This window comes from Actinoplanes sp. CA-142083, from assembly GCF_050942195.1.
GTDB lineage: Bacteria > Actinomycetota > Actinomycetes > Mycobacteriales > Micromonosporaceae > Actinoplanes.
The window spans coordinates 3,833,182-4,736,628 of record NZ_CP192076.1 but is presented as its reverse complement, the minus strand read 5'-3'; the positions used below and the strand labels follow the sequence as shown (position 1 = coordinate 4,736,628).

Below are 903,447 nucleotides of genomic sequence, written 5' to 3'. Positions count from 1 at the left end.
ATGAGGGTCATCAAGCCCTCCTGGGTGGCCTCGGCCCGGGGCACCTCACCGGTGATCCGGCCGGCCGAGAGGGTGTAGATACGGTCGCACAGCCCGAGCAGCTCGGGCAGCTCGCTGGAGATGACCAGCACCGCCTTGCCCTGGTCGGCGAGCCGGTTGATGATCGTGTAGATCTCGTACTTGGCGCCGACGTCGATGCCGCGGGTGGGCTCGTCGAGGATCAGCACGTCCGGATCGGTGAAGATCCACTTGGAGAGGACGACCTTCTGCTGGTTACCGCCGGAGAGCTTGCCGGTGATGCTCGAGACGCTGGGCGCCTTGATGTTCATCGACGTGCGGTAACCGTCGGCGACCTTGTATTCCTCGTTGTCGTCGACCCAGCCGCGGTGCGCCAGGCGGCCGAGGGCGGCGGCCGAGATGTTCCGCTTGATGTCCTCGATGAGGTTCAGTCCATAACGTTTGCGGTCCTCCGTGGCGTACGCGATGCCGTGTTTGATCGCGTCACGCACCGACCGCAAGCGGATCTCCTTGCCGTCCTTGAAGATCTTCCCGCTGATGTTCGCGCCGTAGGCGCGGCCGAACACGCTCATCGCCAGTTCGGTCCGACCCGCACCCATAAGTCCGGCAAGTCCGACAATTTCGCCACGTCGCAGCGTCAGCGAGGCGCGATCCACCAGCAGCCGCCCGTGCTGAGTCGGCGAATGGACGGTCCAGTCCTCGATACGGAAGATTTCCGAACCGACGGTAGAGACATGCGGCGGGAACCGATGATCAAGATCCCGGCCGACCATGCCGGAGATGATCTTGTCTTCGGTCAGGTCCGAGACCGGCGTGGTCGAGATCGTGCGACCGTCGCGCAGGATCGTCACGGTGTCGGCGATCGCGAGGACCTCGTTGAGCTTGTGCGAGATGATCACGCAGGTGATCCCCTCGTCGCGCAGCCCGCGCAGCAGCTCCAGCAGATGCGCCGAGTCCTCGTCGTTGAGAGCCGCGGTGGGCTCGTCCAAGATGAGCAGCCGCACCTCTTTGGACAGGGCTTTGGCGATCTCGACGAGTTGCTGTTTGCCGACGCCGAGGTCGAGGACCTGGGTGACCGGGTTCTCGTTCAACCCGACGCGGCGCAGCAGCTCGGCGGCGGCGTGGTTGGTTTTGTTCCAGTCGATGAAGCCCCTGGTGGCCTGTTCGTTGCCGAGGAAGATGTTCTCGGCGATCGACAGGTTGGAGGCGAGTGCGAGCTCCTGGTGGATGATCACGATGCCGCGGTGCTCGCTGTCGCGAATGCCGCCGAACCGGCAGGGCTCACCCTCGAAGGTGATCTCACCTTCGTAGTCGCCGTACGGGTAGACGCCGGAAAGCACCTTCATCAAGGTGGACTTCCCGGCGCCGTTCTCCCCGCAGATCGCGTGGATCTCGCCGCGGAGCACCTCCAAGTTCACGTCCGTCAGGGCCTTGACCCCGGGGAACGTCTTGGTGATGCCCCGCATCGAGAGGATGGTGTCGCTCATTACCCGAGCTGCGCCTGGGTGTAGTAGCCGCCGTCCACGAGGACCTTCTGGTAGTTGGTCTTGTCGACGATCACCGACTGCAGCAGCTGCGACGGGACGACCTTGTTGCCGTTGTCGTAGTCCGTGGTGTTGTTGACCTCGGGCTTCTGGCCCTTGAGCACGGCGTCGGCCATCGAGACGGTGGTCTTGGCCAGCTCGCGGGTGTCCTTGTAGATCGTGGAGTACTGCTCACCGCCGATGATGGACTTGACCGAGGCGAGCTCGGCGTCCTGGCCGGTGACGACCGGGTACTTCTGCGCGGCCGTACCGTAACCGTTGCTCTTGAGCGCGGAGAGGATGCCGATCGAAAGGCCGTCGTAGGGCGACAGAACGCCGTCGACCTTCGCGCCACCCTTGTAGGTGGAGGTCAGCAGGTCCTCCATCCGCTTCTGCGCGGTGGCCGGGTCCCAGCGCAGGATCGCGACGGTCTTGAAGTCGGTCTGCCCGCTCTTCACCGTGATCGTCTTGTCGTCGATGAACGGCTTGAGGATGCTCATCGCGCCGTTGAAGAAGAACGTCGCGTTGTTGTCATCCGGCGAGCCGGCGAACAGCTCGACGTTGAACGGGCCCTTCGCGGTGCCCTTCGACCCGTCCGCGTTGAGCACCTTCAGGCCGGTCAGCAGCGAGGTCGCCTGCTGCACGCCCACCTTGAAGTTGTCGAACGTGGCGTAGTAGTCCACGTTCGGGCTGTTGCGGATCAGGCGGTCGTAGGCGATGACCGGGATGTTGTTGGCCTTCGCGTTCTCCAACTGCGTGGTGATCGCGGTGCCGTCGATCGAGGCGATGATCAGCAGCTTGGCGCCCTTGGTGATCTGGTTGTCCAGCTGCTGGGTCTGGGTGGGGATGTCGTTCTCGGCGTACTGGAGGTCGACCTGGTAGCCGAGGGCCTCGAGCTGCTTCTTCAGGTTGTCACCGTCCGAGATCCACCGCTCGGAGGACTTGGTCGGCATGGTGACACCAATTAGAGCGCCCTTGGTGTCGCCACCCGAGGCCGCCTTGTCGGCGGTCTTCTCGCTCGAGCCACAGGCGGCGAGGGCGGCACTAAGGACGACGGCGGAGGCCACGGCCCCCATCCGGGAAAATCTCATTGCGCTTAACTCCTTCATCGGGGGCAGCGGCGTGGCGTCGAGTGTGAACGCTAACAATGACCGTGTCAACAGTTCCGGCAACGTCGGCGACATGTTGACGAAACTTCGTTGGCGGGTCGTTACACAGCCTTCAGAGGCCGAATTGTTATCGATAACAGACGGTGTTCGTCAGTCCAGCCAACCGAGACGGGCGACGTGGAACCCGAGCTGCATACGGGTGCGCCCGCCGGTCACTTCCATCAGATGTCGCACCCTGCGCTGGACCGTGCGTAACGACGTCCCTAGATGCGTCGCGACGGCCTCGTCGGTCAGCCCGGTCATCAGCAGGCTCACGATCCGAGCGTCCAGCGCGTCCAGCGCCGGTGTCCCCGCAACCGCGCTCGCCGTTCGCCATTCCGCTTCGAAAAGGGCGACAAGAGCAAGGAGCAGACCTCTTTCCCGTACGAGGAGAGCACCGGCCCCCGCCGTTTCGGGCACCTGGGCCAACGGCATCAGCGCGTGCTCCCGGTCGACGACGAGCAGTTTCACCGGCAACGAGTCCGCAATGCGGATCTGTTCGCCGGCCGCCCGCGCCGCCACGATCCGCTCGAAGGCGTCCGGTTCCTCGTCGAGCATCGCCCGCTCGAAGAGCACCCGATAGCGCACCCCGCGCGCGACCGCCGAGTCCTCCTCGACGTTCTCGGCGGCGGTGATGACCGCGATCGGCGCCTTCACCAGCGAGAGCACCTCCTCGCGCGCGCCCAGCTGCAGCCGCCCGAACATCTCCCGCACGGCCGCCGCGCCCTGGATCACGTCGACGACGCCGGGCGCCCCGCGGCGTAAAGCCGCCGCCCGGTACACCTCGTCGAGCACCCCGAGCTCGGCCTCGGCCCGCTGCAGCTCCTCGCGCCGCCGTCGCAGCGACTCCCGCAGCGTCGTGGCCGGTGGCGCCGCCACGAACCGGTCCGGATCGCCGAGGCTGCGCACGGCGAGACCGGCGCCCTCGAGCCCCGACAGAAGCAGTGAGGCGTGGCCGGCCGAGACCCGCAGCAGCGCCGCGAACTCGTCGGCGCCGGCCGACGGGACGGTGATCAGCGCGCGGTAGGCCGCCGATTCCTCGGCCCGCAGACCCAGCACATCCGGCTGCATCCCCGCCCCCGTCCCGCGTCGCGCCGCCACGAATGTCGAGGCAGTGTGGCGGATTTACGCCACGAACGGAAGCCGCCGTATCCGATCCGTTGCCGGGGAACGCGCCCGTGCCGGATTGTCGGTACCCCGCCCACGTCGAAGGATGCACATGCGACGATCCACGGCCCGCCTCGCCGTCCTCGCCGTCACCGCCGGCGTGGCCCTGACCGCCTCCGGCGGCACCCCCATCTGGGCCGCGCCGGCCACCGCCGCGACAGCCACCGCGGCCACGGCCACGGTCACGCTGATCACCGGTGACCGGGTGCGTGTCGAGGGCAACCGGGTCGCCACCGTCGAGCGCGGCCGGGCCTCCATCGGCGGCTTCCGGCAGGAGATGGTCGGCAGCCACCTGTATGTCATCCCCGACGAGGCCCTCCCCCTGCTGGCCGCCAACCGCCTCGACCGCCGGCTCTTCGACGTGACCGGCCTGATCGACCAGGGCTACAGCGACGCCAGCACCGCCACCGTCCCCGTCATCGCCGACCGTCCGCAGGCCGCCAATGCTCTGGCCGGAGTCCGCAAGGTCCGCGACCTCCCCAGCATCGGCGCGACCGCCCTGACCGTCGGAAAACGCGACGCCGCCACCTTCTGGTCAGATTTCGCCCGACGCCCCACCGCCAAGCTCTGGCTGGACGGCAAGGCTAGAGCGTCATTGGCCGACAGCACCGCCCAGATCGGCGCGCCCGAGGCGTGGGCCCGGGGCCTCACCGGCGATGGCGCGACCGTCGCCGTCCTCGACACCGGCGCCGACACCACCCACCCCGACCTGGCGGACCGCGTCAAGGAGGCCGTCTCCTTCGTTCCCGGCGAGGACGCCGGCGACCGTAACGGCCACGGCACCCACACCGCCTCGACCGTCGGCGGCAGCGGCGCCGCCTCCGACGGGCAGGAGAAGGGCGTGGCCCCCGGCGCCACCCTGCTCGTCGGCAAGGTGCTCGGCGACGACGGCTACGGCCAGGACTCCTGGATCATCGCCGGCATGGAGTGGGCCGCCGCGCACGCCGACGTCGTCAGCATGAGCCTCGGCAGCGCCGAGCCGTCCGACGGCACCGATCCCATGGCCGAGGCCGTCAACCGGCTCTCCGCCGACACCGGCGCCCTGTTCGTCGTGGCGGCCGGCAACAGCTACGCCGAACAGACCATCGGCAGCCCCGGCTCGGCCGACGCCGCGCTGACCGTCGCCGCGGTCGACGGGCAGGACCAGCGGGCCGACTTCTCCAGCCAGGGCCCGCGCTCCGGCGACGCCGCCCTCAAGCCCGACATCGCCGCGCCCGGCGTCGGCATCCTCGCCGCCCGCTCGCAGGCCACCCCGGGCGAGGGCTGGTACATCCCGATGGACGGCACCTCGATGGCCACCCCGCACGTGGCCGGCGCCGCCGCGATCCTGGCCGCTGCCCACCCGGCGTGGCGCGGCGACCAGATCAAGGACGCCCTGATGTCCTCGGCGAAGGCCCTGCCCGAGACGACCCCGTTCCAGGTCGGTACCGGCCGGCTCGACGTTCCGGCCGCGCTGGGCACGCTGCACGCCACCGGCAGCGCCTATCTCGGCTTCTTCGACTGGCCGCACGACGGCGACGACCCGGTGAGCAAGCCCATCACGTACGCGAATGACGGCGGGACGGCCGTGACGCTGCACCTCCAAGCGCAAGCACCCGCCCAGCTGAGCAGCCCGATTCTGATCGTGCCCGCCCAGGGCACGGCGAGCGTCACCGTGACCGCCGACCCCGACGACATCGACGGCGCGGGCCGCTTCACCGGCTTCGTGACGGCGACCGACGACGCCGGCGCGGTCCGGGCGCGCACCGCCATCGGCCTGGTCAAGGAGGACGAGCGGTACAACCTGCGGGTGACCGCCAAGGACCGTAAAGGCAAGGCCGCGGGCGGCTTCCTGACGCTTTACCGGTACGGGGACGAGTTCGCCCGCACCGTCGCCATCGACCCCGCCACCGGCGAATCGGCCGCGCTGCGCCTGCCGCCCGGCGACTACGACGCGACCTCGTGGCTGCCCGTCGACGACGGCGCCGGGGTGGCCCTGCTCGGCACGCCGCACCTGGTGCTCGACCGGAATCGCACACTGGCGCTGGACGCGCGGGCGGCCAACCCGATCACCGTGCGCACGCCGCGGCCGAGCGAGGACGCCTACCGCCGCGTGCAGTACTTCCGCGACTCGGGCATCGGCGGCATCTACGCGACTTTCCTCAACGCGTACACCGTGCCGTCCGATGTGGACCGTCTATATGCCGCTCCTACTGCCACGATTCCCGGCACCTACGAACTGCTTTCGCGCTGGAGCCGCCCCACCCCGGCGCTCGAGATCGGCGGCCTCGACCCGCTCTACCTGACCGGTTCGCCGAAGCTGGACGGGAAGTTCGCGCTGCGCGGTATCTACGCCGGCGACGGCGCCTCTTACCCAGCGGACGCGGCCGGCAAGGTGGCCGTGGTCCGGTGGAGCGCATCGGTGACCGCCGATCAGCGCGCGGCCGCGGCAACGGCCGCCCGGGTGGCGCTGCTCGTAGTGGTCAATGACGGTCCGGGGCGGCGGGCCGAGTGGGCCGGTCCGGTTCCGTCGGTGTCGGTCTCCGCGACCCAGGGACGCGGGTTGATCGCGGCGGCGCGGACCGGCCGGCTCACGCTGCGCGGCATCGGGCACGCCGCCCCCGCGTACGCCTATGAGCTTGTCTCCTCGTGGCCCGGGCGCGTGCCCACCCGGCTTTCCTACACACCGACCCGGCTCGCCCAGGTCGACCAGCGCTTCGTGCGCACCGGCGCCGCCACGACCGGCTACGACCTGCGCGCCGACTGCCGCTCCTACCAATGGCCGCCGTGCCTCGGCATCCCGCAGGAGCAACCGCTCGGCACCGCCCGCACCGACTATTACTCCACTCAGGACAGCACCGCCTGGTATCAGGGCGCCTTCCTCCCCGAGGGTCCCGAGCAGCGGCACGACCAGGTCACCTATCGTCCCGGCGCGCGCAGCGAGCGGGTCTGGTTCGGCCCGGTCACGCATCCCAAGCTCGGTCCCGGGTATTGGGGCCCGAACCGCCAGGGCGACTTCATGGCGGTGAGCGTGCCGGAGGCCGGCGGCCCCGCCGACATCACCGGCTCGATGAACGGGTCCGGCACCGTCACCTCCCGCCTGTACCAGAACGGGACCCTGGTAGGGCGGGAGGTGCCGGACTTCGCCATCCAGACCGAGGTGCCGCACGTCGACGGGCCGGCCGTCTACCGCTTCGAGCAGGACACCAGCCGGGACGAGACGTGGGGCACCTCGATCCGCACTCGTACACAATGGACGTTCCGCTCGTCCGACACCGACGAGCAGCTTTCGCTGCAACAGCTCGGCTTCGCCGTCGCCACCGATCTCACCGGCGCGCTGCCGGCTTGGCGACCTCAGACCATCGGCGTCGCGGCGCCGGGTGGGCGGGTCGTCTCTTTCCAGATCTCGTACGACGACGGAGCGTCCTGGCAATCGGCGCCGCTGGCCGCGGGCCGGGCGCTGCTGTCCCCGCATCGGCCCGGCTGGGTCTCGCTGCGCGCCACGGCGACGAACGCGAGCGGCGGCCAGGTCGTCCAGGAGGTGATCCGCGCCTACCGGCTGCGGTGACCCGGGGCGGCCGCGTCACGCGGGCGGCCGCCCCTCCCGGCACGCCTGAGCCCCGGCCCGGCCGTCCCATCCGGGTGCCGGGTCAGTCCCGCGGCCGCCCCTCCCCCGCTGCCATGTACCGGCCCGGGGTGGTGCCGAAGGCGGCGCGGAACGCCTCGATGAACGCGCTCGGGCTGCGATACCCGCAGTCGGCCGCGACCCGGGTGACGGGCAGCCCGGTGGCGAGCAGCTTGAGCGCGTGATGCAGGCGGAGCTGCCCCCGCCACTGCGGAAACGTGATCCCGGTCTGCTCGCGGAACAGCCGCGACAGCGTACGATCGGCGGCCCCCACCTGCCGGCCCAACTCCCCCAGCGTGCGCGGATCGGCCGGATCGCCGGCCAGGATCTCGCAGAGCCGCACCAGCCGCGGGTCGGTCGGCGTCGGCAGCCACAGCGGCAGCGCCTCGACCTCGCGCAGCTGCCACAGCGCCACCGCCTCGAGGTGATCGCGGTGCTCCGGTTCGAGCCCGTCGTTGTCGGTGAGCGCCCGGATCACCTCGCGCAGCAGCGGGCTCACCGCCAGCACCGTCGGCACGTCGACGGCGAGGGGGTTCACCGGCACGTCGAAGATCAGCGACCGCAGCTCGGTGGGCCCGTGCGCCCGATGCGAGTGCGCCACCCCGGCCGGGATCCAGACCGCCCGGTTCGGCGGCACCACCCACGCGCCGCGGCTGGTCGAGACCTGCAGGACGCCGCGAATCGGATACGCCAGCTGATGCACCGCGTGGTCGTGCCACTCGATCCGCTCCCGGTGGATCAGCCGCACCGTCGTGGGGCTGACCAGCGTCCGGCGGGTTACCGACATAACTCGGCAGAATATCGGAAGCCCGCATCCCGGATTGTCGCGAGGCTGGCGGCATGACCCGCAGAATCTGGCTCTGGGCCGGCGCGCACGCCGTCGACGACCTCTATCAGGGCCTCGTTCCCGCCACCCTGCCGTACTTCGTCCTCGACCACCGGTACAGCTACGTCGCCGCCTCCGGCCTCACCCTCGCGGCGGCGCTGGGCAGCTCGGTGCCGCAGCCGTTCATCGGCATGCTCGCCGACCGCTACCGCCTCGGCTGGCTGGCCGCGGCCGGGGTCGCGCTGGCCGGCCTCGGGCTCGGGCTGTCCGGCCTGGCCGGCGGCTATCCGGCGGTCTGGTCGCTGATCCTGCTCTCCGGCCTGGGCGTGGCGATGTTCCATCCCGCGGCCGGCAAGGCGGCCCGCGAGGTGGCCGGCGACAGCACCACCGCGATGAGCGTCTTCGCGGCCGGCGGCAGCGTCGGCTTCTTCCTCGCCCCGGTGCTGGCCACCCCCGCCCTGGTCGCCTGGGGAGTCCCGGCCACCGCGCTGTTCATCCCGCCGGCCGTCCTCATCGCCTTCGTCCTGCTGCGCGGGCACCGCCGCCACCTCGCCGCCACCGCCGGCAAGGCGCTTCGTCGAGGCGCCGACCAGTGGCGGCCGTTCTTCGCCCTGACCGGCATCGAGGTGGTCCGCTCGGCCGCGTTCTTCGGCGTGAACACGTTCATCGAGCTCTACTGGATCCGTCACCTGCACGCCTCCCGCGGCCTGGCCGGCGCCGCCCTGGCCGTCTTCCTGGTCGGCGGCGTGCTCGGCACCCTGGCCGGCGGCCGCATCGCCGACCGCATCGGCGCCGTCCGCACCGTGCAGCTGGGCGCGCTGGCCGCGGTCCCGATGCTGATCGCCCTGCGCCTCTCCGGCGGCACGATCGCGCCGCTGCTCTTCGCCGCGCTGGTCGGCGTGGCCCTGAACATCCCGTTCGCGGTCCTGGTCAAGCTCGGCCAGGACTACCTGCCCGGCCGCCCCGGCACCGCGGCGGGCGTCACGCTCGGCCTGGGCGTGAGCATCGGCGGTCTCTTCGCCCCGCTGCTGGGTTTGGCCGCCCAGCACTACGGTCCACAGGGCGTCTTCGCCATCCTGTGCGCCGCGCCACTGGCCGCCTGGGCGCTCGGCCTGCTGCTCACCGAGCCCCGCGCGATCCTCACCGCAGCCGCCCTCCCCGCCACCACGGACTGACCCGAGCCAGGGAACGCACCGCACGCGATGCCCGGCTCACCCCGGCGCCCCGCGCGATGCCCGGCGCCCCGCGCGATGCCCGGCGCGGCCGCGCGCTAGCTCGCCGCCATCTGCACCCGGATCGTCGTGCCGGACGGGCTGGTGTGCATGCGCACCAGGTCGCACAGCTGGTTGACCAGCAGCAATCCCCGGCCGCACGGGCTCAGCGGCGGCGGCAGCCGTCGTCCCGCGAGCGGGTCGGTGATGTGGCCCCGGTCCTCGACCTGGCAGACGATGCGGCCGGGCTCGTTCCAGACCGTGATGCGGCCCGGCCCGCCGGCGTGCTTGATGGTGTTTGTCGCCAGCTCGTGCATCGCCAGCACCATGCCCTGCGTGCGGTCGGCGTCGAGCACCGAGGCCGCGCGCCGGCGCACGAACGAGCGCACCGCCGACAGGTCGGGCAGGCCCTCGTAGCCGACCGACTCGGCCTCGTCCGGCGGCGGCGCCAGCGGCGCGTTGACCGCCTCGGCCGTGGCGACCGGGTCGCCGTCGTACGAGGGGCTCGGCATCCGCTCGCCCTCCGAGATCATCACCGGATGGGTGCGCCAGGCGTCGTGGATCGTCGCCGGGTCGAGGGCCACCTCGTCGTACGTGCACAGGATGCTCGCGTCGGCGCCCGCGAACGCCGCGTTGATCAGCGCCTCGTGCTGGGCGCAGGCGGGCCGCTCGTCCTCGGTGCGCCCGGCCCAGACCGGCTCGCCGACGATCGACACCCGGCGGCCGGCGTGCGCGGCGGCGAACGGCAACAGCATCGACGGCAGGATCCGTCCCGGGTTGCGGCCGGCCGTCTCCATGTCGGCGAACACCACCTGGTCGCCGATCCCGTCGAGCGCGTCGCGCAGCATGTCGAGGCGGTCGCCCGGAACAGCGACCAGCACCGGGTCGCCGGCCTCGACCGCGGCGCGGACGAACGACACGGTGCCGGCGAGGAAGCCGCCGGACTCGCGGTAGAGCAGCCCGGGATGCTCGAACGGGGTCATCCGGGCACCACCGTCAGGCCGGCCACACTGTCGGCGCCGTGGAACGCGAGCAGCTTGCGCAGCGGCGGGGAGCAGCCGACCAGCCGCAGCGGCCCTTCCGCCGCCGCGTCGACCAGGATGCGGGCCGCGGCAGTGTCGGCGAAGGTCAGGCCGGAGACGTCGACGGTGGCGGCCGGCGCGCCGTCGAAGAGGTGCCCGATCACCGCCCGCAGCGCATCGCGGTTGGACAGGTCGACCTCGCCGGCCAGGCGCACGCCGTACGGGTCCCGGGTGCGCCTCGCCCGCAGCGACGACTCCGGCTCGAAGGGGGCGCGCATGCCCGCCGCCCCCGGATGGGCGAAGCCGAGCCGCCGCAGCTGCAGCGGATCGAAGCGACGCCGGTCGTACGCGCATACCCCCGCCACGTACCCCTCCATGAAGACCGTGTTGACCTCCGCCTCGTACCAGGGGAGGTGCTCGGCGCCGGGAATCCGCCGGCTGGCCCAGGTCATGTCGCCGACGACGCGGATGCCCGGGTATCCCTCGGCGCGCGCCCGCGCCACCTCGGCGTGCCACAGCTTGATCGAGACCGCGGGGTCGAAGACGCCGCCGGCCAGGTAGCTCGACTCGGCGGTCACCGCGCGCAGCAGGCCCTCGTCGAGGGCGACCCGGGTGCCGACGCCGTGGCGCTCCAGCCCCTCGAGGACCGCCTCGGGATCGTCGCCGCTGTAGATGACGCGGTGGCGGGCGAGCAGACCGGCGCGGACGAAGGCGGCGATCGCCTCCAGCCGGGTGGCGTCGTCGTCGACTGTCCAGCAGACGTGATCGCCGAGGGCAACCTTGTCGAGGAGCGGTAACCCGCCCACGAGTCTCCCCATTCTGATGGTGATGGGTGGCGGGGTGCGGATTCACGGTACCCACAACACTGTGCGACGGCGCTACCCCGCGAGGGTGACATCCTTGCCCAGCAGCACGCGATCCCGGCCGGCCGCCTTCGCCTGGTACAGCGCCTCGTCGGCCCGGCGGACCAGCTCGTCGGCGCTCTCGTGCCCGTCCCACTCGGCGAGCCCGGCCGAGAACGTCTGCCCGCGCGGGGTGACCGGCCGCAGGCGGGACACGATGGCGAGGGCCTCCTCGGCGGGCAGGCCGCAGATGATCACGCCGAACTCCTCGCCCCCGTAGCGGGCCAGCACGTCGACTTCGCGGAGCTCCGCGCGCCAGGTCGCCGCCGCCTCCTTGAGCAGCAGGTCACCCGCCTGATGCCCGTACGCGTCATTGAATCGCTTGAAAAAATCGAGATCGATCAGGCCGGCCACGACGGGCTCGCCCGAACGCCGGGCCCGCGCGAGGGTCCGGGTCAGCGCCTCGTCCCACGACCGGCGGTTGGGCACGCCGGTGAGGCCGTCGAGACTGGCGAGCGCCTCGAGCAGCCGCGCCTGCCGGTGCACCCGGTTCAGCAGGAGCTTCATCCGGGCCACCACCAGCAGGAACAGAATCGTGCTGCCGACCGCCACGGCCAGCCAGTCGATCCGGGTGCGGTCGATCAGGCCCTGGATCGCGAGCACGACCGGCGCGAGCAGCGAGGCCGCCGCGAGCAGGGTGAGCCGTGGCGTGGAGAGCGCGCCGACCTCTCGCGGCGCGGCCGGCTCGTCGACGCGCGCGGCCGAGGGATGCAGCAGCGCCGCCGTCGTGAGGAGGTAGGTGAGGATCCAGCCGGAGTCCAGCCACGGGAAGTCGGCGCCGGTGATCGAGGTCGCGCTGAACGAGACGTCGGAGACCAGGCGGGTGCCCTGCGCGATGATCAACATCAGGTGGGCGGCGGGCAGCCGCCGCGATCCGGGCGTCGTGACCAGCCGCGCGGTCATCACGATCAAGAGCACATCGAAGATCGGGTACGCGAGCGAGACGAGCTGATCGCCGAGCCCGGCGTGATCGAGCCCACTGACCGGCCTGACCACGAACGTCCACGCGGGCAGGGCCAGAGCCGTCGAGACGATCGCCGCGTCGATCAGGCCCACGCGGTCCCGCCCGCGGGTGCGCCCGCGCACCAGCATCGCCAGCCCGGCCACGGTCAGCGGGTAGGAGAGCAGGTAGAAGACGTCGGCAACGCTCGGATACGCGTCGACGTGCATCACGTTGGTGAGCACGTCGTAGATCAGGTCGCCGAGGACCGACGCGCCGGTGCCGGCGGCCAGAAACAGCCACATGCGCGACTGTGGGGGCCGCCGGCGGCGGATCGCCACCAGCATCACCAGGAAGGTGAGCGCGCCGACGCCCTCGAAGCCGATGCCCGCGACGAGCGACCCGCCGGGCAGCCAGGGGTAGCACAGCGCCACCGGCACGCCCAGCACGAGCCACCAGAGCCAGGCGCGCCGCGACATGCCGGTGTGATCGGCACGGTTTGTGCAGATCTAAGGGATCAGGTGCTGGACACCCAGGTCGGGTGCTCGGCGGCGAACTGGGCGACCGTGTCGTCCTTGGCCGCCTCGAGCAGCTGCATGCTGTCGGGGCTGAGGATCTCGACCTCGCCGATGCCCGCGATCTTCTCCGGGTTGAACTTGCCCTCGTTCGTCTTGATCGTGATCAGGTCGTTGGGGTTGATCCCCTTCATCGCGAAGACCCAGTCCTCCAGCGAGATGCCGCCGGTGTCGACGGTCATCGTCGAGCCGATCGCCTTGATCAGGCCGGGCAGCTTGGTCGGCGAGGACAGGCCGTCCTTCACCGCCTGGTTGACGATCGCCTTGAAGAACTGCTGCTGGTGCCGCTGCCGGCCGTAGTCGAAGTCGTTGTTGGCGAGCAGGTCGCGCTGGCGGACGAAGTCGAGCGCCTCGGACGGGGTGAAGCAGTGGTTGCCCTTGGCGTAGAAGTTCGGCGTGACGCCTTTGATCTTGGACTTCAGCGTGCCGTCCTTGTTGATCACGTACGGCTTCGCGAACTTCCCGGTCTTGTTGTCCTTGCCGATGTGGATCGAGGTGGTGTCCTCGTCCACATACATGCAGACCTTGCCCAGCACGTTCACCACGTTGCGGAAGCCCTCGAAGTCGATGATCGCGCCGGCGTCCGGGGTGATGCCGGTCAGCTCCTTGATCGTCAGCGAGAGCAGCTCGAAGCCGTGCGACAGCGCGTCCGGCCCGGTCAGTCCCCGGCTGCCGAAGAAGAACGCCGAGTTGATCTTGTTTTTGCCGCCGGCGAACTTCTGCACGCCGTTGTCGTACGCCGGGATCGGCACGTAGCTGTCGCGCGGCAGCGAAATCATGTAGCCGGTGTCGTGATCGGCCGCGACGTGCAGCAGGATGATCGAGTCGGACCGGGTGCCCGCGGTCGGCAGCGCGTCCTTCCGGGCGTCGATGCCGACCAGCAGGATGTTCTTGGCGCCCTTCACGTCCGCGTGCTTGACCTGCGAGTTCGCGGCCGAGCCGATCAGGCTCTGCTGGGCCACCGACCGGGTCGCCGCGCCCACGGTCGCCTGGATCGCCACCACCGAGCCGCCGCCCACGACGGTCAGCAACGCGCCGAGGGTGATGCACCAGCGGGCCCAGCGTGGCCCGCGCCGGCGGCGGGCTACGGCTTTCCTCTTCAAGATCATCTCCTCGTCGCGACGTCTTCCCCATGTAAGACGGAGCGCGCAGCCTAAAAGATTGCTCTTGGGCGGTAAGAGTTGAGTGAGAAATATCTGGCAAGATCCTGAGCATCGCGGCCGCTTCGTCCCTCCGCAGCCCGCCGTTAACCCTGCGTCCTCCTGACCGCCCTAGCGTGCGAGCGGCCCGCCCTCCCCCTCGCGTTAGCAGGTCACCCCATGCCCTCATCGCCGGACGTCAGCGTCGTCATACCGACGCTCAACCGCCCGGATCTGGCCGTTCGTGCCGTCCGCAGCGCCCTTGGGCAGACGTTCGAGGCCCTTGAGGTGATCGTGGTGGTCGATGGCCCCGACCCCGGCTCGGAAGCCGCGCTGGCTGAGATCGACGACCCCCGCCTGCGCGTGCTGGTGCTCCCCTCCCGGGGAAAAGCGCCGAATGCCCGCAATCAGGGCGCGCTGGCCGCGAAGGGTCACTGGACCGCCCTGCTCGACGACGACGACGAGTGGCTGCCGACGAAGGTCGAATCGCAACTCGCGCTGGCGGCCACCTCCGGCAAGCCGTCCCCGGTGATCGCGACCCGCATGATCAGCCGCTCGCCGCGCGCCGACAACGTCATGCCGCGCCGCCTGCCCGCCCCCGGCGAGCCGCTCAGCGAGTACTTCACCGTCCGCCGCGGCCTCTTCTACGGCGACGGCTTCATCCAGACCTCCACGATCATGGCGCCCACGGCGCTGATGCGCCGCGTCCCGTTCACCGTCGGCCTGCGGCGGCAGCAAGAGCTCGACTGGGCGTTGCGGGCCGTCCGTGAGGACGACGTCGAGCTTCTGTACGCCGATGAGCCGCTCGTGGTGTGGCACCAGGACGAGGACCGTGACCGGATCAGCCTGGAGAACCCGTGGGAGGAGCAGCTCGCCTGGCTGCGCGCCAACCGCGAGCTGTTCACGCCCCGGGCGTACGCTGCCTTCACGATGAGCGTGCTGAGCTCCATGGCCGCGCCGACCCGCAGCCGCAAGGTCTTTCGCGAGCTGCTGTCGGAGGCGCGCACCCACGGCCGCCCCGGCGCGATCGACTACGTCACGTTCCTGCAGATCTGGTCGCTGCCGCCCACGCTGCGCGCCCGCCTGCGCGACCTGATCGTGGGCCGCCGCTCCGGCGCCGCCGCTTCGCCCGCCTCGCCTGCCCCCGCCTCGCCTGCCCCCGCCTCGCCTGCCCCCGCCCCGCCTGCCCCCGCCCCGCCTGCCCCCGCCTCGGCCGTCGACGGCTCTCCCTCCGCCGAGGGCCGTTCTTTCGAGGGCGGCTCCTCCCCCGCCGGCAGCTCTTCCCACGCCGGCAACGCCGAGGCAGCGGCCGCCGAGGCCGCGGGCGCCGAGGCCGCGGGCGCCGAGGCCGCGGGCGCCGATGTCCGCTGAGCCGCGCGTCGCCGTCTGGCGCAGCGCGATGCTCGGCGGGTCCGAGACGTTCGTGCGCAACCAGGCCGACGCCCTGAGCCGCTGGCGTCCCGTCTACATCGGCGCCACCAAGGTCGAGTCGGCCCTGGCCCGGGACACCGACCTCATCGCGTACCCGTCTGCCGCCGACCGCAACGCCTTCCTCCGCCTGCGCCTGACCGGGACCTCGCCCCGCCTGCGCGACCTGCTCACCGAGGTCTCCCCGCGCCTGGTCCACGCCCACTTCGGCGGCGACGGCTGGCTGATCAGCGGCGAGGCCCGCCGGCTGGGCATCCCCTTGATCGTCACCACCCACGGCCACGACGTGACCCGCCAGCCCGCCAGCGGCGGCGCCCACGGCGTCCGCTACCGCCGCAACCTGCGCACCGTCTTCGCGAGGGCCACGCTGATCCTGGCCGTCTCCGAGGTGATCCGCGCCAAGGCCATCTTCTGGGGCGCCGACCCCGCCAAGGTCAAAGTCCACTACATGGGCGTCCCCATCCCACCTTCGCCGCAGCCAGTAGCCAAGCAGTGGGATGTTGCCTTCGTCGGCCGCTTCGTCGAGAAGAAGGGCGCCGACGACCTCCTCGCCGCCGTAGCCGCCCAGCGCACCACCCGCCCCCGCGTCGTCCTCATCGGCGCCGGCCCGCTGCTGCCGGGCATGCGCGCCTACGCCCGCGAGCTGGGTGTGGACGCCACTTTCCTGGGCGTGCAGACCCCCGCCGAGGTCCGCCAGGTCCTGCTGGCCTCCCGCATCCTGGCCGCACCGTCCCGCACAGCCAAGGACGGCGACACCGAAGGCCTGCCCACCACCGTGATGGAAGCCGCCGCTCTGGCCCTGCCCGTCCTGGCCACCCGCCACAGCGGCATCCCCGAGGCGGTAGCGGACGGCGAGACCGGCTTGCTCTCCCCCGAGGGCGACCGCCCCGCCCTGGCCGCCAACCTGTCCCGCCTGCTGGCCGACGAGTCCCTGCGCGACCGCCTGGGACGCCAGGGCCGGGCGCTGATGACCGCCAAGTTCGACGTGGTCGCGCAGACCGCTCGCCTGGAGCAGATCTACGACGAGGTCGCGGCCGCCCACCCGGCCCGCTGACATTTCACGAGAAGGCGGCCCACCGGGGCCCCCGCTGACACCTCACGAGCCGGCCGCCTGTGCCCGCTGACACCTCACGAGAACGCAGCGCCGTAGGACCCGGCGCCGATCACCCACAGCGTGAAGAGCACCGTAGGCACCAGGCAGATGTAGCCCATGACCAGGCCCGCGACGGCGAGGCCCTTGCCCGACTTGAGCCCGCGCTTGGTCTCGTGGTAGCCGACGTGGCCAAGGATCACGGCAAGCAGGCACGGGATCCCGAAGGCGCACCAGCCACCCAGCAGCCCGACGATGCCGAGCACGAGCGAGGCCACCGCCCAGCCCGAGGTCGGCGCCGCGACAGCCATGACAACCTGCGGATACGCCTGCGGCGGCGGGTAGGCGGCCGGCGGGGCATAGGCAGGTGGCGGCGCATAGGCCGGCGGTGGCGCATAGGCCGAGGGCGGCGCGGAGGTCGGCGGTGGCGCATAAGCCGAGGCCGGCGCGGAGGGCGGCGGCGGAAGGGCTGCGGGAGGCGAGTAAGCCTGCACCGGCGGCGCGTAGGGATCGGCCGGCGGCGCGTACGCGGAGGGCGGCGAATAGTTCGGCTGCGGCGGCGCGGGAGGCGAATAGACCGGCGGCAAAGGGCTGGGTTGAGCCGACACGGGCGGCGCGGGAGGCGCATACGCCGGCGGCAAAGGGCTCGGCTGAGCCGACACGGGCGGCGCGGGAGGCGCATACGCCGGCGGCAAAGGGCTCGGCTGAGCCGACACAGGCGGCGAGGCCGGTTGAGCTGACACGGGCGGTGTGGCGGGCGGCGCGGACGCCGGCTTTGCCCACACGGGTGGGGCGGGAGGCGCGGGCGGCAGGTCCACCGACGTGGGCGGGAGCGACGAAGCGTCCTCGAAGCGCCGCGTGGGATCGACCGGCGGTGTGCCGTCACCCTGGCCGAAGGGCCGGGTCGGGTCGAGCGTTTCGCCTCGTCCGAGCTGCTCGGTCGGGTCGGCCGGAGGTGTCTGGGCCGGCACCACCCCGGGCGTGAAACGGCGAACGGTCCGGTCGTCCGGCTCGGAACCGCCGGGCGGGGGTGCGGGGTGGGACATGTGACTCCGTGTCTCGAGGCCGGCTGTCGGTCGGGGGACGGCCGCGACCAGGCCTCCCCCGAGCCCGTCCGGTGATGGTTTCGCACCGCGCCCGGTCCTGGCCAGTCCCCCGATGCGCAAATCGGCCGAACGTGGCCGAAGACCGACCGGACGAACGCCTACCCCCGGGTGCGCCTCACCACCGCGCGCACCGCCTGGCGGCCGGCCTTCAGCCCGCCCAGCACGGCCTTTCCGGGCGCGGTCGCCGACAGCAGGGCGTTGATCTGGCGCACGCGCTTGAGCTCGGTGTCGCGGTAGGCGATCGCTCGCTCGTAGAACTCCTGCTTGGCCCGCGCGTCGGCCAGTTCCTGCTCGAGCCGGTCGCGGGTGGCGGTCAGCTCCCTGAGAGTCCCGAGGTCGGGTCTTGGGATGGCGGGTGGCACCTCGTGCGGCTCGATCTCCCGCCCGGTCATGCCGGCTAGCAGGGCGGTCAGCGAGGCCTCGTCGGCCGGCGACGGCCACAGGTAGGCGTAGCCGCCCCCGATCATCGTTGCCGCCAGGCCGCGCAGGGCCACCAACGGAATCCCGGGTCCTGTCAGCCCGTGGCACACGCCCTCGGCGTCTACGACGACCTGACCGGCAGGCACCCCGGCGGCCGGGCCCCCCTGCCACGCGGTGAGCAGCTCACGCACTGCGGGCATAGCGCGCTGCCGGCAGGCTGCCAGCACCAGGTCTTCGAGGGTCCGGCCTAGTGGCACAGCAGTCCCGTCGTCCAGCGCCCAGTGCCCGGCCGCGTCGCGTCCCAGCTTCGATCCACTCAGGACAGCCGCAGGTCCGGCCGGGATGTCCCCGGCCAGCAGGATCCAGCCGGGGGCGAGCGAGGCGGCCAGCCCGTGCCGCAATGCCCCTGTCACCAAGGTTCCCGGGTCGGCGAGCAAGGCATCTGACGGACGCGGGGCCGCCGTCAGCGTGGCCGACAGATAGCCGCGCAACGAGGGGTCGGAAAGCACCTCCGCGCCCAGCAACGCCGACGGATACGCCGCATACTCCCGGACCACCGGGAAGCCTGCCGAGGCGAGCCTCTCGTGCAGGTCCGCGGGGCCGGCGGGCCGGCCCTCGGCCTCCGCCCAGTCGGTGTCGGCCGGCATCGGCGGGAGCGCCAGGATCCGGTGCAGACCAAACGCATTCTCCACGCCCAGCAGCAGCCGGCCTTGCGGGCGCAGCAGCGCGAGCAGCAGGCCGAGCGTCTCGTCCCAGGTCAGGTCGGGCGCCTCCGGTGTGCACAAGCGCTCGACGCCGTCGAGGGCCACCACCGTGTCGTACGCGGGTGACGTCCCCAGCTTCTCCAAGCTCCCGCACAGCACCGTCACGCCGGGGCGGGACGCGTAGCGCTCAGCGTCCTCGGCCCCCCGCACCAGGACCGTCACCTCGGCGACGGGCAGGGCGTCGAGCAGCGCGGGGTCGTGCGGCCCGGCGATCAGCGTGCGCCCGGCGACCGCGGCCAGCAGCGGCACGAACGACGGCCCGCCCGCCGGCGCCGGGCCGTGCGCGCCCGACAGGTCGGACCACTGCATCATCTCGCCGCCGATCAGCTCCGTCATCGGATCAGCACTCCGGTCAGTTCGGCGTCGTCGACGCTGGTCGGAAGCGGCCAGCCGAGCAGCCGCCGCAGCTCGGCCGGTGACAGCAGCCGGTCGGCGCCGAGCTCGTCGACGGCGATGTGCCGTGCCACGTCGACGTCGACTGCCGGCCCGTGCAACGAAGCCCACTCGCGCAGGATCCGCGCCTGCCCGCCGAACGCCGACGTCTCGCCCTGAAGCTGCATCGGATCGCCGTAGACGGCCGGCTCACAACCGGCGAGCGCGCCGTAGAACACCGCGCTGCACAGCCGGTTGGAGGCAACACGCTTGTGTTTGCGCAGCTCGCCCAGCTGACGGTAGAGGAATCCGGGGTCGAGGTCTTTCCACCAGCCGCCGCGGAACCCGTGGCAGATCACCCGGAAGCCGGCCCGCTCGTAGCGCGCCCGCAGGCGGGCGTTGCGGTACTCCTGCCAGTAGAGGCAGACCGTGACCGGCCCCTCCTCGACCCGCCGGATCTCGGCCATCAGGCCGTCGTGGTCGCCGAGGACGTGCTGGCCCTCCCAGCCGTGAAAGGGGTACCAGATCGTGCCTTCCCTCTGCTCATCGGGAGAGAGAGGCTCCATCGAGAGCAGGTACGCGAACGGCGCCCCGACGACATACCCCTGCCGGCGGCCGAGCGACCAAGCCCGCCGCCGGGTGCGTTCGGACCACAGGAACGAGGGCGCCCCGGGCACGTACTCGTGGTCGGGCGCCAGCCCATCACCGATGTTCCACCCGTGCTGGAGATAGCCGTGCAGACGTGGTGGGTCGGTGTCGTCCAGCCCGCAGTAGCGGGCGAGCACGTGGGAGTGCCCGTAGTAGTGGTTCGCGTGATGCACAGCCCATCCCACATCATCGGGGCGAAGCGCCGGGTAACTCCACGTTTCCGGGACCTGAACGCTCAGGCCGCCGGGTCGTACATGTGCACGCCGACCAGCACGCCGGCCGGGTCGATGAGATAAGCGCCACGCCCTACTCCGCCGATCGTGAACGGCGGCACCACGACTGTCCCGCCGTGCTCGGGAACCGTGGCCAGCACGGCGTCGAGATCGGGCACGCGGATCACCGGGATCGCGCGCGCCTGCCCGTCCCGCGCCGGCAGCAGGGCGGTGTCGATCCCGGGCGCGTCACCGTGCGGCGCGACCAGATAGTCGGGCGCTGCGAACGGCTGCGGCTCCCACCCGAACACCGCGGCGAAGAACCCCGTGCTCGCCTCCAGGTCGGGCGACTGCACTTCCACATAACTAACGGGCCTGCTCACGCCGGTCCTCCTTCAAAGACGTCGTGGTCAAGGTGGGTGCGGAGGTCCAGGTTTCCATGATCGTACGGATCCAGCGCTCGACCTCCACGAACGGCGCGGCGGCCAGCGAGTGCCAGTGCTGCCGGCCCCGCACCGTGGTCGTGACCAGCCCGGCCGCCACCAGCACGCCGAGGTGCTGCGACGTCGCGGGCCTGCTGATCGGCAGCAGGTCGGCGAGCTGGCCGCTGGTGGCGGGCCCGTGGGCGAGCCGCTGCAGCAGCGCCCGCCGGGACGGGTCGGCCAGGGCGGCCAGCACGGGGCTCAGGTCGGTCACCGCGAAAGTGTAAGCCAGAGCTTACACATTTCCAACGCCCGGGACGGTGTGCTACGTTTGCCGCAGTCGAACAGCGGATGCTGGCTTACGCCCCCGCCGTTCCGGCCGAGGAAGCAACAAGACCCGGCCACGTTTCTTTTCCACACGCCGCGAGCGTGCGCGTCGCCGTACGCGAAAAGCGGTGTTGTTCTTCTGAGGAGTCCCTCGATGACAGATCTCGCTACCCGTGTACCAAAATCCCGCCCCGCCGAGACCGCCGATGTCGCCATCGACGCGCTCCTCGACATCGTCGACGACCGCGCCTGGCTGCGCGCCGACGGTTATCTGCCCGGCAAGGACGACATCCCCGTCGCCCTGCAGCAGGTCCGCCAGCTCGGGCTGCGCCGCGGCGACCGGGTCACCGGATTCGCCCGGATGCCGGGCAACCGGGCCGCGGGCAACCGCAAGCCGGCGACCCTGCAGGTGGAGGCCGTCAACGGCAAGCCGCCGCAGAAACGCCGGCCCGACTTCTACGAGCTGACCGCTCTGTATCCGCAGGAGCGGCTGCGCCTCGAAACCGACTCGCAGGTGCTGACCACCCGGGTCATCGACCTGGTCATGCCGATCGGCAAGGGGCAGCGGGCGCTGATCGTCGCGCCGCCCAAGGCCGGCAAGACCATCATCCTGCAGCAGATGGCCAACGCGATCGCCCGCAACAACCCCGAGTGCCACATCATGGTCGTGCTCGTCGACGAGCGGCCCGAGGAGGTCACCGACATGCAGCGGTCGGTCGACGGCGAGATCGTCGCCGCGACCTTCGACCGGCCGCCGCAGGAGCACACCGCCCTCGCCGAGCTCGCGATCGAGCGGGCCAAGCGCCTGGTCGAGCAGGGCCAGGACGTGGTCGTGCTGCTCGACTCGATCACCCGGCTGGGCCGCGCGTACAACCTGATCGCTCCCGGACGCGGCCGCACCCTGACCGGCGGCCTCGACACCACCGCGCTGTACCCGGTCAAGCGCTTCCTCGGCGCGGCCCGCAACATCGACGGCGGCGGCTCGCTGACGATCATCGCGAGCGCCCTGGTCGAGACCGGCTCGGCGATGGACAACTTCCTCTTCGAGGAGTTCAAGAGCACCGGGAACGCCGAGCTGCGGCTGGACCGATCGCTCGCCGAGGGCCGCGTCTACCCGGCGATCGACATCGCCGCCAGCGGCACCCGCCACGACGAGACGGTCGTGGGACGCACCGAGCTCGCCGTGATCGCCCAGCTCCGCCGGGCGCTGACCGGCCAGGACCGGCGCGACGCCATGCGCCAGCTTCTCGATCAGCTGAAGAGCACCGCGGGCAACACCGAGTTCCTGCGCCGGGTGGCCCTTACCCTGGCCCAGTGATCCTCGAGGACGTCGTCGCCGCGACCCCGCACGTCAACTGGTCGATCTCCGTCGACGGCGTGACGCACCAACCCGATCTCCAGCTCCGCACCGCCAGCGTCGGCAAGCTGCTCCTGCTTTTCGAGACCGCCCGGCGCATCACCGGCGGCGAGTTGGATCCGTCCGAGCCGCTCCCGCGGAATCCCGCACTCGCCGTGGCCGACTCCGGCCTCTGGCAACACCTCATCTCGCCTGCGCTGCCCGTTGCCGACGTAGCCACGCTGATTGCCGCGGTCAGCGACAACTACGCCACGAACGTGCTGCTCGAACGGATCGGCCTGGCAAGTGTCACCGCCATGGCCGAGCGCCTGGGCCTGCGGCACACCGCACTGCACGACCGCGTACGCAATGGTCGCGGCCCGGATCACCCGGCGACCCTCTCCACGGGCACCGCCGCCGAGCTGCATGCGGTGATGCGGCGACTCGCCCGGCGCGAGCTGCTCGACCCCGCGTCCGACGCGCTGGTCGACGGGTGGCTGGCGATCAGCACCGACCTGTCGATGGTCGCGAGCGCCTTCCACGACGACCCGTTGGCGCATGCTCACGGCGTACGAAATAAAACCGGAACCGACGACGGCGTCCGTGCCGATGTCGGCTATCGCGGGGACCTGACCTACGCGGTGCTGGCGAACTGGGATCCGGCCGCGGGCGACGCGACCGCCGAGGTGATGGACGGGATGCGCGCCATCGGTCAGTGGGCGATGCGCAGCCGGCCCGCCTGATAGGTGACGATGCCCTCGGGGTCAAGGTCGTAGGAGACCGCCGGGCCATCGCCGCTGACCCGCAGCTTGATGTCGCTGACCCGGTGGAACGTCGCCTCGCCGGGCGCCACCGTCAGCCACGGCATACGCACCCGGATCGCCGGGGTGCTTTTGGGGACCTCGCCCGGGTTCAACTGCAGCGAGCGCATCGCCCAGGTCTGGAAGATGGGCGAGTCGGCGAGCAGCACCACCGCGTCGTTGTCGAGCCGCGACACATCCTCGATGCCTGCGGGCGGCGCGTCGACCGTGCCCGACTCCTCGACGCCACAGCTCCACGCACCCTTCGCCGTGCGCGACAGGGCCAGGTTGCGCCGCCAGCCGTTGCCCTCGGTGGTCACGGTCAGCGCGCGCACCCGCCAGTTCCCGTCGAGATCGGCGTGCCAGCGGGACGTGTACGGCTGCCGGCCGCCCACCACGATCGCGCCGGTCACCACGCCGGCTGCCAGGCCGTCGCGCAGAACCAGCTCGGTGCCGACCGTGCCGGTCCGCTGCCAGAGGAGCGGGCCGTGCGTGCGCGCCTCCGCCACCCGGCGCTGGGTGGCGGCAGTTCCCGTGATCATTTCCAGATCCGCCTCGGAGTTGGGGTGCATCTCATAACCATTGCACCATGCAACCTTTGCCGCCAGGTTGCCGCACCTCAAACTTCGTCCGCACTCCCGGACCACCCGAGCCACCAGTCCTGCTCGGGCATCTCCCCCGCCGCCTCGGCGAATGCGGTCAGCGCCTCGGTCACCGCCGGCTGCCAGACGCCGGCGGTCTCCCCCACGATCTGCTCCAGGGACTGGCGGCGCTTCTCCATGACCCGCTCGACGATCTCCTGCCCGGCCCGGGTCAGCCGCAGCCGCACCACCCGCCGGTCGTCGGTCGAGCGCACCCGCCTGACCAGGCCCTTCGCCACCAGCCGGTCGGTCATCCGGGTGCCGGTGGACGGATTGACCTGCAACTCGTCGGCGACGTCGACGCTGCGCAGCGAGCCCCGGTTGGCCAGCACCACCAGCGCCCGGAACTGCGGCAGCGTCACATCCGTCTCGACCTGGCCGAGCGCGCGCACGGTCAGCCCGACGAAGGCCCGGCTGGCCCGCATCAGCGCCTGAACGGTGGCCTCGGGAGCGGACTGCAAAGGTTGCACTAGGCCATTATTTCAAGAAGCTCGGCATTGCAGCAGGGCCGGGACCTCTTCCAAGGTCCCGGCCCCGCGTTCCTACCGTGCTGTCTGCGCTGTCAGGACGCCGGGTAGTCGGTCACGAAGACCGGGGCGCCCACATTGCTGGTGTCGGCCGGACCTCCGACGCCGTTGACCACGTGGTCGATCGTGCCGGCGCTGAGGTTGACGGTCATGATGTGATGCAGTTTCACGCCGGGACGGCTCGGAACCTCGAAGCCGTTCTCGGTGTGGATGGACGGGTTGTTCTGGTTGAACACGTACACGCCCGCCCCGTACAGCTTGTGGTTCTTGACCTTGTCGCCCACCTTGTACCCGGCGTAGCCCTCGACGTCGCCGTTCATCCAGTCGGCCTGGGTCGGCGGGTCGTACGGGAGCTCGTTCTGGTACAGGACGGTCGTGCCGTTGTCGCCGTTCCAGGTGGTGTTGTACTTCTGGAAGTGCTCGACGAACAGGCCGGTCGCGGTCACGTTGTCGCCGTTGATCACGGCGCCCTGGCGGCCGGTGTTGGTGTTCCACCGCTCGGTGTCGCCACCGGTGAAGCCCTCGACGCCGTGGTCCGCGCGCCACACCCAGGTGTGGTCGATGAGCACGTTGTCGCTGTTGACCTCGAGAGCGGTGTCGGTCTTGCCGATGTGCGGGCCGCCGACGCGGAAGTACACGTCGGACAGCGTGGTCGGGTTGGACGAGGAGCTGAAGTTCGGGCCGTACTTGGTGCCGACCTGAAGCAGCGTCTTCGACTCCTTGGTGCCGGCGTCGATGGTGACGCCCGCGACGATCGCGCCGGGGACGTCGGCCACCTTCAGCGGCGTGGCGCCGTTGACCGCGGTCAGGGTGGCGTGCCCGATGCCGAGCACGACCTGGTTGGGCCAGAACACCTGCAGGCTCTGGTCGATGTTGTAGACACCGGGGGTGAGCAGCAGGTTCTTACCGAGCAGAAGCTGGGTGTTGATCTTCCACTCGGGGTCGGACGGCTTGGCGATGTAGAAGTCGCTCAGCGGCACCGTGCGGCCGGGAGTGATCCCGTTCGCCCAGCTGACGCCGCTGCTGTTCTTCTGCGCCGACGGCACGCGGACGTTCCACTTGCCCTTGTCGTCGACGAACAGGTACGGCTTCTCCCGGCTGACCGGGGTGGTCGCCAGGGTGGTGTACGGCGGGTTCGGGAACGCCGACTCGTCGGGTGCGCCCTCGACGCCGGAGAACACCTGGTTCCACACCGCGTTCGTCCAGTTGTCCACCTTGCTGTTGCGGGTCAGCCACTGCTGCTGCGACCCGTTGAGCACGGTCGGGAAACGGGAGTCGGCGATGTAGCCGCCGCTGGCGTACTGCGGGCCCGCGGTGCAGTAGTCCATCAGCGAGAACGTGCCGCCGGTGACGTCGAGCCGGCGAAGCGACACGGCCTGCGAGACCGCCCAGAAGTTGGTGTTACCGGCGCGGCAGCCTTCCTGCCCGGTCCCGTTGATGTGCAGGGACAGGTTGGAAAGTGTGCGCCAGAAGTTCACCAGCGCCAGGCAGTTGCTGGTGCCGTTGTTCTCGAGACAGCGGTTGTAAACCTCGATCTTGCCGTTGATCACGACGTCGTCCGGGTTCGCGCCGAGGCCGGCGACCTCGGTGTAGTAACCCACTTTGAACTGCAACGGCTTGGCATCGGTGCCATAGGTGCCGGGCTTGAACAGGAACGCGTACCGGTCGGTGCTCATCTCGGCGTCGGTCTGCTTGACCGCCGCCGCGTCGAGCGCCGCCTGGATCTGCTCCACCGGCATGCTCGGGTCGAAGATGGTGACATTGCCACCCAGGGCCGGCGCGGCCGGCTTGCTGGGGTGCGCTTGCGCGGCGGTGCCGCTCAGAGTGCTGACCGTAACCACCGCCAGCCCAATCGCGAAGAGCCGCCCGAACTGCCGGCGGACCTGCCGCCCGGCGCGTGTCGTCATGCTGGAGGGGTCCTTCCCGTCATGTGCTTGCAACAGACTGGACACAGATGGCTACATACGGCCGCGACTGTCAAGGCAACGAAGATCGGCAATAACGCAGGCTTCGGACATCTCGTACCGGTTCCGGAACCACCTCTGCCCGAAAGGCCGCCGGAACCGGTACCGGCGCACCTCAGGCGCCGTACTCCCGGAACGATGAGGCCCCGCTGGACGAGGGCTGCCTCCGCGACTCCGGGTGCAAGCTATAGCGAAAAGTGACGGGCCCGCCCTCCGGCACCCGGCAAGCCGGGCCGGTGCTGCGATGCAGCACGTTGCCGCGACTCTTCAAGGTCGCGCGGGGCAAGCGAAGCGGCTAGCCGGTACCGGGCGTAGTCGTCGCCTGGCTGCGGCCGTTCCGGGCTCGACACCGCCCCTCGCCCGGTACGACACTCGGGTTGTGCCGGCTGGGATGGTCGGACGAGCCGACGAGACCTCATGGCTGCTGACCGCCGCAGCGGACGCGGAGAACGGCCGGCAGACCACCCTGCTGCTTGGCGGCGAGGCCGGGATCGGCAAGACGTCGCTGGTCCGGGCGGCGACTGACCAGGTCGCGGACCGTCTCGAAGTGATCTGGGCGGCGTGTCTCCCATTGGCCTCGCTCGCGGTCCCACTTTTGCCATTGCGGACCGCCGTGCGAGACGCCGACCTGGGCACCGGCGGCGACGCGCTGCTGCGCTTCGACGCGTGGCTGGACCGTTCCGCCGCACGCCGGCCGGTGTTGCTCGTGGTCGACGACCTGCAATGGGCCGACCAGAGCACGTTGGACGTAGTGATGTACATCATCGCCGGTCGCGAGGGCCGCCGGCTCGCGATCGTCCTCACGATGCGCACCGGCGACCGGCTTGCCGGCTGGCTGGCCGATGTGCGGCGGCTGCCCAGGGTCGGCGAGGTGGTGCTCGGCCACCTCGACCGGGCCGACACCAGCGAGCAGATCGCCGGCCTGTTCGGCCGGCCGCCGGACGAAGGGCTGGTCGACGCGGTTTACGCCCGCACCCGGGGCAACCCCTACCTGACCAGACTGCTCGTGCGGGACCTGGACCCACGGGCCGCCGCGCTGCCGGCCGGCATGCCGACGCAATTACGCGACGGGCTGACCCGGGCCTGGCGCGGGCTGCCCGGTCCGGCGCAGCAGTTGACCCAGGTACTCAGCGTCGCCGGTCGGCCGCAGCTCGCCGGCCAGATCGAGCCGATGTCCGCTGGGCCCGCGGTGCCCTTGCTGCGCGCGGCGGTGGACGCCGGCGTACTGGTCATCGACGTGGCGCACCGCTACTGGTTCGCGCACCCGTTGCTGGCCGAGATTCTGTACGAAGACCTGCTCCCCGAGGAACGGCGCGCGCTGCACGTCGCATTTGCCGAGGCCCTGGCCGGCTCGCCAGAGCGGGACACCGCCGTTGAGCTGGCCGATCACTACGACAGAGCGGGACTCACCGAGCCCGCGTATGAATGGGCGCTGCGTGCCGCCGAGGCCACCGACGGGCCGGCCGAGCGGGTGCGGCTGCTGCGGCGCGCGCTGCGGCTGTCCGAGTCGATGCCCGATCCGGACGCCCGGCGCACCGACCTATGGCAGCGGTTGCGGATCGCGGCCGAAACGGCCGGCCTTCAGGACGACGAGTTCGGGGCCGTCGAGACGCTGCTCACCCTGGTCGACGACCCCGCGGTGAGAGCACGCCTGCACCTTCGGCGGGCTGCCCTGCGGGCCTCCCTGGGCACTGAAGCGGACGACGCCGGCGACCGCTGGGCGGCGATGACACTCACTGCAGCCGCGCCTCAGAGCGTCGATCACGCGCTGGCGTGCGCCGGGCTTGCGCTCTACCTGCTGATGGTGCGCGGCGACCGCACCGGGTTGATCCTCGCGGACAAGGCCATGGCCGTTGCCAGCGCCAGCGGTTCCGATTTGGCCGTCGCCAACGCGCTCATCAGCCAGTCGTACGCGCTGTCCCACCGTGCACGCCCCGGAGCCCACCGAGCCGCGCTGCGCGCCTGGGCGATCGCGCTCCGGACCGGCGACTTAGCCACCGTCAAAACGGCCGTCTACGTCGCGGCCAACTCGTACGACGGGGACGCGACGGACGGAACCGCGCGGATCTACCACCGCGCGGTCGAAGACTTCACCCGGCTGGGCGCACCACACCTCCACATCTCCGAAATGTGCGCCTGGGAAGCGGCCCAACTGCTCGAACTCGGCCGGTGGCGCGAATGCCTCGACCGCCTCCGGATGGCACTGGGCGCCCGGCCCGGCCGGCGCGCCGACGCGGTGGCCCGGCTGGTCGCCGCCCAACTGGCCGTTTGGCAGGGCCGGCAGGCGGAAGCCGAGGCGCACCTGGCGCGCGCCGAGGAGATCCTTCCCGGCGGGTCCGACCGGTACCTCGACTTCTCTGTCGTGCGCGCCCTCGTCGCGTTCGGTGCCGGCGACACCGAACGGGCATTGTCTGTCACTCTGGCCGGGCTCGGCCACGACGCCGGTGACGAAGCGGGCATCGACATGCTGCCACTGGCCGCGCGGGCCCTGGCCGACCAGGCACAAGCATGTCGCGACAGCGGCCGCGACCCGGCGCAGGTGCTGGCCCGCCTTATCCGGCTACGCCAGCGGCACCCCTTCGTCCTCGCACCGCTGACCGCCGCTGCCCAGGATCTCCGGGCGCGGGCATTGCAGAAGGTCACCGAGGCCGAGACCGCCCGGGCATGGCAGAGTTCCGCGGAATTTGAATCCTGGCGACGCGCCGCTGACGCTTGCCAGGCCATCGACGGCCTTTGGGAGGAGACGTACTGCCGCTGGCGCCAAGCACAAGCCGCCCTCCGCGACCGGACCACCCGCCGCGACGCGGTCGAGCCGCTGCGCCACGCCCATCATCTGGCCACCGAGCTCGCAGCCCATCCGCTGACCGAGCAGGTCGAACGCCTGGCGCAGGCGGCGCGCATCCCGCTGGCCGACCCGATTCTGCACGACCTCCCCAAGGAAGGCGGTCTGACCACCCGGGAGCGAGAGATCCTCGGCCACGTCCTGGCCGGACGCACTTACGCCGAGATCGCCGCGGCGCTCGTGATCAGCCAGAAGACGGTAGGCGTCCACATCTCCAACATGCTGCGCAAAACCGGCGCTGCCAACCGGGTCGAGCTCGCCGAGTGGGCCAACCGGATCTCCTAGGGAGAGCGGACCAGCACTTCACAAGAGAGCTCGAGGTTCGCGGGGGCGACGCCGACGCGACGAATCGACACCGAGGTGGGTGCCGACCCGTCGCTGTAACTGCCTCTGGTGCGGACGTCGGTCGGTTCAATAGGCGCAGATCGCCTGCGCAACTATGAAGTCCCAATCCGCGCTCGTGGCAGTGTTCTCCACCGCAAACGCTTCGACCGTCTTGAGGTCTTCGAATGGATAGATGACCTGCAGCGAGACGTTTCCCGGCGCTGTGTTCGCGATGGCTGCCCCGGCACCGTGCACTCGCTTGGTTCCGGGGCAGTCGGCATATGCCAATTTCTCGGACTCAGAAGCCGTCTGCGGAGAGGCGGCCTGCACCACCTCGTAGCCCGAAGGCGGATTCACGCAGACGGCATAGCTCTGCACAAACCAGGTGCCGTTGTAGCCGTCAGCATCCTCGTGGGCCTGTACGCGGGCGATGTCGCCGGTGGCAGAGGCTCGTGCCACTTGCAGTACGACCTGACCCGCGGGGTTTTGGTTACTGGCGGTGGCAATTTTCCCGCCCGTGCCGAGAACGCGCGTTCCACCAAGACATACAGCCTGCGCGGCTTGCACCGAGTTTGAGGACGGTTGAGTCGCGGCGTAACGAATCTCGTATCCGGGTAGCCCGCTGGCATCGGCGCAGATGGCGTACACCTGCAGCGACCAATTGGTGACAATGCCGGCGCCAGTTTCTGCACCGGTCGCCTCATAGCGGTCATCGAGACCCGCGACAATTGGGTGAATCGGCTGCAGGCCGGTCAGGGCGACTTTGTTGCCGTCGGCGGCATTGACAGCGAAGACCCATCCGCCGCCACCGATGACACGTTTGCCAGTTGGGCAGAAGGCCGTCGCCGTCTTTGGTGATTGTGAGTCGGTCGGTGATGCCACGGTTATCTTCTTGATGCCAGTCACCGCTGAGGCTGGTGTGATCCCGATGAGCTGTAGCGCGACCGCCGAACTGACCACCAGGACCATGGCCCCGACCCACGCCACCCAGCGATGTGCCCTGCTGCAACCGTCGTACATGAGATCCCCTTCGATGGGCTTGGTTCCGTTGAGACGGCATCTCAACGTCGGCTCGCCCTTCACGCTGTCCCTCCGGCCCGGGTCGCACATCGGGATGTGCTACTTAGAAAAGCCGATGGGGATCCCTAGATCTGGCGTAGGCCCTCGCAGGTCGCTGGAGCGTAGCGGGCGGTAGGGGCCAGGATTCCGGGCCTGGCCCCTACCGCTCGAAGGGTGATCCGTCAGCTCGCGGCGCGCACCGGCACCTGCCCGGCTCGCAGAACGTTGGCCGGGTCGTACTGCTCGGCCAGCGCGAGCAGCCGGGCGAGTGTCTCCGGATCGTAGGAGCGGGCGATCCGCTCCTCGCCCACGCCGGCCGCCAGGTTGGGCAGCACACCGCCGGTGGTCCACGGGGCCATGGCCTCGCTGACCCGGCCGGCGTGGGAGGCGACCGCGTCCGCGATGGGCGGGGCGAGGACGCCGATCGTGATGAGGCTGAACGCCGCGTCGCGGTGGCAGAGCGCGCTCGGGTACGTGGGCGGCTCGGCCAGGGCGCCGCCCAGGTGGCGGAGCTCGACGATGACCTGGGGCGAGCCGGCGGCGGGTCCGGCGACGGCCAGCAGGGCGTCCACGGCCTCGGTGGGCAGGTCGTGCAGGAGCTCGGCGCCCTCGTGCACGGGCATCGGGTCGGTGGGGTCGTTGTGGATCATGCCGATGGCCGCGTACGGGATGGTCTGCACGGCGTCGATGACCGGCTTGGCGATCTCGCGCATGGGTGCCAGGGCCGACTCCCCGTCGGGGAGAGCGCCGGTCCACGCGAAGCGGACGGCTACCGAGAACTTGCCGGCCAGAGGCTCGGGGATGCCGGGGAGGGCGGGGAGCTGCAGCAGGGCGAGCGAAGTGGTGGCCTCGATCGGGAGCGTGGCACTCCAGTCGCGCCAGGCGTGGACGACGGCGGCGGTGTCGGCGCCGTCGAAGTAGAGCGCGCCGGCGTACAGGGTGGGCTGCGCGATCAGGTCGAACTCGAGCGCGGTGACGATGCCCAGGGCGCCCTTGCCGCCGCGGACAGCCCAGAACAGGTCGGGCTCGTCCTGGGCGGTGACCCGCCGGAGGACGCCGTCGCCGGTGACGAGTTCGATCGCCCGTACGCGATCGGATGCCCACCCGAAGGACCGGCCCACCGGGCCCAACCCACCGCCGGTGGTGTAGCCCACCACACCGACGCCCGGCGCCGAACCGCTGAGCGCGGCCAGTCCGTGCGGCGCGGCCGCGTCGAGCACCTGCTGCCAGCGCACGCCGGCGCCGACCCGGGCCCAGCGCTCCTCCGGGTGCACGACGCATTCGTCGAGGCGTCCGGTGTGGACCAGCAGTGCGCCGTCGAGCGATTCGGCGAGCCCGTGGCCGGTGGCCTGCACGGCGACCGCCAGCCCTTCCGCCGACGCGAAACGGACCGCCTCGGCGACGTCCTGCGCGTCCCGGGCCTCGACGATCACCGCGGGCGACGCGGTGACGGCCAGGTTGAAGGCGGCGGTCAGGCCGGCGTACGCGTCATCGCCCTTGATCGTGATCTTGCCGGTCAGCCGGCGGCGCAGCGCGTCGATCTCCATGATGTTTCCTTCCGCGTTTGTTGCCGCCACCGTGCCGCGCGGCGCTTGCGGACGGCTGTAGGCCGGCCTTGCGGAATGCTTGAGTTCACCCGGTGCGCGCTACAAGCTCGTCGAGCTCATCGGCCCTGACCTGGTGTTTCGCGGCCCTCTCCGGCTCGCCGGCGGCCTCCGCGAGGTCGGCGAGCAGCCGGTCGTAGGGGCCCCACCAGGCCGTCGCGGTGCCCACGACGATCTGACGACCTTCAAAGATCAAGAGTTTCTCGTACGCCTCCGTGAGGTCATCGCCGAGCGCGAGGGCGGCCCAGGCGAGAACTACGGGGTACGTGTCGCTGGTCCAGTCGGCCACGTAGCGCGACGGCAGGCGGCGCAGCATCCTCCTCGCCTCCGCCGGGTCGCCGGCCTCGGCCGCCGCTACCGCCGCCAGCCCGTGCAGCATCGGCACGTTCAGCTCGCGCGCCGCGTCCGCGATCGTCGGCACCGCCTCGCCGATCCGGCCATCGCGGCGCCGGAACGTGAACGCGTGCAGCGCCCGGCACATCTGCGCGCCCCACAGGTTGGTGCCCCGGTAGCGCTCGTCGGCCTGCGTCGCCAGCCGCTCGGCCTCGTCCCAGCGGCCGGCCAGCATGTGCACCGCGGCCTGCTGGTAGAACACGTGCGGCTGCACGTCCGGCCCGGTCAGCCGCGCGGCGAGCCGGGTGGCGGCGGTCAGGTCCTCGACGAAGCCGGCCGGGTCGCCGAGGTGCAACCGCAGCGGCCCGCGGTGCATCCGGGCGAAGAACTCGTGCCGCACCGGCAGCCCGCGCCCGGCCAACGACAGCGACTCGGCCAGCGACTCCAGCCAGCGCTCCGGCTTGTCCGGGAGGCCCCAGGTGGCCGCCTGGTAGTTGTTGAGCGTGCGGCCCAGCAGCGCGGGGTCGCCGATCTCGCGGGCGAGCGCGACGGCCCGCTCGGCGTAGGCGACCCGGTCGGCGTGGCGGTCGCTGTAGGCGAGCTCGGCGCCGAGGGTGCCCAGCAGCTTCGCCTGCAGCGCGGGGTCGCCGCCCTCGGCCAGTTCCTCGAGCAGCGCCACCATCGGCTCGTCGACTTCGCCGTAGCTGCGCCAGTTCCACAGCGTCACCCCGCCCCAGACGCTGGCCGCCTCGGCCAGCCTCTCCGGGTCGCCCAGCCGCCGCGCCACCGCGATCGCCTCGGCCACCACTTCGCGGGTCTCGTCGAGGCGCCCGGTACGCAGCAGGTCGTCGCCGAGCGCGACCAGCAGGCGATGCCGCTCCCCCGCGTCGGCTGCGCCGGTCAGCGCCAGCGCCCGGCGGGTGTGCGCGGCCGCCTCCGCGTGCGCGTGCTGCTCGCGGGCGGCCGCGGCGGCATCCTTCGCATAGCGCACGGCCGGCTCCGCGCCAGTGATCGGCACCGCGTGGAAATAGTGATGGGCCAGGCGGTCGACGTCGGTCACCACCCGCGCTATCCGCGCGTGGAGCCGGGCCGCGTCCAACCGCCCGAGCCCGGCGAGCAGCGTCTCCTGGATGAGCGCGTGGCTGAACCGCCAGCTCCACGCGGTCTCGTCGAAGCGCAGCACGCGGGCCGCCACGGCCGGTTCCAGGTGGGTGAGCACCTCCTCGGCGCTCTTGTCCACGGCGGCCTGCAGCAGCGCGAGCCCGGCATCGCGGCCGATCACCGCGGCGGCGTCGAGCAGAGCCCGCGTCTCCTGCGGCAGTCTCGCCAGCCGCCGGTCGAGGACGTCGCGCACGCTCGGCGGCAACGCGTCGTCGCCCGCCCGCATCAGCTCGACCAGCTCGCCCGCGAAGAACGGGTTGCCGTCGGTGCGCTCGTGCACGACCCGGGCCACCTCGTCGTCGCCGACCAGCTCGCGCAGGTCGGCCTCGGTGAGACCGGTCAGGGTCAGGCGCTGGGCCCGGGGTTCGCGGGCGAGGGCGGCCAGGCAGTCGACGACCTCGGGTGGGAGCTGCTCGCCCAGCGTGCGGACGGTGATGACCAGCAGCAGGCGCAAGCCGTCGAGGTGGCGGGCCAGGAGGGTGAGCAGGCTCAGCGAGGTGGCGTCGGCGGCCTGGACGTCGTCGAGGACGACCAGCAGCGGCGCCGCGCTGGCGGACAGGCGACGGCGCAGCTCCTGGAACAGGGCGAAGGTGGTGAGCTCGGGGTCGTCGCCCTCGGCCGAGCGCAGGCCGCCGCCGTCGAGCCGCTCCAGCACCTGCAGCCAGGGCCACAGCGGCGGGACGCCGGGGGCGTCGGCGCAGCGGCTCCACAGTGGGCGCCAGCCTTGCGCGCCCGCCATGGTCGCCGCCGCCTCGGCCAGGGTGGTCTTGCCGATCCCGGCCTCGCCCTCGAGGACTATCACCCCGCCGTTCCCTCTCGTGGCGTCGCCCAGTGCCGCCCGGATGCGGTCGACTTCGGGCTGCCGTCCGAGGAGGGCTTTATCCGGTTCTATGCCGTCTTCCTGGCGCAAGATGGACATTTCTAGCTTGCGCAGCTCCGGCCCGGGGTCGATGCCCAACTCGTCGGCGAGGATCCGGCGGCAGCGCTGGAAGGCCGCCAGCGCGTCAGCCTGCCGGCCGGCCGCGAACAGCGCCTCGATCAGGGCCGCCCACAGGCCCTCGCGCAGCGGGTGCTCGGCGACCAGCCGTTCCAGCTCGGCCACCGCCTCGGCGGCGCGGCCCATCCGGGTCCAGGCGGCGGCGCGGCGCTGGCGGGCCAGCAGGTGCAGCTCGGTCAGGCGGGTGCGCTCGGCCGTCACCCGGGCGTCGTCCTCGGGCAGGTCGGTCAGCGGGTCGCCGCGCCACAGCTCCACCGCCTCGGTGAGCAGGCGGGCGGCGGTGAGCGGCTCGGCCTCCGCGGCCTCGTCGACCAGGGCGGGCAGGCGGGTCAGGTCCAGGTCGGTTGCCTCGACCACTGCCAGATAGCCGGGCGAGCGGGTGACGATCAGATCCGCGCCGAGGGCACGGCGAAGCTGAGAGATGTACGACTGAATGGTCGCCGTTGCGGCCGGCGGCGGCGCATCGCCCCACAGGGTGGCCGCCACGCGGTCGACGCTCACCACGCGACCGGCCTCGCTCAGCAGCAGCGCGAGCAGGGCGCGCGGCTTGGCCCCGCCTATCTCGACCACCGCGCCGCCGGGATCGCGGCACTCGAGCGGGCCGAGCAGGCGAAATCGCATACCGCCAGCGTAGAGGGGTGCGGCCGGCGGCCAGGAAGCCCATTCCCGGGTGCTGGACGCGCGACGGGCGTGATGAATCGGGGCTCGCTGCGCGCGCGAACTCATCATGATCGCGTCGGCGATGGCGTCGGCGGCGGGGGTGCGGGTGGCGGGCGGTGAAGTTGGTGGATGGGTCCGCTACACTCCCCGGACCATGTCGACGTATGCGCTGGTGACGAAGGCCGCGGCGGGGTCGGTGACCGACGCCGTCAGTGCCGGGCGCACGGGTGGTTACGTCGTTGCCGACCCGCTCGGGGTCATCGTGCTGTTCGATCCGCCGGGGCGCGCGTACTCGTCGACCAGCCGGCTCGCCAAGCCCGCTCGCGCCCTGGTTCGGCACACCGGGACGCCGGCGTGGCTGCTGCTCTGCGACGAGGAGCTCGCGGAGGCGGTGCTCCTCGACGACGAAGGAGAGCTGTCCCTGCAATGGGCGGCCGGCTGGGAACCGGCTTCGGAGCCGGCGCGCTACCTCGCCGAACGGCAGGAGTGGGACGCCTACTGCAACGAGCTTGCCGCCCGCTACGGGCAGGCCGAAGCGGGGCCGGCGCTGGCGATGGTCCGCAACGACCCGGTGCCGGGCGAGCAGCGGATCCCGCTGCCCGACCTGCTGCGCCGGCTGTGCGGGGTCTTCGACCTGCCCGACATCGCGGTCGGGAGGTCCCTGCTCGACAACGACGAGCCCGGCCTGCACGACGCCCATCGCGTCGACGCCGCCACGCACGGCGGCGTGTGGCACCGGCTGTTCGCCCGGGCCTGACCGTGACTGACTCTCCGCCAGCGACCGCGAGCTCGGATCTGACGTGATCGACTCCTTCTTCGCGGTGCGCGCCACCCCGCACCGGATCGCCCGGCTCTGCGGCCCTGCCGCCGCGTCGGCCGTCATCGCGTCCTACGACGGGTGGTCGCGCCTCGACCGCGACCCGGGCGAGATCGGCGGACCGGCCCGCGCCTTCGCGTGCGCGCTGAGCTTCGAGCCCGACCTGCGCGTCGTGACCTACTCGCCGGACGGCTCGTCGGCGTCGGGTTTCGAGGCGGCCACGCTGCCGAACGGTGCGGGGCTGTTGCGGCAGGCGCTCACCCACTCGGATCCGCGCTACACCGAGCGGACCCGGCTCGCCGACGCCTGCCGCGCGCTCGGCGTGCCGATCGGCCTCTTGGCCGCGCCTACGAAGGCGGCCCCTGCGACGCCGACCTCCACGACGCCAGACCTCGCGGCGCCGTCAGGCCTGACGGCGCCGTCTCCTGTGCCCGCGCCACCGGGCTCTGCTGTGCCGTCGCCTGGGGGCTCGTTGTGGCCGGTGCCGTCGCCGAGCACGGGCGTTGTGCTGGCCGGGCCGTCAGCGCGGGCCGATGCTGGGTTGACCGGGCAGTCCGCCTGGACCGTTCCGGTCTCGCCACAGTGGACGTTGTATTTCTGGGACGGCGAAGGGCGTCAGACGCCGCCGGCCAATGCGGCGCTTGCGCTGGCGGGGCGGCATCCGGCGGTGGCGTGCTGGTGGTCCGCCGAGGTGGCCGGGTTCGTGGTGGTGCACGGGTCCAAGCGGATCGCCGGGCACCAGTGGGGTGGCGGGCCGGCGCCGATCACGCCCGAGTCGACGGCGGCGGCGGGGCGTGCTCTGGCGGCTGACTTCGGCGTACCGGATCAGGCTCTTGCGGTGATCGGCCTGCTGCGCCGCACGGACCTCGCGCCCCCGGACGCGCTCGCGTCGCTTCTCGGCCTGCTCGGGCTGCCGGAGGTGGGAGTCGGACGTGCCACCACCGCCTCGCTCGTCGCGTGGGCGGCGACCCTCCCGGCGGCTGCGCACACACCGCAGATGACAACGATGGCGGCGATCCGGTCGGAGTTCGCCGGTGCCCGGACGCTGTGGCAGCGGCTGCTCAACGGGGCGATCGCGGTGGTGATGTTCCTGGCCACGGCCACGCTCGCGCTCGTGTGGCAAGGCGGCGGCATCAGTGGCTGGTGGGTGCTGCTCGGCGCGCTCACGACGCTCAGCTACACGTGGGGCCTGCGACCGCGACGTCCCTGACCCAAGTGCTTTCCTAAACCAGCGCTTCCCGGACGCGTTCCAGGAAAGCGCCGCGCAGCTCGTCGAGCTCCACGGCGGCGACGACCTCCCCAGCCATGGCGGCCAATGTATCGTGCGGCCGGGACGGAACCCTTCGGGCGGCCGATGTCTTTGGGAGGGCATGGAACGCATCAGGGAGTTGCTGGACGACGCCGTGGCGGGCATCGAGCCGAGCATCGGGGATCCGGTCGGGGCGGTGGTGCGGCGCGGCCGGGCGCGGCGCCGGCGGCAGGTGCTGGCGACGACGCTGGCCGTCGTGCTGGCCGGGGGCGGGCTGGTGGCGGCGCAGCGGCTGGTGGGGCACGGCACGCCGGCGCCGACCGCCGAGGAGCAGGCCACCGAGCCGCCGACGCCGTACGTGGACGGCGACGTGGTGGTGGCGGGCTCGATGCGGATACCGATCCCGGCGGGCTGGCGGGTGATCACCCCGGATTCGGGTAAGCCGTGCGGTCCCGAGGCCCGGACGATCGTGATCTTCAAGGTCGACTCGAACGAGCCGAACTGCATCGGGGCATTGGAGGTGCACCCCACCCGGAACCGCAACCCGAGCGGGTATCTGGTGCAGTTCCCGTCGGCGGCGACGGGCGGCATGGACGTGCTCACGACGCCGGTGTCGTTCACGCTGCCGGGTGGGGAGCCGGCCTGGCTGATAGAGGGCCTCGACAGCGAGGGCATGCAGCCGCTGCCGACGGCACCCGGTCGGTCCTTCTACGAGACCATCTCCGTTCCCTGGTCGATGATGACCCTCGTGCTGCGGGAAGAGGGCAAGGTGGCACGGCAGAGACTCGAGTCCATCCGGACCGGGCCGGCCAGCGGTGGCGCCCTCGTGCTGCCCCGGACCGCCGTGGTGGCGGAAATGACCGTGCAGGGCGCCACGACGGCGGAGTCGCGGGCCAACTTCGGCTTCACCAAGGAACCGAAGAAGATCGGTGACGCGTTGAAGCTGCTGCGCCGCCAGCAGAGGGTGGTGGACGACGACGCGGCATGCGCGAACGGCGCGCAGCGGACTGTGCGGCTCGAGTTCAGCCCTTCGGCACCGCCGTCGATTGTCGTCTCGTCGCCGCCGCCGAAAGAGGAACTCCAGGAGTGGCGCGCGAAGATGGAGATCGAGGCGGGCAAGCGGACGACCGTGGTCATCTCCCTCGGCGGCGACTGCCAGGAGGCGGTCTCCTCGTTCGGCGGGCGGGTACGGCTCAGCGACGGCGCCGTGAACGACCTGAAGCGCCTGTTCGGGCTGAGCCGGTGAACGATCGGGAGCCGATGAAGGATCGGGAGCCGGTGAAGGATCGGGAGCCGGTGAACGAATTCGGGGACTTCGTGACGGCGCGCTATCCCGCGCTGGTCCGCTACGGCACGCTGCTCACCGGCGACCGGGGCAACGGCGAGGACCTGACGCAGGAGGCGCTGGTCAAGACGTACCGGGCGTGGCGGCGGCTGCACCCGCACGGCGATCCGGAGGCGTACACCCGGCAGGTGATGGTGCGCGCGGCGTGGCGCGCCGGCCGGCGGCTGTGGCGGCGGGAGGTGCCGGCGGCGGTGCTGCCCGACCGGGCGGCCGGCGGTGACGCGTACGCGCACAGCGACACCGCCGAGCTGGTGCTGGCCGCGCTGCGCGCGCTGCCCGCCGGTCAGCGGATCGTGCTGGTGCTGCGCTACTGGGCGGGGCTCTCCGAGCAGGAGATCGCGGCCCAGCTGAGCTGCTCCACGGGCACGGTCAAGAGCCGCGCCAGCCGGGCGATCGCCAGCCTGCGCCGCTCCGATGGACCGCTCGCGGACCTGCTCGAGGACCATATGCTGACCGGGTGACGGTTGACTGGGGCCCGCTGATCGTCGGGCAGCTCGAGTTCTACTGGGACGCCCACCTGCGCCCGCGGCTCGACGGGCTCACCGATGAGGAGTACCTCTGGGAGCCCGTCGAGGGGTGCTGGAGCGTCCACCCCGACGGCAAGGGCGGCTTCACGTACGACGGCTACCAGCAGCACCCGACGCCGGCGCCGTTCACGACGATCGCCTGGCGGATCGTGCACACCGCGACCGCCATGTCGACGCGCACCAGCACGTTCTTCCGCACCCCCGGAAGCGACGCCGACATGTTCGATCTCGTGCACTGGCCCGCCGAGATCCCCGGCACCGCGGCCGACGGCGTCCGCTTCCTCGAGGACAGCTACCGCGAATGGCACGACAACATCGCCGCGCTCGACGACCAGGGCCTGGCCCGCCCGCTGGGTCCCAAGGGCGGCTTCTTCGCCAAGGATCCGATGGCCGCGCTGATCGTCCACATAAACCGGGAGGTCATGCACCACGGCGGCGAGATCGGAGTTCTGCGCGACCTCTACGGCCACTCAAGCCACTAGCGCCGGAGTCAGCGCGCGGCCAGGGCGTCGGCGAGCGCCCGGGCCAGCCACTGCTCGTACTCGTCGGGTGACCAGCCCCGCTCCCCCACCAGCAGCTCGTAGACCTCGGGCGCGATGAGCGTCCAGACGATGTCGCGGGCCCGGCCGGGCTCGACGCCGGCGCGCAGGCCGCCCGTTTCCGCCAGGTGGCCCACGATGGCGCCGGCGCCGATCAGGCGCTCCTGGTTGGTGGTCTCGCGGAAGCCAGCGAGGTCGGGGTCGCCGCCGTGGAGCTTGGCGAGCAATGGGCCGACGCGCTCGCCCACCCGGCGGGCGGCGGAGGCGTAGCTGGCGAGCTTGCCGGCGGGCGTGGAAGCGGCGAAGACCGCCTGGATCTCGGGACGGTCGATCATCGGGATGGGCTCGTCGTCGCCGGCGAGGGTGACGTCGTACACGTCTTTGATCAGGGCCGCCTTGGTGCCGAACGTCTTGTAGACGGTCTCGACCGAGACGCCCGCGTGCGTGGCCACGTCGCGCACGGTGACCGCCGCGGAGCCGTGCTCGACCAGCAGCGCACGGGCCGCCTCCAGGACGCGGCGGCGGGTGAGGCGCGCCTGCTCGGCGCGGCGGGTGTTGTCGTAAACGCGACGAGCCATTGAGTACCGTCCCACCGTATTGAATACTTCTCGACTGTACCTGAAAACTCTCGAGGAGGCACCCATGCGAACCATCGACAGCGACGTCTGCGTCCGCTCCATGACGATCATGGCTTCCGGTGACCTGGACGAACTCAAGGAGATCGTGCACCCGGAGGCGACCAACCGGGAGGCGAAGGACGAGCCGCCGGCCTGCCGAGGCCAGGGTCCGGAGGCGTTCGTGGCCACCGCCCACTGGCTGCGGGCCGCCTTCGCGGACCTGCGCTTCGACGTCCACGACACGGTGGCCGACGGCGACGTGATCGCCGTGCACTGCACCATGTCGGGGCGCCAGGTCGGGCCGTTCGTGTCCTACGACGAGCGCGGCGAGGTGGCCCAGGCGTTCCCGCCGACCGGGCGCACGTTCGCGATCACCCAGAGCCATTGGTTCCGGATGGCGGACGGGCAGGTCGTCGAGCACTGGGCCAACCGGGACGACCTCGGCCTGGCCACCCAGCTGGGCTGGGTGCCGCCCTCCCCGGCGTTCCTGTGGCGGATGGCCCGGGCCAAGAGGCAGGCCCGCCGCGCGAGAGCGTAGGACTAGAGCGTAGGACTAGAGAGTCACGACGATGCCGACGGCGTCCGGGCGGCGGATGTGGAGCGTCCGCACGAACCATCCGCCGATGCGCGCGGTCACGTAGCGGCTCTCCATCAGCCGCCGCGCGCTCTCGGTCTCGGAGGGCGGCAGCACCACGGCCGTGCCCTTCACCGCCTGGGCGCCCGGCCGGACCCGGCCGCGGAGGTCGCAGGCCACGACCTCGACGTGGGGATTGCGGCGGAGGCGCTTGACCTTCCAGGCGTCCGCCACCGAGACGGTCGTCAGCTTGTCGCCCTCGGCGACGTGCCAGACGGGCGTGGCGACCGGCGTGCCGTCCTTGCGGTAGGTGGTCAGGCTGATCTGCTTGCTGGCGGCGATCTCCGCGGGCACGGTCATGCTGCGACTTTAGATGCTGCGACCTGGGATCAGGCTGTGGAGACCAGGTTCCGCAACGGACGGCCGTCCCGGAGCGCGGCCAGGTTCGACAGGATCAGCGAAGGAGCGCCGAGCGGCCGCCCGCCCGCCGCGTGGGGCGAGATGATGATGTTCGGCTCGTCCCACAGCGGCGACGAGGCCGGCAGCGGCTCGACCTCGGTGACGTCGAGGGCCGCGCCCGCCAGCGAACCCGACCGGATCGCGTTCACGAGCGCGGTCTCGTCCACCGTGGCGCCCCGCCCGACGTTGACGAACCAGGCGTGCCGGGGCAGCAGCGCGGCCAGCGACGAGTTGAAGGCGTGCCGCGTCGAAGGGGTGGCCGGCAGGATCGAGATGAGGACGTCGGCGGTGGGCAGCAGCGTGGGGAAGTCGGCCTCGGTGACCACCTCCACGCCGTTGCGGGTGCCGGCCGTCCGCGCGACCCCGGTCACCCGGGCGCCGAGGGCGATGAGCAGGGGCGACACCGCGGCCGCGATGCTCCCGAACCCCCAGATCACGATGTGCGCGTCCCGGACCGTACGGAAATTGTCGCGATCACGCAGCGGTTGGTTCCCACCCAGCTCGCCCGCCCACCGATGCCCGATCTGCGCCCGCGCCATCAGGTTGAGACGCCGCGCGGCCGCCAGCACCAGCGCGAGCGTGTGCTCGGCGACCGTGCGATCGTGCAGGCCACGGCCCGAGGTCACCAGAACGCCGGGCGCGAAACCGGCGGCGAGCACCACGTCGGGACCGGCCGCGAGCGTCTGCACCCACCGCAACCGCTTCATCCGGGCGGCGGCGTCGCGCAGCTGCGATTCCGGGTTGCCCCACACGACCAGCACCTCGGCGTCGGTGTGCTCCTCGGGGATCGGTTCGTCGACCGCGTAGACGACGCCCTCGGGCAGGGTCAGATCCGAGAGATCGACGTTGTCCGGCAGCAGAACCTTCATGCCTGCCCACCCTGCCATGCCTCGAGCAGCCCGTCGATCTTGGCGCGGTGGGCCTGCTCCCACTCGTCCAGCGTCAGCGCCGCGTCCGCCTGGAGTTTCGCCTCGGCGGCCGCCAAAGCCTCCGGCACCGAAGCCGAAGGCACCACGACGACGCCGTCCCCGTCGGCGACCACGAAGTCGCCCGCCTGCACCGCCACCCCGCCGCAGCGGATCGGCACGTTGAGCGGAAGCGCCGCCGCCTTTCCGCCCGGGATGGGAATGACGCCGCGCCCCCACACCGGGAAACCCATCTCCCGGATCTCGTCGATGTCACGGATCAACCCGTCCAGCACGAACCCGGCGACGCCGTTGCGCTGCGCCACCGCGCACACGTTGCCGCCCGCGAGCGCGTAATCCAGGTCGCCCGACTCCACCACGATCACCGAGCCCGGCTCGGCCCGGTAGATGGCCGCGTGCAGCATCAGGTTGTCGCCCGGCGGGCAGCGCACCGTGAACGCCGGCCCGGCGATCCGGGGCGTGGGCGACCAGAGCGGCCGGATCGCGGCCTCCATCACCTGCCGCCGGTCGAGCACGTCGGCGAGCGTGGTCGTGGGTAGATCGGCCATGCGGCCAACCTACCGGTCAACCACGGACCTCGCGCCCGTGCACCACGAGGGCGTAGATCACCAGCACGTCGACGGCGATCAGGATGGTGGACCATACCGGGTACGCCGGCAGGAAGAGCATGCTGGAGAACGCGCTGACCACGCAGATCAGCACGCCCGTGACCCGCGCCCACATCATGCCCAGGAAGATCCCGGTGCCGGCGGCGACGGCGATCACCCCGACCACGACGTGGATCCAGCCCCACGCCGTGTAACTGATCCCGAGGGCCAGCTCGGCCGCCCGCTCCTTGTAGAAACTGTCGTCGGCGAGGGACACGATCCCCTCGATGACGTGGAAGAGCCCGAGCAGGACCATCATGATCCCGGCGAACGCGAGGATGCCCACCCATCCGGTCATCCCCGGCGCGGAGCCCGGGCGCCCCGGCCGTTCGGTGGCGTAGCTGCTCTGCGTGGACATGGTGCCATCGTGCGGCGCCGCCGCGTGCGGGCGCGCCATCCGCGGCGGATGATGCCGGTATGGCGGAGCGGGGGTCAGGCTGCGGTGATGGTTGACCTCGGCTCCGTGCCCGCCGGGCGGCGCTGGCTCGCCCGTCTCACGTTCATCGCCGCCCTGGCGGCTGTCCTGCTGGCGCTGGCCGGCGCCGGCATCCGGGCCAGCATCGGGTTGCTGCTGGTCTCGGTGATCGGCATGTCGGTCATGCTGGCGGCGGGATGGTGGTTCCTCACCCACCGCGGGGTGATGCGATGGCTGAGCGCGGTGGTTGCGGTCGCTGCTCCGGTCACGGTGCTCATCTCGTACGCGAGAGCGTCCTTGATCTGGCTTGTCGTGCTCTTCGTCCTGATCCTGGCCGGGATGGTCGCCGCCGGACGGGCGGCGCTGAGGCACGCGCACCACCACAAGCCGGAGGAGTTCGACACCCCACCGCCGTCGCGGCCCTTCCTGATCATGAACCCGCGCTCCGGCGGCGGGAAGGTCGCTCGCTTCGAGCTCGATTCGCGGGCCCGCAAGCTCGGCGCCACGGTGTTCCTGCTGGACGGCAGCGGCGGCGAGGTGGACGTGGCCGCCGTGGCCCGCCAGGCCGTGGCCGACGGCGCCGACCTGCTGGGCGTGGCGGGCGGCGACGGCACCCAGGCCCTGGTCGCCGCGGTGGCCGCGGAGAGCGGCGTGCCCTTCATGGTCATCTCCGCCGGCACCCGCAACCACTTCGCCATGGATCTGGGCCTGGACCGCGCCGACCCGTCCACCGGCCTGGACGCCCTCGACAACGGCGTGGAACTGCGCATCGACCTGGGCCGCGTAGGCGATCGCGTCTTCGTGAACAACGCGTCGTTCGGCGCCTACGCCACCATCGTGCAGAGCCCCGCCTACCGCGACGACAAGACCGGCACCACCCTCGAGCTGCTGCCCGACCTGCTCACCGGCCACCAGGGCCCGGTGCTGCGGGTGACCGCCGGCTCGCTCGCCCTGCTGGGCCCGCAGGCCGTCCTGGTCAGCAACAATCCGTACGGCCTGGACGACGTGGCCGGGCTGGGCCGCCGCTACAGCATGGACGGCGGCGAGCTGGGCCTGCTGGCCGTCCACGTGCGCGGCGCGGCCGACGCGGCCAGCCTGCTCTTCGGCGGCCGGCCCGGCACCATCACCCGCACGAGCAGCAGCACCATCGAGATCGACTCCGACACCGGCTCGCTGCCGGTGGGCGTCGACGGCGAGGCACTGATCATGCCCACGCCGATCCGCTGCACCATCTCGCCCGGCGCCCTGCGCGTCCGCGTCCCCCGCCGCCGCCCCGGCGTGCCCGCCCCGCCCCCCGAGCTCGACTGGACGCGCCTGCGCCACCTGGCCCTGGGCCGCGGATGAGCGCACCCCTGATCATCGCCCACCTGTCGGACCTGCACCTGGGAGCCCACGTCCCCGAGTCCGTCGCGTCCATCGCCGACGAGGTGGCGGCGTTCCACCCCGACCTGACGATCGTCACCGGCGACCACACCATGCGGGCGCGTCCGCGCGAGTTCCTCGAGGCCGCCGAGCTCCTCGACAAGCTGCCGCTCCCCCGCCTGGTCGTCCCCGGCAACCACGACGTGCCCCTGTTCAGCCCGCTGCGCGTGACGGCGCCCTACGCCCGGTACCGCCGCTGGATCGGCGACGACACCCCGGTCGCCCGGTTGCCGGGCCTGACGGCCCTGGGCATCAACAGCATGCCGTGGTGGCGGTGGAAGAGCGGCCGCGTGACTCGCGCCCAGACGGTGACGTTGCGGCACGTGATGGGTTCGGCTTCGCCCCATTCCGTACGGGTGCTCGCACTGCACCACCCACCGTTCGCGGGCGGCCTCGCGCGCCTGGTGGGACGGGCGCGGCTGGCGCGGGCTGTGCACGCGGCGCGGGTCGATCTCGTGCTGGCCGGCCATACGCACGTCCCGTCGGTGCGCCGGTCCCGGCACGGGCCGCTGGTCGTGATCGCGGGCACCGCCACCAGTTACCGGGTGCGCGACATTCCCCGCTCCTGGACGATGTTGCGCATCACCCGGGACGCGATCGAGGTGCACGAACGGTTCGAGGGCGAGCCGGGCACGTGGCATACGGGCCGGGTCGTCCGCCACCCGCGTCACGTCGGCTGAAAGCCATCCCGCGTTTTCCGCTCTATCGCACACGAACGGGCCGTCTGGCCGATTCATCCCGTCGGCGTCGCCCATTCTTAGCACCTCGAAGAGCCCGCACGCGTCCACCATACGGGCGACGCCCGGCATCGCCGTTTGCGTTAGCGTGGCTCCCCGGCAGAAACGGGGAAGGCTTCCAAATGAATCGAACTTGGCGGGCCGCGGGTATCGCGGTTCTGACGACCGTCGCGACCGCCGGGGCACTGGCCACGGCCACGCCCGCGAGCGCCGATTCGACCGACGTGACCCAGGCGTGGAACCCCGGGCCGCCGGCCTGCCTCACCACCGACTACGTGCACGCGAACCTGAAGACCGGCAAGACGGAAGTTCAGCACTACGTGGGTGAGCTGCGGTTCGGCGACCACGTGTACCGGCGCTACGTCCGGTTCACCACCACCCGCGTACAGGACCCGTCGCCGCCCGGATTCCCGCGGAATTGGATGAACACCTGCGGCGGGCAGCCCACCCAACAGGTGCTCGCGCTCGGCAAATACACGACGGCGTACATCGTCAACGGCGACTACGCGGAATTCGCCAACGCGACGGTGGCGAAAAAGAGCGGCGATCCCAACTGGCACGAGATCCGCGGATCCATCAACGCCAAATATCACTCGAACGGCGGATTCTTCGAATTCGGATTCCCGCTGACCAGCGAATCGCCGACACCGAAGAAGGTCGGCGCCTTCAATCACTTCGAGCGCAACAACTCCTCCATCTACTGGTCGCCGTCCACCGGGGCACACCAGACCAGCGGCGTCATCAAGGACAAATGGGCGAGCCTGGGCTGGGAGAACAGCGCCGACGGCTTCCCCACCAGCGACGTCTTCTACCTGGGCACCGGCCGCTACGGCGAGCACTTCCAGAACGGCTCCATCTACTACTCGGGCGCCACCGGCGTCCACGAGATCCACGGCGCGATCCGCGACGCCTGGGCCCGGATGGGCTGGCAGAACAGCGTGATAGGCATGCCGACCTCGGAAGAGTTCTCCGCGGGCGGCGGCAAGGGCCGGGGCCAGCACTTCGCCAACGGCGACATCTACTGGTCCGCCGCCACCGGCGCTCACGAGGTACACGGCTCGATCCGCGACAAGTACGCCTCGTTCGGCTGGGAAAACGGTTTCCTGCGCTTCCCGACCTCCGACGAGTACTCGGCCGGCGGTGGCATCGGCCGCGGCGCCCACTTCCAGGGCGGCGACATCTACTGGACGCCACGAACCGGCGCCCACGAGGTGCACGGCGAGATCCGCGCCGCGTGGGCAAAGTGGGGCTTCGAGAACAAGTCCGTCGGCTTCCCCACCTCCGACGAGTACGCCGACCCGTCCGTGGCCGGCGGCCGCCAGCAGGACTTCATGCCGATAGCCACGATCACCAATACGTCGTCGCCGACCTACGTGCTCGCAAAGATCAAGTGGAGTCCGCGCAAGGGCGCGACCCTGTACCTCAACACAGTGCCCCGCTTCTGACGCTCGCACTCTCAGGCTGCGATGGCGGCCGAGTCGCCGTAGACCGAGTAAGCGAGCCACGTCGGGTCCCCCGCGTTCTCGGTTTCCACCCGCGCTCGCATCGCTGCCCGGCCCAGCGGTGCGCCCGCGGCGAGTTCCGCGTAAAAGACTTCGGCGAAGGCGGCTGCCCGGTCACTGTTCACCGGCCAAAGCGTGCCGACGAACGCGCCGGCTCCGGCATTCATGAACTCGCTTGCCCAGCCCATCATCCGGGTGTACTGGGGCGCCGAACCCGCACTGCGGCACGCGTTGACGAACACCAGTGGACGGTGGCCGCGCAGCGACCCGCGTGTCCGAGCCCGGCCCAGGAACTCCGGGACGAATGGTCCGCCTTCCATCGCGATCGCCGAACCGCCGTTCTCCACTGAGAACGTGTTGTGGCAGACGAAGTGCAGCATACCGGCGGCCGCGCCGCTGTCGATCAATCCGAGTAGCTCGTCCAGCCGGCTTATCACGCCGGCGGACGGGTGACGCAGGATCTCCCGGAGCCGGGCGACCTCCGCGTCGGCGTTGCCAGGTGACCGCGGCGGTACGACGAACTGGGGGTTGCGGAGCGAGAACCACGGCGAGGAGTACTGCCCGAAGACCCGGCGGATGACCGGAAACTGCTGGGCAAGGAAGCCGTGGTCTTCGGTACGTGACAACGGGTACAACAACTCCCATGGCACTCGATCGTCGGCGCAGGCGATGGTGAACGTATCGATTTCCTGGCGGAGGTCCCAGAACGCATCCTTGATCGGACCGGGCACGAGATCCCGCCACAGCCCGATGCCGGTCTCTTCCACCCATCGGTGAGCGTTCGCCGGACTGTACGGGCTCGCGGCCCCATAACCCGCGCCCGACGCGGCGAAGCGGCGAAGCATCTCGACGGTGCGCTCGACCGCCACGCCGGGCGACTCCGTAAGTGCGTGAGCCACTTCGGGCTTGGAGACAAAGCTGCGTGAAATGATCTGAAACGAATAGCGGGCGCCGTCGAAGTCCACCTGCATCGTGAGCTCGCCGGGTTCGCCGTGCAGGTGGTCGATCGGCGTGGTCCGGCGCTGGCTCCTCCCGTCGACGAGCCGACTCCCCACCGATATCTCCAGTTCGAGCTCGGCAAGAAGGGTTCCCCCGGCCCACGCGGAGAGCCGAATGCTCGAGAGCCCTTCCCGAACCGCCCGCAGCGGGAACCGCACCGGCTCGGACCCACCCCGGTACGGCACCCTGACGGTCTCCTGCAGCTTCTCCGGCGCGGCTAGACCGGAATCCACCCACACCAGCAGGACAACGTCAACGCCATCCGGTCCGACGGTCAGCGCCCTCGTAGGCACCGCCACTACCTCGCGGTCAGGCCGATCCACCACAATCCGCGCCACCAGGCTGAACTCGCCGCCCACCCGGACCCACGTGGGCGCCTCGCCGATCAGGTACCGCCTCAAGCCGTCGTCCCCGGCGTCGCTGTCGTTGTCACTGTGTGCCTGAGGGCTGCCGCGTTCGGCTGTCAGCTCGCCGCCGGAGGACTCCGGCGCTGACGCGACTTCGCTTGTCGACGAGCCCTCCGCGACCTCCGCACGAGCCAGGCCGTTGGCCGGGCGTTCCAGCCGGCGCAGGTTCGCGTCCAGCAGCGCCTGCACGTCGGTGTGGGTGAGGTGCCCGGCCGCGGCGAGGCCGTTGATCAGCTCCTGCGCCTGCTCGTCCTTGCGAACCCGCTCGGCGCGTTCCGCCTCCTCCAGCTCGGCCGCCATCTTCGCCGCGCCCAGCGTGTCCCCCGGATTGCGCTCCAGATGCAGCGCGATCATCGTCGCGGTGTCCATCGCCCGGCCGGCCAGCCGCAGCCGCTCCCGGTCCTGCCGGGTGTGCTCGCCACCCTGGCGCAGCAGGCTGATCTCGTTCTCCCGGTTGACGTCGCGCACGCTGCTCTGGTGCTTGACGGTCTTGACCTGCTCGTCCCGGTCGACCTGCTGGATCTCCTGCAGCCACGCCCGGCCGGCCTCGTCCAGCGACAGCCGCGCGTTCACCGCGTGGATGGTGATCCCGCCGTAGATCAGCGCGTCGTTGCGGAACCGCTCGTGGACCGCGGCCTCGGCCTCCTCGGCCTCCTGGATCGAGTACATCCGGGTGATCGGCCGGCACGCGGTCAGCAGATGCCCGCGGACCAGCGCGGCCGCGTCGGTGACGTTGCGCCGCACCACCTCGGCCGGATTCGTCACCCGGAACGCCACGCTGATCTCGGCGTGGAAGTGGTAGATGTCGTCCTGCGTGGGCAACGGCTGCTCGTCGAACCGCACGGTCAGGTGGTGGTCGCTGATGTCCACCTCGTAGCGCCGCCGGTACTTCGTGAACATGCTGTCCGACCAGCGCATCGGCTTGCCGCCGTCGAGCACCTCGAGGTCACCGTCGCGGGTCGAGTAGACCACCGCGACCGACGGCGAGCGCCCCTTGCTCACGATCGCCACCCGCTTCACCGGCTCGGACCCGACGATCAACGGAATCACCTCGGCCAACGCGGTCAACTCCTTCGGCAGTCGAGCTGGGCGAGCGTCTCCGCGGACTCACGAGTTCGCGTCAGGACGGTGTCCGAAACATAAACCCTTCGGACACTCCATCGCACAGTCCTCTTGAATCGCAAGGCATATGACAGTTGAACGCGTGGATGATCGGATGGTCCAAGCCGGACCAACGGCGGATGGCCGGTATTGCGCGGGCGATGTCGTATAACACGTCAAACGTTCCCGATTTCTTTTGCGCCGCTTTACCGACACCCGGGAACCCGGCAGGCGACGGGAGCCAAAAAATGCTGCAAGCGATCTTGTTGGCGTCCGGCGAATCGCAGCGCGCGACGGGCGTCGTCGTGGTTGTTGGCCTCGTGGTGGGCTTCCTCGCGTTCGGCCTGGTGCTGACGTGGGCTCAAGAGCAGTCGGGGCGGCTGTATGCCAGGTTGTGGTACCGCCACAAAGGCACGCTGCTTCTTTGGGGTGCCACATCGACCTTGTTGCTCATCCTGGCCTTTGTCTTCTGGTCGTACGAGCTGGCGATTGTCGGCGCGGTCTCCTGGCTGATTCAGGGGATATTGTGGAACGCGGCCAATTCGACGGCCGCCTTCGACGATTATCGGCTGACGGGTGGCGGTAACCTCGGCCGGCCTGCCGCTCCGGAGGTCGATCTTCCGCCCTGGATCGGGCAAAGCACGAGATCCCCAAGTTACCCGAAAGCAATTGATCCCGAACCACGCGCCGATCCCCACGACACGAGCTGGCAGGACTGGTAAAGCGTCATCCTCTGGGGGTACGCCGGACGGGCATGGTTGGATGTGGCTGGTGAGCAATCCCTGGGATGAGGATTTCGCCCCTTCCGCCGCCGCCCTGAACACGCTGCGCTGGGCGTACGAGATGGGTGCGTCGACTCTCGGCGAGGCCTACGACATGCTCGACCAGTTCGAGAACAGCAACGATGTCCCCGAGGTGCTCGGCCACGACGACACCGTCGAGGGCGTGCGCGAGGAGCTCGAAGCCGGCCTCGAAACCGTGGGGCCGGACGTGCCCCTGTCGGACCTGACGTAGGTCAGGCGCGGCGCGGGTTCTCGCCGGCCGGCTTCACGAGGCGGTCGCCGACCTCGAGCTCCTTCCACAGATCACGCTCGACCTTCACGTCCCGCTGGGTTCCGTCGTCAAGTTTGACCTTGAGGCGGCGGTAGAGGTTCGAGCCGTCGAGCAATGCACGGGACTTCTTCACGACCGTCCCGCTCCAGGCCTCACCAGGTGTTGTCGTCATATCCCCACGGTACGAAGCGGTGGCGCCGGGAGCGTCGGAAACAAGGCGGATCCTTGGCCTACGACTTTAGGAGGAGGCGGCCGGGTCCTGGCCGGTTTCCGCGGCCCAGAGCAGCGCGATCAGGCTGTCGACCGCCTTGGCCAGGTGCCGCCGATAAGTGCTGAACGGTAGTCCGAGCACCGAAGCCGCCGCCTCCTGACTCGGTGCGCCCTTCAGGTAGGTGCGGTTGAGGACGGCTTGCAGCGGCCCGCCCTTGGGCGAAGCTCCGAGCGTCCCGATGGCCGAAATGATCGCCGCGCGCGGGTCGGGACCGAGCGCGGTGCCCGCGAGCGGTCCGGCGGAGGCGCGCGGGAGGTCGTGCAACGCGTTCCGTACGGCGGTGGCGAAGGCCGCCTGGTCGAGCGGCGGCGGCCGGAGCAGCGACGCCGGCGGCGGCCCGGTCCCGCCGGAGTGCTCGCGCTCGTTCATCAGGTCGAGCCAGTCGTCGACCCGCAGGCGGCGCCAGTCCATCCCGAACCCGATGTGCGACACGCCGTCGACGGTCACCTCGAAGTCCCGGGTGAAGGCCAGATAGTCGAACATCGGCTGCCAGAACACCGGATCGGTCACGGTCACGTAGGAGCAGGCCTTGCCGGGCACCACCCACTCGATGATCGAGGACACCGAGCCGGCCAGCACCGCGTACAGATCGCTCTGGCTGCCGTCCCGGCCGGCCAGGAACCGGGCGACCCCGATCCGCTCCCCCGGCCGCAGCGACGCGTGCGCGAGCGCGGTGCGGGTAACCGGATCCCGCTCGGCGAGGGACCCTTCAAAGGGCAAGAGCAGATGCATGATGTACGCGAGCAGCCCGCTCTCGCCACGCACGACGCTCAAGGCGGACGGCTGCACGGCCAGCCACTCCGCCGCGAACGGTTCCGACGAAGCGACGACCGCCGCGTGATCGTCAGGTGTGCCGGGCACCAGCGCGACCGGCACATTCGACGAGCGCAGCTGGTGATAGGCGGTCGTCATCGGGCTGCGCCGATGCAGGTAGAGCAGGTGCTGCGCGCGCAGCTGCCGATCCGGCCCGGTCGCGGCCCGGATCCCGGCGACCGTGTGGTCGTGGATGATCCGGTGCAGCTCGCGGTAGCGGTCCGGCGAGCGCCGCTCGAACGACGCGTCGAGCACGTCCCGGGCCAGCTCGTGCGGCCGCAGCCCGCGCGGCCCGCAGGTGATGAAGGGCCGCCGGCACAGCCACTCCCACACCGCCGGCGCGTCCGGTCCGACGGTGTCGCGCAGCAGGTCCTCGGTGGTCAGCCAGGCCGTGGCGCAGGTGGCGAGGCCGGTCGCGTGCGCGTCGGTGGGTGGCTCGCGCACGAGGCATTCGAGCAGCTCGGTGATGAGTTCGGGCACGTCGGCGAGCGAGCGGGGCACCGTGCCGGTCAGCGCGGCGTCGGCGAGCAGCGCCATCGCGAGGGGATGCCCGCGGCCGAGCTCGACCAGGCTCTCCCGCAGCGGAACCGGCACTCCGGCGCGGGCGAGCAGCTCGACACTCTCGCCGGGCCCGAGCGGGTCGAGCCGCCGGATCGTGGTGAGACTGCGCCAGCCGGGGTCGGTGCGCCAGGCCGCGGCGGGCGCCGTCCGTCCGGCGAGGACCACCACGTCGGTCTCGGCGCGCGAGGGCAGGAACTCGCGCCGCAGCCAGTCGTCGAGCGTCGCGAGGTGCTCATATCCGTCGATCAGCAGGACCGAGGCCGGCCCGAGGGCCGAACGGAAGGCTTCCGGTGAGGGATCGATCTCGCGGCCGTCGAGGGCGTCTATCGTACGGCCGGAGCTGCGCGCCCGCCGCTGGAACTGGTGCAGCGTGCTCGATTTTCCGATGCCACCCGGCCCGTACAGGAAAAGCACGCCACCGGTCCCGAGCAGCTCGCCGAACGTGGCCAGCTCGGACTCTCGCCCGACGAAGGAGCGAGCGCGGGCGAGGTCGAGAAGGTCAGCGACCCGGGTCGGCGGCATTCATAGTCCCCGCCCGCATTCTAGGGCCTCGTCTACAACACCGAGGAGGCGAGCCGATCGGGGTTGCCGAAGCGGTGCGCGGTGATGCTGACCGCCTGCTCGTGCAGGAACGGCAGCAGCTCGACCCGGCCGGCCTCGGTGACCGGGTGCGACCACACGGTGAGATCCGGATTGGACGGGATCACCGTGGAGCCGCCGATGAGGCGTACGCGTGAAGAAGTCAGACCGGACGCCCAGGTCGTGTCGCCCTCCACGCGGATCTCCGCGGGAATCGCGGCGGCCAGCGACTCGGGCAGCGGCGTGCCGGTCGAGACGCGCAGCGGCGCGCCGGCCAGGATGCCGGCGGCGAGGACCCGGACCAGCGAGGCCACCGGCGCGCCCGCAGCCAGCCGGACCTCGACGGGCTGCGGCAGGTAGCGCAGCACGTTTCGCTCGGCCCACAGCCCGGACACGTCGGACGCCTGGAAGTGGTCACGCCACGCGGCCGCGTCGCTCGCGGCGGCCCGCTCGACGCCGGACATCTCCGAGTCGACCAGGACCGACCGGGCGGCGGCGAGCAGCGACCGGACGGCCGTGGAGTCGATCTCCGCGCCGGCGGCGGCCGTCGAGGGCTGCCAGCCGGTCAGGCCGGCCAGGTAGTTGGGGCCGCCGGCCTTGGTGCCGGGCCCGACGGCCGAGCGCTTCCACCCGCCGAACGGCTGCCGCCGCACGATGGCGCCGGTGATGCCGCGGTTCACGTACAGGTTGCCGGCCTGCACCCGGTCGAGCCAGCGCCGCACCTCGGCCGGGTCGAGCGAGTGCAGCCCCGAGGTGAGGCCGTAGTCGACCTCGTTGACCAGGTCGATCGCCTCGTCCAGGGTGCTCGCGGTCATCACGCCGAGGATCGGGCCGAAGTACTCGGTGCGGTGGTACTCGGATCCGCGCCGGACGCCGTCGCGGATGCCGGGGGTCCACAGGCGGCCCTCGTCGTCGAGCTTGCGCGGCTCGAGCAGCCAGCTCTCGCCCTCGCCGAGTGAAGTGAGCCCGGTGAGCAGCTTGCCGGCGGCGGGCTCGATGACCGGGCCGACCTGGGTGCGCGGGTCGCCGGGGTAGCCCACGGTCAGCGACGACGCCGCGTCGAGCAGCTGGGTCCGGAACCGCGAAGACTTGGCCACCGAGCCGACCAGCACGACCAGCGAGGCGGCCGAGCACTTCTGGCCGGCGTGGCCGAACGCCGACGCGACGACGTCCTTGACGGCCAGGTCGAGGTCGGCGCTGGGGGTGACGATGATGGCGTTCTTGCCGCTGGTCTCGGCGAGCAGCGGCAGGTCGGGGCGGAACGAGCGGAACAGCTCGGCCGTCTCGTAGGCGCCGGTGAGGATGACCCGCTCGACCAGCGGGTGGCTGATCAGCTCGCGGCCCAGCTTCTGCTCCTCGACCTGCACGAGCGTGAGCAGGCGCGGGTCGGGCAGCACCGGGCGGATGATGTCGGCGAGGACCGCGCCGCAGCGCTCGGCCGGGCCGGCCGGCTTGATCACGACGGGCGAGCCGGCGGCGAGCGCCGCGAGCACCGAGCCGGCAGGGATGGCGACCGGGAAGTTCCACGGCGGGGTGACCAGGGTGAGCCGGGCGGGGACGGGCGTGGCGCCGTCGGTCCGGTCGAGGCCGAAGGCGAGCTCGCCGTAGTAGTGGGCGAAGTCGGCGGCCTCGGAGACCTCGGGGTCGGCCTGGTCGGCGGTCTTGCCGGCCTCCGCCGCCATCACCTCGATGAGCTCGGCGCGGCGGGCCTCGATCGCCTCGCCGGCCCGGTGCAGGATCGCCCCGCGCTCGGCGCCGCTCAGCGCGTGCCATGCTTCGGCGGCCGCGACCGCGCCCTCCAGCAAGGCGTCGAGCTCGGCGGGGTCGTCCACGCGCGCGGCCTCGATGGTGGCGACGCCGATCGTCGACGAGGGCGCCCGGGTGAGCAGGTCCCGCATCCAGGCCCGGTTGGCGGAGACGGCGGGATCCGTGTCAGGCGTGTTCTCGAAACGCCCAGGTCCGGGTTGGGAGACGGCCGCGAAACGGTCGATGACACGGTTCGAGGCGGGCACCTCGGCGTCGAGATCGCGCAGGGAGGCCAGGAACCGCTCCTGCTCCCGCGCGAAGAGCCCGGCGTCGGAGTCGAGCTCGAAGACGGCGGACATGAAGTTGTCCTGGCTCGCGCCCTCCTCGAGGCGCCGGATCAGGTACGCGATCGCGACATCGAACTGCTCCGGGCGTACGACAGGCGTGTAAAGCAACAACCCACCCACCTCGCGCCGGACCACCTCGGCCTGGCCTTCGGCCATGCCGAGAAGCATCTCGAACTCGATGCCCTCGCGCACGCCGCGACGGCCCGCGAGCAGCCAGGCGTAGGCGATGTCGAAGAGGTTGTGACCGGCGACCCCGATGCGCACGTTCTCCACCCGCTCGGGCTGCAGCGCGTAGTCGAGGACCCGCTTGTAGTTGGTGTCGGTGGCCTGCTTGCTCTCCCAGGTCGCCAGGGGCCAGCCGTGCACGGCCGACTCGACCCGCTCCATCGGCAGGTTGGCGCCCTTGACCAGGCGCACCTTGATGCCGGCGCCGCCGCGGGCGCGCCGGCGGGCGGCCCACTCCTGCAGGCGGATCATCGCGGCGAGGGCGTCCGGCAGGTACGCCTGCAGCACGATCCCGGCTTCCAGGCCGGTCAGCGAGGGGTCGTCGAGGAGGCGGGTGAAGACCGCGATGGTGAGGTCGAGGTCCTTGTACTCCTCCATGTCCAGGTTGACGAACTTGCCGCCTTTGTCGGCGGCCAGGCGGAAGAGCGGGGTGAGCCGGTCGACGATATCGTCCACAGCTTCGTCGAAGGCCCACGGATTGTGCGGCTCGACGGCGGCCGACACCTTGATCGAAACGTAGTCGACGTCGTCGCGGGAGAGCAGCCGCTCGGTCTCGCGCAGCCGCCGCGCGGCCTCCCCGCGGCCGAGCACCGCCTCGCCCAGCAGGTTGACGTTGAGCCGCACGTCGCGGCGGCGGATCCGGGCGATGGCCTTGCCGAGGCGCGCGTCGGTGGCGTCGACGACCAGGTGACCGACCATGTGGCGGAGCACGCGGCGGGCGACCGGGACGACCACGCCGGGCATGACCGGGGCCATGGCGCCGCCGACGCGTACGGCCGCGCGCAGCGGCGCGGGCAGGAAGCGCGGCACGTCGGGGGCGAGGGCGTGCAGCGCGCGGGCGCTGACCTTGAGGTCCTCGGGCCGCACGACGCCGTCCACGAAGCCGACCGCGAACGCCAGGCCCTTGGGGTCGCGCAGCAGGCCGGCGAGTTGCGCGGCCGAACCGGTCACCTTCACGCCGGAGGCCTCGTGCAGCCAGCGGCGGACGAGGGCGACCGCCTCCTGGGCGAGGTCGGTGTCGGCGGGCATCGCGAGATCGGTCATGGCGCCAGTGTCCGTCCGTGTCTGGTTAAGGAAAAGCGATGGTTCTTGACGAGTACCGTTCAGATCTACTTAATAGTTGTCTCGGAGGTCGGGAAATGCTGGAAATCCGGCGCTTGGTGCTCCTGCGCGAGCTGGCGATCCGCGGCACGATCGCGGCCGTCGCCGAGGCGCTCAACTTCTCCCCGTCGGCGGTGTCGCAGCAGCTCAGCCTCCTGGAGAAGGAGACCGGCATGACGCTGCTGCGCAAGGCCGGGCGCCGGGTGCAGCTCACCCCGCAGGCCGAGGTGCTGGTCGCGTCGGCCGGCGAGGTGCTCGACACGGTCGAGCGGGCCGAGGCCCGGCTGCAGGCCTCGCTGAGCGTGGTGAGCGGCCGCGTGCGGGTCGCCGTCTTCCAGTCGGCGGCCCTCGCCCTGATGCCGGCCACGTTGCGCGCCATGGCCGCGCGCTATCCCGACGTACGGGTCGAAATGGTCCAGCGGGAGCCGGAGGAGGCGCTCCGCGAGACCTGGGCCCGCGACTTCGACATGGTCATTGCCGAGCAGTACCCGGCGCACGCCGCCCCACACCATCCCGGCCTCGACCGGCGGCCCCTCACCGAGGACGCGATCCGCCTGGCCCTGCCCGCGGTGGAGGCCGCCCTGCACCCGGTCGCCTCGCTGTCGGAGGCCCGCGGCATGCCGTGGGTGATGGAGCCGCGCGGGGCCGCGTCCCGGCACTTCGCCGAGCAGCTGTGCCGGAGCACCGGCTTCGAGCCCGACGTCCGCTACGAGACCGCCGACCTGCAGGCGCACATCCGGCTGGTCGAGTCGGGCAACGCGGTGGCGCTGATCCCCGACCTGGTCTGGGCCGGGCGCGACACCTCCTGCCGGCTGCTCGGCCTGCCCGGACTCCCCCGCCGCACGATCTTCACGGCGCAGCGGCTCGCCGGCGCGGCCTCGCCGGCCGCCCGGGCATTCCGGGACACATTGGAGGAAGCCGCCGCAACTCGGGCCTAGTACTTTTCGATATGGGGTAGACGTCACATGCCCCGAACGACGGATGGTTGCTTGCCCATCCGGACGGTGGGTGGGGAACGTACATACAGGTGACGATCAGTCCGGCCCGTGGAAGGCCCTAAAAGGAAGGCAACCGATGGCGGACTGGGTGCTCATACCCTGCCTGAAGGCGCTCTTCGCCGATTTCGACCGGGTCGCACCGGCACGCGACCGCGCCTCGGACGGCTCGATCGGCGACACCGCGCATCAGAACACGGTCTCCGACCACAACCCCGACGAGACCGGCTCGGTGCCGATCCACGACGCGGACCACATCAACGAGGTCCACGCGATCGACGTCGACAACAACCTGCGCGAGAGCGACCTGACCATGGAGAAGGTCGTGCAGTTCCTGCTCGGACGGTGCCGGTCCGGCGCCGAGAAACGGCTGCGCTACATCATCTACAACCGGCGCATCTGGTCGGCCAGTTCGGACTGGGTGCAGAAGACCTACACCGGAGCGTCGCCGCACACCGAGCACGCGCACTTCTCCGCTTCGTACACGACATCGCTCGAGGCCTCGACGGCCTCCTGGCACCTGGAGGACATCCCCGTGGCACTGACCGCAGCCGACAAGGCCTGGATCACCAGCACGATCGCGGCGCAGACCAAGGCAGCCATCGACGCGAAGCTCGGCGAGATCGCCAAGGAGGTCCTGATCGACTACAGGCTTCCGGGGACGCAGACCGCGGATGCCCCCACCTACCTGCGCAACCTAGCCGACGTCACGGCCGACATGTGGGCGCTGGGCATGCGCGGGAACACGCGGGGCGGCGACCCCGTGCCGCCGAAGGGGGTCTACGGCCAGATCCTCGAGGACCTGGCCGAGCTCCAGGCGAAGGTGGACGCGCTCAAACAGTGAGCCGGCGCTCCGGCGCCCGTCGTGGCGCGATGCCGCGGCGGGCGTCGGGGTAGACCTCGTCCAGCTTGGTCAGCCAGCGGATCTGCTCGCGCGGCGGCACGCCGCAGCCGCGCAGGAACCCGAGCAGAGTTTCCCGGCGTGGAACACCGCCGCCGGTGATCAAATTGTGCACGGTCGCGCGGGAGATAGGCGTCCCCGCGTCCTTGCTCCGTCGTGCCACACTGTCCAAGGAGCGACGGCGAGCGAGCATCAATGCCCGTAACCGTCGTGCGAATTCGGTAGGCGTTGCGGCGCCGGCGGGATCAGGCGGAACCGCCACCAACGTCGTAGCTACGCTCATCACTCTCACCCTCAGTTTGCGATCAACCCATGTCGATCTTTCTGCTCCCTTCTTCGCGGAACAAGTACGCAGGTGCGCGGAAGTTCACCCAAGAGTGACGGTCAAAGCTGACATTCCGGCCACGGCCGTGAGATCGATGCCGCTACCGCCCCGATTCCAGCCATAGGCGGTGAATTCCTTTCCGGGCGCGATCCCCCGATGGGTGGCGCCCGCGAGGGTGACCTGACCGGCGCCCGACTGCACCAGAACCCGCATCGGCGTCTCGCCCCGCAGACGCACCCGGAACTGGTCGACACCACCGCTCATCCGCACCGGCATCAGCCCGTCCGGGGCCGGCAGGGCCAGATCGATACGGGTCGCGCCGCCCTGCAGATCGACACCGTCGACCCTTGCGTTCGACAGATCGATATCGGTCGTCGCGGCCCCGCCGTGCAACTTCAAGGTCCACCGGACGCGCGTATTGAGAACGATCTCGACGGATTTCGGGCCGCCGTTCGCGCCGGCCGGCAGAAGCAGTTTCAATGCGCCGCCATCGTCCTCGATCTTCGGCGCGACATCGCTGGAAATGCGATAGAGATCGTCGCCGAGATCCGCCGCCCGGACCCGCACGGCGCCCGCCCCATCGACAATTTCAAATGCCGCCGACGTACGGCCATTGGTCTCCCCGATGCGCGCCGCCGCCTGATTCGATCCGCCGTCCGGGCCGGACGCGAGCAGAATGATCCCCACCATTCCGGCCAGGAACACGAACAGCCCGCCCACGACCAGCAACCGCCGGCGGCTCCCCGCGAGCGACCGCGGTTCCGGCGGGCTGTTCCACCCCGGCAGCGGGGCCGGATCCTCCTCGTCCTCGTCCACGAACGGGTCGCTGGGCGGCCCGTAGATCGGCGCGAACCCCTTCGGATCCGTGTCCTCGTCGAGCACCGGCCACTCCGCCGTCGGTTCGTCGAACTCGTCCCCAGGCATCGCACCTCCCACGTCGTCCTCGAACTTCAATACGGACGACAGGCGCGCCTGGATGGGGCCTACTTCACCTCGCGGAGTTTGCCGGTCTCCACCTCGTACACGAAGCCTCGGATGTTGTCCTTGTGCGGCAGGAACGGGTCGGCTTGCAGGCGGCGGATCGACTGGCGGACGTCCTCGTCGAGGTCGGCGAAGGTCTCGGCCGCCCACGGCGGGCGCAGGCCGGTCTCGCGCTCGATCGCGGCCTTGAAGTCGTCGTCGGTGAAGGTGAGCATGCCGCAGCCGGTGTGGTGGATCAGGATGATCTCGGTGGTGCCCAGCAGGCGCTGGCTGATCGCGAGGCTGCGCAGCTCGTCGGCGGTGATCACCCCGCCGGCGTTGCGGATGACGTGGGCGTCACCCTCGGCGAGACCGAGCAGACCGTACGGGTTGAGGCGGGCATCCATGCAGGCCACCACCGCGACGTGCTTGGCGGGCGGCAACGGCAGCGATCCCTTGTCGAAGCCGGCGGCGTAACGCTCGGCGTTGGCCAGCAACTCATCGGTGACGGACATGGGGGCCTTCCCTTCATCGGATCCCCATATCCTATAGATCCACTAGGTTCTGCGGGCAAGGGTCTCGTACAGATAGCGCAGCTGTCGGCCTCTCGGACTTGACCGTCAAGGTCTCGCCCTCGGGCGCTATGTCGGCGCCGTGCTGACGGACTATGGCTCGCTCGGCGGAGTCGGCGCGGGTCACCGGGTTGGTGTTGTTGAGGTGGGTGTAGAGGTAGCGGACTCCGGGCGCCAGCAGGGGCAGCGACTCCTCGATCGGGAGGTGCCCCATCTGGCGGGCGGTGCGGCGGACGCCTGTGCTGCGCAGCATCTCGTCGTCGGTGAAGAAGGTGCCGTCCAGGAGGACCAGATCGGCGTCGGCGAGTTCGGCGGACCAGGCGGGGAGGCAGGGGGCGTATACGAAGGTGGAACGGCCGCTGGTGAGCCGCAGGCCGACGACCCAGTCGTTCGCGGATTGGCTTTCGGCTTGGCTTGCCGCGTAGCGCGGGCGCTTGGCGCCTAGTGGGAACGGGGTCACGGTGAGGCCGCCGTCGAGGGCAGCGGGCACGCCGCAGGTGAGTTGGCGGCGGGTGACGGCGGTGTAGTGGTCGAGCAGCGGCAGCGCGGGGACGGTGGCCAGGACGGGCGCGGTCGCCAGCACCGTCAGGGACATGGCTTCGCGGAGTCCGATCAGGCCGGTGGTGTGGTCCAGCTCGGCGCTGGTCAGAATGACGCCGCGCAAGGGAGTCTCGCGCAGGCCGGGACCAGGGCGCAGCTCTGGGGCGTCGAGGTGGAGGTCGGGGGCGGCGTTCAGCAGGTACCAGCTGTGGCCGTCGCCGCTCACCGCCAGCGTGTCCTGCCGCAAGGAACGGCCGTCGGCGCGGGCCGTCCGGCAGCCGGGGCAGGCGCAGTTCCACTGTGGGAGGCCGCCGCCGGCCGCGGTTCCGAGGACTCGGATCTTCACGGGAAGCGCCTGGGGACCGGGACGGGACGCGGGGCGACGGGGATGCGCAGCGAGGTCACCAAATCGTGCGCCGGGGAAAGGTGGCAGGCGGGATCCGTGGCCGCGGCGTCGCCGGTCAGTTGGAAGGCCTGGCACCGGCAACCGCCGAAGTCGAGCTCACGCCGGTCGCACGAGCGGCACGGGGACGGCATCCAGGCGGTGCCGCGGAAGCGGTTGAACAGCTCCGACTCGTGCCAGATGGTGGCCAGGCCGGTGGTCCGGACGTTCGGGGGTGGCGGGCCGGGGAGCTGGGCCGCCGCCAGGCATGGAAGGACGTCGCCGGCGGGGGTGATGACCAACTGGCGGGCGCCCCAGCCCTGCATACAGGGCTTCGGGGTGCCGGTGAGGTAGTCGGGGCGGACGTAGGTGATCTGTATACGGTCGCCGTAGCGGGAAACGGCGTCGGCGGCGGCGCGATCGGCGGCGGCCACCTGGTCGGGGGTGGGGATCAGGGCGGCGCGGTTGCGGAGCGCCCAGCCGTAGAACTGGGTGTGCGCGAGCTCCAGGCGGGTCGCGCCGAGCGAGACGGCCAGCTCGGCGATCTCGGGGACCCGGCCGACGTTGGCGGCGTGCAGGACGACGTTGACGGTGAGCGGCAGGCCGGAGGCGATCACCGCGGCGGCCGCGGCGCGCTTGCGGTCGGTGGCGGGCAGGCCGGCGATGCGGTGGGCCGAGGCGGGGTCGCTGTCCTGCACGGAGAGCTGGACGTGCCGCAGGCCGGCGTCGACCAGCGCGGTGAGGCGGGCCGTGGACAGGCCCAGGCCGCTGGTGATCAGGTTCGAATAGAGGCCGTATGCCGTGGCGTATGCGACCAGCTCCGGCAGGTCGCGGCGTAGGAGGGGCTCGCCGCCGGTGAGGTGCAATTGCCGTACGCCCAAGTCGCTTGCCTGTTGGAAAATCGCGTCCCAGGTGGCCTGGTCGAGCTCGGTGCGGGAGAGCGAGACCGGATTGGAGCAGTAGGTGCACTGCAGGGGGCACCGATGGGTCAGCTCGGCGACCAGCCCGATCGGCGCCCCGGCCGGCAGCGAGGACGGCCCGCCGAGAGAGCGCGGCGCGACCGGGGTGCCGCCGTCGGCGACGATGTGCTGGGCCGTAAGCGAATCGAGGAGGCGGCCGACCGAGGCCTCGTCGACGCCGTCGTATTCGAGGGCCAGCGAGGCCACGATCTCGTCGACCGGGCGGCCGTCGCAGCGGGTCAGCACCGCGGCGGCCGGCTCGTCCAGGACTAGCACGCCCTCCGGGTAGAGGACGAGCCAGGCGTCGCGTCCACGGTCGTAGACGAGGTCGCATCCGGTATGCAGCCCGGGATTCATCGCGCCGTCCCGGCATAATCGACCGCATCCAGGATCGCGTTCAGCACGTCGCACTTGTAGGCGAGCGCGGCGATCGCCGCCTCCTGCTGCTCGCGCGTGACCGCGTGGGTGAGCACCAGGTCGAGCGTGAACGAGCTGTCCTGCTCGACGACGGGGATGCGGTTGTCGAAGTACGCCATGCCGGCCGGCTCGATCCAGTCGTAGTGGGTGCGCCACGCGTGGACGCGATCGGTCATGTGCTTCGGGGAGAACAGCTCGGTGAGCGCGGCCGCGGCGCCCTCCAGCCAGGGGCGGGTGCGGCAGAAGGACACGTACGCGTCGACCGCGAACCGCGTCCCCCGCAGCACGTGCCGTTCGTCGAGCACCTCGCCGGCCGTCAGGCCGACCGCGGCGGCCAGCGCAAGCCAGTCGTCGAGGCCGCCGTCGTCCTGGAACGCGATGCGGTCGAGCCAGCGCAGGCGCACGGCCGGCAGCGGGCAGGCCGACACGATCGCGGCGTTCTTGGCGGAGAGGTGGCGCTGGTAGTACCAGCGGTTCGCGACCCAGGACCGGATCTCGCCGGGCGTGCACCCGCCGGCATGCAGCCGGACGTGGAACGGGTGCTTGTCCCAGTACCGCGAGGCCTGCGCGTGCAGCGCCCCGGCGAGCTCCGCTCGGGTCAGCGTTGGTCGCGGCGCGGCCACGGGCCGCCGGTCCCGGCATAGGCCGAGATCTCGGCCGCGGTCTCGATGCGGGTCGTCTTCGGTTCGGTCCACTTCTTCTTCAACTCGAGCTCCTTAGTAGACAACGATTTTCCCGGTGTTCTGCGGATAGATGGCGTCGTTGTAGAAGTAGGTTCCCGGCGTGGCGAACGTGTGTGTGGCGGATTGACCGGGCATCAGCGTGCCGGTGTCGAATTCGTTGTCGAAGAACGCGACGGCCGCGTGGGCGCTGGCGTTCGAGGCGGGGTTGACGAAGGTGACCGTCGTGCCGACCGGAATGCGCAGGTGCTGCGGCGCCATCGCGTTCTGCGCCACGAGATTCTCGGTCGTTCCGGGAGCGCCGCCCGACCAGACGCGCCCGAGCGTCACGGTGGTGACTCCGGTGACCGCCGCGGTGCGAATGTCGTTGCGTTTCGACGGCGGCACCGGGGTCGGCGCGGGCGCGACGGTTCCGCCGAGCTTGAAGGCCCAGAGGTGGTCGCCGCGCGGGATGTCGGGATACGGCAGGCCGTTGCCGCCCGCGAGCACCGCGATGTATTGGACGCCGTCGATCTCGTACGCGATCGGGCTGGTGTGCACCCCGGCGCCGGTCTGGAAACTCCAGAGCACCTCGCCGGTCTCGTCGTTCATCGCGTGCAGCAGCCCGTCCGGCCCGCCCTGGAACATCACGCGGCCGGCCGTGGTGAGAATGCCGTTGCCGTGCGCGAGCGACCATTCCCCGTCCTTGCGCCAGACGGGTTTGTTGGTGCGCGGGTCGACGGCCGCGAGTCCCCCGGCGAAGTATTCGCCGAGCGGCCGCGACGTGTTGACCCGGCCGTCCCGGGCGTTCGAATAGCCCGAGTTGATCAGCCCATAACCCACATAGATCCAGCCGGTGTACGGGTTGAAGGACAGTTGCGTCCAATCCGCTCCGCCGCCGGCCCCGGGGAAGATGATGGTGGCCCGATCCCAGTGCGGCGTGTAGAGGCCGCCGAACTCGTAGAACGGCACCGGGCGGGTCGCGTTGTCGAATCGGGGCTCCTGCGGGCAGAACGGCTCCCCACCCGGGAAAGGCTGGGTCGGCGCCGTTTTCTGCCGCACATCCTGCGCGACGGGCCGTTCCTCCATGCCGTGGACGGCCTCGCCGGTGCGCCGGTCGAGGATGTAATACATGCCGACCTTGCTGCCGTAGACGACGACTTTGCGCAGCCGCCCGCCGATCCGCAGGTCGATCAGCACCGGGGCCATCACGTTGTCCATGTCCCAGATGTCGTGGTGCACCGACTGGAAATGCCAGCGGCGCTTACCGGTTTTCGCGTCGAGCGCCACGATGGAATTGGCGAACAGGTTGTCGCCGCCGCGCGACGAGCCGTCCGTGCGCGGATACGGACCGCTGAAGGTCCAGTAGACCAGCCCGAGCTCCGGGTCGACGGCCGGATGGATCCACGGAACCGCGCCGCCGGTCTTCCACGAGTCGCCCTCCCAGGTGTCGTTGCCGAACTCGCCCGGGCCGGGCGCCGACCAGAAAATCCAGGTGATCTCGCCGGTTGCGGCATTCAGCGCGTACGCCCGGCCGCGCGCGCCGCCGGTGCTGCCCTGCATCCCGACATAGATCAGGCCGTCGTGGTAGACGACCGCTCCGGCCAGCGTGCCGGTGAGGCCGCCGCATTGGCCGTTCTGCGGATCGCAGCCGCTGTCGGCGCCGCCCTCGTCCGCCGTGATCAGCTGCTTCTGCCAGACGATCGCCCCGGTGCTCTGCTCCAAGGCGTACACAATGTTGGATCCTGAAGTTGAATAGACCTTGCCCTCGCCCAGGGCCACGCCACGCATGTTGGTGCCGCGGGTGCCCACGGTGGTCTTCCACTTGACCGCGCCGGTGCGGCCGTCGACGGCGAAGACGTTCTGCTGGCTGGTCTGGACGTACAGGATGCCGTCCTGCACGACCGCGGTGCTCTGCTGGCCCTGGGCGCTGCTGCCGCCCTCGAGGTTGATGTGCCAGGCGCCGCCGAGGCGATCCACGGTGCGGCGCGAGACCTGCTTGAGCGGCGAATGGTTCTGGTTGCCGAGGTCGCCGCAGACCTTGGGGAAGTCGCGTCCGGGCGGGCGGAACGCCCGGGGCTGGGCGGGCGCCGGCGTCGCCTTCGCGGGCTCGGCGGCCTCCGCGACACCGGGCACGGCCAGTGTCCCCGCGGCCCCCGCGCCGGCCGCTAGAAACTTTCGTCGATCCATGCTCACTCCTTGGTCCGCTGTGTGGACCTGTCGAGCCGCTAGATGGACGAACCATAAGCCCGTTCATCGATCCGCAACAAGAGCCGGATCGATGATTGCGATTTACAGGGACCCGGGCCTACGGTGAGCGAGCTTGAGAATGGATCGATAGGTCCGTCTAGTGGACCCCTTCCGAAATCGGAGCTCCGTCCATGATCGAATCCGTCCGCCGTCATCGCGGCCTGGCCGCCTTCCTTGCCGTCGCCCTCGCGCTCTTCGCCGTCGTCTCCCTTCGCAGCCGGCCCGCCGAGGGCCACGGCGAGGTCAAGGGCGCGCAACAGCTCGGCGATCCCGACTACGGCGTCTGCCGGGGCGTCGACCCGCGCTGCTACCACGACTGGGGCAACTTCGATCCCGCCACCGACGGCTGGCGGGTGCTGCTGTTCACGCGTACGGCCGGCCCGCGGCACGCCAACCTCGGCCCGGCCCTCGCGGCCGGCCTCAACCCGCCGCTCACCGCCGCGAACGTCGTGCAGAACGGGGTGGCCGCGCTCGGCAAGGCGAACGGCTTCACCGTCGACTGGACCGAGGACCTCGCCCAGGTGTCCTCGCCGAACCAGCTGTTCCGCTACAACGCCGTCATCTTCTTCAGCACCTCACGGGACACCTTGGACGACGCGGCCCAGACCGCGCTGCGCCAGTACATCCGCGGCGGCGGCGGCTTCGTGGGCGCGCACAACGCCTTCGGCACCGAGTACAACTGGCCGTGGTACGAGGGCCTGCTGGGCGGCGCGAACTACTACGACCACGGCCCCGAGCAGACCGGCACGGTGCGAACGGTCGACCGCCGCGACGCATCGACTTCGTCGCTGCCGTCCCGATGGGGCTTCGAGGACGAGTGGTACAACCTCGTGCCGTTCCCGTCGAAGGTCCGGATCCTGGCCACCGTCGACGAGTCCACGCTGACCCGCGGCGTCGCCGGAAGCATGGGCCACCCCGGCCACGGCGACACGCACCCGGTGGCGTGGTGCCAGTACTACGACGGCGGCCGCGCCTGGCTGACGACGCTGGGGCACGACGCGGCGCTGTTCGACCTGAACGCGACGTTCCCGGGCGCCGCCGAGTACCGCAGCCTGCTGCTGGGCGGCATCGAATCGGCGATGGGCAAGAAGCCCTTCTGCCGCTGACCCCGCGCGGATCCGCCGGTCGTGGATGGCGCACGACCGGCGGTCCAACGACTCCGCCTCGCCGCGGCGACCGGGCCCAGGCCTTCGGCGCTCAACCGGGCCGCGACGCCGGGCCAGGAGCGCGCGGGCGTCATCGCCTCACGCCCCGTCCAGGAAGCGCCCCAGATCGGTGTCGCTCAGGTCGGCGAGCGACATGTACCCGGCGGCCTTCCAGTGTCCGGCCTTGGGCCAGTCGTTCTCCTTGCCCTTCTTCTCGTACGGCGCGAGCGTGCGCACCCGGCTCCCGAAAGCCTTGGTGAGCGCGTGCTCGGGCAGGTAATTCTCCAGGGCGCGCCGCTCGAGCACGTGGCCGGGGATGTCGAGGGACCCGCACAGGTCCACGAAGGCCTGACGGTTGCGGGACAGCGCGGCGTCCTTGTCCTCACGCTCGCTGTCGATCAGGTACTGCAGGTTCGGGGTGAGGCGTTTGAGATCCGACAGCTCCCGCTCGACGTCACCGCGAATCATTTCGTCGCCATGAAGCGGGAGCAGCATGATCTGGTGCTCCTTGCCGTAGAGGCGGAGCATTTGCGCGATCGCCCTCAGCTCGGTCTTGCCCTCGACCAGGAGCACGCGGTCGAAACCGAGCTCCGGCGTCTTGTCGAACGACAGTTGCCCGAGCATGGTGACCAGCTCGGGCTCGGAGTCGTATTCGCGAACCCGGCTGGTTCCGCCGGGCGTCTTGGTCAGGGTGTAGATGCGATCCGCGGCGGTACGCGCCAGTCCGAGGCTGTGGGTGGCGAAGATGACGCCGTTTCGCGCGTATTTTCCCAGCAGCGAAAGGAAGTCCAGCTGGAGCGAGGCATGGAGATTGAGCTCGGGCTCGTCGATGAGAATGAACGAGGGCTGCTTGAAGATCGCGTTCATGACCACCATCACGAAGTGCGACAGCCCCGAACCGTGCTCCGAAATGCGATAGCTGCGCCCGTCGACGGCGATTTGCAGCCCGCCATGGGGTGACACGTTGATGTCCAGGGACCGGTACCCGAAGATCCGCCGCAGCTCCTCGAGCGCCTCGACGATCATGTCGTTCTTGACGGGATCGAGGCCGGCCTTGAACTCGACGAACTTCTCCCCGAAGCGACCGGCCGTCAGCAGATCGAAGTAGTCGTGCTCGGTGGCTTGCGAGACCCCGCGGAACGGCCCGATGTATTGGGTTCGAGTCAGTGCCTGGAATGCGAGATCGAGATGATCGCGATCAAAAGCCTGACGAAGTAAATGTCGCAAATCTTCCCCGTCGGCAGCCCTGTTCAAACTGAAATACCCGCCGATAGCCACCTCCAGGGCTCCCGTCCGGTCGTAGTTGACCTGAACATCACTGCCTTCGGAGAGTCCGATCCGGATCAAGGGATCGAAAACAGTGTCACCCCCGATCTTCAGGAGAATCGGCCTGTCGTTGCCGACGTGGAAAACACGCTCGCCTTCGGCGACATTTGGACGCGTCGTCAAGCGCGGGCTGGGCAACGTGCCCTTCATGAAGTCAGCAGTCGCGGCGATTACTGGGCGCAGTTCATAGAGCATGCGCAGCAGGGAGCTCTTGCCCGAGTTGTTGGTGCCGACCAGCGCGGCGAAGCCATCCTTGATCGAAATGCGGGCAGGTTCGTCGCCGAAGCAGCGGTAGTTGCTGACCGTCAATTCGAGATCAACCATGCCACGTCCTCGATCATCGAAAGCGCGGCCACGTCGCCTCGCGGACCTGTCATGATGCCAGGTGGTCCGCCGGGGAGGATTTGCGCGTGGACTCGCTGATCGCCGTAGGGGCGTGGCCCGGCGGCCAGGGGGCGGGCCGCCGGGCCACTCCCTACAGTCCCAGGTAGATCTGGCGCACCCGGGGATCGTGGCGGAGCTTGTCGGACGTGCCGGTCATCGCGGCCGAGCCGTTCTCCACCACCAGGCAGTGGCTGGTGGCCTCGAAGGTCAGCTTGGCGTTCTGCTCGACCAGCAGCATCGACAGGCCGTCGGAGCGGAGCCGGCGCAGGACCGCCAGGATGTCCTCCACCAGTTTGGGTGACAGGCCCATCGACGGCTCGTCCAGCAGCAGGACGCGCGGCTTGCACATCAGGGCGCGCCCGATCGCGAGCATCTGCTGCTGGCCGCCGGAGAGGGCGCCGGCCAGGCGCTCGCGCATCTCCCCCAGCACGGGAAAGAGCGCATACACCTGGTCGAGGGTCTCGCGGGTCTCCTTCTTCCACGGTTTGGAGTAGGCGCCCAGCAGCAAGTTCTTCTCGACCGACAAGCCGGCGAAGACGTGGCGGCCCTCCGGGACGTACCCGATGCCATGCCGGACCATGTCCCGAGCCGGCACCTTGGTCAGGTCTATATCGCCGAGGCGAAGCGAGGCGACCCGCCGGGGGATGAGGCCCATGATGGCCTTGAGGGTGCTGGTCTTGCCGGCGCCGTTCGCGCCGATCACGCCGACCGCGTCGCCGGGCGGGACCTCGAAGCTGAGCTCGTTCACAGCCCGGACGCCGCCGTAATGCACGGTCAGCCCTTCGACGGTGAGGGCGGTCATGGGGTCACCTCCGAAGGAATGTCCATCGAGTCGCCCAGGTAGGCCTCGATCACGGCGGGAGTGGCGGCCACCGCGGCGGGGGTGCCCTCGGCGATGACGCGGCCGCTGGCCAGGACGGTGATGCGCTCGCAGAGGTTCATGACCAGGCCCATGTTGTGCTCGATGATGACGACCGTGATGCCGGTGTCGCGGATGGAGCGGACCATCTCGCCGAGCTTGCGCACCTCGTCGCCGTTGAGGCCGGCGGCGGGCTCGTCCAGCAGGAGCAGCTTCGGGCGGCAGGCGACGGCCCGGGCGATCTCCACGCGGCGTTGCGTGCCGTAGGGCAGGGACTTCGGCGGCAGCGCGGCGAAGGCGGTCAGGCCGTAACGGTCGAGGACCTCGTCGGCGCGGCGGCGCAGGTCCCGGTCGCGGCGGACGATCGAGAACGGGGCCGCGAGGTAACGCCAGCTCGACATCGTGCGGGTGCGGTCGAGCGCCACGAGGACGTTCTCCCGGACGGTCAGGTCGCCGAACAGGCGCAGGTTCTGGAAGGTGCGGCTCATCCCGGCCCGGGACAGGCGGTAAGGCGGCTGGTTGGTGACGTCGCCGCCGGCGAACCGGACGCGGCCGGCGTCCGGGCGGTAGAGGCCGCTGATCACGTTGAACAGCGTCGTCTTGCCGGAACCGTTGGGGCCGACGATGCCGCGGATCTGCCCGGCCGGCACGGTCAGCGACACGTCGTCGAGCGCCTTGAGCCCACGGAATTGCTTGCTCACGCTGTCAACAATCAAGACCGGCGCCGCACCACCGGATATTTCCGAAATGTCCGGCGAGCCCGTGGAGGAGGCGGGCGCGACAGCGTCATAGGGCCGGAACTCTCCCAGGCGTGCGGCCTCCAAACCAGCGCGACCTCGCCGGTGGGAGATCCAATGCCGCAGTCGCGGTGGCAGTCCGGCAAGGCCCGTCGGAGCAAAGACCACCACGAGTACGACCACAGAGCCGTACCCGATCTGCGCGAACGTCGGGTGGTCCACCAGCAGCTCGCGTACCAGATAGAGCCCGATCGCCCCGGCCACGCACCCGATGAGGCTCTGCCTCCCGCCGATGATGACCATGCCGAGCAGCAGGAACATGTTGGCGATCGAGAACGACTCGGGCGCCACGTACCGGATCAGCCCGGCGTACAGCACCCCGCCCACTCCCCCGTACACGGAGGCCAGCAGGAACGCCGTCATCCGGAGCACCGGCACGTCCGCGCCCAGCGCGCCGGCGGCGAGGGCGTCGTCGCGCATCGCCCGCATCCGCCGGCCCAGCGCGGTGCGGACGACGAACAGTCCGAACACCAGCATGAACGCGAAGACGATCAGGATCAGGTAGTAATACAGGTACTCGCTGGACAGGTCGACGCCCGGCAGCGTGGGCACGGGAATGTTGGAGATGCCCTCGGCGCCGCCGGCGATCTGGGCGTTGGTCACCCAGTTGGTGAAGGCGAGCGCCAGCCCCAGCGTGACGATGCCCAGGTAGTGCGACTGGACTCGCAGCGCGGGCGTGCCGACCAGCAGCCCGGTGGCGGCGGTGGCCAGCACCGCGATCACCCCGGAGACCCAGAAGCCGAGGCCGGCGTGGGTGGTGAGGATGGCGGTGGCGTACGCGCCGACGCCGAAGAACGCGATCTGCGCCAGGTTCACCTGACCGCCCACGCCCATGCAGAGCCCGAGCCCGACCGCGAGCAACGCGAAGACCAGCATCACGTTGACCACGTGGATGGCGTACGAATCAAGCGTGTATGGCAGCAACCACGCAGCCACCGCAACGATCAATGCGGAGCCTATGCCCCATCTCATACGGGATCTCATGCCCGGTTCACCGTCCGCTCGCCGAAGACGCCGGTCGGCCGGATCATGATGATGACCGTGAAGACCAGGAAGGTGACCAGCTCCGAATAGCCTTGGAAATGCCCGGCGGTGAACGAGTCGAGCACGCCGATGGCCAGGCCGCCGACGATGGCGCCGGGGATCGAGCCGAACCCGCCGAGGATCGCGGCCGCGAAGCCCTTGATGCCGAGCGTGCCGCCGAGCGCGGGGTTGACGTAGAGCAGCGGCCCGACCAGCCCGCCGGCCAGCGCCGCGAGCCCCGCCCCGATCATGAAGGCGACGGCGTTGCTGCGCCCGACGTGGATGCCGACCGCGGTGGCCGCCTCGTGGTCCATGGCGACCGCCTGCATCGCCGCGCCGCGCTTGGTGCGCGACAGGAACAAGACCAGGAGGACGGTTGCGGCCGCGGCGATCGCCAGGACCACGAGATCGTACGTGCGGACGCGCAACCCGAAGATCTCGATGGGCGCCCCGGCGACGGGGCTGGGCACGGCCCGCCCGGTGGCGCCCCAGATCATGATGACCAGGGCGTCGAGGACGATGCCGAAGCCGATGGTGCCGATCAGCATGAGGTCGAAGTCGCGGTTCTCGAGGGGCCGCAGCACCCGCTCGATGACCAGGCCGATCACGCCGGTGACCGCGATCGCGACGATCATCGCGAGGGCGAACGGCAGCTTCGCGGTGAGGTAGAAGGTGGAGGCGAGGTACGCGCCGACGGTGACGACGTTGCCGTGCGCGAAGTTGACCAGCCCCATGGTGCGGTAGACGAGGGAGAAGCCGAGGGCGACCAGCGCGTAGATGGCGCCCAGGCTGACCCCGCCGATGATCGTCTGGAAAAAGACCTGCATGGCACTCCTGGATGACCGGCGATCCCGGCGCCGGGGGGCGGCGCCGGGATCCGGGGACGGGTACGTCAGCTGGAGGCGGCGGTGAGCTTGCCGCCCTGGATCTTGCCGATCGAGGTGGCGAAGATGCCGACGCCGGTCTGGTCGTAGGCGAAGTCGCCGAGCAGACCCTTGTACTTGGTGCCGCGGATGGCGTCGGCCAGGCCCTTGCCGGTCGCGACGTTGCTGCTCTTGAGCGCGGTCAGCAGGATCTGCGCCCCGTCGTACGCCTTGGCGCCGTGCAGCTCGGCCTCCTCGTTGTAGGCCGCCTTGTACGCGTCGGCGAACTTCTTGGACTCCGGGCTGATGTCGTTGCTCAGGTACGGCGAGCTGACGATCGTGCCCTCGACGTTCTTGGCGCCGGCCGTGTCCAGGAAGACCGGGGTGCCCTGCGGCGCGGCCCCGGCGAACGGCACGGTGATGCCGAGGTCGCGGGCCTGCTTGACGATCAGGCCGGACTCGACCTCCTCGGCGCCCAGGAAGATCAGCTTCGGGTTCTTCTGCCGGATCGTGGTGAGCGCGGCGCTGAAGTCCTTCTGGTCGGTGGTGACGACCTGGTCGGCGACCGGGGTGACGTTGCGGGACTTCAGGGCCTTGGTGAACGCGTCGTGCTCGCCCTTGCCGTACGACCCGTTGTTGGTGATCATCGCGATGCTCTTGATGCCCTGCTGGTCGACGATGTACTTCGCCAGGGTCTCGTCGTACGTCGTCGAGGTCGGCCCGTTGAGGAAGAGGAACTCGCTGCCGACCCCGACCAGCCCCGGGGACTGGCCGGAGGTGATGTTGGGGATCTCGGCGGTCTTGAGCGTCGGCGCCATCGCGATGGTCACGGCGCTCTCGGCCGTGCCGAGCATCGCGATGTAGCCCTCGCTGTCGATCTTGCGGGCGAGGTTGGTGCCGATGGTCGGGTCGCCCTGGTCGTCGAAGACGTCCAGCTGGATCTGCCGGCCGTTGACGCCGCCCTGGGCGTTCCACTCGGTGACGGCCAGCTTGGCGCCCTTGAGCTCCCAGGCGCCGAGCGAGCTCAGCTGGCCGCTCTGGGCGTCGACCAGGGCGATCTTGATGGGTCCGGTGTCGCTGCCGGAGTCCTTGTTGCCTTCGCCGGGGGCACTGCATCCGGCAACAACGAGGGCCAGGACGGCGAGGGCGGTAAGGGGACGGTATCGCGCCACGTGCGTCTCACCTCAATCTCGGAATCATTTATTCGAAAACGCCCTGATAGATGTCCGTGATGTTCCAGTGCCCGGGCGTCGGCACCGGTTCGTTGACCATCGGCACGTCGAGCACCGCCGGGCGGCGACGCTCGATTGCCTGCCGCAGCGCCTCGCCGAGCCCTTCCGGGGATGCGACAAGGTAGCCGTCGGCGCCGCAGGCTCGCCCGAAAGCCGCGAAATCCGGGCTGTAGGGCTGTCCCTGCGGGTCGGTGAAGTCGCAGCCGTAGCTGCGGCCGAAGAACTTCGACTGGAGGTCGGAGATGGTGCCGTGGGCACGGTTGTTCATCACCAGGAAGATCACCGGCAGGCCGCGCTCGACGGCCATCGGCACTGCCGGCAGCTGGGCGCTCATGCCACCGTCGCCGATCAACGCGACGACAACCTTGCCGGGCTGGGCGATCTGGACGCCGAGCGCGGCGGCCGGGCCGAAGCCCATGGTCGACGCGCCTCCTGGCGTGATAAATCGGCCTTTTTCCGGCAGCGGGTAGCACTGCGCGACGCCGTTCTTGTTCCACCCGACGTCGGTGACCAGCACGGCGTCGTCGGGCAGCGCTTCGCGCACGTCGGCCAGAATCCGCTCGGGCCGGAGGGGGAAGTCCTCGCTGCGACCACGCTCGGCACTCGCCGCGAACAGCGTATTTCGGGCTTGTCCGATTTGTTCTTTCAGGGTCGGCCGGCTCGCCGCCGGCTTCGCGAGCACCGCATCCCGGATGGCTACCACCGCGAGCCCGGCATCGGCCACGACGCCCAGCTCGACGGGGTAGTTGCGGCCGATCTCCGCCGGGTCGATGTCGATCTGGATCAGCTTCGAGGGCGGAAAACTCCAGGTGTACGCCGGATTCCAGGAGCTCGCGTCGGTCTCGGCGAACCGCGTCGCGATCGCCAGCACCACGTCGGCCTTGCGCGCGTAGTCGTTGGTGAGCTCGAGGCCCCAGAACCCGGTCATCCCGAGCACCAGCGGATGCCGATCGGGCAGCGCGCCCTTGGCCATCAGCGAGTGGGCGACCGGAATGTCCAAGTGCTCCGCCAGCTCCGTCAACGCCTGCCGGCCGTCGGAGCCGCCGAGGCCGCCGCCGATGTAAATGAGCGGCCGCTCGGCCTCGGCCAGCATCGCCGCGATCCTCTCCGCGTCGGCCGCGTCCAGGCCGGGCTTGGTCACCTGCACCGGCAGCGGGGCGCTTTGTTCCGGCAGCGTCCGGGAGAACACGTCCATCGGCACGTTGAGCAGCACGGCGCCCGGCCGCCCCGACGTCGCCGTCCAGAAGGCCCGCTCGGTGAACCGGGCCAGGTCCTCGGCCCGGTGCACCTGCCAGGCCCGCTTCACGAACGGCCGGTAGATGGCCGCCTGGTCGGCGTCGTTGTGCAGGTTCACCTCTTGGTGCGGGTGCCGCCCGTACAGGTAGGAGGGAATGTCGCCGGAGATCGCGACCAGCGGCACCGAGTCGAGCGCGGCGGTCGCCACGCCGGTGACCGCGTTCATCATGCCGGGGCCGACGTGCATGAGCAGGACGCCGGGCTTGCCGGTCGCGCGGGCGTACCCGTCGGCGGCGTGCGCGGCGGTCTGCTCGTGCCGGGCGATGACGAACTCGATCGAGCTGCGGCCGATCGCGTCGAGCAGGGCGATGTTGGTGTGGCCGCAGGTGCCGAAGACAAACTCCACGCCGTACGACTCGAGCTGTGCCACCAGGTTGTCGGCGACGGTCACTGTTCCCCCCAGATGGACATGCCTCGCAGGATCAGCGTCTTGACGACCGTGTAGTCGTCGACCATGAAGCGCGGCGACTCGCGGCCGAAGCCGGAGTCCTTCACCCCGCCGAACGGCACGTGGTCGAGCCGGAAGTTCGAGGTGCCGTTGACGATCAGGCCGCCGACCTCGAGCTCGCGCCAGGCGGTCATGATTTTCCGTACGTCGTGGGTGAAGATCCCGGCCTGCAGCCCGAAGCGGCTGGTGTTGCACTCACGCAGGACCTCGTCGAAGTCGTCGTAGGGCAGGACGGCGACCAGCGCGCCGAAGACCTCCTGCGTGACCACCGCGGCGTCGGCCGGCGGCCCGGCCACGACGGTGGGCTTCAGCGTTGCCCCATCGCGCGTGCCCCCGGTCGTGATCCGCGCCCCCGCCTCGCCCGCGTCCGCCGCCCACGCCGCCACCCTCGCCGCGGCCTGGTCGTCCACCATGGAGCCGACATCGGTCGACGGATCGAGAGGATCGCCGACCTTGAGCGCGGCCACTTCACCGGTGACTTGCCGGACAAATCCGTCAAATCCGGATTTGTGGACGTAGACCCGCTGGACCGAGATGCAGCTCTGGCCCGAGTTGGTATAGCCCGTGCGGGCACACATCCGGGCGGCGGCCGCGAGGTCGGCGTCCTCACAGATGATCGTCGCCGCGTTGCCGCCCAGTTCGAGGACCAGGCGTTTGGCGCCGGCGGCCCGTGCTACCGCCGCCCCCGTGGCGGCGCTGCCGGTGAAGCTGACGACCGCGACCTCGGGCGCGGCGCACAGGGCGGCGCCAACCTCTCCCCCGCCGTGCAGCAGCTGGACCGCTTCGACGGGCGCGCCCGCCGCGAGCAGCAGCGCGACGATCGCCGCCGAGACCGCGGGCGCCTGCGGCGGCGCCTTGACGATCGTGGTGTTGCCGGCCGCGAAGGACGCGCCGAGCTTGTGCGCGAGCAGGTTGGCCGGCGCGTTGAACGGGGTGATCGCGAGCGCCACCCCCGCGGGCGCCCGGTAGGTCAGCGCCGTGTTGCCGATCCCGCGCTCCCAGCCCGCGACCGGCAGGTTGTCGCCGCCGATCTGCCGCGCCTCGGCCGCGCAGACCGCGAACGTGTCGGCCACCCGGTCCATCTCGCCGAGGCCGTCCTTCACCGGCTTGCCGAGCTCCAGAGCGATCAGGCGCGCGACTTCGGACCGGTGCTCGGTGGCGAGGCGGGACGCGGTCTCGAGGACCGAGGCCCGGGTGGCGGGCGCGAGGCGGGCCATCTGTTTCGCGTACGCGGCGGCATGCCGGACCGCGGCGTGGACGTCGCCCTCGCCGGCCACCCGCGCACGACTCACCACGGACCGGGTGTATGGCCCTACCCGTTCGGCCGTCGGGCCCTCCACCAACCAGACGCCGCCCAGCAATGCCGGCGCGTCGGCCGATTTCAGGATCGTGTCGAGCATCAGACCTCCTTGGTCCGCTAGATGGACCGTCGAGGGGGATTCTGGACCGCTGTGCGGACTAGGTGTAACGTACGGGCGACCGCCGGTTCCTCGCAATAGGACGGGCCGAGAAAGTTACGGTCCGATGAACCAGCGCCGTGAGCGGCAGAATCAGTGCCGCCCGGCAGGAGTGCCGGCGGAGGGAAAGGGGCACCGTGGAAGACCGCGAAGCAAGTGGGGTGCGCAGCGTCCAGCGCGCGCTGGACATCCTGTCGCTGCTCACCGAGGAGCGGCCGTCGATCACCGTCCGGGAGGTGGTCGAGGCCACCGGCCTGGCCAAGACCACGGTGATCCGGCTGATCCAGACGCTCGAGCAGATGGGCCTGCTCTGGGCCACGACCAGCGGCTACATGGCGGGCCCCGGGCTGTGGCGCTGGGCGCACCTGGCCCGCAGCAGCTGGGAGCTGCCGCCCGAGACCAAGCGGATGATGCGCGACCTGGCCGCCAAGGACCGCGAGACGGTCAACGTCTACGTGGCCCGCGACATCGTCCGGGTGTGCATCGCCCAGCAGGAGAGCCCGCAGCCGCTGCGGCACGTCGTGCACGTCGGCGACGAGCTGCCGATGTGGGCCGGCGCGTCGGCCAAGGTGCTGCTGCGCAACGCCACGCCCGGGCTGCTCGCCCGGGTCGCCCGCTCCTCGCCGTACGGGGAGCAGCACGTCCGCCGCATGCAGGAGTGGATCGACGAGGCCGCCCACCAGGGCTTCGCGGTCAGTCACGGCGAGCGCGAGGAGGGCCTGACCGCGGTCGCCGTCCCCGTGCTCGGCCGCTCCGGCACGGTGGTCGCCGCGCTCACGCTGAGCGGGCCGACCATGCGCTTCACCGACGAGCGGATCGACACCTTCGTCAAGGACCTGACCGAGGTGGCGAACCGGATGGCCGAGCGCGGCTTCGACCATCCCCTGGGCTCTTCGTTCTAGTTGAAGGGAGTCCCCTGCATGCCCCCTCTCTCCGGAGTCCGGGTCCTCGATCTCACCAACGTGCTCGCCGGCCCGTACTGCAGTTACCACTTGATGCTGCTCGGCGCCGAGGTCGTGAAGATCGAGGTACCGGGCGTGGGTGACCTCGCCCGCCGGCTCGGGCCCGACCCCGCGCTCAACCGGGACGGGATGGGCTCCTCCTTCCTCGCGCAGAACGCCGGCAAGAAGTCGGTCGAGCTGAACCTGAAGGAGTCCGCGGACCGCGAGACCTTCGAGCAGCTCGCGTCCTCGGCGGACGTGCTCCTCGAAAACTTCCGGGCCGGAGTGCTGGCCCGGCTCGGCTACGGCTGGGACCGGCTGCGCGAGCTCAACCCGGGGCTGGTCTATTGCGCGATCAGCGGCTTCGGCCAGGACGGCCCGCTGAGCCAGGGCCCGGCGTACGACCAGGTCGTGCAGGGTCTCTCCGGGATGATGAGCATCACGGGCACACCCGAGACGGCCCCGCTGCGGGTCGGTTTCCCGGTCTGCGACACGGTCGGCGGGCTTTCGGCCGCGCTCGCGATCGTCGCGGCGCTGCACGGCCGGCAGCGCGACGGCGAGGGCCGGTTCCTCGACGTCTCCATGCTGGAGACCTCGATCTCGGCGATGGGCTGGCCGGTCTCCAACTATCTCGTCTGCGGCGTGCCGCCCGAGCCGATGGGCGATCAAAACGCCACCGCCGCGCCGTCGGGGACGTTCGAGGCCGCAGACGGCCCGCTGAACATCTCGGCCAACCGCCAGGAGCAGTTCGTGACCCTGTGCGGGCTGCTCGACCGGGCCGATCTGCTGGACGATCCGCGCTTCGCCGAGCGCGAGGCCCGCAAGGAGCACCGCGCCGAGCTGAACCGCGAGCTCAACAAGTCGCTCGGCTCCCGCACCGCGGCCGAGTGGGAGGCGATGCTCTCCGCCGCCGGGGTGCCGGCCGCGCGGATCCTCACCGTGCCGGAGGCGATCGACCTGCCGCAGCTCGACGAGCGGGGTTTCCTGACGCCGCTCGGCGATTTCCGGGTCACGGGCAGCGGCGTGCTGGTCGACGGCGAGCCGCTGCGCCCGCCGGCGCCACCGCCCACCTTGGGCCAGCACAACGACGAGGTCCCGGCGCTGATCGCGCGGTGGCAGTCGTGACCTCCACCGCGGACGAGGTCGCCGCCTGGTGGGCCACCTCGGTCAGCCGGATCGAGCCCGGGGTGATCGAGTACCGCGGTCGCCCGATCCAGGAGCTGATCGGCGCCATCACCCTTCCCGAGCTGATCTACCTGATGCTGCGCGGATCGATGCCGCCGGCCGGGCACGCCGCCCTCCTCGAGGCGGCCATGGTCAGCGGCGCCGACCACGGTCCGCACGCGCCCTCGATCGCGATCGCGCGGATGACCGCCACCTGCGGCGTCGGCCTCAACAGCGCGATCGCCAACGGCGTCAACACGCTCGGCGACGTGCACGGCGGCGCCGGCCAGCAGTGCCTGGAGTTGCTCGACGACATCGTGTCCGGCGCCGACCCGGCCTCCGTCGTGGCGACCGTGCGGTACTTCCCCGGCTTCGGCCACCGCTTCCACCCGGTCGACCCGCGCCGCGAGCCGATGCTGCGCCTGATCCGGCAAGCCGTCGACGACGGGGTCATCCCCGGCCGGCATCTCGCGGCCGCGCTCGCCGTGGAGGAGATCCTCGGTCCGCGCGTGCCGATGAACGTCGACTGCCTGACCGCGATCATCTACGGCGAGCTGGGCTTCGCGGCGCCGCTCGCGCGCGGGATCTTCGCGCTCAGCCGCAGCATCGGCATCCTGGCGCACGCGTGGGAGGAGACCCAGCAGGGCCGCCGGATCAAGGGCCCGATCCCGCCGTCGATCCTCCCAGAATACCGCGGCTGACCCGGTACTGGGCCGCCATCCGGACCGGTGTGTTCGGCGTTCCGTACCCGTCATAGTCCTTCACCCGCTGCACCAACTCGAAGAACACCCGGCGGCCGAGCATGGCCGTGTAGAAGTGGAAGAGCTCCCCGTCGTCCGTGCGGTCGTACAGGATCCCGTGCGACCGCATGACCTCGATCCGGTCCGCGTCGAGGTCCACCCGCGCGGCCAGATCGGCGTAGTAGTTGTCCGGAATGGCCAGGAGCGGCACGCCGGCGTCGCGCATCGCCGCCGCCGCGGCGAAGACATCACCGCAGGCGAACGCGACGTGCTGGAAATCGGCGGTCTCCGGGAGGCGGCTTCCGCCTAGCGCGGGCACATGCAGCAGCATCCGTACGCGCCGGCCGGCGCTCGTCATCGCGCGGGCCCGCACGAGTCCCCGCGGGTCCGGGATGTCCTCCGGATCGTGCCGCCGCAGTCCCAGCACCGACCGGTAGAAGAGCACCGCCTCGTCGAAGTAGTGCAGCGGCTGCGACAACGACACCTGGTCGACCCCGGTGATCCCCATGCCGGCTTGCCGATCGGGCAGCGGATCGAAATCGCCCAGCCAGTCCACGTTGCCGCCGCCGCAGAAAAATACCTGCGTGCCGTCCGGGGCGGCAACCGCGGTCAGGTCGGCCTCGCCCGGCCCGTAGCGGCGCGGGACCGCCGGGGCGAGCAGCTTCTCCGCCCGGCGGGCCGAGGCGGCCGGGTCCTCGCTCTCCACCCCGATCGCGATGATCGCCGCCTCGTCGCCGGTGGACCGCGCGCGGTTCAGCAGGATCCGCGCTTCGCCCTGCTGCCACAGGTGGACGGGCTTGGAGCGGTGGCGCGCGACCCGCGCGAAGCCCAAGCCGCGCAGCATGCGCTCGGCGACCTCGCCGCCGAGCGCGTCGACGCCGAGCTCGACGAACGCGTAGCCGTCGAGTTTGGCCGGCGGCGCGACATCGTCATGCAAAGCGATCAGGGAACGCAGGGCATCGGTGGCGGTCCGCTCGGCGTCGGCCTGACGGAAGACATCGTTGAAGACCTCCAGCGACAGCGGACCGTCGTAGCCGGCCGCGAGGACGTGGCCGACGAAGGCGGTGAGGTCGAAGTCGCCCTGGCCGGGGAAGCAGCGGTAGTGGCGGCTCCACTGCAGGACGTCCATGCCGAGCTTCGGGGCGTCGGCCAGCTGCAGGAAGAAGATCTTGTCGCCCGGGATGGCGCGGATGCCTTCCGGGTCGTCGCCGCGGGACAGGATGTGGAAGCTGTCCAGGCAGACGCCGAGCGCGGGGTGATCGGCCGCCGCGACGATCTCCCAGGCGTGCCGGTAGTCGTTGACGTGCCGGCCCCAGGCGAGCGCCTCGTAGGCGACCCGCATCCCCCTGCTCCGCGCCAGCTCGGCGAGCTCGCGGAGCTGGGCGGCGGCCAGCTTGTCGTCGCCGTCGGTGCCGGGGGCGACCGAGGAGCAGACCAGCATCGTACGGACGCCGAGGTCGGCCATGACGTCGAACTTCCGGGCCGCGCGGCGCAGGTTGGCGGCGAGCCGCTCGGGCGGGACCCCTTCGAAGTCCCGGAACGGCTGGTAGAGATCGATCGACAGGCCCAGGCCGGCGCAGCGGCGGCGGATGTCGGCCGGGCTCAGCGGGCTGGTCAACAGGTCGGCCTCGAAGATCTCCACGCCGTCGAAGCCGACCTGCGCCGCGGCGGCCAGTTTCTCCTCGAGGGTGCCGCTCAGCGAGACGGTGGCGATCGACCTACGCATGGCGGGCCGTCGCCGTGCGCTCTGCGAAATCCGCCAGCATCCGGCCGGCATCCGGTTCGTGGCCGGTGAACAGGCGCAGCGCCTCGACCGCCTGGTGGACCACCATGCCGCCGCCGTCGAGGGTGCGGCAGCCGCGCTCGCGGGCGGCGCGCAGCAGGTCGGTCTCGAGGGGGCGGTAGACGATGTCGGCGACCCAGAGCTCCGCGCGCAGCAGGGCCGGGTCCAGCGGCAGGCCGGGGCGGCCCTCCATGCCGACCGGGGTGGCGTTCACCAGGCCGTCGGCCTGCGCCACCAGCTCCGGGACGCGGTCGCGCTCCGCGGCCGAAACGTTCGCGCCGCGGGACGACAGGCGGTCGGCCAGCCTCCGGGCCCGGTCACTGTCCGCGTCCACGATGGTCAGGTGGCCTGCTCCCAGCCGTACGATCGCATGAGCGACGGCAGCGCCCGCACCCCCGGCACCCAGCTGAAGCACCGACCGGATCGGGGCATCCGGCAGCCCTTGGCGGAAACTTTCCGCGAAACCCGAGTGGTCGGTGTTGTGCCCGATCGCGCGACCGTTCGCGAAAACCACCGTGTTGACCGCGTCGAGGTCGGCCGCCTCCGGCGACAGCTCGTCGAGGTGCTTGACCACTTCCTGCTTGCACGGGTGTGTGATGTTGAGGCCGCGGAAGCCGAGCTTGCCGGCCGCCTTCACCAGATCGCCGACGTCGGCCGCGGGCACGCCCAGCGCGGCGATGTCGATCAGGTGGTACCAGTAGCGCAGTCCGAGGCGGGCCGCCTCGTCCTCGTGCAGGGGCGGGCTGAGCGACGTCTGGATGTCCGCGCCGATCAGGCCGACCAGAAAGGTGCCCGGCATCGAGCCTCCACGCTAATGTACGAACCGGTACGTTAGTTATCGGCGTCACATCGACTAAAGTCAAGGCCTGATCTCAGACGCCTCTTCGAGGAGCCCGATGACCGCCAGCCCGCCCGTGGAACGCCGCCGCGACGCCGAGCGCACCCGCGCCGAGATCCTCACCGTGGCGACCGCGGAGTTCGCCGACCGCGGCTACGACGGCGCCCGGGTCGACGAGATCGCCGCCCGCACCAGCACCACCAAGCGGATGATCTACTACTACTTCGGCGGCAAGCGGCAGTTGTACGTGGCGGCCCTGGAGTCCGCCTACGCCCGCATCCGCGAGGCCGAGCAGCAGGTCAGCGTCGACCACCTGTCGCCGGCCGACGCGATCCGGCGCATTGCCGAGGTGACCTTCGACCACCACGAGGCCAACCCCGACTTCATCCGCCTGGTCAGCATCGAGAACATCCACCGCGCCGAGCACATCGCCCGGCTCCCCGAGATCGTGCGGATCAACACCCCCGCCGTGCTGCTGCTCGACCGCATCCTTTCCCGCGGCCGCGAGACGGGCGAGTTCCGCACCGATGTGGACGCCATAGACGTGCACCTGATGATCAGCGCGTTCTGCTTCTTCCGCGTGGCCAACCAGCACACTTTCGGCGCCATTTTCGGCCGCGACCTGCTCGACCCGGCCCGCCGCGACCATTACCGCCAGATGCTCAGCGACATGGTCGTCGCCCACCTCACAACCCCGTAACCGCGCCGCCCGGTGTTGATGACTTCCCGCGCGCTCCGAGCACCAAGTCACCAAGGTCGCGACCGCGGGGGCGGCTCCCCGGCTTCCGCCGCCCGGCCCTGATGAATTCCCGCGCACTCCGAGCACCAAGTCACCAAGGTCGCGACCGCGGGGGCGGCTCCCCGGCTTCCGCCGCCCGGCCCTGATGAATTCCCGCGCACTCCGAGCACCAAGTCACCAAGGTCGCGACCGCGGGGGCGGCTCCCCGGCTTCCGCCGCCCGGCCCTGATGAATTCCCGCGCGCTCCGAGCACCAAGTCATCAAGGTCGCGACCGCGGGGGCGGCTCCCCGGCTTCCGCCGCCCGGCCCTGATGAATTCCCGCGCGCTCCGAGCACCAAGACGCTCCTATAGATGTCAAGCGGCGGGTTCGTGGGTGTTGGTGGTGATGAGTTGGTAGAGCTCGCGGGCTATGTAGCGTTTGAGGCAGCGGATGATTTCTTTTTTGGACAGGCCGTCTTTGGTGCGGCGTTGCGCGTAGGCGCGGGTGTTGGGGTCGCTGCGGAGCCGGACGATGGCGACGCGGTGGAGGGCGGCGTTGGCTTGGCGGTCGCCGCCGCGGTTGAGCCGGTGCCGGCGGGTTTTGCCGGACGAGGCGGGGATCGGCGCGACGCCGCAGAGCATGGCGAACGCGGCTTCGCTGGTGAGTCGCTGGTGGTTCTGGCCGACGGTGACCAGTAGTTGACCGGCGATGTCGGTGCCGACGCCGTGGGCGGCGGTCAGGGCCGGGTTGATCGCGGCCACCAGGGGTTTGAGCAGGCTGTCCAGGTCGGTGATCTCGGCCGTCAGGTGCTGGTGGCGGCGGGCCAGCGAGCGCAGGGCGATTTTGGTGGCGGTGGCCGGGCTGGCGGCGTCGGCTCGGTCCGGCCGCAGGTTCGCGCAGGTGCCGATCAGTTCTTTGACGCTCAGCTCGCGGAGCCGGGCGCGCAGCTGGTCGTCGGCGGTGACGATCAGGGCTTTGATCTGGCGTTGGGTGTCGGCGCGCTGGTCGATGGCGCTGCGCCGGGCCAGCCGCAGGTGGCGCAGGGCCTCGACCTGGCCGTCGCGTTGTTTCGGCAGGCCGGTGCGTTCGCCGGCCAGGGCGGTCTTGGCCGCGGCGATGGCGTCGATCGGGTCGGACTTGCCCTGTGACCGGCGGGTCTTGCGGTCCGGGCGGTCGACCTCGATCACCTCAACGGCCGCGGCGCGCAGCCGGCGGGCCAGCCCGGCACCGTAGACGCCGGTGCCCTCGACGCCGACCCGCCACAGCCGGCCGTGCCCGCGCATCCAGGCCAGCAACGCCTGATAGCCGGCCGCCGTGGCCGGGAACTGCTCGGTGCCCAGGACCCGCCCGACCAGGTCGATGACCGCCGCGGTGTGAGTGTCCAGGTGGGTGTCGACGCCGCCGACGACATCGAAAAGGGCCGGGTCAGGTGTAATGGAGGGCATCGTCGTCCTGTCGTTCGTGACTGTGGGCAGGGCGGCACGCACCGGCCGGGCAACGATGGACAAGACAGAGATGGGGCCTCTGGCCAGGCTCCTATGAAGTCACAACGCCACGACCCGGCACGTGCACGAGCACCTCCCGACCGGAGCCGACAAGTCTTACGAAGGACCCGAAGTCAGTCATCAAGCGGGTCAGACCCCGGCGGGAGGTGCTCACCCACCATCATCTCTGTCATCAAGGTCGCGACCGCGGTGATTCCAGGCCGGGCGGGCGAGCCCGGTTCAGCCGGTCAGCACTAGAAATCGCGCGCATTTTGTGGTATATTGTGGACATTCCCGCGCTACCTTGGCCGGCATGACTGCTGCCGATTTCCGCGTGCGCGAGTTCTTCGAGATTTTCGCCGAGGCCAGTGGCGAACTACAGCTCGATCTTCTCGACTACTGCTTCGCCGACCCGTTCCTGTCCGCCGGCCCGGGCGGCACCCAGGCCGTACCCAAGGATGTCTTTCTCGCGGCGCTCCCCCGCCGCGCCCGTGCGTTCGCCGACGCCGGTGTCGGGCCCGCCGCGCTGACCTCGCTCGACGAGACCCGCCTCGACGAGCACTACCTGATGGTCCGCACCGGCTGGGACGCCCCGCGATGGGACGGCGGCGCGCCCGTACACCTGGAATCGTCGTTTCTCCTGCACGACGACGGCGACCGCCTGCGCATCGTGCTCTACCTGAATCACCAGGGACTTTGAGTATCGGCACTCATCCGCCGCGGCGCGCGGGCGGAAAGGATGACCGCCATGGACGTCAATTCACAGCCGAAGGTCACCTCCGCCTTCTACGCCCAGGCGGCCGCCTCGTTCGCCATCTCGCTGGTGTCGGTCGCGGTCGGTATTTATTACCTGCCGGTCGGCGGGTGGGTCCGCGCTTTCCTGGCGATCGGTCTCCTGTACGTGGTGACCTCCGCCTTCACCCTCGCGAAATGTGTCCGCGATGCCCAGGAAGTCGGCACCGTCGTGCGCCGCGTCGACCAGGCCCGCATCGACAAGCTTCTCAACGAGCACGACCCTTTCAAGCAGCCCACCGGCGTTTAGCCACCCCGAGAGCGTGATGATTTGCTGTTCGTCCTGAACAGCAAATCATCATCACCGGGAAGCGACGGACCACCCCGCGAGTTCCGTTGCCGCGCGCTGCCCGGGTCCGACGTAATCCGCCGACGGCCGGATGATTTTGCCGAGCCGTTTCTGCTCGAGAATGTGCGCGCTCCACCCCGCCGTCCGCGCGCAGGTGAACATCGCCGCGAGCATCTCCGACGGCACCTGCGCGAAATCGAGCACGACCGCCGCCCAGTATTCGACGTTCGTCTCCAGCACCCGGTCGGGTTTGCGCTCGCGCAACTCGGCGAGGGCCGCCCTTTCCAGCTCGAGAGCCACCTCGTACCGCGGCGCACCGAGCTCCCGCGCCGCCTCCCGCAGGATCGTCGCGCGCGGGTCCTCCGCCCGATAGACGGCATGGCCGAAACCCATCAGGCGCTTTCCCGAATCCAAAACACTCTTCACGTACGCGCGCGGCTCAGCGCCCCGCTCGACATCCTCGATCATGCCGAGCGCCCGGGCCGGCGCGCCCCCGTGCAGCGGCCCCGACAGCGCCGCCACCGCCGCGGACAGGCACGCCGGCACGTCCGCGCCCGTGCTGGCGACCACGCGCGCGGTGAACGTAGACGCGTTCATCCCGTGCTCCGCCGCGCAGACCCAGTAGCGATCGATGGCGGCCACGTGACGCGGGTCAGGCTCGCCCTGCCACCGGATCATGAACTGCTCGGTCGTGCCGTTCCCCGCGTCGACGAGCCGCTGCGGCACGGCCGGCAAGCGATCGCCGCGGGCCGCCTGCGCGACATACGACAGCATCGTCACCGACACCCGCGCGAGATCGTCGCGCGCCTGCCGGTCGTCGATGTCGATCAGCGGCCGCAGCCCCCAGTGCGGCGCCAGCAACGACACCGCCGCCTGCACATCGACGCGGATGTCGCCGGAGCGCACCGGAACCGGATGCGGCTCGGCGGCCGGCAGCCCCTGGGCGAAGTCGCCGTCCGCGAGCAGCCCCCACACGCCGGCGAAGCCGACCTGGCCCGCCAGCTCACGAATGTCCACGCCGCGGTAGCGCAGCGACCCGCCGTCCCGATCGGGTTCGGCGATCTCGGTGTCGAACGCGACGACACCGGCCAGTCCTGGGTTGACAGTCAACATGAAATCAACATGTATGTTGTCAACGTTGACGTCAACATTGATCCAGTCAATATGAGAGCATCTCCACATGCCCCTCCAGCCCCACCTACTGACCACCGAAGAGGTCGCCATGCGTCTCGGCGTCAAGCCCACCACCGTCTACGCCTACGTCAGCCGCGGCATGCTGCCGAGCATCCGCAACGCCGGCGGCAAGGGCAGCCTCTTCGCCAAGTCGGACATCGACGCCTTCGTGGCCCGGCGGACACGCCCGACCACGCCGGCGATCTCGACCGGCATCACCCTGATCAAGGACGGTGCTCTGTATTACCGGGGTCAGGACGCGACCCTGCTGGCGCGCACCGCCAGCTTCGAATCGGTGGCGACCCTACTCTGGACCGGTGAGCGGGAGCACGTTGATCTCGTGCCGAGCAAAGAGCTCAAGACGCTTGCCGCCGCGACCATCGTTCCGCTGCCCCGCAGCGGCCGCATCACCGACCGCCTGCGCGTGATCGTCGCCGCCGCCGCGGCGGCCGACCCGCTGCGCTTCGACACCTCGCCCGCGGCCGTGCTCACCACCGCCCGCACGATGCTGGCCACCATGGTCGCCGCCCTGCCCTACTCCCAGGGCGTCACCACCGCCGAGGTTCTCCGGCGCGAGCAGGGCACCATCCCCCTGGCCGAGCTGCTCTGGCCGCGCCTGACGCTGCGCGATCCCACACCCGCCAGGCAGGAGACACTGAACGCCGCAATGATCCTGCTGGCCGACCACGACATCGCCGCCTCGACCCTCGCCGCACGCGTCGCCGCCTCGACCCGCGCCCACCCCTACGCGGTGGTCAGCGCCGGCCTGGCCGCGCTCGACGGCCCCTACCACGGCGCCGCCAGCGGCCTCGCCTACGCCCTGCTCAAGGACGCCATGGACGCCGATCCGGTCACCACGATCGCCGCCCGCCTGCGCGACGAGGGACTGATCCCGGGCTTCGGTCACCCGCTCTACCCCGACGGTGACCCGAGGGCGACCACCCTGATGGCGATGCTCGACGACGGCCCGGTCCGCGACACGGCCGTCCAGGTGGCCGAGGCCATGCTGGACCGCTCCGGCACCCACCCCAACATCGATTTCGCGCTGGCCGCCCTGACCCTGCAGAACGACATGCCCGCCGACGCCGGGGAGGCCATCTTCGCCGTCGCCCGCACCGCCGGCTGGCTGGCTCACGCCCTCGAGGAGTACGCCGACCGCCCGAGCCGCTTCCGGCCGGTGGGCCAGTATTCGGGGCGGAACCCGGGCGCCTGACTTACAGCGGCCGATGCCCCGTGCCCACGACGCGGAAGGGCACAGTCTGCTCGAGGAGGCGCGGGGCCTCGGTCTCCGAGCCGCACAGCAGCACCACCGGCTGCCGCGGCAACCCCGAGGCCTGGTCCGGCACCCAGCCGATCACCAGCCACGTCTGGTTGCCCGGCTCCGTGATGTAGAGCGGGTAGTTCTGCGGAATCACCGGCGGCACCTCCAGCGCCGACGCTACGCGCCGCCCATGCCGCGCACGCCCGTTTTGCCGTTCCGGCAACGAACCTCGGCGAATCGCCGCCGCTGCCGGATCCTGGGGGCATGAGCGACGAGAAAGCCTGGGACACCCGATACCAGGAGAGCACCCGCATCTGGAGCGGCAACCCGAACGTGGTCCTGGTCGCCGAGGTCGCCGATCTCCCGCCCGGCCGCGCCCTGGACCTGGGTTGCGGCGAGGGGGCCGACGCCGTCTGGCTGGCCAAGCGGGGCTGGCAGGTGACCGCCGCCGACATCTCCACGGTGGCGCTGACCCGGGCCGCCCAGCACGCCGCCGAGGCCGGCGTGACGATCGACTGGCAGCACCACAACCTCGAGAAGACCTTCCCCGAGGGCGAGTTCGACCTGGTCTCGGCGCAGTTCCTGCACAGCTGGGACGAGTTCGACCGCGAGCAGATCCTCCGGCGAGCGGCCGCCGCCGTCGCCCCGGGCGGGATCCTGCTGATCGAGGGCCACATGGATCACGGGCCGTTCCCGCACGAAGGGGGCCACGAGGTCCGGTTCCCCAAGCCGGACGAGGTGATCCGGTCGTTGGAGCTGGACGGGTGGGAGACCCTCAAAGCCGACGTTCACCCGCGAGAGCAGACCGGCCCCGACGGGAACCCGGCCATCCGCACGGACAGCACGGTGAAGCTGAGACGTGCCTAGCCGGCTCGGCGCCGGGCCCGGCGCGCCGCCAGCTCATCGCCTTCCACCGGCGAGGTGGCCTCCCCCACCGGCTGCGGCACGGCGGGCTCGGCCGGCAGGTGCGACAACGATCCCTGGATCTCCTTGAACGCGCCGCCGATGGCGATCCCGAAGACGCCCTGACCGCCCTGCAGGAGATCGACGACCTCCTCCGGGGACCGGCACTCGTACACGGTCGTCCCGTCCGAGATCAGGGTGATCTCCGCCAGGTCGTCGACGCCGCGCGAGCGCAGCGTCTCGATGGCCCGCCGGATGTTCTGCAGCGACACTCCCGCGTCCAGCAGCCGCTTGACCACCTTCAACACGACCAGGTCGCGGAACGAGTACAGCCGCTGGGTCCCGGAGCCGGAGGCGTCGCGGATGCTCGGCACCACCAGCGACGTACGAGCCCAGTAGTCGAGCTGGCGGTAGCTGATGCCGACCGCCTGGCAGGCCGTCACCCCGCGGTAACCGACCGAACCGTCCTCGCCGACGAGTGGGCCCTCTAACGGCTGCTCGTGCACGCGACTACCTCCCCGCTGCGCGGTGCCGCTTCACCTGGACTTCACGAGCGTATATCTCAGCGAGCCAGGAAACAGCGAGGTAACCGGGCGACACGCCGCGTATGGAGGAAGACGATCTATCCCGCGAAATCTTCGGGACGGACCTGGTCGAGGAACTCGCGGAACTTCTCGACCTCGTCCTCCTGCTCGTCCGGGATGACGATGCCGGCCTCGGTCAGCACCTGGTCGGCGCAGCGGATCGGGGCGCCGACCCGCAGGGCCAGGGCGATCGAGTCGCTGGGCCGCGCCGAGACGCGGATGTCCTCGCCGATCAGCAGGTCGGCGTAGAAGACGTTGTCCTTGAGCTCCGTGATCTCCACGGCGCGCAGCGGCGCCTTCAGGGCCGCCAGGATGTCCCGCAGCAGATCGTGGGTCAGCGGCCGCGCCGGTTTGACACCCTGCTGCTCGTACGCGATGGCCGTCGCCTCCACGGCGCCGATCCAGATCGGAAGATACCGATCACCGTCGACCTCCCGCAGCAGGACGATCGGCTGGTTGCTCGGCAGCTCCACCCGAACCCCGACCACGCTCAGCTCGCGCACCGCCCGCCTCCGTGTCGTTGTCCATGCCGCTTCGCACGGCCCCCCTTAACCTGCACGGTACACGCCTCTCGTCCGGATCCCACGGGTGCCGAACCGCTCAGCGACCGAGCTCCCCGCGCAATCCGGCACGCACCAGCGCGGCGTGCAGCTTCTGCGAAAGCGCCTGCAGTTCCCTCGCCGTCTCGTTGGCCCGGGCGCGCGCGGCCGGGTCGCTCTGCCGCACCAGCGGCGCCAAAAGCTGCGTGAACAGGCCGACTTCCCGGTCCGCAGCGGCACGAAACGCCCGAAGATGACGAACTTCCAACCCGTACCGGGTGAGACCCACCACGGCCTCGACGATGAGCACGGCGTCGCCGTCGTACCAGCCCGGCGGCTTCGCGGTGACAAGCCCGATCTTCTCCAGCTCGTCGAGCAGCTCACCGGTGATACCGGTGCGTTCGATCACATCCTCGCGCGGGGTGCGCGCGTCGGCGGGATCGGCGACTTTGTCGGAGTTGTCCCCCACGGCCACGAGCGTGGGCCGGGACGAGACGGGCGGCGCGGTGTCGAGCTGGTCGAGTTGCTCGCGGATCACCCGCAAGGGGAGGTACTGATCGCGCTGGGCGGTCAGCACGAACCGCAGGCGCGCCACGTCGTTCCACGAGTACTTGCGGTACCCGGAGGCGGTGCGCTGGGGATCGACCAGCCCTTCCGCCTCCAGGAACCGAAGCTTGGAGATCGTGGTGTCGGGGAACTCGGTGCGCAGATGGGCGAGCACTTCCCCGATGCTCATCAGCGCAGCCTCACGGCCGGCCGCGGGGCGATGCCCCGGGTCGCGTGCGGCAGCCCCCGTCGGATTCACGATCAGGCCTCGCCCTCCGGCCGGGGGCCGGCGATGAACACGAGGCGGAACTTGCCGATCTGCACCTCGTCCCCGTTGCTGAGGGTCGCCGCCTCGACGCGCTCACGGTTCACGTACGTGCCGTTGAGCGAGCCGACGTCGCGCACGGTGAACGTGCCCCCGTCGCGGTGGAACTCGGCGTGCCGGCGGGACACCGTCACGTCGTCGAGGAAGATGTCGCTGTCGGGGTGCCGCCCGCTGGTGGTGACGTCGTGGTCGAGCAGGAACCGGGCCCCCGCGTTCGGGCCGCGTCGCACGACCAGCAGCGCCATACCCGGCGGGAGCGAGCCGGACATGCGGCTCGGCACCACGTCGGTGTCGGGACCCTCCAGCACCTCATCGAGCGCACCGAGGTTCAGCGTGGACGTGACGTCGAGCGGGGGGAACTCGTCGTCTGGGCGCGTCATCGGACCACCTCACGGATCAGTTGGTCGTCGCCAGGCGGCCCGGACGCACGACTATCGGTTTTCAGTTTCGCCAATTGCATTTCGAAGTTGCCCCGCGAGCCTAGTCAGGGCCAATATCGCGGGGCAACCGGACGCGCGGGGAAAAAGGTCAGCTCTCGGTCAATGCCTGATATCCGGCAGCATCGAGAAGGCCCGCAACCGCAGATGGGTCGTCCGGCGCGATCTCGACGAGCCAGCCGGCCGCATAGGGCTCGGCGTTGATGAGCTCGGGCTCGTCCACGAGCGACGCATTCTTCGACACCACCGTGCCGGAGATCGGCGCGTAGATCTCCGAAACGCTCTTGGTCGACTCGATCTCACCGAGCGAGTCGCCCGCGGCGACCTTGGCGCCCTCGTCGGGCAGCTGCACGAAGACGATGTCGCCGAGCGCGTCCTGCGCGAAGTGGGTGATACCCACGCGCACGGGCCCGCTGCCGTCACCGGACACCCACTCGTGTTCCGCCGTGTACCGCAGGTCCTCAGGAATCACTCGTTCTCTCCCGTTGTCACGTAACCGCTTCGGTCAGGAAGCCGGCCGGGCGTACTGCAATGTCGTCGCCTTGCGCACCGCGGTCACCTCGACCGTGCCGCGCTGTTCCATCGTCACGCTACCGCCGCCGCTGTTCACCGACGCGACCACCCCGCCGGGGATCTGCAGAGCGGTTTGCATCGTCTGCGGCTGACCGATCACCGAGAGCAGGTAGGGACCGGTGAGACGGGCGCCGTCGGCGATGATTCCGCCACCCTCGGCGTCCACGAAATAGCTGGACGCCACGACCCGCACGGTCTGCCCGTTCGCCCCGGCGATCTGCATCACCTCGCCGCCGGCGCCGCGCAATTCCTGCACGGCGTTCAGGATCGCGGACGCCTTCACCTTCTCCAGCGTGATCACCAGGCCCGGCCCGACGCCCGGTTTGGTCCCGGCCAGCAGCCCGAGCTCGTCGGCGCGCTTCTCGGCCTCGGCGAGCGCCGCCTGCCGGCCCGCCACACCCGAGGTGAGCTGCCGCTGGCTGGTCTCGAGGGCGCTGATCTCGCTCTGCAGCCGGCTGTCGCGGGCCTCCAGGTCGGAGAGGATCCGCACCAGGTCCTCCTGCCGCGCGGTCGCGAGCCCCTGGTCACCGTCGTTGCTGCGCAGCTGCACCACCAGCGTGAAGCCGAACAGCGCGAGCAGAACGGCGATCAGGGCGCCTGCCGACGAGAGCCGCTGCCAAGGTGGCGGCTTCGTGGGTGGTTCAGCTTCCTTTTCCCGTACGTCTGCAGCACCGGTTTTCTCGGTCACCCGATCGAGCGCGTCCCCGCCGGCGTCGAGCTCCCTCGTCGGCCCGTCGAGATCGTCCGCAACGGGCGCGGGGCGGTCGAGCCTGGTCGTCTCCTCGTCTTCCAGCCGGGGAGCTTCGCTGGGCGTCAGGGCGGCTCCCGGTGCAGGGCGCACATACTCCATAGAGTCCGGTGTGATCGTCTTCTCAGGATCCGGCGACCGGCCCGCGGTGGGCAGGTCCGGGCCGGTGGCCTCGTGCTCGGTCATCCGCGTCACGCCCGGAAGAGGTGCCGTCGGATGGCCGCCACGTTGCCGAAGATCCGCACCCCCAGGACGACCACCACGCCGGTGGACAGCTGACCGCCCACGCCGAGCTGGTCGCCGAGGTAGACGATCAGCGCGGCCACCAGGACGTTGGAGATGAACGAGACGACGAACTGCTTGTCGTCGAAGATCCCGTCGAGCTTCGCGCGCACCCCGCCGAACACCGCGTCGAGCGCCGCGACCACGGCGATCGGCAGGTACGGCTGGAGCGCGGCCGGCACGGTCGGGTGGAACACGATGCCCAGGGCGACACCGGCGACGAGGGCAAGTACGGCGATCATCGGCCGCCTTCCGAGGGAGAGCTGCTTACCGAGCCACTGATCGAGGGAGACGAGGTCGAGGGGGACGGGGAGGGCGACGGGGATGCCACCCGGAGTTTCAGCTCCGTCGCGGCCGGCAGCGTCACATCGCGCACGCCGGTGGCCTCGAACGACATGCCGTACTGCCGCACCAGCTCCTTGAAGAACTGGCCGGCGTAGCCGTCGCGGAAGTCGTCGGCCAGGTCGTCCGGCCCGATCGCGATCACCTCGTACGGCGTGGTCACCGGCTGGAAGTCGACCAGGATCGCCTCGCCGGCCTGCCGGATCGTCGACGTCGCGGTCAGCCGCTGCCCGTTGATGGTGATCGCCTCGGCGCCGAGCGACCAGAGCGCGTTGGTGGCCAGCTGCAGGTCGGTGTCCTTGACCCGGGCCGTGGTGTTGCGCTCGCCGGTCACCGCGTTGATCGGGGTCGGCCCGTCGGCGAGCCGGATCTTGGCGCCCGAGCCCTTCACCGGCGCCAGCCCCGTCGCCGCCTCCAGGTCGCGCAGCCGGGCCGCGGTCGCCCCGCCCAGCTCCCGTTCCCGCAGGCCGGCCACCTCGTCGCCGAGCTGGTCGGCCTTGGCCTGCAGCTCCACGGTCTCGTCGCGGCGGTTCTGCACCTGTTCGACGAGCTCGGCGCGGGCCTTGGTGCGGGCCGGCTCGTCCGCGACCGTCTGCCGGTACGCGACGACGAACAGGAAACCCAGCGCGACCAGGGTGATCATGGCGGCGCTGCTGAAGACCCACTTGCGCGGGCCGGTCGGGTCGCCCTCGACGGCCTTGCGCGCGGCGGCGTCGGCGTATCCGGGGTCGAGCGGATTGCGGAACAGCTCGGTGAGGAAGTCCGGGGCGAAAACCCGTTTGGGCTGCTCTTCCGTCATCCCGCTGCCTTCAGGGCGGCGGCTCTGTCCGCGCGCAGCAGCTGCGCCGTCTGCGCCAGATAGAGGGCCGCGGCCGCCCAGTACAGGCCGAGCGCCCACCAGGCCAGACCCCAGCCGATCGGGGTGAGCCACGACGAGGCGGAGTCGACCGCCTGCGCCAGCAGGATCACCGGGAACGCCGCGAGCAGCACGAACGTGCCGGTCTTGCCGACGTAGTGCACCGGCGGCGGCCCGTACCCGTGGCGGCGCAGCACCAGCAGCGCGACGCCCAGCACCGCCTCGCGCAGCAGCAGCGCCCCGGTCAGCCACCACGGCACCACGCCGCGGATGGTGAAGCCGATCAGCGTGGCCAGGATGTACAGGCGGTCGGCGAACGGGTCGAGCAGCTCACCGAGCCGGCTCACCGAGTTCATCCGGCGGGCCACGAAGCCGTCCACCCAGTCGGTCGTGCCGCCGATGGCCAGCACGATCACGGCGGCGACGTCGTTCTCCGGCCCGAGCAGCAGGTAAAGGAAGAGCGGGACGCCGAGCAGCCGGATGAAGCTGATCACATTGGGGATCGTCCAGATCCGGTTGGAGGCGGCGATGGACGGCGCAGGCTGCTGCGACATCGCGACTTCCTCTCCCCCTCCGGCGCCGGCCGACTTATCCGGACCTGGCCCGGGCAAACAGCCCGGGCGTCATCGACACCCGGACAGCGGTCCCCCGACCGGCCGTGACCGGTCACTCGCCGAGCAACTATAACCAGCCTCGAGGTTCGATCCCGTCACCCGTCGCACGACGCACATCGTGTCCGCCATCCTAGGACAGATCTGGCCGGCCTCGCGGTCGAGGCCGGCCAGTTCCGTGGATCGCGTCTTTCCGGCTGGGGCTAGCTCCCGTGGATCGCGTCTTTCCGGCTGGACCTTGCTACCGCGGATCGATCAGCGACGGCCGCGGCGGGCCCGCACGTAGTCGTCGACGACGTATCGGCCCAGCTCGTCGGCGTCCGGGCTGAAGACCCGGCCGCCGTTGCGCTCGGCGACCTTGGCCACGAAGCGCTGCAGGCCCGGGTCCTCGCCGAGCATGAAGAAATTCAGCGTGGCGCCGAACTTCGTCAGGTGGTCGACCTCCTGCACCGTCGCCCGCACGGTCTCCGGCAGCGGCGGCCACCAGAAGACCCCCTCGCCGTTCTCCAGGTGCGCGGTCGGCTCGCCGTCCGTAACGATCATCACGACCGGCTCGGCGCCCGGGTGCCGCCGCAGGTGCCGGCCGGCCAGGTTGAGGGCGTGCTGCAGGTTGGTGCCCTTCTCCATGGTGGGGTCGATCGCGGCGAGCTGACCCTGCGACAGCACCGACGCGTGCAGCCCGAACCCGATGATCTGCAGCGAGTCCTGCGGGAACTGGGTGGCGACCAGGTGCGACAGCGCGAGCGCGGTCTGCTTCATCGGCCCCCACCGGCCGTCGGCGAACATCGAGTACGACAGGTCGACGCAGAGCGCCACCGCCGCCGACGCCCGCCGCTCGGTCTCGGCGACCTCGAAGTCCTCCGGCTCGAGCCGCACCGGCAGCCCCGGCCGGCCCTGCCCGCCTTGAACCGCCCCGCCTTGAACCGCCCCGCCCTGGACCATCCCGCCCTGGACCGCCCCGCCCTGGACCGCCCCGCCCTGGACCGCCCCGCCGTCAGACGCCCCGGGCCGCGGCCGCACCACCGTGATGCCCGAGCCGGCGCGGCGGCGCACCGCGTTGCCGATCGTGCGCACCACGTCGAGCGGCTGCTCGTCGCCGAACTCCCAGCGCCGCGACGACCCGATCAGGTCGCCGGCCGCGCCCGCGTCGCGCAGGTCGTGCTGGCCCTGCCGTTTGCTCTTGAGCTCGTCGAAGACCTGCGCCAGGGCGGTGCGGCCGAGCCGGCGCAGCGCCTTGGGCGAGAGCGTCAGGCCCTCCTCGTCGCGCTCCACCCAGCCCTGCCGGGTCAGCTCCCGCTCGAGCTCGCGCAGCCGCCGCACGTCGTCGGCCGCCGACCGGCCCAGCTGCCGCTCGACCAGCTCGACGTCGATGTCGTCGAGAGTGGCGCCCGGATGCTCCTGGCCCAGCTGGTCGAGCAGCTCGTCCAGGTCGCCGATCTCGCCGAGGGCGCCCGCCGCCTCGCCGTACCCGAGGTCGCCGGGCCCGCGCACCCGCTCGCCGCGGCCCCAGTTGAGCTGGGGGCGCAGCGCCCGCAGGTTGTCGGTGAGCTCGGCCAGCTGCCCCCGCAGCGGGCCCTCGCCGAGCGCCTGGTCCATCAGGCGCGACAGCTCTTCCTGCTGCTGCGGGCTGAGCGAGCGCATGAGCCGCTCGGCCGCCGCGGCCCGCCGGGCGAGCGAGTCGATCAGCTCGTCGATGTTCTCCGGGTTTTCCGGGAAGAACTGGCCGTGCTTCTCCATGAACCGCCGGAACGCGTCGTCGGTGTTCTCGCCCCGGGCGTGTCGTGCCAGCAGGTCGTTGAGGTCGGAGACCATCTCGGACACGCCCTGGAAGTCGCCGTTCTCCAGGGCCTGCTTCATCCCGGCGAACCGCTGCTCGACCACCTCGCGCCGCAGCCCGTCGAGGATCTGCTGGTAGAGGCCGCGGGCCTCGTCGGAGGCCCAGTCGTACTCCGCCAGCTCCTCCACGGCCCGCGACGTCGACCGGGGCAGGTTGTCGAGGACGGCCTCGTTGAACCGCGCGTCCATGTCGTCGCGGCGGCCCAGCTCGTCGCGCTCGGCCGCGATGGCCTGGTCGAGCAGCTGCTGCGCCCGCGTCACGGCGCCGTCGAGGTTGCCGCGGCGCAGCGCGTCCCGCCGCATGCGCCGGGCCCGGGCGCGCAGCTCGTCGAGCCCGCGCCCCTGCCTTGGGCCCTGCCGCAGCAGGTCGCGCAGCACGTCGCGCAGGGAGTCGCCGGCGAGGACCCGCTCGCCCACCTCGTCGACCGCGGCCCGCACGTCGTAGGGCGGGGCGAGGGGGTCGGGCCCGTCCCGCCAGGCCCCGTACCGGAACCTATTTCCCGCCACTGTCAGCTCCCGTAAAGCGTGCGTCCGTCGTCGGTCAGCTCCTTGGCCAGCCGGCGGGTCAGGTGCAGCCCCTCGAGCACGAACTCGATGCCCGAGGCGGCCTGCCCCGGCGAGGGCGCGTCGCCCAGCCCGAGCCGGTCGAGCACCTTGGCCAGGCCCGGCACCGTCCCGATCTGGCCCAGCAGCTCCTCGGCCGAGACCAGGTCGCCGGTCTCGACGATCGCACCCTCGGCGACCAGGTCGGTGAAGCCGGACAGGTCGAGCCCGCCCAGCCGGTCGCGGAACGTCTCGGCCGTGGCGACCCGCAGCAGGTGCGCGAGCACCTCGGTCTCCCGGCCCTCCTCGCCGCTCTCGAACTCGACCTTGCCGCGCAGCGTCGAGGTGACCGAGGTGGCGTCGCCGATGCGGGCCACCGCCTCGCGCTCGCCGCGCAGGCCCGCCCGGCGCAGCGCCGACGCCGCCAGGGTCTCGGCGGCCGCGATCGCGAACCGCGCCGAGATGCCCGAGCGCGCGTCCACGGCCGGCGACTCGCGCACCGCCCGCGTGTATCGCGCGATCACGTCGATCAGGTGGTCGGGAACGGACGCGACCAGCGCCGCCTCCTGCCGCACCAGCGCCGTCTCGAGCGCCAGGTCGACCGGGTAGTGCGTGCGGATCTCGGCGCCGAACCGGTCTTTCAGCGGCGTGATGATGCGGCCGCGGTTGGTGTAGTCCTCCGGGTTGGCCGACGCCACCAGCAGCAGGTCGAGCGGCAGCCGCAACTGGTAGCCGCGAACCTGGATGTCGCGCTCCTCCAGCACGTTGAGCAGCGACACCTGGATGCGCTCGGCCAGGTCGGGCAACTCGTTCACCGCGAAGATGCCCCGGTTGGTGCGCGGCACCAGCCCGAAGTGGATGGTCTCCGGGTCGCCCAGCGCCCGCCCCTCGGCCACCTTGATCGGGTCGACGTCGCCGATCAGGTCACCGACACTCGTGTCCGGGGTCGCGAGCTTCTCGCCGTACCTCTCGGATCGGTGCAGCCAGGAGATCGGCAGCAAGTCGCCCGTCTCGGCCGCAAGCCGTCGCGAAGCCGGCGTCAACGGCTGATAGGGGTGCTCGTGCAGCTCGGAGCCGGCGATGAAGGGCGTCCACTCGTCGAGCAGGCCCACCAGACCGCGGATCAGCCGCGTCTTGCCCTGCCCGCGCTCGCCGAGCAGCACCATGTCGTGGCCCGCGAGCAGCGCCCGCTCGACCTCGGGCAGAACGGTGTCGTCATAGCCCACGATCCCCGGGAACCGGGGCGCCCCACTACGCAGCCGATCAAGCAGGTTGTCGCGAAGCTCCTCCTTGACGGTCCGAAACTCATGCCCGGAAGCTCGCAGCTCACCGAGGGTACGCGGAAGATCCGCCGGCGGCGCGGGCGTGATAGCGATCGCTGCGTCTGTCACGGACGGAACGCTACTCCGCGGGTGTGACGAAAACCGTGTGAGCGAGATGGCATCGATTCCGGGAATAGGCCGGGAGACGCAGGCCACAGAATGCGAATTGCCCCTGGCCCCCGGCCCGGCCCGGGCGCAGGCTGGCGGCATGACGGAGATCCTGCGATTCGCGGCGTTCAGTGACGACCCCAAGGGCGGCAACCCCGCCGGTGTCGTGCTCGACGCGGGCGGACTCGACGACGAGCGGATGCTGGCCATCGCGGCCGAGGTGGGCTACTCGGAGACGGCGTTCATCACGTCGCGCGAGGACGGCCGCTACCGGGTGCGGTATTTCGCGCCGCTGGCCGAGGTGCCGTTCTGCGGCCACGCCACCGTCGCCACCGCCGTCGCCCTGGGTTCCGGCGACCACCTCTTCGTGACCAACGCCGGCGAGGTGCCCGTCTCCGTCGACGACACCGGCGTCGCCACCCTGACCAGCGTCCCCACGTCGGTCGGCGAGCTGACCGAGGACGACCTGGCCGCGCTGCTGGCGGCCCTGCGCTGGAACAGCTTCGACCTGGACGAGTCGCTGCCGGCCAAGGTCGCCTACGCCGGGGCGTACCACCCGATCCTGGCCGTCGGGAGCCGCCGCCGGCTCGCCGACCTCGACTACGACGAGCCCGCCCTCAAGGCCCTCATGGAGTCCCGCGGCTGGACCACGATCCAGCTCGTCCACCGCGCCACCGACGACACCTTCGACGTGCGCGACCCGTTCCCGGTCGGCGGCGTCTACGAGGACCCCGCAACCGGTGCGGCCGCAGCGGCCCTCGGCGGCTACCTGCGCGAGCTGTGGATCGTCCCCGACGACGCCAACCTGCACCTGCGCCAGGGCGACGATCTCGGGCGGCCCAGCCGCATCACCGTCCGGCTGGTTCCCGGCGAGGCCGGCGTGCGCGTCAGCGGCAGCGCGGTCCCCATCCCCGGCTGAGGCAGTCCCCATCCCCGGCTGAAAATGGGGGCGGCCCTAGGATGGGGCCGATATGAGCGCCACGATGATCGGCCGGGGACTTGCCGCCGGCCACGGTGACCGCATGCTGTTCTCGGGGCTCGATCTCGTGGTGACGCCCGGCGATGTGATCGGGCTCGTCGGGGTCAACGGCGCCGGGAAGACGACGCTCCTGCGTACGCTGGCCGGTCTCGTACCCATGGAAAGCGGCACCGTCACGCTGAGCCCGCCCACCGCCAATGTCGGATATCTCCCGCAGGAGCGGGAGCGGCGGCCCGGCGAGACGGTGCGCGACTTCCTCGCCCGCCGCACCGGCGTCGGCCCGGCCCAGGTCCGGATGGACGCGGCGGCGGAAGATCTCGCCGGCGGCAAGCCGGGCGCCGACGACGAGTACGCCGTCGCGCTGGAGAAATGGCTCGACCTGGGCGGCGCCGATCTCGACGAGCGAGCGGAGCAGGTCGCCGGCGAGCTCGGGCTCGGCGTGGCGCTGGGCCATCCGATGACCGGGCTCTCCGGCGGGCAGGCGGCCCGGGCGGGCATGGCGTCGCTGCTGCTCAGCCGCTACGACATCGTCCTGCTCGACGAGCCGACCAACGACCTCGACCTGGACGGGCTGCGGCGGATCGAGGAGTTCGTGACCGGGCTGCGCGCCGGGACCGTGCTGGTCAGCCACGACCGCGAGTTCCTCACCCGCACGGTCACCAAGGTGCTCGAGCTCGACCTGGCTCAGCAGCAGGTCAACCTGTACGGCGGCGGCTACGAGGCCTACCTCGAGGAGCGCGAGCGGGGCCGGCGGCACGCGCGCGAGCAGTTCGAGGAGTACGCCGAGAAGAAGGACGACCTGCTCGAGCGGGCCCGGATGCAGCGCGCCTGGATGGAGAAGGGCGTCAAGAACGCCCGCCGGAAAGCCCCCGACAACGACAAGAACGCCAAAGCGGCCCGGGTGGAGTCGACCGAGAAGCAGGCGGCGAAGGCGCGGCAGACCGAGCGTCTGATCGAGCGTCTCGAAGTGGTCGAGGAGCCCCGCAAGGAGTGGGAGCTGCGGATGGAGATCGCCGTCGCCCCGCGCAGCGGGGCCGTCGTGGCCACCCTGCGCGACGCGGTGGTGCGGCGCGGCGACTTCACGCTTGGCCCGGTCACCCTGCAGATCGACTGGGCCGACCGGGTGGCGATCACCGGCGCCAACGGCTCGGGCAAGTCCACGCTGCTCGGCGCCCTGCTGGGGCGGATCCCGCTGGAGTCGGGCAGCGCCCACCTCGGGCCGGGCGTGGTGGTCGGCGAGGTCGATCAGGCGCGCGGGCTGTTCCTGGGTGACGACCCGCTGATGCGGGCGTTCGGCGACGCCGTGCCGACGTGGTCCGACGCGGAGGTGCGGACGTTGCTGGCGAAGTTCGGCCTGCGGGCGGCGCACGTGCTGCGGCCGGCCGCGACCCTGTCGCCGGGCGAGCGGACCCGGGCGGCGCTGGCGCTGCTGCAGGCGCGCGGGGTCAACCTGCTGGTGCTGGACGAGCCGACCAACCATCTCGACCTGGCCGCGATCGAGCAGCTGGAGTCGGCGCTGGCCAGCTACACCGGGACGTTGCTGCTGGTGACCCACGACCGCCGCATGCTGGACGCGGTCCACACCACCCGCTACCTGGAGGTCGCCGACGGCAAGGTCGCCGCCTGACCCGCCTGTGGACACCGCCGGAAAGTTGTCATACCCGCATGCTTTCCTGGCCCCGCCCTACCGGGTGGGGGCGGTCCGTGGCGCGCCGGGGTGGCGGTAATTTCGGGGCGATGAGCCGGTGACACGCTTGAAGGCCGTGCTCAGCGCGCTCTCCGAGCCGTACCCGACCGCGTGCGCGATCGCGGCGACCGTGCCGTCGTCGCGGCGCAGGCGGTCGGCGGCCAGCTCGATCCGCCAGCCGGTCAGGTAGTCGAGCGGGCCCTGCCCGACCGCCTGCTTGAAGCGGGCCGCGAGCGTCGACCGGGACACCGCCGCCACGCGGGCCAGGTCGGCGACCGTCCACTGCCGGGCCGGGTCGGCGTGGAGGGCGCGCAGCGCCGGCGCGACCACCGGGTCGGCGAGGCCGCCGAGCCAGCCGGGGCCGGCCGCGGGCGCGGTCGCCAGGTGCAGCCGCAGCATGTGGATGAGCATGACCAGCGCGAGGTGCTCGGCGACCAGGGTGGACGCGATCGGCCTCTCCCGCAGCTCGGCGTCGACCTGGGCGAGCGCCCAGCGCAGGGTGGCCGCGGCGTCGCTGCCGCCGGGCACGTGCAGCACCGGCGGCAGCGCGTCGAGCAGCAGCTCCCGGGCCCGGGAGCCGAAGTCGAAGCGGCCGCCGAGCAGGAACACGTCGTCACCGGTGCCGGTGCGGGCGATCCCGCCGACCGCCGCGGCGAAGACCGGCCCGGCCGGCGTGGGGCGGACGCCGGGGCCGCTGGCCAGCACGAACCGCCGCGGCCGGGTGAGCAGGAAGCAGTCTCCCTCGGCCAGCGGGATCGGGTCGGCGCCCTCGACGGTGAGCAGGCACGACCCGCGCCGGATGGCGTTGAACTTCACGTACGGCGGCGGGTCGAAGTCGAGGGCCCACCCGCCGCCCGCGACCAGGCCCACCGAGAGGTGGCTGGTGGTGCCGACGAGCGCGAGGACGTCCTCGAGGGGATCGGCTTGCTGGACGCTCACGAAACTATCCTGGACCTTGAGCCATTCTGCGTCCAGGTGATCGCGCGCACGATCGACTCATGACACTGATCACCACGCCGTTCACCGCGCTCAGCACCGCCGACGACGTTCTGAAGGGCGTCGACCTGACCGGCAAGCGCGTCATCGTCACCGGCGGCGGGTCGGGGCTGGGCGCCGCGGCCGCGAGGGCACTCGCGAAGGCGGGCGCCGAGGTGACGATCGCCGTCCGCAAGCCGTCGGCGGGCGCCCTCCCCCTCGACCTGGCCGACCTCGACTCGGTCCGCCGCTTCACCGACGCCTGGGACGGCCCGGTCGACGCCGTGATCGCCAACGCCGGCATCATGGCCCTCCCCCACCGCACGCCGGCCCCGAACGGCTGGGAGCTCCAGCTCGCCACGAACTACCTCGGTCACTTCGCCCTGATCAACGGCCTGCGACCGCATCTGCAGGGCGGCCGCGTCGTCATGGTCAGCTCGGGCGCGCAGCTACGCTCGCCGGTCGATTTCGACGACCCGCATTTCGAGCGCCGCCCCTACGACCCGTGGACCGCCTACGCCCAGTCCAAGACCGCCGACGTCCTGCTGGCGATCGGAATCGGCCGCCGCTGGGCCGCCGACGGGATCACCGCGAACGCGATGAGCCCCGGATACATCCACACCAACCTGCAGCGCCACCTCGACGACGCCACGATGCGCTCGTTCGGCGCCATGGACGACGACGGCAACCTGGTCACGCCCGGCCACTTCAAGACCCCGGAACAGGGCGCCTCGACCGAGGTCCTGCTGGCCGCCTCGCCGCTGCTGGCCGGCGTGACCGGCCGCTACTTCACCGACGACAACCAGGAGGCCCCGACCGTCCCCGGCGGCTCCGACCAGAGCGGCGTGGCCGACTGGGCGGTGGACCCGGCCGCCGCAGATCGTCTGTGGGACCTCGGGCTCACGGGCTTGCGGTGAACGGCGCGCCGATCGCCCCCTCGTTGCCGGACCGGTCGAGCCCGCTCAGGCAGTAGGTCGCCGGTCCGGCCGGCGGCGCCGGGTCGGCCACCTGCTGACCCGTACGCCCGGTGGCCACCAGCTTGGCCTGGGTGCCGTCGACCCGGTACAGCGCCCAACTGGCCGCCGCCGGCCCCGCACCGGCCTGGGCGTCGAAGTGCCGCGTTGCCCCGGCCCGCCACACCTTCGTCAACGCGGGCGCGGCCGGCGGGCTGGCCGGGAGCTGCTTCATGACCGGCACCAGAGCCGGCGTCGCGTAGTGGTTCTTGCTGTACAGCGCGACCGACCCCAGCTTGTCGGCCCGGATCATCTTGGCGCTGTAGTGCACCTCGCCCTGCACGCCGTACTTCTCGTCCAGCGCCAGGTGCCGGTCGATCTCGGCCGGGTTGCTCCACGCGCCCTTCTCGCCGACCCGGTAGTCGCCCTGCCCGATCCACAACTGCACGCCGGTGCCCTTGACCAGCGCCGCCCACCACGGCAGCAGCTTGGCGTAGTCAGCCTTGGCGAAGCCGATGTTCCAGTACAGCTGGGGCACGATGTAGTCGACCCAGCCCTGCTGCACCCACTTGCGCGTGTCGGCATAGATCGCGTCGTACGCCTCGAGGCCGTTGGACGCCGAGCCGGCCGGGTCGGACGACTTGTTGCGCCAGATGCCGAACGGGCTGATCCCGAATTTCACCCACGGCTTGAGCTGCTTGATGCGCTCGTTCATCTCGCGGACCAGGGTGTCCACGTTGTCGCGCCGCCACTGCGCGCGCGACTTGCCCTGGCCGTACTTCGCGTAGCTCGCGTCGTCGGGAAAGTCCTGGCCGCTCTGCGGGTAGGGGTAGAAGAAGTCGTCGAAGTGGACGCCGTCGATGTCGTACTTCTGCACCGCCTCCAGCATCGAGTCCTCGACGAATTTGCGGGCGGCCGGGATGCCCGGGTCGAAGTAGAGGCGAGCGTTCTTACCGGTGGGATAGGAGATCGCCCAGTCGCGGTGGGCGAGCAGCGGATGGTTGGGCGCGAGCTTCGCGAAATCGGCGCCGGGCCCGTCGGGGGCGGGCTGCGTTCCCCGGTACGGGTTGAACCACGCGTGGAACTCCAGATTCCGCGCGTGTGCCTCGCTCACCATGAACGCCAGCGGGTCCCATCCGGGTGACTTTCCGTCACGCTTTCCGGTGAGCCACTCCGACCACGGTGCGTAGTCGGACGGCCAGAAGGCGTCACCGCTCGGACGCACGTGCACGAAGATCGCGTTGTGGTGCTGCGCCACGGCGAGGTCGAGCCACTTGTCGTACTCGGCCTTGATCTGGGCCTCGCCGAGGCCGGGCTTGCTCGGGAAGTCGATGTTGAGCACCGTCGTGAGCCACATGCCGCGCACCTCGCGGGTGGCGGTGACCGGCACGTTTCCGCACTTCCCCGCCGTTCCCGCCGGGACCTCGGAGCCCGGCGACGGCGACCACACTCCCCCGGCCGTGGCGGGTGGCTCGTAGACCGCGGCGCGCAGCAGACCGACGCCGAGGACGGCCATCGCGAACAGCAGCGAGACGAGCGGGAGGACGAGCCGGAGGGAGGGACGGCGGCGGTGCATGCCCAACAGTCTGCCTCGCGGGTCGGACAGTTCGCGTCCGGCCGTAGGGTTTCGGCATGGCCGTGGTCGTCGTGGGAGCCGGGATAGCCGGGCTGGCGTGTGCTCGTGAGCTGGTGGACGGCGGGGTGCCGGCCCGCGTGCTGGAACGGGACGCCCGGGTGGGCGGCCGGTTGGCGAGCGAGCGGATAGGCGGCCGCTGGGTGGACACCGGCGCGGCCTATCTCACGGCGGACGACCCGTCGTTCCTCGGCCGGCTGCAGACCTGGCGGATCGACGGGCTGGCCCGGCCGTGGACGGACACGCTGCGGGGCCAGGCGGGTCCGCCGGCGACGCGCTGGGCGGCGCCGGGCGGGCTGAACAGTCTCGCCGCCGATCTCGCGCGCGGCCTGGAGGTCACGCTCGGTGTGGACGTGACGTCCCTGCCGGCCGCCGACGCGGTGGTGCTGGCGATGCCGGGACCGCAGGCCCGGGCGATCGCAGACCTGCCTCTGACCCGGGAACAGTCCTGGTCTCCGGTGGTGACGGCGATTTTGACGTACGGGGAAAGGTCGTGGAGCGATTTTGCCGGGACCTTTGTGAACGACCATCCGATCCTGGCCACCGTGTGTGACGACGGTGATCGGCGGGGGGATCGGGCGCCGGTCCTGGTGGCGCACTCGACCTCGTCCTTCGCCGTCGGCCGCAGCGATCCCGGACCGCTGATGGCCAAGGCGGTCAGCGAGATCCTCGACGTCGGTGACCCGGTGTCAGTGGAGACCCGTTACTGGCCGTATGCGTCGCCTCGCCCCGGTCACGGAGGGTTCGCGCGGGACGGCGATGTCTACCTGTGCGGGGACGCCTTCGGACGCCCCCGTGTGCAGACCGCGTGGCTGAGCGGCAGACTGGCCGCCCGGGCGATTCTTCAGAGGACCGTGCGGTAGACCGCGAGGGTGTCCTCGGCGATGCGTGACCAGCTGAAATGCTCGACCGCGCGACGCCGCCCGGCCAGCCCCATCTCCTTGGCGCGCGACGGGTCCTCGATGAGCTCGGTCATCGCGGCGGTGAGGTCGGCGACGAAGCGGTCGGGGTGCACGGGCGTGCCGGTGCCGTCGGTGACCTGCTCGATCGGCACCAGCAGGCCGGTCTCGCCGTCGGCGACCACCTCGGGGATGCCGCCGGTCGCGGTCGCCACCACGGCGGTCTCGCAGGCCATCGCCTCGAGGTTGACGATGCCCATCGGCTCGTAGATCGACGGGCAGACGAAGACGGTCGCGTGCGTGAGGATCTGGATGACCTCGGTCTTGGGCAGCATCTCCTGCACCCAGATCACGCCGTGCTCGTCGCGGGCCCCGCGCAGCTCGACGGCGAGCGCCTCGACCTCGTCGGCGATCTCCCGCGTGTCGGGGGCGCCCGCGAGCAGGATGATCTGGGTCTGCGGCGGCAGGTCGCGGCAGGCGCGCATGAGGTACGGAAGGCCCTTCTGCCGGGTGATGCGGCCGACGAAGACCACGCTGGGCCGGCTCAGGTCGATGCCGAGCCGCTCGATCACGCCGGTGCCGTGGTCGGGCTTGTACTGATCGGTGTCGATCCCGTTGTAGACCACCTGGATCTTGCCGGGGTCCACCGACGGGTACGCCGTGAGCACGTCGCGCTTCATGCCGCCGGACACCGCGATGATGGCGTCCGCGTTCTCGATCGCCACCCGCTCGCAGAAGCTGGACAGCGCGTAGCCCCCGCCGAGCTGCTCGGCCTTCCACGGGCGCAGCGGCTCGAGGCTGTGCGTGGTGACCACGTGCGGAACGCCGTGCAAAAGTTTCGCGATGTGCCCGGCGAAATTCGCGTACCAGGTGTGGCTGTGCACGATGTCGGTGCCGGCGCAGCCGTTCGCGATCTCCAGGTCCACGCCCATCGTGCGCAAGGCCGCGTTCGCGTCCTTGAGCTCCGCGGGCTCCGGGTAGGCGGTCACCCCCGGCTCGCTGCGGGGCAGGCCAAAACAATGCACACGTACGTCTGCCAGGCGCCGGAGGTCACGGGACAGGTACTCGAGGTGGACGCCGGCCCCGCCGTACACCTCCGGCGGGTACTCCCGCGAGATCAGGTCGACACGCAGCTCGCTCACGCTTGGGAGCCTAGTGCCTGGGGCTGTTCACGGCGCGCCGCCGCCCAAGATCGGGTAACCTGTCGTTCGCTTCTGCAAGGCCCGCATCCGTCTTCGGCTGGCGCTCACGCTGGCGGAAAGTTAGCGTCCTTCCATGGCTGTCAAGGTGCTTGCGATCGTTCTGGCCGGTGGCGAAGGTAAGCGCCTGATGCCCCTGACCGCCGACCGGGCGAAGCCCGGTGTGCCGTTCGGTGGCATCTACCGCATGATCGACTTCGTGCTGTCCAACCTGGCGAACGGCGGCTTCCTCAAGATCGTCGTCCTGACCCAGTACAAGTCGCACTCCCTCGACCGGCACATCACCAAGACCTGGCGCATGTCGACGCTGCTGGGCAACTACGTGACCCCGGTTCCCGCGCAACAGCGGCTCGGCCCGCGCTGGTTCGCCGGCTCGGCGGATGCCATCTACCAGAGCCTGAACCTCATCAACGACGAGAACCCCGACTACGTCATCGTCTTCGGGGCCGACCACATCTACCGCATGGACCCGAAGCAGATGGTCGACGACCACATCGCCTCGGGCGCGGCCGTGACGGTGGCCGGCATCCGCCAGCCCAAGTCCCTGGCCGACCAGTTCGGCGTCATCGACGTGGGCCCCGACGGCAAGAAGATCCGCGCGTTCCGCGAGAAGCCGAGGGACGCCGAGGGCCTGCCCGACTCCCCCGACGAGGTGTACGCCTCGATGGGCAACTACGTCTTCACCGCCCGGGCGCTGATGGAGGCGGTCACCAAAGACGCCCAGAACCCCGACAGCAAGCACGACATGGGCGGCAACATCATCCCCATGCTGGTGGAGCACGGCGAGGCCAACGTCTACGACTTCCGCGACAACGAGGTCCCCGGCGCCACGGACCGGGACCGCGGCTACTGGCGCGACGTGGGAACGCTCGACAGCTTCTACGAGGCCCACATGGACCTGATCGCCACGCTGCCCATCTTCAACCTGTACAACCACGACTGGCCCATCTTCACGAACTACGGCTCCTGGCCCCCGGCGAAGTTCGTCCACGACTACTTCGACCGCCAGGGCCGGGCCATCGAGTCGATGATCTCCCCCGGCGTCGTGGTGTCGGGCTCGCTGGTGGAACGCTCGGTGATCTCCCCGAACGTACGGGTCAATTCGTGGGCCCACGTGGAGGGCTCGGTCCTGATGGAGGGCGTCTCGGTGGGCCGCCGGGCGATCGTCAAGAACGCCATCATCGACAAGAACGTGAGCATTCCCGAGGGCGCCCAGATCGGCGTCGACCTCGACCGCGACCGCAAGCTCTACACAGTGTCCGACAACGGCATCGTCGTCATCGGCAAGGGCCAGCGGGTCGAGCTCTGAGCAACCCGGTGGCGCCGTCCCACGACGGCGCCGCCGGTTGTTCTCCGCTATAGGGTGGTAACGGCCATCACTCTGGCGGCGGAGGAATCCATGGCGGTGCCGGTCGAGAAGGCCCTGGGCGCAGCGGTCGGGCCAATTGTCCGTCGACTGTGGCAAGACATGGTGAAGGTGCCTTCCGGCGCCGGCCTTGCCGGTGAACCGATGCGCCTCGACCCGCGCGTGCCGTTCAGCCAGCCTCGCAAGGAGCTCGGCGATGCGGAGATCAGCCGTCTCGCCGCGAAGCTGGCCAAGCGCCTGGGCGAGCTGAGGCGAGTCGAGTTCCCCTCGGCAACCGACGGGGATATGACGGCGGCCGCGGACGCTGCCGGCAAGGCCCTCGCCCGGGCGGCGCCGATCGACATCGCCCTGATGTTCGAGCTCGACCTCGACCCGGTTCGCCTCGTGGACCGGGTCGCCGCGGTCCCCTTCACGGCGGCGCGGCGAGACCGGATGGGCGAGGTGGAGGGCCGGATCTACGAGGTCGTCCTCCACCAGGCGGCCGTCCACATAGTCGACTTCTTCACGTCGCGGCCCGAGTTCCTGCTCCGCGCCCAGGTCGAGCAGCTTCGACGGGCGGGACGGCAGGAGGACCTCCTCCACGCGATCGCCGCCGCGCAGGTCGCACCCACGGCCGACTACGTACGGTTCGAACGGGAATACCGCGAGGCCATGGCTCGCAGCATGAATCGGATCCGGACGTACGGCTTGCGCCCGGAGCGGTTCCGCGGAGAGCTGCGCAAAGAGCACGCCCTGGACACCGCGTACATCCCGTTGCGAATGTCGCCGGCCGACCGGACCACCGATCCCGACACGCCGGTAGCAGTGGGCGGCAGACCGGCCGGCGAAGTCCTGTCCGGCTGCCCACGACTCATCCTGACCGGGTCGGCCGGCTCCGGGAAGACGACCGCGCTGCAGTGGCTTGCGTTGACCGCGGCGGACGCGCTCGAGCATCCGGCCGGCCTGCAGCCCGGCCTTGTCCCGTTCTTCCTGCCCATGCGCGAGTTCAGCAAGGACGCGCGGTTCCCCCGGCCGGAGGAATTCCTCGACGCGGTTGCGCCGTTGCTGGCGGGTGACAAGCCACCGGGCTGGGTCCACGACTGCTTACGCACCGGTCGTGCCGTGGTTCTTGTCGACGGCATCGACGAGGTGCCGCGGGCCCGGCGAGGCGAGGCACTCGAGTGGGTGCGGCAACTGGTCGAGCAATGGGATCGTGCCCGGTACGTCATCACGTCCCGGCCGGCCGCGCTCGAGGAGGCGTGGCAGGAACTGGACGGTTTCGCCTCCTACGAGATCCAGCCGTTGTCGCCGGCCGAGGCCGCCACGCTGATTCGTCGCTGGCAGGAAACTGTTGGGCTTGACGACTGGGAGGCAGAAAGCCTCGACGATTTCGTCGGACAGCTGCCGTACGTGTCAAGACTCGCCATGCTGCTTCGCAATCCCGCCATGTGCGTGCTTGCCGCGCGAGTCGCCACGGAGAGACATCGCCTCTTTGCCGGCGTTCTCGGCCTCTGCGAGGAAAGTATCCAGTTGCTCGTCGAAACCCGTGATGTCGAACGCGGTCTGGGTTCAATCGAGCGCGTGTTCGTCAATTATCGCCAACGTGTCCATATCCTGGGCCATCTGGCTTGGTGGATGACCCGAAACAACCTGTACAGCGTTCGGCTGGACGAACTGACGAATAAGGTGCGCGATATCGCCGCCATGTTCGACGCAGGGCCCATCGATGTGGGCCTGTCCTCTGAGCAGGTCCAGGCCGAGCGCGTCCAGGGCATCGTTCAATATCTGTTGGTTCGATCGGGCCTGATCACCCTGACCGCTCCGGACGAGGTTTCCTTCACCAACGACGTCCTTCGCCACTACCTCAGCGCAAGGAGCGCTCTGGACAGCAATGACGAACCCCTTCTCATGAAGTACGCCGAGGAGGGGGCGTGGAACGAGGTTGTCGTTTTCGCGATCGCCCTTCAACTCGAGCGCGGCGAGGGCTCGTCGCTGGCGGAGGCGCTGATCGAGCGAGCCGGATCCCACCCACGGGTGGCCCGGGACCTGTACCAGCTGGTGTGCGCCGGTATCGCCGAGGCAGCGACACAGCAGGATGCGCACCGGATCCTGCGGCTCATGCTGCCGGTGCAAGGGGTTGAGCAGGCCGGCGACCTGGCAGTCTGCGGGCCTGCCTTGCTGCCGCTGCTCGCTGAGCAGGACGCATCCGACGAGAACGCGGCTGCGGGCATCGTCCGGACCGCCACTCTGATCGGCGGCGACGCGGCACTCGACGTCATCGAGCGATTCCGCGACGACAGCCGACCGGCCGTCGTCACCGAGCTCGTTCGCGGCTGGAACCGCTTCGATCCCGAGCCGTACGCACGGCAGATCCTGGCCGGGGCGTCGGTCGGGAACCTCACCGTCTCCATCGACGACAACGCCTACCTCGGGCCGCTTTCCCATCTCCGGCGGCTGCGGCAACTCCGCTGCACAGGATCGTTCGACGACGTGGCGGCGTTGAGCACCGTTCTCGGCCGGCTCGGCGAGCTGACGTTCGAGCGTTGCCCCGGGCTGCACGACCTCAGTGCGCTGCGCGCGGCAGGTCTGCACCGGCTGGCGGTACGCGACTGCCCAGTCGACCTGTCCACCATCGATCCCTCGGCCGCGGCGGAATTGAGCCTCTCCTACTCGGTCTCCACTCCCGAGCTCGACACCCTCGATCCGGCGGTCGCCCTGACGGATCTGGTGGTGCGACCCACGGCGGCCAGGCTCGACCTGACGGCACTCAAGCCCCATCAGCGGCTGCGCCGCCTGTCGGCCCCCGGGTGGCCGTCGAGCGCCGAGTTCGCCGTCCTGGCCGGGTTGCCGGATCTGCGCGAGCTCCACCTGACCGCGGCGGTCATCGACGACTTCGGGCAGCTCGAAGGGCTGGCCGCGCTTGAGGAGCTGCACATCTCGTTCTATACGGCGCCGGCCGACGCCACCCCTTTGGAGCGGCTGCCCGCGCTGTCGCGACTCCGCCTGGAGCACCTCGGCTTCGGTCCCCTGCCGTTCCGGTCGCCCAGCATCTCCGGCGACGTGGAAATCAGTCAGCCCGGCCCTGCTCGTCCGGATTAACGACGCTCGCGGAGGGTCTGGGACGGTGACATGCCGAAGCGGGCCCGATAAGCGCCCGCGAAGCGCCCCAAGTGCGTGAAGCCCCACCGGTACGCCACCTCGGACACGTTGACCTGCCACGGGTCCGATTTCGACAGCTCCGCGTGCACGCCGTCCAGCCGCAGACGCCGCAGGTAGGCCAGCGGCGATATGCCCACGTGCTGGCGGAACGACTCCTGCAACACGCGCACCCCGACGCCCGCGACCGCGGCCAGGTCGGTCGCCGTGAACTGGCGCCATGGCTCGGCGTGCATCGCGTCCAGGGTGCGCTTCACCGTGCGGGGGCGTCGCGGCCCCAGCATGCCGGCCGGCTCGTCGCCGTACGGGTGCTCGACCGTCAGGGCCAGGCCGCTGACCACCATGTCGCGCCAGCGGGCCGCCATCCGCGGTGAGGTGGCCAGGCCGTCCTCGCTGCACAGCTCGGCGTGCAGCAGGCGTACCAGCGCCGACCACGTACGGCCGGGGCCGTCGACCAGGTTGAAGCTCTCGCCCAGCAGCAGCGGCGACACGATCTGCTGGTCGAGGGCCGCGTCCAGCTCGCGCTCGAGCGCGGCCCGCTCGACCTTCACGCTCAGCAGGCGGGTGTCGCCGGGCCACTCCAGGTCGATGTCGCCGACCGGGCGGTAGACCGCGGCCCTGGTCGGGTCGGCCAGCACGATCGCGCCGCGATGCCGGGATCGCAGCGAACCGGTCAGCGGGGCCAGGACGTGGTAGGACGTTTCCAGGTCGGCGATGTTCACCCGCACGTCAGCGCCGTACGTGATCTCACCGACCGTGATCGGCCCGAGCATGACCACGTCGCCGGCGAAGGCGAAGCCGCCGCCGTTGCCGACCGGATTGACCTGCAGCGGACCGTAGAAGAGCTTGCGGCAGAACGCCCTGGCCTCGTCCACGTCGCTCGTCCGCAGAGCGACGTGGACCGGGGAGTCCCCCGGGTGGACAGCCATGCCGTCCACCCTAGACCCGAACCGTCACCCACCGCTCATCGGAAACTACCCATACGTTCGGCGTTACGCCACGGTGAACGCCCGAACGGTCAGGCGACGCCCACCGCGGCGGCCGGCCAGTCGAATTCGGCCACGCCGCCGTCGGGGACTTCCACCTCCGCGAGCGGCGTCACCGGGTCCTGCCAGACGGTGTACCGACCGGCGGGCAGGCTGTCGATGACGACGGCGAAGGAGACGCCGCTGCGGACGTAACGGGCCCGGACAGCGGCATGCGTACGCCGTGCCGGATCCGTGACCGGGCTGACCTCGATCTCGTGACCGTGCAGCCGGCCGGGGGTGTGGATGACCATCGCCCCGATGCCGGCGCCGATGTTGAGGACGACGGTGCCCTGCCCGGAGGGCGCCATGGTGTGGTGATCGTGGCTCATGGGTTGTTGAATCCATCGAACGGAGTACCGAGGAACGGGAACTTCTTGAGCAGGCCCGAGCTGACGTTCTTGATCGACAGCCCTTGCTCGACCAGGCCGGCCGCCGCGTCGGGCTTGAAGGTCTCGTCGACCAGGGCGAACGTGACGCCCGCGATGGCCCGGATCGAGATCGAGACGACGTCGTCCTCGATGCGCCGGCCGTTGGGGAAGCCGGCGAGATCGCCCGCGAGCACGCCGAACGCCTTCGGCTCCTTCGCCGGCGGCACCGCGGTGTTGAGCCGCAGCATGTCCGACTTGGTGTCGCCGGTGGCGTTCTGGAAGTTGTCGATCAGCCCGTCCGGGATGCCGGTGAGCAGGATCGCTACCAGGTCGGCGCGGGCGGTGCCGGCCTTGTTCAGCTTGTCCAGGTTGTCGAACAGGCCTGGGTACAGAACCGGCAGCAGCCCGGCCAGCTCCGGCTTCTCGACGAACTGGGCGAACCGCTTGTCCTCCGAGGGCGGCAGCGCGTTCCACGTGTCCTTCTGCGCCATCGGCACGATGACCTCGTTGAACAGCGGGTTGCCGAGTCGCGAGACCTGCACCTGCGGGCCGACCTCGACGTCGGTGTTCTTCTTGTCGCCCTGGCGCACCTGCACCTGCCGGCGCGACGCCGACGTCCAGACGCCGATCACGGCGCCCGGGTCGCGGCCGCGGACCTTCTTCTTGCCGTCGCGGCGCACCATGTGCAGCGGCACCTGGATGGCGATCGAGTGCACGTTCAGCTTGTCGGTCGCGTTGACGGCCTTGCCGGCGTAGTTGAACAGCGCCTGCCCGACGAGGTGCTTGTCCTGGAACGGCCGCAGCGTGCCCAGGTCGAAGATCGAGCCGAGGTCGACGAAGAACGCGTCGGCGCGCTGCCCGGCGAAGACCTTCTCGCCGGTCTTGAGCTTCTTCACCGCGTCGGTGGCGAGCTTGTCGTAGTCGGGGATGGAGAGCTTGCCGACGTTGCACGGCGGGCACGGCAGTTTCTGCGCGAGCACCGTGCTCTTGCCGTGCGAATCCACCTTGGTGACCGAGTAGAACTGCCGGCGATTCCAGTTCTCGTCGTCCAGCGACTTGATCTGGCCGGTGTTGTACAGGAACGTCTTGTCGTTGCGCAATTCAGTGCGGAACCGGAACTGGTACGTGAGATCGGGCCGCGCGTCGCCGTTCGAGTCGATGTGAATCTCGTACAGGACGTCATCGCCGAACTCGAAGAAGTTCGGTCCGCTCGCCGGAAGCTGCAGCGGGACATAGTTCGCGATGATTGTCACGGTGTCCGGATCGTCGGGGCTGACGAACGCGTACAGGTCGGACGAGTCCGCCACCGGGTCCTTGCTGATCTCCGGGGCTTCGCGGTGTGAAGACATCAGCGCTTCACCGCTTTCAGCAGGCGGGCGGCGAGTTTCTTGTCGGTGAGCGTCGTTTTCGACCCACCCGAGAAAATGTCGAACGTGCCCTTCGAGGCGTCCCGCAGCGAGATGACCAGCGGCTGGCCGTCGTCCTTCGCGGAGGTCTCGCCGGCGAGGCTCAGCCCGGTGACACCGGCGACGGAAACTCCGACCCCCGCGGTAGCGGCAATCGCGAGAACCCTGCGGCGTGACAGGCGGTTGACCGCCCGGCTGCCGTAACGAACACGACTCATGCTCGGCCTTTCGTCATTTCTTTCGGAAGGACTGGGATGGGCTAACTCTGTCGACGCCCATCAGTACGAGGGCCGAACCGTTGTGGTTCAACGGTTTTCGCGACGTTTCCGAAGAAGGCCGTTAATCAGCGCGTACGCCAGAACGCCGCCGCCCAGCAGGAGCGCGCCGGCAACGATGCCGTGACCGAGCGTGACCTGGCTTTGCTCACCGACCGGAGTGATGGCCTGCGTCTGCTGCGGCGCTTCGCTGGTTTCCTCGGCAGCGGCGGGGGCCGGCGCCGCTTCTTCCGTGGCGGATGGCGAGGGAGAGGCCGAAGGCTTCTTGGTCGCGACCGATTTCTTGGTGGCGACCGGCGCCGCGGAGGCGGGTGTGGAAGCTTTCTTGAAGACGACGTCCGAGCACGAGTAGTAGGTGTCGGGCGTGCTGGATGTCTGCCACACGATGTAGAGGATGTGCCGCCCGGTCCGGTCCGACGGCAGCTTGACGCTCATCTGGTACGCGCCGTCCCGCAGCGGAGGGTCCTTGATCTCCGCAAGCTTCGACCCGAGATCCGCCCAGGCCAGCTTCTTCGACGGGTCGAACCCCTGCTTGGTCAGATAGATCCGGAAACTTCCCGCGTGCGGCAGCGTCGCCCGGTACTTGATCGCGAGGGACTTTCCGCCGGTAACCGTGGTCGAAGGAAAGTCGTCGCGCGCCAGATCCAGACCCTTGAAGGCGTCCAGCCCGCCGCTGCACAACTTTCCGTCCGGCACGAACTTCTTGTCGTTGCCGTTGACGTTCGGCACGCGCAGGTTGTCGAACGTCCCGAACGGGCCTCCGTTGGCGGCGCGGGCCGCCTTGCAGGCCGCCGTGCCGGTGGCGGTCCCGCCACCGGCGGCGCAGGCGGCGGTCCGGCTGATCGGCGTGGTCGGTGCCCCGTGCGCGAATGCCGGCGCGCCCGCTAGCAGCGGCAACACCCCCGCGACAGCGGCAGCGGCGGCCAATCGGCGGATCATGACGGTCTCCCCAGGTATCTCGAGCAGTGTTGCCGGGAAGAGATACGGAGAAGCGTGGTCAGCCGTTCACCTTTGCGGCCGGTGTGATTGCATGGCGGGGTTACCACCCGAACCGGAGGACAATCATGGACAAGCCCGAGATCGGCCCGATCCAGGGCGACCCGCCCGCCGACCTGGTGATCGAGGACATCACCGTCGGTGACGGCCCCGAGGCGAGTGCCGGGCAGCACGTGACCGTGCACTATGTCGGCGTCTCGCACTCGAGCGGGGCGCAGTTCGACGCTTCCTGGGACCGGGGCGAGCCATTCGCGTTCCCGCTCGGCGGCGGGCAGGTCATCGCCGGCTGGGATCAGGGCGTGCAGGGAATGAAGGTCGGCGGCCGCCGCAAGCTCACGATTCCGCCGCACCTGGGTTACGGCGCGCGCGGCGCCGGCGGCGTCATCAAGCCGAACGAGACCCTGATCTTCGTGGTCGACCTGCTCGGCGTTCAGTAGTCGTGGCGTTCCGGGAGGCGGGCCACTCACGGCTCGCCTCCCGTTCCATTTTTCCAGGCCTACCGGAACAGCGTGAGGTCGATGGATTCGGCCATGGCTCGCTGGCCCGCGATGTTCGGGTGCAGATGGTCCGCCTGGTAGGCCGGCAGCACCTGGCTCGGCAGTTCCGGATCGCGAATGGCCGCGTCGAAATCGGCGACGCCGTCGAAAACGTGGCTCGTCCGCACCCAGGCGTTCACTTCCTGCCGGACGGCCTCCTGCCCGGGTGAGAAGCAGCCCACGTCGCACCCGAACGGCGTAATCGTTGCCCCGATGACCCGGATGCCGGCCCGGTGCGCGCGCGTCGCGATCGTCTGCAATCCCGCGATCAGGTCCGGCGCCTTCGCGTTGTATCCGATGTCGTTGATGCCGTCCGCGAGGATCAGATAGCGCGCGCCGGTCTGCTCGCGCACATCGGCCTTTTCGCGTTCGATTCCGGAGATGCTGGTGCCCGCGCCGCAACAGTCGGTCCGGTCGGTGAGCACCTGGTTGCCGCCGATGCCCTGGTTGAGCACCCCGTAGCGCCCGCCGAGCCGCGCGGCCAGCACGTCGGTCCAGCGATCGTTGCCGTTCCAGGTCGTGTAGGCGCCGTCGGTGATCGAGTCCCCGAGCGCGACGATGCTTCCCCTGACCCCGTGCCCGGGCCGGACGTCCACGCCGTCCAGCCAGAACCACGAGTTGACCGTCTCCGTGAAGGCCGCCCCGCCCTTTCCGGCCTGGTTTCCGTCCGCGACGAACTGCGTTCCCTGCGCCGCGTCGTGTCCGGTGATCGCCGCCGCGTTCCCGCCACTCGTCACGTACACGTCAATCGCCAGATCTTGACCTGAGGCGACGCTCAGCGGAACCGGATCGCTGACGACCGTGCTTCCCTTCTTGACCGTCACCGCGCCGCGCCCGCGGAAAGTTACCCGCCGTTCGCTCCCCGGCGCGAGCTCGGCCGCCCCCGAGGCCACCGCGCGCGCCACCCCCACCGCCCCGAACGTCACGTCGGCCTCGCCAAACGTGTTCGAGAGCCGCAGCCGCAGCGATGACCCGCCGATCGTCGGGTGAACCAGCATTCGCAGCGTCTGCGCCGCGAAGACCGGCCCCGCCTCCCGCTGTGGACTCGTGGACCAGGCCCCGGTCCACCCCGGCGCCGCCGACGCGGCGCCCGGTATCGCGAGGGCCACGAGCAGCGCGACCGCTAAATACATGAGTCTCGATGTCTTGAGCATGGCATCGATCGTCGTCGAACCGCTTCGATACGGCAAGCAATCGTCCACTCACCGGATGCGCACGCCCGCCGGAAAAGGCAGACTGCCGGGGATGGACGTCGATCTCGCCGGACTCGCCCGGCCCGGCCTCTGCCTGGGCGGCCGATACCGCCTGGTCGAGGCGATCGGGGCAGGCGGGATGGCCGTGGTCTGGCGCTCGTGGGACACCGTGCTGACCCGTACGGTCGCGGTGAAGCTCTTGGCCACCCACCAGCGCGACCCACGCCTGGCGCAGATCCGTCGCGAAGCGCGGATCGCCGCCCAGCTCTCCCACCCGAACATCGCCCAGGTCTACGACTACGGCGAGTCGGTCGTGTCCGGCGAGCTCGTGCCCTGCGTGGTGCTGGAGCTGATCACCGGCGGCACCCTGCTCGACCGCCTTCGCGACGGCGACCTCCCGGCCGCGCGGTCGCTGCGCATCTGCGCCGAGGTCGCCTCCGCCCTGGCCGCCGCCCACGCCGCCGGCCTGGTTCACCGCGACATCAAGCCCGCCAACATCATGCTCGCCCCCACCGGCGCCAAGGTCGTCGACTTCGGCATAGCCGCCACCCGCGGCCCCGGCGCCGACGGCAACGCCATCTTCGGCACTCCCACCTACACGGCCCCCGAACGCCTGACCGGCGACGAGGTCCTCCCCGCATCCGATGTGTACGCCCTGGGGATGCTGCTCTACCGCCTGCTCTCCGGCCAAGCGCCCTGGGCCGGCTCCCCGCCCCAGCGAGTCCTCGCCAACCACTTGCACGCCGAGCCGCCGCCGCTCGTGCCGCTCGCTCCGGTGCCCGACGAGGTGCTCGAACTGTGCGCCCGCTGCCTGCGCAAGGACCCGAACGAGCGGCCGACGGCCCACGAGGCCGCCCAGCTGCTGTCCGCCGCCGCAGACGCTGGTGCCGCAGACGTCGACGCCGCGGGCGTTGGGGCCGCTGGGGGTGCCCTCCCGTCAGGTCCCGGCGCGGCCGAGCCGTCCACGGACATTCAGGAGCCGGCGCGGAAGGCATCCCGCGTCGTTCTCTACCTCATCGCCGCCGGCATCGTGCTGGCGATCGCGACAACGGCCGGTTGGCTCGTCACCCGCGGCGCCCCCGCCGAGCCGGCCCCGCCCCCTGCGGCCGTCGCCAGGCCGCCAACCGCCGGCGCGACCAGCCCGCCAGCCGCCCGCGGGTCGAGCCCTCCGCCCGCCGCCACGGCACCCCCGGCGCTCGGCCCCACGCTCGCGACGACCCCGCGCCCGGCCGGCACCCAAGGCACGATCGCCGGCCTGCCCGCACCAACCACCACCCCGCCGGCCGCCCCGACCACGACGTCCGTTCCCGCATCGACGACCCCGCCACTACCAGAGCCCGTGGAACGCACGCTCACCTCGCGAGGCGGCACCGTCACCGCCGACTGCCCCTCCCCGGCCACCGCGCGGATCCTGTCCTGGACCCCGGCCCGCTCCTACCGCATGGAGGAGGTCGACACGACGCCCGGTCCGTCGCCGGCGGCCACCTTCCGCCACGGCGCCGACGTCGTCACCATGACCGTGACCTGCGAGGCCGGCGTGCCCCGCTCCGAAATCACCTGACCGGTCGCCACAGGCTCTGGTCCTGGACGGTCCGGACCCGCCGGTCGACGCGCTGCTCTCATCCGCCGTTCCCCGCGACGGCCGTGACCCGCTCAGATCCGCGTTCTCGCCTGCTCGATGTGGTGGACGATGGCGTGCGCACCATGCGCGCTCGCCAGGGCGTGCGCCTCGTCGAGTATCGCCAGCGCGTCCGGGCGGCGATCCTGGGCGGCGGCGATGTAGGCCAGCCCGATCATGTTGGACGCCACGCCCGGCATCGCTCCGGCCTCGCGGCGCAGCCGGGACGATTCCTCCAGCAGGTCGCGGGCCTCGTCGAGCCGGCCGGCCGCGTGGGCCGCGATGCCCAGGTGCCGCAGCGCCTCGGAGCGGGTTGCCTGGTCGCCGGCCTGAGCGGCCTTTTCCAGGTACGGAAGCGCCGTTTCATTGTCACGCCGGATGAACTGGTGCAGGCAACCGATCCAGAACAGCGCCTCGGCCTCGCCGCGCGTGTCGCCGAGTGCGCGGTAGAGCTCGAGGGCCCGCTCGAACGACGGCAGCTCGGCGGGATCCTCCACGGGCGACGAACCGGGCGACGAACCGGGCGACGAACCGGGCGCGCTTTGGAACCGTGCGTGGGCGATCAGCCCGCGCGCCAGCGCCACATCCGCCTCGACCGCGTCCAGGCCCCGCCAGGCGTCGTCCAGCCCGCCGGGATCGCCGCCGAACACCGCCCGTTCATAGGCCTGCCGAGCGCGTTCGATCCGCCCGTCGCTGCTCATCGCCGCCCCCAAAAGCCCGCCGCCAAACCCCGACGGCCAAAAGGGCCGCCGCCAAAAGCACGCAGTCTAGTCAGGCGATCCGCGGGGCCGGAACGGATTCCGGCCCCGCTGCCGACGTCGACGCTCAGGCGACCGCGACGTCGAAGACGTGCATGATGCCCTTGTCGGTGGATGGGGGCAGGAGCACGGCGTCGACCTTCTTGGTGCTGTCCAGGGCGACCGGGTCGGTGGCGAACACGCGGAACGTGCCGGTGCCGGCGGTGCCGTTGGCGTTGTTGCGCCCGGAAAGGGTGATCACGGCGGTGTTGCCGGCCGGCGCCGTGGCGGCCCAGTCGGCCAAGGAGACCGGCACCGGCTGGGTGGTGCCGTCGGTGTAGACGACCGTGGCCGTGCCGGCGGCCGGGCCGTTGGTGGACAAGCCCAGGAACGAGACGCTGGAAGCGGCGGCATCGGGCAGGTCGACCCGCTGGCCGTGCGGGATCCAGTTGTCGGGAGTGCCCGGAGCCGCGGACGGCCACGTAAAGATGATGCCGGTGGAGCCGAGCGGCAGCGAAGCGCCGGGCGCCAGCGCGGTGCGGGAGAGGGACCAGTCGCTCAGGTCCATCGAGCCCAGGTTGCCCTGGCCGTCCGGCGTGGTGCCGATGTTGTTGCGGGCGTCGGCGCCATCCGTGTACGAGGGCGGGACGTCCCGGGCGCCCGTCCCCCACGTGCCGGGCGTGGCCGACATCGTGAAGTCCAAGCGGCCGCCGGTGCGGACGAAGCGGGCGTCCAGCCAGTTCGCGGTCTGGCGAGAGCCGTTGACCCGCAGGCCGGCCACGTACTTGTTGCCGGAGGCGACGCCGGGGGCGGTGATGCGAATCGTACGGTGGCTGCCGACCGGGTCGATGGTGATGCCGCGGAACATCGGCGCGCTGATCACCAGGTCGCCGGTGCCGTAGATGGCGGGGTAGACGCCCAGGTTGGCGAAGACGTACCAGGCGCTCAGCGAACCCTGGTCGTCGTTGCCGGGCAGGCCCGACGGGGACACGTCGTACATTTCCGAGACGGCCCGGTAGAGGACGTCGACGGAGGATGACGGCGACTGCAGCCAGTTGTAGACCCACGGGGTGTTGAAGGCGGGCTGGTTGGAGAGGTAGTTGCCGGTCTGGGTGTAGGCGCCGGCGTCGAGCTGGGCCATCAGCGCGTCCAGCTGGGCCTTCGCCGCGGCCATGCCACCGCGGGCGGCGATGAGCGTGGACATGTTCTGCGGCACGAGCCAGCCGTACTGGTAGCCGGTCGACTGGTTGAACTGGCCCCGGCCCGAGCCGTCCTCACGCACCCGCAGGTCGAAGGAGCGGTCGAAGCCGGTGCGCTCGCGGGGCCGGATGTGCTGGGTGACCGGGTCGAAGACGTTCATCCAGTTCTGCGCGCGAGCCATGAAGAATTGCTGTGATTCGACGTCCCCCAAACGAGACGCTAGTTGGGCGATCGCGAAGTCGTCGATGGAATATTCCAGGACGCGGGAGGTGGCGAAGTCGCCCTTCCGGTTCTCGATCAGGCCGGTCGCGAAGTACTGGTAGCCGTCCGAACGGGAGGTCGAGGTGGCGGGCAGCTTCTGGGTGGCGACCATCGAGGCCAGCGCGGCCTTCCGGTCATAGGAAACCGCGCCCATGTCGTCGAGGGTCGCGAGGATGACCTGGTAGTTGTCGCCCTGCATGCGGGCATTGCCGGGCGCCCACGAGCCACGCTGCGCCACCATGTCGACGATCGACTGCTGCATGTCGTTGGCGACGGACGGGAAGGTCAGCGCGATGAGCTGGGCCTGGCTGCGGTACATGTCCCAGCCGGATCCGGCGAAGTTCAGGTTCTCGTAGAAGTGCCGGCCCCGCGACACGACGTGCACCTGGTTGTCGTAGCCGAGGTACTGCCCGTTCACGTCGTCGCGCACGTTCGGGTGCAGCAGCGCGTGGTAGAGAGCGGTGTAGAAGGCGGTCCGCTGGGCGTCGGTCCCGCCGGCGATGTCGATCGTGCCGAGGGCCTGCTCCCAGAGGCAGCGCGCCTGCGCCCGCACCTTCTCGAACGACGAGCGTCCCACTTCACGCGAGCGGTTCGCCGCGGCGTTGTCCACGCTCACGTAGCTGAAGCCGGTCTGGGCGGTGACCCGGGCGCCGGAGGCGAAGGTGATCCAGGCCCCGGTGTCGTGCCGGTAGTCCACGCTGGTGTCCGTCCCGCTCTTGAGAGCGTGCGCCGACCCCGCGGTCATGACCCCGTCGTTCCACGTCCCGTAAGAAACAATAGGCTGATCATATTTCGTAGAAAAATAGGCCTTGTAGAAATTTCCGACATCGCACACGTCGGTGCCATACATCCAGCCCGACACTGTACGCGCGACGGGGTCAATGGTGACCGAGCTCCCCAATGTCCGGTTGTTTGGTCCGGACACGTCCAGGATCAGCGAAGCGGCGCCCGGGAAAGCAAACCGCGAAACCGCCGTACGAGTGGAGGCAGTCAGCTCAGCCGTGACGCCATTGTCGAGCCCTACCTTGTAATACCCCGGCGACGACTGCTCGTTGGCGTGACTGAAGCCGAGGTAATACCCCTTCACATCCACCGAAGGATTCACCGGCAGCACACCGTCGGGCAGCGCGCCCGCGTACGGGATGGTCGGGAATTCATATCCCCCGTAGCGGCCCGTGCATCCGGTGCCCGAGTACCGCGTCATCCCGAACCCGCGGATCAGCGAGGCGGTGTACTCGTATCCGCCCTTCTCCCCCACGAGCGCGTTGCCGGCCTTGTAGGTGGTGGGCGAGGGCTGCACCATGCCGAACGGCACCGCCGCGCCGGGGAACGTGTTGCCGTACGCGTCATTGCTCTTGTTCTGCGTGGTGTCCATCTCGGTGCCGATGAACTGATCGACCGCGTCGAACGGCGAGAGGGTCGGATGGGCGGCCGCCGGCGTTGCCAGAGCCGCGGATGCCAGGAGGGGCGCGAGGAACCAGGCGAGGGCCCGCATGCACACGATCCTTCGTGAGGGGACAGAAGCGCACACCAGCATTCTGTCCCCAGAGGACTCACGGGTGACGAAAGATCAACATCTGCCCAAAAAGTCGTCCGGCGTGGGCGATGGGACAGGCGCGGGCGGGAAGGGCTCTCCGATCGGCGTCACCGAGCCCCCTTGAGCGCGAGGCAGCCGGTCTCCTCCGGCAGCAGCGGCCGGAACGTCACGCCCCACTTGGCGCCGCCGCTGGTCCACGGCGTGATCTGGGTGGCCGACTCCGCCGCCTTCCACACGGTGTCCTTCTCGGCGCCCGTGACCGCGACGCAGCCGATGCCGAGGTTCTGGTTAAGCGTGTCGCCGGGCAGCGCCGGACCGGGCCACGCCTTCTCGGGGCCGGCCAGATTGGCCTCCTGCGGCGCCACGTACTTGCGGGCCAGGGCGGCGAGCGTCTCGGGCTGGTACTGCACCGGCTTCGCCACGCCTTCGGCCGAGGACAAAGACTGCAATTCCGTCACGTACGACGAGAGCTTGGTCCTCGCGTCACGCTGGGCGGCGGTGAGCCGCGGATCGTTGGCCTGGGCCTCACCGAGGGCCATCACGTTGACCGACTGATCGCCGACGACCACCCGGGTGTAGGGGGCGTCGGCGATGTTGGGGCTGCCGAAGTCGGCGCCGTTGCGCACTCCGGCGGCGGCGCCCTTGCGTACGAGATCCTGCACGACCTCGGGCGTGAGCATCTGCTCCTGGATGTTGGGCAGCGCCTTGCCCGGATAGATCATGGTGGTCGGGCCCTGCGTGATGAGCCGGCCGTCGGCGTAGACGCTGACGGCGGGGATCCGGCCGATGTTCTGCTCGGCGGGCACGAACCCGCCGAACGACTCGACGCGCAGGACGAGGTCGTCGGCGCCCGATGGGGAGGCGCCGGCGCTCGCGGCCGAGTCCGACGCGCCCGCGGCCTGGTTGCCGGCGGCCGAGTTACCAGCTGTCTGGGCGCAAGCGGTGATCAGGAAGAGGGGAACGGCTGCGGCGGCGATGAGGGTGCCGCGGAGACGAGTCATGACCTCTAGGACGAACCGGACCCATGATCGGTTCCGGCCCGCCGGGAAATTTCGGCGGAAAGGTGGCCGACCCCGGGCATCGGGACCGGCCACCACTTTCCGGGGGCGGGGTGGAAAGCTACTTGACCGAGCCCAGCGACAGGCCTTGCACGAGCTTGTCCTGGGCGGCGAAACCGGCCACCAGCACCGGCAGTGAGACCACGAAGGCGGCGGCGCACAGCTGGGCGAGGAACAGGCCCTGGCTGGTGACGAAGCCGGTCAGGAAGACGGGCGCGGTCTCGGCCACCGTGGCGGTCAGGACCCGGGCGAACAGCAGCTCGTTCCAGCTGAAGATGAAGCAGATCAGCGCGGTGGCGGCGATGCCCGGCATCACGACCGGCGCGATCACCGACCGCAGCGTCCTGGAGAGATTGGCGCCGTCGACCGAGGCGGCCTCCAGCATCTCGACCGGCACCTCGGAGAGGAACGAGCGCATCATCCACACCGCGATCGGCAGGTTCATCGAGGTGTAGAAGACGATCAGCAGCCAGATGTTGTCGAGCAGCCCGGTCTGCTGGGCGAACAGGTAGAGCGGCAGGAGGCCGGCCACGATCGGCAACATCTTGGTGCTGAGGAAGAAGAACAGCACGTCGGTCCACTTACGCACGGGTTTGATGCTCAGCGCGTACGCCGCGGGGAAGCACAGCAGGAGCACGAGGATCGTCGACACGATGCTGGCGGTCAGGCTGTTGAGCAGCGGCGGCCACGGCGAGGCGCCGCCGGAGAAGAACTCCCGGTACCCATCGAGGGTGAGCGGCGCGAAGACGGCGGGCGGGTTGGTCGCCGCGTCCTCCTCGGAGTAGAAGGAGGTGAGCACCATCCACAGCACCGGCAGCACGAAGAGGATCCCGATCACCCAGGCGAGCAGGGACAGCCACGGGCCACCCCGGTCCTTGGGCTTCTTGTTGAGCGCCCCAGCGGTCCCAGCGGTCCCAGCGGTCGCGGCGGTCATCGGTTCGCCTCCTGCTTGAAGAGAGAAGAGACCGTTCGGAGCGCGAACGTCGCGATGATGATCGTGCCGAGGACGACGATGACCGCCGCCGCGGAGGCCCGGCCGTAGTCGTGGGCCTGGTAGAAGATCTGATAAATCGTGTACGGCAGGTTCGCCGTACCCAATCCGCCTGAAGTAATGGTGAAAACCGCGTCGAAGTTCTGCACGATGTAGATCGAGCCCAGCAGCGCACCCAGTTCCAGGTACTGCCGCAGGTGCGGGAGCGTCATGCTGCGGAAGATCTGCCAGCCGTTGGCGCCGTCGATGCGCGCCGCCTCGATCACGTCGAGCGGGCGCCCCTGCAGGCCGGCGAGCAGGATCAGCATCATGAACGGCGTCCATTGCCAGACCAGCGCGAAGATGACCGCCCACAGCGGCATGTTGCTGATCCAGTCGGGCTGCGGCGGGTTGTCCGAGCCGAACAGCTTCCACACCCAGGTGATCGCGCCGTTGAACAGGCCGTACTCGGGGTTGTAGAGCGCGTGCTTCCAGAGCAGCGCCGCCGCGACCGGCACCACCAGGAACGGCGCGATCATCATGGTGCGGACCGCGCCGCGCCCGCGGAACTTGCGGTCCAGCAAAAGCGCGATTCCCAAACCCAGAAGCAGGCTGATGAGTACGACGCCGGCGGTGAGCCAGATCGTCGTGAGCACCGCATCGCGCATGTTGACGTCGGTGAAGACCCGCTTGAAATTGTCGACGCCCGCGAACCCGATCTCCGCGGGGTAGTAGGCGTTCCAGTCCATGAACGAGATGACCAGCGTGGCGACGAACGGCAGCTGGGTCACGATGATCATGAAAATCAGCGCGGGCATCAGCGGCGCGCGGCGCGCCCAGGCGATGCTCCGGGCCGTGCGGGCCGGTCGCTGCGGGGTCTCGACCTGTGGGCTGGTCTCCTCGGCGACGGATGTCATCTGGCGCTCACCCCTCCTGCCGGGACTGGTACCGCTCGGCCACGTCCTCGGCCAGCCGCTGGCCGCGGTCCAGGGCCTCGTCGACCGACATCTGGCCGGCGATCGCCGAGCTCACGTACTGCGAGACCTGGGTGCCGAGGTCGGTGAACTCGGGGATGTCGACGAACTGGATGCCGATCGCGGGCCGCGGCTGGACGCCCGGGTTGCGCGGGTCGGCGCTGGAGATGGCCTTCTCGGTCGGCTCGGCGAAGGCGGCCGCTACCCCGAGATACTGCTGATTCTTGTACGTGGAGGCGCGCTTGCCGGCCGGGACGCTGGACCAGCCGACCTGCTGGCCGACCAGCTCCTCGTACTGGCGGCTGGACGCCCAGGAGATGAACTTCCAGGCGTTGTCCTTCTTGTCGCTGGCCTGCTGGATGCTCCACGACCAGGCGTAGAGCCAGCCGGAGCTCTTGGTCTTGTCGACCGGCGCCGCGACGTAGCCGATCTTGCCCTTGACCGGCGAGGAGTCCGCCTCGAGCGAACCGGCGGCGCTGGTGGCGTCGTACCACATCGCGACGTTGCCCTGGACCAGGTTGTTCAGGCACTCGGTGAAGCCGGCCTGCGGCGCGCCGTTCTCGCCGTGCTTCTGGACCAGGTCCACATAGAACTTGGTGGCGGCGGTGAACTCGGGCGCGTCCACCTTGGGCGTCCAGTCCTTCTCGAACCAGGTGCCGCCGAACGTGTTCACGACCGTGGTGAGCGGCGCGAAGATCTGGCCCCAGCCGGGCTGGCCGCGCAGGCAGATGCCGCGCATGCCGGGCTGCTTGTTGTCGACCTGCGCGGCGAGATCGGCGACCTGCTGCCAGGTCGGGTTCTCCGGCATCGTCAGGCCGGCCTGGGCGAAGACGTCCTTGCGGTACATCAGGAACGAGGACTCGCCGTAGAACGGCTCGCCGTAGACCTTGCCGTCGTCGGCGGTCAGCGACTGGGTCATCGGCGGCAGGATGTCGGCCTGGTCGAACTGGCTGTCGGCCGCGATGTAGTCGTCGAGCGGCGCGATCCACTTCGACTTCGCGTAGATCGGGATCTCGAAGTTGCTCAGGCTCGCCACGTCGTACTGGCCGGCCTGGCTCGAGAACTCCTGGCTGATCTTGTCGCGGACGTCGTTCTCGGGCAGCACGGTGAAGTTCACGTGGATGCCGGTGACCTTGGTGAAGTTGTCCTCGGTGAGCCGCTGCAGGTCGATCATCTGCGGGTTGTTGACCATCAGGACGTTGATCGTGTCCGGGCCGCCGCCGCCCGGTCCGCCGCCCCATCCCGCGCATCCGGAAACCGTCAGAACGACGGCGGTGACGGCCACACCGAGCCTGGAACGCATGCGGGCCTCCCCATCGAGGCGTGTGACGCCGGTTACACAAGGGACCCCAGTACATGCCTGAGATCACACGATGTCAACCGTTCGTCACTTTCCGCTGGCCCTTCCTACGATGCCACCCTGGCGCTTCGGCCGAGCACCTCCACCACGTCGCCGCGGTGCAACTGACGGCCACGGCGCGTGTCGATCTCACCATTCACTGTCACATCGCCCGAGGCGATCAGGACCTTGCCCTCTCCCCCGGTCTCGATGAGATCCGCCAGCTTGAGGAACTGTCCGAGTCTGATCATGTCGCCGTCGATCGCCACGTCACGCATCAGATCATCATCCTCGGCCACCTCGAAAAAGTTCTCGCGGGGCGTTGAACCATTCACGCGCCGGATACGAACTACCGGTCGTGAGGCACTTCCACCTTGCCCGCCGAGCGGGCGTACCCGCCCTGGCCGCGGTCTTCGGCGCGCTCGTCGCCGGCCCGGCCCTCGCCGATGCCACGGTCTCCCCCACGACGGCCGTCCAGGGCAGCGGCGAGAACCTGACCTTCCACGTGACCAACACCGGCGCCGCGCCGATCCGGACGGTCACCCTGAACATCCCGGCCGACACGCCGGTGGCGGAGGTCTATCCGCTGTCGGTGGACGACTGGGCGCCCAAGATCCAGATGAGGACGCTCGCGACCCCACTCGCGACCATCCACGGCGGCACCCCGGCGACCGAGTCGGCCGGCGCGATCACCTGGCTCGCGGTGCAGGGCCGCGACCTCGCTCCCGGCAAGTCCGCCGACCTGTCGGTGGCGATCGGGCCGCTGCCCTCGCTGAGCACCATGCAGTTCACCATCACCAGCACGTACGCGAACGGCTCGGCCGGACCCACGATGCCGCCCGTCTCGCTGGCGCTCGCCCCCGGCACCGGCCTCCCGGCCACCGGCCACGACCACGGCGGCACCGCGACCGACCCCAATGCGGCCGCGGACGGCACGTCGTCCGACGACGCCCTGTTCTCCAAGGCCGTCGCCGACGCCACCCGCGGCCCGTCGATCTGGTCGATCGGCGGCTGGGTGGTCGCCGCCCTCGCGCTGCTGGCCGCCGGGTTCTACTTCGTGCGCGGCCGGCACCGGGCGAACGAGGACGACGAGCCCGACGAGGAGCCGGAGACTACGGCCACCGCGTCCGAGGACAAGCAGGACGAGAAGGAGCCGGTGACGGCCGGCAAGTGGAGTTTGCGGTAAGGCTCCCGCGCTGGTGGACGCGGGATTGTGTCGTGATGATGCGCGTGGGGCGCGGAACACGACCAGCGGGTGGGGCCAATTGGGCATGGCCCGCGACCCGTGGACGCCGGGGTGGAGGGGGTTCGGCCCCTCCGCCCCGGCGCACACCCGGCTCTAGCTGACCGAAACCGTTCGCGGTGTCCGGAGCGCGTCGACGATCTCGCGCTCGACCCGCTCGGAGTCCTCGTGCGGGACCTGGCACGTGCCGGCCGCGAGGTGACCGCCGCCGCCGTAGCGCAGCATCACCTCGCCCACGTCGACCGGGGACGTGCGGTCGAGGATCGACTTGCCGCAGGCGAAGACCGTGTTCAGCTTCTGGCGCCCCCAGATCACGTGCACGCTCACCCTCGACTCGGGGAACAGCGCGTAGACCATGAACCGGTTCCCGGCGTGGATCACCTCCTCGTCGCGCAGGTCGACCACGACGACGTCGCCGTCCAGGTGGCTGACCCGCTTGAGCTGCTCCACGAACAGGTCGTACTGGGAGCGGAACAGGTCGGCGCGCTCGGCGACGTCCGGGAGCCGGAGGATCTCGCCGACGTCCTGGATCTCCAGGCACGCGTCGATCAGCTGCATCATCAGCTGGTAGTTGGAGATCCGGAACTCGCGGAAGCGGCCGAGGCCGGTGCGGCTGTCCATCAGGAAGTTCAGCAGCGTCCAGCCCTCGGGGTGCAGGACGTCGTCGAGCGAGTACTGCGCCGAGTCGGCCTGGTCGACGGCGCGCATCAGGTCGTCGGAGACCTTCGGGAACTTCGCCCGGCCGCCGAAGTGCTCGTAGATCACCCGGGCGGCCGAGGGCGCGTCGGCGTCGATGACGTGGTTGTCGAGGTTCCCCTCGTTCCGCAGCGTCTCCGAATGGTGGTGATCGAAGACCATGTGCGCGCCCGGCGCGTACGGAAGGTTCGTCAGAATGTCATTGTCGGTGACCTCGACCTCGCCGTCCTGCACGTCCTTGGGGTGCACGAACTTGATCTCGTCGATCATGTCCAAGTGGCGCAGCAGCACGGCGCAGACGAGCCCGTCGAAGTCGCTCCGGGTCACGAGTCGGTACTTCATATCACCCAGTTTGCCACTTTTGTCGCTGAGGCCCTGGTCGCATCGAGGGATGGATCTGAACGTTGGAAGCATCACCTGCGTAGGGTTTGGCTGGATGGTCCCAACGGTCGGAGGACTCGCAGACGATGGACAACGTTCCCCAGCTCATCCAGGAGCGCAGCGCCCCGCCAGCCACGCTGGTGATCTTCGGCGCCTCGGGTGACCTGACCCGCCGCAAGCTGCTGCCGGCGGTGGAGAGCCTCGCCCGGCACAACCGCCTGCCCGGCGAGTTCGCGCTCGTGGGCGTGGCCCGCACCCCGATCACCGACGAGGACTTCGCGAACAGCGCGCTGGGCGGCCGCAGCCTCGCGGACAAACGCCAGCTCCAGGGCGGAATCAGGTACGTTTCGGGCGGCTACGACGACCCCGACACGTACAAGCGCCTCGGCGAGACCCTCGACGAGCTGGACGCCCAGCGGGGGACGTCCGGCAACCGGATCTTCTACCTCTCCACCCCGGCCGAGGCCTTCGAGCCGGTGATCAACGGGCTGGCCGGCGCCGGGCTCAACCACGCCCGCGAGGGCTCGTTCTCCCGGCTGGTCATCGAGAAGCCGTACGGTCACGACCTGCCCAGCGCCCGCGCGCTCGACGGCATCGTGCACGCCGCCTTCGACGAGCACAACGTCTTCCGGATCGACCACTACCTGGGCAAGGACACCGTGCAGAACGTCCTGGCCCTGCGCTTCGCCAACTCGATCTTCCAGCCGATCTGGGACCGCTCGTGGGTCGACCACGTGCAGATCACCGTGGCCGAGACGCTCGGCGTCGGCACCCGCGGCGGCTTCTATGAGCACGCCGGCGCGATGCGCGACATCGTGCAGAACCACGTGCTGCAGGTCCTCGCGCTCGCCCTGATGGAGCCGCCGGCGTCCTTCGACGCCGAGGGCCTGCGGAACGAGAAGGTGAAGCTGCTGCAGGCGATCCGGTTGCCGACCCACCGGGACATCGCCGACCTGTCGGTGCGCGGCCAGTACACCCGCGGCGGCACCCGCGAGGACCTGATGGCCGGCTACCGCGAGGAGGTCGGCGTCGACCCGCTGTCGCGGACCGAGACGTACGCGGCGATGCGGCTGAACGTCGACAACTGGCGCTGGGCGGGCGTGCCGTTCTACGTGCGCACCGGCAAGCGGCTGCCGGCCCGGGTCACCGAGGTGGCGCTGCAGTTCCAGCGGCCGCCGCACCTGCCGATCCCGCAGGACCAGCTGACCGGCCTCGAGGCCGACGCCCTGATCCTGCGGATCCAGCCGAACGAGGGCATCTCGCTGCGCTTCGGCGCCAAGGTCCCCGGACACTCGTTCCGGGTGCGCACGGCCAGCATGGATTTCTCGTACGAGCAGACGTTCGCCGAGGAGTCGCCGGAGGCCTACGAGCGTCTCCTGCTCGACGCGCTGCTGGGCGACCCGACGCTGTTCATCCGCACCGACGAGGTCGAGCAGTGCTGGCGCATCGTCGACCCGATCATCGAGCACTGGGCCAACGATCCGTCCCCGATCCCGACCTATGAGGCCGCTTCCTGGGGCCCCACCGACGCCGACCGCCTGATCGGCCGCAGCGGCCGCCACTGGCGCAACAGCGTCTGATCAGTCCTGCTGGGCGAGCGTCTCCGCCGCGATTTCCATCAAGGCGGAGACGTTCCCGGTGGGGGCTACCGGGAACGGCTCCGGGTCCTCGCAGCGGTCCAGTAGGAGCTCGACCAAGGCGGCGCGGTTGACAATGCTCTCGGCGTCTATGGCGCCGGGGAGGATGCGGATCTCTAGGGTGTCGCGCAGCGGGCGGTCCTTCAGGAGCTGCGTCAGGTTCACGTCGAAGTACTTTGTCAGGTCGCCCTCGTCGGCGGCCTGGCGCAGCGCGTCGATGTCCGGCTTGTCGGCGGTCGCGGCGGCCACCAGCTGGGCGGGCAGCGGGGCCAGGCGGCGGCACGCTGGGTTGGTTTGCAGGAGCTCGCGCAGGCCGTCGCGGTAGTGGGCGAACAGCAGCACGACGTTGGCTAGCGTGCGCGGGTCGCGGAAGGGCCTGCCGTCCAGGTGCAGGTGTACGGCGGCCTCGTTCGGGATGGTGAAGCCCAGCTCGCGGGCCGGCTCGAGGAGCTCTTCGAGGGCCTCGGCGTGGCGCTCGGTCAAGGGTGGGGTGACGATCTCGCAGGGGCGCTCGCGCTCGGCGCCCTGGGGGGCTACCAGTGCGACGGTGGCACCCTCGGGGTCGTCCAGGCGGCAGACGTCGCCGACCATCTCGGGGGCGGTGCCCCACAGGTCGGCCACCGGGTCCAGGACCCGCTCCAGCGGGGCGCCGGGGTCGCAGCGCGCGGCGAGCAGGGTCAGCAGGCGGGAGTCGTCGCTCAAGACGCGGTACCAACCCGGTGGAGCGGGCGTGGCCGGCTGCAGGCCGTCCCGCAGGGTGATGTCGTCGACCAGGGTGCACACCTGCGAGCCGTCGGCCCGCAGCACCTCGAAGCCCTGGGTCAGATGCAGGAACCGCCCCAGGCCCGGGACCAGGGACGGTTCGCTGTCGTGGTGCCATACCGGCCGGATGCGTCCCCCGATGCGTCCGGCCAGGTCGTAGGCGAGGCTGCGCCGGCTGCGGCCCTGCGGGGCCATCAACTCGATCTCGAAGCCGATACGCCGGCGCAGACTCGGGGTCACGGCTGGAAGGGCATGCTCTGACCGGCCAGGATGCGCTTACCGCCCGCGACCTTGGCGTCGTACGCGGTCTTCAGGTGCCAGGTCTTGGCCAGCTTGGCAGCGTCGGCAATGTCGTAGCCCTTCTTGAAGAAGGCCTCGACCTGCTTCTGCTCCTTGGCCGCCTGGACGTTGGCCGCGGTCGGCTTGACCGGGAGCGTCTGGTGGGCGAGCAGCTTCTTGCCGGCCATGATCTTGGCGTCCGACGGGTCCTGCAGGTGCCAGATCTTGGCGAGCTTCTCGGCCTCGGTCCACGTGTACCCGGCTCCGAAGAAGGCGTCCAGCTGTGCCTGGGCGGCCTTGATCGCCGGGTCGTCGGGGTCCGCGGGCGGGATGATCGGGTTCGGCGTCCCCTTGAAGGGCAGCGTCTCACCGGCCAGCAGGCGACGGCCGGCCTCGGCCTTCACGTTGCCGATGTCGGCCTTGACGTTCCACAGCGCGGCGAGCTTGACCGCGTCGTCGTAGCCGTAGTTGGCGCCGAAGTAGGCCTTCCAGTACTTCTCCAGCTCAGCCTGGGTGAACTTCGGGATCGTCACCGGCGCGGCCGACGACGGCACCGCCCCCGCCGGAAAACTGACGCTGGAGGTGTTGCGGGCGTTACCGGGGAGCAGGTTGGGCAGGGTGACCACCCCGGCCACCGCGATCGCGGCGAGCGCGGTGCCACCCGCGACCTGGAGGCCCCGGCGGCGGCGCTTGTATTTTGTCGACAGCTCCTGCACCCGGGCGTAGACAGCCGCCGGGTCGGGAGCCTGGTTCTCGTGGGTTTCGAAGGCCTCGCGCAGCTGATCTGCGTGCTCGGTCACGACTTCTCCTCGGCATGGATGCGTTCCCGCTCCGTGAGGCGGAGCGTTTTGAGAGCCCTCGAGGCATGGCTGCGCACCGTCGCGGGAGCGCAGCCGAGGAGATCCGCGATCTGTTCGTCGTCCAGCTGCTCGTAGTAGCGCAGGACGAGAACGGCTCGTTGCTTGCGGCCCAGCGTCGACAACCGGGCCCACAACGCGTCGGCCTCGACCACGCCGTCGGCATGATCGAGCACCCCGCCCCGGGCGTCGTCCAGGTCGGTCAGGCGCTCACCCACGGCGTGCACATTCCGAAACTGCCAGCTGCGCCGCCACGACAGGTACTCGTTGAGCACCATGCGCCGGACGTACGCCTCCGGCGAATCGGACTGGCTGATCCGCCGCCACTTGGTCTGTGCCCGCGCGAGCACTTCCTGGACGACATCCTGCGCCAGATCCCGGTCGCCGGTGAGGACGACCGCGTAACGCAGAAGACTGGACAGCCGGGCCATCGCGAATTCCTCGAAGGTCACGCCCCCTAAGACGGTCGCGGCGTGCCGGTTGTGCAGTCTCATACGAAGAAATTCGCCTTCAGTCCGGTCGTGGGTGGTGGGCGGGGCGGTTGGATGGCTTACTCGGTCAGCGGCTTTCGAGCGGCGAGCGTCTCGAGGGCCTTGGCGGCGTGCTCCTGCATGTTGGTCTCGGAGTGGATGACCTCGAGGATCGACCGGTCGGCGTCGATGACAAAGGTGATGCGCTTGGTGCTCAGCGGCCCCAGCGGCAGCTTGCGCTTCACGCCGAGCGCGGCGGCGACGGTGCTGTCCGGGTCGCTGAGCAGCGGGTAGTCGAAGCTGTTCAGCTCGGCCCACTTCTTCTGCTTCTCGGGCTTGTCGCGGCTGATCCCGATCCGCTGGGCGCCGGCCTCGCGGAACTCGGCGGCCAGGTCGCGGAAGGTGCACGCCTCGGCGGTGCAGCCGCTGCTCATCGCGGCCGGGTAGAAGAACAGCACGACCGGGCCGCCGGCCAGGTAGTCGCTCAGGCGGCGCGGCACGCCGTCCTGGTCGGGCAGCTCGAAGTCGTCGATCACGTCACCCTTGTTTGCCATGACAAACAAATTACCCGCTCGTACCGGCGGGTAACAGAGGCGGCAGTCACCCGTCGCGGATGATCCGAGGTTTCCCGGCACCCGAGAGGCTGACTGCGGGGAGGCGATGGCGATGGCGGACACCGGCGCGGCCACCGAGGTCCACGACCCTGGACTGGATCCCGATCCGAACTCTTTAAGGACGGTGCGATGAACGGCCACGGCGTGTACTCCGAAGTCGGCGTCCTGCGCAAGGTCCTGGTCTGCGCGCCGGGCCTGGCCCACCGGCGGCTCACCCCCTCCAACGCCGACGACCTGCTCTTCGACGACGTCATGTGGGTGGAGAACGCGCAGCGCGACCACCTCGACTTCGTCAACAAGCTGCGCCAGCGCAACGTCGAGGTGGTGGAGCTGCACGACCTGCTCGAGCAGACCATGGCGATCCCGGACGCGAAGGCGTGGCTGCTCGACCGCAAGATCGTGCCGAACGAGGTGGGCGTCGGCCTGGTCGACGACACCCGCGGGTTCCTCGAGACGCTGACGCCGCGCCAGCTCGCCGAGTACCTGATCGGCGGCCTGGCCACCTCCGATCTGCCCGACGACTTCCGCTCCGGCTACGTGACGCTCGCCCGGGAGTCGACCGGCGTGCGCGAGTACCTGATGCCGCCGCTGCCGAACACGCTCTACACCCGCGACACCACGTGCTGGCTCTACGGCGGGGTCACGCTGAACCCGCTGTACTGGCCGGCCCGGCACGACGAGACGCTGCTGATGAAGGCGATCTACGAGTTCCACCCGTCGTTCGTCGGCACGTCCGTGTGGTGGGGCGACCCGGAGAAGGACTGGGGCCAGGCCACGTTCGAGGGCGGCGACATCATGCCGGTGGGCAACGGCGTGGTGCTCATGGGGATGAGCGAGCGGACCTCCCGGCAGGCGATCACCCAGGTCGCGGCCTCGCTGTTCGAGAACGGCGCGGCCGACCACGTCGTGGTGGCCGGGATGCCGAAGCTGCGCGCCGCCATGCACCTGGACACGGTGTTCACCTTCGCGGACATCGACATCGTGACGCTGTACCCGACAATCGTCGACGCGGTCCACACGTTCTCGCTGCGGCCGGGCACGGGCGGCAACGTCGATGTGACGGATCACGGGTCGAAGCCGTTCGTCGAGGTGGTCGCCGCGTCGCTCGGCTTGCCGTCGCTGCGGGTGATCGAGACCGGCGGCGACGTGTACGCGTCGGAGCGGCAGCAATGGGACAGCGGTAACAACGCGGTCGCCCTCTCCCCCGGCACGGTCTTCACGTACGACCGCAACACGAAGACCAACACCCTGCTGCGCAAGGCGGGCGTCGAAGTGATCACCATCGTGGGCGCCGAGCTCGGGCGCGGCCGCGGCGGCGGGCATTGCATGACGTGCCCGCTCAGCCGGGACGCCGTGAAGTTCTAGCGCGGTGATGGCCCGAATCGGAAGGGGCTGACACATGACGGCTTCCACCACCCCGCCCGGTGGGCCGCCCCCGGCTCAGGCACCTTCGGCCACGGCGCCGTCGCCGGGCGTTCCCGACGCCGTAGGCGTGCCCCCACGCCGGCGGCCCTCGACCGGGCTGCTGATCGCGGTGGCCGCGGTGATCGCCCTGGTCGCGGGAGTCATAGGCGGACTTGTCGGGCGCGCCTCCCGTGATCCGGCCGCGACCACCGCCGCCTGCGCCGCCACCACCATTGCCGACGAAGTGCTGCCCTCGGTGGTGACCTTGGCCGTCTCGAGCGGCGCCAGCGCCGGCAACGGCAGCGGCGAGGTGATCCGCGACGGCGGCTACATCCTCACCAACGACCACGTCATCTCCCCCGCTGGCTCGTCCGGCTCGATCGAGGCCCTGTTCAGCGGCGGCCAGACTCTGCCCGCCACCATCGTCGGCCGGGCGCCCCGCGTCGACCTGGCCGTGGTCAAGGTCAACCCGCCGCAGGGCCTGCCCACCATCGGCGTCGGCAAGTCGTCCACGCTGCAAGTCGGCCAGCCGGTGGTCGCGCTCGGCGCGCCGCTCGGTCTCTCCGGCACGGTGACCGCCGGCATCGTCAGCGCGCTCGGCCGCGACGTGCCGGTGCCGGCCGACAACGGCGTCACCGCGGTGCTGCCCGGCGCGGTGCAGACCGACGCCGCGATCAACCCCGGCAACTCCGGCGGTGCGCTCGTGGACTGCGAAGGCGACCTGGTCGGCGTCAACACCGCGATCGCGACCGTGCCGAACGCGTCGGGCGAGGCCGGCGGCGGCAGCGTGGGCATCGGCTTCGCCATCCCGGTCGACGTGGCGATGGTCGTCGCCGACCAGCTGATCGAGAGCGGCTCGTACGACCCGCCCTCGCTCGGCGTCGAGTCGGTGCCGGTGCCGCAGGCGGTCGCCGAGCAGTTCGGCGTCCCGGTCGGCATGTACCTGCGCGTCGTCGCCCCCGGCGGCCCGGCCGACAAGGGCGGGCTGAAGGAGGGCGACATCGTGACCGCCATCGACGGCCGGCCGATGAACGCGCCGGAGAGCCTGTTCCTGGCCACCGTCGGCAAGAAGCCGGGCGACCAGGTCAGGGTGCAGTACAGCCGCGGGGGGAACTCGGGACAGGCCACGGTGACACTGGCCTGAAGATCCACCGGGGGCGGCCGGCGGCCGGGGTCGATAGGCTGTTCGCCACCGCCCCCGTTCCCACCGAAAGCGACACCACCATGCAGGTCTCGGTCGCGCACCATCCGCCGAACACGGCCGTCCTGGTGCTGCGTGGATCCCTCGACATCGACACGGCGCCCGCCCTGAAGGCCAATCTCAACCGGCTCGTCGAACGGCCCGCCCCCCGGGTCGTGGTGGACGTGTCCGGGCTGGACTTCTGCGACTCGATGGGGGTCGGCGTTCTGGTCACCGCGAGTGGCCGGGCCACCGAGCGGGGCGGCTGGGTCCGCCTGGCCGCCCCTTCGGGCTTCCTGAGGCGGCTCTTCGACACGCTGGGCCTCACCGATTACCTGGCGCTGTTCCCCGACGTGGCGGCCGCTCTCAAGGAGTAGGGGCACCGGAGCCTATGGCATCGCGGTTCTCGAGCCGCACACACCGATCAGGGCGCGTCTCGTTCGCTCACCGGGCCGCCATCCTGCTGGCCGGTCTCGGTGCCGCTGTCGCCCTGGCCGGGCCGGCCCACAGCGCGCGAGCCTCCGATCCGTCGGCACCCGGACCGGCTGAGACGGCCACGACCGAGGCCGGTCAGCCTTCGCCGGCTCCGGAGCCGGACGGGTCATCGTCATCGGACCCACTTCCCAGCGACAGTCCCTCCGCCTCCGTCGCCGTTCCAGTTCCGGTTCCGACGGGTTCGCCGCCGAGCCCGACGCCGCCGGCGACCACGACCCCGGCATCGGTCTCCCCGGCGCCGGAGTCGACAGCATCACCGTCCATCCCGACGCCGGACACCGCGGGCTCCCCTGCGGCATCGCGGTCCGGAATCGCGGTGTCCACGCTGTTCGCTGCGCTGGCTGCCCTGCTGGTCGCAGGCGCGGTCACGCTGGTGATCGCCCGCCGATCAGCGCGCGTCGCCCGCCGTGAGGCCGGCCCGCCCCCGCCGCACCCGGACGTCTCACTGTCGCTCGTGCCGTTCCTTGTGGCTCTGGGGCAGGCGTTGATCGACGGCGGCGAGCCGGTGTCCTCGGTCCAGCAGACTTTGGGCAAGGTGGCCGCGGTCAACGGCGTTCCGGACGCCGAGGTCGTGGTGCTGGCGACGGCATTGTTCGTGACCGCGCCGACGCTGGGCACGGTGCAGACCGCGGTTGCACGAGCAGGCATCGAGCAGCTTCGTCTGGAGCAGATGGACGACCTGCACCGGCTGGTCCGGTCGGCCGAACGCGGTCAGGTCGGTCCGGCCGACGGGCTGGGTGAGCTCAACCGGATCCGCCGGATGCCGCCGGCGTTCGGGCCGGCGCTCCGGGTGGCCGGCTACGTGCTGCTGTCGACGGGGCTCGCTCTGGTCCTCCGCGCGGACTGGATCGGGCTGTGGACGGCCGCACTGCTCGGGGCGGGAGTCGGCCTGCTGCAACTGGCGACGGAGCGAGCGCCGATGCGCTGGCAGCCGTTTCTCCCGCCGTTGTGCGCCTTCGGCGTGGCAGCCGGGGCGTTCTTGCTCGCCCGGCTCGCCCCGGGCACCGGAGTGCTGGCGCCGCTGGCCGCGCCCCTGGTGACCTTCCTCCCGGGCGCCCTGCTGACGACCGCGGCGATCGAGCTGGCCACCGGCCAGATGCTCTCCGGAGCGGGGCGGCTCGCGTCCGGCAGCATGCGCTTGTTCCTGCTGGCGCTCGGCATCATCGGCGCGGCCGAACTGGTCGGCGCCCCGGTCGATACCGTCATCGGGGTCAGCTCGCAGCCGTTGCCGGTCTGGACGACCTGGTTCGGTGTCGCACTTTTCGGTACGGGTGTCGTGCTGCACCACTGCGCCCGCTTCGTCTCGCTCGGGTGGCTGCTGCTGGTGCTCTACATCGCGTACGCGGGGCAGGTCGTCGGGGGTTTCTTCCTCGGCGGGGTGCTGTCGGCGTTCGTCGGGGCGGTGCTCATGACGCCGGTGGCCCGGTTGGTCGCGCGTGCGCCGAACGGGCCACCGGCGCCGGTCAGTGTCCTGCCCGCCTTCTGGTTGCTGGTACCGGGGGCGCTCGGCCTGCTCGGGGTAACCAAGTACCTGGGTACCGACCCGTTGGACGGGCTCGACACCTTGCTGTCCACGGCGGTGACGATGGTCGCCGTCGCGCTCGGCGTGCTGCTCGGCAGCGAGATCCGCTGGGCGCACCGCGGCGCTGCCGGCGAGCGGGACGGCTCGGGCGCCCGACCCGCACGGCGGCAGCAGGACGGGTAGGGCGTGCGCGCCGCCGTACGCGGTCAGATTTTGATGAAGCCGGCCCACAGGCCGACGATGCCGGTGATGCCGGCGGCCACGATCAGCACGCAGAGGACGATCTCGGTGGGTGTGAACAGCCGCCGGCCTCGTTCGCTGCGCGCCTTGACGTACAGCAGGGTGGCGGGGGCGAGGAGCACCGAGGACAGCAGCAGGAACTTCAAGCCGGCGGCCTCGAACAGGAACAGCGTGTACGCGGTCGCGATGCCCGCGATGATCGTCTCCTTGCGGCGCGTGCCGGCCGGCACCTGCTCGTAGGACTCGCCGGTGAGGCCGAGCTTCAACCCGTACGCGGCGGCGAGGAAGTACGGGATCAGCGCCAGGCTGGTGCACAGGTCGAGCATGAAGTTCAGCGCGTCGGTCAGGACGAGTGTTACGGCGAGCAGCGCCTGAACCGCCAAGGAGCTGACCACAAGAGCGGTGATCGGCGTCGCCTTGTCGTTCTCCTTGCCGAGGAAGGCCGGGAAGTCCTCATTGTGCGCCGGTATGTACATCACCTCGGCGGCCATCAGGGTCCAGGCGAGGTACGCGCCCAGAACGGAGATGATGACGCCGGCGCTGATGAACCAGCGGCCCCAGTCCCCGACGACGTGCTCGAACAGCCCGATCATCGACGGCTGGCGGGTCGCGGCGATCTCCGGCTGGGTCATCACCGCGTAGCTCGACAGCGTCACCAGAGCGAAGATCGACAGCACGGTCAGGAAGCCGAGGACAGTGGCCCGGCCGACATCCTGGCGTCGCTTCGCGTAGCGCGAGTAGACGGTCGCGCCCTCGATGCCGAGGAACACGAACGTCGTGATGATCATCGTGCTGCGGATCTGTTCGTTGATCGAGCCGAGGTCGCCGTAGCCGGTGGCGATCCAGTTGTCGGCGAAGACACCGGCGTCGAAGGCGACGAACAGCACGACGATGAAGACGAGGATCGGAATGATTTTGAGAATCGTCACGATCCGATTGATGACTGCCGCGTCGCGGACTCCGCGCGCGATGAGGATATGGAAGAGCCAGACGCCGACCGAGCCCAGCGCCATCGCGAGGACGGTGTCGCCGTCGCCGAAGGCGGGGAAGAACGCACCGAGGGTGGCGCTGATGAACACCCAGTAGAAGGTGTTGCCGGCGATCGCGCTGGCCCAGAACCCGATCGCGGAGTTGAAGCCGGCGTAGTCGCCGAATCCGGCCTTGGCGTAGATGAAGACGCCGGAGTCCAGGTGGGGTTTGCGGATGGCCAGGTTCTGGAAGACGAAGGCGAGCATCAGCATCCCGGCGCCGGCGATCGCCCAGGCGATCAGCGATCCGAGGATGCCGGTGGCCACGCCGAAGCGGGCCGGCAGCGAGAACACGCCCGCGCCGACCATGCTGCCGACCACCATCGCGGTGAGGGTGGGCACGCTCATCTTGCCGGGGGTCACGACCGGTGGATCGGCGCCGGCTGCGCCGGTCACCGGGGTGCCGGCCGCCGAGGTGACAGGAGCTGATGTGTCAGCGGAGGGGATGCCGGCGTTCGAGGTGTGGGCGCCCGTGTGGCCGGGGACCGTGTCTGCCATGGTCAGTCACTCCGTCCTGGTGACGGGTCGAGCGCGGCCGGCTCGACTTTCTCGATCTTGAAGCCGGTGATGCCGTACAGCACGCTCAGTGCGGGGCTCGCGTAGCAGAAGATGGCGTACGGCAGATAGAGCAGTGTGGAGACGCCGAGCGTGGCACCCATGAACGCCCCGCACGAGTTCCACGGCACCAACGGGGAGGTGACGGTGCCGCTGTCGGCGGTCAGCCGGGACAGGTTCGTCGGGGCGAGACCGCGGCGGGCGAACTCGACGCGGAAGACGCGCGCGGGAAGGACCAGGGCGATGTACTGGTCGCCGGCGACAATGTTCAGGCCGAAGGCGCAGGCGAACACGGTGAAGAACAGCCGTCCGGTGCTCTTCGCGGACGCGATCATCGGGTCGACCAGCCGGGAGATCAGCCCGAACTTCTCCAGGAGAACGCCGAAGGTCACTGCTCCGAAGATCAGCCACAGGGTGTAGAGCATGCTCGCCATGCCACCGCGCGAGACGAGCCGGTCGACCTCCGCGAGGCCGGTGTCAGCATGGAATCCCGTCGCCATGGTCAGCCAGGTCGCTTTGATCGACTCCACGACGACGTTGCCTTGTCCGGCGATGAAGTCGGCGATGACCTGGCGCTGGGTGAACGCGGCGAGCAGGCCGGCGAACAGCGCCGAGGCGAGTAGCGACAGCGACGCCGGCGCCTTGCGCACCGACAGCACGACCAGCAGCAGCAACGGCAGCAGGTTGACCGGGCTGATCCAGAACAGCTTGTCGAGGTCGGCCAGCTCGGTGGCCGTGGATACGGTGTCGTGCACGTCCGGGGCCTGGACCAGGCCCACGACGAAGAAGACGACCAGGGCGATCAGGAAAGCCGGCCCGGAGGTCCACACCTGGCGTTTGATGTGCTCGCGCGGGTCGACCCCGACCATCTGGGCGGTCAGGATGGTGGTCTCCGACAGCGGCGAGGTCTTGTCGCCGAGGTAGGCGCCGGAGATCACCGCGCCCGCCGTGATCGCCGGGGAGACGCCGAGCAGGGTGGCGATGCCGACCAGCCCGACGCCGATGGTTGCCGCGGTGGTCCAGGAGCTGCCGATACTCAGCGCGGTGATCGCGCAGATGACCGCTGTGGCCGCGTAGAACCACGACGGCGACAGCACCTGGATCCCGTAGTAGACGAGCGTCGGGATCGTGCCCGAGAGATTCCAGGTGCCGATCAGCGCGCCGACGGCCAGCAGGATGAACAACGCGCTGGTCACCGAGGCGATCGCCTCCTGCCCAGCACTCTGGACTTCCTCCCAGGTGTGCCCGTTCTTCAGCGCGATCAACGCGGCGATCGCGGCGCACACCACCAGAGCCACCTGCAGCGGCCCGTCCAGGGCGTCAAGACCGAACAGCGCCAGGGAACCGGCGATCAGCACCGCCAGCGCTATCAGCGGGACGACGGCATCGATCAGCGACGGTCGTCTGACCGCTGTGACCTCGCGTTCCGCCATGGTGCACCTCTCCACGCACGCGACGAGCGATCAAAGATCGACGGCGTCGCGGATCAGCGGGGCACGTCGTGCAGTGGCGCCGCCCTGGCGGCGACCGGGCAAGGGCGGATCAACCGCCGGTATCACTCGCACATTAGGCAGCGGCCGGGACCAAGGTCTCATCCGCGACGGATGATCCCGGCACGCCGGTCAAGATCCCGATTGGCCGGAAGCCAGAGACGGCCGCCCCCGAGACCTCCGGGAGCGGCCGTCATCGCGTACGGGAATGGGTCTTCAGCTGGTGACGCCGAAGACGATCCGGCCCAGCGTGTCCTCGGTGCCGACGAAGCCCTCGGACGGCAGGAAAGCGCTGTCGCCGAAGTCGACGTCCACGTCGTCCGCCGTGCCGCCCACGCCGTCGGGACCGACGCCGAAGAGGGTGGCGAAGCCGGTGCCGCCCGCGTCCATGAGGTTGGGCAGCGCGTCCTCGTTGTCGGTGTGGAAGTCGCCGAAGAAGTGCCCGGCCTCGTGCGAGATCACGTTGCTGAGCGCCTGGCCGAGGAACGCGATCCGGTTGCTCGCCGGCGTCAGGTACGTGTTCAGCGACGCCTCCGAGTCACCGGCCGGGGCGCTGAGCACGTCCAGCAGCACCAGCGCGGTCTCCTCGGTCTCGAAGTTGCCCGGGTCGATGCTCTGCGCGATGCCGATCGTGTCGACCCCGGACTCGTCGATGGTGCCGCCCACGACGATCCGGCTGACGTTGGCCTGGCCCCACGGGTCCGCGTCGTCCTTGCTGTTCTTGATCTTCAGCTTGAACTTGGCGTTGAGGCCGCTGGCCTGCAGGTCCTTCTTGATGTTCTCGGTGACGCCGGCGGTCACGGCGTCGATCAGCGCGTCCTCGTCGGCGCGGGTCAGGCCCCAGCTGGCGAGGAACGCGGCGAACGGGCTCAGGTCGCGCTGACCGGCCCCGCCGAAGATGCCGGTGTTCACGCGTTCGCCGTCGAAGTCCAGGTACAGGGTCTGCACCGGGGTCGCGCCCTGCAGCGGCGGCCGGTACGCCTCGACGGTGATGTCGTAGGCGCCGGCGCCGGAGGACACGCCGACGTAGTGCCAGCCGGCCTTGGTCGCGACGTAGTCGGTGACCGCGTTGCCGCCGCCGGGCAGCGGCGAGGCCAGCGGGTAGATGAACGACGCGTCCTGCTCGGAGCCGTGCACCTCGCGCGGCACGGTGTCGTAGACGGTGAGATAGGTGGGCGAGCCCTTCACCGACGCGCCGAGGACGTCGCCGGGCCTGAGCTTGATCGCGAAGAAGTCCTTGTCCACGGAGAACGAGGTCAGCGTCAGCGTGTAAGGACCCTCGGTGGGCGGCGACGTGTCGCCGATCCCGCCGCCGGAACCGGAGTCGAACGGGTCGGCCGGCAGTCCGCTGTAGGCGGCGACGGCCAGGTAGAACGTGCCCGCGGCGGTGACGTCGTAGGTGATCTGGCTGTCCAGGGCGGTGCCGAAGTCGTCGTTGGCGGCCAGCAGCGTGCCGTCCGGGGCGAACAGCAGCAGCACGGTGTCGAGCGGGCCGGTCGGGGTGGCGGTCTTGAACTGGAGCGTCTTGCCGGCCGGGGCGGTCACCTTGTAGAAGTCGAAGTCGTTGCTGCCGTCGCCGGTCTGGCGACCGTGCGGGCCGTCGCCGATCTGCGAGTCGATCACGGCGCCGTTGCGGATCGCGCCGATCCCGGTGTCGCCGGCCAGCGGGATCGAGCCGTTGTCCTCGGCCGGGGACGGCACGGCGGGCGTGCTGATCGCCTCGTTGTCGAGGCTGCCGAGGACGCGGATCTTCGAGAACTGGGCGGCGCCGGTGCCGAAGCCGGTGACGCGCTGCGCGTTGGCCGGGGTGTCGTTGCCGCCGTAGGTGCCGTCGATCTCGTCCTCGTCGACGACCACGGCGGGGGCTGCGGCTTTGGTGGTGACGCCTTGCGCTTTCAGCCTGGACGCGGCTTTGGCCTTGGCCTGGGCCTTCATGTAGTTGGACCAGCCCGAGAAGTCCACCTTGGAAGCGTCGGCGACTTCGGCGAGGAACGGGTTGGGGCCCTTGGGCTTCGCGCCGTACGGCGCCTTGGGCGCGACGCCTATTCCCGCGGCCAGCGACGCCTGGTCGGCGGGGCTTAGCGGGGTGTCCTGCGTCGGTGTTGTCGGAGCGGCGTGGGCGGCGGCCGGCGTGATCAACGCCAGGCCCAGCACGGCCGCGGAGATGGTTGCGATGCTCCGTCGCATCAGCGTCCCCCTTCTGCCATCCGAACCCCCCGGTCGCGGATGGTAGGGGCGACGTTACCGATCACGAACGTCGATATCTAGAGCTGTCAATGCACTGTAACAACCGGATGTCAGCCCAGGCGGCCGTCCGACGTGAACGGGCCGACCTTGGTCGGCAGGACCAGGCCGGCGGCGGAGAGGGCGCGCAGCAGGGCGACGAGCTCGTCGCGGCGGAGGGCGCCGGGACGCTCGGGCTCGCGGTGCGGGATGTCCAGGGCACGGGCCGCCTCGGTGGCGCGCACGGCGATCGCGGCCTCGACCGCCCACAAGCGATGCGCGCGCATCGCGACGGCGGCACTCGCGGTCAGAGATCCGTGCAGGCGGAGCAGGCGGCGCAGGTCGGCGGAGAGCTGCTCGATGGGCGGGCCGATCGGTTGCGGGGGTTTCGGGCGGCGGGCCTCGAAGTACTCCGCCGCGGCGCCCCACCAGCGCGGGGCGCAGACCAGCGCCGCGCCTAGCAGGGTGGGCGTGGCCACGATCAGAACGAGTTTCCCCACATCCCAGACGTTCACGAGAGGCTCCTCCATCCCCTCGACGATCCGCCCGCTCCGTCGAGCGCGTCAAGCGGGATTGCACCCACCGCTTGACTCTCCCCTTGGGGGAGACACCAGGCTGGCGCCTGTCAGCGAACGCGACCTCGAGGGACAAGGCGGGTGAGGGGCATCGGAGGAGCGGGCAGCGGCGGTCCGTCGTATCCGTGGACCTCGCCGAAACGCGGGGTGTGCGACTCCCAGTCGAGGCGCATCCCGACGATCTCGTCGTGGTCGCGCGCCACGAAGTTCCACCACATGACCAGGCGTTCCTCGAAAGGTTCGCCGCCCAGCAGCAGCACGCGAGACTCGGAGGAGGTGGTCAGGTTGAGTTCGGTGCGGCCGGCGCCGAGGTAGAGCAGCGGGCCGGGCTTGAGGGTGGCGTCGTCCACATTCGGCGCGCCGTCCAGGGCCAGGACCGCGTACTCGAAATCGGGTCTCAGCGGCACGGCGGCCGACGCGCCGGCAGCCAGCGCGAGCTCGGCGCCCACCAGGGGCGTGTGGGTGCGCGCGGGTGACGTGGCGCCGCCGAGCGTGCCCATCAGGACCGTGGCGGCGATGCCGCCGAAGGCGACGACCGGAAGATCGGCGTGGTGCGAGAACTCCGGGGCCATGTCACGCGCGGCGTGCGGCAGGGCAACCCACAGCTGTACGCCTTGGAGCACCGGCGAATGGTCGCCCGGGGTCTCCTCCGCGTGGGAGATGCCGCGGCCGGCCGTCATGAGGTTGAGCTGGCCGGGGCGGATCTCCTGGAGGTTGCCGAGGCTGTCGCGGTGCAGCACCTCGCCAGCGACCAGCCAGGTCACGGTCTGCAGGCCGGTGTGCGGGTGGGGGCCGACCCGCATGCCCGCCGAGTCGCCCAGGTCGTGCGGCCCGTACGCGTCGAGGAAGCACCACGCGCCCACCATGCGCCGCTGCCGGTTGGGCAGGGTCCGGGTGACGGCGAAGCCGCGCGGGCCGCCGAGCGCGACCGGCGCGCCCTCCAACAACTCCATAGTGACCGGAAGCTCCGGCCCGACCTCGGGATCCGCCTCGAAGCTGCTCACGAACTCGACGCTACTTCGCGAAGGCGCTCGAGCCGAGGACCTTCGTCACGCTGATCTCGATGACGACCCGCAGCGGGTTGGGTCTCGGTGTCCGGTAGCGCGCGGCGTAGAGTCTTTCGCCGGACAAGACAGACATTTCGTCTTCCCGGACGATGGCGAGGCCTTCGACGGTTGTCCACCGTGCGCCGTCGATCTGGCAGACCGCCACCCTCGGGTTGCTTCGGACATGTCTGACATGTGCCGATGTTGCCGAAGAGATCACGCGACACAGGTTTTCTTCGAGGGTCGCGCCGACGGCCACGACGTGCGGGGAGCCGTCCTTGCGCAGGGTGGTGAGAGTGCACAAGTGGCGCTCGGTCCAGAAGGCGCGCAGCGCGGGATTCGCGAGGTCGACGACGCCGCTCACGCGGGCTCCGCCGGCAGCACGCCCTGGCGGACCGCGGCCCTGAGCGCGGCGTGGTCGGATTCCACCTGGTCGGCGTAGGTGCGGGCGAACCGGCTCAGCGAGTCGGCGAGCTTGTCGCTGCTCCCGATGTACCCGGCGATCATCGACGCGCCGCTGGTGCGGGCGTGCGACTTGGCCAGGAGGTAACCGCAGATGCCGGCGTAGTCGCCCAGCGCGGGGGCGTCGATGCCCTCGACGACGATCGCGCCCTTCATGTCGCGGAACTGCCGCACGTAGAACTGCATGTCGCCGACCGTCGTCCAGCCGAGCAGCGGGTCGCTGACGGTCTGCAGGGCCTGCTGGTACTCCACCACCCGCTGACCCTGGTGCCGGTGCCAGGCCGACTCGCCGTGCTGGTGCTTCGCGATCACCGAGCGGCGGGCCTGCTTGAGCTGCAGGAACACCACGTCGTCGGGGCTGCTGCCCTCGCACAGGGCGACGTAGGCGCGCAAGCCGACCGATCCGACGCCGACCACCTTGTGCGCGATGTCGACGATCCTGTAGCCGGCGAGGATGCGGGCCCAGTGCGGCGGAAGCGTGTTGAGGTAACCGTCGAGCGCCTCGGCCAAGGCATCCCGCTCCCCCTCGGACGGGCGGGTGATCAGCGGCGGCTCCTGGACCAGCCGGAGCGTGCCGTCGCTGCGGTCGGTGAAACGGGGCAGCGCGCGGTCGCTGGTGCGGCGGCGGGCGCGGCGGGCGGCGCGCTCGATCTCGTCGCGGAAGCTGGCCCGCGACGCCGCCGAGCGCAGCCGGTCGACGTCGAGCCGGTCGAACGACCGCCCGAGCAGCGGGCGCTCGGCGAGGTGGGACAGCTGCTCGCGGTACTCCTCGACGCAGTGGTGCACGGCCTCGGCGCAGTCGGCCTCGCGGAAGCCGTTCTGCCGGCCTGCCACGTGCACGCTGACCGCGAGCCGGCGCAGGTCCCACTCCCACGCGCCGGGGTGTGCCTCGTCGAAGTCGTTGAGGTCGAAGACCAGCTCACGCTCGGGCGAGGCGTAGAAGCCGAAGTTGCCCAGGTGGGCGTCGCCGCAGATGACCGGCGTGATGCCGGTGGCGGGCAGCGCCGCGAAGTCGTCGGCCATGATGTTCGCCGAGCCGCGCAGGAACGCGTACGGCGAGGAGATCATGCGGCCGACCCGGATCGGGATCAGCCAGGGCTGACGGCCCCGATTCTGCTCGATCACCTGCTGCACCGGGTCGGCACGGCCGGCCGGCGCCGTCCAGTACGCCATGTCGGAGCGGTGAGCGCGCTCGCGCAGCGACCGGCCCAGGCCGTACCTCTCGGCGCGCGGCCGAGCCGGCCGGCGCAGCGACGTGAATCCGTCGTTCTGAGCTGTGTCGAGCACGACGTGCCCGTTTGCTGGTTCCATGTTGCTACCAGCCTAAACGTTGATCATGAACGCAAGGTGGCCAGCCCGAACGAGGACGGCTTGACGCCCGGGAAGACGGCGTCGAGCGCGCCGAACCCGCACCTGGACCGGAGGATCTCGCCGATCACCGAGCGGTAGTCGGTGGTGACCGCGAGATCCCCGGCGACCAGCGCGCCGGGCGAGAGGCCGGGCCAGTTCGCGTACACCTTGCCGCCCCGCACCCCGCCGCCCAGCAGCAGCATCGCGTTGCCGTGGCCGTGGTCGGCGCCCCGGGAGCCGTTCTCCTCGACCCGGCGGCCGAACTCGCTGATGGTGAGCAGGGTGACCCCGGCCATGCCGTCGGGGCCGAGATCGGCGGTGAAGGCGGCGAGCGCGGTGGCCAGCTCGGTGAGGTTGTCGTACATGCGCTGGCCCTTGACCGCGGTGCCGAGCGCGTCGTGCATGTCCCAGTCGCCGCAGTCCACGGCCGCCGTGACCAGGCCGGACTTGGCCTTGATCAGGCGGGCCACGTCGCGCAGGGCGGCGCCCAGCTCGGTGGCGGGATACGTGGTCGCGGAGCGTGCTGCCGGCAGAGTGCGCAACGCGGTCACGGCCTTGTCGGCGGCGATGGCCGGGCCGTCCGCGTACATCTGCCGCAGCGCCGCCGCGATGGGCCGCTTGTCGGAATCACCCGCCAGGGTGAACTTGTCGATCGAGGACATCGACACCGCCGGAGCAGGCCCGGCGAACAGGCGGGCCGGCATGGCGTGGCCCACCGAGACGCCGGCAAGAGGGCCGCTCGCGCCGGTGGCGCCGAGCATCCGGTCGAGCCAGCCGGTGCGGATCGAGGTGCCGGGGGCCGCGTTCTCCATGGCCTCCATGGCGGCGAAGTGCGAGCGGGTCGGGTTGCCCTGGCCGACCGCGTGCACGGCGGCGAGCTGGCCGGCCTTCCACGCGGGCAGCAGCGGCGCGAGGGCCGGGTGCAGGCCGAACGTGCCGTCGCCGGCGATGACCTGACTTTTCGGCAGGCCGATCGTGGGGCGGGCCTTGTAGTAGTCGGGATCGCCGATCGGGGCGATCGCGGACAGGCCGTCGAAGCCGCCGCGCAGCGACAGCACGACCAGCGTGTCGCCGCGGTAGCCGGGCTCGGCCGCGAAGGCGAGACTCGTCGACAGCCCGGCACTGGCCAGGCCGCTCAGGGCGGCAGCGCCCAGGAGACCGCGGCGGGTCATGCTCACGTTCTCGGCGCATCCGGCAAGCTTCATGATCACCTCTGCTGGAAGGTCGGCGAGTTCAGGACGAGCGCGATCAGGTACGGCGCGTGCCCGGCCAGGGACTTGTCGGCGGAGCTCAGAGAACTCGTCGGCAGCTTCCCGGCGACGCTGAGCACGGCGGCGGTGTGCGCGGGCGGCAGCTTGACCCCGGTCAGCCGCACGGCGAGCGCGTCGACCAGTGCCCCGTACGTGCCCGGCAGCGCCGGAACCAGCGACTTGAGCAGGTCCGTGGGGCGGGTGAGCTGGGTGGGGTACCAGCCGGCGGCCAGGTTGAGGTGCAGGTTGCAGCGCAGCAGGAAGCTGGACGGCGACGCCCAGATCGCGGCCACGTCCGGGAAGCCGTTCGGCGGGTTCCACCGGAATGGCGCGTTCCCGGCGTCGACCATGGCGTTGTAGAGGGCGTCGAGCGCCTTGATGCCGCTCGCCTCCGGGCCGAGGCCGAGCGCGCGGATCGTGGCGATCATGTCCTCGAACGGGGTGCGGACCTTCTGCCCGGCCGAGGCGGCGAACTCGGCCGACGTGAACAGCGCGCGCAGCACCGGCACGATCGCGGTGTCGTTGTCGAGGTAGACCTTGGCCAGCTTGGTCACCAGCGACGCCGGCGCCTCGTCGGCGACGAACCGCACGCACAGCTTGGTGGCGATGCGCTGGGCGGTCGCCGGGTGCCGGGCCAGGTAGTCGGCGAGCGCCATCGGGCCGGCCTCGCCGGTCGCGCCGGCGTTCGCGAAGCCGAGGACCTTGACGGCGCCGGTCGCGTGCCGGGCCGCGTCGTACGTGTAGAGGCCGTCCTTGCCGACGGTCATGCCGGTGAGCAGCCGCGCCGCCTGGGCCACGTCCTGCTCGCTGTAGATCAGCCCGACGGTGTGCAGCTCCATCAGCTCGCGCGCGTAGTTCTCGTTGGGGTGCGCCTTGGTCGACGAGCGATTGTCCAGGTAGGTGAGCATCGCCGGGTGCTTCATCGAGGCCTTGAGCATGTCGGCGAACCTGCCGAACGTGAACTTGCGGATCACCTGGGTCTCGTAGTCGCTGCGGCTGTCCCACACGCCGCTGGACGGGGCCGCGATGTGCAGGTGATTGGCCCAGAACTGGGCGACCACCTCGAACAGCTGCCGGTTGCTCCACGCGGCCCGGGCCACCGCCGCGCGGCCGAGCTGCCCGAATGCCTCGTACGAATGCTGCTTGATCTTTGATCGGACGGCGGCGATGCTCGCGCCGGCCAGCGGCAGGCGGGTGAGCAGCGACTCGACCTGCGCGTCGTCGATCTTCGCGGGGCTGAGCTGCCGATCGAGCCACCCCGGGACGCCGAGCTTGGTGACCTCGGCGAGCGAGGCGGGCGTCGGGCCGAAGGTGGCGCGGCGGAGCAGGTGCGCGATCGGGCCGGCCTTCTCCGCGGCCTGCGCCGCGTCGTTCAGACCGAGAACGGTCACGGCGGTGGCGGCACCGGCGGCAGCGATGAGCGTACGGCGGGTCGTCATGCAGGACCCTTCGACGCGTACGCGGTACGGCGTCGCCGCTGCAACCGTGACTTACCGAGCCGCAATCCGCCTGCACCCGTATCCCGCGGGCGGAAACGGACGTACGCTCACGCTTGTGGATCAGGCAGAACCCGTACGCACCCCAGCCTCCTGGGTCGTTGTCGGCCTCGACAACGGTGGCACCTGCAACAACGCCACCGTCCTCGACGCGACGGGCCAGTTCCTCGTCGACCACCTGGTGGAAAATCCGAGCCTCGTGCAGGACGGGCCCGAGTCGGCGGTGGAGGCGCTCGCCGAGGCGTTCCTGAACATCATCGAGCTGACCAGCACCCCGCGGACGCTGGTGCGCGCGGTCGGCCTCGACACCCCCGGCCCGGCCAGCGCCACCGGCGTGATCTCGTCGAAGGGATCCACCAACTTCAACCAGGTCTCCTGGCACGGGTACGACATCCGGGGTGCGCTCGAGGCCCGCATCGGGCTGCCCGTGATCTACAACAACGACGCGAACGCGGCCGCGCTCTACGCCCACCACCGGCATTTCGGCCAGGAGGCGATGAACCGGTCGTCGGTCGCCGCGATCGTCGGCACCGGGCTCGGCGGCGGCGTGGTCGAGAAGGGCAAGGTCGTCAGCGGCGCCGCCGGGATGGCGGGCGAGCTCGGGCACGTGCAGATCCCGCTGCACGGCGTCCTCGAGAACGACCAGCCGGTGCCGGCCTGCAACTGTGGGTTCGAAGGCGACGTCGAGAGCATCGCGTCGCTGACCGGGATCAAGAACAACCTGCTGCCGTACTGGCTCTCGAAATTCCCCGACCACCCGCTGGCGGCCGAGCCGATCGGCAAGGCGGCCAAGCTGCTGCGCGGGTACGGCGAGAAGGAAGACGCGCTGGCGCTGGCGGTTTTCGGGCAGCAGGCGAAGGCGATCGGGAAGCTCTTCACCATCGCGGCCAACTTCACCGACCCCGACGCGTACCTGCTGGGCGGCGGTGTCGTCGAGGCGGCGCCCCGGTTCCGGCAGTGGTTCCTCAACTCGGTGCGCGAGGCCACCCAGCTGCGGCAGGAGCAGCAGGCGGCGGCCTCGTTCGCGCTGGTCGCCGACCTCGACATGGCCGGCGCGCGCGGGGCGGCCGTGGCCGCGCTCGAACGGGTCTCCTGATCCTGCTGTGTTACGTCGGAACGACGGCGGTGTGCACCCCGCCGCCGTTCCTTTTCCCGGTTCGCGCCGCCTTGGACTCACACACGCATGGGGGGCAAGCGGTGTGAGCGTCCGTTGGGTGTGGCGCGACGGTGGCCGCGTATTACGGGGGCGGCAGCCACCGGCCGGGGGATCGGGGTTCGCTCAACAACCGTGACATCCCCTAGCACCTTGATCCGCATGAAGCGAGAGTGGCGTTCGCCACCCTGCGGCAACCTGTGAGACACCGGGAGGTTACCGATCTTCGCCCGATCAGGGTCGTCCGGAAATCCGTGGGGATCCTCAAAAAGAGTTTAAGAATTCTTTAAGTGGACTTCTCGGCACACGGTGACGTGGCGTCAATTCCCGCCGACGATCCGTGCTCGCCCCGGTCGAGTTTGAACTGTTCGGCGGGGCCACACGTACTCTCCCGCGAACAACAGCACGCGGCCCGCGCGACCGCCGCGCCAACTCTCGGTCACCACACGGCCACGCGGCCCGGTGACGCGCTCACGAGGGTGCTGGCGCACGTCGCAAAAGCGTGGTTAACCTTCCACATCCACCGGATGGGAGGGGTCACCATCCGGGCCGGAAGGGGGAGGACGACGTTGGCGAGACCGGGGGGCATCATGCGGCACAGGGGCGAAGGACGGGCCCTCGATCGCCGCCTGCCCGCCCGCGGGGCCGCCGCATGAGCTTCGAGGACGACGAATACTGGGATGACGAATACTCCGAGTATTCCATCATGCCGAATACGGCGGTCGTTCAAGAACGCCAATACACGAAGCGGTCCGCGCCCGACCCGGTGATCCCCACCCGGCGCGGTGCGAATCCGCCGTCGGAAGAGAACCCCCCGGTCGACGAGCTGGCCGCCCGCCGGCAGCGACGTGCCGCAGGTAACAGCGCCCCGCCGCGCAAACCGCAGGGCCCGTTCGACTCGCAGCGCCCGAGCTGGCTGGACGATCCCGACTTCTCCCCTGTGGACACGTCTGTTCCGAATTTGGCGGGTTCGGGCTTCGAGGACGTCGACTTCAACCGCCCTGAGCTGGGCGCCGACTTCGACGCCCCCGACTTCCCGATCAGCAGCACCGGCGAGCCCGGCCGCCGCGACGACCGCTTCGGCGACTTCCAGGACGACATCGACGAGCCGTTCGACCACCGGGACCTCGAGGCGTACGGGCACGGGCCGCAGACCGAGACGCGCGTCGCGCCCGCCGAGGAGGCGACGCCCTCGAAGCCGGCCCGCAAGGGTTGGCTGCGGCGCAAGCAGGCCCAGGAGGACGAGGACCGCAAGCGCGACGCCGACAAGCGCGGCAAGAAGGGCCGCGGCGCCAAGGCCGACCCTCGCGCCGCCGATCCCCGCGCCGCCGACCCTCGCGCCGCCGACCCTCGCGCCGCCGACCCTCGCGCCGCCGACCCTCGCGCCGCCGACCCTCGCGCCGCCGACCCTCGCGCCGCCGACCCTCGCGCCGCCGACCCTCGCGCTACCGACCCCCGCGCTGCTGATCCTCGCCAGGCCCAGACCGATCCTCGCCTTGCCCCGCCGGGACGGGACCCCCGGGGTGGCCCGGGCACGGATCCTCGGGCGGCGCAGGCCGGACGGGTTGCCGATCCCCGCGCCGCGCAGGCCGGACGGGTTGCCGACCCGCGCGCGGCGCAGCCAGGGCAGGTCGCGGATCCTCGGAACGCTCCGCCCGGGCGTGGGACCGACCCGCGCGAGCGAGGCGCGGACCCGCGCGACGGCCGGGTGGCACGCGATGGTGACCCGCGTCGGGGACAGCCCGACGTGGAGCCGCGCGGGCGTGGCGCCGGGCGCGGACCCCGGGTGGCCGCGATGGTGCCCGACGAGCCCGGCAACCGGCCGGGACGTGGGACGGAGCCGCGCGATGGTGGGCCGGGACGTGGAGGTCCGGCCGACCAGTCCGGGTGGCGTGACGCGGAGCCCGCAGCCAGCGGGCGCGCGCGGGTGCCGGAGGCAAGGCCCGAGGATCCGATGGATCTGTACCGGCGCCCCGACGGAGGCCGCCGCGACGAACGGTGGGCTTCGGACGGCGACCAGCGCCGCGGACCCGACAGCGACCCGCGTCGGGCCTCTGATGGCGACCCGCGCCGGGGCATTGATGGCGACCCGCGTCGGGCGCCTGACGGCGACCAGCGATGGGCTTCGGACGGGGACCGCCGTCGTGGCCCCGGCGGCGACCAGAGGTGGGCCGCCCAGGGTGACCCGCGCTGGGCTCCCGACGGCGACCAGGGCTGGGCCTCCGACGGCGGCCAGCAGCGGTGGGACGACCAGGACCGCCGCCGCTCCGCCGACGAGCGTTCCCGTGGGGACGGTCGCGGCCCCGCCCGCGGCCGGCGCCCCATCGACGCCGAGCTCGACATCACCGACACCCGCATGCGGCGCCCCGGCGAGGGCCCCGACCCGCGCGGCCGCCGTTCCCGCGACGAGCTGGACACCACGGACCCGCGCATCCAGCGCCCGGTCGGCGACCCGCGCACCCGCCGCGGGGAGCCCGCGGCCTGGTCGGACACCCCCGACCAGCGCCGCCGCCCCGGCCGCATGGGCGAGCGCACCGCCTTCTGGGACCCGGACTCCCAGGACGACCTGGCCCCACGGCGCCCCTACCGCGGCGAGGAGTACGACCAGCGCCCCGAGCCCGACACCCGCCACCGCGGCCGCCCGCCGGTCCCCGCCACCGGCGAGCACGACCAGGGCTACCACCCGGTCGGCGGCACCGGCTGGAACGAGGACGACCCACGCGCCCGCCGCGACGCCCACGGCACCGAGGTGGCCTGGTCGGACAACTCCGGCTGGGACGACGACCGCGAGCGCGTCACCTCATGGGACATCGAGGGCGAGGCAACCTGGAACGACGAGCCCGCCGCCGAGCTCACCGACGGCCGCCCCGACCCCCGCCGTGCCGCAGCCGAGCAGGAGTCCGACCGCGCACGCCGGGCCACAGCCGATCGCGACGCCGACCCCGCGCGTCAGCGCACGGCCGATCTCTCCGATCAGCCCGCCGCCGAACTCTCGCGCCCGCCCACGGCCGACCCTTCGCGCCGGCCCGCCACCGAGCCGCAGCAGGACAACCAGCCGGACCGCGCCACTCCCCCGGTCGACCAGCCACGTCAGCCGGCGGCCGCCCAGCAGGACGCGCGCCCGGCCGGCGCGGAGCCCGAGCCGGACGACCGCGACGAGGACGGCAACGCCCCGCGGGTCATCAGCAAGGCCCCTCCGCCCACCCCGGCCCGGGTGATCAGCCGCGAGGAGCCACCACCGCCTCCGCGCGTCGTCAAGAAGGCCGAGCCCACCGCCACCCCCCGCGTGGTCGGCACGAACCCGGCCACCCCCGCCGCGCGCGTGGTCACCCCACCGCCAACCCCGGTCACCCCGGCCGCATCAGGCCCGCAGGCCCCACCGGCCCAGCACCCCGACCGCCTCGACCCGGCCGCGCTCCAACGCCGGCCCGGTTCGCCTTCGGAGACCGGCACCCGCTTGGGCGCGCCCCAGCAGCCCGGCTCCCCCGCCGCCACCGGCACCCGCCTCGGCGCGCCCCAGCAGCCCGGCTCCCCCGCCGCCACCGGCACCCGCCTCGGCGCGCCCCAGCAGCCCGGCTCCCCCACGGACACCGGCACCCGCCTCGGCGGCTCGCCCGGCGAATCGGACACGCGGCTCGGCATGCCGCAGCACGGCGGTTCACCTGCCGACACCGGCACCCGCCTCGGCGCGCGTAGGAGCCCCCGCACAGCGCACGTCATGCTCACCGAGGGCGACGGCCCGTGGTCGATGGTCCCGGACGACGCGCCACCCGCCGCCGAGCCGGTCACCGGCCTGTCGCGGCCGATGTCCCCCAATTTGCCGCGCCCCGGCATCGACCCGAACCGTCCCGTTAGCCCGGCCGCCGCTCCGCCGCACACCGCACCGGTCCCCCCTGCGGACATCCGGCCCCCGGTCCCCAGTGCGATCCCGCCCGGCGTCACGCAACCCGGCGCGATGCCCCCCGCCGCCATGCAACCCGGCGCGATGCCACCCGCCGCCCTGCAACCCGGCGCGATGCCACCCGCCGCCACACCGCCTGCCGCCATGCCGCCCGCAGCTTTCCATGGGCCAGGTCAGCAGCCCGCTCAGCAGGGCGGACATGCAGCCCCGCAGCAGCCGACGTGGCCCGCGGCCGTTCCGCCGGCGCCCGCTTACGGTCCGGGGCAGGCTGGCGTTCCGGCTACGCCGCCCGGTGCGGCGACTCCCGCGCCGCCTGCTTCTGCTGGGCAGGCTGCTTCCCCTGAGCAGGTTCCCGGAGCGTGGCCGGCGCCGCCGCAGGTGCCCGGCGCAGCCCAGCCGGGCCAGCCTGGCCACGACGCTGCCGCATCCGGCGCGAACGTGCCCGCTCCTCGCGGCGGGGTGCCCGCCGTGGGTGTCCCCGTCGTGCCGGCCGTACCCCGGCCGGGCGAACAGGCGCCGCCAATCGGCCGGCCGACATCGCTGGCGTCCGCTCCGGTCAGCGCGCCGTCCGGAGCTCGGCGGCCGCAGCCTCCGACGCCGCAGCAGCCCGCTGGACCTCCGCCCTATCCGCCACAGCAGGCCGTGCCGCCACAGCAGGGTGCGCCCACCCAACACGGCGCGCCCACCCAACACGGCGCGCCCACCCAACACGGCGCGCCCACCCAACACGGCGCGCCCACCCAACACGGCGCGCCCACCCAGCACGGTGCACCGACCCAGCCGCTCGCTCCGCCGCGGCAGGAGTGGCCGCCCCCGCAGGCTGCGCAGGCACCGGTTGTTGAGCAGCCGCCTTCGGGTGCGCCCGTTCGGCCTGTCAGCCCGGCGGCTCAGCGTGGTGCGCCGGTTGACCCTGGGATGCCTGTTGCCGGCCGTGGGCCTGGAGCGGCTGGTGGGGACGGGCGGAGCGTCGGAGTTCCGATGCAGCGGCCGTCCTCGGAGGGGCAGTCGGCCTCGCGCGCTGGGCAACAACCGCCGACCCAGCACGGCGACCCGACGCACCAAAGCGCGCCGACCCAGCAGAGCGGGCCGACTCGCCAGAGCGCGCCGACACACCAGGCCGAGCCGGCGCAGCACGGCAGGCCGACAGACCAGAGCGGGCCGGCGCAGCAAAACGGGCCGGCGGAGCAAAGGGAAACGGCGGAGCAAGCCGGACAGCCGACGCCCGCCGCGCAGCCGGCCGGGCAAAGCCGGCCGCCGACGCATGTCGCGCAGCTGGCGGCACGAAGCGGGCAATCCGCGACGGCCGCGCAGCCGGTGGAACAAGCCGGCCAGTCGGCTCAGGCCGCGCAGAACGGCGCGCAGGCGCCCACACAGGGCGCGGAGCGTCAAGGGCGACACGGTGCGCCGGAAGCGTCCGAAGGTGCCGCGCAGGCGGCCGCGGGTGAGGATCAGCGGCGTCGGGGAGCGCACGCGGCGCCGTACATGGATTCGGACGGCACGCTGCACAACCTCAAGCCGATCGCTCGTCTCACGGTGACCGGGCCGGATCAGGAGCCCCGGCGGTCGGGCGACACCGAGTTCGGTGGCATGTGGTTCGTCGCGCCCCAGAAGGACGATGAACCCGAGGGGGAAAGCGCGGAGGACCCGAACGCCGGGGACTCACTGGACGACGGCGTGGTGCTGGACCTCGACCTCTCGGGGCTGCTCAACGGGGCGGCAATCGGCACGGAAGACGCGAACAGGGCAAACAAGGCGAACGGCGAACCCGCCGACGCGGACGACGCGGCCGGTCCGGAGGCGAAGGCCGGGAACGTCGCCGGCAGCCGTACGGAAGAAGCAAAGCCGGACGCGGCGTCGGTGCGGGCCGAAATGGCCGAGCGGATGTCGGCGCAGGTCCCGGAGCAGGAACACGTCTACGAGGAGCCGCAGAAGCCGCCGGCGGTGCTGGCGGCGGCCGACCTCGACGCGATCCGGTGGCGGCTCGACGGCGGGACGCTACGCGAAGTCGTCGACAACAAGGACGCGCTTCGTGAGCTGGGCGAACGCCTCGACGGGCCGCTCGCCGACGAAGTCGACAACGTGGCCAAGGCAGGGCTGCTGAGCGTCCGGGCGGAGGTCTACCGCCTGCTCGGCGAGCTGGGCATGGCGGCCGCGGCCAGCCGGCTGGCGCTGGCGCACGCGGAGTCGGCGCGGGACGTGCAGTCGATGGTGATCGCGCAGGCCGAGCTGGCGCACATCCTCCGGTTGCGCGGGGACTTCACCGAGGCGGACCGGCTGTTCGCGAAGGCGGCCTCGGCCCGCGTGCCGGACGCGCTGCGCAGCGTGGTGCACGAGAACGCCGGGCGCTGCTGCTTCGACCAGGGGCGGCACATGGAGGCGCTCGACCACTTCGCGAAGGCGGTGCGGCTCGGGCGGCCGGACGACCAGGAGCTGGCCGAGCGGATCGGGGTCTGTCTCGAGGCCGTCTACATCCACGTGCTGCGCGACGGCTGGGGGCCTTACCCGCGTGAGCTGCCGGCCGAGAAGCCGGCGAAGCAGAACGACGCCTTCGACGAGGACACGGCAGAGCAGCGGGTCGTCAAGCCCCGGTGACGGTGACCGACGGGACCTGGTCGACGTTGTGGCGCGCGCCCGGCGGGTGGGCGATCGCCGTACGCCCCCGGCCGCCTTCCTTGGCCTCGTAGAGCGCCGCGTCGGACGCCGCGCCGAGCTCGACCGCGGTGCCGGCGTGGTCGGGCAGCACCGCGATGCCGATGCTCAGGCCGGGCGGCCCGCCGGGGAGCGTCGCGACCTCGGCGACCGCGGCGCGCACGTCGTCGGCGGCGCGGCGGGCGCCCATCCGGTCGGTGCGCATGAGCACCACGAACTCGTCGCCGCCAAGCCGGCCGACCACGTCGTCGCGGCCGGACGCCACCCGGCGCAGGGCGTCGGCGACCAGCCGAAGGGCCTGGTCGCCGACGCCGTGGCCCCACGTGTCGTTGATCTTCTTGAAGTGGTCGATGTCGAGGGTCATCAGGGCGATCGGCTCGCCGGTGCGGTGCGCCGACTCGACGGCCCGGGCGAGCTCGCCGTCGAAGCTGCGCCGGTTGGCCACGCCGGTGAGCGGATCCGCGTACGCCTGCGTCTCCAGCACCTCGCGCAGGCGCTCGTTGCGGCCCCGCAGGGAGGCGACGACTACCGCGGTCAGCATCATCGCGACGGTGAGCGACGCCCAGTCGGACAGGCCCACGGTGGCTCCGAGGATCGAGAACACAACCGCCGCGTTGCCGGCCGAGACCAGCGTGATCGTCAGGTAGTTGACGGCGCGGCTGAGGAAGTTCGCCGCGTACAGCACCGGCCACAGGTAGAAGAGCTGCGCGCCGGTGCTGGCGTCATGGGTCGCGAGGTTGAGCCCGGTGATCACGGCGATGCCGAAGAACGGCGCGAACAGCCAGGCCAGGTGCGGCACCCGCTCGGGACGCCAGCGGCAGAGCGCACCGGCGCCGAGGAACAGGAAGGTGAGCAGCACGAACACGGCGACGCTGCCGGGTGTCGGATGGTCGGGCAGGATCACGCCCGTGACCAGCATGAACGGCCCCGCACCCATCAACAGGTACGCGACCGAGCGAGATGCGCCCGCTTCGTCGCGTAGCTGATAGTGCACCCTGCCGCCTCCTCGTGTCGGTTAGACCTTCGGTTGCGGCGGCAAGCATCTGAGCAATTCAGACGTGCTCCGGCTCCTTCCTTTCCGAACGTTTCGGCGCGGCCATGGTCACGCCGAAACTGGCGAGCATGACCAGCAGCAGCGCCAGCACCTCGATGCCGGTCAGGCGCTGGCCGAGCAGCAGCAGGCCGGCGATCGCCGCGGCGGCCGGCTCGAGGCTCATCAGGATGCCGAAGACGCGGGTCGGGATGCGGCGCAGGGCGTTGATCTCGAGGCCGTAGGAGAGGACCGAGGAGAGCAGGGCCACGGCCGTGGCGCCGATCAGCAGGGCGGGGTCGACGATCACCGCGGAAGCGCCCTCGACGCCGAACGGAAGCACCAGCACGGCGGCGACCGCCAGCGAGATGGTCAGGCCGCCGGTGCCGGGCACGAGCCCGCCCAGCTTGGCGCTGAACACGATGTAGCCCGCCCAGCAGAGGCCGGCGACGAACGCGAGGATCAGGCCGCCGATCGGGGCGGCACCGCTGTTGGTCGTGCCGAGCAGCACGACGCCGGCCGCGGCGAGCAGCGCCCAGAACAGGTCGAGCAGGCGGCGGGTCTGCACGAGCGTGAGCAGCAGCGGGCCGAGGAACTCCACGGTGACCGCGATGCCCAGCGGGACGGTGCGCAGGGCGAGGTAGAAGATCAGATTCATCCCGGCCATGACGACGCCGAGCAGGGCGGCCGACCGCCAGGCGGCGGCCGACCAGCCCCGCAGGCGCGGCCGGGTGATGACCGCGATCACCAGGGCGGCGATCGCGAGCCGGAGCAGGGTCACCCCGGCCGCGCCCAGGTCGTCGAAGAGCGTGCGCGCGATGGCGCTGCCGAACTGCACCGAGGTGATCGAGAGCAGCACGAGCAGTGGCGCTGGCACTTCAGGCCGTTTCATGTCCCCGAGTTTTCTGGTCGGTCCGTGGATGGCTTCCACGGACCTTCCTACTCGTGGGGTCCGACACTCTTTTGGTACCGGCGCCTGGTCCTACGGACGGCGCGGAGAACCCGAGCCCCTCCGGGCTATCCCTCGATACCGTTCACCGGCGGAACTTCCAGGGTGCGCTCCGAAGCCGTACCCCCGATGATGATCTTGCGTAGTGACGAGTTGTTGGTGGTGCTCAGCTCGGCCAGCCTGTTGGCCGGGTTGGCGAGCACCTGGACGTAGTACGTTCCGTTGGGCAGGTCGGTGATCTCGAACGACTGGCCCGGCCGATCCTGGCTGTAGGTGTCGCCGTTGCCGATGTCGAGCACCTCACGCACGGCCACGACGGTGTTCGCGCCGCACGAGGTCTCCAGCGAGGTGTTGTCCGGGCGCCACTTCGCGTTCGGCACGGTCAGGTCGACCGTGTCGGTGTTCGCGAGGCAGAACGCCTCCTTGCCGCTGCGCACGGCCAGCTTCTGGGTGGAGTCGAGCAGGTTGTACTGCGCGAAGTCGGTGAAGTGCCAATGCTTGTGGCCGACCCGATCGTCCCACTCCATGGTCCCGGCCTGCTTCGAACCGACCTGGTTGCCCTTGGCGTCGAAGAAGTACTGGTAGGCGTCCATCAGCTCGGTGCCGGAGCGGCGGAAGCCGTCGACCAGCAGCGGAGACGTGCCGCCGTTCCAGACGGTGGCGCCGAAGTTCACGTACCACTTGCTGTCCTCCTGCGACAGCGAGATGCCCCAGGCGGGCAGGGAACGCAGGTCCGGCTTGGGTCCGGCCGCCGGGGCGGCCTTCAGCGTCGCGGCCGGCCGTTTGGCCGGAGCACGCAGCGAGGGTACGTAGTCAGAAACCTGCTCCCCGTCCCGAGCGCTCCGTTTGACCGATTTGTCCGCCGACTTCAAGCCCATGTCGGCGTCGACCACGTCCACCGCGACGTGCACGGTGGCCTGGTCGGCCGGGATCCCGAACAACTGCTGATACCGGGAGCTCACCGTAGCGGTGGCCGTGTACTTGCCGGGCGCGAGATCGAACGACTCCCCGTCGCGGAAGTACGGCTGATCCGGCACGGCCGAGTCCCACCCCGCCTGGATACCCCATACCGCCCCGAGCGTGAACGGGTTGTACTCGCCGCCGCACTGCGTCGGGTACGGCGTCGTCGCCGGCGCGTCCGGCCGGGTCCGGGCCGAGCTCCACGAGTTGCCGCAGAACGACGTCGAGTACTGCTTGACCACGGCCCCCGAGGCGTCAGCGATGCTGATCGTGGTGAAGTCCTTGAGCCCGGTGAAGTCGGTGACCGTGCCCGCCGGCAGCGCCACCTTCTTCTTCTTGCCGTTCTGGGTGACGACCCGCTGGGCGGCGATCGGCTTGTCGTACCCGGTGCGGTTCGCCCAGATCTCGAACGGGTCCTTGCCGGCGATCACGTGCAGACCCAGGTCGAACGAGAGCCAGACCTCGCCGTCGTAGACGTATCGCTCCGCCGTGACCGCGTTGGTGGCGGCCACGAACGAGAGCGGCGGAGGGTTGGCGGCCGCCTGGGCGACTCCCACCCCGGTCGCGGTGACCACCAGCACGGCCACCGCCGCACCGCGGGCGAGCAGGCGTTTCTTCCGGTCCGTCATGAGTACCTTCCGGTCGGGCGACCGGATCGACACCGGTCGCTGCCGGACCATCCAATGCGGACACTTGTGAGATTCCTGTGAGGACTGCCCGCGTTGGCACGAAATCGGGACCATTTATTCGGATGAAGTGCGGACCGGCCGGGCATACGATGCGAGGCGCGGTGGGCGGCTCCCCGCGGTGCTTCCTTCTCACCCTCTTCCGGAAACTTAGCGTCGCCACTTCCCGCCCACCGCATCTCACGGGGAGGTTCCTTCGGCGTGGACACGCTGGCTGCTGTGCTGTTCCGGTGCACGGGCCGGGTCACGGTGGTGGGCACGGGCTCGCCACCGCCGGACGGGCCGGCGTGGGTTGCGGCGCTCGAGGCCGACCTCGCCGAGCGCGGCTGGCTCATGCGGTCCGACCTGCGGGCGGCCGCGGCGCGCCTGTCCCCCGCGGTGCGGGTGCGCTGGGCCGACTGGCTGCTGGCCACCGTCGACGAGCTTTCCGGCGCCGACCGGCCCATGCTTCCGCTCTACCGCGCGTTCCCCGATACGCCCCGCGACGTCGAAGCGGTCTACGTGCGGCGCCTGCTCGCCCATCTCTTCGCCGTGCCCGGCGCGCCGTGCGTGCTGTGCGGGCGCGAGGAGGGCGGCGAGCCTCTCGATCCCTGCGGCCACGTGGTCTGCCCGGCCTGCTTCCCGCCGGAGCAGTTCACCGGCTGCCCGGTCTGCGGCCGCCGGCTGAGCGCCGCGAACACGTACCTCACGATCGTCGAGCCGCCCGCCCGCGGTCCCCTGCGCACCGACCCGCCCGAGGTGCCGATGCGGCTGGCCGGCCTGGAGACGGCCCCGGTCACGGCCGGCGCCCAGCTGCGCGATCAGCTGGTCGCCCGTCCGCACGCGCTCAGCGAGACCGATCGCGACAACCTGCGTGCCCTGGTCGCCGCGACCGCACCGGGCCGGCTCGACTGGCTGCCACCGGTGGTGCCCGCCCGCGAGACCCTCGCGCTGCTCATCGCCGACGCGCTGCACGCCGCCGCGCTCACCCCGAGCTATCCGCAGGTCGTCGATTCCGCCCGCGCCCACTGGTCGACGGTGACCGACGCGGCGCGCACGCTGTGGTCCTACTCCGGCGGCGATCCGGGCCTGGTGCTGCCGCGCCGCGAGAGCGACGATCCGGCGCCGGGCGATCAGTGGCGTCCGCACGAGGAGCCGCGCGTGACGGTTCCGGTGCCGCGGGTCCGGGCCTTGCCGCGCCCGTTGCGGCGCGCGGTGCTCGCGCACATCGACGCCTGCGGCGCCGCACTGGCGGCGGAAGAGCTGCGTCGTCACGTCACGGTGTGGAAGCGATTGGGAGAGCGCCTTCATCCGTACGAGTGGACGCACACGTTCCCGGAGGCGGCGGTCGCTTTCGCGGCCCTTCGCGGGACACGCACGGCTCGCTCCGGGCCGCTGGGGGCCGCGATGGTGGCCGCGTGCGCACGGTCGCCACGCCACCTGCTCGTCGAGTCCTGCCCCGGCGACCGGATCGGCGTCCGCCTGCGCACCCACGCGTCGCTGGTGGAGCACGCCTTCGAACAGCGCGACGCGGCCGGCGCGGCCCAGCTGCTCACCGAACGCCCCGGCGACTTCTGGCGCCGCCTCGACCACCTGCTGCGCGCGGCCGGCGACGACCCCGAGGCACTGTCGGCGATCGCCGCGGCCGCCCGGCAGTCCGCGGCCCGGGTCGCCCCTGGCGTGCTCGCCGCGGCTTCCGCCGAGCTGGCCGGCCGTGCCGAGACGGCACAAGCGACGCCGGCCCAGCTGGCCGCCACGGCCCGCGCCCGCGCCGCCGCCCAGGCGCGCAAGAGCGGCCCGTTCGAGCCCGCCGCCTTCACCAGCTCCCTCGGCGCGGCCCTCGAGCGCGTGCGCGGCATCGCTTCCCCGCCCGCGCGGGAGGGCCACCCGCCCGCGCCCACTCCGCCCGCGCGCCTGGAGCCCTCCCGCGAGGGGCACGCGCATGCTTCCGATGAGCCGGGCGACGGCGGTCACGGGATCGTTGGCGGGCGGCCCGGGCCGGGTATGCCGCGGCGGGTGTTCTTCCCGCGCGGGAGCGTCGTCACCACCTGGACCGAGCCCGAGCGGCGCTCGCCCCTGCCGCCCGAGGCGATCCGGGAGATGCGGGAGCTCGTCGACCACGAGCTGAGCGGGCGGGCCGGGCGGCTCGAGCGCTTCGATGTGGCCGTCATCGACGCCGCGCTCGCGGAGGCACCCGCGCCGATGCGGGAGCGGGCCGGGTCGGCGCAGCTGGCCGGGTGGCCGCGCGGGAGCGTCCGGCGGCTGCCCGAGGTCGAGGTGCTGCGGCTCTTCCTGCACTGGGAGGAGCCGGCCAAGACGCGGGTCGACCTCGATCTGTCGTGCGCGTTCTTCGGCGAGCAGTGGGAGCGGGCCGGGCACTGCGACTACACGCAGCTGCGGTTCGCGGGCGACGCCGCCGTGCACTCGGGCGACTTCACGTCGGCGCCGGCGCCGCTGGGCGCCACCGAGTTCCTCGATCTCGACCTCGGGCTGCTCGCGGCCGAGGGCGTGCGCTTCCTGGTGCCGATGGTGCTCAGCTTCAACGCGGTGCCGTTCGAGCTGCTCACCGAGGCGTTCGCGGGGCTGATGCTGCCGTCGCGCCACGACGGGCGGTTCGATGCCGATCGCGTGGCGCAGCGCTACGACCTGCACGGCAACGCCCGCATGCACCTGCCGATGGTCATCGACCTGCGGACGCGCCGCCTGCTGTGGACCGACCTGATGCTGAACGGCCGCGGCTACGGCCACAGCGTCGACCGCCACGGCGACCAGCTGGCCCGCGCCGCCGCCGACCAGTGGGAGCACTTCCTCGGCGGTCACCGCCCCACCCTGTTCGACCTGATGGCCTGGCACGCGGCCGGCCGCGCCGACCGCGTCCTGATCGCCCACCCGGACGGCGCCTACACCGAGGTTGCCCCCGACGTATCCGCCATCCGCGCCGCCGCGTCAGCCCCCGAAGCCCCGCGAGCGGCGGGCGCCGCGGACGACCGCCCGACGGCTCCCGATCTCGCCGACCTGCGCGTCCTGGCCGGCGCGGCCGACGTCGGGCGCCTCGACGGCCTGAAGCCCGCTCCCGGCTCGGTCGCCCTGACCGTCACCGGCCTCCCTGGCGACCCTTGGACCCCGATGCACCCCTCCGACCTGCTTGGCTACCTCGCGCCGTAACGACCCCGGCGCACTGCCGAGCCGCCCTGCGCGCCACGACCCGGCGCACCTGCCGGGCGCGGTCGACCATCAGGGGTGGGGGCGGAACCATTCCGGCATCTCGCCCCGCCCGTCGACGACCTCGCCGACCAGCGGCTCCGGTCTGTCGGGAGCCGCGTGCCGACCGGCGGCCGGGTCGGGAGCGTTGCGCGGCCCAGGGGGCGGCCACGAACCTGGCTGCCGGTTCATGGCGGCGGCCGCGCTGTAGTTCCGGGCGTCCGCCCGCCGCAACGGGACCGGCACCGGCTCCGGAGGCGGCGGTGCGGCTTCCGGCTGCAGCGCCCGCGACCCCGACGGCCACAACCGTGGCGCCCGGCGGGCGGCCAGGTCCTCCGCCCATCCGAACAGCACCATCGCCAGCAGCGTCAGCGCCAGGGCCGTCCCGAGGTCGACCGCTCCCCCGGCGTCGCCGGCCAGGTCGTCCAGCGCCACGACCGTCAGCACCGGCCACACCGCCGCGATCGCGATGTTGTGCCACAGGTAGACCGTCACGGCGCGGGCGTTGAGCACGGTGACCAGGCTGTCCAGCGGCCGCACCCGGCCCAGCCACTCCATGCCGGGCTGCCAGCGCAGCGCCAGCAGGACGAACGCCAGCGACCACAGCGCCTGCGACTCGGACACGTCGTTGAGGTCCCAGGCGTCCTCGCCCTGGTGCCCGCCGAGCCAGTAGAGGGCCGCCGCCCCCATCGCCACCGCCAGCGGCACCACCACCCACGGCCGGAGCCGTTGCAGGCGGCCGTCGCGGTGGGCGAACCCGGCGATCCAGCACGCGCCGTAGGTGACGAAGTCCCACAGCGCCGCGTCGGCCGTGTCCGGCAGGGTCAGGCCTGTCACGTCGAGCACGGCCATCAGGGCCAGCGGCGCGGCCACGGCCGCCCACCCGACCCGCTTGTACAGGGCGTACAGGATCGGCGAGAGCAGGATGAACCACAGGTACGCCCGGATGTACCAGAGCGGCTCCCAGGCGTCGATCCCCGCGTCGCTGCCGGGCGGGTCGCCGACCGGCAGGATCCAGAACGCCAGCCTCGTGACGCTGAACGGGTGCTCGCCGTCGACCTCCTGCCGCCACCCGGCGACCAGCATGACCGGCACCACGACCAGGCCCAGCAGCCACAGCGGGGGCAGCAGCCGCCGCATGCGGGACGCGACCACCCGGCCGGCCGCGCGCTTCTCCAGCGACGCCGCGGTGAGCGAGCCGGCCAGCGCGAACATGACGCCCATGGCGGGCAGCAGGATCGACAGCCAGGGCCAGCCGAAGAGGTGGTAGACGATCACCCGGACGATCGCCGCGGCACGGAGCAGGTCCAGGTAGCGGTTGCGCACCGGGGAAACGTAGCGGCGGTGATCGGCGTGGCGGGACCGTCCGGGCGGTCGGCAAACAAGCCTCGCAGGCCTACCCCGAAGGGGTGAACTGTCCGGTTTGTCTGTGCGGCTGTGCGACGTTCGTGCTCCGCGCCGGTGACCTTGGCCGGGTTGTGACGTTGACCCCTGGCATAGCGGCGAACCGGAGCGGCCGGGCGCCCAGGGATCGACAGGGATGATTCGGTATGCGGAGGAAACGTCTGGCGGTGGTCGGGGTCGCGGCGTCGGCGCTGCTGCTCACCGGCGGCATCGCGGCCACGAGCGCCGGCGCCGAGGAGACGCCGGACGTGCCGGGCTGGCCGGGGTTCACGATGCCGAACTTCTTCGCCTGGCCCGGCTTCAGCGCAAGCGATGACGCCGGCGATGACACAAGCGACGACACGAGCGACGACACGAGCGACGACACGGGCAGCGATGACGACAGCTGGTCGGGCCCTGACGACTCGGCGTCTGACGACGCCGTCGACAGCGATGACCAAGCGGCCGACGACGACAACGACACCATTTCCCGTACGCATGAAGCGCCCGCCGCCGGAGTGAGGGCCGCACCTCAGAAAGCACGACCGAAGCCCGCGGCCGTGGCTCAGAGGCCGGCGCCGGTCCGCCGGCCCGCCCACGTCGACGCCCCCCGCGCGACCGGCGGCGGCCTGATCACCGCCGCGAAGCAGGACGTCAGCACGGCCGACGTCTCGGACAGCCCGAACGCGCCGGTGCAGCAGCAGATCCTCGCCCTGATCAACCAGAACCGCCGGCGGAGCGGCTGCGGTTCCCTCACGCTCGACCGGCGGCTCATCGACGCGGCCAACGAGCACGCCGCCGACATGGCCCGCCGCCGTTACTTCGCGCACGAGTCGCCGAACGGCGACGGCGCGGGCGACCGGGTGCGCGAGACCGGCTACCGGTGGAAGCGGTACGGCGAGAACATCGCGCGCGGCGTCGACAGCCCGTACGAGGTGGTCGACGGCTGGATGCACAGCCCCTCGCACCGGGAGAACATCCTGGACTGCCGGCTGCACCAGATGGGCATCGGCCTGGCCATCGCCCGTGATGACACGGCGTACTGGGTCCAGGACTTCGCGACACCCGCTACCTGATTTGTAACGAAGGTCCTCCTCAACTCGGCTGGGCGCGAACCGATTCTCATCCCGGATTCGCGCCACGGTCCTTCCCCGAGCACCGCGGCGAGCACGGTTGTGCTTCGATGTGCGAACACATGTCCTGGGGAGGACCAAGTTGCGAGTGAGACGGGTTTCCGCCCGCCTTGCCGGGGCCGCTTTGGCGACCCTGGTCGGCGGCGGTCTCGGCGCCATGGCGCTGTCGCCTTCCGGCGCCGGCGCCGCGGTGCGCACCGCCCCGGCGGCCAAGGTCGTGAGCACCACGGTGGTCACGAAGGCGGCGGCCGCGGGCTGTGCGACCGGTAAGTACCAGAAGCAGGTCGAGGGTTACCTCAAGAAGATCGGCGGCTACGGCGCCGTCACCGTCGACGGCAAGCAGTCCGCCGCCGACTGTGCGGCGATCAAGAAGTTCCAGGCCCGGTTCGGCATCAAGCCGGCCCAGGGCCTGGCCGGCCCGACGACGTACGACGTGGCCAAGCGGCTCGCGTCGACGAACACGGCGGCCTGCAAGGCCTCCAAGTCGGGTCTCACCTTCTGTGTCGACCTCACCCACCAGACCACGTGGGTGATGAAGAACGGCAAGGTGTACCTGAAGCCGACGGTCACCCGCACCGGGATGAAGGGCTACCGCACGCCGGCCGGCACCTTCAAGATCAACAAGCGGACCAAGAAGGAGTGGTCGGACCCGTACAAGGTCTGGCTGCCGTACTGGCAGAGGTTCATCGGTGGGCGCGGTTTCCACCAGACCACCACGTACATCCACGACAAGTGGCGCGGTTCGCACGGCTGTGTCAACCTGCTGCCGCAGGACGCCAAGGCGTACTACGGCCTCGGGAAGATCGGTTCCACGGTGAAGGTGTTCGGGCGCCGCCCGGGGACCTGATCCTGAAATGTTACTTGGCAGCGCCCGGGTCGTTCAGGCCCGGGCGTTGCTGTGTGCGTGCGTCGTCAGCACCTCGTGGCTGGGAAAATGGCGCTCGCTGCCGTCGCCGGTGATCAGGCGTAACCCGTCCCGGCCGAGCGTGTAGATCACGTCCCGGAACCGGCTGACGGTGTCGTCGTGGTGCACCACGGTCAGCTCGTCGGCTCGCTGCATTGCTACTCACGTCCTTCACGGTTCACTTGCCGATAGGGGTACGTGGGGGCCGCGGGGACGGTTCACTCAGCGTGTGCCAGGTCGTCAAGGGCCGAATCGGGATTTGACCGTTTTGTCCGGCCAGGTGTCAGGCGAACGACCCGATACATCGAGGCATAGAGTGGCGTGCGTGCTTCGCGAACCTCCGCGCACCACCGTCCGGCCCGCCCGCGCCCGGCTCCGGCCGGGCGTTCTCGCGCTCGGGATCGTTGCGCTGGTCTCGCTCACCGCGGCCTCCTGCGACGGCGACGACAAGAACATCACCACCGGTACGGCGAGCCGCGGCACCGTCGACGAGATCGTCGAGGCGCCGGGGTCGGTGACCGCCCGGGCCGCCGCCACGCTCAGCGCTCCCGCCGCCGGCACGCTGGCCTCCCTGCGCGTCGCGTCCGGCGACAAGGTGACCAAGGGTGACGTGGTGGCGGTGATCGACTCGCCGGCGCTCGAAGCGCGCCTGGATTCGGCCGCCAAAGCCCTCGACGCGTCGGAATCGGGCGGCACACCGTCCTTGAGCCTCGCCGGGTATACGTCCGTCCGGAAAGATACGGACAAGAAGGCGGCGGATGCCTTCGACGATGCCCGCGCCGCGGCCGGCAAGGTCACCGACCCCACCACCAAGGCGGTGCTGCTCAAGCAGGTCGACGCGGCCGAGAAGCAGTACGAGGCGGCCTCGACGGCGGCCGCTGCGGCCCTGCGCTCGGTGCAGCGCGGGGTGGCGTCGCTGGGCGAGGCGGTCGAGTCGCTCTCCACGGCACAACGGCTGCAGGCGAAACAGGCGTACGATCTCGCCGAATCGGCCGTGGACGCACTCACCTTGAGAGCGCCGATCGCCGGAACCGTGCAGCTGGGCGGGCCCGCCGCAGGCGGAAGCACGTCGTCGCTCAGCGACCTTCTCTCCTCCGGGAGCGCACCGGCCGCCGCCGCCGGACCATCCCTCCCGGGCGTCGACGAGGCCATCCCGCAGGGCGGCTACGTCGCGGCCGGCACCCCGGTCGCCACCATCGTCGACGTGAGCCGGCTCGGGCTGGTCGCCGAGGTCGACGAGACCGACGTGCTGCTGGTCGAGCCCGGGGTCGCCGCGACCGTCGAGCTGGACGCGGCGACCGGCGTCACCTACGACGCCACCGTACGGGCCGTCGACCTGCTGCCCACCACCTCGGCCCGCGGCGGCGTCTCCTACCGGGTGCGGCTCGATCTCGCCGGCGGCTCCCCCACCCCGCGCCCCGGCATGAGCGCGGTCGTGCGCCTGCAGGTCCGGCAGGCGGAGGACGCGGTGACCGTGCCGGCGTCCGCGATCGTCAACGCCGACGGGCAGGACACGGTGTGGGCGGTGCGCGACGGCCGGTACGAGCGCGTGCCGGTCAAGCTCGGCGTGCAGGGCGAGGACGTCGTGCAGGTGACCTCGGGCCTGCAGCCCGGCCAGCAGATCGTCGTCGGCGGCGCCGACCAGGTCAACGCCGGCGACAAGGCGTCATGACCTCCGCTGATGCGATCGTCGCCGTCGAGGTGACCCGCACCTACGAGCTCGACGGCGTCTCGGTGGAGGCGTTGCGCGGCGTGTCGCTGACCGTCTCGGCCGGCGACTACGTGGCCATCGTCGGCACCTCGGGCTCCGGGAAGTCGACGCTGATGCACCTGATGGGCGCGCTGGACCGCCCGACCAGCGGCCGGCTGCTCATCGGCGGCCGGGACGTGTCCACTCTGGGCGCCTCCGAGATGGCGCACCTGCGCAACACGACGATCGGGTTCGTGTTCCAGTCGTTCCACCTGCTGGCGCGGACGACGGCCCGGGACAACGTGGCGCTGCCGCTGGTCTATCGCGGGGTGGGCCGCCGGGAGCGCCGCGCCCGGGCCACGGCGATGCTGTCCCGGGTCGGCCTGGGACACCGCCTCGACCACCGTCCCAACCAGATGTCCGGCGGCGAGCAGCAGCGGGTCGCCATCGCCCGCGCGCTCGTCACCGACCCGACGGTGCTGCTGGCCGACGAGCCCACCGGCAACCTCGACTCGGCCACCGGCGAGTCGGTGCTGAGTCTGCTCGAGTCCCTCGAGGGCGTCGCCGTCGTCCTGGTGACCCACGACCGGGATGTGGCGGCCCGGGCGCGCCGCCAGATCACCATGCGAGACGGGCTGATCGTCGCATGAGGGTCGCCTCGTGAGGGTCGCCGAGGCGTGGCGGGTCGCCATCGACGCGCTGCGCGCCAACCGGCTGCGCAGCATCCTCACCATGCTCGGCGTCGTCATCGGCGTGGGCGCGGTCGTCGCGCTGGTCTCGATCGGCACCGGCACCAAGCGCCAGATCGAGCAGCAGGTCGAGGGCCTCGGCTCCAACCTGCTCATCGTCGTGCCCGGCCGCCTCGACCCCGGCGCCGCGCCCACCGCCTCCACGCTGACCATGGACGACGTGGACGCCGTCACCCGCGTGGTCGGCGACCGCTCCCGGGTGGCGGTCACCATCAGCTCCGGGGAGACCGTCCGCTCCGGGTCGCGTTCCGCCTACGCCAGCATGCAGGGCGTCCTCGAGACCACTCCGACGGTCTTCGTCCGGCACCTCGACCGCGGCCAGTACCTGACCCGCACCGACGTCACCACCGGCCGCCGCGTGGCCGTCCTCGGCGCCGGGATCGCCACCCAGCTCTTCGGCGACCGTGACCCGATCGGCCGCCAGATCACCATCGGCGGCGTCCGCTTCCGGGTGATCGGCACCTTCGAGAAGCTAGGGCAGAGCCTGGGCGTCGACCGGGACAGCGAGGTGCACGTCCCGGTCACCGCCGCCCAGCGCCTGCTCGGCACCGATCGCATCGACGGGCTGGCGATCCGCGCCCCCGACCGGGACACCATCGACGACCTGGGCGCCTCGGTGGTGGCGGCGCTGGTGAAACGCCACCCCGACACCGACTTCAGCGCCGTGACCCAGGAGCAGATCCTGGGCGTCCTGGGCGACATCCTGGGCGTGCTGACCGGGGTGCTGGCCGCGATCGCCGGCATCAGCCTGCTGGTCGGCGGCGTCGGCGTCTCCAACATCATGCTGGTGTCGGTCCGCGAGCGGACGAAGGAGATCGGCCTGCGCAAGGCGGTCGGCGCCCGCCCGCGCGACATCGGCATCCAGTTCCTGCTGGAAGCGGTGCTGCTGACGACGATCGGCGGCGTGCTGGGCATGGCCCTGGGCGTCACCGCCGCCCTGCTCGTCGATCGCCTGACCCCGGTGCCGGCCGCGATCACGTGGTGGTCGCTGGCGCTGGCCTTCGGCGTCTCCGCCGCCGTCGGCATCATCTTCGGCGTCGTCCCCGCCCAGCGCGCGGGCCGGCTCGATCCGGTCGTCGCCCTGCGCACCGAGTGATCCGGCTCAGCGGACCACCTCGAACACCTCGTCGAAGGTGACCCCGGCCCCCGTCGTGACACGCATCGTCGCGCGCGCGAAGACGCCGTTGCTCGGTGGATCGACCCGCTGCCAGCCGGTGATCTCGACTCTGGTCCCGAGCCCGACGGTGTGGTGGGCGTCCTGGTACGCGCCGAGGAAGTGGTGGTCCTCGGAGGTCGACGGCTCACCGCTCGGGCAGGGGCCGGCGGTGTTCACGTACTGCCCGGTCATCGTCTCGCTCAGGCCGCCGAGCTCCACCGTGAGCGACTCCGGGAACGGAAGCCCGTTCGCATCGTCGGTGAAGTAGAACGGCTCGGCCCTGATCCAGCCCGCCGTGGTGCCGGTGAGCTGATCGGCCAATCGCCCCTCGCACCAGGCGCCGCCCAGGGCGATGCCGCCGCCGACGTCGGTGAACTCGGCCTCCGCCTTCGTGTACGCGATGTCGCCTTCCCCGGCCATGGTCCCGTCGCCGCGGAACGGCTGGAGTTGCACCTCGCCCGACCCGCTCACGAGCACATGCTGCGTGACGGTGCCGTTCCGAGTGGGCTCGGAGTACGGATACGACCGGTCCAGGGACGCGGTGGCCCGGTAACGCAGCCGCGCCTCCGACCAGTCGGTCAGGTCGAACGTCCACTCACCAAGGTCCCAGTCGAATTGCTTGAGGACATCCACGATCGCGTCGGCGCAGGTGAGCGGACTCGCGCCGAGGAACACCCCGCCGCACAGGATGCTGTCCAGGAAGGTCTTGACGACGGTGCTCCCGTTCCGGGGATCGGCCGTGGCCTCGACGTTCACCGAGAACTCCTTCTCGACCGGATGCGCCCGGTCGCTGAGCTCGAAGCGCTGCATCCGGCCGCTTACCGGGAAGCTCGCCGTCCCGTCGTCGCCGGCGACCCGCTCGGTGGCCGGTGGGCATGTGTCCTGCGGGTCGATCTCGGTCGTGCCGCAATCGAAGAGCACGAGGGCGTCCTTCTCGATCAGACGGTCCGCGAAACCCCGCCGGCCCTGGATGCTGACCGCGACCCCGCCGGCCGCACCCGGGTTCGGCATGGTGGTGTTGTTGCCGGCCACCACGCCGAGCAGCGCCAGAAGACAGTTGAGCCCCTTGACGACCTCGGGGTCCAGGTCTCCGTAGTCGTAGCTGACCGTGACCACGACGCGCACGGTCTCGCCGTTGCGCCGCGAGCTCTTGGTGCGAACCAGCGGGCCGCCGCCGAGCAACTCCGCCTTCCCGGTGTGCGTCGCCATCGCGACGAACAGGCTGAGGATGGTGAGATTGCCGGTGGCGTACCCGGCGACGGTGCTGACCGTTCCGAAGTTGTCACGCAGGGCGATGACGTCCTCCACCAGCCCGGCGTTGCGGTAGTGACTGCTCAGGTGGTCGAGGAGGGTCTGGAACGGCCCCCGCCACTCGGCGACCCCGGGGATCCCCACGCCGGCCGCCAGCTTGCTGACGATCCAGATCGCCCACTGGCCGGCGTCGTCCTCGGCGCAGCCACCCGGTGGGTTCTGCAGCGCGGCGGCGAGCCGCCGCACGCCGGTCGGTCCGGCGGAGCGGCCGGCCGGCGGAAGCGGCGCGACGGCGAGGGAGGTGAGCGTGCCCGCCGAGACGAGCAGGACGGCGGTCGGAACCGTGATCGTGACGTCGGCGGCGGTGACGGCCGGGTCCACGAGGTCCGGGCGACCGGCCCGGCGACTCTCCTCCCGCACCAGGAGGGCGACCTGCCGCACCTCGCCGGAACCCTTGGTCAGGGCGTTGCGCAAAGAGCAGAGCAACAGGTCGCCGGCTGCGGCCGGGTCCAGGCCGTCGGTGCCGTCGGCGGTGAAGAACGTCATGATCTCGGACAGCTGGACCCGCGCGCGGGGGTCGGCGGCGGTCGCGGCCGTCCAGAGCTGCGCCCACGGCACCCCGACAGTGTCGTGCGGAGTGGTGATCGAGTGTTCCGTGCCGTTGACGACCGGGATCCCGGCCAGGGTGAACGCCCCGAGCAGTGCCGCCGCCCGCTGCGAATTCCGCACCTCGAAGGCATCGGCCAGGAGGACGGCGCGTTCCTCGGCCGTTCCCTCGGGGACCACCGGCGGCGGTGGATCGGGCAGCGCCGGCGGCGGAACCGGGAAGCTGTCGATCGTGGCCGGCTGGGCCGCCAGGTCCGGGCGCGGGCCGCGGGCTTCGCACCCGGCCAGGCCGGTGACCACGAGGAGGAGCGCGACAGCGCACCGCAGGAATCGCGACATGGCGCACCTACGAGCCGGGCTCGCTGGGCGTCGGCTCCGTCGTCTCCTCCGGCGGCGGCGTCGGCTCCGTCGTCTCCTCCGGCGGCGGCGTCGGCATCGAGGTCGTCGTCGGAGGCGGCGTGCAGACCTGCGGCGGCGGCGTGGTGGCATCGCACGCGTCCGGGCACGGCGGCGGCGTGGTGGCATCGCATGCGTCCGGGCACGGCGGCGGCGTGGACGGGGTCGGCGTAGCGCAGGTCTCCGGGCAGGACGAGCCGTCCCGCGTCACCGTCAGCTCGGCCACGGCGCTCTCCCCGCCCGGGCAGTGCAGGGTCAGTTGATAGGTCCCGGCCGCGGCCTCAGCGGGAACGCCGATCGTGGCGGTGAGCAGCCCGTACTGCGGATTCACCGGGACCGACCCGGTCAGCTCGGAGTCCACGGTGGCGACTTTCAGGTTGTCGTCGCAGGAGGCGCGCAGGCCCACCTGCTTGCCGGGCGCCGCCGCGCTGGGATTGACCTGAAGGTAGATGGCGGCCGCGCGGGTGGCCGGCAGCCCGGCCTCCGCGCCGCTGGTCGTCATGGCGAACAGGACCGCGCACGCCACCGCGAGCGGCAGGACGACGTACAGGGCCCGCGGGGCGCGCCACACGGACGGGGCACGGTGGTGGCCGGCCCGCCCATCGGCACGGTGTCTAGCTGTCATGGCGCTCTGCCTCACTTGTGGTCGCTGCCCGCATCGCTTCGACCAGTCCGGCCGGCGTGACGTCGGTGACCGGGATCCGGACGAGCCGGAGGTATTGAAGCGTCGCCCGGTCCGCCGCGACGCTGAGCAGCTTGATGTCGGGATACTCCGCGAGGAGATGGCTGGCGACACCCGCGGGCTCGCCGGCGCCGTACGCGGCCAGCACGACGAAGTCCGCGCCGAGATCGCGTACGGCCAGGAGCGTTTCGAGCGGCGAGCCGGCGGTGCCGGCGACCAGGTCGCCCGCAGCCTCGATCGCCTCCCGCAATGCGTCTCGCAGCGGCGGAGGGACGGCGAGGAGAACGCGGATCGTCATGATCACCGACCTGGGGAGCACTGCGAACGCCCACCACGCTAGGCAACCGTCCGGGTGTCCGGACCGACCCCGGGGATCCATCAGGGATACGCGGCGGGTACCGGTACCTCGGGGTCAGGGGATACCGGCGCGGTACCGGTCGGCGGCCTCGGCCCGCCGGTGCACCTGGTACTTCTCCAGGATGTGATGGACGTGGTTCTTGACCGTCCGCAGCTCGATGACGAGCCGGCGGGCGATCTGCTTGTTCGACAGGCCTTGGTCGACGAGCTCGAGCACCTCGCGCTCGCGCGGGGTCAGCGGGACGGCCGGTTCCGCCGGGCGTACCACCGGCCGCGATCGGGCGACGTGCCGCAGCAGTGACGCCGCTATGCACGGGGCATGCCGGGGCTCGCCCCAGGCCACCGTCTGGAGCAGCACGATCAGCTCGGCCAGCGGCTGCTCCCGGAACAGGAACCCGGAGGCGCCGGCCTCGGCACACGCGATGATCACTTCGTCGGCGTCGGTCATCGCCGTCACGACGACGGGCGCGACGGCGCTGAGCCGGCGTATGACCGGCAGGCTGTGGTGCATCGCCAGGTCGACCAGCACGGCCGTGGGCGCACCGTCAGCAGCCCGGCGCAGGGCGGTCTCCGGGTCGGACGCCGTGGACACGGCCTCGCACTCCGCGCGGCGGGCGAGCGCCTCGGCCAGCGCGGCCACGTGGATCGCGACGTCGCCAACCACGAGCACCCGCATGACGCCACCTTGCCTCACCGAGTCCGAAGGAGGTAATGATCCTACCTTCGGTGACCGCTCGGTTACACGGCGCTGTCGTTGATCGGCCCGAAAAGAAAAGCCCGAAGAGAAGTGGGAACCTGGAGCCGGGCCGCGGACATAACAGGGTATGGAGCCGGCGATGGACGAGAGCCTCCGGGACGTCGATTTGATGGCGCTCGCGGTGGAGGGGCGCGGGGACGCGTTCGGGCAGATCTTTCGCCGGCACGGGACCGTGGTCTACAACTACTGCTTTCGCCGGCTGGGCTCGTGGAGCGCGGCCGAGGACGCCACCTCGCTGGTGTTCCTCGAGATGTGGCGGCGGCGGGATCGGGCGGTCCACTTCGAGGGGTCGCTGGTGCCGTGGCTCCTCGGGGTGGCAAACAACGTGGTGCGTAACCTGCACCGCGCGCGGCGCCGCTACGACGCGGCGCTGTTCCGGATCCCGTCGCCCTCCTTCGAGCCGGATCCGGCCGACGACATCGCGCAGCGGCTCGACGACGAGAGCCGGATGCGTGAGGTCCTGCGCGAGCTGTCCCGGCTCAACCGCGGCGAGCAGGACGTAGTGGCCATGGTTCTGATGTCCGGCCTGTCGTACGCGGAAGCGGCGACCGCGCTGGACATCCCGATCGGCACGGTCCGGTCCCGGCTGGCCCGCGCCCGCAAGCGACTCGAGAACGCCTTCCCCTCGGGGCCGGCGCCGGTGCGGCTCTCCCCCGCGACGACGAAGGAGTGACCACGATGATCGATCTGGCCAAGCTCCCGCCGGAGCGGAAGATCCCGGCCGCGCACGCGCAGCTGCGCCGCGAAGTTCTCGAGCGGCATGTGACCGAGTCCCTCGCGCCTCGGTCCCGGCGGGTGACGTACCGGCTGGTGGTGGTAGCAGCGGGCGCCTCCGTGCTGATGTTCGGCGGGGCGGCGGCGGCCTATGTGGCGCTCAGGCCGGCCACGGTCCCGGTGGCCGACCAGACCCGCTGCTACACCAGGGCGTCGCTGAAGGGCGGCGACCACGACTTCTACGGCACGACGGTCGGGCAGGCGGTGCCGGCGGCCGGGCAGCGCAAGGCGGAGGCCGCGGTCGACGCCTGCGCGGCGCTGTGGCGCCAGGGGCTGCTGACGCTGGACTCCAAGGAGGTCGGCATGCCGGCCGAGAAGCGCGACGACTTCCCGGTGCCGGCGCTGATCGCCTGCACGCTGGACAACGGGATCGCGGCGGTGATGCCGGGCGACGAGCAGACGTGCGCCCGGCTGGGACTGCCCCGCCTTCAGGAGTGAGTTAGCGCCACTCGATGAAGGTGGCGTGGTCGTTCATCGCGCCGCCCGACCAGTCGGCCGCGACCGAGGCGCCCGAGCCGTACGTGCCGTGCCCGTTGTCCCAGTACGTGGCGTCGCACAGGCCGTACTCGCGGCCGGAGCCCGCCTTGTCGTTCCAGGCCGTGGGGAACTGGAAGTAGAAGTCGATGTCGCTGCTGGTGTCGCACCCGCTCGAGCCGGTGTGGGTGTAACTGGAGCCGCTGTAACCGGTGTTCCAGTACGAGACGCCGAGCACGGTGGTGGCCAGGGCCGCCGTCTTGAGCTGGCTCGTGCTCAGCGTGGTGGCGCCGGCCGGCAGCTTGATCAGGCCGTGGGTGGCGAAGGAGATCGCCTCGGGGAAGGTGGCGAAGCAGGTCGGCGCGCCGGGCGCGGTGGTGGGCGTGCCGGCCTCGGCGACGCAGTGCTGGGCCACGGGCGCGGCGTGGGCCGGGGTGGACGCGAAGAAGATGGTGGCGAGCAACAGCGCGGACGACAGCGCGAAGACCTTCCGGAGCAATGACATCGTTCCCCCGCTTCCGATTCACGTAGATCGATCCGTCGTCCACTGTGTCCCATGCACGTGCGGTAGTCAACCCGTTACAGAAATGTCAGGTCGTGAGTGGGAAGCGCCCGGCCGGGCCGTTTGGGTGGATTCCGGACCGTCATCTCGGAAAGCGAGAGAACCTTGCCTTAGCCGGATGGAAGGCACGAACTCTCGCTAATCTGGGCTAGTGCGGCAATACGGACAAGCGCCGGAAATCGAGGCCGTCATCACGGCGCTCGTGTTTCGTGCCGGGCCGCTGCTGTGCGCGCTGCGGCTCGACGAGGTCATCGAGACCATGCGGCCGATGGAGACCCTGCCGCTGGCCGGGACCCCGACGTTCGTGCTGGGCATCAGCATCCTGCGCGGGGTGCCCACGCCGGTGATCGACGTGTCCCGCCTGCTCGGCGGCGGCGCCTGCGACAACCCGCAGCGCTACGTCACCGTGCGGACCGAGCGGGGCGCGGTCGCCCTGGCCACCGGCCCGGTGCTCGGCATCCGGACCGTCGACACCGACGAGGCCGGCGGCCACCCGGCGCTGCTCGGCGGCGCCTCCAGCCGCCTCGTGGCCGGAGTGGGCACGGTCGGCGCCGAGCCGCTGATGCTGCTGCAGAGCATGCGCACGGTGCCCGACGAGGTGTGGGAAGCGGCGGCGGCCGCGGGCGTGCCGTGACCGCCACCGGCGCGGAGATCACCCGGTTCCGTGAGTTGCTCGCCCGGCGCCTCGGCTGGACGTTCACCGACCGCGACGCCGGGCAGCTGGCGCCGCTGCTCGACGAGCGGGCACGGGCTGCCCGGATGGGCCGCGACGACTACCTCAACCGGCTGGCCGCGCGGCCGTGGGGCGACGAGCTCACCGAGCTGGTCGAGCGGCTCAGCATCACCGAGACCTACTTCTTCCGGCACGGCGAGCAGTTCCAGGCGCTGCGCGAGGAGGCGCTGCCGAACCGCATCGCGGCGCGGGCGGCCGAGCGCGCGCTGCGGCTGCTGTCGGTGGCCTGCTCGTCGGGCGAGGAGGCGTACAGCCTCGCGATAAGCGCCCGGGCCGCGCTGCCGGGCGAGGACTGGCTGCTGAGCGTCGTCGGCGTCGACGCCAATCCGGTGATGCTGGGGCTGGCCGCGGCGAACCGCTATTCCGCGTGGTCGCTGAGGGAGACCCCCGACGACGTACGCGCCCGCTGGTTCCACCAGGACGGGGCCGGCTACCGCGTGGCCGACGACGCCGCGCGGATCACCCAGTTCCGCCGCTACAACGTCGCCGACCCCGACGACGAGCTGTGGCGCCCCGACCAGTACGACGTGATCTTCTGCCGCAACCTGCTCATGTACCTCACCCCGGACGTCGCGTCCTCGCTGGTGGACCGGATGGCCGCGGCGCTCGCCCCGGGCGGCTACCTGTTCCTCGGCCACACCGACTCGCTCGGCTCCGGCCCGGCCGGGCTGGAGCTGCGCCACACCCACCATGCGTTCTACTACCGCCGGCCGGCCGCCGTCACGGCCGGCGCTCCCCCGGCGCAGCGGCCCGCGACCGCCTGGGCCGAGCCTGTCCCGCCGTCCGACGAGGTCTACAACAAGGCGGTCGTCCTGCTCGGCGAGGAGCGGTTCGCCGAGGCCCTCGCACTGCTCGACCAGCGGCCGCCCGAGCCGGAGCGGTCCCGCGACCGGCTGCTGCGCGGCGTGCTGCTCGCCCTCTCCGGACGCCTCGACGAGGCCGGCGAGGCGGCCCGGCGGCTCACCGAGGACGACGGCCTCAACGCGGACGCACATCAGCTGTACGGGCTCTGCCGGGAGGGCCTGGGCGAGGTCGAGGAGGCGATCGGGCAGTACCGCCTCGCGGCGTACCTCGACCCGGTCTTCGCTCTGCCCCGGCTGCGACTCGGGCAGCTGGCCCGGCGGCGGGGCGACGAGCGGATCGCGGCCGGTGAGCTGGAGCGCGCGCAGACCCTGCTGGCGGGCGAGGACGACCTGCGCATCCTGCTGTTCGGCGGCGGGTTCGGGCGGATCGCCCTGACCGTGCTGAGCCGCGCCGAGCTGGACGCGTGCGAGGTGAGGCGATGACACCCCCTGTGTCCACCTGTAGATCGGAATTAGGCCGCGAGCTGTTGTTCGGTGCTGTGCCGTGCGTTCCCGTGCAGGGCCGGGTCGTAGGTGGTGTTGTTCTGCCAGCAGCGCCAGATGATGCGGACCCAAGCTCGGGCGAGGATGCGGGTGGCGTGCGGGTGGTCTTTGCCGCTGGCGCGGGCCCGGTCATAGATGTCGGCGGCCCAGGGGCTGGCGTGGCGGCTGTTGTCGGCGAACGTGGTGATGGCCTGGCGGAGCCGTTTGTTGCAGGCCCAGCGGAACGACACGCCGCGTTGTTTGCCGGATGCCTTGGTGACGGGGGTGATCCCGGCCAGCGCGGCGATGGCGTCGGGATGCTCGAACGCGGCCCTTGCGTCACCCCATTCGGCCAGGATCTGGGCGGCGTTGACGGTCCCGGCGCGGGGGAAGGACTGGAAGATTTTCCCGTCGGGGTGGGTGTCCATCTTCTCGGCGATGGCCCGGTCGAGGTCCTTGATCGCGGTGTTGAGCGCCTTGATCACGCTGACCTGGGCCAGCACCGCCGCACGGACTCCCGTGCACAGGTCAGGATCGGTGGTGCCGGCCGGCGCCGAGCGCAGGCGGGTCAGGAGAACCGCCGCGGGCCTTTTGCCGGAGTAACTCTGCTTGGTGCAGAACGCGGCGAGCCGGGCCTCGGTCAAGGGGGCTGCCGACACGGCGGTCGGGTATTTCGTGAGGAAAGCCAGCGCAATCGCCGAGGACAGGCTGGCGAAGATCGCCTTGCCTCCGGGCCAGTGCGCGTCCAGCAGCGCGGCGAGCTGGTTGACCGCGGCCACCCGGGCCTCGACCAGGTCACCGCGGCTGCGGGTCACCGTCCGCAAAGCCTTGGTAGGCCCCGAATACGGGACCGCCGGCCGCAGCCGGTGGATCCGCACGCGCAGGTAATCAGCGATCACCTGTGCGTCACCTGGGTCGGATTTGGCGCCGGAGAGAACCTCGGCCTCACGCCAGGCCTTGATCGCGTTCGGCTTGACCGGCATCACCGGATGCCCAGCCTCCAGCAGAGCGTCCACCAGACGCCCATCCGGACGCTCGATCGCCACCGGCGTCAACTCGGTGTCGCCGAGCTTGCCCAGCCGCACGACCAGCCTGGCGAACCCGGCAGCGGTGTGCTCGACGGTGAACGCCGCGACCTTGCGGCCACCCTGGTCCAGCACACACACGGCATGCTCGGTGGTCGCCCAGTCGATCCCGACGAAGAACAACGGCCCCTCTTGCAGCGACAACCTCGTCGCCTTCCCGTTCGCAGCAACAGGCAGGAGCCAGGCGGAGGCGAAGGAACCGATTGTCGAGCGGTCACTAACCGGCGCTCTGCGGCGCGTCCCTCTGTCATCGATCAGCGGTTCCGGGGAAGCCGGGGGCGGCAGTGTCATCGAAGCCCACAAGGGGCAACCATCAAAGGCCGTCACCCCGACTTCCGCCTAGTTCCTACCACAAGCCCCATCCAGGGGCCCGCACGGAAGAGGGTGCACTAGTGACCGTCACGCCCGTCGACCCGGCGACCCGGATCGCGAGCCTGCGCGAGGAGTTCGACCGCTCGTTCGCCGAGCCGGTGCGCCGTCACGACGAGGAGCACGTCGAGCTGCTGGCGATCCGGGCCGGCGGCCGCCCGTACGCCCTGCGTCTCGCCCAGACCCAGGGCCTGCACCCGGACCGCCCGGTCACGCCGCTGCCCGGCCCCCTGCCGTCACTGCTCGGCCTGGCCGGCTTCGCCGGCACCGTCGTCCCGGTCTACGACCTCGCCGCCCTGCTCGGCCACCCGGTCGCCGACCGCCCGCGCTGGCTGGTCCTCCCGCTCGGCACGCCGCAGCTGGGCCTCGCCTTCCACGAGCTGGACGGGCACGTGCGGGTGGTGGCCGACGCGATCGTCGCGGAGGACGCCGCCGAGGGCAGGCGGGGCTGCCTGCGCGGCATGGTCGACCTGGACGGTTTCTCCCGCCCGCTCATCGACGTCCCGGCGACCCGCGCCGTGGTGCACGCGCTGGCCGGGCACACCACTGAGGAGGTCGCACGATGATGTCCGGACGCACCTTCGGCGCCAAGCTCGCGGCCGGGTTCGGCCTGACCCTGGCGCTGACCTTGATCATGACCGCGACCTCGGGCTTCGCGTTGCGCTACGTGCTGGTCACCAAGGACAAGGTGATCCGGATCGCATCCACCAGCCTGGTCGAGACGCAGGCGCTGAACGCGATGATGGAGCGCCGGATCGCCGACTACCGCTCCTACCTGCTGGCCGGCACCCCGGAGGTGCTGACCACGGTCAACCAGGACCGGGCGAACTTCCTGCAGCAGGTAACCCGGGTGCGTGCCGCGCTGCAGAACGCGGACGCGATCCGGCTGCTGGACGTGGTCATCACCACCGAGGCCGCGCACGCCAAGATGATCGACGACGTGATGGACCAGCGCGCGAAGCTCCCCAAGGCCATCGACGTGCGCGACCTGAACACCGACGGGGTCAAGCAGTCCCGGGAGGCGGTCCAGAACGCGATCAACAATCTGATCACCCGGATCAAGAAGATCGTCGACGACACCCGCGCGGAGTCGTCGACCCGGGCCATGTGGGCGATCATCTGCATCATCGGGATCGGCGCGCTGCTGGTCGCCAGCGCGGCCGGGGTGGCCTGGCGGCTCAGCCGCGACCTGCGCCGCGAGGTGGGCGCCGCGGTCGGGCACATCCAGAGCTCGTCGGCGGAGCTCGAGGCGGCCGCGGCCCAGCAGGCCTCGGGCGGGCGCGACCAGTCCAGCGCGATGAACGAGATCACCACGACGATCAGCGAGCTGCTGATCACCTCGCGGCAGATCGCGGACAGCGCCCAGCGGGTCTCGAAGGTCGCCGAGGACACCGCCGACGCGGCCCGCAACGGCGACGCCACCATCGACCAGACCCGGGCCTCGATCAACGCGATCCGCGCCCAGGTCGATCAGATCGTGCAGCACATGCTCTCGCTCGGCGAGAAGTCGCAGCAGATCGGGACGGTCGTCGACCTGGTATCGGAGCTGGCCGAGCAGACCAACATCCTGGCGATCAACGCGACCATCGAGGCGAGCGGCGCCGGCGAGTGGGGCCGGCGCTTCGCGGTGGTGGCCGAGGAGATCCGCAAGCTCGCCGACCGCACGGCCGGGTCGGCCAAGGAGATCCGGGCGCTGATCGAGGACGTCCGCGGCGCGGTGAACACCACCGTGATGGCGACCGAGATCGGCGCCAAGGCGGTCGACACCGGCTCGCGGCAGTTCGACGACGCGACCAGCTCGTTCCGGCGCATCGCCCAGCTGGTGGCGACCACCAGCGACGCGACCCGGGAGATCGAGCTGTCCACCAAACAGCAGACCACGGCGGTCGAGCAGGTCAACTCGGCGGCCTCGGACACGGCCCGGGCGAGCCGCGAGACCGAGGCGAGCGCGGTGCAGACCAAGCAGACCGCGGCGCATCTGAGCACGCTCTCCGGCGACCTGCTCGACCTGGTCGGCACCGGGCGGCATTGAGATGGCCGAGGCCCGGGATCCGCTGCGCTACTTCCGGATCGAGGCGCGGGAGCTGGTCGACCAGATCAGCGCGGCCGTCCTCGACCTGGACCAGCAGCCCGGCCCGGACCTGGTGGCGCGGCTGCTGCGGTTCGCGCACACGCTCAAGGGCGCGGCCCGGGTGGTGAAGCAGTCCGCGATCGCCGACCGGGCGCATGAGTTCGAGGAGGTCCTCGTCCCGCACCGCGGCGACGCGACGCCGATCGCCGCCGACGAGGTGCGCGAGCTGCTGCGGCTCAACGACGAGATCGCCCGGTACGTCGCCGAGCTCGAGCAACCCCAGGCCCCGGTGCCGGCGCAGCCCTCCGAACCGGCCCACCCGGCGGCTCCCGCACAGGCGGCGCCACCCGCCGCCGGGGGGCCGGCCGACAAGCACGAGGACGACGCGCCCGCGCCCCGAGCGGTCACCGCCGACCTCGACGAGCTGCTCGACGCGATCGGCGAGGCCAACGCCCGCATCGCCCCGCTGCGCGACGGCCGGGACAATCTGGCACGGCTGCACCGCGGCGTCGAAGCCCTCGGCGAGCGGCTGCGCACCGGCCGCCAGATCGCCGAGGCCGAGTCCGCCGACGCCCGCGCCGCCGTCCAGCGCCTCGCCTCCGAGCTGGGCGCGCTCGGCCGCCGCTGGACCGACGCGGTCGACCAGGTGGAGCGCGAGCTCGACGAGGTGCGCGGCCGCGCCGAGGGCCTGCGCCTGGTCGCGGCCGGCACCATCTTCACGGCCCTGCACCGCGCGGTGCACGACGCCGCCGAGGCCGAGGGCAAGCGGGTGCGCTTCGTCGTGCACGGCGCCGAGACCCGGATGGGCCCGCACCTGCTCAACCAGGTCAACGGCGCCTTCCTGCACGTGGTCCGCAACGCGGTGGTGCACGGCATCGAGTCCGAACAGGGCCGGCAGGCGGCCGGCAAACCGGCCGAGGGGACGGTCACCGTCGAGGTGCAGCGTCGCGGCCGGTGGGCGCATTTCCGGTGTACGGACGACGGCCGCGGATTCGACCTGACCGCGCTCCGCCGTATCGCCGAGGCCCGTGGCCTGCTCCCGGCCGGCGTCGAGCCGGAGCCGCAGGAGCTGGTGGACCTCGTGCTGCACGGCGGGATAAGCACGTCGGACACGGTGACCGAGGTCGCCGGCCGGGGCATCGGCATGGACGTGGCCCGCGACGTGGCCGCCCAGCTCAACGGGACGGTGTCGATCGTCAACCGGCCGGGAGCGGGCGCGACCGTCGAGATCGTGGTGCCGCTGACCCTGCTGAGCATGAACGGGCTGATCGTCGAGGCGAGCGGCACGGTCGCGACGATGCCGATGGACGCCGTGCGGCGCTGCGTGCGGCTGCCCCGCGACGAGGCGGCCACCGCGCTCGCGAGCGGCCGGATCGCGCACGAGGGCCAGGTCGTGCCGTTCCTGCCGCTGGCCCGCACGCTCACCTACGCCCGCGACAACCAGGCCGGCTCGGGCGCGAGCGTCGCGGTGGTGCTCTCCGCGGACGAGCAGACCGTCGCCGTCGGCGTGGACCGGCTGGCCGGCACCACCACGCTGGTCGCCCGGCCGCTGCCCGACCTCGCCCCGGCCACGCCGGTGATCGGCAGCGTCTGCATCGACCTGGACGGCAATCCGCGGCTCGTGCTGGACCCGCACGGCCTGGTCGCGGCGGCCCGCGCCGACCCCGAGAGCGGCGGCCTGCCGCCCGAGGTGTTCGCGCCGCAGCGGCCGATCCTGGTGGTCGACGACTCGCTGACCACCCGGATGCTCGAGCGCAGCATCCTCGAGTCGGCCGGCTACGAGGTCGACCTGGCCGCCTCGGCCGAGGAGGGGCTCGACGTCGCGCACGCCCGCGACTACGGCCTGTTCCTCACCGACATCGACATGCCGGGCATGAACGGATTCGAGTTCGTCGAGCGCACCCGGGCCGACCCGGAGCTCGCCGCGGTGCCCGCCATCCTGGTCAGCTCCCGGTCCTCCGCCGAGGACCGGCGGCGCGGCGAGGAGGCGGGCGCCGCCGCGTACGTGGTGAAGGGCGAGTTCAACCAGGAGGAGTTGCTCGCGCACATCCGGAGGCTGATCCTTTGATGATCCGCGTCCTGCTGGTCGAGGACTCCGCGACCATGCGCGGTCACCTGCGCGAGTCCCTGGCCGCCGACCCCGATCTGCAGATCGTCGGCGAGGCGGCCGACGGCGACCAGGCGGTCGCGATGGTCGGCCGGCTGCGCCCGGACGTCGTGACCATGGACATGATGCTGCCGACCATGAGCGGGCTGGTCGCCACCGAGCACATCATGGCCGAGCACCCGACGCCGATCTTGGTGGTCTCCTCGGCCGACCGGCAGGAGCTGTTCAGCACGTACAACGCGCTCGCCGCCGGGGCGGTCGACGTGCTGGAGAAGCCGCGGGGCGACGCGAGCGACGCGGACTGGGGGCGGCGGCTCTGCGCGGCCGTACGCCTGGTGTCCCGGATCCGGGTGATCACCCACCCGCGCGCCCGGCTCGACGGCCGGCGCACCGCGCCGGACCCGCCCGCCGCCCTCCCGGTCACCGACACCCTGCGCCTCGTGACGGTCGGCGCCTCCACCGGCGGGCCGCGCGCGCTCACCGACCTGCTGCGCACGCTGCCGCTGGGCTTCCGCCCGCCGGTGCTGTGCGTGCAGCACATCGCGGCCAGCGAGCCGTTCGCGGTGGCGTTCTCCGACTGGCTGGCGGGGCAGACCGGGCGGGACGTCAGCTATGCCCGGGACTGGACGCCGATCGAGGCCGTCGCCGGCCGGGTGGTGCTCGCCCCGCCCGACCGGCACCTGCTGGTCCGCGACGGCCTGCTGCGGCTGAGCGACCTGCCGCCCCGGCACTCCTGCCGGCCCTCGGTGGACGTGCTCTTCGAGTCGGTGGCCGCTGAGCTCGGCCCGGCGGCGGCCGGCTGCCTGCTCACCGGGATGGGCCGGGACGGCGCCGAGGGGCTGCTGGCGATGCGCTCGCGCGGGGCGGCCACGTTCGCCCAGGACGAGGCGAGCTGCGTGGTGTACGGCATGCCCCGCGAGGCCGCGCTGCTCGGCGCCGCCTCGTACGTGCTGCCGCCGGCCCGGATGGCCACCCGGCTCGCCGAGCTCCAGCCGGTCGGGGGCCGCCGATGAGCCACCGGGTGCTGATCGTCGACGACAGCCTGACCGTGCGGATGGACCTGCACGACGCGTTCACCGCGGCCGGCTTCGCCACGATGCTCTGCGCCAGCGGCGAGGAGGCCCGGACCGCCTTCGTGGGCGACGGCTTCGACGCGGCGGTCCTGGACGTGCTGCTGCCCGACGCGGACGGGCTCGAGCTGCTCACCGAGCTGCGCCGCATGCCGGACCGGGCCGGTGTGGTCACGGTGCTGCTGTCCACCGAGGACGAGGTGGCGTCACGGCTCGCGGGGCTGCGCGTCGGCGCCGACGAGTACGTGGGCAAGCCGTACGACGCCGCGTACGTGGTGGCCCGGGTACGGCAGCTGCTCGGCGAGATGCCCACGGTCGCCGAGGACCGGATCACGGTGCTGGTGATCGACGACAGCATGACCTTCCGCGAGCAGCTGCGCGACCTGCTGGAGCCGGAGGGCTACTCGGTGGTGACCGCGCCCTCGGGCGAGGAGGGGCTGCGGATCGCCGCCGACCGACGACCGCAGGCGATCATCGTGGACGGGGTGATGCCCGGCATCGACGGCGCCACGGTGATCCGGCGGGTGCGGCTCGACCCGGCGCTGCGCGACATCCCGTGCATCCTGATGACCGCGGCCGACGACTACGCCACCGAGCTGCAGATGCTCGACGCCGGCGCGGACGCGTTCGTCCGCAAGCAGCAGAACCTGGCGATCGTGCCGGCCAAGCTCAACGCGGTGCTGCGGCAGAGCGCGGACCAGCTGCCGATCGAGGTCACCGGCAGCCTGCACGGGCCGAGCAAGGTGCTGGCCCTGACCCCGGACCGGGAAGGGCTGGCCGAGCTCGCCGAGTCGCTGCGCGCCGAGGGATACGACGTGGTGCCGGTGGCGCGCACCCAGGACGCGCTGGACCTGCTCGCCGCGCAGCCGGTCGACTGCATCGTGCTCGGGCTGGGGCTCGACGGCGACCTGGGACGCGACGCGTGCCGCCGGATCAAGGACGTGCCGGTGATTGGCGAGACGCCGGTGGTGATGACCGGCGAGAACGACGACGACATGCTCGCCTGCCTGGCGGCCGGCGCCGACGACTACGTGCGCTCGGGTTCCGGGTCCGAGGCGTTGCGCGCGCACGTCCGTACGCAGATCCGCCGTAAGCAATCGCACGACGAGAGCCGGCGGATCCGCGAGGAGCTGATGCGCCGCGAACTGGACGCGGCCGAGGAGCGCTCGGCGCGGCAGCTGGCCGAGACCCGGGCGGCGCTGGTCGAGGAGCTGGAGTGGCGCAACCGGGAGCTGGAGGCGTTCTCCGGCTCGGTCTCGCACGACCTGCGCGGGCCGCTGCAAGTGATCAGCAGCTTCGCCGAGCACATGCTCGACGACGAGGACGACCCGCTCAGCCCCGAGGCGCGCCGCCGGCTCGGCCGGATCCAGGCGGCCGCGGGCCGGATGGCCGATCTGGTGGAGTCGCTGCTGATCCTGGCCCGGGCCAGCCGCGGGCAGCTGCGCCGGGAGTCGTTCGACCTGACGGCGACCGCGTGGCAGGTGGTCGGCGAGGTGGAGGCGCGGGACCAGTCGCGCAAGGTGGCGTTCACCGTGCAGGACGGTATGACCGCGGACGCCGACGAGGGCCTGGTCCGGGTGATCCTGGAGAACCTGGTCAACAACGCGGTCAAGTTCACCGGCAAGGTCGCGACGCCGGCGGTGGAGATCGGGGTGTCGGGCGACCGGTTCTTCGTCCGGGACAACGGCGCCGGCTTCCCGGCCGGGAAGTCGGGCGAGCTGTTCCGGCCGTTCGCGCGGCTGCACAGCGCCGACGAGTTCCCGGGCACGGGGATCGGGTTGACCACCGTGCACCGGGCGGTCGAGCGGCACGGCGGCGAGATCTGGGCGGAGGGCGAGAACGGGAGCGGGGCGACGTTCTGGTTCACCCTGCCGCAGGCGGCGACCACCGCCGCCACCTCCACCGCGACGCCGCCTACGGATCGACGCGGGCAGGCCCGCCGCCACGGCTGACTGCCGGCATCAGGGGATGTAGGCGAGTCCGTCCGAGACCACGGTGGGGCGGCCGCTGGTGCCGGCCACCACGACCATGACGGTGTGCTTGCCCGGGGTCAGCGTGCGTGTCCACAGTGCCTGCCGGTAGGCCGTCGCCGACTGTCTGGTGTCGATCGTGGCGATCTTCTTGCCGTCCAGGTAGACGTAGGCTTTTCCGGTCTTGGCGCCCCGCGAGAACAACAGGGCCACGGAACGCCCGCTGAAGGCGTACGAGAGCTTGGTGTTGGCCTTTGTCGCCGCCAGCGCCTTGCCGCTCAAGTAAGCCGAGCCCGTGCGCGTGCTCCACGTGCCGGTGCGCTTGGCCGAGGTCTCGCCGATCAGCATGGTCTTGCGCTGAACGGTGGCCGTGCGCGCGTTGCCCGAGTAATCCTTCGCGGTCACCGTGAAGTTGGTCGCGGCGCCCGGACGCATGCCCGTGTTCCACGCGGTCGACGTCGGCGAGACGGTGGCTTTCGCGGGTGCGGTGAAGGCGAGCGACGAGACCTTGACGTTGTCGGTGGCGCGATAGGTGACGGTCACGGGCGCGTAGGTGGTGCTGTAGGTGCCGCCGCGCAGGGTGACGGCGGGAGCGCTCAAGGCCGGAGCGGTGGCGTCGGCGATCATCTTGGTCGCGCTGGTCGTCGCGGTCGCTCCCGAGATGTGTACGGCCCGGATCGCGACCGCATGCGTGCCCGCCGTCAGCGTGACCGGGGCGCTGCGGGCGCTCGCCGGTGCGGTCTTGGCCACCTTGCCGTCGACGAGCACCTCGAATCGCGCCAGGTACTCCGACGGGGTTCCGACCTGCCAGTTCACGGTCACCGCCGTACGGGCGTAAAAGACGCCGCTGACCACCGTGCCGCCGCCGAAAGTCGTGGCCGTCAGGCCGGAAACCATGTTGAGGGCGAGCGCGCGGATCGACGGGAGACGGGCGTAGAGGTTGTTGCCCGGGCATTCGGTGGCGACGCCGTCGCGGTGCCCGGAGATCCGCTGGAAGGTGACGACCTCGCCGGGCTTGAACTTGCCGTCCGGCGCGCCCTCGGTGAGCTGCGCGGTCGTGTTCGGGTTGTGGCCGTAGGCGCCCAGCCGGGCCGCGGCGACCTGCGCGATCGTCAGCTCGGCGGGGCCGGGCGACGCCGCGGTGCTGTAGTTGCCCAGGACCGCGATGCCCGCCGAGTTGGTGTTGAAGCCGTAGGTGTGCGCGCCGATGACCGCCTTGGTGACGCCGCCCTTGCGGCCCTCGAAGAGCGTGCCGCACTTGTCGACCAGGAAGTTGTAGCCGATGTCGGACCAGCCGTTGCTCTTCACGTGGTAGCTCTGGATCGCCCGGACGATGCTCGGCGAGTCCGCGCACGAGTAGTTGTTGGTCTCGGCGGTGTGGTGGACGAAGAGCACGCGCACCTCGGAGGCGACGCTGATCGGGTCGGTGACCAGGCGCTCGTCGGCGGACCACTGGGCGCGGCCGACGTAACTCGGCAGCGGGGTGGCCAGCGGCGTCGTCGAGGTCGGGGTGGGCAGCGCCGTGGTCGGTGCTGTCGTCGGCGCCGTAGTCGCGGGTGTCGTCGCCGCCGTCGTCGCGGGTGTCGTTGCCGGAGTCGTGGCCGGGTCGGCGGCCGGGGTGGTGGTCGCCGCGGTGGTCGTGGGCGTGTCGGTCGGCTCGGTTGTCTCCGGGCTCGTGGTTTCCGGGCTGGGCGTCTCCTCGCCGGCCGACGCGCTCGGCTCCGGCTCGCCGCCGCCGCGGCCGCCCTTCTGACCCGGGTCGACCAGGTCCAGCCGCAGCCCCTTGGGGAGGCCGCCGCCGGCGATCCGGGCCGCGACCCCGTCCGAGGGACCGACCCACAGCGGCTCGGTGGCGCCCCGGCCGGTCTCGGTTCCGTCGGCGCCGCCCTCGCCCGCCTCCAAGGTCTGCCACGCGGTCCACTTGCCGGTGGCGACGCTGTGGGTGCGGATCTCCACGGCCCCGCGCGGCGCGGCCTTGGGGTCGGTCCAGCTGATCCCGAGCAGGCTGAAGCGCTTGGTCGTCCGCTGCGGGACGTCGACGGACTCGGCCTTGTCGTCGGCGGGCGCGATGTCGAGCGTGTCGACCTTCGCCTCGATCTCGGGGGCCGGCGGGTTCGGGTCGGGCGCCAGCGCGATCACCCCCGCCACGGCCTCCGGGGTCCCCGATGGCCAAGCCATCACCACCGTGGCGCCACCCGCGGCGACCACCGCCACGCTCGCGCCTACACCGATTGCCCAACGCCGATTCACGCCGTCCCCCTCCGCAGCCGGGCGAAGAGTAGCGGGAAGTGGATCTATGGGCCACCCCGGGTGGTTTATCGCAAAATCAAGGACAGCGCGACGGCCGGGCGAGCGGTGGACTGGACGGCATGTTCGAAGTGCGGTTCTTCACCGAGCTCCACCCGCCGGACGAGTCCGTGGTTCTGCGCGCCGCCGCCGACGGGTGGCAGGACCGGGCCGGCGCGTACACCGGCGGGGCGTGGCTCTTCGCCGTTCACGATGTCGTCGACGCCGAGCGGTTCGAATTCAAGTTCGTGCTGGACGGCACCTGGATGGACGGCGACAACCTGGTCGTCCGCCCCGCCGACGGCGGACCGTTCGACTACGACGACCAGGACGTCCGCTTCAACCCCATGCCGGCCGTGGTCACCGAGAACGGGCGCGTCCAGCAACGGTTCTTCAAGCCCGCCCTCGACGAGCAGCACCGGTACGACGTCATCGTGGTCGGCTCCGGCATGGGCGGCGGCCTGCTCGCCGACGAACTGAGCGACGCGGGCGCCGATGTGCTCGTCCTGGAGGCGGGGTCGTATCTCTTCCCGACCCACGTCGCGAACCTTCCCCGGCGGCTGCGGATCGGGAAGTTCGACAAGCACGTGTGGGGTCTCTATCCCGACTTCAGCTTCGCCAACTACGTCAACGCGCCCGGCTCGTTCTTCGGCGGCGCGCAGGCGTTCAACCTCGGCGGGCGGTCCGTCTTCTGGGGCGGGCTGATCCCGCGGATGGGCGCGTGGGAGCTGGACACCTGGCCGGCGGTGGTCCGCGAGTACCTGCTGACCACCGGGTACCGGCTGGCCGAGGACGCGCTCAACCGCAACGGGGCCGCTCGGCTCCACCTTCCAGCAGGACGTCAAGCAACGGCTGACGGCGCTGCTCCCCGACTACGACCATCTCGACGCGCCGGTCGCGGTGCAGTACGAGGGCTACACGCCGTTGTCGATCCCGGGTGGCATGTTCTCGACGGCCGACCTGCTCACCGAGGACCGCCTCCTCGGCTCCCCCGCGATCAACCTCAACCACGCCGTCCAGCGGGTCCTCGCCGACGGAACGCGCGCCACCGGGGTCGAGTGCTACGACCTGCTCGCCCGGCAACAGCGCACATATCGGGCCGACAAGGTGGTGCTCTGTGCCGGGACCATCGAATCGGCGAAGATCGCCTTGCAGTCCGGCCTCGACGACCCGGACAACCTCATCGGCCGTGGCATCACCGACCATCCCGTCCTCTACACGCACTTCTCGATCCCGGCCGGCTCGCCGTGGGCGCCGGCCCGCTCGTCGGCCAAGGTGTGGTCGCGGCATCGGGACACCTCGGCCGGCGCCCACCCGTACAACGTCGTGCTCGAACTGGGCGCCGACTTCAACCAGGGCCGCTACATCGACCCCGACAACCTGCGGCGGCACCGCGAGGAGAAGGGCGACGCCACCCTCGGCGAGATCGTCTTCCTGTTCCACGCGCCGCTGGTGGCCGGCAACCGCGTCGAGCTGTCCGGGCCGCCGCACCTTCCCGTGCGGGTCAACGTGCAGCCGTACCCGATCGGCGACGCCCTGCGCGACGAGGTGCAATCGCTGGGCAAGCACGTCCTCGACGGTTTCGGCGCCCAGCCGATCGCCGGCGAGACCCTGGACCTGACCACGGCCAAGCTGGGCGGCGTCGCCCACGAGGTGGGCACCCTGCGGATGAACGGCGTGGTCGACGCGGATCTGCGCTTCCGCGCCTACGACAACCTGTACGCCTGCGACAACTCGGTCTTCCCGACGTCGCCGGCGGCCAACCCGACATTGACGCTGGCCGCCCTGAGCCTGCGGCTGGCCCGTCACCTGACTTCCCTATGATCGGCGCCATGGCTTGCCGTGGCGTGCTCTTCGCATTGACGGAATCGCTGGACGCGGCGCTGGTCGCCACCCGCGACGACGACGAAGTGATGGACTTCGTCGAGACGGTCGAACAGGAGTGGGACCGCGACTGGCTGTGCGAGGTGGACAAGGCGTGGGACGCCATGCACCGCTGCCTCAGCAACGGCACGCTCGAGCTGGGCCGCCACGGCGGCGGCCCGCTCGAGCTCACGCTCCTCGGCGGCGGCCACCACCACGAGGGCGAGGACTACATCGTGGCGCACATCCTCGCCGGCCAGGTGCCTTCGGTGGCTTCGGCTCTCGAGCCGGTGACCGAGGCGTGGCTGCAGGAGCGCTACGACACGATCGACGCGGACGACTACCAGGGCGTCCTGGACGACGAGGACTTCCAGTACACCTGGCAGTACCTGCAGGAGGTCCGCGAGTTCTACAAGCGAGCCGCGGCCGCCGGCCGCTCAGTGATCTTCACCGTCGACCAATAGGATCTGGCGGATGCGTCGCGCGGGGTGGCCGCTGGTCGGCCTGGTTCTGGGTGCGGGAGCCGGCTGGGCTTGGGGCTGGTTCGGCGCGGGCGGGTACGAAGCCATGGACTCGGCGATCGGCACGGCATTCCTGTGTGCCCTGGCCGGTCTTCTCATCGGGGCTGTCGCTTACCACATCGCCGAGCGTCGAGACCGCAAGCGCCGCTGACCTTCCCCTAGCCGGCTGCCGGCCGGCGTCCCCAGGCGGAGATCAGCGGCGCAAGTGTCAGGTCGAGCTCGCCGGCATCGATGGCGGCCAGATGAGCATCGATCTCGGCGTCGTCGGCCAACCCGGCCGCGAGCAACTCGCCGCGCACATGCCGCATGGTCGCCGCCTCCAACCTGTCACAGGCCAAGCCGCCAACCGGGAACGAACCCACCGCGGCGACATCCACCAAGCCGGCCGCACGCAACACCCGCGGCAGCGTCCGGCCGAAACGCAGATCCGCGCCCCGGCGCCGCAGCAACTCCCGGACCGCGTCACGCATCCGGTTGGCCCGCCGCTGCGCCGGACCGCTGTCGTCCAGGCACGCCAGCGGCTGCAGAGCGGTATCGGCGTCCTCGACCAGCAGCCAGCCGCCCGGTCGCAACGCCGCCGCCATCGTGGCCAAGGCCCGGGCCCGATCGGGCACATGGACCAGCACAAGCCGGGCGTGCACCAGATCGAACGTCCCCGGCTCCGGGGCCGGATCGGCGGCGACGTCGTGCCGGCGCACCTCGTACCCGCGGCCTTCCGTCAGCCACGACGGGTCGATGTCCGTGGCCAGCACATAGCCACTCGGACCGACCGCCGCCGCGAGCGCCTCCGGGATACCGGGGCCACCGGCCCCCACCTCCCAGCACCGCGAGCCGGCCCCGATCCCCAGCCGATCGAAATGCCCGCGCGTCACACCGTCGAACAACTCGGCCAGCCACGCGAACCGCTCACCGGCCTCGGCGCGAGCGTTGTCCAGCAGGTAGCCACGGGCGGCGGCGGTCTCGTCCATCGGTGGGGTCATTGCTCCATGGTCAACCATCCAGCCGGGCGCGGGATAGCGTGTGCCGATGAGTGTTGATCCAGCGGCGCACAACCGCGCGGCCTGGGACCGGCAGGTCGACCAGGGCAACGAGTGGTCGCGGCCGATCTCCGCCGAGACGGTGGCCAGGGCGCGGGCCGGTGACTGGTCGGTTGTGCTCATCGGCTACCAACCCGTGGACCGCTCCTGGTTCCCCGCCGACCTGGCCGGTGCGGACGTGCTGTGCCTGGCCTCCGGCGGCGGTCAACAGGGACCGACGCTCGCCGCGGCCGGGGCCCGGGTCACCGTGCTGGACAACTCGCCGCGCCAGCTCGAGCAGGACGAGCTGGTCGCCAAGCGGGACAACGTGCCGCTGCGGACGGTGCTCGGCGACATGCGCGACCTGTCCGCGTTCGCCGACTCCTCGTACGACCTCGTCTTCAACCCGGTCTCGAACCTGTTCATCCCCGACCTCCCCCCGGTGTGGCGGGAGTCCTTCCGGGTGCTGCGACCGGGCGGGACGCTGCTGTGCGGTTTCCTCAACCCGGACGTGTACCTGTTCGACCACGAGGCGCTGGACCAGCGCGGCGAGCTGGTGGTCCGGCACAAGCTGCCGTACAGCGACCTCACGCACGTGCCGGCCGAGGAACGCGAGCGGCTCTTCGGGGTGGACGCGCCGCTGGAGTACAGCCACAGCATGGCCGAGCAGATCGGCGGCCAGCTCGCCGCGGGCTTCGTCATCACCGGGTTCGAGGAGGCGCCGCACCACTCGGACGCCACCGCGGGCTGGTTGCCCGGCTACTTCGCAACCCGCGCCGTCAAACCGGGCGGGGCCTCGACGGCAGCTGCCTGACCGCCGTGGCGGTGCTTCAGTCTTCTTCCGCGCGGTGGAGTCGTTCCTGCAACAGAATCATGGGCGTGAGGCGCGGCCGGAGCGTCTTCTCACGCAAGGCGTCGATCCCCGCATCGACCGCGGCGCCGACGAAAGGCACGGGCAGGAGCCCCGTCAAGAGATCCGTCGCCAAGCTGATGCCACGCATGGTGCGGCGCAGCCGTTGATCCCGTCGCTGCTCGGCGACGCGATACTCCTTCAGCGCCTTCGCGAAGGCCCGACCATAGGTATCGCGAAAGCTGCTGTCGACTTCCTCTTGAAGCTTGGCTTTGGTTGGAGAAGGCTCGGCGGCAGATCCGGCTTCCAGAAATTCCTGGTTCAGCTTCTCCATGATCTGGGCGACGAGTTGCCTGAACTTGACGGCATACGTCTCGTTGACAATCCGAGCGAACTCCTCGCCGCTGATGGCAGTCAGGTGCTCTTCCGGCACTCGCAGCGCCCGAGTGACCGAGAGCTCGACGAGTTGGGACGTCACCGCCCGGTTCGCAGTGGTGGATGTGGAGAGGTCGCGGAACGCGCGATCGTGCATGGAACACCAGGTGCCGAGTTCGCGTGCACCGGTGGCGAAGAAGGCCACGTTGATGCGGCGTGCCACTCGCTCGGCGACCTCCTTGGTGCCTTCGTCGACACCATAGGGATCAAGGACTTCGGTCCGGATCCTGCCCAGCGGTGACGCCCCGCCGGAGGCACATTCGACGATCCTGGACTTGACTTCGTCGGGGAGGCCGGGCTCGTCGGCAAGGACCGCACGGACCGCCGCCAGGAACTGCGTGCCTAGACCAGTTCTGTCCGGCCGCCCGAGGCGCAGGATCTGATACTCGTTCTGCTGGAAGAACTCCGCGCGCCTTTTGATTCCGTCGATGTCGGACAGGTCGACCGGCCGGGACTGGAAGAACGCCGGCCGCCCGTCGTCCTGTCCTCGGTAGGCGCGCTCCCACTTCTCCGCATGGTTTTCCAAATCATCGTCGTCGCCACGTATCACCGGCAGGATGAAGCCCAGTCGCAGGAGGTCTTCGTTGCCGGCGATGGCTTCGTACATGGCAGGCTCTTCGAAGATGTTCCCCGGATGGACGAGGACGTGCGAGGTGAAGAGACTCGAGGACCGAATTCTCCGCGACAGGAGATCGCTGTTCGACGTGCGGTGCTCGGGCGCCATCCCACCCTCGATCAGGTAGACGCCACTTGCACCGTCAAGGCTTGAGCGAGCTTTTGTCATGGGCATCGGTTGCATCCATTCGATCGCGAACCACCGGCTCGGTCCTCAAGCCGATGGTAAGGAGTCTGCGCACCGGTCGATCGGGTTCGGGTGCGGACAGCGGCTCGGGAAGGACGCACGCAACTGCTTCGCCCGCTCGGCGGACGCCTCGAAGGCGGGGTCCGAGTAGTAGTTGGAGTGCCCGCACGAAGCCGGATCGCAGGTGTCGCCGGCCACGCGGGCGAACCCGGGATCGACCAGCTGGCGATCGACGTCGTTGTTGTCGCCCCGGCAGACCTCGGCGTGGGGCGTTGTCGGGCCGAGCGCCTGGGCCGGATACCGCTGGAAGATCTCGCCGCCGATGGGGTCGCTGCGGCGGTAGAGGTTGCGCCACGGCCATTTCTCGCGCGGCGCGTCGGTGACGCCCAGCAGGAACGAGCCGGCGCGGTGCAGGGCGGTGGGGTTGAAGTACTCCGGGAAGAAGCGGGCGTACAGGCGGTGCACCGGCCTTCCGTAGGTGAGCAGGGCAACCGAGGCGCTCTCCTCGTACGTCAGCTGCATGACCACCGCGGTGCCGATCACGGCGCCCTGGGAGTGGCAGGACAGGAGGACCCGGCCGGTCCCGCCCAGGAAGCGGATCCGGGTGATCAGGTCGGGCACGGCGCGCTCGGTGTAGCACGGCGGGGCGAGGGGATGGGCCGCGCGGGGCCAGAAGGTGCCGATGTCCCAGAGGACGCCGACCGTGCGGCGGAAGCGGGGATTGCGGTACGCCTGCCGGCCCACGAACAGCAGCGCCAGCACGAAGCCGCCGACCAGGAAGGTGCCCACGTTGACCAGCCAGCGGGCGTGGGTGAGCAACCAGGTGCCGTCGATCCAGGACTCGGCGAGGCCGGCGGCGAGGGCTACCGCGGTGATCACCAGGAACCAGCCGAGCAGACGCTGCCCGACCTCACCGATCTCGGCGCGGGCCCAGATCCGGGCGATCCGGTCCCGCCGCACGTCGGAGTCCGCGCCGGCGTCCTTCAGCTCGGCGTAGTAGTCCGGCAGTTCCGGAGAGATCTTCGCGGCGGCCCGGCCGAGCACCCGCCAGCCGACAAGAGCCAGCCCGACCAGCACCACCGTGAGAACCGCGGTCGCGGCGGCCGCCAGGAAGTACCCGTCGGGCACGATGAAGGCGATGTCGCTGACCGGCTCGACGGCGGGGGTGCCGAGCAGGTCGGCGACGCGGATGCCGGCACCCGCCGCGAACCCGCCGATCAGCACGAGCGCGAGCATCATCAGACCGGCGGCCGCCATGCCGTGCCACACCGGCGCCTCGGCGCCACGGGATCGGTTGAGCAGGGCGAGCAGGACCACCATCACCAGCAGCAGTCCGAGCTGCCCGGTGACGAGCCAATGGATCACCGGCAGCAGCTCCGGCAGAGACGTGCTCTCGCGGAGACCGCCGGAATCGGCGACGACCGCCTGCACAAGAGCGGCGAGAACGAGCAGGCCGCCGATCCCCAGCAGCACGGTCCCGCCCACCGGCGGCCGGCATACGGACACCACCGTCACGCCCAGCAGAATCACCAGCAGGACCAGAACCATCGATGCGAACCCGGAGGTCGACGGCGTAGACAGGAACACCCCGACAACGGCCAGCCCAGCGGTCAGATGCAGGGCCCGCAAGCGGCGCACCGGCTCGCTGCCGTTCCACATCCCCCGGTTCTCGAGGGGCGTCTGCCGGGTCTCGGCGGCGGCAGCCTGCGGAACCGGCGTCCGTTCGAGCCGCAGCCACGTGGTCCGCCCCAGCCATCCCAGCAGCGCCACCGCCGCCAGCGGCACCAGCGCGGTCACCGCCAGCCGTCGCCCCGGTGTGTCGAGCCACGGCCACGTCAGGAAGCCGAGCCATGAGGTCCCGGCGGCGCAGTCCCGCCCGCACTGCCAGCCGATCAGATCCATCGCCACCTGCACGGCGACCAGCACGAACGTCACCGTGATCGACAGCGCGAACAACCGCATGACGGCCTCGGCCAGGGTCCGGGTGACACCGGGCCGGTAACCCTTCACCGGCCGCGGGAGCCCGGACGACGGCAGCGTGAAGAACGCCAGGTTGACCAGCATGAACGGCGTGAGCAGCAACCACAGCGCCCGCTGCCCGTTACCGGCCGTCAGCGCACCCCACGAGTACGCCTCCACAACGGGCGAAGAGCCGGACCGCCGCCGGAAGAAGGCCGCATGCCCGTCCCCCGCGACCGCCTCCACCTGGGCGTCCTGCAACATCTGCTCGGGCGGCGTGCCGGACACCCCGTGCACCCGCAGCTCGGTCCATCCCGAATCCATCGCCCCCACCGTCCTCATCCCGCGTCCTGCGTTGGAGAGGGCCGGACGGCCGGCTCAGATACCGAACCACGCCTCGCATCCCTCGAAGCCGGTCACCGCGACGTCCGCGCCCGGCCAGCTGGTCAGGCGCAGGTTCTGCAGCTCGACGACGTCGCCGCCGGTGTCGACAATGCGACTGATGCCGTTGTCGGCGTAGCCGATCCGCCGGGAAACCCCCAAAGAGGCGGCATTCGCGAGGGTGGCCGAGCTGATCGCCGCCGTCGCGCCGAGCGTTTCGAAGGCAAAGCCCAAGGCCGCCGTACGCATCCGCACGCCCAACCCACGACCGCGCGCCGACGGGACCAGCCACGACGCGGAGTCCACGGTGCGCAACGCCGGGAAGTTCTCGCCTTCGAGGGTCTGCACCCCGATCAGGACGTCCTCGAAGACAACCGCGAGATGCAGCTCCCACGACAGGGGATCCCAGGTGCCCAGGGCCTTCCAGTAGCCCATGCGGAGCAGCCGCCGTTCGTTCTCGAGCGGCGACTGCGAGTCGAAGAGCGCCAGCCGCGGGTCATGTCCGACGTCGGGCGGCAGCACCGAGCACAGATACGGCAGATCCGCCTCGCGCACGGCTCGCAGGAGCACGTCGCGATGGCGGATCCGTAGGTCGAAGAGTGGCCACATAGAACGGTGTATAGCCGATCGCCGGCCGCCAGGGGCAAGGAGGCGGCCGGCGATAGGGGCTTTCTACTCGGCGCCCAGGGCGACCACCGGACTGACTTTCGCGGCCCGCCGGGCGGGCAGGATCCCGGCGGCCGCGGTGAGCAGCACGAGGATCGCGAAGACCAGCGCGAGCTGACCGACGGGCAGGGTGAGCGGCGCGTTCACGCCGAGTGCCTGGACGGCAAGCCACGCGTACGGCACGCCGAGCACCAGACCGAGGCCGGCGCCGATGACCCCGTACAGGGCGGATTCGGTGGTGAGCATGGTCCGCAGCGCGCCCCGGGAGAGGCCGACCGCCCGCAGCAGGCCCGACTCGCGGACCCGCTCGACGACCGACAGCGCCGTGGTGGTGCCGACGCCGACGACCGCGATGAGGACCGTCAGGCCGATCAGGCCGAGGGCGATCACGAGCAGGATCGTCAGCTGGCTGTCGATGTCGTCGCGCTGGTCGGCGAGGACCGTGATGGCCCACGGCCGGCCGCCGACGGCGTCGCTGATCGCCTTCCGCGCGTCGGTGCGGCCCTGCTCCCCGGTGACCGAGGCGTCCGCCAGCAGGCCGTTGTAGGTAGCGGGCGCACCGAGCTTGGTGAGGTCGCCCGGGTCGAGGACCATGGCCGCGCCGAGCGGCGCCGAGTCGGGCAGCTTGGCGGCCACGGTCAGCTTCTCCGACTTGGAACCCTGCTGAACGGAGACGGCATCGCCGACCGAAAGACCGGTGATATCCGACATGAACCCGGAGATGACCACCTTGCCGGGCCCGAGGTCACCCAGGCTCCCCGCCACCACGTCGAGCTTGCCGAGCCGCGGCACCGCCGAGAACGACACGTCCACCGCGTCCAGCTGGCTTTCGTTGCCCGCGACCTTCACCGACAGCCGCCGGTAGGGCGCCACGTGCGCCAGCTCCTGCCGTCCCGCCAGCTGCTTCACCGTGTCCGCCCCGATCGGCGTGTCGTTGGTGGTCAGCTCGAAGTCGGCCGGCGACGCCGAGTTGCTCTCCCGCTCGGCGAGGATCCGGATCGACGCCCCGCCGACCAGCGTGCCGGCGATCAGCGTGACCCCGAGCGCGACGACGACCGAGACCGCCGCGGCCCGCCGGGGCGCCCCGCCCACTCCCCCGGCCGCGAGCCGGCCGACCGGCCCGGACCGCCGGATCGGCGCGCCCAGGACGAAGAGCACCGGCCGCACCAGCACCGGTCCGAGCGCGATCAGCGCCAGGTAGGCGAGGCCGCCCGAGCCCACGATCGCGAGCAGGTTGACGCTCGGGTCGTAGTTCTTGGGGTCGCGCCCCGGCAGGTTCGTGGCCACGAAGGCGGCGAGCAGACCGGCCCCGATCACCAGCAGCACGCCGGTCGCCCAGCGCAGCTTGCCGATGTCGCGGCGGCTGCCGGTGACCCCGGCGCCGCGCAACGCTTCCAGCGGCGACACCTTGCCGGCGGTGAAGGCCGGCGCGATCACGGCGACGACCGTCACGACGACCGCGAGCAGCACGGTCAGCAGGGCCGGCTCGACCGGCAGGCCCGGCGAGGCGATGTGCGTGCCGAACGACGAGGCGATCGGCCGTACCAGATGGCCGGCGCCCAGCGCGAGCAGCACGCCGGTCAGGCCGGTGGCGAGTCCGGTCAGCATGCCCTCGAAGGCGAGCGACCAGGTGATGCCGCCCCGGCCCGCGCCGACCGCGCGCAGCAGCGCCAGCTGCCGCATCCGCTGGGCGAAGACGATCCGGAACGTCGAGGCCGCGACGAGCCCGGCGGCGACCACGGCGATGGCCACGAACAGGCCGATCACCTCGAAGACGCTGTCCACGTCGTTGGCGGCCTGCCGCGCCTCCTCGAGCCGCACGTCGCGCCCGGCCGCGACCTGCGGCCGCTCGCCGTCCTTCACCTTGGTGGTCCCGCTCGCGACGATGGTTTCGATCTGATTCCGTACGCCGTCGGCGTCGGCCCCCGCGGCCAGCCGCAGGTCGATCTGGTTGAGCAGGTCCGAGCCGTTCATCGCCGCGACGGCGGGCAAGGACGCGAACGCCTGGAAACCGTAGTCGTCGCGGCCCGACACCACCCCGACCACCTTGAGCGTCGTCGGCGTCAGGGGTTTGCCGTTCTCGTCGTAGCGGATCGAGACCTTCGCGGTCGAGCCCACCTTGAGACCGAGCCGCTCGACCGTCCGCGGGGTGACGACGATCTCGTCCGGCCCCTTCGGCAGCCGTCCCGAGCTCAGCTTGGTGATCGCGAGGGGCCCGGCCGAGGAGTCCGCGGAGATCTGCAGGTACTCGTTGCCGATCTGCCCGCCGGCGTCGGCCCGCCCGGCCGTCTCGGCCACTCCCGGGATCTTGGCGATCGCGGCGAGCTCTTCCGTGGTGACCGTGCCCTTGCGGACCACCAGGTCGACCGCCTCGGGCGTGCCGCTGAGCCCGTCGAGCACGCTGCGCTCGGTGATCTGCTGGGCGAGCACGGTGGCGTAGACGACGAACGACGCGACCAGCACGGCGAGGCCGGTCAGCAGCAGCCGGGCGGGCCGGCGGCCGACGCCGCGCAGCTGGGTGCGCAGGACCGCCTTCACCGCTGCGCCGCCAGGGACCGCAGGGCCTCGGTGACCGACGCGTGGTCGGGGTGCTCGATCTCGCCGGCGACCTTGCCGTCGGCGAGCAGCACGACCCGGTCGGCGTAGGCGGCGGCGCCCGGGTCGTGGGTGACCATGACCACGGTCTGGCCCAGCTCGCGCACCGAGTTGCGCAGGAACAGCAGCACCTCGGCGCCGGAGCGGGAGTCCAGGTTGCCGGTCGGCTCGTCGGCGAAGACCACCTCGGGCCGGGCGACCAGCGCGCGGGCCACGGCGACGCGCTGCTGCTGGCCGCCGGAGAGCTCGCTGGGCCGGTGGCTGAGCCGGCCGGTGATGCCCAGCGACTCGGTGAGGTGCGCGAACAGGTGCCGGTCGGGCTTGCGGCCGGCCAGCTCGAGCGGGAGCAGGATGTTCTGCTCGGCGGTGAGCTGCGGCAGCAGGTTGAACGACTGGAAGATGAAGCCGATCCGCTCGCGGCGCACCTTGGTCAGCACCCGGTCGCTCTGCCGGGTCAGGTCGGTGCCGCCGAGCAGCGCCTGGCCCGAGGTGGCCGTGTCGAGGCCGGCCAGGCAGTGCATGAGCGTCGACTTGCCGGAGCCGGACGGGCCCATGATCGCGGTGAACTGGGCGCGGGTGAAGCCGACCGTCACCCCGTCCAGGGCGCGTACGGCCGTGTCGCCGCTGCCGTAGACCTTGACCAGGTCGACGGCCGCGACCGCCGCGAGGGCGTCCTGCGCGGCCGGTGGATACTGGGTCTGCATCTTCGCTCCTTTTTTCAATGACGGGACGAAGTCTGGGTGCAGCCGGCCGGGCGGCACATCGGCCGCCGGTCAGGGATCTCCCAGGTTCGGGGATCTGTCTTTCGGCCGATGGGACGCGCGTGACCTGCTATTACGCTGGGTGACGATGCAGACCAACCCGAATCGGATCCTCCTGCTGCGCTTCGGCCAGGCGGGCGCCCTCATCGTGCTCGCCCTGCTCGGCCTGTTCGACGTGGCGCAGGGCCGCCTGCTGACCCAGTCCGGCTGGGAGATCCTGGGCCTGATCCGGATCCTGCTGGCGATCGGCGCGGCCGCGATCTGGCTGCCCGCCCACCAGCAGGGCTCGGTGTCGCTGGCCAAGACGACGATCTGGCTGAGCCTCACCTCGATGGTGGTCACCTTCGTCGTGGCGTTCTCCCATCCGGAGTACGGCAGCTGGGGCCTGGCCGAGTCGCTGGCGCTGCTCGGCGTGATGTTCGTGGTGGCGCGACGGGCGCATCCCGGCTGGGCGGTCGCCGCGGTGATCAGCGCGGGCGCCGCGGTGAGCTTCCTGCCGTTGCGCGGCGGCCAGTCGTCCGAGTTTGTGATCTTCGGGCTGATCCAGGCGCTGGCCGCGGCCGCGGCCACCGGCCTGGGCGTCTACTTGCGCTTGATCGAGAGCTCCCGGCAGCGAGCGGTCGATGCCGTACGGGCGGAGCAGCGTGCCGAGTTCGCGCGGGACCTGCACGACTTCATCGCCCACCACGTCACCGGCATCGTGGTGCAGGCGCAGGGCGCCAAGTTCATCGCCGAGCAGGACCCGCAGCGCGTGCTCAAGGCGCTCGACCAGATCGAGCAGGCCGGCGCCGAGACGATGGCATCGATGCGCCGCATGGTCGGGGTGCTGCGCGACCCCGAATCCAAGCCGGACGCCCCGCTGGCCCCGGTGGCCGGCGTGCACGACCTGGCGCCGCTGCTGGAGCAGTTCACCGCGGCCGGCGGCCCGGTCGGCCGGCTGCACCTGGACGGCACGGTCGACGGGATCCCGGTGGAGGTGTCGACCTCGGCGTACCGGGTGGTGATGGAGGCATTGACCAACGTCCGGCAGCACGCGGCCGGCGCCCGGGTGGCCGACGTGTGGGTGCGGCGGACCCCGGAGTGGCTGCTGGTGCGGGTAGCGAACGACGGGACGGCACGTCCGGCCGGGCCGCGGGAGCGATCGGGGTACGGTCTCGTGGGCCTGACCGAACGGGTCCGCGCGGTCGGCGGCCGCATCTCGGCCGGGCCCGGCATCGAGGGCGGCTGGGTGGTCGACGCCGCGTTCCCGTTGAACGTGAAGGTGGTCCAGTGATAAAGGTGCTGATCGCGGATGACCAGGCCATGGTCCGCACCGGCTTCGGGATGATCATCGGCGCGCAGGCCGACATGGAGGTCGTCGGCGAGGCGGCCGACGGCGTCGAGGCGGTCGCGCTGGCCCGCAAGCTCAAGCCCGACGTGGCCCTGCTCGACATCCGGATGCCCAAGATGGACGGCCTCGAGGCGCTGCGCCTGCTGGCCGGCCCCGGCGTCGCCGACCCGGTCAAGGTGGTCGTGGTGACCACCTTCGACCTCGACGAGTACGTGCACCAGGCGCTGCGCAACGGCGCGGCCGGCTTCCTGCTCAAGGACTCCGGGCCGGCGCTGCTGGTCGAGGCCGTGCGGGCCGCGGTGTCGGGCGACGCCCTGATCAGCCCGAAGATCACCGTGCGCCTGCTGGAGCACCTCTCGCTGCCGAAGCCGGTCACCGACGACGGCGGCCTGTCCCCGCGCGAGCTCGACGTGGTCAAGCTGGTGGCGCGCGGGCTGACCAACGCCGAGATCGCCGCCGAGCTGTTCATCTCGATCGGCACCGTGAAGACCCACCTCGGCAGCGTGCAGACCAAGCTGGGCGCGCGCGGCCGGGTGGAGATCGCGGCCTGGGCCTGGGAGCGCCGCCTGGTCGGCTGACGGCGGGTGATATTTCTCAGCCACCTGTCAGCCGTTCGCATCTTCCCGAGCCGCCCGGCTTATGGCAGGTTCGAAGGGCCGGTAGCACGCTCGGGGGGTTCCTAGATGGCACGCAGGGCCGCGATGCTCACGATCGCGACGCTGGTGGCCGGTGTGCTGTCCGTGTCTTCCGCCCCCGCGCACGCCGCCATTCCGTTCGCGCCGTGCCAGCCCGGCGGGCCGTCCTCGGCCGACAACGCGCTCGCCTCCGATCTGCGGCCGTCGATGACCGGCGCGCGCATGGGCCGCGCGGTGACCGGCTACGGCATCTCCTGCGCCCGGGCGATCGTGGCCAACGTCCAGGCCCGCGGGCTCAACCAGCGCGCCGCCGAGATCGCGGTCACCACCGCCATCGCCGAGAGCACCCTGCACAACTACACCGCCGCCGTCGACCACGACAGCCTCGGGCTCTTCCAGCAGCGGCCGTCGAAAGGCTGGGGCCAGCCGGCCGAGCTCACCGACCCCCGCTACGCCACCCAGGCGTTCCTCAGCGCGATGATCCGCAAGCACACCGGCGACGGCTGGATGGGCGGCGACATCGGGCAGATCTGCCAGCGCGTCCAGGGGTCGGCCTACCCGGAGGCGTACGCGCCGGAGACGCGCGACGCCCAGCTCATCGTGGCGAGCCTGTGGCGGCAGACGGCAACGACGGCCGCCACGACCACGGCGGCGGCGCGCCGGCCCACCGGGCCGTTCCAGGCGGTCCTGATGGCCTCGGCCACCGGGTGGGGCACGACCGATGACCGGCACGACGTCAGCGTCGCCGACTGGAACGGCGACCGCCGCCCCGACCTCATCGTGGTCCAGCACTCGGCGACCGCGACCGGCCGCACCGAGATCTCGATCCTGGACGGGACGCCCAGCATCCCCGGCGCCGCCTCCAGCTTCCAGCGGCTGCTCCTGCGCACGGCCACGCCGCTGGGCCTGGCCGACGGCCGGCAGGCGTACACCACGGCGGACTGGAACGGCGACGGCCGCCTCGACCTCGTGGCGATCCAGAAGTCCGGCACCGCCAGCGGCCGCACCGAAGTCCGCATCCTCGACGGCGCGAGCAGTTTCCAGACCTTCCTGCTGCAGGCCGCCACCGCTCTCTGGCCCACCGACACCCGGCACGACATGTTCGTCGCCGACGTGAACGCCGACAAGGTGCCCGACCTGATCGTGGTCTACAAGTCCGACACGGCCAGCGGCAAGACCGAGGTCCAGATCCTGGACGGCGCGTCCGGCTTCCAGCGCGAGCTGCAGCACTCGGTGACCGCGCTCGGCGAGATCGACTCCCGGCACGAGGTGACGCTCGCGGATTTCAACGGCGACGGCCGCCTCGACCTGGTGGACGTGCAGAAGTCCGGCACGAAGAGCAAGAAGACCGAGATCCGGGTCCTCGACGGCGCGGCCGGCTTCGCCCGCGACCTGCGCAAGGCCACCGCCACCGGGCTCGGCCCGACCGACGGCCGGCGCGACTTCTCGGTCGCCGACTGGAACGGCGACGGCCGCCTCGACCTCGTCGTGATCCAGAAGTCCGGCACCGCGAGCGGCCGCACCGAGGCCCGGGTGCTGTCCGGGGCTTAGCTGTCCGGGGCCTAGCTGTCCCGGGGCCTAGCTTTCCGGCGTGAGATACCGCTCTCGGGGGAAATATGCCCTTCGAACGGTTGTCACGTTGCCGATCGCGACATTTCCTGGTGCGGTTGGTGATAAAGCGACGGTTCTCGAACCGGGGCATGGGCTAAAGATGATCCAGATCGCGACCAGCAGGAACCTCGATAGCGGCATCACCACGCTGACGCTCGACGGTGAGCTGACCGTCGCGGCCGTACCGCCGATCCGGAAAGCGGCGCGCAAAGCGGCCTACGAGTGCCCCACTGCCGTCCTCGTGGACCTGTCCGGCCTGAACGAGGCGGTCCCCTACCTGCTGAGCGTCTTCGCGACGGCCACCTCCGACGCCAAGCAGAGCTGGGGCGTGCCGATCATGCTGTGCGCCCCCGACGACGAGGTGCGGCGCGGCCTGGCCGCCTTCCGGACCCGCCTGGCCCTGTACGAGACCTGCTCGGAAGCCTCCCTGGCCGTCCACGCCGGCGTGCCGTTCTGGGTCCGCCGGCGCCTCACGCCGATGCCGGCCAACGCCAAGATCGCGCGCGACCTGGTCGGCACGGCCTGCACCTCCTGGGGCCTGGAGCACCTCTCCGACGGCGCCCGCCTGGTGGCATCGGAACTGGCGGCGAACGCCATCACGCACGCCGCCACCGAGTTCGACGTCACCGTCAGCTACACCGGCACCTACCTGCGGATCGGTGTGCAGGACGGCAGCCCCACCCCGCCGCGCGCGTCCGGGAAGGCGCCGGGGAACAGCGCCACCATGCCGACCGGCGGCCGCGGCTTGTACATCGTCGCCGAGGTCGCCACCCACAGCGGTCACGTCGGACTACCCGACGGCAAGATCGTCTGGGCCCTGCTGCGAGCCGCCCCGCCGGGCACGCCGCGCTAACCTCATCTGTGCGGATAGATCACGGATTGTCGCCCCGAGGTCACCGGCTGTTCGGCAACGTGGCACAGAAATACCCCGTCTCAGCGAATGTGGGCTCTGCTGATCTCCTTTACGCTCGGAACATCAACGGATTCGATTCGGCCACCACGGTGATCATCTCGATCTGGGTGATCATCGCTTTTCTGCTGCTACCGGCCGGTTCCTTCCGCTACTGGACGGTCGCTTTCGTCGCCGTCCTGCTCGTGGTCGGGGTCGGCGATCTCATCCCGGCCCGTGCCCTCCTCACCGCCCTCCTCGCGCTGCACGTCCTGTTCGTCGTGCCCGCCGCGGCCCGCAGCGGCCAGCGCCGCCACCTCACCATGGGCCTCGTCTCGGCGGCGCTGCTGGCCTGGCTGGTGATCGCGGGCGGCGTCCGCTACTGGCTGCCGGCACTGATCATCGCGGCCCTGGTGGTGCCGTTCGGGGTTCCGCTGCTGTGGCGCCGCCCCCGCCGGACGAGCTTCGAGGTGCGCTTCTGGCCTCGGGGGCGCACCGCCGGGGATCCGCGGGCGCCGTTGTCGGCTCAGCATCCCAAGGGGACGGCGCAGCCCGCCGGCGAGCCGGGCTACACCGCGCCGGATTCCGAGCTTCCGCCGGATCCGCCAGAACCCCGGCCGTCGGGACCGCCCGGGTCGCCGCCAGCCGGGTCGCCCGCGCCCGGCAACGGGCGCCGTCCACATCGGCCCGGCTTGCCCACGCAAGGCGGCAGTCGAAGGCCGCGACCGCCAGGCAGTCAGGGCAATCCGCCGGCGGGCGACGCGGGATCCGGGTCGCCCGCCACGGATGGCGACAGTCTGCCGCCCGGGTCGTCGCCTACGGATGACGACATCCAGCCGCCCTCACCGCCGTCGGCGCGAAACACCCGTTCCTTTCCTCCGGGTCAACGCCCCGACCGGCGCCCGGCCGCCCAGCCACGCCCGCCCCGGCGGCGGAAACCACCCCCGACGTCCTGACCGCGGCGCCACACGCGACGGGCAAAGCCGCGTCAGCCGGGCGACCGCGCCGCCGGGCAGCCTTCAGAGAGTGATCCAGTACCGGCGCACGCGGTCGTTGCCGGCGCCTCGCTCGTCCTCGAAGACGCCGCCTGCTTTCTCGATCGTGCGGGCCGAGGCGATGTTCGTGAGCCGGCAGGTGATCAGCACCCGGGCGAGCTCCAGCCGCCTTGCCTCCTCGAGTGTCAGCTTCAGCGCCCAGCCGGCGAGGCCCTTGCGCCGCTCCGAGGGGCGCACGCCGTAGCCGATGTGGCCGCCCACGTTGATCAGGAAGTGGTTGAGGCCGTGCCGTAGCGAGATCGCCCCGAGGATGCGGTCGCCCTCGACCATCCAGCGGTGGGTGCAGTGCACCCAGTCCTTGGCCGGCGGGACCGACACATCTTCCTCGGCCTGCAGGCGCCGCACCCACCTCGCAAATCCGGCGGGCGAGTCGAAGTCGTCCTGCGGGCGCATGCCGGCGCCGTCCTGGTGGACGCCGCGCCCCCACTCGTCGCGCGACTCCAGCCACGCGGCGTGCAAGCGGGCAGTGGGAGCGATCAACTCGGGCATCCCACAACCGTAGCGGTGATGTCGTGAGCGGGAACCACCCGAAATCGCGCCGTTCATGCTAGGTTGGCGTCGCAGTTTTGGTCTCCTTGGACGTCTCGACGCCTGATGGGTCTTCACCCGTCGGGTTTTTTTGTTCTTCTGGGGGCGATCAACACCGCGCCCGAGACTCCGCACGGTGCGGGGCCTCACGAATTTCGGCAGGAGAAGTCATGGCCACCGGTACGGTCAAATGGTTCAACGGGGACAAGGGATTCGGTTTCATCACCCAGGACGACGGCAGCGGTGACGTTTTCGCGCACTTCTCCGCCATCGCGACGTCCGGGTACCGGACCCTCGAGGAAAACCAGCGCGTCGAGTTCGACGTCGCGCAGGGCGCCAAGGGGCTCCAGGCGGAGAACATCCGCCCGCTCTGAGTAAAAACGGCCCGGCGACTCCCTCTCGAGGGCGCAGCCGGGCATGGGTGACGGCCGGGCAGTCCCTGGTTGCAGATCCGCGACATCCGCGTGATCTCCCGGGGGGACGCCCGGCCGTCTCCATTACACGGTCACTGGGCGGCGGCCAGCGTCAGTAGCCGCTGCACCTGAGCTTGTCGTCGCTGGGTGACTGTCGTGGCGAGGGCCTTCGCGGGTGGGTAGGCGCCGCCGGATTCCTCCATGCGCGACGTCTCGACGCAGTTGCCGAGATGACCCAGAAGCAGGCTCACCGCCGTACGATCGAAAATCTCGCCGGATGAAGCGGACCGCAACTCTTCGATGTCCGCCGCCCGCAGGGCATGCAATGCGCCGTGACCCGCGTGCGCTCCCGCGGAGGGATCGGCCGTCAGGGGCTGCTGCCAGCCGAGCAGCCAGCGCTGCATCGTGCCCGACTCTTCTTTCCATTGCGCGCGCAGCTCGGTCGCCGTGGCACGGATCCGCGCGTCGGCGGCTCGCTCGGCCGCCAGTCCCGCCACCTGGTCGCCCTCGCTGATCTGCTCGAGGGCCATCTGCAGAAACATCACGTCGGTGGCGTTGAAGGCAGGCGCTGGGATGGTCGCCGGCTGCTCCGCGGAGCAACCGGCGACCAGCGCCACGATCAGCGCGAGGCGGATCAGATGGCTTGCCACAGGGCGGGCACGTTGGGCGGCTCCCACCCGGCGATGGCGGTGTGCGCCTGCCGGCAGCGGTAGGAGATGCCGTTGTAGGTGACCACGGCGCCCACGGCGTACGACGTGCCGGCCTTCCACGTCCCGCTCGGCGCGGTGGTCGGCGGGTTGGTGGTCGGCGCGGTCGTCGGGCGGGTGGTGGGTGGCGTGGTCGGCGGCGTGGTGGGCGTGGTGCTACCGCCGCCGATGTTCACGTCCACACAGGAGTAGAAGGCGTTGATCGTGTCGGCGATGTTCCAGCGGGCGAGGATGGTCTGCCGGCCGCTGAAGTTGCCCATGCTGACGGTGTGCTGCTTGGTGGCGCCGGGCTGCGCGCCGCCGTCGTTGAAGGACGCGAGCAGCGTGTTGCCGATGAAGTACTCCCACGTGCTGGTCGAGTGCCGGGCGGTGAGGATCCAGTTGAAGGTGACGGTCCGGCCCACGCCGGCGACCGGCCACGCCTTGCTGTTGTCGTTGAGGACGGCGAACCGGGTGCCGCCGCCGTTGCACTGCATCGAGCCCTTGGGGGCCTCGACGCTCTGCGGCTCGTAGATGATGTCGCCGCAGTTGGCGACCGCGCCGCTGGCACAGTTGGCCTGGCGGCTGGGCGGGGACGAGATGTAGCCGTGTGCGGATGCGGGGGCGACGGCCACCAGGAGCGAGGCGGCGGTCACGGCGACGGTCAGCGCGGGAAGGAGGAATCTGCGTCTCATGAAGTACTCCGTCTCTTCATGGGGGATGCGGCCTCTTGCCTCGATGGGGGTCGATGCAAGCTGCTCGTGGGGCCAACATAAGTTAAAGAGTGTTAACAGTAAATAGACCTAACGAAGATTTTCGATACGTCTTTAATGAGCTGCCCGATCCGGGGTGGTCCGTTACGTTCGCCCGATGGAACCACTCACCGAGCAGCAGATCCGCGCGTCCTTCGCCAACTGCTCCAAGGGCGAAGCGAGCCGGATCAAGATGCCGGACCTCGCCGCCGTGCCGTGGCGTGACCTGGACTTCCTCGGCTGGACCGACCCCGGCGCCCCGCAGCGGGCGTTGATCGTGATCCCCGGCCCGACCGGGATCGTGCTGCGCCGGCCCGACTCCCGCCGCACCGGCGTGACGCGGTCGAGCATGTGCCGCGTTTGTCACACCGGCCACACCGCCGACGGCGTGACCCTCTTCGTGGCGCCGCTGGCCGGCGCGGCCGGGCGGCAGGGCAACACGGTCGGCGAGTACATCTGCACCGACCTGGCGTGCTCGCTCTACCTGCGCGGGAAGCGGCAGCCGCGCGGCCGACTCGTGCGGCAGGAGGAGACGCTCACCCTCGACGAGCGCGTCGACCGGGCGATGACCACCCTCAACGGCTTCGTGAAGCGGGTGGTCTCGGGCCGCTGATCCTCAGATACGGCGCCGGCCCGCCGATGGGTAACCTCATGCAGAACATCGGGGAGGTCCTCGACGCGCGCGCGGTGACATCCGTCTTCCAGCCCCTCGTCGACATCGCGTCCGGCGAGGTGCTCGGCTACGAAGCGCTCAGCCGCGGCCCGGCCGGCAGCCCGTGGGAGTCCCCGGCCGCCCTGTTCGCGGCGGCCCGGGCCGCCGGGCGGGCGAACGAGCTCGACTGGGTCTGCCGTGCCCAGGCGTACCGGAGCATCCTCGCCGCGAACGCCGACCCGGACCTGACCTGGTTCGTCAACATGGAGCCGGCCGCGTCGCGTGACGGCTGCCCGGACGACCTCGCGCCGCTGGCCGCCGCGGCCGCCGACCGGCTGCGGGTGGTCACCGAGATGACCGAGCGCGCCATCGCCGACGACCCGTCGGGGCTGCTCGCCGCGGCGGGCGCGTGCCGGTCGTCGGGCTGGGGCGTGGCCCTCGACGACGTCGGCGCCGATCCGATGTCACTGGCGCTCATGCCGTTCGTGCAGCCCGACGTGGTGAAGCTCGACATGGGGCTGCTGCACGCGCCGGGCGACCCGCACACCGCCCAGGTGGTCGCGGCCGTCGCCGCGCACGCCGAGGCGAGCGGCGCGGTGGTGCTGGCCGAGGGCATCGAGACGGCCGAGCACCTGGCCGTCGCGCGCGCCATGGGCGCGACCGTCGGGCAGGGCTGGCACTTCGGGCGTCCCGGTCCGCTGCCGGCCGGAGCACGGGCAGGCTCGCGGCTGCCGTTCCTGCCGCCGCCCCGGCGGGACGAGCGGACGCCCTACGAGATCATCGCGGGCCGTCGCCCGGTGCAACCGGCCACCAAGGCCCAGCTCATGCCGATGAGCCGGCATCTGGAGGCGTTCGCGGCGGACGGGCGCGAGCCGTGCGTGCTGCTCGCCTGCTTCCAGGAGGCCCGGCATTTCACCCCGTCCACGGGCCGCCGTTTCGCCCGGATCGCCCGGCGGGTGCCGCTGGTGGCGGCGCTCGGCGCCGGGCTGGACGCCGAGCCGGCCCCGGGCGTGCGCGGCGCCGGGCTCGGCGACAACGACGCGCTGCGTGGGGAGTGGAACGTGCTGGCGGTCGGGCCGCATCGAGCGGCCGCCCTGGTCGCGCGCGATCTCGGCGACGCCGGACCGGACCGGGAGCGGCGCTTCGAGTTCGCGCTGACCCACGATCGGGCGCTCGTCCTCGAGGCGGCCCGGGCGCTGCTGGGGTGGCTGGCGCCGGCCCGGCCGCCCGCGCTGGCCGGTCGGCGCTGACCGCCCCTCAGCCGGCGCTGATCGCGACCAGTTCCTCGGCGAGCGGCGAGGGCCTCCGGCCCAGCCAGACGGCGTGCAGCGGCCTGGTCAGGCCGAGGCCGCGCACCGTCAACTCGACCAGCTCCCCCGCAGCCACCGGCGCCGCCGTCGCCCGGCTGCTGACCACGCCGATGCCGCCGCCGGCCCGGGTGGTGGCGAGGATCGTCGTGGTGGAGCCGAGGCTGGTGGCGTGCGGTGCCTTCCGGGCGATCGCGTTCAGGAACGTGTCGCGGGTGCCCGATCCCGGCTCCCGCAGCAGGAGCGGCTGGTCGAGGATGTCGTCGACGGCGAGCAGCTGCCCGGCGCGCGCCGCCAGCGGATAGCCGGCCGACACCACCAGCGCCACCCGGTCGTCGCCCACCTTGCGCCGGCTCAGGTCGGCCGGGATGTCCGGGGACTCCACAAAACCCAGGTCCACCTCGCCCGCCCGCACCATCTCGCAGACGCCGGCGCTGTTGGAAACCCCGACGGAAATTTCCGTGCCCGGGTGCGTGCGGCGCACGGTGAGCAGCCAGGCCGGCAGCATGTACTCGGCGATCGTGAGGCTGGCGGCGACGCGCAGCCGGGCCTCCTGGTCGGCGCGCAACGTTCGCACGCCGTCGGCCAGGGTGTGCGCCGCCTCGACCACCTGTTGCGTCCAGACGGCCACCGCCTGCCCCGCCGGCGTCAGCAGGCTGCCGCGCCGGGAACGCACCAGCAGCGGCACGCCGAGCCGCCGTTCCAGGCGGGCGATGCGGGCGCTGGCGCTCGGCTGACTGATTCCGTGCGCCTGGGCGGCCCGCCCGACACTGCCGGTCTCGGCCACCGAGAGCAGCAGGTCAAGCGCCGGAAGGTCGCTGATCCAGGGCGGCAGGGGCATCGGGCGCAGTCTGTCACACGTACGTCTGAAGAAGCAGACTGGTCGCGCTCACCGCAACCCAAAGGATGAGGCCGAGCAGCAGCGGCCTCGCGCCGGCCCGGCGCAGCGCCGCGACGTCGGTCGAGAGACCGACGGCCGCGAGCGCGACCGCGATGCAGAACATGGCGAGCCGGTGCAGGCTCAAGGCGATTTCTTCCGGTACGGGCAACGCGGCCACCGCAACAAAAGCGAGCAGGAACCACGGTTTTCGCGCGCCTTGCTGCCCCCGGGACAGAAAGGCCACCACCGGGATGATCATCAGCGTGCGCACCAGCTTGACCACGACGGCGTGCTGTGCGGCGATCGGGCCGTAGCTGGCCGACGCCGCCACCACGGCGCTCGTGTCGTTGACGGCCGTCCCCGCGAACAGGCCGAACGCTTGCTGGCTCAACCCGAGCGCGTGCCCGAGCCAGGGAAAGAGCAGAACCGCCGCGATATTGAAGAAGAAGATCGTGGAGATCGCGTACGCGACATCGTTGCTCTTCGCCTTGATGGCCGGGGTCACCGCGGCGATCGCCGAGGCGCCGCAGATCCCCGTGCCGACGCCGACCAGGGTGCGCAGGTCGCGCGGGATGCCCAGCCAGCGGCCGGCCAGCCAGGCCAGCCCCAGGCAGACGGTGAGCGTCCCGAGCATGACCGGCAGCGAGCTGGCGCCGACCTGCACCACCTCACCCAGCGAAAGTTGCGCCCCGAGCAGCACTATCGACAGCCGCAGAACCGGCCCCTTGGCCCGGTCGAGCCACTCCCCTTCGTCGCGCTTCCGGGCCCACCCGCTGAAAAGCACGCCGCCGGCCACCGCGAAGATCGGCGCGCCGACGACAGGCAGGCTCTCGCCTGCGACCACGGCGGCGAGACCCAGGGCAAGCAGGAGGAACGGCACTCATCCAGGCTCTTGCTCGTTCCGTCGCGCCGGTAGCCATCACCTGCCTGCCGGGGTCATAGCCAACGCCTATGACCCGTTGGCCGGCCGGTCGGGGATGGTCACGTGCTGTGGGCGGCCAGCACCGAGATGCGTCGCCCCTCATTGCCTTCGGTTATCAGGTACGTCGCGGTGAGGCGGCTCACCTCGCTGTCGTCGGCGCGGCGGCGCGAGAAGGTCGCCCGGTAGAGCGCGGACGTCGCGTTCAGCACCGTCACCTCGGCGTCGAGCGTCGCGGTGTGGTCGTAGGACGCGTCGCGCATGCCGTCGATCTGCTGCTGGACCGCCCCGACGACCGCGTCGCCGGTGGTCAGCGCGAAGAAGCCGGCGTCCGTGGTGGCCAGCATCGGGACACCGTAGTAGGCGAGCATCGAAGCGGTCTCCCGCTCGCCGCGGCCGCACGCCTCGAAGGCCGCCAGGTATTCGCCGAACCACCGCTCGACATCGTCACCGTCCACAGTCGCCGACCCTACGCGCGCCCGCCCTGGATCGGGGGATGCGGCCGGTCTCGTAGGTCCACATGGCCAGTTCGACCCGGTTCCGGGCGTTGAGCTTGGCCATCAGGCTCGCCAAGTGGGTCTTCGTCGTGCTGAGAGTGATGCGCAGCTCGTCGGCGATCTCGGCGTTGGTGCGGCCGCGGGCCACCGCCAGCAAGACGTCCTCCTCGCGCGGGGTGAGCGGATCGATCGGCTGGGCCGCGACCCGTCCGGCGGGCATCGCGGCGAAGGACTCCAGCAACCGCACGGTGACGGTGGGGGCGATGAGGGCGGCCCCATCGGCGGCGGCGCGCACCGCCTGCACGAGGAGTTCCGGTCCGGCGTCCTTGAGCAGGAATCCGCGTGCGCCACAGCGGAGCGCGCGGTACACGTACTCGTCAAGGTCGAAGGTCGTGATGACGACGACCGCAAGCGGATCGGCGACGCCGGGGCCCGCCAGTTCCCGGGTTGCCTCGAGGCCGTCCATCGCGGGCATCCGGATGTCGAACAGGCAGACGTCGGGGCGCGGCTCGCGGGCGAGGCGGACGGCCGCAAGACCGTCGGACGCCTCGCCGATCACGTCGATGCCGGGGTCGGCCCGCAGCATGATCCGCAGGCCGGCGCGGATCACCGCCTGGTCGTCAGCGATCAGCACGCGTACGGGCACGGCTCGCGATCCCCTCGAGTGGTAGTTCCGCCTCGACCAGCCAGCCGCCGTCCTCGCCGGGGCCGGCTCGCAGGCTTCCGCCCAGCAGGGCCGCCCGTTCGCGGAGCCCGGTGAGGCCATATCCAGCCGGTCGAGCGTTAGTCGCCGCGCCGTCGTCCCGCACGGTCACCCGGATCGCGCCCGGCGCGGCGGCGACCCGGACCTCGACGCCGGTCGCCTCCACCGCGTGCCGGCTCGCGTTGGTCACCGACTCCTGGACGATCCGGTAGACGGCGGCATCCACCGCCGGCGGCAGCTCGCCGGCCGGGAGGTCGACTCGGAGGTCGATCGGCAGCCGCCCGCTCAGCCGTCCCAGGTCGGCGAGTCCGGGCAGCGGCGTGAGGTCGACCGCGGCGTCATCCTCGCGTAGGGCTTTCACCATCGCGCGCATCGCTTCCAGGGTGCGGACACCTTCCTCCTCGACGCCGGCCAGGGTCTCGACCGCACTCCCCGGATCGGCGCCGGCCAGCACCCGGCCGGCCTGGGCCCGCACGACGATGGCGGACACGTGATGGGCGACGGTGTCGTGCAGCTCGCGGGCGAAACTTTCCCGCTCGCGCGAGCGCATGCTTTCCAGCTCCCGGCGCCGCGTTGTCGCCCAGAGGCGCACGACCGCACCGAGCGCGCCCGGGACGGCGAGGAAGGAGAGGCTGCCGACGATGTCGCCGACCGGCTGCGACGCCACCGACAGCGCGAAAGAAGCCAGGATGACGGCCGTGCCGAGCATTACTTCGCGGCCGGAACCCCACCGGGTGAGGGCGTAGACCAGGACGAGGACGATCATGCCGCTGTAGAGGCCGAGCGACGAGCCGGCCAGGGTGAGCACGATCCCGCCGCCGAAGGCGATCGCGACCATCGCCAGCGGATGGGTGCGGCGCCACAGCGTCGTGAGGCACAGCGCGACGGTGACGAGCACGGATAGCGGCCGCCAGGTCACCTCCGCCCGGACCGAGGCCTCGATCGCGGTGGCGATCAGACCGGCGGCGAGGAGCAGCCAGTCGCGGCCGACGCGGGCCGGCGCATCCGGCGCCCGCGGCGAGAACCACAGCGCACGCAGCTCGTCTCGAAGCACAACCTCAGCCTAGGCAGCGCCGGAAGCCACGCATCGGCCGAAAGAACTACCTGTTTCCCGTGCTCGGGAAGGAGTGACCGGGCCGCCCGGAGACCGATGTCCCGGCGGGCCGCGGCCCTGATTGTCGGTGCCATGCCTGCTTCCACGTCACCCGCACGCCTCGTCGGCGTGCTTTTCATCCTCGCGTCGGTCACGGCGATCGTCGGAGGTGGCCTCGTGGCCACCGGGTCGGAAGTCACCGGCGCCTTGCTCGAGGTGGTCCTCGCCCTGAGCGTGGTGGCCATCGCAGCCCTGCTGCTGCCCATCCTTCGCCGGAGCAGCGAGGGCGGGGCCGTGCTGTACGCGGCAGTCCGGACCCTCGAAGCGACGCTGATTCTCATCGGGATCGTCGCCGCGCTGGTCGCGACGTCCGGGACCGACTCGCCGGAGTTGGCGCCGACCGTGCGGGAGTGGGCCTATCACCTCGGGACGGTGCTGGTGTTCGCCGTGAGTGCGGTCGTCCTCAACGCCCTGCTCCTGCGCGGCCGCCTGGCCCCACCTCGGCCGGCCCTGGCGCGTCTGGCGCCTCCGTGGCTGGCCTGGTGGGGCCTGGCCGGCGGCGTGCTGCTGGCGGCGCGGGGGGCGATCGAGCTGTACGGGCCGCTTCCGGCCGCGGCCCAGGCGGCCCTCGCCGCGCCGATCGGGATCCAGGAGATGGTCTTCGCCGTGTGGCTGATCGCGCGGCGGCCGTAAAAGAAGAGCGGCGCGGCCCAGTGCCGGGACCGCGCCGCTCTCACCGTCCGATCAGGCCGCGACAGGAGCCTGCTCGGTGGCCGCGGTGGAAGCCGAACCGCCGGACATGTGGCGCAGGTACGCCGGCAGCGTCAGGAACTCGGGGCAGGTGCGCTCGGTCAGCAGCACGGTCAGCAGCGTCCGGGCCTGGCCGAAGCGCCGCGCCGCGTCCTCGTCGAGGGCGCCGGTCTCGCTGAGCACGTCGACCTCCTCGCGCAGCATCCGGATGACCAGGGCGGCCGAGACCGGCACGCCGTAGTCGGTCGGGGTGCTCGCGTGGATCCACTGCCAGAGCTGCGCGCGGCAGATCTCGGCGGTGGCGGCGTCCTCCATCAGGCCGCCGAGCGCGACCGCGCCGCGCCCGCCCAGCCAGGCCGCGATGTAGCGCAGCGCGACGCTGACGTTGTTGCGCAACGCCACCTCGCTGACCTGCACGCCGACCGCCTTCGCTGCGCCATCCCGCGGCGGAAAACCCATGTCAACCCGAATGGAGAGCAGGTCGTCGCGGGTGACCTTGACGTCGTCGCGCTTGCGCACGATCTGGTGCGGCTCGTCGCCGAGCCACTGGTCGAACACGTCCCGGCAGGTCCCGACCAGGCCCGGGTGGGCCACCCAGGAGCCGTCGAAGCCGTCGCCGACCTCGCGCCGCTTGTCCTGGCGCACCTGGTTGAGCGCGCGCTTGGCGGCGACCGGGTCGCGGCTGGGCACCACGGCGGCCATACCGCCGATCGCGTGGGCGCCGCGCCGGTGGCAGGTGCGGACCAGCAGCTCCGTGTACGCCCGCATGAACGGCGCGGTCATGGTGACCTGCGAGCGCTCGGGCAGGACCACGTCCGGCCGGTTCTTGATCATGCTGAACAGGTAGTCCCAGCGGCCGGCGTTGAGTCCGGCGGAGTGCTCGCGCAGCTCGTACAGGATCTCGTCCATCTCGAAGGCCGCGCTGATCGTCTCGATCAGCACCGTGGCCCGGATCGTGCCGCGCTCGATGCCGAGCTGCTCCTGGGCGAAGACGAAGACCTCGTTCCAGAGGCGGGCCTCCAGGTGCGACTCCAGCTTGGGCAGGTAGAAGTACGGCCCGCTGCCGTGGTCGATCTGGCGCTGCGCGCAGTGGAACATGTAGAGCCCGAAGTCGAACAGCGTCGCCGACACCGCCCGGCCGCCGATCCGCAGGTGCGCCTCCGGCAGGTGCCAGCCGCGCGGCCGCACCATGATCGTCGGGGTCCACCCGTTGACCTTGTACTCCTTGCCGTCGGGCGCGGTGAAGTCGAGCGTGCCGTCCAGCGCGTCGCGCAGGTTGAGCTGGCCGAGGACCACGTTCTCCCAGGTGGGGGCCGTGGCGTCCTCGAAGTCGGCCATCCAGACCTTGGCGCCGGAGTTGAGCGCGTTGACGGTCATCTTGCGCTCCGGCGGCCCGGTGATCTCGACGCGGCGGTCGAGCAGGTCGTGCGCGGGCGGCGCCACCGACCAGGACGCGTCGTCGCGGATGGACGCGGTGGACGCCAGGAAGTCCAGCTCGTCGGTGCGGGTCGTCCGGCGGCGGCGACGGCGCTCCAGCAGCTGCACCCGCTGCGCGCCGAACTCGCGGTCCAGAGCCACGACGAACGCGACGGCCTCGGGGGTCAGGATCTCGGCGTAGCGGCCCTCGGTCGTACCCGTGATGGTGACCTCTTCGTTGCCCATCAGAACTGCTCCGTCTCCGTCGAGCCCTTGAGGGCGGTGGTCGAGCTGTCCGGGTTGAGCGCGGTCGAGACGGCGTCGAAGTAGCCGGTGCCGACCTCGGCCTGGTGCTTGGTCGCGGTGTAGCCGTCGGCCTCGGCCGCGAACTCGGCCTCCTGCAGCTTCACGTACGCGGTCATGCCGCTCTCGGCGTAGCCGCGGGCCAGCTCGAACATCGAGTGGTTGAGCGCGTGGAAGCCGGCCAGCGTCACGAACTGGAACTTGTAGCCCATCGCGCCGAGCTCCTTCTGGAACCGCGCGATGTCGGCGTCGTCCAGGTTCTTCTTCCAGTTGAACGAGGGCGAGCAGTTGTAGGCGAGCATCTTGCCGGGGTGCTCCTTGTGCACCGCCTCGGCGAATTCCCGCGCGAACTCGAGGTCCGGTTTTCCGGTCTCGACCCAGAGAAGATCGGCATAGTCCGCGTACGCCACACCGCGCGCGATCGCCGGGGCCGGCCCGCTCTTGACGCGGAAGAAACCCTCGGCCGTACGCTCGCCGGTGAGGAAGGGCCGGTCGCGCTCGTCGACATCGGTGGTGATCAGGTCGGCGGCCAGCGCGTCGGTGCGGGCGATGACCAGCGACGGGACGCCGAGGACGTCGGCAGCGAGTCTCGCCGCGTTCAGCGTCCGGATGTGCTGGGCGGTCGGGATGAGGACCTTCCCGCCGAGGTGGCCGCACTTCTTCTCGCTGGCGAGCTGGTCCTCCCAGTGCACGCCCGCGGCGCCGGCCACGATCATCGCTTTCATCAGCTCGAACGCGTTGAGCGGGCCACCGAAGCCGGCCTCCGCGTCGGCCACGATGGGGGCGAGCCAGTCGCGCTCGCGGCGCCCGGCGGCCGTGTCGATCTGGTCGGCCCGCATGAGGGCGTTGTTGATCCTGCGGACCACGGCCGGCACCGAGTTGGCCGGGTAGAGGGACTGGTCCGGGTACGTGTTCCCGGAGAGGTTGGCGTCGGCCGCGACCTGCCAGCCGGAGAGGTAGATGGCCTTGAGTCCGGCCCGCACCTGCTGGACCGCCTGGCCGCCGGTGAGCGCGCCCAGCGCGTTGATGTAGTCCTCGCTGTGCAGCAGCTCCCAGAGCCGCTGCGCGCCGCGCTCGGCGAGCGTGTGCCGCTCCTGGACGGTGCCGCGGAGCATGACCACGTCGTGCGCGGTGTAGGTGCGCTTGATGCCGAGCCACCGGGGATCGCCGGCCCACGCCCGAGTAAGTTCCGCCGCGGTGCTCCGCAACCCCTGAACATCGGTCAGCTGATCAGTCATCGCTAAATTTCCCTTCGCTGTCGCGTTGAATTTGACTCTGGCGCACGCTGCAAGGGGCCTGGGAGGCGTTTGTGACGAGAAGAAACGCGGAATTTCTGCTAACGTAAAAACCCGTGACGGCTTCACTTTCTGATGGCTCGGTGGACCTGGTGACCCTCGGGCAACGACTGCGCCACCAGCGCAAATCGAAGGGCATGACCCTCGAGCAGCTCAGCGAGGCGGTCGGCCGGGCGCCGTCGCAGCTGTCGCTCATCGAGAACGGCAAGCGCGAGCCGAAGCTGTCGGTGCTGCAGGCCATCGCGGCCGCGCTCGGCGTCCCCCTGCAGGACCTTCTGCGATCCGAGGCGCCCAGCAGGCGGGCCGGACTCGAGATCGAGCTCGCTCATTTCCAGCGCTCATCGGCGTACGCGTCAATGGGGTTGCCCTTGGTCCGCGGTGGCCGGAGGCTGCCGGCGGACGCGCTCGAATCGCTCGTGGGCCTGCATCGCGAGCTGTCGCGGGTGCTCGCCGAGCAGAGCGCGACGCCCGAGGTGGCCCGGAAGGCGAACGCGCAGCTGCGGGTCAACATGCGCGAGCGCGACAACTACTTCGCCGAGATCGAGGCGGCGGCCGCCCGCATCCTGCAGTCGGTGCGGTACACGACCGGCCCGCTGTCGCAGCGCGGCATCCTCGACATCGCGGCGTCACTGGGCTTCTCGCTGCACTACGTGAACGACCTGCCCGGCTCGACACGCTCGGTGACGGATCTCAAGAACAGGCGCATCTATCTGCCCCAGGTCGCCAGCGGCAAGGGCCACGACCCGCGCGCGGTCGTGCTGCAGACGCTCGGGCATTTCGTGCTCGGCCACAACGACCCGTCCGATTACGGCGACTTCCTGCGCCAGCGGGTCGAGGCCAACTATTTCGCCGCCGCGCTGCTCATGCCCGAGAAGTTCGCCGTCGAGTTCCTCCGCGACGCGAAAGCCGACCGCGCCCTCGCCATCGACGATTTCCGCGACGCGTTCGGCGTCTCCTACGAGACCGCCGCGCACCGCTTCACCAACCTGGCGACCCACCACTTCGGGATTCCGGTGCACTTCACCCGCGTCCACGAGAACGGCATCGTCTACAAGGCGTACGAGAACGACGGGGTGCGCTTCCCCTCGGACGTGACCGGCGCGATCGAGGGGCAGCCGATCTGCCGCAAGTGGGCGTCCCGCACCATCTTCCAGACCGAGGACCCGTACTCGTCGTTCTACCAGTTCACCGACACCTCGGCCGGCACCTACTGGTGCACCGTCCACATCGAATCGACGCGCTCGGGCGAGTTCTCGGTGACGGTCGGGACGCCTTACGAGCACGCGCGCTGGTTCCGGGGAGGCGACACGACACGGCGTACGGTGTCGCGCTGCCCCGACCCGGACTGCTGCCGCCGGCCGCCGGCCGACCTGGTGCAGCGCTGGTCGGGGAGCGCTTGGCCGAGCGCCCGCGTCCACTCCCACCTGCTGGCGGCGTTGCCTCCCGGCACCTTCCCGGGCGTCGACAACCAGGACGTCTACGAGTTCCTGCAGCGGCGCGCCTGATCAGGCGCGCCGGCGCTCAGTACTGCCGCGGCGCCTCGCCCGCGCCCACGGCCTTGGGGTTCGGGCCGTGCTGGTTGGCCGGGTGGCTGTCCTGCACGAAGAAGATGAGGAGAATGATCCAGCCGACGAACGGAACGAGGCCGATGAGCAGCCACCACCCGGAGCGGCTGGTGTCGTGCAGGCGTCTCGCCCCCACGGCGAGACTCGGAACGAGAATAGCGAGCTGAAGAATGCCCTGAATGGGGCCCGTGGTGCCGTACGCCCAGCCGCGGAAGCCGAAGATCGCATCGAGGATGCTGCCGACGATGCTGACGATCGCCGAGAACAGGAAGAAGAACCAGTATTCCGAACGGCGGGCACGGCCGTGGAACTCCGCGTACTTCCGCTGGAGGCAGATCCTGACGGCATCCTGGAACGACATGAGGACCTCCTGATCGCGCCGACGATTCGATTGCCGTCGATCGTAAGGCGTGCCAGGGCAGCCGGGAAGCGTGACTTCGGACCTGCTACCACGGCGATCGGCGCTGCGTGGCCACCTCCAGCAGGAAGCGGGACGCGGTCACCGGGTGGAGCTTGGCGCGGCGCAGGTCGGCGTCGAGGACGACGACTGGCCAGTGCTTCGGGTGTCTGGTGACGGCCAGCCAGCAGACGTGGCCGCCGTCGTCGAGGTCGGCCCAGCGCAGGGCGCCCTGCTCCTCGGGCCACATCGGGCCGGGCGGGCCGCCGCCGGCGGCGCGCTCCTTGGTCACGCGGCGTTTCAACTTGTGGTAGGTCTTGAGCAGATCGACCGGGCCGCCGGGGGCGGCGACCGTTACTGGGCCGACCTTGATCGCGCCGTACTGCTCGATCACGTGCTGGTAGTCCTCGGGGACCGGCCAGCCCAACTGGCCCTGCACCTGGGTGACCCACACGGTGTACCACCGCGGGACGGTGATCGGGGACGGGGTGACCAGGCCGCGCAGCTGCTCGGAGCAGTCGTCGGGCTCGATCGGCGCGGCGTCCGCCGCCCAGGACAGCGCGGCCGGCTCCTCCGACTCGGTGCCGTCGTTGCCCCAGAAGCGGGGCGGCTGGTAGGCCTCGGCGACATAGCTCAGCGGCTCGATGGGCGTCGGATAGGTCAGCACCGCGGTCAGGAACTCGGCGGTGGACATCTGATAGACCGTCTGCTCGGACGGGTTGGCGCTGTCGCACACGACGACGGGCCACTTGTCGGGGTCGTCACCGTCGGTCAGCCAGCCGATGGTGTAGTCGAAGCCGACCTCGGCCCACGGCATCACGTCGGCGGGAAGAACGTCGCGATCGTAGGACTGGTCGAGCGGATCCCAGAACGTCAGGAACGTCTGGAACGACCCGGGCCCCAGCGCCTCGGCCACTTCGCGGTACTCGGTCGGAAATCGCAGCCCGGCCGGCCAGTCGACCGGCGTCGGGGGCGCGTGGTAGCGCACCAGATCGAGGAGCGCCTGGGTGGCCGGGGAGTACGTCGTCATGCCGAATGCCTCATGCCGGAGAGGAAAGCACTCGGCTACGACATTTTCTGCCCCGGCCGGCCGTGGGTCAGCCCGCCTCCGGATGCTCCGTAACGTTCTGCAGGTAGAGGGCCTCGCCCAGCTTCTCGATCAGGGCGAGCTGGGTCTCCAGGTAGTCGACGTGGTGCTCCTCGTCGGCCAGGATGTCCTCGAAGATCCGGGCCGAGGTGACGTCACCGATCGAGCGCATGTACTCCAGCCCGCGACGGAGCCGGTCGACCGCCTCCATCTCGACCTTCATGTCGCACTCGAACTGCTCCTTGACCGACTCGCCGATCCGCAGCGGGAAAAGCCGCTGCAAGTTGGGCAGGCCCTCGAGGAAGAGGATGCGGTCGGTGAGCACCTCGGCGTGGCGCATCTCGTCGATCGACTCGGCCTTGGTGTGCTTCGCGAGCACGGTGTAACCCCAGTTCTCCTGCATCTTCGCGTGCAGGAAGTACTGGTTGATCGCGGTGAGCTCCGCGGTGAGCTGCTCGTTGAGGAACTCGATGACCCGAGCGTCGCCTTGCATGCCAAATACCCCCAGATTCGGACTAATCGGGGGTAAGCGTACGGTCCCGGACGGACTACGCCGCGTATGGCAGGTGCGTGTCGGGCGCCTCCTCCTCGATCAGCTCACAGATCCGGTCGAGGCAGCTCCCGCAGCCCGTGCCGGCCCCGCACGCGTCGCCGACCGACTCCTCGGTGCGCGCGCCGCAGCGGATCGCGGTGCGGACCTCGGTCTCGCGAACCATCTGACAGACGCAGACGTACATGGGCAACGGTCCTTCGTGCGGTAAGGCTTACCTTCCTAAGGCTGCCCTAAAATGCCCGTTCACGCAAACCCCGCATTGCCCGGACCGGTCACAAGATCATCGGATTCGGTCATCGGTGACCTAGCGGTTGCGGTGGGATGCTGAGGGTCATCCCCGAACCATCCCCGGGAGGTCACCGAAGATGCTGCCCCTGCGCACCGCCACGCTGTCCGACCTGAAGGACCTCGCCGTTCCGTCCTACGACCGGTCGCGGCTGACGACCGGGATCGTGCACTTCGGGGTGGGTGGCTTCCACCGCGCCCACGAGGCGATGTACCTGGACCGGCTGATGAGCGAGGGCAAGGCCCACGACTGGGCCATCTGCGGGGTGGGGGTGATGCCGGCCGACCAGCGCATGCGCGACGTGCTGCAGGCGCAGGACGGGCTCTACACGCTGGTGGTGAAGGCGCCCGACGGCGGGCTCGACGCGCGCGTCATCGGGTCGATCGTCGAGTACCTCTACGCGCCCGACGACCCCGAGGCCGTGATCGAGAAGATGGCCTCCCCGGAGGTCCGGATCGTCTCGCTGACCGTCACCGAGGGCGGGTACAACTTCAACGCCGTGACCGGCGAGTTCATGGCCGACAACCCCGACGTCCGGCACGACCTGCAGCCGGGCGTGCTGCCGAAGACCAGCTTCGGTCTGATCACCGCCGCCGTCGAGCGGCGCAAAGACCGCGGGCTACCGCCCTTCACCATCATGAGCTGCGACAACATCCAGGGAAACGGGGAGGCGGCTCGGCGGTCCTTCGTCGCGTACGCCCGATTGCGCGACCCGGGCCTGGCATCGTACGTCGCCGAGAACGTCCACTTCCCGAACAGCATGGTCGACCGGATCACGCCGGTGACCACCGACGACGACCGGGAGCAGGTGCGCAAGCGCTTCGGCGTGGACGACGGCTGGCCGGTGGTGTGCGAGCCGTTCACCCAATGGGCGCTCGAGGACAGCTTCGGCGCCGGGCGGCCGCCGTTCGAACAGGCCGGCGTGCAGGTGGTGCCGGACGTCGAGCCGTACGAGCTGATGAAGCTGCGCCTGCTCAACGCCTCGCATCAGGGGCTGTGCTACTTCGCCTGGCTCGCCGGGTACCGCCTGGTCCACGACGCGGCGCAGGATCCCCTGTTCGCGCGCTTCCTGCTGGCGTACATGGAAAAGGAAGCCACCCCGACGCTGGAGGAAGTCCCGGGGGTCGATCTCCGGGAATATCAGCATCAGCTGATCGACCGGTTCTCCAACGCACAGGTACGCGACACCGTCGCCCGCCTGTGCGCGGAAAGCTCCGACCGCATCCCGAAGTGGCTGCTGCCGGTGATCCGGCGCAATCTGGAGACCGGCGGTGACATCCTGCTGTCCACCGCGATCGTGGCGTCCTGGGCGCGGTACGACGAGGCCGTCGACGAGCATGGACAGCCGATCGAGGTCGTCGACCAGCTCCGGGACCGGCTGGTGGCCGCGGCGCAACGGCAGCGGTCGGAACCGCTCGCGTTCATCCAGGACCGGGAGGTCTTCGGGGATCTGGTCGACAACGAGCGCTTCGTCTCGGCGTACGCGTCGGTCCTGAAAAGCCTGCACCACAAGGGAGCGAAAGCGACCCTCGAAGATCTCGTGTCGGGTGATGTATAGCCGCAGGTTGTGCCGGGGTGTCAGCATGAGCCGGTGACCCTGCCGCTGCGTGTCAACGTCGCGCCGGAGCGGGCCGAGGCCTCCCCCGGCGACAACCTCCAGTTCGACGTCACCGTGCGCAACGCGAGCGACATCGTGGAGCACTACGGCGTCGAGATGCTCGGCCTGCCCGACGGGGCGACCGTGCGCGCCGAGCCCGAGGTCGCCAAGCTGCGCCCGACCGAGAGCGCGACCCTCACCGTGCGGGTGACCCTGCCGGTGCAGCCGCCGCCGCCCGCCGGTACCTATGTGGTGGGTGCGCTGGTCAGGTCGCCCTACCGGCACGATGTCTCGCGCTGCGTCGAGGTGCCGATCCAGCTGGCCAGCGTCGAGCAGATCACCCTGCGGACCACCCCCGAGGTGGTCAACGGCGGAAAGTCCGGCCAGTTCACGATCGAGGTCTCCAACGGCGGCAACGCGCCGGTGCGGCTCTACCTGAACGCCACCGACCCGGAGCGTCGGGTCAGCGCGGTCTTCCAGCCGGCCTATCTGGACCTACCGCCGGGTGCCGCGGCACGGGCATTGCTGGCAGTGTCCGCGCCGTTGCCGTGGAATCGGGAGAAGCAGCGGCAGCTGACCATCACGGCCAGCCCCGAGATGATGGGCGCCACGCCGGTGACCGGCACGGCGTCGTTCGTGCAGCAGCCCCGGTTCGCGTCGAAGTTCGCGAAGTTCGCGGGCATCGCGGCCGGGGTCGTCGTGCTGGCGGCCGCCATCGCGGTGCCGGCGCTGATCGCCCGGGGGAACGACAAGCCCTCCCCCACGGCTGCCACCCAGGCGGCGCCCACAGTTCCGGTGGCGCCGACCGCGGCCCAGCAACAGCAGCCCAGCGCGGCGGCGCCGGCGGCCACGTCGGCCGCTCCCTCGGCGGCGCCGGCGGCCACGACCTCGGCGGCCGCCGCGACGTCGGCGGCACCGCAACAGACGTCGGCCGCGCCGAACAACGGCGGCGGAGCGCGCGAGGTCGACCTGACTTCGCCGCAGGACGGCGTCGTGGCGTCGGACGCGTTCCGCAACCAGGGCTTCCTGGTCAGCGCCGACCCGGGGACCATCGCGCCGCCGGGCTGCGAGAACGCCCGCAGCGCGGCGGTGGTGACGGATCAGGCCAGCAACCGGCGGTTCCTGACGTCCAGCTCGCCGGACGATCCGGCCAAGTGCCACGAGGTGCCGCTGCTGCTGGACTTCCTGCCGGGCGGCCAGGCCGGGGCGGTGCAGGTCATCCCGGCGGTGCCCAACTCGCTGGAGATGGAGGCCACGTTCGTCGACCTGACCCGCCAGCCGGCGCCGGGGCTGGTCGTGACGGCCGAGCTGGCGAAGGCACACGGCGGGGTCGACTACGTGACGATCAAGCCGGCCCAGGCGGGGACGCCGGTGGCGGTGACGAAGATGCGCTTCGCGCCGCTCGGCTGACCGTCTCCTGGGCGGCATAGGCTGCGGCTATGCGGGTGGCTTTCGCTAGCGACGACGAGAACGAGACGACCCGGGCGGTCCTCAAGGCATTGACCGACGACGGGTACGAGGTCATCCGGCCGGACGGGTCGCCGGGCTGGCCCGATCTCGGCCGCTTCGTCGGGCGGGCGGTCGTCGACGGCCGGGCCGACTACGGCGTGGTGATGTGCTGGACCGGCACCGGGACGGCGATCGCGGCCAACAAGGTGCCCGGGGTGCGGGCGGCGCTCGCCTGGGACCCGTGGATCGCGCGGGGCGCCCGGCTGTGGAACGACGCCAACGTGCTGGCGATGAGCCTCAAACGGCTCGCTCCGGATGTGGCGGTGGAGGTGTTGCGCGCTTTCCTGGACACCCCGGAGCCGGACCCGGAGGAGGCGGCGAATATCGCTCTAATCGAGCTCCCCGACGACGTCCTTGATGATCGCATCGGCTAGGCCGGAGGTGCGGTCTTCATCGTGGTCCAGCGCGATGATGACGAAGCTGGCATGCGGGTCGACGAAGCGGACCAACTGCGCGCTCAGCCCGGCCCACAGGCCGCCGTGCCGGTGGACCACGTGGCCCGCGTATGACCGAATGCCGACACCCCACGCGTAGTCGAGCGCGGTGCCGTCGTCCAAGTGACCCGGCGTGTGCAGGAGCTCGTCGCCTCCGATCGCCTCGTTCCAGCGCATCAGGTCCGCGGCGGTCGACCAGACTCCGCCGTCGCCGAGGGACAACGCCGCCGGGGACCCTACTTCGGTCGGCGCGGCGCCGGGCGGGTGCGGCGCCGGGCCGGACCAGTATTGGGTGGCGGCCATGCCGAGTGGCTGGAAAAAGCGCTCCCGGGCGAAGCCGGGCAACGGGCGGCCAGCGGCGCGTTCGACGATGACGGCGAGGCAGACGTAGCCGGCGTTGCAGTAGCGGAATTCGGTCCCCGGCTCGGCGGCCGGTCGGTCGACTCCGGCCAGCGCGCGGATCACGGCGTCGCTGGTGCGGTCCCGTTTCTCCCGTTTGAGGTCGTCGTAGGTGACGACGTTGGGGAGGCCGCTCGTGTGGTGGATCAGGTGGCGCACCCTGATGGCGCCCGCCCACGCCGGAAGCTCGGGCATCCACGTCGCCAGCGTCGACTCGGTGTCCAGCCGCCCCTGCCGGACCAGCAACGCCGCGCAGGCGGCCGTGATCTGCTTGGAGATCGAAGCGGTGTAGGCGACAGTGGTAGCGGTCATCCCATTGCCCACGAAGACTGGCGGCGTGCTGCCCTGCCGTACGCCGACCACGATCGGATCCCGGCCGCCGTAGCCGGCCTGCCCGATCAGAGCGGCGATCCGGTCGCTGTCGATCATCGGCTCAGTATCGGGGCGCACTCAGCGGGATGTACATCGATTAAGGCGAGGCGACGAGCAGGGCCGCGGCGACGGTGTCGACGTACCAGCGTTGGAAGCGCACGGGCGGCCACCCCCGCTGGCGCACGAGCCAGTCGTAGTTGCGCACGTCCATGGCCAGCCACAGCACGTCGGCCGCGGTGTCGACGGTGTGTTCCGGCCGGAGCTCGCCGGTCGTGGCCAGGTCGGCGGCGAACATGGCCATGCCGTTGCGGCGGTCCTCCAGGTTCTTGCGCCAGATCGCCGCCGCCTCGGAATCGGCGGTCGCCGCAGCGGCGAGGGCGAGCATGACCTGGGCCTGCCGGGCGTGGGTCTCGGTGAGGTGCTGGGCGTAGCGGGCGAGTCTCGCGCGGGCGCCGGTCAGCGCGCGGATCTCCGCGACGAACTGGCGGTCGGGCAGAGCCACCGGCTCGTCGTCGCCGGCCACGGTGACGTCGACCAGCTCGGAGAGCAGCGCCTGCTTGCTGCCGAAGGTTTTGTACACCGTCTGGATCGCGACCCCCGCCCGGGCCGCGATGGCGGTGAGCGGTGTAGCGGCGTAGCCGGGGTCGACGAACAGCGCCTCGGCGGCCCGCAGGATCGCCTGGCGCGTCTGCCGAGCCTGCTCCTGTCGATGGACCGACTCGTACCGCCTCTTGACAGCCACGGCGCGAGTGTAGTGCTCTATTGGTTAGAGTCCAACTCTACCGAAGGAGCCGCGATGTCCGCCACCGCGCCTGCCCGGCAAGGCGCCCGGGTGATCTTCATTCCGCCACCGCTGTACTACGTCGCCGGCCTGGCCGGCGGCCTCGCGATCGACAGCGCGGTCGCGCTCCCGATCGGCGGCCGCCCCGCGATCGCGATCGCCGGAGTCGTGCTCGCCGCGCTCGGGCTGGCGCTGACCGCCGCCGGTGTCGCCGCCGTGATCCGGCACCGCACCACGATCGTGCCCCACCACCCGGTCGCCACCCTGGTCACCGGCGGCGCGTACCGGTTGTCCCGCAACCCGATGTACACCGGCCTGGCCGTCGCCTACCTAGGGCTGTCGCTCCTGTTCGGTTCGTGGTGGCCGCTGGTGCTCGGACCGTTCGTGATCGTCGCCGTACGCCAGCTGGTGATCCGCCCCGAGGAGCGGTACCTCACCCAGCGATTCGGCCGGGCCTACACCGACTACCAGTCCCGCGTACGGCGCTGGATCTAGCGACAATCGTGCACAGCTTGGGCCGGCACAGCTTGGCTGACTCTCAGGCGGGCACGTAATGCTCGGTCATCGCGGAGATGGCGTGACCGACCGCCACCTCGTGGAGCAGCTCGTGGAATGTCGAGACGCCGGGACCGCGCGGGACGGGCACTCCGCTGGGCGCCTGGGCGGGCAGCACCGACTCGATCCAGTAGCCCGGCACGCGCGGCCCGGGGTCGACGACGACGCGGCCGCCCAGATCCTCCAGCGACACCGACTCCCGGTCCGCGAGTTCGTGCCCTCCCCCACGGCCAGCAGCAGCCCTCGACGAGCACGACCTGACCCTCGGTCAGGTCGGCCTCGCGGACCGGCCGCCACACCACCACGAGATCCACGTCGCGGGCGCGCAGAGGTCCGAAGGGATCGCCCAGATGAATCTCGCGCAGCACCACCTCGCAGCCGGGATGGCGGCCGGTGAACCGATCGATCACATCCCGGATCTCGTGACCGACGGCCCCCGTGACACCGAGCCGCACCGTGCCCGTCGTGCCACGCGCCGACGCCGACGCGGTGGCGATGCCCTGCTGGATCGCGTCGTAACCGGTCCGCAGGTCGTCGCGCAGCCGCAAGCCGACCGGGGTGAGCGTCACCGCCCGGCTGGTGCGCCGCTCCTGCGCCTTGATCGCCTGGCTGACCCGCGCTTGCGACACGTGCAGCCGCTGCGCCGTACGCCCGAAATGCAACTCCTCGGCGAGTGTCAGCAGGTCGGTGTGATCGCGGCCCAGACCGTCACGGCCGTCGACCAGCAAGCGCAACGCCACCGTCTCGTCGTCCACGACGACCTGCCGCAAGCCCTTGCTGCGCAACGCGGCGACCGCCACGTGGTGCGCGTCGACCGGATCAGTCCTACGACATTGACCGGTGTCGAACACCCGCGCCCGGCCGGCAGCCTTGCAGGCACGTCCACCACACCGCACCAGCCACCATCATCGACCAGGTCCAGCAAGCCCAGACGTTCTTCCAACGCCGAACCGACGCCCAGAACCTGCGTCGCCTCACTGGTGGCCGCGAGCCGGTCGGTCAGTCAGCGGGTGGACTTCTCCGTGGTCTCGCGGAGGAAGGAGCCGACCTGGTCGATCGCGGTCGCAGCCTCGGGCAGGAAGGTCCAGAAGACGTGGAAGTCGTGCGTGGCCACGGGAGAGACCGAGATCGAGACGGGTACGGCGAAGCTGTCTGCACGTTTCGCGAGCAGTATGGCCTCCTGAAACACCGAGTCACCCGAGGCGGCCTGGATGAGTAACGGCGGCAGGCCGACGAGGTCGGCGTGCAGCGGATCCACCAGCGGATCGTCGACCGGGTGACCGTCCAGGTATGCCTCGGCCAGCACCTTGGCCGTCTCCGGCAAGAAGACGATTGGTGAATCCTGGGGCGGCCGGTGCGTCCGACCGGTCAAATCCACCCAGGGGCACAACAGGGCGACAGCCGCTGGCAGCGCGGCGCCTCGATCGCGCAGCGCAAGCAGGGTCGACATGGCCAATCCGCCGGCGGAGGAGTCCGCAACAAAGGCGATGCGGTCGCTATCCAAGCCGCTGTCGATGAGCCAGCCGTACGCGTTGAGGGCGTCCTGCAGGGCGCTCGGGTAGGGATGTTCGGGCGCCAGCCGGTAGTCGATGACCAGGGTCTGCATACCAGCCGCGGCGGCGACCGCGCCCGCGAGGTGGCGATAGCCGAACGCGGAGCCGGCTACGTGGCCGCCGCCGTGCAGGAAGAGGATAGTGGTGTCGGACGCCTGCGGCGGGGTCAGGCGGAGTGCCGGTACGCCGCCGGCGACGGTCGGGGTTACCGCGACCTCGGGCGGTGGCGCAAATCGGCCGTGCAACTCTTCGGTGGTTGCCCGGATGCGGTCGAGGCCACCCACGTTGACGGCGGCGTCGACCCACGGCTGCCAGAAGCTCGTCATGCGAGCAGTCAGCTCGCCTCCGACCGCCCGGGTCGCCGTGATCATCTCGTCTGCGTCGGACAAGAGCGTACGGGCCCGGGCCAGCAGGGCCTCCCCGGCCAGGGTGAGCGCGACCCGCTGGGTCGAGCGCCGAAACAGCTCGCATCCGATGATCCGCTCCAGGCTCCGGATCTGGCGGCTCAGCGCGGGCTGGGACAGGAACAGTCGTTGCGCAGCCCGACTGAAGTTGAGCTCCTCCGCGACGGCAACGAAGGAGACCAGGTGCCGCAGCTCGATCAAGTCGGGCGCCAACGGTGCGATGTCGGCCATGATCCCGATTTTCGCATCGGTCATGCGCCCGGTGCATCGAGGCCATGCCGGATGGGCCTTTCCCTCCGACTCCGTTCTCCAGCGACGCTGAACGGGTCTTCCAGACGATCGGAAAGGAATAACGTGATGCGCAACGTGGTGCTGTACGAGCTGATCTCCCTCGACGGCGTGGCGGAAGAACCCGGGGAGGGCGAGTGGTTCGTCGACGCCGACGACCGGCTTATGGACAATCTTGCCCAAGTGATTGCAAGCCAGGACGCGGTACTGCTGGGCCGGCGAACGTACGAGAAATGGGTCCCGCATTGGCCGTCTTCCACGATGCAGCCGTTCGCCGACTTCATCAACAACACCCCGAAGGTCCTGTTCTCGTCGATCGCTCCGCAAGAGACATGGTCGGCGACCACCCACGTCACCGGTCCCGCGGCGCCCTATGTCGCCGACCTGAAACGCCAGGCTGGAGGGGACATCGGCATCCACGGCAGCCTGACTTTGGCCCGATCCTTGCTGCGCGAGCACCTCGTTGACGAGCTCCGCTTCGTCGTCTCACCCAGCCTCGCGGGCCGTGGACACCGGCTCTTCGATGACACCGGTGACCTACAGCGCTTCGAACTCGTCAACGCCGACCGTTCGGGCGGCTGCCTACTGCTCAACTACCGCCGAGCTGATCACGGCGTCGTGACGGGCGCATAGATGGCCGTTTTGTCGCACGATTCCTGCTCGGCCGAGAGGATGATTCCCACGCGACGGTGGCAAATGTTGACGTGTTCGTTGACCTTCCCGACGGCTCGTCCTGGTCACTGACGATCGAGCAAGCAACCTGACTGTGAGGGGCCCATTTTTCCGGTCGAAGCGGTCGACTCCGGGGGTCTACCCTCACGGGATGGAGCCCGGAATCTCGGTGGGCGAGACCCTCGCTCGCGCCCGCGACCGAGGTTTCGTCGGCCGCCGCATCGAACTCGATGCCGTCATCGCCTCGCTCGACGGCACCTCGCCGGTGCGCGTTCATCTGGTGCACGGGCAGGGTGGGATCGGCAAGTCGACGCTGCTGGACGCGTGCGCCCGCGCGGCGACTCGACGCGGCCTCGCGGCTGTTTACGTCGACGCCCGGGAGATCGAGCCGACGGCTGCCGCCCTGATGTCGGCTGTCGAGGAGCGCGCCTCACGGACGAGCAAAGCGGGTGGCGTCGATCTGCTGCTGGTGGACGGCTACGAGCTGCTGGCCCACCTCCTCGACACCTGGTTCCGCGACGAGTTCGTCCCGTCCCGTCCGGGCCGGTCCGTGACCGTGCTCGCCGGCCGGTCGGTCCCCGCATCCGAGTGGCGACACGACGCAGGCTGGCGGGAGCTGATCCGTGTGCACGAGCTGTCGGTGCTCGACGAGGACGAGAGCCGCGTGCTGCTCGAGCGGTGCGGGGTGGCGCCGGAGGCCGGCCCCAACCTGGTCCGCGTCGGCCGGGGACACCCGCTCGCGCTCGCCATGCTGGCCGAGGCCAGCATCGACGCTCCCGCCATCGCGCAGCTGGCCGATGCCCCGGCCGTCGCCGCCGCGCTCTGCGCCCGGGTCGTCGACGACGTCCCCGAAGAGGCGCACCGCACCGGGCTGGCCACGTGCGCGCACGCCACCCGGATGACCCAGGACCTGTTGGCCCGGATCGTCGGGGTCCGAGCGGCTGAGGTCTGGGCGTGGCTGGAGTCGCGTCCGTACGTCCGGCGAGGCGAGGTCGGGCTCTTCCTCCACGACGTCGTCCGGGAGGCGTTCGAGGCCGAGTTCGCGCAGCGCTCGCCCGACGCCTACTCGACGCTCCACGTGGCGATCCGCAACTACTTCCTCGAGCGGCTCTTCGACCCAACCAACCCTCGGCCCGATCGAGCGGCTGCCGAGATCCTCCTGACCCATCGCGCCGGTCCTCTTGCCGATCAGTCGGCGGCGCTGCGCGACAGGGGACAGCTCTCGATCGCCCGTGCGGAACCAGTCGACATCGCCGCCATCATCGAGCTCATCCGGCACGCCGAGGGGGTCGACGTGGCCGAGCTTGCGCGGCGCTACGCCGAGGAGCAGCCGCGCGGCATCTACTGCGTCCGCAGCGACAGCGGCGTCGAGGCGTTCACGATGCAGGTCTACCTGCCGACCGGCGGCCCGCTCGACACCGACGACCCGGGCGCCCGAGCCGTGCTGGCGGCCGTCGCGGAACACGGTCCGCTGCGTCCCGGAGAGCGGATCAACGTCAGCCGGTTCGGCGGCGCGTCCGGCCGCTACCAGGGCGACCCGGCATTGCTGCTGGTCAACGGCGTCGCGTGCCTCCTGGAATGGGCGCGAGAGCCGGCCGCCTGGAGTTTCATCATCACCCTCGAGGACGAGCAGTACGGCCCCTACTTCGAGTACCTCGGCCTACGCCGGATGTTCGCGCTCCCGGCAGGCCCGGGCCGGCAGGTCGGCTACGGCTGGGACCGCCGGCGCTTCCCGTTCCGGTTGCTGTCCGAGCTGATGGCCCGCCGCGAGCTGACGGGCGAGACCGGCCCACCGCCGGCCGAGCTGGTTCGACCGGCTCCCCTTTCGCTCGAGGAGTTCACCCGAGCGGTCCGTGCGGCGCTGTCCGACCTCGGCCACCCCGACCGGCTGGCGAGCTCGCCGCTGCTCGCGAGCGCGCTGGCCGACCCCACCCAACCGGTCCCTGCCCAGGCGCTGGAGGCGACGCTGCGCCAGGCGATCGCCGCGCTGGACCGCGAACCGGGTGGGGCCGAGCACCGGCGAGTGCTGGCACGGACGTACCTTCACGGCTCCACCTCCCAGGAGGCTGCGGCCGAGGTCCTGGGCCTGCCGTTCAGCACCTACCGTCGGCACCTCGCCCGCGCTCACCAGCGGCTGACCGAGGTCCTGTGGGCGGTCGAGGTCGGTCAACTGGCGTTCGAGCCGGTGGATGAGAAATGAGCACCGAGTGACCTGGTAGCCGAGCACCGGTCCGCGGATCCTCCCGACCATGGATGACCTCACCCATCGGCAGCTCCTCTATCCCGTCGTCGTCGGCTCCGGACTCACCGGCCTGCCGACTGTGGTCCTGCCCGCCCGCGCCGGGCACCGGGTGACGCTTCTCGAGCGCGACGCGCCGCACCACCCGGCCCCAGCGCCGACGCTTGGACCGACTGGCGAGCTCCCGCGCCGGCTGCGGATCCAACACCAGCAGCGCCCGCAGCCACCCCGCCGTCGACCGAAACCCCTGCCCGCCCGGCAAACCCCGGGCAACAGCCTGCTGCACCAGCCGCGCCTGCACCACCACCGCCGCCTGCTCCAACCGATGCGCCACCCGCAGCATCTCGACGACCTCGCCATCGGACAGCGACCACACCGCAGCCCCGGCCAGCTTCGCCGCGTCCTCACCGAGGTGCTTCAGGTCCACCATCACAGCACCGATTATCGAACACCTGTACGACACTTTCGGCGGAGGCGACGGCGGAGGCGCGCGGGGCTGTCCCAGCTGCGCGCAAGGCGCTGCCGGTCGAGCAAGCGGAGCTGGTGGGCCGTCGGCCGGGTGGCAACGTGGACGCGCTGCGGGTGGCCACGTGGAGGCGACCGGTAGGGCCGATCCCGAGCTGCTCCCGCGGGCGGCGCGGCTGGCCCGATGGCGCACGACGTCCCGGCGGTACAGCGGTTGGCCGGCGCGATGGGCGTTGACGGCCGAGGCGGGCCGTGGCCGAGGCGCTCGACGCGGGCTGGACCGTTCCGCGTGCGCGCCGCCCGGTCCGCCGGATGTGGGCACGAGTTCAAGCCGCACAACGCAAGCGGCCCCCTGACACGGCCGCGCGCCCTCCGGGACGCGCGGCCGACGCGCTAGCCGGCCAGGAAGGATCTGATCTGCGTGAGCGTGCCGGTGTCGGTCAGGTACCCGATGTGGGTCTGACAGGCGACGTAGTTGTTGGTGGCGCCGCTCAGCACGGTGCTCGTGTACGGGATGATGATGCCGTCACAGGGCGAGTACCACGTGCCGTAACGGGTGCTGCCCGGCGTCTCGTCGCCCGCGCTCAGCGTGTTGATGAACGACGAGCCGGGATACATCTGCTGGCAGGTGACGTAGATCAGGCAGGCCCCCGCGTACGTGGTGCCGTGGTTGGCGCCGGCAATGGAAGCCAGGTGCCGGACGTACTGGGCGCCGCCCAGCTGCTTGAGGTACCAGAGGCTGACCAGGCCACCCATCGAGTGGTTGACGATGTCGACCTGGGCGGCGCCGGTGCGGGCCCGGACCTGGCTGACGTAGCTGGCCAGGCCTTGAGCGTTGGTGATGTTGTTCCCGTACGAGTTGTATTCGTAGGCGAACAGCTGGCTGCCCGGGTAGCCGCCGGCGCGGAACACCGACATCGCGGTGGTCCAGTTCGAGGCGCTGCCGGTGTAGCCGTGCACGAAGACCACCGGCGTGCCGGGGGCGGCGGCCGCGGGCGGGGCCGGGCTGAGCGCGAGCGCGGACAGCACGATGGTGAACAGGACGATGAGGCGACGCATGAAACCTCCAAGACGTTCGGGGTTTCTGCATCTTCTGTGCACTAATATCGGCTACGCATCGGCGAAATCACCGGCGGTCTAGCGCGCGAAGATCGCCTCGAGGCGGGCCTCCTGGTCGCCGCTGGTGAGGTCGCTCGGGTCGATCGCCTTCCTGATCAGCGCCTTCTCGGCCAGGGTCGAGTTCTTGTAGAGCACCTCGATGGCGTCGATGTCGCCGTCCGCCACCCAGCCCTCGAAGGCCAGCTCGGCCATCCGCACCTTCTCCTGCGGCGTCAGCAGCTTGATCACCTCAGGGCGCTGGGTGTACGTGTACTCGCGGACGTCGTCATCGTCGTCGACGCTCAGCGCGCCCTTGAGGAAGTCGGTGTCGGTGATGGTCTTCGGGTCGTCGGGGTCGATGACGAACGGGAACGAGCGCTCCTTGCCGGCGAACTCCGGGATGGTCAGCAGCGGCGGGACCGCGGATTCGTTCTGGTTGGCGGGGATCATGTCGCCGGGGCTCTTCGGCTTCGGGTCGCTGACCAGGTCGCCGTAGAAGTGCAGGATCGCCGACTGGCTGGTCCCGCTGAGCGCGGTGAAGTCGACCGGGTCGCAGCGGTCCAGCATGTCCTTGATGGTGTCGAGCAGGTCGTCGGACTGCGGCAGGCCGGCCAGGCGGCTGCCGGTGTACGCCCCGATGGCGTTGGAGGTGGCGTCCTCGGCCCCGAAGCGCGATTCCGACTCGGCCTCCAGCTCGTGCTCGCGGCCCTGGCGGGTGGCCGACCGGTTGCCGTTGGTGCCGGGCGACACGGACGAGACGAAGTGCGAGATGTAGAGCAGCTGGAAGAAGTGCCGCATGTCGAGCAGGCCGGCGCGGCTGGTCAGCAAGTAGCGCGGCAGCAGCATGGACTTGACCGTCGGCATGTCCGAGCCCAGCGTCTTGGAGATCTTCCGACCGGCCGAGGTGCCGCCGCAGTTCTCGACGAACTTGTCCATGTTGACCGTGGTGCCGTAGGAGACCGACGCCGCGATGATCGACTGGATGGTGCTCAGCATGGCCGCGTAGGTGCCGGCGATCTTGGAGGTCTCGTCGTACTTGGCGCCCTGGTGCGTGCCGTGCGGCAGGTGGAAGCGCTTGAGCGTGGACCCGCCCTGCACCACGTGGGCCAGCTCGTGGCCGAGCAGCCGGTCGCCGCCGGCCGTTCCCGGCGCATACCGCCCGGCGCCGAGCACGATGTCCGACCCGACCGTGTACGCGGCCGCGCCGACCTGCTCGGCCGAGCGGGCCGCGGCGCCGTCGGTGTGCACCCGGACCTGGGAGAAGTCGCGCCCGAACCGCTGCTGCATGGACGCCATGGTCGCGCCGTCGAGGGGCCGGCCCGCGCCGGCGAGGCTCTCGACGACGGACCGCGGCAGCAACCCGCCACCGCGATCCGTCTCCCGAACCGGCCCACCCGCCTCGGCGTCGCGCTCGAGCGCGTCGCCGGGCTGCGTCATCGCACGCAGCAGCATCTGGTTGGACAGCGGCACGGCCGTCTGGCCGACCGACGCCTCTGTCGCCTCCGGCAGGTCACGGTCCCGCCCCTCGGCCCGCTTCCTCACCCGCCCATCATCGGACACCACGGCAACCGCGGCGCAAGAGTGAGCCGGTCAAATGCTCGACACCTCCGGCACCGAAGGCGGCGTCGCGGTCTCGGGTTTGCTGCGGTCGACGTCGCCGTGCCCCGGCCACCAGGCAGCATGTCCGATGAGGGCGGTCAGCGACGGCACCAGGAACATCGACATCACGAACGCGGACAGCAGGATGCCGGCGGCGACCGAGAACCCGATCTGCTGCAGGAAGGACACCGGGGCGAGGGCCAGCACGGCGAACGTGCCGGCCAGGATCAGGCCGGCCGCGGCGACGGAAGGACCGGCATATCGTACGGCCAGAGCAGCGGCGTCCCGGGGCTCGTTGCCGGCCCGGGCCTCCTCGCGCAGCCGGGCGATCATCAGGATGTTGTAGTCGGTGCCGATCGCGAGAACGAACAGGTACAGCACGATCGGCAGCTGGAAGGTGACCCCGGGCTTGCCCGCCACCCCCTGGAACAGGTAGATCGCGGCGCCGAGCGTAGCGGCGAAGTTGAGCAGCACCGCCAGGACCAGGTAGATCGGCGCCACGATGCTGCGCAGCAGCAGCGCGAGGATGATCGCGATCAGCAGGGCCGCGAACGGCAGGATCACCGACAGGTCCCGGTTGTTGGCCGAGTTGATGTCGGCGAAGATCGCGGTGGTGCCGCCGACGACCACGCGGGTGCCCGGTGGCGCGATGGCGTGCAGGTCGGCCCGCAGGTGGTCGTGGACCAGGGTGATGGCCTCGTTGGAGGCGGGGTTCACGTTGAGCAGCAGATCGAAGCGGGCCACGGTGCCGCTGGGCGCCTTCACCGCGGGCTGGACGCCGCCGACGCCGTTCACCTTCGCGGCGGCCGCGGCGAACTGGTCGAGCTGGGCGGCCGTGAGCTGGCTGCCGTCCGAAGTGGTCAGATATGCCTCGGTCGGGTCGACCGCGCCCTGCGGGAAGCCGCGCTCGAGGTCGGCGGCGGCCTTGGCCGACTCGGTGGTGCTGGGGAAGCCGGCCGCGAAGTCGTAGTCCGCCTTGAACATCAGGACACCGCTGGCCAGCGCGACCAGAACCAGTCCGGAGGAGACGGCCGCGACCGCGGGACGGCGGCCGAGCGCCGCGCCCGTCCGCAGGAAGACCGTGCCCTTGGGCTCGCGCCGCCACGCCTTCGACGGCCAGAACGTCGCCGGCCCGATCAGGCCGACCACGGCCGGGATCAGGGTCAGAGCGGTGATCGCCATGACGAACACCCCGATGGCCAGGCCGGGCCCGAGCGAGCCGAACCCGCCGAAGCTGGCCAGCAGCAGCGCCAGGAAGGCCACGATGACCACCGCGGCGGCCGACGTGATGACCTCGCCGACCCGGGCGACGGCGTACACCATCGCCTCTTTCTTGTCGGCGCCGGCGCGCAACCGTTCCCGATATCGGAACAGCAGGAAGAGGATGTAGTCGGTGCCGATGCCGTACAGCACGATCAGCAGCAGCGTCTGCAGGCTCTGATCCACGTTGAAGTCGAACAGCTCGCCGGCCGCCGCGATCAGGTTGGACGAGACCTGCAGGACCACGCCGATCACCAGGATCGGCAACAGCGCCGCGATCGGGCTGCGGAAGATAATCAAGATCAAGACGATGATGAGTACGAAGGTGGCGGTGCCCACCACGGCGAACGCGGTGTTGAAGGTGTCGTTGTTGTCGACGAACTGGGCGACCTGACCGGTGACCCCGGCGGTCAGCGCCGTGCCGGCCAGATCGTCCTTGATGGCGTCGCGGGTGCCGGTCACCGCGTCCATCTGGGCCTGCTGGTCGGTGGCGTTGGCGGTGATGGGCACGCTGATCAGCTGGACCAGCTTGTTGGGCGCGACCGCCTGCGGGCCGGTCTGCGGCTGTCCGATCCCGGCGACGTGCGCGCCGGCGATCGCGGTGGCGAGAGTGCCGACGCGAGCCTGGTCGGCCTCGGTCAGCGGGGCGCCGTCGGTGCGCTTGACCACCACGATGGCGGTGGAGGTGGACTGCTGCGGGAACGCGCTGGTGGCCAGCTTGATGGCCTGCACCGACTCGTACTTGTCGGGCAGGAAGCTGCCCTGGTCGCCGCTGGTGATGTCGGCAAGGCTCGGCAGCAAGCCGATGATCAGTAACGCCCCGACCAGCCAGCCGCCGATGACCCACCAGGCCCGCCGGACGACGAACCTCCCCCATTTGTCGAACATCGATCCCCCTCGGTCTCCGATATACGCGGACTATACATATGCCTGGAGGGTACGTATACAGTCGGAAGCATGACAACACCGGTGATCATCGACTGCGACCCCGGGCATGACGACGCGCTGGCATTGATGCTCGCCCTCGGCAGCCCGCGCATCAACGTGCTGGGCGTCACCACCGTCGCCGGCAATCAGACGCTCGAGAAGACGACGCGGAACGCCCAGCGGATCCTCGCGCTCGCCGGCGCCGGACAGATCCCGATCGCGGCCGGCGCCGCCCGCCCGCTGGTCGGCGAGCTCGCCGTCGCCGCCGACATCCACGGCGAGTCCGGCCTCGACGGCCCCGACCTCGACGTGCCGGTCGCCGAGGTCGCCGGCGTCCACGCGGTCGAGCTCATGCGCCGGCTCATCGCCGAGGAGAGAGAGCCGGTCACGCTGATCGCCACCGGCCCGCTGACCAACGTCGCGCTGCTGCTGAGCCTGCACCCCGAGGTGCTGCCGCGCATCAAAGAGGTCGTCTTCATGGGCGGCTCGACCGAGCGCGGCAACACGACGCCGTACGGCGAGTTCAACATCGTCACCGACCCCGAGGCGGCCGACATCGTGCTGCGCGAGGGGCTGCCGACCACGATGATCGGGCTGAATGTCACTCATCAGGCCCTGGCGACCGACGAGATCATCGCCGAGTTCCGGGGCATGGGCACCCGGCTGGGCACCGTCTGTGCCGAGCTGATGACGTTCTTCGCGGGCGCGTACCGGCAGAATTTCGGGTTCGGCCACCCGCCCGTTCACGATCCGGTGGCGGTCGCCGCCGTGATCGACCCGGCGCTCGTGCGCACCGAGGCGGTCAACGTCGCGGTCGAGCTCGCCGGGGCGTACACGCGAGGCGCGACCGTCGTGGACCTGCATCGCCGCACCCACCGCCCGCCGAACGCGGACGTAGCGGTGGGTGTTGACGTGGAAAGTTTCTGGCGGCTGCTGATGACCGCGGTGCGAAACCTCAGTACTGCAGGTACTGCCGGGTCAGCTTCGCGACCTTCTGCACCAGCGTGATGCCACCCTCCATCGACGCGTTGTCGTGGGAGAGGACGGCCACCGACACGTCGACGTCGTCCGAGGTCACCCGGCCGATCGTGTTGACCGCCCACAGGCCGCCGTCGGCCGAGCGGGTGTCCCAGCCGTTCTTCACGACCGCGGTCTCGCCGGTCTTGGCGATCGACGGGATGCCCCAGTCCTGAGCCGAGCTGACCGTGCTCATCAGCGTGAAGGCGGTCTTGCGGGAGTCGGCGTCCAGCGGGCCCTTGGTGTCGACCAGCTCGGAGAGCAGCTTGATCTGGTCGTCGGCGGTGGTGCGGGTCAGGCCCCACGAGCTGTTGACGACGGTCTGCGAAAGCCCGAGGCGCTTGTTGCACTTCGTGAGCCCGCTGCGGGCCCCGACACGCTGGAACAGCGAGGTCGCCGCGTTGTTGTCGCTCAGCCGGATCATGGGCTTGGCCAGGGCCATCTCGCCCGAGGTCGGATCGCGGCCCGCGTCCTGGTCCTTCAGCAGCATGCAGGCGAGGATCTGGGCCTTCACGATGCTGGCGGTGTCGTATTTCTCGGTGCCACGGTAGGCGTACTCGTCACCGGTCTTCTTGTCGAGAACCGCGACGGAGAACTCGGGCGAGCTGGCGTCGAGCTTCTTGAGCGCCGCATCGAGGGCCTTGACCTGCTTGTCGCGCTTCGCCTTCGCCAACTCCTCGGCGCTCGGCCCGGTGGGCGACGGTGACGCGCTGGGCGAGGACGGCTTGTCGCCGCGGATCACGGAGCTGGGCGAAAGAGCGGCCTCCTCGCCGCCGAGGCCCACGGCGATCAGGCCTCCGCCGCCGAGGATCACAGCCGCGGCCACGGCGAAGATCGCGATTCGGTTGCGACGCACCCGTGCATACTGCCGCAAGGGAGCGCCGTCATCAAACTAGGGTGATCTCGTGGTGCGCAAGCATGTGCTGGTCTCGGGCGTGGTGCAGGGCGTCTTCTTCCGCGACTCCTGCCGGCGCGTGGCAGGTCAGCAAGGGGTCACGGGCTGGGTGCGCAACTTGCGCGACGGGCGGGTCGAGGCCGTTTTCGAGGGTACGGCGGAAAGCGTCGACCACCTCGTCGAGTGGTCGCGCCGCGGCCCGTCCGGCGCCGAGGTCACCGGCGTGACCGTCGAGGAGGAGCCGGCCGAAGGGCTCACCGCCTTCGAGATCCGCTAAGTCAGCGAAAGCCGCATGACCACCCGCCGGGGTGACGGGCGCGCGACCGCGGTGAAGCCGCACGCCGCGAACAGCCCCTCGGTGCCCAGGTAGCGGTCGTCCTTGTGCGGCCCCGGCCCGGCCAGCGGAAAGCCCTCGACCGCGGTGGCGCCCTGCGCGCGGGCGGCGTCGACGGCGGCTTCGAGGAGAAGTTTCGTGGTGCCGGCCCGGCGCGCGCCGACGCGTACGAAAAAGCACGGCACCATCCAGACCCGCGAATCCTCCTCGGCGTCGCGCGCCTTCATCAGCGGAGAGCGCAACACTCGGGCATAACGGGCGCGCGGCCCGACAGCGCACCAGCCGATCGGCTTTTCCGAGTCGTAGGCCAGCACGCCGAACGGCTCGTCGGATGCCGTGACCGCTTCCTCGAACCGGGTGCGATTGAGACCGCCCCAGCCGGTGTCCATCTCCTTGGACGACAAGAGGAACCACATGCAATAACAGCCGCGCGTCGTCGAGTTGCCGTCGAACAGCGTGCCGAGGTCGGGCAACAACCCTGCGCCAACTTGCCGGATCTCCACCAGAGCACCCTAAGCCGAGCGCAGCCGCTTGAGGGCCGCGCGCACGTCCGCCTCGGCGACCACCCGATCGGTGCCGGCCGCCCCCGCGCACGCCTCGTCGAGCAGGTGCGTCGCCGAGGCCGGCAGCGTGCCGAGGTGCTCCGACGCGAGGGTGGCGCACAGCGACAGCGCGGCGTCGTCGATGCGCACGTCGTGGTGGGCCTCGTAGCGGGGCCGGGCCGCGGCGAGCATCTCGGCGGCGGCCGGCGCGCTGGGCGTGCTCACCTCGACTTTCTGCAGCAGATGCGCAAGGCGCGGGTCGAGGTTCTCGTACGCGGCCGGCGACGCCGTCGTGATCAGCTGCAGCTCCTGCCGTTCCAGCGCGGCCCGCACGAACACGCCGAGCAGCGGCCCGTGATCACCGGGCAGGCCCTCGAACGGCGCCAGCTCCTCGGTCAGCACGACCGCGCCGCGCAGGGCGGTGAGCAGCGCGGTGATCCGCGACTCCGCCTCGGCGCGCGAGTCGGCGCCCGCGGCGACCAGCGCGAAGTCGACGGCATAGACCTTGCCCTCGAACGACGACGCGAAGCCTGCCGCCACTGCCCGGCGGCCCGAGCCCGGCGCCCCGACCAGAACCGCGCTGTTGCGGGTGCGCCGGCTGATCACCTGCCCGAGCCGCGCGATCTCCGCGTCCCGCCCCGCGACCGGCTGTGTTTCGACGCCGCGGGCGTACCTCTCCAGCACCGGCACGGCGCGGGCGAAACCACGCAGCGGGCCGGGTGGAGTCATCACCCGCATGGTCGGGGAGAGCCCAGACGTCCCGGCCGGCGGCCCCGGCGCGTCGAGCACGCGGCGCCGGATCTCCTCCGGGTCGGCGCCCAGCTCGGTGACCACCCGCACCGCCACGCTGTCGGCCTGCCGCAGCACCCCGAGCAGCAGATGCTCGGCGTCGATCATGCCGTCGCCGATCTGCATCGACTCGCGCATGGACTGCTCGAGGGCCTTCTTGACCAGCGGCGTGAACGGGATGTGCCCGCTCGCCGGCTCCTGACCGCGGCCCACGGTCTCCTCGATCCGGGCGCGGACCTGCTCGGCCGAGAGCCCCACGACGGCGTCGACGTCGCCCTGGTCGAGCAGCCCGAGCAGCAGATGCTCGGTGCCGATGTAGTTGTGCTGAAGGAGGCGGGCCTCCTCCTGCGCCAGGACGACGGCCTGACGCGCGCGATCCGTGAACTTTTCGAACATGCGGCGGCTCCCGAAGCCGGTAGGGCAGCATCGACAGTACGACAAGGCAGGCGCCTTCCGCCGTCCCGAATCGATGGATATCGTTCCGTCGTGATCGCAAAGCGAGCCATAGCCGTTGTCGCCCTCACTGCCGCCGCCCTGATTTCCGCACCGGAAAGCGCCTTTGCGGCCGATTCCTCCTATCGAAGCCTCAGCAGCGCGGCCAACCCCGACTGGATGCGCGCCCTCCCCGACGGCACTAGCCTCGCGAAACTTTCCATCCCCGGAACGCACGAGACCATGGCGATCCACGGCGGCGGGTGGACGCAGACGCAGGAGGACTTCGGCGACAGCGGCGCCACCCTCGCCGCGCAGCTCGACGCGGGCATCCGCATGATCGACATCCGGGCCCGGGTGAACACCGGCAACACGTTCACGATCCACCACGGCGCGACGTACCAGAACGCGAACTTCGACGACGTCCTGAACCGGCTGGGCGACTTCCTCGGGGCGCACCCCGGCGAGACGATCGTGCTCCGGCTCAAGCAGGAGTGCACGGGCGAGCTCGGCTCCTGCACGGACGCCGGGGGCCAGTCGTCATTTTCCGACATCTTCGACGCGTACGTGTCGAAGCACGTGAATTTGTTCTGGGGTCCCAGCGTGACCCGTTCGACGGCCGCGACCATGCCGGCGCTCGGCGCCATTCGCGGCAAGGTCGTGCTCGCGGTCATGAACGGCGCGCGCGGCGGCCGGGTCGCGAGCTACGGGCTCGCCCAGTTCGACGGCTGGAACGACGGCAACTCCACGTATGTGCAGGACAACTACAACGTGCCCAACCTCGGGGCGATCGCCACGAAGCGTGACCAGGTGCGCCGCTTCCTCGACGCGACCAGCGCCGGCGACCCCACGAAGATGTACGTGAACTTCGCCAGCGGCGCGAGCGTCTTCGCGCAGCCGCAGTCGGTGGCCGGCGGCTCGCTGGGCGTCCAGGGCGTCAACCCGTTCCTGCTCGTCTACCTCGACGAGGGCCCGGAGGTACACACCCCGGTCGTGCGCACCGGCGTGATCATGCTCGACTTCCCCGGCGGCGGGTTGATCAACAAGATCCTCTCATTCAACTGACTTTTGCCTCTCCCCCGGCCCGGCGCTGCCGATAAGCGCGTCGGGAGGGCCGATGAGCGAGATCACGCGACAGGCGGCGCGGCTGCTCGAGCGGGCGCAGAGCGGGCACGCCCGCGCGGCGCTGGCCGAGGCCGGGCGCGTCCTGGCGGCGCGCACGGGCGACATCGCCGACGGGCCGGCCTGCATGCATTTCGTGCGGGCCATCGCCCTGGCCAACCTCGGCGACCCGGACGTGTCGCTGCCCGCGCTCGAGCTGATGGCCCGCGCCGCCGAGCGCGAGGGCAGTTCCGGCTGGCTCGCCTGCGCGCTCGCCACCCGGGCCTCGCACCACCTGCGGCGCGGCGACGCGTACGAGCTCGACGACGTGCTGCACGACCTGGTCACCGCCGAGATCATCGCGGTCGGCGAGACCGAGCCGATCGCAGCGGTCAACGCCCGCGTCGCGGTCGCGATCGGCTACTTCGAGCTGCGCCTCTACGAGCGGGTCGGCCCGCAGTACGACGCCGCGTACGAGATGAGCCCGCCCGGCAGCGGGAACCGGGCGATGTGGCTGTTCAACCAGGCCGAGATGCACCTGTTCTGGGCGCTCGAGCTGTACCAGGTCGGGCAGGTCGCCGAGGCCGAGTCGCACACCACCGCGGCCGAGGACTACGCGGTGCGGGCGGGCGCGGAGGCCGACGGCCCCGACGCCGCGGCCTGGCGGGACTACGCGATGCTCGCGGCCGCCTGCGCGAAAGCGGACCGGCACGATCCGGCCGGCGCGGCCGCCGAGATCTCGGAGGCCCTGGTGGCGCTGGAGGCCCGCGGGGTGAGCCCGGCGGCGCTGGCCTACTCGCGGCCGTTCCACGCCGTGGCGCTGCGCCGGTCCGGCCGGGAGCCGGAAGCGCTGGCGGTGCTGGAGCGCGCGGTCGCGGAGCTGCCCCCGGACGCCGGCTGGCTGATCGAGTCGGCCACCCACCACACCCGCGCGGTGCTGCTCGCCGCGCGAGGTTCGCAGGACGCGGCGGTCGGGCTCGCCTACGGCGACACCCTCGCCGCGCAGCTGTGGCGGCAGCGTCTGCGAACGTTGCAGACGGTGGCCGCGATGAAGTCACTCGAGCTGCTGCGGATCCAGCACGAGCAGGCGGCCCGCGCGGCGGCGCTGGACGCCCTGACCGGGGTCGCCAACCGAGGCGCCTTCGACCGGGCGGTGCGGCAGGCCCAGTCCCGCCCCGCCGACCTGGTCACGGTGCTGCTGATCGACCTGGACAAGTTCAAACAGATCAACGACACGGCCGGCCACGCGGCCGGGGACGCCGCCCTGCGCGCGATCGCCACCGTCCTCTCGGCCCAGCTCCGCGCGGAGGACCTGCTGGCCCGGCTGGGCGGCGACGAGTTCGCGGCGCTGCTGCCCGGCGCCGGGGCCGACCTCGCGGTCAAGGTGGCCGAGCGGATGGTGGCCGCCGTCCGCGACATCCCCGACTGCCCCGCGACGGTCAGCGTGGGGGTCGCGGCCGCCTACGCCGCCGACCTGCCGGAGGCGCTGCGCCGCGCCGACGAGGCCATGTACCGAGTGAAACGCCGCGGCGGCGACGGCGTGGAGTCCGCCACCGGCCGGGCGATGCGCGCCGCGTGAGGCACTACTCTGGCGCGCGTGATCGTGCGTACGCGCTGGACAATGCCGCACAGCCGCGATGAGTTGTGGCCCCTGCTCTGCGACTCGGCCGTCGAGCTGACTCCGCGTTGCCCGGTCTTCTACCTGGGAACCCCGCGCCCCACCGAGTGCCGGCTGCCGGAGGGACCCGGCGAGGTGGGCGCATCCCGGCAGTGCGTCTCCCAGCAGGGGGTGGTGCGCCAGCGCATCACCGCTTGGGACCCGCCGGCCCGGCTGGCGTTCCACATGGAGGAGACCGATCTCTGCTTCAGCCGATTCGTCGATCGGCTCGAGGACGTCTTCGAACTTTCACCGGAAGGGTCGAGCACGCGGATCACCCGGACGACCACCGTGTCCGTCCGGAGCCACTTCGCCGCCGTGCTCGGCCTGCCTCTGTGGGTCGGCCTGAAGTCGGTGCACCGCTTCGTCTTCCGCAACTGGCAGCGCATGACGGCCTATTGATCAGGCCCGACAGCCTCTACGCCTGCCACGCGCCCTTCTGTCTGCGGCCGGCCAGAGTATGCCGAAGGGCATAGGCGGCCGCTGACCGGCGGGAGAGGTGCACGACCGGGGTCCTCGCGAGACTGGTTCCATGATCGAGCTGCACGAACTGACCAAACGCTATGGGGACCGGACGGCGGTGGATCGGGTCACGGTGACCGTGCCATCGGGAAGGGTCACCGCTCTGCTCGGCCCGAACGGCGCGGGGAAGTCCACTGCCATGCGCATGGTGCTCGGCCTTGACCGGCCCACCTCCGGAACCGCGCTGATCGACGGTCGACGGTACGGCGAGCTGCGGAACCCGCTGCGGTTGGTCGGCGCGCACCTGGACGCCCGGGCTTTCCACCCGCGGCGCACCGGGCGGGCCGGCCTGCGTGCGCTGGCCCGATACAACGGTTTCCCCCGAGCCCGGGTCGAGACGGCGATCGACGCGGTGGGGATCGGCACGGTCGCCGGCAAACGTGCCGGGACCTACTCGCTGGGGATGGCGCAGCGGCTCGGGATCGCCGGCGCGATGCTCGGCGACCCGGGCACGATCATCCTTGACGAGCCGGTCAACGGCCTCGACGCGGACGGCGTGCGGTGGGTGCGCGGGCTGATGCGGCGGTGGGCCGGCGAGGGACGTACGGTCCTGGTCTCCAGCCATCTGATGAGCGAGGTGGCGCTGATCGCGGACCGCGTCGTGGTGCTCGGGCGAGGCCGGCTGCTCGCCGACGCGACGGTTGCCGACTTCACCGCCGGACAGCAGGCCGCCGTCGAGGTGGCAGCGGCCGATGACGACTCCTTCCGGCTGCTGGCGGCGGCATTGGGCGAGCACGGGGAGCAGATCGGTGCGGACCGGCTGCGGGTCAACGGCCTAGCCGCGGCGACGGTCGGCCGCCGGGCTCAGCAGGCCGGCGCGGTGTTGCGCGAGTTGCGCACCGACGCACCGAGCCTCGAGGACGCGTATGTGCGCCTGGTCGAGAACGAGGCCGAGTACGTGGCGGTGGCGGCGTGAATGCAGTCACCGCCGAGTGGGGCAAGATCTGGTCGCTTCGCTCACCCTGGTTCTGCGCGGTCGCGGCGGTTCTGCTCACCGCCGGCATGGCCGCGACGTTGGCCAACGATTTCCTGTACGACATCGATCAGGGTCGTCTGCCCGAGTCCGAGTCGCTGGCCGTGCTGGCACCGCTGACGCAGGCGACGCAGGTGGGCCAGTTCGCCCTCGTCGCGCTGGCGATGCTGGTGGTCACCTCCGAGTACGGCACCGGAGTGATCCGGTCCACCCTCCTGGCCCGCCCGCGGCGAGGTGACGTCCTGCTCGCCAAGACCGCGGTCGCCGCCGTCGTCGGTTTCGTGGCCGGTCTGGCATCGGCGGCGGCCGGTTGGGCGGTGACGGCTCTGCTGCTGGGTGATCACGCGGGTACGGGTGAACCCGTCACGGCGTGCCTTCGGCTGGCCGTGGTGGCGATGCTGGCCTGCATGTTCACCGTCGCGGTCGGGTTCCTGGTGCGCAGCGCGGCCGGCACTCTGACGACGATGTTCGTGCTACTCGTCGGCCTGCTGTTGGTCGACGCCCGGATCGGCCGGTACCTGCCGGCCGGCGCGGCCGACGCGTTCGCGGCCGGCGACGGCGTTCGTAACCTTGGGATTCTGGTGGCCTGGACCGGCGCCGCCCAGCTGGCGGCTTGGCTGCTACTGGCCCGGCGGGATGCCTAGGCTGTCGGCATGCACGGATGGGGCCAGTGGTACGCGATCGCGGCGGCAGCCGTGGTCGCCGGCTGCTACCTGTGCGGTAGGCGTAGTCGCATCGGGACGTTGATCGCGCTTCTCAGCGCGGTGGAGGTGACCGCCGCGATCGCGGTCGCGCGCACCCAGGACACCGTGTCCTGGCTGGCCGACCAGGCCGTCGTGGTGCTCGCCGTCTTCGCGGCGCTGGCGGGCGCCTACCGCCGGTTGCGTCACGAGTTCGTCGAGCAGGGCTGGGCACACGCCCGCGACGCGCGGCTGCACGAACGCACCCGGATCGCCGCCGACCTGCACGACACACTCGGGCATGACCTCGCTCTGCTCTCGCTGCAGGCGGCCGGAATCCAGGTGGGTGCGCAAGATCCGGAGATCCGGGAGCAGGCAGCGGCGGTGCGCGCCGGCACGGCGGCGGCGATCGAGACCGTACGCCGGATCGTGGATCTGCTGGACGTCGACGCGGACGCCGACGTCGCGACGGTGCTCGACCGGGCCCGGGCGGCCGGGATGGCGCTCGAGGTCAGGGGCACCGCGCCCCGGGAGCCGTTCGTGGCGCGGCTCGTCACCGAGGCGCTGTCCAACGCTGTCCGGCACGCGCCGGGCGCGCCGGTGACCATCACCTTCGCCGGCCGGCGGGTGAAGGTTGTCAACCCGGTGTCGGAACAGGCCGCCGCGGGCCGGCCGGGCGCCGGCCTGGCGATGTTGTCGGCGCGCCTCGAGCAGGCCCGCGGTTCGCTGACGGCCGGTTCCACCGACGGCATGTTTCAGGTGGTTGCCGACGTGCCGGCAGGCATGGACGAGGACAGTGGCCGGCTCGGCGCCGACTACCGGTCCCGCCGGCGCCGGGTTCGCCGGATGCTGGCCGGCACGATCTTGATCCCCTTCGCTGTGCTGCTCGTGGTCGCGACCGGTTTCTACACCTGGGCCGTCCGTGACGCGTCGATGGAGGAGCGGGTGTTCGCCGGGCTACGGGTCGGCATGTCGGAGGCGGCGGCGGTCCGGGTGCTCCCCGGGCGCGAGTCGCCGGTCCGGTGGGGCGGCTCCAGTAAGCCGGGATGCCGCTACTTCACAGACGGCAACTATCCGCTGGCGTACGGGAACTACGTGGTCTGCTTCTCGGGGAACCGGGTGTCGCGGTTGGAAGATCTCACCGGACGGGATCGATGATCAGGATTTTGCTCGCCGACGATCAGCCGCTGGTGCGCGCCGGGCTGAACACCGTGCTTGCCTCCGACCCCGAACTGCAAGTGATAGCCGAGGCGGCCGACGGCCGGGCCGCGCTGGCAGCGGTCGAGCGGTCGCGGCCCGATGTGGCGCTGCTCGACATCCGGATGCCGGGCATGGACGGCCTGACCGCGGCCGAGTCGCTGCGCGCCGGCCACCCCGCGCTCCGCGTCATACTCATCACGACGTTCGACGAGGACCGGTACATCGCTCGCGCGCTCGACGCCGGAGTCCATGGGTTCCTGCTCAAATCCGGCGACCCCTACGAGCTGATCAGCGGCATCAAAGCCGTGATGAACGGAGGTACGGTGCTGGCGCCCGCGGTCGCCCACCGGATCATCCACGTGCTGCACGGCGGCGAACTGCGGAACCGGCTCGCCGCCCGCAACGGGGTACAGGCCCTCACGCCCCGGGAGCGAGACGTGCTCGCACTGGTTGGAGCGGGCCTGTCCAACGCCGAGATCGGCAGCCGTCTGCACCTGGCCACCGGAACCGTGAAAATCCACGTGAGCGCACTGCTCAGCAAACTCGGCCTGACCAGCCGGGTGCAGGCAGCAATCTACGCCTACCGGGCAGGACTCGCCGAGTAAGGACCATTGCCCGCCGGCACACGCGGTTGGCCGGGGGCACCACTGGGCATGTGCTCCCACTGTGAACTCCGCGACGCAGCTGCTCCAGCCTGCCTTGGACATCGACGTCCGCCTCGCCGAGATGGAACGCAGCGTGAACCTGCTGCTCAACGTCACGCCGGTCAACGCGGCGGGGGCCTGGGCCGACTTCGAGCGAAGCGACTTCAGCACCGTGCCCACGCTGCGCCTGCGGCCGCTGGGATTCGAGCCCGACCTGGTGCGCCGAGAGCTGTACAACCTCGAGATCGAGAACGTCGACGACCCCGCGCTGCACACGCTTCTGCGTACCAAGCGGGACGAGATAGCACGACAGATCACGGCCTTGGAGGACCGCGACACGTCACGGTTCGTGCAGGGGTCGCTTCAGCTCTATGGCGGGGTCAGCCCGTCGCTCGTGTCCACCGCGGAGGAACTGCTCGCGATCATCCCCGCCCAGTCGCCCAAAGCACCTGGCGTCACCGCGGGGGCGTTCGCCGAAGCGGCGCGCGCGGAGATGCTTCGCTACCGCGCCGTGTATCCGGATTTCCCCGTGCACATCGACGTCCGCGACGACGTCTCCGAACTGATGGTGTCGTTCGGACGCCTGCTGATCCCCGAGGCCGCGACATTCCGGGCCGATCGCGTCGAGGCCCTGCTGCAGCACGAGGTCGGCACCCATGTCGTCACCTACCAGAACGGCGCCCGGCAACCCTTGAAGCTGCTGACGATCGGCCTGCCCGGCTACGACGAAACCCAGGAAGGCCTCGCGGTCCTCGCGGAATACCTGACCGGAGGCTTGGACCCGCGACGGCTCCGCGTGCTCGCGGCGAGGGTGGTAGCCGTCGGCAGGATGCTTGACGGCGCCGGCTTCCTGGAGATCTTCGAGGCGTTGCAGGCGCGGTATCGGATACCTCGGAAGACCGCGTGGATCATCGCCATCCGGGTCGTCGTTGCCGGCGGTTCGGTCAAGGACGCGATCTACCTGCGTGGCGTCAGCCGCCTCCTCGAGGCGTTCGCGGAAGGCATCAGCCTCGACGCGCTCTTGGTGGGCAAGCTCGCGCTCGACCATGTTCCGCTGATCCAAGACCTACTCGATCGCGGAGTACTCCGGCCACCTTGGCTGCGGCCACGCTGGCTGGACGCACCCGGCGCCCGGGAGCGCTTGGACAGACTGCGTGCGGGAACGTCGGTCATGGACCTCTACGAAGGAGAAACAGCACGATGAGGCTCGCATTTTTCGTCCGCGACGTAGCCGCCGAGATCGATGAGTACGCCACCACGCGGCTGGCGCGGGCAGCGAGCCGCGGCGGACACGAGGTCTGGTACGTCGGGGTCGGCGACGTCGAACTCGGCGAGAGCGACGGACAGCTCGTCGCCCGCGCTCACGCTGCGGTGTTCGACGAAGGCGACACGCTCGAGACCTTTCTGAAAGCCATCAAGGAACGCGATGCCGAACGCGTCGTCATGGACGACCTCGACGCGCTGTTCCTGCGCAACGAATCGATCGACGATCTTCAGCAGCGGCCGTGGGCGAGTCCGCTGGGCGCGGTCTTCGGCCAGATGCTCAAGGCCCGTGGCGTGACCGTGGTCAACGACCCGATGTCCCTCATCCGCGCCACGAGCAAGCTGTATCTCGAAGAGTTTCCCGAGCAGATCCGGCCGCGTTCGCTCGTGACCCGCGACCCCGCGGCGATCGAGCGATTCGTCGCGGCGGTCGGCCGCTGCGTGATCAAGCCGCTGTACGGGGCCAAGGGCCGGAACGTGTTCATGGTCGAGGACGAGACCGAACAGAACCTCACGCAGATCATCGAGGCCGTGCTGCAGGACGGCTACGCCCTCGCTCAGGAGTTCGTGCCCGGCGGCGAGGACGGCGACGCCCGGATCTTCCTGCTCGAGGGCAAGCTCCTCGAGCAGGGCGGTAAGGCCGCCGCCTTCCGGCGAGTGTCCACGGGCAACGACCTGCGGGCCAACATCAGCAAGGGCGGCCGCTCCGTTCCGCTGGAAATCGGCGACGTGGAACGCGGCGTCATCGCCGCGATGAGCGAGAAGCTTGTGGCCGACGGCATGTTCTTCGTCGGCATCGACGTGATCGGCGGCAAAGTGGTGGAGATCAACGCGGAGAGCCCCGGCGGATTGCAGAGCGTCGAATGGCTGTACGAGATGGACATCTGTGACACTGTCATCAATGCCCTGGAGCGCCGAGTCGGCTCGCAGACCTGAATCCAGGCGGTGTCCCTGCAACTGACCGACTCCGTCGCGCGGGAACCGGTCCGCTTGCATCTCGACCTTTACACCGATGCGCAAGCGGCGCAGGTCGAGCGACTCGTCGAGCTGGGCGCCACCCGGGTCGACGACTGGCGCTATCCCGACAATGCTGACTTCGTGGTGCTACGAGACCCCGAGGGAAATGAGTTCTGTGTAATCGGCCATGCACAGCTCTGATGGCGGGTCAGCCGGGATTGCGCTGAAGCTGCCATGCGGCCGCTAGAGCATCCTCGATGGCGCCGGGGTCGCCGTTGGCGAGGTCCGCGACCATCATCATGTGCTTGCGGTAGCGGCTCGGCACGCTGAACGTTCCGGGGAATTGCGGCAGCACCGAGGCGCGGTAGTCGAAGTCCGCGCGGATCACCAGGTGCGTGTCGTCGAGCTGGCGGGCGACGAGCCTGCCCTGGTAGCGCCACTGCGCGAGCCCGTCCACCATGCTGCGGCGGACGCCCTCCAGCGCCTCGGCCCGTCTGCCTACCTCGTCGATCCGCAGCACGCCGGCCTCCCCTCGTCCGGATGCACGGTATGACGCCGGTCACGTCAGGTCACGTTCGGGCGGGTGGATCTCATCTCGCGGGCATGACGAACATCGTGATTCTCGGCGCCGGGTACGCCGGCATGGCGGCGGCGATCCAGCTGGCCGCGCGGAACGTCCAGGTGACGCTGGTCAACGCGAGCGACCGGTTCACCGAGCGACTGCGGCTGCCGATGGTGGCTACCGGGCAGGAAGTCGCCGACCTGCGGATTCCGGAGCTGCTGGCGGGCACGGGCGCGCGCTTCGAGCAGGGGTGGGTGACGTCGGTCGATCTGGGACAGCGCACCGTTTCGCTGGAGGACCGCAAAATCAAATTCGACATCCTCGTGTACGCCCTGGGCGCCGTTCCCGACACGTCCTCCGTTCCGGGGGCCGAGGAGTACGGCTACACCGTCGAGGACGCGTTGCTGTTGCCGGACCGGCTGGCCATGGCGGAGCACGTGGTGGTCGGCGGGACCGGGCTGACGGGGATCGAGTCGGCCGCGGAGATTGCCGCGCGGTACCCCTCGGCGACGGTCACGCTGGTGGGGCGGTCGGCGCCGGGAAACAACATGAACCCGCGGGCCAGGAAGTATCTGCAAAAGGCGCTCGAGCGGCTCGGCGTGCGCACGGTCGTCGGGTCGATCGACAAGGTGCTGCCCTCGGGCGTACGCGTGAATGATGAATTTCTGCCCGGTGACGTCTTCCTGTGGGCGGGTGGCACGAAAGTTTCTCCGCTCGCGGCGGGTATCGAGACCGACGCGCGGGGGCGGATCGTGACCGACGGCGCGCTGCGGTCGGTGTCGCACCCGTTCGTGTGGGCGGTCGGCGACGCGGCGGCGATCCGCCAGCCGTACGGGATCATGCACGGCACCTGCCAGGGCGGCATGCCGACGGGGGTGCACGCGGCGCTTTCGATCGTTCGCACGCTCGCGGGAAAGGAACCCAGGAAGTTTCGCTTCGGCTACTACCACACGCCCGTGAGCCTGGGCCGCGGCGACGGTGTCGTGCAGTTCACGCACGGCGACGACAGTCCCCGGCGGTTCTACCTGACCGGACGGCTCGCCGCACGCTACAAAGAAGTCGTGACCGCATCGCCCTGGCCCACCTACCGCCGCATGAAGCGCATGCCCGCCTCGGGCGCGTTCTGGCCGCGCGGGAAGCGGTCATGACCGACCCTTTCGACACCCACCGCAACCTGCTGTTCGCGGTTGCCTACCGCATCCTCGGCTCGGCCGCCGACGCCGAGGACGCGGTGCAGGACGCGTGGATCCGCTGGTCGGCCGCCGATCGCGCGGAGGTGGCCGACCCGAAGGCGTATCTCGCCCGGATCGTCACCAACGAGAGCCTCGCCCGGCTGCGCGACGCCCAGCGGCGGCGGGAGGTCTACGCCGGGCCGTGGCTGCCCGAGCCGATCCTCACCGATTCGCCGGCCGACCCGGACTCCGTCTCGATGGCGATGCTCGTCGTCCTGGAGACCCTGAGCCCGCTCGAGCGCGCGATCTTCGTGCTGCGCGAGGTCTTCGACTTCAGCCACGCCGAGATCGCCGCCGCGGTGGACCGGTCCGAGGAGTCGGTGCGGCAGGCCGCGCATCGGGCCCGCGAGCACGTCACGGCCCGGCGGCCGCGCTTCACCGCGACCCGGGCGCAGCAGCGCGAGGTCACTGACCGTTTCTTCGCCGCCGCCACGGGCGGTGACGTCAACGCGCTGATGGAGCTGCTGTCACCGGAGGTGACCCTCTGGACCGACGGCGGCGGCAAGGTACGCCAGGCGCTACGCCCGGTCGTCGGCGCCGAGGTCGTGGCCGCCTGGTTCGCGTCGCTCGGCACCGCGACCTATCAGGGCGTCGCGCCGGCCGACATGCGCGCCGAGCCGGCCGAGATCAACGGGCTGCCCGGCATGATCTTCAGCGGGCCCGGCCGGGTGATCGCCACGATCACCCTCGACATCTCCCCCGACGGTCGCGTGCTGGCCATCCACAACGTCGCCAACCCCGACAAACTGGGCGCGATCGCAAAAGGCGACCATTACCGGGTATAGCCGAGGTCATGCGGCCCGAACTACGCCTGACCGAGCGGGCGACCGGTGCGATCCTGCTGCTCGTGCCCGTTGCCCTGCTCGCGATCTTGGTCGTCGGCAACGTCGCCTGGCTGCACACGCTCGACGGCGCGATCACCGACGCGCTGCACGGCTTCGCCCTGCGCCACCGGTGGTGGGTCGACGCCATGAGCTGGTGGAGCCTGATCTTCCACCCCAACGTGTGGCGGGTGGCCGCCCTGGGCCTGGTGATCTGGCTGGCCCGCCGCCGGCGGTGGCCGCTGGCCTGGTGGGTCGCCGTCACGATGACCGCCGGCGGCATCCTCGGCGGCCTGCTCAAGCTCCTGGTCGGCCGGCACCGCCCCGACCTGCTCGACCCGGTGGCCCGCGCGGCCGGCTACTCGTTCCCGTCCGGCCACGCGCTGAACAACGCGCTCGGCGCCGCGGTCTTCCTGATCGTGCTGCTCCCGCACACCGCGGGCCGTCCTCGTGCCCGCTTCTGGCTCTGGGCGGGCGCCGTCGTCATCCCGCTGATCACGTGCGTGAGCCGGGTGGCCCTGGGCGTCCACTGGACCAGCGACGTCGTCGCGGGCTTGCTGCTCGGCGTCGCGGTCGCTCTCATCGCCCGATATCGGCTTCCGGCTTCCGCGCCCCGAGGCATAGAAGAGCGGCGGATCGGGTAGAGCGCGATCCATGCCCGAGATAGCCGCCGCCGCGCGAAACTATGTGGACCTCCCCCATGTGGCCGCCGTCGCCAAGCGCATTCTGCTGCCCGTCGCCGTCCTGCTGCTCGCGATGATCGGGCTCGGGCTGCTGATCACCAAGGTTCTCAACGACGTGTGGCCGTTCACCGCCGAGGACAGCATCAACCGCTACTTCGCCGCGCACCGCAACGGCCCGCTGAACGTGATCACCGAGATCTTCAGCCTGATCGGCAGCACGCCGGTCATCATCGCGGTCACCGGCATCACCGCGTTCATCCTGCTGCGCAAGCTGCACAGCTGGCGCGAGCCGCTGTTCCTCTGCGCCGCGGTCAGCGCCCAGGCGATCGTCTTCTTCTTCACCACGCTGGTGATCGACCGGCAGCGCCCCGCCGTCAAGCACCTCGACGACTCGCCGCCGACCTCGAGCTTCCCGTCTGGCCACACCTCGGCGGCGTTCGCCCTCTACGCCGGCCTGGCCCTGGTGCTCGCCTACCAGGTCAACCAGACCTGGGCCAAGTGGCTCTGCTGGGCCCTGATCCTGGTGCCGATCGGCGTGGCCGTCTCCCGCCTGTACCGCGGCATGCACCACCCGAGCGACGTCACCGCGTCGTTCCTGAACGGCGCCCTCTGCATCACCATCATGGCCATGGCCATCCTCAACCGCCGCGTGCCATGGTCCAACCCCCATAGGATCGGTGCGTGACGATCACCGAGACCGACCTGGCTTTCCTGCGCCGCTGCGTCGACCTGGCCCGCGAAGCGATCGACGACGGCGACGAGCCCTTCGGCTCCGTTCTCGTGTCGGCGGACGGCAAGGTCCTCTTCGAGGACCGCAACCGCGTGAAGGACGGCGACGAGACCCGCCACCCCGAGTTCGAGATCTCCCGCTGGGCGGCCCGCAACATGACCCCCGAGGAGCGGGCGGCCGCGACGGTCTACACGTCGGGCGAGCACTGCCCGATGTGCGCGGCAAGTCACGGCTGGGTGGGGCTGGGGCGCATCGTGTACGCGGTGTCGACCGCCCAGCTCGGCGCGTGGCGGGCGGGATGGGGCATCCCCGCGGGCCCGGTCGCCGCCCTGCCCATCACGGCCGTCGTCCCGGGCGCGGTCGTGGACGGGCCGGCGCCGGAGCTCGAGGAGGAGCTGCAGGCCCTGCACCGGCGGCGCTTCCCGCAGGCGGGATCGGACGGCGCGGCATGACGGTCCGCCGGATGGATCACGCCGGCATCGTTTTCGAGGAGCTCAGCTGATCGCCGGGCCGGTCGAGGCGCCGATCACCAGCTGACCGATGGCGAGGATGGGCGGGGCCGGGAAGCCGTCCAGATGCTTGAGCAGACTTTCGACGCCCAGGGCGCCCAGCTCGATGCCGGGCGTGGTGAACGTGGTGAGGTTCGGGGTGGACATGGCGGCCACGTTGACCGTGCTGTACATCGACATGACGGAGATGTCGCCGGGGACGGATCGGCCGCGCCGGATCAGCTCGGCGGTCACGCCGGGGGCGGCCAGCTCGTTCATCACGATGGCCGCGGTCGCGCCGGGGAAGTCGGCGAGCAGGCGGCCGGCGGCGGCGCGGCCGTCGGTGACGGTCTGGCCGCAGAGCATGACCGCGGGTTCCAGGCCCCATTGGGCCATGATGCGGCGGTACGCGGTCTCGGTGCGCACGTACGGGCCGAAGCCGTGCAGCTTTCCCCGTTCCAGTTCGCCGTTGACGAGCACGATCCGCCGGTGTCCCAGCCCCAGCAGGTGATCGAAGGCCATCTTGACCGACTCGTCGAAGTCGATGTCGACGTAGGGGAGGGTCGCGGTGTCGCCGGTGCGGCCGATCAGGGCGGCGGGGACGCCGAGCTTGTCGAGCGCGTCGACGCGCGGGTCGTTGTTGCGGACGTCCATCAGCAGGACGCCGTCGACGAGGCCCTGCTCGGCCAGTTTGGCCAGCTCCAGGCCGTCGTCGTCGACGGGCCACACCACGAGGTTGTAGTCGCGGGCGGCGGCGGCCCGGGCGGCGCCGATGATGAACTGCCGCGCCGAGTACGACTCGTGGGCGTCGCTGAACGGGTAGGCCAGGGCGATGATGCGCGACCGGCGGCTCGCCAGGGCGCGGGCCACCGGGTTGCGGCGGAACTTGAGCTCCGCCATCGCGTGCTCGATCCGCTGCACCGTGGCGGCGGTCAGCGGCTTCGTGTCGTTCAGGTAGTACGACACCGTCGCCGGTGACACGCCCGCGGCCCGCGCGACGTCCCGGATTGTCGCCGCCATGGCACTCCCCTTCCCGATCTCCCCGGCAGCATACGGCAGCGGTGATCCGGTTCACCAAGTCCCTTGACAGGCCAAGTGTGACGCGACACACTCCAGAAGCGTCGGTGATCCGGTTCACCGGCAAATCCCATGACGACGATGACGGCCGGATGCGGCGTGACGGTTATCCGGTTAACCAGAGAAGGAAACGGATGCCATGGTGCCCAGAAAAAGCCTCGCGGCGGCGGCCGCGCTGGCGTTGACCCTCACGGCCTGCGGCGGCTCGAAGGACGGCGGCGACTCGTCCGAGAAGGTCGACAGTCTCACCGTGCTCGACTACTACAGCGACGAGCCCACCAAGACCCAGGTCGGCGACATGCTCACCCAGTGCGGGACCTCGATCGGTGTGGCGAAGATCGACCATCAGTCGGTGCCCGGCCCCACGCTGATCCAGAAGGTGCTGCAGCAGGCCTCGTCGAAGACGCTGCCCGACGTGCTGATGCTCGACAACCCGGACATCCAGCAGATCGCGGCGACCGGCGCGCTGGCGCCCCTGGAGGATTACGGCATCAGGGCCGACGGGTACGCGCCCGGCCCCGTCTCCGCCGCGACCTATCAGAACAAGCTGTACGCCCTGCAGCCGATCGCCAACACCATCGCCATCTTCTACGACAAGGACATGCTGGCCGAGGCGGGCGTGCAGCCGCCGCAGACCTGGGACGAGCTGAAGGCCGCGGCCAAGAAGCTCACCAAGAGCGGCCGGTACGGCTTCGCGTTCAACGCCACCGCCGACTACGAGGGCGCCTGGCAGTTCCTGCCCGCGATGTGGACCAACGGCGGCGACGAGACCAACCTCAAGACGCCCGAGGTCGCCGGGGCGCTGCAACTGTGGAAGGACCTCGTCGACGACGGCTCGGCCTCCAAGAGCGTCGTCAACTGGAGCCAGGGCGACGTGAATGACCAGTTCATCGCGCACAAGGCGGCGATGATGCTGAACGGCCCGTGGCAGATCCCGTCGCTGGACAAGGCGAAGATCAATTACGGGGTGGTGCCGTTCCCGGTCAACCAGTCCGGGCAGACCTCGATCGCGCCGCTCGGCGGTGAGGCGTGGACCGTGCCGCTGACGGCGAGCGAGGCCCGGATGGCCAAGGCGGCCGAGCTGGTGAAGTGCATGAACAGCGACGAGAACCAGCTGAAGCGGGCGAAGGACGGCGGCCTCGTGCCGACCAAGCTGGCCCTGGCCGGCCAGTTCAAGACCGAGGTGCCCAAGATGGCCGGCTTCGTCGACGCGGTCGCCACCGCGCGGGCCCGCACCGGCAAGCTCGGCGAGAAGTGGCCGGACACGGCCAAGGTCATCTACACCGGCATGCAGCAGGTGCTGACCGGGCAGAGCGCTCCGGCCGACGCGATGGCCAAGGCCGGCGCGAACTGATGGCCGACGCCGGAATCGGCGCGCGCCGCCGGGAGGGGATCGTCAAGATCCTGTTCGTCGTCCCGGCGGCGCTCGCGATCGCGGCCCTCTTCGGCTACCCGGTGATCAAGAACCTGGTGATGAGCTTCCAGGACTACGGCCTGCGGACGTTCTTCACCGGGCGGGCGGAGTGGCTCGGCGCGCAGAACTACGTGACCGTGGTGAGCGAGAGCGTGTTCAGCAAGGCGGTGGTCAACACCGCGCTGTTCACGCTTGGCTCGATCGTCGGGCAGTTCGTCATCGGCATGCTGCTGGCGTTGTTCTTTCACAAGAATTTCCCGCTCAACGGCGTACTCCGGGCTCTGTTTCTGTTGCCCTGGCTCTTGCCTCTGATCGTCGGCAGCGCGGTGTGGCGGGCAATCCTCGAGCAGGACAGCGGCATCATGAACGTTGCCCTGCACAGCCCGGTCCCGTGGCTCACCTCGCCGCGGGTGGCCCTGATCTCGGTCATCCTCGTCAATATCTGGCTCGGGATCCCGTTCAACCTGACCCTGCTCTACAGCGGGCTGCAGGACATCCCGCAGGAGCTGTACGAGGCGGGGGCGCTGGACGGCGCGGGCGGCTGGACGGCGTTCTGGCACATCACGTGGCCGCAGCTGCGGGCGGTCGTCAGTGTGACGCTGATGCTGGGCGTGATCTACACGCTGAAGGTGCTCGACATCATCCTCGGGCTGACCCAGGGCGGCCCGGCGAACGCCACCCAGACCATTTCGCTGATGTCGTATCAGCATTCTTTCGTGCAGTTCAAGTTCGGCCAGGGCGCGGCGCTCAGCAACATCCTCATCGCGATCTCGCTGATCTTCGCGATCGTCTACCTGCGGGTGAACCGGCGGCGGATCGATGAGTAAGGTCCGGACCTCGATCGCGATCCTGTTGCTCGCGCTGATGCTTTTCCCGGTGTACTGGATGCTCAACATTTCCTTATCCCGTACGGGAGGAGCACTGCCCGCCTCTCTCATCCCGACGAACCCGACCTTCCAGGGGTACGTGACGGCGTTGCACGACCAGGGAAAGAACCTCGTCACCAGCCTGATGGTGGCGCTCGGCGCGGTGGTCGTGACGCTGGTGATCGCCGCGCCGGCCGCGTACGCGCTCGCGCAGTTCCGCTTCCGGTGGATCAACTGGGCGCTGCTGACGATCCTGATCTGCCAGATGATCCCGGGCATCGTCATCGCCAATGCGCTCTACACGCTGTTCGAGAACATCGGCCTGCTCAACAGCATCCCGGGACTGATCATCGCGAACGCCGCGAACGCCATTCCGTTCGGCGTACTCATCATGCGCTCTTTCATGCTCGGCATTCCCCCGTCGATCGTCGAGGCGGCCCGGGTGGACGGCGCCGGACCGCTACGGGCGTTCCTGTCGATCGTCGTGCCGATCAGCCGCAACTCGCTGATCACCGCCGGGCTGTTCGCGTTCCTGTTCGCGTGGAGCGACTTCCTCTTCGCGCTGACGCTGACCACCAAGGGCACGATCACGCCGGTCACCCTCGGCATCTACACCTATCTCGGCTCGCACGTCGCCAACTGGAACGCGGTGATGGCCACCGCGATGCTCGCCTCGATCCCGGCGATCATCCTGCTGGTCATCGCCCAGAGGTACATCGCCGCCGGCGCCACCGGCGGCTCGATCAAATGAAGGGCTGACCGTGACTCTGAAAGTCCTCGTCTGGGGCGAGAACCGCCACGAGCAGATCGAGCAACACGTACGAGACATCTACCCGGACGGCATGCACACGACGATCGCCGCGGGCATCTCGGAGAACCTGGGAGCCACGGCCCGGGTCACGACGACCACCCTGGACGAGCCCGAGCACGGGCTCACCGAGGAGGTCCTCGCCGGCACCGACGTGCTGGTCTGGTGGGGGCACGCCGCGCACGGCGAGGTGGCCGACGAGGTGGTGGAGCGCGTCCACCGGCACGTGCTCTCCGGCCTGGGCCTGGTGGTGCTGCACTCCGGGCACTGGTCGAAGATCTTCGGAAAGCTGATGGGCACGACGTGCACCCTGCGGTGGCGCAGCGAGCAGGACCGCGAGCTGGTCTGGACGGTCAACCCGACCCACCCGATCGCCCAGGGCGTGCCGCACCCGATCGTCATCGAGCAGCAGGAGATGTACGGCGAGTTCTTCGACATCCCGGTCCCGGACGAGCTGATCTTCCTCTCCACCTTCAGCGGCGGCGAGGTTTTCCGCTCCGGCTGCACGTTCCGCCGTGGCCACGGCAAGATCTTCTTCTTCTCGCCGGGCGACCAGGACTACCCGGTGTACCACCACAAGGACGTCCGCAAGGTGATCGCCAACGGCGTCCAGTGGGTCCACAGCGAGCGGCCGGAGCGCAAGATCCCGACCTTGCTCCGGTACGAGACCGGCGACTTCTTCCGCGGCCAGGGCTACACCGGACCGATCGATGACTGAACCCTTGCGGCTTCTCCAGGTCGGCGCCGGGTCGATGGGCCGGGCCTGGCTGGCCGCGATCCGGGCGAGCCCGGACGTCGAGCTGGCCGGGCTGGTCGACCTCGACGCCGGCCTCGCCCGCGAGGCGGCCACCGGCCACGGCGCTGTCGTCACCGGCGCCGACCTGGCCGCGGTCATGGCCGAGGCCCGGGCCGACGCCATGGTCAACGTGACGGTCCCCGAGGCGCACCGCGACACCACCGTCGCCGCGCTGGCCGCCGGGCTGCCGGTGCTGTGCGAGAAGCCGATCGCCCCCACCATCGCGGAGGCCCGCGCCATGGTGGACGCGGCCGAGCGTCACGGGCAGCTGCTGATGGTCTCCCAGTCCCGCCGCTACTCCCCCACGCTGGCCGCGTTCCGGCGCCTGATCGCCCGGATCGGCCCGATCGGCACCGTCAACTGCCAGTTCTTCAAGGCGCCGCGCTTCGGCGGTTTCCGCGAACAGATGGACGACCCGCTGCTGCTGGACATGGCGATACACCAGTTCGACCTGGCCCGGCTGCTGACCGGGGCCGATCCGTTGACCGTGAGCTGCGATGCCTACAACCCGTCGTGGAGCTGGTACGCCGGCAACGCCGCCGCCGAGGCGACATTCGTCCTCGCCGACGGCAGCCGGTTCACCTTCAGCGGGAGCTGGTGCGCCCCCGGCCTGGAGACATCGTGGAACGGCGCGTGGCGGGTCAACGGCGCCGGCGGCACCGCGACCTGGGACGGCGACAATCCCCCCACGGCGGAACTGGCCGACGGCACGGTCCTGACCGGGGAGGTGGGCGCCGAGGCGGAAGGGATCGCCGGGTCCTTGGCGGAGTTCGTGCGTTGCGTACGCGAGGGGAAGCGGCCCGATTCGGCCGCCGCCCGCAACATCGTCAGCCTGGCCATGGTCGAGGCCGCCGTCCGATCGGCGGCCGAGCACCGGAAGGTGGCGATCGAGGAGGTCCTCAGCGAAACCACCTAGGCTTGTCGCTGCGCAGGGCGACGATGGCCGTCGCGGCAGCGACGAGGTTGCCGTCGGGGGTCGCCGCCGCCTCGGTCAGCAGGGTCTGGCGTTCCGATTTCGAGCGCGATGCCAAGGCCAGCGCCACGAGCAGGCGGGTGCGGATGTCGGGCTCGGTGGCGTGGGCGAGGCCGTTGCGGTAGGCGTCCTCGGCCTTGCGGGCGGCGCCCAGCGCGGCCAGGCTGCGGCCGTGGAGGAGGTGGAGCGCGGGCAACCGCGGCGCCTCCCGCAGTGCCGCCTCGGCCGCCTTCGCCTTCTCGGCGGGTGGCATCGATGCGTCCTCCAGCCGGTAGACGACTTGGAACAGCTCGTGGGTGAGCGTGCCGCCGGCCAGTTCGCGCGCCAGCCACAGGTCGGCCCGGCAGTGGAACCAGCCGGGCGCCAGGCGTTCGGTTGTCTCGTACTCGGCCACGGCCTCGGCGTAGCGGCGGAGGTCGAGGAGCACTTGGGCGCAGAGGTAGTGGGGATGCGGGTCGAAGGGGTCGAGGCGGGCCGCCTCCCCGAACGCCTCGGACGCCTCGGCAAGGCGGCCCTGGCCGGCGAGCTGCTCGCCCTCGGCGGTGCGGCGGCGGGAGGGCTCGAGGGTGAGGCGGTTGCGCTGGAAGACGAAACCGACCCGGGAATCGCGCACTCGGGGCAGGTCGTCGAGCTCGTAGCGGTCGTCGCCGATGACGGCCACGACGCGGTTCAACGGTTCGCCGGCACGCAACAACTGGGCCTGCCGTCGCCGCTGCGCCGCCGGGCCTGCCGGGCCGGACCTCGCCAGCACGTCGGCGTACCGGGAAGCGGCATCGGCGGCCTCCTCGGCCCGGCCGAGATAGCGGTACATCTCGACCAGGTTCTCCAGGTAGGCACGGACGCCGGCCTGATCGTCGAGCTCCTCGCAGAGCCGCAGCGCGGTGGTGGTGGGTCCCACCGCGGACGCCGCCTCGCCGAGCTGGAACAAGCACTCCCCGAGCATGCCGTGGGTCACCGGCAGGATCTGGTCGACGGCGGAACCGGTCACGCCGTCCAGCTCGGCGGCGGTGTGCGAGAGCAACTGCCGGGCCTCGTCGAAGCGTGCCGCGCCCATCAGCCGGCGGGCCTGGCCCAGTGCCCGCTGCCAATCGGCGATCGGGTTGGACTCCTGCGGCCCGGTCATCATCCGCAGCAGGGCCGGATCGCTCAGGCGCGTCGCGAAGACCTGGGCCACCTTGATGAGGGTGCCGGCGTAGCGCTGGACCGCGGCCGCGTCGGCGCGGACCTCGACGGGCACGGTGGTCCAGGCGCCGAAGTCCCGCCGGATCGTCTCGTGGTGCGTCGTGCAGAGCTCGGCCAGCCGGTTGTCGTTTCCCGACGAGGCCGCTTCGATCAGCGCGGCCCGCAACGCGTCGCCGTCAAGGGTTTCCACATCGAGGAAGGTAACTACTCGTTGTGGAAGATGACCACCCTGGGTCGCCGCGCCGGGTCGGCGTCGAGGGATTCACCCGGATACAGGCGGCCGGTGGCGAGGACGTCGCCGGTGCGGGGGTCGACTATGCGGTACGCGTACGGTGTCCCCCGCTCCTGCATCATCGGCAGCCAGCCGCCGCTCTCCTGGTAGATGATGTGCAGCTGGCCGGGAACGCTCAGCGCTCGCGGGGCGATGAAGGTCTCCCAGTCCGGCTGCATGTCGGTGGTGGGCAGGCCGGCGAGGATGCGGCCGACCAGCCCCACGTAGGTCGAGCCCTCGCACTGCAGGGCCTCGCGCCAGCCGCCGCTGGGGGCGAGGAAGAACGGGGCGTGGCCGGGTTCGCCGTCGCGGTGGACCCACTGCCAGATGTTGGCGGCGCCGTAGACGACGCCCATGGTGCCGCCGGCGCACAGGTTGCTCCAGGCCTCGTGGCCCTGCCACCAGCCGGTCGCCACGTCGGGGCCGCCGGTGCGCTCGTAGGTGGGCTCGCCGTTGGCCACCGCCTTGACCGGATCTTCGCGGTGCAGGAAAGCCACCCGCTCGGGGACGTGCTCGCCGCCGTGGCCGGTCTGGCACCACTGGAAATCGAGCCACGGCGCGGCCTGGTGGGCGGTGGCGCGGGCGTGCGGCCGGTAGTGGATGCCGGTGGGCTGGCCGTAGCAGTCGGTCTCGTGGATCTCGCGGCCGCCGGCCTCGATCTGGGGCTCGGTGCCGGCGCCGTCGGCGCCCACCAGGTACACCATCGGGCGGGCGCCGTAACGGGCCACGAGGTAGCGGCAGTAACGGGCGTATTCGGACGGTGGCACGACGGTGCCGGCGACGTCGAGGCCCTTCCAGCCGAAGCCTTGGAAGACGGGCTGCAGGACCGGGACGATGCCGTGTGAGGCCAGGACGGCCAGGAGGCGGTCGAGGTACTGGAAGTAGCCGTAGTCCGGCTGGTTCAGATGGCCGGAGGAAAGGTCTTCGAAAGCCACATCGAAACCTTCGTCGGCGCTCCGGTCACGCGGGCCCGTGGCGCGCATATCGGGCTGGACCGACATCAGGAGCACGGCGTTGAAGCCCTTGGCGGCGCGGTCGCGGGCGTATTCGAGGACCTCCTCCTCGGTGGCTCGCCACGGCAGGGCCCAGGCGGTGTCGGCGACCATGAGGGCCGCGGTGCCGTCGGCGTGGATGAGGCTGCGACCGCCGGGCGACATGCGCCAGAAGCCGGGCCGGTGAAGCGAATCGGGAGTGACGTCCAACGAACCGCTCGCGTGGAGGCCGGGGTCGGCGACATTCGCACTGGTCTGCCAACGCCACGTGCCGTGCGACAGCGGCGAGGCGAATCGGACCCGCCACACCCGGCCGCCGTCGTGGAAGGCGGGGCGGCGCAGAATGGCGCCGTCGTCGTGGGTGAAGGTGGCCCAGACATCGACGGATGCATAGGGCTCTTCGAGAACCTGCGACGAACGCAGCTCGAACGAAACCTCCTCCCAGGCGTTCATCCCTTCGACGCTCCGGCGGTGAGGCCGCCGACGATCCAGCGTTGCAGGAAGGTGTACGCGATGAGGATCGGCACCACGGCGATGAGGATGCCCGCGGCCAATCCGGTGCTGTTGTTGGAGAACTGGCCCTGGAAGTTGAGCAACCCGACCGGGATCGTCTTGTGCGCGTCCGAGTTGAGCAGGATCAGCGCGAAGAGGAATTCGTTCCAGGTCGCCACGGCGTCCAGGATGAGGACCGTGACGAGGGCGGGGGCGGAAAGCGGGATCACGATGGTCAGGAAGATGCGCCAGGCGCCGGCGCCGTCGATGCGGGCCGCCTCGATGATCTCGTCGGGGATCTGGCGGATGAACGACTGCAGGACGAGGACCTCGAACGGGATGCCGAAGGCCAGATAAGGGCCGATGAGGCCGATCAGGCTGTCGGTGATGCCGGCGCTGCGGGCCATCACGAACACCGGCACGATGGTGATGTAGATGGGGATGGTCAGGCCCAGGAAAACGGTGTACATGATGGCGGCGCCGAAGCGGATGCGCAGTTTCGCCAAGGCGTACGCCAGCATGGCCGAGAGGAAAACGCCGAGCGGAACCTTCAGGATCAGGACGATGGCGCTGTTGCGATAGGTGGTCGCGAAATTGCCGATGTCCCAGGCCTGCGTGAAGTTGCGGAAGGTGAGCTCGTCGGGCCACGACAGCGGGCCGTGCGAGATGAAGTCGGCGAGCGGGCGCACGGCCGTGATCACCAGCAGCACCAGCGGGGAGATCCACACCAGCGCGGCCAGCACCATCAGCACGGTCGTGCCGAGGCCGCCGCGGGCCTTCCGGTTCGGCCGGACGGCGGCCACGGTCGTGTCCGGCAACGCGGCGGTCGGGGCTACCGAGGTCATACCGCGTGCTCCTTCGTCTGCGAACGGACGTACGGAATGCTGACCAGCACCGCCACGACGGTGATCACGACCGCGATCGCCGTGCCGTAGCCGGCCTGGTTGTACTGGAAGACGTTGAAGTACATCCAGGTGCCCATGACCTGGGTGGCGGTTCCGGGACCGCCGTACGTCATCGCGTAGATCAGGTCGAACACCTTGAACGAGTCGATGACCGACAATGCGATGACGACGTAGTGCGCCGGGCGCAGGCCGGGCATCGTGACGTGCCAGAACTGCTGCCACTTTCCCGCGCCGTCGACGGTGGCCGCCTCGTACAGGTCGGGATTTATGCCTTGCAGTGCGGCGAGGTAGAGAAGCATGGGAAAGCCGACGCGCAACCAGATCGCCGCCACCATCGTCGCGCCGAGCGCCGTCGAGTCCTGACCGAGCCACGGCTGGGCGAGGCTGTCCAATCCGATCGCGCGCAGGAACGCGTTGATGGCGCCGTATTGCGGGTTGTAGAGCCAACCCCAGATCGATGCCACCGACACCAGCGGCAGCACCGCCGGCGTGTAGAAAATCAGGCGCAGGAACGGCTTGCCGCGCACCTTTCCATTGAGGACGACGGCAAGAGCAAGACCGAGGACGACGGGTACGGCTACCGTCACGACCGCCCAGATGAGGTTGTTGACGGCGGCCTGGACGACGACCGGATCGCTCGGCATGGCTTTGTAGTTGTCCAGCCCGACCACGTTGTAGGTGGCGCTGAGCCCGTCCCAGTCGGTGAAGCTGAACCACAGCGACGACAGCGCCGGATAGACGAGAAAGATGAAGTACACGAGCAGGGCCGGCGCGGCGAACGCCCACGCGACCAGCCCTCCTCGTCTCATTTCTTCCAGGCCTTGATGACGTCCTGCATCTTCTTGGCGGCGTCGGCCGGACTGGTCTTGCCCTGCAGCACGTCGCTCTGGATGGCGAAGTACTGATCGGCCTCCTTCTTGGGGAAGGCCTGGTCCTGAATGGTGTAGAAGGGCTTCTTGGCCGGCCCCTGCGACCATTCGTAGGACAGCGGGAGCGTGGCCTTGTCGGGCTCGGCGCCGGCCACCACCGAGGCGGTGATCTTGAGGGCCTGGTGGGTGGCGGGCTGGTTGAGGAAGTCGAGCAGCGCGGCCGCCATGTCCGGGTTGCCGGCCTTGGCGTTGATCATGTAGCCCTCGACGAAGCCGGAGTGCCGGACCGGGTCGGTGCCGGTCGGGAACTCGAAGACGCCGAAGTCCTCGGACTTCTTGCCGCCGGCCTGGATGCCCTGCGCCTCGGTCCACGGGCCGGTGATCGTGTAGGCGGCCTTGCCCTGCACGTACCAGAGCTCGACGTCGGCCGGGTCGAGACCGACGGCGCCCTCCGGGATCCACTTCTGGTCCTGCCACTTCTTGAAGTTCGTGAACGCCGTGACCACCTCGGGGCGGTCCCAGCTCTCGTCGCCGGTGAGCAGCTTGTCGTGCAGGTCCGCGCCGGCGCTCGTCTCGAGGAGGTACTCGAACAGGCGCATGACGTGCCAGCCGTACTTGCCGGCCGTGGCGAGCGGGGTGATGCCGGACTTCAGCAGCTTGGCGTTGGCCTCCTCCAACTCCGCGTACGTCTTGGGCGGGGCGCTGACCCCGGCCTTCGCGAACGCGGCCTTGCTGTACCAGCCGCCGATCCCGAGCGCGATGAACGGCATCCCGCCCTTCACACCGTCGAATGTCATCCCCTCGATCGCGGCCGGGTTCAGCTTCGAGCTCCAGCCGTACTTGTCGTAGTACTTGCTCAGGTCCATGGCCTGTTTGGCGTTGACGAAGGGCGCGCCGATCTCGCCGCCCCAGATCCGCCACACGTCCGGGCCCTTGCCCCCGAGCAGCTCGGTGCGCAGCTTGTCGGGGTAGACCGCGGCGCCGGAGCCGGGGAGCGAGTCGACGGTGGTGGTCGTGCCGTTCTGCTCGTCGAACTTCTTGATCTGCGCCTTGAACAGGTCGATCGTCGAGTTGTCCTCGTACGTGAACAGCCGCAGCTCCTTGAGGCCGCTGTTGGTGGCGCCGCCGCCGCTGCTGTCGTTGCTCGTGCCGGTGCAGGCGGCGAGTCCGGCGGCGAGGGCCGTCCCGCCACTGACACTGAGGAATTGACGTCTGGTGATCACCTAGAGCTCCTTCTGCCGCCCGAAGCGGCGGATCTTGGCGAACATGTCCTCCAGCAGGAACCGGACGTCGACGGTCTCGACGACCCGGATCGGGTTCCCCGTGCCGGGCAGGTAGTGGCCTTCCCGGCCGAAGCGCGGCGCGGGCACGGTGCGGAACTGGCCGCCGCGCGGGAAGAGCATCAGGGAGATCGCCGGGGAGTCACCCAGCGACCGGGACTCGATGGGCTGCGGGTGGTGCGCCGCGTTCCACTCGACCAGCTGCTCGATCAGGTAGTCGGCGAGCGCGGAGGTGCCGCCGATCTTCTCCTCCAGCTCGGCGTAGCCGACCGAGACCTGCGAGTAGACGTTGGACGGCACCTGCCAGACCGTGATCCCGGAGCCGAAGACCACGTTGGCGGCGGCGATGTCGTTGCCGAGGTTGAACTCCAGGCCGGGATAGGCCGCGTCGATGCCGCCGTAGGCGACGCCGCCGATCCAGATCACCACGACGTCGCGGTCGACGATCGCGGGGTCGAGCAGGATCGCCGAGGCCATGTCGGTCAGCGGCCCGAGGAACGCGACGTAGAGCGGCCCGTCGAGGAGGCTCTCCTCGATGATCAGCCGCGCGCCCGGGCTGTCCCGCGGCGACGACTCGCCGGCCAGCGCGGTCGCCGCCCCGTCGGCCACCGTGACCTTGCCGTCCAGGTCCATGAGGCGCAGCAGCAGGTCGATCTCCTCGCGGGACTCCTCCATGCTGCGGTCGCTGCGGTGCCTTCCGAAGTGCGCGGCGATCAGCCCGCGGACGTCGAGAGAGGCCGAGAGCAGGGCGTGGACGATCGCGAACTGGTCGTCGGCCTCGTTCTTGGCATCGGTGTCGACGATGACGCGGCGGCGGGACATGGACACTCCTCTGGGTCGTGAATATCTATTCAGGACCGACTGGCCATGCGAATACTGTGAACGGTCTATGTACCCGTTGTCAACGGCCTGTTTCGCTCATGCGCCGTGGATGACGACACGACGGATGGCCACCCCCGAGCATCGGGAGGCATGGACGTCATCGTCCTGACGGTGGGCGCGCTGGTCGTGTTCGCCTGGGCGCTCTTCTCGGCCCGGCTCAGCCGGGCCGATCTCACCGCGCCCATCGTCTTCGTCCTGGTGGGGCTGGCGCTGTCCCGGGGGTGGGAGCTCGCCGAGCCGGGCGGCGTGGCCGAGACCGTCAAGCTGCTGGCCGAGGTGACCCTGGTCTGGGTGCTGTTCGCGGACGCGTCCCGGGTCGGGCTGCGGGAGTTGCGCTCCGACCTGGGCCTGTACGGACGGCTGCTCGGCCTCGGCCTGCCGCTGACCATCGCGCTGGGCACGGTGCTGGCGGCGTGGCTCTTCGACGGTCTCGGCGTCTGGCTCGCCCTGCTGATCGGGGCCGCGCTCGCGCCGACCGACGCGGCGCTGGGCGCGGCGGTGATGACCGATCCCGCCGTGCCGCTGCGCGTGCGACGGGTCCTCAACGTGGAGAGCGGCCTCAACGACGGTATCGCGACCCCGGTGGTGACGGTGGCGATCGCGGGGGCGGCCGCGGGCGCGCACGGCGCGCCGACGCCCGGCGCCGCGCTGGTCGACCTGGCGATCGGAGCCGGTGTCGGCATCGGCGCCGGGCTGGCCGGCGGCTACGCGATGCGGGCGGCCCGGCAGCGCGGCTGGGCGTCCGAGGACTTCGCCGGGCCCGGCGTGCTGGCGCTGGCCCTGGCGGTCTACGCCGGCACGCTGTGGCTGGACGGCAACGGCTTCGTCGCCGCGTTCGTGGCCGGGCTCGCATTCGGCCACGCCGCCGGCCGCGGCGAGGCCCGCGAGGTCTTCTACGTCGAGCAGACCGCAGGCCTGGTCTCGCTGCTGACCTGGCTGCTGTTCGGCGCGGTGGCCGTCCCGGTCGTCATCGGCCACGCCGACTGGCGGACGCTCGCCTACGCGCTGCTGAGCCTCACCGTGATCCGGATGCTGCCGGTCGCGCTGGTGCTGATCGGATCCGGGCTGGGCCCGCCGACGGTGGCCTTCATCGGCTGGTTCGGCCCGCGCGGCCTGGCCTCGGTCATCTTCGCGCTGCTGGCGCTGGACGAGATCGGCGGCGGCGCCGAGCAGGCGGTCGCGGTCATCGGCCTGACCGTGCTGCTGAGCGTCTTCGCGCACGGCCTGACCGGCAAACCGTTCGCCAAGCGGTACGGCGCGGAGGAAACCGGCGTCCACCCGCAGGTACGCAAACTAACGCGGTGACGGCTCCGACGAGATCCGGATCGTGACACCCGCCTCCGGCACCACCAGAGTCGACTCCACCCGGTCGTTGCCCGGCCGCGCGGCCTGCCAGGCCGTGATCGCGGTGACCAGGTCCCCGATCAGGATCGGGCCGCCGGCGGCCAGCGACAGGCAGAACACCATGCCGGGCGGGGCCGGGCGCTCGCGACCGCGCTGCCCCTCGGCGAAGACGGGGCCGCCCTCGCGCCGCAGGGCCGGCTCGGCCAGCAGCCAGGACGTCAGGCTATCGGAGACCGCCCGGTCCGAGGTGCTCAGCCAGAGCTGCCAGGGCGGCCGGCCCTCGTCGACGTCGAGAGCCAGCCGGTCGCGAAGGTCGTCCACGCGGTCACGCAGGACGGGATCGAGCCGGTGGGCGCTGCGGACGCACTCCTCGAGCAGACCGACCAGCGTGGCGCGCCGGGGCACGTCCCGCTGGGCCCGTTCGACCAGCGCCGAGACGAGGCGGTCGCCCTGGCGGTGCCGGGCCTGCCCCACGGCCATGACCAGGGTCGCGCGCCAGAGCGGCTCGTGCGCCCGCTCGATCATCCGGTCGATCTCGTCGTTGTGCAGGAAGTTCTGGGCCGCGAGATATTCCAGGAAGGTGAGGTGCAGGAAGCGGATCCGGCCTCGCTCCGGCTCGACGAGGACGCCACTCTCCACCAGAAGCGAATCAAGGATCTCGTACGGGTCGGGCGCCGGCTTGGTGAGCGTGGCGTGGGTGTGGTCGAGGCGGTCCAGCACCCGTTCGCGCGGCACCTCGGTCCAGCCGTTGACGAGCATGAATCCGGCGAGGTCCTCCAGGAAGATGGAGGCGAGCGACCGGGGCAGCCGCTCGCGGCCCACTCCCCGCTCGACGTCGCGCCGCTCGATCATCATCTCGACGAACGCCGCGTAGATGTCGGATCCCTCGAGCCACTCGAGGCCACGGTCGAGGTAGACCCCGCAGATCAGCGTGCACATCAGCGGGCTGGTGGCGAGCTCGCGCAGCTGCGGGCTGCTGCGGATCAGCCGGACGACCTCCCGGCCGAGCCGCACCGGGGTGCGGTCCTTGACCCGTTCCGGCACGGTCGGGCCGACCGTATTGAACCAGCGGGTGGCCAGGTCGGCCACGCCGGCGTCGTCGAACGGGTTCAGCGTGGCAACCGCGAAGCCGAGGTCGGTGAGGACGGCCGGATCGATCGCCGCCTGCCGGGACGACACCACGAGCCGGCATCTCGGGTACCGCTGCACGAGCTGGGTGAGCCAGTGCCGGATCCGGGGCAGCTGCTTCTGGCCGAACTCGTCCAGGCCGTCCAGCAGGAAGAAGACCTCGCCCTGGGCGGCACGGCGGTCGAGCGCGTCGGCGCTGATGCTCTCGCGAAGCGACGGGCGGGCGTACTGGAAGACGAAATCGACGACGGAGCGCGGCTCCTCCGAGGGGGCCGACCCGAGGCGGCTGCCCGGCAGATAGACCGGCAGCAGCTCGTTGTGCGACTCCAGGAGGCCGTCGAGGGACTTACGGGCGCCGTCGACGGCGAGCCAGCGCAGCAGCGCGGTCTTGCCCGACCCGGCCGGCCCGGTCAGGTAGAGCCGGGGGAAGTCGGCGAGGGCCCACTCGACCGGCATGTCCTCCCGCTCGACCGTCACCCGCGGCCGGCTGTAGGTGCGGCTCAGCGAGAACCGGCGCAGCGCGGCGGGCAGCGTGAACCCGACGATCTCGGCCTGGTCGAGCCCGGTGACCAGCGCCAGCCGATACGCCTCGTCGCCGGCCCCGGCGGCCGGCAGCTCCTCGAGCCGGGCGCGCAGCACGCTGTCGATCTCGTCGCCGTTGCGCAGCAGCTCGGCCACGACGTACGGATTGGACTCCGGCAGCACGGCCACGGCGGTGAGCAGGACCGCGACGGTCTTCGCCAGCAGCGCCTCGTACACCTGCTGCTCGTCCGCGAAGACGAGGGTGACGCCGGCCCGCTCCTTGATGATCGCCAGAAGCCGGTCCGCGTCCTCCTTGAGGTCGGCGGGCGACAACGAGGCCTGCTCCAGGGTGGTGCGCACGGCGTTGACGACGCGGGCGCGGGAATCATCGTCGAGCTGCTCGTATCCGGCATCCGCGGAGAGACTCGCGACGACGGTGTCGACGAGCGAGTCGACCCGCCGGGCAAGGCGGCGCCGATCCAGGGGATCGGAGACCTGGGTGTCGAGGAACTGGTCGAGCGGCTCGCTGCGGCTCTTCTGCCGCCGCAACCAGAATTCCATCACCGCGCTGATGACGCTGGAGCCGAGCGCTAGGACGGGCACCGGTTCCATCAGCTCCGCTCCTCTCGGTTTGCCATCATTTCGTCCAAGGCCGCCTTATCCGGGTGATCATCCCACGCCTCGAGGATCAACTGCCGCGCCGCCGCGTCGGCCCTCGCGGCGACCGTCGCCACCACGGCCAGGTCTTCCGGGCCGGTCAGGGCCAGCACGGCGGCGGCCGTGCCCGCCCCGGCCGGCTCCTGATGCGCGAGCAGATCGAGCAGCGAGCCGCCGCCCGCCACGACCCGGCCGACCTGCTCCGGGGAGACCGGCGGGAACAGGTCCGCCGTCGCCGCCAGGATCGACGCGCGCAGGTCGGCGTCGACCTGTTGCATCACGTGCAGAGCGGCGCGAGCCACGTCCGTCCGGCCATGGTCGACCAGGCGCCCCAGCAGCTCGTCCGCGGCCGACTGCGGCAGGAACGCAGCCGCGGCCACCACTGCGCCGCGCTTGGCCGGGACGGCGGCCGCCTCGGCGAGCTGACCCACGAACTGGCGCTGCGCGCGGAACCGGGCGGCCAGCGTCTCGCGGACCGCGTCCCGCACGAAGGCGAGCTTGGCGCCGTCGCAGCGCCGGAGCATCCGGTGCCGCTGGACCAGCTCGTCGATGCGGGCCGGCGTCCGGCCCAGCCAGGTGGCGGCCTGGGCCGGGGTGAACTCCTCGTCGTTCTCGGCCGACCAGTGCGCCAGCTCGATCAGGTCGTCCCAGTCGTCGAGCGGGACCGGGTCGTCGCCGGCCGCCTCGAGCACCTGCTGGACCAGGATCGCGCGGTCGGCCGGCAGGGTCAGGTCGCTGCGCAGCAGCGCACGGCACAGCCCGGCCAGGAAGTTGGGCCCGGCGCACAGCCGGCGGATGTCCGAGCACCGGCCGATGGCCATCAGCAGCTCGTCGCGGGCCGCCCGGACCTCGTCGCGCTCCTGCTGCGTCGCGCACTCCTCGGCCACCGCCTCGTGCCAGCGCATCACAAAGCGATCGACTTCCAGCGGCGACAGCTCGAGCAGGTGGATCTCGCGCAGGCCCAGCTCGTCGATCCAGGACGCGGGCACGGCGGACCGGGAATTGACGATGACGACGCAACCCGCGGCCATCGCGTCGCCGATCAGCCGGGCGACCTTCTTGTCCTTGTCCGCGGGGTCGACGTTGTCCAGCAGCACGAGCATCTCGCCGCGCTGGATCAGGCGCTCCTCCCACCCGGCCGGGGCCCTGCTCGCGAGGCGGCCGTCCAGCCGGGCCAGGGCGTCGGCCGGCACCGGCTCGACGCCGCCGCTCAGATCGAAGTAGAGCGGCACCTTGGCGCGCCACTGCTCGATCGGCAGCCCGCCCGCGAGTGCCTGGAGCGCGAGGTAGTGGAGCAGGAACGTCTTGCCGGCGCCCGCCGCGCCCCGCACGATCCAGCCCCGGCCGGTTTTGATCAGATCGAAGGCGTGGCCGGGCTCCCCGCCCACCTGGCCGTGCGGCTCCTGGAAGACCGCGTCGATCGCGAGCTCGAGCTCGGCCCCACTCGGGCTCGTCGCCGCCACCGCCGGCATCAGCTCGCGCGCCTCGAAACGGTAGTCCCAGGTGAACTCGTCGTCGTCCCATTCCGTCTTGCGCTTGAAGAGGCGGACCTCCTCGCCCCGGCGGCGCTCCAGAATGTCCTGCAGGATCCGGCCCTGGACGTACGTGTTGCCCAGGAACAGCCGCTCGAGGCGGTAGCAGATCTCGGCGACCAGCCGGCGATAGGCGCCGGCAGCGTCGCCGAGTTGCTCCTCCAGATCGGCCGGCGCGGCGGCCAGATAAATGCCGGTCAGCCGCTGGGCGGACAGGCCGAGGTCGGCGAGGCTGCCGGGATCGAGCTCGACGGACTCGAACGTCGCGACCACCAACTCGGTGGCACGGTCGACGTCGTTGTCCGGGAACGATCTCTCCAGGCTGCGGGCGGCCTTCTTGGTGAGGCCGCCGACCGCCTCCTCGATCTCGATGGCCAGCTCTTTCTCCGGGTCGACGCCGGCCCTCGCCTCCAGCGCCCAGGCGCCCAACTCGCCCGCGAGCGTGCCGGCCGGACCCGGCAGGAGAGCGCCGACGGTCTTCACCAGCACGTCCGCGAGCCGCAGCTTGGTCTGGCGACTGACCCGGCTCACTGGTGGCAAAGCCCCTTCGGGAGATCAGAGGATGTAGACCCACACCAGGGCGGCGACGAGGGCCAGCAGGGAGAGTACCGCGAGGACGATCAGCACGATGATGAGCCAGCCCCAACTGAAGCCGCGTTTCGCCGGCGCCTGCTGGTAGGCCACCGGGCCCAGCTGCCGGGCGTGCGGCCGGGCCGGTTTCAACTCGAAACCGCAGCGCTCGCAGCGGATCCGGGCCGCCTCGTTGGGATAGCCGCAGTTGCGGCACTGGAGCTGGCCGCGCGGGACGCCGTAGCTGCCCGGCTGGAACTGGCGGGTGTCGGTGCGCGGCTGCGGGACCGGCTGCGGCATCACGCGCAGGTTGGTGGCGTCGTCGCCCCCGCGAGGGCTGCGCGGGACCGCCTGGGCCTGGGCGTCGTCGGCGCCGCCGCCCTTGCGCAGGAACATCAGCGGGTAGCCGCAGTTCGGGCAGAGCTGCTCCCGGTCGGGGTGGACCGGGTTGCCGCAGTCCGGGCAGGGCAGCTGGCGGACCGAGCCGTACGTCTCAGGCATTGTCATCTCCCGAAGGCTCCGGTGGGCGGGCCCGGCCGCGGGCCGGCTGCGGCTGGAAGCGGACGTCCAGCTGGACCTTGGCGCCGAGCGGGAGCTCGCTCTGCAGGAAGGCCAGCACCTGCTTCTCGGTGAGGTGCCCGGTGTGGTCCATCTGGACCACCACCACCGAGTCGGGCGGCGGCACCTGGTCGTCGCTGCCGTAGACGCCGCCCGCGTCGACCACCGTGACCCGGGCGCCGGTGGCGGCCTGCAGCAGGGCCTCGACGCCGAACCGGGTGCCGCGCCAGCCGAGCAGCTTGCCGACCTCGCGGACCAGCGACCGGCGGTAGTCGGCCGGGTCGGTCGGCTCCAGCATCACCCCGAGCCAGGAGCCGAGGAAGGCCAGCATCTCCGGGCTGGCGAGGCCGGTGTCGACCTGATACTCGATGGCGTCTATGCGTTCCCGTACGGTGTCATGCACTTGCTCGAAAGCCGCGACGAAGTCGCGCAGAACCGGGTCGTTGCCCATCACCCGGGGCAACTGCTCACCCAGCCAGCCGGCCCGCGCGGTCATTGCTGGACCACCACCCGGTGCTCGTAGGACATGAAGAGCGACTCGGGCAGCAGGCGCAACCGCTGCTCGACCTGGTCGAGGGTGCGCTTGCGCCGCAGGTCGGCGGAGAAGAAGTGCACGGCCTCGACACCCTGCACGCCGAAGGAGCCGTGCAGCACGCCGTAGACGTCGCCGAGCCGCAGGTCGGTGTCGAACGGCCAGCCCTGGCCGCTGGGTCCGCCGGTGAGCGGATTGAGGTACTCGTAGAGGGCGCGCTCGGCCCGCTCGCGTACGGTCTCGGTGCGTACGCCTGGCGCCGCCCGCACCTCCGCGACCACCTTGACCCCCTGGTATCGCGGCGTGTCGATACGCAAGCGCATCGTCAGCAGGCGCCGGGGCTCGAGATAGGCCTTGATCTGCTCCTCCAGCTCGTCGGCAAGAGCAAGATCATCGAGTACGAGATTTTCCGGCGCGACATCGACGCGGGGCACGACCAGCAGGCGGGCCGGCTCGGACGGGTTGCTCGGCGGCAGGCAGCGGGCGCGCGCGACGCTCGGCGCGGCGTCCAGCGTGAGGCGCTCGACGTCCTCGGCCGTCACCGCGCGCCGGCCGCCGCGCAGCAGCATCGGGCCGCGCACCTTCGCGTTCTCGACCGTCTCGGCGTCGACGCCGCCGGTCGATGGGTCGAGGTTGGTCACCGCGGCCACGAACGGGATCGACGTGTGCAGGATCGTGAGCCGGTCGCCGGGAACGTTGCCGCGCCTGCCGCCGCCGAAGCGATAGCCGGTCACATAGATCTGCGAGTCGATCGGCGGGATCGCGCCGTGCTGCCAGACCCGGCCCTCGCGGTCGAGCACCCGCGGCCCGAAGCGGATCTCGCCGGTGGCGCCCGACCAGGTGAAGACCTGGTCGTCCTCCTCGGCGTCGGCCAGGTCGGCGACCTCGGTCCACTCCTGCTCCTCGGGCTCGCCGGTGCGCTCGTGGCGGGGCAGCACGATCCGGACGGTCTCGTCGAAGCGGCGCGGCAGCACCGGGATGCGGCGCACCTGGAACACCTGGCCCGGGCGGCCGTTGCTGGTGCCGAGCAGCTCGGCGGGGGCGGGCTCGGCGTGGTGCGCGGAGACGGCGCCGCCGAGCGCGACCGCGGAGAGTTGCTCGAGGATCGGCGGGTTCGTGTACTCGGGCTGGCCCTCGGCCGCCTCGATCAGCCGGCAGCGCAGCCAGAACGCCCGGCGGGAGCCGATCGCGAGGGCCTCGTGCCGCATCGGCAGCAGCAGCGTCACCTCGCCGGTGCTGTTGAAGCCGGCGCTGGTGTCGTCGAGGATCCGCACGTCCTTCCAGGTTTGCCCGTCCCACGCCTCCCAGACGCGGGGCGGCCGGCGCGGGTCTACGCCGGCGCCTTCGGGGCCGGTCGTGACGTCGAGGCGCAGCAGGTTACCGGCGGCCGACTCCTGCAGTCCGAAGTAGACCGCCTCGTCGGGACGCAACGTCGGGAACAGCTGCACGGTGGCGGCCTCGCGGCGCAGCTCCTCGTAGTGGTCGGCGTAGCGCTCGCCAGTGTGCGTGAGGCAGGCGACCAGCTTGGGCGGGGTCACCTGCATCTCGCCGTCGGTGAGGAAGACGATCGGGGCCTCGTCGTCGCGGCGCTCGGTGCTGACCTGGGTGCCGGCCGGGACGCGCACCACCTCGTCGCGCGGCGCGGTCAGCCGGAACAGCAGGTCGGCGCGGGCCGGCACGGCCGAGAACAGCTCGACGCCGACCAGCTCGAGGAACTTGATGTAGAGACGGTCGGGCACCTGATTGAGCCGGTACAGCGTCATCTCGGTCATCCAGGCGAACAGCTCGATCAGCGCGACGCCGGGGTCGGAGACGTTGTGGTCGGTCCAGTCCGGGCAGAGCCGGTTGATCCGCCGTTTCGCCTCGTCGACGATGTCCTGGAACCGCCGGTCGTCCAGATCGGGGGCGGGGAGACTCATGGCGCCGGCTCCTCGGTGGGAATCGTATAGAACGGAAAAACCAGATTTCGTACGTCGTTCGTGGACTTCACGCGGTAGGCGACGGTGATGTGCACCGTTCCCGTCTCCTGCTCCCCCACGGCGTGGACGTCCTCGAGCTCGACCCGGGGCTCCCAGCGCTCGATGGACTCCCGGACGTACTGCTCGATCAGGCCGAGAGTGCCCGAGGTCAGGGGCGCGAAGAGCATCTGCCACATGGCGCAGCCGAAGTCGGGACGCATGACCCGCTCCCCCGGCACGGTCGAGAGGATCATGCGGATGGCCGCGTCCACCTCCTCGGTGCCGGTGACGAGCCGGACGCTGCCGTTGCGGTTGATCGCGGCCGGGAACGCCCAGCCGTTGCCGATGAAGTCGTCGCCGGCCATGTCACGCCACCAGTACGTCGGGTGAGCCGGCGCTGATCACGCTGGTCGGGGCGTCGACGGGGTCGTTGCAGGTCGCCACCTGGTCGCCCATGCGGGCCAGGGGCTTGCCGTTGACCAGCACGGTCGGCGAACCGATGATCACCATGCCCTGGTTGGTGGGCGGGCGCTGGAACGGGAACGGCGGGATGTGCGGGGTCTGGGTGGACTTGCTGCCCTGGGTCGCCGCCGCCCGGCCGTTGATCATCACGTCGGTGGAGAGCTGCAGCGCCAACTGGCCGGCGTAGGGCAGCGGAGTGGGCGTGGGCACCGGGCCGCCGGGCGACGGGACCATGAGAATGTGGATGTCGGTCCCGGTGACCGGGTCGTTCTGGCGTGCGGCCGGTTGCGGCATGGCCCCTCCCCTCCTAATTGAGCTTGATCGGCTTGCCGGACGTGGTCAGCGGGCCGGAGGCGGTGATCTCGATCTGGGCGCCGTTGAGTGACAGCTTGGACGTCGCCTTGATCTCGATGTTCGTGGCCGTGATCACGAGCTTCTGGTCGCCCGTGACGGACGATTCGGATTTTTCCAGTTTTATGGCGCAGGGCGTGCCACCGAGGAGCAGCTCGATCTGCGGCTTGTCGTCGTCGAAGATCAGCCGGGAGTCCTTGCGGGACACCAGCATCCGCTGCTTCACCACACCCCCGGCGATCGCGCCCGGGTCGGGCGGCGTGTCCTTGCGGTTCCACAGGCCGCCCAGGACCACCGGGCGGGTCGTGTCGTCGAGCTCGAAACCGACCAGGACCTCGTCGTCGACCTCCGGGATCCACTGCAGGCCCCGCTGCTTGCCGCCGCCCGGGGTGGCGACCCGCGACCAGGCGCTCTCGTCGTCCTGCGACAGGGTCGGGAACTTCACGCGTACGCGGCCCAGCTTCTCCGGATCGTCGTTGTTGGTGACGACCCCGACGACGAGACCGGACCAGCCGCGCTTCTCGGTCGCGGTGGCGGTGCCCCCGGTGAGATCGGCCAGGCCGGCCGGCTCCTTGCCGCCGCACACGAACCGGGTCAGGTACGGGCGGGTCGCGCCGTACGAGTGCTCGACGCCGGTCACCCGGTACTTGCCGGTCATCCGGGAGCCGATGCCCTCGATGCTCACCTTGGCGCCGGCCCCGATCAGCGGGTCGCCGGTCGCCTCGCCGCGCAGCACCACCTCCTCGCCGGAGGCGCGCAGCAGCAGCGATCCGGCGAGCGCGTCGGCCTCGGCCTGGTCGGTCACCGGGAACTGGCCGGCGTTGCGCTTCACCCGGCCGAACGCCCGCTTCGCCGCGTCGGTCAGCTCCTGCGCCGCCGGCGCGTCGGTGCCCGGGTCGAGGGTCTCCGAGCGGCCGGTGATCGCCTCCTTGCCGAGGTTGTCCCAGCCGCGGATCTCGACCTCGTCGCTGCGCTCGGCGGCCGAGAAGCGGGTGCTGAAGCGCGAGAGGTTCTTGCCGTAGACCAGCTTCGGCGGGGTGGCGGTCGAGCGGGGCGCCTTCTTGAAGTAGAACTTCTTCTCGCTGACCCACACGTCGAAGCCGATCCGGGCGGCCCGCCGGCGCAGGAACGCGTAATCGGTCTCGCCGGCCTGCAGCACATAGTCGTGGGTGGCGCCGGTCGCGTCGACCTCGGCGTCCAGGCCGTACTCGCCGGCGATGCGGGCGGCGATGTCGGCGTCGGTGACCCGCTGGAAGCTGCGCGACTTCGCGACCCGGGCCAGCCGGTGGGTCAGGTCGAAGCCGGTGAGGATCAGCTCGTGCCGGCCCGAGGCGCCCGGCTCGACGCTGATCGCGGTCACCTCGCCCGAGGTCACCACCACGGGGTCGCCCTCGGCCCGGAACGCGATCTCGACCCGGGTGCCGATGGTGAACTGCCCCTTGTCGAACAGCTCGAAATGCGCGTCGTCGAAGTGGATCGCGAAGTAGTCCGGCAACAACACGGACTCCTCCACCCGCACGAGGGCGACCTGAGGGTACGTCTCCGGCGCGAGCGGCTTGCCGTCGAACGTGAGCACGACGCCGTCGAGGCGCCTCTTCTCTTCAGCCACGGCGTCTCACCGGCAGCTCGGGAATGATGAGCAGCGTGCCCGGCCGCAGCGCGAGCGGGTCGACCACGTTGTTGGCCTCGGCGATCAGCCGCCACCGGGTCGAGTCGGCGTAGTGCCGCGCCGCCAGCCGGTCGAGCGTCTCGCCGTGGTTGAGCCGGTGCACCGTCTGCAACGACGGCGTGTGCGAAGTCGGGTTCTGCAGCGGCTTGATCGCCTCGTCCTCGTACTGCTTGAGCGACAGGTCGGCCTTGGCCCGCAGCGGCATCCCGTTGGCGGCGAAGTAGGTGAACTTCAGCGTGAGCCGCTCCACGACGGCCTTGAACGAATGCAGCGGTCCCCAGTGGAACGTCACCCACGGCGGCCGCGCCTTGTTGCGGCTCTTGTCCGACCCCGGCAGCTTCGGGTCGACCGACACCAGCTTGAGCAGCTTGTCGGTGTGCTCGGTGACGCTGGTGCCCTTGTCGGTCGTGTCGAGGGTGATGCTCAACGCGAGCGTGCCCGGCTGGCCGGCCGAGAACTTGAGCAGCGGCGCGTTGTTGCCCTTGCTCTCGGCCGCGTTCCACGAGGCCGACTTGGTGATGGTCAGCTCGGCCGGATTGAACAGCAGCGGAATGACTTCGTTGTTCTCGGTCCGCAGCTCCGCCTTGGCCGGCGCCGTCGGCTGTGCCATCAGAATCCCCGCCTCGCTCGCTCGGTGGCCATCAGAAGATCCCCGCCCATCGGCCGCCGCGGCGTTCGATCTCGCGCAGCAGGCGGCGCTCGACGATCTCGACGACCTGATCCGGGTCGAGCGGCTTGCCCGCGCCGGCCGCTCCCCCGCCGGTCAGGCCGCCGACGACGTTGCTCACGCCGCCGGCCGCGTCGCTCACGGCCGACGCGGCGCCCTCGATGGCGTCGCCGGCCGCGCCCTGCAACCCCGACACGGCATCGCCCGCGGCACTCTGCAGGCCGGACATCGCGTTGCCGGCCATGCCCTGCAACCCCGAGAACGCGTCCTGCGCCGAGCCCGCCATGCCGGAGAAGGCGCTCCCCATCGGACTGCCGGCCGCCTCGATGACGGCCGCGCGCGCGGCCCGGGTGGCCACCTCGTTCACCGCCCCGAGCCCACCGCCCACCGGCAGCGAGTCGACGATGCCCGCGCCGGCCGTCGAAGCCTGACTCATCGCCGACGACGCCAGCCCCGAAGCCCCCTGCCCGAGAGCCTCCCGGCCGGCCGCGAGGGCCTGGCGCTCGTCGTCGTCGAGCAGACCCGACATGCCGCCGAGCAGGAACCGCGGCCGCCGCACCGGGCTCCTGGTGTGCGTCAGCTCGTGCGCGAGAACCTCCGACACCGCCGGCCCCGAAGTCGGCACGGCCGGCAGGTGCACGGTGGTCCCGGTGGTGGCGCCCAGCGCCCCTGCCGCGGCAAGCGCATGACGTGTGTTGGGCCCGGTGGTGAACAACGGCGGCCGCGCCCGCCCGGTGATCGCCGACGCCATCGCGTGGAACGCGGTAGGCAGCGCCTGAGGCGCCTCCAACGGCCGCGCCGCGACGGCACTCTCCCAGCGCTCCCGCGGCGTGCGGCCCATCACGGACGCCGACGAGTCCCCGGCCGGTCCGATGGGATGCCCCACCGCCGAGCCGGCCGTGACGGCGCCGGTCGGATCCGGGACGTTACCGGGCGGCAGCGACGCCGCGCCGAGAACGCGAAGCCCAGACGCGCCGTCCGGATCGCTGACCACCGGCCCGGCGACCGGCTGCCCGGCCAGCGGCTCCCCGTGCCCGGCGCCAAGCCCGTGCGCATCGCCCCGCCCGGCGCCAAGCCCACGCCCATCGCCCCGCCCGGCGCCAAGCCCACGCCTATCGCCTCGCCCGGCGCCAAGCCCACGCCCATCGCCTCGCCCGGCGCCAAGCCCACGCCGATCGCCATGCAGGGCGGCGAGCCCCCGCGCATCGCCCTGCCGGGCGGCAAGCCCTTGCGCATCGCCCTGCCGGGTGGTGAGACCGTGCGGATCGCCGGAGGTGTGGCCATGGCTCCCGGCGCCGGAAGCGCCGACTCGCCCCGGCGCGAAACTTCCGGCAGAGGAACCGGCGGCTGAGCCCTGGCCTCGCGCGACGGACGGCGAACCCGACGCCGACACGGAACTCGAAGCCGACGCATGCAAGGCGGGACCGAACGCCGCAGGGTTCGCCGCACGGGAACGGTCGGAGAGGAGGCTGTTCGAGAGGGATGCCAAGCCGTACCCGCCCGGGCCGAACCCCACCATGCCGGGCAGGGCGTCGCCGTGGACGGTCGGCCCCTCCACGGCGGCACGCGACACGATGCCTGTCCCGTCGTCGAAGGCGATCGGCATCCGGGCGCCGCCCGGGGCACTTCTGTCCTCGGCCTCATGACCGTCGAGATCGTGTGCTCCGGCCCGGCCTCGCCCACCCGCGACCGGCGGAGTCGCCGACATACCGCCCCGAGCCAACGTGCCACCGGCGACCGGCTGCTCTGCGCCACCCGCGGCCGGCGTCCCACCGGCGACCGAGCGCATCGCGGCCGAAGCGCCGCCGACTGCCGAGCGCGTCGCACCGCCCGCGGCCGGCGTGCCACCGCCGCCCGAGCGCATCCCGCTGCCCGAGCCCGCTCCGCCGCCCAAGCGCGTCCCGCCGCCCGAGCCGGCCCCGGCGCCCGCTGCCGCGCCGCCGGCGATCCCTCGCCGCGCGCCCGGGGTCAGGTCGCCGGGCGCCTGGTCGCCGGCTGTCGTGGAAAGCGCCCGGAATCCCGGCCCCATGGCCAGGTCGTGGCCGGGGCTCACCGCCGGGCCGTCGGGCGGGGCGCCGACCAGGGCGCCACGCGTGGCCAGCGGCGCCCGGGCCACCCGCAGCGGGCTTGCGGGCGAGCCCAGGGAACGAGTGGGCGGCCCGACCATCGACGGCCGCCCGCTGAGGAGACGGCCGGGGGCATGACGGTCGGATGCTTGACGGGCCTGGCCGGCCGAGCCGTGCGCAGCGGCCGAGTCGGCCGGGGGGCTCGAGACCAGCGAGTGATACCAACGCATGAGGGACCACGGCGCGCGGACGGGCAGGCTCCCGGTCACGCCGGCGCCGACCGCCGGGCCACTCCCCGGACGGAAGGTGGCGCCGACCGCCGGGCCACTGCCCGGACGGGATGAACCGGTCAGCCCCGGTCGCAGGGACCGGGGCAGGAGGCGGGCGACGAAGCGGGCGGCCCGCAGGAGCGGGCGGCGGTCAGGTCGCGACCGTGAAGCCACTGTGGCACACCTCCAGCTCCTCGATCGCCAGGTCGCGCGACGACGCCGCCAGGCGCGGACCGGTCCACTTGATCGGTTTGACGTCCGTGAGCGACCACGTGCGGAACGGCTTGCCGGCCGCGGTCAGCACGCTGATCGAGCCGGTCTCCGGAGTGACCTTGTTCTCCGCCTTGCTGAAGCCGTTGCCGGAGAACTTCATCAGCCAGGTGAACAGCGCGTCCGAGTCGGTCAGGCCGCGCTTGAGCACGATGTTCGGCCAGCGCATGCGGCCGAGCAGCTTGTGCGTGTACGCGTTCTGACCGCCCTCCGGCAGCTCCTCCACGTCGACCGACACGGCGAGACCGGTCACCTCGGTGAAGGCGCCGATCTGCAGCTCGCCGATCTTGAAGATGAACTTGCCGACGAAGGGCGGATCGATCGTGTCAGCCACCCGTCACTCCTTGCCATGCGCGTTCGTTGAGGCCGCCCACCTCCCGCAGGAGGCGGATCCGGTCGCCGTGCTCCAGGTCGAGCAGCCGGTCGAAATCCCAGTGCAGGTGGTACGCCAGGAAGGCGATCTCCTGCCAGATCTCGTCGTGCGCGTAGTGCCCTAGCCCACCTCCACCGACGCCTGCGGGAAAGGGGTGCCGGGCTCCAGCGTGTCGAGGATGCTCGGGTCCTGGAAGTTGATGATGCGGTACAGGTCCTGCAGGTACGAGAAGTCGGAGACGAACAGCGACTCGATCGTCTTGGTGGTGACCCGCTGGACGGTGCCCAGCTGGATCACCACCCGGGCGAGGACGATCACCGTCGCGTACGCCTCGTTCTCCTTCACCCGGCCGTCGCGCAGCGGCTCGATCTCGTCCCGCGCGCACGCCAGCCTCATGATGCCCGTCTTGTGCAAGGTGCCGTCGTCGTCGACGTACCCCTTGGGCAGGGTGAAGGGGAACTCGGTCTGAAGCCCGCTCATGCCCGGTGGATTCCTTCGTGGGTGATGACGACCTTCTCCGTGGCGACCTCGTTGGCGCCCGCGTCGAGCTCGGCGCCGGTCCACTTGGACACCCAGCCGCGCTCGAAGTTCCAGCGGGCGACCTCGGCCTTCATCGAGTCCTTGATGACGATCGAGCCGTCCCGGCGGGCCTGGTCGATGTCACCGTCCTCGACCTGCTTGCGCCATTCCCACAGCGCCTTGGACTCGTCGATGCGGCGCTCGAGGGTGATGTCGCTCCACTTCATCGCCCCGGGCATCTTGATGATCCGCATCTTTCCGTCCTTGGTGGCCTCCTTGTACTCGATCGTCTCGGTCTCCGACTCGACGCCCGAGCACTTGCGGAAGCTCGCCATCTCCACTCCGCCGATCTCCAGGACGAAGTTGAACGTTGCCATCAATTCAGGCACGAAGGACCCCTATCACTCGCTTGCGGCTCCGCCGCCCTGCCACTGACTGATCCGGAAAATCACGAACTCGGCCGGCTTCACCGGCGCGATGCCGATCTCGACGATGAGCTTGCCCTCGTCCACCGAGAACGCCGGGTTGTTGCTCTCGTCGCACAGCACGTAGAACGCCTGCTCGGGAGTGGCGCCGACGAGCGCGCCCTGCATCCAGAGGCCGCGCAGGAACGAGGTGATGTTCCGCTTGACCCGCTGCCACAGATCGAAGTCGTTGGGCTCGAACACCGCCCACTGGGTGCCGCGCTGGATCGACTCCTCGACGAAGTTGAACAGCCGCCGGACGTTGATGTAGCGCCAGCTCGGGTCGGTCTTGGCGAGCGTGCGCGCGCCCCAGATCTTGGTGCCGTAGCTGCCGAACGAGCGGATGCAGTTGACCCCGTCGGGGTTCAGCAGGTCCTGCTCGCCGCTGGTCACGTTGTTCTCCAGGCGGACGATGCCGCGCAGCGCCTCGTTGGCCGGCGCCTTCCAGACTCCGCGAGCCGCGTCGGTGCGGGCCCACACGCCGGCCACGTGGCCCGAGGTCGGCACGGTCAGGTAGAGCTCGCCGTTGGTGGCGCCGGGGCGTGCGAGCGGGTTGTTGACCACCACGTTCGGGTAGTACAGCGCGGCGAACGCGGAGTCGCGGGCCAGCCGGGCCCGCCACTCGAGGGCGCGGGTCGCGTTGAGCCCGGGCGGGGTGTCGAGGATGGCCATTTTGTTGTGGCTGGCCTCGCAGAAGTCGACCAGCTGCTGCTGGGCGGCGAGGAACATCTCCTCGTCGACCGAGCCGTCGTCGCGGGTGGCGACCGTGACCAGGTCGGGGATGGCGACCATGGTGACGTTCTCCGCGATCGCGAGGCCTTGGTAGCCCGTGCGGTCGGACTCGCTGCCGACCAGGTCGGCCGGGGTCACCGATTTCGCCGAGACCGGCGGCGACTCGAGCGAGTAGCGGCCCGGGGCCGGGGTGCGCTCGGCGAGCGAGGCGCCCTGCAGCGGCTGCACCTCGATGCGGACGAACTTGGACCGGTCGTTGACGGTCTTCTCCACCGTACGGGTGCTGCGGCCCTGGAACTGCAGGCCGCTCAGCTCCTCGCGCAGCGCGCCGCCCTCGTAGACGCGCAGCGTGTACTCGCCGGCGCCGTTGCTCGACGAGCCACCCTCGCCACCCTCGCCCTCCTGCGGCGGCGGAGGCGGCGGGACGACCTCGACCTCGAGGTTGCGGCCCGGCTCGACCGCGGACAGCTGGAGGCTCGGGGTGTCGGGCTTGTCGGCCGTGGGCAGCGTCAGCGACGGCCGGCCGCCGGTCGCGTCGTCGCCCTCGGTGGTGGGGATGCGGCAGATGTACGCCTTGCCGCCGCCGTTCTCGAAGAAGCCGCGCACGGCGAGCGGCAGCACCGCCCCGCGCACGAAGCCGCCGTAGATCCGCTCGAACTGCGGCCAGCTGGTGACCAGCTGCGGTTTGACGCCGGTGGGGTCGGTCGGGTCGCCCTGCCCGGCGTCGTAGCGCTCGGTGAAGCCGACGAACGCGGCGACCGCGGTGCCCACCCCCTCGATGGGCATGGAGCCGCTGGGTTGCTCCTCGATGTAGACGCCCGGTGCTCCGTAGGACGCGGCCATGAAGTCTTCCCCCTGTCAGGCCTGGACCGCGCTGGTCAGCAGCGCGGGGTCTAGGTCGGATTCGTAGAACTCCCCGTAATGGAGTGGCGGAAATATGCGCATCATCGGATGCTGCGACGAGCAGGCAACGACCTTGACTCGCGGGAACCGGTGCACTATCACGTGGACCAGATCACCGGTCGATCGCTTGTCGAGGTCGAGCACGATCACGTCGGGCAGGGCCTGGCACAGCCGGTCGAGCACGTCGACGCCCGCGGTGTCGACGAGCTCGATGCCGTCCACCCGCAGGATCTGCTCGAGGCCGAGGCGGTGCAGGGCCTCGAAGTCCCCCATGAGGACCCGCGTCATCGCCTCACCCCCGCTGGAAAGCCGCTGAATCGCCGCCATGAGTGAGCCTGCCTCGCGTACGCGGGGAGCCATAAGGTGCGGCGGTGCAGCCTTAGGTGCACCGATCGTGTTCGCCCCTTGCCGCGTCGCAAGCAAGCCCAGGATGCTGAGTCCGGAGGTGGGCCGGTGAAGCTTTCCGACAGGCATGGGCCGGTTCACGAAGAACAACCGTCACGTCCTGCCGTCGCCGACCATGTGGCCCGCATACCGGCGGATAGTCCTGGCCTTACGGCCGGAAACCAAGCGGTGGCAAGGCTTTTCACTCAGCCCAAGCTTTCCGTCAGCAAACCCCATGACGCGTACGAGCGGCAGGCGGACGCCGTCGCCGAAGGGATCCTCGACGAGTCGCTCGGGCCCGCGCCCTCGATCTCGCGCCTGGTCACGCCGTCGGCGGACGCGGGTGAGCCGCCGGAGTTGCCACCCGGCCTGGAACGGACGATCGCGTCGCCCGGCCCGGGCAAGCCGATCCCCGATGATGTGCGCGCCCGGATCGAGGCCTATCTCGGTGTGCCGATGCGCAACGTGCAGGTGCACGACGACCCGCGGGCGCAACTGGCGGCCGCGCAGCTGCATGCGCGGGCGTTCACGGCCGGCGAGCACATCTTCCTCGGCGCGGGCGAGTCGGCGGCCGACCTGACGCTGATGGCGCACGAGGCTACCCACGTCGTGCAGCAGACGAAGGTCGGGATCTATCGCGACTCCGGTGGTTTCCTGTCCGGGGCGATCGCCGATCTCGTCCGGACGGTGCCGGGTTACGACATGCTGACGGTAGTCGCCGGCTACGACCCGATCGCCAACCGGAACGTGGATCGCAGCCCGGAAAACCTGACGCGGGGCGTGCTGGGGCTGGTGCCGTTCGGGAACGTGGTCGCCGGCAAGCTGATCGAGCTGGGCATCGTGCAGGGCGCGTTCCGGATGATCGACGACGGGCTGCGCCAGCACAACCTGACGCTGCAGCGCATCCAGGGCGAGGTCGACCAGGCCTGGAAAGAGATCGACCTGACCGACCCCGACGGCGCCATCACCATCGTGCGGCGGCACGTGAGCGGGCTGTATGCGGACGCCCTGGCCTTCGTGAAGGGCATCTACGACGCGATCGTGCAGCTGATCCGGGACGCGGCGGTCGGACTGGCGGAGAAGCACCTGGTCGGTACGCCGGTGTGGGAGCTGGCCAAGAAGGTGCTGCACCAGGATCCACTGCGCGGGACGCCGGTCGAGGCGACCACGGTGGAGATCCTGAGCGACTTCCTGACGCTGATCGGCAAGCAGGAGGCGCTCGCGCAGATGCGGGAGCGCGGGACCCTGCAGAAGACCGCCGACTGGCTGGACGCGCGGATCGCGCAGTTCCTCGGGATCCTCGGCGAGCTGTCGGCGCTCTTCCAGGCCGGGTGGGAGGCGATCCAGCCGGCGAACATCGCGAACCTGGCCGACAACCTGTCGGCGCTGGCGGCACGGGCGAAGGGGCTGATCACTCGGATCGGGGCCTTCGCGTCCGAGGTGCTGACCGAGGTCGTGAAGCTGATCAAGGACGCGCTGCTGGAGTGGCTCAGCCGCGAGGGCGCCAAGTTACGCGGGTTCCGGCTGCTGACCGTGATCCTCGGGCAGGATCCGATCACCGGCAAGGCGGTCCCGCGCACCGCGGAGAACCTGATCGGCGGGTTCATCGCGCTGCTTCCCGGCGGCGAGGCGACGTACCAGAAATTGGCGGAAGCCGGCGTCATAGCCGACGCCGCCGCCCAGATCGAGGGGGCCATGAGCCGTCTCGGGATCAGCCTCGACATGATCACCGGCACCTTCCGGGCGATCTGGGACTCGCTGTCGCTCGAAGATCTGATCAACCCGCTCGGCGCCTTCGTCCGGATCCTGGACAAGTTCGGCGAGCCGCTGGGGCGGATCGTCGAGTTCGCGGGCGAGGTGCTCAAGGTCGTCGTCACGCTGATCCTGCGGCTGATGAACTTCCCGCCCGACCTGCTCGGCGGCATCATCGACAAGGCGATGGCCGCGATCGAGGACATCAAGCGCGACCCGGTCGCCTTCCTCGTCAACATGCTGGAGGCCCTCAAGCAGGGCTTTCTCGGCTTCGTCGACCGGGCGGTCGGCTACCTCCTCTCCGGGCTCGCCGACTGGATCTTCCGGGGGCTCGGCGCGCTCGGCATCCAGAAGCCGGCCGACCTGTCGTTCGGCTCGATCCTCACGCTCGTGCTGCAGGTCCTCGGCGTCACCGCCGACAAGCTGTGGAAGAAGCTCGGCGACCACGTCGGCCAGGACGTCGCCGACAAGCTGCGCAAGGGCGTGGCGATGGCCGAGGGCGCCTTCGACTTCATCAAGGATGTGCAGGAGAACGGCGTCGGCGCGATCTGGAAGCACGTCGAGAGCCAGCTCGGCAACCTGTGGGACATGCTGCTCGGGATGGTGAAGGACTGGATCGTCGGCGAGATCGTCGAGAAGGCCACCGTCAAGCTGATCTCGATGCTCGACCCGACCGGCATCATGGCCGTGGTCAACAGCTCGATCGCGTTCTTCAAGGCCGTCCAGTCGGTGATCGAGTACGTCCGCGAGATCCTCCTGATCGTCAACGACTACGTGACCACGCTCGCCGCGGTCGCCGCCGGCAACGTGCAGGCCGGCGCGCAGAAGGTCGAGCGGGGACTCGCGTCGGCGGTGCCGGTGGCGATCGGGTTCCTCGCCAACCAGGTCGGGCTCGGCGACGTGCCGGAAAAGCTGGTGGAGCTGATCGGCAAGCTGCGCGAGCTGATCGACAAGGCCCTGGACTGGCTGTTCGCCAAGGCGGTGCAGCTGGGCAAGTCGGCGCTGTCGGCGCTCGGCCTGGGCGGCCCGGAGTCGCCCGACAAGGCCGCCGATCCGAACGACGTGCGGGCGATCGCCGGGGAGAAGGCCGCCGCCGCGCTGTCCGGCCTGGACGACGAGGCCAAGATGGAGGCGGCGCTCGCGGCGATCCGGGCCGAGCTGGCCCCGCAGGGCCTGTCCCTGCTGGAGTTCACGCCGTACGACGAGGCCGGCAACTCGTACCTGATGGCCGCGGCCAGCCCCAAGGTGAAGGTCGGCAAGAAGACCGGGCCGGCGGCCGCGAAGACGCCGATGGCCTCCTGCCGGCTGCGGGTCACCATGCATTTCGCCGACGTCGACGCCGCCTCCGGCTTCGCCGCCGACCGCAACTTCTACGACGACAACGTGCCGAAGGGCCGCGGCGGCAGCGAGACCGACGACGAGTTCGGCCGGCAGAAGACGTCCCTGGTCGCGCCGCCCCCGTCGAACCTCCTGCCCGGCCGGGGCAAGATGGGCGGCGGCGGGCGCGGCCTGGTGATGCTCAAGCCGCCCGAGGGCGCCACCAAGGTGAAGCTGGCCAGCTGGAACACCGGCGCGCCGGTGCCCGAGACCAACGACAGCCACGCCGAGCGGCAGTTTCTCGACTGGTTCCGCACCGAGCGCCCGGACGGCCTGATCAAGGTGGAGCTCCAGATCAATCTGAGCCCGTGCAGCCACTGCGCGGCGTCACTGGCGGGCGTGGCCGGCGAGTTCGAGCGGGTCATCTCGTGGGACAAGGCCTATCTCGGGTACGACCGGGAGACCAAACAGCTCCTCGCGAACTGCACCACGGTCGAGGACGTCGCGGCGGTCGCCTCCGCCTGGCAGAAGGGCTCGTGGGCGGACGTGGCGCTCACCAACGCCGAGAAGGAGAAGCAGCGCAAGGAGGCGTTCGCCCACTACGAGAAGATGTCGGTGCTCGTCTAGGGTCTGTCCTGCCGATCGCGCGGGAGCGAGGCGAGGTCCAGGCGGTGGCTGACGTCGGCCGCGAAACGGTCGCATCCCGGTGTTGGATTCGGCCGTTTCGCGGCCGCCGTCAGGCGCCGCCTGGGCCACGCCGCAGCCCCTCGTGATCGGCAGGACAGACCCTAGGCGTACTCGACGAAGATCGGGTCCTCGGCGAGCGGGAGCTCGGCGCCGGGAGAGGGCCGATCGACGCGGCCGTCCAGGTGGTGGACCGCGGCGATCGGGGCGTCGACGGGCATCGTGGCGGTGCCGGACTGGGTCCAGCGGACGGCGGCGCGGCGGGTACCGACGATCAGCTCGCACTGCCAGGCGTTCTCCGGCAGGCCGGCGGCGCTTCCGTGGCCGCAGGAACGGCTCTGGGCGGCCGCCAGCCAGTGCTGGAGGGTGTCGACCGCGCGGGCGGCGGCCGTGGGCTCTCCGCCGTCGGCCTGCAGGACTATGGGGATCTTCGTGCCGCCCCAGTTGTAGAAGTACATGCGCTCCAGGTTGTAGTTGCGGGCGTAGAGGCCGACCAGGAAGAAGCGGACCGCGTAGTTGCGGGCGGTGGTGGCGTCCAGCGGCTTCTGGAGGGCGATCGTGTACGTGGTGCCGGTATTCCACAGGCGCGGGTGCACCTCCGCGTCGTGCAGCAGCTGGTCGACCCGGCCGAGCAGGTCGAGCATCGTCTCGGGCGGGTCGGAGGCGGCCTGCTGGAACAGCTTGATCCCGGCCACGTCGCAGTACCGATAGCCGCCCAGCTGGGCGAAGCGGGTCAGCACGCGCTGGCCCTCCTCGGTCCACAAGTTGCCCATGCCGGGGCACACGACGGTCGCCATCGGGTCGGCGGCGCGGATGATGTCGGAGGCCCGCCGGGTCATCGCGACCATGGTCTCCGGCGAGCCGGTGTACATCCGCTTGTCGTTGGCCAGGACCCACAACTCGTACGCCTCGATCCGCCCCCGATAGCGGCCGGCGACCGCCCGCACGTAGGCGTCCCAGTCGGCCAGGTCGTCGGGCGGCGACGACCGGGCGCCCTCGGGATAGACCGACAGCGCGCCGCCGGGCGCCGCCCAGGACGGGGTGCCGCCGAAGACGTACAGGGCCGGCAGCCCGGCCTTCCGCGCCCCGGCGACCAGGCCGTCGAGGGTGCGCCAGTCGTACGCCCGGCGCCGCGGCTCGACCTGCGACCAGCGGGTCTCGCTGTCCCAGAGCCGGACCGCGCCGAGGTCGAAGCCGGGCATGTCGCCGCTGGAGCTGTTCAGGGTGGCGCCGAACAGGGTGCGGGGCACGGGCGCCGGCGTGAGCGTCCACGCCGGACCGGTGACCTGCTGGGCTGTGCCGGCGACGCTCGGGACGGGCCGGCCGTCCGGCCGCAGCACGACGATGACCACGGCCGCGACGGCGGCGACCAGGGCGGCCGCCGCCAGCAGCAGCGCCCGGTTGTGGGTGCGCTTGGCCGGTGCTTCCGTTTCCTGCCCCGGCGTTTCCTGCCCCGGCGTTTCCGGTTCCGGTTTGCCGGGGCCGCCGCTCCAGGCCGCGTACAGCTTGTCGATCGTCGGGCGGTCGGCCCCGCAGGCCCGCGCGATGCTCTCGATCGGCGCGAAGGTCTGCGGCACCGACTGACCGGCGCAGTAGCGGTGCACCGCCGACTTGCTGAGGTTCGCCTTCCGGGCGATCTGCGCGTAGCTGTAACCGTGCCGATCCTTGAGCTCGGTCAGAAGTTCACCGATCAGTCGCTGCTGCACCGTCCCGCCCCCATGAAAGTCGTCCCAGGACAGTCCGTTTCCGCAGCTCAAACGGCATGCGTCGTCCCACCGTCCCAGACGTCCGGCACATTGTTGCCCACCAATTGCCCTCGTGCAAAGCTCCGCCGCACAAGCCTTCACACGGGGGGATTCCATTGATCAGTACGCAGTTACGCCGCTGGACGAGCACCGCGGCGGCCGCGCTTCTCGGCGCCACGATCGCCGCGGTCGGCATCGCGTCGCCGGCACTGGCTGAACCACATGCCGACGCCAAGTCGTGCGACGTCCAGGGCGACGTCTTCCTCTCCGATCCGATCGGCGCGCCCTACGACAACGGCACCGGCGCTTCCGGGATCGACTCCTTCTACGGCACCGGGCTGATGCTCCTGTCCGGCAGCTTCAACGCCGTCGCCAAGGGCCGGGCCTATCTGAAGGCCGGCGACTACTTCAGCATCGATCACACCAACCAGACGGTCCCGGCCAGCGGTCACTTCCAGCAGTTCACGACCGGCCAGCTGGCGGGCAAGCTGGGCAACGACTTCACCTGGCACTACTGCGAGAAGATCAAGCACCTTGACGACCGGACCAACACCTGGCTGGACCGGGCGCCGTCCGACGGCTATTACGAGACGAGGCAAGTGATCGGCGCCCACATGGGCGTGCGGCTGTGCATCACCCGGCCCAGCGTCAGCGACAAGGCCCGCTGTGTCGGCGACAACGGCAGCGCCGGCTGGTACGTCGACAACAACGACGAGAACACCTGGTTCGACAGCTATCCCATTCCCGACACAACCGGACCGGACGAGCCGACGCCTCCCAGTGGCGGGGGAAGCCAGTCGCCCAACCTCCTCGTCATGCAGGCCAACACCGGCGACCTCTTCACCCGGGACAGCGGAGGGTCGATGCACAACCTGCAGCTCGGGATGATGCGCGGCACGAGCCCGGCGACCTCGGACGGGCAGATCGCGTTCCAGGCCAACACCTCGAACCTCTTCACCCGGTCGGTCGGCGGCGGCGTCCACGACACGGGGTACGGGATGATGGCCGGCACCAGCCCCGCGATCTCGGGCGGGCAGATCGCGTTCCAGGCGAACAACACGCTGCTGCACACCCGCAACATGAACACCGGCCAGACCACCGACCTGCGTCTGGGCATGATGGCCGGCAGCAGCCCGTCGATCGCCGGTAACACCAGCAGCTGGCGGATCGCGTTCCAGGCCAACGACGGCTTCCTCTACTACCGCGACTCCGGCGGCGCCACCGTCAACACCGGTTACGGCATGATGCGCGGCACCAGCCCGGCCATCACCAAGCTCTCCAACGGCACCTACGTGACCGCGTTCCAGGCCAACAACAGCCTGCTCTACTCCTACATCAACGGCACCGCGACCGACCTGCGGCTGGGCCTGATGACCGACACCAGCCCGTCGATCGCCTCCTCCGGAACGGCGTGGACGATCGCGTTCCAGGCGAACACCGGATCCCTGTTCACCCGCAACAGCGCCGGCGCCACGGCCGACACCGGCTGGGGCATGATGGCCCACACCAGCCCGTCCAGCCGCGGCAACCGGATCGCCTTCCAAGCCAATACCGGCTTCCTTTACTACCGCGACGGCAACGCCATGGCCGTGGACACCCGCTACGGCATGATGGCCGGCACCAGCCCAGGCGCCTGACCAACCTCGGGGGGAGGCGGCGCCGGGCTCTGGCGGGCCCGGCGCCGCCTCGTGGTCAGTCCCGCTTGGCCGCGCGGACGGTGATCTGCTGAGTCGGCGGGCCGGCCGTCGCCCGCAGGGCCGCGTCGACGGTGACCGTGACGACCAGGTCGAGGCCCGGTTTGAGCTGGCCGCCCAGGGCCGACCAGAAATCCGAGTTCTCCGAGCCGTCGCCGCTGCGCAGGCGCAGGGTCGGCATCGGGCGCACGTCGGCGAAGGCGCCCTTCAGATGTTCCTTGCTGATCGTCGGGTGCAGCAGCAGCGCGTTGAGCACGTCGCCCAGCAGGGAATGCTCGTCGCGGACCTCGCTGGTCCAGGCGGTCACGAGGTAACGGCAATCGACGCGGGGAAGCGGGTCGCGCCGGTACCGGCGGCCGTCCTCCTCCTCGATGATCACCTCGCCGTAGTCGCGCTCGGCCAGGTTGGGGCGGATGTCCCACAGGTAGAGGTCCACGGTGGGCTTGGTGGACAGGGCGGCCGACCACTCGCCGTCGGGCGCCTCGAAGGCGATGTCGACGTCGCGGGCCGGCAGGGGCACGACCTCGCGGAGGAAGGCCTCGAGCGTCTCATCCAGCAGGTGCAGCATCGGCCTACTCCTTGACCAGCTTCATTCTTTGACAAGATCGAAGTAGCGGTCGAACTCCTTCTCGGTGCGCAAGCGGCCGAGCTTCTGAAACTCGCGCTTCACCGACAGGACCGCGTGGCGCATGGTGATCGGGCTGTCCTCGGCGGCGGCCAGGAACGCGGCGCCCAGCGCGGCGTTGCTGATCACGCCACCGGTGATCTTGAACTGGCGGGCGAGGAACTCGACATCGAGATCGCCGGCGAGCGGGGCGGTCGGCGGGAACGTGCGCGACCAGATCTGGCGGCGCTCGGGCTCCTCGGGCGGCACGAAGTCGATCGCCACCGAGATGCGGCGCAGGAAGGCGGGGTCGATGTTGCGCTGCAGGTTGGTGGCGAGCACGACCAGGCCGTCGTACGTCTCGAGGCGCTGCAGAAGATAGGCGACCTCGATGTTCGCGTACCGGTCGTGGGCGTCGCTGACCTCGGAGCGCTTGCCGAACAGGGCGTCGGCCTCGTCGAAGAACAGGACCAGGTCGCCGGCGGCCGCGGCGCCGAAGATGCGCTCGAGGTTCTTCTCGGTCTCGCCGATGTATTTGCTGACGACGGCGGAGAGGTCGACCTTGTACAGATCGAGGCCGAGCTCGCCGGCGACGACCTCGGCGGCCAGGGTCTTGCCGGTGCCGGAGGGGCCGGCGAAGAGAGCGACGACGCCGGTGCTGGCGGTGGCGCGGAACTGCCATCGGCCGTAGACGGTGTCGCGCTCGCGGTGGCGGGAGGCGAGCTCGCGCAGCTGGGTGGCCTCCTCGGGCGGGAGGATCAGGTCGTCCCAGGCCCGGCGGGGGCGGATGCGGACGGCCACGCCGTCGAGGTGGCCGCCGGCCAGGCGGCGGACGGCCGGGGCGACCACGCCGCCGTCGGCGCCGGCCGCGGCGGTGACGAGCCGCAGTTGCTCGCGGCTCAGGCGGTACGCGGGGTCGGGGTCGCGTCCCATCGCCTTCTGCCAGTCGTCGATGCCGGCCGCGCCGTCGTGGACGGTGATCTCGCGCCAGGGGCGATCGGGGACGGACTCGAGGGGTTGCTCGCCCTGGGAGGAGAGGACCCAGCCGAGGTGGGTCGCCCGCAGGACCACGTCGCTGCCGGCGGGCGTGATCGGGCCCGCCAGATCGAGGACCACCGTGGACCGGGTGATCGTCGCTTCCCGCACGACCGCCTGCCAGGCCGCGTCGGTTTCGGGTGGCGGAACGATCAGGAGGCCGCGCTCGCCGAGGGCATGGAGGCGGGACTCACGGTCACCGCCGTGCACGAGCAGCAATTCCGGCTTGTTCGAAATATCGCCCGAACGGCGGGACGTGCCCGGCGGCAGGGCGGGGTCGGGTGAGTCGTCGCCCTGGAGGTGCCAGACGAGGCGGGTGGCGGGCTCTGCCGTCTGGGTGGCCCAGGGGCCGTCGCCGGAGAGCTTGGCCAGGGCCGCGCGGATCAGGCCGCCGCCGGGCGCGAGGGCCCGCGAGCCGATGTGGTCGTCCTCGAAGAAGATGCGGTTGAGGGTGGCCAGGGTCAGCCGCGGGAGCTGCACCGAGTCCTGGATGTAGGCGACGAGGCGCTGCCGTGCCGGGGACATCTCGACGGCGACCAGCAGGGCGAGCACCTCCGCCTCGCCCTGGCTCAGGCCCGCGCTGCGGGTCACGCCGGCGAAGGCGTCGGCCGACTCGAAGGCGGCCCGCGCCTTCAGGACCGGGGCGGCGGCGCCGGCGCGGACGGCGGCCACCCGCTCGGGACCGGGGCCGTCGAGGCCGGGCAGCGTGCCCAGCAGCCGCTCGACCTCCTCGTCGGCGACGTACAGGCCCGCGAAGTCGCGCGGAGGCCGGCCCTCGGCCAGGCGGCAGATCAGGGCCTCGCGCTGCAGGAGCGCGTCGGCCAGGACGGTCCAGGGCTCGACCACCGGGTCAGATCACGCCCTCGCGGGTGGCGACCGCCACGGCCTGGGCGCGGGTGCGGCAGTTCAGTTTGGTCAGGACGTCGTGCACCACGTTTTTCACCGTGCGCTCCGAGAAGCACAGGTCTTCGGCGATGCCGCGGGTGTCCATGCCGTCGGCGAGCAGGCGCAGCACCGAGCGCTCCCGGGTATTGAGCCCGGCCGGGCCCAGGTGGGAGGTCTGGGTGACGTGCAGCAGCAGCCGCGCCAGCATGTCGGCGGGGAGCGCGACGTTACCGGCCACGACCGAGCGCAGGCTGGTCACCAGGGTGTCGGCGGTGAGCGAGCGGTGCGGCAGGATCGCGCTGACGCCGGCGTCGACCATCTCGCGGACGGCTTGCTCGGTGACGTCGCGGACGGTGGCGACCAGCCGTGTGCCGCGGGTGTCGACCAGGCGCACGGCCCGGCGCAGGGTCGGTCCCGCGTACTCGAAGACGAGCACGTCGAGGTCGTTGATGGCCGGTTCGGGGGACAGCGCCGCGCTCTCGCCGCGCACGACGAAGTCGGCCTGTTGCAGGCAGGCCGCCATGCCGCGCCGGACGATGGCATGGCTGTCATCGATCCAGACGGTAGGCGGCCGTGATGAGATCATGCGTTCCCCCTGGTCAGCGCCCGATGTGCGGGCGACTGCCCAGACATGATGGCCCGGAAAAGTCGATCAATACAATAGCTCGATCGGCTCTGTCGTTGATCCAACTCTGTTGCCCCTTTCGCTGCCCTTTCGTGCAACACCCCCGGCACGTATACAGAGTGGCCCACATATACAAGCTGGACGGCGGTGTCTACTCTCGGGACATGCCGAGGTACTCCGCCGAACAGATCTACGGTTTCGCCCGCCGCGCCGGCTTCACGCCGGACGAGTCGGCCACCATGACCGCGATCGCGCTGGCCGAGTCCAACGGCAACTCCAAGGCGCACAACGCCGTCGGGGAGGACTCCCGGGGGCTCTGGCAGATCAACGGCAAGGCCCACCCGGATTTCCTGAGCAAGTACAACCTCTTCGATCCGATCGACAACGCCAAGGCGGCCTTCGAGATCTCCCACCGCGGCGAGGACATCTCACCGTGGACGACGACTCACGGCGGCCTCAGCTCGCCATACGTCCGGTTCAAAGAGGACGCTCAGGCCGCCGCGATCGCGTACGGCGACGGGCCCGGGCGCGGCGTGTTCACCGGCACCCGCGGCTACGGCGACCACAAGCCGGCCCACGACGGCAACGACCCGGCCGGCGTGGCGCTGCACGACGTGGCGGGCTCGCCGTCCTCGTCGTCCGGGTCCTCGACGCTGGCCGCGTTCGCGTCCCCGGTCGCCGCGCCGGCCGGCGGCAACGCCTCACTCGACACTTTCCTCAATGTCGCCAAGGCGCAAATCGGTGATCGTTATGTGTTCGGCGCCGAGGTCAAGCTGAGCGACCCCAATCCCAGCGTTTTCGACTGCTCGGAATTCACCCAGTGGGCCGCTTTCCAGGCCGGGGCGAAAATCCCGGATGGCGCCACCGCGCAATATCTGCACTTCAAAGAAAAAGGTCTGCTGATTGATCCGGCGCAGGCAAAGAACACGCCCGGCGCCCTGCTGTTCTCCTTCGACCGTGAGCCGCGCCCCGGCGACGGCCGCACCCCGGGCGCGCACGTCGCGATCAGCCTCGGCAACGGCAAGGTCGTCGAGGCGGCCAACCCGCGCGTCGGCGTGCGCGAGTCCAACGCCGGCAACCGGTTCGAGTTCGCGGCGATCATCCCGGGCATCTCCGACGGCAGCGCCACCCCGATCGCCAACCCGGTGATGCAGCCGCTGTCCTCGCTGGTGCCGCAGGCGCTGCCCGCGACCCTGCCTGCGCCGCTCGCGCCCGCGCCTCCCCCGCCGCAGCTGGGCGGCCCCGACACCGACCGCGACGGGCTCAGCGACGCGCTCGAGCGCCGCTACGGGATGGATCCGCTGCGTGCCGACACCGACGGCGACAACCTGACCGACGCGCAAGAGCTGATCACGTACGGGACCGACGCGCGCAAGGCGGACAGCGACGGCGACAGCCTCAACGACGCGTTCGAGCTGGCCCAGGGCCTCGACCCGCGCTCGCCCGACTCCGACAACGACGGCCACATGGACGGCTCGCTCACCCCGATCGCCCGGACCGACACCGACGCCGACGGCCTCGACGACAACCTCGAGCGCGTGCTCGGCTTCAACGCGCAGGTGGCCGACTCCGACTCCGACGGTTTCAGCGACGCCCTCGAGTACCACTCCGGCTCCGGCGCCCTCGACCCCAACGACAACCCGCTGCTGCACCAGCCGGGCGCGCTCGGCCAGCAGCAGAACCCGCTGGGTCAGCAGGCCAATCCCCTGGGCCAGCCGGTCAACTCGCTGGGCCAGCAGGTCAACGCGTTCGGGCAGCAGCCGGGAGTGTCGCCGGGTCTCGATCAGATACCAGGCGGTCAGCTAACCGACGTCACCGATCTTCAGTGAGCGGGTTGATGCGACCATCGTGGACGTGGAGCTGACCCTGCCCGACGAGCTGGTGGCCCTGGCGCCCGGCGTGCCCACGCGCGTGCCCGTCCAGCTGCGCAATCCGTACGCTCAGCCGCTCGAACTGCGGATCTTCCTGGCCCGCGGGCGCGCGGCCGGGTGGGCCACCGTGGACCCGCCGTCGCTCAGCCTCGCGCCCGGCGAGACGGCCGAGGTCGGGGTAGTCCTGCAGACGCCGCCAGAACAGCCGCCGAGCTCCTCGCTGGTGCCCTTCACCGTGCACGCCGAGGAGGCGTCGACCGGCGAGCCGGCCGGTTTCGCGACGGCGCTGCTCAAGGTCGCGCTGCCGGTCCCGGTCACCGGGTCACTCGCGGCCCGGCGCGAGAAGAACACGTACGACCTGTGGCTCGCCAACGACACGCAGCGGGCCGCCCCCCTGCGGATCACCGGGCAGCTCGACCCGCCGGCCGGCTCGGTGCGGGTGGAACCGGACGCGGTGCTGCTCGAGCCGGGGATGCGGGCCCAGGTGACGGTGCGGGCCAAGCCCGGGCGGCCGATCACCGGGCAGCCACGGTCCTGGGCGCTGGTGGTCAAGGTCTCCGACGTGTACGACGCCGAGCGCGAGCCCTACCTGACGCAGGTCGCGACCGGGCGGAGCAAGCCTCTCGTACGCGCCTTCGTGCTGGCCGGCGTGGCGGCGCTGATCTGCGTGGCGGCGGCCGCGGCGATCGCGCTCAACGGCGGCGGCAGGGGCCTGTTCTCGTTCCGCGGCAAGAACGCGGCGACGACCCAGCCGGCGACCGTCGCCCCGGCGACCGTCAACCGGCCGTACGCGTTGATCGAAGTCTTTCCGCACAAGGGCGCCGACGGCGGCAAGGCGGCCGCGCAGGCCGAACAACAGAAGCTGGCGGCGCAGGGCATGCCGGTGCGCCTGGTCGACAGCCTCGCGTCGGATGTGCTGTCCGACGAGGAGGGCGGCTTCTACGTGCTCTTGCAGGACGGTTTCCAGGGAACGGCGCAGGCGGAGGCCTATTGCGCGCAGTGGCGCGCGGTAGCTCCGAAGTGCCAGGTCACGTCATAGGGTCGGGAGCATGAGGATGCAGTACGGGTTGGGGATCGACCTCGGCACCACCCACACCGCGGCGGCGGTCTGGGCGGAGGGCCGGGTCGAGGTCGCGCGCCTGGGTGGGCGGCGCGCCGAGATCCCGTCGCTGGTCTTCGTGAAGCCCGACGGCGGCCTGCTGATCGGCGAGGCGGCCGAGCGGCGCGGGCAGTCCGAGCCGGCCCGCCTGGCGCGGGAGTTCAAGCGCCGCATGGGCGACCCGGTGCCGATCCTGGTGGGCGGGTCGCCGTTCTCGGCGCACGCGCTCACGGCCAAGCTGCTGCGGCACGTGCTCGACACGGTGACGCAGCTGCAGGAAGGACCGCCGGCGGCGATCACGATCACCCATCCGGCCAACTGGGGGCCGTACAAGAGGGAGCAGCTCGACCAGGCGGTGCGCCTCGCGGACGCCGGGACCGTGCGGATGCGCAGCGAGCCGGAAGCGGCGGCCCTGCAGCACGCGACGGCCCGGCGGATCGCGAGCGGCGAGACCGTTGCGGTGTACGACCTGGGCGGCGGGACGTTCGACGTCGCGGTGCTGCGCCGCGACGGGGACGGGTTCGTGGTGCTCGGGGAGCCCGAGGGCATCGAGCAACTGGGCGGGATCGACTTCGACGAGGCCGTCTTCGGGTACGTGCTGGGCGTCCTCGGCAGCAAGGCCGAGGGGATGGACCCGGCCGATCCGGAGGCGGTGGCCGCGCTGTCGCGGCTGCGGCGGGACTGTGTGGAGGCCAAGGAGGCGCTGTCCTTCGACACCGAGACGATGATCCCGGTGGCGCTGCCCGGGCTGCACACCCGCGTACGGCTGAACAGGTCCGAGCTCGAGGCGATGATCCAGCCGTCGCTGGCCGACACGGTGGCGGCGACGGCGCGGGCGCTGCGCGGGGCGGGGGTCGAGCCGGCCCAGCTGAGCGCGATCCTGCTGGCCGGCGGATCGTCGCGGATCCCGCTGGTGTCGCAGCTGTTGTCGACCGAGTTCCAGCGGCAGGTGGTGGCCGACCCGCACCCGGAGCACAGCATCGCGATGGGCGCGGCGGTCGCCACGGCTTCGGTGCTGGGTGGGGGGTCGCCGTTCTCGGGAGCGGTGCCGCCACCCCGGCCCTCGGGCGAGCGCGCCGGTAACGCCACATTGGTGGATATGCCGGCCGGCGGGTATTCGCCGGTTTCGTCCCCGCAGAGGGGTGGGGCAGCGGCTGCAGGCGCGGCGGGAATGGGCGCGGCTGCGGGCGCCGCGGCGGGTCCGGCAGGGGCAGGCGCGGCGGGGCTTTCGACGCCCGGGCAGGCCGCCAACCGGCCTGGGCCGGGCGGGAGCGGGCCATCGGGCGGGAGCGGGCCATCGGGCGGAAGCGGGCCATCGGGCGGCAACGGGCCGGCGCCGGTCGCGCCGGGATACGACGGCAACAACCCGGTCAGTGGCGGACCGACGAACTACGCGGGGACAACGCCGACCTACGGAAACGCTCCGGCGAGCGGTGGCGCGCCGCCCTACAGCGGGAACGCACCGGCCAGCGGCGGAGCACCCGCCTACGGCCAGGCGGGCGGGCCGTCGAGTGGCGGACCGGTCTCCTACGCGTCCGGTTCGGCCGCCATCCCCGGGACGAACCCGCCACCCGGGGGCGGCCAGCTCGGTGGAGCCGGGGGCGGCCAGTACGGTGCGCCCAGGGGCGGGCCGCTGGGTGCGCCCGGGAACGGTGCTCAAGGCGTACCCGGGCAGGGCGGAACCAATATCCCCTGGCCGCCGCCACCGCTGCCGGCGCCGCCGGGCGGGGAGAAGCGCAACGTCGCGCGGATCGTCATGGTCGCCGCGCTTGCCGTCGCCCTGCTGGCCGGCGGCACGACGGCCGCGCTGGTCCTGCTCAACAAGAAGGACGACACCACCGGCGGGGCGACGCCCACCACGCAGCCCACCACGCCGCCGGTCTCGGCCGCGGCCCAGGAGCAGGCGGGGGCGCTGCCGACCGACAAGATGCTGGTGCGGGTGGACACCGGGCCGGGGCTGCCGCCGGGGCGGAAGTCGAAGATCTACTACTTCACGCCGGGCAGCGAGGAGCGGACGCTGCTGCCGGACACGCAGAACGGGGACGTGCTGCCGAAGTGGTCGCACGACCGGAAGCAGATCGCGATCACGCACACGTCGGCCGACGGCAAGGAGAGCGCGATCTACGTGATGAACGCCGACGGCAGCGAGCGGCGCAAGGTCGCCGACGACGCGGGCGGGCGGGTCGCGTGGTCCGCCGACGACTCCAAGATGGCCTTCATGAAGAAGTTCAACGGCGTCAACCAGATCGCCGTGCTCACCCTGGCGACCCGCCAGATCAAGCAGCTCACCCACTCGTCGACCGTCAAGGACGACGCGATGTGGTCGCCGGACGGCACAACGATCCTGTATTGGCTGAACAAGGACAACATCAAGCAGATCTTCGAGCTCCAGGTGGCCGACCCGCAGGAGCCGGGACGGCCGATCACCGGGCCGGAGGTGGGGCCGGCCAACGACCCGGTCTACTCGCCCGACGGCAAGCATGTGCTCTTCACGCGGGAGCTCGACAACGGCAAGACCTCCGACATCTGGATGGTCGACACCGACGGGAAGAAGGCGCACCAGGTGACCTCGAACCCGGCGCGCGAGATGGACCCGACCTGGTCACCGGACGGGCAGTGGTTCGCGATGGTGCGCGGCGACTACGACAAGCCGACCGTGGTGGCCATGAGGATCGACGGCACCGGCGAGCAGGTGCTCACGGCCCCGGGCGACCGCGAGGGTCATCCCTGCTGGTTCTGAAAGAGAATGGCCTCGCAGCTGCGCGCGACGGCTCGGGCGGCCGTCTTGAGCTCGCGCGGCGAGAAGGGGTGCTCGGCGATCGCCTGCCATCTGGTCAGGGCGTCCCGCGCCGCGGCGGCGATCCGACCCGGCGCGGCGTCTTTCGGCAAACCCATTCTCGCGTACGGGGCGGCGCCCGCCCCGCCGAGCAGAAGATCCATCTCGGCCAGTTGACCGTCGGTGCCGGGCAGCCGGCCGGAGCGCACCTGGTGCAGGAGTCGTAGCTCGACGAACTCGTGGGCGCTGGCGCGGATCCGCTCGGCCTCGGCGGCCATCGGCGAGCCCACCGGGATGCACTCGTCGAGCACCGCGAGGGCCGAGCGCGCCTTGAGCACCTCGGAACGGCCCACGAACTGGGCGGCGAACACCTCGCGGAGACGCTCGACCCCGCTGTGCTCGGTGAGCTCGCGGGCCAGGCCGCTCGAGTCGGCGACGGCGCCCTCGCGGATGAGGCGCACCGACAGCCGTACGCCGAAAAGCCCCAGCCGTTGCAGCACCCGCGCCCGATGCTCGCCCGACGCCGCGAAGCGGTCGGCGGTGAGCAGCAGCTCGACCACGTCGTCCATGGGCTCGGCCGCCACCCCGGCGAGGACCCGGAACTCCTCCTCGCGCAGCGTCGCGCCGGCCGCGCCGAGCAGCCCGGCCACCGGCACCACGACCGGGCAGAGCCGCCGCAGCCGCTCGTCGGAGGCGTAGCGGGCGGCCACCTTCGCCGCCGAGGCCATGGCGTCGAGCCGGCACCCGCCGATCTCGTCGGCGCGGGAGAGGACCCCGACCGCGTTGACCGGGGTGCCGCTGGACAGGCCGTCGCCGTGGAACGACTCGAGGAAGCGGACGTCCTCGCCGTGCATGTGCCGCAGCAGGTAGATCACCGCGTCGGTCTGCGCGGCCCGCTCGCCCTCGGCCTCCAGGAAGGCCATCGTGCGCAGCGAGACGTCGGTGGAGAGCGAGGCGATGCCCGGCGTGTCGATCAGCGTGTGCTGCCGCAGCCGGCTGCTGGGAACCCGCACTTCCAGGTGGTCGACCTGCTCGGCGGGACGCCCGAGGTTGATCTGCACGGCCCCGTCGCGGCGGGTGAACGGGCGCGGCTCGGCGCTGCCGTCGTTGAGGTAGGCGGTCACCTCGTAGGTGCGGCCGTCGGCGTACCAGGTGACGATGCGGGTGCACTCCCCCGCGTCGGTGGCCGCCAGCTCCTCGCCGACCAGGGCGTTGAGCAAGGTGGACTTGCCGGCTTTCACCTTGCCGGCGATGGCGACGCGCAGCGGCTGGTCGATGCGCCGCCGCGCCTGGGCGAGGCGGGGGTCGCGGGTCTCGGCGGTGGCCCGGTCGAGCAGCACCCGTACCTGATCGAGAAGGTTCACGCGGCGAGTCTTTCCAGGCGGCGGCGCTGGTCGGCGAGCTGGCCCTCGCGCCGGCGGCGTTCCTCGGGGGGCAGCTCGGCGATCTCGCGCACCGCGGCGGCGGTCGCGGCGGCCGAGCGCTCGACGGCCTGGGCGCGGGTGGCGAACTCGTCGCGCAGGAAACGCTGGGTGCGGCGGACGGCCTCGCGGCAGTCGCGGCCGACGTGGAAGCCGACGTCGTCGACGTACCGTCGCAGCTCGGCCTTGGCCTGCAGCCGGCGCTGCTCGGTCTGCCGCTCGCGCTCGCTCTTGATCATGCGGCGGCCCAGGGTCATGCCGGCGAGCAGCCCGATCGGGGCGAGGGCGAGGCTGAAGAACGCCCCGACCGCGCCGATCATGTAGATGCCGCCGTAGGTGACCCGGGCCGCCGTGAAAGCGCCGAGGAACTGCTGCATGCCGGATTTGCGGAAGCTCACGTCGAGCTCGTCGACCTTGCGCAGGGCCAGCTCGGGCGCCGGGAGGTCGACGTCGAGGCTGTCGTACTCGAGGCCGAACCGCTCGGCCACGTCGTGCGCGAGCTGCTCGGTGCGGGTGACCAGCAGCATCAGGTTGTCGACCGCGGCCGAGGCGGCCTCGCGCTGCGCCCAGGCCTGGAAGTCGCGCCACGTCTCCTTGGGGTCGGACTCGTCGATCAGATCCTCGCCGCGGCGCAGCATCAGCCGCAGGCGCTCCCGCAGGTCGTGCTCGACGTCGGAGCTGAGGTCCTGGATGCCGTCGCCCAGCACGGTCTGCCACGACCCGCCGGCCAGCCAGGCGCTGCGCCTGGTCTTCTCGGCGTATCGCCGCACCACCTCGGGCGACTTGTCCGGCTCGGCCGCGACGGCCTGCTCGGCGTCGACGCGCTCGCGCAGCTGGGACACCACGAAGGAGAGCTCGGCGCGGGCCGCCGCGACCTTGGTGGCGGCCGCCGCGCCCAGCACGTCGCGCCGCAGCAGGTCGACCAGCCGCGGGAAGCCGGACTCCTCGTTGAGCTGGGTGGAGTCGCGGGCCTGGGCCCGCATCCGCAGGAACGAGGAGACCGCCACGATCGGCACGTCCAGCCCGGCCCGCTCGAGGTGGCCCTGGTTGATCTCGACGATCCGCCGCCACTCGCCGTAGAGGTCGATCTTGGTGATCACGCAGAAGGCCCGCGGGCACCGCTCCAGCGCCCGCCGCAGGAACTCGACTTCCGGCGCCGTGAGCTCCTGGGCCGCGTCGGTCACGAACAGCGCAGCCCCGGCCAGCGACAGCGCGGCCAGGGTCAGGTTGCCCTGGGCCGAGTCGAGCCCGCCCACTCCCGGAGTGTCGATGATCGACAGTCCCGCCCCCAGCAGCCGCCGGTCGAGCCTTACCTCTACGCCCCGCGGAGCCGGATCGCCGCTTCCCTCGGTTATGTACCGGCGCAGCTCTTCGAAGGCGATCGGCACCGGCTCCTCCGCGCCGTCGATGCGCAGGTACGCCGAGGGCGGCCGGCCGAACCGCAGGATCGTCGGGACCGCGGTCACGATGTCGGCGTCCACCGGGCAGATGTCGGTGCGCAGCAACGCGTTGACCAGCGTGCTCTTGCCCTGCTTGAACTCGCCGACGACGGCGACGGTCGCCTCCTCGGACCGCAGCCGCTCGGCCGCGAGATCGAGCCGGCCGACCAGGTCGCCCCGCCCCGACGCCTCCGCGAGGGCACGGGCCTCCCCCAGCCCGGCGAGCACATCGCCCCCGGGCCGCCCCACCCGCGAAGCCGCCGAGGTAACCAACCCGCCCGCCCTTTCGTCGCCGCCGTGAGCTTGAGCTACCCGGCCATTCTCCACCCCGCGAGCACGCCCTCACGGCGGGGGAACGATCAGCCTCCGTCCACGCCGGATTCGGATCAATACCCGAACCGGATGGCTTGTCCCCACGACAGAAATCCGACACTCCCTTTTCGCACCTCGCACATCTGGCACGGGATGAGATGTAGGCGCGGACCCCCATGGCCCACTACGATCCTTGAGCCCGCTACTTTCGCGGGCTTCGAGACCCTCCGCACGTACCTCGCGGCACGGCACCCCGCGAGGTGCGTGCGGAGCCCTCTCGGGCCTCGCCCCGCAAGCTACCGGCGAGTAGATTGCGGGTGTGACGACCCACGAGGTGTTCAACCAGCCGCCGCCCCTCGTCGACTACGACGTCTCGGCCGACGCCGCGCTGCTCGCGGGCGTCGCGCGGGAGGGCGCGCCGTGGGCGGTCGGCGACCTGCACCGGCTCGGCAAGCTGGCCGGCACGGCCGAGCCGCAGCGCTGGGCCGACGAGGCAAATCGCCACGAGCCGCGGTTGATCACCCACGACCGGTACGGCCACCGCGTCGACGAGGTCGAGTTCCACCCGTCCTGGCACAGCCTCATGACGGTCGCCGTGGGCGAGGGGCTCGCGGGTGCGGCGTGGGCATCCGACAAACCGGGCGCGCACGTGGCCCGGGCCGCCGGCCTCTTCGTCTGGTCCCAGGTCGAGGCGGGCCATTCCTGCCCCATTTCCATGACGTACGCGGTTATTCCGGCCCTGAGAGCCAATAGCGATTTGTCCGATATTTACGAGCCGCTGCTGACCAGTAAGGCCTACGACCCGGGCCTGCGCACCCCGAGCACCAAGCAGGGCCTGCTCGCCGGCATGGGCATGACCGAAAAGCAGGGCGGATCCGACGTCCGGGCCAACACGACCGTCGCCAAACCGGCAGGCGATGGCACCTACCGTCTCACCGGCCACAAGTGGTTCACCAGCGCCCCGATGTGCGACCTGTTCCTTGTCCTCGCGCAGACGGACAAAGGCCTTTCCTGCTTCCTGGTGCCGAGGGTGCTGCCGAACGGCGAACGCAACGTCTTCCGCATCCAGCGCCTCAAGGACAAGCTCGGCAACCGCAGCAACGCCTCCAGCGAGCCCGAGTTCGACAACACCACCGCCTGGCTGGTCGGCGAGGAGGGCCGCGGCGTCCGCACCATCATCGAGATGGTCGCGATGACCCGCCTCGACTGCGTGACCGGCTCCGCCTCCGGCATGCGCGCCGCCCTCAACCAGGCCATCCACCACGCGCGGCACCGCAAGGCCTTCGGCAAGCTGCTGATCGACCAGCCCGCGATGCGCAACGTCCTGGCCGACCTGGCCATCGAGTCCGAGGCCGCCACCGTGCTCGCCATGCGCCTGGCCGGCGCCGTCGACCGCGACGAGCAGGCATTCAAGCGCCTCGCCATCGCCGTCGGCAAGTTCTGGGTCTGCAAGCGCCAGCCGGTCGTGGTCGGCGAGGCCCTCGAGTGTCTGGGCGGCAACGGCTACGTCGAGGAGTCCGGCATGCCGCGCCTCTACCGCGACGCGCCGCTCAACTCGATCTGGGAGGGCTCGGGCAACGTGCAGGCCCTCGACGTCCTGCGCACGCTGAGCCGCGAGCCGGACAGCCTCGACGCGCTGCTGGCCGAGGTGACCGGCGTCGACAAGCGGATCGACACCGCGGTCGCCGGGCTGCGCAAGATCCAGCCCGAGGAGGGCCAGGCCCGGCGGATCGTCGGGCGGATGGCCGTACTCCTGCAAGCAGCGCTCCTGGCGCGGCACGCCCCCACCGAGGTCTCCGACGCCTTCCTCGCGACCCGCCTGGGCGGCGACTGGGGCCACACGTTCGGCACGCTGCCCGCCGCGGCCGACACGGCGGCGATCCTCGAGCGCGCCGCACCCGCATAGCAACGTGACCGCTCTCATACCGCGCCCCTCGCGGCCGATTCCCAGGTCGTGCGGGGCTGGTGGACGTGGGTCGCGGTGGGGCTGCTGGTCAGCCTCGGCTGCTCCCTGCTGCCCGACGGCGGCGTCGCCGCCACCCTCGTGTACAACGGCCTGGGGCTCGTCTCGTTCCTGGTGATCCTGGCCGGCGTGCGGCGCAACCGCCCGCCCGACGCGAAAGCGTGGTTGCTGTTCGCGGGCGGCGTTTTCACCTTTGTGGCGGCGGACACCCTTTACGAGGTGCACGGCCTGCTCAGCGGCACCTACCCGTTCCCGTACTGGAACGACGTGATGTACCTGGTCGCGTATCCCATGCTGTGGCTCGGCCTGCTGGGGACCGGCCGCTTCCGCGGGCGCTCGCGCGGCCCCAGGGATCTCGCCAGCCCCATCGACGCCGCCGTGATCGCCGTCGCGGCCGGACTGGTCTACTGGGTGTTCCTCATCCAGCCGGCCCTGGGCGGCCTGGGCACCCCGATGTCCGAGCGACTCGTGACGGTCGCCTACCCGACCTTCGACGTGCTGATGTGCACGGTCGTGACGATCCTGCTCACCCGCTTCGGCGGCCGCACCCCGAGCACGCTGCTGCTCGCCCTCGGCTGCGTGCTCCTGTTGATCGGCGACGTGGCCTGGAACATCACCTCGTCGTTCGCCAGCTACTCCGGCAACCTGATCAACGCGATCTTCACGCTCGGCTACGTGGCCTGGGCCGCCGCCGCGCTGCATCCGTCGGTGAACGCCACGCCGACCGGCGTGCGCTCCGCCAACAAGTTCGGCCGGGGCCGGCTGGGCCTGCTCGCCGGATGCACGCTGCTCGTGCCGGCGGTCTTGTTCATCCAGGGCGTGCGCGAGGACGAGATCAACTGGCTGGCGGTGGGCGTCGGCGCGGTCGCGCTGTTCCTGCTGGTGCTGGCCCGGCTGGCCGGCTTCGTCGGGCAGGTGCAGGAACAGGCCGACCGGCTCGAGTCCCTGGCGATGCGCGACGACCTGACCGGGCTGGCCAACCGCCGCCGCTTCGAGCAGGCCGTCACCGAGGCGGTGGCGGAGGGGCCGGCCCAGGTCTGCCTGCTCGACCTCAACGGCTTCAAGAGCGTCAACGACCTGCACGGGCACCACATCGGCGACCGCCTACTCGTCGCGGTGGCGCACCGGCTCACCGACGCGCTGCGCGACAACGACGTGGTGGCCCGGATGGGTGGCGACGAGTTCGCGGTGCTGGCCCCGGCGGCCACCGCCGACGACGGCGACGCGCTCGTGCGGCGGCTGACCGACGCGCTGCGCGAGCCGGTCGTGGTCGGCGGGCACCACCTGCTGGTGGCGGCGACGATCGGCATCGCCGACGCCACCGGGCACGACGACCCGGTCGAGGTGCTGCGCCGCGCCGACGTGGCGATGTACGCGGCCAAGGAGGGCGGCAGCCGGCAGCACCGCCGCTACTCCCCCGACCTCGACGACCGGGCCGGCGAGGCCGCGCGGCTCGGCGTCGAGATGCGGATGGGCCTGGACACCGGACAGTTCCGCATGGTCTACCAGCCGATCGTCGACCTGCCCGAGGGCCGCACCCGCTACGTCGAGTCGCTGGTGCGCTGGCAGCACCCGGAGCGCGGGTTCGTGAGCCCGGCCGACTTCATCCCGGTCGCCGAGCAGAACGGCCTGATCGTCGAGCTGGGCGAGTGGATCCTGCGGACCGCGTGCGCGCGGTTCATGGCCTGGCAGGGCGAGCACGGCGCGCACGCGCCCAGCCGGATCAGCGTGAACGTGTCGGCGCGGCAGCTCAACGAGCCGGGTTTCGTGACCGTGGTGGCCGACGTCCTCGAGAAGACCGGCATCCCGGCCGGCAGCCTGATCGTCGAGGTGACCGAGACGGCGGTGTTCGGCGGCGGGACCGCGGTGCAGGCGGTGAAGGACCTGCACGCGCTGGGGGTGCGGATCGCGCTGGACGACTTCGGCACCGGGCACTCGTCGCTGGGGCTGCTGCAGACCGTGCCGGTGGACGTGCTCAAGGTGGACAAGTCGTTCGTCGACAACCTCACCATGACCGGGCGGCACGCGGTGATCGCGACGGCGCTCATCCAGGTCAGCAACGGGCTGGGGCTGACCGCGGTGGCCGAGGGCGTGGAGACCGCCGAGCAGGCGGCCGAGCTGCACCGGCTCGGGTACCAGTTCGCGCAGGGCTACCACTTCGGCAAGCCGGTGGCGGAGCCCGATTTCCGGGCCGCGGTGATGATCGACCGGTAGGGTGCCCGGGTGGCGCTGGGCAGGGACTTCCGGCGGCTGTGGGCCGCCTACACGATCAGTGAGACCGGGACCGGCCTGGCGTACGGCGCGATTCCGCTGGTGGCGGTGCTCGTGCTCGAGGTTCCGGAGTTCCAGGTGTCGCTGCTCGCGGCGCTGGGCGGGCTGGCCGCGGCGGCGCTCGCGTTGCCGGCCGGGCCATGGATCGAGTTCCGGCGCAAGCGGCCCGTGATGATCGGGGCCGACCTGGCGCGGGCGGTGGCGATCCTCAGCGTGCCGATCGCGGCGGCGGCCGGTTGGCTCATTTACGCCCAGCTCTGCGTGGTGGCGGTGGTGCAGGCGGCCGGGGCGATCATCTTCACGTCGGCGAGCGGATCGCACCTCAAGGCGCTGGTGTCGCCGGCGGATCGGGCGACGGCCAACGGGCGGTTCGAGGCGGCCTTCTGGACGGCATACAGCGCGGGGCCGCCGCTGGGCGGAGCGCTGACGTCGGCGCTGGGTGTCTGGTGGACGCTCACCGCCGACGCGATCAGCTTTCTGCTCTCCGCCGTCGGCGTCCGCCGCATCAGGCAGCCCGAGCCCGCGCCGCCGGTCAGGTCTTCCTCAGCGGGCAAATTGTCCGAAATAGCGGGTGGGTGGCGCTATATCGTCGAACACCGGGGAATGCGCACGCTGTTCATCAACTCGCAGATCTTCGGCGCCGCGATGATGGCCGCTTCGCCGCTGCTGAACGTGCTGATGCTCGCCGAATTGCATTTCCCGGCCTGGCAGTACGGGCTCGCGTGGGGTCTGCCCTGCATCGGCGGCATCGTGGGAGCGCTCTGCCTCAAGCCGCTCAACAACCGATTCGGCGAGCACCGCGTCCTGCTCATCTCCGGCGTGGGGCGGGCCTTGTGGCTGCCGTTCCTCGCGTTCATTCCCGCGGGCGTACCCGGCCTGATTGTGATTATCGCCGTCGAGTTCCTGGCGCTTTTCGGCGCCGGCGTGTTCAACCCGAGTTTCGCCACCTACCGCATGACCCATACCGAGGACGGTTATCTGTCGCGGGTGATCGCCTGCTGGTCGATCTCGTCGCGCACGGCCCAGCCCATCGGGATCCTGCTGGGCGGCGCGCTCGCCGCGTTCACCTCGGTGCGCATCGCACTGCTGATCTGCGGGCTGATCGTCCTTTCCAGCGCGGCGATAATGCCCTGGAGAAGCCGCGTCACCGAGGAGCAAGCAATTCCCGTACGCTAGAAAGAAGCTCTTCCTGCGAGATCGGCGCGACATTTCCGCCGGTGCGCGCCTCCTGCATGGCCTTTGTCAGCTGCACCCGGCGCAGCACCTCTTTGATGTCGGCGCCGGTCATGCCGTGACTGGCGTGCGCGAGCCCCTGCAGGTCGAGATCGTCGGCGAACATCTGGAAACCGGGCTGCTCGTGCACCGCGATCAGCCCCCGGATCATCTTGCGGAAGATCTCGGCCCGGCTCGCCTCGTCCGGTTTCGGCACGCTGATCTTCACGTCGAACCGGCCGGACCGGATCAGCGAGTCGTCCACCCGGTGCGGGAAATTCGTGGTGGCCACCACGATCACGTTCGGGTTCTCCTCGATCAGGTCGTTCATCTCCTGCTTGAAGATGCCGGCGACCGCGTTGAGCGCCTGGCTGGCCGCGTCGCCGCCGGCGCCCGCGTAGCTGACGATCGAATCGAACTCGTCGAAGAGCATCAGCGTCGGCACCCGATAGCGGCGGGCGTCGCGGAAGATCTGCTTGATGTTGCGCTCCGAGCCGCCGAGCCACTTGTCGAGGATCTCCGGGGTGCGGATCTCGCGGAAGTCGGCCCCGATCTCGTTGGCCAGAGCGCGGGAGAGCATCGTCTTGCCGGTGCCGGGCGGCCCGTACATCAGAAGGCCCTGCGGCCGGCGCGCGCCCCACCGGGCCATCGCCTCCGGATGCCGGAACGACACCGCGATCTCGCGCAGCTCCGCCACCACCTCGGCCAGGCCGCCCACCATGTCGAGGGTGACCGTCTGCGTGGTGGCCGGCTTGGTCGGGATCGCCTCGCGGCTGATCACGAACTTGCGGCCGGCCAGCGAATCGGCCCCCGCCAGCTCGATCACGGCCTGCAGCGTCAGCCCGGCGAAGGCCTGCAGGTGCGCCGGCGTCACGTCGTCGCGCGGCACCTCGGCCAGCAGCCGCACGACGGTCCCGCTCTCGTCGTAGGTCACGGTCGCCTGCAGGCCGACGACGGCGTCGGCGAGGGTGACGGGCCGGCGATTCGCCTGCGGCTGGGTGGGCTTGTCAAGACCGAGCTTCTTGTACGCGGCGACAGCCGCCGAACCTACGCTGTCCACGATGCGCGTGGCGATCGGGTCGCCCTGCTCGATGCGCTTGGCGAGCAGGACGCCGACCGGGTCGTTGCCCAGCACCAGCTTGCGGATGCGCTCCTTCGAGTACGGCTCGTCGGCCGTGCTGATCGCCGCCGAGAACACGTGCACCGGCCCGCCGGGCCGGTCGGCGCTGGACACGCTCAGGTCGACCCGCCGCACCGGTTCCGGCCAAGTGGCGCGCCGCAGCAGGTCGACGGGGTTCACCCGGGCCGCCGCCAGGAGTGTCGCCGCGTCGATCATCTCGACGGTGGCGCCCGCGTACTCGAAGGTCTCGCCGCGCTGCCTCGCATCAGACATGCACCAAGAGTTACACGTTCACACCAGACGATGACCACCCTCGACGTGCACGGTCGTGCCCGTGATGAACTCGTTGCCCATCACGGCCCGCATGGCCTGCGCGATGTCCGACGGCCGTCCGACCCGTCCGGCCGGGAGTTTCGCCGCCATCGCGCTCAGTCGGTCGTGCTTGGCGTCGCCCGCTAGGTCGTCCCAGATCGGGGTGTCCACCCAGCCCGGCGAGACCACGTTGACCCGGATCGGGGCCAGCTCCACGGCGAGCGTGCGGGCCAGGGCTTCGAGCGCGCCGTTGGCCGTGCCGAGCATCGAGGAGCCCGGGCTCGGCCGGTAGGCGGCAACGCCCGAAGTAAAAGTAATAGAACCTTTTTTCATGACATTGGAGGCGTGCTTGGCGACCAGCCAGGGGCCGATGACCTTGGTGCCCAGGACGTCCCAGGCCGCCTTGAGCGGAAACTCGCGGATCGGGTTGTAGGCGCCGTTCACATCGGCGGCGGTGACCACCACGTGGTCGACGGGCTGGGCGAGAAGCTCCCGCACCTTGTCCTCGTCCGCGATGTCCACCCGGCTCGTGGTGACGTCCAGGTTCCGCGCCACCGCCGCGAGCTTGGCCTCCGACCGCCCGGCGATGTGGACCCGGGCGCCCTCGGCCACCAGCAGTTCCGCCAGCGCCAGCCCCATGCCGGACCCGCCGCCAATGATGATCACTCGTTCGTCTCGCATGGTTGTCCAGCCTGGTCGCCCGGGCCGCGGCCGAGAAGGCCGCGCCGGGCCTGGTCCCGCGGGGGCCACCCCGTTGTATTTCGGTCGCCGTTTCGCCGTCCCGGTGGCACCATCGGCGGGCATGGGAGACGCGCCCGTGGTGATCCGCCGGTGGGCGTCCGGCCGGCCGCGCGGCGTGCCACACGTCGAGATCGCCTGCGACGAGTCAGGCTTCGCCGGCGGCAACCTGGTCGGCGGCCACGCGCCCGTGCTGGCCCACGCCTCGGTCCGCATGGACGGCGAGACGGCGGCGTCGGTGATGGCCGGCCTGCGCGCCCGGATGGACGGCGGCCCGCGCGGCGAGCTCAAGGCCGGCGCCCTGCTGCGCCGGCCGGCGCTGGCCCACTCACTGCTGGCTGCCGATGGCCCCTTAGCCGGCGCCGCCCGCGTCCACCTCGTCGACACGGTGTATTTCGCGTTAGCCCGCCTGGCCGACCTCCTCGCCCCGGGTGCGCTCGTCATGGCCACACTTGGCACAGATCTGCCGCGCCGCACCTCTGCCGCACGGATTCTGCATGCCCGCGGGCCCGCCATCTACGGTCCCGAGCGGTGGCGCCGCTTCCTCACGACCGCGTCCGATCTCATGCGGACCAACAGCCGCTGGACGGCGCCCGAGCCCGTCGCGCCCTTCGCCGCCGCACTCGACGACCTGCTCGCCACGCCCGGCGAGGTCGCCGACGTCCTGCGCCCGATGCGCGCTCAGCTCCCCGCCGCGGCCGCCGCCCGGGCCGCGCTCAAGGCCGACCCCAAGCTCCCCACCCTGCTGGAGCCCGTCGTCCCCGCCCTCGCCCGCGCCGTCACGATGTGGGCGCCCGCCGACGGCACGCTCTCGGTGGTCCACGATGACCAATCGGCGGTGACGCCCGAGCGGATTGCCACGATCGCCGCCGGCACCGGCCTGGTCGAGGTCACGATCGTCGACTCACGCACCGACCCGCGGGTCCAGGTCGCCGACCTCCTCGCCGGTATCGCTCGCCGCGTCGCGACCGATCACCTGGCCGCTGTCACCCTCGCCGAGGCCGGCACCGCCCAGCCCGACGAAACTCTCACTGCTCTGCTCCGGCCGCTCATCGACCCTGGCTCGACCTGGGCCGACTCCGGCAGCTGGGCGGCACTTTCGCCGGCCTCCCGCTGACGCCGGCCTCCCGCTCACGCCGGGCCTCCCGCTCACGCCGGGCCTCCCGCTCACGCCGGGCCTCCCGCTCACGCCGGCCTCCCGCTCACGCCGGCCTCCCGCTCACGCCGGCCTCCCGCTCACGCCGGCCTCCCGCTCACGCCGGCCTCCCGCTCACGCCGGCCTCCCGCTCACGCCGGCCTGACGGCACCGACCGCGGCGGAGACCCCCGTTCGGGCGGCTCGCGCACCCGCTACCGGTGCTGTCGTGCCCTTGCGAGCCGGGTCGGGTCTCCGCCGCGTGCACTCAGCCGGCGATCTGCCACACGTACGTCTGAGGCGCCTTGACCAGCGCGGACCGGAAGTTGGCCTCGACCGCCGCGATCTCCGCGGCGCTGGGGTTGGCGTTCGTGCAGGAGACCGGGGCGCTGCTGCCCGACATCAAGTCGGAGCAGAGACCCGTGCGCCGGTCCGGCAGGCCGAGAATGTGCCCGAACTCGTGGGCCGCGATCCGGGGCGGGTAGTAGCCGTCGTTGACCGCCTCGCGGCCCATCCACCAGCGGCCGTTGCCGAGCGACGTGGTCTGGGTGCGGGGCCAGCCGTTGTCGGCGAGGACGCGGATGTTCGGGGTGCGGCCGGACGGGACGGGCCGGAGCTGGACGTTCGCGACGCGGGCGTTCCAGATGTTGGCGCCCTGATTGACGACGGAGACGAACTCCTGCGCCTGGCCGGCGTCGTAGTAGAGGATTCGCGGCGCGGCCTGGGCGGGGGTGGCGCCGGCGGCGACGAGGGCGAAGGCGGCCAGGAGTGCGGCTGCCCACCTGCGGAGATGCATGGTTCCTCCTCATGTCGGGGGTTCCATGACTATAGATGTTCGTCTATTTAAAGCGGACATATCAGTTCGCCCCCGGTGGCTGCGGGATGACGAGGACTTGAGGTGGAGCGCGCTCCAGGTTCTAGGTTCGATCACAGGACGAACGACGGGGAGGATCCACCATGGACACCAGGGAATTCGGGCGGCTCGGCCGGATCAGCGCGCTCACGCTCGGCGGCGGCGGCATCGCGGGCGTCTGGGGCCGCACCGGCCGCGCCGAGGCCGTCGCGACCATCCGCGCCGCGCTCGACGCCGGGATCACCATGCTCGACCTCGCGCCCAGCTACGGCGTGGACGCGGAGTCGGAGCGCGCCGCCGGGGAGGCGCTGCGCCCCGCCGACGAGGTGATGGTCACCACGAAGGTCCAGCTCCCGGACGGCGAGGGCGACATCCGCCGCAGTCTGCACGACAGCCTCGGCCGCCTGCGCCGCGACCACGTGGACCTGTTCCTGCTGCACACCCAGCTGCTCCCGCGCGACGGGTCGTCGACGTGGCCCGGCAACATCACCTGGCAGCGCTACCGCGACGAGGTGGTGCCGGAGTTCGAGCGGCTGCGCAGCGAGGGCCTGATCCGCGCGTGGGGCATCACGGCCGTGGGGCATCCGGACGCGGTCACCGACGCGCTGCGCGAGGCGCCGCGTCCCGAGGCCGCCCAGGTCGTGGTCAACGCCATGGACATGAGCGGCGACCTCTGGGGCTTCGACGGCGCGACGCCCGACAACGACGCGATCCTGCGAGTGGCCAACGGCAACGGCGTCCCGGTCATCGGCATCCGCGCGGTCGCGGCGGGCTCGCTGACCTCGTCGCTGGACCGCGACGTGCCGGCCGACCACCCGGCCGCGGTCGATTTCGCGCGGGCCGAGCGCTTCCGCAAGCTGGCCGCCGAGCTGGGCGAGTCGCCGGCGGCGCTGGCGCATCGCTACGCGCTGACGGTCCCGGGCGTGGCGACCGTCGTGCTCGGCGTCAAGAACCGCGAGGAGCTGGCCGAATGCGTGGCGGCCGAGGCGCGGGGCCCGCTCACCGACGAGGAGTTGCGGGCGGTGGCCGCGCTCAACGCTTGATCGCGGCCACCGCCCGGCGGGTCAAGCCCGGGCCAGCTCCAGGATCGTGTCCATGGCGGACAGCTTTGCGGCGCCCGTGCCGAGCAGCTCGTCGGGGATGATCAGCTCGTCCAGGCCGATGGCGCGGTACTCCGCTATCGCGTCGGCCAGCTGGGAGCGGCTGCCGCCGATTACCGGGGTCGCGCCGAGATCGTCCGGTATTGGGGCGTCCACGGAGACGAGTGCTTGAGCCGTACGCGAAATCGCCTTGGGGTCTCTGCCTGTCTCGGCGCAGAAGCGGTCGAGCACGGCGGACTTGTGGGCGATCAGCGACGGCAGGCCCCAGGCGTTCCAGATATTCGCATATTTCGCGACAACGCCGAGCATGCGCTGCTCGCCCTTGGCACCGATCATCAAGGGCAGCGGCGTCTGCACGGGCTTCGGCTCGCAGACGGCGTCGGCCACGTCGTAATACTTGCCGCGGAACGTGGTGCGCGGCGAGCGCAGCAAGCCGAGCATGATCTGCACGGCCTCCTCGAAGCGGTCGATCAGTTCGCGCTTCGGCGGCAACGTGATGCCGTACTCGCGATGCTCGTTGACCTGCCAGCCGGCGCCGACCCCGAGGATGAACCGGCCGTCGCTGATGTGGTCGACGGTCGCGGCCATGTTCGCGACGACGGCGGGATGCCGATAGGTGTTGCCGTAGACGAGCGTCCCGATCTTGACCCGCGGGACGACGGCGGCGAGCGCGGCCACCACCGAGCCGCACTCCAGTACCGGCCCGGTGTCGTCCTCGTCGTTGGGCATGAAGTGGTCGGCGAACCAGACGCCGTCCCACCCGGTCTGGGCCGCGTGCTGGGCCATCGACAGCACCTCGGCGAAGGGATGCTCGGCGCCGGGCCAGATAGAGATCCGCATGATGCGGAGCCTACGACGTCGACAGGCGGCTGATCGCGAGGGCGCTGGGCGATCCGGGCGCGGCCTGGAACACGACGAGCCGCTGACCATCGGCCACCGACAAGACCTCCGAGCGGAGCTCGAGCACCCCAAGAGATGGGTGCCGGAAAGACCGATTTGTCCCGCTTTTTACGCGTACGTCGTATTCCGCCCACAATTTCGTGAAATGTTGACTCAGCACCGTCAGCTCGGCGACCAAAGCCTCGGCTAACGGGGGTGGAATCGTGCGAAGATGCGCGACACAGTCCTCGGCCATCCGCTCCCAGTCGTCGATGATGTCCGGAGCGCCGGGATGGCAGAACATGTAGCGCACGAAGTTTCGCCGACCCCGGGGCCACGATGCCAGCCCGGGCAGCAGGGCGAGCCCTTCCGGATTCTCGGCGAGAATGTCGCTGCCCTGGTTGAGCACGAACGCCGGCGCCGGCCGCACCGTTTCCAGCAACTGCCGCAGCCCCGGCCGTGCTTCTTCCGGCGCGTCTGTCGCGGCGCCGCGCCGACCCGAGGCGAGCCGGTGCAGGTGCTCGCGTTCATCGCCGTCGAGCCGCAGCGCATCGGCGAGCGCGTCCAGCACCGCCGCACCCGGGTTCCGATCCCGCCCCTGCTCGAGCCGCGTGTAGTAATCAACGCTGACCCCCGCCACCGCCGCGAGTTCCTCCCGCCGCAGCCCCGGTGTCTGCCGCCGCCCGACGCCGGCGCTCAGCCCGACGTCCCCCGGCCCGATCCGCCCCCGCCGGCTGCGCAGAAACTCACCGAGATCACTCACGCCCCCAGTCTGCCACCAGCGCTTTCCCGGTCAGACCGCCGTGCCCGGCGGCGACTTCAGCAGCGACGCCGCCTCCGCGACGTACCCGCCCCGCCCCGACCGCAGCGCCTCCGCCGCCAGCCGGATCAGGTCGATGTTGACGCCGGCCGCCCCGCTCGGGTCGTGCACCTTGAGCTTCACGTCGAGGCTCACCGACGTCTCGCCCCACCCGCGCGCCTCGATGTTGAGGTGCGCCACCTTCTCCGACCCGAGCTGCGGCAGGTATCCGAGCGGCGCCATCTGCACCATGTCCGACCCGACCGCGTTCAGCTTGGACTGCTTCTTGGTGTTCGGGTTCTCGGCCAGGTTGCGGAAGTCCTCGGTGCCCCCGAGGTTGACCTGGTACGAGCTGACCAGCGTCAGCCCCCGCTCCTCGAGCAGCCGCAGCAGCGTCTTGTGCAGCACCGACGTCCCGAACTGGCTGGCCAGGTCGTCCCCGATCAGCGGCAGCCCCGCCTCTTCGAACTGCCCGAGCAGCCCCGCGTCCCGCGCCACCGGGTCCGATGTGGTGTTGATGAACGCCGCCCCCGCCTTCAACGCCGCCGCCGCGTAGGCCCGCGCCGTGTCGGTTCGCCCGCTCGGCGCCGAGTAGAGCACCACCTCGGCCCCTTCGAGAGCGTCCGCCACCCGGGCGACGTCGGCCTTGTCGACCAGCCCTCGCTGCACCGTCACCCCCGACGGCGACAGCGACGCGATCCGCGGGAAGTTGTTGGGCGCCACGAAGATCGCCGAGTGCAGGTCGCTGCCCACCTTGTCGCCGGAGAGCGCGAAGGCCGCCACCACGTCGATGTCCCCCACGCCCAGCCCGGCGATCTCGGCCCGGTTGACGCCGACGAGGCTGCCGGTCGCGCGATAGAACGCGATTCCCTGCACCAGCGCCGACGTGTTGTTACCGACCCCGACCACCGCGACCCGCACATTCTCGATCATGAAGCGAGCCTATGGGTCCGGGGCAAGACGATAACGTTCGATCCGTGCCGATCGACTTCGAGGACCCCGACGTCATCCGCGACCCCTATCCCGCCCTGGCGCGGCTGCGCGAGCAGGCCCCCGTGAGCTGGCACGAGCCGATGGGCATGTGGCTGGCCGCGTCGCACGCCGCCGCCGACGCGGTCCTGCGCGACCGCCGCCTGGGCCGGTTCTGGGCCGACCGCGAGCCCGCCGACATCTGGGAGCCGTTCAACCTGCTGCACCGCAACCAGATGATGGAGAACGAGCCGCCCGACCACACCCGCTTGCGCTCGCTGGTGGCCAAGGCCTTCGCCCGCGGCCACGTCGAGCGCCTCCGGCCCGCCGTCGCCGCCGAGGCCGCGCGCCTGGTCCAGGAGGCCGGCCCCGAGTTCGACCTCCTCACCGCGGTCGCCGAGCCCCTGGCGGTGACCGTGATCGCCGAGCTGCTGGGCGTCCCGCGGGCGGACCGCCACCACCTGCGGCCCTGGTCGGCGGCGATCGTGCGGATGTACGAGGTCTCCCGCACCCCCGAGAAGGAGGCCGCCGCCCACAAGGCGTGCCGCGAGTTCGCCGCCTACCTGCGCGACCTGGCCGCCGAGCGCACCGCCCGGCCGCGCGACGACCTGATCAGCCATCTGGTAGCCGTACGGGATGGCAGTGATCGTCTTTCGGCCGACGAGCTGGTGGCCTCTGCGATCCTGCTGCTCAACGCCGGGCACGAGGCCTCGGTCAACGCGCTCGGCAACGGCGTGGTCGCCCTCCTGCGCAACCGGTCGGACCTGCGGAAGGACCAGGTCCCCACCGCCGCCGAGGAGATGATCCGTTACGATCCGCCGCTGCATCTTTTCGTCCGGACCGCCGCCATAGATACGGAGATATCGGGCGTCACGATCCCGGCCGGAGCGCAGATCGCAGCTCTCCTCGGCGCCGCCAATCGTGATCCCGCGGTCTTCGCGAGACCCGGCGAATTCGACGTGACCAGGGACCCCAACCCGCACCTCGGCTTCGGCGCCGGCCTGCATTTCTGCCTGGGCGCGCCGCTGGCCCGCATCGAGCTCCAGGCCGCCCTGACCGCCCTGCTGGATCACGCCCCGCACCTGCAGCTGGCGGCCGATCCCCTCCACCGCCCGACCTTCGTGCTGCGCGCGTTCACCGAGGTCAGGCTGCGAGCGTAGCCTTCGAGACCGCCTCCACCAGCGCATCGTCCCCAGCAAGATCAGGAGCCAAGAGCCCGAGCACATCTCGTACGTCGCCGGCGCGCTCCCGGAACGGCGCCGCGCCCGCGTCGGCGACCGGTGCGCCGATCCCGCGCAGGTGATCGATCCACGCCGCCACGATCCGCACCGCGCCGGGCGGGATCCGCCCGGCCGCCACCTCGCCGCGCAGCACCGGCAGCACCCGGATCGGCACCTTCTGCGAGCCGTCCGCCGCGATCTGGGCGAGCGTGTGCCGGATGCGCCGGTTGCCGAAGCGGGTCAGCAGCGCCTCCCGGTACGCCGCGATCTCCTCCGGCGGCAGCGGCACGTAGCGGGCCGCCTCGTCCCACCATTGCGCCAGCCAGGCGCGGCACTCCGGGTCCGCCACCGCGTCGGCCACCGTCTCGTGGCCGCGGGCGCTCCCGGCGTACGCGAGAAGGGAATGACCACCGTTGAGCAGCAAGAGTTTCCGCTGCTCGTGCGCGGTGATGTCGGAGACGAACCGCGCTCCCCCGCCCTCCCAGGCCGGTCGGCCGGAGGGGAAGACGCCGCTGAGCACCCACTCGGTGAACGGCTCGGTCACCACCGGCACGGCATCGTCGAAACCGGTCAGCTCGGCCGCCACGCGCACGTCGTCCTCGGTCGTGCGGGGCGTGATGCGGTCGACCATGGTCGTCACGAACGAGACGTTGTCCCTGATCCAGGGCACGAGCGCGGGCTCGGCGAGCGTGGTGAAGTCGAGCAGCACCCGGGCCACCGCCTCGCCGTTGGCCGGCAGGTTGTCGCACGGCACGATCGCTATCGGACCGCCGCCCGAGATACGCCGCTCGGCCAGCCCCGCCATGAGCCGGCCGGGCACCGACCGCACGGGATCGCCGCGCAGCCAGGCGCTGACGTCGTCGGCGGCGCGCCCCTCATCGAGGCCGCCGTCCGCGCCGCGCAGATAACCCGCCTCGGTCACCGTCAGCGTGACGAGGGCCGTGCGTGGCGCGGCCAGGTGGTCGCGCCACGCTTGGTGATCATTTGACGCGTACGCCGTGTGCACGGCCCCGATGATCTCGGCTTCGTCGTGCTCGGGCCCCCGGACGAGCAGCGTGTACCGCCCGTGCTGGGCGTTCAGCGCCGCCGCCGCGCCCGGGGAGCGGCCGGTGAACGCCGCGATCGGCCACTCCCCGGCGTCCGGCGCGACCGACGTGTACCACGCCTGGTGCGCCCGGAAGAAGTTGCCGAGCCCCACGTGCACGATCCGCATGGGTCCATCGTTGTAGGCCACTCCCCGACCGGCAACCGGATGGGGCCTGTCCTGTCGCTCACGCGGGAGCGAGGCGAGGCCCTAACAGCCGTTGCGCATCGCGCTCACGGCCACGTCGTCGTACCAGAGGGTGTCGGCGCCGGAGCCGTAGCTCTCCCAGCCGAGCTTGAGGTCGGTGAGGCTGGGCCGCCAGGTGCGGTTGAGCCACTGGCTGTCGATGTCGTGGGTGGCGACGCCGTCCTCGAGCAGGCCGGGCACCGACGTGCCGTTGAGCCAGGTCTGGATGGTGCCGTCGCGGCCGTCGACCTTGAACTCGACGCAGTTCCACGTGTTGACCGGCAGCGGGGCGGAGAGGGCCACCCCGGCCGGGCTCTGCTCGGGCAGCGTGGCGTCGTCGGAGGCGCGGTTGAACTGCAGGGCGCCGTTCTGCCCGCCGAAGCGCAGGTCCTTGCCGCCGTCGTTGGCGTCGCGCATGGCGACCGCGGCGACGTGCGCGGCCGGGAGCGCGGTGGTGTGCCGCACCCAGTAGCGGACGTACCAGACGTTGCTGGTCGTGCCGAGGATCGCGGTGCTGCGCACGAAGACGTGGTTGCAGTAGCCCTCGGCGCCGTTGATCCGCAGCGAGGTGGCGCCGCCGTGCGCGACGGTCTTGTCAATCGCCGCGGTGCCGGCGCCGGAGCAGTCCGGGTACGTGACGGCCCAGTTCCCGCCGGGCGTCGTGCCGGTCTGGTTCTCGAAGCCGTCGCAGACCGCGGTGGCGACACAGTTCTGGGCCGGCGGCGTGGTCGGGCCGGTCGTGGGCGGCGTCGTGGGCGGCGTTGTCGGCGGTGTGGTGGGCGGCGTCGTCGGGCCGGTCGTGGGCGGCGTCGTCGGTGTCGCGTCGGGCCCGCAAGCAACCCCGTTGAGGGTGAACGCCGTCGGCGCCGGGTTGGCGGCCGCGAACGTGCCCTGGAAGCCGAAGCTGGCCGAGCCGCCGCTGGCGAGGCTGCCGTTCCAGGCCACGTTGGTCGCTGTCACCGCGCTGCCCGACTGGGTCACTGTCGCGTTCCAGCCGTTGGTGATCTTCTGGTCGCCGGCGTAGGCCCAGGCGACCGTCCACGACGTGACCGCGGCGCCGAAGTTGGTCACCTTCACGTCGGCGGTGAAGCCGCCGGACCACTGATTGACCTCGTAGTCCACCTGGCAGGCCGCCGCCGCGGTGGCCGCCGGCGCGAAGGCCACGACCATGCCCGCGCCGGCCACCGCGGCCGCCACCCCCAGAGCCAGAACTCGTCGCCGCATCGGCTTCCTCCGTCGCGTCCGTGGAGTGGGCGCTTGCCCACTCTGAGTGGGCAAGCGCCCACTTATGGGAGCGCTCCCATATATCGACGATCGTAGTTATGTTTCGCGGAGATGAAAAGCGTTAAGCCGGCGCCGGGTTCCGCTCGAACGCGTCGAGCAGCAGATCGATCTCGCGCTCGAGCGCGCCCAGCGCCGCCGGATCGCGGGCCAGCAGCAGCCCCGCCTCGGCGAGCGCGCCGCGCAGCACCGAGAGCCGCGCCTCCACGTCCCGGTCGCCGGTGGCCTGCTGGAGGCCGCGGCGCAGCAGGTCGCCGACGTGTCCGTCCTCGATGGTCCGGACCTGCTCGGGGCCGAGCACCGCCGGACCGTCGATCAGCAGGATCCGCCGCACGCCCGGATCCAGATAGGCGTCGAGCATCACCGTGCACCCGGCGCGCAGGGCGTCCCACCCGATCCGCACCGAGGAGGCCGACACGAACCGCTCGGCGAGGCGGCGCTGCCGGAACACGAGGGCGCCCCGGAACAGGGCCGACTTGGTGCCGTAGCGGTGGTAGACGGCGCCGCGGCCGACGCCGGCGAGCCTTGCCACCTCGTCCAGCGACGTGGCCGCGTACCCATCCCGCCCGAACGTCTCGGCCGCCGCGAACAGCAGCGAGTCGTCGGTCTCCCCCGTTGCGCGCATGGACCTCAAACTATCGAAATTACTCAATGTATGCCGGACCGTCTCAGCCTGTGGTGGCGAACATCCGGATGACCGCGGCCGGGCAGCTCTGGACGGCCAGCTCGACCGCCTCCCGCTGCGACTCGGGCGGCGAGCTGTCGAGAACGACGACCACCGCCTGCTCCTCGTCCTGACCGAAGACGGCAGGCGCGGTCAGCGCGCAGGTCCCCGAGCCTATGCACAGGCTGGTGTCGACCGTTACCTTCATGGGGCAGCTCCCGTGCTCCACGGTGGGCGAACTCTTCAACACTGCCGGTTATCGCGAGGCTCGTCAATACGTGCGGCTCGTGAAAGAGGCTAAGGACGTTTGGGTCAGTCAGCAACCCGACAGTACAAGGGAAATGTCCGGACGGACAGTCCATGTACGACCCGGGAGGGTCGATAGTCGGGGGGCGCGGCGACGAGTGGTCCCGCTCGCACAGCGACCCGGGGTGGAGGAGATGGTCACGGTGACGAACGCGGTTGTTTTCGTGCAGCCGGACAGATTCGAGGTGAACGCGGCTCGCTGCCTCGACTACTGCGCCGTCCGCCGCTACGCGGTGGCCGGCCTGATCTGCGGTGATTGGGCCGCCGCACTGCAGATGCTCAAGGACGGGCTGGCGTCGGTGATCGTCGTGTCGTCGCCCGCCCAGCTCGACCCCGATCGGGAACCCCGCATCGAGGTCGTGCCGAAGCGGCTCAACTCGCGCCGCCATGCCACCCGTCCGGTGGCACGGATGGCGACGCTCACGTAAAGCGGGCGACTTCGCGGCCGATCAGAAGGGCTCAGTAGAGTTCTGGGGTAGGCCACCAGCGAAGGAGACGGGACGGAAATGGCGGGCGACGCCGACATGAGCGCGGGGCTGGACCCCGAGCGGCTGGCGATCTGCCTGGCCGTCCTGGCCGAGGCCGAGATGCTCCCGCCCGAGCATCCGGACGCGGTCGCCATCCGCCGGGCCACCGCCGGGCTGTTCAAGACCGTCAAGCTGCAGCGCCGCCGCGAGCGGCGCGACGCGATCCTCGCGGCCGACCGGGAGGTCACCGAGGCGACCGCCACCGGCGCGCCCGGCCGCATCGACGACGAGACCGCCGGCATCCCGCTGCGCACCACGATCACCGGCGGCACCGCCGGCGTCCTGCGCCAGGCCCGCGGCTGCTACGTCTGCAAGCAGCGCTACACGGTGGTCGACGCGTTCTACCACCAGCTCTGCCCCGGCTGCGCCGCCACCAACCACGCCCGGCGTGACGCCCGCACCGATCTGACCGGTCGCCGGGCCCTCCTCACCGGCGGACGCGCCAAGATCGGCATGTACATCGCGCTGCGGCTGCTGCGCGACGGCGCCGACCTCACCATCACCACGCGCTTTCCGCACGACGCGGTCCGCCGCTACGCGGCGATGCCCGACAGCGCCGACTGGCTGCACCGGCTGCGGGTGGTCGGCCTCGACCTGCGCGATCCCGCCCAGGTCGTCGGCCTCGCCGACTCGGTCGCGGCGCGCGGCCCGCTGGACATCCTGATCAACAACGCGGCCCAGACCGTACGCCGCACACCCGGCGCCTACTCCGCGATCGCGGCCGCCGAACGGGAAGCGCTGCCCGACGGGCCGCTACCCGAGCTCGAGTACTTCGGGACCGCCGGGGTCTCGCCCGCGGCCGTGCTGACCGCCGGGTCGCCGGGCGCCTCGCTGAGCGCGCAGCAGGTCACCGAGCTGGCGCTGGTCGCCCGCTCGGCCGCGATCGACGCCGGCGGCCTGGTCCCCGACGTCACCCCGACCAACAGCTGGAGCGACCGGGTCCACGAGGTCGACCCGCTCGAGCTGCTCGAGGTGCAGCTCTGCAACGTGACGGCGCCGTTCATCCTGGTCAGCCGCCTGCGGCCGGCGATGACGAGGTCGTCGTTCCCGCGCCGCTACGTCGTGAACGTCTCGGCCATGGAGGGGATCTTCACCCGCGGCTACAAGGGCGCCGGCCACCCGCACACCAACATGGCGAAGGCCTCGCTGAACATGCTGACCCGCACCAGCGCCGACGACATGTTCGCCGACGGCATCCTGATGACCAGCGTCGACACCGGCTGGATCACCGACGAGCGGCCGCACCCGACCAAGATGCGGCTGGCCGGCGAGGGCTTCCACGCGCCGCTCGACCTGGTCGACGGCGCGGCCCGGGTCTACGACCCGATCGTCCGCGGCGAGCTCGGCGAGGACGTGTACGGCTGCTTCCTCAAGGACTACGCGCCGGTCGCCTGGTGACACGGAACGAGCCACACCCCGTGGGGTGTGGCTCGTCCGGTTATGTGTAGCTGAGCGAATCAGCCGCGCAGACCCTGGTTGCTGCCGGGACCGAAGCCGTTGCCGTTGCCCCAGCCGTTCCCGTTGTTGTTGCCCCAGCCGTTGCCGTTGTTGCCGTTCCCGTTGCCGTTCCCGTTCCCGTTTCCGTTCCCATTGCCGTTCCCATTGCCGTTCCCGTTGTTGTTGCCGTTCCCGTTGCCGTTGTTGTTCCCGTTCCCGTTCCCGTTCCCGTTGCCGTTCCCGTTCCCGTTGCCGTTCCCGTTCCCGTTCCCGTTGCCGTTCCCGTTCCCGTTGTTGTTGCCGTTGTTGTTCCCGTTGTTGCCGTTGCCGTTGCCCCAGCCACCGTTGTTGTTGCCGTTGCCGTTGCCGTTGTTGCCGTTGCCGTTGTTCCAGCCACCGTTGTTGTTGCCGTTACCCCAGCCGTTGTTGCCCCAGCCGTTGCCCGGCCAACCCCAGTTGCTGTTCCAGTTCCCGTGGCCCGGCCACCATCCGCCGACCCACCACTTGCCCGGCCAGTGGCCGTTCCAGCCGTGTCCCCAGTCGTCGTAGTCGACGACCAGCGCAATACGCTTCCGGAAGGCGCCGGTACGGACCGGAATGCAGTCGTAGTCCTCCCAGAAGCCCTCGTCCTCGCCGTATTCGCCGGCCCGCTCGCACATCCGGTAGCTGCGGAAGAACCCGACGAGTCGGTCGCCCCGGTCGCTGCGCGACTGAGCGCTGGCACCGCCCTCCGACCGCGCCGCCCCCTGGTCGGTGCTGGAGGCGGCCATGGCCGGTCCCACACCGACCGTGACGCCCGTTACCAGGCCGAGGCCGGTCATCATAAGCATCCGGGTAAATCGGTTCATGTCACACCTTCTCTTGACAAAGAGTTATGCCTTGACAAGGGGACCATGGGCACGGAACGTGACCGGCGGGTTTCGCCGGGTATACCCCGATCGTGGAAGAACGGACTCCGCCTACTCTTCGGGCATGGCGAGGTAGGCCGGCCGCAGCAGGTCGACAACGGGACGGCCGTCGTGCGACAGCGGCGGCGGGTCCAGCTGGTCGAGCAGCGCATCGGGCCTGGTGACGGCCCCGGGCCGCCCGCTGGCCGCGGCGGGCGGCGAGGGTTCGGCGCCCCAGAAGGCGGCAGCCCACTCCTTCCCCGATTCGGGTGAATCCGAAACATCTGGAATTTCGGTCAGAACGGCTCCAACCGGAGCATCAGGACCCCCGGCGACGTCGTGGGTCGCGGCGGTCGCGGACGCGCGCAACTCCCGCAGGTGCAGCAACAGCTCGTCCCGATGCCGCCCGCGCCAGGCGAAGACCCCGAACGGATCCTCCTCGAACGACCGCGCCAGCGCGTAGCAGGTAGCCGCGAGATGCACGCACGGCATGGGCCACCGCTCGCAGCCGCAGTCCATCGCCACCTCGTCAAGCGACAACGGCACCAGGCTGAGCCCCGCCCCCGTGAACACCTCGCCGATCCCGGGCGGCATCCGTCCCGCCAGCAGGTCGGCCGCGAACCGCGCCTCGGCCACCAGATCCTGCTCGACCCGCGCCCATTCCGAGGCGCCGAACGACCGCACCGCTATCCGCGCCCGGAACGCCTTGGGATCGTCGGGCCCGCGGACCAGCGCCACCACGAGGCTCCCCGAGATGGTCAGCTGCCGAACGTGCCCCGCACGCTCGTCCCGCCGCCCGCGCGCGAAGGTCGGCCCCATCCGCAGCGACTCGAAGGTCCCGAGGAACGCCAGCGCCAGCCGGTCGTCAGTCAACGATCGCCTCCGGGGCAAGTTGGACCAGCTCGCGTAGCTCGGCGGTGTCCAGCGCCGTCAGCCACCCTTCCCCGTTGCCGACCACGCGCTCCGCGAGCACGCCCTTGTCGGCGAGCAGCCGGTCGATGCGCTCCTCGAGGGTCCCGAGGCAGACCAGCGTGTGCACCCGTACGTCGCGCCGCTGCCCGATGCGGTACGCCCGGTCGGTGGCCTGGGCCTCGGTGGCCGGGTTCCACCAGCGGTCGACGTGCACCACGTGGTTGGCGGCGGTCAGGTTGATGCCGGTGCCGCCGGCCTTCAGCGACAGCACGAAGATGCCGGGACGCGCATCGTTCTGGAAGTCGGCGACCATCGTGTCGCGCTCCGCCCGCGGGGTGCCGCCGTGCAGGTAGCGCACCGGCACACCGAAGCGGGCGGCGAGGTGCGGCGTCAGCATCGCGCCGAACTTCGCGAACTGGGTGAAGCACAGCACGCTCTCGCCGTCGGCCAGCGCGCCGTCGAGGATCTCCTCCAGGCGCTCGAGCTTGCCGGAGCGGCCCGGCAGCGGCGAGCCGTCGCCGAGCAGCAGCGCCGGGTGCACGCACGCCTGTTTCAGCTTGGTCATCGCGGCCAGCACGATGCCCTTGTTCCATTTGTCGGTGCTCTCGGCCAGGCGCGTAGTCATGTCCTCGAGCACCGCGCGGTACAGCGTCGCCTGCTCGGTTGTCAGCCCGCACAGGTGCCGCACCGCGCGCTTGTCGGGCAGGTCGGTGATGACCGCGGGGTCGGATTTCACCCGCCGCAGCAGGAACGGCCGGGTGGCGTGGCGCAGCCGGGCCGCGGCGTCCTCGTCGCCGAAACGCTCGATCGGCACCGCGAACCGGGCCCGGAACGTGTGCGACGACGCGAGCACCCCCGGATTGAGGAAATCCAGGATCGACCAGAGCTCGGCGAGACGGTTCTCCACCGGCGTACCCGTCAGGGCGATGCGCATCCGCGAGGGGAAGCGACGGACGGCCTTGGCCACCCCGCTGCCGCTGTTCTTTACGTGCTGCGCCTCGTCGAGCACGACCCTGTCCCAGGTGATAGCGGCCAGATCATCGGCGTCGCGCACAGCCGTCGCGTAGGTGGTGAGCACGATATCGGCGCCCGCAAGCGTCGCCGGCGCGGGCCGTTCGGCGCCGTGCAGCACCTTGACCACCAGCGAGGGGGCGAAGCGCTCGCATTCGCGCTGCCAGTTGCCGAGCACCGAGAGCGGGCAGATCAGCAGCGCCGGCCCCGCCCGCCGATGCAGCAGAAGCGCCAGCAGCTGCACGGTCTTGCCCAGGCCCATGTCGTCGGCGAGACAGGCGCCCAGCCCGAGGCCGTCGAGAAAGGCCAACCAGGAAAAACCCCTGATTTGGTACGCCCGCAGCACACCGACCAGGCCCTCGGGCTGGTCGAGCAGCTCGAGCCGCTGGTCGAGCTCCCCGGAGAGCAGGTCGGCCAGCCACCCCTTGCCCCCGACCGCGGTGACCGGCAGCGGCAGCTCCTCGGGCGGCAACAGCCGGATCGTGCGCAGCGCCGCCCCCGCGGTCATCGAGCCCCCGCCGCGCTCGAGGAACCGCAGCCCCGCCGCCAGATGGCCGGGGTCGAGATGCACCCACCGCCCGCGCAGCCGCACCAGCGGCACCTTGGCCAGCGCGAGATCGGTCAGCTCGGACTCGGTGAGCGACTGCCCGCCGACCGCAAGCCCCCATTGGTAGTCGACCATGTGCGCGAGATCGGCCGCCTCGTCGCGCAACACCGGAGTGATCGGGTCGCGCCCGCGCAGCTCGAGCGAGAGCCCAAGCCCTTGCCGCTCCCGCCACCAGGTCGGAAGCAGCACGCCGTAGCCGGCCTCCTCGAGCACCCCGGCTTGACTGAGGAACGCATGCGCCTCGGCGGTATCGAGCACCATGTCGATCGGCCGCGGCACCCGCAACGCGGCCTGCAGATCCGGGTAAAGCCGGGCCGCCCGCCCAAGCCCCCCGAGCAGCCGCTCCTGAGGATGCCGGGTCCATCGCCGCAGCGGCGCATACTCATCCCGCCAGATGTCAGACGCGGTGACCAGCGCACTCGGCTCGTCAACCGCCTGAAGCAGAAACTCCAGCAGCCAGAGATCCCGCCCCCCGGTACCGACCCCCGACCCGACCGAATCGGACCCGCCGGCGCCGCCCCCCGCTTCGAGGCCACGACCGGCAGCCGCGGCGTCGGTGGCGTCGGGCTCCTCGTCGAGCTCGTGCAGGTGGCTGAGGCGGAAGCAGAGCCGCACCGCCGCGCCTGACGCCGCGCTCGCGTGCCAGGCGTCGAGCCGGTCGGCCAGTTCGTCAGCGAGGGCAGGCGCGGCTTTGAAGGCGGGCTCGCCAGTCAGGGCGGCCAGCCAGCCGTCGCCGATCTCGACGTCGGAGGCGGCCAGGCGGGTGCGCACGAGGCCGTCGACCAGCCGGTTGAGTGCGGCCGCCAGTACGTCGGCCGCCGGCAGGGCGCCGGTCGCGGCGCGGCAGGCGGCCGGCATGCGGCGCAGCAGGTCGCCGTGGTGGATCGCGTCGAAGCCGGTCAGCACCGGGCGCCAGCGCGCGATCGGACCGTGCGGCAGCACCGACGGCAGCACCCGGCCGCGGCGCACGAGGTCGGCCGCGAACGCGCACAGCTCGATCAGCCACCGCGTGGAGTGTCCGACCCGCCCGTCGAACTCGTCGGCCAAGTCGTCGTCGACGAACGGCACCGCCACGGCCGGCACCTGCCACGTCCGCGGCCGCGGCGTCCCCCGCCGGGGCGCGAGCCCGAGCTGCGGGGAAGGCAGCGGCCCGGCGCTGGTCGAGGGCAGCACCAGGGTGGCGCGCGCGAGATCCTCTCCCCAGGGCAGCCGGTCGCGCTCGATCGCGAACGGGTGACCGTGGCCCCGCCGGAATTCAGGCGACATATCCGACTCGCCCCAGAGGCAGAGCGCACCGTCGGCTGCCACGAACCCGTGCAGCACCCGCACCCCGGCCTGGACGACAACGGTCATCGCAGCGTCCAGACAATCCCGGGCGGGCGGACCCGGGCACACACCGGATCGCCGTACGCGTCGGAAAGCCCCAACTCCCCCACCAGGACGCCGCCGCCCTCGAACGCGGCGCGCAGCAACGCGGTCGGGATGTCGCCGAACATCAGCTTGGCCCGGCGGAACATCTCGAAGCCGGACTCCGAGACGTTCCCCCAGCTCAGATAGAGGAACCGCGCCCCCGGGCGGCCGTGCACGAACGGCCCGCCCACGTCGAGCAGCCCATCGATCTCGCGGGTGGTCACCTCGAACTCCCACACCGCCGACGCGGCCGACACCGGCACCCGCTCGACAACCTCGGCCTTGCGCTGCACACCCACGTGCACGTTGCGCAGCCGCAGCTCATCGCCCCCCGGCAGGTCCCGCCCCTCAATCCGCATCAGCACGAGACCGACTCTAGGCTGTACCGCCCAAGGCATGCCCTTCTGGCCCTCGCCTGCGAGGCCGTCGTCATGTCCCGCTGGCTGCCGCTCGGTGCAGGCGGTCATGCCGGGGGTACGACAAAACTGGAATCAGCCGTTGTCACGCACCCAGGCGTCGATCAGGCCGCCGAAGTGGCCCTCGAACTTCTCGTGCTCGTGCACCGGGTACGTGGCGCGGACCGTCTCGCGAAGCAGCGAGCGGAACTCTTCCGAGCTCACCCAGTCGTAGACCATCTCGTTGACGTGCGGCAGGTAGGTGTCGCAGAAGTCGCGGTAGCGGTCGGTCTCGAAGTACTCGTCGGCCAGGCGCCGGTATTCGCCCAGCTTCTCGGCGTACGACAGGGACTCGTCGTCGCCGATGGCGAAGTAGCGGGCCGTGTCGGTGTCGAGGCGGGGCTTGCGGTCGGTGACCACGCAGAAGACCGTCCAGCGCAGCAGCGCCGCCATCGCCCACGGGAAGTAGTAGTGCAGCGAGGTGATCGCCACGTCGGGGCACGCGTTCGCGTAGTCGATCGGGTGGACGTCGGTGCCGCGCACCAGCGACTCGCAGCTGTTGAACTCCCAGCGGAAGAACGCGTTGACCAGCCGCGAGATGGTCACCACCTCACTCCCGGTCTCGGCCGACAGGAAACCGTGGTCCACCTCGTAGCGGGAGTGCATGGGCTGCTCGGGGCGGAACTTCATGACCATCGTCTCGGGGCCGATGGTCAGCGAGCGGGCGAACACGTCGTACCCCTCGACCGCGGCCTGCAGGTGCATGAGCCGCTCGCCGGAGGCGTCGTAGGCGGAGTGCAGCTCCTGCGGGTTCCGGATCCGCGTCACGCCGACCCAGGCGCCGCCGTCGTAGGGCTTCATGAACATCGGATAGCCGACCTGATCGGCGGTCTTGTCAAGATCGAAGGCCTGGTTGTAGCGCGCCGACGTGTAGGCGTACCGCGAATTGTCCAAGGGATTCTTGTACGGGACGAGCACCGTCTCCGGGACTTTCAGGCCGAGCCGCATCATCGCGCAGTAGGCCGCGTGCTTCTCCATCGACTGGAACGTGAACGGGCTGTTCAGCAGGTACACGTCGTCCATCAGCGCGATCTTCTTGAGCCACTCGCGCGGGTGGTAGTACCAGTACGCGAGCCGGTCGATGACCAGGTCGTGCTTCGGCCGGTACCGCAGGTTGAACGGCTCGATGGTGACCCGCACCGAGCCGGTGCGGTGGGTGCGTCCGTCCGGGCCGGTGACCACGCCGAGGCGGCGCAACAACGCCTCGTACGCCCGTGGCCAGTCGTCCTCGGTGCCCAGCAACAGTCCGATGGTGTGCTCGACGTCCGCCACGTCGTCCTCCCGAGGGGTGCGAAACGAGGGGTGAGACAGCTACAGCTACTTCCACACTCGGCGCAGCAGCGTGGTCAGGTGCGGATCGAGGGCGTCACGCCAGCCGATCCAGTTGTGCGCGTCGCGGTTCTCCGCGAAGGTCACCTCGTATCCCTGCTCGCGCAGGGCGGCGGCCATGCCGCGGTTGTTGGCCAGGTTCTCCTCGACGGTGCCGCAGGTCAGCGTGGCCGGCACGCCGGGGCCGGCGGGGGCGCGCAGGACCTGCCCGACGAACCGGATGATCCGCTGGTAGCGCGCGAAGCCCGACTCCTGCGAGTCGAACCGGTGCTGGAAGAAGCTGCCGGACTGCAGGAACAGGCCGGCGAACAGCTCCGGCGCGTAGCGCTGGGCGTGCAGCATGGCGAAGGCCCCGAGGCTCGCGCCGGCGCCGACAACCGGCGCCGCCGCGCCCAATTCGGCGGTGAGCGCGGGCAGGATCTCCGCGGTCAGTCTCTTCGCGTACGGCTTGGAGGCCGAGTACGTCTCGAAGCGGTCGGGTGCGGGCAGCAGGACGAGGTGGAACGGCGGCACGCGCCCGGCCGCCACGGACGCCGTCGCGTACCGGCCGAGCTCGGCGTACTTGTCGTAGTCGGGGCCGTCGTGGACGACCAGCACCCGGTCGGAAGGGCAGGCCGGCGACCAGACCCGCGCGTCGGCCGACCGGGCGTCTCGCCAATCGCCGCCGGCCGGGGGCAGGTGCAGCCAGTCGGGCTCGCGGTAGTCGGGGCACCAGAGCACCGAGGACTCGCCGTAGCCGCCGGGGGCGCGCCGCGGGTTGCCCTCGTCGCAGATCGTCTCGCGGCGCCCGTCGCGGTGGGTCAGCTCGAGCTTGTACTCGATGCGGGCCGCGTCCGGCCGGGGCACCCGCAGCTCCCAGTGCTTCTGCTCGGGGGCGTAGGTGAACTCCGGGAAGCCCAGGAAGCCGCACACCAGCCGTACGCCGGAAAGCTTTTGATCTTGATCTGGCAAGCGGAAGCAAGCCGCGACGCCGTCACACCACGCCCCGGCGACCCGTTCCATGACCGCACATTAGCCGCCGCCGGACGATCTCGCGCGCGAAACCTGGCGCGGGCCTCAGGGCGTGAACGTCTGCGTCGGGGACGACGACGGCGGCAGGCCGAACATCTCGGCGAGGCCGGTCACCCGCAGTTGATGGTGGACGAACTCGCTCGGGTTGCTCAGCACGAACCTGGTGCCGGTCTCGCGGGCCAGGTTGTAGCCGCTGACCAGCGCGCCGACGCCCATCGAATCCATGAAGACCACGAAGGTCAGGTCGACGATCAGCACGACCGGGCGCTCCCGCTGCAGCGTGCCCATCAGGGTCTCGCGCACGGCGTCCACGGTGGCGGCGTCGAGGCTGCCACGCACGTCGATGACGATGGTCCCGTCGGCCTGCCGACGTGTCGTCATCGCCGCCTCTCCCATCGCCCAACGGTACAACGGCCGTCCGGGGCCTCGCAGGCCGCCACGCGTTTCGACTTGCGCAGCGTCACCGGATGGGCACAAAGTGAGATCGGTCGCCGCCGATTTATCGAGGGTGGGGTGGGCTGGTGTCAACCAACAAGCCGGGAATCTTCGCCGTACGGGATGTGCGCTCGCTGATCACCGAGACCGCCGAGGAGGGCCACGGTCTCAAGAAGGCCGTCGGCGTGACCCAGCTGACCGCGATGGGTGTCGGCGCCATCATCGGCACCGGCATCTTCGTGGTGATCGGCAAGGGCGCGGGCATAGCCGGTCCGGCCGTCGTCCTCTCGTTCGTCCTGGCCGCGGTGGCCTGCGCGTTCTCGGCGCTGTCCTACGCGGAGCTGGCCTCGTCCATCCCGGTCTCCGGCAGCGCGTACACGTACTCGTACGCGACGCTCGGCGAGCTCGTCGCCTGGATCATCGGGTGGGACCTGATCCTCGAGTACGGCGTGTCGGTCGCCGGCATCGCGGTCGGCTGGGGCGGCAACCTCAACGCGTTCCTCGACGCCGCGTTCGGCTACTCCCTGCCCGACGCGATCTCGAAGTCGCCCTCCGAGGGCGGCGTGTTCAACCTGCCCGCCTTGTTCGTGGTCCTCGCCATCACGTTCCTGCTGGTCCGCGGCGTCACCGAGAGCGTGCGGGTCAACCTGGTCATGGTCGTCATCAAGCTGACCGTGCTGATCTTCTTCATCGTGGTGGCGTTCGCGAACTTCGGCACCGGCAACTTCACCCCGTTCGCCCCGGCCGGCGTGGACGGGGTGACCTCGGCCGCGGCGATCATCTTCTTCGCCTACATCGGCTTCGACGCGGTCTCCACCGGCAGCGAGGAGGCCCGCAAGCCGGAACGCGACCTGCCCTGGGCGATCATCGGCTCGCTGGTGATCTGCACGATCTTCTACGTGCTCACCGCCATCGGCGCGATCGGCATCGCCACTCCCGACCAGATGAAGGGCAGCGACGCGCCGCTGGCCACCGCCCTCGACGAGGGCGCCGGCATCAGCTGGGCGGCCGGGATCCTCGCGCTGGGCGCGGTCGTCGCCATCACCAGCGTCGTGCTGGTCATCTTCTACGGCCAGACCCGCATCTTCTTCGCCATGTGCCGCGACGGCCTGATGCCGCAGCGGCTCGCCACCGTCAACCAGCGCTACGGCACGCCCGCGATGCTGACCATCGGCCTGGGCGTGCTGATCTCCATCCTCGCCGCGCTGGTCCCGCTGGGCACCATCGTGGAGCTGGTCAACATCGGCACGCTGTTCGCGTTCGTCCTGGTCAACATCGGCGTCATCGTCCTGCGCCGCACCCGCCCCGAGATGCCGCGGCCCTACCGCGTGCCGTGGTCGCCGGTGCTGCCGGTGATCGGGGTGGCCTTCGCGATCTACCTGATGTCCGACCTGCCGTGGGAGACGTGGGTGCGGTTCGTGGTGTGGCTGGCGGTCGGGATCCTGATCTACGCGCTCTACGGCTACCGGAACTCACGGTTGCGATCCGAGCCGGCGAGCACGCCGGGCTGGGCACGCGACCCGTCATCGGACGCGGACCCCGGCTCGGATCCCGCGCCTGGCTCGGGCCCATCCTCCGGCTCGGGTGATCAGTCGTGACCGGGCCGGTGATCGCCGGCGCGCCCGGCGCCGGGGCGCTGGCGCTGGGCCGATGGGCCGCCGACACGCTCGGCGTCCCCCTGATCGTCGCGGTGGTCCACCCCGCGCCGGCCGCCCTCGGCTCCGGCCGCGTCGACGCCGAATGGGTCGCCGACCGCCACCGCGCCGCCGAGCAGATCCTCGACGCCGCCCGCTCCGTCCTCGGCGACACCGACGCCTCCTATCGGACGATCGCCTCGTCGTCGGCCGCCCACGGCCTGCACGACCTGGCCGAGGAGGTCGGCGCCGCGCTGATCGTGGTGGGCTCCGGCAAGGACGCGCCCCGCGAGCGCCTGTATCCCGGCAGCACCGCCGAGCGCCTCCTCTCGGGGAGCGTCTGCCCGGTGGCGGTGGCGCCGGCCGAGCTGTCCCCCGAGCCCGGCCCGAAGGGCGTCATCGGCGTGGCGTACGTGGACACGCCGGACGGACGCGCCGCCCTGGCCGAGGCCGCCCGGTTCGCCGCCCGGACAGGCGCCCGGCTGCGCCTGTACACGGTGGTCGCCTCCGGCGACGCGTCGATGCCGTTCCTCATCGGGCAGGACGCCGAGCGGGCGTTCCTGGAGACCGCCCGCGAGACCTACGAACGGTCGCTGGACGCCGCCGTGGCCTCGGTACCCGCCTGCGACGCCGATTGGCGCATCCTCCCCGGCGACGTGGTCGACACCCTCGCCGACCTGGACGAGGTCGACGTGCTGTTCTGCGGTTCCCGCGGCTACGGCCCGGCCCGCCGGGTGCTGCTCGGCGGCGTGTCGGCCCGGCTGATCCGCCGCTCCCGCCGCCCGGTGGTGGTGGTCCCGCGCAGCGGCTGACCGAGCAGGAGATGTCAGCAGTGCCGGCCGATCAGATCGCGAAGCTCGGCGAGGCGGGGTGAGCTCGATGCTCCCGGCGCCGCCGTCCGCGTCGGCGGCGGGGTCGTCGGCCCGAGTCCGGGTCGCTTCGGCGAGAGCATCGGTGGCCTGCCGACGCCCGGTGGGTTCATCGGCGTTAGATTACCGCTCATCTATCCGGAGGAGGCGGCGGGCAGCTCCGGGTGGCTGGGTCCTTCCTCGATCGCGCTGACCTCCGGCGCCGTGATGGCCGGGGCAATCTCGGCTTCCGCTTGTGCGGTGACCGCCGAGGCGAGCAGCGAGGCCGGCGTGTCGTCGGCATGGAGGCCGAGATTGTCCCGGCACTCGGTCACCGCGTCCCAGGCGACGTACGGGTTCAGCATGAAGCTCTGCCGGGCCCGGGCCAGATGGCTCAGCGTGACCCCGTTCTCGTCGTCGATGACGCGTTCGAGCCGCCGCAGGTCCGCGTCCTCGGTGACGACGAAAAGCTCCAGCAGAGTGCGGCAGTAGTAGTGGTAGCCGACCAGCTCCATGGCCAGCCGCCGCAGCAGGCGCCGGTCGCTCAGATCGGTCGGCGCGTCGCCGGCCGACGCCTGGAGCTGGGCGCCGAGCTTCTCGATCGAGCAGAGCCAGTCGTCGTCGAGCAGGCAGGGACTGGTGCGGGGGCCGTCCAGCGGGCAGGCGTCGATCCGGCCGAGCGCCCGCAGCACGGCCGAGGACTCCGGTTCGAGCAGCACACCCCGGATGGCGGACGTGACGGCCGCCGTCTTGCCGCGCAGGTCACGGTGTACGAGAACGCCGGCGACCCGCTCGAGATCGCCGCCGTTGTGCAGGATGTGCCGGGTGGTGCGGATCAGGTCGCGGGCCAGGCCGCCGGAGGCGCAGTACGCGAGCGCGATGAACGGCGGCGGCACGAACAGGGTGCGGCTGCGGATCAGGTCGAGCGAGTCGGCGAAGCTCAGGTACGGGATCGGCACGACCTCGTCGAAGGCGCTGTCGAAAATGTCCCGGAACGGCAGTCCCCGCCGTTCGAAGCTGGCGATCGCGTCCTCCGAGACCGACACGAAGAAGAACGTGTTCGGCGCGGTGAACAGCGGCTTCAGCTCGCTGAGCAGGTCACGTGCCTTCTCCGCCGACTCGATCTTGTCCAGTTCGTCGATGGCGACGAACGCGGGGCCGCGGGCCTTGAGCAGGGCGACGGTCTCCTTGACGATCTGCGGAACGCCGAGCGGCAGCTCGGTGTCGGAGACGCTGCCGCTCGTCCCGGCGTCGACCCCGACGGGCAGCCAGTTGCCGCCGCCCAGCTTGACCGTGCCGGACCAGCCGCTGGTCTCGCTGCGGACGTAGCCCAGCCGGCGCAGTCCCCGCCGGGCGTCGCGGACCAGGTCGTCGTTCTCCACCGGCGGCGCCTTGGTGCGGTCCAGGTAGGCGCGAACCGCCAGGCCGACCCGCAGGGCCACGGCGCCCGCCGCGGTGAGCGCGACGCCGGCGACGAGCCGTGCGTCCGGGTCGCTGACCGAGGGCGGGATCAGCAAAAGGGCCGTTCCGGCCGCGACCGCGACGATCTGCGCGGCCGCGACGGCCATCAGCGGCACGGCGCCGCGGGCGCCGCTCTCCAGGACAACGGCCACTCCGCTGCTGCTGCCGGTGAAGGAGTAGCTGGGCGGCGGCCGGTGCCGGAGCAGCGCCGTCGCCAGCCCGGCGATCAGCAGGGCGGCCCCGGCGGCCCGCCGCGTGGTGAGCAGGTCGGGCACGAACCACATCGTGGACAGGACGAGCAGGACGCCGGCGGCCGCTATCGCGAGCAGCAGGCCGGAGAGCCTCGGCTGGCTCCAGCCGATCACGCTGCGGGCCAGCAGCCGCTCCTCCAGGGACCCGGCCGAGGTCGGCAGCTTCCTCTTCTCGATCAGCCGCAGGGCCAGCGGCACCACGCCGACGGTGAGCAGGGCGCCACCGAAGGCGGCCACCTGGGCCGGCGTCCGCGCGCCGGCGGCGTACACCGCCATCAGGTAGACGCCGGTCAGCGTCGCCACGGCCGGGAGCATGAAAAAGATCAGCGCGGTCGCGGCGCCGCCGGCGACCCGGTTCGGCACCGGCCGCCCGCCTTTTTCGCGACGCTTTCCGTCGCTGTCGTAGTCGAAGATGTATTGGCAGATCTCGGTGTACAGATGGACCAGGAACTCGCGCGGCACGTAACTGGCCGGCGCCGGGACGAGGATTTTGATCGCCGCCTGCGGCCACACCTTGTACATGCCGCGCAGAATCGTCGACTTCCCCGACCCGCGCGGACCGGCGAGCCCGATGCTGCCGCGACTCCCCCGGAGCAACCGGCCCAGCTCGTCGACCGTGGCGGTGGCGACCGGGTCGGCCTCCTCGTCGAGCAGTCCGGGCGCGTCACCCGGTTCGAGCTCCTGCCGGTAGAGGGCGTCCCGCTCGCGCTCCTGCTTCTTGACGTTGAGGGCGAGCCGGATGCTCTCCAGCAGCTTGCGCCGCACCGCCGCGCGGAGCTGTTCGTCGGCGGCCTTCTGCTGCACCGCCAGCTCCGACCAGTTGGGGTTCTGGTTGAGGAACTCCTCGATCGTCTTCTGGACCGACTGCAGGTAGTCGGCCTCCGGGGCAGTTCGGCGCGGCGGCTTCCGTTTCGGCTTGACGCCTGACTCGTCCGGTTCCGACTGCTCCGGCGGGGTGGACTCGGCCTGCGGCACGACGGGCGCCGCGACCGCGGTGAGCTGCTCCCGCAGCCGCTCCCGGAAAGCCGTGATCTCGGATTTGACCCGTTGGTACTCCACCATTTCGGTGGCGCACTCGACGAGGAGTTCCGCGTTCGGTTTCTCGTAAACCATGGTCCCCAGTTCGACGCCCGCCTGCTTGGCCGCGGCGAGCAGATCGGGGTCCGCGACGAGCTCGGTACGGACCGTCGTGATCATGGTCATGATCTCGGGGACCGTGAACCACGGCCGCACCGCGTCCAAGGTCCGCTGGCCGAGGATCGCTTTCGATGCCTCCAGGAACAACCCGGCGATGCCCATGGCACACCTCATTCGACGGCGTCGAACCCAACCTCACGCCGTCGGCACGACCAGCCAAGCGACTTGTCCTCGATCGAACCCAAGCTCCACCCGAAGGGGCTACGGCGCCCGGTGGCGGCCCGCCTTCGAGGTCGGCTCGTCGGCCCAGTCGGTCACCACGATCGGGGCCAGATCGCGCATCGGCACGTAGACGCGCGCGTCCACCGCCTCGCCCAGCAGCAGGGCCGCGACCAGGGCGGTCGGCCGCTCGGACGGCTCCTTCGACAGGCAACGCGAGCACAGATCGACCACCTCCGCCGGGAGGCTGTCGATGTCGGGCAGGGGCTCGGGGTCCCGCTTGCACGTCGCCTCGACCAGCTCGGTCGGCGACGCCGCCGTCCACGGCAGGCGGCCCGACAGGCACTGGTAGAGCAGCGTGCCCAGGGCGAACATGTCGGTCGCCGGCGTCGCGGGGCATCCGGCGAAGCGCTCCGGCGCGACGAAGGCCGGCGTGCCCATCACCGGGCCGTCCGGGTCGGGGTCGGCCGAGCCGACCGCCGCGGCGATGCCGAAGTCGAGGACCTTCGCGCCGGACGGGGTGAGCATGATGTTGCCGGGCTTGATGTCGCGGTGGACGACGTGCTCGGCGTGTGCGGCGGACAGGCCGGCCGCCACCTCGGCACAGATGCGGACCGAGATGCGCCAGTCGAGCGGGCCGGCGGACAGATGGGCGCCGAGGGTGCGGCCCTCGACCAGCTCCATCACTATGTACGGCTGGTCGGCGGACGTTCCGAAGTCGTGCACACCGGCGACGTTGGGGTGGGCCAGCCTCGCCGCGGAGCGTGCTTCCGCCCGTACGATATCGATGGGAATCTCCTGGCCCGGAGCCATCACCTTGACCGCCACCGGGCGGTCCAGAACCTCGTCGTGGCCGTGCCACACCTCGGACATGCCGCCCCGGCCGATGCGACGGACCAGGTGGTATCGGTTGCCCAGGGTCCGCGTCGCCATGAGCGGGCCGGTACCCGCCGGTCAAGCGGCACAAACGCTGTACACCAATACTGTATGGCGATACAGTCCGCGGGGTGACCAGATACGGCCCCATGTTCGGCCCGGACTACACCTTCCTCGGCGTGCCCGCCTGCGACTGGCAGGAGCCCGCGACCTTTGCCGATGCGGATGTGGTGATCATCGGGGCGCCCTTCGACGGCGGCACCTCGCACCGTCCCGGGGCTCGGTTCGGGCCGCAAGTGATCCGCGGCACGGACTACCTGCCGCACGACGGATCGCGGCCGCACATGGCCATGCGCGTGGATGCGCTGACCGGCGACCTCACCGTGAAGGACGCCGGTGACCTGGAGGTCTACTCCGGCGAGATCCAGAGGTCCTGCCAGACCATCGAGGACGCCGTCGCCTTCATCTCGGAGAACGGGGCCATCCCGGTCATCCTCGGCGGCGACCACACGGTGACCTGGCCCGACGTCACCGGCGTCTCCCGTCACCACGGCGCAGGCCGGATCAGCGTGATCCACTTCGACGCCCACGCCGACACCGGCGACATCGAGTTCGGCAGCCTCTACGGCCACGGCCAGCCCATGCGCCGCCTGATCGAGTCCGGCGCGGTCCGCGGCGACCGTTTCCTGCAGCTCGGCCTGCGCGGCTACTGGCCCGGCCCCGACGTCCTCGACTGGATGGCCGACCAGGGCATGAACTCGTTCCACATGAGCGAGATCGTCGAACACGGCCTCGACACGATCCTCGAGCGCGCCTTCGAGATCGCCCTGGACGGCTGCGACGGCGTCTTCCTGAGCGTCGACATCGACGTCTGCGACCCCGGCCACGCCCCCGGGACCGGCACTCCCGAGCCCGGCGGCCTCTCCGCCCGCCAGCTGCTCGACGCCGTCTCCCGCATCTGCCACGAGCTGCCGGTCGTCGGCATGGACATCGTCGAGGTGTCCCCGCCGTTCGACCACGCCGAGATCACCGCCATGCTCGGCAACCGCGTCGTCCTGGAGGCCCTCTCCGGCATGGCCCGCCACCGCAAGGACGGCGACGGGCCGCGATGGAGCCGCTCGACCCCGCTGCTCAAGGACCGAGGCACCCGGCCGGCCTAGTGCTCAGGTCGCCTTGCGCACCGCCCATCAGCCCGCCCCGCGCGCTACCCATCACGTCGGCGGGCGCAATCCCACCAGTCGTCCCAGGGCGTCGCTCAGCAGGTCACCGGCCATCGCCCCGGTGACCTGCGGATCGCCCAGCGCCACCGGCAACGCCAGCCCGTCGATCAGCGCGAGGGCCTGCCGCGCCACGTCGAGCGGCGCCGCGCCGATCCCGAACCGCCCCTGCGCGACCCCCGCCGTGATGATCCCCGCGATCAGCTCATGCCACCGCGTGTAGTCGCCGAGCACCTCGGCCCGCAGATCCGCATCCCGCAGCGCCCACCGCCACGACTCCACCCAGAGCCGCCACCCCGTGTCGCTGCCCACCGCCCCCGTCAGATGCGACGCGATCACGACCAGCCGCTCCCACGGATCAGCCACGCTCGCCAGCCGCTTGCCCACCGCGTCGAAGTCGCTCTGCGCCGCGAACCGGAACACCGCGATGAGCATGTCCTCGCGACTGCCGAAGTAGTACTGCAACGTCGAAACGCCCACCCCGGTGGCCGCCGTGACATCGGTGAACCGGGTCCCGTCGGCGCCGCGTTCCGCGACGACCGAGCAGGCGGCGGCAAGCACGTCGGCCCGCTTACGCGCCGCCCGCCGCCCGCCGTTACGGGTCACGTCACTCACGGCGCATGTCTATCACGACAATCATTTCGTACGGGCTCAGCAAAGGCACCCGGCGCCGCGGACCGGCCAGGCGACCCATCAGGCCACACCCGGCCGCCGGCCCAGCGACCCAGCGACCCGCATTCTCTGCGGCCCGGCGGCCAGACGGCCAAACGGCCAAACGGTCCGGGGCCGGTCGGCCCAACGGCCGGGCGGCCAAGCGGCCGGGCGGCCCAGCGCCCAGCGGCCGGGCGGCCTAGCGGCCGGGCGGGCTGGGCGGGCGCGCGACCAGCGGGCGGGCGGCACACAGAGGCGTGGCATGTTGATGGGTCATGTTGACGTGTTGACGGCGTCAATGTTGACGAGTCAATGCATCAACATACGCAGTCAACATGTCAACACGGCGCGGCGCCGCGGCGCTTGACGGCTCGGGAATCCTTGGGGATATGACACCGTGGACGGACCGCCTTGCCGAACTGATCGCGATACCGTCCACGGCCGATCGGCCCGGCGAGCTTGCGCGGGCGCTCGAGCTGGTGATCGGCGAGGCCGGGACCGGGTTTGTCGTGCGGCGGTTCGAGACGAACGGGAAGCCCAGCGCGCTCCTCCACCCGGCCGGGGCCGGCGACGAGCTGCGGGTCATCTTCAACGCGCACCTGGACGTGGTGCCGGCGCCGGACGAGCAGTTCGTGCCGCGGCGTGATGGGGATCGGCTCTACGGGCGCGGGGCGCACGACATGAAGGCCGCCGCTCTGGTGATGACGACGGTGTTCCGCGCGGTCGCGGGGCAACTCCCGTACGGGATGGGGCTGCAGCTTGTGACCGACGAGGAAGTCGGGGGCATGGACGGGACGGGGCACCAGCTCGCGGAGGGCGTGCGCGGTGGCTTCGTCGTGATCGGGGAGCAGAGCGGGCTCAAGGTGGTCAACGAGTCGAAGGGGATCTGCCACGCGCGGCTGGAGGCGACCGGGCTGGCGGCGCACGCGGCCTATCCGTGGCTCGGGGAGAACGCGGTGCTGGCGCTGATGGCGGGAGTCGAGCGGCTGCTCGATCGGTATCCGGTGCCGGGCTCGGAGGCCTGGGCCACCACCGTCAACGTGGCGCGGATCGTGACGCCGAACCGGGCCTACAACCAGGTGCCGGCGGTGGCGGAAGCGTGGCTGGACATCCGCTATCCGCCGACGGACCCGGACTTCGAGGGGCGCACGCGGGAGGAAGTGGCGGCGCATCTGAGCAAGGTCTCCGGCCTGGGGGCCACCGTGGACGCGCTCGGGCCGCCGCACTTTGCCGACCCGGCGGGGGCGGGCGTGGTCGGGCTGCGGGCGGCGGCGCGGTCCGTCGGCTACCCGGGCGAGCTGCTGCGCAAGCACGGGGCGGCCGACGGGCGGTACTACCACGCGCTCGGGATCGACGCGGTGATCTTCGGGCCGGGCGGGGACGGGCAGCACGGGCCGGCGGAGTATGTCGACCTGACGACCCTGATGCCCTATCACGACGCGCTCGTGAACTTTCTCCGCGCGTATCGGCCCTAGTCGCGGGGGGTGCGAAGAAAATGGCGGAGTCCCGTCCTTGTGAGACGAGCCCCGCCACCGACAGTGCGGCCGTTTACCGCGCACACCTTGCGTCAATCGGACACGCTAAGCCACCCGCATCGGGGCGATTCGCACACCCCCACCGATAGTGATGGCGCTCTCACCAGGCCGGACACGCTGCTACCAAGCGGTAACAAACGGTCAGGCGAGCTCGGTGCGCAGATCGTGGGCGCCGTCGGCCCGGGTGGCCTCGTAGTAGATGCGCTCGCCGCCGCCGGGCAGGGTGACCAGGCTCAGGTAGCGCAGGCCGTACGGCGGGTGCGGGCTGCCGACCGGGCCGTCGATCGCGGTGAGCTCGCCGAACGAGCCGTCCGCGAGGCGCTTGCCGCGGGCGATGCCGGTGCGCTCTTCCCAGTTCTCGCCGGCGGTTGCCCGGCCGTCGTAGGCGACGGTGATCTCGTCGCCGTCGACGCGGACCGAGGAGACGCGTACGCCGCGGGCGTCCCACTCCCCCGGGCGCGGGGCGAGGGCGGTTCCGCGCCAGGTCCAGTGCACGCCGTCGGGGCTGGTCGCGTACTCGGTGGTCATCCGGTCGGCGTCGTCCCAGCTCTCCAGCGGGTGCACGGACGCCCACAGGTGCCAGCCGAACTCGTCGTGGTGCAGCACCGGGTCCTTCACGCCGACAGTGTCGTCGCCGGGAAGCACCGTACGCGGGGTGGCCTCCGCCAGCTCCTCGACGGAAGAGGCCTCGAGCAGGTCGACCCGCCAGTGCTTGGTGCCGGGCGTGGCGGCGCTGACGTACAGGCGCCACTTCCCGTCACCCGTACGCGTCAACGCCGGTCGCTCGAGCGACTCGGCGCCGAACCGGTCCTTGCCCACCTCGGCCACCGTCTCGAAGGTGAGCCCGTCGCGGGAGCGGGCCACGACGTTGGCGATGCCGCGGCCCTCGCCGATCGGCAGCCGCAATCGGTACGCGAGGTAGACCCACCCGTCCGCGACGATCGTGCTGGGGGCGCCGGCCCAGGCGCCCGGCTCGTCGCCGGGCGGCTCGACCACGACGACGGGCTCCTCCCAGCGGGGTAGCGGCAACGCGGAAACTCCGGTGGTCAACTCAGCTCCTCAGCGAATCAGACAATTGGGCACATAGTACGCTAGCGAACCGCGTGGCGATCCACTGCCAGCCAATCGTCATAGCGCTCCCCGGTGACCTCTTGCAAGAGGGCGATGTCGTCGGCGAACAACGGAAGCAGCTCGGCGCGCTCGGCCGGCGTGGTCACCGGCCGCGTGCCGCGCTTGCGGTGCAGCACGGTCAGGAGTGGCCCACGCACGGCGAGCCGGAGCGGCACCGGATATCTATGACCAAACCTTCCTCCCGTACGAAGAAGCCGGCGCAGAACGCCGTTGAAAGCGTTGTCCTCGACGACGTGGCGGTTGACGTTCTCCTTGGGGATCTCGGCGAGCGCGCCGGTCCGCACGCCGAGGAACGCGCAGACCCGGTCGAGGGTGGCGGCCGGGGCGTCCTTGAGCTCGCGGTAGCGCAGGAGGAGCACCTGCTCGCGCGGGAAGTGCCGGTAGAGGTGCTCGATCTGCTTCCCGTACAGCCCGAGGCCGGTGTAGTGCCAGAACTGGGCCCAGCCGGCCGCGACCCGGTCAGGCTCGGCGCGGCAGGCGGCCAGGAAGTCGGCCTCGGGCTCGAGCCCGGCGTTCCACAGGTGCGTCCAGTTGGAGTGCGCGCGGTCGACCGGGTCGCGCAGCAGCAGGATCAGCCGGGCCTGGGGGACGAGCGCCTTGATCCGGGCGTGCGAGCCGAGGTCGTGCAGATAGAACGGGGTCGCCTCGCCGAGCAGCGCGCCGTCGGGGGCGGCGCCGAACAGGGCCTCGTAGTCGTCGCGCCGCCAGACGTGCTCCTGGTAGGTCTGCACGTCGCCGGGGCCGCCGTGGCGCGGCGGCGGCCCGTCGGAGAGGAAGAACTTGGGCTCCTTGACCGGCGACAGGTACAGCTCCGGGTGCGGCGCGAGGGCGGCGTGCAGTGCCGTGGTGCCCGCCTTGGGCACGCCCGCGATGAGGAAGTCAGGAAGTGGCATGGGGCCCCTCTCATCGAAGTGAGAGTTAGCCTACAGGCTTTGTAGGCTTTCGCGACCCTGCGCGCGACCCTGCGCGCGACCCTCAGCGGCTCGGCACCAGGCGGCGCCACCAGCTGGCACGGCGGAAGCGGGGGCACTCGTCGGGCCCGCACAGCGCGCACTCGGTGCCGCGGCGGTGATGCTCGTGCGCTTGATGCGGATGGCCACAGACACAGAGGGCGTTTTCGGATTTCATCGCTTCACCAACGGTGACGGAGCCCGAAAGCTACGGGCCTCGGCGGACAAGCACCTCACAGTAACCCCCACCCCCGGTGACGTTGGCCACTCACTGTTCCCCGCCACCCTACACAAGATAACTCTCGGTAACTAACGGTGCCGATGTGACTGGAGCGAATGCGCAGCGTAATGCGGACCGGTTGACGCTCCGTAATGTCGTGCTTAACGTGGTCAGCGAGCGAACGACTTGCGGATCCTCCCCCGACTCCGCCGGTAGAAGTCGATTCGCGAGCCCGGGAAGGGGCCGACGATGAGGCTTTCGAACACCCACGGTTACGGCATGCAGTCACCGACCGTAAGCGTGGTCATCCCGGCGCTCAACGAGGAGCGCAACCTCCCGCACGTCTTCGCCGCCCTGCCCGCCGGCCTGCACGAGGTGGTGCTGGTCGACGGTGGCTCGGTCGACCGCACGGTCGCCGTCGCCCGCGAGCTGCGCCCCGACGTGGTCGTCGTGCACCAGACCCGCAAGGGCAAGGGCAACGCGCTGGCCTGCGGCTTCGCGGCCAGCACCGGGGACATCATCGTGATGATCGACGCGGACGGCTCGACCGACCCGGCCGAGATCCCGCTCTTCGTCCAGCAGCTGGTCGACGGCGCCGACTTCGTGAAGGGCTCGCGCTTCTCGCACGGTGGCCGCAGCGATGACATCACCCCGCTGCGCAAGCTCGGCAACGACGGGCTCAACCTGGTGGTGAACGTGCTGTTCGGCACCCGCTTCACCGACCTCTGCTACGGCTACAACGCCTTCTGGCGCAGCGTCGTCCCCACCCTCGGCCTGCCCGACACCCACCTGCCGCAGCCGGCCGACGGCAGCAAGCTGTGGGGCGACGGCTTCGAGATCGAGACGATGATCAACATCCGGGCCGCCGCCGACGGCCTGAAGGTCGGCGAGGTCGGCAGCGTCGAGCACGCCCGCATCCACGGCGAGAGCAACCTCAACACCTTCCGCGACGGCTTCCGGGTCCTGCGCACGATCCTCAGCGAGTACGGCCGGGCCCGCTCCCGCCGCGACCGCCGCGCCCCCATCGACCACCAGCGGGTCACCACCGAGTCCCGCGGCCGGATGATCAACCGCCCGGCGGTCGGCGCCATGTCGCTCGACCTCAACACCAACACCCGCCGCCGCACGGTTGCCGACCGCACGCCGCTGCACGTCTTCGAGGACTGATCAGTGCAGAACACCGAAGTCACGGTCGTCATCCCGGCCGGCCCGCCGAGCCGCTGGCCGCAGCTGGTGCGGGCCGTCGCCTCCGCCCGCTCGCAGACCCACCGGCCCGCCGAGGTGGTCGTGGTGGTCGACCACGACACCGCGTACTTCCGGCGGGTGCGCCGCGACTTGGCCGGCGCCACCGTCATCGAGAACGGTTACGCGCCCGGCCTCGCGGGCAGCCGCGACACCGGCGCGTTCCACGTCCGGACCGAGCTGATCGCGTTCCTCGGCGACGACGTGGTCGCCGACCCCCAGTGGCTGGCCCGGCTCACCCACGCGTTCACCGACCCGGCGGTGGTCGGGGCCGGCGGCGGCCTGCACCCGGACTGGCGCGACGGGCGGCCGCGCTGGCTCGCCGACGAGCTGATGTGGACGGTCGCCCCGGGCGCCGAGTCGGCCGGGACGGGTGTGATGGTCGCCCCGGGCAGCGGCACGGCCGGCATGGTCGTGCAGCGCATGGTGTTCCGCGAGGTCGGCGGCTTCGGGCGGCGCGAGGCATCGCTGCCGATGCGCATGCGATCGCTGAGCGGGGGCCGCTGGCGGCACGTGCCGGACGCGGTGCTCCGCCACGACGTGCCGGGCAACGCGGCGTCGTTCCGGGCGTTCCTGCGGCGCTGCTTCCGCGGCGGCCGCGCGGCGGTCCGGCCGATGCCGGCGACCGTTGCCCGCAACGTCGGTGCCGCCGTGCGCGGCCGCAGCGTCGACCACGCCCTGCGAGCCGGCGGCGCGATAGCCGCGATGGCGGCGGCGGGCGCCGGCGCGATGGTGCGCCGATGAACGCCGCGATGGCGGGCGCGGGCCGGCGCGGAGACGCGCCGACGTCCGAGGACGCGATGGTGCGGCGTGAAGGCTGATCGCATGGTGGCCGCTCCCGTGATCGCGCCGAACGGTGGAGAGCTTCCGGCCGTCGTGCTCGACCTCGATCTGGCCGATCCGCTTCCTTCCGTGGCCGGCGTGCACACCGACGGGCGGCGGGTGCTGCGGGCCTGGGTTCTGGTCCGACTGTTCGAAGAGCCGCTCGGCACGATGCTGATCGACCTGCCGGCCAAAGGGCTGCGCCCGGCCGGGCTGGGCTCCGCTATCCAGGCCGAGCTGGGCGACCGGCTCGGCGGGCTGCCCGTGCCGCTCGACGGCTACACGCCCGCGACCGAGCCGGCCTTCCTGGCGCGCCGCCGCGCCGTGCTCGAGACCGCGCCGCACATCACCGTCGTGGTCTGCACGCGGGAACGGCCCGGCGCGCTGGCCCGCTGCCTCGACAGCCTGCTCGCCCAGCGGTATCCGGCCTTCCGGGTGCTGGTCGTCGACAGCGCGCCGATCACCGGCGCCACCGCCGAGGTGACCCGGGCCGCCGCGCGGCGCGGGCCGGTCGAGTATCTGGTGGAGAACCGGAACGGCATGGCGTTCGCCCGCAACGCCGCCGTGCTCGCCGCGCCGGGGCAGATCCTGGCCTGGATCGACGACAACGACGTCGCCGATCCGCACTGGCTCGCCGAGATCGCACGGGCGCTCGACGAGCACCCGGACGCCGCCGTGATCGCGGGGGCGGTCGCGCCGGCCGAGCTGGAATGCCCGGCGCAGCTGTGGTTCGAGCAGCTGACCGCGTCTCCTGGCGACGTGAGCTTTCCCTACGACGGCTACGCGGGGCTGACGTTCCGGCCGGGGGTGATCGAGCGGGCCGGCATGTTCGACACGGCGCTACCGGCGGCCGACGACCTGCTGATCGTCAACCGGGTGCTGGCCGGGGGCGGCGGGGTCGTCCGTCAGGCGAGCGCGGTGACCTGGCGCTATCACCCGAGCGACCGCGACGGCGTGCGACGGCGGGTGGTGGCTCGCCGGCGGGGGCTCGCGGCCGCGTACACGAAAATGGCCTTGGAAAAACCGACTCTGGCCTGGAAGCTGGTGCGGGCCGCGCGCTGGGGGATGCTCAGCGGGCCGCGCACCTACCTGCGCGGCAAGCGGGCGGCCCGGGCGCAGGAGGGCTGGCATGATCGGGCTGGGCTGCGCCGCCTTCTCCCTTGACCTGGCCGACCAGCCGGGGCGGGCGCGGGAGACCATCCGCGCCGCCCTGGACTCCGGCGTCCGCCTGCTCGATACCGCGCTGGTCTACACGCCCGCCGGCGAGAAGAACCACAACGAGCGGCTGCTGCGCGAGTTCGTGAGCCCGTCGGTGACGATCAGCACCAAGGGCGGGCACTACCGCGACGGCGACAGCTTCCCGATCGACGGCCGGCCGGCCACCCTGCGCGCGCACTGCGAGGCGAGCCTGCGCGCCCTCGGCGTCGACCGGATCGACCTGTATCACCTGCACTGGCCCGACCCGCGGGTGCCGATCGAGGAGAGCGTCGGCGCCCTGGCGGCGCTGCGCGCGGACGGCAAGATCGACCGGATCGGTGTCTCCAACGTCGACCTCGATCGGCTGCGGCGGGCTCGGAGCGTTGCGCCGATCGCCGCCGTGCAGAACCGTCTCTCGGTCTTCGAGCAGACGTCGCTGCCGCTCGCCCGGCACTGCGCGGAGACGGGTACGGCCTTCCTCGCGTACTCCCCTCTTCGCGGCAGCGACGCGCCGGCGCAATTGGAGGCGATCGCGGCCGCCCACGGCGCGACCCCGCAGCAGATCGCGCTCGCCTGGCTGCTTGCCCTCGGCGTCATCCCGCTGGTCGGCGCCACCCGGCCCGCGTCCGTGCGCAGCGCCGTCGACACCGCCTCGATCTCCCTCACGAAGGACGAGATCGGCGCGCTGACCCGATAACCTCGGACGGGTGTTCTCGCCCCAAGGCCCGTCGCTGCGCGAGCTGACCGTCCAGGCCCTGTCGTCGGTCGAGCGCGGCTACGACCTCCTGGCCCCGAAATTCGACCACACTCCTTTCCGTACGCCGTCGGTAATCCTCGACGCGACCGCCGCCGCGCTGCCCGGCCCGTTCGACCGGGGGCTCGACGTGTGTTGCGGCACCGGCGCGGGTCTGGCGGTGCTCGAGGCGGTCTGTTCCTCGCAGAGCGGCGTCGATTTCAGCGCCGGCATGCTCGCCGAGGCCCGCGAGGCCCACCCGGAGGCGACGCTGGTGCGCGCCGACGTCCGGGCGCTGCCGTTCGCCGCGGAGTTCGACCTGGCGGTCACTTTCGGGGCGCTCGGGCATTTCCTGCCGTCCGAGCGGCCGGCGGTCTTCGAGGGGGTCTACCGGGCGCTGCGGCCCGGCGGCCTGTTCGCCTTCCCGATCGGCACGCCGCCGCCGGTCACGTCGTTCGCCCACTGGGCCACGCTCGGTTTCGACGCGGTCATGCGCGTCCGCAACGCGGTGTGGCGGCCGCCGTTCGTCATGTACTACCGCACCACCCCGCTGCCCGCACTCAGCGTCGACCTGATGGCGGCCGGTTTCAGCGTGAGCACCACCGCCCTCGACCTGCCCGGCCGGTGGCAGCTCGTCCAGGCCCGGAAAGACCCGTTCATTCGCGCGGGATGATGACGCATCGCATCGACGGGCTCACATTGGGAGACCGTCCTAGGAGGTGCGTGTGCTCAGCGGACGCTCCACCGGCCGCCGCCACGTGGCCGCCCTCGCGGCCCTGACGCTGTCGGCCTCGATGCTCGGCGCGTGCGGCGAGGACAGCGGGCCGCCCACGCTCACCTGGTACATCAACCCGGACAACGGCGGTCAGGGCCGCCTGGCGGAGCAGTGCTCCGGCGCCTCGAACGGCGCCTACCGGGTCGACGTGCAAGTGCTCCCCAACGACGCCTCCCAGCAGCGCGAGCAGCTGGTCCGGCGGCTGGCGGCCAAGGACAGCTCGATCGACGTGATGAGCCTGGACCCGCCGTTCGTGGCCGAGTTCGCGAACGCGGGCTTCCTGCGCCCGTTCGACAAGGCCGACGAGGCGGCGCTCACCGACGGGGTGCTCAAAGGTCCGCTGGAGACAACGTCCTGGAAGGACCAGCTGGTCGCGGCGCCGTTCTGGGCCAACACGCAGCTGCTCTGGTACCGCAAGTCCGTCGCGCAGGCGGCGAACGTCGATCCCGCCTCGGACTCCTTCACCTGGGACGACATGATCAAGGCCGCGGAGGGCCAGCAGAAGGTCATCGGCGTGCAGGCCAACCGGTACGAGGGCTACATGGTCTGGATCAACGCGCTGGTGGTGTCGGGCGGCGGCGAGATCGTCACGAACGTCGAGGCCGGCAAGAACGCCAAGCCCGCGATCAACTCGCCGGCCGGTGACGAGGCCGCCCGGATCATCGGCGATCTCGCCCGGTCGCCGGCGGCGCCGCCCGCGATGTCCAACGCCGGCGAGGAGGAGGCCCGGTCCGCGTTCCAGGGACCGACCGGCGGCTTCATGGTCAACTGGCCGTACGTGTACAGCGCCGCCAAGGACGACGTGAAGGGCGGCGGCATCCAGCAGTCCGTGGTCGACGACATCGGCTGGGCGCGGTACCCGCGAGTCAAGGCGGACACCCCGAGCCGGCCTCCGCTGGGCGGCATCAACCTCGCGATCGGCAACTACACCAAGCACCCGCAGCAGGCGCTCGACCTGGTGAAGTGCGTGACGTCGCTGCCCAACAACATCGCCTACATGCTCGACGCCGGCAACCCGGCCGCCAAGGGCGCCGCGTACGACGACCCGAAGGTGCGCGAGGCGTTCCCGATGGCCGACGTGATCCGGCAGTCGATCAACGACGCCGGGCCGCGCCCGGTCACGCCGTACTACAACGACGTCTCCACCTCGGTGCAGATCACCTGGCATCCGCCCCAGGACGTCCAGGCGCCGCAGACGCCACAGGAGACGGCGTCCTTCATGTCCGACGTCCTGCAGGGCAGGCGACTCCTGTGAGAGGAGCACCCCGATGACTCTGACCCGGGAGCGGGTCGCCGCGCCCGCGCCGCAACCCGCCGAGGTCTCCGACCGCGCGCGGCACGAGCGGCGGCTCGGCCTGAGCCTGTCCGCGCCGGCGTTCCTGGTCATGGTGTTCGTGACCGCCTACCCGCTGATCTACGCGGTCGTGCTGTCGCTGTACAACTACCGCCTGACCGACCCGGCCGGCCGCTCGTTCGTCGGATTCCGGAACTACGTGACCGTCCTGACCGACCCGGTCTGGTGGACCGACTTCTCCACCACGCTGATCATCACGGTGGCCAGCGTGGCGGTGGAGCTGGTGCTCGGCTTCGCGTTCGCCTTCGTGATGTACCGGATCATCCGCGGGCGCTCCTGGGTGCGCACCGGCATCCTGATCCCGTACGGCATCGTCACGGTCGTCTCGGCGTACATCTGGCGCTACGCGTTCCAGCTGGACTCCGGCTTCGTCAACCAGTGGCTCGGCCTGGGCGACTTCAACTTCTTCGGCGAGCGCTGGTCGTCGCTGTTCGTGATCACCCTCTCGGAGATCTGGAAGACCACGCCGTTCATCTCGCTGCTGCTGCTCGCGGGCCTGGTCCAGGTGCCGGAGGAGATGCAGGAGGCGGCCAAGGTCGACGGCGCCACGGCGTGGCAGCGGCTCAAGCGGGTGACACTGCCGAACATGAAGGCCGCCATCATGGTGGCGCTGCTGTTCCGCACGCTCGACGCGTGGCGGATCTTCGACAACCCGTTCATCATGACGGCCGGCGCGAACAAGACCGAGACGCTCTCGTTCCTCGCCTACCGGCAGAACGTGACCCTGGTGAACCTGGGCGCGGGCTCGGCGGTCTCGGTGCTGCTGTTCCTCACCGTCGTGGTGATCGCGTTCATCTTCGTGAAGGGCTTCCGGACCGACCTGTCGCAGGTGCGAGGTGATCGGTGATGGCCGCCGATCGCAAGGTCAGCAACTGGTGGACGGTCTGGGGCGTGCTCATCCTCGTGTGGGCGCTGTTCCCGCTGCTCTGGATGGTCTCGCTCTCGTTCAAGGACCCGAACACGTTCCGCAGCGCCGCGCCGACGTTCTTCCCCAAGGAATGGGTCTGGGACAACTACAAGACCGTCTTCACCGACTCGCTGTTCACCAGCGCGCTGCGCAACTCCATCGGCATCGCGCTGATCGCCACGGCGCTCGCGGTCGTCGTCGCCATGTTCGCCGCGTACGCGATCGCGCGGCTGGACTTCCCCGGCAAGAAGCTGCTGTTGTCGATGGCCCTGGCGATCGCCATGTTCCCGCAGGCGGCGCTGGTCGGCCCGCTGTTCAACATGTGGCGCAACCTCGGCATCTACGACACCTGGCTCGGGCTGATCATCCCGTACCTGACGTTCGCGCTGCCCCTGTCGATCTGGACCATGTCGGCGTTCTTCCGGCAGATCCCGTGGGAGATGGAGCAGGCCGCGCAGGTCGACGGCGCCACCGCCTGGCAGTCGTTCCGCAAGGTGATCGTCCCGCTCGCCGCGCCGGGCGTGTTCACCACCGCGATCCTGACGTTCTTCTTCTGCTGGAACGAGTTCCTGCTGGCGATCTCGCTGACCTCGACCGACCGGGCCCGGACCGTGCCGGCCGCGCTGTCGTTCTTCACCGGCGCCTCGCAGTTCCAGTCGCCGATCACGTACATCATGGCCGCCTCCGTGGTGGTGACCATTCCCGTGGTGATCCTGGTGCTGGTCTTCCAGCGCCGGATCATGGCCGGCCTCACCGCCGGTGCGGTCAAGGGCTAGGAGACTTTCGGATGGCCGCGATCAGCATGAAAAACATCGTGAAGCGCTACGGCGACGGCTACCAGGCCGTGGACAACGTGAGCCTGGACATCGCCGACGGCGAGTTCGTCATCCTCGTCGGCCCGTCGGGCTGCGGGAAGTCGACGCTGCTCCGCATGATCGTCGGCCTCGAGGACATCACCTCGGGCGACATGCTCATCGGGGGCGAGCGGGTGAACCAGAAGGCGCCGCGGGACCGCAACCTGGCCATGGTGTTCCAGAACTACGCGCTCTACCCGCACCTGAGCGTCTTCGAGAACATCGCCTTCCCGCTGCGGCTCAAGAAGGTGCCCGACAGCGAGGTCAAGGAGCGGGTGACCGAGGCCGCGAACCTGCTCCAGCTGACCGAGCATCTGGACCGCAAGCCGGCCCACCTCTCCGGCGGGCAACGCCAGCGGGTGGCGATGGGCCGGGCGATCGTACGGCAGGCCGACGCGTTCCTCTTCGACGAGCCGCTGTCGAACCTCGACGCGAAGCTGCGCGGCCAGATGCGCACCGAGATCGCCCGCATGCAGAAACAGCTCGGCACCACGACCGTCTACGTCACCCACGACCAGACCGAGGCGATGACGCTCGGCGACCGCATCGCGGTGCTGCGCCGTGGCGTCCTGCAGCAGGTCGGCAGCGCCCGGCAGCTGTACGAGGAGCCCGCGAACCTGTTCGTGGCCGGGTTCATCGGGTCGCCCCCGATGAACTTCGTGCCGGGCAAGGTCAAGGACGGGCACATCGAGACGCCGTTCGGCACGGTGAGCGCCGCCGGCGAGCGGCTGTCCAAGGTCGGCGACCGGGACCTCGTGATCCTGGGCCTGCGCCCGGAGCACTTCGAGGACGTCCGGCTGGTGCCGGCCGAGAAGCGGTCCCGCGGGCAGACGTTCACCGCCGAGGTCGACGTCACCGAGTGGCTCGGGCACGAGCTGTACGCGTACGTCCCCTACGACTCGGCGCCCGAGGTCACCGAGCAGCTGGAGGAGCTCGAGCGGGAGCTGGACAGCGAGCAGATGCGCACCCAGCTCGTGGTGGCTCTCGACGCGTCCAGCCGGATCAAGTCCGGCGTGCCGGCCGAGCTGTGGTTCGACCCCGAGCGCATGCACGTCTTCGACGCGGCGACCGGCGAGAACCTGACCCGCGACCCCGACCGCGTGTTCGAGGAGGATGAGCCGGTCGCGATTCCGGTGCCCCGCCACTCGGCCGAGGAACAGACGAAGTCCTGATTTGCGGGTTAAATCCTGTTTGTGCATCTGCCGAAAGTCATAGCGATGATCCGGCTGGGGGCCGAAGCGACCGGCGGCCCCCGACCGGCAGGCTGACCGCCATGTCCATCGATCCGCTCCGGCTCGCCGAGGCGGGCACCGCGGCCGCGCTCGCCCTCGGCTCGGCGACCCTCCCGGCCGCGTGGCACGCGCTCGATCCTTCGCTCGCGACGGTGCTCGCGGCCGTCTGGATGATGCTCACCTCTGGTGTGTACGCGCTACACGCAGTAACCTTCGACTGCTTCCGGCTTACAGGTCAGCACCGCCGAAGGATTTTTTCGTTCACTCGCAGTGAGGAGTGAACCCTCCTTCGACCTAGCTCGTAATCCCGGGCAAGACGTTGGCTCTTCAACCACCGGGAGCGGACCGAAGATGTTTCGCTTGATCCAACTCCACACTGACAACGGCGCACCACGCATCGGCGTCGAGGCCGATGGATACGTCAGCGCGCGCACCGCGCTCGCCCACTACCGCAGCCGGCCCGCCGCCTACTTCGGGGTCGGCCGCTTCGACCACGAGGGCACGCTCGCCGAGATCATCCTGGATCGGCTGTGCGGCCCGCTCGGCGACTGCCCCCGCCCCGCCTCCGTCGTGCACGCCCAGACCTATCAACGGCTCTGCGCGACCTGCTCGCTCGGCCTCGAAGTGCTGACCGTCCCGGAACTCGCCCGGCTCCTCGGCATAGCCTGCCGCCTCGCGCCCGTGCTGGCCCGCTCCGGCCGCCACGCCCGCCTGGAGATGGCCTCGCCGTCCGGCAACCGGATCGCCCGCGAGTTCGCCGCGCACGTGCACGACCCGATCTGGCGGATGGAGCTCTGCGCCGAGCTGGCCCGCGACCCCGGCTCGATCAACGGGCTGCTGATCGGGGTGGGCGCGCTGACCCATCGCGACGTGCTCGACCTGTATCCGCGGTTACGCACTCTCGCCGACGAGCTGCCCGCCGGCGTACGGGATGAATTGATGCGTGCGACGACGCGGCCCCTCTCCCCTGCCGGCGTTGCCGGCCTGCGTCTGGGGTTAAGTTTCCCGGCATGACGTTTGAGGCATTGGTCGAGCGGGCGCGCGGCCTTGTCAACGACGGACGCCGCGCCATCCTCGGCATCACCGGGGCGCCGGCGTCCGGCAAGACCACCCTGGCGGAGGAACTGGTCGCCGCGCTGGACAACGTCGCGCACGTGCCGATGGACGGGTTCCACCTGGCCGACGTCGAGCTCGAGCGCCTCGGCCTGCGCGACCGTAAAGGCGCGCCGGAGACCTTCGACCGCCTGGGCTACGCGGCGATGCTGAAGCGGATCCTGGCCGACGAGGACGACATCATCTACGCGCCCGGCTTCGAGCGGGTCATCGAGCAGCCGATCGCCGGCGCCATCCCGATCGAGCGGGACGCCCGCTTGATCATCACCGAGGGAAATTACCTGCTTCTCTGGGACGATTTGAAGATAAGCGAAGTTTGGTACGCCGACCTCGACCAGGACACCCGTCTCCAGCGGCTGATCGCGAGGCACGTGCGCTTCGGCAAGCCCGAGCCCGCCGCGATCGCCTGGGCGACCGGCACCGACGAGCGCAACGCCGCCCTGATCGCCGCCACCCGCGACCGCGCCGACCTGATCATTCCGGCCCGCTTGATCCACAGCCTCGGCGTCGCGCCCGCTTGAGTGGCATGCTTCAGTCGTGTCTGTCGGTGAATCCGTCGAATCCCGCCCGCGCCGCCGCGCCTCCCGTGTCGTCCGTTTCGCGCTGATCATCGGCGCGATCCTGCTGCTGCTGTTCGGCGTGCCGTGGTGGACGCTGATCGCCACCGGCAACGACTGGCCCACACCGGTCTTCGTGATCGGCACGATCGTCTTCGGGCTGGCTCTGGTCCTCTTCCCGCTGCTGATGTTCGCCGGTCACGGCCGCGGTCACCACGACCTGCCCGCCAAGATCGCCGACACCACGCTGGGCGTCGTCTGGGTCCTGTTCGTCTGGTCGATCCTCGGTCAGATCCTCACCGCCGTCCTCTGGGCGGCCGGCGTCGGGGCGCCGGCTCGCTACCGCATCGCCACCCTGGTGGTCACGGTGGTCGCCCTGGTCCTGCTCCTTTGGGGGTACGCCGAGGCGATGCGCGTCCCGCGGATCCGCCGGGTCGACGTCCCCGTCGATCGGCTGGGCCGCGGCCTCGACGGGCTGCGGCTCGTGCTGATCACCGACACGCACTACGGCCCGATCGACCGGGTCCGCTGGTCGCGCGGCGTGACCGAAGCGGTCAACGCGCTGCGGCCCGACATCGTGGCGCACACCGGCGACATCGCCGACGGCGAGGTGTCCCAGCGCCGCGAGCAGGCGGCCCCGCTCGCCGACATCCAGGCGTCGCTGGCCCGGGTCTACGTGACCGGCAACCACGAGTACTTCAGCGGCGCCCAGCGCTGGGTCGAGCACATGGCCTCGCTGGGCTGGGAGGCCCTGCACAACCGCCACCTGGTGGTGACCCGCGACGGCGACTCCCTGGTGGTCGCGGGCGTCGACGACCGGACCGCGGCCGGCTCGGGCGTGCCCGGCCACCACGCCGACCACGAGGCGGCCCTGGAAGGCGCCGACCCGTCGCTGCCGGTCCTGCTGCTGGCCCACCAGCCGGCGCAGGTCACCGGCGCGGTCGCGCACGGCGTCGACCTGCAGATCTCGGGCCACACCCACGGCGGGCAGATGTGGCCGTTCCACTATCTCGTGCGCCTCGACCAGCCGGTGCTGCAGGGGTTGTCGCGGCATTCCGAGCGCACCAAGCTCTACACGAGCCGCGGCACCGGTTTCTGGGGGCCGCCCTTCCGGGTCTTCGCCCCGAGCGAGATCACGCTGCTGACTCTGCGGTCAGTGACCGGCCGGCTCTGAGCCTCGGTACGTCATGGCGATCCCCCTTCCTGGTGGTGAGGGGGACGCAAGGAGGAACCGGGCCTCGGCGAATGAGGGTCTGCCCTCATTCGGAGCGGCCCGTCGGTACCTACCTTCCGGTGACATGACGAGAATCCGCGCACAGGGGAATCGCGATCGCCGCGCGCCACCTTCCGCAGCGCGGCCAGCGTCGCGGCCACTTCTTCCTGCGCTCGCTCCAGCGCTACTGCGTCACACCTGCGCATTTGTTCCAGCGCTTCTGCGCCACCCCTGCGCGTTTGTTCCAGCCGCAAGGCGAGGGCGAGGGCGACGATCCGCTGCTGGGCGCCGTCGTGCAGGTCGCGTTCCAGCCGGCGGCGCTCGGCATCGGCCGCCGCGACGATGCGCGCCCGCTAAGCCCGCAGATCCGCCAGCTGGGCCTGCCCGCGGCCAGGCCCAGCACCACCAGCCGGGCGTCGCCCCCGGTGATCGCGTACTCGGGGGTCCGCCGGACGGTGGCCGCCGTCATCGCGCCGGCGACCAGGCCGGCGGCCAGGAAACCCAGCTGAGCCACGCGCGCCGGCCCGCCCACCCCCGTCATCGTGGCAGCAACGGGGTGACACACGCGATATCCACCGGCCACGTAATTGCGTTGAAGACCTTCCGGCACATCCGGAGGATGGAGAGACCGCCAATCGCCGAACAACGGGGTGTCTGATGCGTCTTCTTCGTGACCTGTGGGCCACGTCCCGGAGCCGCACGGCCCTGGTGGCCTTCCTCATCCTGATCGGGGCCGCCGGCCAGGCCGGCGCGCTCGCGCTCGCCGGCGCCGTGCTGGTCAACCGGTCCATGCCGATCTTCGGGCTGCTCGCGGCGGCGCTGGTCGCCTCGGTGCTCAGCGACGTCGTGGTCGGGCTGATCTCGGCCCGGCTCACCGCCGACTGGGCGGCCCGCCAGCGGCGCGGCCTCAACCGGGTGGCGTTCGGCCAGGATCTGCCGGCTCTGGAAAACACGCCGGTCGGCGAGCTGCTCGACCGCATCGACTCCGACGTCTACCAGGTCGGCTCCGAGCTGCGCGGCAGCGGCGTGCGCATCGTGCAGTCGGTGGCGGTGGCGACGCTGTCCGTCGTGACGGCGTTCTTCGCCTGGTGGCCGGCCGGCGTAGCGATGATCTTCGTGTCAATCCTGCTCTACCTCACGATGAACAAGCCGATCCAGCGCCTCTCGCCCCTGCGGATCTCCGAGGAGGAGTCCTGGTCCGACCTGGCCGCGGTGATGGAGGAGTCCATCCACGGGCAGGACGACGTGCGGACGAGCCTGGCCGCGCCGTACGTGCGAAGTCTTTATGCGCGACGCGCCGCCGAGGTCCTGCGCCGCGGCCGGCTGGTGTGGCACTCCAGCTCGCGCATCACGATGGGCGCCGGCGCGATCACCCGCTCGCTGATCGCGACGCTCGTCGTCGTCGGCGCGTGGGCGCTGTTCACCGGCAACATCAGCGGCGCGCGCCTGACCGCGGTGTGGCTGCTCGCGCTCGGCTTCGGCGGCACGCTCGAGCACGTCACCCGCATGGTCCCCGAGCTGCAGAACGCTCTGGGCGCGTGGAGCCGCGTGCAGTTGCTGCGCGACGTGCCGCAGGAGCCCGTGGGCGGCCTCGAGCCGGTCGACGGCGACCTGGTGGTGCGCGACCTGACCTTCCGCTACGGCGAGTCCGACTCCGGTCGCCCGCCGGCTCTGAAGGACGTCTCGCTGACCTTCGCGCGCGGCCGGTCGTACGCGTTGATCGGCCGCACCGGATCCGGCAAGAGCACCCTCGCGAAGGTCCTCACCCGCGCGGTCGACGTGCCGCGCGGCACGGTCTTCCTCGGCGGCACCGACCTCACCGACCTCGACGTCGAGGCCCTGCGCCGATGGACGGCGATCGTCCCGCAACGCACCGAGATCCTCGCCGGCACCCTGGCGGAAAACATCGCGCTATTCGACCCCGAGCTGCTGCCCCGGGCCGCGAGCGCGCTCGACGAGCTGGGCCTGACCGTGTGGTCCGAAAGCCTGCCGGACGGCATCGACACCAAGCTCGGCGAGGGCGGCTACAAGCTGTCCGCCGGGCAGGAACAGCTGGTCGCGTTCGCGCGCATCCTGGTGCGCGACCCGCAGGTGGTGATCCTCGACGAGGCCACCGCCCGGATGGACCCGGTGACCGAGAGCTGGGTGCAGCGGGCCACCGACCGGCTCCTCGAGGGCCGGATCGGCGTGATCGTGGCCCACCGGCTCTCCTCGGTGCAGCGCTGCGACGAGGTGGTCGTGCTCGCCGACGGCGAGGTCCTCGAGGCCGGGCCGCTGCGCGAGTCGGCGCGCTTCGCCGAGCTGATGGCCTCCAGCAGCCTGGCCGTGCCGGCCGCCTCCTCCGCTTCCGGAGGCGGCGGGGTGCTGGTGGCCGAGCGCGACTGGGACACGGCGGTGCAGGTCGAGCTGGGCGCCGACGCGCTGGCCAACACGCTGCCCCCGGTCGAGCCGCCACCGCTGCCCGACGCGCCGCGGACTCGTACGATGCGCGAGATCGTCCGCCTCGCGACGAACGATCCGCGGTTCGGCCTCGGCGCGGTGGCGCTGTTCATCGTGCTGATGGTGCTGGGCCTGGACGGCCCGGTGCTGCCATTGCTCTGGACCGACGTGGTCGACGGGGTGGGCAACCCGCTCTACCCGGCGATCGGCATCGCGGCCGGGCTGATCGTGGCGATCCCGACGCTCTACTACACCGGGGCCTGGTTCCCCGAGTGGTGGGTGCGGCAGATGCTGCGGATCAGCCTGCGCCTCGTGCACGGGCAGATCGGCCCCCGCCGGGTCAGCAAGCACACGCCGGCCGAGGTGGTCGCCCAGGGCGGCGACACCGAGCGGGTCGTGATGCTCGCCGACAACCTGATCGACAACGTGACCAGCCTGATCCTCATCGTGGTGATGACGGCGGTGTCGCAGTCGATCGTGCCGGGCCTGTTCTTCCTCGGCACGATGGTGGTCTCCGGCCTGGCCGCGACCCTGTTCGGCCCGAGGCTGGAAAAGGCGGCCCGCCGCACGGTGGCGGGCCGGGCGGCCTTCGCGACCGCGCTGGTGTCGTCGCTGTCGGCGGCCCGCACGGTCAAGCTGGCCGGCGCGACCGAGCCGGTGCTCGCCCACTTGGCGCGCCTCGACGAGATCCGCAGCGAACGCCAGCGGCGCGAGATCGTGATCCAGGTGTGGGCGCGGTCCACCCCGTCGATCGTCAGCGGCCTGCTGCCGATCGCGGCCTGGGCGCTGTACCTCGGCGGCCACCTCACGTCGGCGGCCACGCTGATCGCGGTGGCGACGCTGGGCGCGGCCCGCTGGTTCGCGTGGACCACGGCGTCGCTGGTGTCGCAGCTGCCGTCGGCCCGGGTCTGGACCAGGCGGACGGTGGCGATGTCGGGCATAGCCGAGTACACGGCGGACGTCCCCGGCGTCGACATCTCGGCCGGCACCGCCCCCGCGCCGCCCACCGCGGCCCGCAACCCGTTGCAGACGCTCGAGCTGCGGCACTTCAGCGCGGTCCACGAGAACGGCACGGTCGGCGCACAAGACGTCGACCTCACCGTCAACCGCGGCCAGCTGGTCCTGGTGGTCGGTCCCGTCGGTTCGGGCAAGAGCTCGCTGCTGCGCGCCCTCGCCGGCATCGTGCACCACACCGGCGAGCTGCGCTGGAACGGCAATCCCGTCGACGAGCCCGAGGTGTTCCTGCGCCCCAACCAGGTGGGCTACGTCGCTCAGCTCCCCCGGGTGCTGTCCGGCACGGTCGCCGACAACATCCAGCTGGGCCACGAGCTGGACGCGGCCGACGCAGTCTCGACCGCCCAGCTGGAACACGACCTGACCGCGTCCGGCGGCGGCCTCCAGCTGCTGATCGGCCACAAGGGAACCCGCCTCTCCGGCGGCCAGCTGCAGCGCCTGGCCCTGGCCCGGGCCCTGGCGCCCCGAACCGAGCTGCTGATCGCCGACGACGTGTCCTCGGCCCTGGACGTGACCACCGAGCTGGAGCTCTGGCGCGCGTTGCGCTCGCACGGGGTGACGGTGGTGGGCTCGACCTCGAAGAGGGCGGCCCTCACCCAGGCCGACCGCGTAGTGGTCCTGATCGGCGGCAAGGTCGAGGACCAGGGCACATGGCAGGAGCTCCAGGACCGCTGGGGCCACCTGGCTGGCTGACCCCACGGCGGCGCCGGCCCCCGCCGGCGCCGCCACCCACCGCCCGCACGCCGCCCACGCCCCGTCCCGCCACCCACCGCCCGCACGCCACCCACGCCCCGTCCCGCCGCGCGCCGCCCGCACGCCGACCGCACTTCGCGCCGCCCACCCCCTTCGGCCGCGCGCCGCCCACGCCCCCCACACCCGCGCCACTCCCGCGCCCCCGCCGCCACCCGCGCCCACGCGCCGCCACCTGCGCTCAGCGCCGCCACCTGCGGCCCCGCGCCGCCCCTGCGCGCCGCCGCCGCCCGCCGTCGCTGCGTTCGCTGTGGATCTTGATGAGGTGGCGTTCGCCGCCGACAGCAACTCTTCAGCGGTGCGCAACCGCCCACGCGGCGCCCGCTCTCCCGCGCCCGCCGAGCTCGATCTTGATGACAGAGATGATGGTGGGTGAGCACCTCCCGCCGGGGTCTGACCCGCTTGATGACTGACTTCGGGTCCTTCGTAAGACTTGTCGGCTCCGGTCGGGAGGTGCTCGTGCACGTGCCGGGTCGTGGCGTTGTGACTTCATAGGAGCCTGGCCAGAGGCCCCATCTCTGTCTTGTCCATCGTTGCCCGGCCGGTGCGTGCCGCCCTGCCCACAGTCACGAACGACAGGACGACGATGCCCTCCATTACACCTGACCCGGCCCTTTTCGATGTCGTCGGCGGCGTCGACACCCACCTGGACACTCACACCGCGGCGGTCATCGACCTGGTCGGGCGGGTCCTGGGCACCGAGCAGTTCCCGGCCACGGCGGCCGGCTATCAGGCGTTGCTGGCCTGGATGCGCGGGCACGGCCGGCTGTGGCGGGTCGGCGTCGAGGGCACCGGCGTCTACGGTGCCGGGCTGGCCCGCCGGCTGCGCGCCGCGGCCGTTGAGGTGATCGAGGTCGACCGCCCGGACCGCAAGACCCGCCGGTCACAGGGCAAGTCCGACCCGATCGACGCCATCGCCGCGGCCAAGACCGCCCTGGCCGGCGAACGCACCGGCCTGCCGAAACAACGCGACGGCCAGGTCGAGGCCCTGCGCCACCTGCGGCTGGCCCGGCGCAGCGCCATCGACCAGCGCGCCGACACCCAACGCCAGATCAAAGCCCTGATCGTCACCGCCGACGACCAGCTGCGCGCCCGGCTCCGCGAGCTGAGCGTCAAAGAACTGATCGGCACCTGCGCGAACCTGCGGCCGGACCGAGCCGACGCCGCCAGCCCGGCCACCGCCACCAAAATCGCCCTGCGCTCGCCGGCCCGCCGCCACCAGCACCTGACGGCCGAGATCACCGACCTGGACAGCCTGCTCAAACCCCTGGTGGCCGCGATCAACCCGGCCCTGACCGCCGCCCACGGCGTCGGCACCGACATCGCCGGTCAACTACTGGTCACCGTCGGCCAGAACCACCAGCGACTCACCAGCGAAGCCGCGTTCGCCATGCTCTGCGGCGTCGCGCCGATCCCCGCCTCGTCCGGCAAAACCCGCCGGCACCGGCTCAACCGCGGCGGCGACCGCCAAGCCAACGCCGCCCTCCACCGCGTCGCCATCGTCCGGCTCCGCAGCGACCCCAACACCCGCGCCTACGCGCAACGCCGCACCAAAGACGGCCTGTCCAAAAAAGAAATCATCCGCTGCCTCAAACGCTACATAGCCCGCGAGCTCTACCAACTCATCACCACCAACACCCACGAACCCGCCGCTTGACATCTATAGGAGCGTCTTGGCGTTCGGCGCGAGCGGGAAGTCTTCATCGTTGCGCGGCGCGGGCTGTCGGGCGAAGCTGAGGGTGGGCTGAGGAATGTGCGGGGCACGCATGTTTGCGGGGCACGCACTTTTTGGTAGCGTTGCGGTTGTGGGGTTGCGGGAGCGGAAGAAGCAGGAAACTCGGGCGGCGCTCAGCTGGGCGGCCATCCGGCTGATTGTCGAGCGGGGGTATGAGCGCGTTCTCGTCGAGGACATCGCCAATGCGGCCGGTGTCTCGCCTCGCACGTTCAACAACTACTTCGGGAGCAAGGCCGAGGCGGTCGCGTCCCGCCACCTCGATCGGCTCCTGCGGATGGCCGACACGCTGCGGCAACGACCGGCCGGCGAGCCGCTGTGGGAGGCCATCACCCACGCCATGGTCGAGGAGCATCGGCCCGGACCCGAGGTCAAGGCGCATCCCCGGGGCGACCGGGACGCCTGGACGGCGGGCCTGCGGCTGATGTTCGAGGTGCCGGCGATCCAGGCCGCGACGTTGCGGGCGGGAGCGCAGGCGGCCGACGCCGTGGCCGCGGCGGTCGGGGCTCGCACGGGGACCGACCCGGCGCAGGACATGTATCCGAATCTGGTGGCGGCGACCGTGCTGGCCGCGCAGGACGTGGCCAGTAAGACCTTCATGGTCAACCAGCAGAGCGTCAGCCTGCTCATCACCGACGCGCTGCGGCAGATCGCGGCGGGTTTGCCACCGCCGGCGCACTGAATTCTCAGCGGCAATAAATACGCACGGCCTCTCAATGAATGGGCGGTGAGGTTTGTCATGCCTTTCGACGTTGTCATTTCCGGTGGTGGCCCCAACGGGCTGATGGTGGCTTGCGAACTGGCGCTGGCCGGGGTTCGGGCCGTGGTGCTCGAGCAGTGGACCACGCCCACGGACGAGCAGCGGGCCAACGGAATGGTCGGCCAGGTCATCCGGCTCTTCCAGCGACGCGGGCTCTACTCGCGGCTGAGCGGAAGCCCCGCGCCGCCCACGCCGATGCCGCGATACATGTTTGCGGCATTCCCTCTTCCGCTGCATCAGCTGGCGGACAATCCGGTTTACACAATTCTGGTCCCACAACGCAAAATCGAGGCCATGCTCGCCGCGCGTGCGGAAGAGCTCGGCGTCGAGATCCGCCGCGGGCACGCCGTCACGGGTCTCACCCAGAAAGACGACACGGTCATCATCACGGTCGACGGGCCCGACGGGCCGTACGAGATGGAAACGCACTTTCTTGTGGGGGCCGACGGCGGAAAGAGCACTACTCGGAAGCTGGCGGGGATCGGCTTTCCCGGCGTGACCAACGACCGCACTGTCGCACGGGCGGCGCACGTGACGGTGCCGGCGGAGTATCGCGACGCGGTCACCGGCGGTCTGCGGGTGCCCGGCTACGGAGTGATCCCGCCGTTCATGCACCATCGCACCGAGCGAGGGCTGATCGCCTACGCACCGTTCCCGGACGGGCGGACGCTGCTGAGCGTGAGCGCGTTCGACCTGCCCGAGGGAGACGAGCCGTTCAGCATCGCCGAGCTTCAGCAGGCGCTCGCCCACGTGGTCGGCGTGGAGGTGCCGCTCGGCCCGCCGACCGGCGACGGCCCGCACCTGCTGCGCCGGAACTCCGGGGGCCAGACCCGGCTGGCGGAGCGTTACCGGGAGGGACGGGTGCTGCTGGTCGGCGACGCGGCGCACGTGCACTCGGCGATCGGCGGTCCCGGTCTCAACCTGGGCCTGCAGGACGCGGTGAACCTCGCCTGGAAACTCGCCGCAACGGTCCAGGGCTGGGCGCCGGAGGGCCTGCTCGACACCTACGAAACGGAGCGCCGCCCCGCCGGCGAGCGCGTCACCATGCACACGCAGGCGCAATCGGTGCTGATCGGCCCCGGCCCGGAGGTCACCGCGCTGCGCACGCTCTTCGGCGAGCTGCTGGAAAACCCCGCGGTGCTACAGTACATCGCCGACCTCATCGCCGGCGCCGACATCCGGTACGGGTCGAGCCCCGGCTCACCGCTCACCGGCAGATTCGTCCCCGACTTGGGCCCCGCCACCCACTCGGGCCGCCCGCTGCTGGTCGACAACACCGGCACGCTCGCCGAGATCGCCGCCCCGTGGAGCGACCGCGTCGACGTGGTGACCGCCCCCGTCGAGGGAGCGACCGCGCTGCTCGTCCGCCCGGACTGCTATGTGGCATGGGCGTCCGCAGATGCGCAACCGGATCGTGAGACTTTGCGAGCTTCCCTCATTGAATGGTTCGGTTCGCCACGCTGAACGGCCCGGCGGGGCGCCGCCCCGGGGAAGGCGGCGGCCCGCGCCGGTGGTCAGTTGATCTGGCTTTCCAGCTGCTTGATGACGCTGGTGACGGTGTCGGCGGGGATGGCGAAGCCGACGCCGATGCTGCCCGAATCGGTCTCGCTGGCGGTGGCGATCGCGACGTTGATGCCGATGACCTGGCCGGAGGCGTCGACCAGCGCGCCGCCCGAGTTGCCCTCGTTGATGGCGGCGTCGGTTTGGATCAGGCCGGAGAGCTTCTCGGTGCCGGTGTCGACGCTGCGGTCGAGCGCCGAGACGATGCCGGAAGTGACCGTGTTCTCCAGGCCGAGCGGCGCTCCGAAAGCCAGCACGGTGTCGCCGACCACGACGCTGTCGTCGGTGCCGAAGGTGGCCGGAGTCAGGCCGGACAAGCCGGTCGCCTGCACCAGGGCGAGGTCGTGGGTGGTATCGGTGGCGACGACCTTGGCGGGGACGGTCTGGCCGCTCGACAGGCGCACGCTGACCGTGCCGTCCGAGTCGATCACGTGATTGTTGGTGAGGATCAGGCCGTCCGAGCTGATGATCACGCCGGAGCCGAGCGCCGACGAGCGGGCGCCGTCGACCATGACGGTGACGATGCTCGGCTGCACGGCCTTCACCACGGAGGCCAGGGAGTTGCCGTCGGTGACCGTCGCGGAGGTGGTGGTCACGGTGGTGCTGCCGGCCGCGACGGGCTGGTTGTCGATGAGGTAACGCTCGGCGAGCACGCCACCGGCGGTGCCTCCGGCGGCGACGAGCGCGAGCACGGCGGCGCCACCGGCTATGCGACGCGGCCAGCGGCTTCCGCCCGAGGCAGGAGAGACCGCGTACGGCGGTGCGGGCGGCGGCGGAGGCATCGTGTGGTCGTCGCGGTTCCCGGTGAACGTCTGGTCGCTGGAGTACGTCTGGTCCCGGTCGTCCTCGGAGTAGGGGGGCCGGGTCATCAGGTCGGTCATGGCGACGCCTCGCTTCGTTGGGCTGGTGACTCAACAGTTGCCCGGGTTCTTGTTGGCCAGCGGTGAGGCGTCTGTGGGTTCGCTGTACGCGTCCACCCATGGACGAGGCGGTCGGCCCGGCAGTCGGCGCGCGGCTGGTCACCCGGTCGGGTCGCGTCACCACCCGGGGGTGGGCGCGGCGAGGGCGGCTCGGGTGGAGGCCACCTAGGGTCTGCGCGTGCCTTTCGCCCGGTTTTCGAACATATTGGTGCCGCTGCCGCCTCGTCATTCCGCGCCCGCTGGGGTTACACCGCCGCCTGCGGGGGTGACAGCGCGGCCCGCCCAGCGGCCCGACTGGGCGGGCGAGACCGTGCCGATGCCACTGCCGCCCGCGTTCGTTGGTGGGGAGACGGTTCTTTTGCCCGTCGTTCGGGGCGCCTCCTCGAAAGGCGGCGAGACGGAGGTGGAGTCTTGAGGCGAATGCTGGCCGTGGCGGCGATCGCGGTGCTGGGACTGGCCGGGTGCGGGGAGGCGACCGAGAAGAGGGCCGCCACTCCGGTGATGTCGGCGAGCGACGGTGCTCATCCCGTACGGGATCAAAAAACGCAGCCTGCGGAAGGCGCGACGCCCAGGTCTCGCACCACCTCGCCGGCGCCCAAGGCGCAGCGGCCCAAGCCGGCGCGGACGACCGTGGAATCCGGTGGGGCGGGAAGTGGGGACATGGGGCTTGATCGGTTTGTGGCGGCGGTGCAGCGGCAACTGCCGGCCGTGGCGGTCGACCGGAGGGATGAGGAGGTGGAGGACCTTGGTGTTCAGGCTTGTCAGGGACTTGAGGCCGGCGAGAGGGACGCCGTTGTGGCTGGGGTGATCAGCGAGCAAGGGGTGGATCTGGGGGACGCGCGGAAGCTTGTCGCGCTGGCGCGAAGCACGGCATGCGGGGATCGGCCGAAAGTCTGAGCGAGGCACAGATAGCCAGGACCTTGGTCCGATGTGGGGCACAGCCTTTCCGCGGAAGCTTGATTTCAGGAGCTTTCGGCTTCCCGGAGGAGGTTGGCGATGTCCGCACGAGGAATGCTCAGCGTGGTCGGCACCGCGGTCGGCGGTTTGATCGGATGGTCGGAGCAGCCACCACCGGCCGACCCTTCGGTGGTTCGGTCGTTGCTCGCCGAGGTCGGCATGCCGGTCGGTGAGGACGAGTCGCTCTCGTTGATGCTGCGAGCGTTTCAGGAACGGGTGGGGCTCGACGCCGATGGGATCGCGGGACCGCAAACGGTGCATCTGCTGGCGCGGTACGCGAAGGAGATCCGGGAGCTGAACCTTGGGATGGCCGCGTAAGGTGCCCGGCATGATCACGTTCTACGACGACGCTTCGGGTGAGCGGGTGGAGCTTTCCGCGGCCGAGGTCGGGTCGTGGTCGGCGGCTACGGCCTCGCTGCTGACGGAGGAGTGCGGGCTTGCGGCGGGCGCGCGGGTGGGTGTGTTGCTGCCGCCGCACTGGCAGACCGCTGTGGTGTTGCTGGGTGCTTGGTCGGTGGGGATGGAAGTTTCATTCCGGGGGTGGGGCTCGGCGGGGCTGGCCCCTCCTGAGGCCTCGCTTGATGCGACGTTCGTCGAGTCGCGGCGGGTGGGGAGTTGGCTCGATGACGTTCCTGGCGGGCGGCATCAGTTCTCGCTCCTCGGGACGGCGCCTTCCGGTTATCGCGACTTCGTGACCTCGGTGCGGCCACACCTCGGCTCCGGCGCGCCGCCGTGGTCGGTCGCTGTCGACGACGTCGCGGCGGCGGGTGGCGTGACCTTCGGCGAGTACGGGGCGGTGGCGCTGGGGGTGGCTTCGTCGCGGGGCATCTCGCGGGGGGATCGGGTGCTGATCGATGTGACGGCCACCGAGGAACCGTTGATCTGGCTGATGGCGCCGCTGTCGGTGGGGGCGTCGATCGTGCTGTGCGCGAATCTGGATCCGGAGCTGGTTGAGCAGCGGGTTGCTTCTGAGCGGGTCACCAAGGTGCTCGCTGCCGCGGGGTGAGTCGCAGCGCCTCCGCCGTTCGGCGGTCTATTGAGGACGTTCACATGGTGGAGAAGATCCACCTATCGCGGTAGCCTCCCCGCCCAGGGGGAACCAGAGCTTGGCGCCACCACCTTCGGTGTGGACGAGCCGCTGCCGCTGGGGCGTTGTTGGGGCGCTCCAGCGTCAGCCCTCATCGGCGCCGGGGCGGTTCGATGCCCGGTCAGTCGTCGAAGGTCACCTCCAGCTTCGGGCTCGCCGGCCGTGACTGGCATGTCAGCACAAATCCGGCCTCCAGCTCGGCGGGCTCCAGAGCGAAGTTCCGCCGCATCGTCACCTCGCCCTCCACGACGCGAGCCCGGCACGTGCCGCACACGCCGCCCTTGCAGGCGAAAGGCAGGTCGGGCCGCGCCCGCTGCGCCCCCTCCAGCACGGTGTCGCCCTCCGCGACCGTGACCGTCGTGGCCCGCCCGTCGAGCACCACGGTGACCTCGCTGCTCGGCCCCTCGATCCCCCGCTCCTCGCGGCGCGGCTCGGGCGGCAGCTCGTCGACCCAGAACAACTCACGGTGAATCCGCGCCGACGGCACCCCGTGCTCCTGCAGCACCTCGATCGCGTCGGTGACCATGCCGAACGGGCCGCACAGCCACCAGTGATCCACCCCGCCGACGTCGATCAGCGTGGGCAGCAGTGCCCGCATCTTGGGAGCGTCGAGCCGCCCGCTGAGCAGTTCGACCTCGCGGGCCTCCCGCGACAGCAGGTGCACCAGCTCGAGCCGGGACGGATGGCTGTCCTTGAGGTCGGCGAGCTCCTCCGCGAACATCACGGTGTCGGCGCGCCGATTGCCGTACAGAATGCTGACCTGCGCCCCCGGCCGCCGCAACAGCGACGATGCGATCGACAGCACCGGCGTGATCCCCGAACCCGCGGCGATCATGACGTGCCGGCCGCCGGCTTCGAGGTCGGGCGTGAAGCTCCCGGTCGGCGGCGCCACCTCCACCGCGTCCCCGATCCGCAGATCGTGCACCAGCCACGAGGACACGATGCCGCCCGGCACTTCACGCACCCCGATCCGCGGCCGCGCCCCGACCGGCGCGCAGATCGAGTAGCTGCGCCGCTCGTCCGCCGGGTCGGCCGGCTTTCGCACGGTCAGCGACTGCCCCGCCCGGAAGGCGTAGATCGCCGCGAGCTCGTCGGGCACGTCGAAGGTGACCGCCACGGCGTCGTCGCACAGCCGCTCGATCCCGGCCACGCGCAGCGGATGGAAGTCACGCACGACCACGTCAGATCTCCTTCATGTGCTCGAACGGCTCCCGGCAGGACGGACATCGCCGCAGCTCACGGCACGCGGTGGCGCTGAAGGCGGAGATCCGCTCCGTTTCCGCGCTGCCACACAGCGGGCACGCGACGGACTCCTTGGGCAGGCCGAGGGCGAGCGGCACCGGTCCCGCCGATCGCCGGGGCGCCGCGCCGGGCGGCGCGATCCCGGCGGCGGCGAGCTTGGCCTTGCCGGTTTCGCTGATCCAGTCGGTGGTCCATGCGGGCGACAATTGCGTACGGACTTCCGCGCGCCCGAACCCCGCCACGCGCAAAGCGTTCACGATGTCGTCGCGGATCGCCTCCATGGCCGGGCAGCCCGAGTACGTCGGCGTGATCGCCACAACCACGCCGTCCCGCTCCTCGCGCACGTCCCGAACGATGCCGAGCTCGGCGAGCGTGACCATCGGCAGCTCGGGGTCGGTCACGGTGGCGACAATGTCGGCGGCGGCGCTCACCAGACGCCTCCGGGGAGCGCACGCGCCAGCTCCTGCATCTCGGCGAGGATCTCCGCCAACTCGGGCCCGTGGACGCCGTCACGCCCTCGACCGGCCTGCGTGGTCGATTCGTCGACGGTCGCCGGCCGGTCCGAGCTTTCTGCTCCGGGCGACGTGCTCAGCGTGGCCGCGGCGAGGACCTGCGCCATCGCCGCGTCGAATTCGGGGCGTAGAAGGGACGGCTCCACCGCGACACCGGCCGCGGCGAGGCGCGTCTCCACCTCGTGGGGCTCGAAGAGCTCGCCGACCGCGGGCAGGATCGCGCCGATCGCCGCACGCATGCGTTCGTGGGACAGGTCGGTGCCGTCGCCCAGGCGGACGACCCACTGGGCCGCGTACTCCCGGTGGTAGGTGACCTCCTTGACGCCCTTGGCCCCGATCGCGGCGAGCACCGGGTCGCGGGAGGCGGCGAGCCGGTCGAGCAGTGGCAGGCGCCAGCACGAGAAGACCAGGAGCCGGGCCACGAGGTGGGCGAAATCCTCGTCGGCGCGTTCGGCCAGGCGCACGTTGCGGAAGGCGGTGGCGTCGCGAAGATACGCGAGTGCATCTTCGTCGCGGCCGGCGTTCTCGGCCTCGCCGGCGCGGGTCAGCAGCAGGCGGGCCTGGCCGAGAAGGTCGAGGCCGATGTTGGCGAGGGCCAGCTCATCCTCGAGCTCGGGTGCGCGGGTCACCCACTCCTGCAGCCGGTGCGACATGACCAGGGCGTCGTCGCCGAGCATCAGGCAATAGGTGGCCAGGTCGGCGTGGTCGACCCCGTCGGGCACGGCCGTCGGCACGCCGGCGAGAGGATCGGCGAAGCCGGTGCCGTAGGCCCAGCGCGCGTCGTCCGCGTGGTCGGTGAGTGCGCCGTAGGCGTCGTCGTCGAAGGACATGGCGGCCTCAGATGTGTGGAACCGAGTCGGGGATCGAGTAATACGTCGGGTGGCGGTAGACCTTGTCGCCGCTGGGCGCGAAGAACGCGTCCTTGTCGTCGGGCCCGGAGGAGACGACGTCGTCGGAGCGGACCACCCAGATGCTGACGCCCTCGTTGCGCCGGGTGTAGAGGTCACGCGCGTGGTGCAGCGCCATCTGATGATCGGCGGCTCGGAGTGAACCCACGTGCACGTGATTGAGTCCACGCTTGGCCCTTACGAACACCTCGAACAACGGCCACTCGTGCTTGATCTCGTCGCTCATCCGCGCACCCCCGCTCGTTTGGCGGCGTGCGCCGCGGCTGCCTCGCGCACCCAGGCGCCTTCCTCGTCGGCGCGCCGCCGGTGGGCGATGCGCTGCTCGTTCAGCGGGCCGCCGCCGGTGATGACGCGCTTGAACTCGGCCCAGTCGATCTCGCCGAAGTCGTAGTGCTCCCGCTCGGCGTTCCACCGCAGCGCCGGGTCGGGCAAGGTGACGCCGAGCGCCTCCGCCTGCGGGACGGACATGTCGACGAAGCGCTGCCGCAGCTCGTCGTTGCTGTGCCGCTTGATCTTCCAGGCCATCGACTGGGCGCTGTTGGGCGAGTCCGCGTCGGGCGGGCCGAACATCATCAGCGACGGCCACCACCACCGGTTCGTCGCGTCCTGCACCATCTCGCGCTGCTCGGGCGTGCCGCCCATCATGGTCATCAGCAGCTCGTAGCCCTGCCGCTGATGGAAGGACTCCTCCTTGCAGATGCGGATCATGGCCCGCGCGTACGGCCCGAAGGAGCTGCGGCAGAGCGGCACCTGGTTGCAGATCGCCGCGCCGTCGACCAGCCAGCCGATCACCCCGACGTCCGCGAAGGTCAGCGTCGGGTAGTTGAAGATCGACGAGTACTTCTGCCGGCCCTCGATCAGCCGCCGGGTCAGATCGCCCCGATCGGCGCCGAGCGTCTCGGCCGCCGAATAGAGGTAGAGCCCGTGCCCGGCCTCGTCCTGCACCTTGGCGAGCAGGATCGCCTTGCGGCGCAGCGACGGCGCCCGGGTGATCCAAGCGCCTTCCGGCTGCATCCCGATGATCTCTGAATGCGCGTGCTGTGCGATCTGCCGGATCATCGTCTTGCGGTAGCCGTCGGGCATCCAGTCCCGCGGCTCGACCCGCAGATCCTTCTCGATCGTCTCGGCAAAGACCCGCTCCCCCGCGGCCGATGCCGGCTCTGCGCTGAGGTCGCTCATGATGCCTCCCAGGTGAAGAAGCCCTGCCCGGTCTTGCGGCCCAGCTCGCCCCGGGCCACCTTGTCTCGTAGCAACGCGGGCGGGGCGAACCTCTCCCCCAGCTCGCGATGCAGGTGCTCGGCGATGGCGAGGCGCACGTCGAGGCCGACCAGGTCGGTGGAGCGCAGCGGGCCCATCGGGTGGCGATAGCCCAGCTCCATGGCGCGGTCGATCGACGCGGCGTCGGCCACGCCCTCTTCGAGCATGCGGATCGCCTCGAGGCCGAGCAGCACGCCGAGCCGGCTGGTGGCGAACCCGGGCGAGTCGCGCACCACCACCTCGGTCTTACCCAACCCGGCGACCCAGGAACGCGCCGCCTCGGCGGTGTCGTCGCCGGTGGCCGGCCCGATCACGACCTCGACGAGGCTGCTGGCCGGCACCGGGTTGAAGAAATGCAGGCCGAGGAACCGCTCGGGCCGCTGCAGGCCGTCGGCGATGCCGGCGATCGAGAGCGAACTGGTGTTGCTGGCCAGCACCGCCTGCTCGCCGACCGCCTCCTCTGCGGCGGCCAGCACCCGCACCTTGAGGGCGGCGTCCTCGGGCACGGCCTCGACCACCAGGTTGACGTCGGCCGGCAGCGCGGACACGTCGTCGACGAGGACCAGCCGCTCGAGCACGGCGTCGGCCGACTCGGTCAGCTTGCCCTTTTCGGCGGCCCGCAACAGACCCATCGCGACCCGGTCACGGGAGGCCACGGCCGCGGCCGGATCCCGCTCGGCGAGGCACACCACCGAGCCGGCCGCCGCGAAGACCTGGGCGATGCCGGCGCCCATCCGCCCACCGCCGATCACGCCGACCAGCTTGGGCACCGAGGGCGCAATGGTCGCGGTCATGAGCGACCTCCGGCGTTCGCGCGCGGCCACCGGGTAGCGAGGGTGGAGCGGCCCCCGGCGTTCACGCGCGGCCACCGGGTGGCGAGGGTGGCGAGGGTGGAGCGGCCCCCGGCCTTCGCGCGCGGCCACCGGGTGGCGAGGGTGGCGGTCATGAGCGGCCGCCGGCGAGGAAGGCGTCCATGCGGTCGCGCTTGTCGGCGGACTCGAACAGGATCGCCTGGGCGAGGTCGTCGGCGATCGGGTGGCCGCCGGGCGCGTCGGCGACCAGCTTGGTCAGCCGCAGCGCCAGCGGGCCCGACCGTGCCATCCGGTCGATCAGGGCGTGTGCCCGCTTGAGCAGCTCGCCGGCGGGGACGACCTCGGTGACCAGGCCGAACCGCAGCGCGTCCTCGGCGTCGAGCCGCTTGCCGGCCAGCAGCACCTGCTTGGCGACCGACGCGCCGACCAGCTCGCGCAGCCGCCAGCAGGCGCCGGCCGCCGCGAGGATGCCGAGGCCGGGCTCCGGGTTGCCGAAGACCGCCGCCGGGGAGGCGAGGCGCACGTCGCACGCGTAGGCCAACTCGGCCCCGCCACCCAGCGCGTAACCATCCACGGCGGCGACGGTCGGCATCGGAAGCCGGGCGATCCGGTCGAACAACCGGCTGTTGATGCCCTGCAGCGCCTGGTCGCGGCCACGCTCGCGCAGCTCGCCGATGTCGGCCCCGGCCGCGAACGTGCCGCCCTCCCCCGTGAGCAGCAGCAGCCGCGGGCGCTCCTCGAGCGCCTCGCACACGTCGTGCAGCTCGCGGATCATGGCCGCGTTGATCGCGTTGCGCGCCGCGGGCCGCGCGAGGGTCACGACGACCCGATCGTCGAGCTCCTCGATCCGCAGAGTGCGCACGGCCGCTCCAGACGCATGGCGACGCCCAAGCCGACGCCGACCCTGACGCCGACACCATGGGCGCGGCCGACGCTGACACCGACGCCATGGGCGCGGCCGACGCTGACACCGACGCCATGGGCGCGGCCGACGCTGACACCGACGCCATGGGCGCGGCCGACGCTGACACCGACGCCATGGGCGCGGCCGACGCTGACACCGGCGCAGCCGGCGCGGCCGGCGGCCTCACGCACCACCGGCGCCACGAGACCGCCGCGGCGGAACCCGGCGAGCGGACCGCCGACCAGGTCGATCTCAGGCATCCGCCGACTCCGGCTCCGGGACGTGGTGGCGGGACTGCAGGGCGAAGAAGCGGCCGGTCACGTAGTAGTCGTCGGTCAGCGAGGCCGTCGCGGCCGGGTTGGCGCCGGTGCCGTGCAGGTCGCTGAACGCCGCGGTCTGGTTGACGAACACGCCGCCGGTCAGGTTTTCCGAAAGGTGGACGCCGGCGTCGAGCGCCGCCTCGCGGGCCGCGGCGAGGACGTCGGGCGAGGTCGAGTAGACCGAGGCGGTCAGCGCGCCGTGCGCCCGGACCGTCTCGACGAACAGGGCCAGGCTCGCCGGGGTGGAGTCGGTGGCGATGAGGAACGACACCGGGCCGAACCACTCGCGGGTGTAGGTCTTGTCGTCGGCCGCGTCGAGCCGGACCACCACCGGGGTGCGGATCGTCGCGTTGGGGAACTGCTCGTCGGGGACCTCGGCGGACGGGTGCACGACCGACGGCGAGGCGCCCGCCTCGGTGAGCCGGCCCAGCACGCCGTCGTTGACGATCGCGCCGAGCGTGCCGGCCGCGCGTTTCGGGTCGCCGAGCAGCTTGCCGAGCGCGGCGGAGAGGTCGGCGCCGAACTCGTCGAAGCTCTTGTGGCCGGCGTCGGTCTCGATGCCGTCGCGCGGGACCAGAAGGTTTTGCGGGGTCGTGCACATCTGCCCGCTGTACAGCGACAGCGAGAAGGACAGGTTGCGCAGCAGGCCCTTGTAGTCGTCGGTCGCGTCGACGATCACTGTGTTGAGGCCGGATTTCTCGGTGTAGACGACCGCCTGGCGCGCGTTGGCCTCGAGCCAGTTGCCGAAGTCGCTGGAGCCGGTGAAGTCGACGATGCGCACGTCGGGGTGGGTGGCGAGGGTGGCCGCGATGCCGTCGCCCGGCTCCTCGGCGGCGAGCGTGACCAGGTCGGGGCTCTGGCCGGCCTCGGCGAGCACCTCGCGGCAGATCTGCACGGTGATGGCGAGCGGGAGGACCGCGCCCGGGTGCGGCTTGACGATCACGGGGTTGCCGGTGACCAGGCTCGCGAACAGGCCCGGATAGCTGTTCCAGGTGGGGAAGGTGTTGCAGCCGATCACCAGAGAGACGCCGCGGCCCACCACGGTGGTCGTCTTTTCCAGGCGCAGCGGGTCGGCGCCACGCTGCGGCTTGGCCCAGCCGGCGCCGGCGGGCATGCGGGTGGAGGCGGCCAACGCGTACGCCACCGCCTCGAGCGCCCTGTCCTGCGCGTGCGGCCCGCCGGCCTGGAACGCCATCACGAACGCCTGGCCGGTGGTGTGCTGGACGGCGTGGCCGAGCTCGAAGCTGCGCGCGTTGATCCGCTTGATGATCTCGGCGGCGACCCCGGCTCGACCATGCGGCCCGGCGGCACGCCACGCGGGAGTGGCGGCACGGGCGGCGGCAACCAGCGCGAGCGGGTCGGCCTTGGGGTAGCTGACGCCGAGCTCGATGCCGTACGGCGAGCGCTCGGTGGCGACCGTGCCCACCGCGCCCGGCACCTCGATCGGGAAGGTCTTGCCGAGCAGCGAGGTGAACGCCCGCTCGCCCGAGGGCGCGGCGTCCTCACCGTAGACGGACTTGCTCGGCGACTCGGGGAAGGCGGACCAGTAGTCGCGCTCGCGCGCGGCCTTGATGGCCCGGTCGAGCAGCTCGCGATGCGTCTCGTACAACTCGGTGGGGGTTGTCATCTGCGCTCCATTGCGGTTGGCTGTCCCTAATTATCTACCGTCCGTTCGGTCGGTAATCAACCCTCGGGAGTCAGGGTGGCACAAACCCCGGCGCACGACATGTTCGACCGCGACCCCGCGTCCAAGGCGCTCGGCATCGAGCTGCTCGACGCCGGAAACGGGCAGGCCACGGTGCGGATGACGGTCACCGGCGACATGGTCAACGGGCATGCGATGACCCACGGGGGCTATGTCTTCATGCTCGCCGACACCGCCTTCGCGTGCGCCTGCAACAGCCATGGCCCGGTCACGGTAGCGGCCGGGGCCGACATTTCCTTCCTGCGCCCGACCGGACCGGGCGACGTGCTCATCGCGTACGGGAAAGAAAGGGTGACCAAGGGTCGCAGCGGCATCTACGACGTGACCGTGACCTGCGATGGCGACGTCGTCGCCGAGTTCCGCGGGCGCAGCCGAGTGATCGGCGAAGGTGGGCCGGCATGACCACGCCCCGTCGACGCGGCCGGCCCGGTCACGACCTGGACGCGGTGCTGACCGCCGCCGTGCGCCTGTTCAACGACCGCGGGTACGACGCCACCAGCATGTTCGACATCGCCGAGTCGCTGGGCATCACCAAATCGAGCGTCTACCACCACATCAGCGGCAAAGAGCAGTTGCTGCAAATGGCGATGGACCGGGCACTCGACGGGCTCTTCGAAGCGGCCGAGGAAGTGCGTAATCTCGACGTGCCCGCACTCGACCGGCTCGAGCGGCTGATCCGGCGCAGCGTGATAGTGCTCGCCGATCGCTTCGAGTTCGTGACGGTCCTGCTGAGAGTGCGTGGCAACACTGAGGTCGAGCAGCATGCCCTCGCTCGACGCCGAGAGTTCGATGCGGTTGTCACAGATCTCGTGAAACAGGCACAGGCCGAGGGTGGCGTGCGCCCGGATGTCGATCCGGCGACCGCGGCCCGCCTGCTCCTGGGCATGGTCAATTCGCTGACAGAGTGGTACAAACCCCGCCACGGCGGCGCCGATTCCATCGCCGACGCCGTCACCGCCATCGCCTTCGAGGGACTGCGCATATAGGAGGTCACCGTGCAGGACCGCTCTCCCCGCCCCGAAGATCTGGATCCGATCGAGCGCGCCTCCGTCGACGAGCTGCGCGAGCTGCAGCTCAGCCGCCTGCGATGGTCGCTGCAGCACGCGTACGAGAATGTGCCGCAGTACCGCAAGATGTTCGACGAGCGTCAGGTGCACCCCGGCGACCTGCGCGATCTCGCCGATCTGGCGAGATTTCCGTTCACCGACAAGACGACGCTGCGCGACAACTATCCGTTCGGCATGTTCGCCGTGCCGCGCGAGCAGATCGCCCGCATCCACGCCTCCTCGGGCACCACCGGCAAGCCCACAGTGGTCGGCTACACCCGCCGCGACCTGCGAATATGGGCGCAGGTGATGGCGCGCTCGATCCGCGCGTCGGGTGGCCGGCCGGGCGATCGCGTGCACATCGCGTACGGATATGGCCTGTTCACCGGCGGCCTGGGCGCGCATTATGGCGCCGAGGAGCTGGGCTGCACGGTCATCCCGGTCTCCGGCGGCATGACCGAGCGTCAGGTCCACCTGATCCAGGATTTCGAGCCCGAGATCATCATGGTCACGCCCAGCTATCTGCTCGCGATCGTCGACGAGATGGAGCGGCAGGGCGTCGATCCGCGCGGCACATCGCTGCAGGTCGGCATCTTCGGCGCCGAGCCGTGGACGCAAGATCTGCGCCGCGAGATCGAGGAGCGCCTCGACATGCACGCGCTCGACATCTACGGCCTCTCCGAGGTGATGGGCCCCGGCGTGGCCAACGAGTGCATCGAGACCAAGGACGGCCCGCACATCTGGGAGGACCATTTCTATCCCGAGATCATCGATCCGATGACCGGCGAGGTCCTGCCCGACGGCGAGGTCGGCGAGCTGGTCTTCACGTCGCTGACCAAGCAGGCCATGCCGGTGATCCGCTACCGCACGCGCGATCTCACCCGGTTGCTGCCGGGCAGCGCGCGCCCGATGCGCCGCATGGAAAAGATCACCGGCCGCACCGACGACATGATCATCCTCCGCGGCGTCAACCTGTTCCCCACCCAGATCGAGGAGCTCATCCTCCGCACGCCCGCGCTGGCTCCCCATTTCCAATGCGTTCTCAGCACCGACGGCCGTCTCGACGCGCTCACGGTCAAGGTGGAGCGTCGCGCCGAGGCAAACCCGGCGGTGGCCACGCAAGCGGGCCACGATCTGGTCACCGCGATCAAGAACAACATCGGCGTTTCCGTACGGGTCGAAGTGATCGAACCCGACGGAGTGGAGCGTTCGATGGGCAAGATGCGGCGCATCGTCGACCTCCGCGGGGGTGCGCCGACGGACTAGCGTTGCTGCCGATGCGCATTCGGATCATCGCCTGCTGTGCCGCCGCATTAGCCCTGCCGGCCTGCAGCTCCTCGCCGCCCACCGCCGCTCCGTCCACGGTGGCGACCGCCTCGCCGACGCCGCCCTCACCATCGGCGCCTCCGTCTTCGTCGCCGACGCCCACGCCCACGCCGTCGCCGACACCGAGCGCGGACTGCGTCACGAAAACGCTGGACGGGCTCACGCTCGCCCAGCGGGCCGGCCAGCTGCTCATGGTCGGCACCTCGGTGAACGCGCCGAGCGGTCTGGGCGACACCGTGCGCCGGTACCAGCTGGGCGGGGTCTTCCTGCACGGCCGCAGCACGAACAGCGCGGCCGAGCTGCGCGCCGACATCGCCGGGCTGCAGAAGCGGTCGGGTCTGCCGCTGCTGATCTCGCTCGACCAGGAGGGCGGCAACGTCCAGACGCTCAAAGGCGCCGATTTCCCGCTGCTGCCCTCGGCGCAGAAGCTCGGCGCGGGCTCGCTGCCGGCGCTGCGGGACACGACGAAGGACAGCGCGCGCCGCCTCGACGGCATCGGCGTGAACATCAACCTCGCGCCGGTCGCCGACACCGTGCCGGCGTCGCTGGGCGTGGGAAACCCGCCCATCGGCTACTGGCACCGGCAGTTCGGCTCCGACCCGGCGCGGGTGGCGGCCGACATGCGCACGGTCGTGCCCGCCAGCCAGGGCGCCGGCGTGCTGACCGTGCTCAAGCATTTCCCCGGGCTCGGGCGGGTCCGGGAGAACACGGACACGTCGACGAAGGCAGTCGACACCACGGCGACCGTAAATGATCCCTACCTCGAGCCGTTCAAGGCCGGCATCCAGGCGGGCTCGGCGTCCGTGATGATGTCGTCGGCGAAGTATCCGCGGCTCGACCCGGCGACAATCGCCGCCTTCTCCGGGCCGATCGTCACGGGGCTGCTGCGGGAGCGGCTCGGGTTCCGCGGCCTGATCATGTCGGACGACCTCGGGGCGGCGGTCGCGCTGAGCGGGGTGCCGGTCGGGCAGCGGGCGGTGCGGTTCGTGGCCGCCGGCGGCGACATGGCCCTCACGATCCGGCCGTCGGACGCGGCGCCGATGGCGGGGGCGCTGATCGACCGGGCCTCACACGACGCGGCGTTCCGGGCGCGGCTGACCGACGGCGCCCGGCATGTGCTGGAGGCCAAGAAGAGGGCGGGCCTGCTGCGCTGCTAGGCCCGGCTCCACCCGGGCCACGCCGCGCTCCTGCGCCGTTCCTCCGGGAGCTCTCCCGCGCCGCACTCCTGCACCGCTCTCCCCGGGCGCTCTGCTGCACCGCACTCCCGGGCACTCTCCCGGGCACTCTCCCGGGCACTCTCCCGCGCCGCTCCCCCCGGGCGCTCTCTCGCGCCACTATCCTGGGCCGCGCCTCGGGACGCTCTCCAGCGCCGCTCTCCTCGGCGTTCTCCGGCGGGCCGCTCAGGCCGGGCGGGGTGGGGCGGTGCTGCCGCGGACGACCAGGTGCGGGACCAGGACGGTCTCCATGCGGCGGGTGCGGCCGTCGTCGAGGCGGGAGACGGCGGCCTCGACGGCGTGGCGGGCCTGGGCCGGCGCGTCCTGGTTGACCGAGGTCAGGTCGATGTGGGCGAGGCGCGCGAGGGTGCTGTCGTCGTAGCCGACCACGGAGACCTGGCCGGGAACGTCGACGCCGGCCCGGACGAACGCGTCCATCAGACCCACCGCGAGCCGGTCGTTGGACGCCACGACGGCCGTGGGCAGCACGTGCTCGGCGACGATACGGCGCCCCGCGCGTACGCCACCTTCTTCTGTGTGATCGCCCGGCAGAACCTCGGCGACCAGCCCGGCCCGTCGCATCGCCCGGCGATAGCCGCGGCGCCTCGTCGCCGCCACGGCGCCGCGGCCGCCATCCACGAACGTGATCCGGCTGTGTCCGAGAGAGATCAGGTGATGGAGCGCCGCGTCGACCCCGACGTCCTCGGCCGGGCGCACCACATCGACGTCGGCGTCGCCGACCGGCCGGCCCACCACCACGCAAGGCACTTGACCGGCCAGCGTGTCGAGCGTGGCATCGGACGCGTCGGGGCCCAGCAAGATCAGCGCCTCGCAGCGGAAGTCGAGCAGGGTCTCGACCGCGCGGGCCTCGTCGCGGTCGCGGGTCAGCGTCGAGAGCACCACCTCGTAGCCCGCCTTGTCGGCCTCGGAATGCAGCTCCTCGACCAGCTCGGCGTGGAACGGGTTACGCACGTCGAGCAGCACGCCCAGCAGGTGACGGCGGCGGCGGGCGAGCAGGCTGGCCGTGCGGTCGGCGCGATAGGACAGGTCGGCGGCGGCCGCCAGCACCCTCTCGCGGGTCTCGGCGCTCGGCCCCGGCGCCCCGCGGAGAACGAGGGACACCGATGCGGTCGAGACGCCGGCGCGGGCGGCGACGTCGGCGAGACGTGGTCGCTGATCCACTAAATCACTCCCCGTGCTGCCCTTGACACACATCGAGATCGACAAAGATAGTACAGGGGACTTAAAGCGCTTTAAAAGATCCGCTCCCCGGAGGTCCCCTCATGACCCAGTCGCCCATCGGCGTGGCGGTGATCGGGGCCGGCATGGTCGGCCGAGCCCACGCCAACGCCTATCGCAGCGCCGCCACCGTCTTCGGCCTCGACCTGCCGGCTCCCCGCCTGGTCGCCATCGCCGACCTGCACGAGCCGTTCGCCGCCGACGCCGCCGCGCGCTACGGCTTCGCCCGCGCCGAGACCGACTGGCGCGCCGTCGTCGAGTCCCCCGACGTCGACGCGGTCAGCGTGGCCGTCGCCAACGGCCTGCACCGCGAGATCACCGAGGCCGCCCTCGTCGCCGGCAAGCACGTGCTCTGCGAGAAGCCGCTCGCTCCCACCGTCGCCGACGCCCAGGCCATGGTCGAGGCCGCGGCCGCCGCCCCCGACCAGATCAACGCGGTCGGCTTCACGTTCCGCCGTTCCCCCGCGATCAATGCGATCAAGCAGCAGGTCGAGGGCGCCCTCGGCCCGGTGCGCCACTTCGTCGGCAACTACTGGTGCGACTACGGCTACGACCCTCAGCGACCGATGAGCTGGCGCTATCTGGGCGGCCCTGGCAGCGGCGTGCTGGCCGACATCGGCAGCCACATGGTCGACCTCGCCGAGTTCTTCTGCGGCGACACCGTCGCCGTCCAGGGCACCACCATGGCCACACTCGTGCACGACCGGCCCCGCCCATTGGGTGTGGCCGTCGGGCACGCCGGCGGCGTCCAGGTGAGCGACGAGCGCGTACCCGTGGAAAACGAAGACGTCTGCACGTTCACCACCTCCTACTCGTCCGGCGCCGTCGGCACGTTCTCGCTGTCGCGGGTCGCCTTCGGCCACGCCAACACGCTGCGGATCGATCTGTTCTGCGAGAACGGCACGGCTTCCTTCGACCTCACCCGCCCGGCCGAGTTCACGATCACCGACGGCGGGCCCGCGGCCGAGGTGAACGGCGCCCGCACGGTCTTCATCGGACCCTGGCATCCCTACATCGCGCGGGGCCTCCCGATGGACTTCCCCACCGTCGGCCACGGGCAGAACGACTTCTTCATCTACCAGGCCCGCGCGTTCCTCGACCAGATCGCCGGCGCGGTCACCCTGCCGCCCTGCCCCGACATGGCCCACGGCCTGCACAACCTGCGCGTCCTCGAGGCGGTCGTGTCCGCCGCCGACAAGCCCGTCCAGCTCTGAGGAGTTCCCCATGAAACTCGGCGCGTACACCGCCTGCCTGCACGACCGTCCCCTAGACGAGACCCTCAAGATCCTCGGTGAGCTGGGCCTGACCAGCGCCGAGATCAACACCGGCGGCTTCATCGCGGCGCCGCACATCCCGATCGACGACCTGCTGTCCAGCCGAGCCGCCCGGGAGGACTATCTGGGCCGTTTCGCCCAGGCCGGCATCACGCTGACCGGGCTCAACGTCAACGGCAACCCGCTCAACCCCGACCCGCTGGTCGGCCCCCGCCACGCGGCCGACCTGCGCCGCACGATCGAGCTGGCCGCGCTGCTCGGCGTCAAGCGGGTGGTCACCATGTCCGGCCTGCCCGGCGGCCATCCCGGCGCCACCGCCGCCAACTGGGTGGTCAACCCGTGGGACAGCCAGTGGCTCGACGTGCTCGACCACCAGTGGAACGACGTTGCCATCCCGTTCTGGGCCGACATCCAGGCCCGCGCCGCCGACGCCGACGTCAAGGTGTGCATCGAGATGCACCCGCACAACCTGGTCTTCAACCCGCCGACGCTCGAGCGGCTGGTAGAGAAGACCCGCGCCACCCACATCGGCGCCGAGATGGACCCGAGCCACCTGTTCTGGCAGCGCATCGACCCGGTCGCCGCCGTCGAATACCTCGGCGAGCTGGTCTTCCACGCCGCCGCCAAGGACACCCGGATCAACGAGGAGAACGCCCGCCTCTACGGCGTCCTGGACGACCGATTCACCCGTACGCCCGCCGACCGCAACCCCCTCAACCTGGGCGGCCGCAACACGCTCAACCAGTGGCCGTCGAGCCCGTCATGGCAGTTCGTGGCCGTGGGCCGCGGCCACGGCGAGGAGTTCTGGGCGCCGTTCCTGCGCGCCCTGCACGCGATCGACCCCGACATGGCCGTGAACATCGAGCACGAGGACACCGAGCTCGACCAGGTCGAGGGCCTGCGCCAGGCCGCCGAGAACCTCCTCGCCGCCGCAAGGACAGCCGGCGTCCACTGACGTCCCGGCAGACGAGCCGTCGCGGTGCGGTCACCGCGCCAGGCGCGTGCCTGGTCGCGGTGATTTCGTCAGTCGTGCATATCGGGCAGCACCCAGCCACCATTAATTAAAGCGGGATTGGCATGATCGAACGCAATTCTGGGCTTACCGCTCGGCTTGCTGAGGTGGGAGAATTTCAGGGTGCAGCAGCTACAGTTCTTTACCAGGTCCCAGGTGACAGGAATGCGTGATCGCACCCTGTCGCGTCGTTATTCCGCAGAAGCAGAGAGATTTCGCCAGGAGCATGCACGGCATCGCGCGTGGGGGCTTGCCCAGCGGCACGCTGAAAAGCTCCGCCGCCTGCAAGCCGGCAAGGCGGACGAGCCGCCGCCGACGGCGGCGCCGACGACGGCTCCGACGGCGCCGGCCCGACGAGACCAGCCGTCGGCTCCGCCAGCGGCGGCGACCGCGACCGTAACGGAAATGGAAACGGCAATGGCAACGGCAACGGCAACGGCAACGGCAACCGCAACCGCCCAACCGGCGCAGGGCCACGATTCGGTGAAGGAGCGGCATCCCTCACACGCATTTCTTGCACCGGATTCTGGCGGCAAAAGACAGCTTTCCGGAGGCCTTCGTGGGACGCCTGCAGGAATTGAAGAAATCGGCACCTGCGAAGGTGCCGAAATGCTGGACGAGCGCTGCCAATCGGGCGGCGGGCGGCATCGCAATAAATCGGACCGAAAAGGCGCGAGCCTCCCCCGCGCTTGCAGATAAGCCGGGAAAACGGCGGGATGCGAGAACGAGTCCCCGGCGGCCGCTACGCCGCCGGGGGCAGGGACTCCGCTCTGCGGCCGACACGCCGCGGCGGGCACGGGCGGCCGGTCCCCGCGGCCGCTACGCCGTCGGGGTGAGAAGGCGGCCGGTCTTCGCGCGTCAGCGTGCGAGAGTGGCCAGCCTCCGCAGCCCCACGCCGTGCGAGAGTGGCCAGCCTCCGCAGCCCCACGCCGTGGGAAGAGGGGGTGGCCGGTCCCCGCGGCCCTACGCCGTCGGAGGGGTGGCTAGTCTTCGCGGCCCTAGGCCGTTGGGACGAGGGGGTGGCCGGCTGCCTTTGGGGTGACGACGTGCAGGGCGAAAAGCACGTAACCCGCCAGCACCGGCACGAGGGCGGGGTGCACCAAGGTGGCCAGCAGGACGGCCACCGCCAGCACCGCCGCGGCGGCTACTGCGGTGAGCGGGCGGGTCAGGGCCAGGGTCAAGGCCTCGCGGGCGGCGCGTCCCCCGCTTGTGCCGGCTTGTACCGCTACCAGGGCTACGTAACCGGCTACCAGGGCCGCGGCGGTCAGGACCATGACCAGGGCCGGCCCTCCGCCGGGGACGGCGCCGCGGCGTAGGCCTGCGATGTCCAGGGCCACCAAGGTCGCGCCTGCCAGCACGGCGGGGCCCGCTATCAGGCCGGGGACCAGGCGGGTGCGGAAGACCGCCCAGCAGTCGGTCAGCTCGGGCCACCTGCCGTGGGTGATCAGGTGGCGGATGGCGTGGCTGCCGGTGGCCACCGCCGCCCCCGCTGTGAGCAGCGGGAGCGACAGCAGCGTCACGACTATGCCCAGCAAGGCCAGGTCGGCGGCCAGGCGCAGGGAGTCTCGCCAGTCGTGGGGCATGGCGTCAACCCTTCAGGCCGCTGGTGTTGATGCCCTCTACCAGCAGCCGCTGGAAGGCCACGAAGAAGAGGAAGACCGGCACCAACGAGAGCAGGGACATGGCGAACATCGGGCCGACCGAGCTTTCGCTTGTCGAGTCGATGAACAGGGTCAGCGCCACCGGCGCGGTGTAGTCCTTGAGGTCCGACAAGTACACCAGCTGGCGGAAGAAGTCGTTCCAGGTCCAGATGAACGAGAAGATCGCCGTGGTTACCAGGGCCGGACGGCTCAGTGGGAGCACCACGTGGCGGAAGACGCTGTACGAGCTGGCGCCGTCGATGACCGCCGCCTCGTCCAGCTCCCTGGGGATGCCTCGCATGAACTGGACCATCAGGAAGACGAAGAACGCCTCGGTTGCCAGGAAGTGCGGCACCAGCAGCGGCAGGTACGGGAAGTCGCCGCCCACCCAGCCCAGGGTCCGGAACAGGATGTACTGCGGGATGATCAGGACGTGGCCGGGTAGGAGCAGGGTGCCGATCATGATCGCGAACCAGAAGCCGCGCAGGCGGAAGCGCAGGCGGCCCAGGGCGTACGCGGCCAGCAGGCAGGACACCGTGTTGCCGACCACCGTCAGGGAGGCCACCAGCGCGCTGTTCAGGAAGAAGCGGCCGAACGGCTCGTCGAACTTGTTCCAGCCCTCCACGAAGTTGTGCGGGGTGAAGTTCTCGGGGAACAGGCCGATGTTGCTGGCGATCTCCTCCTGCGACTTGAACGACGTGCCGATCATCCAGAACAGCGGGTAGAGAACGGCCGCCAGGATGACGATCAGGACCAGCAGGCGCAGTATCTGCTTAGAGCGCATCACCGCTCCTCGGAGTCGGAGTAGTGCACCCAGAACCGGCCGGTGTTGAACAGCACCACGGTGATCGCGCCGACCACCAGCAGGAACACCCACGCCATCGCGGAGGCGTATCCCATGTTCAGCTCGACGAAGCCCGCGTTGTAGAGGTGCAGCGTGTACATGAGCGTGGAGTCAACCGGGCCGCCGGTGCCGTTGCTGAGCACGAACGCCGACGTGAAGCCCTGGAAGCCGTGGATCGTCTCCAGCACCAGGTTGAAGAAGATGACCGGGGACAGCATCGGCAGCGTGATGTGTGAGAACTTGCGCCACGCCCCGGCGCCGTCCACCGACGCCGCCTCGTACAGCTCGGTCGGGACCTGTTTGAGGCCGGCCAGGAAGATCACCATCGGGGCGCCGAACTGCCAGATGGCCAGCAGCATCAGGGTGGGCAGCGCCCAGGTCGGGTCGTTCACCCAGGCGTGGCCCTGGATGCCGAAGAACGACAGGAACTGGTTGAAGGCGCCTTCCCGGTTGAACATGCTGCGCCACACGATGGCCAGCGCCACGCTGCCGCCGAGCAGCGACGGCAGGTAGAACAGGCCGCGGAACAGCGCGATGCCGCGCATGGCCCTGTTGAGCAGCATCGCCACGCCGAGGGCGGCGGCGAGCTTGAGCGGCACCGCGACCACGGCGAAGGTGACCGTGACGCGTACGGCGTGCCAGTAGGAGGGGTCGGCGGTGAACATCCGCCGGTAGTTGTCGAGGCCGACCCACTGCGCCTCGGTCACCGAGATCAGCGGGCTGTAGTCGGTGAAGCTGAGGTACAGCGAGATCAGCATCGGGATCGCGGTGATCCCCAGCAGCCCGAGCAGCCATGGGGAGAGAAAAACGTAACCGGCCAGGTCCTCCCGGCGGCGCCGGCGGGCCGCCCGGCCCCGCCGCTGAGCGGCGGGGACCGGGGGCACGGGCTCGGTCGGACGGACCGGCATCTGAGCCATCGTCACGGAAAGGGTTCCTCTAACTCTGCCCGATGGCCGCCTTGGCGGCGGTGACGAACGCCGTGGCGCCCGCCTCGGGGGTCTGGCGTCCGTACGTCACTTCCTCGGCGATCCGGATCAGCTCGGTCTTGACCTTGCTGTGTCCCTTCGGCGGGACGCTCGGCGTGGTCGGGCCGAACTTGGTGCCGAGCTCGTTCTGGACCTCGATGGTCTGCTTCATGTTGGGATCGGTCACCGTCGCCTCGACCTGCTTGCGGACGTCGAGGTTGGGCGGCAGGCCCCGGTCGGTGCCGAGGATCTTGCCGGCCTCGGGGTCGTTGGCCAGGAAGTTGACCACGTCGACCGCCGCGTCCTTGTGCGGGCTGCCGCGGAACACCGAGAAGTACAGCGAGGCGCGGGCCCACTGGGCGCTCGTGTCACCGGGGTACGCGATGAGGCCGAGCTCGCTCTTGGTGTTCTTCTTCAGTTCCGGCATCTGGTTGGTCCAGACCCAGGAGGTGCCCGCCTTGCCGGTCACCACCAGCTGCTTGCTGACGCTGGAGTCGTTGCCCTCGTGGATGACGTCCGGCGTCGGGGTGGCCCCGGTCGTGCCGGCGTTCTTCCACATCGTGAACCACTTGGCGATGTCGGCTTCGTCGAAGGCGATCTGGTTGCCCTTGTACAGGTCCTTGCCGTTCTGCCGCAGGTAGACCCAGAGGGCCTGGTAGATGGCGCTGGGGTCCTGGGTGCCGGGCACCTTGGAGGCCTTGGAGACCGTCGCCGCCCATTTGATGAAGTCGTCCCAGCTCATGCCCGTGGTGGGCGCGGGCAGCTTGTACTTGTCGATCAGGGTCTTGTCGTAGACCAGGCCCTGCGTGTTCTCGCCCATGGCGACGCCGGACAGCTTGCCGTCGACCTCGCCGTACTCCTTGAGGCTCTTCGGGAACTTGCTGACGTCGAGCTTGCCGTTCGAGCTGTACGGGGTGAGGTCGAGCGTGACGCCGCGGCCCGCGTACTCCGAGATCGCGTTGTCGTCGATCTGGAAGATGTCGGGCGCGTTGCCGCCGGCCGTGAGGGTGGCCAGCTTGTCGTAGTAGCCCTGGTTGGCTTGCCAGGTCTTCTTGAACGTCACGTTCGGGTGCTTCTGGGTGTAGAGGTCCAGCGCCTTCTCGGTGAGCTCGGCGCGCTTGTCCGCGCCCCACCAGAAGATGGAGAGCTCGACCTTGTCGTTGCTCCCGTTGCCGCCGGAGTCGTCGTCCCCGCCGCAGGCCGCCGCCCCGAGGGCCAGGGGCAGGACCAGCGCGGCGGCGAGCAGTCGGCGGCGTGACGGGCGGAACGCCGGGGTAGGTTGATCGGGCGTGGCGCTCCTCGTGAAGGGTTCCATGACGGTTGGCTCCTTTTTAGGAGGCGACACCTCCGGGGACGTTCACGCCGCCCGGGTCCGCAGGGCTGTGCGGACCCGGGCCCTTCCCCGTCGAGTCGCGAATGACCAATTCGGTCTGCAGGTGTAGGTGTGCTGTGGAACGGCGGTCGTCGCCATGCGCGAGCAGCATGTCGACGGCCGCCCGACCCGCGGCGGCGGTGGGTGTCGCCACCGTGGTCAGCTTCGGTCGGGTGAGCCGGCTGAGCATGATGTCGTCTATTCCGACGACGCTGACGTCCTCGGGCACCCGCGCCCCCGCGGAGAGCAGCCCCTCGATGAGGCCGATCGCCATCAGGTCGTTGTAGGCGAGCACGGCGGTGGCGCCGGCCCGCAGCACGTCCTCGGCGACGGTGAGACCGCCGACCTCGGTGGGCGGGTTGGGCCCGATGACGGTGAGCTCGGCGTGGCCGGCCCGGGCCGTGGCGGTCGCGGAGCGCCGGATCTCCCGGCTGGTCCACGAGCCGCGCGGGCCGCTGAGCAGTGCGATGTTGCGGTGTCCCAGCGATGTCAGGTGTTCGACGGCGAGCCGGCCGCCCTGTGCCACGTCCATCACGACGGCGGGGATGCCGGCGATCTGGCGGTTGACGACGACCAGCGGAACCTCGCGACTGAGCTGCTCGATCAGCGCGTTGTTCATGCGGGGGCTGCAGATCAGGACGCCGTCGACCTGTTTGGCCAGGGCCCGGACCACCTCTTCCTCGAGCGCCGGGTCCTCGTTGGTGTCGGCGACGAAGATGTGGTGGTCGTGCTTGCGGGCCTGGCTCTCGGCGGCCTTGATCAGCGGGGGGAAGAACGGGTTGGCGATGTCCGCGACGATCAGGCCGATGTTGTACGTCCGGCCGGTGATCAGGGCGCGGGCCGCCCGGTTGGGCCGGTAGCCCAGCTCCTCGGCGCAGGCCAGCACCCGGCTGCGGGTGTTGGGGTTGACGAGGTGCGGGGCCGAGAACGTGCGGGACACCGTGGAGATGTGCACGCCGGACGCGCGGGCGACATCGCGAATGGTGACGGACACGCTCTGACCTCCCGAAGCGGCGTGTGGCGACGGTCACTGACGACCACAATTAATGCAAGCGGTTGCACGGGTGTCAATGTTCTTGTGTTGCATAAAGATTGCAGACGGGCATGAGGTACGCGCTTACCTTCCGACAAAACCGGACAATCGGCCGCGAGGTCATTGACTCGACCGCATCGAGATGCCTAACTTCGCTGCAAACCTTTGCAGGAAAGTCGGCCGGGAGGGCACATGCCACCAGACAACCGTCGCCGCTTCGCCCTGATCGGCGCCGGCGCTCGCGCCGAGATGTTCGTCCAGGCCCTCACCAGGAACCACGCCGAGACCGCCGAGCTGGTCGCGCTGGCCGACGTCAACCAGTCCCGGATGGACGCGCACAACCGCTGGCTGACGGCCGCCGGGCACGATCCGGTGCCCACCCACCAGGCCGGCGACCTGGCCGCCATGCTGGCGAAGCACGAGGTCGACGAGCTGATCGTCACCAGCGTCGACAGCACCCACGCCGGGCACATCGTCACCGCGCTCGAGGCCGGCTGCGACGTCATCACCGAGAAGCCGATGACGGTCGACGCCGAGAGCGCCCGGCGCATCCTCGAAGCCGAAAGCGCGCAGCGGCATGCGGGCCAAAAGGTGCAGGTCGCCTTCAACTACCGGTTCAACCCGGTGCATGAGATGGTCCGCACGCTGCTGGCCGGCGGCGAGATCGGCGAGATCGGCTCGGTCCACTTCGAGTGGCTGCTCGACGTGCGGCACGGCGCCGACTACTTCCGCCGCTGGCACCGCGACAAGGCCAACTCGGGCGGCCTGCTCGTGCACAAGTCCGGCCACCACTTCGACCTGGTCAACTGGTGGCTCGGCGCGGCGCCGGTCGAGGCGTACGCGTCAGGCCGTCTGTTCTTCTATGGGGAGAACGGCAAACGGCACGGCTACGCCCGCGACTACGACCGGGTGCACGGCAGCCCCGAGGCCCAGGACGACCCGTTCGCCTTGCATCTCGAAGACAACCCGCGGCTGCGCGAGCTCTACCTCGACGCCGAGGCCGAGGACGGCTACCACCGCGACCAGAACGTGTTCGCTCCCGGCGTGACGATCGAGGACGACATGGCGGTGCTGGTCCGCTACGACACCGGCGCGACCATGACCTACCACCTCACCGCGTACGCGCCGTGGGAGGGCTACCGGCTCATGGTCAACGGAAGCAAGGGGCGGCTCGAGCTGGAGGTCGTCGAGAGCGACCACGTCAGCCCCGCGTCGGCCGGCGAGCTCAAGGGCGCGGCCGTGCACGGCACCAAGGCCGCTCCCGAGCGCGGCGGCGTCACGCTGACCATCCGGCCGTACTGGGCGCCGCCGTACGCGGTCGAACTGCAACCGCACAACCGCGAGGGACACGGCGGCGCCGACACCCGCATGACCGCCGTCCTCCTGGGCGGCCAGACCGACCCCATGCACCGCTCCGCGACCGCCCGCGACGGCGCCCTGGCGCTGCTCACCGGCCTCGCCGCCAACCGCTCCCTGCAGACCGGCGAGCGGGTGCGCGTCTCCGACCTGATCGATCTCACCAAATAAATCAGAGGTGACCGTGACAGACCCGACGTTCGCCATCGACCCGCGCCACGCCCAGGTCGCCCGCGAGCTCTATGCCACCGCTCGTGACCTGCCGCTGATCAGCCCGCACGGCCACGTCGACCCGCGCCTGCTGGCCGACGACGAGCCGTTCCCCGATCCGGCGCGGCTGCTGATCGTGCCCGACCACTACGTGACGCGGATGCTGCTGAGCCAGGGCATCCCGCCCGACCGGCTGGGCGTCCCGCGGCGCGACGGCGGCCCGGTCGAGTCCGACCCCCGGGTGATCTGGAGGCTGCTGGCCGACAACTGGCACCTGTTCCGCGGCACCCCGTCCCGGCTGTGGCTCGAGCGCACCTTCCAGACCGTCTTCGGCGTCGAGACCCCGCTGCGCCGGGACACCGCCGACGAGGTCTACGACGCGATCGCCGCTCGCCTCGCCGAGCCCGAGTTCCGGCCGCGGGCGCTGTTCGAGCGGTTCGGCATCGAGGTCCTGGCCACCACCGAGTCCCCGACCGACGACCTCGCGCAGCACGCCAAGCTGGCCGCCGACGGCTGGGGCGGTCCCGGCGGCCGGGTGATCTCGACGTTCCGGCCGGACAACGTCGTCGACCTCGACCGCGAGGACTGGCGGGAGAGCATCGGGCGGCTGGGCGAGCTCGCCGGCGAGGACACGGGGAATTACGCCGGATATCTGGCCGCGCTCCAACGGCGCCGGGAGGCGTTCATCGCGGCCGGCACCACCTGCTCCGACCATGGGCACCCGACCGCCCGCACGTCGCAGATCGAGAAGGAAGACGCGGCCGCGATCTACGAGCGAGGACTCCTCGGCGAGGCGACACCGGCGGATGCCGAGACGTTCCGCGGGCACATGCTGCTCGAGTTCGCGCGCATGTCGATCGACGACGGCCTGGTCATGCAGGTGCATCCGGGCGCCGTGCGGGACCACAACCACAGGCTCTACGCCACGCACGGCAAGGACGTGGGCGGCGACATCCCACAGGCAACCGATTACGTGCACGCTTTGAAACCGCTGCTTGACACGTACGGGATGGATTCGCGCCTGCGCGTGGTGGTGTACACGCTCGACGAGTACACCTTCAGCCGTGAGCTGGCCCCGCTGGCCGGCGGCTACCCGGCGCTCTATCTCGGCGCGCCGTGGTGGTTCCTGGACACGCCGGACGCGATGCGCCGTTTCCGCGAGGCGGTCACCGACGCGGCGGGCTTCTACAACACGGCCGGCTTCGTCGACGACACCCGGGCGTTCTGCTCGATCCCGGTGCGGCACGACGTCTCCCGCCGCGTCGACGCCGCCTACCTGGCGTCGCTGGTGGTGCAGGACCGGCTCCCGATGGACGAGGCGGCCGAGACCATGGCCGACCTCGCCTACCACCTCCCGAAGCGCATCTTCCGGCTGGACAAGGCGGCGAAATGACCAAGATCAAAAGCTTGAGGGTCCATGACGTACGGTTTCCGACCGCCGCCGCCGGGGACGGCTCGGACGCGATCAACCGGGGCGACTACTCGGCCACCTACGTCGAGCTCGCCACCGAGGGCGGACCGACCGGCACCGGATTCACCTTCACCAACGGGCGCGGCAACGAGATCACCTGCGCCGCGGTCGAAGCGCTCGCCCACCACGTGGTCGGCCGCTCGCCGGAGGAGGTACGGCTGCGCGACCTCACCGCCGACGTGCAGCTGCGATGGCTCGGGCCCGAGAAGGGCGTCATCCACATGGCCACCGGCGCGATCCTCAACGCCGTCTGGGACCTGCGGGCCAAGCTCGCCGGCAAGCCGATGTGGCAGCTGCTCGCCGAGATGCCCACCGCCGAGCTGGTCGCCCGCGTCGACTTCCGGCACATCGACGACGCGCTCACTCCCGAGGACGCGGCCGCGATCCTCGACAAGGGCCGGGCCGGGCTCGAGGACCGGCTCGCCCAGCTCCGCGTGGAGGGCTTCCCGTCGTACACGACCAGCGTGGGCTGGCTCGGCTACCCCGACGACAAGGTGCGGGCGCTGACCCGGGAGGCCTACGCGCAGGGCTGGCGGGCCATGAAGATGAAGGTCGGCGGCCCGATCGAGGACGACGTCCGCCGGGCCCGGATCATCCGCGACGAGATCGGGCCGGACGCGCTGCTCATGATGGACGCCAACCAGGTGTGGGGCGTCGACGAGGCGATCGCCAACATGGCCCGCCTGGCCGAGTCCGACCCGTACTGGATCGAGGAGCCCACCCACCCCGACGACGTGCTCGGCCACGCGCGCGTCCAGCAGGCCGTCGCCCCGATCCGGGTCGCCACCGGCGAGGTCGCCGCCAACCGGGTCATCTTCAAGCAGCTGCTGCAGGCGGACGCGATCCGGGTGATGCAGATCGACGCCTGCCGGGTCGCGGGCATCCCCGAGGTCCTCGCCGAGCTGCTGCTGGCAGCGAAGTTCGGGGTGCCGGTCTGCCCGCACGCCGGCGGGGTCGGCCTCTGCGAGCTGGTCCAGCACCTGGCGATCTTCGACTTCCTGCGGGTCGGCACGTCGCTCGACGGCCGGATGGTCGAATACGTCGACCACCTGCACGAGCATTTCGAGGATCCCGTACGGACACGCGACGGGCGCTATTTGGTGCCGGAGCAGCCCGGTTACAGCTCGGACCTCAAGCCGGAGTCGATCGCCGAGTTCCGCTTCCCGGACGGGCGGGCCTGGAAATGAGCGATCTCCTGGGCCTCTCCACTCTCGGCCGTGTCCCCGCCGCGTCGCGCCCCCGGATCACGCCCGGGGACGCCGGCGCCGGCATCGTCCACCTCGGCCTCGGCGCGTTCCACCGGGCCCACCAGGCGGTCTTCACCGAGGACGCGATGGCGGCGGCCGGCGGCGACTGGGGCATCATCGGCGTCGCGCCCCGCTCGGTCACCGTGTTCGACGCGGTACGCGCGCAGGACAACCTTTACAGCGTCACCACGCTCGCCGCCGAGGGCCTCTCCACCCGCGTGATCGGCGCCCTCGCCGGCGTGCGGCACGCCGCGAGCGACCCCGACGCGGTGGTCGCCCTGATCGCCGACCCGGCCATCCGGATGGTCACGCTCACCGTGACCGAGAAGGCCTACCGCCTCGACCCCGCGACCGGGCGGCTCCTGCTCGACGACGAGCTGCGCGGCGACCTGGAGAGCGACCGGCCCCCGCGCACCGTTCCCGGCCTGCTCATCCGTGGCCTCGCCGCCCGCCGGCGCGCCGACGCCGGCCCGATCGCGCTGGTCAGCTGCGACAACCTGCCGGCCAACGGGCACCGGCTGCGTGGCCTGGTCGACTACCTGGCCGCCGCCACCTCGCTGACCGACTGGGTGGCCGGCAACGTCACGTTCCCCGGCACGATGGTCGACCGGATCGTGCCGGCCAGCACCGCCGAGACCTTCGCCGTCGCGCGCCGCGCCCTGGGCGTCCGCGACGAGGCGGCGGTGAGCGGCGAGCCGTACTACGCGTGGGTGATCGAGGACGACTTCCCGGCCGGGCGGCCGGCGTGGGAGAAGGCCGGGGCGGTGCTCACCGGCGACCCGCGGCCCTGGGAACGGCTCAAGCTGCGCAGTCTCAACGGGGTGCACTCGGCGATCGCCTACCTCGGCGCCCTCGCCGGGCGCGAGACCATAGCCGAATCGCTCACGCTGCCCGGGATGGCCGCCATGGTGCGGCGATTCATCGCCGAGGACATCGCGCCGAGCTTCACGCCGCCGCCGGGCGTCGAGACCATCGCGTACGGCGAGGAGGTGCTGCACCGCTTCGCCAACCCCGCGATCGAGTACCGCACGGTGCAGGTGGCCACGGACGGCTCGCAGAAGCTGCCGCAGCGGGTCCTGCACACGATCATCGACCGGCGGGCGGCCGGCGCCACGCCCCGCTGGGGGATCATGGTGGTCGCCGCGTGGATGCGCTACGCCGGCGGCCTCTCCGACGACGGGCGGGCACTCCCCCTCGACGACCCGCTCGCCACCCGCATCCGGGCCCGGCTCGCGGCGGCGCCCGGCACTCCGGCCGGCGTCGTGGAGGCGCTGCTGGGCCTCGACACGGTCTTCGCGCCCGAGCTCTCCGGCGACGACACGGTCCGCGAGCTACTCGTCGAGTGGCTGACCGCCTTCGACAAGCACGGCGTCAAGGCGACCCTGGCCGGGATGGAGGCGTCGGAGACATGACGACCACGGTGGCGTTGATCGGGGCCAACGGGCACGGCCGGTGGCATCGGCGGCGGATCGCGGAGATCGAGCAGGCGGGACGCGTACGGCTGGTGGGTCTTGCCGATGTGCGGCCGCTCGAGCCGGACCCACCCGTACGGGACGGGGTCCTGATCTTCGAAGATCACCGCGAGTTGCTCGCCGAGACCAGCCCCGACGTGGTGGTGATCTGCACGCCGCCGCACACGCATTTGCCGATCGCGCTCGACGCCATCGCGGCCGGGTGCGATCTGCTGCTGGAGAAGCCGCCCGTGGCGTCGCTGGCGGCGCATCACACGCTCGCCGCCTCGCTCGGGGCTGCCGGGCGTGCCTGCCAGGTCGGGTTCCAGGCGCTCGGCTCGCAGTCCTGGCGGGAGTTCCGGGACGCGCTGCCCCGGCTCGGGAAGCTCGACGGGATCACGGCCACCGCCTCGTGGCAGCGGGACGACGTCTACTACGCACGGTCACCCTGGGCGGGCAAACGGATCGTGAGCGGTCGGCCCGTCATCGACGGAGCGCTGGTCAATCCGCTCGCACACGCCGTCATGCAGACGCTCGCCAGCGCACAGGCGGTGGGTGCGGGCCGGCCGCGGCAGCTGGTCGCCGAGCGCTACCGGGTGCGGCCCATCGAGGTGGAGGACACGGCGTTCGCGCGGATCACCTTCGACGGCGGGCTGTCGATCGTGATCGCGGTGACCTTGGCCGGCGAGGACTTCATTGCCGGCGAGATCGCCGCCCGCGGCCCGGGCGGACGCGCCGTCCTGGAGTATCCGACCGACCGGCTCGCGCTGCCCGGCGACGCCGAGATGCGCAAGGTCGAGGGCCGGGCCGACCTGCTCACCAACCTGGTCGACCACCGCGAGAACGGCACGCCGCTGCTCGTGCCGCTCGCGGTGACGGCCGACTTCACCGCGGTGCTGGAGGCGCTCACGGTCCCCGACGTGCCGCCGCCGCACCTGCTCGACGACTCGGCGGTGGTCATCGAGGGCCCGACACGCACCATCCCCGGCGTCAACGACCTGCTGCGCAAGGTGGTCTCGACGATGGCGCTGCCCTCGGAGATGGGTGTGCCGTGGGCGGTGCCGCCCTTCACGAAGCGGCTGCCGGTGACTTAGACCCTCCCTAAGCATCGACGGGTGTGCATGCGGGTGGAGTATCGTGCCCGCCATGGTGAGCCGGATGCGCGCCTTCACCATCGCCGCGGCCTGGATTGTGGCCGGGCTGATCGTCGGCATCGTGGGGTTCGCCGCCGCCACCGGGACGCTGACCGACGAGCCCCGGGCCGTGGTCGTGGCCGGCTTGCTGTTCCTGCCCGCGTGCCTGGTGGTGGCCGGGTTGTGGGTCGGGATCGGGGCGCGCAACGCCCGGTCGTCGGCCTCGCTGGGCGGGCAGGCGGCTTTGTTCGGCTTGGCGGCGGCCTTGATCGCGGTGCTCCTGCTGGCCGCGATCCTGGGCGACAGCGCGCACTAGCGGCCTTATCCGACGGCTGCCAGGAAGTCCGAGTAGAAGAGGCCTAGACCTATCGCCACGCAGACGCCGGCGACGGTCCAGAAGCGGACGACGATGTTGACCTCGCTCCAGCCGGCCAGCTCGAAGTGGTGGTGCAGCGGAACCATCCGGAAGACGCGTCTGCCGGTGGTGCGGAACGAGACGATCTGGATCACCCAGGTCACAGTGACGATGACGAAGAGCCCGCCGATGATGATCGACAGCAGCGTGGTGCGGGTCGCCACCGCGAGGCCGCCGATCAGGGCGCCCAGCCCGAGCGAGCCCACGTCACCCATGAAGATCCGTGCCGGCGACGTGTTCCACCACAGGAAGCCCACGCAGGCCGCCGCCGCGGCGGCCGCGATCATGGCGATCTCCAGCGGATCCCGCACCTGGTAGCAGTAGTCGTTGGCCCGCACGTAATCGAGGTCGCCGCACCAGTGGCGATATTGCCAGAAGCCGATCAGCGCGTACGCCCCGAGCACCAGGATCGACGCGCCGGTGGCCAGGCCGTCCAGGCCGTCGGTGAGGTTCACGCCGTTCGACATCGCCGTGATCACGAAGACGAACACCATCACCGAGCCGACCTTGCCGACGTCCAGCCAGCTGATGTCCCGGATGAGCGAGATGTGCTCGCTGGCCACGGTCTGGCCGTTGGTGCTGGCCACGTAGAGCGCCGCGATGCCGAAGCCGGCGCCGACGATCGCCTGGCCGAGCAGCTTGCCCTTGGCGGACAGCCCGTCGGAGTTGCGGCGGCGCACCTTGAGGAAGTCGTCGAGGAAGCCGACCACGCCGCAGAACACGAACAGCCCGAGCAGGACGAGGGCCGTCATGGTCGGGCCCTCCTGCGCGATCTGCCGCTCGGGCAGCGTCGTCAGCGCGATGTGCCCGGCGACGTAGGCGAAGACGGTCGCCACGATGAACGTGACGCCGCCCATCGTGGGCGTGCCCTTCTTGGCCAGATGGGAGGACGGCCCGATGGACCGGATCGGCTGGCCGGCCTTGAGCGCGGTGAAGACGCGGATGGCCACCGGCGTGCCGAACAGCGAGACGATGAACGCGACGGCGGCCGCGACGATGACCGCCCTCACGGGCGGGCCTTGAAGTCATCGATCACGGGACAAGAGCTTGCCATGCGACGGCAAGCAACCAGCGCCGCAGCCTCAGAGCGCCTCCTCCACCTGCCGGCGGGTCAGGGCGCCGTCGGCGATCAGGACGTGGATTTCCCTGGTCAGGGGGTGGGCGGGCTTGATCGGCAACGGATCGGTGAAGGCCAGGGCCGCGCACACGCCCACGTACTCCTCGGTGCGGGCGAACCACCGGTCGGCGTCGGCCAGGCCCTGGAAGACCAGCGTGTAGCGGTCGTCCACGGTCACCGCCAGCCAGGGGTCGGCCGAGGCGTGCGGGGAGTCCGACAACGCGCCGAAGGCCTTGGCCACTCCCGGTGAAGCGCGCCAGAAGAAGCCGCCGTAGCCGGCCTGGCCCGGGCGGCCGTGCGTGGCGGGGCTGCCGAGCACGACCTCCGACTCGGTGACGGTGCTCAGGGCGTACGTGAAAGAAAGACGCCAGCCGTGAGGCGCGGCACTTGCTGTTACCGTCCGTTCCTCGCGGAGGATGACTTCGCCGGTAGCCGCCTGCCATTCGAGACGGGAGGTGGAGCCGGACGACGAAACCTCGACGATGCGGCCGTGGTCGTCGAGCCAGACGTAGCCCTCGTCGCGGACATACGTGCGGCCGCCCCAGAAGTTGAGGCCGTCGACGTCGGCCATCGTCACCGACGCGCCCATGTGCCACGGGTGGTCGTAGCAGAGAGCATCGGTGACCGTCACGCCGGAGAGTGTCCGGACGGGGTGAAGGTAGGGGCGAGGAGCCAGGCGGATGTCGAGGTCGGCCCGCGAGACGTAGGTGGCTACCGGATGGCCGGCGACGGTCAAGGTGGTCATGCGGCGAAGGCCTGGTAGCCGGCGTACGCCTCGGCCAGCACCTCGGGGCCGGGGCGGGACCAGACGTCCTCGTGGAAGACCTCGACCTCGACGTACCCCTGGTAACCGGCGTCGCGGACCGCGGTGGAGAAGCGGCGGAGATCCACGCAGCCGGTGCCGGGGAGGCCGCGGCCGAGCAGGACGCCCTCGGGCAGCGGGGTGATCCAGTCGGCCAGCTGGAAGGCGGCTATCCGTCCGCCGCGGCCGGCCGCGGCGATCTGGTCCCAGACCTGGTCGTCCCACCACAGGTGGTAGGTGTCGATGCAGACGCCGACAGCGTCGGAGGGGTGCGGGGCGGCGATCGCGAGGGCCTGGCCGAGGGTCGCCACGACGCAGCGATCCGAGCAGAACATCGGGTGCAGGGGCTCGATCGCCAGGCGGACGCCGGCCGCGCGGGCGTCGGGGACGAGGGCGCCGATCGCGTCGGACACGTGGCGGCGGGCGCCGTCGATGTCGCGGGACTTGCCGGGGAGGCCGCCGCTGACCAGCACCAGGGTGTCGGTGCCGAGGGTGGCGGCCTCCTCGATGGCGCGGCGGTTGTTGTCGTACCAGTCGGCCTCGTGGAAGAAGCCGCCGCGGCACAGCGACGAAACCGTGAGGCCGGCGTCGCGGACCAGGGTGGCGGCCTTGTCCAAACCGAACTCCGCCACCTCCTCTCGCCACAGTCCCACGGCGGGGACGCCGGCGGCGACGCAGCCGGCCACCAACTCGTCGAGAGGCCAGCGCTTGGTCGTGGCCTGATTCAGGGAGAAACCGTTCATCATTCGAGTCCTACCGTGGTGAGCCAGGCCCGGGCGCGGGCGGTGGCGAGATCGGCGTCGGGGAGGATGCCGGCGTCGTCGGCCAGGCGCATCAGCGTGAGCAGGTGGCTGGGCGAGCGGCCGGCCTGTGCGCCGCCGACCATGACCAGGTGGTCCTGGTGGCCGGCCAGCCAGTTCAGGAAGACGATGCCGGTCTTGTAGTGATAGGTCGGGGACGCGAAGAGGTGCCGGGCGAGGGGCAGCGTGGCGTCCATGATCCGGTCGTAGGTCGCCAGGTCGCCCGCGTCGAGGGCGCGCAATGCCGCGCCGGCCGGTGGGGCGATGACGGCGAGCACGCCCAGCAGCGCCTCCGAGTGGCCCTGGTCGTCGCCCTTGATCAAGACGGGGTAGTTGAAGTCGTCGCCGGTGTACATCCGGACGCCCGCGGGGAGGCGGCGGCGCATCTCGATCTCGCGGTCGGCGTCGAGCAGAGAGAGCTTGATGCCGTCCACCTTCGCGGCGTGCTCCTCGATGATCTCGAGGACCACGTCGTCGCCACCCCAGTAGCCGGCCAGCGCGGGGTCGAAGGCCTCCCCCAGCCAATGCAGCAGCACCGGGCCGTCCGCCTGGGACAGCAGCTCGCCGTAGACGCGCCGGTAGTCGTCCGCATCCGCGGCCGTCGCCGCGAGATGGCGGGAACACATCAGCACCGGTTGGGCGCCGGCTTCCTGCACATCATTCAATTGCTCCGCGTACGCCTTCCGGATGTCGTCGATCGAGGCGGCACCGGAGAGCAGTTGATCGGTGTTGACGCCGGCCACGATCTTGCCGCCGACCGACCTGGCCTCGGCGGAGCTGCGCCGGATCAGCTCGCGGGTCGCGGGGTAGTCGAGGCCGGCGCCGCGCTGGGCCGTGTCCATCGCCTCGGCCACGCCGAAGCCGTGCGACCACAGGTGATGGCGGAACCGGAGAGTGGCATCCCAGTCCAGCGCGGCCGGCGCGCCGGGGATGTTCTCGGCCCGCTGATCCGCGGTGACCGGCGCGGCGGCGTACGCGATGCGGCTCTTGAAGGGTTTTCCGGCTTCGAAGCGGGCGCCTTTGAATTCGATCATCGGCCCAGCTCCGGGATCTCGAGGCGCCGTCCCTCGCGGGAGGACTGCAGGCCCAGCTCGGCGACCTGGACGCCGCGGGCGCCGGCCCACAGGTCGCCGGCGTAGGGCGCGTCCTCGGCCACGTAGCGGAGGAACTGCTCCCACTGGGCCCGGAAGCCGTTGGGGAAGACCGCGTTGTCGGGGACCTCCTGCCACTGCTCGCGGAACCGCTGCGTGGTGGGGACGTCCGGGTCCCAGACCGGCTTGGGCGTGGCGGCCCGGGGCTGGATGCGGCAGTGGTGCAGGCCGGCCACCGCGCTGCCGTGGGTGCCGTCGACCTGGAACTCGACCAGCTCGTCGCGGTTCACCCGGACCGCCCAGGACGAGTTGATCTGGGCGATGACGCCGCCGTCGAGCTCGAAGATCCCGTACGCCGCGTCGTCGGCGGTCGCCTCGTAGGCGGCGCCTTCCTCGTCCCACCGGCGGTCGATGTGCGTGGCGGCGGTCGCGGTCACGGTTCGCACCGGGCCGAACAGCTGCTCCAGGACGTAGTGCCAGTGGGGGAACATGTCGAGGACGATGCCGCCGCCGTCGACCGCCCGATAGTTCCAGGAGGGGCGCTGGGCCGATTGCCAGTCCCCTTCGAACACCCAGTAGCCGAACTCCCCGCGCACCGACAGAATTTTTCCGAAAAATCCGGCTTTGATGAGTCTGTCGAGCTTTCGCAGACCGGGCAGGTAGAGCTTGTCCTGCACGACGCCGTGCTTGACGCCGGCCGCGTCGGCCAGGCGGGCCAGCTCGATCGCCTGCTCGAGGGTCTCGGCGACCGGCTTCTCGGTGTAGATGTGCTTGCCGGCGTCGATCGCCATCTGCAGGGCCTTGACCCGGGCCGAGGTGACCTGGGCGTCGAAGTAGACCTGCACGTCGGGGCGGGCCAGGGCGGCCGGCAGGTCGGTGGTCCAGTTCTCCTCGGCGATGCCGTGGCTCTCGGCGATGGCCCGCAGCTTGGCCTCGCTGCGCCCGACCAGCACCGGCTCGGGCCAGAGCACCGACCCGTCGCGGAGCGGCAGGCCACCGTCCTGGCGGATGGCGAGCACCGAGCGGAGCAGATGTTGCCGCAGCCCCATCCGTCCGGTGACGCCGTTGAGCACAATTCCGATCGTCGTCCGGCCCATTGTCTGCGGGTCCTCCGTCTTAGGTAAGCGCTTTCCTAGACCGTAGTGGGCGTGCTGCCACGCAGGCAAGAGCCGCGAAGGTATCCTCCCCGGTCATGGCCACCTTGGCGGATGTCGCACGCCACGCGGGAGTCTCGACCGCAACCGCGTCCAGGATCATCAATGGCAGCCCGAAGCCGGTCGCCGACGCGCTGCGGGCGCGCGTGCTGGCGGCCGTGGCCGAGCTGAAGTACGTGCCGAACGCGCACGCGCAGATGCTGGCCCGGTCGCATCGCAGCGCCGTCGGGGTGATCGTGCACGACGTGTCCGACCCGTACTTCGCGGAGATCACGCGGGGGCTTCAGCGGGTCGCCGAGGCGGACGGGCGGCTGGCGATCATCTGCAACAGCTACCGGGAGCCGGATCGGGAGCTCGAGTACATCGACCTGCTGCACGCCCATCAGGTGGCGGCGATCGTGATCGCGGGCTCGGGATATCTCGACGCGCCGACCGCCGCCCGGCTCGACGATCGGCTGCGGGCCTTCGAGGCGACCGGCGGCCGGATCGCCGTCATCGGGCGCCACGAGCACACCGGCGACGCGGTGATGCCCGACAACGAGGAGGGCGGGTTCCTCGCGGCGTCGCATCTGTTCGACCTTGGACACTCCGAGATCGCGGTGATCGCCGGGCCGGCATATCTGACCACCACGGCGGACCGCTTGACGGGCGTACGCCGGGCCGTCCGGAAATATCGGCACAAGTTGCCGAAGGAGCGGATTGTCCATTCGGACTTCACCCGGGACGGCGGCGTCGCGGTCACCCAGCGGATCCTCGCGGAGTTCCCGGCGGTGACGGCCATCGCGGCGCTCAACGACTCGATGGCGGTGGGCGCGCTCGCGGCCCTGCGAGATGCCGGCCGGCGGGTCGCGGTGGTCGGCTTCGACGACATGCCGATCGCGCGGGACGTGACGCCCTCGCTGACCTCGGTGCGGCTGCCGCTGACCGAGCTCGGCGAGCGGGCGATGCGGCTGGCGCTGGGCGCGGCGGCCGACGAGCCCCGGGTCGAGCACGTGCCGGCCGAGCTGGTGCGGCGCGAGAGCACCTGGCCCCTCGAAGCCTGAGCCGCGGGTATTGACTGCCACGCATCGATGGGCCTAACTTCCGCAGGAAAGGGCTTTCCTAAGGAGGTTCCCCCGACATGCGCAGACGAAGGTTCCTCGAGCTGGCCGGCGGCGGGCTGGCCGGCACCGCTCTCACGGCGACCGTGGTGTCGCCCGCCCAGGCCGCCCCGGGCCGGGGTCGTTCCCGGGCCGCTCCCCCGTTCGCCGTCGTGGCCGCCGACGGCAGCGGCGACTTCACCACCATCCAAGCGGCCATCGACGCCGTACCGGCCGGAAACACCATCGGCGTTCGCCCCGGCACCTATCGCGGCCAGGTCATCGTCCCGTCGAGCAAGTCCCAGATCACCCTGACCGGCATGGGCGCCACCCCCGACTCCGTGGTGATCGCCGACGACCGGGCCAACGGCACGCTCAAGCCCGACGGCACGCCGTGGGGCACGACCGGCAGCGCGTCGGTCACCATCGACGGCGCCGGGTTCCGGGCACGCAACCTCACCTTCGCCAACCTCTTCGACGAGGCCGCGCACCCCGAGATCACCTCCCGGCAGGCGGTGGCGGTGCTGACCCGGGCCGACCGGGTCGAGTTCGACCGGGTGCGGTTCCTCGCCAACCAGGACACCCTCTACACCAACAGCAGCGCGGCCGGCGTGATCGCCCGGGCGTACTTCCGCGAGTGCTACGTCGAGGGCGACGTCGACTTCATCTTCGGCCGCGCGAGCGCCGTCTTCGATCGTTGCCGGATTCACTCGCTCAACCGCGATTCAAGCCCCAGCGGGTACGTGACCGCGCCGAGCACCGACATCGCCAACGCCCACGGGCTGCTCTTCCATCGCTGCATGCTCACTTCGGACGCGCCCGCGGGCAGCGTGTTCCTCGGCCGGCCGTGGCACCCGAGCAACGACCCGAACGCGATCGGCCAGACCCTCATCCGCGAGTCGTGGATCGGGGCGCACGTGGGGGCGACCGCTTGGAGCGACTTCGGGACGTGGTCGTGGCGCGAGGCAAGGCTGGCCGAGTACCACAACCGGGGGCCCGGGGCGATCCCGTCGGCCGACCGTCCGCAACTGTCCGATGCGGAGGCCGCGGAGAACACGATGGCAGCCTTCCTGCGCGGCAGCGACGGGTGGCGCCCGCAGTCCTGCAAGTAGAGCCCGCCGTCAGTGGCCGCCGCCGCGGCCCAGGCAGACTCCACCCGCCGCCACAGGCCGCCGCCGCTGCCCGGGCGGGCCTCCATCCTTCGTTGTGAATGACCGTCGCGCCGCCGAGAACCGGGCGCTCGGCCGCCGAGTTCCGCTGTTGCAAATTCCCCGGCCCGAGGGCGATTTGCGGGCAACCCGCCCGGCTTGCCGCACTGGCCGCGTTTGGCCTGGACCGCCCCCGTGCGCGCGAGATCGTCATCGATCCCGGACTGCAAATTTTCTGCGTTGTCCGAGGCATTGACTGCGGTCGACGCCGGTGGGAATGTTTGCCAGGCAAGCGCTTTCCTGCGGATGACCGACGGCCGCCACCGGCCGTTCTAGGGAGATGCCATGCCCTCCAGAGCCACCTCCGCCGCTGTCCTCGTCGCTGTCGCCGCGTTGGGGATAGCCGGCCCGCCGCTGGCCACACCGGCCGGCGCCGCTCCCCCGGCGGGCGCCCTCTCAGCGCCTGCCGGGGTGAGCGCGGAAGCAGCCACCGGGCTGACCGTGCAGGCGCCCGCCGGGCTGACAGCGCAGGCGCCCGCCGGGCTGACAGCGCAGGCGCCCGCCGGGCTGACAGCGCAGGCGCCGGCCGGGCTGACCGCGCAGGCGCCCGCCGGCGTCAGCGCGGAGGCCGCGGCCGTCGGCGCGACCACGCAGGCCGTGAAGAAGGCCGGCCTCTCCCCCGTCGCGCTCAAGCTGGGCCGCCAGACGCTGCCCGCCAACGACGGCTGGGCGTCCTCCGGCGCCGGCACCACCGGCGGCTCGGCGGCCGACGACGCGCACGTCGCGGTGGTCCGCACCCGGGCCGAGCTCATCGCCGCCCTCGGCGGCGACGCCGCCACCAACGGCCAGAACGCCACCCCGAAGATCGTCTACGTCAGCGGGAAGATCGACCTCCGGGTCGACGCGGCCAACCAGCCCGTCGGGTGCGACGCGTTCGCCGATCCCGAATACAGCCTCGACGCGTTCCTCGCCGCCTACGACCCCGCGGTCTGGGGCACGGCCGCCAAGCCCAGCGGCCCCCTCGAGGACGCCCGGGTGCGGTCGGCAAAGAAGCAGGGCGACACCATCAGGGTCAACGTCGGCAGCAACACGACGATCGTCGGGATCAACGGCGGGCGGCTGACCCACGGCAGTCTCGTCGTCACGAACGTGAGCAACGTGATCGTACGAAATCTGGAAATCACCGATGCCGCCGACTGCTTCCCGGCGTGGGACCCGACCGACGGTTCCGCCGGCAACTGGAACTCGCTTTACGACCTCGTCTCGCTCTCCGGCGCCACCAACGTGTGGATCGATCACAACACGTTCAGCGACGGCAACAACCACGACGAGGACCAGCCGATCTACTTCGGCCGGCCCTACCAGGTGCACGACGGCGCGTCCGACATCATCCGCGGCTCGGATCTGGTCACAGTCTCGTACAACGACTACTACGACCACGACAAGACGATGCTGATCGGCTCGACCGACACCCCCGGCGTGGACGTCGGCAAGCTGCGCGTCACCGTGCACCACAACCGCTTCGGAAACGTCCTGCAGCGCGCGCCGCGCGTCCGTTTCGGCCAGGTCGACGTGTACGACAACCTGTTCGTCGCCACCGACGAGCTGTACCAGTACTCGCTCGGCGTCGGGGTCGAGTCGAGCATCTACGCCGAGAACAACTACTTCAAACTCAGCGCCGACGTCCCCGCCGCCGACGTCATCCACTACTGGAAGGGCACGAAGATCACCGCGATCGGGTCGCTCGTCCAGGTCGGCAACAAGGCCAAGCCGGTCGATCTCGTGGCGGCCTACAACGCCGCGTACGACCCTGATCTGACGCCGGACGCGGGCTGGACCCCCACCCTCCGTACGCGTGTCGATCCGGCCTGGGCCGTGCCGCTGGTGGTCGCGGCGAGTGTAGGGATCCGCCACCTCGGCTGTTAGGAAATTCGCCGTTCGCCCACCCTGGGGGTGGGCGAATTGGCACGCTGGGGGCATGCACATCGGCGTCATCGGGGCAGGAAAGCTCGGCGCGACCCTCGCCGAGTGGTGCGTGGAGAGCGGGCACGACGTGGCGATCACGTCGCGGCACCCGGAGCGGCTGGGCGGCCTGGTCGATCGGATCGGCGAGCACGCGGTGGCCATGCCGGTCGCCGACGCGGCCGCCTACGCCGACGCGGTGCTGTTCGCGCCGGACTGGTCGTCGGCACACGAGGCGATCGACATGGCCGGCGGCACACTCGCCGGCAAGGTGGTCATCGACGCGACGAACCCGCCGCACGCCACGCCGGGCGGGATGAGCGGCCTCGAGACGCTGATGACCTGGGCGCCCGAGGCCCACTGGGTGAAGGCGTTCAACACGCTGCCGACGGCCGTGCTGACCCGCCGTCGTGGTCACGACCCGCTGCTGGCCGAGTTCGTCTGCACGGACCTGGTCGACGCCCGCCTGACCGCGTCGAAGCTGATCCGCGACCTGGGCTTCGCCCCGGTCTTCGCGGGCCGGGCCGACACCGCCCGCTACGTCGAGACGGGTGGCCCGCTGCAGATGCACGAGATCGACGTCCAGGACGCAACCGACGTCCTCGCCGGCGTCCTCGGCGACTACATCTGACCTACGGCTTGACCGGGCCGGTGCTCTCGCGGATCACCAGCTCGGTGGGGAGCAGGACGTGCTCGGCCGGCGCTGAGATGCCGGTCTTCGCGCGCTCGATCGCGGCGGTCAGCGTGGCCGCCGCGGCCTTGCCCTTGGCGGCGATGTCCTGCCGGACCGTGGTGAGCCTCGGCCGCACCTGCGCGGCGAGCGGGTTGTCGTCGAAGCCGACGATCGACAGCTCCCCCGGCACGTCGATGCCCAGCTCGGCCGCGACCTGCAACGCCCCATAGGCGACCGCGTCGGAGAAGCACAGCAGGCCCGTCGGCCGGTCGGGCCGATCGAGCAGCAGCCGGGCGCCCCATCTGGCCGACTCCAGGCCGGTGCCGTCCTGCCGGGCCGAGATCACTTCAGCCCCGGCCGAGTCGAGCTCGTCGAGCCAGCCGAGCACCCGCTGCCGCGAGGAGTGGCCGTCGACGACGCCCGGGTCGTCGACCAGCCCGTACGGCCCGTGCGTGCCCGAGAGCAGCAGGCCTATCCGCCGGTGGCCGAGCTCGAGCAGGTGCCGGGCTGCCGCCTGGGCGCCGCCGCGGTCGTCGACGTTGACGCTCGGGATGTCGTAGACCGGGTCCTGGTCGACGTAGACCAGCGGCAGCCGTCGCCGGTGCAGGAACTCCACCGCGTGTGACGTCCAGTCGCACGAGTAGACCAGCGCCCCGTCCATCGGCACGTCCCGCGCGGGCACGATGTCGCCCTCGTCGGCCGAGGTCAGCAGGGTGAGCGAGAGCCCGGTCGGCGCCAGCTCCTCGGCGATCGCGCCGAGGAAGCCGGTCGCCACCAGATCGGTGAAGGCGTAGCGCAGCGAATGCGTGAACACCACCCCGACCGCGCCCGTGGTGCCCTTGGCCAGCGCCCGGGCCGCCGGGTCGGGCCCGACGTAGCCGAGCTCCTGGGCGGCGGCGAGAATGCGCTCGCGCAAGGTGGCGGAGAGCTGATCGGGCTTGGAGAACGCGTTGGAGACGGTCATCCGGCTCACGCCCACCCGGTCGGCGATCGTCTGCAGTGTCACGCGTGCCACCGCGTCACCATAGCTCCGCCCCAGCAGATCGGCCCTCAACGGCAGGCCGGCTCCGGCGGGGCGACCACCCCCGCCATCCGGATCAGCCCGCGCGCGAGCGCGGCGCGTGTCTGGCGGGCCGCGGGCGCGCGGGGGACCAAGGGGACGGCGGGCGCGTCGGGCGCGCACTCTTCGAACTGACGGCGAACCTGGTTGACGGCGACGATCATCAGCAGTGGAAGCTCCATGATGTACTCCTCTCTATACCGGTACAGTAGGCCTGCCCTTCTGTACCGGTCAAGAGAGAAGCGGGTCACACGTTCACGCTGACGAACTGCTTGCCGGCGGTGTTCACCACCCGCACCGCGGCCACCTCGGACGGCTCGATCAGCGCGCTCCCGTTCAGCGGCGTCCCGTTGGCCTCGCCCGCCGGCGACACCAGCCACGAACCCGCCAGGATGGCCGACCCGTCCTTGCCGACGACCTCGAGCCGGCACTTCTCCCCCGCCGGGATGCCTGCGACGGTCGCGCTCAACCGCACCCAGCCCATCGCCGGCGTGATAGTCGCGTTGATCCGTGCGCCCGTGCCGGGATCCTCCGCCGACACGAATTGCGTGCCCGGCACCACCGCCGAGGCCGACGTCGAACCCTGCGCCTGCGGCGTCGAGCCACTGGGCGCCGTACCCCGGCCGAGAATGACGCCGCCGCCCACCGCGACCACGATGATCGCCGCCGCGGCCGTCGTCAGGACGGCGAGGCGACGCGTGCGGCCGCCGCCGGCCTCCTGGCGCACCTGGCGCAACGCCCGCTGCAGGACCAGGTCGGCGTCCTCGGGCGGGCCGTCCATCAGCATCTCGTCGGGGATCTCACGCAGCGCCGACGACCACTCCTGCAGGGACTCGATCTCCTCGCGGCAGGCGGCACAGCCCGCGAGATGCTCGTCGGCCGCCTGCTTTTCCTCGGGCGTGAGCATCTCCATCAGGTAACCGGCCATGTCGACGTGGTCGTTGGTCGGGTTCGTGCTCTCCGGCGTACTCATGATGCCAACCGTTCCGTGTTGCCGGCCTCGCGTAGGGCCCGCAACGCATAGTAGGACCGGGACTTCACGGTTCCCGGCGGAATGCCCAGGGCCTCGGCCGCCTCGGTGACCGTGTTGCCCTTCAAGTAGACCTGTTCGAGCACGGCCCGGTGCTCGGCGGAGAGACGACTGAGCGCGTCGACCACGATCATCGAGTTGACCACCCGCTCGGCGTGGTCGCCCTCGACCGCGGCGTCCGGCGGGCTCTCCCTGACCTCGGGGGGCCTGCGGTTACGCGCGCGGATCTGGTCGAGCACGATGTTGCGGACGACCGTGAGCAGCCACCCGCGCACCGAGCCCTTCCCGCTGTCCAGGCTGTCCGGGTGCCGCCAGGCGCGCACCAGCGCCTCCTGGACGACGTCCTCGGCGGCCTGCCGGTCCCTGGTCAGCTGCGTGGCATACGCGAGCATGGCCCGGCCGTGTTCGTTGAACAGCGATCTGACCAGTGCTTCATCGGCCACCTCCCGGCGGGGTCTGGTCCTCGGTGACGGCATTGCGTCTCTTTCTCCCGCGGCACCGAATCGGTGCCATTTTCGGTACGGGCCCGCCTTTGATCATGGTGTTGCGGACTCGCCGAAGGCGACATCGATGAACGTACTGTGCCGCGGCTACTTGAGATACGACGAGGTCGCTCAACCGGATCAAAGATCTTGGGAGTTTGGCACACCCGGGTGAACCGTCCTGGAGAACGCGTCGTGTGGATGGCAGGCCCGGATCCAGCCGGGCGGGAGCGAGGGAGCAAAGCCATGATGACGCGGACACGCACAACGATCATCGTGGCCACGCTGGCCGGCCTGACCGGTCTGGCGGGCTGCGGCATCCGGCAGACGCCATCGACCGACGCGATCCCCCTTCCGGTCGCGCTGACGAGGTCGGCCGAAGCCCCTCCGCCTTCCGATGGGCCCGGCGACCTGACCGGCGCGGACGCGGCAACTCCGTCCCCCAGCGCGTCCGCGACCGGTCAGGATTCCGGCGGCGCCGGCGGCGCCCAGAAATCGAAGGTGAAGCCGCCGACCGTCGCGAAGACCCAGAAATGGGTGAAAATCTTCAGCGGCCCGTCCGACAAGGACATCAAGCCCAACGCCGACAAGACCAAGGGCAGCCACACCGTCGAGCTCAATGTGGTCGCCAACGACCAGATCGGCGATTTCGTCACCGACGGCGCCGGCCGCACCCTTTACCGTTTCGACAACGACACGCAGAAGCCGCCGAAGTCGAACTGCAACGGCGAATGCGCCAAGGCCTGGCCGCCGCTGCTCATCAAATCCCCCGGCAAAATCTTCCCCGACGGCATCGACCCCAAGCTGATCGGTTACGTCGAGCGCGCCGACCACACCTGCCAGGTGACCATCAACGGCTGGCCGGTCTACTACTTCATCGCCGACGCGAAACCGGGTGACCTCAACGGCCAGGGCGTGAACGGCAAATGGTTCGCGATCTCCCCGAACGGCGGCAAGACGAAGGCCATTCCCGGTTTCCCGCTCAAGAGCGCCAACTGACCAACGGAAAAACATCGGGGGTCCGCCGGCAGCGTCTTTCGCTGCCGGCGGGTCATTTTTATATCGTACGGGTAGAGAAGAGTCCCCTTTTTCAGCGGCCACTCTCGCTGCACCAAGAGGCCGCACCCGGCCGCCGGCCCATCCGGGCGGCACAGGCTCCGCCCGCGCCGCCCGCGTCACTCACCCGCCGCCCCAGCGGCCGCCACCTTGGCACATGCTGTTATCGACACGCCGCCAACAAAGGCACGCGCGCTCATCAACGCCAGTTTATGATCCCTGCCCAGCGGTAAGGATCTACCTGGTTGTGTCCTGCGAGCGGCCTACGGGGTGGAGAGCCATGACCGAGCGGATCGTGCCGCGGCCACGACTGTTCGCACTGCTGGACGACGGCGCGCGCCGGGCCGTCACACTTGTGCGCGGCGGGCCGGGGTGGGGCAAGACCACGCTGGTGCGGTCCTGGCTGGACAATCAGGCCCGCCCGCACGCCTGGCTGACGCTGCGGGCCGAGCACCGGGACGGCAGCGCGCTGACCGCCGCCGTGGGCCGGGAGCTCGCAGCCGCCGGCGTGGTGACTGTGGACGGTTGCGCCGAGCACTCCGATCGCATCGTCACGCTGGTGCTCGACGACCTCCAGGCGCTCGACGGCGCGCCGGCCATCGGTGACCTGGCCGCGTTCATCGAGCGGCGGCATCCGTGGCTGCGGTTCGTGCTGATCGCCCGCGGCGAGCCGGGCCTGCCGCTGCACCGGCTGCGCGCGGCCGGCGACCTGGCCGAGATCGGCCCGGCGGAGCTGGCCTTCACCGCCGCGGAGAGCGGCGGCGGCGAGGGCGACACCGAGGGCTGGCCGCTCGGCCTCCGCCTGCGGGAGGAGGCCCGCGATCCGGCGGCGGCAACCCGCGACTATCTCTTGCGCGAGGTGGTGGAGACGCAGCCGCCGACCGTACGCCGTTTCCTGCTGCGCACCTGCTTTCCCGACCGGATCTGCGCCGACCTGGCCGCGGCGCTGACCGGCGAGACGCACGGCCGGCAGATTCTCGAGCATCTCGAGCGCGCCACCGGCTTCGTGACCCGGGTCGCCGGCGACCAGCGCTGGTTCCGCTACCACCGCCAGCTGCGCGACGCGCTTGTCCATCAGGTCGAGCTGGAGGAGCCGGACGCGACGCTCGCCCTGCACGGCCTGATCGCCCGCTGGTACGCCCGGGAGCAGGCGGTGCCCGAGGCGCTACGGCACGCCCTGGCCGCCGGAGACTGGACGTACCTGGGCCGGCTGGTCGCCGAGCGCGGGATCGTCATGATGCTCTCGGAGCGCCGGCGGGACCTGGTCGAGACGATCCGCCGGATCCCGCCCGAGCTGCTGCCGACCACGGCCGAGCTCAGCCTGTGCGCGGCGGTGCTGATGTTCGCCAACGGCAACCAGCCCGCGCTGCGCGACCGGATCGCCCGCGCCCGCCGCCGGCTGGCCGGCCGCACCCCGGAGGACCGCCTCGCCATCGACGTGGCGCTCGACGCCTTCGAGGCGGCCGCGGTCATCCGGGTCAGCGGCGACATGCCCGGCCTGCTGAGAGCGACCACGCACGTCATCGAGATGCTGCGCCCGGCCCGGCTCGACCAGGTGCCCGCGCTGCTCCCGATCCGCGCGTTCGCGCTGAGCAACAAGGGCGTCGGGCTGCTCTGGACGGGCACGCTCGACCAGGCCGACGAGTATCTCTGGGCCGGCATGTCGGCGGGCCGGACCGCCGGGGTCCCGCTCGTGGAGATCAACGCCTTGGGCTACCTGGGCCTGCTCGCCTACCTGCAGGGCTCGCTGCGCGAGGCGGAGGAGCACGCGTCGGCCGCCGAGGCGCTGGCCGAGCGGCTGGGCATGGCGGCAACGCCGCAGGCCGCGATGTCGCACCTGGTGATCGCGCTCGTCGAGGTCGAGCGGGGCCGCTTCGCCGAGGCGCAGTCCGCGCTGCGCCGGGCCCTGCACTCCGAGATGAGCCCGCCGGAGGCGGTGGCCGCGACGCTCGCCGCGCTGGTGCGCGTCCAGCTGCTGCTCGCCGCCGGCGACCCGGGGTCGGCCCGCGCGCTGCTGACCACCACTCTCGACGAGGCGCCCCCGGCCATGCGGGCGCCGCGTCTCGACCGGTGGCTGCGGCTCACCGCGGCCGACGTGGCGCTGGCCCTGCACGAGCCGGACCAGGTGGTGGCGCTCTACCTGCCGGCCGAGCCGTCGCTGCGCCCCGCCGAGCAGGTGTGCCTGGGCCGGGCGTACGCGGCGCTCGGCGACCACGCCGCGGCCGAGGTGCTGCTCACCCGGGCCGGCAACAGCCCCGACATGGTGGCCGCGGTGACCGCGTGGATCGCCCTCGCCCTGCTGGCCGAGGCGCAGGGCCACGTGAGCCGCTCGGTCGACGCGATGTCGCGGGCGGCCACGCTCGCCCGCCGCAACGGGATCCGCCAGCCGTTCCGCCGTTTCGACCCGGCCCGGATCGAGCAGCTGACCGGCCGGCAGCGGTGGCTGGAGGAGGAAGATGTCTTCCCCGAGCCGGAGCCGCCGGTGATGCCGGACACCGGAGCCGAGCCGCTGAGCGAGCGGGAGCGCGACGTGCTGCGCTTCCTGCCGACGGTGCTGACCGCCGCCGAGATCGCCGACAGCCTCGGCATCTCGGTCAACACCGTGAAGGCCCACATGCGCGCCATCTACCGCAAGCTCGGCGCTCCCCGCCGCCGCGAGGCGGTCGTGCGGGCCCGCCGGCAGGGCCTGTTGTAACCGCGTGCAAGTGGCGAGCAAGTGGGCTGCGCCAGAATCCCGGGCGTCCTGATCCCGCCGCCAAGGGAGCCTTCGCCGTGTCTCCGACGACCACGCCCTACACCCACGAGATGGTGATCATCCACCGGGTGTTCCGCCGCGAGGCGGCCCTGCTGCCCCGGCTTGCCGACGAGGTGCGCGCGGGCGACCGCGACCGCTGCGCGCGGGTCGCCGCCGCCGTCCGCGAGTACGCCGGCGCGCTGCACCACCATCACCACCTCGAGGACGAGCTGATCTGGCCCAAGCTCTACCAGCGGGCCCGCCTCTACGACGAGCTGGTCGCCCGGATGGAGGACCAGCATGAGCGGCTCGGCAAGACGCTGATCGCGGTCGACGAGGCGCTGCCGTGGTGGGAGAAGGAAGCCGGGGCCGAGCCGCGCGCCGCGCTCGTCGAGCGGCTGCACGACCATCGCGCCGCGCTGCTCGAGCACCTCTGCGACGAGGAGACGCAGGTGCTGCCGCTGGTCGCCGACCACCTGACCGTCGAGGAGTGGGACGAGGTCGGCCGCCGCGGCCTGGAGACGATCCCGCGCGGCAAGGCGATGCTCGCGCTCGGGGCGATCCTGGAGGAGGCCACGCCCGAGGAGCAGCAGTACTTCCTCGGCAAGGTCCCGGTGCCCGGCCGCGTGCTGTGGCGGCTGGTGGGCCGCCGGCAGTACCGCCGGCACGTGGCTGGGCTGCGCGGCGCGAGCTGAGCGCCGCCTCTCGAGACCGCCGGCGTCGTCGCCTGCCCCCGTGCGCGGCGGCGCCGGTGCTGGGCTAGGTGCTCATCGGCTCCGGGCAGTGGCGGGCTGCGGGCTGACCTCCGTCGTCCGGGCGCGGAGGCTCCGCGCCAGAGCCGGGATCATCACCGCCGCCGCAATGAGGTGCAGCCCGATGAGGGCCGTGACAGTCGCGGCGTCCGCCCCCGAGAGCAAGGGCGCGACCAGCGAGATAGCGGTCAGCGTCACCGCCGTCCCCACGAATCGCTGGGCGGGGCGAGCGCTCCATCGCAGCAGAGCGAGCGCGATGACGACGCCCACGACCGAGAAGAACCCGGTCATCGTGGCGAACCCCGGCAACGGGATCGACTCGCCCCCGTCGGGAAGCTCGAAGTCGACGCCGACGGCCGTGGCCAGCGCCGCGCCGAGGGTGGTGACCACCATCGCCCCGAGCGTGGCGATCAGGCCGATGCCGGCGAGCCCGCGGAATCGGTGCTTGTTCATCTCCGCCCCCCTCACTCGCCGGCCGGCAGGCTCGCCGGCAGCCCGAGCCGAGCGAACCGGTCGGCGTGGAACGTGACGATCTCACTGATCGCCCCGCCGGTGATCCGCAAGACGTCGAGCGTCAGCGGCAGGTACGCGCCCTCCCGTTCCCGCCAGTGGTAGAAGGCGATCGCGGGCTGCCGGTTCACGGCGGCCGGGAGTGCCCGCAGCCCTTCCATCTGCTCGAAGCCGTTCTCGACCCAGTCGCTCACCACCGCGTCGCGCCCGACGAACAGCCCCGGCGTGGGCGGCATCGAGCAGCGGACATCGTCCCGCAGCAGCGCCGCGATCCGGCCGACGTCCGTCGCCACGCTGGCCTCGGTGAAGCGGCGCACCAGCTCGCGCGTCTCCGCGTCCTCCTCGCCCCCGGTCCAGTCCTGCCGCTCGGCCGGCAGATGCTCCCGCATGCCGGCGCGGGCCCGCTGCAGCGCGCTGTTGACCGAGTTCACGGAGTCCCCCAGCAACTCCGCCACGTCCTTGGCCGGCCAGCCCAGCACGTCCCGCAGAATCAGCACGGCCCGCGGCCGCGGCGCGAGATGCTGCACCGCCACCAGGTACGCCAGCTCGATCGTCTCCCGCGCGACCGCCACGGTCTCCGGCTCGTCCGCGTCACCCGCCGGCAGCTCGTCCAGCAGCCGATCCGGGTAGGGCTGCAGCCACAGCACCTCGCCCCCCGTCGCCGGCTCCGGCCGGACCTTGGCGAGCAGATCCAGGCAGGCGTTCGTCGCGATCCGGTACAGCCAGGCCCGGAACGTGGACCGCCCCTCGAAGGTCTCCCGCCGCCGCCAGGCCCGCAGAAACGTCTCCTGCACCGTGTCCTCGGCGTCCTCGAACGACCCGAGCATCCGATAGCAGTGCACATGCAGCTCTCGCCGATGCCGCTCCGCCATCCCCGAGAACGCCGGCTCGTCAACCTCCCCCAGCCCGCTCAAGCCCATCTCCTCCAGCCGCGTGTCCGCACTCATGAGTCATCCTTCCGCCCTGTCGTGTCCAGTCGTAGGTATGACGGCCGCGACCGCGAGAACTCATCACCGGCGCCGAGAGCTTCCGTGGGGACGGCCGGCACATTACTCCGCGTAATCGCCTCCTGCCGCCATGATCAAGAGACGAAAACCGGGCGGCGCAAGAACGGACTGTCGGCTATCCGGCTGCCACAACGGGCCGGTGACGTGACTGAACCGTTTAAGATCGGGCGACTACCGACCCGATCCAGTGTGGTGTTTCCGTTCATGATCGAGGTGTGTGTTCTCGGGCCGCTCGCGGTGCGGGGCGAGCAGCCCGTTACTCTCGGTGGCTATCAACAGCAGGCCGTGCTGGCCATGCTGGTGGCGGCGCGCGGCCATGTGGTGCCCGCCGACCGGATAGTCGACCGGGTGTGGGGCGGCGAACCGCCCGCGAGCGCGACCGCCACGCTCCAGGCGTACGTGTCAAGACTGCGACGCCTGCTGGAACCGGACCGCCCGCCTCGCGCCGCACCCAGCATCCTGGTCTCGGAGGCCGCGGGCTACGCGCTGCGGCTGCCCACCGCCGCCGTGGACGCCTGGCGGTTCGAACGCGACCTCGCCCGCACCGGCGACCTCCCACCGCGGCAAGCGCTCGGCCTGCTCCGCGAGGCCCTCGACCGGTGGCGGGGCATCCCCTACGAGCAGTTCGCCGACGAGGAATGGGCGCGGGCCGAGATCGCGCGGCTCACCGAGCTGCGCCGGGCCGCCCAGGAACGCAGCATCGCCGCCATGCTGCGAATCGGGCGCATCGGCGACGCGGTGCCGGCGGCCCAAGCGCTGGCGGACGCCGAACCATTGCGCGGCGAGGCGTGGCGGCTGCTCGCGCTCGGGTTGTGGGCGGCGCACCGATCGGCGGACGCGCTCGACGCGCTCCGGCGACACCGGCAGCACCTCGCCGAGGAGGTCGGCCTCGATCCCGAGCATGCGCTGTCCACGCTGGAGCAGGCGATCCTGAAGCAGCGCACCGAAATGCTCGACGCCGAGGTGGGCAGCGGCGGCCTGGTGGTTCCGCCCGCGCAGCTGCCGCGAGCGGTGCCCGGGTTCACGGCGCGCGCGGCGGAGCTGGACGAGCTGACCCGGCTCGGGACCGGTCTCGCGGTGATCAGCGGGGCCGGCGGGGTCGGCAAGACGACGCTCGCCGTGCGGTGGGCGCACGCCGTCGCCGGCCGCTATCCGGACGGGCAGCTCTACGCCGACCTGCGCGGGTTCGGGCCCGACGAGGCGCCGGCCGATCCCGCCGACGTGCTGTTCGGCTTCCTCACCGCGCTCGGCCTGCCCGACCACCGGATCCCGCCCAGCCTCGACGAGCGGGTCGCGCTGTTCCGCAGCGTGCTGGCCGGCCGGCGGATGCTCCTGCTGCTCGACAACGCCGCCGGCGACGACCAGGTGCGGCCGCTGCTGCCCGGCGCGCACGGCTGCGCGGTTGTGGTGACCAGCCGCAGCCAGCTCGGCGGGCTGGTCGTCGCCGAGGGCGCGCACACGCTGCGGCTCGACGCGTTCGACGACGAGGAGGCCCGCGACTATTTGCGGCGGCGGCTCGGCGGGGAGCGCACCGACGTCGATCCGGCGGCCCGCGACGAGATCGTGGCCCGGTGCGGCGGGCTTCCGCTCGCGCTGGCCGTCGTGTGCGCCCGGGCGGTGACCGGGGGAACGCTCGAGTCGATCGCCGAGGAATTGCGCGACATCGGGCTCGACGCTTTCACCGTGGGCGGGCTCAAACACGATGTGCGGGCGGTTTTCTCCTGGTCGTACCGGCAATTGCCGCCGGCGGCCGCGGGCCTTTTCCGCCGCCTCGCGCTGCACCCCGGGCCCGACATCACCCGCGCCGCCGCGATCAGCGTCGCCGGCGACGACGCCCGCGCTTTGCTGCGGCTGCTCTGCGACACCCATCTGCTCGACGAGCGCAGCCCCGGCCGGTTCGCCTACCACGATCTCGTGCGCAGCTACGCCGTCGAGCTCGCGCAGCGCTACGACGACCCCACCCAGCACGCCGACGTCCTCGGCCGGCTGGTCGACCATTACCTGCATTCCGCGGGGAACGCCGCCGAGCTCTGCTTCCCGTTCCGGCCGTCCCGCCGCCCGCCCTGTCCGCCGGACATTCAGCCGGAGCAATTCGACAACCCCCAGGACGCGTACGCCTGGCAGGACGCCGAATACGAGAATCTGATGGCCGTCACGGAGATCTGCAATGACGCGTACCTCGGCGCATTTGTCTGGGTCCTCTGCCCCTATCAGCAGGACGTGCGCTTCCATGTGCGCGACTCGATAGCGCTGGCCCGGCGCGCGCTGGCGGTCGCGGAACGCTCCCGCGAGCAGTGGTGGGTGGGCTTTCTCCAGTACGTGCTCGGGCGCGGGCATCTGCGCCTGAACGAGATCGAGCTCTCGCGTCCGCCGTTGGAGGCGGCGATCGCGGTGGGGCGCGCGACGAACGATCCGACCCGGCTCGCGCACGGCCTGCTGAGCGTGGCGACCGGCATCGTCGGGGTGCATCGGGTGCCGACCCGGGAGCAGACGATGACGGCTTACCCGTACGCGATAGAGGCTCTGGCGGCCTATCGCCGCCTCGGTGATGACGCCGGTCGCGTGGAGGAGGCGAACGCGTTGCACCCGATCGCCTGGTACCACTTCTACCGGCCCGGCGGGCGGGCCAAGGCGCAGGCGCTGCTGCAGGAGAGCATCGACATCAACATGCGCTGCGGAAATCCGCACGGCGCGGCGGGCGGCTGGATGCACATGGCGCGCTTCCGCGCGCAGACGGGTGACGCTCCGGGGGCGGCGTCGGCTTTCGAGCAGGCATTGACCCTGTACGGCGACATGCAGGACCTCCGGATCGAGCCGCTGATCGGGCTGTACACGACCCATCGGGCGGCCGGCGACGAGGACGCGGCCGAGCGGGCCCGGGCCGAGGCGCTCTCGCTGCTCGACACGGCCCGCTACCCGGACATCGACCGGTTGCGCGCGATTCTCGGCTGACTTTTGCCGCTCGCGGCGCGAGGATGGCGGTATGTGGACCAGTGGCCGGGGCGGATCGGATTGGCACCGCCGGATGTCGCCGCCGGAGAACGAGTTCCCGGCCGGGGTCGGGTTCACCGCCCTGCTCGGCCGGACCGATGACGTGGCGGTCGGCATCACCCAGGTCGAGGCCTTCTCCACGGGCTTCCGCTTCACGATGTCCGTCCGGGTGCGGCAGTCCCGCCCCGACGTCGCCGGCGGCCGGCTGCACATGATGGTCAGCGGGCGGGGCCACCCCGCGATCGAGGTCCCGCTGGAGGACCGCCTGCTGCTCGGCCTCCAGTACGCGAACGGCGAGCGGACGTCGACCCTGGAGCGCGATCCCACGTCGCTTCTGCTCATGCCGCACGGCGGAGGCGGCAGCGACCGCAGCCACGACCAGACGTACTGGGTGTCGCCGCTTCCGCCCGACGGGCCGGTGACGTTCGTGGTGTCCTGGCCGTCGTTCGGCATCCCCGAGTCCCGGGCCGAGGCGGACGGCGCAGCCATCCGCGCGGCCGGGGCACGCAGCCAGTGGCTGTGGGAGTGGGAGCCCGAGGCGGAGACGGAGCCGCCGCCACCGCCGCGCCGGCCGGATGCGGGCTGGTTCGCCGAGCCGAACCCCTCGTAGGGCACTGGTGGTGAGTGGTCCGGATCACTAACCTGAGCTGAATTCACCTTTGGCTGGAGGCTGGTGTGGGGTCGCTTCAAGGGTTTCCCGGCGGGTTTCTGGTGGGGGTCTCGACCGCCGGCTATCAGATCGAAGGCGCCGTCGCCGAGGGCGGCCGCGGCCCCTCCATCTGGGACACGTTCTCGCATACGCCGGGGCGGACGCTGAACGGCGACACCGGGGACGTGGCCTGCGATCACTACCACCGGTGGGAGGAAGACCTCGACCTGATGGCGGAGCTGGGCGTCGGGGCGTACCGATTCTCGGTCGCCTGGCCCCGCATCCAGCCGGACGGGACCGGCGCGCCCAACCCGGACGGCCTCGATTTCTACGACCGGCTGGTCGACGGGCTCGCGGCGCGCGGGATCACGGCGGTGCCGACGCTGTTCCACTGGGATCTGCCGCAAGCGCTGGAGGACCGGGACGGGTGGCTGAGCCGGGAGACGGCGTTGCGGTTCGCCGAGTACGCGGGGCACGTGGCGGATCGGCTGGGTGACCGGGTCACGCGGTGGATCACGCTGAACGAGCCGGTCGTGCACATGGCCCAGGGGTACGCGTGGGGGACGCACGCGCCGGGACGCACGCTCAACCTCGAGGCCCTGCCGGTGGCGCACCACCAGCTGCTCGGGCACGGGCTGGCGGCGCGGCAGCTGCGGGAGCGCGGCGCGACCGAGGTGATGATCACCAACAACTGCACGCCGGTGTCGCCCGCCAGTGACAGCGAGGTGGATCAGGTCGCGGCGATGCTCTACGACGGCTTCCACAACCGGCTCTTCAACGATCCGGTACTTACAGGGAAATATCCGGAATTTCTGGAAGAGGGGCTCGCGCCGGTCATCCAGGACGGTGACCTGGAGATCATCGCAACCCCGCTGGATGCGCTAGGGATCAACTACTACAACCCGACACTCGTCGGAGCACCCACCAGCGAGGGCGAAATGTTTGATTTGCGCCCGATCGAAGGAGTGCCGACTACCGCCTTCGGCTGGCCGGTCGTGCCGGAAGGCCTCCACGAGCTGCTGACGGGCCTCAAGAACACCTACGAAAACCTTCCGCCGGTCTACATCACCGAGAACGGCTGCTCCACCGACGACGTGCTCGACGACCAGTTCCGGATCGACTATCTCGACGGGCACCTCGGCGCGGTCAAGCGCGCCATCCAGGACGGCGTCGACGTGCGCGGCTACTTCGTCTGGTCGCTCCTGGACAACTTCGAGTGGGCCGAGGGATACAGCCAGCGCTTCGGGCTGGTCCGGGTGGATTTCAAGACATTGACGCGTACGCCGAGAGCGTCGTTCCGCTGGCTGCGGGACGCGTTGAGGTGACCGACGTCCGGCAGGCAAAAGTCGGCGGCCGCTGGATCGCCCTGCTCTCGCTGGCCAACCTCGGCCTCTGGATGGGCTACTTCGGCCCCCTGCAGGTGCTGCTGCCCAACCAGATCGAGGACATCAGCCCGCAGCACAAGGAAACCGCCCTCGGCGTCATCACCGCGATCGGCGCCCTCATCGCGGTGGTCGCCGGCCCCCTCGCCGGCGCGCTGTCCGACGTCACCACGGCCCGTACCGGACGCCGCCACACCTGGATCGTCGCCGGCGCCCTGTTCGGCGGCGCCGCCCTGGTCTTTCTCGGCGGGCAGCACACGCTGCTGTGGGTCGGCATCGGCTGGTGCCTGGCCCAGGCCGGCCTCAACACGATGCAGGCGGGCCTCACCGCGGTCGTCCCCGACCAGACCCCGGTCAGCCAGCGCGGCCTGGTCTCCGGCTGGGTCGGGCTCACCCAGTCGGTCGGCGTGGTCGCCGGCGTCCTGGCCGTCACCGCGATCGGCGGCGGCTACGCCCTGATCGCCGCCGTGGTGGTCCTGACCGTGCTTCCCTTCGTGCTCGCCACCCGCGACCCGGCCATCTCCGACCCGCCGCGCTTCAACGCGTGGAGGTTCGAAGCCTTCCGCGACCGCGACTTCTCCTGGGCGTTCGGCACCCGCTTCCTGGTGCAGCTCGGCAACGCGATGGCCACCCTCTACCTGCTGTACTTCCTGCGCGACAAGGTCCGCTACGACAACGCCGAGGACGGCCTGGCGATCCTGATCGTGGTCTACACGATCGCGACCGTGCTGACCGTCGTGGTGGGCGGCGTGATCTCCGACCGCACCGGCCGCCGCAAGCCGTCGGTGATCGTCTCCGGCTACGTGATGGCCGCGGCCACGCTGCTGCTCGCGTTCTGGCCGACCTGGACCGGCGCCCTGATCGCCGCCGTCATCCTGGGCCTGGGCTTCGGCGTCTACCTCTCGGTCGACCAGGCGCTGATCACCCAGGTCCTCCCGGCGGCCGAGGACCGCGCCCGCGACCTCGGCGTCATCAACATCGCCAACTCGGCGCCGCAGGTCCTCGGCCCGGCGCTGGCCTTCCCGCTTGTGTCCTACCTGGGCGGTTATCCGGTGCTGTTCCTGGCCGCCGGCGCGGTCACCGTGCTCGGCTCGGTCCTGGTGACCCGCATCCGCGGCGTAGCGTAGATTCCCCCGCCATGTGGATCGAGGAGACCGTGCTGGTCGAGGAAATCGTGGCCGGGCGACCGGCGTGGCGGCACACCGAGTCGGGCGTCGTCTTCCGCGAGGTTCCGGGCGGCACCTTCCGGATGGGACTGTCCGACGACGAGCTGGAGGCGGTGCGCGCCATCGACCGCGGCGGCGAGGTCGAGGACACGATCGAGCCGTTCCTGGAGGGCGCCGGGGACGCCCAGCCGGTGCGCGAGGTCCGCGTCGAGCCGTTCCTGATCGCCCGGCACCCGCTGACGGTCGCCCAGGTCCGGCACTGGCTGCCCGACTACGAGGACGACTACGCCGACGGTGACACCAGCGCCGCCCGCCTCGAGGACGACCTGGAGGAGCTGCTCGAGGCGCTGCCGTTCCGGCTGCCCAGCGAGGCCGAGTGGGAGTACGCGGCCCGCGCCGGCACCACGACGCTGACCTTCCGCGGCGACGGCAAGCCGGGCGAGGAGCTGGTGCTCGACGACTTCGGCGACGAGGAAGCGACGGCCGCCGCGGAGAACGCTTTCGGTTTGGCGGCCATGGGCTCGGCCACCGAGATCTGCGCCGACGTGTGGATCCCCGGCTTCGCGGAGGCGCCGGCCGACGCGAGCCCTCGCAAGGGCGACGGCCCTCGCGCGGTCCGCGGCGGCGCGGCCGACCTCTACCCGTGGCAGGGCTGCGACGAGTGGCTGCTCCTGCTGGCCGCCACCCGCTACGAGCAGACCGAGTTCTCCGCGATCCGCCCGGTGGCGCCGATCCCGACTCGCTGACGGGCCGGCTCGCTGAAGGGGCCGGCTCGCTGAAGGGGCCGGCTCGCTGAAGGGGCCGGCTCGCTGAAGGGGCCGGCTCGCTGAAGGGGCCGGCTCGCTGAAGGGGCCGGCTCGCTGAAGGGGCCGGCTCGCTGAAGGGGCCGGCTCGCTGAGAGTCAGGTTCGGCGGAGGCGGCGGGCCGCGGCGGCCGTGATGGTGGTGGCGAAGACCAGGCCGGCCAGGATGAGGAGGTATGCCACCCAGACTGTCCAGCCCCGGGGCACGTACTGGGACTGCTGCCCCAGGTCGATGACCGGCAGGATCAGGTCCGCCGCGTAGGCGACCGCCGTGAACGCGGGCGCCTTGGCCGGCTCGGCCGCGCGCGGCGGGTCGGCCTGGAACACGACGGCGCCCACCAGCAGCAGCGCGAGCAGCCAGGCGACCGCGCGGCCGGGGCGGTATCCGTAGCCGACGGTGGCGTCCTGCAGATGTCCCCAGAGCCGGCCGAGGCGGGTCAGTGTCTCGCGGCGGTGCCGCTCCCCGGCGAGCAGCACCTCCCGGGCGTCGTCGTCCCGGCCGGCCGCGCGGAAGAAGGCGGCGAGCTGCCCGTACGTCTGCGGCCGGTAACCGCGGTCGTCCCGGCGTAGCCATGCCAGCCGCCGCTCGTGGTCGTCCGCGTCGGTGAGGGCCTCGTAGCGCAGCCCGTCGAGCCGGAGCTCGGCCGGCCACGTGTCCGGGTCGTCGCGGAGCACGCCGGCCCGCATGTGGCTCAGGTCGACCAGTCCCGCCGGCGCGGCGGTGGGCTGCAGAAGGAGGTAGCGGGTGTGGGCGTACCGAAGGTCCAGCGGCCCGCGGATGGTGGCTCGCTCGAAGCACAGATGGCTGGTGACCTGGGCGTAGCTCAACGTCAGCGCACCGTCGGCCGAGAACCCGGTGCAGAAGTTCGCGATCGCGCCGACCCGCAGGTCCTGGGCGCGCAGGGCGGTCCCGCCGGGGTTCTCCAGCGTGGCGCCCTCCCAGCGCAGCGAACCGCCGACCTCGGCGTTGGTCAGCCGCACCTCGCCGCGGCAGCGGAATCCGTTCTGGGCCACGACATCGCCGCCGACGTTCAGGCGCATGCCGTCGAGCGCCATCACCGGGTCGCTCAGCCGCGTGCCGTCCAGCAGCAGCGCGTTGGCGATGTGCGCGCCGGCCAGTTGCAGCGTGCCCTCGCTGCGGCAGTCGAGCAGGCGCAGGCCGGCGACGAAGACGGCGTCCGAGGCGTCGATCCCGTGCAGCCCGCAGCGCCGGAAGCTGACCTGCCGCAGCGTCGCCTCGTAGATTTCGATCTTCTCGTCGAAGTCGCAGGCGTGCAGGCTGATCGGGGCGGTGACGTCGGCGCACGCGAGCTCCAGGCGGCCGGTGACCCGCGCGCCGGTCAGGCGCAGGGCCGGCAGGTCGCCGCGCTCGGGCGGCGGCCCGCCGCCCAGCAGCAGGAAGCGCAGCACGGATGCCCGCACGATCGGGTCGTCCGCCTGGGACAGGTCCGCCATCTCGCCGACGCGGAAGGCGTCGACGACCGCCTGTTCGGAATCGCTGAGCCGATCGAGGGGCATGCATTGATTGTCGGGGGCCCCGGCCGGATGGCCGGGGCCCGTTCGGTCAGTGCGAGTAGATCTCCAGCTCGTAGATGGAGAATCCGTAGGAGGTCGCCCGCGTCTGGCCGGTCAGGCGCAGGTAACGGGCGTTCACGGCCGGGAAGGTCACGGTGTCGAGGCCACCGTTCCCTCCGGTCACGGTGGCGGCTTGGGCCCAGGTGGCGCCGTCGGTCGAGGTTTCTATCCTGTACGCGGTGGCGTAGGCGGCCTCCCACCGCACGACGGCCCGGGACACGGGTTTGGCGGCGCCCAGGTCGGCCTGGATCCACTGGTTGTCGGCCCATGAGCTGGCCCAGCGGGAGGATAAGTTGCCGTCCACCGCGTTCGAGGCGGGGTTGCCGCTCTGCGTGCTGGACGCGGTGACCGTCTTCGCCGCGGCCAGGTTGGAGATGTCGTCGCCGCGCTTGGCGGGGAACGAGATGACCTGCTGGTAGGTGGGACGGTTCTGCCAGGCGATCAGGCCGTGCTTCACGCCGCCGAGCGGGGACTGCAGGATCGCGTCGGCGCACCACTGGTCGCCGGCCGCGCAGTTGGCGTCGGCGGGGTACGTGGTGGCGGCGGGCTCGGCCAGGGCGGCCGTGAGGCTGGTCAGCAGGGCGCCGCGGCAGGTGCTGACCGCACCGCCGCCGCAGTACTTGGTGGACCAGCCGGGGACGCTGTCGCCGAGGACCGCGCGCAGGTCCTTGTCGACGTAGCCCCACCAGCCGTACTGGAAGCTCGAGCCCTTGTGGGCCTGGGATTCGTTGGCGCTGGCCGGCAGCGAGGAAACCGGGCCGGTCTGCCCGCCGGACGGGGACTCGTTGATCTGCAGGGTGTTGACCAGGGCCTGGAACAGGTCGGGGCCGAGGCCGGACTGGAACGCCGCCTGCACGAGCTTCGGCCACCAGGCGTCGAAGATCCGGATGGCGTCGGCGTTCGCGTACGCCTTGCTGCCGGCCGACGTCTCCTGGCGGTGCGCCCCGGCGGCGAGCCACGTGCGCAGCTTGGTGAGCGCCGCGGCCTGCGCTGTGTCGGTCACCGTGGCGGTGTCGATGACCCGCAGCAGCACCGGCAGCACGTCGGTGCCGCGCAGGTCGGTGGTGGCCGCCGACTCGACGACCTTCAGCAGCGAGGCGCGGTCGTACTTGGCGCCGGCCGCGATCCCGGCCTTGAGCGGCTTGTCGAGCAGGTCGCCGCGGTGGACCGAGCCGAAGCTGAAGTTGCCGTCGGCGGCGCCGTAGTCCTTGGCCTGCTTGTTGTTCCAGCTGACGAAGTAGTCCTGGTTCACCGCTTGCGGATGCGCGGACGCGGGGACGTACGAGGCCACGTTGGTCGCCGGGTTCCAGTTCTGCCACTCGTACGTCTGCTCGGCCTTGGTCGGCAAATTGGGGTCGACGCCCGGCGCGCGGATCGGCTGGGCGCCCGAGGTGAACATCGCGGAGTCGGTCGAGTTCACGTAGAACCAGTTGAAGGCGAACGAGATGTTCGAGGCCGAGTTCATGAACGCGGCCGGCGTGCCCATCTGGTCGGGCTCGTTGAACATCTGGAAGCCGACCGCCGAGTCCGCCTCGTGCCGGTAGGTCGAGCGCAGGCTGGTGAACGCGGTCGGCACGCCGCCGACCAGGCCACGCCAGCTGACCAGGCCGTACTTGGTGCGCTGGACGGTGAGGCGGTAGGAGCCGGCGGCGGTGGAGTCGGCGGTGGTCGGCTTCCACGAGTTGGTCTGGGTCAGCGCCTCCATCGGCGTGCAGGTGCCGTGGTAGAGGTAGCTCGTGGACGCCAAAGTGGCCGCGCTGCCGTCGGCGTTGCACAGCTTCGCCGCGTACGTGTCGGTGATGTCCTGGATCGACGAGGTGGCGCTCCACGCGTAGTCGGGACCGCGGCCGATCAGGGTGTAGAGGTTGAGGCCGCTGAACGCGATGCCTCGGCTGCTGATCCCGGGACCCTGCAGCTCCTGCGCCATGAGCAGTTGTGGAGCGAAGTAGCCGGTCTGCGGGCCGAAGACGGCGACCGGGTGGCCGGTGGCCGAGTTGGCGGCGTTCACGATTGCCGCATTCGACATCCCGCGGTGGGCGGAGTCGATCGTCAGGTTGCCGAGAGAGTCGGCCAGGGCGCTCGATCCCCCGCTGGTGCCGGCCGAGCCTGTTTTGTCGAACACGATCGGCTCAGGGGCGGCGGAACCAGCGTCGGGCATGGCGACACCCGCGGCGTTGGGGTCCCCCGACCCGTACGGGAAAGACTGTCCGTTGTGCAGTGTCAGGACCGCCTCGGGGTCGTTCTGCTCGCGGAACTGCTGCCAGACGGCGTCCCCGGCGGTGGTGCCGTATCTCGCGCGGGCCGCGATGCGCACGAGCGCGGACTGCATCTCGGTGCCGCCGCCCCCGCCGAACAGGCCGCCGATGACGCCGCCGATCGCGATCAGGTCGGTCATCGTGAAATTGACCGGCCCGCCCGCGTTGGTGATGGCGTCGAGGTGGCCGGTGAGCACGTATTCGCCCGGACAGTCGCGGGCGGACATGCAGTCGGCGATGTACTTGTTGATGCCGGCGATGTAGTTCTGCACGTCGGTGTAGAGCTGGGCGCCCCGCGTGCCGCTCGCCTGCAGCGCGTTGATCTGCGCCTGGAGATCCGCCTCGGTGTACGGCGAGTTGTGCCAGACGCTCTGCTCCAGCTCACGGTTGCCCTCGGCGCCGCCGGCGAAGCTGGTCAGATTGCCCCGGGCCACATGCCGCATCAGGTCCATCAGGAACAGACGGTCCTGAGCGCCGGCGTATCCCGCGCCGTACATGAGGCCGGCCCGGGTGGTGCCGGTGATGTGCGGAATGCCGAGCTGCTTGTCCCGCACGATGGTGACGTCGCTGCGGGGGGATTTGGTGCTCTCGACGTCGCCGGCGGCCACGCCGTAGGAGCTGTCGTTGAAGAACGTGTTGATCTGCTCGGGAGTCAGACCGGTGTAGTTGTAGGCCAGGTTGCCGTACTTGGCGAGCTGGTCGTCGGAGTGCGGCGGCATCGTGCCGAACGCTTGGTTGGCCAGGATCTGCACCAGATCGGCGTCGCCGTTCTGGCCGGGCGGCAGGACGTCGGAGCATTGCCCGAGGCAGTAGTCGTTGGCGGCGTAGGCGGCTTGGGCCGGCGAGGCCGCGATCGGGGTGAGGGTGGCGGCGGTGACGAGGACCGTGGCCGCCAGGACGTGGAGAGGACGGAACCGGCGCATCTGACGCATCCCTTCGGGAACACGCGAACGCGAAACAATTTCATAGATGTTAAGACGTCGATGCCTCCCTTTGCTACTGGCGCGTAGCTTCTTGTCAGCGGTCGCCCTTCTTCGGGCGCCTGCGGTAGGCGCCGAGATCGGCGAACCAGTGCGGGTTCTGCCAGTCGCCACCGGCCTGGTCCACCGGGCATCCGGCGGTTCGCAGCCGCTCGGCGACTTTGTTACGCCAGGTCAGCGTTGGATCCACGGTCACGTAGTTGAGGCCGGCCAGATCGGCAGTGCGCCGCATGCCGCCCACCTCGAGGATGATCGTGTGGTCGGGGAGAAGTCCCAGCGCCATGCCGAGCTCGAGAAAGACGTTCGGCCGCGCCTGGCACCCGGCGGAGCGCTCGTCCTCGGTGTCCGAGCCATCGCGCAACTCCGGATGCAATCGCACGACGTCGTCCGGCGTCAGCAACGCGACGACGGCCTGAGCCTCGCGCACCGCCCGGGTGACCACCTCGGCCAGCGACGGCGCGCCCTTCCCGGTCGCGCGGACCAGGTGCTCCCACTCCTGCGGCTTCAGGCCGAGAGCGCGCAGGAAGTCGAAGAGCGCGTCGCGGGCCTCGATGTCCCGGCCGTGGATGACGAAGACCGTGCGCGTATCCTCCGCGAGCCGTTTACTCTTCTCGGGCGCGGCGGCCGGCGCCGCGCTGGTTGCCCTGCCCCGGTTACCGACGACCACGTTGGTGCCTTGCAGGCTTCCGATCTCATTGTGCTGTCCCTTGCCCACCGCTCTCCCCTTTCTGGGCCGGCTTGTCCCCCGCCTTGCCCTTGTGGCCGAAGACGACGTTGTTGGCGTTGAGTTCGCCGATCTTGTTCTGCTGGCGGACAGTCACCCTTTGGATGTCGTCGACCAGCGACGAGGTGTCGATGTTGCGGCCCTTGAGGTAGTCCGCGAGACCGTTGCGCAGCGCCTGCATGAGGAACGCGATGGTCCGGTTGATGTCCTGCACAGCGTTCGGGTAGACGATGACCACGCCTTCCGCCAATTTCTCCCGGATGGAGAAGACGGCGCCATGGCTTATCAGGTGGTCGTGCCGGACGCGGTATTTAGTGTTCAAGGTCGACGAAAGACGGCGGACGAATCGATAGAGGTCGCCGAGAAGGCCCAGGAAACTGCGGATGGCGGCGCGCCAGATGCGGGTCGAACCGCGGCCGGCCGCCGTCGTGCAGTGCGTCCACCAGTCCTGGGGCAAACTCATGAACCACGGCTCGAAGACGAACGCCATCCTGGGAAGGATCAGCGTTTCGGTATGCAGAATCAGATGCTGCCCGGTCAGATCGGCCCGGATGAACAACGTGAGGATGATCTGCTCTTCCCAGTTGAAGACCGGCGCCTGAAGGCAGAGGTAGGTCCGCGTGCCGGCCGTCGGATGGGCGAGGCCGGTGTGCATCTCGTCGAGCGACAGCCAACCGTTCGGCGAGCCGGCGGGCCGGGGAAGCAGCGCCGGGATCTGGTTGAGTTCCTGGCCGTCGACATACATGCGGTAGCCCGACCAGGAGCCGGGAAGGTCCCTGGTCAGAACGGTCCCCCCGATGCTCTGGTGCAAGGACACCAGATCGACCCGCTTGGGCTTCTTCCGAGTGCCGTTCGCTGCGGGCCGGCCCTGGGAGACGTCGATGTTGATCTCGAACTGTTCGAGAGACGAGCCGCTGCCCACGAAGGTGTTCTCCAGGAAGCTCCCCATCCGGCTGGCGAAGTCGTATGCGACGACCCGGGCCAGCGAGTCCTCCGACGACTGCGCCGGCTCGGGTCCATCATGCAGAGCGGCGAGCCGCTTCTCCAGCCGATCCGGCATGGGTGGCGCCTGGTCCCGGGGCATGCGCGGCGCGGCGTCCCCGGCCCGGGGCCCGCTCAACGCCCGGCGGGCCCGGCCCACGACGACGAAGACGTCGACGATGCCGATGACGAGCACAACGCACACGAAGGAGATGACGATCACGGCGTCCTCCCGGCGGAGAGCCCGGGAGAAGCTCTCCGCGGTGATCGTGAGGGCGACGAGGAGAACGAGGACGCAGGCCACGATGACGCGCCGGCCGAACGTCTTCCGGCGCCAGGACCAGCTCAGCGCCTTGCGTACGGTCAGCTTCCGCCGGCGCATGAGACGCCGGATCGCCACGGCTGCCACGATCCATGCCACCGTCGCGCCGGCCGCCAGCAGATAGCCGCGGGCCCACCATCGGGTGACGAGCAGGACGACGAGCGTGAGGACGATCAGGCCGAGGACGATGTCGCGTTCCCGTTGCCAGCGCCGCGCCCGCCACGCGTGCCGGATGACCGCCGTGCTGTCGACGCCGTAATTCGGCCCCCAGGCGCGGTGCCGCTCCCCGAGGAACAGCTCGAGCACGAAGTCGCGGAGGCCGACATTCAGATTCATCGCGGCGCAGAGCTGACGTGTGGGCAGGCTCGAATACGACGAATCAGTGAGATCGCGAAGGCGCACCGTCCGGGTCATCAGGGGATTACCTCCTCGGTCGGGTTCAAGGGCGTCAGGTAACCGGCGTCCGGCACCCGCAGCTGCCGGCGCACCGAGCGATAGAAGTCGAAGAGGGCTGCGAGGGACCGCTCACGAGGGGGATGGAACGGGTGGTCGCTCGCCCGCGGATCCACTCCTGTCGTGGTCAGCACCTGCACGGCCCAGGCGTGCCGCACCACCCGCCGCGCGGCCAGCTGGACCGGCTCGTCCGCCAGGATCCGCACCTCCGCCATCAGCGTCTGGAGACGACCGTGCTGCCGCCGCATCTCCTCCATGACCCCGGAGGCGCCCTCCTGGTCGAGGGTCGCGTGATGTTCCGCGAGATCGAGAATGGTGCGAGCGCACGCCGCGAAATCCGCGCACGTGCCCTGGATCGCCGTATCCCACCGGGTACCCAAGGCCACTCGATGACGCATTTTCTCGATCATGACAGTGGGCACGGCTCCGGCCACCACGCCGAATGCGACCGGCAGCAGCACAAAGGCGCTCTGCCTCCAGTCCCCGTTCATGGCCATTGCCGCCGACCGATGCGCCGGGCCTCGGTGCTCCCGTAGATTCTCCTCATCCGGTAGCCGCCTCTCTCCGTGCCGGAACCCGCGTGCCGCGCCTCAAGGGAAATCCGAACCATGCTTCCCAAAAAAGATCCCCGATGCTTCCGGAACGCTTCCGAAGCGCTTCCGTACGTCGCTGTGCTGGGGCCCGCGGAATTGATCGTGCGGGGCGAGCCGTGGCATCTGCCGCCCCGGTCTCTTGCCGTGTTGCTGCGGCTCGCCGCGGACGCCGGCGAATTCGTGCCGGTGGATCGCATCTATCGAGATCTGTGGGAGGAGAGTCCGCGGACGATCGGGCGCCCCGAACGCACTCAGGTGCAGAAGGCGATCAACGACATCCGCAAGGCTGGGCCGGGCCACGGCGAGGCGTTCATCGAGACCTACCGGCTCGGCCGGACCTCCTCGTACCGGCTCGTGCCGGTACGGGACCGCATCGACTTCCTGCGCTTCGGCGATCTGGTGGAACAGGCACGGAGCTCGGATGCGACGACCGCGGTGGAGCTGCTGCGAGCAGCGTCATCACTCTGGCGGGGCAGCCCGATGCCCGAGGTTGCGCATCTGCCCTTCGCCGAGCCGATCATCCGCAGCCTGCTGGCCCTCCGCGCGGCCGCCGACCGTGAGCTGGCGCAGGCCTGCGTGGAGGTCGGCCGCCATGAGGAGGCGCTCGGCCTCGCCGAGAAGCTCCACACCGCCGCTCCGGACGATCCCGATCTGACCGCGATGGTCGCCGAACTCCGGCGCCGGCGGCGATCCGCCCGGCGGCACCTGCTGCGCAGGGAGGTCCGGGGACCCCAACCGTTCGCGGTGTCGGTGGTGGTGGGCGACATCTTCGCGGAGACCGACGCGCATCTGGTCGTAGGTTTCACCGACACGTTCGACACCGACACGCGGTCGGACATCGTGATCAACGGCCGGTCGCTGCAGGCCGAAGCCGCCCGGCGGCTGTTCCACGGCAACAGGGGCCTGTTGGACCAGAAATTGCAGGCCGCATTGGAAGGCGTCGAACCGCAGGCCCGGGAGAAGCGCGCCGACAAGCGGCGCGGAAAGCTGAAAAGGTACCCGATGGGGACCGTGGCCGTGCTCCGGGCCGACGCCAGGCAGATCTACGCCGTCGCCTACAGCAGGATGGGCAACGATCTGGTCGCCCGCTCGTCGGAACGCGACCTGGCGGTCAGTCTGGAGCGGCTGTGGGACGCCGTCCATCTGCACGGGCAGCTGCGACCGGTGGCCGTGCCGCTGATCGGCGCCGGGCTCTCCCGGATCGCATCGAGCAGACCGGACGAGCTGGTCACGATGCTCATCGAATCCTTCGTCGTCCGCAATCGATCCGCCCGGATCAGCACCGAGTTGCGGGTCGTCCTGCGGCCGGATGACGTGACCAGGATCGACCTGCAGGCGTTACGGGCGCGGCTCGGCGATCACTTCCCGGACCGGTGAGCCCGCGGCCTCCTGCCGGCGGACCGCCCCGGCGCTGCCGATCAGCGTGCCGAGCAGGCCGATCACCAGCGCGACCAGGATGCCCAGCCCCGCATACGCCCAATCGCCCTCGCGGCCGCCGAGACCCAGCGGGCCCAGCAGGTAGCCCTGCCAGCTCAGCCAGCCCGCGAAGGAGTTCGTGACCAAGCCCCAGCCGATCGCGGTGCCGGCGATGACCAAGGTCAAGGGCAGCGCGCGTACGTCTCCGTACCGCCCACGCGGGTCGAACAGCTCGGCCTCGGCGTAGTCGCGGCGGCGCAGTGCCACGTCGGCCACCATCACGCCGCACCACGCGGCGATCGGAACGCCCAAAGTGATCAGGAAGCCCTGGAAGGCGCCGATGAAGCTGCTGCCGAAGAAGACCACGTAGATGGTGCCGGCGACCATGATGACGCCATCTACCGCGGCGGCCAGGTAGCGCGGGATGCGGACGCCTGCCGTCAGCAGGGCCAGGCCGGAAGAGTAGATGTCGAGGACGGCGCCGCCGATCAGGCCCAGCACGGCGGCGATCGCGAACGGGACCAGGAACCACGTGGGCAGCAGCGTGGTGAGGGCGCCGATGGGATCCGCGCCGATCGCGGTGGCCAGGTCGGTGGAGGAGCCGGCCAGGAGCAGGCCGAAGATCAGCAGCACGACCGGGCCGAGGGCGCCGCCGAAGGTGGTCCAGCCGAACACGCCGCGGGCCGAGGCCGAGCGGGGCAGGTAGCGGGAGTAGTCGGCGGCCGCGTTGACCCAGCCCAGGCCGAAACCGGTCATCAGGAAGACCAAGGCGCCGATCACTTGCTGGGCGGAGCCCGAGGGCAGCGCCGACACGGTCGACCAGTGGATGTGGTCGGCGGCCAGCACCATGTAGACCACCGTCAGCACGGCCGCCACCACGGTGATCACGGCCTGCAGGCGCATCACGACGGCGAAGCCGGCCACGCCGGCCAGCACGGTGATGGCCGAGACGACGATCAGCGCGACCACCTTGGTGCCGGTGCCGCCGCCCCAGCCGAGCCGGGTGAACACCGTGGACGTGGCGAGCGTGGCCAGGATGACCAGCACCGTCTCCCAGCCCACGGTGAGCAGCCAGGACAGCGCGGCGGTGAGCCGGTTGCCGTTGACCCCGAAGGCGGCCCGCGACAGCACCATCGTCGGCGCCGAGCCGCGCTTGCCGGCCAGCGCGATGATGCCGCAGAGCGCGAACGAGACCACGATGCCGACGACCCCGGCGATCACGGCCTGCCAGAACGAGACGCCGAAGGCCAGCGTGAACGCGCCGTAGCTGACGCCCAGAACGGAGATGTTGGACGCGAACCAGGGCCAGAACAACGACCGGGGCTCGCCGGAGCGCTCGCTCTCCGGAACAACCTCGATGCCGATCATCTCGATACCGCTGCCGGCCATCGTCCACCGCCTCGTGCGGGCCCTCTCACCGGGGCATCTGATCACATCCTGCTCCGCCGGGGCCCGCGATCATAGATGTCGGCCGCTGTCTGTTGCGACACGTGTGGATCAGGGGTGGACGACGACCTTCAGGCCGGTGCGGGCGGCGGCCGCCGTCAGCGCCTTGTCGATCTCGGTCAGCGGAAAGGCCGACGACACCAGCGAAGTCAGGTCCAGCAGGCGACGCGAGACCAGGTCGATCGCGCGCGGGTAGACCTCGCCCATCCGGCGGGACAGCACGAGCGTGAGGCCCTTGCGGCGGGCGATGGAAGCCGGGAACGACGTTCGGTCGCCGTCGGGGATGCCGACCAGGATGACGCGGGCGCCGGGTTTGGCGGCGCGCAGCGCGGTATCGACGGCGGAGTCGGAGCCGGAGACCTCGAAGACGAGGTCGGCCTGGGTGGCGTCGAGCGGCTCGGCGCCCAGGCCGATCGCGGCATCGAGCCGATGCGGGAGGGGTTCCGCGGCGTAGACCTGGGTGGCGCCGGCGAGGCGGGCGAGCTGGATCAGCATGAGACCGATCGGGCCGCAGCCGACCACCGCGACCGTCTGGGCGAGGCGAGGACGGGCCATATCGTACGCGTGGAGGGCGACGCCCAACGGCTCGAGCAGGGCGCCCTCGTCGCCACCGATCGTGTCGGGCAGGGCGTGCAGGCGGTGGGTCGGCCAGGCCATCAGCTGGCGCAGGCCACCGTCGCAGGTGCCGTGCCCGGCGAAGACGATGTTCAGGCACAGGTTCGGGTCGCCGGCAAGGCACGGCTCGCAATGCATGCACGGTATGGCGGGGTCGATTGCGACGCGCCGGCCGTCGAGCTCGCCGCCACGGACGACGCCGGCCATCTCGTGGCCGAGCACCAGCGGGCGGGCGACGACGGCGTCGCCGATGCCGCCCTCGGTGAACCAGTGCAGGTCGGAGCCGCACAGCCCGACGCTGGTCACCTCGACCAGCGACTCGCCCTGGCCGGGAACCGGGTCGTTCTCGTCGGTCAGCCGGACATCGCCGGCGCCGTGGAGTCGGGCTGCGCGCATGGTGTGAACGATAGATCAGGAAACGCCGCCGTCGCGAAGCGTGCGGCGGGCATCCCGGACGACGGCCAGGTCGACCATCCGGCCGTTCGCGTCGAGGCAGACCCCGCCGCCGGCCGCCTCGAAGCGGGACACCAGGTCGCGGGCCGCCTCCAGTTCCGAAGAGGACGGCGTGAAGACCTCGTTCACCACCGGAATCTGGGCGGGATGGATGCAGGCGCGGCCCCGGAAGCCGAGCCGTTTCAGCGCGAGCGTGGTGTGCCGCAGCCGGTCGAGATCGCGGAAGTCGGTGGTCACCGCCGCTGCCGGGGGCTCGATGCCGGCGGCCGAAGAGGCAAGGACAACCATTGACCGTACGTGTAAAAGCTCTCGCTCGTCCTCGCCCAGCGTGACTCCTATCTCCGCCGCGAGATCGGCCTCGCCGATCTGCAGACGACTCACCCGGGGCGCCGCCGCCAGGGCGGGCGCGGAGAGGATGGCCTGGGCGGTCTCGAGCAGCGGAATCAGGTCGATCGAGCGGCGATGCAGCCCGGCCCCGACTTCGGCCCGGTCAAGACATGCCGATATTTCCGACAATTGCGCGACGGTGCTCGCCTTGGCCACCATCAGTCCACGCAGAGCGGGACAGACGACAGCGAGTGCATCCGCAATGCCCGTTTCGGCGGGGTTTATCCGAACATAGACCGAGGAGCCGGCGTCCAAGGTCCGCAGCCACCGGGCCACATCGTCGCGAGCCGACGACTTCTCGGCGGGCGGGACCGCATCCTCGAGGTCCACTATGAGCGCGTCGGCCCCGCGCGAAAGGGCCGACGACAACTTCGGAGGGCGATTCCCCGGCACGTACAGGAAAGACCTCATCCGATCGAAGCCGCGCCGGAGAGCAACGCCCGCGCGATCACGATGCGTTGGATGTCGTTGGTGCCCTCGCCGATCATCATGAGCGGCGCGTCCCGGTAGAGCCGCTCCACGACGAACTCCTTCGAGTACCCGTACCCGCCGTGCACCTGCATCGATGCGAGCGCGCAAGCCATCGCCGCCTCGGAGGCGACCATCTTCGCCATCCCGGCCTCCATGTCGACCCGATGGCCGCCGTCGGCGCGGGCGGCGGCCCAGTACACGAGCAACCGGGCGGCCTGCACCTGGCTGGCCATCTCCGCGATCTTCAGCTGGATGGCCTGGAAGTCGCCGATTGCCTTGCCGAACGCGCGACGCTGCCCCGCATAGCGCAGCGCCTCGTCATAGGCGGCTTGAGCGATGCCGAGGGCGCGAGCGGCCACGTTGATGCGTCCCGTCTCGAGACCCGAGAGCACCTGCTGCATGCCGCGCCCCTCGACGCCGCCGAGCAGCTGCGACGCGGGCACCCGTACGTCTTCCAGCAGCACCTCGCACGATTCGGTGCCCTTGTAGCCGAGCTTGGGCAGGTCCCGCTCGACCCTGAATCCCGGCGTTCGGGCGTCGACCAGGATGACCGACATGCCCTTGTGCGCCGGCGACGCCGACGGGTCGGTCTTGCAGAGCACCGGCAGCGGGTCGGCGTACCGCGCGTTGGTGATCCAGGTTTTGCGGCCGTTGAGCACGTAGTGGTCGCCGTCGCGGACCGCCGTCGTCGCGATGCCCTGGAGGTCGGTTCCGGCATCCGGTTCGGTCAGGGCGATTCCCGTACGCCGGCGGCCGCTCGCCAGATCGGGCAGGTACGCCGCCTTCTGCGCCTCGGTGCCGTGCCGGGCGATGAGCCAGCAGGACAGCGAGTGGCTGCCGAGGATCCCCGCCACCCCCATCCATCCCTTGGCGATCTCCTCGAACACCAGCGCGAACGAGATCATGTCGGCGCCGAGCCCGCCGTACTCCTCGGGCACGGTCAGCCCGAACAGGCCCATCTCCCGCATCGTCTCGACGATCTCGGTGGGATAGCGGCCGGACGCCTCCCATTCCTGCGCCACCGGCCGGATCTCCCGGTCCACGAAGTCACGCAGCACCTGGCGGAACAGGCGCTGCTCGTCGCTGAGCTCAAAGTCCATCGTCGGCACTCCGGAAGACGGGCAGGTGACGCCCGTCGGGCAGCGCCCGCCAGGCGAGGTGGACAGTTTGGTCGCAGCGTGGGTCATCGATGCCATCGAGATGGGTCAGCACGATCGGCCCCTCGGTGAGCCGCACCCTGGCCAGCGTGTAGGGCGCCTCGGCTCGCTCCACGACGGTGAAGCTGTCGATCACCCCGTCGCCTGCCGCTTCGACGAAGACAAGGTCATCGCCGCCGCAGCCGGTGCAGACGACACGCGGATAATGCTGATATTTCCGACATCTCGTGCAATGTTGGATCAGGAGGCGACGCTCGCGTGTGGCCTCCCACCAAACCGGCGCCGTCATGAGACCCCCAGGATCACGGTCGCATGGCTGGAGAAGATGCCGCCGGTGCCGTGCACGAGAGCCGTGCGCGCATTTGGCACCTGCCGCTCGCCACCGGAGCCGCGCAGCTGACGCACCGCCTCGACCAGCAGCAACACCCCGAGCTGGCCGGGATGGCAACAGGCCAGCCCTCCCCCACCCGTGTTGTGCGGCTTGTCCGCATAGAGACCCTCACCCGCCCCCGCGAAGCCCAGCGCCTCCATCCCCAGCGGCACCGAGATCGTGAACGAGTCATACAGCTGAACCACGTCGATCTCGTCCGGCGTGAGCCCGGCCCGCGCGAAGGCCCGCCGTCCCGAGTCGACAGCCCCCGTGCGCAGCAGGTCGGGCGCGGTGGCCATCCCGGTGTGGGTGAGCGATTCCCCGTACCCGAGGACCTCGACGCCCCGCGACTGCGAGGTCAGCACGATCGCCCCGCCCCCGTCCGTGACCAGGCAGCAGTCGAGCTTGCCGAGCGGCGACGAGATCATCGGCGCTTCGAGGACCTCGTCGACGGTGAGCGGGCCCTTCCCGTAGGTCCAGGCCGCCGGATTCAGCTGCGCCTTCGCGCGCGCCGCGACCGCCACCTCAGCCAGATCGGCTCGGCCGAGCCCGTAGGTGTGCAGATACCGCTGGGCCACCATGGCGTAATAGGAGATCGGGTACAGCGGCCGATACGGCTCCTCGAAGTCCGCCTCCGGCGTCCCTTCCTCGAAAACCCCGGTCATCTTGCGCGAGCGGGCGGTGCGCTGGTTCGACGCGTACGAGATGACGACCGTCCCGCACTGCCCCGCCTCGATGGCCTGGGCCGCCCGCGCCACGTACATCTCGAAGACCGCGCCCCCGGCGAACGTGGAATCGCTCCACGCCGGCCGGATCCCCAGATAGTCGGCCAGCTGGGTCGCGGAGAAGCGCGAGATCCCGTTGGTGGCCAGCCCGTCCACCTCACTCAGCGGGATCCCCGCGTCGGCGAGCGCCCGCGTCACCGCCTGCGTCTGCAACTCGAGCACGCTCTTGCCGGTCTGCCCGAGGTCGCATTCCGCCACTCCCACGATGGCCACGCTCATGGCAGCCGTACCGTGGCCGACGCCGGCGCGACCGCGACCCGGCCGTCGCCGACCACCTCCACCCGCAGGTCCACCTCGGCGATCCCGGCGTCCATCCGCGCCGGCACTCCCACGCACCGGATGGTCTCCCCCGCGAACACCAGGTTCTTGAAGCGGAACGAGAGCGCCGTGACGACCGCCTCCGGCCCGAACCATCCCCGCAACGCGATCGCCAGATAGGCCCCGAAGACCTGCCCGTCCACGACCGGCCGGTCCAGGCCGCGGCCGGCGAGGTAGGCGCTGTCGTAGTGCAGCCGGTGCCAGTCCCACGTCGCCCCCGCGTAGGCGACCATGTCCGGCAGCTCGATCGTGCGGACCAGAGGCTCGAACTCAACGCTCGACATAGATCAGCGTCTCCTCGTTGGTGGCCAGCATGCGCCCGTCCTGGTCGGTGTAAGCCGCGATCGAGGTCACTACCAGCATGCGCTTGCCCGATCCGGTCACCCGCTCGTCCATGCCGGCGAGCCGCCACGTCGCGGTGACGACGTCGTCCGGCCCGACCGGACGCTCGAACGTGTAGGAGTTGCCGCCCCGGACCAGGCGCGTGCCCGGCACTGCCAAGCCCCAGCTGTGCCCGGCGTAGCCCTCGGCGTCGCGCGGCAGCCCCGCGTACTGGTTGGTCTCGCAGATCAGCGTCGGCGGCGCGACCTCACCCGACAGGTGCGCGGGATCGGTGTCCCCGGTGGCCAGCGCGAAGTACCGGATCGAGGCCCGCCCCAGCGGCTCGGGCGCCGTGTAGACGGCCTCCTCCCCGATCCGGGCGGCGAGCGCCGGGGTCAGCAATGTGGTCACGACGGCACCACCGCGGGGATCGTCTCCAGCAGGAACTCGGGCCGCAGCAGCGCCGAGCACACGACCGAGGTCACCGCCGCGTTCGGGAAATGCTTCTCCCGCAGTGCCCGGGTGCGGTGATATTCGGCGGCCGCGCTCGGTGTCACGTACTCGATCAAGCTGGAAACCCCGGACCCGGACGCGCCTCCCGCGGCCAGCACCGTCTCGACGCTCGCGTAGATGTACTCCGCCTGCGCGACCAGATCGCCGTCGTGCAACGCGAGCTGGCTGACCGGGTCGAGCGCCCCGAAGCCGGACATGAAGAGCTTGTCCCCCGCCCGCACCGCCGGGTTGTAGGTGAGCGTCTCGTAGCGCTCCCACCCCGGATTGACCACCGACAGCGGCCCGGTCGCCGCGAGCGCGTCGATCGCCACCCGCGCGCCCTTCTCGACGGGCAGATCGACGAGGATTCCGGCCGCCCCCGGATGGATCGGCCCGAGCACCTCCCTGCGAGGCCGCCCGCAGCGCGGATATTCGGCGCGCGTGGCCGTGGCGGTGTGGTCGATGGTCCGGGTGAGCGCCGCCGGCGTGAGACCGGCGAGGTCGAGCAGCGCCGCGATCCGGTCGAGGCACCAGCGGTACTGCTCGCGGAACTCCCCCTGCGTCGTGTGCACGCTGGGCAGGTAGACGATGCCGTCGGCGACGCGCAAGGCGTCGCCTCCGCCCGCGCTTCCGGCGAGGGTGCCGCCGCCGGGGTGGGCGCTCACCCCCAGCGCGTACGGGTCGTCGCGCCCCACGATCGCCTCGACCGGCACCCGGGAGACCGGAACCTGATGCCCCGCGAACGCGATCTGCCGTGCCCGCGCGAGCGAGATGTCCGGGCTGGTCACGTACTCGGTGACGTGCACGATGTCGCCGATGCCGAGGCCCCTGTCGTCGAGCGCCGCGGCAAGTGCTGGATATCCGGCCACGGCCGGCAGGTAGGTGGTCACGCGAGGCACCCTTCGATCGCATCCAGCAGGTTGTCCGGACCGGCGTCGACGGCCGCGAAGACGCCGGCTGCCTTCGGCCCGAGGTTGGCGGCGGCCTTCTCCCGCACGCCCGGGCCGGCCGCGCTGTCCACGATGGACAGACGGCCGTTGACAGTGACGATGCCGGGCGCGTCGGCCGGGACCTCGGCGCTGTCCTTTGTGTCGACCTCGATGCGGGCGGCGAGGTCGAGCAGATCGGGCCGGTCCAGGTGGTCGAAGGTGTCCAGATCCACGCGCCCGTCGATCAGCATGGCGGCTACGCAGAAGTAGACGCTGAACTTCGCTTCGTAGGCGCTGCGTGGTCGCCGCTTCTCCGGCCCTCCGATGATCGGCATCGCGCCGGGGTGAAGGGTGACGCCGACCCGCCTTGTGGACAGCCGCGCAAAAATGTCGGTGGGTGGTGGTTGAATCGCCCCACCCACAACGGGTGGGGCCGGGCCCGGGCCTGTGGACAGGCGCTCAAAAATGTCAGTGGTGGGTGGTTGAATCGGCCCACCCACAGAGGGTGGGGCAGGGGCAGGGGCCAGAGCGCGGGCGGCGTCGAGCGACGCGTGCGAGAGCTGGCAACACGGGTAGTGCTTGATGGCGATCCGGGTGGTCTCCCACCGGCGGCCCAGCCCGCCCAGCAAGACCTCGCGGTCGGGAGCGCGGGCGGCGAGCGCCTGATAGAGGCCGAATTTGCCGTCGAGGGCGCCGGCCGGGCCGGTCGCGCCGGCGGCGGCGAGGCGGGCGGCGAGGATGCCGTTGGCGACGGCCGTTCCCGGGTGCAGTTGCTTGGTGCTGGCCGGGCTGTGCAGGAATTCCAGCAGCCCGGCGGCCCCACTGGCCGCGATGCCGATGGCGGCGGTCATGGTCGGAGCGTCCAGGCCGTAGAGCCGGCCCGCGGTGACGGCGGCGGCCACCGGGCCACAGATCGAGGTGGCGTGCAGCCCCCGGGTGTGAAAGCCGTGCGGCGCGGCCGCGCCCAGCCGGCAGACGGTTTCCAGGCCGGCCACCAAAGCGGTCAGCATCTCCTCCCCGGGCGATTGGCCCGCGACGCCGCCGGACGCAGCGCCACCGCCGCGCCCCGCGTCACCGCGCCCGTTGCCGCCGCGCCCAATGCCAGCGCGCTCGGCGCTGACCTGTTCGCCTACCGCGAGCGCCACCGGCACGGTGACCGCCGAGGCGTGCACCAACCCGCCCGGGTGGGTGTCGTCGAAGTCGAGCGCGTGCACCGCGACCGCATTCCCGAAGGCGGCCGCCACCGCGCCGAGCCGGGCGCCCGTGAAGAGCCGCGCCTCCGGCGGGCCGCCCAGGCCTTCCGCGACAGCGAGGGCCGGAGAGGCCGCTCCGCGCCGGATGCCGGCCACCGCGCACCCCACCGCGTCGACGAGATGTGCGCGGGCCGCATTGACGACCTCCGCCGGCAGGTCGGCGAACCGCAATCCCGCGGCCCACTCGGCGATTTCCTCGGCGGCGGTCATCCGAAAGCCCCACCCGCGCGCAACGACTCCACCCGGGACTCGTCGTAGCCCAGCAACTCGGCCACATACGACAGGTCCTCGCCGCGACGCGGAGCGCGGCGATAGGAGGGCGGCATCGAACCCACCCGGACCGGGGAGGCGACCTGCCTCACCGTGCCGTAGTGCGGATGCGACGTGTCCACGACCATCGAACGCGCCAGCGTGTGCGGGTCGCGCAGGGCCTCGGCAACGTCGTTGACCGGGCCGCACGGAACCCCGGCCGGCTCCAGCAGGGCCAGCCAGAAAGCCGTGTCGCGGGTGGCGAAGGTCTTGTCGAGCAGCCCCAGCAACTCCGAAGCGTGCGCACGGCGGCTGGCAAAGGTGGCGAAGCGCGGATCCGACAACGAGGGCAGGGCGAGCGCCGCGACGAGGCGCTGCCAGAACTTCTCCTTGGCGCAGCCCACCACGATCCAGCCGTCGGCGGTCGGAAACACCTGGAACGGCACCAGCGACGGGTGCGCGGAATGGTGGGTGCGCGCGGGGGTGAAGCCCTCGTTGAGGTGCCAGGCCGCGGGATATGTGAGCATGCCGATCGCGGTGTCGAAGAGGCTGACGTCGCAGTCCATGCCGACGCCGTCACGGCGGGCGGCGTGCACCCCGGCCAGCAGCGAGATGGCCGCCACGAAGCCGCCGGAGTAGTCGACCAGCGAGAGTCCCGACTTGGTGGGCGGGCCGCCGGGCTCGCCGGTCAACTCCATCCAACCGGCGAGGCCCTGGAGGATGTAGTCGTAGCCTGGCTGCGAAGCACGCGGGCCGGTCATGCCGAAGCCGGTCAGCGAGCAACAGACGATCGCCGGGTTGAGGTGCTCGAGCTGGGCGTACGTGATGCCGATCTTCGCCGGCACGTCGCCGCGGAGGTTGGAGTAGACCGCGTCCGCGCTGCGCACCAGGTCGTCGAAGACCGAGCGGCCGGCAGGAGTGGCGAGGTCCAGCGACAGCGAGCGCTTGCCGCGGTTGAAGGTCTCGAAGAACAGCGAGTCCTCGCCGTGGTTGTACGGGGGCACGTAGCGGCCGACGTCGCCGCCGGACAGCGGCTCCTCGATCTTGATGACTTCGGCGCCCAGGTCGGCCAGGTGCACCGAGCCGAACGGGCCGGCGCCGTACTGCTCGACCGCGATGATGCGGATGTCCTCAAGGGGTCTCATGACATGCTCCCGACCAGCTCGAGAAGGCTTTTCTGGGCGTCGCGCACCTCGTCGGCGGCGAGGCCGTAGGAGGGTGGCGACAGCTTGACCGCGTCCGCCAGACCGGAAAAATCCGAAATGCGCGAAGCGCAGAACGAAGGGGTGCCTGCGATGGCGTACGCGTCAATCATGTCGTCGGGAACCAGATCTCCCAGCGCATCGGCCGGCCGCCCGGAACGCAGCGCGGCGGAGGCCGCGGCAGTGACGGCGCCGAAGCCCCCGGCCGCGAACATGTCGGCGTAAGAGCGGACCGAGGCGTAGAAGCCGACGACATTGGCTGCGCGGCGGCGAGCCTCAAAAGCGTCGGCGGAAACCGAACAGCACGCGGCGGCCACGACATCGAAAGCGCGCCGCTCCCGCCCGGACCGGTCGAGGCCGACCGCGAGCGCCGGCCAGATCCGGGTCCGCAGCGCGGCGGGCGGGCAGATCTCGTGCGACAGCCAGCCGTCGGCGACCTCCCCGGCCAGCCGCACGAGCCGAGGCCCCACTGCCGCCAGATAGATCGGGATGTTCGGACGAACGGGCGGGTAGGGCCGCCGCCAGCCGTGCACCGAAATGGACCGCACGCCGGAGTGCACGAGAGGATCTCCGCCCGCCAGCACGGCCCGCACGATCGCGACCGTGTCCCGCAGCCGGGCCACGGGCTGGTCGAAGGCAACCCCGTGCCAGTCGCGATTGAGCCGCCCGACCCCCGTGCCGAGCCCGAGCCGGAAGCGCCCGCCCGACAGCTCGTCGAGGTCGGCGGCCGACAAGGCGGTCAGCATCGCGCTGCGGGCGAAGGCGAGCGCGATCCCGGTGCCCACCCCGACACGAGAGGTCGCCGTGGCCAGCGCGGCCGCCACCACGGGAGCGCTGCGATGCAGCTCGGGCGCCCACGCCACGCCGGCGCCCGCCGCTTCCGCATCGCGGGCCGCGGAGAGCAGCTCGGCGAGGCTCTCTCCCCAGGGCTGGACGTCCAGCCGCATCACTCAGCTCCGGGCCCGTGACCCCGGCGGTACACGAACATCGACCGCTTCCAGGTGATGACGTCGACGCCGTCCTGGTTGAAGCCGGTGGTGGCGCAGGTGACGATGCCGGCGTAGGGCCGCGAGCCCGACTCTCGTGCCGCAAGCACGGTCGACTTGGCGTAGATGGTGTCGCCGACGAACACCGGGTTGGGCATGACGATGCTCTCCCAGCCGAGGTTCGCGAACGCGTGCTGGCTGATGTCGATCACCGACAGCCCGGTCACGATCGCCACCGTGAGCGTCGAATTGACCAGCAGTTTCCCGTACGGCGTACCCGCCGCGTAATCCGCGTTGAAGTGGGACTGGTTGGTGTTCATCGTCAGCAGCGTGAACCAGGTGTTGTCCGCCTCGGAGATGGTCCGGCCCCACGGATGCCGGTACTCGTCACCGACCGCGAAGTCTTCGAAATATCGGCCGACCATGGGTCAGGACGCTAGCCACGCGAGATCCGCCCGGTCAAGGGGATTGTTTCTCACAGCGAATCAGTGTTTCCATAGCGCGCATGCTCGACGCGTTCCTCTACCTGCACATCGTGCTGATGGTCTTCTGGCTCGGCGGCGACCTCGGTGTCTTCTACTCCAGCCGCTTCGTCATCGACCCGGCGCTCACGCCGGCCGCCCGGCTGACCGCCCTGAAGATCATGAGTGGGCTGGACCTGGGCCCCAAGATCTGCCTGATCCTCTTCCTGCCGAGCGGCCTCACGCTGATCGCGCTCGACTCGCACGGCGCCGATCTGCCCGGCCTCGACCTGCTGCTCGTGCCGGTGTGGATCGGCGCGCTGGTCTGGCTCTGGCTGATGTACACCGACCACCACGCCCCGGGCAAGCACCCCCTCGTCCGCCGCGCCGACTGGCTGATCCGGATCGCGGTGATCGCCGGCATGGCGAGCGCGGGCGTCTACACGCTGATAGCGAGCGCCCCGTTCGGCGTCGACACCAACCCGAAGTGGCTCGGCGCCAAGGTCCTGCTCTACTCCCTCGCCATCGCCGCCGGCCTCGGCATCCGCCGCACCCTGAAACCGTTCGGCCCCGCCTTCGGCAAGGTCATGGCGGGCGCCCCGGAGCCGGAAACTGAGAGCGTCCTCCGGCGCTGCGTCGACGGCTGCCTGCCGTACGTGTGGACGATCTGGACCTGCGTGCTGGCGGCGGGCCTCCTCGGCGTGGCCAAGCCTTTCGCCCACCTGTGAGCCGGCCGGCGATTCCGGTCAGTCGGTGTCGGTCGCGGCCAGAACGGCCAGCTGCTTCCGGCCGGGCGAGACGACGGCGAAGCCGATGTCCCACGCGACGTGGTAGAACCATGGGCTCGCCCCGGCGAACGAGTACCACGAGCAGCCCCGGGCGAGCGCATCGATCTCCTCCAACGGGCCGGAGGGCGCCGCGCCGGTGAGCGCCGCGATCGACTGCCAGGTCAGCAGTCGCCCGTACGCCCCGTGAGCGCCCCAGCTGTAGGCGCCTCCCGTCGATGCCGCATCGAACAACGTCGCCCATGCGGCCGCCGCGGCGCACGCACCCCAACCGGAATCCAGGCTCGGCAAGGACTCCAGACCCAGCGCGAGCAGGGTGTCGCCGACGGCGTCCGGGCCCGGGACACTGTCGAGCGCGAAGGCCCGCGCCTCAACGCGTCCGTTGGACTGCTCCGTCCAGTCGGCCACCGCCGCGCCCATCGCCGTTGCCATGGTGGCGGTGGTTGTCTCGCGCGTCGCCGGAACCGGCCCATGGCCATCCACCGCCCGTGTTTTCAAGCCGGGCGCGTCCAGCACGGCCGGAGCGTTCAGCGAATACCTCGTCACGGCGGGGCGCCCCTCCACCGCCGTCAGGGACAGCGGCAGCCGACCGAGAGGGTGCTCCCGCCACGCCGGCGAGTCGAGCCACTCATGGTCCACCTCGACCCCGCGCAGCACCAGCTCCTGCACCAGGCAGGCGCGAAGCTCGTCCGAGTTGTCGGCGTCGAACACCGGGCGCAACTCCGCGAAGGAGTGAGCCGACGCAAGCATGGCGGCCGGGTACCGTACAGCGCGACGGCCGGCGCAGACCGCGAGAGCCTCGAGCGCCTCCGGCAGGGTGCCCGGCGTCAGGCACAGCAACCGGATGATGCTGTCGAGAAGGCTCCGGTACTGCCACGGCGCCCCACGATCCGCGCCATACCGCAGCCAGAGCGCTATGCCCAGGTCCGCCACGAACCCGGCGTCACCCGCATCGAGACGCCGATTGACGACGTCCAGGACCTCGGTGACATCCGAGAGCTCGGCGATCGCCGAAGCGATCTCTTCGGGAGCCCTCATTCAGGCAGGCTGGTAGCCGAGCTGGGCCGAGATCCGCCCCGCCGCCGCCAGGAGGTCCCCGACGACCGGGGAGCCCGCGTCGGGCTTGAAGCGCAGCGCCGGCCCGGCCACGCTGATCACCGCCACCACGTGCCCGTCGTGGTCGAAGACCGGCGCGGCCACCGACGCGGCCCCGGTCTGCCGCTCGCCGAGCGACGTCGCGTACCCCCGCTTGCGGATCGTCGCCAGCTCCTTGCGCAGTTTCGCCGGGTCGGTGATGGTCCGGTCGGTCACCGCCTCGAGCGGGTGGCGTCCCAGGTACGCCTCGAGCTCGAAGTCGGGCACCCAGGCCAGGAACGCCTTCGACGAGCCGCCGGCGTGCAGCGGGAACGGGATGCCCAGGCTCACCTCGAGCCGCAGCTCCTGGTCGGGGACGACCTGGTCGGCGTAGAGCCGGGTGTCGCCGCGGCGCAGCGAGAGCGTGGCGGTCTCCTGGGTGCGCTCGGAGAGCCACCTCAGCTCGGGGGCGGCCATCGCCCGTACGTCGGTGCGGGCCAGATAGGCACGTCCCAGCGCGACCGCCGCGTGCCCGAGCGCGTAGCGCCGGGTCGAGGTGTCGAGCGTGATCAGGTCACGGCTGCGGAGCGCGGTCAGGATGCGGTGCACGGCCGCCTTGGTGAGGCCGAGCGCGGACGCGATCTCGGTGACCCCGAGGTCGGGCTGATCGGTACGCCCGAAGTAGAGCAGGACGTCCATGGCGCGCTCGACGGCGGCCACGGATCTCGACTGGCTCTCTTCATCAGTAGCGGTAGCAGGCACGGCGCCAGCCTAGCCTGCCATTTCGCACAGCGAAACGCCGTACCGTTCGGCGGTTGACACGAACGGGATACCCTCGTTACGTTCGTGGCAACGCCGTTTCCTGATGCGAAACACAGAGCAGGCGAGCGAGGGTACCGTGACGGTCGACAGGCACACGTTCCGCACCGTCCTGGGGCAATGGCCGAGCGGCGTGTGCGTGGTGACCACGACGGGCGCGCGCGGCGCCCACGGGATGACCGCGAGCTCGTTCTCCTCGGTCAGCCTCGATCCGCCGCTGGTGTCCGTCTGCCTCGGCAACCACCTGCCCAGCCGCATGCTCCTGGAGACGGCCGGCAAGTTCGCGATCAGCTTCCTCGGCAAGGACCAGGCGCACATCGGCCGCCGCTTCGCCGGGCAGCACCCCGAGATCACCGACCGGTTCGCGGGCCTCGACTGGACCATCACCGCCAACGGCGTGCCCGTCCTCAGCGACGCCGTGGCCTGGCTCGACTGCACCGTCGCGCACGCCTACCCGGGCGGCGACCACACCATCTTCGTGGGCGAGGTGACCGATGCCGCCACGCCGCGCGTCACTTCCCCGCTGCTGTTCCACTCCCGCACCTGGGGCCAGGTGGCCGACCCGCTTCCGCCCAAAATCCATCTCACCGTCGATGTCGCGCCCGGCGATCCACTCGCGCATGCGTTGCGTTCAGCAGGATCACGCGTACGGGGGGACGCGAACCACGCGGAATTCGTGGTCGACGCTGACAGCCCAAGCGCAGGCGCGCTCACCACCCGCAGACCGGCCGGGGCCCTGGTCGGCTACATCGCCGACGCCTTCTCCCCCGCCCGGGAGACAACAGTCCTCGCCGCGGTGGAGACGCTGGCCGCCCTCGGCTGCGACGAGATCGGCCTCGTCGAGGACCCCGCCGAGCCCGCCTCCCCGCTGCAGGTCCGCCGCGTGCTGCAGGACGCGATGATCCGGGCGCGCCCGGCCGTCCTGCGCGTACGCCTCGCCGGCGGCCACAGCCTCGCCCTGGTCAACGCGCTGGTCGCGATGAAGAGCGGCGTCTCGCATTTCGACACCGTCGCCCCCGGCTCCGGCGCTTCCGGCCTGCCGCTCGGCGACCTGCTCCACCTGTCCCGCCAACTCGAGGTGTCAGGCCCGATCGATCCGGCCGACGCCGTCCTCGCCCAGCTCTAGGAGTGACCTTCGATGGCCGACCGACTCACCGGCGAGCGCCTCGTCGACGACATGACCGTCGAGGAGAAGGGCCGCGCCGCCCTCGTCGAGCAGGTGCTGCCCGCCCTGCGCGCCCACGCCGAGGCGGCCGACCGCGACGGCGTGTTCCCGCTGTCGCACATCGGGTTGCTGCGCGACGCCGGCCTGATGGGGTTGATCGTCCCCGAGGAGTACGGCGGCCTCGGAGGCACGCTGCGGGATCTCGCCGCCGCCACGTACGCGATGGGCACTGCTTGTCCCTCGACCGCCCTGGCGTATTTCTTCCACAACACCTCGGCCTCGCGCGGCCTGCTGCCCCTGGAGGCCATCGAGGCCCGGCTGTTCACCGACGACGAGACGCCGGTCGTGCGAGCCTTCGCCGAGAAGGTGCTGCGCCTGATGTCCGGCGGCACCTGGCTCGCCAATTTCGCCAGCGAGTCGGTGAAGAGCAGCAGCGCCAACATCGCCATCGCCACCACCGCCGTCCCCGTCGACGGCGGCTGGAAGCTCACCGGCGAGAAGTCGTTCGGCTGCGCCACGGGGGTGGCCGACTACTACCTCGTCACCGCCCGCCTCGACGGGTCCGAGAACGCCGACGGCCTGGTCATGTTCCTCGTGCCACGCGAGGCGCCCGGCGTCTCCGAGCGGCCCAAGTGGGACGGGCTCGGCATGCGCGGCAGCGCCAACCACGGCATCAAGCTCGACGGCGTCTTCATCCCGCACGAGGACGCGCTGACCGTGCCGGGCGCGTTCGTGAAGATGCTGCAATGCAGCCGGGGCAGCTTCGTCGGCAACCAGCTCGCCATCACCGCCGTCTACGTGGGCGCGGCGCAGGGCGTCTACGACGACACGCTCGAGCGGCTCACCCGCAAGACGTTCGCCGACACCGGCCGGTCGATCGCCGAATCCCCGATGCACCAGGTGATCATCGGGGACATGACGGAGAGACTGGAGACGGCTTACCTGTGGCTGCGCCGCCAGCTGCTGATCGAGACCTGCGAGCCGCCGATCGCCACCAAGTCCGAGGTGTACGCGCAGTGGCGCATCGCCAAGGGCTCGATCTGCGAGGCCGCCTTCGACGTGGCGATGGGCGCGTTCAAGGCGTCCGGCACCTCGCAGGCCACCATGAACGGCATCGTCGGCCGGGCCGTCCGCGACCTCGCCATGGGCCTGGTGATGACGTTCCCGCCCGAGCGCGGTCGCCTGGAGGCCGCGTCGGTCGTCACCAGCAACAAGGCGAACGAGCTCTTCGCGAGCGTGAAGCAGTGATTCTCGATCTCGTCGCCGCCCGATGGGAAGAATGCTCGGAACCGGTCGGCATAGATCTGGAGGATCCGGCCACCGGCGCGGTACTCGGGCCGGCTCTCGGATCGTCGGCCTCACGGGTCGAGGAGGCGATCGCCGCGGCGGCCGCGCTCGACGCGTGGGGCCTGCCGGCGTCCGACCGCGCCGACGTTCTCGACGCCGTGGCCGCCGCCGTGGCCGAGGCAGCCTCCGAGATCGTGCTCCTGGAGGCCAAGGCGACCGGCGTGCCGATCCGGCAGACCACGCCGCTCGGGATGATCCTGTCCGGAGCGTTCGCCCTCGCCGTTGCCCAGCTACGAACCGGCCTGCTCCGCTCGACCGCCACCCGCGAGGACGGCCGCGAGGTCGTCGTCGAGCGTCTCCCCTGGGGCCCGGCCGCCTGCCTGGTCCCCTGGAACGCCCCCGCCCCGATGGCCGCGCACAAGGTCGCGAACGCCCTCGCCGCCGGCTGCCCCACGATCCTCAAGCCCAGCGAGTACGCCCCCTTCGGCACCACCCGGCTCGCCCAGGTCATCTCCTCGGTCCTCGCCGAGAAGGGCGCCCCGCCCGCGCTGTTCCAGCTCCTCCAGGGCGGCGCCGACGTCGGGGCTCGGATCGTCGGCGACACACGGATCCGGGCCGTCTCCTTCACCGGCGGCCTGGCCGGCGGCCGCGCGGTGGCGACCGCCTGCGCCTTCGACATCAAACCGGTGCAGCTGGAGCTGGGCGGCAACAACCCGCTCATCGTCCTGCCCGACGCCGACGAGGAGGTGGCCGCCCGCGCCGCCGCCGACCTGCTCACCACCCTCAACGGCCAGTGGTGCCGCGCGCTGGGACGCCTGATCGTCCCCGCCGGCCGCGAACAGCCCATCGTCGACGCCGTCCTCGCCCGTATCGCCGCGATGCGCACCGGCGACCCGGCTGACGAGGCCACCGATTACGGCCCGCTCATCCACTCTTTACATCGCGCCGCGGTCGAGAAGGCCCGTGACGGCATGGGCGGCACCGTGCATAAGTCCGATTTGTCGGGCATGGGCAACACGCTCGCGCCCGCGCTGGTCGTCGGTGCCGACACTGCGCAGACCCGGGACGAGATCTTCGGCCCGGTCGCGGCGGTCCACGGCTACCGGACGATCGACGAAGCCGTCGCCCTCGCCAACGGCACCAGCCACGGCCTCGAGGGATACGTGGTCGGCACGGACGAGGCGGCCGCTCTGGAGGTCGCCCGCCGGGTCCGCGCGGGCGAGGTCAAGGTCAACGGATCGTCCATCATGAGCCTTCATCTCTTCACCCCTCGCCCCGCCTGGGGGTTGTCCGGTTACTCCGAGGAGGGAACCGCCGAGACGCTGCTGTTCTTCACCAACCCGCGGGTCGTTGGAGTCGAGGGCGGCTTCTCCCTGCACGGCCGGCCATGAGCAAAGGGACAATCGCCTCCACGACCACAGAGGGAGGCTCAGTCATGACCGGAGCGGATGAGCTACGGGCGCTGCTCGCGGCGACCACCGTCACGCACGTCCCCGGCGTGTACGACCCGGTGACCGCGGCGCTCGCCGTCGCCGCCGGGCACCGGGCCGTCCACCTCTCCGGCGCCGCCGTCTCGGCGCTGATGCTGGGCCGGCCCGACCTGGGCTTCGTGCACGCCACCCAGATCGCCGACCGGGCCGCCACGCTGGCGCCGGCTCTCAAGGGCATCCCGCTGATCGCCGACGCGGACACCGGCTACGGCAACCCGCTGCACGCGGTCTGGACCGGCCACGCGTACGTGCGGGCCGGCATCTCCGGCCTGCACATCGAGGACCAGGCCCAGCCCAAGCGCTGCGGCCACCTGGCCGGCAAGGAGGTCATCGAGACCGACCTGGCCACCGCCAAGGTCGCGGCCCTGACCAGCGAGGTGCCCGAGCTGGCGGTGATCGCCCGCACCGACGCCTACTCGGTGAACGGCCTCGACGACGCGATCGACCGCTGCCGCGCCTTCGCCGCCGCCGGCGCCGACGCGGTCTTCCCCGAGGGCGTCGACACCCTCGACGAGCTCGCGCGCGTGCACGAGGCGCTGCCCGGCGTACCCATCGTCATCAACCGCTCCGAGGCCGCCGGCAACCGCCCCGCCCTGACCGACGCCGACCTCGCGACCGTCGGCGTCCGCCTGGTGCTGCACCCCGTGGCCGCGCTGCTGGCCTCCTTGCGCGCCGCGTCGCTGGTGTACCGCCAGATCGCCGACACCGGCAGCGCCGAGCCGGTGGACCGCATGCCGTGGGCCGCGTTCACCGCGCTGATCGGCCAGCAGGAGGCCCTGGAGCTGGACGCCCGCTACGCCCGGACCGCCCCGCCCGGCTACCCGTCCCCCGCCGCCACCGGCCGGACCGCCTCCGACCAGCAGCCCGGCTACGTCCCGCCCACCCAGGGCAGCGGCTCGCCCGGTCAAGGAAGCGGAACCGGCGCAGGCGCCCCCATCCCGAGCGGCGCCGGCGCCGGCGCGCCCGTCCCGAGCGGCGGCCACGCCCCCGGGCCGACGCCCGGTCACACGCACGGGTCGAGCGCCGGCTACCCGCCGCCCGGCCAGCAGCGCCGCGACCAGCGCGACGCCGACGCCCGCAACTCAGCACGACTCCAGACGTGACCGACTCGGCGCGGCCAGACGTGACCGACTCGGCGCGGCCGCAGAAGTGACTCACTCAGGGAGGCTGCAGACGTGACCCGCATCCTGGTCGCCGGCGCCGGGCCGGTCGGACTCACCGCCGCACTCGCCCTCGCCCGCGCCGGCCGGCAGGTGACCGTGCTCGAGGCCGGCGAAGCGCTGGCCACCGAGTCGCGGGCCTCGACGTTCCACCCGCCCACCCTGGAGATGCTCGACGACCTCGGCGTGGGCGCGGAACTGCACGCGAAAGGCCTGATCTCGCCGACCTTCGCCTACCGCGACCGCCGGGCCGGCCTGATCGCGATGCTCGACCTGGGTTTACTGGCCGCCGACACCCGGTATCCGTACCGCGTGCAACTGGAGCAGTCCAAGCTGACCCCGATCCTCCTCGACCACCTGCGGCGGCACGACGGCTGCGAGGTGCTCTTCGACTGGCGCGTGGCCGGAGTCGTGCAGCACAGCGGGTCCCCCCGCCCCACCCCGTCCTGGGTGGGGTCGAGTAGAGCACCCGGGTACGACATTTCCGGGCCGTTGTCCACAGGCGGCGGGGTCACGGTCCTGGCCGACGACGGTCGGGAGCTCGATGGCGACTGGCTGATCGGGGCGGACGGCGCCCATTCGGCGACGCGGCGGGCGCTCGCGGTGAGCTTCGAGGGGATCACCTATCCCGAGCGCTTCCTGGTCGCCTCGGTGCACGACGAGCTCACCGCTTGGCTGGACGGGCTGGCCGCCGTCAACTACGTTCACGATCCGGTCGAGTGGTGTGTGCTGCTGCGTACCCCGGACCACTGGCGCGTGCTGCTGCCCACCCCGGACGGCACCCCGGACGAGGTCGAGGTCGCCCGCCTGCCGGAGCGCCTGCTGGGCGTACACGATCCGGGTCGTCCGTGGCGCATCGCTCACGCCAGCATGTACCGGGTGCACCAGCGGGTCGCGGAGACCTTCCGGGCCGGGCGGGTGCTGCTGGCCGGGGACGCCGCGCACGTGAACAACCCGCTCGGCGGGCTCGGCATGAACTCCGGCATTCACGACGCGATCGCGTACGCGAAAGCCTTGACCTCGGGAAACGACGCGGCAGTGACCACGGCGGCCGCCGAAAGGCGGCGAACAGCCCTGGAGTACGTGCAGGCGGTGTCGCATCAGAACTACCAGCGGATGCGCGGCGAAGCCCATCTGGACGGCCTGCGGGCGCTGGCCGACGACCCCGCGAAGGCGCGCGAGGCCCTGCTGAGAAGCTCGATGCTGCGGCCGGTGGCGGGATGATCCAGCGGGAGAATCCGGCCCGGTTCACCGAGATCGTCGGGTCGGTCGCCGAGACGTCGCCGATCGAGGTGGACGCGGTCGTCTGGGCCGCCGACGCCGACTTCCGCCGCTGGTCGGCCACCCCCATCGAGGAGCGGCTGGGGCTGCTCACGCGGGCTGCGGAGGCGATCGAGGACGCGCTCGGCGACCTGTCGGTGCTGCTGGCGCGCGAGACCGGCAAGGTGCTCGGCGACTGCCGGGGAGAGATCGGCTTCGCGGTCCGGTTCCTGCGGTGGGTGGTCGCTCAGGCGCCCATCTCGTACGCCGAGAGCGAGGTCGACGACGATCGGGGGCGACTGATCCGGCAGCACAAGCCCTACGGCGTCGTCGCCGCGATCACGCCGTGGAACGCGCCGGTCATCCTCTCGATGCTCAAGATCGCCCCGGCGCTGGCGGCCGGCAACGCGGTCGTGGTGAAGCCCTCGCCGCTGGCGCCGCTGACGCTCGACCGCATCGTGGCGCTGATCGGCGGCCCGCTGCGCATCGTGCACGGCGGCCCGGCGACCGGCGCGGCCCTGGCCGGCCACGATCTCGTCCGCAAGGTGGCGTTCACCGGCGGCGCGGCCGGCGGGCGGGCGGTGGCGGCCCTGGCCGGCGAGCGGCTCACGCCGACCGTGCTGGAGCTGGGCGGCAACGACCCGGCCGTGTTCCTCGACGACGCGCCGTTCGACGACGCCGCCATGGATCGCCTGGTGATGGCCACCTTCGCCACCGGCGGCCAGGTCTGCATGGCCGCCAAGCGCCTCTACGTGCCCTCGCGGCAGCTCGCCGACTTCGTGGACGCCTACCTGGCGGCGGCGAAGAGGGTGCTGGTCACCGGCGATCCCCTGGCCGATGGCGTGACCATGGGCCCGGTCATCTCGGCCGCCGCCCGCAAGGCCGCCGAGCAGCTGCGCACCGGCGACTGCCGCGACCTGGGCCGCTTCGAGGCCGACCCCGACCTCGGCTATTTCGTCCGGCCCGCGCTGGTGGTCGCCCCCGGCCCCGGCGACCCGCTGGTGGTGGCCGAGCAGTTCGCGCCGGTCGTGCCGGTGCTCGGCTACGACGACGAGGACGCCGTCCTGGCCGCGGCCAACGCGGGCGACCTGGGGCTGGGCGCCTCGGTGTGGAGCTCGGACGAGGAGCGGGCGGTCGCGTTCGCCCGGCGCTTCGAGGCGGGCTTCGCCTTCGTGAACACGCACAACCGCACCGGGATGAGCCTGCGCGCGCCGTTCGGCGGGGTGAAGCGCTCCGGCTGGGGCCGCGAGTACGCGGAGGAGGGCCTGGCCGAGTACGTGCAGACCTGCGTCATCCACGCGCCGGCCGGTTTCCGCCCCGGCGCCCCGGCGCCGGAGAACCCGGCCGCCTATCCCGTGTAGTCGACGACCGCCCGGTTCGTCAGCAGGGGCCACACCCAGGCGCCGAACTCCTTGTGCGCCGAGTGCGTCTGGTAGGCGCGCAGGTCGTCGGAAGACAGATGCGTCGTGCGCATCAGCAGGTCCCAGGACACGTCGGTACGCAATTCGTCGAGTTGGCAATCCATCGAGCGGATCTCGGGAACGAGACGTGAGAGTTCTTCCAAACGCAATCTGGCCTTGGCAGCATCGCTCGCGTCGGCGAACTTCATCATCACCACGTGCACCAGCACTTGTGTCCTCCTGACCCCTTTTGCTACCGCGGCCCCGAGTGTAGTTTTGGGAAACGCCGTTTCGCTAGGGGGAACCACGGATGGCACCCGTCGTACGAGTCGCCGCCGCGCAGATCGAGGCCGGTCAAGACGTTCGCGCCAACCTCGCCGCCTGCCTGCGCGTCATCGATGCCGCCGCGGCCGAGAAGGCCCAGCTCGTCGTCCTGCCCGAGTTCTGCAACCACCTGTCGTGGTACGAGGATCGCGCCCAGGCCCACGAGCTGGCCACCCGTCCCGGCGATCCGTTTCTCACCGCGATCCGCGACCGCGCGATCCGGCACGGCATGTGGATCAAAATCAACGTCACGCACGCGTACGGCGATGGGCGCACCGGCGGCACGAACTTCCTCTTCGCGCCGAACGGCGAGGTCGCGGGCTCCTGCGACAAGCAGACCCTGATGGGCGCCGAGAACGACTTCCTCGAGCCCGCACCCACCGCCGGCCCGGTCGTCGACACCCCGCTCGGCCGGCTCGGCATGTACGCCTGCATGGAGGGCGTCATCAACGAGGTGGCCCGCGGGCTCGTGCTGCGCGGCGCCCAGGTCCTGCTGAACAGCCTCAACAGCTTCGCCCTCGACGAGGCCGACCTGCACATCCCGGTCCGCGCCGCCGAGAACAAGGCCTGGGTGGTCGCGGCCAACAAGGTCGGCCCGCTGCTGCCGGTCGGCCAACTGCCGGCGATCGCGGCCCGGCTCGGGGTGCCGCCGGAGTGGCTGCATGGGGCCGGCGAGAGCCAGATCGTCGCCCCCGACGGCACGGTGGTGGCCAAGGCCCCGCGCACCGGCGAGGCGATCGTGGTTGCCGACATCGACCCCACGGCGGCCGACGACAAGCGCCGCCCCGACGGCACCGATATCCTCGCCACCCGCCGCCCCGAGCTCTACGGTCCGATCGCCGACCCGCCGGTCGGCCGTCGCCGCGGCCCCGGCGCCGACCGCCTTCCGGTCGCCGTGCTGCGCGACCCCGCTCTGCTGCGCGAAACGGCGCTCGGCGGCGCCGGCCTGATCGTGCTTCCGCCGCTGGCCGGCTCTCCCCGCGGCCTCGCGGCACAGCTCGGCGGCACCGGCGCCCACGCCGTCACCACGGTCATCGAGGACGGCGCGCACACCGGCGTGGTGGTCGGCGCCGAGGGCGTGGTCGCCCGCCAGCCCCAACTGCACGCCTCCCGCAGACTCAATCCGAACCCAGCCGGCAAGCGCATCGTCCCCATCGACCTGCCCTGGGGGCGGCTCGCCGTGGTGGTCGGCGACGACGCCCTCTACCCCGAGACCTTCCGGCTGGCGGCGCTCGCCGACGCCGACGTGGTGGCGGTTCCCTGCCGGCCGCAGGAGCCGTGGGAGATGGCGCTCGGCCTGCCGGAGCGCGCCGCCGAGAACAGGCTCAACGTCGTCGTGAGCACGCCGGTCGGCCAGCCGGCGGCGATCTTCGCGATGAGCCCCGACTTCACGCTCTGGACCCAGTGGCAGGGGCCGTTCACCGGCCGCATCTCCACCCCGATCCGTACCGATGTCGCCGCCGGCGCCCTGGCCGGCACGGCCGTCGTCGCCCCCGCGCAGGCCGCCAACCGGCTGGTCTCGCGCCGCACCGATCTGGTCGACGGCCGCCCGTGGCGACTGGTCGACGCCCTGACCCGTTAGCGCTCGAGAGGAATCCACCGTGGCGGAGACGCTTCAGCACGTGGAGGACATGGTCGACGGCTCCCCGGTCGTCGACGTGCACGACACGTTCCACTACTACCAGGAGCTGTTGGCCGCCCTGAAGGCGAAGATCGACGCCCGCTTCGAGACCACGCGCGACCCGTCGACCGCAGGCCTCGAGACGTACGGGACCTACCCGGACGGGCCCGGCGGCTCCCTCGCGGCGTACTCGGGGCCGGAGGTCGACTGGCTCGTGCACTCGTGGCTCGGCAACCCGGGAGCGAGCTTCGCCAACCTGCACCTGACCTGCTGGCTCGGCCCGCAGGTGAAGGTGCCGCACCTGGGGATCGCGCTGCTGGTGTGGCCGGGCGGCTGGTTCTACCTGGATTCCGTCCCGCGCGTGAACCTCGTCGAGGACGGCGCCTACTTCGACCAGTACTACGCGCCGCTCGACGAGGAGTGGCTGGCGCTGCGCGCCGACCCGCAATTCGAGTACTTCGTGTCCCGCGCCGGGTTCATCCGGGCCAGCCTCTCCCCGACCGCGTACTGCTACTCGTTCGAGCGCTCGCAGCGGAACCTCGAGATCGTCTCGGCGAAGGCGCACGCCCACGTCGACCGGTGGCTCGAATGGGTCGACGCCGCCGAACGGGTGCCGGCGGAAGAGCAGGCGGCGCTGGCCGCGACCGACCTGACGATCCGGCGCAACATCGCCGAGCGCGACCCGGCCAACGTCATGGGCGTCCGGTTCTTCGGCGAGGAGACCACCACCAAGCTCGTACGTGCGCTCTGGGGCGGCGACCGCGAGCTCCCGCGTCCGGGGGCCGGCGCATGATCCGCTCGGTCTGGTGGGCCGCCACGATTCCCGGCGCTTCATCCCCCTTCGACACGGCTCACCTGCGGGTCTTCTACCCGGCCAAGCCCACCGGCTCGGACGCCGAGCGCCTCTCCGGCGTCTTCCCGGCCGACCCGGAGTTCGCGCCCTTTCCGGTCGCGATCATCGTGTCCGGCGTCAACGTCGGGCAGGAGGCCTATCGCTGGCTGGCCGTGGCCCTGGCCGAGCGCGGCTACGTCGCGGTCACCTACGACTGGGTGGGCGAGCTGTTCGGCGGCCTCAAGGGCATCACCCCGGGCGTCGAGCTGGCGGCCGCGAAACCCGACGCGTACGGGTCGCGGGCGACGACCCCCTCGGTGCCGGCCGTCATCGAGGCCCTGCGCGGCCTGACCGGGCCGGTCGCGGGGCTGCTCGACCTGGACAACGTCGCGCTGATCGGCCACTCGGCCGGCGGCACGGTGGTCCTGCAGAGCGCCCGCTTCTTCCCCGAGGTGAAGGCCGTGGCCGCCTACGGCACGCACACCATGGTCGCCACCATGCTCGGCTGGCCGGCCGGGACCGTGCTGCCCGCGCAGGTCGACTCCCCGGTGCTGCTCATGGCCGGCGAGAACGACGGGGTCATCAACGGCTCGGCCGACCGCTACGGCGAGGACGCCGCCTCCCGGCGCGATCCGATCAGCCGCACTTTCGACGAGGCCCTGCCCGACCGGGACGGCGCCAACCTGCTGGTCACCTTCCCCGGGGCCAACCACTTCGGCATCGTGCACCCGGTCGACGAGACCGCCGCCCGCGCGTTCCTCGACGCGGAACCGGCCACCGACCCGGCCGACACCCGGGCCGCGCTGGCCGACGTGACCGCCGCCTTCCTCGACGTCCACCTGCGCGGCGCGAGCGGCGACGCGCTGGACAAGGCCCTCCAGACACTCCCGAACCGCCGGAGGTAAATCCCCGATGCTCAAAAACTTCTGGTACGCCGTGGAGTTCGCCGACCGGGTCACCAACAAGCCGGTCCGGATCACCGTGCTCGGCCAGCACCTCGCCCTTTACCGCACCCCACGCGGCAAGATCGTCGCGCTCTCCGACCTGTGCGTGCACCGCGGCGCCGCGCTCTCCGGCGGCTGGCTCAAGGACGACTGCATCGTCTGCCCGTACCACGGCTGGGAGTACAAGCCCGACGGCCAGTGCGTGAAGATCCCGGCCCAGCCCGACCGGGCCGTCCCCCGCAAGGCCCGGGTCGACTCCTACCCCGCTCAGGAGAAGCACGGCTTCATCTGGGTCTACCTCGGCGACCTGCCCGAGGAGGAGCGGCCGCCGATGCCGGTCTGGCCCGAGTTCGACGACCTGGTGGAAAACGGCGGCAGGTTCCGGGCGGTCACCGGCGAGTTCCTGTGGAACGCCAACTACGAGCGGATCCTCGAGAACGGCTGCGACATCGCGCACACGCCGTTCGTCCACGCCGGCGCGTTCGGCAACCCGGAGAAGCCCGAGGTCCCCGACTACGAGCTGGAGCAGCCCGACGAGTGGTCGGCGTTCGCGACGGTCGACCTCTACCCGCCCGCCCCCAAGGGCATCTGGGGCAGGTTCGCCCGGCTGCGCGGCCAGGACCTCAACAACCGGCCGCCGGTCACCACCAGCGCCGGCTGGATGCTGCCCAACATGATCAAGCTGCACGTGCGGCTGCCGATGGGCGACCTGATCATCTACGACACCAACATCCCGATCGACGACACCCACACGCTGGTCAAATGGGTCGCGCTGCGCACGTTCTTCACCGGCAAGTGGGCCGACAAGAACGCCATCCAGCGCACCATCAAGATCTTCTACCAGGACGCCGAGGTGGTCGACAAGGTGCGGCCCGAGCTGCTGCCCTTCGACCTCGGCGCCGAGCTGCACATCCGCAGCGACCTCATCGCGGTGCAGTACAGGCGCCGCCGGCAGGAGCTGGCCGAGAAGGGCTGGCTGCTGTCCGAGGAGGACCGGATCACCGGCGACGTGCCGAAGCGGACCGCCACCGTGATCCCGTCCCCGGCCCGGCGGGAGAACCCGGAGCTGGCGCGCGCCTGGGTGCACAAGGCCCGCGGCGAGCACCCCACGGTGGCCGCGTCCGAGCTGATGGGCACCCACGACGAGGAGTCGGCATGAGTAGCCCTGTGTCAACCCGTCGCGGTTTGGTCTTGGTTGAGGAGGCGTTGGAGGGCTCGGTGCTGGTCGGGGTCGTAGGTGGTGTTGGTGGTCCAGCATTTCCAGATGATGTCGAGCCAGGCTTTGGCCAGGATGCGGACGGCGTGGGGATGGTCGTGGCCGCGGTTGCGGGCGCGGTTGTAGAGGTCGGCGGCCCAGGGGTTGGCGCGGCGGCTGTCGCCGGCGAAGTCGCAGACGGCGTCGCGCAGTTGTTTGTCGACAGCCCAGCGGAACGCGACGACGCGGGCTTTGCCGGATTGCCGGGTGGAGGGTGCGACTCCGGCGAGGCAGGCCAGCGAGGCCGCGGTGGGGAATCTGCCGCGGGCGTCACCGATCTCGGCGAGCAGCCGGGCGGCGCGGACCGTGCCCGAGCGGGGCAGGCTGGTGAAGATTCGCCGGTCGGGGTGCAGGGCGAGGGCTTCGCTGATCTGCTGCGCCAGGGCCTCGATCTGAGTAGTGATCGTGTGCAGCGTGCTGAGGTAGGCGTGGGTGATGCCGGCCAGGGCGCGGCCGTGCTCACCGGCGACGCCGGCCGGCGCGGCGGTGATGCGCTGGTGCAGCACGGCGGGATCGACGCGTCCGCAGTAGCCGACGCTGCTCAGCCAGGCGGTCAGGCGTTTCGGCGAGAGCCAGTCGAGGGCGTCCTGGGTGTCGAAGCGGGTCACGAACTGCAGGCTGATCGCGGAGTCGAGGTCGCGGAACAGGTCGATGACCGCGGGCAGCGCGGTCTGCAGATGGGCGCGCAGCTGGTTGGTGACGGCGACGCGGTGGGCGACGAGATCTTTGCGTGTCCGGACCAGTTTGCGCAGCGTGGTCGTGGCCGGGCTGTCGAGCAGCAGTGGTGTCAACCGGCGCTGGTCGGTGCGCACGGTGTCGGCCAGGACGTAGGCGTCGAACCGGTCGTCCTTGTTACCGGCCGAGCCGTAACGCTGCCGCAAGGCCTTGACCTGCGACGGCGGGACCACGAAGACGGTGCGGCCGGCAGCGAGCAACGCGTCGACCACGGGTCCGTCACCGCGTTCGATACCGATCGCGTCCACACCATGGCGGTCCAGGACCGCGTTGAGCCGGGCCAGGCCGGCCTTGCTGTGAGCCACGGTGAATCGTTCGATCGGCTCGCCGTCACTGTCGATGATGCAGACGGCGTGGTTGTCCTTCGCCCAGTCGATACCGGCCGTGACCGCTCGCCTCACGCCGGGGGTGTCCTGCACACTCATTGTTGCCTCTCCGCTGCGCTACCAGTGGGGAAGCACCTGGCGGTTCCGGGACACCGCAGCCGGTTGCTCATTGAGCGGCGTTCGCAGACGCATAGCCCTGTGGCCGATCGGGGTGTCCCGGGCCGTCGGGCCTCGCAGAACTCATGCTGGACCTCGAAGGTCGAGCGAGCAGGGCGATGGCCCGAGGGTCACCGGTGCACTCGAACCAACATCAGCTCGAGTGGAACAAGGGTGCACCAATGAGCCTGCCCGCTGACCTGGCCGCCGATTGTCTTGCCAAGATCCTTTCCTCGGTGGAGGTCCCCGAGGCCGAGGACCGCGACCTCACCTCGCCGATGAGCCCGGCGCCGGTCGGCCGGATCCGCGTCTGGCGTGGGACCGGCGCCGTCGTCAAGGTCGTCAACGTCGCGCTCGTCGTGCCGCCGATCGGGCTCGACAGCCACATGATCTTCGCCTTCACCGCGCCCGAGTCGGCCGTCCCGCATTTCACGCTCGACTCGGTGGCCAACGGCGACAACTACGCCTTCCACCTCGACCTGATTCCCCGGGTCGACCTGGCGGTGTCGCTTCCCTACCTCGACACCGTCTACGAGCCGCTCACCCCGCTCTACAAAGAGGTTTCCGCTCGGGAAGGCCTCACGCCGGCGCACCTCTCGCCGCGGCAGTACGCGCTGATGTCGCCGTGGATGCTCGTCAGCCGGGCCACCGAGGACGCCTTCAAGGGCATCGGGGACGCGGTCGACGGATACCTGTCGCATTGGTTCTCGCTGCTGTCGTCCTCGGGCTCGGCATCGCCGGAGCGGGACGCCGCCCACCGCGCCCTGCTGTTCAGCCCCGAGATCGATCCGGTGTGGGGGCAGACCGTGCGGCTGCTGGGCGAGGAACAGAGCGAATCCGTACGCCTCGAGCTGGTGAGCAACGGATGACCCAGCCCTCGGTCTGGCAGCAGCGCATCGCCGGCGAATGGCACGGCCGGCCGTCGCTCTTCGACCACACCGGCACGTGGTGCGGCTTCGAGGAGATCCGGCGATCCTCCGAATTCGTGGACGGCGTCACGACGTACCGGATGGACGGGGGTTTGATCGGGGGTGGCGCCTTGGCGGGGCGGTTCCGCCTGGGGGCGCCCTTCTCGTTCGGCGTCATCGACTCGGACGACAACCGGGTCTACACCGGGCCCGATTTCTTCGGCACCGGCCAGCCCTACGGATCCTTTGTGGACTCGCACTACTACGGGCCGGGCTGGCAGGTCGACCTCAACACCTGGAACCAGGTGCTGCCCGACGGGGAGACGCAGGTCTACTCCTCGATGCTGTACCAGGGGTGGGCGGTCGTCGGCTGCTTCAACGGCGTCTACACCCGCAACCCCTCGCTCGTCGACGGCCTCCTCGAGAACGAGACCCGCTGCGGCTCGGTGCCCTACATCCTGCCCACCAAGGAAAGCGGTTCCTACAGGGGTGAATGCGAGCTGTGGGGCGCCGACCAGAAGCTGCGCGGGACCGTCTCCGTCACGATCGGGCTCAAGCCGATCGACCTGCTGCGCACCCGCCGCCTGATCACGTGGCGCGGCGCGGGCCTCGACCGGGAGTTCGCGGTGGAGGCCCGGCGCGACGGCAACAATCTTTACTTCGAGGGGCCTGACGCGTACGGGAACGCGCAAGGTTTCGGCCGAGCGTCGTTCTCCTCGCTGCACCTCGCCGACGTATGGAAGGTGAAGGGGCGGGAGTTCTCCCTCGACGCCACCCCCGGCATGTCGGCGGGGCGGCGGCTGTCGGTCGTCTACGAGCTCTTCGACGGCGCGCACCTCGACTCGGTGCTGCACGGGGTCCTGGAGTGGACATCGTGACCGGCCCGGTCGTCGTGGTCACCGGCGGCACCCGCGGGATCGGCGCGGGTCTGGTGCGCGCGTTCGCGGACCGCGGCGCGTCGGTGGCCTTCTGCGGGCGGGCGCTCGTGGATGGGCCGCCGGGGACGCTCGGGGTGGTCGCCGATGTCACCTCCCGGGACGACGTGCGCAAGCTGTGGGACGCGGCCGTCGGCCAGTTCGGCCGTGTCGACATCTGGATCAACAACGCCGGCGTCTCCACCAGCCGCCGGCCGCTCTGGGAGCTGGAGCCCGCCGAGATCGACACCGTCGTCGACGTCAACCTTCGCGGGACGATGCAGGCCGGCGCGGTCGTGCTCGGCTTGATGCTCGCCCAGGGCCACGGCGCGCTGTGGAACATGGAAGGGCTGGGCTCCAACGGGCAGATCGTCGCGGGCCTGACGCCTTACGGGGCAACGAAACGCGGGCTGACCTACGCGACCCTCGCGATGGCCAAGGAGCTCAAGGGCAAGCCGGTCAAGGTGGGGCTGCTGTCGCCCGGCATGGTCGTCACCGACCTGCTCACCCGCGACTACTCCCCAGCCGAGCTCGACAAGGCGAAGAAGATCTTCAACATCCTGGCCGACCGGGTCGAGACGGTCACGCCGTGGCTCGCCGACCGGGTGCTCGCCGGCACTCGCAACGGCGGCCGGGTCGCCTGGCTGACCGGCCCCAAGGCGGCGTATCGCTTCGCCACCGCCGCGTTCCGCAAGCGCGACCTGTTTGCCGAGGGCTGAGATGGACTATCCGATCTGGCTCGCCCTCGAAGACTTCGTGCCGGTGCTGCTCGGCATTGCCGGCTTCGCCCTGTTGAGCCGCACCGCGCCACCGCCCGCCCGAACCGCCGGCTTCATCGGCGCGATGCTGATCGGCCTCGGCGGCCTGTCCAAGTGCGCCTGGAAGCTCACCGTGGCTTCCGGTGGCGGCAACCCCCGCCTGCTGGAGGAAGCGCTCTTCCCGTTGATGGCGGCCGGCGCAACGATTCTCGTCTGGGCATTGGCCGTCGCCGTCCGGCGGGGCAAGCGAGTTCACGTCTGGCCGTTCGGCCTCACCTTCGCCGTCGTCGCCGTCGCCTCCGTCGTTACGCGCAGCCTGCACCCTATGTTCATCCTCGCCACGTTCGGCGTCACCGCGGTCAGCGTTCTCGGCGCCATCCTCGCCGCCCGGCACCGGCAGTGGTGGGCAGTGTCCCTCTTCATCCTCGGCTTGGTGCTCGTCACCTCGCTCGTCCCGCTGCGCGGATCGGCCCAGCACGAGACCGTCGCCTATCAGTGGCTCGAGCAGTCCCTCAACACTTCGGCCCAGCTCGCGCTGCTGATCGCGGCCTGGCTCACGTTCCGCGCCGTTCTCTCCGCTCCCGCTCCTCCCCGGAAAGTTGGCGAACCGGTATGACCGACGCCCTCGGCTGGCGCCGCAAGTTCGGCGTCATCGCCCCCTCCACCAACACCATCGTCGAGCCGGACTTCTACGCGATGACCGTGCCCGGCGTGACCGCGCACTTCTCCCGCATCCACATCCGCAACCAGGACCTCTCCGACGACGCGAGCTTCGAGAACCTGCTCGTGCAGATCCGCGCCGAGATCGGTTTCGCCTGCGAGCGGGTGCTCACCTGCGAGCCCGGCTACATGGTGATGGGCATGTCGGCCGAGACGTTCTGGGGCGGCGTCGAGGGCAACCGCGAGTTCGTCCGCCAGATCCACGACATCACCGGCCTGTCGGTGGCCACCGGCGCCGAGGCGTGCGAGCGCGCCCTGAAACTCTACGGCGCCCGCCGAATCGGCGTAGTCACCCCCTATCAGCCGGTGGGTGACGCCAACGTGGTCCGCTTCTTCGCCGAGATCGGCTTCGAAGTCGTCACCATCGAGGGCCTGAGGTGCCCCACCGCCGTCTCGATCGCCCACGTGACAGAGGACGAGCTGCGGCGCGCCCTGCTGGCCGTGGACGGCCCCGACGTCGACGCGATCGTCCAATGTGGCACGAACCTGTCGATGGTCCGCCTCGCCGACGAGGCCGAGCGCTGGCTCGGCAAGCCGGTCATCGCCATCAACGCCGCGACCTGGTGGATGGCCCTGCGCGACAACAAAATCAGCGACAAGGTGTACGGCGCCGGCAGCCTCCTCCGCGACTTCTAGCGGAGATCGTGCTCCTCGCGGCCGCGCAGGATGAGCTCACGCATCGAGCCGAAGTCGTAGTGGTCGACGTCGGAGGACATGGCGGCCACCTCGGTGAGCACCGGCTCTATGTCGATGCCGAGGGCGCGGGCCCGGTTGCACAGCCACCAGATCATCATCAACTCGTCGCGCGGATCCCGATGCTGGTCGCGGGCCGAGACCAGGATCAGCCGGCGGCGGAACTCGGCCGCCGACTCCCACTCGTGCGGAAGCCCGGCGGCCCAGGTGAAGTAGCGGTGGGCGCGGAAGATCTCCCGCACGTCCTCGCGCGTCTCCTCGTCGCCGCTCTCGTAGGCGTCCAGCAGCGCCTCGAGAGCGGCGGCGGCCTCGGTCGCCACTCCCGCCTCGTCCACCGGTTTCGGCGCGGCCCGCCGTTTCGCCCTCCAGTCGGGGTCGTTCACGTCCACCGGCCGCTGCCCGATGTCCCGCAACAACAGGTCCATGACGCCGACATCGATGCGGACCGCGGCCAGGTCCATGCCCTCGCTCACCCCCGCCAGGCTGCCAGGCGGGCGGCCGCCTTGCCACCGAGGTGGACGGTGTCGGCGCGGTCCGCCGAGACCGACTCCCACCCGGTATTGCTGACGAGCCCGACCGAGTCGCCGACCCGGACCGCGGCCCAGAAGAGGTGGTGCAGCGCGCCCCCGCCGACCGGCTCGCCGGCGTCGTCGGTGGCCGGGCGGGTGCGCTCGATCAGCACTGACTCGTCGCCGGCGCCGACCTCGCCGCGCAGGTAGTTCTTGACCGTCACACCTTCGTACTTCTGCTCGCCGCAGCCCTGGACTGCGGCGCGCAGGCCGCTCATGAAGGTGGTGGCGCCGTCACCCTTGAAGACCAGCACGTCCTCGTAGACGGCGGCCTTCGGGGTGGACTCCGGCGGGGCGTCGGCCTCGACGAAGAACACGCTCTGGGTGGCGCGGACGCCGACGCCGGTCCCCGTGTAGTAACCCGTGTCGCAGAACACCGGCAGGTCCTGGTCGCCGGCGCCGAGCCGCCGGGGCTTGTCCTTCGCCTTGCCGGGGACGTCGCTCGCCTGCAGGAACGCGGCATCCGGGATCGAGGACGGGATGGCGCGGGGCGTGGCCGTCGGCTCGGCCGTGGCGCTCGGCGCCGACCGGCTCGGGCGTGTCAGGCTGGGCGCTTCCGCGCTCGCCGGCGCCGCGCTCGTCGTCCCGGTCTTGGTGCACCCGGCCCCGGCCAGCGTCGCCGCCACCGCCGCCGCGGCCACCACCGTGCTCGTCCTCATGCGATCACCTTGCCCGGGACAGTCAAGGGGAATGCATGCCGCGCGCGAATTTCCTCGGAACGGATCGGGGCTGTGGGACCTTCCCCGCGCAAAGAAGGCCCCACAGCCCTGATCCGCTCCCGGCCCGGCCCCGCTCCCGGCCCGGCCCCGCTCCCGGCCTGGCCCCGCTCCCGGCCCGGCCCCGCTCCCGGCCCGGCCCCGCTCCCGGCCCGGCCCCGCTCCCGGCCCGGCCCCGCTCCCGGCCTGGCCCCGCTCCCGGCCTGGCCCCGCTCCGGGCCCGCTCCCGGCCCCGCTCCGGCCCCGCTGCGGCCCCGCTTCAGCGGAGCTGGGCGATCCGGCGGCGGCGGACCGGCAGCATCGCGATCAGGCCTACGCCCGGCAGCAGCAGCGCGGCGCCGATCATCAGCATGGTGGCCCACTCCAGGCCTGGGCCGGTGGTCGGCAGCGCGGCCGAGTTCGTGGTGGTCGTCGCGCCCGCTGCGGCGGCGGTGGTCTTCGAGCTGGTGGCGGTTGCCGTCTTCGTCGACGTCGTGGACGTCTTGGTGGGGCTCGTGGTGGTCGTCCCGCCGCCGCTGCCGAAGGTGATCGTCACCGACGCCTTGTTCGCGTTGACGATCTCCGGGGTGTTGGTCGAGGGCAGGATCTGCGCCGCGATCACGCACCCGACGCCGGCGCAGTTGTGGCCGCTGAACACCTTGGCCATCTTCAGCGTCAGCGTGGGGGTCTTGCCGCTCGCGTCCGCGTTGGTGAACTGCGAGCCGCCGGACAGGTTGCAGTCGGTCGGGCCGGTCGGGTTCTTGATGCACTGGCCGATCGCGATCTGCTGCAGGCTCGCGGTGAAGCCCGTGCCGTACACGGTGATCTGCTCGCCGTCGGCGAGGCCTTTGGTCTTCGAGACGTGCAGGGTGGGCGCCGCGAGCGCCGGCGAGCCGTCGACCAGGACCACGGTCGCGGCCAGCGCGATGCCGACCGCCAGCGAGGCCACCAGCCGCCGGGTTGTGTTAAGGGCCATCGGTTCTCCTCCAGTCAGCCGGCCGGCACGCCGGACCGGGCCACGGCAGCCTCATCGGTGCCGAGATACGAAAGAACGACTGCCGGGTGCGCGCGGACCTCGTCCGGCGTCCCCACGGCGATGACCCGCCCGGCGTCCATCGCGATCAGCCGGTCGGCCACGCGCGACAGCAGCGGCAGGTCGTGCTCGATGACCAGCACGGTCGTGCCCAGCTCGGCCCGCACCCGCAGCAGCAGGTCCCCGAGCGCCGCGCCGTCGGCCTGGCTGAGCCCCGACGAGGGTTCGTCCAGCAGGAGCAGCCGGGGTTCGAGCGTGAGCAGGCAGCAGAGCTCGGCGATCCGTCGGGTGCCGGTCGACAGCTCCCCCACCGGCTTCCCGGCGTGCTCCAGGAGTCCCATCGCGCGCAGGGCCTCCTCGGCGCGGGCCGCCTTGCTCTCCTCGGCACTCGGATCCCCGAGGACATCCACCGCGAGCCGCGACGGCGCCCCCTTCTCGGCCGCCACCATGACCGCTTCCCGCACCGTCATCGCCGGGAAGAGCCGAGCGTCCTGGAACGACCGCACCAACCCATGCCGCGCCCGCCGCTCCGGAGCCCACCGCGTGACCACCTGGCCGCGATAGTGCACCGCCCCGCCCTGCGCTTTGGTGAACCCGGCCAGAATCTCGAAGAGCGTCGTCTTCCCCGCGCCGTTGGGCCCGATGATCCCGACGATCTCCCCTTCACCCACCGCAAAGGTGGCCTCGTCAACGGCCCGAACTCCCCCGAACGCCCGCCGAACCCCCGCCACGTAGAGCAGCGGCGCACCGGCCCGGTCGTGCACCAACGGCGCCGCCGGCAACCGCCCGCTCCCCCACCCTCCAGGCGCCCCCACCCCACCGCCCGCGCTGCCGCTCTCACTCCCGCTGCCGCTGCCGCTGCCGCTGCCGCCGCTGCCGCTGCCGCTGCCGCTGCCGCTGCCGCTGAGCGTTGATGAGTCGCCGTTCGCTCCGCGCGCCAACTCACCAAGGTCGCCCACCGCCTCGGCGAGCCCGTCCGATGTTGATGATTTGCCGTTCGCAGCGCGCGCCAACGCATCAACGCCGGCCTCCGGCGCCGGCAAGGCGGCCACGCCCGGCGGCCCGGCGGCCACGCCCGCCGTTGATGAACTGGCGTTCGCAGCGCGCGCCAACTCATCAACGCCGGCCTCCGGCGCCGGCAAGGCGGCCACGCCCGGCCGCCCGGCGGCCACGCCCACCGTTGATGAACTGGCGTTCGCAGCGCGCGCCAACTCATCAACATCGCTCACCCGCGCGGCGGGCGCGCCCAGCCTTGATGAAGTGGCGCTCGTGGCGCGCGCCAACTCATCAAGATCGGCTGCCGCGGTGGGGGCGCCCGGCGTTGATGAGATGCCGCTCGCTGCGGGCGCCAACTCATCATTGATGACTTGCGGCGAGGGGGTGGGTGGTGGCGCCGCGTGACTGGCGGGGACGCGCGGGCCACCACCCTCCGACCCGCGCCGGCGGAGGGGCACTCGCCGGCGAAGGTTGGCCAGCAGGCCGCCCAGGCCGTCGGGCAGCAGCAGGACGACCAGGAGCCATCCGAGGGTCAGGGCGGCCTGGCCGGGGATCCCCAGCGGGACCAATGCGGGCAGGCCGATGATGACGGCGGAGCCGAGCAGAGCGCCGCTGTTGCGGGCCATGCCGCCGACGACCGCGAGGGCGACCGCGTCGATACTGGCGGACGCGGGGAAGTTGTTGACGCTCAGCTGGGACTGGGCGAAACCGATGACGACGCCGCCGAGTCCCGCCAGCGCGCCACACACGGCGTAGGCCTGCAGCTTGCGCATCGGGGCGGCCACGGTCAGCGCACGACCCGCTTCCTCGTTGTCGCGCAACGCCAGCAGGAGCCGCCCGAAGCCACCGGCGCGCAGGCGGCTGGTCACCCACCAACCGATCGCGAGGAGCATCAGGGCGAAGAGGTAGTAGTCCGTGGCGGTCGAGACCACGTAGCCGTCCCAGGTGGGATAGGGCGTCGAGAGTCCGTCGCCCAGCAGCCAGGGCTGGCGCAGGAGCCAGCCCGAGGTGGCCAGCGCGAAGGCGAGGGTGGTCACGCCCAGGGCGACGCCGCGCAGGCGTAGCGCGGGCAGCCCGATGATGGCGGCCGACACCGCTCCGGCGGCGCAACCGGCGAGGACGGCGAGGAACATGTTGCCGGTCGACGTCGCCACGCGGACGGAGACGGCGGCGGCGATGCCGGCGAACGCGAACTGGCCCAGCGAAAGCTCCCCGGCGACACCCGTCACCAGGATCACCGACAAGCCGACCAGGGCGAAGCCGCAGACTTCGGTGAGGACCGACGCGGTCGCGTTGCTGACGACGTACGCGAGCATGACGCCGACCGCGACCAGAAGCCCGAGCCCGACGCGCCCCCAGGGGTCTTGGACGTCAGGCGCCCGCCGCCAAGGCGATGCGTCGACCTCGCGGCGACCGGCCGGACGCTGGCGCAGCAGCGCGATGAGGATCGCCACGCCCAGCACGACGTCGACGAAACCGGCGGTCTGGCCGGAGAGCAGGATCTGTTCGAGCACGCCGACGCCGAGGGACGCGAAGAACGCGATCGGCAGCGACGCCATCCGGGCGATGACGGCGCCGGCGAGGCCGCGCAGCAGGAGTTCGGGGCCGAGCGAGTCGATGGACTGCACGCCCTGGGTGGGGGTGAGCAGGATGGCGGAGAACGCGGCGACCGCACCGGCGATGCCCCAGGCCAGGCCGGCCATGCGCGGGGCGGCCACACCGTTGACCGTGGCGGCGTCGGGATGGTCGGCGGCGGCGCGGATGCCGATGCCGAAGCGGGTGCGGCGCAGGAAGAACGCGAGCGCGGCCAGCAGCACCGGCGTCAGCAGGAGCATGCCGGTGAGCGAGGGGCCGACGGCCGTCGTTCCGATGTGGAAGGACGGCAGGCCGGGCGGCTTGGGAAAGGTGGCCCCGCTGAAGCTGGAACGATCCACCAGCAGGGCGAGCACGAGGATGAACTGGGCCAGGCCGAGGGTGGCGATCATGCCGATGACCCGGGGCCGGCGGTGGAGGCGGCGGACGACGATGATCTCGATCAGCGCGCCGAGGCCACCGGCGACGGCGATGGCGAGGGGAAACGCCACCCAGTAGGTGAGGCCGCCGGCGAAGCGGGCCAGCACCGCGGCGCCGAAGACGCCGATGGCGCCGTGCGCGAAGTTGACGAAGCGGCTGGAGCGGTAGACCAGCACGATGCCGATCGCCAGGAGGCCGTAGGTGAGGCCGGTGAACAGGCCGATGGCGATGCGGTCGGGGCCGAAGTCGAAGCTCATGAGGCGTGACCGCCCAGCACGAGGCGGCGGGCCAGGTCGGGGGATTCGCGCAGTTCCGCGGGCGTGTGGGTGGCGATGATGGCGCCGTGCTCCATGAAGAGCAGGCGGTCGGCGACCGCCATGGCCACGTTGAACGACTGCTCGATGAGCAGGGTCGCCACGCCGACCGCGGCGAGCCGGCGCACCAGCTCAAGGAGGCCGCCGACGACGACCGGGGCGAGGCCGAGCGAGAACTCGTCGATGACGAGCGCGGCGGGGCGCTGGATGAGGGTCTTGGCGAGGACGAGCATCTGCCGTTCGCCGCCGGAGAGGGTCGAGGCCGGCTGGTCGGCGCGGGCGGCCAGGCGGGGGAAGACGGCGAGAGCCCCGTCGACGGCGGACTCGTCGCGGCCGTCGATGTAGCCGTGCATGCGCAGGTTGTCGCGCACCGACAAGGTGCCGAACGCCTGCTGCCCGATGACGGTCGACAGCCCTCGCCGCACCCGCCTCGGCCCGGGAATATCGGTTATGTCCGATTCATTGAGGAATATTTGACCGGCCGAAGGGCGACTCAACCCGGCGATCATCCGGACCAGCGTCGACTTGCCAACCCCGTTGGGGCCGCAGAGAGCCACGGTTTCGCCCCGGGCCACCGCCAGCGAGACGCCGAACAACACCTGGATCGTTCCATAGCCACCGGAGAGCCCGGAAACCTCAAGCACCGACATCGGTCACCCCACCGGCATAGGTGAAGCAGGGGCACCCGTCGTCGTACTTGAGCACCCGGTAACCGCTCCCCGCCGCGTACAGGGAAGGGCCGAGCTCTCCCCCGAACCCGGTGGCCGTCTGGAATGACGTGCCCAGCGCCTGCGCGCCCCGCCCCCACGACGCCGCGGTCAGCTCGCCGACATCGCGGGCCCCTGCCTGCAGCAGCAGCGCGGCGTCGCAGTAGGCGAACGCCACCCGCGCGTTCTCCCGCTGCTTGAAGCTGATCCCGGCGGCCGCGTAGATGCCCTGGCAGTTCCGCTCGGCGTCGGTCGACGGGAACGGCAGGGCGGTGTCCGGCACGTCGAGCGCCGGCGCGAACCCGATGCCCACCATGCCCTTGAGCGCGCCCGGCGGGATCGTCCCCGGGTTGGCCACCATGAACGACGGGTTGTCGAAGGTGGAGACGCCGTAGCGAGCGGTGAAGTTCTGCGCCGCCGCGGTGGTCATGAAGAACGGCGCGATCCTGGCCCCGCCGAGGAAGAACACGCGGTCGATGCTCTTGCCGCGGAAGTTGACGGCCGCCTGGTTGAGCCCGGTGTTGAGGGTGCCGAGGTCGGTCGTGTCGATCCAGCCGACCGTGCCGGCGACGCCGAGCTTCTTCAGCGCCGGCGTGACGACCTTCTCGTAGACGGCCCGGTTCGCGGGGCTGTCGGCGGCGACGATGCCGGCCACGGAACGCCCGCCGAAGAACTTCTCCCGGCCGAGCACGTCGAGGAACGAGGTGGCGAAGGCGGTGTACTCCGGGTAGGAGCCGGTCCACAGGTACGGCGCGAGCGAGGTGAACGTGCCCTGGTCGTTGGCGATCAGGGTCGCGTCGAGCATGAGCGTCCGGCGCTGCGCGTAGCAGGGCCGTGCGTTGGACTGCAGCTGCCCGGTGAGCACCACCGCGAACGCCTTGTCGTCCTGGGTGATCTTGCTGCACAGCGTGGTCTCGGCGGCCGGGGAGTCGGCGCTGGCCTCGTAGTTCTCGTAGACCGCGTCGAGCTTGCGCCCGGCGATCCCGCCGTGCGCGTTGACGTACGTCGCCAGCGCCTCGACCTGCTTGCGCGGGTCCCCCACGTCCGGGTCCTTGAAGCCGGTCAGCGAGGCCGTCTTCGACAGGTCCGTCCCGATGAAGACAACCTTGACGGAGTCGGCCGTCACCCCGGGCGACATTTCCGATTTGTCGGTGCTAGACCCGGGCATCAGCGCACCGCAACTCGTGTACGCGAGAACGCACGCGCCCAGAACGAGGCCCGCACGCCCCGCCAGCGACCAATTCACCGCGGTTCCTCCCCCAAGATCCGGTCCTCCAAAGGCGGGTATCGCCGCGCCAGAACCTGCCCCAGCGCGTCCAGATCGAGCACCGAGTCCCCTCCCCGGGGCCCGCCGCTCCCGATGAGGACTCGCAACCCCTCGGTGCTGAGCATCCCGCCGGCGTGCCGGCGCAACCGCCCGGCCATCGGGGCGTCGTCGAAGACGAGGTAAGCGCCCAACCCGCCGAGCCGCACCACAGCCGGCAGCACCGCGTCGGCCGCGCTCAACTCCGCGTACTCATGCCGCCGGCGTATCCGGATCAGCACCCCCGCCGCGATGAGCAGCACCCCCAGGGCATTCAAGGCAAACAATCCCCACGGGTACGCCTGATAGCTGACACGCACACCGGCCAGCCCTCCGATGTCGACAGTCACGACGTACTTGCCGAACGCGAACACCGGAATGTCCACCGGCACCGTGAAGGTCCGGCTCTGCCCGGGCCCGAGCGAGCCGACCGGCGCCTGGTAGTAGATGTCGTCGTTGCCGTTGCCGGCCATCCGCGCGCTGAGCGTCGCGCTCGTCAGCGTCGCAGTCGACGGATTGCGCACCGTGTAGGTGAGCTCGAGGTGATCGGGCCAGCCGAACCACGAGAGCAACGAGCCGCCGGAGAGCCGCGCGTCCTGCATCACCAGCTCCCGCGGGGCCGCCGTCGCCTTCGGCAGGCTTCCCGTGGCGTGACCGATCAGAGTCAAGGGCAGGTTGACGTACGAGTCGTCCGCGCCCTGAACAAGTCCGATGTGGACGACGCAGGGGCAGGGTTTGGGCGGATCGCCCACCTGCAGGTCGATCAGGAACGTTCCATCGGGGCGCACCGGGGTCGCAAGGGCCGCCCGGTTGTCGCACGCGACCGAGCCGGTGAGCCCGCCCTCGCCGCACGTGACGATTTGGACGAGTTGCCCGCCGGGCCAGCTCGAGCCGGTCACCCGGATCGTGTCGCCGCTCTTGGCCTTGTCGGTGGAGAGCTTGGCGGTCAGGCTGCCCGCCCGGGCCGGTGGCGCGCCGGCGACCAGCACGACCAGCACGGTCACCGCCGCGATCGCGGTTCGCCTCATTCGGTCACCCGGGCACGCAGGCGTTTGCTGCGCCGTCGACCGCTGAGCATCCACAGGACTGCCGCCGCGGCGGCCACCGGGATCGCGAGCGCGGTCCACGAGATGACGAACGCGCGGTCGGTTCGCTTGGCGTAGACGCCGCCGTCCGCGCGGACCACGACCGACGCGGTCACGATGTCGAGGGGCCACGCGCCGGTCGTCCGCATCGTGAAGGTGCCGTCGGCGCCCGGGACGAAGTCCCCGGACGGCGTCGATCCCGTTGCCTTCACGGCGTGCCCGAACAGCCCGGTGGTTTTCACGGTGGCCGTCGGGACCAGGTGCACGTTCCCTACGTTGGCGATCTGATACTTGAGCTTGCCGCCCGCGGCCGCCGGCAGCAGCGGGGTGTCGAGGTCGAGCTCGACCGACCGGACCGCGAGGCCCGGCACGACGACGCCGGCCACCCGCAGGTAGATCCGGGCGGCCACGGCCCGCTGGATGCGCACGGTCGCGCCCTCGGTCCCGGTGCTCGCGCCCGGCTCGGTCTCCATGGCGACGACGCCGCCCACGTGGTCGCCGGGCGTGGCGTTCTTCGGCACGGTGATGGTGAACGGGATGTCGGCCTGCTCGCCGGCGGGCACGGTCACCCTGGCCGCGGCGCTCCTGGTCCAGGCGCCGATGTCCTTCTGCGGCTCGTCGCTGGTGCGCAGCGCGAAGCCGCCGTCCCGGGCGGTGTTGTAGGCGTCGGCGCCGTAGATCAGGAACGACTTGGCCTTGGTGCCCAGGTTGGCGACGCGCACCGACTCCTTGACGGTCTGGCCGGCGCTCGCGTCGAGGAAGAAGTAGACCCGCGGGGTGGGCCCGGCCTTGACCGCCGGGGTGGGCGTGACCGCCCATTCGCCGTTGCCGGCCGCCCGCGCCGGGGCCGTCGGCACGGCCAGGACCGCGACGGCGGAGAGGGCAGCGATCGCGCGTAACCGCATGGCCCGAGTCCCTTCTTCCTTGGGGGTGGGGACGACCCGCGGGCCGTCCCCACCGATGGCTCAGCTCAAGGTGACGGTGAGCGTTGCCGAGTACGCGCCCGCGAGCTGGTTCGCGGGCACCGTGAGGGACAGATCCGCGGCCGCGTCGAACGACCCGCCCGTCCCGGTGGCCGACGCCGGCCCCGAGCAGAGCGTCGCGCCGTCCACGGCCACGCCGGCCGTGCCCGCCGCCGCGGTGACCGCGTTGGTCGCCCCGGCGTGCGCGGTGCAGGACGGCGTCCAGGTCAGGTTCGCCTTCGGGATGGAACCGGCCGGGACACCGCTGAAGTCGGTGACCGCGCCGGTGAGGCTCCAGCCGAAGGTGCTGCCCCGGTTGTCGGTCACGTTGATCGCGGGCAGGGCGCCGCTGGCCGTCTGCGGCGAGGCGCTGGGCGTGACGCCGGTGAACGCGATCGAGCTGCCGCCGGCGCCGCGCGCCATGGCGAGCGAGCCGGCCGTGACCGTTTCGGACAGGGTGTAGGTGAGCGAGCAGTTCCCGGTCGCGGCGTTGCCCGCCTTGGCCACGCAGGTGTCCGCCGACGCGGTCCAGGCGGCGGTGGCGAACAGGGCGCCGGCCTGGGCGCCGAGGTAGGCGGTGGCCGGGTCGTTGACCGTGAACGCGGCGTTGAGGCCGCCCGTCCCCGACGCGGTGGCGGTGACCGCCGGGTCGGAGCTGGCCGGGGGCGGGGGCGCGCCGGTGAGCGCCTTGTACCCGCCGACCGTGACGGTGCTGCCGGGGTTCCAGTTGGTGCCGGTCACGGTGATGGCAGTGCCGACACCGCCGCCCGCCGGGGTGATCGATATCGTCGGCGCGCCGAGGATGGTGATGGGTACGGTCACCGTGTTCGTGCCGTCGGTGATGGCCACCGTCCGGCCGCCCGCGGTGGCCCCGGCCGGCACGGCGAGGGTGCCGGTGCCCGCCCCGGTCGCGTCGGTCGCGCCGGATCCGGAGCCCTGGGCCGTACCGCCACCGGTCGAGTCCTTCAGCGAGGCGGAGAGCCCCGCGTTGGCCGCGAACCCGGTGACCGAGAAGTTGATGGTGTTGCCGACTCGGGCGTACCCGGCGACCGTCTGGCCCGTGACCGAGGTGATCGACGCGGAACCGGCGAAGACCGTGACGTTCTGCGCGATCGTGGTGTCCTGCGCCGCGGCCTTGTGGTCCCGGTCCCCCGCGTTCGAGCAGTACGTCGAGGCGGTGGAGTTGGCGAATTTGACCTGGGCGACGGTGAGCGTGCTCGTGCCCGCCCCGCCCGCCACGTACGTCCCGGTCGCCGTGATCTTGCCGAGCGCGACGTACGGGTCGACCGCGGTGGCCGGGTAGTTCGCCTGGTTGAGGGTCACCGTTCCGGTCTGGCTACCGGCGATCTTGACGGTGACGACGACCGGCACGGACCCCGCGGTGAGCGGGGCCGGGCCGTTGATGGCGCCGGCGTCGGCCACGAGGGTCACGGTCACGGTCTGCCCCGGCGTCGGCGTGGCCGGCGTCTGGGTCAGCGTGAACGTGTCGTCCCACGTGGTCGGCGAGGTGCCGGTGCCGGCGTCGCTGAAGTAGATCCGGCAGCCAAGCGAGTTGGCGGTCGGTCCGTACGCGGCGGCCGGCTGTGCCCCGACGGCGACGAGCGCCGCGGCGAGGCTGGTGCCGAGCGCCACCGCAAGAGCCTTGCGAGCGGTTTGTTTCATCGTTGTGGCCGCGTCCCCTCTCTGAGATGGGTGTGCGCGCGGTAGCCTCCGGCCGTTTCCCATAGAGAAACGGTGTTTTCCATCAGCGTGGTCTTAATAAAGTCCGGCCCACCTGTCGTGTCAAGCCTCCGGACGGCCGTATCTCGCCCTGCGATACACCGTTTCCCTAAACGCGGCCTTGCTCGTCAGGCTGGAAACAGGTCCGACACAGGTCCGCCATGTCCCAGCCGGAGGGCGGCCGTTTCCAAGAGCGAAACGGCTTCGGCCGGGAGCGCCCGCGCGGCGTTGGCGGCGAACTTGGCGGCCACTTCGCCCTCGCCCAGCGGGTTCTCGGGGCCGCCCCGCGAGCCGGCGACGCGATGCTCGAGGGTGCGGCCGTCCCGGGTGCGCACGCGCAGCACGGCCGCGAAGGCGCGCGGAAACGCCTTGGTGGCCTCGGCATCGGCGTGCACGCGCACCTTGGCGGCGAGTGCGAGGCGGGCCGGGCCGAGCTCGGCGAAGTCGTCCAGCCCCACACCAAGCCCGCCGCCTCCGGTCAGGGCGATGGCGATCGTGTACGGCCCGCTGAACTTCGCGTGATACCCCGAGCGGGGATGAGTTTTCTCCTCGGGCGGCTCGGCGATCGTCCGCAGCACCGGCTCCGCCACGCCCAGCTCGATCGACTCCACATCGGAGGGCCGGAGACCGTCTCTGCGCAGCGCCAGGGCGCAGTCGATCCCGGGATGCGTGAAATGGTTGGCCGGGTATGGCTTGTAGACGGTCCGCAGCAGCTCCCAGCGCTCCCCCAGGCCGCCGGTGATGGCGCCGGCGTCGAAAGCCCCGGTATGCGCCGTGAAGAAGCCGAAGCGGCCCTCCAGGACGGTCGGCGGCCCGGTCAGCCCCTCGGCCGCCAGGGTCGCGGCCACGATGCCGGAGTGGGCCGCCCAGCCGCAGTGCGCCCGCTTGATGGTGCCGCCGGTGCGGTTGGCCTCGAGAACGCCGGCGCCCATGGACGCGGCGATGCCGATGGCGTCGGCGATCTGGCGGGAGGAAAGCCCGTACAGTCGCGAGACCGCCACCGCCGCGCCGATCGTGCCGCAGATAGAGGTCGCGTGCTGCCCGCGTTCGAAGAACAGGTTGGCGCCGGTCGACGGGTCGCAGCCGGCCATGCCCAGGCGGTTGGTGACCTCGATGCCGGCCGCGATCGCGGCGATCAGGTCCCCGGGCGCGCCGACCTCGGCCACCGCCAGGGCAGCCGGGACCACCGAGGCGCTCGGGTGCAGCACCGATGGCAGGTGGGTGTCGTCGTAATCGAGCGAGTGCGCCAGCACGCCGTTGACCAGGGCCGCGGAGGGCGCCGGCAGCCGGGCGCCGTAGCCGATGACCGTCGATTCGGGAACGCCGCGCCATCGCTGCATCGCCGCGAGGGCGGCCGCGGCGGCGCCGGCATCGGGTTCCGCGTACGCCGCGAGCGCGTTGCCCAGCACGTCGAGGACCCGCCGCGGCACGTCCTCGCACACCGTGCGCGGAGGTGCGACGCCGGCCGCGAACTCGCCCAGGATCGCCGCGAGCGTCACCGCGCCGCCTCCGTCAGCCGGCCCGCCCACCCGATGCGCCCGCTCACGGCACCACCGCCAGCGGGCGCACGGGCGAGCCGGTCGCGCCGACCAGCTTCAGAGGGGCGAGGATCAGCTGGAAATCCTTCACCCCCGCGTCGGCCAGGCCGGCGAGCAGCATGGTCTCGACTATGTTGATCCCGGCCTCCACCAGCAGGATCCGGTGCACCGGGAGAGTCGCGTGTCCGGCGCCGGGCGCGATCCGCTCGTACGCGATGGTCTCGCCGCCGGTGACCGCCACGCCCCGCGCGACCAACCAGTTCGCCGCCTCTTCCCCGACCCCCGGCACGCCGCCCTCCGCACCAACAAACCCGGATTTATCCTCGAAAAGCCGGGACCAGCCCGTGCCGACGAGCACGGCGTCCCCCGGCCGGATCTCCATGTCGCCGGCCGCCGCGGACAGATCGGACGCCGTCACCTCGTAGCCCGGCGGCAGCACCGGAACGCCGTGCAAGGCGGCCACATCGAGGAACACTCCCCGGCCCACGAACGGCGGGAACTCGTCGATGCCGAGCCGGGCGAACCCGGCGTCGGACTGCACTTCCGCGGCGCGCAGACCGCCGTGCAGCAGGCCGTCCTGCGACACGTGCGCGAGCGCGTCGATGTGCGTCCCCACGTGCGTACCCGTCACGACGATGTCGTTGGCGGCCGAGCCACCGCCCGGCCGCACCTGATCCCCGTGCCGGCGCACCAGCGCGTGCGTGTACGCCGGATGGTTCGGCGACTGCGGCATCCCCCGCCGCATCGGCTGGGCAAGATCGAAAACTTTCACCTAGATGACCCCTTCGGCCCGCAGTGCGGCCCGCGCGTCCTCGTCGTACCCGAGTCCGGCGAGCACCTCGTCGGTGTCGGCGCCTCGCGGCCGGCCGGTCCAGCTGATCCGGCCGGGCGTCCGCGACAGGCGGTACAGCGGGCCCGGCATGCGCACCGGCCCGAGCACGGGATCGTCGGCCGTGGTCACCGAGTCCCGCGCCTGGAACTGCGGGTCGGCGAACACGTCGGCGATGTCGTAGACGGGCGCGACCGCGGCCTGCGCGTCGTCGAAGGCCTTGACCACGGTCGCCAGATCGCGCTCGGCGACCCACCCGCCGACCGCCGCGTCCAGCTCGCCGGCGTGCGCGGCCCGCCCCACGCCGGTCGCGAACCACGGCTCGCCGATGAGCTCGGGCCGGCCCACCAGCCGCATCACGCGCTCGGCGATGGCCTGGGCGCTGGTCGAGATGGCGACCCACTTGCCGTCCGCCGTGCGATACGTGTTGCGCGGCGCGTTGTTGACCGACCGGTTGCCGGTCCGCTGCTGGATGACGCCCAATTGGTCGTACACCATCGCCTGCATGCCCAGAACCGTGAGCATCGGCTCGACGATGGCCAGGTCGATCACCTGACCGCCGCCGCCGTGCACGTCGCGGTGGTAGAGCGCCGTCATGATGGCTTGCGCGCAGGTGAGCGCCGCGATCCCGTCGGCCAGCCCGAACGGCGGCAGCGTCGGCGGCCCGTCCGGCGCGCCGGTGATGGCCGCGAACCCGCTCATCGCCTCGGCCAGCGTCCCGAAACCCGGCCGGCCGGAGTAGGGCCCGAATTGTCCGTATGTCGTCACCCGGGCGATCACCAGGCCGGGATTGTCGGCATGGAGGACCGAAGGAGCGAGCCCCCAGCGCTCGAGCGTGCCCGGCCGGAAGTTCTCGATCAGCACGTCCGCGTCCGCGATGAGGCGCCGGGCGACCGCCGCCCCCTTGCCCAGATCGAGGTTCACCGTCTTCTTGTTGCGGCCCAGCATCGTCCACCACAGCGGCACGCCGTCCTTGGCCGGCCCGTGCCCCCGCGCCGGATCGCCCCGACTCGGATGCTCGACCTTGATGACCTCGGCGCCGTAGTCCCCGAGCACGGTGGCCGCGAGCGGACCTGCGAAAAGGGTGGAGGCGTCGACGACCCGGACGCCGTCCAGCGGTGAGGCGGGCATGGCCCACCCTAACCGCCCTGTTCCGCAAAAGGAAACCTCGTTACAGTGTGCGAAACGAGCCTGGAGGTTCGGCATGAGCCGATACGACTTGGTGGTGCGCGGCGGCACGCTGGTGCTGCCCCATGTGGGGACGGTCCGCGCCGACCTGGCGACGAAGGACGGCAAGGTGGCCACTCTCTCGTCGGACATTCCGGCTTCGGAGGGCGAGTCCGTCCTCGACGCGACCGGCAAGCTCGTCTTCCCCGGCGCCGTCGACGCCCACTTCCACCTCGGCATCTACCGCCCGCTCGAGGTCGACGCCGCCGAGGAGACCCGCAGCTCCCTGGTCGGCGGCGCCACCACGGTCCTGTCGTACTTCCGCACCGGCCAGCACTACCTCAACAAGACCGGGCCGTACCGCGAGATCCTCCCCGAGGTCCTCCAGGCCGTCGACGGCCACGCGTGGACCGATTACGGCTTCCACCTCGCCCCCATGGACACCGCCCAGGTCCGCGAGATCCCCGACCTCGTCGACGGGCACGGCGTCTCCAGCTTCAAGTACTACATGTTCTACAAGGGCTTCAATCTCGCGGCCGACTCGCGAGACGCCAAGGCGTTCACGATGAGCGACGAATACGACCTGGGCCACCTCTACCAGCTCATGGAGGCCGTTTCGGCGGCAAATGCCGCCGGGGACCGACGTGTCTCCCTCTCGCTGCATTGCGAACAGGCCGAGCTCATGCGGCTTTTCATCGACCGCGTACGGGCGGCAGGCGACCCCCAGACCCTGAAGGCCTACTCGGATGCGCGTCCCCCGCTGACCGAGCGCGTCGCGATCGGCGAGGCCACCACCCTCGCCCGCGCCACCGGCTGCCCGGTCAACCTCCTGCACCTCTCCTCGGGCGAGGCCCTGGCCGCCGCCCAGGAGGCGAGGGCGGCAATGCCCGGCACCGACATGCGCTTCGAGGTGACCCTGCACCACCTCTGCCTGACCCACGAGGAGCTCGACGCCCAGGGCGGCCTGGGCGGCAAGGTGAACCCACCGATCCGCTCGGCCGCCGACAACGAGGCCCTGTGGGCGGGCGTCCTCGACGGCTCGGTCAACTGGGTGGCCTCCGACCACGCGTGCTGCCTGGAGGAAAACAAGGGCGACGCCCTGTGGCCCGCCCTCCCGGGTTTCGGCGGCACGGCGCTGCTCTACCCCATCCTCATCAGCGAGGGCATGCACAAGCGCGGCCTGTCCCCCACCCGCGTCGCCGAGCTGGCTTCCGCGAACCCGGCCCGCGCATACGGCCTGGACGGCCGCAAGGGCAACCTCCTCGTCGGCTACGACGCCGACCTGACCGTCGTCGACCCTTCGCTCGAGCAGACGGTCTCCGCCTCGCTTTTGCTGTCAGGTCAGGACCACTGCCCGTTCGAGGGCCACAAGGTCCGCGGCTGGCCCGTCGCTACCGTCCTGCGCGGTCATCTCGCCTATCAGGCCGGCACCGTGCTCGGTCCGCCGCGTGGCTCCTTCATCGCCCGCTGAGCCCCCGCCTGTTTCTTGCGCTTGGACGGTTGGGGGTCCGGGGTGACCAATCACGGCGGGTGGAGCGTTTCTATGCCGTGATTGGTCACCCCGGACCCCCAACCTTGCATGGCTTTCAGCTGCGGCTTGGCGATGGGTCGCTCGCTGCTGGGTGCACGGTCAGGCTGGGCGGTCACCTTGCGGTGGGTGGTCTGGCTGCCGCGCTGTGGTTCCGGTGAGGGAGCACGTCGAGCAGGCCAAGCTAGGCGCGGGGCTAAGCGGACGAACCGCGCCGGTCGCGCCCGCCACGCCACGAAAACGCAACGCCGCGCCGGGTTACCGCGGCCGTGAGAGCTTCCGGCGGGTCGCCTTGGGCTGCGGCCAAGTGCTGAGCGTGGCGGCGCGGTTCGTCCGCTTAGCCCCGCGCCCAGGTTGGCCCGGGTGAGCGACTACCTCACGGCGACCACATCGCGGCAGCCAGACCGCTCGGGTGAGGTGAACGCGCGGCTGGGTCCTGTAACCAGCGGCCCGCGACCCAGCGCCTGGCGCAGGCGGATCGCCATGCAAGGTTGGGGGCCGGGGTGACCAATCACGGCATAGAAGCGCTCCACCCGCCGTGATTGGTCACCCCGGCCCCCAACCGTCCCAGCGTGAGTTCGCCGACGGCCGGGTCAGTCGGCGATGGCCTGGTAGACGGTGGTCCAGATGTCGTTCCACAGGGGGAGGCGCTGATCGCCGGCGTGGGCTCGCTGCATGATGATGACGGAGGTCAGGTCTTCGGCCGGGTCGTTGTACCAGGCGGTTCCGTACAGGCCGGGGCAACCGTAGGTGCCTACCGACGGGCCGATGTGGGTGCGGCGGGTGCGGACGTTCATGCCGAAGGCCCAGCTCACATCCGAGAAGTAGCCGGGCCAGAAACCCGAGACCGCCTTCTGGGCCGGCGTCAGGTGGTCGCTGGTCATCAGGGTCACGGACGGGCGGGAGAGGATCGCGCCGCCGCCTGAGTGCAACGCGGTGGCGAAGGCGTAGAAGTCGTCGGCGGTGGAGACGAGGCCGCCGCCACCGCCCTCGAACGCCGGTGGACTGCTCCACATGCCGTCGGGGGCGTCGTCGACGGTGGGGGCGTCGCCCGCTACGTAGGCCGTTGCGAAGCGGCTGAGGTTCTCCGGGAGCACGCTGAAGGCGGTGTCCTTCATGCCCAGCGGGTCGAAGACGCGCTCGCGCAGGGCCTCGCCGAACGGCTTGCCGGTGGCCCGCTGGATGAGCGCGCCCGTCACGTCGGCGCCGGTCTCGTACATCCAGCGTTCGCCGGGCTGGTGGACCAGCGGGAGCGCGCCGAGCCGGCTCACCCACTCGTCCAGCGGTGGCTCGCCGAGGGTGTTCCGGGCGGCGGCGATCGGGGACTCGTCCAGGACCATGCCGGTGCCGAGGGTGAAGGCCAGTAGGTCTCGCAACGTGATCGGGCGCGCGGCCGGGACGGTGTCGTCCAGCGGGCCGGCGGGGTCGGCGAGCACTCTCATGCCGGCCAGCTCGGGGAGGAACTCGTCGACCGGGTCGTCCAGGCGCAGGGTGCAGTCCTCGACGAGCGTCATGGCGCAGGCTGCGACGATCGGTTTCGTCATCGACGCCATGCGGACGATGGTGTCGCCTGCCATCGGCGTACGGGATCCCGGCCCTTGAAATGCTAGAGAGCCAGTGGCTTCGACGTGCACCTCGCCGTGGCGGGCGAGGACGGCCACCAGGCCGGGGGCCAGGCCGGACTCGACAAGACGCTCGAGCAGCGCGCGCACCCGGGGCAGCCGTTTCGGTGAAAAGCTGGACACGTTCGCAAGCTACACGGGTCAGGCCGGCGGCGAAGCCCCGCCGGCCCGACCGGGACTCACATGCCGTCGCCGGACCATTCGCCGCGCGAGCGCGAGCGCACCGGCAGCGTCGAGATGACGGGCGCGTGCGTGTGCTCGTCGTAGTTCTCGGGGTGGCCGCCCCACTTGACCCACTCGTCGGTGGTGTACCAGTTGGTGAGCTCGCCGTCGGAGCGGATGATCCAGTCGATCTCGGTCTCGGCGATGAAGTGTCCGTGCTTCACGCCGGCCGGGCGGAAGCAGTAGGTCTTCTCGTCGATGTCGCCGAAGTTGTAGGCCATCCGGCCGCTGAGCGTGTAGAACTCCTCGTAGCACGGGTGGTGCGCGAGCCGGTGGTCGGACCAGCCCTTCGGCGCCCGGATCAGCCGGGTGTAGAAGCCGGTTTTCGGGTCGCGGTGCAGCAGCTTGATGTAAAGCGGCGTCAATGGCCCGACGGTCGGCGCCGCCACCCACTCCATGGCGTTCGAGTCGATCACGGCCGCCTCGCCGGCGATGCCATTCGCCGCCGCCTCCGCGAAACTAGTCGCCGGGTCGAAGCCGCAATCGCCGTACTCGCGCCAGTGCAGCACATGCGAGCCCTCGCGGATTTTCAACCATTCCATGGGTACGCCTTTGGGCACCTGAACGTAGCCGCCCGGTCCGAGCTCCTTGCCGCCGTACTCCAGCGAACCCGAGACCACGTAGAACTCGGTGTCCGCGCGCGGGATGCCGGGCGCGCGCCCCCAGTCGGCGGTGGCGTGCAGGGAGAGCGAGGACGAGCCGTCCTCCTCGTCGGTGGAGAGTCGCCGCTCCAGGATTTTGCCCTCGCCGTACGGCAGCTCGCCGGCGTGGAAGATGTAGTCGTCCTCGTGGATGAGTTCCACGTGTGCCCTCACGGCGTACTCCTCAGCTCGCGTTTCAACACCTTGCCGGCGGCGTTGCGGGGCAGCGCCGCGACGACCTTGAACTCCTTCGGCACCTTGTATCCGGCCAGCCGTGCCCGCAGGTGCCCGTCCAGCGCGGCCGTCTCCAGGGGCGAACGGCAGACCACGTACGCGACGACCCGCTCGCCCCAGCGCTCGTCCGGTTCGCCGACCACGGCGGCCTCGACGATCCCGGCGTGGGTGAGCAGGACCTCCTCGACGTCGCGGGGATACACGTTCACCCCGCCCGTGATGATCACGTCCTTGACCCGGTCGACGATCGAGATGAAGCCCTCCTCGTCGGCGACCACGATGTCGCCCGAGGTCAGGAAGCCGTCGCCGGTGGTGCACGCGGCGGTCGCGGCCGGGTTCTCGTGGTAGCCGTTCATCAGGTACGGCGAGCGGCTGTACAGCTCCCCCGGCATGCCGGGCGGGACCGGCTGCCCGTCGGGGCCGACGATGCGCACCTGGGTGGCGAACCACGGGTGGCCGACGCTGCCGGCCTTGCGCCGTGCGTCCGGCGGCCGCAGGTTCGTGACCACGCCGGCCTCGGTCGAGCCGTACAGCTCGTGGACCCCGGCGCCGGGGAACGCCTCGAACACCCACTCCTTGAGCACCTTGGGCAGGGCGGCGGCGTTGAAGTACAGCGTGTCGAGCGAGGGCAAGACCGGGATCTTATGCACCGCGCCGCGGATGAGCTGGGCGTGCGTGGGGACGAGGAAGACCGACTGGGCCTGCTCGCGCTGGATCATGTCGAGCAGCGCGTGCGGGTCGAACGCGCGCAACATGCTGACGGTGGCGCCGCAGTAGACGGCCGCGTAGGCGAACGCGAACCCGGCGCCGTGGTACATCGGCGCGACCGCGATCGTGCGGCGGCCCGGGCCGAGGCCCCATTCGAGCGCGGTGGCATAGAAGGTGAGACAGCGCGAGCGGTGCGAGATGAGCACGCCCTTGGGGTCGCCCGTCGTCCCGGCCGTGTAGGCGATGCAGAACGGGTCGCGCTCGTCGACGGCGATCCAGGGGTCCTTCGGCTCGGCGGCGGCGATCCATTTCTCGTACGCGTCGCCGATGGTCTTGGTCTTCTCGGGACCCTCGCCGTGCGGCCCGTCGGTGATGAGCACCCGCGCGCCGGAGTGGCCGAGGATGAAGTCGATCTCGGGGGCGGCCAGGCGGGGGTTGATCGGGACGAGCACGAGGCCGGCCTTCGCGATGCCGGCCGCGATCTCGGGGTATTCGAGGCGGTTGCCGCTCAGCAGCGCGACCCGGTCGCCGGGTCGCAGGCCCTCGGCGAGTAACGCGTTGGCGAGCCGGGATGAGCGGTCGTCCAATGCCCCGAAGGTCAGCATCCGGTCGGCGTCGCGCACCGCGATCGCGGCCGGGGTCGCCCGGCCGAACTCCCGTATCCCGCCCGCGATCGTCAGATCAGCGCCGCCGGTCCGCATCATACGAGAATGGAAACACCGTTTCCCTTCCGCACGCAAGAGCCTGCTTACCGCGAAAGATCACCCGGGAAATCTCCGGCCCGGCCCAGCTGGGCGGGGACCTGGTCGAGGCCGAGTTCCTGGCCGATCCATGTGCCCGTGTCGGCCGCCTCCGCGAGGGAAACGCCCGTTGCCAGACCGGAGCGGTTGAGCAGGTAGGCGAGGTCCTCGGTGGCGATGTTGCCGGTCGCGGCGGGGGCGAACGGGCAGCCGCCGATCCCGCCCAGGCTGGCGTCGAGCGCGACGAAGCCGTTGGCGGCGGCGGTGATGGCGTTGGCGTAGCCGGTGTTGCGGGTGTTGTGGAAATGGGCGCGCAGCGGCGCGTTACTGACCTCCCGGACGGCCGCTGTCAGCTCGGTCACCTGCGCCGGGACGCCGACGCCGATCGTGTCGGCGACACAGAGCTCGTCGAGCTCTCCGGCGTTGGCGACGATCTCCCGCACGCGATCGGCCTTGACCTCGCCCGTGAACGGACAGCCGAAGGACGCCGCGACAGTGAGGGTCACTTGCATGCCGTTTTCGCGGGCGCGCGCGGCGACCGGCCGGAACGCGTCGAGCGACGCCATCGTCGTCATGCCCTGGTTGCGCCGCGAGAACTCGTCGGTCGCCACCACCACGTAGTTGATCTCGTGCGGCCGAGCTGCGGGGTCGAGCGCGAGGATGCGGTCGAGGCCGCGGCCGTTGAGCACCAGCGCGATGTATTTTATTTTCTCGTCGCGCGGCAGGCCCTTGAGCACGTCTTCCGCGTCGGCCATCTGCGGGACCCGGTCGGGGCGGGCGAAGGCCACCACCTCCAGCCGCCGCAGGCCGGCCGCGACGGCCCGGCGCACGTACTCGAGCTTCGTCCCGGTGGGCAGGACACGCTTCTCATTCTGCAGACCGTCGCGCGGACCGACCTCGACGATTTCCATGTTCACACGCTCCTGTTTCCACTCCCGAAACCACGTTTCCCGCAGCTAGGGTAGCCATGTGACCATCGTTCTGCGGCCGGGCCGCGAACGGCAACCTTTGATCGCGGATGCCGCCGGGGTGATACTGGGCCGGTCTCCGACCGGCGGGAGTGATCTGCCTTGACCGAGCTCGACCGTGACTACGCCGCCGCCGGTTTCGCCCGGCGTCTCGGGTGGGGCACCAGCCCGGCGGTGCTGCTGGTCGACCCGGCGCTGGCGTACACATCGCCCGACTCGCCGCTGTTCCTGCGCTCCGGCGCGGCCGCCGCGGCCGCCATGGATTCGCTCTCCGCGACCGCCCGCGCCGCCTCGATCCCGGTGGTCTGGACCCGCGTGCACTACGCCGACGAGTCGTGCGGCGAGGCGCCGCTGTTCGCCGCGAAGGTGCCCGCGCTGAAGGTCTTCGCCGACGGCAACCCACTCGGCGGTTTCGCCCCGCCGCTCTCCCCCACCGCCGGCGAGCTGGTCGTGACCAAGCACTACGCGAGCGCCTTCGCCGGCACCTCGCTGGCCGCCTGGCTTGCCTCGCACAGCGTCGACACCCTGGTCATCGGCGGCTACTCGACGAGCGGATGCGTGCGCGCCTCGGCCCTCGACGCGCTGCAGCACGGCTTCCGCCCGATCGTCGTGCGCGAGGCCTGCGCCGACCGCGACGGCGGCCCGCACGAGAACAACCTTTTCGACCTGAACGCGAAGTACGCCGACGTCATCTCGCTGGAGGAGGCGCTGCCCGCCCTTCAACGGTGAGGGGCGGGCAGGCTCCATTCAGCTTCCGCTGAGCGTCTGGGTCACGCCGGTCGTCAGCAGCCCCTGGTAGTACGCGCCGCCCGGGTAGTACGTCGCGGTCGTGGTGCCGTCGGCCGCGTCGACCGCCCACGCCACCGCGAGGGTCTGCAGCGCCGTGATGTTCTTCGCCTGCGGCGTGCCGTCCAGCAGCGTGCACAGCGAGTCGGTGCTGGCGCCCTCGGCGTCGCAGTGGCAGCCCGTCACCAGCCGGACCCCGAGGAACGGCCGGTCGAGCGCGTCGGTCAGCGCGACCGTCCCGCTGGCGTTGCTGTTACCGAGATACGGCGGCGACGAGATCGCCAGGATCGGCAGCGAAGTGGTCTTGAGCCCCGCCAGCGCCGCCGGCTCGTTGTTGCCGAAGACCGACTTCACCGGGTCGAGCAACTGCACGAACTTCAACTTCGCAAAAGCCGGCGGGTACGTGGTACGCAGCCGGTTCGCGATGTAGGTGGCCGACTCACCACCGGCGGAGTGCCCCGCGATGACGTACTTCGACGGCAGCGCCTGCCCCGACCGCCCCGCCGCGGCCGCCGCCTTGGCGTAGCTCTTGGCCAGGTTGCCGGTGGAGCTGGTGGCCGTGCCCAGCCAGGCCGCCACGTTGTTGAGGAACGGGGTGTTGTTGCCGAGGTTGTTGACCGTGCACCCGTAGATGTCGGCCGAGGGCAGCGTCGGCGCGAAGACCAGGAAGCCGGCCGCCGCGTAGTGCTCGGCCAGGTCCTGCATGTTGCCGTTGGAGCGGGAAAAGCCGTGCTGCAGGTAGACGAGCGCTTTCGGGCTGCTGGTCGCCGGGAAGTACCAGTCGGCGGCCGGGTGGTAGGTGAGGAACGCGCAGGGGACGTCGACCGTGGTGCTGACCTCGGTCCAGGTAGCGGCGTCGGCGGCCGTGGGGATGGCGGCGCTTGCTGCGAGCATCGAGACGGACAGGGCAAGGGTGGCGAGGATTCGGCGCACAGGACCCTCCACTTAGGTCATCTGTAACACTCTCCGAAACGGTGTTTCCTTTCTCCTCGCTTATTGGCACCCTGTCAAGAAGCCGAACCACCGTCACCGTACGTGTCTGGATGTTGACTTACAGCGATATCCTCGTGGCAAAATCCATTTCTGCGCGAGAGGCCACTGTCATGGAATGGGTCGGCGCGAACAAGGACATCCTCAGTCTGCTGATCGCTCTGCTGGCGATCCTGGTGTCGCTCGCGACTGTTTTGATCAGCCTGCGGAATGCGCGGACGAACAGCTTCATCGCTATTCAGAATGTGATGCTCAGCGCCGAGATGCAGCGCGGCCGGCTGTTGGTCTACCGGGCGATCGTGATGGGGGACGTCCCGCCGCGCGACTCCGACGAGGAATATCTGATGGTCCGGTCCCTCGCGGTCTTCGACCAGCTGGGCATGTTCGCGCGGCACGGGATCGTGCCGCGAAAGTGGGTCCTCCGGTTCTGGCACCCTCGCCTTCAACTGATGAGACACGGCTTCGGAATGGAGGCCGATCCCGCGCGCCCGTACATTCTTCAGGAACGGCCCGACCTCCAAGATCTGATCGAGCGCGCGGAACGCTATCCGTGCGACCGGGCCTGCTGCGTGAATGGCCGGAAAGAGCACCGGCTGCAACGCCCGGAAAGGGCGAGCCGGCCCTAACGTGCGTGCACCGACTCCTTCCGGGAAGCGGGCCGGGACTCCCCGGCCCGCAACCCCGACGGCTTGGCAGGCCACCAGAAGCGATCGCCGAGCTTCAGCGCCAGGGCGGGCACGACCACCGTCCGTACGAGCAAGGTGTCGATCAGCACGCCCACACCGACCACGATGCCGATCTGGGTCAGCACGACCACCGGGAGGACGCCGAGGACGGCGAAGACGGCCGCCAGCAGGATGCCGGCCGAGGTGATGACGCCGCCCGTCGCGGCCAGGGCGCGCAGGATGCCCTCGTCGCGGGCCCTGGTGATCAGGAAGATGTTGTAGTCGACGCCCAGGGCCACCAGGAACAGGAAGCTCAGCAGCGGCACGTTGGCGTCGAGCGGGCCGTTGATCAGCAGCGTGGCCGCGCCGAGGCTGGCGGCGTAGCTCGCGACGACCGTCACGAGCAGCAGCACCGGCGCGACGATCGACCGGAGCAGCGCCACCAGAACGATCAGCACGACGGCGAGGACCAGGGGAATCACGACCCGGTCGTCCCGCCGGCTCGCCTCGCGCTTGTCGAGCTCGGCGGCGGGCGCGCCACCGACCAGCACGTCCGGGTTCTTCCGCATCTCCTGCACGGTGCGGTCGCTCGCCGGTGTGCCGGCGGCGCTGGTGAGCTGGACGCTGAACTGCGCGAGGGTGCCGTCGGTCGAACGCTCGGGCGGCAGCACGGCGGCGACGCCCTCGGTCTTGCGCAGCGCGGCGGCCACCTCGTCGGCCTTGGCGGCGTCGGTGACGACCGTGGCGGGCTGGGCGGCGCCGGCCGGGAAGTGCCGGGCCAGGGCCTCCTGCGCGTCGATCGACGGGACCCGGGTGCGGAACTGCTCGGACTGGTCGAGGCCGACGTCGAGCCGGAACAGGCCGGCGGCGAAGAGCGCGAGGACGGCCAGGCCCATCGACAGCACCAGCCCGGGGCGCCGGCCGACGCCGCGTGCCACCCGGGACCAGAATCCGGTCTCGGTCGGGTCGGCGCTGCCGACGTGCGGCACCCGGGGCCAGAACACGCCGCGGGGCAGCGCCACGACCGCGGCCGGCAGCACGAACAGCCCGAAGAGCAGGGCCACGAGCACGCCTACGGCGGCCGCTACGCCGAGCGTACGGTTGGAAGTGATTTGAGCCGCAAGCAGCGTGATCAGCGCAAGCACGACGGTGCCCGCACTTGCCGTGATCGCCGGCGCGGCCGCGCGCCAGGCCCGGCGCATCGCCTCGGCGCGCGAGCTGCTACGCCGCAGCTCCTCCCGATATCGCGAGATCAGGAGCAGCGCGTAGTCGGTGCCCGCGCCGAAGACCAGCACCGAGACGATCCCCGCCACCGACGCGTCGGTGCGCTCCCCCACCAGCCGGGCGATCCAGGGCAGCAGTTTCGCCACCACCTGGTCGGCGAGGCCGATCACCACGAGCGGGACAATCCACAAAATCGGGCTTCTGTACGTGATCAGCAGCAGAACCGCGACGATAGCGGCCGTGGCGAGCAGCAGAGTGAAGTCGGCGCCGTCGAAGGCTTTCGAGATGTCCCGGCTGACCGCCGCACCGCCGGTGACCTGCGCATCCGGCACGGCGGCCCGGATCCGGTCGACGGCCGCGTGTTGCGCGTCGTCGTCCAGCCCGTCGTCGAGCTGCACGACGACCAGCGCCGCCTGGCCGTCCTCGGAGGTCACCGGCTTGGCCACCTCCTTGACGCCGTCCAGGTCGCGGAGCTTGCCGGCGTCGGCGGTGGCGGTCTGCCCGGCCTGGGCGCCCTCGACGATCACGACCACGCTCTCGGCCCGCCCGCTCGCGAAGCGGTCGCTCAGCTCGGTGACCCGGGTGGACTGCGCGCCCGCGGGCAGGCCGTCGGTGGCCTCCTTCTCGGGCTGGGCCGGGGAGAACGCGAAGGCCAGCCCGGCGAACAGGAGGGTAGCCAGGAGGACTACGACAACCCTGATCCGGGTAATCACCATCATTGTGTCCCAACGTTTCGATGGTTGAATTATTCGACCATGGAAACGATAGAATGACGGCCGTGCCGACGCAACCCGAACGCGAGACCGTCATGGGTGACCTGATCGACGCCCTGCGCCGTTTCACCGTGGAGAGTGACGTCTTCGTCGACGTGTTCGCCCGGGCGCACGGCCTCGGCCGCAGCGATCTGAACGCGATCATGTGGATCAGCGCCGGCACTTCCTCCGGCGACCCGATCACCGTCGGCGAGCTGGCGCATCGCCTGCGGTTGAGCCCGGCGGCGGCGACCGCGCTGGTGGACAGGCTGGAGGGGGTCGGGCACGTCAGCCGTACGCGTGATCCGCAGGACCGCCGCCGCGTCACCGTCACGATGAGCGAGACGGCCCTGTCCGTGGCTACGGCGTTCTTCGTGCCGCTGGGCGATCGGATGCGCGCGGCGGCCGCGGAGTTCTCCGAGGAGGAGCTGGCCCGCACCGCCGAGATCGTCCGCCGGATGACCGGCGCGGTGACGGCGGCGAGCCGCGCGCCCTCCGCCGCCGCCGCCGACTAGCGCCTTTCGTCGGCGGGGCCCGAGTGCATGGGCAGGCCGGCGGCGAGCCACGCCTCGATGCCGCCGATCATGTCGGTGGCCCGGTGCAGGCCCAGCGCACGCAGGCTCGCGGCGGCGAGGCTGGAGCTGTACCCCTGCCGGCAGACCACGATGACGAGCAGGTCGTGGCCGGTGGCCTCGGGGATACGGTCGGGGGACGCCGGGTCGAGGCGCCATTCCAGGACCGTACGGTCGATGACCAGCGCTCCGGGAAGCTCGCCCTGCGCCCGCCGCTGTGGCTCGGTGCGGGTGTCGATCAGCAGCGCGCCGGCGGCCTGGGCAGCCCTTGCCTGCTGCGGCGTCAGTCGTTCCATGCCCACCCGAGCCTGGTCGAGCAGTGCCTGCACACCCCGCGCGTGGTCCACAACCGTCGACAAAACGTCCTCCTGGATCGCGGGCAACCGTCGTACCAGGTTAGGCCCGTCTCCGTGAGTCTGGTCGAAGTCGGTCAGCCAGACGATCACCTCGGCCGGCGGAGATCGGGAGTTCCGTTCGGAGCCCGTGGCCGGGGAGGGCGCCGTATCGTCCTCGATCTGACTTGATTCCGGGCCGCTTCCAGGGCGTTTACGCTCCCCGCACGTCCGGCGTCCCGGGTCCTCGCTGGCGTTCCTAGGTGTTCAGGCGGGCCTCGGCGCGCAGGCGCTCCATGAGGCGGGAGAGCTCGTCCTGCGGCAGTTTCGCGCGGTTGCGGTGGGCTACGCGGGTGCCTTCACGCCAGACCGGCGTCTCGATGTCCCGCCCGTCACGGGTGGAGATCCAGAGGGCCAGGGCGTCGAATCCGGTGGCCTGGCCCAGCCAGACGCGGTCGAACTCCGGCCACGGCACGACGCGGGTTCGCACGATCATGGCGACCTTGATGCCGCGGGCGCCGACCCACACGCCGACCATGACGATGCGCCAGACGAAGGTGATGAAGGCCGCGATCAGCAGCGGCCCGGCGATCCACGTCGCCCAGTGCCGGGCGCCGCCGAAGATGAGCGCGCCGAGCGGGCAGAGGGTGGTGAGGGTGAAGACGGTCGCGACCACGTACCGGATCAGGGTCCGGTCGGGCGACTCGTACGGAACCTCCCACCGTGGCATGAACCCGATGGTAAGGGCGGCTCCAAAAGGGAGGCCGCCCATCATTCTTTTGTCGTATTCGCCATTCTTGCAACCGATGCGGGCGGTGCGCGGCGCTCTTTCCGAATCGCGTATGCCGGCGGTTGCGGATCGCCAGGGCGAGGGCGTCAGCGCGCCCCCGCCCGGCGACGTGGATCCGGTGTCAGGAACCGATGGTGCAGAGCGAGTCGACCTTGTCGACGTCCGTCGAGATCTTGGCCTCGAGGTTGTCGGGCATGTTGCCGGTCTTGATCGCGTTCAGCAGCTGCGAGTAGTCGTCGGCCATCGTGTTCATCGCGTCGCGGACCTCGTCGTGCTTGGCCTTGGCCGCGGCGGCCTTCAGCTCGTCGACGGTGGTCTGCAGCGAGGCGGCGTCGACCTTCTCGGCGCCCTTGATGATCGCGGCCTTGCCGTCGACGCAGCCCGGGTCGGCCACCGTGGAGTTGCTCACGAACAGGCCGGCCGCCACGATGATGACGACGATGATGACGGTGAACAGACCACCGATGATCGTGCCCGCGACGGCCAGACCGCGGCCCTTCGCCTTGCCGGGGCCGGTCTTGAAGATCGCGATGAAGCTCAGGATGAAGCCGATCAGCGGCGCCACGAAGGCGAAGATGAGACCGGCGATCGCGAGACCGCTCGTGCCCTGCTGCGGCGGAGGCGGCGGGGCCTGGAAGTTCGGGTACTGCGGCTGGCCCGGAGGCGGCGGAGGAACCTGCTCGTTGAGGGACACTATTCGAATCCAATCGAAATTGCGGGGTAGAGCGCTTGGCGACCGTACTGGTTGCGACGTGAAATTTCTGTCCCGTATCGCAATCGTTATTCAGTCAACGTCCAGCGGATCTTCACCGTCTCATCAGGTGACCAAGAGGCAGCGGACGATGAACAACTGATCACCTTCGGTCAACTGCGCCTTCGATAAACGCGAAGGACCGGAAGCCCCGCCAGGATGGTGCCGACACACAGTGCGGCCGCGCTCAAGCCGAGCGACCAGTGGATGCCCACCACCGCGCCGAACAGCCCGACCGTGATCCCGCTGCCGAACCGCAATCCACTCGCCGACACACCGTAGACGCCGAGCACCTTTCCGCGATCCCCCGGCGGCGCGAGCAACTGCACCACGGTCTGCCCGACCGACATCGCCGCGAGACTCGCCACGCCGCCGATCACCAGCAGCACCACCGCGACCGGATAAGACGGCGTCACCGCGAAGAGCAACGTGCTCACGCCGTACACGAAAGTGCTGACCACCGCCGCGCCGACCGTTGCTGGAATCCAGCCGGTGGCCTCCAGCAGGAGGCCACCGAGAACACCGCCGGCGCCGTTCGCGAAAAGCAGGATCCCGTACGCCGTTCCGGCGCTCCCGGCGCCGAGATCCTGGGCGAAGATGGGCATCGAGGACTGGATGGACGCGCCCACGAAGAAGGACCCGAGGCCGCCCAGCACAATCATGCTCACCAATGTGTGATTGGTGCGCACCTGACGAAGCACCCGCAGCGAGTCGAGCACGCCGACCCGCTCGTGCCGCACAATCCCGCCGTCGCGGGTGTGCCCGGTGAACCGGGTGCGGAAGAGGAAAATCGTCAACGGCAGGTAGAACAACACATTCACGAAGATGCCCGCGGTCGGCCCGAGACCGAGGAGCAGCGCCGAGCCGACGACCGGCCCGAACAGGACGCCGAGACTGCGGAACGTCGCATTCAGGCGTACGGCGGATCCAAGCTCGTCATCGCCGACGAAATCGTGCAGCATGAGCTGCTCGCCCGGGCCCCACAACGACCCCGCCACGCCGTGCAGCATCAGCAGGACGCAGGCCTGCCAGATCTGCAGCGAGCCGGTCAGGAAAAGCACGCCCCAGAGCACCGAGACGAGCATGAACAGCGCTTGCGCCGCCTGGATGACGCGCCGGCAGTCGAACCGGTCGGCGAGGCCGCCGAAATACACCGAGAACAGCAGGAACGGCACCCAGTGGCTGATGACCTGGAAGCCGGCGAGCGCCGGGGAATGGAACTTCTCCCACAGCACCCAGTACGTGATGACGTGCTCGATATTGTCCGCCATCATTGCCAGCGCGGCGCCGAACAGGTACGGCCGGCAATCCGGATTGCGCAGGGCGGCGAACCGCCGGGGCGCGGCGGACGCCCCGGCGCCGGTCAGCCCTCCTCCTCGCGCGGGAGCGAGCCCGCGTGGCCGACGCGCCAATACCCGTGGATCGAGAAGCGCGCGCGATCGACCTGCTGCTCGTCGCGCAGGTACGTGCGCAGCCCACGCATCACGTCGGCCTCGCCGGCCGCCCAGACGAAGACATCCGCCGGGACGTCACCCACCGTCTTCAGCAACGCCTCGGCCCCCTCCAGCCAAATGATCTCCGCGTCTCGCGCCGAGTCTCCCAGCGCACGCTGCGATCCGCCAAGAACAATCACGCGTACGCCTACCGTGGCGGGAAGCTCTTCGAGGAACCGCTCGGCCGCGGGCAGACCGGTCTCGTCCACCACGATGAGGTAATGCCCGACCTCGCCGGGGAAGATCTGGGTGCTGCGCGGGCCGAGCACGCCGACCTCGGAGCCCGGGACGGCGTCGATCGCCCAGCGCCCCGCCGGCCCGTGGTCGTGCAGCACGAAGTCGAGCGCGAGCTCTGTGCGCCCGGCGTCGAACCGCCGGATCGTGTAGTCGCGCATCATCGGCCGCGGCCCGTCCGGCGGCGGCAGCACGACCTGCCCGGTGGTCTCGTCGGGCGGGACCAGCTTGATGTGATCGCTCGCGCCGAGCGGCGAGAACGAGAAGTCGGCCTCGAGATCGTCGCCGCCCAGCCAGATGCGCCGCATCGTCGGGCTGAGCTCCTCGATGCGGGTCACCCGCAGCACTCGCCGGCGGGGTGTGCGCCGCTCCCGGCGCACCTCAGGTAGTTTTGCCACAAAACTATGGTGTCATGGACGCATGCGCGATCGCAAGGAGCGGCGGATGGAGCTGGGTGACCGCCTGGTGGCCCTGGTGCAGGGTTTGGGCCGGGCCGTGGTGCAGGCCACGCGCGCCGCCTCGAGCCTGCCGTCGCTGCCGGAGTCGCAGGTAGCGGTCCTGCGTCACCTCTCCCATTCCGACGGCCTGACCCCCGCCCAGCTGGCCGACTACCTCCACCTGGCCCGCCCGACCATCTCCAACGTCGTGCGCGACCTCACGGCCGACGGCTTGGTGGAGCGCCGCCCCGCTCCCGCCGACGGCCGCTCGGTGGTGCTGGTCCCGACGACCCGGGCCGAGGAGTTGCTCAACGCTTTCCGCCAGGGCCGCTCCGACGTGATGGCCGCGGCTTTGGCCGAGCTCTCGGACGACGAGCGGGCGCACCTGACCGAGGCGCTGCCGGCCCTCACACATTTGCTGGCCGTCGTGCGTTCCCGGAGCCCGAAGCACCCCTGACCGAGCAACCCGCCGACCCAGGCCACGGCGGCGCCCGGGCGAGCGCGGCGCGGGCTACGTCGGGGTGCGGCGGAGGCCGGCGTCGTGGGCGACGACGATGGCCTGGGCGCGGTCGCGGACGTCGAGCTTCGCGAGTATGTGGCGGATGTGGGTCTTCACCGTCGCCATGCTGATGACCAGGTCGGCGGCGATCTCGGCGTTGGACAGGCCGGCGCCGATGCAGGCGAGCACCTCCCGTTCGCGGTCGCTCAGCTCGGCCACGCCGGGCGGGGTCGCGGCGGCCGGCGGCGGGTTGGCCGCGAAGTGGCCCATCAGCCGCGCCAGCAGGCTCGGCGCCACCACGGGCTCGCCGGCCACCGCGCGCCGGATCGCGTCGGTGAGGCTCTCGGAGGTCACATCTTTGAGGAGGAAGCCGTCCGCGCCGGCCCGCAGCGCGTCGAGCACGTGCTGGTCGGCGTCGAAGGTGGTCAGCGCGATCACCCTGGGGCCATCGCCCGCCGCGACGATGCGCCGGGTGGCCTCGACGCCGTCCATCACCGGCATGCGCAGGTCCATGAGCACCACGTCGGGCCGGTGCTCGGCCACTGCCGCGAGCGCCGTGGCGCCGTCCGCCGCCTCGCCCACCACGTCGAAGCCGGCCAGCTCCAGGATCAACCGCAATCCCTGCCGCACCATGGCCTGGTCGTCGACCAGCAGCACCCGCGTCATCGGCCGCGCCCCATCCCGGGGACGACCAACCGGCCGCCGGCCGGCACAAGACGGCCCGCCAGGAAGGCCCAGCCAGCGGGCGGCACGTGCGCGCCCACGACAGCCCAGCCAGCGAGCAGCACGAGGCCGCCCGGCAAGACGGCCCAGCCGGCGAGCAGCACGAAGCGGCCCACCAGGACGGCCCAGCCAGCGAGCAGCACGAGGCCGCCCGGCAAGACGGCCCAGCCGGCGAGCAGCACGAAGCGGCCCGCCAGGACGGCCCGGCGGGCGGGCGGCACGCGATGGCCTGCGGTCGCGGCTTGGGTGGCGGGTGGCATGCGGCGCGTCATCGGGGACTGCCCGACTCGGCGAGGGGCAGCGTCACCTGCACTCGGAACATGCCGTCACGCACGGCGGCCGCGAACGTGCCGCCGAGGATCTCCGCTCGGTGTCTCATGCCCGCCAGGCCTCGGCTCGCTGCCGGCTGGGTGCGGGCCTCGGTCGGGTTGGCCGAGGTCACGGTGACCAAGTCGGGCGACCAGTGGACGCCGACCTCGACCGGAGTGCCGGGGGCGTGCCGGCCGGCGTTGGTCAGGCACTCGCGCACAATGCGGTGCACCGCCAGCCACACGGGAGTCTGGCCGGGCCAAGGCGTGCCGGTCAGCTCCAGCGAGTTGGCTATGCCCGCCTCGCGTGCGCGGCGGGCCAGGTCTGCCAGGCCGTCCACGGTGGCGTCGGTGGGGTCGGTCGCGGGGGCGACCACGTCGAGCGTCGAGCGGATCTCGCGGAGGGTGCGATGGGCGGTCTCGCGGATGGCCTCGACGGGGGCGGCCGCGCGGTCGGGGGCCAGGCGCAGCGCGGCGGAGGCGGCCTCGGCCTGGACGGCTATCAGGGTCAGCTCGTGGCCCAAGACATCGTGCAGCTCCTGAGTTATCCGGGCTCGCTCCTCGCTCACGGCGGCCTCGCGGACCTTGCGCTTCTCGGCCTCCAGCTCATGGGACAGCCGAAGCAGGGCCTGGGTCTGTTTTCGCTGGTGGGTGACGATCTGGCCGGCCACGACCGGGGCGACGACGACCAGGACGCCGCCGATCGCGGCGACCGGCAGCTCGGGGCCCAGCAGGGTGCCGATCACGCTGGCCACGCTCGCCCACGCCGTGACCAGCCAGACCGCTCGGCGGGGCGAGCCGTGGACGCCGACCGCGTAGAACTGGAGGATCACGGCGATGAAGCCGAGCAGCGGATAGCCGTCGAGCGGGATGAGCCAGAAGGCACTCGACACGGCGGCCGACTCGATCGGATAGCTCCGGCGCCAGGCCAGCGGGAGGGTCGAGCCGAGCACATAGAGAACGCCGAGGCCCGGCTGAGCGATCGGGAACAGCAGCGTCTGCACAAGCCCCGCCGCGGTCAGCACGACCGCGAGGAACACGTCCATTCGTTGCGTCCGAAGGTTCACGTCCGCGACATTAGGCCGCTGCGGGGCTGCTGTCGTCAGCCCGTGGTCTGATACCGAAGACAGACCACGGTCCGATGTGCGCGGGCACCTCGCGGTCCTAACTTCTTGGGCCATGACAACTCTTCAAGCGGCTCCGGTCCGGACAGCCTCCCCGTTGCGGATCAGCACCCGATTCGGGCTCGTCTTCGCCGTCGCCCAGCTCGCCGTCATGGTCGCGATGGCCGTCTTCGTCCTGCCCCGCGAGGGCCTGCCCACCGATCCCGCGCTTGAGCGCGGTCAGCAAGCGCTGGCCGCGGCCGAGGTCTTCCGGCTCGGCAACTTCCTCTTCATGGCCGCCGGCACGCTGCTGCTCGGCTTCCTCGGCGCGGTCCACGTGCGACTGCGAAGAGCCGACGACAGCGGGACGCTGGCCGCCGTCGCGGTCGCGTCGGGCGCGCTGCTGGCGCTGATCTGGCCGCTCACCGGGGTCCTGCACGACATCGCGCTGGACACCGCGGCGGCGGGCGCGGACGTGCGCATTCTCGCCGCGTGGGACGCGATCGCGCCGTACGGTCTGGCGTTCTCGGTTTTTGCCCGGGTGTTCTTCATGGGTGCCATCGCCTTCGGGCTGCGCGCGGCCGGCGGGGCGCCGTGGCTGGTCCGCTCGGCGCTCGTGATCATCGCGGTGAGTCTCGTCGGCTCCGCCACGCTGGTCAGTGGGGCGCTCTTCCCGGTGCTGGCGCTGAGCACGATCGCCTACGAGGTCTGGGTCGGCCTCGTCGCCTGGCGCTGGCTACGAGAGGACCGGTGACGGCGGCACGGCGGTGTCGAGGGCCGGGGTCGCCGGCCCTCGACGGGCGGCGGGTCAGCCCGTGATGCTGGGCCGGCCGGTCTCGAGGTGACCGATGAGCCGCTGGGACCAGGCCGGGTCGTGGCCGGCGGTGACCGTCACGTCGTACCAGCCGTGGCTGAGCTTGACCGGGTCGGTCGCCCACGTGCGCGAGCTGTGCGCGGCGACCCGGACCGTCAGCGGCCGGCTCGCGATGTAGTGGTTGTGCGTGATCGTGAAGGTGACCGGCGTGGCCGAGCGGTTCTGCAGGGTCAGCCGCAGGGTGGGCTCGGCGGTCGGGCGGCCCTCGTAGTAGGAGGTGGTGACGTGGAGATCCTTGCCCGGCGCGGCCAGGTCGCCGGTGAAGCGGCGCAGGAAACGGTTGGGCCCGGCGACGGTCAGGTCGTAGGCGGTGCCGCTGACCGGGCCACGTCCGGTGATCGTGCCCCTCGCGGGGACCGTGTACTGGCCCGGGAACGCGGCCGGGTACTGCGACAGCGCCGGGATCGGGGCCAGGTTGTCGTAGACGGCGAAGTGGCTCGCCCTGCGCACGAAAGGCGCGTCGTTGGAGAACGAAAGTTGCGCGGTCCCGCCCGCGAAACCGACCAGGTTCGCGTTCGGCTGGTAGGGCAGCGGGCGCGCCCTCTTCGCCCCCGGCTCCTGGACGGGCATCGTGTTGTCGCCGGGCAGGGGGACGTACTCGATCTCGGGAATCAGCCCACCGGTCTGCGGGAGCCGAGGCAGTCCATAGACCGGCGAGGCGAAGTCGAAGGCGGCCGTCAGGTCCCCGCAGACCCGGCGCCGCCAGGCGCTGATGTTCGGGCAGATCGCGGGGCGGCCGATCGCCGCGGTCCACTTCTCCAGGAACTGGATCACCGACGTATGGTCCGAGACCTCCGAGGTCACCCATCCGCCGCGCGTCCAGGGCGAGATCAGCAGCATGGGTACGCGGAAGCCGAGGCCCACGGGCACAGGGGCGGTGATCCCGTACGCGTCGAGGGTCCCCGCGACGAATTCGTCGGCCTCGCCGGGGGCGGGGACCGGCGGCGGGACGTGATCGAACTGGCCGTCGTTCTCGTCGTAGTTGAGGACCACCAGCGTCGAGTTGAAGACCTCGGGGTCGGCGTTGAGCGCGTCGAGCAGGCCGCGCAGGAAATACGCGCCGTTGCTCGGGGCCGTGACCGGGTGCTCCGAGAAGAACTGGTTGTTGACCACCCAGCTCACCCGCGGCAGCTCGCCCGCGAGGACGTCCGCCCGGATCGCGGCGTTGATGTTGTCGGCGTTGCCGGAGAGCCCGGTGACCGGCTCGGGCACGTTCTTGACGCCGTTGTCGTAGAAGACGTTGCCGGGTGCCGCGGTTCCGCCCTGGGCCGGGTCGAGTTTCGCGAAAGTGTCGAAGTACTCGAGGCCGTTGTCGCCGTAATCGTCCTCGCACTGGTAGACGCGCCAGCTGACGCCCGCCTTCTGCAGTTGCTCGGCATAGGACTTCCAGGGCAGAAACTTTCCGAGCTCGTCGCCGCCCGAGTACGCGATGAAGTCGCCGTGCTTCTGGTCGGCGTTGATCGTGCCGCTCCACAGGTAGGTGCGGTTCGGCCCGGTCGCGCTGAGCACCGAGCAGTGGTAGGCGTCGCCGATCGTGTACGCGTCCGCGAGCGCGTAGTGGAACGGCAGGTCGTGCCGGTCGAGGTAGCCGAGCGTGGTGGGCCCGCCCTTGGCGTAGTACCAGCCGTTCATGAGGCCGCCGTACCAGGCGCCGTGCTGGTCGGTCCAGCCGTGCGCGGTCCCGCCGTAGTTCGCGGCGCCGAGCTCGGGGCTGGGCGGGGCGTCGCCGTCCCACTGCTTGGCGCCGCTGAGCCGCCACGGGTACTGGGTCGGGGCGCCGGGCGTCGGCGTGACCGGCTGCTCCCAGACGGTCTTCCCGTCCGGCAGCATGATCGTCGACCGGTCCCCGAAGCCGCGCACGCCGCGCAGCGCCCCGTAGTAGTGATCGAAGCTCCGGTTCTCCTGCATGATCACCACGACGTGCTTGATGTCGCGGAGATCGCCGTGCCGGTGTCGCGGCGCGCCGGTGTGTGCTGCGGCTGCGGTCTCGGGCAGCGCGGCCCCGACGGCGGCAGCGCCGGTGACGGCGGCCGCGGTGCCGAGAAACTTTCGGCGGGACAGCTCGGACATGACTTCACCCCCGGGATGGCGGAAAGATGCCCCACGACGCTGTTCCGGCGACCTGACCCAGGCCCAACCTCAAATCAAAGGCGACATGCCTTTTGTACGACGACGCGGCGTCGCCCGACAATCTGGCGCGACACGCGGCCGGACGTCCTCATGGGGCGGGACGGCGGGGCCACGTCCAGGCGACCCTGGCGATCGCGAGCCAGAGCGCCATCTGCACGACGACGCCGACGTCGTAGTAGATCCACTCCTCGCCGATCATCGACACGCCCGCCGACACCAGGTAGAGCACGCTGAGGACGATGTTCACCAGTCGGTTGACCCGGGCTCGGGCGAGGAGCGAGACGCTGACCATCAGGCTCGGGATCACGGCGTAGATCGTGACGAGGACGAGGAATCTCTGATCGATCTCGATGCCGGTGCCGGGGATTCTGCCCGCGAGCACCGCGGTGATCTGGTCGGAACGGAAGAAGCCCAGGACGTCGACGTACACAAAGACGAACATCGCCGAGACCCACAGGCCGCTGAGCACGACCCTCACATCCGGCTTCGCATCGTGCAGCTCTGCGACCGTTTTCCTGCCCACCGACGACCTCCTCGTCCGAACGGGCCTCCAGTTTGGACATCGCCCGCCGCGGGCACCCGGGTCCGCCGGACGGTTTCCGGCCTGGCCGATGGGCCAGGTCGCGGACCGTTCCCGTGGCCGGTGCGCCGGTCACCGCGCCATCACTACTGTGACGGGCATGGGCGACGCTGCGGCGGTGGACAAGCGCGACTGGGCGCTCGCCGCGCTCGTGACAGCCGGGGTCGCCCTCGAGGCGGTCCTGCGACCCGACATGGCATGGCGGCCCGTCGCCATCGTCTTCGGATGCGGGCTGGCGGTCGCGGCGCTGTACCGGCGAGTCCATCCGGTGGCAGCGGTGGCGTTCGCGTTCGGAGGGTTCGCGGCGCTCGATGCGGCCGCGTTCCTCGCGCACTCCGAACCGGTGGGGTTGCTCAGCGGCTGGGTCGTGCTGGTGCTGACCTATTCGCTGTTCCGCTGGCGCGCCGGCCGCGACGTCGCCATCGGGGCGGTCGCCGTCGCCGTCTCCTTCGGCGTGATCGTCGGCCTCGACTTCCCCGGGCTCGGTGCGACGATCGCCGGCGCGGCCATTCTGCTGTTCATGGCGGCGCTGGGCGTGTCGATCCGCTACCGGGGCACCAACCGCCTGCATGTGATCGAGCAGGCCAAGCTTCAGGAACGACAGCAGCTGGCCCGGGAGCTGCACGACACCGTCGCCCACCATGTGTCCGCGATAGCGATCCAGGCGCAGGCCGGGTTGTTCCTCGCGCGGTCGTCGTCGCTCATCGGGGCGACCGAGGCGCTCGAGACCATCGACCGTGAAGCGGCCCGGACCCTGGCCGAGATGCGCACGATGGTCAGCGCGCTGCGCGACCCCGGAACGCACCCGGCCATGGCGCCCCGGCGCCGCATCGCCGACATCGAGCGGCTCGCCGCGAACAGCACCGACGCCCTGCGCATCGACGTGGCCCTGCGGGGTGAGCTGACGAACCTCCCGCCCGCGCTGGAGGCCGCGCTCTACCGGGTCGCGCAGGAGTCGGTCACCAACGCCCAGCGCCACGCCCACCACGCCTCCCGGGTCGAGGTGACCGTGAACGGGACCGCGTCCGACGTGCACTTGACCGTCAGCGACGACGGCGCCCGCACCGCTCTCGCCCCCAACCCTTCCGGTTACGGGCTGGTCGGCATGACCGAGCGCGTCACCCTCCTCGGCGGGACACTGACGGCCGGGCCGAACCCGGATCGCGGCTGGGACGTCCGGGCGGTCCTCCCGCGCCAAGGCGCCGCGACATGACGATTCGCGTGCTCATCGCCGACGACCAGGGCATCGTCCGTGCGGGGTTGACGACGATCCTCAACGGCCAGCCCGGCATCGAGGTCGTCGGCCAGGCCGCCGACGGGCGTGAGGCCGTCGCCCTGGCCCGGCAACTGCGGCCCGACGTCTGCCTGTTCGACATCCGCATGCCGCATCTCGACGGCATCGAAGCCACACGTCTGGTGGCCGGCCCGGACCGCGCCGATCCGATCGCGGTCGTCGTGATCACCACGTTCGACACCGACGAATACATCTACGGGGCCCTCAAGGCCGGGGCCCGCGGCTTTCTCCTCAAGGGCACCGAGCCGGACCAGTTGATCCGCGCCGTCCACGCGGCGGTGCGGGGCGACGCCCTCATCGACCCGGCGGTCACCCGCCGGTTGCTCGCCACGTTCGCCACCAACGCGCCCGCCGAGCCGCCGGCCCAGCCCATCGAGGCGCTCACCGAGCGGGAGGAAGAGGTGCTCCGGACGGTAGCGCGCGGACGGACGAACGCCGAGATCGCCGCGGAGCTGCACATCAGTACGAGCACGGTCAAGTTCCACCTCGCCGGTCTCATGACCAAGCTGGCCGCCCGGAACCGGGTCGAGCTCGCGATGTGGGCCTACGAGACGAATCGCATGAGGTAGCTCCGAGGCTGTGCGTACCTGCGCAACGCCGTGGCCAGTTGTGCGCCATCGCCCGAGCACCCGGCATTCACCGCGCGCGGCGATCCTGAGCGCACTGTGGACCCGATCAGCCTCTTCGTGCTCGTGACCGACTTGATTTACGGCTTGTACAGCCGGGCACGCGCGGGCCGCTGGACGAAGGCGGCCGTTCTCGAGTGGGCGGTGCGCCGGGAATACCGGCTCTACCGCATCACCCGCGACAAATCGCCGGGGTTGGGTTCCGGCTACTTCTACCTGGTCGAGGCGGTCGACTCTCAGCACGTCCGCCGCAAGGGGCGGGTGCGAGTCGACCACAAGGTGGTGGCGGCGTTCTCGGTCTACGACGATGCCGCGGTCACGGTCACCTGGCTCGACGGCCGCCAGCTCGACTGGCGGGATCAGGCACCGCGCGCCGGCCCGCCCCCGCCCGACGGCTCCGCCCAGGGCTGGCACGCCGACCCCACCGGCCGGCACGAGCTGCGCTGGTACTCGGCCGGCACCCCGACCAGCCTGGTCAAGGACGGCGCCGCGGAAGGCCACGACACCCCCTGACCGGCCCACCCGCCGCGCGGAAACGGGCCGCCGCGCGGAAACGGGCCGCCGCGCGGAAACGGGCCGCCGCGCGGAAACGGGCCGCCGTGGAGAGCGGGCCGCTGCACGCGGACGAGCCGGTCGGTCCCGCGGCGGGCGGGTGCCCGCCGCGGGAGGACGGCCGCTACTCGGGCAGGGCCGCGTCGGCGGTGCCGGCGTGGGTCGGGATGAGCAGGGCCAGCAGCGCCGCCACCACCGCCGACGCCGCGCAGATCACGAACAGCAGCTGGTAGGCGCCCAGCGACGGCAGGGCGTGGCCGGCCAGTTCGATGGTCTTCGCGGCCAGGATCGCGCCGCCGATGGCGCTCGCCAGCGAACTGCCCACGCTGCGGAACAGGGCGTTCAGGCCGTTGGCCGCCGCCAGCTCCGAGCGCGGGGCGGCGTGGATGATCAGGCCGGGCATTGCCGCGTACGCGATGCCGGTGCCCGCGCCCGCGATCGTCGCGCCCAGGATGACCTCGAACAAGCTGTCGGTCAGCCAGATGCGGCTGGCGAAGCCGGCCGCGATGATCAGCGAGCCGATGATGAGCGCGGTGCGCGGCTTCAGCTTGGCCGAGACCGGGGACAGCAGCAGCATCGCGATGCCGCCCGGCAGCATGCACAGGCCGCCGACCAGGATCGACTTGCCGAAGCCGTAGCCCGTCGCCTCCGGAGCCTGCACGTAGGTGGCCGTGCCGATCAGGGTGGCGAACAGGGCGAAGCCGACGCAGAGCGACGCGACGTTGGTGAGCAGCAGCGACGGGCGGGCCGTGGTGCGGACGTCGACCAGCGGCGACTTGATGCGCAGCTCGACCAGGACGAAGACGACCAGCAGGACGGCCGACGCGGCGAGCAGGCCGAGGGTCAGCGGGTCGGTCCAGCCCCACGACTCGCCCTGGGCCAGCGGCAGCAGCAGGGCCAGCATCGCGGCGCCGAGCAGGGCGGTGCCGACCAGGTCCATCCGGCCCTTGGCGGTGCGGACCGGCTCGGGGACCAGCAGCGCGATGCCGGGGATGGCAAGGATGCCGCCGGCGACGCAGACCCAGAACAGGGTGTGGTAATCGGCGTACTGGGCGATCACGCCGGCGAGGGGCAGGCCGAGCGCGCCGCCGACGCCGAGCATGGCGCTGATCAGGGCGATGCCGGCGCCGGCGTGCTGCTTGGGCAGGGTGACGCCGATCAGGCTGATGCTCAGCGGGACGGTGGCGACCGAGAGGCCGACGACCGAACGGCCCACGATCATCCAGGTGAGGTCGTTGGAGAGCGCGCAGATCAGCGAGCCGACGACCAGCGCGGCCAGGGCCACGAGCACCATCTTGCGGGTGCCGTAGAGGTCGCCGAGGCGGCCGAACGCGGGTACGGCGATCGCGCCGACGAGCAGCGTCGACGTGAGCAGCCAGGCGACGCCGTCGCTGCCGGTGTTCAGGTCGACGGCGAGCTCGGAGAGCACCGGGACCAGCAGCGACTGGGTGAGCGACACCATCAGCGCGCCGACGCCGATGACCAGCAGGATCACGATCTGGCGGCCGGTCCAGGACTTCTTCTCCGCCGCCGCGCCGGCGGGCGGCGCGGTCAGGTCGACGGCTTGGGACATGGAGCGCTCCTAGGAAGCGGAGAGGCAACAAGAAGTGGCAGAATCTGCCACGAGGCAGAGACTGCCACTAGAATGTTGCCAACTGCGCATTATTTAGCAGCGGTGAGATCGGAGTCACAGACGATGGGCGGGCTGAGGGAGACCAAGCGCGAGCGCAACCGCGTGCTGACCGCCGAGGTCGCGTGGCGGCTGTTCATCGAGCGGGGGTACGAGAACGTCACCGTCGCCGACATCTGCGCGGCAGCCGAGATCGCGCCGCGCACCTTCCACCGCTACTTCCCGAGCAAGGACGACGTGATCGCCGAGCCGGTGCGCTACATGACCGGCGTGGTCGCCGAACACATCACCGCGGCGGCGCCGGAGACGACCGACGAAGCGGCGCTCCGAGCCGCCATCCACGAGCTCGGCATCTTCGTGATCGGCCACGCCGACTGGCTGCGCGCCCTGCGCACGGTGATCCAGCAGTCCCCGCATCTCAGCGCCACCCACCAGGGCGTGCCACCCGAGCGCGAGCACGAACTGACGAAGTTGCTGGCCGCACGCCACGCCACGAGCGAACAGGACTGGCGGCTGCGGCTGCTGGTGGCCTGCTCGGTGGCCGCCTTCCGGATCTGGCACGACGACTACCTGCGCGGCACGATCGACGACCCGCTGAACAGGCTCGACGAGATGATGGCCGCGGTGTCCCGCCCGGCGCTGGGAGATTGACCCGGACGGGACACGCCGAAGGCGTCACGCCGAGGCGCGCGGCCCGCCCCCGGTCTCGGTCTTCGACGGGTCGACGGTGATGGCCAGCGACGCCACATACCCCGCCGAGACGCTGCCGGTCACCGTGGCCATCTCGCGGGCGGCGAGATCGTCACGGAACACCATGTCCGTCGCGAGCGAGATCCGGCTCATGTTGGTGACGCTCTGGGAGTAACCGGTCGCCGTCGCGTACACCGTCCTGGAAATCGCCTCGGGCAGCGCGATCTGGGAGGTCTTGCGGATCGGGCCCGCGCCGCTGGTGGCGGCGGACAGCGACGAGTAGATCTCGAAGTGGATGTGCGGCCAGCGCCCCGAGTAGCAGGCCGGGTAGATGCTGGTGAACGTCGCCCGGCCGGTCGAGTCGGTGACCTGGATGCCGCGCAGGTAGTTCTCGTTGGTCACGCCCGACGAGTAGAGCGAGTACCGGCCGGCGCGGTCGCAGTGCCAGGCGTAGACGGCGGCGCCGACCAGCGGCGCGCAGCTGAGGTTGCTGACCGTCAGCGAGAACTGCAGCGGGACGCCGGGGGCGACGGTGGTCGAGGTGCCGAACGAGGGGCGGATGTCGCTGCGGACGATGCCGCTGAGCACGCGTACGTCGGGGCCGTTGGAACCGTCGGCCGGGAAGGGTCCGGCCGTCTCCGACTCGACCTCGGCCACACAGGCGGCGGCCGCGGCCTGGCCGCCCCCGCCGAGCAGCGAGGCGCCACCGGCCACGGCCAGCGCGCCCGCGCCGCCCAGCACGGTGAGCAGCCGCCGCCGGTCGAACGCGAACCCCTTGTCGTGGACCTCGCGCACGTAGTCGTCGTTGTTCATGGCCATTCCTTCCGGTCGGGGATGCAGACAGGAAGGAAAACATCGAAGTCTATGAATGGACTGTGGTTGATCTACCCACGGCATACCAGAAGGGTCATCCCAGGTGGTCGCGCAGCGCGGCGAGCGGTCCGTCCCAGTCGCGGGCGAGGGCGGCCAGGAACTGCTGAGCCACCATCATCGGGGCGGAGTCGAGGCGATAGCGGACCCGGCGCCGCTCCCCCGGCTCGGCCACCACCAGGCCCGCCTCGGCCAGCAGGACGAGGTGCTTGGCGATGGCCTGCCGGGTGATCGGCAGGCGGGCGGCGAGGTCGGTCGCGGTGGCCGGGCCGCCCGACGCGAGCGCGGCGAGGATCTGCCGGCGCGTCGGGTCGGCCAGGGCGGCGAAGACCTCCTGCGCCACCGGCTCGAGGTTGTCAGCGTCCATCGAGGTACGCGACCAGCTCGCCCAGCTCATTGGTCCAGCCGTCGGTGTTGCCGCCGAACGCCTTGCTGTGCAGGTCGTCGGGCAGCTGCGCGAATCCGGTCTCCACCATGGTCAGCGTAGTGCCGCCGCCGGACGGCTCGAGCGTGAACTCCACGTAGGTGCGGCGCGGGTCGTCGGCGGGCAGGCCGTAGATGTTCCACGTGTAGCCGAACACGCGCGGCGGCTCGAGCCGCTCGACGGTGAGCGTCGCGGTGTCGCCGCTGGTCCAGGACAGTTTCGCCACGCCGCCGACCCGCAGGTCGACCTCGGCGGCGTTGCCGAACCAGGTGCCCAGGCCCTCGGCGGTGGTGAGCGCGGCCCAGACCCGCTCGGGCGAGTGGGCGAGCTCCAGCGTGCGCTCGATGCGGTTGGGGAATGCCATGACGATCTCCTTGAGTAGCAACCACTTGGTTGCCACTAACGTTATAGCAACCGTTTGGTTGCGTCAAGAGAGCCGGAAGAACGACGCGATGGTGAGGGTCGCGTCCAGCGCGTCCGAGGGCGGGTCGAGGCGCAGCACCCGGGCGGCGATCGGGCCCGGACCCACCGAGCCCGGCCACTGATGCCCGGCGCCGCTGATGGCCTTGAGCACCACCAGGTGGCCGCCGGGGCAGATCGCGGAGGTCGTGGTGACCAGGCCGGAGGTGCTGAACCGGGGCCGCGGGCAGCCGTCGACCCGCCGCCAGAGGCCGGCCACCTCGAGGACGGAGGGGACGTCGGACTCGATCGGCAGGCGGCCGGGCCCACCCCCGTACGGGATGGTCTTGTCGGCAGTGCCGTGAATGTGCAGAACCGAGATCGGCCGCGGACCGGGGCACGGCCCGAGCATCGTGCCGGAGACGGGCGCGATCGCCGCGAGCAGGGTGGTGTCGCAGGCGAGGCGGTAGGCGAGCATCGCGCCGTTGGAGATCCCGGCGGCGTAGACCCGGCCGAGATCGACCGGCGCTATCTCGGCGACGGTCGCGACCAGGACCTCGATGAAGCCGACGTCGTCGACCCGCTCGGTCACGGCCGGCCCGCAACAGTCGGGCGAGACATTCCAGGAACGTCCGACCCCATCGGGGTACGCGACGAAGAAACCGTCGCGGTCGGCGATCGCGTTCCATCCGTACGATTGCTCGGCCTGACGCCCCGAGCCGAAGCCCCCGTGCAGCATGAGCACGAGCGGCGCCCGGGCGACCCCCATCGTGGTCAGCGGGCGATAGATCCGGAATGTGCGGTCGAGCGAGCCGACCCGCACGGTGTGTTCCGAGCTGCCGTACGGGATCGTGGAGGGCGTGGGCGCGGGCGGTGGACCGGGCCGCGTGGCGCAAGCGGCCAGGAGCAGAAGCGGAAGCACCAGGATGAGGCGCCGCATGGAATCCATCTTCCGCCTCGCGGAAGGAACTGCCCCCACAGTTGATCTCGTCCACTTTAGAATTCCGGGATGACCAACGGGGAGTCACGGATCGTTGCCCGCCGCTGATCACCCAGGGCGACGCGCTACATTGCGGGGAGCTTCGGCATCACTCCATAGGGGGCTCGACATGGCTCGACGTGGCAGGCTCGGGCGATGACCCCGACGCAGCTGCGCGCCTACTCGGCCGTGGTGCGGCTGGGGTCGGTGAAACTCGCGGCCGCCGAGCTGCAGGTCTCCGAGTCGGCGATCTCCTTGCACATCGGACAGCTGCGCAAGGAGCTCGGCGACCAGCTCTTCGCGCGCACCGCGGCCGGGCTGGCCTTCACCCCCGGCGGCCTGCGGCTGGCCTCGCGGGCGGCCGAGATGCTGGGCCTGCAGGACATCACCGTCCTCGAGGTGAGCACGGCCGGCAAGGGCCGCCGCCTGCTGCGGGTGGCGGCGTCCGCGCTGTTCGCCGAGCACGCCGCGCCCGGCCTGATCGAGTTGTTCGCCGGCCGGGCCGACGACCTCGACGTGGAGCTGAGCGTCCGTAACCCGAAGACGTTCGAGACCCTGCTGATGACCCGCAGCGCCGACATCGCGATCGGCCCGCGCCCGGCCGCCGACGCGGGGTTGGTGTGCCGCCCGGTGATGAACTACCGGGTGGTCGTCGTGGCCGGCCCCGAGCATCCGCTGGCCGGGGTGCGCGCGTCGGCGGCCCAGCTGCGCGACCAGACCTGGCTGCTCGGCCCGTCGGCGGCGGCCGCCATGGGGGCGATCCCCGCGCTGCTGCGCCGGCTGGCGGTTCCCGAGGAGCACCAGCAGATCTTCCAGAGCCACGCGGCGGCCCTGGAGGAGGCGAAACGAGGCAAGGGCGTGGCGCCGGCGTTGTCGTTCACGGTCGCGCCGGAGGTCCGCAGTGGCCACCTGATGCAGTTGCCGGGGCCGTACGCGAGCCTCGAGGCGGTGTGGCACGCGATGACGCTGGCCGACCAGGGAGCGCCGGCAGCGGCGGCCGAGCTGGCCCGCTTCGCCGCGACGCCGCGGGCCATCCAGGCGATGATGCGCGGCTCGGGAGTGAACGTCGGCCATTTCAAGCCGTCGGTGCACGTGACGCTCTGGAGCTAAACCCCGTGGAAGGGCTCGGGCTCGGCCGGGATGCGCTTGGACATCAGGCAGAACTCGTTGCCCTCCGGGTCTTCGAGGACGATCCACGAGCCGCTGGCGACGATGGCTGAGCGGCGCGCGCCCAGCGCGAGCAGGCGGGTCAGCTCCTCGTCCTGGTCGCGGTCGGTGGGGCAGACGTCGAAATGCAGGCGGTTCTTGGTCGCCTTCGTCTCGGGGACACGGATGAAGAGGATGTCGGGGCTGACGGTCGCGCCGCGGATGGCGACGCCGGTCTCGTCGCGGGCGAAAACGCGGTAGCCCAGCACTCCGCACCAGAACGACGCCATCAGCTCGGCGTCGTGACAGTCGACGATGATGTCCCCGATGCGGCTCGTCATGAGTAGGCGAACGCTTTCGGGCTGACGCCGAGGATCCGCTTGAAATGGCGGATCAGATGCGGCTGGTCGTAGAAGCCGCTCTCGGTGGCGACCTGCGACAAGGGACGGCCGGCCAGGATCAGGCGGCGGGCGACGTCGACCCTGCGGGATATCAAATATTTGTGCGGGGACATCCCGAACTCGGCGGTGAAGGAGCGCACCAGATAGGCCGGGTGAAAATGCAGAAGGCCCGAGGCCTGCTGCAACGAAATCCCCGGGACGACGTGATGCTCCAGGAGATCACGGAGCTGATGCGCGGGCGTACGGGAAAGGTGGTCCGGCAGAATCGGGGCGCCGAGCCGTTCGCGCAGCCGCGACGTGATCTCGGCCAGGTGGACCTCGGCGGCCAGCTCCTCCCCCGGCCGGCCGATCGTGCGGTGCATCGAGGAGATCAGACGCCGCAGACCGGGATCAACAAATCCGGATTTGTCCACCGAAGCGCCGACAAGGCGCTCAGGCAGCTGCGAGGGCGACAAATAGAGCACCCGCTTGCGGAAGGGCCGCGGCGACGAACCGTTGTGCGGCACGTGCGGCGGCAGCAGCGTGACGAGATCGCCGAACGCGTCGCGCTCATGATTTTCCAGGTCGTAGCGGACGACTCCGTCGTCGAGAATCAGCAGCGTCCAGGTGTCGTGCGCGTGCATCGGATAGGCGTGGCCCGTGAAATGGGCGCTCAGCACCTCGACGACGCCGTCGAGCGGTGGCCGCCAGGCTGAGAACTCCGCGCCCGACACGTCAAAATCGTACAAGATCCGGGTACGGCCGGGCCCGCATCATCGGTCACATGGAACGCTTCGACACCAAAATCGCCGTGATCCTCCGGGACGACCTGCTCACCTGGCAGCGCCTCAACGTGACCGCTTTCCTGGTCAGCGGCCTCGGCACGGTCGTTCCCGAGGTGGTCGGCGAGCCCTACGAGGACGCCGGCGGCACCCGGTACCTGCCGATGTTCCGCCAGCCGGTGCTCGTCTTCGAAGGCGGCAAGGAACTGCTGAAGGCCGCGCACACCCGGGCGATCGGCCGCAATCTCCCGGTCGCGGTATTCACCTCGGACCTGTTCTCCACCGGCAACGACAATGACAACCGCGCCGCCGTCAAAGCCGTCACCGCCGAGCAATTGGACCTGGTCGGCATGGCGGTCTACGGCCCGCGGAACGCCGTCGACAAGGTGACGAAGGGCGCCATCATGCACCCCTAGGATCGGACGACCTCCATCAGATCCGCGAAGGTGGCGGCCGGCATCAGCCGATCGCAATAGGGAAGTGCGGCGGCCATGGCCGCCACGGTGGGACTGAAGCCGGGCGCGCCGGCGCGGGGATTCAACCACAAGATGGCGTACGCGCGGCGGCGCAGCCTTTGCATCGCGGCCGTGAGCTTTTCGGGTGAATCGCTGTCCCAGCCGTCCGAGGCAATGATCGCCACCGATCCCCGCAGGGCGTTCCCGTGATGGGAATCCAGCAGCGCGGACAGATTGGTGGCGATCCGCGTCCCGCCGAACCGGTCGGTCACCGCCTCGGTGGCCTGCGCGATCGCCGCCCGCGGCGAGGTCTGCCGCAGCGCGGGCGTGAGCCGGGTGAGCGTGGTGGCGAAGGCGAACACTTCGGCCTCGCAAACCGTCGCGAAGGCCCGCATCAAATGCAGGTAGGCGGTGGCCTGCGCCCGCATCGACTCGCTGACGTCACAGAGCATCACCACCCGCCGCGGCCGCCGGACGGGCCGCTCGCGCACGACGATGACCGGCTCCCACGCGGTGCGGCGGGCTCGGGCGATCGTCGGGCGCAGCGCCACCCGGCGCCCCGACGGGTCGGCCGCGTGCCGCCGGGTGCGGCGGGTCGGCCACCGGGTCAGCGCCTCCCGCAGCGACTCGGCCAGCAATGCCATCTCGCCCGCGCCGAGCTCCTCGAACGGCCGCCCCGCCAGCGCCGCCAGCGCGCTCGGCCGCAGCTCGGGCAAACGCAGCTCCGAGTCGTCCTGGTCCTCGTCGACGGCAACGGCCGGCGGCAACGTCGCCCACGGCAGCCCGCCACCCCCGGCGGCCTGGTCGGCGGCCCCCGCCATCGGCACATGCACCTCGTCGGACCGCCGGGGCCCTTCGGCGTCCCGGGTCAGCGGCAGCGGCGGCGCGTCGTCGAACACGGCGGCGAACACCCGGTTGAAGGCGGCAAGGTCGGCATGCCGGCGCAGCACGGCCACGCGGGTCGTCCAGTAGAGCGCGTCCCGCGAGTCGAGCGGCCCGGCGGCAAGCGCCCGCACGAGGTCGTCCACCTCGGTCAGCCCCGCGGCAACGCCCGCCCCCCGAAGCCTCGCCGCGAACGCCACGGCAAACGCCGCCCGATCGACGCCACGCAGCAGGACCGGCGTCGGCTCAGCCCCGCGAGGCGAGCCCGGCGTCGACCCAGCCCCGCGAAGCGAACCCGGCGTCGACCCAGCGCCCCGAGGCGAACCCGGCGTCGACCCAGCCCCGCGAAGCGAACCCGGCGTCGACCCAGCGCCCCGAGGCGAACCCGGCGTCGACCCGGCCCCGCGAGGCGAGCCCGGCGTGGGCTCAGCGCCGCGCGATGGCCCAGGCAATGACGGCCCCCACGACGACCAGGCCGATCACGACCGGGATCGCCCGCTTGTAGATCGAGCTCCCCGCCACGCTGAGCAGGTCGAGCGGCTCGGGCTCATCGGCACTCGTTGGGGAGAACGCCGCCGGAGAGGCAGCGGAAGAGGCAGGGACCGGCGCAGTAGCGGAGGAGGCAGGGGCCGGCGCAGCGGAAGTAGCCGGCGCCGAATCCGAGGGCGCCGTCACCGGACCCGCGGCGGGCGCCGTTGCCGGCGCGACCGCCGCGGGCTTCGCCGGCGCACTTGGCGCCGGCGCGGCCTGCGTCGGCACGGGGGACGCCGACGCAGGAGGGACCGCTTCCCCGGCCGTCTTCTGGGGGACGGCCTTGGAAGCGGTGGTCGTTGCGGTCCCAGCGGTGCCCGCCGACGAGCCAGTGGCGGGCGTCGAGTCGGCGGCGGACGCTGCCGCGGGCGAATCCCCGGGCGCGGCGTCCGCAGCGGCGGCCGGTGAGCGAGTCGTCGCGGCAGCCGGTGAGTCAGTGGGCGCGGCAGCCGGTGAGTCAGTGGGCGCGGCAGCCGGCGAGTCAGTGGGCGCGGCGGCCGGTGAGTCGGTTGTCGCGGCGGCGGTGGGCTCCTCGGCCGCGAGCTTGGCCTCCAAGTTCGCCACGAACTGGGCCAGCAGCTTTCCGGACACCTCTTTGATCATGCCGCTGCCGAACTGGGCCAGCTTCCCGCTGATCTTCAGGTCGGTGTCGACGCTCACCGACGTACTCGATCCGGCCGGTGTCAGGACGGCCGTGACCAGTGCCGAAGCGTTGCCCGCCGACCGCGCGTCGCGGCCCTTGGCGTCGATGACGGCGCGATAGCCGGCCTCGTCCTTCTCGGCGAAGCGCGCCGTCCCCGCGAACTCGGAGATCACCGGGCCCACCTTGACCTTGACCTTGCCCTTGTAGGTGTCGCCCTCGACGCCGGTGAGCTGCGCCCCGGGCATGCACGGCGCGATGCCCTGGAGGTCGGTCAGCACCGCCCAGGCACGCTCGATCGGGGTGTGCACGGTGAACTCGTTCGTGATCTTCATGGCGTCTCCAAAGCGACGGCGATGGCTAGCCGGTCGTCGGGTGTCTTGGCGATCGTGCCGATGGTGCTCAGCATGTCGGCGGGCGCGAGCTCGGTGGCGCCGAGCGCGGAGAGCGCCGATACCCAGTCGATGGTCTCGGCCAGGCCGGGCGCCTTGTCAAGCTCCAGCTTGCGCACCCGCCCGATGAACTCGGTAGCGCTCGCGATCAGCGGATGCGTCGCACCGGGGACGGCCCGCCGCACGATCTCGGCGGCACGCGCGGCCGACGGGAACTCGATCCAGTGGTAGAGGCAGCGCCGCCGCAGAGCGTCGTGCAGTTCGCGGCTGCGATTGGAGGTCAGCACCACGACCGGCGGGCGGGAAGCCGTGAAGGTTCCGAGCTCGGGAACGGTCACCGCCGCCTCCCCGAGGAATTCGAAGAGTAACGCCTCGAACTCGTCGTCGGCCCGGTCGATCTCATCGATCAGGAGCACCGGCGGCCTGGGCCCGTCATGTCGTACGGCCCGCAGAATGGGCCTCTCCTGCAGAAACTCGGCAGTGAAAAGGTCGTCGTCGGCCAGCCGCTCGTGCCGCGCCTCGGCGAGCCGGATCGCGAGCAGCTGCCGCTGGTAGTTCCATTCGTAAAGAGCCTCGCCCGCGGTCAGCCCCTCGTAGCACTGCAGCCGGATGAACGGTGTGTCGAGCGCGAGCGCCAGCGCCTTGGCCGCCGCGGTTTTCCCTACGCCCGGCTCGCCTTCGAGCAGGAGCGGTTTCCCCAGCCGCAGCGAGAGGAAAATGGCCATCGCCAGCCCGTCGTCGACCAGGTAGTCGACCGCGTCCAGGCGCCGGCTCACCTCGAGCGGGTCGTTCACCGGCGCTCCCCCGACAGCAGCCGCCGATAGTCCGCACGGGTGTCCACATCGATCGGCGTCTCGCGCGCGACCGGCATCTGCGCGACTTCGAATTCCCCGGAATGCAGCACCTTCCACACGGCCTTGTCCCCATGCAGCGTGCTCAACACCCCGAAAGTCTCCCGCCGGAACAAGAATGGATGCCCAAGTCCGTCCACATAACGGCAAACCGCTATTTCCGTACGGGTTTCGCACAGTCGCCGCACATCGCCGGGATCGATTCCCGGCTGATCCCCCAGCAGAAGCACCACCGCATCGGCCTCGACATGCGGCACCGCCGTCCGGATAGACGACCCGCACCCGTCCGAGAAGTCTGGGTTGTCGACCACGGTGCAGCCGCTCAGGTCAACGCGCGACCGAACCTCCGCCCCCGACCCGCCGAGCGTCACCAGCAACTGATCAAATCCACAGGCCCGAGCCATGTCGAGGGTCGCGTCGAGCAGCGTGCGCCCGCGGTAGGGCAGCAGCTGCTTGGCTTCCCCGAGCCGCAGCGACCCTCCAGCGGCGAGCACCAGCCCGGCGACCGTCATGAGGCCGCCACAAACCGATCGCGGCACCCCACACAGCAGAACCAATGCTCCACCCCGTCAACCACGGCATGCGGCGTGCCCTCGCCGATAACCACGGACATCCCACAAACAGGATCAACCGCCGTCCGAGCAATCCCCGTCCCCTGCCCACCGCCAGCCGCCATCGCCGCAGATCCTGACATTTCTGAAATGTCGGTCACAGCGAGAAGGCGGAGGGCGGCGCTCGCAGGCGCGGCGGAGGCAGGCGGCGCGGGCGCGGCCGAGGCAGGCGGCGCAGGCGCGGCGGGCGGCGCAGGCGCGGCAGGCGGCGCGGGCGCGGCGGGCGGCGCGGGCGCGGCGGGCGGCGCGGGCGCGGCGGGCGCCGGGTCGAGAGACTCCGTGCGGATCTCCCGGATGATCTCGGCCAGCACCGAGAGCGCGATCTCCTTGTGTGTCCGAGCTCCAATATCAATCCCCGCGTGCGGCCGCACCCGGGAGCGCTCCTCGTCTGTCAGGCCCATGGCGTCGAGGACGGCCGCTCCCCGGGTGCGGCTTGCCACCAGCGCGATCAGCGGGACGCCGGCGTCGAGGGCCGCGCGGATCGCCTGCTCGTCATCGCGGCCCAGGCCGGCGACGACGACCGCGCTGGCACCCGCGTACGCCATGGGTTTGGCGATTTCGAGATCGAGGAAACCGGCCAGGGTGACCACCGCGGCGCCGATAGGCGTCGTTGAGCCGGCTACGCCGATCAGCGGGCGCGGCAGGATCGGGCGCAGGAAGATCTCGATGGCGCCGCCCGACAAACAGGGATTGACAACAACCTGCGCGCCCGGGGTGTCCGGAAATGAGGGGGCGCCGTCGGGGAGCACGCGCAGCAGCAGGGTGTTGCCATCGCGGAGCGTGTCGAGCGCGGCGGCCCGCACCGATGTCTCGGCGCAGACCCCGCCGACGAAGCCCTCGATGGACCCGTCGGCGAGGATCACCGCGTCGTCGCCCGGCACCGCCGAGGTGGGCGCCTGCGCGCGCACCACCGTGGCGTGCACGAACGGCCGGCGGAGGCCGGTCAGCTCGTCCACGCGTGCCGCCATCGACATAACGACTCCTAGATCGGGGGCGTCGCCCGGCCGCGCATGGCGTCCCAGACTCGGGAAGGGGTGAGCGGCATGTCGGCGTGCCGGATGCCGAACGGCTTGAGCGCGTCGACCACCGCGTTGACGATGGCCGGCGGCGAGCCGACCGTGGCCGATTCCCCCACGCCCTTCGCGCCGATCGGGTGGTGCGGCGACGGCGTGACCGTGTAACCGGTCTCCCAGTCGGGCACCTCGAGCGACGTGGGGATCAGGTAGTCCATCAGCGAGGCGCCGAGGCAGTTGCCGTCCTCGTCGAAGGCGATCATCTCCATCAGCGCCATGCCGACGCCGTCGGTGAGGCCGCCGTGGATCTGGCCCTCGATGATCATCGGGTTGATCCGGGTGCCGCAGTCGTCGACCGCGATGAAGCGGCGCACCTTGACCTGCGCGGTGCCCGGGTCGATGTCGACGACGCAGATGTACGCGCCGTGCGGGTAGGTCAGGTTCGAGGGGTTGTAGCAGATCTGCGCCTCGAGCCCGCCCTCCACGCCGTCCGGCAGGTCGCCGGCGCCGTGCGCGCGGAACGCCACGTCCTGGATGGTCACCGACTTGCCGGGGTCGCCCTTGACCTGGAACGCGCCCTTGACCCACTCGAGGTCGGCGACCGACACCTCCAGCATCGCCGAGGCGATCAGCTGCGCCTTGTCGCGGACCTTCCGGGCGACCAGCGCGGCCGCCGCCCCCGAGACCGGTGTCGAGCGGCTTCCGTACGTGCCGAGGCCGAACGGCGTCTGGTCGGTGTCCCCGTGCACGACCTCGATGTCGGCCGGCGGGATGCCGATCTCCTCGGCCACGATCTGCGCGAACGTCGTCTCGTGGCCCTGGCCCTGGCTCTGTACCGACAGCCGCACCACGGCCTTGCCGGTCGGGTGGATCCGCAGCTCACACCCGTCGGCCATGCCGAGGCCGAGGATGTCCATGTGCTTGCGCGGCCCGGCGCCCACCGCCTCGGTGAAGAACGCGATGCCGATGCCCATCAGCTCGCCCCGGGCCCGCTTCTCCTCCTGCTCCTTGCGCAGGTCGGCGTACCCGGCGATGTCCATGGCCAGGCGCATCGTGGGCTCGTAGTTGCCGGAGTCGTAGACCCAGCCGGTCTTCGTCTCGTACGGGAACTGCTCGGGTTGGATGAAGTTCTTCAGGCGCAGCTCGGCGGGATCCATGCCCAGCTCGTGCGCGAGACAATCGACGATCCGCTCGACCAGGTAGACCGCCTCGGTGATGCGGAACGAGCAGGCGTACGCGACACCGCCGGGCGCTTTGTTGGTGTAGACCGCGGTCATCTTGCAATACGCGGCCTGCAGGTCGTAGCTGCCGGTGAAGACGCCGAAGAAACCGGCCGGATATTTGACCGGCGCCGCCGTGCCGTTGAACGCGCCGTGGTCGGCGAGCACGTTCGTGCGAATGGCCAGGATCTTGCCGTCGCGGGTGGCCGCGATCTCGCCGCGCATGATGTAGTCGCGGGCGAACCCGGTGCTGATCAGGTTTTCCGAGCGGTCCTCCATCCATTTCACCGGCTTGCCGGTCAGGATGGAGCCGACGATCGCGCAGACGTACCCGGGGTAGATCGGCACCTTGTTGCCGAAACCGCCGCCGATGTCCGGCGCAATGACCTGGATCTTGTGCTCGGGAAGGCCGGCCACAATGGCGTAAAGGGTGCGGTGCGCGTGCGGCGCCTGGGTCGTCGACCAGAGCTTCAGTTTTCCTTCGACGGCGTCGAAATCGGCGACGGCGCCACACGTCTCCATCGGCGCCGGGTGCACGCGCGGATAAACAATGTCTTCCTGTACGACTACGTCAGCCGACGCGAATACCGCCTCGGTCGCGGCTTCGTCACCGGTCTCCCAGTCGAAGACGTGATTGTTCTCCTTGCCCTGCAGGTCGTCGCGGATCAGCGGCGCGTCCGGCTCGAGCGCCTTGCGGGCGTCGATGACCGGGTCGAGCACGTCGTACTCCACCTCGATGAGCTCGAGCGCGTCGCGGGCGGCGTACCGGTCCTCGGCGACGACGAAGGCGACCTCCTGGCCCTGGAACCGGACCTTGTCGGTGGCCAGCACCGCCTGCACGTCGTTGGAGAGGGTCGGCATCCAGGCCAGGCCCTTCTCGGCGAGCATCGCGCCCGTCACGACCAGCTTCACGCCCGGGGATGCCTCGGCGGCGCTGGTGTCGACGCTGAGGATCTTCGCGTGGGCGAACGGGCTGCGCAGGATGGCCAGGTGCAGCATGCCCGGGAGCTGCACGTCGTCGGTGTAGCGGCCGCGGCCCCGGAGGAAACGAGGGTCCTCCTTGCGCAGCATCCGGCCGAAGCCGACGGGCTTCTGGTCGTTGTCATGAAATTCCGTGAATTTCGGATCCTGCACTGTGGTCATGCCGGGATCTCCTTCGAGGAATGCACCGAAGCCCACCGCACGGAACGGACAATCGTCGAATACCCGGTGCAGCGGCAGATCTGCCCGGAGATCGCTTCACGGATCTCGGCGTCCGTCGGGTCGGGGTTGCGATCGAGCAGCGCCCGGCAGGTCATCATCATGCCCGGCGTGCAGAAGCCGCACTGCAGGCCGTGGCACTGCATGAAGCCCTCTTGGATCGGGTCCAGCTCGCCGTTGCGGGCAAGGCCTTCCACCGTACGGACCTCGTGGCCCCCGGCCATCGCGGCCAGCACGGTGCACGACTTGACGGGCTCGCCGTCCAGCCAGACCACGCAGGTGCCGCAGTTGCTGGTGTCGCAGCCCCAGTGGGTGCCGGTCAGGCCGAGCACGTCCCGCAGGAAGTGCACGAGCAGCAGCCGCCCCTCGATCTCCCGGGTGACCTCGACGTCGTTGACGGTCATCGTGACCTGCATCGGTTCAGCTCCTCGCCCGCTCGACGGCCTTGCGCAGGGTCCTTCGGGTCAACTCGTCCGCTAGGTGGCGCTTGTACTCCTCGCTGCCCCGCTGGTCGGTGACCGGGTCGCAGCTGCGCGCCGCGATCGCGCCGGCCCGTTCGAAAAGAGGCTCATCGGCGACCTGGCCGCGCATGATGTCCGAAATTTCAGGAATTCCGGTGGTATTTGGGCCGACAGCAGCGAGACCGACGCGGGCGTCCGCGATGGTCCCGTCGCCGTTGAGCCACACCGCCGCCCCGGCGCTGACGACCGCCCAGTCTCCCGCGCGCCGCTCGACCTTCTCGTAGGCGCTGCCGTGGCCAGGCCGGCGCGGCAACCGGATCTCGGTAAGGATCTCGTCGTCCCCGACCGCCGTCTCGTAAGGGCCGACGTGGAACTCCTTCATCGAGACGACCCGCTCGCCCCGGGGCCCGCGGATCACGCACTGCGCGTCGAGCGTCGTGCACACCGCCGACAGGTCCTCGCTCGGATCCGCCTGGCACAGCGACCCGCCGAGCGTCCCCCGGTTGCGCACCACCGGGTCGGCGATCACCCGCTCGGCCTCCCGGAAGATCGGGAACGCCGCCGCGAGCTCGTCCGACTCCAGCAGCTCGCGGTGCCGGGTCAGCGCGCCGACGCGTACGTCATCGGTGTTGATCTTGATGTAGCCGAGCTCCTCGTGAAGAGGGTTGATGTCGATCAAGTATTCGAAGTTCGCCAGTCGAAGCTTCATCATCGGCAGCAGGCTGTGCCCGCCCGCGACGAGCCGCGCTGAGCTACCCAGACGTTCCAGCAGTCCGATGGCATGGTCCACAGTGGTGGCGCGTTCATACTCGAACGGGGCCGGCACCTGCACGCTGCACCTCCCAAACTGAATTTTCCTCGCGGGGGCGGGGCCTGGTGAACCTCTCGCGCGCGGTGATCAATGTCAACAGCGACCTAAGGGATCTCTTAACTAGCCGTTGACGATCAGCCGCTCGATCACGGAGGGTTTGGGCGTGCGGGACATCGTTGACGGGCTGGTGGCATGGCGCGCGGAGGGCCTGGCGTTCGCCGTGGCCACCGTCGTGCGCACCTGGAGCTCGGCCCCCAGGCAGCCCGGCTCGGCCATGGCGGTCAACGAGCGCGGCGAGGTTCTCGGCAGCGTTTCCGGCGGGTGCGTGGAGGGCGCGGTCTACGCCGCCGCCGAGGAGGTCATCGAGACCAAAAAGGCACAGCAGCACACGTACGGCGTGAGCGACGGCGACGCGTTCGAGGTGGGGCTGACGTGCGGCGGGACGATCGAGGTCCTGGTCCAGCCGTGGGTGGCCCTCGCCGACCTCGACAACGTGCTCGCCGCCCTCGTCTCGGGCCAGCCGGTCGCGACCGTCTCGGTGGGCAACAACCAGATCGCGGTCTGGCCCTCCCACGTCGTCGGCTCGCTGGGCGACGCCGGCCTGGACCGGGCGGCCGAGCAGCAGGCGGCCGGGATGCTGTCGGCCGGCACCACCGGCGTGATCCACCTCGGCGCCCACGGTGAGCAGCGCCTCGCCGCCGTCGAGATCTTCGTGCAGACCTATCTGCCGCCGCCCCGCATGATTGTCTTCGGCGCGATCGACTTCGCCGGCGCGGTGGCCCGGATAGGCGGCTTCCTCGGCTATCACGTGACCGTCTGCGACGCGCGTCCGGTCTTCGCCACCCACAAGCGTTTCCCGTCGGCCGACGAGTTGGTCGTGCAATGGCCGCATCTCTACCTGGAGTCCACGGCGGTCGACGAGCGCACCGTGCTCTGTGTCCTCACCCATGACCCCAAGTTCGACGTGCCGCTCCTCGAGGTCGCGTTGCGCACGCCCGCCCGCTACATCGGCGTGATGGGCAGCCGCCGCACCCATTCCGACCGGATGCGCCGCCTGCGCGAGGCCGGCGTCTCCGAGGCCGCCCTGGCCCGGTTGTCCGCTCCGATCGGCCTGGACCTGGGCGCCCGCACCCCCGAGGAGACGGCGGTCGCGATCGCCGCCGAGATCGTCGCGTCGGCGTGGGGCGGGTCCGGTCTGCCCCTCACCGGGCTGGACGCCCCGATTCACGGGTAGCCGTCGGGGTGCAACCCGGCCCTTTCCCGCGGTTCCGCCGCCGCCGGCCCGATCTCGTCCTGCGGCCGCGCTTGCACCACCGGCGGCCGCCACCGCGCGGGGACGCCGAGTCCCGCCCACCGCGCGCGGTCCATGTCTCCGATGCGGAAGCTTCAGTGGGCGGGAGCGGGGGACCCCTTTTCACGCCGGCTCGCCGGCTTGGGGTGAAGTCGCCTTGGACGCGACGGGCCGCCTTCAGGCCCAACCCGACAGCTAACCTCGCAGGCGGTTGAAGGACCAAGGATCGCTTTGTCTGCCCGTCTCCGCTCTGCCATGCCCAAGTTCGTCCTACTCGCGGCGTTTGCTGCCCTCCTGCCCCTTCTGTTCGCCCCGTCCGTGGCCCACGCGGCACCCACTTCCCACGCGGCTTCCGCCTCCCGCGCGGCTTCCCTCGCCCGCACGGCGTCTGTGTCCCACGCCGCGCCCCGCGCCCGCGCGGCGTCTCTCGCCCACGCCGCGCCTCACGCCCGCGTGGCGTCGCTCTCGCCGGCCCAGGCCGCGTTGCTGCGCGGCAAGCTCATCATCGCGGCGGCCAGCGCCCAGCGCGGCAAGCCCTATCGCCGAGGCGCCGCCGGCCCGACCGCGTTCGATTGTTCGGGCTTGTCCGGCTACGCCTACCGTGCCGCCCACATCAGCCTGCCCCGCACCGCGAACGCCCAGTACCGCGCCGCCCGCCCGGTCAGCCGCGCCGCCGCCCGCCCTGGCGACCTGGTCTTCTGGGTGCACGGCCACCACGCCTACCACGTGGCCGTCTACGCCGGCGCCGGCCGCGTCTGGCACGCCCCGAAGCCGGGCGACCGCGTCCGCCTGGCCAAGATCTGGAACCCCCGCGAGGTCCGCTACGGCCGCATCGGCGCCTGATCACCCCCGCGGCGGGGCGCCCACGGCGGCGCCCTTCCGCGGCCCGGCACCACCGCGGCAAGGCACCCATCCCAGCGGGACGCTCATCGGCGCGCGGCTCCCCTCCCATCCCAGCGCGGCGCCCATCCCAGCTGCGCCAATCCCAGCGCGGCGTGGCGCCCATCCCAGCGCGGCGTGGCGCCCATCCCAGCGCGGCGTGGCGCCCATCCCAGCGCGGCGGGGCGCCCATCTCAGCGCGACGCGCACCGCGGCGCGGCAGCCATCGCGGCGCCCGTCCGCCGAGAGGGCGCCGGCCGGTCAGGCGTCCGCCGCGACCGGGTCCTCGGCCGGCTGTCTGGCCCGGCCCACCGCCGCCGCCAGTCGGTCCAGGCCGACCACGACCGCCCCCAGCGCCCCGAAGATCAGGGCGAGTTGCACGAACTGCAAGCCCACCCAGTCGTACCCGTGCTCCCCGGGGTCGAGGAAGAAATACGGGTACCGCACCGGCGCCGCCGGCAGCAGGCCGCCCCGCAGCTCGATCATCACGCCGTAGCCGAGCGGGTAGGCAATCCACAGTGGAATGTCCCGCCAGCGGACGATCCGGTGCGGCCCGAACGCCACCCAGTCGACGAGCACGAGCACCGGCACCACGTAGTGCACCAGGAACAGCGACCGGTTGGTCAGCGCCACGCCCGGGTCGGCGGCGGCCAGGCCCGGCAACGGGTTCTCGCCGTGGTTGAGCATGAAGTGCGAGATCAGGCAGGTGATCAGGATCCACAGCGTGACCGCGCCGCGCCACCGGGGCGCGGGCGGCTCGACCGTGTCCCGCTTGATCATCCAGTACAGGGCGCCCACGAAGTACGCGAGCGTCAGCAGGTTGCTCTGCGCGGTGAAGTAGATGAGCCGCTGCTCCGCCATGAGCAGCCCCGACGCGCCGCACGCGACGATGGCCGCGCGCAGCCAGAACTGGGGCCTCTGCCAGACCATTGCTACCGCCCGGTCGATCCGTCGATGAGTTCCCGCAGGATATCGGCGTGCCCCGCGTGCCGGGCCGTCTCCTCCAGCATGTGCCCGATGACGAACCGCAGATTGCAGCGCGGCTGCCCGTCGTCGCGCGCGAGCATCGCCTCGAGGTCCCCGTCGGTGAGCACCGGCGCGACGCGTTGCCATGCGGCCTCGTACGCGTCAATGGCCTCGCGCAAGGTGTCGCCCTCCCGGACCTCTTCGTCCGGGAGCGTGACGTCCTCGCCCGCGAAGCGCACGAGAAACCACGACAGCTCGGCCCACGTCAGGTGTTTGACCAGCCAGAGCAGGCTGGTCCCGCTGCCGACCGGCGATCGGCGCGCGTCCTCGTCGCCGACCCCGATCACCTTGCGCACCAGCGATTCCCGCTGAAACTGCAGGAGCCCGACCAGCGTGGCGCGCTCCCCCGTCACCGTCCGCGGCGGTCGTCGATCAGGCACGGCGGGCCACCAATCCGTTGCAGGCCACGTCCTCGATCGCGGGACGCGGCTGGGGTTCGTCGCCGGCGTGCCAGTGGGCGACCGAGGCCAGCCCCGGCTCGACGAGCTCGTGGCCGGCGAAGAACGCCGCGAACTCGGCGCCGTCGCGCGGCACGAAGCGGCCGCCCGGGTTCTGCGCGGTCAGCTGGGCTACCGCCGCCGGCGACACGTACTCCCAGGTCGCGTGGCTGGCCGCCACGTAGCTGCCGGGCGCGAGCGCGCCGATCAGCGTGCGCACGATGCCCTGGGGGTCCTCGTCGTCGCGGATGAAATGCAGCACCGCCGCCAGCATCAGCCCAACTGGCTCGCCCAGATCGAGCGTCGCCTTGAGCGCGGGGTGGTCAAGGATCGCGGCCGGCGAGCGCAGATCGGCCTCGATGTAGGCCCGTCCCTCGCCGCGCAGCGCAGCCGAATGCTCCTGCACCAGCGGATCGTTGTCGACGAAGACGACGCGGGCCTCCGCCGGCACGTTGCCGGCCACCCCGCCCGGCGCCGGGATCCCGGTGCCGATGTCGAGGAACTGCCGCACCCCTTGCGCCGCGACATAACGCGCCGCCCGCCCGAGGAACCGCCTGTTCTCCACCGCCATGAGCCGGATCGTCGGCATGGCCGCCTCGATCGCGTCCCCCGACGCCCGGTCGGCCTCGAAATGATGCTCGCCGCCGAGCCAGTAGTTGTACCGCCGCGCCGGATGCGCCACCGTCGTATCGATCATTGTCGGCAGTCTAGGCGCGGTAACCATCGAACAGTGGCCCGCCGGCCCGCTCCAAGATCTCGATGGCGAAGGCGGCCGGATCGTCGCGGGCCGCCAGCCAGCGCTCGGCGAGTTCCGGGTCGAGCTCGCGCAGCTCCCGCAGCAGCCATTTCCCGCCGCTGATCCACCGCCCGGCGAACGCCGGCGCGGCCCGCCCCGCCTCCGTCCACAACGCCGCCGCGATCACCGCGCGCTCGCCCGCATCGCCGGCGTACCGATAGTCGTCGAGCAGGTCGGTGAGGCCGTACCGCAGCCGGTCGCTCTCGGCGGCCGGCAGCGGCCCCGGCCCGTCGGCGAGCACCCGCGCGCAGCGGGCCGGCAGGTCGCCCGGATCGCCGGTCAGCACCACGCCACCGGCGAGCATGCGGTGCGTGCTCGGCTTGCGTTTTGCCAGCTCGCCGGCGAGAAACCCGGCCAGACGCTCCGGCGTGTGCACGAACAGCTCCACCGGCCAGCCCTTGTAGCGCAGGCTTTCCCGATACCCCGGTTCGTCGTCGCGCATGACGACGATGTCCAGATCGGACCCGGCCGTCCGATGCGCGGTGACCACGCTGCCGGTGAGCATGGCCCACGAGGCGTCGGGAAACCGGTCGTGAACCAGCTCGCGTGCAACGGTCACGGGGTCCACTTGATGGCCTTGACGACGTAGTAGGCGGGCAGGGCGCTCAGCCCCGCATAGAGCTCCGCCGCCGGCTCCTCGAAGAACGCCTCCAGCCGAAGGCCGGCGTTGACGAACGCCATCACCACGTCGCTGACGGGCCACACGAACGCGGAGAACGGCGGCGGATCCGGCTCGCCGCGCGCGCCGATCGGGCGCTTGGCGTCGTCCTGGACGGCGTTCGGCCGCTCCCGTCCGAAGTAGTCGCCGGCCAGCGTGAGCCCACCCTCGTGGACGGCCAGCACCTCCCACACCGGGTGATGGTCGCAGAGCAGCACGGCGCCGCCGGGTCGCAGCCGCGCCGCGACCATGCCGGCGAACGCGGCGAGGTCGGGCACCCAGCAGATCGCGCCCCAACTGAGATAGACCAGGTCGAGTTCGACGAGGTCGCCGGGCGGGCTCATCATGTCGGCCCGGCGGAAGTCGGCGGCGACACCCGCCTCGGCCGCGCGGGCCCGGGCCATCTCGATGGCCACATCGGAGATGTCCACGCCCGTCGCGGTCGCCCCGAGGTTGGCCCAGGACAACACCTCGTCCCCGCACGAGCACGCGAGCTGCACCACCCGACGGCCCGCCACGTCACCGGCAAGCCGCACCTCGAACTCCTCGAGCACACCCTCGCCCCGCCGGAAGCGCTCGATGGGGACACCGGACCGCTTGGCGGCGATCAGGTTCCAGCTGGACCGGTTGGCCTCGGTGATCTCAGAGCTCGCCCTGATAGGCCAGCACCCCCCGGTTGACCGCCGCGATCGCCTTGCGGGCCGCGTCGCGCACGCCGGTCGAGGACGCCGGGGCCTCCTTGATCTGGCCGAGCAGGTCGAGCACCTGCCGCGCCCAGCGCACGAAGTCGCCCGCCGGCATGTCGGCGTCGTAGTTGTGGCCGCTCGCCAGCACCCGGGCCAGCGGCTCGCCGCGGGCCCACCGGAACATCGGCCACACGAAACCCGGGTCGGGCTCGCGGGTCAGGGCCAGGCCGTGGTCGGACTCGTCGGCGGCGATCTCGCCCCACAGCTTGGTGCAGGCATCCACGGCCGCGGTGATCGGGCCCTTCGGCACCGAGGCCCGGTCGTCGCCCTCGCGGCGCGACTCGTACAGCACCATCGAGACGGCCGCGGCCAGCTCGTCGGGCTCCAGACCGTCCCAGACGCCCTGCCGCAGGCACTCGGCGACCAGCAGGTCGGCCTCGGACCAGATGCGGCCGAGCATGCGGCCCGCCTCGGTCACCTCACCATCGGGCGACAGGTAACCCCGATCGCCCAGCACCGCGCACACCTGGTCGAACGTGCGCGCCAGCGAACCGGTGCGGCCCGCGACCTTGTCGCGCAGGGCCTCGGTGTCGCGCAGCAGCCGGTGCCGCCGCTCGGCCCAGCGGGCGTGCTCCTCGCGGTCGGGGCAGGCGTGGCAAGGGTGCTGCCGCAGCCGCACCTTGAGCAGCGCGATCTCGGCGTCCTCGCCGGTGTTGCCCCCGCCGCCGCGGCGACCGCGCCGGCCGCCGCCGTGCCGGTCGAGGCCGGTCGCGGAGATCTGGGCGGCGAGGTCGCGGCGGGCCGACGGGTTGCGGTGGTTGAAATGCTTGGGTACGCGCAGGCGCTCGAGCACCTCCACCTCGCCCGGGAAGTCGGCCGGACTGACCCGCCCGGCCCACCTGTCCTGGGTCAGCACTAGCGGCCGCGGCTCGCCGAAGCCCCCGGTCGGCGCCTCCAGCACGACCGCGAGCCCGGCCCGCCGCCCCTGCGGCACCCGGATGACGTCGCCGACCCGCAGCCGCTCCAGCGAGGACACCGCCGCGGCCCGCCGCTGGTTGGCGCCCTGCCGGGCGAGCGCGCGCTCCCGGTCGGCGATGGCGACCCGGATCCCGAAGTACTCGTCGAAGTCGCCGTGGTGGCAGGCGGCGTCGTTCCCGTACGCCTCCATGGTGTCGACGTTGCGCTGCACCTGCCGGGCCAGGCCCACCACCGAGCGGTCGGCCTGGAACTGGGCGAACGACGACTCGAGCAGGTCGCGGGCCTTGTCGGCGCCGACCGTGCCGACCAGGTTGACCGCCATGTTGTACGAAGGGCGGAACGAGGAGCGCAACGGATAAGTACGCGTGGAAGCGAGCCCGGCGACGTGGCGCGGGTCGACCTCGGGGCTCCACAGCACGACGGCGTGGCCCTCGACGTCGATGCCGCGGCGGCCGGCCCGGCCGGTGAGCTGGGTGTACTCCCCCGGGGTCAGGTCGGCGTGCGTCTCGCCGTTGAACTTGACCAGCCGCTCGAGCACCACGCAGCGGGCCGGCATGTTGATGCCCAGGGCCAGAGTCTCGGTCGCGAAGACCGCCTTGACCAGCCCCTGCACGAAGCACTCCTCGACCGCCTCCTTGAAGGCGGGCAGCATGCCGGCGTGGTGGGCCGCGATACCCCGCTCGAGGCCGTCGAGCCACTCCCAGTAGCCCAGGACCGACAGGTCCTCCCGCGGGATGCCGGCCACCTTGGCGTCGGCGATGCGGCGGATCTCGGCGCGCTCGTCGGAGTCGGTCAGGCGCAGCCCGGCCGAGAGGCACTGCTGGACGGCCGCGTCGCAGCCGGCCCGGCTGAAGATGAACAGGATCGCCGGGAGCAGGCCCGACCGCTCGAGCCGGTCGACCACCTCGGGGCGCGGCGGCGGCTGCCAGCGCCGGGAACGCCCGCGATAGCCCGGCCCGTGCGACCGGTCGGTGAGCTCGAGCCGGCGCTCCATCTCACGCGTGTAGCGCAGCAGCTCGGGGTGCACGTCGTGCTTGCGGGCCGCGTCGGCGTCGTGGAACAGGTCGAACATGCGGCGGCCGACCAGCATGTGCTGCCACAGCGGGACCGGCCGGTGCTCGCTGACCACCACCTCGGTCTCGCCGCGCACGGTGACCAGCCAGTCGGCGAACTCCTCGTAATTGCTGACCGTCGCGGACAGCGAGACCAGGGTCACCGACGCCGGGAGGTGGATGATCACCTCCTCCCAGACCGCGCCGCGGAACCGGTCGGCGAGGTAATGCACCTCGTCCATCACCACATAGGCCAAGCCCTTGAGAGCGGCCGAGCCCGAATAGAGCATGTTGCGCAGGACCTCGGTGGTCATCACCACCACCGGGGCGTCGCCGTTTATCGCGTTGTCGCCGGTCAGCAGGCCGACCTTGTCGGGGCCGTAGCGCTCGACGAGGTCGTGATACTTCTGGTTGGACAGCGCCTTGATCGGGGTGGTGTAGAAGCACTTGCGCTCGCCCGCCCGCAGCGCGAGGTGCACGGCGAACTCGCCCACCACCGTCTTGCCGGCACCGGTCGGCGCGCAGACCAGCACCCCGCTGCCACGCTCGAGCGACTCGCACGCCGAGCGCTGGAAGTCGTCGAGGTCGAAGCCGACGTCGACCATGAAATCCTCGAGCGCCGGGAACGCCGCCCGCCGTTTGGATTGGGCATAGCGTTCGGCGGGACTTGTCATGACCACAACGCTACTTGCTGGGTATGACAACTCGCAGCACCGGCGGTGGCGTCTCACGGCTCCGGACCGGGTAGGTATCGTGCATCCGTGCCGGAAGCCGTGGAATCGACCGATCATCCTCCCCATCGGCCGTCCCGCCAGGTCGAGGCCGTGCTGTTCGATTTCCACGGCACGCTGGCCCAGGTGGAGGATCCGATCCAGTGGGTTCAGGCGGCCGCGGTGGCCTGCGGCCACGAGCTGGATCGGGGCCGGGCGACGACGCTCGCCGACCGCTTGGTGATGGCCGGCCGAGCTGGGGGACCACTTCCGGCCCGGGTGCCGCCCCATCTGGCGGAGCATTGGTCAGATCGAGATCTGTACGCGCACAGCCACCGCGCCGCCTACACGGGCCTGGCCGCCACCGTGACCACGGAGGTCGAGGGCCTCGCGGACGCCCTGTACGAGCGGCTGCTGGGCCCAGAGGGCTGGCTGCCCTACGCCGACACCGAGCCGACCCTGCGCACCCTGCACGACGCCGGCATCAAGGTGGCGGTGGTCAGCAACGTCGGCTTCGACATCCGTCCCCACTTCGACGCGTGGGGCCTCAATTCCATGATCGACGCGTACGCCTTGAGCTACGAGCTCGGCCGCATGAAGCCCGACCCGGCCATCTTCCTGCGGGCCTGCGGCATGCTCGGCGCCGACCCCGAGCGCACGCTGATGGTCGGCGACTCCCCCGCCGACGCCGGCGCGGTGAAGGCGGGCTGCGCGGCCCTGGTCCTGCCGGCCTCCGAGCCCGGCCGCCCCAACGGCCTCACCGCCGCCCTGGCCCTGGCCGGCTGCGGCGCCTGAGCCGGCCCGTAAGGCGTCAGGCGTAGGCGTCAGGCGTAGGCGTCAGGCGTAGGCGTCAGGCGTAGGCGTCAGGCGTAGGCGTCAGGCGTAGGCGTCAGGCGTAGGCGTCAGGCGTAGGCGTCAGGCGTAGGCGTCCAGCGCGAGGCCCTTGCGGATGCCGGCCTTGCGCTTCTCGGTGGGCGTCCGCTCGGCCGCCTCGCTCTTGGCGACGGTCGGCTCCGCCGACATCATCGCGGGCGCGGCGCCCTGGTCCGGCCGCTCGCCGCCCGTCGTCTCCGCGGCCTCGCCGGGCGGGACGGCCGCCTCGGCCATCGCCTTCAGCGTCGAGCGAGCGGTGTCGAAGGCGGTGGTGGCGAGCGACGCGGCGCCACTGAACGAGCGGAGCGAACTGAGCGACATGCTCTCAGGTTCGGCCGGACCCGGGATTTCTGACCGCGTGGGCCGCCGCGCAACCGGACCGCTACCGCAGCAGGCGCAGCGCCCCGGGGACGCAGGTGATCTCCAGCGGGAGCGGGCCGAGCCGCTCGCCGTCGGCGTACGCGATGATCCCGTCCGAGTGCAGGCGCACCTGCGTCGCCCGATATGTCCGCACCCGCGGGTCGGTCACGTGGGTGCCCCGACGTAAGCGCGGCTTCAACCGGGCCATCGCGGCGCGGGAAAGTGGCAGGGCCGTCACCACGTCGAGCAGGCCGTCCGAGGGGTCCGCCGCCGGGACAATCCGTAAACCGCCGCCGTAACTGGGACAATTACCAACGGCGACCAGCGTCCCCTCGAAGCCGTGGTCCACCCCGTCGATCTCCAGGGCGTACAGCCGGGGCCGCACCCGCGCCATCTCCAGAGCGATCGCCAGGTCGTACCGCCGCGGCCCGCGCGGCCACCGCATCCGGTTGGCCCGTTCGTTCACGATCGCGTCGAAGCCGGCGGCCAGCACGGCGCCGAACCAGCGCTTCTCCTCGTCGGTCCCCACCGCGCGGGCGAGATCGATCGGCGCGAAGGAGGAGGACTCGAGGGCGGAGGCGATCGCGGACGCCGCCGTCAGTGGATCGGGCGACACCCCGGTTCCGGCCGCGAAGTCGTTCCCGGTCCCGGCCGGCACCACGCCGAACGCGACCGGGCGGGACGCGGCGGCCTGCAGGGCGAGGTGCACCGTCCCGTCGCCGCCAACGGCCACCAGAGCCGCGCAGCCGTCCCCGACGGCCCGATGGCAGGCCTTCTCCGCCTCCTCCGCGGTTGACGCCTCCAGCAGCCGTACGGCGTGCCCGGCGGCCCCGAGCCGCCGCACCACCCCCGGAAGCAGACCGCGGTGCCGGCCGCGCCCCGCGCGGGGGTTGGCCAGCACCGCGATGTCACCGCTTGTCATGGCGGGCGACATTACTACGTCATGTCGTCGAAACGGCCCTCGAGCGGCAGCGGCTTGGTCACCGGCGCCGGGCCGTCGACCGGGCTGGGCGCCTCGATCGGATCGGCGGCGCCGACCGGGACCCGGTCGTCCTCGAGCGGCGAGATGGTGTCGTCGTCGAGGTCGGCGTAGATCTCCTTGCCACGGCCCTTGCGCCGGTCGTTGATGAAGCCGATGCCGACCGCGATGAAGTACAGCAACACCATGCAGGCGGCGAGCAGCGTCATGCCGAACGGGCCGGGGTCGGGGGTGGCGACCGCGGCGAACGCGAACGACAGGAAGATCACGATCCGCCACCAGCCGAGCAGCCGGCGGGCCGACACCACACCGGTGAAGTTCAGCATCAGCAGGATCAGCGGGAACTCGAAGGCCGCCCCGAACAGCAGAAGCATGCTCGAGACGAAGCCTAAATAGCTCCCGACTTCGAGTTTCGTCGGTTCGCCCAGGACGCCGGCCTCCATGATGAAGGCCAGGCTGTGGCCGACCACCAGGTAGGCCAGGACCGCGCCGACGATGAACAGCGGCGCCGCGATCGCGACGAAGATGTACGCCCACTTGCGCTCGTGCCGGTGCAGGCCGGGCGCGATGAACGCCCAGAGCTGGTAGAGCCAGACGGGAGCGCCGACGATGATGCCGACCCACAGCGCGATCTTGAGTCGGATGATCAGGCCGTCGCCGACGCCGAGCACCAGGAAGTCGCAGTAGGTCGTGCCGTCGGTCCGCGTGGACCAGGACGACGGCAGATCGCAGTACGGCTCCTTGAGCAGGCCGAAGACCCAGTTCGACAGGATGAAGCCGACAATCAGGCCGACCACCAGGCCGAGCGAGGCCACGAACAGCCGGTTACGAAGCTCCCGGATGTGGTCGATGAGCGTCATCGAGCCGTCGGCGGCCTGCTGGAACTTGCTGGGCCGCCCCTGACGGCGAAGGGTCAGCGCCATGACCGGCTGTCAGCGGTCGTTGGTGCGCTGCACCGGGTCCACGTACGGCTGGGCCTGTGGCTGCGCGGGCGGCGGCTGGTAGGCCTGCGCCTGCGGCGGCTGCACGTCGCCCTGCAGGGGCTGGCGGTGGTACTCGGGCTCGGCCTTCTCCGCGACGTTGTTGTTCTCGTCGATGAGGCCCTTCGTCTCCGCCTTGATGATGCGCAGCGAACGGCCGAGCGACCGGGCCGCGTCGGGAAGTCGCTTCGCGCCGAACAGCAGCACGAGGACGACCACGAAGATGGCGATGTGCCATGGCTTGAGGGCACCCATGGGAGAACTCCAGTCGGTCGGATCAAGTTGTGCGGGGTCCATCGTACGTGGCAATTCTGGTGAAGTAGCCCACGGGACCCGGCCGGATTCACACGAAGTCTTGGACAACGAGGAAGGAACGCCGCACGCTACCGTCGCCGGACAAGATCTGTAAAGGCTACTTCCGGTGCGGGACCTTGGCCTCCACCTGCGCGACCGTCTCCTGCAGGGCCAGCATCCTCTCCTGGAGTTTCAGCGCCTCGGCCTGGGCGCGCTGGAGTTTCGCCGCGGCCCGGCGCAGGCCGCCCAGCTTGCCGAGCAGCGGCGCCGCCGAGGCGACCAGGATGATCAGCGCGACCACGACAACGGCGATCCAGACCCAGAGCAGCACGGCAGCCACCCTACCGGGCCGGCGAGCTGTACTGGTCGAGCGCGGCCGTGGCCTGCTGCCGGATCCGCTCGAGCAGCTCGGGCGGCCCGATCACGGTGACGTCCGGTCCGAGCCCGAGCAGCAGCCGCTGCGCCCAGCCCAGGTCGGTGATCCGCATGGTCACGACCCACTCGGACGAGGACGCCGAGCGGCGGACCTCCTCCACCGGGTAGTACTCGGTGATCCACCGGCTGTGCCGCCCGATCCGCAGCGTCATCAGCGGCAGGTCGGCGGTGGGCCGGAAGACCCCGTCGCTGACGTCCTGCGGCGACGCCTCGGCCGGCGGCGCCGACAGCTCGTCCAGCTCGGCGAACGCGTCGATCCGGTCGACCCGGAACATCCGGACCGCCTCGGCCCGCCGGCACCAGGCCTCCAGGTACGCCCGGCCGCCCACCATCAGCACCCGCATCGGGTCCACCACCCGCGACGTGGTCTCGTCCCGGGCCGCCGTGTAGTAGGTCATCTCCAGCGCGTGGCCGCCCTCGACCGCGGACCGGACCTTGTCGAGCTTCTCGGCGTTGGCCGGCAGTTTCACCGCGACCGGCGCGTCGGCGAGGTCGCCGGCCGCGCTCTCGATCTTGGCGAGGGCCCGCTCGATCACGTCGCGGGTGCCGGTGCCGGGTGTCTCGGCCAGCATCCTCAGCGCCACCACCAGGGCGAGCGCCTCGTCCTGGTTCAGGCGCAGGGGGCGGTTGATGCCGGCGTCGTGGCTGATCGTCACCCGGTCGCCGTCGAGCGCCATGTCGATGAGGTCGCCCGGGCCGTACCCGGGAAGCCCGCACACCCAGAGCAGCTCGAGGTCCTCGCGCAGCTGCTTCTCGCTGATGTCGAAGTCGGCGGCGGCCTCGGAGATCAGGATCCCGGGGCGGGCGAGCAGGTAGGGCACGAGGTTGAGCAGCCGGCCGAGGCGGTCGACGGACGGCTTCGGGCTGGTCATGCCGCCACTCCCTCGTGCCGGGCCATGACCTCCTTGAGGTGCTGGATCACCGCGTCCCGCACCTCGGGCGGTCCCTCGACGTAGACGTCCGGGCCGTAACCGGCGAGGGTCGCGGCGAGACGCTCGGCGTCCGCGTAGGGCAGGACGAGCCGATCGCCGGACGGGTCCGGCTGGGTGGACACGGCCCACCGGCGCAGGCCCGCCGCGCGGCCGTGGCGGGCCACGACGGAAGCCCGGCCGGTGTGCTGGTGCGGGCCGTCCCACCCGGCGACGTGGCTGATCAGATCCTCGTTCGCGGGCGGTGTGAACGCGCCCGGCCGCCCGACCGGCCGCACGTTGCCGACGATGCGGGAGAGGCGGAAGCAGCGGGTGGCGTTCCGGTCGCGGTCGTGGCCCACCACGTACCAGCGGCCGCGCCAGCAGACCACGCCCCACGGCTCGAGTCGGCGGGTGGCGGGCTCGTCGACCTCGGGCACCCGGTAGCTGAACGTCACCGCGCGGCGGTCACGGGCCGCGCTGGTCAGCGGCCCGAAGGCGGGGTCGACGGTGACGACCGGCTCGACGCCGAGCGTGGCCTGCGGGTCGACCTCGACGCCGGCGGCGCGCAGCTTGGCCAGCCCCGACGAGGCGGCCGCGGCGAGGCCGGCGTGCTGCCAGAGGCGGGCCGCGATGCCCACCGCGGCGGCCTCGTCGGGCTCGAGGAGGATGTCGGGCAGGGAATACTCGCGGCTGGCGATACGGTAGCCCGGCTCCTGGTCGAAGACGCTGGCCGTACCCGTCTCCAGCGGCACGCCGAGCTCGCGCAGCTCGGCCTTGTCCCGCTCGAACTTGCGCTGGAAGGCCTCGTGGTCGCGCGGGTCCTCGGGGTCGTGCTCGTAACCCGGCACGGTCGCGGCGATCTGCGCGGCGGTCAGGAACCGTCGCGTGGACAGCAGGCAGATCACGAGATTGACCAGGCGCTCGGTGCGGGTGCGCGACACGAGAGGCAACGCTAGCAGCCATCCGCCCCGCACTGTTATTTCGTAACCGGCGGGGGGAAGGATGATCCCGTGACGTCCGAACAGACCGGCCTGGCCGGCGCCGAGCCGTTGCCCGTACCCGGCGAGCCCGAGGAGGGTGAGAACGAGAGCATCGGCACCGTCATCCTGGCGGGCTCGGCCAACCTCGCGATCGCGCTCGCCAAGCTCGTGGCCGGCCTGTTCTCCGGGTCGTCGGCGATGCTCTCCGAGGCGGCCCACTCGTTCGCCGACACGATCACCGAGGTCTTCCTGTACGTCGCGCTCATACGCGGCCGGCGGCCGGCCGACGAGGAACACCCCTTCGGGTACGGCAAGGAGAGTTACGTCTGGGCGTTCATCGCCGCCCTGTTCACGTTCGTCGGGGGTTCCGCCTTCTCGATCTACCACGGCATCACGTCGATCGTGGCCGAGGAGAAGACCGGCGACTTCCTGTGGTCGTACGTCGTGCTGGGGATCTCGTTCCTCGCCGAGGGGACGTCGTTCCTGCGCGCCCAGCGCCAGGTCGCCGGCGAGTCGCGCCGCTGGGGCGTCACCCGGTCCCGCTTCCTGCGCCTGACCCCGGACACCACGGTCAAGGCGGTCTACTTCGAGGACTCGGCCGCGCTGATCGGCCTCGTCCTGGCCGCGCTCGGGCTGTTGCTGACCCAGATGACCGGCGACGAGCTCTGGGACGGGCTCGGCTCGATCGCCATCGGCGTGCTGTTGTTCCTGGTCGCCGCGATCCTGGCCCGCAGCAACGCGTCGCTGCTGGTGGGCCGCTCGGTGCCGCGCCGGATCCACAACCAGATCGCCGCCGACATCGCCGACATCCCGATCGTGGTGGCGGTCCCGACGCTGCTGACCATGCAGCTGGGCCCGGGCGACATCCTGGTCGCCGCCAAGGTCGACTTCGAGGACGAGGTGACCGGCGGCGAGATCGAGGCGGCCTCCGACGACGCCGAGCGGCGGCTGCGGGCCCGATACCCCGGCATCCGGTACGTCTTCCTCGACCCGACCCGGGGTGCGGCCGGTCGCCATCACCTGGACGGCGGCGTCGAGTAGATTCGCCGGTCATGGTGCGCTGGCGGTCCGGGATGGTTCAGGCGATCCGCCGTACGTGGCACGGCGCGATCGAGCTGGACGTGGCCACCGAACAGGGCGTGCTGCGGGCGCTCGCCTATCCCTCGCTGGTCGGCGAGCCGCAGCCGGGAGACCGCGTGCTGCTCAACGTCGGCGCGCTGGTCATGGGCCTGGGCACCGGCGGGTACGCCCTGGTGGTGGCCATTCCCGACCGGCTTCCCCCGGATCCGGTGGCCGACGGCACCACCCGCGATCAGGGTCACCTGGTCAAGGCCCGCTACACGCCGCTGCAGGCGATCCGGCTCGGCGTCGACGAGGAGGCATCCCCGCATCGCGCGATCATGGCGGCCGCCGAGTCCCTCGAGGGCATGCCCGTGGTCACGGCCGATCTGCACTCGGCCCTTCCAGCCGTTCTCGCCGGGATCCGGGCCGACAATCCCAAGGCGACGATTGCGTACGTGATGACCGACGGCGGAGCGCTTCCGGCGTGGTTCAGCCGCACCCTGGACGGCCTGCGCGACCACCTGGCCGGCACCGTCACGACCGGCCAGGCCTTCGGCGGCGACCTCGAGGCGAGCACCGTGCACACCGGCCTGCTCGCCGCCCGGCACGTGCTGCGCGCCGACATCGCGATCGTCAGCCAGGGCCCCGGCAACCTCGGCACCGGCACCACCTGGGGCTTCTCCGGGGTGGCCCTCGGCGAGGCGATCAACGCCATCGCCACGCTGGGCGGGCGCCCGGTCGGCTCGCTGCGGGTCTCCGACGGCGACGGCCGCCCCCGGCACCGCGGCGTGTCGCATCACACGCTCACGGCGTACGGGAAAGTCGCTTTGATGCCCGCGGACCTGCCGGTGCCGGACGGCCTCGACCCCCGCCTGGCCGCGGAGATCGACGCGGCGCTCGCGCCGCTCGGAGCGCGCCACCGACTGGTCCGCGTCGCCACCGCCGGCCTGGACGAGGCGCTGCGCAGGAGCCCCGTCGGCCTCTCCACGATGGGCCGCGGCCTCGACCAGGACCACGCCTACTTCCTGACCGCGGCCGCCGCCGGACGGCACGCCGCCGCGCTGCTCGCCTGACCTCAGGCGAACGTCCCGAACAGGCTGTTGAGCCCCTCCGCCAGCAGCGGATGCGTGAAGATCGCGCCCGCCATGTCGGTGTGGGTCAGCCCGCCCAGCATGGCGACCTGGATCATGGTCATGATCTCGCCGCCCTCGCTGCCCAGCACCGCGGCGCCCAGGATCCGCCCGCTGTCCGCGTCGACGACCGCCTTCATGAAGCCGCGAGTCTCCCCGGTCTCGATGGCCCGGACGACCGCGCTCATCGGCAGCTTCGCCACCCGGATCGCGCGACCCCGCGCCCGGGCCTCGCGCTCGGTCAGGCCGACGCGGCCCAATTGAGGATCGATGAAGACCGCGTACGGCACGACCCGCTCGCGCGTGCTCGCCTTCTCGTTCCCGATGAGGTTGGCGCGCAGGACGCGGTAGTCGTCGTAGGAGACGTGCGTGAACGCCGGGCCACCCTTGACGTCGCCCATCGCGTAGACGCCGGGCGCGCTGGTCTCCAGGTGCTCGTCGACCACGATGAAACCGCGGTCGTCGAGCCGGATGCCGGCCGCCTCGGGCGTGAGCGCCTCGGTGTTGGGCACCCGGCCGATCGCCGAGAGCAGATGCGAGCCCTCGATCACCTGCTCGCCGTCCTCGGTGCGGACGGTCAGCCGCACCCGGCCCCCGCCGGCCGCCTCGGCCCGGACCGGCGCCGACGAGGTCAGGACCGTGATCCCCTCGTCCCGCAGGACCGCGGCGACCTCGTCCACGACGTCTTCGTCCTCGAGCATCAGCAGGCGCGCGGCGCTCTGCACGATGGTGACCTCGCTGCCGAACCGGCGGAACATCTGGCCGAACTCCAGCCCGATGTAGCCGCCGCCGAGGACGATCAGGTGCTCCGGGATCTCGTCCAGCTCCATGATCGACGTGGAGTCGAGCACGGGGACGTCGCCCGCGCCCGGAATGCTCAGCGGCTTGGCCCGGGTGCCGGTGTCGATCACGATCACCGGCGCGCTGAGCTCCCGCGTCCCGCCGCCGGTCAGGGCGACCTCCACCGTGTTCGGCCCGGTGAACCGGCCCTCCCCCGCGATCAGGTCGATCCCGTCCTGGGCCAGCCGGCCCGCGTAGTTCTCCCGCGCGCCGGCGACCATGGCGCGCTTGCGCTCGCGCACCGCGGCCAGGTCCACCGAGACCGGGCCGGTGCGCACGCCGTACTCCGCGCCGCGGCGCGCCTGGTAAGCCAGGCGCGCGCTGGCGACCATCGTCTTGGTCGGCGTGCAGCCGGTGTTGACGCAGACGCCGCCGAGCTGGTCGCGCTCGACCAGCGCCACCCGCCGGCCGGCCTGCGCCAGCTCCACCGGCAGGAACCGCCCGCCCTGGCTGGTCCCGATCACGATCGCGTCGTAGGTGTCGGTCATTGCCATCCCGCCTCTAATGGTTGCTGAGCCATTTGCCATTAGTCACTATGCCGAAGCTCGTCCGGCCTGTCAAATGGTTGTGCGAGATATATCCATTAGGATGGGTGGCGTGATCCTGCTCGGTGAGCCGCTCCCCGTGGAGCTGATGAACACCGTCAACGCCGGCCGGCACGGCCCCGAGGACGTGCTGGACGACGACGCGGAGGCGGCCGCGTGGCTGGCCGCGGTGGCCGGGCGGGTCGAGGCCGAGTCCGGCGTCGCGCCCGGCCCGGCCACTCCGGAGCTGCGCGAGCTGCGCGATGCGCTGCGGCTGCTGGCCTCGGAGGCGACCGGCGACCCGCGGCCGCCGGCCACCGCGCCCGAGCTCACCCGGCGCAAGGCGATCGCCACGCTGAACGCGCTCGCCCGGACGTGGCCCGAGATCGTCTGGCCCGACGACGGTGAGCCGTCGCGGGCATTCCGGGCAGACGGCGCCGGCGATCTCGCCGTGGCGGTGATCGCCCGCCAGGGTGTCGAGCTGTTCGCCGGGCCCGGGCGGGAGCGGCTGCGGCCGTGCCTCGCGCCGAATTGCCTGTTGTTCTTCGTGAAGGACCACGCCCGGCGGGAATGGTGCTCAGCGGGGTGCGGCAACCGGGCTCGCGTCGCACGCCACTATCAGCGGCGCCGCTAGGACGCATATAACGCGCTTCAAGCTGCTCGCCCGCCGCCCTGCCCGGCGCCGCAGCCGGCACCTGGATCGCCTGGCTGACTGCCTCCCCGGTCCCGTCCGACCGGGATCGTGGCCCGGCCGCCGGTTCAGGCCGGGTCGTAACCGCCGCTCGCGATCTCCTCCAGCACCGACGGGCGGGACGGCTTCCAGCCCAGCTCGCGGCGCGCTTTCTCGCCGGTCGCCTGCTGGTCGAGCAGCAACGCCGCGCCGAAAGCGCCGAGCCGGGCGACGAGCGCGGCCGGCTCCTCGGGCATTGCCTGGCTGTTCACGGCCTCGCCCAGCTCACGGACGGTGGGGTTGTGCCCGCTGACGCCGAGGTAGACGCCGCCCCCGCCCTGGGTCAGGGCCGCCACATACAGCTCGGCGAGGTCGTCGACGTGAACGGTGGTCCAGTGCTGGGTGCCGGGACCGACCAGGCTTCCGTCACGCGCGGACGACACGACCACGCCGATGATCCCGGTGCCGCGGCCGTAGACGATGCCCGGCTCGATCAGCACCGAGCGGACGCCCTCGGCCGCCAGCGCGCGAGTGTCGAGCTCCTCCCGCCAGGCCACCAGGCCGGGCGCGTCGCGCGGCGTGTCCTCGGTGATGGCCGCGCCGGAGCCGTGCACCCAGATGCCGCCGGTACGCACGAAGGTGGCGCCGGGCCGCAGGCCCTCGAGGACCGCCTCGGCGAAGGCCGTCTCGACGGTCTCGCTGGTCGCGTCGCCGGGCGAGGCGGTGGCGATCACCGCGTCGGCGCCGGCGGCGAGGCGGCGCACCAGCTCGCGGTCGTCGATGCTGCCGACGACCAGTGTGGCGCCGGCGCCGCGGGCCTTGGCCTCGTCGCGGACCAGCGCGGTCACGGTGTGCCCGGCCGAGACCAGGGCGGAGAGGACGGAGGAGCCGATGTAGCCGGTCGCGCCGGTCAGGAAAACGTTCATGCCTCAGGTCTACCGGCGCCGACCGTTCGCCGGAAACGAATAGTTCTGGTTGACCTGATCGCCGTCGGCGATAAGGTGTCTCGATGGAGCAGCGTCAGCTCGAGTTCTTCGTCGCGGTCGCCGAGGAGCTGAGCTTCACCCGGGCCGCCCGGCGCACCCACGCCGTGCAGTCGACCGTGTCGGCGAGCGTCCGGGCCCTCGAGCGCGAGCTGGGCGCGACCCTCTTCGACCGCACCACCACCCGGGTCGGGCTCACCGAGGCCGGCCGGGCGCTGCTGCCCGAGGCCCGGCGCTCCCTCGACTCGCTCGGCCAGGCCCGCGCCGCGGTCGACGGCACCCGCGCCGGCGTCACCGGCAGTCTGCGCATCGGCACCCTGGCCGGCCTCACCACCGTCGACCTGCCGTCGCTGGCCGGCGAGTTCCGCCGGCGGCACCCCGGGGTGCACCTGAGCCTGCGGATCGACGCCGCCGGCAGCGACGGTCTCCTGACGGCGCTGCATTCGCGCGAGCTCGACGTCGCGTTCGTCGGCGTCGAGTCCACCGACCTGCCCGGCCTGCTCCTCGAGCCGATCACCACGTTCCAGCCGCGGCTGCTCGTCCCCGCCGGCCACGCTCTCGCCGAGCGGCGGTCGGTGACCCGCACGCAGCTGGCCGGGGAGTCCTTCATCGACCTGCCGGTCGGCTTCTGCAACCGCGGCCGCACCGACGCCGACTTCCGCGGCGCCGGCATCAGCCGCAGCATCGCCGTCGAGGTCAGCGACGTGACGACCATCCCCGGGTACGTCGAGTCGGGCATCGGCGTGGCCCTGGTGCCGCCGCTGGCCACCGAGGCCGGCGCGCGCGTCGTGGCGGTCGAGCTCGACCCGCCGGCGCACTCGTGGACGCTGGCGCTGGCCCGGCTCGCGTCGGCGGAGCCCACGCGGGCGACGCGGGCGTTGCTGGACATGGCCGGCGACTACGTCAATCGGAACGGCTGCTATTAGGTGGCTGGCTTGCTTGCTGGCTTGCTGGCTCGCCACGAACCTCCCCCACCCTCGTGGGTGGGGCCGACTCAAGCACTCGGGTATGACATTTTCCGGAGGCTGTCCCCAGGCGGCGCGACCGTCACCCGATTACGTCCTTCAGCCTTGGCCTCATCCAGCGCCCCGCGTGGGTGGCTGCCGTGAGTGCGCCACATCGCGCCCGCCGTGGGGATCCCGCGATGCGGCGAAGGCTTCCACCTGATGGACGCTGTCCCGCATGCCGACCGCACGTCCCGGCGACTGGACGAGCGGTCCACATCATGGGAGGCGTAGCCGGAAATATCCGCTTATGTCGATGACACCCGATCAAGGACGGTCATCGATGATGAATACCCGTTCGCCTCAAGCCGCAACTCATCAAGATCGCCCAACCGGGCGCGGTCCGCGCAAGCCGACCGGAGCGCTCCCCGCGCAAGGGAGAGGGCGCCCCCGCGCAAGCCGCGAGGGCGTCCCCGCGCAAGCCGACCGGAGCGCTCCCCTCGCAAGGCGAGAGCGCGCCCCCGCGCAAGCCAACAGAGCGCTCCCGGCGCAGCCCCCGCAAGCCGAGGCCGAGCCCACGTCGAGGCCGCCGTCGAAGGCGGCAAGCAAGGGACGAGCGCAACGGGCCGCACGCAGGCTGACCAAGCACGCCACCACGCCATGGCAGCCCGACCTAGGCACCCCCACACCCGCAACAGGGCGTCACCAGCAGTAACCACCGCCGCGGCGACCCCGAGCGCAAGGCGTGCTGACCTGACCCACCCCGCCGGGTGGGGCCCACTCAAGCAGCCGGGTGTGACATTTCCGGGCGGCTGTCCACAGGCGGCGCCACCGTAACCCGATTTCGCCCACCCGCCTTCGACTCATAGAGCGCCGCATCGGCCCGCGTAACCAGCTCTTCCGGCGTCTCGCTCCCGTCCCAGACCGCGATCCCGGCCGAGAACGTCTGCCCCTGCGGCGTAGCCGCCAGCACCCGCTCGACGATCTGGCGCGCCCCGTCCTCGGAAACGTCCGGCAGCAGCACCACGAACTCCTCGCCCCCGTACCGAGCCAGCAAGTCGACCGCGCGCAGCGCACCGTGCCAAGCCGCCGACGCCTCCTTGAGCAGGCGGTCGCCGGCCGGATGGCCGTACGTGTCATTGAAGATCTTGAAGTGGTCGAGGTCGAGCAGCGCCACGCTCATCGGACTCCGGTCGCGCCGGGCGAGCTCGAGGGCCCGGGGCAGTTCCTCGTTCCAGACGCGGCGATTGGGCAGGCCGGTCAGCTCGTCGCGGCGGGCCAGGTCACGCACCGTGGCGGCCTGCCGCTCGATCTCCCGCACCAGCTGCGCCATCCGGACCACCACCAGCAGGAACAGCACCGTGCAGCAGATCGCGATGGCCCAGCCGTCGCGCACCTGGCCCTGGGCGAGCTGCACCATGAGCAGGCCGGGCGCGATCAGCGAGGCCGCGGCCAGCAGCACCAGCAGCCCACGGCCGAGCCGGGCCGGCTGCCGCGGCGCCACCGAGCCCACTTCCCGGGCGTCGCCGTGCAGTGCGCCGATCCCGAACAACGTGTACGCCACCAGGAACACCATGTCGATGCAGCGGTGCACCCACTGCGTGTCCTCGAGGGCCACGCCGGTGCTGCCCAGGTCGCCGATCACCACCCAGGCGAGGTCGCCGACCAGGAACGCGATGAGCGAACCGGCGATCCACCAGAAGGCCGGTCCGCGGGGCCCGCCGCCGCGCAGCAGACGGGTCAGCATCGCCAACAGCAAAAGATCACCGATCGGGTACGCGGCTTGCACCGCCCGCCCGAGCATGTCGATGTCCTGCCCGACGGCTACCGGCTTGATCACATACACCCAGGCGAGGAGCCCGAATCCGGTGGTGATGGTGGCGGCGTCGACCAGCGCGGTCCAGTTGTGGCGGGGCTCCCGGCGGCGGATCAGGATTGCCATGCCGAGCCCGCATGCCGGGTAGAGCAGCAGGAACATCGGGTCGGCCGGGCCGGGCAGGCTGTCGATGCCGAGCACGTCGATCGCGTAGATGGAGACCGGGATGCCGGTGACGTTGGCCGCCAGGCCGAAGGCGAAGCACCACCAGGGCAGGCGCTCCCGCCGGGGCAGCCGCCGCGCGCCGGCCAGGATGCCGGCGACGCCGAGGTAGCCGATCGCGACCTGCCAGCCGCTCTCCCACCAGCCTCCGGACGGGATCAGCTGATACGCGGCGATCGCCAGCGCGGCGACCAGGGCGTAACGCTTCACGGGCTAAATGAGACCGGGCGCGGGTTGCGGACACGGGTGCCGGACGGTTGCTTTTACGAAGTCACGACCAGCCAGAGCCAGCCGAGCAGGATGATGCCGAGCACCACGGCCAGCAGCCACGTCGGGATCTTGTGGCCGCCGGCCCGGTTGCGCCGGATCTCGGACCGGATGCGCTCACGTTTGCGCTGCACCCGGCCCCAGGCGACATCCTCGGCGGTGCGCTCGCGCTCGGTCATAGCGCACCAGATTAGCTCTACATACTGGCGATCAAACGCTCCACCCGCTCGTCGTACGCCCGGAACGGGTCCTTGCAGAGGACGGTGCGCTGCGCCTGGTCGTTGAGCTTGAGGTGCACCCAGTCGACGGTGAAGTCGCGCCGCTTCTCCTGCGCGTGCTTGATGAACTCGCCGCGCAGCCGCGCCCGCGTGGTCTGCGGCGGCGTCTCCTTGGCCTCGAAGATCTCCAGGTCGTTGGCGATCCGGTCGACCTGCTTGCGCTTCTCCATCAGCGCGTAGAGGCCGCGGCCCCGGCGCACGTCGTGGTAGGCGAGGTCGAGCTGAGCGATGCGCGGGTGCGACATCGGGATCTCGTGCTTGGCCTGGTAGCGCTCGATCAGCTTGTACTTCGACACCCAGTCGATCTCGCGGGCGACCGGGTCGAGGTCGCCGCTCTCGATCGCGTTGAGCACCCGGCCCCACAGCTCGACGACCCGCTTGGCGGTCTGGTCGCCGCCGCGCCGCTCGACGAACTCGGTCGCCTTGGCGAGGTATTCCTGCTGGATCTCGAGGGCCGAGACCTCTTTGTTGTTCGCCAGGCGGATCTTGCGGCGGCCCGTGACGTCGTGGCTGACCTCGCGGATCGCGCGGATCGGGTTTTCCAGCGACAGGTCGCGCATCACCACGCCGGCCTCGATCATCCGCAGGACGATGTCGGCCGAGCCCACCTTGAGCAGGGTGGTGACCTCGTTCATGTTCGAGTCGCCGACGATCACGTGCAGGCGGCGGTAGCGCTCGGCGTCGGCGTGCGGCTCGTCGCGGGTGTTGATGATCGGGCGCGACCGGGTGGTGGCGCTGGAGACGCCCTCCCAGATGTGCTCGGCGCGCTGCGACAGGCAGAAGACCGCGCCGCGCGGCGTCTGCAGGACCTTGCCCGCGCCGCAGATCAGCTGCCGGGTGACCAGGAACGGGATGAGCACGTCGGCCAGCCGGCCGAACTCGCCGTGGCGGGAGACCAGGTAGTTCTCGTGGCAGCCGTACGAGTTGCCGGCCGAGTCGGTGTTGTTCTTGAACAGGTAGATCTCCCCCGCGATGCCCTCGTCGTGCAGACGTTTCTCCGCGTCGACGAGCAGGCCTTCCAGGATCCGCTCGCCGGCCCGGTCGTGGGCGACCAGGTCGGTGACGGAGTCGCACTCGGGGGTCGCGTACTCGGGGTGGGAACCGACATCGAGGTAGAGCCGTGCGCCGTTACGGAGGAACACGTTGCTGCTGCGCCCCCACGACACCACTCGGCGGAACAGGTAGCGGGCCACCTCGTCCGGCGACAGCCGCCGCTGCCCCCGATAAGTACACGTGACTCCGTACTCGGTCTCGAGGCCGAAAATTCGCCGTTCCATGTCGAAACACTAGCCTCATCGGCCACCCATTGGCAGTCACCACTCGCGCATTGCCCGCCACAACGCGTGGACCTCTCATCACCGGATCGGGTGGCCGCTCCCGGGGCGTGGATAAACTCGCGGGGCGATGAGGCTTTTCGTCACCGGTGGCGCCGGGTTCGTCGGCTCGCACTTCGTGCGAGCCATCCTTGCCGACCATCTGCCGGGTCTCGAGGGTGCGTCGGTCACGGTTCTTGACAAGCTCGCGTACGCCGGAAGCTTCGCGAACCTGAGTCCCGTGGCCGAGAGCAAGCGCCTGGATTTCGTACCGGCCGACGTCGCGGACGCGGCCGTGGTCCTCCCCGCTTTGCGCGGCCACGACGCGATCGTGCACTTCGCGTCGGCCCGGGCCGGCGCGGACGTCCCCGCCGTCGAGTCCCTGCTGGCGGCGGCCCTGGCCCGCGACGTGTCCCGATTCGTCCACATCTCCACCGACGAGGTCTACGGCTCGATCGACACCGGCGCCTGGACCGAGCGCTCCGCGATCGCCCCCACCACCCCCGGCGCGGCCGCGAAGGCCGGCGCCGATCTGATGGCGCTCGCCTACCACCGCACCCACGGCCTGCCCGTCGTGGTCACCCGCAGCAGCGACAACTACGGTCCCTTCCAGGACCCTGGGGAGACCATTCCCCGCCTCGTCACGGCCCTGCTGGACGGCCGCACGGCCCATCTGCCGGGCGACGGCACCCGGGTGCGCGACTGGCTGCACGTCGACGACCACTGCCACGGCATCGCCCTGGCCCTGCTGGAGGGCCGCGCCGGCGACGTCTACCACATCGGCGGCAGCGTGGAGCTGGCCGACCGCGACCTGGTCGACCTGATCCTGGAGCGCATGGGCCTCCCGTGGGACCACGTCGAGCCCGTCGACGACGGCAAGGTCCACGACCACCGCCACGCCCTCGACGACGACAAGATCCGCCGCGAGCTGGGCTGGCGCCCCCGCGTCGAGTTCACCGCCGGCCTGACCGACACGATCCGCTGGTACCGCGACCACCCGGCCTGGTGGCGCCCGCTGCTCCCCGACTGACAGGCGGCCCGGCCCGGTCTCCGACGCGTCGTCATTCCGATCGGCGTCAGCCGGACGCGGCGCCGACGCGCAGCTCGCCGGGCTGGATGACCTCGGCGTAGACGCCGAAGCAGGCCGCTTTGCCGAGACCCGCGACCTCGACCCGGTAGTGGCGGGCCAGGGTGCGCAGCAACTCGGTGTCGGCGGGGACGCCGGGGCCGTGGTCGAGGCCGGGGATGACGCAGCGCGGGGTCGGTGACATCGCGCGCAGGACGACGTCGCCCAGGCGGATCTCGGCGCCGGGCTCCGGGTCGTTGTCGGCGTCGAGGACGATGTTCGGACGGAAGCGGCTCGGGGTGGCGCCGAGCTTCGCCAGCTCGCCGGTGGTGACGACGTGGACGGGAGCGAAGTCCACGAAGCCGCCCGCGCCGGCGCCGCCCAGGTCGGTGACCGCGTCGTCGCCGGGGCGCAGGCCGGACATCCAATCAGGGACCATGCCGTCGACGCCGGGCAGCGTGCGGTGCAGCCGGGCCTCGGGCGGGACCTCCCGGGTCAACCGCACCGGCCGCCCGAGATGAGCCGCCAGCGCCGCCTCGGCATCGCCGTTCGGGCCGGCATCGCCACCCGCACGCGCATCCCCGCGCACGCCGGCATCGCCGCGCAAACCGAAATCGCCGCGCCCACCCGCAACGCCGCGCGGACTCGCATCGCCGGTCGCTTCGTACACGTCGGCGCCGACCTGGATGGCCAGGCCGCCGTCGTCCAGGGACCGGGCGGTCACCTCGAGCAGGCGCCCCCAGCGGCGCGGGTGCTTGGCGCTGCCCACCGTGCCGTCGGCGGGGTCCACGCAGGCCCACTGGCGGTCGCCGGCCACGCCCGTGAGTGAGACGTGGGCCGTGCGCAAGGGCTCTCCGAGGGCGCTCTTGAGCGGGTAGCGCCACAGCTCCACGATGGCCGCCATCACTTGCCTCTCGCTCGGTGCGCGGCCACATTGACCTTGTTGCCGCAGTACTCGTAGGAGTGCCAGCGGCGGGTGCGGCTGCGGGTGCTGTCGTAGAAGGCCTCGCGGCAGATCTCGTTGGCGCACAACCGGACCCGGCTCCAGTTGCCCTCCTCGACCAGGGTCGCGACCGCCTGGGCGACGCGGCCCACCACGGGGTCGCCGGTGACCTGACGAAGGCGTACGGAATCGGCCTCGAAGTTGAAGTTGAAAACGCTGCCGGAGAGCCTCGCCGTCAGGTCGGCCCAGTCTCCCGACTCGTCGGCCAGGGACACCAGCGTGTCGCGGACCGCCCGGATCTGCTCGATCCGCGACGCCGGCGGGGGCTCTTCCTGGCCGAAGGGGCGCAGGACGAGCTGCGCGGCCGCGGGGTCGTCGAGCTTGTCGGCGAGGCCCGCGTACGGCCGGGAGTTGAGCAGGTCGACGATCGCGGTCGCCGCGCCAGTTGCCATGGTCACATCCTTTCATGACGGGCTAGTCGTTGTAGCCACTTACAAGCCAATGCTACGTTGCCCTCGATGTAAGTGTCTTAGTCGAATAGACCGAAGGACAGGCCATGAGCCAACTCGTTCTCCCCGCTCTCGGCGACCCCGCCACCACCGCCGGCCTGGTCAAGGACCCCGAGCTCACGGCCGGCCCGGGCGACCTGCTCGTCGCCATGGAGGCCGCCGCCATCAACCCGGTCGACACCCTGTACGCCAACGGCTGGTACCCGATTCAGCCGCAGGTCCCGGCCGTCCTCGGCGCGGAGGGCGTCGGGCGGGTCGTGCGCGCCGAGGACGCGGGCCTGGTCGGTAAGCGGGTGGTGGTGATCAACCCTTACCGGCAGGGAGTCTGGGGCGACCAGGTCGTGGTGCCGGCCGCGAACGTCGTGCCGGTGCCCGAGGGCGTCGACGCGCACCAGCTGGCGATGCTGTCGATCAACCCGCTGACCGCGTACCTGCTGCTCAACGACTACGTCACCCTGCGGCCGGGCGACTGGATCGCGCAGAACCTCGGCAACTCCGGGGTCGGGCGCGCGGTCATCGCCCTCGCCCGCCGGGCCGGCGTGCGCACGATCAACGTCGTGCGCCGCCCCGAACTGGTCGACGAGCTGCGTGCCCTCGGCGCCGACGAGGTGGTGCTCGACGGCGCACGTTTCGAGCAGACGCCGAAGCTGGCCTTCGACGGCGCGGGCGGGCCGGCCGGCGAGGCCCTCGCGGGTGCGCTCGCCCCGGGCGGAACGCTGGTCTCGTACTCGGCCATCGCCGGCGGCGAAAGTCCCCGCCTGCCGCTCGGCCCCCTGGTCTTCGGCGGCCTCACCCATCGCGGCCTCTGGATCAGCAACTGGCTCGCGGCCAACACCAACGACGAGATCGAGCGGGTGTACGCCGAGCTGGCCGCCCTGGTCGCGGACGGCACCCTGCACACCCCGGTCGAGGCCACCTACCCGCTCGACCAGTATGAGCGCGCCCTTGAGCACGCCGCCCGGCCGGGCCGCTCCGGCAAGATCCTGTTCACGTTCGGGAACTGAGGGACGAGATGACCACTACCTACCGCGCCTACCAGGTGTCCGGGCACGCCGAGTTCACGCTCGTCGAGCGGGAGCTGCGCGAGCCCGGGCCGGGCGAGGTGCGCATCCGGGTCGAGGCCTGCGGGGTCTGCCACAGCGACGCGCTCGCGGCGTTCGGCCTGTTCCGGGCCGACCCGGCGACGCCGATCATCCCCGGGCACGAGATCGCCGGGGTCGTCGACGCGGTCGGGGACGGCGTGCGCCGGTGGCGGGCGGGCGATCGGGTCGGCGTCGGGTTCCTCAACGGGCCCTGCAACGAGTGCGACTTCTGCCGGCGCGGCGACTTCGTGAACTGCGCCGATCAGCAGAAAACCGGCACAACGGTGGATGGTGGTTATGCCGAGATCGCGTACGCCCGGGCGAGCGGCCTCGTCCGCCTCCCCGCTGACCTGAGCGCCGTCGAGGCGGCGCCGCTGCTGTGCGCGGGGATCACCGTGTTCCGCGGGCTGACCGACCTCGGGTTGCGGCCGGACTCGCTGGTCGCGGTGCAGGGCATCGGCGGGCTGGGCCATCTCGGCATCCAGTTCGCCCGCGCGCTCGGGCATCGGGTGGTGGCGATCGGCCGCGACCCGGGCAAGGCTGCCCTCGCGGTCGAGCTCGGCGCGGACTCGTACATCTCCGAGGACCCGGCCGAGGCCCTGCAGCGGCTGGGCGGCGCCGACGCGATCCTGGCCACCGCGGCGGACGGCGGCTCGATGTCGGCGCTGATCGGCGGCCTGGCGCCGCACGGCCGGCTCGTGGTGGTGGGCGGCGGTGGCGGCCCGATCCAGGTGGACACCGGCCAGATGCTGTTCCCGGTGCGGACCATCAACGGCACGATGGTCGGCACGGCGATCCAGACCGAGGACAGTCTGGCCTTCGCCGTACGGCACGGCGTGCGCTCGATGAACGAGATCGTGCCGCTGTCCGAAGCCCCGAAGGCGTTCGAGCGAATGATGGCCGGCGATGCCCGGTTCCGCCTCGTTCTCGACTCGGCGTCGTGAGCCCGGGCGTGCTACCCATAGATCATGGAGAGCGCTCTCGTCCTCGGGGCCGGCGGGATCACCGGCATCGCCTGGCATCTCGGTGTGCTCGCCGGCCTGCGGGACGCGGGCGTCGACCTGACCGGCGCCGACCTCGTGGTGGGCACGTCGGCCGGGTCGATCACCGGCACGCTGGTGGCGGCGGGCATCGACCTGGCCGAGGCGCAGCGCATCGAGGCGCGCATGGGTGACGCGGACCCGCCGATCCGGCCGGACTGGGAGCGGGGCACGGCGGCGTTCGCGGCGCTGACCGACACGACCATGGAGGCCCCGGCGATCCGCCGCACGGTGGGGCGGCTGGCGCTCGAGGCGGACGTGGTGGCGGAGGAGCCGTACATCGGATCGCTGACCCGGCGGCTGCCGCTGCACGAGTGGCCGGCGCGGCCGCTGCTGATCACAGCGGTCGAGGCGTCCAGCGGGGATCCGGCGGTGTGGGATCGCGGGTCCGGGGTGCCGCTCGACCGGGCGGTGGCGGCCAGTTGCGCGGTGCCGGCCATCTTCCCGCCGGTGACGGTGGACGGGCGGCGCTACATGGACGGTGGGGTGCGGTCGGGCACCAACGCGGATCTGGCGGCGGAGTGCGCGCGGATCGTGGTGCTGGCGCCGCTCGCCCCGGTGCGGATGCACGGGGCGCCGGCCGCGGAGATCGAGGCGCTGCGGGAGCGGTCGAAGGTGGCGCTGGTCGCTCCGGACGAGGCGACGCTGGCGGCGCTGGGGCCGAACGTCTTCGACACCGGGCGCTGGGCGGCCGCCATCGACGCCGGAGTGGCGCAGGGCTCACGCCTGGCCCCCGAGGTCGCCGCCGTCTGGCACAGCTGACGAAAAAGGCCCGCTCGATGCCGAGCGGGCCTTCCACATCAGGAGCCGTCGCCGTTGACGTCGTCGGCCGGCTCGTCCGGGTCGTCGGCGGCCTTGGGCTTCCCCGGCGCCTTGCGCTCGTCCTCGGTGTCCACCGACGCGGCCGACACGGTCGGCTTGTCCTCGGCCGGGCTCGGCGGGGCGGCGTCGACGTCGCCCAGGTCCTTTTCCGCCACGCTGCCGCTGCCGGTCAGGAGGGTGGTCAGCGCCGTGCCGGCGATCCGGCGGAACGCCCGGCCCTTGCGCCGCCGGTCGAGCACCGCCACCTCGAGCTGCTTGGCCTCGAGCGTGCGGGTCTGGCCGTTCTCGCCGCCCACGCTGCCCAGCGCCTCGGCGGCCAGCGCCAGCGCGGTGGTCAGGTCGGCCGCGGTGTCGTGCCGCTCGCGCAGCACGTTGGAGATCGCCTCGGCCTGCCCGCCCATCGCCATGAAGCCGGGCTCGTCCATCACCGAGCCGTCGTAGGTGATGCGGTACAGCTCGTCGGCTTCGGGGGTGGCGCCGACCTGCGCGATGCAGATCTCCACCTCGTACGGCTTCTGCGTCTCGGAGAAGATGGCGCCGAGCGTCTGGGTGAACGCGTTGGCCAGCCCGCGCCCGGTCACGTCGCGCCGGTCGAAGCTGTAGCCGTTGAGGTCGGCCATCCGCACGCCGGCCCGGCGCAGGTTCTCGAACTCGTTGTACCGCCCGACCGCCGCGAACCCGATCTTGTCGTAGATCTCGCTGATCTTGCGCAGGGTGGTGATGTTCTCGGCGACCATCAGGATGCCGCCCTCGTACGTGAGCACCACGGCGGAGCGGCCGCGGGCGATGCCCTTGCGGGCGTACTCCGAGCGGTCGCGCTGGACCTGCTCGGGTGATGCGTAGAACTGCATGGCCACGGCTGGCTACTTCCTCTCGGTCCCGGATGAAAGCGTGGTGAGAAGCGGGACTCAAAACCGGTGTTGCATCGGTTTTCCGCCGCGGGTCAACTCAGCCGCCGGGGTTCTCCATGCGCCCGGCGACGACCCGCTCGGCCACCGCCGTGATCTCGTCTTCCGAAAGCCGGTGGGTGCCCTCCGCGGTCGCGGTCATGACCACCGGGTAGATCTTGCGGCTCACGTCGGGGCCGCCGGTCGCGGTGTCGTCGTCGGCCGCGTCGTAGAGCGCCTCGACCGCCAGCGTGATCGCGTCGGCCGTGCTGACGCCGGGGCGGTACTTCTTCTTCAGCGCGGACTTGGCGAACAGCGAGCCGGAGCCGATCGAGTCGTACCCGGTCTCCTCGTACAGCCCGCCGGCCACGTCGAAGCTGAAGATGCGGCCCGCGCGCGACGAGTCGGCCGGGGACAGGTCGAAGCCGGCGAACAGCGGCACCACCGCGAGGCCCTGCATGGCCGCTCCGAGGTTGCCCCGCACCATGCCGGCCAGCCGGTTGGCCTTGCCGTCGAGGGACAGCATGATGCCCTCGATCTTCTCGTAGTGCTCGAGCTCGACCTGGAACAGGCGCATCAGCTCGATGCCGATGCCCGCCGTGCCGGCGATGCCGATCAGCGAGTACGAGTCGGCGGGATGCACCTTCTCGATGTCCCGGCTCGCGATGAGGTTGCCCATCGTGGCCCGGCGGTCGCCCGCCATGATCACGCCCTCGGCCGTCGCGATGGCCACGATCGTCGTGCCGTGCGGCGCGAGGTCGGCCGCCATGCCCGGCGGGAGCGGCCGCCGGCCCGGCAGCAGCTCGGGGGACGCGTGGGTCAGGAACTGCGTGAAGGAGGACGTCCCCGCGTTCATGAAGAAATCCGGCAGTCGCCCGGATGGATCAAAGCCCTGTGTCACGTGGTTCCTCTCAGATACGTGATCGCACCGGCGCCCACACCCCCGGGACGCCGTCGCAGTTGAAGCACAATATCCCGCTCTCCCTGCCGGTGCGATGATCGCGATCAACGTGTTCAAGCCTGAACGGAACGCGGGCCGTCCACGCCGGCGCACGGCCAGGACCAGCCTGCCCGATGCGGCGCACGACGACCCGCACTTTCCCCCGGGTCGCCCGGATTGTCCGTTCCGGGCGGCCCCACGAATTCATCTCAGGGCGAAACTCTCAGGTCCGACGGAGAAATCGGACAAAGAGGTTATTCGCCGCCCTTCTGCACGTAGCCGCGGACGAACTCCTCGGCGTTCTCCTCCAGGACGGAGTCGATCTCGTCGAGCAGGTCGTCCACGTCCTCGGTGATCTCGGCGTGGCGCTCGGCTACCTCCGGGTTGGCCTCAACGGTGACGTCCTCGACCTCTTCCGCGCTGCGGCTCTTGCCGGACTGCGACTGACCGCCGGTGTCTCGGGTTGCCATCGGTGTCCCCTTTCAAGCCACCCGAAGTCGCACAACATCGGGTAACAAAAACCTACCTCGGCCCTGTGACAAAACGCCCCGCCGGGGCTGTGCTAATTCCGGCGCCTGGTCCTTCGGACGGCGCGGAGAACCCGCGCCCCCGCGGGGCGATCTGGCTGGTCAGCGGCTCGTGATGACCTCTAGCAGGTCCTTCGCGCTCTCGCACTTGTCGAACAGCGCCCCGACGTGCTTCTTGGTCCCGCGCTCCGGCTCCATCATCGGCACCCGGACGAGCGACTCGCGCCCGACGTCGAAAATCACCGAGTCCCAGCTCGCCGCGACCACTTCGGACGCGTACTGCGCGAGGCAGCGGCCCCGGAAGTAGGCCCGGGTGTCCTCCGGCGGCTCGTACATGGCCGCCTGGGTGTCCTCGGGGTCCAGCAGCGTCTTCATCGAGCCACGGGCCACCAGGCGGTGGTAGAGGCCCTTCTCCGGCCGCACGTCGGCGTACTGCAGGTCGACCAGCTGCAGCTTCGGCGACGACCAGCCCAGGTTTTCCCGCTCGCGGTAGCCGTCGAGCAGGCGCAGCTTGGCGACCCAGTCGAGGGTGTCGGAGCAGAGCATCGGGTCGCGGCCGAGCTTGTCGAGCACGTCCTCCCAGCGGTCGAGCACGTCGAGCGTCTGGTCGTCGGCGTCGTCGCCGGCCCGGTCCTCGACGAACGCGCGGGCCCGCTCGTAGTAGGCCCACTGCAGGTCGAGGGCGGTGAGTCGGCGGCCGTCGCGCAGCCGGATCAGGTGCTTGAGCGCCGGGTCGTGGCTGACCGACTTGAGCTCCGAGACCGGGTCGGCGATGCCGAGCTCACCGGTGAACACCTTTTCCTCGATCATGGCGAGGACCAGCGAGGTCGTGCCCACCTTGAGGTACGTCGCGATCTCGGAGAGGTTCGCGTCGCCGATGATGACGTGCAGGCGACGGTACTTGTCGGCGTCGGCGTGCGGCTCGTCGCGGGTGTTGATGATCGGCCGCTTCAGCGTGGTCTCGAGGCCGACCTCCACCTCGAAGAAGTCGGCGCGCGAGGAGATCTGGAAGCCGGCGCCGGAGCCGTCCTGACCGATGCCGACCCGGCCGACCCCGCAGAACACCTGGCGGGTGACGAAGAACGGGGTGAGGTGCGCGACGATGTCGGCGAACGGGGTCTGCCGGCGCATCAGGTAGTTCTCGTGCGACCCGTACGATGCGCCCTTGTTGTCGGTGTTGTTCTTGTAGAGCTGGATGCGGTGCGCGCCGGGGATCGTGGCGGCCCGGCGTGAGGCCTCGGCCATGACGCGCTCGCCGGCCTTGTCCCACTTGACCACGTCGAGCGGGTTGGTGCACTCGGGGGTGCTGTACTCCGGGTGCGCGTGGTCGACGTAGAGGCGGGCGCCGTTGGTCAGTATCACGTTGGCCAGACCGAGATCCTCGTCCGCCAGCGCGTCGGCCGGGTCGTAGGCGGCGCCGGAGTAGGTGAACCCCCGGGCGTCGCGCAGCGGCGACTCCTCCTCGTAGTCCCAGCGGGCGCGTCCACCGCGGTTGAGCTCGGGACGCGCGCCGTAGGCGTTGACCACCTGCGACGAGGTGACCATCGGGTTGGCGCCGGGCTGCCCGGGCACCGAAATGCCGTACTCGACCTCGGTACCCATGATCCGTCGAACGCTCATGCGACCACCATCCCGCGCGCCACGCTGCTGCTCATGTATCGAGCCTAGACGCTCTGGCGCTCGTTCTCGCCTCTGCCCGTGCCCGGCGCGGCACGCTGGGTGGCGAGCAAGCTCGCCGGGGCCGGGCGGGGCTCGAGCTTCGCGGCGATCTTCCGGCCGAGTCGCTGGCCGGGCATTTCCACCATCCGGTACGCGAGCCAGGCGGTTCCCAGCGATGCGGCGAGGTACGCGAGCCCGGCGGTCACCCGGAACTCCCACCCGTGCGTCCCGAGATCTGGGACCACCCTCGGCATCAGCATGAGGACGATCACGTGCAGCAGGTACAGGGAGTAGCTGACCCGCCCCAGCCACGTGAAGACGACGGGCAGGGTTCGGTTTCTCATGGCGTACGCGAAAAGGAACGTAACCGTGACCGCGCCGACGGTGGCCAGCCAGAGTCGCAGGGCCGCGCCGGTGCCCAGGTGTGTCCAATGCGCACCGATCACGCCGAGGGCGACCACCGTCAGCGAGAAGGCCGCCTCGCGGCCGCCGATCTGGGCGTGCTGCCACCGGTAGACGACCGTGCCGGCAAACATTACTGCCAACAGCAGAACGCCCTGCCAGGAGGCGATGACGGTGCTCTCCTTGGTGGCATGACCATTCACGGCGGGCAGCAGGACCAGGGTGATGCCGGCGGCGCCGGCGGCGGGCACGAGACGGTCCTTCAGGTACGCGAGGACGCTGAGTCCCGTGATCACCAGCAGGATCGCGGCCGTGGCCCGCCGATCGGCGAACGTGGCGCCCAGCAGGTCGTCGGGCAGCGCCGCGCCGCCGCCCAGCGCGACGAGCGCCAGCCCCGCCGCCCACCAGGCGCTGCGCCGATGCAACCGCAGCACGAACAGGCCCGACACGATCAGATAGAAGACCATCTCGTACGACAGGGTCCAGAAGACACGGACGGAGCCGCGCAGGCCTACCAGGTCGTTCATCATCGTGGCGTGTGCGAGAGCGCTCGCCCACGTCTCCTGCCGGAGCGACGCCGGCCAGGCGAGCCAGCCCGCCGCGGCCAGGATCGCCACGAGCGCGATCGCCGCGAGATATGCCGGGTAGATACGGCACAGCCGTCCTATCCAGAAGCGGCGCAGGCTGCCGTGCCGCTCCAGCGACATCGGGATCACATAGCCGCTGACCAGGAAGAAAAGCAGCACGCCGTACTTGCCGGCGTCGAAGTGGCGGTAGATCGCCAGGTGCGCACCGGTGCCGATCACCTTCGGGCTGAGATGGAAGAGGACGACCACGAGGGCGGCGTAACCGCGCAGCGCGTCGAGCCACGCCAGGCGTACGGGAGCGGGGCTGGTCACTTACCTTCAACGAGAACGCGGGCGGAGGGTGACCCCCCGCCCGCGTTCCGATGGATCTTTACAGGTACTGACCGGTGTTGGTCGCCGTCTCGATGGAGCGGCCGGCCTCGGCGCCCTTGCCGCCGGAGACGAGCGTGCGGATGTAGACGATCCGCTCGCCCTTCTTGCCGGAGATGCGGGCCCAGTCGTCGGGGTTGGTGGTGTTGGGGAGGTCTTCGTTTTCCCGGAACTCGTCGACGCAGCTGTCGAGCAGGTGCTGCAGGCGCAGCCCCTTCTTGCCGGAGGTGAGGAACTCCTTGATGGCCATCTTCTTGCCGCGGTCCACGATGTTCTGGATCATCGCGCCGGAGTTGAAGTCCTTGAAGTACAGGACCTCCTTGTCACCGTTGGCGTAGGTGACCTCCAGGAAGCGGTTCTCCTCGGACTCGGTGTACATCCGCAGGACGACGGCCTCGATCATCGCGGCCACCGTGACGTCGCGGTCGTTGCCGTGCTCGGCCAGGTCCTCGGACGAGAGCGGCAGGCCCGCCAGGATGTACTTGCCGAAGATGTCCTTGGCCGCCTCGGCGTCCGGCCGCTCGATCTTGATCTTCACATCGAGCCGGCCGGGGCGCAGGATCGCCGGGTCGATCATGTCTTCCCGGTTGGACGCGCCGATGACGATGACGTTCTCCAGGCCCTCGACGCCGTCGATCTCGCTGAGCAGCTGGGGAACGATCGTGTTCTCCACGTCGGAGGAGACACCCGAGCCACGGGTCCGGAAGATCGAGTCCATCTCGTCGAAGAACACGATCACCGGGGTGCCCTCGCCGGCCTTCTCCCGGGCCCGCTGGAAGACCAGGCGGATGTGCCGCTCGGTCTCGCCCACGTACTTGTTGAGCAGCTCCGGGCCCTTGATGTTGAGGAAGTAGCTGGTGTGCTTCTCCTCGCCACGCCGCTCGGCGATCTTCTTGGCCAGGGAGTTGGCCACCGCCTTGGCGATCAGGGTCTTGCCGCAGCCGGGCGGGCCGTAGAGCAGGATGCCCTTCGGCGGGCGCAGCTGGTGCTCCCGGAACAGGTCGGCGTGCAGGAACGGCAGCTCCACCGCGTCGCGGATCTGCTCGATCTGCGAGTGCAGGCCACCGATGTCGGTGTAGTCGACGTCGGGGACCTCCTCGAGGACGAGCTCCTCGACCTCGCTCTTGGGGATCCGCTCGTACGCGTACGCCGAACGCGGCTCGATCATCAGCGAGTCGCCCGCGCGCAGTTTCGTCGTGTCGAGGGAATCCGCGAGGAAGACGATGCGCTCCTCGTCGGCGTGCGAGACGACCAGCGCCCGGTCGCCCGGAAGCCCGTTCTCGCCGGCCAGCACCTCCTTGAGGGTGACCACCTCGCCGGACCGCTCGAAGCCGAACGCGTCGACCACGTTGAGCGCGTCGTTGAGCAGGACCTCCTGGCCCCGCTGCAGCTCCTCCACCTCGAGCGACGGCGAGACCGCCACCCTCAGCTTGCGGCCGCCGGTGAAGACATCGACGGTGCCGTCCTCGTGTGCGGACAGGAATACGCCATAGCCGCTCGGCGGCTGGGCGAGCCGGTCAATCTCTTCCTTGAGAGTGACGATCTGGGCCCGGGCTTCCTTCAAGGTCGCCACGAGCCGGTCGTTGTTCTCGGTCACTCGGGCCAGCTGCGCCTGCGTCGCCGCAAGCCGTTCCTCGAGCTGCCGGACGTGTCGTGGGCTTTCGGTCAACTTTCGCCGAACCAGCGCCAGTTCCTCTTGCAGGAACGCGACCTGGCTGGAGAGATCGTTGGCCTCTTTCTCCCAACGTGCGGCGCGTGAATCCGCCTCGTCGCTACGTGCCACGTCCCACCTCCCCGGGGGCTCGAACGTCTTGCGATAACACTAGCTGCTGCGGACCGGATTTCGACCCATGCAACACCCTCGTCACCGAGTCTTGATCCATTCGGCCAGTGGCCGCAAGTTAGTTGTCGGAGGCATCCGGTACCGTCGGCTGGGGCCATTTTCGGGAGGTTGTGGGTGTCGGTACAGACCGGTACGGACGAGCTGCAGGTCTGGATCGATCAGGACCTCTGCACCGGCGACGGGCTCTGCGTGCAGTACGCGCCCGAGGTCTTCGAGTTCGACATCGACGGCCTCGCGTACGTCAAGGATCCCGGCGGTGAGCTGCTGCAATCCCCTGGTGTGCGCACGGATGTGCCGCCGCGGCTGCGCCTCGAGGTGATCGACGCGGCCAAGGAGTGCCCCGGCGACTGCATCCACGTCGTGCGGTCCGCCGACGATGTCGAGATCGCCGGGCCGGGCGCCGGCTGACAGGTGGCCGACCGCTACTTAGCACTTTCTGCCCGGCAAGCAACTGCGCCGTCCCAAATTCGCGGCAAAAGTCACAAGCCCGAAACAGAGGTTTAGAGTGTGGGCCTTCCCACCAGGGAGGCCACAACGCGGCTGAACTCCTCGAGACGGGCGATCTGACCCGGCCCGCCGTCGTCCAGCGTCTTGCCGAAGCGCAGCGCGTCGTGCCGCATCGCCGGACGGCCCTCGCCCTCCTCCAGCCCGGGCGGCGGGACCGCGTCGTCGATCGAGCTGAGCAGCAGGTAGACGTCGATGCTGTCGACCCGGGCCTGGCCGTTGGAGGTGCGGGTCAGCCGCCGTCGGCAGCCCACCTCGGTCACCGTGGAGAGCGGCACCACCCGCAGCGACGAGGTCATCGAGCCGACCGGGCCGTCGCCGGGCGCCACATCCTCACCGTGCCACAGCACCAGGCGGCTGCCGTCACAGATGACGACCTCCTGCCAGACGCCGTTGACCTCGTTGACGAAGCGCTCGAGGGTGAAGCAGAGCACCGAGGCGCCGCGGAGCACGCCGAACAGCGCGTCCAGCGCCACCTCGGGGTCGCGCAGGTAGGCCCGGGCGGCGGAGTCGAGGTCCTGATACGGCGACCAGTCGGGGAAAACCGCCGGCATCTCGTTGCTGCCACCGAACGGCGGAGAACTCATCGCGCCCACCCGATCCTCCCGTCCGCTTCCGCTGCCCCACAGGAAGCTACCCGACCGGACCGGCCGTAGTCACATCGCTCGCCCGGGTAACGGTCATCGATCCCGTTCGTCCGTTTCGCCCTCAACTTCCGGCGCATTTGGGACGTTATCTGATACCCGGACGTTCCCGTTCAGTCCTGCTCCTCGGCCGCCGCCGCTTCCTCGGCCGCGAGCTGCACATCGACCCCCGCGGCGTTCAGCGCGGCCTGGGCGGCACGCTTCAACGCGTACGCCTCGGCGCCCTTGCTCGGTTTGCGACGCCTCGGCGGTGCCATCACGCCCGGCGCCAGCTTGCGTGCCGAGACCAGGAAGGCGGTGTGGGCGATCATCCGGTGGTCCGGGCGGACCGCGAGACCCTCGGCGTGCCAGTCGCGGACCAGCGACTCCCAGGCCCGTGGCTCGGTCCAGCCGCCGCGCTCGCGAAGCGCCTCCACCAGCTCGGACAGCTGCGGCGTGGTCGCCACGTACCCGATGAACACGCCGCCGGGCACCAGCGAGCGCTCCACCATGTCGAGCGCCTCCCACGGGGTCAGCATGTCCAGGACGATCCGGTCGAAGCCGGTCTCCTGGTTGCCGGCCACGTCGCCCACGTGCAGGTTCCAGGCCTTCTGCGGGCCGCCCAGGAAGTTCTCCACGTTCTTGCGGGCGATCGCGGCGAAGTCCTCGCGCAACTCGTACGAGTGAAGCTCGCCGTGCTCCCCCACCGCCCGCAGCAGCGAGCAGGTCAGCGCGCCCGACCCGACGCCCGCCTCCAGGACCCTGGCGCCCGGGAAGATGTCGCCCATCGCCACGATCTGCGCGGCGTCCTTCGGGTAGATCACCTGGGCGCCGCGCGGCATGGAGAGCACGTAGTCGCTCAGCAGCGGGCGCAGCGCGAGGTAGGCGGTGCCGCCGGCGGAGGTCACCACGCTGCCCTCGGGCAGGCCGATCAGGTCGTCGTGCTCCAGGGCGCCCCGGTGCGTGTGGTACGACTTGCCGGGCTCCAGCACGATCGTGTGCATCCGGCCCTTGGGGTCGGTGAGCTGGACGCGGTCACCCTCGCGGAACGGGCCGGTGGCGGTCGGTGTTGTCACGTGCTTCTTTCTGCTCTTTCGATCATTACGGGCGGCGGGGCCGGCGCGGCTCCAGGACCTCGGCGACGTCGCCGACGCGGAGCACGCCCACCACATCCTCGCCCGAGGTGACCACGTACTGCCCGGCCGGGTGGGCCTGCAGCGCGCGGACCACCTGCTCCCCGGTCAGCCCGAGCGGCAGCGCGGGCACCGCGTCACGCGACCGGGACACGGAGTCGACGGCCACCCACGGGCGCCGGTCGACCGGGACGCGCTCGGCGGCGACCGGGTCGACCAGTGCGGTGAGATTACCGGCCGAGTCCGACACCGCGAGCACCACGTCGGGCCGCGGGTCCTCCGAGCGGCGGCGCTGGGCCTCGCCGAGCGGGGTGCCGGCCGGAACGGTCAGCAGGGGCCGGGCCAGCCGGGCCAGGTCGACCAGCGGGAAGCGGCGGGTCATCCGGGCCAGCCGGATCGACTGCCCCGCGCCCTGCCACAGGGTGAAGACGACCATCACCACGAACAGCAGGCCGAACAGCGTCAGCGTCTCGAGACGGTAGAGCCACAGCGCGACGAGCATGCAGACGAACGCGAGGATCCGCCCCGACCAGGCGGCCGCCTCGGTCGCCGTGTTGCGGTCCTTGAGCAGCGCCCATAGCCCCGCCCGCAGCGCCCGGCCGCCGTCGAGCGGCAGCCCCGGCAGCACGTTGAAGACCGCCACCAGGATGTTGCTCAGCGCCAGCTGGAAGGCGATCTGCTCGGTGATCGTACGGTCCGGGAGCGCGAGCGTCAGGACCGTCGCCAGCCCGCCGAGCACCATCGAGACCGCCGGCCCCGCCAGGCTGACCAGGGCGTCGACCCGCGGGCTCGGGGCGTCGCGGTCCATCTCGGTCCAGCCGCCCAGAAGCTCCAGCGTGATGCCGCGCACCCCGATGCCGAACCGGCGGGCGGTCAGCGCGTGGCCCAGCTCGTGCAGCAGCACCGAACCGAGCAGGCACGCCACGAAGCCGAGGCCGACGAAGTAGCCCCACGGCTCCTGGAGGTTCAGCTCGGCCCGCGCATAGCCGCCGTAGACGGCCGTCACCAGCGCGGCGAGAACGAGCATCGACGCGTTCACGAACACGGGGATGCCCAGCACGTGACCCACCGGCCGACCGCCCCGGCCGGCCCGCCGGGGCTGCGGCGTGCTCTGCTCCACGCCGAGAATGCTACGGACTCGTGGCAGCCGGGCCGTCATGCGTTTTCGTCGTACCCCTGCCCTAGCCTTTCTGACATGACGGCACAGACGGTCTCGCTCCCCACCACCGGCCCCTCGCTGTCGCCGTCGAGGGCGGCCGACTTCAAGACCTGCCCGCTGCTGTTCCGCTTCCGCACCATCGACAAGATCCCCGAGCAGCCCACCGCCGACCAGATGCGAGGCACCCTGGTCCACGCCGTCCTGGAGCGCTTGTTCGACCTGCCCGCCGCCGACCGCACCCCCGCCGCTGCGGCTGCTCTGGTCGCCCCCGCGTGGCAGTCCCTGCTGGAGGCCGAGCCGTCCTTGGCCGAGCTCTTCACCACCGCCGCCCCCACCCAGCGCCCGCCCGCACCGCCGCAGGTCGCACCGCCCGTCGACGCCGCCACCCCCGCTCCCGGCGCCACGCCCCCGCCCGCTCCCAGCGCCGCCCCGGCGCTCGCGTCACAGCCTGGGGCGCCCGTTCAACGACTCGACCCCGCGGTCCTGCTCGCCGAGGCCGACGCAACCGGTCAGCAGGCCCTGATCGACCTCCCCGCCCCCGACGAGGCCGCCCGCCTGGCCGCGTTCCTGGCAAGCGCCACCGCCCTGCTCGACGGCTATTTCGCGGTGGAGGACCCCCAGCGACTCGAGCCCGCCGAGCGTGAGGCCCTCATCTCCACCCTGGTCGACGAAACGTTGCTGATCCGCGGCTACATCGACCGCCTGGACGTCTCCCCCGCCGGCGACCTGCGCGTGGTCGACTACAAGACCGGCGGCGCTCCACGCGAGGCCTTCGAGGGCCGCGCCCTGTTCCAGCTGAAGTTCTACGCCCTGGTTCTCTGGCGCACCCGGGGCGTGGTCCCGCGCGTCCTCCGCCTGCTCTACCTGAAGGACGCCGAGATCTGCGACTACAGCCCCGACGCCGAGGAGCTGGAACGTTTCGAACGCACCCTGGTGGCCCTCTCCGAGGCCATCGAGCGGGCCAAGCGCGACCAGGACTTCCGCCCCAAACCGAGCCGCCTGTGCGGCTGGTGCAGCCACCAGGCGTTGTGCCCCGAGTTCGGCGGCACCCCGCCACCTTTCCCCACCGAGGCACCCGTGACCATCGACCTAACCCCCGCCGACGACGATCGCCTAGGGTGACGCCCAAGCACTGCCAAGCGCGACGCCGCCGAGCGCAACCAGGCGCCCAGCGCAACCGGGCTCAGCGCGAGAGAGGGCTCTGCGCGTGGGCTGCGCGCGAGCGGCTGAACGCCAGGTGCGCGGAGCGCAAGCGTGCCGAGCGCGACGGCGCGCTGAGCGCGAGTGCGCTGAGCGCAACCGGGCGCTGAGCGCGAGTGCGCTGAGCGCAACCGGGCGCTGAGCGCGAGTGCGCTGAGCGCAACCGGGCGCTGAGCGCGAGTGCGCTGAGCGCAACCGGGCGCTGAGCGCGAGTGCGCTGAGCGCAACCGGGCGCCGAGTGCGCTGAGTGCGAGTGCGAGTGCGCTGAGCGCGAGTGCGCTGAGTGCGAGTGCGAGTGCGCTGAGCGCAACGGCGCGCTGAGCGCAACGGCGAGCTGAGCGCGAGCGGGGCTGAGCGCGAGCGCGCGCTGAGCGCGAGCGGGCTACGCGTGACGGGCGCTGAGAACGACGGGGCTGAGGGGGCGGGGACGCACGGTGAGCGAGACGACGGCCGCGAGGCCGCTGCGCGTGCTGCTGGCCGACCCCGCGCCCATGCACCGCTCCGGCATGCGCATGGTGCTGGCCACCACCGCGCCGCGCCACGCAGAGAGCGGCAGCCGGTCGGAAACCGACATGGCCGGCGGGCCGAAGACGGCCGCGGCCGTGGCCGGCGGCGACCGGGAGGCCGGCGTGCCCCTGGCCGACGGACCGGAGATTGTTGTAGCCGGCGAAACTGGGGACGGCGCTGAGGCGGTCGAGCTCGCGCGGCGGCTGCTGCCCGATGTGCTGATCGCCGAGGTTGCGCTGCCGCGGCTGGACGGGATGGCGGTCGCTCGGGCGGTGACATCGACCAGTCTGCCCGTGCGGGTGCTGATCCTCACCGACCACGACGGCGACGAACTGGTGTTGAGCGCGATCGCTGCCGGGGCCGCGGGCTTCCTGCGCAAAGACGCTCCGCCGGCCGAGGTCATCACGGCGATTCGTGCGGTGGCCGGCGGCGGGGCTGTCATCACCCCAGCAGTGCTGGCCCGCATCCTCACCCGGGTGGCCGAGGCGCTGCCCGCCCCGGAGACCACCACCACGTCCAAGCTGGACGCCCTCACCGACCGCGAACGGGAGGTCCTCGTCCATGTGGCTCGCGGCCACTCCAACGCTGAGATCGCCGAAGCCCTCCAGGTCAGCGAGACCACGATCAAGACACACGTGGGCCACGTCCTGACCAAGCTCCGCTTGCGCGACCGCACCCAGGCGGTGGTCCTCGCCTACGAGACAGGCCTCGTCAAACCCGGCGCCTGACCCGGTGGGCGTCGACCGCGCCAGATCATGATGAGCCGCCGTCCGAAGCTCACGGCAACTCATCAAGGCCGCCTCGCCCGACCGGGAGCTGCCGCCGATCATGATGAGTTCGGGTCCCGAGCGCGCGGCAATTCATCAACGCTTCCGCACTCGCTCGCCGCCGATGAACGACATGACCGAAATATCGGATCTGCGCCCGGCCGGAGGCTGCGCGACGCAAGAAGGACCGATGGGGCATACGCACGCGGGTCCCCACGTGGAGGTACGCACGGCGCGAGGGCACGCGCCTTGGGAGTGGGCGACGCGGGTGGGCGGCGCGGCTGGGCGGCACGGCTGGGCGACGCGGCCGGGCGGCGCGGCCGGGCGACGCGGCCGGGCAGCGCGGCCGGGCGGCGCGGCCGGGCGGCACGGGTGAGCGGCACGGGTGAGCGGCACGGGTGGAGGGTGGGCGGCGCGGGTGGGCGGCGCGGCTGGAGGGTGGGCATGCCGGGAGCCCGGCGCGGGGCGCCGGGCTCTCGGGTCAGGTGCTCTTGGGGTTGGGGGTCGGGCCACGGCTCCGGGGCCAGTCCGGCGGGGCGAAGCGGTCGGCACGCGGGTGGGCGTGGGAGCGGCGTAGGCGGCGGCGAATGGTGGCGGGGGTGGATTCGAGGGTGAAGCGGTCGCCGGGGAGCATCAGGCTGCTGCCTTTCGGTTGGGGGCCGAAGCCCGGTGGATGCGGACGTCGCCGCTGACGGCTCGGATGCGTAGCTCGAGGGTCACCTGCTCGTCGGACGGAGGGACGTCGCCCTGGGCGGTCAGGTCGGTGATCGAACGGCCGGAGACCGTGTTCACGTCCATCCAGACGGCGGAGCCGGGGGCGACGCCGACGGTGATGTCACCGGAGGCCGTGTTGATGCTGGCCTGGCCCTGGCGGAGCGAACCGATCTCGATGTCGCCGCTTGCGGTGCTGGCTCGGGCCGAGCCGCCGATCGCGCCGGTGCGGATGTCGCCGCTCGCCGTGTCGAAGTTGACGTCACCGTTGACGTCACCGACGCGTACGTCGCCGGAGGCTGATTTGACCTTGAGGGAACCGCCCACCCGGCCCACCGTCAGGTCGCCGCTCGCGGCGTCCAGCGCGACGTCGCCGGTCGCCTCGGACACGTCGACGTCGGCGGAGGCCACATCCAGGCGGATGTCGGAGAAGACGCCGGTGGCGCGCACGTCGGCCGAGGCGGTCTTGCCGGCGACCGCGCTGCCGAGCGGGACCCTCGCGGTGATCTTGAGTTTGGGGGTGCGGCGCCACGTCCAGAACTCGGCGCCGGGGACCGAGATGAGCAGGGTGTCGTCCTCCAGCTCGACGCGGGTGTTCTGCGCGGCCTCGTGGCCGTTGGCGCTCATCGGCTGGACGTCGACCTGGATGGTCAGGCGATCCTCGGCGACGATCTCGACGGCGCCGCCGAGGGCGCGCAGGACGACGGTGACGGGCGTGGAGCGGTCGAACTCGTACATGAGGGGTCTCCTTATGCCTGGAAGTAGCCTTTGAGGGACTTGCCGGGGCGCCCGGGCCGGGGCGGCGCGGGGGGAGCCGGCGGGACCGGCGGGAAGCTGATCGCCGCCGTGACCGCGCGGACCAGCCACGCGTTGACGGAGATGCCCTCGGCCGCGGCGATCTGCTCGACGTGGGTCTTGAGCGCCTCGGGCATGCGCAGGGTGAGCCGGGTCAGGTCGCCGCCGGCGTCGACGGGGGCGCCCGCGGCGGGAGCGGCGGCGGCCGGCTCGGGAGCGACCTGGTTGACCACCAGGTCGGCCTCGCGGCCCCGCAGCCGCACCTCCACCGTGGCGTCGGAGAGCCGGGTCGTGATCTCGGCGGCCGCGTCGGAGAGCGCCTCGAGCAGCGCCAGCCGGGCCGACGACTCCAGCGAGTGGCCGAGCAGATCGGCGGCTCGCGTGGTCTCCGGCCCGCCGGGCGCCGCGGCGGCGGCGAGGTCGGCCCGGAGGGTCTCGAGGTAGGGCGTCAGGTCCATGTCACCACTATGACGTCATCGGTGACGTCAGTCAAGCGTCACCCTGACATCTCAGGGTCGTCCCTGAGAGAACACTGGGTGCACCCCGGAGCCGAATCTCCGCGTCGGGCTCCGCCCACGGGCGGACGTATCGCGGGCGGAGCGCCGAAAGACTGAACCCTGCCGGCCGGGCATCAGCCCGGCCGGACCACAGAGGGGGAGAGATGATCGAGCCGGTGGCGGCACGCGCCGACGAGGTATGGAAGGTCTACGGCACGGGCGACGCCCGCGTGGTGGCGCTGCGGGGCGTCAGCGCGAGCTTCGCCCGCGGCAGATTCACCGCGATCATGGGCCCGTCGGGCAGCGGCAAGTCGACGCTGATGCATTGCCTGGCCGGTCTCGACACGGTCAGCCGGGGCACTGTGCACATCGGGGGGACACAGGTTTCCGGGCTCAACGACAAGGCGATGACCCGGCTGCGGCGCGACCGGGTCGGCTTCATCTTCCAGCAGTTCAACCTCCTGCCGACGCTGACCGCCGCGGAGAACATCCGGCTGCCGCTGGACATCGCCGGCAAGAAGCCCGACCCGCAGTGGTGGGACACGGTCATCAAGACCGTCGGCCTGGAGGACCGGCTGGGTCACCGGCCGAGCCAGCTCTCCGGCGGCCAGCAGCAGCGGGTGGCGTGCGCGCGGGCGCTCATCGGCCGGCCCGACGTGGTCTTCGCGGACGAGCCGACCGGCAACCTGGACTCGAAGTCGGGTGCGGAGGTCCTGTCGTTCCTGCGCGACAGCGTGCGCGAGCACGGGCAGACCATCGTCATGGTCACGCACGACCCGGTGGCGGCCAGCTACACCGACCGGGTGGTCTTCCTCGCCGACGGCGCGATCGTGCAGGAGCTCGAGAACCCAACGCCGGAGACCGTCCTCGAGGCCATGAAGATCGGGGAGGTGCTGGTCTGATGCTGCGCGCGACGCTGAAGAGCCTGCTCGGCCGCAAGCTGCGGCTGGTGCTCTCCGGCCTGGCCGTGGTGCTCGGCGTGATGTTCGTGGCGGGCGCCTTCGTGGTGACCGACACGCTGGGGCGCTCCTTCGACCGGGTGTTCGCGGCGGCGTACGCCACCACCGACGTCGGGGTCACCGCCAAGCCGAAGATCGCCGTGTCCGAGATGGAGGGCGAACAGGTCGAGACGCCGTTGAAGGCGTCGGCAGTCGATCAGGTCAAGACCGTCGAAGGGGTCAAGTCCGCCACCGGCATGGTCAGCGCGGACGGCGCCCGGGTCATCGGCTCGGACGGCAAGGTCATCAACAGCTACGGCCCGCCCCGGCTCGGCAACAACTGGCTGGGCGAGGACGACCAGGTCACGCTGCGCGAGGGGCGCGGGCCTACCAAGGACGACGAGATCGCGGTCAACGCCGCGGTGGCCAAGGCCGGCAACTTGAAGGTCGGCGACCAGGTGGGCGTGCTCACCCTCGAGCCGAAGAAGACGTTCACGCTGGTCGGGGTCTGGGGCTATCCCGGCAACAAGGACTCGATCGGCGGCGCCCAGGAGGTCGCGTTCACCACCCCGGTCGCGCAGAAGCTGATGCTCGGCGAGACCGGCGTCTACTCGATGATCAACGTGCGGACCGCCGACGGGTCGACCGACGAGCAGGTGCGCGACCGCATCGCCGCCAAGCTCGGCGGCGACTACGTGGTCAAGACCGGCGACCAGCTCGCCGCCGACAGCTCCGCGGACCTCAAGGAGGCGCTGGCCTTCTTCAACAAGATCCTGCTGGGCTTTGCGGGGGTGGCGCTGTTCGTCGGCGTCTTCCTGATCCTCAACACCTTCTCGATCATCGTGGCCCAGCGGACCCGGGAGCTCGCGATGATGCGGGCACTCGGCGCGAGCCGTCGCCAGGTGATCGGGTCGGTGCTGCTGGAGGCGGTGGTGATCGGCCTGATCGCGGCGGCGCTCGGCCTCGCGGCCGGCATCGGCGTCGGCGCGGGCCTGGGGTACCTGTTCAGCACGATGGCCGACGGCCTGGAGCTGGCCCCGGTCGGCGTCCCGCTGGCGGCGGTGCTCAGCTCGCTGATCGTCGGCGTGGTGGTCACCGTGGTGGCGGCGGTGCTGCCGGCGATGCGGGCGTCGCGGATCCCGCCGGTCGCGGCCATGCAGGACGTGGCCACGCCCGACCGGCCGCTCACCAAGGTCAGCGTCACCGGCGCGGTCGTGGGCGCGGCCGGCGCGACGATGCTGGGCATCGGCCTGTACGGGACGAGCTCGCTGTGGCTGATCCTGGGCGGTGTGCTGGTCACCTTCGTCGGGGTCGCGCTGCTGACGCCGCTGATCTCGAAGCCGGTCGTGGCCCTGCTGGGCCGGCTGTTCTCGTGGTCGGTGCCGGGGCGGCTGGGCCGGCTCAACTCGGGCCGCAACCCGCGCCGCACCGCCATCACGGCGGCCGCGCTGATGGTCGGCATCGCCCTGGTCACCGGCGTCACCGTGGTCATGAACTCGGCGAAGACCAGTCTGGCCGCGCAGGTCGAGGACACGGTCAAGGCCGAGATCGTGATCGGCGCCGACCAGAACGGCCCGCGCCCGCCGACCTTCGACGACGCGGTGCTGACCAAGGCGCGCGAGGTCGAAGGGGTGCGCGCGGTCGCCGGCCTCTGGCAGGACCAGGCGCAGGTCGACGGCAAGCTCGACTACGTGTCGGCCACCGACGACCTGGCCAAGCTGACCGACGCGTACGGCTCGGCGCCGCTGGCGACTCTCAAGGACGACCAGCTGGTCGTGAGCACGCAGAAGGCCGACGAGCGCGGGTGGAAGGCCGGCAGCGTGCTGACCGTCCAGCTAGCTCGCGGCGACCCACACAAGTACACGGTCGTCGCCACCTACGACGAGATGGCGCTGCCCGCGACGTACCTGTTGCCGGCCTCGGCCACCAAGGACTTCGGCATCCCGTCGCCGATGTTCGGCTTCGTCCGGCTCACCGACGGCACCACCGTCGCCCAGGTGCTGCCGCAGATGAAGGCGCTGGTCGCGGACAGTCCCGAGGTGTCGGCCACCGACCGCACCACGTTCGTCCAGGAGCAGCTCTCCACCTTCGACACCGTGATCACCATGGTGCAGGTGCTGCTGGCGCTGGCGATCCTCATCGCGGTGCTCGGGGTGGTCAACACCCTCGCGCTGTCGGTGCTGGAGCGCACCCGTGAGCTGGGACTGCTGCGCGCGGTCGGGCTCAGCCGGGCCCAGACCATGCGGATGGTGACGGTCGAGGCCGTGGTCATCTCGGTCTTCGGCGCGCTACTGGGCGTGGTGGTCGGCTCCGGTCTGGGCGCCGCGGTGGTACGGGCTCTGAACGACGACGGCATCGACCAGATCGTCCTGCCGTGGGACCGGATGGGTGTCTACCTGGTGCTGGCGGCCCTGGTCGGGGTGCTCGCGGCGGTGCTGCCGTCGATCAAGGCGGCCCGCCTCAACGTTCTGACGGCAATAGCTCATGACTGATCAGTAGCGAGGCCAGATAGGCGGGGTCCACGCCGACGAGCGATCGCCGGAGGTGGACCCCGTCGGTCGCCGGCAGCTCCAGCTCGGCCGGCACCGCGAGGACCACCGCGCCCGAGGCGAGCGCGCTGGCCACGCCGGTCGGCGAGTCCTCGATCGCCACGCATTGCTCGATCGGCACGCCGAGCAGCTTGGCGGCCGTACGGTACGGCTCGGGGTCGGGCTTGGGCATGCTGACCTCGTCGCCGCAGACCACGACCTCGAAGTTCTCCCTACCCAGCGTGTCGAGGGCGGCCTCGACGAGCAGCCGGCCGGTGGAGGTGACCAGCGCGGTGGGCAGGCCGGCCATCTTGACCGCGCGCAGCAGCTCGGCCGCGCCGGGACGCCAGACCAGGCCCTCGCGGAACAGGTTGAACACCCGGGTGGTCAGCCACTTGACGTCGGGCTCCTCGGGCCGGTCGGGCTGGCCGAGGTCCTCCCGGAAGATCCGCATGCTGGTCGCCATGCTGCCGCCGACCATCGCCTGGCGCGCCTGCTCGGAGAGGGTGCCGCCGGCCCAGGCCGCGAGCTCGTGCAGGGCGATGCCCCACACCTTTTCGCTGTCCACCAGCGTGCCGTCCATGTCGAAGAGCACCGCGGCGGGTCGTTGTGAGTTCATCACCGCCAATTGTCCCCGGCCTGCGGGGTCTTTCGGGCGCCGTGTGACGCAAGTGGCAGAGTTGTCGATCGTGCAGCCGCCGGAGACCGTGTTCGAGAACGTCGAGGTGCCCGCCGCCGTGTCGGCCGTCGCGGGCGGTCGTCCCTTGCGTCCGGTCTGGAAGAACGCGCTCGGCGGCCTGACCTACGAGATATCCGGCGTCGATGAGCGATTTTTCGTGAAATTCGCGCCGACCGGCAGCGGCCTCCCGTTGCGGCAGGAGGCCGAGCGCCTGGCCTGGGCGTCCCGCTACACGCCCGTCCCGCGGGTGGTCGACTCCGGCGAGGATCCCTCGGGATTCTGGATGCTGACCGAGGCGCTCCCCGGCCGCTCGGCCGTCGACGCCATCTGGCGGAAAAGGCCCCAAAAAGCGGTCAAGGCCATCGCGTACGGCTTGCGTCAGCTGCACGAAAATGTGCCCGTCGCCGAGTGCCCGTTCGATTGGGGGGTCGAGCATCGCCTGAAGCTGAGTCCGCGGGACCTCTCGCACGCGGACGAGCCCCACCGGAGCATCCCGATCGACGTGGCCTGGGCGCGCGCCTCCGATCCCCCGCCCATCGACAAGCTCGTGGTCTGCCACGGCGACGCCTGCTCCCCCAACACGCTGCTCGACGACGCCGGCGAGTGGTCCGGCCACGTCGACATGGCCGCCCTCGGCGCCGCCGACCGCTGGGCCGACCTGGCCGTCGCCTCCTGGGCCCTGAACTGGAACTACGGCACCGGCTGGGAGCCGCTGTTCTTCGCCACCTACGGCATCGAGCCCGACGAGGACCGGATCGCCTATTACCGCCTCCTCTGGGATCTGGGGCCGTAACCTCCCTCACAGCGCGGGCCGGCCCCGGCGGGCGTAGCTTCGGCCCCATGAAGCACATCTCGCTGGCCGGGCTCGAGGTCTCCCGCCTCGGCCTCGGATGCATGGGCATGTCCGCGTTCTACACGGGCCGCAACACCGACGACGCGGAGTCCATCCGCACCATCCACCGCGCCCTCGACCTGGGCGTCACCTTCTTCGACACGGCCGAGGTCTACGGGCCGTACACGAACGAGGAGCTCGTCGGCCGCGCCCTGGCCGGCCGCTGGGACCGGGTCGTCATCGCCACCAAGTTCGGCCTGCTCTCGCACCGCGGCGGCGACGGCGGCCGGCAGCTCGACAGCCACCCCGACAACATCCGCGCCGCCGTCGAGGGCTCGCTCAAGCGCCTCGGCGCCGACCACATCGACCTGTACTACCAGCACCGGGTCGACCCCAAGGTGCCGGTCGAGGAGACCGTCGGCGCGCTCGCCGACCTCGTCGAGCAGGGCAAGATCCGGCACATCGGCCTGTCCGAGGCGTCCGCCGAGACGGTCCGCCGCGCCCACGCCGTGCACCCGGTGACCGCGCTGCAGTCGGAGTACTCGCTGTGGACCCGCGACCCCGAGGCCCGGGTGCTGCCCACGCTGCGCGAGCTCGGCATCGGCTTCGTGCCGTACTCGCCGCTCGGCCGCGGCTTCCTCACCGGCGCGATCCGCGACACGTCGAAGCTCGAGTCCGACGACTTCCGCCTGAGCACCCCGCGCTTCGCCGGCGACAACTTCCAGCAGAACCTGCACATCGTCGACGAGGTCGACGCGGTCGCCAAGGAGGCCGGCGCCACGCCCGCGCAGGTCGCGCTGGCCTGGGTGCTCGCGCAGGGCGACGACATCGCCCCGATCCCCGGCACCAAGCGGGTCTCCCGCCTGGAGGAGAACGTCGCCGCCGACGCCCTCGAGCTGACCGCGGCCCAGCTCGGCCGGCTCACCGCGATCGCGCCGCCGGCCGGCGACCGCTACGCGAACATGTCCGAGATCGGGCGCTGACGGTCGTGACCATCGAGGAGGTCTCGCTCACCACGACGCGCCCGGTGCGCCGCTCGCTGCTGGTGCAGCGCTGGGCCGACCTGACCTTCCTGCACTGGGCGGTCGATCCGGCGCTGGTGGCCCCGCTGCTGCCCGCCGGCTGCCGGCCCGACCTCCTCGACGGCGTCACCTACGCCGGCCTGATCGCCTTCCGCATGGAGGGCGTCGGCTTCTTCCGCGGCCCCGGCGTTCCGTATTTCGGCGATTTCTGCGAGACCAACGTCCGCCTCTACAGCGTCGACGCCAACGGCCACCGCGCCGTCGTCTTCCTCTCGCTCGACGCCGAGCGCCTGCTCCCGGTCCTGGTCGCGCGCGCCTGGCTGCGCCTGCCCTACATGTGGTCCCGCATGCGCCTGTCCTGGCAGGACGACGTGCTCAGTTACACGTCGCGCCGCCGCTGGCCCGGCCCTCGCGGCGCGCGCTCGGCGCTTTCCGTACGCGTCGGCGACGCCATTTCCGAGCCCACTCCGCTCGAGCATTTCCTCACCGCGCGCTGGGGCCTGCACACCCGTTCCTGGGGAGGCACGGTCCATCTCCCGAACGACCATCCGCAATGGCCGTTGCATCGCGCCGAGCTCCTTTCCCTCGACGACGAATTGGTGGCAGCGAGTGGCCTTCCGGCACCCGCCGGACCGCCGGTGAGCGTCCTTTACTCCCCCGGCGTCCCCGTTGTTTTCGGAAAACCGCTATAGACCTTGATGAGTTCGTGTCCGGAGCCGACTAGCTTTCCGGGCATGCCCTCATCGCTGCCCACCCACAGTCCGCGGATCGTGCCGCCGAAGCGGCGTGGCCTCGGCGCCGTGAGTGTGGCCGGCATCGTCATCGCGAGCCTCGTCCTGGCCGCCGCGCTCGGGATCTTCGCGGTCGCCGGCTTCGGGCTCTGGGTGTGGCTGCACAAGAGCCCTCAGATCGACGACGCCCGGGCGGCCGCCGACCAGTACGTGACGCGGATCGAGCAGCGCGACGACGCGGCCGCCTTCGAGCAGGTCTGCGACGAGTCCCGGGCGGCGCTGACAGCCGAGTCGTTCACCGCGCTCGTGGAGGCCGGGCCGCGCCCCACCGGGCACACAATCGAACGCGGGTTCTTCACCACGGAGGCCGCGAAGGAGGCCCAGTTCACCGCGCACCTGACGACGTCATCGGGCGCCTCCCGCGACGTCGACCTGGAGGTCGTGCTGGCCGGGGATGACTGGCGCGTCTGCGGCGACACGCTCATCTGAGGACCGGCGCGGTCAGACCTTGGTGGGCAGCCGGCGGTGCAGCTCGGCCAGGAGGACCTCCGGGCCCGGGGACATCAGGCCCACATCCACCAGATAGGAGACCTCGCCCGCCCGGCGGCGCATGCGCGGGCGGCGGCCGGGCGCGTCGCCGACGGTGGCGAAGTCGTCGGCCACCGGGGTGACCACCAGCTCGGTGAAGGGTCCCCAGTGGCGCAGGGCGACGGTGGCCACGCCCGCCCACGGCAGGTGGACCGGCTTGCGGCCGGTGGCGGCGAAGTCGAGGCCGTGCATGGAGCTGTGCAGCCAGCCCAGCCGGCGCCAGGCCAGCAGCAGGATCGCGGCGGCCAGGACCACCGGGACGATCAGGGCCACCTCCAGATAGGTGACCAGCTCGCCGGCGGGCAGCGAGTCGCCGACGGCCAGGCGGAGCAGCACGTGCAGGCCCAGGCAAGTCACCCAGACGGCGGCGATCACCCAGAGCATCGTCACGTAGACCATGGCCCGGGGCTGGAAGAACGTCACGGTGTCGTCGGCCGGTCCGAGGACTTGGTCGATGTGCGCCACCGTTGCATTATGCGGGTTTATCCGGCTCTTCGCCGTCATGACCGGAATTATGACGGCTATGGCGGAACAGCGCGTGACGCGGCTGATGGGCGCCGACGACCCGCACTTCGCGGGCGCCGCGGGCCTGTTCGACGAGTATCGGCAGCACTACGGCGCCAACCCCGCCCCCGGAGCGGTCACCACCTGGCTGACCGAGCTGGTGCTCTCGGGCCGCGCCCGGATCTACGTGGCGGGCGTTCCGGAGGCCCACGGGATCTGCTCGGTGGCTGTGGTGCCGGCCGCGTTGACGCTGCGGACCGTGTGGCTGATTCGCGATCTCTACGTGGCGCCCCGGGCCCGGCGGCAAGGCGCGGGACGGGCGTTGCTCGCGGCGGTGGCGGAGGAGGCCCGCGCGGCCGGCGCACACCGGGTGTCGCTGCGGACCGAGACGTCCAACACCAGGGCGATCGAGCTGTACGCGCGGCACGGCTTCGAGGTGCTCGCCGACGTGGCCGTCATGGAGCGCCTGCTCTGAGCGCGACCACCACCCGGGCCGGAAGCGCGGAACGGCCTCAAGTCGCAGCGAGGCCGTCGCCCGCGGCGGGGGCGGTCGCGGCTGCGGTCGGGGACGGCGCCATCCCCGTACCCCATGATGGTTTGAGAATTGCCGCGCAGCGCAAGTTGCGGTATCTGCCCTGGTGGTCGAGGCCGTAACCGACGATCAGGCCGGGGCCGACGTCGAAGCCCACGTGCGTCGGGGTGTCGGCGAAGCGGGCCGTGTCGGGCTTGCGGAGCAGGGCGCAGACCGAGATGGACGCGGGGTGGCGCTGGGCCAGGTTGCTGATCAGCCAGCTCATGGTGAGGCCGGTGTCGATGACGCCGTCGACGATGACCACGTGCCGGCCGGTGATGTCGACGTCCAGGTCCTTGAGGAGGCGGACGGAGCCGGAGGCGCGGTTGCGGGTGCTGTACGACTTGATCGCCATCCAGCCGGTCTCGACCTGGGCCGGATAGGCGCGGGCGAGATCGACGGTGAAGGTGGCGGCGCCGCCGAGGACACCCACGAAGACGGGCACCTGGCCGGCGAGGGCGCGATGCAGGTCGTCGGCCATGGTGGCCACCCGCGCCAGGATCTGCTCCTCGGTCAGGATCACCGCTTCGAGATCGTCCGCCACGTGGCTGGCGTCCACGTCGTGCCCCCTCCGCCTCGATCTGCGCGCGATCGTGCCATCGGCCGGTTAACGGACGGCGACACGACGCTCCTCAATAAGCGCACAATTCCGGCATTTTGTCTTGAGCTTCTCAAGTGACTTCCGAGTCCGGTAATGTCCGCGCGTTCGATTGTTCATTTTCTTGGCACCCTGGTGGAGTTGTTGGATGGCGCAACGGGTCACTCTCGGCGAGATCCGGTCCCGCACCTACAAGCGGCGGGACGCCTGGTGGACGGTCTGGCTCGTCGATCCGCTGGCCTCGCGGCTCGTCTGGGTGGTCGCGCCGTGGCGCTCGGTCACGCCGAACCGGCTGACCACGCTGGCTTTCCTGGTCGGGCTCGGCTCGGCGGCCTGCTTCTGGCAGGCGTCGTACGGGTGGCTGCTGCTGGGTGCGCTGCTGTTCCACCTCAGCTTCGTCCTCGACTGCATGGACGGCAAGATCGCCCGGCTGAACGGGACGGGGTCGGTTTTCGGGGCGTGGCTCGACTACGTTTTCGACCGCTTGCGGGTGGCGGTCTGCGCGGTAGCGCTGTTCGGCGGCCAGTACGTATCCACCCACAATTTCGTATATGTGTGGCTTGCCGGAATTGTCGTGTTTTTGGATATGTTCCGGTACCTTAATGCGCTTCAGATGGGCAAGGTCAAGGCCGACATGAAGGCGAAGCTGGCCGAGGCCCGCGGTCCGATCCCGTTCGTCGAGCAGACTATGGCCGGCGAGGCGCCGGAAGAGGACGACGCGGTCGACGTCTACAGCGATTTCCGTACGCGGTTCGGGCTGTTCGTCCGCATCCGCAACGCTCTCATCCGCCAGCGGATCCGGGCCCACGTGATCAGCGGCATCGAGTTCATGATGTTCGTGTTCATCGTCGGGCCGGTCGTGAACTGGATCATCGGGACGACCGTCGTCACGTCGGTGGTGTTCGTCGCGTTCGAGCTGCTGCTGATCTACAAGCTCTGGACGGCGACCAAGACCTACAACCGGAAGATGGCCGCGCTCGTCAAGATCCCGGCGCAGGTTGCGGTCGCGCGCGACGAAGTGCCGGCGGTCTGAGCGGGACCGCCGACGGGTGATGCCGACGTGACGCACGTAGGCTGTCTGCCATGACTGAGTTCGACGGCCTCCCGCTGCTTCGCTCGCCTGTGGCTATCGCCGCCTTCGAAGGCTGGAACGACGCTGCGGACGCTTCCACCGCGGCCGTGGAACACCTCGAGCAGGTCTGGGAGGCGCGGGAGATCTCGAAGATCGACCCCGAGGACTTCTACGACTTTCAGGTGAGCCGGCCGACCATCACCATGGCCGAGGGCGAGACCCGCCGGATCGAGTGGCCCACCACGCGCTTCACCGTGGCCAGCCCGCCCGGCGCCGACCGCGACGTCGTGCTGATCCGCGGGATCGAGCCGAGCATGCGCTGGCGCACCTTCTGCGAGCAGGTCCTCGAGGTCTGCCACAGCCTCGAGGTCAACCGGATCGTGCTGCTCGGGGCGCTGCTGGCCGACGTGCCGTACACGAGGCCGTTGCCGATCAGCGGCTCGGCCAGCGACGACACCATGGCCGACAAGTACAAGGTGGTTCCCACTCGCTACGACGGACCGACCGGGATCGTGGGCGTGCTCCACGAGGCCGCCGGGCGCGCCGACCTCGAGGCGCTGTCGTTCTGGGTGCACGTGCCGCACTACGCCAACAACCCGCCCTGCCCCAAGGCCACGCTCGCGCTGCTCTCCCGGCTCGAGGACGTGCTCGACCTGCCGGTGCCGATGGCCGAGCTCGCCGAGGAGGCCGACGACTGGGAGAAGCGGGTCCGGGCGGCGGCCGAGCAGGACGCCGAGCTCGGGGAGTACGTGCGGGAGCTCGAGGAGCGGGTCGGCGACGAGGGGATCCAGCCGCTGACCGGCGACGAGATCGCCAGCGAGTTCGAGAAGTACCTGCGTCGCCGCGGCGGGTCCGCCGGGCCGACCGCGGGTTCCTGGTAGCCCCCTTTCGGCGTGTCGTTGACCGGCACGCCACTCCTTCTGGGGCATCCTAGGAACCTAGGCGCTCTTCTGGAGGTCCACGATGACACCCCCTGTGTCCACCTGTAGATCGGAATTAGGCCGCGAGCTGTTGTTCGGTGCTGTGCCGTGCGTTCCCGTGCAGGGCCGGGTCGTAGGTGGTGTTGTTCTGCCAGCAGCGCCAGATGATGCGGACCCAAGCTCGGGCGAGGATGCGGGTGGCGTGCGGGTGGTCTTTGCCGCTGGCGCGGGCCCGGTCATAGATGTCGGCGGCCCAGGGGCTGGCGTGGCGGCTGTTGTCGGCGAACGTGGTGATGGCCTGGCGGAGCCGTTTGTTGCAGGCCCAGCGGAACGACACGCCGCGTTGTTTGCCGGATGCCTTGGTGACGGGGGTGATCCCGGCCAGCGCGGCGATGGCGTCGGGATGCTCGAACGCGGCCCTTGCGTCACCCCATTCGGCCAGGATCTGGGCGGCGTTGACGGTCCCGGCGCGGGGGAAGGACTGGAAGATTTTCCCGTCGGGGTGGGTGTCCATCTTCTCGGCGATGGCCCGGTCGAGGTCCTTGATCGCGGTGTTGAGCGCCTTGATCACGCTGACCTGGGCCAGCACCGCCGCACGGACTCCCGTGCACAGGTCAGGATCGGTGGTGCCGGCCGGCGCCGAGCGCAGGCGGGTCAGGAGAACCGCCGCGGGCCTTTTGCCGGAGTAACTCTGCTTGGTGCAGAACGCGGCGAGCCGGGCCTCGGTCAAGGGGGCTGCCGACACGGCGGTCGGGTATTTCGTGAGGAAAGCCAGCGCAATCGCCGAGGACAGGCTGGCGAAGATCGCCTTGCCTCCGGGCCAGTGCGCGTCCAGCAGCGCGGCGAGCTGGTTGACCGCGGCCACCCGGGCCTCGACCAGGTCACCGCGGCTGCGGGTCACCGTCCGCAAAGCCTTGGTAGGCCCCGAATACGGGACCGCCGGCCGCAGCCGGTGGATCCGCACGCGCAGGTAATCAGCGATCACCTGTGCGTCACCTGGGTCGGATTTGGCGCCGGAGAGAACCTCGGCCTCACGCCAGGCCTTGATCGCGTTCGGCTTGACCGGCATCACCGGATGCCCAGCCTCCAGCAGAGCGTCCACCAGACGCCCATCCGGACGCTCGATCGCCACCGGCGTCAACTCGGTGTCGCCGAGCTTGCCCAGCCGCACGACCAGCCTGGCGAACCCGGCAGCGGTGTGCTCGACGGTGAACGCCGCGACCTTGCGGCCACCCTGGTCCAGCACACACACGGCATGCTCGGTGGTCGCCCAGTCGATCCCGACGAAGAACAACGGCCCCTCTTGCAGCGACAACCTCGTCGCCTTCCCGTTCGCAGCAACAGGCAGGAGCCAGGCGGAGGCGAAGGAACCGATTGTCGAGCGGTCACTAACCGGCGCTCTGCGGCGCGTCCCTCTGTCATCGATCAGCGGTTCCGGGGAAGCCGGGGGCGGCAGTGTCATCGAAGCCCACAAGGGGCAACCATCAAAGGCCGTCACCCCGACTTCCGCCTAGTTCCTACCACAAGCCCCATCCAGGGGCCCGCACGGAAGAGGGTGCACTAGTGACCATCAACCCCGGCGCGGCCGAGTTCCCGCATCGGCAGATCGCCGCTCAGCTCCGCGAGCGGATCCGGCGCGGCGACTGGCAGCCCGGCGAGCGGCTGCCGTCGATCCCGGCCATGGCCGAGATGTTCGGCGTGGCCAAGCAGACCGTGCAGCGGGCCGTCGACCAGCTGCGCGTCGAGGGCGTCCTGATCACCAAGCCGGGGTCGGGGACCTATGTGCGCGGCACCCGGCGGCGGCTCAACCGGTTGTCGCGCGGGCGTTACGGCGCACACCGCGGCTACCACGCCGATCTGGCCGCCCGCTATCGGCAGCAGCTCGTCGCGGTGGGCCGGGAGCCGGCGCCGCCCGAGGTGGCCGACGCTTTCGGCGTACGCGACGGGACCGAGATGCTGGTGCGGCGGCACATCGTCCGCGCCGACGACGCCACGGTCGAGCTGGGCGCGTCGTGGTTCCGGGTCGCCGAGACGTCGGGGACGTCCCTCGAGCGGGTCGAGGCGTTCGGGCGGCCGCTTTACCAGGAGGCCGAGGAGGTGCTCGGGAAACGCTACACGTCGGCGACCGACACGATCAGCGCCCGGCAGCCGAGCCGGGACGAGGCCGAGATCCTGCAGATCCGGCCGGACACGCCGGTGCTGCACCTGCTGCACGTGGCCTTCGACGAGACCCGCAAGCCGATCGAGGTGGCGCAGGCGACCTGGCCGGGTCCGATGACGACACTGACCGAGGAGTACCGGATCCCCGCGCCGATGCCCGACCCGGATCCCGACCCCGGGCTGGCGCTGGCCTGACCGGCCCCGGAAACGGCGAAACCCGAGGGGCCTCGCGGCCTCCTCGGGTTCGGTTATCGGGCTGCTACTGGGGAAGGACGCTGTCCCCGCCACCCAGGTTCAGGATGCCCAGGTCGATCAGGTGCCACTCGTTGTCGCTGTTGATGTGGGTCTCGTTGCTGTACTGGTAGCCGAAGTTCGGCTCACCCCAGCCCCCGCCGCCGAAGTTGTCATGGTGGCAGTGCCGGTGGTGGTCGTGGTGGGAGGGCGCAGCGTTGGCGGGTCCCGCGAGAGCGAGGCTCGCGCCGGTGGCCATGAGGAGGCCAGCGAGGTACATAACCGGACGTCGCATGATGATTCCTTTCGGACGAAAGTATGACCTCGACAATTCTGGACGTCCCGTCAGGAAATTGTGGCTATTTTCCGTAAAGTCCGGCAAAGGTATTCTTTTTCCGTGTCTCTATCACGGACCGGTAAAAATCGGTCTAGGGTGCGCGCCGCGCCGGCCGCCGGGCGTGAGGTAAACCTCACGGCGAGCGTTCTGTCATACGGCCTCGATAGGCTTTGTGACCATGGACGCTTGGACCGGGCACGACGTGCCGACCCTGCCTGGTGACGCGGCGGCGCCGCGGCTGTTCGACTCGGCCCGCAAGGCCGTCGTGGCGAGCGAGCCGCGGGGCGCCGCGACGATGTATGTCTGCGGCATCACGCCGTACGACGCGACCCACCTCGGGCACGCCGCCACGATGATCGCGTTCGACCTGGTCAACCGGTTGTGGCGCGACGCCGGCCTCGACGTCCGCTACGTGCAGAACGTGACCGACATCGACGACCCGCTGCTCGAGCGGGCCGAGCGCGACGGCGAGGACTGGATCGTCCTGGGCATGCGCGAGACCGCCCTGTTCCGTGAGGACATGGAGGCGCTGCGCATCATCCCGCCGCAGCACTACGTGGGCGCCGTCGAGTCGATCCCCGCGATCGCCGGGCACGTGCGCGAGCTGCTGGCCGAGGGTTCCGCCTACACGCTCGACGACGGCACCGGCGACGTCTATTTCAAGATCTCGGCTGCGCCGCATTTCGGGTACGAGTCGAACCTGCCCCGCGCCGAGATGATCGCGCTCTCCCGCGAGCGGGGCGGCGACCCCGACCGGGCCGGCAAGCGCGACCCGCTCGACCCGCTGCTGTGGCGCGGCGCCCGCGACGGCGAGCCCGCCTGGGACGGCGGCGACCTCGGCCCCGGCCGCCCCGGCTGGCACATCGAGTGCGCGACGATCGCGCTGAGCCTGCTCGGCGACACGATCGACGTGCAGGGCGGCGGCAACGACCTGCTCTATCCGCACCACGAGTGCTCGGCGGCGCACGCCGAGGTGCTGACCGGCGCGCGGCCGTTCGCGAGCCACTATGTGCACGCCGGCATGATCGGGCTGGAGGGCGAGAAGATGTCGAAGTCCAAGGGCAACCTGGTCTTCGTGTCCCGCCTGCGCGGCGACGGGGTCGACCCGATGGCGGTGCGGCTGGGCCTGCTGTCCGGGCACTACCGCGCCGACCGCGAGTGGACCGACGACGTGCTCAAGGACGGCGAGGAGCGCCTGGCCCGGTGGCGGGCCGCGGCCGCGGCGCCGACCGGGCCGTCGGGCGAGGGGCTGCTGGCGGCCGTGCGCGAGGCGCTGACCAACGACCTGGACGCGCCGTCGGCGCTGGCGATCGTGGACGCGTGGAGCGAGGCCGCGCTGACCGCCACGGGCGACGACGAGTCGGCGCCGGCGCTGATGCGGAACACGGTGGACGCGCTGCTGGGCGTTCGCCTCTGACACGCGACTGCGGTTCGCCTCCGACGCGCTACTGCGGGTCCACCTCCGACGCGTTGATCGGGCCGCGCCTTTGACGAGCGCTCGCGAGACCGTCCGTCCAGGGCACGGCCCAGGCGGGGGCGAGCCCGCGCGGCATCACCCATTGCCGCGGGCACGACCCGCCTGTGGGGTCACTGCACGGCGAACGGGCGGCCATGCCCGCGAGGGCTGCGGCGGCCGCTAGCGTCCACGCCGGCGGCCATGCGCGTGTCGGTCGGCGACCGTCGGTGCGCGCCGACTGCGGTGTGTGAGTGCGGGCGGGGGCGTGCGTGTTTGTGGCTGTGTGCGCGGGGACGCGGCCGGGTGGTTGTGGCGTGACGGGACAGCCCGGCGGCCGCGCGCGGAGGGTGACCCTGCAATCAGCGTGGCGGCTCGGCGGGGGCCTTGCTCGACCCGTACCCGAAAGGGTTAAACCGGCGGCCAGGGGATCGCCGGCCAGTCCTGCGGCGGCTTGGGGAAGCGGCCGGCGCGCAGCAGGCGGCGGATGCGCAGGCGGATGTGCTGCACTTCGGAGATGGTGAGGTGCTGTTCCAGGGCCTCGCCCAGGTCGGACTCGAGGCGGCCGGCCAGCGAGCCCAGGACGTCGACCGCCTCGGCGATCAGCGACTTGCCCGTCCAGCCCCACAGGACGGTGCGCAGCTTGTTTTCCACATGGAAGCTGACGCCGTGGTCGACGCCGTGGATGGCGCCGCCGACGGGGTAGAGGACGTGGCCGCCCTTGCGGTCGGCGTTGTTGATGACCGCGTCGAAGACGGCGAGGCGCGCCAGGCGGGGGTCGTCGGCGTGGGCCAGGGCGTAGGCGTCGCCGTCCTCGTCGCGCGCGTTTGCCACGGCCAGCCAACCCGACGGCACGTCGAACGCGGGGACGAAGCCGATCAGGGACTCGGCGTCCTCGGGCTCGTCGATCCAGAGCTGGAGGGCGCCGGGGCCCAGCGGGCCGTCGCGCAGGATCGTCGGCGGCACCAGGCCCCAGCCGGTGGCCTGCGAGACCAGGAAGGCCGAGACCTCGCGGCCGGCCAGCGTGCCGTCGGGGAAGTCCCACAGCGGGCGCTCGCCGCGGACCGGCTTGTAGACGCAGCGCCGGGTGACGCCGGAAAGGGTGATCTCGGCCCGCAGCGTCGTGTTGGAGGCGTCGACCAAGCGGCCCTCGATCTCGATCCGGCCGTTGGCCAGCAGGTCGAGGGCGTCGCTCTCCGCCAGCGCGGCCGCGGGCTCGGCAGTCACCGGTGGTAGCCGTTGTGCCGGGGGCAGAGGTGGCCGGCCGGGTCGAGCGGCTGGCCGCAGAGCGGGCAGGGCGGGCGGCCCGCGGCGACGACCCGGCGGGCGCGGTCGATGAACGCGCGGGTGGCCTCGGGGCTCAGGCGGACGCGGAGACGGTCGAGGTCGTCGTCGGGCTCGTCGTCGTCATCCTCGTCGTCATCGTCGTCGTCGGGGACGTCGCCGCCGAGCTCGATCTCCACCTCGGCCTCGCCGGCCTCGATCGCCTCGATCACCACGGTGCCGCTGTCGACGTCGAAGGCGAGACCCAGCGTGCCGACGCGGAACTCCTCGTCGACCGGGGTGTCGAGCGGCTCGTTGTCGTGGCCGGAGAGCATCGGCGCGTCGGGCAGGTCCACCCCGAAGCGTTTGTTGGCCTCGATGAGCAGCTCCTCGAGCTTCTCGGCGAGCAGCGACACCTGCACCTTTTCCAGCGCGACGCTGATGACCCGGCCGCCGCCCCGGGCCTGCAGGAAGAAGGTGCGGTCACCCGGCTCGCCCACCGTCCCTGCCACGAACCGCTCGGGCGGTTCGAACGCGTGCACCTGGTGGGTCATGGTGTCAACCCTATCGAGCCGATGCCGGTATCGCTCACCCCGTGTGCCCCGGTTCGCCTAGGGCGCAACCGATACCACCTGCTGTGACAAAACGGTCACTCCCCGGCGCCTCCGCCGACGGCGGCGTCCGAGGCCGAGGCCTTGACCGGGACGAGCGACGACAGGTCCCCGCCCTCGTTGACCCGCACCACGAACGGCCGGGTCGGCGTGTACCGGATGACGCTGATCGACGCGGGATCGGCCACGATCCGCTGGAACTGGTCGAGGTGCAGGCCGAGCGCGTCGGCGAGGATCGCCTTGATCACATCGCCGTGGGTGCACGCGAGCCAGAGCGCGTCCGGCCCGTGCTCAGCGCTGATCTTGACGTCCCAGCGGCGGATGGTGGCGATCGCCCGCGCCGACATGTCGGCCATGGCCTCGCCGTTGGGGAAGACCGCGGCGCTCGGGTGCACCTGGACCACCGGCCACAGCGGGTCCTTGGCGAGGTCCTTGAGCTCCTTGCCCTCCCAGTCGCCGTAGCCGCACTCGGTCAGCCCCTCGTCCGTGATGATCTCGGCATCGGGCAGGGCGATTTGCACGGTTTGCTGGCACCGTGGCAACGGGCTGGACACAACAGCCCTCAGCGGGAGATCACGAAGCCGCTGCCCCGCCCGGGATGCCTGTTCGGTCCCGGAGGAATCCAGTGCGACGGGCTGACGACCGGCCAGGGTGCCGGTCGCGTTCGCGGTCGTCCGCCCGTGCCGCAGCAGAAGAACAGTGGCCACTACGAAGCCACACCCGACTCTTCGTACGCCTCGGCCACGATCCGCAGGGTGTCGATCCCGCTCTTGAGGTCGCCGACGTAGGGGCTGATCGACAGCGTGCCCACGCCCGCCGCCGCGTACTGCTTGATCCGCTCCTTGACCTGGATCTTGTTGCCGATGATCGAGGTGCGCTCGATGAACTCCTGCGGCACCGCCTCGGCCGCCTCGGCCTTCTTGCCGCTCAGGTAGAGGTCCTGCACGCGAGCGGCCTCGGACGCGTAGCCCATCCGCACCGCGAGCTGGTTGTAGAAGTTCTGCTCCCGGCTGCCCATCCCGCCCACGTACAGCGACGCGTAGGGCCGGATCACGTCGGCGCACCAGGCCAGGTTGTCCCCGATCACCACCGGCACGGTCGGCGCCACGTCGAAACCGGTCAGGCCCAGCCCGCTCTTGGCCCGCCCGCGCTCGATGTGCTGCAGGTACTCCCCCGCCGCGTCGGGCGCGAAGAAGATCGCCAGCCACCCGTCGGCGATCTCGCCGGCCAGCTCCAGGTTTTTCGGGCCGACCGCCGCCAGATAGATCGGAATCTTCGGCCGCGGCGGGTGGAAGCCCAGCTTGAGCGCCTTGCCCGGGCCGTCGGGCAGGGGCAGTTCGTAAAAGTCCCCTTGGTACGACACGGGCTCCCTGGCGATGGCCATCTTCACGATGTCCACGTACTCCCGGGTGCGCTGGAGCGGACGAGCGAACCGCACGCCGTGCCACCCCTCGGACACCTGCGGCCCCGACACGCCCAGCCCGAGGCGGAAGCGCCCGCCCGAGAGCGCGTCGATCGTCGCCGCGGTCATCGCCGTCATCGCCGGGGTGCGCGCCGGGATCTGCATGACCGCCGCGCCCAGGTCGATCTGCTGCGTCTGGCCCGCGATCCACGCGAGCATGCTGACCGTGTCCGACCCGTACGCCTCGGCCGACCACGCGACGGCGAAGCCGAGCCGATCCGCCTCCTGCGCCATCGCCAGATGATCGGCGGGCGTGGTCCATGCCGACTGATAGCCGAGGCTGAGTCCGAGCCGCACGTGTCCTCCTAGAGCTGATCCCCTGACCGGCAGCCTATCCACCCGGCTGGTCGGCTAACCGACCTGCTGGGAGCATTTCGCTACCGACACAGTCTGAATAAGGTTCACTCATGCAACAGCGACCGCTCGGCCGAAGCGGGCTGGCGGTCTCCCGGCTGGCCATCGGCACCATGACCTGGGGGCGCGACACCGACCCCGACGACGCGGCCGCCCAGCTCAAGTTCTATCTGGAGGCCGGCGGCACGACGATCGACACCGCCGACGTGTACGGCGAGGGCGACGCCGAGCTGGTGATCGGCTCGCTGCTCGACCACCTGGTCCCGCGCGACGAGGTGGTGATCGCCACCAAGGCCGGCCTGACCCCGCACGGCTACCGCCGCCGCGACGGCTCCCGGGGCAACCTGCTGCGCTCGCTGGACGCGTCGCTGCGCCGCCTGGGCACCGACTACGTCGACCTGTGGCAGGTGCACGGCTACGACGCCGCCACGCCCCTCGAGGAGACCCTGGCCGCGCTCGACCACGCGGTCTCCAGCGGCCGGGTCCGCTACGTCGGGGTGTCGAATTTCGCCGCCTGGCAGACCGCCCGTGCGGCCACCTGGCAGGCCGCCTACCCGGGCCGGGCGCCGATCGTCGCCGCCCAGATGGAGTACTCGCTGCTCGAGCGCGGCATCGAGCGCGAGCTGCTGCCCGCCTCGGCCGCGCTGGGCTTCGGCATCCTGGCCTGGTCGCCGCTGGGCCGTGGCGTGCTGACCGGCAAATACCGCAACGGCCGTCCGCTCGACTCGCGCGCCGCGACCGAGCATCTGGCGCCGTTCGTGCAGACATACCTCGAGCCCCGCAGCTCCAGCATCGTGCAGGCGGTGGTGACCGCGGCGGCCGGGCTCGGCGTCTCGCCGCTCGAAGTGGCGATCGCCTGGGTGCGCGACCGGCCGGGCGTGGCCGCTCCGATTCTGGGCGCGCGCACGGCCGGGCAGCTGCAGGGCGCCCTGCAGAGCGAGGATCTGACGCTGCCGGCCGAGATCGCCCAGGCGCTCGACGACGTGTCGGCGATCGACGTCGGCTACCCCGAGCGGGAGGGCGTCGGCTACCCCGGCGATCCGGATGGGTCGGTTTTGTGACATCGTCCTGCCCGCCGGTTCGGGCGAACCATGGGCATGTACAAATTTGTAGCTCTCGTGCTCTTGGCCGGGACGCTCGCGGCGCCGTCCGGTAGCGGCATCACCCGGGACGGCTACGGCGTCCAGCACATCCGGGCCTCCAACGCCCACGACCTCTTCTACCGTCAGGGCTGGGCGCACGCCGAGGACCGTCTGTTCCAGATGGACGTCACCCGGCGCCGCGCGTCCGGCACCCTCGCCGCGTTGCTCGGCCCGTCCGCGCTGGCGAGCGACATTCAGATGCGGACCCTCGGGCTCCGTCGCGCCGCCGAGCGGACCCCTCCCCTGCTGTCGCCTTCGACCATCAAAGATCTTGACGCGTACGCCGAGGGCGTGAACGCCAGGATCGCGAGCGGCCCGCTGCCCGGGCAATACACCGCTGCTCATGTAAAAAAGGTCGAACCCTGGACCATCGTCGACAGCCTCGTGGTCAACAAGGCGCTTGCCTTCAGCCTCTCCTTCGACCTCGACATCGACCGGACCACCGCGGTCCGCGCGTACCAGGAAGCGGGCTTCGACGGCCACCAGGCGGTGTTCGGGGACCTCATGCCGTTCGCGCCGTTCCGGGAAGCCTCTCCCGGCCGTGATCGCGTCACCCCGGTGGCCACCATCCCCGGCGCGGCCGCCAAGCTGGCCGCCGACTACCAGAAGCGGGCGGCCGCGACGCCGATGATCGCCGAGGCGATGAACCGTTCCGGCGACCGCGGCTCCAACTCGTGGGTGATCGGCGGCCGGCACACGAAGACCGGCAGGCCGATCCTGGCCAGCGACCCGCACCTGAGCCTCGAGGCGCCGGCGCTGTTCCACCCGATCTCGCTGCAGGGCGCCGGCTTCGACATACAGGGCGACAGCCTGCCGGGTACGCCGTACATCGTGCTCGGCCAGAACAAGCGCATCGCCTGGGGCGCGACCCAGCACTTCATGGACGTCTCCGACACGTACGTGGAGCAGGTGCGCACCGATCCGGCCTCGCCCAGCGGCCTGTCCACCGTCTTCCAGGGCAAGCTCGAGCCGGTGGTCGCGATCGACGAGACGTTCGAGGTCAACGGCGGCGACCCGGTGCACGGGCGGACCCTGATCGTGCCGCGGCGCAACGGGCCGCTGCTCTCCGCCGACCCGGCCGGCGGCGTCGGGCTCTCGGTGCAGTACACCGGCTTCTCACCGACCACCGAACTGGAGACGTTCCGCCGGTTCTCGCTGGCCCGTGACGTCGGCGACTTCCGCGAGGCGATCCAGTTCTTCGACGTGGGCGGGCAGCATTTCACGTACGCCGACGTCGACGGCACCATCGCGTACTTCACCAACGCCGAGGTCCCGGTGCGGGAGGACCTGCAGGCCGGGGCGGTGCGCGGGAACCCGCCGTACCTGCTGCGCGACGGCACCGGCGGCAACGAGTGGCTCCCGGTCGCCCACCCGCAGCCGCACCAGTCCGTGCCGTACGAGATCGTGCCCTTCGCCGAGCTGCCGAAGGTGGTGAATCCGCCGGCCGGGTTCATCGTCTCGGCCAACAACGACTCGACCGGCAACACCTTCGACAACGACATGCTCAACGCCCGCCGGCCGGGTGGCGGTCTCGCGTACGTCAGCTTCTTCCACAACGGCTTCCGGGCCGCCCGGATCACCGACATGGTGCGGGCCGCCATCGCCCGCGGGCCGGTCGACCAGGCCGGCGTGGTCGCCATGCAGGCCGACACGACCGCGATCGACGCCCAGTTCTTCACCCCGCTGATCGTCGGCGCGCTACGCCACCGCCCCCAGCAGGACCCGCGGATCGCGGAGGCCGTCGGGCGGCTGTCCCGCTGGGATCACACCTATCCGACCGGCATCCCGGAGGGCTACGACGCCGCCGACCGGGACGGCCGGCTGAGCCCGCCCACCCAGCGGGAGATCGACAACAGCGTGGCCGCCACCATCTACGCGCTGTGGCGGGGCCGCTTCGTGGTGAACGTCTTCGACAAGCACGTCCCGGCCGGCCTGCCGTCGACCAGCGACTTCCACGGGGTGCAGGCGCTGCGGCGGCTGGTGGAGGCCGACGGGGTGGGCCGCTCGGGCATCGACTTCTTCGCCGTGCCCGGCATCGCCTCGGCCGCCGACCGGCGGGACCACCTGATCCTCAAGAGCCTGGCCGAGGCGCTCGACCTGGCCGCTTCGGACAGCTTCGCCGCCGCGTTCGGCAAGTCGGCGAATCAGGGCGACTACCGCTGGGGCAAGCTGCACCGGATCACGCTGACGTCGCCGCTGGGCGCGCCGTACACGATCCCGTCGCCGGGCAACCGGTTCACCTCGCCGCTGCCCGGGCTGCTGGGCATCCCGATGGATGGCGGCTTCAACGTGCCGGACGTCTCCGGGCATCCGCTGCGGGCCGACGCGCCCGGCAAGTTCACGGTCTCGCTGATCCCGATCCGGCGCTTCGTGGCTTCCGCGACCGCGGACGGCTGGCGCTCGGTCGACTCGCTGGCGGGCGGCGCGAGCGAGGACCTCGGCGACCGATATGAGCAGAACTTGCTCAGCCTCTGGCTCACCAACGACACCTACCCCGTCAAGGGTGGTTTCTGAGCGGTGAGCGGCGCATATTAGACGCCATGGACTACGAATACGCGCCGCTGCGGTTGCCTTCGAATGTCGACAAGTTGACCGCGGCGGCGCAGCTCGCCATACAGGCGGAATTCTCCGGCTGGGAGCTCGCCCGGGTACAGCTCTTCCGGGACGGGACCCGCAAGGTGATGCTCCGCCGGAGGATCCAATCCACCCCGCAGCCTGGGCTCAGCTACTGAGCCCAGGCTTCGTGGTTGAGAGGGGCATGTCCGCGTAAAGCGCGGACCTGATCCACTCCGTTATGCCCGCTCCGGAGGCCGAGCCCCCGGAAGCCCCACGGTGCGATGGTCCGGGTCAGTGATTGTGGCCGGCGTGGTCCTCTTCCTCGTCCGGGAGGAAGGGGTGCTCGTCGAGCCTGCCCACCAGCAGGTCGCCCTCCTTGGGGGCGAACGGGCCGCTCCCGTCGGAGTCCTCGAACTCCTCCAGGTCGAGCGGCTCGCCGATCTCGGTCACGGTCAGCAGGCCGTCCAGCGGCTCCAGCTCGGGCACATCCAGCGACGACAGCGAGCCGTCGCCGGCCTGGAGCAGCTCCAGCACGGCCTCGCCGACGTTTTCCACCGCGCCGGCGTCCTCGTCGTCGGGCACCGAGTTGCGCCGGGCCACGTCGGCCACGCGGAGCAGCGCCGCGACGCTGGGCACGCGGTAGTCGCGCCGCTGGCGGACGGAGACGACCTGCTGGTACGGGTCCGTGGACTCGGCCGGGTCGAAACCGTCGGCGCCCAGGCCGAAGCGCTGGTCGGCCTCGTCGGGGTCGATCGACTCCACGTCCCAGGGCGTCACCTCGCCGAACGCGTCGAGCAGCTTCTCGTCGTACGCGAAGGAGGCGTTGTTCAGGGCGACGTACGCCTGCCAGACGTCGTCGTCGTCGATACGGCCGGCGGCCGCCTTGACCGCCGCGAGGTGCGCCCGCGCGGCCGCCACGACCTCGTCGAGGGCGGCGTCGAGGTCCGCGTTCTGGTCGGTCATCTATGGGGTCCTTCCGGGAATCAGCTGGTTCGCAGGAGTCGGTCGAGCACACGCACGCCGAACTTTAGTCCCTCCACCGGAACCCGCTCGTCGATGCCGTGGAACAGCGCGGCGAAGTTGAGATCCGGGGGCAGGCGCAGCGGCGCGAAGCCGAAGCACCGGATCCCGAGGGTGGAGAAGGCCTTGGCGTCGGTGCCGCCGGACATGAGGTAGGGCACCGTGCGGGCGCCCGGGTCCTCGGCGCGCAGGGCCGCGCCCATCGCGTCGACCAGGTCGCCGCCGAACTCGGTCTCGACGGCCGGCTGCTGGTGGTTGTGCTCGATCTCGACGTCGGGGCCGATCACCTCGCGCAGCTCCTTCAGGAACTCCTGCTCGTGGCCGGGCAGGGTGCGGCAGTCGATGGTGGCCGAGGCGCGGCCGGGGATGACGTTGTCCTTGTACCCGGCCTCGAGGCGGGTCGGGTTGGCGGTGTTGCGGATCGTGGCGCCGATCAGGTTGGCGATCGGGCCGAGCTTGGCGATCGCGACCTCGGGGTCCTCCGGGTCGATGTCGATGCCCAGCGCGTCGCCGACCCGCAGCAGGAACTCGCGGACGGTCGGGGTGACCACCACCGGGAAGCGGTGGTTGCCGATCCGGGCCACGGCCTCGGCGAGCTTGGTGACGGCGTTGTCGTCATGGATGAACGAGCCGTGCCCCGGCCGGCCGGTGGCGTGCAGGCGCAGCCAGTCGAGACCTTTCTCCGCCGTCTGCACCAGATAAAGACGAAGATCATCATTAACCGTGTACGAGTACCCGCCGACCTCGCCGATCGCCTCGGTGCACCCGTCGAACAGGTCGCGGTGCTTCTCGACGAGGAAGTCGGAGCCGTACGTCATACCGGCCTCCTCGTCGGCCGTGAACGCCAGCACGACGTCGCGCGGGGGCACGTAGCCGGTGCGGTGCCACTCCCGCACGACGGCCAGGATCATCGCGTCGAAGTCCTTCATGTCGATCGCGCCGCGGCCCCACAGGTAGCCGTCCTTCTCCTCGCCGGAGAACGGGGCGACCGACCACTCGCGGGCGTCGGCCGGGACCACGTCGAGGTGGCCGTGCACGAGCAGGGCGCCGCGGGTGCGGTCGGCGCCGGGGATCCGGGCGACCAGGTTGGCCCGGCGGGGCGCGGACTCGTGCAATTCGTAGGCGACGCCGGCCTCGTCGAGTTTCGCCGCCACGTACTCGGCGGCGACGCGCTCCCCGACGGTCGTCGACTGGTCGCCGGTGTTGGTGGTGTCGATGCGCAGCAGGTCACGGCAGATGCCGGTGACCTCCTCGGCGGCGGTGGTCTCCATCCGCCCTTCTTACCAGGTGTTTGATACATCGACGGGCCGGGTACCGGCGGGGCCGTGTCGTCAGTGAATCTTCCTCCGCTTCCCCCGGTCGGCGGCGAGACCACCGGCCGTAACGCCATCGACGTCCTCAGTGAGCAGCACCGTGATCTGCTCGGTCTGTGCGACCGGCTGGCCGCCGACCCGGCCGACCGCCGGGCGGCCGATGTGCTGATCGCCGAGCTTTCGCGGCATTTGTCGGCCGAGGAGCAGTACCTCTACCCCGCCATCAAGGCCGCCGTGCCCGGCGGCGAGGACCTCGTGGCCCGCGAACTGGCCGAGGACCACGCGCTGCTGGTCGAGATGCAGCGTGGGGAGATCTCCGACATCGCCGAGAAGGTGCGGCGTCATGTCGCCGCCGACGCCGAGGAGCTGTTCCCCGTCCTGGCGTCGATGGTGTCGATCGACGACCTGATCCGGGTCGGGAACAGGATCGAGACGGCCGAGGAAGCGGCGCCGACCCGCCCCCATCCGGGCACCCCGTCCACCCCGCCGTGGAACAAGATCGTGGATCCGGCCGTCGCGGTGGTCGACAAAATTCGTGACGCGGTCACCCGCCGTACGACGTACCTCAGCGATTTGTGACGTTACCGACGGGTTCGTTTACCGATTTGTCACAACTGTAGGATCTTTCACCAGGCAGCAGGGCTAGCCTTCGATGTCTTAAAGGTCCTAACGTCACGCTATGAACCTGGAGCTGCGCCATCTTAAGGTGGTCGTCGCCATCGCGGAGACCGGTAGCGTGACCAAGGCGGCGTCGCAGCTCGGGCTCGCCCAGCCGGCTCTGACCGCGCAGCTGCAGCGGATAGAGCGTACGCTCGGCGGCCCGCTGTTCGAGCGCGACCGCCGCGGCGCGCGCCCCACCGCCCTCGGCGAGCTGGTCCTCTCCCGCGCCCGCGTGCTGCTGCCCGCCATGAAGGGCCTGCAGGACGAGGCGGCGCGGCTGGCCGGCGCGTCCGGCACCGAGATCATGAGCCGCTACCGGATCGGCGCCATCGGCGGCCCGGTCCTCGGCGGCATGGTCCACCGGCTGTCGATGGCCCAGCCCGACGCCCAGATCACCACCCACGCGTCGTACTACGTCGACGAGCTGGCCAACATGGTGCTCGCCGGCAAGCTCGACTACGCGCAGGTCGGCGTCTGCGGCGACGCCATCCCGTCGGCCGACTACGGCCTGGTCTGGCAGACGATCGCGGTCGACGCGGTCTGCGTGCTGATGCCCGAGGACCACCCGGCCGGCAAGGACGTCGACGTCGACCTGGCCGAGCTGGCCACCGAGCAGTGGGTGGGCAGCACCGGCGACGGCTGCTTCGCCGAGTGCTTCGCGGCCGCCTGCGCCCGGGCCGGCTTCACCCCGCGCCGGGTGCTGGAGACCGACGTGCGCGGCTGCGTCGACATGGTCGAGTCGGGGCTGGCGCTGGGCCTTTGCCAGCCGACGTTCCGCCCACCGGCCAGCCTCACCCACCGCCCGATGCGCGGCGCGCCGCTGCGCTGGCGGCTCGTGCTCGGCTGGCACCCCGACTCCCCCGCCGCCCGCAGCGCCCCCAAGCTGATGGAGATGGCCCAGGAGGCGTACCAGGAGGTCGTAGCGCGCAACCCGCCCTACGTCGAGTGGATGGTCGACTACCCCCACCTGGGCCTGTCCCCGGAGACGATGAGCCCCGCCCAGCGAACGCTGAGCGGGGCCCTCTGAGAAATCCTTACGCAAACACCAGCTTGCCGTCCTCGACGTCCACCTTCACCGTCTGACCCGCCTTCAGGTCGGACGAGAGCAGCAGCTTCGACAGCCGGTTGTCCAGCTCGCGCTGGATCGTCCGGCGCAGCGGCCGCGCCCCGAACTCGGGCTGGAAGCCCTTCTCCGCGAGCCAGTCCACCGCCTCGGTGCTGATCTCCAGGTCGATCTGCTGGTTGGCAAGCCGGCGGCGGGTCTCACCCAGCATCAGCTCGGTGATCTGCCGCAGCTGCTCGTTCTCCAGCTGCCGGAAGATGATGATCTCGTCGATCCGGTTGATGAACTCGGGCCGCAGCTGCTCGCGCAGCCGCCGGTCCAGGCGCTCCTTCAGCTCCTCGTCGGCCGACGCCTTGGCGTCCGCCGCGCCGAAGCCGACGCTGCGCCGGGTGCCGCTGATGATGTCCGAGCCGAGGTTGCTGGTCATGATCAGCACGGTGTTCTTGAAGGACACCGTCCGGCCCTGGCTGTCGGTGAGCCGGCCGTCGTCGAGCACCTGCAGCAGGATGTTGAAGACGTCCGGGTGGGCCTTCTCGATCTCGTCGAGCAGGACCACGCTGTACGGACGCCGCCGCACCGCCTCGGTCAGCTGCCCGGCCTCGTCGTAGCCGACGTATCCGGGCGGGGCGCCGACCAGCCGCGACACGGTGTGCCGCTCCTGGAACTCGCTCATGTCCAGCCGGATCATCCGGTCCGACTCGCCGAACAGCGCCTCCGCCAGCGACCGCGCCAGCTCGGTCTTGCCGACGCCGGTCGGGCCGAGGAACAGGAAGCTGCCCACGGGCCGGTCCGGGTCGCCCAGGCCGGCACGCGACCGGCGGACCGCCTCGGACACCGCCTCGACGGCGTCGTCCTGGCCGACCACCCGGTCGTGCAGGTGCCCCTCGAGGCGCAGCAGGCGCTCCCGCTCCTCCTCGGTGAGCTGAGCGACCGGGATGCCGGTGGCCCGGCTCACCACCTCGGCGATGTCCGCCTCGGTGACCTGCGGCACGCCGTCCCCGGACGGCGCCTGCGCCTGCTCCAGGCGCGCGCGGATCTCGTTCATCTCGTCGCGCAGCTGGGTGGCCTTCTCGTAGTTCTCGGCCGCCACCGCCTGGTCGCGGTCGCGGGTGAGCTGCTCGAGCCGGCGCTCGTCCTCGCGCGTGTCGGCCGACGGGGTCTTGACCCGCAGCCGCACCCGCGCGCCGGCCTGGTCGATCAGGTCGATCGCCTTGTCCGGCAGGAAGCGGTCGGTGATGTAGCGGTCGGACAGCTCCGCCGCGGCGTCGAGCGCCTCGTCGGTGATCCGCACCTGGTGGTGCGCCTCGTAGTTGTCCCGCAGCCCGCGCAGGATCGCCACGGTGTCCTCGACGCTCGGCTCGCCGACCAGCACCGGCTGGAAGCGCCGGGCCAGCGCCGCGTCCTTCTCGATGTGCTTGCGGTACTCGTCGAGCGTGGTCGCGCCGACCACCCGCAGCTGTCCGCGCGCCAGGGCCGGCTTGAGCATGTTGGAGGCGTCCATGCCGCCACCGTCGCCGCCACCGCCCGCGCCGACCAGCGTGTGGATCTCGTCGAGGAAGACGATCAGGCCGTCGCCCTCGTTCTGGATCTCGTCGATGACCTTGCGCAGCCGCTCCTCGAAGTCGCCGCGGTAGCGGGTGCCCGCCACCAGGCCGGCCAGGTCGAGCTGGATGACCCGCTTGCCCTCCAGGGTCAGCGGCACGTCACCGTCCACGATGCGCTGGGCCAGGCCCTCGACGACGGCGGTCTTGCCGACGCCGGCCTCGCCGATCAGCACCGGGTTGTTCTTGGTGCGCCGCGACAGGATCTCCACGGCCTGCTCGATCTCGTTGGCCCGGCCGATCACCGGGTCGATCTCGCCCCGGCGGGCCAGCTCGGTGAGGTCGACGCCGTACTGCTCCAGCGTCGGCGTCTTGCCACTGCCACCGGTCGAGCCGCTGCGGCCAGGACCGCTGGTCTGCGGCTCGCCGGCCTGCTGCTGCAGCGCCTGCGGGTCCAGCTTGCCGGCCAGCAGCCGGCCGGCCGCCGAGTCCGGGTTCAGGCCGAGGGCCATCAGGATGTGCTCCGGGCCGACGTACGAGGAGCCCAGCGCCCGCGAGATCTGCAGGCTGTCGAGCAGCGCCCGCTTGGCCTGCGGGGTCAGCGCGACCTGCTCCGGCGGGTTCTCCCGCACACCCGCGGGGCGACCCAGGGCGGCCAGCAACTGGTCGGGGTCGGCGCCGGCGCGGCGTACGGTCTGCTTCATCGGCTCCTGCTGGAGAGCGCCCCAGAGGAGGTGGTCGGTGTCCAGGTCCGCCACGAGACGATCGGGGTCGGCGAGCTCGGCTGCACGACGGGCGGCGGCGGAAAGCACCTCACGAGCGTCTCCGCTCATGTACTTCGTGATGTCGATGCGCTGCTGCCGGCGCGGCTCGGCCGCTCCGAAGAAGCGCGCGAACAGGTCGTCCCAATTTCCGGGTCCACCCGGTCCGATCGGTCCGATGCTCATAAGTCTTCTTCTCCTGATTACCTAGCTCGTGTGCGGTGGGTTTACCCGCGCCGCACGACCCCTATCAGCGCCCTTCGTCATAGATTGATTCCCAGATCTCACGGAAACTTGACAAGGGGAGACTCAACTCTCATGACGACCGTACCGCTCGTGATCGTCGACGGGGCCAACGTCGTCGGATCCGTACCCGATGGGTGGTGGCACGATCGCGCCGGTGCGGCGATCCGCCTTCGCGACGGCCTGGCGGCGGTCCTGCCGGCCGGCTTGCCGGACCTTCCGGGCCCGGTGGAGGTCACCCTGGTCGTGGAGGGCAAGGCCCGGGACATTCCGCAAGCCGAGAACGGGGTACGGGTGGAGCGCGCTTCCGGCTCCGGCGATGACAAGATCGCCGATCTCGTACGGGATTTCGCACCGACCCGCAGAACGGTGGTGGTCACGGCCGACCGCGGTTTACGCGACCGCGTCCTGGCTCTGGGCGGCGAGGTGCGTGGCCCGTCGAGCGTGCCCCGGCGTTAGTCTGTCGGGGTGACTGCCCCGGCCGCCCCCGTCGCATGGCGGCCGGCCGTGCCCCGTCAGCTTCTCCCGCCCGCGCCGTCCCCGGTGCGCTCTGTGTCGGGAATCACGGCGTCCCAGCCCCCGCGCGGCATCACCTGCCACCAGCCCCCTTGGTCCCGCCGGGCCTCGGCGGCGGCGCGGCTGGCGCTGGCGCGATGGGTCACGCCGGACCTTCCGCTCTACGGCAACGACCACGATCGCGCCGACTTCGCTCCCTGATCCGCTCCCGGCCCTTCCCTAGCTGTCCTTCTTCCTTCTCCGAGCCGGGAGTCCTCTCGTCATGCCCGCAGCCTCCGCGGTCCTGCGCGCCCCTCAGGTGCCGCTGGTCCTCATCGCCAGCCAGGTGGGCCGTCTTCCCACCGCCGCCGCCCCGCTCGCCCTGCTCCTCTACGCCCGCGAGTCGGTCAGCCTCGCCGTCTCCGGCATCGTCGTCGCCGTCTTCACCGCCGGCATGGCCGTCAGCGCCCCGCTGCTGGCCCGCTCGGTCGACCGCTGGCGCCAGCCACCCGTGCTCTACGGCGCCGCGTCGCTGTCCGGCGTCGGCTACCTGGTCGCCGCCCTCAGCCAGGGACATCCCGCCCTGCTCCTGACCGGCGCCCTGCTGGCCGGCCTGGGCACCCCGCCCCTGGAGGCGTGCCTGCGCGCCCTCTGGCCCGACCTCGTGGCCGCCTCCGACGTCACCGCCGCATATGCCCTGGACATCGCCCTCCAGGAGGTCATCTTCGTGGTCGGCCCCCTGGTCACCATCGCCGCCGTGGCCGCCGCCGGCCCCGCCGCGGGCCTGATCACCGCCGCCGTCCTCCAGCTGGGAGGCGTGGCCGCCTTCGTCCGCGCGCCGGTGGTCCGCCACTGGCGCGGGCAGCCTTCCCACCACCACTGGCTGGGCCCGATGCGCGTACCTCGCATGGTCTCCCTGGTCCTCGGCGTCGTCTGCACCGGCGCCGCGGTGGGCAGCATCCCGGTCGTCCTCACCGGCTACGCCGAGTCCACCGGCGACCGCGGCCTCACCGGCTGGATGCTGGCCTGCCAGGCCGCCGGCGCCCTGATCGGCGGCCTCCTCTACACCAGGGCCAAGCCCGGCGGCCTCTCCCGCCTCCCCTTCCTGGCCCTGCTCCTCGCCCTCGGCTACGTCCCGTTGCTCCTGGTCCCCGCGCCCCTGCCGATGGCTTTGCTGCTGGCCGTGAGCGGCTTGGCCCTCCCGCCCCTGCTGACGGCCGGCTTCCTGGCCGCCGACCGCCTGGCCCCACCCGGCACGGCGGTGGAGGCCTTCGCCTGGATCTTCACCGCCTTCACCGTCGGCAGCGCCACCGGCGCGGCCATCGCCGGCCCCCTGACCGACCACAGCATCCGCGCCGGCTTCACCTTCGCTCCGCTGTCCGCCCTCCTTGCCGTAGCCGCAATGGCAGTGGTCGCCGGCGCCCGAGGCCGATAGCCGCCCGGCGGCGCCTGGTGGCGTCGTGCCGCCCGGCGGTGACCGCCCGGCCTAGAGCGCGGCGGCCGCCCGGGCCTGGTGCGGTGTCGTGCCGGACCAGCGGTGGAAGGCGCGGTAGAAGGAGCTGGGCTCGTCGTAGCCGAGCAGGAACGCCACCTCGGTGACCGTCACCTCCGGCCGCGACAGGTAGTGCCGGGCCAGGGCGAGCCGGGTGCGGTCCAGGACCTCTTGGAAAGTCGTGCCCTCGTCGGCCAGGCGCCGCTGGAGGGTGCGGCCGCTCATCGCGAGTCGCCGGGCCACCGCCACCGCGCTCGCCTCACCGGCCGGCAGGAGCTCCAGCAGTGCCGCCCGCACGCGGTCGGCCGTGGACTCGACGCGGTCGAGGTCGGCCAGGCGGCGGCGCAGTTCGGGCTCGAAGACGCGCCACATGTCGTCGTTCGCGGTAAGGAAGGGACGGCGGGCGTCGAGGGCGCTGAAGGTCACGGTGGCCTCGGCAGCCTCGGTGACGGGCACGCCGAGCAGGTCGCGGTAGGCATCGAAAGCCGTCCCGTGCGGCGGGTCGGGCATCGCCACGCGAAGCGGGACGACGCGGGTGCGGGTGCCCAGGCGGGCCAGCGCCACCATGAAGGCCAGCTCGAAGGCGATGAAGCCGGGCGGCGGGGCCGGATCGCGCGGCCAGCCGACGGTCAGGCGCAGACCGTCGGAGCCGGTGGCGAGCGGCGTGCCGTCGACCTGCGACACCCGAGGGTGCGCGCCGGGGTCGAGGTGGAGGGTCAGGGGGCCGATCAGTCGTTTGTGGACCGCTACGCGTGCCGCCGCGTGGTGCAGGTCGGGGCTGCACAACGCGGCGAACAGCGGCGGTTGGAAGGTCTCGGTGCTGATCCGGCCGGCCATCGCGGCGCCGATCGCGGGGTCGCCGGAGACGTCTTCCAAGGCGCGCCACAGCCGGTAGAACTGCGCGGGGCTCAATGTGATCTGCTGCCCGACGAAGAGATCGCCGGGCAGGCCGGCGGCGCGCAGGACCGCCGCGGTGGGCACGCCGAGGTCGGCCAGCAGGGCGCCGGTCGCGGGGCTGAGCGCGAAGCTGCCGGACGTCACGGGCGCGGGGCGGCCAGGGCCTGGGCCACGTCGACGTCGAGGCCGGTGAGGCGGCGGGACACGGTCCACAGCGTAGCGATCGCCTTGCCGGAGCCGGGGCGGATCAGGCGGCGGCGGACGGGCGGGCCGGCGGAGCTCCAGCGCGGGCCGTACATGGTGCCGCCGGTGGCCCGCGGGTCGGTCGCGGCGCGCAGCGGGCAGAGGGCGCCCTCCTCGACCGTCATGCCCGTGGTGCGGGTCAGGAAGAGGAAGAAGCGGCCGGTCAGCCCGCCGCCGCCCTCGGCGACCGTGTGGGACTGCAGGTCGGAGTTGGTGAGGCCGGGGTGGGCGGTTAGGGCCATCGCGGGTACGCCGGCCGCGCGGAACTGGCGGTCCAGGCCCTGGGCGAAGAACCGGTCGGCGAGCTTGGAGTCGGCGTAGGCGCGCCACGGACCGTACTTACCGTCGGTGAACCGGGCGCGGCCCATGTGCTGGGCGCCGCTGGTCAGGGTCACCACGCGGGCGGCGGGAGCGCGCAGCACGGCCGGCAGCAGGTGGGCTGTGAGCGCCCAGTGTCCGAGGTGGTTGATGCCGAACTGGGACTCGAAGCCGTCGGCGGTCTGCCGGTACGGCATCGCCATCACGCCGGCGTTGTTGATCAGCAGGTCGACGGCCGGGTGGGCGGCCCGGATCTCGGCGGCGGCCCGGGCGACCGCGTCGAGGGAGCCGAGGTCGAGCGGGACGACCTCCAGGGAGGCGCCGGGATGCGCGGCGAGCACCTGGTCGCGGGCGGCGCGCGCCTTCGCCTGGTCGCGGGCGGCCATGACGACGTGGGCGCCGGCGCCGGCGAGCGCGGTCGAGACGGCCAGCCCGAGGCCGCCGTTGGCGCCAGTCACCACGGCCACCCGGCCGTCCTGCGGTGGAACAGTCCAAGTCATGGGATCGACGCTACGAAAGCCGCGAGCGAAGCGCAGTGGCAGAACGCGCCAGCCCGTTGGCGGATCGCGCCGTGAGTCATGTTCATTCCCGTCGGATCAAGGACAGCTCGGCCCGGCGCGGGACCCGGGAAGCCGATGCTTCGGGAAACGGTCGTACTGATCCGCAATTGGGGTAGCGGGGACGGTCGGGCAGGAAGGGGGCAGTAGGCTGACGGCAGTAGTCGGGTTCCGCACAGCAGGAGGCTGCACGGGTGGCCAGTGTCGCCGAGGTCAAAGCGGCCGTGGATGCCGCGCTCCAGCAGGTCAGCGAGGGGCAGGCGGCGATCCAGGCGGCCCGGGAGAAGCTGGGCGAGGCCCAGCAGAGCCTCGCGGCGGCGCTCGACGGCAGCGGCAACGACGCGGTGAGCTCGGCGCACGCCTCGCTGTCCCAGGCAGACCAGTCTCTCGAGGAGGTCCTCGGCGCGACTTCGCTCGCGGTCGAGCAGGCCCAGACCTACACGGCCAACCTCTGAGATGTCGCTGATCCAGGATCTCGGCGCCCAGCTTCGCGCCACCTCCGACGAATTGCCCACCGGGCTGGTGACGGTGGCGATGGAAAAGCTGCGCGGCGCCACCGAGATCCTCATGTGGGTCCGCGAGACGTCGCAGGACCCGATGGGCGTGCCGCAGCTGGGCAACGCCACCGAGGCCGCCGAGCGGGCCGCCGCCGCGATCCGGATCGCGCAGGACGCCATCGCCGCCTACCTCGCCGCGATCGGGCTCTCCGGCGACGCCGCCGCCCCGCCCGACCGCGATTGGAAGGCGGGGTTGGAGCAGCGGCCCGAGGTGAAGGCCGAGGGTGGCGACGAGAAGCCGCCGTCCGAGAAGCTGGGCCCGTGGTGGCAGGAGCGCGTCGCGCAGCTGACCGGCGAGCCCGCGCCCAAGGGCGGCGATGACAAGGCCGAACCGGACGGCGACACCGCCGACCTGCTGCGCCGGGTCGCCTCGGGGGTGCGGGCCGGCGACAAGGCCAAGGTGGGCCGCGACCTGCACTCGGCGAACGCGGCGACCGGGCTGGCGCTGTCGGCGATGACGTCGCCGGTGCTGCACCGTCTCGCCGGCGACCTGCTGGGCCACGAGCCGCGGCCGGACGACTTCGAGCGCCTGCGCAGCGCCTCGGCCGGCCGGGTGCGGTCGCTGCTGCCGGGCACCTCCCCAGCCGTACTCGAAACGCTCCTGGCTCGCATCTGCCGGGTGCCGGTGCGGCAGGAGCAGGGCCGGCCCGCCGGCCATCCGGCCGACAACGCCGTCACGGCGAGCGTGCTCACCGGGGTGCTCCTGGCCCGGCTGGGCCGCGACGCCTCGTCCCTCGACCCGAACGCCCCCGACCCGTTGCGCCGCCCCGAGGCCGCCGACGCCCGATGAGAACGTGTTGATTCCCCATGGCTGAGTCGACCGCACAACAGGTGATGGACATCCGGGCCGGGCTCTCGCATGCCCTCGGCGCGGCGGAGGAAGCCGTGGCCGCGGCGCGGGAGGCGTACGCGGCCGCGATCACCCGCCGCGAACGGGTGATGGCCGCCGCGATCGCCCGCCGCAAGAAGGTGGCCGAGACGCTCGACGCGCGGGTCCACGAGATCGACGACCGGCATCGCACGGATCTGGCCGCGTTCGCCGAGGCCGCCGCGTCCGCCGCCGACCGGGCCGCTCCGGGCGCCGCCGGCGATCCGTGGGACGACTGGCAGCCCACGCCGTTCGACAAGGCGGCCGAGCTGCGGGTGGGCCGGTTGTTGCTGCCGCATCCCGAGCCGGTGCCGGCGCTGGTGCCGCTGCTCGATCACGGCCACGTCGTGGTGCGCGGCGATCGCGACGATCGCCGCATCGGCGACGAGGTGGTTGCCGGGTTGCTGTTGCGAGCGCTGGGCACGGCCGCGCCGGGGGCGCTGACCATCACCGGGTACGACCCGGAGCACCTCGGCGGGGGTCTGGCCCGGTTCGCGACGCTTGCCCCGGCCGGCGTGCTGACCTTCGTCGGTCCGGGCGGTCTGGGCGCGCTGCTGAACGACCTGGTCGACAACGTCCGGCGGATCAACGAGACGGTGCTGGCCGGTGAGTACACCTCGCTGCGGGAGCTGGCCGCGGCCACCCACCGGCGGCCCGAGCCCTGGCGCGTCGCGGTGCTGCTGGGCGCGGGCGAGCTGAGCCGTCAAGAGCAAACTCAACTTCAACGGCTCTTGCGTACGGGTGCGGCGGCGGGCGTCCACCTGATCATCCAGGGGATGCCGGTACAGCAGGGCCCGGGGATCGAGTTCATCACGGCGAACGAGGGCGATCACGCGCGGATCAGTAGCGCCGGTGCTCTACCCGTACGGCTGGATCCCGGTCCTCCGCAAGCTGTTGTGGCAGCGGCCTGTCGCCGGATCGCGGAGGCCGTGGAAGCGGGTCCGGCACCCGTCGCGCTCGACAGTCTGCTGCCGCCGGAGCTGTGGAAGGAAAGCTCCGCGACCGGGTTGACGGCTCCGCTCGGTGACAGCCCGCTCGGGGTGCCGGTCGCGGTGACGCTGAGCGACTACCCGCCACACGCGCTGATCGCCGGGCCGTCGGGCACCGGCAAGACCAACCTGATCTACGCCTGGATGGGTGCGCTCGCGGCCCGCTACTCCCCCGCCGAGCTGGCGTTCTACCTGCTCGACTTCAAGGAGGGCGTGTCGTTCGCCCGGTTCGCGCCGGGGCGGCGCGACCCGAGCTGGCTGCCGCACGTGCGCCTGGTCGGCCTCAACGTGAACACCGACCGTGAGTTCGGTCTGGCTCTGCTGCGTTTCCTCAGCGAGGAGCTGCGCCGGCGGGCCGACGCGGCGAAGCGGTACGAGGTGACCAACCTGGCCGAGCTGCGCGCCGAGGATCCGGAGGGCTCGTGGCCGCGGATCGTGGCGGTGGTCGACGAGTTCCAGGTGCTGCTCTCCGGGCGCGACGCGGTGGCGACCGAGGCCGTCGACCTGCTCGAGGACCTCGCCCGCCGGGGCCGCTCGCAGGGCATCCACCTGATCCTGGCCAGCCAGGACGTCTCCGGCATCGAGGCGCTGTGGGGCCGGCCGGCGCTGGTCGCGCAGTTCTCGCTGCGCATCGCGCTGCCCCGGGCCCGGCGCATCCTGGCCGAGACGAACACGGCCGCCGAGTCGCTGCAGCGCTACCACGCGGTGGTCAACGCCGACTCGGGCGCGGCCGAGGCCAACCGGATCGTGCGGGTGCCGGCCGCCGGCGACCGCGAGCGGTGGAACGCGCTGCAGCACCGCCTGTGGCGGATGCGCCCGGACGAGCAGGGCCCGCCGCGGCTGTTCGACGGTGACGCGCGCCCGCGCCTGGCCGAGAGCCGCGACTTCCGGCGACTGACCTATGCGGAGGGTCAGGCGCCGGTGGTGCTGCTCGGCGAGACGATCGACGTGGCGGCCCGCTCGGCCCGTACGGTGTTGCGCCGCGCCCCCGGCCGCAACCTGGCCGTCCTCGGCACCCGCACCGAGGAGGCCTGCGCGGTGCTGGCCACCGCCGCCCGCTCGCTGGCCGCCCAGTTCCCGCCGGACGGCGCCGCGTTCTCGCTGCTCTGCCTCGACCAGGACGCCCGCCCGGCGGCCGAGGCGCTGCGCGACTCGCTGCCCGACAGCCCCCGCATGTTCTTCGCGGACGATGCCGACTGGCTGCTCGAGGACGCCGCCAACGAGGCCAGCGCGACCTGGCCCAGCGACCGGCCGCATTTCATCCTGATCTACGCCGCCGACGCGCTGCCGGGCGGGAAGACGGCGGCCGACCAGCTGCGGACGATCCTGCGGCAGGGCCCGGAGCGGCGCATCCACGTGCTCGGCTGGTGGCGCGGCGCGGGCCTGCTGCGCGACGCGCTGGGCGGGCCGTCGTCGCGGACCGACGCGATCGGCGCGTGGGTGGCTTTGGACGTCCATGGCAGCGAGCTCACGCCGTACTACCCTGGCGCCACCGCGCCGGTCTGGTACCCACGGCCGTGGCGGGCGCTGCATTTCGACCGCTCGGTGCATCGGGGCGCCGAGGTGATCATCCCCTACGGACAATGATTGAGACTTATTCACGACGGTGGAGACCATGTGCAGGGGCTTGCGCGGAATGCGACTCAAGGAAGGTCGTGAATAAGCCTCAATGAGCGACGTACAGCCAGCCGACTTCGAGACCGCCGACTACCGCAGCGTGCTGCGGCGGCTGACCACCCTGGACGAGGAGGCCGCCGACCTGCGCGCCGAGGCGGAGCGATGGCACGACGGCCGTGTCGCCGCGGCCGACCAGGCGGTGCGCGAAGCCGACGAAAACCTCGCCGCCGCGGCCGAGGAGGTCTCGCGGACCCAGCGCGACCTGGAGCAGGTCGACGCGCGGGCGCTGCAGCTGTGGGCCGACTACGTGCACAAGGTCGGCCCGCGCGCCGAGCGCTACGGGCGGACGATGCCGCAGGCGGCCATCCCCCGGCAGCGCAGCGACCGCGACGCGGCCGACTACCTCGAGGAGGTGGCGGCGAAGGTGAAGTACATCGCGCCGCCGCAGCCGATCAACTTCGGGGTGAAGGCGCTGTTCGTGCTCTTCGGCCTGGCGGGCGGGCTGGTGGGCGCGGGCGCGTTCCTCGCGCTGCGCGGCATCGGCGGCACCGAGCAGACCGGCACCTGGCGGGATGCGATGCCGGTCGTGGCGCTGGTCGTGCTGCTGGCCTGCCCGGTGCTGGCGGTGGTGTCGGCCAAGAAGGTGGCCGACCGCCGCAGCGTCGGCCTGGACGCGGCGACGGTGGCCACGGTGCTGCTGACCGGCCTGGTGTCAGCCGGCCTGATCATCGCGGCGGTCGGCATCTAGGCCGGCGTCAACACGGCCTCGCGCAGCAGGCGCCGGGTGAGGACCAGGCGGTCGTCGTCGCCGTCGAGCGGCAGGTCGCCGACCCGCACCGGCTCGCCCGCCAGCAGGAAATGCAGCGCCGGCGCGCAGGCGGCGGGCAGGCGCAGGCTGCGGCCCACCAGCCGCAGCACGACGTGCTCGGGGCCGTCCTCGACGAGCCGCCAGCGCAGTCCCTCGCGGACGGCGACCAGTGACGACGGGGTCAGGTCGTCGGCGAAGTCGAGCTGGGCGAGCGGGCTCAGCGGCGCGGGCCGCGCGGCCGGCCAGTCCCGGCCGGCGAGCCGGTCGGCGACGTCGGCCGGCTCGGCGCGGGCAAGCCAGTCGCGCAGCGCCTCGACGGTCTCGGTCAGCTCGGGCTCGATCGCGGCCGGGTCGGTCACGTCCAGGCCGAACGGGAGGGTGCCGCGCAGGCGGGCGTCGGCGGTGGCCATGGCGAGCAGCTCCTCGACGAGGGCGTAACGGGTCAGCGCGCGGACGCCGATGGTCAGGTGCAGCGAGCGGCGCTCCTGGGCCTCGGCCGAGTGCAGCCAGCCGCGCGGCAGGTAGAGGGCGTCGCCCGGGGCGAGCACCACGTCCATGGCCGGCGTGCCCTCGGCGGTCTCGGTCACCTCGTCGGCGTGGCCGCCCCACGGCTGGCGCTCCAGCGGGTCGGCCAGCACGGGTTCGTGGATGCGCCAGCGCTTGACGCCGTCGACTTGCAGCACGAACACGTCGTGAGTGTCGTAGTGGGTCTTGAAGCCCTGGCTGCCGGGCGGCGTCAGGTACGCGTTGACCTGCAGCGGGCGGTTGAGCTCGGTGCCCAGCCGGCGGGCGAAGTCGATCAGCGGGGGCCAGATGCGGTGCAGGCCCTGCAGGACCAGGGTCGCGCCCCCGGCGTACAGGCGCATGACCTCGTCGTCAATCACCTGGTCGGCGACCTCGGCGCCGGCCCCGCCGCCGCCGGTGAACCGGGCGGTGGGCAGCACCTTGCCCTGCTGGGCGATGCGCAGGAACGGGGTGCGCAGGCCGCGGCGGCTGAGCAGCTCGTCGACGGCGTCCGCGGAGAGCAGGTCGGTGAACGGGCCGGTGTGCGAGAGCAGCGGCGCGCAGCCCCAGTGGTCGGCCGCGAACTTGCCGGGGTCGATCGCGACGCACCGGGCGAGCGCCGGGCGGGACCCGCCCGGCGCGTCGATCGTCATGGCCGGACCCTCAGGCCGCAGGGCCGTCGGCGCCACCGTCGTGACCGCCGGGGTTGGCGCCGCCGTCCGCCGGGCCCTCGCCCGAGGCGCCGCCGTCCGCGCCGCCGTCGTGGCCGCTCGGGTTGGCGCCACCGTCCGCGGGACCTTCGCCGGTCGCGCCGCCGTCCGCGCCGCCGTCGTGGCCGGCCGGGTTGGCGCCGCCGTCGGCCGGGCCCTCGGTCGCGGCCGAGCTGGTCGAGGTGATGTCGTCGTCGCTGAGTGACATGGGAAGCTCCAATCTCGTGGACTCCCCGCATACCCGGAGTTGATCGTGCAAAACCGGGGTACTCGTCACATGTGTTGATGGTCGGAACCTCGGGGTGGCAGTACAAGGACTGGAAAGGCCGCCTCTATCCGGAGAAGCTGCCGCAGCGGCTGTGGCTCGAGCACTTCGCCGAGCGCTTCCGCACGGTGGAGGTCAACAACGCGTTCTACCGGCTGCCGGAGCGCAAGACGTTCGAGCAGTGGCGGGAGCGGACGCCGGACGACTTCGTGGTGGCGGTGAAGATGAGCCGGTATCTGACGCACGTGAAGCGGTTGCGGGAGCCGTCGGAGCCGGTCGCGCGGTTTCTGGAAAGGGCGGCGGGGCTCGGCGAAAAGCTCGGGCCGGTGTTGATCCAGCTGCCGCCGACGCTCAAGGGCGATCCGGCACTGCTCGAAGAGACATTGACGCGCTTCCCTGCGAAAACGAAGGTCGTCGTGGAGCCGCGGCACCCGAGCTGGTTCACCGACGAGACGCGGAAGGTGCTGGAGAAGCACCGGGCGGCGTTGTGCTGGGCCGACCGGAAGGGGCGGCCGACGGGTCCGCTGTGGAAGACGGCGGACTGGGCGTACATCCGGATGCACGAAGGCCGGGCCAAGCCATGGCCGCATTACGGGAAGGCGGCGCTGCGCAAGTGGCTCGACGCCGCGGGACAGTGCGATGAGACGTACGTATATTTCAACAACGACCCGGGCGGCGCGGCCGTCACCGACGCCACCACCATGATCGCGATGGCCCGCCGCCGAGGCGTCGAGGTCAGTCGGAGTCCAGCAGATCGATGAGCGTGGAGGCGTTGCGCTGGGCGTAGTCCGAGTAGCAGTTGTTCATAAAGACATGCACTTGTCCGGTTTTTTCCGACAAATCGCGAAGCTTTGGCTTCCAGGCGGCTAATTCCTGGGAAGAGTACTCATAGCCGAACTTCTCGTGGATGTCCTTGCTGGTCCACTTGTCGGAATGGCCGTGGAACCGGACGACGGCCAGGTCGGCCGTGGCGGCGACGACGGGCGGCACCGAGGACTTGTGGCCCTGCGGCATGTCGACGCAGACGAACGGCAGCTCGTGCGCGCGCAGGAATTCGAAGGTCTCGGTCTGGTTGGCGCCCTCGAACCACGACGCGTTGCGCAGCTCGAACACCGGCCGCAGCGGCTTGCACCGCTCGGCCACCTCGACCATGAAGTCCTTGTTGGACCGGCGGATCCCGAACCACGGCGGGAACTGGAAGAGCACGGCGCCGAGCTTCCCGGCCTGGGCGAGCGGGTCCAGCGCCGTCAGAAAACGGCTCCAGATCTCCTCGTACGCCTGCGGCGGCACATCGCCGGGATAGACGTTCTTCTTGTCGGTCTCGGGCCGCAGGTCCTTGTAGATCGCCGACACCTTGGTCGGGTGGCCGGTGAGCAGGCTGAACGCCTTGATGTTGAAGGTGAAGTCGTCCGGCGTGCGCTGCGCCCACAGCTTCGTGGTCTGCTCGCTCGGCGGCCCGTAGTAGGTCGAGTCGACCTCGACGATCGGGAACTGCTTGGCGTAGTAGGCCAGCCGCTTCTCCGGCGTGTCGGCCGACGCCGGGTACCACCCCGAGGCCAGCAGCGTCCGGTCGGTCCAGGAGGCCGTTCCCACGACGATGTCGCCCATGGGATCACGCTAACCCCGAAACGCGAGGTCCGCCGCCTGCCGGCGACGGACCGTCGTCTGCCCTCGGTCAGCCGGCCCGGCGCTCGCGGACCTGCTTGCAGTTGACACAGGTGGTGGCGGACGGGAACACCTCGAGGCGCTCCACCGGGATCGGGTTGTGGCACCCCTCGCAGTTGCCGTAGCTGCCGTCGTCGAGCCGCTGCATGGCGTGCTCGGCCTGCGTACGCCGGTCCAGCAGGGTACGCAGCAGCGACGTGGCAGCGTCGCGCTCGGCCGTCTTGGACCCGCTGTCGGCCTGGTCGTCGCCCGCGGCGTCGCCGATCTCGACCAGCCGGAGCTTGTGGTTCTCCGCGAGGGCCTCCTCGTACTCGGAGTTCGCGTCGTCGAACCGGCCGCGCAGGATGGCCCGGATCTGCTCGACCTCCTCCGTCGTGCGCGATTTCGCGGCACCCTTGCCCGTGATCACCGCTCCATTGACGAGCATGCGCTCCCCCTGCCCTTCCTCTGCCCCTGCCGGCGAGTCCCCCGGAGGGCGGACCATCGCACCGTGGTGCCGCCTGATACCCGCCGCCGGAGATCCCAAACTGGGGTCCCCGCTAAAAAAGTAACCGGAGCATAACTGTCAGTGGTCGCCTCCGCCACAGACTCGCGTCACCAACGTTGTTCGACCCTGGCGGGACGCTTCGCGTCGTCGACCCGGAGCACGACGTCGGCGAATGTGGCGGGGGCCACCTCCTCGGCGTACCGCTCGAACGCCGGCAAGGTCCACTGCTGGTCAGCGGGGGTGCGGCGGCGCAGCGCGGCCGCCGAGATCTCGAGATGAACCGCGAAATCGAACGCCAGGCCGCCGCCCAGCAGCAGCGGGCCGCTGACCAGAACGATGCTTCCCGGTCCCAAGGGGTGGTAAGGATCACGGGCCGCCCGGTCCGTTTCCGGGTTCCAGAGGCGGGTCAGGACGCGCCCGTCGCCGCCCGGGCCGGCCCGGTCGAGCACCTCGCGGGCGAGCCCCGCCTCGTCGAACCAGCCGGTGTAGAACGAGTCCGGATTGTCCCGGCCGAACTCCAGGCGCAACGAGGCGGGCCGGAGGAAGTCATTCGTGTTCACTCGTACGGCCGGGCGCCCGCGCAGCCGCAGCGGGCCGATCAGGGCGTCCGCGAGGACCCCGGGGCCGGCCGCGTCCGGCCCGTCGATGCCCACCCTGAGAAAATTGTCGGGTTTCTGACTGATCAGCTCGTCGGCAAGCTCTTCGACGAGACCCTCGACGGACACCGGACGCACGCGCACGCCCGGAAAGGCTACTCGTGCGGCGTGACCACAATGTTGGCGTCGTCGGAGAGGCGGTAGCCGACCCCGTAGACGGTCGTGACGATCGGGAGGTTGCCGCCGAGCTTCAGCCGCAGGCGGCGGACGTGGACGTCGACCGTGCGCTCGCCGGTGTGCTCGTAGCCCCAGACGCCGGCCAGCAGCTGGCCGCGGGTGAAGACCCGGCGGGGACGCTCGGCGAGGAAGAGCAGCAGGTCGAACTCGAGACGGGTGAGCGGCAGCGGCCGGCCCTCGAGGAGGACCTGGCGGGTGCCGGTGAGCATCCGCACCTCGGGCCCGCCGGCGGGCTCCTGAGGCTCGCCGGCGGCCGGGGCGGCCGGCTCGACGGTGATCGTGCCCTGGCTGATCTCGACGAGCTCGCGGACCGCCTCGATCAGCCGGTGGGCCTGCGGGGTGAGCGCGTCGGTGGTCAAGGGAATGGCGACCGTGACGGTCAATGCGGGGTCGGCGGGACGACGCGGCCCGGTGGTGCCGCGTCCCGGACCGGTTACGTGGCGGTTGACACGAGGCGACAGCGCGCTTACCGGCATTGTGAAAGAGCCCCCTGAAATGGTGTGGTCGGTAACCGTATACGACCGATCACCCTCCGTGAATTCGCGGAGAATATTTCCGCTTATGTCGCCGCCCGGTCAAGGCGGCAACCACACTGTGGGAAAATCGTTCCACATCGGCTTTGACCCAGGGAAATGCATTCTGATAACGGCTTCTGACAGTCTGTTTAAGCATTGGTGTGTTCGGGCAATTTTTGAGACCAGAGACACATCACATTTCTTTGGAGAAGCAAAAATCCCGTGTGGCGCGTGTTCCACGCCACACGGGATCCCGTTAAAAAGATCAGTTTCCGCCGGTCAGCCTGCGGCCCACGGCCGCGATCAACCGGTCCAGCTCGGAGCCGAACGGGTTGTCGTGCACCAGATAGGTCCAGGTGGCGCTGGGCCGCACGATCTCGGCCCGCTCCGGCTCCCAGCCGTCGGAGAGGTCGGTCTCCTCGAACGTCTCGATGGTGCGCGACTCCACCTTGGTCAGCAGGTCCTGGAAGGCCGGGACCGCCGCACGGTGGAACTCGTCGAGCGGGTCGAGCTTGCCCAGCGCGCGCAGGTGCACGCCCTCGCGCACCTCCTGCAGCTCGGCCAGGTGCTCGGCCCAGAGCCGGTCGAGGTGGAACAGCGCGATCGCCCGGGCCGCGTCGGAGAGGACATCCTCGTCGGTCTCCTTGGCCTTCTCCGGCGAGCGCTCAAGCAGCATGATCGCGGCGATCTCGGAGGTGAGCAGCCGCTCGCGGCGCTCGGCCAGCTGCACCCGCTGCTGCTCGATGACGACGCTGTACCTCCAGGTGTTGCGGTGGATCTCGTGGTTGACGCCCTCGGCGACCCGCTGGGCGTGCTCGACCGCGTACTCCACCTGGTCGTCGTGGACGACGCCGTCCATGTCCATCCGCGGCGAGGCCGGCAGGATGTCGCCGGCGTGCCGGGTCACCAGCTCGTCCTCCAGGCTGACGAAGAACACCGAGCCGCCCGGGTCGCCCTGCCGGCCGGCGCGGCCGCGCAGCTGGTCGTCGACGCGGCGGCTGTCGTGGCGGCCGGCGCCGATCACGTACAGCCCGCCCAGCTCGACCACGGCGTCGCGGTCGGCCTCGTCGCTGCCGCCGAGGCGGATGTCGACGCCCCGGCCGGCCATCTGGGTCGAGACGGTGACCGCGCCGAGCGCGCCCGCCTCGGCGATGATGGCCGCCTCCTCGGCGTCGTTCTTGGCGTTCAGCACGTTGGACGGCACGCCGGCCGCGGCCAGCTGCTTGGCGAGCAGCTCCGACGCCTTCACGTCGAGGGTGCCGACCAGCACCGGCCGGCCCTTCTCGTGGGCGATCTTGATCTCCTCGACCAGCGCCTCGTCGCGGGTGTCGTGCGCCGAGTAGATGCGGTCGGGGTCGTCCTCACGGATGTTCTCGGTGTTCGGCGGGATGACCGCGACCTCGAGCTTGAAGTACTCCCGCAGCTGCTCGCCGACATGCACGGCGGTCGCGGTCATGCCGCAGACCGTCTTGTAGAGCGCGATGTAGGCCTGCACGGTGACCGTGTCGAGGACCTCGCCCTCGGCGGTGGCGCTCAGCCCCTCCTTGGCCTCCACGGCGGCCTGCAGGCCGTCCGGCCAGCGGCGGCGCTGGGCGACCCGGCCGCGCATCTCGTCGATCAGCTCGACGCCGCCGTTGCGGACGATGTAGTCGATGTCGCGGTGCAGCAGGGCGTGCGCGTGCAGGGCCACGTTCACCGCGGAGAGGTGCTCGACCTGGTCGTCCGCGTACAGGTCGATGCCGCCGAGCTGCTCCTCGATCTTCTTGAGGCCGGTGTCGGTGAACGCCACGCTGCGGCCGTCGTCGGCCACCTCGTAGTCCTTGCCGGAGCGCAGGTCGCGGACCAGCTCGGCGGCCTCGTGCACCGGGTCGGCCTCGTTGGCGATCGAGCCGGCGAGCACCATCGGGACGCGGGCCTCGTCGATGAGGATCGAGTCGGCCTCGTCGACGATCGCGGTGGCCAGCTCGCGCTGCACGCGGTCTTCCACGTCCGTCACCAGCTGGTCGCGCAGGTAGTCGAAGCCGGCCTCGCTCACCGAGACGTAGGTGACGTCGGCCAGGTACGCCTCGCGGCGCTCCTCGGGCGTGGACGCCTCGGTGACCCAGCCGACGCTGAGGCCGAGGAGCTTGTAGACCGGCTCCATCCACTCGGCGTCGCGGCGGGCCAGGTAGTCGTTGACGGTCAGGACGTGCACCGGGCCGTTGCCGAGCCGGACGTGCCCGTACGCCGCGATCGTGGCGGTGAGCGTCTTGCCCTCACCGGTGGCCATCTCGGCGACCTTGCCGGAGAGCAGCGACATCGCGCCGAGCAGCTGCACGTCGTACGGCCGCTGCTCGAGCGCCCGCCACGCGGCCTCGCGGCCGATCGCGCAGAGCTCGGTGAAGTCCTTCGCCTCGCCGGCGGCCTCGGTCAGCGCCTCGTCGTCGAGCTCGCGCAGCGCTTCCTCACGAGCATCGATCGCCGGAAGCCGCTTGCGGAACGGCGCCAGGTCGACCGTCGTGCCCGGACGCTGCAGAAACTTGCGAAACCGGCTCTTGAGCCGCGTCGACACACCCATGGCGCGCAACGGTACTTCATTTAGCTGAGAGCCGTGTCACGACACCAGCAGCTGATGAGTCGCCAACTCGCGGTAGAGCGGGCTCGCGTCGAGCAGCTCGTGATGCGGCCCGGAGGCGACTACCCGGCCGCCCTCGATCACGACGATCCGGTCGGAATCCACCACGGTGCTCAGCCTGTGCGCGACGACAATCAGCGTGCGCTGCTCGGCCGCCGTCGCGATCGCCTCACGCAGCGCCGCCTCGTTGCGGGCGTCGAGGTTGCTGGTCGGCTCGTCGAGCAGCAGGATCGGCGCGTTCGTGAGCAGCGCGCGGGCGATCGCCAGCCGCTGCCGCTCCCCGCCGGAGAGCAGCACGCCGCCCTCCCCCACCTGCACGCCCAGGCCTTCCGGGCTGCGCTCGGCCAGACCGCCCAGGTTGACCTCATCCAGCGCCGCGATCAGCTGCGCGTCGCTCGCGTGCGGGGCGGTGAGCAGCAGGTTGTCGCGCAGGGTGCCCGCCAGCACCGGCGCTTCCTGCTCCACGTACCCCAGCTGGGCGCGCAGCGCGTCGCGCGGCAGGTCGCGGATGTCGTGGCCGCCGACCCGCACGCTGCCCTCGGTGACCTCGTAGAAGCGCTCGATCAGCGCCAGGATCGTCGACTTGCCCGCCCCCGACGGCCCGACCAGCGCTATCCGGCTGCCGCGCGGCACCTCGAAGCTCACATCGTGCAAGACCGGGCTTTCGCCCGGATAGCCGAAGGTGACGTCATGGAAGGAGACGGCCGTCGCGCTTGCCGCGTTTGCTTTTCCCGTACGGGTGGAGTCCGCGGCCGCCTCGGCGGGCACCGCCAGCATCTCCTCGATCCGCTGCAGCGCGCCCAGCCCGGTCTGCAGCTGGGTGTACGCGTGCAGGGCCTGGCCCAGCGGCATCGCCAGGAAGAACAGGAAGAGGATGAACGCCACGAGGCTGCCCACCCCGAGCGCGCCCGAGGCCACCCGCGCCCCGCCCACGCCCAGCACCACCAGGAAGGCGCCCTGGATCGCGGTGTCGGCGGCCGGCCCGACCGTCGCCTCGAGCCGGGCCAGCCGCACCCCCGCCTGGTAGGCCTGCTCGGCGCCCTCGGACACGGTCGCCGCCTCACGCTCCTCGGCCCGGCCCGCCCGGATCGTGCGGGCCGCCGAGATCGCCCGCTCCACCGCCGAGGTCATCTCGCCGAGCCGGGCCTGCGCCTGCTCGGACAGGCCACGCACCCGGCGGGACGCGGTCATCGCCACCGAGAGACCCACGGCGAGGGCGGCCACGGCGACGCCGAGCAGCAGCGGGTCGAGCACGGCCATGGCGATCAGGGCGCCGGCCACCATGACCACCCCGGTCACGATCTCGAACAGGCCGCTCGTGACCACCGCCCGCAGCAGGGTGGTGTCGGCGCCGACCCGGGAGAGCAGGTCGCCGGTGCGGCGGCGGTCGTACTCCGCGATCGGCAACAGCAGCAGGTGACGGGCCAGCCGGCGGCGGGTGGTGAGCACGACGCCCTCGGCGGTGCGCTGGAGCAGGTAGTCGCGGACGCCGCGCAGGGCGGCGCCGACCAGGAGGAGGGCGACCAGCAGGGTGACCGGTCCGGCGATCGGCCGGCTCGCGGTGACGCCGTCGAGCACGCGGCGCACCAGAAGCGGCTGCAGCAGCGCGGCGAGGGCGGCGACCAGGGAGAGGACGGCGACGATCGAAAGGGTGCCGCGGTACCGCGCAAGATATGGCGTCAGGGCTCGTAGCCCGACCCTCCCCGCGACCATCGCTCAACAGTAGCCGCGCCTCGTGCGAGACTCGGAGGTCTGACGTTTGCCACGGGGTGGAGCCGGGCACCAGGAACGTGCATCAGGTGGCCAGCGTGCGGGGAGGGAGAGGCGTTGCCCAGCCAGCTCGTCTGCCGGCCGGAACGGGAACAACCCGTCGCGGTCCTGCGGATCACCGGGACGCTTGACCCGGTCACGGGCGACGCGCTTCAGCAGGCGGTACGGCGCAGCCTCGCCGACGAGCCCACCCGTCTCCTGCTGGACGTGGCCGAGCTGCGCGTCGGCGACCCGGTCGGGCTCGCCTCGCTGAGCGCCGTGGTCTGCCAGACGGCGGAATGGCCGGCCGTGCCGATCGTGCTGTGCGGCGCCTCCCGCGAGACGCGGGCGGCGATCGAGGCGACGCCGGACTGCGCGGGCCTGGGCTATGCGACCGACTGCGAAGCAGCGCTGACCGAATATCGGGCCGAGCCGGAGCCCCGGCGGGTGCGGGCACGGCTACGGCCGGTGCCGGACGCCTGCCGGCAAGTAAGGCAACTGGTGACCCAGGCGTGCGAGGCGTGGCACCGCTCCGACCTGGCCGGCACCGCGGCGCTGATCGCCACCGAGCTGGTGGCGAACGTGGTACGGCACGCGCACACCACGATGGAATTCACGTTCGGCCTGCGCGACGGCCGCCTGAGCATCAGCGTGCGCGACGGCAGCCGCCGCATGCCGAAGCCCGCGGCGCCCGGCTTGAGCTCGCCGGGCGGGCGCGGGCTTTGGCTGGTGCGCGACCTCACCGAGGCGTGGGGCGTGCTGCCCGTCTCCGACGGCAAGGTGGTGTGGTCGCAGCTGGGCGCCGCGATCTAGCCCGGCCCCTGCTCACCCTCGGCCTAGCCCGGCCCCCGCTCACCCTCGGCCTAGCCCGGCCCCTGCTCACCCTCGGTCAGCGGCCGGTTGAGTTGCCCCATCTGCGGCGGCTCCAGCGGCGGCCGGTTCCGGCGCGCGGCCTTGGCCGCAGGCTGCGGCGGCTGGTTGGGCGGCTGCGGCGCGGCTTCCGCCTCCACCGGCGCCCGGTTGGCACGAATGCCCAGCCCACTGGGTTCGGCCTCAGCCTCACCACCGAACCGGTTGGCGGGCGCCTGCCCACCCGGCTCCCCCTGCTGCTGCCGAACTGGCGCCGTCACCGGCTGCGCGGCCGCCGGCGGCGGGCGCAGGCCCAGGCCGCTGGGCGCTTGATCGGACGGCGGGCCGGAAGCTGCCTCGGCCTGCGGGCCTTGCCGGCCAATGCCACTCGGCGCCTGCCCCACGGGTGGTTGCCCAAGACCACTGGCGGTTTGGCCCGCGGCAGGCTGACCCAAACCACTGGGCGCCTGACCCGCCGCGGCCTGACCCAAACCGCTAGGCGCCTGACCCGCCGCGGCCTGACCCAAACCGCTAGGCGCCTGACCCCCCGCGGCCTGACCTAAGCCACCTGTCGCCGCGGGTTGAGGCGCTTGGCCCGCTGGAGGCTGGCCGAGACCGCTGGGCTGCGGCGGGGCCGGAGGCTGTCCGAGCGGTGCCGAAGAGGGCTGCCCCATCGAAGGCGCCTCGATCGGGGACGGCGGCTTGCCGATCATCGAGCCATTCGTGGGCGCGGGCGCCTGGGCCGGCGCCGGCGACGGGATGCCGGGACGAGCGCCGGCCGGGGATGTCGTGCCGGCCGCCGCCGGGGACATGGGACGTGCGGCGGGTGAGACGGGCCGGGCCTCGGGCGGGGTTGCGGGGCGGGCCGGCGAGTACAGCGGAGCGTCCAGGGGACGGTCCTGGGGACGGTAGACAGGCGGAGCGGCGGCGGTCAGCGGGTCGGGCCCCGCCGGCGGACGAGGCGGGCCCACCGGAGACACGCTCACGGGCGACGGCCCGCCCACCTGGGGCACGGACTCGGACCAGGGCTGGGCCTGCACACCCCCGGCCTCCACACGCGGCGCCTCCACACGCGGCGCCTCCACACGCGGCGCCTCCACACGCGGCGCCTCCACACGCGGCGCCTCCATGCGCGGCGCCTCCATGCGCGGCGCCTCCATGCGCGGCGCCAGCCCAGACGGGGACTCCATCCGTGGAGCCTCCGCACCCGGGGCCTCCCTCCGCGGGGTCTCCATGCGGGCCAGGTCGGGGCGGGACTCCGCATTCAGGGGCGCGCGGTGGGCCGGCGCGGCACGGGGCGGCTCGGGGATGCGTGGCTCGGCGTGTATCGAAGCCGGGTGGCCTGCTCCGGGCTCACTGAAGGGCAGGCCGCTCGGCGTGTCCAGCGGTGGCAGGTCGAGCGACGCGGCGGTCGGGCCCGAAAGGCGCGGTCCCGGAGGCTCGGCCTCAGCGTGCGGGAACGACGACTCCGGAAACGACGGCTCCCGGAAGGACGACTCCGGGAACGACAACTCGGAGAGCGGCTCCGGCGATCGGGACTGTGGGAACGAAGGAGAAGGCGCGTCCAGGAACGAAGGGGCTGGCTCATCCGCATATGAAGGGGACGAAGGGGACGGGAAGGATGCGGGGGCCGGCGGAAAGGAGAGGGACGGGGACGGGCCACCGGAGGGCGGCGAGATCGGGGGCAGGTCGAGGCTGGTCTGATCAGGGCCGGTCTGGTCGAAGCCGGGCACACCGGCGCTGGGCGGGCTGAACGACACCTCTACCGGGCCCACCACGGGGTGGTCGGCGGACGGGCCGGCCCATGGGGGCAGGTCGGCGAGGGTGGACGGGTGTGGCTCGATCGGGGATCCGAAGGCCAGTGGCGACGCGAACGCGGGTTCGGTGCTCTCGCCGTACGGTGAAGGGCCACGAAAGGCCGTGACCAGGCCGGAAGCCTCGGCCAATCCCGCGGCCTCCACCACCTCGGCGGCCGAGCGACCGGCCGGACAGGGCAACGGCTCGCCGCAGACCGGACATTCGGTCATGCCCTCGCTGGGACCGGCGCCGCCGGCGTGCGCCACGAGCATCTGCTGGGCGGTGCGTGCGAGCACGCTGTCCGGATCCACGAACGCATTCGGTGCCATGTCCTGCCCCCATCCCGCGGCTCCCGAGTCAAGTTCACCTTTCGGAGGCGGCCGTTCGCGGGGTTTTCGGCAGATAGGCCGGTCAGGCGGCGGTCTCGCCGTCGTCGTCGCGCAGGATCGCGCCGATGCCGTGCGGCAGGTCGAGGTCTTCGGGGCCGACCAGCAGCAGGCCCGCGCCGGTGCCGACGACCGCGCGCAGCAGGGCCGCGTCGGCGCGCACCTCGACCGGCTCGACGCCGGAGTCGCGCAGCGTGGACGGGTCGGAGGCGATCAGACGGGGGTCGCCGGCGCCGATCCACAGCTTGTCGGTCGACTCGGGGTGGTCGACCAGCAGCACCTGGTCGACCTCGCCGCGCTGGAGCCGGACCACCACGTCGGCGAGGCCACCGGCGTGCGGGCCCGAGCCGAAACGGTCGTACGCGGCGCGGGCGTTCTGCTCGGCGACCTCGGCGACCGCCTTGGTGGTGGCGTCGTCGAGCCCGGACCCGCCGGCCTGGCCGGTGGTCACGACGCGGTCCCGCCAGTGCGGCGGCAGCTTGCCGACCACCCGCGGCACCTCGTGCGGGTCGCCGGCCACGACGACCACCTCGGCGCCGATCTCCGCGGCCGCGTCGGTGACCGCGGCCGCCACGTCGCCGGCGTTGCGCTTCCAGGTCTCCTCGGCCGCGTGCAGGTAGCGCAGGTGGGACCAGCCGCCCTTGACCGTGCGTCGCCGCGGCGCTCCCCCGCCGTCCATCGAGACCTCGCCGCCGCCGTCTCCTGCGACCAGCCGCACGTACGGCACCTCCTCGCCACGCTGTGCGACCAACGGCATAGCGTGCGGTAACGGCGCCCAGACCGCCAGATCGGCCGCGGGCGGCGCCGTCATGGTCTCGGCCAGGACCACCCGGCCGCCGTTCGCGAAGATCGCGAGGCCGTGGCGGCCGCTCCTGCGGGGCTGGTCGCGGATCGTCTCGCCGATGGCCGCGATCGTGGCGTCGTCGGCTCCCTGCCTGGTCAGCGCCTCGGCGAGGGACCGCCAGCGCTGGTCGGCCCGCCGCTCGGCGTCCTGGCCGGCCCGGGTCGCGTCGAGGTAGACCGACGCCCACGGACCGTCCCCCGCGAACAGCGGGCGCAGATATGAGAGTTCCATCCTCTCATTCACTCACGGTACCCATGAAGTTGCTCTCCGTACGATATGAAGACATCCAGGAGGTGATCCCCCATGGACGAGGTCGAGCTGTACCGCGAGCAGATCCTCCGGCACGTGAGTCCCGTCATCACCGGCCGGTTCGCCGGCTACCAGACGTCGTACACCCGCGAGATCAAGGTCGGTCAGCCCCTGCTGGTTCTCGTCTTCCTCGCCGCCGGCGTGGCCCAGCTGATCGGCTCGCTGCTGCGGATGCGGCCCGGCCGGCGCAGCTTCAAGGAGCTGAAGAAGGGACCCGAGTTCCTGGTGACCCCGCTGCGGGTGCGCGACGACCTGGGCCAGACGTACGAGGTGGAGATGCACGGCCACCTGCCGCAGTCGGCGCTGCATCGGGGCGATCTGGTGCAGCTCACCACCCAGCCGCAGAAGGACGAACGGCTGCCCGTACGCCTGGTCCAGGTGGTCAACCTGACCACCATGCAGCCGCTGACCCCGCGCATCCCCACCACGTGGTCGCACCTCGGCCCGGCCCTGCTGCTGCAGGCGTTTCTCGGGACGGTCGTCGTCGCGGCGGTGATCGCGGCCTGGGTTGCTTGAGCTTTGCGGTAAAGGGGTACCGGCACATGTCGATGGACGCCTGGCGCAGACCTTCACGGTGTGCGAGTTTGGAGTCACTCGAGAGAGGTGGTGTGCCGTGGGCGAGGAAGTCGAGCAGACCAACTTCACCCGAGAGGATCGGGCCCGTTACCGGCATAAGATCCGCCGGAGCCTGGACGTGTTCGCCGCGATGCTGCGCGAGTCCCGCTTCGAGTTCGAGCGCCCGCTCACCGGCATGGAGATCGAGCTCAACCTCATCGACGAGGCCGCCGATCCGGCGATGCGCAACGCCGAGGTGCTGGGCGCGATCGCGGATCCCGATTTCCAGACCGAGCTGGGCCAGTTCAACATCGAGATAAACGTGCCGCCGCGGCGCCTGGCCGGCGACGAGAACGCCGACCTCGAGCGGACGCTGCGGGCCAGCCTCAACAACGCGGAGAAGCACGCCCGCGGCGTCGGCGCGCACACCGTGATGGTGGGCATCCTGCCGACGCTGCGCCGCGAGCACATGACGCTCGACGCCCTGTCGGCCAACCCGCGCTACAAGCTGCTGAACGAGCAGATCTTCGCGGCCCGGGGCGAGGACCTCGACATCCGCATCGACGGCGTGGACCGGCTCGCGGTCACCACCGACACGATCGCGCCCGAGTCGGCCTGCACCAGCACGCAGTTCCACCTGCAGGTCAGTCCCGCGCAGTTCGCGGCGTACTGGAACGCCGCCCAGGTCATCGCGGGCATCCAGGTGGCTCTGGGGGCGAATTCGCCGCTGCTGTTCGGCCGGGAGCTGTGGCGGGAGACGCGCATCCCGCTTTTCGAACAGGCCACCGATACCCGTCCGGAAGAGATAAGGGCCCAGGGGGTACGCCCGCGGGTGTGGTTCGGCGAGCGGTGGATCACCAGCGTGTTCGACCTCTTCGAGGAGAACGTCCGCTACTTCCCCGCCCTGCTGCCGATCTGCGACGAGGCCGACCCGGCCGAGATCCTGGAACGCGGCGAGGTGCCGGAGCTCAGCGAGCTACGCCTGCACAACGGCACCATCTACCGCTGGAACAGGCCGATCTACGCGGTCGTGCGCGGCCGCCCGCATCTGCGCGTGGAAAATCGGGTGCTGCCGGCCGGCCCCACGGTCGTCGACACCCTCGCCAACGCGGGGTTCTACTACGGCCTGATCCGCAACCTCGCCGAGGCCGAGCGGCCACTGTGGACACAGATGAGCTTCAGCGCGGCCGAGGAGAATTTCCACGCCTGCGCGAGGCACGGCATCGACGCCAGCGTGTTCTGGCCGGGGCTGGGCTACATCCAGGTGACCGAGCTGGTGCTGCGCCGGCTGCTGCCGCTGGCCCAGCAGGGTCTCGAGCGGTGGGGCGTCTCCCCGGCCGAGCGCGACCGGCTGCTCGGCATCATCGAGCAGCGCTGCCTGACCCACCGCAACGGCGCCGCCTGGCAGGTGCGGACCCTGCACGCGCTGGAGGCCGAGGGCCGCGACCGGAAAGAGGCGCTGCACGAGATGCTTCGGCGCTATCTCCCGCCCATGCACGAGAACGTCCCGGTCCACCAGTGGGAGTATCCGGAGGCTTAGACCGCCTGGGCGAGCAGCAGCCCGACACCCGCCGCGCCCAGGCCGGCGACCACGGACGCGATCACGTTGACGAGCGCGTAGAAGCGGAAGCCGTCCTGGGTCAGGCGCAGCGTCTCGTAGCTGAACGTCGAATACGTGGTGAGCGCGCCGCAGAAGCCGGTGCCGAGCAGCGCCGTCCAGGCCGGATCGGCGGGCAGGCCGGCGACGAAGCCGAGCAGCAGCGAGCCGGCCACGTTGACGCTGAAGGTGCCCCACGGGAACACCGAGTCGTGCTTGGCCTGGACGGTCCGGTCGGTGAGATAGCGCAGCGGGGCGCCGATCGCCGCGCCCAGCGCGATGAGCAGCAGGGTCACCGGCGAGCGCCCCTCACCGCGGCGCGGGTCAGAGCCGTGCCGGCCCCCACCGCGAGCAGCGCGCAGACGAGGGTCAGCGCCAGGTAGGACAGGGCCACCCAGGCGGCGCCCTCACCCGCGGCGCGCTGGATGTCGACGACGTACGTGGAGAAGGTCGTGTACCCGCCGAGGATGCCGACGCCGGCGAACGGGCGCAGAAGCGGCTTGCCGGTGACCACGTCGGTGACGATCACCATGAGGATGCCGATCAGGAAGCACCCGGTCACGTTGATGACGAACGTCGACCACGGGAAGCCGCCGGCCGGATGCGGCCAGGCCTGCGCCACGAAGTACCGCGACAGCGCGCCGACGACACTACCCGCGGAGATCGAGCTCAGCACCGGCCACGGGCTCGGTCGCAGCTCGGCCTCGACGGCCGGCATGTGGAGATCGACATCGGAATCCATCGGCGCCCTGGTGGCGCCGGCTCTTTCGACATCCGGCTCCGTCACGACACACTCCTCCCCACCAGCATCCTGGTAGGGACCGTTGGCGTCGTCGCTGTTCACCCCGTCGCACGGAGTCGGCGGGCCCCACCGCCGTCCAAGATTCTAGCCGCGGGGCCCGCCGCACCTACGCCTTAGGGGTGAGCGTCACGTCGTCGAGGACGAACGAGGTCGGGATCTGAGTCCCCTCGACCCCGGTGAAGGTGATCGCGGTGCTCCCCGAACCCGAGACCGAGAGCGATTTCTGGACATATCCGGAAGAGGCGTTGAGATTCGAGTACGTGGCGAGGGTCGTGCCCCACGCGGTCACGGTCAATTTGTCGTACGCGGTCGTCGTGGTCGTCTCATCGGTGTCGACGTGCAGCCAGAAGCTCAGCGTCGCGCCACCGCATCCCGCGGGAATGGTGACCGTCTGCGTCAGCGTGTCGGTGTGCGTCGTGCCGTAGCCGTCGAGCCAGGCCTTGTACGAGCCGGCGTGCGAGGCCTGCGACGACGAGTTGGTGATGACGCCCGAGCCGGCGCTCCAGCCCGTGCTGCCCGACTCGAAGCCCGTGTTGGCCAGCAGTTGGGTGGTGCCGCAAGAACCCGGCGTGGTGCCGCCCGTCCCCGCCAGCCACTCGGTCGCGTTCAGCGCGAGCGCCGCGTTCGTCCCCGCTGGATCGTTCCAGCCGTCGTAGAGCGTGTTGCCCGACTGCCCGGTCCCGTCGTCGATCGGCGAGCTGTCGCCCCACACCGCGACCCGTCCCGACCCGAACGTGCTGGTCGTGAAGAACGCGCCGGTGGTGCCGCTCTGGCTGGAACCCGGCCGCCACACGAGGCCCTTCACGCTCGCGTTGGCGCTCTTGTTGAGCGTCTGCGTGCTGCCGTCGCGGATGATGCTGCCCGTCACCCGGCCGTACGGCCCGTTGATCACCGGGTCGGAGCCGCCGCTGATCGCGACCGGGTTCTCGCTCGAGATGTCGTTCGAGTCGACGCTGAACCCGAACGGCGACGTGTTGTCGACCCCGTTGTTGGTGAGCAGGTCGTTGGCGATCTCGACCGAGTCGTACCCGTCGTTGTTCCGGTCGCTGCCGGTGTGGTCGACGATGAGGAAGAACCCGCCGCCGGCCTGGATGAACTTCATGATCGCGGTCTTCTCGGCCTCGCTCAGCAGCACGTTCGGCTCGGGCATCACGAAGACGTCGAAATTCTTCAGATCAAGAGCGCCGGAGCCACCGTACGTGATGGAGTTGCCGGCCGGCAGCGTCTTGAGGCTGTAGGCGCCGGTGCGCTGCAACGCCACACCCCACGCGGACAGCGCGCCCGTCCACGACGTCTCCGACGACGGGTTGGCATTCTGCCCCAGCGGGTCGGGCTGGGACGTGCTGATGATCCAGTCGGCGTTGCCCGCCGTCTCGGCCTTGCTGTTGTCGAACAGCACACGATGGACCACCGCCGCCGACGCGGGTGGCGTCGACACGACGGCGACGAGGGCGGCTCCGGCTGCCAGGATGGCGGCGGCCAGGACAGCCCGGGAACGGATCAGCACCTTGCACCTCCGATGGTCGATATATCGACCGGAGCCTATGGGTGCTCGGTGGCGCGGCCTACCCTGCGAGGTCGCCGCCCGGTGACGCAAGGGAAACCCTCGCGCGACGGCCACCGTGACGCCCGGGAAGACGCGCTTCGGGAGGATGAGCTCGTCGCCGGCGGCCAGGGCCGCCGCTTCGGCGACGCTGGGCGTGCCTACGGCGGCTGCGACTCTCTCGCTCTTTTCGAGTACGTGTTGAGCACCGAGCTCGGTGGCCGTGAACCCTTTGAGCTCCCAACCGTGCGCGGCGGCCAGGGCCCGGACGCCGTCCTCAGCGGCCCGGCGGTCGAGCGTGGCCAGCACCCGCACGTGAGCTGTGGTCGCGTGCACCTCGGCGAGGGCCGCCACGATCGCGGCGGAGAGCTCGGCTTCCGTCCTTCCGCGACGTGCCCCCAAGCCGACGACCAGCCCGAGTGTCACTCCAGGGCGGCCGTGACGACGTTGCGGGCCAGCGTGGGGGCGCCCGCCCAGTGCAGGTGCAGGTAGGAGGCGTGCACGTGCGGGAGCGCGAAGCCTTCGGGATCGGCGCCCCGCCACTGCCAAGCCGCGCCGGCCGCCGGGGAGAGCAGTAGGCCCGAGCGGGGATGGACGGCGGTCCGGTGGAACTCGTGGCCGGTGACCCGGGTCCCGGCCTGGGCCAAAGGACTGTCGGCCAGGGCCACGGCGTCGCGGTAGCCCAGGGTCAGGGTCTGGGTCATGGCCGCGTCGGCGTCGAGGACTCCGCACATCGGGGCGTCATCGAGGGTCCGGCAGAGCCAGAGCAGGCCCGCGCACTCGGCCACGATCGGCCCACCGGCGGCGGCCAGGGCGTCCACCTCCCGGCGCAGGGGCTCGTTGGCGGACAGCTCCGACGCGTACACCTCGGGGAAACCGCCACCCACCACCAGCCCGCGCGTGCCCGCCGGCAGTTTCTCGTCCCGCAGCGGATCGACGACGACCACCTCGGCACCGGCGGCCGTCATGAGCTCCGGCGTCTCAGCGTAGGAGAACGAGAACGCCGGACCACCGGCCAGCGCGATGACCGGACGTCCCTCGGTCGGTTGCCCGACGGCCTCCGACGGGCTCCAGGGCTCGGCGTGCAACGTCGGGGCGGAGCGGGCGATCGCCTCCACCTCGTCCAGGTCGACTGAGTTCGCCACCAGAGCGGCGAGAGCGTCGACGGAAGCCTGGGCCTCGGCGCGGCGCTCGGCGGCGGGGATCAGGCCCAGGTGGCGGGAGGGCGCGGCCACCGCGTCGGCGCGGCGCATCGCGCCCAGGACCGGGGTGCCTACCTCCTCGCAGGCCTCGCGCAGCAGCGCCTCGTGCCGGTCGGAGCCGACCCGGTTGAGGATGACGCCTTCCAGGCGCACGCTGCCGAAGCTGCGGAACCCGTGCACCAGCGCGGCGATCGACCGGCCCTGGGCGGCGGCGTCCACGACCAGGATCACCGGCGCGTTCAGCAGGGCGGCGACCTGGGCCGTCGAGCCGGTGTCGCCGGCGCCGACGCGGCCGTCGTAGAGGCCCATCACGCCCTCGACGACCGCCAGCTCGGCGCCGGCCGCGCCGTGCGCGAAGAGCGGGCCGATCAGCCCCTCCCCGACCAGCACCGGGTCGAGGTTGCGCCCGGGCCGGCCCGCCGCGAGGGCGTGGTAGCCGGGGTCGATGTAGTCGGGTCCGACCTTGAACGGCGCGACCGGCAGTCCCCGCCGGGCGAACGCCGCCAGCAGCCCGGTGGCGACCGTGGTCTTGCCGTGTCCCGAGGCGGGCGCGCCGATCACGATGCGGGGGATGCTCACCATTCGATGCCCTGCTGTCCCTTGCGGCCCGCGTCCATCGGATGTTTCACCTTGGTCATCTCGGTGACCAGGTCAGCCGCCTCGAGCAGCTCCGGCGCCGCGTCCCGCCCGGTGATCACCACGTGCTGCGTGCCGGGTCGATCGGCCAGCGTCGCCACCACGTCCGCGACGTCGACCCAGCCCCACTTCATCGGGTAGGTGAACTCGTCGAGCACATAGAACTTGTAAGTCTCGGCCGCCAGATCACGCTTGATCTGCGCCCAGCCTTCGGCCGCCTCGGCGGCGTGGTCCCGCTCGGTGCCGGCCCGCTGGATCCAGGACCAGCCCTCACCCATCTTGTGCCAGGCGACCGGCGCTCCACCCGTGGTGCCGAGAGCTTTGAGGGCGGCTTCCTCGCCGACCCGCCACTTCTCCGACTTCACGAACTGGAACACCCCGATCGGCCAGCCGGCACTCCAGGCCCGCAGCGCCATCCCGAACGCGGCCGTCGACTTCCCCTTGCCATGCCCGGTATGTATGGCCAGCACGGCCTGCCGCCGACGCTGCCGCGTGGTGAGGCCGTCCTGCGGAACGGTAGTGACCTTGCCCTGCGGCATCAGAGAGCCACCCTCTCCACGATCGCGCCCTCACCGCGAGGGCAGCACAGCTTTGACGACTTCCCGCGCTCTCCGCGCACCACTTCATCAAGATCGCGCCTCAGCAAGCCACCCACCCGGACGCGGCGCGACAGCCTTGATGACTTCCCGCGCGCTCCGCACACCACCTCATCAAGATCGCGCCACAGCGAGCCACCCACCCGGGCGCGGCGCGACAGCTTTGATGACTTCCCGCGCTCTCGGCGCACCACCTCATCAAGATCGCGGGCGGGGCGGGCGGGTGCGAGGCAGGGCGACGCCATCAGGCGGCCCTTCGCGGCGCGGGGCCGGCGGCCATGCCGGCAGCGGGGCCTGCGGCGGAGCGGGTGGCGGGGCCGGCGACAGGGCCGCCAGCGGGGCCGGCGGCGGGGCCCGCGGCGGGGCCCGCGGCGGGGCCAGCGGCGGGGCCAGCGGCGGGGCCAGCGGCGGGGCCAGCGGCGGGGCCAGCGGCGGCGGGGCCGGCAGAGCGCGCGGCGGGGCCGGCGGCGGCCTCGAGGTGGTCCAGGGGCATGAGGTCGGCGTTCAGGGCTGTGGCCAAGCGGCGGGCCAGGCCTAGGCGGATCGGGCCCGATTCGCAGTCGACTACGACGGCGGCTACGCCGGCGAGGGCGGGCGCTACCGTCACGGGGTCGGGGCCGCTGGTGGCTCGGCCGTCGGTGACGACGATCAGCAAGGGGCGGCGGCGCGGGTCGCGGCGGCGCTCGGTAGCGACGGTGGCTGCGGCGGTGCGCAGGCCGGCCGCCAGTGGGGTGCGGCCGCCGGTGCGGAGGCTTGCCAGGCGCAGGACGCCTACCTCGTGGCTGGAGGTCGGCGGCAGGACCTGCTCGGCCTGGTGGCCGCGGAAGGTGATCATTCCGATCCGGTCCCGGCGCTGGTAGGCGTCGCGCAGCAGGGACAGGACGGCGGTCTTGACGATGGTCATGCGCTTGCGGGCGGCCATCGAGCCGGAGGCGTCGACGACGAACAGCACGAGGTTGGCCTCGCGGCCGACGTGCACGGACTCGCGCAGGTCGCGCGGGTGGACGTCGCGGGCGCCCCGGTGCAGCGCGGCGCGGAGGGTGGCGGGCAGGTGCGGGGCGCCGGCCAGCTTGCCGCGCGGGACCCGGCTGCCGATCACGCGACCCCGGCGGGCGAAAGCCGGCGAGCGACGACCGGCGTGGCCGCCCTCGCCGCGGCGGGCGATCGAGAGCGTGCGCGTCCGATAGGGGTTGCCCGCAGCGCTGCCGGGGCCGTCGGCGGCCGGCGACGACGGCTCCGCCGCGTCAGCCTGCCGCGTATCCGTTTTTTCGGAAATGTCCGAGGAGGCGGGCGAGCTGCGGCCTGAAGGCGGGCCGCCGGCCGAACCCGACCCGCCCGAATCCGACCCGCCCGGACCCCCAGAGCCGGGCCCGCCCGAGCCGCCCGAATCAGGCCCGCCCGAGCCACCCGAATCAGGGCCGCCCGGGCCACCCGAATCGGGCCCGTCCGGGCCACTCGAGTCGGGACCGTCCGGCGGCGCGCCACCCCCGTCGGGGTCGTCATCGGGCCGTTCCATCCCGGCCTCGGCCTCGGCGAGCGCATCCTCGAGCCGCCGCTCATCGGTCCCGGGCGGGTCGAGCGGATCCTTCCGCCGCCGGTGCGGCAGGGCGAGCCGCGCCGCGTCGCGTACGTCGTCGGCGGTGACCCTCGACCGCCCGTGCCAGGCCGCCAGCGCCACCGCGCAGCGGGCAACGACGATGTCCGCCCGCATCCCGTCGACGCCGTAGGCCAGGCACACCCGGGCGATCCGATCGAGCTCACCGTCCGGCAGCACCACCCGGGGCAGCAGCCCTTGCGCCTCCACGATCCGCGAGGCCAGGTCACGGTCGGAGGCGGCGAACCGCGCCGCGAATCCCTCCGGGTCCGCTTCATAGGCCAGCCGGCGGCGCACCACCTCGGCGCGCTCCCGGGGCTCGCGCGGCGCCCCCACCGTCACCACCAGCCCGAACCTGTCCACGAGCTGCGGGCGAGGCTCCCCCTCTTCGGGGTTCATCGTTCCCACCAGCAAGAACCGGGCCGCGTGCTTGACCGACACCCCGTCCCGCTCGACGTGCGCGCGCCCCATCGCCGCCGCGTCCAGCAGCAGGTCCACCAGGTGATCGGGCAGCAGGTTCACCTCGTCGACGTACAGCACGCCGCGGTGCGCCGCCGCCAGCAGGCCCGGCTCGTAGGCCTTCACCCCGTCGGCCAGCGCGCGCTGAATGTCCAGCGTGCCCACGACGCGGTCCTCCGTGGCCCCGACCGGGAGCTCCACCAGCGCGGACGGCCGGGAGATCGCCGGGCTGTCGGCGGGGTGCGGCCCGTCGGGGCACGCGGGGTCGGGCGCCTTCGGGTCACAGGCGAACCTGCACCCCCGTACGATGGAAACCGCCGGCAGCAAGCCGGCCAGCGCTCGCACCACCGTGCTTTTCGCGGTCCCCTTCTCTCCTCGCACGAGCACCCCGCCCACATGCGGCGAGACGGCGGTCAGCAGGAGCGCGAGGCGCAGGTCGGCAAGCCCGACCACGGCGGAGAACGGGTACGGCGTCACGGAGGTCCCTTCTGTGCGGGTGTCCACGCCCGCACGACGGTTGGCACGAGCGGCCGGAGTCTCCTGACTCCCGGATCGACGCCTCCCGCTCGCCTTCCAGCCGGGCCGGCCGTGGCTTGAAGAACGAGACGCTCCCCGGTCACAGTGGCGGGACCGCCCCGGATTCGCACCGGGTTCCTCCGCTACCGCTCGCCGGTCATGCTTTCTCACCCCCGGTGGCGCCGTCAACGTGACCGGCGGTGACCGGCGTCTCTACCGGCGGGGCGAGCCGGTCGAGCTCCCGCACGATATCCATGGTCGACAGCGCCGCCTTCTCGACCAGTGGCCGCAGCTTGGCGTAGAGCGCCGCGTTCTCCGGGTCCGGCCGGGTCGGCTCGCCGATCGCGATCAGCGCCGCCGCGTGGTCGAGATCGGGCAGCTCGCCCAGCGCGTGCAAACCCAGCAGGCAGGCGCCCAGCGCCGTGCCCTCCGGCGTGTCGGCGATCGCCACCGGCAGGTCGAGCGCCGCCGCGAGCACTCCCACCCACAGCTCGGACGCGGTCGACCCGCCGGTCGCCCGCACCTCGGTGACCGCGAACCCTTCGGTCGCGAACGAGTCCCGCACCAGCGCCAGCTGCTGGCACACCCCCTCGACCGCGGCCCGTACCAGGTGGGCGCGCCCATGCTCACGTCGCAACCCGAGGTACGCGCCGCGCATCCCCGCGCGCCACCACGGCGCCCGCTCGCCCAGCAGGTACGGCAGGCAGAGCAGGCCGTCGCTGCCCGGCGCCACGCCCTGCGCCTCCACCAGCAGCGCGGCGTCCCGCTCGTCGGCGTCCTCGCCTTCGGCGCCCGGTCGTTCGAAGCCGGACGCGAAGCTCTGCCCCGCCCAGCGCACCACTGACCCGGCGTTGTTGACCGCGCCGCCGATGACCCAGCGATCCTCGGTCAGCGCGTAGCAGAACAGCCGCCCGTCGGCGTCGACCGTCGGCCGGTCCACCACAGTCCGCAGCGCGCCGCTGGTGCCGAGCGAGACCGCCGCGACGCCGGCCGGGGTGGCGCCGAGGCCCAGGTTGGCGAGGGGCCCGTCGGCCGCCCCGATGACCAGCGGCAGGCCGCCGAGCTCGGGCTTCAGCTTCAGAATCGTGGTGGTCGGCACTACCTGGGCGAATTGCCCCTCCTTGGCCCCGGCGATCTCGAGCGCTTCCGGGTCCCACTGCCGCGAATGGATGTCGTAGAGCCCGGTCCCGGAGGCGACGGACAAATCGAGCAGGAAGGCCTCGTCGGTCAGCGCGGCGAGCACGAGCTCCTTGACCCCGCCCCACCGAGGGGTGCCGCGCAGGGTGGCCGGGTCGTTGGCCCGCCACCACGCCAGCTTCGTCAGCGGCGACATCGGATGCACCGGCGTGCCGGTCCGCGCGTGCAGCCCCTTCGCCCGGCCCGAAGCGATGATCTCGTCGCACTGCCCACCGGCCCGGCCATCGGCCCACGTGATCAGCGGCCCCAGCGGCGCGCCGTTGCCATCCATCGGCACGAGCCCGTGCAGGAACGCGCTCAGGCTGACCGCGACGACCCGGTCCCCCTGCTCGCGGCAGGCCGCGGTCACGTCGGTCAGCGCCTTCACCGCCGCGTCCACCAGGTGTTTCGGGTCGAGCTCGGCCCGGCCCGGCGCCGGCACCGAGAGTGGATAGTGGACGCTCGTCTGCGCCCGCAGCCGTCCGTCGGCCCCGGCCGCGATCGCCTTGGTGGCGGTGGTACCCGTGTCGATGCCGATCACCACGTCCATGGCGCCTCAGCTCACCAGGCAGAAGACGTGACCGTCGACATCGGTCAGCACCGCCTGCCGCTCGCCCCACGGCTGATCCGCGGGCGGGTCGATCACGGTGGCCCCCGCCTTCTCCGCGGCGGCGGTCACCGCGTCCACGTCGTCGACGACATAGCTCGCCGCCACCCCCGCGAGGCCTGGTGTCGGTGGCCGCCGATGCAGCATCACCTCGGGGTCGCCGAGCATCACCACGTCGCCGGCCCGATATTTCTCGCCGAGCCCGAGCGCGTCCCGGTAGAGCGCGAGCGCCCGATCCAGATCCGCCACCGACACAATGATCCGCCGCACCCCACGCACCGTCATGCGTTCAACCTATCCGCCGCGCCCGCCGTCCGCCGGACCGTGCAACGCAAGCCAGGCGGTTCTCTCCCGCACTTTTTCCGGGTACGCGGCGACGCCTCCCCCAACCACAACACGCACAGTCCCCGCCGCGGCGGCCACTCTCACTGCGACACAGGGCCATACCCGGCTTCCGGCCATGCGACCCGTCGCGCTTTTCGCGCGTCGACCGATCCCATCGAGAACCAACGCGTCCCCGCGGCCCTCGCGCCTCCGCGAGCGCCAGCCGAGCCGGGCGCGGTCCCGCGACCCCCTCGCGCTTCCGCGAGCGCTAGCCGATCCAGTCGACGATCGGCGCGGCCCCGTCCTCGGCCCCGACTCGCGCGGACATGGCCTGCGCCCGCGCCGCATAGTGCGGATTCTCCGTGACCCGTCGCAGCGCCGCCGCCAGCGCGTCCACGCTCAGCGCCGGCATCGGGATCGGCCGGGCGGCGACCCCGAGCTCGTGCAGCCGCCGCGCCCAGAACGGCTGGTCCGCCAGCACCGGCACCGGAACGGCCGGCACTCCCGCCCGAAGCCCCGCCGCCGCGGTCCCCGCTCCCGCGTGATGCACCACCGCCGCCACCCGCGAAAACAGCCATTCGTGCGGCACTTCCCCGATGCTAAGCACGTCACCCCCGTCCCGAGCCGTCCCCGCGTCCCGAGCCGTCCCCGCGACCTGCGCCGCACCCGCGGCCTGCGGCGTCCCCGCGACCCGCGCCGCACCCGCGGCCTGCGGCGTCCCCGCGGCCTGAGCCGCACCCGCCGTCAGCCCCGACCAGCCCGCCTGCAAGATCGCCCGCACTCCCGCCCGCCGCGCCGCCGCGACCGCGATCTCCCCGAGCCGCTCCCCCTGCCCCGGCGCCATGCTCCCGAAGCCGATGAACACCGGCGCCGGCCCGTCCGCCAGGAACGCCTCCAGCTCGGCCGGCGCCCGCCACCCCGGATCCACCGCCGGCCACCAGTAGCCGGCGATCCGCAGCGCCGACGGCCAGTCCCCTGGGCGCCGCAGCACCGCCGGGCTGAAGCCGTGGAACGTCGGCCCTTCCCACTCCTGCGAACCGCGCAGCGCCCGCAACGCGACCCGCGGCAGGCCGAGCGAGCCCCGCAGCTCCCGGATCGGCCCCGCGTACAACGACTCGGCCGCCTTGAACGCCGACCACCCCACGGCCAGATTCCCCCACGGCCCGAAGGACCGCCCGCCCATCAGCACCGACCCGAATTCCCTAGTCGGATACACGGGCTGCAGAAATACTCCGGCCCGCCGGATCCCGTACGCGTCGGCCACCTGATATCCGAGCGGGGCCACCATCGTCGAAAGAAGGAGAACGGATGGTTTCACCGACTCGACGGCCGACACGATCCCCGCGCCGAGGGAGGCGATAAGCGGCCGCGCGAGCACGAACTGCCGCGCCAGCGCCCGCGCGTTCAGCCCGCCGATGGCGTGCGCCAGCGTGGCCCGCAGGTCGCCCGGCAGCGGCTCGAAGCCCAGCCCGACCCGTTCGACCGTGCCGCGGAACGGCGAGTGGGTGGCCATCGCTACCTCGTGCCCGGCTTCCCGCAGGCGTACCCCGAGCCCCGTGTACGGCGCCACGTCGCCCATCGAGCCCGAGGTGACGATGAGAACCTTCATCGTGACAGCTTGGCCGCCATCGCCTCGCCGAGTGCCTGAACCCCGCTGAGCGGCCGCACCATCACCATGAAGTCGTCGATCTTCCCGTCCGCGTCGACGTGCAGGAAGTCGCACCCGGTCAGCGCCCGCTCGCCGATCCGAGCCTCGAAGACCAACGCGGCGTCGGCGTCCGCCACGATCTCCCGTACGTAGCGGAAATCCTCGAAAACCGTGAACACCGCCCGCAGGATCACCCCGACGGCGGCGCGGCCCTCGTAGGGCTTGAACGCCACCGGGCTGTGGAACACCACGTCGTCGGCGAGCAGCGCGACGGCGGCCTCGATGTCTCCGGCCTCGACGGCCGCACGGAATTCACGCATCTGACGGAGTCTACGAGAGGCGCCTGTCAAAGCGATCTAGCCTGTGGGAGTGCGATGGGCGGTGCCGCTTCTGGCGATGATGGCAGCGGGAGCGGTGAGCGTCTGGGGCGCGTTGTACGCGTTGCCCTGGGTGACCGCGGTCGGCTGCCTCAGCCTGCTGGCGGTGCTGGGCGTGCACCTGGCCGTCAACGAGCGGGAGGCGCCGTCCTGGCTGCGGCTGATGCTGGGCACCGGGCTGGTGCTGCTTGCCGGGGCGGTGCTGATCAAGGTGTCGGGGTGGGACGCGGGGAGCGGGACGCTGAACGTCCCGGGGATGTCCGAGCTGGTCGAGGAGCTGCGGGCGGCGTTCCAGCGGGAGGCGGCCGTGGCGGGGTTCCAGTTCCTCGCGTGGCTGTGCCTGGCCGTGACCACCGGGTCGCTGCTCCGCCGGCCGTCCGCCGTTCGGGGCCGGGGCGCTGGCGATCATCGCGGGCATGGCGTTGCTGGCCGGGGCGGCGACCGGCGAGGCCGAGGACGCGTGGACCAACTGGCACGAGTGGCAGTTGCTGTCGGGCCAGCTCAGCCGCCTCTACGGGATCTCGGTAGCCGTCAGTGACACCGGCGGCCCCTACGTGGAGGCCGGGGTGCTGGTCGGCGCGGCCTTGCTGGGCACCACGCTGACCGTGCTGGCGTGCGCGCGGCTGAGCGCGACGGAAGACGCTCTAGACGCCTGAGCGGGCGACCAGGTCGGAGACGGTGACGGCCCGCAGGGACAGGGCGGACAGCAGCTCGTCGGTGGTCTCGACGACACCCTGCCGTTCGGGGCCGCCCTCGTGCAGGACCAGGATCGAGCCGGGGCGGACACCGGGGAGCAGGGACTTGGCGATCCGCTCGTCGGACGGCAGGCCCTTGTTGCCGGCGACCAGCGTGCCGAGGACGGCCCGCAGGTTCTGCTCGGCGGCCGAGCGCAGCATGCGCGGGGTGAAGACGCCGGAGCCGGGGCGGAACCAGCGGACCGGGCCGTGCGGCTCGAGCAGCTCGGTGGTGCGGGCCAGGTCGAGGCGGAACTGGGCGTCGGGGATCAGCGCGGACCGCTCGTCGCGCATCAGGTGGTTGGCGACCTCGTGGCCGGCCTCGGCGATCGCCGCGACCAGCTCCGGGTATGCCTCGACGCGCTCGCCGACCAGGAAGAACGTGGCCTTCGCGCGGTGCCGTTGCAGGACCTCGAGCAGCCGCGGGGTGCTCTCGGGGCTGGGGCCGTCGTCGAAGGTGAGGGCGAAGACCGGATCGGCGGTGTCGACATACCAGATCACGCCGCCGGGGATCAGCCGGGAGACGGCCCGGGTCGCGGGCTCACGCCAACGGAAAACGAGGTCGGCGAGTCCGGCCGGTGTCGACGTCATGAACGAAGGGTATCCCGCACAACCGAAACGCCCCGCCGTAACCGTACGGCGGGGCGTTTGCGGGAATTGATCAGCGCTTGTCGATCGCCACGAACTCGCGCTCGGGAGAACCGGTGTAGAGCTGACGCGGACGGCCGATCTTTGTGGCCGGATCGTTCATCATCTCGGTCCACTGCGCGATCCAGCCGGGCAGGCGGCCGATCGCGAACAGAACCGTGAACATCTTGGTCGGGAAGCCCATCGCCTTGTAGATCAGGCCCGTGTAGAAATCGACGTTCGGGTAGAGCTTGCGGCTCACGAAGTAGTCGTCGTTGAGCGCGATCTCTTCGAGCTGGAACGCGATGTCGAGCAGCGGGTCCGGCTTGTCCAGGGTGTTGAGCATCTCCTGGGCCGCCTTCTTCACGATCGCGGCGCGCGGGTCGTAATTCTTGTAGACCCGGTGGCCGAAGCCCATGAGCTTGACGCCCTTTTCCTTGTTCTTCACCCGGGTGACGAACGCGTTGACGTCGCCGCCGTCCTTGCGGATCTGCTCGAGCATCTCGAGAACCGCCGCGTTGGCGCCGCCGTGCAGCGGGCCGGACAGCGCGTTGATGCCGGCCGAGATCGAGGCGAAAAGATTGGCCTCGGCCGATCCGACGAGCCGCACCGACGAGGTCGAGCAGTTCTGCTCGTGGTCGGCGTGCAGGATGAACAGCATGTCGAGGATCTTGGCGACCTTGGGGTCCACGTCGTACTGCACGGTGGGCAGGCCGAAGGTCATGCGCAGGAAGTTCTCGACGTAGTCGAGGGAGTTGTCGGGGTACGGCAGCGGGTGGCCGATGCTCTTCTTGTACGCGTACGCCGCGATGGTCGGAAGCTTCGCCATCAGGCGGATCCCCGAGATCTCGACCTGCTCGGGATCCTTGGGATCGAGAGCGTCCTGATAGAAGGTCGACAGCGCGGTGACCGCCGAGGAAAGGACGGCCATCGGGTGCGCGTCGCGCGGGAATCCGGAGAAGAACGAGCGCATCTCCTCCTGCAGCAGCGTGTGCACCCGAATCTTGTCGGCGAAGTCCTTCAGCTGCGTCGGCGTCGGCAGCGCGTCGTGCATCAGAAGATACGACACCTCGAGGAACGTCGACTTCTCGGCGAGCTGCTCGATCGGAAAACCGCGGTAGCGCAGGATTCCCGCGTCACCGTCGATGTAGGTGATCGACGAGGTCGTCGACGCCGTGTTCACGAAACCCTGGTCGAGGGTGACGAAGCCGGTCTCCTTCAGAAGGGCACTGACGTCGATGCCGCCGGGACCCTCGACGGCCTCACGCACCGCCATCGACAGCTGGCCACCCGGGTGGTCGAGCTTGACATCCGTCATGTATTTCCCTCACTTCACCGGCAGATGTCCACAAGAATTTGTCGTTCACCGTAAACCCTCAACCTGAATGGGTCATCAGGTGGCCACCCGCTGAGGGATTGATCACGAAGAGTGGCGCTCTTGCATAGATAATGGTGCACAGTCTCAGTGCGGAGGTGAGACCGGTGCGAAACCCTGTAGTGGTCGGTGTGACCGGCACGGCGGCCGGGCTGGCCGCGGTGCGCCTGGCCGCGCGGGAAGCTGTCTCCCGCGGTTGCCGGCTCCGAGTCGTACACGCGTTCACCTGGCCCAGTCATGGCCCGCCGGGCGCCGGGCTCGATTACGACGCCGCACGCCGGGCCGCCACTGAGGCGGTCGACGAGGCGGTCGCCACCGCCCAGCGTTCCACACCGGGGGTGCGGGTGACGGGACAACTCGTCGACGGGTTGCCCGATCGGGTGCTGTTACGCCTGAGCCGCACCTCCGACCTGCTGGTTCTCGGCGACGACGACCTGGCCACCACGCCCTGGCTGCCGCCGTCCTCGGTCCTCGTGCAGACGGTCGCCCGCTCGTGGTGCCCGGTGCTGGTGGCCCGCGGACCGCGCCCGCCGCGCGGGGCGGTGCTGGCCGCCGTGGACGGATCCACCAACGGGATGCGGGCGCTGCGGCACGCCCTGCTCGAGGGGCGCCGGCGGCGGACCCCGGTCGAGGTGGTGCACGTGGTGCGGGAGTACGGCGGCCGGCACGAGGAGCAGGGCCGGCTGGTTCTGGCCGAGGCCTCGGCCGTCGCGCCGCAGGCCCGGGCGCGGCTGCTGGCCGGCGCGCCGGGGCCGACGCTGGTGCTGGCGTCGCGCCGGGGCCGGGTGATCGTGCTGGGCACCCGCGGCGCCCGCGACGGCCTGCTCGGCTCGGTGGCGCGCGAGGTTCTGCACCGCAGCGCCTGCCCTTCGGTCTTCGTGCACGGCCGCTCGGTGCCGGCCCAGCGGTCCCCCGAGGGCAATCAACTAATGCGGGGGCTTCGCGCGCCGATCTAGGTCTTTGATGACCGGATTGTGGCGGCTGTGGGCCCTGGGCGGGGCGGCGGCGACGGCCTTGTACCTGACCGACCTCTCCCCCGCCGTGAACAGCGTGTGCGCGCTGATCGTCGGGTTGGGCACGGTATTCGCCTGTTTCTACGGCCCGCGGCGTCTTCGTGCGGAGCCGCGCGGCGCCTGGAACCTGATGGGCGTCTCCGCGTCGATCTTCCTGATCGGCATGCTCGTCCGGCCGTTCGTGACCGACGCCGGGCTGCCGCTGATCGCCGACTGCTTCACCATCCCCGGTTACCTGCTGCTGTTCGGCTTCTTCTGGAACCTGCTGCGCGCCCGGCAGGTGATGGAACGACATGTGGTGCTCGACGGCCTGATCATCTGCCTGGCCGGCGGAACGGCGAGCACGCTGCTGCTGGCCATGCCGGCGGTGGAGGTGGGCGGCCGGTCGATCATGGTGTCGGCGCTGGCGGGGCTGTATCCGCTGTTCGATGTCGTGGTGCTGATGATGGTGCTCAACCTGACCTTCACCGCCCGGACATGGCCGCCGGCGCTGCTGACCCTGCTCGCGGGCATGGGCCTCATGCTGGCCGGCGATCTCTCGTACGCGATCATCGGCCGCTCCGGACAGCTCTACTCCTCACCGCTGCTGGACGTGCCGTTCCTGCTCGCCTACACGCTGCTCGGCGTCACCGCGATGCACCCCTCGGCGACCGTGCTCGGGCGACCCGCCCGCCCTCCGGTGCCGGCCTGGTCGGCCCGCCGGATGGCACTTCTCGTTCCGGCCCTGGCCACGCCGTTCGTCCTGCTGCTCTTCGTCGGCGACACGACGGCGCGCCGGACCGTGCTGATGGTCACCGGCATCCTCATCGTGACGCTGCTGCTGGCGCGCGCGGTCGCGGCGGTGCAGGCGCAGACGCGCGCGCAGCACTTCGCCGAGTACTCGGCCAACCATGATCCGCTGACCGGGCTGCCGAACCGGCGCATGATCGCCGACGAGATCGCCCGCCTCATCACGCTGGGTGGCGGCGACGTCTGGGTGCTGCTGCTGGATCTGGACGGCTTCAAGTACGTCAACGACTCCTGGGGCCACGACACCGGCGACCGCCTGGTGATCGAGGTGGGCGAGCGGCTGCGGGCCCGGGTCCCGTCCGACGTGACGGTGGCGGCGCTGGGCGGCGACGAGTTCCTGCTGGCCTGCGTCGGCGACCGGGCGCGCGCCGAGCGCGTGGTCGACGAGGTGCGCGCCTGCTTCGACCGCCCGTTCGTGGTGCGCGACGTCGAGCTGAAGATCAGCGCGTCGATCGGCATCGCCTCGGCCGGCCCGGACGGCGACGCCGAGGAGCTGATGCGCGACGCCGACACGGCCATGTACCAGGCGAAATCCGCGGGCCCCGGCCACGCCACGGTCTTCGACCGGTCGATGCACGACCAGGTCCGCGAGCGCATCGAGCTCGAGGTCGCGTTGCGGCGCGCGCTGGGCGACGGCGAGCTCTGGGTGGCATACCAACCTCTCGTACGGCTGGAGTCCGGCCTGCCGATCGGCGCGGAGGCGCTGGTCCGCTGGGTGCACGCGGAACGCGGCCCGATCTCGCCGGCCGTCTTCATCCCACTCGCCGAGGACGCCGGGCTGATCGGGGCGATCGGCACCTACGTACGCCAGGAGGCGCTGCGGCAGCTCGCCGCGTGGCGGGCCGACGGCACCGTCGCCGACGACTTCTACCTGTCGATCAACGTCTCGGCCAAGCAGCTCACCGACCCGTCGCTCCCGCTGATCGTGTCGTCCGAGCTGCTCGAGTACGGGGTGCCCGCTCGCTGCGTGGCCCTGGAGATGACCGAGACGGTGATGATGGACGGCTCGGGCGCCACCTCGCGGGTGGTCTTCGAGCTGCGCGAGCTCGGCGTGAAGCTGCTGATCGACGACTTCGGCACGGGCTTCTCGGGCCTGGGCTACCTGCGCCGGTTCCCGGTCACCGGGGTGAAGATCGACCGCTCGTTCGTGGTCGGGCTGGGCGCCGACGAGGAGGCCGGCGAACTGGTTCGGGCGATCGTGGCGATGAGCCAGGCGCTCCGGCTCAGCGTGATCGCCGAGGGCGTCGAGACGCGTGTGCAGCGCGACGCCCTGGCGGCCATGGGAGTCACGAACGGGCAGGGGTGGCTGTGGGGGCCGGCGGTGCCTCCGGCGGAGTTCGCGGCACATTGGCACGCGTCCGGAACAGCGGCAACTCTTGCGGGGAGTGAATGACCCCTTCCGCCGGGCCGTTCCGTCGGGCATCATTCGAGCCTCCCCCCAGTAACGCGCATCACACCCGGAGTTGCCGATGACCGCCTTGGTCACCGTCCTGTTCATGCTCACCGTGGGGCTCGCCGCGGCGCTCATGGCGGCGGTTCGCCGGCCCTGATCCTCCCGCGCCCGGCCGCGATGCGGCAGGCTGGGCAGATGCGCTTCGCGACGTGGAACGTCAACTCGGTCAAGGCCCGGCTGCCCCGCCTGCAGGAATGGCTCGCCGCCACCAAGCCCGACGTGCTGTGCGTGCAGGAGACCAAGGTCGCCGAGTTCCCCGACGTGTCCGATCTGGGCTACGAGACCGCCCATTTCGGGCTGGGCCGCTGGAACGGCGTGGCCGTGCTCTCCCGGATCGGCCTCGACGACGTGCGGCAGGGCTTCCCCGGCGAGCCCGGCTTCCCCGACCAGGAGGCGCGCTACGTCAGCGCCCTCTGCGGAGGGATTCGGTTTATTTCGGTCTATGTCCCTAATGGTCGGACGCCGGAAGATCCGCACTACACCTACAAGCTCGCGTGGCTGGCCGCCCTGCGCACCTCGCTGAAGGACGATCTCGCCGCCGGGCCGCTGGTCGTGGCCGGCGATTTCAACGTCGCGCCCACCGACGCCGACGTGTGGGACCCGGCGGTCTTCGTCGGCTCCACCCACGTCACCCCGCCCGAGCGGGAGGCCCTCGCCGCCATCCGCGACCTCGGCCTGCACGACATCGTGGGCCGCCCTCTCAAGGGTGATCGGCCCTTCACCTATTGGGACTACCGGGCGGGCATGTTCCACATGAACAAGGGCATGCGCATCGATCTCGTGCTGGCCAGTGCGGACATCGCCGCGCAGGTGACCGACGCGGTGATCGACCGGGAGGCGCGCAAGGGCAAAGGCCCCTCCGACCACGCCCCCATCGTGGTCGACACCGAGCGCTCCGCCGGAAACGGACTAGGCTGATCGAGGAAGGAGGGATCATGACCGGGATCGTGAGCGAGCTGCGCACCGAGGGTCCGGCGCCGGCTCTGCTGCGCGCGGCGCTCGACGCGACCGACGAGGCCGTCGTCCTCTGCGACGCCGCCGACGACTCGATCCTGCTGGTCAACACGGCGGCGTCCGCCCTGGTCCCCGGCCTTTCCCGCGACCTGTTCTCGTCCCGTTCGGACTCGTTCGCCGCCACCCACGCCGGGCGGCACCTCGAGGGCCGGCGCCTGCCGCTCGGCCCCGGCCACTACGGCTGGTTCCTGCGCGACCGCACCCGGGCCACCATCCTCGCCGAGGCGGGGCGGCGGCTGTCCGGGTCGCTGCACCTCGGCCGGTGCCTGCGCACGACGGCCGAGCTCGCGGTCGCCCACCTCGCCGACACGGCGGTCGTGGTGCTGCCGCCCGCCCGCCGGCGCAGCTCCTGGCTGCGGCTGGCCGGCGACGGTCCGGTCGAGGAGGGCTCCGTTCCCGAGAGCCAGCTGGCCGAGGTCCCGGGACTGATCGAGGTGCTCGACGGGTTCCCGCCGATCCCCAGCCGCTGGCTCGACGCCTCCCAGGCGCCCGCCTGGCTGGGTCTCGGCCCGGTCGGCGGCCTGCTCGTCACGCCGCTGCCGGGCAACGCCGAGCCGGCCGGCGCGCTCATCCTGGGCCGCCGGGACACCCCGTTCACGGCCGACGACGAGGAGCTCGCCCGCATCTTCGCGGCCCGCGCCGGCGCGGCGATCTCCGCGGCCGCGCTCTACCGCGAGCAGGTCGACACCACGGCGGTGCTCCAGGCCGACCTGCTGCCCCCCTCGCTGCCACAGGCCGACGGATTCGAGCTGGTGGGCTCCTATCAGGCCGCGCATGACGCGCTGCGGATCGGCGGCGACTTCTACGACGCGTTCGGGCCGACCGAGGCCAACTCCGACACGGTGATCGCCCTCGGCGACGTGTGCGGCACCGGCCCCGAGGCGGCCGTGCTCACCGGCAAGGTTCGCCAGACGCTGCGCGCGCTGCGCCTGGTCGACGCCGACCCGGCCGAGATGCTGCGGGTGCTCAACCAGGCGCTGCTGCAGTCCGGCCGGCACCAGCGATTCGTGACCATGGTGGTCGGCTCGGTGCGCCGGGCCGAGCACGGCCGGGTGCGGCTCACCCTGGCGACCGGCGGGCATCCCCCGCCGCTGGTGCTGCGCGGCGACGGCAGCGTCGAGGAGGTCCCGGCCAGCGGCACGCTGATCGGGGCGGTGCCCCAGACCGTGGTGCGCCCGGCCGACATCGAGCTGGCGCCCGGCGAGACCTGCCTGCTCTACAGCGACGGCCTGACCGAGGCGCGCGGCGGCCCGACCAGCGTGGAGCAGTGGGGCGAGCCCCGGCTGCACGCGGCGCTGGCCAGCTGCCGCGGGCTGCCCGGCGCGGCCACGGTCGAGCGGCTGCGGCAGCTGGTGTCCGACTGGGTGCACGGCGGGGTGCGCGACGACATCGCGATGCTCGCGGTCCGGGCGCCCTCCCGCACCGCGCTGAGCCTGCGCGACGGCGGCGCCCCGACGCCGTCCCCGTTCGCCATCGACGGCCGCCGCGGCCGGGGGCGGTCACGCGCATGACGGTGGTGACCCTCGACGCCGACCTCTACCTCGACCTGGTCGGCGACGGCGACGAGCTGGCCGCCGTCGAGGTCGTCGCCGGTCTCCTCGACGCCGGCGTCCCCGCCGAACGGATCATGGTCGACCTGATCGCCGCGACCCAGACCCGGGTCGGCGAGCTGTGGGCGGCCAACGAGTGGACGGTCGCACGCGAGCACGCGGCGACGGCCACCAGCGAGCGGGCCCTGGCGTACGTGGCGGCCCAATGCCCGGTGCGCCCCCACCGGGGCCGCATCACGATCGCGTGTGTCGACGGCGAATGGCACGCGCTGCCGGTGCGGATCCTTGCCGAGATGCTGCGCCTCGACGGGTGGCGGGTCGACTTCCTCGGCCCGAGCGTCCCCGGGCCGCATCTGGTGGCCCACCTGCACGAGACCGGCCCGGAGGCGGTGGCGCTGAGCTGCATGCTGGCCACCCGGTTGCCGCGGGCGCACGCCGCGATCACCGCCTGCCGGTCCGCCGGGGTGCCGGTCATCGCCGGCGGGCGGGGGTTCGGACCGGGCGGCCGCTACGCGCAGCGTCTCGGCGCCGACGCCTGGGCTTCCGACGCCGCGGAGGCCGTGGCCCGATTGGCGTCGTCGTGGCCGCCGCCGTCGTCGTCCCACGCCGAGAACGGTCACCTAGGATTTCTTGGTGACGACGAGTACACGTTCGTCGTCCGCGAGCGCCCGTCGCTGATCGCCACGACCATGTCGTCGCTGGCGTCGTCCTATCCCACGTTCCGCGCCTACGACCAGCGGCAACTGGACGCCACCCTCGAAGACATCGGCCACGTCGTCGACTTCCTGGCGTCCGCGCTCTACCTCCGCGAGCCCTCGATCTTCCTCGACTTCGTCGATTGGACGGCCCAGGTGCTGCAAGCGCGAGGCGTCCCGCCGCCGGCTCTCCGTGCCGGCATTCATGCCGTACGGGCACAGCTCACCGACTTCCCCCGCGCCCTTTCCATCCTGGACGCCGGCCTCGCGCGACTCCCCGCGCGATAAATCGCTCGCGTCCCCGCGAGGGCCGGGCTAGCGTGTTCCGCATGATCCTCTGATGCTCACCGGGCCGCGGTCGCGGCCCTTCGTCGCGTTCCGGCTCCGGGCGCTCCGGCGGGTAGTCCGCCGTGGAGACGCCACCGTGGAGACGACGCAGTCGAGTCGTCCTCGTGCCGACGCCCGGAGCAATCGCCTGTTCGTTCCCGGCATCGCCGCGCCCTGCCCCACCGTGGGCCGGGCGGCGGCGCCACCTTCCCCTCCCGAGCCCCGGCCTCGCCGCGGGCGCCACCTTGCCCAGCCAGCCTCGGCATCGCCGCGGGGCGGGCGCGGGCACCACCCATGCTCAGCCCTGGCCCCGGTCAAGCCGCGGGCGGGGCGCGCAAAGGAGGCTCGTATGACCACGCCCTTCTCCGTCCACGTCGACCGGGACGATCTCGCCAAGCAGGACTTCGCCGCCGCGCTGGCCCGCCCCGCGACCAACGGCGAGACGGACGGCCGTTCCGGCGCGTCCGGGACCGGACACCACGGCGCCCGCGACAGCCGGCAGGCGGCACGCGGTCGTTCCGAGCGCGACCACGCCCGCGTCGGGTCGGGCAAGTCCCGCTCGTACGCGTTCCGCCGCAGCTAGGAAGCCCGGCTCCACCCGCCCGGTCGCGGCGGGTGGAGCCCTCCGCCTGACCTTCCACGGAATCCGCGATTCGCCGATTCGCACGCGCCCCGGTGGCCCGCGCGGCCGGCATGGCTGGGACACACACCAACGTGTCTACCGTCGCTTTACACGCTGCGGCTGTCGCGGGCGCCGTCGGACTCAAGCTCTCGACGGCTGAGTAGGCCCGGCGCGTGGGGCGCCGGGCCGGTGGGCAAGGTCAGCCGAGCTCGGCGTACACGTCGTCGAGGAGGCCGTGGTACATGTCGCTACGGGTGTTGAAGTTGGGGCCGCCGATGCGCAGGGGCAGGGTGTTGGCGATGGCGAGCGTGGACGGGATCGTGGCCTGGCCACCGCGGATGCCGTCGACATAGACGGCCAGGGACGTGCCGGCGCGCTGGCAGAGGATCTTGTGCCACAGGCCGTCGGCGACCGTGGCGGTCGAGCGGGCGATGTAGACCGTGGGCGAGCCCGAGCCGGACGCGACGCACTGGGCGCGGCCGTTGGTGGCGCCCACCTGCATCTTCCATTGGCTGCCGGTGCCGGCGACGCCCTTCTGCATGATGTTGGCCGACCCGACCACCTGGGCCTTCGTCAGGTGGACCCGGGCCGACCAGCGGAACAGCCTCGTACCGGGGTTCAGGTTGACGTTGTTGGCGGCTTCGAGCAGCCCGCGCGGGCAGACCGTGGCGGCGGTCGCGCACGCGACGGGGAAGGCGACGTACTTGCCGCCGGTCGCCCCGCCTTCGAACTGGATGACCCCCTGGTCGGCGCCGCGGATGGTGAGCGCCACGCCGCGGCCCGACGTGTCGGAGACCCGCCCGGCGACCGGCCCGGCGTCGAAGTCCCACCGAGCCACCAGAAGCGGAGCGGCCGGCGTCCCAGCAGCAGGAGCGCCGGCGGTGACGGTTGCGGCGGCCGGCGGGGTGTCCGACGGAGTGGCGGAGGCCGCCCGGGCGGTCGATGCCGGGACGAGCAGCCCGGCCATCGCCGCGAACGTGATTGCGATCTTCATGCCTATGAGATCGCCTTTTGATCGAATTGTTACTGTAAATCCTGAAACGGGCGGAAGGTCAGAGGGCGCCGGACTCCTCGGCGAGCAGGCAGACCGCCACCAGGCGCAGGACGTGCCAGTCGGTGGACTGCCAGTCGGCGGGGTGGGTGGGGGCCTCGCCCGCGGCGGGGACGAAGCGGCCGGCGCGCCGGGCCGCGAAGACGATCGAACGGGCGTACGCGGCCAGCGCCTCGGCGTCGATGGCGCGCTCCGCGTCGACGAGCGCGTCGCGGACGGCGGCCGCGTGCTGGTCGACCAGGGCCAGCAGGCCCGGGTCGGCGAACGCCGCGGCCAGGCCGTCGACGCCCACCCGCGCCATCATCTCGTCCAGCTGCGCGACGGCCGGGTCCAGGATCACGGCGTCGGCGGCGGAAATCGGGGCGAAGGCGAGGAATTCGTTCGTCATGGCGAAGACGCTATGGGGTGCCGGCCGCCCCCGGAAGGGGGGTAACCGAACGGCACCCGAGCGCCTCCGAGCCCGCTACGCCGGGAGTTGGTCCATCGCCTTGTAGATGCGTTTGTCCGATATTGGATACGCGGTGCCGAGGGTCTGCGCGAACAGGTTGATCCGCAGTTCCTCGATCATCCAGCGGATCTCGAAGAGCCCCTCGTCGGCCGGGCTGAGCGGCGGGAACTCGGCCCGCAGCTCGCGGTACTCGGCCTCGATCTCCTGGATCTGCGCCATCAGCTGGCGGTCGCGCCCGAGGTTGGAGGCGACCCGGTCGAGCCGGTAGACGACGCCCCGCAGGTACCGGGGCAGGTGGTGCAGCTGCTTCCAGCCGGTCTCGGTGACGAAACCGGGGTGCACCAGGCCCTTGAGCTGCTGGCGGATGTCGGCGAGCGCGGGAATCAGCTGCGGGTCGCGCAGTCCCTTGAGACGCTGGTCCACGTCGTACGTCGTGGCCAGGACGGCCTGGACCTGCGCGACCACGCCCTCGACCGCGTCGACCAGGTCTTGCCGGACCGTGTCGCGCAGCGACGCGAACTCGATCGACGACCACACCGGGCCGCCGGCGTCGGCCACCAGCTTGTCGACCGCCGCGCCGGCGCAGTCGTCCAGGAGGTCCGCGATCGATCGGTACGGGTTGGCCCGCGACAGCTCCAGCTTGGCCCGGTTGTCGAGCCGTCCCTGCAGGAACCGGGCGGCCGGCGGCAGCGTGAGCAGGAGCAGGCGGCGGGTGCCGGCCCGCATGGCGATGCGCTGCTCGGGCTCCGACTCGAAGACCCGGATCGCCACCGAGTCGCCCTCGTCGACCAGGGCGGGGAAGACGCTGACCTCGTAGCCGCCGCGCACCTGCGAGACCCGCCGGGGCAGCATCCCGAAGTCGTTGGCCGTGATCCCCCGCCGTTCGAGGTCGCCGGCCGCGCGCGATATCGTCTGCTGCACCTTGGGGGCCAGGCGCCGCCGCAGCTCGTCGAGATCGCGGCCCGCGCCCAGCAGGTCGCCCGACTCGTCGACGACGCGGAAGTTCATCCGCAGGTGCGCGGGCACCTCGGACGGCTTCCACGCGTCGCGCGGGACGACGGTTCCGGTCAGGCGGCGCAGCTCGGCGCCGATGGCGTCGGTGAGCGGGCCGCGGCGGGCCGGCACCCGGTCGAGCACCGCCTCGGCCCAGTCCGGCACCGGCACGAAGTTGGTGCGCAGCGCCTTGGGCAGAGAGCGGATCAGGGAGATCACGACGTCCTTGCGGAAGCCGGGCACCGACCAGCCGAAGTCCTCGGGGTCGAGCTTGTTGAGCAGCGGCAGCGGCACCTCGACCGTGACGCCGTCCTCGGCCGTGTTGGGCTCGAACTCGTACGTGAGCGGCAGCCGCACCCCGTTGGCCAGCCACGCGTCGGGGAACGCGTTCGGGTCGACGGTGTCGCGGCCCTCGTTGACGAGCAGTTCGCGGGTGAACGTCAGCAGATCGGGATTGTCCCGCCGCGCGTTCTTCCACCACGAGTCGAAATGGCGGGCGGTGACGACCTCGGCCGGAATGCGCGCGTCGTAGAGCCGGTAAACCGTCTCGTCGTCGACCGCGATGTCCCGCCGGCGCGCCCGGTTCTCGATTTCCTCGATGCGCTCGAGGAGCCGGCGATTCTCGTCGAAGAACTTGTGGTGGGTGTCCCAGTCGCCCTCGACCAAGGCGTGCCGGATGAACAATTCCCGACACAGCACCGGGTCGATCCGGGCGTATCCGACCCGCCTTCGCGGCACGATCGGAAGACCATAGAGCGTGACTTTCTCGTACGCCATGACCGCGCCCTGCTTCTTTTCCCAGTGCGGCTCGGAGTACGAGTGTTTGACCAGGTGCGGGGCGAGCTTCTCGGCCCACTCGGGCTCGATCCGGGCGTTGACCCGCCCCCACAGGCGGCTGGTCTCGACGAGCTCGGCCGACATCACCCAGCGCGGCTGCTTCTTGAACAGCGCCGAACCGGGGAAGATGGCGAACTTCGCGCCGCGGGCGCCGAGGTATTCGCGCTTGTCGGCCTCCTTGAGCCCGATGTGACTGAGCAGGCCGGACAGCAGGGCGGTGTGCACGTGCTGACCCTCGGCGAGGTCCTCGCTGTCCTCCTGCAGGGTCAGCCCGAGGGTCCGGGCGACCTGCCGCAGCTGAGCGTAGATGTCCTGCCATTCCCGTACGCGTAGATAATTGAGGAATTCGGCGCGGCACAATCGCCGGAACTGGTTCCCGGAAAGCTCCTGTTGTTTCTCGCGCAAGTAACGCCAGAGGTTGAGGTAGCTGAAGAAATCCGATTCCTTGTCGGTGAACCGGGCGTGTTTCTCGTCGGCCTGCTGCTGCTTGTCGACCGGGCGCTCGCGCGGATCCTGGATCGACAGCGCGGCGGCGATGACCATGACCTCGGCGACACAGTTCTGCTTGTCGGCCTCGATGACCATGCGGGCCAGGCGCGGGTCGACGGGCAGCTGGGCGAGCTGCCGGCCGAGCGGGGTGAGCCGGCGCTCGTCGAGGGCGCCCAGCTCTTCCAGGAGTTTGACGCCGTCGGTGATGTTGCGTTTGTCGGGCGGGTCGATGAACGGGAACTTCTGCAGATCGCCCAGCCCCAGATTGGTCATCTGCAGAATGACGCTGGCGAGGTTCGTCCGCAGGATCTCGGGCTCGGTGAACTCGGGCCGCGCGTCGAAGTCCTCTTCGGAGTAGAGCCGGATGCAGATGCCGTCGGCGAGGCGGCCGCAGCGGCCCTTGCGCTGGTTGGCGCTGGCCTGCGAGACCGGCTCGATCGGCAGGCGCTGCACCTTGAGCCGGTTGGAGTAGCGGCTGATGCGGGCCGTGCCGGGGTCGATCACGTAGCGGATGCCGGGGACGGTCAGCGACGTCTCGGCGACGTTGGTGGCGAGCACGACGCGCCGCTGCGTGTGCCGCTCGAAAACGCGATGCTGCTCGGCGGCCGACAGACGCCCATAAAGCGGGACAATATCGGTGGCACGCAAATTTCTCTTGCCCAGCGCGTCCGCGGTGTCGCGGATCTCGCGCTCGCCGGAGAGGAAGACCAGGATGTCGCCGTCACCCTCGCGGCCCAGCTCGTCCACCGCCTCGGCGATGCCGTCGACCTGATCCAGCGGCTCTTCGGTGTCATCTTCGGCATCGACGGTCACCAGCGGGCGATATCGAACTTCCACCGGATATGTCCGACCCGACACCTCGATCACTGGCGCGGGCTTTCCCGACATATCCGAGAAATGCTCCGCAAACCGCTGGGTCTCGATCGTCGCCGACGTGATGATCAGCTTGAGGTCGGCTCGCACCTTCAGCAGCTCGCGCAGGTAGCCGAGGATGAAGTCGATGTTGAGGCTGCGCTCGTGCGCCTCGTCGATGATCAGGGTGTCGTAGCGGCGCAGCTGCCGATCGTTCTGGATCTCGGCGAGCAGGATGCCGTCGGTCATCACCTTGATCATGGTGTCGTCGCTCACCTGGTCGGTGAAGCGCACCTTGTAGCCCACCGTCGAGCCGAGCGGCCGGTCGAGCTCCTCGGCGATGCGCTCGGCGACCGTCCGGGCGGCGATGCGGCGCGGCTGGGTGTGCCCGATCTGGCCGCGCACGCCCCGGCCCAGCTCCAGGCAGATCTTGGGGATCTGGGTCGTCTTGCCGGAGCCGGTCTCGCCGGCCACCACCACGACCTGGTGGTCGCGGATGGCGGCGAGGATGTCGTCCTTGCGCCGGCTGACCGGCAGCGCCTCGGGATATGTCACCTTGGGCACGGAGGCGAGCCGGGACTGCAGCCTGGCGAAGGCCGCGTCGGCTTCCGAGGAGATCTCCGCGAGGACGGCTTCCCGCGCCGCCTCGTCGCGGATCTTTCTGGTGCCGTCCAGCCGGCGCTGGAGTCGCCGTTCGTCGCGGGGAAGGAGCTCAGCTAGCCGGGTGCGAAGCGCGGCGGGTGTTGTCGACATGGCGCAGCAAGAATAGGCATATCAGGCGCTCGGACGCCTCGTGATTATCGCCGCCCCAACGCGTCGATCGCGGCCATCTCCTCACCCGTGAGTTCAAAGCCCGAAATGTCGAAGTTTGTTCGGATCCGCGCGTCGCTCTTCGACTTCGGAATAACCACAACCTCATGCTGTACGTGCCAGCGCAGCACCACCCGCGCGGCATCGACAGCGTGCGCCTCGGCGATCCCGGTAAGCACCGAGTCCCGCAGGTTGGTGGTCTTGAAGGGCGAGTACCCCTCGACGACCACCCCGCGCGACCGGTGCCCCTCGACCAGCCCGGCGTCCCACAGCGTCGGGCCGAAGCGGATCTGGTTGACCGCCGGGGTCTCCCCCGTCGCCTTGGTCAGCTCGTCGATCTCGTCGAGGCCGAAATTGCTCACCCCGATGTTCTTCGCGAGCCCGGCGTCGCGGAGCGCCACGAACTGCTCCCAGACCTTGGTGGCGCGGCCCCGGGACGGCGGCCAGTGGATCAGCCAGAGGTCGACCGCGTCCACGCCGAGGGCCCGCAGGCTGGCGTCGAGCGTCGCGCGCTCCTTGCCGGCCCGCTCGGGCGGCAGCTTGGTGGTGATGAAGATTTCGTCGCGGGACACGCCCGAGTCGGCGACGGCGCGGCCGACCTCGGCCTCGTTGCCGTACATGGTGGCGGTGTCGATGTGCCGGTAGCCGGCGTCCAGAGCGTGCCGGACGGCCTGATAGGCCGCGTCGCCGCGGATCTGCCAGGTGCCGAATCCCAGCAGCGGCATCGCGGGCGCGGCGGGCAACGGAAGGGCGGGAATGCTCATGCCGCAATCATGCCCGGCTGAGCCACCGGCTGCGCTTCGCTCCGCGGGCGATCGCCTTGTAACCGGTGAGATGGCAGGCCATCTCACCGGCGGCGATCGCGGAATTTACTCATGCGGGACTGGGGAGCGCAGCCGCGCCGACTTCGGGTCGCGTGCGGACGGCTCGGCGGCCGGCAGGGCGCTCAGTCCCGGCAGGCGCGAGTTCTCCATGGCGGCCCGGCCGGCGAGCGCCCGCTCCAGCTTCTGGCGGGCCTTGTCGTCGTCCTTCTTCCTCGACCTGAGCTTCATGTCCGACACCTCCAGCGTGAAGTGGAATCGCGTCCCGCCGCCCGGGTTGTCGTCCACGCCGATCTCCCCGCCGTGGCGCTCCACGATCCGTTTGCAGATGGCCAGGCCCAGCCCCGTCCCGTCGTATCCGGCGGAGGCGTGTGCCCGGTGGAACCTCTCGAAGACCGCGGGCTTCTCGGCGTCCGGGATGCCGATCCCGCGGTCCGCCACCTCGATCCGGGTCCACCCGGTTCCGGTAGCGGTGGCGGTCACGTCGACCCGGGCCGCGGCGCCGGGGCGCACGTACTTGAGCGCGTTGCCGATCAGGTTGTCGAGCACGTGCCGCAGCATCGCCGGGTCGGCCAGCACGGCCGGCAGGTCGCCCACGAAGACCTCGGGCGCGGGATCGTGCTCGGCCCGGTCCTGCACCACGTCGGCGACGAGCGCGCCGAGGTCGACCGTCTCGATGTTCAGCGGCGCGTCGCGGGCCGTCGTGTACGCGAGCAGCGTGTCGATCATCCCGGTCATCCGCTGCACCGCCCGCTGGATGCGCTCGAGCGAGGGCATCGGGTTGCCGCCGTCCTCGAGCGCCTCCTCCGCCGCCTCGCAGTGCCCGCGCACGACGGTCAGCGGCGCCTTGAGGTCGTGCGCCACCACCCCCGCGAAGACCGCGAGGTCGGTCTCGTACCGGCGGATGTCGGTGATGTCGTGGAAGACGGCGACCGCCCCGCGCTGTCCCGCGCTGGCGTCGAGCGGCCGCCCGTCGACGCTGATCACGATGCCTTCGGGCCGGGCCGGGTTGCGCACCACCATCTCGACGCCGTTGGCGTGCTCGCCGCGCAGCGCCCGCATCAGCGGCAGCTCGTCGAGCGGGAACGGGGTGCGCCCGTCCGGCCGGAACAGCCCGTAGTGCTCCTGCCAGCCGTCCGGCTCGTCGGTGTCGTCCTGCACCCCGAGCAGTTGCTTGGCGGCCGGGTTGTGCAGCAGGAACCTCCCGGTCTCGTCGACCACGCCGACGCCGTCGCCGATGCTGGTCATCACCGCGCCGAGCAGGCCGGCCTGCCGCCGGCTCTCGGCCTCGGCCGCCCGCAGCTCGGCCGTCGCCGCGTGGACCTGGGCGACCGCCCGCTCCCGGCCGGTGGCGAGCACGTGGACCAGCCCGGCGAGGATCACCGTGATCGCCAGGCAGCCGCCGAGCACCGCGCCCGGCAGCCCGCTGTGCGCGCCGGGCAGACGGCCCGAGTCGGCGCGGACGGTCATCGTCCACTCCCGGTCGGCCACGTCGAGCAGGGACTGCCGTTCGAGGTCGGGCTCCCCGGGCGCGGCGTAGCGGGCGACGATCGGCTGGGTGCCGTCGGTGTTGTGCGCCCGCAGCTCACCGGAGAGCTGGCCCTGGCTGACGGTGGCCAGCACGCCGTCGAGGAAGTCCTGGCCGCGCATGCCGAGCACCAGCCAGCCCCGGAAGTCCGGGTCGGCGGCGCGCGGCCAGATGGGCGCGGTGAAGATGAACGAGTGCTGCTGCCGCGCCGTGGGCAGGTTGCGGTCCCGCAGCAGCACGTACGTGTCGGAGACCGTCGGCACGCTCATCCGGCGCGCGTCGACCAGCGCGTTGGCCGGCTCGCTCGCGGCGGCCAGGTCCAGCCCGTCCGGTGAGCCGGCCGCCCGCAGCCCCCGGGTGAAGATGCTGAAGTAGTGCTCCTTGCCGACGCCGGCCGACCGCAGCACCAGCCCGTCCGAGCCGCGTGAGCGCCACAGCCGCTGCGCGGCCGGGATCTGCGCGTCGGTGGCCGGCACGACGTACGCGACGCTGGCGGCCCCGATCAGCGAGGCGGAGGCCAGCGGCGAGGTGGCCGCGTCGAAGTCCTCCCAGGTGATCGCGTTGTCGGTGGCGAGACCGGCCGCGGTCGCCGCGAGCAGCGAGCTGTACCGCTCGGTCTCGGTGAGCACCGCCGCCCGGGCCATCTCGGCGCGCTGGTCCATGACCTGCTCGGCGTTCTCCCGCTGCGCGGAGCGCACCGCGGCGACGACCAGCAGCGTGGCGACGACGCCGGCGACGAGCACGACCGCGGCGAGCCAGGGACCGGTCAACCGGCCGCGGCGGGCGCCCGCCGCGGCGGTAGCGCTCCCCCGTCGCCTCACCAAACTCACCAATGCGAGCGTAATACGCAAATCACCCCCGCCGGCGCGATCGGCCGACGGGGGTGAGCATTACTTCCAGGTGTCGTACTGATAGAGGTTGTACGAGGCCATCAGCGTGGTGATCTTCGTGTAGTAATTCGGGTCGGTGGCGTACCCGGCCTTCCACACCTGCCAGATGAACTTGTTCGCGTCCTTGGTGTAGGTGAAGGCCGGCTTGTAGCGGCTGTTCACCCGCAGGAAGTTGCCGTGGTCGCGGAACGAGTTCGCCATGTTCGCGTAGATCCGGAAGCTTCCCGTGGTGGCGAAGCACTTGCCGGCCTTGTCGCACTCGGTGGTGTTGTAGACGTGGCAACCCTTCGCGAGGGTCCCGTAGTTACTGCCCTGGCACTTGATCCCGAAGTAGTTGCCGTCGGTGACCGAGAGGCTGCTCCGCCCCCAGCCCGATTCGAGGATGGCCTGCGCGATCGTGACCGACGCCGGCACGCCGTACTCCCGCCAGCCCTTCTGCGCGCCCGGCACCGCCGCCTTGATGAACTGGTCGGGCGTCGGGGCGACGATCGGGGTGATCGACGCGCCCGGGCACAGGTGCAGGGTCGGCGTGATCACGTAAGCGTGCGAGATGTAGCTGCCGTCGCTCAGCCGGTTCCACTGCGTGGTCGAGCGGACCGTGCCGCTGACCATCGAGCCGACCACGCCGCACACGCCCTGCACCGTCGCGCCGCTCGCGACCGAGCGCTTGACCGGGTAGGCGGTCGACGGCCCGGAGCGGATGTTGACCACGCCGTCGGCGCTGCGCACAGTGCCGATCTTGTAGGTCGCCGCCGCCGCGGCCTTCGGCTTGGAGGTCGTCGCGCAGAGCGGCAACGTCGCGCTGGTCCGGACATATCCATGAGACACGTACGAGCCGTTGCTCAGCCGGTCCCATTGCGTGGTGGTGCGCACGGATCCCCGTACGGAAGGACCGGTGACCCGGCAGAGAGCCGTCACCTTCTGCCCGTTCCGCAGCGACCCGGTGATCTTCGCCGCCAGCGACGGCGCGGACCGGGTCTTGAGCGTGCTGCCCACCGTGACGGTCGCCGTCACGCCGGCGGCCTCGGCGGCGCCGGGCGCCACGACCAGCCCCGCGCCGGCGGTCAGCGCCATCAGCGGCACCGCGAGCAGTCGGCGGGTGTTGAGCCCCATGAAGCGTCCCCTTCGTCGTCGTTCCGTACGAAGATCGCGACGGGGCGTTGCGGGGCGAGAGCGATGCCGGTTGCGCTTCAGTTGCTTGCTTGAAATCGTGCTTGTCTGGGCAAACGGCTACCGTTCCTTTCTCGACAAAGGAGGAGAGCCGATGACGGCCCTGGCGTCCCGCCCCAAGACCTCCGGCGCCCGGACGTCCGCGCCCTCCTCGCCCGGCGCGGGCTTCGTGCTCGCGCCGCTCGCGGTGGCCGTGCTGGCCGCCGCCGGGGTCGCCGCGATGTACACCGCGTTCGTCCGCACCGCCACCGGCCAGTACGCCGACACCACCGCGATGCTCGGCGGCGACGTCCACCATCAGCGCGTGGTCGAGGTGCTCAGCCGCACGCTCAACGGGACCACCCTGGTGACCCTGGTGCTGGTGTGCCTGGTGGCGGCGGCCGTGGGCGTGCTGCGCCGCCGGGTCGACCTCGCGATCGGCGCCGGGGTGCTGGTGCTCGGCGCGAACGCCAGCTGCCAGCTGCTCAAGACGCGGCTCCCCCGGCCCGACCTCTCCGACTTCCCCGGCCCCAACTCGTTCCCGAGCGGGCACGCCGCGGCCGCCGCCTCGGTGGCGTTCGCGCTGATCCTGGTGCTGCCGGCGGCCGTGCGCGGCATCGTGGCGCTGGCCGGCGCCGCCTACGTCACGGTGATCGGCGTCGCCACGGTCTGGGCCGAGTGGCACCGCCCCAGCGACGTCGTCGCCGCGGTGCTGCTGGTGCTCGCCTGGGCCGCGTTCGCGCTGTTCGTCATCCGCCTGTTCCGCCGGGTGGCCACGCCGGGCGAGCGGCCCAGCCGCCTGACCAGGGGCCTGCTGCTGGCGGTGTTCCTGGTGACCGGCGCGGCCGGCGTGTTCGGCCTGATCTCGGTGGCGATGAATGTTCGAATGACCGCGGCCCTGGTTTCCAGCAGGTTCGCGTTCCTCACCGGCTCGGCCGGCATCGCCGCCGCCGTGGCCGGTGGCTTCTTGATCTGGGTGTGGCTCGCGGCCCGCGGGACCGCACCCGCCAAGGCGGGTCGCCCGGCCCGCCGCCCCAAGGGAGGCAAGACGAAGTGACCACCCCATCCGACAGCGGCACCCCCACCGCGCCCGGCACGGGCGCCGTGCCCGGACCGGCCGCCACCCCCGGCCCCGCCCCCGAGCCCGACCCCGCCACCTCGGCGGCCCCCGCGGCGTCGGCCCCGGCCACGCCGGCCCCCGCCGGCGGCAACCCTGGGCTGTCCGGCTCCGGCGGCCTCCCGCCCGGCCCCGCCGGCGTGCCGAGCCTGCCCGGGCAGACCCCGGCCGGCAAAGCGCTGCCGACGGTCGTGGTCGGCACCTATCCCGAGTACGCGCAGGCGCAGCAGGCCGTCGACCACCTCTCCGACAACAAGTTCCCGGTCGAGCGGACCGCCATCATCGGCACCGACCTGCGCCTGATCGAGAACGTGCTGGGCCGCCTCACCACGGCCCGGGCGGCCGGCGCGGGCGCCGCCAGCGGCGCCTGGTTCGGCCTGTTCGTGGGCCTGCTGTTCGGCCTGTTCAGCAACTCCAACTGGTTCGCCGTGATCTTCGTCTGCCTGCTCATCGGCGCCGCCTGGGGCGCGATCTTCGGCGCGATCGCCCACGCCGCCACCGGCGGCCGCCGCGACTTCGCCTCGCGCAGCTCCCTGCAGGCCGGCCAGTACGCCGTGGTCACCGACCCCGAGGTCGCCGACCAGGCCCGCCAGCTGCTCATCCAGCTGAACTGGCGTGCCTCCGGCGCCCAGTAGACCAGCTCGATCATGCGGAGAGCCCCGGCCGAGGCCGGGGCTCTTCTATGACGGGCATCGGGCGGAGGCGGCCACCCGAACCCTGGTCAGAAGGTGGCGCTGAGCTCGGTGCGCAGCTTGGTGAGCGCCTTGGTGAGCAGGCGGCTGACGTGCATCTGGGAGATGCCGATCTGGTCGGCGATCTGCGACTGGGTCAGGTTGCCGTAGAAGCGCAGGGTGAGGATCTTCTGTTCGCGCTCGTCGAGGGTGGCCAGCGCGGGGCCGAGGGCGACGCGGGTCTCGGCGAGCTCGTATTCGTGGTCCTCGCCGCCGAGGGTGTCGCCGAGCTCGGTGGTGCCGTCGGCGGAGATCGGGGTGCTCAGCGAGGTGGCGTTGTAGGCCCGGGCGCCTTCGAGGCCTTCCAGGACGTCTTCCTCGGTGATCGACAGGTGCGCGGCGATGTCGGTGACTGTCGGGGAGCGGCCCAGTGAGTGGGTCAGGGTGCTGTTGGCCTCGGTGATGGCCAGGCGTAGTTCCTGCAGGCGGCGGGGGACGCGCACGGACCAGGTGCGGTCGCGGAAGTGGCGCTTGATCTCGCCGATGATGGTGGGGATGGCGTAGCCGGCGAAGTCGACGCCGCGGTCGGGGTCGAATTTGTCGACGGCTTTGATGAGGCCGACGGTGGCGGTCTGGATCAGGTCGTCGGTGGGTTCCCCGCGGCCGGAGTAGCGGTTGGCGAGGTGGCGGGCCAGCGGCAGCCAGGCCTCGATCGCGGCGTCCCGCAGGTGCGGGCGCGACGGGTGGCCGGCCGGCATCGCGGCCAGGGTGTTCAACATCTCGGTGGCACTCTCCGCCACCGAGTTGTGCGCAGGCGCGGGTCGGGCGTAGGTCGGGATCATGCCAGGTCCTCCATAGCGGGCAGAGAGCCGTGCCCGCACGCGGCGACCGTTCAGTGCTTCCACGTTAACCAGAAAGCCTACTCCCGACTAGCCGAAAGTATGAGTCATTCACGTCGAACGGCCGATCCGCGCGGGACGAGGGTGAACCGCGCAGGATTCGATGTCGCCCCCACGTGGTAAACAGCGGGAAACAACTGCGAACCAGGAGACGGGACACAGGGATGGCCACTCTCGGCATCGACATCGGCGGCTCCGGGGTGAAAGGCGCACCGGTCGACACGGTGCGGGGCGACCTTCTCGCCGAGCGGTACCGCGTTCCCACGCCGCAGCCCAGCGACGTGACCAGCGTCGTCGACGCGGTGGCCGAGGTCGCCGCGCAGTTCGACGACTTCGACCAGGTCGGGATCACGTTCCCCGGCGTGGTGGTGGACGGCGTCACGCGTACGGCGGCGAACGTCGACAAGTCGTGGATCGACGCGCCGGCGGCCAGGCTGTTCAGCGAGCGGCTGGGCAAGCCGGTCACGGTGCTCAACGACGCGGACGCGGCGGGCGTCGCCGAGGTGGCGTTCGGCGCCGGCCGCGACCAGTCCGGGCTGATCATGATGCTGACCTTCGGCACCGGCATCGGCAGCGCGCTGTTCCTCGACGGCGTGCTCATCCCGAACACCGAGCTGGGCCACCTCGAGCTCGACGGCAAGGACGCCGAGGTGCGCGCCTCCGACCGGGCCCGCGAGGCCGACGACATGAGCTGGGAGAAGTGGGCCGGCCGCGTGCAGGACTACCTGCGCCACGTCGAGATGCTGCTCTCGCCCCGGCTGTTCATCATCGGCGGCGGGGTCAGCAAGAAGTCCGACCGGTTCTTCCCGCTGATCGACATCCGGACGCCCATGGTCCCGGCGACCCTGCTCAACAACGCCGGCATCATCGGCGCGGCGGTCACCGCCGAGCAGGCGGCCGGCCACCCGGGCGCGATCCAGACCGACGCCGCCGCGGCGAGCGCCTGACCGAGGAGACACCGAGTGCCCCGCACCATCGCCACGAACACGCCCGTCGACCGCGAGGCGCTGCTGGAGTTCATCCGGCCGCGGCACCACGCGATCCTCATGACCACCCGCAAGGACGGCCTCCCGCAGGCGTCGCCGAACACGTGCGGCGTCGACACCGAGGGGCGGATCGTCATCTCGACCTACCCCGAGCGGGCCAAGGCGCTCAACATCCGCCGCAACCCGCGGGTGAGCGTGCTCGTGCTTTCCGACGACTTCGGCGGCGCCTGGGTCCAGGCCGACGGCACCGCCGAGGTGCTCGACCTGCCCGAGGCCCTCGAGCCGCTGGTGGAGTACTTCCGCGTCATCTCCGGCGAGCACCCGAACTGGGACGAGTACCGCCAGGCCATGCGCGACCAGGGCAAATCCCTCATCCGCGTGACGATCGACCGCTGGGGCCCGATCGCAACCGGCGGCTTCCCACCCCGCCTGGCCGACTGACCCACCGCGGCCGGCCAGCTTGAGCCCCCGCGGCCGGCCGCGTCCCAGCCACCGGCCGGCCGCCCGAGCCACCGCGGCCGACCGCACCCGAGCGACCGCGGCGGGCCGCACCCGAGCGACCGCGGCGGGCCGCGCCCGAGCCACCGCGGCGGGCCGCGCCCGAGCCACCGCGGCGGGCCGCCTGAGCCACTGCTGACGCTCGGCCACACCCGCGGCGACCTGCGGCCGGCGGAAAGCAAACGGTCGCGCCCCTCGGACCAGGGGCGCGACCGTCAGAACCTAGTAGGGCTTGCCCACTCAAAGTGGGCAAGCGACCACTCGAAAACCTCAGGCGGCGATCTCCACCTGGTCGGCGCCGAGCAGGTAGAGCAGAGTGTCGCGGTGCAGCTCGGCGATCGGCTCGAGCAGGTCGGGGTGGCGCAGCAGGACCGACGCGTCGCGGTCGCGCTGGTCGGGGTTGAGCAGGCGGCGGAACTCGTTGGGGAGGCCACCGGCGCGGCGGGGCTGCGGGCTGGGACGGTCGCCGTCGTAGGGGACGGCCGCGGCCACGGCGTCGACGCCCCGGCGGGCCAGCATCGGGTCGGCCAGCAGGCAGGCCGCCCAGGAGACGACGACCTCGTCGACCCAGGTGCGCCAGCCCTCCTCCTCGGCCTCCTCGTCCTCAGGCTCGCTACCGACGCGCCAGTCCAGCACGGCCGAGCCCCCGGGGCCGGCGATCGCGACCAGGGCGGCGTCCATCTCGGTGGGGTACCGCAGCCAGGCGGCGACCGTGACGGCCTGGCGCGCCTGGAGCTCCGACAGCGTGTGGGCGATCGTGTCGGGGGTGCCCGCCGGGTAGGCGCGCGACAGCCAGTGCGTGCTGGCGGCGATCACGGGCGAGAGCTCGACTGACGGTCCGGCCACGAGGTGCTCCTCCAAGAACAGGCGCGGTACCGGTCGGACCGCGTCAGGGGTACACCTCGGCCGGTCGGGAGGCCGAGTTGAGTAGGGTCACCGGGATGGGACCGCACGGCAACCGAGGCGCTCCCCTGCGCGCCCTGGTGGCCTCCGGCATCGCCGAGCTGCGGCCCGATCCGGGCCGGCCGCGGGGCTGGACATTGCTGGTCAACGGCGTGCCGCAGTCGTATGTCGATCTTGCGGATCCGGGGCACCTGGAGTTCCCCTACGAGGTCCAGCTGGGCGCCGTCCTGCGTCTTTGGAGTGCTCAGGCCGTACGGGAAACGGTTTTGCATCTGGGTGGCGGCGGCCTGACGCTGCCTCGCTTCCTGGACCACCTGCGGCCTGGCGAAAAGCAGCTGGTCGTCGAGCGCGACCCGCAGATCCTGGCGATGGTCGAACAGAACCTGCCGTTTCCGGCGTCGATCGAGGTGCGGCTCGGTGACGCGCGCACGGAGCTGGAGAAGATTCCCGATCAGAGCCTCGGTCTGATCATTTCGGACGTGTTCGTCGGCGCGGCCATGCCGGCCAGTGTCGCCGCCGGGGGATTCGCGCGGGCCGCCCGCCGCGCTTTGAAGCCGGACGGTTTACTGGCGATGAATTTGACGGACGTGCCGCCGCTGGCGCAGACCCGGATCCAGGCCGCCACCGCGCGCACCGCCTTCGACGAGATCGTTCTCTACGGCGACGCGGACGTGATGCGCGGGCGACGGGTGGGAAACGTGATTTTGCTGGCCGGTAACGTCCCGATGATCAAAGCGGGTAAGCATGAAATCGTGCTTCGCGCCGACGAACTCCGGATTTTCACCGGGGGCGCGAGGCCACTCCTGGACGAGCCGCGCTGAACGCGCTCCGGTAGGTTGGAAAGCACGGTTTGCGGCACATCCGCGGGGAGAAGTATGCCCCGACGGCGGTCTCTGTTCGCCGCGCCTGTCCACGCCCGTCTGACTACGGTGGAGATCATGACCGGTCGTTTTCCCATCGAGGACGTGACGCCGTCGGTGTCCTGTGGCCGCTACCCCGCCAAGGCGGTGGTCGGCGAGCTCGTCCCGGTCTCGTGCGTGTCCTATCGCGAAGGACACCACACGCTCGGCGTCAACGTGGTATGGCGCGGGCCCGACGGCGAGACCGAGCCGTTCACCCGCATGCGGCCGGGTGAGCCGGGCCTCGACCAGTGGCACGGCACGATCCGGCCCGACCGGGTGGGCCGGTGGACGTTCACGGTGGAGGCCTTCGAGGACCCGTACCGCACGTGGCGCGACGCGGTGGTCAAGAAGATCGGCGCCGGCCAGGGCCTGGAGGACCTGGCGAACGATCTGGCCGAGGGCGCCGACGTGCTCGACCTGGCCGTCAAGATCGTTCCCCACGACCACGAGGATCGCGTACGGGCGGCCGCGGCATCCCTGCGTGACGAGCAGACGTCGCTGTTCGCCCGGGTCTCCCCCGCGCTCGACCTCGAGGAGCTGCTCTGGCAGAACCCGGTGCGCCAGCAGGTGACCACGACCAGGTCGTACGCGATCTGGGTCGATCGCCCGCGCGCGCTCTACTCGGCGTGGTACGAGTTCTTCCCCCGCTCGGAGGGCGCCGAGATCGGCCCGGACGCGACCCCGGTCAAGCACGGCACCTTCGCGACCGCGGCCGAGCGGCTGCCCGCGATCGCGGCCATGGGCTTCGACGTGGTCTACCTGCCGCCGATCCACCCGATCGGCAAGGTCAACCGCAAGGGCCGCAACAACACGCTCGTCGCCCGCCCCGAGGACGTCGGCTCGCCGTGGGCGATCGGCTCGGAGGAGGGCGGCCACGACGCGATCAACCCGCTGCTGGGCACCCTCGACGACTTCCGCGCGTTCATCCGCCGTACGGAAGATCTGGGCATGGAGGTCGCGATGGACCTCGCCCTGCAGGCCGCGCCCGACCACCCCTGGGTGAAATCGCACCCGCAGTTCTTCACCACCCGCGCCGACGGCACCATCGCGTACGCGGAGAACCCCCCGAAGAAATACCAGGACATCTACCCGATCAACTGGGACAACGACTACCGCACGCTGCGCGACGAGGTCTACCGCGTGGTCATGCACTGGGTCGAGCAGGGCATCAAGATCTTCCGGGTCGACAACCCCCACACCAAGGCCGTGAACTTCTGGCAGTGGCTGATCCCGAAGGTCAAGGAGACCAACCCCGACGTGCTGTTCCTGGCCGAGGCGTTCACCCGGCCGGCCATGATGAACGGGCTGGGCAAGGTCGGCTTCACCCAGTCGTACACGTACTTCACCTGGCGCACGACGGCCTGGGAGATGCGCGAGTACATGGGACAGCTGCTGGCGTCGCTGGACTGGATGCGGCCCAACTTCTGGCCCAACACCCCCGACATCCTGCACGAGTCGCTGCAGCACGGCGGCCCGCCGATGTTCAAGATTCGCACCGTGCTGGCGAGCATGCTCTCGCCGTCCTGGGGCATGTACTCCGGGCTGGAGCTCTTCGAGCACGTCGCCCGTCCGGGCGCCGAGGAATACATCGACAACGAGAAGTTCGAGCTCAAGCCGCGGGACTGGGAGGGCGCCGAGCGCACCGGGCGGTCCCTCGCGCCGTACATCACCCGGCTCAACCGGGTCCGGGCCGCCAACCCGGCGCTGCACTGGCTGCGCAACCTGCGCTTCCACGAGGTCGACAACGGCGCGCTGCTCTGCTTCTCCAAGCGGGACCCCGAAAGCGGCAACACCGTGCTGGTCGTTGTGTCGTTCGACTCCAGCAACGTGCAGTGGGGCAACACCACGCTCAACATGCCGGAACTGGGGATGGACTGGCATGAGCGGTTCACGGTGGTCGACCAGATCACCGGCGCGACGTACGAGTGGGGCCAGCACAACGCGGTCCGCATCGACCCGTACATCGAGCCGGCGCACGTCTTCGTGCTTCAGCGCAACTGATTCAAGTACCTGCGGGTGGGGTAGGTGGGGAACGCAATGGACCTGATCGAGGAACACGACCCGTCTGAGGGCAGCCACGTCGAGGACGGCGTGGTCGAGCATCCCACGGCGGAGGATTTCGGCCACGCCCGCACGCTTCCCGCCGACGCCACCTGGTTTCAACGGGCCGTGTTCTACGAGGTTCTCGTCCGGGCCTTCTACGACTCCGGCTCGGACGGCGCCGGCGACCTGCGTGGCCTGATCGAGCGCCTCGACTACCTGCAGTGGCTGGGCGTCGACTGCCTCTGGCTGCCGCCGTTCTACCAGTCGCCGCTGCGCGACGGCGGCTACGACATCAGCGACTTCTACCGGGTGCTGCCCGAGTTCGGCACGGTCGAGGACTTCGTGGCGCTGCTCGACGCGGCCCACAAGCGCGGCATCCGGGTGATCACCGACCTCGTCATGAACCACACGAGTGACCAGCACGCGTGGTTCCAGGAGTCACGCCGTGACCCCGACGGGCCGTACGGCGATTTCTATGTATGGAGCGACACCAGCGACAAGTACCAGGACGCCCGGGTCATCTTCGTCGACACCGAGGAGTCCAACTGGACGTTCGATCCGGTCCGCCGGCAGTTCTTCTGGCACCGGTTCTTCTCCCACCAGCCCGACCTCAACTACGACAACCCGGCCGTGCAGGAGGCGATGCTCGACGTCCTGCGCTTCTGGCTGGACCTGGGCATCGACGGCTTCCGGCTGGACGCGGTCCCCTACCTGTACGAGCGGGAGGGCACCAACGGGGAGAACCTGCCCGAGACGCACGCGTTCCTCAAGCACTGCCGCAAGGTGATCGACGACGAGTTCCCGGGCCGGGTGCTGCTGGCCGAGGCCAACCAGTGGCCGGCCGACGTGGTCGAGTACTTCGGCGACCCGCGCTCGGGCGGCGACGAGTGCCACATGGCGTTCCACTTCCCGCTGATGCCGCGCATCTTCATGGCGGTGCGCCGTGAGTCCCGCTTCCCGATCTCCGAGATCCTCGCGCAGACGCCGGCCATCCCGGACAACTGCCAGTGGGGCATCTTCCTGCGCAACCACGACGAGCTGACCCTCGAGATGGTCACCGACGAAGAGCGCGACTACATGTACTCGGAGTACGCCAAGGACCCGCGGATGAAGGCCAACGTGGGTATTCGCCGGCGGCTCGCGCCCCTGCTGGAGAACGACCGCAACCAGATCGAGCTGTTCACCGCGCTGCTGCTGTCGCTGCCCGGCTCGCCGGTTCTGTACTACGGCGACGAGATCGGCATGGGCGACAACATCTGGCTCGGCGACCGCGACGGGGTGCGCACGCCGATGCAGTGGACGCCCGACCGCAACGCCGGGTTCTCCACCGCCAATCCGGGCCGCCTCTATCTCCCGGCCAACCAGGACCCGGTGTACGGGTACCAGGCGGTCAACGTGGAGGCCCAGCGCGACAGCTCGACGTCGCTGCTCAACTGGACGCGTACGATGCTGGCGGTGCGACGCCGCCACGAAGCGTTCGCCGTCGGCACGTTCCGCGAGCTCGGCGGGTCGAACCCGTCGGTGCTGGCCTATCTGCGCGAGAACGGCGACGACGTGGTGCTCTGCGTCAACAACCTGTCGCGCTTCCCGCAACCGATCGAGCTCAACCTGCAGCACTGGAACGGGTACACGCCGGTCGAGCTGACCGGGCACGTGAATTTCCCGCGCGTCGGACAGTTGCCGTATCTGCTGACCCTTCCCGGGCACGGCTTCTACTGGTTCCAGCTGTGCAGGAGCGAGGAGAAGCAATGACGCTGCCCTTCGCCGAGTGGCTGCCGCAACAGCGCTGGTACGCCGGCAAGGCCCGCACGCTTTCGTCGGTCAAGGAGGCGTCGTCGACCAAGCTCGGCGACAACCTCGACCTGGTGCTCATCGACGTCGAGTACACCGACGGCAGCTCCGAGCGATACCAGGTGATCGTGGCCTGGGACCACGGCCCGATCGCCGAGTTCAGCGGCGTGGCCACCATCGGCACCGTGGACAAGGGCACGGGCTACGACGCGCTCTACGACCAGGGCGCCGTCCGGTACCTCCTGTCGCTGGTCGCGGCGGGCGGCACCACGGGCGACGTGGTCTTCGAGCCCGAGCCGGGCGCGGAGTTCCCGGGTGACGACTCGTACCCGCGGGTGTTCGACGCCGAGCAGAGCAACACCAGCGTGATCTTCGGCCAGGAGGCGATCCTCAAGGTCTTCCGCCGGGTGGCCAGCGGCATCAACCCCGACATCGAGCTGAACCGGGTGCTCGGCCGGCACGGCAACCAGCACGTGGCCAAGCTCCTCGGCTCGTTCCAGACCACCGAGAGCGGCGAGCCGTCGCCGCTGGGCATGGTGACCGAGTACGCGGCGAACTCGGCCGAGGGCTGGGCGATGGCGACCGCGTCGGCGCGCGACCTGTTCGCCGACGCCGAGATGGCCGCCGACGAGGTGGGCGGCGACTTCCAGGGCGAGTCCTACCGGCTGGGCGAGGCGGTCGCGTCGGTGCACGCCGACCTGGCCGAGGCGCTCGGCTCCGGACCGGCGCCGTTCCCGCTCGACGCGGTGCTGGCCCGGCTGCGGCAGAACGCGAACGCGGTCAGCGAGATCCAGCAGTACGTGCCGACCATCGAGGCGCGGTTCCGCTCGCTCGCCGGCGAGGAGGTCACCGTGCAGCGCATCCATGGCGACCTGCACCTCGGACAGGTGCTGCGCACGCCCGAGGCGTGGCTGCTGATCGACTTCGAGGGCGAGCCGGGAGTGCCGCTCGAGGAGCGCCGCCTGCCGGATTCACCCCTGCGTGATGTGGCCGGCGTGCTGCGCAGCTACGAGTATGCGGCGTACCAGTTGCTGGTCGACTCGGACGACGACGAGCACCTGGCGGCCCGGGCCCGGGAGTGGGTCGACCGCAACCGGGCCGCTTTCTGCGACGGGTACGCGCACGCCTCCGGCAACGACCCCCGTTCCCAGGCGGCGCTGCTGGCCGCGTACGAGTTGGACAAAGCGGTCTACGAGGCCGCCTACGAAGCCCGTCACCGGCCTGGTTGGCTGCGGATCCCGCTGCGATCGATCAATCGGCTGGTCGGAAAGGAGTCACTGTCGTGATCGGCCACCCCACCCCCTCGCTCGCCGCCGACCAGCGCGCCATGAACGGAGTGGTGGCCGGCGACACGCACGACCCGCACGCCGTCCTCGGCGCGCACCCGACCGGCTCCGTCACGGTGATCCGCACCCTGCGCAAGGGCGCCGAGAAGGTCGCGGTGATCCACGACGGCGACCGGGTCGAGATGCTCAAGGTGCACGACGACGGCATCTTCGCCGCCGAGCTGCCCGGCACGGTCCTCGACTACCGCCTCGACGTGGACGGCAAGGAGGTCGACGACCCGTATAGGCATCTGCCCACCCTGGGTGAGCTCGACCTGCACCTGATCGGCGAGGGCCGGCACGAGAAGCTGTGGCGGGTGCTGGGGGCGCAGCCGCGCGGCACCGGCGTGGGCTTCGCGGTGTGGGCGCCGAGCGCCCGGGGCGTGCAGGTGGTCGGCGACTTCGTGGGCTGGGGTCCGTACGACGGGTGGCCGATGCGGTCGCTCGGGTCGAGCGGCGTCTGGGAGGTGTACATCCCGGACGCGCACGTCGGCTCGAAGTACAAGTTCAAGATCCTCGGGCGGGACGGGGTGTGGCGGGAGCACGCCGATCCCCTGGCCCAGCACACCGAGGTGCCGCCGGCGACCGCGTCGGTCGTCTTCTCGTCCTCCTACTCGTGGGAAGACGCGACCTGGATGCGGGAGAGGGCCTCGAAGGCCTGGCACCAGGAGCCGATGAGCGTCTACGAGGTGCATCTCGGATCCTGGCGGCCCGGTTTGTCCTACGTAGATCTTGCATCCGAATTGACCGAATATGTCACCGACATGGGCTTCACCCATGTGGAGCTCATGCCCGTCATGGAGCACCCGTTCGGGGGCTCGTGGGGTTATCAGGTGACGGGATATTTCGCCCCCACGTCGCGTTTCGGAAATCCCGACGAATTTCGGTATTTGGTCGACAAATTGCACCAAGCCGGGATCGGCGTGATCCTCGACTGGGTGCCGGCCCACTTCCCCAAGGACGAGTGGGCCCTCGCGCGCTTCGACGGGACACCCCTTTACGAGCACGGCGACTGGCGGCGCGGCGAGCACCCCGACTGGGGCACGTACGTCTTCGACTTCGGCCGCAAGGAGGTCCGCAACTTCCTGGTGGCCAACGCCATCTACTGGTGCGAGGAGTTCCACGCCGACGGCTTGCGGGTCGACGCGGTCGCCTCGATGCTCTACCTCGACTACTCCCGCAAGGACGGCGAGTGGACGCCCAACCAGTACGGCGGCCGGGAGAACCTGGACGCGATCAGCTTCCTGCAGGAGATGAACGCGACCGTCTACAAGAACAACCCCGGCGTGATCACGATCGCCGAGGAGTCCACCGCCTGGCCCGGCGTCACCCGCCCCACCCACCTGGGCGGCCTCGGCTTCGGCTTCAAGTGGAACATGGGCTGGATGAACGACACCTTGACCTACATGACCAAGGAGCCGATCTACCGGCAGTGGCACCACCACCAGATGACCTTCGCGACGGTGTACGCCTGGAGCGAGAACTACATCCTGCCGATCAGCCACGACGAAGTCGTACACGGAAAAGGCTCTTTGACCGGCAAGATGCCCGGCGACCTCTGGCAGAAGCTGGCCAACACCCGGGCGCTGCTCGGCTTCATGTGGGCGTTCACCGGCAAGCAGTTGCTGTTCATGGGCGGCGAGATGGCTGACCTGCAGGAGTGGAGCGAGGAGCGCGGCCTCGACTGGGCCCACCTCGCCGACCCGCAGTTCGGCGGCGTGCAGACCCTGGTCAAGGACCTCAACCGGGTCTACCGCGAGTCCCCCGCGATCTGGACGCAGGACACGTCGCCGACCGGGTTCCGCTGGATCACCAGCGAGGACTCGCAGCACAACACGTTCTCGTTCGTCCGCTTCGCGCCCAACGGCGACGCGCTGGCGTGCATCGTCAACTTCGCCGCCATCCCCCACGAGGGCTATCGCATCGGCCTGCCCCGGACCGGCCGCTGGGCCGAGGTCATCAACACCGACAGCGAGCTGTACGGCGGCTCCGGCGTCGGCAACCTCGGCGAGGTGACCGCCGAGGAACTCCCGTGGCACGGCTTCAACGCGTCGGTGTCGCTGCGGGTGCCGCCACTGGGCGCGGTCTGGCTCCGCTACGAGGGTTAGAAGATCTTCGTGAGCCGCGGGTAGCGGCGCTCCATCTCCTCGTCGTCCTCCCAGTTCCACTGCGTGTCCGGGGGCTCCGGCGAGAGGCGGAAGTCGTACCCGCGGTCCACCAGGACCTGCTCGAGGTCGCCGTCGGTGGCCTCCTCGTAGGCGTCCTCAGCCACGTCGTCGAGGCTCTCCCAGTCGGGCCACTCCGCCTCGGCCCACTCCTCGGAGTCGCGGCCGGCCAGCTCCCGGATCGCGGGCACGTCGGCCAGCGCGTCCGGGTCGGCGGCCACCGCCTCGAAGACCTCGCGACCCTGCCCGATCAGCCACGCCTGGAAGTACCAGAAGCCGTCGTCGGAGCAGAGCCCGCCGCAGACCAGCCAGGCGGCGCCCCACAGGCGGTAGGTGTCGATCCGGTCGCGCAGGGCGTCCAGGTGCAGCTGGAAGTCGACGATGCCGGCGGCCGGATAGCCGGCGAGCGCGTCGATGAGCCAGTCGGTGCGCTCGTCGGGGTCGGCGGTTTCCCGGCCGCTGCGCTCGATCAGCGCCCAGAATGCATCTAGATCCACACGCGCACTACACCACATCAAAGTGATGGCAAGATGTCCGCCGTGCCGACGACAGAGGGCACTAGATCGTACGGCGCCGCACCCGCCACACGACCACACCGATCAGGACCGCCGCGACGGTGACGAACAGGGCCGCCTCGATGAGCTGGAACGTCCAGAACCGGTCGGCCGGGTGGTAGATCTCGAACTGCTGGATGGCCCGCGCGTGCAGGAACTGGTTGACGTTGGTGCCGGCCCGGTTGGCGGCGCCGGCCTGGTCTGTCGAGCCGCCGACGGGCACCGGCTCCGTGGTGGTGAGCGGGGTGGCGTACGCGGGACGGGCCAACAGCGCCACCGGCATCCTCGCGGCGAGGAACGCCCCGAAGGCGACGCCGAACGCGAACAGAAGCTTCGCGGCCAGGCCAGGACGCAGACCTCGGTCCGGTGCTGACGCCAGATCAACCACGTCATGCCGCCACCCTGACGTGACCGCGGCGCTCGGCCCGGACGGCCGGCGCAGGTACGCCATCACCAGGTCCTCCAGCGCGACCGGCTGGGCCTGCCAGCCGGGCGCGGTGGTGATCGCGCCGTCGCGTACCAGCAGGGTTGTGTGCCGATGTGGGTCGCGGGCTGGGGAGCCGCGACCGCGGGGAGGGCGGAGCGAGGGGCCGCCGGTGCGGCGCCGGCGGGCGCCGGGCCGACGGGTGGGGACGGGGCGGCGCGCGAGGTTCCCGTCAGGGAGCCTGAGCCGGGTCGGCTTGCCGAGCCCGTACGATCAAATGCCCTGTTTGTAGGCGTAGATGCGGACCCAGTCGGTGTGCATGACGACCTTGGCGGGGGTGGCGGCGTTGCGGCACTCGATGAAGGCGTCGCAGCCCTGGTCCAGCTGGATGGCCAGGTGCATGGGCGAGGTGGTGGGTACCAGGCCGTCGGTGCGCTCGTCGAGGCCTACGGTCCACTGCTTGTCGCCGTCCAGGTAGAAGGTGACCCGGTCGGGGGTCCAGTCGGCGCTCATGACGTGCCACTGGGTGAAGTCGGCTCGGGTGGTGTGGCCGAGGCGGTCGTTGTTGGGGTGGTTGTGCACGAAGCTGTTGGTGTAGGCGCGGGCGCCGCGGTTCACCTCGGAGATGTCGATCTCGCCGTCGTCGGGCCATTTCTCGCTCTGGGGCCAGAGCAGCAGGATCGCCGAGTAGCCGGCGCCGCGGTCGACCTTGAAGCAGACGTCGACGTGGCCGTACATGAAGTTGACGTCGCTGGAGAGGCCTCCGGAGACGTCGCGGCCGTCGGCGCCCTTGCCGCCGGTGATGCGCAGCTCGCCGCCGGCGACGGTGACCCGGGAGGGGTCGCGGGGGACGTGGCCGTCGGGGTCGTCGTAGACCGACCATTTCGTGGCGGTCAGGGACTTGCCGTTGAAGTCGTCCTGGAAGATGAGCGGGCCCCAGCCGCTGGGGGCGGTGGGCCTGGCGCAATTCCTCGCCGGTGCGGTCGTGGTCGCGACGGGCGTCGAGGGGCTGTCTCCGGCAGCCCACTGCGGAGTCGTGGGGGTGCTGGTGCACGCGGCCAGCGCCAGCGTGGCGGCCAGGACCCCGCCGTATCCTCGGCGAATGCTCATCACCACGGAACGGCTCCTCCTTCGTCGCTTCCGGGCCGCCGACGCCCCGGTGCTGGCCGGGTACCGGTCGGACCCGGCGGTGGCGCGGTACCAGTCCTGGGACGCGCCGTTCCCGCTGCTGCGGGCCGAGACCGCGGTCGCCAACTTCATGGCGTCCGACCCCGGCAAGCCGGGCTGGTTCCAGTACGCGATCGAGCGCGCCACCGACAAGACCCTGATCGGCGACGTCGCGGTGCATCTGCACGACAACCTGCTGCAGGCCGAGGTCGGCTTCACCCTCGCGACCCCCTATCAAAAGCACGGGTACGCCACCGAGGCGGTGAGCGCCGTGCTGGACCGCCTGTTCCGCCTCCAGGGCCTGCACAAGGTGGCCGGGGAGTGCGACGCCCGGAACACCCCCTCGGCGACGCTGATGGAGCGGCTGGGCTTCACCCTCGAGGGGCGGCTGCGCGAGCAGACCTACATCAAGGGCGAGTGGACCGACGATCTGATCTTCGGGCTGCTGGCGACCGAGTGGTTAAAAGATGGGTAAAAATCCTATTATGGGGGGATGCGGGAGCAGGTTGCGCTGATCCAGGATTGGGCCGATCACAACGCCGAGGCCGCCGCGGAGGTGGCAGCGGCGTACGGCGAGGCCGCCGCCGCGCTGGACGGCAACCCTTACGAGGCGGAGCGGGTGCTGCGCGGTTTCGTCCGCCGGTTGAACGCGCTGCAGAGCGAGGACGACTACCTGGTCGAGCACAATCGCCACGAGGACGCCGAGGAGGCGTACTTCTTACTGGCCGCCCGAGCCGACGCCGACCTGGACGAGGCCCGCGGGTGGTTCGACGACGAGCGCGATTTCTGATTTCGTACGGGCCAGGCAAGGCGCACCGGCTCAGGCTCCCTGACGGGAACATCCCGCGCCGGCAGCACCCAGTGCACGTTGCGCCCGCTGTAGCAGCAGTCCAGCATCAGTACCTTCTGCCGGGAGCCGCTAGCCTCCATGTCTCGTTGATCTGCTCGCCGGAGACCGCGGTACAGGTCGGCGATGGCCCGCCCGACGACGTGGTGCGGCTCGTTGACCAGCAGCGTCGCGTCGAAATCGGCGATCTGCGCGGCGCCTCGGCGTCGGCGGCCGGGGCGGTCAAGCGCCGCCGGCCCGTGTCGTCGTGCCGGTCGGTGGCTACGCGCAGGGCGCTGCGGGCCGGAGGCGTCTCAGGGCTTCTGGTGTCTCTGCACGTAGGCGCGGAGCAGCTCGGCCCGCTCGGCGGCCGTGGCGCTCTCCAGCTCGATGGTGTCGCCGTCGATGGTGAGCGCGATGCGACGGCGACGGCCCTGGCGCGCGAGCCACTCGCGCAGGGTCTCGACCACCACGGTGAGCGCTCCCCCGCCCGCGCCGAGCGCTATGGCGATCTCGCCCAGCGCGGCGCCGTCGATGGCCTTGCTGCCCTCGGGGGCGCGGGCGCCGGCGGCGCGGCGCACGTCGTCGACGTCGAGCTCGCGCAGCTCGCGGATCAGGTTGGCGGTGGCTCGCTCGAGATCCTCGTCGTCGACCTCGGGCGGGGCGGTGAGCGCGACGTGCATCTCGAGCCGGTCCATGACCGTGATCGTAGGGAGCCGGGACGCGCAGGTCAGCGGCCAAGTCAGCTGTCGGACACGAGAGTCACCCGAGCAGCCGGGTGAGCTGCTCACGCATCAGGCCCCGCACGAGTACGGCACGGGCGCGAACCTCGGGATCGGTGAGCTCCACCCGCTCCCCGGCCCGCCGGCGGCGGATCTCGGCGGTCAGGCTTTCGGGGACGCCCAGTGACGGGAGCCGGTCGATCGCCTCGCGCTTGGTGATCAGGCGGCCGGTCGCGATCGTGACGTCCGCCCGGGAGACGGTGGTGAGGCCGAGGTCGACGTGCAGGTCGGTGCGCCACACCCGGGCCCGGCGGACCGCGCCGGTCCAGTAGCCGCGCAGCTCGGCCCGGGCGGCCCCGGCGAGCTCGTCCCGGCCGACCGGGGGCACCAGCTCGGCCGGCGACGGGCCGTAGACGGTGACGCCGAACTGGTGCAGCTCGGCCCGGGAGATGCCGCTCAACGGCCGGCGGAACATGCGCTCGTGCGCCCAGTTGACATGCTTCCGGCCGACATCGGAAATATCCGGCAATGACACGTACGCGCAATGCAGTTTTGCCACGCCCAGAGTGCGATGCAGTGAGCGCAACCTATCCCTCCGCGTCCGCGTCAGCGGCGCGCCGATGACCGCGACCAGGTCGAGGTCGCTGATCCCGGGCCGGTAGTCGCCGGAGCCGATCGAGCCGCCGGCATAGAACGCGGTCACCCCGGCCATCTGCCGGATCGCGGCGGCGAAGCGCGGCACGACCGGCGCGACCGAGAGGCGTTCGTCCATGGACCCAGCATGACGCTGTTCGGCCACAAAGGTCCGGGTGTCTCTACGTCGGCGGCGACTTCGGCAGATAGAGTGACGTCTCCAAGTTCGGGGGGACGGGGACGATCATGCCTGCGGAGACTACGGAGCCACTGCGCCCGTACGATCCGCGCACCCTCGGAACGTACGAGATCGTCGGCCGGCTCGGCGAGGGCGGCATGGGCACGGTCTACCTGGCCCGCACGGAGGCCGGGGTGCTGGTCGCCGTCAAGATGGTGCGCGCCGATCTCGCGCCCGACGACGAGTTCCGCCGCCGGTTCCGCAGCGAGGTCGCCAGCGCCCGGCTGGTCCCGCCGTTCTGCACCGCCGAGGTGCTCGACGCCGACCCCGATCACGACCGGCCGTACCTGGTGGTCGAGTACGTCGACGGGCCCACCCTCGCCGAGGTCGTCGAGGAGCGCGGGCCGCTGACCTCGGCCAACCTGCACAGCGTCGCGATCGGCGTGGCCACCGCGCTGACCGCGATCCACGGCGCCGGCGTGATCCACCGCGATCTCAAGCCGCGCAACGTGCTGCTCGCGCCCGGCAGCCCCAAGGTGATCGACTTCGGCATCGCGCGGGCCATGGAGTCGACCGGCGGCAACACGGCCGGCGGCCAGATGGTCGGCACGGTGGCGTACATGGCGCCGGAGCGCTTCGGCGACGGCGACGACCCGCTGACGCCGGCGGCGGACATCTTCGCGTGGGGCGGCGTGGTGGCGTACGCGGGAACCGGCCGCACCCCGTTCGCGGCCGACTCGCCGCCGGCCACCGCGGCCCGGATCCTCACCCAGCCGCCCGACCTGTCCGGCCTGACCGGGCCGTTGCGCGAGCTGGTCGGGCACGCCCTCGAGAAGGACCCGGCAAACAGGCCGAGCGCCCGAGAGCTGCTCGACCTGCTGATCTCCGGCCCGTCCCGCCCCGCCGCCGCCAAGGCGGCCCTGGCCGACCAGCCCGACCTGCGCGCCGCGGCCGCCGAGGCCCAGGCCGTGACGGGCGTGGCCGCCGACGCGCCGTCAGACTCGGGCGCGGCACTCGTCTCCGGCGCGGCATCCGTCTCCGGCGCGGCGTCCGTCTCGGGCGTGACGGCGGCGCGAGTCGACGATGTCGAGGCGGACGCCCCGACCAGCGCCGTTCCGATCAGCGTCCCGACCGGGCTGGTGGGCTACGACGAGAACTCGATCGTCACCGTGCCGATCTCCGAGATGCCGATGCCGCTGCCCGGCCCTCCCCCGCCCGAGCCGGGCCGCCGCTGGTTCCTGCCGGCGGCGGTGGCCGCGCTCATCCTGGCCGTGGTCGCCGGCGCGCTGATGGTCATCCTCGACGGCCCGCCCGGCAAGGCGGCCGACGCGGTCGGGCCGCTGCCGAGCTTCGCGGGGAGCCGGCCGGCCGGCGAGTCACTGATCATCGACGACGACCTGAGCCACCAGCGCTACTGGCAGGCCAACGCTCTCGCCACCGAGAAGGCCGACTGCGCCTTCGCGAACGGCGCGCTGGTGGCCCGGCGCGCCGAGAGGGGCCTGTACCGCTGCGCCGGCCCCGAGGACGACGTGCCCGCCGACTTCCGCGCCGAGGTGAGCGTGCGGCTGCTGACCGCCGACAGCTGTGCCGGGGTCTGGTTCCGGTTCACGCCGTGGAAGGGCTATCTGATCCGGGTCTGCGCCAACAAGATCTCGGTCGGCACGCACAAGTCGCCGGGCGGGATCACCACGATCCGCTCGTTCCCGCTCGACCAGCCTCTCGCGGTGGGCGGCGCCCCCGCCCGGATCGCCTTGCGCGCCGTCGGCACCGAGCTCCAGCTGGAACGGGACGGCTCGGCGCTGGGCACGGTCCCGCTGACCGACCCCGAGATAGTCGGCGGCAAGCTGATGCTCGGCGTCTACACCGACGGCGGCGTGCCGAAGGCCGGCCCCTACGAGGTCGCCTTCAGCAACGTCCGCATCTGGGGCTGACGCCCAGCCGCCCGAGCGCCGACGGCCGCACGGGCCGCGCCGGAACGCGGCCCGCCGCCACGCCCAGCCGGGCCGGCGGCCGCGCCGGGAGGCCGGGCTCACGGCCCGGCCTCGACGCGACCTCAATCCTTGATCAGGCCGGCCCGGCGCAGCGCCGCCGCCATCTCGTCGTTGACCGGCCCCTGCTGCGGACGCTGACCGCCGCCCTGGCGCTGGCCGCCCCGGTCGCCGCGCTGCCCGCCGCCCTGACGCTGACCGCCGCCGCCCTGGCCGCCGCGATCGCCACGGTCGCCGCGCTGCCCGCCCTGACCGCCGCCACGCTGGCCGCCCTGAGCACCGCCACGCTGCCCGCCGCCGCCCTGACGCTGCTGACCGCCAGCACCGCCACCGCCACCGCCGCCACCGCCGCCACCGCCGCCACCGCCGCCCTGGCGCTGCTGCCCGGGACGCCCGTCCTCGCGAGGCCGCCGCTGGGCCGGCTCGTCCGTCAGCCGCATGGTGAGCGAAATACGCTTCCGCGCCTCATCCACCTCAACAACCCGAACTTTCACGACATCGCCCGATTTGACGACCTCGCGCGGGTCCTTCACGAACGTGTTGGAGAGCGCCGACACGTGCACCAACCCGTCCTGGTGCACGCCGATGTCGACGAACGCCCCGAACGCCGCCACGTTGGTCACCACGCCCTCGAGAACCATCCCGGGCGTGAGGTCCGAGATCTTCTCCACGCCCTCGGCGAAGGTCGCCGTCGTGAACTCGGGCCGCGGGTCCCGCCCCGGCTTGTCCAGCTCGCGCAGGATGTCGGTAACGGTCGGCAGACCGACGGCGTCGGTCACGAACTGCTCCGGCCGCAGCGCGCGCAGCAGCGGGCTGTTCCCGATCAGCGACTTGATGTCCGCGTTCGCCGTCGCCAGGATCGTCCTGACCACCGGGTACGACTCGGGGTGCACCGCCGACGCGTCGAGCGGGTCGTCGCCGTCGGGGATCCGCAGGAAGCCCGCGCACTGCTCGAACGCCTTGGGCCCGAGCCGCGCCACCTTCTTGATGTCGCCGCGGGTTCTGAACGGGCCGTTCGAGTCGCGGTGCAGCACGATGTTCTCCGCCAGTCCCGCGCCGATACCCGACACCCGGGTCAGCAGCGGCGCCGACGCGGTGTTGACGTCCACGCCGACCGCGTTCACACAGTCCTCGACCACCGCGTCCAGCGACTTCGAGAGCTTCGACTCGGAGAGGTCGTGCTGGTACTGCCCGACGCCGATCGAGCGCGGGTCGATCTTCACCAGCTCGGCGAGCGGGTCCTGCAGGCGGCGGGCGATCGAGACCGCGCCGCGCAGCGACACGTCCATGCCCGGGAGCTCCTGCGCCGCGTACGCCGAGGCGCTGTAGACCGACGCGCCCGCCTCCGACACCATCACCTTGGTCAGTTTCGCCTCGGGGTGCCGCTTGATCAGTTCGCCGGCCAGCTTGTCGGTCTCGCGGGACGCGGTGCCGTTGCCGATCGCGATCAGGTCGACGTTGTGCACCGAGGCCAGCGCGGCCAGCCGGTGGATCGACTCGTCCCACTTGTTCTGCGGGACGTGCGGGTAGATCACATCGGTTGCGACGACCTTGCCGGTCGCGTCGACGACGGCGACCTTCACGCCGGTGCGGAAGCCCGGGTCGAGGCCCATGGTCGAGCGGGTGCCGGCCGGCGCGGCGAGGAGCAGGTCGCGCAGGTTGGCGGCGAAGACGCGGACCGCCTCGTCCTCGGCCGCCTGCCACAGGCGCACCCGCAGGTCGGCGCCGAGGTGGATCAGGACGCGGGTGCGCCAGGCCCAGCGGACCGTGTCGATGAGCCAGCGGTCGCCGGCCCGCCCGTGGTCGGAGATGTTGTTGCGCCCGGCGATGCGGGCCTCGAAGTAGCCCTCGTCCTCCTCCGGGTGCGGTTCCATGGTGAGGTCGAGGACCTCCTCCTTCTCACCGCGGAACATGGCCAGGATGCGGTGGGAGGGCAGTTTCGCGTACGGCTCGGCGAAGTCGAAGTAGTCGGCGAACTTCGCCCCGTCGGTCTGCTTGCCGTCGCGCACCTTGGCGACCAGCCGCCCCCGGGTCCACATCTGCTCGCGCAGGTCGCCGATCAGGTCGGCGTCCTCGGCGAACCGCTCGATCAGGATCGCCCGCGCCCCGTCCAGCGCGGCGGCCTCGTCGGCCACGCCCTTCTCGGCGTCGACGAAGGCCGCAGCCGTCACCCGAGGGTCGAGCGCCGGGTCACCGAGCAGGGCGTCGGCGAGCGGCTCGAGGCCGGCCTCGCGGGCGATCTGCGCACGCGTACGCCTCTTCGGCTTGTACGGCAAGTAGATGTCCTCGAGCCGCGCCTTGGAGTCGGCGGCGAGGATGGCCTGCTCGAGCGCGTCGTCGAGCTTGCCCTGCGAGCGGATCGACTCCAGCACCGCGGCCCGGCGCTCCTCCAGCTCACGGAGGTAACCAAGCCGCTCCTCGAGGGTGCGCAGCTGCGTGTCGTCGAGGGCGCCGGTCACCTCCTTGCGGTAGCGGGCGATGAACGGCACCGTGGCTCCGCCGTCGAGCAGTTCGACGGCCGCGGTGACCTGGCCGTCGCGGACCCCGAGCTCCGAGGCGATGCGCTGATGGATAGCTGTCGTCACGCCGACGATTGTGACCGAGCCGCTCGGGGGTTGTCGCGCCACCCCGCTTGATGATCACCCGAGCGGCGTCCGGAGAGGGCCCAGAGCGCCGCCTCGGTGCGCGACGCGGCGCCCGTCTTGCGGAGCAGATTGGAGACGTGAACCGTCACGGTTCGCACGGAAATGCCCAGCGCCGACGCGATCTGCTTGTTCGCCATCCCCTCGGCGATCAGGCCCAGCACCTCACGCTCGCGGGCGGTGAGGTCGGCCGCCGGCGTCCGCAGCACGTCGGCCCCCTCCACCGCGAGCAGCTCCGTCAGCCGGTAGGGGTTGCCCTCGGTGCGCCGCCAGATGGCCTCGGCCAGCTCCGGCGATGACGCTTCGGACCCGTACACGTGCTGGAGAATTTGACCGACCTCGGCCGGAAGCAGACCGCTCAGATGTCGCCGCACGGCGCCCGGTGTGCCGCCCAGACGGGCGAGGGTGCGCTCGGTGAGCTGCGGGGAGACGGCCGCCCCCGGAGGCTGACTGGTCACCAGCAGGAGCGCCGGGAGGTCCGTCGTGGCGAGCTCGGCGATCAGGTTCAGGCTGGCGGGGTCAAGAGCATGAAGATCCTCCACCACGAGTACGGCCTCAGCACGGCCGACGAGGTGGCGGACCACACTGACCGCGATGCGCAGCAGGGCGTCGGGAGTGTACCGCTCACGGGGGACATCAGGGTCCTGTTTGAGCCAGGACAGCGCGTCCGGTGGCACGTCGAGCCCGCGCGTGTCCCGCCCGGCCAGCACCGCGGCGAGCCAGTCGTAGGGCGCCGGCGAGTGCACCCGGGCCGTGCCGGCGAGCACGCTGGTCTTCTCCTGCTCGCGCAGGAACGCCGCCACCAGGGCACTTTTCCCTGTTCCGGCGGCACCTGTGACGACCGCCGCGATCGGCTCCCGGTGTGCGCGCACGCGGGACCACGCCCGCCGCAGCTCCTCCACCGCGGGCGCCCGACCCACCATCGGCATCGCCATCATCAACACACACTACGTAGGAGGTACTAGAGACATCTCCTCAGGCCTTTGGCAGTCTTGTCACATGACGCTTGTCGTTCGGGCGGTCGCCGCCACCGATCAGGGCCTCGTGCGGTCCAACAACGAAGACGCGGTGTTCGTCGGAAACCGCCTCCTCGTGGTGGCGGACGGCATGGGCGGGCTGCCCGCCGGCGAGCTGGCCAGCGACATCCTGGTGCAGGCGCTCGGCGTGGTCGACGAGATGCCCGACACCGGCGAGCCGCTGCAGGACCTGATCGCCGCGCTCACCACGGCCAACGAGCGCATCGAGGCCGCCGTGGCCGACGACGACGCCCGCGACGGCATGGGCACGACGGTGACCGCGTTGCTGCTCTCCGGCGAGCGCATGGCCGCGCTGAACGTCGGCGACTCAAGGTGCTATCTGGTCCGCGACGGCGAGCTGACCCAGATCACCAAGGACGACACGTACGTCCAGGCCTTGGTCGACCAGGGCGTCCTCACCCCCGACGACGCCCGCCGCCACCCGCAGCGCGCCCTGGTGACGCAGGCGGTCCAGGGTGGCCCGTTCCGCCCCGCGGGCCGCATGGTGCCGGTGGTGCCCGGCGACCGTTTCCTGTTGTGCAGCGACGGCCTGTCCGACTATGTGGAGGACAGCGTCATCCTGCAGACTCTGCTCAGCAACGCCGACCGCAAAACGGCGGCGGCCGAGCTGGTCCACCGCACTTTGGAAAACGGCGCCCCCGACAACGTAACCGTAATCGTCGCCGACATCACCGACGCCTGAGCGAGCCCCCGACCTCGCCCCGCCGTCCCCGGGTCCACACGCCGCCCGACCTCGCCCCGCCGTCCCCGGGTCCACGCCGCCCGACCTCGCCCCGCCGTCCCCGGGTCCACGCCGCCCGACCTCGCCCCGCCGACCTCGCCCCGCCGACCTCGCCCCGCGCCCCCGGCCCCGCGCGGCCGACCTCAGGGCGCGACCCAGCCGGCGCTCTTGCAGGCAGCCGTGAGGTCGTCGGCGGCCTTCTTCCACGCCGAGCCGCCGTCGCTCGCCGCGTTGCCCATCGAGGCGGCCGTCTGCTGGATCGCCTTGTTGTCGGTCTTGCCCGACGAAGCCGTCACCTTGTCGGCGAGCGACAGCCGCTCCGGTTTGGTCTCGGCCTTCGGATAGCCCGAGCCGAAGTCGTCGCAGGCCTGCTGCCCCGCCGCATCGAGCCCGGTGTGCTGCTCGTCCTCCCGTGAGTTGCTGACCATGATCGCGATGACGATCAGCGCCACGACCGCGACGACCGTGACCACACGCTTGGAGGGCTTCTTCACACCCGTTGTTCTACCCTACTGTCCACCGTCGAGCTTCACGATCAACCCCTTCGGCGCGATGGCCCGATAGGCGTCCGCGCACACTTCGGCGATCTCGTCCCAGTCCGGATCCCCATCGAGCCGCACCCCGACCCACCCCCGGTGCCCCACATAGGGCGGCCGGAAGAACCGCTCCGGATCAGCCGCGATCAACTCCTCCTGCGCTCCCACCGGCGCCGCACACCACATCTGCGGAAACTCGTCCCGGTGATGCCCGTCCACCATCAAATGCACAAACCCACGCTTCCCACGTACGAAGAACGCCGGCGACCCATGACTGTCCCGCTCGCTGACCTCAGGCAGCCCGAGACAGATCCCCCGCACCCGCTCCTCGATCCCCACGCCGCTCCCCTCCTCGCCGCCCCTGCCACCGCCACCGCCGCCGCCCGCGCGCCCGTGCCCGCGCCCGCGCCCGCGCCCGCGCCCGCGCCCGCGCCCGCGCCCATGATGAACTCCCGCGCCCAACACGCCGCAACTCATCAACGCCCGCCGGCTCGTGCCGAGATCATGATGAACTCCCACGCCCGGCACGCCGCAACTCATCAACGCTCGCCCGCCGCGGCCACCCGCGCCCGCCGCCGCCCACGCACACCGCCGCCCACGCACACCGCCGCCCACGCACACCGCCGCGCAAGCGAATCATGATGAAACGCCGTCCCCAGCGCGCGGCAACTCATCAACGCTCAACGGCGTGACGGTGTCCAGCTGCCACCCGGTCGACATATCAGATATTTCCGGCTGCCGACGGGCCGCCGCGCTGGCGCGAGCCGCTGGGCCGGCGCGAGCCAGCACGCAAGCGCGAGCAGCTACGCCAGTTCCAGGAAGTCGCGCAGGGCGGACTCGACCGCGTTCATCGTGCCGGGCGCCGCATAGCCCAGGTTTTCCTTGAGCGAGCCCCGGTCGAGGATCTGCACCAGGCTCGGGATGCTCACCGAACCGCCGGGCAGAGGGTCGTCGTGGCAAAGATGGACGCCGAGAGGGTTCTGCTGGGGCAGGTCTGGCACGATCACCAGCGCCCACACGGCCAGCTCCGGGACGGCGTTGTACTCGTCGTTGCTGATCACCAGGACGTGGTGGAGCGCGTCGCCGCGGATCAGGGACCAGATCTGGCCTCGCCTCACCATCGGGCGCCGCGCAGGGCGATCTCGTTGCTGTCCTCGGCCTCCCAGCAGGCGCCGGTGCCCCGCAGGTACCGCGCGTAGCCCTGGGCCGCGGCCCGCTGCCGTGCCCGCCGGGCCTCGGGAAGCATCCGCCGCACGGCGTCGGTGACGGCCGCCGACGCGTTGCCCTGGCTCTGCAGGTAGGCCGCGACGTCGTCGGGCACGCTGATGCTGAGCTTGACGGTCATACTTTCATCCTACCGACGACCCTGGGGAGGGCCCGAAGTTGGACCACGCGACGAAGAGGCGCCGTGCCGCGCTGTTCGCCCTGTTCTTCCTGCCGGGGCTCGGGATCGCCTCGTGGATGACCCGCACGCCGGACATCCGCGATCTCCTCGGGGCGTCCACGGCCGAGATGGGCTTCATCCTGTTCGGGCTCTCGGTCGGCTCGATGGCGGGCATCCTCAGCTCGGCGCGGCTGGTCGCCCGCTGGGGCACCCGCCCGGTGGTCGCCCTCGGCACCGGCCTGGGCGTGGCCGGCGTGCCGCTGGCCGGGATCGGCATCGCCGTGCCGAGCGCGGTGCTGGCCGCCGCCGGGCTCGCGCTGTTCGGGCTGGGCATCGGCTGCGGCGAGGTGGCCATGAACATCGAGGGCGCCGAGGTGGAGCGCCATCTCGGCCGGTCGGTGCTGCCGGCGATGCACGGCTTCTTCAGCCTCGGCACGGTGGTCGGCGGGCTCGCGGGCCTGGGCCTCACCGCGATGCGGTTCCCGGTCGTCGCCCACCTGGTCGCCAACGGTGTCATCGCCGCGGTTGTGCTGGCCGCCGCGATCGGGTTCATCCCGCACGGCGTGGGACGGCAGGCGAGAAGCGCCACAGTCCGCACGCAGTCTGCGCCGGTCTGGCGGGACCCCCGGATGCGGCTGATCGGCGTGATCGTCCTGGCGCTGGCGCTCTCCGAGGGTGCGGCCAACGACTGGCTGCCGCTGATCATGGTCGACGGTCACGGCGCCGGCCCGGCCCTCGGCTCGGCGGTCTTCGTGGGCTTCGCCGCCGCGATGGCGCTCGGCCGCTTCGCCGGCGGCGCGGCCGTCAACCGGTTCGGGCGGGTGACCGCCCTGCGCGCCGGAATCCTGATCGGGGTCGCCGGCATCGCCCTGGTCGTCTTCGTCGACAACCGGCTGGTCGCGGTCGCCGCCGCCCTGCTGTGGGGCCTCGGCGCCGCCCTGGGGTTCCCGCTCGCGGTGTCGGCAGCGGGCGAAAGCGACGGCAACGCAGCGGCCGAGGGCAAGGCCGCAAGCGCGGAGACAGGCACGAGCGCGGGGACGAGCGCGGGCGCGGGGACGAGCGCGGGGACAGGCGCGGGAGAGGCCGCGCAGGCCGCCGCCCGGGTCTCCTTCGCCGCCACGGTCGGTTACAGCGCCTTCCTGGTCGGCCCGCCCACTCTCGGCCTGCTCGGCGACCACTTCGGCCTGCGCCGCGCGATGATCGTGGTGCTGGTCCTGGTCGCCCTGGCCGCGCTCGCCACCCCCGCCGTCCGGCCGGCGCCTCGGGGTGCGGAACTCAGGGACGCGTCAGGGCAGATCCCGATGTTGCCGAGCGCGGGAAACGGCGACTCTTGATGTACCAACCAGCGAGAAAGCGAGAAGAACAATGAACTCGGTGCACGACTCGATGACCCGCCAGGGCCTGGTCCGGCCGCAGGAGGGGCGATTCCTCGGCGGTGTCTGCGCCGGCCTCGCGCGGCGCTTCGGGCTCGACCCGTGGCTCACCCGTCTTCTGTTCGTCCTGGTGCTGCTGGCCATCCCGGGCAGCCAGATCCTGGTCTACCCGATCCTGTGGATCCTGATGCCCGCCGAGAAGCCCGCCTACGTCACCGCGTACCCGCCCGCCGTCTGATCCCAGCACGGAGCGCTGACGCAGGCGTAGCTGCCGCCGGACCGGTCCCTGCCCCACTCGGACCGTCCGGCGGCAGCGCCATCTCCCGGCGTTTTCTCAGACCCAGAGGCACCAGCACGAGTACGGCGAACAGCAGCGCGAAAATGAGCGGGCCGACCGCATCCACCACCCCGGCCAGCCAGCGCTGGACTTCTCCGGCCGCCGCGACGACCGGGTCGCGGCCCGCGAGCCGGATGTCCCGGGCCAGGCGTAGTTCGTACCAGCCGTAGTAGGCGACGTAGAGCCCTGAGATCACCAGGATCACCCCGCCGGCCCGGGGCACCACGGCGAGCAGCCGCCGGGCGCGGGTGACGAGCGAGACGCGCAGCAGGGCCACCGCCACGGCGGTCACCCCGACCACGAGACCCATCCCGGCCGCGTAGGACACGTACTGCAGCAGGCCCTCACCGATCGAGCCGGCCCGCAGGCCGGAGACCACGAGCGCGAGGAACGGCCCGGCGGCGCAGCCGAGCGAGGCGATCGCGTACGCCATCCCGAAGGCCACCATGGACCGGGTCGATCCGGTGAGCCGCGGTGCGCGTACGGTGGGAAACGCCGGAAGCGAACCGCCCAGGGTGAGCCACCCGCCGAGCCCGGCCAGGGCGAGGCCGAAGGCCACAGTGACCCACGGCAGGCGCGGCTGAATTTCCCCCGCCACCGGCGTCAGCAGCAGGCCGAAGGCGCCGAAGACGAGAACGTAGCCGGCGGTGAGCGCGGCCGTGCAGCGCAGCGCCCGCAAGACGGCACGCCGCGGCGAGAGCGTGTCGGCCGAGATCAGGACCGACAGGTACGCGGGGAGCAACGCGAAGCCGCAGGGGTTGACCGCGCCCAGCATGCCGGCCGTGAGCGCGAGCAGCACCATCTAGGCCACCATGGATTTGACCTGCTCGGTGAGCTGAAGGTCGTCCAGGTAGCCGGTCTTGAGGACCTTGCCGGCGCCGTCCAGGAAGACGTACGTGCTCTGCTGCGTGATCTTGAAGCGTTTCCAGATCGCGCCGGCCTGGTCATCGATGTGCGGGACGTTGCCGACGTTGAGGTCGGAGACGAACTCGTGCATCGCCTTGTTGTCGCCGAGCCCGGCGATGCCGAGGATGCCGAGCCGGCCCTGGTACTCGTTGGCCAGGTCGCTGATGCTCTGCGCCTCGGACGCGCAGGTCGCGCACCACGGCGCCCAGAACCACAGGATCGTGGGTCTGCCCGCCATAGTGGCCGCGTCGAAGCTCGCCCCGTCGAGGGTCTTGCCGGTGAAGCGCAGCGAGGCCGGAACCGCCGGCTTCCCCGCCGGCTTTTCGGCGGGGAGGGAAGCCGGCGTGATCGGTGCGGAGACCGGAGTCTCCGCCTTGGCCGCGCAGCCACTCATCACGGCCACCGCCGCCAGCGCCGCGAGCATCTTTCTCAAAGGCTTGCCTTGGCGTCGTCCAGCCGCAGCGCGAGGGCCGGGCACACGTTGACGGCCTTGCGGGCGCCCATCTCGAGCCACGGCGGCAGCGGCGTCTGCGGGAAGGCCGGGAAGCCGTTCGCGTCGAGCCGGATGATCTCGGGGGCGACGGCCGAGCAGAGGCCGTGACCGTCGCAGCGCGACCAGTCCAGCGCGAGCCTGCGGGCGCCGGTCTCCGCCGTGTACGGCAGCGGGAGGATGCCGCGCACCGCCTTGCCGCAGCCCTCGCCGTTGGTGTGCGCGTCGACGTCGCGGGCGAACACCTCGAGCGCGGAGAGCGCGAACCGGGCCGTGCCGTCGGGGTGGCTGCACGCGCCGCGGCCCTTGACCACGCCGGCGGCCTGGCGCACGTTCTCGACCGCGTTGCCGCCCAGCGACACCAGGGTGACCGCGCGCGCCAGGTCGGGCAGGCCGAGCCGGCACGGGCCGCACTGGCCGGCCGACTCGCCGGCCAGGTACTGCACGACCTGGGAGACCTCACCGAGCGGGCAGGTGTTCGAGCCGATCGGGATGAGCATGCCGGCGCCGAGCGTGCCGCCGACCTTCGCGAAGCCCTTGCGGGAGATCGTCACGGTCTTCGCGGCCTCGGCGGTGATCCACTTGCCGTGGTAGCCGCCGACCAGCAGGCCCGGGCCGATGTCGGCGCCGCACATGCTCAGCACGTCCATGAGCGGGGTGCCGCTGGGCGCCTCGACGACGGCCGGGTTGGAGGACGACCCGCCGACGGTCAGCATCACGGTGCCCGGCTCCTCGGGGATGCCGACCGCGTTGTACTCCCACGGCCCGAGCCGGGCCGCGATCGCGAGCTGCGAGTACGTCTCGGCGTTGGACAGCAGCGTGGGCAGGCCCATCACGCCGTTGTCGCTGGAGCGGACCTTGCGGCCGGGCGGGATGTGCGCCTCGCCGTTGATGCCGCGGACCAGCGCGCCGCCCTCGCCCGAGATGAACCGGTGCGGGACCGTGACGATCCGGGTCGGGCAGGGCATCCGCCGCTCGGCCAGGGCCGCGGTGATCGAGCTCTGGCCGATGCCGTCGTCGGCTATGCCGATGACGATCTCCTCGGCGTCCAGGGCGGCGGCCGCGAGCGCGGCGCCGTCCAGGATCAGGTGCGGCGCCCGGGTGAGGATCGCCTTGTCCTTCCAGGACGGCGGCTCGCCCTCGGTGCCGTTCACCACGATCACCGGCGGCAGGTCCTGCCGCCGGCAGGAGTCGAGCACCGCGCGGACCTTGCGGGCGAACGGGAAGCCCGCGCCGCCGCGGCCGCGCAGCTCGATCCGGTCGGCGAGCCCGATCAGCTCACCGGACGACAGCGCGGCGAACCCGCCGTGGACCTCCTGGTGGGCCAGGAGGTCCAGACGGCCGTACTCGTCCATGCCCGCGGTGATCCGCGGAACGCCGATCGCCGTGACCGGCGGAACCTGGGCGGTGCTCAATTCGCTTCCCCTCGCAGCTGCGACCAGTAGTCGTCGTCAGCGACGTCGTCGTTCCCGCGGCCGCGGCCGCCACGGCGAGCCCCCCGGCCCGCCGGCTCCTGATCCTGCTCGTGCCGCCGCTGCCGGCGGGAGGCCATGTCGACCAGCGTTGGCGTCTCGTCGTCCGCCAAGTCGACGAATCCGCTGCGGGTGTGCCGTCCGGAGTCGGCGCGGTCGATGTCGGCGCCCCGGTCGCGCCGTGCCCGGGGCGCATCCTCGACCTCGTCGGAGAACCGCGGCTCGTAGCGGGACGAGCGGCGGTCGTCCTCGTACCGGCCACCACGCTGGCGCGGCACGTCGTCGTAGTCGGGCTCGGCCCGGCGGCGCCCGCGCGGCGCGTCGTCGTACATCGGCATCGGCTCGTTGCCGGCGGCCCGGCGGCGGCGCGGCTGGGCCGGCTCGTCGAAGTCGTCGGCCTCGATGCGGCGCATCCGGGTGGAGGTGTCGTCCATCTCGACCCGGCGCATCCGGGTGCTGGTGTCGTCCATCTCGACCCGGCGCATGCGGGTGGAGGTGTCCTCCAGGTCGGGGCGGCGCATCCGCGAGCTGGTGTCCTCGAAGTCCGGGCGGCGCATGCGCGTGCTGGTGTCCTCGAGGTCGGGGCGGCGCATGCGGGTGCTCGTGTCCTCGCCGGGGTAGCGGCGGCCGCGGGGGCCCGGCTCGTCGTACTCGATCTCGTCCTCGAACCCACCACGGCGCTGGCGCGGCGGCCCGGCCGGGGCGACCATCTCCTCCCGGTGCTCGCGCGGCGGTGGTGGCAGCGCGGCCGGCTGGAAGGTGTCGACGACCGCGACCGGTCCCAGGACCTGCGGCTCGGGCTCGGGCTCGCGGCGGCGCGGCTTCTTCATGGCCGGGGAGCTGGTGGGCACCATGTTCCCGACCGGCTTCATCGCGCTCGCGCCGGCGGTGGAGGAGAAGTCCTTGTTGCGGTTGAGGCTGACCGAGAGGCGTACGGCCAGGCCGACCAGCACCGCGAGGATGCAGATGATGTAGCTGACGATGACCCACGGCTTGGCGGCGCGGCCGGCGGCGAGGCCGTGCACCAGGGCGATCGGCCACATCAGGTACGAGATGGAGTGGATCGCCCGCCACATCCAGGGCCGGCCGTTGCCGATGAAGCGGGACCGGGCGATACCGGTCCACATCACCATGATCATGATCCAGCCGGACAGCGTGCCGAAGCCGACGTACAGCCGGTTCCCCTGGCTGAGGAACGGCACGAAGATGTCGATCACCTTGATGTGCGACTCGGCGATCTTCGTCCAGACGTGGATGAACAGCGAGGTCACCGCGATCAGGCCGGTGGTGCGGTGGGTGGACTGCAACAGCACGCGTTGCCGGATCGACAGCACGAGCCGGTCGGTGGAGACCAGCCCGACCATGATCGTGACCGAGAGCGCCACGAGCGTGATCACGCCCATGTAGAACTCCGCGTACATGAAGAAGTAGATGTAACCGACGCGGCCGGGAGCGGTCATCATCGCGACCGCCCAGATCGCCGCGAGAACGCTGACGATCAGGATCAGCACGGCGCCCTTGGACGCCGGTTTGGTACCGGTAGCACCGACATCCACGGCCACACGATTGGCGGATCGCTGGTTGTTTCCTGTCCGGGCCATTGACTCCTCGTTCTCCGCAGCGGGTCACGTCCCGTTGGGCGTCGGGACGCCGGCATCCGTGGGGGATGCCCCGTGCTTCACGCTCTGCCGGGCAGGCTCCGGTCTCCCGGTCCCCGCCCATCCCCCATCTACGTGTGGCGTCCAGGTTCGGATGAACGTCTCGGGCCGAATTTGTCGGCTAGTTTCCACCCGGCCCGGCGACATAGCCTCTGAGCTGCGTGGACACGGTGTGGTAACGGACAACTAAGCAAAAAATAAGGTCCGCCGTAGAGTGACCCGGCGCACCGGGTGAACCTTTCAGGGTCCGGGCACGAACCATCCAGTGCGCACCTGCGAGCGGTTTTGAAGGAGGAAGGCTCATGCGACACCGGGCAGCCCGCGTGGCGGCACTGGTCGCCGCGTCTCTGACCTGCGCCCTTGCCGGGTGGGCGGCGCCGGCCTCGGCCGACGTCGACGGCTTCGCCGTGAACATCGGCCAGGCGCCGGGGACCATCACCATCGGTAAGCAAGCGCGCACCCTCACGGCCGTCGCCACCACCGACCGGCAGCGGCGCTGCTTCAAGGTGCGCTGGGCGCTGGTGATCAAGACCGAGGGCATCAGCCTCGACCAGGTCCGGGTCAACCGCGTGGAAAACGGACAGACCTTCGCCGTACGCGCGCAGCTGCGCGACGACCAGGCCCGGATCGTCGACGTGCAGGCCGACCCCGGCGAGCTCTGCCGTAACCGGACGGTCACCGGCCGCTGGGACGTCTCGTTCGTCGGCCCCGACGACGGCCGGGTCACCTTCGAGGCGCAGGCGCTCGACGGCGCGCGCGAGCTGAGCTCGGCCGAGGCCAGCAGCCGGGTGGTCACCGCGGTCGCGGCGAAGCCCAGCGCCAGCGCGTCGGCCTCGCCGTCGGCGTCGCCGACCGCCGCGGAGGAGGCCGTCGCCGACGACCAGGCGACGCCGGCCGCGGACCCGACCTCGGCCGCGGCGCTCAACCCGGCCTCGGGCACCCCGAGCGTGCTCGGTCCCGGCCTGATCATCGGGGCGGTGCTGGTCTTCCTGGGCGTGGCGTTGCTGCTGCGCATCCGGACCCGCAACCGCAAGGAGGAGCAGCAGCCGGCCTGGCAGGCCCAGACGCAGAACCTGCCGACGGGCTTCTACTCGATGCCGCAGCGCCGCCGCCGTCGCTGATTTCTTAGTTAAGACTGTTTACGGATGCGGGCGCCGGAGGCTACCTTCGGCACATGCGCCGGATATCGATCCTCCTCGCTGCGCTCCTGATGCTCGGCGCCTGCGGCGGCGCGCCGTCGCCCGCGCCGGCCACCACCACGGCGGACACCAGCAGGGCGGGCGAACGGCACGCGGCGGCGGACGTCGAGTTCGTACGCGCGCTGATCCCGCACCACGAGGAGGGGATCGCGCTGGCCCGGGCGGCGGCCTCGCGGGCGCCGGCCCGGACGCTGGCCGAGGCCATCATCGTCACCCAGCAGGACGAGATCGTGCGCATGACGGGCTGGCTGCGCGAATGGGGCGCGGCGGGCCCGGGGGCCGCTTCGGCGCAGGCCGCCGCGCCCGGCACGGCTCCCGCCCCGGCCGCAACCTCGGAGGCGGCAAAGGCCCCGGCCGCGGCCATGGGCTCAGCGGCGGCCGCGACCTCGGGGGCAGCCGCGGCGGGCTCTGGGGCCGTGGCCCCTCCCCCGGGCGATCCGGTGCGGGCGCTGATCGCTCATCAGGAGGAGGCGATCAAGCTGGCGCAGGCGGAGCAGGCGAACGGGACGAATCCGGCGGCGCTGGCGTTCGCCAGGCAGGTGATCGAGTCGCGGGCGGCGCAGATCGAGCAATTGCGCGGCTATCTGAGCTGAGGCGCAGGCTGACCCGCGGCACCTCGCGCGTCCTCCCGCATGCCTTGGCGCCGGCTGGGCGGGGGCTGTGCATCGGATCACGGAATGCGTTCGAATGATCCACGATGGGTTGCCACGATGGGCGATTTCGCATAGAACTTCGTGCATGCGGCCCAGGGAGATCGCGCAGGCTTGGTTTGACATGTGCCGGGAGGGAGATGAGCGACGGTTCGCCGAGTTGGCCACCGAGGACTTCGTCTGCCACGGGCCGGGCGGCACGGGCGACCGGGAGACGTTCATCGACTGGCTGCACTGGTACCCGACCGCCTTCGCGGACCAGCGACCCACCCTCGAGGACGTGATCGCCGACGGTGACCGGGTGGTGGCGCGCTACGTGGTGCGGTCCACCTATCGGGGCGGCTATCTGGACCTTCCGGCGCGAGGGCAGCACGTCGAGGAGACCGGGATCATCATCTACCGGCTCGACGGCGGCCGGGTGGCCGAGACGTGGTTCGAGGGCAACGACCTCGAGGTGGCCCAGCAGCTCGGCGGCCGGGTGCAGATGCAACTGGACGACCGCCTCGGCTGACCGGCGCCAGGAAAGCGCTTGCCTGTATCGACGTTCGTTGATTGAATGGCTCGCATGGATCGACGAGTGGTGCTGCGGGCGGCCGTCGGTGGCGCGGTCGCCGGGGCGTACGGGATGGGCTTTTCCTCGACGGCCGAAGCCGGCGGCAAGCCGCCCCACCGGACCATCTTCGTCGCCGGGGACTCGACGGCCGCGACCTATGCCACCGCTGACGTGCCGCGGGCGGGCTGGGGTCAGGCGCTGCCGGTCTTTCTGCGGCCCGGGATCGGGGTGGTCAACGGGGCGCTGTCGGGGGCGAGCTCCAAGAGCTTCGCCGACCTCGGGCGGCTCACGCTGATCCTCGACGCGATCCGGCCGGGCGACGTACTGCTGATCTCTTTCGGGCACAACGACGAGAAGGCGGAGGATCCGGCGCGCTACACCGAGCCGTGGAGCACGTTCCAGGACTACCTGCGGCTCTACATCGACGGGGCGCGTCGCCGGCACGCCGAGCCGGTCCTGGTCACGCCGGTCGAGCGGCGGCGGTTCACGGCGGACGGGTATGTCTACCTGTCGCACGGCGACTATCCGGACTCGATGCGGGCGCTGGCCGCCACGACGCGGACGCCGCTGATCGACCTGACGGCGCTGTCGTTCGCGCTGTGGGCCAAGCGCGGCCCTGAGGGCACGAAGGACTACTTCCTGCACCTGGCCGCGGGCGAGTCGCCGAACTATCCGGACGGCGTCGTGGATAACACGCACTTCCAGGCGCACGGGGCGATCGAGGTGGCGCGGCTGGTCGCGCTGAACGGGTCGACCATCCCGGGGCGCGACTTCGAGGCGTTGGGGGAGACGTCGATCCCCGACGACTCGCTGGTGTGGCCGGCCACCCGCCCGGCCGAAAGCTGAAGATTCCGGATACTTCCGGTTAAAACGCGCAGAATGGTCGCGTGGAGGTACGCACCCGCGAGGGCGACGCCATCGGGCAAGCCCTCAACCAGGTCGCCACCCACCGCGCCCGCGTCACGATCGACGGCCGGGCGCGCTCGACCTGCACGTTCGCACCGCCGACCGGGATGGGTTCGGCACCATGCGGCTGCGGCTGGGCGGCGCCGGCTACGCGGCCGAGGTCGAGCCGCTCGGCTTCCGGTTCGCGGCCTACATCGCGGACGGGCACGCGTTGATCCGATTCGGTCGCGAGGAGCACGTCCTGGCGCGGGACGACGCCCTGCTGTTTCCGATCTCATCGCCCTACGGCGGCGAGTTCGGCCACTCGACGCTCGCCACGCTGAGCCTGCCGGTCGCCCTGGCCGGGGAGATCGCGGAGGCCGCGACCGGGCTGCCCGCGGCCGACCTGCGCTTCGAGGGCGCCCGCCCGGTCGACGACGCGGCCCGGCGGCGGTGGGTGGCCACCGCAAGTCACGTCGCCGACCAGCTGACCCAGCCGGGCGCCGAGCCGCTGCCGCTGGTCTGCGACCAGCTGGCCCGCCTGACCGCCGCCGCGATGCTCACCGTCCTCCCGAACACGACGATGTCGGCGCGCGCTCCCCGCGACGGCCGGGTCGCGCCGGCCGCCGTGCGCCGCGCGATGGCCTTCATGGACGCTCATCCCGGGTCGGCCCTGACGGTGAGTGAGGTAGCCACCGCGGCCGGGGTCGGGCCACGCGCCCTGCAGAACACCTTCCGCCGGCATTTCGGCATCACGCCGATGGGCTACCCTGCGACGGGTCCGCCTCGAGCGCGCGCACCGCGACCTGCAGGCGGCCGACGCGAACGAGGGCGCGACCGTGCGGGGCGCGGCGTTGCGATGGGGCTTCACGAACCCGAGCCGCTTCGCCGCCGACTACCGAGCCGCCTTCGGCCAATCCCCCCAGCCGCACCCTCCGCACCTGACCGCCGCACGCCACACGGGCGGACACCGCGGCCGAGCGGCGCGGCGCGCTTCAGAGGTTGGCTTTGAGCCAGGGCAGGAGGATCGGGAGGACCCGGTCGGTCTGCATGGCCACCATGTGGTCGGCGCCCGGGACTGTCTCGACGGTCCAGCCGAGCGCGATCAGCTCCGCCCGGTGGGCGACCAACGGCCCGGCGATGTCCACTACTAGGTTGTCCCACTGCGACCCGTACGCGATGGTGTCTTTCTCTCCCGCGAAAGCCAGCCGCGGGATGGTCAGCCCGGCGAGGGCCGCCCGCTCGTCGAAGTCCTGAAGCGACTCGTACATGGTCACGTACTGCTGGGTCTGGTCGGGCGTGCGGGTGAACGGGACGCTGTCCCAGTCGCCGGCGGTGGGCTCGCCGATCGGCTCGGGCGGGTTGAGCGCCATGCGGTGGGCGACGCGGGTGACGGCGAGCATCCCATCGTAGGGGCCGCCGAGCGGCGGGTAACCACCCATCGCCAACGCGGTGAGCCGGTCGGTGCGCACGGCCAGCTGGAGACCGGCGAGAGCGAGCCAGGAGTAGCCGTAGTAGGCGAATCGCTGGGCGCCGCCCGCGTCGGCGATGGCGAGCAGGTCCGCGGCCAGGGTGGCGGCCGTCAGCGTACGCGGCATGGGGTTGTCGGTCAGATGGGTCTCGTAGTCGGCGGCAATCACCCTCAGCCCGGCCGTCGCCAGGGCGGTGGCCAGGGTGTGGCCGGCGTTGGGGTCGGCGCCCCAGGCCCTGATCTCGTCGGCCGCCGGGCCCTCGAGGATGCGGGTGCCGACCGGCAGGAGCACCGCCCGGTCGTCGGCCGAGCCGAGCACGGTGACGTCGATGATGGATCCGTCGTGCAGTCGCGCGGTAGCCATGCAAAACACTATACACTGTAAGGACTATGGTGACACCCGACGTCGAAGCGCACGTCCGCCGGCTCTGGCGGCATCGCGGCACGACCCTGCCCACACCTCGCCGCGGGCCCCGCCAGCAGCTCGATCTCGACGAGATCCTGGACGTGGCGGTCGCCCTCGCCGACGCGGAAGGCCTCGACGCGGTCTCGACCCGGGCGGTCGCGTCGCGTTTCAGCAAGACGGCGATGGCGCTCTACCCCTACGTCGGCACCAAGGAGCAGCTGCTCGCGCTGATGCAGGACCACGCGTGCCCGCTGCCGGAGTGGACCGATCCGGGGACCGCCCTGGCCGACGATCTCGAGGCCTGGGCGATGGCGTTCTTCGCGGTCCACCTCGCGCACCCATGGCTGGCCGCGCTGTCGTGGGCCGATTCCGCCCAGGGCCCGCATGAGCGGGATTGGATGGAGCGCCTGCTGGGCGTCTTCGAGCGCTGGGCGGTGCCGTCGCGCTTGCGGCCGCAAGCGATCACTATGGCGTACGCGACGGTGCGCGCCTGCGCGGAGACGGCGGCCTCCTATCGACGTCTCGGGCCCTCGGGGGCGGCCGCCTGGCGGGAGCGCGCCGAGGCGACCGCGGCGCTGCTCCCCGGCCTGCCGGAGCGATATCCGCTCACCGCCGCCCTGCCGCCGGTGACCACCGAATGGTCGGACGCGCCGCGCGTTGGACTGGTGGCCGCCGCGCGGCTGCTCGCGTCAGCGCTGGGCGGCGGCGCACCCCGGTGACCAGCGCGGCTGCCCGGCGGCGCGCCTGTGCGGCCCCTCGTCAGCCGTACACCTCGGTGAGCTGCACGTCGAGCACCGTGATGATCCGGCCGAAGGTCCAGTAGTAGCCGATCACCTGCAGGACCTCGACGATCTCGCGCTCGCTGAGGATCCCCCGCACGGCGCCGAAGAGCTCGTCGGACACGGTCGTCGAGCGCAGCACCTCGACGGTGAAGCGCAGCAGCGTCCGGTCGTGGTCGGAGAGCTCGGGACTGTCGATCCAGCGCGCCCGGATCAGCTGCTGCAACCGGTCCTCGACGCCGTTGTCGCGGGCCATCGGCTCGTGCTGGGCGAGCTCGAACGAGCAGTCGGTGTAGACGGCCACGGTCAGGATCACCATCTCGCGGGAGCGCCCGGGCAGCTCGAGGTCGCTGAACTGGGTCCGCGCCATCTTCACGAACAGGTCCATCGTGCCGACGCCGTGGCTCAGCACCTTGATCATCTCGTCCGGCGGCGACGCGGCCACCAGCTCGCGCACCTGGTCGGTGAAAGTAGCCGGATCGGGATCGCCCAGCCGGGCCATCAGTGCTCCCCGCCCTCGACGTCGAAGCCGGTCTCGGTGAGGCGGCGGAACCGGCCGTCCTCGGCGAACTCGCCGAATATGTACACCTCACGCCGGGACACGGTGCCGTCGTTCAGAGTGATCTCGTTGAGGTGCCGCTCGGCGTAGCGCTTCCCGTCGGTGATCTCGTCGAGGACGGTGACCGTGCCGCCCGCGATCGCGGCCCGGGTGCGGGCGACCATCTCGGCGAAGGCGGCCCGGCCGAGCGTCCGGCCGTCGCTGCGGTGGGTGTATTCGGGGGCGTAGTAGGTGTCGAGGGCCTCGGCCAGGTCCTGGTGCGGCTCGAGGGCCACGGCGCGGAGCGCGTCGCTGATCCGTACGGTCATGGATCCGTCCTTCCTGTTCGCCCGGACCTACGGGCGCGGTAGGGCGCGGTTCAGCGCTGTGGCGCATGGCACCGGGCTTATGAATGGCGTGGGAAAGGCTGTCAATTTCCTATGGAAATGACGCGCGCCGATCAATTCCGCCATTTCCGATCGATCCTCATCGGCGGGCGGCGCAGGGCACGGGGAACAGCACCGGCTTCGAACAGGCCATGCAGATCCCGCCGGCGGACGACGTGCAGCTGACCAGGGGCACGGGATGGCGTTCTCATTCACGCCGGCCGAGATGGGCCTCTCCTCCGGGCAGTTGGCGCTGAGCTTGCTCGGCTCCAACCTGGGCATCGAGCTTCTGCTGGTCGCGCTGGCGCTGTTCCGCCTCGCCGCGCCGCCATTGCCACACTCTGCCCCGCCAGCCCACCCGGCCCGACAATTCCGAAATGTCCGGCAGGCAGGAGAAAGGGCCCGCGATCGAGGGGATGGCCCGGCAAAGCGGGCTGGCCCGGGACCGCGGGCTGGCCCGGGACCGCGGACTGGCCCGGGACCGCGGACTGGGCCGGATCGGCAGGCCGGCCCGGGTCGGCGGGCCGGCGTGTCGTGGGGCTAGGAGTTGAAGCCGACGCCTGCCTCGGTCAGCGCGGCGGCCAACCCGGGATGCTGTTCTGCCAGTGTCTCCAGGCGGCGTACCTCGCGGGGGCGGGCCACCCGCATGATCTCGCTGACGAGGGTCTCGCCGGCGCGAGGGCTGGCGAGGACGGCACGCAGGACGCGCGACTGGAGGTCGGTCTCCAGCTCGGTCAGGCTTCGGACGAACAGCGAGGCCAGCAAGTCGTCGCGTTTCGCGCCCAGGTTGGTGAGCTCGGTGGCGATCAGGCATTGCAGCGCCAGGGCGCGGCCCCACGCATCCGCGTTGGCGATCACCTGGTCGATGACCGCCAGCACGTCCTGCGCCCGCAGGCGTGTGACGTCGGCCAGCAGGGAGCGCAGCAGAACCGTCGCGGCGCGGCCGTCGCCGGCGTCGAGGGCGGCGACGGCGTTCGCGGCGCGGTGGTAGGCGTACGCCAGCTCGGTCAGGTCCACGGCCATCGCCGAGGTCAACCAGAGGTGGATCAGGCTCCGGGCGACCGACTCGCGGGCCGGCAGACCCACGAAGGTCTTGACCGTGTCGGGCATCTGCCGGAGGACCGGCTCCAGGGTGTGCAGGAGGGCGTCGTCGCTGAGGTTGTTGCTCAAATGCATCGACTTGAGCGCGGGGCCGAGCGGGAAGTTGCCGACGTAGTCGGACGGGAGCGGATCGAGGCCGGGTGGAACGCGGTTGGACCAGTCGGCGTCGACGGGCTCCACGGCGGTGTCGCCCGAGTCGATGATGAGGTCGCGGCGGCCCTCGTGCCAGTCGCGGCGGACCGTGACGTTTTCGAGGGCCTCAAGCCACATGCCGCCGGGGCAAGCCGCGCGCCACTGCAGGGCCGTTCCGCGCAGCCAATCCGCCGGGTCGGCGGCCAGGGTGAAGAGCTCGGAGGCGCGCAGTTCGCCGCCGCAGGCCAGGACGAGCAACACCAGGTTGAGCGAATGGATGGCCATCCAGTGGTCGATGCGCTTGTCGACGGGCTGGTAGCGGCTGGGGGTGAAGGTCGGGCGGGTGACGGCCTGGGACGTGCGGCGGACCAGGACCGCGCGGAGGGTCTCGCGCTCGTCGTCGCCGATGAGGCCGCGAACGAAAGGCAGCACGGTGTTGCGGACGGTCAGCGGGGTGAAGCCCAGCAGAGCTTGGAGCGGGTCGTCCTCCTGGTGGCCGCGCAAGCGCAGGCCGCGTGCGGCCACCGCCTCGCGGGCGGCCACCTCGCGCAGCGTCTGCACGAGGAGGCGGGCGATGAGGTACTCGCCGAAGGTGGCGTGCAGGAACTCGTACGTATGGAGGTCTTTCTCGTCTCTTCTGGCCTGACCTCGGTGGATGAAGAAGAAACGGCCGACCATCTCCTGACCGGCGGTGAGCGGCGTGCGGAAGCCGGCCGCGTCGGGCACGCGGGAGGGCGCCAGATCGAGGCCGGCCAGGTCGTCGTCGAGCTCGGCGGCGGTGACCCACAGGCGGTTGCGGTTGAACATGGCGAACGCGACGACCGCGAGCCGGGTCAGCTCCTCCTCGACCAGCTCGGCGGTGCGGTCGGCGTGGACGCGCTCGACCTCGCGCTGGGCGAACCTGGTCAGCAGGCGCTCGTAGAGCTGGCCGCCGTCGAGGGCGGCGGCGTCGTCGCGCAGGGCGTTGGCGTCGGCGTCGTAGAGGGCCAGCATCAGCAGGAGCAGTGGCTGCTCGGCCAGGCCACGGAAGCGGGCCAAGGTCAGCACCCCGGGGTCGAGCGGGGCGGGGAGGCGGCCGCGGTTGGCCTCGTTCCAGACACCGGCCCAGCGCTCGATCTGGTGGTCGTCGAACGGCTCGAGGCGGACGACCAGGGTGCCGCCGGGCAGCCGGGCCCAGTCGGCGACGGCGATCCGGCTGGTCACCATCACGGCCACCGGGCGGTCCAGGGCGGCCTCGCGCTCCTGGAACTCGGCGACCCGCTCCAGGAAGTTGGACTGGTGCACGCCGGTGGTCTGGAGCAGCTCGTCGAGGCCGTCGAGGAGGATCACCGGCAGCGCCTCGCCGGACTCGCGGGCCAGGGCGGCCCAGGCGACGGTCTCGCCGATCGCGCGGCGCAGGGCGAACTCGACCTGACCCTGGAGGTCGGCCTCGGCGGGGACGTCACGCAGCGGGACGCGTACGACGAAGAAGTCGCTCGCCGGGAGCCGGGCGGCGAGGATCTTGGTGAGCGAGGACTTGCCGGCGCCGGGCTGGCCGAGCAGGAGCATCGGCGCCTCGACGGCTTGCGCGGTGGTCAGGTAGGTCGCGAGGAAGGTGTCGACGTCGGACCGGACGGTGGTGTCCGACCACCAGGTCTCGGCCGACGGGCGGGCGGCGGGGTCGGCCTCCTTGACCCGGAAACGCGGGTCGATGTAGGCCTCGCCGAGCTTGGGGAGGGCGAGGCGGCCGGCGTCGCCGCTGAGCACGGGCCGGGACAGCTCGGCGCGGTAGACGCGGTCCAGGGCGGCGCGGTGGGCGCTCGGGTCGGCGCCGGAGGTGGTGCGCAGCAGGAGGGATTCGAGGCGTTCCAGGCTGCGGGCGGCGGCGCGGGACTCGAGCCTGCCGGCCCAGATCGCGAACTCGGGGATCTCCTCGGCGAGCCGCCGATGCGACCGGTCGTAGAGCTCGACGGCCCGGCGTGACACCCGGTTCGGCGCCGCCGACATCCGGCGGTACCAGGCGGACAGGTCGTTCAGAAGCTGGTCGTAGGAGCGATCCGCGGACGGCATCGGGATCCTGCTCGAGATGAGGCGGTAGATGACGTCCTCGCCGGGCGGCACGCCGATCCGCCGCAACTGCTCGTTGCGACTCAGGCCCGCGTCCTCCGGCAGAAACTCGTCCAGGGCGTCGAAGAAGGCGGTCACGACCAGCACGGCGTGCGCGGCGAGGAGTCGCTGACTGCGGTCGTGGCGCCCCAGACCCCGTACGGAATCATTGATTTTGGCGGTCAGCAGACCGCTCAGCCGGACCATCTCGGCCTTGGCGTCGAAGAAGCCGAGCGCCGCCTCGCTCCCGCCCAGCGTCGCGACGCTCAGCAGACCGCCCAGCAGGTTGTCGATCGTCGTCGCCAGCGGGCCCTTGCCGCCCAGGAGCTTGACGGCGTCGGCATAGGACAGTCCCTTCGGCATCCGACCATTCTGGCCGAGCTACGCCACGGCGGGGACCCGGGTGAAGTCGGGCTCCGCGACCGGCCGGCCGTAGAGATAGCCCTGCAGGTAGCGGTAGCCGAGCGCGGTCAGGGCGGCGGCCTGCTCGGGCGTCTCCACTCCCTCGGCCACCGCGGCCAGGCCGAGGCCGCCGCTGAGCCGGATCAGCGCCTCGGCGATCACCGCCTGCCGCCCGGCCGAGGTGATGTTGTCGACGAACGACTTGTCCACCTTGATGGTGTCGACCGGAACGGTCTGCAGCAGCCCGAGCGACGAGTGCCCGGTGCCGAAGTCGTCGAGCGCGATCCGCACCCCGAGCGCCTTCAGCTCGTGCAGCGCGGTCACGGCCGGACCGCCCTCGAACACCGCCGTCTCGGTCACCTCGACGGCGAGGCAGGAGGCCGGGAGCCCGGTCGCGGCCAGCACCGAGGCCACGAACGACGCGAAGCCGGGACGGGCGAGCTGCTTGGCCGACACGTTGACGCTGACCCGGGAGGGCGCGTCGGTGCCGAACGACGCCCGCCAGGTGGCCAGCCGCAGGCAGGCGGTCCGCAGGACCCATGCGCCCAGCTCGACGATCAGGCCGTTCTGCTCGGCGACCGGGATGAACTCGGCGGGGCTGACCATCCCCCGGACCGGGTGCTGCCAGCGCACCAGCGCCTCGACGGCGTGCACCCGCCCCGAGGGCATCTCGACGATCGGCTGGTAGACCATGTGGAACTGCCCGGCGTCCAGGGCGGTGCGCAGCTCGGCCCCGAGCCGGGCGTACGCGGTGGAGCGCTCGTCGAGCGCCGGGCTCCAGCGGCGCACCGGCGTTCCGGCGAGCTTCGCCGCGTGCATCGCGGACTCGGCCTGGCGCAGCAGCTCGACCGGGCCGAGGCCGTTGCCGCCGGCCAGCCCGACGCCGACGCCGACGAGCAGGTCCCACCCGTCGGCGGTGACCGGGGTGCGCAGCGCGGACACGAACCGGTCGGCCATCTCCCGGGCGTCGTCGGCGCTGGCGTCCGGCAGCAGCACCGCGAACTCGTCGCCGCCGATCCGGGCGACCAGCGCGCCGGGCGGCGCGGCGCCGACGATCCGCTCGGCGAGGGCGGCCAGCACCCGGTCGCCGGCCGGGCGGCCGAGCTCGTCGTTGACGTTCTTGAACTCGTTGAGGCCGAGGAGAGCCATCTGCGGATGCGCGCCGGCGGGCAGGTCGCGCAGGTGCTGCTCGAGGAGCCGGCGGTTGGCCAGGCCGGTCAGATCGTCGGCCATCGCGAGCCGCTCCAGCTCGCCGGCCTGCCCGCGCAGCGTGCGCATGAACTGCGACATCCGCACGGTGACCAGCAGGAAGAGCAGAACCGATCCGATCGCCAGCGCGCGCCGGTCGATGCTGTCGTGGCCGACGGCGGGCACCAAGAGCAGGGCCGGGGCGATCATGGTGGCGGCGCCGAAGGCGACCAGCCGGGTCGGGCGGACACCGTCTTTGTGCGCTCCGCCGGCCTCGGGCGCCGTCATCGACGGGTGCAACGCCGCCGCGCCCCAGCAAAGGTAGGACAGCAGGAACCCGGCGTTGATCCAGGGGACGTCCGCGTCCCAGTAGAGGGACACCAGGGAGAACGCGGTGTCGGCCGCGAGGACCAGCAGGGCGGCGACGCCGATCAGGCGGGTGGCGGCGGTGCGGCCGCCGGACCCGGTGAACAGCCGGGCGAGCATGGCCAGCAGCAGAACGTCGGCGGCCGGGTAGGTCGTGCTGATCCACCGCTCGAACATCGAGGTCGCCGACCCGGCCGCGATCGGGTGCAGGACGAAGACCCAGAAGGCGAGGCCGAGCCCGATGGCGATGATCGCGGCCTCGAGGATGCCGCCGGAGCTTTCGCCGCCGCGCCGCCGTACGAGCAGGACCAGCCCGACGACGACCGCGGGATACGACGCGAGGTAGAACACGTCCGCGAGCGACGGGTACGGCTCCTGGTGCAGGACGAGGTCGTAGTACTCGTAGACGAGGTCGCCCACCACCGAGACCAGCTGGCCGGCGGCGAACCAGTACCACATGGCGGGCCGCTCGGGCCGGTGCAGGCGCACGCCGGCCAGGATGGCGAGACCCGAGACGAGGCCGATCACGTTGTAGGCGAACGTGGCGGCGAGCGAGCCCGAGGGCAGCATGAAATAGCCGATGATCACGGCGAACCCGCCGGCGACCCACCATTGCCAGATCCTCGCTTGCCTCACGTCCGTGTATCGGCAGCGCCCGCTCCCACATGAGGGACCTTCTTCACCCTTTCGCACCGCACCACAACCCATTTCGAGGTGGGGGTGCCGCTCTCGGCAGCCTGCGAATCGAGGGGGACGAGTGGGTTCGTTTCGGGGTAGTAGGCCGCCACGCACCCCTTGGGGGTCGGGTATTCGACCAGGCGGAAGCGGTCGGCGCGCCGCTCGACGCCGTCTTCCCACTCGGAGATCAGGTCGACGTGGTCGCCGTCGGCGAAGCCCAGCTCGGTGAGGTCGGCGGCGCTGATGAACAGGACCCGCCGGCCCGACCTGATGCCGCGGTAGCGGTCATCCAGGCCGTAGATGGTGGTGTTGAACTGGTCGTGGCTGCGCAGGGTCTGCAGGACGAGCCGGCCTGGGGGCACGCTCAGCACTTCCAGAGGGCTGACGGTGAAGATCGCGCGGCCCGCGGCGGTCGGGAAGGTGCGATGATCGCGGGGGCCGTGCGGCATGGTGAAGCCGCCGGCTGTGCGGATCTTGTCGGCGTAGCCTTCGCAGCCCGGTACGACGCGGCCGATCCTTTCACGGATCTCGTCGTAATTGTCCGAGAAATCCGCCCATATTATTTCATTTCCGGCGATTGACGCGCCGATGCCGCAGACGATCGCCACCTCCGAGCGCAGCAGCGGGCCGGCCGGCGCCGAACGACCCCGCGAGGCATGTACCGCCGACATCGAGTCCTCGACCGTCACCCGCTGCACTCTCCCGCCGGTCAGGTCGCGCTCGGTGCGCCCCAGCGTGGGCAGGATCAGCGCCGTCCGGCCCGCGTCGACGTGACTGCGGTTGAGCTTGGTCGAGATCTGCACGGTCAGCGCCGCCTTGCGCATCGCCGCCGCCGTGACGTTCGTGTCCGACATGGCCGCCACGAAGTTGCCGCCCAGGGCGATGAAGACCTTCGCGCGCCCGTCCCGCAGCGCCCGGACGGCGTCGGCCGCGTCGTACCCGTGATGCCGCGGCGGCTCGAACCCGAACTCGTCCCGCAACCGGTCGAGGAAGATCGCCGGCGGCTTCTCCCAGATCCCCATCGTGCGGTCGCCCTGCACGTTCGAGTGCCCGCGCACCGGGCACAGCCCCGCCCCCGGCTTGCCGATCATGCCCTGCAGCAGCGTGACGTTGACGAACTCCTTGATCGTCGCGACCGCGTTGTGGTGCTGCGTGATCCCCATCGCCCAGCAGTGCACGATCCGCTTCGAGGAGGCCAGCATGCCGGCCGCCTCCTCGATCTCCGCCCAGGTCAGGCCGGTCGCGCGCAGCACCGCCCCACGGTCGAGCTCCCGGATGTGCTTTTTCCAAGATTCAAAGCCGATGGTGTACGCCTCGACGAAAGCACTGTCGATCGCCGACTCGTGGGCCGTCACCAGCAGATGACCGATCGCCTGCCAGAGCGCCAGATCACCGTTGGACCGGATACGCAGCAGCTTGTCGGCGAGCCCGGTGCCGTGGCCGGCCAGCCCGCGCGCCTTCTGCGGGTTGTCGAAGCGCAGCAGCCCCGCCTCGGGCAGCGGGTTGATCGCGAGGATGCGGGCGCCGTTGCGCTTGGCGATCTCGAGCGCCGTGAGCATGCGCGGATGGTTGGTGCCCGGGTTCTGGCCCGAGACCACGATCAGGTCGGCCTCGTGCAGGTCCTGCAGCGACACCGAGCCCTTGCCGACCCCGATCGTGCCGGCCAGGCCGACGGAGGTGGACTCGTGGCACATGTTCGAGCAGTCGGGCAGGTTGTTGGTGCCGTAGGAACGCGCCAGCAGCTGGTAGAGGAAGGCGGCCTCGTTGCTGGCCCGCCCGGAGGTGTAGAAGATCGCCTCGTCCGGGCTGTCGAGGGCGTTGAGGTGCGCGCCGATCAGGGCGAACGCGTCGGCCCACGAGATCGGCTCGTAGTGGTCGCCCCCGTCGCGCCGGACCATCGGGTGGGTGAGGCGCCCCTGCTTCTCCAGCCAGTAGTCGGTGCGGCCGGCCAGGTCGGTGATCGAGTGCTCGGCGAAGAAGGCCGGGCCGACCGTGTCGCGGACGCCCTCCCAGGAGACCGCCTTCGCACCGTTCTCGCAGAACTCGGCCGTGTGGCGGTGGCCCTGCGGGTCGGGCCAGGCGCAGCTCATGCAGTCGAAGCCGTCGGCCTGGTTGAGCGTCAGAAGATTGCGCGCGGTCTTGACCGGCCCCATCTGCCGCAGCGCCCGGCCCATGCTGACCTGCACCGCCTTGAGCCCGGCCGCGTGATCGGCCGGCGGCCCGACCCGCAGCCGGCTCTCCTCGGGATCGATGGGCGGCTCGGACGTCGGGTGCATCGGCGCTCCAGCGGGCTCATGTTGACGACGTGACTGCGTCGTCACTCGGTCAGGCAGTACCGCGGCGCCTGGTTGAGGTTGTCCTTGGTGATCAGGTCTATCGGAACATAATCGATCTTGGTCACGGGCTCCTTGTTGAGCAAGCTAAGTGTGTTCTCCACGGCCTTCTGCCCGAGCTTCGACGCGGGGTTGGATACGGTCGCGCCGAGGCGGCCCTCCTTGATCGCCGCGAGGCCGGCGTCGGTGCCGTTGACGGTGGCGATCTTCACGTTCTTGTGGGCGGCCGCGAAGGCCTGCTGCACGCCGAAGGCCATGTCCTCGTTGACGACGAAGGCGTACGCGATGCCGGGGTGGTCTTTGATCATTTTGGCGGCGACGGCCTTGGCCTTGGCGCGGTTGAACATGCCGGGTGCGGTCGCCACGACCTTGATGTTCTTGGGCAGGCCGTCGGTGAAACCCTTCACGAGCAGGTCGGACGCGGCGCCCGGCGCGCCCGCGATGATCCCGGCCTGGCGCGGCGCGCCGACCGCGTCGTTGCTGACCCAGCCCGCGTCGAGCAGGCCGACCTGGTTGAGGTCGACGGCGACGGCGCCCATGATCGTCGAGGTGTCGTCGGGCGACACCGAGGTCAGGAAGATCGGGATCTTCGCCCGGCCGGCCCGCTCGATGTCGGCCTTGAGCGCGCCGGTGTTGACGGTCTGCACGATGATCGCGTCGACGCCCTGCTTGATCATGCTGTCGATGTTGGCCAGCTCGGTCCTGGCGTCCTGCTTGGAGTTCGCGCTGATCAGCTTGACGCCGCGCCGGGTGGCCGCGCCCTCGACCGAACGTTGCAGGCACGTGTGGAACTCGGTGCTGCCCCCGTTGACGAACCCGAGCGTGATGACCGTCTTCGTCGGCGCGCTCTCGGAGGCCGCGACGTCACCGCACGCACTCAGCGTTCCGGCACCCAGGGTTATCGCCATCGCCGCACCCAAAGCGCGGCCCGCATGTCCTGACACGGCGCAAGAACGTAACAACTGTGTGATTTTCCCAGCACCGTCCGTTGTGCACGCTAAGCCTGCACGATCCGCAATGTCCGCTCGGCGAGAAGCCCGCCGACGCCCGGCAGGAGAGCGAGCAGCCGCGGCCGGCCACGCCGGGTAGCGGCCAGGGTCGCGCCGATCACTGAGAGATACGCGCAGCCGTGCAGGGGGCCGACCAGCGTGGCGACGGGGCCGAGGTGCACGGTGGCGAGGTTGGCCAGCAGCAGGAGCAGCGAGATCAGCTCGACCCGGGCGGCGATGCGCAGCAGCACGGTCACGCTCCCGTCGTGGAGCCGGGGCGGACGATCATCAGGACCACGACGATCGCCCAGAGCAGATTGAAGACCCCGGCGACCATGCCGAGCCGCGCGGGCGCAATCGGGGCGCCACCGAGGGACGGTGCACCGGGGGCAGGGTCGCCGGGGGCGGTGGCGAGGGCTGTGGCCTGGGTGGGCAGCACGGCGAAGGCGAGGACGGCGGCGGCGATCGCGGTGAGGACGATGGAGACGATCAGCCAGGCGTCGCCGAGGACGCCGAGGGAGCTCGCGGTGGCCAGCCCGAAGAGCGGGACAGCGACGCCGAGCAGGGCATACACGCGGCAGATGCGGTGCAGCGTCCGCATGGTGTCGCGGTCGCCGCGGCGGAGGGCGGCGGGGAACATGCTGGCGGCCACCGTCACCGGACCGATCGCGATGATCGCGGCCAGCACGTGCAGCGAGAGCAGGACTTTTGTCACGGCAAGTCACGCTATGAGCGCGATCGCCAACCCGGAAGTGGCGGGAATGCCATAGGCCAACGGATTTCAGCCAGTACCGTGGGCGGCATGCATCGCGTCGTCGTGCTCGCGCTGGACGGGGTCATACCCTTCGACCTGGCCACCCCCATCGAGGTCTTCGGACGGCTGCGGCTCCAAGGCGACGTCAAGGCCTATGACGTACGGGTGTGCGCGCCCACCCCGGAGGTGCATGCCGGCCAGTTCACCCTGCGGGCCCCGCACGGGCTGGAGGCTCTCGAGGAGGCGGACACGATCATCGTCCCGGGCCGCGAGGAGCCTGCTGACGACGTACCCGAAAAGGTCTTGATCTCGCTGCGGACGGCCGCGGCGCGCGGCACCCGGATCGCCTCCATCTGTGTCGGCGCGTTCGTGCTGGCCGCGACCGGGCTGCTGGACGGGCGACGGGCCACCACGCACTGGCTCGGCGCATCGTCCTTCGCCGCGATGTTTCCGAAGGTGGATCTCGACCCGGCCGTGCTCTACGTCGACGAGGGACAGTTCCTGACCTCGGCGGGCGCGGCGGCGGGACTCGACCTGTGCCTGCACCTCATCCGCACGGATCACGGCTCGGCGGTCGCCGCCGACGCGGCCCGGCTCTCGGTGATGCCGCTGGAGCGCGAGGGCGGGCAGGCCCAGTTCATCGTGCCGGAGCAGCCGCCGGCGCCGCGCGGGTCGACGATGGAACCGCTGCTGCGGTGGCTCGGGGAGAGCGCGGGACGGGATCTGACGCTCGACGAGATCGCGGCGCACGCCGGGATGAGCACGCGCACGCTCAACCGGCGGTTCCGCGAGCACACCGGCACGACGCCGCTGCGATGGCTGCACCTGGCGCGGATCCGCCGGGCGCAGCACCTGCTTGAGACCACGACGCAGGCGGTCGACCGGATCGGCGGGGCGGTCGGCTTCGGCTCACCGACCGCGTTCCGCGACCGTTTCAAGCGGGTCGTCGGGACGAGCCCGCAGCGTTACCGTCAGGCCTTCCAGACATCCAGGACGAACCATTCATCGTCGTGATGAATCACGCTCTCCAGCCCTAGCTCGGCCAAGACGGAGTGGGCGTGCGCGCCGTCCCAGGTCTCGCCACTGCGGTCCCGGTAGTGCACGGCGACGATCTCGCCGCCCGGCTCGAGACGGGCGCGCAGGCCGGTGAGCAGGTCGTTCAGATCGTCGGCCGACAGGTAGTAGAGCAGGTCGCCGATGACGATGAGGTCGAAGGTGCCCGAAGGCAGGTCAGCCGGCAGGATCGCCCGTTCCACCGTGACGTGGGGAAAGTCACGCACCGCCTCGGCAGCCGTGCGCACCGCCTCGGGCACCGCGTCCACCGCGAGGATCTCGTCGCAGCGCGGCGCGAGCAGCCGGGTGAGCAGGCCGACCGCGCAGCCGGGCTCGTAGCAGCGGCGGTACCGCTCGCGCGGCAGGCTCGCCATGGTCACGGCGTATTTGCGCTGGTCGGACCACTTGCTGGCATTGTCCCAGGGGTCGGTCTTGGCCTCGTACATCCCGACGAAGTGGTCCAGCGAGACCGACCGGTCGGGCGGCCGCGGCGCGTCGTGTTCTCGGGTCACGATCTGGAATTCTTCCAGTCGGGTCCCGGACTCCGTAGTTCAGCCGCTTGCCCGCCATGGCTAGCGTTGCCGGACGTGCGGGTCAGGCTTCTCGGGCCGGTCGACGTCACGGCGGGGGGCGCCGCGCGGTCGGTCGCCGGTGTTCGCCGGCAGGCGGTCCTCGCGGCCCTCGCCCTGGCGGCGGGCCACGTGGTCAGCACCGACCGGCTCGCCGACCTGGTGTGGGGCGACGCGGCCCCGCCGACGGCGGCGAACACACTGCAGAGTCACGTCTCCTACCTGCGCCGCGTCCTCGGCGAACGCGGCGCCATCCTCGCCCGCCCACCGGGCTACCTGCTCGACCTCGGCAACGAGCCGACCGACGTCGCCGCCGCCGAGCGGCTGATCGACCAGGCGGCGGAGTGCGCCGAGCCGGGTCGCCGGGCGAGCCTGCTGCGCGCGGCGATCGAGCTGTGGCGCGGGCCGGCCCTGGCCGACCTGCCGGGCTTCGAGCGCGAGGCGCAGCGCCTCGACCAGCTGCTGCTGCGCGCGCGGCGGCAGCTCGTCGACGTGCGGCTCGAGCTGGGCGAGCACGCGGCGCTGCTGGGCGAGCTCGGTGAGCTGTGCCGGCAGGACCCGCTCGACGAGGAGATGGCCGGGCGGCTGATGCTGGCCCTCTACCGAGCCGGGCGGCAGGCGGACGCGCTCGACGCGTACCGCCAGCTGCGGGCCACGCTCCGCGAGGACCTCGGCATCGACCCGGGCCCGGCGGTCCGCGACCTGGAGTCGGCGATCCTGCGCCAGGACCCGGCCCTCGACCTGCCCGCCGCACCGGTCGCCGCGACCGTCCCGGCCCAGCTGCCGCTAGCCGTGGCCACGTTCGCCGGCCGCTCCCGCGAGATGGCCGAGCTCGACCGGCTGCTGGACGAGCCGGCCGCGCACTCCGTGGTCATCTCGGCGGTCTCCGGCACCGCCGGGGTCGGCAAGACCGCCCTCGCGGTGCGCTGGGCGCACCGGGCCGCCTCCCGGTTCCCCGACGGGCAGCTCTACTGCGACCTGCGCGGCTTCGACCCGGGCGGCCAGATCATCCACCCCTGCGACGCGCTGCACGGGTTCCTCACCGCGCTCGGGATCCCCGCCGATCGGATCCCCGACCCGGTGGAGTCGCGCTCCGCGCTGTTCCGCAGCCTGCTCGCGGGCAAGCGGGTGCTGGTGCTGCTGGACAACGCGCGCGACGTCGAGCAGGTGCGGCCGCTGCTGCCCGGCTCCCCCGGCTGCCTCGTCGTGGTGACCAGCCGCAACCAGCTCACGCCGCTGCTCGCCATCGAGGGGGCGCGGCCGGTGACCCTCGACGTGCTCTCCACCCTGGAGGCCCGCGACCTCGTGGTCGGGCGCATCGGGCGGTCGCGGGCCGCGGCCGAGCCGGAGGCGGTCGGCGAGATCGTGGAGAGCTGCGCCCGGCTGCCGCTGGCGCTCGCCATCGCCTGCGCCCGGGCCGCCGCCCACCCGGAGCTTCCGCTGGCCAAGCTGGCCGGCGAGCTGCGGGACGCGGCCGGGCCGCTGGACGCCCTCGACGGCGGCGACTGCGGCACCGACCTGCGGGCGGTCTTCTCCTGGTCGTACCGGCGGCTCGACCCGCCGGCGGCCCGGCTGTTCCGGCTGCTCGGTCTGCTCCCGGGGCCGGAGGTGACGGCGTCGGCGGCGGCCAGCCTCGCCGCGCTGCCCCTGGCCCGGACCCGGACGCTGCTGGCCGGGCTGGCCGAGGCGCACCTGATCACCGAGAAGACGGCGGGCCGGTTCTCGGCGCACGACCTGCTGCGCGCGTACGCCGCCGAGCTGGCCCGGCTGACCGACCGGGTCGACGCGCTGCGGTCGGCGCAGCACCGGCTGCTCGACCACTACACGCACAGCGCGCACCGGGCCGCCGCTCTGGTGCACGAGCCCTCCGACCCGCTCACGCTCGACCCGCCGCGCGACGGGGTCACCCTGGCCTCGCTGGCCGACCGGCCGGACGCGCTGTGCTGGTTCGGCGCGGAATACCCGACGCTGGTCGCGGCGATCGAACGGGCCGGGGACGAGGGCTTCGACGCGTACGTGTGGCGGCTGGCCCTGATCTTGTGGGACTTCCAGGATCGGCAGGGCCGGTGGCACGACCTGTCCGCGTCGATGGCGAACGCGCTGGCCGCCGCGTACCGGATAGGCGATCGCGACGCCCAGGCCCGCATCCACCGCCGCGCCGCCGTGGCCGCGCGGCGTCTCGGCCGCGGCGACGACGCCGAAGGGCACCTGCGGCAGGCGCTCGCCCGCTACCAGGAGCTGTCCGACCGGGCCGGCGAGGCGCGCATCGTCTTCAGCCTCACCGTGCTCTTCGACCAGCAGGACCGGCACGCCGACGCGCTGCGGCACGCGCGGATGGCCTTCGACCTGCACCAGGAGCTCGGCGACCGGCGCGGGCTGGCGTCGGCGACCAACGCGATCGGCTGGTGCCTGTCCCGGATGGGCGACTACGAGGAGGCGGCGATCCACTGCCGCCGGGCGCTCGAGGAGCACCGGGCCATCGGCGACGAGGAGGGCGAGGCGGAATCGCTGGACAGCCTGGGGATGGTCCACCACCACCTCGGCGAGCACCGGCAGGCGGTGGCCGACTTCGAGGGCGCGCTGCGGATGTTCCGGCAGGGCGCCGACCGGTGGGCGCAGGCGCAGGTGCTCGGCCACCTGGGCGACGCGCACCTGGCGGCCGGCGCGCCGGAGGCGGCCCGCGGCTCGTGGCGGGAGGCGCTCGCGATCCTGCATTCGCTGTCCCACCGCGACGCCGACGCGGTGCGCGCGAAGCTCGACAGCCTGCGCTGAGCCCGCGGTCACGTTTCAGGCGCGCATCAGGGCCGCTCCAGCGCCGCGCGCCATCGTGCCTGATGAGGTCAACCAGGCTCTTCGCTCTCTCCGTAGCCGTCGTGGGCGCGCTGGCGCTCACCGGCGCGGCGCAGGCGGCCCCGGTGACGTGGCCGCAGTTCGGGCATGATGCCGCCAAGTCCGGCGCCAGCTCGCCCTGCCCGCGACCGGCTGCGGCAGCGACAGCTGCGACCCGCTCTGGACGGCGAAGCTGACCAACGGCGCCCACACCACCCCGGCGGTGTCCGGCGGGCTCGTGTTCATCTCGACGGCCGGCTCGGCCGACAACGGCCTCGGCGTGCTCTCCGCGTTCCGCGCGGCCGGCTGCGGCAAGCCGACCTGCGATCCGGTGTGGACGGCGCCGGTGCCCAACACCGCGTCCTCGCCGACCGTGTCCAACGGCATCCTCTACATCGTCTCCGGCGACGGCCGGCTGCTCGCCTTCACCTCGAACGGCTGCGGCCGGTCGACATGCGCGCCACTGTGGACGGGCAATCTCAAGTCGTCCTCGAACGGCGCGCCGGCCGTCGCGAACGGGCTGGTCTACGCGACCTCGGCGGAACGGCTGGTGGCGTTCCGGGCCGCCGGCTGCGGCCTGAAGACGTGCCCGCCGGTCTGGGCGAGCCGGCCGGTGGCCGGCTCCGACACGGGTTCCGGGCTCATCCAGAACGCCGGGCCGACGGTCAGCGGCGACAAGGTGTACTTCCCGAGCGTCGACTTCCAGGCGCCCGACGGAAAGGCCGGCACCGTGTACGCGTACTCGTCGGCGGCCTGCCTGAGCGCGCACACCCTGGACTGCACCCCGCTGTGGGTGGCGCACCCGGCCGACTTCGACTCGATCAACAACAACCTGACCGTCTCCGACGGCATCCTGTACGGCGGTGCGGTGGGCTTCGTGTTCGCCTTCGACGCCAACGGCTGCGGGAAACCGGTCTGCGGATTCCTCTGGTTCGGCGGCCTCGGCACCGCCTCCGGCACGAACGCGTCGCCCTCGGTGGCCGGCGGAGTCGTCTACTACACCCAGAACGTGGGCACGATCGGCGGCTTCGACGCCGGCGGCTGCGGCGACCTGAGCTGTCCGCCGCTGTGGTCGGCGGTGACCCAGCCGTTCGAGGCCTTCATGACCACACCGGTGATCGTGAACGGGCGGGTCTACGTGGCCGGCCCCTCGGTCGGCGGCCAGCCCACGATGTGGGTCTATCACCTCGCGAAGTAACCCCGTGAAGGGCCGCGCGTCCCATGTATCGCACATGGGACGCGCGGCGCGGGCATTCGAGAGATCATGATGGGGTGAGTGGCCGCGCGTTCGGGATCCTGTCGCCTTTCGTCGGGGGCGACTACTACGGGGCGATCATCGAGGGGATCAACGCGGCCGCCTCCGAGGGCGGCGATCGGATCATGGCGATCCAGACGCTCGACCCGGGCGCGCACAGCGCCGACCGGGCCGGAGTACCCGATTTCCGCAAGCCGTTGTCGTGGAAGCAACTGGCGGGGCTGGTGGTGCTGCCGGGGGCGGTGGACACCGCGTACGCGATGGAGGCACGCGCGCACGGGCTGCCGGTGGTGTTCGTGGCGCAGGACGCGAACGGCAGCGGGTGCTCGGCCGTGCTGGCGGACAATCGCAGCGGCGTACGGGATGCTGTCGCCCACCTGATCGGCCACGGCCACGAGCGGATCGCCTTCGCCGGCCACCTCTCGCATTTCGATCTCCGCGAGCGGCACGAGGGGTACCGGGAGGGGCTGCTCGCGCACGGCATCACGCCGCGGCCGGACCTGCTCTTCGAGACCGGCGACAACCACGAGAGCGGCGGGGAGGCGGTGGCGGACACGCTGATCCGGGCGGGGATGCCGGCCACGGCGATCGTCCTGGGCACCGACCGCAACGCGATCGGCCTCGCCTCCCGCATGTCGGCCGCGGGCTACGACCTCCCCCGCGAGTTGGCCGTGGTGGGCTTCGACGACATCGCCGATGCCACCTACATGCGCCCCAGCCTGTCGACTGTCCGCCAGCCCCTCGACGTGCTCGGCTCGGTGGTGTACGACCTCCTTCAGTCCCTTTTGTCCGACATGTCATCGCAAACGCGATATGTCACGACGGCGTTTGTCCAGCGTGACTCATGCGGCTGCCCGGCCCGGGGCCTTCCGGTGTCCGAAAAAGCGGCACGCGCGCTTTTTGCCCAGGTGCAATACCTGCAAAGCACCCTCAACATCCAGTACGAGCTGGGCATCGAGCTGCTCGGCACCCACGAGCGCGACCCCCGCGCCCTCGAATGGCTCGGCCAGACCCCCGCCATCGCCGGCAGCCTCGGCCTCTGGACGCCGGGCGACGAGAGCCGCCTGGAGGTCGTCGGCGACTTCCGGGCCGGCTGCGACACCGGCGCGGCCCTCGGCGCCGACGAGTTCCCGCCCCCGCAGCTGTTCGAGAAGACCGACGGGCGCGCCGGCGACGTCGTCTTCCTCGTCCCGGTGCGCAGCCGCAACCGCGACTGGGGCGTGCTTGCCGCGGTCGGGCGCATCCAGTCCACCACTCCGCCCGGCCGCGAGATGATGAACCAGTCCGGCGCCCTGCTGGCCGCCGCCCTCGACTACGAGGTGATGATGGCCGCCCTGCGCGCGCAGGAGGAGAGCCTGCGCAACGCGGCCCTGCACGACCACCTCACCGGCCTGCCCAACCGGGTGCTGCTCGAGGACCGGATGGAACAGGCCGGGCTGCGGGCCGCCCGCCAGCCCGGGTACCGGTTCGCGATCCTGCTGCTCGACCTCGACGGCTTCAAGGCGGTCAACGACACGCTCGGCCACGCGTCCGGCGACCTGCTGCTGATCGAGGTGGCGCGCCGCCTCACCGGCCTGCTGCGCAAGTCCGACACCGTGGCCCGCCTCGGCGGCGACGAGTTCGTCGTGCTGCTGGACGGCGTGGTCTCGGCCCAGACCGTGATCGACAACATCACGACGGCGATCTCCTCCCCGTTCTTCATCGACGGCGAGCGGGTCGAGGTCGGCTGCAGCATCGGCATGGCGATGTCGGCGGAGGGCGGCGCCGACCCCGACCACATGCTGCGCGAGGCCGACGCGGCAATGTACAAGGCGAAGTCGGCGGCGAAGCGCTGATTGTCCTAAACCTGCGCTCCCGGCGGCCGATGTGACGGTTAGCGGGAAGAGGCCGGGAGAGCGCGCGTGGGCAAGGAACGGGGCTTCAGCACCGTCGAGATGATCGTCGCGGTGGCGATCGTGACCGTCACCATGCTCGCGAGCGCCCCGTTCTTCGTGAACGGACTGGCCACCGTCAACCGGCAGCGCTCCCGGCAGGCCGCGATCCAGCTCGCCGAGACCGCCATGGAGCAGGTGCGCGGGCTCAAGGGCAGCGCGCTGCTGACCGGCCGCAGCATCAACGCCACCCAGGCGCAGTTCACCGCCGCCCCGGAGGTGGTCAAGCCCTACCTGAAGACGATGCAGGTGGCCGCCGACGTCATGACCACCAGCGGCTCGACCGAGGGCGCGGACGCGCCGATCTCCACGTCGGCCAGGTTGATCAGTGTCGGCGGGGTCGACGCCTGGGGAAAGAGCGTCAAGGGAACCACTTACACGCAGAACATCTACGTCGGCCAGTGCGAGGTCTACCTGACCGGCACCAGCGAGTGCGTCTACCCGAAGGGCGCGGGCGCCCCGGCCGACGCCACTCAGATCCTGCAGTTCTTCCGGGTGGTGGTGCTCGAGACCTGGCCGGACCGGTCCTGCGCCGCCGGCACCTGCAGCTACGTCGCCACCACTCTGGTGTCCCGGGCCTCCGAGCCGACGTTCGACTTCAACCGCCCGGCGCCGCAGGTCATGGACAACAACCAGACCTGGTATCTCGGGGACAGCGTCACGTACCAGTTGAAGGCCCGCGGCGGTCAGCTCCCGAACACCTGGACGATCGGCAAGCTCCCGGCCGGGCTGTCGCTGGCGCCCTCCGGAATGATCACCGGAACCGCGACCCCGCTCGGCGTCGTGTCGACCACGGCCACGGTCACCGACCACGCGAACCGCAGCAACACCGGCCCGGTCACCTTCACCGTGGTGCAGCCGCCCACTCCCGTCGTTCCCGCGAGCGTCACCAGCCGGGTCGGCGACGTCTACAGCCTGACCCTGTCCGCCACGAACGGCGTCGCGCCGTACGGCTCCTGGACCGCGACCGGCCTCCCGCCCGGGCTGCAGATCGACGCCGCGACCGGCGCCATCACCGGCAGCCCGACCACCACCGGGGTCTACACGGTGACCGTCACCGTCGCCGACGCCAACCAGCGAACCGGCACGGCCACCTACAAGCACACCGTGCAGCCGGCCCTGACCCTCAGCGGCCTGTCCGACCAGACGATCGATGCGAAGGCGAAGCTCGTCTTCACCGCGGTCGCCGCGGGTGGCGACGGCAACTACACCTACAGCGCCACCGGCCTGCCCCCCGACGTGACGATCAACAAGAACAGCGGCGCCGTCAACGACAACGTGAAGGCGACCGGCCGGTTCCTGGCCACGATCACCGTCACCGACGGCAGCGGCGGCACCGCGAGCCGGGCGATCGTGGTCACCGTGACCAGCAGCGACTCGCTGGTCTTCAACTCCCCGCCGCTGGCCGCGCCCGACCAGGTCACGGCGAAGGGCACGGCCACGTCGCTGACCCTGGCCACCAACGGGACGCTGCTCGGCCTGTCCCCCTTGCTGAGCGTCACCGGCCTGCCGCCCGGCCTGACGTTCAACGCCCTGACCGGGGTCATCTCCGGCACGCCGACCACGGCCGGCGCCTACACGGTGACCGCGACGGCCACCGCGCTGGCCCCGCCCAGCAGCAGCAGCCTCACCTTCATCTGGAAGATCACATGAACGACGACGACGAGAGCGGCTACTCCCTGCTGGAGGTCGTCGTCGCCACCGGGTTCATGCTCATGGTCCTGGTGATGGTCGCCGGCGGCCTCAGCTTGATCTACTCCAACTTCAACCGGGTCGACGAGCTCGGCACCGCGCGGGACCAGATCGGCAACAGCTTCCGGCGGCTGGACAAGGAACTGCGCTACGCCACCTGGGTCAGCAAGGAGGGTCAGGTGGGCAACGCCTGGTACCTGGAGTACGCCACCACCACCGACTGCCGGCAACTGGTGTTCAACAACGGCGTCCTGACCCGGGCGATCTGGACGCTGCCCGGCACGACGCCGGGGGCGCCGACCACCATCGCCACCAATCTCACGCTGACCGACGCCGGCATTCCGCCCTTCAAGGTCTACGCGCCCGGCGACCAGCCCTTCGCCACGCCCAGCCCGAGCCCGAGCCCGAGCGCCACCGGCATCGACAACGGCGTCGGCAAGGACTACGAGCTCGAGCACAGCCAGATCCGGCTCCGGTTCACCGGCCGGCTCGGCAAGACCACGCTGCCGCTGGACGTGCTCTTCACGGCGCAGAACACCAACCGCAACACCCCGGCGGCCAACGACTGCAGCAAGGGAAGGCCAACCGCATGAGGTTCCGCGACGACGAGGGCTCGTTCCCGATGGCCATGCTGGTCGTCACGGTCGCGCTGGCGCTCTCGGCGACGATGGTCCCGATCGTGGTCCGCCAGATCAAGAGCACCCAAAGTTACGACCAGCGCGGCGCCGCGCTCGACGCCTCCCAGGCCGGCCTCGACGTGATGATGGCCCGCGTGCGCGCCGCCGCGGACAGCGCGCAGAACGGCTACCTGGAGAACCTGCCGCCCTGCAAGATGACCGGGATCGTGGGCGCGACCGGCGGCGGCATCACCTCGACCTACACGGTCACGGTCACCTACCGCGACCGGGACGGCAACAGCGTCACCGGCTGCGCCGTCAACGACGTGCCCACCACCGCGATCGTCCAGTCGGCCGGCACCAGCGGCGCGGTCACCCGGACGCTGACCGCCACCTACGTCTTCTCCACCAGCAACACCAACATTCCGGGCGGCCAGATCAGGATCTCCAGCAGCACCCTGGGCGACCAGTGCCTCGACGCCGGCTCGGCGCCCAGCCCGCCGGCCGGGACGCCGGTCACCATGCAGAAGTGCAACGGCAGCAGCGAGCAGCAGTTCGGGTACACCGCCGACCTGTACCTCCGGCTGATCTACTCGGAGTCGTCCGCCGCCCCGTCGGGCACCTGCCTGTTCGCGAACTCGACGCGGGTCAGCAACGTCACCCCGATCGTGTTCCAGCCCTGCCCGACGGTGCGGACCACGAACTTCCAGTGGGCGCTCGACGGCAGCAGTGTCTTCCACGCCACCACCTCGGCCAGCAAGTCCGACGGCAGCTTCTGCATGAACGTGAAGACCCCGGGGTCGAGCAGCGACCACACGGTGCTCCTGGCCGGCTGCGGCGCCAACTCGACCAAGAACGTCTTCTACTCCGCCCCCGGCGTCGGCGCGGGCATGGCCGGCGACGCGACCAACCAGCTGGTCAACTACAAGCAGTTCAGCCGCTGCCTGGACGTGACGAGCAAGAACATGGGCGCCACGTACATGATCGCCTGGTTCTGCAAGCAGGATCCGGGCGCGCTGGTCGACTTCAACCAGCAGTGGGTCCACCCCGTGCCGGTGCTGCCCGAGATCTACAAGGCCGGCCCGATCATCGTCAACAACGCCAGCTCCAACAGCAACGCCAACAACAGCTCGGCCAACAACAACTACTGCCTGAAGTCGCCGGGCGTCGTCACCACGACGTCGTGGGTGACCGTGGTGACCTGCAAGGACGCCGCGACGCAGGCCCAGGCCGCGCTGACCTGGAAGGTCTACCACGACACCGGCGACTACGGCACCAGCTACCGGATCATGGACTACAAGGGCAACTGCCTGCAGCCCACCGAGCAGGGCACCGGCGTCGCCAACAACTATCACAGCGACGGCACCAGCAAGGTCATGGTCGCCACCTGCAGCACGGCCGACATCCAGAAGTGGAACGCGCCGGCGAACATCAACCAGCCGACGCCACTGGTCAACCTCACCGAGAAGTAGCCGTCACCGGCGCCGCCGACAATGCGCGGATGGATGCGACGGACGTGGCGCGTGACCTGCTCTCCCCGATCCCCGCGCACGAGACGACCGGCCTCTCGGTGGTCTCCGCGTCGGACGGCGTCGGCGTGGTCGCCATGGACGCGCCGCCCGCGCTGGCGAACGTGATCGGCTCCCTGCACTCCAGCGGCCTGATCACCCTGATCGACGCGGCGGGCCTGGCCGCCATCATCGCCGTCTACCCCGACATCATCCCGCTCGGCTCGGCTGCCACCCTCCGCTTCCTGTCCCCCGCCCGAGGCCGGCTCATCGCGACCTGTTCCCTCGACACCCACGCCCGCGATCAACTCGCGGCCCTGGCCGCCCGGGCCACCCCCAAGATCAAGATCAAGACCGCCGCCGACGTACGGGATGAGCACGGCACCCTGGTCTGCCAGGGCACGTTCGACTGGAGCGTCAGGTCGTCGCGAGCCGCCTGAACGCGTCCCGCTTGTCGAGCACCGCGAACGTGATGTGCTCGAACCAGGGGCTTTCCCCGATCGCCCCCGCGAACGCCTCGGCCACCACGCCCGCGTCGTTCCCGAAGACCCCGCACCCCCAGGCCCCCAGCACCAGCCGCCGATGCCCGTGCGCCGCCGCCACCGCGAGCACCCGCGCCGCCCGCCGCCGCAGAATCCCCGGCACGCTGTCGAGCAGCTCCGGCTGGTTGGTCACGATCGCCGCCCGGTTGGGCGCCGCCGCCGTGAGGAACGAGACCGGGTACGCCGCGTCGAGCAGCACCCCGCGGTCGTCCCGGAACACCGGCACCTTCGGTGAGTAGATGACCCGGTCCGAGTACGTGAGCTCGGAGTGCGCCCGGTGGTAGTCGTAGAACTCCCCCGCCGCCCGCAGGCTGTGATACAGAGCGGACGCGCGGGCGATGCTCTCCTCCTGAGCCTGAGCCCCGTTCAGAAACCCACCACCCGGGCTACGAGCCGACGCGAACACCAGCGCCGCCACGTCCCCGCCAAGCCGCCGCGCCGCCTCCAGCGTCGACTCCCCGGTCACCTCCACGGTGGCCGCCCCCGGCGTCCCTGCCACGCCCCGCGCCCGCGCCGCGCCCCGCGCGCCCACCGCGCCCTGCGGCCCCACCGCTCCCTGCGCCCCCACCGCTCCCTGCGCCCCCACAGCGCCTTGCGCTCCCACCGCGCCTTGCGCCCCCACCGCGCCCTGCGCCCCCGCGGCCCCTGGCGCCTCCCCGGGCAGCGGCGTGTCCGGCCCGTACAGCCGGGTCCCCGCCACCGCCGCCGCCACCTGGTCCGCGATGGACACGTCGCGGTAGCCGCCACGCTCCACAATGTCCACCGTCTCGCGGGCGATGGCCTTCAACCGGCTGCTCACCGGTCCATCATCACCCATCCGCGGTACAGGTCTGTTCCACTGTGCGCCGGGACGTGCCTACCGTCGGGGCATGACTGTGGGTGAGCGGATCAAAGCGCGGCGTCTCCTGCGCGGCTGGAGCGTCCGGTACGCGGCCAGCCGGGCCGGCATCTCGCACGCCACGTGGAGCCGGATCGAGCGGGGTCAGCAGGCCGCCGACAACCGGTTCGTGCTGGCCGAGATCGCGGCGGCGCTCGAGTGCTCGTCGGCCGAGCTGGTCGGGGTGTCGGTGCCGGCGGCCGACCGGGAGACGGTCGCGGCGCAGGTGGCGGTGCACGGGATCCGGCAGGCGCTGGTCGACGTCGATCTGCGGGAACGGCCCGTGCGGCCCGCGCTGCCGGTCGCCGAGCTCACCCGTACGATGGAATTGATCGATGCCCTGCGCCGGGCCTGCGATTATGCCGGCGCCGGACGCATCCTCCCGGATTTCCTGCGTGCCGCGCACGCGGCCGCCGCCGGGCCGGAAAGGCCCGGGGCGCTCAGGGTGCTGTGCGAGGGTGCGTTCCACGCGTCGGGGGTGGTGCGCAACCTCGGGCACCCGGCGGAGGCGTGGCTCGGCGCCGAAAGATCGCGCGAGGCGGCCGAGGCGGCGGACGACCCGGTGCTGGTGGGCTTCGCGACGTATGCCCGGGCGTGCGCGGCGTCGGCGTGCGGCTCCTACCAGCGCACCCTCACGATGGCGTCGGCGGCGATCGACGACCTGCGGCCCCACCTCGCGCGGCGCGGCGCCCTCGAGGCGCTCGGCATTCTGCAGCTGGTCTGCGCCGACGCGGGGCGCGGGCTCAAGCGCCTGGACGACAGCCGCGCCTGGAGCACCGAGGCCGCCGAGCTGGCCGCGCGCACCGGCGAGTCGGACGAGCTGGGCCTGTTCTTCGGCCCCACCAACGTCAACATCTGGCGGATCGCCATCGAGGCGGACGGCGGTGCGCCCGGCCGGGCCCTGGAGATCGCCGGCGAGACCAACCCGGCGGTGATCGACGCGGGTTGCCGGCAGGTCTTCTACTACGCCGACGCGGCGCGGGCCCTGGCCCAGATCAACGGCAAGGAGAAGGACGCGGTCCGCTATCTGCTGACGGCAGAACGGATAGCCCCACAGCACCTGCACGCGTCACGATTGGCCCAGGAGACAACGCGGGCGCTGCTCGAGCGCTCGGGAGGAACGCAATTGCGCGGCCTCTGCGAGCGCATGGGCGTCGCCTGACCCATCGGCGCGCGGGCACTCACGGGCGCGCGGCGCTCACGGGCGCGGCGCTCACGGGCGCGGCGCTCACGGGCGCGGCACTCACGGGCGCGGCACTCACGGGCGCGGCACTCACGGGCGCGGCACTCACGGGCGCGGGGGCGGCACTCGCGGGCGCGGGGGCCGCACTCGCGGGCGCGGGGGGGGCGGCACTCGCGGGCGCGGCCGCGGCACTCGTGAGCGCGGGCGGCATTCGCGGTGCAGCCTGGGCTGATCGGCGCAAGCCACGCGCGCTCATCGGCGGGAGCGGCGTGCGATCAGGAGGCCGACCAGCGCGGCCGCCGCGAGGACGAGGACGCCGCCGGTGATCAGGGCGCCGGCCGGGAGGCGATCCTCCGCGGTCTCCTGCCGGGCCTGGGTCGTCGCGGCTCGGCTCGGCGCTCTGCTGGCCGGTTTCGAGGACGGTGAGGGCAAAGACGTGGTCGGTGGCGGCGCCGGCCGGCCGGAGATCGCGTACCGCAGCAGGTCGGCCGCGGTCCCGGCGGGCTGCCGCGACACCTCCGAGATGGTCAGGATCGCGGTCCCGTCCGGCGTGTAGGCGACCGACTCCCCCTGCGGCTCGTTCGGCAGGGGGATCTGCCGCGGGTCGCCCTTCGTGATCGCGCCGGCCACATCGCCGCCCACGACATCGAATTCGAAGGCGTCCGCGTACGTCCTGAGCACGGCGTGCCGGCCATCGGGGCTCACCGCGCCCCCGGTGATCACCAGCCCCCCCGCGAACGAGAAGGGATTGCTCGTCGTCGTGATCGGCAGCGTGACCGACGCGAGCCGCTTCAGCGCCGTCGTCCGCCCGGCCCGCAGCGCCCCGACCGGCTCGTAGACACCGGCCTCCGCCACCGTCTTGGTCACCACGATCGGCGTGCCGGCGGGTGTGATCAGCAATGCCTCGGCGTCGTGCGCGCCGTCCGGATAGGACAGGCGGAACAGTTCCGGCTTCTTGGCCCCCGGCGGCAGCCGCCACAGCCCGACCGTGTCCCGGTTCGCGTCGTTGTCCCCGATGTCCGCGACCCAGAGCGTCCCGTCGGGGGCGAGCCCCATGTCCTCGGTGTCCCGGGGCCGGGACGGATACGACACCGTACGCGTCACCTGGCATTTTTTATCCAGGTAGAAGATCTTCCGAGCGGCGGGGTCATCCGAGCCGTCATTGACCACGACATATCCGGACTCGGTGGCCACGAGGCCGGACAGCTCGGTCATCCGCCGATCCTCGACCCGGCACTCCCGCTGCGGTCCGGCCAGCGCCACCCCGGGCGTGACCAGCGCGAGACCGATCCCCAACACCGTCGCGGCCAGCGCCGCCCCCGCCCGCAGAATCATCGCGTCCCATTCCAGCAGACGACCCCCACCTCGCGCCCGCACTCGTGCCGCAGCTCTCTCGCCGGCGCCTGACATGGGCATCGCCGACCGAGATCGGAGCCAAGAACCTGGACCGCCTCAACGACGGCGATGCCGGCGTCGAGTGCCCCGAGTGCGACACCGCCTTCACGCTGGAAGAGACGCTCCAGGCCGCGCCCGCAGCACCAGGAACAGCTGCAGCGCCCCCATCAGGAGCAGCCAGATCCCGGTCAGCACCACCAGCGTCTTCAGCGACGGGCCCGGCCAGATCAGCACGATGAGCCCGCCCAGGACCGTCACGCCGCCCAGCACGCCGACCAGCACCCGGGCCGGGCCGGTGCGGTGGCCCGCGAACGCCTCGACCAGCCCCACGATCCCGCCGACCAGCCATGCCACCCCGATCAGCGTGGCGATGACCAGCAGCGACAGCACGAGGTGGCGCAGGCAGATCACGCCGGCGATGACGAACAGCACGCCGATCACCGCGTTCAGCGCGCGGCTGGTGCCGTCGGCGGCGTGCGCGGTGATGGCGTTGACCAGGTTGATCGCGCCGTGGAAGAGCAGCCACAGGCCGAAGAGGATGGCGCCGACGTAGAGCGTCGCCTGGGGCCAGACCAGCATCATGATGCCGAGGATCAGCGAGACCGCGGCGCCGCCGAGGGCGAGCCACCAGAGCATCTTTTCCGTGCGATCGGTCGAAAGCATCGTCGACATCGAAACCTCCCGGACAGGAGCGTTTACTCGCCAGGTCGCCAGATCTCCGCCCGCCAGCTGCGGAACGGGGTCGCGTCGTTGCGCTGCACCACAGGGTAGAGGCTGGACACCGCCTGCCACGAGGGCTGCGACCTGGTTTTCGGCGCCGCGAGCGCCCGCGCGACCGTCTGCAGCATGTCGAGCAGCGCCTGATGCAGTTGCGGGTCGGCGACCGTGCCGTGGTCGTCCATCGCGGACTGGGTCAGCGGGATCCGCACGCACGCCGCGGGCAGCACCTTGGCCCCGGAGTGCGCGAGCACCGTCTCCAGCGCCGTGCACGCGCCCTCGTCCTGCCCGGGCACCGCCACCGACAGCCACGCCGCCGGCTTCCCGGTGAGGTCGCCGCCGTCGACCAGCCAGTCGAGCAGGTTCTTCAAGCTGCCGGGCATCGACCCGGCGAACTCGGGCGTGCTGAACAGCACCGCGTCCGCCGCCGCCACCTGCAGCCGCAGAAACGAGATCGGGTCGGGCGGCGAGTACTCCCCCGGCACGAAGGCCGGCAGGTCGCGCAGCCCGTCGAAGAGCGACGCGCTGATCTCCGCGGGCGCGAACCGGGCGGCCGTCCGCAGCGCCGCCGTGTGCAGGGAGTCGGCCCGGGTGTTACCCGAGATCAGCAGAATGCGCGTCATGCCGGCGACGATACGGCCCGACGGTGACGCCCAGGTGTCACGGCACCCACCCCGGCAGAGCCCGTTCGCGATAGCTGTCCGGCGACTGCGCGATCGCCGTCGCCAGCGCATCGACGAACGCCCGCCCCTCCGACGAGTACCGCTCCCGCTCGCCCGCCTCGAGCCGCACCATGATCGAGGTGTCGACGGCCGGCAGATGAACATTCACGTCCAGATAGAGGTCGTCACCCTGGGCGAGCAGAAACCACGCGTGGGGCTCGTACGCCACAACATCCATGCATATCAAATATCAAATATCAGATGCCCAGAACACCCCGTTCGAGCACCGTCTTCAGCCGGGCGAGATTCTCCCGCACCTCCGAGCCGGGAAACTTGCCGGCCAGGGCGAGCACGAGGCGCCCGGGCACGCCCAGTGGAACGTGCAGCCGCTCCCGGACGCGAGTGACATCGGGCCGGTCGGCGAAGAACTCGAGCTCCCACACCCCGCGGATCGAGCCCCGCGTGCCGTACCGCAGGTAACGCGGCGCCAACTCCCGGCTCACCACGACGGTCATGGTCAGCCCATACGGCGTCACATGCCAACGGTAGGCCAGCTCCGACAGCTTCTCGACCCGGTCGACATCGCCGACGTAGCGGGCCACGTTGGTGAGGTCGCGACAGAAGCCGTACACCGCCTCGGCGGGCCGGCGGATGACGACCTCTTCCGCCACGGTCATAGCCCGAACGCTAGGCCGCCGAGCCGCCGACAGCGTGAGCCATGCGACTCCCTTCGAGTTCTTATCAAGAACATGAGCACACGTACGTCGTGGGCGAGGTCACCGCGCTCGGGCAGGCGGTCGGGCACCTCGTACGGCGCCGGCATCCCGGACGACGAGCTGCCCTACATCTTCGAGCGCTTCTTCCGAGGCCGGCACGCCGAGACGCAGGCGGTCCCCGGCATGGGCCTGGGCCTCGCGATCGCCTGGCGCATCGTCACCGCGCACGGCGGCAGCCTGGCCGTGACCTCCGCCGGCGCCGGCTGCGGCACGCACGCGAGAATCTCTCTGCCCGCGGGGTGACTGGGGTCACAACATGCCCCCTGGTGGTGCACGATGGCAGGCATGACTTCTGTACGGCTGCTGGTAGGCACACGCAAGGGCGCGTTCACGCTGACCGCGGACGGCGCGCGCAAGGACTGGACGGTGAGCGGCCCGCACTTCGGCGGGTGGGAGATCTACCACGTCAACGGCTCCGCGGCCGACCCCGACCGGCTGTGGGCATCCCAGTCGTCGGGCTGGTTCGGGCAGATCATCCAGCGCTCCGACGACGGCGGCAAGTCGTGGAACCCGGTGGGCAACGACTTCGCGTACGAGGGCGAGGTCGGCGACCACCTCTGGTACGACGGCACGCCCCGCCCCTGGGAGTTCAAGCGGATCTGGCACATCGAGCCCTCCCGCACCGACCCCGACGTCGTCTACGCCGGCGCCGAGGACGCCGCGCTGTATCGCTCCACCGACGGCGGCGCGAGCTGGACCGAGCTCACCGCCCTGCGTACGCATGAGACGGGCCCTCGCTGGCAGCCCGGCGCCGGCGGCATGTGCCTGCACACCATCCTGCTCGACCCGGTGAACCCGGACCGGATCTTCGTCGCCATCTCGGCGGCCGGCGCCTTCCGCAGCGACGACGCCGGCAAGTCCTGGCAGCCGATCAACCGCGGGCTGCGGTCCGGCGGGATCCCCGACGAGGACGCCGAGGTCGGCCACTGCGTGCACCGGCTCGCGATGCACCCGTCGCGCCCGGACGTGCTGTTCATGCAGAAGCACTGGGACGTGATGCGCACCGACGACGCCGGCGGCAACTGGCGCGAGATCAGCGGCGACCTGCCCACCGACTTCGGCTTCCCGATCGCCGTGCACGCCCACGAGCCGGAGACCGTCTACGTCGTGCCGATCACCAGCGACTCCGAGCACTACGTCCCCGACGCCCGCCTGCGGGTGTACCGCAGCCGCACCGGCGGCGGCGAGTGGGAGCCGCTGACGAACGGCCTCCCGCAGGAGAACTGCTACGTGAACGTCCTGCGCGACGCCATGGCCGTCGACACTCTGGACGACTGCGGCATCTACTTCGGCACGTCCGGCGGCGCAGTCTACGGCTCCCCCGACGGCGGCGACTCCTGGCAGCCCATCGTCCGCGACCTGCCGGCCGTCCTCTCGGTCGAAGCCCAGGTGCTGCCGTGATCCGCGTGATCCTGCCGCCCCACCTGCGCAACCTGGCCCGGGTGAGCGGCGAGGTCAAGGTCGCCGTGGACGGCGAGGTGACCCAGCGCGTGGTGCTGGACGCGGTGGAGGAGCAGTTCCCCATGCTGATTGGCACCATGCGCGACCGCGCCACCGGCCGGCGGCGCGCCCTGGTCCGCTTCTTCGCCTGCGAGGAGGACCTCTCCAACGAGTCGCCGGACGCCCCGCTCCCCGACCGTGTGGCGTCCGGCGAGGAGCCGTTCCTGGTGGTAGGCGCGATGGCCGGCGGCTGACGGGACCCGCGTCGACATCGCCCTTACGCTCGGGGCATGAGTGATATACGGAACGTGCGACTGTCGGCCGCGCCGGCCAATCTGGAGTACGCGCGGCGCGTCTACGACCGGGTGATCGACTGGTACAAGGTCGCGGAGACCAAGGCCCAGCTGATCCTCACCGTGAACGGCGCCTTCGTCACGATCGCTTTCGGGATCCTGACCGGCAGCATCGCGGACCTGCGTGACTCGCTCGACGAGTGGGGCGCGCTGACCTGGCTCTTCCTGACGCTGACGGTGGTCACCATCTCGGCGTCGATCGTCTGCGCGGCACTGAGCCTGCTCTCCCAGCACGAGCGGCACATCCGGCAGGACTTCAAGCAGCTCAAAATCGACCCCGACCGCGAGAAGACGTACCGCCCGGAGGGCGCCTGGTACTACGGCCACATCGCCAAACTGCGCTGGGAGGGCGTGCAGAGCATGCTGGCCGGCGCCGACGAGAAGTTCGAGGTGGACGTGCTCACGTACCACGTGCACGGCCTGTCCCAGACCGTCCTGCGCAAGCACCGTCTGATCAACGCCGGCTGGATGCTGACCGCCGCCACCCTGCTGTCCCTGGTCGGCGCCGGCGCCTCCCTCCTGCTGCACCGCTGATCCGGGTCACGATGTCGCCAGGCCCAGCGCCCACGTGCGGAAGCCCGACTCGGGCGCCTCGTCGCAGTAGCGGCGGAACTGGTCCCGCGCCTCGTCGCGGCGCAGGCCGCCGGTCACCGCGGGCGGCGCGAACCACGGGTGGCTCGGCCACGACGCCGCGACCGCGGCGCCGCCGTCCGACGGGGACTCGAGGGCGTAGTAGACGTCCGTGACCTTCAGTGCCATGGCCGCCCCCATGCACATCAGGCACGGCTCGAGGTTGACCGCCAGGCGCAGCGGATGCGGCCGGTCCCGCCAGCCCAGCCGGGTGTCCGCCTCGGTCATCGCGAGCAGGTCGGCGTGCACGAGCCGCCGCCCCGACGCGACGTCCTGGGTGTGGGCCCGGCCGATGATCTCGCCGCCCATCTCGACGACCGCCCCGATCGGGAGCTCGCCGCGCGCCATCCCCTCCTCGGCCACCTCGATCGCGGCCGCCACCAGGTCGTCCGGCGTCATGAGCGGCCCTTCCGGCGTCATGAGCGGCCCCGAGGCGGGTCGTCCGGCGTCATGACCGGCCCGCGAGGGGTCATGAGCGGCCCGCGAAGAACGACACCGCCTCGTTGATGGCCAGGTCGGTGAGCGCCGGGTCGTGCCGGGCGCCGATGTCGCGCATGAAGGCGTGCTCCCCGCCCCGATAGATGTGCAGCTCCACGTCGTCGAGCCCGGCCGCGTACAGCGCCGACACGATCTGCAGCCGCGCGTCGGCCGGCACGTGCGGGTCCCGCGAGCCGAACACCACCATCAGCCGGCCCGTGATGTCGGCCGAGCGCGACAGCGAGTCGGCCACGTCCGCGCCCAGCGCGCCGTTCTGCAGCCCGGTCGGATAGAAGCAGACCGTCGCCGCCACGCGCGGGTCGAAGGCCGCCCGGAACGCCAGGTGCCCGCCGATGCAGAACCCGGTCACGAACAGGGACGTGACGTCGTCGCGCGCCGCCAGGTGGTCGAGGACCGCGGCGCGATCCGCGTCGAACATCGCGGTCGGCGTCGCGGCGGCGCCGGCCAGACCGGCCGCCTTGCCGGCGTCATCGAACTCCAGCGCGACGCCCGCCAGCTCTCCGTGCGGATAGATTTCCGGTACGGCGACGACGAAGCCGGAAGCGGCGAAGCGGCGCGCCGTCCGAAGCGTCGACTCGGTCAGCTGGAAGATGTCCGTGTAGAGCAGGAGCCCGGGCCACGCCCCGTCACCCACCGGCCGGATCACCCTGGTGCGGATTTCGCCCGCGACGGTCACGTCGTCCTCGCGTACCTTCATGCCGAGTGACCCTACGACAGGCGGCGGGCGGAATCAGGAAACCAGGTCCACTCCGGCCATCATGTCGGCGAACGCCACCCCCGCCGCGCGGTTGGTGAAGAGCCGGTCGAAGCGGGCGCGGGCGAGCCGCCGCTGGAACGGGTCGCCGCTGGTGTCGTGCACCATCTCGGTGAACCAGCGGGAGAACTCCTGATAGTCCCAGGTGCGCCGCAGGCACACGTCGGAGTAGGCCCGCAGCGCCGTGTCGTCGCCCCGCACCGCCGAGGTCAGCGCCCCGGCCAGCACATAGGCGTCGGCGATCGCGAGATTCATGCCCTTCGCGCCCATCGGCGTGATGATGTGGGCGGCATCCCCCGCCAGGAACAGTTTCTCGTACGCCATGGGCTCCACCACGAAGCTGCGCATCTCGACCACTTCGCGGTCGGTGATGGTCCCGCCCAGCGACGGGTCGCCGAGGCGCAGGCGCAGCTTGTCCCACGCCTCGTCGTCGGTCCAGGCGCGGGGGTCCTCCTCGCCCGGCTTGTACTGCAGGTAGAACCGGCTGGCGACCGGCCCGCGGGGGAACTGGGCGGCGAAGCCGTGCCGCCCGATCCCCATCAGCGGGTACTTCGGCGGCGACGCGTCGGCCAGCATCGTGTACCAGCCGATGCCGTGGTCGAAGGTGTACGTGGTCAGCTCGTCCTCGGGGATGCTGCGGCGGCTCACGCCGTGGAAGCCGTCGCAGCCGGCCACGTACGAGCAGTCGAGCGACACGTCGCCGTAGGTGACCCGCGGCGAGCCGCCGAGCGAGTGCAGCTCCACGTCCTTGGCGTTGAACCGCAGGTCGCCACCCTCGTCGAGGAACGTGGTCAGCAGCCGGCGCACCAGCATCTGCTGGGGGACGATCGACCCGCCGCGCCCGTCGGAGAGGGCGGCGATGTCGAGCAGGCGCGGCTCCCCTTCGTACCGGAACTCGAGGAACGTCTGCGTGGGCACGCCGGCGAGCACCTGGTCGGCTAGGCCGGCCTCGGCGAAGACCCGCCCGCCGAAGTGGTCGAGCACGCCGGCGCGCTGCCGCTCCTCCACATAGGAACGGTCGCGCGCCTCGAGCACGACACAGCCTATCCCGTTGCGCTGCAACAGATTGGCAAGGGTCAGACCGGCCGGACCGGCCCCGACGACAACGACATCGGTGGGCATGGCACCCACCGTATCGAAGAAAGTCATTCGTTGTAGTACCGCGGGCGGTACGCGCGGCGACGGCTTCCCTTCAGCAGCTGGCGGGTCAGCAGCGCGCCCGCGGCGACCCCGCCGCCGAGCGTCGCGAGGATGAGCGGCATGTTCGAGACCGGCGCCGGCGCGGGCGCGGGCCGCGCGGCCGCGGCCACCGGGGTCGCGGTGGGGGCATTGGGCGGCGGGACGGTCGGCAGGGCCTGGTAGTCGACGATGTCGCTGGACTCGAGCAGCGTCATGTGCGTCATCACGAACTGGTTGGCCTGCTGGGCGAGCCGCCGCACGGTGTCGTTGCGGGTGCCGGCCCGGATGTTCGCGATCGCGGGGAAGATCTTGCCGTGGGCGGCGCGCAGCCGGTCGATGTAGATCTGGTCGAACTCCTCGCCCTCGGCGTCGCGCATCTCGCCCAGCCATTTCTGCTGATCGGCGTTGGGCTTGTCGGGCAGGTCGATCTTCAGCTTCTTGGCCGCGGTGCGGGTCAGCTGGTCGAGGGCCACGTGCTGCGCCGAGATGCTCTTCCCGATCGACTGGATGCGCGGGTCGTCCGACTTCTGCTGCGCCATCTCGCCGGCCGGGATCTCCCACAGCCCGGCGAGGCGCACCTTCGTGACGAAGTCGCGGTCGGCCGCCGAGAGCGTGCCCTCGGCCTTGTCGGAGAGCAGCCCGTTGGGCGGAACCGGAACCGCCGGTTCCGCCCGGGCCGTGGCCGGGTCGAGGAGGATCAGCGCGAGCGCGGCTACAACCGGGCCCCACAGGCGTTGCCACTTCGACATACGGACCTCCCGACAGCAGCTGCACAGGCTATTGACAGGAAGTACGCGTCATCGACCGGAAAGGATTAATCCAAATTTCAGGCGGTGACGAGCCGGGAGGTTCCGGCCTCGACCGCGTACGACGCGGACGTCGTCACCGGGGTCTCGCGGACGTCGATCGTCTCGACCGTCCGCACGTCGGTGTGCCAGGCCGCGCGGTTGACCGAGCAGCGCAGGTAACCGCGGCGCGAGCCGTCGAAGTAGCGTACGTGCGGGTTGAGCGTCGGGTTGAGCGCCTTCAGCGGCGCGTCGAACGCGATCGGGAAGTCCGAGCTCACCGAGGTGGCGGTGAACTCGACGGCCACCGGCGCCTGGGCGAGGTCGTCGGGGTTGACGCGCAGCTCACTGAACCAGGTCGAGTGGATGTCGCCGGCCAGGATCACCGGGTTGGGCACCCGCGCGGCGGCGAGGTGCGTGAGAAGCCGGGTGCGCTGCGGCGCGTACCCGTCCCACTGGTCGAGGTTGGCGACCAGCGGCGGCACCCCGCCGGTCGGGTTGGGGAACTTGATGCGGCTCATCATCACCTGCTGGGCGACGACGTTCCACCGGGCGTGTGAGTGATCGAGGCCGCCGAGCAGCCACCGCTCCTGGTCCTGGCCGGTCAGCGTGCCGGCGGTGTTCGCGTCACCGGCGACGGCGAGGCCGAAGTCGCCGGGGAAGCCGCCCGGCTGGTCGGTGCGGTACTGCCGGGTGTCGAGCACGTTGAGCCGCAGCAGCCGGCCGAAGTCGAAGCGGCGGAAGATCCGCAGGTCGGCGCTGCCCGGCCGCAGGTCGGCCCGGATCGGCATGTGCTCGTAGTAGGCCTGGTAGGCGGCCGCCCGCTGCTTCGCGAACTGCGCGACCGTCTGGTGCTTCGGACCGGTGTCGTCGATCTCGTCGATCAGCGACGCGTAGTTGTTCTCGGTCTCGTGGTCGTCCCAGGTGACGATCCACGGGAAGGCGGCGTGCGCGGCCTGCAGCGCCGGGTCGGTCTTGTACTGCGCGTGCCGGGCGCGGTAGTCGTCCAGCGTGACCAGCTGGTCGAGGCCCGGCGTCTGCGGGGTGGTGTGGTTGCGGTCGGCGAACCGGCTCGACGGGTCGTACTCGTAGATGTAGTCGCCGAGGTGCACGACCACGTCCAGGTCCTCGGCGGCCAGACCCCAGTACGCGGGCCAGTAGCCGTTCTGGAAGTCCTGGCAGTTCACGATGCCGAAGCGCAGCCGCGAGCAGTCGTCGCGCAGCGAGGGCGCGGTACGGGTGCGGCCGACCGGGCTGATCTTGCCGAGCGCCCGGAAGCGGTAGAAGTACTCCCGGCCCGGGGCGAGGCCGCGCACGTCGACGTGGACGGAGTGGGCCAGCGTGGCGCCGGCCCAGGTGCGGCCCCGGCGGGCGATGCGGCGGAAGCGCTCGTCGTACGCGACCTGCCACTCCACCTCGACCTTGCGGGACGACCGGGGGAACAGGCGGGTCCAGAGGATCACGCCGTCCGGCAGCGGGTCGCCGCTGGCGACGCCGAGCGGGAAGAGATCGGAGGTGGAGGCATATGCGGCAGTGCTGGGCAAAGCCGCGGCGGCGCCGGCGACAGCGGCGCCGGCGAGGAGTTGACGTCTGGTGGGCATGGTCGGACCCTCCCGGCAGGTGGTGGCACCCGGTCGACCATGGACTGAAGCAGACATGAACATGCATGTCTGTCACGGTGCCGACACAGACTCCCGTTCCTCTTCCGCCGCCGGCGACGCCACGTGCTGGATCAGCACGGCGAGGCCGGAGACGCCGAGCGCCACCGCCCCGGCCAGCAGGAAGCCGAGGATCGGGTGTCCCTCGAACACGCGGCCGCCGAAGTAGCCGATCAGCGCGGACTCGATCGCCCACACCACCACGCCGACCGCCGTGTACCAGCCGAACCGCGCCGCCGGATAGCCGACCACTCCGGCCGCGAGCGCGGTGGTCGACCGGCCGCCCGGCAGGTACCGGGCGAACACGATGACCAGCCCGCCGCGGCTGTGCAGCAGCCGATGCACCCAGGCGTGCAGCGCCTGGGCGCGCCGATGGCTCAGCCGGGCCTCCACCGACCCGGTGCTACGCCGCCCGATCCGGAACGAGGCCTGGTCCCCCAGGTACGCTCCGGCCGAAGCCGCCGCCACGAGCAGGGCGAGGTTCGGCCGCCCGGTGCTCGCCGCCGCGACGCCGCACGCCACCACGGTCGACTCGCTCGGCATGAACGGCAGCAGCGCGTCCAGCCCGGCCACAACGAACACCAATGCCAGCACCCACGGGCTGGCGGCGACGGCCTGCAGGTAGTGCGGCATGTCGTAACCATGCGGGACGAACCGAACACGCAAATGTACGGAATCGGAACAAGCGACGACCTACTGGCCGGACGCCCGGCGCGCCGTGTATTCGGAGCGGCGCGTCGGGTACTGGATGAGGTTGTTCGGGACCTCGTCCATCTGGTTCTGCCAGCCGCCGCGGCGGTTGTCCATCGGTTCCTCGTCGTACTGCGGGCGCTGCATGAACTGGCGGCCGTAGTCCATCATGCCGTCGAGCAGCCGGTCGACGTCGCGGGCCGGCCGCACCACCAGGCGCATGAACTGGCTGGTCATGCCCAGCTTGTTGCCGCACTCGCGGGTGTAGACGCCGTGGTTGGCGACCAGGAAGTCGCGCAGCGCCACGCCCGACCATTCGGTCGGCAGCTTCACCAGGATGAAGTTGCCCTGCGACGGGAAGACCGTCAATCCGGGTACGCGCGAGAGCTCCCCCGCCATCTGGCGACGGTCCCGGCTCAGCAGGCGCAGGCTGTCCTCGTACTCCTCCTCATGCTCTTGAATCATGAACACGACCTTTTCGGCCAGCGAATTCAGGTTCCACTTGGGCAGCGCCTTGGCGATGGTGCCGGCGATGGCCGGGTTGGCCAGCATGTAGCCGAAGCGGATGCCGTGCAGGCCGAAGTTCTTCCCGAGGCTCTTGAGCACAACCGTGTTCGGACGGATCACCGCGTCGGGGCCCACCGACGGGTACTGCTCGGCGTCGGAGAAGTCGATGAACGACTCGTCGATCACCACGAGGTCGAGGTCACCCAGCATGTCCATGAAGCGGATGACGTCGCGGCGCGGGATGTAGTTGCCGTCCGGGTTGTTGACGTTGCAGATCACCGCGACCCGGGAGTTGCGCTCGCGGATGAAGCGCACGTAGTCGTCCAGGTTGAGCCGGAAGCCGTCGCGCTCCTGCAGCGGGAACATGTCGACCCGCTTGCCGGTCTCGAACGGCTGGTCGGTCCAGCGGCCGAACGTGGGGATCGGGATCGCCACGCTCTCCTTGATCAGCAGGTGGTCGATCCAGGTGATCAGCTCGGTCGAGCCGTTCGCCATCGCCACCGTCTGCGGGTGCAGGCCGAGCACGCTGGCCAGCTTCTTGGTGATGTCCGTCGAGCTCGACGGGTAGTACTTGAGGATGTTCTTCAGGTCGCGCGACAGCTCGTCGAACATCTCCGGGGTCGGGAAGTACGGATTGCAGGGGATGCAGAAGTCCACGATCTCGACGCCCTCGCCCGCGCTTCGAGCGAGATCGAAGTAAGACGCACTGTGGGCTCCTTTGTGCAGGATCGAGGTGTCGATTCCGCTCCCGGCCATCGATACTCCTTCTCCGGTCCTCCGGCTGCGTTGCCGACCACGAGTACGGGACCGAAGGGGCAATCGTTCAATGCGTACGCCTGAGTGCTGAAGCTCCGCGGACGCCGGCTTCGCCGGTGCTGAGGACAACTTTTCGGCCAACCGTGCCGCGGCTGAAGAGGGCCTTAAGGCCGCCCCGGAAACGGCGCCGGCGCCCCGGCAAAGCGTGGGTTTCTCGGACGAACCGCACACTGCCTGGCCGCCGGCGCCGGTATCCGCCGACATCGGCATCCCGCAAGCCGTGACGGCTACTCGCGGGCGACGGCGAAGCCGAGGATGACGGCGGCCGAGACGACGATGTGGCCGGGCGCCAGGTCCTGGGCCGCCGCGTCGTCGGCGGAGGCGTGACTGCGGGAACGGTAGGTGTTGGTCTGCTCGGGGTCGACGTCCTCGATGTGCAGCACCGTGCCGAGGCGGACGCCGGCGGCCTCCGCGTACAGCTCGGCCTTGGCCCGGGCCGCGTCGACGGCCTTGCGCCGGGCCTCGGCCCGCAACTCCCGCTTGGCCGCCACGTCGAAGGTGATGCCGTCGATCTCGTGAGCGCCCGCCGCCACCACGTCGACCAGCAGCGGCTCGACGTCGTCCAGCGCGCGCGACTCGACTGCGAAGGCGGCCTGGCACTGATAGCCCGCGAACTTCTGCGAGCCGTCCACGTACTCGGTCGCGGTCCGAAGATTGAGCCGCGAGCTCTCGACCGCCGCGTCGTTGATCCCGTGCGAGCGCAACACGGCGCGCACCGCCCGCACCGCCGACCGGGCCACCTCGAAGGCGGCGGCCGGTGATTGCTCCGTCCGTACGATCTTGAACCGGACCCGTACGAGATCCGGGTTTGCCTTTACGCTTGCCGCGCCCAGCGCGGCGATCCCCCATGGACGTTCCACCATCTGCATGGTCAACGATCAAAGCAGACGGCGTCCACTACGGAAGGTCAGGCGCCGACCCAGAAGTCCATCTCGCGCAGCGCCGGGCTGCCCTCCTTGAGGTACCACTTCTGCCAGCTGTCCCGGTCGACCAGGCCCTTCCATCGCTTCGCCGCGGGCTGGATCTGCCGCCGGAAGCGCCACCGGTACTGGTTGTAGACGCTCATGATGTTCGTCGCGTACGCCCCGGACACCCCTGGCGCGTCCCGGATCACCAGAAGGTTCTCGTCGTTCGTGCCGCTCGCCTTGGGGCCGAGGTTGTGCGAGCCGGTGATGACCGCGGGCCGGTCGCCGAACGGGTCGACGACGATCACCTTGCTGTGCACCATCGCGAACGCCCGGTCGAGCTTCTTGAGCTCGGCCCGGAAGAACTCGGTGGGCTGGTCGATCGCCGCCGGCAGCACCACGTCGTAGTCGGCGAACTCGCGGTTGCGCTGATCGAACAGGCCGACCGGGTTGGGCTTGGTGCTCGGGTCCTGGTTGAGGACGCCGCGGAAGTACAGCCGGCTGCCGCCGCGCGGCGACCGGGCCAGGTCGAGGATCGCGTTGAGCAGCGACTCGCGCGGGCCCGGGTTGAACATGAGGAACAGCACGGCCTGCTGCGCCCCGGCGACGATCTTGCGGGCGTCGACCAGGTCGGCATGCTCGACGGTCGGGGTAAACCACAGGCGTACGCCGGCCTTGTCCACCTGCTGGTCGCGCGGCACCGTGTTGGCCTGCTTCAGCGACGCAGGCGAGGCGGCGCCCGCCTCGCGCAGCAGGTCCCACTGGGCGCGGTACTCCGCGGCCAGGCGCGGGTCGTCGATCAGCACCGAGTTGTTCGCCTGGGTGCACAGGCCGGTCATCGTCCAGTTCTGGCTGCCGGTCCACACCCAGCGCGGCGTGCCGTCGTCGTCGCCGATCACCAGGAACTTGTTGTGGCCGAGGGCCCGGGGCGCGGTCATCCGGTCGTACACGTCGACCTTGCCCGCCACCAGCGCGGCCCGGCCCTCGGCGTTCTGGTCCTGGCCTTTCTTCTCCACGCTGCCGTTGGCGAGCACCACGTGCGCGCGGTCGCCGATCTTCAGCAGGGCGTCGGTCAGCTGCGGGTCGTCCAGCTCGTAGAGCGCGGCATGAACCTGCCGGCCCGAGGCGGCCGCCTCCGCGAGCAACGCGAAGAGCCTCTCCCCCAACGGCCCCGCGAGATAGTCGCGCAGCTTGTCGCCCGGGGTGGCGATCATCCGGTCGAGGTACTCGTTCTGCAGGTCGTGGCCGGTGACGCCGAGCCGCCGCGACACCCACTGCGAGGCCACGATGCCCCGGTTGAAGAGCACCTCGATGCCCGGGGAGACCGCGTGCGACAACACGATCGGGTCGGTCCAGTCGCTCGCGTTCTCCGGATCGGGGTGCAGGCTGTCCTTGTTGGGCCCGACCATCGGCAGCACGCGGTAGGCGAGCTCGTCGCCCGGCTCGGCCATGTAGTCGGTCCACTGGTACTTCTGGATCGGCCAGTTCGTCGAGGCACGGCGCTCGCCGTCGGCGGCCAGTTGCCCCTCGAAGCCGACCCACGTGCTGACCACTTCTTCGACACCGTTGCGGCGCCGCAGCAGGCCGAAGCCACGGCAGTCGGCGATGAACCCGTCCGGTTTCCACGCGATGAAGACGTCATCGCCGTTGTGATAGACCCTGACCTTCATGCTGGCCCCCCTCGTCGCATCGTCGCACGCCAGGGCCACTTTCCTCGCGTCCGCTTCCCGACATCCGCGGTGGCCAGGCCGATCTGCCGCAGGCTCTCCTCCACCGTGGCCGTGGCCGGGTGACCGCCCCCGAAATGCTCCCGGTAAGCGGGCAGAAGTTCTTCGAGCAGCTCCCGGGCCCGGTCGAAGTCGCCCACCTTGGCCAGGACGACGGCCACGTTGTTTCTGGCCGGCAATGACGCGTACGGCGGGGAGCCCAGTCGCTCGCGTGCCGCGGCGAACCGCTCGTACCAGGGCAGCGCCAGCGCCGGGAGGCGAGCCTCCACGAACGCCTCTGCCACGTCGTTGAGATAGCCGAGCGTCGCGTCGTCGTCCGGGCCCTTCACCTCCGCGCGGGCGGCCACGCCCCGCTCGAAGGCGTCCGCCGCCGCCTCGGTGTCGCCGGCGGCCAGGTGAGCGCGCCCCAGCCCGTCCAGGGCCTCCAGCAGCTGCCAGTAGTCCACCTCGTCGCCGGCGGCGATCTCCTCGTACACCGGCGCCGCCCGCTCCGGATGGCCGGTCTCGAGGTGCAGCTCGGCCAGTTTCGCCCGGACGACGACGGTGTCCGCCGCGTCCGGTCCGTAACGGATCTCCGACCAGTACAGCAGCTCCTCGCAGGGCGCGATCGCGTTTCCGAGCTGGCCGATCAGCTCGAGGAACCCGACCATCCGATCGAGGCATTCGAGCACGCTCTCGCCGCCCGGCTCGTCGATCCGCTCGAAGCTCGCCTTGAGCGCCTCGAGCTGCCGCCACCCGGTGATGGCGGCGCGGCCCTTCCGGACCGGGCTCGCATACCCGCGGATGATCTCCCGGCATTGCTGCACGAGATGGAAGCGCAGGGACGTCGTGTACCGGTGGTCGGGCCCAACCGCCTTGACCGCGTCCGGAATGGTGCGCCGGCACAGCTCGATCGCTTTCTCGTCCTCGCCCGCCTCGATGTACGCGAGGGCGAGCCGCACCCGGGCGTGCACCGTCGCCGGGTTCCGCCGCCCGTTGGCCCGCACCGCCTCGGCGGCGATAGCCTCGAGCAGGCTGATGGCCTGGGCCTCCCGGCCGAGCCGGGTGAAGACACGCGCATGCACCGTGCGGGTGTCGATCACCTCGGGATGGGTGGAGCCGAGCAGGCGCTCGTGCACGGCGAGAACCGCACGGATCAGCTCGCCCGCCCGCGCCCGGCTGCCGTCCAGATCGAGGAGCAGGTCGGCCAGGTGAGCGGCCAGGGCGAGCGCGTCGGCCCGGTCCGCCAGCCCGGTGAGGCGCGTGATCGCGGTGTCCAGGTGCGCGGCCAGCCGCTCGCGCTGGGTCCAGGTGCGAGCGGCGTGCCACGCCGACTCCAGCCCGGCCCCGGCGTTCTGCCAGCCGTCGGGCGCGGCCGTCCGGTTGACCGCCTGCACGAGCCGGTGCACGGCGACCGCGTCCTCGTCCCGGGTGACCAGGCCGTACGACGCGAGCCGGCCGACCGCCTCCCGATCGTCGTCCAGCAGGGCGAACGGGATGTCCTCGGGGGCGTACCAGGCCATCGCCCGCAGCAGCGCCCCAGGCTCGGGCCCGTGCTCGGCCTCGATCCGGTCGAACGTGACCTGCCAGACCCGCCCGACCGTCCGCTGTGGATCCTCGCCGGCCGGCACCCACGACCAGGCGTCGCCCGAGCGGGTCAGCCGCTCTAGGTGATCCCGGGCCGTGACGTCGTTCTGCACCAGATAGGCGCCGGCCATCTCGATCGCCAGCGGCAACCCGCCCAGCGCCGCGCACAGCTCGTCGGCCCCGTCGCGCAGCCGCTCGTCCGCGACCAGCCCGTCGAACAGCTCGCGAGCCTGCGCCGTCGAGAGCACCTCCAGCCGCGTCGGCACGGCCAGGCCGGCCCAGCCCTCGGTCTGCCGGCTGGTGACGAGGAACCGCCCCCGGGTGTGCGCGGCGAGGATCCCGGCCACATCGGACGGCCGGCTCACGTTGTCGAGCACCAGCAGCCAGCCGTCGTGCGCGTCGAGCCAGTCCCGGCACCACGGAACCGCGGTCTCGTCGGGGTGGCCGCCGAGCTCCGGGTGCAGCCGCCGGGCCAGCGCCGCGAGTCCCGCGTCGAGGCGGGCCGGCGTCTCCGCGGTCAGCCACCAGATCGGGTTGTAGCGCTCCCGCTGGGTCAGCGCGTACCGCCGCGCGAGCGTCGACTTGCCGATCCCCCCGAGCCCGGTGATGGCCTGCGTGATGACGCCGTTGTCGTGCTCGAGCGCGGCGGTCACCGCGTTCAGCTCGGCCGCCCGCCCGACGAAGAGCGCATCGGCGTGGAACAGCCCCACCAGCCCGGCCGGCGCGGCGACCTCATCGGCCGGGCTGATCCGCCCCGGCTCGATACGGTTCATCGTGTTCGTCGCGTAGTCGCCGGTCGAGATGATGCCCTCGTTGTGCCCGACCCACACGTCCCGCCCCATGAAGGGAGTGTGCCGGTGCGCCCGGCCCGATTCCCAGGCCTTGACGGATACATTCACCCTGAGGCCATGTCGGACGAACGACCCCCGCGAGTGCCGGCGCGCTGGATCGTCAGAACCGCCTGGGTGGTGCACCGCGGCCTCTACCGCGTCACCGCCGGCCGCGTCGGGCTGTGGCGCCCGAAAGGTACGCGCTGGGGCGCGCTGCGCCTCACCACGGTCGGCCGGCGCAGCGGCAAGCGGCGCAGCGTGATCCTGGCCTACTTCGAGGACGGGCCCAACCTGGTGCTGCTGTCGATGAACGGCTGGGGCGAGGGCGAGCCGGCCTGGTCCCTCAACCTGCGCGCCGACCCGGCCGCGACGGCCGAGGTGGCGGGCCGCGCCCGCGAGGTGCGGGCCCGCCTGGCCGAGGGCGCCGAGCACGCCCGCCTCTGGGACCGCTGGCGCCACTTCGACAAGCAACTCGACGGCTACGCCGGCCTGCGCACCACGCCGACAACCGTCTTCGTCCTCGAGCAGCGTTAGCCCTTGCGGAGCCGCCTCTTGAGGGCGCGGGCGAACTGGCGCGGGTGGCGCACCTTCGAAACCTTGCGGGTCACTTCGTGCAGGCGCATGGCCGGCGAGTTGCGGAGCTTGCGCAGGTCGTCGCGGGTGGTGCGGATCTGCTGTTCGCGGGTGCGCAGGCTCTGGTCGCGGAAGCGCATCGTGCGCTCGAGGCCGAAGACCTTGCCGGCCAGCTCGACGGCCTTGACCCGGTCGGCCTCGGCGTCGGCGATGATGGTGCGCAGGTCGGGCTCGTCAGCGAGGGGCTCGGCGAGCTGGTCGGCGATCTCGCGGCCGCGCTTGAGGACGCCGGGAGTCGCCTCGATGCCGGACATGCCCAGCCACGTGGCGACCAGGTCGTCGCTCTCGACGGTCCACGGAGGCCACGGGTGGCGGCGGTGGGCGCGGATCAGCCGGTCGCGCAGCCGGTGGTAGGCCGCGGCCAGCAGTTCCGCCGGGCCGTCGCCGGCCGAGGTGCGCAGGCCCCGCACGCCGCGGGTGAAGCCGCCGGCGTCGGGGAACAGGTCGTCGAGCAGGATCAGGCCCTCGGCCGCGCCGCCCCACGCGCCGAGACCGGCGGCGAAGGCGCGGAAGCCGGGCACGTCCTCGGCCGCGGCCAGGCGGAACAGCAGGGTCTCCACCGACTCGGTGTCGGGCAGCCGGCTCGCCACCACCGCGGGCGAGGCCGAGTGCACGCTGAGCGTCCATTCGCCCTCGTCGAGGTCGGCCAGCAGCACGCCGTCCTCGCCCACCGGCGCGTACGCCGTGTGGGTGGCGCCGCCGGAGCCGAGCACCGCGAGCCAGCCGGGCGCGACCGCGCCGAGCAGCCCGGCCCGCGCGGCGGCGGAAGCGCCGTCGTCGACCGAGGCGAGCAGCGGCGTGTGCGCCGCCGCGGCCGCGAGCCCCGCGACCGCCAGCGACGCGCCGGGCCGGCCGGGCCGGGACGACGCGGCGGCGGAAGCGTCGAGCAGGGTGTGAATCGTGCCGGCCTCATCGAACGCAGCGTACAGCCGGGTGAGCCGCTCGCCGAGGGCCGCGGACACCTGAGCCGGCGACGTGGGCCGCGCCGGGTCGTCGTGCAGCGGCCGCCACTCGTCGTCGCCGTGCCGGGCGTCGAGCGGGCGCCGGTCGTAGAGCCCGGTCAGCGCGAACTCGTTCTCGACGGCGACGAGCACCAGCGAAGAGGGCGAGGCGAGGCGCTGCAGCTCGGCGAGCCGTGCGGGCCAGTCGAGCGCCGGCGAGTCGGCGCCGAGCACCCGGTCGAGGCCGTCGGCGGCGATGACCACGTCGAACGGCTCGACGTCGACCAGCCCGTCCAGCGCGCCGGTGATCACCGTGACCGACGCCGATGGGATCGCCGCGCGCAGGTCCTGGGCGTCGCTCACGGACCGGAGCAGGACGGTCAGCGACGCGCTGCGGGCCGCGACGAAACCGGTCAGGGCGTGCGAGTGGGGCCCGGCGATCAGGACGCGCCCGAGCGAGACCGGCAGCAGGTCCTCGAGCAGGGCCAGCAGCGTCGCGCCGCCGGCGGGCGCGCGGTAGCCGGTGTAGTCCGTCCACGGCTGGATCTCGCCCCGGACGATCTCGACGGCGGGGGTCTGTGCGCTGTCAGTCACGCTGGTTCCAATCGAAGAGCATGCGCATCTCGGCCGGCGGCATCATCCAAGCCTTGCCGAGCTCGTCGTCGGTGATGGCCCGGGCGGTGGCCAGGTCGATGTCCTTGCCGAGCAGGTCGCCCCAGAGCCGGGCGATGCGGGTCTGGCCGCCGAAGAGCGGGTTGTCGCCCTCCAGCTCCATCGCGTCGCCGTACACGGCCGGCTCGCAGCCCGCCGCCACGCCGTAGAAGATCGCCGTGGCGAGCCGGTTGGACGCCACCCGCTTGAACCCGCGGAACGCCTTGAGCTGCTTGTACAGGAACTTGCGGTCGGTGCCCTCGTAGTTCCAGCCGCGCTTGCCGAAGCAGATCACGTCGAAGCCGGCGTCCTCGTAGACGCGGCGCACCTCGGGGCGCTCGTACTCGGTGTAATAGAGGCTGATCGTGACCGGCTCGGACTCGGTCTCCCGGATCTCGTCGATCAGCCGCTGGTGGTCACCGTGGATCTTGGCGCCCATGCCGGGCGCGTCCCACCCGTGGAAGAGGAACCACAGCGTGCCCTTGCGCTCGGCGTCGGGCACCCGGCCGAGATCCGGTTCCAGGTCCATCAGGTACAGCATCGGCGCGCCGGTCACGGCGTAGTTGCGCCGGCCGAGGGAATGGCCGCGCCGGCGGGGCGCGTCGCTCCAAACGTAGCGCCAGGCGCCATCGAAGAACTCGTGTACGGGATTCCAGCCGCACCCCACGTTCCAGCCGTGCTGGAGGTAGCCCGGGATGCGCGGCGGGAACTCGTCGTCCAGTCCGCAGTACCGGGCCAGGATGTGCTGCTGGCCGTAGTAGAAGTTGTGGTGATGCATGGCCGATCAGTCCGTTTCCAGGTGCAGGATGCCGGAACGCGGTCGCAGCGTGAACGACCCCACCCGCAGCGGCAGGCGCGCCAGCAGGAAGGTGTCGGTCTGGACAGCGTACGGGGTGGCGTCGCCCGGGTCGGCGAACAGCGTCCAGTTGGGCGCGTCGTCGTCGCCGGTCATCGCGCCGGCGTCGACCTCGGCCGACCAGCGCTCGTCGCCGACGGTGATCTCACAGGGCGCGTCGATCGCGTCGTCCGAGTTCGGCAGGAACCGCCGCCAGGTGATCTTCTCGTACGAGACGCCGGGCCAGCGCGGGCCCGAGACGGTCAGCCGCAGGGTGTCGTCCGACCGTTCGATCCGGTCGGCGGTGACCCGGGCCGGGCCCTCGATGAGGTTGAGGTATTGCCCCGGGGAGCGCGACACCGTGATCACCCGGCCGCCGCGGGGGGCCATGACGCCCTCGCGCAGGCCGGTGATCAGCAGCAGCACGTGGTCGTCGCCGTCGTGGATGCGCGGCACCAGCACCGTGCGGTCGAGGAACGGGTCGTCCGGGTTGACCGAGTCGGTCAGGTCGTCGAGCGCGACCCGGGCGGTGAAGCCGTCCATCGCGACCCCGCGCTGCTTGGGCTCGACGGCGCCGCGCTCGCGGCTCAGCGGGACGACGATGTCGCCGGCCGAGCGGGTCAGCCGCAGCTCCGGCTTGCTCATCCGGGACGGGATGCGGCCGGTCAGCACCAGGTCGCCGCCGTCCACCCCGGCGGCGGTGAGCTCGGGGGTGCCGGAGCGCAGCTGGATGGTGAGCCGGCCGTCCGGGGTGCGCACGGGCTGGACCCACTTGCCGTCGACCCAGTCGCCGAGCGGGTACCCGAGGCCGCCCGGGGTGAGCGCGTCGCGGCGGCGCACCCAGCCGGAGCGGATGTCGACCGCGATCCAGGCCGAGCCGGCCCAGCCCGGCAGCCCGGCGATCATGCGGCGCGGGATGCGGGTCTCGAACGCGAGGGGCTCCTCCGGCCCCGGCCGGTCGGTGAGCGTGACCGGGAGGCGCTGTTCGCGGCGGCCGCAGACCAGCGCGAGGCGCAGCGTGGTGTTGGTGGTGTCCACCGGCAGGTGGGCGATCTCGGCGGTGCCGCGCACGACCATCTCATCGGCGGTCCAGTCGAGCCCGGTCACCGCGGTGCGCACGGCGAGCTCGGCGCGGGGCAGCCGGTAGAACGACGGCGGCAGCTTCGAATCGCGCAGGCCCGGGTACTGGCTCTCGTAGCGCCACGGCGCGGTGGGGTGGCGCACGGCCTCGACCCGGCGGTGGTTCTCGGCGCGGAACCGGGCGAGCCGGCGCAGCAGGTCGGTGTCGCCGGCCTCGAGGGATTCGTATTCCAGGCGCTGGAAGGTGGTGGCCTCGGCGAGCACCTCGGGCAGCAGCCGGGAGCTGAGCCGGCGGCCGAGCGCGACCAGCGGGTCGAGATCGTCGTCGTCCGCGCTCGCGAACGCCTGCACGATGGTGGCCAGGTCCATCTCGGCGAAGTGCCGGTGCACCAGGCCGCGCAGCTCGTGCGCCCGCTTGTCGAGCAGGTCGAGCACCATCTCGGCCGATTTCACCCGGTCGGCGAGGTTGCCGTACTGGAACTTGAGCTGGGTGATCGATTCGCCGGACTCGCGCTCGCGCCAGTAGTAGACCGGGGCGGCGACGCAGTCGACCGTGATCGCCTCGAGGTGGCCACGGAGGGTCACCGGGTAGTCCTCGTACCGGATGGCCGGGAATTCGAATTTGAATTGATCCCAGAAGGTGCGCCGGTACACCTTGTTCCACACCATCCGGTCGGTGGCGAGGGAGGGGTGGTCGAAGACGTGGGTGGCGGGCTTGTTCGCCACGAACGGGATGCGATGCACATACGACTGGCGCACGCCGTAGGTGTTGTTGAAACGGCGGGCGTTGCCCGCCGCGAGCGACGAGGAGGTCGCGTCGAGGGAGCGGACCATTATCTCGTACGCGTGGCGCGGCACCAGATCGTCGCTGTCCACGAACGTTATGTAGTCGCCCTGGGCGTGCTGGACGCCGGTGTTGCGGGCCGGACCCAGGCCCTGGTTTTCCTGCGTGACGATGCGGAACCGGCCGTCGCGCGCGCAGAACTGACGCGCGGCCTCCACGCTGGCATCCTTCGACCCGTCGTCGACGAGGATGACCTCGAAGTCGCCGAACGTCTGCCGGGCGAGGGAGTCAAGGCAGTCGGTGATGTAGCGCTCGACGTTGTAGAACGGGACGACGATGCTGAGCCTCGGGGTCACCACTGTCTCTTACTGGATCCGGTCGAGTGAACACAAATTGCGCGACGCAGCATGACACCAGATCCTAGCGGCTACAGGGACCTGACGAGGATGCCCGAAAAGAGCACCAATGACCGCCTCCAGGAGAGGAACACTGCCCGACCTCCCGGTGTCGCCGAGGTTAACCGCCATAGTGGCCGCCACCGAGCGTGATCTTGGACGCAGGACCGGGCCCGGCGAGTGACGCAGGTCACTATCGGGACGAATCCGCAGGAAGCCTCGCGGATCAGTCCTCGTCGGACGATCCGGGTTCCGGAAGTTGTCATACCCCCGTCGTAGGGTCCGTCGAGGTAACCGGAACCCTACGGTTCGTGACGACGGGAGCCCGTCCGATGACGACGCTCGACCATGACGCGGCCGCGGCCACCAGCCGCCGCCTGCGCACTCAGGAGGAAGTCGAGGCGCACATACGCGCCATCTGCTTCAAGACCGGCCCGCCGGCGCTGATCGGCGCCGAGCTCGAATGGACCGTTCACCACACCGCGGCGCCCCGCGCGCCCCTCGACCGCGAAACCCTGCGGCAAGCCCTCGGCCGGCACACCCCGGCCACCCTCGCACCGGGAAACTCTCCTGGGCATCTACCCGCCGGCGGCTCTCTCACCGTCGAGCCCGGCGGCCAGCTGGAAATCTCCTCGGCCCCGGCCCGCTCGACCGCCGCCCTGCACGCGGCCGTCACCGCCGATCTCGCCCACCTCACCACCCTGCTCGACGACGCGGGACTGCGCCTGGGCGAGCACGGCATCGACCCGCACCGGTCGCCCCGGCGGATCCTCGACACCCCGCGCTACGCGGCGATGGAGAGGTTCTTCGACGCCCGGGGCCGGCACGGCCGGATCATGATGAGCAGCACCGCGGGCCTGCAGGTCTGTCTCGACGCCGGCACCGAGGCCGAGCTGCCGGCCCGATGGCGCGCCGCGCTCGCGCTCGGCCCGCCGTTGCTGGCCCTGTTCGCCAACTCGGCCCGCCACGCCGGGCGCCACACCGGGCTGGCTTCGGCCCGGATGGCGGCCTGGTGGGGCATGGATCCGCGGCTCACGCACCCGCCGGTGGGCCCGTCCGGCGACCCGGCGGCCGGCTGGGTGCGGTACGCGTTGTCCGCCCCGCTGATCTGCGTGCGCCGCGACCACGGCAGCTGGGACCCGCCGCCCGGCGTGACCCTGGCCGACTGGGTGGCCGGCGCGCTGCCCGACGCGCCGACCGCCGGCGACGTCGAGTACCACCTGTCCACTCTGTTCCCGCCGGTCCGCCCGCGGGGCTACCTGGAGGTCCGCTACCTCGACGCCCAGCCGGGCGGCGAGTGGTTCGCGCCGGTCGCCGTGCTCACCGCGCTGCTCGCCGACCGGCAGACCACCGAGGCCGCGCTCGAGCTGGCGCTCCCGGTCGCGGGGCGCTGGCACACGGCGTACTCGATCGGTCTCGCCGACCCGTCGCTGCGCCGCGCCGCCTCGGCCCTCGCCGAGCTGGCCTGCGCCCGGCTCGACGCCGCCCTGCCGGCGTCCGTCCGCACCCACGTCATCACCACCGTCGACCGGCGCCTGAGCGCCGCCGCCGTCGCCGCCAAGGAGACGTCATGACCGCTTTCCCCACCGACCCGGCCGGCGCCGGCCCCGCCGCCGGCCGCCCGCGCGACCTGCCCGCAGCCGACGTGGCCGCCGCGGCCGGGACCGATCGGCTGCGTGACGTCGTCGCGGCCGAGCTCGGGCGGGCCCGGGACCGCACCACATTGCTCACCGAGGCCGTCGACGAGGGCGACCTGATCCGGCAGCACTCGCCGCTGATGTCGCCACTGGTGTGGGATCTCGCCCACGTCGGCAACCAGGAAGAGCTCTGGCTGGTCCGCGACGTCGGCGGCCGCGAGCCGGTGCGCCGCGACATCGACGAGCTGTACGACGCGTTCAAGCATCCCCGCCGCGACCGCCCCCAGCTGCCGCTGCTCACCCCGGCCGAGGCCCGCGGGTACGTCGCGACCGTGCGCGACAAGGCCCTCGACGTGCTCACCCGCAGCCGGCTCGAGGGCACGCCGCTGGTCGACCAGGGGTTCGCGTTCGGCATGATCGTGCAGCACGAGCAGCAGCACGACGAGACCATGCTCGCCACCCACCAGCTGCGCGGCGGGCCGGCCGTGCTCGACGCCCCTCCCCCGCCGCCGGCCGCCGGGCCGGTCAGCGGCGAGGTGCTGGTGCCGGGCGGGCCGTTCACGATGGGCACCAGCACCGAGGCGTGGGCCCTCGACAACGAGCGCCCGGCGCACCAGGTCTTCGTGCCGGCCTTCCACATCGACCGCGCCGCGGTCACCAACGCGGAGTACGCGGGGTTCATCGACGACGGCGGCTACGACGACCCGCGCTGGTGGAGCCCGGCGGGCTGGGATCACCGCCAGTCGGCCGGCCTCCACGCGCCCCTGCACTGGGCGCGCGACGGCGACGGCTGGTCCTGCACGCAGTTCGGCCGCACCCAGCGGATCGTGCCCGGCGAACCGGTCGTGCATGTCTGCTTCTACGAGGCCGAGGCCTACGCCTCCTGGGCCGGCAAGCGGCTGCCCACCGAGGCGGAGTGGGAGAAGGCGGCCCGGTTCGACCCGGCGACCGGGCGATCGCGGCGCTTCCCGTGGGGCGACGACACCCCGACGGCCGACCACGCCAACCTGGGACAGCGTCATCTGCGTCCGGCCTCCGCCGGGGCGTACCCGATGGGTGTCTCGCCTTTGGGTGTCCACCAGCTCATCGGCGACGTGTGGGAATGGGTCTCGACCGATTTCACGGGCTATCCGGGTTTCGCGCCCTTCCCCTATCGGGAGTATTCGGAGGTGTTCTTCGGCGCCGACTACAAGGTGCTGCGCGGCGGCTCGTTCGGCACCGACCGGTCGGCGTGCCGGGGCACCTTCCGGAACTGGGACTATCCGATCCGGCGGCAGATCTTCAGCGGGTTCCGCTGCGCGCGGGACGCCTGATGTGCCGGCACCTGGCCTATCTGGGTCCGCCGATTCCGCTGAGCGAGCTGCTTCTCGACCCGCCGCATTCGCTGGCTCACCAGTCGTGGGCGCCGCGCGACATGCGGGGCGGCGGGACGATCAACGCAGACGGCTTCGGCGTCGGCTGGCACACGCCGGGCGGTGTCGTGCGCTATCGGCGGCACACCCCGATCTGGAGTGACACGACGCTGCCGGGGCTCGCCGCCTCGGTGGCGTCGACCGGGGTGCTGGCGGCGGTGCGCAGCGCGACCGTCGGCATGCCGGTGACCGAGTCCGCGGCGGCGCCGTTCGGGGACGGGCCCTGGCTGTTCAGCCACAACGGGGTCGTCGCCGGGTGGCCTTCCGCGGTCGAGAAACTGGCCGGAACACTGCCGCCGGTCGATTTGTTGACGCTGGACGCGCCGACCGACGCGGCGCTGCTGTGGGTCCTCGTCCGCGATCGGCTGCGGGCCGGCTCGCCGCCCGCCCAGGCGGTGGCCGACGTCGTGGCCGACGTGCTGCGGTCGGCGCCCGGATCCCGGCTCAACCTGCTGCTCACCGACGGCGAGTCGCTAGTGGCGACCACCGTCGGTCATTCCTTGTCCGTCCTCTCTCGGCCGGAAGCGGTCGTCGTGGCCTCGGAGCCGCTCGACGACCGCCCCGCCTGGCGCCCGGTCCCCGAGGGGACGCTGCTGCGCGCCACCGCCACCGCCCTGACCCTTGCGCCCCTGGGAGAAAAATGAACGAGCTCGAAGTTCATCTCGACGCCGACGATCTTGCCCGCACCCTGCGCGCGGACGTGACCGCCGGCCTCACCGACGACCCGAAGTGGCTGCCGCCCAAGTGGTTCTACGACGCCCGGGGCAGCGAGCTGTTCGAGCTGATCACCGAGCTGCCCGAGTACTACCCGACCCGCGCCGAGCGCCAGATCCTCGCCGACCGGGCGCCCGAGATCGCCCGGCACACCCGGGCCACCGCGCTGCTCGAGCTGGGCTCGGGCTATTCGACGAAGACCAGGCTGCTGCTCGACGCGCTCACCGCTGAGGGAACGCTGTCGACCTTCGTGCCGATGGACGTGTCGCCGACCGCTTTGGAGGCAGCGGCGGAGCAGATCACCGCGGACTTCCCGGGCCTGCGCGTGCACAACATCGTCGGCGACCTCACCCGCCACCTCAAGCACCTGCCTACCGAGGGCAACAGGCTCGTCGCGTTCCTCGGCGGCACGATCGGCAACCTGATCCCCGACGAGCGGGCGGCGTTCTTCTCCGACGTCCGCTCGGTGCTGCAGTCCGGCGAGCACCTGCTGCTCGGCACCGACCTGGTGAAGAGCCCGAGCGTGGTGGTGCCCGCCTACGACGACGCCCAGGGCGTGACCGCCGAGTTCAACCGCAACGTGCTGCGGGTGCTCAACGGCAGCCTCGGCGCCGACTTCGACCTGGACGGCTTCGCCCACGTCGCGCTGTGGGACCCCGACCAGGAGTGGATCGAGATGCGCCTGCGCGCCCGCTGGCCGATGCGGGTCTCGATCCCGGGCGTGGGCCTCGAGGTCGACTTCGCGGCCGGCGAGGAGGTCCGCACCGAGGTGTCGGCCAAGTTCCGCCGCGAGGGGGTCGAGCGGGAGCTGGCCGAGGCCGGGTTCGCCCTCGACCAGTGGTGGACCGACCGGGACGGCCTGTTCGCGGTGTCCCTGGCGCGGGCGGTCTGATTTTCTTGAGCATCTGACCCATCCGTCCGCCCTTCGGCCGCGAATGCCAGTCGCAACCCCACGGCTGAAGGGCGGACACCCATGGCGGAGAGCGGCACGAGCCGCCGTCCCGACCACCTGTCGGCGGTGCCCGACCCCGGCCCCGACAAGTCCTCGGAGCCGGCCGACCTCCTGCGCGCGGTGGCCCGCGGCGACGAGAAGGCGTTCGCCCGCCTCTACGACCTGGTCGCGCCCCGCGTCTACGGCCTGATCCGGCGGGTGCTGCGCGACCCGGCGCAGTCCGAGGAGGTGGCGCAGGAGGTGCTGGTCGAGGTGTGGCGCACCGCCGCCCGCTTCGACCCGGCCCGCGGCTCGGCGACGTCGTGGATCTGCACGATCGCGCACCGCCGGGCCGTCGACCGGGTGCGCGCCGAGCAGTCCGCGGCCGAGCGCCTGGCCTTCGTCGGCCGCGCCCAGGTCGAGGTCCCCTACGACAGCGTCGCCGACGAGGTCTCCGGCCGCCTCGAGCGCCAGCAGGTCCGCCGCTGCCTCAACGATCTGACCGAGCTGCAGCGCCAGGCGGTGACCCTCGCCTACTACCAGGGCCACACGTATCCGCAGGTGGCCGAGCTTCTGGGAGCGCCCTTGCCGACAGTCAAGACCCGCATGCGCGACGGCCTCATCCGCCTGCGCGACTGCCTCGGAGCGGGGGCGACGGCATGATTCACGGTCTGATCGGCCCCTACGTCCTCGATGCGGTGGATGACATCGAGCGCGCCAGCTTCGAGCGGCACTTGCGCGAGTGCGACGTCTGCCGTGCCGACGTCGACGAGTTGCGCGAGGTCTCGGCCCGCCTGGCCGACGGCGCCTGGTCGGTTCCCCCGCCCGCGCTGCGCGACGACGTGCTCTCCGCGATCACGTCGGTCCGCCAGATCGCGCCGGTCTCCCCGGCGCCCATGCAGGCCACTCCGCCACGCCGCCGCCTGCGGGTGGTCGCGGCCGCGGCCGCCGTCGTGGTCGCGGTCGCCGGCGCGGCGACGGTCGCGTCGGTGATTCAAAACGATCGCGTACGGCGTGAGCACGATCGCGCCGAGGCGGCTCAGGCGGCCGAGGCCCGGGTTCGCGCGCTGCTCGCCGCGCCCGACCTCGTCGTCCGCGAGGAGCCGGTGACCGGTGGCGGCCGGGTGACCGTCGCGACCTCCAAGCTGCACGACGCCGGCGTCATCATGCTGGCCGCCGACGCCGCTCCCGCCGGCAAGGTCTACCAGCTCTGGACGATCCGCTCCCAGCAGCCGGTGAACGAAGGTGCCCTGGCTCCCGGCCAGACCACCTCGGTACAGATCGTCGATGGCATGTCCGAGGCCTCCGACGTGGGCGTCTCGATCGAGCCGCCGGGCGGCTCGAAGACCCCGACCACTCCCCTGGCGGCCGACGTGAAGCTCTGATCCGGGTGTCTCGCAGGACACATACCCAGCCGAAATACCGGGGCAGGGGCATCCGTTACATGGATGCGTCTCGCTGCAGGGCCTCGCTGGAGGGCTGAGAAATGAAGAACGGAATCCACCCCGACTACCACGCCGTCGTATACCGCGACCGGAACGCCGACTACGCGTTCCTGACCCGCTCGACCGAGAAGAGCGACAAGACGGTCGAGTGGACGGACGGGAAGACGTACCCCGTGGTGGACGTGCAGATCTCGGCCGCGAGCCACCCGTTCTGGACCGGGCGCAGCCGCGTGCTCGACACGGCGGGCCGGATCGAGAAGTTCCGCGCCAAGTACGCCAAGTTCGCGAAGTAGTCAGTCTTTCGAGACGGCCGCCCCCGGGCGGCCGTCTTTCGTTATGCGGAACACTGCGGAGAGGCGTAGCGGCCGGTCTGCGTGACCGTGGTCAGCACCTTCTCGCCGTACGTGATGGAGCAGGTCACCTCGCCGGCGCCGCCCTTCTTGCGCTGCGCGATCAGGACGAGCGGGCCGCGATCGCCGGTCACCGTGAACGTCGTGCGCCACGGCAGTGGCACCCCGCCCCGGGTGATGATGTCACCGTCCTGGTCGGTGTACTGAACGCTGCCGATGTCGCCGGCGCCGCCGCTGGACACCTCGTAGACGACCGTCCTGGTCACCGCCCGCTCTGGCGCGACCGCAACCACCTCGCTGGGCGGCGGCGCCGGCGACCTCCACGAAGTCAGCGCGGCGCCGACCCCCGCCGCGAGGAGGACCGCCGCCGCCACGATCACCGCGATCACGCGCGCACCGCGCCGCCGCGGCACCACCCGCGCCGGCGCGAGATCATCGGGCACGGGCGACGGCTCGGGCCATTCTCGATCGAACTCCGTCACGGCCTTCACGGTAGGCGCCGGCCGCCACCGGCATAACCGGCGCGGATGGCCGGCATCAGCAGTTCTGACTTCCCAGGCGCGGCGGCGCTCGCGCACTGTTGGTGGCATGCGGCGAGTGGTGGTTACCGGCGCGGCGTCCGGCATCGGCGCCGCCGTGGCCGGCGCCCTGCGGGCGGACGGCATCGAGGTGGTCGCGCTGGATCTGGCGACTTCCTTCGACGTACGGGATCGGTCGGCCTGGTCCGATCTGGCCGAGACTCTGCGGCCGTCGGTTCTGCATGGCTTGGTCAACTGCGCCGGCGCCACCTGGCGGGCCCGCCTCGGCGAGGTGGATCCCGCGGATTTCGAGCGCGTGCAGGCCGTCAACGTGCTGGGCCCGCTGCTGGGCATCCAGGCCCTGTCGCCGCTGATGGCCGCCGGCTCGTCGATCGTCAACGTGGGCTCGCTGGCCGCTCTTCAGGGCCACTATCCGGTGGCGTACACGGCCAGCAAGTGGTCGCTGCGCGGCCTCACCCACGCCGCTTGCATGGAGTTAGGCCCCCGCGGCATCCGGGTCAACATCGTGCATCCGGGCTTCATCGAGACGCCCATGACGGCGTCAGCGGCGCCCGCTTTCCGGGCAGCCAGCATCGCCGAGACTCCCCTGGGACGCACCGGCACGCCCGCCGAGGTGGCCGCGGTCGTCGCCTTCCTCCTGAGCGACGCCGCTTCGTACATCTCCGGCGCCGAGATCCCGGTCGACGGGGGCGCCAGCTCCCACGGCGGCGCCAAGTCCGTCTCCGACGCCCTCCGCACCTAGGTCTCGCCCTTGCGTTCCCACCATGTGACAGCCGTTCTCGGATATTGGTGCCCGCTCCCGCATGCTGGCGCCGTGTCCCACGCCTCGGTTGACGGGTTCACGCTGTGAGACCCAAGCGCGCGCCTCGCCAGAAATATCCGTTTATATTAACCTACCCCGCGCCGACGGCGCCCAAGGACGAAGACTTAGCGTTCGCTCGGATCAGCAGCTCATCAAGATTCACCCGGCGCCGAAGCGGGGCGCGGCACGACAGACGCCATCCGCCGAGAAACCGCAACGGGCCGCACGCGCCGCGGCCGAGCACACGCCGGGCCATGGCAGTCCCGCCCAGCCACAGGCAAACCGCAAGGGGCCGCGCCCGCCGGAGCCAGGCACACGCCGGGCCATGGCAAGCTGCCCGGCCGGCGCCATTTCGCAACGGCCGCACCCCACCAAGGCCAGGCACACGCCAGGCCATTGCAGCCCAGCCCAGCGCCTGGCCACCCGCGACTGCCGCACCCGCCCGCTGAGCCGCCCGCCGAGCCCGCCCGCCGAGCCCGCCCGCCGAGCCCGCCCGCCGAGCCCGCCCGCCGAGCCCGCCCTCCACTGGGGGAAGCCCCCGTTCGCCATTGTCGTCGGGAAAGCGGGAGATTGGGGGATGCGGCTACGCCGCCTGTGGATAACCGGCGATTGTGGACAACGCACTAGCTGCCGCCCGAATGTGCTAGGCCGAGCCCCGGACCACCAGCTCGGTCTCGAGGACGGCAGGGGCGGGTTGGTCGCCGGCCAGCAGGCGCCGGGCCTGGGCCACGGCCAGCTCGCCCATGCGGCGCTTGTTCAGGTAGACCGTGGTCAGGGGCGGGTCGATCAGCTCGCCCACGGTGAGGCCGTCGAAGCCGGCCAGGGCCACGTCGCCGGGTACCTCCACGCCCTGGCGGCGGGCCTCGCGATGGGCGCCCAGGGCGACCAGGTCGTTGAAGGCGAAGATCGCGGTCAGGTCGGGCCGGGTCTTCCGGAGGCGGGCGAAGCCGGCCTCGCCGCCGGCCATCGACTGCTCGACGGGGGCGATCGCGTCCTCCGGCACCTCCAGGTCCAGCTCTGCGGCCTCGGCCAGGAACGCCACCCGGCGGCCGGCGTCGGCGGCGGCCGGGCAGTCGATCATGCCGAGGCGGCGGTGGCCGCGCGCGGCGAGGTGGCGCACGAGCGCGCGTACGCCGGTTGCCGCGTCGATGTCGACCGCCCCGAACGCCTGCTCGGACGGGGTGCGGCTCATCACGACCAGCGGGACGCCCTCGACGGCGTCGGCGATCACGTCCTCGGGCTGGAAGAGGTAGCAGATCATCGCGTCCACCTGACCGGCCAGCGCGCGCAGCAGCTCCGGCTCGCGGGCGGGGTCGTCCTGGCTGGTGCTGATCAGCACCTGCCACCCGGCCTGCTCGGCCGCGTCGATGACCCCGGCGATCAGCTCGGGGAAGAACGGGTTCACCACGTCGGGAACGATCAGCCCCAGCGTGACCGCCCCGGGCCGCACGAGCCCGCGCGCGAACCGTGACGGCCGGTATCGCAGCTGCCGGGCGGCGTCGAGCACCCGCCGGCGGGTCTCGGGGTCGATCTCGCCCTTGTCGTTGATCGCCCGGGACACGGTCTGGTGCGAAACGCCCGCGAGCCGCGCCACGTCGCGCAGCGTGGGCCGCTTGTCCTGTCTGTCTTCCACGATCACCGCATCGTAATCGGTTGACCGGCGCGCTCCTCCTCGCGACAATGCCGTTAACGGTCACGTGACCGTTAACGGACCTCATGAGAGGGCATGCCAATGGACTTCGCGGCTTGGTTCTTCAGCGTGGAAGCGGCCCGGCGAGACAGCCAGTCGGCGCTGCCCGAGGCCCCCGTCCGGCCCCCGCGCCCGCGCCGGCGCTTCATCCGGCGCCGCCGGAAGGGTTGAGAAGAAGTCTTTGCATAGATATCTTCTCAAACATGCGAGTACTCACGGACGTCGAGGCGCTCAAGGCGCTCGCCCACCCGCTGCGCCAGCAGATGCTCACCCGCCTCCAGCGGCAGGGGCCGGCCACTTCGGCAGAGCTCGCCGCGGAGTTCGGCGCCGACCGCGGCGCGACCAGCTACCACCTGCGACAGCTGGAGCGGTTCGGCTTCATCGAGGAGGACACCGCCCGGTCGAAGGGCCGGCGGCGCTACTGGCGGTCCATCCCGCAGCACATCCGGCTGCCGCGCTCGGCCGACGACCCCGCGGTGGCGGCGGCGGCCGACGAGGTCGGCCGGCAGTGGTTCGAGCGGTCGGGGCGCGAGCTCCTGGCGTACCTGATGGACCGCGACTCCTACGGCGAGTTCACCGGCGCCGCCCAGCATTCGTACGGAAGCACCGCCCTGACCGCCGCGGAGCTGGCGCAGTTCGGCGAGGAGTACATCGCGCTGCTCTCGAAGTGGCACCGCGAGCCGGAACACGCCAGCCCGGGCGCGCGGCACATCGCCGTCGTCTTCCACGCGTTCCCCACGCCATGACGAGCGACGTCGCGGCGCCCGTGAAGCTGCGGCGAAATCGAGACTTCGCCGCGCTCTGGGGCGGGCAGGTCGTCTCCGCGCTCGGCGCCCAGATCGGCGGCACCGCGATGCCGCTGCTCGTGCTCGCGACCGGCGGCTCCCCGGGCGACGCCGGCCTGGTCGCCGCGGCCGGGACGTTGCCGTTCCTGGTCGCCAACCTGCCGGCCGGCCCGCTCGTCGACCGGGCGAACCGGCGCACCATCCTGCTGGCCAGCGAGCTGGCGGCGGCCGTCGCGGTCGCCAGCGTGCCGGTCGCGCTCTGGTGGGGCGTGGTCACGGTCGCGCATCTGGCCGTCGTCGCCTTCGTCCAGGGCCTGTGCTCGGTCTTCTTCGGCCTCGCCGAGCGCGCCGCGCTCCCGCTGATCATCCCCGCCGGGCAGCTACCGGCCGCGATGGCCCAGAACGAGGCCCGCTCGCGTGGCGCCGGCCTGATCGGGCCCCCGCTGGGCGGCCTGCTCTTCGCCGCCGGCCGAGCCGTGCCGTTCGTGGTGGACGCCGCCTCGTACCTGATCTCCGCCGTGGCCCTGCTGTTCGTCCGCAAGGATCTGCGTGCCCGCGAGAGAGCCGCCGCCGAGCCGTTGTGGCGGGAGGCCGTCGAGGGCCTGCGCTGGACCTGGCGGCAGCCCCTGGTCCGGGCCTCGATCGTCCTGCTCGCGGTGAGCAACCTGGTCTTCCAGGCCCTGACGCTGATCCTCATCGTGCTGGCCCACGACCGCGGCGCCACGTCGGTCGGGCTCATGCTCGGCATCTACAGCGCCGGCGGCCTGGCCGGCGCGCTCGCCGCGACCCGGCTGCATCGCCACCTCACCGCCCGGCGGGTCATCGTCGGCGTCAACTGGGTGTGGGCCGCGCTGCTCCCCCTCTTCGCGGTGGCCGCCAACCCGCTGCAGCTCGGCCTGGTCGGCGCCGCCTGCGCGTTCGTCGGCCCACTGTGGAACGTCGTGCTGATGACCTACGCGGCGGTGCTGGTCCCCAACCAGCTGCTGGGCCGGGTGATGAGCGCCGCCATGACCGTCACGTGGGGCGTCATGCCGCTGGCGTCGCTGCTCGCCGGGTACCTGTTGACCGCGCTCACCGCGAAGGGCGCCATCGGCGTGCTGTCGGCAGCGATGCTCGCGACCGCGATAGCCGCGACCGCGAGCCCCGCCGTCAGGAACGCGCCACCCCTGCCGAGCGACCCGCCGCATTCCGCCGAGGCGCGCCGGCCCGGCGAGCTACCGCCACCGGCAAAGCACCCTTAAGCCGAGGAGTCGGACACCGTGATGCCGAGTGCCCCGGCTAGCGCATAGGAAAGCGCCAGCAAGTCGTCGGGGTGCACGATCGCCCCCGCCCAGCTGGTGAGTCCGCCGATCCCCTGCAGCTCGCAACCGCGGAACCGCGCGCCCTCCATGGAAGCGTTGTGGAACTGCGCCCGCGACAGGTCGCACCGCGTGAAAGTCGCCCCGCGCAGGTCCGCGTGGGTGAAGTCGGCGCCGGCCAGGTTGCAGTCGGTGAAGGTCACCACGTCGAAGCGGGCGAACCGCCAGTTCGTCAGGTCCACCTTGCAATCGGTGAACGTGACGTCGCTCAGCAGCCCGTCGTTCCAGGCCAGCCCGGTCATCCGCGACCCGGTCACCCCGACCCGCTCCAGCACGCCGCGCTCGCCCCGCAAATTCGAAAAGTCCGAAATATCAGCAACACAATCAATAAATCGGACTTGAGACAAATGCGACTGAGCCAGCGACGACTTCGAGAAGCGGCACTGAAGGAACTCCACCGCCCCCGCTTCTGTGCCCGAGAGATCGACGTCGCCGTACAAAACGGACGACACGGTCTGCTCGTACTCGATAGCCAGCTGGACTCCGGAAGCCGGCGGAGGAGAGACAGGCACGGAAGGCGGGCGCGGTGGTCCCTGACGGATACGGCGTGGCGGCACCCCGACACCCTACGAGGCGCGGCGGCGCACGCTCCGGTCGGTCAGCGACGGCGGCGCGTACCCGGCGTCGGCCGGATTGAGGTTCGTCCCCGGCGGCACGATCCCGTCGATCCGGTCCAGCACGTCGGCGCTCAGCACCGGCACGCCGAGCTGCGACTCCAGATGCTCCATCGTCCGCGGCCCGATGATCGCCGAGGTGATCGCCGGGTGCGCGAGCACGAACCCGAGCGCCAGGTGGATCAGCGACATCCCCGCCTCGGCCGCCAGCTTGGTGAGCTCGTCGACCGCCGCGAGCTTGGCCGCGTTGGACGGCCGCGTCGGGTCGTACCGCTCCGGCAGCCGCGAGACGCGCAGCGAGAGCGGCTCGGTCATCCCGGAGTGGTAGCGGCCGGAGAGATACCCGCCGCCGAGCGGGCTCCAGGGCAGAACCGCGAGGCCGTAGCGGGAGGCCACCGGAAGCATCTCACGCTCGATGCCGCGCACGAGGATCGAGTACGGCGGCTGCTCGCTCACCACCCGCTCCCGCCCGCGCCGCTCCGCGATCCACTGCCCCTCCACGATCTCGGACGGCTCGAACGTGGACGTCCCGAGGTAGCGGATCTTCCCCTGGCGTACGAGATCGCTCATCGCACCCAGGGTCTCGTCGAAGTCCGTTCCCTGCTCGGGCCGGTGCACCTGGTAGAGGTCGATCCGGTCGGTCTGCAGCCGGCGCAGGCTGTTCTCGACCTCCGCCATGATCCACCGCCGCGAGTTGCCCTTCGTGTTGAGCCCGTCGCCCATCTGCCCGTGGAACTTCGTGGCGAGGAAGACGTCGTCCCGGCGCCAGCCCTTCAGCGCCTTCCCGACGATCTCCTCGCTCTCGCCCTGCGAGTAGACGTCCGCCGTGTCGATCGCGTTGATGCCCTCGTCCAGGGCCCGGTGGATGATCCGGATCCCGTCCTCGTGATCGGGGTTCCCGGACTTGCCGAAGTTCATGGCCCCCAGCGTCAGGTTCGAGATCTGTACGCCGGTGCGGCCGAACGGCCGGTACTCAACCATGGTGACTGACCCTCCTGGAATGAGACTCAACCCATCCTGTCACTCGGCGATCAGCCGCCCGCCCGCCAGGCGGAGGCGGCGGTCGATGCCGATCTCGTCGAGGAAGCGCGCGTCGTGCGACACCACGATGAAGGCTCCGCGGTACGAGTTCAGCGCGCTCTCCAGCTGGCTCACGCTGACCAGGTCCAGGTTGTTCGTCGGCTCGTCCAGCAGGAGCAGCTGCGGGGCCGGTTCGGCGCACAGCACGCACGCGAGCGTCGCCCGCAGCCGCTCGCCGCCGGAGAGGACGCGCACCGGCAGGTGGGCCCGGCCGCCGCGGAAGAGGAAGCGCGCGAGCCGGTTCATCCGCTCGGCGTCCGGCAGGGTCGGGGCGAACGCCGCCAGGTTCTCCGCCACCGAGCGATCGGGGTCGAGCAGATCCAGGCGCTGCGACAGGTAGGCGACCCGGCCGTCGGCGTGCCGGGCCGTGCCGGCATCCGCCTGAAGGTCGCCGGCGATCAGGCGCAGCAGCGTGGACTTGCCGGAGCCGTTCGGCCCGGTCAGCGCGATCCGCTCGGGGCCACGGACCGTGAGGTCGAGCTTCTCGAAAAGGGAGCGCACCTTCAGGCCCGAGCCCTCGAACAACGTCCGGCCGGCGGGCACGGCCGTCCCGGGCAGGTCGATCACGATGCGGTCGTCCTCGCGCACCGCCCGCTCGGCCTCGTCGAGCCGGGCACGCGCGTCGGCGACCCGCGAGGCGTGGGTGTCGGCGGCTTTGCCCGCGGCCACCTCGGCGCCGCGCTTCATGTTGCCGGCGAAGATCTTCGGGAGGCCGGCGTTCTTCAAATTCTTGCTGGCCGTCGACGCCCGGCGGGCCGCCCGCTCCCGGGCCTGCTGAAGCTCGCGCTTCTCGCGCTTGACCTCCTGCTCGGCGCTGCGCACCTTCTGCTCGGCCACCTCCTGCGCGGCCGCGCTCGCCTGTTCGTACGCGGAAAAGTTGCCGCCGAAAAGCGAAAGTTGACCGCGGTCGAGCGACGCGATCCGGTCCATGCGGTCGAGCAACGCGCGGTCGTGGCTGACCACGAGCAGGCAGCCGTTGAAGTCGTCGAGCACGTCGTAGAGGCGGGCGCGCGCGTCCCCGTCGAGGTTGTTGGTGGGCTCGTCGAGCAGCAGCACGTCGGGGCGCTTGAGCAGCTGCGCGGCGAGGCCGAGCGAGACGATCTGGCCGCCGCTGAGCGTGCCGAGCGAGCGGTCGAGGGTCACGTCGGCGAGGCCGAGCCGGTCGAGCTGGGCGCGGCTGCGCTCCTCGACGTCCCAGTCGGCGCCGATGATCGTGAAGTGCTCCTCGTCGGTCTCGCCGGCCTCGATGGCGTGCAGGGCGCGCAGCTGGGCGTCGACCCCGAGGACCTCGGCCACGCTCAGCGACGACGAGAGCGGCAGGTCCTGCGGGAGATAACCGAGCGTGCCGGTCACCGTTATCGAGCCGTCGAGCGGATGCAAAGAGCCGGCGATGAGCTTGAGCAGGGTGCTTTTCCCGCTGCCGTTGGCGGCGACCAATCCCGTACGGCCGGCGGGCACGCTGAACGAGAGGTCGTGGAAGACGGGGGTGTCGTCCGACCAGGAAAAGGACACGTGGGAGCAGACGACATAAATGTCGGACATGGAAGGCAAACCTCAGCGCTAGGGGATGTGACGACGCGAAAGACACACAGCCGGGCTCACCCGGAGATGTCGTCGTCCCCCTGCAGCACTGTGGATCACCCTTCCGATCGTGAGAGCGGGATCAACTGTAGCACTCTCGTACCGTGAAGCCCGTTTTACGAACCGGACACCAGCTGGGAGATCTCGGTGCACGTCGCCAGCACCACGGGCTTCAGCTCGCGCACGATCCGCTGCGCCGACCAGTCGCGGGCCTGCACCGCGAGGTTGACCCCGGCGATGACGCGGCCGTCGGGACCGGTGATCGGGCCGGCCACCGAGCGCAACCCGTACGCGAGCTCCTCGTCCTGGACCGCCCAGCCCTGCTCCCGGATCCGCGCGAGCTCCTCGCCCAGCTCATCCAGCGAGACCTTGGCGTTGGGGCCGTGCTGCGCCGGGAACGACTCGGCCGTCACGCGCGCCTTCAGCTCGGCCGGGTCGAGGTGCGCGAGCAGTAGCTTGCCGATCGAGGTGTGCACGGCCGGCAGCGTCGAGCCCACCTGGATGTTGGCCGTGACCAGGTCGGAGTTCCGCAACCGCACGAGGTAGAGCACGCGGTCGCCGGTCAGCACGGCGAGGTTGACCGTCTCGCCGGTCTGCGTGGCGAGCCGCTGCAGGCGCGGCGTCGACAGCTCGACGAGGTCGAGGCTGCGCAGCGCGGCGCCGCCGAGAGTCAGCACGCGAACGCCCGGACGGTAGTCCCCGTTGGGCAGATGATCGAGGTAGCCCTCGGAGGTGAGCGTCTGCACCACCCGGTACGCCGTCGGCATCGGCAGCCCGGCCGCCTCGGCCAGGTCGGTGACCCGCCAGGTGGGCCGCTGCTCGGTGAACAGGCTCAGCAGGCGCAGACCCTTGGCCAGGGCCTCGACCCGGTACTCCGGCTTCGCGTCGGCCATCGTGCTCCCCGCGGAAAGTTGGTGGAAAGCATGAGCGTAAAGCCCCGCGCAACTGTGACCTGGACAGCCCCGGAACCGGCGTCTACGGTATCGGATAGTCGCTTTCACAATGCGAGAGCTGAGCCAAAATAGAGCAAGGGGTTCCCATGGCTGACTGGCTGGCGCTTACCAATCGGCCGGCTCTCGTCGTCGGCGCCGGCGGTCTCGGCGGCGCGAGCGCGGTGAGCCTCGCCGTCCAGGGCGCCCGGGTCGCGCTGGTCGACGTCGACGAGCACAAGCTCGAGGCGGTGGCGCGCGCGGCCAAGGAGGCCGGCGGCGTCATCGAGACCATCGCCTGCGACCTGCGCGAGCCCGAGCGGTGCCGGCAGGTCGTGGAAGAGGCGGTCGCGCGCATCGGCGTACCCCAGGTGTTCTTGCACGCGGTCGGGCGCAACGTGCGCCGCCCGGTCCTTGATCTCACCGACGCCGACTGGCGGCAACTCGTCGAGCTCAACCTCTCCACCGCCTACTGGCTGGGTCAGCAGGTCGGTCGCCTGATGGTCGGCGCCGGATACGGCCGGATGATCTTCGTGTCGTCCGTCTCCGGGTTGCTCGCCCACAAGGACCACGCGCCCTACGCGGCGACAAAAGGCGGTCTCAATCAGCTCGTACGGGTCATGGCGCGCGAATGGGCGGCGCACGGCGTGACCGTCAACGCCGTCGCCCCCGGTTACATCGAGACGGATCTGACCAAGGACCACCTCGACAAGAACGGCAACCGCGCGGCCCTCGAAAGCCTCGTCCCGGCCCAGCGCCTCGGCGTGCCGGAAGAGGTGGCGGACGCCGTCACCTTCCTCGCCTCCGACCGGGCCGGTTTCATCACCGGCCAGGTCCTCTACGTCGACGGCGGGCGCGTGCTCGTCTGAAATCTCATCGAAGGGGTCATGTATGAACATCCCACGCCGTTTCGAGGGTCGTTCGGTCGTGGTGACCGGCGCCGGCACCGGCTTCGGCGCCGAAATCGCCGTCCGCGCCGCCCAGGAAGGCGCGCGCGCCGTGGGCGTGCACTACCGCTCCTCCAAGGCCGGCGCCTCCCAGACCGCGGACCGGGTCCGCGACGCGGGCGCCGAGCCGGTGCTGCTGCAGGCCGACATCGCCGACTGGTCCCAGGTGAAGCAGCTGGCCGACGAGGCGTTCAAGCAGCTCGGCGGCGTCGACGCGGTGATCAACAACGTCGGCGACGTGGCCCGCGAGCAGATGAGCTGGCGGGACATCACCGAGGAGTCGGTCGACCACGTCCTCGCCGTCGACATCAAGGGCACGATGGCCTGCGTCCACGAGTTCGGCGCTCGCATGCTCGACCAGGGCCACGGCGCGATCGTCAACATCGGCTCGACGGTCATCGTCCGCGGCAGCGCCCGCGCCCCGCAGTACGCCGCGGCCAAGTACGGCCTCCTCGGCCTCACCAAGTCCTACGCGCACGCCTTCGCCCCCGTGGTGCGGGTCAACGTCTTCGCGCCCGGCTTCATCGAGACCGAGGCGACGCTGGGCCGCAAGGACTGGCGCGAGGGCCGCGGCGACCAGCTGCGCAAGATGACCCCGATGGGCCGCATCCCGGGCCCGGCCGAGCTGGCCGGCACGGCCCTGTTCCTGGCGACCGACGACGCTTTCCACATGACCGGCGGCTACATGGTCGCCGACGGCGGTTACAACATGGTCGGCGCCTGATGCCAAGCCCCAACCCATCGGGCGCGGCGGGCCCATCCAGCGCGGCGGGCCCATCCGGCGCGGCGGGCTCGGCGGGCGTCCACCCCTCCGACATCTCGTTGGCGGAGGCGCGGGAGCTGGTGCGGCGGGCGGTGGACAAGGCCGAGCAACTCGAGCTGCGCGGCGCCATCGCCGTGGTCGGGGCGAGCGGCGCCCTGGTCACGGCGTCGCGGCTGGACCACGGCGGGCCGGGCGGCATGGCCCGGGCCCGTTCCAAGTCCTGGATCTCGGCGACCCAGCAGATCCCCAGCGCGGAGCACCTCCAGCGGATGACCACGCTGCCCGCGCCGATCAGCATGGGTTTCGTCACGGCCTCGCCCGAGGCGCTCTTCCCCGGCGCGGGCGGCCTGCCCATCCGCGACGGCGACGGCGTCGTGGTCGGCGGCATCTCGGCCTCCGGGGCGACGGTCAGTCCGTTCCTGCCGACCGGGGTGGCGCCCGAGGTGGTCAGCGCCGACGGCGAGCCGGCCAACCCCGAAGACCTCCTCATCGCGTACGCCGTCGGCATCCCCTACGCCGGCCAGCACGGCGACGACCGGGCCCGCTGGAAGGCCCGCTTCGGCGATCTGACCGTCTCCCCCGAGGACAGCCTCGGCATGAAACCGGCCCCACCGGCGGAACACCAGCGCGAACTGGCTTGGGCCCTGGACCTGTGCGACCGCGTCCTGGCGGCGGCCGACTCCCAGGGCGTGAAAGTCAGTGTCGCCGTCGTCGACCGCGGCGGCGACCCGATCCAGCAGGACCGCATGGACGACGCCCCGGCCGGCGGCGTCGAGGTGGCCCTGGCGACGGCGAGCGCGGCGGCCCGCTTCGGCGTCCCGAGCGAACAGCTCGCCGACTGGTACCCGGCCGCCCAACTCGCCGCCCTGCACCCGGCACCGCTGCTGGCCGCGCCGGGCGGTTTGCCGATCGTCGTGCACGGCCGAACCGTCGGCGGCCTCGGAGTGGGAGGCGCCGACCCGGCGACCTGTGCGGCGCTGGCCAAGGCTGCCCTGTGATCCGGGTTGCGGTCCTGGGCTGCGGCGCGATCGGCAGCCTCTACGCCGCCCATCTCAGCCGCGCGCCCGATGTCGAGGTCTGGGCGGTCGATCCCTCTGCCGACCACGTGCGAGCCGTCCGCGAGCACGGCCTCAGAGTCACCGGCCTGGCCGAATTCACAGCCGCCGTCAACGCGCTGACCGACGCCGCCGGCTTGCCGCCCTGCGACTTCGGCATCGTGGCGACCAAGGCCCAGCACACGAGCGCGGCGATAAGCCGAGCGCGGCACGCCCTCGAAGACGCCGCCGTGGTCAGCGTGCAGAACGGAGTCGGGAACGAGGAGGTGATCGCCGGACACGTCCCCCGGGTCATCCGCGGCACCATCGTCACGGCCGGCGCGGTCACCAGCCCCGGCACGGTCCGCTACGACGCCCCGGGCGACACCTGGATCGGCCCCTTCGAGCCCAGCCCCGCCCGCGCCGGCGAGATAGCCCTGCTCGCCGACAAGCTCAACCAGGGCGGCCTCAAGACCCACGCCGTCGACGACGCGCGCGGTCCTCAGTGGACGAAAGTCGTGTTCAACGCCGCGACCAGCCCGCTCTCCGCGCTCACCGGGCTCACCGTCGGCCAGGTCTGCACCGATCCGGCGCTGAGACGCGAGGTCGACCGCCTCATCGACGAGGCACAGCAGGTCTGTGCGAGGGCCGGCATCGCCCTGACGCGCGACCCACGGCATGCCGTCGAGGAAGCCATCCGGGAGGCGTACGGCCACAAACCCTCGATGCTGCAGGACGTGACCGCCCGCCGGACCACCGAGATCGATGTCCTGAATGGCGGCATCGCCGCCGAAGGGCGCCGGGTCGGCGTGCCCACGCCCGCCCACGACGCCATGGTGGCGCTGGTCCACGGCCTCGAAAGGGCCTGGTAGCGGGAAATCGTCCGGTCAAGCCATGGACATCGTGCTGCAGCTCACCTATGTTTCTCACATCTAAAAGAAATCGGCTTTCACGATGTGAAAGTGACCGCCCATAGCAAGGAGTTCGCGATGACCGTTCTCCGCACCGCCCTGGCCGCCGCCATAGCCACTCCCCTCCTGCTCACGGCCGCGTGCAGCAACTCGTCGGACAGCGGTTCGACCAGTGCCGACGCCGCCGGCAACAAGCTCCCCCAGACGCTGGTCTTCTCGCCGCTCTCGCTCGCCCCGCCCGCGCTCAAGGGCCTCTCCGAGGGCGTGAAGGGCTATGCGAAGTCGAAGAACTGGGAGGTGATCGTCCAGGACCCCAACTTCGACGCCACCAAGCAGACGCAACAGCTCAACGAGGTGATCAGCTCGGGCCGGGCCGGCGCCGCCTGGGTGATCGCGGTCGCGCCCAAGTCGATGGGGCAGATCCTCAAGACCGCCCAGTCCAAGGGCGTGCCGATCCTGGTCAACGGCAAGCCCGACGAGTACGGCTACAGCGGTCCCCAGCCGGGCATCACCTTCGACTACATCGACTACGACGCCGGCGGCAAGGAGCTCGGCTCGCAGCTCGGCAAGTGCATCACCGAGAAGCTCGGCGGCACCGCCAAGGTCCTCTACACCGCCAGCCAGGAGGGCTCGGCCGGCAAGGAGGCCTTCGACAAGGCAGCCCTCGACTCGCTGAAGGCCGCCGCCCCCAACGCGACCGTCGTGCAGACCATCAACGTCGTCGACCGGGCCAAGGGCCAGACCGACATCGGCAACGTGCTGCAGGGCAACCCCGACCTGAGCGCGGTCATGTCGGCCAACGACGAGGGGGCGCTGGGCGCGATCGGCGCGGCCGACGCGGCCGGCAAGAAGCTCACCTGCGTCACCGACTTCGGCGGCAACGACGAGGTTCTCAAGGCCGTCAAGGACGGCAAGATCTACGCCTCGGTGGCGCTGCAGTTCGACGCGGACATGACCCAGTCCTTCGACACGCTGGCCAAGATGCAGGCCGACCCGAAGGCGAACGGCGAGATCCTGATCGTGCCGCAGAAGACGACGACCGCCGGAAGCTGAGGACCATGGCCGTGACCATCGCACCCGCGCGTGCCGCGAACGCTGACAAAGAGAAGGATCCGGCGATCATCCGCTGGCTCATCTTCGTCCGGGACCGGGGCATCTTCGTCCTCTGGGCTCTGCTGCTGGTCCTGTTCAGCATCTGGGCGAACCCGTACTTCGCCAGCGTCGACAACGCGCTGCTGATCGCCAACGCCGCGGCGATCACCGCGATCTTCGCGGCCGGCGTGGCGGTCGGGATCATCGGCGGCGCCCTGGATCTGTCGATCCCGGGCACCGCCGCGCTGGCCGGCTGCGTCTGCGGCTGGCTGATCACGCACGGCACGCCGACCTGGTTGTCGATCGTCGCGGCCCTGGTCCTCGGCGCGGTCGTCGGGCTCATCAACGGCCTGATCACGCTGCGCGGCTTCAACCCGATCATCGTCACGATCGGCACGCTGTCGGCGATGTCCGGGCTCGCCTCGGCCCTCGTCGGCGGCTACACCGTCCCGGGGCTGGACTCGCTGGTGTTCATGGGCACCCAGCGCTACCTGGGCGTCCCGGCGCCGGTCTGGATCGTGGCGGTGCTGTTCGCGGCGGGCACGGTCTTCCTGACCCGCACCCGCGACGGCATCCGGCTGATGGCGGTCGGCGGCAACCCCGAAGCGGTGCGCCGCTCCGGCATCCACGCCGACCGCTACAAGGTGCTCGGCTTCGTCATCAGCGGGTTCTGCGCGGCGCTCGGCGGGCTGGTCACCACGGCGCTGGTCACCGAGGCCAACCCGGCCGCCAGCCCGGGCATCATCTTCAACGCGCTGACCGCGGTGGCGCTCGCCGGCGTCTCCCTGGCCGGCGGGCGCGGGTCGCTGCCGCGGGTGCTGGTCGGCGCGCTGATCCTCGGCACCATCTCGAACGCGCTGACCATCAAGGGCATCCAGCCGTACTGGGCGACCGCGGTCACCGGCGTGCTGCTGCTCGGCTCGCTCGGCGTCGAGAAGTGGGTCTCCACCACCGTCTCCAAGCGCCTCGTGCAGTCCGCGAACGCGTCCGTCCACTCCGGAACGAGGTGATCGCCATGACTTCACCAGCGCTCGAAATGACAGATATCGACATGCACTACGGCTACGTCCGAGCCCTCGACGGCGTGAGCATCGAAGTACAGCAGGGTGAGGTGCTGGGCCTGCTCGGCGACAACGGCGCCGGCAAGTCGACGCTGCTCAAGCTGATGTCCGGCGTGTACCAGCCGACCAACGGCGAGATCAAGGTGCACGGTGAGCCCGTCTCGTTCGGCTCGCCCGCCGATTCCACCCACGCCGGGATCCAGATGGTCTACCAGGATCTCGCGCTGGTCGACGCGCAGGACATCGCCACCAACCTCAACCTGGGCCGCGAGATCCTGCGCAAGGGCCCGCTCGGCTGGCTGGGCTTCGTCGACCACAAGGCGCAACGCCGGCGCTCCACCGCCGAGCTGGAACGGCTGGGCGTGCGCACGGCCGCCATGACCCGCCCGGTGGAGATGCTCTCCGGCGGCCAGCGGCAGGTCGTCGCCCTCGCCCGCGGCGCAACCCGCGTCAACGGCGCGAAGAGCGGCATCCTGCTGCTCGACGAGCCCACGGCCGCGCTCGGCTACGAGCAGACCCAGCAGGTGCAGGCGCTCGTCCGCCGTCTCGCCGACCAGGGCGTCGCCTGCGTCCTGGTCACCCACAACCTGCCGCTGGCCATGGAGGTCTGCGACCGCATCGCCGTGCTCAACCGCGGCAAGAAGGTCGCCGACGTGCCGGTCGCCGAGACGGACAACGACCAGCTCGTCGGCTGGATCACCGGCGCACGTCCGTCGATGTACCCCTGACCAGGCGCCTTGTCTGCGGGGCGAAGGCGGCCAGCATTCCGCAGTATTTGGCGGGATCGGTCGTCTCCCCCTCGTGCATCGGCACCGCGACCCGCGGGTCGACCGCCCGCACGTAGTCGACCGCCTCGGCCAGCTTGAGCCACGGCCCGTCCACCGCCACCGCGAGCACGTCCACATCGGACGGCGGCACCAGGAAGGAGTCGCCCGGGTGGAAGAACGCCCCCTCGTCCACGAGATAGCCCGCGTTGGTGCAGCCGGGCACGTCGCCGTAGACCGCCGCGTGCAGCCCGCCCAGCACATCGACGGTGCTCTCGCCGAACCGCAGCCGGTCGCCGGGCTCGACCACCACGTGCGACGGCAGCCCCGCGACGGTGGCCGCCGTGTCCGCGTCGACCACGAGGCTGGCATGCGGATTGGCGGCCATCAGGGCAGCCACGCGGGCCACGTCGAGATGGTCGGGGTGCTGGTGGGTGACGAGCACGGCGTCGAGCTCGCGCACGCCGTCGAAGTCGGACAGCGTGCCGGGGTCGACGAGCAGCCGGGCGCCGGCCTCCACCAGGAGGCAGGCGTGGCCGAGATGGGTCAGCTTCACGGGGACGCAGCATACTCTCGCATCAGGAAATCGGCTTCCATACAGCAAGAAAGTGAGGCTCCGGATGGACGGTCTCTTCCTGCGCGGCGAACCCGGCTACGAGCAGGCGCGGGTCGGGCGCGTCTTCAACCGGCGGCGTCCCTCCCGCTTTCCCGACGCCGTGCTGGTGGCCGCCGACGTCGAGGCCGTCGCTGAGGGCGTGCGGCTCGCCGCCGAGCGCGGATGGCAGGTCGCGGTCCGGGCCGGCGGTCATTCCTGGGCGGCGTGGAGCGTCCGCGACGGCGGCCTGCTCATCGATTTATCAAACCTCCATCAGATTTCGTACGACGAGAGCACGGCGATCGCGATCGCGGGCCCCGCGGTGCGCGGCGGTCTGGAACTGGCGCCCTTCCTCGCCGAGCGCGGCCGGGCCTTCCCCGGCGGGCATTGCCCCAGCGTCGGCATCGGCGGATTCCTGCTGCAGGGCGGCCAGGGCTGGAACAGCCGGTCGGTCGGCTGGGCCTGCGAGAGCATCGCCGCCGTCGACGTGGTGACCGCCTCCGGCGACGTGGTCCGGGCCGACGCCACGCAGAACAGCGACCTCTACTGGGCCGCCCGGGGCGCCGGCCCCGGGTTCCCGGGCATCGTGACCGCCTTCCACCTGCAGACGTACCCGGCGTACCCGGTGATGTGGCATGACACCTGGGTGTTCGACCTCGCCGACGGCGAAACGCTGCTTGCCTGGATGCATGAGCTGCTGCCGAAGCTCGACCGCCGGGTGGAGCCGGTCATCGCCGCCACCCGCCTGCCGGTTGCCGACTCGCACCAGGGCACGGTGCTGCTGTTGCACACCACGGTCATGACGTCGTCGCCCGCGGAAGCCGAACAGCTGCTGGCCGCCTTCGACGACGGGCCGCTGGCCGGCCGAGCGCTCGGCCACGTGCGCGGCGAGACCAGCATCGCCGAGGAGAACCGGGCGCAGGAGGAGCAGAACCCCGAGGGACACCGCTTCGCCGTCGACTGCACCTGGACCGACGCGCCCGCCGCGGAGCTGGCCGGGCCGCTGCTGAAGCTGTGGAGCGAGCTGGACACCACGCACTCGTTCTCCATCTGGTACGGCTGGGCGCCGGACCGGCCGCTGCCCGACATGGCCTTCTCCGTCGAGGGGAACGTGTACATCGCCACGTACGCCATCTACGACGACCCGGCCGACGACGAGAAGTACCGGTCGTGGGTGCACAGCCGGACGGCTGCCCTCCCCGGAACCGGTGTCTACCTCGGCGACACCGACTTCACCCGGCGGCAGGACCGGTTCCTGTCGGACGCCAATTTCGCGCGGCTGCGGGAGATCCGCGCTCGCCGCGATCCCGCCGGGCTCTTCGCCTCCTACCTCACCGCCGACCCGGCCGGGCTGAACCGCCATGGCTGAGCCGCGCCTCGACCACGTCGGCCTGTCGGTGCACGACCTCGACGCGGCGGCCGAATGGTACTGCGCCGCGTTCGGCTACGAGCGGGAGCTGACGCTGCGGGTGGACGCGATCGACCTGGACATCGTGATGCTGCGGCACGCTTCGCACGGCGACCGGCTCGAGCTGTTGCACCGGCCCGGATCGTCCGCGGGCCTGCGCGCGGCGAATCCGGCCGAGGCGGCGCTCTCCGAGGCTTTCGGGCACATCGCTTTCGACGTACGCGGTCTCGATGCTGCTTTTGATCGTGCTCTTTCGCTCGGCGCGCGGTCGGTGATGGCGCCACAGCCGTCGCCGGAGAAGGGCGTGCGGATGGCCTATGTGGCCGACCCCGAAGGAAACCTCGTCGAGCTTTTGGAGCGGCCATGAGCAGGGTGCTGGGACTGAGCGCGGGCGCGGCCGGCGGGAGCGCCGAGATCCTGCTGAGGACGGCCCTTGGGCGCCTCGAAAATCCCGAGCTGGTGCGGCTCGCCGACCTCGACCTGAACGCGCGGGACGACCTCGACTGGCTCTGGGAACGGCTCGTCGAAAGCGACGCCGTGATCGTCAGCACGCCCGTCATGAGCCGCACCATGGCGGCCGGGCTCAAGCTGCTCGTCGACCGCCTGCTCGGGCCGAACGCGGACGCGGCCATCATCGAGCAGCTGGTGGCGCTGCGACGCTCCGGCACCGAGCCGGCCGTGCCGTTCCGGGTCGACGAGCGGGTACTGCGGCCGCGAGTGGCCGGATTCCTCGCGGTGGGCGGCTCGCTGACTCCACAGTGGAAGACGTTGACGCTGCCGCTGATGCACACGCTCACGTTCTCGATGCACATCGCCGTGGTCGACCAGGTCGTCTTCGAGGGGGCGGGCACGCCCCGCTCGATCGTCCTCGACTTCTCCGCCCTCGAACGAGCCTCGAAGCTGGGCGCGAACGTGTCGAGCCAGCTGGGCAAGCCATACGACGAGGTCTCGTATCTCGGCCCGCCCGGCCTCTGCCCGATGTGCCACCTCAATGTGATCGAGCTGAACGGCACTACCGTGTCGTGTGCTACCTGCGGTTGCGGCGGCACGCTGGGCCCGGGCGGGGTGGAGTGGCTCGATCGCGCCACGTCGGTGCTGTCGATGGCGGAGAAGCGGGCGCACGCCGTCGAGATCCAGGAGACGGCGGCGCGGCACGCCGATCTGCGCGAGGAGATCGAGAAGCGCGCGGCTTCGGCGCCGGCCGTCACGCCGGTGACGCCCCGGTGAGCGCGCACGACCTGCGGGTCGAGCACCTCATCGAGCCGCTCGGCATCCTCTCGCCGGAGCCGCGGCTGTCCTGGAAGCTTCCGGCCGGTGCGGCGCGGCAGCTCGCGTATCGACTGCGCGCCGACAACGGCTGGGACACCGGTCGGATCCTCGACGACCGGTCGCTGCTGATCCCCTATGCCGGCCCGAGCCTGCGCCCGGCCGAGCGGGTGACGTGGCAGGTTCAAGTCTGGACCGACCTCGGCGAGCACGACTGGTCCTCGCCTTCGTGGTTCGAGGCCGGGGTGCTGCCGGCGGCGAGCTGGATCGAGCCGGCCGGCTCGCTCGTGCGTGGAACGTTCCAGGCGCCGCCGATCTCGCGGGCGCGGCTCTACATCACCGCGCACGGCCTCTACGAGGCGTTCCTCAACGGCGTGCGGGTCGGCGACGCGGAACTGACCCCGGGCTTCACGCAGTACCGCAAGCGGCTGCAGGTTCAGGCGTACGACGTGACCGCGCTCGTGCGGGAGGGCGGCAACGCGCTCGGCGTGATCCTCAGCGACGGCTGGTACCGCGGGCAGACCGGCGCTCTGCACCGCCCGGCGCAGTGGGGCGACCGGACCGCGCTGCTCGCCGAGCTCCATCTCCGGCTGCTTGACGGCTCTTCCGTCGTGGTCGGCACCGGTCCGTCGTGGCGCGCCGCCGCCGGGCACCTCTGCGCGGCCGACCTCATTGCCGGGCAGCATACCGATTTCACGAAATATCCCTCTGACTGGAACAAACCGGACTTCGACGACAACGCCTGGCTGCCGGTGGCGGCCGTCGATCGCGGCCACGACACGCTGACCGACTCGCCGGCGCCGCCCGTCCGCCGGGTCGAGGAGATCACGCCGGTCTCGGTGACGACGCTGGGCGACCGGCAGATCGTCGACCTCGGCCAGAACATCAACGGCTGGATCCGCCTCACCCGCCTCGGCTCGGCGCCGATCACCCTCACCCACGGCGAGGCTCTCGACGCCACCGGCGACGTGACCACCGAGCACCTGCGCCCCGATTTCCCGTTCCTGCCCGCGCCGCTGCCGGCCGGGATGGTCGATGTCGTCGTCCCGGCCGGCACTCCGGGAGAGACCTTCGAGCCGCGGCACACCACGCACGGCTTCCGCTACGTGCGGGTCGAAGGCCTCACCGAGAAACTTTCGCCCGACGACGTACGCGGCGTTGTCGTGCACACCGACATGCGCCGCACCGGCTGGTTCGAATGCAGCGATCCTCGCGTCAACGCCCTGCACGAGGCCGCGGTCTGGAGCCTGCGCGACAACGCCTGCGACATCCCCACCGACTGCCCGCAGCGGGAGCGGGCCGGCTGGACCGGCGACTGGCAGACTTTCGCGGAGACCGCGGCCTCCCTCTACGACATCGCCGGCTTCAGCACGAAGTGGCTGCGCGACGTGATCGCCGACCAGTGGGACGACGGCACGATCGCCAACATGAGCCCGTGCCCGCCCGCCGAGGGCTTCGGCTCGCCGATGGCTCACCTCAACGGCTCCGCCGGGTGGGGCGACGCGATCGTCGTGGTTCCGTGGCGGCTCTTCCGGGCGTACGGCGACACGCGCGTCCTCGCGGAGTGCTGGCCGGCCATGGAAGCGTGGATGTCGCGTGGTTTCGCGATGGCCCGGGAGAACCGGCACCCCGACCGGGTCGCCCGCCGCCCGGTCGCCGAGCCGCACGAGGCGTACCTGTGGGACTCGGGATTCCACTGGGGTGAGTGGCTCGCCCCGGGCGAGGAACCCGGCGATTTCCCGGCGTTCGTCGCGGCCGACAAGAGCGACGTGGCGACGGCGTACCTGGCGTATTCCGCGGGCTTGATGGCCCGGATCGCCGCCGTGCTCGGCAAGCCGGCCTCGCCGTGGGACACCTTGGCGGCCTCGGCCCGGGACGCCTGGCAGCGCGAGTTCCTCGGACCGGACGGGCGCCTGACTCCCGATACGCAGGCCAATCACGTACGCGCGCTGGCCTTCGACTTGATCCCGCCGTCGTTGCGGGACGCCGTCGCCGACCGGCTGGTAGCGCTGGTGCGGGAGGCCGGCAACCACCTCGCGACGGGCTTTCTCGCCACGCCCGACCTGCTGCCGGCGCTCGCCGACGCCGGGCACGCGGAGGTCGCCTACGCGTTGCTGATGCAGGACACCGCGCCCTCGTGGCTCTACATGATCGACCACGGCGCGACGACCATGTGGGAGCGCTGGGACGGGGTCTCGGCCACGGGCGAGGTCCGCGAGTCGCTCAACCACTACGCCAAGGGCGCGGTCGTCTCGTTCCTGCACCGCTACGTGGCCGGCCTGGCTCTCGTCGAGCCGGCCTATCGGCGGTTCCGCGTCCACCCCCGCCCCGGCGCCGGCCTGAGCTGGGCGCACGCCGCGCACGAGTCGCCCTACGGCCGGATCGAGGTGCGGTGGTCGCTGACCGGCGACCGCTTCGACCTGTCGGTGTCGGTGCCGCCCGGAACCACCGCCGAGGCGGTTCTCCCCGACGGCACGACTCACGAGCTCGCCCCCGGCGAGCATCATCTGACCGCCGACCGATGAGTCCGGCCACGACCCGCGGTCTGTCCTGGCATGAACGATGACAACAGCAGGGTCATAGTCGGGGCGACCGTGTCCGTCGACGGGTTCATCGCCGACCGCAACGACGGCGTCGGGCCGCTGTTCGACTGGTACTTCAACGGCGCCGAGGAGTTGCACGCCGGCCCACGACAGTACCGGCCGCAGGGCGGCTACCGCCCGGCCGCGCGCAGCGCCGAGCTCCTCCGCGAGACGTGGCCGCGGGTCGGCGTCACGGTCATCGGCCGGCGGCTGTTCGACCTCACCGACGGGTGGGGCGGCAAGCCGGCGGTCGGCGACCACGTCGTGGTGGTCACGCATCGCGACCCCGGCGACTGGCCGAGCCGCTATCCCGACGCGCCCTTCGAGTTCGCCGGCAGCCTCGAGGCCGCCGTCCGCCGGGCGAAGGACCTGGCCGCCGGCCGGACCGTCTCGCTCACCGCCGGCGACCTGGCCGGGCAGGCGCTGCTGGCCGGCCTCGTGGACCAGATCGACATGTACGTGGCGCCGGTCGTCTTCGGTGCGGGCATCCGCTTCTTCGGCGACCACGAGGTTCCGCTGACGCTGCTGGAGAACCCGTCGGTCGTCGAGGGCGACCGCGTGACCCACCTCCGCTACCGGATCGCCTCCCGCTAGCCGTGTCACGTTTCCGGCGGCCCGCTCGTCCTGCCCGGGACACCACGACGAGAGGACCGCACCGATGCGCCGCGCCTTCACCGCCCTGGCCGCCCTGAACGTTCTGGTCATCCTGACCCAGTTCTTCCTGGCCGCCGCCGGCGCCTTCACCACCGTCCCGAACGACGAGTCCTTCGACGCGCACCGCACGCTCGGCTACGTGACGTTCCTGCTGCCGGTGCTGATGGCCGTCCTCGCCCCGCCGGCCGGCCTCCCCCGCCGCGTGACCGGCATGTCGGCGCTGACCGCCGGCCTGGTCACCGTCCAGGTGCTGCTCGCCAAGGTGGCCGAGGCCCTCGGCGACGACGGCGGGACAACCACGGCCGGCCCGTTGCTCTTCGGCCTGCACGGCCTCAACGGCCTGGCGATCCTGGCCATCTCCGGCACGATCCTCCGCCAGGCAACCACTTCGTCGAGAGCAGCCGAACGGGCACGCCAGACCTCATGACCTCAGCTCCCCGCAGCGCCGCCGACGGGCGGCCCCACCGAGGCCGCCCCGACCGCACCGCCCAACCACGCGACCCCGACCGCCCCCGACCGCCCCCGACCGCGTCATCCCGACGGCGCCAGCCGGCCATCGGCCGCCCTCGCCATCGCCGGCCGCGTGGTGCCGTGGCATGGGGCGCCTGCCTTGCCTTGACCAGCACTACTCGACGGAGCGCCCGTCCTGCGCGCCCAGCCCGCACCCCTCGCCCCGGCCGATCTTGATGATCTGCGGTTGAGCGCGCGCAGCAACTCATCATCTGACCGCCGCCGCCACATCGCGGGATCCGCCACCCTCGGAGTGAGGCGCACGCCGACGAACCTGTTGCGCCCGCGTCCCGACCGCGACGCCCTGGTCTGGGCGGGCGGCTGGCGCCACGACGCACGCGCTGAGGGCCGGCGCGACCCGCCGCCGGCCTATCGCTGAGGGCGAGCGCGAGGCAGGTTGCGGGCATCGTGCAAGATCGACAACCGTGCGAAACACCCGACTTCTGCCGATCGTTGCCGTTCTCGTGGCGACGGCTGCCTGCACCGATGCGCCCACGCCGCCGCCGAAGCCGGCTCCGACGGTCAGCGCCTCCGCCGTCGTGGCGCCCGACTGCCCGCCGCCAGGGGTGCTCATCACCGCCGACCGGGGTGATGCCGCGGCGGGCTACCGGGAGATCAGCCTGCACCTGACCAACTGCGGTACCACCGACTACACGCTGCAGGGCCGTCCCGTTATCACCGTGCTCGACGACAAGCAGCAGCCGCTGAAGGTGACCATCGGGGCGAGCTTCCACTACACGGCCGACCCGCGGCGCATCACGCTCAAACCGGGGCAGGGCACCAGCGCCGTGCTCTCCTGGCACAACATCGTGACCTACGGCACCGTGCAGAACGGCGCCGAGCTCGAGGTCGCGCCGGTCAAGGGCGCGCCCAAGCAGCTCGTGAAGCTGCTGGCGCCGATGGACCTCGGCACCACCGGGAAGCTCGACACCAGCGCGTGGCTGTAGCCGGGGCGCGTGCTTGCGCCGTACCGATAGGCTCCCGCTGCTATTCGGGCATCGGCCAAAAGTCGTACCGGATGGGGGTTAATCCCCGCCGGAGGCGGATGCCGTCGGGCGCCGGGGGCGAGGACGCTCGTAACCCGACGACACGGAGGGAAACGATGACGACGGACGACGACAACCGGCCGGAGCGGCAGCGGGTCACGCTGACCGGGATCAGCTCCCGCGCCTGGGAGCACCCGGCCGACCGCGGCGCGCTGACGGCCCTGCGGGAGCTGCGCGGCTTCGACGACGTGGTGCGGGCCATCTTCGGCATGTGGAACGAGCGGGGGTTCCGCCTGTCGTACCTGGCCGGCGCCATCCGCGTGGACCACCGGCAGTACCCGCGGGTGTACCAGCGGTTCACCGAGGCCGCGCGCACGCTCGACGTGCCGGAGCCGCCGGAGCTGTACGTGCACCAGTCGCCGATCATCCAGGGCCAGGCGATCGGCATGGACAAGCCGTTCATCTCGATCAGCACGGCGGCGGTGGAGAAGCTCGACGACGACGAGCTGCGCACCCTGCTGGGCCGCGAGATCGGGCACGTGCGCAGCGGCCACGCCGTGTACCAGACGATCCTCACGCTGCTGACCCGCTGGGTGACCAACATCAGCTGGATCCCGGTGGGCGCGATCGCGCTGCGGGCCGTCATCGTGGCGATGTACGAGTGGTGGCGCAAGGCCGAGCTGTCCGCCGACCGGGCCGGGCTGCTGGCCGCGCAGGACCAGGGCGCCTCGATCCGGCTGTTCATGAAGATGGCCGGCGGCGGCGACCTGTCGCAGATCGACACCACGGCCTTCCTCGAGCAGGCCGCCGAGTACGAGGGCGGCGGCGACCTGCGCGACAGCCTGCACAAGCTGGGCATGACCGCGTTCAACAGCGAGCCGTTCCCGGTGGCGCGGGCCGCCGAGCTGCGCCGCTGGGTGGATGCCGGCGACTACGCGCGGATCATCGGCGGCGACTACCCGCGCCGCGACGACGACCGCGACGCGTCGGTCACCGAGGACGTGAAGGCGGCCGCCGCCAGCTACCGCGACACCCTGCGCACCTCGCCCGACCCGCTGGTGTCGCTGCTCCGTCGCGCCGGCGGGGGCGCGGCGGACATGGCGGGCTCGGCGGCCCGCGGCGCCCGTGACTGGGTCAACGGGCGCGGCAACGACGAGAACTAGTTCGACGGCGCGAGGACCTGGTCGTCATGGGCCGCCATGACCTCGTGGCGGCCGGGTTCCTCGCGTAGCGCCGCGCACGCCAGCCACTCCTCCGGGATGCCGAAGGCGTCGACGAGCTCGGGCAGGGCCGGCCGCAGCTGGGCCAGCAGCGAGTTGACCTGCGCGGTGACGGCCTTCGAACGGGGCGGGGTGAGCCGCTGGTGCTCGAGGTACCAGCCCTTGTGCGCCTCGATGGTGCTCAGGGCGTACAGGTCGCACATCTTCGACAGAAGCGGCACGTCGGGAAAGCGCTCGACGGCGGCGACAAACGCCTCCAGGACGACCCGGTCGACGTGCGCCGCGGCCACTTCCAGCACGTGGTCCTGCACGTCGTTGAAGATGTCGAAGGAGCGCGCCGGCTTCTTCGCCGCGCCGCGCCGCAGCCGGCGGATCACGCCGTCGAGCAGATGCTTCTCCCGCTCCTCGAACATGCGCAGGTGCCAGCCGCGATCGGTGAGCGCCACCTCCTCGTCGCGCCCCGGCGCCGCGTCGACCAGCCGCTGGATCAGCGACCGCGCCGCCGTGCGCTCCAGCACCATCTCGCGCACCTGCTCCGCCACGAAAGTTGCGCGCCCCCAGCCGTCGAGCGAGCCGAAAGCGTCGCGGTACCCGGTGAGCAAACCTTTCGCGACAAGTTGCAGCAACACCGTGTTGTCGCCCTCGAAGGTGGTGAACACGTCGGTGTCCGCCTTGAGACCGGGCAGCCTGTTCTCCGCGAGGTACCCGGCGCCGCCCAGCGCTTCCCGGCACACCTGGATCGCACCGGTCGCGTGCCACGTCTGGGCCGCCTTCAGGCCGGCCGCGCGTGACTCCAGCTCGCGCTGCCTATGCTCGTCGACCGGTCCGTCCGCCGTCTGGATCTCGTGCAACGCGCCGACCAGCTCTTCCTGAGCAAAATTCATCCCGTACGTCGTGGCCAGCGCGACGAGCAGTTTTCGCTGATGGGCGAGGTAGTCGTTGAGGGCGATCTCCCGGTTTTCCCCGGGCGCCCCGAACTGCCGCCGGACTTCCCCATACCGTACGGCGATGGTCAGCGCGCTCTTGGTCGCGGCCGAAGCGGAACCACCCACCACGACGCGCCCCCGCACCAGGGTGCCGAGCATCGTGAAGAACCGCCGGGTGTCGTTCTCGATCGGGCTCGAATAGGCGCCGTCCGGCGCGACCTGGCCGTACCGGTCGAGCAGCATCTCCCGCGGCACCGTCACGTGGTCGAAGCTCAGCCGCCCGTTGTCGACCCCGAGCAGCCCCGCCTTGTGCCCGTCGTCGCCGATCGTCACGCCCGGCATCGGGTTGCCGTCGTCGTCGCGGATCGGCACCAGCCAGGCGTGCACGCCGTAGCGCCGCCCGCCGGTGATGAGCTGGGCGAACACGACGGCCATCCGGCCGTCGCGGGCCGCGTTGCCGATGTAGTCCTTGCGGGCGGCGTCGTGCGGCGTGTGCAGGTCGAAGGTCTGAGTCTCGGCATCGTACGTGCAGGTCGTGCGCAACTGCTGCACGTCGGAGCCGTGGCCGGTCTCGGTCATCGCGAAGCAGCCCATGAGGTCGGCCGAGATGATGTCCCGCAGGTAGGCGTCGTGATGCTTCTCGGTGCCGAGCGCCACCACCGCGCCACCGAACAGTCCCCACTGCACGCCGGCCTTCACCATCAGCGAGAGGTCGAGCTGGGCGAGCATCTCGGCGGCGACGACCGACCCGCCGGGGTCGGCGCTTCCCCCGTACGCGACGGGAAAGCCCGCCGCGATGCCCGGGTCGGCCGGAAGCTCCCGGACCAGCCGCGAGATCCGCTCCCGGCTCTGCTCGAGCGTCTCACCCGGCACCGCCACGAAGTGCGACCCGGCGAGCTGCTCCCGAGCCGCCCGCCGCACATGCGCCCACCGCCCGTCGAGCGCGTCCCTCAAGGCAAAGTTACTCATGAGTAACACTGTACGACGCCAGGAGATCAAGTGCATACCGGGCCGGGCTCCCCGGCGTGGCCATCAAGACGTAGAGCATCTGGTCGGGATCCGCTCCTCGATGAGCGCGAGCAGGCCCGCCCGCACCGACTGCGGACGCGCCGGGGTGCGGGCGGCGAACAGCGAGGATCGCAGCCCCGGCACCCTGCGCCCGGCCCGCGGGGGCCGCGGCCTCCGGGCTCAGCGCCCCTGGCTGTCGCGGGGATCCGGGCGGCGCTGCGGTCCCGGGTCGCCGAGCTCGAGGCGACGCCTCTCTCACGCGCAGGGTGACTGCCTTCGCGGCGCCGGGCGCCGCGTGGAGGGCCGGCTCGTGCCGACCCTCAACGCGGGGGGCCGTGGCGTCAGCGGCCCACCCACACCAACGCGTCGCCGACCGGGCGCTGGCTGCCGCCGCTCGGCGTGTTGACCAGCTCGCCCCGGATCGACATCGTCGTGGAGCCGCCGCCGTCTAGGTTGATGGCGTCCCGCAAGCCCAGCGCCTTCGCCACCGCCGCGGTCTCGTCCATTGTGGTGCCCACGCTCGTGGTCTGACGGCCGTCGATCGTGGCGAGGACGAGCGAACCCGAACCCGTCACGCCGGCGATCGTGCGCGGGTTGCGGGCAAAGAAGCTGCCGGTGCCGGCGGGAACTACGATCTCGCCGTTCTCGGTGAGGCGGTAGCGGCCGTTCACCGCGTACGTGTCGGGGTGAAGCGTGACCGCCCGGCCGGCCGCGTCGGAAAGCGACGACGTCACCCGGACGCAACCGGTGACCAGAGCCAGCAGCTCGGCGGTCTGGCTGCCGGTGGCCTGCAATGAGGTCTCCCCCGTCGCCAGTGCGGTGCCGCGGGTCGAGCCACTCCGGACTACGCAGCCGCGCTTGTCGAGGACGACCTCCGAGCCCGCACCCGACGGGGTCTGCGCGGCGAACGACGACGTGAACGAGGCGACCTGGCCGGGAACGGTGCAGGTCAGCTGGTCGGGGCAGGCGGCCGGCACGACGGGCGGCTCGTTGATGGTGCTGAGCGCGAGCGACGAGCCGTTGCGCGGGTTGCGGACGACGCCCGACCAGGTCAGCTTGCCCACGGCAACACGACCGTGGTCGACGACCAGGTCGGCCTCGGCGGGATCGGTGGTCGGCTCGGAGAGCAGCTTTCCGTCGTAGACGCCCACGCCGACGGGGGTTCCGGGGTAGAGCTGGCTGGCGGTGAACGTGAAGAACGAGGCGTTCACGCCGGCGAGGGCGCCGGCATCGCGGACGAGGTCGGTCACCGTCTCGGTTCCGGCCAGATCTTTCCCGTACGTCGCCTGGAGATGTCCCCGCGCCCGGCGCGGGTCGATGGTCAGCACCTGGACCCGCCACGGACCTCGCGTCGTGGTGTTGATCTCGCCGGCGGCGGCCGGGTCGGTGCCGCGCACGATCGACGTGAGGGTCACGCCGCGGGCGAGGGTCTGCGTGGTCCGGGTCTCGGCGAGGTCGGCGTCGCCGAGCGGCAGGGACGACGCCGGGCAGGCGGGAGACAGCGAGGAGGCCATCATCACGGCCGCGACCAGCTGATTAATCATGATCGATATCCTCGGCGGTCCGCGCGACGGCGGACTGAAGCCCGCGTCAACACCGGATGACCGTCCGGGCGGAAACCGCCGAAAACCACCCCAACAGGGCGGTAGCGTCGGGAACCGATGGCCGCACCGACGATGGAGGGGCTGACCAGCGCCGAGGCTGCCGCGCGCCGCCGCCGGGGCGAGACGAACGCGCCGGTCAAGGGCGGCTCACGCAGCTACGCCGACATCCTGCGCACCAACGTCCTCTCCTTTTTCAACATCATCCTGTTCGTCATCGGCGCCGCGCTGCTGGCCATGGGCCGGTTCAGCGACGCGCTGATCAGCGTGGGGCTCGGTCTCATCAACGCGGTGATCAGCGCCGCCTAGGAGATCCGCGCCAAGCGCAAGCTCGACCGCCTCCAGCTGCTCGAACGCGTCCCGGTGACCGCCGTGCGCGACGGCCGGGAGATTGAGATCCCGCCCGATCAGGTGGTGCGCGGCGACGTGCTGCGGGTGCGGGCCGGCGACCAGATCGTGGTGGACGGGCCGCTGCTCGACGGCGGGCGGGTGGAGGCCGACGAGTCGCTGCTGACCGGCGAATCCGACCCGGTCCCCAAGCTGCCGGGCGACGACCTGCGGTCGGGGAGCCTGTGCGTGGCCGGCGACGGGATGATGGTCGCGCGGGACGTGGGGGCGGCCAGTTACGCCGGCCGGCTGACGGCCGAGGCCCGGCGGGTGACGACCGACAAGACGCCGCTGCAGAGGCGGGTGGAGTTTCTCGTACGGCTCGTGATGGCGCTGACCGCGCTGATGAGCGGCGCGATCCTCGGGCAGGCCGCGATCGAGGGCTTCACGGTGCTGCGCGTCGTGCAGATGACGGCCGTGCTCTCCGGCCTGGTGCCGTACGGGCTCTTCTTTCTCATCGCGGTCGCCTACACGGCGGGCGCGGCCGCGATCGCCCGCTCGGGGGCGCTCGTGCAGCAGGTCAACGCGGTGGAGTCGGTCAGCAACGTCGATGTCGTCTGCACCGACAAGACCGGCACTCTCACCACCGGCCGGCTCACCGTCGACGAGATCCACCCCATCGGCGCGCACGGTCGAGCCGACGTGGAAAAGACGCTGGGTTCAGTCGCGCGAAGCGCGGCAACCCCGAACCTGACGACGCAGGCGTTGGCGCTTGCGCTTCCAGGACAGGCCTTTCGCGTACGGGACGAGATTGCGTTCGCCTCGTCGCTGCGATGGTCGGGGGTCGTCGCCGAGGAAGGCACCTGGGTGCTCGGGGCGCCCGACGCGCTCGCCGGGTACCTGACTCCGCCCGTCGCGGAGGAAGAGGTCGCGAAACATGCCGAGTGCGGTCTCCGCGTACTCCTGCTGGCGAAGCCCACGGAAAACGGTGCGAAACTGCGCGACGGCGCTGGACGCCCCACCCTGCCGGCGCTGGAGCCTTTCGGTCTTGTCGCCCTCGCCGACGAGCTGCGACCCGAGGTGGGAGAAACCATCCGCCGGCTGCGCGCGGACGGTGTCGCGCTGAAGGTGCTGTCGGGCGACGATCCGCGCACGGTGGCGGCGATCGCGGCCCGCGCCGGACTCGACGCCGGGGAGCCGGTCGCCGGAGTTGCGCTGGATGAGCTCGACGACCCGGCACTCGACCGGGTGGTGGAGCGCACGACAGTTTTCGGCCGGGTGGCGCCCGAGCACAAGGAAAGAATCGTGCGATCGCTGCGCCGGCAGCACCACTACGTCGCGATGATCGGCGACGGGGTGAACGACGCCCGCGCGCTCAAGGGCGCCCAGGTCGGGGTGGCGATGCGCAGCGGCAGCGCGGTCACCCGGGACGTCGCCGACATCGTGCTGGTCGAGGACTCGTTCGCCGCGTTGCCGCCGGCCCAGCGGGAGGGTCGGCGGATCATCAACGGGATCGGGATGTCGCTCTACGTCTTCCTGGCCCGGGTCGGCACGCAGGGCCTGGTCATCCTCGCGGTCACCATGCTCGGGATCGGCTTTCCCTACTCGCCCACGCAAGTGGGGCTGACACTTTTCACGGTCGGCGTGCCCACTTTCTTCCTGACCATGTGGGCCAAGCCGCTGCCGCCGGAGCGCAACATGCTCAGCGGGATCGCCGGCTTCGTGGTGCCGGCGGCGGTCATCACGTCGGGATTCGGCACCGCGATCTACGCCGGCCTCTACGAGGCCGTCACCGTGGGGTTCAGCTCCGGACGAACGCCCACCGAGGTGATCAACGAGTTCGAGAGATACACCGGCCTCACGTACGGGTCGGACACCGACTTCACGTCGGCGGCCGCGACCATCGCCGCACAGACCGGGCTCTCCACGTTCTTCTGCCTGGCGTCGTTCCTGCTGATCCTCTTCCTCGCGCCGCCGAACCGGCTGTTCGCCGCGTGGACCGAGCCGATCGCCGACCGGCGGCCGACCTACCTGGTCTGTGGACTGATCGTGGCGTTCGGGGCGGTGCTGTTCTCGCCGACGCTGTACACGTATTTCGGCCTGGCGGGGCCGTCGCGCCCGATGTTCGTCATCGTGTTCGTGATGCTGACGGTCTGGTTCGCGGCGCTCAGCCTCGCCTACCGGTTGCGGCTGCTCAACCGCCTGCTCGGCCTCGACAACCTCAGGGATTCATCACCAGATCCGCGTTGATCTGCGCGCCCGCCATGGCGCCGGCGGCGGCCGCGGCGCCGACCTGGGCGGAGAGGTCGGCGACGTTGCCGGCCGCCCAGACGCCCGGGACCTCGGTGCGGCCGGTCGGGTCGGCGGGGATGTGCTCGCCCATGCCGGTGGGGTGCTCGACGGTCTTGAGGCCCAGGTCGGCGAGGAAGCCGGCGCGGGCCACCATCCGGGTGGCGACGGCGATCGCCTGCCGTTTCACGGTCTTGTTTTCCAGGCGGACGGCGGCGATCCGGTCATCCTCGATTTCGAGGCGTGCCACCTCGCCGGTCACGATCTCGACGCCGCGCGAGGCCAGCTGCTCCCGCTGCTCGGCGGCGAACTCGTGGCCGTTGGCGAACAGGATCACGTCGTCGCTGAGCTGGCTGAACAGCAGCGCCTGGTGCACCGACATCGGGCCGGTGGCCAGCACGCCGATGGCCTGGTCGCGGATCTCCCAGCCGTGGCAGTAGGGGCAGTGCACGACGTCGCGGCCCCACCGCTCGCGCAGCCCGGGGATGGCGGGCAGCTCGTCGACGAGGCCGGCGGTCACCAGCAGGCGCCTGGCCCGCACGTGGCGGCCGTCGGCAAGGCTCACCTCGAAACCGTCGCCATCGCGGGCCACCGAGGCGACCTCGCCGTCCTCGATCTCGCCCCCGTAGCCGCGGACCTCGTCGCGGCCGCGGACCAGCAGCTCGAGAGGGCTCATGCCCTCGCGGCCCAGGAGGCCGTGGATGCCCTCGGCCGGGGCGTTCCGGGGCTGTCCGGCGTCGATCACCAGTACCGAGCGGCGGGAGCGGGCGAGCATGAGAGCTCCGCTCAGGCCCGCCGCTCCGCCACCGATCACCACAACTTCGTATGCGTCATTCATGAGTCGACCATGCGCCGGTCTTGTCGGTGACGCAAGCTTCCTTGCCAGAACGGCAAGTTCCCTACTCGGTCGGGATCGTGTGCCCGTGGGCCCGCAGCCACTGCTCGAAGGTCTGCAGCTCGGGGTTGAGCCGCCGCACCTCGTCGAGGTCGCGCACGCCGGTGAAGTACTCCGCGAACTCGGTGTAGTACTGAAGCATGTTCCCGGCCTCGTCCGCGCCCGGGAAGCCGAGCGCCCGGTACTCGTCGTGGCTCATCGGGCGGTACACGACGTTCTCGCCGACCGCCCAGGTCAGCGCGGCCGCGATCTCATGGCCAGTCAGGTGCTCGCCGGCGATGTGCAGCGTCTTGCCGACGTACGCGTCGCCGGCCTTGAGGACGCCGTAGGCGGTCCGGCCGATGTCGTCGACCGCGATGCCGGCCAGGCGGCTCTCGCCCATCGGCAGGCCGAGCGTGAGCACGCCGTTCGCGTCGCGCGTGGCGCCCCAGCCGGTGGCCAGGTTCTCCCAGTAGAACGTGGTGCGCAGGAACGTGGTGGGCACCCCGGCCTCGGTGAACAGCGCGTCCGCCTCGGCCTTGGCGTCGAAGTGCGGAACCTTGTACTTCTCCTGCAGCGTGGGCATCCGGTCGTCGTCGGCCGGGATGTGGTCGCGGGTGTCCTCGAGCGTCGACCAGATCACATGCCGGAGCCCGGCGTTCTTCGCCGCGTTCGCGAGGTTGGCGGCCTCTTCGAGCTCGCGGTCGGCCGACATGTGCGCCCAGAAATTCGTGACCAGGAACGCGCCGTACGCCCCGGCGAAGGCGTGCTCCAGGCTCTCCGGATCGTAGTTGTCGGCCTCGATCACCTCGGCGCCGAGCTTGACCAGCTCCTGCGCGCGGGCCGAGGTCGCGTCGCGGGTCAGCGCGCGGACCGCGAAGCCGCCGTCCGGGTCGTCCAGGATCGCCTTGACCAGGCCGCCGCCCTGCGCACCGGTGGCGCCGACGACCGCGATGACCTTCTTCTCGTTCATGACTCGTTCCCCTCGGTTGACCTTGTGGCCCGCTCAACCGGCAAGGGGGATCGACAATTCCCGATGGATTGTGGCGTCGATCTCAGGCTGCTCCAGGTACTCGGTCCAGGCCGCCCAGCGGGTGTGCGGCGCGGACTTCTTGGCCCGGTACATGGCCTGATCGGCGCGGTGGACGATCTCGTCGTGGGTGAGCTCGCCGGGCCCGGAGACGGCCACGCCGATGCTGGCCGCCATGGCGATGATCTTCCCGTCGATGACGACCGGGGACACCTCGCCGGCGATCCGGCCGGCCACCTCGTACGCCTGCCCGGGGTTGTCGAGATCGGGAAGGACCACGGCGAACTCGTCGCCGCCCAGCCGGCACGGCAGGCCGGAGGCGGGCACGCAACGGCGCAGCAATTCGGCGAACTCGACCAGCACCAGGTCGCCGGACTTGTGGCCGAGCGTGTCGTTGACTTCCTTGAAGCCGTTCATGTCGATCACCAGGACCGCGCTGTGCCGGCCGGTGCGGGCGGCCCGGGCCAGCGAGCGGGTGTCGGTGGCGCGGAACAGGCTGCGGTTGGACAGGCCGGTGAGGTGGTCGGTGACGGCCTGCTCGTCGCTTTCGCGCTGCACGAGGGTCTGGCGGAACAGGACGAGCGCGCTGAGGACCGCGCCGCCGAGGGCCAGGCCGCCCCAGGGGAAGAACGTGCCCTCCTGCACGGCGGCGACGAACATCAGGATGTGGGCGACGGCGACCGCCGCGTACGGGAGAAATCGCGAAACCGGAACGGTCGGCCGCAACCCACGGGTCTGCCCGGCGCGGCCGGCGCATTGCGCCAGGGCGCCGGCGGCCAGCAGCGCGTCGGCGGTGATCCAGCAGAGGAACTGCCAGGGCGCGTGGAACTCGATCTTGTCGTGCGCGACGAGCGAGCCGTGCACGGCGTCGCCCGCGAACAGCACCATCGCGCCGGCCACCAGCCAGCGCAGCGGGCGCTGGGACGTGCCGTCGGCGCCGCGCAGCAGCACCCGCGAGGCGGTGAAGAGGAGGGCCAGGTCGGAGAGGGGGAAGAGGCCCGCGGAGATCAGCAGGTTGCGCTCGCCGGACCCGCCGAACGAGGTGTACCAGAGCACCATCGTCCCGCCGACGAGAACCGTCGTGGAGTCGATCGCGGACTTCCACCGCTCGCGCCGGTTCATCCGGGCAAGCGGAAACATGCGCAGGGCGACGAGCAGCGCCAGCACGAAAGTCACGTGCGTGACGTCGTCGGCCGCGCTGATGCCCACGCCCTTGAGCACGACCCGCAGCAGCGGCGACACCACCAGCACCGCGAAGCTCACCGCCACCGCCAGCCACGCGCGATGGGCGGGCCCACGATCCCGCGCGGCCCAGACCGCAGCGGTCAGCCCGATGACGCCGAACACGACCCGGGCGACCTCGGCGACGTTCTCGCCCACGCTGACCGCGAGCACCATGAGGACGGCGTAGAGCACGCCGAGGCACAGGTGAGCGATCGGAAGGCGGCGGGGCATGGTCGTTCCTTCGGTTCTGTCGTACCCCTGCTTTAGGTTCTGGCCTACGACTTCGCCGCTGAGATCACCGTCACTTGCTAAGCGGAACTTGGTTCCATATCGTCGAAACGGAACCAGGATCCACTTATCTAGGAGACAACTCATGACCATCATCTCGGTCCGCCCGGTGGTGCTGCCCGCCCCCGGCCGCGGCGAGGACCTGCAGCTCCGCGTGACGGCTCCCACGACCGGCGCCGGCCTGCCCGTCATCGTCTTCTCGCACGGCTTCGGGGAGTCGATGGACGGCTACGCCCCGCTCGTCGATTACTGGGCCGCGGACGGTTTCGTCGTCGTGCAGCCCACCCACCTCGACTCCCGGACGCTCGGCGTCACCCCTGACGACCCGCGTTACGACGAGATCTGGCGCTTCCGAGTGGAGGATCTGTGTCGGACACTCGACCATCTCGACGCCGTCGAGTCGGCGGTGCCGGGCCTCGCCCGCCGCGTGGACCGCGACAGCGTCGCTGTGGCCGGACACTCGTGGGGTGCTCAGTCGGTCGGCATGCTGCTGGGCGCCGGAGTAATCGGCACTTCCGGCCCGCGCACGCTCGTCACTCCTGATCCGCGGGTCAAGGCGGGTGTGCTGCTGGCCGCGGCCGGCACCGGCGGTGATGACCTGACGCCGTTCGCGGCCGAGCACTTCCCGTTCATGAACCCGGACTTCGGGACGATGACCACGCCGACCCTGGTGGTGGCGGGCGACAAGGACCAGTCGGCGCTGTCCGTGCGCGGGCCGGAGTGGTTCACGGATGCCTACCACTTGAGCCCGGGCGCGAAGAGCCTGCTCACCCTCTTCGGCGCGGAGCACTCGCTGGGCGGCATCACCGGCTACCACTCCACCGAGACCACCGACGAGAGCCCGGAGCGCGTCGAAGCCGTGCGGCGGCTGACCACGGCCTTCCTGCGAAGCGCGCTCGACCCGACCGACTCCGGATGGGCGACGGCGAGCGCCGGCGAGCAGGGCCGCCTCGAGTCCAAGTAGCCACGGGGGGTCAGGCCTGGGCGGCGAGCCAGTCCTCGTGCGCGGTGATCAGCCTCCGCCACAGGGCTTCCCGCTCGGCCCTCGTCACGTCCGCCAGGCGAATATAAAAAATATCTGATAGGGCCGCGAGGTAGTCCCCCGCGCTGTCGAGGGTGGTGCGGGCGTCGTGCTCGCCTACGCGGGTCAGGACCAGGCCTCTCAAGCAGTCGCAACCGGTGGCGTCGCGGCGGAAGACGGCCAGGGCGCGCACGAAGCCGGACTCGGGCGACGTGGACAGGAAACCGTGCATGTCGTTGAAGGCGGACATCTCCGTCTCGGCGGCGCGGAAGTCCATGCCGAGGAAGGAACCGCGCGGGTCGTGGTCGAAGCGCCAGCCACCGGGCTCGGCGACGGACGCGCGCAAGGCGTACGAGAAAGGGCCCTGCCGGAAAGCACCCACCGCAAGCGGCACGGGCTCGTGCAGGCCGTCGCCCATGCCGAGATCGGCCAGCCACCGGCCGTCGGGCGCCTCCGCGGACGGCAGATCGGAAACGGTCAGCACCAGATGATTGCCGGTGGCGCCGGCGTCGCGGAGCGTGTTGTTCTGCACGCCGCCGAAATGCCGCGTCACCCGGTAGCCCAGCGCGAGCAGCAGAGCCGAGAATGCGCCGTTCAGGTGGAAACAGTAACCGCCGCGGCCCCGGAGAATTCGCGCGACCGACTCCGCCGGGTCGACCGTCGTCGGGCGGCCGAGCCAAATTTCGAGATTCTCGTACGGGATGAGCTCGGCGTGCGCCCGATGCAGCAGATGCAGGTTCTCGACGCTCGGCGGCTGCCCCTCGAGGTGGCCGAGGCGCAGCCGCCGCAGATAGCCGGGGATGTCGATCGAGGGGCTCATCGCGCCATCATCACCCGGGGCGGCGGCCCCAGCGTCATGCTCTACCTCGACGACGTCCCGCACGTTGAGGTGGGCGTGCTGCTGCCGGCGGCGCCGATCCCGCTCGGCGACCGGTCGTGGCGTCCGAGCTGCCGGGCGGCAGGGTCGCGACGACCGTTCATCGCGGGCCCTACGACCAGCTCGGCGCGGCCCACGAGGCGATCCTGAGCGCGGGGCTGCCGCTCGCCGGGCCGCGCTGGGAGATCTACGGTCCGCACCAGGAAGTTCCCGAGACGCAGATCTCCTATCTGCTGCGCGAAGGCCCGCAATAGTTGCCGTGGCAGCGATGTTGTCGCGGACATGACGACTGTGGGATTCATCGGCAGCGGACTGATCGGCGGCACTGTCGCGCGCCTCGCCGTGAACGCCGGCTACGACGTGGTGCTGAGCAACTCGCGTGGCCCGGAGACGCTGGCCGAGCTCGTACGAGATCTTGGGTCCAAAGCGCAAGCGGCGACGCCTGCCGACGCCGCGCGGGCCGATCTGGTGGTGGTGAGCGTGCCGTTCCACGCGCACGCGAAGCTGCCGGTCGAGCAACTCGCCGGGAAAGTTGTGCTCGACACCGACAACTACTACGCGGCGCGCGACGGCCACTTCGCCGAGCTCGACGAGGGCCTGCTCACCAGCGCCGAGCTGGAGCAGCGGCACCTCGGCAGCGCCAAGGTGGTGAAGGTCTTCAACAACATCTTCCACCTGCACCTGGGCTCGCTGGCCCGCCCGCACGGCGCCGCCGACCGCACCTCGCTGACCATCGCCGGTGACGACGCCGAGGCCAAGAAGGCGGTGACCGAGTTCCTCGACGCGATCGGCTACGACACGGTCGACGTCGGCCCGCTCGCCGAGAGCTGGCGGGTCGAGCCCGGTCAGCCCGCGTACGGCCCGCCGTACGGCACCTTCGAGGACCCGGCCGGCACGCCCGCGAGCGCCGAGAAGGTCCGCGCCGCGGTGGCGGAGGCCAAGCGCTGACTCACGCCGGGCGGCTTCCCGCCGATAGGTGAGGTGTCGGAAGGGCGACCGACCCGATCGGCCGATTCCCGCCGACCGCGCCGGCCGCTGCACTGGGTGGCGCTTGTTGCTTCCCACCCACCCGGAGTTCGCCATGCCCCGTTCCTGGACCCGCCCGTACGAGCCGGGCCGGGGTCGCTGGTGGGTGGTGATCTGGGAGGCCGGCGCGCTCGCCTACCTGCACTGGACGACGTCCCGCATGCTCGACCTGACCGGCGCGCTGGAGCTGGGCCTGGCCGCGGTTCTGGCCGTCGTGTGGCTGGCCGGCGCGTGGCGGATCCACCGGATCGGCCTCTACACCAGTGACGCCGGCATCATGGTCCGCAACCTCCTGACCACCCGGAAGCTCGGGTGGCAGGAGGTCGACCAGATCACCGTCGAGCCGGTCGTCCACCGGGTCGGCGGCTTCGCCATCCCCTCCGGCAAGTGCATCATGCTCCGGCGGCCGAACGGCGCCCGCGTGAACACGTCGCTGTGGGAGAAGGGCGTCGACTTCCACGCCCGGCCGGAGGTGTTCCGCGCGCTCTACCAGGACCTACGCGACCGCCACGCCGAAGCTGTCCACGTCAAGGCTCTGGTCTGAGGCAGCGCCGGCCCTGCCCGCGGCGGCAGGGCCGAAGGTCCGTCAGCCTTTGTGATCTCCGAGAAGCCGGGTGGCGAGGACCGCCGCCTGGGTGCGCCGCTCCAACCCGAGCTTGGCCAGCAGGCTCGACACGTAGTTCTTCACCGTCTTCTCCGCCAGGAACATGCGGCCCGCGATCTCGCGGTTGGTCAGCCCCTCGGCGATGAACTCGAGGATCCGCCGCTCCTGATCGGTCAACCCGGCCAGCTCACGCGGCTGCTCCACACCGTTGCGGATGCGCTCGAGCACCCGCTGGGTCACCGCGGGGTCGAGCAGCGACTGCCCCTCGGCCACCCGGCGCACCGCGTCGACCAGGTCGGTGCCGCGGATCTGCTTGAGCACGTAGCCCGACGCGCCGGCCATGATCGCGGCGAACAGCGCCTCGTCGTCCTCGTAGGAGGTGAGGATCAGACCCTTGATCGTCGAGTCGATCGCGCGCACGTCCCGGCAGACGTCGATGCCGTTGCCGTCGGGCAGCCGGGCGTCGAGGACCGCCACGTCGGGGCGCAGCGCCGGGATGCGGCGGGCGGCCTCCTGCGCCGAGCCGGACTCCCCGACGACCTCGATGTCGCCGTCGGCCTGCAGCAGGTCGATCAGGCCGCGGCGGACCACCTCGTGGTCGTCGAGCAGAAATACACGGATCACGCCTTAGTTCTATCGCGCGGTGACGCACGCCACCTAGGGACCTTCGTCCCTTATCACCCGGGACGGACGGTGTCCGGGCCGATGATCGCCGATAGCCTGACGGCATGTCGGAGCGTGCGGAACCGCCCTCACTCGGGCTCGGCCCGCTGTCGCGGGTGCGGCTCGACGAGCTGCTGCAGGAGATGCTGGACCGGGTCGGCGAGGTGATGGCCAGCCGGGAACGGCTGCGGGCCCTGCTGGACGCGGTGGTCGGCATCGGCACCGACCTCGACCCGCGCAGCACCCTGCAGCGCATCGTCGAGTCGGCGTGCGCGCTGGTCGGCGCGCGGTACGGCGCGCTGGGCGTGATCGGCGCCGACCGCACCGAGCTGATCGACTTCGTGACCCACGGCATCGATCCGGCGACCCACGCCCAGATCGGCGACCTGCCGCACGGCCGTGGCGTGCTGGGGCTCCTGATCACCGATCCGCACCCGGTCCGGCTTCCGGACATTCGCCGACATCCGCAATCGTACGGATTCCCGCCCCACCATCCGCCGATGCACAGCTTTCTCGGGGTCCCCGTGCGCATCCGCGACCAGATCTTCGGCAACCTGTATCTCGCCGAGAAGCAGGGCGCGCCCGAGTTCAGCGAGGACGACGAGGAGATCGTGGTGGCGCTGGCCGCCGCGGCCGGCGTCGCCATCGACAACGCCCGCCTCTACGCCCTCGCCCGCCGCCGGGAGCGCTGGCTGGCCGCCACCGCCGAGATCACCGCGGTGCTGGTGAGCACCGCGCACCGCAACGAGGCGCTGCGGCTGATCGCCCGCCGCGCCCGCGAGGTGTCCGGCGCCGAGCTGGTCATGGTGCTGCTGCACGACGAGGAGCACGCCTGCTACACGATCGAGGTGGCCGACGGCGCCGAGGCGATGACCGGGCGGCGGGTGCCGGCCGACGTCGAGCTCGGCCAGGAGAAATACAAGGTCGTGGAGAGCCTGTCCGCGGTGACCGAGTGGCCGGCCCCGGTGCCGGACGGGCCGGCCCTGGCCGCGCCGCTGACGGCTGCGGAAACGCTGCGCGGCATGCTGATCGTCACCCAGCCGGCCGACCGGGTGCCCGACGACGAGGAGGCGGTGCTGCTCTCCACGTTCGCCGGGCAGGCCGCGCTCGCCCTCGAACGGGCGCAGGCTCAGGAGCAGCGGGAGCAGTTCGCGGTGCTCGAGGACCGCGAGCGCATCGCCCGCGACCTGCACGACGTGGTCATCCAGCGGCTGTTCGCGACCGGCATGCAGTTGCAGGGCGCGGTGCCGCACGCGGCCCGCGCCGAGGCGGTCAAGAGGATCAACGCGGCCGTCGACGACCTCGACGCCACGATCCGCGACATCCGGCGGTCGATCTTCGAATTGCGGACGCCCACCGGTCCGTCCTTGCGCACCGAGCTGCACGAAACGGTCGAGGCCGCCACCGCGACGCTCGGTTTCCGGCCGGTCCTCGACACCATCGGGCCGGTGGACAGCGCGATCCCGGACGACATCGTGCCCGAGCTGATGGCCGTGCTGCGCGAGGCGCTCTCCAACGTCGCCCGGCACGCCCGGGCCACCCAGGTGCGGGTGTCGGTGCGGGCGACCGGGCAGGAGGTCGTGCTGCGGGTCGAGGACGACGGGGTCGGCGCCGACGCCACGGGCGCGCGCGGCGGGATCGTCAACATGAGCGAGCGCGCCAACGACCTCGGCGGGACCTTCGTGATCGGCGCCGGCGCCGGCGGCAGCGGGACGGTCGTGACCTGGCGGGCCCCGATAACCACGTGAGTAGGGACCTTCGGCCCTGAACGCGTGCGGTCCCCGTACGTCATCGTCGGTCTTATGACTGCGCTCGAAGACGCCGCCCGAGCGGCCCAGCACGCACCCTCGGTCTTCAACACCCAGCCCTGGTCGTGGCGGATCACCGGGGACACCATGGAGCTCTTCGCCGACTCGGCGCGCCAGCTCGACGTCGTCGACAAGTCGGGGAAGCTGCTCCTGCTCAGCTGCGGCACGGCCCTGCACCACGCGCGCGTCGCCCTGGCCGCGGCCGGGTACGCCGTGTCGGTCACCCGCGAGTTCGACCCCTCGCGCGGGTTGCTTGCGACCGTACACATCGAAGGCGCCGCCGAGCCCGCCCAGACCGACCTGGCCGACGCGATCCCCCGCCGGCACAGCGACCGGCGCGCGTTCGGCGAGCGGCCCGTCGCCGACGAGGAGCTGACCACCCTGCGCCGGCTCGTCGAGGCCGAGGGCGCATATCTGCACGTGGTGCGGCCCGACCAGGTCGTCGAACTGGCCATCAGCACCGAGTCGGCGGCCGGCGCCGAACGCGACGACGACGCCTTCCAGGCCGAGCTGGCCCGCTGGACCAGCCGGCCCTCGTTCACCGGCGACGGCGTGCCGCCCGAGACCGCCGTCCAGCAGGGGGTGCGGCGGGTTCCGCTGCGCGACTTCGACCCCTTCGGCAACGCGGCCCAGCCCATCGGGGACGCCCACGACCAGGGCACCGCTTATCTCGTGCTGTTCGGCGAGACCGACGAGCCCGAGGCCGTTCTGCGCGGCGGGGAGGCGCTGTCGGCGCTGCTGCTGCGCGCCACCGCCGACGGGCTGTCGTCCTCGGTGATCAGCGACGCCATCGAGGTCGAGTGGCCCCGGCACCTGGTGCGCGGCCTCATCGCCGGCCTCGGCGAGCCGTACCTGGTGATCCGCCTCGGCTATCTGCCGGACGCGCCGCCCCCGCCGCCGACCCCGCGCCGCGACCCGCGCGACGTGATCACCGTCATCGAGTGACCGTGCCCGCCTACGAGGCAGCGGACCTGCACCGGGCGGCCTCGGCGGGCGTCCGGGCGCCGTCGCTGCACAACAGCCAGCCGTGGCTGTTCCGGCTCAGCGGGGGCGCCGTCGAGATCCTGGCCGACCCGGCCCGCAGCCTGCCGGTTGCCGACCACGGCGGCTGGGCCACGCGCATCGCCTGCGGCGCGGCCACCTACAACGCCCGGCTGGCCCTCGCGGCCGCCGGGCGTCCGGCCGCGGTACGGCTGCATCCGTCGCCGGGCGTGATCGCCCACTTGTCGCCGAAAGGATCCAGGCCGGCGACCTACGCGGAGCAGGAGCTCTTCGACGCCATCCCGCGCCGGTACAGCAACCGTGGGCCGTTCTGGCCCGATCCGGTTCCGACGGATGTACGCGTACGGCTCATCGAGGCCGCCCGGGACGAGGGCGCCTGGCTCGACCTGCTCGTGGGCACGACCGCGCTGAGCGGGTTCGCCGAGATCGCGCAGAGCGCCGACCGGGTGCTGCGCCGGGACACCGCGTACCAGGAAGCCCTGGCCGCCTGGCGGGACGCCGTCCCGGTCAGCGCGGGCGCTCCCCTGGCCGAGCCGCAGGACCTGCTGCCGCAGCGCCTCTTCAACGACCGGCGGCGCTCCCCCGCGCGGGACTACGAGCCGGAGCCGCTGATCGGCATCCTCGGCTCCCCCGGCGACCTGCCGGTCGACCAGACCCTGGCCGGCCAGGCCCTGCAGAAGGTGCTGCTCACCGCGACCGCGTCCGGGCTGGACACCTCCATGATCAGCCAGCCGATCGAGGTGCCGGCCGCGCGCGACCAGCTGCGGCGGTCCCTGGGCCGCAACGGGCACCCGCAGATCGTGGTGCGCTTCGGCTACGGCACCCCGGGCCACCCGACCCCGCGCCGGGACTTAGGGCCCGTGCTGGTCTGACCATCCACAGGGCCTGATGCTGCCGTGTCGCGGAACCTCCGAGCCGCCGTCCGCGCGATCATCCTCGACGAGGATGATCGCGTCCTGCTGTGCCGATTCGTCTTCCCCCACCCGGCGGTTCCGCATGGGGTACAGGCCATCTGGGCCGCTCCTGGTGGCGGCGTAGAACCCGGTGAGGACCGGCTGTCCGCGCTGCGCCGTGAGCTGCGCGAGGAAACCGGCCTGGTCACCGCCGTCGATCCGCCGCACGTCTGGCATCAAGTGGTCGTCGCCGACCATGCGCCCGGCTTCGACGGCATCGTCAACGACTACTTCCTCGTGCGCGCCACCCACTTCGAGGCTCGGGGCGAGCTCACCGACGAGCAGCTCGCCGCCGAGCACATCGCCGCCTTTCGATGGTGGCAGCTCTCCGAGATCACCGGTTACGCCGGACCCGACCTGTTCTCGCCCCGCGACCTTGCCACCCCGCTGACCGGCCTGCTCACGTCCGGGATACCGTCCGAGCCGATCACCCTAGGCCTATGAGGACAGGACTCCGCCGACCGCGGTGCGGCCGTCGGGGCTTCCCACGAACTCGACCGTCACGCCGGCGCGCACCTGCTCCCCCACCGCGGCGGCAACGGCGTCCGTGACCGCGGCGGCGAGCCGGGACAGGACCTCGGCGGCATCGGGACGGTCGAAGACGCCCGCCCGGATCCCGAAAGTGACCCTCGGCGCCGGTGCCGAGCCCGCCGTCCCCCAGCGATTCTCCGGCACCCCGATCAGGAGCACCTCGGCTATCTCGCGCGCCCAGTCCCCGTAGACCGCGACCACGGCATCGGTCAGGGCGGCGATCAGCTCGGGCTCGCGACCCGCGAGGTCGGACTCCAGCGCGTGCACGGTGAGGTGCGGCATCTCGTACCCCTAAAATGGTTTTGAACGCAAAATGCCTTTGAGAACAAAGCTAATGAGGTGCCGGCGGGGTGTCAACCGACGACGCGGTCCGTGAGCTGATCATGCTGTTCCCGCGCCTGGTCGGGCGGGCCAAGCGGATCACGCCGCCGGAGCAGCTGCGCACCTTCGACCTGGCGCCGCGGCACCTGTCGCTGCTCTCGCTGCTGTTGCTCGACGGGCCGCAGACGGTCTCGCAGCTGGCGGCGCGGCTCGACGTGGCGCCGACGACGGTGAGCCTGCTGGTCGGCGACCTGAGCCGCAAAGGCGTGCTGGACCGGCGCGAGGACGACGACGACCGGCGGCGGCGCATCGTCGACATCACCGAGCAGGCGCGGCCGGCGATCTCCGAGTGGCTGTCGCCGTTCGCGCAGGCGTGGCGGCGGGCGCTCGCCTCGCTCAGCGCCGAGCAGCAGCGGCTCGTGGTCGAGACCCTGCTCGCGTACGAGGCGGCCGTGACCGACGTCGCAGGTTAGCTGGGCCATTGAACCCTTTGGGCACGCATTTCGCTGGGTAGGAGCACGCCAAAGAAGCCCAGGGAGTACGCGATGAGCGCCGCCACCGAATCAGTCCCGGCCACGCCGCCGGGCAGCCCACTCACCCACGGCCAGGTCTTACAGGTCCTCGGCGGCCTGATGCTCGGCCTCTTCCTCGCGGCGCTCGATCAGACGATCGTGGCGTCGGCCATCCGCACGATCGGCGACGACCTGCACGGGCTCAGCGCGCAGGCCTGGGTCACGACGGCGTACCTGATCACCGCGACCATCTCGACGCCGCTGTACGGGAAACTTTCCGACATCTACGGGCGGAAGAAGTTCTTCCTGCTCGCCATCGCGCTGTTCGTCATCGGGTCGGCGGCCAGCTCGTTCGCCACCTCGATGTACCAGCTCGCGGCGTTCCGCGCGTTCCAGGGGCTGGGCGCGGGCGGTCTCTTCTCGCTGGCGCTGGCGATCATCGGGGACATCGTGCCGCCCCGGGAAAGGGCCCGCTATCAGGGTTACTTTCTCGCAGTTTTCGGCACGTCGAGCGTGCTGGGCCCGGTGATCGGCGGCTTCTTCGCGGGGGCCGACAGCATCCTCGGAATCACCGGCTGGCGCTGGGTCTTCCTGGTGAACGTGCCGATCGGCATCGTCGCGCTGATCGTGGTCGCGAAAGTTCTGCGCGTCGACCAGGAACGGCGGGAGCATCGGATCGACTGGTGGGGCGCGGTCTTCCTCTGCGTCGCGCTGGTGCCGCTGCTGACGGTGGCGGAGCAGGGCCGGTCGTGGGGCTGGGACTCGGCGCGCGCGATCGGGTGCTATGCCGTGGGCGTACTCGGTCTGCTGCTCTTTGTCGCCGCGGAGCGCGCGATGAAGGAGGACGCCCTGATCCCGCTGCGATTCTTCCGGAATCGCACGTTCGGCCTCGCCGCCATCGGCGGCTTCCTGGTGGGCGTCGGCATGTTCGGCGGGCTTGCGGTCCTGCCGCTTTACCTTCAGATCGTACGGGGTGCCACGCCCACCGAATCGGGGCTGCAACTGCTGCCGCTGACCGCCGGGCTGATGATCGGTTCGGTCATCTCGGGCCAGCTCATCAGCAAGACCGGGCGCTACAGGATCTTCCCGATCCTGGGCAGCATCTTCGCCGCGGCGGGTTTCGCGCTGCTGCACACCGTCGGCGCGGCTACTCCTTTCTGGCGTACGGGCGCTTTCATGGCCGTACTCGGACTCGGTCTTGGTTTGATCTTGCAACCGATCACGCTGGCCGTGCAGAACGCGATGTCGCCCCGGGAGATCGGGGTGGCGACGTCCTCCGCGACGTTCTTCCGGCAGATGGGCGCGACGGCGGGGACGGCGGTGTTCCTGTCGGTGCTGTTCTCCACGGTCGGCGCGAAGATCGCCACGGCGCTGCACGCGGCCGGGCCCGGACTGCAGCAGGCCCTGGCGAACCCGGCCGTCGCGAACGACCCGGCCAACAAGCCGATCATCGCGATCCTGCGCGGCGGGCTGAGCTCGTCGGCGCTCAACGACACGTCGTTCCTCAGCCACGTGGACGCGGTGCTGGCGGCGCCGTTCAAAATCGGCTTCTCGAACTCGATGGACATGATCTTCCTGATCGCGGCCGGCGTGCTGGTGGCCGGGCTGGTCATCTTCCTGTTCCTGCCGGAGCTGCCGCTACGCACCCAGTCGGGCCTCTCCGCGCGGGCGGCCGAGGACGCCGGGGATGCCGGGGATGCCGAAGGGGCGCCCCCCAACGATCTTTCGAGTGTGCGACCGTCGGACTAGGACAATCGTCGAACACCACGGGGGTGTGTGAGATGAATTGGTATCGAGCCGTGCTCGCCGGAGTTCTCCTGGCGGCAGCGCCGATGAGCGTCGCCGAGGCGACCAGCCCGCAGCCCGGCGGACGGATCCTCTATCTGCAACTGACCGAGGGGTACGGCAGCGGCGAGCTGCTCAGTGCCCGGCCGAACGGAACGGGGACGGTCGACCACGGCCTCGAGCTGTCGTGGGGTTCCAGCCCGGACTTCTCGCCCGACGGCACCCGGATCGCCTACACGTTCGACACGTGGGACGTCCGGGTGCGCAACACTGACGGCTCCGACGACCGGCTGCTCGGGCAGGCACCCTACGGCCCGTCGAACCCGCGATGGTCACCGGACGGGAAGTGGATCGCCTTCGAGTCGGGCAGCGACATCTTCAAGGCCGACGCGAACGCCACCAACGGCTTCGAGAACGTCACCAACACCTTCGAGGTGAACGAGTTGCAGCCGGCCTGGAGTCCGGGCGGCGCCTGGATCGCGGCGGCGACCTACCCGGGGATCCACATCTACCGGGCGGACGGGTCGAGCCCGCGCACGCTGACCGACCTGCCCGACGCCACCCGGCTGGACTGGAGCCCGGACGGGCGCAGCTTCGCCGTGCAGGCCTCGGGCGACCTCTGGCTGGTCGACGCCCGCACCGGCACGACGCGGCAGCTGACCGACACGCCGGAGTTCGTCGAGGCGTCGCCGGTCTGGTCGCCGGACGGCCGGTGGCTGGCCTACGGCCGGGGTGACGTCATCCCGGAGTCGTCCGACTTCGCGAACCCGCACATCTGGCTGATGACCGCGGCCGGCACGCGCGCCCACTCGACCGGCATCGCCGGTGTGCCGACCAGTTGGCGGGCCAGGGCCTGACCTGTCGATCGCGCGGGACCGAGGCGAGGTCCAGGTGGTGTCTGGCGTCGGCCGCGAGCCGGTCGCATCCCGGTGTTGGATGTGGCCGGCTCGCGGACGCCGTCAGGCGCCGCCTGGGCCACGCCGCAGCCCCTCGTGATCGGCAGGTCAGGCCCTGCGTAGAGTCCGGGCATGGTGCGACCGCTGGATCTGGGCAACTTTCCGACGCCGCTGGAAAGCGCGCCCCGCCTGGCGGCGGCGCTGGGCCTCGAGGAGCTCTGGATCAAGCGGGACGACCTGATCGGCCTGGGCGGCGGGGGCAACAAGGCGCGCAAGCTGCGGTACACGTGCGCGGAGGCCCTCGCCGCCGGCGCCACCACGCTGGTCACGACCGGGGCGCCGCAGTCCAACCACGCGCGGGCGACCGCGGCGACGGCGGCCCGGCTCGGGCTGGCGTGCGTGCTGGTCCTGGCCGGCCACGCGCCCGTCAGGGAAACCGGCAACCTGATCCTGGACCGCCTGGCCGGCGCGGAGATCGTCTGGGCCGGGGACAAACCGGCCGATGAGGTCGCGGCCACGGAGGGCGCCCGGCGAGGCGCCTTCCTGGTTCCGTTCGGCGGCTCCTCCCCCACCTCGGTCGCCGCCTACGCCGAGTGCGCCCGCGAGCTGGAGGCGCAGGCGGGGTTCGACCGGGTGGTGGTCGCCGTCGGGTCGGGCGCCACCATGGCCGGGCTGGTCGCGGGGCTGGGCGCCGAGCGCGTGCTGGGCTTCGACACCGGCGCCGTGCCCGATCCGGAGGCGGCGGTGCGGGCCCTGCTGCCGAGCAACCCCGGCGAGCTGGCCATCGACCACGGGCAGATCGGCCCCGGCTACGACACCGTGACCGAGCCGGTCCGGGCGGCGCTGAGCATGGCCGCCCGCAGCGAGGGGCTCTTCCTCGACCCGATCTACACCGGGCGGGCGATGGCCGGGCTGGCCGCGACGCCGGACGCCGGCCGGCGGGTCGTGTTCCTGCACAGCGGCGGGCTGCCGGGGCTGTTCGCCCTGCTGTGAGCGCTCACGCGGACGCGCGCCGGACCAGTGTCGTGGGCAGCACCCGCGACGAGGCCGCGCGGCCCGCCACCAGCTGGATCAACACCTCCACCAACTCGCCCGCCACCTGCGACAACGGCTGGCGGATCGTGGTGAGCGGCGGCGTCGTGGCCGACGCGATCGTGGAGTCGTCGAAGCCGCCGACCAGCACGTCCTCCGGCACCCGGCGACCGGCCGCGGCCAGCGCCTGCATGGCGCCCACGGCCAGCAGGTCGGAGGCCACGAACACCGCGTCCAGATCGGGGCAGGAGGCCAGCAGCTCCACCATCGCCGCCCGGCCCGCCTCGATGCTGTACTCCGACGCGCGCGCCACGGCCCGCGCCGAAGCCCGCCGGCCGAGCACGTCCCGGAACCCGGCCAGCCGTTCCACCCCACCGGCGGTGTCGCCCGGCCCGGCCACGGTCGCGAGACGCCGCGCGCCCCGATCCAGCAGGTAACGCGTCATCAGGCGCGCGCCGCCGCGGTCGTCGGCGGCCACGTACGGCATCGACGGCCCGTCGAGCGGCGGCCGCCCGCACACGACGACCGGCACGCCGGTGCCGAGCAGGTCGGCGGCGAGCGGATCGCCGTCGTGCATGGACACCAGCAGGACGCCGTCGACATGCCCGGCTCGGGCGAAGACCAGCACGCGTTCCCGTTCCTCGGGCGTGCCGGCGAGCATCAGCATCAGGCTGCGGCCCTGCGCGCCCAGCAGCTGGGTGCAGTGCCGCAGCAGGGCGCCCAGCACCGGGTCCTCGAAGAGCCGGTCCTGCGGCTCGGAGAGCACGAAGGCCACCGCCCCCGAGCGGCGGGTCACCAGGCTGCGGGCGTTCTGGTTCACCACGTACCCGGTCTGGCGCATCGCCTCCCGGACCGCCTCCAGCGACGCCGAGCTCACGTGGTTGGCGCCGTTGAGCACCCGGGAGACGGTGCCGCGCGACACCCCGGCCAGCGTCGCCACGTCCTCCATGGTGGGGCCGCGCCGCTGCGCCCGGCGGGCCGCGCCGCGCGATTTCGGGTGGACGGGCGCATCCTCGGGCATCGCTGCACGATAACGCTCCCTTGACATTCCACCTACGGCAGAGCACCGTGAGCGCTCACAGTCTCCATTGGAGCAGAGCCAACCCGCGGCGGAAAACAGAATGTCACCACGCGATTTGGAGGTCATCAATGCCGTCCTCACTAAGCCGCCGCGGTTTCCTCGCCGGGGCCGGCGGCATAGCCCTCGCCACCGTGGTCCCCTCCCAGGCCCACGCGGCGCCCCAAGCAAAGACCACCCTCAGCATCCGAGGCGCCGACCTGTCGTTCCTCCCGCAGCTGGAGGAGGCCGGCGTCCGCTACCGTGACCTGGCCGGACGTGTCCGCCCCGCCGAGCAGATCCTCGCCCACGAGGGCGCCAACTACATGCGCCTGCGCGTCTGGATCGACCCGCCCGCCGGTTACAGCGACAGGGCCCGCGCGCTCGCCCTCGCCCGGCGGGCCAAGAAGGCGGGCATGAAGATCCTGCTCGACCCGCACTACTGCGACTTCTGGGCGGATCCCAGCAAGCAGCCCATCCCCGCGAGCTGGCCCACCGACCTGGCCGCCCTCAAAGTCAAGATCAAGAGCTACACCCGTTCTCTCGTACGGGATTTCGCGTCCCAAGGCACGCCGGTCGACCTCATCCAGATCGGCAACGAGGTGACCAACGGGATCCTGTGGCCCACCGGCCAGCTCTACCTGCCGGACGGCACCCAGCAGTGGGAGGCCTTCACCGATCTGCTCAAGGCCGGCACCGAGGGCGCGCTCGAGGGCTGCGGCGGCCACCGCCTCAAGACGATGCTGCACATCGACAAGGGCGGCCGGATGGGCGACACCCAGTGGTTCTTCGACAACATCGTCAAGTGGGGCGTCCCGTTCGATGTCATCGGCCAGTCGTACTACCCGATGTGGCACGGCTCGATGGCCGAGCTGCAGGCCAACCTCATCGACTCGGTGGCCCGCTACGACAAGCCGGTGCTGCTGGCCGAGGTCTCGTACCCGTGGACCTTCGAGGACGGGGACGGCCGCGGCAACATCGTCGGCCCCGACGCATACCTCCCGGACGTGGACCGCTTCCCGGCCACACCGCAGGGCCAGGCCGCGTTCTACGAGGCGCTGCGCGGGGTCCTCGAGCAGGTGCCGGACGGGAAGGGCCTGGGCTTCATGGCCTGGGAGCCGGAGTGGGTCCCCGGGGTCGGCTGGCAGCCCGGCGCCGAGGCCTCCAACGACAACCTCACCCAGTTCGACTTCACCGGCCGGGCGCTGCCCTCGATCCGCTCCTACCGCCGCCCCTGACGAGATTTCTTAAGGTCGCGGCGCGGCCTGCCGATCCGGATGCGGTGTGATGAGCTCATGACCTCAGTTGCACTCGGCGACGGCTACTGGATGGCCGAGGGCCCGCCCGCGGTCGACGACTACCTGAACCTGCGCGAGCGCTCCGGCCTGACTCCCCGCCGGCGGGACCAGGCCGAAGCGGCCGTGCACGGCTCGTGGTGCGGCGTGCACGTCGTCCACGAGGAGACCGACACGGTCGTGGCGATGGGCCGCGTCATCGGCGACGGCGGCTGGTACTTCCACGTCGTCGACGTGGCGGTCCTGCCCGAGCACCAGCGCCGCGGCCTGGGCAACGCCGTGCTGACCGCCCTCCTGGAGCGCATCCGGGAGGGCGCCCCGCCCGGCGCCTACGTCAGCCTGATCGCCGACGAGCCGGGCCGCCCCCTCTACCGCCGTTACGGCTTCGAGGAGACCGGCCCGGCCTCGATCGGCATGGCCCGGATCCTCTAGATCCCGTCCGCCTGTGGACGGCGCCCGATTTCAGTCGTACCCGGATGCTTAACTGCTGCCCCACCCAGTGCCGGGGCGGGGGATGGCTTGTGGGCGCCGCGGAGATCAAACTTGCGGTGATCGGCCCGCCGGGCTGGGGCTTGCCATGGCCCGGGAGCGGGGTCGCGGTGGGAGCGGCCCGTCGCGCTGAGCGGCTTGCCATGGCCCGGGAGCGGGGTCGCGGTGGGAGCGGCCCGTCGCGCTGAGCGGTCGAGGGTCTCACCATGCGGCGGCCGCTCCACTGAGCGGGACCCGCTCCCACGTGGTGGCGGCGCGTCCCGGTTACTGGGCTGGGAGGCCCGCGTGGTGGGATGGCAGGCGTGCGCGCGCCCAGTATATGCGGTTATTTCCGGCAGACTTGATCGAGGCCAGCTGGCGGTGATGAGAATCCGTCAGCCGCAAACCGCAAATCATCAAGATCGGCCCGGGCGACGCCGCGGCCCGGCGACGCCCCGCGCAGCCCGGCGACGCCCAGCGCGACGTGGCGACACCGCGCGATGTGGCGATACCGCGCGATGTGGCGACACCACGCGGTGGGCTGAGCTCGGAGCCTGCGCGGGAGGCGGTACCACCGATCGACTTAACGGGCCGCACGCACAGCGACCTCGCACGTGCCCGGCCACGGCAAACCAGCTCAGCCACCCACCCGCCGGCACGGGCCGCACGCACAGCGACCACGCACGCGCCGGGCCACGGCGAGCCACGACCGCACCGCGGGACAGAGCGGCTAAAGGTCGATGTCGGCGTAGATGGCGGCGTGGTCGGAGCCAGCGTGCACCGCCGCGGTCATCGTCGGGTAGATGGGCCACAGCGTGCCTCGCTTGCCGCCCCAGACGCCTTGGCGGAAGATGCCGCCGCCGCTGGTGGCGGCGAACAGGGAGGGTGACAGCAGGACGTAGTCGAGCTTGTTGCGGGCCGTGCAATAGCCGTACGTGCCGGGGCGCCCGCCGTCCTCGAAGGCCGGATGGGTCGAGATGTCGCGCAGGTCGGTGCCGGTCAGCAGGGGCGCCAGCGGCTCGCTCTCGGGAGTGTCGTTGAGGTCGCCGACGATGGCGACGTGCGGGATCCCATCGCCGACCAGGCCGCGGTAGATGTCCGCGACGCGCTGGGCCTGGCGGCGCCGGATCGCGTCGGACGCGAACTTCCCGCCGTACCCCTTGCTCTTGAAATGGTTGACCAGGACCGCGACCCGGGCGCCGGACGGGGTGCGGAAGTGGTACTCGGCGCAGTCGCGGCTGAAGACCCGGCCGACGTGGTCGACGTCGTCGACGTGACTCTGCTGGCCGACCAGCGGGTAGCCCGCCCCGGCCAGCACGCCCACGTCGATGCCGCGCTCGTCGTTGCCGTCGACCACCATGACGTGCGGGTAGCGCGGGCGGCCGTCCGCGACGACGCCGGCGTCGGCGAAGCGCTTGAGCGCGAACCGGCTCTCCGCCTCGATCACGCCGACGATGTCCGCGCCGACGTCGCGCAGCACCCGGGCGGTGTGCTCGAGGGCCAGCTCGTCGCAGCGGTCGGTGGTCAGCTCGACCCAGCCGATCCACGAGGCGCGGCCCTCCGCGACCACCGTGACCTTGCCGTCGCGCGAGCGGCGCAGCAGCCGGCCACGGTTCTGCCGCAGCCGCGCGAACTTGGCGGTGTCCCCGTTGCGCAGGCCGAGCCGTCCCAGCTCGCGCAGGATCTCCCGCTTCAGGACGTCGTCGTAGACGGGCTCTTCGAGAAGACCACAGATCCTCTCGTACGCCTCGAGCACCGGCCGCCCGGCCGACCAGGTCCGCTGGTCGAGCGCCCGGGCGCGGTTGAACAGGTTCTCGACGTTGAAGGCGGCGATCCGCATCCATCCTCCCGCGGGGAGACTGTCGGCTGTGGACATCGGGCAGTCGGTGCGGCGACCAATGGCGGGTGAAGAATCTTGGAACTTACTACTTTGGGTGCTCACTCGATTGCAGCAGGTCACCCGGCCGGGCGATAGTGATCTTCGGGGTCGCGCATTTCATGATCGCAGCTGGGAGGGGTGATGTCGTCGTCGGCTGCCACGCCGCTCGTCGCCGGCGAGCCTCCGATCAACTTCGCGGCCCATCAGATCAGAGCGGGCAACCTGGCCGGCGCCCGGGACGACTTCGAGCAGATGCTCGCCATGCTGATCGCGGCCGTCCACCCGGGCGCGCGGCAGATCGCGGCGCACCCGGGCGACTGGGGCATCGACGTGCTCCTCGGCGACCTGGCCGGGATGGTCGTGATCTGGCAGTCCAAGTATTTCTGGCCGGTGGTGACCCGGTCGCAGCAGGCGCAGATCCGGGAGTCGTTCGATTCGGCCGTGGCGGCCGCGTCCCGCAACGGTTACCAGTTGCGGCGCTGGGTGCTGTGCGTGCCGGCCAGCATGGACCCGGAGACGGCCCGGTGGTGGGACCGGTGGAGCGCGCGGCGGCGCCGGGACACCGGAGTCGTCGTGGAGCTCTGGCACGAGACGACGCTGCGGGAGATGCTGGCCCGTCCCGATGCGGCGCATGTCCGGCGTCATTACTACGACCCGTATGTGCCGGGGGCCGAAAGCCGACGGGCCTTAAAAGCCCTTAATTCGGATATTTCCGAGATGATGGACGCGGCCTTGTTCGTGCGGCAACTGCGGGCGGCGGGACACGAGGAGGTCGAGGCGGCCAAGCACGAGTACTTCAACGCCGACCTCCTCGCCCGGGAGATCGGCGACAAGGGCATCCGGGCCGAGGTCGACGCGCTCGGCGAGGCGGACGCCGTGGCGTACGGAATCTGGGAATCTCGTTTCAATGCCTCGCTGCAGGTGGACCCGGCGCTGCGCGGGCTGCACGCGGCCGTGATGGGTGAGATCCGCGAGTCCGGCGCCTTCCCGGCCGACCTGCGAGCCGGACGGGTGCACCGGTGCGGCCTGATGCACCGGATCGTGCAGAACCGCCGGGCCGGCTGGGTGCGGCACTGGCGAGCGATCGCGCGGGAGGAGATGCCGTGACCCCCGACGACCTCGCGGCGTTCCGCTGTGCCCGCCTCCTGCTGCTGCTCGACGCGGCCGCCGCCGACGCTCCCGAGGGCCTCGACGCGGAGCGGATCGGCGTGTACGACTTCCTCGCCGCCCACCCCCTGCTCCTGGTACGTGACGAAGACGACCCCGACCGGATGACCCTGCTGATGGCGGGCTTCGACGGCCGGGCGGTGTCGTACGCGAGCGCCGGCCACCGCCTCGCGACCGCCCAGCAACGCCTAGCCCGCGATCTGTCCGTGCTGGTCGGCGAGGGTCTGGCGACCGCCGCCGCGAGCGGGCGGGTGCGTTACCGGCTCACCGACGAGGGCCGCCGGCGGGCGAGTGCCCTGACTGCCACTTATGCCCGTTCCTACACGACGGCTGCGCGGATCATCATGCGCAGGCTACGGCGGCTCAGTGGACGTAGATTGAGAGAAGTCCTGCGTCGTTCTCTGGTCTCCGCCCCTCTCCACCTCCCAAAGGACGTCTGACATGAGACGCGAGCGCATCCACGGGATCCGGATCCGGCGACTGCGCCTGCACGCCGAGGACCGCGCGTACGATGTGGACTTCCGCGGGCCGGCCGACTCGCCCCGGCCGCTGTCGGTGATCGCGGGGGCCTTCGGCACCGGCAAGACGACGATCCTGGAGTTCGTCGACTACTGCCTCGGCGCGTCCGAGCACCCGGCCATGCCGACGGTGCGGGCGGCCACGCTCGAGGTCGAGCTCTCCGGGACTCCGTATCTCATCGAGCGGGCCGTCGGGGAGCCGTCGACGTACGCGTACGTGTGCCCCGGCCGCCTCGACGAGTCCGGCGCCACCGCTCCCGAGCGCCGCCCGCTGCGTCCCGCGGGCGCGACCAACAGCCTGTCCAGCCTGCTCCTGTCGCACTGCAAGCTGGAGGGCGTGCGGCTGCGCGACCGGCTGGCCGCCGGCGACGCGGTGACCGATCCGCTCAGCTTCCGCGACCTCATGTGGCTGTGTTTCCTGCCCAACGAGCGCCTCGACGACCGCGACCTGCTCTTCGAGAGCGTCCCGATGAAGAACCTGAAGCTGCGCCAGGTCATCGACGTGGTCTTCGACGTGCACGACGACCGGGCGATCGAGCTGGGCCGGCGCATCCGGACGCTCGAGGCAGCGCTCAGTGCTTCCCGGGAGGCGTACCGGATCGCTCGCGGTTTCGCCGCCTCCCTGGAAAGCTCGTCCCAGGCCGATCTCTTTGATCTCGAGCGCGCCGCCAAGTCCGAGCTCGCCCTCTGCGCCATGGAGACGGCGGCCCTCGACGAGCGCGCGCGAGCCTCCACGTCCTTCGCCGCCGATCTGCGCGAGCGCCATCGCCGGGCGGCGGTCGCGGCGCGGGAGGCGGCCGCGCTGCTACGCGACCGCGAGACCCAGGCCGAGCGGATGACGTCGCTACGCGCCACGTACGCCGAGGACGTCAGCAAGCTCGTGATGCTCACCGAGGCCGGCAGCCTGTTCCCGCCGATGCGCCTGGACATCTGCCCCTCGTGCCTCTCGCTGCTGGAGACCTCCGACCGGCGCTGTCCGTCCTGCGGCGCGGTCGTCGAGCCCGACGGCCCGCCCGACGTCCAGGCCGAGCTGCGGTCGGCGCGGGCGCGGCTGGCCGAGCTGACCGAATACCTCGAGTCGCTGGAGCAGGAGATCCCCCGGCTTCTCGCCGAGGTGGAACGGTCCCAGCAGGCCGAGACCCGGGCCGCGGCCGAGGTCGACGCGGCGACCGAGCACGCGGTGACGCCCTATCTCGCCGAGCGTGACGCGCTGGCCCGGCGGCGCGAGGAGGCGGCGGCGACGCTGCAGCGCGCGGTGGACGGGCTGCGGCTGCTCGGTGGGCTGCAGCAGCGGGCGGACGCGGTCGATCACCTGCAGGCCCAGCTCACGTCGCTGCGCGACGAGCGGGCCATGGCGCCGGCCGCCGAGCGGGCGTCGGTGACGGCGGGTCTGGGGTCGCGCTTCCGGGACATCTTGCGCGAGTGGGATTTCCCAGGAGCGGCTGACGCGTACGTCGCGGACGACCTGACCCCGTACACCCGGGGGGAGCCCTACACGTCGGCTTCGTCCGGCGCCCGGACCCTGATCGCCCTGGCCTGGCAGCTGGCCGTCTTCGAACTGGCCTGGGAGAGCCGCTCGTCGCATCCCGGTTTCCTACTGCTGGACAGCCCGCAGAAGAACCTCGGCCAGGAGATCAGCCGGGTCTATCAGCACCTCGACGCGTGGCTGGCCGGGCCGGGCGCCGGGGCGCAGATCGTGGTCGCCGACAACGCGCCGCCGCCGTCCGCCGACTCGGACGTGATCGTCCGCTTCTCCCGCGAGACGTCGCTGTTCATTTAGCCGCTGCTATCACCTGGGTCAGCGCGGCGTGCAGGGCGCGCAGCTCCTCGATCGGCATGCCCAGCCGCTGGACGACGGCGGGCGGGATCTTCAGCGCCTCCTCGCGCAGGGCGCGGCCCGACCCGGTGAGCGTGATGGCGAGGCTGCGCTCGTCGCCCGGCTTGCGCTCGCGGCGCAGGTAGCCGACCGCCTCCAGGCGCTTGAGCAGCGGCGACAGCGTGCCGGGGTCGAGCTGGAGCAGCTCGGAGAGGCGGCGCACCGACACCGGGGAGTGCTGCCACAGGGCGAGCATCACCAGGTACTGCGGGTGGGTGAGGCCCATCGGCTCGAGCAGCGGGCGGTAGACGCCGACCACGCCGCGGGCCGCCACCGACAGCGCGAAACAGACCTGCTCCTCCAGCGCGAGCGGATTCGCGGTGTCGAGCGCGTCACTCATCGGCCATCCCCCTTCAGCTCGCCCCCATCCTACCGATAGTTTGTACACCAACGGTTGGGGTACAAACTTTCTCGGGAGGTGCGACATGAGCCGGTTCACGCGGTGGTGGCACGAGACCTTCGACGACTGGGCGTTCCGGTCGCTGATCGGGCCCGCGCAGACCAAGGGCGCGGTGCACGGTTGCGACCAGAGCGCCCGTGAGCAGTGGAAACGTGATATTGCTAGGCGGAAGCAGTTCACCCAGGAGCAGCGGGAGCTCCGCCGCTTAAGACAACGTTCATAATAAATTTCACGTTGACCCTGGGCGCGAAGGAATCTTGCCGGTAGGTTTCCCTGGCTGCGGACCACACGAGGGAAAGGCGCCACGCGCTCCATGGCCGGCACGACGCAACTGGGCCCCCACGCCCGTAAACCCGAGCTCCGGGCCCTGACGGGACTGCGCGCCGTGGCCGCGATCGCCGTGGTCGTCTCGCACGTCGGCGTCCCCAAAAGCCTCCCTGACCACGTCGCCAAGATCGCCCAGTGGGGCTACATCGGCGTGCCGCTGTTCTTCATGCTCTCCGGCGTGGTCCTGGCGTACAACTACCCGGAGCTGCGCCCCCGCAACACGCGGCGGACGATCAAGTTCTACGTCGCCCGCATCGCCCGGGTCATGCCGCTGTACTGGGTGATGATCGCGTACTGCTTCGGCCTCTACTGGTCGGTCAACCACAAGCAGTACCCGTGGGCCCTGGTCCAGAACGTGTTCGCGGTCCAGACGTGGAGCCCCGACCTGCTGGTCGCGCAGTCGTACTACAACGGCCCCGGTTGGTCGATCGGCGCCGAGCTGTTCTTCTACGCGCTGTTCCCGTTCCTGGTGCCGGTGATGGCCGGGATCGCGAAGCGCTGGGGCCCGCGCGGCCTGGTCCTGGTGATCGCCGCGGTCGCCGTGCTCACCATCGCGCTGGTCGCGTGGTTCACCATCACCGGCCGGGCCACGCTGCCGGCCGAGAACCCCGCCTCCGGCCACCGCTGGCTGTACCGCAACCCGCTCTGCCAGCTGCCGATCTTCATCTGCGGCATGGCGATCGCGTTCCTGCTGCCGCACGCCCGCGAGTGGAGCAAGGTCACGCACAACGTCATCCAGACGGTCGTGCCGCTCTACGTGCTGCTCCTGGCGGCGTACCGGGATCAGGGCTCGTTCTGGGGCGTGGCCTCGTACGGCGCGTTCTTCGTGATCCCGTTCGCGGTGGCGCTGCTGTCGCTCGGCTCGGGGCAGGGCTGGCTGGCGCGGCTGCTCTCCACCAAGCCGATGGTCGCCCTGGGCGTGGCGAGCTTCGCGCTCTACCTCACGCACCGGTGGCTGGTCTGGCAGCTGAGCACCTTCGACCCGGTCGCCAAGGGGCACGGCTTCGACCCGTACGTCGGCTTCCTGCTGACCATCGGGATCCTGCTGCTGATCGGGGAGGGCGCGCACCGGTACGTCGAGGAGCCGGCCCGCCGCTGGATCATCAAGATCTCCAACAAGCTGGCCAAGCGCTTCCCGTCCCGCCGCCGGCCGCTCCCGGCCGCGCATGAGGCGCCGACCGAGATTCTCGAGCTTCCGGTGGCGCGAGAGCCCGCGTCAACTGTCGTCCACTGAGTCGACTTTCGGCTTTCCTGGCCGCGTCCGGCGCTGTCGCCGGGCGCGGTTCGCCGTTTCCGCCCCCTGGATAATGCCTGGTAGTGGCCCGGTCGATGTCGCAGAGTAATTGCTTGACTCCTAATAGTCACCAACACTTCGGGATATGGACGAGTCGTAGCCTCCGAGTACTACGCACGTGCGCACTTGAAGAAGCCTGGATTCCGACCAGAATCAGGTCATGACGTACGGCAAGAAAGACCTGCCTTACCCCTACAGCCAGGACTTTTCCGGCATCGTCACCCGCGTGAAGGGTGTCCGGGAGTCCACCCGCGCCGCCCTGGTGAACTCGTTGAAGGTCGCCTCGTACCTGAAGGCCGGGGCGAACCTCGTCGAGCGCCACCTCGGCGCCCCCGAGGTGGTCACCCCCAGCGGCGACGGCTGCAAGGAGTACTGGTCGGGTCTGAACTTCTTGTCGGAGCGGGCGCTCTCCCGCGAGGTGGCCAACCTCGAGGAGCCGTTCCTGCGGCAGCGCGGCACCGGGCCGTACCGCTCGACCTGGGCCAGCCACGACGACTACCTCAACGACCTGCTCTCGTTCCTGTTCCACGCCATGAACTACGACCCCCAGTACGGTGCCGAACTGGAGACCCGTGGCGACTGGCTGGCCACCGACGAGAGCTTCGTCGACGCCGTCGACCGCTCGATCCTGCACGAGATCATGGCGATCTGCCGGATGCCGCTGTTCCGGCTCCAGCTGATCGTCTGCGCCACCGCCGATCGCAACGACCGCATCCACGACACGATCGCCAGCAACTACGCCGGGGCCCTCGAACCGTGGTCCAAGGTGTACGAGCAGACCATCGCCACCCGTGGCTACCGCTTACGCGAGGGCATCACCCTCGAGCAGTTCACCAACATCCTCGCCGCCATCGTGGAGGGCTTCGCCATCCGCCAGCTGGGTGATCCCGGTTCGGACATGTTGGGTGAAGACTCTGGAGACAACCTCGCCGGCATGGCGATCCTCGGCATCATGAGCAGCTACCTCGTACCCGTCGATGAACCAAGTGGCCCGACTCTTCGTGAACAGTTCGAAGGCGTTAAGCAACCGATCGAGTACGGGGAGTAACCATGACCAGTACCACTGAGAGGCCCGCGACCCCCAGCGCGGCCAAAACCCCCTCCTGGTGGGACCGGCAAGGCGACCTCATCATGCGGCGGCCGTTCAACGAGTGGACCTTCACCCACATGAACTGGCTTCTGCCGACCGAACGGGTGGCCCGCGGCGAGGTGCACCGGCCCCTTCCCTACGATCCCCACCACCTCGACCTGACGTACCGGTTCGAAGGGCACGACCGTTCCCTCGCCGAGCTGCACCGCCGCACCAACACCACCACCTTCGTCGTGGTGCACGGCGGCCGCGTCGTCCACGAGTACTACCCGGGCGTCTTCGCCGGCCCGCGCACCCGGATGCAGCTCTTCTCCGTGTCCAAGTCGATCACCTCGCTGCTCGTCGGCATCGCCCTGCAGGAAGGCACCATCGACGGCCTGCACGACCGCGTCGCCGACTACCGCCCCGACTTCAAGGGCACGGCGTACGAGGAAGTCACCATCCACAACCTGCTGAGCATGACCAGCGGCGTCGGCGACCTCGAGGCCTGGGATGTGCCGGACGCCGGCATCAAGCGCTTCGAGCAGGCCATCATGGGCGGTGGCGACGTGGCCGCCGTGGTCCGCAGCTCGCCGCGCACCCAGCCCCCGGGCGAGGCGTTCAACTACTCCACCTTCGACACGCAGGTGCTCGGCTGGGTGCTCGAGGCCGCGGCGAAAACGCCGCTGGCCGAGTACTGCTCCGACCGCCTGTGGCGGCACCTGGGCGCCGACCGGGACGCGTACTACTGGCTCACCCGGGGCAAGCCCCGCTCGGCGATCGGCGGCGGCTCGCTCAACGCGACCGCGCGCGACCTCGCCCGCGTCGGCATGCTGATGATCAACGACGGCGTCGTGGCCGGCCGGCAGGTCGTCCCCCGCGACTGGGTCCGCCGCAGCCGCAGCAGCGACCTCCCGCAGCTCGCCGTCGGCAACCTCGGCCCGAGCGGGTACACGCACTACGGCTACAGCAACCAGTGGTGGACGCTGGGCAGCGTCTGTCACGACGCCTTCACCGGCCTGGGCGTCCACGGGCAGTACCTCTTCATCGACCACTCCGCCGACGTGGTCATCGTCAAGACCAGCGCCTGGCCGACGCAGGACGACGAGACTCGCGACCGCGAGACCATCACGGCGCTGCGCCGGGTAGCGGATCACTTCGCGACCGCCCGCTGAAACACACCCCAGATGTCCGCCGAGGGCTCCACCGTGCCTGACACATCCGCCCTAGGAAGGGAGAACAACGGCGGCGCACGTCCTCGGCGGGGCAGCCCACCCCACTCTCACCTGGCCGACGGCATCCCACACGCCGACCCCCCGCGTGGGGTGCCGTCGCCAACTTCTCCGTGACGAGAGGGGAGGCAGCGAGAGGCCCGGACCGGGCGACAGGTCCGGGCCTCTTTCGCGCGTCCGGCCGCTCGCGCCTCCCGTGGTCCGGCCGATCATCGGGTTAGCGTAAGGAATGCTGAAATTTCGGTACAAGTCGGTCAAGGTGGCCGCCGCCTTGATCTCGGGTCTCACGCTGATGGCGCCCGTGGCCCCGGCCGCCGCCGCCCTCCCCCGCACCGTCACCGGCCGCATCGCTGACGCGGGGGCCGGCCGCTTCCTGGAGACCGCACCCGGGACCGCCGCACCCGGGACCGCCGCACCCGGGACCGCCGCACCCGGGACCGCCGCACCCGGGACCGCCGCACCCGGGACCGCCGCACCCGGGACCGCCGCACCCGGGACCGCCGCACCCGGGACCGCCGCACCCGGGGCCGCCGCACCTGGGGCCGCCCACCTGCGGCCCGGACTCCCTCGGCTGCAGGACGCGCTGCTCGCGCCGGCCGACCTGCCGCGTGGCTACGCGCCGACGATGAGCGGCTACACGGGCACGATCGCCGGGCTGAGCACCGACACGAACATCTGTGACCACAAAATCAGCTCCCACGGCGGTGGGGCGACGGCGCAGGCGGCGTTCATCCGCGGGATTCCCGGGCCGATGCTCTTCGAGACTCTCAGCGCGACCGGGCCTCGCACCGCCCGGGCCATCGTCGCGGGCATCGCCGCCGCACCCCGGCTGTGCAAGTCGTTCAACGACGCGCCCGGGTCGTCCGTGGCCTCCGGCCTGCAGCTCGTCCCGCTGCGCGTGCCCCGCCTGGGCGACGCCTCGGCCGCGATCCGCTTCCGCATGCGTCCCGCCGGCGCGATGGGCATGGACATCCGGGGCACCCTGATCTCGATCGCCCGCCGCGGCGTCTCCGTGACGATCGTGCAGGTCAACGGCTCGCGCACCGACCAGCGCGAGATGTACCGCGTCGCCATCACCGCGATCCGCAAACTCGACCGCGCGATGTAGCGGGCCGCGCGCTCCCGCCGGGCCATGCGCTCCCGCCGAGCCACCCGCTCCCGCCGAGCCACCCGCGCCCGGCGGGACACGCCGCTGAGCGGGACGCCCGAGGGGACGGGACGCCTGGCGGGGCGGTGGGCAGCGGCTGGCGGGAGCGCGTGATGGGGTCAGGGCAGGAGCAGGGACTTGATGGCCCGGCGCTCGTCCATGGCTCGGTAGCCCTCGGGTGTCTGGTCGAGCGGCAGCGTCAGGTCGAAGACCCGGCCGGGGTTGATGTCGCCCTTCCAGACCAGGTCGATCAGTTCGGGCAGGTACTGGCGGACGGGGGCCGGGCCGCCGTGCAGGGCGACGTGCGTGCGGAAGAGACGGTCGCCGCCGATCTGGACGCCGTGCGGGACGCCTACGAAGCCCACGTGGGCGCCGGGGCGGGCGGCGGCGATGGCCTGGTCCATCGACTCGGCGGTTCCCACGCATTCGAGGACGGCGCCGGCGCCGACGTCGTCGGTCAGCTCGCGGACTTGGGCCACTCCCTCCTCGCCCCGCGAAGTGACCACGTCGGTCGCCCCGTACGCGATGGCCAGTTTTTGTCTTGGCTCGTGGCGGCTCATCGCGATGATGCGAGCCGCGCCCATCTGGGCGGCCGACAGGACGCCGAGCAGGCCCACCGCGCCGTCACCGACCACCAGGACCGTCATCCCCGGGCGGACCTGGGCGGCAACGGCGGCGAACCAGCCGGTGCCCATCACGTCCGAGAGGGTCAGCAGGCTCGGGATGAGCTCCGGCGCGGGCTCGCCGGGGGTCGCGACCAGGGTGCCGTCGGCCAGGGGCACGCGCAGCAGCTCGGCCTGGGCGCCCACGACCGGCTGGCGGTGCTGGCAGGCCGATTGATAGCCGGCCCGGCAGTGCGGGCAGGTGTTGTCCGAGGCGATGAACGAGCCGATCACGAACTGGCCGGGCTTGACGGTCGTGACGTCGGCGCCCACCCGCTCGACCACGCCCACGTACTCGTGCCCCATCGGCCTGGGGCCGTCGATCTGGTTGATGCCGCGATAGGGCCAGAGGTCGGATCCGCAGACGCACGCCGCCGCGACCCGGATGATCGCGTCGGTCGGCGCCTCGATCTCCGGGTCCGGCCGCTCCTCGAAGCGGACGTCCCGAGGCCCGTGGATGACAGCTCCCCGCATGGGTGATCCTTTCGCTACCGATACTCCCGACCAGCATGCCCCTTTTCGTGTCCGCGCCGATGTGCTGGGCTGGACCCCAGGCACAACAGGTGGAGGGATCGTGGGCAGAAGCCGGGCGGATAGTCTGCGGTGGATGGCGGAGGGCACAACCCTGCTGCTCGGGGCGCTGGACGCGCTGCCCGACAACAGGCTCGCCGGGGACTGCGCGCTGCCGGGGTGGAGCGGCAAGCATCTGGTCGCGCACGTGGCGCTCAACGCCGAGGCCCTGATGAACCTCGCCACCTGGGCCCGCACCGGCGTGGAGACGCCGATGTACTCCTCGCCCACGCAGCGCGACGCCGACATCGAGACGCACTCCGCGCTGCCGGCGCCCGAGCTGCGCGACCGGGTGGTCGAGACGGCGGTGGCGCTCGACGCCTCGCTCGCCGGGCTCACCGAGGAGCAGTGGCGGCAGCCGATCCGCACCCGGCAGGGGCGCGAGGTCACCGGCGAGGAGATTCCCTGGATGCGGGCGCGCGAGGTGATGGTGCACGCGGTGGACCTGAACGCGGCGGTGCGGTTCGACGACCTGCCGGGTGACTTCCTCGAGTCACTCGTCGAGGACATCGTGGGCAAGCGGTCCGGGGCGGGGCTCGAGCTCGTCGCCACCGACAAGGACCTGCGGTGGACCGTCCCCGGGGACACCAAAACCGAGGTGAGCGGGACGGTCGCGGGGATCGCCGCGTACCTCGCGGGCCGCGAGGCCGACGGCCTGAGCAGGCCGGCGCCACCGCTGGAACCCTGGTTGTAAGCAAGATTTCCGACATCGACCGAGGTAGAGCCGCCGAGTTAGCGTGTGCCATGCACAGCGTCGGGCGGACGGCCGAGCCGGGCGAGCCGGTGCGCGGCGTCGTCGCGCGGGCTGTGCTGACCCGCAGCGGAAAACCCCAGAATGAAACCCCGGAAAGGCCCGGCACGGCGCTCGCACCCATCGGCAATCGGGCCGTGGCGACGCTCATGGCGCCCCCGGAGCCGGTCGCGCCGATCGTGATCGCCAGGCCCGCCTCCGCCTCGCTCTCCCTCGACGATCCGGGCTTCAACCCCACGACCAGGGCACATGACCTGCTGCGGGCAGTCGATTCGGAGCAGTACACGTACGCGATGAAAAGCTCCGGCGGGCCCTGGGGCGGCATGACCGAGGACGTCGAGGCCGAACGAAGAAAGATCGACTTCTCGGCCGTGGTGACCGCGCTGGACGGGTTGACGGCCAGTCAGGTGAAACGCGTCGAGGAGGTCTTCTTCGAGTTCGAGAAGAAGACGACGCTGCGCGACGACCTGTTCGGCCTGGGCCAGTCCGGACGCAAGGCCGACCTGAAGCCCGACCAGGTGGCCCGGCTGCAGGCGCTGCTGGCCGGGACGAAGGCCGAGCCGATCGCGCCCGAGGTGATGGCCGAGCTGCGCAAGTACCCGCCGGAGATCGCCGGTCCGCTCAAGGCCGACCTGGAGAAGCGCGCGGACGCCGGCCCGGCCCTGCACCGGCACGAGGCCGAGGCGGCCGAGATGCACCAGCTGCTCGCGAGCGACCTCGAGGAGGGCCCCCGCGAGCGGCTGATGGCGATGCACCGGCGGTCGTTCGAGGAGATCGACGCGGTCGACGCGATCTATGCGAAACAGTACGGCCCGGCCGCGCTGATGCTCGACCTCAACAAGCGGCTGGAGGGCCTGCAGCGGATGCGGATGACCGAGCTGCGGTCGGGCAAGTTCCCGCAGGCCGACGCGTGCGCGATCGAGGACAAGCGGCGCCGCATAGAGGAGCTGAACAAGCAGGACAGCAAGTTCGACGACATCCTGCCGGGCGGGCTCTCGGTGGGCTACGACGTCCTGCGCGAGCAGCGCAAGAAGGAGAAGCTGAAGCTCACCGGCGACATCCAGGCGATCGTCGAGCTCAACAAGAAGGAGGCCCTCGCCGAGGCCACGAGCTCGGGCCGTGAGTCCGGCCAGGTGGTGGCCGAGCGGCTGCGGAGCATCCTCGACCAGCAGCACGGCGAGGTGGGCAACACGCTGGGCGCCGAGCTCGGCCGCACGCTCGCAAAAGAGGACGCGGAAGTGCTCGCCGCCGCGACCGATCCCTGGAACACCACAAACAGCTCCAATCTGGTACGCGCGGCGGCGGCGCAACTGGTCGCGGACGAGAAGCACGGCGCCACGAGCGCGAAGAAGGTCATCGAGACGCTCAAGGGTTTCCGCGAGCTCGCCCAGCACGACCTCACCGCCCAGGCGTACGACCCGCGGGTGCCGGCCGAGCAGAAACAGGCCCTGCTGCGCGACAGCGAGAGCGCGGTGACCCGCCTGGCCCAGACGTTCGTCGACGAGTACAGGGCGGAGTACACCAAACTCGCCGGCGAGAAGGGCCGCAGCTACGACGAGATCATGGAGAGCGCCGACGACGCCGACGAGCGGTACATCAGCGACCTCTCGTACGGCGGCGGGCGCACCTCCGACCTGGGCGAGCTCGAGCACGCCATGGGTAAGAAGGACGTCGACGCGGTCAAGGCGCTGCTGCGCAAGCAGCCCACCCGGGAGAAGGTCGACGAGCTGATCGCGGCGTACAACAAGCAGGGCGACGGCCACGACCTGCGGCGGGAGCTGTTCGGCGCCGACCAGCTGGGCCGCACGGCCACCCCCGAGCTGGCGCAGCTGGGCAGTTCGATGTTCGTGCAGGGCGGGCTGGTCAGCGGGCGTGACGACGCGCAGGTGGCCGAGCAGCTGATCAAGCCGGGCGCCGCGGAAATGAAGGGCGAGGGCGAGGCCCGCTGGATCGTCAAGAGCGGGATGACCGAGTACGGCGTCACGATGGACCACCGCGGTCTCACCGGGCGGCTGCGCGAGGTCGGCGACGACCCCGAGACCCAGCGGCTGCTCGAGCGCACCCGCGACGACCTGGCGGCGCTGGGCCGGCAGTTCGAGGCGGAGAAGGACCCGGCGAAGCGGGAGCGGCTGGTCGCCGAGATGCGCCGGCTGCGGGCGACGCTGACGGGCGACGCGGACGCCTATGAGAAGGACAACGAGCGCGTCCTCGGCGAGATCAGGTCGGCGCTGAGCTTCGCGGTGTCGATCGCGCTCGCGGTGGTCATCCCGGGCGCCGGTCCGGGGATCGTGGCGTTCCTGCAGACCACGGCGCTGAACATCGCGGCCAACGTCGCCTCGAACTTCGTGATCAAGATGGGCGACTACTCTCTCGACGACCTCAAGGCCGACGTGCTGGGCGGGGCGCTCGGCGCGGGCGGGGCGAAGTTCGGCGAGGAGCTGATGGGCCGGGTCGCGGCGGCGGTGATGAGGCCGGCCGCGGAGGCCACCGCCGAGACGGCCGGCAAGCTCGGGGTGAAGACGGCGCTGGCGCGCGAGGTCGGCTCGATCGCCGGGGCCGGGGAGAAGACGGTGATCGCGGCCACCGAGTTCGAGATCAGGACGGCCACCCAGGTCGCGTCCAAGAGCATCGTCGAGACCGGCGCCCGCGAGGTGGGCGGGTTCTTCGGCGGCATCTACGCTCCCAAGATCATGACCGGCGACTTCGGGCTGACCGTGGAAGAGGTGCTGAAGGCGCTGGCGGCGACGGCGGCCGGCAAGGCGGCGCACCGCAAGAAGCCGGGCACGGTCGAGGAGGAACCCACCGCCAAGCCGGCCGAGGAAGCCGTTCTCCCCGTCGCTCACGAGTTCCAGCCCGAGCCGGCGCCGCCCACCGCTGACGCCTTCGGGCCGCGTACCAACAAGGAGATGCTGCTCGACAGCGGCATCCCGCCGGCCAGCGCCAAGGGCTTCCAGGACGTCGCCGACGTCTTCAACGTGGTCATCAAGGTGCGCCCGACCAACACCGCCTCGCTGCCGGTCCTCGAGTCCGGCGGCGTCGCCAAGCCCGAGCTCATCAAGGCGAAGACCGTGAACCGGGTCGACCAGCTGATCGGCGCGCCCGCCGACGGCCTCGGCAAGGTCGGCTTCTTCGAGCCCCGGATGCCCAGCGAGCCGATCCTCGAGACGCTCAAGCCGGACGCGCGCAAGGCCGTCCAGGACCGCTACAACCAGCGGTTCGAGGAGTTCAACCACTACCGCGAGGAGTACGGCAAGCTCGCCGAGCAGGGCCTGCTGAAGATGAAGGACGGCGTGCTGCAGATCGCCGACCCGCGCACCGGCGAGTTCCACGACATCGGCGGCGACCACGACATCTTCGAGATCACCAACGCCGACGGGACGCCGCTGAACCACGACGTGCGCCGCGCGCTGATCAACCAGATGCGGTCGATGGGCATCAACGTCGAGCACCCCGACCACGTGAGCTGGAAGGCGGACAGCCCGCAGACGCACGACACGGCGGCCGACCAGAAGATCCGCAAGCAGCACGAGACCGAGGAGCCGCTGGTCGCGTTCGTGCCCAAGTCGCAGCCGCGGCAGGTGATGGCGAACGACGCGGTCACCGGGCCGCCGCGCACCGAGGGCCCGGGCGACCGCTTCATGCCGGCGAAGAGCGGCCAGGTGACCGAGCCCGGCCCGGCCGGCCCGGACCGCGAGCCCGTCGCGATGCGGCCGGCCGGCAACCGCAACCGGGCCCCGGGCGGGCCGCCCGACGCGCTGAACACCCGGATCGCCGGGCACCTGCTGGACGTGCGCGCCGAGTGGGCCGGCCTCCCGCACCAGGTCCGCGCCGAACGGCTGGTCCGCGCGATCGCCTTCGAGATCCAGAACACCGGCTGCCCGATGCCAAGAATTCGCATGATCGCCGGCGAGAATTCATTCTTCCACCCCGACTCGTGGCTGATCGAGATCGGCCGCCCGGCGATGACCACCGACAACCCGTCGGCGGCCGAGTTCGCCGAGATCTGCGATCACATCCGCCACGAGTGGGAGCACGCCATCCTCGAGTTCCGGGTCGCGCGCCGGGAGGCCCGGATCACCGGCGAGGACATGCACGAGATCTCCGATCGCCTCGGCATGGACATCGGCGCGGCTCAGCGGGCCCTGGAGGCGAACGCCGCCCCGCCCGGGCGGTTCGAGGCGATCGACGGCCTGCTGGACGCCCAGGCCGCCCTGATCAACCAGAGCCTGCGCGGCGCCGGCGAGCGGGAGCGCAAGACGATCCTGAACGACCTCACCCGGGCCGAGAAGGCCCTGGCCCGGGCGCGGGAGAAGAGCGGGCCCGGCGCGAGCGAGGCGATCGGCCGGGCGATCGACAGGTACAACGATGCGCACGAGAGATACATGAACCTGCCCGACGAGATGCTCGCCTGGGATGTCGGGCGGCAGGTGCAGGAGGTCGTGCGCAAGCACCACGACCTCGCGGCGGACATGGCCGCCGCGCACAAGGAGCTTGCCGTCCGCGATGCCGCCCTCGAGGAGGCGCTCGCGGCCGGTCACGCCGGCGATGATCTCGACCGTCTGCAGGAGTCGGTCGACCGTGCCGGGAAACGCCTCGATCAGCTGGTCAGAACGCTGGCCCGCCGCACCGGGAGGAATCCGTGACGAACTGGGACGACGAGTGGGCCGAGCTGCTCGAGGCGCTGTGCGCCGACGACGCGAGCCGGATCGGCACGGTCGGCAAGCACGAGGGCGAGCTCGCCCCGGTGCGGCCGACCAGGTTCCGCTGGCTCGACAGCCTCGACTGGTGGCCGGCCGGGCACGGCACCGGCATTGCCGTGCTGGAGCTCACCGATCCGGGGACGGTCCCGGCCGAGGCGTGGGAGCCGCTGTGCGGCCCGCTGCGCGAGGCGCGGGTGACCCGGCAGGGCCATCTGCTGGTGGGCCGGCACACGCCGGCCGGTTCCGCCCGCCGGGCGACGCTCACGCTCGTCACCGACGAGTCCGACGACGGCGTCCGGGCGCGGGTGCTCACCGTGCGGATCCGCGTCGAACCGGTCTGAGCGGCCGCCCGTTCGGCCGAGGGCCCGCCGGCCGGTCCGGACTGACCGTTCGCTGACCTCCGGTAGCGGTTCCGGTCGCCCTGCGTCACCAAGATCGACAGACGAGCCCACCTGGTTGACAAATGCGAGTGACGGCCGACTAAGTTAGTCCCGCCATACGCGAGGGGCATTCACCTCGCCTGCACCAACACGGGGGAAACGTGCGCAAAGTCGGTGTTACGTGACGCTTTCCGGGCCTACGGCACGCCTGCCCGAGCGCCCGCTCCTGGCCGGCCGGTCGGTGGCCATGGTCCACGAGTGGTTCGGCGCGACCGGCGGCTCCGAGGCGGTCTTCCTCGCGATCGCCGACCTGCTGCCGCACGCCGAGCGGCTGGTGCTCTGGGCCGACGAGGGCGTCGAGACCGACCGGTTGCGGCTCCACCAGTCGTGGATGGCCCGCACCCCGCTCAAGCAGAGCAAGGCGCTCGCGCTGCCCGCCATGCCGCTGGTCTGGCGCACGCTGAGCAACCACAAGTTCGACGTGGTCATCTCGTCGAGCCACGCCTTCGCGCACACGGTCAAGCTGGGCGATCCGGCCGAGACCCGGCACCTGAGCTACATCCACTCCCCCGCGCGCTACGTCTGGAGTCCCGACTTCGACGGCCGCGGGTCGCACCCGGCGCTCAGGGTGCCGCGCAAGGTGCTGCAGAAGGCGGATCTCCGGCTCAGCAAGCACGTCCACGCGTACGCGGCGAACTCGCGCGAGGTGCAGGGCCGCATCCAGCGGTTCTGGAACCGCGACGCCGAGGTCGTCAACCCGCCGGTCGACGTTTCCTACTTCGCGTCCGCGCCGGCCCACGAGCAGCACCAGAACCGGGACTACCTGCTCGGCGTCGGCCGCTGGATCCCGTACAAGAACTTCGATCTGATGATCGCGATCGCCGACGCCGCCGGCCTGCCGCTGGTGATCGCCGGTTCCGGCCCGGAGGAGGAGCGGCTGCGCAAGCTCGCCGCGACCGTCCGGGTTCCGGTCCATTTCGAGGTATGCCCGCCGCGCGAGCGCCTGCGCCAGCTGTTCTGGGGCGCCCGGGCGCTGCTGTTCCCCGCGCACGAGGACTTCGGCATCATCCCGGTCGAGGCGATGGCCTGCGGCACCCCGGTGGTGGGCCTGCGCCGCGGCGGACTGCTCGAGACGGTGGTCGACGGCGAGACCGGGTTCCTCGTCGACGGCCTCGAGCCCCGGCCCTATGCCGTCGCCGCGCATCGGGTCGGCGAGCTTTCCCCGCAGCGGATCCGTACGCATGCCGGCGCCTTTTCGGCGGACCGGTTCGCCGACCGGATCGCCCGCTGGATCGACCATTCGTCCCAATAGCCGCATTGCGCCGCCGGCGGCGGGGTGGAAGCCGAAACAACCGTGACGTAGCATCACGGACCTCCCCCTCGCGAATTACTGACGTGAATGTCAAGAAATGCACCGACTTCGAGGAGAGTTAGCGGGCCATGGCACCAGCGCAGAAGCGTGCCCTGATTACCGGCATCACCGGCCAGGACGGGCTCTATCTTTCAGAGCTTTTGGTCAGCAAGGGATACCAGGTATTCGGGTTGATCCGAGGGCAGAACAATCCCAAGCGGGACATGGTCGAGCGGTTGCTGCCGGCCGTCGAGCTGCTCGAGGGCGACTTGGGCGACATGAGCTCGCTGGTCGGTGCGGTCAACTACTGCCAGCCGGACGAGGTCTACAACCTCGCCGCCATTTCGTTCGTGGCGTTCTCGTTCAAGCAGCCCGAGCACACCGGGAACATCACCGGTCTGGGCGCCCTCCGCCTGCTCGACGCGATCCGCATCGCCGACAACGGCCGCGGTCAGATCCGCTTCTACCAGGCCTCGACCAGCGAGCTCTTCGGCAAGGTCCGGGAGACCCCGCAGACCGAGCTGACCCCGTTCCACCCGCGCAGCCCGTACGGCGTGGCCAAGGCGTATGCCCACCACATGACCGTCAACTACCGCGAGTCGTACAACATGCACGCCTCGTGCGGCATCTTGTTCAACCACGAGTCCCCGCGCCGCGGCCACGAGTTCGTGACGCGGAAGATCACGAGCGCCGTCGCCCGCATCAAGCTGGGCCTGCAGGACTCGCTCTCGCTCGGCAACCTCGACTCGAAGCGGGACTGGGGCTTCGCCGGCGACTACGTCCGGGGCATGTGGGCGATGCTGCAGCAGGACGAGCCGGACGACTACGTGCTCGCGACCGGCGAGACCCACTCGATCCACGAGTTCCTCGACCTCGCCTTCGCGGCGGTCGGCATCGAGGACTGGAAGCCCTACGTCAAGCAGGACCCGCGCTTCATGCGCCCGGCCGAGGTCGACCTTCTGCACGGCGACCCGACCAAGGCGAAGAAGGTCCTGGGCTGGGAGCCCGAGGTCTCGTTCCCCGAGCTCGTGACGATGATGGTCGAGAACGACCTCCAGGTCGAGAGCACCAAGGTCCCCCGGCAGTTCGCGCCGCCGACGAGCATCGTTCGGTGAATTCGATGTACGCCGCCGGCCTCTCCCCCAACCGCGGCACAGCATGAGCCAGACCCGGAGAATCCTGAAGAACGCGACCGCGTTGTACGTGGCCGAGTTCGTTTCCCGCGCGATGACGCTCGTTCTGACGATTCTCGTGGCCAGGACGCTCGGCAGCACGGAGTACGGCAAGCTCGCGCTCGTGCTGTCGGTCATGGCCATCGCCCAGAACCTGACGGACTTCGGCTTCAGCACGCTCGGCGTCAAGCTGATCGCCAACGAGCCGGGCGCGGTCAATCGCATCGGATCCGCGATGCTGGTTCTGAAGGTGGCGCTGGGTGTCGTCACCAGCGGCGCCATCATCGTCATCGTGCTCCTGGCCGGGGTGCCGGGCGACCTCGCCTGGATCTTCGTCTTCAACTCGCTGACTCTCGTCACGCTCGCCTACACGACGAGCATGTCCTCGATCTATCGGGGCCACGAGATCATGCAGTTCGACGCGTACGGCCGGACCGGCATCGCCTTCCTGACGACCGCGGTGGGCGCGCTGCTGATCTCGTCGGGACACGGCGTGGTCGCCATCTCCGCGCTCACGCTGGCGCTGACCTTCGTCAACGCGCTGTACATGAAGTCGGTGAACGACCGGCAGCGGCTCTTCCGGTTCGAGTGGCCGCGGTCCACTCAGGAATACGGTCCTCTCCTGAAGCAGGCTCTGCCGTTCGCGGTCCTGGCGGTGCTCGTCGCCGTCAGTTTCCGGGTGGACGCCCTGATTCTGGGTCTGTTCGAGTCGACCACCGCGGTCGGTGAGTACTCGGCCGCCTACCGGGTCTTCGAGCTCCTGCTGATCGTGCCGGCCATCTTCGCGGGTGTCCTGCTGCCGACCACTTCGGCCCGCCTGAACTCGGACAAGGCCTCGGCGCACTCGCTCACCATGATTGCGATCAGGTATTTCACGTACCTGTGTTTCCCGCTCGCGATCGGGGTCGCGTTGCTGGCCGGGCCTCTGATCACGCTCGTTTACGGCAATGAGTATCCCGGCAGCATCATAGTGCTTCAAATTATGAGCTTCACCGTGATTCCCACGTTCATTTCGTCCCTCACGGCGAATATCATTCACGCCAGCAGCCGACCGCAGCACAATACATACATCGCGCTGTTCAACGTGATCTTCAACGTCTCGCTCAACCTGATTCTGGTACCGATCCTCGGCTTGCGCGGAGCGGCGATCACCAGCCTCGCCACCCAGACGATCGGTCTGGTGATCGGCACGGTTCTGATCGCGCGCCATGTCTTTGTGCTTCCGTACTGGCTCGCGATCTGGCGGCCGATATTGGCGAGCCTGGTCATGGCCGGCGTCATCGTCGCCTTCACGAGCCTGTGGCTCCTGCCCGTCTACATAATCGTGTACGCCGTGACCCTCTATGCCTTGCGGGCCTTCTCCAAGCGCGACCAGGAAATTCTGCGCGAGGCGTTGCCCGCGCGCCGGAGAGGAACGGTGTCGACATGAGAATCGGGCTGGACATCCGTCCGCTTCAGACATATCACCGGTACCGCGGCATCGGCATCGTCGTGACCGCCATCCTCGAGGCGTTCCGGCTCACCGAGAACGACCATCTCGTGCTGTACCGCTACGACCACGACGCGCCGGAAAGCACCGTGGCCCTGCCCGAGGACTTGTCGTGGGAGGTTGTCTCGCTAGGGGCGCCTCCCGCCCAGCCGTTGGTGCACGCCCTGCGCGCGACGGTGCGGCCCGGGGACCGGCTTGACGTCAGCGGCCAGCGGCTCGACGTGTTCCTGCAGCCGGACTCCGCCAACGGGCTGCCGTCCGGAGCACCGGTAGTCACCATCGCGTACGACCTGATTCCGCTCATCTTCGCGGAGCACTATCTGCCCGGCTTGTCGCTGAGCGCGCTGCGCCGGCTTGGCCCCAAGGGCTTCGTCAGCGGCTACCTGCGGGCCTATCTCTACCGCTGGCAGCTTCGCCAGCTCGTGAACTCCGACCGGGTCATCGCCATCTCCGAGGCCACCCGCCGCGATCTGCTGAAGTACCTGCCCAGGCTGCCCGCCGGCCGGGTCTCGGTGGTTCCGCTGGCGGCGAACGCCGTGTACGCCCCGACCGACGAGCGCGCCGCGCAGGCCAAGTACGGTGTGACCAAGCCGTACCTGCTGTACACGGGTGGCGTGGACTTCCGGAAGAACGTGGGCGGCGTGATCGAGGCCTTCCACCGTCTCCGTTCCGTCCGGGATTGCCAGCTGGTCCTGGTGGGCCAGGACTTCGTGGCGGGCCGGGCGGACGCTCAGAAGTCCCTCGCCCAGCAGCTCGACGACTCGCCCTACGCCGCCGACATCGTCCGGCCGGGGTTCATCTCCACCGAGGAGCTCGTGCAGCTCTACAGCGGCGCGACGGCCTTCGTCTTCCCGTCGCTCTACGAGGGTTTCGGACTCCCCGTCCTGGAGGCCATGGCGTCGGGATGCCCGGTCGTCACGTACGACAACTCCTCCCTGCCCGAGGTGGCGGGCGAGGCGGCGCTGCTGCTCGGCCCTCAGGACGACCTGTCGACGGCCCTCGACGAGATCTTCTCGGACGACGCGCGACGCGAGCGGATGCGCGAGTCCGGGTTGAAGCAAGCGGAGCAGTTCACCTGGGCGGCGACGGTCGACCAGATGATGACGGTGATCAGGGCCACGTCACAACAAGATGAGGGACTGCAGTCGTGAAATCCATGATGCGGGGACTCTTTGCCGCGGATGCCCCGTCCGGGCTACGCCGGTCGGCGCGAATCTCCGACGCCCTGTTCGTGGCCGGCCTCGTCCTGACCGCGGTGATCATGGCCTGGGATCGGGTGCCGCAATTCGGCGGGCCGGCGCCCCATGTCTCCCTGGTCGACGCCCGCGGGCTGGCGCCGCAGGAGCTGATCGCTTTCCTTCTGTTGCTGCAGCGCGGCCTCGTCATGGCCTGGGATCGTTTTCGCAAGAAGGGCGGCGCCTGGCCGGACACCGGCCTGGCCGTGGCTTTCGGCCTGCTGGCCGTGGCCGTCGGCGTGGCGGCCCTGACCGCCTTCAACTTCGGTGTCGCCGTGATGGCGTCGTTGATCTTCTGCTTCGCCCTCGGGCGGGGCTGGCTGCTGGCGCAGTACATCCGGGATCGCGAGCTCAGGCTGTTCGAGAACGTCGTGCTGTGGGTGGCCGTCGCGGCGGTCGTGCTCGGCTACTTCCAGTTCGTCGGCGATGTCTTCGGTCTCTCCCAGTCGTGGACGCAACTCCTGCCGGGGTACAACAGCACCACCGGCGCCTATCCGTTCCCGCGGCCCCAAGCGTTCGCCCTCGAGCCGCTGTACCTGGGCCACTGGTTGTTCCTGCCGCTCGGCATCCTGCTGACGCGCTACTGGCGCACCAGGAAAGCCTCGGCCTTCGAGCAGATCCTGCTGGTGCTCGCCCTCGGCCTCTTCCTGCTCACGCTCTCCCGGGGCGCGTTCCTGGGGCTGGCGCCGGCCGTCCTCGCGCTGGTCATCGCCGGTCGTGCCTGGCGTCCCGTGCTGTACCTGGTGCGCAACGGCGTCCTCGCGCTCCTGGTCGTCGGCGGGATGCTCCTGCTCGCCAGCTCCGCGCACGACACCGGCACGCCGGAAACGGCCGGTACGACCGCCGCGCCGGAAGCGTCCTCGCCGGAGGCGTCGTCCCCCGCGGCCACGGCCAGTCCCGAGAGCGCGCCGGAGAAGCCAGGCGTCGTCGGCTCGTTCACCGGGCATGCCCTGGATGTCAACGACGACTCCGCCCAGACCCGGTACGAGCTCTGGCCCAAGACCGTTCGTATCTTCCTCGACCATCCGCTGACCGGCGTCGGTTTCAACAACGCGCGCCTGCTGCTGCACGACGGCAGCGCCTCCGCCTCGCCGGCCGAGGCGAACGCTTTGCAGCCGGTGAACAACGACTACCTGACGTTCGTCAGCGAGCTGGGTCTGGTCGGCGTCCTCCTGGCGCTGCCGCTTCTCTGGCTCATTCTGCGGGCGATGTGGGGTACCTGGCGGGCCCGGCTCGACCACCCGTCGAGCCCTTACGCGTTCGCCCTGGTGGGCATGGCCTTCGAGGCCAACGCGTTCCAATCGCTCTCACTCCTGCGCACCTGGGTGGTCATCGGCCTGCTCATCGCCGGACTGCGGCTGATGCGGGAGCGACAGACCGAGGCCGAGCGCTCGGACGACCTGGCGGAGACGGTTGTCCTCAACCCGGCGGTCGCGGACACGGCCGTCATCGATCGTGGCTCGGTGGGGTCGAAGTCCGCATGAGAATCGTGATCGACGGGCGAATGCTGTCCTGGACCGGCGTAGGCCGCTACACCCACGCTCTCCTGGAAGGGCTGGAGGCGATCGACCGGACCAACGAGTACGTGGTCCTCATGCGCCAGGACGACTGGTCGAGATGGAAGCCTCAGGAGAACAACTTCCGGCGCGTCGAGTGCGACATCGAGCCGTACGCGCTGGCGGAGCAGACCAGGTTGCCCAGGATTCTCCGCGGTCTGGCCCCGGATGTCGTGCATTTCGTGACCCCCAACGCAGCCGCCCTCTACCGGGGCACCAAGGTCGTCACGGTCCACGACCTGACGCTGCTCGATTTCGACACCAGCCGGGGATCGCCGGCCCGGCGCCTCGCCGGCAAACTCAAGCGCTTCCCGTTCCGCCTGATCTTCCTGACCCAGCTGGCCACCGCCAAACGCATCGTGACAGTCACCGGATACGTCCGGGAACAGCTGGTCAAACGCTTCCGGGTCGATCGCGCCAAGGTTTCGGCCGTGTGGAACGCCGCCGACTCCATTCACCTGGCCGAGGCCGCTGAGGAGAGTGTCGACGGCCTGGCGAAGTCGGACCCGCTCATCCTTTACGTCGGAAACTACTACCCGTACAAGAATGCCCGGGTGCTCATCGAGGCCTTGGCCCTTGTGTCACGAAGCCGGCCGGACGTGAAGCTGGTGCTGGCGGGAAAGACGGGCGAGTACAAGGACGACCTGCTCGCGCTGGCGGAGTCGCTGAATGTGTCCGACCGGGTGGTCATGCCCGGCTTCATCACCGACGGCCAGCTCAAATGGCTCTACCGCAACTCCGCGATGTACGTGTATCCCTCGCTGTCCGAAGGATTCGGGTTGCAGGGCTTGGAGGCCATGGCGCAGGGACTGCCGGTGCTCTCGTCGACCGCGACCTGCCTGCCGGAGGTGTACGGGGACGCGGCTCTGTACTTCGACCCGCACGCGGCCGACGATCTGGCGCAGAAGATCAATGACCTGCTGGAGAATCCCGAACTCGCCACCGAGATGGCGGCCAGGGGTTACGAACGCCTGCCGATGTTCTCGTGGCGGGCGACCGCCGAGGCAATCCATCGGATTTACCTGGAGACCGTTCAGTGAGAGTCTTTGTCGAGGGCACGCCCCTCTTCCGGCAGCGCACGGGCGTGGGCCAATACACGAAGAACCTGCTCGAGGCCCTTTTCCGGCTCGACGAGGAGAACACGTACACCATCTTCTCGTTCGCCCTGCCGGGGCAGAAGACAAAGCCCCGGCCGATCCCGGAAACTCCCCGCCTCGGTTACCGGTTCATCCGGTACATGCACCAGAAGGTGTTCAACGCGGTCGTCCGCAAAGTGACGGCTCCGCCCATCGACGTCATGCTGGGAAGCCGGCCCGACCTGTTCCTCTTCCCCAACTTCGTGCGCTACCCGCTCCCGCTCGGCAGCCGCGCGGTCGCGATCATCTACGACCTCTCCTTCGTGCTGCACCCCGAGCACGTGGCCCGCAGGAACCGCCAGTTCCTCACCCGGTACGTCCCGATCACGATCGAGAGATGCCAGCACATCGTCACGATCTCGGAGAATTCCAAGAAAGAGATCGTGGAGTACTACGGGGCCGATCCGGACAAGATCTCGATCGTCAGCCCGGCCATCGATCACAGCTTCTTCTACCCGCGGCCCGCGGCTGAGATCGACGCCGTGACCGGGAAGTACAACATCACCAAGCCTTACATCCTGTACGCGGGGACGCTGGAGCCCCGGAAGAACATCAGAAGCATCCTGGACTCGTACGCGAAATTGCCGCCGGAGGTGCGCGCTTCGTACTCCCTCGTGCTCGCCGGGGGCAAGGGCTGGCTCGATCAGGACATCAAGAGACGGCTCGACGAGCTGCAGCACATGGACATCATCACCACCGGATACGTCCCGGACGAGGATCTGCCGGCGCTGTACAGCGGAGCCTCGGTGTTCGTGTACCCGTCGTTGTACGAGGGCTACGGCATGCCGCCCCTGGAGGCGATGGCGTGCGCCACCCCGGTGATCGTGGCGAACAACTCCTCGCTGCCCGAGGTCGTCGGCGACGCGGGCCTGCTGGTCGACGCCCACGACGTCGATTCTCTGGCGCAGTACCTGGAGAAGGTCCTCGGTGACCCGGCTCTGGCCGGCGAGCTCCGCCGCCGCGGCCTCGAGCGCGCCAAGACCTCGAACTGGGACGAGAGCGCGCGGCGGCTCCTGGCCGTGATCAACGAGTTCGGGTCACAGCGATGACGGCGCTGGTGACGGGCGCGACCGGGTTCGCCGGCGCCCACCTCATGGAGGCGCTCCGGCAGTCGGGGCAGCCGGAAGCCTACGGAACCTCGCTGTCGGAGGCCGAGACCGACCGCATGCGGCAAGTCGACCTCACCGATTTCGACGCGGTGGTCGCCCTGCTGGACGAGCTGCGGCCCGAGACGATCTTCCACCTGGCCGCCTTCGCGTCGCCGGCGCTGTCGTTCAAGCGGCCGGCCGAGGCGGTCACGTCCACGCTGACGATGCAGATCAACCTCTACCAGGCCTGCCTGGCGCTGCGCATCACGCCTCGCATCCTGGTGGTCAGCAGCGGTCAGATCTACGGCGCGACCGCCTCCTCGCAGCTGCCCTTGGCCGAGACCACGCCGCTGGACTTCGCCAGCCCGTATGCGGTTGCCAAGGTGGGCCAGGAGAACCTGGTCTCGATGTACGCGAAACTCGGCCTCGAGTCCGTCATCGCTCGCCCGTTCAACCACATCGGGCCCGGGCAGCAGGCGGGCTACCTCGTCTCCGACCTCACGAAGCAGATCGCGGAGCTGGAGCGCGACGGCGGAGAGACCCTGCGAGTCGGCAACCTGAGCTCCAAGCGGGATTTCACCGATGTCCGGGACATCGTCCGCGCCTACCTCCTCCTGGCGGCCAAGGGCACGGCCGGCGAGGTGTACAACGTCTGCTCCGGCCGATCCCGGTCCGGGCAGGAGGTTCTGGACCTTCTCCTCGACATCTCGGGCCACGAGATCCACACCGAGCAGGATCCCGAGCGGATGCGGCCGGCCGACATCCCCGAGCTCCGTGGGGACGCCACGAAGATTCAGCTGGATGTCGGCTGGAGCCCCGAGATACCGATCGAGCAGACGTTGTCCGACACGCTCGCCTACTGGCGCGGACGGGTGTAGCGCGCCGCTTCCCGCCGTACGATATGCGCGTTTTACGAAGGCAGTTGAGTGCCCGCCTGTTCGGCCGTGAGGTATTCGGCGGCCCACGTCAGCCACTCCGTGTCGATCTTGCCGTGGGCGGCCGCGGCGCGCCGGAGCGCCGCCGACAGGTCCTCGGCCGACGCGAACGAGAACTGACCCGGGTCGACGCGGCCGGGCAGGCGGGTGGTGACCTCCTGCAGCAGCCACTCGTTGCCGTCGGGGTCCGCGAACGTGGCCCGCGACCGGTAGCTTGCGCGGTCGGGATCGAGGCCGGACCGCGGACCCTCCGCCGTGACGTGATAGATCTCCTCGACCACGACACCGGCGGCCACGAGCTCGTTCCGGGTGGCCTCGATGTCGGCGACGACCAGATAGTTCTTGGCCGAGCCGGCGACCGCTGACGACGGGGCCAGGGCCGGGCCGAACTGGACCGAGCAGGCCGAGCCCTTGGGCGTGAGCTGGACGACGCCGGGCGGCGTGTGGTCGAGGCGCCAGCCGAGGCGACCGTAGAACTCCTTGGCGCGGTCGACGTCCGCCACCGGGATGATCACCACTTCGAGCTTCATGTCAGTCATGCCTACGACTCTCGCGCCGCCCGCACCGGGTTCGCACCCGTGACCGACCCTGGAGACACCACCGGCCGGGACCCTGGGGGTGCCCGGCCGGCGCTCTAAACGCTGGACGTCACTTCGACTCGGCGCCGATCTTCTCGATCGTCGCGGTGTCGTCCTTGCGGACCGCGTCGAAGAGGGTCTTGGCCTTGGCCTTGTCGGGCAGGACCACGCTCTGGTTGCCGATCGTGCCGGTGCCCTTGCTGGGGCTGGTGTAGAAGTTCAGGTTGCCGCTGCGGAGGTGGCGCAACTGAGTGGCCATCGACAGCAGGTTCAGGTCTTTGTCGACGCTGACCGTGTCGGTGGTGGCCTGGAGGAAGCCGTTGATCTTGGTCGGGCTCGACAGCGTGCCGCCGGAGGAGGCCTTGTCGAGGATGGCCTTGATCACCTGCTGCTGGTGGCGGATGCGGGCGAAGTCGCCGTCCTTGAACGAGTACCGCTCGCGGGCGTAGTCGAGGGCGGCGGCGCCGTCCATCTCCTGCGGGCCGGCGTCGAAGTGGCGGGTGTGGTTCGCATTGAGCGAGTGCGTCGACGTGAATGAAGTCTCGACGTCGATGTTCACGCCGCCGAGCGCGTCGACGATGTCCTTGAAGCCGGCGAAGTCGACCAGCGCGACGTGGTCGAGGCGGACGCCGGTGTAGTTCTCGACCGTCTGCACCATCAGCGGGACGCCACCCCAGGCGTACGCAGCATTGATCTTGCTGCTCGTGTCGCCGTGCTGGCCGTTGGCCGACTTGGGGATGTACACCCAGGTGTCACGGGGGATGGAGATGAGCTGCGCGGCCGACTGGTCCTTGTTGAGGTGCAGCACGATGATCGTGTCGGAGCGGGAGCCGCCCAGGTTTTCCGGGTCGCGCGTGTCACTGCCCAGCAACAGGAAGTTCTGCGCCTTGCCGGCGGCCGCTTCCTTCTGCGGGCGGCTGGCCTCGGGGACCTGGGTGAACGCGTCCACCCGGTCGACGTTGCCCTCGACACTTCGCAGGTACAGCCCGCCGGCGATGAGACCGACACCGACCAGGATCAGCGGAACAAGCAGGCAGATCAGGATGATCTTCTTTTTGTTGCGCTTGCGCTTGGGCTTCTCACCAGGGAAGTTGTTCTCGTCGCCCAGGCCGATTACTTCGGTGGCGTCGCGGTCGTAGGTCGGCTGATGGGTCGGCATGCGAGAGATCGTACTGACGGTCGCAACCTCGCACTGCCCCACCTTCGGTCCGACCTGGCCATACGTGAAGATGTGATGAATGGCATGTAACCGATGGGTGCGGGGCCTGGTCCGATTTTCGCCATTGACCCGGAAGATCCACCCCATAAATTTCTCAATGCGCACATAACCGGCATTGATTTGAATTGCATCGAAGACCACCGGACCGACCGGACCGGGGTGGTGCCGATCCGCAGCAACCTTTAACATTCCGCCTCGATCGCGACTATGTGAGCCGCGTTCGCAACACGGGGGAAGATTATGGTGCAGGCGGGTTCCAAGCTGCCTGGTCCGTCGACCGATGACGGGCCACCGGGCGGCGAGATCTTCGATTGGTGGGCGCCCAGCGGCGAGATACCGCTGGAGCCGGTGCGCGTGCCGGCGCCGCGCCGCAGCCCGGAGGAGCCGCCGACCGAGCGGCTGACCTTCGACGGCAATTCACGCTCGACGGTTGTCCTTCCTTATATACCGTCGCCCAAAGCCAGCCGCACGCGCCCGCTGCGCGCCTGGATGCTGGCCCTCCCGATCGACCTGGCCGCGCTGCTCGCCCCGATCGTCTGGAGCCAGCAGTACTGGAAGGCCACCGTCTCGGTCGCGCTGCTGACCGTCTTCGCCTTCGCGCTCGGCGGCCTCTACCGCGCCCGCCGGCACCTGAGCGTGCTCGACGAGCTGCCCCAGCTCTACTTCCGCTTCCTGGCCGCCACCGCGGCGGTCGCGATCGTGGTGGCCGCCCGGCACGACTCGATCAACTACATCGACGGCTTCCTGCGGGTCGCCGCGATCTCGGCGGTGCTGATCCTGCCGGCCCGCGCGCTCAGCCGCTTCGCCGTGCTGTTCGCCCGCCGCAAGCGCTGGGTCGAGCACAGCGCGATCGTCGTGGGCGGCGGCCCGATCGCCATCGAGCTGGCCCGCCTGCTGCGCCGCTACCCCCAGTACGGCCTGCGCTTCGGCGGCTTCGTCGACGTGCTCTCGACCGCGCACGACACGCGCGAGATGAAGCCGTTGATCGGCGAGCTCGAGCAGCTCGAGGAGCTGGTCCGCTACACCGAGTGCGACGTGGTCATCATCGCCGACATCGACTGCCCGGAAAGCCGGCTGCTGCGCGCCGTGCGGGCGCCGGGCCTGGCGAACACCGACCTGTGGATGGTGCCGCGGCTGCGCGAGTTCCCCGGCTCGACCGGCTCGCCCGACCACATCGGCGCGATTCCGGTGGTGCCGCTGCGCCAGCCGACCCTGTCCGGCCCCAAGTGGGCGGTCAAGCGCACCACCGACATCGTCTTCGCGTCGATCGCGCTGATCCTGCTCAGCCCGATCATGCTGATCGCCGCGGTCGGCACCCGCCTCGAGGGCGGCCCGGGCATCATCTTCCGCCAGCAGCGGATCGGCCGCTACGGCAAGCCGTTCGACGTGCTGAAGTTCCGCTCGATGCGCCCGGTCGACGACGCCGAGTCGCAGACCAACTGGAACATCGGCCACGACCCGCGGGTCGGCCCGTTCGGCAAGTTCATGCGCCGCACCTCGGTGGACGAGCTGCCGCAGCTGTGGAACATCCTGCGCGGCGACATGACCGTGGTCGGGCCGCGGCCCGAGCGGCCGTACTTCGTCGACCGCTTCTCGGTCGATTTCCCGGAATACGCGATGCGCCACCGGGTGCCGGTGGGGCTGACCGGTCTCGCCCAGGTGAGCGGCCTGCGCGGCGACACCCCGATCTCCGATCGGGCGCGCTTCGACAACTACTACATCGAGAACTGGTCGCTCTGGCTGGATGTCAAGGTCATCCTGCGTACGGTCGGCGAAGTGTTCCGCGGCGGAGGTAGATAAGTTCACGGCGCCGTGACCTGCTGCATCACCGCCACCTCCACAGTGTGCTCATGGTGATGACCAGGTTCGCGGCGCTCGGCGATTCGGTCACCAGCGGGTACGGGGACCCGATGCCCGGCGGTGGCTGGCGCGGCTGGGCAGTGCTGCTCGCCGAGGCGCTCGGAGCGGAGTTCCACAATCTGTCGATCAGCGGCGCGCGCGTCGCCGACGTGGTCGACCGGCAACTGCCGGCGGCGCTCGATCTGCGGCCGACGATGGCGTCGGTGCTGGTGGGCATGAACGACACGCTGCGCGGCGACTTCGACCACGTCGCGCTCGGTTATCGGCTGCGCGACACGGTGGCGCAACTGACCGCGGGCGGCGCGACCGTGCTGACCGCGCGGCTGCCCGACCCGGGCCGCATGTTCGGCCTGCCGGGTGCGATCGCCCGCCCGCTCGGCCGGCGCATGGAGGCGCTGAACGAGGCGCTCGACCGGATCGCCGCCGAGCACCGGACGATCCACGTGGACCTCGCCGGCGCCGCCTACAGCCGCAACAACTGGAGCGTGGACCGCCTGCATCCGAGCGAGGTGGGCCACCGGCTGCTGGCGTTCCGCTTCGCGACGGCGCTGCGCGACGCCGGGCATCCGGTGGCGGCGCTGCCGGGCCTGGAGCCGACCAACCCGGAGCCGACGGCGGCCGCCCGGGTCTGGTGGATGGCGACCCAGGGCAACCGCTGGCTGCTGCGCCGCTCGACCGACCTCTTCCCGGTCCTGGCCAAGATGGTGCTCGCCGAACTGCGCCAGCCGAAAATCGCTACGCCAGAGGTTCGCAACTTGCGGTAGAGTCACGGAACTTACGGTCCGTGACTTAATGGGGTACCCAGATGACGAGCACCGAGGCCACGACCGCGACCCTGACCGGCCGCGCGATCCAGAACCCGGTGCTCACCGGCTTCCACCCCGATCCGTCGATCCTGCGCGTGGGATCGGACTACTACATCGCCACGTCGACCTTCGAGTGGTACCCGGGCGTGCGCCTGCACCACTCCACCAACCTCGTCGACTGGGAGCCGCTCGGCGGCGCGCTCGGCGAGAAGCGCCTTCTCGACCTGACCGGCGCCGGCGACTCCGGCGGCGTCTGGGCGCCCAGCCTCACCTACGCCCACGGCGAGTTCCACCTGCTCTACACCGACGTCGCCACCTTCGCGGGCGGGTACTGGGATCCACAGAACTACGTGGTCACCTCCCCCAGCATCGAGGGGCCCTGGTCCGACCCGGTGGTGCTGCACGGCCGCGGCTTCGACGCCTCGCTCTTCCACGACGAGGACGGCTCGACCTGGATGCTGTCGATGGTCGCCGACGCCCGTCCCGGTCACAACCGCTTCGCCGGGATCTCCATCCAGCGGTACGACCGCGCGGCCCGGAAGCTGACGGGCGACGAGCACATGATCTTCAAGGGCACCGAGGCCAAGGTGACCGAGGCGCCCAACCTCTACCGCAAGGACGGGTGGTACTACCTGGTCACCGCCGAGGGCGGCACAAGCTGGGAGCACCAGGTCACGGTGGCCCGCTCGCGCGACATCCTCGGGCCGTACGAGGCGGATCCGGCCGGCCCGCTGCTCACCTCCAACGGGCGCCCCGAGCTCGCCCTGCAGAAGGCGGGGCACGGCAGCCTCGTGGAGACCCCCGCCGGGCAGTGGTACCTCGCTCATCTCGTCGGCCGGCCGTACACGCCGCTCGGCCGCTGCGTGCTCGGCCGCGAGTCGGCGATCCAGGAGGTGACCTGGACCGAGGACGGCTGGCCGCGCATCGCCGGCGGCATCCCGGCCGACACCGTGCCGGCCCCGCTCGGCGTCACCGTGCCGCCCGAGCGCCCGGTCTCCTCCGAGCAGCAGGAGTCCGACGACTTCGACGCCCCCGCCCTCGGGGTCAACTGGTCGACCCTGCGCCGCCCGGCCACCCCCGACTGGATCGACCTGACCAGCCGCCCCTCGTTCCTCCGCGTCACCGGCGGGCAGTCCCCGATGACCCGGCACCGGCCGAGCATCGTGGCGCGCCGGGTCGTGGCCCGCTCCTGCGAGCTCGACGCGGTCCTGGAGTTCGCGCCGCGCAACTATCGGCAACTCGCCGGAATCACCGCGTACTACAACACCAAGAACTGGTACTTCCTGAACGTGACCGCCGAGGACGACGGCACCCCGGTGCTCGCCCTGCTCGCCTGTGACAGCGGCAAGGTGGGCGTCGTGCCCGATTCGCGGGTCGATGTCACCGGCATCGCGCGGCTGGGCCTGCGGACGCGGCTCGAGGGCGAGGCGCTGACCTTCGCGTACACGACCGAGCCCGATGCCGCCCAGCCAAGGTGGCAGAATCTGGGTCCGACGTTCGACGCGACCACGCTCTCCGACGAGTACGCGGCCAAGGTCGTGGCGGGCGAGCCGGAAGCGTGGGGCTTCACCGGCGCGTTCGTGGGACTCTGGGTTCAGGATCTGGGCGCCGAGGGTGGTTACGCCGACTTCGATCGCGCCACCTACAAGACCTCTGGGTGAAGAGGGGTGTCCGGGCTGGGCGGGGCGCGCCCGGCCCGGGCATTAACTACTTCGACCCGGTTGCTATCGCCAGCACTCGTCCGGTGTTGACGCCGCTCGACGAGCAGGCCGTCGTCGCGCTCTTCACGAAGATCGCGGAGGTCTCCTGCGGCGGGGTGACGTTGTAGCCCTTCACCGCCACCGACTTGCACGTGGTCGGGTCGACCTCGCCCGGGTGGTGGTAGGCGAGCGTCGCGTGCGCCGACTTCTTGGGCGCGATGGTCACGGCCGCCGGGGGCGCCTCGGTGGGGCTCGGCTCGAACGAGTTGTCGATCGCCTGGCCGGTCTTGGTGGCCACCCAGGCGACCGCCGGATATCCGGTCAGCGAGCACGCCTTGGACGACTTGTTGGTGAAGACCAGGCTCACGTAGAGCAGGCCGGCGTTGGACTCGACGGCGCCGGTCGACGCCTTGAGGTCGGCGGTGTGACAGCGGTTGGCCGGCTTCGTCGTCTTGGGCTTCGTGCCCGTCGCGCCGGGATTCGTCACCCCGGCACTCGCCGACTCGGTGGCCGGCGCGCTGGCTGGCCGGCTCGCGGCGCCGGACGGGGCGACCCACGTCGCCTCGGCCGACGGGTCGTCGTGGGAACAGGCGGTGGCGGCCAGCACCAGAGTGGCGGCGGCCAGAAGATGCACAAGACGTTTCATGACAACCTTGCTGTCGACCGGGGTAACCCATCAAACCCCATGGCCACCACCCCGGCACACCGGCCCCCGGGTCAGGGTCGCATCGGCCGCACGGTCGACCGGATTCAGAGCGCCGCGGCCGCCGCCCGGCCCGCCTGACGGCCCGAGAAGAGGCAGCCGCCGAGGAACGTGCCCTCCAGCGACCGGTAGCCGTGCACGCCGCCCCCGCCGAAGCCGGCCACCTCGCCGGCCGCGTACAGGCCCGGGATCGGCGCGCCGGCCGCGTCGAGCACCCGCCCCTGCAGGTCGGTCTGCAGCCCGCCGAGCGTCTTGCGGGTCAGCACGTTGAGCCGCACCGCGATCAGCGGGCCCTTGCTCGAGTCCAGGATCTTGTGCGCGGCGGCGGTGCGGCTCAATGAGTCGCCCACGTAGGACAGCGCGTTGCGAATGCCCATGACCTGGGCGTCCTTGCTGTAGGAGTTGTCGATCTCGTGGTCCCGGGCGTCGATCTGCCGCTTCAGGTCGTCCAGCCCGATCAGGTCGTTCCCGGCGATCCGGTTCATTCCGGTCACCAGCTCGGGCAGCGTCGACGCGACCACGAAATCGGCGCCGTACTTCTCGAACTTCTGGATCGGCTCCGGGGTCTGCCAGATGCGGCTGAGCAGCTGCCACACGTTCTTGTTGGTCAGGTCCGGGTTCTGCTCGGAACCGGAAAGCGCGAACTCCTTGTCGACGATCTCCTGCGTGCTGACGAACCAGGAGTAGTCGTAGCCGGACGCGGTGATCGAGCCGAGCGTGTGCAGCGTGTCGTAGCCGGGCCAGTCGGGCGCGGTGAAGCGCTTGCCGGTCGCGTCGAACCACATCGAGGACGGGCCGGGCAGGATCCGGATGCCGTGGCCGGGCCAGATCGGGGCGTAGTTGCGCAGGCCCTCGGTGTAATGCCACATCCGGTCCGGGTTGACGAGGCGCGCGCCGGCTTGCTGGGTGATCCCGAGCATCCGCCCGTCCACGTGCGCCGGCACCCCGGTGATCATGGTCTTCGGGGCCGTCCCCAGCCGCGGCGGCCAGTTCTGCCGGATCAGGTCGTGATTCGCGCCGATGCCGCCCGAGGTGACGATCACCACGGGGGCTTTCAGATCAAAAGATCCCGTTATCGTACGACTGGAAGGCGTGCCCCGGGCGGCCGAGCTCGCCTCGAGGATCGCCCCGCGCACTCCCGTCACGACCCCGCCCGTCCGGACCACTTCGTCGACCCGGTGCCGGTGCTTGAAGACCACCTTGCCGGCGGCCACGCCCGCCCGCACCTTCTTCTCGAAAGGCTCGACGACGGCCGGCCCGGTCCCCCAGGTCACATGGAAGCGGGGGACCGAGTTGCCGTGCCCGCCGGCGAGGCCGCCCCCTCGTTCGGCCCAGCCCACGATCGGGAACCACTGCACGCCCAGACCCGCCAGCCAGGAGTGCTTCTCGCCGGCCGCGAAATCGACGTACGCCTGCGCCCACTTGTAGGCCCAGTAGTCCTGTCCCGCCGGGTCGTCGATGCCCCGGTCGAAGCCCGCCGTCCCGAGCCAGTCCTGCCAGGCCAGGTCGCGGGAGTCCTTGATGCCCATGAGCCGCTGCTCGGGCGAGTCGACGAAGAAGAGCCCGCCGAAGGACCAGAACGCCTGCCCGCCCAGGTTGGTCTCGGGCTCCTGGTCGAGCAGCAGCACCTTCTTGCCGGCCGCGACGAGCTCGCTGGTCGCGACCAGGCCGGCCAGGCCGTGCCCGACGACGATCGCGTCCGCGTCGGCCGCCGCCGCACTTGCCGCCCGGGGCGCCATCGCCACGCCGGCGGCGACCCCACCGGCCACGGTGAGCGCCCGGCGCCGACTGATCTTGGGGGTTTCCATGTGCCCTCCCGACGCTCCTGACGTGAATCTTCTTCGCGTCCACATGGAAGCAGGTCGATCATCGGCGGCGATAGTGCGTGATCGCCAACCAGAAGGGCCCGCGTTGTTTACTGCATCCGACGTAGGTCTCCCCTACTGCAGCCGGACGACGCCGCCGCCGCGGGGCCGCCGCTAGTGTGGGCGCATGAAGCTCCAGGTCACCGCCGGATGAGCACATCCGGCAGTGCCCCCGCCCGGCTCGGGCATCTCCGTGGCCGGGGGTTGATCGGCCGTCATCCGGTGATCAGCGACGTCGTCCTGGCCGCCGTGGTCGTCGGGCTCCTCACCTGGGCGATCGTGATGGGCCCCGGCGAGACCGCGGGCCGGCCGCTGACCGGCGGCGACGTGGCCGGCGGCGTGATCGCGTTCGCGGCGATCGCGGGCCGGCGGTGGCATCCCCGGGCGATCCTGCTGACCGTAGCCGCGATCAGCTGCTTCTCCTTCGGCGTCACCGGCGACGCGCTGCTGATCGTGGCGACCGGGCTGGTGGCGTACGCGATGGCCGTGCAGACCGATCGCCGGACCACCTGGCTGCTGGTAGCGGTCTGCTTCGCCGCCATGTACGTGGCCGGCGCCTTCTTCCATGACCAGGGCCTGTGGCCGCCCGGCATCGTGCCCTACGTGACGTACCTCGGCATGGCCACGGCGATCGGCGACGCGACCCGCAGCCGGCGCGCCTACTTGGCCGAGGTCGAGGAACGGGCCCGCCGCGCCGAGCAGACCCGCGAGGAGGAGGCCAGCCGCCGCGTGATCCAGGAGCGGCTGCGCATCGCCCGCGAGCTGCACGACGTGATCGCCCACCACATCGCGGTGATCAACGTGCAGGCCGGCGCCGCAAGCCACCTGCTTGACAAGCGACCAGACCAGGTGCGGCCGGCGCTCGACCACATCCGCCACGCCGGCGACACCGTGCTGCAGGAGTTGAGCTCGATCATCGGCGTCCTACGCCGCGCGGACGACCTCTCCCCAACCGGCGACCGTTCCCCGGCCGGCGGCTCGTCCATAGCCGGCGGCTCGTCCATAGCCGGCGGCCTTTCCCCGGCCGGCGGCCTTTCCCCGGCCGGCGGCCTTTCCCCGGCCGGCGGCCCCTCCCGGGCCGGCGGCCCCTCCCGGGCCGGCGGCTCGTCCCTGACCGGCGGCTCGTCCCTGACCGGCGGCTCGTCCCTGACCGGCGACCCCTCCGCGGTTGGCGCCGCCGTCCCGGTCGGCGGCCCCTTCCGGCCCGACACGGAGCCCACCCGCGGGCTTGCCCGGCTGCCGGAGCTGCTCAACGCGGCGGCCGCGGCCGGTATGGCGGTCGACTTCCGGCAGGTAGGCACGGCCCGGGAGCTGCCGGCGATGGTCGACCTGGCCGCCTTCCGGATCGTGCAGGAGGCGCTCACCAACGCGCACAAGCACGGCACCGGCGAGGCCGATCTGACCGTCACCTACACACCAGCCGGCGTCGGCGTCGAGGTGGCCAACGCGGTCTCCCCCGGTCGCCGCGACGCCGCCGGCTCCGGTTACGGCCTCGTCGGCATGCGCGAGCGCGCCGCCGCCGCCGACGGCACCCTCGACGCCCACGCGACCCCCAACGGCCGCTTCCTGGTGCATGCCGACCTGCCCGCGCCCGAGACCGGTTGAGCCCTTGCCCAAGCCGATCTGCCCGCGCCTGTCGACCTACCCGCGCCTGTCGACCTACCCACGCCTGTCGACCTACCGCGTCCGTCGACCTGCCCGCGTCCGTCGACCTGCCCGCGTCCGTCGACCTGCCGCGGCCGTCAACCCGCCTGCGGCCGTCAACCCACCTGCGGCCGTCAACCCACCTGCGGCCGTCAACCCACCTGCGGCCGTCAACCCACCTGCGGCCGTCAACCCACCTGCGGCCGAGTCATGTTGACATGTTGATGTCGTCAATGTTGATGCACTCAACATGTCAACCCATCCAGTCAACATGTCAATGCGAGGCTTCGTTGTGACGATTCGCGTGCTGCTCGCCGACGACCAGGCGCTGATTCGGGCCGGCTACCGGATGATCCTCGACTCGGAGCCGGACATCGAGATCGTCGGCGAGGCGGTCGACGGGCGTGAGGCGGTCGATCTGGCCCGGTCGCAGCGGGCCGACATCGTGCTCATGGACATCCGGATGCCTGGTGTCGACGGCATCGAGGCGACCCGGCGAATCGCGGCCGACGACGATCTCGCCGGGGTGCGGATCCTGGTGCTCACCACGTTCGAGAATGACGACAACGTCATGCTCGCGCTGCGCGCCGGGGCGAGCGGCTTCCTCGGCAAGGGCGTCGGGCCCGACGAGCTGATCACCGCGGTCCGGGTGGTGGCCTCGGGCGACGCGATGCTCTCGCCCAAGGCGACCCGTGGCCTGCTCAGCCACCTGCGCAGCCAGCCCGAGGCGGCGCCGGCTTCAGTGTCGCTGGACGTGCTGACCGACCGCGAGCGGGAAGTGGTGGTGCTGGTCGCGCACGGCCTGTCCAACGACGACATCGGCGAGCATCTGTTCCTCTCCCCGCTGACGGCGAAGACCCACGTCAACCGGGCGATGACCAAGCTCGGCGTACGCGATCGGGCGCAATTGGTCGTCGTGGCGTACCAGAGCGGCCTGGTCCGCCCCGGCACCGCGCAGTAGGAGCTGAGGGCGGCTACCACGATCGTGGTAGCCGAGCCGACCGCGACGGGACGACGCGGCGGGCCGGGCCTCGAATCAAGACTGACTACGCAGAGTCGTCAACCTTTGATGAGGTCACCGGTGTCTTACCTGTCCCGCGTCAGCCTGGCCAACCGGAAGCTGGTGGCGATCGTCGCCGCGCTGGTGGTCGCGCTGGGCTTCTACGCGACGACGTCGCTCAAGCAGCAGCTGCTGCCGGACCTGTCGTTCCCGGCCGTCACGGTCGCCGCGAGCTATCCGGGCGCGGCGCCCGACGTGGTCGAGGAGCAGGTCACCGTGCCGATTGAGGAAGCGGTGCAGGGCCTCGACGGCATCGAGACCGTCACGTCGACGTCCACGCAGGGCTCGGCGATGGTGCTGCTTTCGTTCGGCTTCGACACCGACATCGACGACGCTTCCGCCGCGGCGTCGCAGGCCATCTCCAAGATCGCCCAGCGACTGCCCACCGGCGTCGACCCGCAGGTGCTCACCGGCAGCACGTCGGACCTGCCCACCATGGTGCTGGCCGCCACCTCCGACGGTGACCAGCGCAAGCTCGCGGCCGCCCTCCAGGCGAAGGTCGTGCCGGCCCTCCAGGCGGTCGACGGCGTCAACGAGGTCTCGATCTCCGGCGCCCGCGACCAGGTCGTGACCGTCACCCCGGACGACGCCGCGCTGGCCAAGGCCGGTCTCACCGCGCAGTCGGTCACCACGGCGCTGAGCTCATTCGGCGGCACGTCGAGCGCCGGCGCGATCACGTCGAGCGGCAAGGACCTGAGCCTGGCGGTCGGTAAGTCAGTCAACTCACTCCAGCAGATCAAGGACCTCTGGCTGTCCCCCGCCGCCGGATCAAGCGCAGCGGGCACGGCAGGCACGGCGAGCGCGGCAGGACCAAGCGCGGGCGCGACAGGTGCGGGGACGGACGCGACCGGCGCGGGCGCGACCGGCGCGGGCGCGACCGGCGCAGGCGCAACAGGCGCAGGCGCAACAGGCGCAGGCGCAACAGGCGCGGGCGCAACAGGCGCGGGCGGGGACGCTGCTGGTGCGGGCGAGGCGGCTCAGCCCGTGCAGCTCGGGGATGTCGCGAGCGTCAAGCTCACCGACGCCGCGCGGACGTCGATCACGCGGACCGACGGCAAGCCCAGCCTGGGCATCTCGGTCACCATGGACCACGACGGCAGCGCCACCTCGGTCTCCGACGGCGTGCGCGACAAGCTTGCCGGCCTGGAGAAGTCTCTCGGCGACAACGCCAAGCTCACGATCGTCTCCGACTCCGGCCCGAGCGTCGCCGAGTCGGTGAACGGGCTGGTCGAGGAGGGCGCGCTCGGCCTGGCCATGGCGATCATCGTGATCGTGCTGTTCCTGCGGTCCGGCCGGTCCACGCTGGTCACCGCCGTGTCGATCCCGCTTTCGCTGCTGGTGGCCCTGATCGTGCTGTGGTCGCGCGGCTACTCGCTCAACATCCTGACCCTGGGCGGGCTCACCATCGCCGTCGGCCGCGTCGTCGACGACTCCATCGTGGTTCTGGAGAACATCAAACGGCATCTCGGGTACGGCGAGCAGCGGCGAACCGCCATCGTCACAGCCGTCCGTGAGGTGGCCTCCGCGGTGACGTCCTCCACGCTCACCACGGTGGCCGTGTTCCTGCCGATCGCACTGGTCAGCGGGCTGGTCGGTGAGCTGTTCGGCTCGTTCGCCATCACCGTGAGCGTCGCCATGCTGGCCTCGCTGCTCGTCTCGCTGACCGTGATCCCGGTGCTCGCCTACTGGTTCCTGCGCACGCCGAAGGACTCGGTCGGGGTGCCGCCCGCCGAGTACCGCGCGAAGGTCGAGGCCGAGGAGAGGCAGGGCCGGCTTCCGCGCATCTACCTGCCGGTCATCCGCTGGGCGGTGCGGCGGCGCAAGACCGTGCTCGCGCTGGCGGTGCTGCTGCTGGTCGGCTCGGTCGGGCTGGCCACCACGCTGAAGACAAGCTTCATCGGGGACTCCGAGTCCACCACCGTCGGCGTCAGCCAGACCCTTCCGCCCGGGAGCGATCTGGCCACCACGGACGCGGCGGCCAAGAAGGTCGAGGAGGCGCTCACCGGCGTCGGCGGGATCGCGTCGTACCAGGTGACGGTCGGGTCTTCGGGCGGGTTCTTCGGCGGATCCAGCGGGGCGAACAGCGTCTCGTACACGATCAATCTCGACGAAGACGTGGACTCGGCGTCGATCGAGGAGACGCTCAAGGGGAAGTTGGGCGCGCTCGGCGGCGCCGGCGAGATCACGGTCGGTGGCAACGGTGGCTTCGGCGGCAGCAGCGCGATCGACGTCTCGGTGCGCGCGGACGACGACGAAGCCCTGGCCGCGGCGACCAAGCAGGTGCAGGACGCGCTCGGCAAGGTCACCGAGGTGACCGACGTGACGAGCGATCTCAGCGAGAGCGCGCCGCAGATCAGCATCGTGGCTCGCGGCGAGGACGCGGCGAGGTACGGGCTCACCGATGCGGCGATCACGTCGGCGCTACGGCAGGCCGTGCAGGGCATGACGGTCGCTCAGGTCACGCTCGGCGGCACCCCGAACGACGTGGTGGTGCGGACCGCGGCGACCGCGCCGACCACGCTCGCGCAGGTCAAGGCCATCCGGATCGGACCGGTGCGGCTCGACCAGGTCGCCACGGTCACCCAGGTCAACGGGCCGGTGCAGCGCACCCGCATCGACGGCGATCGAACGAACACGGTCTCGGCCACGCCGGCCGGCGATGACACGGGTGCGGCCAGTTCGGCCGTGCGGCAGGCACTGACCGACTTGTCGTTGCCGGCCGGCGCCTCGTACGAGATCGGCGGCGTCACGGCCAACCAGAGTGACGCGTTCTCCCAGCTGATCCTCGCGATGCTCGCGGCCGTGGCCCTGGTCTTCCTGGTGCTGGTGGCGGTGTTCCGGAGCATCCGGCAGACGCTGATCCTGCTGGTGTCGATCCCGTTCGCGTTCGTCGGCGCGTTCGCACTGCTGCTGATCACGGGCACGCCGCTCGGGGTGGCCGCGCTGATCGGCATCCTCATGTTGATCGGCGTCGTGGTGACGAACGCGGTCGTGTTGATGGACCTCATCAATCAATACCGCAAGCAGGGCATGCCGGTGGCCGACGCGGTGATCGAGGGCGGCCGGCGGCGGCTGCGCCCGATCCTGATGACGGCGCTCGCCACGATCTTCGCGCTGCTGCCGATGGCGCTGGGGATCACCGGGTCGGGCGGCTTCATCTCGCAGCCGCTGGCGGTCGTGGTGATCGGCGGGCTGGTGTCGTCCACGCTGCTCACGCTGGTGTTGATCCCCGTGCTCTACACGATGGTGGAGACCCGCCGGGAGCGCCGGGCGGCACGCAAGAAGGGCGGCGCGCCTCTGCAGGACGAGACCGCGGTCCTCGAGCCGGTGCCGGTGCCTTGAGTGGCCTCGCAGTGACGGATCGCGGGGATACGCGTTCATACCGCCGGTGGTGTCCCCGCCCACGCGGCGCGCAGCAGATCTCGCACGCCCGGAACGGTCACCGGCCGCGGGTTGGGGAACGTGGCCGACGCCACCTGGCCGGCGATCCGGTCGATGTCATCGGCGGCCATGCCGAGCTCGCGGAGCGATCGGGGCGCGCCGAGCCGGCCCTCCAGCTCCCAGAGCTCGACCGGGGCGATCTCGGTGACACGGTTGTAGGCAAGGACGTGCGGCAACACCACCGTGTGCGTCGAAGAGTGCGGCAGGTTCAGGGTGCCGCCGAGCGCGTGGCACAGCTTGTGGTGCAGGCCCATGGTGGTGGCGCCGAGCACCGCGCCGCACAGCCACGCGCCGTACAAGGCCTCGGCTCGCGCGTCGAGATCGTCCGGATGCTCGACGATCGCGGGCAGGGCGGTGATCAGCGCTCGCACACCGTCACGGGCCATCAGTGAGACGATCGGCGACGCGTCCGGGGCGTACAGGCCCTCGGCGGCATGGGCGATGGCGTTGATGCCGCTGGTCACGGCCAGGCTCACCGGCATGGTCAAGGTCAGGGCAGGGTCGTAGACAACGCTGACCGGGAGCACCTTCGGGTCGCGGCCGGTGCGCTTGACCCCGTTCTCGGTCAGCCCCCAGACCGGCGTCATCTCCGATCCCGCGTACGTCGTGGGCACCGCGACCACCGGCAGGCCGTGCTCCAACGCGACCGCCTTGCCCAGCCCGATCGCCGACCCACCGCCCACCGCGACGCAGCCGTCCGCGCCGAGCTCCGCCGCGACCCGGCGGGCCTTCGCCGCCACCTCGGCCGGCACGTGCATGGTGGCCTCGGGCAGCAGCCCGGCGCACCGGTCGCCGAGAGCCTCGGCAACAGCGACGCCGACCGCTTCTTGCCGGGGCCCGCAGAGCACGAGAACTTTCTCGAGTTTCAAGAAGGAAATCTCACCGGGCAAAGAATCGAGCGAGCCGGCGCCGAACACCACCCGCATCGGCAGGGCTGAGTAGGTGAAGTTCATCGCTGCAGCACGATGTCGAAGGTCAGCGTGCGGAACGGGTTGTCGAGGCCCAGGGACGCGGCGCGCGCGGGGTCGTCGACCGTGGGCACCGAGCGGATCAGGCTCTCCTTGACGCCGAAGACCGCATCGGAGTCGAGGTAGGGGCTGTCGGCGACGAAGACGTGCGTGGTCACCGGCCGGTAGCCGGGCGCCTCGACGATGAAGTGCAGGTGCGCCGGCCGGTAGGGGTGGCGGCCGGTGGCGTTCAGCAGCTGCCCGACCGGGCCGTCGTCCGGGATCGGGTAGTACCGAGGCACCACCGACCGGAACCAGAATCGTCCGTCGCCGTCGGTGCGGAACAGCCCGCGCAGGTTGCCCTGCGGCTGGATGCCGGGCTGCTGCACGTCGTAGAAGCCGTCCTCGTTGGCCTGCCAGACGTCGACCACCGCGCCCGCCAGCGGCTCGCCGCCAGGGCCGGTGACCTGGCCCGACACGAGGCAGGGCGTGCCCTTCTCGTCGAGGGCGATCTGGTCGCCGAGCTCGCGCGGCGGCGACTCGACCATGTGGAAGGGCCCGAGCACCGTCGACTCGGTCGAGCCGCCGCCGGCGCGGTGGTTGATCGTCTCGACCAGCATCGAGATGCCCAGCACGTCGGAGAGGAGGATGAACTCCTGCCGGTTCGCGTCGCTCTTCTGCCCCGTACGCGTCAGGAAGTCGATCGCGGTGGCCCACTCGGCCTCGGTCAGCTCGACGTCCTTCACGAACGCGTGCAGGTGCTGGACGAGCGAGGACAGCACCGTGCGCAGCCGATCGTCGGGCGTGTCGGTGAAACTGGCGGCGACGACCTCGGCGGAACGCTCCTCGGAGAACATGCTCAGACCCTACGTCCGCCGCAGGACCGACACGACCTTCCCCAGCACCACCGCGTTGTCGCCATCGATGTCCTGGTACGCCGGGTTGCGCGGCTCCAGCACCACGTGCCCGCCGCGCCGCCGATAGACCTTCACGGTGGCCTCGTCGTCGATCATCGCGGCCACGATGTCGCCGTTGAACGCCTCGTGCTGCTGCTTGATCACCACGATGTCGCCGTCGCAGATCGCCGCGTCGATCATCGAGTCGCCGCGCACCCGCAGCGCGAAGTGGGCGGCGCCGCGTCCGAGCAGCTCCCGCGGCAGCGACAACACCTCGTCGGAGGTCTGCTCGGCGAGGATCGGCGTGCCGGCCGCGATATCACCGAGCACCGGCACCCCGACGGTTTCCGGCTTCCGCTCCACTTCCTCAAAAGGCTGCAGGAACATGCGTACGTCGATGGGGCGTGTCGCCCGTCCGCGGCGCAGCAGCCCGTGGTCCTCCAGCACGCGCAGGTGCCGGGAGACGGAGGAGGCGGCGAGCCCGACCGCGTCGGCGATCTCGCGGGTCGACGGCGAATAGCCGTGCCGCACGGCCGACTTCTGGATCACGGCGAGGATCTGCCGCTGGCGCTCGGAGAGGACTGACGTGTCGATCACCTGCGAATTCTTCCTGATCATCGACCACGGGTCACGGCGGCGCGCCGCCATTCTTTTACATCGAGGGGCATTGATGTGGATCAGTCACCTGACTTAAATTGCCACCATGGACTACCCCTTCGCGCCACCCACCGCGCTGGATCCGCCCGACGAATGGGAGCGGCTGCGCGCCGAGTGCCCGGTCTCCCGCATCCGCATGGCCAGCGGCGACGAGGCCCTGCTGCTGACCCGCTACGACGACGTGCGCGCGCTGCTCGCCGACCCGCGCTTCACCCACCACCTCACCAAGCCGGACGCCGCCCGGCTGGCCGACTCGGAGTCCGGCGGCGTCTTCAACGAGCAGGGCTTCGACTCCGACATGAGCAGCGGCGAGGGGCATCGCCGCTGGCGCCGGATGATGAGCCGCTCGTTCACCGCCAAGCGGGTCAACGAGCTGCGCCCGCGCATCGAGGAGATCGCGAATCTCCTCATCGACGACATGCGTCCGCCCGCCGACTTGATCAAGGGGCTCGGCTTCCCGCTGCCGGTCTCCGTCATCTGCGAGCTCCTCGGCGTCTCGGCCGAGCACCGCGACCGCTTCTCGCACTGGTCCGACGCGATGCTCAACCTGACCCGCTACAGCCAGGACGAGCTCAACACCGCGGCCGGCGAGTTCCACGCGTTCATGGCCGCGCACGTGCGCGCCAAGCGGGACGATCCCGGAGACGACCTGATCAGCGAGCTCGCCGTCATCATGGACAGCGACGACGGCCGGATGAGCGAGATGGAGCTGATCGCCACCGCGCAGGGCCTGCTGGTGGCCGGGCACGAGACCACGGCCAACATGATCGGCAAGATGGTGGCGATGCTGCTGAGCGACCGGTCGCGCTGGGAGCGGCTGCTCGACGACCGCGGGCTGATCCCGAGCGCGGTCGAGGAGGCGCTGCGCTTCGACGCGAACCCCAACTTCGGCATCCCGCGCTACGTCAGCGAGGAGGTCACGGTCGGCGACGAGACGATTCCGGCCGGCAGCACGGTCATCACCAACATCGGCTCGGCCAACCGGGACTCGTGCACGTTCGCCGACGCCGCCGACATGGTGCTCGACCGCCGGCCCAACCCGCACATCGCGTTCGGCGCCGGCCCGCACTCCTGCCTCGGCCAGGCGCTCGCCCGCGTCGAGCTGCAGACGGTGCTGGCGGTGCTGCTCGACCGTCTGCCCGGCCTGGAGCTGGCGATCTCCCCGGAGGAGTTGCGCCGCCGGGAGGGCCTGATCGTCGGCGGTCTCGAGGAGCTGCCGGTGCGATGGTGACGGCCACGGCGTCCCTTCTGCTGCAGACCGCCGAGAGGCTCTTCGCCGAACGCGGCGTGCACGCCGTCTCGGCCCGCAAGATCGCCGAGGAGGCCGGACAGGGCAGCAACTCGGCGGTCGGCTATCACATCGGCACCAAGGCCGACCTGGTCGCCGCCATCATCCGCGCGCACGCCGTCCCCATGGACAGCACCCGTACGCGGATGCTGGCGCGCGCCGAGCGCTCGCCCTCCGCCCGCGCCTGGATCTCCTGCCTGGTCCTGCCGGTGACCAGGCACCTCGCCGACCTGGGCGTGCCCAGCTGGTACGCCCGCTTCGCCGCCCAGGTCAGCGTGGACCCGATGCTGCGCACGGTCGCGGTCACGGAGGCGACCTCGACGCCGGCCATGCAGCGCACGATGGACGCGATCCTGTCCTGCGTGCCGGGTCCGGCCTCGTCGGCCGCCGTGCGGGCCGGCATGGTCCGGCACCTGATCATCCACAGCTGCGCCGACCGCGAGCAGGACCTCGCCGATGGCAACGCGCCCGCGTCGACGACGTGGCCACGCACTGGCGCCCTGCTGGTCGACACGATCGCCACCCTGCTGGAGGCCCGATGAAGGTGACCGTCGACGAGGACCGGTGCTGCGGCGCCGGCCAGTGCGTGATGCTGGCCCCCGACGTCTTCGACCAGCGCGAGGAGGACGGCGTGGTGGTCCTGCTCGACCCGTCCCCGCCGGGCGAGCTGGCGCCCGACGTGGAGAGCGCCGCCGCGATGTGCCCGGCCGAGGCGATCGAGCTCAGTCGCTGAAGGTCAGGTACAGCAGGGCGACCAGCGCGCCGACCATCAGCAGGATCAGGCCGCCGACGATGAGGGTGGCGGTGGTGCCGCCGCCATCCTTCTCGTACTCGATGCTCTCCTGCTGGCCCTCGGGCTGGTTGCGCTGCTGCACGGCGAATCCTTCCGCTCACGATGGAACGCGCGGAGGTTAGCCATCGGGGTCGGGCCGGAACGAGGCTCGGTTCCGCAGTGCGAAACGCATGACCAGCCGCTGTGGCGCGGCTCCTCTGCGTCAGGCCGGCCGGTGCTGGGCGAGCAGGCTGCGCACGAGGCGGCCGGTGCGGTGCAGCTTCGGGCTCGGATATCGCAGCGCGGCGCCCAGCACCGCGAGAGCGCCCACGACACGGCCGGAGACATGCACGGGTACGGCGGCGCCCGCCATCCCCACGAGGAATTCGCCGGACTGGATCGCGTACCCACGGTCGCGACTCGCCGCCACATCCGCCGCCAGCCGGGCCGGGTCCACGATGGTCGCGGCCGTGCGCGGCGTCAGCCGCAGCTTCGGCACGACGGTGGCCGCGCTCTCGGGCGTCAGCCCCGACAGCACGGCCTTACCGATGCAGCCGCTGGTCAGCGGGTATCGCCGGCCGACCGGCGAGGTCGCGGCGGCCGGCGCCCGCACCGGCTGGCGCTTGCCGATGATCAGCAGCGACAGCGAGTCCCAGTCGACCTCGGCGATCAGCACTGTCTCGCCGGTCATGCGCGACAGCTCGTCGGCCGCCGCGCCGGCCTGGTGCGTGATCGCCGAGCTCTCCGAGACCTGACTGCCCAATTCCAGGAGCCTGACCCCCAGCAGGTACGCCCCATCGGGGTCCTGCCGCAGGAAGCCGCGCCCGATCAGCGTCACCGCGATACGGCGCACGCTGGGCCGCGGCATGCCCACGGCCTCGGCCAGCTCGGAGAGCGTCAGCCGCGGATGGGCCGAGCTGAACGCGCTCAGGATGTCGAGCGCCCGGGCCACCGACCGGACTTCGCCCCGGCGGTCCGGGCCGTCGCCCGGTGCGGTCATGGTTTGCGGCCGACCGCCCCGTACGCGTCGATGTACTCCACCTCGCCCGGCTCCGCACGCCACTCGGTGATCTGGGTGAGACCCGGCTCGACCAGCTCGGTTCCCTCGAAGACGGTGGCCAGTTCCTCCGGGCTGCGCAAGATGTACGGCACGCCGCCCATCTCGGCCAGCCGGTCGGCGCCCGCGACGACATCGGGGCTGGTGTTGGTGCCGTCCCAGAAGACCAGGTGGCTGCCCGGCACGGTGGCGCCCATGACCTTGTCCACGATCGAGCGGATCACGGCGATGTCGGGCTCGTAGCCCATGACGCCCATGAACATGACCCCGATCGGCTGGTCGAAGTCGAGCGTCTCCTGCGCCCTGGTCAGGATCGTCTCGGGGTCGTGGTAGTCCGACAGGACGTATTGCGTCGCGCCCTCGGCGGTGGTGCCGCGCAGCAGCGCGCGGGCGTGCACCAGGACCATCGGGTCGTTGTCCACGTAGACGATCTTGGCGTCCGGGTGGATGCCCTGGGCGACCTCGTGCGTGTTCTGCATCGTGGGCAGGCCGGTGCCGATGTCGAGGAACTGCTTGATGCCGGCCTCGGCGGCGAGGTAGCGCACCACGCGGATGAGGAACTGCCGGGAGTACCGCGCCATCAGCGCGATCTCGGGATAGATCTGGGCCACGGCGTCGCCGGTGGCCCGGTCGGCGGCGAAGTTGTCCTTGCCGCCCATCCAGTAGTTCCACATGCGCGCGGCGTGCGGGATGTCGGGCTGAAGCTGCGAGGACAGATCCTCTTCCGGGGTCGTCATGGCGCCCTTTCTATGTCACCGGCGGTTCGACTTCAAGCGTTTGTCCACCAAGGACTGTCACATGTCGGCAACTGATGATGACCTACGCATTGTAGGGCGTCTGCGCAGCTCAGAACACCTACCTGAGGTAAGCGTTCGCACCCGTACGGTGACACGCGCCACGAACATTTCGTACGTTCCCGAGTTACGCCCCTAGGTCATGACAATGTTCGACACCGTCAGCGGGGACCTGACCGGCACCGCCGGCGGGCGGCCGCCGCTGGTGCTCCTGCACGGCCTGACCTACGACCGCGGCCAGTGGCAACCCCTGCTCCGCGAGCTCGAAACGCTGGATCCGAGCCGCCGGGTACTCAGCATCGACCTGCCCGGCCACGGCGACTCCCCGCGGCGCGACACCTACCGCATCGCCGAGGTAGCCGACGCCGTCCACCGCGCCGTCGAGGCCGCCGGCCTGGACACACCCGTGCTGGTAGGCCACTCGATCGGCGCCGTGATCGCCACCGACTACGCCGCCCGCCACCCCGCCCGGGCCGTCGTCAACATCGACCAGCCGCTGCTGCCCGGCCCGTTCGGCGCCGTGGTCCGCGACGCCGAGCCGACCCTCAAGGGCCCCGAGTGGCGCACGGTCTGGGACAGGCTGCTCGCCGGCCTGCACCCCGAGGCGCTCCCGCCGGAGGCCCGCCCGTTGGCGACCGGCGGCAGCCACCCACGGCCCGACCTGCTGCTCGGCTACTGGGACGAGCTCATCCACGGCACCGACGAGGCAGTCACCGAGGCCCGCACCAGCGATTTGCGCACGATCGACGCCCGGGGCATCGGCTATCACTACATCTCCGCCGAGGACCCGCCGGCCCGCTACCTGGGCTGGCTGCGCACGATGCTCCCCAGCCTCGAGATGACGGTCCTCCCCGGCAGCCACTTTCCGCACTTGGGTTATCCACGCGAGCTCGCCGCGGCCCTTTGAACTTCAGACCTGCCAGCGGGCTGGGCCGCCGGGTTGGGGCTGGTAGCGCAAGCGGTGGCCGGTGTGAATGGCGGCGCTGAGGTGGGCGCCGGCCAGCGGGGCGGCCTCGGCGATGCGGTCGAGGGCCGCGCGGATGGTTCGGGTGGCGTTGACGCGGGCGCGCTCGGCCTCGCCGCTCCGGGCCCGGCCGCGGCCGCCGAGGCCGGTGGCGCGCCGGAGCTCGCCGAGCAGGGCGGTGCGCTCGGTCTGGGCGGTGGCCGAGCGGTCGGCGTCGCCGGCGCGGTCGGCCGCTGCCAGTTCGTCGTCCAGCGCGGCCAGGCGCTTGCGGTACTCCGCCTGCGCTCGCCGGTCCAGCACCGGCTCCTCGGCGGGCGCGAGCAGGCCGGCGCCCTCGGCGACCAGGTCCAGCGCGGCGATCTCCTGGCCCGGCGCGGCCAGGAGTGCCCGCAGGTAGCGCAGGCCGCGAAGGTCGCGCAGGCGGGCATTCTCGCGGCCGGCCTCGAGAATCCAGTCGTCGCCGTCGCGAACGAGCCGCCAAGCAGAATCGACACCCGCACGGACGGCCAAGCCGAGCCGGCCGGCTATCCAGGCAGCATCGGCGCGGTCGTCCGGACTCCCGCGGGCTACCAATGTGGATGCCAGCCAGGGCAGCGCCCCGATCCGACGCTCGAAGGCGATCGCCCGCTCGAAGTGGTCAGTGGTGAGACCCAGAAGGGCGGCCAAGCGGCCCAGCAAGTCGTCGACCGGGCCGGTGATGGTGTTGGCGCCGCCCCAGACGACGAGTCTTCCCTCGTACGGGATGAGGGCCTGATAAAGCTGCCCGGCGGCGGCGATGTCGCCGACCTGGGCGGCCACGAAAGCCAAGTCGGCGGCGGCGCCCGTCCAGCGTGGACCGGAGCCGCGCAGGACGGCGGGGAGCAGGCGGGCCAGTTCCAGCGCGGCCTCGTCGTCGCGGCCCGACGAGGCCAGGGCGCGGGCGGCGGTGGCCTCGAAGAAGTGGCCGGGGAGGCGGCGTGCCAGTTCGCGCAGGGTCGCTATCTGGCCGGCCGATTCGCCGCGCAGCATTGCCAGCTGGCCGTTCAGCGACGCGACCAAGCGGTCCGTGTCGGCCATGGCGGAGCGGGTGCGCACCTCCTCGATCAAGGCGGCGGCCTCGTCGAAGCGGCCCCGGACCGTGGCCAGCATCGCCAGCCGGGCGGTGACGACCACGGCGGAGGAGGCGTCGCCGGCCAGCTCGCCGGCCCGGCCGTAGGCGACCAGCGCGGCCTCGGCGGCCTCCAGGTCGGCCAGCTCGGCCAGGGCGGTGAACCGCCAGAACAGGCCACGCAGCTCGGTCGCGGCGTCGCCGGCGGCGCGGGCCCGGTCGACGATCTCGGAGGCGACCGTCAGGCGCTCCTCGGCGGCGGCCGGGTCCCACAGGGCGTGCAGGCGGTCGTCGAGCACCCGGGCGATCGTGCCGGGGTCGCCGGTGGATCGGGCCAGATCGACGGCCTCGTCCGCCAGAGCGCGGCGGCGCGCGGTGGCGGAAGGGTCGGCCAGCAACTCGCGGGCCAGCCGCGCGAGGACCCGGGCGCGCAGGATCGGGTCGTCGATGGTGACGCCCTCCAGCAGGCGGATCAGGCCGGCGTCGAGCTCGAGGAAGGCAACCCGGGACGGGAGGTCCAGGGCTCGCCGCACCACCGCGTCGGCGTCGGGGGCGGCGAGGGCGAGGGCCGTGGCGGGCTGCCCGCCGGACGCCAGCCAGATCGCGTGGACGGCGTCGGTCGGCAGTCCGCCGAGCAGCTCAGCCAGCTCGGGCTCGGTCAGCGAAGGCATATCGGCCAATACGAAGGACTGCCCGGCCGGTTCAAAGGGCCTTGTGGAAGATGAGGAAGTCACACGGCGTGGCCAGCCGCGACACCAGGTCGGGGTAGTCGTCGGCCAGATCGCCGGTGCCGATCACCTGGTAGCCGAGCCGCGTATACCAGTCGTAGAGGAACTTCTTGACCGGGTGCGTCCACGAATTGGGGTACAGCAACTCCAGCTGCATCGTGGTGAGTCCCTGCTCGCGGGCCCAGCTTTCGCCGTACGCGATAAGGTCTCGGCCCAAGCCGGCGCCGCGCCGCTCAGGGTGAGCCACCAGCATGCCCAATTCGCCCTCGCCGGTGGGCAGGCGCTGCAGCTGCATGGCGCCGACCAGCGTGCCGTCGGGTTCGCGCGCCACCACGAGCCGGCCGGCGGCGATCATCGCGGTGATCTCGGCGGTCGTGACGCGGTCGGTGCCGTCGCGCCACATGCCCTTCTCGGCGTCCGCGTAGACCTCGTTCACGAGATTCGCCACCGAAGCGACAAGCCCGACATCGTACGATAAAGCGTGGCCTATCAATGCTTGCCTGCTTTCATGATGGCGGAGAGGGCCTCTACCGGGGGCGGCGGGACGGGCAACGAAGGACGCTCGGTCGCGCGCAGGCCGTCCAGCATCAGCGCCAGATAGCGGCGCCACAGATCGGGCGTGACCTGCCGGCTCATCTCGAACGCGGGGCCGAGGAAGGCGAAGATCGCGGCGATGTCCTGCGGCGCCGCGTCCGAGCGCACCGCGCCGGCCTGCTGCGCCCGGGTGAAGAGCGCCGTCACCGTGGTGATGATCGAGGGCCAGATGCGCGCCTGCGTCTCGTCGTCGCCGCGGCCGGTCAACGCCTCGTAGAGCCCCCGGTCGCGGGCCTGCCGCTCGGCGTTGCGCTCGAAGAACGTCACCAGCGCGACCCACGGGTCCTCGATCGCCAGGCACTCCCGGGCGTCGACCGCGATCTGCTCGGTGGCGCCCGCCAGGACCTCGGCCGCGAGGGCCTGTTTGTTGGGGAAATGCCGATAGGCCGTGCCGGTGCCGAGGCCGGCGTGCCGGGCGATGTCGTCGAGGGTCGCCCCGAAGCCGCGCTCGGCGAAGACCTCCCGCGCCGCCTCGATCAGACGTTCCCTGTTCCGGGCGGAATCCCTGCGCACGCTCATGACCTGGCCATCGTATCGGGCACCACCTTCCAGTCGATCAGGCTGCGGGCGCAATCGGCGACAGTGTCGGCGGCGGGCCGGGGCTGCCAGCCGAGGACCCGCTTCGCCTTCTCGGTGCTGTGGTGGTTGCGACGGCCCAGCGACGGCGTTATCGACCGCAACTGCGGATCAAAAAGTGCCATCGCCCGTACGAGGAAATCGGGCAGTTGCCGCCGTCGCACGCCCAGCGCCTCGGCCATCTCGGACATCCACATGAACTCGCCGGTCCCGAGGAACCGCTCCCCCGCCGCCTCGGGCGCGACCATGGCCCGGAGGTGAAGGTCGGCGAGGTCGCGCACGTCGACGATCTCGAGGCCGATCCGGGGCGTGCCGGGCATCTTGCCGGTGAGCAGGCGCTCCACGATCCGCACCGAGCCGAGGTTGGCGGTGCTCAGAATCGGTCCGAGGACGGCGCCGGGCAGGATCGTGGTGAGCTCGGTCGGCGCCTCGCAGGCGGCCATGAAGTCCCAGGCGGCGCGCTCGGCGACGGTCTTCGCCCGCCGGTAGGGAATCAGCGTGGGGTCAGCCGGGTCGGTCCAGAGGGTCTCGTCGGTCACGCCCTCCTCCGCGTACGAGGACGGGCTCGCCGCGTTCGCCGCGGACGTCATGACCACGCGCTTGACGCCGGCCTTCGTGGCGGCGCGCAGGACCCGGAGCGTGCCGTCGCGGGCCGGGACGAGACTGTCGGCGCTGAGCGGGGACGCCACGTGCATGACGTAGTCGACGCCCGCGACCGCCTCGTCCCAGCCGTCGTCGGCGGTGAGGTCGGCAACCGCGTACGAGAGCCGGTTGTCCTTGGCTTTGCCGAGGCTGCGAACCGTCGCGCGCACCTCGTACCCGCGCCGCAGCAATTCCTCGATCACCCAGCCGGCGACGTATCCGGTGCCGCCCGTGACCAGAACCTTCATGATCTTCCTCGCTTAATCGGAGATGCGGTCTCCGCTTAAGCATAAACGGAGACCGCATCTCCGCAACCCCCTCCTAAGAGAAGAAAATTTCGTTAGGTTAGCCTCACCTCATGACCACCCTCACCGGCGCCGGGCTGACGCTCGGCTATGACGGCCGGACCGTCGTGCACGGCGCCGGCATCGAGCTGCGCGCCGGCGCCGTCGTGGCGCTGATCGGCCCCAACGGCTCCGGCAAGTCGACGCTGCTGCGCTCGCTGGCCCGCCTGCACCACGCCAAGGCCGGCACGGTCACGCTCGACGGCGAGGACGCGCTCGCGTTGCGCCCCAAGGACTTCGCGCGCCGGGTCACCCTGCTGACCCAATCAAGGCCAACCCCCGGCGGCGTACGCGTCCGGGACGTCGTCGCCTACGGACGGCACCCCTACCGCGGCCGCTTCGGCGCCGGCGACCCCGACGGCCCGGCGGTCGTCGACCGCGCGATGCGGCAGACCGGCGTCGACGGCATGGCCGACCGCGCCGTCGACGAGCTCTCCGGCGGCGAGCTCCAGCGGGTCTGGCTCGCCACGTGCCTCGCCCAGGACACCGGCGTCGTGCTGCTCGACGAGCCCACCACGTTCCTCGACCTGCGCTACCAGATCGAGACCCTCGACATCGTGCGCGACCTCGCCGACGAGCACGGCGTCGCGGTCGGCGTGGTCCTGCACGACCTCGACCAGGCCGCCGCGGTCGCCGACGAGCTCGTTCTCCTGCACCACGGCGAGGTCCGGGCCACCGGCAAGCCCGCCGAGGTGCTCACCGCTTCCCTGCTCACCGAGATCTACGGCCTGCGCATCGACGTCGACGTCGACGAGGACGGGCACGTCCGCACGAAGCCGCTCGGCCGGCACAACAGAAAGGTCCCCCTGTGAAGATCCGCGCCTTCGCCACCACGGCGGCCGCGCTCACCGCCTTGCTCGTCGCCGCCTGCGGCACCACCGAGGACCCGGTCGACGCCGCGGCCCCCGCGTCGTCGGCGCCCTCGGGCCCGGTCGACCTCACCGACGAGCGCGGCGCCGTGCACCTCGACGCACCCGCCCGGAACGTGGTCTCGCTCGAGTGGGGCCTCACCGAGAACCTGGTGGCCCTCGGCGTGAAGCCGGCCGGCCAGGCGGACGTCAAGGGCTACAACGTCTGGGACACCTCCGCCCCGATCGACGCGAGCACCCCCGACGTCGGCCAGCGCGGCGAGCCCAGCCTCGACTCGATCGTCGCGCTCGACCCCGACCTGGTCGTCACCACCACCGACCTGCAGGAGACGGTGATCGCCCAGCTCGCCAAGAAGGTGCCGGTGCTCACGCTGCGCGGCTCCGACGGCAGCGACCCGATCGGCTACATGCGCCGGACCGTGACCACGCTCGCGAAGGCCACCGGCACCGAGGCGCAGGGCGCCAAACTGCTCGCCGACTACGACGCCAAGGTCGCCTCGGCCAAGGACGCGCTCACCAAAGCCGGCAAGACAGGCGCGCCGTTCGTCATGACCGACGGCTGGGTCGACTCCGGCACCGTCTCGCTGCGCATGTACACGCCGGGCTCGTTCTTCGGCGCCATCGGCGCTTCGCTCGGCCTGCAGAGCCAGTGGACGACGGGCGGCGACAAGGACTACGGCCTCGCGCAGACCGACGTCGAGGGTCTCACCAAGATCAAGGACGCGAACACCACGTACGTCTACGTCGCGAACAAGTCCGACGGCGGTGACTTCACCGACTCCCTGAAGAACAACGCGGTCTGGAAGCAGCTGCCGTTCGTGCAGGGCCAGAAGGTCAAGCGCATCCCCGACGGCATCTGGATGTTCGGCGGGCCGCTCTCCGCGTCGAAGTTCATCGACGCCCTCGTCACCGCGGTCTCCTGAGATGACGAGCACGACCGCCGCCTCGCCTCCGGCATCGGTCCAGCCTGACGTGATTGTCGCGCCGCCGGCACGAGGGCGTCCGCACACGTACGGGATCATCGCGCTCTTCGCGGGCGCGGTCGTGCTCCTCCTCCTGTTGTCCGTGGTGCACCTCACCCAGGGCACGGCTCACCTGCAGACGGGCGAGCTGCTGCGCGCCCTCTGGCCCTGGGCCCACGACGACGGCGAACGCGCCCAGGCGGTCGCCGTCCTGGTCGCCAGCCGGCTGCCCCGGCTGGCGGCCGCCTTACTCGTCGGCCTCGCGGTCGGCGTCTCCGGCGGCGTGCTGCAATCCGTGGCCCGCAACTCGCTGGCCTCCCCCGACACGCTCGCGGTCAACGCCGGCGCGTACGTGTCGGTGGTGGCGGTCGCGGCTTTCGGCGTCTCGCTGCCGTTCTTCCTCAACGGCCTGACCGCCTTCATCGGCGGCCTCCTGGCCGCCGGCCTCGTGCTGCTCGTCGCCCGCGGCGGCGCCGCCGGACCGACCCGCCTGATCCTGGCCGGCTCGGCCGTGGCGCTCGCCCTCAACGCGCTCACCACGGTCCTGCTCATGCTGTACGCGCAGAACACGATCGGCCTGTTCGCGTGGGGCTCCGGCACCACCGTCCAGTCCGGATCGGAGCAGGTCGTCCGGGCCGCTCCCCTGGTCGGCCTGGGCATCGTCGCCGTACTCCTGCTCGCGCACCGCCTGGACGTGCTGGCCCTCGGCGACGACCCGGCCCGCGTCCTCGGCGTCGACGTGCGGCGCACCCGCGTCCTCTCGGTCGTGGTAGCCGTCCTGCTCGCCGCCACCGCCGTCACGGTCGCCGGCCCGATCGGCTTCGTCGGCCTGTGCGCCCCCGTCATCGCCCGGCTCATCGCCCGCCGCGTACCCGGCCTCGGCGCCCACCTCCTGCTGCTTCCCTTCGCCGGCCTGGCCGGCGCTCTCATCGTCGTCCTGGCCGACGTGCTCCTGCGCGCCGCGCTCCCGGCCGACGTCGCCATCTCGGTGCCCACCGGCGTGGTCACCTCCCTGGCCGGCGCCACCGTCCTGGTCTGGCTGGCCCGCCGCCTCCGCGACGGCGGCCCCGCCGCGGCTCCCGCCCGCGGCGCCCACGGCTCGGTCCACTCCCGGGCCTGGGTGGTCACGGTCGGCGTCATCCTCGTGGTCGCGCTGGTGGCCGCCTTCATCGCCGCGCTGCTGCTGGGCGACCGCATGGTCCTGCTGGGCGACGTCGCCAACTGGCTGCGCGGCGCGGCCGGCCGCAACGTCGGCTTCGTCCTCGACCAGCGCTGGCCGCGCGTCCTGGCCGCCCTGCTCGGCGGCGCCGCCCTGGCCCTGGCCGGCGCGGTCGTCCAGGCCGTCTGCCGCAACCCGCTCGCCGAGCCGAGCCTGCTGGGCGTCACGCCCGGCGCCTCGGTGGGCGCGATCACGGTGGTGCTGCTCCTGCCCGGCCTGGGCGTCTGGCCGGTCATGGCGGCCGCGACCGCCGCGGCGCTGGGCACCTTCGCCCTGGTCTACTGGCTGGCCGCCGGTCGGGGGCCGGCCTCCGACCGGATCGTGCTGGTCGGTGTCGGCATCAGCGCCGCCGCCACCGCCACCACCACGCTGGTCGTCGTGGTGGTCTCGCCGTGGAACACCGGGACCGCGCTCACCTGGCTGGCCGGCTCCACCTACGGCCGCACGACCGGGCAGGTCGTACCGGTCGCGCTGGCCCTGGTGGCCTTCCTGCCGCTGGTGCTGGCCGGCAGTCGCACCCTCGACCTGATCTCCCTCGACGAGGACGTGCCCCGGGTGCTGGGGGTGCCGCTGAGCCGCGCCCGCCTCGGCTTTCTCGCTGTGGCGGCGGTGCTGACCGCGGCGGCGGCGTGCGCGGTCGGGGCGCTGGCCTTCGTCGGGCTGGTCGCCCCGCACGCGGCGCGGGCCCTGGTCGGCGCCAGGCACGCCCGGTCGGTGCCGGTCGCGGTGGCGCTGGGGGCGGTGCTGGTCAGCGTCGCGGATACGCTCGGGCGCACGGTCCTCGCGCCGACCCAGCTGGCCGCCGGGCTCGTCACGGCGCTGATCGGGGCTCCCTACTTCGTTTGGTTGCTCTGGCGCAGCCGCGCCGCCTGACCCGCGACATCGTTCGCACCGGGTGTCCGTGATTTGGCTGCCGCGGCGCCGACGGCGTTGGACGGTAGGTCCAATGTCTCCCACGCTGAACCGATTCGTGGTGGCGCTGGCGCTGATCGCGGCGGCGGTCGGGGCGCCTCCGGCGATGGCACACGCCCCCTTGGTCACCGCCACCCCGGATCAGTACTCCGGCTTGCCCGGCCTGGAGCTTGGCGTCACGTTCGAGCACCTGAGGAGTTCGAAGCTCGTCGTCGAGACCTGCAGCTTCTCCCTGGACGACTCGGGGAAGCCTGTCGACTGTGAGCACTTGGCCGCCGTCCGGGCGACCATGAAAATGCCGAAGGACCTGCCCGCCGGCCCGCACCGGGTGCAGTGGAGTGTCGACTACCACATCGATCCGGTGGTCCAAATCAGCCGGATATCCAAGCTGTCATCCGATAAGGGCGAATTCACCTTCGACGTCGTCAAGGCGGAGTTCGATGTCGTTGTGGAACCGCCGGCGTCTACTCCCGGGCAACTCGTCGGCCTGAGATTCACCAGCCGGTCGGACGGCGTGACCATCAAGGGCTGCCGGGTGGAATCCTTCAAGTGCGACCGGACCTGGACGGCGTGGGTACCCGCCCCGGACGTCACGTCGGCCGTGCGATGGTTCGTCGATTACACCGGCGGGCCCGGAACGGACGACACGGCGACCGGGCAGACCGTGATCAATGTCGTTCCCTGGCCCGCGCCGGAGTTCCAGGTGAGCGTCGCCGGATCGCCCCGCGTGCAGCCGGGCACGCCGGTGATGGTGAAGTTCGAAAGCCTGACCACCGGGGTGAAGATCACCACGTGCGGCGTGACCTACCACCGCCGTCATCTGGGCTGCGCCTCCGGCCTGGCGGTGGTGCCGATCCCGGGCGATGCCGACGAGGGCCGGGTCGACCTGGCTTGGGATCTGTCCTACGAGAGCCCCCGTCGCGGCGAGCAGGCCGATCGGCGGACCGGCTCGGTCACGGTCACCGTCGTGGTCGAGGCGCCGGACTTCGCGGCGACGGTCCAGCCGCCGGCGGCCCGGCCCGGCGAGACGGTCACGCTGGCGTTCACCTCGCTGGTCCCGGGCATGACGATCGCGGACTGCATCGTGTTCTTCCCGCACGCGCGCGGCGACACGTGCCAGCGATCGCCGCGGCGGTGGTTCGTCCGCACCAAGGTGCCCGAGAACGCGCCGCCGGGCGCGACGCTGCTGCGCTGGGCGGTCGCGTCCACCGGCGCCGGCGGGCGGCCGGGGGCGGACGACGACGTGATCCCGTATACCGTGCTGCCGCGGCCGGCGCCCAGCAAGCCGGCCACGGAAAAGCCCGCCACGGGGAAGCCGCCGACGGGGAAGCCGGCCACCGGAACGACTCCGGATGCGGGCCGGGCCGGAAGCACTAGCACTGCCACCGGCAGCGGCACCGGCAGCGGCACCGGCAGCGGCACCGGCACCGGCAGCGGCAGCGGCAGCGGCACCGGCACCGGCACCGAGCAGGTGGCCGCCGCCCCCGGGCCGCCGCCGGACTTCGTGGCCGAGACGACGCCGGAGTCCGCCCTGCCCGGCGCCCGCGTGACGGTCGTGCTCTCCCCACTCGACCCGGACGTGCGGATCCTCGGCTGCGCCGCCGCGTTCGCGGGCGGCGGTGACCGGGCCTGTCATCAAGCCGGCGGCCGCTGGTCGGCCACGGTCACCGTCCCGGCCGGTGCGGCCGGCGGCGAGCCGCTGCCCCTGGATTGGCGGGTCAGCTTCGCCGGCGCCGGGCGCCGCCGGGACTCCGACAACGGCACGATCGCCTACCTGGTGCGGGGCGCCGCCGCCGAACCACCGGCGTTCGAGGTCGTCGCCCAGCCGGCCGCCGCCGGGGCCGGCAAGCAAGTGGCCGTGTCGCACCACCCCATCGACGCCGGCGTGGCCATCACCGGGTGCCGCGCCGGATTCGCCGAGAACGCACTCTCCACCTGCCACAAGTCGCCGGAAGGCTGGGTCGCCGACGTCGAGGTGCCGCCGGCCACGTCCCCGGGACCGAACCGGCTCTACTGGACGATCGCCTACACCAGCCTCGGCGGGACCGCAGGCACCGCCGACGGACTCTCGTCGTTCCGCGTGCTGCCCGAGGACAAGAAGAACCCCGTGCGGGGCATCCTGTGGCGGGTCGCGCTCGGCGGCGCGCTGCTGGTCGGGCTGCTCGCCGTCCGCGCCATCCGCAAGCCGATCCTCGACCGCGTCCGCCGCCGCTCCGCCGCCAGCGCCGCTTCCGCTGTCCCCGCCGCCGCTGTCCCCGCCGCCGCTGTCCCCGCCGCCGCTGTCCCCGCCGCCGTCGGCACAGCTGCCGTCGCCGTCGGCACTGCCGGTCGCCGCCCCGCCGCCGCTGACACCGCCGGTCACCGCACCGCCGACGGGTCGGACGACGATGATCGCCGGGTGCCGGACTCGGTGCATGTCGTCCCGGTGCTCGAGCCCGAGCGGATGTCCGTGCTGGTGGACCACCCGGACGCCCCACCCGCCCAGGACATCCGGGTCGAGATCCGCCGCCCCCGCCTCGCTCCGCACGTCCCGGAGGAGTTCTCATGACCGTTGCTACCGCACCGGCGGTGCCGATCCGCGCGGTGTTCTTCGACAATTCCGACGCGACGGCCGGCGCGCTGACCGACGCCCTGCGCAACGCCGACTCGGCCGGCGAGATCCGCGACGGGCTGGGCCGGATGGCCGACCTCGCCAAGGACGCCGTCGTCGACCACGTGGGCAGCGTGGCCGGCGAGATCCTGGAGATGGACGTCGTCGCGGTCTTCGACCGCGCCTGGTCGAAATACGCGGCGCTGGTCCGGGCGGCCGAGGAGACCGCGGGCGATCCGGACACGGTACGGCTGATCGAGCTGCTCAACCACGAGGTGTCGATCGACTACGAGCCGCGCGTCGAGCTGTATCTGCACAGTCGCCGGATAGCAACGGTCGTCGTGCGGCTCGAGCTGGACATCACCATGCGCGGAGTCCTCGTCGAGATCCGGGACGGCTGTGTCGCCGGGATCAGCGCCGGCGACTGCGTGGTCGCCGGCGCCCTGACCATCGCCGGCCAGCCGGTGACCAGCCGGCAGGTCATTCTCGACCTGCCGCGCACCTTCGCCTTCGCCAAGCCGATCCGCCTGGCCGGCGAGAGCACGAGCCCGTAACGCGCTCAGGCCGGCGAGAGCACGGCCTCGTAGCGCGCTCAGGCCGGTGGCGGCTCGGCGATCCGCGCCATCTCGCGGATGGCGAGCGCCGCCCGCACCAGCGGATTGTCGGCGAGGTCGCCGATGGTCTCGATGCCGAACGCCGCCTTCAGCCCCTCGGCCTCGGCCTCCGACACCCCGGCGAACGCCGACACCGGCGCGCCGACGAGGTCCAGGATGTCGATCGTCTGGAATTCCGGGTCGAGCACCGCGTCGAGGTTCACGGAAACGGCCACTGCGTCCTCCTCATCGGGCGGGAATGCCGAACAAGGCCGATGCTGTCACAGCATGCGATCGTCTGACTACTGTAGATGGACGACTCAGCAACCGCCGCCGGTCAGGCTTCCCTTCGCCAGCGTCACGTCCTTGCCGGTCAGGTGGATCCGCAACGCGTCGGGCAGCACCTCGACCCGGTCGTATGCCAGGTTCGCCGGCAGCTTCTGCAGCGGGAACGTCGTCTGCTGCGGCGTCACCTCGGCCAGCACGTTCGCGGCCGGGAAGCGCACTCCGAACATCTCGATCTCCTTCGGCGAGATGTCGAGCGTGGCGCCGCGGATCTGCGGGCGGCCGTGCAGCGAGATCGGCGTCGCGTCGCCCGAGCCGCCCTTCTGGGTGGCGGTCAGGAAACCGTCCTCGGCGCCGAAGACGGTCGGATGGTCGCCGGGCGGCTGGGAAAGTGCGGAGAACGGCTTGACCGTCACGCCGCCGATCGTCAGCCGGATACCCCCGGAATCCACTGATACGGAGCGGTAGGTGACTCCGGCGGGTAGTGCGGGCAGCGTACGGGAAAGGTCTTTGGAATTGATCTGGGACAGCACCAATTTGGCGATCGGATCGTTTGTCGCGTGATCCCCGCCCAGGATGTGGACTTTGCTTGGGGTCAGGGTGAGCGTCGCTCCGGAAAGGACGGGCGTGGTGAAAATCGTGAGCGGCACGCCGATCGCTGACGTGTTGATGCCGAGCAGGCCGCCCGTTGCCGCATAGGTGACCGCACGGCCGCCGACCTGCGTCGGCAAGGACGCGAGCGGCGTCGTGGAAACGCCGGCGAGAGCGACGTGCAGGCCGTCTCGGCGAGGATCTATCGACTTGTACGCCACGCCGTCCGGTAGATGCGGCAGGCGTTCGGTGCGCACTCCCCCGGTCAGATCGCCCACCTGGGCGGCCGGGATGGTCTGGCCGAAAATACGCAGGCTCTGCGGCGTCGATCGGACCGTCTCGCCCCGCAGGCTCATTTTGAGGAACAGTTTCGCCCGGACGTTCTCGGCGGCCTCGGCCGGCATGACCACGTCGACGGTGAGCCCGCCGTCCTCGGCACGGCGGAATTGCGGCATGGTGGCGCCGGGCGCGGCCGGAAGGTTCTTGAAAGCGGCCGTGATGGTGGCTTCCATGCTCGCCACGTGGGTGCTGTTGTCGGCGGGCTGCGAAACTTTTCGCATCGTGGCCACGAAATTGGCGTGCGCGACGCCGCTGAGGGTGGCGTCGGGCACGGCGATGCGCAGCTCGTCGAGGGTCCCGTGCAGCACCTGCGGCACGAGCGGCCCGCCGGCGACGGTGACTCGCGGCGGTTGCGCGAGCGCGCCGGGGCAGGCGACCTGGCTGCTCACCCGGTCGATGACCTGGTTGCTGAGGTAGCTGTCGACCAGCGGCAGCGGCACGGCCAGCGACAGCATGCCGGCGGCGAGCACCAGCACGACGACGCTGACCGTCACGGCGATCCATCTCTTCCGGAACCGGCGGACATGGCGCATGCCTTTGTTTACGAAGAAGTAACCTTCTGCGGTTCAGTCAGGCATTGACCAGGTTGGCGATCTCGTTCGCGTCCTCGAAGTCCATGGTCTGCAGGTTCTTGCAGTAGGCGAACGCGATCCCGGTCGACGGGTCGCCGTAGCCGAAGGTGCCGCCCATGCCACCCCAGGCCAGCGCGGAGTCGTCGCCGGGGCGGCCCAGCGCGAAGCCGAGGCCGAAGCGGGCCGGGTTGCCGAACACCTGATCGGTCCCGGAGAAAGTGTCGGTCTGGATCGCTTCGATTGTTTCGGGACTCAGCAGGCGTACGCCGTCGACCTCGCCGATCAGCGAGGCGTACAGCCGGGCGATGGCCCGCGCGTTCATCTTGCCGCCGGCCGGGATGTCGGCGCCGAGCACGTCGGGGCAGTTGCCCAGGGCCGCGGTGGGCCACAGCTCCGGCGAGGAGGCGCGGGCCATCGGCGAGTCCGGCGGCAGCTCGAAGGACATGCCGGGCGGCGGGGGCGGGTCGACCAGCGGCGCGAGGCGGTGCTGCTCGGCGGCGGGCATGCCGAACCACAGGTCGTCGGCGACGCCGAGCGGGGTGCCGATCTCCTCGCGCAGCAGCTCGCCGAGGGGCTTGCCGGAGGCGCGGCGGCAGACCTCGCCGAGGATGTATCCGAAGGTGTATGCGTGGTAGCCGACCTGCGTGCCCGGCTCCCACCAGAGCTCACTGTCGGCGATCCGCCCACAGATCAGGTCCCAATCACAAATCTCGGAAATAGTTGTCGTGGCTCCAATGCCGGGAACGCCCGCTGTGTGCTGGAGAACGTGCCGCAGCGTGACGCCCGATTTGTCCCGCGCGCCGAACTCAGGCCATACCTCTGCGATCGGCCTCGCGTAATCAAGGACGCCTTGCTGAACCAGGCGATGCACCAAAGTCGCCGTCATCGCCTTCCCCATCGACCAGGTGTAGAAGAGCGTCGACGACGTGGCCGGTCCCGCCACCGCGTCCACGATCAGCTCACCGTCGCGGTAGACGGCCACCTGCACCGCCACCTCCCGCCCCGACTTCACCTGCTCGTCGATGGCGTCCTGAACAACTTTCTGCAACATCCCGAATCTCCTAAACAGTGACGAGTTCGCGCGCGGCCTCGGACCGAGTCCGCGCCGGACGAAGGAAGACCGCAAGCCCCGCGGCCACCATGACGGCGGCCACGACGAACGGAAGCCGATATCCACCAGAGGTGAGCGTGGCGAGAACGGCGAGCCCCAGCGCCGACCCGACCTCGGCCGTGGTGCTGAAGACCCCCGACGCCAGGCCCGCGTCGTCCGGCGTGGCCGACGACATGGCCAGCGCCGCGAGCGACGGGAACGCCAGGCCTCCCCCGATGCCGAGCAACAACATCGAAGGCAGGACATCCATCACGTACGAGCCATCGGCCGGCACCCGGGCGAAGTACAGGAGCCCCACGACCACAAGCGCGAGACCCGTGAGCACGAGTTTGCGCGCGCCGAACCGTACGATCAACTTGTCGGTGTATCGTAGTGACAGCCCGCCCATCACGACCGTGACCGGCAGGAACGCGAACCCGATCGCCATCGCGTCATAGCCCAGCACATGCTGGCAGTAGAGGACGCCGACGAAGAACATCCCGAACATCCCGGCCGCGCTCAGCAGCTGCGCCAGGTTGGCCTGCGCCAGCGCCGCCGACTTGAAGATCCGCAGCGGCATCAGCGGCTGCGCGGCCGTGGCCTCCCGCACCACGAACCCGGCCCCCAGCACGAGTGCCAGCAGCGCCAGCCACAGCGATCCGCCCGGCGAGACGACCGTGTAGACGGTCACCATCAGAGCGCCGGTGATCAGCATGGCCCCGAGAACGTCCGCACCTCGCCGCAGCCCCGGCCCCCGATCGGCCGCGATCAACCTCCGGGCTGCGGCGATGGTGCAGACCCCCACCGGCACGTTCACAAAGAAGATCCAGTGCCAGTTCACGGCCGACGTCAGCACGCCGCCGAGCAGCAGGCCGACCGCGCCGCCGGCCGACGCCACGAAGCTGTAGACCCCGATCGCCTTCGCCTGCTCGCGGGCTCCGGGGAACATCGTCACGATCATGCCGAGGATGACGGCCGAGGTCGCCGCGCCGCCGACACCCTGCAGGAAGCGGGCGGCGATCAGCATCTCCTGGCTGCTCGCCAGCCCGCAGAGCGCGGAGGCGATCACGAACAGCAGCAGGCCGCCGAGGAAGACGCCCCGCCGCGAAACCAGGTCGCCGATCCGCCCGAACAGCAGCAGCAGGCTGCCGAACGGGATCAGATAGGCGTTGATCACCCAGGCCAGCCCGGACTGCGAGAACCCGAGGTCACCCTGGATGGCCGGCAGGGCCACGTTCACGATCGTGACATCCAGGATGATCATCAACATCCCGGCGCACAGCACCATCAGTGCGATCCACCTGCGATCCGTCGTCTTCGGCACGGCCGCCGACCTCCTTCATTAATTACGATCGCCAGGACAGACCGACCCCGGCGGGAAAACTCATCGCCGGCCGAGCGATGAATTTCGCGGCGGACCCCGGTCGGTACTTCACGAGGAGGTGCAGTGGTGGACACCGAGTTCGTTCAGCAGGCGGATCCCTACCGGCGGGAGCTGCTGGCCCACTGCTACCGGATGCTCGGCTCGGTCTACGACGCGGAGGACCTGGTGCAGGAGACGTACGTGCGGGCGTGGCGCTCGTACGACCGCTTCGAGGGCCGTTCCTCGATGCGTACCTGGCTGCACCGGATCGCGACGAACGCGTGCCTGAACGCCCTCGAGTCGCGCAGCCGCCGCCCCCTGCCCATCGGCCTGGGCGCGCCCAGCTCCGACCCGTCGGAGGCGCTGATCGAGCAGAAAGAGGTCCCCTGGCTGGAGCCGCTGCCCGACGCGATGATGGATCCGGCCGGCGTCGTCACCCAGCGGGAGAGCATCCGCCTGGCGGTGATCGCCGCGATGCAGTACCTGCCGGCGAAGCAGCGCGCCGTCCTGATCCTGCGCGACGTCCTGCAGTGGCCGGCCGCCGAGGTCGCCGAGATGCTCGACCTGACCACCGCGTCGGTCAACAGCGCCCTGCAGCGCGCCCGCGCCCAGCTCCAGCAGGTCACCGTCACCGCCGACGAGGTGGCCGAGCCCAGCGAGGCCGAGCAGCGCGAGTTGCTCGACCGTTTCGTGGCCGCTTTCGAGGCCAAGGACATCCCCGCGATGGTCGACATCTTCACCAAGGACGCCGTCTGGGAGATGCCGCCGTTCACCGGCTGGTACGAGGGCCCCGAGACCATCGCGAGGCTGATCGACACCCGCTGCCCCGCCGAGGGCCCCGGCGACATGAAACTGGTCCCCACCATGGCGAACGGCCAGTTCGCGTTCGGCCTCTACATGCGCGACGGCGACACGTACCGCCCTTTCAACCTGCCCGTGCTCACCCTGACCGCGCAGGGCGTCAGCCACGTCTCCGCCTTCTTCGACGTGCGCCTGTTCAAGACCTTCGGCCTCCCCGAGTCGATCCCGGTCCCATGAACACAGCGCTGCGAGCCGGGGTGGCCGTCCTCGAACGGTCGGTCGCCTATTTCCTGGGATGCGTCACCCTGGTCTCGGAGCCGATGCTGATCCGCCACACCCCGTGCCCCCGCTGGGACCTCCGCGACCTGCTGGAGCACGTGATCGACTCGATGGCCGCCCTCGAGGAGGCCGCCACGACGGCCGAGGTCACCCTGACGCCGCCGGCAGATGCCGGCGACGTGCTTGCGGTGGTCCGGCAACGCGCGACCCTCCTGCTGGGTGCCTGGTCCCAGGCCTGCGGCGCTTTCACCGTACGGGTGGAGCAGGCGCACCTGAGCGCCCCTCTGGTTGCCGGCGCCGGCGCGATAGAGCTGGCCGTGCACGGCTGGGACGTGGCCCACGCCTGCGGCACGAACCGCCCGATCCCGCCCGCCCTGGCCGACGAGCTCCTCGACCTGGCCGTGATCCTGATCCGGGCCCCCGACCGCCCCGGCCGCTTCGCCCGCCCGCTCCCGTTCCCGGCCGACGCCTCCCCGAGCGACCGCCTGCTCTCCTTCCTGGGCCGCACCCCCGGTTAGCGAAAGATTCGTTCGCAGGTGCTCTCTTGTTACTCCGGCCGACCGGAGTCCAGAGTGGCGCCGTGTCCAGTGATGAGGGGCCGACACTTCGCCGGAGGCGGCTGGGGGCGGAGCTCAAGCGGTGTCGCGAGGCCGCCGGGCTCACGCAGGAGGAGGTGTCGCGCAAGTTCGAGTGGCACTGCGCCAAGGTGACCCGCATCGAGACCGCGCGGGTCGCCGTCACCCCGCGCGACGTGAAGGACCTCCTGGAGCTGTACGGCGTGGCCGACCGCGACTATCGCGAGCTTCTGCTGCAGCTGTCCCGCCCGGCCCGGGAACGCGCGTGGTGGTCGGAGTACCGCGACATCCTGCCGGCCGGAAGCTTCGTCAGTCTGGAGTCCGAGGCATCGGTCCTGCGCAACTGGGAGCCGGTGGTCGTGCCCGGGCTGCTGCAGACCGAGGCGTACATGCGGGAGCTCTATACGGCCGCGCCACCCGGGAGCCTGCGCGCCTGCGTCGACCGGATGGTCTCCCTTCGCCTGGCCCGCCAGCGCCGATTGACCGAGGACCCGCCGCTCACGCTGCGCACCATCCTGGACGAGTCGGTGATCCACCGACGGATCGGCGGCGCCACCGTCATGACCGAGCAACTCCAACGCCTGGTAGCGGCCTCACACCTGCCGAACGTGAACTTGCGCATCCTTCCCCACGACGCCGGCGCGCACCCCCTGCTCGGCACGGCGGTGGCGATTCTCGAGTTCCGCGAGGCGTCCGACCTGGACATCGTCTACGTAGAGCAGTACCGAGGCACCCACCACTACGTGAAGCGCCCGGCCGAGGTCGCCCGCTGCCGCGACCACTTCGAGCGGTTGACCATCATGTGCCTCGACCAAGACCACACGATCGACCTCATCGAGCGGACCCTCGACCGGCAGGAGTGAACGACACGGACGTCGCGCCTCCCGCTCCGTACGATGTCGCGGCCGTCACGCCGCCGGGCCAGGAGCCGATTGCGCGCGAAGCACGACGGCCGCCGCACCCATGGCGGTCGACATGCTGCGCAGCGATGCGAGCCCCAGGTCGACCGCGTCGCTGGCCACCGGCATCGCCGTCGTCCGGATGCCTTCCCGGATCGGGCTCAGGAAGATCTCGCCGGCGTCGCTCAACTCGCCGCCGATGAGGATGCGATCCGGGTTGTTCACATTGACGACGGAGCCGAGCGCGATGCCGATGTAACGACCCGCCTCGATCACCAGGTTCTGTGCCAGGAAGTCGCTGGCCTTCGCCGCATCGACCAGCACCTTCAGGCTCTCGGGACGGTATCCGGCCTTTCGGGCCTGCGCCAGGATCACCGATCCCCCCGCGTAGAGCTCGAGGCAGCCGCGGCTGCCGCAGCGGCACGGGTCACCCCGATGGTCGAGGGTCATGTGGCCGAACTCCCCGGCAGTGCCGGCGGCGCCGCGGTACATCTCGCCGTTGATGACGAAGCCCGCGCCGATGCCCGTCGCCGCCTTCACGTAGATGAGGGTCTGGCCGGCTCGCCCGTCGCCGAAGACGTACTCGCCGAGCCCGCCCAGCGAGGCGTCGTTTCCGACCGCGACGTTCTTGTTCTGCAGGAAGCCGCCGAAAACCTGGCCGGGCATGAGCTCGGCCCACTCCGGCAGCCATGTTTTCGACCCGATGCGGCCGTCGAGCGTCAACGGCGCGGGAATCGCGAGCCCGGCGCCGATGAGATCCTCCGGAGCGCCGCCCACCGAGCCGAGCAGTTCGGTCGCGTCGCCGGCCGCCTCTCGCAGAATCTCGATCGGCCGATGATCGGCGTCCTCGTCCAGCAGCTTGGATCGATCATCGAGCTTACGATGGCCCGCGTCCACGATCACGACCCGGATGTGGCGCCGCCCGATGTCGACGCCCAGAACCAGCCCGGCGCGGCGAGCGAGACGGACGAGCGCCGCCGGCCGGCCGGTCGCGCCCTCGGGGGCCACGTCCTCCTCCGCCCAACCCTCGTCGATGAGCTCCCGGACGACACTCGACACCGTCGGCCGGGACAGATGGGTGGCGGCGACGAGCTCGGCCCGGGTGCTTTTCCCGCGGCGGCGCAGGACATCGGCCACCCGCAGCGCCGTCCGGCCGAGCGTGGCCATGGTGGCGGGCGGCCACGGGACCGACATCGGAACGGTCATGGGACCCATCGTCACCTCGACCTCCTCGACCGTCAAGGACGAACGAAACTCACCCAGGTTCGTTCGCATTCGATGTACGGATATGCCAAAAGAGCTGTCGATCTCCAGCAACTTTTGGAAGCTATTGACATATTGGAGTCGGCCGCTGACTCTGGGATGACAACTTCTCGGGCGCGGCCTCGATCATCGGCAGGACCACTCGATCGAGGGTCGCGTTCCCAACATCACCCAGGTGGGTCGACAGGGACCCGCACCATGCCTCCTGCCTTGAGCCCACCGAGCCAAGCGTGTCTCGGAGGGAACACATATGCGCAGGCCCATCGACTGGCAATGGATTTTGACTGTATTCGGCGTGCTGATTGCGGCAGCCGTCGTGTTCTTCGTTCCGGCTCTTCCCTACAAGTTGAACAACCTCGTGAGCGTCCTGCTGTTCTTCGCGTTCCTCGCCGCGCTCACCTGGCTGGTGTACGGCATCAGGCGCTGGCGGCGCGCCCCGGCGCAACGCGGACCTTGGACGCCGGCCGTCACGACCGTGGTCCTGTTCGCCGGCCTCGTGGTTGTCGTGGCTCCGCAGCAGGAGACCGGCTATGTCAACGTCAACTGCAAGTTCGGCGCCTGGGGCTTCGGCTACGGCACGGTCTGGGCCCGGATCGAGCCCGACGACAAAGAGGCGATCACCACCGTCACTATCAAATGGGGCCATTGGTACGGGCGCCCCGACCCCCGCCGGCTCACGGAAACCACCTACTTCACCTTCCTGAAGCGCGACTTCGCCAGCGGATCGGCCGACATCTCCGTCGATCCACCGGCAAAGATCACGTGCGGCGACGGGCGCCCGTCCGACGATCACCCGAGCATCCACATCACCGGGCCGCAGTGGAGCACCTCCCCGCCCGCCGCGCCGCAGCGCTCGCCCGGCCCTTCACCATCGACGCCGTCGCCGTCGCATTCCGCGCTGGTGAACGACGGCGATGACGCGATGGGTTGCGTCGGCGACGCGCGACGCGTCCATCAGCAGGCGGTCTACACGCCCGAGGGCAAACAACTGGGCGTCCTGGAGTTGCTTCAGTCGATCACCTGCGACGCGATGTGGGGCCGCCTCGCGATCGACCAGCAGGCACAGCCGGTGAAGGGTTGGGACGTCGCCCTCACCGTGATGCGCTCGGGAGACCAGCGGCGGGAAAGCTACCGCGCGCAGCTTCACACCACCGCCTTCTTCACCGGGCTTCTCCGTGACGACGGTTCCTGTTTCCGCGTGATGGCCACCGTCATGCCGGGCGTCGTTCACGCGCAGACACCCTGCGAGCGATGAGACAGCAATGCGAGGACTCTGTGACCGGCGGGAGTGACGCGGATGTGACAGCGGTCGGAAGGTGACCGCAATTGTTGGCACGATGGGTGGCATGACAGCAACCTGGAAGATCGAGCTCATTCCCGTGCCGGTTACCGACGTGGACCGGGCGAAGGCGTTCTATGAGCGGATCGGCTTCAACGCCGACCACGACTACAAGGTGCATGACGGGCTGCGGTTCGTGCAGCTGACGCCGCCCGGGTCGGCGTGCTCCATCGTGCTCGGCGAGGGCATCACGGAAAAGACGCCGGGCACGCAGGAGATCCAGATCGTGGTGGCCGACGCGCACGCCGCTCGCAAGCAGCTGCTGGAGGTCGACGTCGAGGCCAGCGACGTGGACGCGCAGCCGTGGGGCAACTTCGTCCACTTCCGCGACCCGGACGGCAACAAGTGGTCGCTGCAGGCGCTGGAGTCGCGGCCGAACGGCTGAGCGCCGATGGGTTGCCGTTCGCCTCGGACGGCAACCCACCATGATCCGCAGGCGGCGCTGATCTAGGATGACCCCCGCAACGATCAGGCTCGATACGGGGAGAACGGGATGTCGTACGGGGGTACGCCTGCGGTCCAGGAGATGGGACGGCCGCAGATCGTGGAGATCGGGGCCGCTCTGGTCGCGATCGTGGGAGTGATCGGCGTCGGACGGGTTGCCTACGGCGTCGTGGTGAACCTGCAGCAGGACGGCTGGACCACCGACACCCGGGCGCTGTTCCTCGCGCTCAACTCGGTCATGCTGATCTTCTCCGCGTTCATCCTGGCGGTCGGCTACCAGGTGCGCAAAGGGCGGACGTGGGCCTGGGTCGTGAGCCTGGCGATGATGCCGTTCTCGATCCTGTTCGGCCTGTTCGTGCTGCTCATCACCGTGGCGGCGGACGGCGTTCCGTGGACCGGGGCGGGCATCGCGCTGGCCTCGGCGGCGGCCCTGTTGACGCTTTCGGTGCCGCGCGACGCCCGTGCATATTTCAACCGCCGTGCGGCGCCGCCGGTGTGGGCGGGGATGTCGGTCCAGCCGGGGCAGCCTTGGCCGCCGGCGCCGGGCCAGCCGTGGGGACCGCCGCAGCAGTGGGGACCGGGCCAGCCGTCGGCGCCGGGCCAGCCGCCGGCGCCGGGCCAGCCGCCGGCGCCGGGCCAGCCGCCGGCGCCGGGCCAGCCGTCGGCGCCGGGCCAGCCGTCGGCGTCGGGTCAACCCTCAGGATCGGCCAACCCGCCGGCGTAGTCGGCGCAAGCTTCCGACTCGGCGCGGCGTTGCCGCGAGCGAGCCGCAGGACGCGGCCGCGCGGATCAGGAGCGATCTGAACGGGCGCTGCGCGCGGGACAAAGCGGTCGCGCCCATCGGCACGTGCCGGACGCGAGTAGGCCGGGCGCAGGACGGGCGGGCGGCCGGCGTGGATTGCGTGGGACGCGGTCACCAGTGGCGGCGGACCCATCGGCGGACCAGGGGTGGCACCACCCACGAGTAGACGCAGAAAGCGAGCCACGTCAGCGCGATCGGCAGGGCCACTGCCGGCTGGCCCAGCAGGCGGAGGGCGGAGATCAGGGCGACCACCGCGAGCCAGACCTTGAGGGCGCCGAAGCGGAGGATCGGGCGTAGCGGCAGCATCAGCGGGTGGGCCGCTACGCGCATCTCCAGGGCGGACTCGGCGTAGGAGTCGTCGGTGGGGTCCTCGGCCACGGCGCGGCGGAAGCCGTCGTAGGCGTGGCGGACCTGGCCTCGGGAGGCGCTCACGCCGCCGTGCAGGGCGTTGGCCACCGGGTTCGCGGGGTGGTTGGCGACGAACTCCTGGCTGATGCGCTGGGCCTCGCGGTCGTGGCCGGCGGCGTAGGCGACCTTGACCCTCGTCGCGTAGACGATGGGGGCCTGCGGGTCCTGGGCGGCTGCCAGGTCGACCAGCTTGGCCGCCTTCTCCAGCTGGCCCTCGCCGGCGCACAGGTCGGCGTAGGCGCAGAGCAGGTCGACGTCGTGCGGGGCCAGGGCCAGGCCGTCCAGCAGGATGCGCTCGGCCTGGGCGGAGTGGCCGGCGTCCTGTTCGGCTCGGGCCAGCCAGTAGAGCAGGTCGGGGTCGGGGCCGTTGGTGGCCAGGGCTGCCCGGGCGGCCTCGCCGGCCTCGGCCCACCGGCCGAGCTGGGCCAGGGCGGCGCAGCGCAGGCGGGCGGCGAACGGATCCATCACGTCGGAGGCCGGCAGAGTGGCCAGCGCAGTCAGGGCCTCCTGGGGACGGCCGACCTCGAGCATCGCCTGGGCGCGAGCCAGGACGGGCGACGGCGCGGTCATCGAGCCGGCCCCACGACGAGAGCGGGCAAAGGCGCGGCCATCGGAACCCGGCCGGCGATAAGAGCAGGCGCGGCCATCGGAGCCCGGCCGGCGATAAGAGCGGGCGCGGTCATCGGACCAGGCCGAAGATGAGGATGGCCTCGAGGAGGCCCCAACCGATGGCGGCCAGGAAGCCGGGGCCGACCAGGCTTGCCGGCTCGCCGCCGCGGAAGACGTAAGCGCGGAAGGGGCGGCGCTCGAGGGTGGCCACCACCAGAGCCACGAGCACACCCGCGACCGAACCGAGCAGGCGCAGGGCGGAGCTGCCGTCGATGGCGGCGCTCAGGGCCAGCCGGGCGCCGAAGCCGAGCACGCCGGCGGCGACGATGGCCAGCAAGGTGGCGCGAGGCAGGGCCAGGCGGCGGGCGTTGAGGAAACCCAGGGTGGCGGCGGCCAGCGGGCCGCCGAAGAAGGCCGGATAGAAGATGGAGTCGGGGCGCCACGGCGGTTTGGCGGAGGGTTCGCGCTCGCGGATCGTCGGGCTGAACAGCTCGTCCTGCATCGGTCCCCCGTACCCCCTCGATCATGACCGGCGGGGCATAGCCTAAACGCTATGCCCCGCCGGTGGGTTACCGAGCGTACGGGGCGACCGTCACTCGGTCGATGACCGGTGCGTACTTCGAGCGGAGCAGCACGTCCGGCCAGGTGTCCGAGGCATACGTGGTGCCGTCGAAGTTGGGCAGTTCCGCCGAGGAGAAGCGGATCGCGTTCTGTCCCTTCCGCAGCTGTACGGGGATGGTCAGCTCCCAGAAGTTGTTGTCGTGGAAGCTGTGCGGGAAGTTGACCCGCTTGGCGGCGGCGCCGTTGACCGCGATGTCGGCGTGCCGGACGAGCGGGTCGGGGTTGTAATGGGTGGCTACCGCCTGTTCGGGGTTCGAGTAGCGGACGCGCAGGGCGTAGGTGCCCGCCCGGTCGGCCTTCACGTCGAAGGTGAGCGTGCTGTCGCCGGTGATCCCGGTAACTGCCGCTCCCCCACTGGCCAGGGATTTCGCAATGACGGCGGCGGTGCCGGTGCGGGTCGCGTCCTCGGCTTCGTAAGCCTTCGCCGGCAGAGCGCCGGGACCCTCCGCCGTCAGGGTGCCGGGACGCACCGAGAGCTTGTCGACGAGCGCGCCGAGGCCGGTGGCGGTGACCGTGACCTTGTTGATGCCGCCCGAGAGCGAGACTGCTACGGGCCTGGCCGCGGGGACGTCGACGCCGTTGACCGTCATCTTGGCGGAGCCGGCCGCCACGTCGAGGTCGAGGACGGCTCCGGCGTCGGTCTTGGAGTAGACCCAGAAGGTGGCGGTGCCGCCGCGGGCCAGCGCCGCGCCGCCGGAACCGGACGACCGGCGCGGCAGGCCGTAGACGGGCGAGCCTTTGTGAAGATCCGACAGCTCAGCCTCGTACGTCTGCGTGCTTGCCTTGGGGTTTGGCAGGGAGAGGGCGATGCGGTCGATGATCGCGTCGCCCCGCGTGGTTGTGACGCCGTCGAGGCTCCGGGCGGCCAGGGAGATCGTGTGGACGCCCGCGGTCAGCTCGACCGTGGTGTCGGTGTGGTCCCAGACGACCCACTTGTAGCCGAGCGGAAGGAAAATTTCCTGCTCGGCGGCGCCGTCGACGCGGAGGAAGACGTTGGTCGGGCCGTTCTCCTGGATCAGTGGATAGGTGTTGAGAGAGTTCGCGAAAACGCTGAGGTCGTAGCGGCCGGCGGTGGGGACGTCGACGGTGAAGCTGAGCACGCCGTCGCTGCCGGTGCGCAGGCCGCCGACGTCGTAACCGCCGGAGGTGTAGAACTTCGAGACGTCGGCGGTGGAGCCTTCGGGGCCGTTCTTGCTGTATCCGCCGCCCGTGTAAGCAGCGTCCTCGGCTTCGTAAGATCCCTGCCACAGCGTGGGCACCGGCGTTGTGCCGGCAGTGTCGCCCGACGGCGTCAAGATCAGCTCATAAGCGGATGATTCCACCAAGCCGGCCATCTCCACCGTGACAACCCCGTCGACGACCTTCACGTCGCGCGACGACAGCAAGCGGGGCGGAGCGGAATCACCGATCTGCCCGGTCCACGGAATCTCGCGAATCCAAGCGTGCACAGTCTTGCCGAAAAGTTTCGCGGGAACATTCGTGAAACGCAGATACCCGGCCCCGGCCGAGCCGCCGAAAATGGCGCGAGCCTGACGCTTCGCCCGATCGAGGGTGGCGACCGCCTGCATCGTGTAGTTCTGGCCGGGATACGGCGGACTCACCGCGACAGTTTGGCCGGTCATCCCGCCGTACGCGTTGAACAGCCACCATTGCCCGTTGCCGCGATTGGCCTGCACCGCCGAGTCGGAAATGTTTCCGTCGATGTTCCAGTACGCGATGTCGGCGTCCACCTTCGACTCCTCGATCGCCGAGATCCACTGGATCATCTGCCCGGGCACCGAGGTGTGGTAGTTGAACGCGTACTCGTTGATGTTGATCGGCAGTTTGACGCCGGGCAGCAGCGAGCTTTCCCAGGCGCGGTACTGCGCCACGCTCTGCCGCACCTTCTCCGGGTGGCTCAGCTCGTGCCAGGTGATCACGTCGGGCAGCGTGCCGGCGTCGCGAGCGTGCACGAGGAAGCCCTGGACCTGGCTGTAGAGGATGCTGGTATTGGGGCCGGCGATGCGCGCGGCCGGCATCTTTCCTTTGATCAGCCGATAGGCCTGGTCCCACGCCGCGAAATAGTCGGCGGGGTTGTTGAGCCAGCTCACGCCGTTGTAGGACCACTCACCCGTGCCGAACATGTTGCCTTCCGGCTCGTTGAACGGCACGAACACGAGGCGCTTCTGATAGGCGGCGGGCATGGTCAGCGCCTGATCGACCTGAGTGGCGATCTTCTGCATGTACGTGGAAAGTTTCGCGGCCGGTGTCGCGCCCGGCCATTGGTAGGGAAAGCCGCGGTGGATGTCGGTCATGTAGACGTAGACATCGCCGCCGGTGCTGTCGGCCAGCGGCTTGACCACTTCGAGCGCGTCGGCGCCCGGGTGCTGCGGCCCGTCCTGCGCCTTGGTCGAGACGGTGCGCAGATGCATGCCCTCGATCAGGTTGTTGGTGGGCACGCCCTCGCCGTAGAGGCCATAGAGCGAGCCAGACGCGCCGCCGTGGAACGCGCCGGTGGTCTTGCCGAGGTCGATCGTCATCTCGCCCTCGCGGATGACCGTGACCGTCGCGCTCACCGCGAACTCGCCGGCTTTCCCGGCGACGGCGAAAGTTCCGCGCTCGGCGTAGGAAGCCGGGTCCACCGCGTCCCAGACGATCGGCAGGTCACGGTCGTAGCCGTCTTCGAAGTGAGCTCGGACGGCCGCCGGAAGTGCCGGTTTTGTCCCCACGGTCGCGCGCAGGGCAAATGCGGCCTGCGTCAATCCGGTCACCGCCGGCGGCGAGATGCCCAGATCGGCAGGGGTGAGGGCGGCGCCGTAAACGCGGAAGTCGTCGATCGCGCCGTCGAAGAGCGGGTCGGCGTAGAACGAGCGCCCGATGAAGCCGGCGCTGGTCGCGGCGGCATCCAGGAGCTGGCCCGCGGTCACCGTCGTGGTCACGCCGGCGACGGCGGCGCCGTCGAGGTACGTCGTCAGCCGGTCCGCCGTCGTGTCGAGGGTGACGGTGAGCGTCTTCCACGCGTTCGCCGGCAGCGCGGCCGACCCCGTGACCTGCGCTTCCGCTCCCGCGAAGTTCGCGGTGATCGCCGTGCGCAGCAGGCCGTCGCCGTTGTAGGGCGTGGTGAACAGGTAGCGGCTGGTGTCCTTGCCCAGCGCGAAGATCCACTGCCAGGGCGCGGTCGTCCCGTCCCAGCGCACGCGCGCCGAGACGGTCAGGTCCGTGCGGCCGTCGAGGATCGCCTTCGGCAACGTCACGTACGCCCCGGCGGAGGTGGGCGCACCGCCGGGGAGTTGGAGGGCGCCGTCGACCAGGGCGGCGGTCGCGCCGTTGACCAGGACGCCGTCGAGGCCGTTGCCGGACACGTCGCGGATGACGCCGCCGGCCAGGTCGTCGTTGTCGAAGCTGTAGGCCACGATCGGAGTGGGCGTGGCCGCGGCGGCCGGCGTGGCCACCAGCGGTACCGCGATCAGGGGCGCGATCAGGAAACTGAGAAAACCTTTTCTCACCGAGTCACCTCGTGCCGGGGGTAGGTTTCGCCCACGTTACGAACGTTCGGCGAGCACCGTCAATATCCTGGAAGGAAAAGGTTTTCCGAACCAGGGCGTAGGTTGGGGCGATGACGTCGTTCGCTCTGGTGGGCTTCGGGTGGCGGGCCGCAACTTTCTGGCGGGTCGCGCAAGGACTGTCCGATGTGACGTGCGCGGGCGCGGTCGTCCGCTCGCCCCGGGCGCTGCCGGTCCCGGCGTTCACGTCGCTCGACGAGTGCCTCCAGCAGGCGCGGCCCGACTTCCTGGTGACGGCCGTGCCGCGGGCCGCGAACCCCGATGTCATCCGGGCGGCCGTCGCGAAGGGCGTACCCGTCCTGGCGGAAACCCCGCCGGCGCCGGACCTCGACGGTCTCCACGCGCTATGGCGTGAGGTGGGCGCCGAGGGCCTGGTGCAGGTGGCCGAGCAGTACCTGTTGATGCCGTCGCACGCCGCCCGCCTCGCCGCCGTGCGCACCGGCATCATCGGCACGCCCACCCAGGTGCAGGTCTCGTCGACGCACCAGTACCACGCGGTTTCGATCATCCGGGGCTTCCTCGGCGCCGGCGACGCGACCGCGACCGTGCGGGCGACCCGGACCGTCGCGCCGCTCGTCGACCCGCAGAATCGTCAGGGCTGGACCGGCGACACCGAGCCGAAGCCGGCCACCACCACGATCGCCACGCTCGATTTCGGCGAGGGGCGCAGCGGCGTCTACGACTTCACCACCAATCAGTCGCGAAACTTGCTTCTCTTCCGGCGCCTTCTGGTCCGCGGGACGCACGGCGAGCTGCGCGACGACGAGATCCTGCACATGCCAGAGGCACAGACCATCACGCGTACGGCGTTGGTCCGCCGCCAGACCGGCCACGACCTCGACCTCGACGGCTTCGACACGCAAACCATCACGCTCGGCGACGACGTCCTCTATCGCAACCCGTTCCCGGGCCGCCGCTGGAACGACGACGAAATCGCCACGGCAACGTTGCTCACGGCGATGGCAAATTGGGTGCGTGGCGACGGCCCGGAACCCTATCCGCTGGCCGAGGGCATCCGGGACCATCTGATCGCCCTGGCCGTCGAGGAATCGGCCGACAGCGACAAGACGATAGTGGCGAGAGGGATGTGAACTATTCCGGTCGGCACGGTCAAATCCGGGGCACACTACGCGCCGCGCATGCCGCGTGCGGCCTTCAGGTTGCCCGGAGAGGCTTAACCGTCGTTCAATTCCGGGGTGGGAGACATGCTGGGACGCATCCGGGACGGGCTGATCGGGGCCGGGCAGGTGCTGGACGGGCCGTTCGGGCCGCGGCGCATCACGTACGCGGACTACACCGCGTCCGGGCAGGCGCTCGATTTCGTCGAGGAGTTCATCCGCGATCAGGTGCTCGCGCGGTATGCGAACACGCATACCGAGGCGTCCGCGACCGGCGCGCAAACGATGGCGCTGCGCGAGGAGGCCCGGTCGATCATCCATCGCAGCGTCGGCGCAGGGCCGGAGCACGTGGTCATCTTCTGCGGGTCGGGGGCGACCTCGGCGGTGGCCAAGCTGGTCGGCATTCTCGGCCTCCGCGTTCCGGAGGCCCTCGATGACGCGTACGACTTGAGCACCCGTATCCCGGCCGGGGAGCGCCCGGTCATTTTCGTGGGGCCCTACGAGCACCACTCCAACGAGTTGCCGTGGCGGGAGTCGATCGCCGACGTGGTGGAGATCGAATCCGATCACACCGGGCATGTCGACCTCGACGCCCTGGCGAGCGCGCTCACCGCGTACGAGAATCGGCCTTTGCGAATTGGCAGTTTTTCCGCCGCGTCGAATGTGACCGGAATCCTGACCGATACGGCCGCCGTCTCGCGCGTGCTGCGGGAGCACGGCGCCCTCTCGATCTGGGATTACGCGGCCGCCGGCCCCTATGTGCCGATCGCGATGGCGGACAAGGACGCGATTTTCGTGTCGCCACACAAGTTCGCGGGCGGGCCGCAGACGCCCGGCGTTCTGGTCGTCGACCGGCGACTGCTCACGAATCGGGTGCCGATCGTTCCCGGCGGCGGCACGGTGGCCTATGTCGATCCGACCGGGCACCGTTATCTCACCGATCCGGTCGCGCGCGAAGAGGGCGGGACGCCGGCCATCGTCGAGTCCATCCGGGCTGGTCTCGTCTTCTCGGTCAAGGACGCGGTCGGGACCGCCCTGATCGCGGACCGTGAGAAAGAGTTGTGGGAACGGGCGCGGGATCGGTGGGGCTCGGTGCCGGAGATCGAGATTCTCGGCGACCTCGAGGCGGAACGGCTGTCGATCGTGTCGTTCCAGGTGCGGGCCGGCGAGAAATATCTGCACCACAATTTCGTGGCGGCCCTGCTCAACGACGTGTTCGGCATTCAGGCGCGCAGCGGGTGCTCGTGCGCCGGGCCGTACGGGCATCGGCTGCTCGGCATCGACGAGGCGCACTCCCGGGAGTTCCGCGGGGAGATCATCGACGGCTGGGAAGGCATCAAGCCGGGCTGGTCGCGGCTCAACTTCAACTACTTCATCTCCGACATCGTGGCCGATTACGTGATGTCCGCGGTCGCGCTGATCGCCCAGTGCGGCGCTCGGCTGCTGCCGGAGTACCGCTTCAACCCCCGCACCGGCATCTGGGCGCACATCCGGCACGTCCCGCCGTCGGTGCACCTGGCCGACCTGCGGCTTCTCCCGGACGGTTCGGTGACGACGCCGGCCGTCTCCCCGATCCGCGCCGGGGAGGACGCGCTGGCGGGCTACCTGCGCGAGGCGGAAGAGATCATGACCTCGCGGCCGGTGCCGGTCGACGGAACGCGCCTGGACTTGCCGCCGGCTTTCGAGAAATTGCGCTGGTTCCTGCTGCCGGACGCCTGCCTCACCGCGCCGTGACGACCACCTTGCCCAGCGCGCGGCCCTCGCCCACGTGGGCCAGCGCCGCGGGCGTCTCGTCCAGCGTGAAGGTCCGGTCGATGTGGATGGCGAGCTCGCCCTTCACGCACATGGCCGCGACCGGCTCGAAATGCGCCGGCCCCTCCTTCACCGCCAGCACGCCGATGCGACGACCGGTGACCAGGCCCGCCAGCCCGCCGATCGTCAGCACGCGCAGCAGCGCCGAGACGTCCCCGCCGACGCACCGATAACGGCCGCCGGGCGCCAGCGCCCGTCGATAGGCGAAGACCGAGCGATGGGCCACAAGATCAAGGATGAGATCGTACGGGCCGGAGCGCGTGAAATCCTCGGTCCGGTAATCGATCACCGCGTCGGCGCCGAGCGAGCGCATGAAGTCGAGCTTGCGCTCGTTGTCCACGCCGGTCACGTGGGCGCCGGCCCGCTTGGCGAGCTGGATCGCGAAGGCGCCCGACCCTCCCCCGGCCCCGTTGATCAGCACGCGCTTGCCGTCCGCGCTGCCCGCCGTGCCCTGCAGCGCGATCACGCCCGCCTGCGGAATCGTCGACGCCTCGGCGAAGGAAAGTTCGGCCGGCTTGACCGCGAGCACTTTCTCCGGCGCGATCGCGAACTCGGCGAAGCCGCCCTTGAGCCCGAGGTTGTCGCCGTACACCTCGTCGCCGGGCCGGAACCGGGTGACCCCGCCGCCGACCGCCTCGACCACGCCCGCGATGTCCGACCCGAGCGTCGGCCGGGCCGGCGTCCGCAGCCCGCCGATCCGCGAGTACAGCGGCGTTCCCCGCATCGTTTCCCAGTCGCTCAGGTTCAGCGACGTGGCCTCGACCCGAACGAGCACCTGCCCGTCCGCGGGCGCCGGCGTCTCGACATTCTCGACCCGAAGAGCCTCGGGCGGACCGTACCGGTGATGGACAACCGCTTTCACCCCGTCAGAATGGCGACCGTGACCGTACAGATCAAGGCTCTCGTCGATCCCGCCCGCGCCCCTTCGTCGCGGCGCCTGGTCTGGCTCGCCACCGGCCCGGACGACCGCCCGCTGGGCACCGCGTTCCTGCGGATCCCGGCCGACGGCGGCACCGCCGATCTGCGACTCACCGTGCACCCGGCGGAACGGCGCGCCGGCGTCGGCACCCGCCTGCTGGCCGCCGCCCTAGCCGCCACCTCCGGCGCCGTGCTCACCGAGCCGGTCGAGGAGGACTCCCCTGGCGACCACTTCTGCGCCGCCCGCGGCCTGCGCCCGGTGCTCCGCCTGACCTACACCCGCCTTGCGCTCGACGCTCCCGTCGCCGCCGAGCCCGTTTCCGGCTATCGCCTTATCCATTGGGTGGGCGCGACGCCGCCCGAGCTGGTGGAAACTTTCGTGCGGGCCCGCCACGCCATGGACGACATGCCCATGGACGACGCCGACTACGTCCCCGACGTGTGGGACGCCGACCGCCTCCAGTTCGTCACCCAGGCGGTGGCCGACCGGGGCGAGTTCCTCTGCATCACCGCCGCCCTGACCACCGAGGGCGACATGGCGTCCTTCACCGAGCTGGTGGTCCCCGCCGACGGCGCCGGCGACGCCCAGCACTACGGCACCGGCGTCCTGCCCGAGCACCGCGGCCGCGGCCTGGCCCGCTGGATGAAGGCCGAACAGATCGGCTGGGTCCGCACCCGCTTCCCCGCCCTGACCGGCCTGCTCGCCGACACGGCCGACAGCAACACCGCCATGCGCCGCGTCAACGAGTCCCTGGGCTACCGCCCCACCCACCGCAGCATCCTCTACCAGCACAACGGCTAGGGCGGGCCCAGGTGGGTGCGCTCGCCCTCGTGGTCGAGGATGCACAGGATCTCGGCCGCGCCCGAGCTCACGCCGAAAGCGTGCGGCACCATCGTCGAGAACTCGGCCGCCTCGCCCTCGCGCACCAGGATCGTCCGCTCCGCCAGCCGCAGCACGATCGTGCCGGACAGCACGGTGAACCAGTCCCGCCCCGGATGCACCCGCAGGTCGGCCGGCACCGGGCGGGTCACCCGCATCTTCGCGACCGTGGCCGGCGCGCCCTCGCGGGAGAGCAACCAGGTCGTGATGCCGCGGGCGTCGTCGCAGTGCGGGCGGATCACCACGTCCTCGTCGCGGCCCGACTCGACCAGCTGATCCAGCGTCGTGCCCAGCGCCCGCGCGATCGGCGCCAGCTGGTCGAGGGCGATCCGCCGGTGGCCGGTCTCGATGCGGCTCAGCGTGGACGGGCTCAGATAGCTGCGGGCGGCCAGCTCGTCCAGCGACCAGCCGCGCGCGACCCGCAGGCCGCGGATGCGTTGCCGGACCAGCGCGTCCAGTTCGCCGTCTTGCGTCATACGCAAGAGTGTATGCCAAGTACGCAAGGAGGCGGTAGCGTCGGCGGCATGGCACACCAGCACATGACCGAGATGCTCGATCTCGACGCCGAAGTCCTGCACGACTTCCACCGCGAAGTGATCTCCTGGGCCGGCTCCCTCGTGCCGGCGACCGGGAAGGCCCGCGTCGTCGACCTCGGCGCGGGCAGCGGCACCGGCACGCTCGCCCTGGCCCGGCAGCTGCCGGCGGCCGAGATCATCGCGGTCGACGTCGACGAGGAGATGCTCGCGCACCTGCGCCATCGCGCCGGCGGCAACAGCAACATCCGTACGGTGCAAGCCGACCTCGACGGCGACTGGCCCGACCTCGGCCCGGCCGACCTCGTCTGGGCCTCCGCCTCGATGCACCACCTCAAGGATCCCGACCGCACGCTCGGGCAGATCCACGACCTGCTGCGGCCCGGCGGCGCGGTCCTGATCACCGAGCTGGACTCGTTCCCCCGCTTCCTGCACAACGATGCCGAGGAGCGCGGCCACGCCGAGATGGACCGCATGCGCCACGAGGCCGGCCTGCACATGCACGAGGACTGGGGCGCGCGCCTGCGCAAGGCCGGCCTCGAGACACGCAAGCGCCGCTTCGACATCGAGCTCCGTCCGCCACTGCCGGCGAACGCCGTCCGCTACGCCGAGGTCACCCTGCTTCGCATGCGCGAGCGGCTCGCCGACCGCCTCAGCCCGGCCGATCTGGCCGCGCTCGATGCCCCGGGCCCCGACGACCTGACCATCCGCACGACCCGCCTGGTGTGGTCGGGCGTCAAAGCCGCGTGAAGGAGGTGACGGGCGGCCTCCCGAGGTGACCGCCCGTCACCGGTGGCGTCAGCGCAACGCGTACGCCCGGATGACCGTTTCGGTCACCGTGTTGCCCTTCGTGTCGGCCGACGAGGCCCGCAGCGACGCGAACGCCGCGCCGCGCGGGTGCTGCACGGTCGCGACCCGGTGGTCACCGGAGCCGCGCAGCGACGCCGGCTTCCAGGTCTTGCCGTCGTCGAAGGAGACCTCGACGCGCAGCGACCTGACCTGCCCGGCCGACGAGCCGGGCTGCCGCTCGACCGTCACCGGGATCTCGTAGCGGCACCCGGCCGGCGCCGTGTTCCGGTCGTCGAGCCGCGGGCTGAACCGGACCGTCGAGACCGGCAGCCGGCGGAACGCCTCGCCGTCCACGTGGCCCGACCGGAACGTCCACACACCACTCACCGAGGTGCTGAGCGTGTGCGGAGCGCTACGGGTGGACTTGGCCTCGAGGCGGTAGGTGGCCGTTCCCGGTGGCACGTCGTAGTCGGTGCCCTCGCCGAGCTTCGTGTTCCCGCGGTAGAGGGCGATGGATTCGTCGTCCACCGTGGACCCGCCGGGATGCCCCGCCCCGTCGCCGAACATCGGCACGTACGCGATGATGTGATCTTGTGTTCTTGTCACCCAGAACCCTTCCCACGGAGGCTGCGTGACGTTGGGTCCGAAGACCGCGCCGTTCCAGGCCTGCGGGTAGGTGCGGCCGGCGCGCAGGGCGGTGCGGCCGCTGGTCTGCTCACTGAGCCACTCCGGGAAGTCGTCGCCGACGGCCGGCAACTCCTGCATGAAGTCGCCGATCCAGGGTGCTTCCGTGTTGACGTACTCGGTGCGGCGGAACGGCAGGTCGAACGGCACGAAGGTCATCCAGCCGCCGCTGTTCTCGGTGTATTGCGCCATGTTCCCCTTGGCGCCCTCGGCTCCGGTGGCCTCGGCGGCGAAGCTCGACTTGATGACCGCCAGATCCTTCAGCCTCGGCGCCTTGACCAGGCCCGCGAACATCTTTCCGGGACTGAAGTACGCGAGATCGACAGTGTAGGAGCTGTTCCGGTACGTCTCCTGCGGCCCCGGGTCGGCGAACGAGCCGTTCACGCTGCCCACGAAGAGCGGGCTGGACACCTCGTTGATCCGGCCCGCGTAGAGCGAGTCGAACGTCAGGCCGAGCAGGCTGGCCGAGATGCCGAAGTCCTCGCCCGTCCAGTCGCCGTTGACCGCGGCGAGCAGCGTGCCCGCCCCGGACTGCGGCGGCGTGACCCGCACCGCCTTGGCCTTGCGCGCGTCCGCGGCGATCGTCATGGCCTTGCCGACGACGAGCTCGCTCGCGACGATCATGCTGACGTCGTCCTCGCCGTTGTTGATCCAGGCGAACGCGCCGTAGCGGCCCTTGGGCAGGCGCAGCTTGGCGACCGGCTCGGCGGTGAAGACGTCGAACGACTCGAACGTGTCGAGATTGAACAGCGCCATGTAGTGGTCGGCGTTCGGGGTGCCGTCGCGGTTGGTGAACTCGATCGTGACGTCGTAGCTCTCCACCTCCTTGTCGACGCCGAGCGGGGTCTGCACCTGGATTCCGCCGGGCGCCGTGGCGGTCAGGTAGCCGCCGACCGGGCCATCGGGGACCGCCGTGGTGTTGGTGTTCGCGGTGACCGTGGTGGATGCGGTGCCGCCCGCCGGGACGGTCAGGTGGGTGTCGGCCACAGTGAACGGCGCCTGTGTCTGATTTATCGTGATTTCCGCGGCCTGATCGCCCGAATTGCGATAGGTCACCGTCTTGGTCACCTGCTTGTCGTCACCGTGCGGCCACGCCTGGATGCCGAAGCTCAGGCTGCCCTCGTCCGCCGTGACGGTCTGGGTGATCTCCCGGGCCACGTCGACCCGCCCCGCGCCCTGGTCGAACGCGTTCACGCCCGCGGTCGGCTTCGCCGAGCCCATCAGCGTGTTCTTGCGCAGCTTCGACGACCACGCCGGGTGCTCCTGCGTGAGGATCGCCGCCGCGCCCGCCACATGCGGGGTCGCCATCGAGGTGCCCGACAGCGACACGTACCCGTCGACCGGCGCCGGGTCCCCGATGAATCCGTTCTTGGCCTTCGCCGCCACGATGTCCACGCCCGGCGCGGTGATGTCCGGCTTGAGCGCGTGGTCGCCCGCGCGCGGCCCGCGGCTCGAGAAGCTCGCCAGCTGGTCCTCGTCGTCGACCGCGCCGACCGAGAGCGCGTCGTCGGCCGTGGACGGCGAGCCCACCGTGCCCTTGCCGCCGTCGTTGCCGGCCGCGATCACGAACAGCGTGTCGTACTGCGCGGTCAGGTCCTGCACCGCCTGCTCGAGCGGATCGATCTCCGGCGTGTCGAACCCGCCCAGGCTCATGTTGATCACGGGCGCGTTCGCGGCGGCCCACGCCATGCCGGCGAGGATCGCCGAGTCGTCGCAGAACTCGGTCTCGCACACCTTGCCGATCAGCAGCTTGGCGCCCGGCGCGACACCCTTGTAGCGCCCGCCCGACGCCGCGCCCGTCCCTGCGATGATCGAGGCCACGTGCGTGCCGTGCCCCACCTCGTCGTCGACGGTCGCCGTGGTCGTGAAGTTCTGCGTCCCCGCGATCTGCCCCGCGAGGTCCGGGTGCGTCTGGTCGACGCCGGTGTCCAGGATGGCCACCTTCACGCCCGCACCGTCGTATCCCGCCTGCCACGCGGTCGGCGCCCCGATCTGCGGCACGCTGACATCCAGGCTGATCTTGCGCTTGCCGTCCAGCCACACCTTGCTGATGCCCGGCCGCAACGCCTCACCCTTGGTGAGCGACGACCATAGCGAGACACGCTCGGTGAGGTCGGCGCGGGCCGCGAGGGTGGTCAGGGCCGGGAGGTCGCGCGTCACTCGCGCTCCGCCCGCGGTGGTCGCGCTGCGTGCGACGCTTGCGCTGTTCTTCCCGTACGAGATGAGCAGGCGCAGATCTCCGCTCGAGTCGAGCAGGCTGACGTCGAAGAGGCGCTTGTCCACCTGCCCGGCCCGCAGCAGCCCGAGCGCGTCGGACGGGATGACGTACCGATGGTTGCCGATCGTCTGACTCAGGAAGCGAATCTTCTGCCGCCCCGGCCCCGGCGTGACCGAGGCGTTCTTCCCGCGGATCGTCACCCGGTCGCCGGTGATCAGCGTGACCGTGGTGGGCTTGACGGCCGTTGCTTTGCTACCGGCGGTTGCCTCGCCGGCCGGCGCCGCTACCGCGGGCGCTTGCAGTGCGGTGACGGTGAGTGTCGCAACAAGCAGTACGGCATGCAGTCTTCGTCGACGCATCGCGTGCCTCCCCGTGCCGGGCCCCTCCCGGCTCCGCATAGACACTTGCAAATGCGTGCAACCTGCGCGACTAGTCTCGGCGCTATGGCCCTTGATCCAGATGAGTTCTACGACCACGCGCTCGCCGCCGCCGACGACGAGCGCCGGCTCCCCCTCGCCCGCATGACCGGCTGGGACATCAGCCCGTTCGAGCAGGACGGCCTGCGCGTCTCCCCGTTGCGCCCGCCGGTCGTGCCCGAGCCCGCCCGGCACGGCGAGGACCCGGCCGACTGCAAGATCTGCCGGGCGCGGGACGAGGGCATCTGGTTCACCGAGAACTGGCGCTTGGCCCGAGTCACCGGCGTCGGCGTCCCGCTCGCGCTCATGCTGTATCCACGCGACCACCACGACCTGGCCGACCTGCCCGACTCCCTCGCCGCCGAGCTCGGCCTGCTGACCACCCGCATCGTCCGCCACATGCAGGCCGTGCCACACATCTCCCGGGCCCACGTCTACCGCATCGGGGACGGGGCCGCGCACTTGCATTTGTGGTTCTTCGCGCGTCCGCTCGGCCAGTCCCAGCTGTACGGTTCATGGCTGGTCGTCTGGGACGACCTCCTGCCGGAGCACCCGGCCGACATCGCCGACGCTGACGCGGCCACCGTGGCGGACGCGCTCGTGGCGTCCCACGGAGGCAGCCGCTCACCCGTCGCCTGACCCAGCGGCCGCCGCGCCTTGATGACTTGCCGTCCGCTCCGAACGGCGACTCATCAAGCGCTCGCGCCGTTCAGGGCCGGCCGCAGACTGGGGCCGGGTTTGCCGGGCGAGCTTGATGATTTGCCGCTCGCTCCGAGCGCTGATTCATCAAGGTCTCGCACCTGCAAGGCGCGCCGGAGCCTGGAGCCCGGCCTGCCCGCGAGGTTGATGACTTGCCGCTCAACCCGAACGGCGATTCATCAAGGTCTCCCGCCACTCAGGAAGCGCCGCAGACTGGGCTCGACTTGCCCGCGAAGTTGATGACTTGCCGCTCACCCCGAACGGCGATTCATCAAGGTCTCCCGCCACTCACGAAGCACCGCAGACTGGGGCACCGCTTGCCGGCAGGGTTGATGACTTGCTGCTCGCTCCGAACGGTGAGTCATCAAGGTCTCGCCGGCGCGAGCTCGCCGCCATGGCCGAGGCAGTTGTCCACAATCGCGGGTTGTCCACAGGCAAACACGGCCCGTCCCATGACCGCGCCCGTTTTCCTGGAGAATGGCCTGCGGGGGCTTCCCCCAGGGAGGGCGGGCCGTGAGCAGGGCCGGCCGTGAGCAGGGCCGTGGGCGCGGCCGTGAACGGGGCCGTGAGGGTGGAGCCGCGAGGGCGAGGCCGTGAGGCCGTGAGCGCCCGACGACGAGCGTGAAGCGCGCGGACGGCATGGTGAGCCCCGGTCTCGGGCAAGCGGGTGTAGATTCCCCGCCGCGACGGTCTCGACGGGGAGGGTTCGAACGGGGAATGGACGCCAGTACCGAGGAACTTCGACACGCGCATGACGTGCTCTCCGAGTGGTATGCGAAGAACCTGGACGGGCTGCTGGAGAGCATGCCGGTCGAGCGGGCGATGCTGGACCTGTTCGCCGAGATGACGCTGGCCGTCGGCGTGGAGGTCGCGGACGTGGGCTGCGGCACCGGGCGCCTTCTCCCCTATCTCGCGGGCCGTGGCCTGTCACCTCGCGGCGTGGACCTCTCGCCCGGGATGGTCGAGGTGGCAGAACGGGACAACCCAGGCTTCGCCTACGAGGTCGCCGACCTGCGGGAGCTGCCGTTCGAGGACGCGTCGCTGGCCGGGGTGGTGTGCTGGTTCTCGCTGATCTACCTGGCGCCGGACGCCAGGGTTACTGCCTTCGCCGAGCTCGCCCGGGTGGTGAAGCCGGGCGGATACCTCGTGACCGCGTTCAAGCACGGCGACGGCAACGTGCACCGCAACCTTCCCGGCGGCCGCGTCGAGAGCTTCGGCATCGACTTCGACCGGTACTGGCTCTCGGCCCGCGAGATGGAGGACCGTTTCGCGGCCGCCGGGTTCGAGCTCATCTTCCAGGGCAGCACGCCACCCGAAGGGTCGGAGCCCTCGTACGGGTACATGCTGGTCCGCAAAGGGGTCTAGGAAGCGGCGCGGCGGGCGGCCCAGGTAACCATCACGGTGCAGACGGCGGTGAGGGCCAGCGTTGCCATGGTGATGGCGTTCTCGAAGCTGTGCGGGCTCGCGCCGACGTCCGTCAGGGAGCCGGTGAGCGCCGCCGCGACGATGGTGCCGGTGACGGCCAGGCCGATGCTGCTGGCGATCTCCTGGCTGGTGTCGGTGAGGGCGGCGCCGATCGACTGCCGGTCCTCGGGGAGGCCGCGCATCACCGTGACGGACGCGATGATCATGACTACGCGCATTCCGGCGGCGGTGAGGACGAGCGCGACGGCGATCCAGGCGTAGCCCTGGCGGCCCATCAGCGCGTACAGGAGCAGGCCGGCGATGACCGCGGCGGCGCCGAGCGGGCCGGCGCGGTGGGTGCCGAGCTTGTCGACGATCTTCTCGACGAACGGGCCGAGCGCGAGCATGGTGATGATCTGCGGGAGGTTGCCGAGCGCGGCCTCGGCCGGCGACCAGCCCCAGACGAGCTGCAGCTGGAGGGTGACGCTGTAGGTGAGGGCGGCCAGGCCGAGGCCGAGCGCGCCCTGGTAGGCGAGGCTCGCGGACACCTGCGGGCGCTTGATCAGGGCGAAGTCGAACATCGGGTGGGAGGTGCGCTTTTCCCGTACGACGAAACCGATCGCGCTGAGCAAGGCGCCGACGGCGGCCAGCCACGGCTTGGTGTTGCCCCATCCGTCCTCGACGACCAGGGTGGCGGTCCAGAGGCCGAGGATGATCGTGGCGGTGCCGAGCAGCGCGCCGGGCAGGTCGAGTGGCGCGGAGTTGCGGTGCTCGGGACGGTCGGCGGGGATGCCGAAGCGGATGCACAGCACCGCGAGCACGGCGATCGGCACGTTGATGACCAGCAGCGTCTGCCACGGCAGGACCTGGAGGATCAGCCCGCCCAGGGTCGGCCCGGCGGCCAGGCCGATGAGGCCGACCGATGAGATCACGCCGGTCGCCCGCATCAGGAGGTTCTCCTGGTCGAACAGGCGGAAGCACAGCGCCATGGTCCCGGGCGCGGTCATCGCGGCGGTGATGCCGACCGCGGCCCGGACGGCGATCAGCTCGCCGGGGGTCCGCACGGCCAGGACGGCGAGGTTGGCGAGCGCGAACAGGCCCAACCCGATGAGCATCATGCGGCGGGTTCCGAACCGGTCGGCGATGGCGCCGAACGCGATCATCAGGCCGCCGAACAGCAGCGAATACCCCGAGGTGATCCACTGCAGGTCCGACGCCGAGGCGTTCAGCTCGCGGGCGATGGTCGGCAGCGCGACGTTGAGAACCGAGTTGTCGAGCATCTCCACGAGGAAGACGACCGACAGCCCGAAGATCGCGGGCCAGACAGCCCGCAGCGAGGTGGCTCGCGCCTTCGCAGGCGCCTCCAGGACATCGACACTCATGGCAAACCCCCTTCGACCGGGCATATCTCTGGAACGGCGTTCCACGATCCAACTATGGAACGGCATTCCAGACGTGTCAAGATGGGGTATGGCGACTAGGACGAGGAACACAGAAGCGTTGTCCCGCGAGCGCATCGTCGAGGCCGCCGTCGAGCTGCTCGACGAGGCCGGCGAGGGCGGTTTGACCTTCCGGGCGCTCAGTGCCCGGTTGCGGACCGGCCCCGGCGCGATCTACTGGCACGTCGCGAACAAGAGCGAGCTGCTGGCCGTCGCCACCGAGACCGTCCTGGCCGGCACCCTGGCCGCCGACCCGGCCGGCGAGACCCCCGCGCAGGCCGTCCGGAAGGTCGCGCTGGGCGTCTTCGACGCGATCGACGCCCACCCGTGGGTCGGCGCCCAGATGTCCCGTCCCGCGTCCCAGTCCACGACCTTGCGCGTCTTCGAACGCCTCGGCCGCCAGGTCCAGGCGCTCGGCGTCCCCGACCAGGCCCAGTTCAACGCGGCGTCGGCGCTGCTCAACTACGTGCTCGGGGTGGCCGGCCAGAACGCCGCGAACGCCCGCACCCAGGATCCGGGCACCAGCCGCAGCGACGTGCTGGGCGCCGAGTCGGCCGCGTGGGAGAAGCTCGACGCCGCCGACTTCCCGTTCCTCCGCAACGTGGCCACCCAGCTGCGCGACCACGACGACCGCGAGCAGTTCCTGGCCGGCGTCGACCTGATCCTGGCCGGCATCACCAGCTTCAGGGCGTGAGGACGATCCGGCCGAAGACTTCTCCGGCGTCCATCTTCCGGTGCGCCAGCACGGCCTGGTCGAGAGGCAACACCTCGTGCACAACGGCCTTCAGGCTCCCGAAATGCTCCTCGCGGACGGCCCGGCGCGCCTCCGAGGGCACGGTGGCGGCGCTGAAGGTGGCGAAGGTCAGCGACTTCTGGAACGCCGCCATCAGCCTCGTGCCGAAGTCGGCCGGGGGCTGGCCGCCGACCGCGCCGACCACGACGAGGCGGCCGCCGGGGTTGAGCCGGTCGAGGAACGACGACAGGTCCTGGCCCGCGACCACGTCGATGATGACGTCGTAGCGGCCCTCTCTCCCGGCGCGATCCACCACGTGGGTCGCGCCCAGCTCGCGCAGCCGGCGGCCGCGCTCCGGGGAGGAGGTGGTGACGGCCACGACGCCCGCTTTGCCGCGCGCGGCCAGCTGAACCGTCGCGATCCCGATGCTGCCCGCCGCGCCGCGCACCAGCACGGCTTCGCCGGGGCCGAATCGGGCGTGGGCGAGCCCGAAATGGGCGACGACCCCGGCGCTGCCGAGCGTCACGGCGTCGACGGCGGACAGGCTCGGCGGCAGCGGCACGAGCTCACCGACCGGCGCGATCGCCCGCTCGGCGTAGCCGCCGCCGGTCCCGGTGAACGCCCAGACCCGCCGCCCGAGCCACGCCGGGTCGACGTCCTCGCCGACGGCGGTCACCGTTCCCGCCACCTCACCGCCCGGGACGTGCCCCTCCCGGAAGCCGTAGGCGGCGAGGTCACCACGCCGGATCACCACGTCGACGCCGCCCACCCCGATCGCCTCGGTGGCGATCAGCACCTGGTTCTCCCCCGGCGCCGGGGTGGGCAGGTCGATGACCGCGAGCCCCTCGGGGCCACCGAACTTCTTGATCGCGACAGCCTTCATGGTGATCGACGCTAACGGACGGGGGCGTCCGCTTAGCTAAAGTGGGAGAGTGACCGGCACTTTGACTCAGTCGTTGCGCTCGGATGCCCGCGACAACCGCGACCGCATCCTCGTCGCGGCCCGCGCGGTGTTCGCCGCCGAGGGCCTGGAAGTGCCCCTGCGCGAGATAGCCCGCCGGGCCGGCGTCGGCCCGGCGACGCTCTATCGCCACTTTCCCACCAAGCAGGCGCTGGTCACCGAGGCGTTCGCGGAGCAGCTGCACGCCTGCCACGCCGTCCTCGAGGAGGGCCTGGCCGCCGCCGACCCGTGGACGGGCCTGAGCACGGCGATAGCCCGGCTGTGCGAGCTGCACGCCCGCGACTGGGGCTTCGCCGCCGCCTTCTCCCACGCCGATCTGACGGCGGCCCGGTCGCGATCCCTGGCGGCTCTGGCGGAGCTGGCGAGCCGTGCCCGGGCGACGGGCCGGATGCGCGCGGACGTGACCGTGGACGACCTGATCCTGATGCTGGCTGCCAACACCGGGCTGCGCGCGACGTCGCCCGAGGCCCGGGTGGCGGCGTCGCGACGCTTCGCCGAGCTGACGATCCGGGCGCTCAGGGCCTGACGACCCGTCGGGATTGCTGGAGAAAAAGAGGGCACATGGTGGAGTCGAAGAAGCGGGCCGACGCTCGGCGCAACGAGCAGTCGCTGCTCGACGCCGCCGCCGCGGCATTTGTGGAGGACGGGGTCCACGTGCCGGTGCGGGACATCGCGGCCAGGGCGGGTGTCGGCGTCGGCACCATCTACCGCCATTTCCCGACCCGGGCCGACCTGGTCGTCGCCGTCTACCGGCATCAGGTCGAGGCCTGCGCCGAGGCGGGACCGCGGCTGCTGCGGGAGAGCCCCACCCCGTACGCGGCTCTCGCGAGCTGGATCGACCTCTTCGTCGACTTCCTGGTCACCAAGCACGGGCTCGCCGAGGCGCTGCAGTCCGACGACGCCGCGTTCCAGAGCCTGCACGCCTGGTTCCTCGACCGGCTGGTGCCGGTCGGCGACGAGTTGGTCGAGGCCGCGGGCAGCAGGATCGGGGCCTTCGAGTTGATGTACGCCGTCGGCAACCTGTGCATCGGGGCCGACAAAGATCCGCGTTACGACGTGCGGCGCGTGGTGGGAACGCTCCTGGAAGGGCTCAGACCTCGATATGCGACCCCATGATCACCGTACGGTCGCGCGGCAGGCCGAAGTGCTCGGCGGCGTCCGCGGTGATGTAGGAGGTGGCGATGAACAGGCGCTTGCGCCACGCCGCCATCGTCCGGCCGTCGCCGCGGCGTAGCTCGATCTTGGAGAGGAAGTAGGAGGCGTTCTCCAGGTCGAGGCGGCCCTCGGTGGTCGCCGGGTCGAGCAGCTTCAGGGCGGCCTGCAGGTCCTGGGTCTCGGCGTAGCCGAAGCGCAGGCTCACGAAGAAGATGCCGTCGTCCTCGTACCCGAGCGGGTCGACCTCGATCCGGTCCTCGTCGCGCAGCCGGGGCACGGGCAGGGTCTCGATCGAGATGATCAGGACGTGCTCGTGCCGTACGTGGTTGTGCTCGACGTTGGCGCGCATGGCCAGCGGCGCGCTCTGGTTGCCGCGGTTGAGGAAGACGGCGGTGCCGGAGACCTTGGCGATCGAGGCCGCCTTGTCGCGCAGCTGGGCGATGAACTCGCTGAGCGAGCCCTCGGCTTTGCGGCGTTCCGCGGTGACGACCTCGCGGCCCTTCTGCCAGGTGGTCATGACGGTGAACGCGGTGAGCGCGATCAGCAGCGGCAGCCAGGCGCCGTGCAGCAGCTTGGTCAGGTTGGCCGCGACGAACAGCAGGTCGATCGAGAGCAGCACGACGGCGCCGGCGATCAGCAGCCACAGCGGCGTCTTCCACCGCTGGTGGGCGATGTAGAAGAACAACAGGGTGGTGATGGTGATCGTGCCGGTGACGGTCATGCCGTACGCGTACGCGAGCGCGGCCGAGCTTCGGAACGCGAAGACCAGCGTCAGCACCGACACCATGAGCAGCCAGTTGATCCACGGGACGTAGATCTGGCCGATCTCCTGCTCGCTGGTGTAGACGACGCGCAGCCGCGGCAGGTAGCCGAGCTGGGCGGCCTGGGAGGTGACCGAGAACGCGCCGGTGATCACGGCCTGAGCCGCGATGATCGTGGCGGCGGTGGCGAGCAGGACCAGCGGCAGGCGCAGGGATTCCGGGGCGAGCAGGAAGAACGGGCCACTGATGTTCGCCGGGTCGTCGATGATCAGGGCGCCCTGGCCGAAGTAGCTCAGCATCAAGGCCGGGAGGACCAGGATCAGCCAGCCGCGGGAGATCGCCCGGCGGCCGAAATGCCCCATGTCGGCGTAGAGCGCCTCGGCGCCGGTCACCGAGAGCACCACGGCGGCGAGCGCGAAGAACGCGATGTGGAAATGACCGAAGAGAAAGCCCAGGGCGTACGTCGGGGAGAGCGCCTCCAGGATGGCGGGGTGCTTGGCGATGCCGGTGACGCCGAGGGCGCCGATGACCACGAACCAGGCGATCATGATGGGCCCGAAGACGCGGCCGACCGCCGAGGTCCCGCGCCGCTGCACCAGGAAGAGCACCACGATGATCACCGCGGTGATCGGGACGACCGCCTTGTCGAAGGACGGCTCGACCAGCTTGAGCCCCTCGACCGCGGAAAGCACCGAGATGGCCGGCGTGATCATGCTGTCGCCGAAGAACAGCGCGGCGCCGAAGATGCCGAGCCCGGCGAGCCACATCGCCGCCTTCCGGCCGCGCTTGGAGGCCGACCGGCGCAGCAGCGTGATCAGGGCCATCACGCCGCCCTCGCCGTCGTTGTCGGCGTGCAGGGCCAGGAAGATGTAGGTGATGGTCACGACGAACATGACCGACCAGAAGATCAGCGACACCACGCCGAAGACGTTGTCGGTGCTGACCGGCACCGGATGCGGGTCGTCCGGGTTGAAGACGGTCTGCAGGGTGTAGATCGGGCTGGTGCCGATGTCGCCGAAGACGACACCGAGCGCGCCGATCACCAGTGCCAGTCGCACCGTGTCCTTAGCGCCTGTTTGCACGGCGCTCCTCCCTCGCATGGGTGACACCCGGGACACTACGTCCCGGATGTCCCCACGTTCGGGAGAACCCGCCGGGCGGGTTCAGCGGTGTGCCGCCCCGGCGGAGAGCGGGGCGAGCGAGGCGGATGCGGCGGCTGGGGTGACCGGGTTCACCGTCCAGTCGGGGTGGCCGGGCATCGGCGGCGTCTTGGTGCCGTAGAGCCAGGCGGTCATGAAGGCCTGCAGATGCTGCCCGGAGATCCTCGAGGCGAGGTTGATGAAGTCCTGCGAGGAGGCCGACTTGCCGCGGTATTTCGCGACCCAGGCCCGCTCGAGCTTCTCGAAGTTCCGCACACCGATCTGCTGGCGCAGGGCGAACAGGACGAGCGCTCCCCCGTCGTACACGTTGGGGTTGAAGACGTCCCAGATCACGTCGGCCTTGAGCGGGTGCGCCACCGGGCCGTAGCGGGCGCGGTAGAGGTCGCCGCGGGCGTAGACGCGCTTGTAGTACTCCTCGAGGGTGGCGGCGCCGCCGTAGTCGGGCAGCGTGCCCTTGTCGTAGGAGTAGAGCACCTCGTACCAGGTGGCGTGTCCCTCGTTCTGCCAGACGTCGCTCCACTCGTACGGCGCGACGCTGTCACCGAACCACTGGTGCGCGAGCTCGTGGTTGAGGATCGGGTCGAGGACGAACTGCGGCAGGCTGAAGAACGACGTGTCGTAGAGCGACAGGCCCTGCGTCTCGAGCGCGAAGCCCAGGTCGCCGTCGATGACGAGCGAGCCGTATTTGTCGAACGGGTACTTGCCGACGTGCTTCTCCATGTAGGCGATCTGGTTACGCTCGTCGGCGGCCTTGGGCAGCACCTCGGCGGCCAGCCGCGGCGGCACGACATCGCGGACCGGCACGCCGTTGACCGGCTGCCGCCAGTAGACGCCGAAGTCGCCGACCGCCACCTGGATGAGCTCGCTGGCCATCTGGTGCGACTCGCGGTACGTCGAGGTCACGTAGCCGCCGTGCTGGGACTTGCGGACCAGGACGCCGTTGGCGATGCCGTTCCAGCCCACCGGCGCGGTCATGCTGATCGTGTACGTCGCCATGTCGCGCGGGTGGTCGTTGCTCGGGAACAGCTGGTGCGACTGGTCGGGCTGACCGGCCATCACCGTGCCGTCGGGCGTCACCACGAAGCCGGCCGGGGAGCTGGCGTTGGGCGCGATCGGGGTGGCCGTGAAGCCGGAGACGGTCACCGTGAAGCGGCGGTGCTTGTCGAGCGGCCACTTGGGGGTGACGACGAGCTCGTCGCCGTCGCGGGTGAACCTGGCCGTGCGGCCGTTCACCGAGACCTTGCCGACGCCGTCGCCGCCGAAGTCCAGGTTGAAGCGGGACAGGGACTGCGTGGCGACCGCCGTTATCGTCACGTCGCCCCGGATCTGCTGGGCCGGGTCCTTCTTGGGGTAGGTGAGTCGCAGGTCGTAGTTGAGGACGTCGTATCCGCCGTTGCCGAGCAACGGATACAGCCGGTCGCCGATCCCCGGGGCGCCGGGCGTGGGGTGATGCCCGCCGGCGTAGGCCGGTCCGACCGCGATGGCGGAGCCCGCCAGCCCGAGCAGCACTGCCGATCCGGCGGCCACCAGGCGGGGTCTGAGATTACTCAAAGAAGCTCTCATGGCCGCCGAGCGTAACAATAGATCTAGATCATTGAGTACGGCTTTTCGGGGCGAGCCACAGTGGTCGTTCGTCGGGCCCGCTTGATCGCGAACATCGCCTGGTCGGCGCGCGACAGGAGATCATCACCGTCGATGCATTCTGCAGTGGAAGCGATGCCGACGCTGGCGCCCACCCGCACGACCGCGCCCGGCACCACGATGGGCTCGCTCAAGGCGTACTCGATGCGCTCCGCCTCGGCGGATGACAGTCCCTCGCCGAGCACGGCGAACTCGTCGCCGCCCAGCCGCGCGCAAAGGTCGGACGAACGCACCTGTCCGCGGATCCGCCGGGCCACCTCGACCAGCACCGCGTCGCCGGCCGCGTGCCCGTGCTCGTCGTTGATCGCCTTGAAGCCGTCGAGGTCGATGTAGAGCAGCACGAGCCCCTCGAGGCCGGCCGCCAGCCGCTCGCTGAGCGCCCGCCGGTTGGCCAGGCCGGTGAGGCTGTCGTGGCCGGCCAGGTGGATCAGGCTCTGCTGGGCCCGGGCCTGCTCGCGCACCGCGCCGGTGAAGCGGGCCAGGCACAGCGCCACGGTGGTCACGGTGGCGATCAGCAGCAGGACCCGCTCCCCGGCCGGCGCGGCGCCCTGCGCCACCGCCGTGACCGGCGCGGTCAGCAGGGCGATCCCCAGGAAGATCAGGCGGGCCGGGTGCAGGCTCGCCACCTCGGCGCGGACCGGCCGGACCAGCAGGTCGCGCTCGCGCAGCAGCAGCGGCGCTACGGCCAGCCCGTTGGCCAGCAGCAGCGCGCCGTTGAGCCGGTCCACGTCGACGGCCGCCCAGTCGGCGGTGACCAGCGTGATCCCGGTGTCCAGGAACAGCATGAGCCCGATGCCGGCGACCAGCAGCTTGCCGGGCAGGCCGGTGCGGCCGGGCGACAGCACGAGGTAGAGCACCGCGGCGAGCAGCACGAGGTCGCCGACCGGGTAGAGCGCGCCGACGAAGACCGCCAGCGCGTCGCCGTCGAGGTTGGGCGCGATGAAAAGTTGCCAGGCCGCGACGGTGGCCGCCGTGGTGAGCGTGAGACCGTCCTGCAACGCCGCGCGCCCGCGTCCCGGGCCGCGCCGCCGCACGATGCTGAGCATCGCCGCCGCGAGCAGCGGATACCCCGCGAGCCAGAAGAGGTCCTGCACGCCCACGTCGGTCTCGGCGTGGGTGAGCTGCAGAACCGCCCAGGTGACATCGCCGCCGAGCCAGGAGGTCACGGCCGCGGCGATCAAGACCCATGGCGTACGGCCGCCGGCCGTCCGGTGCAGCGCGGTCGCCCACGCCGCCGCGGTCAGCCCGGCGAAGCAGATCAGGTACGCCGCCTGACCCGGGACGGAGTCCGGCGTCAACGCGGTGACCAGCGCTCCGGTCAGGAACAGGACCGCGCCGACGGCTTTCCACACGCCAGGGCAATCGGCAGCCCGATCACCCGCCTGAGCGAACCCCGGCGGGTGATCGGGAACCCGCTGAGCCTCCCCCTCTGGCTCAGCGCGACCCCTGATACACGTTCTCCTGTCGGCGGGGTAGGCACCAGGAACTTCACCGGCACTTTGCTGTCGGGCGCTTGTCACCCGGGGGTGCGCGGGCCTGCGAGGATCGGGGGAGATCGATTGGCATGAGGTGATTCGGTGTTCGGTGACCTGGTGCGCGCCCACCGCCGCCGGCTCGGCATGACCCAGGAGGACCTGGCCGACCGGGCCGGGGTCAGCGTGCGCAGCATCGGGAAGTGGGAGGCCGGGCAGGTCGCGGCCCCGCGGATGGCGACCCTGCGGGCGCTGGCCGCCGCCTTCGGCCTCGACGACGATGCCCTCGACGACTTCCTCCGGTCCGCCTCGCAGGACATCACGCCCGCGCAGCTGCCGCTCGACCCGGCGGGCTTCACCGGCCGGGACCGGGAGCTGGCCCTTCTCGATGCGCTCCTGACCTTCGCCGGCGGCGTGATCATCTCGGCGGTGTCCGGGACGGCCGGCGTCGGCAAGACGACCCTCGCCGTGCGGTGGGGGCACCGGGTGCGGCACCACTTCCCCGACGGCCAGCTCTACGTCAACCTGCGCGGTTTCGGACCGTCCGGTCCGCCACTGGCCCCCGGGGAGGCGCTGCGCGGCATGCTCGACGGGCTCGGCGTGCCGCCGCAGCGGGTGCCGTCCGACGAGTCGTCGCGCGCCGCGCTGTTCCGCAGCGCGCTCGCCGGCCGGCGCATGCTGATCCTGCTCGACAACGCCGCCGACGCCGCCCAGGTGCGTCCGCTGCTGCCCGGCGTGCCCGGCTGCGTGGTGTTGGTGACCAGCCGTGACCGGCTGGCCGGCCTGACCGTCACCGACGGTGCTCAGCTGCTGTTGCTGGACGTGCTCACCCCGGACGGCGCCCGGTCACTGCTGGCGCGGAGGATAGGAGCCGATCGCGTACGGGCGGAGCCGCGCGCCGTCGACGAGATCGCCTCAGTCTGCGCGTACCTGCCGCTGGCCCTCGCGATCGTCGCGGCCCGCGCCGCCGCCCACCCGGGTTTCGCGCTCGCCGACATCGCCGCCGAGCTGCGGGCGGCCCGCCTCGACGCGCTCGCCGGCCCCGACCCGGCCACCGACGTGCGGGCGGTGTTTTCCTGGTCGTACCGCAAACTCGGCCCCGCGGCCGCGCGGCTGTTCCGCCTGCTCGGCCTGCACCCCGCCCCCGTCGCCGGCGCGGACGCGCTGGCCAGCCTGGCCGCGCTGCCCGTCGCCGAGTTGCGGCCGCTGCTGGCCGAGCTGGTCGAGGCCAACCTGGTGTCCTCACCGCAGCCCGGCCGCTTCGGATGCCACGACCTGCTGCGCGAGTACGCCCGTTCCCTGGCCGAAATCGACGCGGAAGCGGAAGTCCGGGTCCTCGACTACTACCTGCACACCGCGCTGGCCGCCGACCGGCTGCTCAAGCTGCACCGCGGCCTCGGCGTGCCACGGCCCACCTCCTACGCCCCCGGCGTCACCCCCACACCCATCGCCGGCGGGGAGGAGGCTATGGCCTGGTTCGCCGCCGAGCACCAGACGCTGCGGGCCGCCGCCGACCTCGCCGAGTCGTCGGGCCGGCACACCTACCAGTGGTGGCTGGCCTGGTCGATGCAGACCTACCACGAGCGCCGCTGGGACAAGCGCAACTGGATCGTCTGGCAGATGCGCGCCGTCGCCGCCGCCGAGCGCGCCGGCGAGCCGCTGTTCGAGGCGGCCAGCCACTACAACGTCGGGTACGCCCAGTGCGAGCTCGGCGACCAGGAAGCCGGCCGGAACCACCTGACCACCGCGCTGTCCCTCTACGAGAAGCTGGGCAACCTGGCCGGCATGGCCAAGGTGCACCTCAACCTGGGCATCATCGCCCGGCGCATGGGCGACCACGAGGGCGCCATCGCCGAGGCGACCACCGCCCTGGATCTGTACCGCCGCGCCGGCGACCCGGTCGGCGAGGCCCGGGCCACCAACAACATCGGCTGGTGCCACCTCACCCTCGGCGACTACCGGCGGGCCCTCGACTACTGCCGGCGCGCGGTGGCCGTGCACGAGGCCGCCGGCAACCGGATGGGCGCCGGCCATTCCTGGGACAGCGTCGGCATGGCCCACTTCCGCCTGGGCGAGCACGACGAGGCGGCGGCCTGCTACCGGCGCTCGGTCGAGGCCTTCCGCGCCGAGCGGGACCGCCAGTACGAGGCGATCGCCCTGGCCCACCTGGGCGACGCCGAGGAGGAGGCGGGACATTCGCGAGCGGCCGGCGAGGCATGGCGCGAGTCCCTGGCCATCCTCACCGAGATCGACCACCCGGACGCCGACGAGGTACGCGCGAAACTGGCCGCCCGCGAGGTGCACCCCCAGGCCGGTTAGCGGCTCATCGCCTCACGGCGGATCCACTGGAGCAGGGTGGGGTTGTCGGCGGTGGTGATGACGCTGACGGTGGCACGACGGTAGCGGTCGTCGTCCAGCAGGGCCAGCATGCTCGCGGCCAGGTCCGCCCGTGCGGTGAACCGGCCGTCCGCGTGGCCCTCCACGAGGGTGTAACCGGTGGGCGACGGCAGGTGGTAGAGCCCGCTCGGCCGCACGATCGTCCAATCCCGGTCGCTGGCCCGGACCAGCGCTTCCATCCGCCGCATGTCGTCGTACATCGTCCGGCCGAGCACTCGGGTCACGTACGGCAGCAGCACCCGGTTGAACAGGAAGCCGCCGTCGGAGTAGGAGTGCGGGGCGACCCCGCTCGAACTGACCACGGCGATCCGACCTACCCGGTGACGACGCATCGCCGCGAGAATGTTGGTCACACCGCGCGAGTAGGTGCTGATCGGTTCCTTCCCGGCGGGCACCCCGAGCGTCGACAGCACCGCGTCGCGCCGCGCCACGGCGGCGTCGACGGCCGCCGGATCGAGCACGTCGGCGCCGAGCACCTCGAGGCGGTCGTGGCGCAGCGGAAACGAGCCGGGGTGCCGGGTGACCGCGGCGACCCGGTGCCAGGCGGCGAGCGCCTGCCCGGTGAGCAGGCGGCCGGTGGGACCGTTGGCGCCGAAGATCGCGATGCGCATGAGAGCTGTCACCTTCCGAGGTCGCGAGGCTGTCTTGAACTCGGGACGAGACAGCCCCCCGGCCAGTGACATGCCTCGTCAATCGCGTGGGGTGAGGGGTGCAAAGGAGTGGCCATGCCAGATCAGGTGGGAGCGGTGCTCCGGATAGGCGGCGACGGCGCCGGGCACGTCGAAGATCTGGGTGAGCTGCCGGTCGGGCGTGTAGGCGGGCCAGCCCGGGTCGCCGTCGGCGGCGAAAGCCGTCCACGCGGCGCGCATCCAGGCGGACAACTCGAGCGCGTCGCTGCCCGGGTCGTCGCCGATGAGCAGGGCGGGCTGGCCGGCGGTGAGGTTGCCGAACACGAGCGGCACGTCGAGGCCGTGGCAGGCGCCGAAGATGCCGCCCATGCCCGGGGCCGGCCAGGTGAGCTCGTAGAAATGGGCGCGGCCGCCGCCCGCGAGCTGCGCGTCGGCCAGGTGCACGGACGGCATGCGGAACAGCCAGTCGGAGTGGACGAGCTCATGGAGCCGGTCGGGGGCGGCGTCGGGATATGCCACCCGGTAGCGGCGGGCGCCGTCGGGAGCGGGTGCGAGCAGGTCGAGGGCGGTCGCCGCCTCCTCCGGGGTCGCCGGGTCGCCGAAGGCGGTGAACAGCCGCTGCTCGTCGCGGGTGTGCCCGGCGAGCAGGGCGACCTCCCGGGCCGCGCCGGCGCGCAGCGCCTGCCACGGGGTGGCCGGCAGCACCTCGCCGTCGACGACCGGGGCCAACAACACCGACCGGTATGCGGCCGGGCCCCAGCGCTCGGTCCGTTTCGCGGCCGCGGCCATGACGGCGTCACCGGCGAGGGCCAGGAGGGCGGGGTCCACCTCGGCGAGATCCGTGACCGTCGCGTCGAGGCCAACCTCGGCGGCGCAGGCGGCGGCGATCTCCGCAGCGAGCTCGCGGGAGAAGAACGTGCCCGGCACGCTCTGCGCAATGGCGCCGCGGAAGAGTCCGGCCGCGCGCGGCATGGCCAGCAGGGCGGCGACGGAACCGCCGCCGGCGGATTCCCCGAAGACAGTCACCTTCGCCGGGTCGCCGCCGAAGGCCGCGATGTTGTCGCGCACCCATTCCAGCGCGGCGACCTGGTCGAGCAGGCCGCGGTTGTCCGGCGCGCCGGCGAGGTGGGCGAAGCCCTCCATGCCGAGGCGGTAGTTGAACGTCACGAGGACGACGTGGCCGTCGCGGGCGAGGTGGCCGCCGTCGTACTCCGGCGAGCTGGACTTGCCGATCGTGTAGGCGCCGCCGTGGATCCACACCAGCACCGGCAGGCCCGCCGCCGGGCCGGGATCGGGCGACCAGACGTTGACCGTCAGCCAGTCGTCGCCGGTCGTCTCGCCGGCCTGCGGCGCCGATGGCCCGAACGCCGTCGCCGGCCGCACTCCGTCCCAGCCGCCGGCCGGTTGCGGAGCGGCGAACCGGTTTGCCCCGACCGGCGGCGCCGCGTAGGGGATCCCGCGGAACACCGCCACTTCCGACTCCCAGCGGCCGCGCAGCGCGCCCGCCTTCAGCGTGACCTCAGGCGTTGTCGGCATACGGCATGCTCACGCAGAAGCCGGCCGCCGGGCCAACCATTTTCGGACCGCTAATGGATCGCCGCCGTCGCGGCGAAGATCGCGACCGCCGCGCCCAGCATCAGCGCGTGCAGGATCATGTGCTCGACGTTGGGGCGCGGCCGGTTCCCGATGCGCGGCAACACGATCAGCGTCTGCGCATAGGTGCGGGAATGCAGCTCCGCCCACGTCACACCGGTCCCCGCGGTCGCCCACGGCGCGGTCACCCCGACCAGGTACGGCATCCACCAGAGCGTCAGCCCGCCGATCGCGGCGAGCAGTTCCAGTGCGCCGCCGGCGTAGCCGAGCACCGGCAGACGCAGCCCGCCGGCAAGCCCGAGCAGGACGGCGGGCATCGCCATGACCGGCGCGTTGACGGCGACCTCGGTGAGCTGTTCCGAGCGCTTGGCGTCGCGCACGTTGTTCAGCGGATACAGGTCGACGAGCGTCGTGATCGCGAAGTAGGCGACGGCGACGAGGGTCAGCGTGATGGCGGTGAGCATGAGGGCCTCCGGGACGACGATGTTTACGGTGTAAGCATTGCTAGGATCGCTTACACCGTAAACTTGAGTCAAGGGGGCGACGTGCCGAAGGCGGGACTGACCCGGGAGCGGGTGCTTGACGCCGCGCTGGAGTACGTCGACGCGTACGGTCTCCCGGCCTTGTCGATGCGCAAGCTCGGCGCCCATCTGGGCGTGGAGGGGATGGCGCTCTACCGCCACGTGCCCAACAAGGCCGCTCTGCTCGACGGCCTGGTCGACCGCGTCATGGAGACCGCCTTCGCCGGCCTCGAGCCCAGCGAGGGCTCGTGGGTGCCGTGGATGCGGCAGTTCGCCCACTCGTTGCGCGCCGCGCTGCTGGCCCACCCGGGCGTGCTGCCGCTGGCGGCGACCCGCCCGGTGAACTCGCCCGACGCCCTGCGCATGTCGGAGCGATGGCTGGCCGAGATGCGCGCCGCCGGCCTCTCACTGGGCCGGGCCATGGACGTCGTGAACGTCCTGGCCACCTTCACGATCGGGCACACGCTTGCCGAGGCCGGTCAGACCCCCGGCCATGAGGGCACCGAGCCCACTCTGGACGACCACGCGCTCGATCCGGCCGAGTTCCCCAACCTCACCGAGGTGGTGGCCACCCGTGCCGGCCTCGACTTCGACTCCCGCTTCACCGAGGCGGTCGAGATCCTGCTGGCCGGCTACGCGCGATAGCAAGACATCGTTTGACTTCAATGTATGGTGGAGCGATGCTGTACAAGCTCGGCGGCACGATCCTGGTCCTGGTCGGATTGGTCGCGGGAGGCGTGGGCACCGCCGCGGCCGGCGCGCCGCTCGCCCCTGCGGCCACTCCGACGCCCGGGCCGACGTTGACGTGCCCCCCGGCGTTGCCGGTCAGCGGGGGCGTGACGGCGGCGACCGCGACCAGCCTGACGGTCACCTACTCGATGCTGCTGACGCCGCCCTGCGGGTACAACCCGCCGGTCACCGTCACCCTCTTCGCCGGCCAGAGTGACGCCCAGCAGTGGCTGAACCCGGTGGCCGAGGCGGTGTCCGGGCCCGAGCGCAGCGGCAAGGTGACACTCGACGGGCTGACCCCGGACACCGCTTACTGGTTCCGGTTCAGCGCCGACGGCCGCCACGACCCGTATGTGATCGGCACCGGGCGGACCGCGGCGGTGGCGGTCTGCACCGCGACCGCGGCTATCGACAGCGCGTGGAGCGGCGGCTTCGTCGCCACGGTGACCGTGCGCAACGTGGGAGCCGAAACGCTCACCGGGTGGCGGGTCTCCTGGCAGTGGCTCGGTGGCGAGCGGATCCTCTCGCTCTGGAACGCGGTGGCGCAGGGCGACAGCGCGGTCGGCAACGCGTCCTACAACGGGACGCTGGCGCCCAGCGGCGCGACCACCTTCGGCATGCTGGTCTCCGGCGCGCCACCGACCGGCATCGCCCTGACCTGCGCCCGCTGACCGGCCACCGCGGAAAGGCCGCCCACCGCGCGGAAAGGCCGCCCACCGCGCGGAAAGGCCGCCCACCGCGCGGAAAGGCCGCCCACCGCGCGGAAAGGGCGGACGCCGCGCGGAAGGGCGGACGCCGCGCGGAAGGGCGGACGCCGGACGCTTCAGGGGAAGTAGGCGTCCAGGGCGGCCGCGCCGGCGAGCATGGCGCGACTGCGGGCCGAGAGGCGCTCGTGCCACTCGCGCAGCGTCGACTCGAGTGGGGCGATGCCGCCGGCCGTGCGCACCTGGGCGATCAGCGGCGCGATCTGTGCCAGCAGGTAGCCGCCCCGCCGCAGCTGGTGCACGAGCAGCGCGTCGCGGACGTCGGCCGCGCTGTAGACCCGGTAGCCGGTCTGCCGGTCGCGGCGCGGCTGCACCAGGCCGGCGCGTTCCCACTTGCGCAGGGTGGCCGGCCGGACGCCGAGCCGGCGCGCCAGCGGCCCGACGAAGGTGTCGCCGCGCTCCGCCGGAACCGGGCCGAGCTCGCGGAGCGCGGCCTCGACCGCCCGCAGCGTCCGCCGGTCGTCGAGGACCTGGGCGTGACTCTCGTCGACGAGCCGCAGCGCCTCCTCGGTCGCGCCCCGGTTGACCGCCTGCATGATCAGCGTGGCCGTGTGGTGACCGTGCCCGGGCACCAGGGCGAGAAACGCGCTCAACGCCTGCGCGTGCCGCGGCGTGTAGGTGCGGTACCCGAATTGCGTGCGGGCGGCCGCCGGCAGGATCCCGGCCGCCTCGTAGTTCCGGACCGCCTGCGTGGACAGGCCGTGCGCCCGGGCCAGGTCGACCGGCCTTTGAAGGTTTTCCCGCACGATCCTCCCCAGCACTGCGGCAAAGTCTCAACCGGCAGTTCAACGATACTGTTCAGGGGTATGACCATTGCGATAGACGACGTCATGAAGGCGCGGCCGCGGCTGCTCGCGCTCGGCGAGCCCACCCACGGCGAGGACGTCCTGCTCGACGTACGGAACGAGCTGTTCCGGCACCTCGTGGAGCACGACGGGTTCCGGGCGATCGCGATCGAGAGCGACTGCCTGATGGGCCTGGTCGTGGACGACTACGTCACGGCGGGAAAGGGCACCCTCGACGCGGCGATGGCGCTCGGCTTCAGCCACGAGTTCGGCAAGTCCGCGGCCAACCGTGAGCTGGTGCGCTGGCTGCGCTCGTACAACGAAAGCCGCCCCTCGTCGGAGCAGGTGCATTTCGCCGGTTTCGACGGACCGTTGGAGATCAGCCACGCGGCGAGCCCCCGGCAGGCCCTCACCGAGCTGCACTCTTACCTCGGCGCCCGGGTCGACGCTGCGCTGCTCCCCTGCACCGCGGACGAGCTCGACCGCCTGCTCGGCGCCGACGACCGCTGGGCCAACCCGGAGACGATGATGGACCTGTCCCAGTCGATCGGCCGTACGCCGGAGGCCCGGGCATTGCGCCTGCTTGCCGACGACCTGGCCGCCCTGCTGGAGTCCCAGCCGCCCGCCCTGCGCGACAGTGACCGGGCGCGCTTGCACGCCCGCACCGCCACCGGCTTGCTGCGCTACCACTACTGGCTGGCCGACACCTCACCCGGCCGCCTGCCGTGGCTGCTGACCGTCCGGGCGTCGATGATGGCGGCCAACCTTCTCGCCCTCGTCGAGAAGGGACCAATGATGGCGTTCGCCCAGAACAGCCACTTCCAGCGGGCCCGAAGCTCGATGCGGCTCGGCGACCTCCCGCTGCAGTGGTGGAGCGCCGGCGCGATCGTCGACGCGCACCTCGGCGACGACTACGCGTTCCTCGCCATGGCCCTCGGCACGATCCGCCACCACGGCGTCGGCACCCCGCCCCCGGACACCATCGAGGGCATCCTGTACGCCCGCGCGGGGGACCGATTCATCGTCGACCCGCGGACGCTGGGGCAGCCGACGCCGCGCGAATCCCCCTGGTTCGGCTACGCGCCGCTGGACCCGGCTCACCTGCCGAGCATCGACGCGATCGTCTACGTCAAGGACACCGGCAGCGCGTAGAGCTCGACCAGCAGCTCCGACAGCGCGGCCGGGTCGCAAGCGCCCATCGGGATGGTCCGCGCGAGCTGCCAGTGCTCGGACTCCGCGGCGTCGACCCAGATCTCGGTGATCCGCTGCCGGTCGTGCGTGTTGTAGGACGTCGACACGCCGGGATCCAGCTCGGCCACCAGCGCGAGCCCGCCGGGCAGCGCGTGCGCCAGGTGGGTGTTCGTGCTGCCGGAGAAGCCGGTGTATCCGTTGCCCCGCCACCGCTCGGTCCGCATCAGGCTCAGCACGCCCTCGGTCGTGACCGGCCCGAATCCCGGCAGGCCGGTGGCGGCGCGCTGAGGCTCGGTCAGCTCCACCGTGGGCCGGTGCAGCTGCGGAAAAGGCTGCAGGACCTCGTAATCGGCGAACAGGTGCGCCCAGCCCTCCAGATCCGCGCCCAGATCCATCGGATGCACGATGCCGAGCGGCGTGTCCCCGCCGACGGTCGCGGTCGTGTCGTGCAGGTCGGCGAAGCTGCCGTCCTCCGCGATGCGCAGCGCCCGCACCAGGCGGCCTCCGGCGTACTCGCCCCACAGCAGCCGCCGCGCGACCGGCCCGAGGATCGGGTGCGGGAGGAGAGCGTCGGGGAGGTCGCGCGCCGGCCGGAACCGGCGCTCCAGCATGTCCCGCTCCACGCGGGCGATCTGCGCCGCCGCGGTCGCCCGGAGCTGTTTCTTCAAGGCCAGGAATTGCTGGTACGCCTCGGGATTGGTGTCCCTGACACCCGGCTTCGGCGGCCTCGCCAGGCGCCGCCCGTCCGCGTCCACGAGGTAGGCCGTGAGGTGGTCGTCCACGCCCACGGCGAACTTGCGGGGCCCGTAGTCCACCGTCACGCCGGCGTCCAGCCCGTGCGTGACGGCCAGCCGGTCGGCGAGTTGCGTGCGCGTGAGCCCGCGCCGCGCGGCCGCCTGCGTCAGGTAGGCGATCGCCCGGTCGTTCATCGGGCCGCCCGACATGTTGTCCTCGATCGCCAGGAAGTTCCGCAGCGCCACGTCGGTGCCCACGGTGGCCAGCACCGCGTATCCGTCGATCGCCCGCGCATACCGGCTCTTCGGCGGCCAGGAGCGAATGAGCGGCGCGAGCTTCTCCATGGTGGCGTCGTCGCCGATGTGTGCCTGGGCCAGCAGCACCCACGCCTCGGGCGCCGGCATCCGGTCCGCCAGCCACTCGTCCAGCAGCGCCCGCCCGAACTCCGCGAGGCTGGCCGGATCGCACTCCGCGATGAGCTTCTCGGCCTCGGGATCGGCCGGGGCCACCGGCTGCTGCGCGGCCGCCGACGACTCGACGCCCCGGAGCTCGGCGGGATCGCCGGGCGGCGGCTCGGGCGGGTCGTCCAGGCGCGAGCGGCTCAGCGCGCCGATCAGCCGCGTGACCTCGTCCGTGGGCATCGTCCCGCCACCGGACTGCAGGATCTCGGGACGCTTCCACGCCGGCGCTTTCGCTTTCCGCGGGACTGGCGTGTCATCCAGGCGCAGAGCGGCAAGTGTGGCCTCGCCGTACCCCTCGGCGGCCCGGAGAATCGTCTCCTCATGACCGAGCGCGGCCAGATGGCGAAGCGCCTCCGAGGCGTGCGACCGCACCCGGCCCGGCCGCCCGACCGCCGCCGGAATCAGCGCGCGGGCCGCCATCGCCGGGTGCCGCGACAGCCACAGGCGAGCCCAGAGCCGCGCGGACCCGAGGTGCCGCCACCAACCCAGGACCAGCTGGGCCACCTCCGGCCCGCGGAACGGCAGGATGAGCGGGCCCAGCCGGTCGGCGCTCTCCCCCGCTTCGCTGAGCACCAGCGGCAACGCGTCGAGCTCGAACCGCGCCACCGCGACCCGGCCCACGTCGAGCCGCTGCCGATGCCGCATCACCGTCGGCACGCTGAGCAGCGCCCGCGCCGACGCCTCAGGGCCCTTGGCGACCAGCCACGCCACCTGCGGCGCGCTCAGGTTGCCGAGCCGGTCGGCGCCGGTCGCCTTCGTGACCCAGTCGGGCTCCTCGCGCCCGTGGTCGAGCGCCGCGGCCCGCGACCACCACCGGTCGCGCTCGCCGTCCTCCCAGGCCATGACGGTCGGCTCCGCGCAGACCAGCCCTTCGACCACGACCGGCTTGCGCCCCTGCCCCGCCACCGTCGCCCCGCCTCCCCGCTACGATCCCGGATCGGCCGAAGAC

821 protein-coding genes, 4 pseudogenes and 2 riboswitches (1 of these 827 only partly in view) are annotated in these 903,447 nt (G+C 71.1%); of the genes and pseudogenes, 375 read left to right on the top strand and 450 right to left on the bottom strand.

The window, feature by feature from the left end:
* From mmsA to ACQPZX_RS21640, 3 genes are all read right to left on the bottom strand, one after another.
* A protein-coding gene (gene mmsA / locus ACQPZX_RS21650; RefSeq protein ID WP_433383548.1) for a multiple monosaccharide ABC transporter ATP-binding protein crosses the window boundary here: on the bottom strand, positions 1–1,505 show its 5' portion. The gene continues 28 nt to the left of window position 1, outside the view; only the first 1,505 of its 1,533 coding nucleotides appear in the window; the start codon lies at positions 1,503–1,505; its stop codon lies beyond the left edge, outside the window.
* Positions 1,505–2,632, bottom strand: coding sequence for a multiple monosaccharide ABC transporter substrate-binding protein (gene chvE / locus ACQPZX_RS21645; RefSeq protein WP_433383546.1), 1,128 nt, complete (start codon positions 2,630–2,632; stop codon positions 1,505–1,507). The genes mmsA and chvE overlap by 1 nt, the downstream gene beginning before the upstream one ends.
* A gap of 168 nt (positions 2,633–2,800) precedes the next feature.
* Positions 2,801–3,760, bottom strand: a complete 960-nt coding sequence (locus tag ACQPZX_RS21640) for a TrmB family transcriptional regulator (protein WP_433383544.1) — start codon at positions 3,758–3,760, stop codon at positions 2,801–2,803.
* Between the two features lie 148 nt (positions 3,761–3,908).
* Here ACQPZX_RS21640 and ACQPZX_RS21635 point away from each other — a divergent pair, with 148 nt between their 5' ends.
* The gene (locus ACQPZX_RS21635; protein ID WP_433383542.1) at positions 3,909–7,403 is read left to right on the top strand and encodes a S8 family serine peptidase; all 3,495 of its coding nucleotides are present in this window, start codon (positions 3,909–3,911) and stop codon (positions 7,401–7,403) included.
* An 82-nt stretch (positions 7,404–7,485) separates the two neighbouring features.
* On the opposite strand, the gene ACQPZX_RS21630 is transcribed toward ACQPZX_RS21635, so the two are convergent.
* The gene (locus tag ACQPZX_RS21630) at positions 7,486–8,247 is read right to left on the bottom strand and encodes an AraC family transcriptional regulator (protein WP_433383540.1); all 762 of its coding nucleotides are present in this window, start codon (positions 8,245–8,247) and stop codon (positions 7,486–7,488) included.
* 53 nt (positions 8,248–8,300) lie between these two features.
* On the opposite strand from ACQPZX_RS21630, the gene ACQPZX_RS21625 reads away from it, so the two are divergent.
* Positions 8,301–9,461, top strand: coding sequence for an MFS transporter (locus ACQPZX_RS21625; protein ID WP_433383538.1), 1,161 nt, complete (start codon positions 8,301–8,303; stop codon positions 9,459–9,461).
* 95 nt (positions 9,462–9,556) lie between these two features.
* On the opposite strand, the gene ACQPZX_RS21620 is transcribed toward ACQPZX_RS21625, so the two are convergent.
* The 4 genes from ACQPZX_RS21620 to ACQPZX_RS21605 form a co-directional block, all read right to left on the bottom strand.
* Entirely contained in the window at positions 9,557–10,480 is a 924-nt protein-coding gene (locus tag ACQPZX_RS21620) for an anti-sigma factor RsbA family regulatory protein (protein WP_433383536.1), read from the bottom strand.
* Entirely contained in the window at positions 10,477–11,325 is an 849-nt protein-coding gene (locus ACQPZX_RS21615) for an MEDS domain-containing protein (protein WP_433383534.1), read from the bottom strand. The genes ACQPZX_RS21620 and ACQPZX_RS21615 overlap by 4 nt, the downstream gene beginning before the upstream one ends.
* Before the next feature lie 72 nt (positions 11,326–11,397).
* Positions 11,398–12,840, bottom strand: coding sequence for a diguanylate cyclase (locus ACQPZX_RS21610; RefSeq protein WP_433383532.1), 1,443 nt, complete (start codon positions 12,838–12,840; stop codon positions 11,398–11,400).
* Positions 12,841–12,878: 38 nt separating this feature from the next.
* Positions 12,879–14,045: an LCP family protein gene (locus ACQPZX_RS21605; RefSeq protein WP_433383530.1), complete on the bottom strand. Its 1,167-nt coding sequence runs from the start codon at positions 14,043–14,045 to the stop codon at positions 12,879–12,881.
* 210 nt (positions 14,046–14,255) lie between these two features.
* Between ACQPZX_RS21605 and ACQPZX_RS21600 the strand changes: the two genes are divergently transcribed.
* Positions 14,256–15,446, top strand: a complete 1,191-nt coding sequence (locus tag ACQPZX_RS21600) for a glycosyltransferase family 2 protein (protein ID WP_433383528.1) — start codon at positions 14,256–14,258, stop codon at positions 15,444–15,446.
* Positions 15,436–16,557 carry a glycosyltransferase gene (locus tag ACQPZX_RS21595; RefSeq protein WP_433383526.1) on the top strand — a complete coding sequence of 374 codons (1,122 nt, stop codon included), beginning with the start codon at positions 15,436–15,438 and terminating at the stop codon, positions 16,555–16,557. Before ACQPZX_RS21600 ends, ACQPZX_RS21595 begins: the two co-directional genes overlap by 11 nt.
* A gap of 74 nt (positions 16,558–16,631) precedes the next feature.
* Here the strand turns inward: ACQPZX_RS21595 and ACQPZX_RS21590 are convergent, their stop codons facing one another.
* From ACQPZX_RS21590 to ACQPZX_RS21570, 5 genes are all read right to left on the bottom strand, one after another.
* The gene (locus ACQPZX_RS21590; protein WP_433383524.1) at positions 16,632–17,201 is read right to left on the bottom strand and encodes a DUF4190 domain-containing protein; all 570 of its coding nucleotides are present in this window, start codon (positions 17,199–17,201) and stop codon (positions 16,632–16,634) included.
* 596 nt (positions 17,202–17,797) lie between these two features.
* Positions 17,798–19,219, bottom strand: coding sequence for a hypothetical protein (locus tag ACQPZX_RS21585; RefSeq protein ID WP_433383522.1), 1,422 nt, complete (start codon positions 19,217–19,219; stop codon positions 17,798–17,800).
* On the bottom strand, positions 19,216–20,076 hold the full coding sequence (locus ACQPZX_RS21580) for a hypothetical protein (protein ID WP_433383520.1): 861 nt from the start codon (positions 20,074–20,076) through the stop codon (positions 19,216–19,218). Before ACQPZX_RS21580 ends, ACQPZX_RS21585 begins: the two co-directional genes overlap by 4 nt.
* 62 nt (positions 20,077–20,138) lie before the next feature.
* Positions 20,139–20,498, bottom strand: coding sequence for a VOC family protein (locus ACQPZX_RS21575; protein ID WP_433383519.1), 360 nt, complete (start codon positions 20,496–20,498; stop codon positions 20,139–20,141).
* Entirely contained in the window at positions 20,482–20,811 is a 330-nt protein-coding gene (locus ACQPZX_RS21570) for an ArsR/SmtB family transcription factor (RefSeq protein WP_433383517.1), read from the bottom strand. The genes ACQPZX_RS21575 and ACQPZX_RS21570 overlap by 17 nt, the downstream gene beginning before the upstream one ends.
* Before the next feature lie 207 nt (positions 20,812–21,018).
* Here ACQPZX_RS21570 and rho point away from each other — a divergent pair, with 207 nt between their 5' ends.
* Both rho and ACQPZX_RS21560 read left to right on the top strand, forming a co-directional pair.
* Positions 21,019–22,182, top strand: coding sequence for a transcription termination factor Rho (gene rho / locus ACQPZX_RS21565; RefSeq protein ID WP_433383515.1), 1,164 nt, complete (start codon positions 21,019–21,021; stop codon positions 22,180–22,182).
* Positions 22,179–22,943 carry a serine hydrolase gene (locus tag ACQPZX_RS21560; RefSeq protein ID WP_433383513.1) on the top strand — a complete coding sequence of 255 codons (765 nt, stop codon included), beginning with the start codon at positions 22,179–22,181 and terminating at the stop codon, positions 22,941–22,943. Before rho ends, ACQPZX_RS21560 begins: the two co-directional genes overlap by 4 nt.
* Here ACQPZX_RS21560 and ACQPZX_RS21555 read toward each other — a convergent pair.
* From ACQPZX_RS21555 to ACQPZX_RS21545, 3 genes are all read right to left on the bottom strand, one after another.
* A complete protein-coding gene (locus ACQPZX_RS21555; protein WP_433383512.1) occupies positions 22,913–23,572 on the bottom strand; it encodes a putative glycolipid-binding domain-containing protein in 660 nt (219 codons plus the stop codon). The genes ACQPZX_RS21560 and ACQPZX_RS21555 overlap by 31 nt on opposite strands.
* Before the next feature lie 47 nt (positions 23,573–23,619).
* The gene (locus tag ACQPZX_RS21550) at positions 23,620–24,111 is read right to left on the bottom strand and encodes a MarR family winged helix-turn-helix transcriptional regulator (protein ID WP_433383510.1); all 492 of its coding nucleotides are present in this window, start codon (positions 24,109–24,111) and stop codon (positions 23,620–23,622) included.
* A 92-nt stretch (positions 24,112–24,203) separates the two neighbouring features.
* Entirely contained in the window at positions 24,204–26,075 is a 1,872-nt protein-coding gene (locus ACQPZX_RS21545; RefSeq protein ID WP_433383509.1) for an adenylyl cyclase, read from the bottom strand.
* A gap of 436 nt (positions 26,076–26,511) precedes the next feature.
* Between ACQPZX_RS21545 and ACQPZX_RS21540 the strand changes: the two genes are divergently transcribed.
* On the top strand, positions 26,512–29,259 hold the full coding sequence (locus ACQPZX_RS21540; protein ID WP_433383507.1) for a LuxR C-terminal-related transcriptional regulator: 2,748 nt from the start codon (positions 26,512–26,514) through the stop codon (positions 29,257–29,259).
* A gap of 126 nt (positions 29,260–29,385) precedes the next feature.
* On the opposite strand, the gene ACQPZX_RS21535 is transcribed toward ACQPZX_RS21540, so the two are convergent.
* The 3 genes from ACQPZX_RS21535 to ACQPZX_RS21525 all read right to left on the bottom strand — a co-directional run bounded on the left by ACQPZX_RS21535 (position 29,386) and on the right by ACQPZX_RS21525 (position 35,073).
* The gene (locus tag ACQPZX_RS21535) at positions 29,386–30,267 is read right to left on the bottom strand and encodes a hypothetical protein (RefSeq protein WP_433383505.1); all 882 of its coding nucleotides are present in this window, start codon (positions 30,265–30,267) and stop codon (positions 29,386–29,388) included.
* Between the two features lie 272 nt (positions 30,268–30,539).
* Complete coding sequence (locus tag ACQPZX_RS21530; RefSeq protein ID WP_433383503.1) at positions 30,540–31,904, bottom strand: FAD-binding oxidoreductase; 1,365 nt, start codon at positions 31,902–31,904, stop codon at positions 30,540–30,542.
* 85 nt (positions 31,905–31,989) lie between these two features.
* The gene (locus ACQPZX_RS21525) at positions 31,990–35,073 is read right to left on the bottom strand and encodes a BTAD domain-containing putative transcriptional regulator (protein ID WP_433383501.1); all 3,084 of its coding nucleotides are present in this window, start codon (positions 35,071–35,073) and stop codon (positions 31,990–31,992) included.
* Positions 35,074–35,266: 193 nt separating this feature from the next.
* On the opposite strand from ACQPZX_RS21525, the gene ACQPZX_RS21520 reads away from it, so the two are divergent.
* The 5 genes from ACQPZX_RS21520 to ACQPZX_RS21500 all read left to right on the top strand — a co-directional run bounded on the left by ACQPZX_RS21520 (position 35,267) and on the right by ACQPZX_RS21500 (position 39,532).
* Entirely contained in the window at positions 35,267–35,869 is a 603-nt protein-coding gene (locus tag ACQPZX_RS21520; RefSeq protein WP_433383500.1) for a hypothetical protein, read from the top strand.
* A gap of 43 nt (positions 35,870–35,912) precedes the next feature.
* Entirely contained in the window at positions 35,913–37,139 is a 1,227-nt protein-coding gene (locus tag ACQPZX_RS21515) for a hypothetical protein (RefSeq protein ID WP_433383498.1), read from the top strand.
* Between the two features lie 160 nt (positions 37,140–37,299).
* On the top strand, positions 37,300–38,424 hold the full coding sequence (locus tag ACQPZX_RS21510; protein WP_433383497.1) for a hypothetical protein: 1,125 nt from the start codon (positions 37,300–37,302) through the stop codon (positions 38,422–38,424).
* Positions 38,421–38,984 carry a SigE family RNA polymerase sigma factor gene (locus ACQPZX_RS21505; RefSeq protein WP_433383495.1) on the top strand — a complete coding sequence of 188 codons (564 nt, stop codon included), beginning with the start codon at positions 38,421–38,423 and terminating at the stop codon, positions 38,982–38,984. The genes ACQPZX_RS21510 and ACQPZX_RS21505 overlap by 4 nt, the downstream gene beginning before the upstream one ends.
* Positions 38,981–39,532, top strand: coding sequence for a DinB family protein (locus ACQPZX_RS21500; protein ID WP_433383493.1), 552 nt, complete (start codon positions 38,981–38,983; stop codon positions 39,530–39,532). The genes ACQPZX_RS21505 and ACQPZX_RS21500 overlap by 4 nt, the downstream gene beginning before the upstream one ends.
* An 8-nt stretch (positions 39,533–39,540) precedes the next feature.
* On the opposite strand, the gene ACQPZX_RS21495 is transcribed toward ACQPZX_RS21500, so the two are convergent.
* Positions 39,541–40,167 (bottom strand): TetR/AcrR family transcriptional regulator, encoded by a 627-nt coding sequence (locus tag ACQPZX_RS21495; RefSeq protein WP_433383491.1) that lies wholly within the window; start codon positions 40,165–40,167, stop codon positions 39,541–39,543.
* 64 nt (positions 40,168–40,231) lie between these two features.
* Here ACQPZX_RS21495 and ACQPZX_RS21490 point away from each other — a divergent pair, with 64 nt between their 5' ends.
* Positions 40,232–40,744: an ester cyclase gene (locus ACQPZX_RS21490; RefSeq protein ID WP_433383489.1), complete on the top strand. Its 513-nt coding sequence runs from the start codon at positions 40,232–40,234 to the stop codon at positions 40,742–40,744.
* A 15-nt stretch (positions 40,745–40,759) separates the two neighbouring features.
* On the opposite strand, the gene ACQPZX_RS21485 is transcribed toward ACQPZX_RS21490, so the two are convergent.
* Genes ACQPZX_RS21485 through ACQPZX_RS21470 form a run of 4 tightly spaced genes read right to left on the bottom strand, consistent with a single transcriptional unit; the run spans position 40,760 to position 43,170 of the window.
* Positions 40,760–41,140 (bottom strand): PPOX class F420-dependent oxidoreductase, encoded by a 381-nt coding sequence (locus ACQPZX_RS21485; RefSeq protein ID WP_433383487.1) that lies wholly within the window; start codon positions 41,138–41,140, stop codon positions 40,760–40,762.
* 29 nt (positions 41,141–41,169) lie between these two features.
* On the bottom strand, positions 41,170–42,108 hold the full coding sequence (locus ACQPZX_RS21480) for a phosphoglycerate dehydrogenase (RefSeq protein WP_433383485.1): 939 nt from the start codon (positions 42,106–42,108) through the stop codon (positions 41,170–41,172).
* Complete coding sequence (locus ACQPZX_RS21475; protein ID WP_433383483.1) at positions 42,105–42,713, bottom strand: RraA family protein; 609 nt, start codon at positions 42,711–42,713, stop codon at positions 42,105–42,107. Before ACQPZX_RS21475 ends, ACQPZX_RS21480 begins: the two co-directional genes overlap by 4 nt.
* A gap of 16 nt (positions 42,714–42,729) precedes the next feature.
* Positions 42,730–43,170 carry a DUF7144 family membrane protein gene (locus ACQPZX_RS21470; RefSeq protein WP_433383482.1) on the bottom strand — a complete coding sequence of 147 codons (441 nt, stop codon included), beginning with the start codon at positions 43,168–43,170 and terminating at the stop codon, positions 42,730–42,732.
* A gap of 87 nt (positions 43,171–43,257) precedes the next feature.
* On the opposite strand from ACQPZX_RS21470, the gene ACQPZX_RS21465 reads away from it, so the two are divergent.
* From ACQPZX_RS21465 to ACQPZX_RS21455, 3 genes are all read left to right on the top strand, one after another.
* Positions 43,258–44,571, top strand: a complete 1,314-nt coding sequence (locus tag ACQPZX_RS21465) for a diacylglycerol/lipid kinase family protein (RefSeq protein ID WP_433383480.1) — start codon at positions 43,258–43,260, stop codon at positions 44,569–44,571.
* Positions 44,568–45,329 (top strand): metallophosphoesterase family protein, encoded by a 762-nt coding sequence (locus tag ACQPZX_RS21460; protein WP_433383478.1) that lies wholly within the window; start codon positions 44,568–44,570, stop codon positions 45,327–45,329. Before ACQPZX_RS21465 ends, ACQPZX_RS21460 begins: the two co-directional genes overlap by 4 nt.
* Before the next feature lie 179 nt (positions 45,330–45,508).
* The gene (locus ACQPZX_RS21455; protein WP_433383476.1) at positions 45,509–46,831 is read left to right on the top strand and encodes an LGFP repeat-containing protein; all 1,323 of its coding nucleotides are present in this window, start codon (positions 45,509–45,511) and stop codon (positions 46,829–46,831) included.
* A gap of 11 nt (positions 46,832–46,842) precedes the next feature.
* Here the strand turns inward: ACQPZX_RS21455 and ACQPZX_RS21450 are convergent, their stop codons facing one another.
* Positions 46,843–49,335 (bottom strand): CHAT domain-containing protein, encoded by a 2,493-nt coding sequence (locus ACQPZX_RS21450; protein WP_433383474.1) that lies wholly within the window; start codon positions 49,333–49,335, stop codon positions 46,843–46,845.
* A gap of 308 nt (positions 49,336–49,643) precedes the next feature.
* Here ACQPZX_RS21450 and ACQPZX_RS21445 point away from each other — a divergent pair, with 308 nt between their 5' ends.
* Both ACQPZX_RS21445 and ACQPZX_RS21440 read left to right on the top strand, forming a co-directional pair.
* Positions 49,644–50,117: a hypothetical protein gene (locus tag ACQPZX_RS21445; RefSeq protein ID WP_433383472.1), complete on the top strand. Its 474-nt coding sequence runs from the start codon at positions 49,644–49,646 to the stop codon at positions 50,115–50,117.
* 49 nt (positions 50,118–50,166) lie between these two features.
* Positions 50,167–50,409: a hypothetical protein gene (locus tag ACQPZX_RS21440; protein ID WP_433383470.1), complete on the top strand. Its 243-nt coding sequence runs from the start codon at positions 50,167–50,169 to the stop codon at positions 50,407–50,409.
* A 1-nt stretch (position 50,410) separates the two neighbouring features.
* Here ACQPZX_RS21440 and ACQPZX_RS21435 read toward each other — a convergent pair whose 3' ends face one another.
* The 3 genes from ACQPZX_RS21435 to ACQPZX_RS21425 form a co-directional block, all read right to left on the bottom strand.
* Positions 50,411–50,620, bottom strand: coding sequence for a DUF7489 domain-containing protein (locus ACQPZX_RS21435; protein WP_433383469.1), 210 nt, complete (start codon positions 50,618–50,620; stop codon positions 50,411–50,413).
* Between the two features lie 66 nt (positions 50,621–50,686).
* Positions 50,687–52,615, bottom strand: coding sequence for an ATP-binding protein (locus tag ACQPZX_RS21430; protein WP_433383467.1), 1,929 nt, complete (start codon positions 52,613–52,615; stop codon positions 50,687–50,689).
* Positions 52,616–52,647: 32 nt separating this feature from the next.
* Positions 52,648–56,034 (bottom strand): bifunctional proline dehydrogenase/L-glutamate gamma-semialdehyde dehydrogenase, encoded by a 3,387-nt coding sequence (locus ACQPZX_RS21425; RefSeq protein ID WP_433383465.1) that lies wholly within the window; start codon positions 56,032–56,034, stop codon positions 52,648–52,650.
* 95 nt (positions 56,035–56,129) lie between these two features.
* On the opposite strand from ACQPZX_RS21425, the gene ACQPZX_RS21420 reads away from it, so the two are divergent.
* Together ACQPZX_RS21420 and ACQPZX_RS21415 are read left to right on the top strand one after the other, a co-directional pair.
* Positions 56,130–57,029 carry a LysR family transcriptional regulator gene (locus ACQPZX_RS21420; protein ID WP_433383463.1) on the top strand — a complete coding sequence of 300 codons (900 nt, stop codon included), beginning with the start codon at positions 56,130–56,132 and terminating at the stop codon, positions 57,027–57,029.
* Between the two features lie 136 nt (positions 57,030–57,165).
* Positions 57,166–57,930 (top strand): hypothetical protein, encoded by a 765-nt coding sequence (locus tag ACQPZX_RS21415; protein WP_433383462.1) that lies wholly within the window; start codon positions 57,166–57,168, stop codon positions 57,928–57,930.
* On the opposite strand, the gene ACQPZX_RS21410 is transcribed toward ACQPZX_RS21415, so the two are convergent.
* From ACQPZX_RS21410 to ACQPZX_RS21380, 7 genes are all read right to left on the bottom strand, one after another.
* Positions 57,920–58,150: a hypothetical protein gene (locus ACQPZX_RS21410; protein ID WP_433383460.1), complete on the bottom strand. Its 231-nt coding sequence runs from the start codon at positions 58,148–58,150 to the stop codon at positions 57,920–57,922. The genes ACQPZX_RS21415 and ACQPZX_RS21410 overlap by 11 nt on opposite strands.
* 204 nt (positions 58,151–58,354) lie before the next feature.
* Positions 58,355–59,236: a hypothetical protein gene (locus ACQPZX_RS21405; RefSeq protein WP_433383458.1), complete on the bottom strand. Its 882-nt coding sequence runs from the start codon at positions 59,234–59,236 to the stop codon at positions 58,355–58,357.
* A 59-nt stretch (positions 59,237–59,295) separates the two neighbouring features.
* Positions 59,296–59,787: a beta-class carbonic anhydrase gene (locus tag ACQPZX_RS21400; RefSeq protein ID WP_433383456.1), complete on the bottom strand. Its 492-nt coding sequence runs from the start codon at positions 59,785–59,787 to the stop codon at positions 59,296–59,298.
* Positions 59,788–59,818: 31 nt separating this feature from the next.
* Positions 59,819–60,730 (bottom strand): pyrroloquinoline quinone biosynthesis protein PqqB, encoded by a 912-nt coding sequence (gene pqqB, locus ACQPZX_RS21395; RefSeq protein WP_433383454.1) that lies wholly within the window; start codon positions 60,728–60,730, stop codon positions 59,819–59,821.
* A complete protein-coding gene (gene pqqE / locus ACQPZX_RS21390; RefSeq protein ID WP_433383452.1) occupies positions 60,727–62,082 on the bottom strand; it encodes a pyrroloquinoline quinone biosynthesis protein PqqE in 1,356 nt (451 codons plus the stop codon). The genes pqqB and pqqE overlap by 4 nt, the downstream gene beginning before the upstream one ends.
* The gene (pqqC, locus tag ACQPZX_RS21385; RefSeq protein ID WP_433383450.1) at positions 62,079–62,765 is read right to left on the bottom strand and encodes a pyrroloquinoline-quinone synthase PqqC; all 687 of its coding nucleotides are present in this window, start codon (positions 62,763–62,765) and stop codon (positions 62,079–62,081) included. The genes pqqE and pqqC overlap by 4 nt, the downstream gene beginning before the upstream one ends.
* A gap of 93 nt (positions 62,766–62,858) precedes the next feature.
* Positions 62,859–64,991, bottom strand: coding sequence for a PQQ-binding-like beta-propeller repeat protein (locus ACQPZX_RS21380; protein ID WP_433383448.1), 2,133 nt, complete (start codon positions 64,989–64,991; stop codon positions 62,859–62,861).
* Positions 64,992–65,182: 191 nt separating this feature from the next.
* Between ACQPZX_RS21380 and ACQPZX_RS21375 the strand changes: the two genes are divergently transcribed.
* Positions 65,183–66,157 carry a ThuA domain-containing protein gene (locus ACQPZX_RS21375; RefSeq protein WP_433383446.1) on the top strand — a complete coding sequence of 325 codons (975 nt, stop codon included), beginning with the start codon at positions 65,183–65,185 and terminating at the stop codon, positions 66,155–66,157.
* A 138-nt stretch (positions 66,158–66,295) separates the two neighbouring features.
* Here the strand turns inward: ACQPZX_RS21375 and ACQPZX_RS21370 are convergent, their stop codons facing one another.
* The 7 genes from ACQPZX_RS21370 to ACQPZX_RS21340 form a co-directional block, all read right to left on the bottom strand.
* Positions 66,296–67,846 carry an ATP-dependent nuclease gene (locus tag ACQPZX_RS21370; RefSeq protein ID WP_433383444.1) on the bottom strand — a complete coding sequence of 517 codons (1,551 nt, stop codon included), beginning with the start codon at positions 67,844–67,846 and terminating at the stop codon, positions 66,296–66,298.
* Positions 67,847–67,997: 151 nt separating this feature from the next.
* Positions 67,998–68,708 (bottom strand): ABC transporter ATP-binding protein, encoded by a 711-nt coding sequence (locus tag ACQPZX_RS21365; RefSeq protein ID WP_433383442.1) that lies wholly within the window; start codon positions 68,706–68,708, stop codon positions 67,998–68,000.
* Positions 68,705–70,498, bottom strand: coding sequence for a branched-chain amino acid ABC transporter ATP-binding protein/permease (locus ACQPZX_RS21360; protein ID WP_433383440.1), 1,794 nt, complete (start codon positions 70,496–70,498; stop codon positions 68,705–68,707). Before ACQPZX_RS21360 ends, ACQPZX_RS21365 begins: the two co-directional genes overlap by 4 nt.
* Positions 70,499–70,542: 44 nt before the next feature.
* Positions 70,543–71,412: a branched-chain amino acid ABC transporter permease gene (locus ACQPZX_RS21355; RefSeq protein WP_433383439.1), complete on the bottom strand. Its 870-nt coding sequence runs from the start codon at positions 71,410–71,412 to the stop codon at positions 70,543–70,545.
* A gap of 65 nt (positions 71,413–71,477) precedes the next feature.
* Positions 71,478–72,620: an ABC transporter substrate-binding protein gene (locus ACQPZX_RS21350; protein ID WP_433383437.1), complete on the bottom strand. Its 1,143-nt coding sequence runs from the start codon at positions 72,618–72,620 to the stop codon at positions 71,478–71,480.
* A 28-nt stretch (positions 72,621–72,648) separates the two neighbouring features.
* A complete protein-coding gene (locus tag ACQPZX_RS21345; protein ID WP_433383435.1) occupies positions 72,649–74,367 on the bottom strand; it encodes a thiamine pyrophosphate-binding protein in 1,719 nt (572 codons plus the stop codon).
* Positions 74,364–75,824, bottom strand: a complete 1,461-nt coding sequence (locus ACQPZX_RS21340) for an aldehyde dehydrogenase family protein (RefSeq protein ID WP_433383433.1) — start codon at positions 75,822–75,824, stop codon at positions 74,364–74,366. The genes ACQPZX_RS21345 and ACQPZX_RS21340 overlap by 4 nt, the downstream gene beginning before the upstream one ends.
* 194 nt (positions 75,825–76,018) lie before the next feature.
* Between ACQPZX_RS21340 and ACQPZX_RS21335 the strand changes: the two genes are divergently transcribed.
* From ACQPZX_RS21335 to ACQPZX_RS21325, 3 genes are read left to right on the top strand one after another with little or no spacing between them, the layout of a single operon-like run.
* Complete coding sequence (locus tag ACQPZX_RS21335; RefSeq protein WP_433383432.1) at positions 76,019–76,783, top strand: IclR family transcriptional regulator; 765 nt, start codon at positions 76,019–76,021, stop codon at positions 76,781–76,783.
* A gap of 18 nt (positions 76,784–76,801) precedes the next feature.
* On the top strand, positions 76,802–77,947 hold the full coding sequence (locus ACQPZX_RS21330) for a CaiB/BaiF CoA transferase family protein (RefSeq protein ID WP_433383430.1): 1,146 nt from the start codon (positions 76,802–76,804) through the stop codon (positions 77,945–77,947).
* Entirely contained in the window at positions 77,944–78,687 is a 744-nt protein-coding gene (locus ACQPZX_RS21325; protein WP_433383428.1) for a citryl-CoA lyase, read from the top strand. Before ACQPZX_RS21330 ends, ACQPZX_RS21325 begins: the two co-directional genes overlap by 4 nt.
* Here ACQPZX_RS21325 and ACQPZX_RS21320 read toward each other — a convergent pair.
* Positions 78,641–80,452, bottom strand: coding sequence for a bifunctional sugar phosphate isomerase/epimerase/4-hydroxyphenylpyruvate dioxygenase family protein (locus ACQPZX_RS21320; RefSeq protein ID WP_433383426.1), 1,812 nt, complete (start codon positions 80,450–80,452; stop codon positions 78,641–78,643). The genes ACQPZX_RS21325 and ACQPZX_RS21320 overlap by 47 nt on opposite strands.
* Positions 80,445–81,308, bottom strand: coding sequence for a shikimate dehydrogenase (locus ACQPZX_RS21315; protein WP_433383424.1), 864 nt, complete (start codon positions 81,306–81,308; stop codon positions 80,445–80,447). The genes ACQPZX_RS21320 and ACQPZX_RS21315 overlap by 8 nt, the downstream gene beginning before the upstream one ends.
* 97 nt (positions 81,309–81,405) lie before the next feature.
* Here ACQPZX_RS21315 and ACQPZX_RS21310 point away from each other — a divergent pair, with 97 nt between their 5' ends.
* Positions 81,406–82,047, top strand: coding sequence for a TetR/AcrR family transcriptional regulator (locus tag ACQPZX_RS21310; protein ID WP_433383422.1), 642 nt, complete (start codon positions 81,406–81,408; stop codon positions 82,045–82,047).
* 394 nt (positions 82,048–82,441) lie between these two features.
* Here the strand turns inward: ACQPZX_RS21310 and ACQPZX_RS21305 are convergent, their stop codons facing one another.
* Positions 82,442–83,512, bottom strand: a complete 1,071-nt coding sequence (locus ACQPZX_RS21305; RefSeq protein ID WP_433384968.1) for an IS110 family transposase — start codon at positions 83,510–83,512, stop codon at positions 82,442–82,444.
* Positions 83,513–83,864: 352 nt separating this feature from the next.
* Here ACQPZX_RS21305 and ACQPZX_RS21300 point away from each other — a divergent pair, with 352 nt between their 5' ends.
* Positions 83,865–84,251 carry a hypothetical protein gene (locus ACQPZX_RS21300; protein ID WP_433383420.1) on the top strand — a complete coding sequence of 129 codons (387 nt, stop codon included), beginning with the start codon at positions 83,865–83,867 and terminating at the stop codon, positions 84,249–84,251.
* A gap of 48 nt (positions 84,252–84,299) precedes the next feature.
* A complete protein-coding gene (locus tag ACQPZX_RS21295) occupies positions 84,300–84,593 on the top strand; it encodes a YiaA/YiaB family inner membrane protein (protein WP_433383417.1) in 294 nt (97 codons plus the stop codon).
* A 51-nt stretch (positions 84,594–84,644) separates the two neighbouring features.
* On the opposite strand, the gene ACQPZX_RS21290 is transcribed toward ACQPZX_RS21295, so the two are convergent.
* Entirely contained in the window at positions 84,645–85,745 is a 1,101-nt protein-coding gene (locus tag ACQPZX_RS21290) for a citrate synthase 2 (RefSeq protein WP_433385362.1), read from the bottom strand.
* Positions 85,746–85,812: 67 nt separating this feature from the next.
* Here ACQPZX_RS21290 and ACQPZX_RS21285 point away from each other — a divergent pair, with 67 nt between their 5' ends.
* The gene (locus ACQPZX_RS21285) at positions 85,813–87,018 is read left to right on the top strand and encodes a citrate/2-methylcitrate synthase (RefSeq protein ID WP_433383415.1); all 1,206 of its coding nucleotides are present in this window, start codon (positions 85,813–85,815) and stop codon (positions 87,016–87,018) included.
* Between the two features lies 1 nt (position 87,019).
* On the opposite strand, the gene ACQPZX_RS21280 is transcribed toward ACQPZX_RS21285, so the two are convergent.
* Entirely contained in the window at positions 87,020–87,220 is a 201-nt protein-coding gene (locus ACQPZX_RS21280) for a hypothetical protein (protein WP_433383413.1), read from the bottom strand.
* Between the two features lie 110 nt (positions 87,221–87,330).
* Here ACQPZX_RS21280 and ACQPZX_RS21275 point away from each other — a divergent pair, with 110 nt between their 5' ends.
* Positions 87,331–87,933, top strand: a complete 603-nt coding sequence (locus tag ACQPZX_RS21275; RefSeq protein WP_433383411.1) for a class I SAM-dependent methyltransferase — start codon at positions 87,331–87,333, stop codon at positions 87,931–87,933.
* On the opposite strand, the gene ACQPZX_RS21270 is transcribed toward ACQPZX_RS21275, so the two are convergent.
* The 11 genes from ACQPZX_RS21270 to ACQPZX_RS21220 form a co-directional block, all read right to left on the bottom strand.
* Positions 87,930–88,475, bottom strand: coding sequence for a MerR family transcriptional regulator (locus tag ACQPZX_RS21270; RefSeq protein ID WP_433383409.1), 546 nt, complete (start codon positions 88,473–88,475; stop codon positions 87,930–87,932). The genes ACQPZX_RS21275 and ACQPZX_RS21270 overlap by 4 nt on opposite strands.
* 116 nt (positions 88,476–88,591) lie before the next feature.
* Positions 88,592–89,056, bottom strand: coding sequence for a bifunctional nuclease family protein (locus tag ACQPZX_RS21265; RefSeq protein ID WP_433383407.1), 465 nt, complete (start codon positions 89,054–89,056; stop codon positions 88,592–88,594).
* A gap of 97 nt (positions 89,057–89,153) precedes the next feature.
* A complete protein-coding gene (ftsR, locus tag ACQPZX_RS21260; RefSeq protein WP_433383405.1) occupies positions 89,154–89,828 on the bottom strand; it encodes a transcriptional regulator FtsR in 675 nt (224 codons plus the stop codon).
* A 71-nt stretch (positions 89,829–89,899) separates the two neighbouring features.
* On the bottom strand, positions 89,900–90,343 hold the full coding sequence (odhI, locus tag ACQPZX_RS21255; protein WP_020514443.1) for an oxoglutarate dehydrogenase inhibitor Odhl: 444 nt from the start codon (positions 90,341–90,343) through the stop codon (positions 89,900–89,902).
* Between the two features lie 148 nt (positions 90,344–90,491).
* Positions 90,492–90,872, bottom strand: a complete 381-nt coding sequence (gcvH, locus tag ACQPZX_RS21250; protein WP_433383403.1) for a glycine cleavage system protein GcvH — start codon at positions 90,870–90,872, stop codon at positions 90,492–90,494.
* Between the two features lie 33 nt (positions 90,873–90,905).
* On the bottom strand, positions 90,906–91,823 hold the full coding sequence (locus ACQPZX_RS21245; protein ID WP_433385359.1) for a DUF881 domain-containing protein: 918 nt from the start codon (positions 91,821–91,823) through the stop codon (positions 90,906–90,908).
* Between the two features lie 89 nt (positions 91,824–91,912).
* On the bottom strand, positions 91,913–92,245 hold the full coding sequence (locus ACQPZX_RS21240) for a small basic family protein (RefSeq protein ID WP_020514446.1): 333 nt from the start codon (positions 92,243–92,245) through the stop codon (positions 91,913–91,915).
* Complete coding sequence (locus tag ACQPZX_RS21235) at positions 92,242–93,144, bottom strand: DUF881 domain-containing protein (protein WP_433383401.1); 903 nt, start codon at positions 93,142–93,144, stop codon at positions 92,242–92,244. Before ACQPZX_RS21235 ends, ACQPZX_RS21240 begins: the two co-directional genes overlap by 4 nt.
* Entirely contained in the window at positions 93,141–93,755 is a 615-nt protein-coding gene (locus ACQPZX_RS21230; RefSeq protein WP_433383399.1) for a CDP-alcohol phosphatidyltransferase family protein, read from the bottom strand. The genes ACQPZX_RS21235 and ACQPZX_RS21230 overlap by 4 nt, the downstream gene beginning before the upstream one ends.
* 312 nt (positions 93,756–94,067) lie before the next feature.
* Positions 94,068–96,155, bottom strand: coding sequence for a vWA domain-containing protein (locus ACQPZX_RS21225; protein ID WP_433383397.1), 2,088 nt, complete (start codon positions 96,153–96,155; stop codon positions 94,068–94,070).
* A gap of 2 nt (positions 96,156–96,157) precedes the next feature.
* Positions 96,158–97,582, bottom strand: a complete 1,425-nt coding sequence (locus ACQPZX_RS21220) for a sigma 54-interacting transcriptional regulator (RefSeq protein WP_433383395.1) — start codon at positions 97,580–97,582, stop codon at positions 96,158–96,160.
* Positions 97,583–97,721: 139 nt separating this feature from the next.
* Between ACQPZX_RS21220 and ACQPZX_RS21215 the strand changes: the two genes are divergently transcribed.
* Positions 97,722–98,540 carry a PhzF family phenazine biosynthesis protein gene (locus ACQPZX_RS21215; RefSeq protein WP_433383393.1) on the top strand — a complete coding sequence of 273 codons (819 nt, stop codon included), beginning with the start codon at positions 97,722–97,724 and terminating at the stop codon, positions 98,538–98,540.
* A gap of 52 nt (positions 98,541–98,592) precedes the next feature.
* Positions 98,593–100,227, top strand: a complete 1,635-nt coding sequence (locus ACQPZX_RS21210; protein ID WP_433383391.1) for an ABC-F family ATP-binding cassette domain-containing protein — start codon at positions 98,593–98,595, stop codon at positions 100,225–100,227.
* Positions 100,228–100,284: 57 nt separating this feature from the next.
* On the opposite strand, the gene ACQPZX_RS21205 is transcribed toward ACQPZX_RS21210, so the two are convergent.
* On the bottom strand, positions 100,285–101,226 hold the full coding sequence (locus ACQPZX_RS21205) for an AraC family transcriptional regulator (protein ID WP_433383389.1): 942 nt from the start codon (positions 101,224–101,226) through the stop codon (positions 100,285–100,287).
* Positions 101,227–101,285: 59 nt separating this feature from the next.
* Between ACQPZX_RS21205 and ACQPZX_RS21200 the strand changes: the two genes are divergently transcribed.
* On the top strand, positions 101,286–102,179 hold the full coding sequence (locus ACQPZX_RS21200) for an SDR family NAD(P)-dependent oxidoreductase (protein ID WP_433383387.1): 894 nt from the start codon (positions 101,286–101,288) through the stop codon (positions 102,177–102,179).
* Here ACQPZX_RS21200 and ACQPZX_RS21195 read toward each other — a convergent pair.
* Positions 102,163–103,791 carry a glycoside hydrolase family 10 protein gene (locus ACQPZX_RS21195; protein ID WP_433383385.1) on the bottom strand — a complete coding sequence of 543 codons (1,629 nt, stop codon included), beginning with the start codon at positions 103,789–103,791 and terminating at the stop codon, positions 102,163–102,165. The two genes, ACQPZX_RS21200 and ACQPZX_RS21195, sit on opposite strands and share 17 nt — an antisense overlap.
* A 56-nt stretch (positions 103,792–103,847) precedes the next feature.
* Between ACQPZX_RS21195 and ACQPZX_RS21190 the strand changes: the two genes are divergently transcribed.
* Complete coding sequence (locus ACQPZX_RS21190) at positions 103,848–104,711, top strand: NAD(P)/FAD-dependent oxidoreductase (protein ID WP_433383383.1); 864 nt, start codon at positions 103,848–103,850, stop codon at positions 104,709–104,711.
* Here ACQPZX_RS21190 and glgA read toward each other — a convergent pair.
* Positions 104,693–105,889, bottom strand: coding sequence for a glycogen synthase (gene glgA / locus ACQPZX_RS21185; RefSeq protein ID WP_433383381.1), 1,197 nt, complete (start codon positions 105,887–105,889; stop codon positions 104,693–104,695). The two genes, ACQPZX_RS21190 and glgA, sit on opposite strands and share 19 nt — an antisense overlap.
* A gap of 133 nt (positions 105,890–106,022) precedes the next feature.
* Between glgA and glgC the strand changes: the two genes are divergently transcribed.
* Positions 106,023–107,255, top strand: a complete 1,233-nt coding sequence (glgC, locus tag ACQPZX_RS21180; protein WP_433383379.1) for a glucose-1-phosphate adenylyltransferase — start codon at positions 106,023–106,025, stop codon at positions 107,253–107,255.
* Between the two features lie 90 nt (positions 107,256–107,345).
* Positions 107,346–110,390 (top strand): NACHT domain-containing protein, encoded by a 3,045-nt coding sequence (locus ACQPZX_RS21175; protein WP_433383378.1) that lies wholly within the window; start codon positions 107,346–107,348, stop codon positions 110,388–110,390.
* Here the strand turns inward: ACQPZX_RS21175 and ACQPZX_RS21170 are convergent.
* From ACQPZX_RS21170 to ACQPZX_RS21150, 5 genes are all read right to left on the bottom strand, one after another.
* On the bottom strand, positions 110,387–111,376 hold the full coding sequence (locus ACQPZX_RS21170) for an AraC family transcriptional regulator (protein ID WP_433383376.1): 990 nt from the start codon (positions 111,374–111,376) through the stop codon (positions 110,387–110,389). The genes ACQPZX_RS21175 and ACQPZX_RS21170 overlap by 4 nt on opposite strands.
* Before the next feature lie 89 nt (positions 111,377–111,465).
* Positions 111,466–111,804, bottom strand: coding sequence for a phospholipase (locus tag ACQPZX_RS21165; RefSeq protein ID WP_433383374.1), 339 nt, complete (start codon positions 111,802–111,804; stop codon positions 111,466–111,468).
* Complete coding sequence (locus ACQPZX_RS21160; protein WP_433383372.1) at positions 111,801–113,192, bottom strand: DUF4331 domain-containing protein; 1,392 nt, start codon at positions 113,190–113,192, stop codon at positions 111,801–111,803. Before ACQPZX_RS21160 ends, ACQPZX_RS21165 begins: the two co-directional genes overlap by 4 nt.
* On the bottom strand, positions 113,192–113,467 hold the full coding sequence (locus tag ACQPZX_RS21155) for a hypothetical protein (protein ID WP_433383370.1): 276 nt from the start codon (positions 113,465–113,467) through the stop codon (positions 113,192–113,194). The genes ACQPZX_RS21160 and ACQPZX_RS21155 overlap by 1 nt, the downstream gene beginning before the upstream one ends.
* 87 nt (positions 113,468–113,554) lie before the next feature.
* Positions 113,555–114,451: a lytic polysaccharide monooxygenase gene (locus ACQPZX_RS21150; protein ID WP_433383368.1), complete on the bottom strand. Its 897-nt coding sequence runs from the start codon at positions 114,449–114,451 to the stop codon at positions 113,555–113,557.
* Between the two features lie 137 nt (positions 114,452–114,588).
* Here ACQPZX_RS21150 and ACQPZX_RS21145 point away from each other — a divergent pair, with 137 nt between their 5' ends.
* A complete protein-coding gene (locus tag ACQPZX_RS21145) occupies positions 114,589–114,957 on the top strand; it encodes an FKBP-type peptidyl-prolyl cis-trans isomerase (RefSeq protein WP_433383366.1) in 369 nt (122 codons plus the stop codon).
* Between the two features lie 59 nt (positions 114,958–115,016).
* Here ACQPZX_RS21145 and ACQPZX_RS21140 read toward each other — a convergent pair whose 3' ends face one another.
* Complete coding sequence (locus ACQPZX_RS21140) at positions 115,017–116,210, bottom strand: SGNH/GDSL hydrolase family protein (protein WP_433383364.1); 1,194 nt, start codon at positions 116,208–116,210, stop codon at positions 115,017–115,019.
* Between the two features lie 91 nt (positions 116,211–116,301).
* Here ACQPZX_RS21140 and ACQPZX_RS21135 point away from each other — a divergent pair, with 91 nt between their 5' ends.
* On the top strand, positions 116,302–117,810 hold the full coding sequence (locus ACQPZX_RS21135) for a serine/threonine-protein kinase (protein ID WP_433383362.1): 1,509 nt from the start codon (positions 116,302–116,304) through the stop codon (positions 117,808–117,810).
* Between the two features lie 92 nt (positions 117,811–117,902).
* Here the strand turns inward: ACQPZX_RS21135 and ACQPZX_RS21130 are convergent, their stop codons facing one another.
* The 7 genes from ACQPZX_RS21130 to ACQPZX_RS21100 form a co-directional block, all read right to left on the bottom strand.
* Positions 117,903–118,568: a tetratricopeptide repeat protein gene (locus tag ACQPZX_RS21130; RefSeq protein ID WP_433383360.1), complete on the bottom strand. Its 666-nt coding sequence runs from the start codon at positions 118,566–118,568 to the stop codon at positions 117,903–117,905.
* Positions 118,569–118,692: 124 nt separating this feature from the next.
* Positions 118,693–121,560 (bottom strand): GH92 family glycosyl hydrolase, encoded by a 2,868-nt coding sequence (locus ACQPZX_RS21125; protein WP_433383358.1) that lies wholly within the window; start codon positions 121,558–121,560, stop codon positions 118,693–118,695.
* Between the two features lie 149 nt (positions 121,561–121,709).
* Positions 121,710–122,603, bottom strand: coding sequence for a hypothetical protein (locus ACQPZX_RS21120; RefSeq protein ID WP_433383356.1), 894 nt, complete (start codon positions 122,601–122,603; stop codon positions 121,710–121,712).
* A gap of 118 nt (positions 122,604–122,721) precedes the next feature.
* Positions 122,722–123,594, bottom strand: coding sequence for a carbohydrate ABC transporter permease (locus tag ACQPZX_RS21115; RefSeq protein WP_433383355.1), 873 nt, complete (start codon positions 123,592–123,594; stop codon positions 122,722–122,724).
* A complete protein-coding gene (locus ACQPZX_RS21110; RefSeq protein WP_433383353.1) occupies positions 123,591–124,547 on the bottom strand; it encodes a carbohydrate ABC transporter permease in 957 nt (318 codons plus the stop codon). Before ACQPZX_RS21110 ends, ACQPZX_RS21115 begins: the two co-directional genes overlap by 4 nt.
* A 7-nt stretch (positions 124,548–124,554) precedes the next feature.
* A complete protein-coding gene (locus ACQPZX_RS21105; RefSeq protein ID WP_433383351.1) occupies positions 124,555–125,907 on the bottom strand; it encodes an ABC transporter substrate-binding protein in 1,353 nt (450 codons plus the stop codon).
* A gap of 104 nt (positions 125,908–126,011) precedes the next feature.
* Complete coding sequence (locus ACQPZX_RS21100) at positions 126,012–126,278, bottom strand: RNA-binding S4 domain-containing protein (protein ID WP_433383350.1); 267 nt, start codon at positions 126,276–126,278, stop codon at positions 126,012–126,014.
* A 23-nt stretch (positions 126,279–126,301) separates the two neighbouring features.
* On the opposite strand from ACQPZX_RS21100, the gene ACQPZX_RS21095 reads away from it, so the two are divergent.
* Positions 126,302–127,129, top strand: a complete 828-nt coding sequence (locus ACQPZX_RS21095) for a DUF1775 domain-containing protein (RefSeq protein WP_433383348.1) — start codon at positions 126,302–126,304, stop codon at positions 127,127–127,129.
* A gap of 153 nt (positions 127,130–127,282) precedes the next feature.
* Here the strand turns inward: ACQPZX_RS21095 and ACQPZX_RS21090 are convergent, their stop codons facing one another.
* Complete coding sequence (locus ACQPZX_RS21090; protein ID WP_433383346.1) at positions 127,283–128,224, bottom strand: exopolyphosphatase; 942 nt, start codon at positions 128,222–128,224, stop codon at positions 127,283–127,285.
* 125 nt (positions 128,225–128,349) lie between these two features.
* Between ACQPZX_RS21090 and zwf the strand changes: the two genes are divergently transcribed.
* Entirely contained in the window at positions 128,350–129,843 is a 1,494-nt protein-coding gene (zwf, locus tag ACQPZX_RS21085; RefSeq protein ID WP_433383345.1) for a glucose-6-phosphate dehydrogenase, read from the top strand.
* Here zwf and ACQPZX_RS21080 read toward each other — a convergent pair whose 3' ends face one another.
* Genes ACQPZX_RS21080 through ACQPZX_RS21065 form a run of 4 tightly spaced genes read right to left on the bottom strand, consistent with a single transcriptional unit; the run spans position 129,844 to position 132,822 of the window.
* Positions 129,844–130,902, bottom strand: coding sequence for an amidoligase family protein (locus ACQPZX_RS21080; protein ID WP_433383343.1), 1,059 nt, complete (start codon positions 130,900–130,902; stop codon positions 129,844–129,846). It abuts the gene before it with no gap.
* A complete protein-coding gene (locus tag ACQPZX_RS21075; protein ID WP_433383341.1) occupies positions 130,899–131,741 on the bottom strand; it encodes a hypothetical protein in 843 nt (280 codons plus the stop codon). Before ACQPZX_RS21075 ends, ACQPZX_RS21080 begins: the two co-directional genes overlap by 4 nt.
* The gene (locus ACQPZX_RS21070; protein WP_433383339.1) at positions 131,738–132,292 is read right to left on the bottom strand and encodes a SigE family RNA polymerase sigma factor; all 555 of its coding nucleotides are present in this window, start codon (positions 132,290–132,292) and stop codon (positions 131,738–131,740) included. The genes ACQPZX_RS21075 and ACQPZX_RS21070 overlap by 4 nt, the downstream gene beginning before the upstream one ends.
* 56 nt (positions 132,293–132,348) lie before the next feature.
* Positions 132,349–132,822, bottom strand: a complete 474-nt coding sequence (locus ACQPZX_RS21065; RefSeq protein ID WP_433383337.1) for a peroxiredoxin — start codon at positions 132,820–132,822, stop codon at positions 132,349–132,351.
* Between the two features lie 189 nt (positions 132,823–133,011).
* Between ACQPZX_RS21065 and ACQPZX_RS21060 the strand changes: the two genes are divergently transcribed.
* The 4 genes from ACQPZX_RS21060 (at position 133,012) to ACQPZX_RS21045 (ending at position 137,666) form a co-directional block, all read left to right on the top strand.
* Positions 133,012–134,247 (top strand): arginine deiminase, encoded by a 1,236-nt coding sequence (locus tag ACQPZX_RS21060; RefSeq protein ID WP_433383335.1) that lies wholly within the window; start codon positions 133,012–133,014, stop codon positions 134,245–134,247.
* A gap of 34 nt (positions 134,248–134,281) precedes the next feature.
* A complete protein-coding gene (locus ACQPZX_RS21055) occupies positions 134,282–135,430 on the top strand; it encodes a S1C family serine protease (RefSeq protein ID WP_433383333.1) in 1,149 nt (382 codons plus the stop codon).
* 80 nt (positions 135,431–135,510) lie between these two features.
* Positions 135,511–135,843 carry an STAS domain-containing protein gene (locus ACQPZX_RS21050; protein ID WP_378972414.1) on the top strand — a complete coding sequence of 111 codons (333 nt, stop codon included), beginning with the start codon at positions 135,511–135,513 and terminating at the stop codon, positions 135,841–135,843.
* Between the two features lie 434 nt (positions 135,844–136,277).
* Positions 136,278–137,666: a threonine/serine ThrE exporter family protein gene (locus ACQPZX_RS21045; protein ID WP_433383331.1), complete on the top strand. Its 1,389-nt coding sequence runs from the start codon at positions 136,278–136,280 to the stop codon at positions 137,664–137,666.
* A 23-nt stretch (positions 137,667–137,689) separates the two neighbouring features.
* Here ACQPZX_RS21045 and ACQPZX_RS21040 read toward each other — a convergent pair whose 3' ends face one another.
* From ACQPZX_RS21040 to ACQPZX_RS21000, 9 genes are all read right to left on the bottom strand, one after another.
* The gene (locus ACQPZX_RS21040; protein ID WP_433383329.1) at positions 137,690–139,249 is read right to left on the bottom strand and encodes a basic amino acid/polyamine antiporter; all 1,560 of its coding nucleotides are present in this window, start codon (positions 139,247–139,249) and stop codon (positions 137,690–137,692) included.
* 2 nt (positions 139,250–139,251) lie between these two features.
* Positions 139,252–140,739: a Na+/H+ antiporter NhaC gene (nhaC, locus tag ACQPZX_RS21035; RefSeq protein WP_433383327.1), complete on the bottom strand. Its 1,488-nt coding sequence runs from the start codon at positions 140,737–140,739 to the stop codon at positions 139,252–139,254.
* A gap of 273 nt (positions 140,740–141,012) precedes the next feature.
* On the bottom strand, positions 141,013–142,983 hold the full coding sequence (locus tag ACQPZX_RS21030; protein WP_433383325.1) for a PPC domain-containing protein: 1,971 nt from the start codon (positions 142,981–142,983) through the stop codon (positions 141,013–141,015).
* 110 nt (positions 142,984–143,093) lie between these two features.
* A complete protein-coding gene (locus ACQPZX_RS21025; protein ID WP_433383323.1) occupies positions 143,094–143,549 on the bottom strand; it encodes a hypothetical protein in 456 nt (151 codons plus the stop codon).
* Between the two features lie 95 nt (positions 143,550–143,644).
* Complete coding sequence (locus ACQPZX_RS21020; protein ID WP_433383321.1) at positions 143,645–144,598, bottom strand: pirin family protein; 954 nt, start codon at positions 144,596–144,598, stop codon at positions 143,645–143,647.
* Positions 144,599–144,608: 10 nt separating this feature from the next.
* Positions 144,609–145,004: a PPOX class F420-dependent oxidoreductase gene (locus ACQPZX_RS21015; RefSeq protein ID WP_433383319.1), complete on the bottom strand. Its 396-nt coding sequence runs from the start codon at positions 145,002–145,004 to the stop codon at positions 144,609–144,611.
* Complete coding sequence (locus ACQPZX_RS21010; protein WP_433383317.1) at positions 145,001–146,413, bottom strand: DUF2252 domain-containing protein; 1,413 nt, start codon at positions 146,411–146,413, stop codon at positions 145,001–145,003. The genes ACQPZX_RS21015 and ACQPZX_RS21010 overlap by 4 nt, the downstream gene beginning before the upstream one ends.
* A gap of 23 nt (positions 146,414–146,436) precedes the next feature.
* Entirely contained in the window at positions 146,437–147,657 is a 1,221-nt protein-coding gene (locus ACQPZX_RS21005; protein WP_433383315.1) for a DUF1501 domain-containing protein, read from the bottom strand.
* 2 nt (positions 147,658–147,659) lie between these two features.
* A complete protein-coding gene (locus tag ACQPZX_RS21000) occupies positions 147,660–149,141 on the bottom strand; it encodes a DUF1800 domain-containing protein (RefSeq protein WP_433383313.1) in 1,482 nt (493 codons plus the stop codon).
* 115 nt (positions 149,142–149,256) lie between these two features.
* Here ACQPZX_RS21000 and ACQPZX_RS20995 point away from each other — a divergent pair, with 115 nt between their 5' ends.
* Both ACQPZX_RS20995 and ACQPZX_RS20990 read left to right on the top strand, forming a co-directional pair.
* Positions 149,257–150,294 carry an ROK family protein gene (locus ACQPZX_RS20995; RefSeq protein ID WP_433383311.1) on the top strand — a complete coding sequence of 346 codons (1,038 nt, stop codon included), beginning with the start codon at positions 149,257–149,259 and terminating at the stop codon, positions 150,292–150,294.
* Positions 150,295–151,003: 709 nt separating this feature from the next.
* Complete coding sequence (locus ACQPZX_RS20990) at positions 151,004–156,844, top strand: tetratricopeptide repeat protein (protein ID WP_433383309.1); 5,841 nt, start codon at positions 151,004–151,006, stop codon at positions 156,842–156,844.
* Here the strand turns inward: ACQPZX_RS20990 and ACQPZX_RS20985 are convergent.
* The 3 genes from ACQPZX_RS20985 to ACQPZX_RS20975 all read right to left on the bottom strand — a co-directional run bounded on the left by ACQPZX_RS20985 (position 156,831) and on the right by ACQPZX_RS20975 (position 160,469).
* A complete protein-coding gene (locus ACQPZX_RS20985; protein ID WP_433383307.1) occupies positions 156,831–157,895 on the bottom strand; it encodes a GGDEF domain-containing protein in 1,065 nt (354 codons plus the stop codon). The two genes, ACQPZX_RS20990 and ACQPZX_RS20985, sit on opposite strands and share 14 nt — an antisense overlap.
* A gap of 58 nt (positions 157,896–157,953) precedes the next feature.
* Entirely contained in the window at positions 157,954–158,823 is an 870-nt protein-coding gene (locus ACQPZX_RS20980) for an EamA family transporter (RefSeq protein WP_433383305.1), read from the bottom strand.
* A 125-nt stretch (positions 158,824–158,948) separates the two neighbouring features.
* Complete coding sequence (locus ACQPZX_RS20975) at positions 158,949–160,469, bottom strand: lysyl oxidase family protein (protein ID WP_433383303.1); 1,521 nt, start codon at positions 160,467–160,469, stop codon at positions 158,949–158,951.
* Between the two features lie 258 nt (positions 160,470–160,727).
* Here ACQPZX_RS20975 and ACQPZX_RS20970 point away from each other — a divergent pair, with 258 nt between their 5' ends.
* Positions 160,728–163,670 (top strand): MXAN_6230/SCO0854 family RING domain-containing protein, encoded by a 2,943-nt coding sequence (locus ACQPZX_RS20970; protein ID WP_433383301.1) that lies wholly within the window; start codon positions 160,728–160,730, stop codon positions 163,668–163,670.
* 69 nt (positions 163,671–163,739) lie between these two features.
* Here ACQPZX_RS20970 and ACQPZX_RS20965 read toward each other — a convergent pair whose 3' ends face one another.
* Complete coding sequence (locus ACQPZX_RS20965; RefSeq protein ID WP_433383299.1) at positions 163,740–165,032, bottom strand: acyltransferase family protein; 1,293 nt, start codon at positions 165,030–165,032, stop codon at positions 163,740–163,742.
* A gap of 224 nt (positions 165,033–165,256) precedes the next feature.
* Here ACQPZX_RS20965 and ACQPZX_RS20960 point away from each other — a divergent pair, with 224 nt between their 5' ends.
* On the top strand, positions 165,257–166,165 hold the full coding sequence (locus tag ACQPZX_RS20960; RefSeq protein WP_433383297.1) for a CAP domain-containing protein: 909 nt from the start codon (positions 165,257–165,259) through the stop codon (positions 166,163–166,165).
* Between the two features lie 145 nt (positions 166,166–166,310).
* Positions 166,311–167,069: a L,D-transpeptidase family protein gene (locus ACQPZX_RS20955; RefSeq protein ID WP_433383295.1), complete on the top strand. Its 759-nt coding sequence runs from the start codon at positions 166,311–166,313 to the stop codon at positions 167,067–167,069.
* A gap of 33 nt (positions 167,070–167,102) precedes the next feature.
* Here the strand turns inward: ACQPZX_RS20955 and ACQPZX_RS20950 are convergent, their stop codons facing one another.
* Entirely contained in the window at positions 167,103–167,282 is a 180-nt protein-coding gene (locus ACQPZX_RS20950) for a hypothetical protein (RefSeq protein ID WP_433383293.1), read from the bottom strand.
* 169 nt (positions 167,283–167,451) lie between these two features.
* Between ACQPZX_RS20950 and ACQPZX_RS20945 the strand changes: the two genes are divergently transcribed.
* The 3 genes and pseudogenes from ACQPZX_RS20945 (at position 167,452) to ACQPZX_RS20935 (ending at position 170,661) form a co-directional block, all read left to right on the top strand.
* The gene (locus ACQPZX_RS20945; RefSeq protein WP_433383291.1) at positions 167,452–168,798 is read left to right on the top strand and encodes an efflux RND transporter periplasmic adaptor subunit; all 1,347 of its coding nucleotides are present in this window, start codon (positions 167,452–167,454) and stop codon (positions 168,796–168,798) included.
* Positions 168,795–169,463 (top strand): annotated as a pseudogene (locus tag ACQPZX_RS20940) (ABC transporter ATP-binding protein); the annotation flags it as partial. The gene ACQPZX_RS20945 and the pseudogene ACQPZX_RS20940, both read left to right, overlap by 4 nt.
* 13 nt (positions 169,464–169,476) lie before the next feature.
* Complete coding sequence (locus ACQPZX_RS20935) at positions 169,477–170,661, top strand: ABC transporter permease (RefSeq protein WP_433383289.1); 1,185 nt, start codon at positions 169,477–169,479, stop codon at positions 170,659–170,661.
* A gap of 6 nt (positions 170,662–170,667) precedes the next feature.
* Here ACQPZX_RS20935 and ACQPZX_RS20930 read toward each other — a convergent pair whose 3' ends face one another.
* The 4 genes from ACQPZX_RS20930 to ACQPZX_RS20915 form a co-directional block, all read right to left on the bottom strand.
* Positions 170,668–172,917 (bottom strand): hypothetical protein, encoded by a 2,250-nt coding sequence (locus ACQPZX_RS20930; RefSeq protein WP_433383287.1) that lies wholly within the window; start codon positions 172,915–172,917, stop codon positions 170,668–170,670.
* Between the two features lie 7 nt (positions 172,918–172,924).
* Positions 172,925–173,599 carry a hypothetical protein gene (locus ACQPZX_RS20925; protein ID WP_433383285.1) on the bottom strand — a complete coding sequence of 225 codons (675 nt, stop codon included), beginning with the start codon at positions 173,597–173,599 and terminating at the stop codon, positions 172,925–172,927.
* Positions 173,589–173,954 carry a hypothetical protein gene (locus tag ACQPZX_RS20920; RefSeq protein WP_433383283.1) on the bottom strand — a complete coding sequence of 122 codons (366 nt, stop codon included), beginning with the start codon at positions 173,952–173,954 and terminating at the stop codon, positions 173,589–173,591. Before ACQPZX_RS20920 ends, ACQPZX_RS20925 begins: the two co-directional genes overlap by 11 nt.
* Positions 173,955–174,068: 114 nt before the next feature.
* Positions 174,069–174,689, bottom strand: coding sequence for a LuxR C-terminal-related transcriptional regulator (locus ACQPZX_RS20915; protein WP_433383281.1), 621 nt, complete (start codon positions 174,687–174,689; stop codon positions 174,069–174,071).
* 160 nt (positions 174,690–174,849) lie between these two features.
* Between ACQPZX_RS20915 and ACQPZX_RS20910 the strand changes: the two genes are divergently transcribed.
* On the top strand, positions 174,850–175,443 hold the full coding sequence (locus tag ACQPZX_RS20910) for an RNA polymerase sigma factor (RefSeq protein ID WP_433383279.1): 594 nt from the start codon (positions 174,850–174,852) through the stop codon (positions 175,441–175,443).
* Positions 175,444–175,448: 5 nt separating this feature from the next.
* A complete protein-coding gene (locus tag ACQPZX_RS20905; RefSeq protein ID WP_433383277.1) occupies positions 175,449–175,982 on the top strand; it encodes a hypothetical protein in 534 nt (177 codons plus the stop codon).
* A gap of 1 nt (position 175,983) precedes the next feature.
* On the opposite strand, the gene ACQPZX_RS20900 is transcribed toward ACQPZX_RS20905, so the two are convergent.
* On the bottom strand, positions 175,984–176,523 hold the full coding sequence (locus tag ACQPZX_RS20900) for a hypothetical protein (RefSeq protein ID WP_433383275.1): 540 nt from the start codon (positions 176,521–176,523) through the stop codon (positions 175,984–175,986).
* A gap of 208 nt (positions 176,524–176,731) precedes the next feature.
* Between ACQPZX_RS20900 and ACQPZX_RS20895 the strand changes: the two genes are divergently transcribed.
* Both ACQPZX_RS20895 and ACQPZX_RS20890 read left to right on the top strand, forming a co-directional pair.
* The gene (locus tag ACQPZX_RS20895; RefSeq protein WP_433383273.1) at positions 176,732–177,214 is read left to right on the top strand and encodes a chemotaxis protein CheW; all 483 of its coding nucleotides are present in this window, start codon (positions 176,732–176,734) and stop codon (positions 177,212–177,214) included.
* Positions 177,211–178,599 carry a CheR family methyltransferase gene (locus tag ACQPZX_RS20890; protein WP_433383271.1) on the top strand — a complete coding sequence of 463 codons (1,389 nt, stop codon included), beginning with the start codon at positions 177,211–177,213 and terminating at the stop codon, positions 178,597–178,599. The genes ACQPZX_RS20895 and ACQPZX_RS20890 overlap by 4 nt, the downstream gene beginning before the upstream one ends.
* A 29-nt stretch (positions 178,600–178,628) precedes the next feature.
* On the opposite strand, the gene ACQPZX_RS20885 is transcribed toward ACQPZX_RS20890, so the two are convergent.
* Complete coding sequence (locus tag ACQPZX_RS20885; RefSeq protein WP_433361267.1) at positions 178,629–179,867, bottom strand: IS110 family transposase; 1,239 nt, start codon at positions 179,865–179,867, stop codon at positions 178,629–178,631.
* 248 nt (positions 179,868–180,115) lie between these two features.
* Here ACQPZX_RS20885 and ACQPZX_RS20880 point away from each other — a divergent pair, with 248 nt between their 5' ends.
* From ACQPZX_RS20880 to ACQPZX_RS20860, 5 genes are read left to right on the top strand one after another with little or no spacing between them, the layout of a single operon-like run.
* Entirely contained in the window at positions 180,116–180,658 is a 543-nt protein-coding gene (locus tag ACQPZX_RS20880; RefSeq protein ID WP_433383269.1) for a chemotaxis protein CheW, read from the top strand.
* Positions 180,655–182,124: a methyl-accepting chemotaxis protein gene (locus ACQPZX_RS20875; RefSeq protein WP_433383267.1), complete on the top strand. Its 1,470-nt coding sequence runs from the start codon at positions 180,655–180,657 to the stop codon at positions 182,122–182,124. Before ACQPZX_RS20880 ends, ACQPZX_RS20875 begins: the two co-directional genes overlap by 4 nt.
* Before the next feature lies 1 nt (position 182,125).
* The gene (locus ACQPZX_RS20870) at positions 182,126–184,231 is read left to right on the top strand and encodes a hybrid sensor histidine kinase/response regulator (RefSeq protein ID WP_433383265.1); all 2,106 of its coding nucleotides are present in this window, start codon (positions 182,126–182,128) and stop codon (positions 184,229–184,231) included.
* A complete protein-coding gene (gene cheB / locus ACQPZX_RS20865; protein ID WP_433383263.1) occupies positions 184,231–185,283 on the top strand; it encodes a chemotaxis-specific protein-glutamate methyltransferase CheB in 1,053 nt (350 codons plus the stop codon). The genes ACQPZX_RS20870 and cheB overlap by 1 nt, the downstream gene beginning before the upstream one ends.
* Entirely contained in the window at positions 185,280–187,292 is a 2,013-nt protein-coding gene (locus ACQPZX_RS20860; protein ID WP_433383261.1) for a response regulator, read from the top strand. Before cheB ends, ACQPZX_RS20860 begins: the two co-directional genes overlap by 4 nt.
* Positions 187,293–187,301: 9 nt before the next feature.
* On the opposite strand, the gene ACQPZX_RS20855 is transcribed toward ACQPZX_RS20860, so the two are convergent.
* Positions 187,302–189,560 (bottom strand): N-acetylmuramoyl-L-alanine amidase, encoded by a 2,259-nt coding sequence (locus tag ACQPZX_RS20855; RefSeq protein WP_433383259.1) that lies wholly within the window; start codon positions 189,558–189,560, stop codon positions 187,302–187,304.
* 65 nt (positions 189,561–189,625) lie between these two features.
* Positions 189,626–190,183, bottom strand: coding sequence for a hypothetical protein (locus tag ACQPZX_RS20850; protein WP_433383257.1), 558 nt, complete (start codon positions 190,181–190,183; stop codon positions 189,626–189,628).
* Between the two features lie 313 nt (positions 190,184–190,496).
* On the opposite strand from ACQPZX_RS20850, the gene ACQPZX_RS20845 reads away from it, so the two are divergent.
* From ACQPZX_RS20845 to ACQPZX_RS20835, 3 genes are read left to right on the top strand one after another with little or no spacing between them, the layout of a single operon-like run.
* Positions 190,497–191,420, top strand: a complete 924-nt coding sequence (locus tag ACQPZX_RS20845) for a GMC oxidoreductase (protein ID WP_433383255.1) — start codon at positions 190,497–190,499, stop codon at positions 191,418–191,420.
* A gap of 8 nt (positions 191,421–191,428) precedes the next feature.
* On the top strand, positions 191,429–191,923 hold the full coding sequence (locus ACQPZX_RS20840; protein ID WP_433383253.1) for a DUF1877 family protein: 495 nt from the start codon (positions 191,429–191,431) through the stop codon (positions 191,921–191,923).
* A gap of 10 nt (positions 191,924–191,933) precedes the next feature.
* Positions 191,934–192,131: a hypothetical protein gene (locus tag ACQPZX_RS20835; RefSeq protein WP_433383251.1), complete on the top strand. Its 198-nt coding sequence runs from the start codon at positions 191,934–191,936 to the stop codon at positions 192,129–192,131.
* A gap of 7 nt (positions 192,132–192,138) precedes the next feature.
* Here the strand turns inward: ACQPZX_RS20835 and ACQPZX_RS20830 are convergent, their stop codons facing one another.
* Positions 192,139–192,960: a methyltransferase domain-containing protein gene (locus ACQPZX_RS20830; protein ID WP_433383249.1), complete on the bottom strand. Its 822-nt coding sequence runs from the start codon at positions 192,958–192,960 to the stop codon at positions 192,139–192,141.
* A gap of 46 nt (positions 192,961–193,006) precedes the next feature.
* Here ACQPZX_RS20830 and ACQPZX_RS20825 point away from each other — a divergent pair, with 46 nt between their 5' ends.
* Complete coding sequence (locus tag ACQPZX_RS20825; protein WP_433383247.1) at positions 193,007–193,810, top strand: class I SAM-dependent methyltransferase; 804 nt, start codon at positions 193,007–193,009, stop codon at positions 193,808–193,810.
* A 16-nt stretch (positions 193,811–193,826) separates the two neighbouring features.
* Here ACQPZX_RS20825 and ACQPZX_RS20820 read toward each other — a convergent pair whose 3' ends face one another.
* The 5 genes from ACQPZX_RS20820 to ACQPZX_RS20800 all read right to left on the bottom strand — a co-directional run bounded on the left by ACQPZX_RS20820 (position 193,827) and on the right by ACQPZX_RS20800 (position 201,388).
* Positions 193,827–195,005, bottom strand: coding sequence for a hypothetical protein (locus ACQPZX_RS20820; RefSeq protein ID WP_433383246.1), 1,179 nt, complete (start codon positions 195,003–195,005; stop codon positions 193,827–193,829).
* 105 nt (positions 195,006–195,110) lie between these two features.
* On the bottom strand, positions 195,111–197,366 hold the full coding sequence (locus ACQPZX_RS20815; protein WP_433383244.1) for a hypothetical protein: 2,256 nt from the start codon (positions 197,364–197,366) through the stop codon (positions 195,111–195,113).
* A gap of 54 nt (positions 197,367–197,420) precedes the next feature.
* Positions 197,421–198,032: a GNAT family N-acetyltransferase gene (locus tag ACQPZX_RS20810; RefSeq protein ID WP_433383242.1), complete on the bottom strand. Its 612-nt coding sequence runs from the start codon at positions 198,030–198,032 to the stop codon at positions 197,421–197,423.
* A gap of 63 nt (positions 198,033–198,095) precedes the next feature.
* Complete coding sequence (locus ACQPZX_RS20805; RefSeq protein WP_433383240.1) at positions 198,096–200,627, bottom strand: ABC transporter permease; 2,532 nt, start codon at positions 200,625–200,627, stop codon at positions 198,096–198,098.
* On the bottom strand, positions 200,624–201,388 hold the full coding sequence (locus tag ACQPZX_RS20800) for an ABC transporter ATP-binding protein (RefSeq protein WP_433383238.1): 765 nt from the start codon (positions 201,386–201,388) through the stop codon (positions 200,624–200,626). Before ACQPZX_RS20800 ends, ACQPZX_RS20805 begins: the two co-directional genes overlap by 4 nt.
* A 145-nt stretch (positions 201,389–201,533) precedes the next feature.
* On the opposite strand from ACQPZX_RS20800, the gene ACQPZX_RS20795 reads away from it, so the two are divergent.
* From ACQPZX_RS20795 to ACQPZX_RS20775, 5 genes are all read left to right on the top strand, one after another.
* Positions 201,534–202,718 carry a sensor histidine kinase gene (locus tag ACQPZX_RS20795; protein WP_433383237.1) on the top strand — a complete coding sequence of 395 codons (1,185 nt, stop codon included), beginning with the start codon at positions 201,534–201,536 and terminating at the stop codon, positions 202,716–202,718.
* The gene (locus ACQPZX_RS20790) at positions 202,715–203,353 is read left to right on the top strand and encodes a response regulator (protein ID WP_433383235.1); all 639 of its coding nucleotides are present in this window, start codon (positions 202,715–202,717) and stop codon (positions 203,351–203,353) included. Before ACQPZX_RS20795 ends, ACQPZX_RS20790 begins: the two co-directional genes overlap by 4 nt.
* Positions 203,354–203,458: 105 nt before the next feature.
* A complete protein-coding gene (locus ACQPZX_RS20785) occupies positions 203,459–204,961 on the top strand; it encodes an FG-GAP repeat domain-containing protein (RefSeq protein ID WP_433383233.1) in 1,503 nt (500 codons plus the stop codon).
* A 160-nt stretch (positions 204,962–205,121) separates the two neighbouring features.
* Positions 205,122–205,874, top strand: coding sequence for an ATP-binding protein (locus ACQPZX_RS20780; RefSeq protein ID WP_433383231.1), 753 nt, complete (start codon positions 205,122–205,124; stop codon positions 205,872–205,874).
* A 149-nt stretch (positions 205,875–206,023) separates the two neighbouring features.
* Positions 206,024–206,866: a hypothetical protein gene (locus ACQPZX_RS20775; RefSeq protein WP_433383229.1), complete on the top strand. Its 843-nt coding sequence runs from the start codon at positions 206,024–206,026 to the stop codon at positions 206,864–206,866.
* A gap of 63 nt (positions 206,867–206,929) precedes the next feature.
* Here the strand turns inward: ACQPZX_RS20775 and ACQPZX_RS20770 are convergent, their stop codons facing one another.
* Positions 206,930–207,454 (bottom strand): GNAT family N-acetyltransferase, encoded by a 525-nt coding sequence (locus tag ACQPZX_RS20770; RefSeq protein ID WP_433383227.1) that lies wholly within the window; start codon positions 207,452–207,454, stop codon positions 206,930–206,932.
* Between the two features lie 209 nt (positions 207,455–207,663).
* Here ACQPZX_RS20770 and ACQPZX_RS20765 point away from each other — a divergent pair, with 209 nt between their 5' ends.
* A complete protein-coding gene (locus ACQPZX_RS20765) occupies positions 207,664–207,867 on the top strand; it encodes a cold-shock protein (RefSeq protein WP_378972498.1) in 204 nt (67 codons plus the stop codon).
* A 131-nt stretch (positions 207,868–207,998) separates the two neighbouring features.
* On the opposite strand, the gene ACQPZX_RS20760 is transcribed toward ACQPZX_RS20765, so the two are convergent.
* The gene (locus tag ACQPZX_RS20760) at positions 207,999–208,556 is read right to left on the bottom strand and encodes a DUF305 domain-containing protein (RefSeq protein WP_433383225.1); all 558 of its coding nucleotides are present in this window, start codon (positions 208,554–208,556) and stop codon (positions 207,999–208,001) included.
* On the bottom strand, positions 208,541–209,287 hold the full coding sequence (locus ACQPZX_RS20755; protein WP_433383223.1) for a lytic polysaccharide monooxygenase: 747 nt from the start codon (positions 209,285–209,287) through the stop codon (positions 208,541–208,543). Before ACQPZX_RS20755 ends, ACQPZX_RS20760 begins: the two co-directional genes overlap by 16 nt.
* Before the next feature lie 175 nt (positions 209,288–209,462).
* On the opposite strand from ACQPZX_RS20755, the gene ACQPZX_RS20750 reads away from it, so the two are divergent.
* Both ACQPZX_RS20750 and ACQPZX_RS20745 read left to right on the top strand, forming a co-directional pair.
* On the top strand, positions 209,463–209,957 hold the full coding sequence (locus ACQPZX_RS20750) for an FBP domain-containing protein (RefSeq protein WP_433383221.1): 495 nt from the start codon (positions 209,463–209,465) through the stop codon (positions 209,955–209,957).
* Between the two features lie 38 nt (positions 209,958–209,995).
* A complete protein-coding gene (locus ACQPZX_RS20745; protein WP_433383219.1) occupies positions 209,996–211,246 on the top strand; it encodes a sensor domain-containing phosphodiesterase in 1,251 nt (416 codons plus the stop codon).
* A gap of 7 nt (positions 211,247–211,253) precedes the next feature.
* Here the strand turns inward: ACQPZX_RS20745 and ACQPZX_RS20740 are convergent, their stop codons facing one another.
* The 5 genes from ACQPZX_RS20740 to ACQPZX_RS20720 all read right to left on the bottom strand — a co-directional run bounded on the left by ACQPZX_RS20740 (position 211,254) and on the right by ACQPZX_RS20720 (position 215,356).
* Complete coding sequence (locus ACQPZX_RS20740) at positions 211,254–212,144, bottom strand: LysR substrate-binding domain-containing protein (protein ID WP_433383217.1); 891 nt, start codon at positions 212,142–212,144, stop codon at positions 211,254–211,256.
* Between the two features lie 13 nt (positions 212,145–212,157).
* Positions 212,158–213,063, bottom strand: coding sequence for a YeiH family protein (locus ACQPZX_RS20735; protein ID WP_433383215.1), 906 nt, complete (start codon positions 213,061–213,063; stop codon positions 212,158–212,160).
* A 101-nt stretch (positions 213,064–213,164) separates the two neighbouring features.
* Positions 213,165–213,560, bottom strand: a complete 396-nt coding sequence (locus ACQPZX_RS20730) for a DUF6841 family protein (protein WP_433383213.1) — start codon at positions 213,558–213,560, stop codon at positions 213,165–213,167.
* Complete coding sequence (locus ACQPZX_RS20725) at positions 213,550–214,245, bottom strand: response regulator (protein ID WP_433383211.1); 696 nt, start codon at positions 214,243–214,245, stop codon at positions 213,550–213,552. The genes ACQPZX_RS20730 and ACQPZX_RS20725 overlap by 11 nt, the downstream gene beginning before the upstream one ends.
* Positions 214,220–215,356, bottom strand: a complete 1,137-nt coding sequence (locus ACQPZX_RS20720; RefSeq protein WP_433383209.1) for a sensor histidine kinase — start codon at positions 215,354–215,356, stop codon at positions 214,220–214,222. The genes ACQPZX_RS20725 and ACQPZX_RS20720 overlap by 26 nt, the downstream gene beginning before the upstream one ends.
* 132 nt (positions 215,357–215,488) lie before the next feature.
* Between ACQPZX_RS20720 and ACQPZX_RS20715 the strand changes: the two genes are divergently transcribed.
* Positions 215,489–216,088, top strand: a complete 600-nt coding sequence (locus tag ACQPZX_RS20715) for a DUF4386 domain-containing protein (protein ID WP_433383207.1) — start codon at positions 215,489–215,491, stop codon at positions 216,086–216,088.
* Between the two features lie 51 nt (positions 216,089–216,139).
* Here ACQPZX_RS20715 and aceB read toward each other — a convergent pair whose 3' ends face one another.
* Together aceB and aceA are read right to left on the bottom strand one after the other, a co-directional pair.
* A complete protein-coding gene (gene aceB, locus ACQPZX_RS20710; RefSeq protein ID WP_433383205.1) occupies positions 216,140–217,807 on the bottom strand; it encodes a malate synthase A in 1,668 nt (555 codons plus the stop codon).
* Positions 217,807–219,102 (bottom strand): isocitrate lyase, encoded by a 1,296-nt coding sequence (aceA, locus tag ACQPZX_RS20705; protein ID WP_433383203.1) that lies wholly within the window; start codon positions 219,100–219,102, stop codon positions 217,807–217,809. The genes aceB and aceA overlap by 1 nt, the downstream gene beginning before the upstream one ends.
* Before the next feature lie 140 nt (positions 219,103–219,242).
* On the opposite strand from aceA, the gene ACQPZX_RS20700 reads away from it, so the two are divergent.
* Positions 219,243–220,664, top strand: coding sequence for a helix-turn-helix domain-containing protein (locus tag ACQPZX_RS20700; RefSeq protein ID WP_433383201.1), 1,422 nt, complete (start codon positions 219,243–219,245; stop codon positions 220,662–220,664).
* A 16-nt stretch (positions 220,665–220,680) separates the two neighbouring features.
* Here the strand turns inward: ACQPZX_RS20700 and ACQPZX_RS20695 are convergent, their stop codons facing one another.
* From ACQPZX_RS20695 to ACQPZX_RS20680, 4 genes are all read right to left on the bottom strand, one after another.
* Complete coding sequence (locus ACQPZX_RS20695) at positions 220,681–221,085, bottom strand: DUF805 domain-containing protein (RefSeq protein WP_433383199.1); 405 nt, start codon at positions 221,083–221,085, stop codon at positions 220,681–220,683.
* Positions 221,086–221,170: 85 nt separating this feature from the next.
* Positions 221,171–222,151 (bottom strand): hypothetical protein, encoded by a 981-nt coding sequence (locus tag ACQPZX_RS20690; RefSeq protein ID WP_433383197.1) that lies wholly within the window; start codon positions 222,149–222,151, stop codon positions 221,171–221,173.
* A gap of 67 nt (positions 222,152–222,218) precedes the next feature.
* Positions 222,219–222,701, bottom strand: a complete 483-nt coding sequence (gene bfr / locus ACQPZX_RS20685; RefSeq protein ID WP_433383195.1) for a bacterioferritin — start codon at positions 222,699–222,701, stop codon at positions 222,219–222,221.
* Between the two features lie 55 nt (positions 222,702–222,756).
* On the bottom strand, positions 222,757–222,924 hold the full coding sequence (locus ACQPZX_RS20680; RefSeq protein WP_433383193.1) for a (2Fe-2S)-binding protein: 168 nt from the start codon (positions 222,922–222,924) through the stop codon (positions 222,757–222,759).
* 202 nt (positions 222,925–223,126) lie between these two features.
* On the opposite strand from ACQPZX_RS20680, the gene ACQPZX_RS20675 reads away from it, so the two are divergent.
* From ACQPZX_RS20675 to ACQPZX_RS20665, 3 genes are read left to right on the top strand one after another with little or no spacing between them, the layout of a single operon-like run.
* On the top strand, positions 223,127–224,605 hold the full coding sequence (locus tag ACQPZX_RS20675) for a mannitol dehydrogenase family protein (RefSeq protein WP_433383191.1): 1,479 nt from the start codon (positions 223,127–223,129) through the stop codon (positions 224,603–224,605).
* A 33-nt stretch (positions 224,606–224,638) separates the two neighbouring features.
* Positions 224,639–226,054, top strand: coding sequence for a COG1470 family protein (locus tag ACQPZX_RS20670; protein ID WP_433383189.1), 1,416 nt, complete (start codon positions 224,639–224,641; stop codon positions 226,052–226,054).
* A gap of 29 nt (positions 226,055–226,083) precedes the next feature.
* Positions 226,084–226,527 (top strand): RpiB/LacA/LacB family sugar-phosphate isomerase, encoded by a 444-nt coding sequence (locus ACQPZX_RS20665; RefSeq protein WP_433383187.1) that lies wholly within the window; start codon positions 226,084–226,086, stop codon positions 226,525–226,527.
* Here the strand turns inward: ACQPZX_RS20665 and ACQPZX_RS20660 are convergent.
* A complete protein-coding gene (locus tag ACQPZX_RS20660; protein WP_433383185.1) occupies positions 226,483–227,415 on the bottom strand; it encodes a serine hydrolase domain-containing protein in 933 nt (310 codons plus the stop codon). The two genes, ACQPZX_RS20665 and ACQPZX_RS20660, sit on opposite strands and share 45 nt — an antisense overlap.
* A 40-nt stretch (positions 227,416–227,455) precedes the next feature.
* The gene (locus tag ACQPZX_RS20655; protein WP_433383183.1) at positions 227,456–228,100 is read right to left on the bottom strand and encodes a TetR/AcrR family transcriptional regulator; all 645 of its coding nucleotides are present in this window, start codon (positions 228,098–228,100) and stop codon (positions 227,456–227,458) included.
* 54 nt (positions 228,101–228,154) lie between these two features.
* Here ACQPZX_RS20655 and ACQPZX_RS20650 point away from each other — a divergent pair, with 54 nt between their 5' ends.
* Positions 228,155–228,634 carry a methyltransferase family protein gene (locus ACQPZX_RS20650; RefSeq protein WP_433383181.1) on the top strand — a complete coding sequence of 160 codons (480 nt, stop codon included), beginning with the start codon at positions 228,155–228,157 and terminating at the stop codon, positions 228,632–228,634.
* Here ACQPZX_RS20650 and ACQPZX_RS20645 read toward each other — a convergent pair.
* Positions 228,631–229,545, bottom strand: coding sequence for a LysR substrate-binding domain-containing protein (locus tag ACQPZX_RS20645; protein WP_433383179.1), 915 nt, complete (start codon positions 229,543–229,545; stop codon positions 228,631–228,633). The genes ACQPZX_RS20650 and ACQPZX_RS20645 overlap by 4 nt on opposite strands.
* A gap of 152 nt (positions 229,546–229,697) precedes the next feature.
* Positions 229,698–230,882, bottom strand: coding sequence for an alpha/beta hydrolase fold domain-containing protein (locus tag ACQPZX_RS20640; RefSeq protein ID WP_433383177.1), 1,185 nt, complete (start codon positions 230,880–230,882; stop codon positions 229,698–229,700).
* 126 nt (positions 230,883–231,008) lie between these two features.
* On the opposite strand from ACQPZX_RS20640, the gene ACQPZX_RS20635 reads away from it, so the two are divergent.
* Together ACQPZX_RS20635 and ACQPZX_RS20630 are read left to right on the top strand one after the other, a co-directional pair.
* The gene (locus ACQPZX_RS20635; protein WP_433383175.1) at positions 231,009–231,572 is read left to right on the top strand and encodes a dihydrofolate reductase family protein; all 564 of its coding nucleotides are present in this window, start codon (positions 231,009–231,011) and stop codon (positions 231,570–231,572) included.
* A gap of 190 nt (positions 231,573–231,762) precedes the next feature.
* Positions 231,763–233,811, top strand: a complete 2,049-nt coding sequence (locus ACQPZX_RS20630; protein ID WP_433383173.1) for an ATP-binding protein — start codon at positions 231,763–231,765, stop codon at positions 233,809–233,811.
* A gap of 897 nt (positions 233,812–234,708) precedes the next feature.
* Here the strand turns inward: ACQPZX_RS20630 and ACQPZX_RS20625 are convergent.
* The 3 genes from ACQPZX_RS20625 to ACQPZX_RS20615 form a co-directional block, all read right to left on the bottom strand.
* The gene (locus ACQPZX_RS20625; protein ID WP_433383171.1) at positions 234,709–235,374 is read right to left on the bottom strand and encodes an esterase/lipase family protein; all 666 of its coding nucleotides are present in this window, start codon (positions 235,372–235,374) and stop codon (positions 234,709–234,711) included.
* A gap of 78 nt (positions 235,375–235,452) precedes the next feature.
* A complete protein-coding gene (locus ACQPZX_RS20620; RefSeq protein ID WP_433383169.1) occupies positions 235,453–236,955 on the bottom strand; it encodes an eCIS core domain-containing protein in 1,503 nt (500 codons plus the stop codon).
* A gap of 48 nt (positions 236,956–237,003) precedes the next feature.
* On the bottom strand, positions 237,004–239,160 hold the full coding sequence (locus ACQPZX_RS20615) for an MMPL family transporter (protein WP_433383167.1): 2,157 nt from the start codon (positions 239,158–239,160) through the stop codon (positions 237,004–237,006).
* Between the two features lie 69 nt (positions 239,161–239,229).
* Between ACQPZX_RS20615 and ACQPZX_RS20610 the strand changes: the two genes are divergently transcribed.
* Complete coding sequence (locus tag ACQPZX_RS20610) at positions 239,230–240,207, top strand: nucleoside hydrolase (RefSeq protein WP_433383165.1); 978 nt, start codon at positions 239,230–239,232, stop codon at positions 240,205–240,207.
* On the opposite strand, the gene ACQPZX_RS20605 is transcribed toward ACQPZX_RS20610, so the two are convergent.
* Entirely contained in the window at positions 240,155–241,072 is a 918-nt protein-coding gene (locus tag ACQPZX_RS20605) for a serine hydrolase (RefSeq protein WP_433383163.1), read from the bottom strand. The genes ACQPZX_RS20610 and ACQPZX_RS20605 overlap by 53 nt on opposite strands.
* A gap of 49 nt (positions 241,073–241,121) precedes the next feature.
* On the opposite strand from ACQPZX_RS20605, the gene ACQPZX_RS20600 reads away from it, so the two are divergent.
* Complete coding sequence (locus tag ACQPZX_RS20600) at positions 241,122–241,388, top strand: acylphosphatase (RefSeq protein ID WP_433383161.1); 267 nt, start codon at positions 241,122–241,124, stop codon at positions 241,386–241,388.
* Here the strand turns inward: ACQPZX_RS20600 and ACQPZX_RS20595 are convergent.
* Together ACQPZX_RS20595 and ACQPZX_RS20590 are read right to left on the bottom strand one after the other, a co-directional pair.
* Positions 241,385–241,948, bottom strand: a complete 564-nt coding sequence (locus ACQPZX_RS20595; protein WP_433383159.1) for a GNAT family N-acetyltransferase — start codon at positions 241,946–241,948, stop codon at positions 241,385–241,387. The two genes, ACQPZX_RS20600 and ACQPZX_RS20595, sit on opposite strands and share 4 nt — an antisense overlap.
* Before the next feature lie 9 nt (positions 241,949–241,957).
* A complete protein-coding gene (locus ACQPZX_RS20590; RefSeq protein ID WP_433383157.1) occupies positions 241,958–243,172 on the bottom strand; it encodes a Clp protease N-terminal domain-containing protein in 1,215 nt (404 codons plus the stop codon).
* Between the two features lie 90 nt (positions 243,173–243,262).
* Between ACQPZX_RS20590 and ACQPZX_RS20585 the strand changes: the two genes are divergently transcribed.
* The 10 genes from ACQPZX_RS20585 to ACQPZX_RS20540 all read left to right on the top strand — a co-directional run bounded on the left by ACQPZX_RS20585 (position 243,263) and on the right by ACQPZX_RS20540 (position 252,406).
* Entirely contained in the window at positions 243,263–244,273 is a 1,011-nt protein-coding gene (locus ACQPZX_RS20585) for a phosphatidylinositol-specific phospholipase C (protein WP_433383155.1), read from the top strand.
* A gap of 52 nt (positions 244,274–244,325) precedes the next feature.
* The gene (locus tag ACQPZX_RS20580; RefSeq protein WP_433383153.1) at positions 244,326–245,888 is read left to right on the top strand and encodes a diguanylate cyclase; all 1,563 of its coding nucleotides are present in this window, start codon (positions 244,326–244,328) and stop codon (positions 245,886–245,888) included.
* Positions 245,889–245,906: 18 nt separating this feature from the next.
* Complete coding sequence (locus tag ACQPZX_RS20575) at positions 245,907–246,368, top strand: hypothetical protein (protein ID WP_433383151.1); 462 nt, start codon at positions 245,907–245,909, stop codon at positions 246,366–246,368.
* A gap of 130 nt (positions 246,369–246,498) precedes the next feature.
* Entirely contained in the window at positions 246,499–247,404 is a 906-nt protein-coding gene (locus ACQPZX_RS20570) for an ATP-binding cassette domain-containing protein (protein ID WP_433383149.1), read from the top strand.
* Positions 247,401–248,105 (top strand): ABC transporter permease subunit, encoded by a 705-nt coding sequence (locus ACQPZX_RS20565; RefSeq protein WP_433383147.1) that lies wholly within the window; start codon positions 247,401–247,403, stop codon positions 248,103–248,105. The genes ACQPZX_RS20570 and ACQPZX_RS20565 overlap by 4 nt, the downstream gene beginning before the upstream one ends.
* A gap of 9 nt (positions 248,106–248,114) precedes the next feature.
* On the top strand, positions 248,115–249,299 hold the full coding sequence (locus ACQPZX_RS20560; protein WP_433383145.1) for a sensor histidine kinase: 1,185 nt from the start codon (positions 248,115–248,117) through the stop codon (positions 249,297–249,299).
* On the top strand, positions 249,296–249,946 hold the full coding sequence (locus ACQPZX_RS20555) for a response regulator (protein ID WP_433383143.1): 651 nt from the start codon (positions 249,296–249,298) through the stop codon (positions 249,944–249,946). Before ACQPZX_RS20560 ends, ACQPZX_RS20555 begins: the two co-directional genes overlap by 4 nt.
* A gap of 61 nt (positions 249,947–250,007) precedes the next feature.
* Positions 250,008–251,189: a flavohemoglobin expression-modulating QEGLA motif protein gene (locus tag ACQPZX_RS20550; protein ID WP_433383141.1), complete on the top strand. Its 1,182-nt coding sequence runs from the start codon at positions 250,008–250,010 to the stop codon at positions 251,187–251,189.
* Positions 251,186–252,184: a hypothetical protein gene (locus tag ACQPZX_RS20545; RefSeq protein ID WP_433383139.1), complete on the top strand. Its 999-nt coding sequence runs from the start codon at positions 251,186–251,188 to the stop codon at positions 252,182–252,184. Before ACQPZX_RS20550 ends, ACQPZX_RS20545 begins: the two co-directional genes overlap by 4 nt.
* 9 nt (positions 252,185–252,193) lie before the next feature.
* Positions 252,194–252,406, top strand: a complete 213-nt coding sequence (locus tag ACQPZX_RS20540) for a VOC family protein (RefSeq protein ID WP_433383137.1) — start codon at positions 252,194–252,196, stop codon at positions 252,404–252,406.
* Positions 252,407–252,413: 7 nt separating this feature from the next.
* Here the strand turns inward: ACQPZX_RS20540 and ACQPZX_RS20535 are convergent, their stop codons facing one another.
* Positions 252,414–252,725 (bottom strand): hypothetical protein, encoded by a 312-nt coding sequence (locus ACQPZX_RS20535; protein ID WP_433383135.1) that lies wholly within the window; start codon positions 252,723–252,725, stop codon positions 252,414–252,416.
* Between the two features lie 83 nt (positions 252,726–252,808).
* Here ACQPZX_RS20535 and ACQPZX_RS20530 point away from each other — a divergent pair, with 83 nt between their 5' ends.
* Genes ACQPZX_RS20530 through ACQPZX_RS20510 form a run of 5 tightly spaced genes read left to right on the top strand, consistent with a single transcriptional unit; the run spans position 252,809 to position 256,685 of the window.
* The gene (locus ACQPZX_RS20530) at positions 252,809–253,915 is read left to right on the top strand and encodes an NAD(P)/FAD-dependent oxidoreductase (RefSeq protein WP_433383133.1); all 1,107 of its coding nucleotides are present in this window, start codon (positions 252,809–252,811) and stop codon (positions 253,913–253,915) included.
* On the top strand, positions 253,912–254,784 hold the full coding sequence (locus ACQPZX_RS20525) for an RNA polymerase sigma-70 factor (protein ID WP_433383131.1): 873 nt from the start codon (positions 253,912–253,914) through the stop codon (positions 254,782–254,784). Before ACQPZX_RS20530 ends, ACQPZX_RS20525 begins: the two co-directional genes overlap by 4 nt.
* 8 nt (positions 254,785–254,792) lie before the next feature.
* Complete coding sequence (locus tag ACQPZX_RS20520) at positions 254,793–255,464, top strand: phosphatase PAP2 family protein (RefSeq protein WP_433383130.1); 672 nt, start codon at positions 254,793–254,795, stop codon at positions 255,462–255,464.
* Positions 255,465–255,474: 10 nt separating this feature from the next.
* Positions 255,475–256,188 (top strand): phosphatase PAP2 family protein, encoded by a 714-nt coding sequence (locus ACQPZX_RS20515; protein WP_433383128.1) that lies wholly within the window; start codon positions 255,475–255,477, stop codon positions 256,186–256,188.
* Complete coding sequence (locus ACQPZX_RS20510; protein WP_433383126.1) at positions 256,185–256,685, top strand: nucleoside deaminase; 501 nt, start codon at positions 256,185–256,187, stop codon at positions 256,683–256,685. Before ACQPZX_RS20515 ends, ACQPZX_RS20510 begins: the two co-directional genes overlap by 4 nt.
* Before the next feature lie 42 nt (positions 256,686–256,727).
* Here the strand turns inward: ACQPZX_RS20510 and ACQPZX_RS20505 are convergent, their stop codons facing one another.
* Positions 256,728–257,741 carry a LacI family DNA-binding transcriptional regulator gene (locus ACQPZX_RS20505; protein ID WP_433383124.1) on the bottom strand — a complete coding sequence of 338 codons (1,014 nt, stop codon included), beginning with the start codon at positions 257,739–257,741 and terminating at the stop codon, positions 256,728–256,730.
* Between the two features lie 196 nt (positions 257,742–257,937).
* Between ACQPZX_RS20505 and ACQPZX_RS20500 the strand changes: the two genes are divergently transcribed.
* The 5 genes from ACQPZX_RS20500 to ACQPZX_RS20480 are packed head-to-tail and all read left to right on the top strand — an operon-like array spanning position 257,938 to position 262,598.
* Complete coding sequence (locus tag ACQPZX_RS20500; RefSeq protein WP_433383122.1) at positions 257,938–259,152, top strand: sugar ABC transporter substrate-binding protein; 1,215 nt, start codon at positions 257,938–257,940, stop codon at positions 259,150–259,152.
* A complete protein-coding gene (locus ACQPZX_RS20495) occupies positions 259,152–260,039 on the top strand; it encodes a carbohydrate ABC transporter permease (protein WP_433383120.1) in 888 nt (295 codons plus the stop codon). Before ACQPZX_RS20500 ends, ACQPZX_RS20495 begins: the two co-directional genes overlap by 1 nt.
* Positions 260,032–260,829: a carbohydrate ABC transporter permease gene (locus ACQPZX_RS20490; protein ID WP_433383118.1), complete on the top strand. Its 798-nt coding sequence runs from the start codon at positions 260,032–260,034 to the stop codon at positions 260,827–260,829. The genes ACQPZX_RS20495 and ACQPZX_RS20490 overlap by 8 nt, the downstream gene beginning before the upstream one ends.
* Before the next feature lie 10 nt (positions 260,830–260,839).
* Entirely contained in the window at positions 260,840–261,604 is a 765-nt protein-coding gene (locus ACQPZX_RS20485; RefSeq protein WP_433383117.1) for a ThuA domain-containing protein, read from the top strand.
* On the top strand, positions 261,597–262,598 hold the full coding sequence (locus ACQPZX_RS20480) for a Gfo/Idh/MocA family protein (protein ID WP_433383115.1): 1,002 nt from the start codon (positions 261,597–261,599) through the stop codon (positions 262,596–262,598). Before ACQPZX_RS20485 ends, ACQPZX_RS20480 begins: the two co-directional genes overlap by 8 nt.
* Here ACQPZX_RS20480 and ACQPZX_RS20475 read toward each other — a convergent pair.
* From ACQPZX_RS20475 to ACQPZX_RS20450, 6 genes are read right to left on the bottom strand one after another with little or no spacing between them, the layout of a single operon-like run.
* Positions 262,582–264,027 (bottom strand): hypothetical protein, encoded by a 1,446-nt coding sequence (locus ACQPZX_RS20475; protein WP_433383113.1) that lies wholly within the window; start codon positions 264,025–264,027, stop codon positions 262,582–262,584. The genes ACQPZX_RS20480 and ACQPZX_RS20475 overlap by 17 nt on opposite strands.
* Positions 264,028–264,041: 14 nt before the next feature.
* Positions 264,042–265,553, bottom strand: a complete 1,512-nt coding sequence (locus ACQPZX_RS20470) for a DUF4038 domain-containing protein (RefSeq protein WP_433383111.1) — start codon at positions 265,551–265,553, stop codon at positions 264,042–264,044.
* Positions 265,550–266,437: a carbohydrate ABC transporter permease gene (locus ACQPZX_RS20465; RefSeq protein ID WP_433383109.1), complete on the bottom strand. Its 888-nt coding sequence runs from the start codon at positions 266,435–266,437 to the stop codon at positions 265,550–265,552. The genes ACQPZX_RS20470 and ACQPZX_RS20465 overlap by 4 nt, the downstream gene beginning before the upstream one ends.
* Positions 266,434–267,306: a carbohydrate ABC transporter permease gene (locus tag ACQPZX_RS20460; protein ID WP_433383107.1), complete on the bottom strand. Its 873-nt coding sequence runs from the start codon at positions 267,304–267,306 to the stop codon at positions 266,434–266,436. The genes ACQPZX_RS20465 and ACQPZX_RS20460 overlap by 4 nt, the downstream gene beginning before the upstream one ends.
* Positions 267,303–268,589 carry an ABC transporter substrate-binding protein gene (locus tag ACQPZX_RS20455; protein WP_433383105.1) on the bottom strand — a complete coding sequence of 429 codons (1,287 nt, stop codon included), beginning with the start codon at positions 268,587–268,589 and terminating at the stop codon, positions 267,303–267,305. The genes ACQPZX_RS20460 and ACQPZX_RS20455 overlap by 4 nt, the downstream gene beginning before the upstream one ends.
* Complete coding sequence (locus ACQPZX_RS20450) at positions 268,590–269,468, bottom strand: nucleoside hydrolase (RefSeq protein ID WP_433383103.1); 879 nt, start codon at positions 269,466–269,468, stop codon at positions 268,590–268,592.
* 150 nt (positions 269,469–269,618) lie between these two features.
* On the opposite strand from ACQPZX_RS20450, the gene ACQPZX_RS20445 reads away from it, so the two are divergent.
* Positions 269,619–270,833, top strand: coding sequence for a cation:proton antiporter domain-containing protein (locus ACQPZX_RS20445; protein ID WP_433383101.1), 1,215 nt, complete (start codon positions 269,619–269,621; stop codon positions 270,831–270,833).
* On the opposite strand, the gene ACQPZX_RS20440 is transcribed toward ACQPZX_RS20445, so the two are convergent.
* The 10 genes from ACQPZX_RS20440 to ACQPZX_RS20395 are packed head-to-tail and all read right to left on the bottom strand — an operon-like array spanning position 270,822 to position 282,472.
* The gene (locus ACQPZX_RS20440; RefSeq protein ID WP_433383100.1) at positions 270,822–273,134 is read right to left on the bottom strand and encodes an NACHT domain-containing protein; all 2,313 of its coding nucleotides are present in this window, start codon (positions 273,132–273,134) and stop codon (positions 270,822–270,824) included. The two genes, ACQPZX_RS20445 and ACQPZX_RS20440, sit on opposite strands and share 12 nt — an antisense overlap.
* Positions 273,134–275,242: an NACHT domain-containing protein gene (locus tag ACQPZX_RS20435; RefSeq protein ID WP_433383098.1), complete on the bottom strand. Its 2,109-nt coding sequence runs from the start codon at positions 275,240–275,242 to the stop codon at positions 273,134–273,136. The genes ACQPZX_RS20440 and ACQPZX_RS20435 overlap by 1 nt, the downstream gene beginning before the upstream one ends.
* A gap of 24 nt (positions 275,243–275,266) precedes the next feature.
* Complete coding sequence (locus tag ACQPZX_RS20430; protein ID WP_433383096.1) at positions 275,267–275,788, bottom strand: hypothetical protein; 522 nt, start codon at positions 275,786–275,788, stop codon at positions 275,267–275,269.
* A complete protein-coding gene (locus tag ACQPZX_RS20425; protein WP_433383094.1) occupies positions 275,775–276,335 on the bottom strand; it encodes a phage tail protein in 561 nt (186 codons plus the stop codon). The genes ACQPZX_RS20430 and ACQPZX_RS20425 overlap by 14 nt, the downstream gene beginning before the upstream one ends.
* Positions 276,332–278,290, bottom strand: a complete 1,959-nt coding sequence (locus ACQPZX_RS20420) for a putative baseplate assembly protein (protein WP_433383092.1) — start codon at positions 278,288–278,290, stop codon at positions 276,332–276,334. The genes ACQPZX_RS20425 and ACQPZX_RS20420 overlap by 4 nt, the downstream gene beginning before the upstream one ends.
* Positions 278,287–278,694, bottom strand: coding sequence for a GPW/gp25 family protein (locus tag ACQPZX_RS20415; RefSeq protein ID WP_433383090.1), 408 nt, complete (start codon positions 278,692–278,694; stop codon positions 278,287–278,289). Before ACQPZX_RS20415 ends, ACQPZX_RS20420 begins: the two co-directional genes overlap by 4 nt.
* A 1-nt stretch (position 278,695) precedes the next feature.
* Entirely contained in the window at positions 278,696–279,085 is a 390-nt protein-coding gene (locus ACQPZX_RS20410) for a PAAR domain-containing protein (protein WP_433383088.1), read from the bottom strand.
* A gap of 13 nt (positions 279,086–279,098) precedes the next feature.
* Positions 279,099–280,751 carry a VgrG-related protein gene (locus ACQPZX_RS20405; protein WP_433383086.1) on the bottom strand — a complete coding sequence of 551 codons (1,653 nt, stop codon included), beginning with the start codon at positions 280,749–280,751 and terminating at the stop codon, positions 279,099–279,101.
* A complete protein-coding gene (locus ACQPZX_RS20400) occupies positions 280,744–281,421 on the bottom strand; it encodes a CIS tube protein (RefSeq protein ID WP_433383085.1) in 678 nt (225 codons plus the stop codon). The genes ACQPZX_RS20405 and ACQPZX_RS20400 overlap by 8 nt, the downstream gene beginning before the upstream one ends.
* A gap of 31 nt (positions 281,422–281,452) precedes the next feature.
* Positions 281,453–282,472: an eCIS core domain-containing protein gene (locus ACQPZX_RS20395; RefSeq protein WP_433383083.1), complete on the bottom strand. Its 1,020-nt coding sequence runs from the start codon at positions 282,470–282,472 to the stop codon at positions 281,453–281,455.
* A gap of 36 nt (positions 282,473–282,508) precedes the next feature.
* On the opposite strand from ACQPZX_RS20395, the gene ACQPZX_RS20390 reads away from it, so the two are divergent.
* Positions 282,509–282,829, top strand: a complete 321-nt coding sequence (locus ACQPZX_RS20390) for a hypothetical protein (RefSeq protein WP_433383081.1) — start codon at positions 282,509–282,511, stop codon at positions 282,827–282,829.
* A gap of 1,135 nt (positions 282,830–283,964) precedes the next feature.
* On the opposite strand, the gene ACQPZX_RS20385 is transcribed toward ACQPZX_RS20390, so the two are convergent.
* Genes ACQPZX_RS20385 through ACQPZX_RS20360 form a run of 6 tightly spaced genes read right to left on the bottom strand, consistent with a single transcriptional unit; the run spans position 283,965 to position 287,362 of the window.
* Positions 283,965–284,417 (bottom strand): phage tail protein, encoded by a 453-nt coding sequence (locus tag ACQPZX_RS20385; protein WP_433383079.1) that lies wholly within the window; start codon positions 284,415–284,417, stop codon positions 283,965–283,967.
* Complete coding sequence (locus tag ACQPZX_RS20380) at positions 284,410–284,523, bottom strand: hypothetical protein (protein WP_433385356.1); 114 nt, start codon at positions 284,521–284,523, stop codon at positions 284,410–284,412. The genes ACQPZX_RS20385 and ACQPZX_RS20380 overlap by 8 nt, the downstream gene beginning before the upstream one ends.
* Before the next feature lie 53 nt (positions 284,524–284,576).
* The gene (locus ACQPZX_RS20375) at positions 284,577–284,936 is read right to left on the bottom strand and encodes a hypothetical protein (protein WP_433383077.1); all 360 of its coding nucleotides are present in this window, start codon (positions 284,934–284,936) and stop codon (positions 284,577–284,579) included.
* Positions 284,933–285,352, bottom strand: a complete 420-nt coding sequence (locus ACQPZX_RS20370; protein ID WP_433383075.1) for a phage tail protein — start codon at positions 285,350–285,352, stop codon at positions 284,933–284,935. The genes ACQPZX_RS20375 and ACQPZX_RS20370 overlap by 4 nt, the downstream gene beginning before the upstream one ends.
* Before the next feature lie 24 nt (positions 285,353–285,376).
* Positions 285,377–287,014 carry a phage tail sheath family protein gene (locus ACQPZX_RS20365; RefSeq protein ID WP_433383073.1) on the bottom strand — a complete coding sequence of 546 codons (1,638 nt, stop codon included), beginning with the start codon at positions 287,012–287,014 and terminating at the stop codon, positions 285,377–285,379.
* 15 nt (positions 287,015–287,029) lie between these two features.
* The gene (locus tag ACQPZX_RS20360; protein ID WP_433383071.1) at positions 287,030–287,362 is read right to left on the bottom strand and encodes a hypothetical protein; all 333 of its coding nucleotides are present in this window, start codon (positions 287,360–287,362) and stop codon (positions 287,030–287,032) included.
* A 285-nt stretch (positions 287,363–287,647) separates the two neighbouring features.
* On the opposite strand from ACQPZX_RS20360, the gene ACQPZX_RS20355 reads away from it, so the two are divergent.
* On the top strand, positions 287,648–291,154 hold the full coding sequence (locus tag ACQPZX_RS20355; RefSeq protein ID WP_433383070.1) for an eCIS core domain-containing protein: 3,507 nt from the start codon (positions 287,648–287,650) through the stop codon (positions 291,152–291,154).
* 161 nt (positions 291,155–291,315) lie between these two features.
* Here ACQPZX_RS20355 and ACQPZX_RS20350 read toward each other — a convergent pair whose 3' ends face one another.
* Positions 291,316–292,917 (bottom strand): helix-turn-helix domain-containing protein, encoded by a 1,602-nt coding sequence (locus ACQPZX_RS20350; RefSeq protein ID WP_433383068.1) that lies wholly within the window; start codon positions 292,915–292,917, stop codon positions 291,316–291,318.
* 155 nt (positions 292,918–293,072) lie between these two features.
* Here ACQPZX_RS20350 and ACQPZX_RS20345 point away from each other — a divergent pair, with 155 nt between their 5' ends.
* Positions 293,073–294,593 (top strand): hypothetical protein, encoded by a 1,521-nt coding sequence (locus ACQPZX_RS20345; protein WP_433383066.1) that lies wholly within the window; start codon positions 293,073–293,075, stop codon positions 294,591–294,593.
* A 55-nt stretch (positions 294,594–294,648) separates the two neighbouring features.
* Here ACQPZX_RS20345 and ACQPZX_RS20340 read toward each other — a convergent pair whose 3' ends face one another.
* From ACQPZX_RS20340 to ACQPZX_RS20330, 3 genes are read right to left on the bottom strand one after another with little or no spacing between them, the layout of a single operon-like run.
* Positions 294,649–295,218 (bottom strand): DUF4255 domain-containing protein, encoded by a 570-nt coding sequence (locus ACQPZX_RS20340; protein WP_433383064.1) that lies wholly within the window; start codon positions 295,216–295,218, stop codon positions 294,649–294,651.
* 21 nt (positions 295,219–295,239) lie between these two features.
* Entirely contained in the window at positions 295,240–297,135 is a 1,896-nt protein-coding gene (locus tag ACQPZX_RS20335) for an ATP-binding protein (protein ID WP_433383062.1), read from the bottom strand.
* Between the two features lie 4 nt (positions 297,136–297,139).
* Positions 297,140–297,760, bottom strand: a complete 621-nt coding sequence (locus tag ACQPZX_RS20330; RefSeq protein ID WP_433383060.1) for a LuxR C-terminal-related transcriptional regulator — start codon at positions 297,758–297,760, stop codon at positions 297,140–297,142.
* A gap of 203 nt (positions 297,761–297,963) precedes the next feature.
* On the opposite strand from ACQPZX_RS20330, the gene ACQPZX_RS20325 reads away from it, so the two are divergent.
* From ACQPZX_RS20325 to ACQPZX_RS20315, 3 genes are read left to right on the top strand one after another with little or no spacing between them, the layout of a single operon-like run.
* Positions 297,964–299,628, top strand: coding sequence for an NlpC/P60 family protein (locus ACQPZX_RS20325; protein WP_433383058.1), 1,665 nt, complete (start codon positions 297,964–297,966; stop codon positions 299,626–299,628).
* Positions 299,629–299,653: 25 nt separating this feature from the next.
* Positions 299,654–300,709 carry a COG1470 family protein gene (locus ACQPZX_RS20320; protein WP_433383056.1) on the top strand — a complete coding sequence of 352 codons (1,056 nt, stop codon included), beginning with the start codon at positions 299,654–299,656 and terminating at the stop codon, positions 300,707–300,709.
* A 10-nt stretch (positions 300,710–300,719) separates the two neighbouring features.
* Positions 300,720–303,509 (top strand): Hsp70 family protein, encoded by a 2,790-nt coding sequence (locus ACQPZX_RS20315; protein WP_433383055.1) that lies wholly within the window; start codon positions 300,720–300,722, stop codon positions 303,507–303,509.
* Here the strand turns inward: ACQPZX_RS20315 and ACQPZX_RS20310 are convergent.
* Both ACQPZX_RS20310 and ACQPZX_RS20305 read right to left on the bottom strand, forming a co-directional pair.
* On the bottom strand, positions 303,491–304,909 hold the full coding sequence (locus ACQPZX_RS20310) for a dynamin family protein (RefSeq protein WP_433383053.1): 1,419 nt from the start codon (positions 304,907–304,909) through the stop codon (positions 303,491–303,493). The two genes, ACQPZX_RS20315 and ACQPZX_RS20310, sit on opposite strands and share 19 nt — an antisense overlap.
* Entirely contained in the window at positions 304,906–306,654 is a 1,749-nt protein-coding gene (locus ACQPZX_RS20305; protein WP_433383051.1) for a dynamin family protein, read from the bottom strand. The genes ACQPZX_RS20310 and ACQPZX_RS20305 overlap by 4 nt, the downstream gene beginning before the upstream one ends.
* Before the next feature lie 382 nt (positions 306,655–307,036).
* Between ACQPZX_RS20305 and ACQPZX_RS20300 the strand changes: the two genes are divergently transcribed.
* From ACQPZX_RS20300 to ACQPZX_RS20290, 3 genes are read left to right on the top strand one after another with little or no spacing between them, the layout of a single operon-like run.
* Positions 307,037–308,623: an acyl-CoA dehydrogenase family protein gene (locus tag ACQPZX_RS20300; protein WP_433383049.1), complete on the top strand. Its 1,587-nt coding sequence runs from the start codon at positions 307,037–307,039 to the stop codon at positions 308,621–308,623.
* A gap of 48 nt (positions 308,624–308,671) precedes the next feature.
* Entirely contained in the window at positions 308,672–310,894 is a 2,223-nt protein-coding gene (locus ACQPZX_RS20295; protein WP_433383047.1) for a putative bifunctional diguanylate cyclase/phosphodiesterase, read from the top strand.
* A 9-nt stretch (positions 310,895–310,903) separates the two neighbouring features.
* Positions 310,904–312,127, top strand: coding sequence for an MFS transporter (locus ACQPZX_RS20290; protein ID WP_433383045.1), 1,224 nt, complete (start codon positions 310,904–310,906; stop codon positions 312,125–312,127).
* On the opposite strand, the gene ACQPZX_RS20285 is transcribed toward ACQPZX_RS20290, so the two are convergent.
* Together ACQPZX_RS20285 and ACQPZX_RS20280 are read right to left on the bottom strand one after the other, a co-directional pair.
* Positions 312,096–313,556, bottom strand: a complete 1,461-nt coding sequence (locus ACQPZX_RS20285) for an ATP-binding protein (RefSeq protein WP_433383043.1) — start codon at positions 313,554–313,556, stop codon at positions 312,096–312,098. The two genes, ACQPZX_RS20290 and ACQPZX_RS20285, sit on opposite strands and share 32 nt — an antisense overlap.
* Positions 313,557–313,574: 18 nt before the next feature.
* On the bottom strand, positions 313,575–314,276 hold the full coding sequence (locus ACQPZX_RS20280; protein WP_433383041.1) for an SDR family oxidoreductase: 702 nt from the start codon (positions 314,274–314,276) through the stop codon (positions 313,575–313,577).
* Between the two features lie 121 nt (positions 314,277–314,397).
* On the opposite strand from ACQPZX_RS20280, the gene ACQPZX_RS20275 reads away from it, so the two are divergent.
* Positions 314,398–315,450, top strand: coding sequence for a hypothetical protein (locus tag ACQPZX_RS20275; RefSeq protein ID WP_433383039.1), 1,053 nt, complete (start codon positions 314,398–314,400; stop codon positions 315,448–315,450).
* 285 nt (positions 315,451–315,735) lie between these two features.
* Here ACQPZX_RS20275 and ACQPZX_RS20270 read toward each other — a convergent pair whose 3' ends face one another.
* Complete coding sequence (locus ACQPZX_RS20270; protein ID WP_433383037.1) at positions 315,736–316,263, bottom strand: snapalysin family zinc-dependent metalloprotease; 528 nt, start codon at positions 316,261–316,263, stop codon at positions 315,736–315,738.
* A gap of 161 nt (positions 316,264–316,424) precedes the next feature.
* Between ACQPZX_RS20270 and ACQPZX_RS20265 the strand changes: the two genes are divergently transcribed.
* Positions 316,425–317,363: an aldo/keto reductase gene (locus ACQPZX_RS20265; RefSeq protein WP_433383036.1), complete on the top strand. Its 939-nt coding sequence runs from the start codon at positions 316,425–316,427 to the stop codon at positions 317,361–317,363.
* Positions 317,364–317,384: 21 nt separating this feature from the next.
* On the opposite strand, the gene ACQPZX_RS20260 is transcribed toward ACQPZX_RS20265, so the two are convergent.
* From ACQPZX_RS20260 to ACQPZX_RS20250, 3 genes are read right to left on the bottom strand one after another with little or no spacing between them, the layout of a single operon-like run.
* Positions 317,385–318,260 (bottom strand): LLM class flavin-dependent oxidoreductase, encoded by an 876-nt coding sequence (locus ACQPZX_RS20260; RefSeq protein ID WP_433383034.1) that lies wholly within the window; start codon positions 318,258–318,260, stop codon positions 317,385–317,387.
* 10 nt (positions 318,261–318,270) lie between these two features.
* The gene (locus ACQPZX_RS20255) at positions 318,271–319,062 is read right to left on the bottom strand and encodes a helix-turn-helix transcriptional regulator (RefSeq protein ID WP_433383033.1); all 792 of its coding nucleotides are present in this window, start codon (positions 319,060–319,062) and stop codon (positions 318,271–318,273) included.
* A gap of 30 nt (positions 319,063–319,092) precedes the next feature.
* The gene (locus tag ACQPZX_RS20250; RefSeq protein WP_433383031.1) at positions 319,093–320,031 is read right to left on the bottom strand and encodes an inositol-3-phosphate synthase; all 939 of its coding nucleotides are present in this window, start codon (positions 320,029–320,031) and stop codon (positions 319,093–319,095) included.
* 44 nt (positions 320,032–320,075) lie between these two features.
* Between ACQPZX_RS20250 and ACQPZX_RS20245 the strand changes: the two genes are divergently transcribed.
* Positions 320,076–321,227: a cytochrome P450 gene (locus ACQPZX_RS20245; RefSeq protein ID WP_433383029.1), complete on the top strand. Its 1,152-nt coding sequence runs from the start codon at positions 320,076–320,078 to the stop codon at positions 321,225–321,227.
* Here the strand turns inward: ACQPZX_RS20245 and ACQPZX_RS20240 are convergent.
* From ACQPZX_RS20240 to ACQPZX_RS20225, 4 genes are all read right to left on the bottom strand, one after another.
* Positions 321,211–322,500: a mannitol dehydrogenase family protein gene (locus ACQPZX_RS20240; RefSeq protein ID WP_433383028.1), complete on the bottom strand. Its 1,290-nt coding sequence runs from the start codon at positions 322,498–322,500 to the stop codon at positions 321,211–321,213. The genes ACQPZX_RS20245 and ACQPZX_RS20240 overlap by 17 nt on opposite strands.
* An 81-nt stretch (positions 322,501–322,581) precedes the next feature.
* The gene (locus ACQPZX_RS20235) at positions 322,582–323,781 is read right to left on the bottom strand and encodes a cellulose-binding domain-containing protein (RefSeq protein WP_433383026.1); all 1,200 of its coding nucleotides are present in this window, start codon (positions 323,779–323,781) and stop codon (positions 322,582–322,584) included.
* 121 nt (positions 323,782–323,902) lie between these two features.
* Positions 323,903–324,463: a TetR/AcrR family transcriptional regulator gene (locus ACQPZX_RS20230; protein WP_433383024.1), complete on the bottom strand. Its 561-nt coding sequence runs from the start codon at positions 324,461–324,463 to the stop codon at positions 323,903–323,905.
* Positions 324,464–324,506: 43 nt separating this feature from the next.
* A complete protein-coding gene (locus ACQPZX_RS20225) occupies positions 324,507–324,710 on the bottom strand; it encodes a ferredoxin (protein ID WP_433383022.1) in 204 nt (67 codons plus the stop codon).
* Between the two features lie 232 nt (positions 324,711–324,942).
* Here ACQPZX_RS20225 and ACQPZX_RS20220 point away from each other — a divergent pair, with 232 nt between their 5' ends.
* A complete protein-coding gene (locus ACQPZX_RS20220) occupies positions 324,943–325,236 on the top strand; it encodes a hypothetical protein (RefSeq protein WP_433383021.1) in 294 nt (97 codons plus the stop codon).
* A gap of 78 nt (positions 325,237–325,314) precedes the next feature.
* On the top strand, positions 325,315–326,733 hold the full coding sequence (locus ACQPZX_RS20215; protein WP_433383019.1) for an SDR family NAD(P)-dependent oxidoreductase: 1,419 nt from the start codon (positions 325,315–325,317) through the stop codon (positions 326,731–326,733).
* 59 nt (positions 326,734–326,792) lie between these two features.
* Here ACQPZX_RS20215 and ACQPZX_RS20210 read toward each other — a convergent pair whose 3' ends face one another.
* From ACQPZX_RS20210 to ACQPZX_RS20180, 7 genes are all read right to left on the bottom strand, one after another.
* The gene (locus tag ACQPZX_RS20210; protein ID WP_433383017.1) at positions 326,793–327,620 is read right to left on the bottom strand and encodes a hypothetical protein; all 828 of its coding nucleotides are present in this window, start codon (positions 327,618–327,620) and stop codon (positions 326,793–326,795) included.
* Positions 327,621–327,731: 111 nt separating this feature from the next.
* Positions 327,732–328,532, bottom strand: coding sequence for a hypothetical protein (locus ACQPZX_RS20205; RefSeq protein WP_433383016.1), 801 nt, complete (start codon positions 328,530–328,532; stop codon positions 327,732–327,734).
* Entirely contained in the window at positions 328,525–331,542 is a 3,018-nt protein-coding gene (locus ACQPZX_RS20200; protein ID WP_433383014.1) for a DEAD/DEAH box helicase, read from the bottom strand. The genes ACQPZX_RS20205 and ACQPZX_RS20200 overlap by 8 nt, the downstream gene beginning before the upstream one ends.
* The gene (locus ACQPZX_RS20195) at positions 331,539–331,958 is read right to left on the bottom strand and encodes a DUF5990 family protein (RefSeq protein ID WP_433385353.1); all 420 of its coding nucleotides are present in this window, start codon (positions 331,956–331,958) and stop codon (positions 331,539–331,541) included. The genes ACQPZX_RS20200 and ACQPZX_RS20195 overlap by 4 nt, the downstream gene beginning before the upstream one ends.
* Before the next feature lie 132 nt (positions 331,959–332,090).
* Entirely contained in the window at positions 332,091–333,326 is a 1,236-nt protein-coding gene (locus ACQPZX_RS20190) for an ATP-grasp domain-containing protein (RefSeq protein WP_433383013.1), read from the bottom strand.
* Positions 333,327–333,371: 45 nt separating this feature from the next.
* Positions 333,372–334,385, bottom strand: coding sequence for an alpha/beta hydrolase (locus ACQPZX_RS20185; protein WP_433383011.1), 1,014 nt, complete (start codon positions 334,383–334,385; stop codon positions 333,372–333,374).
* 54 nt (positions 334,386–334,439) lie between these two features.
* Positions 334,440–334,775 carry an STAS domain-containing protein gene (locus tag ACQPZX_RS20180; RefSeq protein WP_433383009.1) on the bottom strand — a complete coding sequence of 112 codons (336 nt, stop codon included), beginning with the start codon at positions 334,773–334,775 and terminating at the stop codon, positions 334,440–334,442.
* Positions 334,776–334,915: 140 nt separating this feature from the next.
* On the opposite strand from ACQPZX_RS20180, the gene ACQPZX_RS20175 reads away from it, so the two are divergent.
* Both ACQPZX_RS20175 and ACQPZX_RS20170 read left to right on the top strand, forming a co-directional pair.
* Entirely contained in the window at positions 334,916–336,427 is a 1,512-nt protein-coding gene (locus ACQPZX_RS20175) for an amino acid permease (RefSeq protein ID WP_433383007.1), read from the top strand.
* Positions 336,424–337,275, top strand: a complete 852-nt coding sequence (locus ACQPZX_RS20170) for a universal stress protein (RefSeq protein WP_433383005.1) — start codon at positions 336,424–336,426, stop codon at positions 337,273–337,275. Before ACQPZX_RS20175 ends, ACQPZX_RS20170 begins: the two co-directional genes overlap by 4 nt.
* Before the next feature lie 191 nt (positions 337,276–337,466).
* Here the strand turns inward: ACQPZX_RS20170 and ACQPZX_RS20165 are convergent, their stop codons facing one another.
* Both ACQPZX_RS20165 and ACQPZX_RS20160 read right to left on the bottom strand, forming a co-directional pair.
* Positions 337,467–340,322: a hypothetical protein gene (locus ACQPZX_RS20165; protein WP_433383003.1), complete on the bottom strand. Its 2,856-nt coding sequence runs from the start codon at positions 340,320–340,322 to the stop codon at positions 337,467–337,469.
* A 99-nt stretch (positions 340,323–340,421) separates the two neighbouring features.
* Positions 340,422–341,312, bottom strand: a complete 891-nt coding sequence (locus ACQPZX_RS20160) for a serine/threonine-protein kinase (RefSeq protein ID WP_433383001.1) — start codon at positions 341,310–341,312, stop codon at positions 340,422–340,424.
* A gap of 74 nt (positions 341,313–341,386) precedes the next feature.
* Here ACQPZX_RS20160 and speB point away from each other — a divergent pair, with 74 nt between their 5' ends.
* The gene (gene speB / locus ACQPZX_RS20155; protein ID WP_433382999.1) at positions 341,387–342,415 is read left to right on the top strand and encodes an agmatinase; all 1,029 of its coding nucleotides are present in this window, start codon (positions 341,387–341,389) and stop codon (positions 342,413–342,415) included.
* Positions 342,416–342,466: 51 nt separating this feature from the next.
* Here speB and ACQPZX_RS20150 read toward each other — a convergent pair whose 3' ends face one another.
* Entirely contained in the window at positions 342,467–343,087 is a 621-nt protein-coding gene (locus tag ACQPZX_RS20150; RefSeq protein WP_433382997.1) for a TetR/AcrR family transcriptional regulator, read from the bottom strand.
* Positions 343,088–343,512: 425 nt separating this feature from the next.
* On the opposite strand from ACQPZX_RS20150, the gene ACQPZX_RS20145 reads away from it, so the two are divergent.
* On the top strand, positions 343,513–344,598 hold the full coding sequence (locus ACQPZX_RS20145) for a M20 family metallopeptidase (RefSeq protein ID WP_433382995.1): 1,086 nt from the start codon (positions 343,513–343,515) through the stop codon (positions 344,596–344,598).
* A gap of 201 nt (positions 344,599–344,799) precedes the next feature.
* Here the strand turns inward: ACQPZX_RS20145 and ACQPZX_RS20140 are convergent, their stop codons facing one another.
* A complete protein-coding gene (locus ACQPZX_RS20140; RefSeq protein WP_433382993.1) occupies positions 344,800–345,708 on the bottom strand; it encodes a hypothetical protein in 909 nt (302 codons plus the stop codon).
* A 41-nt stretch (positions 345,709–345,749) separates the two neighbouring features.
* Positions 345,750–346,682 carry a sulfotransferase family protein gene (locus ACQPZX_RS20135; RefSeq protein WP_433382992.1) on the bottom strand — a complete coding sequence of 311 codons (933 nt, stop codon included), beginning with the start codon at positions 346,680–346,682 and terminating at the stop codon, positions 345,750–345,752.
* Between the two features lie 526 nt (positions 346,683–347,208).
* On the opposite strand from ACQPZX_RS20135, the gene ACQPZX_RS20130 reads away from it, so the two are divergent.
* The 13 genes from ACQPZX_RS20130 to ACQPZX_RS20070 all read left to right on the top strand — a co-directional run bounded on the left by ACQPZX_RS20130 (position 347,209) and on the right by ACQPZX_RS20070 (position 358,919).
* On the top strand, positions 347,209–348,126 hold the full coding sequence (locus ACQPZX_RS20130; protein ID WP_433382990.1) for a glycosyltransferase family 2 protein: 918 nt from the start codon (positions 347,209–347,211) through the stop codon (positions 348,124–348,126).
* Positions 348,127–348,129: 3 nt separating this feature from the next.
* A complete protein-coding gene (locus tag ACQPZX_RS20125) occupies positions 348,130–348,945 on the top strand; it encodes a glycosyltransferase family 2 protein (RefSeq protein WP_433382988.1) in 816 nt (271 codons plus the stop codon).
* A gap of 66 nt (positions 348,946–349,011) precedes the next feature.
* Entirely contained in the window at positions 349,012–350,187 is a 1,176-nt protein-coding gene (locus ACQPZX_RS20120) for a glycosyltransferase family A protein (RefSeq protein ID WP_433382986.1), read from the top strand.
* Entirely contained in the window at positions 350,153–350,917 is a 765-nt protein-coding gene (locus tag ACQPZX_RS20115; RefSeq protein WP_433382984.1) for an aldo/keto reductase, read from the top strand. The genes ACQPZX_RS20120 and ACQPZX_RS20115 overlap by 35 nt, the downstream gene beginning before the upstream one ends.
* Before the next feature lie 10 nt (positions 350,918–350,927).
* Positions 350,928–351,626, top strand: a complete 699-nt coding sequence (locus ACQPZX_RS20110) for a class I SAM-dependent DNA methyltransferase (protein WP_433382982.1) — start codon at positions 350,928–350,930, stop codon at positions 351,624–351,626.
* Positions 351,627–351,678: 52 nt separating this feature from the next.
* Positions 351,679–352,983, top strand: coding sequence for an extracellular solute-binding protein (locus ACQPZX_RS20105; protein ID WP_433382980.1), 1,305 nt, complete (start codon positions 351,679–351,681; stop codon positions 352,981–352,983).
* A 13-nt stretch (positions 352,984–352,996) separates the two neighbouring features.
* Positions 352,997–353,929, top strand: a complete 933-nt coding sequence (locus tag ACQPZX_RS20100) for a carbohydrate ABC transporter permease (protein WP_433382978.1) — start codon at positions 352,997–352,999, stop codon at positions 353,927–353,929.
* Positions 353,929–354,765, top strand: coding sequence for a carbohydrate ABC transporter permease (locus tag ACQPZX_RS20095; protein ID WP_433382976.1), 837 nt, complete (start codon positions 353,929–353,931; stop codon positions 354,763–354,765). The genes ACQPZX_RS20100 and ACQPZX_RS20095 overlap by 1 nt, the downstream gene beginning before the upstream one ends.
* Before the next feature lie 11 nt (positions 354,766–354,776).
* The gene (locus ACQPZX_RS20090; RefSeq protein ID WP_433382974.1) at positions 354,777–356,015 is read left to right on the top strand and encodes an ABC transporter ATP-binding protein; all 1,239 of its coding nucleotides are present in this window, start codon (positions 354,777–354,779) and stop codon (positions 356,013–356,015) included.
* A 101-nt stretch (positions 356,016–356,116) separates the two neighbouring features.
* Positions 356,117–356,356 carry a hypothetical protein gene (locus tag ACQPZX_RS20085; protein ID WP_433382973.1) on the top strand — a complete coding sequence of 80 codons (240 nt, stop codon included), beginning with the start codon at positions 356,117–356,119 and terminating at the stop codon, positions 356,354–356,356.
* 70 nt (positions 356,357–356,426) lie between these two features.
* Complete coding sequence (locus ACQPZX_RS20080; protein WP_433382971.1) at positions 356,427–357,089, top strand: hypothetical protein; 663 nt, start codon at positions 356,427–356,429, stop codon at positions 357,087–357,089.
* Positions 357,086–357,709, top strand: coding sequence for a nucleoside/nucleotide kinase family protein (locus ACQPZX_RS20075; RefSeq protein WP_433382969.1), 624 nt, complete (start codon positions 357,086–357,088; stop codon positions 357,707–357,709). Before ACQPZX_RS20080 ends, ACQPZX_RS20075 begins: the two co-directional genes overlap by 4 nt.
* A gap of 16 nt (positions 357,710–357,725) precedes the next feature.
* Positions 357,726–358,919: a metallophosphoesterase gene (locus ACQPZX_RS20070; RefSeq protein ID WP_433382968.1), complete on the top strand. Its 1,194-nt coding sequence runs from the start codon at positions 357,726–357,728 to the stop codon at positions 358,917–358,919.
* 11 nt (positions 358,920–358,930) lie between these two features.
* Here ACQPZX_RS20070 and ACQPZX_RS20065 read toward each other — a convergent pair whose 3' ends face one another.
* A complete protein-coding gene (locus tag ACQPZX_RS20065) occupies positions 358,931–359,233 on the bottom strand; it encodes a hypothetical protein (RefSeq protein ID WP_433385350.1) in 303 nt (100 codons plus the stop codon).
* Here ACQPZX_RS20065 and ACQPZX_RS20060 point away from each other — a divergent pair.
* From ACQPZX_RS20060 to ACQPZX_RS20040, 5 genes are all read left to right on the top strand, one after another.
* Positions 359,198–359,467 (top strand): hypothetical protein, encoded by a 270-nt coding sequence (locus tag ACQPZX_RS20060; protein ID WP_433382966.1) that lies wholly within the window; start codon positions 359,198–359,200, stop codon positions 359,465–359,467. The genes ACQPZX_RS20065 and ACQPZX_RS20060 overlap by 36 nt on opposite strands.
* Positions 359,468–359,615: 148 nt before the next feature.
* Complete coding sequence (locus ACQPZX_RS20055; RefSeq protein WP_433382964.1) at positions 359,616–363,104, top strand: ATP-binding cassette domain-containing protein; 3,489 nt, start codon at positions 359,616–359,618, stop codon at positions 363,102–363,104.
* Between the two features lie 643 nt (positions 363,105–363,747).
* Positions 363,748–364,818, top strand: coding sequence for an IS110 family transposase (locus ACQPZX_RS20050; protein ID WP_433385347.1), 1,071 nt, complete (start codon positions 363,748–363,750; stop codon positions 364,816–364,818).
* A gap of 148 nt (positions 364,819–364,966) precedes the next feature.
* Entirely contained in the window at positions 364,967–365,575 is a 609-nt protein-coding gene (locus ACQPZX_RS20045; RefSeq protein ID WP_433382962.1) for a TetR/AcrR family transcriptional regulator, read from the top strand.
* A gap of 57 nt (positions 365,576–365,632) precedes the next feature.
* Positions 365,633–367,117 (top strand): FAD-dependent monooxygenase, encoded by a 1,485-nt coding sequence (locus tag ACQPZX_RS20040; protein WP_433382960.1) that lies wholly within the window; start codon positions 365,633–365,635, stop codon positions 367,115–367,117.
* Between the two features lie 50 nt (positions 367,118–367,167).
* Here the strand turns inward: ACQPZX_RS20040 and ACQPZX_RS20035 are convergent, their stop codons facing one another.
* On the bottom strand, positions 367,168–368,094 hold the full coding sequence (locus tag ACQPZX_RS20035; protein ID WP_433382958.1) for a S1C family serine protease: 927 nt from the start codon (positions 368,092–368,094) through the stop codon (positions 367,168–367,170).
* A 459-nt stretch (positions 368,095–368,553) separates the two neighbouring features.
* On the opposite strand from ACQPZX_RS20035, the gene ACQPZX_RS20030 reads away from it, so the two are divergent.
* The 3 genes from ACQPZX_RS20030 to ACQPZX_RS20020 all read left to right on the top strand — a co-directional run bounded on the left by ACQPZX_RS20030 (position 368,554) and on the right by ACQPZX_RS20020 (position 370,096).
* On the top strand, positions 368,554–369,030 hold the full coding sequence (locus ACQPZX_RS20030; RefSeq protein ID WP_433385344.1) for a DUF732 domain-containing protein: 477 nt from the start codon (positions 368,554–368,556) through the stop codon (positions 369,028–369,030).
* Between the two features lie 99 nt (positions 369,031–369,129).
* Positions 369,130–369,408 carry a peptidoglycan-binding protein gene (locus ACQPZX_RS20025; protein WP_433382956.1) on the top strand — a complete coding sequence of 93 codons (279 nt, stop codon included), beginning with the start codon at positions 369,130–369,132 and terminating at the stop codon, positions 369,406–369,408.
* Between the two features lie 10 nt (positions 369,409–369,418).
* Positions 369,419–370,096 carry a TIGR03089 family protein gene (locus ACQPZX_RS20020; protein ID WP_433385341.1) on the top strand — a complete coding sequence of 226 codons (678 nt, stop codon included), beginning with the start codon at positions 369,419–369,421 and terminating at the stop codon, positions 370,094–370,096.
* Between the two features lie 202 nt (positions 370,097–370,298).
* Here ACQPZX_RS20020 and paaE read toward each other — a convergent pair whose 3' ends face one another.
* The 9 genes from paaE to paaN all read right to left on the bottom strand — a co-directional run bounded on the left by paaE (position 370,299) and on the right by paaN (position 377,759).
* Positions 370,299–371,357, bottom strand: coding sequence for a 1,2-phenylacetyl-CoA epoxidase subunit PaaE (gene paaE, locus ACQPZX_RS20015; RefSeq protein ID WP_433382954.1), 1,059 nt, complete (start codon positions 371,355–371,357; stop codon positions 370,299–370,301).
* Position 371,358: 1 nt separating this feature from the next.
* Positions 371,359–371,799: a 1,2-phenylacetyl-CoA epoxidase subunit PaaD gene (paaD, locus tag ACQPZX_RS20010; protein WP_433385338.1), complete on the bottom strand. Its 441-nt coding sequence runs from the start codon at positions 371,797–371,799 to the stop codon at positions 371,359–371,361.
* 47 nt (positions 371,800–371,846) lie between these two features.
* A complete protein-coding gene (gene paaC / locus ACQPZX_RS20005; protein ID WP_433382952.1) occupies positions 371,847–372,761 on the bottom strand; it encodes a 1,2-phenylacetyl-CoA epoxidase subunit PaaC in 915 nt (304 codons plus the stop codon).
* 7 nt (positions 372,762–372,768) lie between these two features.
* On the bottom strand, positions 372,769–373,065 hold the full coding sequence (gene paaB, locus ACQPZX_RS20000; protein WP_433382950.1) for a 1,2-phenylacetyl-CoA epoxidase subunit PaaB: 297 nt from the start codon (positions 373,063–373,065) through the stop codon (positions 372,769–372,771).
* Positions 373,062–374,018 carry a 1,2-phenylacetyl-CoA epoxidase subunit PaaA gene (gene paaA / locus ACQPZX_RS19995; RefSeq protein WP_433382948.1) on the bottom strand — a complete coding sequence of 319 codons (957 nt, stop codon included), beginning with the start codon at positions 374,016–374,018 and terminating at the stop codon, positions 373,062–373,064. The genes paaB and paaA overlap by 4 nt, the downstream gene beginning before the upstream one ends.
* Positions 374,015–374,890, bottom strand: a complete 876-nt coding sequence (locus tag ACQPZX_RS19990; protein ID WP_433382946.1) for a 3-hydroxyacyl-CoA dehydrogenase family protein — start codon at positions 374,888–374,890, stop codon at positions 374,015–374,017. The genes paaA and ACQPZX_RS19990 overlap by 4 nt, the downstream gene beginning before the upstream one ends.
* Before the next feature lie 148 nt (positions 374,891–375,038).
* Positions 375,039–375,770, bottom strand: a complete 732-nt coding sequence (locus tag ACQPZX_RS19985; protein WP_433382944.1) for an enoyl-CoA hydratase/isomerase family protein — start codon at positions 375,768–375,770, stop codon at positions 375,039–375,041.
* Positions 375,725–376,072 carry a hypothetical protein gene (locus ACQPZX_RS19980; RefSeq protein ID WP_433382942.1) on the bottom strand — a complete coding sequence of 116 codons (348 nt, stop codon included), beginning with the start codon at positions 376,070–376,072 and terminating at the stop codon, positions 375,725–375,727. Before ACQPZX_RS19980 ends, ACQPZX_RS19985 begins: the two co-directional genes overlap by 46 nt.
* Positions 376,065–377,759, bottom strand: coding sequence for a phenylacetic acid degradation protein PaaN (paaN, locus tag ACQPZX_RS19975; RefSeq protein ID WP_433382940.1), 1,695 nt, complete (start codon positions 377,757–377,759; stop codon positions 376,065–376,067). The genes ACQPZX_RS19980 and paaN overlap by 8 nt, the downstream gene beginning before the upstream one ends.
* Positions 377,760–377,858: 99 nt before the next feature.
* On the opposite strand from paaN, the gene paaI reads away from it, so the two are divergent.
* The 4 genes from paaI to ACQPZX_RS19955 are packed head-to-tail and all read left to right on the top strand — an operon-like array spanning position 377,859 to position 381,366.
* On the top strand, positions 377,859–378,239 hold the full coding sequence (paaI, locus tag ACQPZX_RS19970) for a hydroxyphenylacetyl-CoA thioesterase PaaI (RefSeq protein WP_433385335.1): 381 nt from the start codon (positions 377,859–377,861) through the stop codon (positions 378,237–378,239).
* The gene (locus ACQPZX_RS19965) at positions 378,236–378,823 is read left to right on the top strand and encodes a TetR/AcrR family transcriptional regulator (protein ID WP_433382938.1); all 588 of its coding nucleotides are present in this window, start codon (positions 378,236–378,238) and stop codon (positions 378,821–378,823) included. Before paaI ends, ACQPZX_RS19965 begins: the two co-directional genes overlap by 4 nt.
* A 9-nt stretch (positions 378,824–378,832) precedes the next feature.
* Entirely contained in the window at positions 378,833–380,149 is a 1,317-nt protein-coding gene (paaK, locus tag ACQPZX_RS19960; protein WP_433382936.1) for a phenylacetate--CoA ligase PaaK, read from the top strand.
* 11 nt (positions 380,150–380,160) lie between these two features.
* Positions 380,161–381,366 (top strand): glycoside hydrolase family 3 N-terminal domain-containing protein, encoded by a 1,206-nt coding sequence (locus tag ACQPZX_RS19955; protein ID WP_433382934.1) that lies wholly within the window; start codon positions 380,161–380,163, stop codon positions 381,364–381,366.
* Between the two features lie 243 nt (positions 381,367–381,609).
* Here the strand turns inward: ACQPZX_RS19955 and ACQPZX_RS19950 are convergent, their stop codons facing one another.
* Entirely contained in the window at positions 381,610–382,605 is a 996-nt protein-coding gene (locus ACQPZX_RS19950) for a LacI family DNA-binding transcriptional regulator (protein WP_433382932.1), read from the bottom strand.
* Positions 382,606–382,706: 101 nt separating this feature from the next.
* Here ACQPZX_RS19950 and ACQPZX_RS19945 point away from each other — a divergent pair, with 101 nt between their 5' ends.
* From ACQPZX_RS19945 to ACQPZX_RS19935, 3 genes are all read left to right on the top strand, one after another.
* Entirely contained in the window at positions 382,707–383,876 is a 1,170-nt protein-coding gene (locus ACQPZX_RS19945) for a Gfo/Idh/MocA family protein (protein ID WP_433382930.1), read from the top strand.
* A gap of 10 nt (positions 383,877–383,886) precedes the next feature.
* On the top strand, positions 383,887–384,891 hold the full coding sequence (locus ACQPZX_RS19940) for a sugar phosphate isomerase/epimerase family protein (RefSeq protein WP_433382928.1): 1,005 nt from the start codon (positions 383,887–383,889) through the stop codon (positions 384,889–384,891).
* A 180-nt stretch (positions 384,892–385,071) separates the two neighbouring features.
* Entirely contained in the window at positions 385,072–385,647 is a 576-nt protein-coding gene (locus ACQPZX_RS19935) for a hypothetical protein (RefSeq protein ID WP_433382926.1), read from the top strand.
* 299 nt (positions 385,648–385,946) lie between these two features.
* On the opposite strand, the gene ACQPZX_RS19930 is transcribed toward ACQPZX_RS19935, so the two are convergent.
* Genes ACQPZX_RS19930 through ACQPZX_RS19910 form a run of 5 tightly spaced genes read right to left on the bottom strand, consistent with a single transcriptional unit; the run spans position 385,947 to position 390,763 of the window.
* The gene (locus ACQPZX_RS19930; RefSeq protein WP_433382924.1) at positions 385,947–386,531 is read right to left on the bottom strand and encodes a hypothetical protein; all 585 of its coding nucleotides are present in this window, start codon (positions 386,529–386,531) and stop codon (positions 385,947–385,949) included.
* Positions 386,532–386,535: 4 nt separating this feature from the next.
* Entirely contained in the window at positions 386,536–387,372 is an 837-nt protein-coding gene (locus ACQPZX_RS19925) for a carbohydrate ABC transporter permease (RefSeq protein ID WP_433382922.1), read from the bottom strand.
* Positions 387,372–388,340 (bottom strand): carbohydrate ABC transporter permease, encoded by a 969-nt coding sequence (locus ACQPZX_RS19920; RefSeq protein WP_433382920.1) that lies wholly within the window; start codon positions 388,338–388,340, stop codon positions 387,372–387,374. The genes ACQPZX_RS19925 and ACQPZX_RS19920 overlap by 1 nt, the downstream gene beginning before the upstream one ends.
* Positions 388,341–388,368: 28 nt before the next feature.
* Positions 388,369–389,712, bottom strand: a complete 1,344-nt coding sequence (locus tag ACQPZX_RS19915; protein ID WP_433382918.1) for an ABC transporter substrate-binding protein — start codon at positions 389,710–389,712, stop codon at positions 388,369–388,371.
* A 16-nt stretch (positions 389,713–389,728) separates the two neighbouring features.
* Positions 389,729–390,763 (bottom strand): LacI family DNA-binding transcriptional regulator, encoded by a 1,035-nt coding sequence (locus tag ACQPZX_RS19910; protein ID WP_433382916.1) that lies wholly within the window; start codon positions 390,761–390,763, stop codon positions 389,729–389,731.
* Between the two features lie 231 nt (positions 390,764–390,994).
* Between ACQPZX_RS19910 and ACQPZX_RS19905 the strand changes: the two genes are divergently transcribed.
* The 6 genes from ACQPZX_RS19905 to ACQPZX_RS19880 are packed head-to-tail and all read left to right on the top strand — an operon-like array spanning position 390,995 to position 397,986.
* Positions 390,995–392,329, top strand: a complete 1,335-nt coding sequence (locus ACQPZX_RS19905; protein WP_433382914.1) for a Gfo/Idh/MocA family protein — start codon at positions 390,995–390,997, stop codon at positions 392,327–392,329.
* A 7-nt stretch (positions 392,330–392,336) separates the two neighbouring features.
* Complete coding sequence (uxaC, locus tag ACQPZX_RS19900) at positions 392,337–393,761, top strand: glucuronate isomerase (RefSeq protein ID WP_433382912.1); 1,425 nt, start codon at positions 392,337–392,339, stop codon at positions 393,759–393,761.
* Positions 393,758–395,026 (top strand): enolase C-terminal domain-like protein, encoded by a 1,269-nt coding sequence (locus ACQPZX_RS19895; RefSeq protein ID WP_433382910.1) that lies wholly within the window; start codon positions 393,758–393,760, stop codon positions 395,024–395,026. The genes uxaC and ACQPZX_RS19895 overlap by 4 nt, the downstream gene beginning before the upstream one ends.
* On the top strand, positions 395,023–396,498 hold the full coding sequence (locus ACQPZX_RS19890) for a mannitol dehydrogenase family protein (RefSeq protein WP_433382908.1): 1,476 nt from the start codon (positions 395,023–395,025) through the stop codon (positions 396,496–396,498). Before ACQPZX_RS19895 ends, ACQPZX_RS19890 begins: the two co-directional genes overlap by 4 nt.
* Positions 396,495–397,631, top strand: a complete 1,137-nt coding sequence (locus ACQPZX_RS19885; protein WP_433382906.1) for a Gfo/Idh/MocA family protein — start codon at positions 396,495–396,497, stop codon at positions 397,629–397,631. Before ACQPZX_RS19890 ends, ACQPZX_RS19885 begins: the two co-directional genes overlap by 4 nt.
* 52 nt (positions 397,632–397,683) lie before the next feature.
* Positions 397,684–397,986: a hypothetical protein gene (locus ACQPZX_RS19880; protein WP_433382905.1), complete on the top strand. Its 303-nt coding sequence runs from the start codon at positions 397,684–397,686 to the stop codon at positions 397,984–397,986.
* A gap of 5 nt (positions 397,987–397,991) precedes the next feature.
* Here ACQPZX_RS19880 and mraY read toward each other — a convergent pair whose 3' ends face one another.
* The 5 genes from mraY to ACQPZX_RS19855 form a co-directional block, all read right to left on the bottom strand.
* On the bottom strand, positions 397,992–399,095 hold the full coding sequence (gene mraY, locus ACQPZX_RS19875; RefSeq protein WP_433382903.1) for a phospho-N-acetylmuramoyl-pentapeptide-transferase: 1,104 nt from the start codon (positions 399,093–399,095) through the stop codon (positions 397,992–397,994).
* A 72-nt stretch (positions 399,096–399,167) separates the two neighbouring features.
* Complete coding sequence (locus ACQPZX_RS19870) at positions 399,168–399,947, bottom strand: PmoA family protein (protein ID WP_433382901.1); 780 nt, start codon at positions 399,945–399,947, stop codon at positions 399,168–399,170.
* On the bottom strand, positions 399,944–400,747 hold the full coding sequence (locus ACQPZX_RS19865) for a sugar phosphate isomerase/epimerase family protein (RefSeq protein WP_433382899.1): 804 nt from the start codon (positions 400,745–400,747) through the stop codon (positions 399,944–399,946). The genes ACQPZX_RS19870 and ACQPZX_RS19865 overlap by 4 nt, the downstream gene beginning before the upstream one ends.
* Positions 400,747–401,838, bottom strand: a complete 1,092-nt coding sequence (locus ACQPZX_RS19860; protein ID WP_433382897.1) for a dihydrodipicolinate synthase family protein — start codon at positions 401,836–401,838, stop codon at positions 400,747–400,749. The genes ACQPZX_RS19865 and ACQPZX_RS19860 overlap by 1 nt, the downstream gene beginning before the upstream one ends.
* The gene (locus ACQPZX_RS19855) at positions 401,835–402,992 is read right to left on the bottom strand and encodes a Gfo/Idh/MocA family protein (RefSeq protein ID WP_433382895.1); all 1,158 of its coding nucleotides are present in this window, start codon (positions 402,990–402,992) and stop codon (positions 401,835–401,837) included. Before ACQPZX_RS19855 ends, ACQPZX_RS19860 begins: the two co-directional genes overlap by 4 nt.
* Before the next feature lie 95 nt (positions 402,993–403,087).
* Between ACQPZX_RS19855 and ACQPZX_RS19850 the strand changes: the two genes are divergently transcribed.
* The 4 genes from ACQPZX_RS19850 (at position 403,088) to ACQPZX_RS19835 (ending at position 407,869) form a co-directional block, all read left to right on the top strand.
* Positions 403,088–404,092, top strand: coding sequence for a LacI family DNA-binding transcriptional regulator (locus ACQPZX_RS19850; protein ID WP_433382893.1), 1,005 nt, complete (start codon positions 403,088–403,090; stop codon positions 404,090–404,092).
* A gap of 77 nt (positions 404,093–404,169) precedes the next feature.
* On the top strand, positions 404,170–405,240 hold the full coding sequence (locus tag ACQPZX_RS19845) for a pectinesterase family protein (RefSeq protein ID WP_433382891.1): 1,071 nt from the start codon (positions 404,170–404,172) through the stop codon (positions 405,238–405,240).
* 381 nt (positions 405,241–405,621) lie between these two features.
* Complete coding sequence (locus ACQPZX_RS19840; RefSeq protein ID WP_433382889.1) at positions 405,622–407,202, top strand: pectate lyase; 1,581 nt, start codon at positions 405,622–405,624, stop codon at positions 407,200–407,202.
* Between the two features lie 52 nt (positions 407,203–407,254).
* Complete coding sequence (locus tag ACQPZX_RS19835; RefSeq protein ID WP_433382887.1) at positions 407,255–407,869, top strand: NADPH-dependent F420 reductase; 615 nt, start codon at positions 407,255–407,257, stop codon at positions 407,867–407,869.
* A gap of 1 nt (position 407,870) precedes the next feature.
* On the opposite strand, the gene ACQPZX_RS19830 is transcribed toward ACQPZX_RS19835, so the two are convergent.
* From ACQPZX_RS19830 to ACQPZX_RS19815, 4 genes are all read right to left on the bottom strand, one after another.
* Positions 407,871–408,926, bottom strand: a complete 1,056-nt coding sequence (locus ACQPZX_RS19830) for a LacI family DNA-binding transcriptional regulator (protein WP_433382885.1) — start codon at positions 408,924–408,926, stop codon at positions 407,871–407,873.
* 35 nt (positions 408,927–408,961) lie between these two features.
* Complete coding sequence (locus tag ACQPZX_RS19825) at positions 408,962–409,153, bottom strand: hypothetical protein (RefSeq protein ID WP_433382883.1); 192 nt, start codon at positions 409,151–409,153, stop codon at positions 408,962–408,964.
* A 65-nt stretch (positions 409,154–409,218) separates the two neighbouring features.
* Positions 409,219–409,944, bottom strand: coding sequence for an anti-sigma factor family protein (locus ACQPZX_RS19820; RefSeq protein ID WP_433382881.1), 726 nt, complete (start codon positions 409,942–409,944; stop codon positions 409,219–409,221).
* On the bottom strand, positions 409,941–410,429 hold the full coding sequence (locus ACQPZX_RS19815; RefSeq protein WP_433385332.1) for a sigma-70 family RNA polymerase sigma factor: 489 nt from the start codon (positions 410,427–410,429) through the stop codon (positions 409,941–409,943). The genes ACQPZX_RS19820 and ACQPZX_RS19815 overlap by 4 nt, the downstream gene beginning before the upstream one ends.
* A 300-nt stretch (positions 410,430–410,729) precedes the next feature.
* Between ACQPZX_RS19815 and ACQPZX_RS19810 the strand changes: the two genes are divergently transcribed.
* From ACQPZX_RS19810 to ACQPZX_RS19800, 3 genes are all read left to right on the top strand, one after another.
* Positions 410,730–411,482, top strand: coding sequence for a hypothetical protein (locus ACQPZX_RS19810; protein ID WP_433382879.1), 753 nt, complete (start codon positions 410,730–410,732; stop codon positions 411,480–411,482).
* 337 nt (positions 411,483–411,819) lie between these two features.
* Positions 411,820–414,234, top strand: a complete 2,415-nt coding sequence (locus tag ACQPZX_RS19805) for a LuxR C-terminal-related transcriptional regulator (RefSeq protein WP_433382877.1) — start codon at positions 411,820–411,822, stop codon at positions 414,232–414,234.
* Positions 414,235–414,311: 77 nt separating this feature from the next.
* Complete coding sequence (locus tag ACQPZX_RS19800) at positions 414,312–414,968, top strand: hemerythrin domain-containing protein (RefSeq protein WP_433382875.1); 657 nt, start codon at positions 414,312–414,314, stop codon at positions 414,966–414,968.
* Between the two features lie 72 nt (positions 414,969–415,040).
* Here ACQPZX_RS19800 and ACQPZX_RS19795 read toward each other — a convergent pair whose 3' ends face one another.
* Both ACQPZX_RS19795 and ACQPZX_RS19790 read right to left on the bottom strand, forming a co-directional pair.
* A complete protein-coding gene (locus ACQPZX_RS19795) occupies positions 415,041–415,478 on the bottom strand; it encodes a DUF6069 family protein (protein WP_433382872.1) in 438 nt (145 codons plus the stop codon).
* 11 nt (positions 415,479–415,489) lie between these two features.
* On the bottom strand, positions 415,490–416,482 hold the full coding sequence (locus tag ACQPZX_RS19790; RefSeq protein WP_433382870.1) for an RNA polymerase subunit sigma-70: 993 nt from the start codon (positions 416,480–416,482) through the stop codon (positions 415,490–415,492).
* Between the two features lie 264 nt (positions 416,483–416,746).
* On the opposite strand from ACQPZX_RS19790, the gene ACQPZX_RS19785 reads away from it, so the two are divergent.
* The 5 genes from ACQPZX_RS19785 to ACQPZX_RS19765 all read left to right on the top strand — a co-directional run bounded on the left by ACQPZX_RS19785 (position 416,747) and on the right by ACQPZX_RS19765 (position 423,476).
* Positions 416,747–419,494, top strand: a complete 2,748-nt coding sequence (locus ACQPZX_RS19785; RefSeq protein ID WP_433382867.1) for a BTAD domain-containing putative transcriptional regulator — start codon at positions 416,747–416,749, stop codon at positions 419,492–419,494.
* A gap of 31 nt (positions 419,495–419,525) precedes the next feature.
* Complete coding sequence (locus tag ACQPZX_RS19780; RefSeq protein WP_433382864.1) at positions 419,526–420,143, top strand: hypothetical protein; 618 nt, start codon at positions 419,526–419,528, stop codon at positions 420,141–420,143.
* Between the two features lie 101 nt (positions 420,144–420,244).
* The gene (locus ACQPZX_RS19775; RefSeq protein WP_433382861.1) at positions 420,245–421,507 is read left to right on the top strand and encodes a GH1 family beta-glucosidase; all 1,263 of its coding nucleotides are present in this window, start codon (positions 420,245–420,247) and stop codon (positions 421,505–421,507) included.
* Positions 421,504–422,691, top strand: coding sequence for an MFS transporter (locus ACQPZX_RS19770; protein WP_433382858.1), 1,188 nt, complete (start codon positions 421,504–421,506; stop codon positions 422,689–422,691). Before ACQPZX_RS19775 ends, ACQPZX_RS19770 begins: the two co-directional genes overlap by 4 nt.
* A 29-nt stretch (positions 422,692–422,720) precedes the next feature.
* Positions 422,721–423,476 carry a formylglycine-generating enzyme family protein gene (locus ACQPZX_RS19765; RefSeq protein ID WP_433385329.1) on the top strand — a complete coding sequence of 252 codons (756 nt, stop codon included), beginning with the start codon at positions 422,721–422,723 and terminating at the stop codon, positions 423,474–423,476.
* 155 nt (positions 423,477–423,631) lie between these two features.
* Here the strand turns inward: ACQPZX_RS19765 and ACQPZX_RS19760 are convergent, their stop codons facing one another.
* The 5 genes from ACQPZX_RS19760 to ACQPZX_RS19740 form a co-directional block, all read right to left on the bottom strand.
* A complete protein-coding gene (locus ACQPZX_RS19760; RefSeq protein WP_433382855.1) occupies positions 423,632–425,050 on the bottom strand; it encodes a hypothetical protein in 1,419 nt (472 codons plus the stop codon).
* A gap of 46 nt (positions 425,051–425,096) precedes the next feature.
* Positions 425,097–428,285 carry a penicillin acylase family protein gene (locus ACQPZX_RS19755; protein ID WP_433382852.1) on the bottom strand — a complete coding sequence of 1,063 codons (3,189 nt, stop codon included), beginning with the start codon at positions 428,283–428,285 and terminating at the stop codon, positions 425,097–425,099.
* A 94-nt stretch (positions 428,286–428,379) separates the two neighbouring features.
* Positions 428,380–429,057: a TIR domain-containing protein gene (locus ACQPZX_RS19750; protein ID WP_433382849.1), complete on the bottom strand. Its 678-nt coding sequence runs from the start codon at positions 429,055–429,057 to the stop codon at positions 428,380–428,382.
* Positions 429,035–430,783, bottom strand: coding sequence for a hypothetical protein (locus ACQPZX_RS19745; RefSeq protein ID WP_433382846.1), 1,749 nt, complete (start codon positions 430,781–430,783; stop codon positions 429,035–429,037). The genes ACQPZX_RS19750 and ACQPZX_RS19745 overlap by 23 nt, the downstream gene beginning before the upstream one ends.
* Positions 430,783–431,220 (bottom strand): hypothetical protein, encoded by a 438-nt coding sequence (locus ACQPZX_RS19740; protein WP_433382843.1) that lies wholly within the window; start codon positions 431,218–431,220, stop codon positions 430,783–430,785. Before ACQPZX_RS19740 ends, ACQPZX_RS19745 begins: the two co-directional genes overlap by 1 nt.
* Before the next feature lie 273 nt (positions 431,221–431,493).
* Here ACQPZX_RS19740 and ACQPZX_RS19735 point away from each other — a divergent pair, with 273 nt between their 5' ends.
* On the top strand, positions 431,494–432,792 hold the full coding sequence (locus tag ACQPZX_RS19735; protein ID WP_433382840.1) for a macro domain-containing protein: 1,299 nt from the start codon (positions 431,494–431,496) through the stop codon (positions 432,790–432,792).
* On the opposite strand, the gene ACQPZX_RS19730 is transcribed toward ACQPZX_RS19735, so the two are convergent.
* From ACQPZX_RS19730 to ACQPZX_RS19670, 13 genes are all read right to left on the bottom strand, one after another.
* On the bottom strand, positions 432,754–434,220 hold the full coding sequence (locus ACQPZX_RS19730) for a purine-cytosine permease family protein (protein WP_433382837.1): 1,467 nt from the start codon (positions 434,218–434,220) through the stop codon (positions 432,754–432,756). The genes ACQPZX_RS19735 and ACQPZX_RS19730 overlap by 39 nt on opposite strands.
* A gap of 108 nt (positions 434,221–434,328) precedes the next feature.
* Positions 434,329–435,288, bottom strand: coding sequence for a zinc-dependent alcohol dehydrogenase (locus ACQPZX_RS19725; RefSeq protein ID WP_433382834.1), 960 nt, complete (start codon positions 435,286–435,288; stop codon positions 434,329–434,331).
* Between the two features lie 15 nt (positions 435,289–435,303).
* A complete protein-coding gene (locus tag ACQPZX_RS19720; protein WP_433382831.1) occupies positions 435,304–436,143 on the bottom strand; it encodes an HpcH/HpaI aldolase/citrate lyase family protein in 840 nt (279 codons plus the stop codon).
* A complete protein-coding gene (locus ACQPZX_RS19715; RefSeq protein ID WP_433382828.1) occupies positions 436,140–437,303 on the bottom strand; it encodes an acyl-CoA dehydrogenase family protein in 1,164 nt (387 codons plus the stop codon). The genes ACQPZX_RS19720 and ACQPZX_RS19715 overlap by 4 nt, the downstream gene beginning before the upstream one ends.
* The gene (locus ACQPZX_RS19710; protein ID WP_433382825.1) at positions 437,293–437,649 is read right to left on the bottom strand and encodes a Zn-ribbon domain-containing OB-fold protein; all 357 of its coding nucleotides are present in this window, start codon (positions 437,647–437,649) and stop codon (positions 437,293–437,295) included. Before ACQPZX_RS19710 ends, ACQPZX_RS19715 begins: the two co-directional genes overlap by 11 nt.
* Positions 437,646–438,734, bottom strand: a complete 1,089-nt coding sequence (locus ACQPZX_RS19705; protein ID WP_433382823.1) for a thiolase C-terminal domain-containing protein — start codon at positions 438,732–438,734, stop codon at positions 437,646–437,648. Before ACQPZX_RS19705 ends, ACQPZX_RS19710 begins: the two co-directional genes overlap by 4 nt.
* Positions 438,731–439,117 (bottom strand): MaoC family dehydratase, encoded by a 387-nt coding sequence (locus ACQPZX_RS19700; RefSeq protein ID WP_433382820.1) that lies wholly within the window; start codon positions 439,115–439,117, stop codon positions 438,731–438,733. The genes ACQPZX_RS19705 and ACQPZX_RS19700 overlap by 4 nt, the downstream gene beginning before the upstream one ends.
* The gene (locus ACQPZX_RS19695; RefSeq protein ID WP_433382817.1) at positions 439,104–439,565 is read right to left on the bottom strand and encodes an FAS1-like dehydratase domain-containing protein; all 462 of its coding nucleotides are present in this window, start codon (positions 439,563–439,565) and stop codon (positions 439,104–439,106) included. Before ACQPZX_RS19695 ends, ACQPZX_RS19700 begins: the two co-directional genes overlap by 14 nt.
* Positions 439,562–440,536 (bottom strand): RidA family protein, encoded by a 975-nt coding sequence (locus ACQPZX_RS19690; protein WP_433382814.1) that lies wholly within the window; start codon positions 440,534–440,536, stop codon positions 439,562–439,564. The genes ACQPZX_RS19695 and ACQPZX_RS19690 overlap by 4 nt, the downstream gene beginning before the upstream one ends.
* On the bottom strand, positions 440,533–442,038 hold the full coding sequence (locus ACQPZX_RS19685) for an MmgE/PrpD family protein (protein ID WP_433382811.1): 1,506 nt from the start codon (positions 442,036–442,038) through the stop codon (positions 440,533–440,535). The genes ACQPZX_RS19690 and ACQPZX_RS19685 overlap by 4 nt, the downstream gene beginning before the upstream one ends.
* Positions 442,035–443,222, bottom strand: coding sequence for a CaiB/BaiF CoA transferase family protein (locus tag ACQPZX_RS19680; protein WP_433382808.1), 1,188 nt, complete (start codon positions 443,220–443,222; stop codon positions 442,035–442,037). The genes ACQPZX_RS19685 and ACQPZX_RS19680 overlap by 4 nt, the downstream gene beginning before the upstream one ends.
* Complete coding sequence (locus ACQPZX_RS19675) at positions 443,219–444,226, bottom strand: LLM class flavin-dependent oxidoreductase (RefSeq protein WP_433382805.1); 1,008 nt, start codon at positions 444,224–444,226, stop codon at positions 443,219–443,221. The genes ACQPZX_RS19680 and ACQPZX_RS19675 overlap by 4 nt, the downstream gene beginning before the upstream one ends.
* Positions 444,226–444,690 (bottom strand): MaoC family dehydratase, encoded by a 465-nt coding sequence (locus tag ACQPZX_RS19670; RefSeq protein ID WP_433382802.1) that lies wholly within the window; start codon positions 444,688–444,690, stop codon positions 444,226–444,228. The genes ACQPZX_RS19675 and ACQPZX_RS19670 overlap by 1 nt, the downstream gene beginning before the upstream one ends.
* Positions 444,691–444,770: 80 nt before the next feature.
* Here ACQPZX_RS19670 and ACQPZX_RS19665 point away from each other — a divergent pair, with 80 nt between their 5' ends.
* Positions 444,771–445,454 carry a hypothetical protein gene (locus tag ACQPZX_RS19665; protein WP_433382799.1) on the top strand — a complete coding sequence of 228 codons (684 nt, stop codon included), beginning with the start codon at positions 444,771–444,773 and terminating at the stop codon, positions 445,452–445,454.
* A gap of 18 nt (positions 445,455–445,472) precedes the next feature.
* Here the strand turns inward: ACQPZX_RS19665 and ACQPZX_RS19660 are convergent, their stop codons facing one another.
* Positions 445,473–446,549, bottom strand: coding sequence for a DUF6183 family protein (locus ACQPZX_RS19660; RefSeq protein WP_433382796.1), 1,077 nt, complete (start codon positions 446,547–446,549; stop codon positions 445,473–445,475).
* Positions 446,550–447,347, bottom strand: coding sequence for an IclR family transcriptional regulator (locus ACQPZX_RS19655; RefSeq protein ID WP_433382793.1), 798 nt, complete (start codon positions 447,345–447,347; stop codon positions 446,550–446,552).
* A 136-nt stretch (positions 447,348–447,483) separates the two neighbouring features.
* On the opposite strand from ACQPZX_RS19655, the gene ACQPZX_RS19650 reads away from it, so the two are divergent.
* The 6 genes from ACQPZX_RS19650 to ACQPZX_RS19625 all read left to right on the top strand — a co-directional run bounded on the left by ACQPZX_RS19650 (position 447,484) and on the right by ACQPZX_RS19625 (position 455,127).
* Positions 447,484–448,530 carry a flavin reductase gene (locus ACQPZX_RS19650; RefSeq protein WP_433382790.1) on the top strand — a complete coding sequence of 349 codons (1,047 nt, stop codon included), beginning with the start codon at positions 447,484–447,486 and terminating at the stop codon, positions 448,528–448,530.
* Positions 448,531–448,542: 12 nt separating this feature from the next.
* Positions 448,543–449,817, top strand: a complete 1,275-nt coding sequence (locus tag ACQPZX_RS19645; protein ID WP_433382787.1) for an acyl-CoA dehydrogenase family protein — start codon at positions 448,543–448,545, stop codon at positions 449,815–449,817.
* Positions 449,814–451,247, top strand: coding sequence for an aldehyde dehydrogenase family protein (locus ACQPZX_RS19640; protein ID WP_433382784.1), 1,434 nt, complete (start codon positions 449,814–449,816; stop codon positions 451,245–451,247). The genes ACQPZX_RS19645 and ACQPZX_RS19640 overlap by 4 nt, the downstream gene beginning before the upstream one ends.
* A 44-nt stretch (positions 451,248–451,291) precedes the next feature.
* Entirely contained in the window at positions 451,292–452,449 is a 1,158-nt protein-coding gene (locus tag ACQPZX_RS19635; RefSeq protein WP_433382781.1) for an isocitrate lyase/PEP mutase family protein, read from the top strand.
* Between the two features lie 72 nt (positions 452,450–452,521).
* The gene (locus ACQPZX_RS19630) at positions 452,522–453,730 is read left to right on the top strand and encodes an FAD-dependent oxidoreductase (protein WP_433382778.1); all 1,209 of its coding nucleotides are present in this window, start codon (positions 452,522–452,524) and stop codon (positions 453,728–453,730) included.
* Positions 453,727–455,127 (top strand): aldehyde dehydrogenase family protein, encoded by a 1,401-nt coding sequence (locus ACQPZX_RS19625; RefSeq protein ID WP_433382775.1) that lies wholly within the window; start codon positions 453,727–453,729, stop codon positions 455,125–455,127. Before ACQPZX_RS19630 ends, ACQPZX_RS19625 begins: the two co-directional genes overlap by 4 nt.
* Here the strand turns inward: ACQPZX_RS19625 and ACQPZX_RS19620 are convergent.
* Complete coding sequence (locus ACQPZX_RS19620) at positions 455,115–455,396, bottom strand: Dabb family protein (protein WP_433382773.1); 282 nt, start codon at positions 455,394–455,396, stop codon at positions 455,115–455,117. The two genes, ACQPZX_RS19625 and ACQPZX_RS19620, sit on opposite strands and share 13 nt — an antisense overlap.
* A gap of 80 nt (positions 455,397–455,476) precedes the next feature.
* On the opposite strand from ACQPZX_RS19620, the gene ACQPZX_RS19615 reads away from it, so the two are divergent.
* Genes ACQPZX_RS19615 through ACQPZX_RS19600 form a run of 4 tightly spaced genes read left to right on the top strand, consistent with a single transcriptional unit; the run spans position 455,477 to position 460,046 of the window.
* Positions 455,477–457,072 carry a nitrilase-related carbon-nitrogen hydrolase gene (locus ACQPZX_RS19615; protein WP_433382770.1) on the top strand — a complete coding sequence of 532 codons (1,596 nt, stop codon included), beginning with the start codon at positions 455,477–455,479 and terminating at the stop codon, positions 457,070–457,072.
* 19 nt (positions 457,073–457,091) lie between these two features.
* A complete protein-coding gene (locus ACQPZX_RS19610; RefSeq protein WP_433382767.1) occupies positions 457,092–457,904 on the top strand; it encodes an oxidoreductase in 813 nt (270 codons plus the stop codon).
* Positions 457,901–458,848 carry an alpha/beta hydrolase family protein gene (locus tag ACQPZX_RS19605; RefSeq protein WP_433382764.1) on the top strand — a complete coding sequence of 316 codons (948 nt, stop codon included), beginning with the start codon at positions 457,901–457,903 and terminating at the stop codon, positions 458,846–458,848. Before ACQPZX_RS19610 ends, ACQPZX_RS19605 begins: the two co-directional genes overlap by 4 nt.
* Before the next feature lie 7 nt (positions 458,849–458,855).
* A complete protein-coding gene (locus ACQPZX_RS19600) occupies positions 458,856–460,046 on the top strand; it encodes a Rieske 2Fe-2S domain-containing protein (RefSeq protein WP_433382760.1) in 1,191 nt (396 codons plus the stop codon).
* Between the two features lie 11 nt (positions 460,047–460,057).
* On the opposite strand, the gene ACQPZX_RS19595 is transcribed toward ACQPZX_RS19600, so the two are convergent.
* A complete protein-coding gene (locus ACQPZX_RS19595) occupies positions 460,058–461,302 on the bottom strand; it encodes an IS110 family transposase (RefSeq protein ID WP_433359721.1) in 1,245 nt (414 codons plus the stop codon).
* Positions 461,303–461,541: 239 nt separating this feature from the next.
* Here ACQPZX_RS19595 and ACQPZX_RS19590 point away from each other — a divergent pair, with 239 nt between their 5' ends.
* Genes ACQPZX_RS19590 through ACQPZX_RS19570 form a run of 5 tightly spaced genes read left to right on the top strand, consistent with a single transcriptional unit; the run spans position 461,542 to position 465,295 of the window.
* On the top strand, positions 461,542–462,228 hold the full coding sequence (locus ACQPZX_RS19590) for a hypothetical protein (protein ID WP_433382757.1): 687 nt from the start codon (positions 461,542–461,544) through the stop codon (positions 462,226–462,228).
* On the top strand, positions 462,225–463,145 hold the full coding sequence (locus ACQPZX_RS19585) for a hypothetical protein (protein ID WP_433382754.1): 921 nt from the start codon (positions 462,225–462,227) through the stop codon (positions 463,143–463,145). Before ACQPZX_RS19590 ends, ACQPZX_RS19585 begins: the two co-directional genes overlap by 4 nt.
* Positions 463,133–463,900, top strand: a complete 768-nt coding sequence (locus ACQPZX_RS19580) for an SDR family oxidoreductase (protein ID WP_433382751.1) — start codon at positions 463,133–463,135, stop codon at positions 463,898–463,900. The genes ACQPZX_RS19585 and ACQPZX_RS19580 overlap by 13 nt, the downstream gene beginning before the upstream one ends.
* A 1-nt stretch (position 463,901) precedes the next feature.
* Positions 463,902–464,555, top strand: a complete 654-nt coding sequence (locus tag ACQPZX_RS19575) for a hypothetical protein (RefSeq protein WP_433382749.1) — start codon at positions 463,902–463,904, stop codon at positions 464,553–464,555.
* Complete coding sequence (locus ACQPZX_RS19570; protein ID WP_433382746.1) at positions 464,552–465,295, top strand: maleate cis-trans isomerase family protein; 744 nt, start codon at positions 464,552–464,554, stop codon at positions 465,293–465,295. The genes ACQPZX_RS19575 and ACQPZX_RS19570 overlap by 4 nt, the downstream gene beginning before the upstream one ends.
* On the opposite strand, the gene ACQPZX_RS19565 is transcribed toward ACQPZX_RS19570, so the two are convergent.
* The 12 genes from ACQPZX_RS19565 to ACQPZX_RS19510 all read right to left on the bottom strand — a co-directional run bounded on the left by ACQPZX_RS19565 (position 465,292) and on the right by ACQPZX_RS19510 (position 480,246).
* Complete coding sequence (locus ACQPZX_RS19565) at positions 465,292–465,825, bottom strand: hypothetical protein (RefSeq protein WP_433382743.1); 534 nt, start codon at positions 465,823–465,825, stop codon at positions 465,292–465,294. The genes ACQPZX_RS19570 and ACQPZX_RS19565 overlap by 4 nt on opposite strands.
* Positions 465,822–466,580 (bottom strand): hypothetical protein, encoded by a 759-nt coding sequence (locus ACQPZX_RS19560; protein ID WP_433382741.1) that lies wholly within the window; start codon positions 466,578–466,580, stop codon positions 465,822–465,824. Before ACQPZX_RS19560 ends, ACQPZX_RS19565 begins: the two co-directional genes overlap by 4 nt.
* A 316-nt stretch (positions 466,581–466,896) precedes the next feature.
* Positions 466,897–467,592, bottom strand: coding sequence for a neocarzinostatin apoprotein domain-containing protein (locus tag ACQPZX_RS19555; protein ID WP_433382738.1), 696 nt, complete (start codon positions 467,590–467,592; stop codon positions 466,897–466,899).
* 14 nt (positions 467,593–467,606) lie between these two features.
* The gene (locus tag ACQPZX_RS19550; RefSeq protein ID WP_433382735.1) at positions 467,607–470,915 is read right to left on the bottom strand and encodes an ABC transporter permease subunit; all 3,309 of its coding nucleotides are present in this window, start codon (positions 470,913–470,915) and stop codon (positions 467,607–467,609) included.
* The gene (locus ACQPZX_RS19545) at positions 470,912–471,622 is read right to left on the bottom strand and encodes an ABC transporter ATP-binding protein (RefSeq protein WP_433382733.1); all 711 of its coding nucleotides are present in this window, start codon (positions 471,620–471,622) and stop codon (positions 470,912–470,914) included. Before ACQPZX_RS19545 ends, ACQPZX_RS19550 begins: the two co-directional genes overlap by 4 nt.
* Entirely contained in the window at positions 471,609–472,847 is a 1,239-nt protein-coding gene (locus ACQPZX_RS19540; RefSeq protein WP_433382730.1) for an ABC transporter substrate-binding protein, read from the bottom strand. Before ACQPZX_RS19540 ends, ACQPZX_RS19545 begins: the two co-directional genes overlap by 14 nt.
* Before the next feature lie 74 nt (positions 472,848–472,921).
* Positions 472,922–474,010 carry a hypothetical protein gene (locus ACQPZX_RS19535; RefSeq protein ID WP_433382727.1) on the bottom strand — a complete coding sequence of 363 codons (1,089 nt, stop codon included), beginning with the start codon at positions 474,008–474,010 and terminating at the stop codon, positions 472,922–472,924.
* The gene (locus ACQPZX_RS19530) at positions 474,007–474,972 is read right to left on the bottom strand and encodes a WxL protein peptidoglycan domain-containing protein (protein WP_433382724.1); all 966 of its coding nucleotides are present in this window, start codon (positions 474,970–474,972) and stop codon (positions 474,007–474,009) included. Before ACQPZX_RS19530 ends, ACQPZX_RS19535 begins: the two co-directional genes overlap by 4 nt.
* A 60-nt stretch (positions 474,973–475,032) precedes the next feature.
* Positions 475,033–476,691: a beta strand repeat-containing protein gene (locus ACQPZX_RS19525; RefSeq protein ID WP_433382721.1), complete on the bottom strand. Its 1,659-nt coding sequence runs from the start codon at positions 476,689–476,691 to the stop codon at positions 475,033–475,035.
* 185 nt (positions 476,692–476,876) lie between these two features.
* Positions 476,877–478,247, bottom strand: a complete 1,371-nt coding sequence (locus ACQPZX_RS19520) for an MmgE/PrpD family protein (RefSeq protein WP_433382718.1) — start codon at positions 478,245–478,247, stop codon at positions 476,877–476,879.
* Between the two features lie 43 nt (positions 478,248–478,290).
* Positions 478,291–479,058, bottom strand: a complete 768-nt coding sequence (locus ACQPZX_RS19515; RefSeq protein WP_433382715.1) for a cyclase family protein — start codon at positions 479,056–479,058, stop codon at positions 478,291–478,293.
* A complete protein-coding gene (locus ACQPZX_RS19510) occupies positions 479,059–480,246 on the bottom strand; it encodes a CaiB/BaiF CoA transferase family protein (protein ID WP_433382712.1) in 1,188 nt (395 codons plus the stop codon).
* A 73-nt stretch (positions 480,247–480,319) separates the two neighbouring features.
* On the opposite strand from ACQPZX_RS19510, the gene ACQPZX_RS19505 reads away from it, so the two are divergent.
* Complete coding sequence (locus tag ACQPZX_RS19505) at positions 480,320–481,753, top strand: dihydroorotase (protein WP_433382709.1); 1,434 nt, start codon at positions 480,320–480,322, stop codon at positions 481,751–481,753.
* Positions 481,754–482,403: 650 nt separating this feature from the next.
* On the opposite strand, the gene ACQPZX_RS19500 is transcribed toward ACQPZX_RS19505, so the two are convergent.
* The 4 genes from ACQPZX_RS19500 to ACQPZX_RS19485 are packed head-to-tail and all read right to left on the bottom strand — an operon-like array spanning position 482,404 to position 486,888.
* Positions 482,404–483,555, bottom strand: coding sequence for a serine hydrolase domain-containing protein (locus tag ACQPZX_RS19500; RefSeq protein ID WP_433382707.1), 1,152 nt, complete (start codon positions 483,553–483,555; stop codon positions 482,404–482,406).
* Between the two features lie 56 nt (positions 483,556–483,611).
* The gene (locus ACQPZX_RS19495) at positions 483,612–484,469 is read right to left on the bottom strand and encodes a DUF4437 domain-containing protein (RefSeq protein ID WP_433382704.1); all 858 of its coding nucleotides are present in this window, start codon (positions 484,467–484,469) and stop codon (positions 483,612–483,614) included.
* A complete protein-coding gene (locus tag ACQPZX_RS19490; protein WP_433382701.1) occupies positions 484,466–485,941 on the bottom strand; it encodes a class I adenylate-forming enzyme family protein in 1,476 nt (491 codons plus the stop codon). The genes ACQPZX_RS19495 and ACQPZX_RS19490 overlap by 4 nt, the downstream gene beginning before the upstream one ends.
* 44 nt (positions 485,942–485,985) lie before the next feature.
* Positions 485,986–486,888 (bottom strand): hydroxymethylglutaryl-CoA lyase, encoded by a 903-nt coding sequence (locus ACQPZX_RS19485; protein ID WP_433382698.1) that lies wholly within the window; start codon positions 486,886–486,888, stop codon positions 485,986–485,988.
* Between the two features lie 159 nt (positions 486,889–487,047).
* On the opposite strand from ACQPZX_RS19485, the gene ACQPZX_RS19480 reads away from it, so the two are divergent.
* Positions 487,048–487,674, top strand: coding sequence for an isochorismatase family protein (locus ACQPZX_RS19480; RefSeq protein ID WP_433382695.1), 627 nt, complete (start codon positions 487,048–487,050; stop codon positions 487,672–487,674).
* 18 nt (positions 487,675–487,692) lie between these two features.
* Here the strand turns inward: ACQPZX_RS19480 and ACQPZX_RS19475 are convergent, their stop codons facing one another.
* Positions 487,693–488,664, bottom strand: a complete 972-nt coding sequence (locus tag ACQPZX_RS19475; RefSeq protein WP_433382692.1) for an alpha/beta hydrolase — start codon at positions 488,662–488,664, stop codon at positions 487,693–487,695.
* 110 nt (positions 488,665–488,774) lie between these two features.
* On the opposite strand from ACQPZX_RS19475, the gene ACQPZX_RS19470 reads away from it, so the two are divergent.
* Positions 488,775–489,347: a hypothetical protein gene (locus ACQPZX_RS19470; protein WP_433382689.1), complete on the top strand. Its 573-nt coding sequence runs from the start codon at positions 488,775–488,777 to the stop codon at positions 489,345–489,347.
* On the opposite strand, the gene ACQPZX_RS19465 is transcribed toward ACQPZX_RS19470, so the two are convergent.
* Positions 489,344–491,329: an MMPL family transporter gene (locus ACQPZX_RS19465; RefSeq protein WP_433382686.1), complete on the bottom strand. Its 1,986-nt coding sequence runs from the start codon at positions 491,327–491,329 to the stop codon at positions 489,344–489,346. The two genes, ACQPZX_RS19470 and ACQPZX_RS19465, sit on opposite strands and share 4 nt — an antisense overlap.
* 50 nt (positions 491,330–491,379) lie before the next feature.
* Between ACQPZX_RS19465 and ACQPZX_RS19460 the strand changes: the two genes are divergently transcribed.
* Positions 491,380–491,877, top strand: a complete 498-nt coding sequence (locus ACQPZX_RS19460) for a MarR family winged helix-turn-helix transcriptional regulator (protein ID WP_433382684.1) — start codon at positions 491,380–491,382, stop codon at positions 491,875–491,877.
* Here ACQPZX_RS19460 and ACQPZX_RS19455 read toward each other — a convergent pair.
* From ACQPZX_RS19455 to ACQPZX_RS19435, 5 genes are all read right to left on the bottom strand, one after another.
* Positions 491,874–492,230, bottom strand: coding sequence for a rhodanese-like domain-containing protein (locus ACQPZX_RS19455; protein WP_433385326.1), 357 nt, complete (start codon positions 492,228–492,230; stop codon positions 491,874–491,876). The two genes, ACQPZX_RS19460 and ACQPZX_RS19455, sit on opposite strands and share 4 nt — an antisense overlap.
* A 295-nt stretch (positions 492,231–492,525) precedes the next feature.
* Positions 492,526–492,996 (bottom strand): hypothetical protein, encoded by a 471-nt coding sequence (locus ACQPZX_RS19450; RefSeq protein WP_433382681.1) that lies wholly within the window; start codon positions 492,994–492,996, stop codon positions 492,526–492,528.
* A 181-nt stretch (positions 492,997–493,177) separates the two neighbouring features.
* Complete coding sequence (locus ACQPZX_RS19445; RefSeq protein WP_433382679.1) at positions 493,178–493,750, bottom strand: DUF4190 domain-containing protein; 573 nt, start codon at positions 493,748–493,750, stop codon at positions 493,178–493,180.
* Between the two features lie 170 nt (positions 493,751–493,920).
* A complete protein-coding gene (locus tag ACQPZX_RS19440) occupies positions 493,921–495,078 on the bottom strand; it encodes an MFS transporter (protein WP_433382676.1) in 1,158 nt (385 codons plus the stop codon).
* Positions 495,079–495,170: 92 nt separating this feature from the next.
* On the bottom strand, positions 495,171–495,932 hold the full coding sequence (locus ACQPZX_RS19435) for a siderophore-interacting protein (protein WP_433382673.1): 762 nt from the start codon (positions 495,930–495,932) through the stop codon (positions 495,171–495,173).
* Between the two features lie 22 nt (positions 495,933–495,954).
* Between ACQPZX_RS19435 and ACQPZX_RS19430 the strand changes: the two genes are divergently transcribed.
* Positions 495,955–496,428 (top strand): MarR family winged helix-turn-helix transcriptional regulator, encoded by a 474-nt coding sequence (locus ACQPZX_RS19430; RefSeq protein WP_433382670.1) that lies wholly within the window; start codon positions 495,955–495,957, stop codon positions 496,426–496,428.
* A gap of 54 nt (positions 496,429–496,482) precedes the next feature.
* Here the strand turns inward: ACQPZX_RS19430 and ACQPZX_RS19425 are convergent, their stop codons facing one another.
* From ACQPZX_RS19425 to ACQPZX_RS19415, 3 genes are read right to left on the bottom strand one after another with little or no spacing between them, the layout of a single operon-like run.
* A complete protein-coding gene (locus ACQPZX_RS19425) occupies positions 496,483–497,136 on the bottom strand; it encodes a response regulator (RefSeq protein WP_433382668.1) in 654 nt (217 codons plus the stop codon).
* On the bottom strand, positions 497,133–497,465 hold the full coding sequence (locus tag ACQPZX_RS19420) for a hypothetical protein (protein ID WP_433382665.1): 333 nt from the start codon (positions 497,463–497,465) through the stop codon (positions 497,133–497,135). The genes ACQPZX_RS19425 and ACQPZX_RS19420 overlap by 4 nt, the downstream gene beginning before the upstream one ends.
* Positions 497,462–498,568, bottom strand: a complete 1,107-nt coding sequence (locus ACQPZX_RS19415) for a sensor histidine kinase (protein ID WP_433382662.1) — start codon at positions 498,566–498,568, stop codon at positions 497,462–497,464. The genes ACQPZX_RS19420 and ACQPZX_RS19415 overlap by 4 nt, the downstream gene beginning before the upstream one ends.
* Positions 498,569–498,680: 112 nt before the next feature.
* Here ACQPZX_RS19415 and ACQPZX_RS19410 point away from each other — a divergent pair, with 112 nt between their 5' ends.
* Positions 498,681–499,358, top strand: coding sequence for a hypothetical protein (locus tag ACQPZX_RS19410; protein WP_433382659.1), 678 nt, complete (start codon positions 498,681–498,683; stop codon positions 499,356–499,358).
* A gap of 54 nt (positions 499,359–499,412) precedes the next feature.
* On the opposite strand, the gene ACQPZX_RS19405 is transcribed toward ACQPZX_RS19410, so the two are convergent.
* Positions 499,413–501,548, bottom strand: a complete 2,136-nt coding sequence (locus tag ACQPZX_RS19405) for a phosphocholine-specific phospholipase C (protein ID WP_433382656.1) — start codon at positions 501,546–501,548, stop codon at positions 499,413–499,415.
* A 148-nt stretch (positions 501,549–501,696) separates the two neighbouring features.
* Entirely contained in the window at positions 501,697–502,131 is a 435-nt protein-coding gene (locus ACQPZX_RS19400; RefSeq protein ID WP_433382653.1) for a DUF6326 family protein, read from the bottom strand.
* Between the two features lie 157 nt (positions 502,132–502,288).
* Here ACQPZX_RS19400 and ACQPZX_RS19395 point away from each other — a divergent pair, with 157 nt between their 5' ends.
* The 3 genes from ACQPZX_RS19395 to ACQPZX_RS19385 all read left to right on the top strand — a co-directional run bounded on the left by ACQPZX_RS19395 (position 502,289) and on the right by ACQPZX_RS19385 (position 504,621).
* A complete protein-coding gene (locus ACQPZX_RS19395) occupies positions 502,289–503,401 on the top strand; it encodes a sensor histidine kinase (RefSeq protein WP_433382651.1) in 1,113 nt (370 codons plus the stop codon).
* A complete protein-coding gene (locus tag ACQPZX_RS19390; protein WP_433382648.1) occupies positions 503,398–504,051 on the top strand; it encodes a response regulator in 654 nt (217 codons plus the stop codon). The genes ACQPZX_RS19395 and ACQPZX_RS19390 overlap by 4 nt, the downstream gene beginning before the upstream one ends.
* 123 nt (positions 504,052–504,174) lie before the next feature.
* A complete protein-coding gene (locus ACQPZX_RS19385) occupies positions 504,175–504,621 on the top strand; it encodes a hypothetical protein (protein ID WP_433382645.1) in 447 nt (148 codons plus the stop codon).
* 163 nt (positions 504,622–504,784) lie between these two features.
* Here ACQPZX_RS19385 and ACQPZX_RS19380 read toward each other — a convergent pair whose 3' ends face one another.
* Positions 504,785–506,233, bottom strand: a complete 1,449-nt coding sequence (locus ACQPZX_RS19380) for an MFS transporter (RefSeq protein WP_433382642.1) — start codon at positions 506,231–506,233, stop codon at positions 504,785–504,787.
* A 102-nt stretch (positions 506,234–506,335) separates the two neighbouring features.
* On the opposite strand from ACQPZX_RS19380, the gene ACQPZX_RS19375 reads away from it, so the two are divergent.
* On the top strand, positions 506,336–506,941 hold the full coding sequence (locus tag ACQPZX_RS19375) for a TetR/AcrR family transcriptional regulator (protein ID WP_433382640.1): 606 nt from the start codon (positions 506,336–506,338) through the stop codon (positions 506,939–506,941).
* A gap of 24 nt (positions 506,942–506,965) precedes the next feature.
* Here the strand turns inward: ACQPZX_RS19375 and ACQPZX_RS19370 are convergent, their stop codons facing one another.
* The 4 genes from ACQPZX_RS19370 to ACQPZX_RS19355 form a co-directional block, all read right to left on the bottom strand.
* Positions 506,966–507,793: an intradiol ring-cleavage dioxygenase gene (locus ACQPZX_RS19370; protein WP_433382638.1), complete on the bottom strand. Its 828-nt coding sequence runs from the start codon at positions 507,791–507,793 to the stop codon at positions 506,966–506,968.
* Positions 507,794–507,887: 94 nt separating this feature from the next.
* Positions 507,888–508,217 carry an ArsR/SmtB family transcription factor gene (locus ACQPZX_RS19365; protein ID WP_433382636.1) on the bottom strand — a complete coding sequence of 110 codons (330 nt, stop codon included), beginning with the start codon at positions 508,215–508,217 and terminating at the stop codon, positions 507,888–507,890.
* Positions 508,207–508,638, bottom strand: coding sequence for an SRPBCC domain-containing protein (locus ACQPZX_RS19360; protein WP_433382634.1), 432 nt, complete (start codon positions 508,636–508,638; stop codon positions 508,207–508,209). Before ACQPZX_RS19360 ends, ACQPZX_RS19365 begins: the two co-directional genes overlap by 11 nt.
* 63 nt (positions 508,639–508,701) lie before the next feature.
* Positions 508,702–509,613 (bottom strand): alpha/beta hydrolase family esterase, encoded by a 912-nt coding sequence (locus ACQPZX_RS19355; protein WP_433382632.1) that lies wholly within the window; start codon positions 509,611–509,613, stop codon positions 508,702–508,704.
* 195 nt (positions 509,614–509,808) lie between these two features.
* Here ACQPZX_RS19355 and ACQPZX_RS19350 point away from each other — a divergent pair, with 195 nt between their 5' ends.
* Positions 509,809–510,762: a LysR family transcriptional regulator gene (locus ACQPZX_RS19350; protein ID WP_433382630.1), complete on the top strand. Its 954-nt coding sequence runs from the start codon at positions 509,809–509,811 to the stop codon at positions 510,760–510,762.
* On the opposite strand, the gene ACQPZX_RS19345 is transcribed toward ACQPZX_RS19350, so the two are convergent.
* Positions 510,759–511,139: a VOC family protein gene (locus ACQPZX_RS19345; protein WP_433382628.1), complete on the bottom strand. Its 381-nt coding sequence runs from the start codon at positions 511,137–511,139 to the stop codon at positions 510,759–510,761. The two genes, ACQPZX_RS19350 and ACQPZX_RS19345, sit on opposite strands and share 4 nt — an antisense overlap.
* Complete coding sequence (locus tag ACQPZX_RS19340; RefSeq protein ID WP_433382626.1) at positions 511,136–511,912, bottom strand: AraC family transcriptional regulator; 777 nt, start codon at positions 511,910–511,912, stop codon at positions 511,136–511,138. The genes ACQPZX_RS19345 and ACQPZX_RS19340 overlap by 4 nt, the downstream gene beginning before the upstream one ends.
* A gap of 50 nt (positions 511,913–511,962) precedes the next feature.
* Between ACQPZX_RS19340 and ACQPZX_RS19335 the strand changes: the two genes are divergently transcribed.
* The gene (locus ACQPZX_RS19335) at positions 511,963–512,376 is read left to right on the top strand and encodes a DUF2000 family protein (protein ID WP_433382624.1); all 414 of its coding nucleotides are present in this window, start codon (positions 511,963–511,965) and stop codon (positions 512,374–512,376) included.
* On the opposite strand, the gene ACQPZX_RS19330 is transcribed toward ACQPZX_RS19335, so the two are convergent.
* The 8 genes from ACQPZX_RS19330 to ACQPZX_RS19295 form a co-directional block, all read right to left on the bottom strand.
* Positions 512,373–513,443 carry a vWA domain-containing protein gene (locus ACQPZX_RS19330; RefSeq protein ID WP_433382622.1) on the bottom strand — a complete coding sequence of 357 codons (1,071 nt, stop codon included), beginning with the start codon at positions 513,441–513,443 and terminating at the stop codon, positions 512,373–512,375. The two genes, ACQPZX_RS19335 and ACQPZX_RS19330, sit on opposite strands and share 4 nt — an antisense overlap.
* A 280-nt stretch (positions 513,444–513,723) precedes the next feature.
* On the bottom strand, positions 513,724–514,803 hold the full coding sequence (locus ACQPZX_RS19325) for an SRPBCC family protein (RefSeq protein ID WP_433382620.1): 1,080 nt from the start codon (positions 514,801–514,803) through the stop codon (positions 513,724–513,726).
* Positions 514,800–515,654: an AAA family ATPase gene (locus ACQPZX_RS19320; protein WP_433382618.1), complete on the bottom strand. Its 855-nt coding sequence runs from the start codon at positions 515,652–515,654 to the stop codon at positions 514,800–514,802. Before ACQPZX_RS19320 ends, ACQPZX_RS19325 begins: the two co-directional genes overlap by 4 nt.
* Positions 515,651–516,223, bottom strand: a complete 573-nt coding sequence (locus ACQPZX_RS19315; protein WP_433382616.1) for a nucleotidyltransferase family protein — start codon at positions 516,221–516,223, stop codon at positions 515,651–515,653. Before ACQPZX_RS19315 ends, ACQPZX_RS19320 begins: the two co-directional genes overlap by 4 nt.
* A complete protein-coding gene (locus ACQPZX_RS19310) occupies positions 516,220–517,278 on the bottom strand; it encodes an XdhC family protein (RefSeq protein WP_433382614.1) in 1,059 nt (352 codons plus the stop codon). The genes ACQPZX_RS19315 and ACQPZX_RS19310 overlap by 4 nt, the downstream gene beginning before the upstream one ends.
* Positions 517,279–517,304: 26 nt before the next feature.
* A complete protein-coding gene (locus ACQPZX_RS19305) occupies positions 517,305–519,698 on the bottom strand; it encodes an aerobic carbon-monoxide dehydrogenase large subunit (protein ID WP_433382612.1) in 2,394 nt (797 codons plus the stop codon).
* On the bottom strand, positions 519,695–520,171 hold the full coding sequence (locus ACQPZX_RS19300; protein WP_433382610.1) for a (2Fe-2S)-binding protein: 477 nt from the start codon (positions 520,169–520,171) through the stop codon (positions 519,695–519,697). The genes ACQPZX_RS19305 and ACQPZX_RS19300 overlap by 4 nt, the downstream gene beginning before the upstream one ends.
* Positions 520,172–520,175: 4 nt before the next feature.
* Positions 520,176–521,006 carry an FAD binding domain-containing protein gene (locus tag ACQPZX_RS19295; protein WP_433385323.1) on the bottom strand — a complete coding sequence of 277 codons (831 nt, stop codon included), beginning with the start codon at positions 521,004–521,006 and terminating at the stop codon, positions 520,176–520,178.
* Between the two features lie 184 nt (positions 521,007–521,190).
* Here ACQPZX_RS19295 and ACQPZX_RS19290 point away from each other — a divergent pair, with 184 nt between their 5' ends.
* On the top strand, positions 521,191–522,261 hold the full coding sequence (locus ACQPZX_RS19290) for an XdhC family protein (protein ID WP_433382608.1): 1,071 nt from the start codon (positions 521,191–521,193) through the stop codon (positions 522,259–522,261).
* A 132-nt stretch (positions 522,262–522,393) separates the two neighbouring features.
* Positions 522,394–522,543: riboswitch (cyclic di-AMP (ydaO/yuaA leader) on the top strand.
* A gap of 228 nt (positions 522,544–522,771) precedes the next feature.
* Positions 522,772–523,161, top strand: coding sequence for a C40 family peptidase (locus tag ACQPZX_RS19285; protein ID WP_433382606.1), 390 nt, complete (start codon positions 522,772–522,774; stop codon positions 523,159–523,161).
* Positions 523,162–523,458: 297 nt separating this feature from the next.
* Here ACQPZX_RS19285 and ACQPZX_RS19280 read toward each other — a convergent pair whose 3' ends face one another.
* The 6 genes from ACQPZX_RS19280 to ACQPZX_RS19255 all read right to left on the bottom strand — a co-directional run bounded on the left by ACQPZX_RS19280 (position 523,459) and on the right by ACQPZX_RS19255 (position 529,504).
* Entirely contained in the window at positions 523,459–524,127 is a 669-nt protein-coding gene (locus ACQPZX_RS19280; protein ID WP_433382605.1) for a Pr6Pr family membrane protein, read from the bottom strand.
* 2 nt (positions 524,128–524,129) lie between these two features.
* Positions 524,130–524,603, bottom strand: a complete 474-nt coding sequence (locus ACQPZX_RS19275; protein ID WP_433382603.1) for a DinB family protein — start codon at positions 524,601–524,603, stop codon at positions 524,130–524,132.
* Positions 524,596–525,357 (bottom strand): SAM-dependent methyltransferase, encoded by a 762-nt coding sequence (locus ACQPZX_RS19270; RefSeq protein WP_433382601.1) that lies wholly within the window; start codon positions 525,355–525,357, stop codon positions 524,596–524,598. The genes ACQPZX_RS19275 and ACQPZX_RS19270 overlap by 8 nt, the downstream gene beginning before the upstream one ends.
* 10 nt (positions 525,358–525,367) lie before the next feature.
* On the bottom strand, positions 525,368–526,015 hold the full coding sequence (locus ACQPZX_RS19265) for a nucleotidyltransferase domain-containing protein (protein WP_433382599.1): 648 nt from the start codon (positions 526,013–526,015) through the stop codon (positions 525,368–525,370).
* Positions 526,012–526,668: a class I SAM-dependent methyltransferase gene (locus tag ACQPZX_RS19260; protein ID WP_433382598.1), complete on the bottom strand. Its 657-nt coding sequence runs from the start codon at positions 526,666–526,668 to the stop codon at positions 526,012–526,014. The genes ACQPZX_RS19265 and ACQPZX_RS19260 overlap by 4 nt, the downstream gene beginning before the upstream one ends.
* A gap of 88 nt (positions 526,669–526,756) precedes the next feature.
* Complete coding sequence (locus ACQPZX_RS19255) at positions 526,757–529,504, bottom strand: DEAD/DEAH box helicase (protein ID WP_433382596.1); 2,748 nt, start codon at positions 529,502–529,504, stop codon at positions 526,757–526,759.
* Positions 529,505–529,591: 87 nt separating this feature from the next.
* On the opposite strand from ACQPZX_RS19255, the gene ACQPZX_RS19250 reads away from it, so the two are divergent.
* Positions 529,592–530,335 carry an HAD family hydrolase gene (locus tag ACQPZX_RS19250; RefSeq protein WP_433382594.1) on the top strand — a complete coding sequence of 248 codons (744 nt, stop codon included), beginning with the start codon at positions 529,592–529,594 and terminating at the stop codon, positions 530,333–530,335.
* Between the two features lie 120 nt (positions 530,336–530,455).
* On the opposite strand, the gene ACQPZX_RS19245 is transcribed toward ACQPZX_RS19250, so the two are convergent.
* The 7 genes from ACQPZX_RS19245 to ACQPZX_RS19215 form a co-directional block, all read right to left on the bottom strand.
* Positions 530,456–530,734 carry a hypothetical protein gene (locus ACQPZX_RS19245; RefSeq protein ID WP_433382592.1) on the bottom strand — a complete coding sequence of 93 codons (279 nt, stop codon included), beginning with the start codon at positions 530,732–530,734 and terminating at the stop codon, positions 530,456–530,458.
* A gap of 61 nt (positions 530,735–530,795) precedes the next feature.
* Positions 530,796–531,695 (bottom strand): diacylglycerol kinase family protein, encoded by a 900-nt coding sequence (locus ACQPZX_RS19240; RefSeq protein WP_433382590.1) that lies wholly within the window; start codon positions 531,693–531,695, stop codon positions 530,796–530,798.
* A 14-nt stretch (positions 531,696–531,709) separates the two neighbouring features.
* Entirely contained in the window at positions 531,710–532,675 is a 966-nt protein-coding gene (gene tatC, locus ACQPZX_RS19235) for a twin-arginine translocase subunit TatC (protein WP_433382588.1), read from the bottom strand.
* 9 nt (positions 532,676–532,684) lie between these two features.
* Entirely contained in the window at positions 532,685–532,987 is a 303-nt protein-coding gene (gene tatA, locus ACQPZX_RS19230; RefSeq protein WP_433382586.1) for a Sec-independent protein translocase subunit TatA, read from the bottom strand.
* 157 nt (positions 532,988–533,144) lie between these two features.
* Entirely contained in the window at positions 533,145–533,357 is a 213-nt protein-coding gene (locus tag ACQPZX_RS19225) for a hypothetical protein (RefSeq protein WP_433382585.1), read from the bottom strand.
* 10 nt (positions 533,358–533,367) lie between these two features.
* Complete coding sequence (locus ACQPZX_RS19220; RefSeq protein ID WP_433382583.1) at positions 533,368–534,333, bottom strand: helix-turn-helix transcriptional regulator; 966 nt, start codon at positions 534,331–534,333, stop codon at positions 533,368–533,370.
* On the bottom strand, positions 534,330–535,313 hold the full coding sequence (locus ACQPZX_RS19215) for a helix-turn-helix transcriptional regulator (protein WP_433382581.1): 984 nt from the start codon (positions 535,311–535,313) through the stop codon (positions 534,330–534,332). The genes ACQPZX_RS19220 and ACQPZX_RS19215 overlap by 4 nt, the downstream gene beginning before the upstream one ends.
* 69 nt (positions 535,314–535,382) lie before the next feature.
* On the opposite strand from ACQPZX_RS19215, the gene ACQPZX_RS19210 reads away from it, so the two are divergent.
* Together ACQPZX_RS19210 and ACQPZX_RS19205 are read left to right on the top strand one after the other, a co-directional pair.
* Positions 535,383–536,393 carry a cation diffusion facilitator family transporter gene (locus tag ACQPZX_RS19210; protein WP_433382579.1) on the top strand — a complete coding sequence of 337 codons (1,011 nt, stop codon included), beginning with the start codon at positions 535,383–535,385 and terminating at the stop codon, positions 536,391–536,393.
* 11 nt (positions 536,394–536,404) lie between these two features.
* Positions 536,405–537,487: a DUF3866 family protein gene (locus ACQPZX_RS19205; RefSeq protein WP_433382577.1), complete on the top strand. Its 1,083-nt coding sequence runs from the start codon at positions 536,405–536,407 to the stop codon at positions 537,485–537,487.
* A 2-nt stretch (positions 537,488–537,489) separates the two neighbouring features.
* On the opposite strand, the gene ACQPZX_RS19200 is transcribed toward ACQPZX_RS19205, so the two are convergent.
* Positions 537,490–538,872, bottom strand: a complete 1,383-nt coding sequence (locus ACQPZX_RS19200; protein WP_433382575.1) for a mercuric reductase — start codon at positions 538,870–538,872, stop codon at positions 537,490–537,492.
* A 109-nt stretch (positions 538,873–538,981) separates the two neighbouring features.
* Between ACQPZX_RS19200 and ACQPZX_RS19195 the strand changes: the two genes are divergently transcribed.
* A complete protein-coding gene (locus ACQPZX_RS19195) occupies positions 538,982–539,542 on the top strand; it encodes a CGNR zinc finger domain-containing protein (protein WP_433382573.1) in 561 nt (186 codons plus the stop codon).
* Between the two features lie 125 nt (positions 539,543–539,667).
* Here the strand turns inward: ACQPZX_RS19195 and ACQPZX_RS19190 are convergent, their stop codons facing one another.
* The gene (locus ACQPZX_RS19190; protein ID WP_433382570.1) at positions 539,668–540,504 is read right to left on the bottom strand and encodes an NAD-dependent epimerase/dehydratase family protein; all 837 of its coding nucleotides are present in this window, start codon (positions 540,502–540,504) and stop codon (positions 539,668–539,670) included.
* Between the two features lie 83 nt (positions 540,505–540,587).
* Between ACQPZX_RS19190 and ACQPZX_RS19185 the strand changes: the two genes are divergently transcribed.
* Positions 540,588–541,487 carry a LysR family transcriptional regulator gene (locus tag ACQPZX_RS19185; protein ID WP_433382567.1) on the top strand — a complete coding sequence of 300 codons (900 nt, stop codon included), beginning with the start codon at positions 540,588–540,590 and terminating at the stop codon, positions 541,485–541,487.
* A 799-nt stretch (positions 541,488–542,286) separates the two neighbouring features.
* Here ACQPZX_RS19185 and ACQPZX_RS19180 read toward each other — a convergent pair.
* Genes ACQPZX_RS19180 through pafA form a run of 3 tightly spaced genes read right to left on the bottom strand, consistent with a single transcriptional unit; the run spans position 542,287 to position 545,365 of the window.
* Positions 542,287–543,753 carry a GGDEF domain-containing protein gene (locus ACQPZX_RS19180; RefSeq protein ID WP_433382564.1) on the bottom strand — a complete coding sequence of 489 codons (1,467 nt, stop codon included), beginning with the start codon at positions 543,751–543,753 and terminating at the stop codon, positions 542,287–542,289.
* Between the two features lie 53 nt (positions 543,754–543,806).
* Positions 543,807–543,989, bottom strand: a complete 183-nt coding sequence (locus tag ACQPZX_RS19175; protein WP_433382561.1) for a hypothetical protein — start codon at positions 543,987–543,989, stop codon at positions 543,807–543,809.
* Positions 543,990–544,006: 17 nt separating this feature from the next.
* On the bottom strand, positions 544,007–545,365 hold the full coding sequence (pafA, locus tag ACQPZX_RS19170; protein WP_433382558.1) for a Pup--protein ligase: 1,359 nt from the start codon (positions 545,363–545,365) through the stop codon (positions 544,007–544,009).
* Between the two features lie 127 nt (positions 545,366–545,492).
* Between pafA and ACQPZX_RS19165 the strand changes: the two genes are divergently transcribed.
* A complete protein-coding gene (locus ACQPZX_RS19165) occupies positions 545,493–546,431 on the top strand; it encodes a dTDP-glucose 4,6-dehydratase (RefSeq protein ID WP_433382556.1) in 939 nt (312 codons plus the stop codon).
* A 46-nt stretch (positions 546,432–546,477) separates the two neighbouring features.
* Here the strand turns inward: ACQPZX_RS19165 and ACQPZX_RS19160 are convergent, their stop codons facing one another.
* Together ACQPZX_RS19160 and ACQPZX_RS19155 are read right to left on the bottom strand one after the other, a co-directional pair.
* Positions 546,478–547,371, bottom strand: coding sequence for an MOSC domain-containing protein (locus tag ACQPZX_RS19160; protein WP_433382553.1), 894 nt, complete (start codon positions 547,369–547,371; stop codon positions 546,478–546,480).
* Entirely contained in the window at positions 547,371–547,862 is a 492-nt protein-coding gene (locus ACQPZX_RS19155; RefSeq protein ID WP_433382550.1) for a CGNR zinc finger domain-containing protein, read from the bottom strand. The genes ACQPZX_RS19160 and ACQPZX_RS19155 overlap by 1 nt, the downstream gene beginning before the upstream one ends.
* Positions 547,863–547,966: 104 nt before the next feature.
* On the opposite strand from ACQPZX_RS19155, the gene ACQPZX_RS19150 reads away from it, so the two are divergent.
* The 3 genes from ACQPZX_RS19150 to ACQPZX_RS19140 are packed head-to-tail and all read left to right on the top strand — an operon-like array spanning position 547,967 to position 550,803.
* Complete coding sequence (locus ACQPZX_RS19150) at positions 547,967–548,923, top strand: zinc-dependent alcohol dehydrogenase family protein (RefSeq protein WP_433382548.1); 957 nt, start codon at positions 547,967–547,969, stop codon at positions 548,921–548,923.
* An 8-nt stretch (positions 548,924–548,931) separates the two neighbouring features.
* Positions 548,932–549,945 (top strand): alcohol dehydrogenase catalytic domain-containing protein, encoded by a 1,014-nt coding sequence (locus ACQPZX_RS19145; protein WP_433382545.1) that lies wholly within the window; start codon positions 548,932–548,934, stop codon positions 549,943–549,945.
* 24 nt (positions 549,946–549,969) lie between these two features.
* A complete protein-coding gene (locus ACQPZX_RS19140; RefSeq protein ID WP_433382543.1) occupies positions 549,970–550,803 on the top strand; it encodes a patatin-like phospholipase family protein in 834 nt (277 codons plus the stop codon).
* A gap of 38 nt (positions 550,804–550,841) precedes the next feature.
* Here the strand turns inward: ACQPZX_RS19140 and prcA are convergent, their stop codons facing one another.
* The 6 genes from prcA to arc all read right to left on the bottom strand — a co-directional run bounded on the left by prcA (position 550,842) and on the right by arc (position 558,017).
* Positions 550,842–551,720, bottom strand: a complete 879-nt coding sequence (gene prcA, locus ACQPZX_RS19135) for a proteasome subunit alpha (RefSeq protein WP_433382540.1) — start codon at positions 551,718–551,720, stop codon at positions 550,842–550,844.
* Between the two features lie 91 nt (positions 551,721–551,811).
* Positions 551,812–552,651 carry a proteasome subunit beta gene (gene prcB, locus ACQPZX_RS19130; RefSeq protein WP_433382537.1) on the bottom strand — a complete coding sequence of 280 codons (840 nt, stop codon included), beginning with the start codon at positions 552,649–552,651 and terminating at the stop codon, positions 551,812–551,814.
* A gap of 293 nt (positions 552,652–552,944) precedes the next feature.
* Positions 552,945–553,160, bottom strand: coding sequence for a ubiquitin-like protein Pup (locus tag ACQPZX_RS19125; protein WP_020518600.1), 216 nt, complete (start codon positions 553,158–553,160; stop codon positions 552,945–552,947).
* Positions 553,161–553,319: 159 nt separating this feature from the next.
* On the bottom strand, positions 553,320–554,837 hold the full coding sequence (dop, locus tag ACQPZX_RS19120; RefSeq protein ID WP_433382533.1) for a depupylase/deamidase Dop: 1,518 nt from the start codon (positions 554,835–554,837) through the stop codon (positions 553,320–553,322).
* 44 nt (positions 554,838–554,881) lie between these two features.
* Positions 554,882–556,177, bottom strand: coding sequence for an acyltransferase family protein (locus tag ACQPZX_RS19115; protein ID WP_433382531.1), 1,296 nt, complete (start codon positions 556,175–556,177; stop codon positions 554,882–554,884).
* A 58-nt stretch (positions 556,178–556,235) separates the two neighbouring features.
* A complete protein-coding gene (arc, locus tag ACQPZX_RS19110) occupies positions 556,236–558,017 on the bottom strand; it encodes a proteasome ATPase (protein WP_433382528.1) in 1,782 nt (593 codons plus the stop codon).
* Between the two features lie 174 nt (positions 558,018–558,191).
* On the opposite strand from arc, the gene ACQPZX_RS19105 reads away from it, so the two are divergent.
* The gene (locus ACQPZX_RS19105; RefSeq protein ID WP_433382525.1) at positions 558,192–558,485 is read left to right on the top strand and encodes a ferredoxin; all 294 of its coding nucleotides are present in this window, start codon (positions 558,192–558,194) and stop codon (positions 558,483–558,485) included.
* Between the two features lie 92 nt (positions 558,486–558,577).
* Here the strand turns inward: ACQPZX_RS19105 and ACQPZX_RS19100 are convergent, their stop codons facing one another.
* From ACQPZX_RS19100 to ACQPZX_RS19090, 3 genes are all read right to left on the bottom strand, one after another.
* Positions 558,578–559,168, bottom strand: a complete 591-nt coding sequence (locus ACQPZX_RS19100) for a hypothetical protein (protein WP_378966977.1) — start codon at positions 559,166–559,168, stop codon at positions 558,578–558,580.
* Positions 559,169–559,338: 170 nt separating this feature from the next.
* Complete coding sequence (locus tag ACQPZX_RS19095; RefSeq protein WP_433382521.1) at positions 559,339–560,280, bottom strand: tRNA (adenine-N1)-methyltransferase; 942 nt, start codon at positions 560,278–560,280, stop codon at positions 559,339–559,341.
* A 25-nt stretch (positions 560,281–560,305) separates the two neighbouring features.
* Positions 560,306–561,457, bottom strand: coding sequence for a site-2 protease family protein (locus tag ACQPZX_RS19090; RefSeq protein WP_433382518.1), 1,152 nt, complete (start codon positions 561,455–561,457; stop codon positions 560,306–560,308).
* A gap of 75 nt (positions 561,458–561,532) precedes the next feature.
* On the opposite strand from ACQPZX_RS19090, the gene ACQPZX_RS19085 reads away from it, so the two are divergent.
* Together ACQPZX_RS19085 and ACQPZX_RS19080 are read left to right on the top strand one after the other, a co-directional pair.
* A complete protein-coding gene (locus tag ACQPZX_RS19085) occupies positions 561,533–562,618 on the top strand; it encodes a RecB family exonuclease (protein ID WP_433382515.1) in 1,086 nt (361 codons plus the stop codon).
* Positions 562,619–563,130: 512 nt separating this feature from the next.
* Positions 563,131–563,931, top strand: coding sequence for a LuxR C-terminal-related transcriptional regulator (locus ACQPZX_RS19080; RefSeq protein WP_433382512.1), 801 nt, complete (start codon positions 563,131–563,133; stop codon positions 563,929–563,931).
* A gap of 672 nt (positions 563,932–564,603) precedes the next feature.
* On the opposite strand, the gene ACQPZX_RS19075 is transcribed toward ACQPZX_RS19080, so the two are convergent.
* Entirely contained in the window at positions 564,604–565,419 is an 816-nt protein-coding gene (locus ACQPZX_RS19075; RefSeq protein WP_433382509.1) for a DUF4097 family beta strand repeat-containing protein, read from the bottom strand.
* An 11-nt stretch (positions 565,420–565,430) separates the two neighbouring features.
* On the bottom strand, positions 565,431–565,934 hold the full coding sequence (locus ACQPZX_RS19070; protein WP_433382506.1) for a hypothetical protein: 504 nt from the start codon (positions 565,932–565,934) through the stop codon (positions 565,431–565,433).
* Positions 565,935–566,137: 203 nt separating this feature from the next.
* Here ACQPZX_RS19070 and ACQPZX_RS19065 point away from each other — a divergent pair, with 203 nt between their 5' ends.
* A complete protein-coding gene (locus ACQPZX_RS19065; protein ID WP_433382503.1) occupies positions 566,138–566,875 on the top strand; it encodes an ABC transporter ATP-binding protein in 738 nt (245 codons plus the stop codon).
* Positions 566,875–569,403 carry an ABC transporter permease gene (locus ACQPZX_RS19060; RefSeq protein WP_433382500.1) on the top strand — a complete coding sequence of 843 codons (2,529 nt, stop codon included), beginning with the start codon at positions 566,875–566,877 and terminating at the stop codon, positions 569,401–569,403. Before ACQPZX_RS19065 ends, ACQPZX_RS19060 begins: the two co-directional genes overlap by 1 nt.
* On the opposite strand, the gene ACQPZX_RS19055 is transcribed toward ACQPZX_RS19060, so the two are convergent.
* Entirely contained in the window at positions 569,372–570,058 is a 687-nt protein-coding gene (locus ACQPZX_RS19055; protein WP_433382497.1) for an HAD family hydrolase, read from the bottom strand. The genes ACQPZX_RS19060 and ACQPZX_RS19055 overlap by 32 nt on opposite strands.
* Positions 570,059–570,110: 52 nt before the next feature.
* Here ACQPZX_RS19055 and ACQPZX_RS19050 point away from each other — a divergent pair, with 52 nt between their 5' ends.
* Genes ACQPZX_RS19050 through ACQPZX_RS19035 form a run of 4 tightly spaced genes read left to right on the top strand, consistent with a single transcriptional unit; the run spans position 570,111 to position 573,192 of the window.
* On the top strand, positions 570,111–570,911 hold the full coding sequence (locus tag ACQPZX_RS19050) for a phosphotransferase (protein ID WP_433382494.1): 801 nt from the start codon (positions 570,111–570,113) through the stop codon (positions 570,909–570,911).
* A gap of 47 nt (positions 570,912–570,958) precedes the next feature.
* Positions 570,959–571,933, top strand: coding sequence for an aldo/keto reductase (locus ACQPZX_RS19045; protein ID WP_433382492.1), 975 nt, complete (start codon positions 570,959–570,961; stop codon positions 571,931–571,933).
* 5 nt (positions 571,934–571,938) lie between these two features.
* Positions 571,939–572,664 (top strand): YqjF family protein, encoded by a 726-nt coding sequence (locus ACQPZX_RS19040; protein ID WP_433382489.1) that lies wholly within the window; start codon positions 571,939–571,941, stop codon positions 572,662–572,664.
* Positions 572,665–572,706: 42 nt separating this feature from the next.
* Positions 572,707–573,192, top strand: coding sequence for an Rv0361 family membrane protein (locus tag ACQPZX_RS19035; protein WP_433382486.1), 486 nt, complete (start codon positions 572,707–572,709; stop codon positions 573,190–573,192).
* A gap of 12 nt (positions 573,193–573,204) precedes the next feature.
* On the opposite strand, the gene ACQPZX_RS19030 is transcribed toward ACQPZX_RS19035, so the two are convergent.
* A complete protein-coding gene (locus ACQPZX_RS19030; RefSeq protein ID WP_433382483.1) occupies positions 573,205–573,756 on the bottom strand; it encodes a hypothetical protein in 552 nt (183 codons plus the stop codon).
* A 58-nt stretch (positions 573,757–573,814) separates the two neighbouring features.
* Here ACQPZX_RS19030 and ACQPZX_RS19025 point away from each other — a divergent pair, with 58 nt between their 5' ends.
* Positions 573,815–574,270 carry a GNAT family N-acetyltransferase gene (locus ACQPZX_RS19025; RefSeq protein WP_433382480.1) on the top strand — a complete coding sequence of 152 codons (456 nt, stop codon included), beginning with the start codon at positions 573,815–573,817 and terminating at the stop codon, positions 574,268–574,270.
* A 37-nt stretch (positions 574,271–574,307) separates the two neighbouring features.
* On the opposite strand, the gene ACQPZX_RS19020 is transcribed toward ACQPZX_RS19025, so the two are convergent.
* Positions 574,308–574,925 carry a phosphoribosyltransferase gene (locus ACQPZX_RS19020; RefSeq protein ID WP_433382477.1) on the bottom strand — a complete coding sequence of 206 codons (618 nt, stop codon included), beginning with the start codon at positions 574,923–574,925 and terminating at the stop codon, positions 574,308–574,310.
* A 187-nt stretch (positions 574,926–575,112) separates the two neighbouring features.
* Here ACQPZX_RS19020 and ACQPZX_RS19015 point away from each other — a divergent pair, with 187 nt between their 5' ends.
* Both ACQPZX_RS19015 and ACQPZX_RS19010 read left to right on the top strand, forming a co-directional pair.
* Positions 575,113–575,997: a CDP-alcohol phosphatidyltransferase family protein gene (locus ACQPZX_RS19015; protein ID WP_433382474.1), complete on the top strand. Its 885-nt coding sequence runs from the start codon at positions 575,113–575,115 to the stop codon at positions 575,995–575,997.
* A 50-nt stretch (positions 575,998–576,047) separates the two neighbouring features.
* Positions 576,048–576,917, top strand: coding sequence for a PAC2 family protein (locus ACQPZX_RS19010; RefSeq protein ID WP_433382471.1), 870 nt, complete (start codon positions 576,048–576,050; stop codon positions 576,915–576,917).
* A 115-nt stretch (positions 576,918–577,032) separates the two neighbouring features.
* Here ACQPZX_RS19010 and ACQPZX_RS19005 read toward each other — a convergent pair whose 3' ends face one another.
* The gene (locus ACQPZX_RS19005) at positions 577,033–578,271 is read right to left on the bottom strand and encodes an IS110 family transposase (protein ID WP_433361267.1); all 1,239 of its coding nucleotides are present in this window, start codon (positions 578,269–578,271) and stop codon (positions 577,033–577,035) included.
* 248 nt (positions 578,272–578,519) lie between these two features.
* On the opposite strand from ACQPZX_RS19005, the gene ACQPZX_RS19000 reads away from it, so the two are divergent.
* Positions 578,520–579,311, top strand: a complete 792-nt coding sequence (locus tag ACQPZX_RS19000; RefSeq protein WP_433382468.1) for a GntR family transcriptional regulator — start codon at positions 578,520–578,522, stop codon at positions 579,309–579,311.
* 64 nt (positions 579,312–579,375) lie between these two features.
* Here the strand turns inward: ACQPZX_RS19000 and ACQPZX_RS18995 are convergent, their stop codons facing one another.
* Positions 579,376–579,642: a hypothetical protein gene (locus ACQPZX_RS18995; RefSeq protein WP_433382465.1), complete on the bottom strand. Its 267-nt coding sequence runs from the start codon at positions 579,640–579,642 to the stop codon at positions 579,376–579,378.
* A 220-nt stretch (positions 579,643–579,862) separates the two neighbouring features.
* On the opposite strand from ACQPZX_RS18995, the gene mshC reads away from it, so the two are divergent.
* A complete protein-coding gene (gene mshC / locus ACQPZX_RS18990; protein ID WP_433382462.1) occupies positions 579,863–581,101 on the top strand; it encodes a cysteine--1-D-myo-inosityl 2-amino-2-deoxy-alpha-D-glucopyranoside ligase in 1,239 nt (412 codons plus the stop codon).
* 447 nt (positions 581,102–581,548) lie between these two features.
* Here mshC and ACQPZX_RS18985 read toward each other — a convergent pair whose 3' ends face one another.
* From ACQPZX_RS18985 to ACQPZX_RS18970, 4 genes are all read right to left on the bottom strand, one after another.
* A complete protein-coding gene (locus tag ACQPZX_RS18985; RefSeq protein ID WP_433382460.1) occupies positions 581,549–582,364 on the bottom strand; it encodes an SCO1664 family protein in 816 nt (271 codons plus the stop codon).
* Entirely contained in the window at positions 582,361–582,954 is a 594-nt protein-coding gene (locus ACQPZX_RS18980; RefSeq protein WP_433382458.1) for a DUF3090 domain-containing protein, read from the bottom strand. The genes ACQPZX_RS18985 and ACQPZX_RS18980 overlap by 4 nt, the downstream gene beginning before the upstream one ends.
* 95 nt (positions 582,955–583,049) lie before the next feature.
* Positions 583,050–583,718: a histidine phosphatase family protein gene (locus ACQPZX_RS18975; RefSeq protein WP_433382455.1), complete on the bottom strand. Its 669-nt coding sequence runs from the start codon at positions 583,716–583,718 to the stop codon at positions 583,050–583,052.
* On the bottom strand, positions 583,718–584,770 hold the full coding sequence (locus tag ACQPZX_RS18970) for an LLM class F420-dependent oxidoreductase (RefSeq protein WP_433382452.1): 1,053 nt from the start codon (positions 584,768–584,770) through the stop codon (positions 583,718–583,720). Before ACQPZX_RS18970 ends, ACQPZX_RS18975 begins: the two co-directional genes overlap by 1 nt.
* Positions 584,771–584,880: 110 nt before the next feature.
* Here ACQPZX_RS18970 and ACQPZX_RS18965 point away from each other — a divergent pair, with 110 nt between their 5' ends.
* Genes ACQPZX_RS18965 through ACQPZX_RS18955 form a run of 3 tightly spaced genes read left to right on the top strand, consistent with a single transcriptional unit; the run spans position 584,881 to position 588,701 of the window.
* Entirely contained in the window at positions 584,881–585,888 is a 1,008-nt protein-coding gene (locus tag ACQPZX_RS18965) for an aldo/keto reductase (RefSeq protein WP_433382449.1), read from the top strand.
* Between the two features lie 36 nt (positions 585,889–585,924).
* On the top strand, positions 585,925–588,483 hold the full coding sequence (locus tag ACQPZX_RS18960) for a penicillin acylase family protein (RefSeq protein WP_433382446.1): 2,559 nt from the start codon (positions 585,925–585,927) through the stop codon (positions 588,481–588,483).
* A gap of 26 nt (positions 588,484–588,509) precedes the next feature.
* Positions 588,510–588,701, top strand: a complete 192-nt coding sequence (locus tag ACQPZX_RS18955) for a DUF5703 family protein (protein WP_378966921.1) — start codon at positions 588,510–588,512, stop codon at positions 588,699–588,701.
* Between the two features lie 115 nt (positions 588,702–588,816).
* On the opposite strand, the gene ACQPZX_RS18950 is transcribed toward ACQPZX_RS18955, so the two are convergent.
* Together ACQPZX_RS18950 and ACQPZX_RS18945 are read right to left on the bottom strand one after the other, a co-directional pair.
* Entirely contained in the window at positions 588,817–589,488 is a 672-nt protein-coding gene (locus ACQPZX_RS18950; RefSeq protein ID WP_433382443.1) for a hypothetical protein, read from the bottom strand.
* Between the two features lie 20 nt (positions 589,489–589,508).
* Positions 589,509–590,816, bottom strand: a complete 1,308-nt coding sequence (locus ACQPZX_RS18945; RefSeq protein ID WP_433382440.1) for a M20/M25/M40 family metallo-hydrolase — start codon at positions 590,814–590,816, stop codon at positions 589,509–589,511.
* 63 nt (positions 590,817–590,879) lie between these two features.
* On the opposite strand from ACQPZX_RS18945, the gene ACQPZX_RS18940 reads away from it, so the two are divergent.
* Both ACQPZX_RS18940 and ACQPZX_RS18935 read left to right on the top strand, forming a co-directional pair.
* Positions 590,880–591,437 carry a hemerythrin domain-containing protein gene (locus tag ACQPZX_RS18940; RefSeq protein WP_433382438.1) on the top strand — a complete coding sequence of 186 codons (558 nt, stop codon included), beginning with the start codon at positions 590,880–590,882 and terminating at the stop codon, positions 591,435–591,437.
* 100 nt (positions 591,438–591,537) lie between these two features.
* Complete coding sequence (locus ACQPZX_RS18935; protein ID WP_433382435.1) at positions 591,538–592,545, top strand: LysR family transcriptional regulator; 1,008 nt, start codon at positions 591,538–591,540, stop codon at positions 592,543–592,545.
* Between the two features lie 7 nt (positions 592,546–592,552).
* Here ACQPZX_RS18935 and ACQPZX_RS18930 read toward each other — a convergent pair whose 3' ends face one another.
* Positions 592,553–595,069, bottom strand: a complete 2,517-nt coding sequence (locus tag ACQPZX_RS18930; protein ID WP_433382433.1) for an ATP-dependent Clp protease ATP-binding subunit — start codon at positions 595,067–595,069, stop codon at positions 592,553–592,555.
* 132 nt (positions 595,070–595,201) lie between these two features.
* Here ACQPZX_RS18930 and ACQPZX_RS18925 point away from each other — a divergent pair, with 132 nt between their 5' ends.
* The 3 genes from ACQPZX_RS18925 (at position 595,202) to ACQPZX_RS18915 (ending at position 597,056) form a co-directional block, all read left to right on the top strand.
* Positions 595,202–595,585 (top strand): hypothetical protein, encoded by a 384-nt coding sequence (locus tag ACQPZX_RS18925; RefSeq protein ID WP_433382430.1) that lies wholly within the window; start codon positions 595,202–595,204, stop codon positions 595,583–595,585.
* A 93-nt stretch (positions 595,586–595,678) separates the two neighbouring features.
* Entirely contained in the window at positions 595,679–595,843 is a 165-nt protein-coding gene (locus ACQPZX_RS18920) for a hypothetical protein (RefSeq protein ID WP_433382427.1), read from the top strand.
* Between the two features lie 61 nt (positions 595,844–595,904).
* Positions 595,905–597,056, top strand: a complete 1,152-nt coding sequence (locus ACQPZX_RS18915; RefSeq protein ID WP_433382424.1) for an MFS transporter — start codon at positions 595,905–595,907, stop codon at positions 597,054–597,056.
* Positions 597,057–597,107: 51 nt separating this feature from the next.
* Here ACQPZX_RS18915 and ACQPZX_RS18910 read toward each other — a convergent pair whose 3' ends face one another.
* Together ACQPZX_RS18910 and ACQPZX_RS18905 are read right to left on the bottom strand one after the other, a co-directional pair.
* Positions 597,108–598,154, bottom strand: coding sequence for an AraC family transcriptional regulator ligand-binding domain-containing protein (locus tag ACQPZX_RS18910; RefSeq protein ID WP_433382421.1), 1,047 nt, complete (start codon positions 598,152–598,154; stop codon positions 597,108–597,110).
* A complete protein-coding gene (locus tag ACQPZX_RS18905; RefSeq protein ID WP_433382418.1) occupies positions 598,151–599,071 on the bottom strand; it encodes an SDR family NAD(P)-dependent oxidoreductase in 921 nt (306 codons plus the stop codon). The genes ACQPZX_RS18910 and ACQPZX_RS18905 overlap by 4 nt, the downstream gene beginning before the upstream one ends.
* Before the next feature lie 251 nt (positions 599,072–599,322).
* On the opposite strand from ACQPZX_RS18905, the gene ACQPZX_RS18900 reads away from it, so the two are divergent.
* The 4 genes from ACQPZX_RS18900 to ACQPZX_RS18885 all read left to right on the top strand — a co-directional run bounded on the left by ACQPZX_RS18900 (position 599,323) and on the right by ACQPZX_RS18885 (position 603,907).
* A complete protein-coding gene (locus ACQPZX_RS18900) occupies positions 599,323–599,583 on the top strand; it encodes a hypothetical protein (RefSeq protein ID WP_396030406.1) in 261 nt (86 codons plus the stop codon).
* Position 599,584: 1 nt separating this feature from the next.
* Positions 599,585–600,475, top strand: coding sequence for a hypothetical protein (locus ACQPZX_RS18895; protein WP_433382415.1), 891 nt, complete (start codon positions 599,585–599,587; stop codon positions 600,473–600,475).
* A gap of 17 nt (positions 600,476–600,492) precedes the next feature.
* The gene (locus tag ACQPZX_RS18890; RefSeq protein WP_433382412.1) at positions 600,493–603,129 is read left to right on the top strand and encodes an FtsK/SpoIIIE domain-containing protein; all 2,637 of its coding nucleotides are present in this window, start codon (positions 600,493–600,495) and stop codon (positions 603,127–603,129) included.
* A gap of 82 nt (positions 603,130–603,211) precedes the next feature.
* Positions 603,212–603,907: a hypothetical protein gene (locus ACQPZX_RS18885; RefSeq protein ID WP_433382409.1), complete on the top strand. Its 696-nt coding sequence runs from the start codon at positions 603,212–603,214 to the stop codon at positions 603,905–603,907.
* Here ACQPZX_RS18885 and ACQPZX_RS18880 read toward each other — a convergent pair.
* Both ACQPZX_RS18880 and ACQPZX_RS18875 read right to left on the bottom strand, forming a co-directional pair.
* Complete coding sequence (locus tag ACQPZX_RS18880) at positions 603,904–605,124, bottom strand: cupin domain-containing protein (protein WP_433382406.1); 1,221 nt, start codon at positions 605,122–605,124, stop codon at positions 603,904–603,906. The genes ACQPZX_RS18885 and ACQPZX_RS18880 overlap by 4 nt on opposite strands.
* A 10-nt stretch (positions 605,125–605,134) precedes the next feature.
* Positions 605,135–605,389 (bottom strand): BatC protein, encoded by a 255-nt coding sequence (locus ACQPZX_RS18875; protein WP_433382403.1) that lies wholly within the window; start codon positions 605,387–605,389, stop codon positions 605,135–605,137.
* Between the two features lie 77 nt (positions 605,390–605,466).
* Here ACQPZX_RS18875 and ACQPZX_RS18870 point away from each other — a divergent pair, with 77 nt between their 5' ends.
* The gene (locus ACQPZX_RS18870) at positions 605,467–606,207 is read left to right on the top strand and encodes a DUF72 domain-containing protein (RefSeq protein WP_433382400.1); all 741 of its coding nucleotides are present in this window, start codon (positions 605,467–605,469) and stop codon (positions 606,205–606,207) included.
* Here ACQPZX_RS18870 and ACQPZX_RS18865 read toward each other — a convergent pair.
* The 6 genes from ACQPZX_RS18865 to ACQPZX_RS18840 all read right to left on the bottom strand — a co-directional run bounded on the left by ACQPZX_RS18865 (position 606,182) and on the right by ACQPZX_RS18840 (position 613,273).
* Entirely contained in the window at positions 606,182–607,054 is an 873-nt protein-coding gene (locus ACQPZX_RS18865; RefSeq protein WP_433382397.1) for a DUF72 domain-containing protein, read from the bottom strand. The genes ACQPZX_RS18870 and ACQPZX_RS18865 overlap by 26 nt on opposite strands.
* Positions 607,055–607,121: 67 nt before the next feature.
* Positions 607,122–607,538, bottom strand: a complete 417-nt coding sequence (locus tag ACQPZX_RS18860) for a TraR/DksA family transcriptional regulator (RefSeq protein ID WP_433382394.1) — start codon at positions 607,536–607,538, stop codon at positions 607,122–607,124.
* Positions 607,539–607,705: 167 nt separating this feature from the next.
* On the bottom strand, positions 607,706–608,338 hold the full coding sequence (locus ACQPZX_RS18855; protein ID WP_433382391.1) for a uridine kinase: 633 nt from the start codon (positions 608,336–608,338) through the stop codon (positions 607,706–607,708).
* Positions 608,339–608,349: 11 nt separating this feature from the next.
* Positions 608,350–608,907, bottom strand: a complete 558-nt coding sequence (locus ACQPZX_RS18850) for a winged helix-turn-helix domain-containing protein (RefSeq protein ID WP_433382388.1) — start codon at positions 608,905–608,907, stop codon at positions 608,350–608,352.
* A 304-nt stretch (positions 608,908–609,211) separates the two neighbouring features.
* On the bottom strand, positions 609,212–611,503 hold the full coding sequence (secA2, locus tag ACQPZX_RS18845; protein WP_433382385.1) for an accessory Sec system translocase SecA2: 2,292 nt from the start codon (positions 611,501–611,503) through the stop codon (positions 609,212–609,214).
* Positions 611,504–611,539: 36 nt separating this feature from the next.
* On the bottom strand, positions 611,540–613,273 hold the full coding sequence (locus tag ACQPZX_RS18840; RefSeq protein ID WP_433382382.1) for an ABC transporter ATP-binding protein: 1,734 nt from the start codon (positions 613,271–613,273) through the stop codon (positions 611,540–611,542).
* 114 nt (positions 613,274–613,387) lie between these two features.
* On the opposite strand from ACQPZX_RS18840, the gene ACQPZX_RS18835 reads away from it, so the two are divergent.
* Entirely contained in the window at positions 613,388–614,122 is a 735-nt protein-coding gene (locus ACQPZX_RS18835; protein WP_433382379.1) for an ATP-binding protein, read from the top strand.
* A gap of 50 nt (positions 614,123–614,172) precedes the next feature.
* On the opposite strand, the gene ACQPZX_RS18830 is transcribed toward ACQPZX_RS18835, so the two are convergent.
* The gene (locus ACQPZX_RS18830; protein ID WP_433382377.1) at positions 614,173–614,562 is read right to left on the bottom strand and encodes a hypothetical protein; all 390 of its coding nucleotides are present in this window, start codon (positions 614,560–614,562) and stop codon (positions 614,173–614,175) included.
* A 721-nt stretch (positions 614,563–615,283) separates the two neighbouring features.
* Between ACQPZX_RS18830 and ACQPZX_RS18825 the strand changes: the two are divergent.
* Positions 615,284–615,862 (top strand): annotated as a pseudogene (locus ACQPZX_RS18825) (hypothetical protein); the annotation flags it as partial.
* Positions 615,863–616,366: 504 nt separating this feature from the next.
* Here ACQPZX_RS18825 and ACQPZX_RS18820 read toward each other — a convergent pair.
* The gene (locus ACQPZX_RS18820) at positions 616,367–617,416 is read right to left on the bottom strand and encodes a Vms1/Ankzf1 family peptidyl-tRNA hydrolase (protein ID WP_433382374.1); all 1,050 of its coding nucleotides are present in this window, start codon (positions 617,414–617,416) and stop codon (positions 616,367–616,369) included.
* A gap of 72 nt (positions 617,417–617,488) precedes the next feature.
* Between ACQPZX_RS18820 and ACQPZX_RS18815 the strand changes: the two genes are divergently transcribed.
* Positions 617,489–618,010 carry a hypothetical protein gene (locus ACQPZX_RS18815; protein ID WP_433382371.1) on the top strand — a complete coding sequence of 174 codons (522 nt, stop codon included), beginning with the start codon at positions 617,489–617,491 and terminating at the stop codon, positions 618,008–618,010.
* 97 nt (positions 618,011–618,107) lie between these two features.
* Positions 618,108–619,589, top strand: coding sequence for a glutamate--cysteine ligase (locus ACQPZX_RS18810; protein WP_433382368.1), 1,482 nt, complete (start codon positions 618,108–618,110; stop codon positions 619,587–619,589).
* On the opposite strand, the gene crcB is transcribed toward ACQPZX_RS18810, so the two are convergent.
* The 11 genes from crcB to ACQPZX_RS18755 all read right to left on the bottom strand — a co-directional run bounded on the left by crcB (position 619,586) and on the right by ACQPZX_RS18755 (position 631,480).
* Positions 619,586–619,942 carry a fluoride efflux transporter CrcB gene (gene crcB / locus ACQPZX_RS18805; protein WP_433382365.1) on the bottom strand — a complete coding sequence of 119 codons (357 nt, stop codon included), beginning with the start codon at positions 619,940–619,942 and terminating at the stop codon, positions 619,586–619,588. The two genes, ACQPZX_RS18810 and crcB, sit on opposite strands and share 4 nt — an antisense overlap.
* Entirely contained in the window at positions 619,939–620,433 is a 495-nt protein-coding gene (locus ACQPZX_RS18800) for a fluoride efflux transporter FluC (RefSeq protein ID WP_433382362.1), read from the bottom strand. Before ACQPZX_RS18800 ends, crcB begins: the two co-directional genes overlap by 4 nt.
* 121 nt (positions 620,434–620,554) lie before the next feature.
* Complete coding sequence (locus ACQPZX_RS18795) at positions 620,555–622,393, bottom strand: cobalamin biosynthesis protein (protein ID WP_433382359.1); 1,839 nt, start codon at positions 622,391–622,393, stop codon at positions 620,555–620,557.
* A 20-nt stretch (positions 622,394–622,413) separates the two neighbouring features.
* A complete protein-coding gene (locus ACQPZX_RS18790) occupies positions 622,414–623,775 on the bottom strand; it encodes a cobyrinate a,c-diamide synthase (protein ID WP_433382356.1) in 1,362 nt (453 codons plus the stop codon).
* Positions 623,769–624,368, bottom strand: coding sequence for a cob(I)yrinic acid a,c-diamide adenosyltransferase (cobO, locus tag ACQPZX_RS18785; protein WP_433382354.1), 600 nt, complete (start codon positions 624,366–624,368; stop codon positions 623,769–623,771). Before cobO ends, ACQPZX_RS18790 begins: the two co-directional genes overlap by 7 nt.
* 301 nt (positions 624,369–624,669) lie before the next feature.
* Positions 624,670–626,955, bottom strand: coding sequence for a VWA domain-containing protein (locus ACQPZX_RS18780; protein ID WP_433382351.1), 2,286 nt, complete (start codon positions 626,953–626,955; stop codon positions 624,670–624,672).
* Between the two features lie 56 nt (positions 626,956–627,011).
* Positions 627,012–627,135: riboswitch (cobalamin riboswitch) on the bottom strand.
* Positions 627,136–627,151: 16 nt separating this feature from the next.
* Positions 627,152–628,720: a gluconokinase gene (locus ACQPZX_RS18775; protein ID WP_433382349.1), complete on the bottom strand. Its 1,569-nt coding sequence runs from the start codon at positions 628,718–628,720 to the stop codon at positions 627,152–627,154.
* A gap of 6 nt (positions 628,721–628,726) precedes the next feature.
* Positions 628,727–629,062 (bottom strand): VOC family protein, encoded by a 336-nt coding sequence (locus ACQPZX_RS18770; protein WP_433382346.1) that lies wholly within the window; start codon positions 629,060–629,062, stop codon positions 628,727–628,729.
* 307 nt (positions 629,063–629,369) lie between these two features.
* On the bottom strand, positions 629,370–630,710 hold the full coding sequence (locus ACQPZX_RS18765) for a glycosyltransferase (RefSeq protein WP_433382343.1): 1,341 nt from the start codon (positions 630,708–630,710) through the stop codon (positions 629,370–629,372).
* Positions 630,707–631,069, bottom strand: coding sequence for a nuclear transport factor 2 family protein (locus tag ACQPZX_RS18760; protein WP_433382340.1), 363 nt, complete (start codon positions 631,067–631,069; stop codon positions 630,707–630,709). The genes ACQPZX_RS18765 and ACQPZX_RS18760 overlap by 4 nt, the downstream gene beginning before the upstream one ends.
* Before the next feature lie 36 nt (positions 631,070–631,105).
* Positions 631,106–631,480 carry a hypothetical protein gene (locus tag ACQPZX_RS18755; protein ID WP_433382337.1) on the bottom strand — a complete coding sequence of 125 codons (375 nt, stop codon included), beginning with the start codon at positions 631,478–631,480 and terminating at the stop codon, positions 631,106–631,108.
* Positions 631,481–631,542: 62 nt separating this feature from the next.
* On the opposite strand from ACQPZX_RS18755, the gene ACQPZX_RS18750 reads away from it, so the two are divergent.
* A complete protein-coding gene (locus tag ACQPZX_RS18750) occupies positions 631,543–631,782 on the top strand; it encodes a hypothetical protein (protein WP_433382335.1) in 240 nt (79 codons plus the stop codon).
* Here the strand turns inward: ACQPZX_RS18750 and ACQPZX_RS18745 are convergent.
* Positions 631,771–632,451 (bottom strand): polysaccharide deacetylase family protein, encoded by a 681-nt coding sequence (locus tag ACQPZX_RS18745; RefSeq protein ID WP_433382332.1) that lies wholly within the window; start codon positions 632,449–632,451, stop codon positions 631,771–631,773. The genes ACQPZX_RS18750 and ACQPZX_RS18745 overlap by 12 nt on opposite strands.
* Positions 632,452–632,521: 70 nt before the next feature.
* Positions 632,522–633,805: a citrate synthase gene (locus ACQPZX_RS18740; RefSeq protein ID WP_433382329.1), complete on the bottom strand. Its 1,284-nt coding sequence runs from the start codon at positions 633,803–633,805 to the stop codon at positions 632,522–632,524.
* A 164-nt stretch (positions 633,806–633,969) separates the two neighbouring features.
* Between ACQPZX_RS18740 and ACQPZX_RS18735 the strand changes: the two genes are divergently transcribed.
* The 6 genes from ACQPZX_RS18735 (at position 633,970) to ACQPZX_RS18710 (ending at position 641,286) form a co-directional block, all read left to right on the top strand.
* Entirely contained in the window at positions 633,970–634,818 is an 849-nt protein-coding gene (locus ACQPZX_RS18735) for a universal stress protein (RefSeq protein WP_433382326.1), read from the top strand.
* 7 nt (positions 634,819–634,825) lie between these two features.
* Positions 634,826–637,057 carry a putative bifunctional diguanylate cyclase/phosphodiesterase gene (locus ACQPZX_RS18730; protein WP_433382323.1) on the top strand — a complete coding sequence of 744 codons (2,232 nt, stop codon included), beginning with the start codon at positions 634,826–634,828 and terminating at the stop codon, positions 637,055–637,057.
* Between the two features lie 195 nt (positions 637,058–637,252).
* On the top strand, positions 637,253–638,035 hold the full coding sequence (locus tag ACQPZX_RS18725) for an exodeoxyribonuclease III (RefSeq protein WP_433382320.1): 783 nt from the start codon (positions 637,253–637,255) through the stop codon (positions 638,033–638,035).
* 17 nt (positions 638,036–638,052) lie between these two features.
* Entirely contained in the window at positions 638,053–639,642 is a 1,590-nt protein-coding gene (locus tag ACQPZX_RS18720; RefSeq protein ID WP_433382317.1) for a PP2C family protein-serine/threonine phosphatase, read from the top strand.
* Complete coding sequence (locus ACQPZX_RS18715; protein ID WP_433382314.1) at positions 639,639–640,664, top strand: cobalamin B12-binding domain-containing protein; 1,026 nt, start codon at positions 639,639–639,641, stop codon at positions 640,662–640,664. Before ACQPZX_RS18720 ends, ACQPZX_RS18715 begins: the two co-directional genes overlap by 4 nt.
* 388 nt (positions 640,665–641,052) lie before the next feature.
* On the top strand, positions 641,053–641,286 hold the full coding sequence (locus ACQPZX_RS18710) for a hypothetical protein (RefSeq protein WP_433382311.1): 234 nt from the start codon (positions 641,053–641,055) through the stop codon (positions 641,284–641,286).
* 238 nt (positions 641,287–641,524) lie between these two features.
* Here the strand turns inward: ACQPZX_RS18710 and ACQPZX_RS18705 are convergent, their stop codons facing one another.
* From ACQPZX_RS18705 to gsmA, 6 genes are all read right to left on the bottom strand, one after another.
* Positions 641,525–642,319 carry a LamG-like jellyroll fold domain-containing protein gene (locus ACQPZX_RS18705; RefSeq protein ID WP_433382308.1) on the bottom strand — a complete coding sequence of 265 codons (795 nt, stop codon included), beginning with the start codon at positions 642,317–642,319 and terminating at the stop codon, positions 641,525–641,527.
* A 58-nt stretch (positions 642,320–642,377) separates the two neighbouring features.
* Entirely contained in the window at positions 642,378–642,764 is a 387-nt protein-coding gene (locus ACQPZX_RS18700) for a DUF6401 family natural product biosynthesis protein (protein WP_433382305.1), read from the bottom strand.
* A 75-nt stretch (positions 642,765–642,839) separates the two neighbouring features.
* On the bottom strand, positions 642,840–646,748 hold the full coding sequence (gene hrpA / locus ACQPZX_RS18695; RefSeq protein WP_433382303.1) for an ATP-dependent RNA helicase HrpA: 3,909 nt from the start codon (positions 646,746–646,748) through the stop codon (positions 642,840–642,842).
* Between the two features lie 44 nt (positions 646,749–646,792).
* Positions 646,793–647,569: an aldo/keto reductase gene (locus tag ACQPZX_RS18690; RefSeq protein WP_433382300.1), complete on the bottom strand. Its 777-nt coding sequence runs from the start codon at positions 647,567–647,569 to the stop codon at positions 646,793–646,795.
* 105 nt (positions 647,570–647,674) lie between these two features.
* Positions 647,675–649,984 (bottom strand): ATP-binding protein, encoded by a 2,310-nt coding sequence (locus tag ACQPZX_RS18685; RefSeq protein ID WP_433382297.1) that lies wholly within the window; start codon positions 649,982–649,984, stop codon positions 647,675–647,677.
* Positions 649,985–650,044: 60 nt separating this feature from the next.
* On the bottom strand, positions 650,045–651,157 hold the full coding sequence (gsmA, locus tag ACQPZX_RS18680) for a sporangiospore maturation cell wall hydrolase GsmA (protein WP_433382294.1): 1,113 nt from the start codon (positions 651,155–651,157) through the stop codon (positions 650,045–650,047).
* 151 nt (positions 651,158–651,308) lie between these two features.
* Between gsmA and ACQPZX_RS18675 the strand changes: the two genes are divergently transcribed.
* Positions 651,309–652,250, top strand: coding sequence for a phosphatase PAP2 family protein (locus ACQPZX_RS18675; protein WP_433382291.1), 942 nt, complete (start codon positions 651,309–651,311; stop codon positions 652,248–652,250).
* 161 nt (positions 652,251–652,411) lie between these two features.
* A complete protein-coding gene (locus ACQPZX_RS18670; RefSeq protein ID WP_433385320.1) occupies positions 652,412–652,945 on the top strand; it encodes a general stress protein in 534 nt (177 codons plus the stop codon).
* A gap of 86 nt (positions 652,946–653,031) precedes the next feature.
* Here ACQPZX_RS18670 and ACQPZX_RS18665 read toward each other — a convergent pair whose 3' ends face one another.
* Positions 653,032–653,823 (bottom strand): RNA polymerase sigma factor SigF, encoded by a 792-nt coding sequence (locus ACQPZX_RS18665; RefSeq protein WP_433382288.1) that lies wholly within the window; start codon positions 653,821–653,823, stop codon positions 653,032–653,034.
* 221 nt (positions 653,824–654,044) lie between these two features.
* On the opposite strand from ACQPZX_RS18665, the gene ppgK reads away from it, so the two are divergent.
* Positions 654,045–654,827 carry a polyphosphate--glucose phosphotransferase gene (gene ppgK / locus ACQPZX_RS18660; protein WP_433382285.1) on the top strand — a complete coding sequence of 261 codons (783 nt, stop codon included), beginning with the start codon at positions 654,045–654,047 and terminating at the stop codon, positions 654,825–654,827.
* Positions 654,828–654,842: 15 nt separating this feature from the next.
* Positions 654,843–655,307 (top strand): PPOX class F420-dependent oxidoreductase, encoded by a 465-nt coding sequence (locus ACQPZX_RS18655; RefSeq protein ID WP_433382282.1) that lies wholly within the window; start codon positions 654,843–654,845, stop codon positions 655,305–655,307.
* Positions 655,308–655,634: 327 nt separating this feature from the next.
* Here ACQPZX_RS18655 and ACQPZX_RS18650 read toward each other — a convergent pair whose 3' ends face one another.
* Positions 655,635–656,210 (bottom strand): hypothetical protein, encoded by a 576-nt coding sequence (locus ACQPZX_RS18650; RefSeq protein WP_433382279.1) that lies wholly within the window; start codon positions 656,208–656,210, stop codon positions 655,635–655,637.
* Between the two features lie 95 nt (positions 656,211–656,305).
* Between ACQPZX_RS18650 and ACQPZX_RS18645 the strand changes: the two genes are divergently transcribed.
* From ACQPZX_RS18645 to glgB, 5 genes are all read left to right on the top strand, one after another.
* Complete coding sequence (locus tag ACQPZX_RS18645; RefSeq protein WP_433382276.1) at positions 656,306–657,088, top strand: spermidine synthase; 783 nt, start codon at positions 656,306–656,308, stop codon at positions 657,086–657,088.
* Positions 657,089–657,205: 117 nt separating this feature from the next.
* On the top strand, positions 657,206–659,170 hold the full coding sequence (locus tag ACQPZX_RS18640) for an alpha-1,4-glucan--maltose-1-phosphate maltosyltransferase (RefSeq protein ID WP_433382273.1): 1,965 nt from the start codon (positions 657,206–657,208) through the stop codon (positions 659,168–659,170).
* 24 nt (positions 659,171–659,194) lie between these two features.
* Positions 659,195–660,964: a maltose alpha-D-glucosyltransferase gene (gene treS / locus ACQPZX_RS18635; protein WP_433382271.1), complete on the top strand. Its 1,770-nt coding sequence runs from the start codon at positions 659,195–659,197 to the stop codon at positions 660,962–660,964.
* Positions 660,961–662,289, top strand: a complete 1,329-nt coding sequence (locus ACQPZX_RS18630; RefSeq protein WP_433382268.1) for a maltokinase N-terminal cap-like domain-containing protein — start codon at positions 660,961–660,963, stop codon at positions 662,287–662,289. Before treS ends, ACQPZX_RS18630 begins: the two co-directional genes overlap by 4 nt.
* A 41-nt stretch (positions 662,290–662,330) precedes the next feature.
* Positions 662,331–664,436, top strand: coding sequence for a 1,4-alpha-glucan branching protein GlgB (gene glgB, locus ACQPZX_RS18625; RefSeq protein WP_433385317.1), 2,106 nt, complete (start codon positions 662,331–662,333; stop codon positions 664,434–664,436).
* Here the strand turns inward: glgB and ACQPZX_RS18620 are convergent.
* From ACQPZX_RS18620 to ACQPZX_RS18610, 3 genes are all read right to left on the bottom strand, one after another.
* Positions 664,433–664,990 carry a DUF4240 domain-containing protein gene (locus tag ACQPZX_RS18620; RefSeq protein ID WP_433382266.1) on the bottom strand — a complete coding sequence of 186 codons (558 nt, stop codon included), beginning with the start codon at positions 664,988–664,990 and terminating at the stop codon, positions 664,433–664,435. The genes glgB and ACQPZX_RS18620 overlap by 4 nt on opposite strands.
* Positions 664,991–665,051: 61 nt before the next feature.
* Positions 665,052–665,498 carry a hypothetical protein gene (locus tag ACQPZX_RS18615; protein WP_433382263.1) on the bottom strand — a complete coding sequence of 149 codons (447 nt, stop codon included), beginning with the start codon at positions 665,496–665,498 and terminating at the stop codon, positions 665,052–665,054.
* A gap of 246 nt (positions 665,499–665,744) precedes the next feature.
* Positions 665,745–666,581, bottom strand: a complete 837-nt coding sequence (locus ACQPZX_RS18610; protein ID WP_433382260.1) for a glycoside hydrolase family 16 protein — start codon at positions 666,579–666,581, stop codon at positions 665,745–665,747.
* Here ACQPZX_RS18610 and ACQPZX_RS18605 point away from each other — a divergent pair.
* Complete coding sequence (locus ACQPZX_RS18605; RefSeq protein WP_433382257.1) at positions 666,574–667,113, top strand: GNAT family N-acetyltransferase; 540 nt, start codon at positions 666,574–666,576, stop codon at positions 667,111–667,113. The genes ACQPZX_RS18610 and ACQPZX_RS18605 overlap by 8 nt on opposite strands.
* Positions 667,114–667,131: 18 nt before the next feature.
* Positions 667,132–667,428 carry a hypothetical protein gene (locus ACQPZX_RS18600; RefSeq protein WP_433382255.1) on the top strand — a complete coding sequence of 99 codons (297 nt, stop codon included), beginning with the start codon at positions 667,132–667,134 and terminating at the stop codon, positions 667,426–667,428.
* 350 nt (positions 667,429–667,778) lie between these two features.
* On the opposite strand, the gene ACQPZX_RS18595 is transcribed toward ACQPZX_RS18600, so the two are convergent.
* Entirely contained in the window at positions 667,779–668,162 is a 384-nt protein-coding gene (locus tag ACQPZX_RS18595) for an effector-associated constant component EACC1 (protein ID WP_433382252.1), read from the bottom strand.
* Between the two features lie 64 nt (positions 668,163–668,226).
* Entirely contained in the window at positions 668,227–668,958 is a 732-nt protein-coding gene (locus ACQPZX_RS18590; protein ID WP_433382250.1) for a nucleotidyltransferase domain-containing protein, read from the bottom strand.
* 107 nt (positions 668,959–669,065) lie between these two features.
* On the opposite strand from ACQPZX_RS18590, the gene ACQPZX_RS18585 reads away from it, so the two are divergent.
* Positions 669,066–670,928, top strand: coding sequence for a serine/threonine-protein kinase (locus ACQPZX_RS18585; protein WP_433382247.1), 1,863 nt, complete (start codon positions 669,066–669,068; stop codon positions 670,926–670,928).
* A gap of 122 nt (positions 670,929–671,050) precedes the next feature.
* Here the strand turns inward: ACQPZX_RS18585 and ACQPZX_RS18580 are convergent, their stop codons facing one another.
* Entirely contained in the window at positions 671,051–673,570 is a 2,520-nt protein-coding gene (locus ACQPZX_RS18580) for a Tex family protein (RefSeq protein WP_433382244.1), read from the bottom strand.
* Positions 673,567–674,565 carry a LuxR C-terminal-related transcriptional regulator gene (locus ACQPZX_RS18575; RefSeq protein WP_433382241.1) on the bottom strand — a complete coding sequence of 333 codons (999 nt, stop codon included), beginning with the start codon at positions 674,563–674,565 and terminating at the stop codon, positions 673,567–673,569. Before ACQPZX_RS18575 ends, ACQPZX_RS18580 begins: the two co-directional genes overlap by 4 nt.
* 61 nt (positions 674,566–674,626) lie before the next feature.
* Between ACQPZX_RS18575 and ACQPZX_RS18570 the strand changes: the two genes are divergently transcribed.
* Positions 674,627–675,346, top strand: a complete 720-nt coding sequence (locus tag ACQPZX_RS18570; protein ID WP_433382238.1) for a PP2C family protein-serine/threonine phosphatase — start codon at positions 674,627–674,629, stop codon at positions 675,344–675,346.
* 182 nt (positions 675,347–675,528) lie between these two features.
* Here the strand turns inward: ACQPZX_RS18570 and ACQPZX_RS18565 are convergent, their stop codons facing one another.
* The 4 genes from ACQPZX_RS18565 to ACQPZX_RS18550 form a co-directional block, all read right to left on the bottom strand.
* A complete protein-coding gene (locus tag ACQPZX_RS18565) occupies positions 675,529–675,879 on the bottom strand; it encodes a hypothetical protein (protein WP_433382235.1) in 351 nt (116 codons plus the stop codon).
* A 15-nt stretch (positions 675,880–675,894) separates the two neighbouring features.
* Positions 675,895–676,260 (bottom strand): MmcQ/YjbR family DNA-binding protein, encoded by a 366-nt coding sequence (locus tag ACQPZX_RS18560; RefSeq protein WP_433382232.1) that lies wholly within the window; start codon positions 676,258–676,260, stop codon positions 675,895–675,897.
* A gap of 464 nt (positions 676,261–676,724) precedes the next feature.
* Entirely contained in the window at positions 676,725–677,042 is a 318-nt protein-coding gene (locus tag ACQPZX_RS18555; protein ID WP_433382229.1) for a type II toxin-antitoxin system PemK/MazF family toxin, read from the bottom strand.
* A complete protein-coding gene (locus ACQPZX_RS18550; RefSeq protein ID WP_433382226.1) occupies positions 677,036–677,266 on the bottom strand; it encodes a hypothetical protein in 231 nt (76 codons plus the stop codon). The genes ACQPZX_RS18555 and ACQPZX_RS18550 overlap by 7 nt, the downstream gene beginning before the upstream one ends.
* Before the next feature lie 38 nt (positions 677,267–677,304).
* Between ACQPZX_RS18550 and ACQPZX_RS18545 the strand changes: the two genes are divergently transcribed.
* Positions 677,305–678,639, top strand: a complete 1,335-nt coding sequence (locus tag ACQPZX_RS18545) for an MFS transporter (protein WP_433382223.1) — start codon at positions 677,305–677,307, stop codon at positions 678,637–678,639.
* A gap of 31 nt (positions 678,640–678,670) precedes the next feature.
* Positions 678,671–678,916 (top strand): PspC domain-containing protein, encoded by a 246-nt coding sequence (locus ACQPZX_RS18540; protein WP_433382220.1) that lies wholly within the window; start codon positions 678,671–678,673, stop codon positions 678,914–678,916.
* Here the strand turns inward: ACQPZX_RS18540 and ACQPZX_RS18535 are convergent.
* Genes ACQPZX_RS18535 through ACQPZX_RS18520 form a run of 4 tightly spaced genes read right to left on the bottom strand, consistent with a single transcriptional unit; the run spans position 678,891 to position 683,439 of the window.
* On the bottom strand, positions 678,891–679,817 hold the full coding sequence (locus ACQPZX_RS18535; protein ID WP_433382217.1) for a cytochrome c biogenesis CcdA family protein: 927 nt from the start codon (positions 679,815–679,817) through the stop codon (positions 678,891–678,893). The genes ACQPZX_RS18540 and ACQPZX_RS18535 overlap by 26 nt on opposite strands.
* The gene (locus ACQPZX_RS18530; protein WP_433385314.1) at positions 679,818–680,345 is read right to left on the bottom strand and encodes a redoxin domain-containing protein; all 528 of its coding nucleotides are present in this window, start codon (positions 680,343–680,345) and stop codon (positions 679,818–679,820) included.
* 5 nt (positions 680,346–680,350) lie between these two features.
* Positions 680,351–681,826, bottom strand: coding sequence for an NADH-ubiquinone oxidoreductase-F iron-sulfur binding region domain-containing protein (locus ACQPZX_RS18525; protein ID WP_433382214.1), 1,476 nt, complete (start codon positions 681,824–681,826; stop codon positions 680,351–680,353).
* Positions 681,823–683,439, bottom strand: a complete 1,617-nt coding sequence (locus ACQPZX_RS18520) for a translation initiation factor III (RefSeq protein ID WP_433382211.1) — start codon at positions 683,437–683,439, stop codon at positions 681,823–681,825. The genes ACQPZX_RS18525 and ACQPZX_RS18520 overlap by 4 nt, the downstream gene beginning before the upstream one ends.
* A 404-nt stretch (positions 683,440–683,843) precedes the next feature.
* On the opposite strand from ACQPZX_RS18520, the gene ACQPZX_RS18515 reads away from it, so the two are divergent.
* From ACQPZX_RS18515 to ACQPZX_RS18490, 6 genes and pseudogenes are all read left to right on the top strand, one after another.
* Positions 683,844–684,662, top strand: coding sequence for a hypothetical protein (locus ACQPZX_RS18515; protein ID WP_433382208.1), 819 nt, complete (start codon positions 683,844–683,846; stop codon positions 684,660–684,662).
* Between the two features lie 53 nt (positions 684,663–684,715).
* Positions 684,716–685,333 (top strand): DUF305 domain-containing protein, encoded by a 618-nt coding sequence (locus tag ACQPZX_RS18510; protein ID WP_433382205.1) that lies wholly within the window; start codon positions 684,716–684,718, stop codon positions 685,331–685,333.
* Positions 685,334–685,478: 145 nt separating this feature from the next.
* Complete coding sequence (locus ACQPZX_RS18505; RefSeq protein ID WP_433382202.1) at positions 685,479–685,901, top strand: ester cyclase; 423 nt, start codon at positions 685,479–685,481, stop codon at positions 685,899–685,901.
* Between the two features lie 54 nt (positions 685,902–685,955).
* The gene (locus ACQPZX_RS18500) at positions 685,956–686,789 is read left to right on the top strand and encodes a rhamnogalacturonan acetylesterase (RefSeq protein WP_433382199.1); all 834 of its coding nucleotides are present in this window, start codon (positions 685,956–685,958) and stop codon (positions 686,787–686,789) included.
* 181 nt (positions 686,790–686,970) lie between these two features.
* Positions 686,971–687,324 (top strand): annotated as a pseudogene (locus ACQPZX_RS18495) (hypothetical protein); the annotation flags it as partial.
* 247 nt (positions 687,325–687,571) lie between these two features.
* A pseudogene (locus ACQPZX_RS18490) lies at positions 687,572–687,694 on the top strand (hypothetical protein); the annotation flags it as partial.
* 129 nt (positions 687,695–687,823) lie between these two features.
* Here the strand turns inward: ACQPZX_RS18490 and ACQPZX_RS18485 are convergent.
* Positions 687,824–688,663 carry an alpha/beta fold hydrolase gene (locus ACQPZX_RS18485; protein WP_433382196.1) on the bottom strand — a complete coding sequence of 280 codons (840 nt, stop codon included), beginning with the start codon at positions 688,661–688,663 and terminating at the stop codon, positions 687,824–687,826.
* A 26-nt stretch (positions 688,664–688,689) separates the two neighbouring features.
* Between ACQPZX_RS18485 and ACQPZX_RS18480 the strand changes: the two genes are divergently transcribed.
* On the top strand, positions 688,690–689,424 hold the full coding sequence (locus ACQPZX_RS18480; RefSeq protein ID WP_433382193.1) for a TetR/AcrR family transcriptional regulator: 735 nt from the start codon (positions 688,690–688,692) through the stop codon (positions 689,422–689,424).
* A gap of 40 nt (positions 689,425–689,464) precedes the next feature.
* Here the strand turns inward: ACQPZX_RS18480 and ACQPZX_RS18475 are convergent, their stop codons facing one another.
* The 8 genes from ACQPZX_RS18475 to ACQPZX_RS18440 all read right to left on the bottom strand — a co-directional run bounded on the left by ACQPZX_RS18475 (position 689,465) and on the right by ACQPZX_RS18440 (position 700,397).
* Complete coding sequence (locus ACQPZX_RS18475) at positions 689,465–689,986, bottom strand: carboxymuconolactone decarboxylase family protein (RefSeq protein WP_433382190.1); 522 nt, start codon at positions 689,984–689,986, stop codon at positions 689,465–689,467.
* Complete coding sequence (locus ACQPZX_RS18470; protein ID WP_433382187.1) at positions 689,986–690,351, bottom strand: nuclear transport factor 2 family protein; 366 nt, start codon at positions 690,349–690,351, stop codon at positions 689,986–689,988. Before ACQPZX_RS18470 ends, ACQPZX_RS18475 begins: the two co-directional genes overlap by 1 nt.
* 597 nt (positions 690,352–690,948) lie before the next feature.
* Positions 690,949–694,089, bottom strand: a complete 3,141-nt coding sequence (locus ACQPZX_RS18465; RefSeq protein ID WP_433382184.1) for an NACHT domain-containing protein — start codon at positions 694,087–694,089, stop codon at positions 690,949–690,951.
* Between the two features lie 18 nt (positions 694,090–694,107).
* Positions 694,108–696,318: a putative bifunctional diguanylate cyclase/phosphodiesterase gene (locus ACQPZX_RS18460; protein ID WP_433382181.1), complete on the bottom strand. Its 2,211-nt coding sequence runs from the start codon at positions 696,316–696,318 to the stop codon at positions 694,108–694,110.
* Positions 696,315–698,636: an FdhF/YdeP family oxidoreductase gene (locus ACQPZX_RS18455; RefSeq protein WP_433382178.1), complete on the bottom strand. Its 2,322-nt coding sequence runs from the start codon at positions 698,634–698,636 to the stop codon at positions 696,315–696,317. Before ACQPZX_RS18455 ends, ACQPZX_RS18460 begins: the two co-directional genes overlap by 4 nt.
* Before the next feature lie 41 nt (positions 698,637–698,677).
* Positions 698,678–699,601, bottom strand: a complete 924-nt coding sequence (locus ACQPZX_RS18450; RefSeq protein WP_433382175.1) for a sugar ABC transporter substrate-binding protein — start codon at positions 699,599–699,601, stop codon at positions 698,678–698,680.
* A gap of 89 nt (positions 699,602–699,690) precedes the next feature.
* The gene (locus ACQPZX_RS18445) at positions 699,691–699,939 is read right to left on the bottom strand and encodes a DUF3817 domain-containing protein (RefSeq protein WP_433382172.1); all 249 of its coding nucleotides are present in this window, start codon (positions 699,937–699,939) and stop codon (positions 699,691–699,693) included.
* Entirely contained in the window at positions 699,936–700,397 is a 462-nt protein-coding gene (locus ACQPZX_RS18440) for a DUF2269 family protein (RefSeq protein ID WP_433382169.1), read from the bottom strand. The genes ACQPZX_RS18445 and ACQPZX_RS18440 overlap by 4 nt, the downstream gene beginning before the upstream one ends.
* Before the next feature lie 87 nt (positions 700,398–700,484).
* On the opposite strand from ACQPZX_RS18440, the gene ACQPZX_RS18435 reads away from it, so the two are divergent.
* On the top strand, positions 700,485–701,450 hold the full coding sequence (locus ACQPZX_RS18435; protein ID WP_433382166.1) for a GlxA family transcriptional regulator: 966 nt from the start codon (positions 700,485–700,487) through the stop codon (positions 701,448–701,450).
* Here the strand turns inward: ACQPZX_RS18435 and ACQPZX_RS18430 are convergent.
* Entirely contained in the window at positions 701,408–702,001 is a 594-nt protein-coding gene (locus ACQPZX_RS18430) for a class I SAM-dependent DNA methyltransferase (RefSeq protein WP_433382163.1), read from the bottom strand. The genes ACQPZX_RS18435 and ACQPZX_RS18430 overlap by 43 nt on opposite strands.
* Positions 702,002–702,076: 75 nt before the next feature.
* On the opposite strand from ACQPZX_RS18430, the gene ACQPZX_RS18425 reads away from it, so the two are divergent.
* The 7 genes from ACQPZX_RS18425 (at position 702,077) to ACQPZX_RS18395 (ending at position 712,330) form a co-directional block, all read left to right on the top strand.
* The gene (locus ACQPZX_RS18425) at positions 702,077–704,830 is read left to right on the top strand and encodes a BTAD domain-containing putative transcriptional regulator (RefSeq protein ID WP_433382160.1); all 2,754 of its coding nucleotides are present in this window, start codon (positions 702,077–702,079) and stop codon (positions 704,828–704,830) included.
* 196 nt (positions 704,831–705,026) lie between these two features.
* Positions 705,027–706,085 (top strand): PQQ-binding-like beta-propeller repeat protein, encoded by a 1,059-nt coding sequence (locus tag ACQPZX_RS18420; RefSeq protein ID WP_433385311.1) that lies wholly within the window; start codon positions 705,027–705,029, stop codon positions 706,083–706,085.
* A 74-nt stretch (positions 706,086–706,159) separates the two neighbouring features.
* On the top strand, positions 706,160–707,977 hold the full coding sequence (locus ACQPZX_RS18415; protein WP_433382157.1) for a diguanylate cyclase domain-containing protein: 1,818 nt from the start codon (positions 706,160–706,162) through the stop codon (positions 707,975–707,977).
* A gap of 66 nt (positions 707,978–708,043) precedes the next feature.
* On the top strand, positions 708,044–709,726 hold the full coding sequence (locus ACQPZX_RS18410; protein ID WP_433382154.1) for a putative Ig domain-containing protein: 1,683 nt from the start codon (positions 708,044–708,046) through the stop codon (positions 709,724–709,726).
* Positions 709,723–710,358: a hypothetical protein gene (locus tag ACQPZX_RS18405; RefSeq protein WP_433382151.1), complete on the top strand. Its 636-nt coding sequence runs from the start codon at positions 709,723–709,725 to the stop codon at positions 710,356–710,358. The genes ACQPZX_RS18410 and ACQPZX_RS18405 overlap by 4 nt, the downstream gene beginning before the upstream one ends.
* Positions 710,355–711,854, top strand: a complete 1,500-nt coding sequence (locus tag ACQPZX_RS18400; RefSeq protein ID WP_433382148.1) for a DUF1561 family protein — start codon at positions 710,355–710,357, stop codon at positions 711,852–711,854. Before ACQPZX_RS18405 ends, ACQPZX_RS18400 begins: the two co-directional genes overlap by 4 nt.
* A 29-nt stretch (positions 711,855–711,883) precedes the next feature.
* Positions 711,884–712,330 carry a PaaI family thioesterase gene (locus ACQPZX_RS18395; RefSeq protein ID WP_433382145.1) on the top strand — a complete coding sequence of 149 codons (447 nt, stop codon included), beginning with the start codon at positions 711,884–711,886 and terminating at the stop codon, positions 712,328–712,330.
* On the opposite strand, the gene ACQPZX_RS18390 is transcribed toward ACQPZX_RS18395, so the two are convergent.
* On the bottom strand, positions 712,308–713,231 hold the full coding sequence (locus ACQPZX_RS18390) for a TIGR02452 family protein (RefSeq protein WP_433382142.1): 924 nt from the start codon (positions 713,229–713,231) through the stop codon (positions 712,308–712,310). The genes ACQPZX_RS18395 and ACQPZX_RS18390 overlap by 23 nt on opposite strands.
* A 70-nt stretch (positions 713,232–713,301) precedes the next feature.
* Between ACQPZX_RS18390 and ACQPZX_RS18385 the strand changes: the two genes are divergently transcribed.
* Positions 713,302–714,471 (top strand): helix-turn-helix domain-containing protein, encoded by a 1,170-nt coding sequence (locus tag ACQPZX_RS18385; protein ID WP_433382139.1) that lies wholly within the window; start codon positions 713,302–713,304, stop codon positions 714,469–714,471.
* A complete protein-coding gene (locus ACQPZX_RS18380; protein WP_433385308.1) occupies positions 714,384–714,818 on the top strand; it encodes a pentapeptide repeat-containing protein in 435 nt (144 codons plus the stop codon). The genes ACQPZX_RS18385 and ACQPZX_RS18380 overlap by 88 nt, the downstream gene beginning before the upstream one ends.
* Here ACQPZX_RS18380 and ACQPZX_RS18375 read toward each other — a convergent pair.
* The 5 genes from ACQPZX_RS18375 to ACQPZX_RS18355 form a co-directional block, all read right to left on the bottom strand.
* Positions 714,745–715,827: a hypothetical protein gene (locus ACQPZX_RS18375; RefSeq protein ID WP_433382136.1), complete on the bottom strand. Its 1,083-nt coding sequence runs from the start codon at positions 715,825–715,827 to the stop codon at positions 714,745–714,747. The two genes, ACQPZX_RS18380 and ACQPZX_RS18375, sit on opposite strands and share 74 nt — an antisense overlap.
* 165 nt (positions 715,828–715,992) lie before the next feature.
* Complete coding sequence (locus tag ACQPZX_RS18370; protein ID WP_433382134.1) at positions 715,993–716,559, bottom strand: HdeD family acid-resistance protein; 567 nt, start codon at positions 716,557–716,559, stop codon at positions 715,993–715,995.
* A 23-nt stretch (positions 716,560–716,582) separates the two neighbouring features.
* Positions 716,583–717,227: an NADPH-dependent FMN reductase gene (locus tag ACQPZX_RS18365; protein WP_433382131.1), complete on the bottom strand. Its 645-nt coding sequence runs from the start codon at positions 717,225–717,227 to the stop codon at positions 716,583–716,585.
* A gap of 37 nt (positions 717,228–717,264) precedes the next feature.
* Positions 717,265–717,504 (bottom strand): hypothetical protein, encoded by a 240-nt coding sequence (locus ACQPZX_RS18360; protein ID WP_433382128.1) that lies wholly within the window; start codon positions 717,502–717,504, stop codon positions 717,265–717,267.
* 19 nt (positions 717,505–717,523) lie between these two features.
* Positions 717,524–717,943 (bottom strand): SRPBCC family protein, encoded by a 420-nt coding sequence (locus tag ACQPZX_RS18355; RefSeq protein ID WP_433382125.1) that lies wholly within the window; start codon positions 717,941–717,943, stop codon positions 717,524–717,526.
* A gap of 72 nt (positions 717,944–718,015) precedes the next feature.
* On the opposite strand from ACQPZX_RS18355, the gene ACQPZX_RS18350 reads away from it, so the two are divergent.
* Genes ACQPZX_RS18350 through ACQPZX_RS18335 form a run of 4 tightly spaced genes read left to right on the top strand, consistent with a single transcriptional unit; the run spans position 718,016 to position 720,369 of the window.
* A complete protein-coding gene (locus tag ACQPZX_RS18350) occupies positions 718,016–718,285 on the top strand; it encodes an ATP-binding protein (protein ID WP_433382122.1) in 270 nt (89 codons plus the stop codon).
* 42 nt (positions 718,286–718,327) lie between these two features.
* Positions 718,328–719,443: a WD40/YVTN/BNR-like repeat-containing protein gene (locus tag ACQPZX_RS18345; RefSeq protein ID WP_433382120.1), complete on the top strand. Its 1,116-nt coding sequence runs from the start codon at positions 718,328–718,330 to the stop codon at positions 719,441–719,443.
* Positions 719,440–719,736 carry a MoaD/ThiS family protein gene (locus ACQPZX_RS18340; RefSeq protein WP_433382117.1) on the top strand — a complete coding sequence of 99 codons (297 nt, stop codon included), beginning with the start codon at positions 719,440–719,442 and terminating at the stop codon, positions 719,734–719,736. Before ACQPZX_RS18345 ends, ACQPZX_RS18340 begins: the two co-directional genes overlap by 4 nt.
* A 36-nt stretch (positions 719,737–719,772) precedes the next feature.
* On the top strand, positions 719,773–720,369 hold the full coding sequence (locus ACQPZX_RS18335; RefSeq protein ID WP_433382114.1) for a hypothetical protein: 597 nt from the start codon (positions 719,773–719,775) through the stop codon (positions 720,367–720,369).
* Positions 720,370–720,375: 6 nt separating this feature from the next.
* On the opposite strand, the gene ACQPZX_RS18330 is transcribed toward ACQPZX_RS18335, so the two are convergent.
* From ACQPZX_RS18330 to ACQPZX_RS18285, 10 genes are all read right to left on the bottom strand, one after another.
* A complete protein-coding gene (locus ACQPZX_RS18330; RefSeq protein ID WP_433382111.1) occupies positions 720,376–720,864 on the bottom strand; it encodes a nucleoside deaminase in 489 nt (162 codons plus the stop codon).
* Positions 720,865–720,934: 70 nt separating this feature from the next.
* Positions 720,935–721,660, bottom strand: coding sequence for a dienelactone hydrolase family protein (locus tag ACQPZX_RS18325; protein ID WP_433382109.1), 726 nt, complete (start codon positions 721,658–721,660; stop codon positions 720,935–720,937).
* Positions 721,661–721,693: 33 nt separating this feature from the next.
* Positions 721,694–722,839, bottom strand: coding sequence for a 4-hydroxybenzoate 3-monooxygenase (locus tag ACQPZX_RS18320; RefSeq protein ID WP_433382106.1), 1,146 nt, complete (start codon positions 722,837–722,839; stop codon positions 721,694–721,696).
* Positions 722,840–722,862: 23 nt separating this feature from the next.
* Entirely contained in the window at positions 722,863–723,645 is a 783-nt protein-coding gene (locus ACQPZX_RS18315) for a DUF4142 domain-containing protein (protein ID WP_433382104.1), read from the bottom strand.
* A gap of 77 nt (positions 723,646–723,722) precedes the next feature.
* Entirely contained in the window at positions 723,723–725,282 is a 1,560-nt protein-coding gene (locus tag ACQPZX_RS18310; protein ID WP_433382101.1) for an alkaline phosphatase D family protein, read from the bottom strand.
* A 72-nt stretch (positions 725,283–725,354) separates the two neighbouring features.
* On the bottom strand, positions 725,355–725,972 hold the full coding sequence (locus ACQPZX_RS18305) for a DedA family protein (protein WP_433382098.1): 618 nt from the start codon (positions 725,970–725,972) through the stop codon (positions 725,355–725,357).
* 60 nt (positions 725,973–726,032) lie between these two features.
* Positions 726,033–727,292, bottom strand: coding sequence for a pyridoxal phosphate-dependent aminotransferase (locus ACQPZX_RS18300; protein WP_433382095.1), 1,260 nt, complete (start codon positions 727,290–727,292; stop codon positions 726,033–726,035).
* A gap of 287 nt (positions 727,293–727,579) precedes the next feature.
* Entirely contained in the window at positions 727,580–728,212 is a 633-nt protein-coding gene (locus ACQPZX_RS18295) for an SIMPL domain-containing protein (RefSeq protein WP_433382092.1), read from the bottom strand.
* A 47-nt stretch (positions 728,213–728,259) separates the two neighbouring features.
* Positions 728,260–729,927, bottom strand: a complete 1,668-nt coding sequence (locus tag ACQPZX_RS18290; RefSeq protein WP_433382089.1) for a phospholipase D-like domain-containing protein — start codon at positions 729,925–729,927, stop codon at positions 728,260–728,262.
* Positions 729,924–732,392, bottom strand: coding sequence for a tetratricopeptide repeat protein (locus ACQPZX_RS18285; RefSeq protein ID WP_433382087.1), 2,469 nt, complete (start codon positions 732,390–732,392; stop codon positions 729,924–729,926). The genes ACQPZX_RS18290 and ACQPZX_RS18285 overlap by 4 nt, the downstream gene beginning before the upstream one ends.
* A gap of 66 nt (positions 732,393–732,458) precedes the next feature.
* Between ACQPZX_RS18285 and ACQPZX_RS18280 the strand changes: the two genes are divergently transcribed.
* Positions 732,459–732,914 (top strand): nitroreductase/quinone reductase family protein, encoded by a 456-nt coding sequence (locus ACQPZX_RS18280; protein WP_433382084.1) that lies wholly within the window; start codon positions 732,459–732,461, stop codon positions 732,912–732,914.
* Here the strand turns inward: ACQPZX_RS18280 and ACQPZX_RS18275 are convergent.
* From ACQPZX_RS18275 to ACQPZX_RS18265, 3 genes are read right to left on the bottom strand one after another with little or no spacing between them, the layout of a single operon-like run.
* On the bottom strand, positions 732,911–734,548 hold the full coding sequence (locus ACQPZX_RS18275) for a hypothetical protein (protein ID WP_433382081.1): 1,638 nt from the start codon (positions 734,546–734,548) through the stop codon (positions 732,911–732,913). The genes ACQPZX_RS18280 and ACQPZX_RS18275 overlap by 4 nt on opposite strands.
* Positions 734,541–735,383 (bottom strand): hypothetical protein, encoded by an 843-nt coding sequence (locus ACQPZX_RS18270; protein WP_433382078.1) that lies wholly within the window; start codon positions 735,381–735,383, stop codon positions 734,541–734,543. Before ACQPZX_RS18270 ends, ACQPZX_RS18275 begins: the two co-directional genes overlap by 8 nt.
* Before the next feature lie 6 nt (positions 735,384–735,389).
* Positions 735,390–737,660: a glycosyltransferase gene (locus tag ACQPZX_RS18265; protein ID WP_433382075.1), complete on the bottom strand. Its 2,271-nt coding sequence runs from the start codon at positions 737,658–737,660 to the stop codon at positions 735,390–735,392.
* A 371-nt stretch (positions 737,661–738,031) separates the two neighbouring features.
* Here ACQPZX_RS18265 and egtA point away from each other — a divergent pair, with 371 nt between their 5' ends.
* The 7 genes from egtA to ACQPZX_RS18230 all read left to right on the top strand — a co-directional run bounded on the left by egtA (position 738,032) and on the right by ACQPZX_RS18230 (position 744,131).
* Positions 738,032–739,273 carry an ergothioneine biosynthesis glutamate--cysteine ligase EgtA gene (egtA, locus tag ACQPZX_RS18260; protein WP_433385305.1) on the top strand — a complete coding sequence of 414 codons (1,242 nt, stop codon included), beginning with the start codon at positions 738,032–738,034 and terminating at the stop codon, positions 739,271–739,273.
* Positions 739,270–740,649 (top strand): ergothioneine biosynthesis protein EgtB, encoded by a 1,380-nt coding sequence (egtB, locus tag ACQPZX_RS18255; RefSeq protein WP_433382072.1) that lies wholly within the window; start codon positions 739,270–739,272, stop codon positions 740,647–740,649. The genes egtA and egtB overlap by 4 nt, the downstream gene beginning before the upstream one ends.
* Complete coding sequence (gene egtC, locus ACQPZX_RS18250) at positions 740,649–741,392, top strand: ergothioneine biosynthesis protein EgtC (protein ID WP_433382069.1); 744 nt, start codon at positions 740,649–740,651, stop codon at positions 741,390–741,392. The genes egtB and egtC overlap by 1 nt, the downstream gene beginning before the upstream one ends.
* Entirely contained in the window at positions 741,389–742,354 is a 966-nt protein-coding gene (gene egtD, locus ACQPZX_RS18245) for an L-histidine N(alpha)-methyltransferase (protein WP_433382066.1), read from the top strand. The genes egtC and egtD overlap by 4 nt, the downstream gene beginning before the upstream one ends.
* 81 nt (positions 742,355–742,435) lie before the next feature.
* A complete protein-coding gene (locus ACQPZX_RS18240; RefSeq protein WP_433382063.1) occupies positions 742,436–743,056 on the top strand; it encodes a sigma-70 family RNA polymerase sigma factor in 621 nt (206 codons plus the stop codon).
* The gene (locus ACQPZX_RS18235) at positions 743,053–743,778 is read left to right on the top strand and encodes an anti-sigma factor (protein ID WP_433382060.1); all 726 of its coding nucleotides are present in this window, start codon (positions 743,053–743,055) and stop codon (positions 743,776–743,778) included. The genes ACQPZX_RS18240 and ACQPZX_RS18235 overlap by 4 nt, the downstream gene beginning before the upstream one ends.
* Before the next feature lie 101 nt (positions 743,779–743,879).
* Positions 743,880–744,131, top strand: a complete 252-nt coding sequence (locus ACQPZX_RS18230) for a type B 50S ribosomal protein L31 (protein ID WP_433382057.1) — start codon at positions 743,880–743,882, stop codon at positions 744,129–744,131.
* Between the two features lie 41 nt (positions 744,132–744,172).
* Here the strand turns inward: ACQPZX_RS18230 and ACQPZX_RS18225 are convergent, their stop codons facing one another.
* On the bottom strand, positions 744,173–744,670 hold the full coding sequence (locus tag ACQPZX_RS18225; RefSeq protein ID WP_433382054.1) for an MmpS family transport accessory protein: 498 nt from the start codon (positions 744,668–744,670) through the stop codon (positions 744,173–744,175).
* Between the two features lie 106 nt (positions 744,671–744,776).
* Between ACQPZX_RS18225 and ACQPZX_RS18220 the strand changes: the two genes are divergently transcribed.
* Complete coding sequence (locus tag ACQPZX_RS18220) at positions 744,777–745,469, top strand: SDR family NAD(P)-dependent oxidoreductase (RefSeq protein WP_433382051.1); 693 nt, start codon at positions 744,777–744,779, stop codon at positions 745,467–745,469.
* Between the two features lie 703 nt (positions 745,470–746,172).
* Here the strand turns inward: ACQPZX_RS18220 and ACQPZX_RS18215 are convergent.
* The gene (locus ACQPZX_RS18215; protein WP_433382048.1) at positions 746,173–747,162 is read right to left on the bottom strand and encodes a LacI family DNA-binding transcriptional regulator; all 990 of its coding nucleotides are present in this window, start codon (positions 747,160–747,162) and stop codon (positions 746,173–746,175) included.
* Positions 747,163–747,422: 260 nt separating this feature from the next.
* Here ACQPZX_RS18215 and ACQPZX_RS18210 point away from each other — a divergent pair, with 260 nt between their 5' ends.
* Both ACQPZX_RS18210 and ACQPZX_RS18205 read left to right on the top strand, forming a co-directional pair.
* Positions 747,423–747,965 (top strand): ArsR/SmtB family transcription factor, encoded by a 543-nt coding sequence (locus ACQPZX_RS18210; RefSeq protein ID WP_433382045.1) that lies wholly within the window; start codon positions 747,423–747,425, stop codon positions 747,963–747,965.
* Positions 747,962–749,245 (top strand): MFS transporter, encoded by a 1,284-nt coding sequence (locus tag ACQPZX_RS18205; RefSeq protein WP_433382042.1) that lies wholly within the window; start codon positions 747,962–747,964, stop codon positions 749,243–749,245. The genes ACQPZX_RS18210 and ACQPZX_RS18205 overlap by 4 nt, the downstream gene beginning before the upstream one ends.
* Here ACQPZX_RS18205 and ACQPZX_RS18200 read toward each other — a convergent pair.
* From ACQPZX_RS18200 to ACQPZX_RS18185, 4 genes are all read right to left on the bottom strand, one after another.
* Positions 749,242–749,637 (bottom strand): pentapeptide repeat-containing protein, encoded by a 396-nt coding sequence (locus ACQPZX_RS18200; RefSeq protein WP_433382039.1) that lies wholly within the window; start codon positions 749,635–749,637, stop codon positions 749,242–749,244. The genes ACQPZX_RS18205 and ACQPZX_RS18200 overlap by 4 nt on opposite strands.
* 291 nt (positions 749,638–749,928) lie before the next feature.
* Positions 749,929–750,957, bottom strand: coding sequence for an aldo/keto reductase (locus tag ACQPZX_RS18195; protein ID WP_433382036.1), 1,029 nt, complete (start codon positions 750,955–750,957; stop codon positions 749,929–749,931).
* A 39-nt stretch (positions 750,958–750,996) separates the two neighbouring features.
* A complete protein-coding gene (locus ACQPZX_RS18190) occupies positions 750,997–752,598 on the bottom strand; it encodes an ABC-F family ATP-binding cassette domain-containing protein (RefSeq protein ID WP_433382033.1) in 1,602 nt (533 codons plus the stop codon).
* Between the two features lie 155 nt (positions 752,599–752,753).
* Positions 752,754–753,530 (bottom strand): IclR family transcriptional regulator, encoded by a 777-nt coding sequence (locus tag ACQPZX_RS18185; protein WP_433382030.1) that lies wholly within the window; start codon positions 753,528–753,530, stop codon positions 752,754–752,756.
* A 146-nt stretch (positions 753,531–753,676) separates the two neighbouring features.
* Here ACQPZX_RS18185 and ACQPZX_RS18180 point away from each other — a divergent pair, with 146 nt between their 5' ends.
* From ACQPZX_RS18180 to ACQPZX_RS18150, 7 genes are all read left to right on the top strand, one after another.
* Complete coding sequence (locus tag ACQPZX_RS18180; protein ID WP_433382027.1) at positions 753,677–754,435, top strand: SDR family NAD(P)-dependent oxidoreductase; 759 nt, start codon at positions 753,677–753,679, stop codon at positions 754,433–754,435.
* A 22-nt stretch (positions 754,436–754,457) separates the two neighbouring features.
* Positions 754,458–755,237 (top strand): SDR family NAD(P)-dependent oxidoreductase, encoded by a 780-nt coding sequence (locus ACQPZX_RS18175; protein WP_433382024.1) that lies wholly within the window; start codon positions 754,458–754,460, stop codon positions 755,235–755,237.
* On the top strand, positions 755,237–756,274 hold the full coding sequence (locus ACQPZX_RS18170) for a GlcG/HbpS family heme-binding protein (protein ID WP_433382021.1): 1,038 nt from the start codon (positions 755,237–755,239) through the stop codon (positions 756,272–756,274). Before ACQPZX_RS18175 ends, ACQPZX_RS18170 begins: the two co-directional genes overlap by 1 nt.
* Positions 756,271–757,182: a ketopantoate reductase family protein gene (locus ACQPZX_RS18165; protein WP_433382018.1), complete on the top strand. Its 912-nt coding sequence runs from the start codon at positions 756,271–756,273 to the stop codon at positions 757,180–757,182. Before ACQPZX_RS18170 ends, ACQPZX_RS18165 begins: the two co-directional genes overlap by 4 nt.
* A gap of 117 nt (positions 757,183–757,299) precedes the next feature.
* Complete coding sequence (locus ACQPZX_RS18160; protein ID WP_433382015.1) at positions 757,300–758,274, top strand: sugar ABC transporter substrate-binding protein; 975 nt, start codon at positions 757,300–757,302, stop codon at positions 758,272–758,274.
* 5 nt (positions 758,275–758,279) lie between these two features.
* Complete coding sequence (locus ACQPZX_RS18155) at positions 758,280–759,323, top strand: ABC transporter permease (protein WP_433382012.1); 1,044 nt, start codon at positions 758,280–758,282, stop codon at positions 759,321–759,323.
* A gap of 5 nt (positions 759,324–759,328) precedes the next feature.
* Positions 759,329–760,102, top strand: coding sequence for an ATP-binding cassette domain-containing protein (locus ACQPZX_RS18150; protein ID WP_433382009.1), 774 nt, complete (start codon positions 759,329–759,331; stop codon positions 760,100–760,102).
* Here the strand turns inward: ACQPZX_RS18150 and ACQPZX_RS18145 are convergent.
* A complete protein-coding gene (locus ACQPZX_RS18145; RefSeq protein WP_433382006.1) occupies positions 760,071–760,694 on the bottom strand; it encodes an MBL fold metallo-hydrolase in 624 nt (207 codons plus the stop codon). The genes ACQPZX_RS18150 and ACQPZX_RS18145 overlap by 32 nt on opposite strands.
* Positions 760,695–760,758: 64 nt before the next feature.
* On the opposite strand from ACQPZX_RS18145, the gene ACQPZX_RS18140 reads away from it, so the two are divergent.
* The 8 genes from ACQPZX_RS18140 (at position 760,759) to ACQPZX_RS18105 (ending at position 769,302) form a co-directional block, all read left to right on the top strand.
* On the top strand, positions 760,759–762,102 hold the full coding sequence (locus tag ACQPZX_RS18140; protein ID WP_433382003.1) for an FAD-binding oxidoreductase: 1,344 nt from the start codon (positions 760,759–760,761) through the stop codon (positions 762,100–762,102).
* On the top strand, positions 762,095–762,508 hold the full coding sequence (locus ACQPZX_RS18135) for a VOC family protein (protein WP_433382000.1): 414 nt from the start codon (positions 762,095–762,097) through the stop codon (positions 762,506–762,508). The genes ACQPZX_RS18140 and ACQPZX_RS18135 overlap by 8 nt, the downstream gene beginning before the upstream one ends.
* Positions 762,505–763,368, top strand: coding sequence for a flavodoxin family protein (locus ACQPZX_RS18130; RefSeq protein WP_433381997.1), 864 nt, complete (start codon positions 762,505–762,507; stop codon positions 763,366–763,368). Before ACQPZX_RS18135 ends, ACQPZX_RS18130 begins: the two co-directional genes overlap by 4 nt.
* Positions 763,365–765,932: a family 78 glycoside hydrolase catalytic domain gene (locus ACQPZX_RS18125; protein WP_433381994.1), complete on the top strand. Its 2,568-nt coding sequence runs from the start codon at positions 763,365–763,367 to the stop codon at positions 765,930–765,932. The genes ACQPZX_RS18130 and ACQPZX_RS18125 overlap by 4 nt, the downstream gene beginning before the upstream one ends.
* Positions 765,933–765,962: 30 nt before the next feature.
* On the top strand, positions 765,963–766,583 hold the full coding sequence (locus ACQPZX_RS18120; RefSeq protein WP_433381992.1) for a dihydrofolate reductase family protein: 621 nt from the start codon (positions 765,963–765,965) through the stop codon (positions 766,581–766,583).
* 64 nt (positions 766,584–766,647) lie between these two features.
* Positions 766,648–767,070: a DUF6220 domain-containing protein gene (locus ACQPZX_RS18115; RefSeq protein WP_433381989.1), complete on the top strand. Its 423-nt coding sequence runs from the start codon at positions 766,648–766,650 to the stop codon at positions 767,068–767,070.
* A 508-nt stretch (positions 767,071–767,578) separates the two neighbouring features.
* Positions 767,579–768,100, top strand: a complete 522-nt coding sequence (locus ACQPZX_RS18110; RefSeq protein WP_433381986.1) for a DUF4232 domain-containing protein — start codon at positions 767,579–767,581, stop codon at positions 768,098–768,100.
* Between the two features lie 155 nt (positions 768,101–768,255).
* Positions 768,256–769,302 carry a M48 family metallopeptidase gene (locus tag ACQPZX_RS18105; protein ID WP_433381983.1) on the top strand — a complete coding sequence of 349 codons (1,047 nt, stop codon included), beginning with the start codon at positions 768,256–768,258 and terminating at the stop codon, positions 769,300–769,302.
* Here ACQPZX_RS18105 and ACQPZX_RS18100 read toward each other — a convergent pair.
* Together ACQPZX_RS18100 and ACQPZX_RS18095 are read right to left on the bottom strand one after the other, a co-directional pair.
* Positions 769,299–771,254, bottom strand: a complete 1,956-nt coding sequence (locus ACQPZX_RS18100) for an acyl-CoA dehydrogenase family protein (protein ID WP_433381980.1) — start codon at positions 771,252–771,254, stop codon at positions 769,299–769,301. The genes ACQPZX_RS18105 and ACQPZX_RS18100 overlap by 4 nt on opposite strands.
* Before the next feature lie 380 nt (positions 771,255–771,634).
* Complete coding sequence (locus tag ACQPZX_RS18095) at positions 771,635–772,837, bottom strand: phosphodiester glycosidase family protein (protein WP_433381978.1); 1,203 nt, start codon at positions 772,835–772,837, stop codon at positions 771,635–771,637.
* A gap of 117 nt (positions 772,838–772,954) precedes the next feature.
* On the opposite strand from ACQPZX_RS18095, the gene ACQPZX_RS18090 reads away from it, so the two are divergent.
* Together ACQPZX_RS18090 and ACQPZX_RS18085 are read left to right on the top strand one after the other, a co-directional pair.
* Positions 772,955–773,203, top strand: coding sequence for a cation-transporting P-type ATPase (locus ACQPZX_RS18090; protein ID WP_433381976.1), 249 nt, complete (start codon positions 772,955–772,957; stop codon positions 773,201–773,203).
* Positions 773,204–773,257: 54 nt separating this feature from the next.
* Positions 773,258–775,471 carry an HAD-IC family P-type ATPase gene (locus tag ACQPZX_RS18085; protein WP_433381975.1) on the top strand — a complete coding sequence of 738 codons (2,214 nt, stop codon included), beginning with the start codon at positions 773,258–773,260 and terminating at the stop codon, positions 775,469–775,471.
* Here ACQPZX_RS18085 and ACQPZX_RS18080 read toward each other — a convergent pair.
* The 3 genes from ACQPZX_RS18080 to ACQPZX_RS18070 form a co-directional block, all read right to left on the bottom strand.
* Entirely contained in the window at positions 775,443–776,348 is a 906-nt protein-coding gene (locus ACQPZX_RS18080; RefSeq protein ID WP_433381973.1) for an NAD(P)/FAD-dependent oxidoreductase, read from the bottom strand. The two genes, ACQPZX_RS18085 and ACQPZX_RS18080, sit on opposite strands and share 29 nt — an antisense overlap.
* Positions 776,349–776,409: 61 nt before the next feature.
* Positions 776,410–777,357, bottom strand: coding sequence for an NmrA/HSCARG family protein (locus ACQPZX_RS18075; protein WP_433381971.1), 948 nt, complete (start codon positions 777,355–777,357; stop codon positions 776,410–776,412).
* 33 nt (positions 777,358–777,390) lie between these two features.
* Positions 777,391–778,869, bottom strand: coding sequence for a diguanylate cyclase domain-containing protein (locus ACQPZX_RS18070; RefSeq protein ID WP_433381969.1), 1,479 nt, complete (start codon positions 778,867–778,869; stop codon positions 777,391–777,393).
* A gap of 142 nt (positions 778,870–779,011) precedes the next feature.
* Here ACQPZX_RS18070 and ACQPZX_RS18065 point away from each other — a divergent pair, with 142 nt between their 5' ends.
* Positions 779,012–779,890, top strand: a complete 879-nt coding sequence (locus ACQPZX_RS18065) for an alpha/beta hydrolase family protein (RefSeq protein WP_433381966.1) — start codon at positions 779,012–779,014, stop codon at positions 779,888–779,890.
* A gap of 10 nt (positions 779,891–779,900) precedes the next feature.
* Here ACQPZX_RS18065 and ACQPZX_RS18060 read toward each other — a convergent pair whose 3' ends face one another.
* Positions 779,901–780,767: an arylamine N-acetyltransferase family protein gene (locus ACQPZX_RS18060; RefSeq protein WP_433381963.1), complete on the bottom strand. Its 867-nt coding sequence runs from the start codon at positions 780,765–780,767 to the stop codon at positions 779,901–779,903.
* A 116-nt stretch (positions 780,768–780,883) separates the two neighbouring features.
* Here ACQPZX_RS18060 and ACQPZX_RS18055 point away from each other — a divergent pair, with 116 nt between their 5' ends.
* The 3 genes from ACQPZX_RS18055 to ACQPZX_RS18045 all read left to right on the top strand — a co-directional run bounded on the left by ACQPZX_RS18055 (position 780,884) and on the right by ACQPZX_RS18045 (position 782,394).
* Positions 780,884–781,078, top strand: coding sequence for a hypothetical protein (locus tag ACQPZX_RS18055; protein WP_433381960.1), 195 nt, complete (start codon positions 780,884–780,886; stop codon positions 781,076–781,078).
* 28 nt (positions 781,079–781,106) lie between these two features.
* Positions 781,107–781,772 carry an NADPH-dependent F420 reductase gene (locus ACQPZX_RS18050; RefSeq protein ID WP_433381957.1) on the top strand — a complete coding sequence of 222 codons (666 nt, stop codon included), beginning with the start codon at positions 781,107–781,109 and terminating at the stop codon, positions 781,770–781,772.
* Positions 781,773–781,905: 133 nt separating this feature from the next.
* Positions 781,906–782,394, top strand: coding sequence for a PH domain-containing protein (locus ACQPZX_RS18045; protein WP_433381954.1), 489 nt, complete (start codon positions 781,906–781,908; stop codon positions 782,392–782,394).
* A 42-nt stretch (positions 782,395–782,436) separates the two neighbouring features.
* On the opposite strand, the gene ACQPZX_RS18040 is transcribed toward ACQPZX_RS18045, so the two are convergent.
* Positions 782,437–783,078, bottom strand: coding sequence for a response regulator (locus ACQPZX_RS18040; RefSeq protein WP_433381951.1), 642 nt, complete (start codon positions 783,076–783,078; stop codon positions 782,437–782,439).
* A 104-nt stretch (positions 783,079–783,182) separates the two neighbouring features.
* Here ACQPZX_RS18040 and ACQPZX_RS18035 point away from each other — a divergent pair, with 104 nt between their 5' ends.
* From ACQPZX_RS18035 to ACQPZX_RS18020, 4 genes are read left to right on the top strand one after another with little or no spacing between them, the layout of a single operon-like run.
* On the top strand, positions 783,183–784,865 hold the full coding sequence (locus tag ACQPZX_RS18035) for a GAF domain-containing protein (RefSeq protein WP_433381949.1): 1,683 nt from the start codon (positions 783,183–783,185) through the stop codon (positions 784,863–784,865).
* Positions 784,866–784,919: 54 nt separating this feature from the next.
* Positions 784,920–785,870 carry an Acg family FMN-binding oxidoreductase gene (locus ACQPZX_RS18030; RefSeq protein WP_433381946.1) on the top strand — a complete coding sequence of 317 codons (951 nt, stop codon included), beginning with the start codon at positions 784,920–784,922 and terminating at the stop codon, positions 785,868–785,870.
* A gap of 2 nt (positions 785,871–785,872) precedes the next feature.
* Positions 785,873–786,799 carry an Acg family FMN-binding oxidoreductase gene (locus ACQPZX_RS18025; RefSeq protein ID WP_433385302.1) on the top strand — a complete coding sequence of 309 codons (927 nt, stop codon included), beginning with the start codon at positions 785,873–785,875 and terminating at the stop codon, positions 786,797–786,799.
* 24 nt (positions 786,800–786,823) lie between these two features.
* Positions 786,824–787,324, top strand: a complete 501-nt coding sequence (locus ACQPZX_RS18020; protein WP_433381943.1) for an NUDIX hydrolase — start codon at positions 786,824–786,826, stop codon at positions 787,322–787,324.
* Here the strand turns inward: ACQPZX_RS18020 and ACQPZX_RS18015 are convergent.
* Positions 787,319–787,693 carry a hypothetical protein gene (locus ACQPZX_RS18015; RefSeq protein ID WP_433381941.1) on the bottom strand — a complete coding sequence of 125 codons (375 nt, stop codon included), beginning with the start codon at positions 787,691–787,693 and terminating at the stop codon, positions 787,319–787,321. The genes ACQPZX_RS18020 and ACQPZX_RS18015 overlap by 6 nt on opposite strands.
* Positions 787,694–787,761: 68 nt before the next feature.
* Between ACQPZX_RS18015 and ACQPZX_RS18010 the strand changes: the two genes are divergently transcribed.
* From ACQPZX_RS18010 to ACQPZX_RS17995, 4 genes are all read left to right on the top strand, one after another.
* On the top strand, positions 787,762–788,205 hold the full coding sequence (locus ACQPZX_RS18010; protein WP_433381938.1) for a MarR family transcriptional regulator: 444 nt from the start codon (positions 787,762–787,764) through the stop codon (positions 788,203–788,205).
* A gap of 72 nt (positions 788,206–788,277) precedes the next feature.
* Entirely contained in the window at positions 788,278–789,993 is a 1,716-nt protein-coding gene (locus tag ACQPZX_RS18005) for an MDR family MFS transporter (protein ID WP_433381936.1), read from the top strand.
* Between the two features lie 32 nt (positions 789,994–790,025).
* The gene (locus ACQPZX_RS18000; RefSeq protein WP_433381933.1) at positions 790,026–790,886 is read left to right on the top strand and encodes a hypothetical protein; all 861 of its coding nucleotides are present in this window, start codon (positions 790,026–790,028) and stop codon (positions 790,884–790,886) included.
* A 171-nt stretch (positions 790,887–791,057) separates the two neighbouring features.
* On the top strand, positions 791,058–791,918 hold the full coding sequence (locus ACQPZX_RS17995; RefSeq protein ID WP_433381930.1) for a pyridoxal-phosphate dependent enzyme: 861 nt from the start codon (positions 791,058–791,060) through the stop codon (positions 791,916–791,918).
* 4 nt (positions 791,919–791,922) lie between these two features.
* Here ACQPZX_RS17995 and ACQPZX_RS17990 read toward each other — a convergent pair whose 3' ends face one another.
* On the bottom strand, positions 791,923–792,978 hold the full coding sequence (locus tag ACQPZX_RS17990) for a LacI family DNA-binding transcriptional regulator (protein WP_433381927.1): 1,056 nt from the start codon (positions 792,976–792,978) through the stop codon (positions 791,923–791,925).
* A 128-nt stretch (positions 792,979–793,106) separates the two neighbouring features.
* Here ACQPZX_RS17990 and ACQPZX_RS17985 point away from each other — a divergent pair, with 128 nt between their 5' ends.
* Both ACQPZX_RS17985 and ACQPZX_RS17980 read left to right on the top strand, forming a co-directional pair.
* Positions 793,107–794,252 (top strand): glycoside hydrolase family 53 protein, encoded by a 1,146-nt coding sequence (locus tag ACQPZX_RS17985; RefSeq protein WP_433381924.1) that lies wholly within the window; start codon positions 793,107–793,109, stop codon positions 794,250–794,252.
* A gap of 57 nt (positions 794,253–794,309) precedes the next feature.
* Positions 794,310–794,741 carry a GNAT family N-acetyltransferase gene (locus ACQPZX_RS17980; protein ID WP_433381921.1) on the top strand — a complete coding sequence of 144 codons (432 nt, stop codon included), beginning with the start codon at positions 794,310–794,312 and terminating at the stop codon, positions 794,739–794,741.
* A 766-nt stretch (positions 794,742–795,507) separates the two neighbouring features.
* Here ACQPZX_RS17980 and ACQPZX_RS17975 read toward each other — a convergent pair.
* On the bottom strand, positions 795,508–796,617 hold the full coding sequence (locus ACQPZX_RS17975) for an endonuclease/exonuclease/phosphatase family protein (RefSeq protein ID WP_433381919.1): 1,110 nt from the start codon (positions 796,615–796,617) through the stop codon (positions 795,508–795,510).
* Positions 796,618–796,797: 180 nt separating this feature from the next.
* Between ACQPZX_RS17975 and ACQPZX_RS17970 the strand changes: the two genes are divergently transcribed.
* From ACQPZX_RS17970 to ACQPZX_RS17960, 3 genes are read left to right on the top strand one after another with little or no spacing between them, the layout of a single operon-like run.
* Positions 796,798–797,763 (top strand): hypothetical protein, encoded by a 966-nt coding sequence (locus tag ACQPZX_RS17970; protein WP_433381916.1) that lies wholly within the window; start codon positions 796,798–796,800, stop codon positions 797,761–797,763.
* On the top strand, positions 797,760–798,263 hold the full coding sequence (locus tag ACQPZX_RS17965; RefSeq protein ID WP_433381913.1) for a hypothetical protein: 504 nt from the start codon (positions 797,760–797,762) through the stop codon (positions 798,261–798,263). The genes ACQPZX_RS17970 and ACQPZX_RS17965 overlap by 4 nt, the downstream gene beginning before the upstream one ends.
* A 1-nt stretch (position 798,264) precedes the next feature.
* Positions 798,265–800,121: a DNA recombination protein RecN gene (locus ACQPZX_RS17960; RefSeq protein ID WP_433381910.1), complete on the top strand. Its 1,857-nt coding sequence runs from the start codon at positions 798,265–798,267 to the stop codon at positions 800,119–800,121.
* On the opposite strand, the gene ACQPZX_RS17955 is transcribed toward ACQPZX_RS17960, so the two are convergent.
* On the bottom strand, positions 800,114–800,557 hold the full coding sequence (locus ACQPZX_RS17955; RefSeq protein WP_433381907.1) for a MarR family winged helix-turn-helix transcriptional regulator: 444 nt from the start codon (positions 800,555–800,557) through the stop codon (positions 800,114–800,116). The two genes, ACQPZX_RS17960 and ACQPZX_RS17955, sit on opposite strands and share 8 nt — an antisense overlap.
* Before the next feature lie 373 nt (positions 800,558–800,930).
* Here ACQPZX_RS17955 and ACQPZX_RS17950 point away from each other — a divergent pair, with 373 nt between their 5' ends.
* The 4 genes from ACQPZX_RS17950 to ACQPZX_RS17935 all read left to right on the top strand — a co-directional run bounded on the left by ACQPZX_RS17950 (position 800,931) and on the right by ACQPZX_RS17935 (position 805,647).
* Positions 800,931–802,178, top strand: a complete 1,248-nt coding sequence (locus ACQPZX_RS17950; RefSeq protein ID WP_433381904.1) for an acyltransferase family protein — start codon at positions 800,931–800,933, stop codon at positions 802,176–802,178.
* A 220-nt stretch (positions 802,179–802,398) separates the two neighbouring features.
* On the top strand, positions 802,399–803,286 hold the full coding sequence (locus ACQPZX_RS17945) for a hypothetical protein (RefSeq protein WP_433381901.1): 888 nt from the start codon (positions 802,399–802,401) through the stop codon (positions 803,284–803,286).
* A gap of 2 nt (positions 803,287–803,288) precedes the next feature.
* Positions 803,289–804,482 carry a serine hydrolase domain-containing protein gene (locus tag ACQPZX_RS17940; protein ID WP_433381899.1) on the top strand — a complete coding sequence of 398 codons (1,194 nt, stop codon included), beginning with the start codon at positions 803,289–803,291 and terminating at the stop codon, positions 804,480–804,482.
* Between the two features lie 286 nt (positions 804,483–804,768).
* Positions 804,769–805,647 carry a hypothetical protein gene (locus ACQPZX_RS17935; RefSeq protein WP_433381896.1) on the top strand — a complete coding sequence of 293 codons (879 nt, stop codon included), beginning with the start codon at positions 804,769–804,771 and terminating at the stop codon, positions 805,645–805,647.
* Positions 805,648–805,805: 158 nt separating this feature from the next.
* Here ACQPZX_RS17935 and ACQPZX_RS17930 read toward each other — a convergent pair whose 3' ends face one another.
* Positions 805,806–806,822 (bottom strand): zinc-dependent alcohol dehydrogenase family protein, encoded by a 1,017-nt coding sequence (locus ACQPZX_RS17930; RefSeq protein ID WP_433381893.1) that lies wholly within the window; start codon positions 806,820–806,822, stop codon positions 805,806–805,808.
* A 133-nt stretch (positions 806,823–806,955) separates the two neighbouring features.
* On the opposite strand from ACQPZX_RS17930, the gene ACQPZX_RS17925 reads away from it, so the two are divergent.
* The 11 genes from ACQPZX_RS17925 (at position 806,956) to ACQPZX_RS17875 (ending at position 822,654) form a co-directional block, all read left to right on the top strand.
* Positions 806,956–807,612 (top strand): maleylpyruvate isomerase family mycothiol-dependent enzyme, encoded by a 657-nt coding sequence (locus ACQPZX_RS17925; protein ID WP_433381891.1) that lies wholly within the window; start codon positions 806,956–806,958, stop codon positions 807,610–807,612.
* Between the two features lie 50 nt (positions 807,613–807,662).
* On the top strand, positions 807,663–812,312 hold the full coding sequence (locus ACQPZX_RS17920; RefSeq protein ID WP_433381888.1) for a hypothetical protein: 4,650 nt from the start codon (positions 807,663–807,665) through the stop codon (positions 812,310–812,312).
* The gene (locus ACQPZX_RS17915) at positions 812,309–812,710 is read left to right on the top strand and encodes a hypothetical protein (RefSeq protein ID WP_433381885.1); all 402 of its coding nucleotides are present in this window, start codon (positions 812,309–812,311) and stop codon (positions 812,708–812,710) included. Before ACQPZX_RS17920 ends, ACQPZX_RS17915 begins: the two co-directional genes overlap by 4 nt.
* Before the next feature lie 220 nt (positions 812,711–812,930).
* A complete protein-coding gene (locus tag ACQPZX_RS17910; protein ID WP_433381882.1) occupies positions 812,931–814,061 on the top strand; it encodes a glycosyltransferase in 1,131 nt (376 codons plus the stop codon).
* A 128-nt stretch (positions 814,062–814,189) separates the two neighbouring features.
* The gene (gene gmd, locus ACQPZX_RS17905; protein WP_433381879.1) at positions 814,190–815,215 is read left to right on the top strand and encodes a GDP-mannose 4,6-dehydratase; all 1,026 of its coding nucleotides are present in this window, start codon (positions 814,190–814,192) and stop codon (positions 815,213–815,215) included.
* 43 nt (positions 815,216–815,258) lie between these two features.
* The gene (locus ACQPZX_RS17900) at positions 815,259–816,701 is read left to right on the top strand and encodes a flippase (protein ID WP_433381876.1); all 1,443 of its coding nucleotides are present in this window, start codon (positions 815,259–815,261) and stop codon (positions 816,699–816,701) included.
* Positions 816,698–817,912: a glycosyltransferase family 4 protein gene (locus ACQPZX_RS17895; RefSeq protein ID WP_433381873.1), complete on the top strand. Its 1,215-nt coding sequence runs from the start codon at positions 816,698–816,700 to the stop codon at positions 817,910–817,912. Before ACQPZX_RS17900 ends, ACQPZX_RS17895 begins: the two co-directional genes overlap by 4 nt.
* 5 nt (positions 817,913–817,917) lie before the next feature.
* Positions 817,918–819,480, top strand: a complete 1,563-nt coding sequence (locus ACQPZX_RS17890; RefSeq protein WP_433385299.1) for an O-antigen ligase family protein — start codon at positions 817,918–817,920, stop codon at positions 819,478–819,480.
* Positions 819,477–820,592 carry a glycosyltransferase family 4 protein gene (locus ACQPZX_RS17885; protein WP_433381871.1) on the top strand — a complete coding sequence of 372 codons (1,116 nt, stop codon included), beginning with the start codon at positions 819,477–819,479 and terminating at the stop codon, positions 820,590–820,592. The genes ACQPZX_RS17890 and ACQPZX_RS17885 overlap by 4 nt, the downstream gene beginning before the upstream one ends.
* Positions 820,589–821,737: a glycosyltransferase family 4 protein gene (locus ACQPZX_RS17880; protein WP_433381869.1), complete on the top strand. Its 1,149-nt coding sequence runs from the start codon at positions 820,589–820,591 to the stop codon at positions 821,735–821,737. The genes ACQPZX_RS17885 and ACQPZX_RS17880 overlap by 4 nt, the downstream gene beginning before the upstream one ends.
* The gene (locus ACQPZX_RS17875; RefSeq protein WP_433381866.1) at positions 821,734–822,654 is read left to right on the top strand and encodes a GDP-mannose 4,6-dehydratase; all 921 of its coding nucleotides are present in this window, start codon (positions 821,734–821,736) and stop codon (positions 822,652–822,654) included. The genes ACQPZX_RS17880 and ACQPZX_RS17875 overlap by 4 nt, the downstream gene beginning before the upstream one ends.
* 32 nt (positions 822,655–822,686) lie before the next feature.
* Here ACQPZX_RS17875 and ACQPZX_RS17870 read toward each other — a convergent pair whose 3' ends face one another.
* Together ACQPZX_RS17870 and ACQPZX_RS17865 are read right to left on the bottom strand one after the other, a co-directional pair.
* On the bottom strand, positions 822,687–823,250 hold the full coding sequence (locus ACQPZX_RS17870) for a VOC family protein (RefSeq protein ID WP_433381864.1): 564 nt from the start codon (positions 823,248–823,250) through the stop codon (positions 822,687–822,689).
* 109 nt (positions 823,251–823,359) lie between these two features.
* On the bottom strand, positions 823,360–824,448 hold the full coding sequence (locus tag ACQPZX_RS17865; protein WP_433381861.1) for an LCP family protein: 1,089 nt from the start codon (positions 824,446–824,448) through the stop codon (positions 823,360–823,362).
* A gap of 549 nt (positions 824,449–824,997) precedes the next feature.
* Between ACQPZX_RS17865 and ACQPZX_RS17860 the strand changes: the two genes are divergently transcribed.
* From ACQPZX_RS17860 to ACQPZX_RS17850, 3 genes are read left to right on the top strand one after another with little or no spacing between them, the layout of a single operon-like run.
* Positions 824,998–826,308, top strand: a complete 1,311-nt coding sequence (locus ACQPZX_RS17860; protein ID WP_433385296.1) for a sugar transferase — start codon at positions 824,998–825,000, stop codon at positions 826,306–826,308.
* Between the two features lie 50 nt (positions 826,309–826,358).
* Complete coding sequence (locus ACQPZX_RS17855; RefSeq protein WP_433381858.1) at positions 826,359–827,132, top strand: SGNH/GDSL hydrolase family protein; 774 nt, start codon at positions 826,359–826,361, stop codon at positions 827,130–827,132.
* Positions 827,133–827,173: 41 nt separating this feature from the next.
* Complete coding sequence (locus tag ACQPZX_RS17850; protein ID WP_433381855.1) at positions 827,174–828,835, top strand: glycoside hydrolase family 43 protein; 1,662 nt, start codon at positions 827,174–827,176, stop codon at positions 828,833–828,835.
* A gap of 46 nt (positions 828,836–828,881) precedes the next feature.
* Here ACQPZX_RS17850 and ACQPZX_RS17845 read toward each other — a convergent pair whose 3' ends face one another.
* Positions 828,882–829,520, bottom strand: a complete 639-nt coding sequence (locus tag ACQPZX_RS17845; protein WP_433381853.1) for a DUF4232 domain-containing protein — start codon at positions 829,518–829,520, stop codon at positions 828,882–828,884.
* Positions 829,521–829,624: 104 nt separating this feature from the next.
* On the bottom strand, positions 829,625–831,316 hold the full coding sequence (locus ACQPZX_RS17840; RefSeq protein WP_433385294.1) for an FAD-binding dehydrogenase: 1,692 nt from the start codon (positions 831,314–831,316) through the stop codon (positions 829,625–829,627).
* Between the two features lie 276 nt (positions 831,317–831,592).
* Between ACQPZX_RS17840 and ACQPZX_RS17835 the strand changes: the two genes are divergently transcribed.
* The 3 genes from ACQPZX_RS17835 to ACQPZX_RS17825 all read left to right on the top strand — a co-directional run bounded on the left by ACQPZX_RS17835 (position 831,593) and on the right by ACQPZX_RS17825 (position 837,488).
* On the top strand, positions 831,593–833,047 hold the full coding sequence (locus ACQPZX_RS17835; protein WP_433381850.1) for a sensor histidine kinase: 1,455 nt from the start codon (positions 831,593–831,595) through the stop codon (positions 833,045–833,047).
* A 331-nt stretch (positions 833,048–833,378) separates the two neighbouring features.
* Positions 833,379–834,047: a response regulator gene (locus ACQPZX_RS17830; RefSeq protein ID WP_433381848.1), complete on the top strand. Its 669-nt coding sequence runs from the start codon at positions 833,379–833,381 to the stop codon at positions 834,045–834,047.
* A 120-nt stretch (positions 834,048–834,167) separates the two neighbouring features.
* A complete protein-coding gene (locus tag ACQPZX_RS17825; RefSeq protein WP_433381845.1) occupies positions 834,168–837,488 on the top strand; it encodes an efflux RND transporter permease subunit in 3,321 nt (1,106 codons plus the stop codon).
* A gap of 35 nt (positions 837,489–837,523) precedes the next feature.
* Here ACQPZX_RS17825 and ACQPZX_RS17820 read toward each other — a convergent pair whose 3' ends face one another.
* The 3 genes from ACQPZX_RS17820 to lexA are packed head-to-tail and all read right to left on the bottom strand — an operon-like array spanning position 837,524 to position 840,048.
* Positions 837,524–838,540, bottom strand: coding sequence for a maleylacetate reductase (locus tag ACQPZX_RS17820; protein WP_433381842.1), 1,017 nt, complete (start codon positions 838,538–838,540; stop codon positions 837,524–837,526).
* Complete coding sequence (locus tag ACQPZX_RS17815) at positions 838,537–839,391, bottom strand: intradiol ring-cleavage dioxygenase (protein WP_433381840.1); 855 nt, start codon at positions 839,389–839,391, stop codon at positions 838,537–838,539. The genes ACQPZX_RS17820 and ACQPZX_RS17815 overlap by 4 nt, the downstream gene beginning before the upstream one ends.
* Before the next feature lie 9 nt (positions 839,392–839,400).
* Positions 839,401–840,048 (bottom strand): transcriptional repressor LexA, encoded by a 648-nt coding sequence (gene lexA / locus ACQPZX_RS17810; protein WP_433381837.1) that lies wholly within the window; start codon positions 840,046–840,048, stop codon positions 839,401–839,403.
* 85 nt (positions 840,049–840,133) lie between these two features.
* Between lexA and ACQPZX_RS17805 the strand changes: the two genes are divergently transcribed.
* Genes ACQPZX_RS17805 through ACQPZX_RS17795 form a run of 3 tightly spaced genes read left to right on the top strand, consistent with a single transcriptional unit; the run spans position 840,134 to position 842,108 of the window.
* Positions 840,134–841,318: a cytochrome P450 gene (locus tag ACQPZX_RS17805; protein WP_433381834.1), complete on the top strand. Its 1,185-nt coding sequence runs from the start codon at positions 840,134–840,136 to the stop codon at positions 841,316–841,318.
* Entirely contained in the window at positions 841,312–841,917 is a 606-nt protein-coding gene (locus ACQPZX_RS17800) for a helix-turn-helix domain-containing protein (protein ID WP_433381832.1), read from the top strand. The genes ACQPZX_RS17805 and ACQPZX_RS17800 overlap by 7 nt, the downstream gene beginning before the upstream one ends.
* Positions 841,914–842,108, top strand: a complete 195-nt coding sequence (locus ACQPZX_RS17795) for a ferredoxin (RefSeq protein WP_433381829.1) — start codon at positions 841,914–841,916, stop codon at positions 842,106–842,108. Before ACQPZX_RS17800 ends, ACQPZX_RS17795 begins: the two co-directional genes overlap by 4 nt.
* Here ACQPZX_RS17795 and ACQPZX_RS17790 read toward each other — a convergent pair.
* The 3 genes from ACQPZX_RS17790 to ACQPZX_RS17780 all read right to left on the bottom strand — a co-directional run bounded on the left by ACQPZX_RS17790 (position 842,098) and on the right by ACQPZX_RS17780 (position 843,941).
* The gene (locus tag ACQPZX_RS17790; protein ID WP_433381826.1) at positions 842,098–842,250 is read right to left on the bottom strand and encodes a hypothetical protein; all 153 of its coding nucleotides are present in this window, start codon (positions 842,248–842,250) and stop codon (positions 842,098–842,100) included. The two genes, ACQPZX_RS17795 and ACQPZX_RS17790, sit on opposite strands and share 11 nt — an antisense overlap.
* Before the next feature lie 120 nt (positions 842,251–842,370).
* Positions 842,371–843,147 (bottom strand): IclR family transcriptional regulator, encoded by a 777-nt coding sequence (locus tag ACQPZX_RS17785; RefSeq protein ID WP_433381823.1) that lies wholly within the window; start codon positions 843,145–843,147, stop codon positions 842,371–842,373.
* A complete protein-coding gene (locus ACQPZX_RS17780) occupies positions 843,144–843,941 on the bottom strand; it encodes an SAM-dependent methyltransferase (RefSeq protein WP_433381820.1) in 798 nt (265 codons plus the stop codon). The genes ACQPZX_RS17785 and ACQPZX_RS17780 overlap by 4 nt, the downstream gene beginning before the upstream one ends.
* Positions 843,942–844,140: 199 nt before the next feature.
* Between ACQPZX_RS17780 and ACQPZX_RS17775 the strand changes: the two genes are divergently transcribed.
* Entirely contained in the window at positions 844,141–844,905 is a 765-nt protein-coding gene (locus ACQPZX_RS17775; RefSeq protein ID WP_433381817.1) for an alpha/beta fold hydrolase, read from the top strand.
* Positions 844,906–844,908: 3 nt separating this feature from the next.
* Here ACQPZX_RS17775 and ACQPZX_RS17770 read toward each other — a convergent pair whose 3' ends face one another.
* From ACQPZX_RS17770 to ACQPZX_RS17755, 4 genes are read right to left on the bottom strand one after another with little or no spacing between them, the layout of a single operon-like run.
* Positions 844,909–846,720, bottom strand: coding sequence for a hypothetical protein (locus ACQPZX_RS17770; protein WP_433381814.1), 1,812 nt, complete (start codon positions 846,718–846,720; stop codon positions 844,909–844,911).
* A gap of 31 nt (positions 846,721–846,751) precedes the next feature.
* Complete coding sequence (locus tag ACQPZX_RS17765; RefSeq protein ID WP_433381811.1) at positions 846,752–847,225, bottom strand: GNAT family N-acetyltransferase; 474 nt, start codon at positions 847,223–847,225, stop codon at positions 846,752–846,754.
* Between the two features lie 41 nt (positions 847,226–847,266).
* Entirely contained in the window at positions 847,267–847,890 is a 624-nt protein-coding gene (locus ACQPZX_RS17760) for a TetR/AcrR family transcriptional regulator (RefSeq protein WP_433381809.1), read from the bottom strand.
* Entirely contained in the window at positions 847,887–848,837 is a 951-nt protein-coding gene (locus tag ACQPZX_RS17755) for an NAD-dependent epimerase/dehydratase family protein (RefSeq protein WP_433381806.1), read from the bottom strand. Before ACQPZX_RS17755 ends, ACQPZX_RS17760 begins: the two co-directional genes overlap by 4 nt.
* A gap of 110 nt (positions 848,838–848,947) precedes the next feature.
* On the opposite strand from ACQPZX_RS17755, the gene ACQPZX_RS17750 reads away from it, so the two are divergent.
* The 5 genes from ACQPZX_RS17750 to ACQPZX_RS17730 all read left to right on the top strand — a co-directional run bounded on the left by ACQPZX_RS17750 (position 848,948) and on the right by ACQPZX_RS17730 (position 856,039).
* Positions 848,948–849,745 carry an ABC transporter ATP-binding protein gene (locus ACQPZX_RS17750; RefSeq protein ID WP_433381804.1) on the top strand — a complete coding sequence of 266 codons (798 nt, stop codon included), beginning with the start codon at positions 848,948–848,950 and terminating at the stop codon, positions 849,743–849,745.
* Positions 849,742–850,725 (top strand): ABC transporter substrate-binding protein, encoded by a 984-nt coding sequence (locus ACQPZX_RS17745; RefSeq protein WP_433381801.1) that lies wholly within the window; start codon positions 849,742–849,744, stop codon positions 850,723–850,725. Before ACQPZX_RS17750 ends, ACQPZX_RS17745 begins: the two co-directional genes overlap by 4 nt.
* A 1-nt stretch (position 850,726) precedes the next feature.
* On the top strand, positions 850,727–852,856 hold the full coding sequence (locus ACQPZX_RS17740) for an iron ABC transporter permease (RefSeq protein ID WP_433381798.1): 2,130 nt from the start codon (positions 850,727–850,729) through the stop codon (positions 852,854–852,856).
* Positions 852,857–852,929: 73 nt separating this feature from the next.
* Entirely contained in the window at positions 852,930–855,443 is a 2,514-nt protein-coding gene (locus ACQPZX_RS17735) for a hypothetical protein (protein WP_433381795.1), read from the top strand.
* Positions 855,440–856,039 (top strand): hypothetical protein, encoded by a 600-nt coding sequence (locus ACQPZX_RS17730; RefSeq protein ID WP_433381792.1) that lies wholly within the window; start codon positions 855,440–855,442, stop codon positions 856,037–856,039. The genes ACQPZX_RS17735 and ACQPZX_RS17730 overlap by 4 nt, the downstream gene beginning before the upstream one ends.
* 38 nt (positions 856,040–856,077) lie before the next feature.
* Here the strand turns inward: ACQPZX_RS17730 and ACQPZX_RS17725 are convergent, their stop codons facing one another.
* From ACQPZX_RS17725 to ACQPZX_RS17710, 4 genes are all read right to left on the bottom strand, one after another.
* Positions 856,078–856,314 carry a hypothetical protein gene (locus ACQPZX_RS17725; protein ID WP_433381790.1) on the bottom strand — a complete coding sequence of 79 codons (237 nt, stop codon included), beginning with the start codon at positions 856,312–856,314 and terminating at the stop codon, positions 856,078–856,080.
* A gap of 84 nt (positions 856,315–856,398) precedes the next feature.
* A complete protein-coding gene (locus ACQPZX_RS17720) occupies positions 856,399–857,787 on the bottom strand; it encodes an LmeA family phospholipid-binding protein (protein WP_433381787.1) in 1,389 nt (462 codons plus the stop codon).
* A gap of 76 nt (positions 857,788–857,863) precedes the next feature.
* The gene (locus ACQPZX_RS17715) at positions 857,864–858,916 is read right to left on the bottom strand and encodes a serine hydrolase domain-containing protein (protein ID WP_433381785.1); all 1,053 of its coding nucleotides are present in this window, start codon (positions 858,914–858,916) and stop codon (positions 857,864–857,866) included.
* A gap of 10 nt (positions 858,917–858,926) precedes the next feature.
* Positions 858,927–860,279 carry an MFS transporter gene (locus ACQPZX_RS17710; protein WP_433381782.1) on the bottom strand — a complete coding sequence of 451 codons (1,353 nt, stop codon included), beginning with the start codon at positions 860,277–860,279 and terminating at the stop codon, positions 858,927–858,929.
* Between the two features lie 126 nt (positions 860,280–860,405).
* On the opposite strand from ACQPZX_RS17710, the gene ACQPZX_RS17705 reads away from it, so the two are divergent.
* The 3 genes from ACQPZX_RS17705 to ACQPZX_RS17695 all read left to right on the top strand — a co-directional run bounded on the left by ACQPZX_RS17705 (position 860,406) and on the right by ACQPZX_RS17695 (position 862,836).
* Entirely contained in the window at positions 860,406–861,356 is a 951-nt protein-coding gene (locus tag ACQPZX_RS17705) for a sigma-70 family RNA polymerase sigma factor (protein ID WP_433381779.1), read from the top strand.
* The gene (locus ACQPZX_RS17700; protein WP_433381776.1) at positions 861,353–861,916 is read left to right on the top strand and encodes a TIGR03086 family metal-binding protein; all 564 of its coding nucleotides are present in this window, start codon (positions 861,353–861,355) and stop codon (positions 861,914–861,916) included. The genes ACQPZX_RS17705 and ACQPZX_RS17700 overlap by 4 nt, the downstream gene beginning before the upstream one ends.
* Positions 861,917–861,978: 62 nt before the next feature.
* The gene (locus ACQPZX_RS17695) at positions 861,979–862,836 is read left to right on the top strand and encodes a helix-turn-helix domain-containing protein (protein ID WP_433381773.1); all 858 of its coding nucleotides are present in this window, start codon (positions 861,979–861,981) and stop codon (positions 862,834–862,836) included.
* Between the two features lie 45 nt (positions 862,837–862,881).
* Here ACQPZX_RS17695 and ACQPZX_RS17690 read toward each other — a convergent pair whose 3' ends face one another.
* Entirely contained in the window at positions 862,882–864,078 is a 1,197-nt protein-coding gene (locus tag ACQPZX_RS17690) for an ROK family transcriptional regulator (RefSeq protein ID WP_433381770.1), read from the bottom strand.
* Positions 864,079–864,385: 307 nt separating this feature from the next.
* Between ACQPZX_RS17690 and ACQPZX_RS17685 the strand changes: the two genes are divergently transcribed.
* The 3 genes from ACQPZX_RS17685 (at position 864,386) to ACQPZX_RS17675 (ending at position 866,642) form a co-directional block, all read left to right on the top strand.
* The gene (locus ACQPZX_RS17685) at positions 864,386–865,390 is read left to right on the top strand and encodes a hypothetical protein (protein WP_433381767.1); all 1,005 of its coding nucleotides are present in this window, start codon (positions 864,386–864,388) and stop codon (positions 865,388–865,390) included.
* A 91-nt stretch (positions 865,391–865,481) separates the two neighbouring features.
* Positions 865,482–865,859 (top strand): VOC family protein, encoded by a 378-nt coding sequence (locus ACQPZX_RS17680; RefSeq protein ID WP_433381764.1) that lies wholly within the window; start codon positions 865,482–865,484, stop codon positions 865,857–865,859.
* A gap of 108 nt (positions 865,860–865,967) precedes the next feature.
* Positions 865,968–866,642 carry a hypothetical protein gene (locus tag ACQPZX_RS17675; RefSeq protein ID WP_433381761.1) on the top strand — a complete coding sequence of 225 codons (675 nt, stop codon included), beginning with the start codon at positions 865,968–865,970 and terminating at the stop codon, positions 866,640–866,642.
* 189 nt (positions 866,643–866,831) lie between these two features.
* Here the strand turns inward: ACQPZX_RS17675 and ACQPZX_RS17670 are convergent, their stop codons facing one another.
* The 3 genes from ACQPZX_RS17670 to ACQPZX_RS17660 all read right to left on the bottom strand — a co-directional run bounded on the left by ACQPZX_RS17670 (position 866,832) and on the right by ACQPZX_RS17660 (position 871,843).
* Positions 866,832–867,698, bottom strand: coding sequence for a tetratricopeptide repeat protein (locus tag ACQPZX_RS17670; protein WP_433381758.1), 867 nt, complete (start codon positions 867,696–867,698; stop codon positions 866,832–866,834).
* A gap of 109 nt (positions 867,699–867,807) precedes the next feature.
* On the bottom strand, positions 867,808–868,239 hold the full coding sequence (locus tag ACQPZX_RS17665; protein WP_433381756.1) for a hypothetical protein: 432 nt from the start codon (positions 868,237–868,239) through the stop codon (positions 867,808–867,810).
* Positions 868,240–868,306: 67 nt separating this feature from the next.
* Positions 868,307–871,843, bottom strand: a complete 3,537-nt coding sequence (locus ACQPZX_RS17660; protein WP_433381753.1) for a LamG-like jellyroll fold domain-containing protein — start codon at positions 871,841–871,843, stop codon at positions 868,307–868,309.
* A gap of 110 nt (positions 871,844–871,953) precedes the next feature.
* On the opposite strand from ACQPZX_RS17660, the gene ACQPZX_RS17655 reads away from it, so the two are divergent.
* Both ACQPZX_RS17655 and ACQPZX_RS17650 read left to right on the top strand, forming a co-directional pair.
* The gene (locus ACQPZX_RS17655) at positions 871,954–872,991 is read left to right on the top strand and encodes a Gfo/Idh/MocA family protein (RefSeq protein WP_433381750.1); all 1,038 of its coding nucleotides are present in this window, start codon (positions 871,954–871,956) and stop codon (positions 872,989–872,991) included.
* 114 nt (positions 872,992–873,105) lie between these two features.
* Positions 873,106–874,752, top strand: a complete 1,647-nt coding sequence (locus ACQPZX_RS17650) for an aminotransferase class V-fold PLP-dependent enzyme (protein ID WP_433381747.1) — start codon at positions 873,106–873,108, stop codon at positions 874,750–874,752.
* On the opposite strand, the gene ACQPZX_RS17645 is transcribed toward ACQPZX_RS17650, so the two are convergent.
* Positions 874,739–875,692, bottom strand: a complete 954-nt coding sequence (locus tag ACQPZX_RS17645) for an NAD(P)-dependent alcohol dehydrogenase (protein WP_433381744.1) — start codon at positions 875,690–875,692, stop codon at positions 874,739–874,741. The two genes, ACQPZX_RS17650 and ACQPZX_RS17645, sit on opposite strands and share 14 nt — an antisense overlap.
* An 18-nt stretch (positions 875,693–875,710) precedes the next feature.
* Here ACQPZX_RS17645 and ACQPZX_RS17640 point away from each other — a divergent pair, with 18 nt between their 5' ends.
* Entirely contained in the window at positions 875,711–876,550 is an 840-nt protein-coding gene (locus ACQPZX_RS17640; RefSeq protein WP_433381741.1) for a GNAT family N-acetyltransferase, read from the top strand.
* Here the strand turns inward: ACQPZX_RS17640 and ACQPZX_RS17635 are convergent.
* The gene (locus tag ACQPZX_RS17635; protein WP_433381738.1) at positions 876,547–877,104 is read right to left on the bottom strand and encodes a helix-turn-helix domain-containing protein; all 558 of its coding nucleotides are present in this window, start codon (positions 877,102–877,104) and stop codon (positions 876,547–876,549) included. The two genes, ACQPZX_RS17640 and ACQPZX_RS17635, sit on opposite strands and share 4 nt — an antisense overlap.
* Before the next feature lie 48 nt (positions 877,105–877,152).
* Here ACQPZX_RS17635 and ACQPZX_RS17630 point away from each other — a divergent pair, with 48 nt between their 5' ends.
* Complete coding sequence (locus ACQPZX_RS17630) at positions 877,153–877,911, top strand: class I SAM-dependent methyltransferase (protein WP_433381735.1); 759 nt, start codon at positions 877,153–877,155, stop codon at positions 877,909–877,911.
* A gap of 48 nt (positions 877,912–877,959) precedes the next feature.
* Here ACQPZX_RS17630 and ACQPZX_RS17625 read toward each other — a convergent pair whose 3' ends face one another.
* A complete protein-coding gene (locus ACQPZX_RS17625; protein ID WP_433381732.1) occupies positions 877,960–881,211 on the bottom strand; it encodes a S8 family serine peptidase in 3,252 nt (1,083 codons plus the stop codon).
* An 84-nt stretch (positions 881,212–881,295) separates the two neighbouring features.
* Here ACQPZX_RS17625 and ACQPZX_RS17620 point away from each other — a divergent pair, with 84 nt between their 5' ends.
* Positions 881,296–881,907 (top strand): hypothetical protein, encoded by a 612-nt coding sequence (locus tag ACQPZX_RS17620; protein ID WP_433381729.1) that lies wholly within the window; start codon positions 881,296–881,298, stop codon positions 881,905–881,907.
* Positions 881,908–882,684: 777 nt separating this feature from the next.
* Positions 882,685–883,332: a class I SAM-dependent methyltransferase gene (locus tag ACQPZX_RS17615; RefSeq protein WP_433381726.1), complete on the top strand. Its 648-nt coding sequence runs from the start codon at positions 882,685–882,687 to the stop codon at positions 883,330–883,332.
* Here ACQPZX_RS17615 and ACQPZX_RS17610 read toward each other — a convergent pair.
* Complete coding sequence (locus tag ACQPZX_RS17610) at positions 883,329–884,753, bottom strand: MFS transporter (RefSeq protein WP_433381723.1); 1,425 nt, start codon at positions 884,751–884,753, stop codon at positions 883,329–883,331. The two genes, ACQPZX_RS17615 and ACQPZX_RS17610, sit on opposite strands and share 4 nt — an antisense overlap.
* Positions 884,754–884,841: 88 nt before the next feature.
* Between ACQPZX_RS17610 and ACQPZX_RS17605 the strand changes: the two genes are divergently transcribed.
* Positions 884,842–885,504 carry a TetR/AcrR family transcriptional regulator C-terminal domain-containing protein gene (locus tag ACQPZX_RS17605; RefSeq protein ID WP_433381720.1) on the top strand — a complete coding sequence of 221 codons (663 nt, stop codon included), beginning with the start codon at positions 884,842–884,844 and terminating at the stop codon, positions 885,502–885,504.
* Here ACQPZX_RS17605 and ACQPZX_RS17600 read toward each other — a convergent pair.
* On the bottom strand, positions 885,494–886,426 hold the full coding sequence (locus ACQPZX_RS17600; protein WP_433381718.1) for a zinc-dependent alcohol dehydrogenase family protein: 933 nt from the start codon (positions 886,424–886,426) through the stop codon (positions 885,494–885,496). The genes ACQPZX_RS17605 and ACQPZX_RS17600 overlap by 11 nt on opposite strands.
* A 49-nt stretch (positions 886,427–886,475) precedes the next feature.
* Here ACQPZX_RS17600 and ACQPZX_RS17595 point away from each other — a divergent pair, with 49 nt between their 5' ends.
* The gene (locus ACQPZX_RS17595) at positions 886,476–887,030 is read left to right on the top strand and encodes a TetR/AcrR family transcriptional regulator (RefSeq protein ID WP_433381715.1); all 555 of its coding nucleotides are present in this window, start codon (positions 886,476–886,478) and stop codon (positions 887,028–887,030) included.
* A gap of 35 nt (positions 887,031–887,065) precedes the next feature.
* Complete coding sequence (locus ACQPZX_RS17590; RefSeq protein ID WP_433381712.1) at positions 887,066–887,620, top strand: TetR/AcrR family transcriptional regulator; 555 nt, start codon at positions 887,066–887,068, stop codon at positions 887,618–887,620.
* Here the strand turns inward: ACQPZX_RS17590 and ACQPZX_RS17585 are convergent.
* The 3 genes from ACQPZX_RS17585 to ACQPZX_RS17575 form a co-directional block, all read right to left on the bottom strand.
* Positions 887,595–889,502, bottom strand: coding sequence for a potassium transporter Kup (locus ACQPZX_RS17585; RefSeq protein ID WP_433381709.1), 1,908 nt, complete (start codon positions 889,500–889,502; stop codon positions 887,595–887,597). The two genes, ACQPZX_RS17590 and ACQPZX_RS17585, sit on opposite strands and share 26 nt — an antisense overlap.
* A gap of 81 nt (positions 889,503–889,583) precedes the next feature.
* Positions 889,584–891,131: a M1 family metallopeptidase gene (locus tag ACQPZX_RS17580; RefSeq protein ID WP_433381706.1), complete on the bottom strand. Its 1,548-nt coding sequence runs from the start codon at positions 891,129–891,131 to the stop codon at positions 889,584–889,586.
* Between the two features lie 35 nt (positions 891,132–891,166).
* A complete protein-coding gene (locus ACQPZX_RS17575; protein WP_433381703.1) occupies positions 891,167–892,573 on the bottom strand; it encodes a diguanylate cyclase in 1,407 nt (468 codons plus the stop codon).
* 225 nt (positions 892,574–892,798) lie between these two features.
* Between ACQPZX_RS17575 and ACQPZX_RS17570 the strand changes: the two genes are divergently transcribed.
* Complete coding sequence (locus ACQPZX_RS17570; RefSeq protein ID WP_433381700.1) at positions 892,799–895,012, top strand: ATP-binding protein; 2,214 nt, start codon at positions 892,799–892,801, stop codon at positions 895,010–895,012.
* On the opposite strand, the gene ACQPZX_RS17565 is transcribed toward ACQPZX_RS17570, so the two are convergent.
* The 3 genes from ACQPZX_RS17565 to ACQPZX_RS17555 all read right to left on the bottom strand — a co-directional run bounded on the left by ACQPZX_RS17565 (position 895,009) and on the right by ACQPZX_RS17555 (position 897,776).
* The gene (locus tag ACQPZX_RS17565) at positions 895,009–895,701 is read right to left on the bottom strand and encodes an NAD(P)-dependent oxidoreductase (protein WP_433381697.1); all 693 of its coding nucleotides are present in this window, start codon (positions 895,699–895,701) and stop codon (positions 895,009–895,011) included. The genes ACQPZX_RS17570 and ACQPZX_RS17565 overlap by 4 nt on opposite strands.
* Before the next feature lie 78 nt (positions 895,702–895,779).
* Positions 895,780–897,255: a carboxylesterase/lipase family protein gene (locus tag ACQPZX_RS17560; RefSeq protein WP_433381694.1), complete on the bottom strand. Its 1,476-nt coding sequence runs from the start codon at positions 897,253–897,255 to the stop codon at positions 895,780–895,782.
* Between the two features lie 50 nt (positions 897,256–897,305).
* Positions 897,306–897,776, bottom strand: coding sequence for a hypothetical protein (locus ACQPZX_RS17555; protein WP_433381691.1), 471 nt, complete (start codon positions 897,774–897,776; stop codon positions 897,306–897,308).
* Between the two features lie 81 nt (positions 897,777–897,857).
* On the opposite strand from ACQPZX_RS17555, the gene ACQPZX_RS17550 reads away from it, so the two are divergent.
* Together ACQPZX_RS17550 and ACQPZX_RS17545 are read left to right on the top strand one after the other, a co-directional pair.
* Positions 897,858–898,478 (top strand): TetR/AcrR family transcriptional regulator C-terminal domain-containing protein, encoded by a 621-nt coding sequence (locus ACQPZX_RS17550; RefSeq protein WP_433381688.1) that lies wholly within the window; start codon positions 897,858–897,860, stop codon positions 898,476–898,478.
* A 35-nt stretch (positions 898,479–898,513) separates the two neighbouring features.
* On the top strand, positions 898,514–899,233 hold the full coding sequence (locus ACQPZX_RS17545; protein WP_433381685.1) for a cellulose binding domain-containing protein: 720 nt from the start codon (positions 898,514–898,516) through the stop codon (positions 899,231–899,233).
* A gap of 152 nt (positions 899,234–899,385) precedes the next feature.
* Here ACQPZX_RS17545 and ACQPZX_RS17540 read toward each other — a convergent pair whose 3' ends face one another.
* Positions 899,386–900,087 carry a TioE family transcriptional regulator gene (locus ACQPZX_RS17540; protein ID WP_433381682.1) on the bottom strand — a complete coding sequence of 234 codons (702 nt, stop codon included), beginning with the start codon at positions 900,085–900,087 and terminating at the stop codon, positions 899,386–899,388.
* Positions 900,088–900,132: 45 nt separating this feature from the next.
* Between ACQPZX_RS17540 and ACQPZX_RS17535 the strand changes: the two genes are divergently transcribed.
* Positions 900,133–901,263 (top strand): erythromycin esterase family protein, encoded by a 1,131-nt coding sequence (locus ACQPZX_RS17535; RefSeq protein ID WP_433381680.1) that lies wholly within the window; start codon positions 900,133–900,135, stop codon positions 901,261–901,263.
* Here the strand turns inward: ACQPZX_RS17535 and ACQPZX_RS17530 are convergent.
* Positions 901,236–903,404: a DUF4132 domain-containing protein gene (locus ACQPZX_RS17530; RefSeq protein WP_433381677.1), complete on the bottom strand. Its 2,169-nt coding sequence runs from the start codon at positions 903,402–903,404 to the stop codon at positions 901,236–901,238. The genes ACQPZX_RS17535 and ACQPZX_RS17530 overlap by 28 nt on opposite strands.
* Positions 903,405–903,447 lie beyond the last annotated feature (43 nt).

Excerpts from the sequence above, each read along its gene's own strand:
- chvE (WP_433383546.1), bottom strand. The coding sequence starts at position 2,632 with ATGAGATTTTCCCGGATGGGGGCCGTGGCCTCCGCCGTCGTCCTTAGT.
- ACQPZX_RS21640 (WP_433383544.1), bottom strand. The coding sequence starts at position 3,760 with ATGCAGCCGGATGTGCTGGGTCTGCGGGCCGAGGAATCGGCGGCCTAC.
- ACQPZX_RS21635 (WP_433383542.1), top strand. The coding sequence starts at position 3,909 with ATGCGACGATCCACGGCCCGCCTCGCCGTCCTCGCCGTCACCGCCGGC.
- ACQPZX_RS21630 (WP_433383540.1), bottom strand. The coding sequence starts at position 8,247 with ATGTCGGTAACCCGCCGGACGCTGGTCAGCCCCACGACGGTGCGGCTG.
- ACQPZX_RS21625 (WP_433383538.1), top strand. The coding sequence starts at position 8,301 with ATGACCCGCAGAATCTGGCTCTGGGCCGGCGCGCACGCCGTCGACGAC.
- ACQPZX_RS21620 (WP_433383536.1), bottom strand. The coding sequence starts at position 10,480 with ATGACCCCGTTCGAGCATCCCGGGCTGCTCTACCGCGAGTCCGGCGGC.
- ACQPZX_RS21610 (WP_433383532.1), bottom strand. The coding sequence starts at position 12,840 with ATGTCGCGGCGCGCCTGGCTCTGGTGGCTCGTGCTGGGCGTGCCGGTG.
- ACQPZX_RS21605 (WP_433383530.1), bottom strand. The coding sequence starts at position 14,045 with ATGATCTTGAAGAGGAAAGCCGTAGCCCGCCGCCGGCGCGGGCCACGC.
- ACQPZX_RS21600 (WP_433383528.1), top strand. The coding sequence starts at position 14,256 with ATGCCCTCATCGCCGGACGTCAGCGTCGTCATACCGACGCTCAACCGC.
- ACQPZX_RS21595 (WP_433383526.1), top strand. The coding sequence starts at position 15,436 with ATGTCCGCTGAGCCGCGCGTCGCCGTCTGGCGCAGCGCGATGCTCGGC.
- ACQPZX_RS21585 (WP_433383522.1), bottom strand. The coding sequence starts at position 19,219 with ATGACGGAGCTGATCGGCGGCGAGATGATGCAGTGGTCCGACCTGTCG.
- rho (WP_433383515.1), top strand. The coding sequence starts at position 21,019 with ATGACAGATCTCGCTACCCGTGTACCAAAATCCCGCCCCGCCGAGACC.
- ACQPZX_RS21555 (WP_433383512.1), bottom strand. The coding sequence starts at position 23,572 with ATGCACCCCAACTCCGAGGCGGATCTGGAAATGATCACGGGAACTGCC.
- ACQPZX_RS21545 (WP_433383509.1), bottom strand. The coding sequence starts at position 26,075 with ATGACGACACGCGCCGGGCGGCAGGTCCGCCGGCAGTTCGGGCGGCTC.
- ACQPZX_RS21535 (WP_433383505.1), bottom strand. The coding sequence starts at position 30,267 with ATGGTCCTGGTGGTCAGTTCGGCGGTCGCGCTACAGCTCATCGGGATC.
- ACQPZX_RS21530 (WP_433383503.1), bottom strand. The coding sequence starts at position 31,904 with ATGGAGATCGACGCGCTGCGCCGCCGGCTGACCGGCAAGATCACGATC.
- ACQPZX_RS21525 (WP_433383501.1), bottom strand. The coding sequence starts at position 35,073 with ATGCGATTTCGCCTGCTCGGCCCGCTCGAGTGCCGCGATCCCGGCGGC.
- ACQPZX_RS21520 (WP_433383500.1), top strand. The coding sequence starts at position 35,267 with ATGTCGACGTATGCGCTGGTGACGAAGGCCGCGGCGGGGTCGGTGACC.
- ACQPZX_RS21510 (WP_433383497.1), top strand. The coding sequence starts at position 37,300 with ATGGAACGCATCAGGGAGTTGCTGGACGACGCCGTGGCGGGCATCGAG.
- ACQPZX_RS21495 (WP_433383491.1), bottom strand. The coding sequence starts at position 40,167 with ATGGCTCGTCGCGTTTACGACAACACCCGCCGCGCCGAGCAGGCGCGC.
- ACQPZX_RS21490 (WP_433383489.1), top strand. The coding sequence starts at position 40,232 with ATGCGAACCATCGACAGCGACGTCTGCGTCCGCTCCATGACGATCATG.
- ACQPZX_RS21485 (WP_433383487.1), bottom strand. The coding sequence starts at position 41,140 with ATGACCGTGCCCGCGGAGATCGCCGCCAGCAAGCAGATCAGCCTGACC.
- ACQPZX_RS21480 (WP_433383485.1), bottom strand. The coding sequence starts at position 42,108 with ATGAAGGTTCTGCTGCCGGACAACGTCGATCTCTCGGATCTGACCCTG.
- ACQPZX_RS21475 (WP_433383483.1), bottom strand. The coding sequence starts at position 42,713 with ATGGCCGATCTACCCACGACCACGCTCGCCGACGTGCTCGACCGGCGG.
- ACQPZX_RS21470 (WP_433383482.1), bottom strand. The coding sequence starts at position 43,170 with ATGTCCACGCAGAGCAGCTACGCCACCGAACGGCCGGGGCGCCCGGGC.
- ACQPZX_RS21465 (WP_433383480.1), top strand. The coding sequence starts at position 43,258 with ATGGTTGACCTCGGCTCCGTGCCCGCCGGGCGGCGCTGGCTCGCCCGT.
- ACQPZX_RS21460 (WP_433383478.1), top strand. The coding sequence starts at position 44,568 with ATGAGCGCACCCCTGATCATCGCCCACCTGTCGGACCTGCACCTGGGA.
- ACQPZX_RS21455 (WP_433383476.1), top strand. The coding sequence starts at position 45,509 with ATGAATCGAACTTGGCGGGCCGCGGGTATCGCGGTTCTGACGACCGTC.
- ACQPZX_RS21445 (WP_433383472.1), top strand. The coding sequence starts at position 49,644 with ATGCTGCAAGCGATCTTGTTGGCGTCCGGCGAATCGCAGCGCGCGACG.
- ACQPZX_RS21435 (WP_433383469.1), bottom strand. The coding sequence starts at position 50,620 with ATGACGACAACACCTGGTGAGGCCTGGAGCGGGACGGTCGTGAAGAAG.
- ACQPZX_RS21430 (WP_433383467.1), bottom strand. The coding sequence starts at position 52,615 with ATGCCGCCGACCCGGGTCGCTGACCTTCTCGACCTCGCCCGCGCTCGC.
- ACQPZX_RS21425 (WP_433383465.1), bottom strand. The coding sequence starts at position 56,034 with ATGACCGATCTCGCGATGCCCGCCGACACCGACCTCGCCCAGGAGGCG.
- ACQPZX_RS21420 (WP_433383463.1), top strand. The coding sequence starts at position 56,130 with ATGCTGGAAATCCGGCGCTTGGTGCTCCTGCGCGAGCTGGCGATCCGC.
- ACQPZX_RS21415 (WP_433383462.1), top strand. The coding sequence starts at position 57,166 with ATGGCGGACTGGGTGCTCATACCCTGCCTGAAGGCGCTCTTCGCCGAT.
- ACQPZX_RS21405 (WP_433383458.1), bottom strand. The coding sequence starts at position 59,236 with ATGCCTGGGGACGAGTTCGACGAACCGACGGCGGAGTGGCCGGTGCTC.
- ACQPZX_RS21400 (WP_433383456.1), bottom strand. The coding sequence starts at position 59,787 with ATGTCCGTCACCGATGAGTTGCTGGCCAACGCCGAGCGTTACGCCGCC.
- pqqE (WP_433383452.1), bottom strand. The coding sequence starts at position 62,082 with ATGAATCCCGGGCTGCATACCGGATGCGACCTCGTCTACGACCGTGGA.
- ACQPZX_RS21380 (WP_433383448.1), bottom strand. The coding sequence starts at position 64,991 with ATGGATCGACGAAAGTTTCTAGCGGCCGGCGCGGGGGCCGCGGGGACA.
- ACQPZX_RS21375 (WP_433383446.1), top strand. The coding sequence starts at position 65,183 with ATGATCGAATCCGTCCGCCGTCATCGCGGCCTGGCCGCCTTCCTTGCC.
- ACQPZX_RS21370 (WP_433383444.1), bottom strand. The coding sequence starts at position 67,846 with ATGGTTGATCTCGAATTGACGGTCAGCAACTACCGCTGCTTCGGCGAC.
- ACQPZX_RS21365 (WP_433383442.1), bottom strand. The coding sequence starts at position 68,708 with ATGACCGCCCTCACCGTCGAAGGGCTGACCGTGCATTACGGCGGCGTC.
- ACQPZX_RS21355 (WP_433383439.1), bottom strand. The coding sequence starts at position 71,412 with ATGCAGGTCTTTTTCCAGACGATCATCGGCGGGGTCAGCCTGGGCGCC.
- ACQPZX_RS21340 (WP_433383433.1), bottom strand. The coding sequence starts at position 75,824 with ATGCTCGACACGATCCTGAAATCGGCCGACGCGCCGGCATTGCTGGGC.
- ACQPZX_RS21330 (WP_433383430.1), top strand. The coding sequence starts at position 76,802 with ATGCCCCCTCTCTCCGGAGTCCGGGTCCTCGATCTCACCAACGTGCTC.
- ACQPZX_RS21320 (WP_433383426.1), bottom strand. The coding sequence starts at position 80,452 with ATGCGTAGGTCGATCGCCACCGTCTCGCTGAGCGGCACCCTCGAGGAG.
- ACQPZX_RS21315 (WP_433383424.1), bottom strand. The coding sequence starts at position 81,308 with ATGCCGGGCACCTTTCTGGTCGGCCTGATCGGCGCGGACATCCAGACG.
- ACQPZX_RS21310 (WP_433383422.1), top strand. The coding sequence starts at position 81,406 with ATGACCGCCAGCCCGCCCGTGGAACGCCGCCGCGACGCCGAGCGCACC.
- ACQPZX_RS21305 (WP_433384968.1), bottom strand. The coding sequence starts at position 83,512 with ATGCCCTCCATTACACCTGACCCGGCCCTTTTCGATGTCGTCGGCGGC.
- ACQPZX_RS21300 (WP_433383420.1), top strand. The coding sequence starts at position 83,865 with ATGACTGCTGCCGATTTCCGCGTGCGCGAGTTCTTCGAGATTTTCGCC.
- ACQPZX_RS21295 (WP_433383417.1), top strand. The coding sequence starts at position 84,300 with ATGGACGTCAATTCACAGCCGAAGGTCACCTCCGCCTTCTACGCCCAG.
- ACQPZX_RS21290 (WP_433385362.1), bottom strand. The coding sequence starts at position 85,745 with ATGTTGACTGTCAACCCAGGACTGGCCGGTGTCGTCGCGTTCGACACC.
- ACQPZX_RS21285 (WP_433383415.1), top strand. The coding sequence starts at position 85,813 with ATGCCCCTCCAGCCCCACCTACTGACCACCGAAGAGGTCGCCATGCGT.
- ACQPZX_RS21275 (WP_433383411.1), top strand. The coding sequence starts at position 87,331 with ATGAGCGACGAGAAAGCCTGGGACACCCGATACCAGGAGAGCACCCGC.
- ftsR (WP_433383405.1), bottom strand. The coding sequence starts at position 89,828 with ATGAGCATCGGGGAAGTGCTCGCCCATCTGCGCACCGAGTTCCCCGAC.
- odhI (WP_020514443.1), bottom strand. The coding sequence starts at position 90,343 with ATGACGCGCCCAGACGACGAGTTCCCCCCGCTCGACGTCACGTCCACG.
- ACQPZX_RS21245 (WP_433385359.1), bottom strand. The coding sequence starts at position 91,823 with ATGGAGTATGTGCGCCCTGCACCGGGAGCCGCCCTGACGCCCAGCGAA.
- ACQPZX_RS21240 (WP_020514446.1), bottom strand. The coding sequence starts at position 92,245 with ATGATCGCCGTACTTGCCCTCGTCGCCGGTGTCGCCCTGGGCATCGTG.
- ACQPZX_RS21235 (WP_433383401.1), bottom strand. The coding sequence starts at position 93,144 with ATGACGGAAGAGCAGCCCAAACGGGTTTTCGCCCCGGACTTCCTCACC.
- ACQPZX_RS21230 (WP_433383399.1), bottom strand. The coding sequence starts at position 93,755 with ATGTCGCAGCAGCCTGCGCCGTCCATCGCCGCCTCCAACCGGATCTGG.
- ACQPZX_RS21215 (WP_433383393.1), top strand. The coding sequence starts at position 97,722 with ATGACGGAGATCCTGCGATTCGCGGCGTTCAGTGACGACCCCAAGGGC.
- ACQPZX_RS21210 (WP_433383391.1), top strand. The coding sequence starts at position 98,593 with ATGAGCGCCACGATGATCGGCCGGGGACTTGCCGCCGGCCACGGTGAC.
- ACQPZX_RS21200 (WP_433383387.1), top strand. The coding sequence starts at position 101,286 with ATGACACTGATCACCACGCCGTTCACCGCGCTCAGCACCGCCGACGAC.
- ACQPZX_RS21195 (WP_433383385.1), bottom strand. The coding sequence starts at position 103,791 with ATGCACCGCCGCCGTCCCTCCCTCCGGCTCGTCCTCCCGCTCGTCTCG.
- ACQPZX_RS21190 (WP_433383383.1), top strand. The coding sequence starts at position 103,848 with ATGGCCGTGGTCGTCGTGGGAGCCGGGATAGCCGGGCTGGCGTGTGCT.
- glgC (WP_433383379.1), top strand. The coding sequence starts at position 106,023 with ATGGCTGTCAAGGTGCTTGCGATCGTTCTGGCCGGTGGCGAAGGTAAG.
- ACQPZX_RS21175 (WP_433383378.1), top strand. The coding sequence starts at position 107,346 with ATGGCGGTGCCGGTCGAGAAGGCCCTGGGCGCAGCGGTCGGGCCAATT.
- ACQPZX_RS21170 (WP_433383376.1), bottom strand. The coding sequence starts at position 111,376 with ATGGCTGTCCACCCGGGGGACTCCCCGGTCCACGTCGCTCTGCGGACG.
- ACQPZX_RS21165 (WP_433383374.1), bottom strand. The coding sequence starts at position 111,804 with ATGAGCCACGATCACCACACCATGGCGCCCTCCGGGCAGGGCACCGTC.
- ACQPZX_RS21160 (WP_433383372.1), bottom strand. The coding sequence starts at position 113,192 with ATGTCTTCACACCGCGAAGCCCCGGAGATCAGCAAGGACCCGGTGGCG.
- ACQPZX_RS21155 (WP_433383370.1), bottom strand. The coding sequence starts at position 113,467 with ATGAGTCGTGTTCGTTACGGCAGCCGGGCGGTCAACCGCCTGTCACGC.
- ACQPZX_RS21145 (WP_433383366.1), top strand. The coding sequence starts at position 114,589 with ATGGACAAGCCCGAGATCGGCCCGATCCAGGGCGACCCGCCCGCCGAC.
- ACQPZX_RS21140 (WP_433383364.1), bottom strand. The coding sequence starts at position 116,210 with ATGCTCAAGACATCGAGACTCATGTATTTAGCGGTCGCGCTGCTCGTG.
- ACQPZX_RS21135 (WP_433383362.1), top strand. The coding sequence starts at position 116,302 with ATGGACGTCGATCTCGCCGGACTCGCCCGGCCCGGCCTCTGCCTGGGC.
- ACQPZX_RS21130 (WP_433383360.1), bottom strand. The coding sequence starts at position 118,568 with ATGAGCAGCGACGGGCGGATCGAACGCGCTCGGCAGGCCTATGAACGG.
- ACQPZX_RS21125 (WP_433383358.1), bottom strand. The coding sequence starts at position 121,560 with ATGCGGGCCCTCGCCTGGTTCCTCGCGCCCCTCCTGGCATCCGCGGCT.
- ACQPZX_RS21120 (WP_433383356.1), bottom strand. The coding sequence starts at position 122,603 with ATGACTCGTCTCCGCGGCACCCTCATCGCCGCCGCAGCCGTTCCCCTC.
- ACQPZX_RS21115 (WP_433383355.1), bottom strand. The coding sequence starts at position 123,594 with ATGACCGCCGCGACCGCTGGGACCGCTGGGACCGCTGGGGCGCTCAAC.
- ACQPZX_RS21110 (WP_433383353.1), bottom strand. The coding sequence starts at position 124,547 with ATGACATCCGTCGCCGAGGAGACCAGCCCACAGGTCGAGACCCCGCAG.
- ACQPZX_RS21105 (WP_433383351.1), bottom strand. The coding sequence starts at position 125,907 with ATGCGTTCCAGGCTCGGTGTGGCCGTCACCGCCGTCGTTCTGACGGTT.
- ACQPZX_RS21090 (WP_433383346.1), bottom strand. The coding sequence starts at position 128,224 with ATGAAGTACCGACTCGTGACCCGGAGCGACTTCGACGGGCTCGTCTGC.
- zwf (WP_433383345.1), top strand. The coding sequence starts at position 128,350 with ATGGACAACGTTCCCCAGCTCATCCAGGAGCGCAGCGCCCCGCCAGCC.
- ACQPZX_RS21070 (WP_433383339.1), bottom strand. The coding sequence starts at position 132,292 with ATGAGACTGCACAACCGGCACGCCGCGACCGTCTTAGGGGGCGTGACC.
- ACQPZX_RS21065 (WP_433383337.1), bottom strand. The coding sequence starts at position 132,822 with ATGGCAAACAAGGGTGACGTGATCGACGACTTCGAGCTGCCCGACCAG.
- ACQPZX_RS21060 (WP_433383335.1), top strand. The coding sequence starts at position 133,012 with ATGAACGGCCACGGCGTGTACTCCGAAGTCGGCGTCCTGCGCAAGGTC.
- ACQPZX_RS21055 (WP_433383333.1), top strand. The coding sequence starts at position 134,282 with ATGACGGCTTCCACCACCCCGCCCGGTGGGCCGCCCCCGGCTCAGGCA.
- ACQPZX_RS21050 (WP_378972414.1), top strand. The coding sequence starts at position 135,511 with ATGCAGGTCTCGGTCGCGCACCATCCGCCGAACACGGCCGTCCTGGTG.
- ACQPZX_RS21040 (WP_433383329.1), bottom strand. The coding sequence starts at position 139,249 with ATGGCAGACACGGTCCCCGGCCACACGGGCGCCCACACCTCGAACGCC.
- nhaC (WP_433383327.1), bottom strand. The coding sequence starts at position 140,739 with ATGGCGGAACGCGAGGTCACAGCGGTCAGACGACCGTCGCTGATCGAT.
- ACQPZX_RS21030 (WP_433383325.1), bottom strand. The coding sequence starts at position 142,983 with ATGCGACGGAGCATCGCAACCATCTCCGCGGCCGTGCTGGGCCTGGCG.
- ACQPZX_RS21025 (WP_433383323.1), bottom strand. The coding sequence starts at position 143,549 with ATGGAGGAGCCTCTCGTGAACGTCTGGGATGTGGGGAAACTCGTTCTG.
- ACQPZX_RS21010 (WP_433383317.1), bottom strand. The coding sequence starts at position 146,413 with ATGGAACCAGCAAACGGGCACGTCGTGCTCGACACAGCTCAGAACGAC.
- ACQPZX_RS21005 (WP_433383315.1), bottom strand. The coding sequence starts at position 147,657 with ATGAAGCTTGCCGGATGCGCCGAGAACGTGAGCATGACCCGCCGCGGT.
- ACQPZX_RS21000 (WP_433383313.1), bottom strand. The coding sequence starts at position 149,141 with ATGACGACCCGCCGTACGCTCATCGCTGCCGCCGGTGCCGCCACCGCC.
- ACQPZX_RS20990 (WP_433383309.1), top strand. The coding sequence starts at position 151,004 with ATGAGCTTCGAGGACGACGAATACTGGGATGACGAATACTCCGAGTAT.
- ACQPZX_RS20980 (WP_433383305.1), bottom strand. The coding sequence starts at position 158,823 with ATGAAACGGCCTGAAGTGCCAGCGCCACTGCTCGTGCTGCTCTCGATC.
- ACQPZX_RS20975 (WP_433383303.1), bottom strand. The coding sequence starts at position 160,469 with ATGACGGACCGGAAGAAACGCCTGCTCGCCCGCGGTGCGGCGGTGGCC.
- ACQPZX_RS20960 (WP_433383297.1), top strand. The coding sequence starts at position 165,257 with ATGCGGAGGAAACGTCTGGCGGTGGTCGGGGTCGCGGCGTCGGCGCTG.
- ACQPZX_RS20950 (WP_433383293.1), bottom strand. The coding sequence starts at position 167,282 with ATGCAGCGAGCCGACGAGCTGACCGTGGTGCACCACGACGACACCGTC.
- ACQPZX_RS20930 (WP_433383287.1), bottom strand. The coding sequence starts at position 172,917 with ATGTCGCGATTCCTGCGGTGCGCTGTCGCGCTCCTCCTCGTGGTCACC.
- ACQPZX_RS20925 (WP_433383285.1), bottom strand. The coding sequence starts at position 173,599 with ATGACAGCTAGACACCGTGCCGATGGGCGGGCCGGCCACCACCGTGCC.
- ACQPZX_RS20920 (WP_433383283.1), bottom strand. The coding sequence starts at position 173,954 with ATGACGATCCGCGTTCTCCTCGCCGTCCCTCCGCCGCTGCGAGACGCA.
- ACQPZX_RS20915 (WP_433383281.1), bottom strand. The coding sequence starts at position 174,689 with ATGCGGGTGCTCGTGGTTGGCGACGTCGCGATCCACGTGGCCGCGCTG.
- ACQPZX_RS20910 (WP_433383279.1), top strand. The coding sequence starts at position 174,850 with ATGGACGAGAGCCTCCGGGACGTCGATTTGATGGCGCTCGCGGTGGAG.
- ACQPZX_RS20905 (WP_433383277.1), top strand. The coding sequence starts at position 175,449 with ATGATCGATCTGGCCAAGCTCCCGCCGGAGCGGAAGATCCCGGCCGCG.
- ACQPZX_RS20900 (WP_433383275.1), bottom strand. The coding sequence starts at position 176,523 with ATGTCATTGCTCCGGAAGGTCTTCGCGCTGTCGTCCGCGCTGTTGCTC.
- ACQPZX_RS20875 (WP_433383267.1), top strand. The coding sequence starts at position 180,655 with ATGATGTCCGGACGCACCTTCGGCGCCAAGCTCGCGGCCGGGTTCGGC.
- ACQPZX_RS20870 (WP_433383265.1), top strand. The coding sequence starts at position 182,126 with ATGGCCGAGGCCCGGGATCCGCTGCGCTACTTCCGGATCGAGGCGCGG.
- cheB (WP_433383263.1), top strand. The coding sequence starts at position 184,231 with ATGATCCGCGTCCTGCTGGTCGAGGACTCCGCGACCATGCGCGGTCAC.
- ACQPZX_RS20860 (WP_433383261.1), top strand. The coding sequence starts at position 185,280 with ATGAGCCACCGGGTGCTGATCGTCGACGACAGCCTGACCGTGCGGATG.
- ACQPZX_RS20840 (WP_433383253.1), top strand. The coding sequence starts at position 191,429 with ATGGCTTGCCGTGGCGTGCTCTTCGCATTGACGGAATCGCTGGACGCG.
- ACQPZX_RS20835 (WP_433383251.1), top strand. The coding sequence starts at position 191,934 with ATGCGTCGCGCGGGGTGGCCGCTGGTCGGCCTGGTTCTGGGTGCGGGA.
- ACQPZX_RS20830 (WP_433383249.1), bottom strand. The coding sequence starts at position 192,960 with ATGACCCCACCGATGGACGAGACCGCCGCCGCCCGTGGCTACCTGCTG.
- ACQPZX_RS20825 (WP_433383247.1), top strand. The coding sequence starts at position 193,007 with ATGAGTGTTGATCCAGCGGCGCACAACCGCGCGGCCTGGGACCGGCAG.
- ACQPZX_RS20820 (WP_433383246.1), bottom strand. The coding sequence starts at position 195,005 with ATGGCGCCCGAGCACCGCACGTCGAACAGCGATCTCCTGTCGCGGAGA.
- ACQPZX_RS20815 (WP_433383244.1), bottom strand. The coding sequence starts at position 197,366 with ATGGATTCGGGATGGACCGAGCTGCGGGTGCACGGGGTGTCCGGCACG.
- ACQPZX_RS20810 (WP_433383242.1), bottom strand. The coding sequence starts at position 198,032 with ATGTGGCCACTCTTCGACCTACGGATCCGCCATCGCGACGTGCTCCTG.
- ACQPZX_RS20800 (WP_433383238.1), bottom strand. The coding sequence starts at position 201,388 with ATGCAGACCCAGTATCCACCGGCCGCGCAGGACGCCCTCGCGGCGGTC.
- ACQPZX_RS20795 (WP_433383237.1), top strand. The coding sequence starts at position 201,534 with ATGCAGACCAACCCGAATCGGATCCTCCTGCTGCGCTTCGGCCAGGCG.
- ACQPZX_RS20785 (WP_433383233.1), top strand. The coding sequence starts at position 203,459 with ATGGCACGCAGGGCCGCGATGCTCACGATCGCGACGCTGGTGGCCGGT.
- ACQPZX_RS20780 (WP_433383231.1), top strand. The coding sequence starts at position 205,122 with ATGATCCAGATCGCGACCAGCAGGAACCTCGATAGCGGCATCACCACG.
- ACQPZX_RS20770 (WP_433383227.1), bottom strand. The coding sequence starts at position 207,454 with ATGCCCGAGTTGATCGCTCCCACTGCCCGCTTGCACGCCGCGTGGCTG.
- ACQPZX_RS20765 (WP_378972498.1), top strand. The coding sequence starts at position 207,664 with ATGGCCACCGGTACGGTCAAATGGTTCAACGGGGACAAGGGATTCGGT.
- ACQPZX_RS20755 (WP_433383223.1), bottom strand. The coding sequence starts at position 209,287 with ATGAGACGCAGATTCCTCCTTCCCGCGCTGACCGTCGCCGTGACCGCC.
- ACQPZX_RS20750 (WP_433383221.1), top strand. The coding sequence starts at position 209,463 with ATGGAACCACTCACCGAGCAGCAGATCCGCGCGTCCTTCGCCAACTGC.
- ACQPZX_RS20745 (WP_433383219.1), top strand. The coding sequence starts at position 209,996 with ATGCAGAACATCGGGGAGGTCCTCGACGCGCGCGCGGTGACATCCGTC.
- ACQPZX_RS20740 (WP_433383217.1), bottom strand. The coding sequence starts at position 212,144 with ATGCCCCTGCCGCCCTGGATCAGCGACCTTCCGGCGCTTGACCTGCTG.
- ACQPZX_RS20715 (WP_433383207.1), top strand. The coding sequence starts at position 215,489 with ATGCCTGCTTCCACGTCACCCGCACGCCTCGTCGGCGTGCTTTTCATC.
- aceB (WP_433383205.1), bottom strand. The coding sequence starts at position 217,807 with ATGGGCAACGAAGAGGTCACCATCACGGGTACGACCGAGGGCCGCTAC.
- aceA (WP_433383203.1), bottom strand. The coding sequence starts at position 219,102 with ATGACTGATCAGCTGACCGATGTTCAGGGGTTGCGGAGCACCGCGGCG.
- ACQPZX_RS20695 (WP_433383199.1), bottom strand. The coding sequence starts at position 221,085 with ATGTCGTTCCAGGATGCCGTCAGGATCTGCCTCCAGCGGAAGTACGCG.
- ACQPZX_RS20690 (WP_433383197.1), bottom strand. The coding sequence starts at position 222,151 with ATGACGACGTACTCCCCGGCCACCCAGGCGCTCCTCGATCTGGTGCGC.
- bfr (WP_433383195.1), bottom strand. The coding sequence starts at position 222,701 with ATGCAAGGCGACGCTCGGGTCATCGAGTTCCTCAACGAGCAGCTCACC.
- ACQPZX_RS20680 (WP_433383193.1), bottom strand. The coding sequence starts at position 222,924 with ATGGTTCGCGAGACCGAGGTCCGCACCGCGATCCGCTGCGGCGCGCGC.
- ACQPZX_RS20675 (WP_433383191.1), top strand. The coding sequence starts at position 223,127 with ATGCTGCCCCTGCGCACCGCCACGCTGTCCGACCTGAAGGACCTCGCC.
- ACQPZX_RS20665 (WP_433383187.1), top strand. The coding sequence starts at position 226,084 with ATGCGGGTGGCTTTCGCTAGCGACGACGAGAACGAGACGACCCGGGCG.
- ACQPZX_RS20660 (WP_433383185.1), bottom strand. The coding sequence starts at position 227,415 with ATGATCGACAGCGACCGGATCGCCGCTCTGATCGGGCAGGCCGGCTAC.
- ACQPZX_RS20650 (WP_433383181.1), top strand. The coding sequence starts at position 228,155 with ATGTCCGCCACCGCGCCTGCCCGGCAAGGCGCCCGGGTGATCTTCATT.
- ACQPZX_RS20640 (WP_433383177.1), bottom strand. The coding sequence starts at position 230,882 with ATGGCCGACATCGCACCGTTGGCGCCCGACTTGATCGAGCTGCGGCAC.
- ACQPZX_RS20635 (WP_433383175.1), top strand. The coding sequence starts at position 231,009 with ATGCGCAACGTGGTGCTGTACGAGCTGATCTCCCTCGACGGCGTGGCG.
- ACQPZX_RS20630 (WP_433383173.1), top strand. The coding sequence starts at position 231,763 with ATGGAGCCCGGAATCTCGGTGGGCGAGACCCTCGCTCGCGCCCGCGAC.
- ACQPZX_RS20625 (WP_433383171.1), bottom strand. The coding sequence starts at position 235,374 with ATGCGTCGCCTCATCGTCCTGTTCACCATCGTGCTGTCCGCGCTCGCG.
- ACQPZX_RS20615 (WP_433383167.1), bottom strand. The coding sequence starts at position 239,160 with ATGTTCGACAAATGGGGGAGGTTCGTCGTCCGGCGGGCCTGGTGGGTC.
- ACQPZX_RS20610 (WP_433383165.1), top strand. The coding sequence starts at position 239,230 with ATGACAACACCGGTGATCATCGACTGCGACCCCGGGCATGACGACGCG.
- ACQPZX_RS20590 (WP_433383157.1), bottom strand. The coding sequence starts at position 243,172 with ATGTTCGAAAAGTTCACGGATCGCGCGCGTCAGGCCGTCGTCCTGGCG.
- ACQPZX_RS20580 (WP_433383153.1), top strand. The coding sequence starts at position 244,326 with ATGAGCGAGATCACGCGACAGGCGGCGCGGCTGCTCGAGCGGGCGCAG.
- ACQPZX_RS20570 (WP_433383149.1), top strand. The coding sequence starts at position 246,499 with ATGATCGAGCTGCACGAACTGACCAAACGCTATGGGGACCGGACGGCG.
- ACQPZX_RS20560 (WP_433383145.1), top strand. The coding sequence starts at position 248,115 with ATGCACGGATGGGGCCAGTGGTACGCGATCGCGGCGGCAGCCGTGGTC.
- ACQPZX_RS20555 (WP_433383143.1), top strand. The coding sequence starts at position 249,296 with ATGATCAGGATTTTGCTCGCCGACGATCAGCCGCTGGTGCGCGCCGGG.
- ACQPZX_RS20545 (WP_433383139.1), top strand. The coding sequence starts at position 251,186 with ATGAGGCTCGCATTTTTCGTCCGCGACGTAGCCGCCGAGATCGATGAG.
- ACQPZX_RS20530 (WP_433383133.1), top strand. The coding sequence starts at position 252,809 with ATGACGAACATCGTGATTCTCGGCGCCGGGTACGCCGGCATGGCGGCG.
- ACQPZX_RS20525 (WP_433383131.1), top strand. The coding sequence starts at position 253,912 with ATGACCGACCCTTTCGACACCCACCGCAACCTGCTGTTCGCGGTTGCC.
- ACQPZX_RS20520 (WP_433383130.1), top strand. The coding sequence starts at position 254,793 with ATGCGGCCCGAACTACGCCTGACCGAGCGGGCGACCGGTGCGATCCTG.
- ACQPZX_RS20515 (WP_433383128.1), top strand. The coding sequence starts at position 255,475 with ATGCCCGAGATAGCCGCCGCCGCGCGAAACTATGTGGACCTCCCCCAT.
- ACQPZX_RS20505 (WP_433383124.1), bottom strand. The coding sequence starts at position 257,741 with ATGGCGGCGACAATCCGGGACGTCGCGCGGGCCGCGGGCGTGTCACCG.
- ACQPZX_RS20500 (WP_433383122.1), top strand. The coding sequence starts at position 257,938 with ATGGTGCCCAGAAAAAGCCTCGCGGCGGCGGCCGCGCTGGCGTTGACC.
- ACQPZX_RS20495 (WP_433383120.1), top strand. The coding sequence starts at position 259,152 with ATGGCCGACGCCGGAATCGGCGCGCGCCGCCGGGAGGGGATCGTCAAG.
- ACQPZX_RS20490 (WP_433383118.1), top strand. The coding sequence starts at position 260,032 with ATGAGTAAGGTCCGGACCTCGATCGCGATCCTGTTGCTCGCGCTGATG.
- ACQPZX_RS20480 (WP_433383115.1), top strand. The coding sequence starts at position 261,597 with ATGACTGAACCCTTGCGGCTTCTCCAGGTCGGCGCCGGGTCGATGGGC.
- ACQPZX_RS20470 (WP_433383111.1), bottom strand. The coding sequence starts at position 265,553 with ATGAACGCCTGGGAGGAGGTTTCGTTCGAGCTGCGTTCGTCGCAGGTT.
- ACQPZX_RS20465 (WP_433383109.1), bottom strand. The coding sequence starts at position 266,437 with ATGACCTCGGTAGCCCCGACCGCCGCGTTGCCGGACACGACCGTGGCC.
- ACQPZX_RS20460 (WP_433383107.1), bottom strand. The coding sequence starts at position 267,306 with ATGAGACGAGGAGGGCTGGTCGCGTGGGCGTTCGCCGCGCCGGCCCTG.
- ACQPZX_RS20450 (WP_433383103.1), bottom strand. The coding sequence starts at position 269,468 with ATGTCCCGCCGCCGCGTCATCGTCGACACCGATGCCAAGAACGAGGCC.
- ACQPZX_RS20445 (WP_433383101.1), top strand. The coding sequence starts at position 269,619 with ATGGACGTCATCGTCCTGACGGTGGGCGCGCTGGTCGTGTTCGCCTGG.
- ACQPZX_RS20440 (WP_433383100.1), bottom strand. The coding sequence starts at position 273,134 with ATGGAACCGGTGCCCGTCCTAGCGCTCGGCTCCAGCGTCATCAGCGCG.
- ACQPZX_RS20430 (WP_433383096.1), bottom strand. The coding sequence starts at position 275,788 with ATGACAATGCCTGAGACGTACGGCTCGGTCCGCCAGCTGCCCTGCCCG.
- ACQPZX_RS20425 (WP_433383094.1), bottom strand. The coding sequence starts at position 276,335 with ATGACCGCGCGGGCCGGCTGGCTGGGTGAGCAGTTGCCCCGGGTGATG.
- ACQPZX_RS20420 (WP_433383092.1), bottom strand. The coding sequence starts at position 278,290 with ATGAGTCTCCCCGCCCCCGATCTGGACGACCGGCGGTTCCAGGACATC.
- ACQPZX_RS20415 (WP_433383090.1), bottom strand. The coding sequence starts at position 278,694 with ATGGCCGGCGACGACTTCATCGGCAACGGCTGGGCGTTCCCGGCCGCG.
- ACQPZX_RS20410 (WP_433383088.1), bottom strand. The coding sequence starts at position 279,085 with ATGCCGCAACCGGCCGCACGCCAGAACGACCCGGTCACCGGGACCGAC.
- ACQPZX_RS20400 (WP_433383085.1), bottom strand. The coding sequence starts at position 281,421 with ATGGCACAGCCGACGGCGCCGGCCAAGGCGGAGCTGCGGACCGAGAAC.
- ACQPZX_RS20375 (WP_433383077.1), bottom strand. The coding sequence starts at position 284,936 with ATGAGCGGGCTTCAGACCGAGTTCCCCTTCACCCTGCCCAAGGGGTAC.
- ACQPZX_RS20370 (WP_433383075.1), bottom strand. The coding sequence starts at position 285,352 with ATGGCAACGTTCAACTTCGTCCTGGAGATCGGCGGAGTGGAGATGGCG.
- ACQPZX_RS20365 (WP_433383073.1), bottom strand. The coding sequence starts at position 287,014 with ATGGCCGCGTCCTACGGAGCACCGGGCGTCTACATCGAGGAGCAACCC.
- ACQPZX_RS20360 (WP_433383071.1), bottom strand. The coding sequence starts at position 287,362 with ATGACGCGGGTCCTCATGGGGGACTTCGAGGCCCTGCACCGCCTCGGC.
- ACQPZX_RS20340 (WP_433383064.1), bottom strand. The coding sequence starts at position 295,218 with ATGCTGCACCTGCTGGATGAGACGCTCGAGGCCTTCCTCCGCGAGGTC.
- ACQPZX_RS20330 (WP_433383060.1), bottom strand. The coding sequence starts at position 297,760 with ATGATCTCATCACGGCCGCCTACCGTCTGGATCGATGACAGCCATGCC.
- ACQPZX_RS20325 (WP_433383058.1), top strand. The coding sequence starts at position 297,964 with ATGCCGAGGTACTCCGCCGAACAGATCTACGGTTTCGCCCGCCGCGCC.
- ACQPZX_RS20315 (WP_433383055.1), top strand. The coding sequence starts at position 300,720 with ATGAGGATGCAGTACGGGTTGGGGATCGACCTCGGCACCACCCACACC.
- ACQPZX_RS20285 (WP_433383043.1), bottom strand. The coding sequence starts at position 313,556 with ATGTCTGATGCGAGGCAGCGCGGCGAGACCTTCGAGTACGCGGGCGCC.
- ACQPZX_RS20280 (WP_433383041.1), bottom strand. The coding sequence starts at position 314,276 with ATGCGAGACGAACGAGTGATCATCATTGGCGGCGGGTCCGGCATGGGG.
- ACQPZX_RS20275 (WP_433383039.1), top strand. The coding sequence starts at position 314,398 with ATGGGAGACGCGCCCGTGGTGATCCGCCGGTGGGCGTCCGGCCGGCCG.
- ACQPZX_RS20270 (WP_433383037.1), bottom strand. The coding sequence starts at position 316,263 with ATGCATCTCCGCAGGTGGGCAGCCGCACTCCTGGCCGCCTTCGCCCTC.
- ACQPZX_RS20265 (WP_433383036.1), top strand. The coding sequence starts at position 316,425 with ATGGACACCAGGGAATTCGGGCGGCTCGGCCGGATCAGCGCGCTCACG.
- ACQPZX_RS20260 (WP_433383034.1), bottom strand. The coding sequence starts at position 318,260 with ATGCGGATCTCTATCTGGCCCGGCGCCGAGCATCCCTTCGCCGAGGTG.
- ACQPZX_RS20250 (WP_433383031.1), bottom strand. The coding sequence starts at position 320,031 with ATGATCGAGAATGTGCGGGTCGCGGTGGTCGGGGTCGGTAACAACACG.
- ACQPZX_RS20240 (WP_433383028.1), bottom strand. The coding sequence starts at position 322,500 with ATGCGGATCGTGCACGTGGGGCTCGGCAACTTCTTCCGGGCGCACCAG.
- ACQPZX_RS20235 (WP_433383026.1), bottom strand. The coding sequence starts at position 323,781 with ATGCGGCGACGAGTTCTGGCTCTGGGGGTGGCGGCCGCGGTGGCCGGC.
- ACQPZX_RS20230 (WP_433383024.1), bottom strand. The coding sequence starts at position 324,463 with ATGCGCGCAACGGGGGAGACCGACGACTCGCTGCTGTTCGCGGCGGCC.
- ACQPZX_RS20225 (WP_433383022.1), bottom strand. The coding sequence starts at position 324,710 with ATGAAGGTAACGGTCGACACCAGCCTGTGCATAGGCTCGGGGACCTGC.
- ACQPZX_RS20220 (WP_433383021.1), top strand. The coding sequence starts at position 324,943 with ATGGTCACGGTGACGAACGCGGTTGTTTTCGTGCAGCCGGACAGATTC.
- ACQPZX_RS20215 (WP_433383019.1), top strand. The coding sequence starts at position 325,315 with ATGGCGGGCGACGCCGACATGAGCGCGGGGCTGGACCCCGAGCGGCTG.
- ACQPZX_RS20210 (WP_433383017.1), bottom strand. The coding sequence starts at position 327,620 with ATGAACCGATTTACCCGGATGCTTATGATGACCGGCCTCGGCCTGGTA.
- ACQPZX_RS20200 (WP_433383014.1), bottom strand. The coding sequence starts at position 331,542 with ATGACCGTTGTCGTCCAGGCCGGGGTGCGGGTGCTGCACGGGTTCGTG.
- ACQPZX_RS20195 (WP_433385353.1), bottom strand. The coding sequence starts at position 331,958 with ATGCGGATTGAGGGGCGGGACCTGCCGGGGGGCGATGAGCTGCGGCTG.
- ACQPZX_RS20185 (WP_433383011.1), bottom strand. The coding sequence starts at position 334,385 with ATGGAACGGGTCGCCGGGGCGTGGTGTGACGGCGTCGCGGCTTGCTTC.
- ACQPZX_RS20180 (WP_433383009.1), bottom strand. The coding sequence starts at position 334,775 with ATGACGACACGTCGGCAGGCCGACGGGACCATCGTCATCGACGTGCGT.
- ACQPZX_RS20165 (WP_433383003.1), bottom strand. The coding sequence starts at position 340,322 with ATGGGCATCGCCGGGTTGTTCCTGGAGGCATCGAAAGCGATCCTCGGC.
- ACQPZX_RS20160 (WP_433383001.1), bottom strand. The coding sequence starts at position 341,312 with ATGGCGACGCGGACCCTGGGCAACCGATACCACCTGGTCCGTCGCATC.
- ACQPZX_RS20145 (WP_433382995.1), top strand. The coding sequence starts at position 343,513 with ATGACACCGTGGACGGACCGCCTTGCCGAACTGATCGCGATACCGTCC.
- ACQPZX_RS20135 (WP_433382992.1), bottom strand. The coding sequence starts at position 346,682 with ATGCCACTTCCTGACTTCCTCATCGCGGGCGTGCCCAAGGCGGGCACC.
- ACQPZX_RS20130 (WP_433382990.1), top strand. The coding sequence starts at position 347,209 with ATGAGGCTTTCGAACACCCACGGTTACGGCATGCAGTCACCGACCGTA.
- ACQPZX_RS20115 (WP_433382984.1), top strand. The coding sequence starts at position 350,153 with ATGATCGGGCTGGGCTGCGCCGCCTTCTCCCTTGACCTGGCCGACCAG.
- ACQPZX_RS20100 (WP_433382978.1), top strand. The coding sequence starts at position 352,997 with ATGACTCTGACCCGGGAGCGGGTCGCCGCGCCCGCGCCGCAACCCGCC.
- ACQPZX_RS20095 (WP_433382976.1), top strand. The coding sequence starts at position 353,929 with ATGGCCGCCGATCGCAAGGTCAGCAACTGGTGGACGGTCTGGGGCGTG.
- ACQPZX_RS20090 (WP_433382974.1), top strand. The coding sequence starts at position 354,777 with ATGGCCGCGATCAGCATGAAAAACATCGTGAAGCGCTACGGCGACGGC.
- ACQPZX_RS20085 (WP_433382973.1), top strand. The coding sequence starts at position 356,117 with ATGTCCATCGATCCGCTCCGGCTCGCCGAGGCGGGCACCGCGGCCGCG.
- ACQPZX_RS20080 (WP_433382971.1), top strand. The coding sequence starts at position 356,427 with ATGTTTCGCTTGATCCAACTCCACACTGACAACGGCGCACCACGCATC.
- ACQPZX_RS20075 (WP_433382969.1), top strand. The coding sequence starts at position 357,086 with ATGACGTTTGAGGCATTGGTCGAGCGGGCGCGCGGCCTTGTCAACGAC.
- ACQPZX_RS20055 (WP_433382964.1), top strand. The coding sequence starts at position 359,616 with ATGCGTCTTCTTCGTGACCTGTGGGCCACGTCCCGGAGCCGCACGGCC.
- ACQPZX_RS20050 (WP_433385347.1), top strand. The coding sequence starts at position 363,748 with ATGCCCTCCATTACACCTGACCCGGCCCTTTTCGATGTCGTCGGCGGC.
- ACQPZX_RS20040 (WP_433382960.1), top strand. The coding sequence starts at position 365,633 with ATGCCTTTCGACGTTGTCATTTCCGGTGGTGGCCCCAACGGGCTGATG.
- ACQPZX_RS20035 (WP_433382958.1), bottom strand. The coding sequence starts at position 368,094 with ATGACCGACCTGATGACCCGGCCCCCCTACTCCGAGGACGACCGGGAC.
- ACQPZX_RS20030 (WP_433385344.1), top strand. The coding sequence starts at position 368,554 with ATGCTGGCCGTGGCGGCGATCGCGGTGCTGGGACTGGCCGGGTGCGGG.
- ACQPZX_RS20025 (WP_433382956.1), top strand. The coding sequence starts at position 369,130 with ATGTCCGCACGAGGAATGCTCAGCGTGGTCGGCACCGCGGTCGGCGGT.
- ACQPZX_RS20020 (WP_433385341.1), top strand. The coding sequence starts at position 369,419 with ATGATCACGTTCTACGACGACGCTTCGGGTGAGCGGGTGGAGCTTTCC.
- paaD (WP_433385338.1), bottom strand. The coding sequence starts at position 371,799 with ATGGTCACGCTCGCCGAGCTCGGCATCGTTCGGGACGTGCGCGAGGAG.
- paaC (WP_433382952.1), bottom strand. The coding sequence starts at position 372,761 with ATGTCCTTCGACGACGACGCCTACGGCGCACTCACCGACCACGCGGAC.
- paaB (WP_433382950.1), bottom strand. The coding sequence starts at position 373,065 with ATGAGCGACGAGATCAAGCACGAGTGGCCGTTGTTCGAGGTGTTCGTA.
- paaA (WP_433382948.1), bottom strand. The coding sequence starts at position 374,018 with ATGAGCGACCTCAGCGCAGAGCCGGCATCGGCCGCGGGGGAGCGGGTC.
- ACQPZX_RS19990 (WP_433382946.1), bottom strand. The coding sequence starts at position 374,890 with ATGACCGCGACCATTGCGCCCTCGGTGCCCAAGCTGGTCGGCGTGATC.
- ACQPZX_RS19980 (WP_433382942.1), bottom strand. The coding sequence starts at position 376,072 with ATGCCTGAGATCGACCTGGTCGGCGGTCCGCTCGCCGGGTTCCGCCGC.
- paaN (WP_433382940.1), bottom strand. The coding sequence starts at position 377,759 with ATGACAACCCCCACCGAGTTGTACGAGACGCATCGCGAGCTGCTCGAC.
- paaI (WP_433385335.1), top strand. The coding sequence starts at position 377,859 with ATGTTCGACCGCGACCCCGCGTCCAAGGCGCTCGGCATCGAGCTGCTC.
- ACQPZX_RS19965 (WP_433382938.1), top strand. The coding sequence starts at position 378,236 with ATGACCACGCCCCGTCGACGCGGCCGGCCCGGTCACGACCTGGACGCG.
- ACQPZX_RS19955 (WP_433382934.1), top strand. The coding sequence starts at position 380,161 with ATGCGCATTCGGATCATCGCCTGCTGTGCCGCCGCATTAGCCCTGCCG.
- ACQPZX_RS19945 (WP_433382930.1), top strand. The coding sequence starts at position 382,707 with ATGACCCAGTCGCCCATCGGCGTGGCGGTGATCGGGGCCGGCATGGTC.
- ACQPZX_RS19940 (WP_433382928.1), top strand. The coding sequence starts at position 383,887 with ATGAAACTCGGCGCGTACACCGCCTGCCTGCACGACCGTCCCCTAGAC.
- ACQPZX_RS19930 (WP_433382924.1), bottom strand. The coding sequence starts at position 386,531 with ATGCCCCACGACTGGCGAGACTCCCTGCGCCTGGCCGCCGACCTGGCC.
- ACQPZX_RS19925 (WP_433382922.1), bottom strand. The coding sequence starts at position 387,372 with ATGCGCTCTAAGCAGATACTGCGCCTGCTGGTCCTGATCGTCATCCTG.
- ACQPZX_RS19920 (WP_433382920.1), bottom strand. The coding sequence starts at position 388,340 with ATGCCGGTCCGTCCGACCGAGCCCGTGCCCCCGGTCCCCGCCGCTCAG.
- ACQPZX_RS19915 (WP_433382918.1), bottom strand. The coding sequence starts at position 389,712 with ATGGAACCCTTCACGAGGAGCGCCACGCCCGATCAACCTACCCCGGCG.
- ACQPZX_RS19905 (WP_433382914.1), top strand. The coding sequence starts at position 390,995 with ATGCCACCAGACAACCGTCGCCGCTTCGCCCTGATCGGCGCCGGCGCT.
- ACQPZX_RS19895 (WP_433382910.1), top strand. The coding sequence starts at position 393,758 with ATGACCAAGATCAAAAGCTTGAGGGTCCATGACGTACGGTTTCCGACC.
- ACQPZX_RS19890 (WP_433382908.1), top strand. The coding sequence starts at position 395,023 with ATGAGCGATCTCCTGGGCCTCTCCACTCTCGGCCGTGTCCCCGCCGCG.
- ACQPZX_RS19885 (WP_433382906.1), top strand. The coding sequence starts at position 396,495 with ATGACGACCACGGTGGCGTTGATCGGGGCCAACGGGCACGGCCGGTGG.
- ACQPZX_RS19880 (WP_433382905.1), top strand. The coding sequence starts at position 397,684 with ATGGTGAGCCGGATGCGCGCCTTCACCATCGCCGCGGCCTGGATTGTG.
- ACQPZX_RS19870 (WP_433382901.1), bottom strand. The coding sequence starts at position 399,947 with ATGACCACCTTGACCGTCGCCGGCCATCCGGTAGCCACCTACGTCTCG.
- ACQPZX_RS19865 (WP_433382899.1), bottom strand. The coding sequence starts at position 400,747 with ATGAACGGTTTCTCCCTGAATCAGGCCACGACCAAGCGCTGGCCTCTC.
- ACQPZX_RS19860 (WP_433382897.1), bottom strand. The coding sequence starts at position 401,838 with ATGATCGAATTCAAAGGCGCCCGCTTCGAAGCCGGAAAACCCTTCAAG.
- ACQPZX_RS19855 (WP_433382895.1), bottom strand. The coding sequence starts at position 402,992 with ATGGGCCGGACGACGATCGGAATTGTGCTCAACGGCGTCACCGGACGG.
- ACQPZX_RS19850 (WP_433382893.1), top strand. The coding sequence starts at position 403,088 with ATGGCCACCTTGGCGGATGTCGCACGCCACGCGGGAGTCTCGACCGCA.
- ACQPZX_RS19845 (WP_433382891.1), top strand. The coding sequence starts at position 404,170 with ATGCGCAGACGAAGGTTCCTCGAGCTGGCCGGCGGCGGGCTGGCCGGC.
- ACQPZX_RS19840 (WP_433382889.1), top strand. The coding sequence starts at position 405,622 with ATGCCCTCCAGAGCCACCTCCGCCGCTGTCCTCGTCGCTGTCGCCGCG.
- ACQPZX_RS19835 (WP_433382887.1), top strand. The coding sequence starts at position 407,255 with ATGCACATCGGCGTCATCGGGGCAGGAAAGCTCGGCGCGACCCTCGCC.
- ACQPZX_RS19825 (WP_433382883.1), bottom strand. The coding sequence starts at position 409,153 with ATGGAGCTTCCACTGCTGATGATCGTCGCCGTCAACCAGGTTCGCCGT.
- ACQPZX_RS19820 (WP_433382881.1), bottom strand. The coding sequence starts at position 409,944 with ATGAGTACGCCGGAGAGCACGAACCCGACCAACGACCACGTCGACATG.
- ACQPZX_RS19810 (WP_433382879.1), top strand. The coding sequence starts at position 410,730 with ATGATGACGCGGACACGCACAACGATCATCGTGGCCACGCTGGCCGGC.
- ACQPZX_RS19805 (WP_433382877.1), top strand. The coding sequence starts at position 411,820 with ATGACCGAGCGGATCGTGCCGCGGCCACGACTGTTCGCACTGCTGGAC.
- ACQPZX_RS19795 (WP_433382872.1), bottom strand. The coding sequence starts at position 415,478 with ATGAACAAGCACCGATTCCGCGGGCTCGCCGGCATCGGCCTGATCGCC.
- ACQPZX_RS19790 (WP_433382870.1), bottom strand. The coding sequence starts at position 416,482 with ATGAGTGCGGACACGCGGCTGGAGGAGATGGGCTTGAGCGGGCTGGGG.
- ACQPZX_RS19785 (WP_433382867.1), top strand. The coding sequence starts at position 416,747 with ATGATCGAGGTGTGTGTTCTCGGGCCGCTCGCGGTGCGGGGCGAGCAG.
- ACQPZX_RS19780 (WP_433382864.1), top strand. The coding sequence starts at position 419,526 with ATGTGGACCAGTGGCCGGGGCGGATCGGATTGGCACCGCCGGATGTCG.
- ACQPZX_RS19760 (WP_433382855.1), bottom strand. The coding sequence starts at position 425,050 with ATGCCCCTCGATCGGCTCAGCGATTCCGAACAGGCGGTCGTCGACGCC.
- ACQPZX_RS19755 (WP_433382852.1), bottom strand. The coding sequence starts at position 428,285 with ATGCGCCGGTTCCGTCCTCTCCACGTCCTGGCGGCCACGGTCCTCGTC.
- ACQPZX_RS19745 (WP_433382846.1), bottom strand. The coding sequence starts at position 430,783 with ATGACCCGGACGGTGCGCCTTCGCGATCTCACTGATTCGTCGTATTCG.
- ACQPZX_RS19740 (WP_433382843.1), bottom strand. The coding sequence starts at position 431,220 with ATGCGTCATCGAGTGGCCTTGGGTACCCGGTGGGATACGGCGATCCAG.
- ACQPZX_RS19730 (WP_433382837.1), bottom strand. The coding sequence starts at position 434,220 with ATGGCCGGCAGCGGTATCGAGATGATCGGCATCGAGGTTGTTCCGGAG.
- ACQPZX_RS19725 (WP_433382834.1), bottom strand. The coding sequence starts at position 435,288 with ATGCGCGCAGCCCGACTCCACGGCGCCGGCGATGTCCGGCTGACCGAC.
- ACQPZX_RS19720 (WP_433382831.1), bottom strand. The coding sequence starts at position 436,143 with ATGAGGTCTTTCCTGTACGTGCCGGGGAATCGCCCTCCGAAGTTGTCG.
- ACQPZX_RS19715 (WP_433382828.1), bottom strand. The coding sequence starts at position 437,303 with ATGGACTTTGAGCTCAGCGACGAGCAGCGCCTGTTCCGCCAGGTGCTG.
- ACQPZX_RS19710 (WP_433382825.1), bottom strand. The coding sequence starts at position 437,649 with ATGACGGCGCCGGTTTGGTGGGAGGCCACACGCGAGCGTCGCCTCCTG.
- ACQPZX_RS19705 (WP_433382823.1), bottom strand. The coding sequence starts at position 438,734 with ATGAGCGTGGCCATCGTGGGAGTGGCGGAATGCGACCTCGGGCAGACC.
- ACQPZX_RS19700 (WP_433382820.1), bottom strand. The coding sequence starts at position 439,117 with ATGTCGAGCGTTGAGTTCGAGCCTCTGGTCCGCACGATCGAGCTGCCG.
- ACQPZX_RS19685 (WP_433382811.1), bottom strand. The coding sequence starts at position 442,038 with ATGACCGCCGCCGAGGAAATCGCCGAGTGGGCCGCGGGATTGCGGTTC.
- ACQPZX_RS19680 (WP_433382808.1), bottom strand. The coding sequence starts at position 443,222 with ATGAGACCCCTTGAGGACATCCGCATCATCGCGGTCGAGCAGTACGGC.
- ACQPZX_RS19675 (WP_433382805.1), bottom strand. The coding sequence starts at position 444,226 with ATGCGGCTGGACGTCCAGCCCTGGGGAGAGAGCCTCGCCGAGCTGCTC.
- ACQPZX_RS19670 (WP_433382802.1), bottom strand. The coding sequence starts at position 444,690 with ATGGTCGGCCGATATTTCGAAGACTTCGCGGTCGGTGACGAGTACCGG.
- ACQPZX_RS19665 (WP_433382799.1), top strand. The coding sequence starts at position 444,771 with ATGCTCGACGCGTTCCTCTACCTGCACATCGTGCTGATGGTCTTCTGG.
- ACQPZX_RS19660 (WP_433382796.1), bottom strand. The coding sequence starts at position 446,549 with ATGAGGGCTCCCGAAGAGATCGCTTCGGCGATCGCCGAGCTCTCGGAT.
- ACQPZX_RS19645 (WP_433382787.1), top strand. The coding sequence starts at position 448,543 with ATGGCCGACCGACTCACCGGCGAGCGCCTCGTCGACGACATGACCGTC.
- ACQPZX_RS19635 (WP_433382781.1), top strand. The coding sequence starts at position 451,292 with ATGACCGGAGCGGATGAGCTACGGGCGCTGCTCGCGGCGACCACCGTC.
- ACQPZX_RS19625 (WP_433382775.1), top strand. The coding sequence starts at position 453,727 with ATGATCCAGCGGGAGAATCCGGCCCGGTTCACCGAGATCGTCGGGTCG.
- ACQPZX_RS19615 (WP_433382770.1), top strand. The coding sequence starts at position 455,477 with ATGGCACCCGTCGTACGAGTCGCCGCCGCGCAGATCGAGGCCGGTCAA.
- ACQPZX_RS19605 (WP_433382764.1), top strand. The coding sequence starts at position 457,901 with ATGATCCGCTCGGTCTGGTGGGCCGCCACGATTCCCGGCGCTTCATCC.
- ACQPZX_RS19600 (WP_433382760.1), top strand. The coding sequence starts at position 458,856 with ATGCTCAAAAACTTCTGGTACGCCGTGGAGTTCGCCGACCGGGTCACC.
- ACQPZX_RS19595 (WP_433359721.1), bottom strand. The coding sequence starts at position 461,302 with ATGAGTGTGCAGGACACCCCCGGCGTGAGGCGAGCGGTCACGGCCGGT.
- ACQPZX_RS19590 (WP_433382757.1), top strand. The coding sequence starts at position 461,542 with ATGAGCCTGCCCGCTGACCTGGCCGCCGATTGTCTTGCCAAGATCCTT.
- ACQPZX_RS19585 (WP_433382754.1), top strand. The coding sequence starts at position 462,225 with ATGACCCAGCCCTCGGTCTGGCAGCAGCGCATCGCCGGCGAATGGCAC.
- ACQPZX_RS19575 (WP_433382749.1), top strand. The coding sequence starts at position 463,902 with ATGGACTATCCGATCTGGCTCGCCCTCGAAGACTTCGTGCCGGTGCTG.
- ACQPZX_RS19570 (WP_433382746.1), top strand. The coding sequence starts at position 464,552 with ATGACCGACGCCCTCGGCTGGCGCCGCAAGTTCGGCGTCATCGCCCCC.
- ACQPZX_RS19560 (WP_433382741.1), bottom strand. The coding sequence starts at position 466,580 with ATGAGGACGAGCACGGTGGTGGCCGCGGCGGCGGTGGCGGCGACGCTG.
- ACQPZX_RS19555 (WP_433382738.1), bottom strand. The coding sequence starts at position 467,592 with ATGGCCCTTAACACAACCCGGCGGCTGGTGGCCTCGCTGGCGGTCGGC.
- ACQPZX_RS19550 (WP_433382735.1), bottom strand. The coding sequence starts at position 470,915 with ATGAGCTTCGACTTCGGCCCCGACCGCATCGCCATCGGCCTGTTCACC.
- ACQPZX_RS19545 (WP_433382733.1), bottom strand. The coding sequence starts at position 471,622 with ATGTCGGTGCTTGAGGTTTCCGGGCTCTCCGGTGGCTATGGAACGATC.
- ACQPZX_RS19540 (WP_433382730.1), bottom strand. The coding sequence starts at position 472,847 with ATGCCCGGGTCTAGCACCGACAAATCGGAAATGTCGCCCGGGGTGACG.
- ACQPZX_RS19535 (WP_433382727.1), bottom strand. The coding sequence starts at position 474,010 with ATGAGGCGAACCGCGATCGCGGCGGTGACCGTGCTGGTCGTGCTGGTC.
- ACQPZX_RS19530 (WP_433382724.1), bottom strand. The coding sequence starts at position 474,972 with ATGCGGTTACGCGCGATCGCTGCCCTCTCCGCCGTCGCGGTCCTGGCC.
- ACQPZX_RS19525 (WP_433382721.1), bottom strand. The coding sequence starts at position 476,691 with ATGAAACAAACCGCTCGCAAGGCTCTTGCGGTGGCGCTCGGCACCAGC.
- ACQPZX_RS19510 (WP_433382712.1), bottom strand. The coding sequence starts at position 480,246 with ATGCCCGCCTCACCGCTGGACGGCGTCCGGGTCGTCGACGCCTCCACC.
- ACQPZX_RS19505 (WP_433382709.1), top strand. The coding sequence starts at position 480,320 with ATGAGCCGATACGACTTGGTGGTGCGCGGCGGCACGCTGGTGCTGCCC.
- ACQPZX_RS19490 (WP_433382701.1), bottom strand. The coding sequence starts at position 485,941 with ATGATGCGGACCGGCGGCGCTGATCTGACGATCGCGGGCGGGATACGG.
- ACQPZX_RS19485 (WP_433382698.1), bottom strand. The coding sequence starts at position 486,888 with ATGGAAATCGTCGAGGTCGGTCCGCGCGACGGTCTGCAGAATGAGAAG.
- ACQPZX_RS19470 (WP_433382689.1), top strand. The coding sequence starts at position 488,775 with ATGTTGACTTACAGCGATATCCTCGTGGCAAAATCCATTTCTGCGCGA.
- ACQPZX_RS19465 (WP_433382686.1), bottom strand. The coding sequence starts at position 491,329 with ATGATGGTGATTACCCGGATCAGGGTTGTCGTAGTCCTCCTGGCTACC.
- ACQPZX_RS19460 (WP_433382684.1), top strand. The coding sequence starts at position 491,380 with ATGACGGCCGTGCCGACGCAACCCGAACGCGAGACCGTCATGGGTGAC.
- ACQPZX_RS19455 (WP_433385326.1), bottom strand. The coding sequence starts at position 492,230 with ATGGAACGACTGACGCCGCAGCAGGCAAGGGCTGCCCAGGCCGCCGGC.
- ACQPZX_RS19450 (WP_433382681.1), bottom strand. The coding sequence starts at position 492,996 with ATGCCACGGTGGGAGGTTCCGTACGAGTCGCCCGACCGGACCCTGATC.
- ACQPZX_RS19440 (WP_433382676.1), bottom strand. The coding sequence starts at position 495,078 with ATGGCGGACAATATCGAGCACGTCATCACGTACTGGGTGCTGTGGGAG.
- ACQPZX_RS19430 (WP_433382670.1), top strand. The coding sequence starts at position 495,955 with ATGCGCGATCGCAAGGAGCGGCGGATGGAGCTGGGTGACCGCCTGGTG.
- ACQPZX_RS19425 (WP_433382668.1), bottom strand. The coding sequence starts at position 497,136 with ATGACGCGGGTGCTGCTGGTCGACGACCAGGCCATGGTGCGGCAGGGA.
- ACQPZX_RS19420 (WP_433382665.1), bottom strand. The coding sequence starts at position 497,465 with ATGACGCGCCGCATGCCACCCGCCACCCAAGCCGCGACCGCAGGCCAT.
- ACQPZX_RS19410 (WP_433382659.1), top strand. The coding sequence starts at position 498,681 with ATGACAACTCTTCAAGCGGCTCCGGTCCGGACAGCCTCCCCGTTGCGG.
- ACQPZX_RS19405 (WP_433382656.1), bottom strand. The coding sequence starts at position 501,548 with ATGTCCGAGCTGTCCCGCCGAAAGTTTCTCGGCACCGCGGCCGCCGTC.
- ACQPZX_RS19395 (WP_433382651.1), top strand. The coding sequence starts at position 502,289 with ATGGGCGACGCTGCGGCGGTGGACAAGCGCGACTGGGCGCTCGCCGCG.
- ACQPZX_RS19390 (WP_433382648.1), top strand. The coding sequence starts at position 503,398 with ATGACGATTCGCGTGCTCATCGCCGACGACCAGGGCATCGTCCGTGCG.
- ACQPZX_RS19380 (WP_433382642.1), bottom strand. The coding sequence starts at position 506,233 with ATGTCCCAAGCCGTCGACCTGACCGCGCCGCCCGCCGGCGCGGCGGCG.
- ACQPZX_RS19370 (WP_433382638.1), bottom strand. The coding sequence starts at position 507,793 with ATGAACAACGACGACTACGTGCGCGAGGTCCACGACAAGGGGTTCGCG.
- ACQPZX_RS19365 (WP_433382636.1), bottom strand. The coding sequence starts at position 508,217 with ATGGACGCTGACAACCTCGAGCCGGTGGCGCAGGAGGTCTTCGCCGCC.
- ACQPZX_RS19360 (WP_433382634.1), bottom strand. The coding sequence starts at position 508,638 with ATGGCATTCCCCAACCGCATCGAGCGCACGCTGGAGCTCGCCCACTCG.
- ACQPZX_RS19355 (WP_433382632.1), bottom strand. The coding sequence starts at position 509,613 with ATGCGGCGCCTCATCCTGGTGCTTCCGCTTCTGCTCCTGGCCGCTTGC.
- ACQPZX_RS19350 (WP_433382630.1), top strand. The coding sequence starts at position 509,809 with ATGACCCCGACGCAGCTGCGCGCCTACTCGGCCGTGGTGCGGCTGGGG.
- ACQPZX_RS19345 (WP_433382628.1), bottom strand. The coding sequence starts at position 511,139 with ATGACGAGCCGCATCGGGGACATCATCGTCGACTGTCACGACGCCGAG.
- ACQPZX_RS19335 (WP_433382624.1), top strand. The coding sequence starts at position 511,963 with ATGGAACGCTTCGACACCAAAATCGCCGTGATCCTCCGGGACGACCTG.
- ACQPZX_RS19325 (WP_433382620.1), bottom strand. The coding sequence starts at position 514,803 with ATGAAGATCACGAACGAGTTCACCGTGCACACCCCGATCGAGCGTGCC.
- ACQPZX_RS19315 (WP_433382616.1), bottom strand. The coding sequence starts at position 516,223 with ATGACGGTCGCCGGGCTGGTGCTCGCCGCTGGAGGGTCGCTGCGGCTC.
- ACQPZX_RS19305 (WP_433382612.1), bottom strand. The coding sequence starts at position 519,698 with ATGACCACAGTGCAGGATCCGAAATTCACGGAATTTCATGACAACGAC.
- ACQPZX_RS19300 (WP_433382610.1), bottom strand. The coding sequence starts at position 520,171 with ATGCAGGTCACGATGACCGTCAACGACGTCGAGGTCACCCGGGAGATC.
- ACQPZX_RS19280 (WP_433382605.1), bottom strand. The coding sequence starts at position 524,127 with ATGGTCTGGCAGAGGCCCCAGTTCTGGCTGCGCGCGGCCATCGTCGCG.
- ACQPZX_RS19270 (WP_433382601.1), bottom strand. The coding sequence starts at position 525,357 with ATGATCGATACGACGGTGGCGCATCCGGCGCGGCGGTACAACTACTGG.
- ACQPZX_RS19255 (WP_433382596.1), bottom strand. The coding sequence starts at position 529,504 with ATGACAAGTCCCGCCGAACGCTATGCCCAATCCAAACGGCGGGCGGCG.
- ACQPZX_RS19245 (WP_433382592.1), bottom strand. The coding sequence starts at position 530,734 with ATGTCGCTCAGTTCGCTCCGCTCGTTCAGTGGCGCCGCGTCGCTCGCC.
- ACQPZX_RS19240 (WP_433382590.1), bottom strand. The coding sequence starts at position 531,695 with ATGACAAGCGGTGACATCGCGGTGCTGGCCAACCCCCGCGCGGGGCGC.
- tatC (WP_433382588.1), bottom strand. The coding sequence starts at position 532,675 with ATGGCGCTGACCCTTCGCCGTCAGGGGCGGCCCAGCAAGTTCCAGCAG.
- tatA (WP_433382586.1), bottom strand. The coding sequence starts at position 532,987 with ATGGGTGCCCTCAAGCCATGGCACATCGCCATCTTCGTGGTCGTCCTC.
- ACQPZX_RS19220 (WP_433382583.1), bottom strand. The coding sequence starts at position 534,333 with ATGACCAGCCCGAAGCCGTCCGTCGACCGCCTCGGCCGGCTGCTCAAC.
- ACQPZX_RS19205 (WP_433382577.1), top strand. The coding sequence starts at position 536,405 with ATGGTGCGCTGGCGGTCCGGGATGGTTCAGGCGATCCGCCGTACGTGG.
- ACQPZX_RS19200 (WP_433382575.1), bottom strand. The coding sequence starts at position 538,872 with ATGACCGACACCTACGACGCGATCGTGATCGGGACCAGCCAGGGCGGG.
- ACQPZX_RS19190 (WP_433382570.1), bottom strand. The coding sequence starts at position 540,504 with ATGAACGTTTTCCTGACCGGCGCGACCGGCTACATCGGCTCCTCCGTC.
- ACQPZX_RS19185 (WP_433382567.1), top strand. The coding sequence starts at position 540,588 with ATGGAGCAGCGTCAGCTCGAGTTCTTCGTCGCGGTCGCCGAGGAGCTG.
- ACQPZX_RS19175 (WP_433382561.1), bottom strand. The coding sequence starts at position 543,989 with ATGACCGAGCGCGAGCGCACCGCCGAGGATGTCGCCTGGGGCCGGGTG.
- pafA (WP_433382558.1), bottom strand. The coding sequence starts at position 545,365 with ATGGAACGGCGAATTTTCGGCCTCGAGACCGAGTACGGAGTCACGTGT.
- ACQPZX_RS19165 (WP_433382556.1), top strand. The coding sequence starts at position 545,493 with ATGAGGCTTTTCGTCACCGGTGGCGCCGGGTTCGTCGGCTCGCACTTC.
- ACQPZX_RS19160 (WP_433382553.1), bottom strand. The coding sequence starts at position 547,371 with ATGGCGGCCATCGTGGAGCTGTGGCGCTACCCGCTCAAGAGCGCCCTC.
- ACQPZX_RS19155 (WP_433382550.1), bottom strand. The coding sequence starts at position 547,862 with ATGGCAACTGGCGCGGCGACCGCGATCGTCGACCTGCTCAACTCCCGG.
- ACQPZX_RS19150 (WP_433382548.1), top strand. The coding sequence starts at position 547,967 with ATGAGCCAACTCGTTCTCCCCGCTCTCGGCGACCCCGCCACCACCGCC.
- ACQPZX_RS19145 (WP_433382545.1), top strand. The coding sequence starts at position 548,932 with ATGACCACTACCTACCGCGCCTACCAGGTGTCCGGGCACGCCGAGTTC.
- ACQPZX_RS19140 (WP_433382543.1), top strand. The coding sequence starts at position 549,970 with ATGGAGAGCGCTCTCGTCCTCGGGGCCGGCGGGATCACCGGCATCGCC.
- ACQPZX_RS19125 (WP_020518600.1), bottom strand. The coding sequence starts at position 553,160 with ATGGCAACCCGAGACACCGGCGGTCAGTCGCAGTCCGGCAAGAGCCGC.
- dop (WP_433382533.1), bottom strand. The coding sequence starts at position 554,837 with ATGAGCGTTCGACGGATCATGGGTACCGAGGTCGAGTACGGCATTTCG.
- ACQPZX_RS19100 (WP_378966977.1), bottom strand. The coding sequence starts at position 559,168 with ATGAGTTCTCCGCCGTTCGGTGGCAGCAACGAGATGCCGGCGGTTTTC.
- ACQPZX_RS19085 (WP_433382515.1), top strand. The coding sequence starts at position 561,533 with ATGACGGCACAGACGGTCTCGCTCCCCACCACCGGCCCCTCGCTGTCG.
- ACQPZX_RS19075 (WP_433382509.1), bottom strand. The coding sequence starts at position 565,419 with ATGTACGAGTTCGACCGCTCCACGCCCGTCACCGTCGTCCTGCGCGCC.
- ACQPZX_RS19070 (WP_433382506.1), bottom strand. The coding sequence starts at position 565,934 with ATGGACCTGACGCCCTACCTCGAGACCCTCCGGGCCGACCTCGCCGCC.
- ACQPZX_RS19065 (WP_433382503.1), top strand. The coding sequence starts at position 566,138 with ATGATCGAGCCGGTGGCGGCACGCGCCGACGAGGTATGGAAGGTCTAC.
- ACQPZX_RS19060 (WP_433382500.1), top strand. The coding sequence starts at position 566,875 with ATGCTGCGCGCGACGCTGAAGAGCCTGCTCGGCCGCAAGCTGCGGCTG.
- ACQPZX_RS19055 (WP_433382497.1), bottom strand. The coding sequence starts at position 570,058 with ATGAACTCACAACGACCCGCCGCGGTGCTCTTCGACATGGACGGCACG.
- ACQPZX_RS19045 (WP_433382492.1), top strand. The coding sequence starts at position 570,959 with ATGAAGCACATCTCGCTGGCCGGGCTCGAGGTCTCCCGCCTCGGCCTC.
- ACQPZX_RS19035 (WP_433382486.1), top strand. The coding sequence starts at position 572,707 with ATGCCCTCATCGCTGCCCACCCACAGTCCGCGGATCGTGCCGCCGAAG.
- ACQPZX_RS19025 (WP_433382480.1), top strand. The coding sequence starts at position 573,815 with ATGGCGGAACAGCGCGTGACGCGGCTGATGGGCGCCGACGACCCGCAC.
- ACQPZX_RS19015 (WP_433382474.1), top strand. The coding sequence starts at position 575,113 with ATGGCGCAACGGGTCACTCTCGGCGAGATCCGGTCCCGCACCTACAAG.
- ACQPZX_RS19010 (WP_433382471.1), top strand. The coding sequence starts at position 576,048 with ATGACTGAGTTCGACGGCCTCCCGCTGCTTCGCTCGCCTGTGGCTATC.
- ACQPZX_RS18995 (WP_433382465.1), bottom strand. The coding sequence starts at position 579,642 with ATGCGACGTCCGGTTATGTACCTCGCTGGCCTCCTCATGGCCACCGGC.
- mshC (WP_433382462.1), top strand. The coding sequence starts at position 579,863 with ATGGACGCTTGGACCGGGCACGACGTGCCGACCCTGCCTGGTGACGCG.
- ACQPZX_RS18980 (WP_433382458.1), bottom strand. The coding sequence starts at position 582,954 with ATGACCCACCAGGTGCACGCGTTCGAACCGCCCGAGCGGTTCGTGGCA.
- ACQPZX_RS18965 (WP_433382449.1), top strand. The coding sequence starts at position 584,881 with ATGCAACAGCGACCGCTCGGCCGAAGCGGGCTGGCGGTCTCCCGGCTG.
- ACQPZX_RS18960 (WP_433382446.1), top strand. The coding sequence starts at position 585,925 with ATGTACAAATTTGTAGCTCTCGTGCTCTTGGCCGGGACGCTCGCGGCG.
- ACQPZX_RS18955 (WP_378966921.1), top strand. The coding sequence starts at position 588,510 with ATGGACTACGAATACGCGCCGCTGCGGTTGCCTTCGAATGTCGACAAG.
- ACQPZX_RS18950 (WP_433382443.1), bottom strand. The coding sequence starts at position 589,488 with ATGACCGACCAGAACGCGGACCTCGACGCCGCCCTCGACGAGGTCGTG.
- ACQPZX_RS18945 (WP_433382440.1), bottom strand. The coding sequence starts at position 590,816 with ATGGAGACCACCGCCGCCGAGGAGGTCACCGGCATCTGCCGTGACCTG.
- ACQPZX_RS18935 (WP_433382435.1), top strand. The coding sequence starts at position 591,538 with ATGAACCTGGAGCTGCGCCATCTTAAGGTGGTCGTCGCCATCGCGGAG.
- ACQPZX_RS18930 (WP_433382433.1), bottom strand. The coding sequence starts at position 595,069 with ATGAGCATCGGACCGATCGGACCGGGTGGACCCGGAAATTGGGACGAC.
- ACQPZX_RS18925 (WP_433382430.1), top strand. The coding sequence starts at position 595,202 with ATGACGACCGTACCGCTCGTGATCGTCGACGGGGCCAACGTCGTCGGA.
- ACQPZX_RS18915 (WP_433382424.1), top strand. The coding sequence starts at position 595,905 with ATGCCCGCAGCCTCCGCGGTCCTGCGCGCCCCTCAGGTGCCGCTGGTC.
- ACQPZX_RS18905 (WP_433382418.1), bottom strand. The coding sequence starts at position 599,071 with ATGACTTGGACTGTTCCACCGCAGGACGGCCGGGTGGCCGTGGTGACT.
- ACQPZX_RS18895 (WP_433382415.1), top strand. The coding sequence starts at position 599,585 with ATGTCGCTGATCCAGGATCTCGGCGCCCAGCTTCGCGCCACCTCCGAC.
- ACQPZX_RS18890 (WP_433382412.1), top strand. The coding sequence starts at position 600,493 with ATGGCTGAGTCGACCGCACAACAGGTGATGGACATCCGGGCCGGGCTC.
- ACQPZX_RS18885 (WP_433382409.1), top strand. The coding sequence starts at position 603,212 with ATGAGCGACGTACAGCCAGCCGACTTCGAGACCGCCGACTACCGCAGC.
- ACQPZX_RS18880 (WP_433382406.1), bottom strand. The coding sequence starts at position 605,124 with ATGACGATCGACGCGCCGGGCGGGTCCCGCCCGGCGCTCGCCCGGTGC.
- ACQPZX_RS18875 (WP_433382403.1), bottom strand. The coding sequence starts at position 605,389 with ATGTCACTCAGCGACGACGACATCACCTCGACCAGCTCGGCCGCGACC.
- ACQPZX_RS18870 (WP_433382400.1), top strand. The coding sequence starts at position 605,467 with ATGGTCGGAACCTCGGGGTGGCAGTACAAGGACTGGAAAGGCCGCCTC.
- ACQPZX_RS18865 (WP_433382397.1), bottom strand. The coding sequence starts at position 607,054 with ATGGGCGACATCGTCGTGGGAACGGCCTCCTGGACCGACCGGACGCTG.
- ACQPZX_RS18860 (WP_433382394.1), bottom strand. The coding sequence starts at position 607,538 with ATGCTCGTCAATGGAGCGGTGATCACGGGCAAGGGTGCCGCGAAATCG.
- ACQPZX_RS18850 (WP_433382388.1), bottom strand. The coding sequence starts at position 608,907 with ATGCCGGTAAGCGCGCTGTCGCCTCGTGTCAACCGCCACGTAACCGGT.
- secA2 (WP_433382385.1), bottom strand. The coding sequence starts at position 611,503 with ATGGGTGTGTCGACGCGGCTCAAGAGCCGGTTTCGCAAGTTTCTGCAG.
- ACQPZX_RS18840 (WP_433382382.1), bottom strand. The coding sequence starts at position 613,273 with ATGGTCGCGGGGAGGGTCGGGCTACGAGCCCTGACGCCATATCTTGCG.
- ACQPZX_RS18820 (WP_433382374.1), bottom strand. The coding sequence starts at position 617,416 with ATGGAACTCTCATATCTGCGCCCGCTGTTCGCGGGGGACGGTCCGTGG.
- ACQPZX_RS18815 (WP_433382371.1), top strand. The coding sequence starts at position 617,489 with ATGGACGAGGTCGAGCTGTACCGCGAGCAGATCCTCCGGCACGTGAGT.
- ACQPZX_RS18790 (WP_433382356.1), bottom strand. The coding sequence starts at position 623,775 with ATGGTGAGCATCCCCCGCATCGTGATCGGCGCGCCCGCCTCGGGACAC.
- cobO (WP_433382354.1), bottom strand. The coding sequence starts at position 624,368 with ATGCCGCAGGGCAAGGTCACTACCGTTCCGCAGGACGGCCTCACCACG.
- ACQPZX_RS18775 (WP_433382349.1), bottom strand. The coding sequence starts at position 628,720 with ATGGACGTGGTGATCGGCATCGACACGGGTACCACCGCCACCAAGGCG.
- ACQPZX_RS18770 (WP_433382346.1), bottom strand. The coding sequence starts at position 629,062 with ATGACGGTGCGTGGGGTGCGGCGGATCATTGTGTCGGTGGCGGATCTG.
- ACQPZX_RS18765 (WP_433382343.1), bottom strand. The coding sequence starts at position 630,710 with ATGAAGGTTCTCATCGTCACCTCGGGCTCGATGGGCGACGTGGCGCCG.
- ACQPZX_RS18760 (WP_433382340.1), bottom strand. The coding sequence starts at position 631,069 with ATGCGTGAATTCCGTGCGGCCGTCGAGGCCGGAGACATCGAGGCCGCC.
- ACQPZX_RS18750 (WP_433382335.1), top strand. The coding sequence starts at position 631,543 with ATGGCGTTGCTGGCCGGGGCGGCGACCGGCGAGGCCGAGGACGCGTGG.
- ACQPZX_RS18745 (WP_433382332.1), bottom strand. The coding sequence starts at position 632,451 with ATGACGTCGACACCGGCCGGACTCGCCGACCTCGTTTTCCGTTGGCGT.
- ACQPZX_RS18740 (WP_433382329.1), bottom strand. The coding sequence starts at position 633,805 with ATGACGGATGTCAAGCTCGACCACCCGGGTGGCCAGCTGTCGATGGCG.
- ACQPZX_RS18730 (WP_433382323.1), top strand. The coding sequence starts at position 634,826 with ATGACCGGATTGTGGCGGCTGTGGGCCCTGGGCGGGGCGGCGGCGACG.
- ACQPZX_RS18725 (WP_433382320.1), top strand. The coding sequence starts at position 637,253 with ATGCGCTTCGCGACGTGGAACGTCAACTCGGTCAAGGCCCGGCTGCCC.
- ACQPZX_RS18720 (WP_433382317.1), top strand. The coding sequence starts at position 638,053 with ATGACCGGGATCGTGAGCGAGCTGCGCACCGAGGGTCCGGCGCCGGCT.
- ACQPZX_RS18715 (WP_433382314.1), top strand. The coding sequence starts at position 639,639 with ATGACGGTGGTGACCCTCGACGCCGACCTCTACCTCGACCTGGTCGGC.
- ACQPZX_RS18710 (WP_433382311.1), top strand. The coding sequence starts at position 641,053 with ATGACCACGCCCTTCTCCGTCCACGTCGACCGGGACGATCTCGCCAAG.
- ACQPZX_RS18705 (WP_433382308.1), bottom strand. The coding sequence starts at position 642,319 with ATGAAGATCGCAATCACGTTCGCGGCGATGGCCGGGCTGCTCGTCCCG.
- ACQPZX_RS18700 (WP_433382305.1), bottom strand. The coding sequence starts at position 642,764 with ATGACGAACGAATTCCTCGCCTTCGCCCCGATTTCCGCCGCCGACGCC.
- hrpA (WP_433382303.1), bottom strand. The coding sequence starts at position 646,748 with ATGTCGACAACACCCGCCGCGCTTCGCACCCGGCTAGCTGAGCTCCTT.
- ACQPZX_RS18690 (WP_433382300.1), bottom strand. The coding sequence starts at position 647,569 with ATGAGCATTCCCGCCCTTCCGTTGCCCGCCGCGCCCGCGATGCCGCTG.
- gsmA (WP_433382294.1), bottom strand. The coding sequence starts at position 651,157 with ATGGGGCTCAACACCCGCCGACTGCTCGCGGTGCCGCTGATGGCGCTG.
- ACQPZX_RS18675 (WP_433382291.1), top strand. The coding sequence starts at position 651,309 with ATGACGGCCCTGGCGTCCCGCCCCAAGACCTCCGGCGCCCGGACGTCC.
- ACQPZX_RS18665 (WP_433382288.1), bottom strand. The coding sequence starts at position 653,823 with ATGATCCCGACCTACGCCCGACCCGCGCCTGCGCACAACTCGGTGGCG.
- ppgK (WP_433382285.1), top strand. The coding sequence starts at position 654,045 with ATGGCCACTCTCGGCATCGACATCGGCGGCTCCGGGGTGAAAGGCGCA.
- ACQPZX_RS18645 (WP_433382276.1), top strand. The coding sequence starts at position 656,306 with ATGGGACCGCACGGCAACCGAGGCGCTCCCCTGCGCGCCCTGGTGGCC.
- ACQPZX_RS18640 (WP_433382273.1), top strand. The coding sequence starts at position 657,206 with ATGACCGGTCGTTTTCCCATCGAGGACGTGACGCCGTCGGTGTCCTGT.
- ACQPZX_RS18630 (WP_433382268.1), top strand. The coding sequence starts at position 660,961 with ATGACGCTGCCCTTCGCCGAGTGGCTGCCGCAACAGCGCTGGTACGCC.
- glgB (WP_433385317.1), top strand. The coding sequence starts at position 662,331 with ATGAACGGAGTGGTGGCCGGCGACACGCACGACCCGCACGCCGTCCTC.
- ACQPZX_RS18615 (WP_433382263.1), bottom strand. The coding sequence starts at position 665,498 with ATGGCGTACCTGCGCCGGCCGTCCGGGCCGAGCGCCGCGGTCACGTCA.
- ACQPZX_RS18605 (WP_433382257.1), top strand. The coding sequence starts at position 666,574 with ATGCTCATCACCACGGAACGGCTCCTCCTTCGTCGCTTCCGGGCCGCC.
- ACQPZX_RS18610 (WP_433382260.1), bottom strand. The coding sequence starts at position 666,581 with ATGAGCATTCGCCGAGGATACGGCGGGGTCCTGGCCGCCACGCTGGCG.
- ACQPZX_RS18600 (WP_433382255.1), top strand. The coding sequence starts at position 667,132 with ATGCGGGAGCAGGTTGCGCTGATCCAGGATTGGGCCGATCACAACGCC.
- ACQPZX_RS18595 (WP_433382252.1), bottom strand. The coding sequence starts at position 668,162 with ATGGACCGGCTCGAGATGCACGTCGCGCTCACCGCCCCGCCCGAGGTC.
- ACQPZX_RS18590 (WP_433382250.1), bottom strand. The coding sequence starts at position 668,958 with ATGGACGAACGCCTCTCGGTCGCGCCGGTCGTGCCGCGCTTCGCCGCC.
- ACQPZX_RS18585 (WP_433382247.1), top strand. The coding sequence starts at position 669,066 with ATGCCTGCGGAGACTACGGAGCCACTGCGCCCGTACGATCCGCGCACC.
- ACQPZX_RS18575 (WP_433382241.1), bottom strand. The coding sequence starts at position 674,565 with ATGATGGCGATGCCGATGGTGGGTCGGGCGCCCGCGGTGGAGGAGCTG.
- ACQPZX_RS18570 (WP_433382238.1), top strand. The coding sequence starts at position 674,627 with ATGACGCTTGTCGTTCGGGCGGTCGCCGCCACCGATCAGGGCCTCGTG.
- ACQPZX_RS18555 (WP_433382229.1), bottom strand. The coding sequence starts at position 677,042 with ATGGTGAGGCGAGGCCAGATCTGGTCCCTGATCCGCGGCGACGCGCTC.
- ACQPZX_RS18550 (WP_433382226.1), bottom strand. The coding sequence starts at position 677,266 with ATGACCGTCAAGCTCAGCATCAGCGTGCCCGACGACGTCGCGGCCTAC.
- ACQPZX_RS18540 (WP_433382220.1), top strand. The coding sequence starts at position 678,671 with ATGAACTCGGTGCACGACTCGATGACCCGCCAGGGCCTGGTCCGGCCG.
- ACQPZX_RS18535 (WP_433382217.1), bottom strand. The coding sequence starts at position 679,817 with ATGGTGCTGCTCGCGCTCACGGCCGGCATGCTGGGCGCGGTCAACCCC.
- ACQPZX_RS18530 (WP_433385314.1), bottom strand. The coding sequence starts at position 680,345 with ATGCTCGCGGCGCTGGCGGCGGTGGCCGTGATGAGTGGCTGCGCGGCC.
- ACQPZX_RS18515 (WP_433382208.1), top strand. The coding sequence starts at position 683,844 with ATGCGACACCGGGCAGCCCGCGTGGCGGCACTGGTCGCCGCGTCTCTG.
- ACQPZX_RS18510 (WP_433382205.1), top strand. The coding sequence starts at position 684,716 with ATGCGCCGGATATCGATCCTCCTCGCTGCGCTCCTGATGCTCGGCGCC.
- ACQPZX_RS18505 (WP_433382202.1), top strand. The coding sequence starts at position 685,479 with ATGCGGCCCAGGGAGATCGCGCAGGCTTGGTTTGACATGTGCCGGGAG.
- ACQPZX_RS18500 (WP_433382199.1), top strand. The coding sequence starts at position 685,956 with ATGGATCGACGAGTGGTGCTGCGGGCGGCCGTCGGTGGCGCGGTCGCC.
- ACQPZX_RS18485 (WP_433382196.1), bottom strand. The coding sequence starts at position 688,663 with ATGGCTACCGCGCGACTGCACGACGGATCCATCATCGACGTCACCGTG.
- ACQPZX_RS18480 (WP_433382193.1), top strand. The coding sequence starts at position 688,690 with ATGGTGACACCCGACGTCGAAGCGCACGTCCGCCGGCTCTGGCGGCAT.
- ACQPZX_RS18475 (WP_433382190.1), bottom strand. The coding sequence starts at position 689,986 with ATGGCCCGGCTGGGCGATCCCGATCCGGCTACTTTCACCGACCAGGTG.
- ACQPZX_RS18470 (WP_433382187.1), bottom strand. The coding sequence starts at position 690,351 with ATGACCGTACGGATCAGCGACGCGCTCCGCGCCGTGGCCCTCGAGCCG.
- ACQPZX_RS18465 (WP_433382184.1), bottom strand. The coding sequence starts at position 694,089 with ATGCCGAAGGGACTGTCCTATGCCGACGCCGTCAAGCTCCTGGGCGGC.
- ACQPZX_RS18455 (WP_433382178.1), bottom strand. The coding sequence starts at position 698,636 with ATGCACCCGACGTCCGAGCCGCCCATCGATCCCGAGGAGAGCCGGCTG.
- ACQPZX_RS18450 (WP_433382175.1), bottom strand. The coding sequence starts at position 699,601 with ATGGCGATAACCCTGGGTGCCGGAACGCTGAGTGCGTGCGGTGACGTC.
- ACQPZX_RS18435 (WP_433382166.1), top strand. The coding sequence starts at position 700,485 with ATGCATCGCGTCGTCGTGCTCGCGCTGGACGGGGTCATACCCTTCGAC.
- ACQPZX_RS18405 (WP_433382151.1), top strand. The coding sequence starts at position 709,723 with ATGAACGACGACGACGAGAGCGGCTACTCCCTGCTGGAGGTCGTCGTC.
- ACQPZX_RS18400 (WP_433382148.1), top strand. The coding sequence starts at position 710,355 with ATGAGGTTCCGCGACGACGAGGGCTCGTTCCCGATGGCCATGCTGGTC.
- ACQPZX_RS18395 (WP_433382145.1), top strand. The coding sequence starts at position 711,884 with ATGGATGCGACGGACGTGGCGCGTGACCTGCTCTCCCCGATCCCCGCG.
- ACQPZX_RS18385 (WP_433382139.1), top strand. The coding sequence starts at position 713,302 with ATGACTGTGGGTGAGCGGATCAAAGCGCGGCGTCTCCTGCGCGGCTGG.
- ACQPZX_RS18375 (WP_433382136.1), bottom strand. The coding sequence starts at position 715,827 with ATGATTCTGCGGGCGGGGGCGGCGCTGGCCGCGACGGTGTTGGGGATC.
- ACQPZX_RS18370 (WP_433382134.1), bottom strand. The coding sequence starts at position 716,559 with ATGTCGACGATGCTTTCGACCGATCGCACGGAAAAGATGCTCTGGTGG.
- ACQPZX_RS18365 (WP_433382131.1), bottom strand. The coding sequence starts at position 717,227 with ATGACGCGCATTCTGCTGATCTCGGGTAACACCCGGGCCGACTCCCTG.
- ACQPZX_RS18360 (WP_433382128.1), bottom strand. The coding sequence starts at position 717,504 with ATGGATGTTGTGGCGTACGAGCCCCACGCGTGGTTTCTGCTCGCCCAG.
- ACQPZX_RS18355 (WP_433382125.1), bottom strand. The coding sequence starts at position 717,943 with ATGACCGTGGCGGAAGAGGTCGTCATCCGCCGGCCCGCCGAGGCGGTG.
- ACQPZX_RS18350 (WP_433382122.1), top strand. The coding sequence starts at position 718,016 with ATGAGCACACGTACGTCGTGGGCGAGGTCACCGCGCTCGGGCAGGCGG.
- ACQPZX_RS18345 (WP_433382120.1), top strand. The coding sequence starts at position 718,328 with ATGACTTCTGTACGGCTGCTGGTAGGCACACGCAAGGGCGCGTTCACG.
- ACQPZX_RS18335 (WP_433382114.1), top strand. The coding sequence starts at position 719,773 with ATGAGTGATATACGGAACGTGCGACTGTCGGCCGCGCCGGCCAATCTG.
- ACQPZX_RS18330 (WP_433382111.1), bottom strand. The coding sequence starts at position 720,864 with ATGACGCCGGACGACCTGGTGGCGGCCGCGATCGAGGTGGCCGAGGAG.
- ACQPZX_RS18325 (WP_433382109.1), bottom strand. The coding sequence starts at position 721,660 with ATGAAGGTACGCGAGGACGACGTGACCGTCGCGGGCGAAATCCGCACC.
- ACQPZX_RS18320 (WP_433382106.1), bottom strand. The coding sequence starts at position 722,839 with ATGCCCACCGATGTCGTTGTCGTCGGGGCCGGTCCGGCCGGTCTGACC.
- ACQPZX_RS18315 (WP_433382104.1), bottom strand. The coding sequence starts at position 723,645 with ATGTCGAAGTGGCAACGCCTGTGGGGCCCGGTTGTAGCCGCGCTCGCG.
- ACQPZX_RS18310 (WP_433382101.1), bottom strand. The coding sequence starts at position 725,282 with ATGCCCACCAGACGTCAACTCCTCGCCGGCGCCGCTGTCGCCGGCGCC.
- ACQPZX_RS18305 (WP_433382098.1), bottom strand. The coding sequence starts at position 725,972 with ATGCCGCACTACCTGCAGGCCGTCGCCGCCAGCCCGTGGGTGCTGGCA.
- ACQPZX_RS18300 (WP_433382095.1), bottom strand. The coding sequence starts at position 727,292 with ATGGCCGGGAGCGGAATCGACACCTCGATCCTGCACAAAGGAGCCCAC.
- ACQPZX_RS18290 (WP_433382089.1), bottom strand. The coding sequence starts at position 729,927 with ATGAAGGTCAGGGTCTATCACAACGGCGATGACGTCTTCATCGCGTGG.
- ACQPZX_RS18285 (WP_433382087.1), bottom strand. The coding sequence starts at position 732,392 with ATGGGGCGGGACGTGTGGGTCGGGCACAACGAGGGCATCATCTCGACC.
- ACQPZX_RS18280 (WP_433382084.1), top strand. The coding sequence starts at position 732,459 with ATGTCGGACGAACGACCCCCGCGAGTGCCGGCGCGCTGGATCGTCAGA.
- ACQPZX_RS18270 (WP_433382078.1), bottom strand. The coding sequence starts at position 735,383 with ATGCATCACCACAACTTCTACTACGGCCAGCAGCACATCCTGGCCCGG.
- egtA (WP_433385305.1), top strand. The coding sequence starts at position 738,032 with ATGACGACGCTCGACCATGACGCGGCCGCGGCCACCAGCCGCCGCCTG.
- egtB (WP_433382072.1), top strand. The coding sequence starts at position 739,270 with ATGACCGCTTTCCCCACCGACCCGGCCGGCGCCGGCCCCGCCGCCGGC.
- egtC (WP_433382069.1), top strand. The coding sequence starts at position 740,649 with ATGTGCCGGCACCTGGCCTATCTGGGTCCGCCGATTCCGCTGAGCGAG.
- egtD (WP_433382066.1), top strand. The coding sequence starts at position 741,389 with ATGAACGAGCTCGAAGTTCATCTCGACGCCGACGATCTTGCCCGCACC.
- ACQPZX_RS18240 (WP_433382063.1), top strand. The coding sequence starts at position 742,436 with ATGGCGGAGAGCGGCACGAGCCGCCGTCCCGACCACCTGTCGGCGGTG.
- ACQPZX_RS18235 (WP_433382060.1), top strand. The coding sequence starts at position 743,053 with ATGATTCACGGTCTGATCGGCCCCTACGTCCTCGATGCGGTGGATGAC.
- ACQPZX_RS18230 (WP_433382057.1), top strand. The coding sequence starts at position 743,880 with ATGAAGAACGGAATCCACCCCGACTACCACGCCGTCGTATACCGCGAC.
- ACQPZX_RS18220 (WP_433382051.1), top strand. The coding sequence starts at position 744,777 with ATGCGGCGAGTGGTGGTTACCGGCGCGGCGTCCGGCATCGGCGCCGCC.
- ACQPZX_RS18210 (WP_433382045.1), top strand. The coding sequence starts at position 747,423 with ATGCGAGTACTCACGGACGTCGAGGCGCTCAAGGCGCTCGCCCACCCG.
- ACQPZX_RS18205 (WP_433382042.1), top strand. The coding sequence starts at position 747,962 with ATGACGAGCGACGTCGCGGCGCCCGTGAAGCTGCGGCGAAATCGAGAC.
- ACQPZX_RS18195 (WP_433382036.1), bottom strand. The coding sequence starts at position 750,957 with ATGGTTGAGTACCGGCCGTTCGGCCGCACCGGCGTACAGATCTCGAAC.
- ACQPZX_RS18190 (WP_433382033.1), bottom strand. The coding sequence starts at position 752,598 with ATGTCCGACATTTATGTCGTCTGCTCCCACGTGTCCTTTTCCTGGTCG.
- ACQPZX_RS18185 (WP_433382030.1), bottom strand. The coding sequence starts at position 753,530 with ATGGCCGACGCGAAGCCGGAGTACCGGGTCGAGGCCCTGGCCAAGGGT.
- ACQPZX_RS18180 (WP_433382027.1), top strand. The coding sequence starts at position 753,677 with ATGGCTGACTGGCTGGCGCTTACCAATCGGCCGGCTCTCGTCGTCGGC.
- ACQPZX_RS18175 (WP_433382024.1), top strand. The coding sequence starts at position 754,458 with ATGAACATCCCACGCCGTTTCGAGGGTCGTTCGGTCGTGGTGACCGGC.
- ACQPZX_RS18170 (WP_433382021.1), top strand. The coding sequence starts at position 755,237 with ATGCCAAGCCCCAACCCATCGGGCGCGGCGGGCCCATCCAGCGCGGCG.
- ACQPZX_RS18160 (WP_433382015.1), top strand. The coding sequence starts at position 757,300 with ATGACCGTTCTCCGCACCGCCCTGGCCGCCGCCATAGCCACTCCCCTC.
- ACQPZX_RS18155 (WP_433382012.1), top strand. The coding sequence starts at position 758,280 with ATGGCCGTGACCATCGCACCCGCGCGTGCCGCGAACGCTGACAAAGAG.
- ACQPZX_RS18150 (WP_433382009.1), top strand. The coding sequence starts at position 759,329 with ATGACTTCACCAGCGCTCGAAATGACAGATATCGACATGCACTACGGC.
- ACQPZX_RS18140 (WP_433382003.1), top strand. The coding sequence starts at position 760,759 with ATGGACGGTCTCTTCCTGCGCGGCGAACCCGGCTACGAGCAGGCGCGG.
- ACQPZX_RS18135 (WP_433382000.1), top strand. The coding sequence starts at position 762,095 with ATGGCTGAGCCGCGCCTCGACCACGTCGGCCTGTCGGTGCACGACCTC.
- ACQPZX_RS18130 (WP_433381997.1), top strand. The coding sequence starts at position 762,505 with ATGAGCAGGGTGCTGGGACTGAGCGCGGGCGCGGCCGGCGGGAGCGCC.
- ACQPZX_RS18120 (WP_433381992.1), top strand. The coding sequence starts at position 765,963 with ATGAACGATGACAACAGCAGGGTCATAGTCGGGGCGACCGTGTCCGTC.
- ACQPZX_RS18115 (WP_433381989.1), top strand. The coding sequence starts at position 766,648 with ATGCGCCGCGCCTTCACCGCCCTGGCCGCCCTGAACGTTCTGGTCATC.
- ACQPZX_RS18105 (WP_433381983.1), top strand. The coding sequence starts at position 768,256 with ATGACGACGGACGACGACAACCGGCCGGAGCGGCAGCGGGTCACGCTG.
- ACQPZX_RS18100 (WP_433381980.1), bottom strand. The coding sequence starts at position 771,254 with ATGAGTAACTTTGCCTTGAGGGACGCGCTCGACGGGCGGTGGGCGCAT.
- ACQPZX_RS18095 (WP_433381978.1), bottom strand. The coding sequence starts at position 772,837 with ATGATTAATCAGCTGGTCGCGGCCGTGATGATGGCCTCCTCGCTGTCT.
- ACQPZX_RS18090 (WP_433381976.1), top strand. The coding sequence starts at position 772,955 with ATGGCCGCACCGACGATGGAGGGGCTGACCAGCGCCGAGGCTGCCGCG.
- ACQPZX_RS18080 (WP_433381973.1), bottom strand. The coding sequence starts at position 776,348 with ATGAATGACGCATACGAAGTTGTGGTGATCGGTGGCGGAGCGGCGGGC.
- ACQPZX_RS18075 (WP_433381971.1), bottom strand. The coding sequence starts at position 777,357 with ATGAACGAGAAGAAGGTCATCGCGGTCGTCGGCGCCACCGGTGCGCAG.
- ACQPZX_RS18070 (WP_433381969.1), bottom strand. The coding sequence starts at position 778,869 with ATGCCCCGCCGCCTTCCGATCGCTCACCTGTGCCTCGGCGTGCTCTAC.
- ACQPZX_RS18065 (WP_433381966.1), top strand. The coding sequence starts at position 779,012 with ATGACCATCATCTCGGTCCGCCCGGTGGTGCTGCCCGCCCCCGGCCGC.
- ACQPZX_RS18060 (WP_433381963.1), bottom strand. The coding sequence starts at position 780,767 with ATGAGCCCCTCGATCGACATCCCCGGCTATCTGCGGCGGCTGCGCCTC.
- ACQPZX_RS18050 (WP_433381957.1), top strand. The coding sequence starts at position 781,107 with ATGACGACTGTGGGATTCATCGGCAGCGGACTGATCGGCGGCACTGTC.
- ACQPZX_RS18045 (WP_433381954.1), top strand. The coding sequence starts at position 781,906 with ATGCCCCGTTCCTGGACCCGCCCGTACGAGCCGGGCCGGGGTCGCTGG.
- ACQPZX_RS18035 (WP_433381949.1), top strand. The coding sequence starts at position 783,183 with ATGTCGGAGCGTGCGGAACCGCCCTCACTCGGGCTCGGCCCGCTGTCG.
- ACQPZX_RS18030 (WP_433381946.1), top strand. The coding sequence starts at position 784,920 with ATGACTGCGCTCGAAGACGCCGCCCGAGCGGCCCAGCACGCACCCTCG.
- ACQPZX_RS18015 (WP_433381941.1), bottom strand. The coding sequence starts at position 787,693 with ATGCCGCACCTCACCGTGCACGCGCTGGAGTCCGACCTCGCGGGTCGC.
- ACQPZX_RS18005 (WP_433381936.1), top strand. The coding sequence starts at position 788,278 with ATGAGCGCCGCCACCGAATCAGTCCCGGCCACGCCGCCGGGCAGCCCA.
- ACQPZX_RS18000 (WP_433381933.1), top strand. The coding sequence starts at position 790,026 with ATGAATTGGTATCGAGCCGTGCTCGCCGGAGTTCTCCTGGCGGCAGCG.
- ACQPZX_RS17995 (WP_433381930.1), top strand. The coding sequence starts at position 791,058 with ATGGTGCGACCGCTGGATCTGGGCAACTTTCCGACGCCGCTGGAAAGC.
- ACQPZX_RS17990 (WP_433381927.1), bottom strand. The coding sequence starts at position 792,978 with ATGCCCGAGGATGCGCCCGTCCACCCGAAATCGCGCGGCGCGGCCCGC.
- ACQPZX_RS17985 (WP_433381924.1), top strand. The coding sequence starts at position 793,107 with ATGCCGTCCTCACTAAGCCGCCGCGGTTTCCTCGCCGGGGCCGGCGGC.
- ACQPZX_RS17980 (WP_433381921.1), top strand. The coding sequence starts at position 794,310 with ATGACCTCAGTTGCACTCGGCGACGGCTACTGGATGGCCGAGGGCCCG.
- ACQPZX_RS17975 (WP_433381919.1), bottom strand. The coding sequence starts at position 796,617 with ATGCGGATCGCCGCCTTCAACGTCGAGAACCTGTTCAACCGCGCCCGG.
- ACQPZX_RS17970 (WP_433381916.1), top strand. The coding sequence starts at position 796,798 with ATGTCGTCGTCGGCTGCCACGCCGCTCGTCGCCGGCGAGCCTCCGATC.
- ACQPZX_RS17960 (WP_433381910.1), top strand. The coding sequence starts at position 798,265 with ATGAGACGCGAGCGCATCCACGGGATCCGGATCCGGCGACTGCGCCTG.
- ACQPZX_RS17955 (WP_433381907.1), bottom strand. The coding sequence starts at position 800,557 with ATGAGTGACGCGCTCGACACCGCGAATCCGCTCGCGCTGGAGGAGCAG.
- ACQPZX_RS17950 (WP_433381904.1), top strand. The coding sequence starts at position 800,931 with ATGGCCGGCACGACGCAACTGGGCCCCCACGCCCGTAAACCCGAGCTC.
- ACQPZX_RS17945 (WP_433381901.1), top strand. The coding sequence starts at position 802,399 with ATGACGTACGGCAAGAAAGACCTGCCTTACCCCTACAGCCAGGACTTT.
- ACQPZX_RS17940 (WP_433381899.1), top strand. The coding sequence starts at position 803,289 with ATGACCAGTACCACTGAGAGGCCCGCGACCCCCAGCGCGGCCAAAACC.
- ACQPZX_RS17935 (WP_433381896.1), top strand. The coding sequence starts at position 804,769 with ATGCTGAAATTTCGGTACAAGTCGGTCAAGGTGGCCGCCGCCTTGATC.
- ACQPZX_RS17930 (WP_433381893.1), bottom strand. The coding sequence starts at position 806,822 with ATGCGGGGAGCTGTCATCCACGGGCCTCGGGACGTCCGCTTCGAGGAG.
- ACQPZX_RS17925 (WP_433381891.1), top strand. The coding sequence starts at position 806,956 with ATGGCGGAGGGCACAACCCTGCTGCTCGGGGCGCTGGACGCGCTGCCC.
- ACQPZX_RS17920 (WP_433381888.1), top strand. The coding sequence starts at position 807,663 with ATGCACAGCGTCGGGCGGACGGCCGAGCCGGGCGAGCCGGTGCGCGGC.
- gmd (WP_433381879.1), top strand. The coding sequence starts at position 814,190 with ATGGCACCAGCGCAGAAGCGTGCCCTGATTACCGGCATCACCGGCCAG.
- ACQPZX_RS17900 (WP_433381876.1), top strand. The coding sequence starts at position 815,259 with ATGAGCCAGACCCGGAGAATCCTGAAGAACGCGACCGCGTTGTACGTG.
- ACQPZX_RS17895 (WP_433381873.1), top strand. The coding sequence starts at position 816,698 with ATGAGAATCGGGCTGGACATCCGTCCGCTTCAGACATATCACCGGTAC.
- ACQPZX_RS17890 (WP_433385299.1), top strand. The coding sequence starts at position 817,918 with ATGATGCGGGGACTCTTTGCCGCGGATGCCCCGTCCGGGCTACGCCGG.
- ACQPZX_RS17885 (WP_433381871.1), top strand. The coding sequence starts at position 819,477 with ATGAGAATCGTGATCGACGGGCGAATGCTGTCCTGGACCGGCGTAGGC.
- ACQPZX_RS17875 (WP_433381866.1), top strand. The coding sequence starts at position 821,734 with ATGACGGCGCTGGTGACGGGCGCGACCGGGTTCGCCGGCGCCCACCTC.
- ACQPZX_RS17870 (WP_433381864.1), bottom strand. The coding sequence starts at position 823,250 with ATGACTGACATGAAGCTCGAAGTGGTGATCATCCCGGTGGCGGACGTC.
- ACQPZX_RS17865 (WP_433381861.1), bottom strand. The coding sequence starts at position 824,448 with ATGCCGACCCATCAGCCGACCTACGACCGCGACGCCACCGAAGTAATC.
- ACQPZX_RS17860 (WP_433385296.1), top strand. The coding sequence starts at position 824,998 with ATGCTGGCCCTCCCGATCGACCTGGCCGCGCTGCTCGCCCCGATCGTC.
- ACQPZX_RS17855 (WP_433381858.1), top strand. The coding sequence starts at position 826,359 with ATGGTGATGACCAGGTTCGCGGCGCTCGGCGATTCGGTCACCAGCGGG.
- ACQPZX_RS17850 (WP_433381855.1), top strand. The coding sequence starts at position 827,174 with ATGACGAGCACCGAGGCCACGACCGCGACCCTGACCGGCCGCGCGATC.
- ACQPZX_RS17845 (WP_433381853.1), bottom strand. The coding sequence starts at position 829,520 with ATGAAACGTCTTGTGCATCTTCTGGCCGCCGCCACTCTGGTGCTGGCC.
- ACQPZX_RS17840 (WP_433385294.1), bottom strand. The coding sequence starts at position 831,316 with ATGGCGCCCCGGGCGGCAAGTGCGGCGGCGGCCGACGCGGACGCGATC.
- ACQPZX_RS17835 (WP_433381850.1), top strand. The coding sequence starts at position 831,593 with ATGAGCACATCCGGCAGTGCCCCCGCCCGGCTCGGGCATCTCCGTGGC.
- ACQPZX_RS17820 (WP_433381842.1), bottom strand. The coding sequence starts at position 838,540 with ATGAACTTCACCTACTCAGCCCTGCCGATGCGGGTGGTGTTCGGCGCC.
- ACQPZX_RS17815 (WP_433381840.1), bottom strand. The coding sequence starts at position 839,391 with ATGTTCTCCGAGGAGCGTTCCGCCGAGGTCGTCGCCGCCAGTTTCACC.
- lexA (WP_433381837.1), bottom strand. The coding sequence starts at position 840,048 with ATGATCAGGAAGAATTCGCAGGTGATCGACACGTCAGTCCTCTCCGAG.
- ACQPZX_RS17805 (WP_433381834.1), top strand. The coding sequence starts at position 840,134 with ATGGACTACCCCTTCGCGCCACCCACCGCGCTGGATCCGCCCGACGAA.
- ACQPZX_RS17800 (WP_433381832.1), top strand. The coding sequence starts at position 841,312 with ATGGTGACGGCCACGGCGTCCCTTCTGCTGCAGACCGCCGAGAGGCTC.
- ACQPZX_RS17795 (WP_433381829.1), top strand. The coding sequence starts at position 841,914 with ATGAAGGTGACCGTCGACGAGGACCGGTGCTGCGGCGCCGGCCAGTGC.
- ACQPZX_RS17785 (WP_433381823.1), bottom strand. The coding sequence starts at position 843,147 with ATGACCGCACCGGGCGACGGCCCGGACCGCCGGGGCGAAGTCCGGTCG.
- ACQPZX_RS17780 (WP_433381820.1), bottom strand. The coding sequence starts at position 843,941 with ATGACGACCCCGGAAGAGGATCTGTCCTCGCAGCTTCAGCCCGACATC.
- ACQPZX_RS17775 (WP_433381817.1), top strand. The coding sequence starts at position 844,141 with ATGACAATGTTCGACACCGTCAGCGGGGACCTGACCGGCACCGCCGGC.
- ACQPZX_RS17770 (WP_433381814.1), bottom strand. The coding sequence starts at position 846,720 with ATGCCTTCGCTGACCGAGCCCGAGCTGGCTGAGCTGCTCGGCGGACTG.
- ACQPZX_RS17760 (WP_433381809.1), bottom strand. The coding sequence starts at position 847,890 with ATGAGCGTGCGCAGGGATTCCGCCCGGAACAGGGAACGTCTGATCGAG.
- ACQPZX_RS17755 (WP_433381806.1), bottom strand. The coding sequence starts at position 848,837 with ATGAAGGTTCTGGTCACGGGCGGCACCGGATACGTCGCCGGCTGGGTG.
- ACQPZX_RS17750 (WP_433381804.1), top strand. The coding sequence starts at position 848,948 with ATGACCACCCTCACCGGCGCCGGGCTGACGCTCGGCTATGACGGCCGG.
- ACQPZX_RS17740 (WP_433381798.1), top strand. The coding sequence starts at position 850,727 with ATGACGAGCACGACCGCCGCCTCGCCTCCGGCATCGGTCCAGCCTGAC.
- ACQPZX_RS17735 (WP_433381795.1), top strand. The coding sequence starts at position 852,930 with ATGTCTCCCACGCTGAACCGATTCGTGGTGGCGCTGGCGCTGATCGCG.
- ACQPZX_RS17730 (WP_433381792.1), top strand. The coding sequence starts at position 855,440 with ATGACCGTTGCTACCGCACCGGCGGTGCCGATCCGCGCGGTGTTCTTC.
- ACQPZX_RS17715 (WP_433381785.1), bottom strand. The coding sequence starts at position 858,916 with ATGTTGCAGAAAGTTGTTCAGGACGCCATCGACGAGCAGGTGAAGTCG.
- ACQPZX_RS17700 (WP_433381776.1), top strand. The coding sequence starts at position 861,353 with ATGAACACAGCGCTGCGAGCCGGGGTGGCCGTCCTCGAACGGTCGGTC.
- ACQPZX_RS17690 (WP_433381770.1), bottom strand. The coding sequence starts at position 864,078 with ATGACCGTTCCGATGTCGGTCCCGTGGCCGCCCGCCACCATGGCCACG.
- ACQPZX_RS17685 (WP_433381767.1), top strand. The coding sequence starts at position 864,386 with ATGCGCAGGCCCATCGACTGGCAATGGATTTTGACTGTATTCGGCGTG.
- ACQPZX_RS17680 (WP_433381764.1), top strand. The coding sequence starts at position 865,482 with ATGACAGCAACCTGGAAGATCGAGCTCATTCCCGTGCCGGTTACCGAC.
- ACQPZX_RS17675 (WP_433381761.1), top strand. The coding sequence starts at position 865,968 with ATGTCGTACGGGGGTACGCCTGCGGTCCAGGAGATGGGACGGCCGCAG.
- ACQPZX_RS17670 (WP_433381758.1), bottom strand. The coding sequence starts at position 867,698 with ATGACCGCGCCGTCGCCCGTCCTGGCTCGCGCCCAGGCGATGCTCGAG.
- ACQPZX_RS17665 (WP_433381756.1), bottom strand. The coding sequence starts at position 868,239 with ATGCAGGACGAGCTGTTCAGCCCGACGATCCGCGAGCGCGAACCCTCC.
- ACQPZX_RS17655 (WP_433381750.1), top strand. The coding sequence starts at position 871,954 with ATGACGTCGTTCGCTCTGGTGGGCTTCGGGTGGCGGGCCGCAACTTTC.
- ACQPZX_RS17650 (WP_433381747.1), top strand. The coding sequence starts at position 873,106 with ATGCTGGGACGCATCCGGGACGGGCTGATCGGGGCCGGGCAGGTGCTG.
- ACQPZX_RS17635 (WP_433381738.1), bottom strand. The coding sequence starts at position 877,104 with ATGACGCAAGACGGCGAACTGGACGCGCTGGTCCGGCAACGCATCCGC.
- ACQPZX_RS17630 (WP_433381735.1), top strand. The coding sequence starts at position 877,153 with ATGGCACACCAGCACATGACCGAGATGCTCGATCTCGACGCCGAAGTC.
- ACQPZX_RS17625 (WP_433381732.1), bottom strand. The coding sequence starts at position 881,211 with ATGCGTCGACGAAGACTGCATGCCGTACTGCTTGTTGCGACACTCACC.
- ACQPZX_RS17620 (WP_433381729.1), top strand. The coding sequence starts at position 881,296 with ATGGCCCTTGATCCAGATGAGTTCTACGACCACGCGCTCGCCGCCGCC.
- ACQPZX_RS17615 (WP_433381726.1), top strand. The coding sequence starts at position 882,685 with ATGGACGCCAGTACCGAGGAACTTCGACACGCGCATGACGTGCTCTCC.
- ACQPZX_RS17610 (WP_433381723.1), bottom strand. The coding sequence starts at position 884,753 with ATGAGTGTCGATGTCCTGGAGGCGCCTGCGAAGGCGCGAGCCACCTCG.
- ACQPZX_RS17605 (WP_433381720.1), top strand. The coding sequence starts at position 884,842 with ATGGCGACTAGGACGAGGAACACAGAAGCGTTGTCCCGCGAGCGCATC.
- ACQPZX_RS17600 (WP_433381718.1), bottom strand. The coding sequence starts at position 886,426 with ATGAAGGCTGTCGCGATCAAGAAGTTCGGTGGCCCCGAGGGGCTCGCG.
- ACQPZX_RS17590 (WP_433381712.1), top strand. The coding sequence starts at position 887,066 with ATGGTGGAGTCGAAGAAGCGGGCCGACGCTCGGCGCAACGAGCAGTCG.
- ACQPZX_RS17565 (WP_433381697.1), bottom strand. The coding sequence starts at position 895,701 with ATGCGCATCGCGATCTTCGGCGCCAACGGTCCCACCGGCCGCCTGCTC.
- ACQPZX_RS17560 (WP_433381694.1), bottom strand. The coding sequence starts at position 897,255 with ATGCCGACAACGCCTGAGGTCACGCTGAAGGCGGGCGCGCTGCGCGGC.
- ACQPZX_RS17555 (WP_433381691.1), bottom strand. The coding sequence starts at position 897,776 with ATGCTCACCGCCATCACGCTGACCCTCGTCGCCGTCGCCTACTTCGCG.
- ACQPZX_RS17545 (WP_433381685.1), top strand. The coding sequence starts at position 898,514 with ATGCTGTACAAGCTCGGCGGCACGATCCTGGTCCTGGTCGGATTGGTC.
- ACQPZX_RS17535 (WP_433381680.1), top strand. The coding sequence starts at position 900,133 with ATGACCATTGCGATAGACGACGTCATGAAGGCGCGGCCGCGGCTGCTC.